Annotated in this window: 820 protein-coding genes, 12 tRNA genes, 2 rRNA genes, 2 other RNA genes, 1 pseudogene and 1 riboswitch (2 of these 838 cut by a window edge); of the genes and pseudogenes, 382 read left to right on the top strand and 455 right to left on the bottom strand. The window is 47.9% G+C overall.

What is annotated here, in order from left to right; translation table 11 throughout:
• From cysK to KJS94_RS04480, 12 genes are all read right to left on the bottom strand, one after another.
• Positions 1-426, bottom strand: partial view of a cysteine synthase A gene (cysK, locus tag KJS94_RS04535; RefSeq protein ID WP_214446128.1) — the 5' portion only. Its footprint begins 486 nt before the window's first position; the window shows 426 of its 912 coding nt (coding positions 1-426); it begins with the start codon at positions 424-426; its stop codon lies off the left edge, out of view.
• 95 nt (positions 427-521) lie between these two features.
• Positions 522-1334, bottom strand: a complete 813-nt coding sequence (epsC, locus tag KJS94_RS04530; protein WP_214446127.1) for a serine O-acetyltransferase EpsC — start codon at positions 1332-1334, stop codon at positions 522-524.
• Between the two features lie 17 nt (positions 1335-1351).
• A complete protein-coding gene (gene cobA, locus KJS94_RS04525; RefSeq protein WP_214446126.1) occupies positions 1352-2149 on the bottom strand; it encodes a uroporphyrinogen-III C-methyltransferase in 798 nt (265 codons plus the stop codon).
• 10 nt (positions 2150-2159) lie between these two features.
• Positions 2160-3401 (bottom strand): glutamyl-tRNA reductase, encoded by a 1242-nt coding sequence (gene hemA, locus KJS94_RS04520; protein ID WP_256449993.1) that lies wholly within the window; start codon positions 3399-3401, stop codon positions 2160-2162.
• Between the two features lie 2 nt (positions 3402-3403).
• The gene (locus KJS94_RS04515) at positions 3404-5122 is read right to left on the bottom strand and encodes an NADPH-dependent assimilatory sulfite reductase hemoprotein subunit (protein ID WP_214446124.1); all 1719 of its coding nucleotides are present in this window, start codon (positions 5120-5122) and stop codon (positions 3404-3406) included.
• 42 nt (positions 5123-5164) lie between these two features.
• A complete protein-coding gene (locus tag KJS94_RS04510) occupies positions 5165-7027 on the bottom strand; it encodes an assimilatory sulfite reductase (NADPH) flavoprotein subunit (RefSeq protein WP_214446123.1) in 1863 nt (620 codons plus the stop codon).
• A gap of 238 nt (positions 7028-7265) precedes the next feature.
• Positions 7266-7712, bottom strand: a complete 447-nt coding sequence (locus tag KJS94_RS04505; RefSeq protein WP_214446122.1) for an RrF2 family transcriptional regulator — start codon at positions 7710-7712, stop codon at positions 7266-7268.
• Between the two features lie 17 nt (positions 7713-7729).
• On the bottom strand, positions 7730-8986 hold the full coding sequence (locus KJS94_RS04500) for a galactokinase (protein WP_214446121.1): 1257 nt from the start codon (positions 8984-8986) through the stop codon (positions 7730-7732).
• Between the two features lie 88 nt (positions 8987-9074).
• On the bottom strand, positions 9075-9779 hold the full coding sequence (locus KJS94_RS04495; protein WP_214446120.1) for a RibD family protein: 705 nt from the start codon (positions 9777-9779) through the stop codon (positions 9075-9077).
• An 84-nt stretch (positions 9780-9863) separates the two neighbouring features.
• Positions 9864-11303, bottom strand: a complete 1440-nt coding sequence (locus KJS94_RS04490) for a pyruvate kinase (protein WP_214446119.1) — start codon at positions 11301-11303, stop codon at positions 9864-9866.
• 138 nt (positions 11304-11441) lie between these two features.
• Positions 11442-11514, bottom strand: a tRNA-Lys gene (locus KJS94_RS04485).
• A 79-nt stretch (positions 11515-11593) separates the two neighbouring features.
• Positions 11594-11666 (bottom strand) — tRNA-Lys (locus KJS94_RS04480).
• Positions 11667-11883: 217 nt separating this feature from the next.
• On the opposite strand from KJS94_RS04480, the gene KJS94_RS04475 reads away from it, so the two are divergent.
• The 5 genes from KJS94_RS04475 (at position 11884) to KJS94_RS04455 (ending at position 19670) form a co-directional block, all read left to right on the top strand.
• Positions 11884-12693 carry an SDR family oxidoreductase gene (locus tag KJS94_RS04475; RefSeq protein WP_214446118.1) on the top strand — a complete coding sequence of 270 codons (810 nt, stop codon included), beginning with the start codon at positions 11884-11886 and terminating at the stop codon, positions 12691-12693.
• A gap of 73 nt (positions 12694-12766) precedes the next feature.
• Positions 12767-13588: an SAM hydrolase/SAM-dependent halogenase family protein gene (locus KJS94_RS04470; protein WP_214446117.1), complete on the top strand. Its 822-nt coding sequence runs from the start codon at positions 12767-12769 to the stop codon at positions 13586-13588.
• A gap of 193 nt (positions 13589-13781) precedes the next feature.
• The gene (locus KJS94_RS04465) at positions 13782-16835 is read left to right on the top strand and encodes a glycosyltransferase family 117 protein (protein ID WP_214446116.1); all 3054 of its coding nucleotides are present in this window, start codon (positions 13782-13784) and stop codon (positions 16833-16835) included.
• 145 nt (positions 16836-16980) lie between these two features.
• Positions 16981-18078 (top strand): vWA domain-containing protein, encoded by a 1098-nt coding sequence (locus KJS94_RS04460; protein WP_214446115.1) that lies wholly within the window; start codon positions 16981-16983, stop codon positions 18076-18078.
• 56 nt (positions 18079-18134) lie between these two features.
• Positions 18135-19670: a sigma 54-interacting transcriptional regulator gene (locus KJS94_RS04455; RefSeq protein WP_214446114.1), complete on the top strand. Its 1536-nt coding sequence runs from the start codon at positions 18135-18137 to the stop codon at positions 19668-19670.
• Between the two features lie 73 nt (positions 19671-19743).
• Here the strand turns inward: KJS94_RS04455 and KJS94_RS04450 are convergent, their stop codons facing one another.
• Together KJS94_RS04450 and murB are read right to left on the bottom strand one after the other, a co-directional pair.
• A complete protein-coding gene (locus tag KJS94_RS04450; RefSeq protein ID WP_214446113.1) occupies positions 19744-20616 on the bottom strand; it encodes a hypothetical protein in 873 nt (290 codons plus the stop codon).
• 46 nt (positions 20617-20662) lie between these two features.
• The gene (gene murB, locus KJS94_RS04445) at positions 20663-21688 is read right to left on the bottom strand and encodes a UDP-N-acetylmuramate dehydrogenase (RefSeq protein WP_214446112.1); all 1026 of its coding nucleotides are present in this window, start codon (positions 21686-21688) and stop codon (positions 20663-20665) included.
• Between the two features lie 18 nt (positions 21689-21706).
• On the opposite strand from murB, the gene KJS94_RS04440 reads away from it, so the two are divergent.
• On the top strand, positions 21707-22381 hold the full coding sequence (locus tag KJS94_RS04440; RefSeq protein ID WP_214446111.1) for an NAD(P)H-binding protein: 675 nt from the start codon (positions 21707-21709) through the stop codon (positions 22379-22381).
• A gap of 11 nt (positions 22382-22392) precedes the next feature.
• On the opposite strand, the gene priA is transcribed toward KJS94_RS04440, so the two are convergent.
• Genes priA through KJS94_RS04425 form a run of 3 tightly spaced genes read right to left on the bottom strand, consistent with a single transcriptional unit; the run spans position 22393 to position 26058 of the window.
• Positions 22393-24888: a replication restart helicase PriA gene (gene priA / locus KJS94_RS04435; RefSeq protein WP_214446110.1), complete on the bottom strand. Its 2496-nt coding sequence runs from the start codon at positions 24886-24888 to the stop codon at positions 22393-22395.
• Positions 24888-25634 (bottom strand): lysophospholipid acyltransferase family protein, encoded by a 747-nt coding sequence (locus KJS94_RS04430; RefSeq protein ID WP_214446109.1) that lies wholly within the window; start codon positions 25632-25634, stop codon positions 24888-24890. Before KJS94_RS04430 ends, priA begins: the two co-directional genes overlap by 1 nt.
• Before the next feature lie 7 nt (positions 25635-25641).
• Positions 25642-26058 carry a DUF4258 domain-containing protein gene (locus KJS94_RS04425; protein ID WP_214446108.1) on the bottom strand — a complete coding sequence of 139 codons (417 nt, stop codon included), beginning with the start codon at positions 26056-26058 and terminating at the stop codon, positions 25642-25644.
• Between the two features lie 161 nt (positions 26059-26219).
• Between KJS94_RS04425 and mtaB the strand changes: the two genes are divergently transcribed.
• Positions 26220-27494 (top strand): tRNA (N(6)-L-threonylcarbamoyladenosine(37)-C(2))-methylthiotransferase MtaB, encoded by a 1275-nt coding sequence (gene mtaB, locus KJS94_RS04420; protein ID WP_214446107.1) that lies wholly within the window; start codon positions 26220-26222, stop codon positions 27492-27494.
• A gap of 15 nt (positions 27495-27509) precedes the next feature.
• Here the strand turns inward: mtaB and KJS94_RS04415 are convergent, their stop codons facing one another.
• From KJS94_RS04415 to KJS94_RS04395, 5 genes are all read right to left on the bottom strand, one after another.
• A complete protein-coding gene (locus KJS94_RS04415) occupies positions 27510-28061 on the bottom strand; it encodes a DNA-3-methyladenine glycosylase I (RefSeq protein ID WP_214446106.1) in 552 nt (183 codons plus the stop codon).
• 97 nt (positions 28062-28158) lie between these two features.
• Positions 28159-28233 (bottom strand) — tRNA-Val (locus KJS94_RS04410).
• Positions 28234-28277: 44 nt separating this feature from the next.
• A tRNA-Val gene (locus KJS94_RS04405) sits at positions 28278-28352 on the bottom strand.
• Positions 28353-28444: 92 nt separating this feature from the next.
• On the bottom strand, positions 28445-28738 hold the full coding sequence (locus KJS94_RS04400) for a hypothetical protein (RefSeq protein WP_214446105.1): 294 nt from the start codon (positions 28736-28738) through the stop codon (positions 28445-28447).
• A gap of 74 nt (positions 28739-28812) precedes the next feature.
• Positions 28813-30846 (bottom strand): transporter-like protein, encoded by a 2034-nt coding sequence (locus KJS94_RS04395; RefSeq protein WP_214446104.1) that lies wholly within the window; start codon positions 30844-30846, stop codon positions 28813-28815.
• Between the two features lie 107 nt (positions 30847-30953).
• On the opposite strand from KJS94_RS04395, the gene KJS94_RS04390 reads away from it, so the two are divergent.
• Positions 30954-31256 (top strand): ATP-dependent Clp protease adaptor ClpS, encoded by a 303-nt coding sequence (locus KJS94_RS04390; protein ID WP_214446103.1) that lies wholly within the window; start codon positions 30954-30956, stop codon positions 31254-31256.
• 27 nt (positions 31257-31283) lie between these two features.
• The gene (aat, locus tag KJS94_RS04385; protein WP_214446102.1) at positions 31284-31955 is read left to right on the top strand and encodes a leucyl/phenylalanyl-tRNA--protein transferase; all 672 of its coding nucleotides are present in this window, start codon (positions 31284-31286) and stop codon (positions 31953-31955) included.
• A 13-nt stretch (positions 31956-31968) separates the two neighbouring features.
• Here aat and KJS94_RS04380 read toward each other — a convergent pair whose 3' ends face one another.
• The 3 genes from KJS94_RS04380 to KJS94_RS04370 form a co-directional block, all read right to left on the bottom strand.
• Positions 31969-32700, bottom strand: a complete 732-nt coding sequence (locus KJS94_RS04380; protein ID WP_214446101.1) for an esterase family protein — start codon at positions 32698-32700, stop codon at positions 31969-31971.
• Positions 32701-33037: 337 nt separating this feature from the next.
• Positions 33038-34372, bottom strand: a complete 1335-nt coding sequence (locus tag KJS94_RS04375) for an exonuclease domain-containing protein (protein WP_214446100.1) — start codon at positions 34370-34372, stop codon at positions 33038-33040.
• A gap of 38 nt (positions 34373-34410) precedes the next feature.
• Positions 34411-36912: a mechanosensitive ion channel family protein gene (locus tag KJS94_RS04370; RefSeq protein WP_214446099.1), complete on the bottom strand. Its 2502-nt coding sequence runs from the start codon at positions 36910-36912 to the stop codon at positions 34411-34413.
• Positions 36913-37043: 131 nt separating this feature from the next.
• On the opposite strand from KJS94_RS04370, the gene KJS94_RS04365 reads away from it, so the two are divergent.
• Together KJS94_RS04365 and KJS94_RS04360 are read left to right on the top strand one after the other, a co-directional pair.
• The gene (locus tag KJS94_RS04365) at positions 37044-39725 is read left to right on the top strand and encodes a valine--tRNA ligase (RefSeq protein WP_214446098.1); all 2682 of its coding nucleotides are present in this window, start codon (positions 37044-37046) and stop codon (positions 39723-39725) included.
• A gap of 184 nt (positions 39726-39909) precedes the next feature.
• Positions 39910-40479: a phosphatase PAP2 family protein gene (locus tag KJS94_RS04360; RefSeq protein ID WP_239804291.1), complete on the top strand. Its 570-nt coding sequence runs from the start codon at positions 39910-39912 to the stop codon at positions 40477-40479.
• A 3-nt stretch (positions 40480-40482) separates the two neighbouring features.
• Here the strand turns inward: KJS94_RS04360 and KJS94_RS04355 are convergent, their stop codons facing one another.
• Positions 40483-43290, bottom strand: coding sequence for a TolB-like translocation protein (locus tag KJS94_RS04355; RefSeq protein WP_214446097.1), 2808 nt, complete (start codon positions 43288-43290; stop codon positions 40483-40485).
• Positions 43291-43347: 57 nt separating this feature from the next.
• Here KJS94_RS04355 and KJS94_RS04350 point away from each other — a divergent pair, with 57 nt between their 5' ends.
• Positions 43348-44076, top strand: coding sequence for a PrsW family glutamic-type intramembrane protease (locus tag KJS94_RS04350; protein WP_214446096.1), 729 nt, complete (start codon positions 43348-43350; stop codon positions 44074-44076).
• Between the two features lie 3 nt (positions 44077-44079).
• Positions 44080-44580 carry a GNAT family N-acetyltransferase gene (locus tag KJS94_RS04345; protein ID WP_214446095.1) on the top strand — a complete coding sequence of 167 codons (501 nt, stop codon included), beginning with the start codon at positions 44080-44082 and terminating at the stop codon, positions 44578-44580.
• Positions 44581-44619: 39 nt separating this feature from the next.
• Here KJS94_RS04345 and KJS94_RS04340 read toward each other — a convergent pair whose 3' ends face one another.
• Both KJS94_RS04340 and KJS94_RS04335 read right to left on the bottom strand, forming a co-directional pair.
• Positions 44620-45396 (bottom strand): queuosine precursor transporter, encoded by a 777-nt coding sequence (locus KJS94_RS04340; RefSeq protein ID WP_214446094.1) that lies wholly within the window; start codon positions 45394-45396, stop codon positions 44620-44622.
• A gap of 3 nt (positions 45397-45399) precedes the next feature.
• On the bottom strand, positions 45400-45696 hold the full coding sequence (locus KJS94_RS04335) for a hypothetical protein (protein WP_214446093.1): 297 nt from the start codon (positions 45694-45696) through the stop codon (positions 45400-45402).
• Positions 45697-45839: 143 nt separating this feature from the next.
• On the opposite strand from KJS94_RS04335, the gene KJS94_RS04330 reads away from it, so the two are divergent.
• Genes KJS94_RS04330 through KJS94_RS04290 form a run of 9 tightly spaced genes read left to right on the top strand, consistent with a single transcriptional unit; the run spans position 45840 to position 56108 of the window.
• The gene (locus KJS94_RS04330; protein WP_214446092.1) at positions 45840-48317 is read left to right on the top strand and encodes a YfhO family protein; all 2478 of its coding nucleotides are present in this window, start codon (positions 45840-45842) and stop codon (positions 48315-48317) included.
• 10 nt (positions 48318-48327) lie between these two features.
• Positions 48328-49137, top strand: a complete 810-nt coding sequence (locus tag KJS94_RS04325; RefSeq protein ID WP_214446091.1) for a glycosyltransferase — start codon at positions 48328-48330, stop codon at positions 49135-49137.
• A 29-nt stretch (positions 49138-49166) separates the two neighbouring features.
• Positions 49167-50333, top strand: a complete 1167-nt coding sequence (locus tag KJS94_RS04320; RefSeq protein ID WP_214446090.1) for a glycosyltransferase family 4 protein — start codon at positions 49167-49169, stop codon at positions 50331-50333.
• Positions 50330-51268 carry a glycosyltransferase gene (locus KJS94_RS04315; RefSeq protein WP_214446089.1) on the top strand — a complete coding sequence of 313 codons (939 nt, stop codon included), beginning with the start codon at positions 50330-50332 and terminating at the stop codon, positions 51266-51268. The genes KJS94_RS04320 and KJS94_RS04315 overlap by 4 nt, the downstream gene beginning before the upstream one ends.
• Positions 51269-51301: 33 nt before the next feature.
• Entirely contained in the window at positions 51302-52813 is a 1512-nt protein-coding gene (locus KJS94_RS04310) for a lipopolysaccharide biosynthesis protein (RefSeq protein ID WP_214446088.1), read from the top strand.
• 14 nt (positions 52814-52827) lie between these two features.
• Complete coding sequence (locus KJS94_RS04305) at positions 52828-53715, top strand: class I SAM-dependent methyltransferase (RefSeq protein WP_214446087.1); 888 nt, start codon at positions 52828-52830, stop codon at positions 53713-53715.
• Between the two features lie 13 nt (positions 53716-53728).
• A complete protein-coding gene (locus KJS94_RS04300; protein ID WP_214446086.1) occupies positions 53729-54469 on the top strand; it encodes a class I SAM-dependent methyltransferase in 741 nt (246 codons plus the stop codon).
• The gene (locus KJS94_RS04295; RefSeq protein ID WP_214446085.1) at positions 54466-55260 is read left to right on the top strand and encodes a family 6 glucosyltransferase; all 795 of its coding nucleotides are present in this window, start codon (positions 54466-54468) and stop codon (positions 55258-55260) included. The genes KJS94_RS04300 and KJS94_RS04295 overlap by 4 nt, the downstream gene beginning before the upstream one ends.
• Entirely contained in the window at positions 55251-56108 is an 858-nt protein-coding gene (locus KJS94_RS04290; RefSeq protein ID WP_214446084.1) for an alpha-1,2-fucosyltransferase, read from the top strand. The genes KJS94_RS04295 and KJS94_RS04290 overlap by 10 nt, the downstream gene beginning before the upstream one ends.
• A 4-nt stretch (positions 56109-56112) precedes the next feature.
• On the opposite strand, the gene KJS94_RS04285 is transcribed toward KJS94_RS04290, so the two are convergent.
• Positions 56113-56862 carry a menaquinone biosynthetic enzyme MqnA/MqnD family protein gene (locus KJS94_RS04285; RefSeq protein ID WP_214446083.1) on the bottom strand — a complete coding sequence of 250 codons (750 nt, stop codon included), beginning with the start codon at positions 56860-56862 and terminating at the stop codon, positions 56113-56115.
• 65 nt (positions 56863-56927) lie between these two features.
• Here KJS94_RS04285 and purB point away from each other — a divergent pair, with 65 nt between their 5' ends.
• Both purB and KJS94_RS04275 read left to right on the top strand, forming a co-directional pair.
• Complete coding sequence (gene purB, locus KJS94_RS04280; RefSeq protein WP_214446082.1) at positions 56928-58271, top strand: adenylosuccinate lyase; 1344 nt, start codon at positions 56928-56930, stop codon at positions 58269-58271.
• A gap of 105 nt (positions 58272-58376) precedes the next feature.
• The gene (locus tag KJS94_RS04275; RefSeq protein ID WP_214446081.1) at positions 58377-61172 is read left to right on the top strand and encodes a T9SS type B sorting domain-containing protein; all 2796 of its coding nucleotides are present in this window, start codon (positions 58377-58379) and stop codon (positions 61170-61172) included.
• 17 nt (positions 61173-61189) lie between these two features.
• On the opposite strand, the gene KJS94_RS04270 is transcribed toward KJS94_RS04275, so the two are convergent.
• Positions 61190-62782: a peptide chain release factor 3 gene (locus KJS94_RS04270; protein ID WP_214446080.1), complete on the bottom strand. Its 1593-nt coding sequence runs from the start codon at positions 62780-62782 to the stop codon at positions 61190-61192.
• 116 nt (positions 62783-62898) lie between these two features.
• Between KJS94_RS04270 and KJS94_RS04265 the strand changes: the two genes are divergently transcribed.
• Both KJS94_RS04265 and KJS94_RS04260 read left to right on the top strand, forming a co-directional pair.
• Positions 62899-63720 carry a universal stress protein gene (locus KJS94_RS04265; RefSeq protein WP_214446079.1) on the top strand — a complete coding sequence of 274 codons (822 nt, stop codon included), beginning with the start codon at positions 62899-62901 and terminating at the stop codon, positions 63718-63720.
• Positions 63721-63931: 211 nt separating this feature from the next.
• Positions 63932-64879: an arginase gene (locus tag KJS94_RS04260; protein WP_214446078.1), complete on the top strand. Its 948-nt coding sequence runs from the start codon at positions 63932-63934 to the stop codon at positions 64877-64879.
• Positions 64880-64910: 31 nt separating this feature from the next.
• Here KJS94_RS04260 and KJS94_RS04255 read toward each other — a convergent pair whose 3' ends face one another.
• The gene (locus KJS94_RS04255; RefSeq protein ID WP_214446077.1) at positions 64911-65804 is read right to left on the bottom strand and encodes an SDR family oxidoreductase; all 894 of its coding nucleotides are present in this window, start codon (positions 65802-65804) and stop codon (positions 64911-64913) included.
• Between the two features lie 34 nt (positions 65805-65838).
• On the bottom strand, positions 65839-67959 hold the full coding sequence (locus tag KJS94_RS04250; RefSeq protein WP_214446076.1) for a prolyl oligopeptidase family serine peptidase: 2121 nt from the start codon (positions 67957-67959) through the stop codon (positions 65839-65841).
• Positions 67960-68129: 170 nt separating this feature from the next.
• Between KJS94_RS04250 and pfkA the strand changes: the two genes are divergently transcribed.
• Positions 68130-69116 carry a 6-phosphofructokinase gene (gene pfkA, locus KJS94_RS04245; RefSeq protein WP_214446075.1) on the top strand — a complete coding sequence of 329 codons (987 nt, stop codon included), beginning with the start codon at positions 68130-68132 and terminating at the stop codon, positions 69114-69116.
• A gap of 41 nt (positions 69117-69157) precedes the next feature.
• A complete protein-coding gene (gene pyk / locus KJS94_RS04240) occupies positions 69158-70648 on the top strand; it encodes a pyruvate kinase (protein WP_214446074.1) in 1491 nt (496 codons plus the stop codon).
• An 89-nt stretch (positions 70649-70737) separates the two neighbouring features.
• Here the strand turns inward: pyk and KJS94_RS04235 are convergent, their stop codons facing one another.
• Complete coding sequence (locus KJS94_RS04235) at positions 70738-71463, bottom strand: copper homeostasis protein CutC (RefSeq protein ID WP_214446073.1); 726 nt, start codon at positions 71461-71463, stop codon at positions 70738-70740.
• Positions 71464-71531: 68 nt separating this feature from the next.
• Here KJS94_RS04235 and KJS94_RS04230 point away from each other — a divergent pair, with 68 nt between their 5' ends.
• The 6 genes from KJS94_RS04230 to KJS94_RS04205 all read left to right on the top strand — a co-directional run bounded on the left by KJS94_RS04230 (position 71532) and on the right by KJS94_RS04205 (position 77912).
• Entirely contained in the window at positions 71532-73430 is a 1899-nt protein-coding gene (locus KJS94_RS04230; RefSeq protein ID WP_214446072.1) for a CocE/NonD family hydrolase, read from the top strand.
• Between the two features lie 134 nt (positions 73431-73564).
• A complete protein-coding gene (gene nagB, locus KJS94_RS04225; protein ID WP_214446071.1) occupies positions 73565-75472 on the top strand; it encodes a glucosamine-6-phosphate deaminase in 1908 nt (635 codons plus the stop codon).
• Positions 75473-75655: 183 nt separating this feature from the next.
• Positions 75656-75729, top strand: a tRNA-Arg gene (locus tag KJS94_RS04220).
• A 248-nt stretch (positions 75730-75977) separates the two neighbouring features.
• The gene (locus KJS94_RS04215) at positions 75978-76679 is read left to right on the top strand and encodes a hypothetical protein (protein WP_214446070.1); all 702 of its coding nucleotides are present in this window, start codon (positions 75978-75980) and stop codon (positions 76677-76679) included.
• Between the two features lie 88 nt (positions 76680-76767).
• A complete protein-coding gene (locus tag KJS94_RS04210; protein WP_214446069.1) occupies positions 76768-77232 on the top strand; it encodes a 23S rRNA (pseudouridine(1915)-N(3))-methyltransferase RlmH in 465 nt (154 codons plus the stop codon).
• A gap of 38 nt (positions 77233-77270) precedes the next feature.
• The gene (locus tag KJS94_RS04205) at positions 77271-77912 is read left to right on the top strand and encodes a rhomboid family intramembrane serine protease (protein WP_239804290.1); all 642 of its coding nucleotides are present in this window, start codon (positions 77271-77273) and stop codon (positions 77910-77912) included.
• Here KJS94_RS04205 and tilS read toward each other — a convergent pair.
• Positions 77899-79248 (bottom strand): tRNA lysidine(34) synthetase TilS, encoded by a 1350-nt coding sequence (gene tilS, locus KJS94_RS04200; protein WP_214446068.1) that lies wholly within the window; start codon positions 79246-79248, stop codon positions 77899-77901. The genes KJS94_RS04205 and tilS overlap by 14 nt on opposite strands.
• Before the next feature lie 114 nt (positions 79249-79362).
• Here tilS and KJS94_RS04195 point away from each other — a divergent pair, with 114 nt between their 5' ends.
• Entirely contained in the window at positions 79363-80049 is a 687-nt protein-coding gene (locus KJS94_RS04195; RefSeq protein ID WP_214446067.1) for a hypothetical protein, read from the top strand.
• Here KJS94_RS04195 and KJS94_RS04190 read toward each other — a convergent pair.
• Entirely contained in the window at positions 80039-80350 is a 312-nt protein-coding gene (locus KJS94_RS04190) for a tetratricopeptide repeat protein (protein ID WP_214446066.1), read from the bottom strand. The genes KJS94_RS04195 and KJS94_RS04190 overlap by 11 nt on opposite strands.
• Before the next feature lie 111 nt (positions 80351-80461).
• Between KJS94_RS04190 and KJS94_RS04185 the strand changes: the two genes are divergently transcribed.
• From KJS94_RS04185 to KJS94_RS04160, 6 genes are all read left to right on the top strand, one after another.
• Entirely contained in the window at positions 80462-81205 is a 744-nt protein-coding gene (locus KJS94_RS04185) for an electron transfer flavoprotein subunit beta/FixA family protein (protein WP_214446065.1), read from the top strand.
• Positions 81206-81237: 32 nt separating this feature from the next.
• Positions 81238-82203, top strand: a complete 966-nt coding sequence (locus KJS94_RS04180; RefSeq protein WP_214446064.1) for an electron transfer flavoprotein subunit alpha/FixB family protein — start codon at positions 81238-81240, stop codon at positions 82201-82203.
• A 130-nt stretch (positions 82204-82333) separates the two neighbouring features.
• A complete protein-coding gene (locus KJS94_RS04175) occupies positions 82334-82927 on the top strand; it encodes a bifunctional nuclease family protein (protein WP_214446063.1) in 594 nt (197 codons plus the stop codon).
• Positions 82928-82947: 20 nt separating this feature from the next.
• Positions 82948-83763, top strand: coding sequence for a 4-(cytidine 5'-diphospho)-2-C-methyl-D-erythritol kinase (gene ispE, locus KJS94_RS04170; protein ID WP_214446062.1), 816 nt, complete (start codon positions 82948-82950; stop codon positions 83761-83763).
• A gap of 194 nt (positions 83764-83957) precedes the next feature.
• Positions 83958-85193 (top strand): ornithine--oxo-acid transaminase, encoded by a 1236-nt coding sequence (gene rocD / locus KJS94_RS04165; protein ID WP_214446061.1) that lies wholly within the window; start codon positions 83958-83960, stop codon positions 85191-85193.
• A gap of 120 nt (positions 85194-85313) precedes the next feature.
• A complete protein-coding gene (locus KJS94_RS04160) occupies positions 85314-86024 on the top strand; it encodes a VIT1/CCC1 transporter family protein (protein WP_214446060.1) in 711 nt (236 codons plus the stop codon).
• 9 nt (positions 86025-86033) lie between these two features.
• On the opposite strand, the gene KJS94_RS04155 is transcribed toward KJS94_RS04160, so the two are convergent.
• Both KJS94_RS04155 and KJS94_RS04150 read right to left on the bottom strand, forming a co-directional pair.
• Positions 86034-86444 carry a hypothetical protein gene (locus tag KJS94_RS04155; RefSeq protein WP_214446059.1) on the bottom strand — a complete coding sequence of 137 codons (411 nt, stop codon included), beginning with the start codon at positions 86442-86444 and terminating at the stop codon, positions 86034-86036.
• A gap of 75 nt (positions 86445-86519) precedes the next feature.
• Positions 86520-86590, bottom strand: a tRNA-Cys gene (locus KJS94_RS04150).
• Between the two features lie 86 nt (positions 86591-86676).
• Here KJS94_RS04150 and KJS94_RS04145 point away from each other — a divergent pair.
• The 6 genes from KJS94_RS04145 to KJS94_RS04120 all read left to right on the top strand — a co-directional run bounded on the left by KJS94_RS04145 (position 86677) and on the right by KJS94_RS04120 (position 91811).
• The gene (locus KJS94_RS04145) at positions 86677-87555 is read left to right on the top strand and encodes a nucleoside phosphorylase (protein ID WP_214446058.1); all 879 of its coding nucleotides are present in this window, start codon (positions 86677-86679) and stop codon (positions 87553-87555) included.
• Between the two features lie 53 nt (positions 87556-87608).
• Positions 87609-88394: a diaminopimelate epimerase gene (gene dapF, locus KJS94_RS04140; RefSeq protein WP_214446057.1), complete on the top strand. Its 786-nt coding sequence runs from the start codon at positions 87609-87611 to the stop codon at positions 88392-88394.
• A 72-nt stretch (positions 88395-88466) separates the two neighbouring features.
• Complete coding sequence (locus KJS94_RS04135) at positions 88467-89405, top strand: magnesium transporter CorA family protein (RefSeq protein WP_214446056.1); 939 nt, start codon at positions 88467-88469, stop codon at positions 89403-89405.
• Between the two features lie 63 nt (positions 89406-89468).
• Entirely contained in the window at positions 89469-90050 is a 582-nt protein-coding gene (locus KJS94_RS04130; RefSeq protein ID WP_214446055.1) for a hypothetical protein, read from the top strand.
• A 41-nt stretch (positions 90051-90091) separates the two neighbouring features.
• A complete protein-coding gene (locus KJS94_RS04125; RefSeq protein WP_214446054.1) occupies positions 90092-90553 on the top strand; it encodes an NUDIX domain-containing protein in 462 nt (153 codons plus the stop codon).
• A gap of 82 nt (positions 90554-90635) precedes the next feature.
• A complete protein-coding gene (locus KJS94_RS04120; RefSeq protein WP_214446053.1) occupies positions 90636-91811 on the top strand; it encodes a rhomboid family intramembrane serine protease in 1176 nt (391 codons plus the stop codon).
• 119 nt (positions 91812-91930) lie between these two features.
• On the opposite strand, the gene KJS94_RS04115 is transcribed toward KJS94_RS04120, so the two are convergent.
• Positions 91931-92233: a phosphoribosylpyrophosphate synthetase gene (locus KJS94_RS04115; RefSeq protein ID WP_214446052.1), complete on the bottom strand. Its 303-nt coding sequence runs from the start codon at positions 92231-92233 to the stop codon at positions 91931-91933.
• 151 nt (positions 92234-92384) lie between these two features.
• On the opposite strand from KJS94_RS04115, the gene ahcY reads away from it, so the two are divergent.
• The 3 genes from ahcY (at position 92385) to pncA (ending at position 95871) form a co-directional block, all read left to right on the top strand.
• Complete coding sequence (ahcY, locus tag KJS94_RS04110; protein ID WP_214446051.1) at positions 92385-93713, top strand: adenosylhomocysteinase; 1329 nt, start codon at positions 92385-92387, stop codon at positions 93711-93713.
• A 127-nt stretch (positions 93714-93840) separates the two neighbouring features.
• Positions 93841-95250, top strand: a complete 1410-nt coding sequence (locus tag KJS94_RS04105; protein WP_214446050.1) for a nicotinate phosphoribosyltransferase — start codon at positions 93841-93843, stop codon at positions 95248-95250.
• 3 nt (positions 95251-95253) lie between these two features.
• Positions 95254-95871, top strand: coding sequence for a bifunctional nicotinamidase/pyrazinamidase (gene pncA, locus KJS94_RS04100; RefSeq protein WP_214446049.1), 618 nt, complete (start codon positions 95254-95256; stop codon positions 95869-95871).
• A 55-nt stretch (positions 95872-95926) separates the two neighbouring features.
• On the opposite strand, the gene KJS94_RS04095 is transcribed toward pncA, so the two are convergent.
• The gene (locus KJS94_RS04095) at positions 95927-96592 is read right to left on the bottom strand and encodes an O-acetyl-ADP-ribose deacetylase (RefSeq protein WP_239804289.1); all 666 of its coding nucleotides are present in this window, start codon (positions 96590-96592) and stop codon (positions 95927-95929) included.
• On the bottom strand, positions 96558-97085 hold the full coding sequence (locus KJS94_RS04090) for a hypothetical protein (protein WP_214446048.1): 528 nt from the start codon (positions 97083-97085) through the stop codon (positions 96558-96560). The genes KJS94_RS04095 and KJS94_RS04090 overlap by 35 nt, the downstream gene beginning before the upstream one ends.
• Before the next feature lie 293 nt (positions 97086-97378).
• Between KJS94_RS04090 and KJS94_RS04085 the strand changes: the two genes are divergently transcribed.
• Positions 97379-99274, top strand: coding sequence for a beta-N-acetylhexosaminidase (locus tag KJS94_RS04085; protein ID WP_214446047.1), 1896 nt, complete (start codon positions 97379-97381; stop codon positions 99272-99274).
• Positions 99275-99286: 12 nt separating this feature from the next.
• Here KJS94_RS04085 and KJS94_RS04080 read toward each other — a convergent pair whose 3' ends face one another.
• Positions 99287-100720: an amidohydrolase family protein gene (locus KJS94_RS04080; protein ID WP_214446046.1), complete on the bottom strand. Its 1434-nt coding sequence runs from the start codon at positions 100718-100720 to the stop codon at positions 99287-99289.
• A gap of 126 nt (positions 100721-100846) precedes the next feature.
• Positions 100847-101308: a DUF4268 domain-containing protein gene (locus tag KJS94_RS04075; protein WP_214446045.1), complete on the bottom strand. Its 462-nt coding sequence runs from the start codon at positions 101306-101308 to the stop codon at positions 100847-100849.
• Between the two features lie 179 nt (positions 101309-101487).
• Between KJS94_RS04075 and KJS94_RS04070 the strand changes: the two genes are divergently transcribed.
• From KJS94_RS04070 to KJS94_RS04030, 9 genes are all read left to right on the top strand, one after another.
• The gene (locus tag KJS94_RS04070) at positions 101488-101760 is read left to right on the top strand and encodes a hypothetical protein (protein WP_214446044.1); all 273 of its coding nucleotides are present in this window, start codon (positions 101488-101490) and stop codon (positions 101758-101760) included.
• Between the two features lie 110 nt (positions 101761-101870).
• Complete coding sequence (cysM, locus tag KJS94_RS04065) at positions 101871-102752, top strand: cysteine synthase CysM (RefSeq protein ID WP_214446043.1); 882 nt, start codon at positions 101871-101873, stop codon at positions 102750-102752.
• A 152-nt stretch (positions 102753-102904) separates the two neighbouring features.
• Positions 102905-103651: a DUF2452 domain-containing protein gene (locus KJS94_RS04060; protein ID WP_214446042.1), complete on the top strand. Its 747-nt coding sequence runs from the start codon at positions 102905-102907 to the stop codon at positions 103649-103651.
• Positions 103644-104075, top strand: coding sequence for an SET domain-containing protein (locus tag KJS94_RS04055; protein WP_214446041.1), 432 nt, complete (start codon positions 103644-103646; stop codon positions 104073-104075). The genes KJS94_RS04060 and KJS94_RS04055 overlap by 8 nt, the downstream gene beginning before the upstream one ends.
• Before the next feature lie 183 nt (positions 104076-104258).
• Entirely contained in the window at positions 104259-105230 is a 972-nt protein-coding gene (locus KJS94_RS04050) for a PhoH family protein (protein WP_214446040.1), read from the top strand.
• 64 nt (positions 105231-105294) lie between these two features.
• Positions 105295-105702 carry a nuclear transport factor 2 family protein gene (locus KJS94_RS04045; protein WP_214446039.1) on the top strand — a complete coding sequence of 136 codons (408 nt, stop codon included), beginning with the start codon at positions 105295-105297 and terminating at the stop codon, positions 105700-105702.
• Position 105703: 1 nt separating this feature from the next.
• Complete coding sequence (gene crcB / locus KJS94_RS04040) at positions 105704-106072, top strand: fluoride efflux transporter CrcB (protein ID WP_214446038.1); 369 nt, start codon at positions 105704-105706, stop codon at positions 106070-106072.
• Positions 106073-106081: 9 nt separating this feature from the next.
• Positions 106082-106627 (top strand): inorganic diphosphatase, encoded by a 546-nt coding sequence (locus KJS94_RS04035; protein WP_214446037.1) that lies wholly within the window; start codon positions 106082-106084, stop codon positions 106625-106627.
• Complete coding sequence (locus KJS94_RS04030) at positions 106624-107046, top strand: sulfite exporter TauE/SafE family protein (protein ID WP_214446036.1); 423 nt, start codon at positions 106624-106626, stop codon at positions 107044-107046. Before KJS94_RS04035 ends, KJS94_RS04030 begins: the two co-directional genes overlap by 4 nt.
• Here KJS94_RS04030 and KJS94_RS04025 read toward each other — a convergent pair whose 3' ends face one another.
• Positions 107047-107814, bottom strand: coding sequence for a C40 family peptidase (locus KJS94_RS04025; RefSeq protein ID WP_214446035.1), 768 nt, complete (start codon positions 107812-107814; stop codon positions 107047-107049).
• 64 nt (positions 107815-107878) lie between these two features.
• Between KJS94_RS04025 and KJS94_RS04020 the strand changes: the two genes are divergently transcribed.
• Positions 107879-108460 carry an RNA polymerase sigma factor gene (locus KJS94_RS04020; RefSeq protein WP_214446034.1) on the top strand — a complete coding sequence of 194 codons (582 nt, stop codon included), beginning with the start codon at positions 107879-107881 and terminating at the stop codon, positions 108458-108460.
• Positions 108457-108816, top strand: coding sequence for an anti-sigma factor (locus KJS94_RS04015; protein WP_214446033.1), 360 nt, complete (start codon positions 108457-108459; stop codon positions 108814-108816). Before KJS94_RS04020 ends, KJS94_RS04015 begins: the two co-directional genes overlap by 4 nt.
• A gap of 83 nt (positions 108817-108899) precedes the next feature.
• Here the strand turns inward: KJS94_RS04015 and KJS94_RS04010 are convergent, their stop codons facing one another.
• Positions 108900-109949: a hypothetical protein gene (locus KJS94_RS04010; RefSeq protein ID WP_214446032.1), complete on the bottom strand. Its 1050-nt coding sequence runs from the start codon at positions 109947-109949 to the stop codon at positions 108900-108902.
• Positions 109950-110230: 281 nt separating this feature from the next.
• Here KJS94_RS04010 and KJS94_RS04005 point away from each other — a divergent pair, with 281 nt between their 5' ends.
• Positions 110231-111541, top strand: a complete 1311-nt coding sequence (locus tag KJS94_RS04005; protein ID WP_214446031.1) for an OmpA family protein — start codon at positions 110231-110233, stop codon at positions 111539-111541.
• A gap of 234 nt (positions 111542-111775) precedes the next feature.
• A complete protein-coding gene (locus tag KJS94_RS04000; RefSeq protein ID WP_214446030.1) occupies positions 111776-112210 on the top strand; it encodes a DoxX family protein in 435 nt (144 codons plus the stop codon).
• A 140-nt stretch (positions 112211-112350) separates the two neighbouring features.
• On the opposite strand, the gene KJS94_RS03995 is transcribed toward KJS94_RS04000, so the two are convergent.
• The 9 genes from KJS94_RS03995 to clpB all read right to left on the bottom strand — a co-directional run bounded on the left by KJS94_RS03995 (position 112351) and on the right by clpB (position 121882).
• A complete protein-coding gene (locus KJS94_RS03995) occupies positions 112351-112719 on the bottom strand; it encodes a hypothetical protein (protein WP_214446029.1) in 369 nt (122 codons plus the stop codon).
• Positions 112720-112935: 216 nt separating this feature from the next.
• The gene (queD, locus tag KJS94_RS03990; RefSeq protein ID WP_214446028.1) at positions 112936-113292 is read right to left on the bottom strand and encodes a 6-carboxytetrahydropterin synthase QueD; all 357 of its coding nucleotides are present in this window, start codon (positions 113290-113292) and stop codon (positions 112936-112938) included.
• An 80-nt stretch (positions 113293-113372) separates the two neighbouring features.
• Positions 113373-114644 carry a serine hydrolase domain-containing protein gene (locus KJS94_RS03985; protein ID WP_214446027.1) on the bottom strand — a complete coding sequence of 424 codons (1272 nt, stop codon included), beginning with the start codon at positions 114642-114644 and terminating at the stop codon, positions 113373-113375.
• A gap of 207 nt (positions 114645-114851) precedes the next feature.
• Positions 114852-115526, bottom strand: a complete 675-nt coding sequence (locus KJS94_RS03980; RefSeq protein ID WP_214446026.1) for an acetoacetate decarboxylase family protein — start codon at positions 115524-115526, stop codon at positions 114852-114854.
• Positions 115526-117007 (bottom strand): S10 family peptidase, encoded by a 1482-nt coding sequence (locus tag KJS94_RS03975; RefSeq protein WP_214446025.1) that lies wholly within the window; start codon positions 117005-117007, stop codon positions 115526-115528. The genes KJS94_RS03980 and KJS94_RS03975 overlap by 1 nt, the downstream gene beginning before the upstream one ends.
• 96 nt (positions 117008-117103) lie before the next feature.
• Positions 117104-117652 (bottom strand): DsbA family protein, encoded by a 549-nt coding sequence (locus tag KJS94_RS03970; RefSeq protein ID WP_214446024.1) that lies wholly within the window; start codon positions 117650-117652, stop codon positions 117104-117106.
• A 241-nt stretch (positions 117653-117893) separates the two neighbouring features.
• Positions 117894-118394, bottom strand: a complete 501-nt coding sequence (locus KJS94_RS03965; RefSeq protein WP_214446023.1) for a YdeI/OmpD-associated family protein — start codon at positions 118392-118394, stop codon at positions 117894-117896.
• Between the two features lie 32 nt (positions 118395-118426).
• The gene (locus KJS94_RS03960) at positions 118427-119170 is read right to left on the bottom strand and encodes an SOS response-associated peptidase (protein ID WP_214446022.1); all 744 of its coding nucleotides are present in this window, start codon (positions 119168-119170) and stop codon (positions 118427-118429) included.
• A 96-nt stretch (positions 119171-119266) separates the two neighbouring features.
• Positions 119267-121882, bottom strand: a complete 2616-nt coding sequence (gene clpB / locus KJS94_RS03955; protein WP_214446021.1) for an ATP-dependent chaperone ClpB — start codon at positions 121880-121882, stop codon at positions 119267-119269.
• A gap of 232 nt (positions 121883-122114) precedes the next feature.
• Here clpB and KJS94_RS03950 point away from each other — a divergent pair, with 232 nt between their 5' ends.
• On the top strand, positions 122115-123143 hold the full coding sequence (locus KJS94_RS03950) for a serine hydrolase domain-containing protein (protein WP_214446020.1): 1029 nt from the start codon (positions 122115-122117) through the stop codon (positions 123141-123143).
• Between the two features lie 42 nt (positions 123144-123185).
• Here the strand turns inward: KJS94_RS03950 and KJS94_RS03945 are convergent, their stop codons facing one another.
• Positions 123186-125096, bottom strand: a complete 1911-nt coding sequence (locus KJS94_RS03945) for a DUF3857 domain-containing transglutaminase family protein (protein ID WP_214446019.1) — start codon at positions 125094-125096, stop codon at positions 123186-123188.
• Entirely contained in the window at positions 125093-127105 is a 2013-nt protein-coding gene (locus tag KJS94_RS03940) for a transglutaminase family protein (protein WP_214446018.1), read from the bottom strand. The genes KJS94_RS03945 and KJS94_RS03940 overlap by 4 nt, the downstream gene beginning before the upstream one ends.
• 61 nt (positions 127106-127166) lie before the next feature.
• Here KJS94_RS03940 and queG point away from each other — a divergent pair, with 61 nt between their 5' ends.
• Complete coding sequence (gene queG, locus KJS94_RS03935) at positions 127167-128138, top strand: tRNA epoxyqueuosine(34) reductase QueG (protein WP_256449992.1); 972 nt, start codon at positions 127167-127169, stop codon at positions 128136-128138.
• Here queG and KJS94_RS03930 read toward each other — a convergent pair.
• Genes KJS94_RS03930 through KJS94_RS03915 form a run of 4 tightly spaced genes read right to left on the bottom strand, consistent with a single transcriptional unit; the run spans position 128101 to position 132194 of the window.
• The gene (locus tag KJS94_RS03930) at positions 128101-128670 is read right to left on the bottom strand and encodes a hypothetical protein (RefSeq protein WP_214446016.1); all 570 of its coding nucleotides are present in this window, start codon (positions 128668-128670) and stop codon (positions 128101-128103) included. The genes queG and KJS94_RS03930 overlap by 38 nt on opposite strands.
• A 12-nt stretch (positions 128671-128682) precedes the next feature.
• Positions 128683-129927, bottom strand: a complete 1245-nt coding sequence (locus tag KJS94_RS03925) for an LVIVD repeat-containing protein (protein WP_214446015.1) — start codon at positions 129925-129927, stop codon at positions 128683-128685.
• A 52-nt stretch (positions 129928-129979) separates the two neighbouring features.
• A complete protein-coding gene (locus KJS94_RS03920; RefSeq protein WP_214446014.1) occupies positions 129980-131626 on the bottom strand; it encodes an outer membrane beta-barrel protein in 1647 nt (548 codons plus the stop codon).
• Positions 131613-132194, bottom strand: a complete 582-nt coding sequence (locus tag KJS94_RS03915; protein WP_214446013.1) for an RNA polymerase sigma factor — start codon at positions 132192-132194, stop codon at positions 131613-131615. The genes KJS94_RS03920 and KJS94_RS03915 overlap by 14 nt, the downstream gene beginning before the upstream one ends.
• Before the next feature lie 229 nt (positions 132195-132423).
• Here KJS94_RS03915 and bioA point away from each other — a divergent pair, with 229 nt between their 5' ends.
• A complete protein-coding gene (gene bioA / locus KJS94_RS03910; RefSeq protein ID WP_214446012.1) occupies positions 132424-133713 on the top strand; it encodes an adenosylmethionine--8-amino-7-oxononanoate transaminase in 1290 nt (429 codons plus the stop codon).
• Between the two features lie 54 nt (positions 133714-133767).
• On the opposite strand, the gene KJS94_RS03905 is transcribed toward bioA, so the two are convergent.
• The 6 genes from KJS94_RS03905 to sppA form a co-directional block, all read right to left on the bottom strand.
• The gene (locus KJS94_RS03905) at positions 133768-135075 is read right to left on the bottom strand and encodes a RagB/SusD family nutrient uptake outer membrane protein (RefSeq protein WP_214446011.1); all 1308 of its coding nucleotides are present in this window, start codon (positions 135073-135075) and stop codon (positions 133768-133770) included.
• An 18-nt stretch (positions 135076-135093) separates the two neighbouring features.
• The gene (locus KJS94_RS03900) at positions 135094-138222 is read right to left on the bottom strand and encodes a SusC/RagA family TonB-linked outer membrane protein (RefSeq protein ID WP_214446010.1); all 3129 of its coding nucleotides are present in this window, start codon (positions 138220-138222) and stop codon (positions 135094-135096) included.
• Between the two features lie 365 nt (positions 138223-138587).
• On the bottom strand, positions 138588-139085 hold the full coding sequence (locus KJS94_RS03895) for a DUF2911 domain-containing protein (RefSeq protein ID WP_214446009.1): 498 nt from the start codon (positions 139083-139085) through the stop codon (positions 138588-138590).
• 24 nt (positions 139086-139109) lie between these two features.
• Positions 139110-139601, bottom strand: a complete 492-nt coding sequence (locus tag KJS94_RS03890) for an SRPBCC family protein (protein ID WP_214446008.1) — start codon at positions 139599-139601, stop codon at positions 139110-139112.
• Between the two features lie 10 nt (positions 139602-139611).
• On the bottom strand, positions 139612-140721 hold the full coding sequence (locus KJS94_RS03885; RefSeq protein ID WP_214446007.1) for an ABC transporter permease: 1110 nt from the start codon (positions 140719-140721) through the stop codon (positions 139612-139614).
• Positions 140722-140775: 54 nt separating this feature from the next.
• Positions 140776-142533 carry a signal peptide peptidase SppA gene (gene sppA / locus KJS94_RS03880; RefSeq protein ID WP_214446006.1) on the bottom strand — a complete coding sequence of 586 codons (1758 nt, stop codon included), beginning with the start codon at positions 142531-142533 and terminating at the stop codon, positions 140776-140778.
• Positions 142534-142594: 61 nt separating this feature from the next.
• Between sppA and folK the strand changes: the two genes are divergently transcribed.
• The 3 genes from folK (at position 142595) to KJS94_RS03865 (ending at position 145098) form a co-directional block, all read left to right on the top strand.
• Positions 142595-143074, top strand: coding sequence for a 2-amino-4-hydroxy-6-hydroxymethyldihydropteridine diphosphokinase (folK, locus tag KJS94_RS03875; RefSeq protein WP_214446005.1), 480 nt, complete (start codon positions 142595-142597; stop codon positions 143072-143074).
• Positions 143075-143197: 123 nt separating this feature from the next.
• Positions 143198-143830, top strand: a complete 633-nt coding sequence (locus KJS94_RS03870; protein ID WP_214446004.1) for a deoxynucleoside kinase — start codon at positions 143198-143200, stop codon at positions 143828-143830.
• A gap of 11 nt (positions 143831-143841) precedes the next feature.
• A complete protein-coding gene (locus KJS94_RS03865) occupies positions 143842-145098 on the top strand; it encodes an MFS transporter (protein ID WP_214446003.1) in 1257 nt (418 codons plus the stop codon).
• A gap of 94 nt (positions 145099-145192) precedes the next feature.
• Here KJS94_RS03865 and KJS94_RS03860 read toward each other — a convergent pair whose 3' ends face one another.
• Positions 145193-147409 (bottom strand): monovalent cation:proton antiporter family protein, encoded by a 2217-nt coding sequence (locus KJS94_RS03860; RefSeq protein WP_214446002.1) that lies wholly within the window; start codon positions 147407-147409, stop codon positions 145193-145195.
• 63 nt (positions 147410-147472) lie between these two features.
• The gene (locus KJS94_RS03855) at positions 147473-147955 is read right to left on the bottom strand and encodes a YkgJ family cysteine cluster protein (RefSeq protein WP_214446001.1); all 483 of its coding nucleotides are present in this window, start codon (positions 147953-147955) and stop codon (positions 147473-147475) included.
• 274 nt (positions 147956-148229) lie between these two features.
• Here KJS94_RS03855 and KJS94_RS03850 point away from each other — a divergent pair, with 274 nt between their 5' ends.
• Together KJS94_RS03850 and gcvP are read left to right on the top strand one after the other, a co-directional pair.
• Positions 148230-149552 carry an IS4 family transposase gene (locus tag KJS94_RS03850; protein ID WP_214449557.1) on the top strand — a complete coding sequence of 441 codons (1323 nt, stop codon included), beginning with the start codon at positions 148230-148232 and terminating at the stop codon, positions 149550-149552.
• Positions 149553-150030: 478 nt separating this feature from the next.
• The gene (gene gcvP, locus KJS94_RS03845; protein ID WP_214449002.1) at positions 150031-152910 is read left to right on the top strand and encodes an aminomethyl-transferring glycine dehydrogenase; all 2880 of its coding nucleotides are present in this window, start codon (positions 150031-150033) and stop codon (positions 152908-152910) included.
• Between the two features lie 85 nt (positions 152911-152995).
• Here gcvP and KJS94_RS03840 read toward each other — a convergent pair whose 3' ends face one another.
• Together KJS94_RS03840 and KJS94_RS03835 are read right to left on the bottom strand one after the other, a co-directional pair.
• Positions 152996-154606 (bottom strand): OmpA family protein, encoded by a 1611-nt coding sequence (locus KJS94_RS03840; RefSeq protein WP_214449003.1) that lies wholly within the window; start codon positions 154604-154606, stop codon positions 152996-152998.
• 89 nt (positions 154607-154695) lie between these two features.
• Entirely contained in the window at positions 154696-155229 is a 534-nt protein-coding gene (locus KJS94_RS03835) for a dihydrofolate reductase family protein (RefSeq protein WP_214449004.1), read from the bottom strand.
• Positions 155230-155422: 193 nt separating this feature from the next.
• Here KJS94_RS03835 and KJS94_RS03830 point away from each other — a divergent pair, with 193 nt between their 5' ends.
• Positions 155423-156472, top strand: coding sequence for an NAD(P)-dependent alcohol dehydrogenase (locus KJS94_RS03830; RefSeq protein WP_214449005.1), 1050 nt, complete (start codon positions 155423-155425; stop codon positions 156470-156472).
• A 100-nt stretch (positions 156473-156572) separates the two neighbouring features.
• Here the strand turns inward: KJS94_RS03830 and KJS94_RS03825 are convergent, their stop codons facing one another.
• Positions 156573-157478 carry a polysaccharide deacetylase family protein gene (locus KJS94_RS03825; protein WP_239804286.1) on the bottom strand — a complete coding sequence of 302 codons (906 nt, stop codon included), beginning with the start codon at positions 157476-157478 and terminating at the stop codon, positions 156573-156575.
• 105 nt (positions 157479-157583) lie between these two features.
• On the opposite strand from KJS94_RS03825, the gene KJS94_RS03820 reads away from it, so the two are divergent.
• Both KJS94_RS03820 and KJS94_RS03815 read left to right on the top strand, forming a co-directional pair.
• Positions 157584-158234: a DnaJ domain-containing protein gene (locus KJS94_RS03820; protein WP_214449007.1), complete on the top strand. Its 651-nt coding sequence runs from the start codon at positions 157584-157586 to the stop codon at positions 158232-158234.
• A 69-nt stretch (positions 158235-158303) separates the two neighbouring features.
• Positions 158304-159434 (top strand): lactonase family protein, encoded by a 1131-nt coding sequence (locus KJS94_RS03815; RefSeq protein ID WP_214449008.1) that lies wholly within the window; start codon positions 158304-158306, stop codon positions 159432-159434.
• A 42-nt stretch (positions 159435-159476) separates the two neighbouring features.
• On the opposite strand, the gene KJS94_RS03810 is transcribed toward KJS94_RS03815, so the two are convergent.
• Positions 159477-160886, bottom strand: coding sequence for a serine hydrolase domain-containing protein (locus KJS94_RS03810; RefSeq protein WP_214449009.1), 1410 nt, complete (start codon positions 160884-160886; stop codon positions 159477-159479).
• Position 160887: 1 nt separating this feature from the next.
• On the bottom strand, positions 160888-161940 hold the full coding sequence (locus KJS94_RS03805; protein ID WP_214449010.1) for a DUF4421 domain-containing protein: 1053 nt from the start codon (positions 161938-161940) through the stop codon (positions 160888-160890).
• Positions 161941-162035: 95 nt separating this feature from the next.
• On the opposite strand from KJS94_RS03805, the gene KJS94_RS03800 reads away from it, so the two are divergent.
• On the top strand, positions 162036-163928 hold the full coding sequence (locus KJS94_RS03800) for an ABC-F family ATP-binding cassette domain-containing protein (protein ID WP_214449011.1): 1893 nt from the start codon (positions 162036-162038) through the stop codon (positions 163926-163928).
• A gap of 17 nt (positions 163929-163945) precedes the next feature.
• Here the strand turns inward: KJS94_RS03800 and KJS94_RS03795 are convergent, their stop codons facing one another.
• The 3 genes from KJS94_RS03795 to KJS94_RS03785 are packed head-to-tail and all read right to left on the bottom strand — an operon-like array spanning position 163946 to position 166446.
• Complete coding sequence (locus KJS94_RS03795) at positions 163946-165172, bottom strand: MFS transporter (RefSeq protein ID WP_214449012.1); 1227 nt, start codon at positions 165170-165172, stop codon at positions 163946-163948.
• 56 nt (positions 165173-165228) lie between these two features.
• Positions 165229-165987, bottom strand: a complete 759-nt coding sequence (locus KJS94_RS03790) for a DUF4197 domain-containing protein (RefSeq protein WP_214449013.1) — start codon at positions 165985-165987, stop codon at positions 165229-165231.
• Positions 165988-166011: 24 nt separating this feature from the next.
• Positions 166012-166446, bottom strand: coding sequence for an acyl-CoA thioesterase (locus tag KJS94_RS03785; protein ID WP_214449014.1), 435 nt, complete (start codon positions 166444-166446; stop codon positions 166012-166014).
• Between the two features lie 162 nt (positions 166447-166608).
• Between KJS94_RS03785 and bamJ the strand changes: the two genes are divergently transcribed.
• Positions 166609-167328 (top strand): BamJ family beta-barrel-assembly machinery protein, encoded by a 720-nt coding sequence (gene bamJ / locus KJS94_RS03780; RefSeq protein WP_214449015.1) that lies wholly within the window; start codon positions 166609-166611, stop codon positions 167326-167328.
• Between the two features lie 138 nt (positions 167329-167466).
• On the opposite strand, the gene KJS94_RS03775 is transcribed toward bamJ, so the two are convergent.
• From KJS94_RS03775 to KJS94_RS03760, 4 genes are all read right to left on the bottom strand, one after another.
• On the bottom strand, positions 167467-167838 hold the full coding sequence (locus KJS94_RS03775; RefSeq protein ID WP_214449016.1) for a PKD domain-containing protein: 372 nt from the start codon (positions 167836-167838) through the stop codon (positions 167467-167469).
• Between the two features lie 70 nt (positions 167839-167908).
• Positions 167909-168919, bottom strand: coding sequence for a potassium channel family protein (locus KJS94_RS03770; protein ID WP_214449017.1), 1011 nt, complete (start codon positions 168917-168919; stop codon positions 167909-167911).
• Positions 168920-169040: 121 nt separating this feature from the next.
• Positions 169041-170699, bottom strand: coding sequence for an alpha-glucan family phosphorylase (gene glgP / locus KJS94_RS03765; protein ID WP_214449018.1), 1659 nt, complete (start codon positions 170697-170699; stop codon positions 169041-169043).
• 105 nt (positions 170700-170804) lie between these two features.
• A complete protein-coding gene (locus KJS94_RS03760; protein ID WP_214449019.1) occupies positions 170805-171776 on the bottom strand; it encodes a hypothetical protein in 972 nt (323 codons plus the stop codon).
• Positions 171777-171880: 104 nt separating this feature from the next.
• Between KJS94_RS03760 and KJS94_RS03755 the strand changes: the two genes are divergently transcribed.
• Together KJS94_RS03755 and KJS94_RS03750 are read left to right on the top strand one after the other, a co-directional pair.
• The gene (locus KJS94_RS03755; RefSeq protein WP_214449020.1) at positions 171881-172555 is read left to right on the top strand and encodes a metal-dependent transcriptional regulator; all 675 of its coding nucleotides are present in this window, start codon (positions 171881-171883) and stop codon (positions 172553-172555) included.
• Positions 172533-174449: an Nramp family divalent metal transporter gene (locus KJS94_RS03750; RefSeq protein WP_214449021.1), complete on the top strand. Its 1917-nt coding sequence runs from the start codon at positions 172533-172535 to the stop codon at positions 174447-174449. Before KJS94_RS03755 ends, KJS94_RS03750 begins: the two co-directional genes overlap by 23 nt.
• Here KJS94_RS03750 and KJS94_RS03745 read toward each other — a convergent pair.
• Positions 174406-175032 (bottom strand): Crp/Fnr family transcriptional regulator, encoded by a 627-nt coding sequence (locus KJS94_RS03745; protein ID WP_214449022.1) that lies wholly within the window; start codon positions 175030-175032, stop codon positions 174406-174408. The genes KJS94_RS03750 and KJS94_RS03745 overlap by 44 nt on opposite strands.
• A complete protein-coding gene (locus KJS94_RS03740; RefSeq protein ID WP_214449023.1) occupies positions 175022-175630 on the bottom strand; it encodes a Crp/Fnr family transcriptional regulator in 609 nt (202 codons plus the stop codon). Before KJS94_RS03740 ends, KJS94_RS03745 begins: the two co-directional genes overlap by 11 nt.
• Positions 175631-175786: 156 nt before the next feature.
• Here KJS94_RS03740 and KJS94_RS03735 point away from each other — a divergent pair, with 156 nt between their 5' ends.
• Positions 175787-177022: an isocitrate dehydrogenase (NADP(+)) gene (locus KJS94_RS03735; RefSeq protein WP_214449024.1), complete on the top strand. Its 1236-nt coding sequence runs from the start codon at positions 175787-175789 to the stop codon at positions 177020-177022.
• Between the two features lie 133 nt (positions 177023-177155).
• On the opposite strand, the gene KJS94_RS03730 is transcribed toward KJS94_RS03735, so the two are convergent.
• The 7 genes from KJS94_RS03730 to KJS94_RS03700 form a co-directional block, all read right to left on the bottom strand.
• Positions 177156-177434, bottom strand: a complete 279-nt coding sequence (locus KJS94_RS03730; protein ID WP_214449025.1) for a hypothetical protein — start codon at positions 177432-177434, stop codon at positions 177156-177158.
• 19 nt (positions 177435-177453) lie between these two features.
• A complete protein-coding gene (locus tag KJS94_RS03725) occupies positions 177454-180030 on the bottom strand; it encodes a beta strand repeat-containing protein (RefSeq protein ID WP_239804285.1) in 2577 nt (858 codons plus the stop codon).
• Complete coding sequence (locus KJS94_RS03720) at positions 180027-180710, bottom strand: hypothetical protein (protein ID WP_239804284.1); 684 nt, start codon at positions 180708-180710, stop codon at positions 180027-180029. Before KJS94_RS03720 ends, KJS94_RS03725 begins: the two co-directional genes overlap by 4 nt.
• Positions 180694-183423 (bottom strand): beta strand repeat-containing protein, encoded by a 2730-nt coding sequence (locus tag KJS94_RS03715; protein WP_239804283.1) that lies wholly within the window; start codon positions 183421-183423, stop codon positions 180694-180696. Before KJS94_RS03715 ends, KJS94_RS03720 begins: the two co-directional genes overlap by 17 nt.
• A 19-nt stretch (positions 183424-183442) precedes the next feature.
• Complete coding sequence (locus KJS94_RS03710) at positions 183443-183988, bottom strand: T9SS type A sorting domain-containing protein (RefSeq protein ID WP_214449027.1); 546 nt, start codon at positions 183986-183988, stop codon at positions 183443-183445.
• A 28-nt stretch (positions 183989-184016) separates the two neighbouring features.
• Positions 184017-185966: a T9SS type A sorting domain-containing protein gene (locus KJS94_RS03705; protein WP_214449028.1), complete on the bottom strand. Its 1950-nt coding sequence runs from the start codon at positions 185964-185966 to the stop codon at positions 184017-184019.
• Between the two features lie 468 nt (positions 185967-186434).
• Positions 186435-186641 carry a hypothetical protein gene (locus KJS94_RS03700; protein WP_214449029.1) on the bottom strand — a complete coding sequence of 69 codons (207 nt, stop codon included), beginning with the start codon at positions 186639-186641 and terminating at the stop codon, positions 186435-186437.
• Positions 186642-186782: 141 nt separating this feature from the next.
• On the opposite strand from KJS94_RS03700, the gene KJS94_RS03695 reads away from it, so the two are divergent.
• Together KJS94_RS03695 and KJS94_RS03690 are read left to right on the top strand one after the other, a co-directional pair.
• Positions 186783-187349 (top strand): RNA polymerase sigma factor, encoded by a 567-nt coding sequence (locus tag KJS94_RS03695; RefSeq protein WP_214449030.1) that lies wholly within the window; start codon positions 186783-186785, stop codon positions 187347-187349.
• The gene (locus KJS94_RS03690) at positions 187349-188437 is read left to right on the top strand and encodes a S1C family serine protease (protein WP_214449031.1); all 1089 of its coding nucleotides are present in this window, start codon (positions 187349-187351) and stop codon (positions 188435-188437) included. The genes KJS94_RS03695 and KJS94_RS03690 overlap by 1 nt, the downstream gene beginning before the upstream one ends.
• 71 nt (positions 188438-188508) lie before the next feature.
• Here the strand turns inward: KJS94_RS03690 and KJS94_RS03685 are convergent, their stop codons facing one another.
• Complete coding sequence (locus KJS94_RS03685) at positions 188509-189411, bottom strand: nucleotidyltransferase family protein (RefSeq protein ID WP_214449032.1); 903 nt, start codon at positions 189409-189411, stop codon at positions 188509-188511.
• A gap of 74 nt (positions 189412-189485) precedes the next feature.
• Between KJS94_RS03685 and KJS94_RS03680 the strand changes: the two genes are divergently transcribed.
• Both KJS94_RS03680 and KJS94_RS03675 read left to right on the top strand, forming a co-directional pair.
• Positions 189486-190385 carry a 1-aminocyclopropane-1-carboxylate deaminase/D-cysteine desulfhydrase gene (locus KJS94_RS03680; protein ID WP_239804282.1) on the top strand — a complete coding sequence of 300 codons (900 nt, stop codon included), beginning with the start codon at positions 189486-189488 and terminating at the stop codon, positions 190383-190385.
• Positions 190386-190462: 77 nt separating this feature from the next.
• The gene (locus KJS94_RS03675; protein WP_214449033.1) at positions 190463-191401 is read left to right on the top strand and encodes a hypothetical protein; all 939 of its coding nucleotides are present in this window, start codon (positions 190463-190465) and stop codon (positions 191399-191401) included.
• 15 nt (positions 191402-191416) lie between these two features.
• Here KJS94_RS03675 and lipB read toward each other — a convergent pair whose 3' ends face one another.
• Positions 191417-192130 (bottom strand): lipoyl(octanoyl) transferase LipB, encoded by a 714-nt coding sequence (lipB, locus tag KJS94_RS03670; protein WP_214449034.1) that lies wholly within the window; start codon positions 192128-192130, stop codon positions 191417-191419.
• 117 nt (positions 192131-192247) lie between these two features.
• On the opposite strand from lipB, the gene KJS94_RS03665 reads away from it, so the two are divergent.
• On the top strand, positions 192248-193315 hold the full coding sequence (locus KJS94_RS03665; RefSeq protein ID WP_214449035.1) for an RluA family pseudouridine synthase: 1068 nt from the start codon (positions 192248-192250) through the stop codon (positions 193313-193315).
• Between the two features lie 35 nt (positions 193316-193350).
• On the opposite strand, the gene KJS94_RS03660 is transcribed toward KJS94_RS03665, so the two are convergent.
• From KJS94_RS03660 to KJS94_RS03640, 5 genes are all read right to left on the bottom strand, one after another.
• Positions 193351-194313, bottom strand: a complete 963-nt coding sequence (locus KJS94_RS03660; RefSeq protein WP_214449036.1) for a hypothetical protein — start codon at positions 194311-194313, stop codon at positions 193351-193353.
• Between the two features lie 6 nt (positions 194314-194319).
• Positions 194320-194898 (bottom strand): peptide deformylase, encoded by a 579-nt coding sequence (gene def, locus KJS94_RS03655; protein ID WP_214449037.1) that lies wholly within the window; start codon positions 194896-194898, stop codon positions 194320-194322.
• A 50-nt stretch (positions 194899-194948) separates the two neighbouring features.
• A complete protein-coding gene (ruvX, locus tag KJS94_RS03650; protein ID WP_214449038.1) occupies positions 194949-195365 on the bottom strand; it encodes a Holliday junction resolvase RuvX in 417 nt (138 codons plus the stop codon).
• 27 nt (positions 195366-195392) lie between these two features.
• A complete protein-coding gene (locus tag KJS94_RS03645; RefSeq protein WP_214449039.1) occupies positions 195393-196325 on the bottom strand; it encodes a UbiA-like polyprenyltransferase in 933 nt (310 codons plus the stop codon).
• Positions 196326-196446: 121 nt separating this feature from the next.
• Positions 196447-196977, bottom strand: coding sequence for an RNA methyltransferase (locus KJS94_RS03640; RefSeq protein WP_239804281.1), 531 nt, complete (start codon positions 196975-196977; stop codon positions 196447-196449).
• 219 nt (positions 196978-197196) lie between these two features.
• On the opposite strand from KJS94_RS03640, the gene mutS reads away from it, so the two are divergent.
• Positions 197197-199818 (top strand): DNA mismatch repair protein MutS, encoded by a 2622-nt coding sequence (mutS, locus tag KJS94_RS03635; RefSeq protein WP_214449040.1) that lies wholly within the window; start codon positions 197197-197199, stop codon positions 199816-199818.
• A 124-nt stretch (positions 199819-199942) separates the two neighbouring features.
• Here mutS and KJS94_RS03630 read toward each other — a convergent pair whose 3' ends face one another.
• From KJS94_RS03630 to glmM, 3 genes are all read right to left on the bottom strand, one after another.
• Positions 199943-200611 (bottom strand): porin family protein, encoded by a 669-nt coding sequence (locus tag KJS94_RS03630; RefSeq protein ID WP_214449041.1) that lies wholly within the window; start codon positions 200609-200611, stop codon positions 199943-199945.
• 294 nt (positions 200612-200905) lie between these two features.
• On the bottom strand, positions 200906-202033 hold the full coding sequence (locus tag KJS94_RS03625) for a cysteine desulfurase family protein (protein ID WP_214449042.1): 1128 nt from the start codon (positions 202031-202033) through the stop codon (positions 200906-200908).
• Between the two features lie 108 nt (positions 202034-202141).
• Positions 202142-203521 (bottom strand): phosphoglucosamine mutase, encoded by a 1380-nt coding sequence (gene glmM / locus KJS94_RS03620; RefSeq protein ID WP_214449043.1) that lies wholly within the window; start codon positions 203519-203521, stop codon positions 202142-202144.
• Between the two features lie 224 nt (positions 203522-203745).
• Here glmM and KJS94_RS03615 point away from each other — a divergent pair, with 224 nt between their 5' ends.
• Positions 203746-204486 carry a class I SAM-dependent methyltransferase gene (locus tag KJS94_RS03615; protein ID WP_214449044.1) on the top strand — a complete coding sequence of 247 codons (741 nt, stop codon included), beginning with the start codon at positions 203746-203748 and terminating at the stop codon, positions 204484-204486.
• Positions 204487-204523: 37 nt separating this feature from the next.
• Here KJS94_RS03615 and KJS94_RS03610 read toward each other — a convergent pair whose 3' ends face one another.
• Entirely contained in the window at positions 204524-206527 is a 2004-nt protein-coding gene (locus tag KJS94_RS03610) for an LTA synthase family protein (protein ID WP_214449045.1), read from the bottom strand.
• A gap of 81 nt (positions 206528-206608) precedes the next feature.
• Here KJS94_RS03610 and KJS94_RS03605 point away from each other — a divergent pair, with 81 nt between their 5' ends.
• Positions 206609-207187 carry a phosphatase PAP2 family protein gene (locus KJS94_RS03605; RefSeq protein WP_214449046.1) on the top strand — a complete coding sequence of 193 codons (579 nt, stop codon included), beginning with the start codon at positions 206609-206611 and terminating at the stop codon, positions 207185-207187.
• Between the two features lie 15 nt (positions 207188-207202).
• A complete protein-coding gene (locus KJS94_RS03600; protein ID WP_214449047.1) occupies positions 207203-208498 on the top strand; it encodes a hemolysin family protein in 1296 nt (431 codons plus the stop codon).
• A gap of 82 nt (positions 208499-208580) precedes the next feature.
• On the opposite strand, the gene KJS94_RS03595 is transcribed toward KJS94_RS03600, so the two are convergent.
• The gene (locus KJS94_RS03595; RefSeq protein ID WP_214449048.1) at positions 208581-209042 is read right to left on the bottom strand and encodes a DUF6702 family protein; all 462 of its coding nucleotides are present in this window, start codon (positions 209040-209042) and stop codon (positions 208581-208583) included.
• 85 nt (positions 209043-209127) lie between these two features.
• Here KJS94_RS03595 and KJS94_RS03590 point away from each other — a divergent pair, with 85 nt between their 5' ends.
• From KJS94_RS03590 to KJS94_RS03580, 3 genes are all read left to right on the top strand, one after another.
• Entirely contained in the window at positions 209128-209727 is a 600-nt protein-coding gene (locus KJS94_RS03590) for a HupE/UreJ family protein (RefSeq protein ID WP_214449049.1), read from the top strand.
• 4 nt (positions 209728-209731) lie between these two features.
• A complete protein-coding gene (locus tag KJS94_RS03585) occupies positions 209732-212101 on the top strand; it encodes a M1 family metallopeptidase (RefSeq protein WP_214449050.1) in 2370 nt (789 codons plus the stop codon).
• A gap of 184 nt (positions 212102-212285) precedes the next feature.
• Positions 212286-213107: an alpha/beta hydrolase gene (locus tag KJS94_RS03580; RefSeq protein ID WP_214449051.1), complete on the top strand. Its 822-nt coding sequence runs from the start codon at positions 212286-212288 to the stop codon at positions 213105-213107.
• Here the strand turns inward: KJS94_RS03580 and KJS94_RS03575 are convergent, their stop codons facing one another.
• Positions 213108-214325, bottom strand: a complete 1218-nt coding sequence (locus KJS94_RS03575; RefSeq protein WP_214449052.1) for an MFS transporter — start codon at positions 214323-214325, stop codon at positions 213108-213110.
• A gap of 124 nt (positions 214326-214449) precedes the next feature.
• Entirely contained in the window at positions 214450-215112 is a 663-nt protein-coding gene (locus KJS94_RS03570; protein WP_214449053.1) for a toxin-antitoxin system YwqK family antitoxin, read from the bottom strand.
• A 46-nt stretch (positions 215113-215158) separates the two neighbouring features.
• Between KJS94_RS03570 and KJS94_RS03565 the strand changes: the two genes are divergently transcribed.
• Positions 215159-217747, top strand: coding sequence for a VPS10 domain-containing protein (locus KJS94_RS03565; RefSeq protein WP_214449054.1), 2589 nt, complete (start codon positions 215159-215161; stop codon positions 217745-217747).
• A gap of 69 nt (positions 217748-217816) precedes the next feature.
• Positions 217817-218443 carry a peptidylprolyl isomerase gene (locus tag KJS94_RS03560; RefSeq protein WP_214449055.1) on the top strand — a complete coding sequence of 209 codons (627 nt, stop codon included), beginning with the start codon at positions 217817-217819 and terminating at the stop codon, positions 218441-218443.
• 11 nt (positions 218444-218454) lie between these two features.
• Here KJS94_RS03560 and KJS94_RS03555 read toward each other — a convergent pair whose 3' ends face one another.
• The 15 genes from KJS94_RS03555 to KJS94_RS03485 all read right to left on the bottom strand — a co-directional run bounded on the left by KJS94_RS03555 (position 218455) and on the right by KJS94_RS03485 (position 228656).
• The gene (locus tag KJS94_RS03555; RefSeq protein WP_214449056.1) at positions 218455-219315 is read right to left on the bottom strand and encodes a hypothetical protein; all 861 of its coding nucleotides are present in this window, start codon (positions 219313-219315) and stop codon (positions 218455-218457) included.
• Positions 219299-219832: a hypothetical protein gene (locus KJS94_RS03550; protein ID WP_214449057.1), complete on the bottom strand. Its 534-nt coding sequence runs from the start codon at positions 219830-219832 to the stop codon at positions 219299-219301. Before KJS94_RS03550 ends, KJS94_RS03555 begins: the two co-directional genes overlap by 17 nt.
• A 4-nt stretch (positions 219833-219836) precedes the next feature.
• A complete protein-coding gene (aroQ, locus tag KJS94_RS03545; RefSeq protein WP_214449058.1) occupies positions 219837-220262 on the bottom strand; it encodes a type II 3-dehydroquinate dehydratase in 426 nt (141 codons plus the stop codon).
• Between the two features lie 81 nt (positions 220263-220343).
• A complete protein-coding gene (locus KJS94_RS03540) occupies positions 220344-220874 on the bottom strand; it encodes a GNAT family N-acetyltransferase (RefSeq protein ID WP_214449059.1) in 531 nt (176 codons plus the stop codon).
• A 34-nt stretch (positions 220875-220908) separates the two neighbouring features.
• Positions 220909-222018, bottom strand: coding sequence for a glutamine-hydrolyzing carbamoyl-phosphate synthase small subunit (gene carA / locus KJS94_RS03535; RefSeq protein WP_214449060.1), 1110 nt, complete (start codon positions 222016-222018; stop codon positions 220909-220911).
• Between the two features lie 157 nt (positions 222019-222175).
• Entirely contained in the window at positions 222176-222688 is a 513-nt protein-coding gene (rplQ, locus tag KJS94_RS03530) for a 50S ribosomal protein L17 (protein ID WP_214449061.1), read from the bottom strand.
• 120 nt (positions 222689-222808) lie between these two features.
• A complete protein-coding gene (locus KJS94_RS03525) occupies positions 222809-223807 on the bottom strand; it encodes a DNA-directed RNA polymerase subunit alpha (RefSeq protein WP_214449062.1) in 999 nt (332 codons plus the stop codon).
• A gap of 109 nt (positions 223808-223916) precedes the next feature.
• The gene (rpsD, locus tag KJS94_RS03520) at positions 223917-224522 is read right to left on the bottom strand and encodes a 30S ribosomal protein S4 (protein WP_214449063.1); all 606 of its coding nucleotides are present in this window, start codon (positions 224520-224522) and stop codon (positions 223917-223919) included.
• Between the two features lie 131 nt (positions 224523-224653).
• Positions 224654-225055, bottom strand: coding sequence for a 30S ribosomal protein S11 (gene rpsK / locus KJS94_RS03515; protein ID WP_214449064.1), 402 nt, complete (start codon positions 225053-225055; stop codon positions 224654-224656).
• 106 nt (positions 225056-225161) lie between these two features.
• Positions 225162-225542, bottom strand: coding sequence for a 30S ribosomal protein S13 (gene rpsM / locus KJS94_RS03510; RefSeq protein ID WP_214449065.1), 381 nt, complete (start codon positions 225540-225542; stop codon positions 225162-225164).
• 56 nt (positions 225543-225598) lie between these two features.
• A complete protein-coding gene (ykgO, locus tag KJS94_RS03505; protein ID WP_046369371.1) occupies positions 225599-225715 on the bottom strand; it encodes a type B 50S ribosomal protein L36 in 117 nt (38 codons plus the stop codon).
• A gap of 9 nt (positions 225716-225724) precedes the next feature.
• Positions 225725-225943 carry a translation initiation factor IF-1 gene (gene infA, locus KJS94_RS03500; RefSeq protein ID WP_039128617.1) on the bottom strand — a complete coding sequence of 73 codons (219 nt, stop codon included), beginning with the start codon at positions 225941-225943 and terminating at the stop codon, positions 225725-225727.
• Positions 225944-226133: 190 nt separating this feature from the next.
• Complete coding sequence (locus KJS94_RS03495) at positions 226134-226532, bottom strand: hypothetical protein (RefSeq protein ID WP_239804279.1); 399 nt, start codon at positions 226530-226532, stop codon at positions 226134-226136.
• A 109-nt stretch (positions 226533-226641) separates the two neighbouring features.
• Entirely contained in the window at positions 226642-227301 is a 660-nt protein-coding gene (locus KJS94_RS03490; protein ID WP_214449066.1) for a hypothetical protein, read from the bottom strand.
• A gap of 197 nt (positions 227302-227498) precedes the next feature.
• Entirely contained in the window at positions 227499-228656 is a 1158-nt protein-coding gene (locus tag KJS94_RS03485) for a homogentisate 1,2-dioxygenase (RefSeq protein ID WP_214449067.1), read from the bottom strand.
• Positions 228657-229120: 464 nt separating this feature from the next.
• Here KJS94_RS03485 and KJS94_RS03480 point away from each other — a divergent pair, with 464 nt between their 5' ends.
• The 3 genes from KJS94_RS03480 to KJS94_RS03470 are packed head-to-tail and all read left to right on the top strand — an operon-like array spanning position 229121 to position 231207.
• A complete protein-coding gene (locus KJS94_RS03480; protein WP_239804278.1) occupies positions 229121-229528 on the top strand; it encodes an NUDIX hydrolase in 408 nt (135 codons plus the stop codon).
• Positions 229525-230028 carry a metallophosphoesterase family protein gene (locus KJS94_RS03475; protein ID WP_214449068.1) on the top strand — a complete coding sequence of 168 codons (504 nt, stop codon included), beginning with the start codon at positions 229525-229527 and terminating at the stop codon, positions 230026-230028. The genes KJS94_RS03480 and KJS94_RS03475 overlap by 4 nt, the downstream gene beginning before the upstream one ends.
• A gap of 48 nt (positions 230029-230076) precedes the next feature.
• Positions 230077-231207, top strand: coding sequence for a pyridoxal phosphate-dependent aminotransferase (locus tag KJS94_RS03470; RefSeq protein WP_214449069.1), 1131 nt, complete (start codon positions 230077-230079; stop codon positions 231205-231207).
• Between the two features lie 43 nt (positions 231208-231250).
• On the opposite strand, the gene KJS94_RS03465 is transcribed toward KJS94_RS03470, so the two are convergent.
• Entirely contained in the window at positions 231251-231721 is a 471-nt protein-coding gene (locus KJS94_RS03465; RefSeq protein ID WP_214449070.1) for a hypothetical protein, read from the bottom strand.
• Positions 231722-231807: 86 nt separating this feature from the next.
• A complete protein-coding gene (locus tag KJS94_RS03460; protein WP_239804277.1) occupies positions 231808-232932 on the bottom strand; it encodes a TolB family protein in 1125 nt (374 codons plus the stop codon).
• Between the two features lie 105 nt (positions 232933-233037).
• Between KJS94_RS03460 and KJS94_RS03455 the strand changes: the two genes are divergently transcribed.
• The 4 genes from KJS94_RS03455 to KJS94_RS03440 all read left to right on the top strand — a co-directional run bounded on the left by KJS94_RS03455 (position 233038) and on the right by KJS94_RS03440 (position 238231).
• Positions 233038-234054, top strand: coding sequence for a tetratricopeptide repeat protein (locus KJS94_RS03455; protein ID WP_214449072.1), 1017 nt, complete (start codon positions 233038-233040; stop codon positions 234052-234054).
• A gap of 100 nt (positions 234055-234154) precedes the next feature.
• Complete coding sequence (rpe, locus tag KJS94_RS03450) at positions 234155-234814, top strand: ribulose-phosphate 3-epimerase (protein ID WP_214449073.1); 660 nt, start codon at positions 234155-234157, stop codon at positions 234812-234814.
• 169 nt (positions 234815-234983) lie between these two features.
• Positions 234984-237458 (top strand): TonB-dependent receptor, encoded by a 2475-nt coding sequence (locus KJS94_RS03445; RefSeq protein ID WP_214449074.1) that lies wholly within the window; start codon positions 234984-234986, stop codon positions 237456-237458.
• A 53-nt stretch (positions 237459-237511) separates the two neighbouring features.
• Positions 237512-238231 carry a pyridoxine 5'-phosphate synthase gene (locus KJS94_RS03440; RefSeq protein WP_214449075.1) on the top strand — a complete coding sequence of 240 codons (720 nt, stop codon included), beginning with the start codon at positions 237512-237514 and terminating at the stop codon, positions 238229-238231.
• On the opposite strand, the gene KJS94_RS03435 is transcribed toward KJS94_RS03440, so the two are convergent.
• From KJS94_RS03435 to nudK, 5 genes are all read right to left on the bottom strand, one after another.
• A complete protein-coding gene (locus KJS94_RS03435; protein WP_214449076.1) occupies positions 238228-238866 on the bottom strand; it encodes a hypothetical protein in 639 nt (212 codons plus the stop codon). The two genes, KJS94_RS03440 and KJS94_RS03435, sit on opposite strands and share 4 nt — an antisense overlap.
• Positions 238867-238971: 105 nt before the next feature.
• A complete protein-coding gene (locus KJS94_RS03430; protein ID WP_214449077.1) occupies positions 238972-239913 on the bottom strand; it encodes a c-type cytochrome in 942 nt (313 codons plus the stop codon).
• A gap of 160 nt (positions 239914-240073) precedes the next feature.
• Positions 240074-240736 (bottom strand): hypothetical protein, encoded by a 663-nt coding sequence (locus KJS94_RS03425; protein ID WP_214449078.1) that lies wholly within the window; start codon positions 240734-240736, stop codon positions 240074-240076.
• 25 nt (positions 240737-240761) lie between these two features.
• On the bottom strand, positions 240762-243875 hold the full coding sequence (locus tag KJS94_RS03420) for an AsmA family protein (RefSeq protein WP_214449079.1): 3114 nt from the start codon (positions 243873-243875) through the stop codon (positions 240762-240764).
• A gap of 45 nt (positions 243876-243920) precedes the next feature.
• Entirely contained in the window at positions 243921-244499 is a 579-nt protein-coding gene (gene nudK, locus KJS94_RS03415) for a GDP-mannose pyrophosphatase NudK (RefSeq protein ID WP_214449080.1), read from the bottom strand.
• Between the two features lie 283 nt (positions 244500-244782).
• Here nudK and KJS94_RS03410 point away from each other — a divergent pair, with 283 nt between their 5' ends.
• Positions 244783-245340, top strand: a complete 558-nt coding sequence (locus KJS94_RS03410; protein WP_214449081.1) for a nuclear transport factor 2 family protein — start codon at positions 244783-244785, stop codon at positions 245338-245340.
• A gap of 69 nt (positions 245341-245409) precedes the next feature.
• Here the strand turns inward: KJS94_RS03410 and KJS94_RS03405 are convergent, their stop codons facing one another.
• From KJS94_RS03405 to KJS94_RS03375, 7 genes are all read right to left on the bottom strand, one after another.
• Positions 245410-246828: an APC family permease gene (locus KJS94_RS03405; RefSeq protein WP_214449082.1), complete on the bottom strand. Its 1419-nt coding sequence runs from the start codon at positions 246826-246828 to the stop codon at positions 245410-245412.
• Positions 246829-246878: 50 nt separating this feature from the next.
• Entirely contained in the window at positions 246879-247790 is a 912-nt protein-coding gene (locus tag KJS94_RS03400; protein ID WP_239804276.1) for a serine hydrolase, read from the bottom strand.
• Positions 247791-247836: 46 nt separating this feature from the next.
• A complete protein-coding gene (locus KJS94_RS03395; protein WP_214449083.1) occupies positions 247837-249222 on the bottom strand; it encodes a glutamate racemase in 1386 nt (461 codons plus the stop codon).
• Between the two features lie 649 nt (positions 249223-249871).
• Positions 249872-252361, bottom strand: a complete 2490-nt coding sequence (locus KJS94_RS03390; RefSeq protein ID WP_214449084.1) for a cation-translocating P-type ATPase — start codon at positions 252359-252361, stop codon at positions 249872-249874.
• Between the two features lie 71 nt (positions 252362-252432).
• Positions 252433-253752 carry a serine hydrolase domain-containing protein gene (locus KJS94_RS03385; protein ID WP_214449085.1) on the bottom strand — a complete coding sequence of 440 codons (1320 nt, stop codon included), beginning with the start codon at positions 253750-253752 and terminating at the stop codon, positions 252433-252435.
• Positions 253753-253827: 75 nt separating this feature from the next.
• Positions 253828-254820: an ABC transporter ATP-binding protein gene (locus KJS94_RS03380; protein WP_214449086.1), complete on the bottom strand. Its 993-nt coding sequence runs from the start codon at positions 254818-254820 to the stop codon at positions 253828-253830.
• 124 nt (positions 254821-254944) lie between these two features.
• A complete protein-coding gene (locus tag KJS94_RS03375; protein WP_214449087.1) occupies positions 254945-255703 on the bottom strand; it encodes a hypothetical protein in 759 nt (252 codons plus the stop codon).
• 240 nt (positions 255704-255943) lie between these two features.
• Here KJS94_RS03375 and KJS94_RS03370 point away from each other — a divergent pair, with 240 nt between their 5' ends.
• The gene (locus KJS94_RS03370) at positions 255944-258517 is read left to right on the top strand and encodes a M14 metallopeptidase family protein (RefSeq protein ID WP_214449088.1); all 2574 of its coding nucleotides are present in this window, start codon (positions 255944-255946) and stop codon (positions 258515-258517) included.
• 48 nt (positions 258518-258565) lie between these two features.
• Here the strand turns inward: KJS94_RS03370 and KJS94_RS03365 are convergent, their stop codons facing one another.
• The 15 genes from KJS94_RS03365 to KJS94_RS03295 all read right to left on the bottom strand — a co-directional run bounded on the left by KJS94_RS03365 (position 258566) and on the right by KJS94_RS03295 (position 271556).
• A complete protein-coding gene (locus KJS94_RS03365) occupies positions 258566-259645 on the bottom strand; it encodes a TlpA disulfide reductase family protein (protein ID WP_239804275.1) in 1080 nt (359 codons plus the stop codon).
• A 3-nt stretch (positions 259646-259648) separates the two neighbouring features.
• Complete coding sequence (hisIE, locus tag KJS94_RS03360; RefSeq protein WP_214449089.1) at positions 259649-260245, bottom strand: bifunctional phosphoribosyl-AMP cyclohydrolase/phosphoribosyl-ATP diphosphatase HisIE; 597 nt, start codon at positions 260243-260245, stop codon at positions 259649-259651.
• A 58-nt stretch (positions 260246-260303) separates the two neighbouring features.
• Complete coding sequence (gene hisF / locus KJS94_RS03355; protein WP_214449090.1) at positions 260304-261062, bottom strand: imidazole glycerol phosphate synthase subunit HisF; 759 nt, start codon at positions 261060-261062, stop codon at positions 260304-260306.
• Between the two features lie 30 nt (positions 261063-261092).
• Complete coding sequence (hisA, locus tag KJS94_RS03350; protein WP_214449091.1) at positions 261093-261815, bottom strand: 1-(5-phosphoribosyl)-5-[(5-phosphoribosylamino)methylideneamino]imidazole-4-carboxamide isomerase; 723 nt, start codon at positions 261813-261815, stop codon at positions 261093-261095.
• A gap of 5 nt (positions 261816-261820) precedes the next feature.
• Positions 261821-262237, bottom strand: a complete 417-nt coding sequence (locus KJS94_RS03345) for a GNAT family N-acetyltransferase (protein ID WP_214449092.1) — start codon at positions 262235-262237, stop codon at positions 261821-261823.
• Positions 262238-262240: 3 nt separating this feature from the next.
• On the bottom strand, positions 262241-263656 hold the full coding sequence (locus tag KJS94_RS03340; RefSeq protein ID WP_214449093.1) for a pyridoxal phosphate-dependent decarboxylase family protein: 1416 nt from the start codon (positions 263654-263656) through the stop codon (positions 262241-262243).
• Positions 263657-263734: 78 nt separating this feature from the next.
• Positions 263735-264328: an imidazole glycerol phosphate synthase subunit HisH gene (gene hisH / locus KJS94_RS03335; protein ID WP_214449094.1), complete on the bottom strand. Its 594-nt coding sequence runs from the start codon at positions 264326-264328 to the stop codon at positions 263735-263737.
• An 11-nt stretch (positions 264329-264339) separates the two neighbouring features.
• Positions 264340-265110, bottom strand: coding sequence for a tryptophan synthase subunit alpha (gene trpA, locus KJS94_RS03330; RefSeq protein WP_214449095.1), 771 nt, complete (start codon positions 265108-265110; stop codon positions 264340-264342).
• A 26-nt stretch (positions 265111-265136) separates the two neighbouring features.
• Positions 265137-265607, bottom strand: a complete 471-nt coding sequence (locus KJS94_RS03325; RefSeq protein WP_214449096.1) for a GNAT family N-acetyltransferase — start codon at positions 265605-265607, stop codon at positions 265137-265139.
• Positions 265608-265684: 77 nt separating this feature from the next.
• Positions 265685-266875, bottom strand: a complete 1191-nt coding sequence (gene trpB / locus KJS94_RS03320) for a tryptophan synthase subunit beta (protein ID WP_440136703.1) — start codon at positions 266873-266875, stop codon at positions 265685-265687.
• A 58-nt stretch (positions 266876-266933) separates the two neighbouring features.
• A complete protein-coding gene (locus KJS94_RS03315; protein ID WP_214449098.1) occupies positions 266934-267572 on the bottom strand; it encodes a phosphoribosylanthranilate isomerase in 639 nt (212 codons plus the stop codon).
• A 50-nt stretch (positions 267573-267622) separates the two neighbouring features.
• Positions 267623-268414 (bottom strand): indole-3-glycerol phosphate synthase TrpC, encoded by a 792-nt coding sequence (gene trpC, locus KJS94_RS03310; RefSeq protein WP_214449099.1) that lies wholly within the window; start codon positions 268412-268414, stop codon positions 267623-267625.
• 20 nt (positions 268415-268434) lie between these two features.
• The gene (gene trpD, locus KJS94_RS03305) at positions 268435-269427 is read right to left on the bottom strand and encodes an anthranilate phosphoribosyltransferase (protein WP_214449100.1); all 993 of its coding nucleotides are present in this window, start codon (positions 269425-269427) and stop codon (positions 268435-268437) included.
• Between the two features lie 82 nt (positions 269428-269509).
• Entirely contained in the window at positions 269510-270091 is a 582-nt protein-coding gene (locus KJS94_RS03300) for an anthranilate synthase component II (RefSeq protein ID WP_214449101.1), read from the bottom strand.
• Positions 270092-270122: 31 nt separating this feature from the next.
• A complete protein-coding gene (locus KJS94_RS03295; protein WP_214449102.1) occupies positions 270123-271556 on the bottom strand; it encodes an anthranilate synthase component I family protein in 1434 nt (477 codons plus the stop codon).
• A gap of 250 nt (positions 271557-271806) precedes the next feature.
• Here KJS94_RS03295 and KJS94_RS03290 point away from each other — a divergent pair, with 250 nt between their 5' ends.
• The 3 genes from KJS94_RS03290 (at position 271807) to KJS94_RS03280 (ending at position 273277) form a co-directional block, all read left to right on the top strand.
• Entirely contained in the window at positions 271807-272100 is a 294-nt protein-coding gene (locus KJS94_RS03290) for a GNAT family N-acetyltransferase (protein ID WP_214449103.1), read from the top strand.
• Positions 272101-272110: 10 nt separating this feature from the next.
• Entirely contained in the window at positions 272111-272740 is a 630-nt protein-coding gene (locus KJS94_RS03285) for an NAD(P)-dependent oxidoreductase (protein ID WP_214449104.1), read from the top strand.
• A gap of 72 nt (positions 272741-272812) precedes the next feature.
• Entirely contained in the window at positions 272813-273277 is a 465-nt protein-coding gene (locus KJS94_RS03280; protein ID WP_214449105.1) for a DUF2147 domain-containing protein, read from the top strand.
• 35 nt (positions 273278-273312) lie between these two features.
• Here KJS94_RS03280 and hisB read toward each other — a convergent pair whose 3' ends face one another.
• From hisB to hisG, 6 genes are all read right to left on the bottom strand, one after another.
• On the bottom strand, positions 273313-274458 hold the full coding sequence (gene hisB, locus KJS94_RS03275) for a bifunctional histidinol-phosphatase/imidazoleglycerol-phosphate dehydratase HisB (protein WP_214449106.1): 1146 nt from the start codon (positions 274456-274458) through the stop codon (positions 273313-273315).
• A 3-nt stretch (positions 274459-274461) separates the two neighbouring features.
• A complete protein-coding gene (locus tag KJS94_RS03270; protein ID WP_214449107.1) occupies positions 274462-274884 on the bottom strand; it encodes a c-type cytochrome in 423 nt (140 codons plus the stop codon).
• A gap of 7 nt (positions 274885-274891) precedes the next feature.
• Positions 274892-276166 (bottom strand): PQQ-dependent sugar dehydrogenase, encoded by a 1275-nt coding sequence (locus tag KJS94_RS03265; protein WP_214449108.1) that lies wholly within the window; start codon positions 276164-276166, stop codon positions 274892-274894.
• A gap of 31 nt (positions 276167-276197) precedes the next feature.
• Entirely contained in the window at positions 276198-277247 is a 1050-nt protein-coding gene (gene hisC / locus KJS94_RS03260) for a histidinol-phosphate transaminase (RefSeq protein ID WP_214449109.1), read from the bottom strand.
• Positions 277248-278078: 831 nt separating this feature from the next.
• Positions 278079-279359: a histidinol dehydrogenase gene (gene hisD / locus KJS94_RS03255; protein ID WP_214449110.1), complete on the bottom strand. Its 1281-nt coding sequence runs from the start codon at positions 279357-279359 to the stop codon at positions 278079-278081.
• Between the two features lie 38 nt (positions 279360-279397).
• On the bottom strand, positions 279398-280258 hold the full coding sequence (hisG, locus tag KJS94_RS03250) for an ATP phosphoribosyltransferase (protein ID WP_214449111.1): 861 nt from the start codon (positions 280256-280258) through the stop codon (positions 279398-279400).
• A 292-nt stretch (positions 280259-280550) separates the two neighbouring features.
• Here hisG and KJS94_RS03245 point away from each other — a divergent pair, with 292 nt between their 5' ends.
• The 3 genes from KJS94_RS03245 (at position 280551) to KJS94_RS03235 (ending at position 284508) form a co-directional block, all read left to right on the top strand.
• A complete protein-coding gene (locus KJS94_RS03245; RefSeq protein ID WP_214449112.1) occupies positions 280551-282971 on the top strand; it encodes an alpha/beta hydrolase family protein in 2421 nt (806 codons plus the stop codon).
• 70 nt (positions 282972-283041) lie between these two features.
• Positions 283042-284007, top strand: coding sequence for an L-threonylcarbamoyladenylate synthase (locus KJS94_RS03240; RefSeq protein ID WP_214449113.1), 966 nt, complete (start codon positions 283042-283044; stop codon positions 284005-284007).
• Between the two features lie 63 nt (positions 284008-284070).
• Complete coding sequence (locus tag KJS94_RS03235; protein ID WP_214449114.1) at positions 284071-284508, top strand: hypothetical protein; 438 nt, start codon at positions 284071-284073, stop codon at positions 284506-284508.
• 54 nt (positions 284509-284562) lie between these two features.
• Here the strand turns inward: KJS94_RS03235 and fsa are convergent, their stop codons facing one another.
• The 3 genes from fsa to KJS94_RS03220 form a co-directional block, all read right to left on the bottom strand.
• On the bottom strand, positions 284563-285216 hold the full coding sequence (gene fsa / locus KJS94_RS03230; RefSeq protein ID WP_214449115.1) for a fructose-6-phosphate aldolase: 654 nt from the start codon (positions 285214-285216) through the stop codon (positions 284563-284565).
• A gap of 244 nt (positions 285217-285460) precedes the next feature.
• Positions 285461-285559, bottom strand: an RNA gene (ffs, locus tag KJS94_RS03225) — signal recognition particle sRNA small type.
• Positions 285560-285614: 55 nt separating this feature from the next.
• Positions 285615-286901, bottom strand: a complete 1287-nt coding sequence (locus KJS94_RS03220; protein WP_214449116.1) for a type IX secretion system plug protein — start codon at positions 286899-286901, stop codon at positions 285615-285617.
• Between the two features lie 98 nt (positions 286902-286999).
• Between KJS94_RS03220 and KJS94_RS03215 the strand changes: the two genes are divergently transcribed.
• The gene (locus KJS94_RS03215; RefSeq protein ID WP_214449117.1) at positions 287000-288232 is read left to right on the top strand and encodes an ABC transporter permease; all 1233 of its coding nucleotides are present in this window, start codon (positions 287000-287002) and stop codon (positions 288230-288232) included.
• On the opposite strand, the gene KJS94_RS03210 is transcribed toward KJS94_RS03215, so the two are convergent.
• The gene (locus KJS94_RS03210) at positions 288225-288956 is read right to left on the bottom strand and encodes an RNA methyltransferase (protein WP_214449118.1); all 732 of its coding nucleotides are present in this window, start codon (positions 288954-288956) and stop codon (positions 288225-288227) included. The genes KJS94_RS03215 and KJS94_RS03210 overlap by 8 nt on opposite strands.
• A 119-nt stretch (positions 288957-289075) precedes the next feature.
• Here KJS94_RS03210 and KJS94_RS03205 point away from each other — a divergent pair, with 119 nt between their 5' ends.
• Positions 289076-291325, top strand: coding sequence for a BamA/TamA family outer membrane protein (locus tag KJS94_RS03205; protein WP_214449119.1), 2250 nt, complete (start codon positions 289076-289078; stop codon positions 291323-291325).
• Here KJS94_RS03205 and truB read toward each other — a convergent pair.
• The 4 genes from truB to proS all read right to left on the bottom strand — a co-directional run bounded on the left by truB (position 291313) and on the right by proS (position 295246).
• Positions 291313-292011 (bottom strand): tRNA pseudouridine(55) synthase TruB, encoded by a 699-nt coding sequence (truB, locus tag KJS94_RS03200; protein WP_239804273.1) that lies wholly within the window; start codon positions 292009-292011, stop codon positions 291313-291315. The genes KJS94_RS03205 and truB overlap by 13 nt on opposite strands.
• A gap of 34 nt (positions 292012-292045) precedes the next feature.
• Positions 292046-293167: a M48 family metallopeptidase gene (locus tag KJS94_RS03195; protein WP_214449120.1), complete on the bottom strand. Its 1122-nt coding sequence runs from the start codon at positions 293165-293167 to the stop codon at positions 292046-292048.
• Positions 293168-293205: 38 nt separating this feature from the next.
• A complete protein-coding gene (locus KJS94_RS03190; protein ID WP_214449121.1) occupies positions 293206-293652 on the bottom strand; it encodes a hypothetical protein in 447 nt (148 codons plus the stop codon).
• Between the two features lie 118 nt (positions 293653-293770).
• Complete coding sequence (gene proS, locus KJS94_RS03185) at positions 293771-295246, bottom strand: proline--tRNA ligase (protein ID WP_214449122.1); 1476 nt, start codon at positions 295244-295246, stop codon at positions 293771-293773.
• A gap of 160 nt (positions 295247-295406) precedes the next feature.
• Here proS and KJS94_RS03180 point away from each other — a divergent pair, with 160 nt between their 5' ends.
• Together KJS94_RS03180 and KJS94_RS03175 are read left to right on the top strand one after the other, a co-directional pair.
• A complete protein-coding gene (locus tag KJS94_RS03180) occupies positions 295407-296162 on the top strand; it encodes a hypothetical protein (protein ID WP_214449123.1) in 756 nt (251 codons plus the stop codon).
• A gap of 101 nt (positions 296163-296263) precedes the next feature.
• Entirely contained in the window at positions 296264-297814 is a 1551-nt protein-coding gene (locus KJS94_RS03175; protein ID WP_214449124.1) for an OmpP1/FadL family transporter, read from the top strand.
• A 140-nt stretch (positions 297815-297954) separates the two neighbouring features.
• On the opposite strand, the gene miaA is transcribed toward KJS94_RS03175, so the two are convergent.
• The 3 genes from miaA to KJS94_RS03160 all read right to left on the bottom strand — a co-directional run bounded on the left by miaA (position 297955) and on the right by KJS94_RS03160 (position 301065).
• Positions 297955-298869: a tRNA (adenosine(37)-N6)-dimethylallyltransferase MiaA gene (gene miaA, locus KJS94_RS03170; protein ID WP_239804272.1), complete on the bottom strand. Its 915-nt coding sequence runs from the start codon at positions 298867-298869 to the stop codon at positions 297955-297957.
• A gap of 131 nt (positions 298870-299000) precedes the next feature.
• The gene (locus KJS94_RS03165; protein ID WP_214449125.1) at positions 299001-299564 is read right to left on the bottom strand and encodes an IS1096 element passenger TnpR family protein; all 564 of its coding nucleotides are present in this window, start codon (positions 299562-299564) and stop codon (positions 299001-299003) included.
• A gap of 82 nt (positions 299565-299646) precedes the next feature.
• Positions 299647-301065 (bottom strand): CCA tRNA nucleotidyltransferase, encoded by a 1419-nt coding sequence (locus KJS94_RS03160; protein WP_214449126.1) that lies wholly within the window; start codon positions 301063-301065, stop codon positions 299647-299649.
• Positions 301066-301162: 97 nt separating this feature from the next.
• On the opposite strand from KJS94_RS03160, the gene KJS94_RS03155 reads away from it, so the two are divergent.
• Complete coding sequence (locus tag KJS94_RS03155; RefSeq protein WP_214449127.1) at positions 301163-301621, top strand: DUF1801 domain-containing protein; 459 nt, start codon at positions 301163-301165, stop codon at positions 301619-301621.
• On the opposite strand, the gene KJS94_RS03150 is transcribed toward KJS94_RS03155, so the two are convergent.
• The 3 genes from KJS94_RS03150 to KJS94_RS03140 all read right to left on the bottom strand — a co-directional run bounded on the left by KJS94_RS03150 (position 301622) and on the right by KJS94_RS03140 (position 304122).
• Complete coding sequence (locus tag KJS94_RS03150) at positions 301622-302620, bottom strand: glycosyltransferase family 9 protein (protein WP_214449128.1); 999 nt, start codon at positions 302618-302620, stop codon at positions 301622-301624.
• Entirely contained in the window at positions 302580-303407 is an 828-nt protein-coding gene (locus KJS94_RS03145; protein ID WP_214449129.1) for a glycosyltransferase family 2 protein, read from the bottom strand. The genes KJS94_RS03150 and KJS94_RS03145 overlap by 41 nt, the downstream gene beginning before the upstream one ends.
• Before the next feature lie 238 nt (positions 303408-303645).
• A complete protein-coding gene (locus KJS94_RS03140; RefSeq protein ID WP_214449130.1) occupies positions 303646-304122 on the bottom strand; it encodes a Sua5/YciO/YrdC/YwlC family protein in 477 nt (158 codons plus the stop codon).
• Positions 304123-304216: 94 nt separating this feature from the next.
• On the opposite strand from KJS94_RS03140, the gene sucC reads away from it, so the two are divergent.
• The 13 genes from sucC to KJS94_RS03075 all read left to right on the top strand — a co-directional run bounded on the left by sucC (position 304217) and on the right by KJS94_RS03075 (position 318335).
• Entirely contained in the window at positions 304217-305434 is a 1218-nt protein-coding gene (gene sucC, locus KJS94_RS03135) for an ADP-forming succinate--CoA ligase subunit beta (protein WP_214449131.1), read from the top strand.
• Between the two features lie 99 nt (positions 305435-305533).
• Positions 305534-306313, top strand: coding sequence for a glycoside hydrolase family 16 protein (locus KJS94_RS03130; protein ID WP_214449132.1), 780 nt, complete (start codon positions 305534-305536; stop codon positions 306311-306313).
• Positions 306314-306352: 39 nt separating this feature from the next.
• Positions 306353-307276: an NAD-dependent epimerase/dehydratase family protein gene (locus tag KJS94_RS03125; protein WP_214449133.1), complete on the top strand. Its 924-nt coding sequence runs from the start codon at positions 306353-306355 to the stop codon at positions 307274-307276.
• Between the two features lie 43 nt (positions 307277-307319).
• Complete coding sequence (locus tag KJS94_RS03120) at positions 307320-307865, top strand: DUF1415 domain-containing protein (protein WP_214449134.1); 546 nt, start codon at positions 307320-307322, stop codon at positions 307863-307865.
• Positions 307866-307980: 115 nt separating this feature from the next.
• On the top strand, positions 307981-308553 hold the full coding sequence (locus KJS94_RS03115; RefSeq protein ID WP_214449135.1) for an RNA polymerase sigma-70 factor: 573 nt from the start codon (positions 307981-307983) through the stop codon (positions 308551-308553).
• A 6-nt stretch (positions 308554-308559) separates the two neighbouring features.
• Complete coding sequence (locus KJS94_RS03110; RefSeq protein WP_214449136.1) at positions 308560-309540, top strand: FecR domain-containing protein; 981 nt, start codon at positions 308560-308562, stop codon at positions 309538-309540.
• Positions 309541-309555: 15 nt separating this feature from the next.
• Positions 309556-311400, top strand: coding sequence for an STN and carboxypeptidase regulatory-like domain-containing protein (locus KJS94_RS03105; protein ID WP_214449137.1), 1845 nt, complete (start codon positions 309556-309558; stop codon positions 311398-311400).
• Positions 311401-311465: 65 nt separating this feature from the next.
• A complete protein-coding gene (locus tag KJS94_RS03100; protein ID WP_214449138.1) occupies positions 311466-313823 on the top strand; it encodes a TonB-dependent receptor in 2358 nt (785 codons plus the stop codon).
• A 13-nt stretch (positions 313824-313836) separates the two neighbouring features.
• The gene (locus tag KJS94_RS03095; protein WP_214449139.1) at positions 313837-314565 is read left to right on the top strand and encodes a head GIN domain-containing protein; all 729 of its coding nucleotides are present in this window, start codon (positions 313837-313839) and stop codon (positions 314563-314565) included.
• A 306-nt stretch (positions 314566-314871) separates the two neighbouring features.
• Positions 314872-316170, top strand: a complete 1299-nt coding sequence (locus KJS94_RS03090; RefSeq protein WP_214449140.1) for a DEAD/DEAH box helicase — start codon at positions 314872-314874, stop codon at positions 316168-316170.
• Positions 316151-316402 carry a short-chain dehydrogenase gene (locus tag KJS94_RS03085; protein ID WP_214449141.1) on the top strand — a complete coding sequence of 84 codons (252 nt, stop codon included), beginning with the start codon at positions 316151-316153 and terminating at the stop codon, positions 316400-316402. Before KJS94_RS03090 ends, KJS94_RS03085 begins: the two co-directional genes overlap by 20 nt.
• Positions 316403-316455: 53 nt before the next feature.
• Positions 316456-317529: a 3-oxoacyl-ACP synthase III family protein gene (locus KJS94_RS03080; protein ID WP_214449142.1), complete on the top strand. Its 1074-nt coding sequence runs from the start codon at positions 316456-316458 to the stop codon at positions 317527-317529.
• Positions 317530-317762: 233 nt separating this feature from the next.
• Complete coding sequence (locus tag KJS94_RS03075) at positions 317763-318335, top strand: HdeD family acid-resistance protein (protein WP_214449143.1); 573 nt, start codon at positions 317763-317765, stop codon at positions 318333-318335.
• Between the two features lie 75 nt (positions 318336-318410).
• Here the strand turns inward: KJS94_RS03075 and KJS94_RS03070 are convergent, their stop codons facing one another.
• On the bottom strand, positions 318411-318608 hold the full coding sequence (locus KJS94_RS03070) for a hypothetical protein (RefSeq protein WP_214449144.1): 198 nt from the start codon (positions 318606-318608) through the stop codon (positions 318411-318413).
• Between the two features lie 145 nt (positions 318609-318753).
• Here KJS94_RS03070 and KJS94_RS03065 point away from each other — a divergent pair, with 145 nt between their 5' ends.
• A complete protein-coding gene (locus KJS94_RS03065; RefSeq protein ID WP_239804271.1) occupies positions 318754-319803 on the top strand; it encodes a proline iminopeptidase-family hydrolase in 1050 nt (349 codons plus the stop codon).
• Positions 319804-320569: 766 nt separating this feature from the next.
• Positions 320570-321472: a M10 family metallopeptidase domain-containing protein gene (locus KJS94_RS03060; RefSeq protein ID WP_214449145.1), complete on the top strand. Its 903-nt coding sequence runs from the start codon at positions 320570-320572 to the stop codon at positions 321470-321472.
• A 14-nt stretch (positions 321473-321486) separates the two neighbouring features.
• On the opposite strand, the gene KJS94_RS03055 is transcribed toward KJS94_RS03060, so the two are convergent.
• The 9 genes from KJS94_RS03055 to KJS94_RS03015 form a co-directional block, all read right to left on the bottom strand.
• The gene (locus KJS94_RS03055) at positions 321487-322947 is read right to left on the bottom strand and encodes a gluconokinase (RefSeq protein WP_214449146.1); all 1461 of its coding nucleotides are present in this window, start codon (positions 322945-322947) and stop codon (positions 321487-321489) included.
• Positions 322948-322982: 35 nt separating this feature from the next.
• Positions 322983-324092, bottom strand: a complete 1110-nt coding sequence (locus KJS94_RS03050) for a hypothetical protein (RefSeq protein WP_214449147.1) — start codon at positions 324090-324092, stop codon at positions 322983-322985.
• Positions 324093-324256: 164 nt separating this feature from the next.
• The gene (locus KJS94_RS03045; RefSeq protein WP_214449148.1) at positions 324257-325072 is read right to left on the bottom strand and encodes a hypothetical protein; all 816 of its coding nucleotides are present in this window, start codon (positions 325070-325072) and stop codon (positions 324257-324259) included.
• Between the two features lie 4 nt (positions 325073-325076).
• Entirely contained in the window at positions 325077-325559 is a 483-nt protein-coding gene (locus KJS94_RS03040) for a TlpA family protein disulfide reductase (RefSeq protein ID WP_214449149.1), read from the bottom strand.
• Between the two features lie 49 nt (positions 325560-325608).
• Positions 325609-326154 (bottom strand): heavy-metal-associated domain-containing protein, encoded by a 546-nt coding sequence (locus KJS94_RS03035; RefSeq protein WP_214449150.1) that lies wholly within the window; start codon positions 326152-326154, stop codon positions 325609-325611.
• 23 nt (positions 326155-326177) lie between these two features.
• The gene (locus KJS94_RS03030) at positions 326178-326792 is read right to left on the bottom strand and encodes a heavy-metal-associated domain-containing protein (RefSeq protein ID WP_214449151.1); all 615 of its coding nucleotides are present in this window, start codon (positions 326790-326792) and stop codon (positions 326178-326180) included.
• A 95-nt stretch (positions 326793-326887) separates the two neighbouring features.
• On the bottom strand, positions 326888-327295 hold the full coding sequence (locus KJS94_RS03025; RefSeq protein WP_214449152.1) for an HYC_CC_PP family protein: 408 nt from the start codon (positions 327293-327295) through the stop codon (positions 326888-326890).
• A gap of 55 nt (positions 327296-327350) precedes the next feature.
• On the bottom strand, positions 327351-329366 hold the full coding sequence (locus KJS94_RS03020) for a putative porin (RefSeq protein WP_239804270.1): 2016 nt from the start codon (positions 329364-329366) through the stop codon (positions 327351-327353).
• A gap of 26 nt (positions 329367-329392) precedes the next feature.
• Positions 329393-330214 carry a purine-nucleoside phosphorylase gene (locus KJS94_RS03015; protein WP_214449153.1) on the bottom strand — a complete coding sequence of 274 codons (822 nt, stop codon included), beginning with the start codon at positions 330212-330214 and terminating at the stop codon, positions 329393-329395.
• Positions 330215-330437: 223 nt separating this feature from the next.
• On the opposite strand from KJS94_RS03015, the gene lon reads away from it, so the two are divergent.
• The gene (gene lon / locus KJS94_RS03010) at positions 330438-332840 is read left to right on the top strand and encodes an endopeptidase La (RefSeq protein WP_214449154.1); all 2403 of its coding nucleotides are present in this window, start codon (positions 330438-330440) and stop codon (positions 332838-332840) included.
• Positions 332841-333061: 221 nt separating this feature from the next.
• A complete protein-coding gene (gene porQ / locus KJS94_RS03005) occupies positions 333062-334081 on the top strand; it encodes a type IX secretion system protein PorQ (RefSeq protein ID WP_214449155.1) in 1020 nt (339 codons plus the stop codon).
• Between the two features lie 90 nt (positions 334082-334171).
• On the opposite strand, the gene bioB is transcribed toward porQ, so the two are convergent.
• The 4 genes from bioB to KJS94_RS02985 all read right to left on the bottom strand — a co-directional run bounded on the left by bioB (position 334172) and on the right by KJS94_RS02985 (position 337657).
• Positions 334172-335143, bottom strand: coding sequence for a biotin synthase BioB (gene bioB / locus KJS94_RS03000; RefSeq protein ID WP_214449156.1), 972 nt, complete (start codon positions 335141-335143; stop codon positions 334172-334174).
• Between the two features lie 69 nt (positions 335144-335212).
• Complete coding sequence (locus KJS94_RS02995; protein ID WP_214449157.1) at positions 335213-336328, bottom strand: M42 family metallopeptidase; 1116 nt, start codon at positions 336326-336328, stop codon at positions 335213-335215.
• Positions 336329-336358: 30 nt separating this feature from the next.
• Positions 336359-337192, bottom strand: coding sequence for a UbiA family prenyltransferase (locus KJS94_RS02990; RefSeq protein ID WP_214449158.1), 834 nt, complete (start codon positions 337190-337192; stop codon positions 336359-336361).
• A gap of 9 nt (positions 337193-337201) precedes the next feature.
• A complete protein-coding gene (locus tag KJS94_RS02985; protein WP_214449159.1) occupies positions 337202-337657 on the bottom strand; it encodes a hypothetical protein in 456 nt (151 codons plus the stop codon).
• Between the two features lie 52 nt (positions 337658-337709).
• On the opposite strand from KJS94_RS02985, the gene KJS94_RS02980 reads away from it, so the two are divergent.
• Positions 337710-338711, top strand: a complete 1002-nt coding sequence (locus KJS94_RS02980; protein ID WP_214449160.1) for a LuxE/PaaK family acyltransferase — start codon at positions 337710-337712, stop codon at positions 338709-338711.
• A 349-nt stretch (positions 338712-339060) separates the two neighbouring features.
• Here the strand turns inward: KJS94_RS02980 and KJS94_RS02975 are convergent, their stop codons facing one another.
• On the bottom strand, positions 339061-339501 hold the full coding sequence (locus KJS94_RS02975; RefSeq protein ID WP_214449161.1) for a DoxX family protein: 441 nt from the start codon (positions 339499-339501) through the stop codon (positions 339061-339063).
• Between the two features lie 330 nt (positions 339502-339831).
• On the opposite strand from KJS94_RS02975, the gene KJS94_RS02970 reads away from it, so the two are divergent.
• From KJS94_RS02970 to KJS94_RS02950, 5 genes are all read left to right on the top strand, one after another.
• A complete protein-coding gene (locus KJS94_RS02970) occupies positions 339832-342186 on the top strand; it encodes an ABC transporter permease (RefSeq protein ID WP_214449162.1) in 2355 nt (784 codons plus the stop codon).
• 173 nt (positions 342187-342359) lie between these two features.
• Positions 342360-343037 (top strand): ion channel, encoded by a 678-nt coding sequence (locus tag KJS94_RS02965; RefSeq protein ID WP_214449163.1) that lies wholly within the window; start codon positions 342360-342362, stop codon positions 343035-343037.
• A gap of 17 nt (positions 343038-343054) precedes the next feature.
• Positions 343055-344179, top strand: coding sequence for a calcium/proton exchanger (cax, locus tag KJS94_RS02960; protein ID WP_214449164.1), 1125 nt, complete (start codon positions 343055-343057; stop codon positions 344177-344179).
• Between the two features lie 3 nt (positions 344180-344182).
• A complete protein-coding gene (locus KJS94_RS02955; protein WP_214449165.1) occupies positions 344183-344860 on the top strand; it encodes a VIT1/CCC1 transporter family protein in 678 nt (225 codons plus the stop codon).
• A complete protein-coding gene (locus KJS94_RS02950) occupies positions 344857-345477 on the top strand; it encodes a hypothetical protein (RefSeq protein WP_214449166.1) in 621 nt (206 codons plus the stop codon). Before KJS94_RS02955 ends, KJS94_RS02950 begins: the two co-directional genes overlap by 4 nt.
• Positions 345478-345614: 137 nt before the next feature.
• Here KJS94_RS02950 and KJS94_RS02945 read toward each other — a convergent pair whose 3' ends face one another.
• On the bottom strand, positions 345615-346007 hold the full coding sequence (locus KJS94_RS02945) for a nuclear transport factor 2 family protein (protein ID WP_214449167.1): 393 nt from the start codon (positions 346005-346007) through the stop codon (positions 345615-345617).
• 461 nt (positions 346008-346468) lie between these two features.
• Here KJS94_RS02945 and KJS94_RS02940 point away from each other — a divergent pair, with 461 nt between their 5' ends.
• The 5 genes from KJS94_RS02940 (at position 346469) to KJS94_RS02920 (ending at position 350425) form a co-directional block, all read left to right on the top strand.
• The gene (locus KJS94_RS02940; RefSeq protein WP_214449168.1) at positions 346469-346948 is read left to right on the top strand and encodes a hypothetical protein; all 480 of its coding nucleotides are present in this window, start codon (positions 346469-346471) and stop codon (positions 346946-346948) included.
• An 848-nt stretch (positions 346949-347796) separates the two neighbouring features.
• The gene (locus KJS94_RS02935; RefSeq protein ID WP_214449169.1) at positions 347797-348198 is read left to right on the top strand and encodes a hypothetical protein; all 402 of its coding nucleotides are present in this window, start codon (positions 347797-347799) and stop codon (positions 348196-348198) included.
• A gap of 152 nt (positions 348199-348350) precedes the next feature.
• Positions 348351-348824 (top strand): DUF7684 family protein, encoded by a 474-nt coding sequence (locus tag KJS94_RS02930; protein ID WP_214449170.1) that lies wholly within the window; start codon positions 348351-348353, stop codon positions 348822-348824.
• Positions 348825-349074: 250 nt separating this feature from the next.
• Entirely contained in the window at positions 349075-349497 is a 423-nt protein-coding gene (locus tag KJS94_RS02925) for a hypothetical protein (RefSeq protein WP_214449171.1), read from the top strand.
• Between the two features lie 253 nt (positions 349498-349750).
• The gene (locus tag KJS94_RS02920; RefSeq protein ID WP_214449172.1) at positions 349751-350425 is read left to right on the top strand and encodes a hypothetical protein; all 675 of its coding nucleotides are present in this window, start codon (positions 349751-349753) and stop codon (positions 350423-350425) included.
• Here KJS94_RS02920 and KJS94_RS02915 read toward each other — a convergent pair.
• Entirely contained in the window at positions 350422-351477 is a 1056-nt protein-coding gene (locus KJS94_RS02915; protein WP_214449559.1) for an IS3 family transposase, read from the bottom strand. The genes KJS94_RS02920 and KJS94_RS02915 overlap by 4 nt on opposite strands.
• Positions 351474-351791: a transposase gene (locus KJS94_RS02910; protein WP_214449558.1), complete on the bottom strand. Its 318-nt coding sequence runs from the start codon at positions 351789-351791 to the stop codon at positions 351474-351476. The genes KJS94_RS02915 and KJS94_RS02910 overlap by 4 nt, the downstream gene beginning before the upstream one ends.
• A gap of 193 nt (positions 351792-351984) precedes the next feature.
• Between KJS94_RS02910 and KJS94_RS02905 the strand changes: the two genes are divergently transcribed.
• The 42 genes from KJS94_RS02905 to KJS94_RS02700 all read left to right on the top strand — a co-directional run bounded on the left by KJS94_RS02905 (position 351985) and on the right by KJS94_RS02700 (position 391770).
• Positions 351985-352203, top strand: a complete 219-nt coding sequence (locus KJS94_RS02905; RefSeq protein WP_214449551.1) for a hypothetical protein — start codon at positions 351985-351987, stop codon at positions 352201-352203.
• A gap of 210 nt (positions 352204-352413) precedes the next feature.
• Positions 352414-352932, top strand: a complete 519-nt coding sequence (locus tag KJS94_RS02900; RefSeq protein WP_214449550.1) for a hypothetical protein — start codon at positions 352414-352416, stop codon at positions 352930-352932.
• Between the two features lie 269 nt (positions 352933-353201).
• On the top strand, positions 353202-353828 hold the full coding sequence (locus tag KJS94_RS02895) for a DUF4304 domain-containing protein (protein ID WP_214449549.1): 627 nt from the start codon (positions 353202-353204) through the stop codon (positions 353826-353828).
• 259 nt (positions 353829-354087) lie between these two features.
• Complete coding sequence (locus tag KJS94_RS02890) at positions 354088-354696, top strand: hypothetical protein (RefSeq protein WP_214449548.1); 609 nt, start codon at positions 354088-354090, stop codon at positions 354694-354696.
• Positions 354697-354877: 181 nt separating this feature from the next.
• Positions 354878-355501 carry a hypothetical protein gene (locus tag KJS94_RS02885; protein ID WP_239804269.1) on the top strand — a complete coding sequence of 208 codons (624 nt, stop codon included), beginning with the start codon at positions 354878-354880 and terminating at the stop codon, positions 355499-355501.
• A gap of 222 nt (positions 355502-355723) precedes the next feature.
• Entirely contained in the window at positions 355724-356275 is a 552-nt protein-coding gene (locus tag KJS94_RS02880; RefSeq protein ID WP_214447246.1) for a hypothetical protein, read from the top strand.
• A 211-nt stretch (positions 356276-356486) separates the two neighbouring features.
• Positions 356487-357227, top strand: coding sequence for a DMP19 family protein (locus KJS94_RS02875; protein ID WP_214447245.1), 741 nt, complete (start codon positions 356487-356489; stop codon positions 357225-357227).
• A 270-nt stretch (positions 357228-357497) separates the two neighbouring features.
• A complete protein-coding gene (locus KJS94_RS02870) occupies positions 357498-358124 on the top strand; it encodes a hypothetical protein (protein WP_214447244.1) in 627 nt (208 codons plus the stop codon).
• A gap of 171 nt (positions 358125-358295) precedes the next feature.
• Complete coding sequence (locus KJS94_RS02865) at positions 358296-358802, top strand: hypothetical protein (RefSeq protein WP_214447243.1); 507 nt, start codon at positions 358296-358298, stop codon at positions 358800-358802.
• A 198-nt stretch (positions 358803-359000) separates the two neighbouring features.
• The gene (locus KJS94_RS02860) at positions 359001-360941 is read left to right on the top strand and encodes an AAA family ATPase (RefSeq protein ID WP_214447242.1); all 1941 of its coding nucleotides are present in this window, start codon (positions 359001-359003) and stop codon (positions 360939-360941) included.
• 122 nt (positions 360942-361063) lie between these two features.
• Positions 361064-361630 (top strand): hypothetical protein, encoded by a 567-nt coding sequence (locus tag KJS94_RS02855; protein ID WP_214447241.1) that lies wholly within the window; start codon positions 361064-361066, stop codon positions 361628-361630.
• A gap of 1296 nt (positions 361631-362926) precedes the next feature.
• Positions 362927-363418, top strand: a complete 492-nt coding sequence (locus KJS94_RS02850; RefSeq protein WP_214447240.1) for a hypothetical protein — start codon at positions 362927-362929, stop codon at positions 363416-363418.
• Between the two features lie 211 nt (positions 363419-363629).
• Positions 363630-364346: a hypothetical protein gene (locus KJS94_RS02845; protein ID WP_214447239.1), complete on the top strand. Its 717-nt coding sequence runs from the start codon at positions 363630-363632 to the stop codon at positions 364344-364346.
• A gap of 737 nt (positions 364347-365083) precedes the next feature.
• Positions 365084-365689, top strand: coding sequence for a hypothetical protein (locus KJS94_RS02840; protein WP_214447238.1), 606 nt, complete (start codon positions 365084-365086; stop codon positions 365687-365689).
• Positions 365690-365826: 137 nt separating this feature from the next.
• Positions 365827-366390 carry a hypothetical protein gene (locus KJS94_RS02835; protein ID WP_214447237.1) on the top strand — a complete coding sequence of 188 codons (564 nt, stop codon included), beginning with the start codon at positions 365827-365829 and terminating at the stop codon, positions 366388-366390.
• A gap of 824 nt (positions 366391-367214) precedes the next feature.
• A complete protein-coding gene (locus KJS94_RS02830; RefSeq protein WP_214447236.1) occupies positions 367215-367682 on the top strand; it encodes a DUF4265 domain-containing protein in 468 nt (155 codons plus the stop codon).
• A gap of 204 nt (positions 367683-367886) precedes the next feature.
• Positions 367887-368624, top strand: a complete 738-nt coding sequence (locus KJS94_RS02825) for a phytanoyl-CoA dioxygenase family protein (RefSeq protein WP_239804268.1) — start codon at positions 367887-367889, stop codon at positions 368622-368624.
• A gap of 165 nt (positions 368625-368789) precedes the next feature.
• Positions 368790-370517 carry a serine hydrolase domain-containing protein gene (locus tag KJS94_RS02820; RefSeq protein WP_214447235.1) on the top strand — a complete coding sequence of 576 codons (1728 nt, stop codon included), beginning with the start codon at positions 368790-368792 and terminating at the stop codon, positions 370515-370517.
• A gap of 337 nt (positions 370518-370854) precedes the next feature.
• A complete protein-coding gene (locus KJS94_RS02815) occupies positions 370855-371421 on the top strand; it encodes a hypothetical protein (protein ID WP_214447234.1) in 567 nt (188 codons plus the stop codon).
• Positions 371422-371905: 484 nt separating this feature from the next.
• Complete coding sequence (locus KJS94_RS02810) at positions 371906-373009, top strand: alpha/beta fold hydrolase (RefSeq protein WP_214447233.1); 1104 nt, start codon at positions 371906-371908, stop codon at positions 373007-373009.
• 130 nt (positions 373010-373139) lie between these two features.
• Positions 373140-373679: a hypothetical protein gene (locus KJS94_RS02805; protein WP_214447232.1), complete on the top strand. Its 540-nt coding sequence runs from the start codon at positions 373140-373142 to the stop codon at positions 373677-373679.
• Positions 373680-373839: 160 nt separating this feature from the next.
• On the top strand, positions 373840-374409 hold the full coding sequence (locus KJS94_RS02800) for a Riean_0653 family protein (RefSeq protein WP_214447231.1): 570 nt from the start codon (positions 373840-373842) through the stop codon (positions 374407-374409).
• A 1068-nt stretch (positions 374410-375477) separates the two neighbouring features.
• The gene (locus KJS94_RS02795) at positions 375478-375792 is read left to right on the top strand and encodes an antibiotic biosynthesis monooxygenase family protein (RefSeq protein ID WP_214447230.1); all 315 of its coding nucleotides are present in this window, start codon (positions 375478-375480) and stop codon (positions 375790-375792) included.
• An 833-nt stretch (positions 375793-376625) separates the two neighbouring features.
• Positions 376626-377060: a hypothetical protein gene (locus KJS94_RS02790; protein WP_214447229.1), complete on the top strand. Its 435-nt coding sequence runs from the start codon at positions 376626-376628 to the stop codon at positions 377058-377060.
• 155 nt (positions 377061-377215) lie between these two features.
• The gene (locus KJS94_RS02785) at positions 377216-377950 is read left to right on the top strand and encodes a YqjF family protein (protein WP_214447228.1); all 735 of its coding nucleotides are present in this window, start codon (positions 377216-377218) and stop codon (positions 377948-377950) included.
• A gap of 95 nt (positions 377951-378045) precedes the next feature.
• Positions 378046-378540, top strand: a complete 495-nt coding sequence (locus tag KJS94_RS02780; RefSeq protein ID WP_214447227.1) for a 2'-5' RNA ligase family protein — start codon at positions 378046-378048, stop codon at positions 378538-378540.
• A 270-nt stretch (positions 378541-378810) separates the two neighbouring features.
• Entirely contained in the window at positions 378811-379188 is a 378-nt protein-coding gene (locus KJS94_RS02775; RefSeq protein WP_239804267.1) for an alpha/beta hydrolase, read from the top strand.
• Between the two features lie 142 nt (positions 379189-379330).
• Positions 379331-380107, top strand: coding sequence for a CPBP family intramembrane glutamic endopeptidase (locus KJS94_RS02770; protein WP_214447225.1), 777 nt, complete (start codon positions 379331-379333; stop codon positions 380105-380107).
• A 416-nt stretch (positions 380108-380523) separates the two neighbouring features.
• Complete coding sequence (locus tag KJS94_RS02765; protein WP_214447224.1) at positions 380524-381048, top strand: hypothetical protein; 525 nt, start codon at positions 380524-380526, stop codon at positions 381046-381048.
• 68 nt (positions 381049-381116) lie between these two features.
• Complete coding sequence (locus tag KJS94_RS02760; RefSeq protein WP_214447223.1) at positions 381117-381851, top strand: hypothetical protein; 735 nt, start codon at positions 381117-381119, stop codon at positions 381849-381851.
• Positions 381852-382156: 305 nt separating this feature from the next.
• Positions 382157-382774: a c-type cytochrome gene (locus KJS94_RS02755; protein ID WP_214447222.1), complete on the top strand. Its 618-nt coding sequence runs from the start codon at positions 382157-382159 to the stop codon at positions 382772-382774.
• A gap of 235 nt (positions 382775-383009) precedes the next feature.
• On the top strand, positions 383010-383441 hold the full coding sequence (locus KJS94_RS02750) for a VOC family protein (RefSeq protein ID WP_214447221.1): 432 nt from the start codon (positions 383010-383012) through the stop codon (positions 383439-383441).
• Between the two features lie 264 nt (positions 383442-383705).
• Positions 383706-384974, top strand: a complete 1269-nt coding sequence (locus KJS94_RS02745; RefSeq protein ID WP_214447220.1) for an OmpA family protein — start codon at positions 383706-383708, stop codon at positions 384972-384974.
• Positions 384975-385315: 341 nt separating this feature from the next.
• Positions 385316-385876, top strand: a complete 561-nt coding sequence (locus tag KJS94_RS02740) for a GrpB family protein (RefSeq protein ID WP_214447219.1) — start codon at positions 385316-385318, stop codon at positions 385874-385876.
• A 127-nt stretch (positions 385877-386003) separates the two neighbouring features.
• Positions 386004-386549, top strand: coding sequence for an STM3941 family protein (locus KJS94_RS02735; protein WP_214447218.1), 546 nt, complete (start codon positions 386004-386006; stop codon positions 386547-386549).
• A gap of 119 nt (positions 386550-386668) precedes the next feature.
• Positions 386669-387157: a hypothetical protein gene (locus KJS94_RS02730; protein WP_214447217.1), complete on the top strand. Its 489-nt coding sequence runs from the start codon at positions 386669-386671 to the stop codon at positions 387155-387157.
• Between the two features lie 209 nt (positions 387158-387366).
• Positions 387367-387849, top strand: a complete 483-nt coding sequence (locus tag KJS94_RS02725; protein WP_214447216.1) for a matrixin family metalloprotease — start codon at positions 387367-387369, stop codon at positions 387847-387849.
• A gap of 272 nt (positions 387850-388121) precedes the next feature.
• Positions 388122-388532 carry a DUF2846 domain-containing protein gene (locus tag KJS94_RS02720; RefSeq protein WP_214447215.1) on the top strand — a complete coding sequence of 137 codons (411 nt, stop codon included), beginning with the start codon at positions 388122-388124 and terminating at the stop codon, positions 388530-388532.
• 485 nt (positions 388533-389017) lie between these two features.
• Positions 389018-389524, top strand: coding sequence for an ester cyclase (locus tag KJS94_RS02715; RefSeq protein WP_214447214.1), 507 nt, complete (start codon positions 389018-389020; stop codon positions 389522-389524).
• A gap of 157 nt (positions 389525-389681) precedes the next feature.
• Complete coding sequence (locus tag KJS94_RS02710; protein WP_214447213.1) at positions 389682-390230, top strand: dihydrofolate reductase family protein; 549 nt, start codon at positions 389682-389684, stop codon at positions 390228-390230.
• A gap of 144 nt (positions 390231-390374) precedes the next feature.
• Positions 390375-391115: a BlaB/IND/MUS family subclass B1 metallo-beta-lactamase gene (gene bla, locus KJS94_RS02705; RefSeq protein ID WP_214447212.1), complete on the top strand. Its 741-nt coding sequence runs from the start codon at positions 390375-390377 to the stop codon at positions 391113-391115.
• Positions 391116-391206: 91 nt separating this feature from the next.
• Positions 391207-391770: a sugar O-acetyltransferase gene (locus KJS94_RS02700; RefSeq protein WP_214447211.1), complete on the top strand. Its 564-nt coding sequence runs from the start codon at positions 391207-391209 to the stop codon at positions 391768-391770.
• Positions 391771-391974: 204 nt separating this feature from the next.
• Here the strand turns inward: KJS94_RS02700 and KJS94_RS02695 are convergent, their stop codons facing one another.
• Positions 391975-392247, bottom strand: a complete 273-nt coding sequence (locus tag KJS94_RS02695; protein ID WP_214447210.1) for a hypothetical protein — start codon at positions 392245-392247, stop codon at positions 391975-391977.
• Positions 392248-392443: 196 nt separating this feature from the next.
• Between KJS94_RS02695 and KJS94_RS02690 the strand changes: the two genes are divergently transcribed.
• The 3 genes from KJS94_RS02690 to KJS94_RS02680 all read left to right on the top strand — a co-directional run bounded on the left by KJS94_RS02690 (position 392444) and on the right by KJS94_RS02680 (position 395055).
• The gene (locus KJS94_RS02690; protein WP_214447209.1) at positions 392444-393691 is read left to right on the top strand and encodes an alpha/beta hydrolase-fold protein; all 1248 of its coding nucleotides are present in this window, start codon (positions 392444-392446) and stop codon (positions 393689-393691) included.
• Positions 393692-393703: 12 nt separating this feature from the next.
• Positions 393704-394186, top strand: a complete 483-nt coding sequence (locus KJS94_RS02685) for a RidA family protein (RefSeq protein ID WP_214447208.1) — start codon at positions 393704-393706, stop codon at positions 394184-394186.
• Positions 394187-394317: 131 nt separating this feature from the next.
• Positions 394318-395055, top strand: coding sequence for a DKNYY domain-containing protein (locus KJS94_RS02680; RefSeq protein WP_214447207.1), 738 nt, complete (start codon positions 394318-394320; stop codon positions 395053-395055).
• Positions 395056-395189: 134 nt separating this feature from the next.
• Here KJS94_RS02680 and KJS94_RS02675 read toward each other — a convergent pair whose 3' ends face one another.
• From KJS94_RS02675 to KJS94_RS02670, 3 genes are read right to left on the bottom strand one after another with little or no spacing between them, the layout of a single operon-like run.
• Positions 395190-395516 carry a helix-turn-helix domain-containing protein gene (locus tag KJS94_RS02675; RefSeq protein ID WP_239804266.1) on the bottom strand — a complete coding sequence of 109 codons (327 nt, stop codon included), beginning with the start codon at positions 395514-395516 and terminating at the stop codon, positions 395190-395192.
• Between the two features lie 5 nt (positions 395517-395521).
• Positions 395522-395644, bottom strand: coding sequence for a hypothetical protein (locus KJS94_RS18260; RefSeq protein WP_440136704.1), 123 nt, complete (start codon positions 395642-395644; stop codon positions 395522-395524).
• Positions 395641-395862 carry a type II toxin-antitoxin system RelE/ParE family toxin gene (locus KJS94_RS02670; protein WP_256449991.1) on the bottom strand — a complete coding sequence of 74 codons (222 nt, stop codon included), beginning with the start codon at positions 395860-395862 and terminating at the stop codon, positions 395641-395643. Before KJS94_RS02670 ends, KJS94_RS18260 begins: the two co-directional genes overlap by 4 nt.
• Before the next feature lie 385 nt (positions 395863-396247).
• On the opposite strand from KJS94_RS02670, the gene KJS94_RS02665 reads away from it, so the two are divergent.
• The 6 genes from KJS94_RS02665 (at position 396248) to KJS94_RS02640 (ending at position 402678) form a co-directional block, all read left to right on the top strand.
• Positions 396248-396994, top strand: a complete 747-nt coding sequence (locus KJS94_RS02665; protein ID WP_214447206.1) for a hypothetical protein — start codon at positions 396248-396250, stop codon at positions 396992-396994.
• 64 nt (positions 396995-397058) lie between these two features.
• Entirely contained in the window at positions 397059-398084 is a 1026-nt protein-coding gene (locus tag KJS94_RS02660; RefSeq protein ID WP_214447205.1) for a sensor histidine kinase, read from the top strand.
• Complete coding sequence (locus KJS94_RS02655; protein WP_214447204.1) at positions 398081-398857, top strand: LytR/AlgR family response regulator transcription factor; 777 nt, start codon at positions 398081-398083, stop codon at positions 398855-398857. The genes KJS94_RS02660 and KJS94_RS02655 overlap by 4 nt, the downstream gene beginning before the upstream one ends.
• A 126-nt stretch (positions 398858-398983) precedes the next feature.
• Positions 398984-399781 (top strand): helix-turn-helix domain-containing protein, encoded by a 798-nt coding sequence (locus tag KJS94_RS02650; RefSeq protein WP_214447203.1) that lies wholly within the window; start codon positions 398984-398986, stop codon positions 399779-399781.
• Between the two features lie 112 nt (positions 399782-399893).
• A complete protein-coding gene (locus tag KJS94_RS02645) occupies positions 399894-400592 on the top strand; it encodes a cupin domain-containing protein (RefSeq protein WP_239804265.1) in 699 nt (232 codons plus the stop codon).
• A 607-nt stretch (positions 400593-401199) separates the two neighbouring features.
• Positions 401200-402678: an alpha/beta hydrolase-fold protein gene (locus KJS94_RS02640; RefSeq protein WP_214447201.1), complete on the top strand. Its 1479-nt coding sequence runs from the start codon at positions 401200-401202 to the stop codon at positions 402676-402678.
• 337 nt (positions 402679-403015) lie between these two features.
• Here KJS94_RS02640 and KJS94_RS02635 read toward each other — a convergent pair whose 3' ends face one another.
• Together KJS94_RS02635 and KJS94_RS02630 are read right to left on the bottom strand one after the other, a co-directional pair.
• On the bottom strand, positions 403016-403450 hold the full coding sequence (locus KJS94_RS02635) for a hypothetical protein (RefSeq protein ID WP_214447200.1): 435 nt from the start codon (positions 403448-403450) through the stop codon (positions 403016-403018).
• Between the two features lie 61 nt (positions 403451-403511).
• The gene (locus tag KJS94_RS02630) at positions 403512-404069 is read right to left on the bottom strand and encodes a DUF3575 domain-containing protein (RefSeq protein ID WP_214447199.1); all 558 of its coding nucleotides are present in this window, start codon (positions 404067-404069) and stop codon (positions 403512-403514) included.
• A gap of 506 nt (positions 404070-404575) precedes the next feature.
• On the opposite strand from KJS94_RS02630, the gene KJS94_RS02625 reads away from it, so the two are divergent.
• The 11 genes from KJS94_RS02625 to KJS94_RS02580 all read left to right on the top strand — a co-directional run bounded on the left by KJS94_RS02625 (position 404576) and on the right by KJS94_RS02580 (position 413854).
• A complete protein-coding gene (locus tag KJS94_RS02625; RefSeq protein ID WP_214447198.1) occupies positions 404576-405058 on the top strand; it encodes a hypothetical protein in 483 nt (160 codons plus the stop codon).
• Between the two features lie 309 nt (positions 405059-405367).
• Positions 405368-405952: a Crp/Fnr family transcriptional regulator gene (locus KJS94_RS18230; protein WP_214447197.1), complete on the top strand. Its 585-nt coding sequence runs from the start codon at positions 405368-405370 to the stop codon at positions 405950-405952.
• Between the two features lie 208 nt (positions 405953-406160).
• Entirely contained in the window at positions 406161-406475 is a 315-nt protein-coding gene (locus tag KJS94_RS02620; RefSeq protein WP_214447196.1) for a hypothetical protein, read from the top strand.
• A 959-nt stretch (positions 406476-407434) separates the two neighbouring features.
• A complete protein-coding gene (locus KJS94_RS02615; RefSeq protein WP_214447195.1) occupies positions 407435-408127 on the top strand; it encodes a DUF8737 domain-containing protein in 693 nt (230 codons plus the stop codon).
• 4 nt (positions 408128-408131) lie between these two features.
• Positions 408132-409469 (top strand): amidohydrolase family protein, encoded by a 1338-nt coding sequence (locus KJS94_RS02610; RefSeq protein ID WP_214447194.1) that lies wholly within the window; start codon positions 408132-408134, stop codon positions 409467-409469.
• A gap of 186 nt (positions 409470-409655) precedes the next feature.
• Positions 409656-410231, top strand: coding sequence for a cysteine hydrolase family protein (locus KJS94_RS02605; RefSeq protein WP_214447193.1), 576 nt, complete (start codon positions 409656-409658; stop codon positions 410229-410231).
• A 22-nt stretch (positions 410232-410253) separates the two neighbouring features.
• On the top strand, positions 410254-411075 hold the full coding sequence (locus tag KJS94_RS02600; RefSeq protein WP_214447192.1) for a DUF5694 domain-containing protein: 822 nt from the start codon (positions 410254-410256) through the stop codon (positions 411073-411075).
• Between the two features lie 123 nt (positions 411076-411198).
• On the top strand, positions 411199-411606 hold the full coding sequence (locus tag KJS94_RS02595) for a hypothetical protein (protein WP_214447191.1): 408 nt from the start codon (positions 411199-411201) through the stop codon (positions 411604-411606).
• A gap of 164 nt (positions 411607-411770) precedes the next feature.
• Positions 411771-412229 (top strand): ACT domain-containing protein, encoded by a 459-nt coding sequence (locus KJS94_RS02590; protein ID WP_239804264.1) that lies wholly within the window; start codon positions 411771-411773, stop codon positions 412227-412229.
• A gap of 164 nt (positions 412230-412393) precedes the next feature.
• Complete coding sequence (locus KJS94_RS02585; RefSeq protein WP_214447189.1) at positions 412394-413176, top strand: PIG-L family deacetylase; 783 nt, start codon at positions 412394-412396, stop codon at positions 413174-413176.
• Between the two features lie 258 nt (positions 413177-413434).
• Positions 413435-413854 carry a hypothetical protein gene (locus KJS94_RS02580; RefSeq protein ID WP_214447188.1) on the top strand — a complete coding sequence of 140 codons (420 nt, stop codon included), beginning with the start codon at positions 413435-413437 and terminating at the stop codon, positions 413852-413854.
• Positions 413855-414290: 436 nt separating this feature from the next.
• Here the strand turns inward: KJS94_RS02580 and KJS94_RS02575 are convergent.
• The 6 genes from KJS94_RS02575 to KJS94_RS02550 form a co-directional block, all read right to left on the bottom strand.
• Positions 414291-414372: transfer RNA gene (locus KJS94_RS02575), tRNA-Leu, on the bottom strand.
• 72 nt (positions 414373-414444) lie between these two features.
• A complete protein-coding gene (locus tag KJS94_RS02570; RefSeq protein ID WP_214447187.1) occupies positions 414445-415368 on the bottom strand; it encodes a DMT family transporter in 924 nt (307 codons plus the stop codon).
• 63 nt (positions 415369-415431) lie between these two features.
• Positions 415432-416244: a 2,3,4,5-tetrahydropyridine-2,6-dicarboxylate N-succinyltransferase gene (locus KJS94_RS02565; RefSeq protein WP_214447186.1), complete on the bottom strand. Its 813-nt coding sequence runs from the start codon at positions 416242-416244 to the stop codon at positions 415432-415434.
• 73 nt (positions 416245-416317) lie between these two features.
• Positions 416318-416911, bottom strand: coding sequence for a porin family protein (locus tag KJS94_RS02560; RefSeq protein ID WP_214447185.1), 594 nt, complete (start codon positions 416909-416911; stop codon positions 416318-416320).
• A 173-nt stretch (positions 416912-417084) separates the two neighbouring features.
• Complete coding sequence (locus KJS94_RS02555; protein ID WP_214447184.1) at positions 417085-418335, bottom strand: metallophosphoesterase; 1251 nt, start codon at positions 418333-418335, stop codon at positions 417085-417087.
• Positions 418336-418346: 11 nt separating this feature from the next.
• Complete coding sequence (locus KJS94_RS02550; protein ID WP_214447183.1) at positions 418347-418847, bottom strand: NADPH-dependent FMN reductase; 501 nt, start codon at positions 418845-418847, stop codon at positions 418347-418349.
• A gap of 120 nt (positions 418848-418967) precedes the next feature.
• On the opposite strand from KJS94_RS02550, the gene KJS94_RS02545 reads away from it, so the two are divergent.
• From KJS94_RS02545 to KJS94_RS02515, 7 genes are all read left to right on the top strand, one after another.
• Complete coding sequence (locus KJS94_RS02545) at positions 418968-419651, top strand: metal-dependent hydrolase (protein ID WP_239804263.1); 684 nt, start codon at positions 418968-418970, stop codon at positions 419649-419651.
• 38 nt (positions 419652-419689) lie between these two features.
• Positions 419690-420529 (top strand): ParA family protein, encoded by an 840-nt coding sequence (locus KJS94_RS02540; protein ID WP_214447182.1) that lies wholly within the window; start codon positions 419690-419692, stop codon positions 420527-420529.
• 90 nt (positions 420530-420619) lie between these two features.
• Positions 420620-421537 (top strand): ParB/RepB/Spo0J family partition protein, encoded by a 918-nt coding sequence (locus KJS94_RS02535; RefSeq protein ID WP_214447181.1) that lies wholly within the window; start codon positions 420620-420622, stop codon positions 421535-421537.
• A gap of 2 nt (positions 421538-421539) precedes the next feature.
• On the top strand, positions 421540-422184 hold the full coding sequence (locus KJS94_RS02530) for a DUF5683 domain-containing protein (RefSeq protein ID WP_214447180.1): 645 nt from the start codon (positions 421540-421542) through the stop codon (positions 422182-422184).
• A gap of 111 nt (positions 422185-422295) precedes the next feature.
• Positions 422296-423012, top strand: a complete 717-nt coding sequence (gene dapB, locus KJS94_RS02525; protein ID WP_214447179.1) for a 4-hydroxy-tetrahydrodipicolinate reductase — start codon at positions 422296-422298, stop codon at positions 423010-423012.
• 53 nt (positions 423013-423065) lie between these two features.
• On the top strand, positions 423066-423479 hold the full coding sequence (locus tag KJS94_RS02520; protein WP_214447178.1) for an RrF2 family transcriptional regulator: 414 nt from the start codon (positions 423066-423068) through the stop codon (positions 423477-423479).
• Positions 423480-423481: 2 nt separating this feature from the next.
• A complete protein-coding gene (locus KJS94_RS02515; RefSeq protein WP_214447177.1) occupies positions 423482-423751 on the top strand; it encodes an acylphosphatase in 270 nt (89 codons plus the stop codon).
• A gap of 9 nt (positions 423752-423760) precedes the next feature.
• Here the strand turns inward: KJS94_RS02515 and KJS94_RS02510 are convergent, their stop codons facing one another.
• Both KJS94_RS02510 and KJS94_RS02505 read right to left on the bottom strand, forming a co-directional pair.
• Positions 423761-424990, bottom strand: a complete 1230-nt coding sequence (locus KJS94_RS02510; protein ID WP_239804262.1) for a peroxiredoxin family protein — start codon at positions 424988-424990, stop codon at positions 423761-423763.
• Positions 424991-425810: 820 nt separating this feature from the next.
• On the bottom strand, positions 425811-426758 hold the full coding sequence (locus KJS94_RS02505) for an L-threonine 3-dehydrogenase (RefSeq protein WP_214447176.1): 948 nt from the start codon (positions 426756-426758) through the stop codon (positions 425811-425813).
• A gap of 250 nt (positions 426759-427008) precedes the next feature.
• Here KJS94_RS02505 and kdsA point away from each other — a divergent pair, with 250 nt between their 5' ends.
• Both kdsA and KJS94_RS02495 read left to right on the top strand, forming a co-directional pair.
• Positions 427009-427830: a 3-deoxy-8-phosphooctulonate synthase gene (gene kdsA, locus KJS94_RS02500; RefSeq protein WP_214447175.1), complete on the top strand. Its 822-nt coding sequence runs from the start codon at positions 427009-427011 to the stop codon at positions 427828-427830.
• 343 nt (positions 427831-428173) lie between these two features.
• Positions 428174-432904 (top strand): translocation/assembly module TamB domain-containing protein, encoded by a 4731-nt coding sequence (locus tag KJS94_RS02495; RefSeq protein ID WP_214447174.1) that lies wholly within the window; start codon positions 428174-428176, stop codon positions 432902-432904.
• Positions 432905-433328: 424 nt separating this feature from the next.
• Here the strand turns inward: KJS94_RS02495 and KJS94_RS02490 are convergent, their stop codons facing one another.
• Positions 433329-434543, bottom strand: coding sequence for a bifunctional 3,4-dihydroxy-2-butanone-4-phosphate synthase/GTP cyclohydrolase II (locus tag KJS94_RS02490; protein ID WP_214447173.1), 1215 nt, complete (start codon positions 434541-434543; stop codon positions 433329-433331).
• A gap of 179 nt (positions 434544-434722) precedes the next feature.
• Between KJS94_RS02490 and KJS94_RS02485 the strand changes: the two genes are divergently transcribed.
• Positions 434723-438025: a TonB-dependent receptor gene (locus KJS94_RS02485; protein ID WP_214447172.1), complete on the top strand. Its 3303-nt coding sequence runs from the start codon at positions 434723-434725 to the stop codon at positions 438023-438025.
• 118 nt (positions 438026-438143) lie between these two features.
• On the opposite strand, the gene KJS94_RS02480 is transcribed toward KJS94_RS02485, so the two are convergent.
• A complete protein-coding gene (locus KJS94_RS02480) occupies positions 438144-439019 on the bottom strand; it encodes an alpha/beta hydrolase (protein WP_239804261.1) in 876 nt (291 codons plus the stop codon).
• 149 nt (positions 439020-439168) lie between these two features.
• Here KJS94_RS02480 and KJS94_RS02475 point away from each other — a divergent pair, with 149 nt between their 5' ends.
• From KJS94_RS02475 to KJS94_RS02435, 9 genes are all read left to right on the top strand, one after another.
• Positions 439169-440122 (top strand): ATP-grasp domain-containing protein, encoded by a 954-nt coding sequence (locus KJS94_RS02475; protein ID WP_214447171.1) that lies wholly within the window; start codon positions 439169-439171, stop codon positions 440120-440122.
• Positions 440123-440154: 32 nt separating this feature from the next.
• Complete coding sequence (locus tag KJS94_RS02470) at positions 440155-441267, top strand: carboxylate-amine ligase (protein WP_214447170.1); 1113 nt, start codon at positions 440155-440157, stop codon at positions 441265-441267.
• 76 nt (positions 441268-441343) lie between these two features.
• Positions 441344-441790 carry a hypothetical protein gene (locus tag KJS94_RS02465; RefSeq protein ID WP_214447169.1) on the top strand — a complete coding sequence of 149 codons (447 nt, stop codon included), beginning with the start codon at positions 441344-441346 and terminating at the stop codon, positions 441788-441790.
• An 11-nt stretch (positions 441791-441801) separates the two neighbouring features.
• Positions 441802-442131 (top strand): hypothetical protein, encoded by a 330-nt coding sequence (locus KJS94_RS02460; RefSeq protein WP_214447168.1) that lies wholly within the window; start codon positions 441802-441804, stop codon positions 442129-442131.
• A gap of 658 nt (positions 442132-442789) precedes the next feature.
• Positions 442790-444430 (top strand): amidohydrolase, encoded by a 1641-nt coding sequence (locus tag KJS94_RS02455; protein ID WP_239804260.1) that lies wholly within the window; start codon positions 442790-442792, stop codon positions 444428-444430.
• Positions 444431-444614: 184 nt separating this feature from the next.
• Entirely contained in the window at positions 444615-445373 is a 759-nt protein-coding gene (locus KJS94_RS02450) for an OmpA family protein (RefSeq protein WP_214447167.1), read from the top strand.
• A 165-nt stretch (positions 445374-445538) separates the two neighbouring features.
• The gene (locus tag KJS94_RS02445) at positions 445539-446387 is read left to right on the top strand and encodes a type 1 glutamine amidotransferase (protein ID WP_214447166.1); all 849 of its coding nucleotides are present in this window, start codon (positions 445539-445541) and stop codon (positions 446385-446387) included.
• Positions 446388-446566: 179 nt separating this feature from the next.
• The gene (locus KJS94_RS02440) at positions 446567-447760 is read left to right on the top strand and encodes a hypothetical protein (RefSeq protein ID WP_214447165.1); all 1194 of its coding nucleotides are present in this window, start codon (positions 446567-446569) and stop codon (positions 447758-447760) included.
• Positions 447761-447798: 38 nt separating this feature from the next.
• A complete protein-coding gene (locus tag KJS94_RS02435) occupies positions 447799-448119 on the top strand; it encodes a cupin domain-containing protein (RefSeq protein ID WP_214447164.1) in 321 nt (106 codons plus the stop codon).
• Positions 448120-448193: 74 nt separating this feature from the next.
• Here KJS94_RS02435 and KJS94_RS02430 read toward each other — a convergent pair whose 3' ends face one another.
• Genes KJS94_RS02430 through KJS94_RS02415 form a run of 4 tightly spaced genes read right to left on the bottom strand, consistent with a single transcriptional unit; the run spans position 448194 to position 456434 of the window.
• Positions 448194-449333 (bottom strand): efflux RND transporter periplasmic adaptor subunit, encoded by a 1140-nt coding sequence (locus KJS94_RS02430; RefSeq protein ID WP_214447163.1) that lies wholly within the window; start codon positions 449331-449333, stop codon positions 448194-448196.
• A gap of 5 nt (positions 449334-449338) precedes the next feature.
• Positions 449339-453700 carry a CusA/CzcA family heavy metal efflux RND transporter gene (locus tag KJS94_RS02425; protein WP_214447162.1) on the bottom strand — a complete coding sequence of 1454 codons (4362 nt, stop codon included), beginning with the start codon at positions 453698-453700 and terminating at the stop codon, positions 449339-449341.
• A gap of 40 nt (positions 453701-453740) precedes the next feature.
• The gene (locus tag KJS94_RS02420; RefSeq protein ID WP_214447161.1) at positions 453741-454121 is read right to left on the bottom strand and encodes a hypothetical protein; all 381 of its coding nucleotides are present in this window, start codon (positions 454119-454121) and stop codon (positions 453741-453743) included.
• A gap of 45 nt (positions 454122-454166) precedes the next feature.
• Positions 454167-456434 (bottom strand): TonB-dependent receptor, encoded by a 2268-nt coding sequence (locus tag KJS94_RS02415; RefSeq protein ID WP_239804259.1) that lies wholly within the window; start codon positions 456432-456434, stop codon positions 454167-454169.
• Positions 456435-456739: 305 nt separating this feature from the next.
• On the opposite strand from KJS94_RS02415, the gene KJS94_RS02410 reads away from it, so the two are divergent.
• Positions 456740-457231, top strand: coding sequence for a GNAT family N-acetyltransferase (locus tag KJS94_RS02410; RefSeq protein WP_214447159.1), 492 nt, complete (start codon positions 456740-456742; stop codon positions 457229-457231).
• Between the two features lie 67 nt (positions 457232-457298).
• On the opposite strand, the gene KJS94_RS02405 is transcribed toward KJS94_RS02410, so the two are convergent.
• The 6 genes from KJS94_RS02405 to KJS94_RS02380 are packed head-to-tail and all read right to left on the bottom strand — an operon-like array spanning position 457299 to position 459954.
• Complete coding sequence (locus KJS94_RS02405) at positions 457299-457856, bottom strand: outer membrane beta-barrel protein (RefSeq protein ID WP_214447158.1); 558 nt, start codon at positions 457854-457856, stop codon at positions 457299-457301.
• A 45-nt stretch (positions 457857-457901) separates the two neighbouring features.
• Entirely contained in the window at positions 457902-458534 is a 633-nt protein-coding gene (locus tag KJS94_RS02400; protein WP_214447157.1) for a SprT-like domain-containing protein, read from the bottom strand.
• Positions 458535-458541: 7 nt separating this feature from the next.
• Positions 458542-458940: a hypothetical protein gene (locus tag KJS94_RS02395; RefSeq protein ID WP_214447156.1), complete on the bottom strand. Its 399-nt coding sequence runs from the start codon at positions 458938-458940 to the stop codon at positions 458542-458544.
• Positions 458930-459163, bottom strand: a complete 234-nt coding sequence (locus KJS94_RS02390; protein ID WP_214447155.1) for an AtpZ/AtpI family protein — start codon at positions 459161-459163, stop codon at positions 458930-458932. Before KJS94_RS02390 ends, KJS94_RS02395 begins: the two co-directional genes overlap by 11 nt.
• A complete protein-coding gene (locus tag KJS94_RS02385) occupies positions 459132-459548 on the bottom strand; it encodes a bactofilin family protein (protein WP_214447154.1) in 417 nt (138 codons plus the stop codon). Before KJS94_RS02385 ends, KJS94_RS02390 begins: the two co-directional genes overlap by 32 nt.
• A gap of 10 nt (positions 459549-459558) precedes the next feature.
• The gene (locus KJS94_RS02380; protein WP_214447153.1) at positions 459559-459954 is read right to left on the bottom strand and encodes a hypothetical protein; all 396 of its coding nucleotides are present in this window, start codon (positions 459952-459954) and stop codon (positions 459559-459561) included.
• 123 nt (positions 459955-460077) lie between these two features.
• On the opposite strand from KJS94_RS02380, the gene porW reads away from it, so the two are divergent.
• Both porW and KJS94_RS02370 read left to right on the top strand, forming a co-directional pair.
• Positions 460078-463143: a type IX secretion system periplasmic lipoprotein PorW/SprE gene (gene porW, locus KJS94_RS02375; RefSeq protein WP_214447152.1), complete on the top strand. Its 3066-nt coding sequence runs from the start codon at positions 460078-460080 to the stop codon at positions 463141-463143.
• 90 nt (positions 463144-463233) lie between these two features.
• Entirely contained in the window at positions 463234-465654 is a 2421-nt protein-coding gene (locus tag KJS94_RS02370; protein ID WP_214447151.1) for a penicillin-binding protein 1A, read from the top strand.
• Positions 465655-465945: 291 nt separating this feature from the next.
• Here KJS94_RS02370 and KJS94_RS02365 read toward each other — a convergent pair whose 3' ends face one another.
• From KJS94_RS02365 to KJS94_RS02355, 3 genes are read right to left on the bottom strand one after another with little or no spacing between them, the layout of a single operon-like run.
• On the bottom strand, positions 465946-467265 hold the full coding sequence (locus tag KJS94_RS02365) for an OmpA family protein (RefSeq protein ID WP_214447150.1): 1320 nt from the start codon (positions 467263-467265) through the stop codon (positions 465946-465948).
• A gap of 58 nt (positions 467266-467323) precedes the next feature.
• Entirely contained in the window at positions 467324-467785 is a 462-nt protein-coding gene (locus KJS94_RS02360; protein WP_214447149.1) for a septal ring lytic transglycosylase RlpA family protein, read from the bottom strand.
• 4 nt (positions 467786-467789) lie between these two features.
• Complete coding sequence (locus KJS94_RS02355; protein ID WP_214447148.1) at positions 467790-469469, bottom strand: L,D-transpeptidase family protein; 1680 nt, start codon at positions 469467-469469, stop codon at positions 467790-467792.
• A gap of 69 nt (positions 469470-469538) precedes the next feature.
• Here KJS94_RS02355 and ddpX point away from each other — a divergent pair, with 69 nt between their 5' ends.
• Entirely contained in the window at positions 469539-470243 is a 705-nt protein-coding gene (gene ddpX, locus KJS94_RS02350) for a D-alanyl-D-alanine dipeptidase (protein ID WP_214447147.1), read from the top strand.
• 50 nt (positions 470244-470293) lie between these two features.
• Here ddpX and KJS94_RS02345 read toward each other — a convergent pair whose 3' ends face one another.
• The 12 genes from KJS94_RS02345 to KJS94_RS02290 form a co-directional block, all read right to left on the bottom strand.
• Positions 470294-470590 carry a DUF952 domain-containing protein gene (locus tag KJS94_RS02345; protein WP_214447146.1) on the bottom strand — a complete coding sequence of 99 codons (297 nt, stop codon included), beginning with the start codon at positions 470588-470590 and terminating at the stop codon, positions 470294-470296.
• Positions 470591-470615: 25 nt separating this feature from the next.
• Positions 470616-471611, bottom strand: coding sequence for a chorismate synthase (locus KJS94_RS02340; RefSeq protein ID WP_214447145.1), 996 nt, complete (start codon positions 471609-471611; stop codon positions 470616-470618).
• Between the two features lie 207 nt (positions 471612-471818).
• Entirely contained in the window at positions 471819-473096 is a 1278-nt protein-coding gene (aroA, locus tag KJS94_RS02335) for a 3-phosphoshikimate 1-carboxyvinyltransferase (RefSeq protein WP_214447144.1), read from the bottom strand.
• 6 nt (positions 473097-473102) lie between these two features.
• Positions 473103-474134 (bottom strand): 3-dehydroquinate synthase, encoded by a 1032-nt coding sequence (gene aroB, locus KJS94_RS02330; RefSeq protein ID WP_214447143.1) that lies wholly within the window; start codon positions 474132-474134, stop codon positions 473103-473105.
• Positions 474135-474239: 105 nt separating this feature from the next.
• Positions 474240-475307, bottom strand: coding sequence for a chorismate mutase (locus KJS94_RS02325; RefSeq protein WP_214447142.1), 1068 nt, complete (start codon positions 475305-475307; stop codon positions 474240-474242).
• 38 nt (positions 475308-475345) lie between these two features.
• On the bottom strand, positions 475346-476194 hold the full coding sequence (locus KJS94_RS02320; RefSeq protein WP_214447141.1) for a prephenate dehydrogenase: 849 nt from the start codon (positions 476192-476194) through the stop codon (positions 475346-475348).
• Between the two features lie 14 nt (positions 476195-476208).
• The gene (locus tag KJS94_RS02315; protein WP_239804258.1) at positions 476209-477387 is read right to left on the bottom strand and encodes a pyridoxal phosphate-dependent aminotransferase; all 1179 of its coding nucleotides are present in this window, start codon (positions 477385-477387) and stop codon (positions 476209-476211) included.
• Positions 477384-478214: a prephenate dehydratase gene (locus KJS94_RS02310; RefSeq protein ID WP_214447140.1), complete on the bottom strand. Its 831-nt coding sequence runs from the start codon at positions 478212-478214 to the stop codon at positions 477384-477386. Before KJS94_RS02310 ends, KJS94_RS02315 begins: the two co-directional genes overlap by 4 nt.
• Positions 478215-478436: 222 nt before the next feature.
• Positions 478437-479027: a hypothetical protein gene (locus tag KJS94_RS02305; protein ID WP_239804257.1), complete on the bottom strand. Its 591-nt coding sequence runs from the start codon at positions 479025-479027 to the stop codon at positions 478437-478439.
• Positions 479028-479132: 105 nt separating this feature from the next.
• A complete protein-coding gene (locus tag KJS94_RS02300) occupies positions 479133-480362 on the bottom strand; it encodes a T9SS type A sorting domain-containing protein (RefSeq protein ID WP_214447139.1) in 1230 nt (409 codons plus the stop codon).
• Positions 480363-480428: 66 nt separating this feature from the next.
• The gene (murQ, locus tag KJS94_RS02295; protein WP_214447138.1) at positions 480429-481247 is read right to left on the bottom strand and encodes an N-acetylmuramic acid 6-phosphate etherase; all 819 of its coding nucleotides are present in this window, start codon (positions 481245-481247) and stop codon (positions 480429-480431) included.
• 29 nt (positions 481248-481276) lie between these two features.
• On the bottom strand, positions 481277-482119 hold the full coding sequence (locus KJS94_RS02290) for an N-acetylglucosamine kinase (RefSeq protein WP_214447137.1): 843 nt from the start codon (positions 482117-482119) through the stop codon (positions 481277-481279).
• 113 nt (positions 482120-482232) lie between these two features.
• On the opposite strand from KJS94_RS02290, the gene KJS94_RS02285 reads away from it, so the two are divergent.
• Complete coding sequence (locus KJS94_RS02285; RefSeq protein ID WP_214447136.1) at positions 482233-483825, top strand: S41 family peptidase; 1593 nt, start codon at positions 482233-482235, stop codon at positions 483823-483825.
• Between the two features lie 74 nt (positions 483826-483899).
• On the opposite strand, the gene KJS94_RS02280 is transcribed toward KJS94_RS02285, so the two are convergent.
• A complete protein-coding gene (locus KJS94_RS02280; RefSeq protein WP_214447135.1) occupies positions 483900-484262 on the bottom strand; it encodes a DUF6249 domain-containing protein in 363 nt (120 codons plus the stop codon).
• Positions 484263-484595: 333 nt separating this feature from the next.
• Between KJS94_RS02280 and KJS94_RS02275 the strand changes: the two genes are divergently transcribed.
• The 5 genes from KJS94_RS02275 (at position 484596) to KJS94_RS02255 (ending at position 490198) form a co-directional block, all read left to right on the top strand.
• Positions 484596-485180, top strand: coding sequence for an RNA polymerase sigma factor (locus KJS94_RS02275; RefSeq protein WP_214447134.1), 585 nt, complete (start codon positions 484596-484598; stop codon positions 485178-485180).
• A gap of 54 nt (positions 485181-485234) precedes the next feature.
• Positions 485235-485750 (top strand): hypothetical protein, encoded by a 516-nt coding sequence (locus tag KJS94_RS02270; RefSeq protein WP_214447133.1) that lies wholly within the window; start codon positions 485235-485237, stop codon positions 485748-485750.
• 214 nt (positions 485751-485964) lie between these two features.
• Entirely contained in the window at positions 485965-487626 is a 1662-nt protein-coding gene (locus KJS94_RS02265; protein WP_214447132.1) for a tetratricopeptide repeat protein, read from the top strand.
• Positions 487627-487729: 103 nt separating this feature from the next.
• Positions 487730-488785 carry a phosphotransferase enzyme family protein gene (locus KJS94_RS02260; protein ID WP_214447131.1) on the top strand — a complete coding sequence of 352 codons (1056 nt, stop codon included), beginning with the start codon at positions 487730-487732 and terminating at the stop codon, positions 488783-488785.
• Between the two features lie 123 nt (positions 488786-488908).
• Entirely contained in the window at positions 488909-490198 is a 1290-nt protein-coding gene (locus KJS94_RS02255) for a hypothetical protein (RefSeq protein WP_214447130.1), read from the top strand.
• Positions 490199-490237: 39 nt separating this feature from the next.
• Here KJS94_RS02255 and KJS94_RS02250 read toward each other — a convergent pair whose 3' ends face one another.
• Entirely contained in the window at positions 490238-492781 is a 2544-nt protein-coding gene (locus tag KJS94_RS02250; RefSeq protein WP_214447129.1) for a family 20 glycosylhydrolase, read from the bottom strand.
• A gap of 241 nt (positions 492782-493022) precedes the next feature.
• Between KJS94_RS02250 and KJS94_RS02245 the strand changes: the two genes are divergently transcribed.
• From KJS94_RS02245 to KJS94_RS02235, 3 genes are read left to right on the top strand one after another with little or no spacing between them, the layout of a single operon-like run.
• The gene (locus tag KJS94_RS02245; RefSeq protein ID WP_214447128.1) at positions 493023-494318 is read left to right on the top strand and encodes a DUF5690 family protein; all 1296 of its coding nucleotides are present in this window, start codon (positions 493023-493025) and stop codon (positions 494316-494318) included.
• Positions 494299-495456, top strand: coding sequence for a TIGR03364 family FAD-dependent oxidoreductase (locus KJS94_RS02240; protein ID WP_214447127.1), 1158 nt, complete (start codon positions 494299-494301; stop codon positions 495454-495456). The genes KJS94_RS02245 and KJS94_RS02240 overlap by 20 nt, the downstream gene beginning before the upstream one ends.
• Before the next feature lie 11 nt (positions 495457-495467).
• Positions 495468-496202: an HAD family hydrolase gene (locus tag KJS94_RS02235; protein ID WP_214447126.1), complete on the top strand. Its 735-nt coding sequence runs from the start codon at positions 495468-495470 to the stop codon at positions 496200-496202.
• Here the strand turns inward: KJS94_RS02235 and KJS94_RS02230 are convergent.
• The 4 genes from KJS94_RS02230 to KJS94_RS02215 all read right to left on the bottom strand — a co-directional run bounded on the left by KJS94_RS02230 (position 496196) and on the right by KJS94_RS02215 (position 503686).
• On the bottom strand, positions 496196-496771 hold the full coding sequence (locus KJS94_RS02230; RefSeq protein WP_214447125.1) for an HD domain-containing protein: 576 nt from the start codon (positions 496769-496771) through the stop codon (positions 496196-496198). The genes KJS94_RS02235 and KJS94_RS02230 overlap by 7 nt on opposite strands.
• 236 nt (positions 496772-497007) lie before the next feature.
• Entirely contained in the window at positions 497008-498570 is a 1563-nt protein-coding gene (locus KJS94_RS02225; RefSeq protein WP_214447124.1) for a SusD/RagB family nutrient-binding outer membrane lipoprotein, read from the bottom strand.
• 20 nt (positions 498571-498590) lie between these two features.
• The gene (locus KJS94_RS02220) at positions 498591-501800 is read right to left on the bottom strand and encodes a SusC/RagA family TonB-linked outer membrane protein (protein ID WP_214447123.1); all 3210 of its coding nucleotides are present in this window, start codon (positions 501798-501800) and stop codon (positions 498591-498593) included.
• Positions 501801-501919: 119 nt separating this feature from the next.
• Positions 501920-503686: a glycoside hydrolase family 9 protein gene (locus tag KJS94_RS02215; RefSeq protein WP_214447122.1), complete on the bottom strand. Its 1767-nt coding sequence runs from the start codon at positions 503684-503686 to the stop codon at positions 501920-501922.
• Positions 503687-503981: 295 nt separating this feature from the next.
• Between KJS94_RS02215 and KJS94_RS02210 the strand changes: the two genes are divergently transcribed.
• Positions 503982-505658, top strand: coding sequence for an amidohydrolase (locus KJS94_RS02210; RefSeq protein WP_214447121.1), 1677 nt, complete (start codon positions 503982-503984; stop codon positions 505656-505658).
• A 48-nt stretch (positions 505659-505706) separates the two neighbouring features.
• Here the strand turns inward: KJS94_RS02210 and KJS94_RS02205 are convergent, their stop codons facing one another.
• From KJS94_RS02205 to KJS94_RS02095, 23 genes are all read right to left on the bottom strand, one after another.
• A complete protein-coding gene (locus tag KJS94_RS02205) occupies positions 505707-506897 on the bottom strand; it encodes an acyltransferase family protein (protein WP_214447120.1) in 1191 nt (396 codons plus the stop codon).
• A gap of 114 nt (positions 506898-507011) precedes the next feature.
• On the bottom strand, positions 507012-507551 hold the full coding sequence (locus tag KJS94_RS02200) for a hypothetical protein (RefSeq protein ID WP_214447119.1): 540 nt from the start codon (positions 507549-507551) through the stop codon (positions 507012-507014).
• Between the two features lie 73 nt (positions 507552-507624).
• Positions 507625-508623, bottom strand: coding sequence for a zinc-binding dehydrogenase (locus KJS94_RS02195; protein WP_214447118.1), 999 nt, complete (start codon positions 508621-508623; stop codon positions 507625-507627).
• A 191-nt stretch (positions 508624-508814) separates the two neighbouring features.
• Positions 508815-509540 (bottom strand): class I SAM-dependent methyltransferase, encoded by a 726-nt coding sequence (locus KJS94_RS02190; protein WP_214447117.1) that lies wholly within the window; start codon positions 509538-509540, stop codon positions 508815-508817.
• Positions 509541-509881: 341 nt separating this feature from the next.
• Positions 509882-510337 carry a hypothetical protein gene (locus KJS94_RS02185; RefSeq protein WP_214447116.1) on the bottom strand — a complete coding sequence of 152 codons (456 nt, stop codon included), beginning with the start codon at positions 510335-510337 and terminating at the stop codon, positions 509882-509884.
• Between the two features lie 222 nt (positions 510338-510559).
• A complete protein-coding gene (locus KJS94_RS02180; RefSeq protein ID WP_214447115.1) occupies positions 510560-511099 on the bottom strand; it encodes a hypothetical protein in 540 nt (179 codons plus the stop codon).
• A 169-nt stretch (positions 511100-511268) separates the two neighbouring features.
• Positions 511269-512549 (bottom strand): MFS transporter, encoded by a 1281-nt coding sequence (locus tag KJS94_RS02175; RefSeq protein ID WP_214447114.1) that lies wholly within the window; start codon positions 512547-512549, stop codon positions 511269-511271.
• Positions 512550-512559: 10 nt separating this feature from the next.
• Positions 512560-513222 carry a bifunctional 4-hydroxy-2-oxoglutarate aldolase/2-dehydro-3-deoxy-phosphogluconate aldolase gene (locus KJS94_RS02170; RefSeq protein ID WP_214447113.1) on the bottom strand — a complete coding sequence of 221 codons (663 nt, stop codon included), beginning with the start codon at positions 513220-513222 and terminating at the stop codon, positions 512560-512562.
• Positions 513219-514223: a sugar kinase gene (locus KJS94_RS02165; RefSeq protein WP_214447112.1), complete on the bottom strand. Its 1005-nt coding sequence runs from the start codon at positions 514221-514223 to the stop codon at positions 513219-513221. Before KJS94_RS02165 ends, KJS94_RS02170 begins: the two co-directional genes overlap by 4 nt.
• Positions 514223-515644, bottom strand: a complete 1422-nt coding sequence (gene uxaC / locus KJS94_RS02160; RefSeq protein ID WP_214447111.1) for a glucuronate isomerase — start codon at positions 515642-515644, stop codon at positions 514223-514225. The genes KJS94_RS02165 and uxaC overlap by 1 nt, the downstream gene beginning before the upstream one ends.
• Positions 515645-515669: 25 nt before the next feature.
• The gene (gene uxuA / locus KJS94_RS02155; protein ID WP_239804256.1) at positions 515670-516878 is read right to left on the bottom strand and encodes a mannonate dehydratase; all 1209 of its coding nucleotides are present in this window, start codon (positions 516876-516878) and stop codon (positions 515670-515672) included.
• Positions 516879-516887: 9 nt separating this feature from the next.
• Positions 516888-517709 carry an SDR family oxidoreductase gene (locus KJS94_RS02150; RefSeq protein ID WP_239804255.1) on the bottom strand — a complete coding sequence of 274 codons (822 nt, stop codon included), beginning with the start codon at positions 517707-517709 and terminating at the stop codon, positions 516888-516890.
• A gap of 20 nt (positions 517710-517729) precedes the next feature.
• Positions 517730-519091 carry a 3-keto-disaccharide hydrolase gene (locus KJS94_RS02145; RefSeq protein ID WP_214447110.1) on the bottom strand — a complete coding sequence of 454 codons (1362 nt, stop codon included), beginning with the start codon at positions 519089-519091 and terminating at the stop codon, positions 517730-517732.
• An 18-nt stretch (positions 519092-519109) separates the two neighbouring features.
• Complete coding sequence (locus KJS94_RS02140; RefSeq protein WP_214447109.1) at positions 519110-520432, bottom strand: Gfo/Idh/MocA family protein; 1323 nt, start codon at positions 520430-520432, stop codon at positions 519110-519112.
• A 51-nt stretch (positions 520433-520483) separates the two neighbouring features.
• Positions 520484-521488 (bottom strand): LacI family DNA-binding transcriptional regulator, encoded by a 1005-nt coding sequence (locus KJS94_RS02135; RefSeq protein WP_214447108.1) that lies wholly within the window; start codon positions 521486-521488, stop codon positions 520484-520486.
• A gap of 72 nt (positions 521489-521560) precedes the next feature.
• On the bottom strand, positions 521561-522349 hold the full coding sequence (locus KJS94_RS02130; protein ID WP_214447107.1) for an SDR family oxidoreductase: 789 nt from the start codon (positions 522347-522349) through the stop codon (positions 521561-521563).
• Positions 522350-522384: 35 nt separating this feature from the next.
• Positions 522385-523212 (bottom strand): amidohydrolase family protein, encoded by an 828-nt coding sequence (locus KJS94_RS02125; protein WP_214447106.1) that lies wholly within the window; start codon positions 523210-523212, stop codon positions 522385-522387.
• Between the two features lie 3 nt (positions 523213-523215).
• Positions 523216-523551, bottom strand: coding sequence for an L-rhamnose mutarotase (locus tag KJS94_RS02120; protein WP_214447105.1), 336 nt, complete (start codon positions 523549-523551; stop codon positions 523216-523218).
• Positions 523552-523561: 10 nt separating this feature from the next.
• Positions 523562-524833, bottom strand: coding sequence for an L-fucose:H+ symporter permease (gene fucP / locus KJS94_RS02115; protein WP_214447104.1), 1272 nt, complete (start codon positions 524831-524833; stop codon positions 523562-523564).
• Positions 524834-524857: 24 nt separating this feature from the next.
• On the bottom strand, positions 524858-525700 hold the full coding sequence (locus KJS94_RS02110; protein WP_214447103.1) for a fumarylacetoacetate hydrolase family protein: 843 nt from the start codon (positions 525698-525700) through the stop codon (positions 524858-524860).
• A 10-nt stretch (positions 525701-525710) separates the two neighbouring features.
• The gene (locus tag KJS94_RS02105) at positions 525711-526484 is read right to left on the bottom strand and encodes an SDR family NAD(P)-dependent oxidoreductase (protein ID WP_214447102.1); all 774 of its coding nucleotides are present in this window, start codon (positions 526482-526484) and stop codon (positions 525711-525713) included.
• A 31-nt stretch (positions 526485-526515) separates the two neighbouring features.
• Positions 526516-528159 carry a UxaA family hydrolase gene (locus tag KJS94_RS02100; protein ID WP_214447101.1) on the bottom strand — a complete coding sequence of 548 codons (1644 nt, stop codon included), beginning with the start codon at positions 528157-528159 and terminating at the stop codon, positions 526516-526518.
• Positions 528160-528765: 606 nt separating this feature from the next.
• Positions 528766-529959 (bottom strand): MFS transporter, encoded by a 1194-nt coding sequence (locus tag KJS94_RS02095; RefSeq protein WP_214447100.1) that lies wholly within the window; start codon positions 529957-529959, stop codon positions 528766-528768.
• A 115-nt stretch (positions 529960-530074) separates the two neighbouring features.
• Here KJS94_RS02095 and KJS94_RS02090 point away from each other — a divergent pair, with 115 nt between their 5' ends.
• A complete protein-coding gene (locus KJS94_RS02090) occupies positions 530075-530275 on the top strand; it encodes a hypothetical protein (RefSeq protein WP_214447099.1) in 201 nt (66 codons plus the stop codon).
• Positions 530276-531387: 1112 nt separating this feature from the next.
• Here KJS94_RS02090 and KJS94_RS02085 read toward each other — a convergent pair.
• On the bottom strand, positions 531388-532932 hold the full coding sequence (locus tag KJS94_RS02085; RefSeq protein WP_214447098.1) for a DUF1254 domain-containing protein: 1545 nt from the start codon (positions 532930-532932) through the stop codon (positions 531388-531390).
• A 1413-nt stretch (positions 532933-534345) separates the two neighbouring features.
• On the opposite strand from KJS94_RS02085, the gene proB reads away from it, so the two are divergent.
• Positions 534346-535380 carry a glutamate 5-kinase gene (gene proB, locus KJS94_RS02080; protein ID WP_214447097.1) on the top strand — a complete coding sequence of 345 codons (1035 nt, stop codon included), beginning with the start codon at positions 534346-534348 and terminating at the stop codon, positions 535378-535380.
• Positions 535381-535389: 9 nt separating this feature from the next.
• Positions 535390-536631 (top strand): glutamate-5-semialdehyde dehydrogenase, encoded by a 1242-nt coding sequence (locus tag KJS94_RS02075; protein ID WP_214447096.1) that lies wholly within the window; start codon positions 535390-535392, stop codon positions 536629-536631.
• 42 nt (positions 536632-536673) lie between these two features.
• Here the strand turns inward: KJS94_RS02075 and KJS94_RS02070 are convergent, their stop codons facing one another.
• From KJS94_RS02070 to KJS94_RS02000, 15 genes are all read right to left on the bottom strand, one after another.
• Positions 536674-538815, bottom strand: coding sequence for a DUF2231 domain-containing protein (locus KJS94_RS02070; protein WP_214447095.1), 2142 nt, complete (start codon positions 538813-538815; stop codon positions 536674-536676).
• A 2-nt stretch (positions 538816-538817) separates the two neighbouring features.
• Positions 538818-539612, bottom strand: a complete 795-nt coding sequence (locus KJS94_RS02065; protein WP_214447094.1) for a chitobiase/beta-hexosaminidase C-terminal domain-containing protein — start codon at positions 539610-539612, stop codon at positions 538818-538820.
• Positions 539609-540637, bottom strand: a complete 1029-nt coding sequence (locus tag KJS94_RS02060; RefSeq protein ID WP_214447093.1) for a 6-bladed beta-propeller — start codon at positions 540635-540637, stop codon at positions 539609-539611. Before KJS94_RS02060 ends, KJS94_RS02065 begins: the two co-directional genes overlap by 4 nt.
• Before the next feature lie 31 nt (positions 540638-540668).
• Complete coding sequence (locus KJS94_RS02055; protein WP_214447092.1) at positions 540669-542117, bottom strand: DUF1501 domain-containing protein; 1449 nt, start codon at positions 542115-542117, stop codon at positions 540669-540671.
• A gap of 5 nt (positions 542118-542122) precedes the next feature.
• Positions 542123-544444, bottom strand: coding sequence for a PSD1 and planctomycete cytochrome C domain-containing protein (locus tag KJS94_RS02050; RefSeq protein WP_214447091.1), 2322 nt, complete (start codon positions 544442-544444; stop codon positions 542123-542125).
• Positions 544445-544637: 193 nt separating this feature from the next.
• Complete coding sequence (locus KJS94_RS02045) at positions 544638-545552, bottom strand: ROK family protein (protein WP_214447090.1); 915 nt, start codon at positions 545550-545552, stop codon at positions 544638-544640.
• Entirely contained in the window at positions 545552-546988 is a 1437-nt protein-coding gene (locus tag KJS94_RS02040; RefSeq protein ID WP_214447089.1) for a glycoside hydrolase family 125 protein, read from the bottom strand. The genes KJS94_RS02045 and KJS94_RS02040 overlap by 1 nt, the downstream gene beginning before the upstream one ends.
• Positions 546989-546992: 4 nt before the next feature.
• Entirely contained in the window at positions 546993-549278 is a 2286-nt protein-coding gene (locus KJS94_RS02035; RefSeq protein WP_214447088.1) for a GH92 family glycosyl hydrolase, read from the bottom strand.
• A 72-nt stretch (positions 549279-549350) separates the two neighbouring features.
• Entirely contained in the window at positions 549351-551606 is a 2256-nt protein-coding gene (locus tag KJS94_RS02030) for a GH92 family glycosyl hydrolase (protein WP_214447087.1), read from the bottom strand.
• Between the two features lies 1 nt (position 551607).
• Entirely contained in the window at positions 551608-552942 is a 1335-nt protein-coding gene (locus tag KJS94_RS02025; protein ID WP_214447086.1) for a vanadium-dependent haloperoxidase, read from the bottom strand.
• Positions 552943-552952: 10 nt separating this feature from the next.
• The gene (locus KJS94_RS02020; protein WP_214447085.1) at positions 552953-556246 is read right to left on the bottom strand and encodes a VCBS repeat-containing protein; all 3294 of its coding nucleotides are present in this window, start codon (positions 556244-556246) and stop codon (positions 552953-552955) included.
• Between the two features lie 166 nt (positions 556247-556412).
• Positions 556413-557942: a SusD/RagB family nutrient-binding outer membrane lipoprotein gene (locus KJS94_RS02015; protein ID WP_214447084.1), complete on the bottom strand. Its 1530-nt coding sequence runs from the start codon at positions 557940-557942 to the stop codon at positions 556413-556415.
• Between the two features lie 34 nt (positions 557943-557976).
• Entirely contained in the window at positions 557977-561051 is a 3075-nt protein-coding gene (locus KJS94_RS02010; protein ID WP_214447083.1) for a SusC/RagA family TonB-linked outer membrane protein, read from the bottom strand.
• Positions 561052-561150: 99 nt separating this feature from the next.
• Positions 561151-562161, bottom strand: coding sequence for a LacI family DNA-binding transcriptional regulator (locus tag KJS94_RS02005; protein ID WP_214447082.1), 1011 nt, complete (start codon positions 562159-562161; stop codon positions 561151-561153).
• Positions 562162-562430: 269 nt separating this feature from the next.
• Complete coding sequence (locus tag KJS94_RS02000; protein WP_214447081.1) at positions 562431-562889, bottom strand: hypothetical protein; 459 nt, start codon at positions 562887-562889, stop codon at positions 562431-562433.
• A 289-nt stretch (positions 562890-563178) separates the two neighbouring features.
• On the opposite strand from KJS94_RS02000, the gene KJS94_RS01995 reads away from it, so the two are divergent.
• Complete coding sequence (locus KJS94_RS01995; protein WP_214447080.1) at positions 563179-564024, top strand: class I SAM-dependent methyltransferase; 846 nt, start codon at positions 563179-563181, stop codon at positions 564022-564024.
• An 825-nt stretch (positions 564025-564849) separates the two neighbouring features.
• Here KJS94_RS01995 and KJS94_RS01990 read toward each other — a convergent pair.
• The 11 genes from KJS94_RS01990 to KJS94_RS01940 form a co-directional block, all read right to left on the bottom strand.
• Complete coding sequence (locus KJS94_RS01990; RefSeq protein WP_214447079.1) at positions 564850-565833, bottom strand: type I glyceraldehyde-3-phosphate dehydrogenase; 984 nt, start codon at positions 565831-565833, stop codon at positions 564850-564852.
• A gap of 147 nt (positions 565834-565980) precedes the next feature.
• Positions 565981-566937 (bottom strand): 3-keto-disaccharide hydrolase, encoded by a 957-nt coding sequence (locus KJS94_RS01985; RefSeq protein ID WP_214447078.1) that lies wholly within the window; start codon positions 566935-566937, stop codon positions 565981-565983.
• A 151-nt stretch (positions 566938-567088) separates the two neighbouring features.
• Positions 567089-567592 (bottom strand): GNAT family N-acetyltransferase, encoded by a 504-nt coding sequence (locus KJS94_RS01980; protein ID WP_214447077.1) that lies wholly within the window; start codon positions 567590-567592, stop codon positions 567089-567091.
• Between the two features lie 77 nt (positions 567593-567669).
• Positions 567670-568170 (bottom strand): hypothetical protein, encoded by a 501-nt coding sequence (locus tag KJS94_RS01975; RefSeq protein ID WP_214447076.1) that lies wholly within the window; start codon positions 568168-568170, stop codon positions 567670-567672.
• A 270-nt stretch (positions 568171-568440) separates the two neighbouring features.
• Positions 568441-568845, bottom strand: coding sequence for a hypothetical protein (locus tag KJS94_RS01970; protein WP_214447075.1), 405 nt, complete (start codon positions 568843-568845; stop codon positions 568441-568443).
• Positions 568846-568910: 65 nt separating this feature from the next.
• Positions 568911-569357, bottom strand: coding sequence for a styrene oxide isomerase (locus KJS94_RS01965; protein WP_214447074.1), 447 nt, complete (start codon positions 569355-569357; stop codon positions 568911-568913).
• A gap of 71 nt (positions 569358-569428) precedes the next feature.
• A complete protein-coding gene (locus KJS94_RS01960) occupies positions 569429-570961 on the bottom strand; it encodes a GDSL-type esterase/lipase family protein (protein WP_214447073.1) in 1533 nt (510 codons plus the stop codon).
• A gap of 311 nt (positions 570962-571272) precedes the next feature.
• The gene (locus KJS94_RS01955) at positions 571273-572010 is read right to left on the bottom strand and encodes a LytR/AlgR family response regulator transcription factor (protein ID WP_214447072.1); all 738 of its coding nucleotides are present in this window, start codon (positions 572008-572010) and stop codon (positions 571273-571275) included.
• Positions 572010-573149, bottom strand: coding sequence for a sensor histidine kinase (locus KJS94_RS01950; protein WP_214447071.1), 1140 nt, complete (start codon positions 573147-573149; stop codon positions 572010-572012). Before KJS94_RS01950 ends, KJS94_RS01955 begins: the two co-directional genes overlap by 1 nt.
• 128 nt (positions 573150-573277) lie before the next feature.
• A complete protein-coding gene (locus KJS94_RS01945) occupies positions 573278-574036 on the bottom strand; it encodes a LytR/AlgR family response regulator transcription factor (protein WP_214447070.1) in 759 nt (252 codons plus the stop codon).
• Positions 574037-574348: 312 nt separating this feature from the next.
• Entirely contained in the window at positions 574349-575341 is a 993-nt protein-coding gene (locus tag KJS94_RS01940) for a carboxypeptidase-like regulatory domain-containing protein (RefSeq protein WP_214447069.1), read from the bottom strand.
• A 393-nt stretch (positions 575342-575734) separates the two neighbouring features.
• On the opposite strand from KJS94_RS01940, the gene KJS94_RS01935 reads away from it, so the two are divergent.
• Together KJS94_RS01935 and KJS94_RS01930 are read left to right on the top strand one after the other, a co-directional pair.
• A complete protein-coding gene (locus KJS94_RS01935) occupies positions 575735-576595 on the top strand; it encodes a penicillin-binding transpeptidase domain-containing protein (RefSeq protein ID WP_214447068.1) in 861 nt (286 codons plus the stop codon).
• 107 nt (positions 576596-576702) lie between these two features.
• Positions 576703-579252 (top strand): TonB-dependent receptor, encoded by a 2550-nt coding sequence (locus KJS94_RS01930; RefSeq protein ID WP_214447067.1) that lies wholly within the window; start codon positions 576703-576705, stop codon positions 579250-579252.
• Positions 579253-579467: 215 nt separating this feature from the next.
• On the opposite strand, the gene ssrA is transcribed toward KJS94_RS01930, so the two are convergent.
• Together ssrA and KJS94_RS01920 are read right to left on the bottom strand one after the other, a co-directional pair.
• Positions 579468-579843, bottom strand: a transfer-messenger RNA (tmRNA) gene (gene ssrA / locus KJS94_RS01925).
• Between the two features lie 149 nt (positions 579844-579992).
• Positions 579993-581792, bottom strand: a complete 1800-nt coding sequence (locus KJS94_RS01920; protein ID WP_214447066.1) for a MutS family DNA mismatch repair protein — start codon at positions 581790-581792, stop codon at positions 579993-579995.
• Positions 581793-581967: 175 nt separating this feature from the next.
• Between KJS94_RS01920 and KJS94_RS18225 the strand changes: the two are divergent.
• Positions 581968-583622, top strand: a pseudogene (locus KJS94_RS18225) (carboxylesterase/lipase family protein).
• Positions 583623-583718: 96 nt separating this feature from the next.
• Here KJS94_RS18225 and rseP read toward each other — a convergent pair.
• Entirely contained in the window at positions 583719-585068 is a 1350-nt protein-coding gene (rseP, locus tag KJS94_RS01905) for an RIP metalloprotease RseP (protein ID WP_214447065.1), read from the bottom strand.
• Positions 585069-585273: 205 nt separating this feature from the next.
• On the opposite strand from rseP, the gene KJS94_RS01900 reads away from it, so the two are divergent.
• On the top strand, positions 585274-585681 hold the full coding sequence (locus KJS94_RS01900) for a hypothetical protein (RefSeq protein ID WP_214447064.1): 408 nt from the start codon (positions 585274-585276) through the stop codon (positions 585679-585681).
• Positions 585682-585852: 171 nt separating this feature from the next.
• On the opposite strand, the gene KJS94_RS01895 is transcribed toward KJS94_RS01900, so the two are convergent.
• From KJS94_RS01895 to KJS94_RS01845, 11 genes are all read right to left on the bottom strand, one after another.
• On the bottom strand, positions 585853-587178 hold the full coding sequence (locus tag KJS94_RS01895) for a C69 family dipeptidase (RefSeq protein ID WP_214447063.1): 1326 nt from the start codon (positions 587176-587178) through the stop codon (positions 585853-585855).
• Between the two features lie 76 nt (positions 587179-587254).
• Positions 587255-588409 (bottom strand): 1-deoxy-D-xylulose-5-phosphate reductoisomerase, encoded by a 1155-nt coding sequence (locus KJS94_RS01890; protein WP_239804252.1) that lies wholly within the window; start codon positions 588407-588409, stop codon positions 587255-587257.
• 59 nt (positions 588410-588468) lie between these two features.
• On the bottom strand, positions 588469-589800 hold the full coding sequence (gene argH / locus KJS94_RS01885) for an argininosuccinate lyase (RefSeq protein WP_214447061.1): 1332 nt from the start codon (positions 589798-589800) through the stop codon (positions 588469-588471).
• 198 nt (positions 589801-589998) lie between these two features.
• Positions 589999-591114 (bottom strand): M20 family metallo-hydrolase, encoded by a 1116-nt coding sequence (locus tag KJS94_RS01880; RefSeq protein ID WP_239804251.1) that lies wholly within the window; start codon positions 591112-591114, stop codon positions 589999-590001.
• Between the two features lie 2 nt (positions 591115-591116).
• A complete protein-coding gene (argB, locus tag KJS94_RS01875; protein WP_214447059.1) occupies positions 591117-591902 on the bottom strand; it encodes an acetylglutamate kinase in 786 nt (261 codons plus the stop codon).
• A gap of 91 nt (positions 591903-591993) precedes the next feature.
• A complete protein-coding gene (locus KJS94_RS01870; protein ID WP_214447058.1) occupies positions 591994-592965 on the bottom strand; it encodes a Rossmann-fold NAD(P)-binding domain-containing protein in 972 nt (323 codons plus the stop codon).
• 73 nt (positions 592966-593038) lie between these two features.
• Positions 593039-594169, bottom strand: coding sequence for an aspartate aminotransferase family protein (locus tag KJS94_RS01865; protein ID WP_214447057.1), 1131 nt, complete (start codon positions 594167-594169; stop codon positions 593039-593041).
• Positions 594170-594242: 73 nt separating this feature from the next.
• Entirely contained in the window at positions 594243-595217 is a 975-nt protein-coding gene (gene argC / locus KJS94_RS01860; protein ID WP_214447056.1) for an N-acetyl-gamma-glutamyl-phosphate reductase, read from the bottom strand.
• A gap of 93 nt (positions 595218-595310) precedes the next feature.
• Positions 595311-596507: an argininosuccinate synthase gene (locus tag KJS94_RS01855; RefSeq protein WP_214447055.1), complete on the bottom strand. Its 1197-nt coding sequence runs from the start codon at positions 596505-596507 to the stop codon at positions 595311-595313.
• 17 nt (positions 596508-596524) lie between these two features.
• Positions 596525-597253 carry a GNAT family N-acetyltransferase gene (locus KJS94_RS01850; protein WP_214447054.1) on the bottom strand — a complete coding sequence of 243 codons (729 nt, stop codon included), beginning with the start codon at positions 597251-597253 and terminating at the stop codon, positions 596525-596527.
• Positions 597254-597603: 350 nt separating this feature from the next.
• Positions 597604-599097 (bottom strand): GH3 auxin-responsive promoter family protein, encoded by a 1494-nt coding sequence (locus KJS94_RS01845; RefSeq protein ID WP_214447053.1) that lies wholly within the window; start codon positions 599095-599097, stop codon positions 597604-597606.
• A gap of 134 nt (positions 599098-599231) precedes the next feature.
• Between KJS94_RS01845 and rplU the strand changes: the two genes are divergently transcribed.
• The 4 genes from rplU to KJS94_RS01825 all read left to right on the top strand — a co-directional run bounded on the left by rplU (position 599232) and on the right by KJS94_RS01825 (position 602001).
• On the top strand, positions 599232-599534 hold the full coding sequence (gene rplU / locus KJS94_RS01840; protein ID WP_214447052.1) for a 50S ribosomal protein L21: 303 nt from the start codon (positions 599232-599234) through the stop codon (positions 599532-599534).
• A gap of 21 nt (positions 599535-599555) precedes the next feature.
• The gene (rpmA, locus tag KJS94_RS01835; RefSeq protein ID WP_214447051.1) at positions 599556-599822 is read left to right on the top strand and encodes a 50S ribosomal protein L27; all 267 of its coding nucleotides are present in this window, start codon (positions 599556-599558) and stop codon (positions 599820-599822) included.
• Between the two features lie 100 nt (positions 599823-599922).
• On the top strand, positions 599923-600159 hold the full coding sequence (locus tag KJS94_RS01830; RefSeq protein WP_214447050.1) for a hypothetical protein: 237 nt from the start codon (positions 599923-599925) through the stop codon (positions 600157-600159).
• A 171-nt stretch (positions 600160-600330) separates the two neighbouring features.
• Complete coding sequence (locus KJS94_RS01825) at positions 600331-602001, top strand: DNA polymerase/3'-5' exonuclease PolX (RefSeq protein ID WP_214447049.1); 1671 nt, start codon at positions 600331-600333, stop codon at positions 601999-602001.
• A 74-nt stretch (positions 602002-602075) separates the two neighbouring features.
• Here the strand turns inward: KJS94_RS01825 and KJS94_RS01820 are convergent, their stop codons facing one another.
• The 3 genes from KJS94_RS01820 to KJS94_RS01810 are packed head-to-tail and all read right to left on the bottom strand — an operon-like array spanning position 602076 to position 607855.
• Entirely contained in the window at positions 602076-605831 is a 3756-nt protein-coding gene (locus KJS94_RS01820) for a sensor histidine kinase (protein ID WP_214447048.1), read from the bottom strand.
• Positions 605832-605833: 2 nt separating this feature from the next.
• The gene (mazG, locus tag KJS94_RS01815; protein ID WP_214447047.1) at positions 605834-606610 is read right to left on the bottom strand and encodes a nucleoside triphosphate pyrophosphohydrolase; all 777 of its coding nucleotides are present in this window, start codon (positions 606608-606610) and stop codon (positions 605834-605836) included.
• A gap of 9 nt (positions 606611-606619) precedes the next feature.
• Positions 606620-607855, bottom strand: coding sequence for a DUF3667 domain-containing protein (locus KJS94_RS01810; RefSeq protein ID WP_214447046.1), 1236 nt, complete (start codon positions 607853-607855; stop codon positions 606620-606622).
• Between the two features lie 102 nt (positions 607856-607957).
• Between KJS94_RS01810 and KJS94_RS01805 the strand changes: the two genes are divergently transcribed.
• A complete protein-coding gene (locus tag KJS94_RS01805; protein WP_214447045.1) occupies positions 607958-608785 on the top strand; it encodes an RHS repeat domain-containing protein in 828 nt (275 codons plus the stop codon).
• 544 nt (positions 608786-609329) lie between these two features.
• On the opposite strand, the gene KJS94_RS01800 is transcribed toward KJS94_RS01805, so the two are convergent.
• The 4 genes from KJS94_RS01800 to KJS94_RS01785 form a co-directional block, all read right to left on the bottom strand.
• A tRNA-Leu gene (locus KJS94_RS01800) sits at positions 609330-609416 on the bottom strand.
• 63 nt (positions 609417-609479) lie between these two features.
• Positions 609480-609555 (bottom strand) — tRNA-Gly (locus KJS94_RS01795).
• Between the two features lie 136 nt (positions 609556-609691).
• Positions 609692-609907 (bottom strand): hypothetical protein, encoded by a 216-nt coding sequence (locus KJS94_RS01790; protein WP_214447044.1) that lies wholly within the window; start codon positions 609905-609907, stop codon positions 609692-609694.
• Positions 609908-609951: 44 nt separating this feature from the next.
• Positions 609952-610977 (bottom strand): glycosyltransferase family 2 protein, encoded by a 1026-nt coding sequence (locus KJS94_RS01785; RefSeq protein WP_214447043.1) that lies wholly within the window; start codon positions 610975-610977, stop codon positions 609952-609954.
• Positions 610978-611041: 64 nt separating this feature from the next.
• On the opposite strand from KJS94_RS01785, the gene KJS94_RS01780 reads away from it, so the two are divergent.
• The 6 genes from KJS94_RS01780 to KJS94_RS01755 all read left to right on the top strand — a co-directional run bounded on the left by KJS94_RS01780 (position 611042) and on the right by KJS94_RS01755 (position 616896).
• Positions 611042-612199 carry a sensor histidine kinase gene (locus KJS94_RS01780; protein WP_214447042.1) on the top strand — a complete coding sequence of 386 codons (1158 nt, stop codon included), beginning with the start codon at positions 611042-611044 and terminating at the stop codon, positions 612197-612199.
• A 61-nt stretch (positions 612200-612260) separates the two neighbouring features.
• Positions 612261-612344: transfer RNA gene (locus tag KJS94_RS01775), tRNA-Leu, on the top strand.
• A gap of 1694 nt (positions 612345-614038) precedes the next feature.
• The gene (locus KJS94_RS01770; RefSeq protein ID WP_214447041.1) at positions 614039-614617 is read left to right on the top strand and encodes a Crp/Fnr family transcriptional regulator; all 579 of its coding nucleotides are present in this window, start codon (positions 614039-614041) and stop codon (positions 614615-614617) included.
• A 214-nt stretch (positions 614618-614831) separates the two neighbouring features.
• Positions 614832-615335, top strand: coding sequence for a hypothetical protein (locus KJS94_RS01765; RefSeq protein ID WP_214447040.1), 504 nt, complete (start codon positions 614832-614834; stop codon positions 615333-615335).
• 275 nt (positions 615336-615610) lie between these two features.
• Positions 615611-615976, top strand: a complete 366-nt coding sequence (locus KJS94_RS01760) for a nuclear transport factor 2 family protein (RefSeq protein WP_214447039.1) — start codon at positions 615611-615613, stop codon at positions 615974-615976.
• 296 nt (positions 615977-616272) lie between these two features.
• Positions 616273-616896 (top strand): hypothetical protein, encoded by a 624-nt coding sequence (locus KJS94_RS01755; RefSeq protein ID WP_214447038.1) that lies wholly within the window; start codon positions 616273-616275, stop codon positions 616894-616896.
• Between the two features lie 84 nt (positions 616897-616980).
• On the opposite strand, the gene KJS94_RS01750 is transcribed toward KJS94_RS01755, so the two are convergent.
• The 3 genes from KJS94_RS01750 to KJS94_RS01740 all read right to left on the bottom strand — a co-directional run bounded on the left by KJS94_RS01750 (position 616981) and on the right by KJS94_RS01740 (position 619297).
• The gene (locus tag KJS94_RS01750) at positions 616981-617307 is read right to left on the bottom strand and encodes a DUF805 domain-containing protein (RefSeq protein WP_214447037.1); all 327 of its coding nucleotides are present in this window, start codon (positions 617305-617307) and stop codon (positions 616981-616983) included.
• 86 nt (positions 617308-617393) lie between these two features.
• On the bottom strand, positions 617394-617981 hold the full coding sequence (locus KJS94_RS01745) for a hypothetical protein (protein ID WP_214447036.1): 588 nt from the start codon (positions 617979-617981) through the stop codon (positions 617394-617396).
• Between the two features lie 401 nt (positions 617982-618382).
• Positions 618383-619297 carry a helix-turn-helix domain-containing protein gene (locus tag KJS94_RS01740; protein ID WP_214447035.1) on the bottom strand — a complete coding sequence of 305 codons (915 nt, stop codon included), beginning with the start codon at positions 619295-619297 and terminating at the stop codon, positions 618383-618385.
• A gap of 125 nt (positions 619298-619422) precedes the next feature.
• Between KJS94_RS01740 and KJS94_RS01735 the strand changes: the two genes are divergently transcribed.
• The 6 genes from KJS94_RS01735 (at position 619423) to KJS94_RS01710 (ending at position 623171) form a co-directional block, all read left to right on the top strand.
• Complete coding sequence (locus KJS94_RS01735) at positions 619423-619926, top strand: DoxX family protein (RefSeq protein WP_214447034.1); 504 nt, start codon at positions 619423-619425, stop codon at positions 619924-619926.
• Between the two features lie 24 nt (positions 619927-619950).
• Positions 619951-620778 carry a hypothetical protein gene (locus KJS94_RS01730; RefSeq protein ID WP_214447033.1) on the top strand — a complete coding sequence of 276 codons (828 nt, stop codon included), beginning with the start codon at positions 619951-619953 and terminating at the stop codon, positions 620776-620778.
• Positions 620779-620864: 86 nt separating this feature from the next.
• Entirely contained in the window at positions 620865-621080 is a 216-nt protein-coding gene (locus KJS94_RS01725; RefSeq protein WP_214447032.1) for a tautomerase family protein, read from the top strand.
• Positions 621077-621823: an SDR family NAD(P)-dependent oxidoreductase gene (locus KJS94_RS01720; RefSeq protein WP_214447031.1), complete on the top strand. Its 747-nt coding sequence runs from the start codon at positions 621077-621079 to the stop codon at positions 621821-621823. The genes KJS94_RS01725 and KJS94_RS01720 overlap by 4 nt, the downstream gene beginning before the upstream one ends.
• 37 nt (positions 621824-621860) lie before the next feature.
• On the top strand, positions 621861-622232 hold the full coding sequence (locus KJS94_RS01715; RefSeq protein WP_214447030.1) for a nuclear transport factor 2 family protein: 372 nt from the start codon (positions 621861-621863) through the stop codon (positions 622230-622232).
• A 321-nt stretch (positions 622233-622553) separates the two neighbouring features.
• Positions 622554-623171, top strand: a complete 618-nt coding sequence (locus KJS94_RS01710; RefSeq protein WP_214447029.1) for a hypothetical protein — start codon at positions 622554-622556, stop codon at positions 623169-623171.
• A gap of 390 nt (positions 623172-623561) precedes the next feature.
• On the opposite strand, the gene KJS94_RS01705 is transcribed toward KJS94_RS01710, so the two are convergent.
• The 6 genes from KJS94_RS01705 to KJS94_RS01680 all read right to left on the bottom strand — a co-directional run bounded on the left by KJS94_RS01705 (position 623562) and on the right by KJS94_RS01680 (position 630369).
• Positions 623562-624632, bottom strand: a complete 1071-nt coding sequence (locus tag KJS94_RS01705) for a Gfo/Idh/MocA family protein (RefSeq protein WP_214447028.1) — start codon at positions 624630-624632, stop codon at positions 623562-623564.
• 10 nt (positions 624633-624642) lie between these two features.
• Positions 624643-626331, bottom strand: a complete 1689-nt coding sequence (locus tag KJS94_RS01700) for a GMC oxidoreductase (protein ID WP_214447027.1) — start codon at positions 626329-626331, stop codon at positions 624643-624645.
• 73 nt (positions 626332-626404) lie between these two features.
• Complete coding sequence (locus KJS94_RS01695) at positions 626405-627475, bottom strand: dipeptidase (protein ID WP_214447026.1); 1071 nt, start codon at positions 627473-627475, stop codon at positions 626405-626407.
• An 8-nt stretch (positions 627476-627483) separates the two neighbouring features.
• On the bottom strand, positions 627484-628605 hold the full coding sequence (locus KJS94_RS01690; protein WP_214447025.1) for a D-TA family PLP-dependent enzyme: 1122 nt from the start codon (positions 628603-628605) through the stop codon (positions 627484-627486).
• Positions 628606-628615: 10 nt separating this feature from the next.
• On the bottom strand, positions 628616-629080 hold the full coding sequence (locus KJS94_RS01685; protein ID WP_214447024.1) for a RidA family protein: 465 nt from the start codon (positions 629078-629080) through the stop codon (positions 628616-628618).
• Positions 629081-629097: 17 nt separating this feature from the next.
• Entirely contained in the window at positions 629098-630369 is a 1272-nt protein-coding gene (locus KJS94_RS01680) for a gluconate:H+ symporter (RefSeq protein WP_214447023.1), read from the bottom strand.
• A gap of 164 nt (positions 630370-630533) precedes the next feature.
• Between KJS94_RS01680 and KJS94_RS01675 the strand changes: the two genes are divergently transcribed.
• Entirely contained in the window at positions 630534-631808 is a 1275-nt protein-coding gene (locus KJS94_RS01675) for a DUF2130 domain-containing protein (RefSeq protein WP_214447022.1), read from the top strand.
• Between the two features lie 29 nt (positions 631809-631837).
• Here KJS94_RS01675 and KJS94_RS01670 read toward each other — a convergent pair whose 3' ends face one another.
• The gene (locus tag KJS94_RS01670) at positions 631838-632476 is read right to left on the bottom strand and encodes a 4'-phosphopantetheinyl transferase family protein (protein WP_214447021.1); all 639 of its coding nucleotides are present in this window, start codon (positions 632474-632476) and stop codon (positions 631838-631840) included.
• Between the two features lie 72 nt (positions 632477-632548).
• Between KJS94_RS01670 and dcd the strand changes: the two genes are divergently transcribed.
• On the top strand, positions 632549-633085 hold the full coding sequence (gene dcd, locus KJS94_RS01665) for a dCTP deaminase (RefSeq protein ID WP_214447020.1): 537 nt from the start codon (positions 632549-632551) through the stop codon (positions 633083-633085).
• Between the two features lie 173 nt (positions 633086-633258).
• On the opposite strand, the gene KJS94_RS01660 is transcribed toward dcd, so the two are convergent.
• Together KJS94_RS01660 and KJS94_RS01655 are read right to left on the bottom strand one after the other, a co-directional pair.
• On the bottom strand, positions 633259-633723 hold the full coding sequence (locus KJS94_RS01660; RefSeq protein ID WP_239804250.1) for a TspO/MBR family protein: 465 nt from the start codon (positions 633721-633723) through the stop codon (positions 633259-633261).
• A 198-nt stretch (positions 633724-633921) separates the two neighbouring features.
• Complete coding sequence (locus tag KJS94_RS01655) at positions 633922-635001, bottom strand: DUF3810 domain-containing protein (RefSeq protein WP_214447019.1); 1080 nt, start codon at positions 634999-635001, stop codon at positions 633922-633924.
• A 112-nt stretch (positions 635002-635113) separates the two neighbouring features.
• On the opposite strand from KJS94_RS01655, the gene KJS94_RS01650 reads away from it, so the two are divergent.
• The 8 genes from KJS94_RS01650 to KJS94_RS01615 all read left to right on the top strand — a co-directional run bounded on the left by KJS94_RS01650 (position 635114) and on the right by KJS94_RS01615 (position 642534).
• The gene (locus tag KJS94_RS01650; protein WP_214447018.1) at positions 635114-636742 is read left to right on the top strand and encodes an acyl-CoA carboxylase subunit beta; all 1629 of its coding nucleotides are present in this window, start codon (positions 635114-635116) and stop codon (positions 636740-636742) included.
• Between the two features lie 40 nt (positions 636743-636782).
• On the top strand, positions 636783-637568 hold the full coding sequence (locus tag KJS94_RS01645; protein ID WP_214447017.1) for a PhzF family phenazine biosynthesis protein: 786 nt from the start codon (positions 636783-636785) through the stop codon (positions 637566-637568).
• Positions 637565-638035, top strand: coding sequence for a ribonuclease HI (gene rnhA, locus KJS94_RS01640; RefSeq protein ID WP_214447016.1), 471 nt, complete (start codon positions 637565-637567; stop codon positions 638033-638035). The genes KJS94_RS01645 and rnhA overlap by 4 nt, the downstream gene beginning before the upstream one ends.
• A gap of 38 nt (positions 638036-638073) precedes the next feature.
• Positions 638074-639174 carry a glycoside hydrolase family 130 protein gene (locus tag KJS94_RS01635; RefSeq protein ID WP_239804249.1) on the top strand — a complete coding sequence of 367 codons (1101 nt, stop codon included), beginning with the start codon at positions 638074-638076 and terminating at the stop codon, positions 639172-639174.
• A 34-nt stretch (positions 639175-639208) separates the two neighbouring features.
• Entirely contained in the window at positions 639209-640408 is a 1200-nt protein-coding gene (locus KJS94_RS01630; protein ID WP_214447015.1) for an MFS transporter, read from the top strand.
• Between the two features lie 61 nt (positions 640409-640469).
• Positions 640470-640862 (top strand): VOC family protein, encoded by a 393-nt coding sequence (locus KJS94_RS01625; protein WP_214447014.1) that lies wholly within the window; start codon positions 640470-640472, stop codon positions 640860-640862.
• A gap of 19 nt (positions 640863-640881) precedes the next feature.
• Entirely contained in the window at positions 640882-641379 is a 498-nt protein-coding gene (locus KJS94_RS01620) for an NUDIX hydrolase (protein ID WP_214447013.1), read from the top strand.
• A gap of 96 nt (positions 641380-641475) precedes the next feature.
• On the top strand, positions 641476-642534 hold the full coding sequence (locus tag KJS94_RS01615; protein WP_214447012.1) for a cyanophycinase: 1059 nt from the start codon (positions 641476-641478) through the stop codon (positions 642532-642534).
• Between the two features lie 70 nt (positions 642535-642604).
• Here KJS94_RS01615 and KJS94_RS01610 read toward each other — a convergent pair whose 3' ends face one another.
• Together KJS94_RS01610 and manA are read right to left on the bottom strand one after the other, a co-directional pair.
• Positions 642605-643165 carry a DUF6580 family putative transport protein gene (locus tag KJS94_RS01610; RefSeq protein ID WP_214447011.1) on the bottom strand — a complete coding sequence of 187 codons (561 nt, stop codon included), beginning with the start codon at positions 643163-643165 and terminating at the stop codon, positions 642605-642607.
• 67 nt (positions 643166-643232) lie between these two features.
• A complete protein-coding gene (gene manA, locus KJS94_RS01605; protein WP_214447010.1) occupies positions 643233-644432 on the bottom strand; it encodes a mannose-6-phosphate isomerase, class I in 1200 nt (399 codons plus the stop codon).
• Positions 644433-644467: 35 nt separating this feature from the next.
• Between manA and KJS94_RS01600 the strand changes: the two genes are divergently transcribed.
• The gene (locus KJS94_RS01600) at positions 644468-644821 is read left to right on the top strand and encodes a YraN family protein (protein WP_214447009.1); all 354 of its coding nucleotides are present in this window, start codon (positions 644468-644470) and stop codon (positions 644819-644821) included.
• A gap of 10 nt (positions 644822-644831) precedes the next feature.
• Here KJS94_RS01600 and KJS94_RS01595 read toward each other — a convergent pair whose 3' ends face one another.
• The gene (locus KJS94_RS01595; protein ID WP_214447008.1) at positions 644832-645356 is read right to left on the bottom strand and encodes a YkgJ family cysteine cluster protein; all 525 of its coding nucleotides are present in this window, start codon (positions 645354-645356) and stop codon (positions 644832-644834) included.
• A gap of 83 nt (positions 645357-645439) precedes the next feature.
• Here KJS94_RS01595 and xerD point away from each other — a divergent pair, with 83 nt between their 5' ends.
• Both xerD and KJS94_RS01585 read left to right on the top strand, forming a co-directional pair.
• Positions 645440-646342 carry a site-specific tyrosine recombinase XerD gene (gene xerD / locus KJS94_RS01590; protein WP_214447007.1) on the top strand — a complete coding sequence of 301 codons (903 nt, stop codon included), beginning with the start codon at positions 645440-645442 and terminating at the stop codon, positions 646340-646342.
• A 160-nt stretch (positions 646343-646502) separates the two neighbouring features.
• Positions 646503-647339 carry a DUF2911 domain-containing protein gene (locus KJS94_RS01585; protein WP_214447006.1) on the top strand — a complete coding sequence of 279 codons (837 nt, stop codon included), beginning with the start codon at positions 646503-646505 and terminating at the stop codon, positions 647337-647339.
• 49 nt (positions 647340-647388) lie between these two features.
• Here KJS94_RS01585 and KJS94_RS01580 read toward each other — a convergent pair whose 3' ends face one another.
• The 6 genes from KJS94_RS01580 to KJS94_RS01560 form a co-directional block, all read right to left on the bottom strand.
• Complete coding sequence (locus tag KJS94_RS01580; RefSeq protein WP_214447005.1) at positions 647389-647811, bottom strand: hypothetical protein; 423 nt, start codon at positions 647809-647811, stop codon at positions 647389-647391.
• Between the two features lie 10 nt (positions 647812-647821).
• Positions 647822-649519, bottom strand: coding sequence for a sodium:solute symporter family protein (locus KJS94_RS01575; RefSeq protein WP_214447004.1), 1698 nt, complete (start codon positions 649517-649519; stop codon positions 647822-647824).
• Positions 649516-649638: a hypothetical protein gene (locus KJS94_RS18195; RefSeq protein ID WP_256449990.1), complete on the bottom strand. Its 123-nt coding sequence runs from the start codon at positions 649636-649638 to the stop codon at positions 649516-649518. Before KJS94_RS18195 ends, KJS94_RS01575 begins: the two co-directional genes overlap by 4 nt.
• A gap of 111 nt (positions 649639-649749) precedes the next feature.
• Positions 649750-649911: a hypothetical protein gene (locus KJS94_RS01570; protein WP_214447003.1), complete on the bottom strand. Its 162-nt coding sequence runs from the start codon at positions 649909-649911 to the stop codon at positions 649750-649752.
• A 1-nt stretch (position 649912) separates the two neighbouring features.
• Positions 649913-652423 (bottom strand): PIG-L family deacetylase, encoded by a 2511-nt coding sequence (locus tag KJS94_RS01565; protein WP_214447002.1) that lies wholly within the window; start codon positions 652421-652423, stop codon positions 649913-649915.
• Between the two features lie 140 nt (positions 652424-652563).
• A complete protein-coding gene (locus tag KJS94_RS01560) occupies positions 652564-655074 on the bottom strand; it encodes a M14 metallopeptidase family protein (RefSeq protein ID WP_214447001.1) in 2511 nt (836 codons plus the stop codon).
• Positions 655075-655215: 141 nt separating this feature from the next.
• On the opposite strand from KJS94_RS01560, the gene ggt reads away from it, so the two are divergent.
• Positions 655216-656913, top strand: coding sequence for a gamma-glutamyltransferase (gene ggt / locus KJS94_RS01555; RefSeq protein ID WP_214447000.1), 1698 nt, complete (start codon positions 655216-655218; stop codon positions 656911-656913).
• A 154-nt stretch (positions 656914-657067) separates the two neighbouring features.
• A complete protein-coding gene (locus KJS94_RS01550) occupies positions 657068-657604 on the top strand; it encodes a DUF1572 family protein (protein ID WP_214446999.1) in 537 nt (178 codons plus the stop codon).
• A gap of 88 nt (positions 657605-657692) precedes the next feature.
• On the opposite strand, the gene KJS94_RS01545 is transcribed toward KJS94_RS01550, so the two are convergent.
• Positions 657693-657914 (bottom strand): PspC domain-containing protein, encoded by a 222-nt coding sequence (locus KJS94_RS01545; RefSeq protein ID WP_214446998.1) that lies wholly within the window; start codon positions 657912-657914, stop codon positions 657693-657695.
• Positions 657915-658117: 203 nt separating this feature from the next.
• On the opposite strand from KJS94_RS01545, the gene KJS94_RS01540 reads away from it, so the two are divergent.
• From KJS94_RS01540 to KJS94_RS01530, 3 genes are all read left to right on the top strand, one after another.
• On the top strand, positions 658118-660385 hold the full coding sequence (locus KJS94_RS01540) for an aconitate hydratase (protein WP_214446997.1): 2268 nt from the start codon (positions 658118-658120) through the stop codon (positions 660383-660385).
• Positions 660386-660626: 241 nt separating this feature from the next.
• Positions 660627-661253 (top strand): hypothetical protein, encoded by a 627-nt coding sequence (locus tag KJS94_RS01535; RefSeq protein WP_214446996.1) that lies wholly within the window; start codon positions 660627-660629, stop codon positions 661251-661253.
• A 171-nt stretch (positions 661254-661424) separates the two neighbouring features.
• Positions 661425-661931, top strand: a complete 507-nt coding sequence (locus tag KJS94_RS01530) for a YybH family protein (RefSeq protein ID WP_214446995.1) — start codon at positions 661425-661427, stop codon at positions 661929-661931.
• A 136-nt stretch (positions 661932-662067) separates the two neighbouring features.
• Here the strand turns inward: KJS94_RS01530 and KJS94_RS01525 are convergent, their stop codons facing one another.
• Complete coding sequence (locus KJS94_RS01525; protein WP_214446994.1) at positions 662068-663969, bottom strand: gamma-glutamyltransferase family protein; 1902 nt, start codon at positions 663967-663969, stop codon at positions 662068-662070.
• Positions 663970-664513: 544 nt separating this feature from the next.
• On the opposite strand from KJS94_RS01525, the gene KJS94_RS01520 reads away from it, so the two are divergent.
• From KJS94_RS01520 to KJS94_RS01495, 6 genes are all read left to right on the top strand, one after another.
• Entirely contained in the window at positions 664514-666091 is a 1578-nt protein-coding gene (locus tag KJS94_RS01520; RefSeq protein WP_214446993.1) for an N-acyl-D-amino-acid deacylase family protein, read from the top strand.
• A gap of 195 nt (positions 666092-666286) precedes the next feature.
• Positions 666287-666505, top strand: coding sequence for a hypothetical protein (locus KJS94_RS01515; protein WP_214446992.1), 219 nt, complete (start codon positions 666287-666289; stop codon positions 666503-666505).
• 160 nt (positions 666506-666665) lie between these two features.
• Positions 666666-667103 (top strand): hypothetical protein, encoded by a 438-nt coding sequence (locus KJS94_RS01510; protein ID WP_214446991.1) that lies wholly within the window; start codon positions 666666-666668, stop codon positions 667101-667103.
• 24 nt (positions 667104-667127) lie between these two features.
• On the top strand, positions 667128-667775 hold the full coding sequence (locus KJS94_RS01505; protein WP_214446990.1) for a hypothetical protein: 648 nt from the start codon (positions 667128-667130) through the stop codon (positions 667773-667775).
• A complete protein-coding gene (locus tag KJS94_RS01500; protein ID WP_214446989.1) occupies positions 667775-668578 on the top strand; it encodes a sensor histidine kinase in 804 nt (267 codons plus the stop codon). Before KJS94_RS01505 ends, KJS94_RS01500 begins: the two co-directional genes overlap by 1 nt.
• The gene (locus KJS94_RS01495) at positions 668575-669252 is read left to right on the top strand and encodes a response regulator transcription factor (RefSeq protein ID WP_239804248.1); all 678 of its coding nucleotides are present in this window, start codon (positions 668575-668577) and stop codon (positions 669250-669252) included. Before KJS94_RS01500 ends, KJS94_RS01495 begins: the two co-directional genes overlap by 4 nt.
• Positions 669253-669274: 22 nt before the next feature.
• Here KJS94_RS01495 and KJS94_RS01490 read toward each other — a convergent pair whose 3' ends face one another.
• A complete protein-coding gene (locus KJS94_RS01490) occupies positions 669275-670816 on the bottom strand; it encodes a peptide ligase PGM1-related protein (RefSeq protein ID WP_214446988.1) in 1542 nt (513 codons plus the stop codon).
• 131 nt (positions 670817-670947) lie between these two features.
• Between KJS94_RS01490 and KJS94_RS01485 the strand changes: the two genes are divergently transcribed.
• Positions 670948-672207, top strand: coding sequence for an NRAMP family divalent metal transporter (locus KJS94_RS01485; RefSeq protein WP_214446987.1), 1260 nt, complete (start codon positions 670948-670950; stop codon positions 672205-672207).
• Positions 672208-672366: 159 nt separating this feature from the next.
• Here the strand turns inward: KJS94_RS01485 and KJS94_RS01480 are convergent, their stop codons facing one another.
• Positions 672367-673707 carry an OmpA family protein gene (locus KJS94_RS01480; protein WP_214446986.1) on the bottom strand — a complete coding sequence of 447 codons (1341 nt, stop codon included), beginning with the start codon at positions 673705-673707 and terminating at the stop codon, positions 672367-672369.
• 227 nt (positions 673708-673934) lie between these two features.
• On the opposite strand from KJS94_RS01480, the gene KJS94_RS01475 reads away from it, so the two are divergent.
• From KJS94_RS01475 to KJS94_RS01465, 3 genes are all read left to right on the top strand, one after another.
• The gene (locus tag KJS94_RS01475; RefSeq protein WP_214446985.1) at positions 673935-674732 is read left to right on the top strand and encodes a DUF4382 domain-containing protein; all 798 of its coding nucleotides are present in this window, start codon (positions 673935-673937) and stop codon (positions 674730-674732) included.
• Between the two features lie 99 nt (positions 674733-674831).
• The gene (locus KJS94_RS01470; RefSeq protein WP_214446984.1) at positions 674832-675425 is read left to right on the top strand and encodes a hypothetical protein; all 594 of its coding nucleotides are present in this window, start codon (positions 674832-674834) and stop codon (positions 675423-675425) included.
• Between the two features lie 17 nt (positions 675426-675442).
• Positions 675443-676039, top strand: a complete 597-nt coding sequence (locus tag KJS94_RS01465) for a hypothetical protein (RefSeq protein WP_214446983.1) — start codon at positions 675443-675445, stop codon at positions 676037-676039.
• Positions 676040-676092: 53 nt separating this feature from the next.
• Here KJS94_RS01465 and KJS94_RS01460 read toward each other — a convergent pair whose 3' ends face one another.
• Positions 676093-677067 (bottom strand): LysM peptidoglycan-binding domain-containing protein, encoded by a 975-nt coding sequence (locus KJS94_RS01460; RefSeq protein ID WP_214446982.1) that lies wholly within the window; start codon positions 677065-677067, stop codon positions 676093-676095.
• A gap of 58 nt (positions 677068-677125) precedes the next feature.
• Positions 677126-678532, bottom strand: coding sequence for a methyltransferase RsmF C-terminal domain-like protein (locus KJS94_RS01455; protein ID WP_214446981.1), 1407 nt, complete (start codon positions 678530-678532; stop codon positions 677126-677128).
• Positions 678533-678656: 124 nt separating this feature from the next.
• Between KJS94_RS01455 and KJS94_RS01450 the strand changes: the two genes are divergently transcribed.
• Entirely contained in the window at positions 678657-679682 is a 1026-nt protein-coding gene (locus tag KJS94_RS01450; RefSeq protein ID WP_214446980.1) for a S41 family peptidase, read from the top strand.
• On the opposite strand, the gene KJS94_RS01445 is transcribed toward KJS94_RS01450, so the two are convergent.
• The 6 genes from KJS94_RS01445 to KJS94_RS01420 form a co-directional block, all read right to left on the bottom strand.
• Positions 679679-681136 (bottom strand): NAD(P)(+) transhydrogenase (Re/Si-specific) subunit beta, encoded by a 1458-nt coding sequence (locus tag KJS94_RS01445; protein WP_214446979.1) that lies wholly within the window; start codon positions 681134-681136, stop codon positions 679679-679681. The two genes, KJS94_RS01450 and KJS94_RS01445, sit on opposite strands and share 4 nt — an antisense overlap.
• Before the next feature lie 42 nt (positions 681137-681178).
• A complete protein-coding gene (locus tag KJS94_RS01440; RefSeq protein WP_214446978.1) occupies positions 681179-681499 on the bottom strand; it encodes an NAD(P) transhydrogenase subunit alpha part 2 in 321 nt (106 codons plus the stop codon).
• Positions 681500-681547: 48 nt separating this feature from the next.
• Positions 681548-682666: a Re/Si-specific NAD(P)(+) transhydrogenase subunit alpha gene (locus tag KJS94_RS01435; protein ID WP_214446977.1), complete on the bottom strand. Its 1119-nt coding sequence runs from the start codon at positions 682664-682666 to the stop codon at positions 681548-681550.
• A 73-nt stretch (positions 682667-682739) separates the two neighbouring features.
• Positions 682740-683549, bottom strand: coding sequence for an O-methyltransferase (locus KJS94_RS01430; protein WP_214446976.1), 810 nt, complete (start codon positions 683547-683549; stop codon positions 682740-682742).
• A gap of 23 nt (positions 683550-683572) precedes the next feature.
• Entirely contained in the window at positions 683573-684076 is a 504-nt protein-coding gene (locus KJS94_RS01425; RefSeq protein WP_214446975.1) for a dihydrofolate reductase, read from the bottom strand.
• A gap of 94 nt (positions 684077-684170) precedes the next feature.
• A complete protein-coding gene (locus KJS94_RS01420) occupies positions 684171-684965 on the bottom strand; it encodes a thymidylate synthase (RefSeq protein WP_214446974.1) in 795 nt (264 codons plus the stop codon).
• A 146-nt stretch (positions 684966-685111) separates the two neighbouring features.
• Between KJS94_RS01420 and msrC the strand changes: the two genes are divergently transcribed.
• Positions 685112-685585, top strand: a complete 474-nt coding sequence (gene msrC / locus KJS94_RS01415) for a free L-methionine (R)-S-oxide reductase MsrC (protein WP_214446973.1) — start codon at positions 685112-685114, stop codon at positions 685583-685585.
• A 13-nt stretch (positions 685586-685598) separates the two neighbouring features.
• On the opposite strand, the gene KJS94_RS01410 is transcribed toward msrC, so the two are convergent.
• The 3 genes from KJS94_RS01410 to KJS94_RS01400 all read right to left on the bottom strand — a co-directional run bounded on the left by KJS94_RS01410 (position 685599) and on the right by KJS94_RS01400 (position 688140).
• The gene (locus KJS94_RS01410; RefSeq protein ID WP_214446972.1) at positions 685599-685982 is read right to left on the bottom strand and encodes a hypothetical protein; all 384 of its coding nucleotides are present in this window, start codon (positions 685980-685982) and stop codon (positions 685599-685601) included.
• Between the two features lie 124 nt (positions 685983-686106).
• Complete coding sequence (locus KJS94_RS01405) at positions 686107-687327, bottom strand: proline dehydrogenase family protein (protein ID WP_214446971.1); 1221 nt, start codon at positions 687325-687327, stop codon at positions 686107-686109.
• 96 nt (positions 687328-687423) lie between these two features.
• Positions 687424-688140 carry an SDR family oxidoreductase gene (locus KJS94_RS01400; protein WP_214446970.1) on the bottom strand — a complete coding sequence of 239 codons (717 nt, stop codon included), beginning with the start codon at positions 688138-688140 and terminating at the stop codon, positions 687424-687426.
• Between the two features lie 24 nt (positions 688141-688164).
• Here KJS94_RS01400 and KJS94_RS01395 point away from each other — a divergent pair, with 24 nt between their 5' ends.
• From KJS94_RS01395 to KJS94_RS01370, 6 genes are all read left to right on the top strand, one after another.
• The gene (locus KJS94_RS01395) at positions 688165-689700 is read left to right on the top strand and encodes a cryptochrome/photolyase family protein (RefSeq protein WP_239804247.1); all 1536 of its coding nucleotides are present in this window, start codon (positions 688165-688167) and stop codon (positions 689698-689700) included.
• Positions 689701-689732: 32 nt separating this feature from the next.
• Positions 689733-690212, top strand: coding sequence for a flavin reductase family protein (locus tag KJS94_RS01390; RefSeq protein WP_214446969.1), 480 nt, complete (start codon positions 689733-689735; stop codon positions 690210-690212).
• An 8-nt stretch (positions 690213-690220) separates the two neighbouring features.
• The gene (locus KJS94_RS01385) at positions 690221-690496 is read left to right on the top strand and encodes a TIGR03643 family protein (protein WP_214447263.1); all 276 of its coding nucleotides are present in this window, start codon (positions 690221-690223) and stop codon (positions 690494-690496) included.
• Positions 690497-690499: 3 nt separating this feature from the next.
• A complete protein-coding gene (locus tag KJS94_RS01380) occupies positions 690500-691600 on the top strand; it encodes an FAD-binding domain-containing protein (RefSeq protein WP_214446968.1) in 1101 nt (366 codons plus the stop codon).
• 42 nt (positions 691601-691642) lie between these two features.
• Positions 691643-692743, top strand: a complete 1101-nt coding sequence (locus KJS94_RS01375) for a mandelate racemase/muconate lactonizing enzyme family protein (RefSeq protein ID WP_214446967.1) — start codon at positions 691643-691645, stop codon at positions 692741-692743.
• 65 nt (positions 692744-692808) lie between these two features.
• Positions 692809-693321 carry an acyl-CoA thioesterase gene (locus tag KJS94_RS01370; protein WP_239804246.1) on the top strand — a complete coding sequence of 171 codons (513 nt, stop codon included), beginning with the start codon at positions 692809-692811 and terminating at the stop codon, positions 693319-693321.
• A 58-nt stretch (positions 693322-693379) separates the two neighbouring features.
• On the opposite strand, the gene KJS94_RS01365 is transcribed toward KJS94_RS01370, so the two are convergent.
• Positions 693380-694222 (bottom strand): lysophospholipid acyltransferase family protein, encoded by an 843-nt coding sequence (locus KJS94_RS01365; protein WP_239804245.1) that lies wholly within the window; start codon positions 694220-694222, stop codon positions 693380-693382.
• 78 nt (positions 694223-694300) lie between these two features.
• Here KJS94_RS01365 and hxpB point away from each other — a divergent pair, with 78 nt between their 5' ends.
• The gene (gene hxpB / locus KJS94_RS01360) at positions 694301-694966 is read left to right on the top strand and encodes a hexitol phosphatase HxpB (RefSeq protein ID WP_214446965.1); all 666 of its coding nucleotides are present in this window, start codon (positions 694301-694303) and stop codon (positions 694964-694966) included.
• A 103-nt stretch (positions 694967-695069) separates the two neighbouring features.
• Here hxpB and accC read toward each other — a convergent pair whose 3' ends face one another.
• From accC to KJS94_RS01335, 5 genes are all read right to left on the bottom strand, one after another.
• Positions 695070-696407: an acetyl-CoA carboxylase biotin carboxylase subunit gene (gene accC / locus KJS94_RS01355; RefSeq protein ID WP_214446964.1), complete on the bottom strand. Its 1338-nt coding sequence runs from the start codon at positions 696405-696407 to the stop codon at positions 695070-695072.
• An 88-nt stretch (positions 696408-696495) separates the two neighbouring features.
• A complete protein-coding gene (gene accB / locus KJS94_RS01350; protein WP_214446963.1) occupies positions 696496-696984 on the bottom strand; it encodes an acetyl-CoA carboxylase biotin carboxyl carrier protein in 489 nt (162 codons plus the stop codon).
• A 264-nt stretch (positions 696985-697248) separates the two neighbouring features.
• On the bottom strand, positions 697249-697815 hold the full coding sequence (efp, locus tag KJS94_RS01345) for an elongation factor P (protein WP_214446962.1): 567 nt from the start codon (positions 697813-697815) through the stop codon (positions 697249-697251).
• 158 nt (positions 697816-697973) lie between these two features.
• A complete protein-coding gene (locus KJS94_RS01340; RefSeq protein ID WP_214446961.1) occupies positions 697974-699737 on the bottom strand; it encodes a M56 family metallopeptidase in 1764 nt (587 codons plus the stop codon).
• 44 nt (positions 699738-699781) lie between these two features.
• The gene (locus KJS94_RS01335) at positions 699782-700147 is read right to left on the bottom strand and encodes a BlaI/MecI/CopY family transcriptional regulator (RefSeq protein WP_214446960.1); all 366 of its coding nucleotides are present in this window, start codon (positions 700145-700147) and stop codon (positions 699782-699784) included.
• A 109-nt stretch (positions 700148-700256) separates the two neighbouring features.
• Here KJS94_RS01335 and KJS94_RS01330 point away from each other — a divergent pair, with 109 nt between their 5' ends.
• From KJS94_RS01330 to KJS94_RS01320, 3 genes are all read left to right on the top strand, one after another.
• Positions 700257-700775, top strand: a complete 519-nt coding sequence (locus KJS94_RS01330) for a TlpA family protein disulfide reductase (RefSeq protein ID WP_214446959.1) — start codon at positions 700257-700259, stop codon at positions 700773-700775.
• 108 nt (positions 700776-700883) lie between these two features.
• A complete protein-coding gene (gene mdh, locus KJS94_RS01325) occupies positions 700884-701813 on the top strand; it encodes a malate dehydrogenase (protein WP_214446958.1) in 930 nt (309 codons plus the stop codon).
• A gap of 269 nt (positions 701814-702082) precedes the next feature.
• The gene (locus tag KJS94_RS01320) at positions 702083-702655 is read left to right on the top strand and encodes a hypothetical protein (RefSeq protein ID WP_214446957.1); all 573 of its coding nucleotides are present in this window, start codon (positions 702083-702085) and stop codon (positions 702653-702655) included.
• A gap of 325 nt (positions 702656-702980) precedes the next feature.
• On the opposite strand, the gene KJS94_RS01315 is transcribed toward KJS94_RS01320, so the two are convergent.
• From KJS94_RS01315 to KJS94_RS01300, 4 genes are all read right to left on the bottom strand, one after another.
• On the bottom strand, positions 702981-703922 hold the full coding sequence (locus KJS94_RS01315; RefSeq protein ID WP_239804244.1) for a glycosyltransferase family 9 protein: 942 nt from the start codon (positions 703920-703922) through the stop codon (positions 702981-702983).
• Positions 703923-704058: 136 nt separating this feature from the next.
• Complete coding sequence (locus KJS94_RS01310) at positions 704059-705288, bottom strand: MFS transporter (RefSeq protein ID WP_214446955.1); 1230 nt, start codon at positions 705286-705288, stop codon at positions 704059-704061.
• A 26-nt stretch (positions 705289-705314) separates the two neighbouring features.
• Positions 705315-706283 (bottom strand): DedA family protein, encoded by a 969-nt coding sequence (locus KJS94_RS01305; RefSeq protein WP_214446954.1) that lies wholly within the window; start codon positions 706281-706283, stop codon positions 705315-705317.
• Between the two features lie 17 nt (positions 706284-706300).
• On the bottom strand, positions 706301-707536 hold the full coding sequence (locus KJS94_RS01300; protein ID WP_214446953.1) for a dicarboxylate/amino acid:cation symporter: 1236 nt from the start codon (positions 707534-707536) through the stop codon (positions 706301-706303).
• A 166-nt stretch (positions 707537-707702) separates the two neighbouring features.
• Between KJS94_RS01300 and KJS94_RS01295 the strand changes: the two genes are divergently transcribed.
• The 3 genes from KJS94_RS01295 to KJS94_RS01285 all read left to right on the top strand — a co-directional run bounded on the left by KJS94_RS01295 (position 707703) and on the right by KJS94_RS01285 (position 710718).
• Positions 707703-709244, top strand: coding sequence for an amino acid permease (locus KJS94_RS01295; RefSeq protein WP_214446952.1), 1542 nt, complete (start codon positions 707703-707705; stop codon positions 709242-709244).
• Between the two features lie 149 nt (positions 709245-709393).
• Entirely contained in the window at positions 709394-710116 is a 723-nt protein-coding gene (locus KJS94_RS01290; RefSeq protein WP_214446951.1) for a YebC/PmpR family DNA-binding transcriptional regulator, read from the top strand.
• 182 nt (positions 710117-710298) lie between these two features.
• Positions 710299-710718 (top strand): thiol-disulfide oxidoreductase DCC family protein, encoded by a 420-nt coding sequence (locus KJS94_RS01285; RefSeq protein WP_214446950.1) that lies wholly within the window; start codon positions 710299-710301, stop codon positions 710716-710718.
• On the opposite strand, the gene KJS94_RS01280 is transcribed toward KJS94_RS01285, so the two are convergent.
• Positions 710691-711314: a trimeric intracellular cation channel family protein gene (locus KJS94_RS01280; RefSeq protein ID WP_214446949.1), complete on the bottom strand. Its 624-nt coding sequence runs from the start codon at positions 711312-711314 to the stop codon at positions 710691-710693. The genes KJS94_RS01285 and KJS94_RS01280 overlap by 28 nt on opposite strands.
• 110 nt (positions 711315-711424) lie before the next feature.
• Between KJS94_RS01280 and KJS94_RS01275 the strand changes: the two genes are divergently transcribed.
• Positions 711425-712804 carry a M20/M25/M40 family metallo-hydrolase gene (locus KJS94_RS01275; protein WP_214446948.1) on the top strand — a complete coding sequence of 460 codons (1380 nt, stop codon included), beginning with the start codon at positions 711425-711427 and terminating at the stop codon, positions 712802-712804.
• 52 nt (positions 712805-712856) lie between these two features.
• On the opposite strand, the gene KJS94_RS01270 is transcribed toward KJS94_RS01275, so the two are convergent.
• Positions 712857-715238 (bottom strand): alpha-ketoacid dehydrogenase subunit alpha/beta, encoded by a 2382-nt coding sequence (locus KJS94_RS01270; protein WP_239804243.1) that lies wholly within the window; start codon positions 715236-715238, stop codon positions 712857-712859.
• A 213-nt stretch (positions 715239-715451) separates the two neighbouring features.
• Between KJS94_RS01270 and KJS94_RS01265 the strand changes: the two genes are divergently transcribed.
• The 3 genes from KJS94_RS01265 (at position 715452) to KJS94_RS01255 (ending at position 717362) form a co-directional block, all read left to right on the top strand.
• Positions 715452-715892, top strand: a complete 441-nt coding sequence (locus KJS94_RS01265) for a DUF1573 domain-containing protein (protein WP_214446946.1) — start codon at positions 715452-715454, stop codon at positions 715890-715892.
• An 18-nt stretch (positions 715893-715910) separates the two neighbouring features.
• On the top strand, positions 715911-716345 hold the full coding sequence (locus KJS94_RS01260) for a DUF1573 domain-containing protein (protein ID WP_214446945.1): 435 nt from the start codon (positions 715911-715913) through the stop codon (positions 716343-716345).
• Positions 716346-716456: 111 nt separating this feature from the next.
• Positions 716457-717362: a polyphosphate kinase 2 family protein gene (locus KJS94_RS01255; protein ID WP_214446944.1), complete on the top strand. Its 906-nt coding sequence runs from the start codon at positions 716457-716459 to the stop codon at positions 717360-717362.
• Between the two features lie 237 nt (positions 717363-717599).
• Here KJS94_RS01255 and KJS94_RS01250 read toward each other — a convergent pair whose 3' ends face one another.
• Genes KJS94_RS01250 through aspA form a run of 5 tightly spaced genes read right to left on the bottom strand, consistent with a single transcriptional unit; the run spans position 717600 to position 723421 of the window.
• Positions 717600-718382 carry a DUF2490 domain-containing protein gene (locus KJS94_RS01250; protein ID WP_214446943.1) on the bottom strand — a complete coding sequence of 261 codons (783 nt, stop codon included), beginning with the start codon at positions 718380-718382 and terminating at the stop codon, positions 717600-717602.
• 7 nt (positions 718383-718389) lie between these two features.
• Complete coding sequence (locus KJS94_RS01245) at positions 718390-719559, bottom strand: porin (protein ID WP_214446942.1); 1170 nt, start codon at positions 719557-719559, stop codon at positions 718390-718392.
• Positions 719560-719576: 17 nt separating this feature from the next.
• Entirely contained in the window at positions 719577-720929 is a 1353-nt protein-coding gene (locus KJS94_RS01240) for an anaerobic C4-dicarboxylate transporter family protein (protein WP_214446941.1), read from the bottom strand.
• A gap of 9 nt (positions 720930-720938) precedes the next feature.
• The gene (locus tag KJS94_RS01235) at positions 720939-721988 is read right to left on the bottom strand and encodes a type II asparaginase (protein ID WP_214446940.1); all 1050 of its coding nucleotides are present in this window, start codon (positions 721986-721988) and stop codon (positions 720939-720941) included.
• A 20-nt stretch (positions 721989-722008) separates the two neighbouring features.
• Positions 722009-723421 (bottom strand): aspartate ammonia-lyase, encoded by a 1413-nt coding sequence (gene aspA / locus KJS94_RS01230; RefSeq protein ID WP_214446939.1) that lies wholly within the window; start codon positions 723419-723421, stop codon positions 722009-722011.
• Between the two features lie 366 nt (positions 723422-723787).
• On the opposite strand from aspA, the gene KJS94_RS01225 reads away from it, so the two are divergent.
• Entirely contained in the window at positions 723788-724984 is a 1197-nt protein-coding gene (locus KJS94_RS01225) for a pyridoxal phosphate-dependent aminotransferase (RefSeq protein ID WP_214446938.1), read from the top strand.
• Positions 724985-725769: 785 nt separating this feature from the next.
• A tRNA-Met gene (locus KJS94_RS01220) sits at positions 725770-725843 on the top strand.
• A gap of 69 nt (positions 725844-725912) precedes the next feature.
• Here the strand turns inward: KJS94_RS01220 and KJS94_RS01215 are convergent.
• Positions 725913-726617, bottom strand: coding sequence for a GDSL-type esterase/lipase family protein (locus KJS94_RS01215; RefSeq protein WP_214446937.1), 705 nt, complete (start codon positions 726615-726617; stop codon positions 725913-725915).
• Positions 726618-727105: 488 nt separating this feature from the next.
• Complete coding sequence (locus KJS94_RS01210; protein ID WP_239804242.1) at positions 727106-727459, bottom strand: winged helix-turn-helix transcriptional regulator; 354 nt, start codon at positions 727457-727459, stop codon at positions 727106-727108.
• A gap of 124 nt (positions 727460-727583) precedes the next feature.
• Here KJS94_RS01210 and KJS94_RS01205 point away from each other — a divergent pair, with 124 nt between their 5' ends.
• From KJS94_RS01205 to KJS94_RS01190, 4 genes are all read left to right on the top strand, one after another.
• On the top strand, positions 727584-728330 hold the full coding sequence (locus KJS94_RS01205) for a type 1 glutamine amidotransferase domain-containing protein (protein WP_214446936.1): 747 nt from the start codon (positions 727584-727586) through the stop codon (positions 728328-728330).
• A 65-nt stretch (positions 728331-728395) separates the two neighbouring features.
• On the top strand, positions 728396-729160 hold the full coding sequence (locus tag KJS94_RS01200; protein WP_214446935.1) for a DUF481 domain-containing protein: 765 nt from the start codon (positions 728396-728398) through the stop codon (positions 729158-729160).
• 2 nt (positions 729161-729162) lie between these two features.
• Positions 729163-730104: a bestrophin family protein gene (locus tag KJS94_RS01195; protein WP_214446934.1), complete on the top strand. Its 942-nt coding sequence runs from the start codon at positions 729163-729165 to the stop codon at positions 730102-730104.
• A gap of 116 nt (positions 730105-730220) precedes the next feature.
• A complete protein-coding gene (locus KJS94_RS01190) occupies positions 730221-730838 on the top strand; it encodes an NADPH-dependent F420 reductase (protein ID WP_214446933.1) in 618 nt (205 codons plus the stop codon).
• 87 nt (positions 730839-730925) lie between these two features.
• Here the strand turns inward: KJS94_RS01190 and KJS94_RS01185 are convergent, their stop codons facing one another.
• The gene (locus tag KJS94_RS01185; protein ID WP_214446932.1) at positions 730926-731336 is read right to left on the bottom strand and encodes a type II toxin-antitoxin system VapC family toxin; all 411 of its coding nucleotides are present in this window, start codon (positions 731334-731336) and stop codon (positions 730926-730928) included.
• Between the two features lies 1 nt (position 731337).
• Positions 731338-731586, bottom strand: coding sequence for a DUF6364 family protein (locus KJS94_RS01180; protein ID WP_214446931.1), 249 nt, complete (start codon positions 731584-731586; stop codon positions 731338-731340).
• A gap of 196 nt (positions 731587-731782) precedes the next feature.
• Here KJS94_RS01180 and KJS94_RS01175 point away from each other — a divergent pair, with 196 nt between their 5' ends.
• Both KJS94_RS01175 and dinB read left to right on the top strand, forming a co-directional pair.
• Positions 731783-734767, top strand: coding sequence for a DNA polymerase III subunit alpha (locus KJS94_RS01175; protein ID WP_214446930.1), 2985 nt, complete (start codon positions 731783-731785; stop codon positions 734765-734767).
• Between the two features lies 1 nt (position 734768).
• Positions 734769-735932 (top strand): DNA polymerase IV, encoded by a 1164-nt coding sequence (dinB, locus tag KJS94_RS01170; RefSeq protein WP_214446929.1) that lies wholly within the window; start codon positions 734769-734771, stop codon positions 735930-735932.
• Positions 735933-735950: 18 nt separating this feature from the next.
• Here dinB and KJS94_RS01165 read toward each other — a convergent pair whose 3' ends face one another.
• The 3 genes from KJS94_RS01165 to KJS94_RS01155 all read right to left on the bottom strand — a co-directional run bounded on the left by KJS94_RS01165 (position 735951) and on the right by KJS94_RS01155 (position 738657).
• The gene (locus KJS94_RS01165; RefSeq protein WP_214446928.1) at positions 735951-736745 is read right to left on the bottom strand and encodes an SDR family oxidoreductase; all 795 of its coding nucleotides are present in this window, start codon (positions 736743-736745) and stop codon (positions 735951-735953) included.
• Between the two features lie 32 nt (positions 736746-736777).
• Complete coding sequence (locus KJS94_RS01160) at positions 736778-737983, bottom strand: hypothetical protein (protein WP_214446927.1); 1206 nt, start codon at positions 737981-737983, stop codon at positions 736778-736780.
• A gap of 62 nt (positions 737984-738045) precedes the next feature.
• Positions 738046-738657: a Crp/Fnr family transcriptional regulator gene (locus KJS94_RS01155; RefSeq protein WP_214446926.1), complete on the bottom strand. Its 612-nt coding sequence runs from the start codon at positions 738655-738657 to the stop codon at positions 738046-738048.
• A 228-nt stretch (positions 738658-738885) separates the two neighbouring features.
• Between KJS94_RS01155 and KJS94_RS01150 the strand changes: the two genes are divergently transcribed.
• The 7 genes from KJS94_RS01150 (at position 738886) to KJS94_RS01120 (ending at position 745571) form a co-directional block, all read left to right on the top strand.
• Entirely contained in the window at positions 738886-739356 is a 471-nt protein-coding gene (locus tag KJS94_RS01150; protein WP_214446925.1) for a c-type cytochrome, read from the top strand.
• 24 nt (positions 739357-739380) lie between these two features.
• Positions 739381-741384 carry a Sec-dependent nitrous-oxide reductase gene (nosZ, locus tag KJS94_RS01145; protein ID WP_214446924.1) on the top strand — a complete coding sequence of 668 codons (2004 nt, stop codon included), beginning with the start codon at positions 739381-739383 and terminating at the stop codon, positions 741382-741384.
• 65 nt (positions 741385-741449) lie between these two features.
• Complete coding sequence (locus tag KJS94_RS01140) at positions 741450-742460, top strand: nitrous oxide reductase accessory protein NosL (RefSeq protein WP_214446923.1); 1011 nt, start codon at positions 741450-741452, stop codon at positions 742458-742460.
• A 2-nt stretch (positions 742461-742462) separates the two neighbouring features.
• Positions 742463-743689, top strand: coding sequence for a nitrous oxide reductase family maturation protein NosD (gene nosD, locus KJS94_RS01135; RefSeq protein WP_214446922.1), 1227 nt, complete (start codon positions 742463-742465; stop codon positions 743687-743689).
• Positions 743686-744399: an ABC transporter ATP-binding protein gene (locus tag KJS94_RS01130; protein WP_214446921.1), complete on the top strand. Its 714-nt coding sequence runs from the start codon at positions 743686-743688 to the stop codon at positions 744397-744399. Before nosD ends, KJS94_RS01130 begins: the two co-directional genes overlap by 4 nt.
• Position 744400: 1 nt before the next feature.
• On the top strand, positions 744401-745168 hold the full coding sequence (locus KJS94_RS01125; RefSeq protein WP_214446920.1) for an ABC transporter permease subunit: 768 nt from the start codon (positions 744401-744403) through the stop codon (positions 745166-745168).
• A gap of 1 nt (position 745169) precedes the next feature.
• The gene (locus KJS94_RS01120; RefSeq protein WP_214446919.1) at positions 745170-745571 is read left to right on the top strand and encodes a group III truncated hemoglobin; all 402 of its coding nucleotides are present in this window, start codon (positions 745170-745172) and stop codon (positions 745569-745571) included.
• A 106-nt stretch (positions 745572-745677) separates the two neighbouring features.
• On the opposite strand, the gene KJS94_RS01115 is transcribed toward KJS94_RS01120, so the two are convergent.
• From KJS94_RS01115 to KJS94_RS01065, 11 genes are all read right to left on the bottom strand, one after another.
• Positions 745678-746247 (bottom strand): fasciclin domain-containing protein, encoded by a 570-nt coding sequence (locus KJS94_RS01115; RefSeq protein WP_214446918.1) that lies wholly within the window; start codon positions 746245-746247, stop codon positions 745678-745680.
• 178 nt (positions 746248-746425) lie between these two features.
• Entirely contained in the window at positions 746426-747067 is a 642-nt protein-coding gene (locus tag KJS94_RS01110) for an immunoglobulin-like domain-containing protein (protein ID WP_214446917.1), read from the bottom strand.
• A 20-nt stretch (positions 747068-747087) separates the two neighbouring features.
• A complete protein-coding gene (locus tag KJS94_RS01105; RefSeq protein ID WP_214446916.1) occupies positions 747088-748596 on the bottom strand; it encodes a SusD/RagB family nutrient-binding outer membrane lipoprotein in 1509 nt (502 codons plus the stop codon).
• 17 nt (positions 748597-748613) lie between these two features.
• Positions 748614-751757 (bottom strand): SusC/RagA family TonB-linked outer membrane protein, encoded by a 3144-nt coding sequence (locus tag KJS94_RS01100; RefSeq protein WP_214446915.1) that lies wholly within the window; start codon positions 751755-751757, stop codon positions 748614-748616.
• Between the two features lie 377 nt (positions 751758-752134).
• Complete coding sequence (locus KJS94_RS01095) at positions 752135-752782, bottom strand: hypothetical protein (protein ID WP_214446914.1); 648 nt, start codon at positions 752780-752782, stop codon at positions 752135-752137.
• Positions 752783-753074: 292 nt separating this feature from the next.
• Positions 753075-755141 (bottom strand): alpha-ketoacid dehydrogenase subunit alpha/beta, encoded by a 2067-nt coding sequence (locus tag KJS94_RS01090; RefSeq protein WP_214446913.1) that lies wholly within the window; start codon positions 755139-755141, stop codon positions 753075-753077.
• Positions 755142-755260: 119 nt separating this feature from the next.
• Positions 755261-755872: a fumarylacetoacetate hydrolase family protein gene (locus KJS94_RS01085; RefSeq protein ID WP_214446912.1), complete on the bottom strand. Its 612-nt coding sequence runs from the start codon at positions 755870-755872 to the stop codon at positions 755261-755263.
• Between the two features lie 134 nt (positions 755873-756006).
• Complete coding sequence (gene pth / locus KJS94_RS01080) at positions 756007-756585, bottom strand: aminoacyl-tRNA hydrolase (RefSeq protein ID WP_214446911.1); 579 nt, start codon at positions 756583-756585, stop codon at positions 756007-756009.
• Positions 756586-756680: 95 nt separating this feature from the next.
• Entirely contained in the window at positions 756681-757265 is a 585-nt protein-coding gene (locus KJS94_RS01075) for a 50S ribosomal protein L25 (protein WP_214446910.1), read from the bottom strand.
• 21 nt (positions 757266-757286) lie between these two features.
• Positions 757287-758237, bottom strand: coding sequence for a ribose-phosphate pyrophosphokinase (locus tag KJS94_RS01070; RefSeq protein WP_214446909.1), 951 nt, complete (start codon positions 758235-758237; stop codon positions 757287-757289).
• Between the two features lie 112 nt (positions 758238-758349).
• Positions 758350-758553, bottom strand: coding sequence for a hypothetical protein (locus KJS94_RS01065; protein WP_214446908.1), 204 nt, complete (start codon positions 758551-758553; stop codon positions 758350-758352).
• Between the two features lie 120 nt (positions 758554-758673).
• Between KJS94_RS01065 and radC the strand changes: the two genes are divergently transcribed.
• Positions 758674-759366, top strand: coding sequence for a RadC family protein (gene radC, locus KJS94_RS01060; protein ID WP_214446907.1), 693 nt, complete (start codon positions 758674-758676; stop codon positions 759364-759366).
• A gap of 100 nt (positions 759367-759466) precedes the next feature.
• Here radC and KJS94_RS01055 read toward each other — a convergent pair whose 3' ends face one another.
• From KJS94_RS01055 to KJS94_RS01035, 5 genes are all read right to left on the bottom strand, one after another.
• Positions 759467-759772 (bottom strand): DUF3467 domain-containing protein, encoded by a 306-nt coding sequence (locus KJS94_RS01055; protein WP_214446906.1) that lies wholly within the window; start codon positions 759770-759772, stop codon positions 759467-759469.
• Positions 759773-759833: 61 nt separating this feature from the next.
• A complete protein-coding gene (locus KJS94_RS01050) occupies positions 759834-761900 on the bottom strand; it encodes a ComEA family DNA-binding protein (RefSeq protein WP_214446905.1) in 2067 nt (688 codons plus the stop codon).
• Positions 761897-762718, bottom strand: a complete 822-nt coding sequence (locus tag KJS94_RS01045) for a hypothetical protein (RefSeq protein WP_214446904.1) — start codon at positions 762716-762718, stop codon at positions 761897-761899. The genes KJS94_RS01050 and KJS94_RS01045 overlap by 4 nt, the downstream gene beginning before the upstream one ends.
• A gap of 109 nt (positions 762719-762827) precedes the next feature.
• Entirely contained in the window at positions 762828-764258 is a 1431-nt protein-coding gene (locus KJS94_RS01040) for a SusD/RagB family nutrient-binding outer membrane lipoprotein (protein ID WP_214446903.1), read from the bottom strand.
• An 11-nt stretch (positions 764259-764269) separates the two neighbouring features.
• The gene (locus KJS94_RS01035; RefSeq protein WP_214446902.1) at positions 764270-767482 is read right to left on the bottom strand and encodes a SusC/RagA family TonB-linked outer membrane protein; all 3213 of its coding nucleotides are present in this window, start codon (positions 767480-767482) and stop codon (positions 764270-764272) included.
• Between the two features lie 391 nt (positions 767483-767873).
• Here KJS94_RS01035 and folD point away from each other — a divergent pair, with 391 nt between their 5' ends.
• The 10 genes from folD to KJS94_RS00985 all read left to right on the top strand — a co-directional run bounded on the left by folD (position 767874) and on the right by KJS94_RS00985 (position 780798).
• Entirely contained in the window at positions 767874-768749 is an 876-nt protein-coding gene (gene folD, locus KJS94_RS01030) for a bifunctional methylenetetrahydrofolate dehydrogenase/methenyltetrahydrofolate cyclohydrolase FolD (protein ID WP_214446901.1), read from the top strand.
• A gap of 28 nt (positions 768750-768777) precedes the next feature.
• Entirely contained in the window at positions 768778-769404 is a 627-nt protein-coding gene (locus KJS94_RS01025; RefSeq protein WP_239804241.1) for a 7-carboxy-7-deazaguanine synthase QueE, read from the top strand.
• Between the two features lie 81 nt (positions 769405-769485).
• The gene (locus tag KJS94_RS01020; RefSeq protein WP_214446900.1) at positions 769486-771402 is read left to right on the top strand and encodes an OmpA family protein; all 1917 of its coding nucleotides are present in this window, start codon (positions 769486-769488) and stop codon (positions 771400-771402) included.
• Positions 771403-771462: 60 nt separating this feature from the next.
• Positions 771463-772566 carry a DNA-processing protein DprA gene (gene dprA / locus KJS94_RS01015; protein WP_214446899.1) on the top strand — a complete coding sequence of 368 codons (1104 nt, stop codon included), beginning with the start codon at positions 771463-771465 and terminating at the stop codon, positions 772564-772566.
• A 27-nt stretch (positions 772567-772593) separates the two neighbouring features.
• A complete protein-coding gene (gene guaB, locus KJS94_RS01010) occupies positions 772594-774096 on the top strand; it encodes an IMP dehydrogenase (protein WP_214446898.1) in 1503 nt (500 codons plus the stop codon).
• 251 nt (positions 774097-774347) lie between these two features.
• Positions 774348-775955, top strand: coding sequence for an apolipoprotein N-acyltransferase (lnt, locus tag KJS94_RS01005; RefSeq protein WP_214446897.1), 1608 nt, complete (start codon positions 774348-774350; stop codon positions 775953-775955).
• Positions 775956-775959: 4 nt separating this feature from the next.
• The gene (locus KJS94_RS01000) at positions 775960-776727 is read left to right on the top strand and encodes an alpha/beta fold hydrolase (protein ID WP_214446896.1); all 768 of its coding nucleotides are present in this window, start codon (positions 775960-775962) and stop codon (positions 776725-776727) included.
• A 75-nt stretch (positions 776728-776802) separates the two neighbouring features.
• Positions 776803-779457, top strand: coding sequence for a PKD domain-containing protein (locus tag KJS94_RS00995; RefSeq protein ID WP_214446895.1), 2655 nt, complete (start codon positions 776803-776805; stop codon positions 779455-779457).
• 10 nt (positions 779458-779467) lie between these two features.
• The gene (locus KJS94_RS00990; RefSeq protein WP_214446894.1) at positions 779468-780226 is read left to right on the top strand and encodes an SDR family NAD(P)-dependent oxidoreductase; all 759 of its coding nucleotides are present in this window, start codon (positions 779468-779470) and stop codon (positions 780224-780226) included.
• 89 nt (positions 780227-780315) lie between these two features.
• Positions 780316-780798: a hypothetical protein gene (locus KJS94_RS00985; protein ID WP_214446893.1), complete on the top strand. Its 483-nt coding sequence runs from the start codon at positions 780316-780318 to the stop codon at positions 780796-780798.
• A gap of 41 nt (positions 780799-780839) precedes the next feature.
• Here the strand turns inward: KJS94_RS00985 and KJS94_RS00980 are convergent, their stop codons facing one another.
• Genes KJS94_RS00980 through ruvA form a run of 4 tightly spaced genes read right to left on the bottom strand, consistent with a single transcriptional unit; the run spans position 780840 to position 790015 of the window.
• On the bottom strand, positions 780840-781415 hold the full coding sequence (locus tag KJS94_RS00980; RefSeq protein WP_214446892.1) for a pentapeptide repeat-containing protein: 576 nt from the start codon (positions 781413-781415) through the stop codon (positions 780840-780842).
• A gap of 49 nt (positions 781416-781464) precedes the next feature.
• Positions 781465-782124 carry a DUF6624 domain-containing protein gene (locus tag KJS94_RS00975; protein ID WP_214446891.1) on the bottom strand — a complete coding sequence of 220 codons (660 nt, stop codon included), beginning with the start codon at positions 782122-782124 and terminating at the stop codon, positions 781465-781467.
• Positions 782125-782161: 37 nt separating this feature from the next.
• Positions 782162-789370: a T9SS outer membrane translocon Sov/SprA gene (sov, locus tag KJS94_RS00970; RefSeq protein WP_239804240.1), complete on the bottom strand. Its 7209-nt coding sequence runs from the start codon at positions 789368-789370 to the stop codon at positions 782162-782164.
• Positions 789371-789430: 60 nt separating this feature from the next.
• Positions 789431-790015: a Holliday junction branch migration protein RuvA gene (ruvA, locus tag KJS94_RS00965; RefSeq protein ID WP_214446890.1), complete on the bottom strand. Its 585-nt coding sequence runs from the start codon at positions 790013-790015 to the stop codon at positions 789431-789433.
• 132 nt (positions 790016-790147) lie between these two features.
• Between ruvA and KJS94_RS00960 the strand changes: the two genes are divergently transcribed.
• Complete coding sequence (locus KJS94_RS00960; protein WP_214446889.1) at positions 790148-791140, top strand: beta-ketoacyl-ACP synthase III; 993 nt, start codon at positions 790148-790150, stop codon at positions 791138-791140.
• Between the two features lie 74 nt (positions 791141-791214).
• Here the strand turns inward: KJS94_RS00960 and KJS94_RS00955 are convergent, their stop codons facing one another.
• From KJS94_RS00955 to KJS94_RS00945, 3 genes are all read right to left on the bottom strand, one after another.
• The gene (locus tag KJS94_RS00955) at positions 791215-792261 is read right to left on the bottom strand and encodes a nucleoid-associated protein (RefSeq protein ID WP_214446888.1); all 1047 of its coding nucleotides are present in this window, start codon (positions 792259-792261) and stop codon (positions 791215-791217) included.
• A 627-nt stretch (positions 792262-792888) separates the two neighbouring features.
• A complete protein-coding gene (locus tag KJS94_RS00950) occupies positions 792889-793374 on the bottom strand; it encodes a hypothetical protein (protein ID WP_214446887.1) in 486 nt (161 codons plus the stop codon).
• An 86-nt stretch (positions 793375-793460) separates the two neighbouring features.
• The gene (locus KJS94_RS00945) at positions 793461-793952 is read right to left on the bottom strand and encodes a DinB family protein (protein ID WP_214446886.1); all 492 of its coding nucleotides are present in this window, start codon (positions 793950-793952) and stop codon (positions 793461-793463) included.
• A 53-nt stretch (positions 793953-794005) separates the two neighbouring features.
• On the opposite strand from KJS94_RS00945, the gene KJS94_RS00940 reads away from it, so the two are divergent.
• Together KJS94_RS00940 and KJS94_RS00935 are read left to right on the top strand one after the other, a co-directional pair.
• Positions 794006-795238, top strand: coding sequence for a trans-sulfuration enzyme family protein (locus KJS94_RS00940; protein ID WP_214446885.1), 1233 nt, complete (start codon positions 794006-794008; stop codon positions 795236-795238).
• A gap of 10 nt (positions 795239-795248) precedes the next feature.
• The gene (locus KJS94_RS00935) at positions 795249-795698 is read left to right on the top strand and encodes a GNAT family N-acetyltransferase (RefSeq protein WP_214446884.1); all 450 of its coding nucleotides are present in this window, start codon (positions 795249-795251) and stop codon (positions 795696-795698) included.
• A gap of 57 nt (positions 795699-795755) precedes the next feature.
• Here the strand turns inward: KJS94_RS00935 and fabD are convergent, their stop codons facing one another.
• The 3 genes from fabD to KJS94_RS00920 form a co-directional block, all read right to left on the bottom strand.
• On the bottom strand, positions 795756-796646 hold the full coding sequence (gene fabD / locus KJS94_RS00930; RefSeq protein ID WP_214446883.1) for an ACP S-malonyltransferase: 891 nt from the start codon (positions 796644-796646) through the stop codon (positions 795756-795758).
• A gap of 89 nt (positions 796647-796735) precedes the next feature.
• Positions 796736-797332, bottom strand: a complete 597-nt coding sequence (gene folE, locus KJS94_RS00925) for a GTP cyclohydrolase I FolE (protein ID WP_214446882.1) — start codon at positions 797330-797332, stop codon at positions 796736-796738.
• 31 nt (positions 797333-797363) lie between these two features.
• On the bottom strand, positions 797364-797777 hold the full coding sequence (locus tag KJS94_RS00920; RefSeq protein ID WP_214446881.1) for a 6-pyruvoyl trahydropterin synthase family protein: 414 nt from the start codon (positions 797775-797777) through the stop codon (positions 797364-797366).
• 246 nt (positions 797778-798023) lie between these two features.
• Here KJS94_RS00920 and mqnB point away from each other — a divergent pair, with 246 nt between their 5' ends.
• Both mqnB and KJS94_RS00910 read left to right on the top strand, forming a co-directional pair.
• A complete protein-coding gene (gene mqnB / locus KJS94_RS00915) occupies positions 798024-798680 on the top strand; it encodes a futalosine hydrolase (RefSeq protein WP_214446880.1) in 657 nt (218 codons plus the stop codon).
• Between the two features lie 9 nt (positions 798681-798689).
• On the top strand, positions 798690-799487 hold the full coding sequence (locus KJS94_RS00910) for a 1,4-dihydroxy-6-naphtoate synthase (RefSeq protein WP_214446879.1): 798 nt from the start codon (positions 798690-798692) through the stop codon (positions 799485-799487).
• Between the two features lie 4 nt (positions 799488-799491).
• Here the strand turns inward: KJS94_RS00910 and KJS94_RS00905 are convergent, their stop codons facing one another.
• The 4 genes from KJS94_RS00905 to KJS94_RS00890 form a co-directional block, all read right to left on the bottom strand.
• Complete coding sequence (locus tag KJS94_RS00905; protein WP_214446878.1) at positions 799492-800802, bottom strand: cryptochrome/photolyase family protein; 1311 nt, start codon at positions 800800-800802, stop codon at positions 799492-799494.
• 156 nt (positions 800803-800958) lie between these two features.
• Entirely contained in the window at positions 800959-801807 is an 849-nt protein-coding gene (locus KJS94_RS00900) for an aminotransferase class IV (RefSeq protein WP_214446877.1), read from the bottom strand.
• Positions 801808-801866: 59 nt separating this feature from the next.
• On the bottom strand, positions 801867-804119 hold the full coding sequence (locus KJS94_RS00895) for a Tex family protein (protein WP_214446876.1): 2253 nt from the start codon (positions 804117-804119) through the stop codon (positions 801867-801869).
• A gap of 190 nt (positions 804120-804309) precedes the next feature.
• Positions 804310-804963 carry an alpha/beta fold hydrolase gene (locus tag KJS94_RS00890; protein ID WP_214446875.1) on the bottom strand — a complete coding sequence of 218 codons (654 nt, stop codon included), beginning with the start codon at positions 804961-804963 and terminating at the stop codon, positions 804310-804312.
• A 42-nt stretch (positions 804964-805005) separates the two neighbouring features.
• Here KJS94_RS00890 and KJS94_RS00885 point away from each other — a divergent pair, with 42 nt between their 5' ends.
• The 6 genes from KJS94_RS00885 to KJS94_RS00860 all read left to right on the top strand — a co-directional run bounded on the left by KJS94_RS00885 (position 805006) and on the right by KJS94_RS00860 (position 812424).
• Positions 805006-806367 (top strand): pyridoxal-phosphate dependent enzyme, encoded by a 1362-nt coding sequence (locus KJS94_RS00885; protein WP_214446874.1) that lies wholly within the window; start codon positions 805006-805008, stop codon positions 806365-806367.
• A 753-nt stretch (positions 806368-807120) separates the two neighbouring features.
• On the top strand, positions 807121-807906 hold the full coding sequence (locus tag KJS94_RS00880; RefSeq protein ID WP_214446873.1) for an ABC transporter substrate-binding protein: 786 nt from the start codon (positions 807121-807123) through the stop codon (positions 807904-807906).
• Between the two features lie 36 nt (positions 807907-807942).
• The gene (locus tag KJS94_RS00875; RefSeq protein ID WP_214446872.1) at positions 807943-809052 is read left to right on the top strand and encodes a hypothetical protein; all 1110 of its coding nucleotides are present in this window, start codon (positions 807943-807945) and stop codon (positions 809050-809052) included.
• 109 nt (positions 809053-809161) lie between these two features.
• Positions 809162-810229 carry a class II fructose-bisphosphate aldolase gene (gene fbaA, locus KJS94_RS00870; protein ID WP_214446871.1) on the top strand — a complete coding sequence of 356 codons (1068 nt, stop codon included), beginning with the start codon at positions 809162-809164 and terminating at the stop codon, positions 810227-810229.
• Positions 810230-810482: 253 nt separating this feature from the next.
• Positions 810483-811541 carry a class I fructose-bisphosphate aldolase gene (locus KJS94_RS00865; RefSeq protein WP_214446870.1) on the top strand — a complete coding sequence of 353 codons (1059 nt, stop codon included), beginning with the start codon at positions 810483-810485 and terminating at the stop codon, positions 811539-811541.
• 109 nt (positions 811542-811650) lie between these two features.
• Positions 811651-812424 (top strand): hypothetical protein, encoded by a 774-nt coding sequence (locus tag KJS94_RS00860; protein ID WP_214446869.1) that lies wholly within the window; start codon positions 811651-811653, stop codon positions 812422-812424.
• A 135-nt stretch (positions 812425-812559) separates the two neighbouring features.
• Here the strand turns inward: KJS94_RS00860 and KJS94_RS00855 are convergent, their stop codons facing one another.
• Together KJS94_RS00855 and pafA are read right to left on the bottom strand one after the other, a co-directional pair.
• Entirely contained in the window at positions 812560-815397 is a 2838-nt protein-coding gene (locus KJS94_RS00855) for a M16 family metallopeptidase (protein ID WP_214446868.1), read from the bottom strand.
• Between the two features lie 122 nt (positions 815398-815519).
• Positions 815520-817154, bottom strand: coding sequence for an alkaline phosphatase PafA (gene pafA, locus KJS94_RS00850; protein WP_214446867.1), 1635 nt, complete (start codon positions 817152-817154; stop codon positions 815520-815522).
• Positions 817155-817439: 285 nt separating this feature from the next.
• Here pafA and KJS94_RS00845 point away from each other — a divergent pair, with 285 nt between their 5' ends.
• On the top strand, positions 817440-818696 hold the full coding sequence (locus KJS94_RS00845; RefSeq protein WP_214446866.1) for an aminotransferase class I/II-fold pyridoxal phosphate-dependent enzyme: 1257 nt from the start codon (positions 817440-817442) through the stop codon (positions 818694-818696).
• A 447-nt stretch (positions 818697-819143) separates the two neighbouring features.
• Here the strand turns inward: KJS94_RS00845 and KJS94_RS00840 are convergent, their stop codons facing one another.
• Positions 819144-819668, bottom strand: a complete 525-nt coding sequence (locus KJS94_RS00840; RefSeq protein WP_214446865.1) for a thioredoxin family protein — start codon at positions 819666-819668, stop codon at positions 819144-819146.
• Positions 819669-819705: 37 nt separating this feature from the next.
• Between KJS94_RS00840 and KJS94_RS00835 the strand changes: the two genes are divergently transcribed.
• Together KJS94_RS00835 and KJS94_RS00830 are read left to right on the top strand one after the other, a co-directional pair.
• Positions 819706-820278: a UbiX family flavin prenyltransferase gene (locus KJS94_RS00835; RefSeq protein ID WP_214446864.1), complete on the top strand. Its 573-nt coding sequence runs from the start codon at positions 819706-819708 to the stop codon at positions 820276-820278.
• Positions 820279-820305: 27 nt separating this feature from the next.
• Entirely contained in the window at positions 820306-821292 is a 987-nt protein-coding gene (locus tag KJS94_RS00830; RefSeq protein WP_214446863.1) for an AraC family transcriptional regulator, read from the top strand.
• Between the two features lie 42 nt (positions 821293-821334).
• On the opposite strand, the gene lolA1 is transcribed toward KJS94_RS00830, so the two are convergent.
• Both lolA1 and KJS94_RS00820 read right to left on the bottom strand, forming a co-directional pair.
• Entirely contained in the window at positions 821335-821988 is a 654-nt protein-coding gene (gene lolA1 / locus KJS94_RS00825; protein ID WP_239804239.1) for an outer membrane lipoprotein periplasmic chaperone LolA1, read from the bottom strand.
• A gap of 102 nt (positions 821989-822090) precedes the next feature.
• Positions 822091-824658 carry an FtsK/SpoIIIE family DNA translocase gene (locus tag KJS94_RS00820; RefSeq protein WP_214446862.1) on the bottom strand — a complete coding sequence of 856 codons (2568 nt, stop codon included), beginning with the start codon at positions 824656-824658 and terminating at the stop codon, positions 822091-822093.
• Between the two features lie 118 nt (positions 824659-824776).
• On the opposite strand from KJS94_RS00820, the gene KJS94_RS00815 reads away from it, so the two are divergent.
• Positions 824777-826714, top strand: coding sequence for a sensor histidine kinase (locus KJS94_RS00815; protein ID WP_214446861.1), 1938 nt, complete (start codon positions 824777-824779; stop codon positions 826712-826714).
• Here KJS94_RS00815 and KJS94_RS00810 read toward each other — a convergent pair.
• From KJS94_RS00810 to KJS94_RS00795, 4 genes are all read right to left on the bottom strand, one after another.
• Positions 826706-827356 (bottom strand): Dph6-related ATP pyrophosphatase, encoded by a 651-nt coding sequence (locus KJS94_RS00810; protein ID WP_214446860.1) that lies wholly within the window; start codon positions 827354-827356, stop codon positions 826706-826708. The genes KJS94_RS00815 and KJS94_RS00810 overlap by 9 nt on opposite strands.
• Complete coding sequence (locus tag KJS94_RS00805) at positions 827353-827721, bottom strand: DUF423 domain-containing protein (RefSeq protein WP_239804238.1); 369 nt, start codon at positions 827719-827721, stop codon at positions 827353-827355. The genes KJS94_RS00810 and KJS94_RS00805 overlap by 4 nt, the downstream gene beginning before the upstream one ends.
• 10 nt (positions 827722-827731) lie before the next feature.
• On the bottom strand, positions 827732-828238 hold the full coding sequence (locus KJS94_RS00800) for a shikimate kinase (RefSeq protein ID WP_214446858.1): 507 nt from the start codon (positions 828236-828238) through the stop codon (positions 827732-827734).
• Positions 828239-828379: 141 nt separating this feature from the next.
• Entirely contained in the window at positions 828380-829558 is a 1179-nt protein-coding gene (locus KJS94_RS00795; protein WP_214446857.1) for an acyl-CoA dehydrogenase family protein, read from the bottom strand.
• 119 nt (positions 829559-829677) lie between these two features.
• Here KJS94_RS00795 and KJS94_RS00790 point away from each other — a divergent pair, with 119 nt between their 5' ends.
• Positions 829678-830097, top strand: coding sequence for a YciI family protein (locus KJS94_RS00790; RefSeq protein ID WP_214446856.1), 420 nt, complete (start codon positions 829678-829680; stop codon positions 830095-830097).
• A gap of 38 nt (positions 830098-830135) precedes the next feature.
• Here KJS94_RS00790 and pyrF read toward each other — a convergent pair whose 3' ends face one another.
• From pyrF to KJS94_RS00760, 6 genes are all read right to left on the bottom strand, one after another.
• A complete protein-coding gene (pyrF, locus tag KJS94_RS00785; protein WP_214446855.1) occupies positions 830136-830936 on the bottom strand; it encodes an orotidine-5'-phosphate decarboxylase in 801 nt (266 codons plus the stop codon).
• Between the two features lie 62 nt (positions 830937-830998).
• Positions 830999-832270, bottom strand: coding sequence for a kynureninase (gene kynU / locus KJS94_RS00780; RefSeq protein WP_214446854.1), 1272 nt, complete (start codon positions 832268-832270; stop codon positions 830999-831001).
• A 33-nt stretch (positions 832271-832303) separates the two neighbouring features.
• Positions 832304-833089, bottom strand: a complete 786-nt coding sequence (locus tag KJS94_RS00775; RefSeq protein ID WP_214446853.1) for an SDR family oxidoreductase — start codon at positions 833087-833089, stop codon at positions 832304-832306.
• 75 nt (positions 833090-833164) lie between these two features.
• Positions 833165-833998, bottom strand: coding sequence for a glycerophosphodiester phosphodiesterase family protein (locus KJS94_RS00770; RefSeq protein ID WP_239804237.1), 834 nt, complete (start codon positions 833996-833998; stop codon positions 833165-833167).
• 74 nt (positions 833999-834072) lie between these two features.
• Positions 834073-834720 carry an FMN-binding negative transcriptional regulator gene (locus KJS94_RS00765; protein ID WP_214446851.1) on the bottom strand — a complete coding sequence of 216 codons (648 nt, stop codon included), beginning with the start codon at positions 834718-834720 and terminating at the stop codon, positions 834073-834075.
• Between the two features lie 104 nt (positions 834721-834824).
• Positions 834825-835919, bottom strand: a complete 1095-nt coding sequence (locus tag KJS94_RS00760; protein ID WP_214446850.1) for an Mrp/NBP35 family ATP-binding protein — start codon at positions 835917-835919, stop codon at positions 834825-834827.
• 96 nt (positions 835920-836015) lie between these two features.
• On the opposite strand from KJS94_RS00760, the gene KJS94_RS00755 reads away from it, so the two are divergent.
• The 6 genes from KJS94_RS00755 (at position 836016) to KJS94_RS00730 (ending at position 843095) form a co-directional block, all read left to right on the top strand.
• Positions 836016-836657 (top strand): carboxypeptidase-like regulatory domain-containing protein, encoded by a 642-nt coding sequence (locus KJS94_RS00755; RefSeq protein ID WP_214446849.1) that lies wholly within the window; start codon positions 836016-836018, stop codon positions 836655-836657.
• Between the two features lie 75 nt (positions 836658-836732).
• Positions 836733-837626, top strand: coding sequence for a 3-hydroxyacyl-CoA dehydrogenase family protein (locus KJS94_RS00750; RefSeq protein WP_214446848.1), 894 nt, complete (start codon positions 836733-836735; stop codon positions 837624-837626).
• A 637-nt stretch (positions 837627-838263) separates the two neighbouring features.
• Positions 838264-838674: a globin domain-containing protein gene (locus KJS94_RS00745; protein ID WP_214446847.1), complete on the top strand. Its 411-nt coding sequence runs from the start codon at positions 838264-838266 to the stop codon at positions 838672-838674.
• An 80-nt stretch (positions 838675-838754) separates the two neighbouring features.
• Complete coding sequence (locus tag KJS94_RS00740; RefSeq protein WP_214446846.1) at positions 838755-839168, top strand: globin domain-containing protein; 414 nt, start codon at positions 838755-838757, stop codon at positions 839166-839168.
• Between the two features lie 130 nt (positions 839169-839298).
• Entirely contained in the window at positions 839299-842325 is a 3027-nt protein-coding gene (locus KJS94_RS00735; RefSeq protein ID WP_214446845.1) for a ligand-binding sensor domain-containing protein, read from the top strand.
• On the top strand, positions 842322-843095 hold the full coding sequence (locus KJS94_RS00730) for a LytR/AlgR family response regulator transcription factor (protein ID WP_214446844.1): 774 nt from the start codon (positions 842322-842324) through the stop codon (positions 843093-843095). Before KJS94_RS00735 ends, KJS94_RS00730 begins: the two co-directional genes overlap by 4 nt.
• Before the next feature lie 16 nt (positions 843096-843111).
• Here KJS94_RS00730 and KJS94_RS00725 read toward each other — a convergent pair whose 3' ends face one another.
• The 7 genes from KJS94_RS00725 to mgtA form a co-directional block, all read right to left on the bottom strand.
• Positions 843112-843798: a hypothetical protein gene (locus KJS94_RS00725; RefSeq protein WP_214446843.1), complete on the bottom strand. Its 687-nt coding sequence runs from the start codon at positions 843796-843798 to the stop codon at positions 843112-843114.
• 7 nt (positions 843799-843805) lie between these two features.
• On the bottom strand, positions 843806-844351 hold the full coding sequence (locus KJS94_RS00720) for an RNA polymerase sigma factor (protein ID WP_239804236.1): 546 nt from the start codon (positions 844349-844351) through the stop codon (positions 843806-843808).
• The gene (locus tag KJS94_RS00715; protein ID WP_214446842.1) at positions 844348-845208 is read right to left on the bottom strand and encodes a hypothetical protein; all 861 of its coding nucleotides are present in this window, start codon (positions 845206-845208) and stop codon (positions 844348-844350) included. Before KJS94_RS00715 ends, KJS94_RS00720 begins: the two co-directional genes overlap by 4 nt.
• Positions 845209-845303: 95 nt before the next feature.
• The gene (locus KJS94_RS00710) at positions 845304-846809 is read right to left on the bottom strand and encodes a hypothetical protein (protein WP_214446841.1); all 1506 of its coding nucleotides are present in this window, start codon (positions 846807-846809) and stop codon (positions 845304-845306) included.
• A 165-nt stretch (positions 846810-846974) separates the two neighbouring features.
• Positions 846975-847580, bottom strand: coding sequence for an IMPACT family protein (locus tag KJS94_RS00705; protein WP_214446840.1), 606 nt, complete (start codon positions 847578-847580; stop codon positions 846975-846977).
• Between the two features lie 82 nt (positions 847581-847662).
• Positions 847663-848724 carry a bifunctional diaminohydroxyphosphoribosylaminopyrimidine deaminase/5-amino-6-(5-phosphoribosylamino)uracil reductase RibD gene (gene ribD / locus KJS94_RS00700; protein WP_239804235.1) on the bottom strand — a complete coding sequence of 354 codons (1062 nt, stop codon included), beginning with the start codon at positions 848722-848724 and terminating at the stop codon, positions 847663-847665.
• A 45-nt stretch (positions 848725-848769) separates the two neighbouring features.
• The gene (gene mgtA, locus KJS94_RS00695; protein ID WP_214446839.1) at positions 848770-851343 is read right to left on the bottom strand and encodes a magnesium-translocating P-type ATPase; all 2574 of its coding nucleotides are present in this window, start codon (positions 851341-851343) and stop codon (positions 848770-848772) included.
• Between the two features lie 141 nt (positions 851344-851484).
• Here mgtA and KJS94_RS00690 point away from each other — a divergent pair, with 141 nt between their 5' ends.
• Positions 851485-853683, top strand: a complete 2199-nt coding sequence (locus tag KJS94_RS00690) for a B12-binding domain-containing radical SAM protein (protein ID WP_214446838.1) — start codon at positions 851485-851487, stop codon at positions 853681-853683.
• 98 nt (positions 853684-853781) lie between these two features.
• Here KJS94_RS00690 and KJS94_RS00685 read toward each other — a convergent pair whose 3' ends face one another.
• On the bottom strand, positions 853782-855257 hold the full coding sequence (locus tag KJS94_RS00685) for a M28 family peptidase (protein WP_214446837.1): 1476 nt from the start codon (positions 855255-855257) through the stop codon (positions 853782-853784).
• 164 nt (positions 855258-855421) lie between these two features.
• On the opposite strand from KJS94_RS00685, the gene KJS94_RS00680 reads away from it, so the two are divergent.
• Positions 855422-856375: an alpha/beta hydrolase gene (locus KJS94_RS00680; protein ID WP_214446836.1), complete on the top strand. Its 954-nt coding sequence runs from the start codon at positions 855422-855424 to the stop codon at positions 856373-856375.
• 17 nt (positions 856376-856392) lie between these two features.
• On the opposite strand, the gene KJS94_RS00675 is transcribed toward KJS94_RS00680, so the two are convergent.
• The 6 genes from KJS94_RS00675 to KJS94_RS00650 form a co-directional block, all read right to left on the bottom strand.
• Positions 856393-857955 (bottom strand): SulP family inorganic anion transporter, encoded by a 1563-nt coding sequence (locus tag KJS94_RS00675; protein ID WP_214446835.1) that lies wholly within the window; start codon positions 857953-857955, stop codon positions 856393-856395.
• 122 nt (positions 857956-858077) lie between these two features.
• Entirely contained in the window at positions 858078-858578 is a 501-nt protein-coding gene (locus tag KJS94_RS00670) for a GNAT family N-acetyltransferase (protein WP_214446834.1), read from the bottom strand.
• A 25-nt stretch (positions 858579-858603) separates the two neighbouring features.
• Entirely contained in the window at positions 858604-859068 is a 465-nt protein-coding gene (locus KJS94_RS00665) for a nuclear transport factor 2 family protein (RefSeq protein ID WP_214446833.1), read from the bottom strand.
• 148 nt (positions 859069-859216) lie between these two features.
• Positions 859217-859990, bottom strand: coding sequence for an META domain-containing protein (locus KJS94_RS00660; protein ID WP_214446832.1), 774 nt, complete (start codon positions 859988-859990; stop codon positions 859217-859219).
• 182 nt (positions 859991-860172) lie between these two features.
• Positions 860173-862461 carry a DUF3858 domain-containing protein gene (locus tag KJS94_RS00655; protein WP_214446831.1) on the bottom strand — a complete coding sequence of 763 codons (2289 nt, stop codon included), beginning with the start codon at positions 862459-862461 and terminating at the stop codon, positions 860173-860175.
• 14 nt (positions 862462-862475) lie between these two features.
• A complete protein-coding gene (locus tag KJS94_RS00650) occupies positions 862476-864416 on the bottom strand; it encodes a transglutaminase-like domain-containing protein (RefSeq protein WP_214446830.1) in 1941 nt (646 codons plus the stop codon).
• Positions 864417-864576: 160 nt separating this feature from the next.
• Between KJS94_RS00650 and prmC the strand changes: the two genes are divergently transcribed.
• Complete coding sequence (gene prmC / locus KJS94_RS00645; protein WP_214446829.1) at positions 864577-865437, top strand: peptide chain release factor N(5)-glutamine methyltransferase; 861 nt, start codon at positions 864577-864579, stop codon at positions 865435-865437.
• Positions 865438-865491: 54 nt separating this feature from the next.
• Here the strand turns inward: prmC and KJS94_RS00640 are convergent, their stop codons facing one another.
• The 4 genes from KJS94_RS00640 to pepT all read right to left on the bottom strand — a co-directional run bounded on the left by KJS94_RS00640 (position 865492) and on the right by pepT (position 869167).
• Positions 865492-865896, bottom strand: a complete 405-nt coding sequence (locus KJS94_RS00640) for an ExbD/TolR family protein (RefSeq protein ID WP_214446828.1) — start codon at positions 865894-865896, stop codon at positions 865492-865494.
• Positions 865897-865966: 70 nt separating this feature from the next.
• Positions 865967-866671: a MotA/TolQ/ExbB proton channel family protein gene (locus KJS94_RS00635; RefSeq protein ID WP_214446827.1), complete on the bottom strand. Its 705-nt coding sequence runs from the start codon at positions 866669-866671 to the stop codon at positions 865967-865969.
• 220 nt (positions 866672-866891) lie between these two features.
• On the bottom strand, positions 866892-867824 hold the full coding sequence (locus KJS94_RS00630; protein ID WP_214446826.1) for an SPFH domain-containing protein: 933 nt from the start codon (positions 867822-867824) through the stop codon (positions 866892-866894).
• Between the two features lie 74 nt (positions 867825-867898).
• Positions 867899-869167 carry a peptidase T gene (gene pepT / locus KJS94_RS00625; protein ID WP_239804234.1) on the bottom strand — a complete coding sequence of 423 codons (1269 nt, stop codon included), beginning with the start codon at positions 869165-869167 and terminating at the stop codon, positions 867899-867901.
• Between the two features lie 13 nt (positions 869168-869180).
• Here pepT and KJS94_RS00620 point away from each other — a divergent pair, with 13 nt between their 5' ends.
• Positions 869181-870071 carry a CPBP family intramembrane glutamic endopeptidase gene (locus tag KJS94_RS00620; RefSeq protein WP_214446825.1) on the top strand — a complete coding sequence of 297 codons (891 nt, stop codon included), beginning with the start codon at positions 869181-869183 and terminating at the stop codon, positions 870069-870071.
• A gap of 77 nt (positions 870072-870148) precedes the next feature.
• Here the strand turns inward: KJS94_RS00620 and KJS94_RS00615 are convergent, their stop codons facing one another.
• Positions 870149-870604, bottom strand: coding sequence for an FKBP-type peptidyl-prolyl cis-trans isomerase (locus KJS94_RS00615; protein ID WP_214446824.1), 456 nt, complete (start codon positions 870602-870604; stop codon positions 870149-870151).
• A gap of 283 nt (positions 870605-870887) precedes the next feature.
• On the opposite strand from KJS94_RS00615, the gene KJS94_RS00610 reads away from it, so the two are divergent.
• From KJS94_RS00610 to KJS94_RS00595, 4 genes are read left to right on the top strand one after another with little or no spacing between them, the layout of a single operon-like run.
• Positions 870888-872147 (top strand): exo-beta-N-acetylmuramidase NamZ family protein, encoded by a 1260-nt coding sequence (locus tag KJS94_RS00610; protein WP_214446823.1) that lies wholly within the window; start codon positions 870888-870890, stop codon positions 872145-872147.
• Positions 872148-872151: 4 nt separating this feature from the next.
• Positions 872152-873099 carry a methionyl-tRNA formyltransferase gene (gene fmt / locus KJS94_RS00605; protein ID WP_239804233.1) on the top strand — a complete coding sequence of 316 codons (948 nt, stop codon included), beginning with the start codon at positions 872152-872154 and terminating at the stop codon, positions 873097-873099.
• Between the two features lie 3 nt (positions 873100-873102).
• A complete protein-coding gene (locus tag KJS94_RS00600) occupies positions 873103-873981 on the top strand; it encodes a bestrophin family protein (protein WP_214446822.1) in 879 nt (292 codons plus the stop codon).
• A 40-nt stretch (positions 873982-874021) separates the two neighbouring features.
• Positions 874022-875434, top strand: a complete 1413-nt coding sequence (locus KJS94_RS00595) for a DUF4403 family protein (protein ID WP_214446821.1) — start codon at positions 874022-874024, stop codon at positions 875432-875434.
• Positions 875435-875503: 69 nt separating this feature from the next.
• Here KJS94_RS00595 and KJS94_RS00590 read toward each other — a convergent pair whose 3' ends face one another.
• Entirely contained in the window at positions 875504-875887 is a 384-nt protein-coding gene (locus KJS94_RS00590; protein ID WP_214446820.1) for an SET domain-containing protein, read from the bottom strand.
• A gap of 123 nt (positions 875888-876010) precedes the next feature.
• On the opposite strand from KJS94_RS00590, the gene mgtE reads away from it, so the two are divergent.
• The 3 genes from mgtE to KJS94_RS00575 all read left to right on the top strand — a co-directional run bounded on the left by mgtE (position 876011) and on the right by KJS94_RS00575 (position 881644).
• Positions 876011-877402 carry a magnesium transporter gene (gene mgtE, locus KJS94_RS00585; protein WP_214446819.1) on the top strand — a complete coding sequence of 464 codons (1392 nt, stop codon included), beginning with the start codon at positions 876011-876013 and terminating at the stop codon, positions 877400-877402.
• 105 nt (positions 877403-877507) lie between these two features.
• Complete coding sequence (gene glmS, locus KJS94_RS00580; RefSeq protein WP_214446818.1) at positions 877508-879343, top strand: glutamine--fructose-6-phosphate transaminase (isomerizing); 1836 nt, start codon at positions 877508-877510, stop codon at positions 879341-879343.
• A gap of 102 nt (positions 879344-879445) precedes the next feature.
• On the top strand, positions 879446-881644 hold the full coding sequence (locus tag KJS94_RS00575; protein WP_214446817.1) for a DUF4954 family protein: 2199 nt from the start codon (positions 879446-879448) through the stop codon (positions 881642-881644).
• Between the two features lie 71 nt (positions 881645-881715).
• Here KJS94_RS00575 and KJS94_RS00570 read toward each other — a convergent pair whose 3' ends face one another.
• The 7 genes from KJS94_RS00570 to KJS94_RS00540 all read right to left on the bottom strand — a co-directional run bounded on the left by KJS94_RS00570 (position 881716) and on the right by KJS94_RS00540 (position 888373).
• Positions 881716-883782 carry a hypothetical protein gene (locus KJS94_RS00570; protein ID WP_214446816.1) on the bottom strand — a complete coding sequence of 689 codons (2067 nt, stop codon included), beginning with the start codon at positions 883780-883782 and terminating at the stop codon, positions 881716-881718.
• Between the two features lie 210 nt (positions 883783-883992).
• On the bottom strand, positions 883993-884202 hold the full coding sequence (locus tag KJS94_RS00565; RefSeq protein WP_214446815.1) for a hypothetical protein: 210 nt from the start codon (positions 884200-884202) through the stop codon (positions 883993-883995).
• A 92-nt stretch (positions 884203-884294) separates the two neighbouring features.
• Entirely contained in the window at positions 884295-885608 is a 1314-nt protein-coding gene (gene der / locus KJS94_RS00560) for a ribosome biogenesis GTPase Der (RefSeq protein ID WP_214446814.1), read from the bottom strand.
• Between the two features lie 95 nt (positions 885609-885703).
• The gene (gene era, locus KJS94_RS00555) at positions 885704-886576 is read right to left on the bottom strand and encodes a GTPase Era (protein WP_214446813.1); all 873 of its coding nucleotides are present in this window, start codon (positions 886574-886576) and stop codon (positions 885704-885706) included.
• 126 nt (positions 886577-886702) lie between these two features.
• Positions 886703-886774: transfer RNA gene (locus tag KJS94_RS00550), tRNA-Met, on the bottom strand.
• A gap of 128 nt (positions 886775-886902) precedes the next feature.
• Positions 886903-887622, bottom strand: a complete 720-nt coding sequence (locus KJS94_RS00545; protein ID WP_214446812.1) for a head GIN domain-containing protein — start codon at positions 887620-887622, stop codon at positions 886903-886905.
• A gap of 28 nt (positions 887623-887650) precedes the next feature.
• A complete protein-coding gene (locus KJS94_RS00540; protein WP_214446811.1) occupies positions 887651-888373 on the bottom strand; it encodes a head GIN domain-containing protein in 723 nt (240 codons plus the stop codon).
• Between the two features lie 106 nt (positions 888374-888479).
• Positions 888480-888586: riboswitch (TPP riboswitch) on the top strand.
• A 63-nt stretch (positions 888587-888649) separates the two neighbouring features.
• On the opposite strand from KJS94_RS00540, the gene KJS94_RS00535 reads away from it, so the two are divergent.
• Positions 888650-890998 carry a TonB-dependent receptor gene (locus tag KJS94_RS00535; protein ID WP_214446810.1) on the top strand — a complete coding sequence of 783 codons (2349 nt, stop codon included), beginning with the start codon at positions 888650-888652 and terminating at the stop codon, positions 890996-890998.
• A 101-nt stretch (positions 890999-891099) separates the two neighbouring features.
• Here KJS94_RS00535 and KJS94_RS00530 read toward each other — a convergent pair whose 3' ends face one another.
• The 4 genes from KJS94_RS00530 to KJS94_RS00515 form a co-directional block, all read right to left on the bottom strand.
• Positions 891100-891414 carry a rhodanese-like domain-containing protein gene (locus KJS94_RS00530; protein ID WP_214446809.1) on the bottom strand — a complete coding sequence of 105 codons (315 nt, stop codon included), beginning with the start codon at positions 891412-891414 and terminating at the stop codon, positions 891100-891102.
• 18 nt (positions 891415-891432) lie between these two features.
• Positions 891433-892251: a PASTA domain-containing protein gene (locus tag KJS94_RS00525; RefSeq protein ID WP_239804232.1), complete on the bottom strand. Its 819-nt coding sequence runs from the start codon at positions 892249-892251 to the stop codon at positions 891433-891435.
• Between the two features lie 47 nt (positions 892252-892298).
• A complete protein-coding gene (locus KJS94_RS00520; RefSeq protein WP_214446808.1) occupies positions 892299-893291 on the bottom strand; it encodes a D-alanine--D-alanine ligase in 993 nt (330 codons plus the stop codon).
• A gap of 219 nt (positions 893292-893510) precedes the next feature.
• A complete protein-coding gene (locus KJS94_RS00515; RefSeq protein WP_214446807.1) occupies positions 893511-893858 on the bottom strand; it encodes a 4Fe-4S dicluster domain-containing protein in 348 nt (115 codons plus the stop codon).
• A gap of 59 nt (positions 893859-893917) precedes the next feature.
• Between KJS94_RS00515 and KJS94_RS00510 the strand changes: the two genes are divergently transcribed.
• Positions 893918-894919 (top strand): acyl-CoA reductase, encoded by a 1002-nt coding sequence (locus KJS94_RS00510; RefSeq protein WP_239804231.1) that lies wholly within the window; start codon positions 893918-893920, stop codon positions 894917-894919.
• A 174-nt stretch (positions 894920-895093) separates the two neighbouring features.
• Positions 895094-896581, top strand: coding sequence for a trypsin-like peptidase domain-containing protein (locus tag KJS94_RS00505; protein ID WP_214446806.1), 1488 nt, complete (start codon positions 895094-895096; stop codon positions 896579-896581).
• Between the two features lie 70 nt (positions 896582-896651).
• Here KJS94_RS00505 and KJS94_RS00500 read toward each other — a convergent pair whose 3' ends face one another.
• Entirely contained in the window at positions 896652-897935 is a 1284-nt protein-coding gene (locus KJS94_RS00500) for an alpha-amylase family glycosyl hydrolase (RefSeq protein ID WP_239804230.1), read from the bottom strand.
• Positions 897936-898138: 203 nt separating this feature from the next.
• Between KJS94_RS00500 and KJS94_RS00495 the strand changes: the two genes are divergently transcribed.
• Positions 898139-899335, top strand: a complete 1197-nt coding sequence (locus KJS94_RS00495) for a 4-hydroxy-3-methylbut-2-enyl diphosphate reductase (RefSeq protein WP_214446804.1) — start codon at positions 898139-898141, stop codon at positions 899333-899335.
• 867 nt (positions 899336-900202) lie between these two features.
• The gene (locus tag KJS94_RS00490) at positions 900203-900856 is read left to right on the top strand and encodes a sensor histidine kinase (RefSeq protein ID WP_214446803.1); all 654 of its coding nucleotides are present in this window, start codon (positions 900203-900205) and stop codon (positions 900854-900856) included.
• A gap of 11 nt (positions 900857-900867) precedes the next feature.
• Here the strand turns inward: KJS94_RS00490 and KJS94_RS00485 are convergent, their stop codons facing one another.
• Entirely contained in the window at positions 900868-901527 is a 660-nt protein-coding gene (locus KJS94_RS00485; RefSeq protein ID WP_214446802.1) for a response regulator transcription factor, read from the bottom strand.
• 457 nt (positions 901528-901984) lie between these two features.
• Between KJS94_RS00485 and KJS94_RS00480 the strand changes: the two genes are divergently transcribed.
• The 3 genes from KJS94_RS00480 (at position 901985) to KJS94_RS00470 (ending at position 904693) form a co-directional block, all read left to right on the top strand.
• Entirely contained in the window at positions 901985-902359 is a 375-nt protein-coding gene (locus KJS94_RS00480) for a hypothetical protein (protein ID WP_214446801.1), read from the top strand.
• Positions 902360-903197: 838 nt separating this feature from the next.
• On the top strand, positions 903198-903983 hold the full coding sequence (locus KJS94_RS00475; RefSeq protein ID WP_239804229.1) for a sensor histidine kinase: 786 nt from the start codon (positions 903198-903200) through the stop codon (positions 903981-903983).
• Positions 903984-904042: 59 nt separating this feature from the next.
• Positions 904043-904693, top strand: a complete 651-nt coding sequence (locus KJS94_RS00470; RefSeq protein ID WP_214446799.1) for a response regulator transcription factor — start codon at positions 904043-904045, stop codon at positions 904691-904693.
• Positions 904694-904699: 6 nt separating this feature from the next.
• Here the strand turns inward: KJS94_RS00470 and KJS94_RS00465 are convergent, their stop codons facing one another.
• From KJS94_RS00465 to KJS94_RS00425, 9 genes are all read right to left on the bottom strand, one after another.
• Positions 904700-905359, bottom strand: coding sequence for a 3-oxoacid CoA-transferase subunit B (locus KJS94_RS00465; protein WP_214446798.1), 660 nt, complete (start codon positions 905357-905359; stop codon positions 904700-904702).
• Between the two features lie 3 nt (positions 905360-905362).
• The gene (locus KJS94_RS00460) at positions 905363-906106 is read right to left on the bottom strand and encodes a hypothetical protein (protein WP_214446797.1); all 744 of its coding nucleotides are present in this window, start codon (positions 906104-906106) and stop codon (positions 905363-905365) included.
• 24 nt (positions 906107-906130) lie between these two features.
• Positions 906131-906823 carry a CoA transferase subunit A gene (locus KJS94_RS00455; RefSeq protein ID WP_214446796.1) on the bottom strand — a complete coding sequence of 231 codons (693 nt, stop codon included), beginning with the start codon at positions 906821-906823 and terminating at the stop codon, positions 906131-906133.
• Positions 906824-906876: 53 nt separating this feature from the next.
• Positions 906877-907248, bottom strand: coding sequence for a DUF4296 domain-containing protein (locus KJS94_RS00450; RefSeq protein ID WP_214446795.1), 372 nt, complete (start codon positions 907246-907248; stop codon positions 906877-906879).
• Entirely contained in the window at positions 907245-908165 is a 921-nt protein-coding gene (gene porD / locus KJS94_RS00445) for a type IX secretion system protein PorD (RefSeq protein WP_214446794.1), read from the bottom strand. Before porD ends, KJS94_RS00450 begins: the two co-directional genes overlap by 4 nt.
• Entirely contained in the window at positions 908158-909354 is a 1197-nt protein-coding gene (gene coaBC, locus KJS94_RS00440; RefSeq protein ID WP_214446793.1) for a bifunctional phosphopantothenoylcysteine decarboxylase/phosphopantothenate--cysteine ligase CoaBC, read from the bottom strand. The genes porD and coaBC overlap by 8 nt, the downstream gene beginning before the upstream one ends.
• A 94-nt stretch (positions 909355-909448) precedes the next feature.
• Positions 909449-909790 (bottom strand): DNA-directed RNA polymerase subunit omega, encoded by a 342-nt coding sequence (locus tag KJS94_RS00435; RefSeq protein ID WP_214446792.1) that lies wholly within the window; start codon positions 909788-909790, stop codon positions 909449-909451.
• The gene (locus KJS94_RS00430) at positions 909765-910580 is read right to left on the bottom strand and encodes an outer membrane protein assembly factor BamD (RefSeq protein ID WP_214446791.1); all 816 of its coding nucleotides are present in this window, start codon (positions 910578-910580) and stop codon (positions 909765-909767) included. Before KJS94_RS00430 ends, KJS94_RS00435 begins: the two co-directional genes overlap by 26 nt.
• A 127-nt stretch (positions 910581-910707) precedes the next feature.
• Entirely contained in the window at positions 910708-912369 is a 1662-nt protein-coding gene (locus KJS94_RS00425; RefSeq protein WP_214446790.1) for an OmpA family protein, read from the bottom strand.
• 208 nt (positions 912370-912577) lie between these two features.
• Here KJS94_RS00425 and KJS94_RS00420 point away from each other — a divergent pair, with 208 nt between their 5' ends.
• Together KJS94_RS00420 and recJ are read left to right on the top strand one after the other, a co-directional pair.
• Positions 912578-913540: a polyprenyl synthetase family protein gene (locus tag KJS94_RS00420; protein WP_214446789.1), complete on the top strand. Its 963-nt coding sequence runs from the start codon at positions 912578-912580 to the stop codon at positions 913538-913540.
• A gap of 3 nt (positions 913541-913543) precedes the next feature.
• A complete protein-coding gene (recJ, locus tag KJS94_RS00415; protein WP_214446788.1) occupies positions 913544-915250 on the top strand; it encodes a single-stranded-DNA-specific exonuclease RecJ in 1707 nt (568 codons plus the stop codon).
• A 32-nt stretch (positions 915251-915282) separates the two neighbouring features.
• Here the strand turns inward: recJ and htpG are convergent, their stop codons facing one another.
• Positions 915283-917121, bottom strand: coding sequence for a molecular chaperone HtpG (gene htpG / locus KJS94_RS00410; RefSeq protein WP_214446787.1), 1839 nt, complete (start codon positions 917119-917121; stop codon positions 915283-915285).
• A gap of 338 nt (positions 917122-917459) precedes the next feature.
• Here htpG and rpsF point away from each other — a divergent pair, with 338 nt between their 5' ends.
• The 4 genes from rpsF to rbp all read left to right on the top strand — a co-directional run bounded on the left by rpsF (position 917460) and on the right by rbp (position 919236).
• Positions 917460-917813 (top strand): 30S ribosomal protein S6, encoded by a 354-nt coding sequence (gene rpsF, locus KJS94_RS00405; RefSeq protein WP_214446786.1) that lies wholly within the window; start codon positions 917460-917462, stop codon positions 917811-917813.
• 2 nt (positions 917814-917815) lie between these two features.
• Positions 917816-918079: a 30S ribosomal protein S18 gene (gene rpsR / locus KJS94_RS00400; protein ID WP_214446785.1), complete on the top strand. Its 264-nt coding sequence runs from the start codon at positions 917816-917818 to the stop codon at positions 918077-918079.
• 76 nt (positions 918080-918155) lie between these two features.
• Positions 918156-918602: a 50S ribosomal protein L9 gene (gene rplI / locus KJS94_RS00395; RefSeq protein ID WP_214446784.1), complete on the top strand. Its 447-nt coding sequence runs from the start codon at positions 918156-918158 to the stop codon at positions 918600-918602.
• A 223-nt stretch (positions 918603-918825) separates the two neighbouring features.
• On the top strand, positions 918826-919236 hold the full coding sequence (gene rbp / locus KJS94_RS00390) for an RNA-binding regulator (RefSeq protein ID WP_214446783.1): 411 nt from the start codon (positions 918826-918828) through the stop codon (positions 919234-919236).
• Between the two features lie 135 nt (positions 919237-919371).
• Here rbp and KJS94_RS00385 read toward each other — a convergent pair whose 3' ends face one another.
• The 5 genes from KJS94_RS00385 to KJS94_RS00365 form a co-directional block, all read right to left on the bottom strand.
• Positions 919372-920220, bottom strand: coding sequence for a diacylglycerol/lipid kinase family protein (locus KJS94_RS00385; RefSeq protein ID WP_214446782.1), 849 nt, complete (start codon positions 920218-920220; stop codon positions 919372-919374).
• Positions 920221-920303: 83 nt separating this feature from the next.
• On the bottom strand, positions 920304-920882 hold the full coding sequence (locus tag KJS94_RS00380; RefSeq protein WP_214446781.1) for a DJ-1/PfpI family protein: 579 nt from the start codon (positions 920880-920882) through the stop codon (positions 920304-920306).
• 103 nt (positions 920883-920985) lie between these two features.
• Complete coding sequence (locus tag KJS94_RS00375; protein ID WP_214446780.1) at positions 920986-921387, bottom strand: hypothetical protein; 402 nt, start codon at positions 921385-921387, stop codon at positions 920986-920988.
• Positions 921388-921544: 157 nt separating this feature from the next.
• Positions 921545-921656 (bottom strand): 5S ribosomal RNA (gene rrf / locus KJS94_RS00370).
• Between the two features lie 96 nt (positions 921657-921752).
• A 23S ribosomal RNA gene (locus tag KJS94_RS00365) occupies positions 921753-922746 on the bottom strand; it runs 1882 nt beyond the window's last position.

Raw genomic sequence — 922746 nt, 5'->3', positions numbered from 1 at the left:
CTGCTGGGGCATCCAGGCATTGGGGGTTGAAGCAACCAGTTCCTTGGCTTTTTCAATGGCTCCCTTCATCCCCTTCTCCCTTGGGGTCAGCTCAAAGCTGGCACCATATAAACTCATCAGGCGTCGCCTTTCGATACTCATGCTTTCCGGCATCACCAGGATGAGTTTGTAGCCCTTAACTGCGGCAACCATGGCCAGGCCAATCCCTGTATTACCGGATGTGGGTTCAATGATCACACTATCCTTGTGAAGGATACCTTTCTGTTCTGCATCTTCGATCATGGCCAGGGCGATCCTGTCCTTGATGCTGGCACCGGGATTGGCTCTTTCCAGCTTGATATAAACGTTGTGTTTGTCGCCAAACAAACGGTTCAACTTCACGTGAGGTGTGTTACCAATGGTTCCGAGAATGTTATTTGCGATCATCTGACTTGATTTTGAATGGTTGAAAATATTGCTAAGGAATTATGATTGCTTTTGATTTATTGTTGATTTACTGATATCCGTTTTAGGCTTCTGCCTCATATTACCCAGTTGAGCGGTTCGGTAAAGTCCTTTTTATTCTTCACTGTAATGATGGGTTGGTGGTACACCAGGCTATGCGCCGGTACACTATCCGTAATAAAACAGTTGCCACCGATGATGCTGTCATGGCCGATCACTGTTTTACCACCCAGGATGGTGCTGTTGGCATAAATGATCACATTGTCTTCAATGGTCGGGTGCCTCTTTACTTCAGCCTCCTCTTTCTTTACGGCCAGGGCCCCGATGGTCACGCCCTGGTATACCTTTACATTCTTCCCGATCACTGAGGTTTCACCGATCACCACACCAGTTCCATGATCGATCATGAAAGGCACCCCGATCGTAGCACCTGGATGGATATCAATACCGGTCTGGCTATGTGCCCACTCACTGATGATCCTGGGCACAAGAGGAACCTTCAAACCATACAAGACATGGGCAACGCGGTAGGCCATGACGGCCTGGAAACCGGGATAAGTGAGGACCACTTCTTCCAATGATTTGGCAGCCGGGTCAAATTGCTGGAGCGCCCTTGCATCTTCCAGCAGGTTGGCTTTTACTGTTTCGATCGATTTGAAGAAGGCAGCCGATATCCCTTCCTGGTCATTGATGGTACCTTCAGGGAAGGCGAAAAGGATTTCCAGGAAATGATTCTTTAGGATATCCAGTCGCCTGTTGTAGCGTTGCAGGAATGTTTTTTCATTTTCCACCACAGGGAAAAGGTGGTCCACCAGTTCCTGGGCAAATTCAATCACCTGCTTTTTCCTGGGCACTGAATTACTCAATATGTAACCTTGTTGTAAGCTCATAAATTTTAAATGATTGGTCAGGCAATAGCTTGTTTAAACTGTTGCTGGACTGCTGCAAACCAATTGAGTTGTTCATGGTACTTTACCACTTCCCCAACAACGATCAGGGAGGGAGTGCCAATCACTGCGGCTGCTGCTTTACCGGCAATTGTTCCCAAATTACCGGAAATTACGCGCTGCTGCAAGAGTGAACCGTTTTCAATTACTGCCACCATTGTTTCAGGTGCTTTACCATGCTGGATAAGGTTCTCACATATGGCTTCCAGGTTCTTTACACCCATGTAGAAGACAATGGTGCCGTCATATGCTGCGAGCATGGGCCAATTGAAATTCAGTCCGGTTGTTTTGCCTTTCTTGGTATGGCCGGTTACAAATAAAACGCTTTGGGCAGCATCCCGATGGGTCAGGGGAATGCCTGCATAGGCAGTGGCGGCCAGGCTACTGGTCACACCAGGGACGATCTCGATCTCAATTCCCCTTTCTACCAGGTATTCTGCTTCCTCCGCTCCCCTGCCAAAGATGAGGGGGTCACCGCCTTTCAGCCTCACCACTTGTTTCCCTTCCAGTGCATGCAGGTAAAGCCATTCGTTGATGGTCTCCTGGCGGATGGAAGAACAATATGGTAGTTTGCCAACAAAGACCTTTTCGGCTTTTTCCTTAGCCCATGAAAGGATGGACATATTGATAAGGTTGTCGTACAGGATCACATCTGCCAGTTCAATGACTTCCTTGGCACGAAGGGTCAGCAAGCCCGGGTCTCCTGGACCTGCTCCTGTAATAAATACCTTTCCGCTATTTGCCGTGATCGCTCTCATGTTTAGCGTTTTAATTCAATTGTTCATAAGGTTCAACAAAGGCCAGCAACCTGGAGATCTTCTCTGCCTGCTGGTCATTTTTCTCCATATTGCGTAATTGCCAGGCCAATTGCCTGAGTATGGATCGGTATAGGTTCCTGCCATACTGCTCAAGGTTTTCAGTTTCACTTTCAGCAGTCTTGCGGAAATTCTTTAGCTGTCTTTGATGCAATTGTTCGAACAAATGCTCCCATTGTTCAAGTGTTTTACCGATCCATTGCTGACGGCTCCATTCAAGGAATTCATGATAGGCCGTTTCAGCCAGGTTCCAGGCAGCATTAACCGAAAGTTCCCTTTGCCTGATCGCCATTTGTTGCTGATGCCTGATGGCATTCATGTTCACCAGTGCAACGCGGTCAGGTAAATCCGAATCTTTCACCTGGAATGGCATACTAAGGTCTACCACCATTTGGATGGCATTGGGTTGCAGCATCCAATCCTTCAAGGGCAGTACCGGATGCTTTCCTGATACAGCAAGGATGATCTTACTGGAAGAAATGGTTGCAGCTTCTAATTCCTGGTCGTTTATCGCTTCGAATCCAAATTCGGCAGCCAGTTTTCTGGCCTTTGCTGTAGTACGGTTCCATATCCTTACATGTGTCCATCCTTTTGAAGAAAGAATGGATGCTATGAGTGTTGCAGTTGTACCTGCACCTACGAGTAATACTGGTTGAGACCTGTCGGGTTGTTGAGTCGGCAGGCTGGCTTCCATCAATTCTATTGCTACCGAGGCTACAGAAGTATTACCCTTATTGATAGCTGTTTGGGACCTTACCAGTTTGCCGGTTTCAATGGCTTTATGAAATAACCTGTTGATCAGGGCTGAGCTTACCCCTCTGCTTGTTGAAAGTTTATACGCTTCCCTGATCTGCTGAAGTACCTGGTCCTCCCCTATAACTGCGGAATTCAGTCCTGCCGCCACTTGCAATAGATGCCATATGGCTCCGTTCTCCAGGTGGATATACATGTATTCCGGCTGTTCTTCCAGGCCAAATTGCTGTAATAGCCAGCTCTTCGCCCGGTGCTTGCAATTGAAAGGCAGGTCTGCATACAATTCCAGCCTGTTGCAGGTGGATAGCCAAACAGCGCCTGTAGCGATTCCTTCCTCACTGATCTGCTGAAGGGCAACGGCAGGATCAGCTACTGCTGCCTTAAGGGCAGAGAGCTGTTCCATTGTAGCGGAGTGATGGTTTATGCCTGCAACTACGATCATGTTCAACTGCTATGGAAATCTGATTTATTGTAATGGGGGTTGACAATCCCTTTCCTTAAAAGGAAATCACCGAAATGTTCCCCTTCTGCTTTCTCTTTTGCGTATTGACCGATGATCGGATCAAGGGTAGCCAGGATCTCTTCTTCTGTCAGGGCTTCCCTGTACAATACGTTCAGGCGATCGCCATTGAAAGATGCCCCCAGGTATAGATTGTATTTTCCCGGAGCACGTCCTACAAAACCGATCTCACCGAGGTAAGGCCTTCCACATCCATTGGGGCAGCCCGTCATCCGGATGGTGATAGCTTGCTCACCAATACCATGTGCAGACAGCAGCGCATGAATCTTGCTTACCAGGGTGGGCAGGTACCTTTCCCCTTCTGCATTGGCCAGTGGGCAAAGATTAAGCGCCACACAGGCGAGTGAATGCTGGTGCAAATTGGTTACTTCCTGGTGTTGTGCGATCCCATATTGCTGTAGTAATGCTTCTATCTGGGGCTTCTGCTCTTCCGATACATTACCGATCACCACATTCTGGTTTCCTGTCAGCCTGAAATCCCCGTCCAGCACTTCTGCTATGGCCCTCAATCCCTTTTTCAGGGGATAATCTTCAAAATCCCTTACCCTTCCATGTTCTATGTACAGTGTATTGAACCATTTCCCACTCACCCCTTTAACCCATCCATAACTGTCGCCATTGGTGGTGAATTTGAAGGGCTTTGCCGGTTCCAGGTCATAACCCAGGCGTTTATTCAATTCTGTTTTGATGAATTCCAGGCCCATGCGGTCAACAGTATATTTGAAACGGGAATACCTCCTGTTCTCCCTGTTGCCATAGTCGCGCTGAATGGTCACGATCTTCTCACAAACATCCACTGCCTTATCTACCGGCGCATAACCAATAACGTTACCCAACCTGGGATAAGTGCCTTCATCGCCGAAGGTCATGCCCATGCCCCCGCCAACGGAAAAATTGAAGCCGGCTAGTTTACCGTTGTCTTCAATGGCGATCAGGCCTATGTCGTGCGCAAATACATCGGTATCGTTATAGGGCGGGATAGCCAGGGTGATCTTGAATTTCCTGGGCAAATAGGTTTTCCCATAAATGGGTTCGTCAATTTCCTCTTCCTGGACACCGGAGCCGCCTACTTCCTCATCATTCAGCCATATCTTGTAATAAGCCGTGGTCCTTGGATTGAGGTGGTCGCTGATGGCCTGTGCTACGGCCTGTACATCATCATGGATGGCGGAGGTGTAGGGATTGACCGTGTTCATGACATTCCTGTTCACGTCACCACAGGCTGCGATAGTGCTCAGGAGTGTTTCGTTGATCTCCCTGATGGTTGGCTTGAGATTATGTTTCAGGATACCATGCAACTCAAAAGCCTGTCGCGTTGTTAGCTTAAGTGTCGGGTTGCCGTACTTGTTCGCCAGGTCATCCAGGGCCACCCATTGCTGGGGAGTAGCAATACCTCCCGGTACCCTTACCCTGATCATAAAGGAATAGAGGGGTTCCAGTTTTTGGGCCTTCCTTTCCTTTTCCAGTTCCCTGTCGCTTTGCACATAACTGCCATGGAACTTGATCAATTGCTGGTCCTGAGCAAAAAGGTTTCCAGTCAGTTCGTCCTTTAAACTATCCGGCAGGGTGCCTTCAAGGTAATTACTGGCTTCCTTGATGTGTTCTACTTCACTAAGTTTTGATTTATCCTGATTGAGTGACATGGATATTATACAGTTTGAATGAGATGATTAAGCATTTTGTCTTTAGTAAACATCTTCCTGGTAACGGCCAGATTTGATCAATTGCTTTATGTATTCAGCTGCTTCCTCTACATTGCGATTACCTTCCTGTTGAACAATGTCGATCCAGGTTTGCCTCACATCCTTAGCCATGCGCTTGGCATCGCCACACACATAGATGGTTGCACCTTCTTCCAGCCATTGGAATAACTCTGAAGCATGCTGCTTCATCCTGGTTTGTACGTAAATCTTCTTATCGGTATCGCGCGAAAAGGCTGTATTCATTTTGGTCAGTGAACCCTGTTTCAGGAATCGTTGCCATTCCAGCTGGTAAAGGAAATCGGTGGTGAAATGCTGGTCTCCGAAGAAGAGCCAGGATTTACCATTGACGCCGGTTTCAGCCCTTTCTTCCACGAATGCACGGAAAGGCGCAATGCCAGTACCGGGACCGATCATGATGATCGGGCTTTCGGCATTTTCCGGAAGGCGGAAGGATTCATTCTTTTCAATGAACACCTTTACATTGGAGCCGATCTCCAGTTTATCAGCGATGTGGTTAGATGCCACACCTTTATGTAGCCTGTTATTATTGGTGTACTGCACCTTGCCCACCGTAATATGCACTTCATCGGGGTGTGCGGTTATGGAACTGGCTATGGAATAAAGCCTGGCCTGCAGGGGTAGCACGGCATCTGCAAACTGTGCAGGACTGATAGAGGAAGGATAGGCAATGAGGATATCCAATACATCCTTGCCATAAACAAATTCTCCCAATGCGGTTTTGTCTTGGAGGGTATTTTGCAGTGAATGGGCCAGGGCCGGGTCATTCACATAAGAAGCGTATTGTTGCAGGAAGACCCCGCTTATAGTGGTCAATTCAGCCTGTTTGGTCAGGAAGTCCTGTAGGCTTACCAATTCTTCCTTACGATTCAACAACAGGTTTCCGTCCCAACCCATTTTCTCAATAATGGTCTGAACCAGGCTGGTGTCGTTCTCTACGATCAAGCCAAGGGTGTCACCAGGTTGGTAGCTTAAGCCACTACCTTCCAGCGACAGTTCAATATGGAAGGTTTGCTTGGCAGATCCCCTGCCATTCAGTTGGACCTTTTCCAGCACGGTGGCTTCGAAAGGATTCTTGCGGTTGTATTTAACAGCAGGGGCAGCGGTTTTTACCGATCCATTGGAACTTTGTTCCCTAAGCGGTTGGGCCTGGCCGGTTGATGCGCCAAACTCCTGTTGTACCTTGGCGATCACCGATTCGATCCATTGCTCTGCTGTCTCTTCAAAATCAACATCGGCATCCACCCTTTCCAATACTTTTTGGCCACCCAGTTCACCCAAACGTTTGTCAAAATCCTTTCCTGTCTGGCAGAAACTGGCATAGCTTTTATCACCAAGCGCGAGGACAGCATACCTTGTTTCACTCAATTTCGGGGCCTTACGGGTATGGATAAACGCATGCAGGTCTTCAGCGGTTGGGGGAGGATCGCCTTCGCCATGGGTGCTCACCACAACGAGCAACCATTTTTCATCTTTCAGTTTCGAAGGCTGGTACTGGCCCATATTTTGGAGGGTAGCGGTATAGCCTCTTGCTATCAGTTTATCGTGCAGGTTCTTGGCAACCGCTTTACCGTTACCACTTTTGGAGCCGTATAGAACGGTGATCGATTCCTTCTGCACAATGGGCTCATTGGATATGCCTTCCTGGGCTACCGGTATCCTGTTGATCAGGTTCAGCAATTGCTGGTTACTATGCTGTAATCCCGTCAGGTATCCTGCCAGCCATTGCAACTGCTGGTTGGAGAAATTTTGCAGCAGTTGTCTTACCTGCTCCTGCTCACTGCTGGAGAATAATGCTGCGGGTAATGTTTGGTTTGCACTGCTCATATGATCTATTTAAAAAAACGCCCTCCTGCTCGGATGGGCGTTCATTGATCTTTTTGTGGTTTTATTAAATGAATAGCCCTTCTCTAAATAGGTTAATGCAACAGGATGTCATATTGCGATGAGCTGATTTCATGAACCAAAAATAGTCATAATATCTATAATTCCTATTGTTTTAATAGGGGTAATAAAAATAAAAAATAAAATAAATTATATAGTATTGATTTGCAATAAATAATGGTTAAATAATGAAATCCCCTTCCAGCAATGTTCCCGGATTCATGAGGTCCTGGAGGGTCTTTCCTTCGATGACTTTGAGGGTAGCGTCCCTTACTTCCAGGAATATCCTGCGGATATTACAGCTTTCCTCCGGGTAGGGACAGAGTCTGCAGGGTTCGTAGAACATTTTGCTCACACAAGGTAGTAGTGCTATTGGACCATCCATCAAGCGAAGGATGAGTACCATGGGGATTTCCCTGGGATGCCGGGTGAGGTAATAACCACCATGTTTCCCGGCCTTGCTACCCAATACGCCTGCCTTCTTCAATTCCAGCAGGATGGCCTCGAGAAACTTTCCCGGTATCTTTCGCTTTTCGGCGATCTGGTTAATGGGGATGAACCCTTGCTGGTAATGTTCACCAAGATAGGTTAGTGCATGGATGGCGTATTGTGCTTTTGCGGACAACATAAGTAGACCGAAAAATACTATTTCTTTTTAACTCCGTCCTTTTTCGGTTCTGCTTCCTGTTTAGCTAAGGGAGGCTTTACCAGTGAAGTGCCCTCACTGATGCTGCAAACATGGGCAGCAGGAACTTGTCCGAACTTGTCCTTATAAGCCTTGCTGATGTTATGGATGACTTCTTCCAATGCTGTTTTTTTCACTATGTTAATGGTACAACCGCCAAAGCCACCACCCATCATCCGTGCCCCCAGTACCGAAGGCTCATTCCTGGCCAGTTCTACCAGGTAATCCAATTCCGGACAGCTGACCTCATATAATTTACTAAGGCCCTGGTGGGAAGCAAACATGCGCTTACCAAAGAACGAAAGGTCATTGCGGCGCAATGCTTCACACCCCACCTGCAGGCGAAGATTTTCCTCCACCACATATTTGCAGCGGTTATAGATCAGTTCGCTGACCATACCTTTCAGGTTGTATTCGATCATGGCACGGTTGACATCACGAAGGCTTTCCACCTGTGGATAGACCTGTTGTAGCGCCTTTACCCCTTCTTCACATTGCTGCCTGCGGAGATTGTATTCTCCCGAAGCAAGGGAGTGCTTTACCCCGGTGTCCAGCAGCAGGATCGCATTCTGCCGAAGGTTCAGGGGAACATATTCATATTTGAGGGTCTTGCAATCCAGCATGATGGCATGATCGGCCACCCCGAACATACTGGCGAACTGGTCCATGATACCGCAATTCACCCCCACAAATTGGTTTTCGGCTGCTTGCGCCAACCTGACCAATTCCAACCTGTCGAGCTCGAAAAGGAATAGTTTATTGAGGGCAAATGCGGTTGCGCATTCAATGGCTGCCGAGGAAGACAAACCTGCGCCGGATGGGATATCCCCTCCTATCGCAATATCCAATCCTGTCAGGTTTAGTCCCTTTTTCAGGAACTGGTCAACTACGCCATTGAGGTAATCGGGCCAAAGTTTGGGTGACCTCACCAAGTTACCTAGGGTGCCCTGGTATTGATCCTCCAGGTCCACTGCCAGGTACCTCAGTTGCCTATCTTCCCTTTTGCGAATGGCCACAAAGACCTGTTTATCGATGGCCGCGGGAAGCACAAAACCCTTATTGTAATCCGTATGTTCGCCAATCAGGTTGATCCTGCCGGGTGAGCGGGCAATCAGCGTAGGGCTGGTTTCAAAATGGCGGGTAAAGGCATTCCACACTCTTAGCATGGATGCATAGCCCGGCTGCTCCAGCCCGGCCTCGTAGTTTTGGTTGGTCATGAATCGTTGCTTGCTTCGCTAATTTACTGGATACTGATGAAAAAATCACCGCTTATCCAGTAGACCTAACCCCCTTTGGGAAATCCGGTTAACCTTTGGGGGAGGTAGCAGACCTCAGTACTTTGTACCTTATCCAGAGGAAATCGTCAAAGATCTTCTTTACCGATTGTAGTTGCAGCCTTGTTGCCATTCTTTTCCCGTAACCTTTTTCCACTTCAAAAACAGTAAGCGCGCCAATGGTTCCGTCTGCAATAGGAGCCAATACAAAGCTGAATTCATCGATCAGTCCGGCCTTAAGGAAGGAACCATTAACATGCCCGCCTCCATCTATCCTCACCACCTTGATGCCAAAAAGACTGTTCAGTTTTTCCAGCACCAGCTCAAGGTCAATCCTGGTCTTGCCCCCAAAGATGTAGGAAACCTGTTTGGATCGCAGGTGATCGAGATAGGCAGCAGGGACCTTTTCAGTCAAAACTTCTATCACATGTTCAGTAGAAACCATATTGGTATCCCATTGGCATTTCCCGGAAGGGTCTATCACCACTGCAAATGTTTTGGTTTTGTATTGGGCAACGTAATCTGTTTTAGGAATATTGAGCCTCCCCTTTTTCAGGGGATGTTTCTTCTTGCTGCAAAATTCCTGCATGGTCACCCTTCCCACTAACCAGGCATCAGCCTTGATCTTTGCTGCGGGCTCTTCAAAATATTTGTGGTGGTCTGAATAACCCCAGATATCCTGTTTGATCTTACCATCTACAGATCCCAGGCTATGACAAATGACATATGGCTTCATACGGAACAATTTTACATCGGCTATTAACTATAATCATGGACGGACTAAATTAGGAAATGATGGAACGCGTCCACCTAAGGGTAATCAAGTACCAATAAACCTCCTGGCAATAGCAAGGGGCCGGAAAGTATACCGCTTCTTTAAATGATGCCCACCACTACGCAGGAGTATATCCTTCAATGTCTCCATGGTCCTGATCATGAACTCACCCTTGTTGATCATTACACAATCCGCCATGGCAGCGTGTGAAGCATCGGTCACCTCTGACCTGGTTGCAACCCCTGACTTATTCAGGCTTTCCAAAACCTGTGTAGCCCAGATCACCGGCACGTGAGCGGCCTCGCAGATCCAGAGTATCTCTTCCTGGATCTCACTCATCCGCTCAAAACCGATCTCTACCGCCAGGTCTCCCCTAGCGATCATGATACCCAGCCTTTCCTGTTTCATGCCGCAGAAAAGCAGTGCCGGCAAATTCTTTACCGCCTCAGGGGTTTCGATTTTGATGATCAATCCCAATGCCTGGTTGTCTTGCAATAATTCCCTTAGTTCAAGCAGGTCTGTGGGTTGTTTCACGAAAGAATAGCCCAGTAAGTCAGCATTTTTTACAATAAAGGGAAGGCATTTTTTATCAAAGTCGGTCAATGCGGGAATGGAGAGGGATGAATCCGGGAAATTGATTCCTTTTTCATGTTTTATATAAGGTTTGCCGGAAGAAATGCGGAGGATCTTGATACGGATACGATCGTGTTCCGTTTTTTCAACGAAAGCTTCGATCAGGCCGTCATCGAAAAGGACCCGGTGACCTGGTTTCACTTGTTCCGCTATGCCTGGTACCGTACAACCTATGGTCTTCTTGCCTTCGTCCATATGTTGCTGATCTGCTAGCCAAAGCCGGTCTCCTTCCTTAACATCCACTTTTTTCTTATCGCGCGTAAGGGTCCTGATCTTAGGCCCGGCCAGGTCCATGTAGACCTTGCATCCTATTCCAGTTTCTTCGGTGGCCCGCTTTACATGGCGGATCATCCTCAGCCAGATTTCTTCCTGATCATGTGCACAATTGATCCGGGCAATATTCATTCCCGATAGTACCAGGTTTTTGACCTTATCATAGTCTTCCGCCATTGTTGTATCAAAGGTGACCATGATATAGGGTATATTGGTGTACTCCTTTGTGCCAAATAAGGTTGCCGATTTTTGGGCCAGGGATAGTTTACCCGTTTCAAAACTGAAAACATCATCGGGCCTGGTCTTTTCTATTCCTAGTCTTTGTGAGATCGCAATGACCTGTCCCCTTATATGACTTTCAGAACTTGCCAGGGAAGAAAGACCCGCGGAATGCAGGGCATCCTGCAGGGCACGGATATCAATATTCCTTAAAGTTAGATAGTGCAGGAGGTTGACCGCGTTTTTATATTGCCGGGGATGGACATTGTCCAGGAGGTTGCGAAAATCCGACTCCGATTTGACCATTAACTCATCTATCCTGTTCAACTCACTGGCAAGGTCTTCATAGCAAGTAGACATAACCTATTCCTTTTGTTGGCAAAGATGCTTTCGCGGATTGTCAAATTAAATGACATTGATCAGTGATGTAGTGCGCAATGGTCATGTTGCCGGAATAAAAAATCCCCCGGAATTATCCGGGGGATTTGGTTGTTTTCGTGATCCCGCTGGGACTCGAACCCAGGACCCATACATTAAAAGTGTATTGCTCTACCAACTGAGCTACGGAATCAACCTTACAAAGGTGTGGTGCCTTAAGCATGAACTAAGGCTTCCAATAAAAAAGCTTCCTGACGGAAGCTTTAAACCAGTGATCCCGCTGGGACTCGAACCCAGGACCCATACATTAAAAGTGTATTGCTCTACCAACTGAGCTACGGAATCAACCTTTATAAGAGCTTCAAACTGTTGTCGTTTGTTTTGGGAGTGCAAAAATAGGGAGAAAACCTTTGACACCAAATTTTTTTCTTTTGTTTTTCGATTTTTTTTCGGGGCTTTTTGGTTCTCCCCTATTAGAGCTATTGCACAGAGGAATAATCGATTGTATTGAAAACCGATGGTTTCTTTTTGCTAGGTTTGCGACTTATATTCTAAGCCTCATATGTCAACGTTTTTCACCAATAAAGTTGTAGCCATCACCGGGGGAAGTGACGGGATCGGGAAAGCCCTGGTAGATGCATTGATCTCCATGGGTGCCAAGGTGGCAACCTGCGGACGCAATTATGACAAGCTCTACAACCTGCAAATGGAGAATGCGCAGGTCCTGTTGCATACCGTTGTGGCCGATGTGAGTAAGGAAGAGGATTGCAGGAAATTCATCGAATCAACCATTGATACTTTTGGGGGCATTGATATCCTGATCAACAATGCCGGCATCTCCATGCGTGCATTGGTGGAAGATGCCGAAACAGAAGTCTTCCGGAAGGTGATGGATATTAATTTCTTTGGCGCTGTTTATTGCACCAAGTATGCCCTGCCTTCCATCATCAGCAGGAAGGGCATAGTTGTTGGGGTGTCCTCCATTGCCGGTTACAGGGGGTTGCCTGGAAGGAGCGCCTATTCGGCCTCCAAGTTTGCCCTCCAGGGCTGGCTGGAAGCCTTGCGGACCGAAATGCTGGATAAGGATGTGCATGTAATGTGGGTGAGCCCAGGCTTCACCACCTCCAATATCCGCAATGCCGCCCTGAACGCGGAAGGTAGGGCACAGGGCGAAAGCCCGATGGATGAAGGCGATATGATGTCGGCTGAGGAATGCGCCATCCATATCCTTCGTGCCATTGAGAAAAGGAAACGATCCCTCGTGCTAACGTTTACAGGTAAGCGAGCTGTTTTCATGAACCGCTTCTTCCCTGCCTTAACAGATAAGCTTACCCATAAGTTTTTCTTCAAGGAAGGAAAGCTGATCAAATAAGCTGGCCTGGTATCATTGATAAGATCATTTGAATTGTATATTTAATTACTGCATATATTGTAGTTAACCCTTCATGGCATTAATAACCCTTACATCTGATATAGGCGGACAGGATTACCTGGTTGGGGCGGTCAAGGGGCAGTTGATGCAAATGAACCCCGACTTTCGGTTAGTGGATATTTCCCACCAGTTGCCTCCTTTTAACTATCCGCAGGCGGCCTATGTTTGCCGAAACGCCATCCGTCATTTCCCTTCGCAGAGTTACCATATCATCCTGGTGAACCTTTTCGACAGGAAGCCGGACCATATGTTGCTGGCCTACCATAATGACCAGTATTTCCTTTGTGCCGATAATGGACTGCTCACCATGATCCTGGAAGAACGCCCGGAAATGGTGATCGGCCTTCCCCTGCCAAAATCACTGAACAGGAACACGATCGAATGTGTGAAAACCTTTGGACAGGCCATCAATGATATCCTGGAGGGGAAAAGGCTGACCGATATTGGCATCCCTGATATCCCGATCATTGAGAAAAAACCACTGAAACCCTGGTTGAGCGATGAGTGGATGGAAGGGCATATCATCTTCATCGACAATTTTGAGAACGTGGTGGTGAATATTACCCGTGAACAGTTCGAAGAACAGCGACGCGGCCGTAAATTTTCCATTGTATTCAAACGTAATGAAGTGATCGACAGGATCAGTGAAAGCTATGCCGATGCCCCGGAGGGTGAGAAACTCGCCATTTTCAATGCTGCCGGTTACCTGGAAATATCCATCAATAAAGGCAATGCGGCAGGATTGTTTGGCCTGCAGGGATACCTGGAGCAGGCCCAGAACACCTATATCCAAAGCAAACTCTATTACCAGACGGTGAAGATCTTTTTTGAATGAAGCCTCACGCGGTAAGGTGCAACAAAATCATCCTTCCAAATTTTTCACATTTCTATAACCTAATTAGTTTCCTTCATGGCTTTTCATTCACCGTAATAACAGATTTTGCGCTTTCCCTGAAAATCGGCCTATTCCCTGTAATTGGGAACGCCAGAATCTTATATTTGCTTCGCCTTTACTAAACCAATGCTTTATGAATTTTAACAAAGTGAACAACATTGTCGGATGGTTAGTATGCGCCATAGCGTGCTCTGTTTACCTGATGACAATGGAAGCCACTGCCAGCCTATGGGACTGTGGTGAGTTTATTTCCAGTGTTTTCAAACTCCAGATCCCGCACCCTCCCGGGGCTCCCCTATTTGTCCTTCTAGGAAGATTGTTTGTTGTGGTATTTGGCGGGGATAATCCTGCCATAGGGGTTAACATAATGAGTGCCCTTAGCTCGGGTTTCACTATTCTCTTCCTTTTCTGGACCATCACCCATTTCGCCCGTAAACTAGTAAGCCCCAACAATGCTGCGCCCAATGCCAGCCAATTGGTTGCCATCATGGCCTCAGGTGCAGTTGGTGCCCTTGCCTATACTTTTTCAGATTCTTTCTGGTTCAGCGCTGTGGAAGGTGAAGTATATGCCCTATCCTCCCTGTTCACTGCCCTTGTTTTCTGGGCTATCCTGAAATGGGAGCACCAGGCCGACAGACCAGGTGCAGACAAGTGGATCGTATTCATCTTTTTCATGATGGGTTTGTCCATTGGTGTTCACCTCCTGAACCTGCTGACCATCCCTGCCATTGTACTGGTGTATTATTTCCGTCGGTACAAACCCACCACCATGGGAACCTTCTGGGCCTTCCTGATAGGCTGTATCATTACCGGTTTTGTGCAGGTGGTGGTGATCCAGTATTCGGTTAAGACAGCCGGCTGGTTTGATGTGAAGTTTGTCAACAATTTTGGCCTGCCTTTCTTCTCCGGCTTCATCTTCTTCTTCGTATTGCTCGCTGCTATCCTGGCCTATGGGTTGAAGGTGGCCAAAAAGAACCATTGGAACTTCCTCAGGCTGGGGATCTGGTGCGTGATCTTTATGCTGTTGGGTTATTCCAGCTATATCACTACTATGATCAGGTCGAATGCCAACCCTGCCGTGGATATGTATAATGTAGACAACCCCAATTCCCTGGTGGGGTACCTGGGTCGTGAGCAGTATGGTGATTTCCCCCTGCTCTATGGCCAGGTATTTACCGCTTCCCCTACGGATTATGAGGAGACCAAAATGAAGTACACCAAGGGGAAAGACAGGTACGAAGAAGTGGGTATGGATGTAAAGCCTGTTTATGCAGCTGAAGACAAGATGCTCTTCCCAAGGGTTTGGGATGGCAGCAATGACCAGGGGCATGCGGACTTCTACCGCGACTGGCTGGGCCTGGCCGATGGGGAAAAGCCAAGCATGACCGATAATATCAAGTTCTTCTTTGGTTACCAGATGAACTGGATGTACTGGCGTTATTTCATGTGGAATTTTGCCGGTAAACAGAACGATATCCAGGGCTTTGGACCGGGCAATGTGCGTGATGGTAACTGGATATCCGGAATATCCTTCCTCGACAATGCCCGTTTGGGCAACCAGGATGCATTACCTGATAGCATCAAGCACAATAAAGCCAATAACAAACTATTCCTCCTCCCCTTCCTTTTGGGAATCCTGGGAGCGGTTTACCAATATTTCGCTAACCGCCGCGATTTCCTGGTGGTAGGTCTCCTGTTCTTCTTCACGGGTATTGCGATCGTGCTTTACCTGAACCAACCCGGCAACCAGCCTCGCGAACGTGACTATGCCTATGTGGGTTCCTTCTATGCCTTTGCGATCTGGATCGGCCTGGGTGTTTTGCAGGTAAGGGAATGGCTGATGAAGAAAATGAACGAACAGGTTTCCGGCATGCTGGCCGGTGCGGTATGTATGCTGGCTGTTCCGGTGATCATGGCCAACCAGGAATGGGATGACCATGACAGGAGCAAGAAAGTATTGGCCCGTGACCTCGCCAAGGATTACCTGGAGAGCTGTCCGCCCAATGCCATCCTCTTCACCTATGGCGATAACGATACCTATCCTTTGTGGTATGCCCAGGAAGTAGAAGGCATCCGTCCGGATATCAGGGTGATCAACAACAGCCTGTTGGGGATCGACTGGTATATCAACCAGCTGCGTTACAAAGTGAACGAGAGCGACCCGATCGATGTGATCTGGACCCCTGAGCAGATCCAGGGCCGCAACCGCGACTACGTGGTATACAATCCCCGCCCCGATGTGAACCAGGATAAATTCTATGACCTCTATGATGTGATGAAGAATGTGGTGGGTAGTGAGGATGCCGCCTTCAAGGTAGCCCTGCAGGGTGGGGAGTCTATCAACTACCTCCCGGCCAAGAAGTTTGTATTGCCGGTAGATGAGCAACTGGTGCGCAACAATGGTACCGTGAACAAGGATGATAGTGTGGCCAGGGAAGTTCCGGTGGTCATCAATGAGAACAGGAATACCCTGCTGAAGAATGACCTCATCATCCTGAATATTATCGCGGCCAACAAATGGAAGCGCCCGATCTGCTTTACTGCAGCCTATACGGCTTCGGAACTGGGATTCGGCAATTTTGTCCGCAAGGATGGCCTTACTTACCGCCTGGTTCCTGTTGCCAACAACAGTGGCATGAATACAGACTGGATGGTAGACAAATTGCGCAACAAGTTTGGATTCGGAAGCGCCGATATCAAAGGGGTATACTTTGATGAACAGAACCGCCTGCACCTGAACAATATCAGGGCTGCCTATGCGGACGGCGCTGCTGCACTTGCTTCCCGCAACAGGAAGGACGAGGCCAAACAACTGCTCGATTATGCAGATAAAGGGATCCTAGAAGTGAATATGCCCTATGCCATGGTCAGCAAGAGCAACCAGCATAACTATTTCAATTTCAAGTTCCTTGAAGCCTGTTATAAGGCCGGTCACAATACCCTGGCCGATAAGGTATCAAAAGAACTGCACAAGGATTTCGAACAGCAGCTGGCCTATTACAGCCAATTGCCGGAAGCCAAGCAGGAGGCTATGCGGAATGAGATCGCCAGCGCGCAACAATTGCTGCAAATGCTGAACATGCTGGATTCGGAATACAAGGGCAGCAAGGTGCAGCCTTCCATTGAAGGTGGTGGCCTCATCGGGCCTGCCAAGGATTCTGCGCCAGCCACGGATTCCCCCCGCTGATGGAAAAACTCGGATAATGATTACCATAAAGCCACCGCAAGCCGGTGGCTTTTTTTTACAACCATCTGTTCTGGTAATTGTTAGGGAATTGATAATGGGCGAATATGTCCTTTATGTCGTAATTTGAAATGGAGGAGGAAACAATATGAAGGGATTTCATTTCAGGGGATTTGACCCCAATAGTGAAGGGAAGACGAAATTTGACCAGTTGCTGGAATTGTTCATCCAACTGTTGACCTATACCAATGGCGATGTGGCCGAAGCTTTGCAATGGCTGAATAACCTTGATCGTGAATATGAACTCACGGACCAGGAGTATGGTATGGGTGATTTCATTGATGACCTCAAAGAGAAAGGGTATATTGATGAAAATGCCGGAAGCGGTGAGATCAGGATTACCCCCAAGACAGAACAGACCATCCGCAAACGATCACTGGAAGAGATCTTCGGCAAACTGAAGAAGAGCAAGCAAGGCAACCACAATACCTTCAAGCCCGGCATGGGCGATGAGATCAATCCGGAAACAAGGCCTTTCCAGTTTGGTGATATGCTGGAACAGATCGATTTTACAGAAAGCATCCGCAATGCGCAGATCAACCATGGCATCGATGCCTTTACCATGAGGGAAGACGATCTTCAGATCCGGGAAACGGACTTCAAGGCCCAAACATCAACGGTATTGATGATCGATATTTCACATTCCATGATCCTTTATGGGGAGGACAGGATCACCCCGGCCAAGAAGGTAGCCATGGCCCTCAGCGAATTGATCACCACCAAATACCCGAAGGACACCCTCGATATTGTAGTGTTTGGTAATGATGCCTGGCCCGTGGAGATCAAGGACCTGCCCTATTTACAGGTAGGCCCTTACCATACCAATACGGTAGCCGGTCTCGAATTAGCCATGGATATCCTTAGAAGAAGACGGAATCCCAACAAACAGATCTTTATGATCACCGATGGGAAACCTACCTGCCTGAAGGTAGGCAAGCGATATTACAAGAATAGTTTTGGCCTGGACAGGAAGATCACTACCCGGTGCCTGAACCTTGCAGCACAGTGCAAGAAGCTGAAGATCCCGATCACCACTTTCATGATCGCTTCAGATCCCTACCTGCAACGTTTTGTAAATGAGTTCACCGAAACCAACCAGGGCAAGGCATTCTTTGCCTCACTGGACCATTTAGGTGCTTTTATCTTCAGGGATTTCGAAAGTGGCAAAAGAAAGACCTTTTATTGATAGTCTAACGTAAATGAATATGCGATTTAAATCATCAGGTAAATAGCAACAAATCAATGGATATCAAAAAAATAAAAACATTAGGCCAGTTAAAATCATCAGGTTATCAATCACGGTCTGTAAAGGAGGAGATCAGGCAAAACCTGCTTCAACGGCTAAGGTCCGGTGAGCAGTGTTTTGAAGGGATCATTGGTTACGAAGACACGGTTATTCCCGATACCGAAAGGGCTTTACTGAGCCGCCATAATATCCTTTTCCTTGGTTTAAGGGGCCAGGCCAAGACCAGGATGGCCAGGCAAATGGTGAACCTGCTGGATGAATATATACCTATCGTGGATGGCAGCGAGATCAATGACGATCCCCTGCAGCCCATTTCCAAACATGCCCGCGACCTGATCGCCAGGCATGGTGATGAAACACCCATCCATTGGGTACACCGCTCCGAGCGTTATGGTGAAAAGCTGGCTACACCAGATGTGAGTGTTGCTGACCTCATAGGTGATATTGACCCCATCAAGGCGGCTAACCTGAGGCTGAGTTTTGCCGATGAGGAAGTGATCCACTATGGTATCATTCCCCGTAGCAACAGGGGTATCTTCGTCATCAACGAGATCCCGGATTTGCAGGCCAGGATCCAGGTGTCCCTTTTCAACATCCTGGAAGAAGGCGATATCCAGATCAGGGGCTTCAAACTAAGGATGCCATTGGATATCCTCTTCGTCTTCACTGCTAACCCCGAAGATTATACGAACCGTGGTTCTATAGTAACCCCCTTGAAGGACAGGATAGAAAGCCAGATCCTCACCCATTATCCCAAATCGCTGGAGCATGCCCTTGCCATCACGGAACAGGAAGCGGAGATACCTGAAGCCCAGGGCAAACTGGTGGACATAAGTGACCTGGTAAGAAGGTTGATCGAACAGGTTGCATTTGAAGCGAGGAATAACGAATATGTAGATAAGAAAAGCGGCGTTTCTGCCCGCCTCACGATCAGTGCCTTTGAGAATGCCGTAAGTGCGGCGGAAAGAAGGGCATTATTGAATAAGGAGAAGAAAACCCAGGTATGGGTGAGCGACCTGGTGGGTATTATTCCTTCCATTACGGGAAAGATTGAATTGGTTTACGAAGGTGAACAGGAAGGCCCCTTCCAGGTAGCCATGAATTTGCTGGACAAATCGATCAGGAGTCAGTTCGTGCAATATTTCCCCAATCCGGATACTTTCAAGAAACGCAGGAGCACGGGTAAAGAATCCATGAAAGAGGAAGAAAACCCCTACAAGCCGGTGATCAGGTGGTTCGATAATGGCCATGCAATCGACCTTTTCCTCTCCCTGGCCGATAAGGACAAGCAATTAAGGCTATACCAGGTAGATGGATTGCATGCACTGGTGAAGAAATATTATCCTAAGGCAAATGATCAGGAAACTGCCTTACTCATGGAGTTTGTCCTGCATGGGTTGGCTGCTTATTCCCTTATCAGCAAAAAGATCATCGATAACAAGATCGAGTTCAAGGACCTGATCGGCTCAATGGTCAACCTTGGTAATTCCGGGATGCGCGAGGAAGATTTTGACAGTGAGGATTTCACCTGATGAGTTCCTTCGCAAAAGATACAAGCGGTCAAACCTGTTTATGCAAAGGATTGACCGCTTTTTTTATTGCCAGTTATTTCAGCAGGAAACCAAAACGTAGTCCGCCATTAAGGGCAAAACCGGGTGATTGTCCGAGTCGGAGGTTCGTGAAATGATGGGCAGCATCCTCGTTTGACCAGCTGGTATAAGTGTCATTATCGTTGATATTGTCAAAAGTGTACCCCAGGCCAAAGTAGAGGTCAAAAAGGAACTGGTCACTAAATACCCACTGTTTTCCCAACTCAACCATAAGTGAACCGTAGGCCACGGTACGCCTTTCTTCAACCTGCTTATTTCCTGATTGCTTGATGTAATTCTCACTGTATACACCGGTATACAATTGTGGTTTAACGTAAGAGCCTTGCAGGAGGTGGGCAAACCTGATATTCCTGCTCAGGAAATCAGGGGTCTTGATAAACTTATACCCTACCCCCAACGCTACCCCTCCCGGGCTTCGCTTTGATTCAAAATAATTGCCCGTATTATCATAGTAACTCTCCGCATACCGGTTCATGCCCAGGCCAATGATGCCAATAGACGCCTCGAGCGACTTTCCGGGCTTGATAGACCTTTCGTAGCTGAACATGGTATAGCCAAATAGGGGGGAAAGGAAATTGACCTTTAATGCATGCCTGGACTGACCGATATACCATTCCTTATCCCTGAGGTTTTGGCTATAGGTTTCAACACGGCCATTTTCAAAAACGATCTTTATGATACGGCTTTTCTCGATGGCATAGACCGGGCCGGAAGGTTCATTAAAAAGTTTGTACCGGATATCATCTACCCCCACTTCCTCCACTTTTACTTCCAATACTTCCCCTCCTTTCTTATAGATCTTGTCCTGCGCCATCAAACTGAATGAACAAAAGAGTGTGATGATCCCTGTTAGAAGAAATTTCATCATAAGGTTTTTGTTCATTGACAGGGACCTAAAACCAACCGCTGCACATTTAAATGATATTAACTTCTTTTTCTAGTTCCACCCCGAACTTGAATTCCACACTTTCCACGATCTCCTGGCTAAGGTCAAGAATCTCTTTACCGGTTGCATTGCCATGGTTCACCAACACCAGGGCCTGCTGGGAGTGGCATCCTGCATCACCCTTACGATAGCCCTTCCAGCCGCATTGTTCAATGAGCCAGCCTGCCGCCAGTTTAACCTCATCTCCGGGTAAGTGGTAGCCAACGATTTCAGGGAACAGTTCTTTTAGCTCATGGTATTTCTCCACGGGAATGGTCGGGTTCTTAAAGAAGCTTCCCGCATTACCGATCTTTTTGGGGTCCGGCAATTTTGAACTGCGGATGTTGATCACCGCCTGGGAAATAGCCTGGATACTGAGTTCCTTTACACCCAACTTCTCCAATTCCTGTTGGATAGCGCCATAACTGGTATGGAAGACAGGGTGTTTCCTTAATTGGAACGTAACATTCAGGATCACGAACTGCCCCTTAAACCTTTTCTTGAATACACTTTCCCTATAGCCAAATTCACAATCCTGGCGGGTAAAGGTATGTACCTTCTTGTCTTGCCAGTGGTAGGCTTCGAGGTCCCAGAAAACATCATCCAGTTCCACCCCGTAGGCCCCAATATTTTGCATGGGTGAAGCACCTACATTACCGGGAATCAGTGAAAGGTTTTCCAGTCCGCCCCAATTCTTACTGATACAGTATTGCACAAAGGCATGCCAGTTCACCCCGGCACCAGCCTTCACATAAACATATTCGGCATCTTCATGCAGTTCCTCAATGCCTTCGATCTCATTCCTGAAAACCCAGCCGTTGAAATCACCGGTCAACAGGATATTACTACCCCCTCCCAGTACCATGTATTGCTGGTCTTTTAATGCATGGTGCTGCATTTCCCACTGTAAGGACTCTAGTTGGTCCACCGACTGGAAACTGGCGAAATACCTAGCCCTGGCATCAATGCCAAAACTGTTATATGGCCGAAGGGAAAAATTTTCCTGTATTTTCATAATCAATAATACAAAGTTATGGCCCGTATTGCTACCATCATCGGCTCCTCAGGCCTCATCGGGAAAGCGTTGTTAATACGCTGCCTGGAAGATCCTTATTACGACCAGGTAAACATCCTGGTAAGGAGACAACCTGATATCAACCATCCAAAGCTAAAGGTTTTTATGATGGATTTTGCTGACGAGAAATCCTACACCAGTGGTATAGCAGGGGCTGAATCCGTATTCGTGGCAGTAGGCACAACCATGAAGCAGGTGAAGGGTGATAAGGACGCTTATAAGAAAGTTGACCATGACATTGCGGTCAATGCTGCAAAAGTAGCAGGAGAACAGGGTGTGTTCAACTACCTTTTGGTATCCTCCGTTGGCGCAGATGCTTCCAACAATAACAATTTCTACCTGAAATTAAAGGGTATAGTGGAAGAGAATGTGGCGCGTCATTCCATTCCCCAACTGCATATTTTCCGGCCTTCCCTGTTGTTGGGAAAACGGGAGGAAAAGCGACTGGGGGAAGGGATCGCCCAATTCCTCGCGCCGGTTTTTGGCAGTCTGCTATTCGGCAAGTTCAGTAAATACAAGCCGATCAAATCTGAAACAGTTGCCATGGCCATGTTGGCTGCTTCCAAACTTCAGCAGCGCGGCATATTCATCCATCATTATCCTGAGATCATCCAGCTCGCTACCAGGGCATAATATCCTTTGTGTCAAAGCGGGTCAATATCCGGGGTAACCACAACCGATTTGAATCCGGGTTGCTGATGCAAATGGGCGATCAGTATATGGATCTGTTCCTTGCAGTGAGTGGTCAGGCCTGATTCCTTCGGCAATTTTACCAGCAACTCCATGATGTATTGGTTCCGTACCCGGTTGACCACCGGGGCGGCAGGACCTACCAGGTATTCCCCGAATTGCGGATGCAGCCACTGTGCCATTTGCCGGGCAGCAGCAATTACGGTGTCCTGTTGTTTATGCTTGAATTGCAGGACGATCAGCCTGGTAAATGGAGGGTAACCAAAATGCTGCCTGTTCGTTAATTCAACCTGTGCAAAACTGGCATAATCATGTTGCCGTACAAATTGTAAAACCGGATGGTTGGTTTGCTTTAGCTGGATCATTACCCTTCCCTGCTCCCCTTTCCTTCCCGCCCTTCCGCTTACCTGTTCCATGAGTTGGAAACCCCTTTCGTTCACCCTGAAATCTGCAAAGCCCAGAATGGCATCAGCATCAAGGATCCCAACCAATGCCACATGCTCAAAATCCAGTCCTTTCACCACCATTTGTGTACCTACCAGTATATCCAACCTCTGTTGCTCAAATAACTGGATCAGGGCATCATGGGCATTCTTTCCCTTGACGCTGTCGATATCCATCCTGGCGATCCTGGCCTTAGGGAACAATTCCTGAAGGGTTTCCTCGATCCTTTCCGTCCCAAAATTCTGCTGGGCAAAAAGATGGTTCCCACAGGCCTCACAGGTATGCAAGGGCGGATATACCGTACCGCAATAATGACAGACCAGTTTATTATGCAGTTTATGGAAGGTGAGCGATACGTCGCAATGCTTGCAATGCGGAATCCATCCACAAACCTGGCAAACCTGGTAAGGGGAATACCCTCTTCGGTTCTGGAACAGGATGACCTGCTTATTCCTTACCAGGCAGGATTCAATGGCTTCCTGCAAAGGAGCAGAGATGATCACCTTGCTGTTATCCGGCATCTTGATATTCCTGGTATCCACGAGTTCAATGTGGGGCATGGCCAGGTCCCCATAGCGCTGGGTCATTTCCACCAGGCCATATTTTCCCTGCAATGCATTGTAGTAAGATTCCAGCGAAGGGGTGGCACTGCCCAATAAGACCCTGCCCTTGTATAAGGAGGCCAGGTAGATGGCTGCATCCCTCCCATTATACCTTGGTGCAGGATCCTGCTGCTTGAAGGAAGGGTCATGCTCCTCATCGCAGATGACCAGTGATAGGTCGCGGAAAGGAAGGAATAAGGCAGAACGGGCTCCTACGATGATCTTTACTTCACCGGATTTCACTTTGTTCCAAATTTCTACCCGTTCATTGGGGTTGAACTTGGAATGGTAGATGGCGATATACCCGCCGAAATGCTTTTGCAATCTTCGTATGATCTGGGCCGTTAGGGCAATTTCCGGAAGCATATACAACACCTGCTTGCCCTGTTTCACCAGGTCCTCCATCAGTTTGATGTAGACCTGTGTCTTGCCACTTGAAGTAACGCCATGCAACAGGCAAACCTGCTTGTCTTCAAAAACCTGCCTGACCTTTTCAAGGGCTTCTTCCTGTTGGATGGTCAGCACAAAATCAATATCCATCTGCAAGGGCAATTGCCTGATCCGGTCAACCGATCTTTTCTCTACCTGGATCACCCCTTTTTCCACCAGGCCTTTCAATTGCGCAGCTGATGCGTCTGCTTTCTTCAGTAATTCCGCCTGCGTAACCTGTCCCTGTGTTTTGCGCAGGTGAAGGAAGGCAAGGAGTAATTCCATCTGTTTGGGCGCACGCCCCCAATTATTGAGCAGTTCTGCCAATTGTTCCTCATTATCGTATTGGGGATGCAGCAGGACAAAGCTTTCCTTCTTCTCTTTATAAGTTTCTTTCAATTCCTCCCATACCAGGCAAATCCCTTTGTCGAGGAGGCGCTTGATGACCGGGTAAACATGCGTGGCATCTAGGAGCTGTTGTACTTCAACGAGTTTTAATTCCTTCCTGATGGTCAGTGCTTCCGCCACCAGGAACTCCTCATCATCGAGATGGGAAAAATCATCCCCTGCCTCATCATTGAACAGCAGGATGGTTTCGCTGCTGAGTTTGAAATGCGTAGGTAATGCAGCCTGCATCACTTCCCCTTCGGAACAGAGGTAATAACGGGCCATCCATTCCCATAACCCCAATTGGTTGGGATAGAGAATGGGCTGGTCATCCAACACATTAAGAATATCCTTGGGTGTAAAGGCTGCGGGCTTGTTTTGGTGGACGGATTTTACGATTCCTGCATATTTCTTGTTCTTGCCCAATATTACTTCTACCCTAACACCGGGCATTACCAACTCCAGCAGATCTGCAGGTACCGCCCAGGTAAAATTCCGCGGCAGGGCAAGCGGGATCAACACCTCCGCATACCAGCCGGTGGAACCATTTTCATCATAACTATACAGCGTATTTTCCTTTTGCTCCATTATTTATTGAACCTGGTCAATGCTTGTTCCATTTCCTCAAAAACCAATTCCTTCAATTCCGTGACAGACTTCCCTTCATAGCTGGCTGCAGGAACCATGGGTAAAAATACAGCACGGCAACGACCGGGCGTAAAAGAAAAGACAGAGCGGTAATGCAGGCGTTTTACGGTATCGGGGAAAATCAATGGCTGGATAGGCGTATTGGTTTCAAGGGCAATACGAAAAGCCCCGTCATAAAAGGATTTCAGGGGTTCATCCGTTTCATTGAACGTGCCTTCAGGAAAAATGAATATGGATATTCCCTTGCCCAGGTATTTCTTCAGGATATCCACGCTCTTTGCCCTTTTTTCCGGGCTACTCCTGTCCACCATTACTACCGCATTGCGGTACACGAACCCGAAAATGGGAATGCGGGCCATTTCTGCCTTTCCCAAGACCCTGATGGGCTCGCGGATCACTTTTACCAGCATGGGAATATCGAGATAGGAAATATGGTTGGCCACAAAAATGCAAGGTCGTTCTTCAGTTGGGGTGGAGACGTGGATGGTATTTGACCGGATGCCGATGAGCAACAGCCAGGCATCAGCCCAGAAGGAACAGAGCCGGTAAAACATATTCCCTCCCTTAATCCTGCCAAAGAAGGAGGCCAGGAAAAAGAAGGGCATCAGTAAGAGCAGCAGCAGTACAAATACCAGGAAGGCATAAATACTATAGAGAACCTGGAAGGGTGTGGTGATCCATCTCATAAGGCAGTTATTGGCAATGACATTCAAAATCATTTTCAAGGTCGATACAAGTAACGACCTTTACATGGTTAGTACACTGTGCAAATACAATCCGGACATGCTGGTTGTCCTTAAGGGTATATCCTTCAACGGCATAGGTTGGGCAGGGTTTATCCTCCAGGTCCGATTTCCGGTAATTGATCTTTCCATTCCGGAGGATGTCTTCCACCTCCCCTTTGGTGATCTTGCGGCAATCCATTCGGCAGAGCGCGTGCCTGGTATAATCCAGTTTGGAAGCATGCCTGTTGAGCCCCCTGCCCGACCAGGATTTCGTTTCGGAATGCCTGTTTGGATCCTGCCTGTGGCCATCCCTGCTTTTCAGCCATAGCGCCAATACAACCATCAGGACCAGTCCTAAAGCTGTAAGAAGTTTCCGGTTTAGCATGGGTCAAATCTAGAATAAAATACCCGGGAATTTACTGCAAATCATTCATTATGAATATTGTAACCTTAAAGTGTATACCAGGAGCCAATTCCTTCCCCTGTTTATTTTAACAATGGCCAAATCCTTGGATTTCCTTGGCCAGGTCGTATCTTTGCGCCCCTATGGCCGAAAAAAGAACAGTTGCCTTTCATACCCTGGGTTGCAAGCTCAACTTCTCTGAAACCTCTGCTCTCAGCAGGATGCTGGAGACCGAAGGTTTTGAGAAGAAGTCGTTTGACGACCATGCAGATGTGTATGTGATCAACACCTGTTCTGTTACGGACAATGCCGACAAGGAATGCCGCCAGATCGTTAGGCGGATCCAGAGAAGGGCACCGGAAAGCATGGTGGTGATAACTGGTTGTTATGCCCAGTTGAAACCAAAAGAGATCGCCGAGATACCGGGAGTTGACCTTGTACTGGGTGCCGCTGAGAAATTCAATATCGCCAAACACCTGGCCGACCTGACCAAGGGCGATAGCGCAAAGGTCTGCAGTTGTGATATTGAGGAAGTATCCGGCTTTAACAGTTCATGGTCCATCAACGATCGGACGAGGACCTTCCTGAAAGTACAGGATGGCTGTGATTACAATTGTTCTTTCTGTACCATTCCCATGGCCCGCGGCAAAAGCAGGAGCGATAGTATTGAGAATGTGGTACGGAATGCCCGTGAACTGGCTGCCAATGGGGTAAAGGAAATAGTGCTTACGGGGGTTAACCTGGGTGATTTTGGAAAAGGGCCAGATGGTAATAAGCGACACGAAGAGAACTTCTATGATCTGGTAAAAGCATTGGAAGAAGTGGAGGGTATCGAACGCTACAGGATATCTTCCATTGAGCCTAACCTGCTGACCAATGATATCATTGCGCATGTGGCTAACAGTAATAAATTCATGCCACATTTCCATATTCCCCTGCAAAGCGGAAGCAACAGGCTTTTAGCGTTGATGCGTCGCCGTTATAAGCGCGAATTATATGCAGAACGTGTGGAATTGATCAGGAAGCTGATGCCACACTGTGCCATCGGTGTGGATGTGATCGTAGGGTTCCCTGGTGAAACAGATGAAATCTTCAAGGAGACCTTCGACTTCCTGCATAGCCTGGATGTTACTTACCTGCATGTTTTTACTTATTCGGAAAGGGCCAATACTGTTGCATTGGACATTAAACCTGTTGTGCCCATGAATACCAGGCACGAACGCAATAAGGCGCTGCGTAACCTCAGCTATATGAAGCAGCAATATTTCAACCAGCAGCATTCCGGCCAGACCAGGAAGGTGTTGTTTGAAGGCAATGCCAGGCAAGGTATGATGGAGGGGTACACTGATAATTATATCAAGGTTACCACTCCATTCCGCGAAGAGTGGGTGAACCAGATCGTCGACTGGACCCTCTGATTATTTCCCTAAGGCTTATTGAAGATGGTTCCATGCCGGTTTAGTGGCAAGTACTTTTTTGTAGATAGGACAACCTGGATGGTGGGCACCTGGAAGGTAGCCTGTACTCATCAGGAATTCGTTGACAATTTCCCCTCCCGTAAACTTGAAATGCTTTTTGAACAATTTCACCCATTGTTCCTTGCTCATCGGGTGGTGATGGTCCAGCCAGTTCTTGAATGACCCGAATTCCTGCTGCAGATCTATTATCCTTCTGGCATTTTCAATGGCAGCAAGGATCTTCAGCCTGTTCCTGATGATACCCGCATCATTCAATAAGGCAGCGATCTTTTCGTCGCCATATTGGCTCACTTTCCTGATATTGAACCCATCATAGGCTTTGAAGAAATTGTCCTTCTTGATCAGGATAGTGGTCCAGCTTAAACCTGCCTGGTTGATCTCCAGCACCAGTCTTCCAAACAATTGGTCATCATCATGGATGGGGAATCCGTATTCATGGTTGTGGTAATGGGTATGGACATTGCCGGGCTCCATTCGGGCAACAACATCGCAATAGGTAGTAGCCATAGGAGAAATTTTATTCAGCTCTGTAGCAAGCTGGCCAGGTTTAAAATAATATAAATGAAGGGCAAAAAAAAAGGCTGCCTTTGGGGCAACCTTTCTGTGGGAGCACACGGATTCGAACCGCGGACCCTCTGCTTGTAAGGCAGATGCTCTGAACCAGCTGAGCTATGCTCCCAATGTGAAGAACTTAAAAAAGATTGGAAAACCAACCTGAAAATGTGGGAGCACACGGATTCGAACCGCGGACCCTCTGCTTGTAAGGCAGATGCTCTGAACCAGCTGAGCTATGCTCCCTAAACTCTTAAAGATCAACCCCTTTCGCGATTGGGATTGCAAAGATAAGTGCTAAATTTTATTGACAAAGTTTTTTTTAAAAAAAATATTGGCTAGTTCAACTGAACAGAAGGCAGTCGATAAGAAGGCCCATCCAGTACATACAATTCATCGATCTCATATTGCCAATACTGATAAAGTGGGGATTGTTTCAGGCGCTTCTCCACCTCATCCTTGCTTGTTCCGTTGATCGTGATCCATACGCGCTGGGACTCCATGCTAACGGCGTAGTGGTCAATGATTCCCTTGTTGATAAGGAAGTTGATATAGGTACGGTGAGCCGGAACCCTGGCCATGAATTCATCGTCCCATTCAAACCTGATCGTTACCTGGTACTTGACTGCCATGTTAAAATAACGAAGTTAAAACCGTCCTTGTTCATTAGGAAGCGTTAAGGTTTATAAACACTGGAGCCCTTTTGCTAACGCAGGTCTTCAGGTTTCCTTTGTCTTTTAGGCGGCAAAACGAAATCGCGTGGATGGGCAAGGAAATACCGCCAGATGATGCCGATCAATTCGGGGTATTCGCGCAACCTTATCCCCCTTGATTTTAGGGCGACAAAGAAGGCAAGGGAGAAACTTACAAAGAAGTTCAGGAAGCCAATGCCAAGAACTCCCAATACCACGACAACCATATAACCGAGGGTAACGGGTTGTTCCAGGCCATAATAGCCTATGGCTGTATTGCCGGCAGAAATGGTGATGTGCCGGATATCAAAGGGAATCCCGAAGATCTTCCCTACAGAGGCAGACATCCCCAGGAAGAAACCGAGCGCCAGGCTACCTGTAAATGCCCCGGAATAGGTATTTACCAATTCTACCAGTCTGTTCAGTTTTTTAGGCGACATGCTATGGCTCAGGATCGGGTGTTGCCTCAGGCGTTCATTCAATTGTCCATAGGTGACATGGTTCTCTACATAACCGGAGATCAATCCACTTAAAAAAAGGAACACACCGGTGAAACAGGCATAGAGAAGGGCAAAACTATGGGTAGGATGTTGGGCCTCCAACAAGGCCAATGCCTGGTCGCCGGTAGCGATCCTATACCCGCCGTATTCCCCCAATAACCAAACCAAAAGGTAAGTCAGCGGAAATACCACCATCAGGTTGCCGGCAAATGAAGCGATCTGGCTACGGGAAATATTCCCTACCGTGATCGCCAGGTTGCGGAGATCAGGCTGCCCTTTCTGCTTCTTGGAATCCAGTGAACTGGCTACTGCTGAAGCGGTATAGGCCGGTTGTTTGGTGGCCAGGGTTGTATGGGTCTGGTCCATCAGGATGAATCCCGCAGAATAGTTCAGGCTATAGGAGAATCCCATCCAGAAAGGCGCAAAGGGAAGCTTTCCGATCAGGTTCTTGGTAATGGCCACAAAGGAAACGATAAAACCGCCACCGATGGCACTATTCAGCAATTGCCGGAATTCATCTGCATTGGTGGTGATATACTTCTCCCCTTTCTTACCCTTGTGTTCCGAGATCTGGTAAGCAACCATACCAAGATTATCAGAGAGGAATTCCTTCAGGCTGTTCTTCTTGTTCTCATTGGTAATGACGGTGACAAAATATTCGATGAACCTATCCTCATCCAGTTGGTTATCACGGTCAAGCACATCCGTAATCACCAGCATTCTTTCCACCATCTGCATGATACGCACGGAAAGGAAGGTTTGGGCAAGGCTGGTGCCATGGTACATACGCTGGTCACGCAGCCAGAGGATACTTTGTTTACAGTTGTATAATTGTTCCTGGATATTGTAAAGGATCAGCCTTCCGGTTTGGAGATCATCCTGCGGAACACTTAAGAAAGAACCTACCAGTTTATTTTGTTCCAGGAATGGCATTGTTCCTTCGCGGTTATCCCTGAAATACCTGGCCACCTCCTTTTCCAGGCCAAGGGCAGAAACCCGGTAGGAAAGCACCTGGAGGGCATCCCTTAGTTGGGCAAGCAGGTCCTGGTCATTCATATTGATGTGGACCCTTAGCAGGCGGAAAAACTTTTTCCAGAGTTCGGTATCAATGGCTGCCACCCAGATATGGTCGGTCGGCTTAAAGAAAACCCTGCTGATAACATAACGGAAATCTGAACGTTCCTGTAATTCAGGCAGCAGCTTATGTTTCAGTTTTCGTGTCAGCTCCTGTACAAATCCCCTGGTACTGATCAACCCACTTTCTGAAAGAGCAGGCAACAAGTTGCTTTTCATGAATTGGGAACGTATGGCAGACCGAAGGGAAACAATGGCCGACCTGTCGTGTTGCAACTGGTAAAGCAGGGAACGAAACTTCAACTCTGCCTCTTCCTTCTTCTGGGGCGAGGATGGCCTGATCTGCTTCACCAGGTCGATCAGGAACTCCAAGCCCCTATCGGCCATGTATATGGGCAATACAATAGCCTGGCCTTCCGGTTTTTCGCCGTTAGCCTGTACTGCCTTCTTCTTATGCTTGCCGATATTGATCATATTTCCCTGATGGAATTCCGTTTAACTTTAGACAACCAAGCCCCTCCTATTGTTGCCTCATTTCAAAACTTGGCAGGAATTTATATTTTTGTCCCAAAGCCTGAGGCATGTTGAATTACAAAGAAGAGCAGGAGCACCAGTTCAATGAAGAGGTGGATGTCTTAACGGATATCCAATTTCCGTACCAATTGATCGTATGGAATGACGAGGTCAATACCTTTGATTGGGTAATTGAAACCCTGATCAGTGTTTGCGGGCATAGCCCGGAGCAGGCGGAACAGTGCGCATTGCTGATCCACACCAAAGGCAAATATGCCGTCAAAAATGGTGAATATGATGAACTGAAGCCAATGTGCGATGCCATCACGGAACGTGGTATTGGCGCAACCATTGAAGTTACGGCCAGTTAAACCCCATAATGCAGTTGCACCATCATTATGCCCATCTATGCATTGGGTAAACACCCCGGGTTCCCACCGGCCTCTGAGGCTGAACCGGATGGCTTGCTGGCCATTGGCGGGGACCTTTCCACGCAAAGACTGCTGAATGCCTACCGCTCCGGTATCTTTCCCTGGTACGAAGGCGACCACATCCTGTGGTGGAGTCCCAATCCAAGATTTGTCCTTTTTCCCAGCGAATTGAAGGTCAGTAAAAGCATGAAACCTATTTTGAATGGAAAACGATTCAGCTTTACTGTAAACAAGGCCTTTGAAGCGGTGATCCGGAACTGCCAGCAAATTGAACGGAAAGGACAGGATGGAACCTGGATTTCAGCAGAAGTGGTGAGTGCTTATTGTCGCCTGCATGAACTGGGTTATGCAGAAAGCGCAGAAACATGGCTGGATGGCGAATTGGTTGGGGGGTGTTACGGAATCCGCATGGGCAAGGTCTTCTTTGGTGAAAGCATGTTCCGTAAGGTTAGCAATGCCAGCAAATATGCCTTCATCAAATATGTCGGGCTCCTTGAAACAGCCGGGGTTGAACTGGTCGACTGCCAGGTATACACGGAACACCTGGAAAGCCTTGGTGCAAAAATGATCGACCGGACACAGTTTCTCCAACTGTTGGACCTACTTATACCCGGCCAACCAGTACAGATATTACCTTAAAAAATAGTTTCCCTTAAAACCTGGTTCCCAGGTAATGAGGCAGCATCTTGCGCCAGGTTGGCCAGTCATGGGTGATATCTGATCCCCAGATATCCAGTTCATACCATATTCCCTTACTGTACAGGATGCCAGCTAAGCGCCTTGCAGCATCAGGATCCTCGTATGAACCACTTCCACTCAGGATATGGATATGATGGCTATGCCTGATCTGTTCCAAAACATGGTGGTCGGTCAGGTTGGGTAAGTAATGGCATGGACTGTTAAAGTATACGTCATCATCAAAATAACCCTTGGTATACTCGGTAAGGTCATAAACCCCACTCATGGCAATCACGCCATTGATAAGGTCAGGGCGTTTGAAAAACAGGTTGGCGCTATGCAGGGCTCCAAAAGACGCACCACAGGTAATGATGGGGGTATCGGGGCTGGTATGGGTACGGATATAGGGGATCACCTCCTTGAATACATAATCATTCCATTGCTGGTGGCGGATGGATTTTTGCCTGGGATCCATCTGGTCATTCATCCAGCTTTCGTTATTGATACTATCGATGGAAAACACTTTCACCTTTCCCCCTTCAATAAAATGCCTGATCGAATCGATCAACTGGAACCTTTCATACTCAAGGTAGTCAGCGGCAGCAGTGGGTATCAACAATAAGGCAAATCCAAAATGACCATAAGTGGCCATTGGCATTTCCTTATGCAAGGAAGGGCTGAACCAGGATGTCAGGTGTCTATCCATAAAGCTTTGCTTTTTTTGAAAATACGACCAAAATAGAAAATTCCGATCCTTCAGTCCATAGAATAGATATTTTGTTGAAGATTTTTTTGTAAATTTCTGTTCAGAAACGTGCAAGGCTCGGAAACCCAGTGCAGAATCCAACCCATGGAAACCATCCAAAGCCCAAACGATTGTAAACGAAAAATGGTTTTCTTATGAAGCGTTTCTTTGACCTTTCCAATGCCAGTACAGGTAAATTAATGCTGATCGTTCTTGCCATCTATGGTACGATTGCGTTGATCACATATTTTGCCTGGCAGAATTGACCTGTAATGCGAAAACCTTTTAACCGGGTCAGCTATGTCCCCTGGTCGAAATCGATCTTGCAATGGGGTTTCTTCATTGCATATTGGTAGATCAGTCCCCTGACATAGTCATTATCCGGACAGGGCTCCAGTAGTGACTTCCATTCATCAATGGAAGTAGGGAATCTTTTTCTGTCTTTAACAACCCCCATTCCATAAAACCTGCCTTTTTCAATCAGGTAGACCACCTGTTCATGGTGAACCTGTTCATTTTCCTCCAGGAGGATAAAACTGGGTAAGGATGCCTGAATGGTATGAAGGGCTGCCCTGATCCTCGAATTATAATGTTCGGTCGTCATATCAATGGACCAGGTACGGCCATTCTGGTCAAGAGGGATTTCAGCTAGCTGGCTGATCTTTCGTAGCAACCCCTGTCCTTCATGGATCAGGTTGAAGGTATAAATGGCAGGAAGGTTTTTCCGGGTCTTTTCTATGATCAGCCGATGGTAACCTTTCTGGTCCGTGAAAGCATAGAGCCCATATTGCTGATGGAATTTTTTCTGGCTCCTGTTGAATGGCGGCCAAATGCGACGAATTTCCTGGCTTTCCAATACAAGTGCCATCAGTTCGCTGGGTGTCGTACGATAACTGACCTGGTAGATCTGCCGCATCATTTCCTGCTTCCGTTTTCCCCCATCGTTATTACTAAAATGACTCTTCACCCGCTTATGCAGGTTAGTGGCCTTACCAACATAGAGGATCTGCTGTTTCTGGTTGAGGAAATAATATACGCCCGGGACATGGGGCAAACTATTGACCTGGTCTGCTGGCAAATGAGGTGGGAGGTATTGGTCGCCGTTCCTTCCCTTCAGCATTTCCTTAACCACACTTCCCACATCTGCCTGCAAGATGCGCTCAAACAACTGCACCGTTGCCATGGTATCACCTAATGCCCGGTGCCTGTCTTCAACAGGTATTTCCAGGCTCCTGCAGAGATTACCCAAACTATAACTGGGCAAACCCGGGAATACCTTCCTTGCCAGCCTTACGGTACAAAGTTTTTTCAGGGAAAGGTCTAATCCTGCATTGGCCAAATGATGTTTCAGGAAGGAATAGTCAAAGTTAACATTATGGGCAACGAAGATCCTGCCCTCAAGCAGGTTATAGATGGTAGGGGCAATTTCTTCAAATCCGGGTGCCGTAGCCACCATTTCATTGGTGATGCCTGTCAGGGAGACAATATACCTGGGGATCGATTGACCGGGATTGATAAGGGTATGGTAGCGACCTTCCACACCATGGCCATCATGCAAAACAATGGCGATCTCTGTAATGCCATTACCTGCAGCATGTCCACCTGTTGTTTCTATGTCAACGATCGCATACACACTTCAAATGTACAAAATCCAGCTGTTTGCTAAAAATATTAGCTTGCGTCATTCCCTTCCCCTTGCTGTGAGCTTTTCCCTATACCCTGCTGAAGGTTTTCGAATATGGAGGCATCTACCGACCTGATATGCAGGTCTTGTTGAGGGAATGGGATCGTGATACCTTCTTCATTGAACCTGTTGTAGATGGTTTTTAGCATATGACTTTTCAGGTTCACCCAGTTGCCGAAATTATTGGTCCAGAATAAGACCCTTACATTAATAGAACTATTGGCCATTTCATGCCAAAGGATTGCTGGTGCCGGATTGGCTACAATTCCTTCCTCTGTTTCAATAACACCCTGAATGATCTGCTGTGCTTGATCAAGGTTGGTCCCGTACGCAACCCCGATAAGGAGTTCAACCCTTCTGTAATTGTTATTATGGGTCCAGTTGATCAGTTTCTGTGAAATAAAATCACCGTTGGGGACGATAATATCTGCCCCATCAAAAGTGCCGATCTTGCTGCTCCTGATCCCGATCTCCTTTACTGTACCTGTATTGGTACCGATCTCAATAACATCCCCAACATCCATTGGCTTTTCAAAGGCGAGGATGACCCCACTGACCAGGTTGTTTACGATGTTTTGCAAACCGAAACCAATACCAACACCAAGGGCACCGATAACGATCGCCAATTTATCCAAAGGAATACCAGCTGCACCCATAGCCAGTAAAAATCCGATGGCAATCACCACCAACCTGATCAGCAAAACCCAGGAGCCGGCCTTATTTTTTGCAGCATTACCCGCAAGCTGGTTATTACCGCCCCTGAAGAAAAAGGTCAGGAGATTCGACAGAAAGAAGGCGCCCCAGAGGACGATGCCGAAAATAAGTATACTGGACAAAGTGAATTCCACACTTCCAATGGATCGTGGTGCGCTGAGGAATTCCTGACCCAGGGTGATGATAGAATCCAATAAATTCAGGCTCCAGGTGAAAGCCAGGAACCAGAGCACTATGGCGATCACTACAAGGAAACGTTTGAATTTATCCCTCAATTCCCCAAACTGCAGGATCGCTGATATCCTGGTATTCTTGTTTCCTTCCAATTGAAGGTAGACCGCCTCGATAATGATATCGACCAATAAATAAAAGGAAAGTGCGTGTGCAAGTGCGATGACAGCACTATTGCTGATCATTTTGGCCAGGGTGTACCTGCCGAAAATATTCAGCAAGAGGGCCACCAGGTTGACCATTCCAAAGAGGGCAAGCGCTTCATCCTGAAAGGCCGGGTAGGCTTTCTCGTTCTGTTTTACCTCCTTGTGCAATTGGTAGCCAACATAAATAGCCACCACGGATCCTAAAGCCATGATCCATCTTTCCGTTGCAGAGGTACTGACCAGTAGGTTACCGATGCCATTAATGAAAAACAGCGCAACTATTACCCACCAAAAATGATGGTAACGATCAGACCAGTCGGGCCATGCCAAACGGGAAGCCAGGATAAGCATGACCATCCAATTGATCTCGATAAATGTGGCCGGAGGTGTCCCGCTGAAGAAGGGGACAATGGTGAATACCAAAAGCAGGCAACCCAACAGGGTATTCCTTTTAAGGTACCTGACCGGCAATAGGAGTTCGTCCCGTTTTTCCCTCCGGATCTTGGAAATATTATACCGTACCCAGAAATAGAGCAGGATGCCAATTATTCCGATCACCAGTGAGGGGACCCAATTGAACCTCAGGAAAAAGAAAAACAATCGTTGGTTAGGCTTTATTGAGTATTTAATGGATTCCCAAAGGGCAACGGTATGGCCCTTAGATGCCTCATGCAGATAGGATTCAGTTTTGGAAAGAAGCCCTTTCTTGAGAGCATTGATGCGATAGTTCACTTCTTCCAGGAGGTCCGTTACATCAAGGGAGGCAATTCCGATATCATGCAATAGGTTATTGATCCTTGTCAATTGGGTATTATAGGTGGTCTCTGTAACCTTCCATTTTTTCTCCTGGGCGTTCAGTTCATCAAAATACAATTCTATGATGAGGGAATCATTACTCAGTAACTGGAGACTGGAGTCACGTACAATTTCCCTGATATCGGCCCTGAGCCCCAATAGAGTGGCATTATACTTCTGTAAACTAGCCTGCCATTTGCCGAGCTGTTTTTCCAATTGCAGCAATACCACCCTGCTCCCGTTCAGGCTGCGCAGGTTTAGGGGAAATTCCTGCTTGTAAAGCGAGGCCGAGATCAGCTCCAATAACCTTTTCACGTTGGGCAATTCCTTATGGATATCGGTAGTGTCCAATCCCCTCTTCATGGCCGCATTTACCTTATTCACCCCAAGCGTTAGTTCCTCCAGTTTCCTTACCAACAAGAAAGAGGCGGAATCAGCATCGTATTTCAAGGAGGATTTGGAGCTATCTGATGGATTTACAGGCTTTGTGCTGTCGCCTTTACCGGCTGAAACTGTTGAATCAGGGCTTTGCTGGGCATTAAGCTGACCAACTGAACAAATCAGGAAAACCAGGAATATATACCGGAAATAGTACGCGATCATAAGCAAGTAGTCGGAACAAACTTTGCCCTGTTCCTGACCTAATTTACAGCATTCCCCCGGTTTACTCAGAAAGCTCAGCGTGGTTTTCTTATTTTTGCAGCCCTAAAAGCCTTTAAGCATCAATCAATAGTATGGAACTAAGCAAGAATTTCACCCCGGAAACTGTTGAGCGTCGGTGGACCGATCACTGGAAGCAGAAAGCCTATTTTACCAGCAAACCAGATAACCGTCCAGCCTTTACCGTGGTTATTCCCCCACCGAATGTAACCGGGGTATTGCATATGGGCCATACCCTTAATGAAACCGTGCAGGATATCCTTGTACGGAAGGCCCGCATGAGCGGATTCAATGCCTGCTGGGTACCCGGAAGCGACCACGCTTCCATTGCCACTGAGGCTAAAGTGGTTCAAATGCTGGAAAAAGAGAAAGGGATCAGGAAAGCTGACCTGAACAGGGAAGAATTCCTGAAATATGCCTTTGAATGGAAGGAAAAGTATGGAGGGATCATCTATAACCAGATCGAGCGCCTTGGTTGCAGTGTGGATTGGGATAGGGTTACCTTCACCATGGACGACCATTACTACAAGGCGGTGATCAAGGTATTTGTAGACCTATATAAAAAAGGCCTGATCTACCGTGGTGCAAGGATGATCAACTGGGACCCCGCCGCCAAAACGGCCTTGAGTGACGAAGAAGTTGAATACAAGGATATACAGGGTAAACTGTACCATGTTCAATACCGGCTGGAATCGGCCGACGGACAGCCGCTGACAACAGTATTTGGCAATGGCATTATCATTGCTACCCAACGCCCGGAAACTATCATGGGCGATACAGCCATTTGTGTGAATCCTAACGATGAACGTTATACGCACCTTAAGGGAGCATTTGCCTATGTACCCCTGATCAATCGCAGGATACCCATCATCTTTGATGAATATGTGGATACCAGTTTCGGTACAGGCGCGCTGAAAGTAACCCCGGCTCACGATATCAATGACTATAACCTGGGTCTAAAGCATAATCTACAGGTAGTGGACACCCTCAATGAGGATGGCACGCTTAGTGAAGCTGCACAACTCTATATTGGGACCGATCGCTTCAAGGCACGGAAACTGATCATCGAGGACCTCAAGGCAGCCGGCAACCTGGTAAAGGAAGAAGAATACCAAACAAGGTTAGGGTATAGCCAACGGACAGGTGTGGTAGTGGAGCCACGCATCTCAACCCAGTGGTTCCTCAAAATGAAGGAAATGGCTGGACCTGCGCTTAAGGCAGTAGTGGACGGGGATATCAGGATCCATCCTGGCGATAAGTTCCTGGCAACCTATAAATACTGGCTGGAGAATGTGAAGGATTGGTGTATCAGCCGCCAACTATGGTGGGGCCAGCAAATACCGGCCTGGTATGATGAGGCGGGCAATTGTTATGTTGCGGAAACTGCTGAGGAAGCAAAAATGCTGGCTGGTGGCGATGATTCGGTTATACTTACCCGTGATGAAGACGTACTGGACACCTGGTTCTCTTCCTGGCTATGGCCCTCGGAGGTGTTCCACGGCGTAACAAAACCCGGTAACGAAGAGATCAAATATTATTACCCAACCTCAGTATTGGTTACCGGCCAGGACATCATCTTTTTCTGGGTGGCCAGGATGGTTATGGCGGGGTTGGAATATGAAAAGGAAATCCCTTTCCGGGATGTTTATTTCACCGGCATGGTAAGGGATAAGCAGGGAAGGAAAATGAGCAAGAGCCTGGGCAATTCCCCTGACCTTCTCGAACTGATCGATAAGTATGGTGCTGACGCGGTAAGGTTCGGGATCATGATCTCCTCCCCTGCCGGCAATGACCTGCTCTTTGATGAAGCAGCTCTGGAGCAAGGCCGCAACTTTAATAACAAGATGTGGAATGCCCTGAAGCTGATCAATATGTGGAAGGAAAAATCCATTGTGATGCCTGACCTGGCTGCAGAGGCATTTGCTTCCATGAACTGGCCCAACAATTGGTTCCGCAGCCGACTGAATGAAGCAAGGAAGGAAGTGGAACAACTGATGGGGCAATTCAGGCTGAGTGAAGCTTTGAAGACCATCTACTCCCTTATCTGGGATGATTTCTGTAGCTGGTACCTCGAATGGATCAAGCCTGGATTTGAAGAGCCGGTGAACGGTCATCATCTTTCAAAGGCAATCGAATTTTACGGGGAGCTGGTGCAATTACTGCATCCGTTCATGCCCTTTATTACTGAAGAGATCTATCATGCATTGGAAGCAAGGGCTGAAGGGGATGATCTTTGTATCAGGCAATTCACTCCTGTGCAGGAATTGGAATCTGAGTTGGATGGCATTTCCGTACAAACCTACCTTGAGAATGGGAAGTTGCTGAAGGAAATGATCAGCGGTATCCGTGATGCCAGGAATAAGGCCCAACTGAAGCCAAAGGAAACTGTTCTTTGCCATATCAACACCACCAAAACAAGCACGGTTGAAACCATTGCTGCCATTCTTGCCAAACAGGTAAATGCCAAGGAGATCAGGTTTACCAATGTTGCGGTGGCCAACACCATTGCGACTGTAATTGGTAAGGACCAGGTGTATATTGAGACCGAACAACCCATCCAAACCGCGAACCAGAAGGAAGAACTGGAAAAGGAATTGGAATACCTGAAGGGGTTCCTGGCATCTGTAGATAAGAAGCTGTCGAATGAAAGGTTTGTTCAAAACGCCAAACCTGAAGTAGTGGAGTTGGAACGGAGGAAGAAGGCCGATGCTGAAACCAAGATCAAGGTCATTGAAGAAAGTCTTTCAAATCTTTAACATTATCCCAGATCCAGCCAGAAGGCTGGATCTTTTTTTGTTATTGGCTGGTTAAGCCAGTTTGTTTTATTGTTACCTGGCCATCATTGGTTTAGTTTCAATTATGGCAAAGACCAATACCCCGTACCTTCTAGCATTCATTATTATTTCGCTTTCGGCGATGTTTTGTTTCCCTGTTTCATCAATGGGACAAACCATTTCCCTTGACAAATCAACACTGGTTGAATTCATGGAACACAGGAAAGAGGGGTCAACTGAAGCGCAGCAATTCATTTCCAATTCCGTCAATTATGTGGGGTTTGGCTTACCTGCCGGATTACTGATCACAGGGTTGGTTACCCACGATGAGGAACTAAAGAAAAAAGCCCTTTACATAGGGGAATCGGTGGTGGTTTCCAGTGTGATCACTTTTGCCCTTAAGTATTCGGTGAATCGTTCCAGGCCTTTTGCTACCTATCCCGGACAAATCATACCAGAGGGCACCGGGGGCAGCCCTTCCTTCCCTTCCGGCCATACTTCCCTGGCGTTTAGTACTGCAACGGCTGCGTTTCTGGCCTGCCCAAAGTGGTATGTAGCAGTACCAGCATTTGCCTATGCCACAAGCGTAGGCTATTCCAGGATGTACCTGGGGGTTCACTATCCAACAGATGTGGCAGCGGGGGCATTGGTAGGAATTGGCTCCGCCTGGTTGACCTATAAGGCCAATCAATGGTTGAATCGAAGGAGTTCCATCCGGAAACTACCCCCTCTTTAATGATCAGCGATTGGGGATGAGGTTAATAGGTAATACAATCTGCCAACGGTTACTACCTGCCATTCCAAACAGGTCTTCATCCAATAAGCGGGCATACCTGACCCCAAAACTTACCGGAAGTTGATTCCACCATTTAGTATCGAAGTATAATTCCAGGCCGGTTGACCTGAATACCATTGCCTCAGATGTTTTGAGCAATTGTGGGTCTAGTGCCAAACTATGGTCATAATACAGGTTCGCCCGCAATCGAAGCAGGTAAAGGATATTGCCAAATCCCCAATCAGGATAGGCAATGGGTAAATGGTAATTGACCCCGATCCTGCTCATCCGCCAAAGGTTTTCTGCATCATAACCCCTGGAGAATGGGAAATCATTGGAGAACCTGATACCACTGGCGCTGTCCCTTTGTTGAAAGGCAAGGTTCACTACAAAGGAATGGTTGGTAAATAAGCCGGGGAAATAGAAACTTCCATTGGCAAGGAACTGCCTTGAGGAATAATTCTTTATAGCATTTCGGTAGTTAAGGTTGACGGTTTGGGCAAACCGTGGGAATATATTCTGGCGGGCTTTCTGGAGGGAATGACTGAACCGGATACTATTGTCGAGGTAAACATAGGACCGATCCCCTAATGATTCTTTCTCAGGTTCACTGAAATAAGGCTTATTTAAAACTACAGAAGAACCGAGGTCAAGATAGGTCAAACTTCTTCCCTTGCTGAAGTTTAGCGGTATCGCTACACCCCCATTCAATTCCATTTCATTCCAATGAATGGTTTTTTGCTGGTAGATACTTTTCCGGTTGAAACTATATTGTGCCCCGGCTTTAATCCATGGTATCCAGCCCCCGAATAATGCCTCATAACCGATAGTTGAAGAACCTTCATTACGGTTATAGGTATACGATAATGCAGACCTGAAATTATTCATCAGGTTTTGGCCCAATAAGGAGATGCTGAATTCAGGTTCCTCATAATAGGGTTGCCAACTATGGAAATTGAAGAAATTGGAGGTTGACTTGTAAGGCTTAGGCATATAGCCTGATGTTGGTGGTATAGACAGGGCTACTGAACTATCCAGTTCCTTATAGCCATAGGCCTTGTCCGCCAGTTGATGGAACCCATTGGCCTGCAACCAGCTTTCCTTTTCAATGGAAAAGGTCTCCAACCGGTAGCCGAAAGCTGTAAAGTGGGAAATGGTCAATTGACCGTTATTAATTGTCGCCCGATAGGTCCCTGTTTTACTCCCACCCTTACCGATCTTCCTGAATTGGATGTTACCGGTTTTTCGATCCAATAGCATCAACCTGTCCGATCCTTTCCAGGATGCTGAAAAATAAATGGAATCGCCTTGCGCCACCGGAAAACCAATCACATGCTGAGCCCAGGGCAGGAGTAATTCGAATTTACCAGCGTCCCCATTCCATTCTACCAGGCTCATGTACCCCATCGGGTTTCTAGCTACCGCTACTATCCTATTCCCATCGAATAGTGGATGCATGAAATAAAGGTTGTCGGGATTGGGAATGACCTTGAGTAGGCCTCCCTTATGGTCGAGTATATGAAGCGCATATTGCCCCTTCTCGTTGATATCCACTGTAACGATGCTATCACCGGTAGTAGAGAAGGCAGGAGAAAAATACTTGGTTTTACGGGTAATGGTTTCTTGTTCCCCACTGTTCACATCCAGCACTTGTAATTCACTGTAATCACGCCAGCCCCATCGTTCATCCGGGCGGTAGGATGCATAAAGGATCTTACCATTTGAATAATTGAAATAAGGCTCCAGCATAAGATCACAAATCCGGATGGATTTTTCCCCTCCATCCCCTTGCTTAAGTATGAACCGGGGAATCTGTTTATAGGTACTTTTAATATAAAGCAGGTCTCCCTTTTCAGTGTACACAGGACTTTCCTGGTCTACAACATCCTGTCGACCTGATTCGGTTTTGGCCTCCGTACCAGCCAGTTTTTCACGGGAGTCCTGTAATGCTTTCTCAACAAAATCCCTATAACTGCTACCGGTATGCTTTTTCAATGATCTCTGGAAAGGATAAAACAATCCTTTCATGGCTGCCGCCTCTGCAGTAATTTCTTTCCAGAACCCCGGGCCATATTTATCCCTGCCATAGGCCACCAACTGGAAGCCTAACTGGTAATGGTCAGGCACATAGTCCTTCAATGAGCCATTACGGAGTTTATGAAAGGAATAATTCCTGTCTGCTTCCCACAGTGACCTGTACCCATTGAAGAAGCCGGGCAATCTCCCCCTGCCCTGCCAGCTTTCCGCGGTCTCCTGCCAAACGGCATCCCCTTCAAAGAACCAATCCGGGATGGTCAATGCATTGGCAAACGCTTGCCCCTGTTCACCGAGCAGGATCCCAAAGACCTTTGAACCACCCCTGTTGAAATTACTGTATTGCTGTACATGCCGGAATTCATGAAGTGCCAATTGGTCCCCCCAGGAAAGACTACCCAACGTAAAAGCATTGGATGGCGGTGTCATATACCATTCGCTTCTCCATGGGGCCAATGCAACATAACCATTAGAAACCGTAGTGGCTGGCTGAAGGAGAATCGTAATGGGGCGGATCTTGGCACCAATGGTTGCCGATGTTGTTGGCTGTAATGCCTCGGTGAGTCCTGCAAGCCTTTGGGCGGTACTATCCCATCCGTCCTGGTACACGATCCTGGCCGAGGGTGTTTGAACTTGTTTCCATTTTACGGAAGCAGGGTGCCCCCCAAATGGCTGTGCCATGGTTGTAGTAAAGGCCAATAAGAGGCAAGGCAAAATGGTCAATTTCCATGTAGGCATCCGAAAAAATTATCACTCAATATTAAATCACTAATTTCAGCGCAACAAACCTATGCTATGGACCTACTCGCTTTGGCATTGGCTCCCGGTATCGCAATAATGTGGTTCATCTATTCTAAAGACCGCTATGACAGGGAGCCCCTGAAGGCCCTGGTGAAATCTTTTTTCCTGGGGATGCTCAGTACCGTTCCCACTGTAATTTTTCAGGTGGCAGCAACGCAACTGCTCGATAAGGTGATGGCACCAACCGGATGGACCTACTATATCCTCCTTTCCTTTTTTGCCATAGCCCTTACGGAGGAAGGCTGTAAATTCCTCGCATTAAAATGGTATGCCTATCCCCGTCCCTTTTTTAACGAGCCATTCGATGGCATCATCTATGGAGTGATGGTGGCCATGGGTTTCGCCACCCTCGAAAACATCATCTATGTGTACCAGTATGGGATGGGTACTGCCATCATGAGAATGTTCTTGTCCGTTCCTGCACATGCCACTTTTGGGGTACTGATGGGATATTACACTGGACTAGCCAAATTCACCCATGACACCCATTCCAGGCAACTGATGACCAGGGGGCTTTTACTGGCCATACTTTTCCATGGATTATTTGACCTGTTTCTACTGGCACAGAATGACCCGGCTATCACCCGGAACATTTCATCCGGCTTTCTATTCGGTAGTGCCGTATTGTCGTATCTTGTAGCAGTTCGATTATCATGGCAGGCCATTAAAATGCATGGAGCATTATCCCGCCAACAATTTGATCCCACGAAAAACAACCACTAGAAAATGAGCGATACCCTGGTGATAAGGAGCGCAGACCTGGATGATATTCCGGTGATCTTTGAACTCGCCCACAGCATATGGCCGGAAGTATACAAAGAGATACTGAATCCTGGCCAGATCACCTATATGTTAGACCTGAACTATAATGAGCAGGCACTCATTGCACAGATGCAGGAAAAGGGCCATCGCTTTATCATCGCAGAGATCGACCTGGATGAAGTGGGCTTTGCTTCCTATGGCCCGGTGAGCAGCAGCACCTGGAAACTCCATAAGCTTTATGTAAAGCCCAATATACACGGCAAGGGTATTGGAAGGGCATTGCTTGAAATGGTGGAACAGGAAGTAAGGTCACAGTTCGGTTCCCATCTGGTGCTTAATGTAAATAAGTACAATAAGGCCAGGGGCTTTTATGAAGCCATGGGATTTGAGGTGGAGAAAGAAGAAGTTATCGACATAGGCAATGGCTATGTGATGGATGACTTCGTAATGGGAAAGGATATTTAACCGCAACCAATCCCCACCCGGGAATTTGCTTTGTACTGTTTAAGCATCCCTCAATGCTGCGGCTTTCATGTCAGCAGCCTGTTGATGTCCCAGGTATTTTTCAATCAGGTTATGGATCAGGTAGATCAGTGGCGTACACAAAATGGCCACGGTAAACTTGTACGTATACCCCACCAGGACTATCGCAGTTACCCGCGGAAAGGAAAAGCCCATGGAAAAATAGAGGTAGATATAGGATACCACTACAGTGTCCACCAATTGGGAAATTAGGGTGGAAAGGGTTGCCCTCATCCAGATGTTCTTTTCACCGGTTAACTTTTTGATCCTTCTGAACACGGTAGCATCGGCCAGCTGTCCAACAAGGAAGGCAGTGAGTGAAGCCAGAATGATGTTCATTCCCTGGCCAAGGATCTGGTGATAAGCGGCCTGCATGTCTGGTACTCCTTTAGACTGTTGTGAAACCTGCCACCAGCCAGCCGGTGCGGTATGAATGGAAAGGAAAAAGACCAGGAAGGCAAAAGCGATCAGGATGGCCGTAAGTACCGAGAGGAACCGGACACCCCTCACCCCGTAATATTCGTTGATGATATCGGTCATGATGAAAACGATGGGCCATGGCAATACGCCAACGGTCAGGTCAAAGGATAAACCGTCTTCTCCCAGCAGCGCAAAGGATGATTTTGTCCAGCCCAGGGTTTCCTCCAATGAAAAAATCTTGACCCCAATGACCTCTGCAATGATAGCATTGGCTATGAAGAAGCCCCCGAGGAAAATAAATAGCTTGGTTGGTTTATCCTTTATAATGTTATGGATCATTGATCAGATTTTTGTTTTGCCAAGGTTCCCTGTTAAAACCAGTCCGGCTTGTAAAATGAACATTACCAGGTTGAATACCCTTATCAACTGGATACCTTTTGCTTTTTTCTGGATAAACAGCGAGAGCCAATTAAGGTTCGAAACCAGGTTCATAACCGGGGAAATAAAAAGGCCGGCAACCAGCAACATAGATTCCATCCAGGTTCCCTGCAGCACGGGGTAATAACGCATGACCATCGCCGCAAGGAAACAGATATTACAGATAAATGCTATCTTATCAAGTCTGGGGTCTTTGGTCATGTCTTATTGTACAAACAGGGTAAAAGGAAATTAAGCAGTTTTGCCAACTTTCAACCCGCCTGTGAACTGCTGTTGAAGCAGGTTGTCTGGGACGGGGAAAACAAAATAAGTATTATTTTGCCGGATAATTTCAAAACGCCGCTATGAAGTCAAACTGGCTGAAGAAAGTATTGCCACACCTTGTCGCTGTGATCGTATTCCTGGTTGTTGCTGTCGTTTACTGCCGTCCGGCATTGGAAGGAAAAGTATTGAGCCAGCACGATATCACCCAATGGAAAGGTGCCAATCAGCAATCTGTCTTGTATAAGGAAACACATGGGCATTACCCCTTATGGACCAATAGCATGTTCAGCGGGATGCCAACCTTCCTGATTGGTACACCCGGTAATAATTTCGTTCCCTGGAATGCCCACAATATCCTGAGTCTGGGGTTGCCGGAACCCATCCAGTTCTTTTTCCTGGCATGCCTGGCATTTTATTTCCTGGCCATGGTCTTGGGCGCTAATCCTTATGTAGGGGCATTGGGTGCATTGGCCTTTGCCTATGCCACCTATAATCCTGTCATCATCATGGCTGGTCACGTTACCAAAATGCTCTGCATTGCCTATATGCCTGCATTATTGGGATCGGTACTACTGATCTTCCAGGGCAGGTATTGGTTGGGGGCCGCTTTGACTGCACTTACGGCATCCATCATGATCGCAATGAACCACCCGCAGATCACCTACTATACCTTATTGATCATTGGCGTGATGGCTGTGTATTACCTGGTCACCTGGGTGAAAAAAGGCGAGATCAAGCGGCTGGGAATGGTAGCGGCTATTTCGATCGGGTCCATTTTATTGGGTGCAGCCACTAACGCAGTGGTACTGCTGTCTAACCTGGAATACCAAAAGGAAACCATTCGTGGAGGTGCTTCTGAGCTCAGCGAACAGGGCGATGCCAAAAGTTCTACCGGTCTGGATAAGGATTATGCCTTCAGCTATAGCATTTACCCTAGTGAATCCTTTGTATTGATGACCCCCAGGATCTATGGCGGTAGCAGTGATAAGGATGAAAGAGGCGATGCTTCCGCAGCGGTTGAAGCGCTTCGTTCCATGCCGGCAGAGTTGCAGTCCCAACTCCCGTTGACCTATTACTGGGGAGGCATTGGTTACACATCCGGACCTCCTTACCTCGGAGCGATCATCTGCTTCCTTGCCATCATGAGTTTCTTCATGAGCAGTAACCAGCATCGTTACTGGATACTGGCGGCAACCATACTAAGCCTTTTCATGGCCTGGGGCGAATACTTCCTGTCCTTTAACGACCTGCTCTTCAAATACCTTCCGTTCTACAATAAGTTCAGGGCACCTTCCATGATCCTGGTGATCCCGCAGGTTCTCTTCCCAATGGCTGCGGTAATCTACCTGCAACAGTTATGGGCTAGGAAGGGTGATGAAAAGGCCTGGATGCCTGATTTCAAGAAAGGGCTTATAGGAGCAGGTGTAGTTTTTGCCTTGCTTTTCATTCTCTATATCTCCTTCGACTATCTTGGGGAAAATGAACGCAACCTGCTGAAACAGGTAGGTTCCATGAACCAGCCCCAGTTAACGCAATATGTCAATGATTTTATCAATGGCCTGAAGGCCGACAGGAAGGCATTGTTCCTTACTGATATCATGAAAGCCCTTGCCTTTTCTGGCATTGCTGCCGGGCTGATCTGGATGCTTTTGAAGGCCCGGATCAAACCGGTTGTGGTGACCCTTATCCTCGCTGTACTGAGTTTTGGGGACTTGTTGGCGGTTGACAGCAAATACATGAACAGTGATAATTACCTGGAAAAAGAAGAAAATGATGGCAGCGCATTCGCTATGACCAAGGCCGACCAGCAGATCCTGGCTGATAAAGGCTATTTCAGGGTCTTCAACCTGTCGGGTAATGCATTTGCAGAAAGCCGCACCTCTTACTACCACAATTCCCTGGGCGGATACCATGCTGCCAAACTACGCCTTTACCAGGATATCATCGAGAACCAATTGTCCAAGTCACCAGTGAATATTGCGGTACTGAATATGCTGAACACCAAGTATATCCTGGTAGCCAATCCCCAGACCGGAGAGCAAACGGCACAACTCAATCCCGATGCACTTGGCCCCTGTTGGTTGGTGAAAGCCATTCGTTATGTACCCGGACCAAAGGAAGAAATGAAGGCCCTGGATAATTTCCAGCCGAAGGATACCGCGGTTGTACAGGAAAGCTTCAAATCCTCCATCCCCTTCCAACCTCAATGGGATTCTACGGCAAGCCTCCAGTTGGTAAAGAATGACAATGACATTATCAACTATTCATTCAATGCCGCAAGCAACCAGTTTGCCGTATTTAGTGAAGTATATTATAAGGCAGGATGGAAGGCATTCATAGATGGCAAAGAAGCCCCTATCGTTAAGACCGATTATGTATTGAGGGGCCTGGCGATTCCTGCCGGCAAACATAATATTGAATTCCGCTTTGAGCCGGAAGGATATTTGAAGGGCAAGCAAATTACCACAATAGCCTCCATAGTGATCGGCCTGTTGTTATTGCTGGCAGCCTTCATGATCTACAAAGGGAAGGGAAAAGCACCAGTGGCTTCGGTCTAAGCAGTCAGGAATGGTGGTACCCAAAGTAAGTGTCATACTGCCCGTTTATAACGGTGAACGTTTCCTGAGGGAGGCGATAGAAAGTATTCTGGGACAGACCTTCCAAAACCTGGAATTGATCATTATCAATGATGGCTCAAAGGATGGTTCAGAAAAGATCATCAAAGCTTATTCGGATCCAAGGATCCTATACCTGGTCAATCAGCCTAACAAAGGACTGATCTATACCCTGAACAGGGGTATTGAAATGGCCAGTGGACATTTTATTGCCAGGATGGATGCAGATGATATTGCCCTCCCCCATCGATTGGAGCGGCAGGTAGAATACCTTGGTCAAAACCCCGGTGTAGCAGTGGTGGCCTGCCCGGTCCAGTATATAGATGAGCATGGGGAGTTTAGCGGATCATGGGTATTGGACCATGCCATTATTGACCGTAATGCCATTCGCAATATCCTTCCTTCCAAGAATGTAATTGCACACCCAACTGTAATGGCAAGAAGCGAGGTCATGAAAGCCTATCTGTATGCAGCTTACCAACCCAACACGGAAGACTATGACCTTTGGTTAAGGATAGCAGCCAATGGCCTGGGCATTGCCAAGATACAGGAAGTGTTATTGCATTACCGGATACATTCCCAATCAGTCACCAGTACAGCACTTAAAGGAAAGAATATCTTTTTGAAAAATGCAGGTTGCAAGTGGAGGTTCCTTAAACACCAATTGGCAAAAGGGAAAATCAATGGATTCATTATAAAAGTAGCTTTCTATAGTTTAATAGACCTTTTAACAGGGATTTGGAAGAGCATTGTTGGAAAGTAATGATATACCGACTGATCATATTAAAACGTATGCTGGAAGGGCTGTTCATTTTCCCCTTTGTTTGGTGGGGAAAATGGCAGGCAAGGAAAAGGCCATTAGGGGAAGAATATGAGCTGTTCTTTCTTTTCCCTTTCTATGCCATCGGTGGTGCTGAAAAAGTCCACCTGGATATTGCCCGTTGTTTCAGGGGAAGGAAGGCGGTGATCTTCTTCACCAGGCATTCCAAAGACCAGGGATACCTGGAAGCTTTCAGGGAAACAGGACACCGTTTGATCGAGATCTCCACCAAAACGGACAACAAGTGGCAATATTGGAATAACCTGGTGTACAGGGGAATCATTGCTGGTTATATCCAACAACAACAAAAGTCCCCTGTCGTATTCAACGGGCAGTGCAATTTTGCATACAAACTCTCTCCCTGGTTGGGAAAGGATATTGCGCAGATCGAACTCATCCATTCCCTTTGCAGTTTTTCCTATATCAGGCTGCCATTCATTGAATTCTACCGGCAAACGATCATGATCAGCCGAAAATCCATTGACCAGCACCTGGCCATCTACAGGAAATATGGAGTGCCGGTTGAATGGGATAGTAGGATCCGGCTTATCCAGAACGGGATACCGCTTCCGGAACAGGTATCAGAAAGGGCCTTTGATGGGCAACTAAAACTCCTATATGTGGGAAGGGGAACAAAGGAAAAAAGGGTTCACCTGGTAGCGGCCATTGCCGCAAACTGTATCCGTGAAGGATTACCGGTTTCCCTCAGCCTGATGGGTGAAGTGAAGGGTGCCATACCACAAGAGCTGCATGCTTTCTGTCACTTCGTCGGCAATCAATCTGACCCCGCGATCATTGACCAGGTTTACCGCTCGGCTGACCTGCTCCTGATCACCTCCAGTTCAGAGGGTTTTCCCCTGGTGGTAATGGAAGCTATGGCAAGGGGATTATCCATTATCGGAACAGCAGTTGGGGATATTCCCTTGCATGTGAGGGATGGGGTGAATGGCTACATCCTGAACCAGGTGGAAGACGAGAACGCACTGGTTGAAGAAGCCTGTAAGTTTATCCGGCTCATCCTTAGTGATCCTCCCTTGTTAAGGCAGCAATCAGCCAATAACATTCAGTACGCAAAGCATAATTTTGACATCCGGCAGTTCGAGACCAATTACCGCGACCTGCTGGAACCCTATTTATGACAAATCCTGCAGCCCATAAAGGAACCCTCCGGATCAGTGCCGTGATCTGCACCTATAACCGTGACCGTTATATCAATATGGCACTGGACAGTCTGGCCGGCCAAGACCTGTCCCGTGACCAATATGAAGTGATCGTCATTGATAACCACAGTACGGATAATACGGCGGCCATCGTAAAGGAATTCATGGCGAACCATCCGGAACTGAATATCCGTTATGTTTTTGAACCCAGGAAAGGTCTTTCCTTTGCGCGCAACCGTGGCTGGCAGGAAGCCCAATCCCCTATCATTACCTATATCGATGACGATGCAAGGGCAGTACCAGGCTTTCTTCAGGCTATACTGGAGATGTTCCGTGAATATCCGGACGCAGTAGGCGCTGGCGGAAGGGTCGTACCCGCCTATGAATCAGGCCATGAACCCGTTTGGATGAGTACTTATTTGAATGGCTTTGTGGGTAAGGTGGAGTTTGGTGAGGAGCCTAAGGTTTTTGAAGGCAAAATGAAGTACCCGGCCGGCTGTAACATGACCTATAAACGATCCATCATAGATCAGGCCGGAGGTTTCAATAACGACCTAACGTTCAGGAGTGACGATAAATACATTTATTACAAGGTTACGGCTATCTCTAACAAGGTCTATTATACACCCAAGGCAATCGTCCATCATTTTATCGATGATTACAGGACAGCCTTCCCCAATTTCAGGAAGCTTTTCCTGAAGACCGGCAATGAAGAAAAGGTCCGAATCAGGACTGAAGAAGGATTTTCTGGCTTGGTAAAAAAATTTCTTGAATACCTCTTTAAACTGGGGGCATCAGTATTACTCGCACTGGGTTTCCTGATCAAGGGTCAGGGAAGCAAGGGTAAATACCTGTTCCTTTCCCAGTGGTTCACCCTAAAAGGCTTTTTACAGAAAGAGGTATTTGTCCGTTAAATTGTATCATTGCTGCACAGAAGCCTCCTCTAAATGGGACAGATCAGGAAACAAACCATATTATCATCCATCGTTATCTATATTGGCTTTGCCATTGGCTTCCTGAACACCTACCTGTTTGTACGCAATGGCACATTTTCCACTGAACAGTATGGCCTGACCCGCCTGATGAACGATATGGGGCAAACATTTTTCTCTTTTGCCTCATTTGGGGTATTAAGCTATATATATAAGTTTTTTCCATATTACAAGGACAATTTAAAGGCAAAAGAGAATGATCAGGTTGCTATAAGTTTACTGATCTGCACAATTGGGTTTTCGTTGGTCACAATTGCCAGTATACTTTTTCAGCCGCTGATCATTAGGAAATTTTCAGCACGTTCAGCAATGTTGGTTCAATATTATTATTGGATCTTACCTTATGCACTTGGAGTATTAACATTTACCCTTTTTGAAGCTTTTGCCTGGTTCAACAACAGCAATATTTTATCAAATTTCTTAAAAGAAACCGGACTAAGATTGGTGCAAACTGTTTTGATCCTGCTTTTTGTTTTTAAGTTGGTTGATTTCGATACTTTCATCAAGCTTTTTTCTTTTAGTTACCTGGTTATTTCACTGGTACTAATCGTACATTTAAAAAATAAGGGCGTTCTTCATTTTAACCTTCAAATCAGCAAGGTTACCAGGAGATTTAAGGGGAAGATATTCTCACTTATGAGCTTAATTTATGCTAGCCTGATAATCAACACCCTGGCTCAGTATGTTGACAGTATTATAATTGCCAGTGTGAGTAAGAAGGGGCTTTCAGATGTAGGTATCTATACCCTTGCTACATTTATAGCCAATACCATACAAGTACCACAAAGAAGTATCATATCCGCTACCGTTCCAATTTTGTCTGCATCCTGGAAACAAAAAAATTATGATGAAATAAAAAGGGTGTATTACAGGAGCAGTATCAATCTGTTTCTGATTGCTATGCTTATTTTCGGGATAATCTGGTTGAATATTGATGAGTTTTTCGGTATCCTCAACATCAATAAGGATTTCGAGGCTGGAAAGAATGTGATTTTGATACTCGGCATAAGTAAGGTCATCGATGCTGGAACAGGTGTAAATAGTCAAATTATTGGCACATCCAATTTGTGGAAGTTTGAGGTAATTTCAGGGTCTGTTCTCCTCTTTCTGTTTATCCCGCTGAATTATCTACTGGTTAAGGAATATGGCATAGATGGCTCTGCTATATCCAATCTAGTCTCATTTGGAATCTACAATGGTATTCGATATGGCTTTATCTGGTACAAATTTGGGATGCAACCTTTTACTATAAAAACTGCATTGTCATCAGTTGTAATGGTGGCCATTTATTTTGGTTGCTCATTTGCTTTTGGTCAAATGCAAGGTATTACAGGGATTATTTTTAGATCATTCTGCTTTGTTTCATTGGCCATAACCTTTATATTCTTTTTGGACCTTACGCCTGATGCGAAACAACTATTAACAGTAGGGAAAGAAAAGTTAGAATCACTTTTTGAAAGAAAATAGCAAAATAAAGCTTTATGGGATTTGATTGTGCTGCTATCAGGTTATTGTTATACCATAAGAAAAATGGGCGCAGATTAGGGAGGACGCTTACACTGGGACGACAAAGTTTCCAGTTGGAATCAAGGCAACTATTGAGTTGCCTGAAAGAGTTCGGGCATTCAAGAAAGGAATTTGACGCTTTAATAGGCCAGTGTGGGCAATATGTTGAGCCATTTCTTTCTTTTATTGGAGCTACAACTACTGAAAGTCTTGATGCTTCTAGTTATGAAAATGCCACATATGTACATGATATGAATGCTCCTATCCCAAAGGAATGGGAAGGTCAATTCGACACTGTTATTGATGCAGGTACACTCGAGCATGTTTTTAATTTCCCCCAGGCCATTTCGAATGCCATGAAACTTTTAAAGCCTGGCGGATATTTTATCATGATCACTACAGCTAATAACTTTTTTGGTCACGGTTTCTACCAGTTTAGTCCTGAATTATTTTTCAGGGTCTTTGATGCTGAGAATGGCTTTGAAACCAAAGAAGTTTTTTTATCACTGACCGGGGAAGAATTTTCCTGGTATAAGATTCCTGATCCAAAGGCCATCAGGTCCAGGGTCATTATGGAGAATGCACGGAAAACTTATTTATTAGGTATTGCCCAAAAAGTAAGCGAGGGGGAGCTTTTCAGATCCAAGCCGCAACAAAGTGACTATGAATGGATATCCTGGAAGGATGAGAATTTTAAAACTGACGCCATTTTTAACCCGAATGCAAATTTTAGCACTCCAGCACTACTAATTAAAAGATTGATAGCCCTATTGAGGAAATTCAAGCCAATTGACTTTTTCAATGTAATTTTCCGGCCATTCGGAAATGGCAGAAAAGATCTATTCAAAAAGGTCAAACTTTAAATAATCTCCTTATATGGATTTGGTAGATCAGCAATACTGGAATGCATCCTATGATGATTTCAAATATTACATCGAGTCAGATAAAGTTACGGAATGGCTTGATGAGCAGTTTTTCAAGAAATTTCATCCGCACGGTGAAGTTTTTGAGCTTGGTTGTTTTCCGGGTAGATACCTGTTGTATTTTGGTAAGAAGGGTTTCAAGATCTCTGGAATGGATCTTACCCCCCATCTTGAGGATTCAAGGTTTAAAGACTGGATAAATGCACAAGGGGTGAATATTGGAAGAATTGAACAAGGTGATGTTCTTGAGTATACTAAGGAAACCAGAGATAAATTCGATGTAGTTTGTTCTATAGGATTTATTGAACATTTCCAGAATTTCCAGGAAATAATTGGATATCATGACTTGGTTTTAAAACCTGGCGGTTGGCTGGTGATTACAACACCCAATTTCAGGGGGCCATTACAGCATGCGCTTCATCAACTGTTTGACAAGGAGAACCTCGGCCGGCATTACTTACCAGCAATGCAACCCGGATTATGGTCTGATTACCTCAAGCAGCTTAACTATACAGTAGAATGGTCCGGATACTTTGGTGGGTTCGACTTTTGGTGTGACCACCAGCAGCGGAACCTTTTACAGCGGGTTGGACTAAAAGTTGTTTACAAGTTGCGTACATTATTTTCTGGTTTACCCAGTAATGGGTTGTATTCTCCCTATTGTGGAATTATTGCGAGAAAGAAGGTTGAATGAAAATTGGTGTTTTATATATCTGCACTGGTAAGTATGATATTTTTTGGAAGGATTTTTACCTCTCTTCCGAAGAGTTTTTCCTGCCCGGTAATCTGAAGGAATATTTTGTTTTTACTGATGCATCTGTGCTGTACGCCGAGGAGTTGGGTAATGTGCACAAGATTTTTGAACCCAGAAAAGGCTGGCCTTATGACACTTTAATGAGGTTTCATTGCTTCAGTAAAGTAATCGAAAAACTAAGGAAGTTTGATTATGTATTTTTTTTTAATGCTAATGCCTTATTTGTAAGGCCTATTAACCAGCCTATGGTTATTCCTTCAGATAATAGAACCGATTTGATCGGTGTGATACATCCCGGGTATTATTTAAAAAGAAAGAAGGATTATCCTTATGAGCGTGACCAAAGGCGATCCAAGGCTTATATAGGAAAAAAAGAAGGGAACCTATACTATCAGGGTTGTCTTAACGGAGGAAGCTCTGAAGCTTATATTCAACTTATACAAACACTAAAGAAAAATGTACAGGAGGACCTGGATAAGGGAATCATCGCAAAATGGCATGATGAATCCCATTTAAACAGATATTTTATAGATCATCCACCCTTTTCACTAGATCCATCTTTCTCCTATCCTGAAGGGAGCGATTTACCTTTTAGGCCAATGATACTGATGAGGGATAAGAACAGGTTGGGAGGGCATGATTTTCTTCGTGGAACCGAAAACTCCACGGTAGAGGTAAAAACTGGCATAATCAATAGACTAAGAAAAATGCTCAAAAGATTATGGTCATAGTGCAATTAAAAGGAGGGATGGGCAACCAAATGTTCCAATATGCAGCCGGAAAGAGCCTGGCCATGCACCATAAAGTCCCGCTGAAACTTGATCTCAGCCATTTTCAGGACCCTGCCCACCGGAAGTTTGCCCTCGATGTTTTTTCCCTCGACTACCAGGCAGCTGACCCGGCTGAGGTCATGGCTCTTGAACCCGGCACCCTGGTCAGGAAGGTCCGCCAACGGCTCAAACCCGCCCATTTAAGGACTAAATATTGGGAGCCCCATTTCCACTTTGACCCTAATTTTTTTAAGGCTGGGCCTTCTGTATTGCTAAAAGGTGACTGGCAAAGCGAAAAATATTTCCTGCCTATCAGCAATACCATCAGGAAAGAATTTACCCTTCAGCCAGCATTTACGGAGAAACTCGCGGATCAGGCTAATAGGTTGGCCTCAATAAATTCAATTGCTGTCCATATACGGCGAGGTGATTACCTCCTGCCTCATTTTGTGAAATACCATGGTGTGCTTCCTCCCTCCTACTATACCAAGGCTATAAAACTAATGGCTGACATGATTCCCAACTGCCATATTTGTTTATTCTCTGATGATATCAACTGGGTGAAAGAGCATATTAAAATTGAATTACCCCATGAATTCATTAGTGGCAGCATAGCACAAACTGCCATGGATGATTTTTACCTCATGCAGAAGTGCCGGCATCAGGTCATCGCCAACAGCAGCTTCAGCTGGTGGGCAGCATGGTTGAATGATTTCACTGGCAAAAAGATCATCGCACCTGCTAACTGGTTCAGCCAGGCTGGTCATGATACGCGCGATCTTTACCCTCCAGATTGGATCAGGGTTTAATAGGTCAGAGGTCCATTTTCTCCAGGTACTCCAGGTAAAGTTGAAGACCAGCTTTCTTCCTTTCGTCCAGCTTGTAGTCAATGCTACGGGTATAATATTCCTTAAGGTTGAAATATGGGAAGGGATGGGCAGCTACTATTTCCTCCAAATGTTGAAATCCTACTGTATTGGCCTGATCAAACGCTTCAATAAATTTTGGATCCAGCGGCTTGTTACTGATCCATGCTGCGAAAACGAATGGCAAACCGGTGAAATTGATCCAGGCTTCCCCCAGGTCATAGATGTAAGGGGAATGATGCCGCTGTTCCAATGCCCTGTCTCCAATTACTACTCCGGCTGTGGTTCCATTGATCCGGTTGCGGAAATCCTCTTTCGTATCTTCAATAACAGGATCGATCTTCCAATAATGTTTCATGAGGATCTTGGCCAGGCGAACTGAGGTCCTGCTTTGGTAATCCAGCAATACCTTTTCAACCTGCTCAATAGGCACCTCACTAAAAAGGCAAACGGATGCCACTGGGCCAGAGCAACCTATACAATGCGTTCCAATGATATAATATTCCTTCAAACGGGGAATGGTAGCCACAGGGACAAGACCCATGTCAATTTCATTATTCAGCAGTTTTGAAGCCACATGGGCAGGATAATCCATTTCAAGTTCAACGGATTCATTCATCATTCCTTTCTCCAGCCCATAAATAAGGGGTTTGGTGTTGAGGTAATTCACCGCGCCCACTCTTATTTTTCTTTCCACTCCCTTTATTTTAATTTTGCAAATGTACAGTACAACCAACTTTTAAACAGATTTGTTCAACAACCATGGAACTCCAGCAACTTACCGCGATATCCCCTGTTGATGGCCGTTATCGCAGTCAACTTCAACATTTAGATGAGTATTTTTCTGAATATGCCCTTATGAAGTACAGGGTAATAGTTGAAGTGGAGTACCTGCTGTTCCTGGCTGACAAAAAGTTCTTCAGTCTCCCAATAAAGACCCGTAACCTGCTTCGCGAGGCAGCTGGAGGCTTTTCCGTGGAAGACGCCCAACGCATCAAGGAAACCGAAAAGATCACCAACCACGATGTAAAAGCGGTTGAATATTTCATCAAACAGAAACTGGATGATGCAGGCGCCAGCCATTTGAAGGAGTGGGTTCACTTCGGGTTAACTTCCCAGGATGTAAACAATACTTCTATCCCCCTTTCCTGGAAACATGCAGCAGAATTTGAATACCTGCCGGCTTTACTGAACCTGAACAACCAATTCAAGGTCCTCGCTGACCAGTGGAGGGATGTATCCATGTTGGCCCGCACCCATGGTCAACCCGCCAGTCCTACCAAACTAGGCAAAGAGATCATGGTCTTCGTGGAGCGCATCCAAAACCAGATCGAACAGTTCATCAATGTTCCCTTTACCGCTAAGTTTGGAGGTGCCACAGGAAACTTCAATGCCCATCATGTAGCCTTCCCCAAGAAGGATTGGGTGAACCTTGGCAACCAGTTTGTTGAGTCATTGGGTTTGCAAAGGCAACAATTCACTACCCAGATCGAGCATTATGATAACCTTGCAGCCCACTTCGACGCAATGAAGCGTATCAACAATATCCTGATCGATATTTGCCGCGATATCTGGACCTATATTTCCATGGATTATTTCAAGCAGAAGACCAAGAAAGGTGAAATTGGTTCCTCTGCCATGCCGCATAAGGTTAACCCCATTGATTTCGAGAATGCCGAAGGCAACCTGGGCGTAGCCAATGCCCTGCTTGAGCATCTCTCTGCCAAACTCCCGATCAGCAGGCTGCAGCGCGACCTGACCGATTCTACCGTACTCAGGAACATTGGTGTTCCCTTCGCGCACATCATTCTTGCTATACGTTCAATTGAAAAGGGACTGGGCAAACTGGTGTTGAATGAAGCCAAACTGAAGGAAGACCTGGAAAACAACTGGGCGGTTGTGGCAGAAGCCATCCAAACCATCCTGAGAAGGGAAAATTACCCCAATCCTTATGAGGCCTTAAAAGACCTGACCAGGGGTAAGGCGGCCATAGACAAAAAAGCCATCCACACATTCATTGAAGGGTTGAAAGTTTCGGCTTCGCTTAAAAAGGAGCTAAAAGCAATAAACCCATCCAATTACACTGGGGTTTCAGCTGAATTTTAACTTTATTGGCAAACTTGTTTCAAGATTTGACTTAAATATCAAATATTTACTGGAACATGTTGATATTTTAATATTCATTTGCTTTATTGCCACTTATTTGTCGGCATGTCAACTTTAGTTAGCATCAAGTATTACACATTAGGGTTAATAGCCCTATTGTTTTATTCAATATCTGGCTATAGTCAAACCTTTGATTTTGAGATTCCAGATACTATTTGCATTAATAGTATCGTACCATTGAAGAATCTTAGTGTTGGAGGCACCTCGTATTACTGGAATTTCTGTTCTGGCTCTCTGAGCAATTTACCCCTTGGTGTAAACCTTGGGTCTTTTTCTGGGGCAATTGGAAGTCCTGTTTTTATGGAAATTGCACAGGATGGATTGAATTTTTATGGCTTTGTTTCAAATCATGAATCCGGGAGTTTGACCCGTTTAGATTTTGGCAATAGTTTGCTTAACACACCAACATCTGTTTCATTGGGAAATTTTGGGGTATTACCAACCCAAGTAGAAGGACTAGAAATCATCAAACAAGGCAATAATTGGAGTGGCCTGGTAACTGGTGGGCAATATTCCAACTCCAAATTGATCAGGCTGGAGTTTGGTAATAGTTTATCCAATACTCCAACAGTTACAGATTTCGGGAATATTGGGAATCTTTCCTTTCCGGTTGACCTAACGCTTTACAATGACAACGGTAATTGGTTTGCTTTTATCCTTAATGCCGATAATAATACTATTACAAGGTTAGCTTTTGGCAATTCCTTATCCAATAGTCCTGCTGTTGACAACCTTGGAAATCTTGGATTATTAAATTACCCGGTAGGGCTTTTTTTGATCAAGGATAATTTCAATTTCCACATTTTTGTCGCAAACAAGTTAGGGGACGATATCGCAAGACTGGATTTCGGACCCTCCCTGACCAATACTCCAATAGCCTCAAATCTTAATTTAGGGGATTTTGTAAACCAGCCAAGGGACATCAGTTTAATTAGTGATTGTGGTAGTATCTATGGTTTTGTTGTTAATGAAGGCGATAATACAATGACGAGATTGGATTTTGGAGATAAAATCAATAATATTCCATCAGCCACCTCCATTGGTAACATAGGCGGTTTAAGCTTTCCGCATTCCATATCAAAAATTTTCCGCACCGGTGATGCATTGAATTTTTTTATACCGAATGTTACAAGCAACTCAATTTCAAAGCTCAGTTTTTCCAATTGCTCCAATTCTTCTATTCCTTCATTCACTGGATTTCAACCACCATCATTCAGTTATAACCAGGTTGGGAACTATAATATTTCCCTTTACGCTGATGAGGGACTACCGACCCAAAAGATCATTTGCAAACCAATTACTGTCGTAGGGCCTCAAAAAGTCAACCTGGGAAAGGATACAGGCTTTTGCACAGGCAATTCAATGAGTATTGTTACTACTGGAGACTATGTTAAGTATCTATGGAATAATTATTCCATAACGAATTCATTAAAAGTTGACGCACCAGGAACGTATTGGGTGGAGGCTACAGATGCTTTTGGTTGCAGTAGCAGGGATACCGTAATAGTCGAGGCGGATACCTTGGTTTTCTCCGGTTTAGGTCCAGATACCTATTTTTGTCCGGGTAGCCAGGTAGAGCTTACTAGCAATTCAAATGCCCAAAAGTTTCTATGGAATACTGGTTCTATAAATCCCTCTATAAGCATCTCTACAGCTGGTGAATTTTGGCTCTTGGTGGAAAGGGGGTACTGCAGCAAGTCCGACACGATTATTATCATTGAAAAGCCTGGGATAGTTCTTGACTTAGGAAAAGACACATCAATTTGTACTCCAAACAATATCCAGTTAGGAAAAGAGTTTGCCGGGTCCTCTTATAAATGGAATACAGGCGCTACCACAAGTACAATAGTCGTGAATAATTCTGGCAAGTACTGGATAGATATAGCCAATGACGGTTGTGTTTTTTCTGACACAATTAATGTAAGGATTGACACTTTAATATTTCCGGGGTTAGGCAGGGACATTAATATTTGTGCAGGTCAAGAGGTAGAGTTAGGAACTATATCAAATGCAAGTAAATACCTATGGAGCTCAGGTTCAACAAGCCAGAAAATAGTAGTTGGTGAGGAAGGTCAATATTGGCTCAATGTGGAATTGAATGCTTGCTCTTTTTCTGACACAATTTATGTTAACAAAGTAGATTTACCAGTGGTTAGTCTGGGGCCGGACACATCTTTATGCCCGAATACATCTATTATGTTTAACCCATCGGTATTGGCAGATTCATTGCGTTGGAATAACGGCCATACAACCGGTGAAATTGAAATTAATGAACCTGGATTATATCACCTGACCGTTTATAAGGATGGTTGTAAATCAAGTGACACAATTTTTGTGGCGCAGAGATCCTTTCCCAGAATTGATCTTGGCAATGATTTTTCCCTGTGCGAAAATCAATTCATAAAAATTGAAGCGAAAGTCACTAACGGGGATTTCCTTGAATGGAAGGATGGTATTACGACTCCAGTAAGGGAAGTTAAGCCACCCGCAACCTTAATTGCAATTGCAAATAATGAATGTGGAACCAGTTCAGACACTTTAAGGGTATCATCAGCTGGATTAGATATATTCTCTCTGAAACTGCCAAATGCCTTTAGTCCAAATAATGACGGCAAAAATGACTGTTTTGGTATTTCAAATTGGCCGGTAGAAGAGATATTTGAGTTCTCTGTATTCAATCGGCTGGGGCAAATCGTTTTCTCAACCAGGAATCATAAGGTTTGCTGGGACGGGAAACTCAACGGCAACCAGTTACCGGAAGGCAACTATGTTTATATTCTAAGGGCCCAAACTTCTTGTGGCCCTATAGATACCAAAGGCTATGTACTACTGCTAAGGTAGAACTTTGACCAAATTCCTTACTCACTTTTATGGATCTCGGAGGTGAAATGGAATTCAATGTCAGGGTTATTGGTCCTTTCCGTATTCAGGAACCATTCACTCTGGGCCAGGTAAACCAGGTGTCCATCCTTGTCTTCGGCAATATTGGCTGATTTGAAGCGGGTGAAGTCATTCAGTTTCTTTGGGTCATTACTGGTGATCCAACAAGCCTTGTAATAGGGCTGGGCCCTGAATTCCACCGATGCGCCATATTCCTGGAGAAGGCGGTATTGGATCACCTCAAACTGCAGCTCACCAACACATCCAATGATCTTCTTATTTCCCCCGAACTGTGTAAAGAGCTGTGCCACCCCTTCATCTGTCAATTGCAACAGTCCCTTCTCCAATTGCTTGGTCTTCATTGGATCCTTATTCACCACCTCCTTGAATATTTCCGGAGAGAAGGAAGGAATTCCTGTAAAATAGAAGTTTTCCCCTTCTGTAAGGGTATCACCGATCTTGAAATTACCCGTATCAAACAGACCCACTACATCGCCAGGAAAAGCATCCTCGATCACTTCCTTGCTGCGGGCAAGAAAGCTATAGGGGTTACTGAACCTGACATCCTTGTCTAAACGAACATGATGGTAATACTTATTCCTTTCAAATTTTCCCGAGCATACCCTGAGGAAGGCTATCCTGTCGCGGTGCTTTGGATCCAGGTTAGCGTGGATCTTGAAAATAAACCCACTGAATTTATCTTCCTCAACATCTAGCGGGCGTTTGGTGGTCTCCCTGCTTCTTGGGGTTGGGGCGATCCTGATGAAGGTGTCGAGCATTTCCTTGACCCCGAAGTTGTTCACGGCACTACCAAAGAATACAGGGGCTACCTTTCCTGCCAGGTAATCATTTACATCCAATTCGCCATAAACCCCATCTACCAGTTCAACATCCTCACGCAGGATGGCAGCATCACGATCCCCGATCTTCTCATCCAACAGGGTATTCTCCAGACTATCGAGGGTGATCACATCACTATCATCCGCCTTAGTGCTGGCAGTAAACAACCTCAGGATTTTTTCATGCAGGTTATAGACTCCTTTAAAATCCTTCCCACTATTGATGGGCCAGGTCATGGGGTGAAGATGGATGCTCAGTTCTTTCTCAATTTCTTCCAACAGGTCGAACCTGTTCTTACCATCGCGGTCCATCTTGTTGATGAACACGATCACCGGTGTATCGCGCATCCGGCACACTTCCATTAACCTGCGGGTTTGTTCTTCCACCCCGTTCACACTGTCCACCACCAGGATTACACTATCTACCGCTGTCAGGGTCCTGTAAGTATCTTCGGCGAAATCCTTGTGACCCGGGGTGTCCAGCAGGTTGATCAATATTCCCTGGTACTCAAAACTCATCACCGATGTAGCCACCGAGATACCACGCTGCCTTTCGATCTCCATGAAGTCAGAGGTCGCATGCTTCTTGATCTTGTTGCTTTTTACAGCACCGGCTGTCTGGATGGCTCCGCCGAAAAGCAGGAGCTTCTCCGTAAGCGTGGTCTTACCGGCATCCGGGTGCGAAATAATAGCAAAGGTCCGGCGTTTAATGATCTCGTTATGGAACTTCATGTCAACCTTTTTTTGGCAAGCCGCAAAGGTAAGGCAAGCAACCCACTTATCAGGTACCCAACCCAGTTAAATACCAGAAGGATTTTGTATATTGATCGGAGAAAAGCTTCCCCAAAATGAAATCTATAGTAGTCCCGATCGACTTCTCCCCCACATCGAATAATGCCGCACGCTATGCTGCTGCCCTGGCAAGGGAAATCCCCGATGCCAAACTGATCTTTTATCATGTCTTCTCCCCTGTTGCAGCCGGTTCCGACGGTACGCCTTTGGGCATCGACAATGCCTCCAGGATGGAGGTAGCAGAACTCGCGCTGGAAAGTGTACGTAATGATGTGGGCGGGGATGTTAATGTTGAGTTCATCGCCCAGGAAGGCACTTCCCTGACTGATAGCCTGGAGAAACTGGTCAAACACCACGGTATCGACCTGGTCGTAATGGGACTTACCGGCGCCACCAGGCTTGACCAGTTATTCATGGGATCCAATGCATTAAGTATGGCCAACCGCTCTGTTTGCCCGGTCCTGATCGTACCGCAAGATGCCACTTTTACGGGTGTAAAGAACATCCTATTTGCCACAGATATGAAGAATGTTGAACAATCCACCCCAGTCCACCAACTCAGGTCGCTACTCAGTCTTTTCAGGGCCAAACTGCATGTGGTGAATGTAAATGCTGAGCACTACATTGAGCTTACCGAGGAAAACCAAAGGGAAAAGGCTGCGCTGGAGAGAATTCTGGATGGGTTCGAACCGGATTTTGCCTTTGTCCGGTTGTTTGACTTCATTGACGCTATTGAAACCCTGGTGAATGACAGGAATATTGACCTGATTATTACCGTTCCCCGGAAACACAGTTTCCTTTCCAGTTTATTCAAGCCCAGCCATACCCAGAAGCTGGCCTACCATACCCATGTGCCACTGGTTGCCATCCATGAATAAGGTCCATTGGTAAAAGAAATACTCCTTTCATGACCTGTTAAAGGGCCAAATGCTTATATTTGGCCCCTCAGGCATGAGCAGCAATCATTGCATACCATCATTTGCTTCCACTCTGCTTCCGGTGAATTACTATATTCCGGACTGATACTTCTTTCCTATTAATTCCCGCTGCTAACAATAGCCTGTTTATTTCTTAACGAAACTCGCTTATATGAAGAATATTAAGCTTATTGAGGTGCCATCAGAAATTGGCGCAGGTACCAGGGGTGCCAGTTTAGGCATAGATGCCATCAAGATCGCGGCCCTGGATTTTATGAGTAATTTTTTCATCCATTTCCCTTCTGAGAAGATACCCACCGAGAACAAGATCCTCTTCGAACCCATCGAATCCCCATACGCCAAAAGGATAAAAGGCGTGGTTAACATGTACGAAAGGGTGAGCAAATCCGTAAGTGACTCTATCAAGAACAACTTTTTCCCTGTTGTCCTGAGTGGCGACCATAGTATGGGCGGCGCTACCATCGCGGGTATCAAGATGGCCAAACCCAAGGCAAAACTGGGTATCATATGGATAGACGCACATGCCGACCTCCATACACCCTATACTACACCCTCCGGCAATATGCACGGCATGCCCCTCGCTGCTTCCATCAATGAAGACAACATGGATTGCGCCGTTCATGAACTGGATCCGGAAACGAAAAAGTATTGGGACACCCTCAAGAAGATCGGCAATATCGCCCCGAAAGTGGCACCTGAAGACATTGTTTTCATTTCCCTTCGCGATTTTGAGAAGGAAGAGAAATACCTGATCGAAAAATACGGCATGAAGGTGATCACCACCAATGAAGTCCGCCGTAAAGGGCCGGAAAACGTGGTGCGCAGCGTGATCAGGTACCTGAGTGATTGTACCGATATCTATATCAGCTTTGACGTCGACAGTCTCGATTCTTCCATTTCCAAAGGTACCGGAACCCCTGTGAACAATGGCTTGAGGGAAAGGGAAGCCGAAGACCTGATCAGTAAATTCATGATGAACAGGAAGGTTTGCTGCTTCGAGATAACCGAAGTCAACCCCACACTCGACAAGGAAAACCTGATGGCAGAAATAGCCTTCAATATCCTTCAACGAAGTGTGAACATATTGATGATGAACTAATCTAAAAGGCCGTGCAAATGCACGGCCTTTATTATTTTCCAAAACAAAGTTTCAAACCATCATCCAGGCCCAATGGTTGGTAGCCAAGGACAGCCTTCGCTTTTGCAATATCAAACCCGGTCCGGGAAGGCCTTTTACCCGGTTGGGAAAAGGTTGAGGAATTGACCTCCCTGATCAGTGTTTTATCAAGATTAAAAAATTCCGCAACCTTATTGGCAAGGACATAAGGAGTGGCTGGTTCTTCACCTGAAATATGCCAGATCCCTTCTGCCCTTTGCTGAATGACCAACCGTATACCTTTGGCAAGGTCAGCTGCATAGGTTGGTGTCCGGAATTGGTCATTGACCACTTTAATTTCCTTTCCTTCCTCAAGGCTTTGCTTTACCCAGGTCACAATATTGGTCCGGGAATGATGGGGAATATTGCCGTAAACCAGGCAGGTCCTGACGATGGCCCATGGAATACTACTCGTATGCACGATCGCTTCGGCTTCCTGTTTCGTATGCCCATACCAGTTGACCGGATGGGTATCATCTTCTTCAGTATACATTCCCCTTAACCCATCAAACACAAAATCGGTGGATACGAAAACAAAGAAAGAACTGAATTCTTCAGCGTCCAGCAGCAACCTCGCTGTGGCTTCCACATTCACCACATGGGCTAGCGACTGCTGTTGTTCACATTCATCCACCTGCGTCATTGCGGCTGCATGTACAACAACACCTGGTCTCTCCATTTCTATAACGGAGCGAAGCGCAAAGGGATGCGTGATATCTGCTTCGAAATACCGGACATTGTCTGGAAGATCACTTAAACGCGCTTTACCCTTTCCTGTTGCGACCACTTCAAAACCATTCCCTGCCAATTCATTTATGAGGTAATGTCCCAGTAAACCGTTTGCGCCTGTAACTAATACTTTGTCCATTCGGTTAATTATTCCTTTCCAATTTTGATCACTATTAGAATTTGGGCGCCAGTCCCATGTTATAAAAGGCAAAGGACATGATGTCAGCCGATAACTCGATTCCTTTGGAAAGGTTGCTGGCCCCGTGGCCGGAATTCGTATCGATCCTGATCAAAACCGGGTTCTTGCCTTTATAATGCTCTTGCAGGGTGGCTGCATATTTGAAACTATGTGCCGGCACAACACGGTCATCATGATCGGCCGTTGTGACCATGGTTGGGGGATAGTTCAATCCCGGCTTGATATTATGCAGGGGTGAATAGGCATACAAAAACTTAAAATGGTCAGGTTTTTCACTGCTACCATATTCAGCGATCCAGTTCCAGCCGATCGTGAATTTCTGGTAGCGAAGCATATCCATTACGCCAACTTGTGGGAAGGCTACACCAAACAGTTCCGGACGCTGGTTGATAACGGCACCTATCAATAGTCCTCCATTGGAGCCACCCTGGATCGCCAATCTCGCGGTGCTGGTATACTTTTCCCGGATCAGGTATTCTGCTGCTGCAATGAAGTCGTCGAATACGTTCTGCTTTTTGCCTAACATGCCGGCCTCATGCCATTTTTCACCGAACTCCGACCCTCCCCTTAGATTGGCAACGGCATAAACCCCGCCCTGCTCCAACCATGCAAGGTGGGCTGAGCTGAAGGACGGAGTCAGGCTGATATTGAAACCGCCGTAGGCATATAAAATAGTTGGGTTCTTCCTGTTCCATTTCAAACCTTTTTTATAGGTGATGAACATGGGCACTTTAGTACCGTCCTTGCTGGGATAAAATACTTGCCTGGTTTCATATTGGTCAGGTTGGTAAGAAGGTATCCTGGGGGCCTTGAATAGTTCAGATTTACCGCTGGCAATATCATATTTGAAAATAGTTGGCGGATAGGTATAGGAACTAAACGTGTAAAAAAGGAACTGGTCATCAGCATTTCCCCCAAAACCATTAGCATTGCCAATGCCGGGCAATTGCACTTCCCTTTCCTTTTGGCCATCAGGGGAATATTGGTACACATGGGAACTCACATTCTCCAGGTAATTCAGGAACAATTTGCCACCTGCTGAACCAACTCCCTGAAGGGGAAAACCTGATTCAGGAACGATCGTTACCCAGTTGTCCCTGGCCGGGTTCTTCATGTCAACTGCAACTAGTTTATAGTTAGGGGCCCCATCATTGGTCCGGAGAATAGCCTTATCCCCAAAATTATCTACCCAGGAATAGGAAAGCTGGCCAACTTCTTTTACAAGGGGCTTCCAGGACTTGGCATCACTTTGCTTATCCATATACCACAAGGCATTACCCATGAATCCCTTACCCCTGTCGCTGATGTTCAGCACTACGAAACGTTCATCCTCACTGGTGCTGGCAATATGGAAACGCTGCGCATTGGCAGGGTCTTCATAAACCAACTGATCATCCGATTGGGCCGTACCTATCTTATGAAAGTAAACCTGGTGGTTCTCATTCTTGGTGGAAAGTTCCTTTCCCTTCTCGGGTGTAGGATAACGGCTATAGAAAAATCCATCACCCTGCCAGGCAATGGAGGACACTTTTACCCATTCGATCACATCATCCAGTTGTTTTCCACTGGCCATTTCCCGCACATAATAGGTTTGCCAGTCACTGCCTCCCTTACTTAAGGTATAAACGGCATAACGGCCATCCTTTGAAAGACTGAAGCTGGTCAGCCTGGTGGTACCTTCTGCAGAAAGGGTATTAGGGTCGAGCACCAGCTCTTCCTTACCACCAAGTCCATTTTGGCGGTAGAGAACAGATTGGTTTTGCAACCCATCGTTCTTATAGAAATAATAGTAGTCCCCATTACGGTAAGGCGCAGTGAACTTTTCATAATTACTTACCTCCTGGATCCTTTTCTTCCAGCTTTCCCGGAAGGGAATGGAATTAAGGTAGCCAAAGGTGACCTCATTTTGATCCCGTACCCATTTTTTGGTCGGTTCACTGTTATCATCCTCCAGCCAACGATAGGGATCAGGCACGATGGTACCATGGTAATCATCCTGAACATCCTGCTTCTCGGTGCGTGGATATTTGAATTGTGCCTGGGCCGAAAAACTAACGATCGTAAGTAGCCCAAGAGTCAGTTCGCTGATTTTCATTATACAAGCAATTATTATTAGGACAATGTTACATAAAATAGGTCGCTTTGAAAGAAGCCTTCATAATCATTTCAAATCCTTAATTTTGGCACTCCTCAATCAACCCTGTTGATTGTCTAACGATGATTGCCGACTGCTATGAGTATGTTAAACCAAACCAACTTAAATCAATGAACGACAGCAAGGTCACCAAGATAGGAGTCCTGACTTCCGGCGGTGATGCCCCGGGCATGAATGCGGCAGTAAGAGCGGTAGTAAGAACCGGTCTTTATCACGGCCTGGAAGTATACGGTGTTATGCGCGGATATAGTGGCATGGTAGAAGACGATATCGTGAAAATGGAGTCCCGCTCAGTAGCCAATATCATTCAAAGGGGCGGAACGATCCTTAAAACAGCCAGGTGTAAGGAATTTTTCGAGTTCGAAGGAAGGAAAATAGCCTATGAAAACCTGAAGAAAAGGGGCATCAATGGCTTGGTTGTTATTGGCGGGGATGGTTCTTTTAATGGCGCGCTTAAATTCAGCAAAGAGTTCGATATTCCTTGCATAGGTTTGCCCGGCACGATCGATAAGGATATTGCCGGTACTGATTTTACCATTGGTTTTGACACGGCTGTGAACACTGCTGTGGAAGCCATTGACAAGATCAGGGATACCGCTGATGCGCATGACCGCTTGTTTATCATTGAGGTTATGGGCCGGGATGCCGGTTATATTGCCCTGCACAGTGGTATTGCAACAGGTGCTGAACATATCCTGATCCCGGAGAAGAAGACCGATATAGAAGGCGTGATCGCCAGTCTCCAGGAAAAGGAGAAACGTAAGAAACTGGTTAACCTTATAGTGGTAGCTGAGGGCGACGAGTTTGGCGGGGCTGAACATGTGGCAGCCCATATCAAGACAAAGATGCCCAATGTTGATACCAGGGTTTGTATCCTTGGACATATCCAGCGTGGCGGTTCACCTACCTGCATTGATCGCCTGATCGCCAGTAGGATGGGATATCACGCTGTAGAATCCTTATTAAATGGAAGGCATAACGTAATGGTAGGCATCCTGAACAACAAGATGCATTACACGCCATTGGAGAACGCGGTGAAAGCCAAGCAAAAGATCAACGAAGAATGGCTGAAGATCGTGAAGATCCTGGCTTCCTGACGATATAGCAATTTCAAGCAAGCAACGAAACAGAAAAAAACATGTCAAAGCACGCTTCCAAATACCTGCACCAGCAAATGGACAAAGAAGCAGGTAGGAAACACGCGTTTAAGCGCACTAAGATTGTAGCCACCGTAGGTCCGGCCTGCGATACCTACGACAAGCTCCTGGCCCTCGTGAAAGCAGGGGTGAATGTATTCCGCCTGAATTTCTCCCATGGCTCCCATGAGGACAAAGGCAAGATCATTGAGCATATCCGTAATATCAATAAGACCGAACCTTACAATATCGCTATCCTTGGTGACCTCCAGGGTCCCAAACTAAGGGTTGGTGAGATTGAGAACAATTCCCTCCCGGTGAAGGAAGGCGATATCCTTACGTTTACCAATACCAAATGTGTTGGCACCAAGGAGAAGATCTATGTAAGCTATCCTAATCTCCATGCCGATGTGGTGGTAGGCAACAGGATATTTATCGATGATGGAAAGATTGAAGTGGAAGTAAGTGAGATCACTGCTGAGAATGATGTTAAGGTAAAGGTTACCCTGGGGGGTATCATTTCCTCCAAAAAAGGAATTAACCTGCCGGATACCAAGATATCCCTTCCTGCCCTGACAGAGAAGGACCTGGCCGACCTCGATTTTATCATTGATCAAAAACTGGATTGGGTGGCGCTTTCCTTTGTGAAGCGTGTAGAAGACCTTCGCCAGTTGAAAGATATCCTTAAGGCCAAAGCAAGCAAGACCAAGGTGATCGCGAAGATCGAAATGCCAGAGGCCATTACTAACCTGCGCGATATCATCCTTGAAAGTGATGGGGTAATGATCGCCCGTGGCGACCTGGGTATTGAGATCCCGATGGAACAGGTTCCCTTGATCCAGAAAGAGATCATCCGCAAGTGTATGCACCGCGCCAAACCGGTGATCGTTGCCACGCAGATGATGGAAAGCATGATCGACCGCGTAAAGCCCAACCGCAGTGAGGTTACCGATGTGGCCAATGCGGTAATCGAAGGTGCAGATGCGGTGATGCTCAGTGGGGAAACCGCTACTGGCCAACACCCTGTACTGGTAATTGAAACCATGAGCAAGATCATCAAGGAAGTGGAAGAAAAGGTTTACTACTACAACCGTGAGGAAGACCTTACCCCACAACCCCACTCCCCTTCTTTCCTGAGTGACGCCATCTGTTACAATGCTTGTAAGATCGCAAGGGATGTGAATGCAGATGCCTTGATCGGTATGACCCAAAGCGGTTACACCGGCTTTATGTTGTCCAGTTATCGTCCCAAATCGCCGCTGTACATATTTACCAAGGAAAGGTCACTGGTAAACCAGCTCAGCCTCAGCTGGGGTGTCAGGGCATTCTTCTATGAAGAAGAAGAAAGCCTGGATGATATCATCTCCGACCAGATCGAGATCCTGAAGGAAAGGGGTTTCATCAAATCCGGTGATGTGGTTGTGCAAACCGGCAGTACACCTGTTCAATTGCACCTTCCCACCAACGTATTAAAGATTACCAAAGTAGATTAATAGAAAGCCGGATTTGATCCGGCTTTTTTATTGTTCCCATAAAGGGAAAGGCTGTTGTCCGGCTACTCCATCCCACGGGGCTCCTTCGCTCAACCTGCAGTAATGGATTGTAAAGCCTCAAGGCATTTCCTGATCTCTTCGCCGTCAACCGTTACTGCATCAGTGGATTCTGAAAGGCCTCCCTGGTGAAAATCCATGGCTGACGCGACCAATTTCCGGGCAGAGGTATGGAATTCGGTTGCGTTGGTAGTTTCCTTTAATGATGCGATGTTCCCTGAGCGGATACCAGCGCCCGGCATGACAATAATCCGGTCATCGGCGGCTTTCACCAAGGCAGCAAGCATTTCCGCACCGGCAATGGCATTATCACGAAGACCAGAGGTAAGGATCCTGGTGCAACCACAATTGATAACCGCTTCAAGGGCTTCAAAGGGGTCCCTCACCCTGTCAAATGCCCTGTGGAAAGTAACATCAAGGGGGTAGGCGATCTCAACCAGTTTCGCAATCCTGTCCCTGTTCACCGTACCATCGGGAAGGAGCCCCCCGATCACTACACCATCCATCCCCAATTGCTTACACACCTTTACATCTTCCTCCATTATGGCATATTCCTCATCAGTATACAGGAAATCACCTCCCCTTGGCCTGATGATAGGAAAGATATCAATTGTTACGGCTGCCCTTGCAGCTTTCAGCATACCATAGGAAACTGTAGTCCCCCCTTCCATTGGATTGGCACAAAGCTCGATCCTGTTGGCCCCGGCACGGGCGATAATGCCACAACTGGCAATATCAAATGCGATCACTTCCAGCATAAGGATGATTTGAATGCAGCAATTTCTTACATTTAATGCTATCCGCAATAAACAGAAACCAGAATATCATGAGAAGATTGCTTTCCATAGTCCTATACGTATGCCTGGTAGTCAGCGCCAGGAGCCAAACAGTGAACCAACAAGACTCTGCCTGGATACGGGACAACTATATCAAGCTCGAGAAATACATTCCCATGCGGGATGGCATAAAACTGTTCACCTCCATTTATATGCCCAGGGATGCGTCAGAAAAGCATCCCATACTAATGACACGCACGCCTTACTCCTGTGCCCCTTACGGAGCAGAGAAATGGCGTCCATTTTGGGATACCTATCACCGTTACTACCTGAGGGAAGGCTATATTATGGTGATACAGGATGTGCGGGGCAGGTGGATGAGTGAAGGGGAATTTGTGGATGTCAGGCCTTTTAACCCTGATAAAAAAAGCAATACCGATATTGATGAGGCCAGCGATACCTACGATGCAGTAGACTGGCTCGTGAAAAACCTTCCCAATAATAATGGTAATGTTGGGGTGATGGGTATATCCTATCCGGGCTTCTACTCTACCATGGCAGCAGCCAGTGGACATCCGGCCATCAAGGCAGTTAGTCCCCAGGCACCTGTAACAGACTGGTTCATTGGTGACGATTTCCACCATAATGGCGCTTTGGCACTCATGGATGGCTTTAACTTTTATGCCGGCGGTTTCGGTTATCCCCGTCCCAACCCAACCACAAAGGGTCCTGTTAACGCATTGAATTTACCAGAGAACGACAACTACAATACTTTCCTGAATATTGGTGCCCTGCCCAATTTCATGAAATTGACAGGGGATAGCATCAAGTTTTGGAAGGACCTCTATGCCCATCCCAACTATGATGATTGGTGGAAAGCCCGGGATACCCGCAGGGCCATGAAGGATATCAAGCCGGTAATGCTGGTGGTTGGGGGAAACTTTGATGCAGAAGATTGTTTTGGTGCATGGAACCTCTACAAGGCTATTGAAAAGCAAAGTCCTTCTACCAATAACAGGATCGTCATGGGACCATGGTACCATGGCCAATGGTCCAGGGGAGATGGTTCAAACCTTGGCAATGTCAGGTTTGGCAGCAGGACCAGTGAATGGTACCAAAACAATATCGAAATACCCTTCTTTCATTATTACCTGAAAGGAAAGGGTGAGGAACCTAAGCTGGCAGAAGCAACGGTGTTCTTTACCGGTGCCAATGAATGGAAGAAACTCGAAGCATGGCCCCCGGCCAACAGCCAGCAACAACCGATCTATTTACAGGCCAATGGGGGGCTTTCCTGGTCAAAACCAGCCAGCATGGTCGCTCCCAGCGAGTATATAAGTGACCCGTCAAGGCCAGTACCCTATACCGAAGACGTTCACTATTCCCGGACCAGGGAATATATGACAGATGACCAGCGTTTCGCCTCAAGGAGACCCGATGTCCTCACCTTCCAGACAGGTGTGCTGACCGAGGACCTTACCCTTGCAGGACCGGTGATTGCAGACCTGTTGGTCAGTATCAGCAGCACAGATGCTGATTTCGTGGTAAAACTGATCGATGTATTCCCGGATGATTTCAAATACCCTGATGACAAACCCCAGCCAAGCCGTTCCGTTGGTAGCACCTATCCCATGGGAGGTTACCAGATGCTGGTAAGGGGTGAGATCATGAGGGGAAAATTCAGGAGAAGCTTTGAACAGCCTGCCCCCTTCCAACCAAATAAAATTGACCAGGTCAAGTTCACGCTACCGGATGTGGCACATACCTTCCGCAAAGGCCACCGTTTGATGATCCAGGTGCAGAGCTCCTGGTTCCCATTGATGGACAGGAACCCACAACAATTCATGAATATTTATGAGGCAAAGGATAGCGATTTTCGGAAGGCTACTATCAGGATCCATCATGACAAGGAAAAGGCTTCAGCCATTTACCTCCCCGTATCCAGGTAGAACGTTTGCATAAAATATTTTCGGGAAAATGCGGGAATTTTGTGGAAAAGACTTTTTAAATTTTTTAATTAATCTGTGCAAGAATACGGTTGGGATTCATTACATTCGTTAAAATCTTCAAAACCCCTATCACCATGAGCATGGTAGATTCATTTGAAAAGATCCCGGTTCGGATCTTCGATAACCTGAAATCAGGTTCGAAATTCATAGCCCAAGAAATAGCTGGCATTATCCGGCAAAAACAGGCAGAAGGCCGCAATGTTGTATTGGGGATGGCCACAGGTTCATCGCCCAAAACAGTGTATGCCGAATTGGTCAGGATGCACCGGGAAGAAGGGCTCAGTTTCCGGAACGTGATCACGTTTAACCTCGATGAATATTACCCGATCGATAAGGATGCCTTGCAGAGTTATAACCGGTACATGAAAGAGCATTTGTTCAATCATGTGGACATTGACCCTGCCAATATCAACATTCCGAATGGGGAGTGGCCAAAGGAAGAGATCAAAAAATATTGCGCTGAATATGAGGCCAAGATCGAAGCAGCCGGCGGTATAGATGTGCAGATCCTGGGTATCGGTAACAATGGTCATATTGGTTTCAACGAGCCTGGAAGCAGCCGCTTTTCACGCACCCGCCTCATCACACTGGACAACTCAACCCGTATAGCCAATTCCTCGGAATTTGCCAACATATCAGAAGTTCCCAGGCTGGCCATCACGATGGGTATTGACACCATCATGAAGGCACGCAAGATCTACCTGATGGCATGGGGCCCGATGAAGGCACCGGTGCTGCAAAAAGCCGTGGAAGAGCATGTAACGGAGCAGATCCCTGCTTCCCTGCTGCAACAACATAATGATACGGTCTTTGTGGTGGATGAACTGGCAGCCAGTGAACTGACCCGTTTCAAATCACCCTGGCTGACGGGTGATATTGAGTGGACGCCTATCATGATCCGCAAGGCGGTGGTGACCATGGCGCTCAAACTCGGCAAGCCTGTATTGGCACTGACCAATAGCGATTACAGCGACAGTGGCTTAGGCGACCTATTGGTTGAAAAAGGAGATGCCTATGAGATCAACCTGCAGGTATTCTACCAACTGCGCGACAGCATCACTGGCTGGCCCGGTGGCAAACCCAATGCAGTGATCCCCAACCACCCGGAAAGGTCTGAGCCCTATCCCAAGCGTTGCATCATCTTCTCCCCCCACCCCGATGATGACATCATCAGCATGGGCGGTACTTTCATGCGTTTGCACGACCAGGGGCATGATGTACATGTAGCTTACCAGGTGAGTGGCAATATCGCCGTTACAGACGAGTTCGTGACCCGCTTCATTGATTTCGCAGTAGGGTTTGAAGAGATCTCGGGTATAGATTCCAGTAAGTCTAAGGAGATCCTGGCCAATGCACGTGAATTCCTCGCCAACAAAAAAACAAGTGACAAGGATACCGCTGAGATCAGGGCCATCAAGGGCTTGATCAGGCGTTGTGAGGCAAGGGCCACCTGCCGCTATGTTGGCATCAAGGAAGATAACATCCATTTCCAGAACCTGCCTTTTTACGAGACCGGGGCAGTGGAGAAAAAACCAATGGGGGAAGAAGACGTATTGCTGACCATGGAGCTGCTGCGTAAAGTAAAGCCCCACCAGGTATATTGTGCCGGTGACCTGGCCGATCCGCATGGCACCCATAAGGTTTGCCTGGATATCGTATTCGAATCACTCCGCAGGATCAAGGCCGAGGGTGACGAATGGGTGAAGGATTGTTGGGTTTGGTTGTACAAGGGCGCCTGGCAGGAATGGAATATCGAAGAGATCGAAATGGCCATCCCCATGAGTCCGGACCAGGTCATGAAAAAGCGATTCGGCATTTTCATCCACCAGTCGCAGAAGGATATGGTTCCTTTCCAGGGTGCTGACTCCCGCGAGTTCTGGCAACGTGCGGAAGACCGCAACGCCAATACCGCACAGTTGTATGCTAAACTTGGCCTTACCCAATATGCGGCCATGGAAGCCTTTGTAAGGTGGCATTATTAATGGATAGAAAATAGCCGGCCAGGATCCGCTTTTAGATAGCGATTTTCTAGCCGGCTATTTTATAATATTTAGATTATCAATCATTAATGGGAAAAATCAACAAGAATTTTTTCCCATTTTTTTTCCCAAAGATTTGGAACGTAATTAATCCTCCCCTTATCTTTGCACTCCCATTACGGGAATGGCTCCGTAGCTCAACTGAATAGAGCATCTGACTACGGATCAGAAGGTTTCAGGTTTGAATCCTGACGGAGTCACAAAGCCTCGCTACAGCGAGGCTTTTTTATTTGACCTTTCCCGCATATTTCCATCGCAAATTCAGGATTAGTCGTAACTTAAGTAGGGCAATAATCAGTCAATATTTCATTCGCAAGTTCCTCCATCCGCTTTGATTTACTACAACAGTCAGGGATAAAGCCTGTCCATATACTTACATTACCCGTCACTTACTGAAAACTGAAGCATTGCATTAACCAATTTTCAGTAACCATTAAACCCTTCAATCATGGAAAAAGCCTACCGTCAATTGCCGTATTTTATCCTTGGTTTATTCGCCATCCTTACCTGGGGATTTTTCAGGACCTACCTGATCCTGTTTCCGGAATTCAAAGGCATAAAATATATCTACCACATACATGGCTTCTTAATGATGACCTGGCTGGGCATGCTTTTCATACAGCCGATCCTGATCGCCCGGCAAAAGCCAGCCTTGCACCGTCAGATCGGGCGGCTATCCTATATTGTAATGCCTTTATTATTGCTATCCATTTTTTTTGTTGGGAAAGACAGTTATTTCAAATTATTAGGAACAGCACCTGCCCCTGAGGCTATTGGCAGCCTGGCATTGAACATTCCCAACCTCCTCGCCTTTGCCTTGTTCTATGGACTTGCCATGTACCACCGGCAGAATAGTGCCTACCATATGCGATTCATGATCGGTACTGCCTTGCTGATGATCGGTCCCGGATTAGGAAGGGCATTGATCCTCTATTTCAATGTCCCCTTCCCACTAGCCGTTACCTATGTTACGATCTTTTCCCTACTGATCGCTATAGTGCTGCTGGTCCTTGACTTCAGGAATAAGCGGACCACGTTTCCCTTTACCATCATTAGCGCCACTATCGCAATGATATTGATCATCTGGCAATTCAGGGCCTCAAGTGCATGGCAGGGAATTGGAAGCTGGATCGCCAGCACCCTGTACTGATCATAACCGGGATAATCTTGTAACGGCCTGACAAGTAGCCCTGATTCAAAGGGGATCATTACCTTTATCAATTTTATCTGAGGAATACATGCGCATTCAATTATGGTCGATCGGCAAGGCACACGATAGCAGCACCAGAGCCGCCATTGATGATTTTACAAAAAGGGCAAGCAGGTATTATCCCTGTGAATGGAAACTCATCAATTCCCCAAAGATCACGGAGCCCAATGCATTGAAAAAAGCAGAAGGACAACTCATCCTTGGCGCCTTACAGAAAGATGATTATTTGGTGTTACTGGATGAAAGGGGCAAGCAAATCAGCTCCCCGGAGCTGGCCATGCTACTACAACAAAGGGCCAATGAAAGCACCAGGACGCTGGTATTCCTGATCGGTGGCGCATTTGGTGTGGATGCTGCCGTTCAGCAAAGGGCCAATTTTTCCTGGAGTCTTTCCAAACTGGTCTTCCCCCACCAGATCGTTCGTCTTGTACTTGCAGAACAGGTATACAGGGCCTGCACCATCCTCAGGAACGAAAAATATCACCATGAGTAGTGATAGCATGGCCAACTGAAAATGTTTATCTTTCCCCTATGATTAGCATTACCCTAACGATCATTATCCTAACCGGCGTAATTTCTTTCACCGCCTTCAATAACGAAAAAATAAGGGAAGACCTTCTGTTCTGGCCTGCTCAGATCAATTCCCGTAACCAGTATTACCGTTTCCTTTCCTGTGGATTCATCCATGCCGATATCATGCACCTGGCCTTTAACATGATCTCCCTTTATTCCTTTGGTGAATTCGTAGAGATCTACCTGTTCTCACACCCTGCCCTTTTTGGCAACAAGGCCAAACTGGTTTACCTTGGACTTTATGTCCTTGCCATTATCGTATCGGTGTTACCGGACTATTTTAAATACAGGAATAACTATGCCTACCGTGCCTTAGGTGCATCCGGTGCTGTATCAGCCGTTATCTTTTCAGGGATCCTCCTGCAACCCAATATCCCTATCAATCTGTTCTTTATCCCGATAGATATCCCAGGCTATATTTTTGGTTTCATCTTCCTTGGACTCTCTGCTTTTATGGCCAAACGTGGGGGCGATAATATTGGCCATATGGCGCATTTCAGTGGCGCTATTTTCGGGGTATTGTATACCATTATCATGGCCAAGGTCATTGCGAACTATGATGTCATGAAGGTATTTATCGAAGCAGTTACCGGGCGATAAATTCCAATACCAAGACTTCTGTAGTGGAACTCCTGACCTTGAAGCGGTCATCTATCCTTTGGTCAATGACCCAGAGGATCTTCCTGTCCATTTCCAGTACCCAGGTACTTTCCTTTTCCTGTCTGGACAGCTTGCAATCGGTCAGGAACCTTGCCAGCTTTTTCTTTTTGGGCATACCCAGAGGATAAAAATAATCGCCATTCTTCCAGGGCCTTGCCAAAAGCGGGAAGTTTAATTCCCTTGCATCCAACCAAACTTTATGGGGGGAAGAAGGGATCTCACCAGCTGGCCTGGCGCAAAGTTTCCATCGCAACAAGCCATTGGGCAAATCAATGGTTCCTTCTTGTCCGTCTACAACTAAAAGGCTGGACTCCTCCTGCTGCAGGCCGGTCAGCACCAGCCAGTCACGGTTACGGATCACCCTATGTCCTGTTGCCTGTACCATCCTGCCCGTCTGGCTTTGCATCAATCGCATCACTTCCTTTACCTGTGCGGAACTAAAACCCTTTGGCGACAACCATTCATAAAGAATGGCATAGATACCCGGGAGGGTAGCCAGTTTATTGACCGGCACCAATTCTTCCTTACCCTTGTGCACTACCAGTTTGGACAGGGTTCTAGCCATACTGTCGTGGTAATAATCCGCGATGAACCTGAAACGATATGCAGTCTCATCCAGCACATCTACCACTTTAGGGAATTGTGCCTGCATAGAAGGCAATATTCGCTGGCGGATAAAATTTCGGGTATACTTATCTGTTGCATTGGAACTATCCTCCCGCCAATTCAGGTTATGCTCCTTTGCAAAATCCACCAATTCTTCCTTACCGGCACAAAGCAACGGCCTTGCGATGTACCCCTGCCTGGGCAACATTCCCCTCAGTCCATCCACACCAGTACCCCGCAACAAATGCAGCAATAGGGTTTCGGCCTGGTCATCCTTATGGTGGGCTGTCACTATACAATGAAAGGCACATTGTTTACTTTCGGCCTGCAGCAATTCCCCAAACCAGTGGTAGCGCAAATACCTAGCGGCCTCCTGGATGGAAAGGCCTTGTTCCTTTCTGAAGTCCTCAGTATTGAACTTCCTGGTGTGCACTTCTACCCCCAGGTCCCTGGCAAGGTCTTTAACGAAAGTCTCATCTCCTTCACTTTCTTCCCCACGCAAGCCAAAATTGGCATGGGCAATAGCAAAGGAATACCCTTCCTCACGGAGCAGATGGCAAAGCACCACCGAGTCCACGCCGCCACTTACGGCTACCAGTAGACGATGTTCTTTGGCAAACAAGCCCTCAGACACAATAAACCTCCGGAATTCCCCTGTTAATCTGTGCATTTCTGTTGCGAAAAAATCGCGTATTTCTACACGTAGTTTTACGATGAAAAATAGTTGATCGGCTACTAAATTAGCATCTGATTTAATAAGACTGATTAAACCTTTTCCAACAACATGCCAGAACAAGGATCGATCATAAAACTCATTGACAACCTCGCATTAGTAGCCCTGATATTAATGTTGCTCATCCAGCTCTTTAAAAAGTGCTGGAAGCAGCCCTCCATGCTGTTTTTGGGTATCAATGCCATGTACAATATCAGTTTATACCTGGTATCATTCATGTTTCCCATGCATACCCATATCTATGAAATAGTGTCCAACCTTACCATTCATGTCGACACCCTGAGTATTCTCGGCTTCTTCTATTTCCTTTGGGAAAATGACCGGTACCGAAAATTCCTGCTGTTTAGTATAGCCCCAGTCCTGGCTACCTGGCTCATCACCCTTTTGTTAAAGGGACCCAATAAAAACTATGTCTGGAACCTGATGCTCCCTTCAGTTTGGATCTTTACGGCAGCCACCTATGCTATGCTATTGCTCTACAGGAATTCCATCAACAGCGAAGGGTCCTCATTTCTGAGCAGGTTCTTACTGATCTCCGGGTTCCTCTTCTACCATTTTGTTTATATGGTGATCGAAACCCTCTACCTCGCAGGTACAGATGGTGCCAGCGCCGTTGATGCCTGGAACATCAATTACTGGGGTTATTTCATTTTCCGTATCCTCCTTCTGGGCGGTACGATAGCCTGGTATGTAAAGCCAGAAAATACGCAGCCCATGATGGCATTTGCTAAAAAGTAAGCTCCTCATAAGCAGAACGCAATTCCCCTAATGCGTGATGGTCCCCCTTGGACCTGGCCGCCTCCATCCCTTTCTCATACCATTGGATAGCAAGATCAGTTTCCCCAGTCCTTTCCAGAAGTTTGGCCAAATGATAATAAGACCCTACATAACCTGGTTCATGGGTCAGGATCTTCTCGAAAAGCCCCCTGGCCTTTTCATCGTCCCCAAGCTTTACATATTCCAATGCCAGTGCATGTTGTAAAAAACTGTCCTCCGGACTGGCCTGCAGGTATTCAAGTATTTTGTTGATTCTTTCCATATCTGTTCACAAAAAATTTTTTCGGCGAACTGCTAACCTATCTTTACACCTATTATATTTGTAGTATAATTAGTTGCATAAACAACTTTACAGATTAACAATTGTAGCTGTATGAAAATTTTAGTTTGTATTAGCAAAACGCCGGATACCACGGCAAAAATAGCCTTCACTGAGAACAACACGAAATTCGCAGCTGATGGCGTACAATGGATCATCAATCCATACGATGAATGGTATGCATTGGTGCGTGCGATCGAATTAAAGGAAAAGGATCCCTCCACCACCATTCACCTCATTACAGTTGGAGCAGCAGATGCCGAACCCATTATCCGTAAAGCCCTTGCCCTGGGTGGCGATGAAGCCATCAGGGTCAACCTGGAAAGCCACGACAGTTTCACCATCGCCAGCCAGATCGCCTCTGTAGCGAAGGATGGCGGCTATGACCTGGTGTTTACCGGTAAGGAAACCATTGATTACAATGGATCATCCATAGGAGGTATGGTGGCGGAATTGCTGGACATGCCTTATGTTTCCCTCGCCACCAGGTTTGACCTGAATGGCTCAACAGCCTCCATTACCCGCGAGATCGAAGGCGGTGAGGAAACTGCTGAAGTGGGCCTGCCGGTAGTGGTAAGTTGCCAGAAAGGTATGGCTGAACAAAGGATCCCCAATATGAAAGGCATCATGGGAGCAAGAACCAAGCCCCTCAAGGTGGTTGAACCTGTGGCTGTTGACGCCCTCACCAGCATCAGTTCTTTTGAACTTCCTCCTGCCAAGGCTGGCGTAAAGCTGGTTTCAGCCGATACTCCGGAAGAACTGGTAAGGTTACTCCACGAAGAAGCAAAAGTATTCTAAACCCGATCCTCTCACTTATCCAAACAAGAAACATGTCAGTATTAGTTTTTATAGACCAATCCGAAGGTCATATCAAGAAATCTTCCTTTGAAGCTGCCAGCTATGCTGCTGCAGTTGCTGCCCAACTGGGTACCCATGCCGAAGCTGTAGTGCTGGGAGCCGTTAGTGATAACCTGGGCACACTGGGCAATTACGGAATCCAAAAAGTACATCATGCCGATATCGATAGCCTAAACAGTTTGGATGCCCAGGCCTACACAAAAGCTATTGCACAAGCTGTAGAAGCATCTGGTGCCACTGTTGTGGTCCTCTCTAACAATACCAATGGCAAGGCCATTGCCCCCAGGCTTTCAGCCCGATTGAAGGCAGGACTTGTTGCCGGCGCGGTAGCCCTCCCTGATACCAGCAATGGCTTTGTGGTGAAGAAGGGTGTATTCAGCGGAAAGGCATTTGCCAATATTGCTATTAATACCCCTATAAAAATACTTGCCCTTACGCCCAATGCCTTTTCTGTCAAAACTGTTGAGGGAACGGCTGAAGTTGCAAGCTTCTCCCCTGCTGTAGATGCCCCAAGGGTTAAGGTAACCGCTACCAATAAAGTGGTTGGACAAGTACCGCTGAGTGAGGCTGAGCTGGTGATCAGTGGAGGTCGCGGCTTGAAAGGTCCCGAGAACTGGGGCATGATAGAAGACCTCGCTAACCTGCTTGGTGCAGCTACCGCATGCAGTCGGGCTGTTGCCGATGCCCACTGGCGTCCACACCACGAGCATGTTGGCCAGACCGGTGGAGCCATTGCCCCCAACCTGTATTTCGCAGTAGGAATTTCCGGTGCGATCCAGCACCTGGCAGGTGTCAACCGCAGTAAGGTAATTGTAGTGATCAATAAGGATCCGGAAGCTCCATTCTTCAAAGCCGCTGATTACGGCATCGTAGGCGATGCATTTGAAGTGATGCCGAAGATCATTGACGCAGTAAAAAAACTAAAAGGCGTAGCCTGATTTTCTAAGGCCGGGTAACCGGCCTTATTTTTTTACTTAAAAGCATGGTTTGCCAACCTGCCATTCTACCCAATTAGTTCTTCCCGCACTCTGAAAATTTCCCAAAAACCCTTAGTTTCGTGCCTTCATTATGAGGAAGATAGAACTGGAAATAGTAGCCCTTTCACACAGCATTACCCAAACGCATTCCTATGCGGTTGTACTTGGTGAAGTTAATGGTCTTCGTCGCCTTCCAATTGTCATTGGCGGCTTTGAAGCCCAGGCTATTGCTGTAGCATTGGAAAAGATGCAGCCCAGCCGTCCCCTTACCCATGACCTGATGAAGAACTTCATGAGTGCCTTCAATGTGGACCTCACAGAGATCGTGATCACGGACCTCCAGGAAGGCATTTTCTATTCCAAGCTGGTTTGTGTAAGTGAGCACGATACGGTTGAGATTGATTCAAGGACTTCAGATGCCCTGGCCCTTGCCGTACGCTTTGGCTGTCCCATCTACACTTACGAGAATATCCTCGACAGCGCAGGCATCATGATGGAAGATAGTGGCAAGAAGAAAAAGGCCACTGCTACCACTGCACAGGAAAAAGAACCTACCGGTCATGAAGAATTGCAATCCATGAGCCTGGAAGAGTTGAATACCCTCCTGGAAGAAGTGCTGGAACAGGAAGATTATATCAAGGCCATTGCTATCAGGGACGAGATCAACCGCAGAAAGAAAGACTAAGCTTCCATAAACCACCCTTCTTGATAGTTTTTCCAAATTGCAAGATCAATATTGGTTTACTTGTTCTGGGTAAACGGGAAGATGGTTACCATGACCTGGAAACCATTTTTTATCCTGTCCCCATTAATGATGCCCTCGAAGCAGTAAGGGCCCCCGAACTTTCCTTCTCCACCAGTGGTCTGGCTATAAATGGTACAAATGAGGACAACCTCTGCGTGAAGGCCTATCAACTATTACAGGAAAGACATGGCATATCGCCGGTAAAAATGCACTTGCACAAGGCCATTCCCATGGGTGCCGGTCTTGGCGGTGGTTCAGCCGATGGTGCTTTCACCCTTTTGCTCCTCAACCAGCTGTTCCAGCTTCAACTTGATAAGGATACATTGATCAGTTATGCATTGGAATTGGGCAGTGACTGTCCTTTCTTTATTATCAATCAACCTGTGGTCGCTACAGGAAGGGGCGAGATCATGACACCTGTTTCCCTCCCCCAACTCCGGGGAAAGCATATTGTCCTGGTAAATCCCGGCATCCATATCAGTACAGGCGAGGCATTCAGCATGGTCCAGCCCAGGGGGGCATCCGGCCAGTTGGCAAAAGTTCCCGATTTGCCGGTCGATCAATGGCAAGGAATTGCCATCAATGATTTTGAAGGAGCCCTTATTCCGGAATATACCACCACCAGGGAAATCAGGGATATGCTATACACCAAAGGCGCACTCTTTGCTTCCATGACCGGGACGGGATCAACCGTTTACGGTATTTTTGACAAAGCCCCGGACCAGCCAGGGAACTGGTTTCCGTCCAATTGGACAGTGATTTCCCAACCCCTCTGAATGGCCTGAAAGGAAAAAACAGTATATTGCACGCAAATCAATCGGATATCAAATCCCTTAATACCATATTTGATTTCTTAGGTGCTAACCTTGACTTCCTCGATCATCGAGGATGACCATACCGCCCCGCCGATATCCGGAGTAGTCCGGACCCTAATTCATTTATTCCTGTTTAATATTTAAACCATCACGGTATGGAAACAACTATTGCATTATCTGAAAAGACCCAATATTATTTAGACCTCGAAGACAAATACGGTGCACACAACTACCACCCCATTCCTGTTGTACTGGCAAAAGGCCAGGGCGTTTTCCTATGGGATGTAGATGGGAAAAGGTATTACGATTTCCTCAGTGGCTATAGCGCCGTTAACCAGGGTCATTGCCATCCGAAGATCATCCAGGCCCTCGTTAGCCAGGCTGAAGTACTTACCCTTACCTCCAGGGCCTTCTACAATAACCTGCTGGGTGAATACGAGCGGTATATCACCCATTATTTCGGTTACGACAAGGTATTGCCCATGAATACAGGGGTTGAAGGTGGCGAGACCGCCATCAAACTGGCCCGTCGCTGGGGGTATGTTAAGAAGGGCATTCCCGATAACAAAGCCAAGATCATTTTTGCCGAGAATAATTTCTGGGGACGGACGATGGCTGCCATCTCCTCCTCCACTGACCCCAGCAGCTACAGTAAGTTCGGGCCATATATGCCAGGTTTTGAACTAGTACCCTATAACAACCTGCCGGCATTGGAAAAAGCGCTTCAGGATCCCCATGTAGCCGCCTTCATGGTAGAACCCATCCAGGGTGAAGCCGGTGTAGTGGTGCCTGATGAAGGCTACCTGAAAGGTGTGCGTGAACTTTGCAGCCAATACAACGTACTCTTCATTGCTGATGAGATCCAGACCGGCCTTGCCCGCACAGGTAAGATGCTGGCCTGCGACCACGAGAATGTTCGACCCGACATCCTCATTCTGGGTAAGGCCCTGAGTGGCGGAACCTTGCCGGTTAGTGCCGTTCTTGCCGATGACGAGGTTATGATGAACATCAAACCGGGTGAACATGGATCTACATATGGCGGCAACCCCTTGGCTTGCCGTGTGGCCATGGCTGCCCTGGAAGTATTGAAGGAAGAAAAAATGGCGGAACACGCAGAGAAGATGGGACAATTGCTCCGCGATGAATTGGCCGGGTTGAATTCACCCTATATTGCCACCATCCGCGGAAGGGGATTATTGAATGCCATTGTGATCAAACACGAGAATCCAGAAGCAGCTTGGGACCTTTGCCTTAAATTGAAGGAAGAAGGTTTGCTGGCCAAACCAACCCATGGCGACAAGATCCGCTTTGCCCCACCATTGGTCATCACCGCTGACCAGATCAAGGAATGCGTTGCCATTATCGGTAAATGCCTCCAATCCCTGGGTTGATCATAACTACAAATAAATTGGACATACCAGAAAAGCACCGGAACATACCGGTGCTTTTTTTTGCAGCGCTCCCTACTCCCGGCAAATGCTATCTTCCCCTATCCTTCCTATATTTACCTTATGGATACCCATCTTCACCACGACCATATCGAAAGCCACCTGCAGAGTTCTGACCTGATCACGGATGTAGTGATCGGCATGAGCGATGGCCTTACCGTACCCTTTGCATTGGCCGCCGGCCTTAGCGGGGCAGTTGATTCCACCAGTCTCATTGTAATTGCAGGTTTGGCAGAGATCGCTGCCGGTTCCATTGCCATGGGATTGGGGGGATACCTGGCTGGCAAAACAGAAATTGACCACTACAATAGCGAACTCAAGCGGGAATATGATGAAGTGGAAAAGGTACCGGAGCGGGAAAAAGCGGAAGTGAAAGAATTCTTTGCGAACCTTGGGTTCAGTGAAGCACTGCAGCATGAAGCAGTGAAAGAAATGACGAAGGACAAGGACAAGTGGGTCGATTTTATGATGAAATACGAACTTGGACTAGACAAGCCCGATCCTACAAGGGCAAGGAAAAGCGCCTTCAATATTGGCATCTCTTACATAATCGGCGGTATAGTACCACTTACCCCTTACTTTTTTGTGGATGACACCCTTCAAGCACTTAAATACTCTACCCTTATTACGCTGTTATGCTTGTTCATTTTTGGTTATTTCAAAAGCAAGGTAACGGGGGTAAATCCCTGGTGGGGCGCACTGAGGGTAACCCTGATCGGTGCAGCAGCCGCAGCCTGTGCCTTTGGGGTAGCAAGACTGATCGAATCTGCTTAAACCTATTGATTATTGTTTAGGGGAAGAACTATCTTCCTGCTTTAATTTAAGGTCAGGGAAAACAGCCATGAGCTGCATAAGGATGGACCCGAATAAAAGGATATAGATCCCATTGGCCTTTACCGGGCAATCACCGGCCCTGCAGGCGGTGATCAGGATAAAATTCCTGACGGCCCATGCCATGTTAAACCCGGCAAAGAACAGGTTGGTCCTTTTTGCCCAAACCTTTGGCACCAGGAATAATTCCAGGGCTACGGAACTCATGACCGTATTCATCAGCCCGGGTTTACCAAAATTGGTACCTGCCGATTGAAACCCGGAAACCGTCAACCCGGCCTCTGGAATGGTTACCCAGGTGCTGAAGCAACTCATGATGACCAGTGCAGCTGTCAATGCCCCGATATAGTTAGCGTACTTCATGATAATTTAATTGTAACCAACAGGTAGCAATAAAAAAGGATCACAATATTGCTGAGAATATTTGTGATCCTTTTGAGGTCCCGAGCGGATTCGAACCGCTGTAGAAGCTTTTGCAGAGCTCTGCCTAACCACTCGGCCACAGGACCATTTTTTAACGGGCACGAAAATAGGTATTTTTACATTTTCGCAGACATTTCCTTCAAAAAAAATTCAAAACATTAACGCTGACGATATGAAACCTATTGCATCATCTGAACTAATTATTAATGGAAGGGGTGCCATTTACCATCTGGACCTTCGTCCGGAAGAACTGGCGACAACTATTATTACGGTGGGCGACCCCGACCGGGTGAAAGAGGTCAGCAAACATTTTGATACTATTGAGTTCCAGGCACAGCACCGTGAATTCATTACCCACACCGGTTATATCGGCAAGAAAAGGGTCTCGGTAGTTTCAACCGGCATAGGGCCAGATAACATTGACATAGTATTGAATGAACTGGACGCCCTGGCCAATATCGACTTTGAAACCCGTACCATCAAACCGGAACTCACTTCATTAAATATTATCCGTATCGGCACATCGGGTTCACTCCAGGAAGATATTCCTGTAGATGGTTTTGTAGCGGGAACCCATGGGCTCGGTATAGACAACCTGCTCAATTATTACCGTCATGAGCAAAACGATGAGGAGAAATTATTGCTGCAGGCTTTTAGTACCCAGACCCAATTCCACCACAATTTTTCCAACCCCTATATCAGTTCTGCCTCCGCCGGCCTGCTGAAACATTTTGTTGATGGCTTCCACCATGGCATCACCGTTACCTGCCCCGGCTTCTATGGCCCACAGGGAAGGGTACTAAGGCTTGGACTCAGCAACCCGGAGTTGGTTGACCGGTTAACCGGTTTTCGTTACGGGCAACACCGGATCAGTAATTTCGAAATGGAAACATCGGCTATCTATGGCCTGGGTAAACTGATGGGACATCATTGCCTTAGCCTGAATGCCATTGTTGCCAACCGGGTGGCCCGGACCTTTTCAAAGGATGGACAAGCCGCCGTCAATAACCTGATCGTTAAATCACTGGGAATAATTGAGCAGATCGCTTGAGGGAACTTGGCGCAAAACCATTAGTCACTTACTTTGTATCAAGAATCAGCATTATGGACTTGCATTTTTACAAATACCAGGGCACAGGAAATGACTTCGTTATACTCGACAACCGAAAAGGAGAGTATGAAGGCCTAAGCACCAGGCAGATCCACTTCCTTTGTGACCGAAGGTTCGGGATCGGGGCAGATGGCCTGATGTTACTGAACAAGAAAGAAGGCTATGACTTTGAAATGAAGTATTATAATTCAGATGGTCATGAAGGCAGCATGTGTGGCAATGGAGGCCGTTGCCTTGTAAAATTTGCATTCCATAGTGGCATAGTGCGCACCAACTATGTTTTCAGTGCGATCGATGGCGACCATCATGCGGAAATAGATGAGCATGGAATTGTGAGGTTAAAGATGAAGGATGTTGACCAGGTGCTGGAACACCATGGTGATGCTGTGTTAAATACCGGCTCCCCGCATTATGTAAAAGCTGTCCGGAACCTGGCAGAATTCGATGTTTTCCATAAAGGCCGGGAGATAAGGAACAGTGAGGCATTCCGGGAAGAAGGCATTAATGTCAATTTTGTCGAGGTCCAGTCAAAGGATGAGATCATGGTAAGAACCTACGAGAGGGGCGTAGAAGATGAAACATTAAGTTGTGGAACCGGGGTCACCGCCTGTGCACTTGTCAATTATCACAATGAGTATGGGTTTAACGACGTGACCGTACACACCCGTGGCGGAAGGCTTTCGGTTGAGTTTGACCGTAATGAGGACGGCACCTATACCAATGTGTATCTATGCGGGCCGGCCGAGAAGGTATTTGAAGGGGATATTACCCTGCCCTGAGGCCATCAGGAAGGAATAATTAAAGTTCATACTACCACAAATATTGCTTTATTTGCATAGCGGCATTCCAAAGTGATCCAGTACTTCAAAAATATCAACCACCAAACCGTAGCGATCACCAGGCCTGAGAACGGGGCCTGGGTGAATGTATTGCCCCCCTTGAAACAGGAGGAATTTACGGAATTGTCGGAGCAACTGGATATTCCCATTGACTTCCTTACCGATTCGCTTGATATTGACGAAAGGACTCGCTTTGAGGAGGATGATAATGTAAAGCTCATCGTGATCAAGACCCCCACGGAGAATAATTCCTTCAATGACAGCGATGCGTTTTATATCACCATCCCCATTTGTATCATTCTCACCCACAACCAGATCGTAACGGTCAATTCCTTTGAGAATGATGCCATGAAGAAATTCCTGAACACCTTCCAGAACCGCCATCCCGACAACCGGAAGATGATGGCGTTGAAAATCATGGAAAAGGTGGTCCAGAACTATATGGAGTTCCTGAAGGAGATCAACCACAAACGCAACCTGCTGGAACAAAAGCTTTATGACGCTAACCGCAACGAGGAACTGCTGCAACTGATGCGGATCCAGAAGAGCCTGGTCTATTTCGTGACCGCCTTACGCAGCAATGAACTGTTGCTCCTGAAACTGGAAAGGACCAATTTCCTTGGATTGAATGAAGAGGAAAAGGAATTCCTGCAGGACCTGATCGTTGATAACTCACAGGCCCTTGAAATGGCCAATATTTATACCAATATCCTTTCCAGCACCCTGGATGCTTTTGCGAGTATTATCGCCAATAACCAGAACGAGGTATTGAAAAGGCTTTCAGTGATCACCATCGTTCTTTCCTTCCCGGTATTGGTAGCAAGTATCTATGGCATGAATGTACCTATCCCCTATGCCGACTCCCCTTATGCCTTCTATATACCTGTCTTCCTTTCCATGGTGATCTCCCTGGTGATTGGGTGGTTCTTCCTGCGTAAAAAACTTTTTTAATATCCCTAACATTTTTCCAAGCATCGGCACTCCATAGCCAACTTGTCATCAATAAAAAACTGCATGGTTGCAAGAATCTTGCTTTGTTTTGTCGTTCTAACCCTAGTTAATGAAAATCCGGTTAAAAGCCAGGACAGGGATAATATTGCCATCGAACTGGGAACCAACCTGAGCTATGGTGAAGGGATAACCGACAGGTTCCAGAATATCATGATCCCGACCTTCACTTTTGCATTGGGATTGAACCGGCCTATCAATAACAATTCTTCCCTCTCCATCATGGTACAGCCCCTTGGTTTCTATTCACTATGGAACCAGTTGGATCATTTCGGGTACCAGGCCAATGCCCTGGTATCCTACAATCTCGGAGCAGGGGCAAGTCCAAATAACCGAAGCAAGATCGGGGCCTTTGCCGGCCTGGGCATCCAGTACAATATCATGGAAGAATATTATGACTACTATGCGGAAGAATTGAAGGAGCGGCTGACGATCATGGGGCCCTTCCTCCAAACCGGTATCCGGTTCAGGCTTGGCAAGGAATCCAATAACGGCACTATAGGCTTCCGGTTCAAATACGGATGGGATTTCCAGAATACTACCAAAAAGACCTATGAAGGAGGGATTGCCTTCTATGGACTGCTCTAACAATAAGTTGGATGGGAAATTTTGCCCTTTAATTTTGTCCCATGTTTAATATCAGGGTTTACGGTATTCTTATCAATGACCTGAAACAGGTCCTTGTTAGTGATGAACTTATCCGCGGGGGCTATTATACCAAATTTCCAGGCGGCGGACTCGAATTTGGGGAAGGCACAAGGGAGTGCCTGAAAAGGGAGTTCAAGGAAGAGATGGACCTGGAAGTCAGGGTGGGCGACCATATTTACACGACGGACTATTTCCAGATGAGTGCATTTAACCCCAGCCACCAGATCATTTCCATTTATTATTTCGCCCATCCACTGGAGTCCATCAAAGTTCCACTGCGATCCAAGCCATTTGATTTTGATGAGCAACAGTTGCGTGTATACGAAGAAAGGAAGGAGATCGAAACCTTTCGCTTCATTGACTGGCATGAATTCAATGAAGCCGTGGTAACCCTTCCCATTGACAAGATTGTGGCCGACCTGGTAAAACGAAACCAACCCTGAGCAGAGTCAATGTAAACTTTATCACCTCCCGGACTTTGAAATATGCCGCTGCCAATATATTTTGGCCGCAATTCATCCTGTTATGGAAAACAACTTCAACCCATCCAACGAGACCACTCCACACTCACCGACTGATCCAGCTATGGAGGCCATCCCATCTCTAACCCAAGGATCTACTGACAATAATGAACCGGTTTCCTTGGCGCCTGCTACAAAGTTCGGAAAGAATTTCCTGGTAACCCCTGCACTGATCCTGGTCAACCTGGGGATCTTTATAGCCATGGTCATCTCCGGCGCCAATGTATTTAATCCGGATGCAGAAACCCTGATACAATGGGGAGCGCTATTCCGCACCGATGTATTGGCCGGGGAATGGTGGAGGTTGTTTACTGCAGCATTCCTCCATATTGGCATCCTTCACCTCGCCATGAACATGTATGCGCTTTTCGACATCGGGAAGACCATCGAGCCCATGGTAGGTCCTCTAAAATTCATCTTGATATACCTTCTGTGTGCATTAGGAGGGAGTACAGCCAGTTTGTACTGGAATAGTTTTAGCGTAGGCGCCGGCGCCTCAGGCGCTATATTCGGCTTGTTTGGGTTCTACCTGGCGCTATTGACAACAGACCTGATCGATAGCGGAACCAGAAAAAAAGAACTTACTACCCTCGCCGTATTCATGGGCTATAACCTTCTGTATGGGTTAAAAGGCGGAGTGGATAACGCTGCACATATTGGTGGTTTGGTGAGTGGCTTTATAATTGGCAAGTCGTTTTATTACGTCCTGTCAGAACCCGGGAACAAAGCCTTGGAAAGGAATGTCCTTCTGGCATTGATCATAGGATTTGTATTGACCACTACCCTTACTATCAGCACCGTTACTGATCCACTTACTACTTACGAAACGAAATACAAACGCTTTACCCAACTTGAAAAATCCGCCCTGGAAACCTATCAATATTTAGGTGACACAAGTATTGAAAAAGAAAAGATGCTTTACGAAATAAATGACAGGGGCCTTTATTATTGGAATGAAGCAAAGGATGTGCTTAAGGAAATTGACCAGCTTGAACTACCGCAGTCATTGAAAGAAAGGAATAAACTGATGCATCAGTATGTGGATACCCGGATCAGCACCTATGAATTGTTCCATAAGGCCGTGTGGGAGGACAGCAGGCAATACGACCAAAAAATACTGGAAGCCACCATGAAAACAGACTCCATCCTGAACCTGCTGAATGTTAATGCCATAAACTAACTTCCTGTTCTTTCCTGACCAAAAAACATACACAAGAAAGCTAGATCTGATCAAGGTAAAGAAGTACCCAAGGCATTTGAACAATGTTCCCATATAATACTGCAATCAGGGCATTGGGATCAGTGATGGATACTCAGCTTATGGATCATTTCCTCACTTACATCATCTGCATATACCCCATATCCATTCACCAAAACCCCTTTTTCCCCGTGCTTGCTTTCGATGGCATAGACTACTGAGGAATCAGACGGATTGGTCATGCCTTCAAAACGATGCACCTCCACGATCTCAAATTCATTAGGCATGAGGCTGATCGGGGAATCATGGCAAACCACACAATCATAGGCCAGGTTGAAATCGATGGTATAGCCCCTGCTTTTGAGGCCATTTACAGCTTCGGACAAGGTATCATAGGCGATCATGGCAATGTATTTTGTCCCTAAAACTAGCAATTCCCGGAATGCCTGCCATCTGAAATTGTTAAAGATTGTAGTTTATTGATAATCAATACCTCTACATTATTGTACAATAGACCCCATTATTGTACCTTTGCGGCGAATTAAAAGGATTAATATGTCAACAATCACCAAATCGAATATCGATTTTTCCCTTCCCTATAAGGTGAAGGATATCAGCCTGGCAGAATGGGGCCGTAAGGAGATCCGCCTTGCAGAAGCAGAAATGCCCGGACTGATGGCCCTTCGTGCTGAATATGGTCCATCCCAGCCCCTTAAGGGCGCCCGTATTTCAGGATGCCTGCACATGACCATCCAGACCGCTGTTCTCATCGAAACCCTGGTGGCCCTTGGTGCCGAAGTAAAATGGAGTTCCTGTAACATTTTCTCCACCCAGGACCATGCTGCAGCAGCTATTGCCGCAGCTGGCATTGGTGTATTCGCCTGGAAGGGACAAACTGTAGAAGAAGCCGATTGGTGTATTGAGCAGACCCTTTTCTTTGGCAGCGCAGAACGCCCCCTGAACATGATCCTGGACGATGGCGGTGACCTGACCAATATGGTATTTGACAAATACCCTGAACTGATCCAGCATGTCAAAGGCCTGAGTGAAGAAACCACCACCGGTGTTCACCGTTTGTATGAGCGTATGGCCAAGGGTACCCTTCCTGTTCCTGCCATCAACGTAAACGACTCTGTTACCAAGAGCAAGTTCGATAACAAGTACGGTTGTAAGGAATCACTGGTTGATGCGATCCGTCGCGCCACCGATGTGATGCTGGCCGGAAAGGTAGCTGTAGTAGGTGGTTATGGTGATGTGGGTAAAGGTTCTGCTGCTTCACTGGCTGGTGCCGGTTGCCGCGTGATCGTTACAGAGATCGATCCGATATGCGCCCTGCAGGCTGCCATGGATGGTTTCGAAGTAAAAAAGATGAAAGATGCAGTGAAGGAAGCTGATATCGTTGTCACCGCTTCCGGCTGTCGCGACCTGATCACAGGTGAACATTTCAAACTCATGAAGGATAAGGCTATTGTTTGTAACATCGGCCACTTTGATATTGAGATCGATGTAGCCTGGTTGAACCAGAACTATGGTCATACCAAGGACACCATCAAGCCCCAGGTTGATATCTATAATGTAGAGGGCAAGGACATCATCCTGCTGGCTGAAGGCCGCCTGGTTAACCTGGGTTGTGCCACAGGCCACCCTAGCTTTGTGATGAGTAACTCCTTCACCAACCAAACCCTGGCGCAGATCGAACTCTGGACCAACGGCGATAAGTACGAGAACAAAGTATACGTACTGCCCAAGCACCTGGATGAAAAAGTTGCCCGCCTGCACCTGAGCAAGATCGGTGTTGAACTGGATGAATTGACCGCTGAACAAGCCGAATACCTCGGCATTCCCCAGTTTGGTCCATTCAAGTCTGAACAATACCGCTATTAATATTTGTACAACCACAAGGAGAACCCGCTGCCCGCAGCGGGTTCTTTTTTTGTACCTGTTTCATTGATACAGCATAGCCCATACCATAGCGTTTCCATGCTTCCGGCAAAATCCCTAACTTAATCCTATGTTAACCTATTCCATCACAGGCAGCTACACTGACCTGTACGAAATAACCATGGCGGAAACCTATTTCCTCGAAGGCCGCATGAACGATACCGCCGCTTTTGATTATTTCTTCCGTAAGGTCCCCAACAAAGGTGGTTATGTATTATTCGCAGGATTGCAGGATGTCCTTGATATATTATCCGACTTGCATTTTACTGAGGAGGATATTGCCTTTTTGAAAGAACTCAAATTCCATCCCTCCTTTTTGGAATACCTGAAAGGATTTCGCTTTCACGGGAATGTATTTGCCTGCCAGGAAGGTGAAGTAATATTTCCCAACTGTCCTGCCTTGCGACTGGAAGGCAATATCATTGAGGCCCAGTTGGCAGAGACCCTGCTTTTAAACATTTTAAATTTCCAGTCCCTCATCGCCACCAAGGCATCCAGGATAAAGCAGGTTGCCGGTAATAGCATCCTCAGTGATATGGGATTAAGGAGATCACAGGGCTTGGGGGGCATCCATGCAACAAGGGCTTCGATCATTGGCGGTTTTAGCTCTACCAGTAATGTTTATGCAGCGAGGCTCTATGGCTTACCTGTTACCGGAACCATGGCACATTCCTTTATTGGCAGTTATGACAATGAACTGGAAGCATTCAGGGCATTCGCCCAATCGCGCCCACATGATTGTGTTTTCCTGGCGGACACCTACGACACTTTGAAGAGCGGTGTCCCCAATGCCATCATAGTGGCCAGGGAAATGGAAAAGGCAGGACATCGGGCCAAGGGGATCAGGCTAGACAGTGGCGATCTCGCCTATCTTTCAAAGGCTGCGAGGAAAATGTTTGATGAAGCAGGATTGCCCTACATGAAGATCGTTGCATCTAACCAGCTCGATGAATTTGTGATCAAAAGCCTGACTGAACAAGGCGCCCTTATCGATATCTATGGCGTAGGTACAAGATTGGCCACCGGTCAACCAGATGCCGCTTTGGATGGGGTATATAAACTCTCCATGGCATCCGGCAAACCCAGGCTGAAACTATCTGAAACCATTGAGAAAACCACCCTTCCGGGGATCAAGCAGGTATACCGGGCATTTGACAACAATAGCCAGTTTTTTGGGGCGGATGCCATTACGCTGGATAAGGAAGAAATGGTTGATACCATATACCATCCTTTTGATGTGGAGAAATCCATGTCCCTGAATGGCCTTCTACTCCAACCCTTGCTCGGGAAGGTAATGGAAAAGGGAAGGATCCTGCAGGAACGCAAGACCCTCACCGAGATCGCGGCATATGCCAGCCGGCAATTGGCTGCTTTACCGCAGGAGTATAAACGTTTTGAAAACCCCCATGTCTATAAAGTTGGTATCAGTAAGTCATTACTCCACCTCAGGGATGAAATGAAGGCCCACTACAAAAAATAGCCCATGAAAGCCTTATTGATCGTTGATGTGCAAATCGATTTCCTTCCCGGCGGGGCATTGGCCGTACCAGGTGGGGATAGCATTATTCCTATCATCAATTCGCTTCAACCACAATTTGATCTGGTTGTCGCTACTCAGGACTGGCATCCCCGTGAACACAAGAGTTTCGCATCCAACCATAAAGGCAGGAAGGCATTCGAGCAGATCATCCTCAATGGACTTACACAAACCCTCTGGCCTGATCATTGTGTTCAAGGAACCCCGGGAGCTGAGTTTTCACCCGAACTCCATACCAATAAAATAGAAGCCATTTTCCGAAAAGGAACTGATATTGAGATTGACAGTTACAGTGGTTTCTATGACAACGGGCGAAGGAAGTCTACCGGACTCGCTGCCTACCTAAATGGGAAAGGAGTTAGCCAGGTTTATGTAACAGGTCTCTGCGGTGATATCTGTGTCCATTACACCGCAATGGATAGCCTGAAAGAAGGGTTTGACACCTTTATCATTGAGGATGGCACCTGCCCGCTGGTTGCTGGTGATTTTGAACAAACGAAGCAGGAATTTACTGTGGCAGGCGGGCAAATTGTCAATAGTGCTTCACTCATTTTAGCAAAATAAACAATTGGTCAATCCTTATGACGTACAAAAGGAAGCAATAGCATGGGAGCACTGGTTAAGAACCTAATACTTTTTTAAGTTCCGCCTGGATAAAGCCAAAGTTTTCTTCATCAAAACAAACAAAGTAGACTTTTTCCGGCAAGTCAGAATCAGTTAAAAAATCCGCGATGGTTTTTACTGCAATCGCGGCGGCAGCAGCTTTGGGAAAGTGGTATACCCCTGTACTGATATTGGGAAAAGCGATGGTCTTACAACCATATAATTTTGCCAGTTGCAGGGATTTGCGGTAACAACCAGATAATTTTTCACTTTCATGGTTATGTCCGCCATGCCAGACAGGACCAACTGTATGGATAACGAATTGCGAAGGCAAATTACCTGCTGTAGTGATCACGGCTTCGCCAGTAGCACAGCCGCCTTGCCGGGCAACGATCTTCTTGCAAGCCTCCAATATAGAGGGTCCTCCTGCCCTATGGATCGCACCATCAACGCCTCCCCCTCCCATAAGGGATGAATTCGCGGCATTTACAATGCAATCGACTACCATGGTAGTAATATCACCTTGCACGGCCACCATTCTATCTTTAAGCTCTTTCAAGGGAATTAAATTCGATGCAAAATTGATTAAAACAATAAACGGCAGTGGCGCATGCCTGCCTTGAAGGGGACATTTTGAGCAATACCCATTACTTGGGTAATGTCTTCGCTTCAGCAGCCACACAGGCAGATAATTTCATCAGCAAGTCCTGTTCCTTTGGACTTAAACTTACCACGGTCTGCTTGTCATTCCGGTCGGAAATGGTGATCATGACCACTTTCTTAGTCGCCAGCTTGGTCAGGTTGCTGGGCGTATAGGCCCCACCTTTCATGGTGTAGTGGAAAAACCCATTGCAATTGTCACCACCGGTGTTCCGCACTTCAATTTTCTGCTTACCCCCTTCGAAAATAAAATGGGCTTCAGAGTTTTCACCCATGCAATTGGCTTGCTGGTTACGTACAATGAAAAAATAATCGATCTCGTTTCCGGTAGCATCGATTGACAGCTTTAGAACACCTAGGTCAAAGAAACCGGTTGTGATCTTTGGCTTGCCACTGAATTCATCGGTAGTCTTTTTTAAAGGACATTCAGCAGCTGTTGGAACAGGTGCCTGGGCCCTGGTTGTGGCACTAAAAAACAAGCCCACGACCAGCAATAGCAAAGGGAATCTCTTCATGTTTTAAATATAAAAAGGATAACCCAAAGGCCATAAGGCGGCATGTTAAAATATTCTGCAATTACAGCAAGTAAAGGCTAACAGTCTCGGTTTCCCGCTTTCCGCTTTCGTTGACAGGGAAATCCGGTCTCCATAAAATTTGCCGGTCCCTATTGGGCGAAACCTTACTACTATTTCAATCAACCCACTTCCCCTTTAAAGCCTGCAGGCCATCAATCGCCTTTCCCTAGGTCAAAACCCTTAGTCCGGTCATTGCCATAATCCACTAATTTCATGGTCCAAACTATTGGCCAATGAAACGCATTATTCTACCCTTGCTTGCATTATCAATTTCCATTTATGGTATGGCCCAGGCGCCAGCCATTATCCCGGAACCCCTGAAAATGGAAACCAGCAATGGCAAATTTGAATTACCGGAGCAGTCCACTATTTCATTTAAAGGCAATTCACCTGAACTGGCAGCTATCGCCAACCAGGTGAAACAAAAATTGGAACAGGCGACCGGAAGGTCAGTCTCCATTACCCCCGGCGGGGAAGGAACGATCCTTTTGCAATTGTTACCCAAAGCAGATACCACCCTTGGAAAGGAAGGCTACCGGTTGAGTGTAGGCGACAAGAAGATCACCATTGAGGCCAACCAGCCTGCCGGCATTTTCTATGGCGTGCAAACCCTTTGGCAACTTTTCCCTGCCGCCATTGAAAGCAAAACACCCATAAAGGACGCTAACTGGACCATTGCTACTACCACTATTACCGACAAACCCAGGTTTGGCTGGAGGGGACTGATGCTGGATGTTTCCCGTCACTTCTTCACCAAGCAGCAGGTGAAAGACTTTATTGACAATATGGTGAAGTACAAATACAATATGCTTCACCTCCACCTTACCGATGACCAGGGCTGGAGAATAGAGATCAAGAGCCTGCCCAGGTTGACGGAAGTGGGTGCCTGGCGTGCTGAACGGGTTGGTCGCTGGGGGGACTGGAGCAAACCCTCCCCGGATGAGCCAAAGAGTTATGGAGGATTTTACACACAGGATGATATCAGGGAACTTATCCAATATGCAAAGGATCGCTTTGTAACCATCATGCCTGAGATCGACGTACCGGGGCACAGCATGGCCATTGTGGCTGCCTATCCCGAACTCAGTGCAACACCGGGCAACTACCAGGTGAATGCAGGCGAAAGGTTTATGATCTGGCCGGGCAATGGCCACTTTTATGGCCTGATCGACAATACCCTTAACCCTGCCAGTGAAAAGACCTATGAATACCTGGACAAGATATTTACCGAATTAGCGCAATTGTTCCCCTTTGAATACATCCATATGGGTGGGGACGAATGCTACAAAGGTTTCTGGGAAAAGAGCGATGCCGTAAAGGGCCTCATGAAGAAAGAGAAGCTCGCCAATATGGACGAGGTGCAGAGTTATTTTGTGAAGCGCGTCGGCAAGATCATTGCGTCAAAAGGCAAGAAGATGATGGGTTGGGATGAGATCCTGGAAGGAGGCATAGCACCTGGCGCAGCAGTAATGAGCTGGCGTGGGGAAGAAGGCGGAATCAAGGCGGCCAATATGAAACACAATGTGGTGATGAGCCCCAACCAATATACCTATGTTGACCTTTACCAGGGCGACCCCATTGCCGAATTGCCCACCTATGGATCGGTACGTTTGAAAAAAAGCTATGAGTTCAACCCGGTACCAAAAGGTGTTGACCCGCAGTATATCCTGGGGGGGCAAGCCAATCTCTGGAGCGAACGACTCCATACTGTCCGCCATGCGGAATACATGCTATGGCCCAGGGCCTTTTCCATTGCAGAATCAGTATGGAGCCTGCCCGAAAAGAAAGACTGGAACAAGTTCATCCAAAAGACGGAAACGCATTTCAAGCGACTGGATGCGGCAGACATCAATTATTCGCGCAGCATGTATGACCCCATTTTCTCAGTAAAAAAGACCAGTGACAGTACCTTCCAGATCATCCTCGACAAGGAGATCGAAGACCTGGATATTCATTATACTTTCTATGAAGTATTTCCCGACAGCCACTACCCAGTTTACAAGCAGCCACTGGAAGTTCCACGGGATGCAGTAAACCTCAGGGTGATCACTTCCCGCAATGGAAAGATCATTGGCAAGATGATCACGATGCCCATTGAGGAATTGAAGAAAAGAGCCAAGATCAAATAAGTAAAGGCCGGGTCACTGCCCGGCCTTTACTTTTGCCTTTATTTCTTCCAGCATTTTATCCATTTGTTTGCGATCGATGTAAACCCCATTCCTGATAATTGCCGAAATCTTTTGGGTATTGGTAATGTCATCCAGTGGATTGGCACTGAGCAAAAGGAGATCGGCCACCTTTCCCTTTTCTACCGATCCATAATCGGTGGACCTCCCCATGAATGCAGGCCCGTTGACAACAGAAGCCTGGATGGCTTCCAATGGCGTCAGTCCATATTGCACATAGTACGCCAGTTCCTGATGCAAGCCAATGCCAGGATAATCGTAAGAATTAAGGTAGCCTGCATCCGTACCGGCTATGATCTTCATTCCGCTTTTCTGAACCAGTGGCAATAAGGCAGCAGCTTTTTCAAATACCTGGTGCCGAAGGTAAATGGCCTCCGGCGAATCCTGGGCAGCCCTTTGTACCCGCCATTCATAAGTACGCTTCAAGCCATTGCCAATGTATTGGAGATAATCATCCCCGGAATGGTCTTCCTTGTCAAAGTAAGCGCCATTGTGACTGATCACCAGTGTAGGAACTACAGCAGTACCATTGGCAGCGAGCCTTGCAAATAATGAAGATGCACGTGCCGTATCAAAATTTTCCAACAGGTAAACATTCATGGCCCGGCCCTGCAATTTCCCTTCACTGGCCAGTTTGGCCACCAACTTTTCATCAGGCGCACCTGCCCTCAGCAAATAGGTCATGTGCTCAATAGCAGAAAGTCCGGCATCGCTCACTTCGGTCAGCGTAAGGCTTGCAGGAATATGGCCGGTAATTTTCCATCCCCTTGCCCTTGTGGCTTTAATGGCTTCAAGGTATAGATCAGGCTTCATGGTATTGTCCGTGATCTTTACAAAGTCCACTTTGAGTTTTTGCAGGGAATCCAAAGCGGTCAGCATTTCAGCCTTTGTACCGACCTCCAGGTCACCTTTCCAGATGGAATTGATGCCTTCCAGTTTGGGTCCGGAAGTAAAGATCCTCGGCCCCTGCAAATTCCCCTGATTGATCAGTTCCCTCCATTGCAGGACCGAGGGGCTGATATCGGCGGCACAATCACGAACAGCAGTCACACCATGAGCCAGGTATAAGGGAAGCAGCCATTTGTTTTCCTCGATCAGCGTATCCCCACCACCAAAATGCATGTGGTTATCCCATAATCCTGGCATCATATACAGGCCGGTCGCGTCAATCACCTGGCCTTTGTATTTTCTTTCCACCATTTGGGGATCCCCAATGGACGCGATCCTGCCATCCCTGATCTCCACAACCATTCCTTTTACCAATTGTCCATTCCGGACATCTATGATAGTGGCCCCCTTCACCAGGTAAGGCCTTGGCTGTGAAAAAACGGGAAGGTTACTGCATAAATGAAGGAAGGTTACCAGTGCTACCCTGAAAAATGCTGCCATAAGCTGATTATTACAAGCGGTAAAATAAGGCATTAATGGAAAGCACCCGGGACCAATCAATAATCTTATTGATCTGGGCGAATTTTATCTTCCCTGCAATCAGGGCACTTCACCCACAAGATGCGATTACCTCAATGCTTCAAACTGGTATTTCACCAGGGTCCAGAAACTGTCCAATGCAATAAGCCTTGGCTTGAAAAAACTGATCAACGCAGGCCAATCCTCCCGGCGCAATACACTTACCCCTTCTATTTTGGTATAGATCCTGCTGACAATCTTTCCATTTTCATCGATCGTATGCAATTGCCATAGCCAATCCTTCGCGATTTCACCCTCGAAAACCGACTTTAAAGACAGAAAAGTGTCAAAATAAAAGGCCTGGATCTCCGGGTCAGGATGGGTAAGCAATATGCCAATGGAAGCATCTCGGTTGCTGGTGGACATCCGGAAAAAAAGGTGCTTCTCCCCTGTTTTGTAGTTCAGCCAGTTAACCTTTTCATTATCGGCTGAGAGAATCGGCGACATATACTCGCCTAAAGCGGTAAAAAACTCCTGGCGGAGGCGTGAGGCTTCTTCCCTTGAATACATGGGGCAAAATTAACCGTTCCAGCTATAGCGGCGCAGTACACCTTTACAGCTACAGGTTAGTTAAAGGAAGGCCTCAAAAAGCTTCTAAAAATACCGTTGAAAAGAATTTTCAAAATTTTGGCAGCCAAAGGGCATAACTTGCACGGGAATTGATAGGTAAAAGTGTTTAATGAGATCAGATGCAGATAAAATTCATTCGTAATATCCAGTTCACCCGCCTGATCAAGGCTGAAGGCAGGCTACGGGAGTTCAACTTCAGGAAGATGAACTTATTGAACGAAACCTTATTCTCCGTGGATGTGGTAGATGACCGTGGCAACCGCATAATGTTCCGCATGGGCCGTAATGACAATGGCTGGCAGATCCAATCCCAACCTTTACCTACCTGGGTGGTCCAGCAGGAAAGACAACTCAGCGAGCTCATTGAGGAAGAGTTAATGGCCCAGTCCTGATGAAATAATTACTGTCCCCGGCCGTTTGAGCTTTAAGCAAACATTTGGTTTTTTTTCGTGCGAACTGTAATAACTTTCGCTCGCTAAGCAATCGATAAACCCCTAGAACTATGGCCGGAATCCTGGACCTGGTAGGCAACACGCCTATTGTAGCATTAAAGCATGTTATTGTAAACCCCAATGTGACCATCTACGCTAAGCTGGAAGGCAATAATCCGGGTGGCAGCGTGAAGGACAGGGCAGCCTATGGCATGATCAAAGGAGCCCTTGACCGTGGGGAGCTCCAACCAGGTATTAAATTGATTGAAGCTACCAGTGGCAATACAGGGATAGCCCTGGCCATGATCGCCAGCCTTTTCGGTGTGGAGATAGAACTGGTGATGCCAGAGGACGCAACCAGGGAAAGGGTTTTAAGCATGCAGGCCTTTGGCGCCAAAGTAACACTGACCCCTAAGGAGTTATCCATGGAAGGAGCCATAGATTACGCCAATGCGAGGGTGGCAGAAGGCGGATACCTGATGCTCAACCAGTTTGCCAATCCAGACAATTACTGGATGCATTACCGGACCACTGGTCCGGAGATCTGGCGCGACACTTCCGGAACGGTGACCCATTTCGTTTCTGCGATGGGAACAACCGGGACCATCATGGGAACTTCAAGGTACCTTAAGGAGCAAAATCCTTCTGTTCAGATCGTTGGCTGCCAACCCACCGATGGCTCCAAAATACCTGGCATCCGTAAATGGCCGGAAGCCTACCTTCCCAAAATCTTCGATCGCAGCAGGGTTGACAGGATCATGGAGGTAGCGGAAAAGGATGCACGCATCATGGCCAAAAGACTGGCCAGGGAAGAAGCCATCTTCAGTGGCATGAGCAGCGGAGGAGCCGTCCATGCTGCAGTTGAACTATCGCGGGAACTGGACAAGGGCGTGATCGTCTGCATCATTTGTGATCGTGGTGACCGTTACCTTTCCTCGGACCTTTTCGATTAATGATCCCTGCCATCCTATTTTTGCAAAGACAACAATTGACCGGCAATGGCTGTTAGCATAAGCCACAGACTGGTCTATAACCTATGGTACAAGCGTATAATTTTCTGGCTTCCTGGCAATTATTTCCTGAAAAATGTGATTACAGTTCCGGCATGCCGCCGAAATCCGGCAATTACAGGATCGAATCGATCAACAACCAGCGGGACCTGCTGATCCAGATCAATTGGGTCAGCCTGGATAATGAGGCTTATTATTCCCAATATGAATTCAGGCCCGACGGTGAGGTACATCCTTTCCCAGACAAAGTAATGGCAGATGCCATCAAGGGTGAAATAGAGAACGCTTCAACTATTACCCTATCCTTCCTGAAAGATGACCAGGAAGTACTGACAGTGCGTAAGGAGATCCTTTCCAACGGGTATTTGAAGATCACCCAGAAAGGCACCAAACCCGATGGCACCGCCTTCAGGAATATCGATATCTACCACAAGCAATTGAGCGTGCTTCCCTATGCGTCATCAGTAGGCAGTGTTGCGATCAGGCCAACTGAAGAGGGCATGATCAAGCACAAAGCCTTACAGGCCATGGAAGAACAGACCAATATGCAGTTGGACCAGATCAGGCAGCAGATCGAATTGTTGGCCAGGCAGGCTACAGAGATCAGGAAACGCAAGGAACTCAGCATGATGATCTACGAAGCCAAGCTTAACTTCCAGCCGGTCATAGGCCACCTTTATTACCTCTACCAGAAGAAGGATGATAGTTATGCACTATCGATGGTAAGCCCAAAGGAATGGGGCGGAACAGGCCCTTTCAAACAATTCATGGCAGCGGTCAAATTACTTGCAGACCATACATGGGCAGAGGTGGGAGAATCCTTTACTAACGTCAATGAATAAACGAAAAGAAATATCCACCCACGATACCTGGTTCTCTTTTGAAGTAAAGCCCAGCCGGATAGATGGTATGGGGGTATTTGCCAAAGAACCCATTCCGCCGCACAGGAAAATCGGCAACCTGGGAGGACAGGTGATCAGCATCCGTGCAGCCCGCCAGCGGGTGAAGCAACAAAAACGGGTGGCCATGGTTGAGTTTGGCGACGGTCGCGCATTGGATGCTTCCGTAAATGCCAACCAACTGCGCTATGTCAACCATTCCTGCGATCCCAACACCTATATGAGGGTAGCCTATGGCAGGGTGGAATTCTATACATTGAGAAGGATCAGGAAGGGCGAAGAGATCACCTGTAATTATGGTGAAACGCATCATGACGGTAAACTTTCCTGCAAATGCGGAAGTCCAAATTGCAAAGGCAGATTATAAACTCCGGCCCGTTTTTTCACCGCATTAAGAATTTTAACAATATCCACAACCTGTGCATAAGTAACTTTGCATTATAGCTGTCGGCAGGATTATATTTGGTAAGACCTTATCGGAAACGAAACAGCTACGCTAAGGCAACTGCCGTGAAGAGGTAAATATTTGTGAACATTAAACTGCAGCGCATTGACTGAAAAGATCATCAACCTCGAAACCGTTAACCCCATAGAGTTCTTTGGCGTCAATAACGGTAAACTCGACATCCTTAAGAAGAAATTCCCCCTTTTGAAGATTCTCTCGCGCGGCACCCAGATCAAACTGAGCGGAGCTCCCGAACAGGTTGATACTGCCAAGGAAAAGATTGAGCTGATTGTCCAGTACCTGGAAAGGAACGGCCACATGAGTGAGAATTATTTCGAACAGATCCTTGGTGGCGACGATAGTGAAACGATCGACAATTTCGTAGACCGGAACCCCAATGATATCCTTGTATTCGGACCTAATGGAAAGACTGTTCGCGCCCGTACAGCCAACCAGAAAAAAATGGTAGGGCATGCCGACAAGAACGACATCCTCTTTGCCATTGGACCTGCCGGTACCGGTAAAACCTATACGGCTGTAGCATTAGCGGTTAGGGCTTTAAAAAATAAGGCAGTGAAGAAGATCATCCTTACCCGTCCGGCTGTGGAAGCAGGTGAAAGCCTCGGATTCCTGCCCGGCGACCTGAAGGAGAAGATCGACCCTTACCTGCGCCCTTTGTATGATGCGTTGGACGATATGATACCTGCTGACAAGCTGGGCTATTATATGAGCAACCGCACCATTGAAATAGCACCTCTGGCCTATATGCGGGGACGGACACTGGACAATGCCTTCATCATCCTGGATGAAGCCCAGAATGCTACGGACCTGCAATTGAAGATGTTCCTGACACGTATTGGCGCCAATGCGAAAGCGATCATTACTGGCGACCTTACCCAAGTAGATTTGCCGAAAAACCAGAAGAGCGGCCTGGAAAAAGCCCTGAGGATCCTTAAAAACATTGATGGCATCTCCCATATCGCCCTAGATGAGGAAGATGTGGTTCGCCACAGGCTGGTAAAAGCCATCATCAAGGCCTACGATCGGGAAAAGGACAGGGAACAACAGGCCCCGTAGCTTTCCGTAGCCGTAAAGACATAGGCGTCAGGGTTCCTGACGCCTTTTTAATTATGTTTGTATCATGAAGCGACTATTTTTATCCTTACTTATTGGCGGAGCATTATTAGCCATGACAGCATGTTCCGGCGAAGCATCTTTCAAGAAAGCTGAAGATGCCCAGGATGCCGGCCGGGAATTCATCAGGGCCTCCTTAGATGGGAACATGAAAAAAGCGGAGTTCTATTTACTGAAGGACTCTACCAATACCATGCTCTTCAACAAATGGAAGAACGACTTCTACAATAAGCTGAGCACAGAAGAAAGGATGAACTACCAACAGGCGAATATCCTTCCTACTGAAATCGTGAATGTGAATGATTCCACCGTCAGCTTCAGCTACACCAACACCTACAAGAACAAGGATACCACTACGGTAAGGATTGTGAGGGTGAATGGTGAGTGGCTGGTTGATTTCAAAGACGTGCACTAGTATGCTCAGGAACTTTCTACTGGTTGGGCTAGGCGGCATGACAGGCTCTGTACTCAGGTATGCTTTTAGTCTCCTGTTCAAGGGTTCAACTTTCCCCATCGCCACCTTTACGGTCAACCTGGCCGGCTCCTTTGCCATAGGCCTGGTAATGGCTTATTTTTCCAGGAATAGCGGCACAGACCAAAGCCTGAGGTTGCTTTTGGCAACAGGCCTTTGCGGGGGCTTTACTACATTCTCCACTTTTAGCCTGGAGAACCTTCAATTACTAAAAGATGGCCAGTACTCCACTGCCCTGTTGTATATTGCAGCCTCATTGGTAGTTGGTATTGCAGCCACGGCCTTTGGATTTTTTTTCACCAAAATCATTTAACCTATCTATATGCTAACAGTATCACATCCCTGGCATGGCATTTCCTTTGGCGAGCAGGCACCCAGGATTGTAAATGCAGTGATTGAGATCCCACAGGGATCACGTGCAAAGTACGAGATCGATAAAGCTAGCGGTATCCTGAAACTGGACCGTATCATCTATTCTTCGTTCTATTATCCATGTAACTATGGATTCATTCCCCAAACCTACGGCGATGACAAGGACCCCCTGGATATCCTGGTGATCACTTCCCAGCCCGTTCAGGCGCTTTGCCTGATGGAAGCAAAGGTTATCGGGGTGATGCGCATGATCGACAGTGGTGATGCCGATGACAAGATCATTGCCGTTGCCGCCAATGACCCATCGGTGAATTATTATAACAATATCGAAGAACTGCCCAAGCACTTCTTCGACGAACTCCGCCACTTCTTTGAGGAGTATAAGAAACTTGAAAATAAGACCGTCGTAGTAGAAGAATTCCAGGATAAGGCCACAGCGCTTAAGATCATCCAGGATGCGATGGACTTTTATACAGAGACCTTCAAGAAAAAATGACCCGGCGTAAGCATATGGATGCCTCCACCATTGCCATCTTGTTGACGATAGGCCTGCTAGCAGGCATGCTCAGCGGCATGATCGGCGTCGGTGGGGGCATTGTTATTGTGCCTGCACTAGTTTTCTTCCTCGGTTTTAGCCAGCATGAAGCACAGGGGAGTTCACTTGGACTGCTGATGTTCCCCGTCGGGATATTAGCGGTAATGAACTATTACAAGGCCGGCCATATTGATTTCAAGGTTGTAGGCATAATGTGCATCGCCTTTATTGCCGGGGGCTGGCTGGGCAGCAAACTTTCCCTAAGCTTGCCAGCCGATACGATCAAGAAGTTTTTCGCCGTTATCCTTTTCTATACCGCCTTCAAGATGCTGGGTTGGGATAATGCTATCATCAATTGGATCAGGACAGTGTTCAAATGATCACCAATAGCGCTTGATCACCCTCAACTTATGGGTCCTCTTTCCAAGTTCACGGTGAATGATTCCTTCATGGTCAATTGGATCGATCCTTACCACGCCAGAAGAATGGATGATCTCCTGTTCATTCAACAGAATACCTACGTGGGTGATGCGACCATCCGGTTCATCGAAAAAAGCAAGGTCGCCGCAACGGGCTTCCTGAAGAAAACCAACCGACTCCCCTTCAGCAGCCTGCATTTGGGCATCGCGTAGCAAAGCAACCCCCAGTTGCCGGTACACCATCTGGGTCAATCCACTGCAATCAATTCCATATACCGACCTGCCACCCCAGAGGTAGGAACTATTCAGGTAATCCATTGCATGCTTCTTCACTAACGCATCATTGGGCATCAAACCAACTGGATCATCAATATCCCGGAGAGGAAACTCCAACTGATAAGGACCAGCCTTGATACTACCCTGGTAAACCGGTGTACCTTTCATAATAATTATCGGTTGACCATTAACGTTAACCATACCGGTCTTGCCTTGCTCATACCCTGCCAGTTGGGGCAAGTCCCCTGAAACCTTCGCCAGTTGTACCTTCTGGCACCAGCCCTCGTACCCATCGTGCAGGGACCTCACCAGCAACCACTCCCCTTTCTGTTCATCAATCACTTCAACAGGTTCACCCAATAACAACTGGCTGGTCATCTCTGCCCGATGATCGGCGGCCCCACGCATAGGACAAATGGCAACCACTGGAATGTGCACTGAATAGTTCTCCATATCTGGCAGTTAAATTATGGAAATAGTCATTAGTAGCATCCCATAAAAAATGTAAATTGTCTGAGTGAATCCCGATAGATATAACCATATCAGCGAACCAGAATTATTGGACAGGTATTATTCCGATGGTAATAAGGAATGGCTGGGTATCCTTCTCCAGCGGTATACTTTACTACTGCTTGGTGTATGCATGAAATACCTGAAGCAGGAAGATGCTGCCAGGGATGCCGTTCAACAGGTCTTCCTGAAAGCTATAACCGAACTGGAAAAATACAAGGTCGATTATTTCAAGTCCTGGTTGTACATGATCGCCAAGAATTACTGCCTCATGCAGTTGAGGGATAAAGGCAAAAGACCGGTAGAATGGTCGGATGGACTTGCCGCCACTGTTGAGGCTAATGATGAGTTGCAGGCCATCAAAGACAAGGACCAGCTGCTGGAATGGATGCACCAGGGCCTCCAGGAATTGAATTCCGACCAACAACAGTGTGTGATTTTATTCTACCTGGAGAAGAAGAGTTACCAGCAGATATCGGAGCAAACCGGCTTCAATCTACTTCAGGTAAAGAGCCATATCCAGAACGGGAAGCGCAACCTAAAGCTGATGCTCATGCGAAAAATGAAGAACCAAGTCAAGCAGCCATGAAGAACGATTTGTTGAACATATTGGCCAATAGTAACAAAGACATCGACAACCAATTGCTGATGGACTATGTTAGTGGGAAACTGTCTGCCACGGATCAGCATGCGGTAGAAGAATGGCTCCAGGCAAATGAATTCGAAGCGGAAGCGCTTGAAGGCCTGCAGGAGTTTGGGAATAAGGAGCATTTGCAGGAATACGTTCAGCAGCTTAACCATGAGCTCAAACGGTTCATCCAGCAGAAAAAGCATAGGCGGGAAAAACGCGTCTGGAAGGATAACCCATGGACCTATCTTGCTATTGTGCTGGTGCTTGGATTATTGCTGATCGTTTATACAGTTATCCATATAATGGGCAAATGATCCTGTTACTTTAGGGAAATGAATTCAGGAAGGCTCCCGCCAGGTCTATATAAAGAAAAGCCATCCGGAGATGGCTTTAGAATTTATTGGTACTGGATGTATACCGGCATCGGCTTCAATTTCACGAGTTCCTCCGGCGTCATTAACCTGGAAGGCGCTTCTTTCAGGTCATTCTTGTAGAAGAGTTTAAACCCGGTGTATTCAACAGGCTCCTTGGCAACAAACTGCTTATAGGTATTGACTTTCCTCGCAGGAGCGCCCCAACCGTCCATGTGGATGACCAGTTGCACTTCAGACCGCTTTTCGATCTGTTGGTAGTTGGTAACCATTGGACGCGTGAAGCGGTGGACCACCAGTACCTTGGGTGGCAGGTTATTATTCTTTACCAGTTCTGAAAGATACTTGGAAGCATAATTGATATCGGCGGCATCAAAAGTCCCGATCACTTTACCGGGAGCCTGTCCCCCTTTCATTGAAAACTCTGGATCAATGCCCAGGTGCACATTCGGCATGGAAAGGTATTTTTCCAGCAGGGGGATCTCCTCTTGCAGCGAACTCAACCCAACCTGGATATCCAGGAAAACAATGGCATCGATCTTTTTGGCCATGTTCAGGACAGAGTCAATCTGGTGGAAAGGCATCCTGAGGCGATATTTCCCACCTTTTCCCGGACTTCCCTGCGCGGTCACTGCAATATAATGCAGTGCAGGCTGAACAGGCATATTAGGGTCAGCAGCTTCCCATTTTTTTACCTCCTGCTGGAGCTTATCGGTCATTTGCTGTGGCGGCAACTCCCCCAGGATACCCATCCTGGTGCTGTAGAGGTTACCATAATAGGCAATGATCCTTTTATAAGGAAGGATGGCCCCCTGCATGGGTAAAGGCGATTTAACCGGCCATCGGCCTGATGAATCGCCATTGGTGATATGCGCTAATTGGCTGCTAAAACTTGCAGAATCAACAGTAAGTGGAGCAGGCTTTTCTGGTACCGGCGCAACAGCTGCCTGGTTAATTACCGTATCCTTGATCAGCTCGGAAGAGTTAGGCTGCTCCGAAAAGGCAGCACCACAACCATACATACTAGCCAACAAGGGTACCATTACAAGGGCGGATAGCTCACGGGTCAATTTCATAGACTACATGTTTTGAACATAGGATATAGGAACAAATAAACAACATTCCTGTAAACAACCCTTTAACGCCCGGGCATTTAATTTATTTTAACCTATTGGTGCAGTAGTTGTCAACATTTACTCCCAAAGCCACCGGGTCAGGTCATTCGGGTTTATAGCTACTTCATGGAGCAAAAATAGCATTACAACTTCTAGTGGTAGGTGGTTAAAGGAAGCCCTGCTAGTTTAGCGTCCTGAAAACCTTGTTTCCCATATCAATACTTATCCTTAATCAGCTGATCATGAAAAAAAAGAACCTTATCCTTTTCCTCGCCTTAGGCATATTCGGCACCCAGGGCCTGACTGCCCAGGGAATCCTTAAGCGCCTTAAGGACCGGGCTGTGCAAGCCACCGAGACCAGTGTGGGCAATAAGATGTCGAAAGGCATTGATGATACCATCAATGGCAACGGAAAATCCGGCAATGAAAAGGGAAAACCGGCGGCTTCGACCCAAGCCGGCAATAGTACAGAAAACCAGGCTTCCGGGTCCGGCACTACTGCCTCCACTTCAAATGAAGTTAAAAGGTCCTCCCGTTTTGATTTCATCCCCGGCAATACAATTCTTTTCACAGAAGACTTTTCGCAGGATGTGGTTGGAGAATTCCCATTGAAATGGTACACCCAAAGCATGGGTGAGATCGTTACCCTGGAGAATATCCCTGGCAAATGGTTGCGCATGGTTCCTGATGGCGGCTACCTATCGCCCACCTTCCAGCTGAAGGCCAATTATACCATCGAATTTGACCTGGTAGCTACCATACCCGACAAAGGTTATATTCCTGCCAACCTAACCTTCAGCCTTATCGATAATGGCAGGGGGCTATATGCATTGAGCAATTCTGAATTCAGACCAAATAATATGGTTGAATTCGACCTCGCACCTCGCAGGGGTTCTTCCCAAAGCCGTTTAAAGACGCTTGAAAAAGGCTCCCAAAAATTCCTTAGCAATGTAACCAGTATCCCCGGCTACCTGGAAAAAAGTTTCAGGGTGGTGCATTTTGCCATAAATATCCAGAAGGAACGGTTCAGGCTCTGGGTTGACCAGGAAAAAGTTTATGATATCCCCAGCATCATTCCTGCCGATGCCATTTTCAACCAGCTCAGGCTGAACATGAGCAGCACCAATTACACCAAGGACCAGACAGCTTTTTATGTATCCAATTTCAAACTTGCAGCAGGCGCACCGGATACCCGTAATAAATTACTGACAGAAGGGAAATTCGTAACCTCGGGCATTACTTTTAATGTAAACAGCGACCAGCTTACCGATGCATCTTTCGCCATTCTTAAAGAGATCGCTACAGTCATGAAGGAGAATCCAGAGGTGAAGATCAGGATAGTGGGCCATACCGATAGTGATGGGGATGCAGCAGCCAATTTGGAGCTATCAAAGAAAAGGGCCATCGCAGTAAAAAAGGCACTGGAAGCCAGCTTTTCCATTCCCACTGAAAGGATGGAAACCGATGGGAAAGGTGAAACTTTACCTGTTGGGGACAACAGCAAGCCGGAAGGCAAGGCCAACAACCGCAGGGTAGAATTCATAAAGTTATAACATATTTAAATAGTTTAAAGGAGGGGATTGCCAACTATATCCCCCTCCTTTTTGTTATATCTTTGTAAGGAAAGATTAAGTACTAAACGGTTCCAGAAGAATTCATTCTGCTTCCTTTAAAATTCTACAGCTACCTGAAAAGTCTAATCTATCGAAAAACAGGGATATGGCGAATTGCTATCCTACCTCTTAATCTGGTCCCGGTAATATCATTACTCACTTAAAATTATTGCCATGGGAATCACACAAACAACCAGACCATTCAATGGAAGTAAATTTCCAGTATGGGTGGTAGTGTTTCGCGGAGCACTTGGACTCTGTCTTTTAACCAAAGGCATCCTCTTCATTAGTAATACGGCACAAATAGATGTTATGTTGCAATCCAGCAGACTAGGCACCAGTATTTCCTGGCTCCCCCTGTTCATTGCCTGGACCCATCTGATCGGCGGCACCCTTATCACCATTGGAATGTTTACCAGGATAGCGGCTGCAGTGCAGGTGCCTATTCTACTGGGAGCCGTAATTTTGGTGAACAGCTATGGCATCAACCAGGGTAAAGCATTTGAACTGACCCTTTCCATTGTAGTACTTATCCTCTTGGTCTATTTTGCGTGGGAAGGAGGTGGCCCTATTTCTGTGGATGAATATCGAAAAAATCACCTGATCTGATCCTAATGACTTGCAGTGATCGGGAACTTGAAAAGACATACTGTTCAATAAAACCTATCCTGTTCGTTCCAAAAAAAAGGGAATGCATCCTTTTTATGACACATTCCCGGACGGTATACTAACCCATTACTATTATAATTTCAGGCCTGCGTTTCCTTAGCAGCCTCATTGTCACCATCGAACTTGTCCTTCAGCTTGGCCCACCAGCCACTAGCCGATGACTTCAGTTCTTCCCACTTGGCTTTGGCCTCATCGTCCCATGTATCCATCTCGGCCTTTAGTTCATCAATCCTGGTAGAGGCCTTGTTCTTTAGCTCTTCAATTTTTTCATCACTGAACCCCGTTTTCAGCTGGAATTGTTTCCAGAGTTCCTCTGCCTTGTCCTCTACTTTATCCCAGGTATCCTCGATCTTTTCACCAGCCTTAGACGCAGCCCCAGTAACGTCTTTTTTTAACTCATCAAATTTGTCTTCTGCTTGATTTTTAAGGTTTTCAGCATTTGTGCTCATAGTATAATATTTAATGGTAAAGACAGAATGAAGCTCATCATACCTCAACCCGGTTTCGTTCAGCGGATATAGAAGGGAGAAGTAAATTAGGGAAAAAGCGGCACATACATGCCATTAATTTTTAATAAATCTTAGACAGGATCAGAACCTTCCCTGGTCTATCCAACAAAAAAACCACCCGGAGGTGGTTCAATTCAATAAGGAAAGAGATGCAATTTATGCACCGGTATAAATCACCCCAGAAGTGGGGGTTTCATGCAATTCGATCTTGGCCAGCAGGGGCAGCAAGGGTTTTACTTCATCCCAGATATACACGGCTATCCTTTCACAGGTTGGGTTCTCCAAACCCGGAATCTTATTCAGGCATTTATGGTCCAACCTCGACACTACAGGCTTTACCACTTTTTTCAGGTCAGCAAAATCCATTACCCATCCCAATTCTGGATGCAGGGGGCCTTCCACCCAAACCTTCAGCCGGTAGGTATGGCCATGCATTTCCTTGCATTTATGGCCTTCCGGAACATTAGGCAGGAAATGGGCAGAATCAAAAGTAAATTCCTTGAACAACAGCATAGCTATGAAAATAAGGCTGCAAAGGTAAGCAAATCCGAAGAACCGGACCTTCCGTGACGCGATGCCTGTTGCCTTGCTGCCTATTTATCCCTTAAACTGGCATACACCCTCTTGAGGAATTCATCAATTTTTCCATTTTCTATCCAACGCGCCACCACCAATAATTCCCTTTCCGGGTCCACAAAGACCAGGTTGGTACCCGCGCCAATATGGGCAAATGTTTGCTCCGGAACACTGGGGTATAGCTTATTCCCTGTATTCAGGAAAAAGTTCATAAATCCATAGGTTGGTTCAGGTAAGGTAGGTGTCCTGGCCATTTTCAGCCATTGCGGGGAGATGAGCTGTTTGCCCTTCCAGTTCCCGTTGCGAAGGGTCAACAAGCCAAATCTCGCCTGGTCTATTGCACTGATGAACATTCCTCCTCCCCAATGGGAACCACCACTCACCGATTGTAACAATTGCCCGTCCATTACCACCCAGGAATTCTCATAACCGGTCCAGCGCCAGGTTGGCGATGCCCCAATCGGGTCCATCAATTTTTCTTTCAACACTTGCGGCAAGGGCCTTCGCCAGATATTCAAGGCAGCCAATGCCAGTACATTCACCCTGGTATCATTGTATTTATAGACCGTACCGGGTTCATGGCGAGGACGATTGGTCCAGCTGGCGGCATCTTTTTCAGGCCGGTCAGCCCAGTCGGGCTTGTCCCAAAGCACACCTTCCCAATCGCTGGTTTGTCGTAATAAATGGTCCCAGGTGATCTTACGATTATGTTCCGTCGCAAACAGGTCAATGATATCCGTCCCTCCCAATTCATCCGACTTGTTGCCAGCCATCCGGAAGGGCTCATAAGGTATAATGGGTGCCATATAGGGGCCAACACGGTCATGCACATCCCTGATCAACCCAGAATCATAAGCAAGTCCAACTACTGTGGAAAGGAAACTCTTGGCTACACTAAAGGTCAGGTCTACCCTTTCCGGCTCCCCCCATTGCGCAACGATATAACCTTTGCGGATGATCAATCCTGTGGCAGGCCCCCTTTCTTTCATGGGGCCAACAGGGAAACCGAAGGGTTCCCTTCCAAAGGCACTCTGGTAATGCGCAGCCCTTAGGTCACGCGGGGCCTTGCTTTCGCTGACAATAGCAAATGCCACCGCGGAATCCAGCGCAACTGCATCGAATCCCATCGCTGCAGGCTTCCGCGATTCCCATTGCCCATAAGGCGGGAAGTAAGGAAGGGCCTTTGCCTGGGACCTGGCATGGATACCAGGATAGCATGTCAACAGACAGGCAACAACAATTTTGCTGAGAACAATAAAAGCAGTTTTTGTAGTGAATAGTTTGGTCATATAGTAAAAGTAGCGATTAGGCCATTCAAAAACCCAAATTCAGAAGACAGGGAAGGATAGTCCGGAATGATAGTCAAGACAGCTAATCACAGATCCGGGAAAGCAAATCACACCGTGCTCCTGCCAGAAGGCTGGCCCTAAGCAATCCCTGATCTGTACCATTCAGATCATTGGTATACCCCTTCCTGAACCAGGTAAACAGTCAGGTCAAACCAGTTCCCCGACACATCTTACTATTGCCTTGGGGAAATAAAGGGAAAAATCTTTGATATGAAATGCTGCCAGGCAATTTTGGCTGCTGATATCCGGAAATTCATCCGCTGCGGTTTCCAGTTTGCTCAACTCAGACATCCTTGCCCATCCGCTTCCGTGGGGATTGAAGGCGAATAATTTATCCTCAAGTGACTGTAAAAATCCGAATGGAAAAAGCTTGGTGGTAATTGGAAAGCTGAACCAACGGTCACGAACAAACGAAGTAAACACCGGCCTTCCCTGTTTCGAAACAGTGAAACCGAATCCCTGCTCCGGAAGCTTTACCATTTCGATCCTGGCCAGCTCCTTCGGGATGCCCCAGTTCATGCGGCCGTTCACCACACTATCCTGTGAATTCACATAGATCTTACTGATATGCCAGTACGCCTTCCCTTCGTGCTCCAGCCGACCGGGGATAAAGAGCAATTCCCTGTAAGGCCCAACCGGGGAATCGGCATAATCCACCATCATGACGGCGCCAATATTTCCAATCAACCGTACCGGCATATTATCCGGCAGGCAGGCATTTTTCCTTAACCATTCTTCCTTGAAATGGTACAACAAGATCATACCCTCCCCTTTCAGGGACCAAGGGGCTGGGCATGGGGTAGTGGTATTTGAGCTATTCATTACAAATTGGAACTGGAGTCAAAAAATGCATCCACATCCTTCTTGAACTGTACCAGGGAAGGTTTATGGATATAGTACATATGGCCTGATTCATAAAAATGAAAAACCACGTTCTTCCGCAACTCGGGTCTCAGGAACATATGTTCCACATCATATTGGGCAATAAAGAATGGTGTGGCAAAATCATAATAGCCGCAACCTACATAAACCTTCAGGTGGGGGTTCTTGCTTATGGCATCCCTGAGGCTTTCAGCAACATTCAGGAACTGGTTCTGGACATTATTATAATTCCAGGGATAAACATTACCGAAAATATTGTAGATCTTTTCTTCCTTGAGGTTAAGTTCCTTTTGAAAATAACTATTCAGGGCAGTGGTAAAGGAAGCATCGATATTCACAAAAGAGGGGTCAAAGCTGTAATACTCACCAGCATCATCAAGGTCACGCCCGGTAAAGCGCCCATCCAGACGACCAATAGTGAGGCCATCCTTCCTCCTCAACTCCTTATAGAACCTGTTCTCCTCTACCCTAAGGTTGGCCTGCAACCAATATTCCTTGGAGAGGCCCGAGTAATAAGCCAGTTTGGTGGCCACCTTATCCTTCTCTTCTTCAGCCAGCCATCCCCCTTTCAATAATGCGGTTGCATATTCACCCAATGCGAAATCCTTGCTTTCCCTGATGGCCTGTTGGAGATTAGCCTGGAGCGCAGGGGAAAGTTTTTTATGGTACCAGGCAGTGGCAGTATAAGTAGGAAGATAGAGTGCACGCGGAAGGTCATTGCCGATGTAATAATCGCTCGTCCCGAAGTTAAGGACGGGAGAGATCAGGAATATGCCATTAAGGTAGATCCGATAGCGGTCCTGCAGGAATTTAGAAAGACCTGCAGCCCTGGTGGTTCCATAACTTTCCCCGGCCAGGAATTTGGGCGAGGCCCAGCGCTCGTAACGGGACAGGAACATATTGATGAAAGTGCCAACTGAGGAGATATCTTCATTGAATCCATGGAACTGTCCGGCTTTTTCCCCCGGCGCCGGGCGGCTATAGCCTGTTGAAACAGGGTCAATGAAAACCAGGTCAGTTTTATCCAACCAGCAATATTCATTGTTGATGTATTTATAGGGAGGCTTAGGAGAAGTGCCATCATCTTCCAATAGCACCCTTTTGGGGCCTAACCCGCCCATATGCAGCCAGACAGAAGAAGACCCCGGCCCACCATTGAAAGTAAAAGTGATGGGACGTTTTTCAGCTGGGTCCCCATCCTTTCGGTAGTAAACAAAGAAAACCTTTGCAACCAGTTTACCAGTATCATTCTTCAGGTCCAGGTAACCTGAGTAAGCAGTGTAATCAATCCTTTTGTTTCCTGAGGTATAGAAATTCCTGGTGACAACAGCTTCCACCCCTGGCGGATTACCGCCATCCTTTTGTGCATACAGCAGGACGGGTAACAGGAACAAAGACAAAAATGCCCGGACAATTCTCATATTGGTTTCGGTTTGGCATTTAAGTTAGGCAATTCATGAAAAAAGACTTGCAACCAGTTTTAAAAAACCAACTGCAAGTCCACCGTCCATACCCGGTCAGGCCCTTTTCCTTTTCTTGGGCATGGCATCATCAATGGCCTTGGCAAGGGCCTGAAGGCTAACATTGCCAGTGTACAACTGGTCATTAATGAAAAAAGTGGGAACATCCCGAACCCCCTTTTCTACCCCTTCCAACAGGTCAGCCCTAACGGTCCAGCCATAAACAGAATCCACCAGCTTCGGAATAAAATTCTTGTCTTTCACGCCTGCTTCCAGTGCGTACTCTTTTAAACTAATGGACCCCAGACGGCGCCGATGGGCGAAGAGGAGATGGTGCATTTCCCAGAACTTTCCTTCCTGAACGGCGGCCACAGCGGCTTCTGCAGCTTTGTGGGCGTACTGGTGGATCCTCGTTAATGGGAAGTGCCGGAACTGGAAGCGCAGGCTGGTGCCATATTGCTGGAGAAGCTGATCTACTATGTCTTGCGCCTTTGCGCAGGCTTCGCTTTCATAGTCACCATACATGACCAGTCTTACGGGTGCATTATCGGCCCCGATCCATACCGTGCGGGGCTCGATGATCTCGATTTTGTTTGGATTTGACATACTGACTCCTTTTTGCGCAGTGGTTCCGGTCAGTATTTCCAGTAGGAAAAAGGGATACTTGTTGAAGAAATAACAAAAACCATCCCAAAATGTTTAAACTGCCAGAATGGCTACACCAGGTTTATTGCCCTCCCACCTGTTAGCGTAAAGACCACACCCTGCCCTCGTAGCGCAGCAGATGGGGTGGTCAAATCTCCACATCCTTCCAATGGTTAGCGTAAAGACCACATGTCCACTATTTTCACATCTTCCCCTCCCTGATCATCTCCCCATAAGTCAGGCCCCTTGCCATCGCATTCACGGTCTGCGCGATCCGCTTTGCCCTGGTTGCATCGGTCCTGGCGCTTTCTATCCATTTGCTGTAATACTGTTGGTGCGACGGGGGTAGATTCTGGAAGTTTTCCCTTGCTTTCGGCTCATCTTCCAGGCAGGTCAGCAGGTCGGCTGAGATTTCAAGTGCTCGTTCATCCACCCAAAGTTGTAGATTGACCGTATCCCCCTTACCCTTTCCCAACTTCTTCCGAAGATCAGCTTTCAGGGGCAGGATAAAATCACCACCACCAATCGGAATAAGTGCCTGTTGTTCTATGACCTTTTCATCCAGTTTGCCTTTCACCCTGAAAGACTTCTTATTGCCCGGTTTGAGTTTCCCGGCCATTTCTTCCGGGATCAGTACGAAGCTCCAGCCTGTCTTCTCGCCCTGGCTGGAATACTTTTGGATGACAGCGGAAAATTTAAGCATGGGATTTTATGGATTGAAAGAGATTAAAGGTTTCAAACTTCAAGGGCCGGCATACCTTCGATGGCCACTTCCTGTTCAGGATCCATCGCCACCTTGAATTCCTTTACTACGGTATAGGCCCGCATTTTTTCTGAAGGGAACTGCCATGTTCCCAATTCAGTAATGCGTTGAGCAGGCAGACCAGTTTCCAGCCATTCCACCGCCCTATCTTCATCCAGGATCACCGGCATCCTTTTCTTTTTATTATGAACCTGCTCCATCAACTTGTTGGCAGCAGTGGTAAGAATGGCAAATCCAGTCACCATCTCCCCCGTTTCCTGGTCGGTCCAATCCTGCCAGATACCTGCCATAAAGAAAATCGGCTTACCGGGCACTATAATATGATAAGGAAATGCCTGCTCCTTTTTGCTCCCCGGAAGCTTGATATGACGCCATTCATAAAACCCTGAAGACAGAACCAGGCATCTTCTTTTCAAAGCAGCTTCTTTATACAACCTCGATTCCAGCATCTTTTCACCGATGGCATTCAGTGCCGTATATTTTTTGCGGCTCTCTTCAAGGTCTTCGCGGTTCCTGATCCAGGGTGCGATCAATTCCCAATGTGCCATCACGATCTCATAGCCTTTACCCCCTTCTTTAGGCCGAAGGATGGGCCAGCTATCAAAATCGAACCCACTTTGTACAGGCCGCACAAAAGGTCCCGGGAATGGAACGGGCTGGTCGCGTAGCTGAACAGCCTGGTCCTTGCCGGTTTTGAGACTATTGTAATAACACATACCTGAAATTACAAAAGATTAATGGGCCGCAAATCCTGTTCCCAAGCAAAAAGCCCGGCATAACCGGGCCTTCTGCAATATTAACCATGATGGTCATCAGGATACTTTTTCGATAGTATCATTCCTGAAGACTACCACCCCATCGAACACATCCACCAACACCGGCTTGGTTTTATCTACATCACCCATCAGGATGCGTTTGCTCAATTGGTTCACGATCTCTTTCTGGATCAGGCGCTTCAAAGGCCTTGCACCAAAAACGGGATCAAATCCATTCTCCGCCAGGAAATCGAGGGCGTATTCGCTGAACTTCAATTCAATGCCATTTTTTGCCACCAGTTCTTTCAGGCCATTCAACTGGATGGAGATGATACCCTTGATGTCATTCTTCATCAGCGGCTGGAACATGATGATCTCATCCACCCTGTTCAGGAACTCCGGCCTGATGGTCTGCTTCAGGAGTTCCATCACTTCCCTCCTGGTATTATCTACCACTTCATCCTTGTTCTTCTCTGTTACATTTTCAAAGTTCTGTTGGATGATATGGCTTCCAATATTGCTCGTCATGATGATGATGGTATTTTTGAAATCCACGACGCGGCCCTTATTGTCGGTCAACCTGCCATCGTCCAGCACCTGCAACATTACATTCCATACATCGGGGTGAGCCTTTTCGATTTCATCCAACAGCACCACACTATAAGGCTTCCTCCTGACGGCTTCGGTCAGTTGACCGCCTTCTTCATAACCCACATAACCGGGAGGGGCACCAACCAATCGGCTTACCGTATGCTTTTCCTGGTATTCACTCATATCAATACGGGTCATCATGTGCTCGTCGTCGAATAAGTAGGCTGCCAGGGCCTTGGCCAATTCGGTTTTACCAACACCGGTTGTACCCAGGAAAATGAAAGAACCGATCGGTTTCTTTGGATCGCTTAATCCTGCACGGCTCCTGCGGATCGCATCGGAAACGGCTGTAATAGCCTCTTCCTGGCCGACCACGCGCTCATGCAGGTGCGCTTCCAGCTGCAGCAGTTTCTCTTTTTCGCTTTGCATCATTTTCGCAACAGGTATACCCGTTGCTTTGGCAATGGCCTCGGCAATATCTTCTGCATCCACTTCTTCCTTCATCAGCCTGCTGTGCTCGCTGATGGCATTCAACTCTTTGGTCTGTTGTTCTATGATCGCCTCCTGCTCCTTGATCTTTCCATAGCGGATCTCTGCCACCTTGCCGTAATCCCCATTCCTTTCCGCACGATCTGCTTCCAATTTCAGCTGTTCAATCGTTGCTTTGGCCGACTGCACTTTCTCCACAATATCTTTTTCCTGTTGCCATTTGGCCTTCAGGGTATCGCGTTCAACACTAAGGTTACCTATTTCAATGCTAAGCGTCTTCAGTTTCTCTTCATCATTTTCCCGCTTGATGGCTTCCCGTTCAATTTCCAGTTGCCTGATCTGCCTTTCCAGTTTATCCAATTCTTCCGGCATGGAATTCATTTCAAGCCTCAGCTTGGCTGCACTTTCATCGATCAGGTCAATGGCCTTATCGGGCAGGAACCTGTCGGTAATATACCTGTTCGACAATTCCACAGCGGCGATGATGGCTTCATCCAGGATACGCACATGGTGGTGGGTTTCGTAACGGTCCTTGATCCCCCGTAGGATCGAAATCGCATCCTCAATACTTGGTTCATTGATCATCACTTTCTGGAAACGACGCTCCAGGGCCTTATCCTTTTCAAAGTATTTCTGGTATTCATTAAGTGTAGTTGCGCCAATGGCACGCAATTCACCCCTGGCCAAAGCAGGCTTCAGGATGTTAGCGGCATCCATGGCTCCTTCCCCTCCACCAGCACCTATCAGGGTATGGATCTCGTCGATAAAGAGGATGATCTCCCCATCACTTTTGCTTACTTCATTGACCACTCCTTTCAATCGCTCCTCAAATTCCCCCTTGTATTTCGCACCGGCAATCAGCTGTCCCATATCCAGGGCATAGATGATCTTACTTTTCAGGTTCTCCGGCACATCACCATTTACAATACGCATGGCCAGGCCTTCTGCAATAGCAGTTTTACCTACACCGGGTTCACCCACCAATATGGGGTTGTTCTTGCTACGGCGGGAAAGGATATGGAGCGTACGGCGAATCTCCTCATCACGGCCAATGACCGGATCGAGCTTGCCGTTACGGGCCAGTTCATTCAGGTTCTTGGCATACTTATTCAGGGTGTTGAATTGGGTTTCCTGGGTCTGGCTCTTAATGGTATCCCCTTTTCGGAGATCCTTAATGGCTGCGATCAGGCCTTTCTCGATCAGGCCGGCATCTTTCAGCAATTTGGAGGTATTATCTGTTCCCTGCTGGATGGCCAGCAATATATGTTCAGGTGTCACGAATTCATCACCGAAAGATTTCAATGCTGCACCGGCCCTCAGGATAGCGTTATTGGCATCCCGGCTGATGGATTGGGCGGGCTCCCCACCCTGCATTTTAGGCAAGCGGGTCAATTGCTGTTCCAGGTTGGATTGCAACTGTCCCAGGTTAACAGCGTTCTTCTTGAGCAGGAATTCCACGGGAGAATCCTGCTGGTCGAGCAATGCCTTGAGTATATGCTCGGTCTCAATATTGGCATGACCGTAATTAAAAGCTACCTGCTGGGATTGCTGGATCACCTCGGCGGCCTTGATGGTAAAATTGTTTAGATTCATGGCGTTGTTTCTTTCTGGGATCTATTACCACAAACCTCAATCCACAGGCCAAAAACAGGATACTATGTCAGCAAATCCAACAAAATCCTGACTATTCAGCAGCCGTTGAGTAGTTTTCCTGTAATTTTTTCAGGGCTGATACGCTATTGAAGGCATTTACGTTTTATAAGGGCCTTAACATGATGGGCAAGTTTTAAAACACTAATTGGTTTATTATCGTAAATAAATTCCTATGGTCCGCTACTTAAAATCTGCATTTACTGCCACCCTATTGTTAGCTGGCTCTATCGTAAATGCCCAGGGTTACGATTTCAGCGACCTTACTGCTTTATTGGAAAAACATAAGAAAGACCTGGGCAATGATTTTGTGGTGATCGTCAATAAGGACGGCAAGGATATTTACAAAAAGGAATTCGGGGAATTGAAAGCCACCATGCAGGAACCGGTAGGAGCTTCCAGCAACTGGCTCACTGCCGCCCTCGTCATGCATTTTGTGGATGAAGGGAAACTTTCACTTGATGATAAGATCGGGGATTATCTTCCGATTTACGGCTCCTACAGTAAAGGGTACATTACGCTCAGGCAATGCCTTTCGCATACCACCACCATTGAATCGGACCCGCCCTCTATCAGGACCGTGCTGAAGAAGAAGAAATTTGAAACCCTGGAAGATGAGACCAACAGTTATGCCAAGGACCGCAACATGATGGGCAAGCAAGGTACCCAGTTCTACTACGGCCAGGTTGGCCCCGCCATTGCAGGCAGGATCCTGGAAGTGGTTAGCAAAAGGAATTTCGACCGACTGATGCGCGAGCGGATAGGCAAGGGACTGGGATGGAGAAGGACCACCTTTATGAGTGATGGACTGCTGGCAGAGAATCCATTTTCCGGTGGCAAGACCACGGCTGATGATTATATGAAATTCCTGAACATGCTGCTCAACAAGGGCATGTTTAATGGAAAGCAGGTGATCAGTGAAAAATCAGTGGAAGAGATCCTGAAAATGCAAACCGGCAATGCCAGGATCGCTTATACCTTACCGGTAGCACAGGGAGCAGCCTATGGATTGGGTTGTTTCATCCTTCCCAAGGACGACAATAATGCTGATGAAGTTTTTTTCAGCCCATCCCTTTCCGGGACCTGGCCCTGGATCAACCGGACCAAGCGTTACAGCGCCATCATCTTTACCAAAGGGGATGCGCCCGATGCCAAGCGGGTGATCATGGAAGAGATAAGGCAGGTGATCGAACAGAAATTATGACCTTAAGAAACACTAAAAAAAGCGGCCTGATGCCGCTTTTTTTTATTCAACTTTCTTTACCAAAACGATCCGCGAACGATCCGCTTTGTAAATCGATTCATAGAATTGAACCAATGCCTGATAATCCTTAGCAGGAAACTTACCAGCGTTCCTTTCCAGGCTTCGGTAGTAATAGATCCTCTGGTCCCTCCATTCGGCCCTGGCAGAAAACTTCCCAAACGCATTGGTGAGTTCTATTGGCTTGGGAATACTTTCTGGTTCATAACCTTGTGGCACTATAACCTGCACAGTATCGAGGTCGCGTTCTGCCACATTGAGGACTATATCATACTTCCTTGCAGTATCTGCATTGAGTTTGATGTCCCATTTATTTAAAAGATTGGGCGTAACAAACATCCTTTTTCCACTTACCTGCACATAATGCCTGGCACTGATCTGCAATTTTTCCGTGATGAAAGGCATGATGGAACGATCTTCCTTGTAGTCAAAATTCACTATCTCATAATTGGCGATATCAAGGTTTTCCTTAAGGTGGTCCAACAGTTCTGTTTTGGTGGAACTATTCAACAATTGGTGCAGGTCATCCCTTCTCTGTGCATGGTAAATATTTACCAGACTGGCATCTATCTGGCCATCCTGCTGAACCATAACCTGCACATTACTGGTCCTTAAGTTGCTCGACAAATTATAGGTGGGCGTTGCCGCTACTACCCCTCCATTTTCCGTGATCAACAGGGCATGGCGGTTGCCGGTAAAGGAACCCATATAACCAGGCACTTCCGTTTGGCTGGTACACTCCAGCCAAACGGTATCCTTTCCCAATGGTACACAGCAAACGGCATGGTTAAAACTGGCATTGGGAAAATCCAGGAACATATCCCTCTCCCCTTCCCCGGCCCTGATCAAGGCATAGTAGGACTTGATACCCGCTTCCTTCAATAAGGCGGTCATGTAATTCGATAAAGCCTTACAATCGCCATATTTCCGCTCTGCCACATAGGAGGCAGGAAAGGGTTTCCAACCGCCAATGCCTAACTGAACACTAATGTAGCGGGTATTTTCCTGCAGGAAACGGTACAATGCCTCTGTTTTTTCCCGGTCCGTTTTCAAACCTGATACGATCGATCTTACTTTATCCTTTACAGGCTGCGGCAATTCGGCCGTACCTTCATTCAGGTTGTTCATAAACAAGCCGAACTCTTTCCAGCTGCTCATGGAACCTTCATAATCATCGATCTTGAATTTCGAAGGGGAGAAAGTGATATAAGGGGCCACTTCATGGATCTTACCTGATGCATACTCACCTTCAACAGCAACCTGGTTCCTGACTTCCCATTTATAAACCTTCTTATTGCCTTGTTGGGAAACCAAGGGCTTATCCGGATAGTTGAAAGCCTTGTATCGAACTTCATAGGTTCCATCTGTAATGATGGACAAGAAGCTCTTCTCTACTGCAATATTCCTCCCGGGAACCGGCGCCCAATTGGGGAGGAACATAGATTGCCTATCCGTTGTTTCGGACGCAAACTCTACTGTGTAAGGATATGACCTGTGATGGAAGCTAAACGACTTTACCCTGTTATCATCGGCAAGGTTGATACTGGAGGTTGCAGCCTCGTCACTGATCTCACTCTTCTTCATGGACCTGATCTTGTTACCCATAGCATCATAGAGGGTGCCTTCAATGCTTTCTATGGAATGCATCTTATCGTAGTAATCACCCCAGATTGCCCATCTCTCACCTGCCTCGTTAAGGATGGTGATCACATATCGGTCCTTGACCCTGATCTTTCCTAAAGAAACAATCTCAATGGTTTGTTCCTCCAGGCGGATTACGGCATTGGCGCTTTTCAACAATTCCTTGGGAATGGTCAAAACAGGGTATTCACCAGCAATGAGGCTTGTGGTGGTTCCCGTCAATGCCAACAAAATCAACAATACTATTCTGGTCATGGCTTTGCTTTCTTAAGTACAATCTGTTCACTATGTTTCTTAACGATCATCCCAAAGAAGTCACGCAGTCCCTGGTAGTCGGCCGCATTGTACCTGGCCTTGTACAACACCACCCTGGAGCGGAGCTGGATCCTTCCTTCATTGGCCCCGATAAGGTATTCGAACATACCTTCATCCTCATTCAGGGCCACCCGGGTGGATTTGGGCAATTCATCCACCACATATCCCGCAGGCACTTCCATTGAGAGAATATAGGTCTCATCATAACGATAAGGCATTTCAATGGGGTATTGGCGCATGGCCGACTTGAATGGATTTTCCTTATAAGCTTCTACGAATACAGGATCAATGTACAGGAGGTCTTCCCCATCGGTTTTACGGACAAACTCATAGTGTACTTTAACAGGCTTATCCAGTATCTTAAGCGAGTCAAGCCCCATATTCTTCACCTGGTAATCAGAGCCCAGTTCGGTCCTGATCTTTTCGAAAAACTGCTGCTCTCCCTTTTCGCGGATATTCTCCCTCAGGTCAACTGTTTCAAACATTCCAAGGGTGTTTTGGATGGCACCTTCCAGTTCACCCTTTTCATTGGCAATAACTGTAGCCATTACCACTTTTCGTTCAAGGGTTGAATCCGGATTGAAATAAACCGGGATGGCTTCTTTCATGATCACCCGGGCATGGCCGTTGTAGCATTTCTTGGGTACCATGCCAAAGGCAAGGTCAGGCACACTGGCATCCAGGAAATAATCCCCATCTTCCAGCAAAACACAACTGATTACATAGTTGAAGCGGTCCATCAGGGGGTACACTTCATGTGTCACCCCGTTTGAACGGGTACTCAGGATAATGGGGTACGCCTCAAGCCCCTGGTTCTTCAACATGGCCGTTAGCAACAGGTTGATATCAGCAACAGAACCGCTTTTATTCTTGAAGATCGTTTTCAGGTCCTTGTCCAGGTACATGCCCGCAGTACTGGTGCAGGTAAAATTATCCCTCACAAAGGCATAGATCTTCTGGGCAATCTCCTTCTTGTTGGTGGTATTACCAACAATGGCCTTCAGGTCATCGTTCAACCAGCCGTTCACCCTTTCAACCGGGGCACCGAACTGTTCTTCTTTCATTAAGGACTCACTCACTGAGGTCCAGTTACCCATAACATCCTTATAATAACCAGGAAAATTGTAGGCAGATAACTGTAACTCTACCCGGCTCTTGTGGTTGTTCACACTGGTCGTGAAGGGTTCTTCCCTGAGTGAAGGTATATCCTTCATTACCCACCGGCGCTTGTCCACCTTGGCATTGAACTTGGTGGAATTAGACGAATAGCCACTTTCCCTAACAGTATAAATACCGGAACTCACTTCGCTCTTATTGATATGGAAGGGATGGTAGCCCTGGGTCAGGTACACATAGTGGAGAAAATCGGGGATCTCCACCACGTATTCACTCCATAATACCGGATGGTCATCCTGGAAGGTCCAGGCTCGAAGGTTGAAGATATAATCCGATGTGATGGAATAACTCAATTCAATAATAGAACCTTCCTTAACGGCAGGCAGGGTGAATTTTTTGATATTCCAGTTCCGGCTCAGCTTGTCGGTAAAGATCTGGCTGCCTTCCAGTTTGGTCTCCACTACCTTGCCATTCTCCAGGTTATAGGTATAGGCCCTGATGTAGTTGATCTTCTCTTCATCACTGCTGTTGGTGGAATGATAATAGGGAATGCTAAAGGTGGCTGCATCCAGTCCGTTCTTATCGAGGATCTTGATCCTCACTTTTCGCTCGAAATTGAACCCGAAGTCACCTTTATTGGTTCCTACTATATAGGAATTACCAATATCGGCGATCACCACGGCATGGGCGCCAGAATCAAAGGCCGGAACGCCCTGGTTGAAATCTTCCGGGCTGATCTTTCCAAACTTAACAGGACTTTTATCCTGTGCAAAAACGTTCAATGTTAGCAACTGTAATAGGCAGGCTAGTACAGGTAAGGTTAGCTTCTTCATGAGGTTGATGGCTTAGTTGGGGAGAAAAATAGCAGATATTTGCAAATTCAAATACCGTGTTTTGACGGATTTTTTACCCATAACCCAAAAAATCAAGCAGATTTCCATGGAATTGGGCTTTTCCCATTGCGGGATCGCCCGGGCCATGCCATTGGAGGATGATGCCCGTCGCCTGGAGCAATGGCTGAACAAAGGATACCATGGTTCCATGCAATACATGGAGAATTACTTCGAACTAAGGATCGACCCTACAAAGCTGGTTCCAGGTGCACGGTCAGTGATCACCCTCCTCATGAACTATTTCCCGGAGCAACAGCAGCAGGAAGGGGGACCCAGGATCGCCAAGTATGCTTACGGCATGGACTACCATGAAGTCATCAGGGCTAAACTCAGGGAATTCCTGTTCCGGATAAGGGAGATAGCAGGTAATGTGGAAGGCAGGGGTTTTGTAGACAGCGCACCTGTACTGGAAAGGTCCTGGGCGCAACGCAGCGGCCTGGGTTGGATCGGGAAGAATGGCAACCTCATCCATAAGCAAGCTGGTTCCTTTTTCTTTATCTCTACCCTCATTACTGACCTTGAATTGCATTACGATGACCCTTATGCGAAAGATTATTGCGGGACTTGCCGCAAATGCATAGACGCCTGTCCTACTGGTGCCATCCTTGATGAAAAAGTCATTGATGGCAGCAGGTGCATTTCTTATTTTACCATTGAGCTCAAGGACCTCCTGATCCCTGCTGACATGAAGGGGAAGTTTGACAACTGGATGTTTGGATGCGACACCTGCCAGGATGTTTGTCCCTGGAACCGATTCTCCCAACCCACCAAGGAACCCGCTTTCTCCCCTATCCCTGAATTGCTGAATATGGGCAGTGGGGAATGGGAGCAATTGGGGGAAGAAGGTTTCCGCAAACTATTCCGCCATTCCCCCCTGAAACGCAGCAAATACAAGGGGATTTTGAGGAACATCCACTTCCTGCAGGACAAGCCAACTATAACTGGTAACCCAGGCGGATCGACCAGCGATTAAAGTCATAATTCAATTTATCAGTGGTTTGGGGACAGGGGGGATTAATACAGGGAAGGACCTTGACCTGTTCTTCACGGATCCTTTTATAACTGTACCCTAGTTCCATCAATATGGCTTTCCCGGGCTTGGACAGTTGGAAAGCGTAGCCCAGTCCGCCCCTGAAATAACTGCCAGGTTTAAATTCGTTAGAATCAAACCAGTTATCCATGGAAGGCGCTGAACTTTTCTCCAAAGGGAAATTCAGGCCGCCATCCGCAATGATATAGACCCAATTCTTTTTAAGCTGGAAATACCTGGCCAGCGATAGGTAGGCCGGGATACTTTGAAACCGGTAACCGTCAAACCCAAGTCCGATACCAACTGCCCAATTGTTCCACCGGATTCCATTGACCGTATGCATTTCAAAGGCATTCTCTTTTTCCGCAGCCAGTATCCCCACCAGGTTGCGCGACTGGAAGACAGGACGTGGTTGCGCCTGAACCAACAGGCAGACCCCAACGAAAAGAAACAATAGCACCCATTTCTTAGCCATGGCAGAATGGATTTAGGAATGAATAGTGAACACACTTATTAATTTCAACCTGCCATCTGCAAGGAGCTGGTATTGGTATAGTCCTTTTCCTGCCACCAACAACAACAGGTTATCCTGGATGATCACATCATACGCATCTTCCATTTTCAACTGCTCAACCAACCTGATGGCATTGGATTGGGTCACATCATACACTTTCAACCCATCATCCCCGTCGCAGAGGTACAGGAAGTTTCCTTTCAGGCCCAGGCCATGCGGGTTGAACATGGGATAGGTCTTGATCAGGAAGGGAGCATTCACATTCTTTACATCAACAATATCTAACTGATCGATCGTTCCGGCACAAAAATTCCCGCTCCTAAGGGTCACATAAGCCTTCTCCCCGTCGGTCACCACCGGGTCACAGGCACGGGCATGCGCAAATACCCCAGTCATAGTGGGCTGTACCGGATTGGAAATATCTGCGATCAGCAGCCCACTCGCTGAACCTATGAATAGCTTATCCTTGAAGGGGAAGAGTGTTTCCAGGTCCCCTCCCCAATACATACCATTCTGCTTCACCGGGTCAGCAGCCTGGCTGATGTCATGTACGGACAAATAGGAATTGCTTACGGAATACAAGTGATCATTTACTATGACCATCCTTGACATGGAACCAGCCTGGCCAGTAGCAGACCTGACATTTGAATTCCCTCCCAATTCCATTAAACAGTTTACGCAGCCCCATCCCGGAATGGCATTCAGTTCATCCCCAACCTTTACCGTAGTATCCTTAACATTCCACCCAACAATAACCTTGTTGGTATCAACAAAATAACCCATTTGGTACCTGCGGTCAGGGAAAACATCGGCCACTACTTTTTTTAATTCGGGCATTAAAGGGTCAGTGATATCTATAGCCAGCAGGTCGGTGTGCATATCGGCATACAAAATATTCCCCTTGACTGCAATGTCATAGTTACCGGGAACAGGAATGAAAGCGCGGAACTTTGGGGTTGCCGGGTTCAGGTTATCGATCATATGAACTCCTTTACCGGGTTCATTCATGAAGATATAGCGGCCGTAAACGAAGATCTTTCCCGTGTTGGAGGGCATGACCGAAGGCGAAGCCTTGATGCTGGCCAGCACTGCCGATTTATCGGCTATTACAGGAACTGCAATCTGGTAGGTCCTTGTAATCTTGTCTTTCATACATGAAGACAATACCAGGAATGGGCTCACCACGACCCATAAAAGCAATTTGCGGATCGGTCTCATATAACAGTAGTTTGTATTATGAGCCTGATCCGCAAACTTTCGTTGCACCAGATTATTTCCTGTTCCAGTTCAATTTGGCACCCAATCCAATAAATAGGAAATGCTTGTGCACATTGGACTTATCCATTGAGGTAAGGATATACTGGCCAGTGGGACCAACCGCAAGGTTGAGGCCTTTGGAATCGAACAGTTTATAGGTAACTGCCGTCTGTATACCCGCCTGGAATTTTTTCAGGTTGCTATTGTCATTATAATAGATACCGCCCTGGTAATTGTATTGGAGGGCATCCGCTCCAACCAGGTATCCCAAAGAAAAACCCGTACTCCATGACCACCTTTGTTTCCTGTCGAAGTTCCAATAGAAATCAACCGGCAATTGGATGAAGTGATAGCGGTTATAATGGTCCTTCCCATTGTCACCGGCACCATAATAGGCATTGGCAACCATAACCTGTTGCTGGCGTTGGTTAAACAGCAAAAGGGAACTGTCTACCTTGTTACCAATGCTTATTTTATTGGAAACATAGGCATATTGTATGCCTACTGCTATCCCGGTCTTCTTTCCAAGTTTTCGTTCCAGACCGGCTCCCAACTGAATGGAAGGACCCACTTTAACTTCAGAGGGCCTGCGCTGGATTCCGGCAAGGACACCTGGCACGAAAGCAGGATTCAGGTACTCATTGGCCATGGAACTGTACTGCTCCAAAACACCTTCCTGCAATGCAGTTCCGCCAATTGCAAGGCGGATGGAGGGTTGCCATTTACTGGAAGTGGCCTTTTTGTCATTTTGCTTGCTTGCCGGCTCATTAAGGTAGCTGGACATTTCCTTCATTCCCCCCTTATCGATCTTTGCTTCTACAGCGGCTGTAGGCAAACCTATGGCGATACTGTAATCCTTATCCCATGCTTCAGCATTTCTTGTTTCCCCTGAAGGACGGTCATTAACCTGACCAATCACCAGTCCCTTCTGGCTATTGGGAAGGGAACCGTTATATTGATTATGGCCAGGTATTGGTGGATTGGCCCCCGATGCAAGCTGATCGCCTTTACCTGTTCCAGTAAGAACCTGAACCGGTGCAGCGCCGCTACCTTTCTTTCCAGGCTGGCGGTAAGCTTGCTGACCTTCAACTCCCCTGCCCAAATCCTGTTCACCAGTAGTACTGCTTACAGAAGATAAATCCGGAACGTCGTGCAGAGATGTGTTGGTACGGGTATTTTCTTTTTCATCCTGAGCAGCCTTGGCAACAGCTTGGGACTTTACTAATAAAGGACTTCTCCCAGTATTATTGGATTGTGCTTTTGCGGGTATTGCATTCGAACCCTGAAGAAGGGGGTTAACCTTGATAGTTGGTGAAGAAGACCTGGCTGTGCCTGATTCCAGGGAAGGGGTTTCCGCACCAACAGGGGCAACACTTACCCCAGTACCCTTCTTCGCTTCATTTAAGCTCTTGCCCAGGGCACCCTGGATTCCCTGTCCAAGGCTAATTTGTCCATCAACAGTCTTGTTCCCATTCATCCACCACCAAACCCCTCCTGTTCCCAACAGCAGGACCATCCCGAAGAAAAGCCATCCCAGGCCCCTCCTTCGGCGTTTTTGTTCCAGCTGATGCGAAACAGCCTCCCACACGGCGGGGGATGGTTCGATCCTCAATTCCCGGGATCGTTCCTGAACGGCTTTTTCAAAATCATGACCGGGCATAGTGGGCTAATTTATTTGATTCAATTGACTCATTTTCTTTTTTTATCCAGCTAACCAGTAAGTTACGCGCACGCAGGTACTGGGAACGGGAAGTTCCCTCATGGATACCCAGCATGGCACTGATCTCAACATGGGTGTAGCCTTCCACAGCATGGAGGTTGAAGATGGTTTGGTAACCTGGGGGTAATTGGCGGATCATATCAGCCAATTCTTTCGCATTGAGTTTCAACTCAGGATTCTCCTGCGAAACCGGGTGAAGGTATGCCTGGTTGTCTGCGGAAAAGGAAAGGTCGTATTGGTACCGGCTATTCTTCTTCAGGTAATTGATGGCGGTGGTAACCATGATCCTCCGGACCCAGGCTCCCAGGTCGCCATCTCCCCTGTATTGGTGGAGATAGGTAAAGACCTTCACCATTCCCTCCTGCAACACATCCTCAGCATCTGCCATGGACTTGGTATAGCGGTAACATACTCCCAACATCTGGGCAGCGAACTGCTCGTACAGCGCTTTTTGCGCTGCAGGTTTCCCCTTGAGACAATCTTTCACCAGTTGGCGTTCGTTGGTCATATCGTCGTAAAAGCTGACAAATTACCATCACGGTGCGTTGCGTAATAGTTAAAAATTATTTTCGGGACATATATAATGACCAGTGGCAATATGAGGAAAGGTCCACATGTTAAGGCTATTGGGGAGGGACAAATACCATCCCCAATCAACCAGGAACTCGGAATGACCAGATCACAGGTAGATGCCATCCCAGCCCATTTATTCGATTGCTATCCCCTAGTTTTGCCCAATGAACTGGTTATCAAAGGACAGAAATTGTATTTGGCATCCTTTTACCCCCCAAAAGGATATGGACGATCCAATTTTCATTGAACGTGGGGAGGGTGTCTGGTTGATCGATGAGAAGGGCAACAGGTATCTTGATGCGATCAGCAGTTGGTGGGTCAACCTTCATGGCCACGCCCATCCCTATATTGCCAAAGCGCTATTCCAGCAGGCCAGCAAGCTTGAACATATCATTTTTGCCGGGTTTACCCATGCGCCGGCTATCCGCCTTGCGGAGGCGCTGCTCTCCATCCTCCCCAAAAGGTTATCAAGGGTCTTCTATTCGGACAATGGTTCCACCTCAACAGAAGTAGCCATGAAAATGGCTATCCAGTACTGGTGGAATAAGGAAGGAAGGGAAAGCAATGGCAGGAAGAAACTGCTTGCCTTTCGCAACTCCTATCATGGTGACACTTTCGGGGCCATGAGCGTAAGTGACCGGAGTGTTTTCACACTGGCCTTCCATGACCTGCTTTTTGAAGTGGTCTTTATAGATACACCTGAGGAGGGCAATATCGAATCCCTCGAGGCCATCATTGACCGGGAGGGTGATGGTATAGCAGCATTCATTTATGAACCACTGGTCCAGGGAGCAGGGGGCATCAGGATGTATGAGGCCAAATGGTTGGAAAGACTGATCCGGAAAGCAAGGTCGAAATCCATCATCTGTATTGCCGATGAGGTAATGACCGGCTTTGGCAGGACAGGTAAATTGTTTGCCAGTGAATACATGGAAGAACAACCCGATATCATCTGTTTATCAAAAGGACTGACAGGTGGCGTAATGCCCCTGGGCGTTACTGCCTGTGCCGATTTCATCTACCAGGCATACGTAACCGATGACCGGTTGAAAACCTTTTTCCATGGACATTCTTTCACTGCCAATCCATTGGCCTGCACGGCCGCATTGGCCAGTCTTGAACTTTTGAAGGAAGAAGCAGCTATCCAGGGTATCAGGAGGATAACGGAAAGCAACATACGATTCCTCACCCGTTTGCAGGCAATGGCCACCAATAATGAAGCCCCGATCAAAAACCCAAGGGCACTAGGTACCATCCTGGCTTTCGAGATCAGTTCCGGCAAGGATGAGTACCTTAATAAGGTCAGCCCTGTTGTTACGCGGATGGCCATGGAAAAAGGCATCTATATCAGACCACTTGGCAATACGGTATACCTGATGCCGCCCTACTGTATTAGTGATAGGGAATTAGCCTTGCTGGAAGAATGCATTTGTGAAATACTCATGAAGTTTTAAAAAAAAGAAGCCGCTTTACAGCGGCTTCTTTTATATAACACCAAAACTGATCCATTAGAATGCGGGGTCCGCAGGGGTATTGGGATTGTTATCCCTTTCCCTGAATGGATAAGGCATGAAGTTGCGGCTGCGCTCCGTATTGGGGCGACCAAAGCGACGCATATCCTCGAGCTTCAATCCACTCATATACAATTCAACGCAACGGTTGCGGTAGATCTCCTGCAACAATTGGTCAGCGGTCAATGGTCCCGCAATTGCCGGAAGGTCAGCCCCCACCCCAAACGGGTCACCACTGGCCTTCTTGGTCACCACCTTGTTCAATTCAACTAATGCACCATCCAGGTCCGGGCTTGTTTTACGGGCAAGTGCTTCCGCCTTGATGAGGGTCATTTCACCCGGCAGGTAAATGGGATAGGCTGAATTGGCCAATTGGGCGAATCCATTGATCTTGAAACGGGCTGCGCTTGAACCACTCAAGATCATATAAAATGGCACCCGCTTGTCGGCCAGGTCAGGAGCCAGTCCAACAGGCAAACCCATGGTTGAATCCAGGGGCTGGCAAACGTTGAAGTTGGACGTGTGTACATCGAAGATCGGATTGGGGTTTGCTGCCTCAAAATTCATGGTTGACCGCTTGGTCAGGTCAACCAGGTTAGCAGCAGCCAATGCCTGGTCATACTTCCCATTGAACAGGGAAAAACGTGCCTTTAAGGCCTGCAGGGTATTTACGATATCAAGTCCGGCCGGGATACTGCTATTGAAGTTGGCAGGAGGTGTATTAGCGGCTATAGCGGCAAGTGCGTTATCGATGGTTGCAATGGCCAGGTCAAAACCCTGTGCCCTTGTAACAAATCCTACATTAACGCCATTTCCTTCCGGAACATCGGTCCAGTACATTGACATTGCCCCGATGGAAAGTGCCTTGAAGATGGATGCATAGCCGATCAATCCGGCTGCATATCCTTTATCACTCAGATTGTTTGCGTTCTCGATCACTTTATCAGCATCGTAGATGATCTTATTGCTGGTCGTCCAGAGACCTGCCAGCATGGTATTGGTTCCATCTACTGCGGTACCACCCCTGTTCAATTGGTCTTCAGGGAGGTTACCCGCATTCAACAGCCTCAATTCCCTGGTCACCAAACCTGTGGTGGTAACAAGGTTGTACAATGAACTTGCCCTGCTGAGGGAATAGGTCCTCTGCAATCCGACACAAACACCGGTCAGGCCGGCGGGACTGCTGAACACCTGTTCTTCGGAAGGCCGGGAAGGGTCAGTGAAATCCTTCTTACAGGAAGTTGTGGCCATTGCCACAACTGCCAGGGTAAGTATGGTAGTATATTTTATGATATTGCTTTTCATACATTCAGTTTTTTGCGGTTAGAATTTAGCCTGTACACCAAAGCTGTAGGTTCTTGGAATAGGTACGGCGCCGAAATCAATACCCCTAAGGATGGTGCTCTGTCCACCGGCATTAACTTCAGGATCATAACCCTTATAGTTATCCCAGGAGACCAGGTTACGGCCACTCAGGGTCAGGTTCAGGTTGCTGAACACTTTTCCAACGCGACCAACCCTGTAGGAGAAAGCCACTTCACGAAGCTTTACGAAAGATCCATCGTCAATTCTCCATTCTTCGATGGGGTATACACCCTGGATATATCCACGGGGAATCTCACCATTATGCTCCTGTTCAGCGACCTTACCATTACCTACACCCTGTCGAGTCCTCCAGTCGGCATTGAATACATCAACTCCCTGTACGGCATCAACCTGTACACGCAATCCAAGCTTCTTGTAAGAAAACTCGTTCACCAGTGAACCGGTCCAATCGGGATTGGGGTCACCGATAATCCTTCTCAGTACAGCACCGGTTGGCAATCCGTTGGTACCACGCTGCGGGGTATAGGAAAGCGGGGAATTCTGCACACCCCTTTCAGTTTGGGGAATACCTGCAGGATTCTTCACCTGTTCGCCATTTTCATTCACCGCAAAGAATGTTCCATAGAACACACCGATGGGCTGCCCCTCCAGGATAGCTACTGGCGCACCACTATTGGTGCTCAACAGCGTTAATGCCTGGCCAATGTTTACAGCCTTGTTGCGGTTATGGTTATAGATAGCGGTTACATCCCAGCTGAAATCCTGCTTGCGCACCAGGCCGGCATTCACAACCACTTCAAAACCCTTGTTCTCCAGGGATCCGAAATTGTCCAGGCGGCTGGAGAAACCAGTGGTGGGGGCAATCACCCTGTTGATCAGCAGGTCGTTTACCTTCTTGTTGTATACGTTCACCTGCAAACCCAGCCTGTTCTTGAAGAAGGCGAGGTCCATACCAAATTCCAATTCGGTCTGGCGTTCCGGCCTCATGTTCTCATTGGCCAGCGTGGAAGATGAGAAAAAGGAAGAACGGCCAAGGTAACCAACACCGGTATAACCATTGAATCGATCATAGGGTCCAATACCTGTAAGGTTTCCTGACTCACCATAGGCCACCCTGAACTTCAACAGGTCCCACCAATCACTCACACCCAGCTTCTCCCAATAGTCAGTTGAGGAGATCACATAGCTGGCACTACCTTTCAGGTAAACCTGGTTGCGCTGGTCTGGTCCAAACACGGAAGATCCGTCCATCCTAACCGCACCGGTAAGGAAGAGGTGGTTCTTGTATTTGAAATTCTGCTGGATATAACCACCGGAAACAGACAGTTCACCCCTTGCATCCGCTCCGGGAAGCTGGGTAGCAGCACCTGGAACCGTTTGAACGAAGGGAGGCAAACCACGGCCCTGGGCCATTACATAGCTGCTCTTCTCATACTGCAGGGAGTAGCCCACCTGGGTAGTGGAACTCAGGTTGTCGGTGATATCCGTATTAAAAGTACCATTGAGTTCATGGTTGATCTGGAAGAACGTGAAACTGGCAGAACTGGCGTAACCATTCAGGGAAGGATCAAGGCTTGCACCACCTCCAAAGAACGCGGTATTCACGTTATACGCAAATGGCGGGATATAGGTCTTACCATTCTGTGTATAGTTGTCGATACCCATGGTATAATCGAAGCTCAGCTTCTTGGTAGGCTTGTACTTCAGTGAAGCGCCGGCCAGTATACGATTGGTCTCTTGCTTTTGCTTGATGTCCTCAATTACAGAAACAGGGTTCACCCTGCCCCTTTCACCAACAGCCTTGATGTTACCAAGGGCGTCGCGGGTCCAGATATCATGGAAGTTACCAATGATATTGATGGAGTTCATAGGTGAGTAGAATGAGTTACCATCCGGCTTTTCATTTCCGGTGCTGTTGATATAATTCAGGTTAAGGGCCACATTCAGCTTATCACCGATCGCCTGGTCTAGGTTGGAACGGAAGCTGAAACGCTGGAAATCGGTATTCTTGATGATACCCTGGTTGTAGAAATAGGAACCTGAAACATAATATTTGGTCTTATCACGGCCACCAGTAACCGAAACGTTGTTATCGGTACCTATTCCAGTGCGGAAGATATAGTCGTTATAGTCATAACGCTGTACCGCTGTAGTATTGGTGGGCAGTGCCGGAGGAGTACCTGTTGCGGTAATGATGTCCTGGGTAAATACATCAGGTGAGCCACCGAATTTAGTGGGGGCATTACTTACAGGAACCTTATGACGGATTTGGTTTACCATGACATTAGTGGAGAAGCTCACTACAGGAGCACCAGTACTACCCCGCTTGGTGAAGATCTGAACCACACCGGCATTGGCGCGGGAACCATAAATGGCAGCAGCTGCCGCACCATTCAACACCTCGATCCTTTCAATGTCGGCAGGGTTGATATCAGCCATACGGTTGGTACCAATGGAACCAACAAAGTTCTGGCCATCATAGTTACCCTGTGTATTCGTTACCCTGGTAGTTGCGTTGTTCACGATGATACCGTCAACGATATAAAGCGGTTCAGAAGAACTGTTGATGGAACTGATACCACGGAGGCGTACGGAAATACCACCGGCAGGATCACCTGAGTTCTGGATGATCTGGGCTCCGGCTGTTTTACCCTGCAAGGCCGATAGAACGTTAGCGGTGGCGCCTTTGTTCAGGTCATCGGCCTTAACAGTGCTGATATAGCTACCCAATTGCTTTTTGGTAGTACCGGCTGAAGTACCTGTCACCACCACTTCTTCCAGGCCAAGGGCATCTGCATCCAGCTGGGCGTTCGCTTTATAATCACCTGCACCGGCAACCTGTACTGATACAGAACGCCCCTTGAAACCAATACCCGAAAAATCGACCTGGTAAGTACCTGGCTTCAGATCGGCCGTAATACCATAGTCGCCATTCTGATCTGTTGCGGAACCAATAGTGGTATTCCGGATGAGTACGGTAACACCGGCAACACCGTTGCCTTTTGCATCAGTCACCTTACCCGTAATTCGAACCTGTGCCATTGAGGCAAGGCCCAGCAAACACATCACAGCCAGCAGTAATAGCCGCCTTGACATGATCACTCTTTTAAGAGGTCCATTTTTCATACAGCGTGTTTTGATTTATCAATGGAGAATAATACAAATTGGGATCACAAAGGGCAGCGGGAATTCGTTGGGAATACTGAACGAAATGACTGCTTTGCGGCAAAGGGGCATAGTGCGGAATGGGCCATTCCATCTGGTGTTCATACACCTCCAACGGGTATCCAAAATGGCCAACCATAAGCAGACTGTCCTGGTTTGGGCAAAGCATAGCAATCGATTCGGCATTGAAATTAAGGGAAATCCATGCAAAACCGCATAAAACTGCAAAAAAAATTTGGATTATCCGCAAACTCAGGCAAGATAAACACGAAAAAAGCTGCTTTGTTCAAGCAGCTTTTAGCATAAAATTTTACGGACGGAAGCTATCAATGCAACATCACCGGCAATTTCACCTGGGTCTTATCCCATTCCATGATCATATTGCCCCCTGCAAAACGGATGGTGAACTGTTCTACTACCTGGTCCAGGTTAATCACGGGCACTTTTACCTGTGCCACATTCTTCCCCTTGATCTTATCATATTCATAAGCTCCCCATTGCTTTAACTCGCTATTCAGGATGATGGTCCATTCCTTTGCTTCCGGAATCACAAAAAGCGTATAGGTTCCAGCCTTAATATGCTTACCAGCCAGCATAGCATCCTTGGCGAAGGTGATCTCGGTAGCCTCATCTGCACCTGCCCTCCATACCTTTCCGTAAGGCTCCAAAGAACCAAAAATATCCCTGCCCTTCTTGTAAGGACGGCCATAGGTGACACTGATGCCGCCGTCACTAACTGTTTCATGTGGGCTCTTCCGCTGTTGCTGGGCACAGGCAGGAGCTATAAAAACAAACGCAAGCAAAGCAAATAATACAGATTTCATATAACTGGTTTTTGAATACTGAAATTACTGATTTGATTCCACAAGCTGCTTTAAATGTGTAAGGCTTTGTTCCATGACCGGCCCCACCTGACGGTCATAAATGATACTGCCAAACTTTTCCCAAGGATACCAGCCGAGGTGAAAATTAAAATACCATTGAACAGTAATAATACCTGGCCTCGGTTCCATGATACTGTAAACTGATTCAAATTCCTTTCCTTTCATTGGGGTCCAGACAGACTGGACCATGGAATCCGATTTGGTTTTCAGGCTTATGGCATAGCGTGATCCCTGCCATTGCCTTTTATTTTGCCATTGGCCCTTTTCCTGCACAAGGTATTCATTCCACTTGCCCCAGTTCATGCCCTCTTGCACAAATGGCAATACCGCAGCCCTGGGCGCATTGATATCGATCGCCCTACTAATCCTCACCGAAGAGGGTATCAGGAGCGAAATGGCTGTCAGTAAAAGAAATAACCCAATTGCACTGATCAGTGCCAATTTCAATAATCGCATAGGTTTATTTTTATTCCCACCTGAACACTTTTATGGCTACTGCATACACAATGCCCCCCCAAACCACGAGCACCAGCAACTGTGGCCAGCAATCGCCCAAGTGGGCCCCTTCAAATGCGATCTTTCGCATCGCATCATTGAAATAGGTCAATGGAAGCACTTTACATATTGGCTGCAGCCAGGCAGGGAAACTGTCTATTGAAAAGAAGGTACCGGCCAACAGGAACTGCGGCAGCGTAATAATATTGGCAAAAGGCGGGATACTGCTTTCATTCTTCGCCAACCCACTTACAATGAAGCCGAAACCCATGAATACCAGCAAGGCGACAAAACTGAGTACCATGATCTCAAGAAAGGTGAGCCAGCCATGCACCAGGGTGAACTCAAAAGCGAAATGCCCAATCCCAATGATGATCACAGCGGTCAGTAACTGGAAGATCACCCTGCTCAGGCCCTCTCCCAGCACTATGGCAGCCTTACTAACGGGAGTGGCAAAGAATCTCTTGATGACCAGTTGCTGGCGGAGGTTGAAGAATAGGAAGGCTACACCAAATACCCCTGCACTGAGCAGGGAAAAGCCCAGCTGCCCAGGCAGGATAAAATCGATGGTGCGGTATTTCCTGACCTGGCTGATCTGTGGAACTATCCTTGCCACACTATTCCTACCGCTGAATCTTTCCCTGTCGATCTTCGTGATCACATTCTCCACCAGCGGAAGGAAGGTAGAGAATTTATCTGCACTGGCGGTTGTACTCCTGAAATGGACAATATAAGGTGGCTCACCTGCCGTGGTATCCCCTTTCCGGATATCCAGCACACCAGTGACCCTTCCTTTAGTAAGGTCCTGTTCAACCGTTGCACTGTCCTTGCCATCGATAAACCGGATATTATTGAAACCTTTGAGACTATCGAGGATGGGATTAAGGGTATCTGAACCGGTAGCCAAAACCAGTTTATAGCTTGGTCCTGAACCGCTCCCGATAAACCCAAAGACCAGGATAAATACCAGTGGAAAAAATATGCTGAAGATCACAGCGGACGGGCTTCTCAATACTGCCTTCAGGCTGGCCCTGGTAATGGCCATCATGGCCTTCCACTGACTGTACTGCTTGTTACTCATAATTTGTTGGTGGCAAAGCTAAAGGCATGGCAGCGCTCTACCAAACCCATGATCTTAATGAATGACGATCCTGAAAGGCATCCTGGCCTGGGCATTTCCGATGGAACCTTTCAACTGCAACCATTCCTGGTAAAGCCTGTAGCTCCCCTCCCCCAGTTCGCGTTGCAATACAGACTCGTGTACATTTCGTTTATAGGACCCTGATAGTCTTTCCAGCAGGCCCACCGGCTCCGGGTATTCGCGGATCCGGAAAGCTTTTAAGCCGGCCAGCTTAGCGGCAGCATTTACAGCATCATCCATCCCGCCCAGCCTGTCCACCAGGCCAATACGGATAGCTTTATTACCAGCCCAGATCCTGCCCTGGCCCACACTATCCACCATGGCTACTTTCATTTTCCTGCCTTCTGCCACCCTTCCAAGAAAAGTTTGGTAGATACTGTCAACATCCGCCTGGTAAAAGGCCTTTTCTGCATCAGACAATGGCTCGGTGATGGATGGATGGTTGGCATAAGGCCCGGTCTTCACCCCGTCAAAAGTAACACCCACCTTATCGGAGAAGAACCCCTTCATATTGGGAATGATACTGAATACGCCTATGGAACCGGTAATGGTAGTAGGTAGCGCAAATATGCTATCCGCATTACAGGCCATATAATAACCACCGGATGCCGCCACATCACCATAACTCACCACCACCGGCTTGTCTTTTTTAGCCAGGGCGATTTCCCGCCACATGTTCTCGCTGGCCATGGCACTGCCTCCACCGGAATTGATGCGCACCACTATCGCTTTTACCTTGCTATCCAGCCTTGCCTTACGGATATACTTCCGGAAACGGTCTCCGCCAATATTGTTCTCATCACCGCTGCCATCCACAATATTTCCCTCTGCGTAGATCAGGGCTATCCTGTCAGTTCCAGAGCCACCCTTGAAGTTGACCCCCTGGGAATACTTTGACATGGATACAAAGCCGATCTTTTCTATGGAAGTGGCGCCGGTTTTACGCCTGATCTCTTCTTTCACTTCATCCTCATATTTGACTGCATCCGCCATCTGCAACCTCACAGCATCATTGGCTGTCCTCAACGCATAAGTATTGGCGTAAGTCCGCAACTGCGCCGTATCAATCTTGCGCGCTGAACCCACCGCAGCCAGCAGGTGAGTGTACAGGTCTTCCAGCAGTTCCATGGACTGCAGTTTATTGGCATCGGTCATCTTTTCCTCCCTGAACGGCTCTGTGGCACTTTTGAACTTACCGGCATAAAAGATCTGGGGCTGGATCTCCAACCTGTCCAGGGCTTTTTTAAAGAATACGTACTCCATGCCCAGGCCCTTCCATTCTATCCCTCCTTTGGGATGCACATATACTTTATCGGCAACACTGGCCACATGATAAGCCAGTTGGGGGATCACTTCCCCATAGGCAATGATGAATTTCTTTGAACGCTTGAATTCCAGTAGCGCATTCCGCAATTCTTCACTGGTTCCATAACCATTGGCATTACCCCCGCATTTCAGGTAAATGCCATCAATATTGTTATCAGAGGCAGCAAACCGGATCATCCTTACCAGGTCATATATACCGGGTGATTCAAACTCAGCCGAACCGCCCAATGGCCCCAGCATATCCTCTTTGGCCTGTTCCGAAAAAGATTGCGAAAGGTCAAGGTATAATACGGATGAAGGACTGATCACCACCTCCTCACGGGATGCCAGCGAACCGGCCAAACCTAATAATATGAAAAAGGCCAGTAAGCAGAAAACAACAATCGCCAAAAGGGAGGCGAAGAAATATTTAAAGAATTGTGCCATAAATGTGCAGGGTTGAAAAAAGCAAAATCACGGATATTTGCGCCTGTAAAGTAATAAAACTATGGATACTGCTTACCTCCTGATAGGCGGCAATATCGGGAACAGGGAGGAATACCTTCAACAAGCCCGGACCCTGATCAATGAACTGGCAGGAGAGGTAAGGAAAACTTCTTCCATCTATGAAACTGCAGCATGGGGTATGACGGACCAAAACGCCTTTCTTAACCAGGTGCTGGAAATAGCTACCCCTTACAATGCCCATCACCTGATGGACCGCCTCCTCCTGATAGAGGAAAAGATGGGCAGGAAAAGGTCCATCAAGTTCGGGCCAAGGACCATTGATATCGACATCCTGCTCTTCGGCAATGAAGTGCACAACACTAGCCATACCAGGATCCCCCATCCAGAATTACCCAACAGGAGGTTTGCCCTCATCCCATTGGCGGAATTGGCGGGCGATCTCGAGCATCCCGTGCTACACAAATCAATAAACGAATTACTGGATGCCTGCCCGGATCAACTGGCTGTGAATAAAATCTAATGAACGATTTCCGCCAATCCTTTTTCTTTGCAACTTTCAGCAAGTTATAAGGGAATACTGGGGATGGCAACACCATCTGATTACCCCATTGCCCCCAACCTCCAAAACAGAGCCTAAACCCGGATGAATTACCATTTTATTACGATCGAAGGAAATATTGGTGCAGGCAAGACCACGCTGGCACATATCCTGGCCAAGCATTATAATGCAAGATTGGTACTGGAGGAGTTTGCTGATAACCCTTTCCTCCAAAAGTTTTACGAGAACCCTTCCCAATTCGCCTTCCCGCTGGAACTATTCTTCATGGCGGAAAGGTATAAACAGCTGAAGGAATTGATCCACACGAAGGACCTCTTCCATAATGTAACGATCTCGGATTACCTGTTTACCAAATGCCTGCTCTTTGCCAAGGTTAACCTTCCGGAAGAAGAATTCAGGTTATACCAACGGCTTTTTGAGATCATCCACCAGCAACTTATCCAGCCGGAGATCCTGATCTACCTGCATGCCCCTGTTCAAAAGCTGCAGTTGAACATCAGGAAGCGCAACCGACCCTACGAGCAGGCGATACCAGACGAATACCTGTTCAGTATCCAGGAAACCTATACCCACTATATCAAGCAACATAACATCAAGACCCTTTTTGTTGATGCCAGCAATGCCGATTTCCTGGGCAACGAAAAGCATGTGCAGGCCATCATCAATGCCCTTGACAAAGACTATGATGACGGCCAGCATTTCATTGCCTTACCCTAAGCATCAACGTTATGAATGAAACCTCCCCTATAGCGCAGGCACAGCATGACCCAATGGCCAGCATCAGGCTTCCTGAATTCCGCAACCTGATGATCGGGAGGTTCCTTTTCATCATGGCCCTCCGCATGATGGCCACCCTGGTGGGATGGTGGTTATACGAGCTCACGAATGACCCCTTGGCCATGGGCCTGGTAGGATTGGCAGAAGCCGTACCGGCTATCTCCCTGGCACTTTATTCCGGTCACGTAATTGACCTTTCTGACAAGCGCAAACTGCTGATCAGGGGCGTTTCCTTCTACCTATGCTGTGCGGCCATCCTGCTTTTCCTTTCCTGGGCCTTTAGCAAAGGCACCACCAAGGTATGGGTGGTTAGCGGCATTTACATCGCGATCTTTTTTACAGGTATCATCCGTTCATTTACCGGCCCCTCCTTCTCGGCTATCCTTGCCCAGATCGTTCCCCGACAGCTACTCGCCAATGCTACCACCTGGAGCCAGGGAACCTGGCTAACGGCATCGGTTACCGGACACGCTACTGCTGGCTTCCTGATCGCCGCGATCCATACTACCGGCACACTTATCGTCATCTGCAGCCTTATCGCTGCCGGATTGTTTTTTATCTATTCACTACTGCCCAAACCACCAGTTGCCAGGGCTGGTGATAAAAAGACCTGGGAGTCCGTACAAGAGGGTATCCGATTCGTATTCCAGACAAAAGAGATCCTGGGGGCGCTTACACTCGACCTTTTCGCTGTTTTATTTGGGGGGGCAGTGGCCATGGTACCGGTTTTTGCCAAGGACATCCTGAAGGTGGGTCCAATTGGTTTTGGATGGCTGAATGCAGCGGCTGATATAGGGGCGATCCTGATCATTGTAACGCTAACATTCTTCCCTATGAAAAAAGCCCAGGGAAGGAAACTCTTTTATGCTGTCGGTGGCTTCGGGATCTGTATTATCATCTTTGCCCTTTCCAGGGCATTCTGGCTTTCCTTTATTGCCCTTTTGTTTAGCGGGGTCCTGGATGGGATCAGTGTAGTGGTCAGGGGAACGATCCTGCAATTGAAAACCCCTGACGATATGAGGGGAAGGGTACTCAGTGTGAACAGTATGTTCATCAACAGTAGCAACGAAATCGGGCAATTCGAAAGTGGTGTGGCGGCCAGGCTGATGGGTACTATACCCTCAGTTGTATTTGGCGGCTGCATGACCCTGGTAGTCGTTATTGTAACCTGGTACAAGGCCAGAACATTAAGGGAAATGGAATATTGACCACCATTACCATTTGGGACAACAGGCTTCTTTGCGGGAACCTCCAACTTCATTCTTATAATATATCCAGGTCCGAATCCTGGTATCTGGGAACCTAGAGCTTAAGTATTTCCTTTCTTTTACCCACGACCCATACGATATCGCCCCATTCAAAAACAGTATTGGATTCCGGATTCAGGATACGACGGCCATCCCTTTCTATACCCACTACCAAGCCATTGGTCCTTTCCCGGATACCTGAATCCAAAATGGACAAGCCTTTCAACCGGTTATGCTCATCCACCTTTACCTGCATCAGGCTGATCTCCTCATCATCGTGGCCGGGTATGGTTAGGGTCTGGCCTATCTCCTTACGGAACAATTCCAACTGCTGGTCAGTGCCGATCACCGCCAGTACGTCATTGGGGAATACATGTTCATCCCGCTTGGGTGCCGCTATTTTCAATGCCCCCCTGTCGATGCTGGCAATATTCACCCCGAACCTTTCCCTCCAGCCAAGCTCCATTAGGGTCTTGCCCACACAGACCGCTTCCGGTTTTATGGTGAAATAAGCCAGGTGCGCGTCCCAGGGCGAGAGGGTACTATTGGCACCGGTATTCCTTGCAATTTCACGGTTGTTGAGGTTCCGGATGAATCTTTTCTCCATCCGGGTATAGAAAGCCTGGAGTTTCCTGGAGAAGATCACCAGTACGATCACCAGCACCGCCAGGGTAAGGATCATCGATATAAAATAATCGAAGAGCTGGCTCATCAGCAAATAGAGGTAGAAAACGGCAAGCAGGTTCCTGGTTACCTCCAAAACTACCAGGGGCCCGTGGTTCAACTGGTTATTCATCCATACCGTCATATAGGCCCCGCTATGCGGCTTCTTTACGGTCAATGCCCAAATGAACGGTGAGGCCACTGTCAGGGAAACCACTATGGTAATGACATGGGCAAGGTTGGCATTATCGATATACTGCCGAAGGATCGGATCAAGCCACCTCACCCCTAAAAACATCAGGGCCAGGATCACAATGGAATTCAAGCCGATCACCATGGCATAATACCGGAATACCTTGCGGGCATCCGATTCCGAAGGGATATGCTGGGCGCCGCTACTGTAGCGGTTCAGGCGGTTAACCCACTTTTGGGGAAGGGTTTTTTCGATCGACTTATATACCGGTTCAGCTGCCCTGATCATAAAGGGAGTAGTAAAGGTGGTGATCACCGAAACCCCAACAGCAATGGGATAAAGGAATTCATCGGTCACCTTAAGGGAAACACCCAATGTGGCAATGATGAAAGAGAATTCACCGATCTGCGACATACTCATCCCGGCTTGGATGGATTGTTTTAATGGCTGTCCTGCGATAAGGGCACCCAGACTGACATGGATGGTCTTACCCAATACCACCGCAAGGGTGATCACCAGCACGGGAATCTTATATTCCCACAACAGATGGGGATCGATCAGCATCCCTACAGATACAAAGAAAATGGCACCAAAGAGATTCTTTACCGGAACCATCTGGTGTTCGATCTGTTCCGCTTGCGTGGTTTCAGCCAGTACAGAGCCCATGATAAAGGCACCCAGGGCCGCTGAAAAACCAATGGTCGTAGCCAACAGCACTGTTCCCAAACAAAGCGCCAGTGCTATAATGAGCAGGGTCTCCTCGTTGATCCATTTGGCAGCCCAGCGAAAAGCACCAGGAATGATGAAGATGCCACCAAGGAACCATAAGCAGAGAAAGAAAACCAGTTTCACGACTGCCAGCAACAACTCGGCTCCTGAGAACTGCTGGCTCACAGCAATGGTAGAAAGCAAAACCAGCAACAATACTGCAACGATATCCTCTATCACCAGCATACCCATTACCAGCGAAGCAAAACTTTTTTCTTTTAGTCCCTGTTCCTCAAAAGTCCTGATAATGATAGTGGTGGAAGAAATGGCAATGATCCCCCCAAGGAAGATACTGTTCATGGCAGACCAGCCCATGATAGTACCCAACACGTATCCAAGCACCAGCATTCCACTGATCTCAAAAATCCCTGATACACCGGCTGCTCCCCCTACCCTCAAAAGTTTACGGAAACTGAATTCAAGCCCCAGGCTGAACAACAGGATGATCACCCCTATTTCAGCCCATATCCTGATGTTCTCGGTATCAGCGATGGTGGGAAAGAATGAGAAATTGGGCCCAACGAAAAGTCCGGCAACTACATAACCTAAAACCAGTGGAAGCTTCAGCCGCCTGAAAAGAAAGGTTGTGACAGCAGCCACCAGCAGGATCAATGCCAGGTCATTTATCAAAAGCGGTAGATGAGCCATATTTGTTAACGGTAATGTTTATTCGCAAATATCCCGGTCAACACTGTTCAGGACAATTAAAACCTATTTAATCTGACCCATCAGGCGTTCAATAACATAATAAACAGCCGGGCAAAAACTGCTGTTCTTCAGGGTTAGGGGAATCCTTTTCAGGATAACATCTTCATCAGTGTAAGGAAAACGTTCACAATCAGATGGCCTTTGTTCATAAATGCTGCAACGGTTGTCTGTCCCCAGGAAGGGACAGGGGCTGGTCCGGACTACATAATCACCTTCCTCATCCAGGCGCAGGTAGGTTTCAATGAAAACACTTTCCTTCATCCTGAGATACTTGCTGATCCTTCTGATGTCCGTTGTCTTGAAACGCGGGGAATAGTTTTTACAACAGGCAGCACATTCCAGGCAGTCGATCTTACTAAAAGCCTCCTCATGCAAATCGGGCAGAAGCCTCAGGACCTTATTCTTATTGGCTGATTGCAAAAACTGCTTGTAAGCCTTCTGCCGTTCGGCACTTTTTTTCTTCCAGTTAAGAAGCAGGTCTGACATGATGCAAAAAAGGGTTTAGGTCCTGCAATATACACCAGGGCTGATAATCGGCATCTCCCCGGAGCTACCGTGTACCCACATCTTCAGGTGCTTTCTCCTCGTTTGGAAGGTGAAGCAATTAAACAATAGCTATTGTCCTGAACTATGGTTGGTGCTCTGAGACCCGGAGGGCAATGTCATTAAGTTAAGGGGAGTTGGGTTGGTGTGCTAATAAAAAAAGCAGAGAATCACTTTGTTATTTTTGAGGTGCGAACTACAAAAAAACAGGATTCTCATGCTTGAGGCAAATTTACGTATCATCCAAGAACTAAAGCTATTCTTACAGTTAATTGTTAGCGATTCTGATCTGCTGTCGTTCTTTGGCAACACCCCTACTGCCTTTACCCGGAGGAGAAAACTTACGTTTGATCGGATGGTTTTGCTAATTGCCCGGTTATGTAAGAAGACACTGAGTGTGGAGCTGGCGTCATTCTTTAACGAGATAGGCACCTCCCTGGACTGCTCCACCAGCGCCTTCTGCCAGCAGCGAATGAAGCTTAACCCATTGTTCTTCAAAATATGGAACAAGCTACTATGTGACGCATTCTATGCTTATAATGCTGCAAATGTGAAAAAATGGAGAACTTATCGGGTCGTTGCCATTGACGGCTCCAATATGAGCCTTGTGAATACCCCATCACTATCCAGCCATTTTGGTGGTCAGCATAATCAGCATGGCTCTTTTGTCCAGGCAAAGGCAGTTTATCTGCACGATGTACTCAACTGCTTGACAATCAGCACCTCTTTAGTTCCTTTCAGAACCGGAGAGCAAATTGTTGCCTATTCTATGATAGAACAACTTGAAGAGGACATGCTGGCCATTTATGACCGAAATTTCTGCAATTACAAGATGTTCGCATTGCATTTATGGCAAGAGACGGAGCGGAAGTTCATCATTAGGGCTAAGGAAAGTTATGAACCCTTTAAGGGATTTATTGCCAGTGGCAAGAAGAGTGATATAGTCCAGTTGCTACCTTCATTTTCAGCAATAAAGGGATTACGTCAACATGGTTACATTATCACCCGTCAAACAGCATTGAAGGTCCGACTGGTGCGCGTAGACCTTCCCGATACTGTTGAAGTTCTAGTGACCAACCTTTGGGAAGAGGAAGATAATCCCAGCCATATTTTTAAGGAACTATACTTCCTGAGATGGAAGCTTGAAACGAACATCTCACACCAGAAAAACATCTTACAATTGGAGTCCTTTAGTGGCCTTTCACCCCTTTCGGTTGCCCAGGACTTCTATGCTACAGTATTTACTTCGAACCTACATGCCATTTTAGTAGCCCCGGCACAGAAAGAAGTTGACGAAAAACCATACAGGGGTAAATATCCCAGAAAGGTTAATGGAAACAAATCATATGGAGGCTTGAAGACCAAAATGGTAAAACTCTTCATTGTCCAAAACCCGGAATCCATATTATTAGAGCTACAGCGATATTTTGTAAGAAATACATTGCCAATCCGATCGGGGAGATCCTCGCCAAGACAGATTAAAAATAGAAATAGCAAAAGCAAGCATAAAACCTATATGAATTACAAACCCGCCTTCTAAAACCTTAACTTAATGACATTGCCCGGAGGGTCTCTTTGTTTGTAGCATAGCAAGGGTGATCGGTTAGGCTCCCCGAGCCCCGTAGGGCGCTCCTTATTTGTATTCAATCAAGCTGCTGTCGCTACAAATAAACAGCACCCTACGGGGCTGGATTACATCACTACCACCTTGCTACAAAGAAGCAGCCCCGCTGGGGCTGGGCAGCATCACTATCCCGTCTACCCTTTAGCAGACCGCACTGAGGTGTTAAGTAAGTAAAAAGATGTGGGTACACGGTAGCTCCCTGGAGACCTCCTTTCCTATACCCATTTTGTATGGCGGGGACAGCCCAACTCAAGTTCATACAGTACTGACCACCAACAAGTAACACTTGCCTCAAACAGAAGTCAACCGTTTGTTCACAACACTCAACAAACAGCTGTTAGTTAATGCACTTATCTTACCTTTGCGCATCCATAAAAGGTCAACCCGTCATATTATGAATTTATTCCAATCACAATCGAATGAATTTCTTGCCCGTCACATTGGCACAGTGGGATCAGAGCAGGAAATGCTGGCCACTGTTGGTGTAGGCAGCCTGGAAGAACTGATCAGCAAAACGGTTCCTGCCGCCATCCGCAAGCAAGGCGACCTGAATGTTCCCGAAGCGATCAGTGAGGCCCAGTTGCTGAAGGAACTGAAGGAGATCTCGCTCCAGAACAAAGTGTTCCGTACCTATATCGGCCAGGGATATTATGATACCATCACCCCAAGCGTTATTCTCCGCAACATCTTTGAGAACCCGGGATGGTACACGCAATACACTCCTTACCAGGCAGAAATTTCACAGGGAAGATTGGAAAGCTTGTTGAATTACCAAACCATGGTGAGTGACCTGACGGGATTGCCTATTGCCAATGCCTCCCTTTTGGATGAGGCTACTGCAGCTGCCGAGGCTATGAACATGCTTTTCCACCATGTCAACAGGACAGATGAGATCAAGCAGCCCAAATTCTTTGTAGATAACGACGTTTTCCCGCAAACCAAGGACCTGGTCATCACCCGTGCCACCCCAATTGGCATTGAAGTGGTTTTTGGAGATTACAGGACCACAGCTATAGATAACAGTTATTTCGGTGCGCTGGTGCAATATCCCAATGAAAAGGGAAGCATTGAAAACTATCGCTCCTTTGTTGAGAAAGTTCATGGCATTGGTGGTTATGTAGCCATGGCCACGGACCTGCTGGCCCTGACCCTGCTCACCTCCCCTGGTGAATTAGGCGCAGATGTGGCCTTCGGTTCTGCACAACGTTTTGGTGTTCCACTGGGTTATGGCGGTCCGCATGCAGCCTTCTTCAGCGCGAAGGACGAATTCAAGCGTTCCATGCCGGGAAGGATCATCGGTATCAGCATTGATGCACAGGGAAAGCGAGCCTTGCGCATGGCATTGCAAACCCGTGAGCAGCACATCAAGCGTGAAAAAGCAACCTCCAATATCTGTACAGCACAGGCACTGCTGGCCAACATGGCCGCCATGTATGCCGTATTCCATGGACCAGAAGGCTTGAAGAATATTGCCATGAGGGTATCCCTTTTAACGCGCACCCTTGCCCATGAATTGACCGCGCTGGGAGTTGAGGTTGTCAACGATAATTATTTTGACACACTTTATATCAAGGCGGGCAATAGCGAACAATTGAAGGAATTGGCCGAAGCCCAGCAAATGAACTTCAGGTATTTTGACAATGGCCATGTAGGCATTTCGCTGGACGAAACCACCACCCAAACCGATATCCTCGATATCGTAAGTGTGTTTGCCGCTGCCAAAGGCTCTGATATTGCAGCCATTAGCTTCGATAATGAGGCCAGCTTGGACAATATCCCCAGCAGCCTTACCCGCACTTCTGAGTTCCTTACACACCCGGTTTTCAACAGCCACAGGAGCGAGAGCCAGATGATGCGTTATATCAAGTCCCTTGAAAACAAGGACCTCTCCCTCAATACCTCCATGATCTCACTGGGCAGCTGTACCATGAAACTAAATGCGGCTACCGAGATGATGCCATTGAGCTGGAGCCATTGGAGCAAGATCCATCCTTTCGCACCCGCCGTGCAGGCTGCAGGTTACCACAGGGTCATCAATGAACTGTCACAGTACCTCTGTGAGGTAACCGGTTTCGATGCTTGCAGCATGCAACCCAACAGCGGCGCGCAGGGGGAATATGCCGGTTTGCTGACCATCCGCAACTATCACCTTGCTAACGGTGATGCACACAGGAATGTTTGCCTGATCCCCATCTCCGCCCATGGCACCAACCCCGCTTCTGCAGTAATGGCCGGAATGAAAGTGGTAGTGGTAAAGGCACTGGAGAACGGGTACATTGATGTAGATGATTTCAGGGCCAAGGCCGAGCAATACAGTGCTAACCTGGCGGGAACCATGATCACCTACCCCAGCACCTATGGTATTTTCGAAGAGAGCGTAAAAGAGATCTGTGATATCGTTCACCAGCATGGCGGACAGGTGTACATGGATGGCGCCAACATGAACGCACAGGTTGGACTGACTTCGCCAGGCCTGATCGGTGCCGATGTATGCCACCTGAACCTGCACAAGACCTTTGCCATCCCACATGGCGGTGGTGGTCCTGGAATGGGCCCGATCTGTGTGAAAGCACACCTTGCCAATCACCTTCCCGGTCACTGGGCACTGGATGGCCAGACAGGCACCCATGCAGTATCTGCAGCACCCTATGGCTCTGCATCCATACTCCTGATCAGTTATGCCTATTGCAGGCTACTGGGCAGCAAGGGGCTAAAGCAAGCAACTGAATATGCTATACTCAATGCCAACTACATGAAGGCAAGGCTGGAGCAATCCTTCCCTATCCTTTATACCGGAAGCCAGGGTACTTGCGCACATGAGTTCATCGTTGACCTGCGTCCATTTAAGCAAACAGCAGGAGTGGAAGCAGAAGATGTTGCCAAGCGCCTGATGGATTATGGTTTCCACGCACCTACCATGAGTTTCCCTGTTCCGGGTACCATCATGATCGAGCCGACAGAAAGTGAGGACAAGGCTGAGCTGGATCGTTTCTGTGATGCCCTGTTGGCAATCAGGGAAGAGATCGCAGCCATTGAGAACGGCACTGCTGACAAGGCCAATAACGTTTTGAAACATGCCCCGCATACCCAACTGGTAGTGATGGCTGACGACTGGAACCGTCCTTATAGCCGTCAACAGGCAGCCTATCCGCTGGAATATGTTGCGCTCAATAAATTCTGGCCAAGCGTTAGCAGGGTAAACAATACCCATGGCGACAGGAACCTGATCTGTACCTGTGAGCCGGTGAGTGCCTACGCTGAAGAGAATGCCTGATCATTACTGACTAGCATTTAAAACTTACCCATAAAGAAACGGTTCCCTTAGCGGGAACCGTTTCCATTTATACTTATACTGATCATCAGTTGCGGATGATCTTGAATTCAACCCTCCGGTTCAACTGCATATTCTCTTCAGAATCGTTGGGAACAACAGGCTTGGTTTCCCCATACCCCTGGGAGGTGATGCGGTCCTTGCCAATACCCTTGGAGAGGATATATTCCATTACCGACCTCGCCCTGTTATCACTAAGCCTGAAATTGTAGTCATCGGAACCACGGCTATCAGTATGCGCACTCATCTCAATGACAATGCTGGGGTTCTCATTCAGGAACTTCACTACCCTATCCAATTCAACAAAGGACTCGGGCCGCAGGTCCCACTTATCAAAATCAAAGAACACATTATTGAGCCTGAATACCTGGCCGATCTCAATTGGCGCCAGGTAGAGGTCCTTATGGATCTCCTTATAGCCTTCTTTGATGAGTGAGTCGAGCATCAGGTTTTCTGAAATGGAGAAGAACTTATCAGCCGATGCCCGGATACTGTAATTCTTATCATAGGGCAGCACGATCTTGAAAGAGCCGTCAAGGGCACTGGAAATACCATTGCCTACTACAGTTCCATCGGGAAGCGTTTCATAGATCAGGGTGGCACTAAGGGGTTCCTTCGTTTTGAGATTGTATACATTCCCACTGACCAGCACTACCGGATCTGGCTTCTCCTTTTCCATCAGCTTGACCCTCACGATATCACTTTCCCCGAATCCACTGCTCTTCGTGGTCAGGTAAGCATATTCCCCACCTGCATCCATAGTAAAGAAGGCATCCCAGTCGGGTGTATTGATAGGCTCACCCAGGTTTACCGGGTCTGACCATTTCTGCCATGTATCATCCAGCCTCTTGGTCATATAGATATCATTGTCGCCCACTCCTCCGGGCCGGTTGCTGCTAAAGTAGAGGGTCTTCCCGTCAGCTGCCAGGTATGGTGTCATTTCATCCGTATCGGGCGCATTGATCTTTTTGCCAAGTGATTTGGGTTCGGTCCAGGTACCATCATTATTCAGGAAACTGACAAAAATATCATTAAGCGCACTGCCTTTTTCGGGACTCATATACAGCAAGAGGGTCTTGCCATTGTGGGCAAGGTAAGCCCCTGTTGTCAAGCCCCGGTCATACTTGTAATAGTTTTTAATGGCAAGGGCTTCCGGCTCACTGAAACGGCCATCTTCCTGCAGCACGCAAATGCTCAGGCCCCTGGCATCAAATGCCCCTTTCAGGAAAGCACCCCGGATCAGGATCCGGTTGTTATCGGGAGAGATCGAATACACTGCATTATAATGCACCGTATTCAATGGATAGGACAAATGCCTTGCTTCGCTCCAGTTACCAGAACTGTCGCGCTCAGAGAACCAGATATCCTGGGAATTAGGAATGGTCCGGTATTTTGAATTGGCCGGATGGTTTTCACAGATAAAAAACAGGAGGTTGCCGTCCGGGGAAATAGTAGGCCTCAATTCATTGAGGTCCGAGTTGATATTTTCCCCAAGGTTCTCGATCTTGATAATGGTAGATGCAGTAATAACATTTTCTTTCTGGGGCTTCAGTTTTGCCGTATCCTTATCCATAGAGGGTTGGGCAAAAGACAGCTGGGAACCCCAAAACAAACAAATGGGCAATAAAATTTTTTTCAAGGGATGGGATTTTACATCCCTATAACGCAATTAAGGCTGAAATAATACGTTGCACCTAAAAAATCCGCAGAACCAATTACCCCTCCACCCTATTTATGGGAAAGGACATAATGTGATTGCACCAGGCCTGTATCATAAGACCTGGTGGAAAGGTGTTTCCACTGGCGCTCCGGGATACCTTCCTTGAACAACCTTACTCCCTCCCCAACCATTACGGGCACGACAGATACTATCAATTCATCAACAAGGTCCTCCCGCAGCATGGCATTCACCAACTCAGCACCGCCATCTACAAATATGTTCTTGCCGGGAACCGATTTCAATTGCTGAACCAGCTCTTTCAATGACCCGGAATAAAATCTTGTATTACCTATTGCTTCCCTCGGTTGCCTGGTAACAACATAAGTTTCCTTATCAGCATGGGGGAATTCAGGAACGGCATTCATAACCCAATCGTAGGTCTTGCGGCCGACAATGACCGTATCCACCCCACTCACAAACTGACCATACCCATAATCTTCCCCTTCCTTCTGAACGGTACCCAGGAAGGACAGGTCATCACCTGGTTTGGCAATATATCCATCAAGGCTGGCTGCGATATACACAATGACTTTTCTTTCCATAGTTAGGTTTGTTGATAAGGATGCGAAATTAGCCCAGGCTATCCACCTGACCCGAGGATTTTGAAGAACCTATTGTTTACCTTTATTAACGGCTATTATCTGAAAAGAATAGGAAAGTCGTTTTTGCATCCTTGTTGCCAAAAAATTTCAACCCAGGCTCTTGTCATTTGTTGACTATTCAAAATAATACAACATGAAGAATATCCATGCGTATGCTGCACAGGACGCTGCCACCCCACTGGCACCTTTCTCTATCGACCGGAGGGAACCTGGGCCGCACGATGTAGAAATTGAAATTCTGTATTGCGGTGTTTGTCATTCGGACATCCACCAGGCCCGTAATGAATGGGGAAACTCCATCTTCCCCATGGTCCCCGGCCACGAGATCGTTGGCAAGGTAACCCGTGTAGGGGATCATGTGAAGAAGTTTAAGGTGGGGGATCTCGCCGGTGTTGGATGCCTGGTAGATTCCTGCCGCGAATGCCACAACTGCAAGGAAGGCCTTGAACAATTTTGTGAGAATGGCTCCGTAGGGACCTACAATGCCCTGGAGAGGGATGGCAAAACCCCAACCTATGGCGGCTATTCCACCCTCATTGTAGTAGATGAGGCTTTTACCCTGAAAGTCCCCTCTAACCTTGACCTGGCTGCTGTTGCCCCATTGCTCTGCGCCGGCATCACCACCTATTCCCCCCTTCGCTACTGGAAAGTGGGTAAAGGCCATAGGGTTGGTGTACTTGGACTGGGAGGACTGGGTCATATGGCAGTGAAATTTGCAGTCTCCTTCGGTGCGGAAGTAACCATGCTCAGCGGATCACCTTCCAAGGAAGCCGATGCCAAAAGATTGGGAGCGCATAAATTTTTGCTGACAAGTGATAAAGAGGGAATGAAGCAGCACACCAATTACTTTGACTTCATCATCGATACGGTTTCTGCCCCGCACGACTATAATGTTTACCTGAACATGTTAAGGACCAATGGAACCATGATCTGCGTGGGCGCACCACCTGCACCCGCACAGGTTCCTGCTTTCAACCTGATCCTGAACAGGAGAAGTATCGGGGGTTCGCTGATCGGTGGTTTACCTGAGACCCAGGAAATGCTGGACTATTGCGGGGAACACAATATCGTATCGGACATTGAACTGATCCCTATCCAAAAGATCAATGAAGCTTACGACCGGATGCTGAAGGGTGATGTTCGTTACAGGTTTGTGATCGACACGGCCTCCCTAAAAGATTAAGCATAGCCAGGATAAAAGCTTCTTCCCAAAGAAGTCACACAAATAAAAAACGCGGCTGGAAACCCAACCGCGTTTTTTATTGCAATCTCTTAAGTCCATCTCAGTCAAATGAGGCATTCATTCTTTTGATCAAAGCCGCCCCACCCCATTCACCCGGGACAATGATCCTCCTAATGGTGTACAATGGTTCCTGGCTATCACGGGCAGTAGATAATTGATAAGCAGCTTCCAATCCTTTATCTTTTAAATGAGGGATAGCTTCCTTGTTCCATAACCCGAAAGGATAGGCGAAATATTTCACCTGCTGACCAATGATCTTTTCTAATTGCAGCCTCGGTTGTTCCACTTGCTTTTGCCAATCTTCACCCTCGTATTGTTTCACACTATGGTGGTCCCAGGTATGCAGGCCAATGGTATGCCCCTGTGTATGCAGGTCCCTGATCTGTTCGGCACTCATAAAGTTGGGACGGTTCATGGAAACAGTCATGATGAAGAATGCCGCCTTGAATTGTAAGGGCTGCAAAACATCCTTAGCCACGGTGTATTGCTCATCGCAGCCATCATCAAATGTGATCATGACCGGTTTGGCGGGAAGCTCTTCCCCATAGAGGAGGTATCGCTGTAACTGGTCTGGAAGGATCGTAGTATAACCGCTATCGGCCAGTGCTTTCATTTGCGCCTGGAAAACAGCAGGGGGAACTATATAATCTTTTGCCGAACGGGAATCCGTTGGCCTGTAATCCCTGACCTGGTGGTAACAAAGCACAGGCACTTGTGGCCGGGCCATGATCTCTTCAGCTGTTGCAGCTAATGCTTTGCGTTCGGGAGCCGACATTTCCTTCGCCGGCGGGGCTTCATTGGTTTTAGCCTCCCCATCATGGGCACCGGATACTGTTAAAATGGATGCGGGAGAGCCACCCGGCTTCCAGTCGCAACCTGCTATGGTCAGTGCTGTTAACATTCCCAAAACCAGCTGCACTTTCCTGCTATTAATACGCCTTTTCATAAGATACCAGATTTCCTGAAGAACGAAAATAAGGGGATTTTCTTGCCTTGCAGGCAAGGCTTTTATCCCCATTTAGGAATGGATTGACTTAACTTTACCCTCCTGATGCGCATTAAGGACTATTACGAAATATTAGAGATCCATCCCGATGCAAGTGAGGCAGAGATCAAGCGGGCCTACCGCAAGCTGGCCATGCGTTTCCACCCCGACAAAAACGTGGGCAACCCTTATGCCATCCATCATTTCAGGGAAATCCAGGAAGCCTACGAGGTATTATCGAATCCCTCCAAAAGGAATGAATACCATTACCAGCGGCAGGTATTTGGCCAGAACGGCAAACGATCTTTTCGCTACCAGCCGGTAACCCCCATGCAGTTATTGAAGGAAGCCAGGCAGATCGCCACCCATGTCCAGCAGGTCGATATTTTCCGGATGAACCATGAGGCGCTGAACAACCAGGTACTGCAGCTGCTTAATGAGCCGCATATAAAAATCCTGGCAGAACAAAACGAGGAAAAGACCAATGCGGCCATCATTCAGGCCATCCTTAAAGCAATAGCCCCCCTCCATTACCAATTCATCCCAGCGATTGCACAGCGACTCGTTCGCATCGCAGCTGCCAACAATGACCTGATTTTACAAATAGATAAGGAAGTGAAAAGAAAGGCAAGGCAATATTACTGGGATAAATACCATCCCCTGGTGATTGCCTTATTGGTGGCCTTATTATGCCTGCTGATCTACCGGATGGCCTAGGATTTAACACAACAAATTATCCAGCCATAAGCGAACTCTTATTATCTTGACCATTCAGAAAAAAGGACTATGCGAAAATTATTGACAGGATTATTATGCAGTTTATTCCTGGCACCTGCTGCCCATGCCCAACAGTATTACCTTTTCACCGGCACCTATACTACCGGGAAGAGCGAGGGTATCTATGTATACAAATTTGATGCAGCTGATGGAAGCATTACGCCAATTGATACAGCCAAGGGAGTAGAGAACCCCTCCTACCTGACCCTGAGTTCCAACGGACAGTTCCTTTACGCCGTGAATGAGAACGGTGAAAAGAAGCCTGGATTTGCCAGCGCTTTTGCCTTTGATAAGAATACCGGGAAGTTGACCTTCCTGAACAAAGTGGCCACCAAGGGCGACTATCCCTGTTATATCAGCATTACCGAAAATGGCAAATGGGTTTTTGTGGCCAATTACGGCGGCGGCAGCCTGGTTGCCATTGCCACCAACAAAGATGGCAGCCTTGCAGAAAATATGCAACCGGTCAGTCACCAGGGAAAAGGCCTCAATCCGGCGAGGCAGGATAAACCACATGTGCACCAAACAGTGTTGTCGCCAGATGAACGCTACCTGTTGGTGACTGATCTGGGAACTGATAAAGTTCATTTCTATGGTGTCATGAAAGGCGCCAAGAGTATGCCATTATACGCCGTTAAGCCCGATACCTACCAGGCAGATGCAGGAAGCGGCCCCAGGCACCTCAGCTTCCACCCCAATGGCAAATGGGTTTACCTTATTGAAGAATTATCCGGGATGATCAGTGCTTTTACTTACCAGAAGGGCGGTTTGGAAAGGTTCCAGAAGACCAATGCCCATCCGGAAAATTATACCGGTGCCAGGGGCAGTGCTGATATCCATGTTTCACCTGATGGCAAGTTCCTTTATGCCTCCAACAGGTTCGAAGCGAATAACCTGGCAATCTTTAGCATCGACCCTGCTAATGGGATGCTAAAATTGGTGGGTTTCCAGGATGTGATCGGGAAGAAACCAAGGAACTTCATCATTGAGCCAGATGGGAAGTATGTGCTGGTCGCCAACCAGGATACGGATAATATAGTGGTGTTTGCGCGTGATGCCCAGACAGGCTTACTTACCCCAACCGGGAAAACCATTACTGTAGGGAATCCATCCTGCTTACAACTACTTCCTATAAAATAATGGATAAAAAAAGTCCGGAATAAATGTTCCGGACTTTTTCTTTTATTGCCTTATGGCTTCAATTATCCTGCTCAGGAACTTATTGTGGTCATACCACTCCCCCGGCGTCTGCCCCAGCCTAACCACCACCAATGACCGAGAAGGTATCACCGACACGTACTGCCCTTCATACCCATCTGCAGTGAACATATCATTGGGCACATCAGGGAACCGCTTGTTTGCGGAGTTACCTTTCTGGCCGGCATTCAACCACCATTGATAACCATATTCGCCCTGTGGTGCCGCAGGGGCGGGTTGCAGGGAGGCGTAAACCCAGGATGCCGGAAGCACTTCTTCATTGCCCCATTTACCCTGATTGAGAAAGAGTAAACCAAACCTCGCCCAATCGCGGGCATTCGCCCACATATAGGAAGAACCAACATAGGTCCCGTTCGCATCAGGTTCCAGTATGGCACTATACATACCAATTTTATGGAACAATTCCTTAGCAGGAAAGGCATGGTAGTCTTTCTCCCCAACGGCCTTCCTGATGATCCTGGAAAGCACATTTGAATTGCCGCTGGAATAGTAAAACCTGCTGCCTGGCTTTTCCCTCAATCCATGCAATGCCGTGAATCCTCCCATATCGGCTTTACGGAACAACATATCGGTAGCATCTGAGGATTTGGTATAATCCTCCAGGAAATCAAGGCCGGTGGTTTGCTGTAAAACCTGCTCCAGGGTGATTGACTCACGGCCATCCTTAGCCGAAGACCATTCCGGTACGGGAGCAGGGTCTTTCAGGGACAGCTTCCCCTGCTTTACCAAAATTCCGGTCAGGGCACTGGTCACGCTCTTTGCCATCGACCAGCTCAATAATGGGGTGTGCCGGTCAAATCCGGGCGCATATTGTTCTGCCACGATCTGTCCCTTGTACAGTACAACAACGGCCCGGGTTCGAACTGGCTTAGCGGGATCCGATTCTGCAAAGGCGGATTGAACGACCTGGTGAAGCAGGCTACGGTCAATGCCAGTGGGTAAACTATCCGGCAAACGGTCCCCCATGGGCCAGGCAATGGTATCCTGGTTCACCATAGGCTTTGCTGCCAGCTGGAATTGCTGCTTGCTGATCTCCTGCTCGGTACGTTCATTCAACAGCGTACAGCCCAGTCCTTCCCTGTAGATCGCCTTTTGCTTTGCCATCCCGGCAATACTGGCCGTAACCACCCTTGATTGCCGGTCAACCTTAACACTGGCCAGTTTCAGGGGAAAGCCTCCCAATTCCTGCGCCATCACAGATCCTTCTTCCCTGCCACTGATGAAAACACAGGAGCACATCATTTTGGCATCGTAACCGGTAACGATCGGGAATGATGTCCATGCATACCGGATAACATACACCAATACTGCTACCAGTAGCACCAATAGCAGGCGCTTCAGGGTAATTCCGGTCTTATTCTTTACAGCGCTCATATTATTCAGGTTTGATCCATTTTAGTTTTCGTTTCAGTTTAGGTCCGGGGATGAACCGCTTTGCCAGGGTCAGCCTGTAATTACCGGCCGAGAAGATATACTTATCGCTGGAAGTGGCCCCTTTTACAGACACCCTGTTCCCTACGATCGACAGATTGACATTCCAGTCATGGCTATTATAACCAATCACCCCCCTGTACCCAAGATTGGGATTGAAGATGAATTTATCAGAAGTCCCGCCTTCCTTAAACTCCCTTGACAAGCCTATATCCAATGTTACGGTAGCAGAACCCATAATGAAGAAATGCTTATCGATCACTAACGTATAGGCATAACCGCCACCAGGTCCCAGTTCAATGAACCTTACCTTTTCAATACCCACCTGCGAATAGCTCGCGGTCAGTTCAGCAGGTATAAAGGAACTATCCGCCGAAAATGATCCGGCATAGATCTCCCCGCCCACCAGCCAGGTTCCTGATGACTTCTTTTGCCATTCACTTTGCAGCATGGCAGCCCGGTAGGAAAACCTGTGGCCATTGGTCTGGTAGAAAACCGAGAGTCCAAGAAGGGTAACCCCCAGGTCGGGCCGAAGGTAATATTTCCCATTATCACTCTGGCCAAGGCTCCTGGGCAGCAGGAAATATCCCTTGTACAACTGCCCGTAAAAATCCATGATCCAATGACGCGTATAGACATGTGTCTGTAGGTCCAGGTAACGCGTCTCGCCCTTTTCCTTGTCCCTGTTCATGAAGGGGAAGCCATAGGCTAGGTTAAGTGAAAAAGGGTTATAGGTTACACCGATACCCATGTTCAGGGTGGTATTGGGCCAATACACCAGGTCTCTTACATCCTCCTTCCCTTCCAGGCGAATGGAAGTATATTTCTGGGAAAAATAGAACCTGCCGGTCAATATCCCTGGCAGGGGTTCAATATAAACTGAGTCAACTTCCTCGAGAACCTGATTGGATTGCTGGCCATGAGCTAAGCCAATGCACCAGGTCAAGGTCACCAGCAGCAACCATATCTTGGGGTATAAGATTCTTTCCAACTTCATTTGTCCCTGCAAAATTGCAGGAATAAAAACAATCCGCCATATGAATAATCGATCCGGGCTCATGTGGCTCGGGCCCGGCACACTATCTTTGCGGAATGCATTATGTTTCTGTAGAAGGACTTGGTAAAAGTTACGGGATCAAACCCCTATTTGAGAATATATCCTTTCATATCGAAGAAGGCGACAAGATCGCCCTGATCGCCAGGAATGGTTCCGGGAAATCCACCTTGCTGAAGATCCTTGCCGGGAAAGAAAACCCGGACCAGGGAAAGGTTTGGATCAATAAGGATGTAACTGTTGCCCTCTTCGACCAGGAACCCGAGTTTGTGAATGAATGGTCGGTACTGGACAATATCTTCCACCACGACCACCCCATCCTGAATGCGATCAAGGCTTATGAAGCCGCCACTGAATCCGAGGATGCCCAGGCCTTAAGTGATGCCATTGTGCGCATGGACGAGGTGGGCGGATGGGATTTTGATGCCAAGGTTAAGCAGATCCTGGGCAAACTGAATATACACCACCTCCAGCAAACTGTTGGCACCTTGTCGGGCGGCCAAAAGAAAAGGGTAGCCCTGGCCAGGACGCTGATCGATATCGGCTTTGAACACAAGCACACCCTGCTGATCATGGACGAACCCACCAACCACCTCGATGTACAAACCGTGGAGTGGCTGGAACATTACCTTAACCAGGAAAATGTCACCTTATTGCTGGTCACCCACGACAGGTATTTCCTGGATGCGGTTTGCGAAGAAATATGGGAACTGGATGGCAACGACCTCTACATCTATAAAGGGGATTACGAAAACTATATGGAGAAGAAGGCTGCCCGCATAGAGCAGCAGGCTTCAAGCATCGACAAAGCACGCAACCTCTACCGCAAGGAACTGGAATGGATGCGCAAGCAGCCAAAGGCCAGGACCACCAAGAGCAAAAGCAGGATCGACAATTTCTACGAAGTGGAGTCCAGGGCCAAGCAGCGGATGGAAGAACAGCAGTTACAGCTGCAAATGAAGATGAACAGGCTGGGCGGGAAAGTGATCGAATTGAAAAAGCTCTACAAACAATTTGGCGACAAGATCATCCTCAAAGGCTTTGATTATACTTTCAAGAAAGGTGAACGTATTGGGATCGTTGGCAAGAACGGTGTTGGGAAATCCACTTTCCTGAACATCCTGCAAGGTATTGAACAGCCTGATTCCGGGAAGGTCAATCTGGGCGAGACCCTGGTGTTCGGTTATTATTCCCAGCAAGGATTGCAGCTGAAGGAAGACATGCGGGTGATCGAGTATGTCAAGACCTTTGCGGAAAGTTTCCCGCTGGCAGGTGGCGGCTCATTGAGCGCTTCCCAGTTCCTGCAGTTGTTCCTGTTCAGCCCCGACCAGCAATACAGTTATGTCAGCAAATTGAGTGGCGGTGAGAAGAAAAGGCTCTTATTGCTGACCATGCTTTTCCGCAATCCCAATTTCCTTATACTGGATGAGCCAACCAATGACCTTGACCTCCCCACCCTTGCTGTCCTGGAGAACTTCCTGGCAGATTTCCCGGGCTGCTTGGTCATTGTATCCCATGACCGCTATTTCATGGACAGGTTGGTTGACCATCTTTTTGTTTTTGAAGGCGATGGTATGATCAGGGATTTCCCTGGCAATTATTCCTTATACAGGATCTGGCAAAAAGAGCAGGAGGCGAAACAAGCCGCCCAACCTTCAACGGCTTCCCTTAAAACGGAAACACCTTCCACCACACCTGCAGAACAGCCCACCAAACGCAAGCTTTCCTATAAGGAAAAACGGGAGTTTGAGCAGCTGGAAAAAGACCTTGCGGCACTGGAGAAAGAAAAACTGGAGGTCAGCGAAGCCATGGGAACTGGCAACCTTCCATTTGACAAGCTCCAGGAATTGGCCAACCGGGCAGGTGAGATCAGCCGGTTGCTGGAAGAAAAGGAAATGAGGTGGTTGGAACTCAGTGAAATGGAAGGATAATCCATCCTACCATTGCATTAAGTATCGGCGACCGGACCGCTTGCCTTCATTCTCCAGAAAGCGATACCAGCCATTGAACAGACCAATCCTACCACCACCCAGGTAAAGGCAAAGCCCCTTGCGTCGATCAATTGGGCAACAGTCATGGGCCCAACCGTTTGGGCCGCGGACCAGGCCATGGTATACAGTGCAGCATATTCTCCCCTGTTATGGTGCTGGGTCCTGCTGATCCAATAACTATTCATGAATGGCATCGCAAACATTTCACCGAAAGTCACCAGTACGATCAGCATGACCATGAGCAAAGGGCCTGACCTGACCATGCCGTGCAGCAAATAAAAGCAAGCCACGATCAATACCCCAAGGGTTATATAGGTCAATTGGTTCCGCTTGCCTTCCAGGTTGTAGATCATCACCATTTCCACCAATACAATGATCACCCCGTTCAGGGCCATCAACAGCCCGATAAAGGGTTCACTAAAATGAAGCTCACGCTTCATGTACACGGACAGATTGGTAAAGAGCTGGAAGAAACAGGCAGCAAAAACAGTTACCAAAAGAATAAAGAGAAGGTATTGGCGGTCCCTGAATGCCGATGAGCCTTTGTGTTCTTTCTGCCTGTTTGCATTTTCATTCCTTGACGGGATATGGTCCGCTTTTGGCCTGAGGAAACGCAACATCAGGAGGGCGGCTGAAATATTGGTGATGCCATCCACCCAAAACAGCAAGTGGTAATCGAACTTGGCCAGGATACCACCCATGGCACTTCCCAATGCCCAACCCAGGTTTATGGCCAGGCGGTTCAGCGAATAAGAACGGGTGCGGTTCTCTACCGAACTGTAATAAACCACTGCAGTACTGTTGGCCGGCCGGAATGCCTCATTTACGAAACTCAGGATAAAGGTCACCAGGCAGATCATCGGGTAGCTTTTCATCTGGCCGAGCAGTATAAAAAGCAGGCCACCACCCAACAGGGTGATCAATTGGACCTTATAGAAGCCGATCCTGTCGGTCAGCTTTCCACCAACATAGGCCCCCAGGAAAGCCCCTGCACCAAAACAACCCATTACCAGACCTGCCTGCCCAATGGAATAGCCCATTTTAGGACTTGTAAGGTACAGGGTCAGGAAAGGCACAACCATGGTACCACTCCGGTTGATCAACATGATGAGTGACAACAACCAGGTAGAACGGGAAAGGCCTAAATAAGCATTCTTGTATGCGGAAATGGTCTGGGAAAACATAAGGCGGTACAAAATTAACTTGTACCGCCTCAACACATTTACCGTTTAAAAAATCATTACCTGGCCCCAAAGACTTTCTGGAGAATATCCGACACCCTTGCTGCCGGGTTGGTGCGGATCTTTTTTTCCTCTTCAGCAACATAATAAAATATCCCGGTCATGGCCCTTTCGGTAACATAGGCAGACAGGTCGCTATTGACCGGCTTCAGGGAAAACTTATTGTATACATCAAAAACCTCTTTCCAGTATTTGGTGGCATCTGTCTTTTCAAGCGACGCATTGATCACCGGCTGGAAGGCTGCGGTCAATGGGTTACTGGTGGCTTTGCGCAGGTAAGCAGTGGCAGCGGTATCAGTGCCCTTCAGTATACCCCATGCATCCTGGATGGACATATTCTTCACGGCATCTATGAAAATGGGTGCAGCAGATTTGGCGGCATCTTCAGCCGCCCTGTTCATGCTCAGGATAGCATTGTCAACAAGCTTACCCATTCCCAACTGGCGTAATTTCTGCTCCACCTTCCTGGCTTCCTCAGGCATCAATATCTTAATGGCAGCATCCTTAAAGAACCCATCCACGGCAGACAACTTATCTGAACTATTCTTTGCACCAACAGATAAAGCCTCTTTCAAACCGGCAACTATATCATCGTTACTCAATCCATCAGAGCCTGTCTTCTTTTTAACCTTGTCGAGCAAGCCGCCGGCTTTCTTGATCAGGGAACCACCACTGCTGCTCTCACTTGATGTGGATGATTGTGCATTCACATGTACGATGAGACCAATTGCCAAAACAGAAGTAAATAGTTTTTTCATGGGTATTTGTTTAATATTTGGGAACTAGATCCATTCAAATGCCTCCCCTTTTGGCATAGTCTCAAAAGCTTTCAAGGCCATTTCAGGAGGAAGCGTCAGTTTTCTTTTTATTGTATCAATAAACGCGCCATCTACCGTTATGATTGCGGCAATTGTATCATTGTTTTTATAAATGTGGTGCTGTATGGTCCACCTGCCATAATCCCTGGTGGATCGAACAAGCTTCAAGTCAATGTGCAGGCGGTCACCTTGCCTCACTTCCCTTTTGAATTGGGCTTCTTCCCTGAAAATAATAGGACCGAAATGGTGCTCATGCATCATCGTCGCATTGATCCCCTGTTCTTCCAGGAAGGCGATCCTGCAATAGGCACCGTAATCATAATACACCGAATGCCTGAGATGAAAATTGGGATCCAGGTCAGACCAGCGTACGGTCAACTCTTTTGTAAAAATGCTCATGGAACAAAATAAATCCATCCTGAGGGACCTTCATCCCTGGCAAGGGTTTTAATTCTGTTAAACTTTCTGGACCGGACAGAAAAATTTATAGGCAGAAAGGCAGGAGGGGCATGGCCTTCATTTTCCTTTCTTTATGCTATTTTCGGCCAAACAATTTGATACATGCGAAAGATCCTGATCACCTCTGGAATGCTATTGGCTGCGGTGAACCTGATGGCCCAGGCCAAGGCTCCGGTGAAGAAACCGGCCAGTAAGGCGCCGGCTGCAACCACTACCCCCACAATGAAGAATGCCACGGATACGGTCAGCTATGCCATTGGCATGAGCCTTGCCAATTTTTACAAGGAACAAGGCATCACCAATATCAATGCATCCATGGTAACAAAGGCATTGAACGATGCCATGAAAGGAAACAAATTATTGTTGACTGAAGAACAAATGAATATGAGTATTTCAAATTACCTGCAACAATTGAAAAGAGAGAAGGCAGCCGCTAACCGCAAAGCCGGCGAAGATTTCCTTGCAGCCAACAAGGTTAAACCAGGTGTGGTTACCCTTCCCAGCGGATTGCAATACATGGTGGTGAAAGAAGGGACAGGCCCCAAGCCTACCCTGACAGACAAGGTTAAATGTCATTACCATGGAACCCTGATCGATGGCACTGTGTTTGACAGTTCGATCGACCGTGGCCAGCCCATTGACTTCCCTGTTAATGGCGTGATCAAGGGCTGGGTAGAGGCCCTGCAACTGATGCCTGTTGGTAGCAAATGGAAATTGTTCATCCCTGCTGACCTGGCCTATGGCGACAATCAGGCAGGTGCGAAGATCTTGCCTGGTTCAACCCTGATCTTTGATGTGGAACTGATCGAGATCGTACAATAATTCACTACCAGGCTAAGGGTATAGCATGGCACCCCTCAGGAAAGGATAATTTTCCTACAGGGTGCCATTTTCTTTAAAAAAAATAGCACCCCTATTTTGAAAAGGGATGCTAATCTGATATAGAGGGAACGATCAACCTTATTCTGTAACCACCAACTTCACGTCATCGGTAGCTACTGCACCTTTCTCATCAATTACAGTCAGGCGGAATACATATTCGCCTTTTTTGATATTACTCAAACCTGTAATGGCTGCTGAAGGATTGGCAATTTGCACCGGGGAACCGGCAACCTGTGTCCACTGGTAACGGGCAATAATACCATCCGGTTCGCGGGAGGCAGTACCATCCAAAGCTGCGAAATCAGAAACTTTGAACACCAATTTACCACCGGCATTGGCTACCGGGGCCTGGTTTTTGGCGGGATTATCGACTTTTCCTTCCTTATTCCCTTTAACAGGGTCATTGGTAAAGAAAGAAGCGGCTAGGGATAACAGGATCAATGATTTCATAGACGGATTTTTAGATTTTCTAATATAGTAACGCCTATGATAAACCCATTATTATGCCAGAAATCCAAAATTATTTGTCAATATTCCCCTTCATCTCCCCTATCTGCTGTTTGGTACCCAGTACAAAAACCTTCATGCCTGCATTGATGATGGTAGTAGAAGGGGGATTGATGATGAATTTTCCATCACCATTCTTGATCCCGATGCAGTTCACACCGGTCTTTTTCCATGACATGACCACATCCAGGCTCTTATCGCGGATCTCCGGAGGCAGCTGGCTGTAATCCACCGACTCCATATGGATCGACTCCCCCTCTTCCCCGCTCAGGTAATCAATGAATTCAATTACATCAGGCTTGGAGACCAGGGTAGCCATATGGGTCCCCCCGATCCTGTCAGGCAGGATCACATTATCAGCACCAGCCTTCTTGAGTTTGGCAACAGCACTATTCTCACTGGCCCTGCTGATGATCCTGATGGTTGCATTCAGGGAACGGGCAGAAAGTACGATAAATACGTTATCAGCATCCACCGGCAAACTGGTGATCAGGGCCCGGGCACGATTAATGCCGGCTTCCAATAACAATTCATCATTGGTGCCATCCCCAACGAGGTAGATCACTTCAGGGTATTCCTCGGCATATTTCTGCAAAAGCTCTTCATTCTTTTCGATCACCACGAAAGGCAGGTTATGGTAACGGAGGGTTTGGGCTGCCTGCTGGCCGTTCCTTCCAAATCCACAGATGATCACGTGGTTATTGAGTTTCTCTATCGCCTTCATAAGCCTCCTGTATTTAAAATACTTGTTGATTTCCCCATTGATAATGTACTGGATGATCCTGGTAATGGCATAGGCCAGTGATATCCAACTCAGGATGAGTAAGCAAACGGTGAACACCCTTCCGTGGTCGGTCAGCGGGCGCACTTCTGTGAAGCCGGCAGTAGTAATCGTGATGGTCGTCATGTAGAGGGCTTCCACAAAAGTGAAACCTTCCACCGTCATATAGCCGATCATGCCGACGGTGCCAACTATCAATAATAACCCAAAGGGTTGGAAAAGCTCCCAGGCTTTTGTACGCAAGGGTCTAGGTTTTGGTCATGTTAAAAATACAGAAGAATGGCTGCTTATCAAAAGCAGTAATTCCACCAACAAAAAGACCAACCGCAAGGGGTTGGTCTTTCAAACTATTCAGGCCATTGAACTAGCCGTTATACAAGAGTTCATAGTATTCATGGGCCATACGGTTACTCTCGAACTGGTAACGCACGTCACGCATGCCATTCTTCACTACCTGGCGGAAAGTTTCACGGTTATGGTAGTATAGCGGAATGATCTGCTCTTCCAGGATCTTATACAGCATATTGAGGTCGTATTCATCCTGCTCGTGGGTATTCATGTGCTCATAATCTGCTTTGGGTACTACGAAGCCGTTATTGCCATGGTTCATGAATTCCGGTATCCATCCGTCATCTGTACTAAAGTTGATAGCACCGTTCATGGCTGCTGTCATACCGCTGGTTCCGGAGGCTTCACGTGGCACACGCGGGTTATTCAGCCAAATATCAGCAGCCTGCTTCATGCGCTTGGACAATCCCAATTCGTAACCGATCAATACCGCCATATTACGATGGTGCTTACTCATGTGCACCAGGTGATTGAAATCATTGATAGCCGGATAATCCATTGGGTAAGGCTTTCCTGCCCAGATGATCTGAACGGGATGCTTTTTATTCTCCAGCAATGCCCTGAAACGTTCTTCATTCCGGGTAATCAGGTCAGCGCGCTTATATCCTGCAAAACGCCTTGCCCATACAATGGTAAGTACATTCGGATCAAACACTTTTCCGGTCTGGTCGGCCACGATCTCAAATGCCCTGCGCTTCAGGTAGGTCTTGCGGTCATCCCATAAATGATCGTTGCCCTCTTCCATGAAGCGGTAGAGTTGCTTGTCTGCCCAATAACGCCAGTTTTGCGCGTTGGTAATGGAAATAATCGGGCATATGCCGCTGTGCTTTCCCCACATGGCCCTGGATACATGGCCATGCAATTGGGATACCCCATTGGCCAGGCGGGCGAAACGCAAGGCCACCAGCGAATGGTTGAACTGGTCATCTTGGATACCCGTCAGTGCCCTTACGTCTTCAATGGATAACCCACAGAAATAACTCATCTTATGGCAGAGGTAAATATCATGCTTCTCATTACCGGCCTCTTCAGGGGTATGGGTGGTAAACACCATGCGCTTACGCACCTCTTCCAGGTTATTGCCAAACTTCCTGTACAGGTAAAATCCTGCACTGATGGCATGGGCCTCATTCAAATGGTAGAGGTCCGGGCTATACCCCAATTCATCCAGCAGTTTTGCACCGCCAACACCCAACAAAATGAACTGCGCTACCTTGGTGGCAACATTGGCATCGTATAGGCGATGGGTAATGGTCTGGGAAACATAATCATTCTCAGGGAGATCAGTACTGAGCAGGAATAAAGGCGCACTCTTAAAAGTTTCCGGATTCAGGTAATAGGCCTTTACCCAAACAGGATGGTCGTGAATGGATATCTGGAACTTGATCCCGGTATCTTCGAGAAAGCTATACTGCTTCTCCATCCAGGTGACCTGAAGGGTCTGGTCCTGGTTCCTGGCCTGGTCGTAATAGCCGTATTTCCACAAGATCCCGATGCCTATCAGGTTCTGGCGCAATTCGTAGGCGCTACGCAGATGTGAACCAGAAAGGAATCCAAGTCCGCCGCTATAGATCTTCAGCGGTTGATGTACAGCGAACTCCATAGAGAAGTAGGCTACTTTTTTCGAATAACGATCCTCGGCGACATAGGGCAGCTTGTAATTTCTGAAGCTCATAGCAATCTATTTCAAATTAATGTGTAACAAGTACGCAATATAGGTATATAATACCAGAAACGAACAGGATAAGGTCGCAGTATGGAAATGATGCAATTGTTCTAATTATTTTTTCTTCTTCCGTGGAGCGGCTACTTTTTTACGGGTATAGGCCCCATCGAAAAAACATTTTATGTCCCGGTAGGAACCGCAACCCTCCTGCTCTTTCATGCGCACTGTATTCCCGGAAAAATTAAAATCTATCACACAGGGACTACCGGATTCTGTGAAGCGGGCCTGGTCCTTCCCAACGAATTTAACCTCACCTTTCAATTCCCCGTTGCAATTGCCACCATCCTTTTCAAAATGGACAAAGACCTGGAGGGTATTGGGGTTCCTTCCGTCACGGAAAGAGACGAGGTTCTTTTTATCCTGCCAGTAATCGCCCGCCCACTTGTGTTTAGCGGGAAGGGTGTCTATTGGGTTGATCAATTGTTTGCTTGCCTTTGCCTGGTCATTGGATTCAGTAAGGATCAGGGTAAATACGCCGGCAGTATTATAGATGTACACATTCTTATTATACACTACCTGGCCGTCCTTCAGGCTGCGTTGCTGCAGGGTGGTGAGGGTGTATTTACTGTCCATGTTGAAATAGGAACGTTCTGCAGCCTGCGGACTACCATTCACCTGCAGGAAATTCATGCCGGTGACGAACTGCTGCTTTTCATCGAAAACCAGCACATAAGCGATCTTCTTTGCACCTTGTTCAGCCTTAAGGAAAAGATAGGTTTCACCATCCTTTACTACCGCCTTGCCTAATGGATACAACCTGGGTTTGGCAGACTTACCAAAGCCCTTGGCCAAAAGGCTATCAGGGACAAAGCGGCCAAATACCTTATTACCGATCCGGAGGGAGTCGGATATCTTTCTGGCCAGTGTGGTATCAGCCACCTGCAAAGGCAATTTGGATTCAGGAAAGAATTCAATGAAATCGGTTATTTCCACCGAAGCGTTATCGTCTGACAATTGCTTTTTCTCTTCCTTGCAGGCACCGATCAACAGGACGCAGCAAAGGGTGAACAACCATCGATTCATCATATAGATTCTTTTCCGTGAGGCGCTAAAATAATCCTTTTATGCTTTTTTGATTTGGATGCAATCATTTATATTTTTAGATTTGTCTAAATTAATATTTAGTCGAATTGAAATATTCAACCAGCAAGGAAAACTACATCAAAGCCATCTACCACCTGCAACAGGAGCAGGATGTGGTGAACACCAATGCACTGGCCAGGGTTTTGGAAACCAAGCCGGCATCAGTAACGGACATGCTGAAGAAGCTGAAGGAGCAAAAGCTTTTGCAATACCAGCCTTACAAAGGGGTGAAACTAACTGCAGAAGGAAAGAAACTTGCCCTCCTGATCATCCGCAAGCACCGGCTATGGGAGTATTTCCTGGTATCCAAACTGGGATTTGGATGGGAAGAAGTGCATGAGATCGCGGAAGAACTGGAGCATATCAGCAGTAAGAAACTGATCGACCGGCTGGATGATTTCCTGGGCAACCCCAGGACCGATCCGCATGGAGACCCCATTCCCGACCAGCATGGCAAGATGCCGGTGGTCCACCAAACCAGGCTATTGGAACTTCCCCTGAATACGCCTGCCGATGTGATCAGTGTTACCAACCAAAGCACTGAGATGCTGGAATTGCTCACTCACAAAAATATCGGCATCGGTACAAAACTGGAAGTAAAAAAGCATTTCAGTTTCGACAAATCGCTTGAATTGAAAATACAGGACCAGCCGGCCTTTAACATTAGCGAGCAGCTGGCGGCCAATATATACGTAGCTTATGATGCAACACAGCAAGCATGATGTTTCACTGAGTGAGGTACATGGTACCGTTGATACGACCAGGCATTCCAGTTTCTGGAAGAAGGCATTATCCTTCCTTGGGCCGGCCTACCTGGTGAGTGTTGGTTATATGGACCCTGGAAACTGGGCAACTGACCTTCAGGGAGGCAGCAAATTCGGTTATTCCTTACTGTGGGTTTTGCTGATGAGTAACCTGATGGCCCTGCTCCTTCAAAGTCTCTCCGCCAGGCTTGGCATTGTAAGGGGAAGGGACCTGGCACAGGCCAACCGGGAAACCTATCCCCCCGCGATCAATTTCATCCTCTATGTACTTGCAGAGATAGCCATTGCCGCAACAGACCTTGCGGAGGTGCTGGGGATGGCCATTGGTATCCACCTGCTAACCGGACTGCCCATGCTGGCTGGTGTGACCATAACCGTAGCAGACACCTTCCTCTTGCTTTGGCTGCAGAAACTGGGAATGCGTAAAATGGAGTTATTTATCGTGGGCCTGATCTCCATTATCAGCATATCCTTTCTCGTTGAAATACTACTAGCAAAACCGGCGCTTGCCGAAGTGGTAACTGGTCTTGTCCCCTCCCTACCCGGTGACGAAGCCCTGTACATCGCTATTGGTATCATTGGCGCTACCGTGATGCCCCATAACCTTTACCTGCATTCCGCCCTTGTACAAACCAGGAAGATCGCCGACAACGAGGAGGGCAAGCGGAAAGCCATCCGGATGAATATTTTCGATAGTGCCATCGCCCTTAACCTGGCATTCTTTGTGAATGCCTCCATTCTTGTACTGGCAGCCACGGTATTCCACAAGGCCGGTCAGACAGGTGTGGCCAGGATCGAAGATGCCCACAAATTATTGGACAACCTGCTAGGCACAAGATTGGCCCCTGCCCTATTCGCGATAGCCCTTATCGCTGCCGGCCAAAGCTCTACTGTTACAGGCACTTTGGCCGGCCAGATCGTTATGGAAGGCTACCTAAGGCTTAGGATCAATCCCTGGTTAAGGCGATTGTTAACCCGCCTGGTAGCCATAGTGCCCGCCATACTCGTTATCTATTATTTCGGCGACCAGGAAGTGGATGGCATGCTGATTCTTAGCCAGGTGATCCTGAGTGTGCAGCTGGGCTTTGCCGTCATTCCGCTCATCCACTTCGTCAGCGACAAAAACAAAATGGGCACCTTCGCCATCAACAACCTTACCAAAGTGGCCGCCTGGGTCATTGCAGCAATCCTTGTTTACCTGAACCTGAGAATGGTGATCGGCGAGGCAATTGACTATATCGCCACCGACCCCGAAACCTGGAAGCAGGCCCTGGTCGTGGGCGGCCTCTCAGGCCTGGTGATCCTCTTACTGCTGGTCACCTTTTTTCCGCTGTTCCAGCGCAGGAAGAAACCTGTGGATATTGCCATCCACAAAGACCTTCGTCCCTTGTCCGACCTTAGGGTAGAGGCCTATAACCGTATTGCCGTTGCGCTGGAATTCAGCCAGCACGACAGCAGGCTGATCGCCCATGCCCTTTCACAGGGAAAACAGGGTACCACCTTTATCCTGATCCATGTAATTGAAAGTGTGACCGCGAAAATGTATGGCAAAGAAAGTGGGGACCTTGAAAGCAGGCAGGACGCGGCCCAACTGGACCATTATGTTGATCAACTTAAGGAAAGGGGATACCAGGCCATTGCCCGGCTGGGATACCAGATGCGTAAAGAGGAAATTGTCAGGATCACCCTGGAAGAAAAAGCCGACCTGCTGGTGATGGGGGCGCATGGCCACACCGGTATTGCAGATATCCTTTATGGGGAAACCATCAATAAAGTAAGGCATGAATTGCGCATACCCGTCCTCGTTATCAACCTGCAGGATCAACAGGACGCTTCCTCATCAGGTGCTTGAGCCGACTAAAGGTTTCCGGCTTAATATTCAGGTAGGACGCGATATACTTTTGGGAAACCCGCTGGATCATGTCAGGATGCCTGTTCATGTATTTCAGGAAGCGCTCCTTGGTATCCAGCCGGATATGTTCCATATCGCGGCGGTCTTTCCTGACATACATATCACTGATCAACAGTCTAGATAACTTATTCACTACCGGGAACTCCAGGTAAAGGCGCTGCAGGTTGTCATAGGTGATAGATAAAAGGGTGGAAGACTCAATCGCCTCAATATAACATTCGGAAGCGGTCTGGGTATGGAAGGATAATTCAGAATGGATGATATGGCCTTCCTTGGACAACTGCAGGGTGATCTCCTTTTTACCTACCATCACGTACTTACGGATCACCCCCTTGAGAATAAAATTAAGGTAGGGTTCTATTTCGCCTGGTTTGATGAGTTGGTGTTTGCGTTCCACCCGCCTCAACTCAACATACTTGCTCAGATTGGAAAAATCCTCCTTACTGATACCAGTATACTGGTGCAGGAAGGCATATAAGTTATTGATGCCTGCTTCCAGTTGTTTATGTTGGTTATTGGGCATTCTTCTTATGGTTTTTGGCCGCTGCATGACCAGCCAGCCTGGCTTTGTACCGGCTAAAGGTTTCGGGCTCAATATCCAAAAGGGATGCCAGGTACTTTTGTGGCACCTGCTGCATCAGGTGGGGGTGCTTTTGGTTAAAAGACTGGAACCTTTCAAGTGGACTATGGAGCATCCTTTCCATATCCCAGCGCTCCTTGGCCAGCATTGCCTCGAGAAAGATCATCCTGCCCATCTTTTCAAAATTCACCCCACAGGAATAAAGCTGATCCAGGCCGGAACGGGTAATGAATACCAGTGCAGAAGGTTCAAGCGTTTCCAGGACGTAATCGGAAGGCTTTCCTGTAATGAATGAAGCAATGGAAGAGGTAAGGTCACCTTTGGAGCAGAGTTGTACCGTTACCTCCTCCTTACCCTTTGTGAAATACTTCCGGACAATGCCTTTGCGGATAAAATAGATATGATTTTCCACCTCCCCCATCCCCGTAAGCACCTGCCTGGCAGAACAGGTCATGACCTGCACCTGCCTGGTGAACAGCTTAGCTTCTGCAGGATCAAGATCTACAAACCTTCTCACATATGATAGCACTTCCTCAGGCATCAGCAACAGATTAAGGGGCAAGGATTAATTAGGCTGTGAAGCTAGCAAAAAAAGCCAAGAAACACATTTCGAAAACTTCCAATAATATCGATTTTTATCATTTGTTTTTTTATTGATTTCCCTTAGGTTTGCAGACTCTCAAAATTTAACGACGTTATGAGCAAGAAAATTAAAGTGGCCAATCCTGTAGTAGAACTGGACGGGGACGAGATGACCAGGATCATCTGGCAATTCATCAAAGACAAGCTGATCCTACCTTACCTGGAGCTGGACATCAAATATTACGACCTTGGCATCGAGCATCGTGATGCTACCAATGACCAGGTTACCGTTGATGCCGCCAATGCGATCAAACAATACGGTGTAGGGATCAAGTGCGCAACCATTACCCCTGACGAAGCAAGGGTAAAGGAATTCAACCTCAAGCAAATGTGGAAAAGCCCCAATGGCACCATCCGTAACATCCTGGATGGAACCGTATTCAGGGAGCCCATCGTGATCAACAATATTCCGCGACTGGTGACCAACTGGACCGCGCCTATCATTGTTGGCCGTCATGCATTTGGCGATCAATATCGTGCAACCGACACCGTTATAAAGGGCAAAGGCAAACTGACCATGACCTTTACACCGGAAGACGGTGGTGAACCCCAAACATTCGAGGTATACAATTTCAATGGGGACGGCGTTGCCATGACCATGTATAATACCGATGAAAGCATCAAGGGCTTCGCCCGCTCCTGCTTTAATATGGCATTGAGCAAAGGCTGGCCATTGTACCTTTCTACCAAGAATACCATCCTGAAGAAATATGATGGCCGTTTCAAGGACATCTTCCAGGATATCTATGAGAATGAATTCAAGGCAGCATTCGATGCAGCAGGCATCACCTATGAGCATCGCCTGATCGATGACATGGTAGCCAGCGCCCTGAAGTGGAATGGCAATTTTGTTTGGGCATGTAAGAACTATGATGGCGACGTACAAAGCGACACAGTTGCCCAGGGCTTTGGTTCGCTAGGCCTGATGACCTCTGTACTGATCACCCCCGATGGAAAGACACTGGAATCCGAGGCTGCTCACGGCACGGTTACCCGTCACTACCGTGACCACCAGGCCGGCAAGCCCACTTCCACCAACCCTATCGCCTCTATCTTTGCCTGGACAAGGGGACTGGCCTTCCGCGGAAAGCTGGATGGCAACCAGGAATTGATCGATTTCAGCAATGCCCTTGAACAAGTATGTATTGAAACGGTAGAAAGCGGCAAGATGACCAAGGACCTGGCAGTATGTGTCCATGGTAACAAAGTAAAACATGGAGAGCACTATTTGTACACCCAGGAATTCCTCGATGCCATCGATGAGAACCTGAGGAAGAAGATGGGACTCTAAGGTTTTTTTAATGATAGGAGCCGGGATATGTATCCCGGCTTTTTTGTTTCCTCTCAACAAAAAAGCCACCAATACTGGTGGCTTCCTTGATGGAGTACGGATCTGATAGGGGTCTATAAAGTGATAACCATTCCTAGTTTTTAGGCTTATTGGCAGGGGCAGGCTGCTGCCTGCTTTGCGCCAATTCCTGTTCATGCATCACCCCTGCTTGTTGCTCTTCCTTTTTCAGGTGTTCGCGGTTGGATTGGGCAATTTTAGCCTGATCATCAAACCTTTTTTTGCCTGCCATGAATTCGGCTTTGCTGCGGGGAACCGTAAACTTCCTGGGCTGGCCAGGAGCCTGGGCAAAGGCAGAGGCGCTTAAAAAGATTCCTGCTATAACAGTAATAACTATTTGAAAATGCTTTTTCATGGAATGAATTTTTAGTTGATTATTTAACGCTTACCAACACATTTATTTTACCAACACCATTTGCATTGTAATCCTGCAGTGCCTTACCAATTACCTGTCCCACTTTCACCTTGTCGGGATCAGCCTTCATGGCCACACCCTGGATGGATGAGGTTACCAGCAGGTCACCACGCTTGATAGCACCACCTTCCATGCAAACCTTGGTAGGGATCACACCGATCACTCCCATTGGCACCAGCGCATCAAGGTTGTTTTTCACTGCATCTTCTTCAGTCAGCAGCAAGCCAGGTTTGGTAGCATAAACACCTGCAACAAGGGTTGAATAAGGCTTGGAGGATTTTACCACCTTACGGTCACCCTCAGTCGAGATTTCCAACACATCACCAGCTTCATAGCTTGCCTTGGAGCCTTCTACAGCAAAGAATTCTGCCACATCAGCACCGGACGACTGAACGGAACCGTTAAAGAATCCTTTACCGGTATGGTCGATCCTGGCAACATTGGTTCCTCCGACCTTGAATTCAGCAATGTTTCCGGGTCCACTACCCAGTTCAGCGATGATCGCAGTACCACCAGTACCACCCAGGTTACCCATGGCGTACAAACCAGGGGCCATGCCATAGCTCGCAGTCATAATAGTTGGGTTCAAATCACTAACACTACCTGCCATCAGCGCCATGCCACCAGTAAAATTGGCGGCATTGACCGTTGGATAATCGGGGCTGTCAGAAGCCGCATCAATGGCGATCCCTTCAGTACTAGACGCCTGTATAGCTGTTCCGAAACGGCTTTGGGAGTAAATAGCGCTGGTATAGTTGGTCGCTGTTGAGTTGTCAAAGAAACCTGCATTTCCATTTTCACTATAACCATATACACCTGCTTTGTTGGAAGCGTTAGCCTTACCGATCACACCATTACCATTCACACTGGAACCCAACACACCACCACTATTGCCATTGTTATGCCCCCAAACACCATAACCGTAGATGTTCAGGCCGGTTTGGTTACTATTGGCAAAACCATAGATAGCAGCAGCATTTGCACCTGGTGTGTTTGATGTCAATCCACCCCTTACACCACTTGAATTGGGGTTCGCAGAAGAGTTGATTCCCACCAAAGCATTTCCAGCACCTGAATTATTGATCGTGAAAAGATCCGATGCATTGGAAATAGTCTGGGTAAAAGGCAGGGTCAACCCTGAAGCAGCAGCTTCATTGGCCGGAGCCCATGCTGTACCATTGTACTTCAGGATCTGACCGTTTGTTGGCGCTGTATTAGCCACGGCAATTCCCTGGATCCTTCCAACGGAAGGGTTGGGATAGGTACCCGCAAGGTCTCCCCCGGCACCACCTGTTGGGGCGAGGCTGGTAGGAATGACACCCGGAGCCAGTTTGGCGGCGGTGATAGAACCATCAGCAATTTTAGCAGTGGTCACTGCATTGGCAGCAATGGTCGGGTTAGGATAGTTTCCAGAAAGGTCACCACCTGCTGTTCCACTTACCGGCAGTGAAGTAGGGATCACACCGGGAGCCAGTTTTGCAGCAGTGATCGCACCATCGGCAACCTTGGCAGTTACGATGGCATTATCAGCGATCTTAGCTGAGCTGATGGCATTATTGGCTACAGTAGGATTAGGGTAAGAACCACTCAGGTCGCCACCAGCAGCACCGGATGGAGCAAGACTGGTAGGGATCACACCAGGGGCGAGTTTCACAGCAGTGATAGATCCATCAGCAACTTTGGTAGTAACGATAGAAGCATCAGCGATCTTAGCAGTATTCACTGCATTATTGGCGAGCTTGGCATTGGTAATAGCCGCATCAGCGATCTTGGTCGTACCAACAGCATTCGCTGCAATGGCAGGGTTAGGATAGGTACCACTCAGGTCTCCACCAGCAGCACCACTTGGGGCAAGGCTGGTAGGGATCACACCTGGAGCCAGTTTGGCGGCGGTGATAGAAGCATCAGCCACCTTTGCAGTGGTCACTGCATTATTGGCAATGGTTGGGTTAGGATAGTTTCCGGTCAGGTCACCACCTGCTGTGCCACTCACCGGCAGTGAAGTAGGGATCACACCGGGAGCCAGTTTGGCGGCAGTGATCGCTCCATCGGCAACCTTAGCAGTTACGATAGCATTATCAGCGATCTTGGCTGAGCTGATGGCATTATTGGCTACGGTTGGATTAGGATAGGTTCCACTCAGGTCTCCACCAGCGGCACCGCTTGGGGCAAGGCTGGTAGGGATCACACCAGGAGCCAGTTTGGCGGCGGTGATAGAAGCATCAGCCACCTTTGCAGTGGTTACTGCATTATTAGCAATGGTTGGGTTAGGATAGTTTCCGGTCAGGTCACCACCTGCAGTTCCACTCACTGGCAGTGAAGTAGGGATCACACCGGGAGCCAATTTCGCGGCAGTGATCGATCCATCGGCAACCTTGGAAGTCACGATGGCATTATCAGCAACCTTGGTATTGGTCACCGCGTTGTCAGCCAGCTTGGTGGCATTCACAGCACCTGCACCAATGGTTGGGTTAGGATAGGTACCACTCAGGTCTCCACCAGCAGCACCACTTGGGGCAAGGCTGGTAGGGATCACACACCGGGAGCCAGTTTGGCGGCGGTGATAGAAGCATCAGCCACCTTTGCAGTGGTCACTGCATTATTAGCAATGGTTGGGTTAGGATAATTTCCAGTCAGGTCACCACCTGCAGTTCCACTCACCGGCAGTGAAGTGGGGATCACACCGGGAGCCAGTTTCGCGGCAGTGATCGATCCATCGGCAACCTTGGCCGTGGTAACTGACGCGTCAGCCAGTTTGGATGTACCCACTGCAGCATTAGCGATCTTGGTATTGGTAATGGCATTATCAGCAACTTTTGCACTGGTAATGGCATTGGCAGCCACTGTTGGATTAGGATAGGTGCCACTCAGGTCTCCACCAGCAGCACCACTTGGGGCAAGGCTGGTAGGGATCACACCGGGAGCCAGTTTGGCGGCGGTGATAGAAGCATCAGCCACCTTTGCAGTGGTCACCGCATTATTGGCAATAGTTGGGTTAGGATAATTTCCAGTCAGGTCACCACCTGCAGTTCCACTCACCGGCAGTGAAGTGGGGATCACACCGGGAGCCAGTTTCGCGGCAGTGATTGATCCATCGGCAACCTTGGAAGTCACGATGGCATTATCAGCAACCTTGGTACTGGTCACCGCGTTGTCAGCCAGCTTGGTGGCATTCACAGCACCTGCACCAATGGTTGGGTTAGGATAGGATACCACCACTCAGGTCTCCACCAGCAGCACCACTTGGGGCAAGGCTGGTAGGGATCACACCAGGAGCCAGTTTGGCGGCGGTGATAGAAGCATCAGCCACCTTTGCAGTGGTCACTGCATTATTGGCAATGGTTGGGTTAGGATAATTTCCAGTCAGGTCACCACCTGCAGTTCCACTCACCGGCAGTGAAGTGGGGATCACACCAGGAGCCAGTTTCGCGGCAGTGATCGCACCATCGGCAACCTTAGCAGTTACGATAGCATTATCAGCGATCTTGGCTGAGCTGATTGCATTATTGGCTACAGTAGGATTAGGATAGGTACCACTCAGGTCTCCACCAGCGGCACCGCTTGGGGCAAGGCTGGTAGGGATCACACCAGGAGCCAGTTTGGCGGCGGTGATAGAAGCATCAGCCACCTTTGCAGTGGTCACTGCATTATTAGCAATAGTTGGGTTAGGAAAGTTTCCGGTCAGGTCACCACCTGCAGTTCCACTCACCGGCAGTGAAGTAGGGATCACACCGGGAGCCAGTTTCGCGGCAGTGATAGATCCATCAGCAACTTTGGAAGTTACGATAGAAGCATCAGCGATCTTGGCAGTATTCACTGCATTATTGGCCAGCTTCGCATTGGTAACAGCCGCATCAGCGATCTTGGTCGTACCAACGGCATTGGCAGCAATGGTTGGGTTCGGATAGTTTCCAGAAAGGTCTCCACCCGCAGTTCCACTTACTGGTAATGAGGTGGGGATCACACCGGGAGCCAGTTTCGCAGCAGTGATTGATCCATCGGCAACCTTGGAAGTCACGATGGCATTATCAGCAACCTTGGTATTGGTCACCGCGTTGTCAGCCAGCTTGGTGGCATTCACAGCACCTGCACCAATGGTTGGGTTAGGATAGGTACCACTCAGGTCTCCACCAGCAGCACCACTTGGGGCAAGGCTGGTAGGGATCACACCGGGAGCCAGTTTGGCGGCGGTGATAGAAGCATCAGCCACCTTTGCAGTGGTCACTGCATTATTAGCAATGGTTGGGTTAGGAAAATTTCCAGTCAGGTCACCACCTGCAGTTCCACTCACCGGCAGTGAAGTAGGGATCACCCCAGGAGCCAGTTTCGCAGCAGTGATCGATCCATCGGCAACCTTGGCCGTGGTAACTGACGCGTCAGCCAGTTTGGATGTACCCACTGCAGCATTGGCAATCTTGGTATTGGTAATGGCATTATCAGCAACTTTTGCACTGGTAATGGCATTGGCAGCCACTGTTGGATTGGGATAGGTACCATTGAGGTCTCCACCAGCAGTTCCGCTCACAGGAATCGAAGTGGGGATCACACCAGGCGCCAGTTTTGATGCAGTGATGGAACCATCAACGATCTTGGTAGAGGTCACACTATTATCAGCCAGCTTGGGATTGGTAATGGAAGCATCAGCAACCTTAGCAGTGGTGATGGCATTTGCAGCGATGGCAGGATTCGGGTAAGTACCACTCAGGTCACCACCCGCATTACCACTGATCGGCAGGGACGTCGGGATGACACCGGGTGCCAACTTGGAGGCGGTGATAGAACCATCAGCCACCTTGGTAGTGGTTACACTGTTATCAGCCAGTTTATTGTTACCAACAGCAGCATCGGCCAACTTGTTATTGGTTACAGCACCATCAGCGAGCTTGCTTGAACCAACCGCATTGTCCGCGATCTTGGAAGCATTTACCGCATTGGCTGCGATGGTTGGATTAGGGTAGTTTCCACTCAGGTCACCACCCGCATTACCACTGATGGGCAAGGAAGTGGGGATCACACCTGGTGCAAGCTTCTCAGCGGTAATGGCACCATTGGCAACCTTGGAAGTTGTAATGGCATTATCAGCGATCTTTCCTGAGGTCACCGCATTGGCAGCAATGGCTGGATTAGGATAGGACCCGCTTAGGTCACCTCCTGCTGCCCCGCTCGCCGGAAGGGAAGAAGGGATAACACCAGGAGCCAGTTTATCAGCTGTTACGGCACCATCCGCAATCTTCTCGGTGGTTACCGCATTAGGTTTAATGGATGGGTTAGGGAAATTACCGGCCAGGTCCCCCCCTGCTGCACCAGTGGCAGGCAATGAAGTAGGGATTACACCAGGAGCAAGCTTGGCAGCGGTAACGGATCCATCTGCAAGTTTATCAGATGTCACTGCTCCGTTCTGGATCTTGGCTGCCCCAACTGCGTTATCGGCAATTTTCGTATTGGTTATGGCACCATTGGCCACAACAGGATTAGGATAGGTACCACTGAGGTCACCACCTGCCTGTCCGCCGGGTTTTGCATACTCTGCAAATAATGCATAAGGCACGCTGGACATGGGTGATCCGCCCAAAGAAACAAAGGCAGATCCTCCTTTTGGATCCATCTCAACCACCAGGTATTTGATGGCATTGGTGGTCCAGTCTACATTCTTGAGGTCGCCATCCACACTGGTGGCGCCTGGTCCACCAATACTGGTAGAGAACAAGCCAAACTGGTTGGTATTAACGGTCCTGGTTTCCCGGTAGAGGACGGCACCATTAACACTGCCTTCCCTGATGGAAAGCCTGAGACTTACGGTCTGGTTGGAAATGGCTGCACCAAAAGAATTCCTGGCTACACCCTGGTAATTGAACTGTCTTGGCACCTGTGCTTTAAGCGTGCTGCATAAAAACAGTCCTACCACTAATGGCATTACGTGTTTTATCATCGGATTGGATTTTGAATGGTTAATCGACCTTTATTATTTTGAAAACTCCTTTTCTTACTACTGACCCTTCAATTGGCTCAAGCTCGAGGTACAACATGTAGGTTCCTGCAGCCAATTTGGTCATATTGATGGTGTGCATGGTTCCATAACCGTAATAGTTAAACGAATTCTGGAGCATGCGCTGTCCATTCTCCGTATACAGCATGTATTTCATTTTTCCCAACTGCTGTACAAGGCACTGGATCTGAAGCTGGGACCTTACCGGGTTGGGCAGGATCCTGATCTCATCCTTGGCAAATCCCGGATCCCTGACCATTACCAGTGCAGGAACAAAGGACGGCTGGAGCAGGCCCTGGGTTACCATGAATGCCTTATTGGGCGACATTCGGGTATCGATCAACGTTAGCTCTCCTATACTCCATTCCAGGCTGAACTTATCGTTGGTAGCTGAACCTCCAGTCACGTTTACTGTACCACTGCTACCATCCTGCGCATTTGCGCCGGTAACAGCTAGAACGCCGACAGTAAAGGCCAGCAGCCATTTTTTTCGATTTCGAAAAATCATAGTCTTGGATTTCAATTATCTATCTAATCTATCGGGTAAGGATCATCTTTTCTGTGTGGACCTGGTCACCTACCTGCAACCTGACGGTATAAACACCGTTGCTCCACCGCTCGAATCCATTGAACTGGAATATATTATTACCTCTTTCCAACTGCACTTTCCTGGAACTCATCAGTGCGCCTGCTGCGTCATAAATATTCACAGTTGCCTGTTGCCTGCTGTTGGAAGGAATGACCAACTGCATGTTATCCTTGATGGGGTTAGGAGCAATCAGGAATGGGACCTTGCCATCCAATTTGAGATCCAGTGCAATGACAGTGGAATACCGGACTGACCCATCTTTCCTGACGATCTTGATACGGTAATACACTTTTGACCCGCTCACATTACCCAGGAAATCTTCAAGGTTATAGCCCGCTGAACCAATCTGGCCATTTGAAGGCATTTCCCCAACCTGGCTAAAACTCCTTCCATCACTGCTTCTTTCAACTACATAACTCGCAACCTGTTCATTGTAACCGACTATCCAACTTAAACGGGCATTATCACCATTTATTACACCACGCAAGTCCATCTTATTATCTGGTAATATGGCGCAGGTAGAATCTTTGAAAATAACCACTGTGTCAGCTGCATAGGTTCCGCAACCATTAAACAATTCCTGGCGAACAATATAAGTGCCTGGAGTATCTACCACAATGCTGAAACCATTGGTATCGCTGATAATTCGACCGTTGGGGGTAGCCCAGGTATATACTGAAGTGGGTAAAGGGTTAATTACACTTATCGTACTTACTGAATTCCCGCAAAGCAGTGGAATGTCAGCTGCCGCCTCAACAGATTCAAAATCGAAAAAGTCAAAGGGTCCGATAAAATCCTTCAACTCTGCAGTAAATGATGAAGATGCACGGGTTTTCACCAATATTCTCCTAAAGGGAAGGCCACAGGCATTGCCTCCTAGCAGAGTATAGGGATCCAGGCCGATCTTGGTCATGTTTACAGAAAATTCCAGGAATTGGCTGGCATCGAAATTAGTTTGGACAGTATTGTTGGCCCGAACCAATTGGAAGCTACCCGCCCAGGTGGGGGCAGTATTAACCAATCCTGTGTAGAATGGACCGGCTTGCTTTGGAAGGATCTGTGCATAGCCAAAAGTAGCACCAGCACCGTCTCCTTCAAATGGACCACCCCAAACAAAATTCTGAGGTGTGAGGGATAATGAGGCTTTATTAATCCAGATATAGGCTTTCAGGTCACTGAGGCCGCTACCTCCATATTCAGCAGAAAAGATCACATCACCGATGGCGGTAATATTTCCTGCTGCATCAAATTGCCAGGCTGTATGACCGGCATTGGGTCCCCAACCCGTAAACTTGGCTGTTGCTCGATTGTAAAAAATATCGGTTTGGTACAGCTCGAAATCAAAGTACTTGTTGCCGTTCGTCCCATCAATGGCCAGTCCGCCAAAGAAGTACATAGAATCAATAGCGGTGGAACCATCCCTCCTTACATGAACAAAAATATCCAGGATATCATTCTTATCCGGGATACCCTTAGCTATGGCTCCATTCCACAATTGGGGACTCATAGCATTCTTATTGGATAGGGTGAATGCAGTGGAGTCATCCCCATGGTAGTCCCTGATGAAAACTGCATCAATGAGCAGCTTATTCAGGTTAACAGTATAAGGAGGAACGCTCATTACCCTGAAAAAAGGCAATTGCCTGAATGCAGGAGAGGTAGCATACATGTTTGTAATGCTGGTGGCCCCGGTGGTATCGATAACATTTATACCTGCCCGGTTATTATTCTTGAACCAGTCATCCAGGGGGGAAGTGCTTAGTGGCGGACTAAACAAGTTGGCGATCACTTCCCCATCGACACCAAAATTGGCATACCGTCGGGGAGTGGTGATCTGGCCCCGGGCATTCGTAAGCCCTAGCGCAATGGTTAGGAATAGGAAAATCAGATTTTTCATAAGGAAGAATTGTCGTATACACCAAATACCTGCTCATGACAGGTAAAATGGATCAATAATTTAACAAGAACACATCCTCCTGGCTCCTTATAAGAGACGGATCTGTGAACATAAAATGTTCCTTATGATAAACCGGGGGAGCTGTGCACCCTGAACCAGGCGCACAAATAAGATTGATTTGTACAGTTGCTTTCATAGAAATGTGATTTTTGGACAAAGGATCTGGACTTCAATACAACGACTAAGTAAATAGAATTATTCTGGAAACGCTAACATTTTTTAAGGAAATTTTCATTCTTCGGAACTTTCCTATGGCATTTTGGGGAATTTACGCAAGCAGCACCCGTAAAAAACAAAATGCCGGTCGACAATATTTGTCAACCGGCATAGATCTGTGATTACCAAGCAAAAAAAAAGCCCTCCTGGGAACAGGACGGCCTCTAACGATTGCTTGCCATATGAAAATTCTTACTTCTTTACAGAGTCAACAGCAGCCTTAGCGCTATCAACTACAGCAGTAGCAGCAGAATCAACTTTTGCAGCAGCTGAGTCTACTACAGCAGCAGCAGAGTCAACAGTAGCAGCAGCAGAATCAACTACAGCTTCAGTAGTTTCAGCAGCGTTGTTACAAGCTGCAAATGCGCCAATAACCAGAACGAAAAGGAGCTTTTTCATTTGAAATTGTGTTTTGTTTGAATGAATGATTTGATATTTATACCGGAACCTGAAAAAGGTAACCCGGATTTTGAAAAAAAAATTTTGGACCGCCCAAAAGGGTTACTATTTGTTATTTTGGGTATTAAACAATAGAAGGTTGTGAGCGCAGACGCATCAGAAAAATTATTGCTAAGCAGATTGGCTGTTAATGACAGGCAGGCCACCGAAACCATTTATAAACAGAATTATAATATGGTGCAATCGCTCGTCCTGAACAATAATGGCACCATTGACGATGCCCGCGATGTGTTCCAGGAGGCGATGGTGGTTTTGTACGAAAAAGCCCGGACGGGAAATTTTGAACTGAACTGCCTGATCAGCACCTTCCTGTATTCGGTAGCCAGGAGATTGTGGCTCAAACGATTACAACAATTACAGCGTTTTTCAGCTGAGGTAGATGGGGCAGCCGAGACTGTTCCGGTGGAAGAAGACCTGGACATGCACGAACAGCGGAACCACGAGTTCCAGGTGATGGAAAGGGCCATGATGGGATTGGGGGAACCTTGTAAAAGTCTTTTGGAAGCCTATTACCTCCAGAAGAAGAACATGTCGGAGATCGCAACCAGTTTTGGCTACACTTCCGCGGACAATGCCAAGACCCAGAAGTACAAATGCCTGATGAGACTGAAGAAAATCTTTTTTGCCCAATATAAAAACCAGGTGTAATGAGCGAAGAAATGCAGTTGATGGAAGCCATCGAGAAATATATCCGGGGGGAAATGTCTTCCCAGGAGCGGGTATATTTTGAACAACTGCGCAAAACCAACCCGGATGTTGACCAGCTGGTAGTGGAGCACACCATGTTCCTGCACCAGCTCAATGAATTCGGGGAAAGAAAACAGTTCCGAACCCAATTGCATGAAACCCACCAGCACCTTTTTGAAGCGGGTGAGATCAAGGAGGAAATCCCCAAGGTAAAGGTGATCCAACTGGTGAGCAAATACAAAAAGGTACTGGGCATGGCAGCCAGCATTGCAGGCCTAACGGCCCTGGCCATCAGCGGATTGGTTTCCTATTTTACCCCTAAGGGCAGCCCTTCTGAAATAGCCCAGCTGAAAAAGGAGATCAACGCTGTCAAGATTTCACAGAAGCAAACCCTAAACCAGATCAATAACACCCTTATCAGCAGCTCTCCCCGGCCAGCCGCTCCCGGTAAATTCGGGGGCACAGGTTTCCTGATCGATGGTAAAGGTTACCTGGTGACCAGTGCCCATGTTGTTGCCAAGGCAGATTCCGTATATATTGTCAATTCTAAAGGTGATTATTTTAAGGCTAAAATATTGATAGCCAATGATAATACTGATATTGCCGTATTAAAAATTGATGATGAAAGATTCCAGCCTCTGGGTAAACTTCCTTACGGCATCCGCAAGGGTAAGTCAGACCTCGGGGAGCCGATCTTTACCCTTGGCTTTCCCCGGACTGAGATCGTGTACAACGAAGGTTACCTGAGTGCAAAAACCGGCTACAAGGGCGATACCGTAGCCTACCAGATCGCTATTTCTGCCAACCCGGGTAACTCAGGAGGTCCCATCTTCAATAAATCAGGTGAGGTGATCGGGGTACTTAGCGGTAAGCAGGTTACCGCCGAAGGGGTGGTGTTCAGCAGCCAGAGCAAGAATATCTTCAGGGCGCTGGATTCCCTGAGGTCAGAAGAGATCAGGCTTCCCCTCCAGTCCTCCCTCAGGGGTATGGAAAGGGTTCAACAGGTTAAGAAGATCGAAGACTGTATCTTCAATGTAATGAGCTATTAAGCACTATTTAACGATAATAAAAAAGCCGTCCTTCAGGATGGCTTTTTTATGTCCTATATTTTAAAACCGGGTCAGGACGCCCATAGGTTATTCGGGTATTCGCCCGAAGCAACCAACTCATCCAGGCTTTTCTGGACCCCCGGAGCATCTTCTTTATAAGTTACCCCAAACCATTGGGCAGATGTCGGGATCACCGGAATGGTTCCCATACCCTTCTTAATAAATTCGTCAGCAACGATCGGAATAAAGAATTCAGCTTTGGGATTGGCCGAATTATCCTGAAGGAACTTGTGGAACATTTTCTCACTGATGACAAAAATGGAGGGATGGAAACACCAGAAATTCATGGATACGCTGGAATGCACCGGCAATTCCCTTGGCTCACGATTATCGTCACAAACTATTTTTCCGTCCTGCTGGGAGATGTTGATCCGCTCGGCGATCGAACTCAGGTTGCCTTTCTCATCTACTTCACAAACCCCGCGATTCACTGTTCCATTCTCTGAAAGTGTCTTCATCAGGTCGTACCCAATAATGGCATACTTCTGTTCATTGCAATCACCGGAAAGGAACTGGTAAGCCTTTTCAAAGGCATCCCTGCCATAGAAATCATCGGCATTGATCACTGCAAAGGGATCTTTTACGGCATCACGGGCACACAACACGGCGTGGGCTGTACCCCAAGGCTTGGTACGGTCTGCCGGAACAGGGTGGCCATCCACAAAAGCATTCAAATCCTGGAAGACATAATCAACCGCAATCCGTCCTTCCAGTTTTTTGCCAAAGATCTCCCTGAAATCATTTTCAAAATCCTTCCTGATAATGAATACCACTTTCTTAAATCCACTCCTTATCGCATCAAAAATGGAGTATTCCAATATCGTTTCACCACTGGGTCCGAATGACTGGATCTGCTTCAGGCTTCCATAACGGGAAGCCATACCGGCAGCCAGGATAACAAGGGTAGCTTGCATTGCTCTAATTTTGAATTTGAGCACGAATATAGTACATACCTTAAAATTGCCGTAACGCAAAGGATTGCCAATTCATGAAGCCTGAACAATCATCATTTACCCCTGCAATAGAACCGATCACTATTCCATTAAAAGGGGATACCAGGATAAATATCCTCAGACTCGACAGGTTCCATCCCGTGGTATCCGGTAACAAATGGTTCAAACTGCGTTATTACCTGGAAGAAGCCCTGCAGTCAGGTAAAAAAGGACTGGTCACTTTCGGTGGGGCCTATTCCAATCATATTGTTGCTGCAGCATTCGCTGCAAAGGAAAACGGATTGCTTTCCTATGGCATCATCAGGGGTGAAGAACCCCGAACATTGTCCCCCACACTTTTGGAAGCTGAGGGTTATGGCATGAAATTCCTCTTCGTTTCCAGGGAACAATACCAACTGAAAACCCAACAGCCCCTCTTTGCTGAATTCCCTGCCGCAGACTGGACCTTGATACCGGAAGGGGGATATGGGGAAGCTGGTATACAGGGCGCCGCAACCATCCTGGATGCTGTCAGCAACCTTGAGCAATTCTCCCATATTGCCGCAGCTGTAGGGACAGGGACCATGCTGGCAGGACTGGCGCGCAGGTCGCTGCCCCTCCAGCAACTGGTTGGGATCAGCGCATTAAAAGGGGAAGATCATCTTACCGAGGAAGTGATGGTGCATGGCAGGATCAACAGTGATCGGTTGCGCATCTTTTTTGATTACCATTTTGGCGGTTATGCCAAACACCCGTCTTCGCTACTTGACTTCATGAATGGTTTTTACCAACAAACATCCGTGCCAACAGATATCGTTTACACTTCCAAATTATGCTATGGCATACTTGATCTTGCAGGGAAGGGCTATTTCCCAAAAGGCTCCAATATCCTGCTCATCCATAGTGGTGGCCTGCAAGGCAACAGGTCATTGCTAAAGGGTGAATTGATCTTTTGAACATCATCCTTTCCACTTCCCCTTAATGCACAAGAGAAAATCTTTTTCACCAAGCTTACTGTATTATATTTGCCCTGATGGCATTAACCCTCCCTGAAAAAATAGCGATCCTATTGGTATTGTTCCTGCTTTCCCTTGGCCATGTAATGCATGCACAGGACAGCCTTCCTGAATTCTCCCTGCAAAAAAGAAGTGGAAACAGGGTGATCATCGGGTGGACCAATCCCTATGGAAATAAGGTACGCCAGATCAGTATCCAAAGGTCTCCCGACAGTCTCAGGCAATTCAAGACCATTATTACCCTTCCGGATCCCACTGTTCCCCAAAATGGATTTGTAGATGCCAAGGCTCCAAATGACAGCCAATACTACCGGCTCTATATTTTATTGGATAGCGGTAAATACCAATTCAGCAGGGCAAGAAGGCCTGTTGGGGTTAAACCAACACCCAGGAAGGAACCAACAAAGCCAGCAGAAAACGAACCTAGCCCAACACAACCTGAAACCCCGGTGCAACCGGTTGTGGTAAGCCCTGAAAAGAAACCGGCACCAGTTAAAAAGGAAGAGAAGACAAAGGTGGAACCGGAACCGGTGGTTGAAAAATATATCGCCATAAAGCGAAGGGATAGCCTGATCACTTTCATCAACGAGCGGAACTCCAAAAGATTCAGGGATTCCATTGCCAACAGGACAAAGGACACCCTGCAGGTAATCCATCCTGATACCTTCCTCATCAGGCCCTTCATCCCAAAAGAGGTTTACCGTCCCTCACGATACATATTCACAGACAAGGATGGGTGGGTGAATATCCAATTGCCCGATGCCAGGTCGAAACAATACAAGGTCAGGTTCTATGATAGCGACAACTCCTTCCTGTTTGAAGTAAAGGATATACACGACACCTTACTGCACCTGGACAAAGTCAATTTCCTGCATGCCGGTTGGTTCTCCTTTGAGTTATTTGAAAATGGGGTGATAAAGGAGAAGAATAAAGTTTATGTAGGGAAGGATTTTTAGGGAACCTTTCCAGGCTTACATGAGCTTCACCTCAAAGACCTTCCCAAAATTCCTTTTTACGGCAGCCTTGGCTTCCTCAAAATCAACCTTTCTGCCCAGTTCCTTTTCCAGGGAGGTAACAGCTTTCTGTTTGATGCCACATGGCACGATATGATCAAAATAACCAAGGTCTGTATTGATATTGAAGGCAAACCCATGCATGGTTACCCAGCGGCTGCATCGAACGCCCATTGCACAAATCTTCCTTTCCTTTCCCGGTGTAAAAGGATCCAGCCATACACCGGTCTCACCAGGGGACCGCTCCCCTTTCAAACCATAATCGGCCATGGTCAGTATAATGACCTCTTCCAGGTTGCGCAGGTAGCGGCCAATATCCGTATAGAATTTCTCCAGGTCGAGGATGGGGTATCCAACGATCTGTTGCGGCCCATGAAAGGTGATATCCCCTCCCCTGTTGGTCTTATAGAATTCGATCCCTTTATTTAAACGGTCTTCCTCACTGATGAGCACATGTTCCATATGCCCGCTTTTTCCAAGGGTATATACAGGGGGATGCTCAACGAAAAGGAGGTGATGGCAGGTAGATTCCTGTGTATCCACCCTTTCATTTTCAACAGGCTGGAAAGAAGCCGCTTTAAGCTTTAAGTTTTCCTGTAATAGTTGTTCCTGTAAATCCCATGCTTCGCGATAAGCCATCTGGCCCAGGTCCCTGAAAAATACTTCCTGCATGCCGCAAAGGTAATAGGAATATCCATCCTCTCCATTATCGCAATGTTCCACTATTCCTGGCCCCGGAACCTCAGGAATGCCTGTTGAAAGCTATTTTTGCAGAAATAAACCCGGACCATGTCAAAAGCAAGTGAACAAGAAGAGTTATTGGAGAACGGCGAAAGCAGTGATGAACTTTATGAACGACACGCCATAACCTGCGACCCAGGCCAGGAGCCGTACCGGATTGACAAATTCCTGGTGGGCAGGATCGAGTATGCCACCCGCAACAAGGTACAAAAAGCCATTGAGAGCGGAATGGTTACGGTGAACGGCAAGAACGTACAACCAAATTATAAGGTAAAGCCGGGCGACGAGATCATTGTTTACTCTGATAAGGAAGTGAAGGGAGAGCAGATCGTTCCGGAGTTCATTCCCCTGGATATCCAATACGAGGATGATGATGTGATGATCATTAATAAACCGGCCGGCCTGGTGGTGCACCCGGCTTCGGGTAACCCTAACGGAACCCTGATCAACGGGGTGGCCTGGTACCTGAAACAAAAGAATAAGGACATTTCTGAGGAAACCCTTCCAAGGTATGGGATGGTACACAGGATAGACAAGAATACCAGTGGGTTGATGGTGCTGGCCAAAACAGACAAAGCCGTCACTTCACTTGCCAAACAATTCTTCGACCATACTGTTTTCCGTCGGTATATCGCATTGGTCTGGGGTGACCCGTCAGAAGACGAAGGAACGGTCAATGCCCACATCGGGCGGCACCAGCGGTTCCGTAAGCTTTTCGATGCCTACCCGGAAGGGGACCATGGCAAGGAAGCCATCACCCATTATAAAGTGCTGGAAAGGTTCGGTTATGTAACACTGGTAGAGTGCCGGCTGGAGACAGGAAGGACCCACCAGATCAGGGTACATATGCAACATATCGGCCACCCCTTGTTCAATGATGACTTCTATGGTGGCGACAGGATCGTGAAAGGTACTGTCTATAGTAAATACAAGCAATTTGTGGAGAACTGCTTCGCCATTTGTCCACGCCATGCCCTGCATGCGAGGAATATCGGTTTCAAACACCCCGGCACCGGCGAACAAGTACTGTTTGAATGCGAACTTCCCCAAGACATGAAAGAGTTGATCGAAAAATGGCGGAACTATGTAAAGTTCAAAGGCGTTCCGGAAGAATAATCTTTCATCTACTACCCGCTGCGGCGGGTAGTTCTTTATTCGAAACCAAAGAAGGTGGCCGTAAATACCCCGCGCTCCCGTTTCTTAAAAGCTATCTTCCAGTTGCCGGTATACCTGACAAGAACTGGCACCTGTAAACCACTATGTTGTCCTATTTCCACTTCCATCTGCACATCAAAGTCATAGGCAACTGCATTGTAACTGAGGTCATATTGCCTGGCCGTGATCTGCATGGACTGCTGGTCAAAATAGGTGGTTACGGAATTGATCACGACCTTGTCCTGCTCTGCTCCTCGCAATCCATCCTTTGACCTGATCCGGAACACATAGCAGTTTTGTCCCTTGTAGGGTGCCATATCAATTTCAAAGTCATACAAGTCCGCCATGGGTGGTTCATATATATTGATCTTCTCACCAATAAAAGGTATCCCAGGTATCTTCCTCCCCGGATCAAAGAATAGCATTTTCAATTGCTCCTTGTGCTTAGCCATACCCCTCTTGTCCTTCACCTTTCTTTCTGCACCAGCTACTGTATTGGTTTCACCGCATACCATACCTTCAGTAAAGAATAAACCGGCATACATTTCCGCGGTGGAATAATTCCAGTCGCCGGATCGGTCCTTCATATCGCCCGTAATGGATTCTTCCAGCACTTCCATTGTCCGGCAACCGTTGCGGTAATATTGCCTGGTCCTGCTTTTCATGGAAGCCTGCAGTTGAGACTGCTTACCCAGCATCCTGATATCATTCAGTGAGGTATAACCGAGGACCCTGAGGTTCTTGAAGGATTTATAGAAACTGGTATCGAGCTGAACCCTCCTGATGAACGAGGGAACATCCATATTGGATCGCACCACCACTTCCCTGAGGGTGATCGATTTGCTGTCCACGAACACGGTAGTATCCTGCGAAAATGCATCCGGGCTTAACAGGACAACAGAAAAAAAGCCTATCAGCAAGGCACATACGCTGACAGGCTTTATCCTAAAGAAAATCATTCCAGGTTATTTGGCGAACATCATTTTATAGTCAACCCTGATCTTGCCTTTGGCAATATCATCCAGTTTACCCTTGAGCAGTTTACGCTTGAGGGGTTTAAGGTGGTCGATGAACAATTTGCCTTCAATATGATCGTATTCGTGAAGGATAACCCTGGCGGTAATACCGGTAAAGGTTTTCACCTGCGGCTCAAAATGCTCATTCACGTATTCCAGAGTCACTTCCTCTGGCCTGTATACATCTTCCCTGATCTTGGGAATGCTCAGGCAGCCTTCATTGTAGGGCCATGGTTCACCGTCCAGCTGCTTGATATGCGCATTGATAAATACCTCCTTGATGCCTTTGTCTTCCGGGAACTCCCCCTTTTCATCCTCATCCATCCCTTCTATGATCTGGAGGCTATCCACCACGAAGATCCTGATATCCCTGTTGATCTGGGGAGCAGCCAACCCTACCCCATTGCTGTAATACATGGTCTCCCACATATCCAGGAGGAGTTGCTGCAGTCCGGGATAATCCGGTGAAATATCCTTGGCAACCGTTCTTAAAATAGGGTTGCCATATGCTACGATAGGTAAAATCATCGATTCAATTCACTTTAATCAATTGGCAAAGGTAAGAAAACCGCGGGGAATCAGGGATTGAAACGTCCCATGTATTCCTGCAGGATGATGGTCGCGGCGATCTCATCCACCAATTCCTTCTTTCGCCGGTCCTTTTTCTTCATACCACTTTCGAGCATGCTTTGCTTAGCCATCTTTGAGGTATAACGCTCATCTACTTTTTCAATGGGGATAGCGGGGAAATGCCTGGCCAGCTCCTTGATGAATGCTTCTACCAACGGTGTAGCATGGGTTTCTGAGTCATCCCAATTGCGGGGCTCCCCAATAATGAACCGTTCTACCTGTTCCTTCGTGCAATAGTCCTTGAGAAAGGCGATCAGGTCCTTGGTGGCAACAGTTGTCAATCCGGTGGCGATGATCTGCAACGGGTCAGTCACTGCGAGACCTGTACGTTTCCCTCCATAATCGATAGCTAAGATCCGGGCCATAGTGGTGTGAAGATAGTTTGGGGAAGATTATAGTGTTACAAATAAATCGCTGATGACGAAAAGGGCAAAGACCACACTGGCTACTCCATTGGCTGTCATAAAGGCGATGTTCACCCGCGACAAGTCATTGGGTTTAACGATGGAATGCTGGTAAACCAACATTCCTACAAAAACAGCCACCCCTATCCAATACAACCAACCGAAGTCGCCATATAACCCTGCAGCTATTACACTTGCCGCACTCAGGGCATGCAGCCATTCCGAAACTTTCAAGGCCCTGGATTTGCCAAGGGCAGCGGGGATGGAATGCAACTGGTTGCTGCGATCGAATTCCTCGTCTTGCAAGGCATAGATGATATCGAAACCACTCACCCAAAAGATGACAGCAAAGGAAAACAGGATAGGTAACCAGTCGAACTTGCCGGTAACGGCCAGGTAAGCACCGATGGGCGCTAGCGAAAGCCCTAGTCCGAGTACCAAATGGCATAGTGCCGTGAAGCGCTTGGTATAACTATAACCCAGGACCACCAATAGGGCCACAGGTGATAAGAAGAAACATAAGCGGTTGATGAACCAGGTGCAAAGGATAAAAAGCAAACTGCTGGCTATCGTAAATACCAGGGCCTTGTCTGCCCCGATGATGCCGGCAGGTATCTCGCGGATGGCGGTCCTGGGGTTCCTCGCATCAAAATGCCGGTCCAGGTAGCGGTTAAAGGCCATGGCCGCGCTACGGGCAAAGACCATGCAAAGGACCACCAATGCCAATAGTACCCACCAGGGCCTGCCAGGGGCACCATCGACCGTTGACCATTGGGAAGGAAGTGCATCCTTGCCCCATCCCCCAAAGAATTCGAGGATGGATTCGCGGGAGGCCAGGAAAAAACCGATCAGGGCAAAAGGCATCGCAAATATGGTATGCGAGAACTTGATCAGGCTCAGGTAATTCTTTATAGTGCTCATCAGTATCTCAACTTTTATATAAGAAGGCTACCTAACAGGTAGCACATGTGTATTATTAACAGTCAAGGGTGTGGCTTGGTTCCGGAAAACGACCAGGGTTATCCGGTTTCAGCCAGCAGACCTAACCGATCCTTTCCCTAACCAATTCCCATAAAATGATCCCGGCAGCTACCGATACATTCAGGGAATGTTTCATGCCTAATTGGGGGATCTCAAGGCAACCATCGCAATGCTTCAGCACCTCACTGTCCACACCGGACACTTCATTACCGAAGACCACCGCTATCTTTTCATCCAGGTCCGTATCGATTCGGTTCAGGAGGTAACTGTCAGTGGCCTGTTCCACCGCGTACACCCCATAGCCTTTTTGCCTGAGCGCCACCACTGCCTCCAGGGTTGAAGGGAAATATTCCCATGCCACGGTTTCTGTAGCTCCCAGCGCGGTCTTGTTGATGTCGCGATGGGGCGGCTGGGGGGTATACCCACACAGGTAAATGGACTCTATCAGGAAAGCATCTGCCGTGCGGAAAACGCTGCCCACATTATGCATGCTGCGGATATTGTCCAACACCACTACAACAGGTATTTTTTCAGCCTTGCGGAATTCGTCCACAGACTTCCTGTTCAACTCGTCCATGCTCAATTTTCGCATGGCGCAAAATTAGGGTTTTGGAGCGGCAAGCCTGCAGTTTCCATTGAAGCGGGCTGGATACACAGCATAACATTATTTCAGATATGTACCAGGCTTATGATAACCTGGTCAGGACTTACCCGGTCACTATCGTTTCCAAACATTTAAATCTTCACACGATATCAACCATCCGGAACAATACTTTCCCATCCCCATGGCCATCCCTTATATTTGCTGGCTATGTCGAAATCGAGTGCAGAAACGCCCCTGATGCAGCAGCATAAGGCCATCAAACAAAGGTATCCCGATGCGGTACTGCTCTTCAGGGTGGGCGACTTTTATGAAACATTCGGCCCCGATGCCATCATCGCTTCGCAAGTATTGGGCATCACCCTAACCAAAAGGAATAATGGTGCGGCTTCATCCAGCGAACTGGCAGGATTCCCCCACCATGCCCTGGAAACCTACCTGCACAAGCTGGTTAAGGCAGGATACCGCGTGGCCATTTGCGACCAGCTGGAAGATCCCAAACAAGCTAAGGGTATTGTTAAGCGGGGCGTAACAGAAATGGTTACCCCCGGAACCGCTACCAATGACAAACTATTGGAACACCATTCCAATAACTTCCTGGGCAGCATCAATTTCATTGAGGAGAACCGTTATGGCATTGCCTTCCTCGATATCTCCACTGGCGAATTCTTTGTTGCCGAAGGGGACAGGGAATATGCGGATAAATTGCTGCAAAGTTTCCAGCCAGCCGAAGTCCTTTTCCAGCGGCACCGGCAAAAGCAGTTCAAGGAATTCTTTGGTACCCGTTTCTATACCTATACCCTGGATGAATGGATCTTCCAGGAAAGCTATGCATTGGAAACCCTGCTGAAACATTTCCAGACCCACTCCCTGAAAGGTTTTGGTGTTGAGGAAATGAAGGATGGCCTGGTGGCAGCAGGTGCCATCATCCATTACCTGAAGGACACCGAACATCCCAACCTCCAGCACATCACCTCCCTGCACCGGATCGACAGGGGTGATTTCCTCTGGATGGATCGTTTCACTATCAGGAACCTCGAATTACTGGGCGGCCCTTCTGACCAGACCCATTCCCTCCTGAAGGTGCTGGACCAAACAGTATCCCCCATGGGGGCCAGGCTGCTCAAGCGCTGGATCGTCTTTCCCCTGAAGGAAGCTGGCAGGATCAATGAGCGCCTCGACCTGGTGGAATATTTTATTACCGAGGTAGACCTAAGAACCCAACTGGCGCAACATATCCGCCAGTGTGGGGATATAGAAAGGCTGGTCAGCAAGATCCCGCTTAAAAAGATCGGCCCCAGGGAAGTATTGCAACTGGCAAAGGGATTGAACCAGGTGGCGGCCATTAAGGAACTATGTCACCAGTCAGGGAATGCTTACCTGAAACGTTTGGTGGACTCCCTGAACCCCTGTACCTATATCGCTGAAAAGATCATCAGGGAACTGCCTGAAAACCCGCCAGCCACAGCAGTCAAAGGAGGCATCATCGCTTCAGGGGTTCATGCCGAACTGGATGAGCTCAGGAAGATCGCTTCCAGCGGCAAGGAATACCTGGTGCAATTGCAACAACAGGAGTCGGCCAATACCGGCATCCCCTCCCTGAAGATCGGTTTCAATAATGTTTTTGGTTATTACCTTGAAGTAACCAATACCCATAAGAACAAAGTGCCGGATAGGTGGACCAGGAAACAGACCCTGGCCAACGCAGAACGGTATATCACCCCTGAGTTAAAGGAATATGAAGAGAAGATCACAGGTGCCGAGGATAAGATCCTGCTGATCGAACTGCAATTGTTTGAAGCATTGCTGAATGAATTGCAGGACTACCTTTCCCCTATCCAGACCAATGGCAATGTCCTGGCCATCCTGGATTGCTTATTGTGCTTCGCCCAGAACGCCCTGCAATTTGGTTACAAACGTCCACGCATACACGAAGAGGATGCCTTAGAGATCAAGGCGGGCAGGCATCCGGTGATCGAAAGGTACCTGCAGCCGGGTGAGACCTATGTCGACAATGATATCACCCTTAGCAAATCGGACCAGCAGATCATTATCCTGACGGGTCCCAACATGAGTGGTAAGAGCGCTTTGTTAAGGCAGGTTGCCTTGATCACCCTGATGGCACATATGGGTAGCTTTGTCCCGGCCTCGGAGGCGAATATCCCGGTAACGGATAAGATCTTTACCCGTGTGGGGGCGTCAGACAACCTCAGTGGCGGGGAATCCACCTTCATGGTTGAAATGAATGAGACCGCCTCCATCATCAACAATGTGACCAGCCGCAGCCTGATCCTCCTGGATGAGATCGGCAGGGGGACTTCTACCTATGATGGCATTTCCATTGCCTGGAGCATTGTTGAACACCTGCACCAGGCACCACAGGCACCGCTCACCCTGTTCGCCACCCATTACCATGAGCTCAATGAACTGGAAAACAAATGGTCACGTATCCGGAACTTCCATATCACCAATAAGGAAGTGGGCAATAAGGTGATCTTCCTGCGCAAACTAGCCCCCGGAGGCACCACCCATAGCTTCGGTATTCACGTAGCCAAAATGGCCGGCATGCCCCCATCGCTGATCGAAAGGGCAAATGAGATCCTGGTCCAACTGGAAAGCAAGCACCTGGCAGAAAAGGAAGTGAATGCTGATACCAGCCTGAAAGAAAAGGTAAAGGAGATCGGAGGCCCCAAGATGCAGCTATCCATTTTCGATATCCACTCCCAGACCTTCGACTCCATCCGTAAAACACTGGAGGGAATCGACATCAACCGGTTAACGCCGGTGGAGGCCTTGTTAAAACTGCAGGAGATCAAGAATATGATCAAGTAATCAATTGATTGAAAAGGGTTGCGATGGCAATCCAGGATAGTATATACAGAGAACAAACCGGTAAGGGATTGCCTTACCGGTTCTTTTTACCCATGCAGGATAGAATGGCCAGTCGGCCTTTCCATTAGAAACTAACACCCATCCCTACTCGAAATACCTTGTTCCTGGCATCCACAGAACGGTTTGCGTCGATCCTGGTTAGTCCATGGTCATAGCCGGCATATACATTCACCCCATTGCCAAACTGGTAAGCCAATCCGGCAGTAAGGGCTGCATCCCAATTGTTAAACGAACCAGACACATCAAACTTTTCATTCAGCAGGTTAATGCCCAGTAAGCCGGCCCTGGCCCTGAGGTCGGAACGGAGCATATAGGAAACCTGTGGGCCGGCATAAACCTGGAAGCCTTTACCCAGTTTAGCCTTCAATACCAGCGGAAGGTCAATATATTGGCTGATCAATTCCGCCCTGGCGGAAATACCCAGTAATTCCAACATCTTGAAATCGAAATTACCTTCCAGTTCATAGCCCTTACGGGAATAGAGCAAGGCAGGCTCCAGTAAAAGATTTTCCGTCAAGGGCACCTGAAGGTAGGCCCCAACATGGTAGCCGGTCCTGCCGCTTGTTTTCACCATGCCATCGGATAGTTCCAGTAAATTATTCAATTGCGTATTGGCGTCTCCGGTTATGGAGGCAAAGTTCATTCCAGCCTTCACACCATAACCAATCTTCGTTTGAGCATAACTGATAGTGATTGCAAGCATCATAACAGCCAGGGTAAAAATCTTTTTCATAACCAATTGCAAACCGGGATTTATAGCCGGCTTACTCTTATTGCAATGAAAAACATGCCATGAAACCCGCTACAGGTCTAAGTTTTTGTTAAGTAAATAAATCCCGGCATCCCATTAAACCTTTCACCTGCGCCACAGTCAAAGCGCATTTTCCTTTGTATTGAGAAAAATTCATTTCGGCTATTCCTATCTGTTAAAGAGTTGTTGTACCGAAGGCTAGCTTCCTTGTCGTCAGCTCATAGCAGCAAAAAAAATAGCACCCAATGGGTGCTATTAAAACAAATTATACCGGGCTTAAATAAGCGTTTTCAGTTTATTGACCACCTGGTCTATCTCTTCTTTGGTATTGTATTTTGAAAAAGAGAAGCGTACTGCTACCTGGTTGGGGTTATTGTTGATGGCCCTGATCACATGGGATCCCTGGTCTACCCCGCTGGTGCAGGCACTTCCACCTGATGCGCAAATACCGTTGATGTCGAGGTTGAACAGGATCATCTCTGATTTCTCCGTTTTAGGGAAGGAAACATTCAAAACGGTATAGAGGCTTCGGCCAAAAGTATCGCCATTGAAGGAAACACCCTTGATGTGCAGCTGTAACTGTTCCGCCATATATTCCTTAAGGCCCTGGATATAGATGCTGTCGTTCTCGTAATGATTGGTGGCCAGTTCAAGCGCCCTGGCAAAGCCTACAATACCATACAGGTTTTCCGTACCGGCCCTCATATTCCGTTCCTGAGATCCACCATGGATATAGGGTTTGATCTGTACGTTCTCATTAATGTAAAGCATTCCCACCCCTTTGGGGCCATGGAACTTATGGCCGGCTCCTGTAATGAAATGCACCGGGGTATTGCGCAGGTCGAATGGATAATGGCCAACCGTCTGCACTGTATCGGAATGGAAAATGGCATTGAACTTCTTGCAGATCTCGCCTACTGCATGAAGGTCGAGCAGGTTCCCGATCTCATTATTGGCATGCATCAGCGTAACGAGGCATTTTTCATCGCTGGAGGCCAGCAATGCCTCAAGGTCTTCCAGGTCCACATGGCCATTGGATAGCAGTTTTACATAACTAAGGGCAGCCTCACCATTCCGGTAGAGGAATTCCACGGTATGGGAAGTGGCGTGGTGCTCTATGGGTGAACTAATGATATGCCTGCAGCCCAGGTCGCGCACGGCGGCAGTAATAGCCGTATTGCTGCTTTCCGTACCCCCGGAGGTAAAGAATATTTCCGCCGGATGGGCATTCAGGATCCTGGCCACGGTCTTTCGGGCGTTCTCGATCGCCAGCCTGCTTTCCCTGCCGTAAGAGTAAATGGAGGAAGGGTTACCGAATTTTTCTGTCAGGAAGGGCATCATAGCTTCCAACACCTGGGGGTCCAGGGCTGTGGTTGCCGCATTGTCAAAATAGATCCTTTTCACTTTGCTAGGGTTAAATAAAAAAGCTTCCCTTAATACCGGGAAGCCGCAAAGTTCAGTAAATATTTTCAAATAGCCTTCCCCGGCTTGCGGGAGGGAGGCCGGCCTGCATCACATAAACTCCTTGATGTCCTGCATCAGGCGAAGGGCAATATTATTGGCCGTGGTTTCGAAATTACTTTCAGCATAGATCCTGATAATCGGTTCCGTATTGGATGTCCTGAGGTGTACCCAGTCCGAATCGAACTCGATCTTCAGACCATCTTCTGTATTCAGCGGTTGCTTTTTGTATTTCTTCTTGATCTTCTCGAAGATATCCACCACATTAATGCCCTTCTCCAATTCGATCTTATTCTTCGAAATGAAATAATCAGGGTAACGGGCACGGAAGGACTTGATGCCGTTCTTATGCTGGGAAAGTGCACTCAGGAATAGGCCGATACCAATCAGGGCGTCACGGCCATAGTGGAGGTCAGGAACAATGATCCCACCATTACCTTCCCCGCCGATCACTGCATTCACTTCCTTCATTCTTTTCACCACATTCACCTCCCCTACTGCTGATGGGAAATATTCCCCGCCATGCTTCAGGGTAATTTCCTTCAGCGCCTTGGTACTGCTCATATTGGAAACAGTATTCCCCTTGCGATGGCTCAAAACGTAATCGGCAACTGCCACCAGGGTATACTCTTCCCCAAACATGCTTCCGTCTTCACAAACAAAGCAAAGGCGATCCACATCCGGGTCAACGGCAATACCCAATGAGGCACCACGCTTCTTCACTTCTGCACTCAATTCGGACAGGTTCTCGGGCAATGGTTCCGGGTTGTGGGCGAACCGGCCGTTCACTTCACCGTTCAGCACCACCACATCTTCCACGCCGAGGGCATACAATAATTTGGGTATGGCCAGGGCGCCGGTTGAATTGATCGCATCCACTACTACCCTGAACCCCTTGTTCCTGATGCCTTCGCAGTTCACCAGGGGATAGTTGACAACCGCTTCAATATGCTTATCAATATAAGTATGGTTCGGGGTAATGGATCCAAGTTTATCAACAGCGGCAAAGCGGAAATCATCGCGGGAAGCGATATCCAATACCTGTGCACCCGCTTCTGCGGAAATGAATTCGCCTTCGCTATTCAATAATTTAAGTGCATTCCACTCCTTGGGATTGTGACTGGCCGTTATGATGATACCTCCATCCGCTCCTTCCCATTTCACTGCCATCTCAACAGTCGGGGTGGTTGAAAGGCCAAGGTCCACTACATTGATGCCTAGTCCTGCCAATGTTTGCTGCACCAGTTGGTTAACCATATCACCGCTGATCCTTCCATCCCTGCCGACCACTACCTTAGGGGTTTTATTCTGGTGGAGCAACATGCTGCCGTATGCAGCGGTAAACCGAACGACGTCGAGGGGGGTTAAATTTTCAGTAGGATGCCCGCCTATGGTTCCACGAATTCCAGATATACTTTTTATCAATGCCACGGTTCAAAGGTTTATATTCCAAAAATAAGCGATTCCGGTCTTGAGGGGCACAGATGTGGGTAAGTTATTCAGCCCGCGACGGGCAGGCGAAAGGATGTGGATAACTTCAATTTCACAAGGAAAGTGCCAAATTCATACAAATCGGGCAGTTGTAAATAATATGTTCATAACCTTGGCCACAATTCGGTTTAGCCCCTGTACTTTTGGAGAAATTTTGAAGGAATATGTCGACTGGAAGTTGGTTTCAGCATTGGTTCAATTCCCCTTATTACCATCAACTTTATTTTAAGCGCGATGAAGCTGAAGCAGCCCAATTTATCCATAACCTGATCGGACTGCTTCAACCTGCGGCCGGGTCAAGGATGCTGGATGTTTGTTGTGGGAAGGGACGTCATGCGAGAACCCTTGCCAGCCATGGATTCGATGTTACAGGGATCGATATTGCCAGCCATAGCATTGAGGAAGCCCTGCACTACCAGCAGGACAACCTCCATTTCTTTGTACATGATATCCGCCTCCCCTTTTGGATCAACTACTTCGATTATGCCTTTAATTTTTTCACCAGTTTTGGGTACTTCAAAACCGAAAGGGAGCATTACAATGCCATCCGCACCATTTCCCAATCCCTGAAACCCAATGGCACACTGGTACTGGATTACCTGAATGTCCATTACGCAGAAGACCACCTGGTACATAAACACGAAGAAGAGTTTGACGGTGTCAATTATTACATCACCAAATGGTTCGACGAAACCCATTTCTACAAGAAGATAGTAGTGGAAGATGATGCACTGGAAGCCCCGATAGAATACACCGAAAAAGTGGCCAAGTTTTCCCTTGGTGATTTCAATGATATGTTCTCCTTCCACAACCTGCAGATCCAGGAAGTATATGGCGACTATTCCTTCGGGCACTATGATGTCCGGAAATCACCCAGGATGCTGATGGTGGCCAGGAAAAAATAAAAAAGGGAAGTTTTGACACTTCCCTTTTTCATCGCTATCATTTTGTCGCTCCTTTCTTTTTGTTATTCAGCAACATGTAACGGGAGGTCTCGTAAAAGGCAGTTGACCAGAACTCAAAGTCCTGCGAAGCCGGAGCCTCGCCTGACTGGGGCCTGTCGATTTCTGCCCAGGCCATAACACTGGCCTTGCCCTGCAACTTCCGGTTATAGTAGTAGGGTGGCCGGATAACCCCGAGGGTCTTGTTGTTGTAGTCCATGATAAAAGCCTTGTTCGACTGCCCGCTATCAGCAGCCTGACGAGCCAGGAGGTCCCTCCCAAGGGTAGTATTGGTATAGGGGATATTGGCCACCCCTGCCAGAGTAGGCATCACATCTACCTGGGAGGCCGCTGCATGGATCCGCTGGGGATCAAGTTTTCCCGGTGCATAAACAAGGAAAGGCACATGGTTCGCAGAAAGACCATTATCCGTCCATGATTTGGGAAACAGGGGGCCTGCATTTCCCGCAATCCCATGATCCCCGATAAAGGCGAAGATGGTATTCTGGAAATAGGGCGATTGTTTAGCCGCTTCCACGAACTTCCTGAAACAATAATCTGTGTAACGGAAGGCATTTAGTTCCTCATTCGATTCGAACCCATACTTGGTAAGGCTGTCCTTCGGGAACTGCATCAGGCCCACGGCCTCCCTATCCTCTTCAGGAATGGTATACGGCCGATGGTTGTCAGCGGTCTGGATGATGGCAAAGAATGGATGCTTCTCCTTTTTCAACACCTTATCCGCTTCCAGGAAAAGATTCTTATCACTGATTCCCCAAACATCAATTTTGGGAACGGAATAATCATCTTCCTCATACAAATGCAGTCCCTGGATATTATTGGTGAGAATACCACGGATATTCGCCCAGCTGGTGCTACCGCCCAGGAAATAATATTTTTCATAGCCTTTGAAATCATTGATGATGGTGTGCTGGTCCACCATCATTGGGTTCCTGCTGGCCGTTTTGACCAATTCCACATCGGGGATACCGGTGATGGTAGCCCACACCCCTTTTGCCGTGCCGATGAGCGGGGTAAAACAATTATCAAAGAAAATCCCCTGCTTACAGAGCTCGGCGAAATAGGGCGTTGTATTCAGTGGGTTCCCCCACATGGAACTCTTGTATCCGCTAAAACTCTCACAGATCACGAGGACCACATTGGGCTGGCCATTGCCTTTCCAATTATAGACAGAATCGGGAGCCACATCCCTGGTAAAATTGAGTTGTACGCTATCCGGCCTGGTAACGCCCAGGTAATTGGCTACCTGGGGGTAGGCGGCCCTCACCTTAGCCAGGTCATAGGAGGATGTCCTGAACTTGAAGGAACTGAAAAAGGATTGGAGAGGGTTTAGGGCTATATTGGCATAGAAGTCATTACCCATGTTGAAGGCATCGCTCCAGCGGAGCGGGTACTGCCCTGCCCTTCCGAAAACAGCCAACCCTAACAAAAGGAAACAAGCCACCCAGCTCAATACCAGATTTCGTTTACTCACGCCAGGCCTGGCATTGCCGATGACCTTGTACAACCAAATGATCAGCCTGGCCATGGCCCAGGTCAGAACGGCTATCCCCAACAGCAACCGCAAAACGGGATAGGTTTGCCAGACCATAGTGGCAGAAATACCGGCATCTTCCAGGAAACTCAGGGCACTTGCATTAAGGCGCTGGTTGAGGTAGCGGTAATGGAGGAAGTCAATGATATAGAAGGAACTCAAAATAAGGCAGACAATAAAAAAGAAAACCTTCCAAAAAACAAGGGATCGCTTATTGCGGAAAGGGTCAAGGGCAGGTATAAGGGTAAGCAGGAGGACCAGTAAGCCAATGATGGCAACCACCCTCGCATCATAGCGAAAGCCCAGCCAGAAAGCCCTCCCAAGGGGTCCGTCAGCTGTTCCGGGCAATTTAAAAGTATAATAAGTAAACAATCGTGCTGCAGACATGGCCGCCAGTAAAACAAAGGCAATCCCTAACACCCACAGAACGATCCTTGAAATATTTTTCATAGTTGGCAAAAATCGGGATAATTTGAACTTCAATGAACAGTTATTGCTAACTGCTTATTTTTGTAAGTGTTAGACTATTCCATGGATCTGATCGACAGGCTATTACAATATGACAAGGAACTGATGATAAGCATCAACAGCAAATGGGACAACCCGGTGCTGGATTTCGTGTGCCAACACATCAGGGAAACCTATTTCTGGGCACCTCTCTACCTGTTCTTTATCACGCTGGCCGTGATCAACTTCGGTAAAAAAGGATGGCTATGGGTGCTGGCAGCCATTGCTACCGTCGCCTTAACGGACCAGGTCAGCAGCAACCTTATCAAGAACAATATCATCAGGCTGCGACCCTGCCGTGACCAGGAGATCGCCCACCAGATCCGTTTCTTTATCAATTATTGCCCAGGCAGCAGCAGTTTTACTTCATCACACGCAACCAACCATTTCGGGATCACCACTTTTATCGTGGCTACCCTCAGGCCCTACCTGGGCAATCCAATACTTTGGCTTTTCCTGGCATCGGCCGCTGTGTGCTACGCGCAGGTATATGTGGGGGTACATTACCCTATCGACGTAATTTGTGGCGCTACCATCGGAACAGCCATTGGCTATGGCATGAGCCGTATCTTCAACAATAAAATCGGCTTGCCAACCCTTTAATCTAATCCAATATACATGACTGAGATTCTATTAGTATTAGGTTTGATCATCATAAACGGTCTCTTTTCCATGGCGGAGATCGCCTTGGTATCATCCCGCAGGGCCAGGCTCGAAAGCCAGGCACTGAAAGGTGATGCAAGGGCAAAGGAAGCCCTGAAACTGGCCAGCCATCCGGATACTTTTCTCTCGACGGTGCAAATAGGCATCACCTTGATCGGTATCCTGACCGGTATTTTCTCCGGGGAAAATATCAAGGGCGATGTGGCTGCCTTTTTTGCCAATATCCCTGTACTCGCCCCCTACAGCAATGGTATCGCCACAGCTGTAGTGGTGATCATCATCACTTACCTCAGTTTGGTATTAGGGGAATTGCTACCAAAGAGAATTGGCCTCTCTGATCCTGAAAAGATCGCTAAAATGGTAGCTGCCCCTATGCGGGTACTCAGCAAGATCACCCATCCCTTCGTATGGCTGCTGAGCAAGTCCACCCATCTGCTGGCCAGGCTCATGAATATACAACCCAGCGACACACAGGTTACGGAAGAAGAGATCAAGGCCATCATCAGTGAAGGAACCGAACAGGGTACCATCGCAGAAGCAGAACAGGAGATCATTGAGCGGGTATTCCATTTGGGTGACAGGAATATCACCTCCCTCATGACCCATCGCAGTGATATCATCTGGTTCGACCTGAACGACAATGAAGTTTCTATTAAGGAAAAGATCGTCAAGGAACCCCATTCGGTTTACCCTATCTGTGATAGTGATCTTGACAATATTAAAGGGGTGGTTTCGATCAAGGACCTCTACATCTCCAATGACATGACCCTGTTCAAGCATATTATGAAGCCGGCCATGTTCGTGCCGGAGAACAATACCGCCTACAGGGTGCTGGAGAAGTTCAAGGAATCGAAGAACCACTCCTGCTTCATCGTGGATGAATACGGCAGCGTACAGGGCATGATCACGCTGAACGATATCCTGGAAGCCATTGTGGGTGATCTACCGCAACAAGACATACAGGATTATGAGATCATAGCCCGGGAAGATGGCAGTTTCCTTGTTGATGGCCAGATCCCCTTCTATGACTTCCTTTCCCGCTTTGAAATGACCGACTGGATGCATGAAGGTGAGCAGGAGTTCAATACCCTGGCAGGTTTTATTCTGCACAAGCTGGAGCGCATACCACAGACCGGTGATACCCTGGAATGGAAGGGCTTCCGGTTTGAGATCATTGATATGGATTCCCTCCGGATCGATAAGATCCTTGTCCATATTTCAGAAGAGATCAAGGAGAATATGGATGATTGAGCCTACCCTGCATATCCCCGTAATGTCCGGCCTGAGCTGCTTCACCTGGTAAGGTAGATCGGGATACTGGGTTACATATTGATCAAAACTCAAATATGGTCTTCGTATCAGGATATACCAGTTTATTGCTTTTCCGCTGGCCATTTACAGTAACATGCATGATATTGATCTGCTTATCGTAGGAATCGTAGAGCAAACTGTTGTTGATCTCCAGTTTTGAAACGGAGGGGATATTCCCCACCTGCACATAACACCAGGCCGCTTCCCTTTCCTTTTCATAACCAATATATTCCAGGCTTACCGGCTTACCATTGACCTTTAACTGAATGTGTTGCTGAAGGTAACGGGTGATCATCTGGTCAGTTGCGGCTTTGTCTTTGGGCTGCGCCAGGTCAACAATGGCATTATTTGATTTTTTCAGGGCGGACTCGAAATCATCCACGAAAAGTTTTACACTGATCTCAAGTGTTTTCTCCCCGGCATTGTGATTGATCTCCGTCACCCCAACATAGAAGGGGTGGAAAAGGGATACCAATCCAGCCATAAACCATTTAAACAAAACCAGCGCCATTGGACATTTATATTTTTCTAGGACAAAACTCTGAATTATTTTGTCCACTAGAAAACTTATGGCGGATTTTAACCTTTACTTCAGTCTTGGGGTGGACCATATCCTCACCTGGGACGCTTTGGATCATATTTTGTTTGTAGCGGCTCTGTGTTTGCGATACCAGTGGAAAGACTGGAAGCTGGTGGCCATCATGGTAACCGCTTTCACCATTGGCCATAGCATAACCCTTGCCCTAAGTGTGCTGGGGATATTCAAGCTTCCCGTAGCCTGGATTGAATTCCTGATCCCCCTTACCATCGCCGGAACAGCAGCCAATAACCTGGTAGTGGCCAGGAAGGAGCAAAAAGCCAGGTTCCCGGTGATTTATTTTTTCGCCCTGTTCTTTGGCATGATCCATGGACTGGCCTATGCCAACCTCCTGCTTGACCTGGAGGGCAATACCAACCTGACTTCCCACCTACTGGCATTTAACCTTGGAATTGAAGTTGCCCAGCTGTTGGTGGTAGCGGTAGTATTAACCTTATCATTTATATTCGTCCAATTATTGAAACTGCCCCGTTTATGGTGGATTGCCACAGTTTCAGTAATGATCCTGCTGTTTTCCCTGAAAATGGCGACAGAAAGGATCCCCGATACCGGAACAACTCAAACAGCATAATTACATGAGAAGACTACTTGTAGCATGTTTAGGGCTTTTGACCAGCAGTGCATTTGCCCAGAACATCCAGAACAATCCTGGGTCCAACCATGGTAACAAGTTCGAGCAATTGGGAACTACCCTTCCCACCCCGAACGAGTACCGCACCGCAAGTGGAGCCCCAGGCCCTAAGTATTGGCAACAGCGCGCAGACTACGACATCAAGGCAGAATTGGATGAAGAGAAACTGCGCCTCACCGGTTCTGAGACCATTACTTATTTCAACAACTCACCGGACGAACTCACTTACCTCTGGCTGCAGTTGGATGAAAACGAACACAGTTCCAAGAATAATGCTAACTACCAGGATCCCACCAGCATGGGTGCCCAGTCTGTTGACCTCATGATGAACAGGATGGAAGATGCTGAGAATGATTTTGGTGTAAACATCACCAAACTGACAGATGCCACCGGCAAACCACTGAAGTATGTGGTGAACAAGACCATGATGCGCATCAACCTGCCCACTCCCCTGAAGCCGGGGCAGAAATTCATCTTCAAGGTAGATTGGAACTACAAGATCTCCGACCGCATGAAAGAAGGTGGCCGCGGAGGGTACGAGTATTTCCCTGAAGATGGCAACTACCTGTTCACCATCAGCCAGTGGTACCCCCGTCTTTGTGTGTACAGTGATTTCCAGGGCTGGCAGAACCACCAGTTCACCGGTCGTGGTGAATTCGCCCTGACCTTCGGTAACTTCAAAGTGCAAATGACCGTACCCGCAGATCACGTGGTGGGCTCAACCGGCGAGTGCCTGAACTATGCCCAGGTGTTGACACCTGCACAAATGGCCCGCTGGCAGAAAGCCCAGACAGCCAAGGATGTAGTGGAGATCGTTACCCTGGATGAAGCCAAGGCCGCGGAAAAAAACAAGAGCAAGGCCAAGAAAACCTGGATCTACAAGGCCGATAATGTTCGTGACTTCGCCTGGACCTCTTCCCGTAAGTTTGTTTGGGATGCATTGCCCGCCAATGTGGAAGGCAAGAAAGTAATGTGTATGAGTTTCTATGGCAAGGAAGCCTATGGCCTCTACCGTCCCTTCTCTACCAAGGCAGTTGCGCATACCATCAAGACCTATTCCAAGTTTACCATTCCCTACCCTTACCCTGTAGCACAGAGTGTTGAGGCTGCTAACGGTATGGAATACCCGATGATCTGCTTCAACTACGGTCGTACCGAAAAAGACGGCTCTTACAGCGAGAACACCAAGTATGGTATGCTGGGCGTGATCATCCACGAAGTAGGCCATAACTTCTTCCCCATGATCATCAACAGTGATGAACGCCAGTGGAGCTGGATGGATGAAGGCCTGAACACCTTCGTTGAATACCTGACAGAAGAACTGTGGGACAATAAGTTCCCCAGTCGCCGTGGTGCAGCAGCCTATATCACCGACTACATGAAGCTTCCCAAGGACCAACTGGAGCCCATCATGACCAATAGTGAGAACATCATCCAGTTTGGCCCCAATGCCTACTCCAAGCCGGCAACCGGCCTGAACATACTCCGTGAAACCGTTATGGGCCGTGAGCTGTTTGATTATGCTTTCAAAGAGTATGCACGTCGCTGGGCATTCAAGCACCCCACTCCTGCTGACCTGTTCCGCACCCTGGAAGACGCCAGCGGTGAAGACCTGGATTGGTTCTGGAGGGGCTGGTTCTACAGCACGGATGCAACCGATATCGCCCTTGATTCCGTTCGCTACCTGCGTCCTGAATTTGGCGCTCCACCTTCAAGGGGAACTACCACTACCACTAAACTGGCCAAGCCCCAGGTGAATGCCTTCGAAGACATCAGCAAGGTTCGTAACCGTGAGGACAAGAATATTGTCTTTGAAGTGGACAGGGATACCACCCTACGTGATTTCTACTGGAGGTATGCAAGGGGTCTGGAGCCATACGATACCACTTCCTATTCTGTTCCCGTTCAAAACAACCTGGAGCAGGCGGACGATGCGTTGAAGGCCAAGTATGCCAACAAGCATATCTATGAGTGCACCTTCAGCAATAAGGGCGGATTGGTAATGCCCGTGATAGTTGAGTTCACCTATGCCGATGGCAGCAAGGAAGTTGACCGTATCCCTGCCCAGATCTGGCGTAAGAACGAGAACAAGGTTACCAAAGTCTACATCAAGGATAAGGAAGTAAAGTCCATTAAACTTGACCCCATGAAGGAAACCGCTGACATCAATGAAAGCAACAACAACTGGCCAGTGAATGCTGAGCCAAGCAAGTTCCAGTTGTACAAATTGAAGCAGGGGGTTCGCGGCCAGAGCACCGGTATCAACCCGATGCAAAAAGCCGAAGAAAAGAAGAAAGAAAAGAAAGCCTTCTAAATAAAGGATCCCCGCGAGATGCGGGGATTTTTTTTTACTGGAAGGTCAGACAATAGATGCAATACAGAAAGTTGACATCAATAGTCTCCTCAGCTATTCAGGCTATCTAATAGCAACTGGTGGAGCCATCCCGAACCAGGAATGTTCCCTTCATCAGTATGCTTAAAATCCTTAGTTTAGGCATATGAATGCCCGTTCTTTCCTTACCATCATTTTTACTGCTTTTTCATTGGCAGCAGCGGCCGCCAGCGTGGACACGGTTACTATCAATAGTGCCAGTATGCATAAAGGGATCAAGGCCGTAGTGATCATGCCGGATGCAAATGGTTCTACAGCTAAAAAATTCCCGGTGGTTTACCTCTTGCACGGGTATAGCGACAATTATGCCGGCTGGATCAACAAGGTTCCTAAAATAAAAGCACTGGCAGACCAGCTGCAAATTATCATTGTATGCCCCGATGGTGGATTCAGTAGTTGGTATTGGAACAGCCCGAAGGATAAGGACTATCAATACGAAACCCATATCACAAAAGAATTGGTACCCTATATAGAATCCCATTACCCGGCCCGGGCCGGGAGGAAGGCAAGGGCAATCACAGGCCTTAGTATGGGTGGACATGGTGGCTTTTGGCTGGGCATCCGTCACCCGGACTTGTTTGGGGCTTTTGGCAGTATGAGTGGTGGGCTGGATATCCGTCCCTTCCCCGGGAACTGGGACATCAGTAAACGTATAGGCGATACCAGTTGCTGTGCTGGGAACTGGGAGGAGTATTCGGTCATCAACCACCTGGCCGAACTAAAGGAAGGTCAACAACAGATCATCATTGATTGCGGACTGGGGGATTTCTTCCTCGATGTCAACAGGGCTACCCACCAGAAGCTGATGGAATTGAAGATCAGCCACGATTATATTGAAAGACCGGGCGCCCACAACTGGCAATATTGGGCCAATGCCATTGAGTACCAATTGCTCTTCTTCCGTAATTACTTCTATAACGGGAATTGATCAGGAAACTGCGCTGGGTTTGGGGACCTGCTCCATTTTCCCGAATAAATAACGGCCAAGCACAAACGCAGCAAGCAGGATAATAATGCTGAGGTAGCCTAACCACTCATAATGAAGGATCCTTCCCTCAGCATCATTCACTACCAGTAAGCCTGCTATGAAGGATGCTGCGCTGGTCCCGAATTGTTGCAGGCTGCTGTTAAAACTCATGAAGCCGCCACGTTTGGCCGGCTCCACCACATTGCTAACCATGGCCTGGGCAGTTACCCCCCTGCCGGTTGCCAACACAAACCATATCCCAAACAGTGCCAGCACCAGGGCAAGGGGCCACTTCGGCAGGTTGGTCAGGATATAAACCATCGCCAGTGAAAGGAAAATACAAATGGAGAAAACCTTCAGCTTACCATACTTATCCGCAAATCGCCCAAGGATATTGGCAGCGAAGAAAGAGGCCACCCCTCCTACCAGGTAAACCAAAGGGGTCTGTGATTTGGTATACCCAAGATTGAATTCCATGAAAGGGTTGATGAATGGGATGATCAGGAAATGCCCCATCATGATGAGGCCGGAAAACAATAGCGCCAGCACCTGTTTGCGGTTGGCAAGTACTTCAGTTAATACCTTCATTGGCCGTGCTTCCTCACTGGTATCAATATGCGCAGTAATGGCCGGGATATGTTTATTGAGCAGGGGCACCAGTGCAAGGCCCAGCACAGCCACCAGTATAAATGGCGCGTGCCAGGAGATGATATTGGCCAGGTAAAGGGCGAAAGGCACACCAAAAGTAGAAGCTACAGCAAAGGCCGACATTACTGCCCCCATTGCCTTACCCCGCTCTTCATAAGGAAAAATATCGCTGATGATGGACAATACCTGGGCACCGATCAATCCCCCGAACAGGCCTGCCACCAACCTTGCCAAAAGTAACAGGTGATAGGATGGCGCCAAGCCACAGGCCAGGGTACCCACCAGGAATCCTGAATAAGCGATGATCAGGACCTTCTTCCTATCGAACCTGTCCACAAAAAAAGCAGCAGCAAACCCACTGATCGCAGCGGAAAGCGTATAGGCACCTACCAGGTTGGTGAACTGCTTGGGATTGATGGAGAAGAAAGGCATGAGGTAATTACCCAATGGCATCATGATCATGAAATCAAGGATATGGGTAAAGTTCAGTGCCGCCAGCAGGAATAGTATGGTCTTGGTATTTCTGGGCAAATGCGGTGATTTGGTTGACAATTGGGGAATCCAAAAACCAAAGGTGCACAAAGTTTGGCAATAACCTTGTGCACCTTTTCCATACCCCAGATTGGGGTAAATATTTTGTTGCAGCGCCAACCGGTCAATAACTAACCGATCCATCCCGCACCCTCACTTTCTTCTTCCCGGAATTCTTCTTTTCAAATTCCAGCACTTCCTTGGGCTTCTGCACTTTCTTTGTCACAGACATGGTATCCCTGGCGAGCGTGGAAGGCTCATTGCCTTTCTCTATTTGTCCCAACCGGTAGAATTCGGTCTTTTGGACAAATCCTGTTCCAGGGTCATAATATTTCCAGGTCCCGTGCTTCAGGGATGAGCCTTCGTTCTTGACCACCACCTGTACATAATGATCGGGGTTGTTCACGTCTTCCACATCAAGGGTATCATACAACTTATCGGGATTGAAGGCACGCCAGCTCTCCTCCCGTACTACACTTCCGGCTATATTAAAGTACTGGCACATACCATCCTTATTACCCCAACGAAAATTCTCAATGGCAAGGAGGTCGCCCTGTAATGTATATTTCCGCCACATACCTTCCTTGCGTCCATCCTTGTATTCCCCTTCTTCCTCGAAACCAGGTTCCCCGCGAACAGATTCGATCCGTTCCACCCATGGTCCCTGCCTTTTATCGGCTATATCAACCCGGTTCAGGGTATCCCCTTTCACACCGATTATGTAGCTTTTCAGCTGTCCATAACCGTTGATGGAAATCATCAACAACATGACAAGAATACAACGCATAGTTAGTAAGTTTGGAACTACACCAATAACGAAACCAAGGCTACTTATGTTATCATTCCCTTCCATTTTTCGTCCGGCCCTTTTTACCGGCCTGGTGCTTGCCCTAGTTTCCAACCAAAACTACGCACAAATCAAGCCAACCTCTGCGGAAGAACGTCTTAAAAGCTTGCAAAATCGTGTTGCCCTGGAGCAAAACTCCCTGGTCAACGATATCCCTTTCAGGAATATTGGCCCGACGGTCATGAGCGGCCGGGTGGTAGATATTGACGCCAACCCTGAGGACCCTACCGAATTTTATGTGGCCTATGCTACCGGGGGACTATGGCATACCGTGAACAATGGGCAATCCTTCACCCCCATTTTTGACAATGAATCCATCATTGGCATAGGGGATATAGCGGTGAATTGGTCAAACCGGACCATCTGGGTCGGAACCGGGGAAGTGAACAGCAGTCGATCTTCCTATGCCGGCATGGGCATCTATAAGAGCAGCAATAACGGCAAAAGCTGGGAATACACCGGCTTACCGGAATCGCACCATATTGGCAAGATCCAGCTCCACCCTTCAGACCCCAATACAGCATGGGTGGCCGTTTTAGGCCATCTCTATTCCCCCAACAAGGAAAGGGGGGTATACAAGACAACGGACGGAGGCAAGACATGGAAGCAGGCTTTATTTGTGGATGAAAATACAGGGGCAGTTGACCTGGACATCAATCCAGCAAACCCCAATGAAGTTTACGCGGCCATGTGGTACCGTACCCGCAGGGCCTGGAATTTCGAGGAAAGCGGAAAGACCAGCGGCATCTATAAAAGCACGGATGGCGGCAATAACTGGCAGCTGGTGAGCGGTCCCGGCTCAGGGTTCATCCATGGGGATGGCGTGGGAAGGATCGGTGTGGCAGTATTCCCGGCCAACCCCCAAACTGTTTATGCGGTAGTCGACAACCAGTTCCCCCTGCCCGATACCAGTACCAAAAAAGTGGACACTATTTACCAGTTGAAGGATTTCAAAGCACTCACTAAAGAACAGTTCCTTGCCCTTGACGACAACAAGCTGAACAAATTCATGCGTGCCAACAGGATGCCCCAGAAATACACGGCGGCCAGTGTTAAGGAGATGGTGAAAGCAGACAAGATCAAACCTACCGCCATTCATGATTACCTTTTCGTGGATGATGGCTTCCAAAACAAATCCATCACTGGCTGCGAAGTGTATCGCAGTGATGATGGAGGCAAGACCTGGAAGAAAACGCATGAAAAGCCCATAGGCATTTACAATACCTATGGCTATTATTTCGGGAAGATCTATGTATCGCCCTATGACGCCAATAAAGTGCATATCCTGGGCTTCTATGCCCAGATGAGCACAGATGGTGGCAAGAACTTCAAGACCATTGACAAGAACAATGTGCATGCTGACCACCATGCCCTTTGGATCAACCCTAAGAAGGACAGCCATATTATCAATGGGAATGATGGTGGCTGTAATATCAGTTACGACAATGGCGAAAACTGGTTCAAGGCCAATACGCCGGCAGTCGGCCAGTTCTATGCCATCAATGTGGATAACGCCAAGCCTTATAATGTTTATGGCGGCCTGCAGGATAATGGCTCCTGGTATGGTCCTTCTACACATAAGGAAGATATTGGCTGGATGGACAATGGTGACTATGCCTATAAAATGCTGAATGGCGGTGATGGCATGCAGGTTCAGGTAGATACCAGGGATAATAAGACCGTTTATTCAGGATTCCAATTTGGGGTATATTCCAGGCTAAATAAAGAATCCAAAGAGAGGAAAGGAATCCGCCCTCAACATGAATTAGGCGAATACCCGCTGCGTTTCAACTGGCAAACCCCCATTTTATTGAGCCAGCACAACCAGGATATCCTGTACTATGCCACCAACCGCTTCCACCGCTCCATGGACAAAGGCGAAACCATGCAGGCCATGAGTGGTGACCTTACCGGTGGTCCAAGGCAGGGTGATGTTCCATTCGGGAGCATTACTACTATTGCAGAATCACCTTTGCGCTTCGGACTGTTGTACACCGGTTCAGATGATGGACTGCTTCATCGGTCAAAAGACGGGGGGTATACCTGGACACCAATCGGTAAGCCAGCAAAAAAAATACCCGAGCTTCCCCAGGGATTGTATGTAAGCAGGATTGTTGCGAGTGCCTATAAGGAAGGTCGTGTGTATGTTACGCTGAATGGTTACAGGGATGATCATTTCAATGCCTATGTGTATGTAAGTGAAGACTATGGCGATACCTGGAGCCAGATCGGGAAGAACCTCCCGCTGGAACCGGTGAACGTGATCCGCGAAGACCCGAAATCAGACAGCATCCTCTATGTGGGAACAGATGGTGGCTTATACGTTAGCATTGATGCAGGCCAAAGCTTTATGGCCATGAATAATGGCTTGCCCAAATCCATTCCTGTGCACGATATTGCCATCCACAAGGGAGAGAATGAACTAGTGCTGGGCACACATGGCAGGAGTCTTTACATCGCGAAACTGAATGATGTGCAGAAACTACTGGTCGATAAAGCCTATTATGAGAAAAAAAAGGCTGAAGCGGAACAGAGGCAACCCAAGTCGCCGGTCAAGCAGGAAGACAAACTCTGACAAGAAAAATAACTACAATTAACAGCAACGAGGGATCCCGGATTGGGGTTCCTCGTTTAATTTGCAGGAATGAAGAAGTTGCTAATCCTGTTATCATGTATCGTTGCCACCCAGGTTTCAGGGCAGCGGTTGACCATAAACCAGATGAAATCAAAACTGGAGCAGGCCGCTAACCCTATCGCCTATGTGCGGGATTCCTTAAAGAAGAAGTATTCTTTGGACACGGTGGTGATCAGGAATGCGAATTATTTCCTCGGTCTGGCAGATTCCTTAGCCTATAAAGGGAAGCCCGGCAAAGTGTATGGTCCATTTGAGGGTAAATACCTGGTGCAGGTAATGGCCAAGGCCCCGAATGAGTTTTACCGGATCAGCCAGGTATTCCTGGATACAGCTGTTTTGGCACCCAGGGTGGCCGACTCATTGGCCAATAGCATCATTGACAGGATAAGATCAGGGTCAGCCACCATGGCTGATATGGCCATGACCTATAGCATGGGCGGGGAAGGGAAAACAAAAGGCGACCTTGGCTGGATGGCGAGGGGCAGTATCCAGCCAGATATTGAAAAAAAGATACTCAAGTGCAGCAAGGGGGAAGTGTTCAAAACATGGAGCAGGACCGGCCTTCATATCATCCAGTTGACCGGAATGCCTAAGCAGGATAATGGTTTCGCCCTTTTGATGCGGGTGTTTTTATGACCAGGAAATACCTAGCGGCCGGGAATGGTTGCTTTTGCCGGGTTCATAATGTGTTCTACTTTCTCCTGCAATTGGGCCGAGAACAACAGGACCATAGCTAGAGGAATGGTTTCCGCGTACAGGATTCGCATTAGGAAAATATCCGCCACTACAAAAGCCACATAGAGCCAGAACAATAACCTGTCGAACCTTAAGGTAAAGAAACCGGCAAGGAAAAAAAGCTCGATGGCAGTCGCCAGCACAAAGACCAACTGGCATACCAGGGGATGGTTGACCAGCCAGTAAATACCTTCAGCCTGCCAGCCATCAGGGTCAAGGGCCAGCAATTCCTTATGCTGCAGCAGCAATACATTGACAAAATGCTCCTTACTGAAAAGGCTACCCCGGAGCAGCTTCCAAATGCCTGCAGAAGCAAAATAGAACAGGAAGAAGGCCCTCATGAAATGAAATAGCTGGATCCAGTGTTTTTCATGGATGTGCAGGAAAAGAAGGGGCATCAACAGCCAGCTCAGTTGCATTTCCACAGTATGCAAGCCACAGGCAGCGGCTATGCTGGCATAACAAAAATTATAGCAAAGCAGTAGCAGAATACAGCGATTAAAAGGCCTGAATAAGGCAGTTGCGATGATGCCGAGGTTGAGCACAACATAGGCGATATCGAGTAATCCGAAAACAACAGGGTGTTGCGTCAACCAATGCAGGAATCCCGATAAGCGCAGTCCCCAGGTGACCAGGTTATAAGTATCTGCATACAATACGGGATCTGCGAGACCGAGCCAGAGCCCATTCGCACTTCTCACTACAGCCATCAACACGAAACCGGCCAGGTAGAGGAATTGTAGCTGCTTGCGGATGTTATGGATGGCGGGCATAGGACCAGATGGTTTTTTCTTCACTAACGGGAATGAGTAAGCGATCCATGGTATATCCATGCCTGGTGACCCTGAAACTATCTATCCTTACCTGTAACAGTCTTTCCAAATTGGCAGCATTCCAATCCAGGAAGGCGTTTTCATCTATTGAGTTTCTGATCAGGCTATCGGGAATGGTTTGTTCGTTGAGACCTGCCTTTTGGAGGAAGCGGTTCTTGCTTCCTATTTGCTGGTATATTGGATCCAGTTCATTGATCCTTTGGGTCAGGGGTCCGGTCAGTTGATCCCATTTCATAATGGAAAGCCTGGAAGGACTGAGCAGGTTCCCATTGACATAGATCTTAACCACAGCAATCGTATCAGGCCTTCCGACCGGGTCACTAAACATACCGAATTTCAGGAAGGGGGTGATGGCCGGAAGGGGCAGCACTGAAAAGACCAGGTAGGCGAATGCCAGGGCCAGCCCCCAACGAAAGGTTCTCTTATCCAGCGCTTGTATTTGTCGCCAGTAGCCCAACTGACTAATTTTTAACAGAGATGAGGTAGTGAACAGCCAGTTCATAGCCTTTCAATCCTAAACCACAGATGGTTCCTTTTGCCTTGGCGGAAACATGGGAGAGTTTGCGGAAGTCCTCGCGGGCATGAACATTGCTGATATGCACCTCTACCAGGGGCGCAGTGATGGCCGCAATCGTATCGCCAATAGCAACAGATGTATGGGTATACCCTCCGGGATTCATGATGATGCCATCGACAGTATAGCCCACCCTTTGCAATTCATTGATCAGTTCCCCTTCAACATTACTTTGGTAAAAACTAAAAGAGATGGATGGGAACAGTGATTTGAGCTCTTCGAGATAGGTTTCAAAATCCTGGTTGCCATAAACTCCAGGCTCCCTTTTGCCGAGCAGGTTCAGGTTAGGGCCATTGATGATTGCGATAGTCATGCAATAAAAATACAGGAAATAACAGGATGTTGGCAGGCCTTTTAGGAACTCCATAAGAAGGGGGACCCAGGGCTTCAGGCATCAGGAATTCACCAGTAAGGCATAACTCATCAGGCTGATGAATTGGCCGTTCTTGATCTCGGTATCCTTATGAAAACCTTCCTTCACAAATCCGGAAAGCTCCAGCAGCAAACAACTGGCTTCATTGCCTGCTTCCACCCATGCTTCTATCCGGTGCAGATGGAATCCATCTATAAGGGCTTTCAGGAAGACTGGCATTACTTCGGATGCAATACCCTTGCCCCAGAATTTAGGCAGGAGCCAATACCCTATTTCAAGCTTTTGATGTTGGGGTTGGAAATGATACCCGCCAAATACCCCAGCCCTAAGGCCGGATGACCTTTCCACCACCATCCAGAAAGCACCGGTCCCTTCAGCCCAATGCCTGGCATAAAAGTCCATCTGGGCCTTTGTGGCTTCGTAGCTGTTGTAGCTAACCCCATAATATTGGGTTACGCGGGGATCACTGAGTCCCTGGAATACGATATCCTGGTCACTGTCCCCCACCGGGACGAGCCAGAACCGTTCCGTTTCCAACTGGCTTTGCTGCATAAAAAAACCGCCTCTGGTGAGGCGGTAATATAGCTTAGTTTTTTGAAGCCTTGATCATGGCAATGAAATCATCGAAGAGGTAACGACTGTCATGCGGTCCGGGAGTGCTTTCCGGGTGGTATTGCACGGAGAAAGCTTGTTTACCCTTGACCCTGATCCCTTCGATGGACTGGTCGTTAAGGTTCACATGGGTGATCTCAATATGATCGGCATGCTTAACCGCTTCCGGGTCTACCCCGAACCCGTGGTTCTGGGTGGTGATCTCGCACCTTCCGGTGATGATATTCTTAACCGGGTGGTTCAATCCGCGGTGGCCATGGTGCATTTTAAAGGTGGGGATGCCATTGGCCAGGGCCAGTAACTGGTGTCCCAGGCAGATGCCGAAAAGTGGCTTATTTTCGGCCAGGATATCCTTTACGGTTTGGATGGCATAATCCATGGGAGCCGGGTCACCGGGACCATTGGAAATGAAATATCCATCGGGATTGAACTTCTTCAGTTCTTCAAGGGGTGTTTTGGCTGGATGAACGCGAACATAGGCGCCGCGATCCACCATGCAATGCAGGATATGCTGCTTCACACCGAAATCCAGCACGGCGATCCTGATCGGGGAATTGGGGTCACCCATTTCATAGGGCACATCGGTAGTCACCTTGCTGGCCAATTCCAGTCCGCCCATGGAAGGCACTTCCATTACCATGCGTTTCAGCTCTTCCACATCAGTGATCTCGGAAGAAATGATACAGTTCATGGCCCCTTCAACGCGAACTTTGGCAACCAGTGACCGGGTATCGATATCCTCGATGGCTACGACATTGTTGGCCTTCAGGTACTCATCCAGCGAGCCTTTTGCTAGGCGGCGGCTGTACTGTTCTTCCAGGTTACGGCCGATCAGACCACGGATCTTTACACTGTTGGACTCAACATCCTCATCCTTAACGCCATAGTTACCAATATGAACATTGTTCATAATGATCACCTGTCCGTAATAGCTGGGATCGGTAAACACTTCCTGGTAGCCGGTCATTCCGGTATTAAAGCACAATTCCCCGGTAGTGGTACCCTGTGCACCAAATGACTTGCCATAGTAAACCGAACCATCCTCCAGAACCAGGATAGCTTGTTGTTGTGATCTGTTCGACATGTTGATTGGAAAAGTTTTGCAAAGAAAAGAAATGATTAAAACATTCCGGCCATTTTTTTGCCCTTTAGCGGATTTTAACCCGGACTGGCCTTAGGGACATAAAAAAAGCAGAATGGAAAACCATTCTGCTTTTATAAAATCAATCATCCATACTGACTTATTCGGCTGCCTTTTCAGCTGCTTCAGCAGCAGGAGCTTCAGGGGTTGCTTCAACGTTGGTTTCAGCTTCAGCCTTAGTAGCGGCCTTCTTACCACCACGACGGGTCTTCTTGGCGGGCTCAGCCTTGGCAGCAGCTGCTTTACCATAAATTTCGTTGAAATCAACCAGTTCAATCATGGCTGTTTCGGCGTTGTCACCTACGCGGGCACCCAACTTGATGATACGGGTGTAACCACCAGGACGGCCAGCTACTTTCTCAGCAACTGTGCTGAACAATTCAGCAACAGCTTCCTTGTTTTGCAGGTAGCTGAACACCACACGACGGTTGTGGGTATCATTGTTCTTGGCCTTCGTGATCAGCGGCTCAACGTAGGTACGCAGGGCCTTGGCCTTAGCCAGGGTGGTAACGATACGCTTGTGCTCGATCAGGTTGATAGCCAGGTTAGCCAAGAGGGCTTCGCGGTGGGCTTTCTTACGGCCCAGGTTGTTGATTTTGTCTCCGTGACGCATGACATTTTAGTTTACCAGCTGCACCGTGTCAGGAATTGCAGCCTACGTTATAAAATAGAAATTGAAAAAAGATGGATAGCGAGGAGCATTGCTGCGTTTCACTACCCATCCTTAAAAGCATTAATCTTCTTTATCGATTCCCAGCTTGGCCAGGTCCATACCAAAGCTCAGGCCGCGCTCGTGGAGCACCTGCTCGATCTCGGCGAGTGACTTCTGACCGAAGTTGCGGAACTTCATCAGGTCTTCCTGCTCGTACTGAACCAGTTCGCTCAGGGAGTTGATCTTGGCAGCTTTCAAGCAGTTGAAGGCGCGCACGGAAAGATCGAGGTCTTCCAGTGGGGTCTTCAGCACCTTGCGCAGTTGCAGGGTCTGCTCGTCTACCAAGTCTTCCTTCTTCTCTTCCTTATTATCGAAAGTGATGTTCTCATCAGTGATGATCATCAGGTGCTGGATCAGGATGCGTGAAGCCTGCTTAACAGCTTCTTCAGGATGGATGGTACCATCGGTAGCCACTTCCATGATCAGCTTTTCGAAGTCGGTACGCTGCTCAACACGGGTGTTTTCCACACTGTACTTCACGTTCTTGATGGGGGTGAAGATAGAGTCGATGGGTATGTAGCCCAGGGGAGCATCCTTAACCTTGTTCTCTTCAGCCGGAACATAACCACGGCCTTTACCGATGGTCAGTTCGATCTCCAGCTTAGCGGAAGGATCCATAGTGCAGATCAGCAGTTCAGGGTTCATGATCTGGAAGCTCTGGGAGCCTTCCTGGATCATACCGGCAGTGAACTCGGTCTTGCCTTTGATATGAAGAACGATCTTTTCGTTAGAAACCTCTGTATCCACCACCTTTTTGAAGCGTACCTGCTTCAGGTTCAGGATGATCTCGGTAAGATCTTCCGTAACGCCTTTGATAGTAGCGAATTCATGTTCAGCCCCTTCAATTCTGATACCCACAATTGCGTATCCTTCCAAAGAGCTCAGCAGTACCCTGCGCAGGGCATTACCGATGGTTACACCGTAACCAGGCTCCAGCGGACGGAATTCGAATTGTGCTTCAAAATCGGTTGCCTTTTGCAAAACGATTTTGTCGGGTTTCTGAAAGTTTAAAATGGCCATTTGTTTGTACGATTTACGTTTTGTGGATGATGGTTTTTGTTTACCCTTCAGCAGGACATCGGTCCTGCACAAGCGCTCAATATAACGAATAAATAAATATTATCCGCTATTACTTAGAGTACAATTCAACGATCAGTTGCTCCTTGATGTTCTCAGGAACGCTTTCACGCTCAGGATAAGCAATAAAAGTACCTTTCATCTCGCTTTCGTTCCAATCCAGCCAGCTGAACTTCTGGTTCTTACCACGTACCTGGCTGGTCAAACCGCTCTTCTCGGAAGAAGCAGGCTTGAAGGTGATGATATCACCAGGCTGCAGTTGGAAAGAAGGAATGTTCACTACTTCACCGTTCACCATGATATGCTTATGGCTCACCAGCTGACGGGCAGCAGGACGAGAAGCAGCGATACCAAGACGGAAAACAGTGTTATCCAGACGGGCTTCCAGGAGTTTGATCAGGTTTTCACCTGTAACACCCTTACGACGGGCAGCCTCTTCGAAAGTCTTACGGAACTGGCGCTCGAGTACACCATAGGTATACTTGGCTTTTTGCTTTTCGCGGAGCTGAAGGGCGTATTCACCCAGGCTCTTACGCTTGCGGGCGGCACCATGCTGACCGGGAGGGTTGCTGTTCTTGTTCAACCACTTACCGTTACCCAGGATGGGCTCACCGAAGATGCGGGAAATTTTGGTCTTTGGACCAGTGTAACGTGCCATATTAGCTTGATTTTTTAGTTACAGTGTGCAATCATTAAAAATCTAAAATCAATTGCACACCCAGGTTAAAAAAATAGAAAATCCAAAACCCAAAGCCTTGTGGACTTTGGGTTTTGGTAAAATATGTATGCTTAAACGCGGCGCTTTTTCGGAGGACGGCAACCGTTGTGGGGCAACGGGGTAACGTCTTTGATCATCACCACTTCGATACCGGACTGTGCCAGGGCGCGGATAGCGCTCTCACGACCAGAACCAGGACCTTTAACATAAACATCTACGCGCTTCAAACCTGCATCCAGGGCTGTTTTAGCGGCGTCAGATGAAGCCATCTGGGCGGCATAGGGAGTGTTCTTCTTAGAACCCTTGAAACCCATCTTACCGGCAGAGGACCATGAAATAACCTGACCCTGCTTGTTGGTCAAGCTGATGATGATGTTGTTGAAACTCGCTGTGATGTGGGCATCACCGTATGCGTCAACTTTTACTACTCTCTTCTTGGCAGCTGCTTTCGCGCTGTTTTGTGCTTTTGCCATGATAATTAACTGAGGTAATCTTTAACAAATAATTCCTGCCACACAGGCAACAGGATCGAACCACTCCTCCCCCTCCTAAGCAAGGATCCGGCAGTGGGTCTATGTCTTACTTCTTAGGAGCCTTTTTCTTACCAGCAACTGTCTTACGCTTACCTTTACGGGTGCGGCTGTTGGTCTTGGTACGCTGACCACGAACAGGCAACCCTTTACGGTGGCGAAGACCACGGTAACAGGCGATATCAAGCAGGCGCTTGATGCTCATCTGTACCTCAGAACGCAATTGTCCTTCTACCTTCAGTTCATCGTTGATGATGTTACGGATAGCGGCCAGTTCATCGTCATTCCACTGGTGTACCTTCTTGTCAAAGCTAATATTAGCTTTTTCCAGAATGTACTGCGCTGTAGAGCGACCGATACCGTAAATGTAGGTAAGGCCAATTTCGCCCCTTTTGTTTTTTGGTAAGTCAACACCGGCAATACGAGCCATAATCTGATTCTATTTTCGATTTACAAATGACTAATTGAGGGAAAAGTCAGGGGGAATTACCCTTGTCTTTGCTTGTAACGTGGGTTTTTCTTGTTGATCACGTACAGCTTACCCTTTCTTCTCACGATCTTACAATCAGCACTGCGCTTCTTGATGGATGCACGAACTTTCATGATGTTATATTATTTATATCTGAAAATAATCCTACCCCTTGTTAAGTCGTATGGACTCATCTCTACACCTACCTTATCACCAGGCAGAATCCGGATATAGTGCATCCTCATTTTGCCGGAAATGGTTGCCAATATTTCATGGTCGTTCTGAAGCTTAACTTTGAACATGGCGTTCGAAAGTGCTTCTACAATAATGCCATCCTGTTTAATGAGTGCTTGTTTTGCCATACAGATTTTGGGAGCGCAAAGATAGGATTAATTACTTCAAATAAGAAAAAAAATGGGGATTTTTTCCCCATTTTGGCTGAAAATGTTGTAATTAGGTCCAAATTTAGCCAAAATTCGACCCTTCTGGCTAGAAATCAGGACCTTCTCCCATAAAAATAGCAGGTCCCCCACCCGGGCGGGGATATCGGGGTTAATTGCGGGCGAGTTCCACTTTGGTCATCTGGAGGTAGTGATTCTGTAGTTCATGGACATTGATAGGCTGCTTGATATGGCGGCGGTCTTCCCTGTACCAGATCTCAAAATCATCAAACCGTCCATCGGCGGGCAGCAATACCCTGAAGGGTCCCTTTTTGTACTTGATAGCCCCATTCTCGAGGACTTCTTTTTCGAAATTGAATTTCATGAGCTGTGCGTCATTGAGTGGGATAGGTCTCAGGTCCTCCGGCTTGAACCAGAAATCCTGCACTTCGGTTTGAACACATACTTCCTTATCCTCCCGGTTCAATTCATTCACAATGCCTTCCCATAGTTCACCTTCGTATTGTGCCAGAACATAATCGCCCGGCTTAAGGTCATTGATTTTGATCATATGGCAATTTTTGTGTCTGAATATAATAAAATTTATCATATCAGTGAATTACCATCCGGCGATCTTTCTAGCCCTTGTTTCCGGCATCAGGGTCCGGGCTATGTTTTCCTTAATCCATATCCATTCCAGTATTGCAGGAATAGTAGTATTCCACATTTTCCAGGTGGAATTTCTCAAAGGCTTCCTTACCCCCGAAAAGTTTGAGTACAGCCTGGCAATCAACTATACCAGGTCTTTCATTCAGGATGACCGGATAACTAGACCATTTATAGTCAAGGAAAGAACAGATCCCATGCTTATCGGTATTAGCATGCACATATACGATGGTTTGAAAGAGATGGGCTTCATCCTCAATTTCAGGGCAGCAAAACCGGTGTTGGAAAAGATTGCCATGCCGCCCGTGGGTTGTATTGAAAACCTGGGCATAACTGGCAAAGAACCGCTGCAACTCAGCATCGATCAGTTTGTTGATATCACCACTATTGAAGAACCCCTCCTCGGCTTTAATCAACTCTTCTTTATCCAGGGTTCTCAGGTAGCTTAAACACTCTTCTTTCGATTTCACTTTGATCACAGCATGAAAGTGGGTGTCTAATAAATTATAGGCGTAAGTTGTCAAGAAAGGCTTCAGGTAATGGCTGAATTTCCTCAGGAACAGGTACCTATCCTCAGCCTCCCTGAACAGCAATCCCTTATCATTGGTCCTGTTGTACAAATGGAAAAACTTACCCTCTACAAAGTCCGGCCTAAAAGTCTTGGAATGTTTCATAAATCGAAACTATTCCAGTAAGAAGCGTATGCAAAAAATAAAACACCCTTTCTAAGGGGGTGAATAGACGGTTTTGGTCGGAGACGGGTCGGAGACGGGTCGGAGACGGGTCGGAGACGGGTCGGAGACGGGTCGGAGACGGGTCGGAGACGGGTCGGACTTGCGTCCGACCCGTCTCCGACCTCATGTTATACTCCTTATTCTGCCCAAGACATGGTATAGTCCTTGTTTTCAATGGAAAGTGCATCTACAGTAAGTTGCAGGGGGTGAAAGGTGTCTACCATGACGGCCAGTTCTGCAGTATCCTTCTTACCGATGGATTTTTCAACCGCGCCCGGGTGTGGGCCATGTGGTATGCCTGCAGGATGCAAAGTGATCATTCCGCGGGTTACATTCTTGCGGCTCATGAAATCACCGTCAACGTAATACAGCACTTCATCGCTATCAATATTGCTGTGGTTATACGGTGCAGGAATGGCTTCCGGATGGTAGTCATACAAACGGGGCACAAAAGAACAAACAACAAAATTGTGGGCTTCGAAGGTCTGGTGAACCGGCGGTGGCTGGTGAACCCTGCCGGTGATAGGTTCAAAATCATGGATACTGAAGGCAAAGGGGTAACAGCATCCGTCCCATCCTACCACATCGAAAGGATGGTGCCCATAATGCAACCCATACATCATCCCTTTCTTCTTGGTTTTAATCAGGAAATCGCCTTTTTGATCAAAGCTCAGCAATTCATGTGGCGCCCGGATATCGCGCTCGCAGAATGGGGAATGCTCCAATAATTGACCATATTTGCTCATGTAACGTTTAGGATAGCGGATAGGACTAAACGATTCAACAATAAAAAGGCGATTATTCCCGGCAGCGAATTCGATCTGGTAAATGGTCCCCCTCGGAATCACCAGGTAGTCGCCATAGGAAAAATCAAGATTACCGTACATGGTCTTGAGTTTACCGGAACCTTCATGTACGAAAATCATTTCGTCAGCATCCGCATTCTTATAAAAATACCCGGTCATACTTTGTTGGGGGGCGGCCAGTACAATATGGCAATCGCTGTTGACCAAAACCGGTTTCCTGCTGGCGAGGAAGTCAGGCTCTGGTTTAACATGGAATCCTTCAAAGCAGCGGTGCCTGAGCATTTTCTCCTCAGCCACCAAAGGGGCAACGTTCACAGGGTCATCTACCCCTATAATATTAGTAGGCGGATGGAAATGGTAAAGGAGGGAATAATCGTTCGAGAAACCTTCGGTTGAGAACAATTGCTCGGAATACAGGGAGCCATCTGCCTTGCGGAATTGCGTATGGCGCTTGTGTGGGATCACACCCAGTTTATGATAGTGTGGCATATGAAATATTTAAAATCAGTTGCATTGAAAAATCATTTATAACCCGGAGTGTCGAAAGCAAACAGTTGCTATCGACAAAATTCAATTAGTAACTTTTACATCCTGCCAATACCCTTAGTGTAATGGAAAGGCCTCAAAATGGATTTCCTGGAAAAACATTACCTGCCTGGTTCGCGCTGAAAGGAGTAACCCCTTTCCTTTCTTGGAATCCCCAAACAATAGATACCCCATGAATTGACTTAGAAGCCCGATCGCCCTGTTAAGGTATTACAGGAAATGCAGAAAGTATTATTCACTTACCTGTGAGAGGCCCGTGAACAGGTTAGCTCGACCCCATTGCCAAGGTGGCCAGCAGGAAGACGTATTTCCAGCGGCGCTTGTCTATCCACCATGTAAAATTTCTGAAGAATGGCATCGATGAATCGTTAAGCTAAATTACAAATTCCTAATTTCCCGCCCATTTTATGATGAAAACGATTCATACAGCCGGACTTGTGGTAGTGAACAATAGCAGGTTATTATTGGCCTTTTCTGCTAAAAAGAGGGCCTGGTACCTTCCCGGAGGCAAGGTTGATGAGGGCGAGACTGTGGCCGAAGCTTTGGTCCGGGAAATCCGGGAAGAACTTTCGGTAGCCCTTTCCCCGGAACAGCTCGAATACTTTACCCATATCAGCGCACCCGCATTTGGCGAGCCTGATATGATCATGATGGAGCAGGATTGCTTCTTCTGCAATGAACCAATCCAGCCCGTTGCCAGCAACGAGATCCTGGACCTTAGGTACTTCTCCCGAAAGGATTATGCCCTGGAGGAACACCAGGTGCCGGGTGTTTTAATGGCTTTTGACGAACTTGAAAAACGGGGATTGATATGACAAAGATCGGCCTGCTCTCCGACACTCATGGCTGGCTGGATGAGCAAATCATCCAACACTTTTCCCAATGCCAGGAGATATGGCATGCCGGAGATTTTGGCTCCATCGCCATCGCCCAGCAGCTGGAAGCCGCAACTGGCATCAAGATACGTGGGGTCTACGGGAATATAGATGGCTATGATGTCAGAAGTTTTTACCCGGAGGAAAACCTGTTCACTGTAGAAGGCATAAAGGTCTATATCAAGCATATTGGCGGCTACCCCGGCAGGTATGCCCCCGGGGTGAAGCAAAAGATCAGGGAGGAAAAGCCCCAACTATTCATTTCTGGCCACTCCCATATCCTTAAGGTACAATTCGACCCTGAACTCAATTGCCTTCACATGAACCCTGGCGCTGCGGGTAAGCAGGGCTGGCACAAGGTTAGAACCATCATCCGCTTCGTGATCGACGGCCCAAACATGAAGGACTGTGAAGTGATAGAACTTGGCAAAAGGGGCTAAATGCGCAATGGATTTTGTAAATTCGGGGATAACCAAAACGAACACACCATGTCCAATCCAATCGCCCGCCGCGAGTGGCTGAAACAAAGCGCCCTGGCAGCATTCGGCCTGAGCTTTTCCTTTAAGTCCCTTGGCGGTGAAGACTACCTGCCCCGCTATTGGGGAAGCGAACAAGGACTGCTCAACCTGGGCTCCAACGAAAACCCTTATGGCCTCTCCCCTGCAGCCAAACAAGCCATAGCGGATATGATCAATTCCGCCCACCGATACCAGTATAATATCCCATCCCTGCAGAACTTCAAGAAAGAACTGGCCACCTTCTATGGCGTCACCCCTGATCACTTACTGGTAACACCCGGTTCCGGGGAAGCCCTCAACCTATTGGCAAGAGCCTACAGCCAGGGAGACCTGGTAACAGCCAATCCAACCTTTGGCATACTTCCCAACACCGCTAAAAAGATCGGCGTAAACGTAAAGGAGATCGCACTGGATGGCGCGAAAGTGCATGACCTGGGTGCCATGATGAAGGCCATCGACACCAAGACCTCCCATGTTTATATCTGTAACCCTGCCAACCCTACGGGCACGGTGCTGAAACCTGCTGAGCTCAGGCAATTCTGCCAGGAGGCCAGCAAGCAGGCAACTGTCACCATTGACGAAGCCTATATTGATTTCCTGGATGCGCCCTACAACGAATCCATGGTGTCGCTGATCAATGACAACAAGAATATCGTCATCGTGAGGACATTTTCCAAGATCCATGCCATGGCCGGGATGCGTGTTGGCTTTGTAATGGCACACCCGGACACTATCAAGGCCCTTGCAGCCAACCATTTTAACAACGCCAATTTCTGTATGAGCGCCCTGTCCATGACAGCCGCCCAAGCCAGCCTGAAAGACCTCGCCCACAGCAAGCTGAGTAAGGAAAAGAATGCTGCAGCACGCGACTTTACCATCAGCGAACTGGAAAAACTTGGTTTCAGGTGCACGCCTTCCTTTACCAACTTCATATTCTTCAACCTCCGAAACTACCAGGGTGATTTTGCCAAGGATATGCTGGCCAAGAATGTATTGCTGCGATCCAGTGAACAGCCGGACGGCAAGTATTGCCGGGTTAGCGTAGGTACTATGGAGGAGATGCAAAGTTTTATCAAGCTCATGAAAGCAGTCAAAGCCTGATATTCAAAAAATAAAGCCGTTCGTTTGAACGGCTTTATTTTTCTTACATACCCGGGAACCAGGGCCTTCCTATTCCTTCCCGGAAAGGCCATGGCGCATTGAGCAGGATGATCAGCAAGGCCAGCACAAACATCAGCAAGGCCTTCTTGTGCTCAGCAGCGCCGGCAGATGCTGGCTTGCCTTTTGCCCTGCCAATGGTGATCAGGATGATCACTACGATCATTCCCACCATATGCTCTACGGCCCAATAACGCTGGGCACTATCCTTCATCACGCCACCCATTCCAGAAGCCTGGATCAATTTAAGTCCGAGTGAACCGGCGAACCACTGGTACAAACCGACCAAAAGGGTAATATGGGCAGAGATCATCAGGAAGAGGTCGACCTTCCGGTCTGTGGCAGTATAAGCGGTTCGCTTATTCATTCCCGTTAAGTGCCTGAGAATTGCAACAACCAGCAGCACCAGGATGACCCAGCGCATCAGGTTATGTAAGTGTAAAAGACCGTTATACATGTTGTAGGTTTTGATTTATCGTTTAAGAAATTTCAATAAAAGATTAATATAAAGAACGCGGAACGCATTACATAGAAGAATGGCATTTATTCCTTCCAGTCAGCGACAAATATATTGGTATCCCTGGTTCCACCATTATTCCTGTTACTGCAGAAAACCAGCTTCTTCCCATCATAGCTGAACATGGCAAAGGCATCAAAACCTTTATCGCGACTTACTTTTACCATATTGGAGCCATCGCCATCCATCATGTAGAGGTTGAATGGGAATCCCCTCTTGTATTCATGGTTGGAGGCAAAAACGATCTTCTTGCTGTCGGGCATGAAGACCGGCGCCCAGTTGGCCTGCCCCAGGTTGGTCACCTGTTTCATCTCACTGCCATCAATATTCGCTGTAAACACTTCCATCCTGGTAGGCGCTACCAGGTGTTCGGCCAACAATGACTTGTACTCTTTTACTTCCTCTTCTGTAGATGGCCTGCTGGCGCGCCAGATCAGTTTCTTACCATCACGGCTGAACCAGGCCCCGCCGTCATAGCCCAAGGTATTGGTGATCCGCTTCTCCTTTCCTGTCTTCAAATCCATGATATAAAGTTCAAGGTCACCATCCTTGTCGCTGGTGTAGACCATTTTCTTTCCATCGGGAGAAAGGGTAGCTTCGGCATCATACCCCTTGGCATTGGTAAGTTGCTTAACGATGACACCGTTGGTATCAGCCATGAAAATGTCATAGCTATCATACAATGGCCATATATAGCGGTTACCGTATTTACTACGGTCGGGCACCGGGGGACAATCAGTTCCGCCAAGATGAGTAGAGGCATAGATGATATGCTTGCCGTCAGGAAGGAAATAAGCGCAGGTAGTACGCCCCTTCCCAGGACTTACCATTTTGGGCGTAAAGGGTTCATTGGGTGAGGTGGGTAATTTGCCGATAAAGATCTGGTCACAGTTGATCCCTTCCTTCGGGTTGGTTTTCTGGAAGACCAGGTATTTACCATCGTAACTGAAATACGCTTCCGCATTGTCGCCGCCAAAGGTCAGTTGGCGAATATTTGTAAAGTGGGTCTCGTCAGGATACTGAACCGTATCTGCTACATGTATAACCGGCTTTCCTGTTTCCCTTTTATTCATGAAGGAACTCAATCCTGCCAGGCCAATACAAGCCAAACCCAATAATCCGATCCATCTATTCGCATTCAATCGTACCATAATTTGTATAATGAAGCCACAAAAGTATTGGTATAAACCAATAAACCAACCATGAGGTTCGGAAAACAAGTACCTGATTTTTCGGGAATGCCCTAGATTTGAAAAATGAAATTCCTTTTCCGCATAGTGGTTGCCGGACTAATCGGCTTTTCAATCGCCTGTGGCAACGATGAAAAATCGGCCCAGGCCAGCACCGATGCCGAAAACATCCTTTCCCAACCACCCTATGCCATTATCACCGATTCTATTGCCTCCAATTCAAAGGATGCCAGCTTATATTACCGTAGGGCTGAATTACTGACGCAGAACGGCATTTACGACCTTGCCACTGCAGATATCGAAAAGGCCTGGACCATCCAGCCCACTGAAGAAATTGCCGAGGCCAGGGTAAGCCTGCTTTTCCTGATGGGTCAAGGAGAGAAAGCCGTTCAAATACTGGAACAATTGGTTAAGCAATACCCGGCCAACACCAATTTTAAAAGAAGGCTGGGCGAAGCATTGGTACAAAGCGGGAAGAACATCGAAGCTTTAGCGTCCTTCGATAAAATGATCGCTGCTGACTCCCTAGACTTCGAAGCCTGGTATGAAAAGGGATTGCTGCAACTGCAGTCCGGCGACACATCCGCAGCCATTTCCAGCCTGGAGCGATCCCTGAAGATCCAACCCCTTCAACTTACCTCCCTCTCCCTCGCTAACGTATATGCAGAAAAAAAGAACCCGAGGGCCATTGAACTCTGCGACCAGGTAATAGCGCGCGACTCAGCCGGCGAATTGATCGATCCCCATTTTATCAAGGGGGTATACTATTCCAATACAAAGAACTTTACCAAGGCGCTGGAAGCTTTTGACCAGGTGATCAGGATCGACTGGAAATTCGAACAATCCTATATAGAGAAAGGAATCATATATTTTGACCAGAAGAACCTTGACGAAGCGCTGAAACAGTTCAAACTGGCATCCACTGTCTCCAATACATTCCCGGACGCCTATTATTGGCAGGGAAGGTGCTATGAACAGTTAGGAAAGAAAGAGGAAGCCTTGAACAATTATGCCAGGGCCTATGCACTGGACAAGGACTTCAAGGAAGCAGTAGAAGCAGCAGCAAGATTGAAAGGAAAATAAATGAAATACCTGCGGCCATTTAACTGCTGGCCTGCAGAGGATATTCATTCCAAAAACAAAGGAACCACAACCAATAGTTTAAAAGCCACAATACAGCACCATGATCGTTTCACCATCTTTACTGGCATCGGATTTCCTCAACCTGGGGGCGGAATGTAAAATGCTCAATGAAAGCGAGGCGGACTGGTTCCATCTGGACATTATGGATGGCAGTTTCGTACCCAATATCAGCTATGGGTTACCGGTAGTGGAACAGATCAGGAAAGCCACTATGAAGATATGTGATGTGCACCTGATGATCGAAGCCCCTGATCGATATATTGAAGCCTTTAGAAAAGCAGGTGCCGACATCCTTACCGTCCATATAGAAGCCTGCAGGCATTTACACCGAACCATCCAGGAGATCAAGAAAATGGGGATGATCGCGGGCGTTGCCCTGAATCCCCATACCCCTGTCCAGCTATTGCAGGACATCCTGCAGGATATCGACCTTGTACTGATCATGACCGTTAACCCGGGGTTTGGGGGCCAGAAATTCATCCCCCATACGCTAAACAAGGTGAAGATGCTCAGGCAGCGGATCGACCAGCTCGGCCTGGATGTTAAGATCGAAGTAGATGGCGGTGTTACCCTGGAAAACGCGCAAGCCCTTGCAGACGCAGGTGCCGATATCCTTGTCGCCGGCAGCTCCATTTTCAATGCCCCCGATCCTAGCGCAGCCATTGCTTCCTTCAAGAAGATCTCCAGGCAGTCAACATAGGCAATACCCGGAGCTGCATAGATCATTAATGCAGCCCCGTTGGAATGTGATGAAAGAAAACCCATTTTGATCCCCTTAATAGAAAGAACAGGTCCAGGTGCCGGGCTGGCAACAGAGTGAGGAAACGCTTATCTTAGCCCCATACAAAGCTGACTGTTCAAGACCTGCCATGCGCTTTATCCTTTTCACCATTTTATGCCTATTGAACACCTGCGCCTTTGCACAGGTGAAACAAGCCACCATTCGCGGGAAGGTGGTGGATGAAGAAGAACGCCCGCTGGCAGGGGTGAATGTAACCCTGCTCGGGAGAAGTGCTGGAATACGAACCAGCGACTCCGGCACCTTTATGATAAAAGTACCGGCGGACAAGGCATTGGCGCTGGTCTTTTCCTATACCGGCTATAAAACCGTTCAGCGTAATTTCCTGTTGAGCCTTAATGAAGAAGAACAGGTAACTATCAAATTGGAAAAGGGCGTGACACAACTGGAAGAAGTAACGGTCACGGACCAACGACAAAGAAGGGAGGCAGGCCTGGTCACCTTAAATCCCAAACAGGCCATCAATATCCCCTCTCCCACCGGCGGCATTGAGAGCCTGATCAAGGTGATCGTCGGGTCCAACAATGAACTCACTTCCAATTATTCGGTCAGGGGTGGTAGTTATGACGAGAACCTCATTTACGTCAATGATTTCGAGGTATTCAGGCCCTACCTGGTGCGCAACGGCCAGCAGGAGGGATTAAGTTTCATCAACCCTGAAATGACCCGCTCCGTGCAGTTTTACAACGGAGGCTTCCAGGCACGCTATGGCGATAAGCTTTCCAGTGTATTGGATGTGGGCTACCGCAAGCCCAGGCGCTTTGGAGGTTCTGCCTATGTAGGGTTATTGGAACAGGGGGTACATCTTGAAGGCACAGGAGCCAAAAACCGATTCAGCTACCTGGTGGGGGCCAGACACCGCAACAACCGGAACCTGCTTAGCAGCCAGGAAACCGAAGGAAACTATGTACCCTCCGCTGCAGACTTCCAGGGATTATTCACATGGCAGTTCTCGGAAAAATGGTCAGTGGAACTTTTGGGCAATTTCTCCCAAACCCGGTTCAAATTCAAGCCTGCATTCAGCCAGCCCTCCACGTCCGTCTTCTCCCCTTTCTTCTCCGCCAACCTTGGACTGGACATTTATTTTGATGGACAGGAAGAAGACCAATACAAGACCAATATGCTGGGGCTGTCCATCATCCAACAAGCAAGAAAGAACCTGCGCCTGAAATGGATGGCCTCAAGGTTCCAGAACAAGGAAAACGAATCGATCGATATTGCAGGCGCTTACCTCTTCGGTGAAAGGCAATTCGACAAGAACGAGGCCGACTATGGCCTGATCGTCAATCCGCTGGGAGCAGGTGTATTCCAGAACTATGCCCGAAACAGACTGGACATATCGGTATTGAATTTTTCCCATAAGGGCACTTATGATAAAGGCAGGCATTATTTCCTTTGGGGACTATCGTATGAGCAGCAAAAGGTAAAGGACCAGTTGAAGGAATGGGAATACCAGGACAGTGCCGGTTATTCCCTGCCTTATAATGCAAGCGAATTCTTCCTTTTTAAGTCCCTGGAATCAACAGCTGACTTTACTGTAAACAGGTTAAGCGGATATGTACAGGACAATATCAGTTTTGGCGATTCATCAGGCTTTGCCTTGCAGGCAGGCCTACGGTTCAACTATAACGACCTGAACAAGGAATTCTTGGTCTCCCCCCGCGTAGGCGCTTCCTGGAAACCGATGAAATGGAAAAAGGACGTGATCTTCAAGGCATCAGCAGGCATCTACCAGCAACCGCCATTCTACCGCGAAATGCGCAGGTATGATGGCTCCGTGAACTACGACCTGCTGGCCCAGAAGAGCTGGCAGGTTTCTGCAGGGCTGGATTATAGTTTTGTGGCCTGGAACAGGGTCCTTCGATTAACCACCGAAGCCTATTACAAAAGGATGTGGGATGTAGTACCCTATGATATTGACAATATACGGATGCGCTATTATGGCGAAAATAACGCCAAGGCCTATGCGACGGGGATCGAGGCCCGGCTCTTTGGGGAGATCGTCAAGGATGCGGAGAGCTATGTTAGTCTTGGCTTCATGAGGACAAGGGAAGACATCACCGGAGATACTTATTATAACTATACTTTGGATTCCCTCAACCGGCCGGTTGACAGCACCCTAACCGAAAATGGCTGGCTGAGGCGACCGACAGACCGGTTGATCACCGTGGGGCTCTTCTTCCAGGATTATTTGTCAACCAACAAGAATTTCAAGGTGTACCTCAACACCATCTATGGCACCAACCTTCCGTACAATATCCCGAATAGTGTCAAGTACAGGAACGCCCTGGTCATTGACCCTTACCTGCGTATAGACATCGGGTTTAGTGCACTATTGCTGGACAGCGATAAGAGTAAGCGCAGGAGCCATAACCCGTTCAGGAACTTTGAGAATATCTGGGCCACACTGGAAGTATTCAATATCATCGACCGGGCCAACACTATTTCTTACCTCCTGATCAAGGATTACACCAATACCGTTTATGCCATTCCCAACAGGCTTACCCCAAGGCTGTTGAACCTGAAACTCATTGCCCGCTGGTAAACCGGTCATCCTAACCCTTACGGGCATTCCCCTGAAGGGCTTACCTTTGTCCCATGACAAAGCTCAGTGTAAACATCAACAAGTTTGCCACCATCAGGAATAGCCGCGGCGGCAATAACCCGGATGTATTAAAGGTGGCCATTGATGCACAGCTCTTCGGAGCCGATGGCGTAACAGTGCATCCGAGACCAGATGAACGCCATATCCGTTATGCAGACGTAAGGGCCATCAAACCCATCATTACTACTGAGTTCAATATAGAAGGAAATTGCCGGGAGCAGAAATTTGTTGACCTTGTACTGGAAGTAAAACCAGACCAGGTGACCCTGGTGCCGGATGCAGAAGGCCAACTCACTTCCGATCATGGCTGGGACACTATCCGACACAAAGATTACCTGGTGGAAATGATCGGTATCTTCAAGGCGGCAGGCATCCGCACCTCCATATTTGTTGACCCGGTGATTGAAATGGTAGAAGGGGCCCTTGAGACAGGAACCGACAGGATCGAACTCTACACGGAAGCTTATGCCAGGCATTACCATGAAGACAGGGAACAGGCCATCGCCCCTTATGTTGCTGCAGCCAAAAGGGCACATGAACTGGGCTTAGGCATCAATGCCGGCCATGACCTGGACCTTGATAACCTCCGCTATTTTGCCGAACATATTCCTTATCTGGATGAAGTTTCGATCGGTCATGCGCTGGTATGCGATGCACTTTACCTGGGTTTTGAAAACACCATTCAATTGTATAAAAGGCAGCTCAGGTTTTAGTCCTTTTCATATTCGAACTCTTCACCTTTTAGCAAGGGGTGAGCCCCCACCAGCTTATTACCTTCGATCCGCAGGGTTAAGGAGGGAATGAACACTTCCATTATCCAGGGTTCAATGCTAAATTCCAGCAGGTTTCCCTTTAGGTCTTTCAAGGCAAAAGGTGTTGCCCTTTCCGGGCAGAGTTCAAACTGGATAAACAGCGTGTCTGCATGCTTATTCGCAAAATACACCCTGCCATCTGAGCGAAGCTGTTTATCCTCATACTGGCCTCCCCTTTGAAGGTAACAGCGGGTAAACGGATAATACATGGGATCAGGCGCATTGACCTGAATGAACAGGGAATCAGATGGCACTTCAGTTTCCCTGAGCAACTTAAAGTCATTTCCCGGCCAGTGCTGCCCACTGAGGTGAACGAAGTCTCCTTCCTTGCGCCAGGTGCCTTTTCCCATCCGGTCTGCCGCACCTTGTGAAAAGAAGAAATCAAAACTATTGTCTTGATTCAAACGGAATCCTGAAGCCGTTTCCCTTACACCGGTAAGGTAATATTCCCCCGCAACATTACCCGACACTTGTGAAGAGGCGTGGAGCGAGGGGCTGAGCAGGAGGAGCAAGGTAAGTGGTTTAGAAAGGTTCATATTAAAAGTTACCAATAATCCATCACTTTTCCAGTCAGATCCACCAAAAATGGCCAGCATTCCTTTTTTGGGGAAAGCTGGCCCTATCATTCCAATCCATCAAACTTACTGCTCAACCTTTGGCATTTTTGTAGGTTTCAGGGTATGCAGGTAATTGTAAATGGCCGTCAGTTCATCATCAGACATCCTCGAGAAGGCGGCCCAGGGCATATGGGAGTGTTCGATCAGTTTACCCATCCTGAAACGGCCGATGAACATTTGCCTGGACCAGCCAAATATACGGCTGCTGCTATCGGGTGTCAGGTTGGGCGTGACCAGGGTTGACTTACCCGGCGTTTCAAATACCAGGCCGCCCGCCATTGGCTCCCCAATAAAATTTCCAACACCGTCGCGCTGGGTGTGGCATTCATAGCAATTGGCCACTACCATGGAGAGATAACGGCCATAGGCAACCGAAGTATCCGCTTTAACTGAAGCAGGTATCTTTTCCGTAGGGCCAACCGGTTTAAGGACAAAAGCTTTGAGCATCTTACCCATCAGGTTGTATTCATTTTCGGGAATCCTGTTGTGTACAGGTTTCAGCGACCTCAGGTAAGAAAGCACCGCCACCAGGTCTTCATCGGCCATATGCTGGAAAGGCATGAAGGGTAAAACCATCTGGCCATCGGCATGTACACCGTAGCGTATCACCCTGGCCAGTTCCGGATCGGATTTCGACCCGATACCTGTTTCCTTGTCAGGCGTAAGGTTCTTTGTATAGAACTTTCCAAACGGCAGGTCGAACAAGTAACCACCGGTGAGTGGCACATCAAGCCCGGCTTTCAACAGGGAGTCCTTGCCAGGCACGTTGCTATGGCAATCAGCGCAATGACCGGGACCGAGGACAATATGCCTGCCCCGGGCAATTACTGCACTATCCTTTACAGCGTGGATATCTGGCAAGGGCGCGGAATAGGTGATGTGTTGCCGCATTCCGGTTGCGATGGCAACACCGGTCAGGGTAAGCAAAATGATTACCCCCAACCAGGTCAGGATCTTCTTTTTCATGATGATAAGGTTTAATGCCAGCAAAACTCAGGATTCATTCAGCCTTAAAACAGGCCTTCCAACATGAACTGGAAAAAATGTAACATCAACTGAAGTTTTAGGGAACCGCCCCATTTGCAGGAGAAGCGGTGGTCAAACGCTGATCTAACCCCGGCAACGGTTAATTGAACCGGATGGAAAAAGCACCATCGCTGACCAACACACTATCACCTTTTGGGGTATAACAAAAACCGGAAAACCGGCCATGGGCAATGGCGCTGGCATGATCATACCGGTCTATCTGGAGAAAGAACGGATGGGGCATATAGGACTTCAACAACCTGTCCGTGCCATAATTATCGTAGTAGTAAAAAGAAACTTTGTAGATCTGAAGGTTCTGCCGGTCACGATCAAGCTTGTCGCCATCCAGGTAAGCGGTGAATACTGCCCCTGAATCAGGGGAGCAGGCAGAAGGCCCAAAGAAGGTCATGGCATCCTTTTCAGGGCTAATGATGGCGCGGGTAATCGGCCCACAAAGCCAGCTGTTGCCTACCTTGAAACGCCATTGCTGTAATTCCATTGGCTTGGTGCTATCACAAACAGAACAGGATGGAATCACCAACAATTGTGCAGGCAATGAATCCTCTGTAGTACTGGTATCTACCTGAATGGTTGAATCGGGTCGAAGCGGTCCATCTGCAGTATCCCTACCTTCTATACTGTATTCCTTTGCACAAGAAGGCCCAAGCGTAATCATGCCACTGAACAACAGTATTACCCCAAGGGAATAAAGTAGCTTAGTGGTCCCACCCCTTTTCTCACCAAAGAATTTCCTGCTTCGCATTGCAGTAATTTAAGCCTGTTCTGGCTTAATTCCCGCTTTCGTCCAGGACTTCTTCCAATTTATCCTCATCCCTACCCTTGCGAACCTTAACAAGGGGGTTATCGGCCGTTCCGGTGATGGTCATGGGGATACCGATCAGGCCAAAAGGCGGAAGCCCCAAACGGAATTTCAAATTCAAGCGGCCGTCGAGGGAGGTCTGGCCTTCGATCCTGGGCCGGAAGCCAAAAACTTTCATCCTGGTGCGTTCAATGGTGATGATATTGTTTTGGATGGAAGATTTTATCACTACTGCCTTCAGGTTGGGATTGTTGATGCTATCCTTACCTGTTGCCTTACTTACTGCCCCAAATAATTTCAGTCCATTCACTTTCACCTGCTCCAGGGTAACCACTCCTTTCCCTTTGATGGAAGGATAGACCGGTTGCATTTCCGCATTTAATCGGCCGGCAAGGGAATAATCCACTGAAACCAACCCTGATGCCTTGGCAGCAGAACTCGCCATTTCCCTGAACAGGCTAACCTCCCTGTATGCCCTCTGCACATCAAATGAATCGGCTTTCAGCGTGAAGGTGAAATCAGCCCTTGATGGACCGGCAGGAATATAACTGGCGCCCAGGTCCACCCTGGCTCCAGCAATCCTGAAACCAGCACCATCGAGCAAAAGCTTTCCATTTGACATCAACATTGAACTTTTGAAATCACTGATCATCGACTTCCCAAATTCCACCTGCTTAATGGCGCTGTTCAACCTAAGGTCAAGATTGTGGGGTATCAGCACAGTGCCACTACTGCCCTCTGCATAGACCTGCCGGGATGTACTGTCACTATCGGAAAATGCCATAAAATCATCAACGACCATTTTATCTGAACGAAGGGTAAACTCCCCCTGCAAAACACCGTCCTGCAACCAATACCCGACAATATTCCTGATGTATCCATTCAGCAAGAATTGGTTCTGGAGGTAGTGCAGGGAACAATTGCGCAACCAGGCCTTGTCCTGACGAAACTCCAGCTGTCCCTTTGACAGCAGGAAGGGCGCAGGATAAGCAACCGACCGCAATTCCAGGTCCCTGAACCGGAGGACACCACTGTTGTTCAATCGCCTTACCCTTCCGGCCATAGCATCAGACTGCCTGCCGGCCAATGCAAGGTCCGCTTCCAGCAATCCTTTCAGGCTATAATCCTGTACAGCAAAGACCTGGTAAATCTTACCCAGGTCCAACACACCTTTGGCCTTGATATCATAAGTCAGGTCATTCAGGTTTGTCAATGTGGATTCCATCCAGAACGGCTGGCCATCCAACTCAAACCTCAATGGCTGGATCCTGATAGCGACATCGCTATAATTACCCCTTGCTGAGGCAATACCCCCATCAAGGTTAAGTTGCTTCAAAGCAGCGGGATACCAGGGCGTCTTGAGGGTTCCATCCTGCCATTTGACCTTGCCATCCATCACCGGGAAATCCTTACCCTTCGGATCATACTGACCATTCACCTTGACAATGGCATCCAACCTTCCTCCCATTTCATATCCATCCAGCGGAAGAGACCTGGTTATATCCTCCATTTGCAAGGCTGCATTCAGTTGTCCATCTACCCGCATTCGATCAAGCCCTTCCAACTTCAAATTACCCTGGATCGAACCATCCCCTACACGGGCGTTCAGTCTATCAACATCCAGCCGGATATCCTGCCACCTGCCATTGGTACAGGCAGATTGAATACCAGCACCCAGGTCACGGAGCGGCAAGGGAAGTTCTTCGAATTTCAGGTAGCCATTACCGATAGTAGCCCTGAAATCATAATTCGGGATGGAAATCAGGATGGTATCCGGACGGAAACTGGCGGGGTTTTGGCCTAATTCGTAGACACCCTCTGCCTTTGCCTGCAGTTCCAGTTTCCCTTTCATATCAACAGCAGAAAGCCCCAGTGCCTGGTCCAGCATACCCAAATCAAGTTTACTCTCCAAATCAAGCTGAATAAATGGTCTTTCCAATCCCTTCCATACCCCCCTTGCTTTGGTCACTGAACCATCCAACCCAAATGCGATCGTATCTGCCCTGATGACCAGGCTATCCACGTTAAGGCCGGGTAAGCTAAGTGTTCCCGCCAGGTGTACCTGTTCCAATGGTTTTGGGGCATTCTTATGGCGGATCATCCCATTCCTCACCCAGAGGGCAAGGAGCAGGTCAGGAGCCTGACCCGTACCAGCCCTATAGCCTCCTTTCAGGTCAAGTGTGATCCTGCTGGTACCACTAAAACTGGTTTCCCTGAACCAGGGATCGTATTCCGGCGGTAGCACGGAAAAGATATTCCCGAAGTCGGTAATGCCGGAAATGACCTTCAGGTCAATATCATAACCATCCTTAAGGATGGTCATCATACCTGAAAAATCAACGGGAAGTCTATTGACCATCAGGTTATTCTTCTGGAACCTGAATACCAGGGAAGAAGTATTGACACCGGTAATAAGGTCGGCTTCCACGCGACGCCTCAAAATATACGGTGTGCCATCGTAGCTGAAATCAAGACTATCGGCATGGAAGTTTGATGCCAGTTCAAATTCTGCCCGATCCATATCACCATGACCTTCATAATCGAAACCATCGGCAATGATCGTCATGGGCAGTGATTGGTCATTATAGCGTACCCGGCTATCAGCAATGAAAATGCCTTTGATCTTCATTTGTGTGGAAGAAGTATCTGCACCTGCAACAGCCTTGGTTTCTGTCTTGCCTTTGTAGATATTGTAATTGGCAGCACCATTCTCATCAACCAAAATATTGATGAGCGCCTTATCCACATAAAACCGGTCAACGGTAACACGGTCGGAAAAAAGGGAAGCCAGGTTCAACCCAAAACCCAGGGCTTCCCCTGCCAGCAGGGTATCCTTTTCAAATGGCTTGGAACCGGTCAGGGAGAAATCATATAATGTAAGTGTAAGGGTCGGGAAATGACTGAAAAATGAAAGCCGCGCCTTCCTGAATTCGAGTTTACCATCAATTGACTGGTTAGCCCACAACTTGATGTTATCTGCTACTTTACCAGGAAAGAGAACAGGCAAAAGGAAAAGAATCGCAATAAAAACTACCAACCCGATCCCGATGTATTTCAGGATTTTCAGGAACATCCTCATCATCCAAACAAATTAAAAGTGGTTCGAATGCGAAGATACCATTATTGATCAGACTAATTGATTCAATGCCGCATACTGTAGCAGCATGATGGTCTTGGCATCCCTGATCTCGCCGGTCGCCACCATCTGCATTGCTTCATCAAAACCGATCTCCAGGACCTCTATGTTCTCGTCCTCATGTGCAGCCCCTCCCCCTTCATTGACCCGCATTTCAGGTGAATAGGCCGCTACAAAGAAGTGAAGGATCTCAGTTACAGAGCCCGGCGACATATATGCCTCGTAGACCTTCCTTACCTCAGAAATCCTGTAACCGGTTTCTTCCTCGGTTTCGCGGCGGATGCAATCCTCCGGGTTATCCAGGTCCAGCAAGCCGGCACAGGCCTCGATCATCATACCGCCAGGGTTCCCGTTGATATAGGTCGGCAGCCTGAATTGCCGGGTCAGCACCACCTTTCTTTTTTCTTTATTATACAAAAGGATCACGGCTCCATTTCCCCTATCATATGCTTCCCTCACCTGCTGGCAAACAGATCCATCCTTCTTACTATACTGGAAAGTGAACTTATTAAGCACATACCAATTATCCGACAGGAGTTCCTTTTTCAGGATCTTGACATCACTGATCATAATTTTTCAGGTTTCGCTTTTACTTTTTCAAGGCAATTACACTCCGCCTTTCTCTTTAAAAATATAAAATTAGATCCTAACAAATCCCTAATCAGGGTTCGCTTGTCCATGGGAGTGGTTCAAATCCAGGGACATCCATAATACCCACTGCCCACAGGATAACTTTCTGGATTAGCATAAAATTCCTTACATTCAGTATAACAATCCACCCACCTTTAACCCTTCCCCTTTTTAACCTCGCTACCCAACCTGTACTTCATTTCCATCCTTAAAACTCATTAAAATGAAAAAGCTGCTATTTTGGGGAATGAGTTCCCTGTTCTTTATTGCCTGTAACAATCAGCCGGCTGATGAAAAAAAATCCGGGGACGAATCAGGCAAGGGCCAGACAACCGCATATGTCAACCCGTCGGCAGAATTTGCGGATCCAAAGTATATAGAGATGGGAAAACAAGCGCTTGCGGCCTTGTCAGCAGGTGATGTTGATGGTTGGTTGAAGAATTATGCCGACAATGCTGTTTATGTATGGAACAGCGGGGATAGTATTTCAGGCAAAGCCGCCATCACTGCTTACTGGAAAAAGAGGAGAATGGAAGTGATCGACTCCCTTACCTTCTCCAACCATGTTTTCCTTCCCATTAACGTAAAACAGCCCCAAAGCGTTGAACAGCCCGGCATCTGGTTATTGGGCTGGTACCAGGTTAATGCCAAATACAAATCAGGGAAAAGTATGACCCAGTGGATGCATGTGGACATGCATTTTAATGCCAATGACAAAGTGGACAGGGTAATCCAATATATTGACCGGGTGCCGATCAATGCAGCAGCCCCAAGTAATTGAATGAAATAACCCCAACCAGTATCAGTAAGCATACTGGTTGGGGTTATTTCGGTATAGGCTCTACAGAATCTATTGATCGACCTCAGTTGGTTGTTCCTGCTGCCTGTTCTTACGGGTAAACCAGAAATACATCGGCACCCCGCTCATCATCAGCACCAGGCCTAGTATGGCTTCCCTGGGTCTTGCGACGAATGTGTTCAGCATTAACAGGACACAAAAGAATACAAATAAAGCTGGCAGTACGGGGTAGGCCCAAACCTTGTAGGGCCTGGGGGCATCGGGCATGGTCCTTCTCAGGATGAACACACCCAGGGCTGTAGCGCCATAGTAGAGGAATACGCCAAAGATCACCATATCGGATAGTTGATCAAAACTACCTGACAACACCAATACTGAAGCCCAAATACATTGTAATACCAGGCTATTCACCGGAGCCTGGGCATTATTCAGCCTTGCCACAGGCCTGAAGAACAAACCTTCTTTGGCCATTGCATAATAAGGACGCGCAGCAGTGAGGATGGTGGCATTCGTGCATCCAAGAGTAGTGAGGATGATCAGGATGGATATGAATAAGGCGCCGTTCTCCCCCCAGAATACTTTAACTGCTTCGATCGCTGCTATTTTATTCCCTGCCTGGTAGATAGCCGTCAACTCCACATTTGAGAGCAGGGCCAGGTAGGTGGCATTGATCAATAAATAGGTGATGATGATAATGAGTACTCCTATCACGATCCCTTTGGGGAGGATGGTTTTGGCATCTTTCACTTCCCCACCAATGAACCCAATGGAATACCATCCCTGGTAGGCCCAGAAGGCTGCAAGCATGGCTGTAAAAAATGGACTGATGGAAATAGCCTTATCGCCGGTTGAGGAGAAGTCAACACTCCTGCCCAGGTCGGCATGGCCACTGCCCAGCCCAAATACAATAATGATCAGGATCCCGGCAAAGACCATCATCAGGATGGCATTGCTCACACCTGCCCCTGTCTTCACCCCCCTGCTATTGATGAAGGTGAGCAAGATGATCAAGGCAATCGCCACGAGTTTGACGGGGAAATCAGCGAATGGATAAAATACACCCCCTATATTCCATTCCTTGAGTGAAGCTAAAACAGGCGGCAGATGGAAGATACTGTCAACAGACTGGGCAAAGATGTAGGCAATAGATGAAATGGCTGCTGTCTGAATCACAGCAAAGAGCGACCAGCCAAACATGAAGGCAAAGAACCGGTTATATATCTTTTTATAATAGGCGAACTCACCACCGGTATTGGCCAGCAATCCTGCCACTTCCGCATTACACAAGGCCCCACAAATGGTCACCAGTCCAGCCACTGCCCAGGCCACCAGCACCCAACCCGAAGACCCCAACTCAGCTGACATGGGTGCAACTTTCTTGTAAACACCTGAGCCTATGATATTGGCGATCACTACCCCAATTACATACTGTAATCCCAGCGACCTGTTCAACCCTTTATTGTTGTTCATTGGCAAATCTTGAAGTGATGACCACCCGTAATAGGTAAAAGAGAAGGTAATTATTTGGAAGCGCCTGCCCGCTTCACAACATGATCGTAGATTAGCTTTGATGCTTTGGACATTTGCGCTACCGGAACCGACTCAGGTCCTTTGAACCTGGAAAGCAGTACCAATACATACTTCCTTCCATCGGGCAGGAACACAATACCTGAATCGTGTTGGATACCATTGATTGATCCTGTCTTATGCGCAACTTTTACTTCAGCAGGCAATTCAGCAGGAATGATCTCATTGAAATGCTGGTCGAGCAGGATCCTGATCATGGCATCAGAGGAAGCCTGGTCAACCAGTTCCCCTTTGGCCATTTTCTCAAAGATCAACAGGAGGTCATAGGCAGTGGTGGTATTGTTCAGGCCTTTCTGGAAAGCCTTGGAATCTTCCACCCCACGCAATACCCTGATATCATTGGCCCCAATGGAACGCATGGTCTGCATCACACTATCTGCTTTCACCAATTCAATGACCATATTGGTAGCAAGGTTGCTGCTATAGATGATCATGTCGTATGTCAGCTGATAGATGGTCCTTTTGGATCCAAGCACCTTGTATAATTCTTTCTCACTGTCATCGGTTGAATCAAGGGAATAGGGACTGCTATCCACTATGCTGCTGAAACTGTTCTTTACTTCTATTGAGTCGTTAAGCGAGAATATCCCCTTTGCCGCCTGCTTATATACTTCTATCATCACAGGCGTCTTCATGGTACTGGCAGCATGAAAGGATTCCTTCTCATTGATGAAAAGGGTTTCACCCGTGCTGAGGTCTTTGAATGCCAAGCCAAATATGGCACTGTCACTTTTCAATACGGCCTCCACACCTGACCTCAGGTCAGTTGGCTTACTCCCCTGCTGGTCACAGGAGCTATTCAGGAACATCATGGTAATTGCAGTTAATCCCAGCCATTTATGCATATCAATTGCGTTGAGCTTTGGAAGAAAAATTCCGGACTTGACCAATTTATTTAAGCGTTGATTGTATGCGCTTGTACACATCCGGCAAGGTCTGGCGGAACCGCTGATAGGTTTCTTCCGCTATGTTCACTTTATCAAAGCGTACATACCTGACATACTCCTTTCCTTCACCCGCATTGCGGCCATACTTATAGGCATAGGTAAACCAGCCATCGGGCTGCAATTCCACTTCCTTCAATCCCGTATTGGGAACGCTGATAAAGAACTCATTTGAACTTACAGGTTTGCCCCCCACTTCCAATTTTTGTTTGCGCATGGCTATATAGGCCTCCTTTGCCGTTTCCACTCCCGGGTCGATCAATTCAACATGGTCGGCCAGGTATTTACGGTAAGGGTACTGGTTGCCGGCCTGGAAATTGTACAATTCCTTCAGGACATTGCTGATGGTATCCTTCATGTAAGGATAATGCGTACATCCCAGGATAAGGGTATTGAGGGGCTGCCGGATATCATCCTTCCTCATCTTTTCCATCAGGCTAACCAGGTGGTAACGGACATAATTGGCAGGATCATTCAACTGGATATCCAGGCATTTCCCGGTATTGTCAAACTCACAAAGCAGCTTATAATTTTCCGCATTAAAGCGATAGGCGGCCAGCAGGCTGGTATCAATGGGATAAAGGGGATGGGCCAGAGAGGGGCCACGATATTCCTTGCGGGCATTCTTCACCGTATCACTATAATAACTGAAGTCTCGGTCGATACTTTCCGCCAGGCCATATCCACCCTGACTTACGATCACCGGTTCTTCCATGCCCATCTTTTGGGCCATGGCCCTGAGTGTCCTCGGGTAACCATCACTGGCTACTGTACCTGCCGTTGCGAAAACCCCAATGGCCCCCTTTGGGTGGCTTTGCTGGTATTCAAGGGCGGCTTTCACCCCGGCATCGATCACCCCGATCACTGGCATCGACGCATTCCGGTTGGCAACATATTCCTTGATATCGGTGATGGCATAGGCAGTAGCCGTATTGCAAGCGATGACCACCATCTTAACGCTTGGCTTACCATCCTTGCCAAAGGAATTTTCCTGCCGGGTATCATATTTATCCTGGAGGAAGAAGTCCACATTCTTCAGGATGTGCTCCTTGAGCAGGGCTGTCTTATTGGCTGCTGCATAGTTGCCATAAGGCATATTGGCCTGGTCCGCCAGGTACTGGAAGGATTCCCTTTCAAAATCCTGTTGACCATCACTTCCGGGTTTGCCTGTTTCATTATTGAAGGCATCAAGGGTAACAATAGCTTCCAGAATGGTGAGTCCGCCCGTACCACTATCAAAAACCCCGATGGGCAGTTTTTTCTTTATGGAAGCTTGCTGCGCGGCTGCAGCCTGACACAAAAAAGCCAAAACCAATACAATACTAATCCTCATGCGTTGCCTGGGTTAAAGCGACAATTTAAGATAATTGCCAGAATTGCGCAATCATTTGGGTAATGGGTTATCCCCTCTCGTCGATTCTTCGGGATCCTTCGCTGGGGCAAGAAAATGTATAGTCGCGCCCGTTGTGCCTTATGACCAACGGGTAGTCGGATGATAAGATTAGCTGCTGGATGCATAAATCATTTCGCCATTTGTACATCGGGGTCCCCTTCGGGAGACCCGCTGAAGTTAATGGGTAATAACAACGAAACCTATTTCCAACCCCAGCAGGGTCTCCCGGAGGGGACCCTGATGAATAGTAGGATAGATATTCATCGGGGGGCCTTGAAGAGTACCACTATGTGGTGAAAAGATTTAACAACCCTGTCGCCCCCGATGTGTCTTATGACCAACGGGTAGTTGGATGATGAGATTAGCTGCTGGATGCATAAATCATTTCGCCCTTTGTACATCAGGGTCCCCTCCGGGAGACCCTGCTGAGGTGAAGATGTGGGTATAAGGTAGCCCCCTTCGGGAGACCCCGCTGAGGTTAAGGAATTAAAGCTGATAACGGATTTCGTCAAAGATCTGTTGGTGATAACACGCAACAGCGGCACAAAAAGTAATGGACATAATTAATTGAAGAATATTACCCTCATTCCTATCCCTTCCTTCTTATCCAAAACTTAATGACTTCTATCCAGAACACACCTAGTACCGCAGCCAACAAGCATTTCCCGAATTCACCAATGGACAGGGAAGTGAATTTGAACACCTGCTGGGCGGGCCCAAAATAGATGCAGACCAGGAGGATGAATAAAGAAACAAGGATCACCAGGGGAATCAAACGGTTCTTGTAACGAAGTGTGGTGATGAAGGAGTGGTAAAAAGAACGGTTGACCAGGGTAAGGAAAATATTGGCCAGTACCAGTGTCGCATAGATCATGGTGCGGGCAAGTTCAGGTGAAGCGCCATTACGCAAGGCATACTGGCCAATGAGCAGACTGGATAGGGTGATCATCAATCCCTGCACTATACTCAGCGATAACTCACGGATGGAGAAAAAGCTGGTGGTCAATTTCCTTGGTGGCATGTTCATGGAATTGGCCTCAATGGGTTCATTCTCGAATACGATGGAACAGGTTGGACCCATGATCAATTCCAGGAATATCACATGCACAGGGGAAAAAATATCAATGAATTGCCACTGCAAGACCAATGGGAGGGTAACGATCAGGATAATGGGAATATGGATCGATATGATATAGCGGATCGCTTTCTTGAGATTTTCGTAGATCTTCCTTCCAAGTGCCACAGCCGTAGGCATATGGCCAATATCATCGTCCACCAATACCAGCGAGGCAGCTGCCTTGGCCACTTCACTCCCGCCCTTGCCCATAGAGATCCCGATATGGGAAGCTTTCAGGGCAGGTCCATCGTTCACACCATCACCCGTCATGGCCACCACTTCCCCATTCCTTTTCAATGCTTCGATCACCTTTAGTTTGGCATCAGGGAACATGCGGGCCAAAATGTTCACCGGCTTCAGTCTTTGCTGCAGTTCCGGCAAATCCATACCCATCACCATCGATCCCGTCAGGACCTCAGGGCTGGCCTTAAAGCCTACCTGGGCGGCGATCGCTGCCGCCGTTTCAGCATGGTCACCCGTGATCATTTTAACTTCAATACCTGCATTGTAGAACTGGCTAATGGTCTCCCGGATATTTGACTTGGGAGGATCATAAAAACAAATGAGCCCTATGAGGTCAAAACGGAACTCGCGCTGGGATTCAGGCATCTTCTCCATTACACCATCATACCTGGCCACCGCCAACACCCGATAACCCCTGGAGGCCAGTTCCCTTGTCCTTGCCAGTACCCTTTCCTTACCCGCCTCATCCAGGATGCATTGTGCCAGGATACCCTCCACACTTCCCTTACTGGCAATAATGGTTTCCCCATCCCCATCACGGAAAGCATGGGTCATGATGGGATAATTACCCTCCAGCGGGTATTCATGGAACATGGAAAAGCGCTTACGCCTGTCCGTTGGAGAAACCCGCTCATACACTTCATGGATGACCTTTTCCATGCGGTCGAAGGGATCGGTCTCAGAGGCCCACATGGCAAACTCAAGGACTTCGGAATAATCAAAAGGCAGTATTGTATAATCGATCACCCTGTCATCTTTGTATACATAGATAGCTGCCAATTCCATAGCATTCTGCGTGATCGTACCAGTCTTATCCACACAAATGACCGTAGCGGCGCCCAGGGTTTCAACCGTATAGGGACTTTTAGCAATGACATTCTTCTTGTAAAGATGATAGGCGCCTAATGCCATGAAAGTGCTGAAGGCTACCGGGATCTCTTCAGGCAACACTGACATGGCCAATGTGAGGCCATGCAATAACCCGTGCAGGATACTGCCGGAAAGATAATAGTTGACCGCCCATACAATGACGAAGGCAATGGCACCTGCGGCTACCATGGAACGGATAAAACTCCTGATCTGGAGTTGGAGGGGCGTTTGCGGAACCGCAATGGCACCCATGGATTGCCCGATCTTACCCAGCATGGTGGACTTGCCGATAGCGTTCACCCTGGCAATGCAGGAGCCCGATAACAACATGGTTCCCTGGAATACCTTATTATCACCCGTTAAGCCCTTCACAACAGGAAGCGACTCACCGGTCAATATGCTTTCATTGACAGAGAGGTCATTCCATTTCAACAATTCGCCATCGGCCGGCACCAGGTTACCATCTTCCAGCATCATGCAATCACCAATCACCAGGTCGGCGGCATCTATTTCCATGACTAAACCATCACGGAGCACCTTCGCCTTTGGGGCTGTTAACTTATTCAACGCATCCACCGCATTCCTGCTCCTGTTTTCCTGGTAAAGGGAAATTCCGGCAACAAAAGCAAGTGAACCCAGCATGATAAAGCTTTCCCTGTACTCACCCAGGCCCAAATAAACCAATGCGGCCACCACCAGCAAAATGAAGATGGGCTCGGTCACCACATCCTTTACCGCTTCCCAAAACCGGCTATGATCCTGCCCATTGGCAAAATTGCGACCATGCAACTTCCTGCTGGCGATCACTTCAGCTGAACTCAATCCCTTAATGGCTCCGGTTTCCTGCATAATAAGAAGGCTGGTATGCCCAACAGCCTTCACTAAATTTATAAAAGAATCAGCTATGTAATTATGAAAAACTATTCCCTGATCAGTAGTTCCTTTACCTTATCCGCAACAAAATGGGCAAATGGGGGATCGGTCTCAGAAAGAATAATTACAACAAAGCCCGATTGGGTATAGATACCAAGGTCGGAACAAACCTTTTCATAGTCACCACCATGGCCCACGATTTTTTCCTTCCCGATTGGATGGTGAATGCTTGCCAAACCCCAGGTCCCATCTGTTGTATAACTCATCATGAGATTGGTGGATGCCTTTGCCAGCAACTTGTTGGATTGCAATGCCTGTGCAAACGCGTAAAGGTCATTGATCGTTGACTGGCCGCCACCTGCACCAGATCCTACCTCCGTATTGGCCATCCCGGACGGCCTGCAGATATTCTCGGTTATATATTGCTGGTAGGTTCTGCCCGTTAAGGATTCAATAATCGCCCCAAGGAGTACAAAGCCAGAATTGCTGTAAGCCCAACCCTTCCCCGGTTCAAATTGCAACTGGTCGCGCTCTAAAATGGGGAAATAGTCCAAGGAAGTCTTAAGCCTTTCCTTGATCTGGTTGTAGAGGGAATCCTCAAAGAAATCACCCATACCCGAAGTATGGGTCAGCAGTTGCCTGATCGTTACCCTGGCCCTGATGGCAGGATTATTCAACTGCGGTAAGAACTTGCCGATCGTATCGTCAAGGTTAAGCCTTCCTTTTTCCATCAATTGCAGCACAGCCACACCGGTAAACATTTTCCCAAGCGATGCCATCCCAAATCGCCTCCCTGTTCCAGGTGCTTTGCCGTCAGTTGCGTATCCAAATGCATCACGGAACAGGACCTGCCCTTTCTTCGCGATCAAAACCTCCCCTTTGAATACACTGTCAGCAACCAGTCTGCCCAGATATTTTCTCACCTCAGTCCCCACCTCATCCATTCCCAGTTGTCCTTTTTGAATAAAGGGCGTAGTAAACTGAGCCGGTTGAATAACCCTGTATTGATAATGTTGCAAAGAATCCGTGATGATCAGGAACTTCCACCAGGCATCATATCGCAATTCCTGTACCCAAGCCTCCACTTTATTCACTTCAACCGGGTTGATACTCCTCAGCCGGACCTTTCCTATGAAACCATAGGCTTCCAGGTTTCCCATTATGGCTTTATCAATTATTGAAGGTTCCGCATGGGCATTCTGCAGCATTGACCGGATGCTTGCAGAGTCGCCGGTATTGTAGGCTTCCACAAAACTTCGCATCATTGCGGTCAATGGCTCCTGCTGACTGGCATCCTGGGCGCGAAGGCTTTGGGCTTGTAACATAGAAGCGAAAACAATACCTAGGAAGTATAAGGATAATCTCATGGCCAACCTTTAGTTAAAGCTAATAAAGCACACGCAAGCTTTGGCCGGAATTAGGATGAACTGCAATATTTGTTGTTAAACTGCAGGAAAATGCCAGCAGGCTCCCGGTGCTATGTTAAGCCGGAGGATCTCTCCAGTATGGAACTGACCCTGCCTGCACCTGGCCCTTAAAGTCGATCCGTTCACCTGCAGCTCCAATTCATCATAAGCGCCGAAAAAGTCAGTATTGGTAACAAGGGCCTCTTTGCCTTCTCCTCCCTGCTTTTGCAGGAGGATCGATTCATGCCGGAGCATAACGGTCAGGTCCTGGTGTACCCAACCCGGGATATCTTTTAGTTGAGCTGATTGTTGCGGCGTGAAAATATTGCAGGCACCAAACAAGGTAGCGACATATTCATTGATGGGGGTCCGGTAAATACTTACCGGATCAGCTTCCTGGAGAATCCTTCCCGCCTTCATGACCATTATCCTGCTGGCCCAGGAAAGCAGGTCCACGGGATCATGTGACACCAGGATACTGGTTATTCCCAGTTCGTCACTGATATCCCTTAGCACATCCCTGACCACCTGGCGGTGACCAATATCCAGGTTGGAAAAAGGCTCGTCCAGCAATAGTAGTTTAGGGGAATTCACCAATAGCCTGGCCAGGGCGATCCGCTGTTTCTCCCCGCCCGATAACTGGTCGGTCCGCCTGCGCAACAAGTGATCGATACGGCAAATGGCAAAGATATTCTGGGCCATTCCTTCTTCCAGTTGGTTGGCATAAGAAAGGATCTCTTCAACCCAATAATTATTCCTCAATTCAAAATGCTGGGAAAGGTAGGCAATGCCCGGATACCCTGGTATCAATCGTTCCAGCGGCCCTTCCACCTTTTTATTACGGAAGCGCACTTCACCCGATTCAGTTTGCACCAGTCCGCCTATGATCTTCAACAGGGTACTCTTTCCCGAACCAGTTTCGCCTGCAATGGCAAGCTTTTCCCCTTCCACCAGGTCGAAACTTGTTTCTTCCAGCACGAACTTTCCGTTCTCCTTCCTGCTTATCCCTTTAACTGTTAGCCATTCCATTTGATTGCCCCTTATGCAGATTCCTTTTAACGGCCGCGATGCTTCATTGCCCGCAACCGGCCAAAATTAGGCAAACAAAACTGTGCAACTCCATTACGGCTATTCGCAAAGACTATTAAACCCTTCAAAACCTTGTGGTACGCAACCTGGAGCGCTGGAAAAAGGCGACTGCCAAAAGCAGCAGTCCAACCAGGAAAAAAGCAACTACCACCCAAAGCGGGCTGCCCCAGGCTTTGGGCATGAGGTCTGCAAAGGTCATAATCATCACAGCTGAACCAAACAATACCAATATGGCCTTTTCCGGGAGCAGGAAGGCAGGGTATTGGAAAAGATTGACAAAGACAAGTATTAGGGCAAGCGCGGCAAAGGCCCTTGCCGTTTGGTAAGAATAGGGGGCGAAGGCTATACCCACGACCATCAACCCCAACATCACCAGCGGGATAAGGGTGGCAGGGAAAGCGCGAACTGCATGGGGAATGACCACCTCGGATGGTCGCCTGGCAGCGAAGAAAAGGCGAAGTACCTTCCAATCCTGCAGCAGGCAAAGCAGGTTAAGCAGCAGGAGGAATCCATTGACAAATGGCGTACCCGTCCATTGCTGGGAATAAGTAACCATCAGGATACTGGCATTCATGGGCACCATGGCAACGAGGCCCAGCAGGGAAAACCTTTGGGACATCGCCAATGCGCCAATGATGACCTGCGAGGTTGCCACATAATACCCAAAGAGCTCCAGGTTGTATTTCGCCAATAGTTTGATCAGTTGCGGCGGGCCGATCAACTGGCCAAACTGTCCATCCGTGAGCTTGCACATACCCGATGACAGGAAAATATACCCAAGGAAAAGCCGAACCAATAGGAGGAAAAAATCTTTGGGAGTCATGATGGTGTTTTAAGGAACCAAAAATTACCTTTTTGCTGCAACGCGTCAATACCATTCATAAAAATGGGGAATAATGCCTTCTACATGATTCCATCAATCCTTCCCTAAAGCAAGTACTTACCTGAAAAGGAACCCTAACAGTTTTCGCTAACCGATCATTAGGGCAAATTGCCGCAGGTCATGTACATGATAATTTCATGACCACATATTTTGTATTTTCCTCCCTCCAAAATTGACTGAATGAAACAGTTATGGTTAACGGCCCTTCTATTTACCAGCCTTACGGCGGGCGCGCAGGAACTCAACTATTACCTGCCCAAAGACATCAGTTATTCCGCTTCCATTCCCAAACCCAGGGACATCATTTACCATGAAGTCGGGGAATGGCATATCACCCATGACCGGTTGGTCAATTACATGAAGGCTATTGCAGCTGCAGCCCCAGACAGGGTGAAGCTTGTGACCATGGGACTCTCTTATGAAGCAAGGCCACAGGTATTGCTGATCATCACTTCCAAAAAGAACCATGAGAACCTGGAACAGATCAGGCAGCAACATGTCCAATTGACCGACCCCTCCAAATCGGGATCGCTCAATATCGACAACATGCCTGCAGTGGTATGGATCGGTCATTCCATCCATGGGAATGAGCCCAGTGGTGCCAATGCTGCATTGCTGACAGCCTATCACCTTGCTGCTGCACAAGGAAAGCAGATCGAGGAGATACTGGATAATGTGGTGATCCTGTTTGACCCTTCTTTCAATCCAGATGGATTGCAAAGGTTCTCCACCTGGGTGAACCAGCATAAGAGCAAGAACCTGGTGACCGACCCCAATTCGAGGGAATTCAGTGAAGTGTGGCCCGGTGGCAGGTTCAACCATTACTGGTTCGACCTTAACCGCGACTGGCTGCCGGCTGTTCATGTGGAAAGCCAGAACCGTTTGCAATACTTCCAGGACTGGAAGCCCAATATTCTGACCGACCATCATGAGCAGGGAAGCAATGCCACTTTCTTCTTCCAGCCTGGAGTACCGTCAAGGGTAAACCCATTGACACCGGAAAAGAACCAGGAGCTCACCGGCAAGATCGCCAGCTACCATGCAAAGGCTTTGGATAAGATCGGATCCCTCTATTTTACGAAGGAAAACTATGACGACTTCTATTATGGGAAAGGTTCTACTTACCCGGATGTGCAGGGTTGCATAGGCATCCTGTTTGAACAAGCATCTTCCAGGGGACATGCCCAACAAACAGCCAACGGGGTCTTGAAATTCCCCTTCACCATCCGTAACCAGTTCACTACCGCCCTTTCCACCCTGGAAGCGGCTGTAGCCTTGCGTAAGGAACTGCTCAGCTACCAGCGTGACTATTTCAAGATGACAGCACAGGAAGGCAGCAATGCCATCAGCAAAGCCTGGGTAATTGGCGACAACAATGACCAGGCCAGGACGAATATCTTCATTGAAATGCTGCTCAGGCACAAGATCGAAGTGTATGAGCTGGGTAGCAACCTGGCTGCAGATGGCCAGCAATTTGAAAAAGGGAAAGCCTATGTGATCCCTTCTGCTCAACCACAATACCGGTTGCTGAGGGGGATATTTGACAAGACACTAACGTATAAGGACAGCCTGTTCTACGATATCACTGCCTGGACCATGCCATTGGCTTACGGTCTGCCTTATGCGGAATTGAATGCGGCAAAATTCACCCCAGCCATCAAAGGTGCGAAGGTAGAACAGGCAAAAGCACTCAGGGGTGAAATGGTTGGCGCTGCCACTAACCTAGCCTATATTTTCGAATGGGATGAGATGTATGCACCAAAGATGTTGTATGAACTGATGGAGAACGGTATCAGTGCCAAGGTGGCCACAAGGCCATTTGAGGCAGTTACTGCAAATGGCAATAAAACATTTGATTACGGTAGCATCGTGGTACAGGTTCCCCTGCAAAAAACCGAAGGGGAAAAGCTTTTCAATACCATCAAAGCAGCCGCTGAAAAGAATGGCGTCAGGGTGTATTCGCTCAGTTCAGGAATGTCTGCTTCCGGTGTTGACCTGGGCAGTTCCAAATTCACCGGTGTTGGCAAGCCAACTATCGCCATGTTGGTCGGCACAGGTGTTTCCCCACTGGATGCAGGTGAGATCTGGCATATGCTGGACCAGCGATTCAACATTCCCCTGACCCACCTGGAGATCGGGACCTTTAACAGGGTGGAACTTAACAAGTACAATACCATCCTGATGGTGAGCGGCAATTACAACGAACTGAACAAGGATAAATTAAAGACCTGGGTACAAAATGGAGGAACGCTGATCTGTTTTGAGGATGCATTGCAGTGGTGTGCCCAGAACGGCATTTCAAGTATGAGCTTCAGGAAGGTGCCATCAGCGGTGGATAGTACCGCCAGCCTGACCTATGCCGGCAAGGATGAAAAGGACGGCGCACAACAGAACAATGGCGCTATATTCAGGGCAAGCATGGACCTTACCCATCCACTTGCCTATGGCTACAACCAACCCTATGTAGACCTTTTCAAGGCAGGAAAGAACTTCCCGGAGAAAAGCAAGAACCCCTATGCAACACCATTTGCCTATGGTGAGAAACCATTGCAAAGTGGCTATATCAGCAAGGAGAATTATGCTGCCATCAAGAATTCTGCTGCGGTCATCGTGAATACCGTGGGTTCGGGAAGGGTGATCTCCATCGCCGACAACCCGAATTTCAGGGCCTTCTGGCTAGGTGGTAACAAACTATTGATGAACGCCATCTTCTTTGGAAGGAATATAGACCCTGGCAGTGGTCGAACAGAATAGGCATAAAAAAAGTCCGGAATCTTTTGATCGCCGGACTTTTTTTATTGCTTATTCACACCCTAATAATTCGCATAGTTTCGATTGAAGGTCTTCCCCCCTCAGGTTCTTCGCTATGATCTTCCCATTGGGGTCGATCAATAGGTTCTGGGGAATGGATTGAACCTTGTATTGAACCGCTACTGCATTCTGCCAGAACTTGAGGTCGCTTACATGGGTCCAGTCCAGCCGGTCGTCCTTGATCGCCTTCAGCCAGCGATCGCGTTCCCGGTCGAGGGATACACCCAGCACGGTAAAGTTCTTACTGCGGAAACGGTTATACGCTTTTACTACGTTGGGGTTCTCCTGGCGGCAAGGTCCGCACCAACTTGCCCAAAAATCAACCAGCACATATTTCCCCCTGAAGGAAGAAAGGCTCACCGGTTTACCCGTTGTATCATTCTGGGAAAAGTCCATGGCCATGGTTCCTACCTTACCGATCTTGCTTTCCGCTATCTGGGCATTGAGGTACCTGCCATAGAAACTATTCTGGACCTCGGGGCTCATCGCAAGGAAGCTCTTTTCCACCAGGTCCATATTATCCACCACCTGCATAGTGGTCACCCACATGAAAGGCGCGACCGGACTGTTCTTATGGGTGGTCGCAAAGCTTTCAGAAGTATTAGTCATCTGGGTCACCAACTGCCGGTACAATCCCATCAGGCTATCATTTACCCCTGTCCTGTTCGCTGTTTCACTCAACTGGCTATACCGCTTGAAAAGGGGTTCGAATCCCTTGCGGAACTGGTTGAAAACATCATGGGAGGGAGCTCCGGTGATCACCATTTCCTGCACCTGCTGGATATCGCCTACCATGCCAATGGTACCGTTTCCCAGAAAATACAGACCCTTCTTATCACCAGGCTGGAAGGCAAGGTTGTAGAGTTTTGTTTCCGGAAAACTTCCTTTTAATTCAAAGCTTTCACCGGTTGCAAAGGCCTTGGCAAGGGTATCGCCGGGATTGTCAGGATTGGTGATACACACCATTGATCTATCCTGTAAGCCCTTTACATTACCCCTGATATGGAAATTCTTTTCCTGTGCGTAGGAAAAGAAAGGAACAAGGGCCAGTAGCACGGATAATTTATTCATAGATCATTTTGAGTGTCTGTCTTTTAATACCTCCAGCACATCCTGCAATCTAAATCCTTTGGCGTTAAGCAAAAGCAAATAATGGAAGAGCAGGTCAGCAGCCTCATTCAGGAACAGGGAGTCGTTGTTATCCATGGATTCTATCACCAATTCCACCGCTTCCTCCCCTACTTTCTGGGCGATCTTATTCAAACCGCGTGAGAATAATTTGGCTACATAGGAGGCATCCGGGGATGCCTGCTTGCGGAGGTCAATGATGTCTTCCAGGTAAAAGAGGAAATCATCGGAATGGTTCCTTTCGCTCCAGCAGGTATCCGCCCCGGTATGGCAGGTAGGACCATGGGGATGGGCCTTTATCAGTAAGGTATCGTTATCGCAATCTACTGCCATGGACTTCAACTCCAGGAAATGGCCACTCTCCTCTCCCTTTGTCCAGAGCCTGTTTTTGGAACGGGAAAAAAAGGTCACTTTACCGGTCTCTTCTGTTTTCTTCAGCGCCTCCTCATTCATAAAACCCAACATCAGGACCTTATTGGTCATATTATCCTGGATGATGGCAGGAACGAGTCCGTCGCTAAACTTTGCAAAATCTACTTTCATGGTATTGCTTCAATGCTAATTTACAACATTAGGCCGGCGCTTCATAGCCGTTACCGTTTTAGCGCCTCACCACAATACCCTTTGAACCCAGGTATTGCTTGAGGTCAGGAATGGCGATCTCCTTGAAATGGAAGATACTGGCAGCAAGGGCGGCATCTGCATGGCCCTCATTGAATACATCAACGAAATGCTCCAAGGTACCCCCTCCGCCACTAGCGATGACAGGGACAGAAAGCCTGTCGGACAATTCGCGGGTGATATCCAATGCAAAACCTTGCTTGGTTCCATCGTTGTTCATGGAGGTCAGGAGGATCTCGCCTGCTCCCAGGTCCACAGCCTTTTTGGCCCAGTCGAAGCATTTGGTATCAGTCTTCACCCTTCCCCCGTTCAGGTAAACATACCACTCGCCATCCTCTTCCTTCCTGGTATCAATGGCCAGCACCACACATTGGCTGCCGAATTCCCTTGCCAGGTCGGCCACCAGTTGGGGATTCCGGAAGGCAGCCGTGTTCACCGATATCTTATCTGCACCATTCTGCAGCAGCACCTGTACATCTTCCACGCTGCTGATGCCGCCACCAACTGTAAAGGGTATATTGATATGGTGGGCGATCCTGTTCACCAGTTCGCTCAGGGTCTTCCTGCGTTCATTGGTAGCCGTTATATCCAGGAATACCAGTTCATCAGCTCCCTGCCGGGCATACAACGCACCCAGTTCCACCGGGTCACCGGCATCGCGGATATTCTCAAAATTCACACCTTTAACGGTGCGGCCATCCTTGATATCCAGGCAGGGAATTATCCTTTTGGTCAGCACAATATTTCATTTATACGTTAACGTTATTCATCAAAGCCCTGTGAATTTTTTCAACTCATCCAGGGAAATCCTGTTCTCATAAATGGCCTTGCCTACAATAGCCCCCTTGCAACCGGCTTCCTGCAAGGCTTCCAGGTCAGCAAGTGAACTTACCCCGCCACTGGCAATAAAGTGAAGGTCCGGGAACTTGGACACAATATTGCGGTACAATTCCGTGGAGGGACCTTCCAGCCTGCCGTCCTTGCTTACATCAGTACAGAACAATTGCCTGATGCCATGGCCAAAATATTTTTCGATAAAATCATAGATCCAGATATCTGTTGTTTCCAGCCAGCCGCCTACAGCGATCTTTTCATTCTTCACATCTGCCCCCAACAGGAACTTACCTACGCCAAATTTGTTGAACCATTCCAAAAGTGCTGCTTCATCCTTTACGGCAATACTTCCCACGGTGGCAAGGGCTGCACCGGAATTGAAAACAATGGCAACGTCCTGCTCCGTTTTGATACCACCACCAAAATCGATCACCAGCGATGTCTTACCGGCAATAGCCTCCAATACTTTCCAGTTCTTCACTGCTCCAGCCTTTGCACCATCCAGGTCTACGAGATGCAGCCTTTTCAAACCGGCATCCTCAAACATCCTGGCCACTTCCAGTGGTTGCTCATTATAGATCTTCTTCTGGGAATAGTCCCCTTCTGTAAGCCTCACGCATTTTCCGTCTATGATGTCTATTGCGGGTATTATTTCCATCGGTCTTATTGTAATTGTTTTTCCATGATAACATATTCTATCCCATGCTTCCGAAAAATCCCACCTTTCTGTTCCATCCCTAACCTCCTGTAAAGGGATATAGCTGACAGGCGGGCATTGCACCAAATGAATTCATATCCATTAATGGCCGCTGACTCCATCACATGGGATAAGAGCCTGGTGCCAAACCCCTTTCCCTGTTCATCCACCAGGGTGGCAAATTTCCTGAATTGCATCCGCTTTCCCTCGGGAAATAGGGAGAGCACCGAAACCACCCTGCCATCCACCTCCAGTCCCAGATGGGATGCCTGGTCATCGCCCATCAGCTTCACGAAATCAGGTTCATGACCAGGATACATTACTTCCCTCCTGATCCTCCAAATGGTTTCCAGCGGCACTTCAATGATCCTGACATTTTCCATCGCTCAGGATTGCATCAATTTTTTTAGGGCCGTCACCATAGCTTCTACTGCTATGTGCAGGTCTTTATCACTGGTCCGGTAATTGACCAGGGCAGCCCTGATACCATGATGCCCCTTATAAACAGTGGGGGTCATGAAGACCTTCCCTTCCTTATTCAATTCAGCCAGGAGGTCGGCATTCTTCACTTTATCATGGTGTTGATCGGCAATGGTAAAACAAACCGTATTCAACCTGACCGGTGCCAGCAGGCTGAAATAACCGGTATTGACCAGTTTTTCCCCAAGGGACCTGGCCAACCGGATATCCTCTTCCACCAGCCAGCGATAGCCCTCCTTGCCATAGGCCATCAGGCTGAACCATGCCGGTAATGCCCTGAATCGCCTCGAATTTTCCGGGCCAAAATTCAGGTAACTGAACTTTTCCAAAGGATCGCCCAGATAAGGTGCTGCGGCGTTCTGGAAGGTCTGCACCTGCAATTGCGCATGCTCCTTGCGGGTCAGGATGATGGCTGAATCATAGGGTACATTGAGCCATTTATGGAAATCAATGGTAATGCTATCTGCCACTTCCCAGCCTTGCAGCAAATGGGAAAAAGCTGGTGAGCAGGCCGCAAAGCCACCGAAAGCTGCATCAATATGCAACCAGCATTTCCTTTTGCTGCGAATGGCCTTCAGGCGCTGCATATCATCGAAGTCAACAGAATTCACGGTACCGCCACTGGCAATGATGATGAAGGGTTCGTCCTCGTCCTCCGGCAACATGGCTTCCAACGCATCCATATCCATCGCTTCCCGATCAGGCAGGCAGGGAACCAACAATACATTCTTACTGCCTATGCCCAACATGGCCAGGGCCTTGATGCTACTGGAATGGGGAGTGGCCGCATAGATGGTGAGATCCCTGCGCAGGCCTTCCCTGGCAATATCGATTCCCAACTGCTTCCCATACCATTGCCGCGCAACAGCCAGACCAGAAAAATTGGACATGGTAGCGCCTGTTACAAAGCCGCCGATGAAATCATCGGGCAAGCCGAACAGGTCCAGCAACAACTTAACCGTCTGCAATTCCAATAGTGCTGAACAATCACCCGCACTACTGATCGTGCTTTGGGTATTCTGGTCAAATACTGTAGCCAGCCAATCGCCTGCTATTGCGGCAGGGGTTGTTCCGCCTGTAACATAGCCCCAATAGCGGGGACCGGAAGAGGCCACGATAAAGGGCAGGAACTTCTCCTCGAAAACCCTGGCAGCCTGTTGTGCTCCCAGACCGGCATCCGGGATGGAAGGCCAGTCAATGGTTGTGGGATGCACGGCAGTTTTCCGGCCATCTAAACCATTCAGGTACCCCAGGCTGAGGTCCAGCGTATCTTTCAATATGCCTGGTAAAACTTCCAGGTCTTGGTAAAACTTATTTTCCATGGATAAAGTTTGTCAATTTGCCTTCGCTGATCGTAATAGAATTATGGCAATTGCTTATATAATTCAAGAAAGGCAGCATCAAACCAATTCAATAAAATTCTTCAGGATCCTTTCCCCTACAGCGGCTGATTTCTCCGGATGGAACTGCAATCCATAAAAATTATCCTTGTGCAGCCCGGCACTGTATGGCTGCACATAATCGGCCGTCGCGATGGTATGTTCCCCCAGCGCAGCATAAAAACCATGCACGAAATAGCAATAGGAGTTCTCCGGCAACCCCTGTAACAGCGGGGTCTTCAGGTTATAGATATTGTTCCAGCCGATCTGCGGCACCTTCAGGGAAGTATCTTTGGGGCGGAACATTTTCACTTCCTCATCAAATATCCCCAGGCATTCCGTATCATTCTCTTCAGAATGGCGGCACATCAGTTGCATGCCCAGGCAGATGCCCAGGACAGGCTGTTTCAGGCCCACGATCAATTTATCCAATTCCCTTTCCCTCAGGTACTGCATGGCCGTACTGGCCTCCCCTACACCGGGAAAGATCACTTTATCGGAAGTTCGAAGCACCTCCTGGTCATCGGTAACAATGGCCGATGCGCCAATCCTTTCCAGCGCATATAGGACACTCTGGATATTGCCTGCATTATATTTTACTATCGCCAGTTTCATCATTCCGGTTTTCAGGATAAGACCTGGTTCAAAAATGTTTTTACTTTATCCCGGGTTGCCCCTCCGCCTTCGAGCGCCTTGATAAAGGCTGACCCGATGATGGCACCATTTGCATGGGCGCAGGCTGCATCAAAACTCGCCTTATCCTTGATGCCAAAGCCTACCAGGATAGGATTACTCAGTTGCATGGCCTTAAGCCTGTTGAGGTATTGGCTCACATCTTCCATCTGCTTATCCGTTCCGGTTGTGGAAGAAGAAGACACAGCATAGAGGAACCCGGCACTCAACTGGTCCAGTTTCCTTACCCGATCAGTTGAGGTTTCCGGGGTTACCAGGAAAATGAAGTCGAGTCCGTACTTTCGGATTATTGGACCATATTCCATTTCAAATTCATATTCCGGCAGGTCAGGCAGGATCAATCCATCCACTCCAACAGCAGCCGCATCTGAACAAAACCTTTCAAAGCCATATTGCAATACTGGGTTCATATAGCCCATCAGGATCACAGGGACCTTGATCCGGGGCCTCATGGCCTTCAGTTGTTCGAACAACACCGCAATGGTCATACCATTGGCGAGCGCCACTGAACTGCTGGCCTGGATCACCGGGCCATCTGCCAAGGGGTCGCTATAGGGCATCCCCAATTCTATAAGGTCGGCGCCATTCTCCTGCAGCGACTCCATCACCTCCACTGTACTGTTCAATTCGGGAAACCCCGCAGTACAATACACATTCAACACCCGCTGTTGTTTTTTCTCGAATACTTGCTTAATCCTGCTCATTTATTGACAATTCATTTCTTCTTTAATCAATAGACCAATTCCATTTTCATATCGCTACGCTTGTACACCGAATCCCCAACCGGCACTTCCCTGAACCCATTCTTCCGATAGAGATGGATAGCGGGCTGCAATTTGGAATGGGTGTAGAGCACGAGTTTGCCTGCCCCTAGGCGTTTGGCTTCTTCAATAGCGAAGACCAGGAGCTTCTGGCCAATTCCCAAACCCTGGACAGATTCATCCACCGCCATCTTGGAGAGCTCAAAAAAATCAGGGCCCGACTTCAACAATGCAAAACATCCTACAACCTTTTCCCCTTCAACTGCGAAGAAGATATGGCCACCCTTATCCAGGAAGAAGGATTGCGGGTCTGCCAGCATGGCTTCATCGATCGGCTCTACAAAAAAATATTTCTCCAGCCAGGCCTTATTCAACCTGGCAAATTCCCCGGCATATGCCGTTGCGAAAGGCTGGATGCTGATATCAGGATTCGGTTTCATTGTTCATTTTATCAAAGTACAATAGCATTCCCATAGACATTCCTGCATGCATGCAAGGCAATTCCATCGGGTTGTTCTCAGGCCATATCCATTGCCTTCATATAGGTAGCCAGGTCCTTATCGCCCCTGCCGCTCAGGCACACTACCACATTATCGGTTGGCTTAAACTCGAGCTGGTTCAAAGCCGCGAAAGCATGCGCAGTTTCCAGCGCCGGTATGATCCCTTCCAGGCGGGCTACTTCAAAAGCCGACTGCAAGGCCTCATCATCAGTGGCACTGAGGAAGGTACCCCTTCCACTTTCAAAAAGATGGGCATGCAAGGGACCGATACCCGGATAATCCAGGCCGGCAGATATGCTATGGGGCTCTACCACCTGTCCGTCTGCAGTCTGCATCAGCAGGCTCTTACTGCCATGCAGGATGCCGGGCTTACCCAAAGCGGTGGTGGCAGCGCTCAAACCTGAATGCACGCCATGGCCGGCTGCTTCAACAGCCACCAGTTTCACTTCCAGTTCGTCAAGGAAATGATAGAAGGCCCCTGCCGCATTGGAACCTCCGCCCACACAGGCGATCACATGCGTTGGCAATTCCCTGCCTGTCTTCTGCTGCAATTGCTTGCGGATCTCTTCACTGATCACACTCTGGAACCTTGCCACCATATCGGGATACGGGTGTGGCCCTACCACACTACCGATGATGTAATGGGTATCATTGGGGTGATTGATCCAATCGCGGATAGCTTCATTGGTCGCATCCTTCAGGGTCTTGCTGCCGCTGGTGGCGGGCACTACCTTAGCGCCAAGCATCTTCATCCGGGCAACATTGGGTGCCTGGCGTTCAATATCCTTCTCCCCCATGTACACGATGCATTCGATCCCTTTCAACGCACAAACAGTAGCGGTAGCCACACCGTGCTGGCCGGCACCGGTTTCTGCAATGATGCGCTGTTTACCCAATCGTTGCGCCAGCAGGATCTGACCGATCGTATTATTGATCTTATGGGCACCGGTATGGCAGAGGTCTTCGCGCTTGAGATAGATATTGGTACGATGTTTCTCACTCAGCCTTTCCGCCAGGAATAATGGCGTTGGCCTTCCCACATAATCAGCCAGCAATTCCCTGAATTCCTGCTGGAATACAGGATCACCCATGATCTCCAGGTATTGGCGCTGCAGTTCTTCCACATTGCGGTGCAACATTTCCGGGATATAAGCCCCACCAAACCTGCCATAATATCCCTGGCTCGTAGGCTGCTGATAGGTTTCCATATTCATACTCGTTTTTCTTTTATGCTTCCCAGTACTACTGGATTTCCATTCCTGTTCATTACTGACCTTTGTTCAGGTCATTGATGAAATTCCCGACAAGGTCAAGGTCCTTTACACCCGGACTCGTCTCGAACTTACTGTTCACATCAATGGCAAAGAATCCCTTGCCCTGCGCCTGTACCGCAAACTCCTTCAAGGCTTGCACATCGCCCGGTTCTATACCTCCACTCAGGAAATAAGGCTTTCCTACATTGACCTCCCTGAGTATGTTCCAGTCAAACTTCTTTCCTGTTCCCCCATACCCAACACCCATGGTATCGAAAAGGAACATATCGCACACATCCATATAAGGGCGCACCATCCATTCAATACTATCATTGTCGCTCAACCGAAAAGCCTTTACCACCGATACATAATCCGCGATCCGTTCACAATACTTGGGGGTTTCATCCCCATGCAGCTGCACCATATGCAACCTGCATTCATCCACCATTTGCAGCACCTCATCCTGGCCCGAATTCACAAAAACCCCCACCTTATTGATAGCATTCTCTTTCCTCAACTGGCTGGTGGTCATATAGCGCAACACGTACCTGGGGCTCTTGGGGTAGAATATAAATCCTGCAAAAGTAGCCCCCAGCGAGCCCAGGCGGTCTACTTGTTCAAGCTGCGTCATGCCGCAAACCTTAACTCTCATCGTTTCGTTTCATTTTAAGTGTTAATGATGGCATTGACCAACGATGGATATTAACGGGTTACTGTACGCAGTTCCTGGACAAAGGCTTCAAAAGCAAGGGCCGGATCGGCAGCTTTCATGAAGTTCTCCCCGATCAGGAAGCCCTTGAACCCATTTTCACGGAACATTACCACATCATCAACACTGTTGATGCCACTTTCCGCAACCTTTGGCAGGTGGCGGGGTAAGCGGGAGGCCATATCGAGGCTCCTTTCAATGTTAACCCTGAAGGTCTTCAGGTCGCGGTTGTTGATGCCAACAATATTGGTGTATTCACATACATGTTCCAGTTCCTCTTCTGCATGCAGTTCCAGTAAAACATCCAGTCCCAGCTGCCTGGCAAATTTCGCCAGCTGCTTCACTTCGGTTGGTGTCAGGCAAGCCGCAATGAGCAGGATCACATCGGCCCCCATGGCCTTTGCTTCCAGCAACTGGTATTGGTCGATGATAAAATCTTTCCTGAGTATGGGGATCTCCTGCCGACGGGCTACCAGGAGGTCGTCGGCCGATCCGCCAAAATATTCCGAATCGGTAAGCACAGACAGTCCTGATGCCCCGAATCGGTTATACGCTTCCGTTACCCTGGCCACATCAGCGAACTGGTTGATCCAGCCTTTGGAGGGTGATCGGCGCTTGAATTCAGCAATGATACCGGTACGATCCGGATCATTGAGGGAGGCTTCAAGGGAGAGGCAATTCCTTTCAAAAGACCCCGAACGCTCCAGTTCCCTAACCGGGACACAGGCCTTCCTTTCCGCTACTTCTTCCCTCTTGCTGGCTATGATGGTATCAAGGATTGTCATGTCTGTTCTCTTTCATCAGTTTATTGCAATGCGATCAGTTTGTTCAAGGCCTGGAGTGCCTTCCCACTTTCCAGGCTATCAACAGATGCAGCGTAGGCTTCGTCATAGGATGCATAATTTCCGGTGCTATTCAATGCGACGGCTGCATTGGCCAGCACTACCGCATTCTGTGCCCAGCTGCCCTCCCCCTTCAAAATTCGCAAAAAAATCTTCGCGGACTCTTCTATTGTATTGCCGCCATAGATATCGGAAGGCTGGACCATCCGCTTGCCCAGTTGCTGGGGCGTAAACAGTTCCTCGCCTTTATTGCTGATCACCTTGGTATCATTGGTGAGGGAGATCTCATCATACCCGTCCAGGCTATGGATGATGGTGAAATTACCCCCTACCTGCTGGAGCAAGTAATTGTAGATCCTAGCCATTTCCAGGTTATAGACCCCCACCAATTGATAGGCGGGGTTCGCCGGGTTGACCATGGGGCCCAGCATATTGAAGAAGGTCCTGATGCCAAGGTTCTTGCGGATCGGGCCAACCACTTTCAGGGCAGGGTGGAACATGGGGGCATGCAGGAAGCAGATGTTCGCCTCCTCCAATTCCCTTTTCAGGCTGTCGTTATCATTCTTGAACTTATAGCCCATCTGCTCCATCACATTCGAAGCCCCGCTAATGGTAGAAGCCCCGTAGTTACCATGCTTGGCAACTTTCTGGCCTGCCCCTGCAGCGATGAAACAGGATAGTGTCGAAATATTGAAGGTGTTCTTTCCATCACCACCGGTTCCCACCACATCCAGCAGGGGAAAATCATTCAGTTCCACTTTCACACAGAGCTCCAGCAAGGCATCCCGGAAACCCTGCAATTCCTCGATGGTCACACTGCGCATGAGGTACACCGTCATAAAGGCCGTGATCTCATGTTCGTTGTACATGCCCTTGCCGATACTCATCAGGGCCTCTTTTGCCTGGTCCCTGGTCAGTGATTTATGTTCGAATAAATATTGTAAGATCTTTTTCATGACAAAACGTAAGCCGCGTTTTCTAATGTTATCATTCTTCTTTTTTCTCCTGCCAACTATGGCCAGCTAAGCTGGTCTATTCCTATTGCCCCAGCCAGTTGCGCATCATTTGCTCACCCAGGGGGGTCAACACACTCTCAGGATGGAACTGTACCCCTTGCACATCGTAGGTCTTGTGGCGAAGGGCCATGATATAACCATTCGCATCAAAAGCTGTCGCTTCCAGTTCCCCTGGGAATCCTTTCGCATCCACTACCCAGGAATGGTACCTGCCCACTTCAACAGGCGATGCTATCCCCTTGAATACATCATTCGCCGCATAGGTCCTTTCCGTTACCAGTTCAATGGGTGTGGCAATGCCATGGTAAACATCTTTCAGGTTGGTCAGCTGCCCGCCAAAAGCCTGGCCAATGGCTTGGTGGCCCAGGCATACACCCAGTATAGATTTAGTGGGCGCATAGGCTTTGATCAGCGGCAACAGGAGGCCGGCTTCTTCGGGTATGCCGGGGCCCGGCGACAGGATGATCTTATCATAATCCTTCACCTTTTCCAGTGCGATCTGGTCGTTGCGGTAAACATCCACCTTGTTGTGCAGGATCTTTTCCACCAGGTGCACCAGGTTGTAAGTAAAGGAATCGTAATTATCAAAAACAAGGATCTTCATGGTAATGTTGCTTGCTGGTTTGGGGGTTGGTTTAATTGATCTCCTGGGCTAATTCCAAAGCACGCTTCAGCGCCCCCAGTTTATTGTTCACTTCCTGCAGTTCACTTTTGGGATCACTGGCGGCTACCACTCCCGCGCCTGCCTGGTAGGTAAGGGTATTGTTCCTGCTCAGGAAGGAGCGGATCATGATGGCATGGTTACAGTTCCCATTGAAGCCCATGTAACCGAGCGCCCCGCCATAATAACTCCGGTCTGTTGGTTCATATTCATCGATCAGTTGCATGGCCCTGATCTTGGGTGCGCCACTCAGGGTACCAGCCGGGAAGGTTTTGGCCATCAACTCGAAGGGGTTGGTACCGGGTTTCACTTTGCCTACCACTTCACTCACGAGGTGGATCACATGGGAGTAATAATGCACCTGGCGGTAATGGGCTACCTGCACTTCCTCACATAACCTGCTGAGGTCATTCCTCGCCAGGTCCACCAACATCACATGCTCGGCGTTCTCCTTGGCATCCTTCAGTAAGCGCTGGGTCTCCTGCTGGTCAAGCTCATCATCACCCGTACGGCGGTAGGTGCCTGCGATCGGGTGTACCACGGCCTTGCCATTCTGGATGATCAGTTGCGATTCGGGTGAAGAACCCATCAGTTTATAATTACCGTAATCAAAGAAGAAGAGATAAGGAGAAGGATTGATGCTCCTGAGTGCACGGTACACATTGAACTCATCCCCCCTGAAACCCTGCTGGAACCTGCGGCTCAGCACGATCTGGAACACATCTCCCCTATGACAGCTGGCAATGCCTTTCTTCACCATGTCGATATAATCGGCATCGGCCATATTGGAAGACTCCTCACCATTCAATTGGAAAGGATAGACAGGTACATCCTTGCTACGGATCAGTGATTCCACCACCTTAATATCGGATTCGATACCAGCGATCTTGTTCTCGCAGAGGTAGAGCTCATCCTTAAAATGATTGATGGCTATAACGTATTGGTATAACCGATACCGCATCAGCGGGATCACCGGGTTGTTATCCCCGGAAGAAGATTTGAAGCGGATAGTGTCGAAGAACTGTACGGCATCGAAAGTGGTGTAACCATATAGCCCCTGGGCAAATGCAGCTGCTTTTTCAGTATTGGCAACAGCATCGAAACGCTGCATGAAACCCCATAGTTTGGCCGGCACTTCCTGTGGATTACCAATGGCCTCTTTTTCGGCTGGCTGGCCGGGAAACTTGAACTCTATGCTCGTTAGGGAACTGATCTCCATACCCCCGATAGCGTTGATGCAGATAAAGGAATAACTATTCTCTGCAGCATGCGAATCCGTACTTTCCAGCAGGATGGTATCCCTGAACTTATCGCGCAAGCGGAGGTAGATGCCTACCGGCGTATAAACATCGGCCAGCATCTTCCTGACCTCGGTTTCGATCCTGATCTTCTTTTGTTGTTGCTCCATTTTCTTTTCTGTTTCATCCCGGTCGCCCCGGTGCTTCTTCAACTGGCAAATAGAAAAAGCCCCGATCAGGCAATCGGGGCTTTCATGATATTATATACAATAAGTATAGCTATGACATTACAGTACCCCGTAAGAGTTTGTATGCCACCACCAATGCTTATTGATCATTTCTTTGTTCATAGCTGTACAAATATGCAACAGCAATTCCATTTCAACAAAACTTTTTTTAGTACCTTATAAAAAAAATAGCATGCTTGTTCAACACCGACAACATGATAACCGGGGGATGTTCTTTGTAGGAATGGATGGCGCCATCCTGGCTGAAATGGTTTACACCTTACCTTCCGATACCAGGATGATCATTGAACATACCGAAGTTTCTGAAGAGCTCAGGGGAAGGGATGTAGGGTTCCATCTTGTGGAAGCAGCGGTAGAATACGCGCGTGTCCATGGCATGACCATCATTCCCCTCTGTCCGTTTGCCTATAGTGTTTTCCAGAAACGGGCCGACTTCCATGATGTAATGGCGGAGAACTATAAATAAACCCAATCATATGATCTTGACAGTATTTGGAGCTACCGGGCAGGTAGGTTTACACCTGGTGCAACAGGGATTGATCAAAGGGCACCAGGTAAGGGCTTTTGGCAGGAACGTCCATACGATCCCTTTTGAAGATGACAACTTAACCCGCATCAAAGGCACTGTATTTGACGAAGGGGAGGTATTGGCAGCCATTGAAGGCGCCGATGCTGTCCTGAGCGTTTTGGGCGGCAGTTTTGACGGACTGGACAAAACCAGGTCCCTGGGCATAAAGACCATCGTTGGCCAGATGAGGAAGGCCGGCATCATGCGGATCATAGCCCTTGGCGGCCTAGGCATCCTTGATGCGCCGGATGGCGGACTCCTGATCGACGAAAAGAATTACCCCGAAGAATACCTTCCTGTTGGGAAGGAGCACCAGAAAGCCTGGGAAACACTCAGGGATTCGGGGCTTGACTGGACCTTTATCTGTTCCCCCAATATCATAAATGCAGATCCAACCGGCGATTATATTACCAGTGTTAACGTACCTCCCCAACCCAATAATTTCCGGATCAACTCCGGGGACCTTGCCCTTTGCATACTGGAGGCGGTAGAAAAGCATGAATTTTCCCAACAACGAGTAGGAATATCTGCCCTCTGATTTTAACAGGACCAGCAGCGCAGGAAACGCGATGGATCATTAACTTGGGAATTCAAACCTAATGAAGAAACTATGTACCGGAAACTACCTTATTACTCTTTGATAGGATTGATCATCCTGGTGGCCACTTCTGCTTTCACTTTACTGAAAAGCACCAATAACTCACCCGATGCGATTGTGGGAATTTGGAAGACGGAAAGCGGCAAGGGCCATGTGCAGATCTATAAGCAAGGCGAAAAATATTTTGGCAAGATCGTTTGGCTCAAAGAGCCCAATGATGAGCAAGGCAAGCCCAAACTGGACAGCAAGAACGAAAATACCAAATTGCGCACCCGCCCCATCCTGGGCATTGTTAACCTGCGCGACTTCAGGTTTGCCAAACCGGGCCTTTGGGAAGATGGCCGTATCTATAACCCTGAGGATGGCGAAGACTATAAATGCAAGATAACCCTCAAGGACCCGAACAAGATCGAGGTAAGGGGATTCATCGGGATCTCCCTTATCGGCAAAACACAGGTTTGGACCAGGGAGAAATAATAAAAGTCCGGCATCAAAACTGCCGGACTTTTTATTTACAATGTACCCTTGGTACTGGGTAAATAATTGGAGAAGGGATCGCGTTTTACCGCCATCTTAATGGCCTTGGCGAAAGCTTTGAAGATCGCTTCTATCTTGTGGTGTTCGTTATCCCCCCTGCATTCAACATTCAGGTTGCATTTGGCTGCATCGCTGAACGACTTGAAGAAATGGAAGAACATTTCAGTGGGCATCTCACCGATCTTTTCCCGCTTGAATTCAGCGTTCCAGACGATCCATGGCCTGCCGCCAAAATCGATGAGCACCTTGGCCTCTGCTTCATCCATCGGCAAGGCGAAACCGTAGCGTTCCATTCCACGCTTATCCACCAAGGCCTTTGCAAAGGCCTCCCCTAATGCTATCCCGGTATCCTCGATCGTATGGTGTTCATCAATATGCAGGTCACCTTTGGTCTCCACAACAAGGTCAAGCTTTCCATGCCGGGCAATCTGGTCCAGCATGTGGTCGAAGAATCCAAGGCCTGTACTGACCTTCGCTTTCCCGCTTCCATCCAGGTTCAGCTCCACCCTGATCTTCGTCTCATTGGTATTGCGCTCATGCACAACCGAACGAGAGCCCAGTTTCAGGAAAGCGTAGATCTCACTCCACTCAGTGGTTTCAAGGGCGACGGTCGACTGGCGCAGGTCATCAACGGTATTCGCGATCTCCGAACCACCCAGATCGGGCTCCAGGTTTAACCAGATGGCCTTGCAACCCATATTACGGGCCAACTGCACATCGGTGACCCTGTCACCAATTACATAGGAATTGGGAATATCGTATTCAGGATTGTTCAGGTAATCCTTCAGCATACCGATACCCGGTTTCCGGGTGGGCAGGTGTTCGTGCGGAAAGCTCCTGTCAATATGCACGGCACTAAAGTTGATCCCCTCCCCTTCCAGCGATTTCATCACCAGGTTATGGAGCGGCCAGAAAGTATGCTCGGGAAAGCTATCGGTACCCAGGCCATCCTGGTTGGTCACCATGACCAGCTCATAGTCCATTTCCGTAGCTATCCTGCGCATGTATTCAAACATGTGCGGGAAGAAGGTCAATTTATCAAATGAATCGAGCTGGTAGGTTGGCGGTGCCTCATTGATGAGGGTCCCGTCCCTGTCTATAAACAATATCCTTTTTGCCATGCTTTACTTGATCGTTTTTCTAACGGCAGCCACTTCCGCCGGGGTAATGAGACTGGCCTTGTTGCCAAAGCTGTTACGCACATAGGTGAGCACATCGGCTACTTCCTGGTCCTTCAGGTGCGCATGTGAAGGCATGGGATTACTATAAACCTCCCCGTTGATCTCGATCTCCTCATCCAAGCCTTTCAACAGCACATTGATCAGTCGCTTCTTATCACCATTCACCCAGCTGGTTTTGGCCAGTGGGGGATTCAGGTTAGGCACCCCTGTACCATCGGCCTGGTGGCAGGCCAGGCAATAGGTCGTATACACTTCCTTACCACGGGTTATGGATGCTTTAAGGGAAGGCTGTTGCTGGGGCATAAAAGAACTGCCCGCAACAATGACCAGCATTAACGCACCAAGCGTCAAAAATAGTTTACTCATATTTTCATCAGGGTTTGTAAGCGATTCGGTAAATGGTTCCTTTCACATCGTCGGAAACATACAAGGCACCATCAGGACCTTGTGCCAATCCACAGGGACGGTGCTTGGCGTCACGGGGGGATTTTACTTCTGCCACACCGGCAAAGCCATCAGCAAAAACTTCCCACTGACCATTCGGCTTGCCATCCTTAAAGGGTACAAACACCACATAATAGCCTTCCTGCTTCAGCGGGGCCCTGTTCCAGGAACCATGGAAAGCAATAAAGGCTCCATTGCGATACTTCTCAGGGAACATATTGCCGGTATAGAACAACAAGGCATTGGGTGCCATATGAGCAGGGAAAGCCACCAGTGGCTTCTCCATGCCGGCACACCGGTCTTCCTTCTTGCCATCACCGCCATATTCAGGAGCCAATACTTTCTTATTCTGGTTACCATCATAATAGCAATAAGGCCAGCCACAATCAGCACCTTCCTTTACCATGAACATTTCCTCAGCAGGCAGGTTGGCACTCTGCTGGTCATTGAACATTTCAGGATACAAAGTTGAAAGCTGGTCGCGTCCATGTTGCATCACATACAACTCGTTCACGGTCGTATTCCAGTCAAGGCCCACCACATTCCTCAGGCCGGTAGCATAACGCTTTCCATCCGCATAGGTCTGGTTAAGCTTATCGGCACGGAATTGCCAGATCCCACCGGCTGTTTCGAGGATGGGACAAGGGTCCATACCCGGAGAACCTTTGGTACGGTCTGTAGCCTGGCAGGCATTGGAGGGCGCACCAATATTTACATAGAGATTGCCCTTATCATCCAGGGCGATGGATTTTGAAGAATGCTGCCTTTTGTTCACCAGCCCTTTCACCAGCAACTCAGCTTTTGCCGTATCCGCCACCTCGAAACGGTCATTCAGTTTATAACGGAACACATCATCATCTGATGAGGCATAGAGATAGCCGTCCCTGATCGCAATTCCGGTTCCGATATAATTGGCAAAACCATTGATCTTTTCAAACACACCATCTTTATTGCTGTCTTCCAGGCGGTAGATACCCTTACCATCCTTCAGCCTTTCCAGCTTCACAAATACGACCCCATTGGGGGCAACGGCAATATGCCTGGCACGACCCAGGTCGTCGGCAATGACAGCCGCGTTAAAGCCGGCCGGCAGCTTAAGCCCGGCGGCATCAGCATCCTTAACCACCCTGGTGGTATCAGCAGCAAAAGACTGCAGGGCAAGCACGGATGCCAGCAATCCCAAAACTGAAATACGAATATTCATAGCTTGAAATTTAAAGTGTGAATGTACCAAATTAAACAGCGTAGGTCTTCAAAGCGTTCAGCAATTCATCATTCTCTTTTTCCGTTCCCACCGTTACCCGCAGGCAGCCCTCACAGAGGATCACATTGCTGCGGTCCCTCACCACTATGCCTTTATCGAGGAGGTATTGGTAAATGCCATGGGCATCGGTAACCTTTACCAGCAGGAAATTGGCATCAGAAGGATAGACATGCTTTACCACCGTCAGACCGGGTAGTTCCTGTTCCAGCCTTGTTCTTTCGGTTACCAATACCCGAATCATTTCATTTACCTGCTCCACTTCATCCAGGGCTTTCAGCACCAGTTCCTGGGAAGCCTGGTTGATATTATAGGGCGGCTTGATCTTATTCATGATATTGATGATCGCCTCAGAGGCAAAGGCCATTCCCACCCGCAACGCGGCGAGTCCCCATGCTTTTGACAGGGTCTGCAGTACCACCAGGTTGGGATAATCTTCCAGCTCCTGCACAAAGGATCGCTGGCGGGAGAAGTTGATATAGGCCTCATCCATCACCACCAGGCCAAAATAATTATTGAGGATCACCTCTACATCATCACGGTCCAGTGAATTGCCGGTGGGGTTATTGGGGGAACAGAGGAAGATCATCTTGGTATTATCGTCCACCGCCTCTTCGATGGCCGGGAGGTCGAGCTGGTAGGCAGGTGTCAGGGGCACCTTCTTCACTGCCACGTTATTGATATTGGCACTCACCTCGTACATGCCATAGGTAGGCGGCACGATGATGATATTGTCGATGCCGGGCTCGCAGAAAGCCCGGATGAGCACATCAATGCATTCATCGCTCCCATTGCCCAGGAAAATGTGCTGGGGAGCTACGCCCTTTACCACAGAAAGCTTTTCCTTCACCTTCCATTGCAGGGGATCGGGGTAACGGTTGTACCATTTGGTCAAGGGCGAACCCAGGCTATTCTCGTTGGCGTCCAGGAATACCCTTGCCTCGCCCTTGAACTCGTCCCTGGCAGAAGAATAGGGAACCAGGCGCTTGATGTTTTCCCTTAGTAATTCGTCGAGGTTGAACATTGTATAGGTCTTTAGTCTTGTTATTTTGTTTCATTCATCAGGATACCTCTTAGCAGAGCCTGATGGGGTCAACTTATCCTTCCTATTCATCGGGGTCCCTTTCAGGAGACCCCGCTGAGGTTGGCGGTGGGTTTTTAACCCCATCGGGGTCTATCGAATGGGACCCCGATGTATAAAAGGCGAAATATTTATACATCCACCAGCTAAGCTCATCTTCCAACTACCCGTTGGTCATAAGACACAACGGGGGCGACGGGGGTGTTTAATCTTTTCACCCATAGTGGCACTTTTCAAGAGTCCCCGATGAATTTTCACCCTTCTATTCATCAGGGTCCCCTGCGGGAGACCCTGCTGAGGTTAGGGGTTGGGTTTCATTCTTCGCCCCCTTTCAGTAGACCCAGATGGCATCAGTTCTTCCGTCCCAATCATCGGGGTCCCTTTCAGGAGACCCCGCTGAGGTTAAGTTTTCACCCTTCTATTCATCAGGGTCCCCTGCGGGAGACCCTGCTGAGGTTAGGGGCTGGGTTTCATTCTTCGCCCCTTTTCAGTAGACCCAGATGGTATCAGTTCTTCCTTCCCAATCATCGGGGTCCCTTTCAGGAGACCCCGCTGTGGTTAGGGGTTGGGTTTCATTCATCAGGGTCCCTTTCAGGAGACCCCGCTGTGGTTAGGGGTTGGGTTTCATTCTTCGTCCCCTTTCCGTAAATCCTGATGGGGTTATCACTGAACATCTTCTACTGGTTTGCGAAAAAGTCACATGTCCACATTTCCACATGTCCGCATTTCCACATCTTCACATCCTCACATCCTCACCCCTCGCCCGCCGGAGCTTTAGCGCAGGCGGGTCCTCACCCTCACCGCATTGGCATGGGCATCCAACCCTTCGGCTGTAGCCATATTCACTACGGTCTCGCTGATATTCCTTAAGCCTTCAGCAGACAGCTGCTGGAAGGTTATCTTCTTGACAAAACTGTCTACGCTAACACCGCTATACGCTGTAGCATAACCGTTAGTGGGCAGAGTGTGGTTGGTACCGCTGGCATAATCGCCAACGCTTTCCGGTGAATAGGCCCCAATGAAGACCGAACCGGCATTGACCACCTTGCCGGCAAGGCTATCCGCGTCTTCGGTTTGCAGGATCAGGTGCTCGGGGGCATAGGCATTCAGTATCTCCATGGCCGTTTCTGTTTCCTCTACCACAATGATGGTGCTGTTCTGCAAAGCCTTTTCAGCAATACCTTTTCGGGGAAGCTTTTCCAGCTGTTCTTCCAGGGCAAGTTGCACTTTGCCTACCATCCCGGCATCTGTGGTCACCAGCAACACCTGGCTATCCACCCCATGTTCGGCCTGGCTCAGCAGGTCGGCTGCAATGAAAGCAGGATTGGCAAATGCATCGGCCAGCACGGCTACCTCACTCGGACCAGCGGGCATGTCAATGGCCAACCCATCTTTTTGCACCAATTGTTTGGCGCAGGTCACATATTGGTTACCCGGACCAAAGATCTTGTACACCTTGGGAATGGTCCCGGTTCCATAGGCCAATGCCCCGATGGCCTGAACACCTCCCACCTTGAATACCTGTGTTACCCCCACCACTGAAGCGGCAAACAGGATGGCAGGATGCAGGGACCCTGTTTTATCAGGCGGTGAACAAAGGATGATCTCCTTGCAGCCGGCCAGTTTTGCCGGTATACCCAGCATCAGCAGGGTGGAAAACAGGGGCGCCGTACCACCCGGGATATAGAGCCCGACTTTTTCAATGCCGACAGATTTGCGCCAGCACCTGATACCCGGCATGGTCTCCACCATTTCAACAGGTTGCAACTGCTTTTCATGGAAGGCCCTGATATTGGCGGCAGCCTGCCTGATGGCAGCTTTCAGGCTTTCGTCAAGCCGGGCTTCGGCAGCTGCCATTTCAGCAGGCGACACCCTTGAAGCGGCCAATTGAACACCATCAAACATTTCCGTATATCTTGCCACAGCAGCATCACCTTCTGTGCGAACGGCATCCAATACCTCTTTGACCCTGGCTTCCAGGCTGGCACTGTCCATGGCCGGGCGTTTCAGGATCCCATTCCATGCAGTCTTTTCAGGATTGGTATAAACTTTCATAATAGAGTAAGCTAATATTGATCAATTACAGGTCAGGATCAGAGGATCATCTTCTCAATGGGCACCACCAGGATACCCTGTGCACCGGCTGCTTTCAGCTGTTCAATGATGTCCCAGAACTGGTTCTCACTGATCACGCTGTGTACACTGCTCCATCCTGGTTCTGCCAGGGGCAGAACGGTAGGGCTCTTCATCCCGGGCAGCAGGGCGATGATATCCTGCAATTTATCAGTAGGCGCATTCATCAGCACATACTTGTTGTTCTTGGCCTTTTTCACCGCGCGGATACGGAAAAGGAAACGGTCCAGCAATTTCAGTTGCTCCTCATCCAGGGATTTGTTCCTCACCAGTACCGCTTCGCTCCTAAGGATGGTCTCCACCTCCTTCAGGCCATTCATGAACAGGGTGGAACCACTGCTCACGAGGTCAACGATCGCTTCTGCCAAACCAATACCCGGCGCGATCTCAACGGAACCGCTGATCTCATGGATCTCCGCCCGGATGCCTTGCTCATCCAGGAAGCGTTGCACCAATACGGGATAAGTGGTGGCGATCCGCTTGCCCTGGAGGTAGGCAGGCCCGCTGTACTGTTCGCCCCTGCTAACGGCAATGCTCAGTCGACATTTTCCAAAGCCCAGTTTTTCCACCACATCCACTTTCTTGTTCTTTTCATAGAGTACATTCTCTCCTACGATGCCAATATCGGCTACTGCATCTTCCACATACTGGGGAATATCATCATCGCGCAGGAAATAGATCTCCAGCGGGAAATTCTCAGCCTCGGTCTTGAGTTTATTGATCCCGTTCTTGACATCAATACCACAATCCTTCAGGAGTTTTACGGAGTCCTCGTACAAGCGACCACTCTTCTGGATGGCGATCTTAAGCTTCTGTTGCATAGAAAATCATTAAATAAAAAAAGGCTTACCATACCGGTAAGCCCTTCAAATGTTTTATGGATAGACGCAAAACATCATCTGCTTACCGGGCAGGCAAGTAATGATGATGATGGTGTTTTTGCGTATTTTGTTTCATATCGGGTGCAAAATTTACACATGCTGTCCAAATAACCAAATATTTTTTCATGCCGGCCTACCACCTATCAAGATAATTTCCAGTTCAAATAAGGCCATCCAACCGGAACCCGCGAAAATGCGTAATTAGAGAATTGAACCAACAAACCCCACACATATGAGACGATTAAAGCTAGTTTTTGCCCTATGCATCCTGGCAGGTACCCGGCTGCTCGCACAGGATGATATCAGTTACCAGCAGCCGCCAAAGGATATTGCTGATATGGTCAATGCCAAGCCCACCCCATCTGTAGCCATTGATGCCAGGGGGGAATGGATGATCATTATTGACCGTGCCTCTTATGGTTCGGTGGAAGAACTGGCCCAGCCCGAGATCAGGGTGGCCGGCATCCGCTGGAACCCTGCCAATTTTGGGCAAAGCAGGCAGAATTATTTCAACGGCCTGCAGCTGAAGAATATCCGCACAGGAGCCGTTACCACTGTTAAAGGACTCCCCGAAAACCTGCGGGGCAATACCATCAGCTGGAACCAGGACGAGAACGCTTTTGCCTTCCTCCATTATTCAGCCAGCCAGGTGGACCTCTACGTAGTAACCATTGATGATGCCGCTGCCAGGAAGGCCAACCAACAACCGGTGAATGCGGTGTTGGGTAACGCATTCGCATGGGTGGGTAATGGGTCCATCATCTACCGGGCAGCCATAAACGCCGGCAAGCCTGCGCCGCAAAAACCACTTGCACCCTCCGGTCCTGTGGCACAGCAATCCCTCGGCAAGGCCGCTGCCTCCCGCACCTACCAGGACCTGATCAAGAGCCCTTACGATGAAGCCCTCTTCGAATTCTATAGCAAATCGCAACTGGTGAGGACCGATCTCATCAACGAGAGCGTTATTGGTGAACCAGCCATTTACAGGAGCTTCAGTGTTTCACCCGACCAGCAATACCTGCTGACGGCCACCATCAGCAAACCCTTCTCCTACCTTGTTCCCTGGAGCGGCTTTCCCACTGCCTATGCGGTGAAGGACATGAAAGGCAGCACCGTAAGGGAATTGTTCACCAACCCTTCTTCAGAAGGCGCGCCGATCGGCTTTGATGATGTGGTCAACTTCCCCAGGAATATCGGCTGGAGGGATGATGAACCGGCCACAGTTACCTATGTGCAGGCGCTGGACAAAGGCCTGGGACGTACCAAGGTTCCCCACCGCGATGCCCTATACGCCCTGACTGCTAACGGTAAGGAACCAGCGAAAGAGTTGTTCCGCACCCAAAGAAGGTTTGGCGGGGTAAGCTGGGGCAATGCCAGCCTGGCGCTTTTTTATGAGCGCTCCTTTGCCGACCGCAAACTCAGGATCAACCGCTACAATCCCACCACCGGGGCCATCGACAGCCTGAACGAAAGGAGCTCCAATGATGAATACAGTGATATTGGCAGCCCCGTTACCAGGAAAAATTCATGGGGAAGGGAAGTATTGTGGATACTGAAGAATGGGGATATCCTGCTGACCAGCGATGGCGCCTCCACCAAGGGTGACCTGCCCCTGCTGCGCACCATGAATCCAACAACCCGGACCATTAAGGACCTCTGGCGTTGCCAGGAAGGTGCTTACGAATATGTGGTGGAAGTGTTGGATCCCGAACGCGGACTCTTCATCACCCGCAGGGAAACCCCTACACATGCACCCAATTATTTCCTGCGCGACCTGAGGAAGAAATCCCTGCTGGGCACTCCCCTGACCAGCTTTACCAATCCTTATCCCCAGTTGGAGGGCATTACCAAGGAAAAGATCTCCTACAAGCGTGCAGATGGCATTGACCTGACTGCAACGCTTTACCTGCCCAAAGGCTACGACAAGAGTAAGGGTCCCTTGCCCGTACTGATCTGGGCCTATCCCATTGAATACAAATCACAATCCGATGCCGCACAGGTAAGGGGTTCTAAATACACCTTCCCTACTGTATCATGGGGTTCACCCGTTTACTGGGTCACCCAGGGGTATGCCGTTATGGACAATACGGAAATGCCCATTGTGGGTGAAGGCGACAAGGAGCCCAATGATAATTTCATCCCGCAGCTCTACCTCAATGCCCATGCGGCCATCCAGGCGGTAGCGAAGATGGGTGTGGGTGACAGTACACGCGTTGGCGTTGGCGGCCATAGCTATGGCGCCTTTATGACAGCTAACCTGCTGGCACATACGAATTTGTTCAAGGCAGGTATAGCCAGGAGCGGCGCCTATAACAGGACCCTCACCCCATTTGGTTTCCAGGCGGAAGAACGCACTTACTGGCAGGCTCCGGATGTGTATTACAAAATGAGCCCGTTCAGTTATGCCGATAAGATCAAGACGCCCTTGTTGCTGGTACATGGGGATGCCGACAATAACCCCGGCACCTTCCCCATCCAGAGTGAGCGTTTGTATAATGCCATCAAGGGCCATGGCGGCACCGTACGATTTGTCTCCCTTCCTTATGAAAGTCATGGTTATGCCGGAAAAGAAAATATCCTTCACCTGCTTTGGGAACAGAACCAATGGCTGGAGAAATATGTGAAGGGCAGCGGCGAAAAGAAAGCCTTCTAAACCTGCCTGAACCAGTATATCCGAAGTGTCCGGCGCCCAATGGGTTCCGGACACTTTGTATCTTTGCCCAATGGCAATGAACATAGGCAAGGATGTAAAGCTGGCGGCACAGAATCTCCGCAAAGGGGAATTGGTAGGCATCCCTACAGAAACAGTATATGGCCTGGCAGGCAATGCCCTGTCGGAAGATGCCGTCCTGAAGATCTATGCCGCCAAGAACAGGCCCCAATTCAATCCGTTGATCCTGCATATTGCCCATATCGACCAGTTGAACAAACTGGGGCTCAGCCTGCCTTTCAAGGCCATGGAACTGGCGGCCCGATTTAGTCCCGGCCCCATCACCTTCCTGGTCCCTAAATCGGAAAAGATACCGGATATCGTTACCGCCGGAACCCCGGCAGTGGCCATCAGGATACCCGACCACCCCTTGACCCTGGAATTGCTGAGGGAGATCGATTTCCCCCTGGCGGCCCCCAGTGCCAATCCTTCCGGATATGTCAGCCCAACCACTGCGCTTCATGTGTTTGAGCAGCTGGGCGACATGGTCAGCTATATCCTGGATGGTGGTGAGTGCAGGGTGGGACTGGAATCCACCATTATTTCCTTCCTGGGCGAAGAGCCGGAACTGCTGCGCTATGGAGGCGCTCCCCTGGAAGCCATTGAAGCAGTGATCGGCCCCGTTAAATTACCGGAGAAAGGTTATAGTGATAACCCAGTGGCGCCAGGCATGCTGGCCAGGCATTATGCAACCGCACATCCCCTATTGCTTGGCAACATGAACAGCTTGTTGGAGCAGCACCAGGGCAAAAGATTGGCGACGATCAGTTTCCGGGAGGAGGCGAAAGGCATACCTGCCACCCACCAGTTCATACTCTCCCCTTCAGGGAGCTTGGAAGAAGCCGCCAAGCGTTTGTTCGCAGCCATGAGGATGGCCGACAGCATGGATATTGACCTGATCATTGCAGAACGATTCCCGGAGCAGGGACTGGGCAAGGCCATCAACGACAGGCTGAACCGGGCCTCAACACCGGCATAATTATTGCAAGAAGTTATTAAACCCATCAGCACCTCTCCTGTCCAAACCATACAAAGAGCCATAGTGAAGACAAGAAGAACATACCCCTTATCGCTGGTCCTGACCCTGGTAATACTGGCTGGCCCAACCAGCAACAAAGTCATTGGCCAGCAGGTCGACAGCATAGCCTTTCACCTCTATACCGACAGTTTAAAGAAAGGAACCCATAACTATATCAATGTGGATGGCCGGAAGCCCGATGGCAGTTGGCTCCCCCTTACAGCAAGGGAGTTGAGATTCAGCGCTACAGCCGGGGTATTTGAAGGAAATAGCCTGGTGCTGGAAAAGGACTTTACCGGGGAATTCGTGGATATAACCGTGTCGCTTATCCGAAATACCTCCCTGACAAAGACGACCAGGATCTATATCAAGAAGGTCCCTGACCCGGATAACCTCCCCAAACCGGAGGATATCCTGCCCCAGCAGCAACATTCCAGGAAGAAGAAAAAGAAACAGCAATAAAACAAAAGCGCCGGATCAGTGGACCCGGCGCTTTTTATTGGGATGACCAGTTCATTACATGGTCTTCTTGGCGTCTTCGAGGAACTTGGCCAGCCCGATATCGGTCAGCGGGTGCTTCAGGAGGCCAAGGATGGAATCCAATGGACAGGTACAAACATCCGCGCCCAGTTCTGCACACTTGATGATATGGTTGGGGTTACGGATGGAGGCAGCCAGGATCTCGGTCTTGAATCCCTGGATACCATAGATGGTAGAGATCTGGCCGATCAGTTCGGTACCTTCCCAGCCACTGTCGTCTATACGGCCAATAAAAGGGGAAACATAGGTGGCTCCCGCCTTTGCGGCAAGAATGGCCTGTCCGGCTGAGAATACCAGGGTACAATTGGTCTTGATACCATTATCGGTAAACCACTTGATGGCCTTGATACCATCCTTGATCATGGGAACCTTTACCACGATATTGGGATGGATGGCAGCTAATCTCTGGCCTTCTTCCACGATGCCCTTGAAACCTGTTGAGATCACTTCTGCACTGATATCACCATCCACGATCTCGCAAATGGTCTTATAGTGATTGATGATATTTTCTTCCCCTTTGATGCCTTCCTTGGCCATCAGGGATGGGTTGGTCGTTACGCCATCAAGAATACCGAGTTCATTAGCTTCCTGGATCTGTGCCAGGTTGGCGGTATCAATAAAGAATTTCATGTTAGACTTTTTGGTTAAGTGCAAACGAAGATAAAGAAACCGAAGAATATGGGAAGGTGGAGATGTGATCCGCCTGCGCTAAAGCTTCGGCGGACAATGTGTGGATACCCCCTACGCTTCGCAACGAGGGCAGGGTGTGGAAATGTGATTATTCCTTAAACTATTGTGGAGGAAGTATTAATCTATGATGTACCGGACTATACTGTGCAGGATGTAGCAAAAAAGCTCAGTGGGGGGAAATAAAAAAAGGCAGGCTACTTGCATCGCACCGCTACGACCGTCTACCCTTGCTGCCTTCCGACCCTGGGGGATTTAACAGGAGCTGGTCGTGCAAGACCTGCCGGCGCAAAGATAGGCCACGGGACTTTCCTAAACAAAAGATTTTCAAAATACTGTTGTTAAAAGTTATAGCCTTTCCTTCCGGTAAGGGAGTTCACCCTTCCCAGTCCGATCAACTCATCTGTCCTTCCACCCAATGGCCGATAATACACCAGCACCAGGTAATTATTTTCTGTTTCCCAAAAATTCCCTTCCGTCCTGTCACCGATAAAGATCTTCCTTCCCCCACTTTCTTCCATCAGTGCATAACCATAATCATAATAACCCTGCTTCAGCCAGATAGCCGTTTCATATACTCCCTTCTCCTTATTGAAGACCATCTTCGCCTCAGGATTCTTTCCATAATTGGTCATCTCCCCAAAAAGGTAAAGGTCCTTCTTGAAGGGAATACCGGCAGGTGGCTTGTAGGTAAAATAAACAGTGGCATAATCACCCTGCCAGTAAGGGTTCAACCGGTCGATGGTCTCATTATAGAACATGCCATTCATGTCGCGGAAGAACACGAAACGCTGCGCCGAGCGATCCTGGTCAGTCTTGACAAAAACCCTTGTACTCTTATCATTGTACACGGCGCTGTCCACCCTGTCGCTTTGCAACCTGAAACTCCTGAGGTCAAGCCAACGCCATTCCCTTCCACCCGGGAAAACAGCCTGGTCCTCCGGGTTGAATTCGAAAGTATTCTGCCTGATAAAGGTGGGGCGCAATCCGGTCCTGGCATTGTCCCAGCGATGATTCTGCAATATGGTCACACTCAATTGCTGCTGGGCATTGGCCATATTCAGGTTATTGCGAACCGCTACGGTGAAGACCACTTTCTGGTGGGTGGTGAACACCTGGTTATTGAATGGTTGTTGGATCTGGAGTGCAATGGAGGATTTTTCTTCCACTACCAGCACCCTGCGGGTGAAGGCCAGTTGGGAAGGGTCCCCATTCAGGAATACCTTCAGTAAATAATTACCCGACCGTGAAGGCATGCAATTACGATCGGGCAGGTTCTGGGTATAGTGAGTATAACGCTGAAGGGCAACCGAAGAACTGCGGTAAGTGGTCAGCCTTTGCTGGGAATACCCCTTTATAAAATCCATGCTGCTGAGCATGGCGGGTGTCCAGTCGGCATTGCACAATTGCCAGGTGTAGGAATAACTTTTCACATCTGCTTCCATATCATCAAAATGGAGTTCCAGCCTGTCATCTGTGCCCAACCGGATGATCGGGTAGCCGAGGGCATTACCAATGGGGTGAAGTTTCACCGTCTGGATATTGGACAGGTAGGTCATATCCGGCTCCTGGGCATAGGAACTTAGGGCGGCAAGTACCAGGCAACAAATAGTGAAAACAGATCGCATATAAACTATTCTACTACAAGTGTACAAATTGCAGCCCGCTTTTAAAATTCTTTTGCTGGGCATTGTGTCTTTATATTTGAAGGCTAAAACCATGCCGTTTGAACATTGCCGGATTCATAGCGCGAAGGGTAGCCTTTAACCAGCAGCGGTCTTTTTCCCGATTCATTATCCGACTGGCCATTGCAGCCACCATCATCAGTGTGGCCGCCATGATCGTGGCACTTGCTTTCACCAACGGTTTCCAGTATGCGATCAGCCAGAAGATCTTCAGCTTTTGGGGCCATATCCGCATACAGCATTATGAACCCAACAGGGCCATCATAGCGGAGGAAATGCCCATTGAAAAGAATGACACGGTTTACCGGCTCAACCGGGAGATTCCCGGTATTGCTTCCATCCATGCCTATGCCACCAAGAATGCCATCCTGAAAACAACAGAAACCATTGAGGGCGTGCTCTTCAAGGGTGTGGAAAAGGATTATGATTTCAAGCGGCTGGCCCCTTTCCTGAAAGAAGGGCGATGGATGAAATTTGCGGATAGTGGTTACAGTAATGAAATTGTATTGTCGGCCTATACGGCCAGCCAGCTGCAGTTAAAGGTAAATGACCCCATCCTGATCTATTTCATCCAGAATGACGGATCGGCACCAAGGGCCAGGAAACTTACTGTTTCCGGGATCTACAAGACAGGCATTGAAGAATATGATAAACTGGTGGCACTGGGTGACCTGGGGCTGATCCAGCGACTGAACAACTGGCCGCCCAATCAGATCGGCGGTTACGAAGTTTACATAAATGATTACCGCCAGATCGACACCCTCAACGAAGCCATATTCAACAGGTTGCCGGAAATGTGGAACGCAAGGGCCATCAGTGATATCTATCCCAATATTTTTGATTGGCTGGCGCTTCAGGACAGGACCATCTTAATTGTGCTGGTGATCATGATCATCGTGGCCGTTCTCAACCTGATCACCTGCCTAATCATCCTGGTATTGGAGAGGACCAGGATGGTGGGCATCCTCAAGGCAATGGGTGCACCCAATGCAACGGTGCAGAAGATATTCCTGTACAACGGGGCGGTGATCACTTTCACGGGCATCATCTTTGGGAATATCCTTGCCATTGGCCTGATCTTCCTGCAGCAGAAATTTGGTTTCATCACCCTCCCCGAGGACATGTATTATATAGCCAAGGCAGAAGTAAGGCTGGTTCCCTGGCAGGTACTGGCCGTTGACCTGGGAACCTTCCTGATCTGCATCGGCATCCTTTTCATCCCCACCTTTATCATCAGGAAGATCCAACCGGTTAAGGCCATCCAGTTCAAGTAATCAGGTGGGAAAGGATGATCCCTGTTGCCACCGCTGCATTCAATGATTCCGCTTCCCCCTGCCTGGGAATGGTGATGAAATGGGAAAGCTTTTGCATCAGCTCCGGGCGGATGCCTTTTGATTCGTTACCGATCACCAGCACCCCGGGACGGGAGGCCTTTACTTCCTTTATCGGTTGCCCATCGAGGGTAGCAGCATAGAATACCCGGTGGGCATGGTCCACCACATATTGCACCAGGTCGGTATAGTCCACTTCCACCCTTCCAATGCTGGCCATGGAGCTCTGGACAACCTTTGGATTATAGGCATCAGCAGAATCGGGGCTGCAAACTACTTGTTGGATGCCAAACCAATCGGCGATCCTGATAATGGTCCCGAGGTTACCCGGATCCTGGATGCCATCGAGCATGATCTGCCAGCCACCGGGATGTGGATGAATTACCGGTTTGTTAAAAATCGCCACTACCTGGTTAGGCGTGGTTAGGAAAGAAAGTCGCTGCAACTCCTCCTCGTTTACCTCTACAGCCCAGGGCTGCTGGCGCCAGGATGTGGGCTGGGATTCCCACCAGTCAAGGGTTCCATACACTTCCCTTGGCTTCACCTGGTCCAATTGCATGAGCTCCCGGACGATCTTGGGACCTTCTGCAATAAAGACACCATCCTCATCCCTTTGTTTTTTATGGCTCAAACTTTGAATATATTTGACCTGATTTTTCGTAACCATTACCTTCTATTTTCGTTCACCAATTTATGCCAACAGCCAGTAATCTTTTTCTCCGCCGAAACTTTTTGTTGCGGATCCTACCCTGGCTGTTCATATTAGTAGCTTCATCCTGCAAGGTGGTGAAAAATTATTCCCCGGCTAAACCTTTTGTTTACAATGCTACGGTAAAACTTACCACCCCACTAAAATCTACAGAGAGAGCAGACCTCCAGTCCAAATTGCAAAATCAATTGGACGATAGCCTGGTGGTCAAATGGGTAGCCAAAGGCCTTGGCAAGGAGATCCTGAAGAATCCCGTAACCTTCGATACTGTTTATGCGGTCAAATCAGTGGAATACCTGCATGACCTGCTGAAAGCCCAGGGCTTCATGAAAGGAACCGTAAGCTGGGACAGTTCGCTCAGCATCCACAAGGACTCCAGGCATGGCAACCAGCAAAGGGTAACGGTAAAGTTCGATGTAAATTCAGGGAACCCCCTGATGGTAGATACCGTTGGGTATGCCTTGAGGGATTCCACCCTTCAGTCACTGGCTTTAGGGAACGAAAAAGACAAACGCATCAGTAAGGGCGATATCTATTCCAAGGAAAAAGTGGCCATGGAACTGGACCGGCTGCTTACCCTATACCGGAACAACGGCTTCCTGAGGATATCCAAGGAAGACCTCTATGCCGAAGTGGACACTATCGTTTCTGCCCTGATAGACCCTAGCATTGACCCTTTTGAACAACTTGAGTTATTGAAGGAAGTGCAGCAACGCAGGGAAAACCCGAAGATAGATGTCATGTTCCTGCAAAGGGGGGATAAGAACCCATTGCACCTCCAGCAATACAGGATCCGGAAAGTAATGATCTACCCTGACCAGACCCTGGCCATCGATACAACAGGTAGTATCCCGGACACCACGATTGTGAATGGCATCCAGGTGATCTCCTACAAACCCGTGTTCAAGCCCCTCTTCCTGACCAATTACAATTACCTGAAACCAGGAGACCTCTACCGCCAAAAGGAGGTCTTTCGCACCAATAATGTCATGAACCAATTAGGGGCATGGCAACAGGTGAGCGTGGAGTTGTTCCCGGTGGACAGTGTTTCGGGGGTGGATATAGCTATCAGGATGTATCCGGCTAAAAAACAGAACCTGAGTGTTGACCTGGAAGCGAGCCTTAATGCCAGTGATGTGGTGAATACCAGTAGCCTGTTTGGTATAGGCCTGAACTTTGGATTACGCAACAGGAATGTGGCCAAACAATCGATCCAGTCGACCACCAATATGCGCTTTGGTATTGAACTGGGCACCAACACCCAGCTCATCCAAACCATCCAGATCAGTGCCGGACAAAGCTTTGTCTTCCCGAAATTCATTACCCCATTCCGGATCAGGAACGAGCGGGAGCTCATTAGCTCCAAAACAACGGTGAATGTGAATGGCTCCTATACCGATCGAAGGGATTTTTATGCCGTCCAGTCCCTTAATGGCTCCATTGGTTATGAATGGGTGAACAAAAAGAACAGGGCATGGCAATATGTTCCCCTGAACGTTGAGTTTACCAGGGTTTTTCCTACTGATAGCCTGCTCAAATTGTATGATAGCATCCCCAACCTTATCTATTCTGTCAACGACGGTTTGATCATCAGCCAGAGATTAAGTGTCTTCAATCGCTGGGTGAAAGGCAACAGGGTTCTTTCATTAAGGTTACAAGCAGAAGAAAGCGGTGCCATTTTTGGCAATATCAGGCAATGGGATGAACAAGGCAACCTGTTCCGATTCATCAAGGCAGATGCCGATATCCGATACTATATCAACAGGAAGAAAAGCGCATGGGCGTTCCGTTTCTTTATAGGGGGTGGTCTTCCTTATGGAAAGCAGATCGACTCAACAGGAAAAGTGATCAATGAAACCAACCTTCCTTTCTTCAAAGCCTATTTTGCCGGGGGACCAAATAGTATGCGGGCCTGGCGGGTAAGGCAGTTGGGTCCGGGTTCTTCCAAGATCTTTGCGGACAACCAGACCGACAGGTTCGCGGATATCCAACTGGAAACCAATATTGAATACCGGTTTGACCTGGGAAGTGTATTTGGGATCCGCCTGAAGAGTGCATTGTTCACGGATATTGGAAACATCTGGTACCGCAACAACCAGGGAAACAAGGAACTTGATGGGGCCGTATTCAGCTTCAAGAATCTCTACAAGGATATCGCCATTGCAGGCGGCACCAGCTTGCGCCTGGACTTCTCCTATTTCCTCATCAGGTTTGACTGGGCCTATAAATTGAAGGACCCGTTTTTTTCTGAATACAATAATGGATGGTTTTATGGATTGGAACTGTTCAAAGGACAATTCCAGCTGGGTATCAACTATCCTTTCTGAGGAATCACTCCCCTGATATAGGTCTCTGCTGCTTCCATGGTCATAGCATCCTTAACGGAAAACTCCCCTATCCTCGTTCGCCTTAAACTGCTGAGGTAAGCGCCACAGCCCAATGCAGCCCCAAAATCGTTGGCCAGGCTTCGTATATAGGTGCCCGTTGAACAGACTACCCTGAAATGCACAAGAGGTAATTCAATTGAGGTGATCTCAAAAGCACTGATCGTTACAGGCCTTGGTTCCAATTGTACATCCTTCCCTTTCCGGGCCAGTTCATACACCCGCTTGCCATTGATCTTAATGGCAGAATGGATCGGTGGAACCTGCATGATATCGCCGGTGAACTGATATGTGGTGGAAAGAATGGCTGCAGGATCAAATTCGGAAAGGTCATTGATGGGTACCGGCTCACTCTCGAGGTCATAAGTTGGCGTAACCGCACCCAGGGTGAAACTTCCTGTGTACTCTTTCTCACGGGCCATGTATTCATTGATACGTTTGGTGAACTTACCGGTACAAACAATGAGTAAGCCGGAAGCCAGGGGATCCAAGGTTCCGGCATGGCCAACCTTTTTGATCCTGACCATATTCCTGATCTTTCTCACCACATCAAAAGAGGTCCAGTCCAGCGGCTTGTCGATCAACAAAACTTTTCCTTCCGCAAATGGATTATCCTGTGCTAATTCCACTATCTGATTTTTTGCGAAGGTAGTAAGTTAGGCCCTACCAGTTGTCTGAATCCGTTTCAGGACCATGGTTTTGTTGGGCTTTTTCTTCTTCCACCAGCGACTTCAACAACTCCCAGTCCCTTGCCAGTCCAGGCGGGACGGACATGGCCCCGCTATGTTGCTTCAGGAATTGAATGGCATGTTTTTTCCTGTCTTCCGTAAGGGGATGGGTACTCAAAAAGCCGGGCAATGAAAGGTCCTTTTCAGCTTCTTTCAGGCGATCCATCAGCAAGACCATTCCCCTGGGATCAATATTATTCTGCAACATCCTCTGCATGCCATACTCATCCGCTTCCTCTTCCAGGGAGCGGGAATAGGAAAGGTTACGCAGGGCATTGGCATTGGAAGCAATGGTACCACTAAGCGATCCAAGATCACCGAAGACAAGGCCAAGCATGATGCCGCCGGTCATTTCACGCAATATATTCCGCAGGCTGTGGCGCTCATTCACATGGGATGCTTCATGCCCCAATAAGGCAACCAGTTCTTCCGGTCGTTCCATCTTCCTTAAGATACCACTATAGACCACAATGTATCCGCCGGGAACAGCATAGGCATTCACTTCATCGGCGTCCACCACGGTAAAGTTCAACTTGTAGGTTTCGCTCAGTTTGAGTTTCCTGGCGAAATCGGTCAGGGCCGCTGTGGCCATTTGATCCACTTTGGCTTCCCGCATCATGTTGCTGTGGATCATCTCACCCAACTCAGCCTCTTTGGAAACAGAAATAAAATTCATGGCCAAACCTGACAGCCCTGAAACCACTAGAAAGTAGAAACCGGTGATCCCAACCAGGAACAGCAGGATGATGGCGGGCAGTTTCAGTCTTTGCTTCCATGGGGAGCGGGAACCGGACTTGCCGGTAAGTTTCATCAACTCCGGCACAGAAAGGTGTTGCATCGGAACGTCAAGAAAATGGGAGCCGCCTTTCAACAGGGAGAAACGCCAATACCCTTCCACTGCTTCTTTGTTTTCAATATCCTTATAAGGATAGGCAGCGATGAAATTATTGCTGTCTGCTTCGTACAAGTGAACGGCATTATGGAAAAGCAGCATCCTTGCCCTGATGGGTTCGCTGCCGGCATTAAGGTAATAAAGGACAATAGTTTGGTCTTCCATTCAAACAGGTGTTACAATTCAAATGTCAAATTTTCTTATCAATGCACTCCCCATTGCATAAAAAAGGCAGCGCTGGTTATGACAAGTATGGCAATATACAAGACGAACATGGTTAGCAAAAGGATGCCAAACAACCTAAAGAAAGCATGCAGGTTGGCGAGGGAAGTTTCCAGGGTCAAAGGGTCATTGCCTTCCAGAGCGGCATTAGCCCTGGACCCAAACAGGTGCAGTTTCCTGCTGCTATAGAAGACCAGCACCACCATGATGATGGTTGGCACAAGACCAATGGTCGATTCAACCGTTGCATCCCTGATAGCAGGGATCTTCCTTTGGAATTGCACCAGGATCAATACCTGCAGCAAGGCTAAGAAGCCTCCAAGGAAATATCCTGCCCTGGCGATCATGCGTGCCCAATAGGCAGCGAGCTCCAGTTGATCCTTTGCGGACTGGCTGAGTCCAAGCTCTACCTGGTGATCTTTTGACATATCCATTGAATTATGGTCCAATATACTTCTGCCGGATGGCAATCACAATACTACTAAGGTGCCAGTTAATAAAAATGCGCACCGGAAGGGTGCGCATTATGAGTATCATCTTGAGGGATCAATAAGCCCTGGCGAATAGTACCCTTTGCTTACTGGGTTTACCGGTAAGGATACAATGGCCATCCTCCTGTTCATTGTCCAGGGGGATACAACGAATGGTAGCCTTGGTCTTTTCCTTGATCTCTTCTTCTGTTTCCGCTGTTCCATCCCAATGGGCTGCCAGGAAACCGCCCTTTTCATCGAGCAAGCGGACAAAATCATCCCAATTGTCCACCTTGGTGATGTGCTGGTCGCGGAAGATCCTGGCGCGCTCGAACATATGCAGCTGGATCTCATCCAACAGGGTTTTAATATAGAAGGCCAGTCCATCCATCGACACACTCATCTTCTCCTTAGTATCCCTGCGGGCCACTTCCACCACATTATTCTCGATATCACGAGCACCGATCGCAATTCGAACAGGCACTCCCTTCATTTCATACTCAGCAAATTTCCAACCCGGCCTTGCATTATCATTATCATCGAACTTCACGGAAATACCCAATTCTTTCAGGGATTTCATAATGGGCTTAACCTTTTCTGCTATCACCCCTCTCTGCTCGTCGCCCTTAAAAATGGGCACGATCACTACCTGGAGCGGTGCGATCTTAGGAGGCAATACGAGCCCCTGGTCGTCGCTATGCGCCATAACCAGTGCACCGATCAGACGGGTACTCACGCCCCAACTGGTCGCCCATACAAATTCCTGCTTGTTGTCCTTGTTCAGGAATTTCACGTCAAATGCCTTGGCAAAGTTCTGGCCAAGGAAATGTGAAGTACCGGCCTGCAGGGCCTTGCCGTCCTGCATCATAGCTTCGATACAATAGGTGTCTTCTGCCCCTGCGAACCGCTCACTGGGCGTTTTCACCCCCTTGATCACCGGAACGGCCATATAGTTCTCTACGAAGTCGGCATAAACATCTAGCATTTTCCTTGTTTCCACGATCGCTTCCTCGGCTGTTGCATGTGCGGTATGGCCTTCCTGCCATAGGAACTCGGCCGTACGCAGGAAAAGGCGGGTACGCATCTCCCAACGCACCACATTGGCCCACTGGTTCACCAGGATGGGCAGGTCGCGGTAGGACTGGATCCAGTCCTTATAGGTATTCCAGATGATCGTTTCGGAAGTGGGACGGACAATGAGTTCTTCCTCCAGCTTGGCTTCAGGATCCACTACCACCCCACCACCGTTCGGGTCATTCTTCAGGCGGTAATGGGTAACCACCGCACATTCCTTGGCAAAGCCTTCCACGTGGGCGGCCTCCCTGGAAAGGAAACTTTTGGGGATAAACAGCGGGAAATAGGCATTCACGTGACCGGTCTCCTTGAACATGCGGTCCAGCTGGTCACGCATGTTCTCCCAAAGGGTAAAACCGTAAGGCTTGATCACCATACACCCGCGAACGGCAGAATAATCCGCCAAACCACCCTTCAATACCAGGTCATTATACCACTGGGAATAATCTTCCTGCCTGCTGGTTATCTCTTTGCTCATAAATTGATCTATTTAATCCGGTTTTAATACCGGTAAACAATTGATAAATAGTTGGTTTTAACAAACTGCTTGCAACAATCGGCTCCAAAAGCCTGTCTAATTGTTGTACTTTTATTTCAAGAACGCAAAAGTAATTTTTTAAACCATTAATCGCAGAGCCATGAACGCCAAAATTTTAGGTCTTATTACCGGTGTGGTGATGCTTAGCAGTTGTTCTTCCGTTTACAAATCAGGACAGACCCCTGATGATGTGTATTATTCTCCCAACCGGCAGGCCGCGGCAGCCAGTGAGGAATATGTGGAAACCAATCCAAGGCGGGATGCCTATTATGACGAGGGCAACTATAGGGATGACAGGTACCTGAGGATGCAGATCAGCAGGGGAAGAATGGGCTATTATGGATATGACGATTTTGCCATGATGGATCCCTGGATGTACAATAACTGGCGATGGAACAGCTGGATGGTATGGAACAGTCCCTGGAACAGCCCCTGGAACAGCATGTTCTACTGGAATTCTTTCTATAATCCCTATTGCAGACCGGTCGTTGTATTTCCCGGCAAGTTCCCTACCGGTAACTGGAACAGTTATACCACCAGCAGGCCTTCATCCGCCTTTGGCATGTCCAGCTACCTGAAAACAAACAGCAGCAATAAAAACTATAACCCCAAGTCCATGGGTTATTACGGCGGCTCCTACAATAACAGCAATAGCAATAACAGTGGTTCAAGAAGGGCATCATCCTTCTTCAACAATAACAATTCCAACTATAACAACAATAGCGGAAGCTATGACCGCCCCAGCAGGAGCTATTCACCCAGCTCTTCCGGAGGCAGCAGTTCACCCAGCCGCAGCAGTGGCAGCAGCGGTGGCGGCGGAAGCAGGCCGGTACGTAACGGTGGTGGCGGCGAATAATATTAATGGACGGTTCATTTAACGGAGGAAACAACCACGCTGGTCTCATGCATTTGTTTCCTCCTTTTTTATACGAACACAGACAACTAAAGTGCATGCACATGCGAAAAACAATTCTGCTGGCTACTACAGCATTGTTAGCTTATAATGGTTATGCGCAGGTACCCGAAGACGCCCTCAGGCTGTCCTGGAACACTTCCGGCGGAACGGCCAGGAACCAGGCCGTGGGCGGGGTTGGCGGCTCACTGGGCGGCGATCTTTCCGCCAATTATATCAACCCTGCCGGTCTCGGCTTTTTTAAAACAAGCGAGTTTGTATTGACCACCGGGTTCAACTTCATCAACAACAAAAGCGATTACAGGGGAACCGGCAACAATTCGAAGGACAACAATTTCTTCCTGGGAACCAGTGGATTTGTATTTGGGTTCAGCAATGCTTACAAACCCGGAAAGAGTTCGGCATTCAGTATCGCGATCAACCGCACCGCCGATTTCAACAACAATATCTACTATAGCGGGCAGAACAATTTCAGCTCCTTTACGGAACAATATGCTGCCGAGATCGCTGCCAGCGGTGTCGATATTGGCGATGCCCCGGGAAGCAACCGGCTCTCCTTCCCTGCAAGGATGGCTTCCTACACCTACCTGGTAGACACCCTTACTGTCGGCAACGGCATTGAAGTAGTGGGAACACCCATGCGCTATGCCTTTGAAAGGGATACGGCCTTCCTCCTTAACCAGGAGAACAGCATCGTTTCCTCCGGTGGAATCAATGAGATCGCCATCAGCCTCGCCTCCAATAACAAGGACCGCTTCTTCTTTGGTGGTAGTTTAGGCATCCCTATCGTTAACTATTCCCGGACCATTACCTATACTGAGACAGACGCATCCAACAATCCCCGCAATTATTTCAACAGTGCCTCCCTGCGTGAGGAATACAGCACCAAGGGGGTGGGTGTGAACCTGAAACTGGGTATGATCTTCCGTCCTGTTGACTATATCAGGATCGGGGCAGCCATTCATACCCCTTCCATTTATGCACTCCGGGACAATTATTTCGCTGAATTAAGGACCAATACGGAGAACTACAACCAGGTGAGCAATATCAATACGGATAACCTGCCCAATGGCGGCGCGCCCCAGTATGAATATGACCTCACTTCCCCCTGGAAATTCATGGTCAGCGGTTCCTATGTATTCCGGGAAGTGGCAGATACCCGTCAGCAAAAGGGTTTCCTTTCAGCCGACCTGGAATATGTTACCTACTCCTCTAACCGTTATCGCACTTCTGAAGACCTGAATGGATCCTCACAGGAATATTATGATGCAGTGAATAATGTGATCAGGGAGGTCTATAAAGGAGCCCTTAACTTCAGGCTGGGTGGCGAATTGAAATTCAACACCATCATGGCCAGGGCAGGTTTCTCCTACTATGGCAACCCCTATGCAGATAGCGAACTGAATGGCAAGCGCATGTATATGAGTGGTGGCCTGGGCTACAGAGACAAAGGCTTCTTCATTGACCTGACCTATGCACATCGCTTAACCGATGACGTTAGTTTCCCTTACCGGCTTCCTGATAAGGCCAATACTTTCTCTGAGATCAGGGGCAGTGGTGGCAATGTTGTGCTGACAGCAGGTATCAAGTTCTAAATCATTCCGTTCATTCCCGGGTTGGCTTCAGCACGGGAATGAACGGACCCTATATCCCGGATCCTCTTCCAATAGTATCTATCAGTGATCTCTCAGGGACTTTCAACAACTGGATTTTATTCTTCCCGGCCATAACCAGGTTAAAGCCCGACAGCGGCAGGTAACCAATTACCGATACCTTCTGAATCATCCGGGGAGAACCAGGTCACCTGTTCATCACGGCGAAACCAGGTCAATTGGCGTTTGGCGTAATGCCGTGTATTCCGTTTGATCAGCGTGATGGCTTCCTCCAGCGAATGCTTTCCATCAAAATGATCGAATAATTCAGTGTAGCCGACTGTTTGCAGCGCATTGAGGTGGCGATAAGGATAGAGTGTACGGGCTTCTTCCAATAAACCTACTTCCATCATCAGGTCAACCCTCCGGTTAATACGCTCATACAACACCTCACGGGGAAGGTCGAGCCCTAACTTGACCACCCTGAAAGGCCTTTGCTTTACCTGTTTTACCTGGAAACTTCGGATAGACCTGCCCGTTGACCGTACCACTTCCAATGCCCGCATCAGGCGTTGGGGATTCAGGACCTCGCCGGTGGCATAGAACAGGGGGTCCTCCAGCCTAATGGCTTCTTGCAACCAGGCCAATCCTTTGGCTTCGTATTCGTCAATGATGGATTCGCGGATACCCGGTTCAATTTGCGGCAACTCATCCAATCCTTCATAGAAGGCCCTGATGTATAAACCTGTACCACCCACCATCACTGCCAAAGGGTACTGTTCCTGCAAATGGGAAACCACCGACAGCGCATACTCCTCAAACAAGGCAGCATTCATCTCCTCGTGAATGGAATGGGAGTTGATGAAATGATGGCGAACCTCAGCCAGCTCTTCGGACGAAGGCTTAGCCACGGCTATAGTGGTCTCCAGAAAGCATTGACGGGAATCTGCTGAAATGATCTCCGTTCCATACTTTTTGGCCAATGTAATGGCCAGTGCAGTTTTACCCACTGCAGTCGGCCCCATTATGATCAGTGTGGTAAACATCCGGGACTTCATTGGTTCAGGCTGCTATTAAAAAGGGTGTAACCACAGGCCTGCTTTCAAAAGGAAACTATTTGCCCTGGCGACAGGATTTGTCCAGGACAACCGAAATAAACTTACCCTTCCTTCAAAAGGTAATGATGCATTTAAAATTCATCCCCCTCCTCTGAGCCAAACAACTCTTCGGTATCATCGCTGGCGTCCTCTTCCCCTTCTTCACCGAATCCTTCAGCCCCGGACTGGAGATCATACTTCTCTTCCATTTCAGCGAGCTTATCATTCACCAACCCTTTGGTACCATATTGGGAAGGGGGTATTCCCTCTGTCCTAACGACAGCGGGATAATCAATACGGGGATTCTCCTCCTTCGATACATTGATGAGCTCTACCAGGAAGGTCCAGTTCTTAACAAAATCGTACACATACACAAACTTCTGGTTAGGATCAAAGATCTCGGTCCCTATCAGCGTATCTGCCATCAGCAGGGGTTCAACTTTATAGGACTTATTGTATTTCTCCAGGGTGATCTCCTTGCCGCGCTGCCAGTTATCATTGCTGCGGTAAAAAGTAGCCGCATGCTTGCTGTCGAATTCAAAGGCACGAAGGATGGCATGGTGCAGGTCGAGAAAACTCTGCTTGTGCCTGATGGCCACATCACGGTAAACACTATCATCTTCTTCAAAATATACCCTGAACTTCAAAATTGCCATAGCGTAAATTAGTTGGTTCTAAAATCTGCTGATCCAGCCTATCTGCAAAACAAACTCACCTGAGCCGAAAATACAATTTCTTTTACTCCGCAGGCTGAAGATTGAATTCTGCGGCCTTTTTCACCATAAGTTGGTAGGCTGCTTCATAATTGTTCTCAATATCACCATCCAGGATAGCATCCTTGATGGCATTCTTGATCTCCCCTACCAGTTTGCAAGGGGGCAGGTTGAATACCTGCATGATCATTTCACCGGTGATGGGAGGCTGCCAATTCCTGATCCTGTCCTTTTCCTCCACTTCCTGCAGCCGCTTGCGGACCAGTTCAAAATTCTCTAGGTAACGCTTCACCTTCATCCTGTTCTTGGAGGTGATATCGGCTTCACAAAGGGTCATGAGGTCCTCAATATCTTCCCCGGCATCAAACAGCAATCTTCGGATAGCAGAGTCCGTTATATTCTCCTTGGTCAGGCTGATAGGCCGCAAATGCAATTCCACCAGTTTCTTTACGTAACGCAAAGGCTCTCCCTGCGATAATTTGAATTTGGAGAAGATCCTGGGCACCATCCTTCCCCCAACCACTTCGTGGCCATGGAAGGTCCAGCCATGACCCTGTTCAAACTTCTTGGTAGCTGGCTTGCCGATATCGTGCAGCAGGGCAGCCCAGCGCAGCCAGAGGTTCTGGGTATTGGGACAGATATTGTCAATGACCTGCAGGGTGTGGTAAAAATTATCCTTATGTCCCCGGCCATCGATATATTCTGCACCGGCCAGGTCAACCATTTGCGGGAAAATGATATGCATCAGCCCGGTCTGGTACAGGAGGTCGAAGCCTACCGAGGGCTTGCGGCTCATGAGGATCTTATTGAACTCATCCGTTATGCGCTCCTGGGAGATGATCCTGATGCGCTCCACATTATTCCTGATCCCGCTAAGTGTTGTTTCTTCAATGGAGAAACCCAGCTGTGCGGCAAAGCGGATGGCCCTGAGCATGCGCAGAGGGTCATCACTGAAGGTCTGTGCAGGGTCCAACGGGGTCCTGATGATCTTATTGGCCATATCCTGCAGCCCGTTGAAGGGGTCCAGCAGGCGACCATAGTCTTCCTTATTCAGGCTTACGGCCAGGGCATTGATCGTAAAATCGCGGCGCAGCTGGTCATCCTCAAGGGTGCCCGGTTGCACCTCAGGGTTGCGGCTATGGTAGCGGTAACTTTCCTTCCTGGCACCTACGAATTCCACTTCGAAAGCGTCGATCTTGATGCTGGCGGTACCAAAATTCTTGTAAAAAGCCACATGCGGCCTGGGCTGGAACCTGTCCGCCACCTTATGGGCCAGTGCAATTCCATCACCAACACAAACAATATCGGCATCCTTGGTATTCCTGCCCAGCAATTTATCCCGCACGAAGCCCCCGATCAGGTAGCAAGGCAGATTCAATTCCCCTGCGGCGTTTGCGATCTTCTTGAACAGGAATAGCTCCTTATCTGTACACTGGATTTCCATGAAGGGGCAAAGATAAGAAGGCGGTCTTTGGAAAGGAAAGCGGATTTTACCATCCGCTCAAATACCCGGATATTTGAACACATTAAACAAAACCCATATGGCCAGCTCCAGCGCAAGTTCCCCAGAACAATATCTCAGGGAACTTGACCCCGAAAGAAAGGAAGCCATGGAAAAACTGCGTAAAGCCATTCTCAAGCACCTACCCAAAGGCTTTAGCGAGGAAATGAATTATGGGATGATCGGGTATGTGGTCCCCCATTCCCTCTATCCGCCCGGCTATCACTGCCAACCGAGCCAGCCCCTTCCTTTCATGGGCATCGCAGCCCAGAAGAACCATTATGCCCTATACCATATGGGCATCTACAGCGACCCGGCATTGAAGGATTGGTTTATTGCTGCCTACGAAAAATTCGGGAAGGCAAAACTGGATATGGGCAAGAGTTGTATCCGCTTCAAGAAAGCAGAACATATCCCCTTCGAACTGATCGGTGAGCTGGCCGGTAAAATGACCCCTAAGCAGTGGATCGCATTATATGAATCAGCCTTAAAGAAATGATCATTGGGGCAAGAGACCCAGCAGTTGCTCTTCCTTAATAGTATAGGCACAGTTAAAATGTCCTTTTGGACAGGCCGCATGACCATGCAATCCACAGGGTCTGCAATCAAGCTGTTCCCTGGTTTCAATAATGGCGGCACCATCAGACAAGGGGCCAAAGCCAAAAGCCGGAATGGTACTGCAATAGATGGCAGCAGTAGGCGCATTCACCGAAGAGGCAAAATGCATGGGGGCAGAATCATTGACATAGTTCATCAGGGCATCCTTCATCAGGGCGGCAGATTGCAGCATGCCCAGTTCCCCGCATAGCGACACCACGGCAGGATGTTTTGTTCCCCCAATGATCTCCTTGGCCAGTTCCTTATCGCCGGGAGCCCCCAGGATATATACTTTAATACCAGCCGGAACCCTGTCCAGGAAAGCGATCCATTTGGCAGCGGGGTATTGCTTGGTGAACCATACCGAAGCCGGCGCAATGCAAATAAAGGGCTGGGCCTTAAAGCCCGCCACTTTCGCAAAATCTTCAGTTGTTGGATAGAGCCTGGGAAGGTATACCTCATCATCTGTAAAATGCCTGATAAGGTCATTACACCTTTCCACCTCATGCTTGGGATGTTCGGCCGTACTGATGATATGGGGAACCCTGGTCGTGAAGAACCTGCTCCAGGGATTCTTATCATAGCCGATGGTTTCTTTAGCCCCTGAAAAAGCCGTCAGCATACCGGTGGCGGCAAAGCGTTGTACATTGATCACCTTATCATAGCGGGCGGTCCTGATCCTGGCGAGGAGCCGGAAGAGATTGGCCATCTTGCCTTGCTGTTTATCCCAAACGATCAACTCGTGCAGGTAGGGATGGCCTTTGAACAAGCCTTCATTTCCCTTCCTTACCAGGTAATCTATCTGTGCATCGGGGAAGCGGGTATGCAATTTTTCGAGGATACCCGTGGCCAGTACAGCATCACCTATAAACGCGGTTTGGATGACCAGAATCTTGAGCATAATGCCGCAAATATGAGGAAATTCCTGTTTCCCGGGCGCCTTCCTGGAGTTCTTTCAGGCGATGGTATTTGAGGAATGCGTAATAGGAGTTCAGGGTAGCCGTAGTAAAACCAACCCTTCCATCCAGGAAACCCAGGCGGAAAAAATAATTGAGGATAAACCTTGATGCAGGGTATAGGTAGAGTTTGAAGAAACTGGCCTTCTTGCCATCCCTCAGGTAGCGGTGGGCCATCAGTTCGCCATAACGGTTCATTTTCTCGGCATATTCCCTCGTATCGCGCAGGGGATAATGGCGAACAAAACCATTGAGTGTCCTGGTACCACCATTCACCGGAACCACTACCTTTTCATGGACTTCCGCATCATCCCATCGGGCATAGCGTCGATTGAAAAACTTGACCTTCCTTTCATTCCGCCACTCCCCGAACCTGATCTCCTTCCCCCCTGCATAATTCTTTACCCTTACTTTATATACGATGGAAGGATCTGTAAAATCATTTTGCAACAGGCATTGCTTCAACCCTTCATCAATAGATTCATCCGCATCCAGGAAAAGGACCCAATCGTAGCGTGCCAGTTGTAATGCCTTGTTCTTGCTCTTGCCAAAACCGTCCCAGCCAATGGAAAAAGCCCTGGCGCCCATGGCCCTGGCGATCTCCATGGTATTGTCTGTACTTCCCGTGTCTGCCACGACCACATCATTGGTCAGTCCTTGAAGGCTTCGAATGGTATCGCCCAGAATATGGGCTTCATTCCTGGCAATAAACACCACAGAGATCTCTTTCATACGAGAAGATAAGGTTTTCGATTTCGAGCCGGCAAAGTCACAATTTTATTCCAATCGAAGAAATTTTGCATGGCCAATTTGTTCAATCGTGGATAACCACCTCAGTAAGCATGACAATTAGCAACTATATCTACTTAGGTTAGTGATCGACCACAATATTTTTATCAAACCCGTGACAGGCAAACCACGGGAAGGGTTGCAGGGGCTTGTGTTTTTCCAACAAAATCAGTGAAAATGATCATATCAAGCGGAACCTATCGGCCAGTGCATTCGTGTGGTCGGCAGCCCGGTAAAGGATAGTGCCCCAATGCGGGCCATTGCCTTCCGGTAAAACGGCCAGGGGCTTCCTGAAGCGCTTGACCAGGTGACGGCAAAAATCATCGGCAATGAGGGCGATGCAGGCAGTTCCTTCAGGTCCGGTCAGCGCATCGGCAAGGCCTATAATGCCCTCAAAACGGATGGCTGTAGGCAGTTCAAAACTTTCAAAGCGGTCAAACACATCCAGATCAAGGGCACTGACATATTGGAGGAGGTCCCTTTCATCCGCCAGCAAGACCACCGGCATTTCCCCTTGGCTGCCTTCGCGCAAGGCATTCACCGCATCATCGAGGGTAGCATCCGCGGCCACCATCCGGCCGCTAACGGTAGGGATACCAATGAGCCCGCCAGTTCTCAGGGCATCGAGACAATTTTCAAGGTCCTGACTAAAATCCATACCCAAAATTACGATCGCTGTTTACAACTCCTTATTGTAGAAAGTTTTATTTCCCTCCTTCATTTTCTATTATCTTCGCTGCAAATTTTGCTATATGAATTTGCACGAATACCAAGCAAAGGAATTATTGAAAAAATACAATGTCCCGGTGCAGGAAGGCATAGCCTGCAGTACCCCCGGTGAAGCGGAAGAGGCTTACAAACAGATCAAGACCCAGTTCGGAAGCAGTTTCGCAGTGGTAAAGGCCCAGATCCATGCAGGTGGCCGTGGTAAGGGTAAGATCCGTGGTACCGAGCAGCGCGGTGTTGCTGTGGGAAAGAATGCAGAAGCTGTAAAGGAAATAGCCCAGAACATCCTTGGTGGTACGCTGGTGACCATCCAGACCGGTGAGGCGGGAAAAGTGGTGAACAAGGTACTCGTTGCGCAGGATGTATATTATGAAGGACCTAATCCCGTAAAGGAATTCTACCTCTCTATCCTCCTGGACCGTGCCAAGGGCATGAACGTGATCATGTACAGCACCGAAGGTGGTATGGATATCGAAGAGGTTGCCCACCATACCCCCGATAAGATCTTCAAGGAGTGGGTACACCCGGCCGGTGGACTGCAAGGTTTCCAGGCCCGCAAGATCGCTTTCAACCTCGGCCTGAGTGGTGAAGCCTTCAAGAGCTGTGTGAAGTTCGTGACCAATCTTTATAATGCCTATGTTGGCCTCGACTGCAGCATGCTCGAGATCAACCCTTTGTTCAAGACCTCTGATGAGAAGATCATCGCGGTTGACTGTAAGATGAACCTCGACGACAACGCCCTCACCCGTCATCCAGACCTGGCTGCCATGCGCGACATCACTGAAGAAGACCCCACAGAAGTGGAAGCCGGCAAGTTCAACCTGAACTTTGTTAAGCTCGACGGTAACGTGGGTTGCATGGTAAATGGCGCCGGCCTTGCCATGGCGACCATGGACATGATCAAACTGAGCGGCGGTGAGCCCGCCAACTTCCTGGATGTAGGTGGTACAGCCAACGCCCAGACTGTTGAGGCAGGTTTCCGCATCATCCTGAAGGACCCCAAGGTAAAAGCTATCCTGATCAATATCTTCGGTGGCATCGTACGTTGCGACAGGGTTGCACAGGGTGTTATCGATGCCTATAAGAGCATGGGCAATATCGAAGTGCCCATCATCGTGCGCCTGCAGGGTACCAACGCTGAGGAAGCCAAGAAACTGATCGATGAGAGCGGCCTGAAAGTACAGAGCGCCATCCTGCTGAGCGAAGCAGCGGAACTGGTGAACAAAGCTGTAACAGCCGCCTGATCCATCACTCCTACTATTTGAAAAGTCCCGGTCCATGACCGGGATTTTTCATTCCGGCACCTCCTAGAATACCGGGACAGAATCATTAACTTAGATAGCATGAGAACATGCTACCTGCTCCTCGCCGGGATCATTCTTTCCACTTCTTCATTTGCCCAAAGCCCACCAGAAAGGAAACTGGTATGGTCAGACGAATTCAATTACCAGGGTCTCCCCGACAGTTCCAAATGGGGCTATGATGTGGGCGGCCATGGCTGGGGGAACAATGAGCAGCAATTCTACACAAGGGCAGACCCATCCAATGTTGCAGTGAAGGAGGGCAGCCTGCACATTACAGCCCGCAAAAAAGCGGATGGCGGTTATACTTCTGCGAGGATGGTCAGTAAAAACAAGGGAGACTGGACCTATGGCCGCATCGAAGTAAGGGCCAAGTTACCGGCAGGCCGGGGCATCTGGCCAGCCATCTGGATGCTGCCTACCGACTGGGCCTATGGCGGCTGGCCGGAAAGCGGCGAGATCGATATCATGGAGTTCGTGGGTTATATGCCCGACTCCGTCTTCTTCAGCATCCATACCCAATCCTACAACCATTCCATAGGCACCCAGAAAACCAGGGGCATCTACCTGAAAGACACCGATAAAGACTTTCATGTGTATGCGATCGATTGGTCAAAAGAAAGGATCATCTTCCTGTTGGACAACAGGGAAGTCTTTCGTTTCAGCAAAGAAGCGGGCGACCATAAGGTCTGGCCTTTCGACAAACGCTTCCACCTGCTGCTGAACATTGCTGTTGGCGGCAATTGGGGTGGTCAGAAAGGTATTGACGATAGCATCTTCCCCCAGGCCATGCAAATAGATTATGTAAGGGTCTATCAATAAAAAGTTCAAGCCCATTCCAAAAATTTCAACCCCAACCACATGCAAACCATATTAGGCAGCACCGGTCCCATCGGCACAGTACTGGCCAGGGAGCTCAATGCATTTACGACATCCATCCGCCTGGTCAGCAGGGAACCAAAACCGGTTAATGGACAGGAAGAACTGGTCCCTGCCAACCTCCTCAATGCGGAAGAAGCCATCAGGGCCGTAGAAGGCTCCAGCATCACCTATCTCTGTGTGGGCCTGGCCTACAACCATAAAGTGTGGCAGGAAAGCTGGCCCTTATTGATACGCAATGTTTTGCACGCCTGCGAGGTGACCGGATCCAAACTGGTCTTCTTCGATAATGTATATGCCATCGGTGGGGATAATGTACAACACATCACGGAATCATCCCCTTACAGCCCCTCCAGCAGGAAGGGCCAAGTCAGGCAACAACTCGATGAGCTGATCATGGAGCAGGTGGAAAGGGGGAAACTAACGGGGATCATTGCACGAAGTGCAGATTTCTATGGTCCGGGTGGACAGAATAGTTTTATGACCGAGATGGTCTACAAAAGTTTGAAGAAGGGCAAGAAAGCCCAATGGTTCTGCAGGACGGACAAGGTGCATTCCTTCACTTATGTACCGGATGCAGCAAAGGGAATGGCGATGCTGGGCAACCATGGGGAATGCTTCAACCAGGTCTGGAACCTGCCTACCCACCCGGCCAGGCTGACCGGCCAGCAATGGATCGAGCTATTCGCGAGTGCCATGGGCCGGCCGGCCAAAAGCCAGGCCATACCGGTATGGATGCTCAGGATACTGGGGCTCTTCATCCCCATCCTGAAAGAAATGCCGGAGATGTGTTACCAGTACGACCGCGACTATTTCTTTGACAGCGCCAAATTCAACCGCCATTTCCAGTTCTCCCCCACCACGCCTGAAGAAGGGGTTAAAGCAACAGTTGCCTCGCTGGGATAATAATCACTTCACACCACTTGGAAGAAGGCCTTAACTTGCAGCCATGACAGCAGCAGCAACAGCTATTGAGCAAACGAAGAACTGGATCAGGGAAGTAGTAGTGGGTTGTAATTTTTGTCCCTTTGCGAACAGGGAGGTCAAACGCAATTCCATTCACTACCAGGTGGAGGAAAGTACAGAACTGGAACGCTGCCTGCAAAGCTTCCTCGACGAATGCAAGCGGCTGGATGATGATGCCGCCGTTGAGACCAGCCTGCTGATCTTCCCCAATGCCTTTAAGGATTTCGAGGAATACCTTGACCTGGTGGATATGGCCGAACAGCTATTGGAAGAAGAAGGCTATGAAGGCACCTACCAGGTGGCCAGTTTCCACCCGGATTACCGCTTTGCGGGCTCGCCTGAGGAGGACGCCGCCAATTTCACCAACCGTTCCATCTACCCCATGCTGCATTTATTGCGGGAAGAAAGCATCGAGGAGGCCCTTGACCATTATGCCGGTGACCCGGACGAGATCCCGGCCAGGAATATCCAATTCGCCAGGGAGAAGGGCCTGGCCTATATGAAGCTCCTGCGCGACAGCTGCCTGTAGTCCTGAAGAAATATTTTTACAGGCTATAGGGGTAAAGCATTTGCCGCTTGTCGAACTGTAAAAGGCAGAGTTGAACGAAGCAGCTATTTTTGGGACCGGCTACCAAACCCTTGGCATGACCTTTCCTGTTAAAGAAACCCTTATTCTACCAACCGACCATGGCCAGTTGGGCTTTGAGCAGGTCTTCAAGACCTATTTCAAACCCCTCCATGCCTACGCTTTTACCATTGTGAAAGACGAGGTGGCCGCAGAGGAAATGGTCCAGAATGTATTCCTGAAGCTTTGGGAGAAAAGAAACACCCTGGACATCCACCGTTCAGGCACCGCCTACCTGTACCGTTCCGTTTACCACGAATGCCTTAATTACCTGCAACACCTGAAGGTGAGGGCAGCCCATGCCAGCTATGAAGCGGCCAGGCAACAGGATGTGGACGGGAACGCCCAACAACGGGTTGAGCTGACCGAATTGCAGGGGCATATAGACCGGGCCCTGAACGAACTGCCCGAACAATGCCGGACCATATTCCAGATGAGCCGGTTCGAGGAATTGAAATACCATGAAATAGCTGATAAACTGGGGCTCTCCATCAAGACAGTGGAAAACCAGATGGGCAAGGCCCTCAAACTGATGCGCCAAAAGCTGGCCGACTACTTACCGCTTATCCTTTTAACCTTACTAAACCTTTAACAGCAAGTGAACGACAAGCAACACCATCTGATCGATGACCTGCTGGTAAAAAACCTGGTAGGGGAAGCCAATGAAAAAGAGCGGTCTGAACTGGAGCAATGGCTGGCTGCCCACCCGGACAACCAGGCCTATTTCAACCATATGAAGCTCATATGGGAACAAAGCCGTTCTTTGGCAGGCAACAGCAGCATTGATGAAAATGCCGCCTGGGAAAGGTTCCTGGAAAGGGCCAAAAACCAACCCCAACAAGGGAAACTGGCCAATATCCGATCTACCCCCTTTCTCCGGATCGCTGCCATGGTGGTGGTATTGTTAGGGGTCCTCGGCCTCGGCGCATTATTGTTCAATTACCTTGGCCAACCCGAAGAGCTATTGGTAGCAAGCAAGGACAAACCCGTGCAGCAAGGACTACCGGATGGTTCCACCGTATACCTGAACAAGGGCGCTTCCATCAGGTACCCGGAAGCTTTCAGGGGCAAGAAAAGAAAGGTTGAGCTAAAAGGTGAAGGGTTTTTCAATATCAAATCAGACAAGTCAAAACCTTTTATCGTAGCAGTGAACGAACTTGAAGTAAAGGTGGTAGGCACTTCCTTTAATATCAGGGAAATGAAAGGCCAGACCGAGGTGATCGTAGAAACCGGGATCGTGGAAGTAAGCAGAGGTAATGAGCGTTATCGCCTGGTAGCAGGTGAAAAACTCCTTGTCCAGCAAGACGGGGTTGGCCAAAAGAAAGAAAAAGTGGACAACCAATTGTACAACTATTATCGCACCAAGACATTTGTTTGCGACAATACACCCCTTTGGAAACTGGTAGCTACGCTCAATGAAGCCTATGAAGTGAACATTGAGGTGGCCAGTCCGGCCAAAGCCTCACTCCCACTCACCACTACCTTCAGGGATGAATCACTCGACCAGGTACTGGAAGTGATCGCCCAAACCCTTGACCTCAAGATCGAGAAAGCCAATAATAAGATCATCCTAAAATAGACCGAAGGCAAGAACATGAAAAGACCTATCCAATCCATCATCGCGATGGTGATCATCCTGTTTACCCTCTTGCAGGCAAGACCGGTTGCAGCACAAACCTTGCTGAACAGGAGCATAACCCTCAATGTGACCAATATGCCAGTGACCGATGTACTGGAGTTGATCAGCAACCAGGGTAATTTTTATTTTTCCTATAACAGTTCCATAATCAGGAAGGACAGCCTGGTAACTGTACATGCCAATAACAAACCCCTGAAGGCCTTGCTGGACCAACTCTTCCGCAGCGGGTATGAATTCAAGGAAAGCGGGAATTACATCATCATCCGCAGGGCGCCGCTTCAACTGACCCTGGTAACGGCACAGGAACCTAGCACGAATAATATCTATCTCGTCAGCGGCTATGTACGCGATGACCAGACCGGCGAGAAATTAATGGATGCGAGTGTCTATGAAAAGACCATGCTCAGCTCCGCACTTACCGACAGGCAGGGCTATTTCAGGATCAAATTGAAAAAGAAATACAGGCAGGCAGCCCTGACCGTTAGTAAGGAGTTCTATGAAGACACTACTGTAAAAATCGAAGCCGGCTATAACCAGCAAGTAAGCATCACCCTCTCCCCTGCTGACTTGACCGGCCAGACCGTGATCATCAGCCCCGGTAAGATCGCCGCGGCAGATTCCATCTACATAGAAGTCCCGCAACCCGACAGTTCAAGCATCATCTACCTGTACAAAAAACTAGACTCCATCCGTGTACAAAGAACCAGTATGGGGAGGTTCCTTTTGTCCACCAGGCTAAAGGTGCAAAGCATCAACCTCGGCAAATTCTTCACGGCAAGACCGGTGCAGGTATCGTTTACGCCAGGCCTAAGTACCAATGGTAAAATGAATGCGCAGGTCATCAATAATTTTTCCTTCAATATCCTCGGCGGATATTCAGGAGGGGTGAACGGTTTTGAATTAGGGGGACTTTTCAATATCGACAAGAAGGATGTACAATATGTGCAGATCGGTGGCTTGTTCAATATTGTAGGCGGGAGCATGAAAGGCTTACAGATTGGTGGCATTTCGAATACCGTACTCGATTCTGTCGGCGGTTTCCAGATCGGTGGTATCACCAATGTTGTAAAAGGAAAATATACCGGCTTTCAATTGGGCGGCATCTATAACCATGTGGGAAAGGAGATGACAGGATTCCAGCTTGCCGGTATTACCAATTTCACCAATACCCGGACAACAGGTATGCAGTTGGCTGGTATTGCCAATATCAGCAGCCAGGAAACAAGGGGCGTGCAGGTATCGGGTATCGTGAACTACACCAGGAAACTGAAAGGCGTGCAGATTGGCCTCATCAATATTGCCGACACTTCCGAAGGCTACAGCATTGGACTGATCAATGTGGTATTGAAAGGCTACCACAAGCTTGCCTTCTATGCAACAGAGGTCACACCTTTCAATGCTGCCTTCAAGACCGGTAATCATAAGCTTTATAGTATCCTGATGGGGGGCGTACATCCCGATACAGCCAAAAGAGTTGTGAGCTTTGGTTATGGCATTGGTTCGGAATGGCATTTCGGCAAGACATTAGGATTGAATGCTGAAGCCAGCTGCCAATATGTATTCCTCGGTTCATGGGACTACCTGAACCTGTTGAACAGGGCTACCATCAATTTCCATGTCAGGATCGGCAAGGCCTTTGCGCTGTTTGCCGGCCCAGTGTTCAACGTTTACTATTCCGACCAGGATGTAGCGTTCAAGGGTTACCGTTCCACCCTACCTTCTTCCGGTTACAAGACCTATGATATGGGGAAAAACCTGACCGGCTGGATCGGTTGGAATGCCGGTATCCATATTTTTTGATCAAGTTATCATGAAGGAATAGGGGTAAAAGGCATGCAGGCTGTCGTAATTCCAAAACAGGAAATATGAGCAGCAGAAAAAGAACAAACCTTATCCTTATCCTCCTTATCCTACTGGTCCACACTACTGGTTTCGCGCAGTCCACCCAAACCCTGCGCGGAACGGTGATGGACCAGTTGTTGCAAAAGCCATTGCAGGGAGCAACCGTCACCCTTCTTTCAACAGGACAGTCTGTGATCACCGGCGCCGATGGCAGTTTCAGGTTCTCCAAAGTAGCCATCGGCCTTCACCAATTGCGGATCACCTATACAGGTTACCGGCTGGTGCAACTCGATAACCTTACGCTGAATGCGGGCAAGGAAATGGTGCTGTCCATTAACATGGAGCCTGACGTGAAAGAGCAGGAAGAAGTGGTGGTCAAAGCGAATAGCAGGAAATACAAGCCCATCAATGATATGAGCCTGGTGAGCGCCAGGGCATTCACGGTGGAAGAGACCCAGCGGTATGCGGCAGCCATCAATGACCCGCTCCGGATGGCCACCAGCTTTGCCGGGGTGATGTCGGCAGATGATGGCTCCAATGATATCGTGATCAGGGGCAATGCACCCACAGGATTGTTATGGAGGATGGAAGGCGTAGATATCCCCAACCCCAACCATTTCGCTATGGCGGGCAGTACAGGTGGAGGGATCTCTATCCTGAGTTCCCAATTGCTGGCCAATTCAGATTTTGTAACTGGTGCATTTGCTGCAGAGTATGGCAATGCAGTAGGTGGCGTATTCGATATCAGGCTCAGGAAGGGCAATAATGAAAAAAGGGAATATACCTTGCAGGCAGGATTACTGGGCCTCAACCTGGCGGCAGAAGGGCCCTTCTCCAAGAACTACAAGGGTTCCTACCTCATCAACTACCGGTATTCCACACTCGAATTATTGAGTAAGATCGGGATGGATGTGGCAACCGGGGCCACTACCAATTTCCAGGACCTCTCCTACAATATCCAATTGCCCACCAGGAAACTGGGAACCTTCAGCATCTTCGGATTTGGCGGCCTCAGTTCACAGCAGATCGACACTGAGAAAGACCCTGCCAAATGGGAAAATGAATTTGACCGCTATGGTGGTAAGTTCTCCGGCAATACAGGCGCAACAGGAATCACCCATTCCATCCACCTGGGAAGGAATACCTACCTGAAATCATCGGCAGCCTACTCCTACCAGGAGAATACTGTTGATGAGAAATATGCAGAGACACCCGACAGCATCACCACATCCAGTTCGGAACAATTCAAGACAAAAAAGCTGATCCTCTCCAGTACCCTGAACCAAAAGATCGGGTTGAGGACGGCCATCAGGACAGGCGTGATCGTGAACCTGATCAATTTCAACTATTATGACCGCTCCAGGGAAAACCCCGGCAAACCACTACTGGAAAGGATCAATGTGCAGGACAAGACCCAGACGATACAGGCATTCGCCCAATGGCAATACAAGGCCACCAACCAGCTGACCCTTTCTACAGGCATCCACTACCTCAGGTTGCAATTGAACAATAGCTCCTCTATTGAACCAAGGGCATCCGTTAAATGGGATATCAACAAGAAGAACAGCCTCGGTATTGGTTATGGCCTCCATGGCCAGGTACAGGCCATGGGTGTATATTTCGCCAAGGCACAGGACCTCAATGGCAACTGGTACCAGCCCAATAAAGACCTGGGCATGACGAAATCGCACCACCTGGTATTATCCTATACGCATGCCTTTTCCAGGTTCCTGAAGTTCAAGACAGAGCTTTATTACCAGCACTTGTTTGATGTTCCGGTAAGCGTTTACGATTCCAGCACTTTCTCAACACTCAATATTGAACAGGGCTTCATCACCGATGCCCTGACCAACAAGGGCAAAGGAAAGAACTACGGTATTGAATTCACCCTGGAGAAGCAATTACAGAACTATTTCTATTTCCTCTTTAACCAGTCGATCTATACCTCAAGGTATACAGCAGCAGATGGCACGGAAAGGAATACGCGCTACAATGGCCGCTACCTCAGCAACCTGACCGCAGGAAAGGAATTCGTGCTTCGCAACAACCGCAAAAGCTTCGGCGTGAACATCAAGGCCATCTATGCCGGTGGTTATCGCCAAACACCCATCAACGTAGAAGAGTCGATGGCAAAGGGTTATACGGTTTACAAGGAGAAAGAAGCCTTCAGCTTGCAGAACCCGGCCTATTTCAGGACCGACCTGAGGTTGAGCATGAAGTGGAACAGGGCAAGGCATACCAGCACCCTGTCGCTGGATATCCAAAACCTCACCAACCGCCAGAACATCTATGGCAGCTATTTCGACCCGGTGAAAGGCAAGGTAGAGAACAGCTACCAGGCAGGATTGATCCCGGTATTGAATTACAAGATCGAACTGTAAAAAACATATAACGATGAAATACAACCGAATTCTTTCAGCTACACTAATTATAGCAGCAATCAGCATGGTCCTTCCCTCCTGCACCAAGGTCAGCGGAAAAGGGCCAGTAGTAACGGAGACCAGGAGCATCGGCAGCAATTTCAGTTCTGTATACTTTGCCGTACCGGGTACCATTACCTATCAATACGCGAATGCTGCAGGGGTGGTCATTGAAGCCCAGCAGAACATCATTGACCGGATCGAAACCTATATTTCAGGAAATGAACTGAAGGTGAAAGTGCGCGACAATACCGTTCTCCGTAACCATGAGGAGATCAGGATACTGGTCTCCGGGCCGATGGCTGAAAAGATCAGCCAGCATGGCTCAGGGGAGATCCACATCAAGGATAGGTTCCAACCTGCCAACCTCCGCCTGGAGTCAAATGGGTCGGGCCGAATCAGCATCGACCAACTGGAAACAGGCTTCCTGGATGCGCGCATCGAGGGCTCCGGTGATATACTGGTGTCACAGGGGAGGCTGAGGAAAGAAAAGGCCGTCATCAGCGGAAGTGGCCGGTTCGAGTTATTGAACCTGGAAGCAGATACGGCCTATACCCAGACCAATGGTTCAGGTGATATCCGCCTTTGGGCAAGGGAATACCTCGATTGCCGCATATCAGGCAGTGGCAATGTTGCCTATAAAGGCAGTCCGCAGATCAACCTTTCCGTTTCCGGTTCCGGTAAACTGATCCACTTACCATAGTAACAGCGAACAATCCATGAGGCCCTTCCCTTTGATGCGGAAGGGCTATTTATTGCCATTTACCTACATAAACCAGGTCCCATCCCTTAACAAATAGCCTCCCTTAAAGGCTGGAAACTGTTAAAATTCAGGCAGGAAGCGGGATTCCCGAAAATTTAGGTTAGCTTTGCACTACTTCTATCTTTTCCTTCTTCTGCATTTGTCCCATTCAAAATGTTTGTGCAGGCTTAGATCAGTAAGGCGGGTAAAGTGCCACAACAGCTGGCAGCCTTACCAACAAAACATTTTTCACCAAATTCAGCAACATTGTTATTTGAACAATTATCGCTCATTGAGCCTATCTTAAAAGCGCTTGAGCATGAGGGTTATACACAACCCACCCCCATTCAGTCAAAAGCCATTCCCAATATCCTGCAAGGACGCGACCTGCTTGGTTGCGCACAGACAGGAACAGGTAAGACAGCAGCATTTGCCATCCCGATGATCCAATTGCTGATGGCCAAAAAGTCACAGCAACCCGGTTACAAGGGTATCAAGGCATTGATCCTGACCCCAACGAGGGAACTGGCCATACAGATCAAAGAGAGTTTTAAAGCCTACGGAAGGTTTACGCCTTTGCGCCATACCGTTATTTTCGGCGGCGTGTCACAGGAGAAGCAGGTGCAGGAATTGCGCAGGGGAATCGATATCCTTGTCGCCACTCCCGGCCGTTTGCTTGACCTGATGCAACAAAAGATCGTCAGCCTGAAGGATATTGAATTCCTGGTACTGGACGAAGCCGACAGGATGTTGGACATGGGATTTGTGCATGATGTAAAGCGCATCATCACGAATGTGCCTGCCCAAAGGCAAACCCTGTTCTTCTCCGCCACCATGGCGCAAGAGATCAGGAGCCTGGCCAATACCATGCTTCGTGACCCGGCCTATGTGGAAGTGACCCCGGTCTCTTCAACCGCCGAGAAAGTGGAACAATCCATTTACCATGTGGACAAGATAAAAAAACAAGACCTGCTGGTCCATTTACTGGAAAGCCCGGAGATCGATCAGGCGCTGGTCTTTACCCGCACCAAGCATGGCGCAGACAAGGTAGTGAAGGGCCTGAACAAGGCCGGCATTACTGCGGAAGCCATCCACGGTAACAAATCACAGAATGCACGCCAGCGGGCACTGGGCAATTTCAAAGACAAGACCACCAGGATCCTGGTAGCAACGGATATAGCCGCACGCGGTATCGACTTCGAACAGCTTACCCATGTATTCAATTTCGACCTTCCCAATATCCCCGAGACCTATGTACACCGTATCGGCCGTACGGGAAGGGCAGGGTATAGTGGTATAGCCCTATCATTCTGTGACAGGGAAGAAAGACCTTTCCTGCGCGATATTGAGAAAACGACCAAGTTGAGCATACCGGTGGTACAAGAGCACCCCTACCTTCCCCAGCCGGGTGAACAACCGGCCATTGCAAGACCCTTGCAACCCAACCAGGGAAGGAATCCATACAGGTCAGGCAACAAGCCATCAGGCAATAAGCAAGCAGCAAGGCCTGGCGGACATTTTCATTCAGAAAGGAAAACAAAAAATTATGACAAACATTCAAATTGAGAAGTTCCTGGACGAGAAAGCAGGCAGTGGACAACCCATTCGCATTACGCTGAAAAGCAGGAAACCCTTCCTGGGGATCTTTATCAAGACCAATGATTTCGGAGAGCTGAAATCGAAGAATTTCTGGAGGATCGTTTCCGAAGGTAATATCGAGAACTACCTTAAGAATAAGGACAATAACCTGGCAAGGATATTCGCCGGTTCAGATATCACGAAACTATCTTTGAATTAATACTGGTAAATCATGTAATTTAAGGGCATCACCATAGGATGCCCTTATTTTTTATGCAACGTAGTGTTATTACCGGAACAGGGAAATTTATTCCCAACCACATCAAGAAGAATGAAGATTTCGGCCAGAGCCAATTCTTCACCGAAGACAACCAACCCATTGAAACGCCTGCAGCGGAAGTGGTCAGGAAATTCAAGAACATCACAGGTATTGAAGAAAGGCGCTATGCCGATCCAACCATGAAAGCCTCCCATATGGGAGCAGAGGCAGCGAAAAAGGCCATTGAAGAAAGTGGCATCAACCCAGAGGAACTCGACCTCATTATAGCGGCCCACAATTATGGGGATGTTGACCCATTAAGCCGCCAATCGGATACCGTTCCGGCGCTTGCAGCCAGGATCAAACATATGCTGGGCATCCGCAATCCCAATTGCGTTGCTTACGATATCCTCTTTGGTTGCCCCGGCTGGGTGCAGGGCCTGATCATAGCAGACACTTATTTCAAGGCGGGTACGGCAAAGAAGGCGCTGATCATCGGAACGGAAACCCTGAGCAGGGTCATTGACAACCATGATCGCGACTCCATGATCTTCGCAGATGGCGCAGGCGCCACTGTGGTGGAATCCAGGGAAGGACCGGCCACAGGTGAAGGCATCCTCAGCACCAGCGTGCAATCCCATTGCCTTAGCGAATTAGACTTCATCAATTTTGGTCCCTCCTATTACCCGGGATCAGATCCCCATCACTGCTTCATTAAAATGAAGGGAAGGAAGGTATATGAATATGCCTTGTCCCATGTTCCCGCAGCCATGAAAGACTGCCTCGACAAGAGCGGCGCAGGCATTGAAGAACTGAAGATGATCTTTATCCACCAGGCCAATGAGAAAATGGATGAAGCCATCATCAAGGCCTTCTACAAATTATATGGTCACCAACCCGTTCCCGAAAAGATCATGCCCATGAGCATCCAATGGCTGGGAAATAGTTCTGTAGCAACTGTACCCACGCTCTACGACCTGGTGAAGAAGCATGAAGTGCCCGGTTACCAATTGCAGAAGGGGGACCTGGTGATGTTCGCATCCGTTGGCGCAGGCATGAACATCAATGCGGTATGTTATCGGTATTGATGCTATTGTTTCACAGGAGGCTAGCATTCCTGGAAACGACATACAGCATAATGATCCCTATCATCACTAATTAAAAAGAATACCTATATTTAGAAGACTATTCCTTTAATAGGGTTAAGGATTTCATTGGTAGCATGACAAGGTCCCCTTGTAGTGTAGGGTCCATTCCTTGTGAAAAAGCAGGTAGGTACCCACCTGTAATTCAACATTACCAGAACAACAAAACCAACATCATGCAAACCATCCTCAGGAAATGGTGGGTCATCCTGATCCAGGGAATCTTAATGATCCTATTGTCCTTTTACATCTTCAATAATCCCGGCGTTGTCTTAACGGGCATCTCCCTTTGGATCAGTATCCTGGTCCTTGGAGCAGGCATTGCTGGCCTTGTTGCCTGGCTGGTGAGTGAAAAAGAAGACAGGGATACCGGGGCCCTTTTATGGTCCATCGCTACCATCCTTTTCGGGATATTGATGCTAGGCAACCTTTTCATTACGATGAAGACAGTCACCCTTTTCTTTGGCGCCTGGATGGCAATGACAGGATGGATGCTGGCCTCTACCGGCTGGGAATTAAGATCAGTCAGCAACAGTGGTTGGGCATTGCTCATCATCGGGGTCCTTTCCCTCATTGCCGGCATCATGATGTTCTTCAATATGGGCATGGCGGCCACGGGAATAAGCACCATCCTGGGTTTACAGGTATTGATGGCCGGCATTGGCATGATCATCCTTGCCTTCATTAAAAAGTCTGTTGTCAAGACTGTAAAAGAAAGGATTGGCAATATCCAGGAAGGATTGAAATAGCCATAAAAGAAGGATTGCTATTGAACTGACTATGCTCTATCCAGGAGTGGATAAAGCAGTTCACGTGATAATGTATCAAGAAGTGGCTTTCCTAACCAGTTTTGCAGGCCAGGCAATAATGGCCCCCAACAGTGAGAACACCCCATCAACTGCAATACCAACCAGCCGGAAGGGCAACAACAAAAGCCATACGATCGGGTAGAGCACCAGTGCCAGGATGGCCAGGGGCGCACAAAGTACAAGGAGGATGAGCCAGAGCAGGAAAGTAAGCATAAGGTTCATTTGATGACCTGAATGTACTACAATATGAATTGGGGATCGAACCATTCATCATTTCCATAACAGCCCGGGCAAACAATTCCATGCAGGATATTTTCTGCAGGGAATTGATTAACTTTTCTATCCAAAACTGCTTGTTATGACCAAAGTTTTTTCCAGGTTAATGGCCCTGTTCATGGTAGTATTCACTATGTATTCCTGTCAGCAGGGCAACAAAGAAACAGCGCCATCAACATCAATACCATCCCTTGCCTCCTACTTTGCCAGGACCGATAGCGGCCTGCAGACCGGCGGCGTAAAGATGGTCCCCATCGAAACACCCAAAGGCACTTTCAAGGTATGGACCAAACGCTTCGGCAATAACCCCAAAATGAAGCTGCTCCTGCTGAATGGCGGTCCCGGAGCCACCCATGAATATTTTGAATGCATGGAGAATTTCCTGCCGGCAGAAGGCATCGAGATCGTGTATTATGACCAGCTGGGTTGCGGCAATTCGGATAACCCAAAGGATACGTCCATGTGGGACCTTCCGCGTTATGTGGAAGAAGTGGAGCAGGTAAGGAAGGCGCTCCACCTCGACAAGGATAATTTCTTTTTATTGGGCCATTCATGGGGCGGTATACTTGCATTAGAATACGCCCTCAAATACCAGCAACACCTGAAGGGGCTCATCATCTCCAATATGATGTCGAGCTGCCCGGATTATGGTGCCTATGCCGCCAATGTACTGTCCAAGCAAATGGACCAGAAGGTATTGACCGAGATCAGGGCCATCGAGGCAAAGAAGGATTTTGGTAACCCCCGGTATATGGAATTGCTGATGCCTAATTTCTATGCGAAGCATGTCTGCCGGCTGCCCCTGGACCAGTGGCCGGAGCCGGTGAACCGTTCCTTTAGCAAGACGAACCAGTCGCTGTATGTGACCATGCAGGGTCCCAGCGAATTCGGTATTGCCGGCAAGCTGGAGAAATGGGACAGGAAGGCTGACCTGCCGTCTATTACCGTTCCAACCCTTACCATTGGCGCGCAATACGATACCATGGACCCTGAACACATGAAATGGATGGCTTCACAGGTGAAGCAGGGAGAATACCTCTATTGCCCGAACGGCAGCCATATGAGTATGTGGGATGACCAGGAGACGTATATGAAGGGGTTGATCGGTTTTATGAAGAAGCATGGGGAGTGAGGAGGTGGTTTCACGAAAAGCCGCACTTTGCCCGCCGAAGCTATGCGCAGGCGGGAAGGCGAGAAGGGACGAACTTCTTTTGAGGAACTATAGGACGCAACGTATTGGCTGCGCCAATGTAGTAATGGTTAATACCCATCGGGATCGCCCATTCATTTTTGTTTCCCGATCATCGATCCTTTTAGTAATTTTTTCCCCATTGGGGTCTCGCAGAGGACCCCGATGAATTTTCTTCCTACTATTCATGAGGATATATTTTAACCCCATTGGGGTCTCCCGAAGGGGACCCCGATGTAAAAAAGCGAAATATTTATGCATCCAACAGCTAAGCTCATTTTCCAACTACCCGTTGGTCATAAGACACAACGGGGGCGACAAGGGGCGATTACATATTATCACCACATAGGCCTTCACTTCGAGAGTCCCCGATAGATCTCCATCCTACCATTCATCAGGATCCCCTGCGGGAGACCCTGCTGAGGTGAAGGCATTTGAGGTTGAGAGGAGTAACGCAAAGTGCGCAAAGAAACGCTAAGAACGCAATGGTCATTTTTTGCAGATTCTTCGGTCCTTGCCTGCCGACGCTATAGCTTTGGCAGGCGAAGCGCACTTTGCGTTATTAAAAAACCCTTTCCCATTTATAGCTTTTACAGGCATCGAATTTTATGGAAATAAACTGCTTTTGTATTAAATTTAGTATGCATACAAGTCAAGTGTACCTGGCCTGTATCCGCTAGAAAGACCTTACTAACCCAAAAAGCCGTTTATGAAATCCAGCCTTACCTGTGCATGCCTGGCAGTGAGTGTGCTTGCCATGACCAGTTGCTCCAAACCTGAAACCATCCCATCTTCATTGGCCATCCAGGATGGCAACCTCTCTTCCACCACCAGCCGCACCGTCAAGCCCAAAGTTTCGATCTGGAAAGCAGAATACCTGACAGATGGGCAATCCGAGAAGGAAGGAAAGACCATCATCTTCCGGGAACCCGGCAGGAAAAAATTTGCAGAAGGGAATTTCGTGCCCCTCGATCCCAGAAGGGCGGGCAGGAATTACCTGACCTATGCCGTAGACGAACAAGTAACCACAGACAATGGCCTGAGTCGTCAAGGGGTAAACCACTCCATCGACAGGGCCATGCAGACCTGGAACAAGGTCAATTGCTCTAAACTGCAATTACTAAAATCGCCTGCCTATTCCGATATGGGCTATGCTTCCTACTTATTCGGATTCGGCGGCAGCCCCTATAATGATGCAGATATCCAGCATGCCGGTTTCATGGATGCCAACTTCTTTGATGTGCTGGCACCGGGAGGCGCCAATTACATCATCGCTGTTACCTTCTCCTTTGTTTACCTGGATGATAATGGCATGACCACCGATATCAACAATGATGGCCTGGCCGATATTGCTTTTTACGAAACTTATTACAATGAGCGCTTCGACTGGGCGACCGATAATACCATTGGGGTAGATATAGAATCCATCGCCTTGCATGAGACCGGGCATTCCCTCGGCCACCACCATGCCGGCAAGGCCTTCATCAACAAGGGAAAGATCCATTATGCGCCAAGGGCTGTGATGAACCCTGTCTATGGAGGAACGATGCGTGCCCTGACCGGGACAGATAATGCCGCCCATTGCGTGATCTGGGCCAAATGGGGCAATTAGGATGCGGCACAGGTTTAGGAAGTGATCGACAATGCCTGCAGCTGGCAATACTTTTCAAACCCGTTTTCATAAACATGGGTGTAGGCAGGATTGGGATAGAAGACCTTAGCCTCCATCGGCAGCATTTGCCTGACCACCGGCCAATCCGTGAAAATGCCCATGGCCTTCATCCCGAGCAGGCAGGCACCCGTTGCTGAAGCATCTGCATCCGACAGCAGGTGGAGTTCCCTTCCCAATACATCGCAGGTCAATTGCATCCATTCCCTGCTTTGGGTAAATCCACCCGTAGCAAATACCTTTTCGATCCTTCCGGTGCCGCTCTCCATGATACTGATCAACTGACGGAAACCATAGGCAATACCCTCCAGGATAGAACGGGAAAAATGCCGTTGCGAATGGACCGACCTGACGCCAAAGAACATACCTGTGGCTTCGGCATTCCAGACCGGGGCCCTTTCCCCCAGGAAATAGGGAAGGCAGACCAGGCCTTCAGAGCCGGCTTCCACCCTGGTGGCATCCTGCACCATGCCCGTGATGAGGCTGGCCGGACTGGCATCCTGCCCTAGCACCTGCCCCTGCCACCATTGCAGGGCCAGTCCACCGTTATTGATGGCGCCACCCACCACCCAATGGTCTTTGTTGAGGATATAGGTAAAGAGCCTTTCTTTTTCGTCTACCCATCGACGTGATAAACCCCTTCGCACCGCACCGCTTGTACCAATGGTCATTACAGCCGCTGAACCCGTAATGGCCCCTACCCCCAGCTGGGCCAGGCATCCATCACTGGCGCCGATCACCAGCCAGGACCCTTCGGGAAAAAGTTCACTGGCGTTTTTGCAGGCGGACGCTCTTCGTTTATGCGTTACCGCAACAGGTTCAGGAAGTTTTACGGGATCAATACCGGCAATTGCACAGGCTTCAACATCCCATGCCAGGGTTTCCTGGTTGAACAGACCGGTAGCGGAAGCAATGCTATGGTCCACTTCCCAATGACCGGTAAGGTAGTGCCAGATATATTCCTTGATGCCAACGATTTTGGAGGCTTCGCTTAAGCGTCCGGGTGAGTCGCGGTTCAGCCAATGCAATTTGCATAAGGGCGACATGGGATGGATAGGGGTACCGGTACGTTGAAACAGGCCATGGGCCCCGGGAAGGCTACGGATCGCTTTTGCCGATCCGCTGCTGCTGTTATCCGCCCAGGTATATAAGGGGGAAATAGGTTCCGAATGGTCGTTGACCAATAGCAGGCTGTGCATGGCAGCACTACAACTGAGCACCACAGGAGCACCCGGCCAAGCTGCAAAATATCCCTTCAACAGGTCGAGTACTGCCAGGAGGATCTCGCCTGCATCAAGTGTTGCGCCAAGGCCATTCCGGTAGCCGATCTTTTTCTCGTAAAAGGCCTCCCCCTTCCCATTGAGGGCAAGCAATTTGGTATGGGTAGTGCCAATGTCCAGCCCAAGGAAATGATGCATGCAAAAAGCTTATCACCGAATATAGCACATCGGGCTTATTCTTTTCCCTGCTTTGACGTACTATTGGTTTGCGCGGTAGACTTGGCCAGGTTGGGTGGCTCGAAACTGTTGACATCCCAGGGGAAATGCCTGGTCGTACGCTTGGTTAGGGTAAACTGTTCTTTCAATCCTATGGCCACTGATTCAAGGTAACGGCCATCGCGCGCATCATAATCATTCAGCACGAGGTTGGTCGCTTCCCTGGCAGCATTATCGGGATCATCAAGGTAGTAGTAGAGTTTGGCCAGCAGGAAATGCGCCGCATACCTGATCTTGCGGTCAGATTTTCCGGACCCGCTGTAGTACTTAGGCAGCTTGGTAAAATAGTCGATGGCAGGCTTGAGTTCTTCCCTGATGGCCGTTACCGGCTCATGCGGGGTGATCCGGAAAAAGGCATCCTTTACCATGGCAAAATTGCGGCGGAATTTGTCGTATTCTGCATGTTTGCGGCTATCCAGTATCCAGACAAAATCGTTCACCCGCATCTCCGAATAACCATACATGTTAGACAGGTTATTGGAAAGGTTATTGATGGTCCTGTAGAGGAGGTCCTTGCTCAACTGGGTGCCAATGGTGATCATATTAAGGGTGAGGCCAATGGCTTCCAGCTTGGAAGAATATTCCGTTCCGCGGTGCTGTTGTTGCTGGTTGCGGGTGGCGAGTTGGTATTGTTGCAACTGGTTCCCCTTGTAGTCGGTGATCAGCACCCTTCCGGCATAAGTATACGTGAATACCGGCCTGAACCAGGTCCTTTTGCCGGTAACCTTTCCTGTCTTGTCCTTGATCTCTTCCACCCGTTCTTCCACATTGGCGCCAACGATCATGATGTCTTCCATCTTCAGGTCAACGGTAATATGCCCCTTTACCTGCACCCTTTTCCAGCCATCGATCTCCATACTTTCTTCCGGACGTTCATTGTTCACGCCCAGCTTCATCAGGGGACCGGTTTCCAACTGGAAATTAAAGGTATGGTAAGAAGTATCGATGGGTACCCGGGGAAGGTTACGGTAAGCAACCGTAAAGGAGAACTTATCGAGGTCAACCCGTTGGGCCTGAGCCGAAACGGTAAGCAATAGAAGGGCAGAAAATAACCATTGGCGCTTCATAGACATGGTATTGGGTAAGTCATTAACGTTAGAAACTGGGAAATAGTGTGTAATTAGGGGGATTACTCCCTTTGCGCACTTTGCGTGACCTTCGCGGACTTTGCGTTACAAAAACTAACGCAAAGTCCGCAAAGGACCGCAGAGAACGCAAAGCCTATTTCACATCACTTCAACGCATTCAGGAAAGTCCTCTCGAAGCTGATATAGAAATTATTATTGGCAATCCTGCTCATATTGCCCGCGGCCTGGAAGCGGCCGCCGATATTGAGCTTGGAATTGCTCTTGAAGATGAGCTGGAGCGCGGGGGCAATATCGAGCGCATTGTGGCCCATCTCCCAACCGGTCATGCCCAGCACTTCCACATAAAGGTTCAGGTTTACCTGGTCGTAATTGGAATAGGACCTGGGGAAGAGCAGGTAACCGGCCGACAGGCTATAATTCAATGCCTGCTTGCCATGCATATCGGCATGTACCCCCTTGAACTTCTCGTCGAAAGCCCTGAGGTAACTAACGGTTCCGGAGACTGCCAGCTTATTCACCAGCTGGGTAGCGGTCAAACCCGCCTGCACACCGCTGTTATCTCCATCAAGGCTCAACTCATCATATACCAGGTCATTCACACTATAAGAGCCATCCACAAAGGCGGCCATGCGGAAATGGCTGTGGATATCATCATTGGAAAGGAAACGCCATTTCAGGTAGCCCTTATAGGATTCCCAGCGGGGGTTGGCAGAATAGAAATCAGAGAAGGTGGTACTTGCCCTGAACATGAGGGACTTGCTCAGGCCCACATTCACTTCGGCCATATACCGCTGATTGATATCACTGGTCAGGTTATTGTTCGCAAACCTTGCTGCGAGCTTCCCACTGATCGACTTGGCCGGCACATTGGAGGCCGGGTCCGAAAACACATACAATTCCTGTGCTCCTGCCTGCCATCCGGCCAGGATGGCAAACAAGGCAATAAAATACTTTTTCATATCACTATTGTAGTGCTTCTTTCAGGTATTTTTCCAACTCTGCCGGGGTTGGATCAATAGATACCACCCTGCCTTGCTTATCCACCAGGAAGGAACTAGGCAATTGCTCGATATTCCAGGCCACAGCCGTGGGGGTATTCCAGCCGCCGGGCTCATTCACCTGCAGCCAGCTGATCTTATCAGCGGCTACCGCTTTTTGCCAGGCCTGCTTATCCTCATCCAGGCTGATCCCATAGATCTCGAAGCCCTTCTTGCCATACTGTTCATAGATGGGCACCAGTTGCTTATTGCTCCTGCGGCAGGGCACACACCAACTGGCCCAGAAATCAACCAGCACCACCTTGCCTTTCAGGGAAGACAGGCTTTGCGTCACCCCGGCCTTGTCGGGTATACTTACCTCCGGGACCTGGGTGCCGATTTTCGGTTGCGCATGTGCGATAGAAAGGGTACCTATTGCGAAAACAACAGCCAACAAAAGTCTTTTCATATCCTGAAAAAAGCGGATCCTGCCGGGGCAGGACCCGGGGTTAACAGATTTAAATGGTTACGTGAAAGATCCTGGTCTCGGCGGCAATACCATCTTTCTGGCAGCACGCACCGGCCTTACCGGTTTGCACACAGGCCATCTTGGTGGCTCCGCTATACTTCTTGAACTCCTTTGCGGTCAGGAAATTCTTGTCTACTACCGTGATGGTTTGCTCTCCATCCAGCACCTGCGACTTTACAGCCAGGAAATGGTAAACCTTACCATCAATGGTGAAATGTGCATCGTTCTTAACGGCAACCTGGTTGAACTTTCCGGTCAGTTGCAGTTTGGCAACTGAGAAACCGGCATCTTCCACGGCCTTGCGCACTGCATCGATATCCACCGGCACCCCTTCCTTAAAATTGATCCCGAATGAGGAGGTCTTGATATCAACGGTAACCGCCGCAACAAATGGCAATTTCTCCAATGACTTATTAATGGCCTTGGTACACATGGCGCAGGTGAGGCCACTCGCCTGCAATGTAGCTTTCGTGAAATTGGCGTACGCGCCCACTCCCATCACCAAGATGGCGATCAAAACAACTATCTTTTTCATACTTGTACTACTGGGTTAAATAATTATGACTTGCAACAAGCGGCATCCTTGCAGCATCCTTTTTCCTTGCAGGCGGCTGCATCCTTACCACAGGCTTCATGGCTGCAGCAGGCCTTACCATCCTTGGCATGTTGACCGTTCTTGCAGCAGTCACCATCCTTGCTGCATTTTCCATCTTTGCAGCAGGCAGCATCCTTACAGCAGTCACCACCCTTGGTGCATTTACCGTCCTTGCAACAAGCGCAATCCTTGCACTGTCCGTCCTTACAGCAGGAGGCCTTCGCATCTGCCGCTGCAGCAGCGGCCTTACGGTCATACTTGCAGCATTCATGCAGGTTTTCATAGGCCTTATCATCGGCTGTGAACTTCTCGGTATCATAACCAGCGGCTGCAATGGCCTGCTGGATCTTATCGTTGCTGGTATTCTTGGCGTTGTAAGTGATGTCGAGCTGCTTGGTCTCCTCATTCCAGGAAGCGGCGGTTGCACCGGCCTTTTTGGCGGCACCTTCAATGGTCTTCTTGCACATGCCACATTCACCCCAAACCTTTACGGTCTCTTTAGTGGTAGATTTCTGGGCAAAAGAAAAAGTGGAAACCAATACGAATAATACGCTAAAAGCGAATGATACTGTTTTCATGATTGTAGTTTGATGATGATTCGAATGATTGAACAGAAGGGACTTCGCCCAAAGGCAAAGTGGTTAAAGGACTGGCGTCCTTCATTCGAATGGTATCAAATCCTGAAAACACAATAGAGCTGGCTATAGGATGGGTCGCCCGGGAAAGGCGGGGCATGCGCCCTGTTGGCCACCAGTACCTGTTCCACCATTTCCGGAACATAGTCAGCAGGCCAAACCAGTGACAACTCAATGGCCGCGGGTGCATTCACCAGCACCTGGCCCGCTGAGGGCTTCTGGTCGCTGGAGACTTTTACCAGCTTGTATTCATCCTTGCAGCAGTGATTTTCCTTGTCGTCCTTATCCATGCCACACTTGCCACACTGGTCCTCATCAGAGGGCAGGATGGTCAGGGCAGCATCTGCTATCTTTCCCATGCAATGGTGCACTTCCAGCAACAATCCACTGGAGACCAGGAGGTAAAGAAAAGCTAGCGATATGGCCAGGTATTTTTTCACTGCCACAAAACTACTCCAGATTTACAGATTTCAAAGCACCTAACTGTTAAATGCTACAATTTTAATTAACAAATCCCCAGAAAATGCCCAGGCGGAAGATGAAACCAGGGTAGGCATAATTGGGTGCCGCCATATTGTTGTTGTAAAAGCCAAATCCCCCTGCCCCACCGAATTGCATGGTATTGAGGTTCTCGGCCCTTACAAATGTGGTGAAGGACCTGATCCTGAAGTTCAGGAATCCCGCGATCTCCGGGAATTTCATCTTGATGGTTTGTTCATCCTGGTAGAAGAACTGGCTCTGTAAAGGGGAATAGTTATCCGCCTTATAGGCAGTATGGTATTTCACTTCGAAACCGGTTACCAGGTTCAGGTTCTTGAAGCCAAGGTTGCCTTCATAGGCAATGCGGTTGAACGTAAACAGGGAAGGAATATTAACCGGTCCATTTCCCAGCAACTGGTTGTACTGCACCAACAAATGCCAGTGCCAATGCTTGCTCAACCTGAAGGTTTTGTCACCACTGATCTGCAGTACATTGAAAAGGCCCGACTCCTGGCCTGCCTTATAGTAATCCCTGAAATAGGCCAGATTGCTCACCAGGAAATAACTTGCCGATAACCTCCAGGCTTTCGGGCCATTTTCCAGGAGGCCAAAGATCCTGGTGATATTTTCCTTGTTGAGGGAGGGTTGTGGCCCGAAACTATAAGAGGAAGCACTATTGAAAACAAAGGAAGGCGTCCGGTTCACATTCTGGATACCGGCAGCGATATACCCCAGCTTCTTGCTCAACAGTCGCTTCACGCTCGCCAATACATCATAGTCGCCACTGTTCAATCCATTTATGTAGAGCTTACCAACCGCTTCGATATCCCATTTCTGGTTGCGGGAGCGGTTGCGGTACTCCCCATGGGCAAAGAGGTTATAATAGGTCCGCTCCCCATCGTCAAACTTACCTTTCAGGTTTTGCAGGGCAATACCAGCCTTCAGGAACTGCTGGGGATTCTTTGCCTCCGGGAAACTGTAAATGGAGAAATCATTCACCACCTCTGACCATCTTTCATCGATCCGGAAGGTATCGGCCGGGGTGGCAGCAAAATCATAATGCCTCCTGTAGAAGAGGGTATCCGGATTGGAATCCAGGAATTGGTAATGATAGGTATTGTACTGCACCGTATACTCCATCCGGAATCGCGGATAGAACAGGGGGATGACCGTTGAGTCCGTAACGATAGAATCCTTCTTGCCCAGGTCATATTGCTGCCGAAGGAGGAAGCTCCATTCCTTTTGCCTGTTGCCCGTGTTCAGGGTACTGTTCAGGAAACTCTGGCTGGTTGGCACATAGTTGCCCAACTGCACCGGGATGGTGGTCCTTTCCTTGAAAACGGTGGTATTTCCGAGATAGTCCTGGTCATCCAGCATACCGCCATTCTCATTGGCCTGCATCTTATTGCCCAGTGCCACAAAGTAGAGGTTGTACCTCCTGTTCTTAGAATTATAATTCGTATTGAAGAGGTAGCGGTTGTGGTTGGTGTTCTGGTTCTTGAAATGCCCGGGTGCATTGAAGAGGTTGAACTGGAACGCGAAATTCCAGTTGGGCCTCACGTTCTGCGTATGCATCAGGTGGATCACCTGTTCCGCCCGGCTTCCCAGCATATAGCCCAGCTCAGAATAGGGCCTGGTCGTCTGGTAGAACTTCACCTTGTCCATTCTCAGCTTATAGACGTCGAAAGCATGGAAACCGGGATCCCAACCGCTTTTCATGATGGGCTGGAAACCATAGGATCGGGAAGCGGCACCAAAATTCCCGAGGTTCATATAATCGACGGGTATCGGCCAGCGTACGCGGAAATCCCTGATGGAAGAATCCATCATGTTTAACCTTGAGGTATCCAGGGTCCGAAAGCGGATCGTAATGGAATCTTCATTATTGTCCCTCTTCCTCAGGCTATCCTGACCACCGGAACCCGATGGCCTGAAGCCGCCGGCACCAGGAATCCTGCCCAGCGGGTTCTGCCCCAGGGCAGTAGCCGTCCATCCTAGCAGTCCTAACAGGGATATATAAACGATTTTCTTCAACAATGCGTATGGATATTAAGCTGCAGGAATCAGATCTCGGCGATCAGTTGACGGAAAATGGCGGTCAGCTTGGGTTCCGCGTTGCGTGCGGCTTCCAGCACTTCCTCATGGGTGATCACATTCTCTTCCTCCCGGATGCCGAGGTCGGTGATCACGCTGATCGCGAAGACCTCCATATCCATATGGCGGGCAACGATCACTTCCTGTACGGTGCTCATGCCTACCGCATCCGCACCCAGGATGTGCAATAACTTGTATTCGGCTCGGGTCTCGAAGGTTGGGCCTGTCACACCGGCATAAACGCCCTTGTGCACTTCAATATCCATGGCCCTGGCGATAGCTTTGGCCTTCTTGATCAGCGACTTGCTGTAAGGCTCGCTCATATCGGGGAAACGCGGACCCAGCGCATCTTCGTTCTTGCCGATCAGTGGGTTCACGGTAAAGAAACTGATATGGTCGCGGATGATCATCAGGTCACCCACTTTGAAGTCGGGGTTCATCCCACCGGCCGCATTACTGATCAGCAGGGTCCCTACGCCCAATTGCTTCATCACCCTGATGGGATAAGCCACTTCACTGGCCGCATAGCCTTCATAGAAGTGGAAGCGTCCGGCCATGGCCACAACGGTCTTCCCTCCCAGCTGTCCCAGCAGCAATTTACCGGAATGCCCTTCTACAGTAGACACAGGGAAATGGGGGATCTCGGCATAAGGGATCTCCAGCTCCACTTTCATGTCGGCCACCAGGTTACCGAGCCCCGAACCCAGGACGATACCCACTTCGGGGCGTCCGGCATAACGCGACTGGATATAAGCGGTGGTCTCCTGTAATCTGGTCATCAAGGCTGTCATGGTAAGAAGTTTAATAATTACGCACAATGGCGGGGCGCAAATATAAGGAATGACCATTGCCCCCGATAGCCCCTTCCTTAACTATATGTCATTTTTAAGAACCCTTTTCCGCCAATTCAGGTAGATTTTGACAGGTGGCATCATACTTGACCATATACCCTTCCACCCTGCCGGAACAATTTTGCCAGCTGGAAGTGTTATTTTGTCATATCAACAGATGATTATGAACCGATCGAAGTTTTTAATGAGCCCTGAGGACGAAATGGACTTTATCCCCATCATTCCCCTGAATGAACATGAAGCCGATGATAGCCAGGACCTGGACATACCCACTGACCTTCCCATACTGCCCCTGAGGAATACCGTATTGTTCCCCGGGGTGGTATTGCCCATAACCGTTGGCCGCGACAAAAGCATCAAGGCCGTGAATGAAGCCTATAAGGCCAATAAGCTGGTTGGCGTAGTGGCCCAGAAGGACAGCAATGTGGAAGACCCCACCATCACCGACCTCGAAGCCATTGGCTCCGTGGCCAAGATCATCAAGCTGATCAAGATGCCCGATGGCGGCACCACAGTCATCATCCAGGGCAAGCGCCGCTTCAAGCTCGACCAGTTCACCAGCGAAGAGCCCTTCTTCAGGGCCAAAGTGCAGTTGCTGGAAGAAGCGGAACCACCGACCGATGAAGACTTCGAAGCCTATGTAGCTAACATCAAGGATATCGCGACCCAGATCATCCAGCTGTCGCCCAACCTTCCTGCAGAAGCTTCCATTATCCTCAAGAATATTGAGAAGCCTGCCTTCCTCATCAATTTTGTTTCCAGCAACCTGAACACCGAACTCGGTGAAAAGCAGAAGCTGCTGGAACTGAATGATATCAAGGAAAGGGCCGACCTGCTGATGCAGCACCTGCAGCGCGAACTGCAGTTTGCCGAACTGAAGAACAAGCTTACGGCCAAGACCAAGACGGAATTGGACAAGCAGCAGCGCGAATACTTCCTTCAGCAGCAGATGAAGAGCATCAAGGAAGAACTGGGTGGCGACACCAATGAGCGGGAGCTGAAAGAAATGCAGAAAAAGGCCGAGAACAAGAAATGGTCACAGGCCGCGAAGGACATGTTCCAGAAAGGCATCGAGAAACTGGAACGCATGCATCCCAGCACGCCGGACTATTCCGTGGTGTACAACCACCTCGACCTGATGCTGGACCTGCCCTGGGAAGAATATACCGAAGACTCTTACGACCTGGGTCATGCGAAAGATGTGTTGGATAAGGATCACTATGGCATGGCCAAGATCAAGGAGCGCATCCTGGAATACCTGGCGGTATTGAAGTTGAAGGGTGACATGAAGAGCCCTATCCTTTGCTTTGTGGGTCCTCCCGGTATTGGTAAGACATCGCTTGGCCGCAGCATCGCCAGCGCCATCGGCCGGAAATATGTCCGCCTGAGCCTGGGCGGCCTGCATGATGAGAGTGAGATCCGCGGCCACCGCAAGACCTATATCGGTGCCATGCCCGGCCGCATCCTCCAGTCCATCCGCAAGGTAAAATCCTCCAACCCGGTCATGATCCTGGACGAGATCGATAAGGTAGGTGCCGACCACAGGGGCGACCCCTCCTCTGCCCTGCTGGAAGTGCTGGACCCCGAGCAGAACCATTCCTTCTACGACAATTACCTGGAGCTGGAATATGACCTGAGCAAGGTCCTGTTCATTGCTACCGCCAATGATATCAATACCATCCAGCCTGCACTGCGCGACAGGCTCGAGATCATCGACCTCAGCGGCTATGCCGTGGAAGAGAAAGTGGAGATCGCGAAACGCCACCTGGTGCCCAAGCAGAAGGAAGCCCATGGCCTCGCCAAGGTGAGTGTCAGGATGAGCGATAAGGTATTGCAGAAAGTGATCGAGGATTATACCCGGGAAAGCGGGGTGCGTGAACTGGACAGGCAGCTGGCCGCCATCATGCGGTCCATGGCCAAGGACTATGCCATCCATGGTAAGGTCAAGCCCACCCTCACCGTGGAAGATGTGGAAAGGATCCTGGGCAAGGCGAGGTACAGCAACGAGATCTATAAATCCGCCAATATGCCCGGTGTGGCGGTAGGACTGGCCTGGACCTATGTGGGCGGGGATATCCTCTTTATCGAGACCACCCTGAGTGAAGGCAAGGGGGAACTGCGCCTGACCGGTAACCTGGGCAATGTGATGAAGGAAAGCGCCACCACGGCCCTCACCTATATCCAGGCCAATGCCCGTAAACTGGGCATCGACCCCGAGGTATTCCAGAAGACCAATGTACATATCCACGTACCGGAAGGAGCGGTGCCGAAAGATGGTCCCAGCGCAGGTATTACCATGCTCACGGCCCTGACCTCGGCCTTTACCGGAAGGAAGATCAAGAACTACCTGGCCATGACCGGCGAGATCACCCTGAGGGGACAAGTATTACCGGTAGGTGGCATCAAGGAAAAGGTATTGGCAGCCCGCAGGGCCGGCCTGAAAGAGATCATCCTTTGCTGGCAGAATGAGAAGGACATCACCGAGATCGACCCTGAGTTCATCAAGGGACTGACCTTCCATTATGTGAAGACCATGCAGCAGGTGTTGGACATCGCACTGGTATAGCTTTTGGCTATATATTGTGACGTTTTGGTAGCATTTTTTTTAAACAAAACAAAGCAACTTGCGTTAGTATATATTGAAATTTTTCATGTTGGTTGTTTTAAGGGTTAATGATCCCCCATTTCAATGGGGGATTTCTTTTTTCTCCCCTTCCTGGTGCACAGGATCACCGGATGCATGATTTGTTCCTATCTTAACGCCCGATGGGTATCCAATTTTCAAGAATGGCAAGGAAAGTTTTGTTGCTGGCATTGGGCCTCGTAATGACGGGAATGGCCGGCGCCCAAACACTTGGCGGTTCTACTGTTTACAATTTCCTGCGTTTCCCGGCTACCCCATTGGTGACCGCCCTCGGCGGGGAGAATATCTCCGTCATCGGCCGCGAAAGTGGTATGGGCTTCCAAAACCCTGCCCTGGTGCGAAAGGAAATGCATGGACAAATGCAGGCCGTATTTTCCGGGATCCAGTCGCAGGTACAGCAATACCATCTTGCCGGTGCTTACCACCAGGAGTCGATCCAGACCAGTTTTTCCGGGCATATCCAGTATTTTAATTACGGCAATATCACCCAAACGGATGCTGCGGGGAATATCCAGGGTAGTTTCAAGCCCAGGGATTTCGTGGTGCAGGTGAATGCCTCCAGGCAATACCTGGAACGATGGCATTATGGGATGGGCATCAAGTTCATCCAGTCGGATTACGGCCTGTACCGCTCCAGTGCACTGGCCATGGATTTTGGGGTGAACTATTATGATAGCAGCCGCTTGCTGCAGGTGGGACTGGTGGCCAAGAATATGGGCTTCCAGTTAAAGGCCTATGAGGGAACGGCCAAGGACAACCTGCCATTTGACCTGCAGTTGGGTGTCACGAAAAGACTGGCCAAGGCACCGATCCAATTTTCAGTTACGGCACATCACTTACACCGGTTGATCTTGAATTACAACGACACCACCTTCAATGCAGAGGTGGGGGTTAGTCCACCGGATAATGGCTTTGAAAAGGCCTTGCAACATTTTGTGTTTGCCACCCAGTTCTTCATCGGGGATAAGCTGGAGTTGAGTGCCGGTTACAATCATTTAAGGAGAAGGGAGCTGAACATTCCCAATGGCGCCAATGGGCTAACGGGGTTCAGTTATGGGGCGGCTTTCCTGCAACCCCGGTGGAGTATCCGGTACAGCCATGCGAATTACCAGGGCGGGAAGGGGTATAACCAGTTTGGGGTGGTGGTGAGTTTCGAGAAGTAACTTTGCGCACATTGCGTTTCTTCGCGGACTTTGCATTAGTTTTTGTAACGCAAAGTCCGCAAAGAACCGCAGAGAACGCAAAGGATATCACTAATGACAATGCGCGGCTTCCTTGAAGGCTTCCCTTGGTTTGAGTCCGAGTAACTGGAACATCATGTTATCGTCATCGAAGGATGGGTTGGGCGTGGTCAGCAGTTTATCACCTGCAAAGATGGAGTTGGCACCAGCCATGAAGCAGAGCGCCTGTTCGGCGAGGCTCATGTCGTTGCGGCCGGCACTGAGGCGCACCATGGTGCCAGGCATCAGGATACGTGCTGTCGCGATCATGCGCACCATATCCCATACATCCACTTTGTTGTTGTGCTGCAAGGGAGTGCCCTGCACCGGTACCAGTGCGTTGATGGGAACGGATTCCGGATGCTGGGGCAGGGTGGACAGGGTATGCAGCATACCGATCCTGTCTTCATGCGTTTCCCCCAGGCCAATGATACCACCGCTGCAAACGCTGATACCCGCTTTGCGAACGTTGTTAAGCGTTTTCAGGCGATCATCATACGTACGTGTGGTGATGATATCGGCATAATGTTCTTCTGACGTATCGAGGTTGTGGTTATAGGCATAGAGACCAGCATCATGCAGTTTCTTAGCCTGCTCTTCGGTGAGCATGCCCATGGTACAGCACACTTCCATGCCCAGTTCATTCACACCCTTCACCATATCCAGCACACGGTCGAAGTCGCGGTTATCGCGCACTTCCCTCCAGGCCGCACCCATGCAGAAACGGGTACTACCGGCTTCCTTCGCCTTGCGGGCATAGTCCAGCACCTCATCGGTCTTCATCAGGGCATGTACATCCACCCCTGTGTTATAGCGGGCCGCCTGTGGGCAATAGGCACAGTCTTCGGGACAACCACCGGTCTTGATGGACAGCAGTGTACATACCTGCACCTCTGCCGTATCCTGGTACTCGCGGTGGATGGTCGCTGCGCGGTAGATCAACTCGAGCAACGGGGTATTGTAGATTTCTCTGATCTCTTCCTTGGTCCAGTCGTTTCGGATCATTGGGTTGTATTTTCTATTCAGTAATGATGTAAATAATTTTTTCGTTCTAACAGTCACCTATAACCGCAATTACAGGTAGCTGAGGTTGGTCTTGGGACTGAGCGTCAGCAAGGTCTCATACATGAGCTTGATGGTGTTCTCGATATCGCTCTTGTGCAGCATTTCCACGGTGGTGTGCATGTACCGCAGCGGGATGGAGATCAGCACAGATGGGCAACCATCATTGGCATAGGCAAAGGAATCGGTATCGGTACCGGTACTCCTGCTTACGGTGCGCATCTGCAGCGGGATACCGGACTTTTCCGCCACCTCCTGCACCAGCGACAACAATTTATTATGCACGGCAGGTCCATAGGTGGGTGAAGGACCCTTGCCGCAAACCACATCGCCTTCAATGATCTTGCTGATCATGGGCGTGGAGGTATCATGGGTCACGTCGGTGATGATGGCGATATTGGGCTTGATCCGGCGGGCGATCATTTCAGCGCCGCGAAGGCCGATCTCTTCCTGAACTGCATTCACCACGTACAAACCATAGGGCAGTTTCTTCTTGTTCTCTTTCAGCAACCTTGCCACTTCCGCGATCATGAAGCCACCGATACGGTTATCGAAGGCGCGGGCGATATAATAATCATTCGCCAGTTCATCGAACCCATCCTGGTAGGTCACCACTGCCCCTACATGGATGCCGAGGTCTTCCACTTCTTTCTTGCTCCGGGCACCGCAGTCGAGGAAAAGGTTCTCCACCTTGGCCACTGGCTCTTTCTGGTCGGCATTACCCAGGCGGGTATGGATGGCCGGCCAGCCGAAGACGGCCTTCACGGGTCCTTTCTTACCATGCACGAATACCCTTTGCGAAGGGGCGATCTGGTGGTCCACCCCGCCATTGCGCTTGAGGTAGAGCAATCCTTCCGGGGTAATATAGTTCACGAACCAGCTGATCTCATCGGCGTGCGCCTCGATCACCACCTTGAAAGGGGCATCGGGGTTCACCACGCCTACAACGGTTCCGTAGGGATCTACAAAATGCGTGTCCACATAAGGCTTCAGGTAATCCAGCCAGATGCGCTGGCCGGCGGTTTCAAAGCCTACAGGAGAAGGGGTATTCAGGTAGTTACGGAGGAACTGGTGTGATCTCTCATTCAATATGCTTTCTGCCTTACGGGCAGCTTTACTCTTGGCCATAGCTGATCATTTAGCGGTCAAAGATAAAGACTAGATGGTTCCGATGACCACCAGCAAGGCCTGCAACAGCATCATTCCGTCCACCCCTGCCAGGTAGAGGTAGTCGTTGTTCATTCTTTTGGTGGCCTGGATGACGATACGGGTACACAAGGCGGAGAGCAGCATGGCATGGAAGAAGGCGAAGGCACCGGTGCGGGCGAGCTGCCATGCCGATAATAGCACAAAGAACCCTAATGCGATATCCGTAAACAGGTAAGCACGCCCTACCCCCCATCTTACGGGCAGGGTCCGGATGCCATCCAGTGCATCCACTTCCCGGTCGCGGATATCAAAGGCCAGGCAGAGCACCCACATAAAAATGAAACGACGGACCATCACCAGCCAGAAATCAGCCGGGTCGAGTCCCGTTTGGTCCACCGGGAACCAGACCGTGACCAGGGTCCATTCGAGGGAAAGCAGGATGATCTTCAGGCCGCCATATTCCTTTAAGCGTTTGCGCCTGAACGGTAGTAAGGGAAAAGAATAGAGTGCTGCCAGGATGGCGAGTACCACCATCACCAGGAAATGCCGCGGTTGCAGCCACCACAAACTTACCAGGACCATAAGTCCCCCGATGGCCAGCATCCGGACTTGGTTGTTGCGATTGGCAGCGGTCCACCTGGCCCGCTCGGTGATGATGGGCTTATCGGGCTTGAAGAAATAATGGAGGTTGTATTGTACCAGGGTGGCGCCGAACACAAAGGCATAGACCGACCAATGGTTGGTTGGCAAGCCCAGCAGGAGATTGGTTTCCATGCATAAGGCAACCGCACAACAGGCGATGAACAAAGCACTGAAGAGAAAGAAATCAACGAAGGACTTCATGGTGTAAACCTATTGACCCAGCAGGACAATAGTACCGGTAACAGCGGTATCGCTGGTATTGTTCTCCCGATCCATCACCACCAGTTTAATGCGGATGGTATCGTTCTTGTCCTGGCCGGGACGGGCCTGGATCTCCTTGTAGATATTCACCCAATCGAGGTTGAGTTCGATCTCCCCCTTATCATTGTCCGGGAAATCAGGCACCGGCAGATTGATGGGTGCATAGGGCGGCACATTGGGCGCCAGCCTGCGGGTATTGAGCAGTTCAGGAAGATAGATCAGGGAGCCGCGGCTTACATCCCCTTCCTTATCGGTGTATTCCATGCGCACAAAAAGGGTACCCCCCACCGGAACAATACTAGTTTCTTCCTTGATGGAGATGGACGGAGTGGTCTGGAATTTATCTTTGCTGCAACTCGTCGTGATAGCGAACAAGACCAATACGGGTACCAATTTCCTGAGCATAAGCGATCTATATTGTGAACGAATTTATCAACAAGCCGGCGATTAACCTAACATGCGAAGCGAATTGATTCATAAAATTTTCCTAACCGGGCCGGATGATTTTGAGCCGCTGGCACTGGCTATTTTCCGTTACCAATACCAACACAACAAGGTATACCGGGAGTATTGCAAGGCCATCCACCGGCCTGCGGAACAGGTACACCAACTCACCGATATCCCCTTCCTGCCCATCCGCTTTTTCAAAAGCCATGCCATCACAACAGGAACATTTGAGGCCGAGACTTGGTTCGAAAGCAGCGGTACCACCCAGACCATCAACAGCCGGCACTATGTACGCTCATTGGAACTTTATCAAAAGAACTTCATGGAGGGCTTCCGTTTGTTCTATGGCGAGCCCACCGACTGGTGCATCATTGGCCTTTTACCTGCCTACCTTGAAAGGCAACATTCCTCCCTGGTGGTGATGGCCGATGCCCTGATCAAGGCTTCGGGGCATGCCGATAGCGGCTTCTACCTATATGATTATGAAAGATTGCATGACACCCTCTCGCGGCTGGAAGCGGCGGGACAGCCCACCCTCCTGCTGGGTGTCACTTTTGCCCTGCTCGATTTTGCGGAGCAGTTCCCCATGGCGCTGAAGCATACGGTGATCATGGAGACCGGGGGCATGAAGGGAAGGCGGAAGGAAATGACCCGGCCGGAACTGCATGCCATCCTGCAGTCGGGCTTGCGTGGGGCGCGGATCCATTCGGAATATGGGATGACCGAGTTGTTGTCGCAGGCCTATTCCCAGGATAATGGCATCTTCCATTGCCCGCCATGGATGAAGGTGGTATTAAGGGAAGAAGACGATCCCTTCCGGCTATGGGCGGCCACGCCGGGGGACAGGAAGAGCCTGAACGGGGTGATCAATGTGATCGACCTGGTGAATATCGACTCCTGTGCCTTCATTGCCACCGATGATATGGGGAAACTTTATCCCGGGGGCGGCTTCGAGGTGCTGGGGCGCCTGGACAATTCGGATATCAGGGGGTGCAGCCTGATGGTGCTCTAAAAAATATTTTTGGTGTAAGCAGCATTCCGTAAAACCGGTTGGTCTTTTATTCCTGAAAGGGCTCTATTTTAACCCTTTATGACCAAAGCTTACTGCTTTTTACTGCTGCTTGCTTACCAGCCACTAAGACCGGGGACGTTGTTCCCGGTTTTTTTTTTGGAATTAGTATGATTCACGCAAAGACGCGACGGTACGCAAAGGCACAAAGGTAGCAGAGCCTTTGAGGGGTTTTATAAGAGCGCAACGCTTTGGCTGTGCCAAATTATTTTAGTTTTCGTTAGGTAACGCTTTGCCTGCCTTAGCTTTGGCATCGGCAAGCAAAGGACCGCGAAGGGCGCTAAGTTTTTTTTCAGGCCCCGGTTCGGCGGTCGGGTTCTTTCATGGACCAGGGTCCATCACCGGCTACCAGGAAATAGACCAGCAATCCCAAGACGAGCACCTGTACAAACCAGGCGGGGAAAGGCCGGAACAATTCCTGGCCGCTATTCACGAAAAATAGCGCACCCAACAGGATGGGGATCTGGATCAGGCAGGCGATACGGGTGTAAGCCCCCAGGATCAGCAGGATACCACCCATCAGGTGGGCAAGGAAAATGTAGTGACCCAGCACCACTAATGCGAAGGAAGGCATGGGAAGGTTGGCATTCACATCCGCCATCATATCACTCATATTGGCCGGGAACTGCAGCCCGCGGATACAGAGGAAAATGCCCAGGGCAATGCGTACAATGTCCATCCACCGTGGATGGTGCATATCACCCCAATGTTCAATGCGTTGAAGGAGGTTCATATGCCTAGATTATGGGTGAAGAAATAAAGAGCAGTTATAAGTTACGAAAAAATCGGGAGTTATGGAGGGTGCTGGAAAAGGCATACAGCTCAAGGTAGTTGGGGGGATAGGAATGTAACGCAAAGTTCGCCCGCCTTCGCTTCGCTTCGGCGGGTAAACCTACCAAATTATCCTGTTTTAAATTCGAACGCTAACTGTACCAAAAGCGGACAGTCCCTCCCCTATTAAAAATTCATAACTCAAAGATTTTCAGGCAATTAAAAAACTGGCATCATTCTGCTTGGGAAAATGGCAAACCATCTGCCATTTGCAAGCAATAACATTATACCTATGATCCTTAATTATTTCAAGCTGGCCTGGCGCAGTCTACGCAAGAACAAAGCGTTCTCCCTCCTCAATATCGCAGGACTGGCCATTGGCATGTGTTGCACGATGTTGATCCTGTTATGGGTGTACCAGGAAAGGTCCTGGGACAAGCACAATGAACACTACCAGAACATCTACCACATCTTTTCGCACCGCGATTTCAATGGCGAGATCAATACCGGTCCCGATATGATGTACCCGCTGGCCGGGGCCATCAAGGACAATATCCCCGAAATTGAAGCCGCTACGGCACTGACCTTCCCCGAGCAGGCGCTGTACACCAATGGCGATATCATGCTGAAGAAAACGGTGGTGCAGGCTACACCGGACTATTTCAAACTCTTCACCCACCAGTTCATTGAAGGCAATGCAACAGGCTTCAGTCAAACCGATGGGCTCATCCTGACCGAAAGTACTGCCAGGGCATTGTTTGGCTCTACCAATATCCTGGGCAAACAGGTAATGGTCAACAATAAACGGAACACCACGGTCAGTGCCGTGATCAGGGATCTGCCAAAGACCTCCAGCATCCAGTTTGACGTGCTGGAACCCGTAAATAGTAGTTCCCCCTTTTTCCAGCAAGCTGCCAATGACTGGATCAACTGCAACCTGGCCGTATATGTGAAAACCAAGGCCGGAGCCCAACCCCAAAAACTGGAAAGCTCCATCATGAATTTGATCAGGTCGAGGGTAAAAGATCCCAATCCTACCACCAGGGGAAGCATTACCCTACATCCCATGGCCAAGTGGAGACTATATGAAGAATTCAAGGGAGGAAAGAATACGGGGGGACGCATCGCTTATGTGAAGCTCTTTACCTGGATCGCCATCATCATATTGGTGATCGCCTGTATCAATTTCATGAACCTTTCCACCTCCCGGTCGGAGAAAAGGGCCAAGGAAGTAGGCATCCGGAAGACCCTGGGCTCAGAGAAAGCGCAGTTGCTTTTCCAGTTCCTCGCTGAATCCATCCTGGTGGCCTTTATCGCCTTCCTGCTGGCAGTAGTACTCTTCTACCTGGTATTACCCGGATTCAATGCCCTGCTGAAGACTGAGATCAGCATTCCTTATCACCATGCCAATTTGTGGCTGGTGATCATAGCCATCATAATAGGAACAGGCCTTGTAGCAGGAAGCTATCCAGCCTTCTTCCTCTCCGCCTTCCAACCGGTAAAAGTGCTGAAAGGCACTTATGCAGGCGGCAAGGGCGCATCCCTTCCCAGGAAGCTGTTGGTGACCGGGCAGTTCATCGTTTCCATTGTCCTGATCTCTGCCACCATCATCGTGTACCGGCAGATCCAGTTTGTGCAGCAACGCGACCTCGGCTACAAGCAGGACAACCTGGTGATGGTCCACTCCTCTGAACAACTGAACCAGAACTATACGGCCTTCCGGAATGAGTTGATGCAATCGGGCCTGGTAGCCTCCATCAGCCGTTCTTCCAATCCCCTGACAGATATCTTCGGTTATACATCAGGGGTGAGTGTTAAAGGTCCGGTCAACAATAATCCGGTACTGGGATTTTTCTTTGCCGACGCCAATTTTTCCGGGACCGTCCAGGCCAGGATGATTGAAGGCAGGGATTTCCAGGTGGGTGATACCAATTCCGTGCTCCTGAATAAGGAGGCCGTGAAACTGTTGGGATTGAAGAACCCTGTTGGGCAGGATATCAAATGGGCAGGCAGGGACAGGCGCGTAGTGGGGGTCATCGATAACATGGTGATGCTTTCCCCTTATGAAGCACCTACGCCGATCCTGATCAATTATGAAGAAAAGTGGTCCAATATGACAACGATCCGCCTTGCTGAGCATGCAGATGTACGCAAGGCCATTGCCCAAATCGAACAAACCTATAAGCAACTCAGTCCGGCCACTCCCTTCCAATACCAGTTCGTTGACGAAGCCTTCCAGGAGAAATTCGACAATGAGCAGCTGGTAGGCAAACTGGCATTGGCTTTTTCGGGGCTGGCCATCTTTATCTGCTGTCTAGGTTTGTTTGGACTGGTGGCTTCCACCATTGAAAGGCGCACCAGGGAGATCGGCATCCGCAAGGTATTGGGCGCATCCGTTGGCCATTTGCTGGTATTGATGTCAAAGGACTTCATCATACTGGTGGGCATTGCCTTCCTGGTAGCGATCCCGGCAGCCTGGTGGCTGATGCATGAATGGCTGGCCAATTATGCCTACCGCGTGAACATCCATATCGGCCTGTTTGGACTGGTAGGACTATTGATCGCATGCATAGCCATCCTGACCGTTAGCCTCAATGCCTGGCGGGCAGCACTGAGCAACCCGGTGAAGACCTTACGAAATGAGTGATACTAACGTAGAAGAATATTCGAACTCTTAAGCGCAACCAGTGTTAGAAAAGGAGAAAAGCCCGGCACCCGATGCCGGGCTTTAACCGTTAAACAGGGCATACCGTTTACAAAGCCCAGCCCAACCCCTGCCAGTTAAGGGAATAGATTGTAAATTCCCTTAAACATGCATTGATGAAATTCACCCATCTATGGATATTTGATTATTTGTCTGCCAACACCCTACTGTTATTACTGACCAGTTTCACCATATTCGTTCTACCCCTCTTCCCTTCTTCCACTTACCCGGTACTGTATTCCGCCTTCTTCACCCTGATCTTCTTCATGGCCTCCTATGCGATCCATAAGACCAGTAAGCCCCTGCTGTTCATCACCCTTGCCCTGATCATTTTGGTCTGGGTCAGTAACCTGGCCAATTTAGAATCGCTGAAGATCCTTTTCCGGACCTGCCAGTTCCTGTTCTTTTTCTACCTCGTGAGCGCCCTGATCCGCCAGGTGGCAGCCAACCAGTCCGTTACCGCCAGGGTGATCGCCGATGCCATCACCGGCTATTTGTTACTGGGCTTCGCCTTTTCCCTGGCCGTTACCGTATTGGCTTCTGTGCATGCGGGCGCCTATAATTTCCATGGGGGAGCCTTATCGTCCAAAACATCTACGGAGATGTTTCCCGAAAATGTTTATTACACCTTCATCACTTTTACCACAACAGGCTATGGCGATTTTTTACCCCAGACCCCACTGGCCAAATCGCTGGCCATCCTGATCAGTGTCTCCGGGCAACTATACATCGCCGTTATCATCGCCCTGTTGGTCGGCAAGTATGCCGCCAACCAGATAACCCGTCAAGAATAACCCATATAAAGAATACCATGTCAACATCCACCAACTCCTTTCTCAAAAGCCTGCTGCGGCCATCCGTCTTCTGGCTTTTCGCGTTCATTCCCATCACCTTTATCCTGGAAAAGAGCGGGGCAAAGGATTCCACCATCTTCTTTACATCGGCCATGTCCATCATCCCCATTGCCAAGCTGATCGGGGAAGCCACGGAAAACCTGGCCCACCATACCGGAGATGCCATTGGCGGGTTGCTGAACGCTACATTCGGCAATGCACCCGAACTGATCATAGCCGTTATAGCATTGAAGGAAGGCCTGCATGAGATGGTACTGGCTTCCCTTATCGGGGCCATTCTCGCGAACCTGCTGTTGGCCACCGGCATTGCGATGCTGGTGGGTGGCGTGAAGTACCATGTGCAGGAATACAATCCCGTCAGCGTAAGGATCTACAACTCCATGATGTTCATCGCCATTTCCAGTATGATCATCCCGAGTGCCTTCAGCCGTTTCTTTGGCGCGGAAGAAGCCTACCAGCAAAACCAGCAAAACCTCAATATACTGTTATCGATCGCCTTATTGCTGGCCTATATCCTTTACCTCTTCTTCATGATCAAGACCCACCCCGATTTCTTCCGGAGTGCCGGCAAGGAAGAAGGGGAAGCGAGTGAGGAAGGAAGTTATTGGTCAGTGGGTAAATCAATCGGCGTGTTGGTTGCGGCCTCCGTAGGCGCCGCCTTTATGAGTGAAGTATTGGTAGGTGCGGCAGAAGGCACCGGCAGGGAACTGGGCATGAGCGCTGCGTTCATTGGAATCGTGTTTGTGGCCATCATTGGCGGGGCGGCGGAAAGCCTGTCGGCCATTGCCATGGCGCGAAAGAATAAAGTAGACCTCACCATGGGCATAGCCATGGGCAGTTCCATCCAGATCGCCTTATTTGTGGCGCCGGTGATCGTATTGCTGAGTTTTGCGGTGGGGCCTAAACCCCTTTACCTGGCCTTCAACAAAGCAGAATCCGGAGCAGTATTCATGGCCGTATTGCTCACGGCCGTGATCGCAGGTGATGGCAGGTCGAACTGGTACAAGGGCATCCAGCTCATTACCCTCTATGCCCTTATCGCCATTATGTTTTATTTTATACCGGAAATCACCAAACAATAAACCATGGCACAACAGGATTTCTGGATCAGGATCATCAACAGGCGCGGACCCTTGCTGGATCCCGTCAGCCGTACCTCGGAGATCATCTTCGGCCTGATCATGGTACTTACTTTTACCTGTTCCATCAGTGCGGCCACTGCCATGAAAGATGATATCCGAACCACCCTATGGGCCGCCCTGGGATGTAATGTCGCCTGGGGCATCGTGGACGGCTTCATGTACCTGATGGCCCTTTTGATAGAACGGGGGGATACCATCACGGCCGTGAGGACCGTACTCCAAAGCCAGGACAAGGGGGAAAGGGAGCAGGTCATCCGCGATTACCTGCCGCCCGCCATCGAAACGATCATCCAGCCCGGGGAATTGGAAAGCATCAGCCAGGCAGTGGGCAGGTTGCCCGAGCCACCGAACAAGGTCCCGATCACCTGGAAGGATGTGAAAGCCGCAGGTGCTATCTTCCTGCTGGTCTTCTTTTCCACCTTCCCTCCTACCTTACCCTTTATGTTGATGGAGGATTATGAGAAGGCCATCAGGATCTCGAATGCCATTGCCCTGTTGTTGCTGTTCATTACCGGCTATAAGCTGGGCAGGAGTTCGGGCTATCGTCCCTTCCCGATGGGATTGGTCTTTGCCCTTGTCGGTGCCCTATTAGTAGCTTCAACCATAGCATTAGGCGGATGAAAAAGCGATTATACATAAGCGTTATACTGGGATGCTTCCTCTCCATTGCCAACGCGCAGCAGGCCGATAGTTCCGGGAAGGGATGGGAAGTGGAAGCGGCGGCATTGTGGTACATCATACCCGATGACCAGTTCATATTGCCCATTGTGAAGGCGGATAAGGGCAGGCTGCATCTGGAGAGCCGTTACAATTACGAGGACAGGAATACCATTTCCTTCTTTGCGGGGTATAATATTAATGGCGGCAAGAAGCTGAGTTATACGATCACGCCCATGCTGGGATGGGCGGTGGGGCAATCGGATGGTATTGCGCCGGGACTGGAAGCGACATTGGGGCTGGGCAAGTTCGAGTTGTATTCGGAAATGGAATACCTGTTCGAGTTCAATGACAAGGCGAACTCTTATTACTATAACTGGACCGAGCTGAATTTCTATCCGCGGGATTGGCTTTGGTTCGGGATCACGGGCCAAAGGACCAGGGCCTACCAGAGTGAGCTGGAGATCCAGCGCGGGGTGCTGACGGGTTTCAGCTGGAAGCAGTTGAGTGTGACGGGGTACCTGTTCAATCCGTGGATGGAAGGGACTTTCGGGATTGTGAGTGTGGCGTGGGCGTTTTAGGCTAATAAGAGGGGTAACGCAAAGTACGCTTCGCCTGCCTTAGCTTTAGCATCGGCAGGTAATAAAGCGCGAAGAACGCAAAGAGAAATCCCCTTTGCGCCCTCTGCGTCCTCTTCGCGGACTTTGCGTTACTTTCCCTACCCCATCATCGCCCTTACCACCAACCACGTATCCGTATACTGCCGGAAAGCCACCACCTTTCCCTCCTTCACATCATAGCTATGCAGGAAATCGGCCTGCATGGATTTACCGGTCGGGGCATAGGTCCCCGAATAATACCCTTCCACGAAAACATGGCTACCCGCCGCATGGAAATTGGTAACGACCGCCTTCCAGTCGAGCCATTCCGTCTGCAAGCGGCGGAAAACCTTTTTGATCACTTCATCGGCCGAGGAATAGGATCCGCTGCCGGGGAAACCATCCATCTGCTTCCATTGGACAGCAGCGTCCAGCAGCTGAAGTAAGCCGGGTTCGTCCTTGGCCGCAAAATAGCGGTAGAGTGCTTCAATAACTTGAACAGGTTCCATCATGGCAAAAGATTGAGGCATAAAAATGCCCTGTCCGGGATGGAGCAAAAATGAACTGGTTCAAGTTTGGCAGGCACGGGAATAACAGAAGCCACGACACCTCCCCTACCCAAAACCGCTACCGTGTTTTCACGGAAAATACCAGGACAAGCCCAAAACCGTCTTTTTCCCCTTGCTTCAGAAAAATTCGCATATTAAATTAGGGACGTATTGACACTCAACCCTTTGGGACTGAGCAGGCGAAGCCGTGCCCAGGCATCAAAAATGAAAAGGCATCCGATGGAGAGGAAGTATAGTGCGAAAAGAAAAGGAGGCGACCATGAAGACAATTACAGTGGGCGGCATGTTTCACCGATTGCCCATCGGGTAAAAGTAAGTTACATGCTATTATGAAGCTCATAATATCGGCAGTCAATATTTTATGCATTTGCTCATGTGTAGACAGATTTGACAAAAAGTTATCCTTGACAAATAATATTTCCATTGTCTCTAAAACTTATGCAAAAAGAATTAGAATCAACAAGTCTAGTGATATTGACATCAGTTATTGTCAGGGGGAATCCACTTCAATTAACTCAGTTGACAATTGTATCATTCAAAATTCCGATACAGTAAAGTATTTAAGGAGATCGACTTTAATTTTTGATTCTTTGGGACAAATAAGCAAGTTTTTGCAATATCATCCAGAAGGTATTTTATCTTATTCAAAAAAAGATTTACTACAAGACACAGCAATTATTGAAGAAATATATATTAATCTCAAAAGATCAAATTCAATTGCAATTGATCTTAATCATGAAAAAATCATAGACAACGGGGATACTTTAAAAATTTACGACCATTGGGAGATACAAAAATTCATATTCGTAACTTCAACCAGGACAAATAAGAAAAAGTCCAATAATCTGGATTCTGACTATACTATAATTTACGCTTATGAATAACGACATTTAACATTGAGTTTCCTGCAATGATGGCATACAGTTGAACAATCAACAACATATCAACTACCATCCAATTTTCGGGCAGACAGGTTTTAATTGAAATGTAAATCTAAATTTAAACATCATAATTCTATTTGGCGTAAGCCCCGGGCTAATAATCTTAAAATCCAGAACTACAGCAAGCCCAGTTCGTTTTATGCAAACTACTGACACCCAAAAGCTTAAGTTACTCTGACATTTTCCTGAAATGAATAAACTTGACATAAGGCGACAAATCCTGATAACTAAGATATTTCTACTTGTCTGTGTTGTGACAATATTTTCTTGTAATCAAAAGCAAAAGTTTGACAAAACCAAATGGGCTGAAGTCGCAGACTTAATGACGTTTCCTAACAGAAAGTACATGATTGACGACTTGGTTCAAAACTATCAATTACAAGGTAAGACATATGACGAGTTAGTTGAACTACTAGGACCTCCACAATCTGAGCTTGACAGCACATTACAAGTTTACTATAACATTGACGTTGACTATGGCTCGGACATAGACCCTGTTTATACGAAAACTCTTTCAATACAGTTTGACAAGGATACATTCGTTAAAAACTATAAAGTGCAAGTTTGGAAAAAATAGTGGGATAAGAATATCTGCATACAAAATGCAGTTTTGAGACAGCGGGTGGCGAGGCAAAGCGTCGGTCATCACCTGTAATTCTATTTAGCTTTTGAATAATTTTCTATCTTTAGTGACACCGTTGAGCACTCGTCGCCAGGGACGACGTAAAACAATTGCCCCGCCGACCGCAAAGCCGTGATACGTTAGATGCTACTGCGACATTCTGCAAATTATGAGAGTGCCGATTTTTGTTATTGCTGGACTGCCCAATAAGAATGAGGTTGAACATTTGCCAGAATTGCAATCGAAGCTGAATGCTGCATTAAATAAAATTGTTCCCGGCTTAACTGCTCTTCGTAAGGAACATTTGTTTACAATAAGACACGACAATGCAACTATATATGCTGCTTTGATGAAGAACGAAGCAGAAATGAAAGACTGGAAGAAAATGGCCAAAGACTTTGAACTGACTATAGATATGAGTGGACTTAATAGGAAATCACTTGAGGCAAGACTCAACAGTATAAAAAGAACATTTCCTACTCTTTACCAGGATGTACACTATAACATAGCCAGAGCGACTTTTGATGTAATGGAAGATTTACCAAACATCAAAATCTATGGCTTTCTTTGAAAGATGCAGCAGCCAACATGGATTTGCTGCAATAGGTGCTGAAGAATTTGTTTTCAACTTATTATCTTTTTTAACGATAGAATGAAAGACAAGCTGCAGTTTTTCAAATACACCTACTGACAGCAACACCCTCTACGTTGCCCGCAACCTACATGCAGATAGTTCAAGGAACCATAAATGATCGTAAAGTCCTTTATTTCGATATAGATGACAGCCTTAACGAAATTGAAAGGATTGATCTTGAATCTTGGGTGACATATGTTATTGCGGACGATGTTTCCCATCCACTCTTAAATAGATATGCCGAGATGGCAATTGATAAGAACCTCCTTTATATGTCGGCCACCGGAAAAGCCGGTAGTGAGATTGATGACCTTTTTGATAGTTTGATTGTGCAAAGAGAGATCGAAGGAATGAAGTTGCCAATGTGGTTTAGAGACAAGGATGATGTATTAATGACTACATGGCATGATGATTTTGAAGAAGGCTATTGGTTTATTACGTCAGTAGCTCAGTATGAGGATTTTCCTATAAAATCAGTGGTTGTTGTTAACTTTAGTCAGATTAGCCGATTTGGAGAGATACAAGTTCTTACGGAAAGAATTCGTTCCGGACAATTTCCTTGAAATGAAACGACTGCGGGCAACACTGGGTTTTGCGTCATGGCGGCGGAAGCCTAAACCCTGATCGCCAGTAATTCTAATCATCTTTAAACCAGGGCTGGGCTGTGAATCCCTGAATACCGCCACGAACGCAAAGCCCCGGCCGTTATAGGGCATCTTTAAAGACGACGACGATTTGACTAGAACGAGCAAAATATTAAATATCATTTACGGCTTGACAGTTGTGTTTTTTCTGTTGGACAGTCTGACAAGTATGGATATAAAAAACCAAACGCTAAAGTCAATTGTTTACTTCGGACTCTTAATTGGAACACTATTAACATTAATTTGGAATGTCATCACACTTACAACAACAACACGAAAAATCATTTGCGCTATTCTGCCGACAACAGTTCTAACATTGATTTTAATAGCAGGACCAATGAAGATTTTATTTTTAACTGGTGCTTGGCGGACACAAACAATTTTGTATCAAAACGGACACTTGAATTTTAATACTGTGGAGTTTCAAATGCAAGATGTTGGAGCATTAGGTTATAACAAGCGGACAGTTGAAGTTTTCTATTTGACACCGTTGTTTATGATTACAAGCGAAGTTCCCAACGATATTGACAAAAGAGTTGAATGGATTAAAGTTGACAAAGACGTAAACGAACTTGAAATAAAATCCCCTTAGACGGAGGAGATAAAACGCCCTATAACATTGGGTTTTATGCAAGTTGGGCAGGACCAGTAAACATCAACTAATTGCAAAGCCAGACTGTGGTTCAGGGCTGGATAAACAAACTTGAGCTTTTGTACATAATTTCATCATCAGTTTTTTAATCAGCAGCGGCGCCGGGTGGACGGAATTCTATTTCCCAACCTTCATAAAGCCCTGTTCGTTGTACGCTATTTTCTGACACAGCATTCATTTCAAGATTTTACGCATGACAAAAGATAAGCTAATTCAATTCTATAAAGGAACGGATTATCAAAATGAAATTCGAAAAGGTCTTCCACCTCGGCCGAGTGAATGGCACTTACCAATTTATTTAAAGCAACTATTTGAATCTAACCCAGATTTTTTGAAAGATTTACCGAGTAAGCTTTCAGATGGAAAATTGGATATACCAATTACGCATTCGGACAGCATTCATCTGAGAAGCACACTTTTACACGAGTCTATATTTTCATTTTATAAAGCATTCTATAATTATTTAGCCGCTCGGAGATTATATAATGGGGGAATTGAACATTGGATTGAAATAACAAACTATTATTCGAAACTTTATCTGGCGAGAGCCACTAATACCATCTTAGGGAACCAACTATACTCAGTTGGACAAGCACAACAGTATTTTAACCCTGAAATTCTAGAAGCCGTGAATCCAAAAGGATACGAAAAGTATAAAAATGGTGCTCAAAGAATAAGCTACACGGTAGAATTAGATATAGACATAGAAGGTCAAGCTGGAAAAATCAGTTATTCCAAAAGATCAGTTTCGACACATCAAGACACTTGGAAAACTTATAAAAGTTTGAACGTAGAAAACTTAGGGTTAACTAGGTTGGACAATTTTGACACAGAAAGCTGGGATTTAATCGATGAAAGAATGTCTTAACCCCCTATAAACTGGACAGATTTTTCAAAATGGTTTGCTACTGATTCGTTGATGTCCTGGTCATCCGTAAGGCAAAGATAGGCCGGTTCGGTGTGCTGGTCAAGGCTATACAAAGCGGACGCCGTCCGCATACCCTCGCTGTCCGGCCTTGACAAGCCCACCGTCCCCGGCGCAAGTTGTGGCCTAACAGCTGACAAGGACATACCTTGTGCCCATTTTTGCATTGGTGTGAGGAAGCCGATAGCCCCGTGTTTGCGCTTAACGTTATACCAGTGCATGTACTTCTCTATGTGCTGCTTTGCATCATAAAAACTGGAAAAGGAATGCCGGTCAATCAGCTCGCTTTGCTGAATGGAATGAAACGCTTCGATGTAAGCATTTTCCTCCGGAGTGGCAACATGTGTAAACTCTTGCTGTGCTTCCAGTGCTTTTAGTGCGGCTCGAACCTTATTTGCAACAAATTGGGAACCGTTATCATTTCGTATGATGACGCCCTTCAGTCCGAATCGAAGGTCCAGCCAGCGCATCAGGGCAATGACATCCGTCTGGCGAACACTTCGTTGAAAAATCCAGCACAGGATCCGGCGACTGAAAACATCCATAATAGCCAGTTGGTAATACCACCGGTTTTCACCCTGTACCCAAACGTATTTGATATCCAGGCACAAATATTCCATTGGGTACCTGGCTTCAATACGTCTATGCTGTACCCATTTTCTTTTGCCCTGCACTTTTATTCGAGCACCACATAGCAAATGATGTTCTTTCATTAAGCGATACACCTTCTTATGATTGATCAGGTATTCCATATCGCGCAGGCTCTCGGTCACTTTCCGGTACCCATACACGCAGTAGTCCATCGAAACAACTGCCCGGATCTGCTCTACCACCAGGCTGTTTTCAACCAGGCTATTATTTCCTACGATGGTATGGCTGCTGGGCTTCATGCCCCTTTCTCCGGGATGGGACTGATAATACAAGCTGCTCCTGGCTACGCAGGCCCATTGACAAAGCTGCTCAATACTTACCCTGTTTTTGTAACGTGCTATCATTTGCCTGCTTTCCGGTAATGGGCATCGCTTTTTTTTAAAAGCTCGGTTTTAAATTCCAGTTCGAGTGCCTGGTTAGCAATGATCTTTTTTAAACGTGCATTCTCTTCCTCCAGGGAGCGTACCAGTGGATCAACCTTTTTGTATCCCGGCTTTAAGCCGTCTTTGCCTTTTACCAGGTACTTCCTCTTCCAATAGTTAAGTACCGAATGCGCAAGATTGTATTTGCGGGCTGTTTCTGTTACACCTTCCCGTTCAGCTTCTTGAAGAATGCTATACTTCTCTTCAGGTGTAAATTGACGTTTTGTTTTTGCCATGTTCCTTAAATTTACTGTGACTAAATTGATTTACAATTTTTGTCCAGGCTTCTAAGGGGCTAAGACAAGAAATAGAGAAAATTATTCTTTTGATGGCTATAAGCAACTCGATTTTAATCTTTATCCTATATCGTTTCCTGGCTATTTCAATAGGAAAGAAATCATTGATACTGCTTCAATAATATATGATGAAATGACAGGAGAAGTATTAATGAATTTTCAAGAGCTATACCATCTATATAAAAACTTAGACATACCTGATCTTCCAATCGAGCTTGAAAAATTTGAGCATATGATAAATTATATGTTAGAAGACTCAGATGCAAAAGACAAATTGATAGCCCTTTCTAAAGCTGGTTTCCCTTTAGAAAATGACTACACTCATGAATTAACCGCATACTATAATTCCTAATAACAGCGTACAACATGGGGCTTGCTGCTATGCTAGCTGACGAATAAATCCTCATCTTTTGTTCGCTATCAGCAGCAGTTCGGTCAGACGGAATTCTATTCGGCTTTAGTTCTTACCTTCAACATCAGTAATTCTAATGGGCTTCAGTTCCGGGCTGGACGTTATAAAATACCAGCGCAGCAGCAAGCCCTACTCGTTAGTTGCTATTGTATGACAGACAGTTTAAAACATCTCATCGACAGATTAAAGCGGACAAAAACAATTGCATCTCAACCAATTCACTTTGAGACATTAAGTTCTATTGACAAATTTGCCGACAACGACTTTTACAAAGCTTATTTGTTAGGGCACTTTTTTAGATATAAACTCGACTCTGACAATTTGTCTGCAGATGATAAGACTTTTTTAATTGAAACAATTAAAAGTAACAATCTGGAAGCCTATTATTATTTAAAAACCAAACCCGACGACGATATTTTTGGAACACTCATTTATTTGTTTATACTCGTAGGACTGGTTGCAATTATTGCTGGAACAATCCAGTTAAGCAACGGATACTTTTGGTATGGTTTGGGGACAAAATATCTTGTCCCAATAATTCGAGAAGGTGGCTATAAGATCATTTTGGGACTTGTTTTCTTTGTCGGCGGACTTATTCGACTTAGACATGAAATTAAAAAGAAACGCTTTTTGAATTCGTTTTTGACTTCGACGAATAACAGCAACTAACATTGGTATTGCCAATAGTGGGGCTGGACATTGGAGCAATCATTACCTATAATTCTATTGTGCTGCGGTTCGGGGCTCGAAGAATAAAGCCCAGTTTTAATTCTTGATTTTTAACTTTATCAAAACGCCAGGCAGCAGTTCCGGGCGGACGGAATACTAATTCCCACCATCGGCAATTCCTGCCCGTTGGTGGCAAGCCAAGAATAACTTACAATTTCGAGATAGAACTTTTAAAAAAAATAAACTATTGACAATAAAATAGACACGACGTGATTAAGGATTGTAAATTTGATGTTGTTAAAGAATTAAAGGCTCAGGCGTGTCACCCACTTTTAAAAAGAAATAATTTCAAAAGAAAAGGTGTTGTATGGTATAGAGAACTACCAAATAATTTACTCTATATAATTACGACCGAAACCCGGACAATAGTAAAAAACGATTTTGTATTTAGCGTACACTATGGAATTTATTATAAAGGAGTTCATGAATTTTTAAACGAATTCCCTTTTGAATTAAAAAATGCCATCGTCTATTGCATCTATAAAGGTCATCGGGACAAGAAGAAATCTAGAAGGAGCTGGGATTCCAATGACTTCACCTCCTTCGATGAGTTCAAAGAAAAAATTGAATCTGCATTAAACAGAGACATACTGCCCGATTTGGAATCTGTACAAACTCCAACAGAACTACTAAACTTGGTTATAAATGACATAGACTTATACATAAAAAATGACAGTATTTTAGCATTAAAAGTAGCATGCCTTTGTTATTTTCTTGGACAAGAAAGGGAAGCATTACAGATTGCAAATAAAGTACTTGAAGCATCAAAATTACCCTATCCCTTTGCGGAAAGACTAAAGAATAAAATAGACTTAAAAATTCAAAGTACCGATTGACATGAATGGCCTACCACCAACATTGCATTGGCTATATGGCTGGCGTGACAGGTGGCCATTGGGCGGAAATAATGCTATTGAGCAACAGTTCCAGCGGATGGAATACTATTTGGCAATTGTGGTTACTTGAAACATTTTACCTTTACCAGGCATTGATAGCAGGGCTGAGAAAGCCATGAATGCCGCCACATCGCCAATGCTTTTTCGTTATGCGGCAGCTTAAAAGACGACACAACAGACAAATAATAAGAGAAAAAATTTGACACAACAAATTGAAAATTTTACAATCACAGAAACCTCGGACAAGGTAGTTGTCGACTATGCTAAAACTTCCAAAGAAAAGTTTGATATAATTTTAACCTTGACATTAGGGTTGGCAATGTCAGTAGCTACTTTTTTGTTACTAAGACAAGGAATTAAATCAACAAGTTATATTGTAATTATTGCAGGACTTATTTTAGCGTTTCAAGCGGTTATACAAACTTTTTCAGGACTGTCAAGACTTTTTCAGCCGACAAAGAATTTATTAGTTATTGACAAGACAACAAAAACATTATTATCAAGACACAGTCTATTTGCTTCAAAAATATTTTCCTTAGACGAAATTCAAGCTCTTGTTGTTAGCGGACAAAACGAAAATATTTCAGTTGGGGACGGACAGAAAATGACTCGAACATATTGCACAATAACGGCAAAGCTCAAAGACAAAGCAGACGAAAGACTTTTTACAATAAACACAAATAGATTTTTTAGACCTTCAATTCAAAAGTTAGAGACAGAATTATATTCAAAAGCTAAACGGTTGACAATTGAAATTAACAGACATTTAAAATTAAAACACCAATGGACAGGTTACAATGAAGACTAGGAAATTACATTTCCAGACGTGGACAGAGAAAGAAAGCCGACCGCATAACACGGGTTTTGCGTCAGGCGGGGTGACATGCAAACTTGGAGCTTTGTGCCTCTAATAAACATTAGTGATAAATTGAACTTTGTGATTCGAAACCCGCCCGAACGCAAAGCCCGAAAACGTTGTACGCCACTTTATGAGACCTCAAATTTTAGCATACTTACTTTTTACTTTAACTGCTTGCGGACAGACAAAAGACAAGTCGCAAAAAGGTACTGGCATTCCTAAAATTACCACTACCCAAAAGCAAACAAAAAATATGTCAGACTATTCACCCACTTTTGACAAAGCTCATCCAAAAGCCAAAGTATTATTGAAAGAAGATTTTTATTTCAGCCCTATTGACGAAACCGGACCTTTTGGTAATGACGATGGAGCAGATACATATGCCGGCTTTAAAGACTGGAGAACAAATCACATAAATGATGACCCAGCAGATTTCTTATTTGATCAAATAAATAAATGGGGATATCCAAAATTTGACATTTATGAAACAGATATAAATAAATTGACTCCATATTTAAAGGAAAGTGAGTTAAGTAGTCGTTATATGTCGGGCATTGACGCAGCAATTATTTCAATCGCTTTTGGACAATTTTATTTAGAAGGAACTATTTATTCTAGTTTTAAGGAAACGGCTATCATTGCAATCAAGCGTCAACTCATGCCGGAAATACTTTCGCTTTGGGGTGACACATATAAAATTGAACGGGAATTGAAGTTAAATAAAATGTTAGCAGTTCTAAATCAAATTAACTAAAAGCGGCGTACAACATTCGTATTGCTGCAAGTGGGGCGGACGAACGCTTAATAGGCGGTTGTGCGCTATTCATCTTCGGTTCCGGGCAGACACAGCAACTATTAACTTTAGTTAATAACTTCAGCTAAATAATTTCAATCGGCAGCAGTTATGGGCAGACGGAATCCTATTTCCCCACCTGCAAAGCAATACCTGGCCGTTGTATGCCATAACAAACCCATTATGCGAACAGCTTTTACAATTATCATACTCTTTTTTTTGACAGTGACGTCTTTTGGACAACTTCCAAAAAAGGCAATGATAAAAATGGGGCAAAACCCAATCGTATTTTTAGACAGTGCTGAGACAAAAATGAGTGCATTACAGACTCTTAATCCATTTGACATCTCAAACATCGGTATTGTAAAACCCAAGAAAGCAAAAAAACTTTTAGGCGACAAAGGAGTTGACGGAGCCATTTATATAACGACTGTAACAGCAGCTAAAAATATTTATTGGAAATACTTTAGTTCAAAGTCCGACGAGTATAAAAATCTTTTTAGCTCACCTCAAGCTGACACGCCAGCTCAATATGTATTAAACGGTGAGGCTTTGTCTGACAGTGCTGCTCCAGGAACTTTGTTTCTCATAAATGATAAAACCTTTAAAACGATAAATGTAATTGACAAAGCAGACGGAAAATATTTAATGGACAATGTAATCTCAAAACGTTACATAGTTGTTATTACTACTAAGCGACCCAAAAAACTTGAGAAAAAGAAGACCACGGCATAGTTGCGGCATACAACAGGAGGTTTGTCAATATGGCGGGGAGACGAATATATTCTCAGCTTTTTATTCGCTAATCGGCTCAGTTCCAGCAGACGAATAACGCCGATCTACAGAATAAACAATGAACTTATATATATAAATTTAGCTACGGTTACGGGCTTACGATTCTCAAATACCGCCACATCGCCAAGCCGTAATCGTTACCAGCCATTTTATGACGACCTCACTAACAGTTAAAATCCTTCTTATTCTTGTTGTTGCAGGAGGGATAATTCTGTACAAATATTTCACAGGACAAAAAAGTAGTCTCAAAGTGACAGAAAATACAACGCAGACACCACCAGACTTTTATAGCATTAATGACGGAAATCAAACGGAATTGTTTTTTGCACCTGCTTACAACAAACAATGGTTTGACGAGTTGGATAAAAAATATTCGTGGGATAATTTCGAGGCGTATGACAACCGTTTTTGGGAGTATATGTACAATATCTTCGACACATTGCCAGCTTTAGCAAAAGGTCAGACAAAATCCGCCCGTGACTTTTTTAATAAGCTAACAAGAGGACAGAAAGTATTTTATTCAGTTTTGGTCTTTGGTGGTGACACAGATAATGGAGGTGTCTATCAGTTCTTTTTTAACAGACCAGAATTTTGCTTTGCAGCTCTTGAGGCTTTTAAAGAACTAAAACTTGACACTCTTGCTAAAGACTATGAAAAGTGCCTCAATGAATTTATTGGGACTGCTGACAGTTATGGAAAACGGAAAGAAATATTCAATGACCCAAAATTTAGTTGGGAGGAAAAAGCAAAATCTTTTCAAGACGGTTACTCTGACGTAAAATCTGCAAAAGTACTTGAAGACTATTTTTATACTGACGATTTTAAGAAAGTTTATTACAAAACAGTAGTTGATTACATTGACAATAATCTTGACCAGTTTGTCAAAAAATAAGAAGCTGCTTGAAATCAAATCGGCTGGTAACAAAAGGTTTGCCGCAAGACTGGCGGACGGAATAGCAATCCGCAGTTGAGCTACTATCAGCAAATATCGGGCTTGACCGAATTCTATTTGGCTTTTAGTTGATAACTTCATCCTCAGTTTTTTCAATCGGCTTCAGTTGCTGGGCACACTGTTATAAAATACCAGCCCTGCGGCAAGCCTCGGACGTTATGTGCCAATTAATAAACCTATAACCTAAATACCCTGAGAAATATCTTGATTTTGTTACTTTCGGTTGGAATTGTTTCTTCATGTAAACAAAGCGAGTCAAAGAAGATTGATTTTAAAATTGAATGTATTCAGACAATAATAATTGATACAATAAATTCCCCGAAAATTGCGGTGTTATGTAAGTTCACAAACCATTCCGATATTAATTTATGTTTTGGAAATAGATATTGGCAAGAAACAGATGGAGTTCCTATGTCTGGTTTAGTACTGTCCGATAATTCTTCTAACGATGTAAGTGTTAATTTGGGTTCCATTTTACACAGCAAGTATTTTGTTGTGCCGAAAGGCAAGGCCAAGCATTTGATATTTATTTTTTCTCTCCATATGGGGGATAGTGCGATGAGAAGACATTTTAATATTTTTAAAAATCGATATTTCAATGAATTTGGAATTGGTTGGCCTTTTCAACTTGTAAAGAATTGTAAATTCAATTATCTAAGTGGGATGGATTTTGGAACAAAAAATTTAGTATCAAACGAATACAGTCATGTGTATTTTGTTGATTCCCTACTTAATGTCAGTAGAAATGATTCAATACCTAAGTATTTAAATGATATGCTATCAGAAGATGCTGGAAGATTGATTATCGAATTGGATAGTTTAAGTGATTTGGAATAAAAATTAAACTGCACATAACAGGGGTATTGGTGCCAAGGCGGTCTTTCGATCAAAGGCTCAACATTCGGAACTATATTTGACAACAGCATAAATCATCAGCCAGGGTAACACGGAAACCGCCCCAGCACCAATCCCTTAGCGTTACCTGCAAGCCTAAAGCGACCATTCTAAATGTTTGAAGGGATTATTTTAATCATCTTTTTTATTATCGGAGGATTGACAGCATTACTTGCCCTTTTCTTCTTCGTGCTTGCTATTTTTCGAAAATCTAAACGATTGTTCAAAATCGGACTGGGTGTTGCGGTTGTGCCGTTTTCACTTTATGCGCTTACATGTTGGTTTTATGACATCCATATCCCAAGACTGAACAAGAAAGTAGAGAAGGAGTATGCAGGAACTTACGTTATGGTTTGGCCGAGCAGCTCAGAAAATTCAGGTAGTGATAATAGACAACCGCATTTAGTTTTAAAAACAGATAATACTTTTCAACTCGACAAAAACAATTATATCCGTTTTTATGGACAAGGGACGTGGAGAGCGGGTGCAACGGAAGACGGCCACTTTGAGTTTAAGGACAAGAATAACTCTATTGTTTTTTGGGCTGAACCAACAGGTGGTAATAAACTTGGAGTAGACATTGAAGGATTGAATACTCAAAGAGTTGAATTTGCGAAATAGTTTGCCTCTTGACAAAGGCCATGCAGGTAACATGGGTTTTGCGTCATGTGGGCAGACGAATGAAGGCTAAACTGCTTTTCTCTATTCAACAATAGTAATAAATTTAGGCTGACGGAGGGTAATGCCCACACGAACGCAAAGCCCCTTCCCGTTGGCGGTCATGCTATTGTACACCCCGAAAATCCCTAAATTCGACATATGAAGCTAAAAAATGTTATAATACATAAATACAAGTGCATTGAAACCGAACAAAAGTTTGATGTTGAAGATGACATCACCATCCTGGTCGGAATGAATGAATCAGGAAAGACATCAGCTCTCGAAGCGATCGCAAAAACGAACTATTTTCAAAAGGACGAGTCATTTAAATTTAATACTACTCACGACTATCCACGTAGAGAAAAAAAGAAGCTTGATAAGAGTGGCATTGACCCAAATGCCGTGACTGCAGAATACACATTGAATAAAAACCTACTTGATAAAATAGCTCAAGATGTAGGTAACGATGTCTTTACCCAAAACTCGATATCTGTTACAACAAAATATGGTAACGGGCGAACCTGGAACAATCTTAAAACAGATTTTAGAAGGTTCATCGAACAAAAGACTGTTGCTCTTGGCATTTCAAGTAAAGCCCTAAATGACAAACTGATTGCTGCAAAATCACTCAAGCAACTTGAAGCTGTAATTGCCGAGTATAAAGATGAAAATATCATCAAAGGCTTGGAAACACTAAAGAAGTATTTTGAAAATAAGCTCAATTTCAATACTGATGTTTTAGATGAATACATAGTGAGGGTTTATTTAAGACCGAATTTGCCTAAATTTTTATACTATGATGAATATTATGCACTACCGTCGAGGATCAGTATAGAGAAGCTCAATGAAAACAATCTTGAGGATGAGGAACTAAAGACGGCTAAAGCACTTTTCGAACTTGCAGATATCAACACGGATGAACTTGTTAGTGCCGACAATTACGAAGATTTCAAAGCAGAACTTGAAGCCACGCAGGCAACAATTACTACTGAATTGTTCAAATATTGGGAGACCAACCGTAATCTGGAAATAACTTTTGACATTGATAAAGTTACCACAGAAGTTGAACGCAATGTACGTGAACCAAACTATGGTCAAAATGTAAAAGTCACAGATGTCAAGGTTATTGAACACGTACTTGATATAAGAGTAAAAAATAGACGCTCTGGTGTTTCTCTTCCATTAAAAAATCGAAGCAAAGGGTTTAATTGGTTCTTTTCATTCTTAGTTTGGTTTAAGAAAATTCAAGAAGATAAGGACAGTAATTATATACTGCTCCTCGACGAACCTGGACTTAATTTACATGCTTCCGCTCAAGCGAATTTGTTGCACTTTTTGAATGATTTGTCGGAGGATTATCAAATAATATACACGACGCACTCTCCTTTTATGATTGAGTCCAAGGACTTACATAAAGTAAGAACCGTTCTTGAAACAGAAAGTGGTTCGGTTATATCGGAAAGTGTTCAAGAAAAAGACCCGAATACACTTTTCCCACTTCAAGCTGCATTGGGTTATGACATAGCTCAAAACCTTTTTGTATCAAAGAATAACCTTCTTGTTGAAGGAGCAAGTGATTTACTGTATTTACAAGTAATGTCGGCAATACTGCAGGAAAATGGAAGGATTGGGCTTGATGCCAAAATAACAATAGTTCCAACTGGTGGGCTTGATAAAGTTTCGACTTTTATTTCATTGCTGCGAGGAAGTAGTCTCAATATTGTCTGTTTGTTGGACACATTTCGTGATTCAAAAGGAAAGGCAAAGCTTGATGACCTCATTGAGCAAAAACTTATATCAGAGAAAAAGGTGATATTTTTTAGTAACTTCTTACCCGATTACTCGACAGCAGACATTGAAGATTTGTTTACTAAAGAAGACTATTTAAAAATTTACAACGAGGCTTTCCCAGCTAAGCCTCTTCAAGTGTCTGACTTGAATGAAAAAATAAAACCAATATTAATTCAAATCCAAGAACCATTTAATCATTATAGACCAGCTAATAGACTTGCTGCAAAAGGAGTGAACGCTTCGTACTTTGAAAAACAAACGCTTGACAATTTTGAGAAGGTTTTCATTGAAATAAATAAATTGTTCTAATCATCACGACACAAAAGCACGAACCGCCAACATCGGCTTGCTGCTATGCTGGCTGACATCTATCACCTCTTCATTTGTAATTCTGTTTAACTTTAGTAAGTTATTCGGCTGATACAATGCTAATGCCAGCACAGCAGCAAGCCGTTAAACGTTGTATGCCATTTTTTGGACACCCCATAATACCAAAGTTTAAAGACAAATATTTTCCTACATTGAAAAAATTCAATAAGCGCTTTTTTTATACTCTACTCTGCTTGATAATTTCATTTTGTAGTTTTTCACAAGACGGGTCTGACATTCGGTACGTCAAGACAGTCGATTTAAATGAAACTCACGTTGGACCAAAAGTTCAATTTGATTTTTATAATCGTTCTTTTGGTGGTATTAAGATTGATACTGTTTTAATAGCAGTAACTGACAAGTCTATTAAATTTGTTGAGCACAGAGATGACGATGGGTTTAATAATTGGTTTTACCGACAATATCTGGAGTCCATTGACAGCATAGGCAATTTTAAACTTCGACTGATTTACAGTAAAATCAAAGCTTTGACAAGAGATGAAATAAGGGTCATAAATTATTTTAATCTTTATGACAAAAACAACGAACCATTGTTTGACACACCATTTACTAAACAGAATTCATATCGGCGGAAATCAATTGTCGAAGTGCTGATTACGGGTGACTAAAACGGCATACAACATTGGGTTTTATGCAATTTGGGCTTGACCTTGCAACATCAACTAATTGTAAAGCCAGGCTGTGGTTCGGGCTGGACAAATAACTTTGAGCTTTAGTTCTTAAATTCAACTTTATATTTTCAATCAGCAACGGTTGTGGGCAGACGGAATACTAATTCCCAACCTGCATAAAGCCCTGCTCGTTATAGGCCACCCAATTGCAACAACCAATTTTGCCGAGTAAGGTCGACGCTCGCTAATTAAAGGCAGGCATGCATTAGGTCCGGCTGGCCGGCAATTGATCTATAAATAGCCTATTCAGATATAATTTACGATGGAGAGTTTCCCGCTGAGGATAGTCTGGTAAGGAGCCTGGTTCTTAAATAACCAATAGAGGGGCTTCCAGCAGAAGTAACACGGATCAGGCTTCAGTGCAAGCACGGCCACCCCCAGCGTCAGAGCCCTGATCAATCAGAGTAGTTCGGTAATCATAACCAAAACAAATAAAAGGATAAAAGTAATGAGCCGCCTATACCCTACCCCAGACAACAACTCAAACAAAGTTGGACAAAATAGTCATGGCCGGCCAGCAATAGTTATCATGATGCATATCGGGTGGTTGCGGCCTATAACATGGGTATTGCTGCCATGGCGGGCTTTCGAACAAAGGCTCAACATTCGGAACTATATTTGACAGCAGCATAAATCATCAGCCAGGGTAACACGGGGTCCGCCCCGGCACCAATCCCCTGGCGTTATAGGCCACCCAATTGCAACAACCAATTTTGCCGAGTAAGGTCGACGCTCGCTAATTAAAGGCAGGCATACTTTAGGTCAGGCTGGCCGGCAAGAGTTAAAAATAATTAATGAGGCTTGGACTAGTGGTGACAGCTTCCTGTTCAGGATAGTCTGGTAAGGGGCCTGGTTTAAAAATAACCGTCAGAGGGGCTTCCAGCAGATGTAACACGGATCGGGCTTCAGTGCAAGCACGGCCACCCCCAGCGTCAGAGCCCTGATCAGTCAGAGTAGCTCGGTAAACCTAACCAAAACAAATAAACGGATAAAAGTAATGATCCGCCTATACCCCACCCCAGACAACAACTCCAACAAAGTTGGACAAAATAGTCATGGGCCGGCTAGCAATAGTTATCCAGATGCATATCGGGAGGTTGCGGCCTATAACAGGGGTATTGGTGCCATGGCGGGCTTTCGATCAAGGGCTCAACATTCGGATCTTTATTTGACAACAGCATAAATCACCAGCCAGGGTAACACGGGGACCGCCCCGGCACCAATCCCTTAACGTTGGCTGCGACCATTATGAACCATATATTTTTAAAAATATCATTCTGTCTATTTTTATTTTCCTGCGAGACAAGTAACAAAAAAAATGTTAGGAAAAACTATGGAGAATTCCCCGACCCTAAATCAAGCGTCTTAATTTATTTCTCCGACAGTAATCAGGTAGAGCTAACCAAGTGTGAAGCTGTAAAGAAAAGTGACTCATTATTTTTGAAAGTTACTGATTCATCTTCCAATTACCAGTTGAATATCCTTAAAGTCAAAGAAAACTTAAGCGTACAGTTCGAACAACTATTTTCGATTACAGATAGCTCATACAAAAAGCTAATATTTACAGCTATAGAACCAAGTATTAAATTAGACAAAGCATCTTATGACAAAGGAGATAACTTAAAGGGGTTTATGAAAGTAAAAATATCTGTACTTCACCGGTGGACAGAAACGTATTCAGATACAATTTCTATTGCTGGACATGTTTATGCAGCAGCACAATAATACTGCAGCCAACAGGCGGTTTGGCAATATGGCGGGGCGACGTATATATACTCATCTTTTTGTTCGCTATTCGGCTTAATTTCAAGCCGAAGAATAACGCCGAGCAATAGAATATAAAATGAATGTTTATTTATAAATTTAGCAGCGGATACGGGCTGACGATTATCAAATGCCGCTACATCGCCAAGCCGCTTTCGTTATGTGTAACCTTATGACGACACTACGAAATATATCGACACTTTTAATATTGACTATATCTAACATAGTCAACGGACAGACTTTTGATAAAAAATTTTCTGGACAATGGGCCATGACTTCTTGGACTTATGAGTTTCATAAAGACGGAACTTACAAAAGGACATCTTCAGGGCATTTTGGAAGCCCAGTTTATACCGGGAAATATACAATAAAGTCAGACACAATTCATATAATCACTGGATTTGAAAATACTAGCGGGACATTGAACGAATACTATCTGTTGGACAAAGATTCAATGCTTATTGACCTTGACAATTTTTATGACTATTCACCAAATCACAAAGACTGGCAATATATAAGTAAGAAGCGTTACGACATTCTTAAGAAACCAAATATGGACTCAAAGAATGCTTTAACAAAAAAACAATTTGAATTAAAGGTTAATGAGTCAACAGCAATTCTCAAGAAAAAAAGACTAGCTGAAATAACTGACGAAGAAAATTTCCAAATCATTCGACTAATAAATACAATTCGAATGAGCCAAGATTCATTACATATAACAGGAATATATGCTGATTTCATCAAAGCAGTTGAAAAAACTGGTTATGAAAAAGAAATTGCATCGTTTTACGACTGGATACCAAATAGAGGAATGGGATTCTATTTTCAAAAACTACAAGTTGAACTTGGCGGAACTCCTCATCCTTACAGCAGATACACAATAGAATGAAAAGAAAGGCTACACATAACACGGGTTTTGCGTCAGGCGGGGTGACGTGCAAACTTGGAGCTTTGTGCTTCTATTCAAGTGCAGTACTGGTTGACTGTTTTGTGCTCCGAAACCCGCCCGAACGCAAAGCCCGAAAACGTTATAGGCCACCCAATTTTACCAACCTGGTTTGCTGAGTAAGGTCGAAGCTCGCTAAGTGAAGGCAGGCATACTTTAGGTCAGGCTGGCCGGCAAGAGTTAAAAATAACTAATGAGGCTTGGACTAGTGGTGACAGTTTTCCGCTCAGGATAGTCTGGTAAAGGTCCAGGTTTTAAAATAACCATCAGAGGGACTTCCAGCAGAAGTAACACGGATCGGGCTTCAGTGCAAGCACGGCCACCCCCAGCGTCAGAGCCCTGATCAATCAGAGTAGCTCGGTAATCATAACCGAAACAAATAAAAGGATAAAAGTAATGAGCCGCCTATACCCTACCCCAGACAACAATTCTAACAAAGTTGGACAGAATAGTCATGGGCCGGACAGCAATAAATATCCCTTAACCTTTCGGGAGATTGCGGCCTATAACAGGGGTATTGGTGCTAAGGCGGGCTTTCGATCAAAGGCTCAGCATTCGGAACTATATATAACATCAGTATAAATCATCAGCCAGGGTAAAACGGGGTCCGCCCCGGCACCAATCCCCTGGCGTTATGTGCCACTATATGGAAACCTACTAACTGTGCATCCTATATAAAAATGACAGTTGAAAGAATATTGCTTTTATGCCTAATAATTTGTTTGGGATGTTCATGCAGGACAAACGATAAATACATAAGTTTAGCGATACCAGAGATAGGCAAGGCTACAGACCCAAAAGAGCCGCCGCCACCGCCGTTAAGTCCTTATGCTTATTACGGATGCTTCAATTTTATTTTTGATTCAACTGGCGCAATTTATTTTTATCAGCATTTCTACGACAGAGATAAAAAGCCAATAAGAGTTATTGACTTTGACAGTAATGCTCCGATTTTTATTAATCTAAATCCTGACAAAATAATAAGTATACCAGCGGACGGTGTTAAAAGCTTTGTTGAACAAAACGTGCTAAAAGCAGATGCGGCTTTTAGAAGTGTAACAGTAATTGGCCTGACAGATACAATTAAGTCAAAAAGTCTTATACCACTAATGAACATTTTGACCGACACATTAAACGACATTGCTTATTTGGTGAGAAAAACGACTTTTGAAGAGAACGTTGTACTTGACTATAAAAGAAAGCAAAAGTTCTATTATCCAGACAAAGTGAATTGGGACTCTACTAAAGTATTGTTTGACCGAAAGCGAAAGAATAGCGGCACATAACAGGGGTATTGGTGCCATGGCGGCCTTTCTATCAAAAGCTCAGCATTCGGAACAATATTTGACAACAGCATAAATCATCAGCCAGGGTAACACGGTGACCGCCCCGGCACCAATCCCCTGGCGTTAGTAGCCATATCATGATGAACATTCTTCACAAAATGTTTGGGCATAAACCAACAATAACTAAACAAACGCAAAGGACTGCTTCTGTTGAAACATTACCAACTATTCAAGACAACGCAGAAAAGCTCTGGAAATGTATTGAGGAGATAATAACTTTTTACAATGATATTTCCTGCCAATGCGCCTTTCCTCGGTACAGGCAAATTATAAGCCTTGACTGCGTTGAATATGGAAAATCATTTTATAGTAGTGAGACACAAGGATTCATACAACTTTCACGACCTTACTTCGATATCACGGAAGGCTATAACAAAGAAGAGGATAATTCGCAAATTTGGACATGTAAAAAATGTGGCTCTACTTATGACTATGCTTATTCAGGATTTAGTATCTATGTAAATCGAGGGTATCTAAAAATTAAAGAGCATAAATCTCCTGATATTGGGGCTCCGACTCAAAGTAAAATACCATTTTATGTTGGGCTGTTTGGACATAGTTATCCAGAAAGAGCGTTATTCAAAGAAGTAGATTTGGGCACATTTAGATCTTATATGCTTGAGACAATAACCGGCTACTAACAGGGGTATTGGTGCCATGGCGGGCTTTCGAATAAAGGCTCAACATTCGGAACTATATTTGACAGCAGCATAAATCATCAGCCAGGGTAACACGGGGTCCGACCCGGCACCAATCCCCTGGCGTTATGTGCCAGTAATATGAACAAACCAGCATGAAAAAGGGTCTTATAGTGATAGTGTTAATATTTCCAATACTTGCTTATGGCCAAGTGATAAAAAAGAAAATAAATAACAAAAATGAGTCATATCCGACCTATGCATCAATTGCTTTTAAAGACATAGTGGGTACCATCCATTTAGGCGACGGTTTTGGCGGCTACAACTTAATACTCGACTCCAATATGAATTTTAGCAAATTGAGTACTGACTGCCTGTCAAACCTAGTTGCTGACAGTGGAGTGTGGGAAATTAAAAATTACAGTACTGTTGTTTTAAAATCAAATAAGCAAAAGCAATACTTTGACATAATTAAACTTGACCACTTCATCTTTTTTATACCACCCGAATAACGACGTAATTTTATTAGAGAATTCCGTAAAACTAGAAAACAATATAAAAAAGCTCAGCCAGTTACTATCAATAACAAAACAATACCTAAGGATTACTTAGTCGGATATATGCTATCAGAAAAATATTATGCAAAGGAGATTGAAACAAACACAGGCACATAACAGGGGTATTGGTGCCATGGCGGGCATTCGAACAAAGGCTATACATTCGGAACTATATTTGACAACAGCATAAATCCTCAGCCAGCGTAACACGGGGTCCGCCCCGACACAAATCCCCTGGCGTTGTAGGCAACTTAGAGAGATACCCTAAAAATGACTCAGACAAACGACACATCCGTAAAAATCGTATTTCGGTTTTTTAGTAATGTTTTAGACGAGTGGACAGTTGAAACAATGTGGGCAAACACAGTAGACGCGGAGAAAGGACACTACAAACTGGACAGCATACCTTTTTATGCTCCTGTGGCATCAGACGACATTGTATTTGCGGAGTATGACGAAACCGAAGAACGACTAACCTACCGTGAGACAGTTGAACATTCAGGCAATTCAACAGTACAGGTAATACTACTAGACACATCAAAGGACATAAATTCCATTCGTGACGCTTTCAAAAACTTAGGCTGCATATCAGAAAAGCTGAATGACCAATACTTTGCAATGGAAATTCCTGCTGCTAAAGATTATTCGCCAATCAGGCAAATCCTGACAGAACTTGAAGATGCTGAAATTATATGCTATGCAGAACCGTGCCTTGCCAAAAATCATTGTTACGAATGACGAAAGCTGCCTACAACAATCGATTTGCTGCTATGCTGGCTGACAATTCGCAGCATCAACTTCTGTTCGCTTATCAGCAGCACTTCAAGCGTAACCGAACGCTATTGAACAACAGAATATATTTTGTACTTTGGTTATTCTATTGACTTCACTTGCCAGGCTGACAATTAAAAAACACCAGCACAGCAGCAAGCCGTCAACGTTATGCGTCAGCTTAAACCAGCAGCATCTATGATAGAAAAAGATCAATTCCTGAATAATGGTTTTATTACGATAGATAATATTTATACTTCGGAGGAAGTTGATAAAATTATCAACCAAATAAAACAAGCAAACACCGACAAAGACACCTTTAGAAAATCATCCGACCTCTTTGCAATCAGGCAGTTTCTCAAAGAAGTTCCTTCAACTTTAAGCATTATACTTAATGATAATCTAAAAAAGATCCTAACGGAGCTGTTTAGCAAGAATTACTTTGCTGTAAAGAGTATTTACTTTGATAAACCTGCATCCTCGAACTGGTACGTTTCTTACCACCAAGACCTTACAATTTCGGTCGACAAAAAGGTTGAACTTCCCGGTTTTTCATTTTGGACGGTAAAACAAAATCAATTCGCAGTCCAACCTCCTACTGAAATCCTGCAAAATATCGTTACTGTCAGAATCCACCTTGACAACACAGATGAAGAAAATGGCGCCTTAAAGGTCATCCCTGGCTCACATTTAAAAAGTATCTACAGACCAGAAAGCACTAACTGGACGACTGAAAGCGTAGTATCTTGTAATGTCCTAAAAGGTGGAATTATGCTTATGAAGCCCCTTCTTTTGCACAGTTCAGGAAGAACAACGAATAAAAAACAGCGACGTGTAATTCATATCGAATTCTCGAATATGGAATTACCCGAAGGCTTAAATTGGTCTGAAAAAATATATCTGAACTAAAGCCGAATGCACAACACTGTGTTTTGAATCATAGCGGCGGACGCTTAAATCATGATCGCCAAGAATTCTAATCATCTATAAACCAGAGTTGGACTGAGGATCAATGAAACCGCAAAGAACGCAAAACACCGGCCGTTGTATCCCATTATTATCATCACTTTGTTTATGAAATCTAATTTTCTTATAGTTTGGATTCTTTCCTTTACACTGGACTATTCTTGCTTTGGACAATCTACCATAAAAAATCAGATTGATATCAAACTAGATAGTATCTTTTCCGGATTCAAAGCAAATACGCCAGGTATAGCAGTTACGGTTATACAGAAGGGAAAAGTGATTGCTAAAAAGGCATATGGAATGGCTAGTATTGAGTTCAACGTTCCTTTTGAACATAAGACACTTGTAAGGATGCCATATTCAGAAGGAAGGGAATTTATTTCAATAGCCGCAGCGCTGATGGAAAGTGATGGGCTACTACAATTGAATGATAAAGTACAAGAATATTTTCCGCAACTTCCGCAGTGGAGCAGTAATATAACTATTCAAGATTTATTGAACCATAGTAGCGGCTTTGCTGATGAGTGGGCAACTCTTGCACTTACCCAGGCGAGTATGACCAACCGTATCGACAAATCTCAGTTCCTTCAATTTCTCTATAATCAACCAACGCCTTCTGTTGAACCCAGCAAAGGGTATATGTATTCTAATTCAGACTTTGGTTTGCTACGGTTGATTCTTGAAAAAGCATCTGGTGAAAATCTGTCGGATTATATGAAGCGCAGGGTTTTTCAACCACTGGATATGAAAGATAGCCGTATTCACAACGATCGGGAAGATGTGATTCCCAATCATGCATTTTCGTATACTGTTGGCGAGAATAATACATTCAAATTATGGCTGAAGGATAAAACATCGCCCGGCGGAAATTATTATGTACTCACGTCAGCCAACGACCTGGAGAAATGGGCTTCCGCTTATACCGATCCTAAATCATTTATATCTACTGCAATAAAACGCCTAAAACAAAATGCCCGAGTTATTCCAGTATTACCCGGAAAAAATTATGTGTTTGGGCATAATGAAAAAATACTCGGAACTTATACAGCTACCGTTCATATGGGCGTGAGTGAATATCCATACCTTGCTCGTGTGCCCGAAGAGGAGCTAACTGTGATTATGGTAAGCAACCAGTTTCAGCCAAGATGGAATTTGATGAAGAATGTGCTGTCAGCATGTCTTAAGATTGAAACAAAACCTCCAGTAATGCCTGATGTAACCGTGGAGAAGGCAACTATTAATCAACAGCAATTAGAATTGCTTTCAGGCCTATATCAATGGCAAGTGCCTCTCACATTCCAAAGCTTTATGCCACGTAAACGGTTTACTTCAATTGTTGCAGGCAAAGGTGTACTTCGGGTAGTATACAGTGAGAATGACACCTTGGATTTGGTTCAACTGTCAAAAAACAAATTCAGAGACCCAGAATTCCCTGATGTATTTATATTTTATCAGTCCAACTCTGATTCAGCCCAACGCTTGGTATTGTATACATATGATGGTGACACCATTCAAATGGAAAAAACAAAGTCTGCCATTCAAAAGCCGGTGAGCAAAGAACTGCATAAGCTTACCGGTAAATACTACAGTGCCCATCTTGACTTTTATTTGACTTTGGTATTAAACGAAAGAGATGAATTGGTGGTAAAGCGACCGACCATTGCTGATAAAATATTGGAGCCGTGGACAGATGGTGAGTTTAGACTGTCTACAGATTATGGGGAATATTCGAGTGAAAGCTGGGTTCGTTTTCATTACGATGAACAAGGAAATGTGACTCATTTTACTGTTTCCCATCCCCGATTAATGAATCATCGATTTGACAAACTGCGATAAGCAGCATACATCAAATGTATATGCAAATGCAGGGCTGGAAACTGAAACATCAGCTATGTGCAAGCATCAGCAGCGGTTTGGGCTCAACATTCAATTTTCAGCTTTAGTTCATAACTTCATCAACACATTTTCAAATGGGCATTTGTACCAGGCTGGACAATCTATGAATTGCCTGCCTTCCCATATACTCAAACATTGTGTGCAAGCTTTATGGGCACTCTACTAACTTAAATCAGACAAAATGCGATTTTGCTTATATATATTGATTTTTATAGGATGTACAAACTCCCAAAATGGTAAAAGTGAAATCATCAATCAAGTAAGCAGTCAAGATAATTTGAAAAACATAGATTCTATTCCGCTAATTAAGCAATCTCCTTCAAAAAAGAAATGGGTTCATACTGAAGAAAGATACGAAGATTCTTTAGGAAGAGTTATAAGAGTGTATAACAGTTACCCGAGGGGCGGAGCATACAATAGTTCAGGACAAATAGATGGATATAGGATATTCTGGACAAGTATAGTTAACGAATCTACAACTCCATTAAAACTAACAGTGGAATTCCCTATTGATTCATTTCCGACTGTAACTTCTCCCGATGCCTTTATAAAAGCGTTAATTCCCCCAGACACGATGACGCTTGAGAAGCTAGAACTATTTGACTTTGGAGTGACTAATATTAAATCCATATTAGATAATGGATTCAAGAAACCAAGCCAATTAGAAATAACATTAAAGCCCAGGGAGGAGTATTATTATAATACAATATTTCTATTTCATGAATCAGAAGGGACAGCACGTTCAGCACTTGTTTTAAAAGGAAAAAATCTATTTTACAGGATTAACATAGACTCTCAACCTTCATTGATAATCCCCTGTGGACGTATCGAATTCATAAACTAAGATATAATTGATGTAAGACTATTTTTTGATTGAATATAAGCCTGCACACAAAATTGGGTTTTCTGCAAGATTGGCAGGTCATTGAAGCAATGGTCATTCTATCACTTTTGAGCTTCATCTCGGCTGGGCTAACATTGTTGGGCTTTTGTTTATCACCCTCTACTTTTATATCTTTAATCAGCAGCGATTCCGGGATGGACGAGCAATGAATTCCAGCCCTGCAGAAACCCTTCTCGATGGGAGTAATTCGGCCTGGAAAAGTTATTGTTTCAAAAAACTGGGACGACAGACTACAAACAAAGATTCCCCACGGGGATAAGCTAAATGCCAGGGTACAATTTGGGACTTAGTAAAATGAAAGCGAGCAGTTTTGTTGGTTAAAAAAACAACAAAGGCCGCAGGCGAACTCCAACATAGGCTAGAAAAGGTTAAAAGGTGAATTTAAATTGCGAGTCCTAATGAATTAATACCAAAATACTATTGTATGTATAAATTCTCATTAATTTCACTTTTAATCCTGATGAGCATTTCTATATCTGCCCAAAATTTAATATCGACAAGGGAGCAGGCGGTTCAGATGTTAACTAATCTCAGGAAAATCCATACACCTGAAGGTATTGATACACTACAACAGATTGAATTAAATAAAGAGAAACAGTGGATTTCTATAAAAGGACGTAATCGTGATAACCCTATACTATTGTTTATTCATGGTGGCCCTGCAAGTCCTATTATGCCCATAAGCTGGACATTCCAGAGTAGCTGGGAAGATTACTTTACTGTAGTGCAGTGGGATCAGAGAGTCACAGGTAAAAACTGGGCAACAGCAGATACAGTTAAAGCTCGTAATGAATTAGGAGCCGAGACTATTATTAAAGATGGCGTTGAACTGGTAAACTGGCTGTGTAAGCGTTACAAAAAGGATAAGATATTTATACTTGGGCTTTCATGGGGAACAATGATTGGCACCCATATCTCTACAATAATTCCCGAAAAAATATACGCTTATATTGGAGTAGGACAAGTATATCATGCCAACAATGAAGATTATCTATATAGCAGATTGCTTGAACTGGCAAAAAAATATAATAATACCGCAGCTTTAGAAGAACTGAAAAGCATTCAGCCTTATCCTCATATAGATGAAGAAACACCCATAACAAAAATGCTTGTTACCAGAAAATGGGCCAGCATATTTAACGGAGGATGGTACGGAAAACCTTCCCTCGAATTGTATTATACCTTGCCACAACTATCTCCGGATTACAATGAAAATGATTTAAAATTTCAGTTCCAGAGTATGGCTTTTGGTTCAAGATTTCTGGTAGATGATATGCAAAGAGCAACTTCTCCAATGAACTTTAAAGTGCCCATATTTATACTTATGGGCAGATATGACTTATATACACCCTATGCTAAAGCCAAAATATACTTTGATAACCTGAAAGCACCCTCAAAAAAATTTATTACCTATGAGAGAAGTGCGCACTTCCCCATGATCGAAGAACCGGGAAGGTTTTTAATTACACTGGTAAATGACATCAGGCCCCTTGCAGGAAAAGTGAAAGATTATACTATTGATCCTTGAGATATTACCCTGATGCAGTGGTCAAATATGGCATTGAGGTACCACTACAATTGGAAATTTATATTTTCGAATGTGACGAATAAGGGGAGTTTTCAATCGCAAAGCAGATAAACGTTTTACAGAATGTTTCATGAAATATCCAACTGCTTACCTATTCCTTTCGTTGATTGCTTTGTTTAGCTGCAAGACCGCACAAAAACCCAACTTTATCAAATCAAGGAAAGAGAAACTCATCGTGTTGACCGGGGCTCCAGCTCCTCACGTTCTTTTTGTACTTGAAAATCGCGATACACTAAAATTTAGCAGCCGTGACATATATTCAGAACTGGAAAAAGCCATAAAAAAGCAAATTGAGCACCAAGGCTATTTGACCAGTCAAACGTGGGAAGATCTTGCGGGAGTTATGAAGAATCAAAGCAGGGACACGCTTGTATTTCGGGATTTATCCGCAGTTAATGATAAGACCCTAAGCGGCATTCTAGAAACCTCTATTGCAAGAGCGCTTATTTTAAAAGGACAAGTCATTGTAGCTTTGAAAGACCAGACAGTTGAACCGCCGAAACAATTAAGGTATATTTTCCTCCGTGACAATTCAGGTGGTCAGCAAGGGAACTTCTATACAAACGACAATACATTGATTTACAGGACAATCATAACTTTGGGCGAATAAAACGAACGCAGAACAGCGGTGTGCTAAAATACGGGCTGACGTGTAAGTACTAAACTGATTATTTTTGAAAAACAACAGAACAAAGACTAAGCCGTCGTAATCCAAATAGCCGTCCAGCGGCAAACCGATGGACGTTGGCAGCAATCTAAAAAGCACACCTATGATACAAGAGTATAGGTTCACGATACTTTTCCTGATGTTGCCATTTCTTTCCTGCAGGAAGGAGAAAGCTCCAGATTTGACTTTACCACCAGCCACCGAAACTGGGCAAAATACGCTTGGTTTTCTACTGGATGGTAAAGTGTGGACAAACTACGGTAAACGCTGCACAATAGCCGGTTGCAAGGATAATAAAGTGACTGCATATTTGTATAAACAGCCAAATGGAGACTTTGACTTTGGTGTAAGCGCAGACTATACGGTAACTTCTGATACGACAGACCAGTCATTTTACATTTCCACTACAAACATAACAACAACAGGAACGTATCAAATTGATAATAACCTTGGAAGAGGAATGGCTTTCATTGGAAGCCGCTATAACCAGTGGTACAGGGAATACAAAAACAACCTGCCCAATAAATGCACTTTAACCATTACCCGCTTTGATACCATCAACAATGTTGTTGCTGGAACATTCGCAGGAATTCTCTACAACCCTAACAATTTGAATGACAGTATTAGAATACAAGACGGACGCTTTGATGCGCAGTTAGACTATAGGCGATGACGGATGCCAACAGCAATACAGAATATCTTCAAAGCAGAAAGCTAATGGACGCCAGATGTGATACAATGAGCCATTTATTTACTATGATAATATTAATATCTGGTCTAGCTTGTTCAAATATTTCACAAAATTCAACTATTAATTTGAAACCTGCTGGCGTCACAGATTCAGCTTTCTGGAGCGGAGGAGTTGATGGAGGAAATTGGTATGTTATTCATTCTTTAAACGATCATAGAAAAGCACCATTATTTCGGTATATGGAGATAATGGCGAGCTAATTGTAAAAAAGGAATTTATTGTTAATTGCAGACAAGCAAGCAGTTTTGATGAAGGATCTGAAATACCAAATTAGTGCTTTTGATGGTGAAAAAATATATCAAATTGCTCTGAAAGATAATGAAGTATGCTGGATGCAGTAAATTTCTATTATAGATTGTATTAAATCTGGTAGAATATTAGGATTAATAATGCAACAGCAATCATCAAATGCAACTAACAGCGGGTTTTGCGCCATGGTGGCGGACGCCTAAATCTGTTCGGCAGGATTTCTACTCATATTTAATCCAGGGCTAGGCAGTGGATCCCTGAATAGCACAAAGAACGCAAAGCCCTGGCCGTTATGGCCCCCTCCAATCGCAATAACCAATAATGCTGAGTAGGGTCGACGCTCGCTAATTGAAGGCAGGCATACTTAAAGTCCGCCTGGCCGGCTAGAGTTAAAAGTAATCAATGAGGCTTGGACTAGTGGCAACCGTTTCACGCTCAGGATAGCCTGTTAAGGCAAATGGTTGTATAATATCCATTAAAGGGGCTACCAGCAACAGCAGCACGCATGGGGCTTCATTGAAAGCAAAGCCCGCCCTGCATCTGTACACCGATCGGACAGAATAACCTTTTATGCCGATTCCAAAAATATGGCAACAGGAAAGAACTGGTCGAACAATACCCTACCTTAGACAATATATCAACCATAATTGGACCAAATAGTACCGGCAAAGATATACATACAAAAAGCCGGTCATAGAAATCAGGTTACCAATCGATAAGATAATCAATAATGAAAGAAATATGATTTTAGAAGTAGCTATATTAAATGTAAAAAAGGGTGAAGAAGAAGACTTTGAAAGGGATTTCCTTACAGCCGGAAAATACATTAGCTCCATAAATGGATATGTAAGACATACCTTAAGGAAATGTCTGGAACAGGACAACAAATATATATTACTTGTCGATTGGGAAACCCTGGAAGACCATACAGTCGGATTTAGACAATCTGCAGAATACCTTGAGTGGAAAAAGCTACTGCATCACTATTACGATCCATTTCCAATAGTTGAACATTACGAGACAATTATTGAAAGCGGAAGCACAATCAACAACTAACATCTTAATGGAATTAACAAGGATGACAATTGAAAACTAAAGGCTTACAATTATTTTTAATATTTTGACGAAATGTCAGGTTGCTATACTTGAAGCACCCCATCATCGCTTATAGGTAAAACGACAACAATAACCCTCCTCCTTATGATTGGACATACCACAGTATTCCTGGTCCTTGCATTGGCTACAATCCTTCAACTCATTTCAGGGTTCTTAACAGGAACCCTTGCAGTTTCTGTTGTGCCTGGCTGGTCCACTCCTATTCTAGCTCCATACACCATCCTCTCTATTTGTGAACTAATCTGGATTTGGCTTCTTCCGATTATCTATTCAGTACTTAAGAATAGAAACATAATCTTACCAAATCCAGTGGTAGCGATACATCTATTTTGTACGATAGCCAATTTTATCTCCCAGGAAGGCTCTACCGATGCTACAGGATCTCATTATGAAGTCATAGCTGTACTATTACCAAATGCCGTATTCGTTGCCGGACAAATCATCTTATTATCCTTCATAGCAAAAGCGTGGAAGCCAAAATAGAAGAAAACAGCGCATAAGAATGGAAATACTCAGCTGCATTTGTGCGGAATTATAATCTACAATTCACTGTTGCACGCCAGGAAGAAGCAAGCTAATGGACAAATTGATAAGTCTACTCCAGCATAAACCGGACACACTACATTTAGGATTAGCCAAATTTGGATTAACGAACAGGAATTAGCTAGAAAGCCATGCGTATATATAGTAAATAAACTGAAAGATTGTTATCCAAATTTCCGTACTGTCGTTAACCTGTAGACATTAGGCGTAATAACAAACTTTACCACAACATGGACAAAGCATTACTTGATGACATAATTGAAAAAAACAAAGCCCAACCCGTCGGAAAAGGCTACATTGACATCATTGTTTCCCGTGACAATTATAAAGCCTTTATTATCGATCTTGTGGCCAATGGCTTTAAAATTACCGGCGTGAGTTGGTGGGAATGGCATAAAGAGAATCAAGAAAAACAATACGGGCTTGGCGGACCAAAAAGTATTTTTTACGAAGGATGGTTTTTCGAAATCCCGGTTAGCGTGGAGGACTTCAGCTTTTCTGTTGACATTTCAAAAGAAAATATTATTGCAGCCATCCTTTACAAAATTGAAACAAAGGTAATTTCATTTTCAAACGAGACAGTAACATTTAAAGAAAGCAGCTGGCTTGTACCAGCAATCTGGCTAGATGTTCCTGACGATTGGAGAAACAAATACAGCACCTAACAAGAGAATAGCGGAAGCCTATCCATAGTGCAAAACAGGAACCATAACCCGCTTATAAACTTTAGTAACAAATTTGACCTTACCGATCTAAAACCCACCCAACTGCAAAGCCTGAAACAAACAGTGCCAATACTTTATCCTGTACCAGATGCTTTATGAAGACAGTCAAAGCCATTTTAAGCTACGTAGACCACCGCCCCTGGGCACTGCCCCGTGCACAATGGACCTACTATCAGGAGTGGAATCGCGCCTTGTTTCTTCACTGGAAAGTACCTGAAAGGCAGCTCAGCAAACTAGTACCTACTCCGCTCCTATTAGACACCTACAATAACGAGGCCTGGGTTACTTTAGTCGCCTTTACAATGGAGCGGATCCGACCCAAAGGACTGCCAGCAGTCCCTTTCCTATCCAATTTCCACGAAGTAAACATAAGGACCTACGTCAGATCAGGTGATAAGCCAGGCGTTTATTTCCTGAGTATAGAAGCCAGCAAGTCACTGTCGGCGTATACAGCAAGAATGCTGTCCGGCCTTCCTTATGAACCAGCAACTATCCTGCGTCAGGGAGAGGCATTCCAACGGTATGCATCAACCAATACAAATCGGCACTTCCATCTGGATGCGTCATTTACCATTGGCAAAAAGGAATTGAATAAGTCTGCTCTTGACCTTTTTCTCACTGAAAAATATTGCTTGTACATGGAAAAGGAAGGATCACTATTCCGTTATGATATCCATCACCAACCTTGGGAACTATTACAGATAGAACAAATTAACCTGGATATCAACTACCGGGTTGGAGAACTAGATATTTTAGAAAAACCAGACCTTGTTCACTACTCGGACGGAGTAAAGGTGATTGCCTGGGATAAGGTACTGGCAGGAACCTAATATATGCTGAAAACTTATAAATTAGTGCCAAGCTAGAAATAATACACGCAAACCATTCAATCTTTTCCAAATTGGCCTCTCCCCTTCGCAGACAATTGACTTTATTTGTAGCGCCCGAAGACGCTACTCCAATTGAGCAGATCAGACAACAATACAATCCCCTACAATTTGAAATAATAAAGGCCCACGTTACATTGTGCAGGGAAGATGAAATAGAAAATATTGAACCAGTAATAGCCAACCTTTTATCCTTAACAAAGACGAAACAGCCGATCTTGATTGGGTTTGGCAAGGTTACAAGGTTTGACAACGGGAAAGGACTTTACCTTCCAGCAGCAAATGATAATGAAGAATTTGACGAATTACGCAGTAAGATTTTAAATGGGATTATTGAAAACCCGAGGAAACATGAAGCCCATATAACCTTAATGCACCCAAGAAATTCAACGTGCACTGACGAAATCCATAAACAAGTGCAAACAATAGATCTGCCTACCCAATTATATTTCAACACCATTAGCCTTATTGAACAAAAGGACGGCGGACAATGGAAAATAGTACATGAATTTAATATGGAAGACGGCATATAAATCCTTCAGCTATAGAGCAACTCTCACCAATGCACCGTTTGGCAGCAACCGGTTGATCAATAATGTATATTGAACTTAATTTTATTGATCCGCTTAGGTTCCGGTCAAAACGTTCAAAACTCACCATAATTCTTTACATTCATTTACCGTAATTCCTTTGGCGACAGTAGTCAGTTGTCGTCATAGATTAGCCAGCCCGATCGATCTGCAGAAAACCTTGTAAACCATGCGGCATTTACATTTAACACTAGCCCTCATTCCCTACTAGTGATGGCTGGTTGCCACCAGAACAGCGCCAGCCAATCCAAAGAACATCAATCGTCAGTTGTTTCAGCTGTTCAATACGGAAGTGAGGGGATAAACAAAATGGATATCTATAAGCCCTCTCCGGATTCCAACAATGGCAAGTTAATATTGTATGTTCACGGTGGGGGCTGGTACACTGGCAGCAAGACTGAAGCAGCACATTGGGCTAAGGAATTGCAGGGTTTAGGTCATTCGGCAGTTTGTTTAGATTACGCATTGGCAAATAAATCCCCAGATAACTGCTATCCCAGGAAGCTTATGGATATTGAAAAAGCCATAGCGTTTATGAAGTGGAATGAGAAAAGCGGGTGGATTCAAAAAAGAATACCACACAATAGCTAATAGCATGAAGGTTTAGCAAAATAACAGTTATTCAATACCTTCAAAATATCCTAGGCAAACAAACTGTATCACTATTAAAATGCCCAATTATAAGAATTGGTAAATTCAAAAATTGTAATGAATAACAACGAACAGGCATACCATGACAAAAATGAAACAACCGGATACACAATATAGCTTAACAAAGATCCTGGCGGTCTGGGCTTTGTCTGCCATACCCATGGGTATTTTGGCTTTCATCATCACGCCTTTAGTGGCCAGTGCCACAAACTGGCCTCCCTTGATCGTTTATTGGATAGCTACTCTCATAGGACTAGTATGGCAGTTTGCACTTTCCCTGGTTATCCTAAAAAAGGAGGGACATCCATTGAATTGGTCGACGATGGCAAAACGCGGTAAATACCAAAAACCCATAAGCCCCAAAACAGGCAAACCCAATAATTGGCTGCTATTATGGACCATCCCCTTTATTATCCTCAGCGCTTTGATACAATCCGGAAAAATCAATTTACCCCCGGTAGATTCCTTGTTGACACCATTTATCCGGAATTTACCCCAATATGACCTATCCAGCCTCGCTACCCAAGAATTCAAAGGTGCCTGGTGGATCCTGGCATTATTCATACTCACAAGCCTGTTCAATTACTTGCTAGGCGAAGAATACATATACAGAGGCATACTTCTGCCTAAAATGAATGGGGTATTTGGCAAATGGGATTGGTTCTTTAACGGCATATTGTTTGGACTCTATCATCTCCACAAACCTCAGATCATACTATCCACGGCCCTCTATTTCGGCTTTGTATTTGCTTTCCCATCCAGGCTATTTCAATCCAGCTGGATGGCAGTCATTATCCATGGACTGGAAGGGGTATTAGGGATCATTCTGATACTGGGAATAATCCTGGGATTATCATAGCTATTCTCCATTAAACCATTTGGACAATTAATAAAAAACTCATCTTATTGGTTGCACTATGAATAATAGTAATCCCTGTTATCTTACGCTGTCAATCCCTGAAAAAAATTAAGGAACAGGCTATCTAGAGATACAACAGAAAGGCTATAAGGCAACAGTAAAAGACAGAAGAACGCTAATGACCCATGATCTGTCCTCTGCCCTCCCTTGAAAAATCAGGAAGATAGCTGGAATGGAAATTACCTCCTGACAATCAGGAAATAGACCAAATTCGATAAAGAGCCAATAACAGATATTGCAACTCAAAAAACACAAATTCAAAGCCTTAAAAAGACAAGGTAAATCCTCCACCAGGAAAATTCAGGTGCCAATCAAATTCCCAATAAATGGTATTGAAAAATAGTTTACCTTTTATCATGTGGAACTATATAGAACCCTGGATTGACAGGAGACAATATGCATTGGTGACCTTTTCCGTACTAGTAGGATCATGGCTGCTATATTCTTCCATTACATCAAGAAAGGTTTCCTCGCTTGCAGATTTAACCACAGTTGAGGGTCAACTTTCCAGGTATTCTTTTATTGACGGCAAAAAGGGAACAAAACGGTATTATATATGGCTGACCCAATATAATGCAAGCTTCCAAATACCTGCAGACTTTATAAGTTATTTTGACAAGGACCATTTTAAAGAAGCAGTAGGTCCGGGACAAACTATTTCTATTTCCATTTCAAAGGATGACATTAATAAGACCAGGCATTCCAATTACCGCATAAGAATCTACTCCTTACAGACAGAAAGTCAATCCTTTCTCCTGAGTAGCTTCACCCTAAAAAAAGAAAATAATATAATCCAATACATGATTGGACCGCTATTTATCATGGCCGGAATTGGATACTATTTATATAGACACAAAAAAATGGGAAATGTTTACCGCTAACAATGTATTGCAGTATTCGGGAAAAAGAAAACCAAAAAAGGTTACATCTATTGTAACACAAGAAGGTTATGGAAAATAAAATAAAACTTGAAAAATCACTATTTCAAAAGAGCTACCTCTACTTTATAGTATTTTTTATATTGATGCTTTGGGCCTTTTGGACCACCTATTTCACAAAACTATTCCACCAGGAAAATTACAGAATGCACCTTCATGGGGTCACGTTGATCTTGTGGTGCCTTATGCTAATCGTTCAGCCCTACCTGATCCGGGCTAAAAAAGTCAACATCCATAGAAAGATCGGAAAACTCTCTTACCTCCTTGTCCCACTTATCCTATTGACCTCCCTTGACCTTCTTAAATACAGGTTATCTCAAACTACAGCATTGACCAATACAAATTTCTATGCAGTGGCATTAGTGCTCAATGCCCTGGTGATATTTGTGATCCTATATGGACTGGCTATTTACAATCGGAGAAAAGGAGCCATTCATGCCAGATATATGCTATGCACAGCATTCCCAATGTTTACGCCAATTACGGACAGAATAATCTTTATCTATTTTCCTTCCTGGCTAAACTACGTTCCCAATATAGGTGGCGAACCTGTTGCGCCTGTATTTGGCTTTACATTGGCAGATATACTACTTATTGGTTTATCTATTTGGGACTGGCGATCCCATAAGCGTTGGAACGTATTTCCATTTGCCTTGCTCCTATTGATCGGCTACCATTTTTCCGTACTGAATTTTTACAAATATCCCTTCTGGATAAAATTTTGCGAATGGTTTTCGGCCACTTGAATGACCCGACTACTGAAAAGGCAGAACACCTTTAGGTCTTTTAGGTCGGATCAATGGTTGCTAAAAAAAGTCTAATTTCCCGATCCGTAAATTTTCCTGCAGATTATTGGCTGAAATTGCTTAGCTTTTACTTAGAAACAGCCATCCTTCCTTAATCATTTCTCCCCTCCCCGAAAACAAGTTATCCGTGAATGTTGCCCCGGTTTATTTTCAGGTTGTTTGACTCAATGAACCAACGACAATTAGTCTTACCCCCTTTTCTGGTTTAGATAAACAATTGACCCTAAAAATAAAACCACCCCATCATGCGTAAGACTTACATTCCCCTTATCGCAGGCCTGGTATTTACCGCGACCTGCTTTACCCAATGTTCCAACAATAAGACTAATGAACCAGTAACCACCGCCACTACCGAGGCAGAAAAACCGCTTTACGGAGGGTATGCATCCCAAGCCGAATGGGGAGAACACCTCGTAACTATTGGAGGTTGCAATGACTGCCACACCCCCAAGAAAATGACACCTATGGGTCCAGTTGATGACAGCACCTTACTGTTATCGGGGCATCCTGAAAAGCTACCCGCACCAGAAGTGGACAGGAAAGCCATGGAAAGCAAAGGATTGGTCGTTACCGCAGATTTTACCGCCTGGATAGGTCCCTGGGGCATTTCTTATTCAGCCAATCTTACACCAGATGCAACAGGATTAGGCTATTGGAAGGAAGAACAATTCCTTTTTGCGTTAAAAAATAGCGTCAGTAAAGGGCTTCCCGGGGGAAGACCACTCATGCCACCCATGTCAATGATGCCGGTTAAACACATGACTGATGATGAGTTGAAGGCCATATTTGCCTACCTCAAAACCATTAAACCTATAAAAAACAATTCTGTCCAACCCACCCCTCCGGTATTAGTAAGAAAGTAAGGAACAGGGCAGTTCAATTCATTCATCAATAACATCCCGGACTGAATAAATCCAGGGAGGAAGCTAACCATGCACTACAGGCATCCGGGAAGGAGATACCATACCCTCTCCACTGCTGATTCGAAAGGAAGCTGCAACCAATACATTAAATACAAGGCAACTGCCAGAATCAGGGCCATTAACCAGGCCGGCATCATAATAGCATAAATTGTAATTTAACCATCAAACTCAGCAAATGGCAAGTATCAACCCTCATGTTAATTTCAACGGCAATGCCGAAGAAGCCTTCCATTTTTACAAGTCGGTATTCGGCGGTGAGTTTTCAAAACTCGTCCGTTTCAAGGACCTGGCCAGTGAAGCATTTCCGGTGGCAGCTCATGAAGCCAATAAGATCATGCACATTGCCTTACCAATTGGCAATAGTATTTTAATGGCCAATGATGTACCTGAAATCCTGGGACGAACCAATGAGAACGAGAACAGGAGCAAAATTGTGGTCAGGGCAGAAAGCAAAGCAGAAGCCGACAAACTATTCAATGGCCTGTCGGCGGGAGGCCAGACTGAAATGCCGATTGCTGACAGCCCCTGGGGGACCTATTTCGGGATGTTCCGGGACAAATATGGCATTGAATGGATGGTGGAATTCGATCCCGCCAACAAAGGGTAAATTTAACTTAGGCAAAACACCTGATCACTAAATCAGGTTTTAAAGTCAAATTGGAACAAGGGCAAATCTTCATCTTTGTTACCCAATTCCCATCCGAAATAAATACTCAAAACCGTTGGGCGAAATTGAAGAAACTAACCATATACATTACCCGCCGTATTTGAAATGAATAAGGGACTGATATGACCGGAATCAGCCCAGTTTGTGATGCACGTCAAGGAATGCACCCGGGGCTCTTCAGTACTTTTATTAAAACTAAAAGTCATGAAAGCCCTTTTGATGACAACCACGGTTGCCCTATTGTTATTATCGGCAAACCCGGCAGGAGCACAAATCATCAATCCCAAGAAAGTACTTGAAAAGAAAGCAACCAAGAAAACCAACGAGGTCATCAATAAGGAAGCGGAAAAGGCGGTAGACACTGTTCTTACTGGTAAGAAAAACCCCAAAGAGCAGTCTCAAAAAGAGACTCAAGCTGCCGAAGATACGGTGGTTCGTCCATCCTCCAGTGGTGAACCTACATTAGAATCCTATTCCAAATTTGATTTTGTGCCAGGGGAGAAAGTTTTGTTCTTTGATGATTTCAGCCAGGATGCTGTCGGCGATTTTCCTGCTGCGTGGAATACAAATGGTTCAGCAGAAGTGGTGACCACTAACCTTTATCCCGGAAAATGGATGAAGTTTGTGATGCATGAATGTGTATGGACAGATGACTTGTTGAAATTACCAGACAACTATACCATAGAGTTTGATATTGTACCGCTGGGCGGACTGGAAGGGGCGGGCATGTCGGGCTGGCAGCTAAGGCTCATGCAGGCCAAGAATGCAAAGGCCTGGGATGGCGGCTCTGCACCTGGAAACGGCGGATTTAAACTGCACGTAGAATATTTTGGGCGCCCGGGATACAGCACCTGGCTGTATGGCGATGAGTGTTCCAAGGCCAACATGAGTGGATATGTTAATGATGAAAACCTGAAAGAAAAGATCAACCAGAAGTATCATATTGCCATCTGGGTACAGAAATCAAGGCTCCGGCTTTACCAGGATCAGCATAAGATCATTGATCTACCTAAAGCCTTCCCCACCGGTTGTGTAAAACCGGATCGCCTCCGGTTTGAATACGGGGCAGCCATGATCAGCAACGTAAGAATTGCCATAGGCGCCCCTGATATGCGCAGCAAACTCATTACCGAAGGAAAATTAGTGTCCTATGGCATCTACTTTGATGTGAATAAGGATGTGGTCAAACCAGAATCCTATGGCACCCTCAAAGGCATTGCCGATGTGCTCAATGAAAATCCTGATGTAAAAATCAAGATAATTGGCCATACCGATTCGGATGGCAACGACGCCGCCAACCTGGATCTGTCCAAACGCAGGGCTGCTGCTGTAAAGAACGAACTGGTGAAAACCTTTACCATTGATGCCAGCCGCATTGAAACGGAAGGGAAAGGGGAAACACAACCAGTTGCTTCCAATGATACACCTTCCAACAAGGCGCTTAACCGAAGGGTGGAATTTGTAAAACAATAGCCCAATAGGCTAATCCCCGTTTATACTAACGATAAATAACACTATCTAACCCAAAAAAGAAAACAGTGTAACAAAGGGATAATACAAATGGCAAAGGGCTGTTTCATTCCGGAGCATTGAATTTAGCACAACCCATAAAACGTATTACAAGCTACCCTAATAGCAATCGACCTCCTTTCCACTTGTACAATTGATCCTATAAACCTACAGCATGTAGCGCACCAGTATACGGATAAATCATAATGAAATGCTTGACAATTTCAACAATGGTGAACCCAGAATGGATTATTTTACACCAACATTTTAAAAATGGATTAACCCCTGGTATCAATCAGAAAAGCATGCTCATCCAGAAATACTCCTCCCAATGGGTTAGGGATTTTACCGATATCAAAGCCGAGCTGGAGAAAGGCTTATCCGGTCTTGAATGCAGCATCGAACATGTCGGAAGCACCTCCGTTCCCAACCTGGACGCCAAACCAATCATCGACATCGACATCATCTATCCGAACCCTGCAGCTTTCAGCCGGATCAGATCGGGGCTGGAGAAAATCGGCTATTACCATAACGGGAACCAGGGTATTGAAGACCGCGAGGTCTTTAAAAGAAGCGGGGCAATAAAAAATGAGGTATTGGACAGCATCATGCATCATCTTTATGTTTGTCCCATCCATAGCCCCGCACTGGAAAGGCACCTCCTGTCCAGGGACCATTTGCGAGCCAATGAATGGGCCAGGGCAACCTACCAGCAAATGAAATACGAAATAGCGGCGGAAGTCAACCAGGACAGGAAAAAATATGCCGCACTGAAAGAGGAACGGGTGAATGCATTCATTGACCTTATTATTGCCAAAGAAAAACTCAAAACCAACCCCGTACAAAATACCGGGAAGGAACCATAACCCCTCCCCTTTTACACCTGGGGACCATTCCTTTACTAGGCTCTGGTCTTACACCATTCCATATACAAAAACATCAACCTTCTCCGCCATCAAGCATTCCCTAAAGAACACCCTAAACCATAGAAAAATGAACGAACAGGTAGAGATCCCATTGAACAAGAAAAAGATGTTGCCGCTCTTACTGGGGGCACTGGCATTTTCCCTGACAGGGATCTGGATGATCAACTTAGCCCTTAGGGTCAAAAACCAACTGATCAGCCAGGTCATATTCTTTGTCATTGGACTTTCCGCCCTCTTGTTCTTTGGCCTGGTTGCCCTGGTGATGCTAATGAAAATATTCAGTAATAAGGCAGGGATGACCATTACAGATGAAGGCATGATCGATAATGCAAGCGGCATATCCGTAGGCTTCATCGGCTGGAATGAGATCAAAAAGATCCAATATACCCAGAACGGTAATTTTACCACCCTGGTGGTGTTCGTTAAAAAACCTGAAAAATACCTGGAAAGGGAATCCAATTTCCTCAAAAGGTTGGCCATGCGGATGAACCATAAAATATCCGGATCACCTATCCATATCACAGCCAGTTTCCTTGATATAAACCTATACACCCTGAATGAAATGATCGCCACCAAACGATTTCAGCAAAAGACCAAAAACGGGCTGGACTAACCCTAATGGAATTAAGCTGGCCAGTTTATAGCTTCCTTTACCACTCTGTATACCCAATTCCGAATGGAAAATCACCCCCTTTCATAGAGTTGGGGTTATTGAATAGGAATAATTAAAGTATGATGCTAATAATAAAAAGACCATATAGCATTCTGTTAGCAATAGCCATTCTACTTTTCCTGGCTGGAATTATATTCTTTGATAAGTATTTGGACATATACCTTAACGATGCTTATTACATAGTATCATTACATCACATCGCCTGGGCATCATCCTTCCTGCTGATCTTTTGTTGGATGCTTTACCTACTTACCCATAATCTCCTCTTTTCAAAGACACTCAACTGGATCCATATATTACTTACGGCATCCTGTTCAGTTATCATATTGGTATTCTCCTATTTCTTATCCGAATCAACTGAAAGTAGTGTTACGCTATCAAGCGTATATAATGCTAAAGGATACCTCAACCACTACAGGCTTCAGGAAACATTGAAAAAGGTCATACTCATTACAACAGCCATCCTGGTCTTGGGCCAATTAACCTACCTGATGAACATCCTGATGGGATTGGCGAAAGGCAAGAAAAGGCAATATCATCCATCTTAAGCAGGTTTTCTAGTTTTTGGACAACATTTATTTTCTACTGGCAGAATCATTTGTAACCCTTATTAAGCTGAGCATTAAACCGACATTTCAATTTAACCTTGAAGCTAGCAATACCTCATATCCTATTCATCCTGATAATATCAGGCTGCACTGAAAGGCGAAAAGAACCTTCTGGTCCATTAACCGTCATTATCCAGCCCTTCAACGACATGGATAAAAAAGATTATGAATACGTATATACCGAATTCAGAAAAGTATATCCCCAGCTCCAATTAAAAGCCCCCATACCCCTTCCTGATGATGCCTTTAACCGAACCAGGAACAGGTATCGCGCGGACTCCCTCATCAGGTACTTAAGGGATCGTACACCCGGAAAATCCGTAACCATTGGACTCACGGGCAGGGATATCAGTACCACCAAGGGGGAGATCCATGACTGGGGCGTAATGGGACTGGGCTATCGTCCTGGCAAAGCATGCATAGCTTCTTCCTACAGGCTAAATCCCGGACAAAAGCAGCAGCAATTCTTTAAGGTAGCCATTCATGAAATCGGGCACACCCAGGGACTTCACCACTGTCCTGTCAGCACTTGCTACATGCGCGATGCCGAAGGCGGGAACCCAACTGCAGCAGAAACAGGATTTTGTCCGAGCTGCAAAGCCCATCTTACAAAAAAAGGTTGGGGGCTTTAAAGAATGGTTGTCATGAAAAGGAGAAACACCTTGATGTGCCGATCAGGGGATGCAAGATCAATACCAGTTTTGATAACTTTTTCTATTGCATTTAAAACAATCAGTCAAACAAACAGAAAGCCTGCTCAGGAATCTGGCATCCATTTTACCTGTCTACCAAACCGGGTAAAGCTTAATACCATCCCGACTGAACTACACCCCATTAAAATATCTCCTCATATTAATTCTTCCCATAATTTCATTTAATAACTTTAGTCAAAACAAAAGAGACAATGAAAAAATGGCATATCGTACTGTTCCTGATGATCACCACCTATTGCCAGTTACAGGCCCAAAGCGATAAAGCCACCGTATACCTGTTGAGGTCTGTCGGCCCGGACCAGTATGTGCCCTATTTCACCTACCTGGACTCCACCCTATTATGCAAACTGGGAAATGGAAAGTATTCCGTCCATGAGGTAGCGCCGGGGGAATATAAATTCCATGCACAGTATAAGGGCAAGCTGAAACCCAGTCCCGAAACAGACCTCACCGTCAACCTGGAATCCGGGAAAACCTACTACATCTCCGTTAACATTGCCACCAAGGCCTTCGCAAAGGGAAGTTTCTATTGTGAACAACTGAGTGAGGAAGAAGGCCAGAAAAGGGCAGAGGTTTTTAAATTGGATAAGAAATGTCAATAAACATGCTGCCACCTACCCTTCAACAGTTCAGGCCATACTTCCATTGCTGGGGCTAGCCGCTTTCAGAATGGGGTAATTCCAGATAAATTTTGTCCCGGGAAAGCACCTGATAAAGCGATCCTAATATAGCCAGTAGCTTCGGCGATTGCTCCACAATCAACAATTGTGCTGGCTTTAGTACTATCCAGAATACAACTAGCCATTCTCCCTTGAAACCATCTGCATCCATCATTTAAAAACTCAGGTGAAAATCAGACAAAGATTTTGTCACCCTAAAATGAGCAGGACATCTTATGCCTTGCAGGAAACAGGGCAGACGTATCCTCCAGCGCTTCTTCCCGTAAAATACCTTAACTTGAATAGCAATCAGGATCAAAAAAGGTAAATGGCAGCTGGAATCCAACCTAACCCACCTTCACCAGGCCATTGCTATTGTGAACTGTTATCCGGCCACCCTTCCCGAATGACAACCTAAACAGCCGAATATGTATACCTATTCAATCCCCCTGTTTTCCAGGTTTAGCATCATTGTACTACTCGTCTATTTTCATTCCACCGCTTTCGGGCAGGCGACCAAGCTTTCCAACCAAAACAAACAGATGATCAATAAATACTTTGAGGTAGTCATCAATGCCCACAACCTTGACCGTAAGGGAAATTTTTTTCAACCAGATTATACCTGGCACACGATGGACGGAAAGACGACACAAAGCAGCCAGGATACCAGTCATAACGCCACTTTAAGATGGCTCTTTTCCGCTATACCTGATGTTCATTATACCATTGACCATATCCTGGCAGAAGAAGACATGGTAGCCGTAAATACAACCGCTACAGGCTTAGCAAAAAGCGAATTGTTCGGTCTGCCAGCAGGACTGAAGAAGGTCCGCTACCAACAAATGTTCTTTTACCGACTGAAAGACGGGAAAATAGCGGAACAATGGGAAGTAGTTGACAGGGACGGCCTGATGGAACAATTGGGAAAGCAATGACCTATCCCAGCAATAGTACGAGGTTTAGTCACTGAGTAGAAGGATATCGGGCAAAGCCATTCCTAGCGCGGGTAGCCAATACCGGACTATCCAACATCCACTGCAATACGGATGATTGCAGGGTAATCCAATCTAGCTAACCACTAAAATCTTAACGATGGCAAAACTGATCATGTGGAACCTAATGACGCTTGACGGCTATTTTGAAGGAACCCAGCCTTGGGACCTGAGCTTTCACCAAACTGTTTGGGGGACTGAACTCGAACAACTCAGCATCAGGCAACTCCATGCAGCAGCCTATCTTGTATTTGGCCGAAAGACTTATGAAGGCATGGCCGACTATTGGACAAAAGAGACAGGTGAAATTGCCGACCTGATGAATAGCATCCCCAAACTCGTATGCTCCAAGACATTGCAATCGGCCGATTGGAACAATTCCACCCTCATCAGTGAAAATGCCAGTGCGGAGATCAGGAAACTGAAAGCCGGATCGGAAAAGGACCTGTTTGTTTTTGGCAGCGCTAATCTTTCCGAGACATTTATCCATGATGACCTGTTTGACGAATACCGCATTTGCATTGTTCCGGTCCTGTTAGGCAATGGGCACCCCCTTTTCAGGAAGGGAGCCGGAGTCAAAAGCCTATCCCTCCTTTCCACCCAGCCACTTGAGACAGGTGGGGTGGTGTTAAGATATTCAAAACAATAAACCAGGAAATAAGGAATCAAGCTGGATACAACATTTACCAGCCAACTAACCAGCATTAACCGCTATTTTTGAATACTCCAGCCGGGACAGCCAGCACCTTAGATTTTTATTTAAGGATACCCAAACGGATAGAAATTAAACCAGATGCAAATCATCCTCACCATCCTGCTCTTCACCATTTCCCAGTTCACGGCCTTTGCCCAGCAGGAAGCAAAGCCATTAAAGATATCCCACCTGAAAGGCGATTTTTACATCTACACCACCTATAGCACTTACCAGGGGGAGCAAATACCCGCCAACGGGATGTACCTGCTCACTGATGATGGGGCAGTATTGTTCGACACACCATGGGACACCACCCAATTCCAGCCCTTACTAGACAGCATCCAAACCAAACACCAGCAAAAAGTAACCCTGTGCATTGCCACGCACTGGCATAGCGACAGGACAGAAGGACTTGAATACTACAGGCAGCAAGGCATTAAAACCTATACCACGATCCTCACCGATGAATGCAGTAAAAAGAACAATAAGAAAAGGGCTGAATTTTTAATGTCGAAGGATACGACCTTCCATACCGGGCAGTACTCCTTTGAAACCTATTATCCCGGCGAAGGCCATACCGCAGATAATATTGTGATATGGTTTGGCAAAGAGCGCATCCTGTACGGCGGCTGCCTGATCAAGGGATCAACTGCAAAAGACCTGGGCTACCTGGGGGATGCCAACACTTTCGCCTACGAAACCACCCTTCGACAGGTGAAGGCCAAATGCCCGGACCCCGAATACATTATCATATCCCATAGCGACTGGAAGGACAAGAACTCACTCGACCACTCCATCCAACTGGCAAAAAAGCTTAAAAAGAAAATAAAGAGTATCTAGCCCACTTTCCAAACATCAGAAAGCGAGAATACATATTTTATTCCAGCCCTATTGAATGGTCTTCCTTAAGCAACCAAGTTCAATTAAGTTCATGAAAACAGAAAAGGATAAAATGCTGGCGGGTGAATTGTATAACCCCCTGGACGCAGAACTCTCAGACTTACGGCTGAAGGCAAGGCGCTTGTTGAAGGACCTGAACGACACCAGGGAAGACCAAACCGAAGAACGGATGCGTTTACTCAAGGAGTTGATGCCAGACGCAGGGACCGACCTTTGGCTGCAACCGCCCTTCTATTGCGATTATGGTTTCAATATCAAACTTGGGGACAAGGTCTTTTTCAACTTCAATTGCGTGGTATTGGATGTAGCACCGGTAAGCATTGGAAGCCGGACCTTAATCGGCCCTAATGTCCAGGTCTATACCGCCATGCACCCCATGGACTACCAGGAAAGGGCCAGCGGCCTGGAATATGCCAAACCGATCACCATCGGGAACGATGTCTGGATCGGCGGCAGTGCGGTCATCTGTCCGGGAGTAAGCATCGGCGACAGGGCTGTTATTGGCGCGGGCAGCGTGGTAACCAGGGACATCCCATCAGATGTATTCGCGGCAGGTAACCCATGCAGGGTAATAAAAGCAATTGATAAGAAGTAATTGAAGAATAAGGAAAACTTACCTTTTCAATAGAGCCATGATAAAATGGATAGAGGCTGCAGAACTATATATGCAAACTGACATCACCTATTATCCAGCCCCCTCATTCATAAAAGCTTCTATATCCAACTAGTCTATTACCCAATATCAATATTCAGGATTTAGGGAACTACCCCTTCCCCGTGCTACCGTTCACCTAATTCATTAACGGTTTCTCAATTCGGCCCAGACAAAATCCTCGATCTCATCAAAAAGGAATCGTTCCCTTTTCCTACCCTTTGTTTGTTCCTCAAAGGTATTGGTCAACTCAAGTGCCAGTCGATACATTTCTTCGGTAGCAGACTGATCGATCATTTCAGTAAAGCTCTTAGGCTGATCACCTTCTTCGAGACTGCGGATATAACACAATACTTCCACCACCTCGAAATGCGTCTTTTGCCAGGATTCAAAACCATTGGGAAAGGCAGGTAAATTCATATTGGTTAATTTTATGGTAAGGGCAGGAGACCAATATACCCTATTTAGGGACATAAACCACCCCTGCCTTTTCCTTTCAATGGAACTAGCCACATGAAGGCATTCAGAAACAGTCCAAGCCCCTACCCCAAATCCTAACCATTCATCCATCGAGTAAAAACCTAAAATGAACAGGTAAAAATCAGTACATTATAGAATGAAAAAAGCAATATTAGTATTCGCCATCAGTTTGATCGCTAAGGCCAATATAGCGCAAGGGGTAGAAAACAATCAGAATATAGTTATAGGCAAAACAGATAGTGTTCAATCAAAAATATTGGGCGAACAGAGGAAATTATGGGTTTACACCCCCAACTCCAATCCAAATAGCATCTTTAGTCCGCAGCGCTACCCTGTTGTCTATTTACTGGATGGGGAAGGTCATTTCTCCTCAGTGGCAGGCATGATCGAACAATTGAGTACCGGCGGCAATAACTTATGTCCCAAAATGATCGTAGTGGCCATTTTAAACACCGACCGGACCAGGGACCTCACGCCTACCCATGTTGAGGCCGACCCGCCCTATATGGACAGCCTTTCTTCCAAAACTTCAGGGGGTGGCGAGAACTTCATCGCCTTTATAGAAAAGGAATTGATGCCACACATCGAAGCCAAGTATCCCACGGCTCCCTATAAAATGCTGATCGGTCATTCCTTTGGCGGCTTAACGGTGATGCAAGCCTTTATCCACCATACCGAACTGTTCAATTCCTATATCTGCATTGACCCCAGCATGTGGTGGGATAAGCAAACATTGCTGAAACAATCGCAAAAGGCTTTGGCAGAAAAGAAGTTTGAAGGAAAATCCCTATACCTGGGCATAGCCAATACGATGGAAGACGGAATGGACCTTAAAAAGGTACAAAAGGACACTTCCATTGATTCGAGACATATCCGCTCCATCTTAGCCTTACAATCCGCCTTTGAAAAGAATAAGCAAAACGGTTTACAGTTCCGCAGCAAATACTATCCCGATGATTCGCATGGATCAGTCCCCTTCATAACCGAATATGACGCCTTACGCTTTTTCTTCCAGTATTTCCCGCTTAAATTTTCCGCCAAAGACTATACAGACTCTACTGTAGCGCTAGCGGATAAATACAAAAACCACTTCGCCTACCTTTCGAAGAAAATGGGCTATACCATCAAACCAGACGAAGCAGAGATCAATTTCCTTGGCTATGAATTCCTGAAACAAAAGCACTATAAAAAATCGGCTGACCTGTTCAGGCTCAATATTGATAATTATCCGGAAAGCTTTAACGCCTATGATTCTTACGCAGATTACCTCATCGCCATGGGTGATAGGGAAAAAGCCATTGAACAATTGAACAAGGCCCTTGCCCTGAAAGAAAACATCCCATCAAGAAAAAAATTGGCAGAACTTGAATCGATGAATAAATAAACTGTAAGAACCATGAAATCAATCTATCCCTTCTTTTTATTGTTTATTTCCCTGGCAGGATTTTTACAGGCAGACAGTTCACTGGTAAAATTTTACAACCCTAGCTCGGTATCCAAGCCAACAGGATATTCCCATACTGCGGAGATAGATCTGGGCAACTGCAAAATGGTTATGATCTCAGGGCAAATTGCACTGGACAACAAAGGGAATTTAATAGGCAAAGGCAACCTGGCCGAACAGACTGAACAGGTTTTCAAAAACCTGAAGAATATTGTACAAGAAAGTGGCGGGACAATGGACGATATAGTCAGGATTGGCATTTACATGATCGATGTAAGCCAGGTGCAGACCATGAGGGAAATAAGGAGCAGGTTCTTTAACCAGCAAAACCCGCCAACAAGTACACTGGTGCAAGTGAGTAAATTGGTCAGGGATGACCTATTGATTGAAATTGAAGCAACAGCAATCATCCCCAAGAAGAAAAAAAGAAAATGAAGAATCAATCATTAACCAACAGCAAAATGGCATCATCAAATTTGACGGTCATTGTATCATAGGTTGACTAGGGATGCATGCCCCCATATCATTCCCCCTTTACGATTAGCCATTTTACATTAAATTAGTCCATGGCCAATCGTTTCGTTCAACAATTGTTCCCGAAGGACCTTCCCCATGGTCTCAGGTTATTGAATACGGTCATCCTGCTGCCCATCCTGGCCTGGCCTTTTGTATTCTTCCTGAGCATATTCCTGTTTGATCAACCCCGGGAAGACTACCTGCCTGTTTACCTGGCCTTCTTCGCCATTAATGCCTATCCCTTGTATTTAATGGCGATCGCCTATTTCAACATCAGGCTTCTCCGGAAAAACAGGTTCCTTGGCGCCATCCTGCCGGCTGCATTCCTTTTGGCCATCGGGACGGCAGCTGCCTATCTCTTCCTCCAGGAAACCATTGACCAGTACAAAAGCAGGAAGGCCGAAATCAACCGGAAAAAGCAAGTTTATCTTGGGATGCAGGAAGATTTCAGGATCGTTGATAATAAAGTCTATTACTACGACTCCCTGCTCATCGGTGCCGACGCCCGGACATTTAAGATCCTGGACTGGGGCTGGCAGTGCGACAAGAACGCGTATTACTATAAAGGGAAAAAACTGGGATATGTCGACCGGGAAAGCTTGTCCATCCTGAATGCCCTTTACGCCAAGGACAAGTCAAATGTGTATTACCTGGGCGAGATCCTTCCGGGCGCAGATGCCAAAAGCTTCACCATCAAATTCAGGACAAGGGATGCCAGGGACGCCAACCACTGTTACAGGTCCGGCGTAAAAAGGGATTGCAAGGAACTGGAGGAATCCATGTGGTGAAACCCGGATATCCTACTTCTATGTTTGCATAAGACTACTCTCAGCAGCCCTAACAAAATGTTACCTGCGACCCTAACACCATCAGCGGTAGAACCAATGCCTACACAGTTTTACCACCATCCTAAAACTGCATATCAGGAAAGCTGCAATTGTTTATCCTCAATGGTGACGTTAAAATGAATTTCAGCATTTAACGCCTTAAATACTTTTAAAATGGTATCAATAGTGGCGCTGTTGGCGCTACTTTCCAACCTGGAGATCTGTGCCTTCTGCACACCCACCAAGGCCCCCAGTTGTTCTTGTGTAAGGTTGCGTTCCTGCCTGGCTTTCTTTATCATGTGACCAAGTACATCCATACGGAGTTCGTATTCGTATTGTTGCCTTTTCTTTGTCCCTTTTTTACCGAAATACTTGTCTTTCATCTCGGCAAGGGAATATGTTTTCATTCTTGTCTTTGCCATGATGATCATTTTTTGGCATTCACTTCAAAATATCTTTTTCGCAGGTTTTTGGCCCTTTCAATCTCTTTTACAGGCACTTTGTCCACCTTCTTGACAAACCCATGTGTCGCTATTACAAGCGTATCTATTTTTTCGATTTATCCCAAAAGGCCAATAAGCGGATTTGTTGTCCCGCATACCTGGTCCTGAACTCCCAAATATCATCCTGCAACTTTTTAAAAAGTTTTGGATCATTCGTTTGTTCAGCCAGGTCAATATTGTAAATAACCTTCGCCGCTGCCTTCTGGTCAAGACTGGCTAAATATTCACTTGCCTCCTCTAAAAACCTTGTCTCAAAATAGCGCACTCACCAGACTTTTGCCAAAGGTAATAAAGTTTCCATATATGGAAACTTTTATATTGCTTCAGTATACCTGCGAGAAAGTTCAGCCCAACACCATTAGGGACATTTCAAAGTATGGAAAGCATGGAAATCGCAACCTATCAAATTCCACACAAACCAGAAAGACCTGAAAACCTGGAGTGCAATCCTGACAATATTTGAAAACTTTAAGAACCAGGTTGGTATCCCAACTATTCATTTACCTGAAAAAACCCATTTCGATGCTCGCTCAACCTTGTATTTCCGTAGTTCAGCGGAAAAACTCCCCTATTCATTTGTTTAGCTGTAATCCAAAAAATCACCGAAATAGCTTCGTATCCATTAAGCTATTCAAACAAACCAATTAACCATGAACAAAGAATTGATCTTCCTGAGGGCATTTGCAGCAGCCACCGTGATGGGAATGGTATTCCTCACTAGTTCCGCCTTTAGAACCAGGGGTAACCAAAAATTCAGCGAAATAGATGTAGAAAGGATCAATATCGTGGAAAAGGACGGCACGGTAAAAATGATCATTACAAATGTGAACAGGTTCCCCAACGGCAGTGATAAGGTAAACAGCAGGCCCACCAATGAGGACAGGAAAAAACGCTCCGGTATGCTCTTCTTTAATGAAGATGGGATCGAATGCGGCGGATTCATCTATGACGGGAAGAAATCGGCCAATGGCCATAGCGCCGGGCTCTCCCTGACCTATGACCAATACGATGGCGACCAGGTAGTTCAATTGCTTACAGAGGATTACCAGGAAGGAAATGAACGCTATGTAGGAAGCGTATTGGCATTCAATGATCGTCCCGGCAAGGAATCACAAGCCCGCTCCCTGGAGATAATGAAGGAACTGGAAGCATTGGGGAAAAAGGACCCTGATGCCATGAGGAAGAAATACAAGGAATATGAAGCAGCTGGCCTGATCGGCGGTGCGCCCAGGGTATTGCTGGGAAAAACCAGGAGCCAGAATAATGGCCTGTTCCTCTTCGACGATAAAGGGATGCCCCGCGCCATGTTCTATGTGGACAAGGACAACAATGCCAAACTGGATTTCTTTGACGACAAAGGAAACACCATCGCCTCCTTCCCGGAAAAGAAAAAATAATACCTTACGACCAATAGCCCGGCAATAACCGGGCTATTGATTAATTTAAGCCCAAATTGCAGCCTTGAACATTAACTGGACCACCATAAAGGAGAACCGGTACTTTATAGCCTTCATTGTACTGTTCGCGTATGCGCAAACCATCCATTCCAGGATACTCGTCAGGCAGGAACTGAATGCCTACACCTTCACCCCGGACGGCGCCATTTCCACCCTGATCACGGTCACCATTCTCTTCCTGGCACTACAATTATTTACCCATAAATGGCAGCGGTCAGCCCTCTTCAACCTCCGGGAGATGATGAAGATATTTGGCGCTTCCCTGTTCACCAGCCTGGTCCTGATCAACCTGATCAGCCTGTCGATCTCCATTCTATTCGGGAATGTTGAAAGGAATTTCAACAGCGCTACCCTTCTCCAGACCAACTTCGCCAACCTGCTGGACGGGTTTATCTACGGCAGTTTCTACCTGGCCTTCTATTACTACAAGAAGAACCGGAAACAGCAGGAAGAATTGGCCAATTATAACCAGGCCCTTTCGGAAAGCAGGATTAGCCAGCTCAAGTCCCAGCTTAACCCCCACTTCCTATTCAATAACCTGAATGTACTGGACCAACTCATTTATGAAGACAGGACGAAAGCTTCTGGCTTCCTCCATGAATTTGCAGATATCTATCGTTATGTATTGCAGTCCACCAACAGGTCCACTGTACCCCTCAGGGAAGAGTTGGCCTTTGCCCAGCAATACTTCCAGTTGATCAGCTATAAATACGGCAATGCCTATCAGCTCCATATCGATTGCCAGGATGACAAGGGTTTTATAGTCCCGCTTACCCTTCAACTGCTGATCGAAAATTCGGTCAAGCACAATATGGGAACGGAAGACAGACCTGTCGCAATAGTCATACACATAGGCGAACAGATCACGGTATCCAATAACCGAATCCCGAAACAAAGGGCAGCGGGAGGCTCCGGGAAAGCCCTTATCAACCTGGAAGAACAATACACCATGCTCACCAAAAGGAAGGTCGAGGTGAATGCATCCACCAACCAATTCTCCGTTACCATTCCCATTATTCAGGAACAATGACTACCATGATAAAGATCCTGGTCATAGAAGATGAGATCCCCGCAAGGAACAAGCTCAGGCGCTTCATTGAGGCGTTGGAGGAACCCGTCCAGATTGCCGGGGAGATCAACAGTGTAGAAGGTGCCGTTGCGTTCCTTAGGGCCACGGACATAGACCTGGTCATATCGGACATTGAACTGCAGGATGGCAATGCCTTCGAGATCTATCAGCAGGTTTCCCTGAAATGTCCGATCATTTTCACAACCGCTTATGACCAGTTCTGGATGGATGCCTTTGAAAGCAATGGCATAGACTATTTGATGAAACCCTTCTCACAGGAGCGGTTCCAAAAAGCCTGGGATAAGTTCCTGCGCTTGCGCCATTCGGAAAAAGACCGGGATGACCTGCTGGGCAACCTGTCCAGAATGATCGAGGAGAAACTCGCTGAAAAGAAATACAAGAAAAGGTTCACCATCCACACCCATCATGATGTCTATTTCCTGGATATTGAGAACATTGTTTTTTTCCAGGCCAATGATGGGGTGGTATTCGCCTTCGACCAATCGGGGAAGAAACATATACTGGGTTATTCGACCCTGAAGGAGCTCGAGGCCCAGTTGGACCCACAGGAGTTTTTCAGGATCAACCGGAGTGAACTCATCAGCAAGCAGCATATAGAGAAAATTGAGCGCGACACCAGGAATACCCTGGCGGTAAAAATGAAAGGATACCAGAATTATTACCGGACCAGCCAAAGCAATACCCCGGCCCTGAAGGAATGGCTGGACGCATAAGGAAAGGAATAGGCCGGCCCAAACAGGATAGCGAAAACCGTTGCACCAGCCGGTCGTCGGTACCATAAGGTCCAATTACGGCAGGACAGATTCGAAAAGAAATGTATAATTTTATTTTCGAATACGATGAACACTGCCTATACCATACCATCAAACTCCCGACTGAAGGATTATGTGAGCATGATCTGGGAAGTGGAAGGCAACCTAAACGCCAGCGAATTGATCCTGCCCCAGGGCATCATAGAGATCGTATTCAATTTCGCGGAGAAGATCCAGGGTATTATGCCAGGGGGCGAGATCATTGCACAGGCACCCCGATGCTTTATCCAGGGCATCCATACCCATTGTATCCAGTCAGATTATGTTGGCAAGCACCACCTGTTGGGCATCAGGCTTCACCCTTACAGCGTTGAGTCTTTACTGGGTATCCTTCCCTCTGAGTTGAATAATACTATCCTTGACCTCACCCTGATCCAACCGGAATATGATCGCTTGTGGCACCAACTGGCAGAGCTGGACTCCTTTATTGAAAAATACCAGTTGCTGGAAAGGGAATTACCCCAGTTCACCGAGCCGATCTGCCATCGTTCCCAATTGCTGTCCAACCTCTTTACTGCAGCGCAGCCGGCACATTTCCAATCGGTGGATGTTTTGGCGCAACAGGTATATTATTCCCCCAGGCAATTGAACAGGGTTGCGCACAGTCTTTTTGGCTTATCGGCTGAAGAGCTTACCCTTTACAAGAAATTCCTGGAATCGATCCGGCTCATCCATGATGAGAACCTGTCACTAACAGCTGTGGCCTATTCAGCAGGCTTTTATGACCAGGCCCATTTTTGCAGGGTATTCAAATCTTACACCGGGATGACACCGAACAGTTACCGCAAACAGAAAGGGACATTGCCTTTTCATATCCTTTACTAGGACCGCATTTCCCCGATTTGTCCGATATATACAATTTCACGCTGGCCGCATACCTGAGCTTTGCATCGTCAAAAACACTTATTCCATGCAAACAAAAATTAAACGCGCGGCCATGTACCTACTTATGTTAACAGGTCTTTACCTGGTCATTGGCAATCTCCTTCACAGGGTCATCTTTCCGGAAAGAAAACCGGAGGTCTCCACTTTTTTCCACCCGGGACAGCAATTCTACAGCAAGGCAGAAGGCTTCCGGCAAACGGTAGTGAAACAGGAGAATGGTCATGTTCACTGCAGGCTGGAGGTTGAACCATTTGCAGCCGGTCCTCCCAAACACATCCATGATGGCTTTGATGAAGTTTTTGAAATCGAGAACGGTGAACTAAGCATCTGGGTCGGCGGGGAGGTCAAAAAACTGCATCCCGGGGAAGTCATTCGTATTCCAAAAGGCACCCCACACCAGCCCTATAATGAAACAGCAGACACCATTCGAACCAAGGGCACATTTGCCTTCCCGGAGAAATTTGCCTACCACCTGGTTCAAACCTATGGGTATATGGAGAGCCATCCCAATTTTACCAGGGAACCAGGGACCATCTTTCAAATAGCCATGCTACAGCAGGCAGGCTTTGATTCTTACATAGTTGACGGCCCGCCGGTATTCCTGCAAAAGCTGATCGGATTGGTGGCCAATCCAATGGCAAGGCTTCTGGGAATCAGGAGTTACTATGAAGATTACAATATCATTCAAGGTCCCACTGTGGTTGAAGAGACCGGATTAACCGCTCCCGAAATCTTCCTGGCGGACAAATAGTTTGATGCATTAATGGTCCACAGGAAGGTGCAAGAGTTCATTCCTATAGTAGCTGTTTTTCGCCGCTGTTGGTACTATTACCAGCAGCGGCGAAAATACAAATAAGGAGCACCCTACGGGGCTCGTGGTGATTAATCGTTATGTACAACCATGCTACAAATAAGGAAACCCGCTGGGTCTCTGAGCGGCAACCATGGCTCGGTTATATAGGGTGACATATACTTCAATTTCCCATCGGGGTCCCCTGCGGGAGCACCCTGCTGGGGTATGATTGTAGCGAAGCAAGTATATTCTACGACGCTGTTGTGTGTTTTCACCAACAGCTCTTAAAGTTAACCTCAGCGGGGTCTCCCGAAGGGGACCCCGATGTTTAGAAGGAGAAATAAATTCATGAAATCATTGATCATCATGGTTCTCATAGAGATACCACATTCGGGTAAAATAGGGCGGTAAGCAATCAGGAGGCAATTTTTTATTGTTTTTCAATAAATTTTTATTATTATTACATAATAAACATTAATCCGGACAGCTAAAGATTGGATTTTGCCAGCCTTTTTGAACAAGATATAATCTGTCTGCTAACCACCATTAAACGCCAAATAAATTCATGAGATTTCTCCTGATCATTAGCATGCTGATCCTTTTAAATGCAACAAGCTTTTCCCAACCAAAGGACAGCCTTTTCATTGGCAAGAGGGAAACCATCTATTCCAATGTACTTAAGGAAAACAGGACCATTAGGGTATATACACCTGGCCTAACCAGTCTGGACAACAATAATGAAAGAAAGTACCCGGTCCTCTATATTTTGGATGGGGAAGCACATTTCCTGTCAACAGTAGGCATTATCCAACAACTCAGCCAGGCCAACGGAAATGGCATCCTTCCAGAAATGATAGTAGTAGCGATAGAGAACACCAACAGGACGCGGGACCTTACACCGGCAAAGGAGCAAAATGGCAAACCCTATGCCCCCAACCCATTCGTCAATTTCCTGTCATCAGAACTGATCCCCTATATAGACAAAAACTATTCGACAGCCCCATACAGGCTACTGGTGGGGCATTCATTGGGTGGTCTAACAGCCATCAATATCCTCACCCATTCCCCAAGTCTTTTCCATGCCTATATTGCCATCGACCCCAGCATGTGGTTTGACAACGAAAGATTCCTGAATCAGGCAAAAAACCAGATCCCCAGCCAAAAACTGGACCGGACAAAACTATTCATTGGCATTGCGAACACGATGCCAAAGGGTATGGCATTAGCTGCCCTTAAAACAGACAAGACCATAGAGACTACGCATATACGGGCCATCTACAAACTGGATGAATTCCTGAAAGGCAACAAGAACGGCCTGCAATACGCATCAAGCTTCTATGAAAAAGAAGGCCATAACTCCGTTCCATTGATCAGTGAATATGATGGACTGCGGTACATCTTTGATTACTATCCCTTTGAAGCAACCATAAAAGATTTTCTCGACACCTCAGCGTTGATCGCCAACAAACTAAAAGCACACTATACAAAAGTCTCCAGGGAAATGGGCTATGCCAATTATCCACCTGAAAGCTTTATCAACTATTTAGGCTATGAGGCCTTATTCAAAAAGCAATTCAGAAAATCAGGGGCGTTATTCCAACTCAACCTCGAAAATTTCCCGCAAAGCAGTAATGCCCTCGAAGCCTATGGCGACTTTTGCATTGCCCAAAAAGATACAGTTAATGCAGTCGCCTATTACAGAAGATCACTGGAAAAAAATGATAAATCCGAAACCCGCGTAAAACTCAATAACCTCACCAAAAAGGGAAGCTATATGCTTACAGCAGATGAAGCAGGGCAATATACCGGCACTTACCTCCTGGAAGCCTACAACCTTGCCATTGTGCTGGAGAACAGGAATGGCAGGATATGGTCAAAAGTACCCGGACAGGCAGATGATGAATTACTGCCCATTTCAAAAGACGTATTTACTATTACAGGGAAACAGGGATACAGGATCACTTTTCAAATGGAAGGTAACCAGGCAATTGGTTTTACATCCATTCAACCAAACGGAACATTTAAGGCAGTTAAAAAGAGATAACAATCTATAAATGTTAGCAGACAAAATACGATGCAACCAAATGCAAGTATTTTAAACCTAAAAATTGCCACACTAAAATACTAACCCCAAAATCCAAAAAAATCCTACTGGGAAACAGCAGGATTTATTCAGCGCCATTAAAAAGGCACCTGATCTCTAAACCATTAAAAATGGAAACAAGTTCCACCTCATCCAACAAACTAACTACCCTTACAACATCTACTATGCCAAATCATTATCCAATACCACCCAATAAGCCTTATTCCTTCCTGCATCAATAACCGTTCTGATCTCCAGAGTAGCATTAATCTAAAAACAGATTAAGCTGGAATAAACATTATAGCTTGATAAAGGAAACCGTTAACCAGTTCCCATTGACTTTATACTTCAATACCAATTTAGTTCCGTCAAAAAAATAGATAGTTCCAAGGTCATGATTCAACCTGAGGGTTTTTGAATCAATCAGGGACCAGGTACCAGTTTCATTATTAGAGGGACTGCATACCATACCGATATCAGACACTTTGAATGAATAATCAGGACCCAACCGATAAATATCATCCTTATCACAAGGACGAACTGCGTTAGCATCCGGAAATGAATTATCGAATACATTAAGATTTCCCCAACGAGCCCCTTTGATAGCATATACACCTTGAATATTCTCTGGTGTAGGAACGATACTGTCATTCCAATCCAATCTATCATTCTTCCGACACGAGGAAAACACAGTAAGCACACTGAAAGAAATTAATAAAACCTTCTTTACCATATTACACTATTTATAATTAAAAATTTTCAATGTAAACAAAACGAAAACCACACAAACCGTTTTAAAATGCAAACCCAATAGTAACACCCGCCTTCATGCCATAGCCGGCATAAATACTGCGCAATACGAAGGATTCCCCATCATCTTTCCTGGTAAATGTAGCATCACTGTAGGAAGGGCCCAGAAACATATCGAGTACGAATCCACTGTCGAATATCTTTTGCCATCCAAACAGCATACCCCCACCAATCGTATAAAAGGAAGCAGATAAACTGGTGTTACTTTCCCTTATCTTAAAACTCCGGAAACTAAAAAAAGGGCTGACATATATTCCATTAAGGGCTTCCCTGCTGCCTGAAACAAAAAACCGATAAGCAGGCGTAAAGCCCAAACCAGAGTAATGGTATTTTCCTAACCTGACCTTAGAAAGCATGAAACCAGTTTGCAAAGACTGATTCGAAGAAACAGCTCTTTCGTAGGATATATTAGTGGTGCGATACAATAAGGACAAAGGGTTTAATTTAAAGGCATTACTAGCCCTGATCTGAGCTTGTGAATCAAACACCCAAAAAGCACCCAATCCAACTATGAATAAACCATTCAAAAAGAACTTTTTCAAACACATTACTGATTCAGATTAATAAATGAAGAAATTATCCCGATTTCACAAACAGGAAATTGAGGATGCAAAACTCTGCACTACTTAACCTTCCACCAATCTCATCTGGTAAGAAATATACTTACAAAATGATAAGACCAGTCAACCATACATATTCGCTAACGGAGATTCAATTTCAAAAAGCAATCAACAAAAGGCAATATGAATATTTAAGAATACCCCAGGCTCACAACAAGCAGGAAAAACGCTATGATAAAAAATAAAAAACTGGATAATAATGAAGTGTACGATTACCATTTGGCAACCCTATTTCTTACCAAATGGTAATGCAGGAAGTGAATCAAATTTGGAATTTTGCACCCGGTTTAAATTAAAACCTTGGATTCTTAAACCACAGCATAGAATTCAAATAATAGATCAGAAGGATCAGCAAGTATTACTGTATCAATGAAAATCAATTTAAACAATATCTATTAGCATCCAATAAATCAAACAAGCAATCGATAATGAACAAAAAAAATCTTACTAAAAGATCGATTTTATTCGTCTCAGCCATTTTTATAGCCGGATTACAGACTAAGGCACAGGGAAGAATATACGAATCCAGAAAAGAAGCTAATCAAGCTATCAACAATTCATGTTATAAAGCCTCAAACGGCTGGAACTTTTATACGGATAGCCTGGTCATACTAGGAAAAGGAAGTCTCCCAGATAAATCATTTGCATTCATCAAAGAAGAATCAAGCCGGATTTTGGACGAAAACCATTACAAATATTTCAGGCAACCCCTGGAATACACTTATTCAGGAAGAAAGGTGCAAATCTCGAATTTGATCGTTTCCGGAAACAGGACAACGGGCTATAGAGTTTTTGCAAAAATTAAGGTAGGCCGCATCAATCGCTATCTCATGGACATTGAAGGAGCCATAGAATCGGGCGAACTATTACCAGCAAATGAAACCAATTACAATTCAGTCACTACCCAATGATTTTATCCAATCTTCCAATCCACATAAAGGAAATTGCTTCTTTCCATAAAGGGGATATAGTCAAAATACCTTTACTCATCCATCAGGAAATACACTAAAAACAACAAACGTAACAGCAATCATGATAGAAAACCATTCCTATTCACGCTAGCAGGCCTATTCACCCATACCTCCATAACAAGAAGGCTACTATCAACCTATATAATAAAAAACAATTCCTAATAGCTACTTAATCAATACATTTGGCTTAATACTATCCTACTCTGGATTAAGTGAATTTCAACATTATTCATCCATCAATCCAATCATATGTGGCAATCCTTAATTCAAAATATTGCAAAAAAAGGCATCATTCTGGATGAAGAGGAAACCTCATTACTTCAATCATCCTTCAGGATCAGGCAATACAAGAGGAATCAATTTATTTTACAACAGGGCGACATTTCAAGGCATGAATCATTTGTAGTGAGCGGACTTGCCAGAATGTACCTTGTAGATCGAAATGGACGGGATCATATTGTATATTTTGGTATTGAAGACCATTGGATAGGAGACCTGAGGAGTCATTACCTTGAAAAACCATCAGATTACAACATTGAATGCATTGAACCCACCCTTGTTTTACAGATAAACAAAAACGAGCTGGAGGTATTGTCTGAAAAAATCCCTAAACTAACCAAGTTTTTTTTGATCCTGTATCGCAATTCAATTATCTGGCATGAAAGCCGGACGGTTTCAGCATTGAGTAAAACAACCCTACAGAGGTACCAGGATTTCAGGGAAAAGTATGCCCACCTTGAACAAAGGGTACCACTTCAACAGATCGCCTCATACTTAGGCGTTACACCTCAAAGCCTAAGCCGGATCCGCAGGCAATACCAGGAAAAAAAGTAAATCTATAGCTTCACTATCTATTCAGGCAACACTGCCCATTTGTCTGCTTATAATTCATACCTCATGGATAAACCATTCTAATATTTGGTTCTACAATTGCTCCTCACTACTTTAGTTTCGCATTACAAATAGCCACTAAAGGCAGAATTTCTACTCATCAATACCCGGTAAATCGAAGTGAATAGCCCTATGTTAATTTACCTACACAATGGAAAATATCTTCTGGACGGCATATAGTAATAAGGAGCGACATGCAGCGATTGAAGAAATCAACCAGTTGGTCAAAAACCATGGCTATATTGTAGATTTTAAGTTCTTCTCAGATATTTCCCTCAACATCAGGATAGAGTTGGAAGAATCGAGGATAGACCATCTATACATTGAACTTAGAAGTATCATGGAAATGGATCCATTCAATGTCCTAAACTCCTCTTCAAATCGGGAAAGGACAGTATTTATAAACATAAATTTTACAAAAGGCACGGGAAATTTACAAATAGAAGTGCCTAATGTCCCTGGATAGTGCATTTCATTTGTAAAATCGTAATGATGGACAGTTCTTAAATACTTTGTACCTGATCCAGGACTAGTAAACCCGATTAGACATCCGTCCAATTCCCGGACCCTTGTACAACAGGGTCCCCTTCGGGAGACCCTGATGGGGTAAGATTGTAGCGATGCAATACTATTCTGCGCCGCTGTTATGTGTTACCACCAACAGCTCTTAAAGTTAACCCCAGCGGGGTCTCCCGAAGGGGATCCCGATGTATAAAAGGCGAAATATGTATACATCCAACAGTTAAGCTCATCTTCCAACTACCCGTTGGTCATAAGACAAAACGGGGGCGACGGGGGGCTATTACATATTTTCACCACAAAGGACTTCTCTTCGGGAGTCCCTGATGGAACTCCATCCTACTATTCATCAGGGTCCCCTGCGGGAGACCCTGATGGGGTAAGAGAATTTTTAACCTCAGCGGGGTCTCCCGAAGGGGACCCCGATGTATAAAAGGCGAAATATGTATACATCCAACAGTTAAGCTAATCTTTCAACTACCCGTTAGTCATAAGACAGAACGGGGGCGACGGGGGCTATTACATAGTATCACACCATAGGAGTTCTCTACGGGAGTCCCCGATGGAACTCCACCTACTATTCATCAGGGTCCCCTTCGGGAGACCCTGCTGAGGTGAGGAACTTCTTTCCCATCAGAGCCTCCTGCCAGGGACAAAATGACTGTAAACCAAGCAGCGCCTATCCTCGCAGGGCTTCACACAAGCCCCTTACCTATTTGGATAAAAGCACAACCATTCATAACAAATCCATCCATCCCGATACCATAAAATCGTAGCTTGTCGCGCCATATATCAACATACAGCATTACAGGTCGGTCACACGAATCACCCATCCCCTATGAAATGACCCGATTCTCCACCTATGTAAATGAATCCAGGTCCATCTTTAAACCTTAAGACCTAAACATGGAAAATTTACCCGCCTACATAGGCATTGTATTAGGAGCCTCTGCACTCTTGACCGTTTATTATTTTTATAGGGCCTCAAACCGATCCATCATCACCCTTTCCATCCTGCTGGCATGGCTGGCAATTCAGGCCATAATTGGACTTACAGGGTTTTATACCGTCACCAACACCTTGCCACCCAGGTTTGTCCTATTGGTCCTGCCTCCCCTACTCTTGATCCTTGGACTCTTCGCCACCAAAGCAGGCAGGGCATTCCTTGACCAACTTGACCTCAAAACCTTAACGATCCTGCATATCGTGAGGATACCTGTAGAACTCGTCCTGTATTGGCTTTTCGTGTACAAAACGGTTCCGGAGGTCATGACCTTCGAAGGCAGGAATTGGGATATCCTCTCCGGCCTGACAGCCCCCTTCGTTCTCTACTTCGGATTCAACAAGGGTAAGGGAATGAATAAGACATTATTGCTCGCATGGAATATCCTTTGCATGGGTTTATTATTGAACATTGTCTTTCATGGCGTTCTTTCAGCCCCCTTCCCTTTCCAGCGATTCGGTTTTGAACAACCCAATATTGCCTTGCTCCATTTCCCCTTTATCTGGTTGCCGGGCTGCATCGTCCCGCTGGTATTGCTTTCCCACCTCACCGCTATCAGGCAGCTACTGAAGGGCAATCACCTAAACAATGCTTAATAATATGACCAGGCAATTATTTGTGATATTGTTCCTGATGGCAGGCACCATAGCTACCAAAGCACAGAAGGCAGATACCATTGCCATTGAAAATGTCAATGTCATCACCATGCTAACGGAAGAAATCCTGGAGCATCAGCGGGTGATCATAGCAGGTGGGAAAGTGTTCAGGATAGAACCTGTTTCAAAGCCCCTAACCAATACCATCACCCGAAGTATTGACGGGAACAACCGCTACCTGATCCCGGGACTTTCGGAAATGCATTACCACCTCAGGAGCAATGATATCCAAAGCGACTTCAAACTACTGATCGCCAATGGCATCACCACGGCCCGGAACATGGCGGAATGGCCGGGGCAGGACCATATCAGCATCAGGAACAAAGTGCGTGCAGGCGAGCTGACCGGACCCAATTATTTCACTACCGGTCCTTACCTGAGATCACCTGACCTTGCCAATAAGGAAGCGGTGGCGAGTATGGTTAAGCAGCATAAGGAAAAGGGCTATGATTTCCTCAAGATAGCAGATAACCTCCCCAGGGATATTTACCTGAAACTACTGGCAGAATGCCAGGCCAACAACCTTCCCGTACTGGGCCATAGCCAGCGGGAGCTGCCGCTGGAATATTCCCTACGGATGCATTCCATAGAGCATATTGAGGAATTCCTCTATATCAAGGATGCGAATACTGGTCGATCCTTTTTCAAATTACAGGACCCGGCACTTGAAAAGGTCACCACTACAATAAAAGCAAGTGGTATTTATATCGGCACCACCCTCTCAGTGTTTGACTTCATCAATAATTGCCTCGATGACAAAACCTTCGCCGCCTACCAAAAGGACAGCCTGGGCAAATACCTGGCCAGTAAAGAGCGGGATGCATTCCTCTCGGAAAAGAACGATTACCGCAAATTGAAGGACAAAGAGTTTGACGGGATGAAGGCAAAGGATTTCTTCAAGGCCAATTTCGAATGGATGAAAGCGTTCACCAAAAACCTTTCCCAACATGAAGTGAAATTGCTGACCGGAAGCGACACTTATGGGATGGTGATCGTTGGATTCTCGATCCATAAGGAATTCGAACTGTTGCAGGAATCCGGACTCAAACCTTATGACATCTTGTTGGCAAGCACGGTGAATCCAGCAAGGTACCTGGGAACTTATCCAACCGAAGGCACGATAGAAGAAGGTAAAAATGCCAACTTTATCATGCTCGATAAGAATCCGCTGGAAGATATCCGGAATACCAGGTCGATCCGTGGGGTAATGCTGAAAGGTAAATGGTTGGACAGGGCAGCATTAGATAACTTTCTAAAAGAGGTCGAGAACGCATATAAATAACCCCATTGCAGTAAAATCCAGCATGCTTTCATTTATCAGGAGGGTGGTTGCCATAGAAACACCTTCCAATCCATTTACAGTTCATCCTGCCCTATCGGCAAACCATCCAATTCTCCTGATCACCAACCGACCATTGCAGTACATTTATCCGATAAAAGAATATTCCCTAGCTAAACCATAATAATCATGTCAATTTCATTGGAAGGCAACCCAGCCCTCGTCTTAATAGATTTCCAAAAAGGATTCGAAGATATCAGTTATTGGGGTGGACAAAGGAACAACCCGGCTGCCGAAGCGAACGCAGCGAGGCTATTGCACTACTGGAGGGAAAACAACCTCCCTGTCATCCATATCCAACACTGCTCCTCCAATCCCGATTCCAGGCTGGCAGAAGGCCAGGAAGGCAATGAGATCAAAGATTTGGTGAAACCCTTAGCAGGTGAGCCGGTCATCAAAAAGAATGTCAACAGTGCTTTTATAGGAACCGACCTCAAACAACAATTAGACGATGCAGGGATCAGCCAACTGGTCATTGCCGGGCTTACGACTGACCATTGCGTTTCCACCACTACCCGGATGGCAGGCAACTACGGTTATGAAACTTTCCTGGTTGCCGATGCTTGTGCCACCTTTAATAAGGTTGGTGCAGACGGACAAAACTATCCTGCTGAACTGATCCATGATACCGCATTGGCCAGCTTGCATAATGAATTTGCCATTGTAATGAACACAGATGAACTCATCGACAAACTGAAGGGATAACTATTTCAAACCAACCATCCGTATGAAAAGATTAATACCCCTGCTCCTGCTTATCTCCTGTTCGGCGCTAAGGGCGCAGGATAAAAAGGTTGAGGTAATGACCCTGGGGTGTTTCCATTTCAATTTTCCCAACCTTGATGTACAGCAGGTCAGTAAAAACGACCAGATCGATGTCCTGGAACCCAAATACCAGAAAGAGATTGTACAAATTGCAGAAAAAATAGCGAGGTTCAAACCAACGGTGATCGTTATTGAAAGGTTTGTTTCGGAACAACATGTCACTGATTCTACCCTTAACCAATACGTTCAGGGGAAGTACTCACTCAAAAGGGATGAAGCAGAACAAATAGGATTCAGGCTGGCCAGTCAGCTGGGCATCAAAACACTGTATTGCGTAGATGAATGGGGAAACTTTACGGAACGGATCAATGGTATCCTGAATGGACAGGACAGTTTGGAAGCCACCCGGTTCGAAAATTATTTCAACCATAACCCCGATTCTTCCAAAAGATTCATCCAACCCAGGATCTTTAAAACAAAAGGCATCCTGCCTGCCCTCGTACAGGCCAATGATGAAACAACTATTAAAAAAGACATGGGCAATTACCTGATCGGGCTCTTTAAGTATGAATCCAAAGAGCGGGATTTTACCGGTGTTGATTTTGAAACAGGGAGGTGGTTCAGCAGGAACCTGAAAATCTTCCGTAACATCCAGCGGATAGCGGTCCAACCAACGGACAGGATCCTCGTCATTTATGGCGCTGGACACCTCACCCTTTTGAATTACTTCTTCGAATGCTCTCCCGAATACCAGCTAGCCAGGACCAATGACTACCTCCGGTAGGCTTCCTTCAATGCTACGACAAATGGGGAAATATCAACCCATCCCAGGAAAAGGAGCCAGCCAACCATCAATGACGGTACAAGCATCCAAAAATTGGGGTATCTTAAAAGCCGGAAATCGACCATGAACCGCAACATCCAAATACTTCTGGCAATAGCTGCCTTGAGCTGTTCCTTTACAACCAGCGCCCAAAAAATGAGCCCGGAAGCCTATCTCGACACAGGAAGGTATATCTGGCAAACCTATGTCCCCAAATCGGGTCAGGCGAAGACCGTTCAGGGGGAATTGCTCAGGGCCATTGAAAAACTGGCTGACGAGGCCCAACGTAATGGTAACATTAATTTCAATGCCAACTGCCATACCATCCTGATCGCCTACCTGAGGAAGCACCTGGTGAACGACCAACTTTTTCCACCCGAAACCATTGAGCAGATCAAAAAGGACCTGGATACCCTTTCTAAGGAAAATGAGCCCTACCTGGAAGAAGACCTCTATGACCGGTTAAGGGAGCGGATCATCGATTGGTACTGAAAGAACAAGACCCCCATCCCGCATAAGGAAAATCCCCAATTGCACTGCTGACACCATATCCTGCCTGCATAGGCCCGAATAAGAAATAATCCTATATTGGGAATGACAAGGCTACTGTTTCCGGAAAGACCAGTAAAGACAGGGTTTCATTTAACCGTGGAGCATTGGATAGGATTTCGGAAAAGCAGCATTGCCATTTAAGAGCCTTCGATAATATCACCAAAACCATGAGCGGAGAAAAAGACCTTAGCCTATTGCTGAAAGGACTTGAACCCAAACAGGTAGCCGGGGACTATGTCTTCTGTACCCTTGCCGAAACCGGCAATCTGCAGTTCGAAGACATCATCATGTACTTCAGGGAAGAAGAAGGGCATACCTTCATCATCCATAAGGAGCTGGCAGACAAGCTGGGGCTTGCCTATAGCTATATTGCCGCATGGATCACCATTACCATCCATTCCTCCCTGGAAGCAGTGGGATTAACAGCAGCCTTCGCCACTGCGCTCAGTAAGGAAGGCATCAGCTGCAATGTGGTAGCGGCCTATTATCACGACCATATTTTTGTGCACCATAATGATGTGGAGAAAGCGATGGAAGTGTTGAGGAAACTATCGGGAAGATGAAGAGAGAAAAGAGCATCGGGGTCCCCTTCGGGAGACCCCGCTGAGGTGTGATTTTTTCTTCCCCAGCAGGGTCTCCCGGAGGGGACCCTGATGAACTGACGAACTACCAGACAGGAGCAACCGAAAACGGGTATGGCAACCTATAACAAACCTAACCTTATCATATGCCAAAGATGTCCCTCCTCCTATTCACCTGGCTACTGGCAATAGCCGTAAATGGACAAACCAAAAGCCAAAAGACCATCCTGGGCATATTCGCACATCCCGATGACGAAAACATGATCGGGCCAGTCCTGGCCAAATATGCACGGGAAGGGTACCAGGTGCAGGTCATCATCGCAACAGACGGTAAATACTCCCCGAAGGCGACCAATATACCCGAAGGGGATTCCTTGGGTAGGATTCGCAGGCAGGAGACCATTTGCGCCTGCCAGGCACTGGGAATACTTCCCCCGATCTATTTAGGAATCGACAGGCTCGACACCCGGAACGGCGTCCGTCCCTACCTGAATGGTCGCAAACAATTCCTAAAAGAGCTGCAACAGCATATTACCCGGATTGATCCTGACGCCATCATCACCTTCGGTCCCGATGGGGAATACGGCCACCCGGAACATATAGTCGTCGGTGCGGCGACAACCGAGATCCTGCTAAGGGAAGGGTGGGTAGACAAATACCCGCTATACTTTCTTGGCTGGAAAAAGGAACAGGTAACAGATGACGAAGACCTGGGCTATGTTGATGCACAGTACCTGCAGGTAGCCGTCAGGTATTCGGATGAGGATGCCTCCCGGGCCATAGCTGCCGAAAAATGCTACAAGTCGCAGAAGACAGCAGCAGAAATGGAAGCGCTAAAGGAACTACTGACCAGTGAAAAGGAGAAAAGTATCTATTTCAGGAAGTTCACGGCACCGGCCAATCAAAAGATGAAGAACGGATTCTTTTAGTTCAGGCTATTTATTCTATACTTTCTACCCCATCAGGGTCTCCCGGGAGGGGCTAGCGTGTACCCATACCTTCACCCCATCAGGGTCTCCCGAAGGGGACCCTGATGAATAGAATAACTATCAAATAAAGAACTAAAGAAGGAAGTTGTGGTATCCAATAGGCCTGGAATCAAATTGTATTATCCTCCCTATGATTCAGGATATTTAAATAAAATATCACACCTAGTCCACATACAAAATGATCGCATTTCAACTATTATGGGAAGACTGAAACAACTCATACAATCCCCCCGCAAAGTCCTGTTAATAGACGGACTGGGTGCCACCCTCACTATGACCTTGCTATTTTTGGTCGTCCTGCCCTTCCGTGGGTATTTTGGATTACCCCAGACCGTTATCCTGGGGCTTGCGTTCATAGGATTGATCTTTGCTATCTATTCCTTCGGTTGTTACTTCTTCACTAACCCTTCTTCGGCCAGGTTGTTGATACCCGTTATCATTGGCAATACCACCTATTGTTTGGTATCATTGGGGATAGTCATCCGCTATATTGGCCAGCTTACCTTGCTGGGCACTATCTATTTTTTGGTGGAAATAGTGGTGGTGGGGATAGTGGTTTACCTTGAATGGCTCACGGTGAAGGAAGGAATGCGGGGAGATGGAGATGAACAGGATTAATTTTTCAGAATATTTTTTCTTCCTCATCAGGGTCTACCGAAGGGGACCCTGATGAATAGTAGGTTACAAATTCAGTGGGGACGCTCGAAAAATTCCACTAGGTGCAAACAGATTAAATATCCCCGTTGTCCCCCGTTGTGTCTTATGACCAACGGGTAGTTGGAAGATCAGATTAGGTGTTGGTTGGATAAATTATTTCGTCTTTATACATCGGGGTCCCCTTCGGGAGACCCCGATGGGGTTTAAAGCGAGCGAGCTGGATAGTGAGCGAAACTGGATTGGCTAAAGCCGATCCCGAACGACTGGTCTTACCCAAAGCCCCAACCCTTCTCCTGCGTCGAAGGGTTGGCTTTTTCTTTGCACACACATGAGCGAGCGAGCTCGCATGTGTGTGAAAAGAAAAAGCCCCAAACCACTTTCGTGGTTTGGGGCTTTGTGCCCAGGACTGGATTCGAACCAGCACACCTCGCGGCGCCGCCACCTGAAGACGGTGCGTCTACCAATTTCGCCACCTGGGCATTCGTTAATTGCTTAACGGGGTGCAAATATACGAAGCAAATTATTCGCACCAAGAGTTGCTACATATTTTTTTATTTCTCAACCAAGCCGCGTTTCCAACCCAAGGCCACCACGCCTGCCACTACCAAAATAGTCCCCACTACCTGCGGCCAGTGGATGGTCTCCCCCAGGAATACCCAGGCCTGTAAGATCGTAGAGATCGGACCGATACTCGATATGATCGCCACATTATTGGCCCCGATTCGTTGGGTACCCGCCGACACCATGAAGGAGGGCAGTACCGTTGCGATCACCCCCAGCATTAACCCATAACCCCATTGTGTCCCGGTGATGCTAATGGCTGCTGTATCTACCTTCAGCAAAAAGTGCAGGAATACCCCGGCCGTTGCCGATAACATGGCATAGGCGGTGAACCTCGTCACGCCCACCTGCGGGATCATCCGGCCGCTTCCTGCGATATAGATCGCGTAGGTGATGCTGCAGGCAAAGACCCATAGGCTTCCTTCCACAAAACCTTTACCTGCACCCGCCAGTTCGATCTCCCCCACATACGCAAAAAGGATCCCCGCATAGGTCAGGGCCAGGGCAAAACGCTGGGTCCTTGACAATCGCTGCCCAAATACAAAATGATTGATCAGGGCCGTAAAGGTGGGGTAAAGGAAAAGGATCAGCCGCTCCAAACCGGCCGTGATGTATTGCAATCCAATAAAGTCGAATAGACTACTCAGGTAATAGCCCATTAATCCCAGTACTATCACCTTCAGCCATTGTTGCCGCGTAAGGGGTGTAAGCTCCTTGCCCCTTGTCATCCACACGGCCCCGAGATAAAAAGGAAGGGCAAACAACATCCTCAGGGCCAGCAATACCACCACATCCACATGGGTATCCCGGAAAGCCAGTTTTACCATAACGGCTTTCGTAGAAAAGAGGATAGCCCCTGAAAGGGTGAGCAGCAGTCCTGCGAGGGTGACCTGTTGACGGGTAGTGGTTGCCATATAGGAGCAAAATGGCCCTGGCATTTGCCCGGGCCATGTTCACAATTGTTGTTATTATTTCGGTTATACGCTTACGTTAAAGTCACGCAGCGCGTCATTCAAGCTGGTCTTGAGGTCGGTACTGGGCTTGCGCTGGCCAATGATCAGCGCGCAACTCACATTGTACTCGCCTGCAGGGAATTTCTTGGCATAGGTTCCGGGGATCACCACGCTCCTGGCCGGCACCCTTCCCTTGTATTCAATGGGCTCAGGACCACTCACGTCAATGATCTTGGTGCTCTGGGTCAGCACTACATTGGCGCCCAGCACGGCTTCCTTCTCTACCCTTACGCCTTCCACCACAATACAACGGGAACCGATGAAGCAGCCGTCTTCAATGATCACAGGAGCGGCCTGCAAGGGTTCCAGCACACCGCCGATACCCACACCACCACTTAGGTGTACACCCTTGCCGATCTGTGCACAACTGCCAACAGTTGCCCAGGTATCTACCATGGTACCTTCATCTACATAGGCACCGATATTCACATAGCTGGGCATCAGCACCACATTCCTCGCGATGAATGCGCCATAACGGGCAACCGCATGCGGAACGGCACGTACACCCAGTGCTTCGTAGCCTTTCTTTAGTTCCATCTTATCGTAGAACTCAAACGGGGGAAGGTCCCAGGTCTTCATGGTCTGGATACCAAAGTACATAAGGATGGCCTGCTTCACCCATTCGTTCACCACCCAGCCATCCCCTTCCGGGCTAGCCACACGGAGGCGGCCCTTATCCACTTCTTCTATCACGGCACGCACGGCGTGACGATAGTTGTTCTCTTTTAATAATTCCCGGTTGGCCCAGGCTTCCTGTATCGATTGCTGTAAAGACATTGCGAAAAATTTTCGCTAAAATACAGAAGCCCTTCCAATGAAGGGCTTCAAAAAAATTGATGAGGGATAGATATTACAATATCTTGATGCCGACACTCAACTGCCATCCTTTGTTCTGCCAGGGATTGCTCACCTCGGCAGTATTGATATCGTTAAGGTTGGTGAAATAACGGCCACTGAAGCGGAAGGCGCCAATATTGACCTGGGCACCGCCCACCAGGGATACCGCACCATTCTTGAATGCGTCTTCGCCATTCTCAAAAAGGTTCTTATCGCTGTTCATAAGGATACCGAATTGTGGGCCTGCATTCAGGCTCAGCCAATCGGTCAGCCGGTAACCCAGCAACACAGGGATTGACAGGTAATTCAGTTTCACTTTGGTTTCATTGGATCCGGGAAGGGCATTGTTGAAAATGTCTTCGAAGTCGGTTCCCGTTTGGGTGGTGTACTGGTTGAACATCACTTCCGGCTGAAGCAGCCATTTCTTGCCGAGGCCGATCTCTGCAAAACCGCCAAGGTTATAGCCATAATTGAATTCTTCGCTCATGGCTTTACCATCTACCTTGGTGATATTGGCGCCGCCTTTGATACCCAGGTGGAAACCTTGTGCCTTTACGCAGGTGCTGCCGAGCAAGAGGAGCAGCATGCCCATTAGAGTAGTCTTCATATTGCGTTGGTTTTGCTTATTATTTCCCAACTGTTATGCCAACACGAAAATGGCGATGTTAATTGTATCGTAAATAGTTGGTGTTCTTTTCGCCACGAAGACACTAAGGCTCGAAGCAACACGAAGACGTCTTAGTGCATCTTAGTGTCTTCGTGCCTTCGTGGCCTAAACAATTACCCCACCAACTCCAGCACCGTGATCTCAGGAAGGATCCCCACCCTGCCCGGATAGCCGATGAAACCGAAGCCACGGTTCACATAGAGCCTCTGCCTGCCGTTCTCATACAATCCCGCCCATTGCTTGTACATGTATTGTACAGGGCTCCAGCGGATGCCTGGTAATTCCACACCGAACTGCATGCCATGCGTATGGCCACTCAGCGTAAGGTCTATATCGGTATAGCCTAACCGAACTTCCGCATCCCAGTGACTGGGGTCATGGCTCATCAGTATCTTGAAGGGATGGTGTTGCGCGCCTTCGTAGGCTTCCTTCAATTTACCGTACTTGGGGAAATTGCCTTTGGCACTCCAGTTCTCAATACCCAGCAAGGCGATCTGGTGGCCATCGCGATCCAGCACTACATGTTCGTTCATCAGCAAGCGCCAGCCCATTTCTTCGTGTACCTTTTTCAGGGCCTCGAGGTTGGCCATCTTTTCTTCCTTTGAACCCCACTGGTAATAGTCGCCATAATCGTGGTTACCCAACGTACTGTACACCCCCATGGGCGCCTTCAGTTTACTGAAGAGTTCTTTGTACTCATCCATCTCTACTGCCCGGTCATTCACCAGGTCGCCGGTAAAGAGAATGAGGTCGGGTTCCAGGTCCAGGATCTTCCGGATACCCTTTTCCACGGCCAATTTATCCGTAAAGCTCCCTGAATGGATATCGCTGATATGCACCACTTTCAACCCATGGAAATTGGCAGGGAGGTTGGGGAAGCTCAACTGCTTTTTCTTGACCTGGTAATTGTATTTATTGGTAAAGCCATAGAGCAAAGAGCCAAACAAGGTTCCGCCTGCAGCAAAGCCCATCCAGCTGAGGAAGGTGGAACGGGTGATACCATCCGAACTTTCGGAGACAGGTACAGATGGATTGCTATACAGTTTCCCTACTGTCCACATCATCCCCCTTCTCACATCATCCACCACCAGGAAGATCACCGCGATGAGCTTGGCAAAGAACAGGCCTACCACCGTAGCGAACAGGTAGGTCCTCAAGGCCTTGGGGATATTCGCATTCTGCAGGTAAGGAAGGGCGATAAGGGTAATAATGGTGAAGACCGAAACCACCCAGTACAAGGTGTGCACAATGGTCCGGGTCTTATTGGCCATGGGTTGGGTAACATGCTTCAGGGCCTGGAAGATATAGGTATCCAGGACCAGCAAAATGAAAATGATCACCCAAAGAAAACCGGTACGTCGCATAAGAATAGGTCTTAGAAATGGATAAATTCCTCCAACTGGTGGTCGATGGCCTGGAGGGTCAGCTCATCTTTGATGGTGCCATCCACATTCAGGATGACATGCACTACCGAGATCGGCAGTTTATTGGGGTGCACCACCACCTTTAAATAATTCAGGATACCGGTCAGGTGTTCCATGCCCCGCAGGTTGCCTGCCCTTCCTGTTGACACCCCTACCAGCAGGGCCTTCTTTCCCCACCAGGTCGGCTGGATATCGCTGCTGTCCATGAGGCATTTCAGGACCCCCGGGATGCTGCCATTGTATTCCGGGGTTACAAAGATGAACTTTTGGGTGGGTACCAGGATGCTTTTTTCCAGTTCCACCAGGTCAGGGTTGCGGGAGGTCACCTCCAGTCCTTCCAGTGACACCAAGTTGGCTTCTATCCCTTTCCTGGACAGCAATTGCCTGTACTGTTCCGCGATCTTGATGGTATTACTTCCTTTTCTATTGGTACCGGAAATGATCGTATACATGCCGAATAAATTCTGATTGTAAAATTCTGTGATTCATTAACACCACCCAAGTCGCTTTGTTCCCTGATTTTTAAAGGGAAACGTTATTTTTGCTGTCCTTAGCTTCAAAAGGACACACACATGATGCAATTCACTTATTATGGACATGCCTGTTTTTCCGTGACCATCAACGGGAAACACCTGCTTTTCGACCCGTTCATCACCTATAATGAACTGGCTAAGCAGGTAGATGTCAACAGTGTACCGGCCGACTATATCCTGGTATCCCATGGCCATGCCGACCATATCGCGGATTGTATTGCCATTGCCCAGCGCACAGGTGCAAAAGTGATCACCAATTGGGAGATCCATGAGTGGTTGAATAAGAATGGGGTAACCAATACCCATCCCATGAATACCGGCGGCAGCTGGAATTTTGGTGATTTCCGGGTAAAATGCGTGGTGGCCCAGCACAGCAGCGGCCTGCCCGATGGCAGCTATGGCGGCAACCCCATGGGCTTCATCGTGTATTCCGATGCCGGCAATTTCTACTACAGTGGCGATACCGCCCTGACCCTGGATATGCAGTTGATTCCCCGGTGGGCAAAACTTAATTTTGCCGTTCTGCCAATTGGCGACAACTTTACCATGGATGCTGCCGATGCCCTGGCCTGCGCTGAAATGATCCAGTGCCAACAGGTGATCGGCGTCCACTATGATACCTTCGGCTTTATCAAGATCGACCATGAGCAGGCCATTAAGACCTTTGCTGATGGCGGCAGGAAGCTGACCCTGGTAACCATTGGCGGAAGCATCACTATTTGATCCGAACCCTGAAAACCAATAGAAAGAGGAACTCATTTATGGCTAGAATCATTGGCGTAGCAAATCAGAAAGGTGGTGTAGGCAAAACCACCACTGCCATTAACCTGGCAGCCAGTTTTGCCGTGCTCGAATACCGCACCCTGCTGGTAGATGCTGACCCACAGGCAAACAGCACTACGGGCGTGGGCTTCGACCTGCATAATATTACCCAGAGCCTTTACGATTGCATGGTGAATGCCACGCCGATCAAGGATGTGATCCTGAAAACTGATATCCCGCACCTGGATGTGGTTCCCTCCCATATCGACCTGGTGGGTGCCGAGATCGAAATGATCAATTACCCCAACCGCGAAACGGTTCTGCAGGGTATCCTGGCACCGGTACAGGACGAATATGATTTTATCATCATAGATTGCTCCCCTTCACTGGGCCTGATCACGGTGAATGCGCTGACTGCAGCCAATTCCGTGATCGTTCCGGTTCAAACGGAATTCTTCGCCTTGGAAGGTCTGGGTAAACTGCTCAATACCATCAAGATCGTCCAGAACAGGCTGAACCCCAACTTGCAGATCGAGGGCATCCTGATGACCATGTACGATGGCCGTCTCCGCTTGTGCAACCAGGTGGTGAACGAGGTAAGGCGCCATTTCGACGAACTGGTTTTCAATACCATTGTCCATAGGAACACCCGTATCAGTGAAGCGCCATCTGTGGGTAAGCCGGTCATCCTTTACGATGCCTACAGCAAGGGCTCTGTCAACTACCTGAACCTGGCCAAGGAGATATTGCAGAAGAACAATATGACCAAGATCAACCAGGAAGACCGGGTATTTGAGACCGAAGGCGAAGGCGATAAGGAAGAAATGGAAGAAAATTGATTCACACTGGAAGATGGACAATAGTGGACAAGAATTTACCCGGCAACGGGAAGGTTCACCAATGACCATTCACCTTTTACGATAGACCACATGAACAACCCCAATAAAAAAGAAGCGTTAGGAAAAGGAATCCGTTCCTTGTTGCAGAATATTGATGCTGACCTGAAGAATACTTCCGGCCAGTTGAAGCCGCAGGTGGTGGAAGCCGCTACCGGCATCATGCGTATCCCGATCGACCAGATCGAGACCAACCCCAAGCAGCCCCGTCATCATTTTGATGAGACCGCCCTGAATGAACTGGCTGCCTCTATCAAGCTGCATGATATCATCCAGCCCATCACTGTTTCCAAGCTGCCTACCGGCAAATACAGGCTGATCTCCGGTGAAAGGAGGTATAGGGCATCCAAGATCGCCGGGCTGAAAGATATTCCCGCCTATATCCGCCAGGCCAATGACCAGCAGTTGCTGGAACTGGCCCTGCTGGAGAACCTGCAACGCGAAGACCTCAATGCCATAGAAGTGGCGCTGAGCTATAAGCGGATGATGGACGAACTCAACCATACCCAGGAACAGGTGGCTGAAAGGATGGGCAAGGAAAGGAGCACGGTCGCGAATTATATCCGCTTGTTGAAACTCCCGCCTGATATCCAGGTGGCCGTCCGCAATGGCGATATCAGTATGGGGCATGCCAGGGCATTGATCAATGTGGATGTGGTGGACAAGCAGCTCTATATCTTCAATGAGATCAGGTCGAAGGGGCTGTCGGTTCGCCAAACCGAAGAACTGGTAAGAAAAGTGTACAAAGAAGGCGGCAACGCTGTTAAAAATGCTGCAAAATCCAGTTTACCGCCCGCCTATAAGAAAATAGAAGATAATTTAGCGTCGCATTTTAGCACCCGGGTGAAGCTGAACCATAACAAGAAAGGTCATGGTAGCATCACTTTTGATTATTATTCCATCCAGGAACTCAACAAGTTACTGGAAGCCATGGGTGTTACGGCTAATTAAGCATGAGGCGATTTCTCTTCACCATCATTCTGCTGACAGGGTGCTTCCTGGCTTCCCTGGCGCAACAGGACAGTAGTGTACGCACTTCTCCTGCTGCAACAGCAACTATTGCCCCAATGGATACCGCTGTAAAGAAGCCCCATTCCCCGAAGAAAGCCGCCATACGCTCAGCGATCCTTCCCGGATGGGGGCAGGCCTATAACCGTAAATACTGGAAGATCCCCATCGTTTATACAGCGCTAGGGATCACGGGCTACCTTATCTACGATAATATCCAGACCTATAACGAGGTGAACTTTGCTTATAAGGTGCTGGTGAACAACGATACGGCCAACTATGAAAATGTAGCGGATTACCTGAAGCCCTTTGTAAAGGCAGGTGCGGAGAACTCGCTCAGCAATTACAGGGCCGAATACCGGAAAAATATTGACTACTCTGTCCTCTTCTTTTTATTATTCTGGGGATTGAACGTATTGGACGCATCTGTTGATGCGCACCTCAAGGACTTTGATGTCAGCCCCAACCTCAGCATGCGCATCAAGCCCATGATCCCGGCTACCCCATCGGGTGGTAATATGGCGGGCATAGGGCTCGTCTTCGACATCCACAAGGCCAAACCCAGGCAGGTCGTGACTTTCACGAGATAATTCTGGGGCCACGAAGGCTCTAAGACACCAAGTATCACGAAGGGCTTTGGGCATTGTGGAAGAAGTCTTCCTTTTAAATGGAGTATATTGCGGATGGAAAATAGCAGAAACATGAAAATTGCACTGATTGGTTATGGTAAAATGGGTAAGGCCATTGAAACCATTGCCCTGGAAAGAGGCCATGAGATCGTTTTGAGGATCGATATCACCAATGCCCATGAATTCACCCGTGAAAACCTTGTCCTGGCAGATGTGGCCATTGAGTTCACCAGTCCGCACAGTGCATTCGCCAACGTTAAGCAATTGCTGGAATGGGGCGTACCCGTGGTTTGCGGTTCTACCGGCTGGCTCGATCAATTCGAGGAGGTGAAAACCATTTGCAAGGACCAGCAGGGTGCTTTTCTCTATGCATCCAATTATAGTGTAGGCGTGAACATTTTCTTCGAGCTGAACAAAAGGCTGGCAGAGCTGATGGCCCCGCATGGCACTTATGAAGTGAGCATGGAGGAGATCCACCATACCGAAAAGAAGGACGCCCCCAGCGGTACGGCCGTAACCCTTGCCGAACAGATCCTGGCCACATTGGGCAGGAAGAAGACCTGGGTGAACCATATCAGCGACAATCCGGAGGAACTCGAGATCATCAGCGAAAGGATCGACCCGGCGCCCGGTACCCATAAGGTAAAATACCATTCCGCCATTGACGATATCGAGATCATCCACACGGCCCATAACCGCACCGGCTTTGCCACCGGGGCCGTATTGGCAGCGGAATACATCCGCAACAAGAAAGGTATTTTCAGTATGAAGGATGTGCTTGGATTTTAATTAAAAAGCCAGGCCTAAGTTTTGTATCATTGTCAGAGAAGAATTGCTAAGCCATGTTATCGAAAAAGAGCCAGTATGGGTTTAAGGCCCTTGTTTATCTTGCCCAGCATGCAGCATCCGGACCGGTATTGATCTCCGATATCGCCGAGAAAAAGAATATACCGCTCAAGTTCCTGGAAAGCATCCTGCTGGACCTGCGCAAGGCCGGCTTGCTGGAAAGCAAGAAAGGTAAGGGTGGCGGTTATTTCTTCGCCATTCCACCCAACCAGATCAAACTATCTACAGTAATGCGGTTGCTGGATGGACCCATTGCCCTTCTCCCCTGCGTTAGTATGAACTTCTATAAAAAATGTGAGGACTGCGATGAGGTGACTTGTGGCCTGAACCATGTAATGGCTGAGGTTCGTGATGCCAGCCTGGCTATCCTGGAAAACAAGACCGTTGCTGACCTTGCTTTCAGTTCCTGAACATGCAAACCATCCGCATCGAAATATGGGGTAAGGTACAAGGTGTCAGCTATCGATACTATTGCTGCCAGCATGCCCGCTCCCTGATGGTGACAGGCCTTGTCCGGAACCTTGACAATGGGAATGTGGAAGTGATCGCTTCCGGCACCAATGAGCAACTGGATGAACTGGTGCAATGGTGCAAAAAAGGCCCCCTCCTGGCTAAGGTTACCCAAATCGATATCACTGCAATGCCCTTACAGGATTTTCCTGAGTTTTCCATCCAGCGTTGATCCAACACCTCACTCCTCTTCCAGCAAGGTATTGATCGTCTCTTCAAACTCCTGCTTGTATTTCGTATAATGTTCACCGGTACCCGGGCCAAAGAAACCGCCATGGATTTTTTTCACCCTGCCGTCCTTACCGATGAAGATGGTGCTGGGAAAGGATTTGATGGGGGTCAGCTGCGGTAGGGTTTTTTCTGTCCGGAGTGTATCGGAACTGGTAACCCCCGTAATGAGCATGGGGTACTGCACATCAAAGCGCTGCTGGAATTTCTTCAGGCTATTGCGGGAACGAATGGGGTCTGTGCTGTACTCGTAGGCAAGGGAGACCATTTCTACGCCCCGCTTTTTGTTCTTTTTGTAATAGTCGCTCAGGTAATTGGTCTCATCCATACAGTTAGGACACCAGGATCCCATCAGTTGCACCACTACCACCTTATTACGGAATCGTCCATCGTTGATGCCTACCATTTTACCGTCCAGGTCAGGGAAACGGAAGTCTAGCCTGTCCTGGCCGGGCTTCAGGAAAATGGAAACAGCATCCATGGACAGATTGGCCGTATCATTACGGACCGCGCTAAAGGACTCGGTGAATACCGGGCCGGAATAGAATACGCCGCCTTCAATGCGGTCACCTTTCCATGCCGCCTCGAAACGATAGGCATGGCTGCCGTCGAAAGTGGAGAGGAAGATGCTATCACCGGTGGTAACCCCATCGAGGTAACGATAGTCGCCGGTTGGGGTGAGAATACTGCCCGTTAGCTGAGTACCTTTTGAGGACAGTTCGGCTATGGCTGGTCGTGAGGTTCCGTTCTTGCGGATGAAACTCATCTCCCACCTGCCGTTGAGCCCTGCCCCATCGATGCCTTTCTGGGAGAATCGGGATTCATTACCCGGACGGGCTTCAAATGGCATCACCACATCGGCGCCTGTAGTCCCCTTCACCCAGATGCCTTTCAGGGATCCGTCGGCCTGACGGGCAAGCTTAAACGAAGATTCGAAAAAAGGCATATCGATGAATACGGAATCACCGCTGGTCTTAACTGACCTCACCTCCAAACGTTCTTCCGCGTTATGGACGCGGATAAAGGGCTGCTTCTTTTCATATCGCAGGTCGAAGTTGAAAACGATATGATGGCCGTCCTCCCGCAACAATTGTGCCTTCCACATACCAGTGGCCAGTTGCTGTGCACTTGTTTGGGAGAAAGAAAAACCGATCAGCAGGGCGGATAAAATTCCTTTACGCATAGTCTATTGATGTGATGGACAAAAATAGGGAATGGAAGGATGTGGAAATGTGAAAATCTGCCTACGCTGAAGCTTCGGCAGACAAGGTGTGGCCTTTACACTTTTCTCCCCATCAGGGTCTCCCGCAGGGGACCCTGATGAATAGTTGGATGAGAATTTATTGGGGACTCTTGAAGAGTACCACTATGGATAAAAATGTTTAACACCCCCGACGCCCCCGTTGTGTCTTATGACCAACGGGTGGTTGGAAGAACTATTGAGCGATTGGATGCAATGATTATTTCGGCGATTATACATCAGGGTCCCCTTCGGGAGACCCTGCTGAGGTTAGAGAGTACCACTATGAGGTGAAAATGCTTAACACCCCCGACGCCCCCGTTGTGTCTTATGACCAACAGGTGATTGGAAGAACTATTGAGCGATTGGATGCAATGATTATTTCGGCGATTATACATCAGGGTCCCCTTCGGGAGCCCCTGCTGAGGTTAGCATGTATACACTCATTAAACACCTTGAGATTGCTATAGGTTGACGTCTACAAGCTGTTGGTGATAACACCCAACAGCGGCGCAGGATTGAATTGCATCGCACATTTCATTCCATCGGGGTCCCCTTCGGGAGACCCTGCTGAGGTAATAATGCGGGCACAAAAAAGCCTTCGCGCTAGCGAAGGCCGTATTCCGTATAAATAATGGTTGGCGTAAAATTTCATGTCCACACCGTGCCCTCGTAGCGAAGCGGAGGGGGTGTTCACATTTCCACACCGTGCCCTCGTAGCGAAGCGGAGGGGGTGTCCACATCTTCTCATCCTCCCCTCCTCTCAGCCTTCCTTCAAATTCACCAGCATATCCGCCGTCATCCTGTCGAGGTCGTAATCGTGCTTCCAACCCCAGTCGCTGCGGGCAACGCTGTCATCGATGCTCTGTGGCCAGCTGTCGGCAATGGCCTGGCGGTAATCGGGTTCGTAGCTGATGGAGAAACCGGGAATGTGTTTTTGGATACTGGAAGCGATCTCAGCAGGTGAAAAACTCATGGCTGCGATATTATAGGAGGTACGAACAGAGATCTTATCAGCCGGTGCTTCCATCAGTTCGATCGTAGCCCTGATGGCATCGGGCATATACATCATGGGCAGGTAGGTATCCTCTTTCAGGAAGCACTTGTACTGGCCTTCTTCCAGGGCATCGTGGTAGATCTCCACGGCATAATCCGTGGTGCCACCGCCCGGAGCAGACTTATAACTGATCAGTCCCGGATAGCGAAGGCTCCTCACATCCACCCCGTAACGGTGGTTATAATAATTACACCAGAACTCACCAGCATACTTGCTGATGCCATACACGGTGGTGGGTTCGATGACCGTTTGCTGCGGACACATTTGCTTGGGGGAAGTGGGACCAAAAACAGCGATGGAGGAAGGCCAGTACACCTTGGTCAGTTTTTCTTCCCTCGCGATATCCAATACATTCAGGAGGCTCTGCATGTTCAGGTGCCAGGCCAGGTTGGGGTTCTTCTCACCGGTAGCGGAAAGAATGGCCGCCAGCAGGTAGATCTGCGTAATGTTCTGGCGGATCACCTGCACATGGAGCATCTCCTTGTTCAGGGCGTCGAGGGACACATAGGGTCCCGTGCCCTTCAACAGGTCATTCTCTTCCCGCAGGTCGGAAGCGACCACATTATTGTTACCGTAGATCTTGCGCAGGGCCAGGGTCAATTCAACACCGATCTGTCCGCAGGCACCGATCACCAGGATTTTTTCTCTCATCATAATAGCACGCATTTTGGGGACTGCAAACCTAAGTTGAAAATGCGGGAATTGAAAAAACCGCTATGCCGAAAATGTATAATACAGGCGATTCAATCGTGTGCGTAAATGTTTATCCTTAGGCCAGTGGACTCTTTTTCGCATTGGCTACCCTGTTAGTCCCCGATACCGGTTAGCGGTCCCAATTTATCCGCTCCGGCGGGTCCTTTGCAGTGGAAACTTCCTGAAAGCCTATAATGCGTAATTTTGTGGGATGGAACAATTTCTGAAAGACCTCTTTAAGAGGCAGACCTATGACGAGAATAGTTTTTTCCTGATAGCCGGACCATGTGTGATCGAGAGTGAAGAGCTTTTGATGGAAGTGGCTGACAAGGTGAAGACCATTTGCCATAACCTGGGCATTCCCTATATCTTTAAATCTTCTTACCGCAAGGCCAACAGGACCAGTGCCAGCTCTTTCACGGGGCTGGGTGATGAACTGGGTCTGGGCCTGCTGCAGAAGGCCGGCCAGGCCTTCCACCTGCCTACCACCACTGATATCCACGCCCATGATGAAGCAGCACCCGCGGCCCGGTATGCCGACGTGTTGCAGATCCCGGCCTTCCTTTGCCGCCAGACCGACCTGCTGGTAGCAGCTGCCGAGACCGGCAAGGTGATCAATGTGAAGAAGGGACAGTTCCTCAGCGGCCCGGCCATGAAGTTTGCCGTTGAAAAGATCCGCAAAGCGGGCAATGACAAGATCATTCTTACTGAAAGAGGCACCACCTTTGGTTACCAGGACCTGGTAGTGGACTACCGCAATATTCCCTGGATGAAGGCCCATGGTGTACCAGTGGTGATGGATTGTACCCATAGCCTTCAGCAGCCTAACCAAACCAGCGGTGTAACAGGGGGTAATCCCCAACTGATCGGCACCATCGCCAAGGCAGCCATTGCCTCCGGTGCCGATGGCCTGTTCATCGAAACCCACCCGGATCCCTCCAAAGCCCTCAGCGATGGCGCCAACATGCTCCACCTCGACAAGTTGGAAGGACTCCTGCAAGAACTGGTAAGGATCAGAAAAGCAGTCCTGTAAGACCAATTGCATTTTAAGGCAGCTAAGGCGCGCTAAAAGCAAAAGTCATTGGCGTGCCTATGCTCCTTTGGTAGCCAACATGTTCCGGGGTCAGCCAAAATGCAATGGCCCTGGCACCAAAACACTGTTAAATTACCCTTGCCCGGGCGATGGCCTGTACCCCCAACGGGCTTTTTCCTTAGCTTAGGATGACCACCCTTGTCCCAATGGTCATAATAATGCCCATTGGACACCGGAACAAGCAGCTATATTATTATTTTTACCCATTAATAGCCGGAACCTGAAAAGAGCGCTTTCCATACTGGGTTACATACTCCTATCCTTACTGGTCCTGATACTGGTAGTGTTCCTGCTTTTACAGACCGGCCCGGTACAGAACTTCCTCATCCACCAGGCAGGCAACCGCCTTTCAAAGGCGCTGAATACAGAGGTGAGGGTATCCCGCATTGACCTGGCCTTTTTCAATAAACTTGAACTGGAAGGCACACTGGTGCGCGACCGCAACAAGGACACGCTGTTGTATGCGGGTGCGCTGAAAGTGAATATCACCGACTGGTTCTTCCTCAAGGATAAGATCGAACTGAAATACATCGGGCTGGAGAATACGGTGGTCTACCTCCACCGCCGCGATTCCGTATGGAATTACCAGTTCCTGGTAGACTATTTTTCGAGCCCCACCCCCAGCAAGAAGGATAAACAGCCTATTGAACTTTCTTTACGAACCGTTGACCTGAAGAATATCCGGCTTTTGCAGGAAGACGAGTGGCGGGGAGAAAACCTTGGCCTTTCCCTCGGTTCATTGCACCTCAACACCAAGACCTTCGACCTGAAAAAGAAGGAGATCCTGATAGAAGAACTGGCATTGGTGGAACCGGTTTTCTCGATTTATAATTACGATGGCAGGAGGCCCCCAAGGGCACCAAGGCCGCCTTCCCCCATTCCACCGAATGATCCCAGGAACCTGCGCTGGAATGCCGGCAAGTGGAAGCTGGCCATCAACCTGATGACCATCAGGAATGGCTCTTTCCGCAATGACCTGCAGACCGACAGGGAACCCTACTATTTCTTTGATGGTGCGCATTTCCAGTGGGCAAGTATCAATAGCCGGTTTGAAAAGGTAAGACTGGAGAACGATACCATCAGCGGCAATATCAATATTGCGACAAAGGAACGTAGCGGCTTTGAGGTAAAGCAACTCAAGGCTAACCTGCGCTGGCATCCGGAGGCCATGGAATTCCATAAACTGGATATCCGGACCAACAAGAGCAGGCTCAAGAAGTTCTTTGCCATGCGGTACAAGACCTTCGATGATATGTCGGACTTTCTAAATAAAGTAACCCTTGAAGGCGATATGGAAGAAGCCATTATCGATAGTGACGATATAGCTTATTTCGCGCCGGAAATGGCCAACTGGAAAAAGCGTTTAACCATCACCGGTATTGTGAAAGGCCCCATCAGCAACCTCTCCAGTAAGAACATCATGGCCAAGGCCGGACAGGGAACGGTACTGCAGGGAGACTTTGCCCTTCGCGGACTTCCTGATATTGACCAGACCTTCCTGGACTGTGAAGTAAGAGCGTTCCATACCACTTACGAGGATGCCTTACGGATCATCCCTGAACTGAAAGACATCAAAACCCCTAGGCTGGACAAACTTCAGTATGTAAACTTTAAAGGCAACTTTACCGGTTTCATCAAGGACTTCGTTACCTATGGTACCATTGAAACGGCACTGGGCACCCTCATCACAGATGTGAACATGAAGTTTCCTGACAAGGGATCACCGATCTACAGTGGTAATATCAGTACCAATCCCTTTGACCTGGGCAGTTTCATCGACAATAGCCAGTTGGGGAAATTCGCATTCGAAGGAAGCGTGAAGGGAAAGGGCTTCACCCTGAAAACCCTCGATGCCCAGCTGAAGGGTATTGTGCCTTATTTTGAATACAATGGCCATAGTTATAACGATATTGCCGTGGATGGTAAAGTGGCCAATAAACTCTTCAATGGTAACCTTGTCGTGAATGATGCTTTCCTGGAAGGCAAGCTCAAGGGCCTGGTAGACCTGTCAGGGAAAGTGCCCCGCTTCGATTTCAATGCCCTGATCAATAATGCCAACCTTCGCAACCTGAACTTCTCCAGGGATGAGATCGACTTTGCAGGAACCTTTGACATCAATTTCGTAGGGGATAAGATCGACAACTTCCTGGGTTCGGCAAGGGTATCCAATGCGTCCATTTTCAAGAATGGCCAGCGCATCAGTTTTGACTCGCTATACATCGAGTCATCCAGGATCAATGCCACCAACAAGACCATTACTGTCAAGAGCAATGAATTCGAAGGAGTGCTGGCAGGGGAATTCAATATCAGTTCCCTTCCCGATGCCTTCCAGACCTTCCTGAACAGGTATTACCCCAGTTATATCAGGGCCTCATCGCGCAAGACCAGCAATAATTTCAGTTTCTTCATCACCACCAGGAAAGTGGATGACTACCTCGACCTCCTGGACAAGAACCTAAAAGGATTCAATTACGCAACCATCAATGGAAGGGTCAACAATAAGGAGAACATATTTGACCTGGATGCAGAAATCCCCCAGTTCGGGTACAAGAACCTGGCCGTATATGACCTGAAGTTCCAGGGAAGGGGCAACTACGATTCCCTTTCCGTAGCTACGGATATCGGTGATATCTATATCAATGACAGCCTGCATTTCCCCGATTCCCACCTGGATATCCGGTCGAGCAATGATATTTCGCAGGTGAACATCAGCACCAGTGCCAGCCAGACATTGAACAGGGCCAATATCTCAGGCGAAGTGCAGACCCTCAAGAATGGTGTGCGCATCATGTTCAATCCCTCCAGTTTTGATATCAATAAGAAAGAATGGGTGATAGACCAGGGAGGGGAACTTATCCTGACCAAAGAACTGGTGACCAGCGACGGGTTGAGAATCTACAGCGGCGACCAGGAGATCAAGATCAGTTCCGTTCCTTCAGCCATTGGCAGGGGCAACGACCTGAAGATCGATCTGCAAAAGATCAATATCGGCGACTTCACCCCCTTCTTCGTAAAGACCAACAGGATAGAAGGCTTGTTGTCGGGAAATATTGAAGTGATCGATCCATTCAATAACCTACAGGTTGAAGTAGCCGCCAAGGCAGAACAGTTCAGGCTCGATAATGATTCCATCGGCGTATTGGACCTTAACAGCACTTTCTCCCAGAAATCAGGAAGGGTGAGCTTCAAGGCTGTTTCCGTTAACAAGGATTACAATTTCGACCTCGCCGGTTTGGTCAATACCAAGGATACCCTGAATGAAGAGATCAATATCGTCACCAGGTTCGAAGAGACCCGGATCAACCTACTGCAGCAATACCTGGGTGGTATCTTCAGCAAGATGAATGGCTATGCCAATGGCACCCTTCAGATCGTTGGGAAGTCGAGCAGTTTGCGCTACCTGGGTTCTGCCACCCTTCATGATGCTGGGATGATGGTGGATTATACCAAGGTCTATTACAAGATCCCCAAGGCAACCATCGAATTCAAGGATGGCCTGATCGATTTCGGCAAGATCGAGATCCAGGATACGCTGGGCAATAAAGGGGAGATCACGGAAGGCAAGCTCTACCATAACGCGTTCAAGGATATGGCATTTGACTTCAGGGTAAAAACCAATAAAATGCTGTTGCTGAACACGACCAATATAGACAACAAACTATTTTATGGAACCGTGATCGGAAAGGCCGAACTCTCCTTCTCAGGGCCTATGGATGATATGGAAATGGCCATCAGCGGGGAACCCACTGCGGCATCCACGGTATACCTGGCCACGTCATCAGGAAGGGAGAGCGCAGAGGCCGACTTTATCGTTTGGAAGGAATATGGTAAGGAAATGGAGACCTATCGTCCCTACTCCCAGGAAAGCAAGCTGACCATGACCATGGATATTACCGCCAACCCCCTTGCCGATGTATACATGATCATCGACGAGAAGACCGGTGATGTGATCAATGCCAAGGGTAGTGGCAAATTGAAAATGCGGGTAGGCACCACCGATGACCTTACCCTGAGCGGTCGTTATGAGATAGAGAGTGGCCAGTATAATTTCAACCTGCAATCACTGAAGAAGAACTTTATCCTCTTACCCGGCAGGAACAATTCCATCACCTGGAATGGTGATCCGTATGAGGCCATCCTAAAGATCGATGCCTTGTATGAAGCGGATAATGCCAAGTTCAGTGACCTGATGGCCACCGGTATCAGCAGTGAGGATGTGAAACGATTCAGGGGTACTGTATATGTGGTGGCCAGTATCACCGACAGGCTTACCCAACCAAGGATCTCCTTCCAGATCGAACTGCCGCAGAACAGTCCGCTGAAGAACAATGCAGAGGCGCTGGGCCTGCTGACCATTATCCAGAAAGATGAGAACGAGTTGAACAAGCAGGTTTCCTACCTGATCCTGTTGAATACTTTCGGACCGCTCTCCACATCCGGCAATGCGGGTAGCGGAAGCACAGTAGGCAGTGCAGCCTTTGAGAGCCTGGTGATCAGCAGTATCTCGGGTTTGGTTTCCACAGTGCTGACCAATGAATTATCGAAGGCATTCCAGAAGATCTTCAATGACAAGAGTCTTAAAGTCAACCTTGACGCCTCGTTTTATAGTGGCACCAATATCACCGGCCAGACTTCGGGCTTCAACCTACCCGACCGTACCAATGTGAACCTGAAAGTGGCCAAGAGTTATATGAATGAGCGATTGACCTTTGTAGTGGGAAGCGCGATTGATTTCGGGATCAGTGCAGCGCAATCCTCTACCTTCCAGTTCCTGCCAGATGTGACGGCGGAATATAAACTGACCCCTGATGGCAAGTTCAGGGTAACCTTCTTCTACCGTAACAACTGGAGCTATATTGCCCAGAATGCCCTGGCCCGCTCGGGTATCAGCCTGGCCTATCGTCGCGATTTCGATAAGATAAACGAGATCCTCAGGCGAAAGAAAAAGAAGGCGAACAAGGGAAAAGAAGGACCACCGGTCACAGATTCCATCCCGCAGGACGGGAGTAATTGATTAGACTTTTTTATAACGCTTTGCCTGACTTAGCTTTAGCATCGGCAGGCGAAGGAATCGTGAAGGACGCAAAGGAAAACAATGCTTTGCGTTCTTGTTATTCCCCATCAAGGACTCCTGAAAGAGACCCTGATGGGGTTAAGGAGTTGTTGGTGATAACACACAACAGTAGCTCAGCATATAATTGCATCGCTACAATCAACGGCGCAGATCACTTATACCCGCCCCCGTTATGTCTTATGACCAACGGGTAGTTGAAAGATTAGCTTAACTGTTGGATGCATTAATATTTCGCCTTTTATACATCGGGGTCCCCTTCGGAAGACCCCGATGGGGTTAAAATGGTTAGCGTAAAGATCACATATCCACACCGTGCCCTCGTAGCGAAGCGGAGGGGGTTTCCACATGTCCACATCTCCATATCTCACCCTCCCTCCCCTTCATTCAAAATCCTATGTCCCAACTTATCGCGCTTGGTCTTCAGGTATTTCTCATTATGGGGATTGGGTTTAACCTTGATGGGTACACAGTCAACGATCTCCAGTCCATAGCCTACCAGTCCGGCACGCTTGCGGGGATTGTTGGAGATCAGCCTGATCTTGGTAACCCCAAGGTGGCGCAGGATCTGGGCACCCACCCCATAATCGCGCTTATCCATCGGGAAGCCCAGGTGGATATTGGCTTCTACGGTATCCATCCCTTCTTCCTGAAGTTTATAGGCCCGAAGCTTATTCATGAGGCCAATGCCCCTGCCCTCCTGGTTCATATATAATACAATACCCTTTCCTTCGGCTTCCACCATCTGGAGTGCCTTGTGCAGTTGTTCCCCGCAATCGCAGCGCAGGGAACCCAGGATATCCCCGGTGAAGCAGGAAGAGTGTACCCTTACCAGCACTGGCTCATCCTTTTCCCACTCCCCTTTTATCAGGGCCATATGTTCATTCTGGGTATGTTTCTCCTTAAAAGCTACCATTTTGAAGTGACCGTATTGGGTAGGCATATCCACCCTTACCACTTCATCAATTAGGGTATCCCTTTTCAGGCGGTATTCGATCAGGTCCTTGATGGAGATCAGTTTCAGGCCGAATTTCTTCGCGATCACCTGCAACTGGGGCAGGCGGGCCATGGTACCGTCCTCATTCAGGATTTCCACCAACACCCCGGCAGGCTCCATTCCGGCCAGTCGGGCCAGGTCAATAGTGGCTTCGGTATGGCCTGCGCGGCGCAACACCCCGCCTTTCTTGGCCCTCAAAGGGAAAATATGGCCGGGCTTGCCCAGGTCGGCAGGTTTGGTATTGGGATCGATCAGGGACTGGATGGTCTTGGACCGGTCATGGGCCGAGATCCCGGTGGTGCAGCCATTGCCCAGGAGGTCAACGGATACGGTAAAGGCAGTTTCGTGGAGGGAGGTATTGCTGTTCACCATCATTTCCAGCCCCAGTTCCTCACAGCGCTCCTCCAGCAAGGGTACACAGATCAGGCCACGGCCCTCCTTACTCATAAAATTGATCACTTCCGGGGTGGCATGGCGGGCAGCGATCACAAAATCCCCTTCATTCTCACGGTCCTCGTCATCTACCACTACCACCATCTTCCCATTCCGGATATCTTCAATCGCACTTTCGATGCTATCTAACATAAATGGCTCGTTTATGCAAAACTAACGATTATTAGGCTGGAAGGTTGAATAATTCCCAAAGGCAAGTGGGTAGAACCTTTCCATGAAGAATGTTCAACCATTAAGGATACAATTTGTTAATACTTCGTCAATTTTTAATGCCAATAATTATGCATCTTTGCGCCTGAAAATTTTGAACTATGTCAAAACGAATTGTACAAGTTTTAACCTTTTTGTTGCTGTGCACGGCCAGTTTTGCACAGGTAACAAGCGGTACCATTATCGGTTTTATCACCGATAATAACGGCAAAGGCCTGGCCGGAGCTTCGATCGAAGCTGTGCATGAGCCTTCCGGAACCCGCTACAGAACCCTTACCACCAGCGATGGAAAATTCAACCTGCCCTCTATCCGTATCGGGGGGCCTTACAAGGTAACCATTTCGTATGTTGGTTACAATACCCAGACGCTTTCCGACATTACTGTTCAATTAGGTGAACCCACCCGTATTGATGCTGCCATGGTTTCCACTTCAAAGGAACTACAGGAAGTAGTGGTGGCCACTACAAAGAAAGGCTCCCTGATCTCCAAAGACAGGAAGGGAACCGCTTCTAACTTCAACCGCCGCATGATCAGCAGCGTACCTACGCTGAGCCGTAGCATCACTGATGTAACCAAGTTCACCCCCCAGGCAAACGGTACATCATTTGCCGGACAGGACAACCGCTTCATCAACCTGACCATTGACGGTTCTATCTTCAACAACTCTTTTGGTCTGCAGGCATTGCCCGGTAGCCAAACCAACTCTACCCCTATCTCCCTCGATGCGATCGAGGAGATCCAGGTGAACGTTTCTCCTTATAGCCTGAAGGACGCCGGCTTTACCGGTGCTTCTATCAACGCTGTTACCCGTTCCGGTACCAACACCTTCCACGGTAGTGCCTTCTACAACATGCGTAACGAAGGTTTGGTAGGCCGTAAGGCTGGTAAGGATGGTGACCAGGATGTTGTGACCACTGCTTTCGACGTAAAGCAGTTTGGTGCCAGCATTGGTGGTCCGATCATCAAGAATAAATTGTTCTTCTTCGCCAACTATGAAGGAGAGCGTCGTAATGACCCCGGTACCACTTTCATCGCTAATGATGGCACCACTACCGGCGGTAACGTTACCCGCGTAAAGGAATCTGACCTGGAAGCCCTTTCAGATTTCCTGATCAATAACTTCAACTACAACCCGGGTCCTTACCAGGATTATAGCCTGGTAACCAAGAGCGACAAGGCCCTGGTGAAGTTCGACTGGAACATCAGCGATGTACACAAACTGAGCGTTCGTGGTAACATCCTGAAATCCGTTCGCGATGTACCTGTTTCAAACTCAGGTGGTTTTAACGGCCGTAGGGACAACCTGTTCGCTATGACCTTTGCTAACTCCAACTATGAGATCAACAACGATATCTATTCCGGTATCATCCAGTTGAACAGCCGTATCAGCAATAAGTTCCAGAACGACCTGATCGTTGGTTACACTGCCAACAGGGACTACCGCAACGCAAAGGCCCCTGCCTTCCCGACTGTGGATATCCTGGATGGTAACGACCGTAACTACATCACTTTCGGTTCAGAGCCGTTCACCCCGAACAATATCCTTAACACCGATACCTGGCAGTTCTCTGATAACCTGACCTTCTATTCCGGCAAGCATACTATTTCTGCAGGTGTGAACTTCGAAGCGTTCAAGTTCTTCAACCAGTTCACCCCCACTATCCATGGCCAGTATGTTTTCCATAACCTGGATAGCTTCTATGCTTCTGCAAATGCATTCCTGGCTAATCCTGATATGGAAACCAACCCTGTTAACCTCAGGAGGTATGCCCTTACTTACAGCAACCTTCCCGGTGGTGGTTTGTGGAATGCCGTGACCAAGGCCTATAATCTTGGTTTTTATATCCAGGATGAAGTTACCCTGGATGAGAAGCTGAGCCTGACCTATGGTGCCCGTTTCGATATTCCTTTCTTCGGTGGTTCTGGTTTCACCAACACCGAAGTGGATGGTCTCAACTTTGTTGACGAAGACGGTAACCCAACCAAGCTGAGCACTTCCCAGTTGCCTTCTGCCAAGTTGATGATCTCTCCCCGTATTGGTTTCAACTATGATGTAGCAGGTAACAAGAAGACCCAGATCCGTGGTGGATTCGGTCTGTTCGCTGGTCGTCCTGCGTTTGTTTGGATCAGCAACCAGATCGGTAACAACGGTGTACAGAGCGGTTCTATCAGCACCGATAATACCAGGGCTTTCCCATTCAACCCGGATGTTACTGCTAATATCCCGGTTATCAACAACCCTGGCTCTCCTGCACCTTCCTATAACATTGCTACTACCGAGAAGGACTTCCGTTTCCCACAGGTATTCCGTACCAACCTGGGTATCGACCAGAACATCGGTGGTGGAATCATTGCTTCTGCTGAAGTATTGTTCACGCAGAGCCTGAGCAACGTATTCTACTACAATGCCAACCTGAAGCCTGCTACCGGTACTTTCAGTGGTCCGGATAACCGTCCAAGGTACGGCACCTTCAACCCTGCAACCGGTCAGTTGCTGTCTGGTTCTGCTTTCAACGCAGCATCCCGCATCAACACCAAGATCACCGACGCTACCGTATTGAAGAGCGGTCCTCTTGGCCAGTCATTCATGGCTACCTTCAAGGTTGAAAAGCCTATGCGTGCACAAGGCTTCGGCTGGATGGTTGCTTATAACTTCGGTCGCTCACGCGATTATATCCAGGCCGGTTCTATCGCTTTCTCCAGCTGGAGGGACAACAGGAGCGTAAGGGGTAACAACAGCCCTGACCTCGCTTTCAGCGATAACGACCTGCGCCACCGTGTAATCGGTCAGGTAACTTACCGTAAGGAGATCGCCAAGACTATGGCCGTTCAGTTCACCCTTGCTGGTCAATCCCAGAACCAGGGCCGTACTTCTTACACCTATTCTGGTGATATGAATGGTGATGGTATCCAGGGTAACGACCTGCTGTATATCCCTGCAAGCAAAGGCGAGATGAACTTCCAAACCTATACAACAGGTGGTGTAACCTATACTGCCCAGCAGCAGGCTGATGCCTTCGAAGCATACATCAACCAGGATGCTTACCTGAGCAGCCGTCGTGGTAAGTATGCTGAGCGTAATGGTGTTAATCTTCCAATGGTTACCCGTTTCGACCTGAGCGGTATGCTGGAAGTATTCCGTACCATTGGTAAGCAGCGTCACACTATCCAGCTGCGTGCGGATATCTTCAACGTAGGAAACATGATCAATTCTGCATGGGGTGTTGGCTATGTTGTGAACAACAATGCTCCCCTGGCAGCCCGTGGTTATGACCCAGCTACTGGTGTACCCATCTACCGCATGAACCTGACCAGCGGCAGCCTGAACTACGAGACCTACCGTCGTGGTACCAGCCTGATCGATGTATGGCAGGCCCAGTTCGGTATCCGTTACATCTTCTAAGTCCATTCGCCAGTCGAATGAGATCCATAAAAAAAGTCTGGGCCAAATGGTCCAGACTTTTTTTATCGGGTATATTGACACCCCTTCCTATACAGGTGAAAGTTGCTTATCTATTACCTTATCCTTTCCTTCCCCTGCCAAAGGCCCATTCCAGGAATACCGGCATGGCAATGGCCCAGGTTTCCACATCATGCCTGCCATTGGCCAACTCCAGGTAAACCATGTCGCGGTCGCGGTCATAGCCTTTCCTGGCCAACTCTTCCATCAGGCTTACGGTATCATCAATGGAGTCGATGATGCCGTTATTGTTCCGGTCATTGGTCTCATCGAGGGTACCGGTTTCGAAGAAGAACTTTAACCAATAGGCATATTCCCCTTCCCTTACCAGCTGGTGCATGATCCGGTGCTGGTCATCGTCATAATTAGGGTCATCCTGATCGATAGAACGCCACCAGAGGGCGCCGGAGAATACCCCAACCTTGGTGAATTCATGGGGGTGGGCCCAAACAATATCCAGGGCACTGAGGCCGCCCAGGGAGAAACCGGCAAAGGTCTTTTCCTTGAACTGTGGGATATCAAGTTTCTTGCGGACAAAAGGCAGGAGTTCCTCAAAAACAAAAAGGGTGTACAATTCTGCCTTGGCACCACGTCCCATATAATCGGGAACAGCAGCAGTACCATACTCCATCTTCCGCTCCTCCCCTGCATGGATGCCAACACATACCACCGGATGGATACGGCCATCTTCCAGCAGGGAACCCAGCATTTCTACCAGGCCAAGCTCGTCCATGTTCTGGCCATCATTGATCAGTAAAAGACTGGGAAGCTGCCCTTGTGTCAACCCTGCAGGCACATAGGTATCAATGGCAACCTTGCGGTCAAGGTGTTTAGAAGCAATCTCCCATCTGGCAGTTAGTATGGCTGTTTCTTTCTCAAGGGGCATCACATCGTCTATCATATCTGTTCTCGCTGAAATAAAGTAGAAAGCTCCCAAAATAAGGGATTTTGGAGAAAAATGTTTGAACTTCTTTAAAAATTACCAGCTCTCCGGACAGCAAAATGAAAAGCCTTGCCCCCTGATGGTACTTCATCATTTTATAGTATATTCATCACAGTAAGTTACCATTAAACAATTTTTCACATATGAAAAAGATCGGCATTCTCTTTGGCCAGGAGCGGAGCTTCCCCATGGCCTTTATTGAAAGGGTAAACAGCAAGAATATTGAAGGAATCGTAGCCGAACCGGTAAGGATAGACAAGGTGATACAGGGGGAAGCCACTGAATATGCGGTGATCATTGACCGCATTTCACAGGATGTGCCATTCTACCGCGCCTTCCTCAAGAACGCGGCACTCTGTGGCACAGCCGTGATCAACAACCCGTTCTGGTGGAGCGCCGATGAGAAGTTCTTCAACAACTGCCTGGCCACCAAGATCGGGGTTCCGGTACCCAAGACCGTTATCCTGCCATCGCGTGACCTGCCGGCAGACACAACCGACCAGTCCTTTTCCAACCTGGCTTATCCGCTCGATTGGGAAGGCATCTTCAATTATGTAGGTTTCCCTGCCTATATGAAACCCTTCGCCGGCGGTGGATGGAAGAATGTGTATAAGCTGGTAAGCATGGAAGACTTCTTCGACAAGCACAGTGAAACCGGGGAACTGGTGATGTTGTTGCAGGAGGAGATCATCTTTACCGAATACTACCGTTGCTACTGCATCGGCGGCAAGTATGTACGCATCATGCCCTACGAACCACGTAACCCTCACCACCTGCGCTATGTGGCTGACTTTTCACCCAGTCCGGAAAGGCTGAAACAGATGGAAGAGATCGTATTGCGCATCAACCAATACCTGGGTTATGATTTCAATACGGTAGAACTGGCCGTTAGGGATGGTATCCCCTATGCCATCGACTTCTGTAACCCTGCGCCGGATGCTGACCTCAAGAGTGTAGGCGAAGACAATTTTGCGTGGGTGGTGGAAACAGCCGCCAACTATGCCATTGAGAAGGCCCTGGCGCAAAAGCCCGGTGCCGATAACCTCACCTGGGGTGAATATGTGAAGCGCAGTTCAGCAAAAAACAAATTGATTTAACCAACCGACCTTGTAAAACACAACGACTTGCTATGTCAACTATCAATTACCAGCAGTTTACCCTGGGTGTTGAAGAAGAATACATGGTGATTGATCCACAGACCCGTGAACTGAAAAGTCATGAACAACGGATCGTACTGGAAGGACAAAAGATCATCAAGGATAAAGTAAAGGCTGAAATGCACCAGGCCGTAGTGGAAGTAGGGACCGATATCTGTAAAGATATTGATGAGGCCTTCCATGATGTGGCCATGCTGCGCAAGACCATTTCACAGGTGGCCGGAGACCTCGGCTTCTGGATGGGCGCGGCAGGAACACACCCCTTCAGCCATTGGGAAAGCCAGCTCATCACTGAACATATCCGTTACAGTGAGATCGTAAATGAGTTGCAGGAAGCGGCCAGGAGCAACCTGATCTTCGGCCTGCATGTGCATGTGGGCATGGAAAGCCGTGAGATGGCCAACCATATCGCCAACAGTACCCGCTATTTCCTGCCCCATATCTACGCGCTCAGCACTAATTCGCCGTTCTGGGAAGGCAGGCTAACGGGCTATAAATCTTTCCGCACCAAGGTATTCGACAAGTTCCCACGTACAGGGATACCCGAATATTTCGCGACCATCGAGGATTATGACAACTATATCAAGATGTTGGTAAAGACCAACTGTATTGATAATGCCAAGAAGATATGGTGGGACCTCAGGGTGCACCCCTTCTTCAACACGGTAGAGTTCAGGATCTGCGATGTGCCGCTCACCGTTCATGAGACCATTATCATTGCAGCATTGTTCCAGGCCATCTGTGCCAAGATTTACAAGCTGCGGACCAATAACATGAACTATATCCAGTATTCCCGCGCGTTGATCAATGAGAACAAGTGGCGGGCCAGCCGTTACGGTATCGACGGCAGGCTGATCGATTTCGGTAAGGAGGAAGAAGTGAATACCCGTGTGCTGATCTATGAGCTGCTCGATTTCATTGACGATGTAGTGGACCAACTGGGCAGCCGCCATATCCTGTCACTGGTACCCAATTTGCTGGAGACCGGAACAGGCGCCGACAGGCAACTGAAGACGTACCAGGAAACCAATAGCATGGTTTCGGTAGTGGATTATATCCACGACCAGTTCCTCTATGGCATCTAGGGAACATTACTGAAGATACAGTGGCCCGTTGCCAGGATGGAAGAACAGTAGTTAACATTATACCACTATAACGGATATGCTTAAACGATTCAAACTCCTGCTGACGGGCCTTTTCCTTTCCCTTGCACTGGCCCAGTCAATGGGCTGTGCCATTACTGCCCCCTACGACCAGCAGGTCTATTCGCAGACCACCGGGTTAAAGGTGGATGCCCTCAAACTGATGGATAAAGCTACCAGGACCTATGATAGCCAATCGGAGGCCATCAGCAATTTCACCGATAAATGGGATAAGTTGTACGAGTATGAACTGCACCGGGCAAAGAATGATATCCGGATCAGCATGTGGAACCTGTTGCGCGACCCCGACAAGAACCTGATGGGAGGATTCCTCAAACGCTGGAAGACAGAATCGACCCTCTCCGAAACCTTCATCAATGAGGCGAAGATCCAGGTGGGCAAGGCCTTTGACCAGCTGGCAGAATTGGAAAGCGGGAAAATCACGCCTAAAGAACTCAAACAATAAAACTTTTTCCCATGCCGGTTGATTTTGAAAAGATCTTCAAGACACTTGTCAGCCAGTTGGAAGAACTGGCGAAGATGTCGGTACAGCATTATACCAAACAGGCTGTAAAGGATGGCAAGCAATTCCTCAAAGAGACCAAGGAGAACCTCAAACGCTGGACCATACTGCTTGCCGAAGGAAAGCTGACAACCCGCGATTTTGAATGGCTGGTATTGAGCCAGAAGGACCTGGCACAGATGGTCGCTTTGAAACAGGCGGGCTTATCGCTCATCCGCATTGACCAGTTCCGGCAGAGTTTGCTGAACCTGGTGGTGGATACGGTTTTCGGGTTGGTGTTGTAAGAGGAGACCTGCTTTCGCTAAAGCTTCGGAAGACGAGGGGGGATAAATATTTCCACTCCCTATTGGTACTCTTCAAGAATCCCCGATGAATTTTCACCCTACTAATCATCAGGGTCCCCTGCGGGAGACCCTGCTGAGGTGAAGTGATCTTTTAACCCTAGCGGGGTCTCCTGAAAGGAACCCTGATGAATACAACCGCTCCCTTTAACCTCAGCAGGGTCTCCTGAAAGGGACCCTGATGAATAATAAGATGAAAGTTCATCGGGATCCTTTATCCCCCATCAGGGTCTCCCGGAGGGGACCCTGATGAATAGTAGGATAGATATAAATCGGGGACTTTTGAAGAGAACCACTATGGGATGAAAAGATTTACCCCCCCGCGCCCCCGTCGTGTCTTATGACCAACGGGTAGTTGGAAGATGAGATTAGCTGTTGGATGCATAAATCATTTCACCTTTTATACATCAGGGTCCCCTGCGGGAGACCCTGCTGAGGTGAAGATGTGGATACACAGTAGCTCTCGCAGAGGACCCCGCCGAAGCGCTAAGCAAGTTGCCATACCCCCTTTATCAACTCCCCTATTAACCCCAGGCTATCCCTATATTTGCCGGCACTACCTTCTCCTAGCCAATAAAACATCCGTAAAATCACTTCACAAATGAAACGATCCTTATTGCTGATGGGCCTGGCTGCCCTGGCCATTGTTTCCTGCAACAGCAAGGAGCAGGCCGACCTCATCATCCACCATGCCACCATCTATACGATCGACAGCGCATTCAGCAAGGCAGAAGCCATGGCTATAAAGGATGGCAAGATCCTCGCTACCGGCTCCAATGATGCCATCATGGGACAATATGCTTCTTCCAACACCGTGGATGCCGGTGGAAAATTCGTCTACCCCGGACTGATAGATGCACACTGCCATTTCTACCGCTATGGCCTGGGATTGCAAACTGCCGACCTGGTGGGAACTGAAAGCTGGGAAGCCATCCTCGACAAATTGCGCACCTTCGCAGCTGAACATCCCGATGGCTGGCTGATTGGAAGGGGTTGGGACCAGAATGACTGGCCCATTAAGGAATACCCCACCAATATCGCACTCAACCAGCTGTTCCCCGACCGGCCTGTCATCCTTACCCGCATCGATGGCCATGCCGCCATTGCCAACCAGAAGGCGCTTACCCTGGCAGGGATAAAAGCCGGTGACAAACTGGTGGGTGGTGATATCGAGGTAAAGGATGGCCAGCTAACAGGCGTACTGATCGATAATGCAGTCGACCTCGTCGGATCAAAGATCCCGGCACCCGATGCCAAACAAATGAAAGCAGCCTTGCTCGATGCCCAGCAGAATTGTTTCGCCATGGGATTGACAACCGTTGATGATTGCGGTCTCGATTACAATGAAGTTTTGTTCATTGACAGCCTGCAGCAAAGCGGTGACCTGCAGATGCGCATCTTCGCCATGCTGAGCGATGCCAAAAAGAATTACGATTACATCTTCAAGCGGGGAAAGATCAAGACCCCCTTCCTGAATGTAAGGTCCTTTAAGGTTTATGCAGACGGCGCATTGGGATCAAGGGGAGCCTGCCTGCTGCAACCTTACAATGACAGGGCCGGCCATTACGGCTTCCTCCTGAGCAATCCCGAACATTTCGATTCAGTGGCCGCAGTCATTGCAGCCAAGCAGTTCCAGATGTGTACCCATGCCATTGGCGACAGCGGCAACCGAACCATCCTCAAAATCTATGGTAAGTACCTGAAAGGCAAGAACGACCAGCGCTGGAGAATAGAACATGCACAGGTGGTGAACAAGGATGATTTCAAATTATTCGGCGCTTATAATATCATCCCCTCGGTTCAACCCACCCATGCCACTTCCGACATGTATTGGGCAGGACAAAGACTGGGTAAGGAAAGGGAGAAAGGCGCCTATGCCTTCAAGGACCTGATGGACCAGAATGGCTGGATACCGTTGGGCACTGATTTCCCGGTGGAAGACATCTCCCCCTTCAAGACCTTCTATGCAGCCGTAGTGCGGAAGGATGCCAAAGGCTATCCAAAGGAAGGTTACCAAATGGAGAACGCACTGAGCAGGCAGGATGCACTCAGGGGCATGACCATCTGGGCAGCTAAAAGCAATTTCGAGGAACAGGAAAAAGGTAGCCTGGAAAAAGGTAAACTGGCCGATTTTGTTATCCTTGACCAGGACCTCATGACTATCCCGGAAGACAAGATCCTTTCCACCAAAGCCATCAGCACTTATGTGGGAGGAAAAGAAGTCTACCAGAAAAAGCAATAAGCACATTAAACAGTAAAAGGCAAAACGGGACCAGGTGTCCCGTTTTGTTTTGTAACTTTAGATACCCTCGCGGACTCCATTCCCTTTGCCAACGCTAAACGTATCCACCTGTTTGGTTAATGCACTGAATCAGTACCAGCATTCCATTTCCGCAATGGAACCATTCATCATTAAACTACCAACCATGAAACAAGTAAGATTATTCCTGCTGGCCGCATTGGTATTGACAATGGGCAGTTGTGTTTCCAAGAAGAAACTGACGGCGGCGAACGAAGAGATCGCGAAACTGCAAAGCGAGAACGGTAACCTGAACAACCAGGTGAAGGACTTGAATGGGCAGGTTAGCAACCTTCAATCACAGAACAGCTCCCTCAACAGCGACATCCAGAAATGCAAGGACGCTTATGCCACTATTCAAAAAAAACAACAGCAATTAGAGGGAGCCCTTGCTGCCCAGGGCAAATCAATGGAAGAGATCAGGCACCAGGTAGCTGAGGCCATGAATAAGTTCAGCAAAGAGGATATAGAAGTAACCTACAAGAACGGCCTGGTGTACATTTCCATGCAGGACAAGCTGCTTTTCCAGACCGGAAGTGCCAAATTGGGAAAGGCCGGCATTGAAGCCCTGGGAACTGTGGCAGCCGTTTTGAATGAACACCCTGATATAAAGGTGACAGTGGTGGGCCATACAGACTCTATTGCCATTAAGAAAGCCTACCAGGACAACTGGTCACTAAGCACCGAAAGGGCAAACAGTATCGTTAGGATCCTGAGGGACAATTATAGTGTTGATCCCGGCCGCCTGACCTCAGCAGGCAAGAGTAAGTACCAGCCTGTAGATGACAATGCCACCCCTGAAGGAAGGTCAAGGAACAGGAGAACCGAGATCATTCTCAACCCCGACCTCAGTAAGCTTTGGGAACTGGCTGAACAAACGAATTGAAGTCCTGGCAGCAGGCAATCCCGGATCCGTCAACAATATAGGATCGGGGCTATAATGGCCCCGATCCCAATCCTGTATTGCCGGAGATCAACCCCACCATCCCGATTATCCATGTCCCGAAGCCCATCCCCCCGTAAAAACGGTAAAACCCTTAAGTTTGCAGCTATGGCTTTGGGAAGAAACAAGATAAGGGTAGCGATCCTCGACCTCTACGAAGGCGTCGAGAACCAGGGTATGCGTTGTATCAGGGAGATCCTGAACCAATATGCAGAGGCCAATCATATCGACCTGGAGTGGGATGAGTTTGAAGTGAGACTCAGCCACCAGGTACCTGACCTTTCTTATCAACTCTATATTTCTTCCGGGGGGCCGGGTTCCCCACTCGACAGCGAGGGCAGCGAATGGGAAAAGGTTTACTTCAATTGGCTGCAATCGGTAGAAGACTGGAACAATTCCCCGGCCAACACAGAAAAGAAATTCGTCTTCTTCATCTGCCATTCCTACCAGCTGGCTTGCAGGCATTACAAAGTGGGCCAGGTTGCCAGGCGCAAATCCACCGCCTTTGGCGTATTCCCGGTACATATGCTTCCCGGAGCACACCAAGAGCCTGTTTTTGGCGGCCTGAAGGACCCCTTCTATGCAGTGGACAGCCGGGACTTCCAGGTCATACAGCCTGACCATGCCCGCATCAGGAGCATGGGCGCAAAGATCCTGGCTATTGAGAAAGAAAGACCACATGTACCTTTTGAAAGGGCCATGATGGCCATCCGGTTCAACCATTACATGGTAGGCACGCAGTTCCACCCCGAAGCGGATGCCATAGGTATGAGCATGTACCTGCAAAGGGAAGACAAGAAAACAACGGTCATCAATAGCCATGGATTCGAAAAATGGCAAAGCATGATCGAACACCTGAATGACCCGGATAAGATCCTCTGGACCTATTCCCATGTATTGCCCAATTTCCTGTCGCATAGCATCAGGCAATTGCAGTCCAATACCGCTTTAGTGTAGCCCAATCTTCACTATAGAATAAAGTGTATTGATCCTAGAAGGCCTCATGCATTGCCGGCCAACCAATCGGAGGAAAACACTTTAGCTGTCCATCAGGAATTGCCTGGCCATAGCAATACTGCACCGTAATGCGACCCAACCATAGTCGAAAAATTTCCTATCTTCCCAAAAAGGCTTTCATGGTTCCATCAATCCGGGCAGCATTCAATGCCCAGTTCACCAGGGAGAAGTATGACGCTTTCCTCAAGGACCTGCACAGCCTGCACCCCGGCGCCATTGAGTTCAGGGTTGCAGAAACGCCGGTCTTCATAGATAAGGCATTCCGGGATAAACTACTGGACGCCTGCGAATCCATCATTGATGTGATTACGGCCCCCGGCTTCAAGGAACTTACCGAAAGGAGTATTCCCCAAAGCGAAAGGGTGCCGAACGAAAATGACCATGCCCATATGATCGCATTCGACTTTGGCATCTGCATTAATGAAGAACAGGAGCTGGAACCACAGCTCATTGAAATGCAAGGCTTCCCGACGTTATTTGGCTTTCAGGTATACTACCCTGAGGTGATCAGGCGCCACTTTGATATCCCGGCCAATTACCATCAATACCTGGGTGGCTATGATAAGGCATCTTACCTGGCCGACCTGATGGAACTGATCCTTGGCCCTTACAGCAAGGAAGAGGTGATCCTGCTGGAGATCAGGCCGCATGAGCAAAAGACCAGGATAGACTTCTACTGTACCCAGGACTACCTCGGCATCCAACCGGTCTGCCTGACCGAGCTGATCCAGGAAGGGAATGCCCTTTACTATCTCAACAACGGGACAAAGACAAGGATAAAGCGCATATACAATCGCGTTATATTCGATGACCTGCATGCACAGCAGGCAGCGATTGGTCCACATGTGGATATAACCCAGGACCTGGATGTAGAATGGATACCGCATCCCAACTGGTTTTACCGCATCAGCAAGTTTACCCTGCCTTTCATCAGGCATCCCTATGTTCCACCTACCTATTTCCTGAATGAACTCAAACAGGTACCCAGGGACCTTGGCCAATATGTATTAAAACCCCTGTTTTCTTTTGCAGGGCAGGGAGTGGTGATTGATGTAACACAGGCCGATATTGAAGCCATCAAGGATCCGGAAAACTGGATCCTCCAGAAGAAGGTCAACTATGCCGATGTGATACCCACACCGGATGTACCGGCAAAGGCAGAGATCAGGATGATGTATATCTGGAAGGAAGGATGGGAAAGGCCAAAACCGGCCATCAACCTGGCCCGCCTGAGCAAGGGCAAGATGATCGGCGTAAGGTACAATAAAGACAAGGAATGGGTTGGGGGAAGTGTTTGCCTATTTGAACATTGATACTCCCTGATTGTCATTACTATCAAAAACAAGGAACAATGCAAAATATAAAAGACATGACACCAAGGGAAGTGGTACCCGGCTTTTTCGGGCGCTTCATGCATGGTGACAAAAGCAGCCTAACGTATTGGGAGATCAGGAAAGGCAGTTCCCTGCCTGAGCACCACCATGTACATGAACAGATCACTTTCATCCTATCAGGTGAGCTCCAGATGACTATTGGTGGCGTCACCACGGTTTTCAGCGCAGGATCTACACAGGTGATCCCCTCTAATGTCCCCCATAGCGCAATTGCATTGACCGATTGTATTGTGATCGACAGCTTCTCACCAGTAAGGGAAGAGTATAAATTTCAATAAAGCATTCTTCCATTAATGATAAAGGGCCATTGTACCTGACAATGACCCTTTATTATTTCTATCAACAGGATCTATCATTCCTCTTCAGTGGTATTCTTCATTTTACCCAATACGGAATAGGCATTCTTTACTACCAGCTTCTTGCGTTGCAGGTCGTGTTCCTGACTCGAAATAGCGAGAATTCCGGATGACACGGTATCTGTCTTCACCTCGATCAGGTGAAATTCATTATTACCAAGGGATTCAAACACATAGTGCTTGCCTTCATATCGCACCACCGCTTCATCAGGAACGGTCAGTGCCGGTGAATTATCCAACTTTATTTTTGCCGTCAGGAACATACCCGGCATGAGGTTCCTTGGCCGGGTTTCAAAATGGCAATGCACAATGCCGCTGCGGTCATCATCCAGGTTATGGGAGAAGATCAGTACTTCACCCTTATAGGTGGTGGAAGGGTCATCCACAAAACTGATATCCACCCGCTGGCCTTTCCTGATCTTGCTGATATCCTTCTCAAATACGGTCAGGGCGGCATGGATATCATCCGGATTGATCAGTTCAAATAACACATCGGTTGGATTCACATACTTACCAATATTCACGTTCACCTTAGACACATAACCATTGATTGGTGACCGAAGGGCTACAGACCTTGAAATATTCTGTTCATTCAGGGAGGCAGGGGAAACACCGATCAGCAACAGTTTCTCCTCATACCCTTTCAGCATTACCTGCTGCGACTGGTAATCGGCCTGCACCTGCTGGAAGATCTTTTCCGCATTCACCTTGTTTTCGCTAAGGGTCTTTTGCCTGTCATATTCCTGTTTCAGGTATTGCAATTTTGACCTTGTCACCAGGTAATCCTGTTGCAATTGCACCAGGCCCTGGTCTTCAATCATACCGATCACCTCTCCCCTGCTCACCCGCATCCCCGGAAGCAGTTTGGTGGATTTAAGGTAACCACCCAATGGGAAGCTTACCGACACAATGTTCTGTGGCGGCACATCCACCGTTCCATTAACGATCAATTCCCGGCTCACCGTGGTATCAACGGCAGCACCAACAAGGATACCGGCATTGGTAACCTGCTCTTTGGTGAGCGTAACCTTTTCAGTAACCGCTGCCGGTTTGGTCTCGGTGGGCGCCTCTTCCTTTTTACCGGCGCAGGCCGCTAAAAAGACTACTATCAACAATGCACTATACAAACTTTTCATTTTGATTATTTTCCGTTGATGTATTCAATTTCAATAGTGGTTTGGTTCAGCATCCTAACCGCTTCCAGGTAATTCAACCTGATCTGAACCGACTGGTTCATCAGTTGCACCCATTGCAGGTAGTCGATCTCCCCTTTCTGGAAAGCTTCCCTTGCCTGCCGCATCAGTTGCCCGGACTGTTCATTACCCGTACTGGTAAAATAACTGACCTGCTTGCTGTACTTGGCATGGTCTTCCATCAATTGGTTTTGCCTGTACTGCAATTGCTGTAAGGCTGCATTGGCATTCAATTCGGCTACAGATGCACTGATCTCGGCCGCTTTCACCCGGTTCCGGGTGGCCTTCATGAACAAGGGAAGGGCCACCGAAAAATTGACGATATGGAAACGGTCGCTGCCACTAAAGTAATCCTGGGTCACCCCATCCTTCGATTGGTAGCCAATAATGGACTGGTTGCTATAGCCCAGGCCAAAATCCGGGTTCAGGCGGGCTTTCTCCACTGCCCCTTCCGCCCTGGCAATAGCAGCCTGTTGCTGCTGGTAACGTATTAACGGGTTGCTTGCACCAGCTCCCTGCACCGCTTCAAAAGGCTTAATGGGTTGCTGGTATAAGGGCAGGTAGGCATTCCCGGAATTCAGCAACAGGGACAATTGTTGCTGGACAATGATACGGTCAGCCCGCAATTGGTCCAGCTGTAATTGCAGTTGCCCCACCTGTGCATCGGCCGTGGTTTTTTCCAATTGATTGGTTTCCCCTGCTTGCAGCCGTAAGGCAGCCGCCTCCCGAAACCTTCCATATACAGAATCAAGTTGTAACAATAGCCTCTCCCGCTCATCCAGCTCCACCAGTTGGTAGAAAGCCTGCTTGATCATGCGACGGATATCGTTGGCCTGGATCTCCGATAACGCTAACTGTGACTGACGTTGTGCGGCATAAAGGTCCTTCTGCCGGTTATAGATCGCAGGCAGGCTGAATCCCTGGCTGATGAAAAAACGGTTGTCGTTATTGAAGCTATTGATATTGCCATACTCAACCCCTACCTGGGTTTTATTGAGCTCAAATACACCGGAACCCAGCTGCTTGTAAAAATCAGCAGCTTTCCTGCTGGCCTGCAATCCAAGGTTTTGCCTTTCAGCTATGGAAAGCATGCTATCCAAAGGCAAACGATCAGATGTTTTCGTTTGTGCATTGGCGGTATATCCCGCTAAAAGGAATATCAAAGTGGCGGCAATGACATTCTTTGACGTCCTGGCCTGCCATTGCTCTACCCATACATACAATACAGGGAGAACCACCAGTGTGAGGAAGGTGGCGGTCACCAATCCCCCGATCACCACTGTTGCGAGCGGTCGTTGAACCTCTGCCCCTGGGCCATGGCTCAGGGCCATGGGCAGGAAACCAAGGGAAGCAACGGCTGCGGTCATCAGGACCGGTCTCAGCCTTAGGGCAGTGCCCTCCATCACCACCTGCTTGATATCTGTCATACCTTGTTTTTTGAGACGGTTGAATTCTGTGATCAATACGATCCCATTCAATACTGCCACCCCGAATAAGGCAATGAAGCCCACCCCGGCGGAGATACTGAAAGGCATTTCCCTGAAATTCAGGAGCATTATGCCACCAATGGCCGAAAGTGGAATGGCAGAAAAGATCAGGATGCCATACTTGATGGAACCAAAGGAGAAATAAAGCATCAGGAAAATGAGCAATAAGGCAACAGGAACGGCAATGGACAAACGCTGTTTGGCTTCCTGCAGGTTCTGGAACTGGCCACCGTAATGGATATAATACCCGGCAGGCAGGCTGAGTTTTTTGTTCACCAGTTTTTGCAGTTCACCTACTACTGTTTCCACATCACGGCCCCTCACATTGAAGCCCACTACGATCCTGCGTTTGGCATCTTCCCGCTGGATCTGGTTAGGACCTTCCTTCAGGGAGATTTCCGCCACCTGGTACAAAGGCACTTGTGTCCCGATTCCGGTAGGTACCAGTAATTGCCTGATATCACTGATGTTCTGGCGGTTGAGGTCACTCAGGCGGACCACCAGGTCATAGCGTCTTTCATTCTCATAGATCAGGCCTGCACTTTCACCGGCAAAAGCGGCACGCACCAGGCGGTTCACTTCACTGATGGAAAGGCGGTACCTGGCCATGGCTTCGCGGTTGTAACGGATCACCACTTGCGGAAGCCCGGTAACGGGTTCCACATAGATATCCTTTGCACCCTCTACCTGTCTGATCAATCCGCCCAATTGGTGCGCATAGGAGGCCAGGGCATCCAGGTCCTCGCCAAAGATCTTACATACCACATCCTGCCTGGCACCGGAGATCAGTTCATTGAAACGCATCTGCACGGGGAACTGGAAGCCCGCTGTTACCCCTGGTACTTCAGAAAGCGCCTCGCTCATTTTATTGGCCAGTTCATCATAAGACTTTGCTGATGTCCATTCAGATTTATCTTTTAAAAGAATGATCATATCCCCCATTTCAATCGGCATCGGATCAGTTGGGATCTCGCCTGCCCCGATCCTGGTCACGATCTTCTCGATCTCCGGGAACCGCTTCAGCAATATGCCCGCGCCTTGCTGGGAAACCTTGATGGAGGTGGTCAGTGAACTACCCGTAAGCACCCTCGTATCGACGGCAAAATCACCTTCTTCCAATTCAGGGATAAATTCCCCACCCAACCTGCTGGCCAGCCAGACTGCCACAGCGAAGAGCACCAGCGCCACAACAACGATTGTTTTAGGAAATGCCAATACCTTCTTCAGGAGCGGACTGTAGGCCGCCTGGATGGCATTCATCATTTTATCGGCCCAGGATTCCTTATGGCTGATCTTCTTACTCAGGACAAGGGAGGTGATCATAGGCACATAGGTCAAAGAAAGCAGGAAAGCCCCTATCAGGGCAAATGAAACGGTCTGGGCCATTGGCTTGAACATCTTGCCTTCTATACCCACCAGGGAAAGGATCGGAAGGTAAACGATCAGGATGATGATCTGTCCAAACACTGCGGCATTCATCATCTTGCTGGAAGCTTCTTCCACTTCACCATTCATCTTTGCCTGGTCGATCCGGGTGACCTTCGCATATCCCTTACTGTGATACAGTTTATGCATGACCGCTTCCACGATGATCACGGCGCCATCCACGATCAGCCCGAAATCCAATGCCCCCAGACTCATGAGGTTGCCGGAAACGCCGAAGACCCTCATCATGCTGACCGCAAACAGCATGGCCAGGGGGATCACGGATGCCACGATCAGGCCTGCCCTCAGGTTGCCCAGGAAGAGCACCAGTACAAATACCACGATCAGCGCCCCTTCCAGCAGGTTCTTCTTTACCGTTTCAATGGCATTGGTCACCATCTTGGTGCGATCATAAAAGGGTTCAACCGTTACGCCTTCGGGAAGGGTTTTCTTGATGGCTTCCATTTTCTGTTTCACTGCCTTCACCACCTGTGAAGCATTGGCCCCCTTTAGCATCAGCACCACCGCGCCGGCTACTTCGCCCTGGTCCTTGTACACCATGGCACCATACCTAACAGCCTTACCTATCCGTACTTCGGCTACATCCCTCAGGTAAACGGGTATTCCCCCTGCGGTATGCTTGATGAATATGGAGGCAATATCACTGATGTTGGTGGCAAGGCCCTCCGTCCTGATGAAAAGCGCATTGGCATTCTTTTCAATATAGGAGCCACCTGAGTTCTGGTTGTTCTGTTCCAGTGCGGCAAACACTTCCGCTACCGTGGTGTTCATGCTCTTGAGCCTGTCGGGATTTACGGCTACCTCATACTGTTTGAGGTTACCACCAAAACTGCTCACATCGGCAACACCCGGTGTGCCCAATAACTGGCGGCGGATGATCCAGTCCTGTATGGACCTGAGTTCTGTAAGGTCATATTGTTGTTCATACCCTGGCTTGGGCCTCACTACATATTGGTAGATCTCACCCAATCCTGTTGTGGGTGGTGCCAATGAAGGCAGTCCCGCATCCGGAGGGATCTGGTCCTTTACCTGTATCATTCGCTCTGCCATCTGTTGGCGGGCCCAGTAAATATCAGTCTCGTCATTGAATACAACGGTTACCACCGACAAACCAAAGCGGGAAATGGAACGCATTTCAGTCAGGCCAGGAATATTGGCGCTGGCCTGCTCAATGGGGAAGGTGATCAATCGCTCCACCTCAGGGGCTGCAAGGGTGGGCGAAACAGTGATCACCTGTACCTGGTTACTTGTAATATCCGGTAATGCGTCAATGGGTAACCTGGAAACAGAATAAGCACCCCAGCCGATCAGGGCAAATACCAACAGCCCTATGATCAGCTTATTCTGTATAGAAAAGCGGATAATCTTGTTCAGCATAAATTTTTATTACATGATCAATAAAGGAAAAACATATCGATCATGCCTGCCGGGGAGGCTGGAAAATAGAACCCGGGCATTGGTCAGCGGCGAAATTCTGGTGGCGGATATAAAACTCCTGCTTGAACTCAGCCACCTCACGCTTCACTTCTATGGAGAAAGGTGTTTCGAAAACAAAACTGATGGCGGTAAGGCAATCTGCTGTCTTAAAAGGCAGTTGCCTGTCTTTCTGGTAATCACTGTCGGGGTTTTGTTGTGCCTTGTAATGCAACACCAGGAAATCCACCAGGGAAATACCGGGATCTGCCTTCCGGTGCTCACGGAAATGCTCGACAAGAACCGGCAACTTGACCAGCTGGTGCAATTCGGTTTGCGCCAGGGTAAAAAGCAGCAGGAAAAATATGGTGACCCTTGTCTTCACTGTGTAAATATACTAAGCACAGTCCCAACAAGACAATGATTTTTATCAGTTACGCCCTATGATATAACGAAACCCTACAAACAACCTTCTTCCCTGGTTGGGTGCATATACATAATTAGGGTCAAAAGTTAAGGCATAGGGATTCTCCGGCGTAGCCAATACAGTGCCATTGGCATCATACTGTACCTGCTTGTCAAATGGATCATGGGCCCTGGCGATCAGGAAGGGGTTACCCCTATCTGGAGTGAAATCAAAAAGGTTCTTGATGCCACCATACCATTCCATACCATTACTGAACTTGCGGTTCACCTGGATATTCTGCAATGACCATACCGGTGAGCGGCCATCACGGGGATCGAGGTCGGATAGCAATGGCAACAACATGGGTCCATAAACATTCCCGGTATAATCCAAGCCCCAGCCCGATTTCCCGAAACTATAGGAGACGGTCCAGGTGGCCGACCATGACTCCGTCAGCAACTGCCTTTCAGCAACCCTGTTCCCCTGGTCATCTTTTGAATTGATCATCACATCCTGGAGGTTGCCCCCAAGGGTTACCTTCAGCCGGTTAACGAAGCTGGCATCTGCCTGGATGCTTACTCCCCTCGAAACGGAACTACCGTCAAGGTTCTGGTAGATGATTTTATTGGGGTCTGTAGTATAATCTGGAATGATCCTGTTGGTAAAATACGTATACCAGGCTGCCGCATCGAGGTGGAGGAAACCACCAGCCCAGGAGAACTTCCGGGAATAGTTCAGGTTAAGGTTATAGCTCCTTTCCGGTTCCAGCGCCCCGACCAGCACTACCTCACGGGCACCCGTAAGCGCAGCATGGTCTTCGGTGAAGAGGTTTACCACCCTGAAACCTGATCCGGCATTCACCCTCAGCTGGTCTTTGTCGGAAACGGCCAGTTTAAGGGCAAAACGCGGCGTGAATATGAAGCCATGACGGGGGTCATGGTCCAGCCTGGCTCCCAGCAGCAGGTTATGGCGGCCATGGATGCTCGTTTCCTGCTGCAGGAAGATGCCGGGGATCGCTACCTTGTCGGGTCGGTTATCCTTTCCATTCCCATCAAGTGTGGCGGGCGTATTATCGTCATAATAGGTATAACGAATGGCTGCGCCAGCCAGCAAATTATGCTTCCCCGACCAGGGCTTGTCCCAGGTAATTTGTGCGAATCCTACTGACTGGTCGGCGTTGTACAGGGTATTGCCATAGGCAGAACGCTGGCGATGGTAATTATAGGAATAGGAAAAGATCAATTTTTCTGTTGTTGGTAACTGGTAGTTTCCCAGCAGCTCAAAACGCCTGGTACCGATCTGCTCCCCATAGATGGAGTCACCACCCCTGAACTCCCGCGTCCATTGCATTTCACCCCCCCACCGGTCTTCCCCAACCAGTCGGAAGGCCAGCGCAGCCTGGCGGTCCTTCTGCCGGTTCCAGCTCAGCTTGTTGAAAACAGACAACCTGTTTTGCAAAGTGATATCAGTAAAATTATCCCCGTTCTTATCGAAGCGATGGGTAAAGTTGAAGTAATTCATCCCGGCGAGGGCATGCACCTTTTTTCCCAATGAATACCTGAGGCCAAGGTCAATATTATGTTCCAGCCAGCTGGTGGTTGAAACATCCGCTGCGAAAACCGGCGCCTTCCTGGGATTGCGCGTAATGACATTGATAAGTCCACCTATGGCTTCAGAACCATAAAGGGAAGAGGCAGGGCCTTTCACCACTTCCACCTTCTCAATCAACGATGCCGGTATACCTTGCAGTCCATATACGGTCGACAGGCTGCTGACAATGGGCATACCATCGATCAATACCATGGTGTAGGGGCCTTCCATCCCATTGATATGGATATCTCCAGTATTGCAGACATTACAATTCAGCTGGGGCCTCACCCCGTTCACCAATTGGAGCGCGTCGAACAAGGTTGGCGTAGGGTTCTTCTTAAAGAACTGGGGCGAGTATACTTCCACGGGAACCGGACTGGCAGAACGCTGCACTGCCCTTAAGGTACCGGTTACCACCACTTCATCCATGGCATCCTTTCGGGGACTTAGTTCAACCATTACCAGACCGGTATCCGGAACCGCGAGGATCATGGGCAGATAACCTGTTGCAGTAACAGCCAGGCTATCCTGCCTATCGGCAACCAATAAACGAAAACCACCATTCGATGCCCCCACCACAGTCCTGCCATTGCTGGCAACCCTGATGGTGGCGGATGGTATTGGCTGCCGGGAGAGATTGTCCACTACAGTGCCGGACACCCACTTATCCTGTGCACATAGGCCGGAACACACAACAAGCATTAACAGTATGAAACAATATCGAAACATTTTTAGGCTCGTCTAAATTATATTTTAGACAAATTTAATGCAGATTATAATATCAACCTAATACAATAAGCCCCCCCCCTGTTTGCATTTTTTTATAATATTTGGCAGGCTGGCACGTTTTTGGAAAAAGAGCTGTTATGAAACATGCGGACAAATTCTTCCTGGCGGCTATTTGCACCTCCCTCGTGATGTTGTACTCCATCTTCGTTTGGCTGGCCTGATCAGCTGACTGGTGATCGGAGGCCGGACATATCATCCCGGTCTGCTATCTTTAGGGCATGGAAACGACCATCAGGCCAATCAATCCGGGCGATAACCAAAGGATGGCGCAGATCATCAGGACAGCACTGGCAGAATTCGGTGCGAACAAGCCCGGCACGGTCTATTTTGACGAATCAACAGACCATCTTTATGAGCTATTCCGGGAGCCGGGTAGCGCCTATTTTATTGCTGAAGAGAACGGGGAACTATTGGGCGGGGCTGGCATCTTCCCCACCCCGGGGCTTCCGGAAGGGCATTGTGAATTGGTGAAAATGTACCTCGACAGTAAGGCGAGGGGTAAAGGACTTGGGGGTAAAATGATCAGCCATTGCCTGTCAACTGCAAAAGCCATGGGCTATACCCATATTTACCTGGAGACCATGCCGGAACTCAGGAAAGCAGTGAGTGTTTATGAGAAATTCGGGTTTCAGTACCTCAACGGTCCGATGGGCAACTCAGGCCATTTTGGTTGTGATGTCTGGATGCTAAAATCACTAAAGGATACCTGACCGCAAATGAATAATAGGTAAAAAGCCTGTCCATGTAGAAGGGACAGGCTTTTTACCTATATCATGATCACTTCCCGTTCGACCGGTAAGTATCCACGATCTTCCGGGGACTCAAGTAGATCTGGAATCCGATCCGCAGGGAAAACCCGCCATTTGCAGATTCACCACTATACTTGGAGTTAATATAACCGGCTATGGTTTCTATGGCCACATGTTCATTGACAAAGGCTGCCAGGCCAGGCCCGATAAAGAACTCACCGCCATTTGATGTTGTTGAGCTCTCCCCGTTTTTAGCTTTAATACTGGTAAAATTATACTCTACCAATCCGAATGGACGTAGGTTGTTCTTGCCAAAATAATACCGCACAAAGGGACCAATACCCAGTGTAGTCAATTCAAGGTCCCCTGACTTATCATACGAAAGCCTGACATTGCCACCCATTGCAAAATTCCTGGCGAAAAAATATCCGGCATTAGGCGTCAGGGAAATAGTGGTGTTCCTGGTGGTATTCAGGGTGAAATTTCCCCCAACCAGCCAATCCCCTTTTTCGGTCTGGCTGAAAGCATTGGCAGATCCCAGTAATCCTAGCAGTAAAGTACAAACGTAAATGAACTGTCTTTTCATAAGCGATTTTTTATTTTACAAATGATCGCTACTTCACAGTTAACCTTAATCCCCATTGAGATTGGTGGCCACCACCTCATATAAGCCACTGAACAGGTAGGTCTTGCCTGTACCCAGTTCCTTGCATTGGTATCTTTTACGAAGTTTCTTACCCTTCTGGAAAATCCGGCCGCCATCGATGGCAAAAACCGTTCCCTCCGGTAGCTCCTCAACGGTCATGGTGCGACGGTCGGGATGGTCATACTTCCTCAGGATACGCATCAGGTTTTCATCAGAGCAGCTGCTGGCCGGCAGGTTGTGCAGGCTTTTGTACAATGTTGCTTCAACATCAGGAGGAAAGAATTGTTTACCAAGGAACTCCTTTAGCAGTATGCCATAGATATCCTTCCATTCTCGGCCATGGGCAGCCACCCGATTACCAAATTGCACAAAGGTCACCAGGTGGGCCAATTCGTGCACAAGGGTAATGAGGAAAGCATAGGGATTCAGGTTGCCATTCACACTGATCCGGTGGTTCCTGCCCCTGAAGGCATGCCGGTAATCGCCCAGGACAGATTTTCGCTCACGGGTTACGGTTAGATGTACCTGGTAGCGCTGCAGGTAATGGGCTACCATTGGGTAAGAACCCTCCGGCAGAAAATGCTGCAACTGGTGAAGGGGATATTCGTTCCGGGGCATGCAGGGATCAGGCCTTGGGTTGTTTTAGTACCACACGAAGTTCCAGTGCCGTATACACCAGGTAAAGTCCCATACAGGCAAACAGTGCCGGTTTATTCACCTGGTCCCTGGCTATGTAGATATAAACAAAAGCTGCAATAACACAGCCGAAAAGTTTCAGCATCATGCTGCCGTAGACATTCCGCAGGAACATCTGGGTGGAACTGGTCTCCATTCCCCTTTTATACATGTAAAAGGTGATGATGGAGATCAGGAAGAGCAGGATATTCCCCCCTTGCAAAACGGAGGTATCCATTCCCCATTCCTGGAACCTGGCTTTTAACCCAATGGTAATGGTATTGATAAGGATGAAGAACAAAGCTATTGGCAAGAAAGCGCGGCGGGTGCTGCTGGTCTTATTTTCCATCGGATCTTTTTCCTGTTTCTTTGATTAGTTTGAATATGGTAACCCCAATGACCAGCAAAGGTAAGGTCCAGACAAATAAAGGCATAGACCATTTGAGCCGGTCATCTAACCAGATACCGGCCCAGATAGCCAATCCAAGGGCAACCATCAGCTGGGTGCCCAATCCAATATAATGCAGCCAGTTCTTAGGGTCAGGCTGCGTTGGAGGCTTTCTGTTTTTCATTCATTGCGGTGGATTTCTCCCCGGCATTGCCCATATGACAACCTCCGTTAAAGGTAGCAGCGGGTTCTACCTGCAGCTTTCCTGCATGTATATTCCCGTTTACCACTGCACTGGCTTTCAATTGGAGCAATTCCTTCACCTTGATGGTGCCTGTTACCTTGCCCATGATATCGGCCTGAGTGCCAATGATGTCCCCTTCTACGATGCCGTTGGCGCCGATCACTACCTTGGCCGTAGTGTTGATGTTTCCGATCAGGTGCCCGTCAATGCGCAGGTCGCCGTTGCTGTTGATGTCCCCTTTCAGGGTTGTTCCATTGCCGATCAGGCTGGTGCTGTTTCCGCCGGTCTCATTAGCGAATTCAGTCTTGGATTTACCGTTGAACATAGTTTTGGATTTAATCTGTGGTCGTTTCCGCAGGTGGAATATTTAAAGATGTCGTATCCAGTTTGATGGTCGCTTCGCCCTGCAATACCCCTTTGATGGTCTGCAGGTACTGATCCTTGTACTGCATGGCCTGTTCCAGCGAATCGGTCCTGATCTTCAACTGCCTCAACTCCCTGGTGGCACTGGCACTGCCATAGCCGGGGATATATAGTTTCAGCGGTGTGAAAACGATCAGGGCCACCGTCAGGCCGGTCAACAGCACAAAGATCGAACTCAGCATGATGTACACGCTCAAACGGCTCAGTTTGAACGTCACCACCTCCTCGTACGTATCATCATTCATCACTACCAGTCGGTACCTGTTACGTAAACGCTTAAGTGTGGTATTGGTATTGCTTTCGGCCATGAAATTGTTAAAAATTTAATCTCCAAACAGGGCACAACTTACAGAAAAAACGGAGCCAAAATATTTGGGTATCTTTAAAATAATTTTCTTGACAATCAGTTTATATCAATTTAGTTTGCGCGGATGAATCTTCCCCACAGCCATAAATTCACCCTTATCCTTCTCTCCTGCCTGTTCTTCCAACTGATGGCCAAGGGGCAACCCACCCTTGACCCCGACCTGAAGAAACCGAAAAAATTTGAAAACAGGGTACTGGGGGCAGAAAAGACCGCCACCACCAAATTCAAGCTGCCCAGGCGCTTCATCCAGAATACCGTTACCCATTACAACTATTATTTCAACGCCCAGACCAAGATCGACCAGGTTCTGGAAGCGGTAAAGGCCCAGCATACCGACCGCTATGCCTCCCTGCTCCCCTTCTATAATTATACCCTGGAACAAACTGCCGAGGCCAGGGTGGAACTGGATTCTGTGATTTATAAGGTAACGGCCGGGGTGTTACTGCACGACCTGCGCAGCGACTGGATGGATAACCTTTACCTGCTCCTGGGACAGGCCTACTTTTACAAGAACCAGCTGGATTCCGCCTATATCTCCTTCCAATACATGAACTATGCCTTCTCCCCCAAAGAGGAGGATGGTTACGACAAAGTGATTGCGAGCAATGCCAATGAAGGGGGCAGTAATATGGTGGTATCCACCGTTGAAAAGCGGAATATCATCAAGCGCACTTTCTCCATGCCGCCCAACCGGAACGAAGCACTGGTTTGGCTGATCCGTACCTTCCTGGCCGGCAATAACCTTGGTGCCGCCTCCACCATGATACAGACCCTGCGTAATGACCCGGAATTCCCAGAACGCCTGCAACCCCAGCTGGCAGAAGTGACCGCCAATTATTTCTATCTCCAGGAGCAATACGACAGCGCAGCCTTTTACCTGGAAAAAGCACTGCCCGTTGCCCAGACAAAAGGAGAAAGGGCCAGGTGGGAATACCTGCTCGGCCAGCTCTACGACCGGGCCGGTAAACCAGAGGCCGCCCGCAACGCCTTCCTGGAATGCATCAAACATACCATGAACCCTGTAATGGAAGTGGCGGCCAGGCTGCAAGCCAGCCAGCAGATCAGGGGCCCAGAGGATGTGAACTGGAAAGAAGCTGTTGAAGAACTGAAAAAGATGGCCAAAAAGGAACGCTACACGGCTTACCGCGACCTCATCTATTATACCATTGCCCGCATCGAGATCAACCAGAAATTATACCCCGATGCAGAGGCAAGCCTGCAGAAGAGTGTGAAATATTCCATGAACAACCCTGAGCAGAAAAGTACCTCCTACCAGTTGCTCGGGGATGTGGCCATGCAAAACCATCATTATGTAGCTGCCAGCACTTACTACGATAGTGTCGATGTAACCCTGATGGCAGAGACGGAGGCCATGGACTTTGAGAAAAAGCGGGAATTGCTATCCCGCATTGCCGCACAATACCGGATCATTGAAAGGCAGGACAGTCTCCAAAGACTGGCGGCTTTACCCGAAGATGAACGCAAGGCCATTATAAAAAAGCAACTCCGGGTCCTGCGTCGCCAAAGGGGACTGAAGGAAGAGGAAACTACCGTCACCCCGCAGGGAGCAGGCATGTTCACCTCGCTGACTGCCAATACCCCTTCGGACCTGTTCAGCACCTACGATAAGGGGGAATGGTATTTCTATAATACCTCTATGAAGGCAAGGGGCTTTACCGAGTTCAGGACCAAATGGGGCAACCGTCCCAATGTTGATAACTGGAGAAGGGCAGCCAGTATTTCCAATGCCACTTTCCAAAAAGAGACCCCTTCAACAGAAGCCTTACAGCAGGAACCCACACCGGTGGATGAACTGAGTATGGAAGGCCTGGAAAGCAAGATCCCCCTTACCCCTGAGCAAATGCAGGTTTCCAATGATTCCATCCTGATGGCCCAATTCCAGTTGGGGCTAGCCTTACAGGATGGGATGGAGGACTATGACCTGGCCATCCAGACCTATGAAGGGCTGCTGGCAAGGTTCCCCGCCAATAACAGGGAAGCGGAAGTATTGTACAACCTCCACTTTTGCTATAAACAATTAGGAAGGAACGCAGACGCAGCCAGGGTCATGGAACTCATGAACAAATCCTATCCCGGCACCCGTTTCCAGCAAATGGCACAGGACCCTGTTGCCGTCCAGAAGGCAGACAGTGCACAGGTTGAGGCGGCAACGAAAACCTATACTGAGATCTATAACCAATACATTGAAGGGGATTTCACCAATGCCATCGGCAATAAGCAAAAGGCCGACAGCCTCTATGGCGATCATTACTGGACCCCGCAACTGCTTTACATCGAGGCCATCTACCAGGTAAAGACAGGGGCGGATACCATTGCCATAGAGACCCTCACCCAATTGAGGAACAAGTTCCCCGACCACCCACTGGCACTTAAGGCAGAAACCCTTATCGATGTCATTGGCAGGAGGAAGGAGATCGAAGATTACCTGAGGAACCTTCAGATCGAGCGCCCGGCCGAGGATACACCGGTTATCCTTGATGAGGAACCCGTTGCCAAAGCAGATCCCAAAGCCGCCAATATCAAGAAGGCAGAAGGCCAGAAACCGGCTGAGGCAGTAAAGGTGGGGCCTGAAAAGCTCGCCAATAAGAAAGAAGAGCCGCAGGTTTACATTCCCGAGGCAGAGATCAAGGCAGCCAAAAAAGTAGAGGTTGCCAGGGCCAAGCCTGTGGGCATTGATAGTTCCAAGCTGAAAAAGGAAGCACCGGTACTGGCCCCCAAATCGCCCTACACGAGGTTCGCCAACCAGCCGCACCAGGTGATCCTGGTACTGGATAAGGTAGACCCGGTTTATGTGAATGAGGCCAGGAACGCTTTCGACCGCTACAACAGGGAGAATTATTATAACCAAAAACTTCCCGCTGCTGTTGCAAGCCTGACAGACACCATCAAACTGGTGACCATTACCGGCTTCGCTAATGAACAGGCAGCAATAGATTATATAGAGAAGGCCAATCCGCTCACCACCAAGGAGATCATCCCCTGGCTGAAGAAGGACAAGTATGTCCTGTTACCGGTGGCAGAGGTGAACCTTACCCTCCTGATGAACAGCAAGGACCTGAAAGCCTATAAGGAGTTCCTGGAGCAGGTATTCCCGAACCGGTTCAAATAATGTAACTTCCAACTTAACCCATTGCGGAACAATCAGTTTTAATATTTTCGGGCCTGGTTTTTGCCTTTAAAACATACGAGAGAGACATATATGAAACATACCGTACAAGTTTTCTGGAAAATTGTCCTTTGGGGTTTTGCAGCCTTCGTACTATTGCTGCTGCTGATCAACTTTGGCATTTTCGGCAAGCTTCCATCCCTTAGCGAATTGGAGAACCCTTCTGTCCTTCAGGCAACAGAAGTGTATGCCTCAGATGGCACACTGATGGGCAAGTTCTACCGCGATAGGGGCAACAGGAGCAATGTTGACTATAATGATATTTCCAAGCATGTTGTCAATGCCCTGGTGGCCACCGAAGACGAACGCTTTTATGACCATTCCGGTATCGATGGCCGTTCTGTGGCCAGGGCGGTGATCTTCCTGGGCCGCGAAGGCGGTGGTTCTACCATTACCCAGCAGCTCGCCCTGAACATGTTTTCGGAAAGGGCCAGGAACCCGATCACAAGGGTGATCCAGAAACTGAAGGAATGGATCATTGCCATCAAACTGGAAAGGAATTTTACGAAGGAAGAGATCCTGACACTCTACCTGAATACGGTACCCTTCGGTGAGAACGTATATGGTATCCGCAATGCGGCCCTTACCTTTTTCCAGAAGGAACCCGACCGCCTCAACGTTGAAGAGGCCGCTGTCCTGGTGGGCATGCTGAAAGGCAATACCATTTACAATCCCCGTAAGAACCCGAAGGCTGCAGTGAACCGAAGGAATGTGGTGCTGGACCAGATGGTAAAGAACAACTACCTCACCGAAACCAAGGGTAAGGAACTGAAGCTAAAGCCGATCGCCCTCAACTACAAGAAGCAGGATGAGAATGCCGGCCTCGCCCCCTATTTCAGGGAGGTCCTGAGGGATGATATCAAGAAATGGTGTAAGGAACACACCAATCCCGCTACCGGCGACCCTTACGATATTTACAAAGATGGCCTGAGGATCTATACTACCATCAACCCCAGGATGCAATTGTATGCCGAAGAGGCCGTGGCCAAGCATATGCCTGTACTGCAAAAAGCCCTGAACGCCCAGTCATCTGTGAAGAAGGGAGCCGTTTGGAATGGTCGCAATAATGTGCTGGAATCAGCCATGAAAAACAGCGACCGCTGGGAAAACATGAAGGAGGATGGCGCCAGTGACGAAGAGATCAGGGCCAGTTTTAAGCAGAAGGTCCAGATGAAGGTATTTGCCTGGAACTCCAAGCGTGAACTCGACACCATCATGACCCCGCTGGACTCCATCAAGTACCACCGCCAGATGTTGCAGACCTCCTTTATGGTGATGGATCCCATAACCGGCGAGGTGAAGGCCTGGGTAGGGGGAATTGATTTCAAGAACTACAAGTACGACCACGTTAATATCAATACCAAGCGCCAGGTGGGTTCTTCCATCAAGCCCTTCCTGTATTGCCAGGCCATTGAAGAGGCAGGCTTTACCCCTGAAACACCAGTGCCCAACGTGGCCCAGAACTTCCCGGGTTTTGGTATGGTACCGGCCAAGGGAGAATGTAAAGGCAATACGGTTTCCATGGCCAGCGCCCTTACCTATTCCCTGAACTGTGCCACAGCCTACCTGATGAAGCAGGTGACACCAAAGCGTTTTGTGGATTTCCTCCACAATATCAATATCAAGACGGAAATGGAAGCCTATCCTTCCATCTGCCTTGGCGCCGTTGACCTGTCCATGTACGAGATGCTTTATGGCTATACCATGTTCGCCAACAGGGGCTTCAGCACTGAACCCGTTTACATCACGCGGATAGAAGACCGTAATGGCAACGTTCTGGAATCCTTCCAGCCTAAGATGAACCAGGTGATCAGCGAAGCTGCAGCCTATACCATGGTGAAGATGCTGGGTGGTCCCGTTGAAATGGGTACTGCAAAAGGCCTAAGGGCCAGGTTGGGTGCCGCTGAAATGGGCGGTAAAACAGGTACCACCAACGACAATGCCGATGCCTGGTTCATAGGTTTCACCCCCCAGTTGCTGGGCGGCACCTGGATCGGTTGCGATGACCGCTTCATCAGGCTGGAAAGCGGCCTTGGTTATGGTGGCCAGGCCGCCAGGCCGATCTGGGAATATTTTTTCCAGAAGGTTTATGCCGATAAGACCCTGGGTATTGATAAGGAGGCCAGGTTTGTCCAACCCGAGCAAATGCGGAACGAGACCATGTTCGACTACATGAATATCATTGACCAGGCTCCACCGCCCGGTGCCGAGGGAGTTGACCAGGGTAATGGCCAGGCAGATGACTACCTCTCCGTTCCCGACACCAGCAATGTACCAGTAGAATCCCAACTCAATCCGGAAGAAGAGAATATTTTGAAAGAGGCCAAGGGCAACAATAAGGAAGAAAAGAAAGCCACCAACAAGCCTGCCGTCCAGGAGCCGCCTAAGGAAGAAAAGAAGAAAGGACTATTCAAAAAAATCTTCGGTGGAAAGGATAAGAAGAACGGCGAATGATCCAGGCCGGATCAATTAAATGAATTCAAAAGCTTACTTGAAAATCATGGCAAATGCCCCCAGTTGGGGGCATTGCTATTTGGGTTGACACTTTATTTATTAATCCAAGAACCAGGCAGTTCCCATAACTCCTTTCTCCTTCCTGTAACAGATTTTGTATTGAAACAATGCACCCGAAAAGGTTCGGTTACCCTTTAGGGGAACGGGAAATCCAGCTCATTATATCACAAATAAAATCGGCTGCCCCGGAGAACGGGACAGCCGATTAAGTTATCTGATGACCAGTTTGGATTACTGGCTTACTTTGAATTCAACCCTACGGTTCTGGGCGCGACCGGCAGCATTTGCGTTATCGGCAACCGGCTGATCCTGGCCATAACCAACAGCATTCAGGCGATCTGCAACTACACCCTTCTTCACGAGGTAAGCTTTAACAGCTTCAGCACGCTTCTGGCTAAGTGTCTGGTTAAGTTCTGCCTTACCGGTATTATCGGTATGACCACCGATCTCCACCTTCAACTGGGGGTATTCTTCATTCAGGATCCTTGCAGCCTTATCCAGTTCCTTCTTGGCAGCAGCAGTCAGGGCAGCGCTACCGGTTACAAACTGAACATTGGATGCGTTGAACTTCGAAGTTTCCAGCTTGGGACATCCGCCATTATCAGCAGGGCCGGCGATATCAGGACAACGGTCTTCTTCATCGTTCACACCATCATTATCACGGTCAGGAATAGGACAACCCTGGTAACGGGCCAGACCGGCAACCTGGGGACACTTGTCTTCCTCATCGTTCACGCCATCGTTATCACTATCAGGAATAGGACAACCCTGGTAGCGGGCGATACCGGGAACATCAGGACACTTATCATCTTTATCAGCTATACCGTCGTTATCCTTGTCAGGGCAACCGTTCAGGGCTACCAGTCCGGGTTCAGTAGGACAAGCGTCGACTGAATCCACAATGCCATCCTTATCCGTATCCAGTACAATTGGCGGAGGAGGCGGAGGCAGTACCTTAGGCTGTTTGGGCTTACCGATATTACCGGCAATACCTATGCTGTGGTAGAAATGGTTAGCGGTGGTATTGGTAACCTTCATGCGGTACTGTGAATTGATCAGCAGGAAAGCTTCATCATAAAAGTTCACCTGGAGACCAACACCAACAGGCACGATAGCTCCCCAATAACCTTTCCACTTAGAGGCGGCAATACCTGCGGAAAGATAGGGGCTCACCCAATATTTATCCGGAACCATCTTGGCATGAACCATGGCATCCCATTCGAAAAGGGCTTCGCTATTGCCAGTGGAAGTCCTGTTGGGTACAGGGTAATCCACAAAGGAAACGCCAAGGGTTGTAGAGAAATCGAAGGTATTGGTCAGGCCTTTCATGTAGTTAACGCCAAAACCAAATTTGTGCTCGTTGAATTTAGCCCATTCCCCATTTTCCAGAACATCACTTAATGAGGATTCTTTGATACGCTGCGGGGTTTGAAAGTCGTTTCCAAAGAAATGGATTCCAATAGCAGGACGCTTTTTGTACTCATAGTCCTGGCTGAATGCAACAATTGAAATGCTGCACAGCGCGAACAATGACATAAAAATTTTCTTCATAATGCAATGTTTATATGCTGGCGCAAAAATAGAGCGCGGATTCGAAGAACAAAAATTATTAATTCGTCATCTCACCGCTATCCGCTTCCGGCTTTTTCTTCCCCAGGACTTCCACTTTTACCTTGGTCAGGCCCCTGCTAAGGTAGCCAAGTTTGGCGGCAGCAGCCCCGGAAAGGTCCACCAGGCGGGTATTCCTGTGGTGGAGACGGTCATTTACCTTGACTACAACAGTTCGCCCGTTACGAAGGTTCGTTACTTTTATCCATGTGCCTAACGGAAGACCATTATGCGCAGCTGTGAACTTCTTGCTATCATATAGTTCACCACTGGAAGTTTTCCTGCCATTGAACTTGGCAGCATAATAACTGGCGGTTCCATATTGTACCTTGGCGGTATTGGCCTTTCTTTTGGCCGCCGGGGGACTGGCAAAACCGGTATCTACCAGCTTCCCATCCTGGGAACGACCGGCAACCGGGGCCATCAGCCCAATGGCCAGGGTTAATCTTGACAGGATTTTCATAGTATCAGTTTATAGGTTTGGATAGGAAATGACGCTCTACCAATAGCCGGTCCTCGCCATAGATATCCTCAAAAAACCTGATCTTCCCATCAACAGCCTCCACGGTAAAATAGCGGATAAATATGGGCACCCTCGGGAAATTGCTGACTACATGCTTCTCCTGGCGCTGGATCCAGGCCCTTAGGGTGTCGGTATGGTAGGTAATGGTATCGTCCCTCACCAGGAAATGGGAGAGCTTTTCCCAGTCCTGTACCCTTACACAGCCATGGCTCAGGGCCCTGGAGGAACGGGAGAACAGGCCCCGGGCATTAGTATCATGCAGGTAAACCGCATATTTATTGCGGAAATTGAACTTCATTACCCCCAGCGAATTATCATCCCCCTGGCGCTGCCTTAACAGGTAGGGAAAATTGGTCTTGCTCAATTTTGACCAATCAATATTGGCAGGATTGATCACACTATCATACTTATCCACTACCATCAGGTTCTGCTTTGCCAGGTACCTGATATCCTTCTGGATCTTTGGCAACATCTCCTTAAAGATGATACTATAAGGTACCGTCCATTGCGGGTAGGTAATAAAGTTCACCACTTCACTATTCAATACGGGTGTCCTGTTCTTCGGCGTACCCACGATCACCTTTGAGCGGAAAGCAATACTATCCCCATCCATCACGGTCAGTTGGTAAGCCGGGATATTGACCCAGAGGTAGGTCAGGGGCATTTGTTCCGGCAATTGGCGGTAACGGTCAAGGTTAACCGCGATTCTGCGGAACTTGTCCCAATCGGTGGAATTGAGGCTCTTAACGGTCTGGTCCCCTACCCGACCGGTGGTCCGGATGCCTTTGGATTTCTGGTATGACCTTACTGCATTGAAGAAAGTGGTACTGTCGCTGATCTCCCATGAAGGATTCAACAAACCGGATTCCTGTAATCTTTGGGCCACCTGTTGCACAAGTGCTATGGAGTCCTTGTTCGGGTACTGTATATAGGTATACTCCCTGAATTTCACCGAATCGAGGAAAGCCGGCAATGCGGCCCTTATGGCCTTGTAATCCGGGTGTACCGGTTCAAGGGATTCCAAAACACCAACGATATTACCCGATGACAGGGAAGATCGCAGTTGCTGCAGGTAGAAATCATCATTGATGAGTGAATCATTGCGCAAGGTCACGCTATCGCGTTGGAGATGTCCCTGTTTCAGGTGGCGGGCCATCTGGAGAAAGCCATCACTCAACAGAAGGTCGGCCCTGCACCAAAGGGCGATATTCTTACGGGCAAGGGTATCCGTAACGATCTTGTTCCGGATAGCAAGCAAGGCGGGTAAATGGTAATCAGAAGGGAATAACCCGAAAAGTTTCGCCTTGCTGATCATGAAAAAAAGGGAATCCCCTGATGGCTTCCACCGGTCCCCCTCACTCCATAAAGGCTGGTAATTATTCTCTTCATAAATGGTCGACAACAAGGCATAATTGGGCAGCCGCACAGAATCATTCAATTTACCCTTTTCTTCATCGAGGTAACTGACCAGGTCCCTGATCTGTTCATGCGCTTTGGCCTCTGCCTGCTCAGGTTCCTTTACGATCACCACTTCTTCAGGAGGCTGGGAACCTGAGGGGTTGCCACAGGCAAACAGGAACGCAAGTCCCGAAACGATCAACAAGGCAGGCAGGCATTTTTTCAAACTGTCAAAATTTATTTTCATCAATGGGCAACACAGAATCATTATTTTCCATGACGGAAACGACCACACATGTACAATATAATTATTCGCTATCAATTGTCCCTATTGGCCATACTCTTTTTATCCACCCCTGTCATTGGCCAATCCGTTTCTGCTTATGGTGTCCCGGTATGGAAAGATGCAAAAAAATACCGGGAAGTTGCGAGGGCCGACAGTAACCACCTGATGGTCAATCTTGCAAAAGCCATACCCGGCTTGCCATTCGACCTCCGCTATGCTACTGAAAATAATTTTACCGGGAAGAAATTATACCCCGGCAAGCCTGCTACCAGCTATCTCCGTTTACCAGCAGCAAGGGCTTTGGCAAAAATCCAGTCCTCATTAATGGAAAAGGGTTATTCCCTGAAGGTGTTTGATGCCTACCGGCCCTATTCCGCTACCGTGGTGATGTGGGAACTGGTGCGGGATGAACGATATGCCGCCAATCCGGCCAAGGGAAGCGGACATAACCGTGGGCTGGCCATTGACCTAACTATTATCAACAACCGAAACGGCAAGGAATTGGATATGGGGACAGGCTTCGACAATTTCACCGATACTGCCCACCATAGTTTCACCAACCTGCCGCAGGAGGTCATCCAAAACCGGAAACTGCTGCGGGAGGTGATGGAAACGAATGGATTCAAGGCGCTTGAAACGGAATGGTGGCATTACTATTGGCCAAACGACAGGAATTATCCCATTATGGATATCGGGTTTGGCAAACTGCATTGAACCAAATATGAGTCAACAGCAAAAGAATAAAAGGGAATCTATTGCAGACCTCAATTCAATTGTTCTACTTCAACTACCGCATCCAGGTTGATGGGGCCATAAATATGGGGGAAAGTATCCAGCGTTGATGGTGACCATTCATGAATGAGGCGGCTCGAAAGCTTTGCAGGATCAATGGTCAGCTTGACCAAACCCTTCTTTCCGGCATAGTAGCGATCCAATACACCGGCAACCTGCGCGGACTCAGAACAATGGATAAAACCTTCTTTGTGGAGGGATTCCGTTACATATTCGCCATTGGCCTTTGCTTTTTCCCAGTCCTCCCTAAATGTTATATGATAGATCATTTCTTTTAATCGTTTTCGTTAGTAATTATTTCCATACCCTTGGAATGGCATTCACCTGCATCATCAGGTCGGCCAGCACCATGGCCGTAACAGCCTCCAACACCACAGGCACTCGAAGGGCAATACAGAGGTCATGTCTTCCCTTGACAGAAAAGGTTTCCTGTTCGCCGGTCTCCCAGTTCAGGGTCAGCTGGTCCCTGGGCGTTGAGGAGGTCGGTTTAATGGCGATCCGGAACACCAGTTCGTTACCATTGGTGATACCTCCTACCACTCCACCGGCATGATTGCTCCGGGTATGTCCCTGCATGTCCTCAATTGGGTCATTATGCTCTACCCCAAACATCCTCGCTGCAGCAAAACCGGTACCGAACTCAATTCCCCTCACGGCAGGAATGGCAAATACCGCATGGCTGATCAGCGATTCCACGGAATCAAAGAAAGGTTCACCCAAACCTGCAGACAACCCATTCACCCTGCATTCTACGATTCCTCCAATGGAGTCCTTCGCATCAATGGCTTTTTGCAAGCCGGCTTCAATATCCGGCTCCCCGCCAATTTCCAGGATCCTGGCTTCCACCTTAATGGCCCCCAGCAACTTTTTGGCGATCACCCCTGCAGCAACCAAGCCAACAGTCAGCCTGCCGCTGAAATGCCCTCCGCCCCTGAAATCCTCAAAACCCCCAAATTTCTGGTGGGCAACCATATCGGCATGTCCCGGACGGGGAACGGCCCTTTGCTTTTCATAATCGCCGGAGCGGGTATTCTTGTTCTCAAACAGGATGGTCATGGGCGCACCTGTAGCATGCCCATTGAACAATCCGGTCTGGAATATCGGTAGGTCATCTTCCTTCCTGGGTGTCGTGCCTTTTTGCACTCCTCCCTTACGGCGTTCTATATCCACCAGGAAATCTTCCAGCGCCAGGGGAAGTCCAGCCGGCACCCCATCCAGGATCACCCCCACACCAGGGCCATGCGATTCCCCTACAATGCTTACCCGAAATAATTTGCCAAATGAATTCATACAAGATATCTGTTTACAGGGACCCCATCGGATCCCATATGCTGCCAAAGTAAATGCAATTGTGCCTACTCCTTCCTGCTATCTTATCCTTCCCCAACCAGCAGGCTGACCGGAACAAGATAGGCATTACTGCTTATTCCATTAAATATCCTATTTACGGCATCCTGCGCAATATTGTTTGCCGAATGATAATTGCCCTTCCCCTTATCAGTTGATCAGGACAGATGCGCCCAACAAGCCTATATGTCGGTAGAAATCAGGATAGGATTTATTGATCGCTTCCGCGCATTCAATATGGGTTGGGCCATCTGCACACAAACCCGCGACTGCGCAGGCCATTGCAATCCGGTGGTCGTGATGGGAATGAACGGTGGCGGCTTTCAGGCCGGTACCACCCTTGATGATCATCAGGTCATCCTGTAAAGTGATCTCAATACCCATTTTGCCAAACTCTTCCTGGAGGGTCAGGGCCCGGTTGCTTTCCTTGTGTGCCAAACGATTAACCCCTTCAATGACCGTGGTTCCTTCGCAGCAGGCGGCCAGGGCAACCAATGGCGGAAAGAGGTCAGGGCAATCCGTAGCATTGAAATGAAAGGCCTTGAGCGGAAGCTTACGCATTTCGATATGTTCCGGCGTTATGCTCATGCCTGCACCACAACTCATCAGGGCCTGCAATACTGCCTTATCCGCCTGGGTGGAGAAAACATCCAACCCCTTGATGGTAATGTTACCGGCAATGGCACCTGCCACCAATAAGAAGGCTGCGCCACTCCAATCGCCTTCAACGGTATAGGTCCGTTGAACATTGGTATTCAACCGGACAGGCTGATCATCAAAATAGAAGGATTCATAGTTCCTGTTCTCCGGCACTTTCAGGCCAAAAGCCTTCATTACTGCCAGCGTAAGGTCCACATAAGGCTTGCTCTTCAGGTTGGTAACATGGATGGACACATTCTTTGCACCCGCTGCCGCATAGGCCATGAGCATGCCTGTAAGGAACTGGGAACTGAGTGACCCGTCGATGGTGATATCAGCGGGTTGCAATGGCCCCTTGATACCCAGTGGTAATCTTCCCTGGTTGGTACTGGTCTCCACTTGTAATTGCGGGAGTACGGTATCAAAAAAATCCATGGGCCTGGATACCAGGCTGCCTTCACCGGTAACGGTGATCGGAGTATTGTTCAACGCAACGATAGGGGTGAACATCCGGATACCAAGGCCACTCTCCCCGCAATGCACCTGCGAATCACGGGCATGTACACCCGCACTTTTTACTTCCAGGGTATCTTCAACTGCACGAACTTCTGCACCCAGGGCCTGTATCACCCCAAGGGCAGCCTTGTCATCATTGCTATGACCGGGGTTACGGATGACGGTGGTACCTCCCGCAACAAGGGCGGCTGCACATGCCCGCTGCATAGAGCTTTTGGAGGCAGGTGCATAAATATCGCCCTTCAGTGAGGAAGGTTGAATAGTAGCTATCATATTGGTTTAAAGACCTTGATTGATTCGTTCAAAAATTTGTTCAATTTCCTTCAGGGGAAGGGTATGGATAACTCCCTTGCCGATCCGCTGCAACAGGATGTAGTGCAGATGGTCGCGCTCACGTTTCTTATCATGCTTCAATACGGAAAGTACTTTCTCCTTGTCGAACTGAGCATAGGTAGGCAACCCATAGCGATCGATCAACTCTACCACCTTTTCTGCCTGCCTAAATCCAAGCAGGGAGGCTGAGATGTGCGCGGCATAGGTTATACCGATGGCAACAGCCTGGCCATGGGTGAGTTCATACTGGTTCTCCAGGGCATGTGCAAGTGTATGGCCGAAATTCAGCAGCTTGCGATCGCCCTGCTCGGTCTCGTCTTGCTGCACAACTTTGGTCTTCAGCAGCGCATTGCGCTTCACCAATTCTGCCACAGCCTTCTTATTCTTCTGATAATACCCGAGGTCCCTTGCTGCAAGCTCCCGAAACATTGCGGCGTCTTTTATACAACCATGCTTGATGATCTCAGCAAAGCCGTTGCGCCATTCCATATCAGGCAGGGTTGCCAATAAGGAAGTATCAAAGAATAAAAAAGCCGGTTGGCGGATGATGCCCACCATGTTCTTGTACACGCCGACATCAATACCATTCTTTCCACCGATGGATGCATCCACCATGGCCAGAAGGCTGGTTGGGATGAACCCGGTGCGGATACCGCGCATGTATACAGACCCGATATAACCGGCGAGGTCGGTGATCACACCGCCGCCCATGCCTATCAGCGTGGTTTTGCGGTCGGCCTCTAACGCTATCAGTTCATCGATCACGGCATCGGCTGTCTGCTGCACTTTGTATTCCTCTCCTGGTTTCAACACAATGGTCTTCCAGCCCTTCAGCTTATTGCCGTAATGCTGGTAGATGTGTTCATCGGTGAGGATAACACTGTGGGCCTTATCCGCTACGTCCTTCAATCTGGAAAGACTGGCACCGAAATAATATTCCACTGTTGACTGGCCTATCCTGATCTTTTTCTTTTCCATTGATTTGACTGAGTTATTCCTATCCTTATTTGTTTTTTGCCACGAAGGCGCTAAGACGCGAAGTGGCACTAAGCGTCTGGAAGCCTTGAACAGCAAAAGACCTCATCAGGAGTTCATGATCTTGTTCTGGTGGTTGATACTTTCCATGTGAACGGCATCGAAGTAACGGGTGATGAACTCATTGCTCAGTCCAAGTTTTTCACCTTTCTTGAATGCCCGGTCCAGGATCTCGTTCCACCTGTTGGTCTGCAGGATAGTGATATTGTTCTCCTTCTTGTATTTACCGATCTGCTCTGCGATCTTCATCCGCTGGCCCAGGATCTGCATCAGTTCATCATCGAGGTGGTTGATCTGCTGGCGCAGTTTTTCCAATGCCGCGTGGTATGCTTCTGAATCCACATCTTCCCTTCTCCACCTGATGCTGCCCAGCATTTCTGCCAGTTTCTCCGGTGTCACCTGCTGCTTGGCATCGCTCCAGGCATTATCGGGATCGATATGGCTTTCGATCATCAGGCCATCGAAGTCGAGGTCAATGGCTTTCTGTGCAACATCCATGAGGATATCCCTGCGGCCACAGATATGCGAAGGATCGTTCACCATCAGCATATCGGGGTTACGACGCTTCATTTCGATAGCGAGGTGCCACATGGGGGCATTGCGGTATTCGGTATTGCCGTAAGAAGAGAAACCACGGTGGATCAAACCGATCTGCTGGATGCCAGCCTTGGCCACACGCTCAACGGCTCCGATCCAGAGTTCCAGGTCGGGGTTAATGGGGTTCTTGATCAATACAGGCACATCTGCACCACGTAGGGCATCGGCCACTTCCTGCACCGAGAAAGGGTTAACAGTGGTACGGGCACCGATCCAGAGGATGTCCACATCGAAATGGAGGGCATCTTCCACCTGCTTGGCGGTAGCTACTTCAACGGCTACGGGAAGACCGGTGATCTTCCTGGCCTGCTGCAACCAGGGCAATCCCTTGGTGCCAATGCCTTCAAAACTTCCGGGACGCGTACGGGGCTTCCAGATACCGGCCCTCAATACATCCACTTTACCGGTATTGGCCAGCCTTTGTGCTGTTGCCAGTACCTGCTCTTCTGTTTCTGCGCTACAGGGTCCTGATATGATCAGGGGGCGCTTGGACCACGCTTCCTGCGTGATCTGCTTCATGTTTTTTGTTTCGGTTGCTTGCATATGATGGTTGCTATTTATTTTAAAATCCTTTTGATCTTGTTAGCGTTCTCGATCAGTTCACCCAGGTACTCGTAGTTCTCTTTCTCCAGGCATGACTTGAATTTCCTCAACTGGCTGATGTGTTCGTTCAGCACATCCAGTACATTCTCCCGGTTCTGCCTGAATATGGGCACCCACATGGCAGGGTTACTCTTTGCCAGGCGCACCGTGCTTTCAAAACCACCACTCGCCAGTTCGAAAATGGCATCATCTTCCTTCTCCTTCTCCAATACTGTATTAGCCAAAGCGAAGGAAGTGATATGTGAAATATGGCTCACATAGGCCGCGTGCAGGTCATGCGCAATGGCATCCATTTCCAGGAGGTGCATGCCGATCTTGCTATAAGCATGCTTCACCCAATCCACCGCATCCTTATCGCTGTCCTGGGTATCGCAGATCACCACGGCCTTGTTCTCAAATGCTTGTTTAACGGCGGCTTGTGGGCCGCTATACTCCGTACCCCACATGGGATGGGTAGCTACAAAACGTCCACGTTTGGGATGGCCCTTGATGGCCTTTATCAGCTGCGACTTGGTAGAACCCGCATCGAATACGATCTGCTGATCCACCCGGTCCAAAACACCAGGCAACAGCTCCACCATCTTATCAACCGGAATGGCCAGGATGATCACCTCACAGTTATCAATAGCCGCATCAAGGTCCATCATCTCGTCCACCAATCCCAGTTCCCTTGCCTTCTCAGCATGGAAGGGGTTATTGTCTACGCCTATGATACCAGCTGCCAGTCCCTTTTCATTCAGCTGCAGGGCCAGCGAACCGCCAATAAGGCCTACTCCCACTATTGCTATTTTCTTTCTTTCCATTGTTGTGTCACCATTCAGTTTTGTTCAGCAGGTTGGCGAATGGCCTTGGCGATCCGATCCATGGCCTGCTGCAATTTTTCTTCAGGGCTGCACAAACTCACCCTGATAAATCCTTTGCCCGCATCACCAAATATGCCACCGGGCGTGATGAATACATTAGCATTATACAACACCGCATCACTTAGCGCATAACCATCTGCGTAAGTTGACGGGATCTTTGCCCAAACAAACATGCCAACCTGGTTACGGTCGTAATGGCAATCCAGCATGTCCAGCAAACGGAAAACCAATTCCCTCCTGCGGGCATAGATGGCATTAACGCTGTTGTACCAATCCTTTCCCAGGCTCAGCGCCTTTGCAGCCGCCAGTTGCAGGGGAAGGAACATCCCGCTGTCCATATTGCTCTTGAACCGCAGCACTTCATCGATGCGATCCTTTGCTCCCGCCAGCATGCCCACCCGCCAACCGGCCATGTTCTGGCTCTTGCTGAGTGAGTTGAGTTCCAACACCACTTCCTTCGCACCCGGGATGGCCAGCAGGCTTGCAGGCTTCTCATTCAGGATGAAGCTATACGGGTTATCATGGCATATCAGGATGGCGTGCTTCCTGCCAAAGGCCACCAATGCTTCAAAGAAGGACTGGGAAGGCACCTGGCCGGTTGGCATATGCGGGTAGTTCACCCACATCAGCTTCACCTTTGAAAGGTCTGTATTTGACAATGCTTCCAGGTCCGGCTCCCAATTGAGGGATTCCTTCATTTCATATGGCACCGGTACACCACCGGCCAATTTCACGGCACTGCTATAGGTGGGATAACCGGGATTGGGGATCAGCACCTGGTCACCTTCATCGAGGTAGGTCATGCAGATATGCATGATGCCTTCCTTGGAACCGATCAAGGGTAATACTTCCGTATCGGCATCGAGGCTTACGCCATACCAGGTGGCATACCAATCGCTCATGGCCTTGCGCAACACCGGCGAACCCTTGTAGCTCTGGTAGGCATGCACATTCGGTTTGGCGGACTCTTCCTGCAATACCCTGATCACATCAGGATGGGGTGGCAGGTCGGGACTGCCAATGCCCAGGTTGATAATGGCCTTGCCTTCCTTATTGAGGGTATCGATCTCCCTCAACTTCATGGAGAAATAATATTCACCAATTCCTTCCAGTCTATTTGCCGTCTTGATCATGATGCTTTACCATTTTTATAAATACCATAAACCTGCAAGGCTGCCGTCAACGGACGGATCGCCTCGATCACCGTATCGAATTGTTCGCGTGAATCGAACTCCATATCTGCATGGAAACTGTATTGGAAATCACTGCCGGGAATAGGGAAGCTTTGCAGCTTACTGAGATTAATGCCCCCTTCCGCAATCCTCGTCAATACTTTGGCAAGGCTGCCACGGGAGTGGTCGGTATGGAAATTGACCGAAGCCTTGTTGGCATCACCAGCATCAGTTACCCTTCCTGCAGGCTGCAGTACCAGGAAGCGCGTATAATTGTTCTTCATGGTATGGATATTGGGCGCGATCACTTCCAGTTGGAAAAGGTCAGCAGCCAGTTTGCTGGCTATGGCTGCCGCATGTTTATGGCGGTGCTGGTGGATATGCCTGGCGCTTAAGGCCGTATCCTCTGTTTCCACCAGTTTCCAATTGTATTGCTCCAGGTAATCGATACACTGCAGGATCGCCATGGGATGGGAATGCACTTCGCGGATATCTTCCAGTCGCACACCGGGGTTCACCAGAAGGTTCTGTTCGATCTGGAGGTAAACCTCCCCTACCACCTGCAAACCACTCTTCTGGAGGAGATTATAGTTGGGCAGGATACTGCCGGCAATGGAATTCTCAATGGCCATCACCCCTCCGGTGCTCAATTGCTTGTCAGCGGCGATCTTCACCACTTCCCGGAAAGTAGCACAGGGGATCACTTCCACATCACTCCCGAAGAACTGCCTTGCAGCCACCTGGTGGAAACTGCCTTCATAACCTTGTATAGATACTTTTGCTGCCATAAAACAAAAGTCCCGCACCTCTCGGCCGGGACTCTTTATGTTGATTGTTATTTGATCTTAATTAGTTGATCTCAACCAAAGCATCGCCGGCCTCCTGCCTGTAAAAAAGTAGAAGTAAAAATAAAACCAACGATATGCCTTTGTTTGTGTCATCTTTCCAAAAATAGGAAATGAAAATTACCGAACAAAAGATTTTTTCCTAACTAGTGTTCGTTTTTCCGCTCAGGACAAGCGTTTCATGAGTTCGTCATCAATTTTCTTAAACAAATGATAGGGCTTGTAAGTGCGCCAATTGCCCAGGTCCATGAGTTCAAGATAACGATTGAGTTTGGCCCTCTTGAAATCATATTGGGTCTGTTCGGGCATGTTCAGCAAGGTCACCCATCCATTCTCATCCGTCATTTCTTCATACCATTCCTCATAGTAATCACGATCCCCTGAATGGAAGTTCAGTACATTCTCCGTGATGATGATGAACTTGTAGATTCCCTGCTGCTGGAACTTGTCCACCACTTCGCGCTTGAGGTTCATGATATCATTTTCGATGGCATCATTCCATTCGCCCAATAATTCTATCACGGCATACCCTTCCTCATAATCAGCCATGATCACCTTCATGTAAAGGGTGCGCGAACCAAACTCATCCCATTGAGGATGGATATAGTAATTGTAAATGGTTTGTGAAAATTCAAATTCCGAATATACCCTTCCGTAGAAAGGACTGCGTTCATCTTCCTCACTCACATAAATGTGGCGCCAATTGTAAAATGGTTCAATTTCATGCATACTGATTCCTCCTCCCTTCTTCGGCATTGTTGCGCCTTTTCATTCAGCCCATGCATTACATCAAAAAGGCTGTAAAAGCAATTTACAGCCATTGGGGTGGTGATTCCAAATTTTGTATTTCGGATAAATTCCTTATTGCACCATCAGCTTGGTGGCCATAACGGTCTTCGATTCCTTACCGGTGACTTTTACCAGGTAAACGCCCTTGGCTGGCTCTTTCTGAAGGGTAAGCTTTTCCACCTGGAACTTTCCAAGCACCCTTAAAGGCTGCTGCAGTACCAGCCGGCCATTCCAGTCAAATACCTGCACTTCATAATTACCGGAAGGCTGTTCGTCAAAGCTCAGGCGGAAACTTGCATCTGTAATGGGGTTGGGATAGATCGCTATTTTATCATTCCGTACCAGTTCATAGACAAAAGGTTTGCGCTTCTCCATAGCTTTCTTTTCAAACAACAGGTTACCATTCGCAAGGTCGGATGCATTGAATACATCAGTACCAGCGCCCGTGCGTTCCGCCACCAGGGTATTCAGGTTTACTTTATAATAACCCTTCGTGGTGTTCGCGCTCCCTACCACCATATTACCCTCATCATCTGCCACCACCCCATTGGTCGTAAAACCAGTTGGCAGGCCGGAGATCATCCCCAGGTATTTGGCCTGCATGGCTTGAACATTGATGAAGAATATTGCATGATTGGCGGTCACGAGGTAGAGGTTACCATTCTTGTCGGCCACCATATCGCCGCCAAAACTCAGGCAGGGATTGTGGATGGAAACTTCCGCGTTCTCCGGGTGGTCGTCCACCATGCCAAGGTCACGGATCTCTGTGCCTTCCCCAACACGAAACCTGATCAGGTGCATGGCATCATTGGTCAGGGCATACCCATTTCCTTTCCCATCCATCACCATCCTGGTCACCTGGTTGGCCACATTGCCCAGATCGGAACCCGGATTGAGCTCCTGTGAAGTGATATGGAAAAAGCGGGGAATATTGCCGGAAAGGTCAACGTACCGGAGTTGGTTCACTTGCATGGGGGTATAATAGAGGCGCTTATTGACCCTATCAAAGGCGCAGGCTGCAACCAGTCCTTCCTCCTTTTGTACGCCATTAACCGGTTGCGTTTTGGCAGGCAACCCGGTAAAAGGCCGTTGACTGGTTGCATCAAAGATGAGTTTCTTATCCTTTTCAGAATGGTAAACCGAACCGGTGACCTTACCTGTAGCAAGATCGATCAACCGGATATTCATCCAGTTGGTTTCTCCCCTGGAACTTCCGGTAAACGCATAGGCTTCAGCTGATTGCTGAGCCCGGAGGGATAAGGGCAGGGCAAAAACGGCCAGCACCCAGGTCCTGTATTTCATATTAAAAGGTTTAATAGTTCTTACAGTCCTATAAGGTACGCTTTTTCCCCTGCCCCTGCAATAGGCTTATTGGGCAACCGAATCCACGGCCTTCTTCACACTGCCGTATTTCAGCAGCAGGTTACGGGCCTGTTCATAATCGGTCAATTTGAGTCTTTCCATCACCATTTTAGTGCCCCGGTCAACCAGCTTTTCATTGCTCAGCTGCATATTGACCATCTTGTTGTCCTCTACCCTGCCGATCTGGATCATCACGGTGGTTGAGATCATGTTGAGTACCAGTTTCTGGGCCGTTCCACTTTTCATCCGGGTGCTACCAGTCACAAATTCGGGGCCCACCACCACTTCAATGGGGAAGTCCGCATTCTGGCTAACCGGTGAATGGGGGTTGCAGGAAATTGAACCGGTAACGATCCCCTTTTCGCGGCAGCGTTGTAAGGCACCGATAACATAGGGAGTGGTCCCACTGGCGGCTATTCCTACCACTACATCCTTGTCGCTGACAAAATGCATTTCGAGGTCCTTCCATCCCTGCTCCATGCTATCCTCCGCATTCTCTACAGCTTTCTGGATGGCTTCTTCCCCACCCGCGATCAGGCCGATCACCAGTCCATAGGGCATGCCATAGGTTGGCGGGATCTCGCTGGCATCCAGGATACCCAAACGGCCACTGGTTCCTGCGCCCATATAGAACAGGCGTCCGCCTGCCATCATCTTATCGGCGATCACTTCAACCAGCTTCTCGATCTGCGGAATGGCCTTTTGAACGGCCAGGGGAACCGATTGGTCCTCTTTATTGATATTTTCCAGGATGTCCTTGATGGGCATCTGTTCAAGGTGACGGTAATGGCTTGGTTGTTCGGTTACTTTTTCAAACTCAGGCATAATTATCAGTTCAGTTAATCTAGTATTGGTCAGGATTTGTGGTATTTGATCAGTCCTTCCATGGGATTCTGCAGGATGGTCCCCATCTCCAGTTCATAGGAAGAACAGAGATCGCGTACCACATCGCGGAAACCGGAAGCTACCCCACCTACGAAATGGATGGGGTATTTCCAGCTCTCATTGTACCGGATGACATGTTGGAAGAAGAAATCATTCAGGCCATCCTCAATGATATTCTCGATCATGTAATGCCCCCTGTTCTCCGCCAGGAACAGGGTGAACCCGGCAAGGAACTTATTGGGAAGGGGTTGTTTATAAACCTTGTCGAGGATATCAACACTGGTCAGTTTGTACTGCTCTTCAAAGCGGTATTTGAGCTCTTCATCAAAGGTTTCGTACAGATAGTATTGCAGCACTTTCTTGCCAAGGTAGGCACCGCTGCCCTCATCACCCAGCACGTATCCCAGTCCGGGACTATTCTTAACGATCTTCTTGCCGTTATAGTAGCAGGAGTTGCTGCCCGTACCCAGGATACAGGCGATGCCTTTACCATCCAGGCATACCGCCCGTGCCGCCCCCATCAGGTCATTATCAACCGTTACCTCAATACCAGGAAATACCCTCTGGATCGCTTTCCTGATCATGGTGCGGTTGGCGGGATTCTTGCAGCCCGTCCCATAGTAATAGATAGCTTCGATCTTATACCGGTTAACAGCAGGAAAAACCTCCCTCCTCACGATATCTTCCACCTGGGCACTATTGAGAAAATAGGGACTGATGCCCATGGTAAAAATGGTCTTCTTTGCTTTCCTCTTATCCACCACACACCACTCACATTTGGTAGCACCACTATCGGCTATTAGTATGGCCATGATTAACAGTTAATAATGAAACGAAAATAAAACTATGTTGCCATACCTGCGTTATTTTCATGAAAAGAGAATGGCATCGGCACATTTATTTACCTTGCATTTGAATTGAAGCTATGAAAGGAAGAAACAAGCTACAGGTCTGGCTCCCGCTGCTTTTTGCGGTGATCATGGTCATAGGGATGATTTTAGGCTATAAGCTCCGCGATAACACGCAAACAGCCAAGAGCCTTTTCCATTTCTCTACCCGTCGTTCACCGATACAGGAAGTGCTTGACCTGGTGATGTTGAAATATGTTGACAGGATCAGCACCGATACACTTGGTAATGATGCCATACAGGACATGCTCGCCAAGCTCGACCCGCATTCGAATTATATCCCTGCAGTGCACCTGAAGGAAGTGAACGAAGACCTCCAGGGCAATTTCCAGGGCATAGGAATTGAGTTCCAGATCTTTGATGATACCGTAAATGTGTTGAGTGTATTAATTGGCGGCCCCAGTGACCAGGCCGGTTTGCAGGTAGGCGATAAGTTCATCAGGGTTGGTGACAGCTCTGTAACAAAGGGCATTACCTCCGAAAAGATCAAGAAAATGTTACGCGGGCCGGCCGGTTCGGAAGTGACCACAACCATCCTGCGCAATGGCCAGGAGAAGAAGGTAACCATAACCCGTGGCACCATCCCCCTCCCTTCACTGGATGCCGCCTATATGATCCAGCCGGGAATCGGTTACATCAGGCTGGGGAAATTCTCCGAGACCACCTATGAGGAATTCATGGCCGCCCTAGAGGACCTGTTGGGCAAAGGGATGAAGTCAATGATGCTGGACCTGCGCGATAATGGCGGGGGCATCCTGACCGAGGCGGTGGATATTGCCGATGAATTCCTTGATGGTGACAAGCTGATCGTTTATACAGAAGGTTCCCATATGCCCCGGCAGGATTACCGATGCAAACGCAAGGGACTGTTTGAGACCGGGAAAGTGGTGGTGCTGACAGATGAAAACACCGCATCAGCCAGTGAAGTACTGGCCGGCGCCCTGCAAGACTGGGACAGGGCGGAGATCGTTGGCCGCAGGAGCTTTGGCAAGGGCTTGGTACAGGAACAATACAACCTCAGTGATGGATCCGCCCTCAGGCTGACCGTGGCCCGCTATTATACGCCTTCAGGCAGGAGTATCCAGAAGCCTTATGACAAAGGCGTGGATGCTTATGAACAGGACATCATTGACCGCTATAACCATGGGGAACTGGTGAACCAGGACAGCAATAAGGTTTCCAATGGAAAGGCCTATAAGACCAGCAAAGGCAGGACGGTATATGGCGGCGGGGGTATTATGCCTGATTATTTTGTCGCCTTCGACACCAGCACCATTTCTGACCAGCTGGCCAGTCTTTACCGTACCAATGCCATCAGCAATTTCACCTACCTCTATTATGTCAGGAATATCCAGCGGATGAACCAGTTCAAAAGCCCGGTTGATTTCGCGAAGGGATTTGAGTGGACAGAAAACGACTGGAAAGACTTCCTTGTCTTTGCCGCAGCAGATAAAGGATCCTTGAAGGGAATACCAGCAAAGGACAGGCAGTTCCTGCTGCAGCGTATGAAGGGATTGCTGGCACGCTACCGCTGGAGGAGTTCAGGCTATTTCCAGGTGATGAATACCTGGGATGAGACCCTGAAGAAAGCATTGACCGTTGCCGGTTGATCAATCCCGTAAAAAGCATTAAGGGCAACACACCGTTGGATGTGTTGCCCTTTTTTGGATAAGGCAATCGGGGTTTAGGAATTGTTACGGTCATCCTGCTTATCCAGCAGTTCCTTCTTCTCTATACGATATGAGCCGATCAGGCCAAGTCCGCCGCCAATTCCGATCAGGGCAAACCAAAGGGCTGGGTTCTCATCATCGTGGAGAACATACTGGGTGATAAAGTAGGCCAAAGCCAATCCAATACCGGCGCCCAAAAAGAGCAGTCCATTCTTCAGGTTACGGTAAGGAGCCGGTCTGTTGGCGAACTCCTTGGGATTCATACCCCTTTCGATCATGGCCATATTTTCCCTGCTTTTCAGGTAAACCAATCCGAATACCATGGCAAAACCTCCCAGGGGAACTAAAATCGGCACTAATAATTCTGGTCCTTGCATACTGCTTGTTTTTATATTTTCAATGTATTAGGTTATACTGTTCTATCTGACTACCGGAGTTTGGATAAGGTTACAGGTAATTTTCAAGAACTTTTCCGGAATGCCCGGTCTGCTATCTATGACTACGCACATGAATATGTGGTTACAGGTTCCCCCAAAATAATTCCAGCCGGCCTTTTCACCCCAAAATGGGATAGGAAGACGCTATATATTATAGTTATTTTGTATCGTTAACCATCAGGAAGCAGGCTTCCGGCCCAAAAAACCTTTTCCTTTATTTTTTCACCGGCAGCCTGTAACCTGAGCCACCTTAAACGAGTCATATTCCCAGCAATGCAAACCGGGCTAACCGAAATAGAGATCATCCAGCGCGTCCTCAAGGGCGAGCACCAACTCTATGTGCAACTGGTGAACAAGTACCAGAACTATGTGTTCACCATTGCGTTGAGGTATCTTTCCAGCAGGGAGGATGCCGAAGAGGTGGCACAGGATATCTTTGTGAAGGCATACCGGAGCCTGGGCGATTTCCGTGGCGACAGCAAGTTCAGCACCTGGCTGTACACCATTACCACTACTTCCTGTATTACCTTCCTCCGGAAGAAAAAGCTGGAAGTGCATTCACTGGACGATGAGCGGGTGTTCACTGTAGCCGATAATATTGACAGTGGCATGAGGGCCAACCAGGTGGAACAAAAATCGAGGGTAAATATGGTGAACCAGGCCATCAGCCTCCTTTCACCCGAAGATGCGCAGGTGATCACCCTTTTTTACAAAGGGGAACAGAGCCTGGACGAGATCGCCAAGATCATGGGTGTGGAGACCAATGCCGTGAAGGTAAGGCTGCACCGGGCCCGGCAGCGATTGAAGGAAAAAATGGAGAAGCATTTTGCCGCGGAGGTGAAGGACATTGTATCATAAGGTTAACATGGGTATCCCCCGGGAACCCTATTCATAAACAATCAAGCTCATGCTATGCATACCACAGAACTGATGGAAGCGCAATTATGGGAATACATTGATGGCCTGGCCACCAGCGAGGAGCGCAGCACTATTGAGCAGCTGATCGCTACCAATATCGAATGGCGCAGGAAATACGAAGAGCTGCTCCTGCTGAACAACAGCCTTTCCTCTTCTGTAGAGCTGGAAGAGCCCTCCATGCGTTTCACCCGGAATGTAATGGAAGAGATCTCCAAATACCATATCGCACCGGCAGCGAAGAGCTATATCAACAAGAAGATCATTTACGGCATTGCAGGCTTTATGCTCACCATCATTGTAGGCGCACTGATCTATGCCATCGGCCAGATCGACTGGTCTGCTGCCAGCAGCAGTGGCGGTTCATTACCTTTCGACCTCAGCAAGGTGGATACGTCAAAGGTCTTCAACAACAATTACCTGAATGCCTTCATGATCGTGAATATAGTGGCAGGATTGATGCTGCTCGACCAATACCTTTCCCAGCAAAAAAAGCAGTGGAAGGATGGGTAATATAGTAGGCTCCTAAACTATACCGGGATCCCTGAATGACCGTTGGGATCCCTGCAGACAACAGTGAACCTTTCTAAGGACCTCCAGGCCAATTCGAAAAAAGGCGCCCAGTGGGTTCAAGCAAGAAGTTTCACTGTTTTTTTATTTGGTTACGACCACCTGTTGCTTCTACGGGAGAGGGGAATAATCGCTACCTTTAAGGAAACCCGCCAACATGAAACCTTTCCTTTTCCTGCCGTTGGTGATCATGCTCTCATTGACCGCCTTTTTTTTCTCCCCGGCCAATCACCGGCCGGAAGGATCACCCCAAACACTTGAAAGCATCCGCCTAAAGAAACTTCGGGCCCCGGGCTGCACGCCTGATTGGAAACAATTGGACATTGGCCAACTGGCCGAGGAAATGATCCCATTGCCCGGGACAGGCACCTGGAAATGGCAGGTAAGCACCAGTAACGATAGTGCCCAATTCTATTTTAACCAGGGTATCAACCTGTATTATGGCTTCCATATTGTTGAATCGGTGCCCTCCTTCAGGAAAGCCCAGTCTTTCGACCCCCAATGCGCCATGGCCTATTGGGGTGAGGCCCTGGCATTGGGCCCGAACATCAATGACGTTGGCTATACCGCAAGTATAGAGGCCTACACCGCGGCCCAAAAAGCGGCCAGTTTATCTGGCAATGCATCTGCCAAGGAAAAGGCATTGATCGAAGCCATGTTGGTACGGTATAGCAAAGACAGTGCAGCCAACCAGGCCAATCTGAACGAAGGCTATACAGGGGCCATGAAAGCCGTATATACAAGGTTTGAAAAGGACCCTGATATCGCCAGTCTTTATGCCGATGCCCAGATGCTCCTGCATCCATGGGATTACTGGAACCATGATGGCAGTCCCAGGGCATGGACACCCCAACTGGTTAGCTTGCTGGAAAAAATACTGAAGGCCCACCCCAACCATCCGGGAGCCAGCCATTACTATATCCATGCGGTGGAAGCCTCACCCAACCCGGGCAGGGCCACCCAAACCGCGGACCGGCTGGTGGGCCTTGCCCCAGGGCTATCGCATATGGTACACATGCCATCCCATATCTATATCAGGACCGGCAATTACAGCAAGGGCATTACGGTCAATACCATGGCGCTGGAAGCCTATGAACAATACAAGAAACTCTATCCATTGGTAGAGACCAAGGCAGATCTCTATGATATCCATAATCGACATATGCAATCAGCCTGTGCCATCAACCAGGATGATTATGCGAAGGCAAGGGAGATCGCCTTCCAGACCAGGAATAGTTTTTCAGCCGACTGGCTGCTCTTCCCAGGTTTCGCCTATTATATCCAATACATGTACATGTCACCGGAGATCATCATGATCGCCTTCCAGCAATGGGATGAGATCATCCGCCAGCCGGATGTGGATACTGCTTATCATTACGCCAACCTGCTCCAGCATTTTGCCAAGGGTATTTCCTATGCCAAAAAAGGCGAACTGTCTTCAGCAGCGGCATCACTTGAACATTTGGAAAGGATGATGAAGGTCCCCGACCTGGCCATTCCCATTGGTCCCATGAATGCGCCCCTCTCCGGCGCCAGTGTGGCCCAGGCATTGCTCAAGGGCTGTATTGAGGAAAGTAGGGGCAACCTTGCGGGAGCAATAGCATCTTACAAGGAGGCCGTAACCCGGGAAGATGCCATGATCTATACCGAACCCAAGGATTGGCTGTTACCGGCAAGGCATTTCCTGGCAGATGCCTATATCCGGCAACAGCAATGGAAAGTAGCAGAAAAGACATTCAGGGATGACCTTGCGATCAACCCGGGTAACAGGTATTCACTTGCAGGACTGAACAGGGTAAAACAGCAATCAGGCCGGTAAGCAGCTATTTTTATTACCGAAAACTTGAACAAACGGTTGCATATTGATAGCCGGGGGCAATGTACTAAGTTAGTTGCCGAATACCGAAAACAGCAACGCGGCAATGGTACAATCGATACTACCGGAATTTAACCTGGAGACCGAAAGTCTGGAATTAATACCCTATGGCTCTGGACTGATCAATACAACATGGAAGATCAACCATGGAAGGGAAGAATATATCCTTCAACGCATCAATCACCTGGTCTTCAAAAAGCCATTCGAGATCGCTGAGAATATCCGCAAGATCGCCGACTATCTCGAACAGCATAGTCCCGGTTACCTTTTTGTAACCCCTATCCGCACCAGGAACAAGCAGGAACTGGCTTTCTCGGCAACCGATGGCTATTTCAGGCTATTCCATTTTGTAAAAGGGTCCCACACCACAGATGTGGTGGGCGATGCCAGTGAGGCCTACCATGCCGCCCGGCAATTCGGCCGGTTTACTGCATTGTTGGCAGGGTTTGATGCCAGCCAGTTGCACGAAACCATCCCTGACTTCCACAACCTTGCACTGCGATTCCGTCAGTTCAGGGAATCCATCACAAATGGCAACCAGGAAAGGGTTACAGCAGCCCGGCAAGCTATCGACCAAATAATGGCCTATTCCAACCTGGTAGACCAATATGAAAAGATCCTGCATGACCCTGCATTCCGGACCAGGGTCATCCATCATGATACTAAGATCAGCAATGTATTGCTGGACAAGGACAACAAGGGACTTTGTGTGATAGACCTGGACACGGTGATGCCGGGATATTTCATCAGTGATGTAGGCGACATGATGCGCACCTACCTGTCACCCGCAACCGAAGAAGAGACCGACCTCAGCAAGAATGAAGTGAGGGATGAAATATTCAGGGCCATCGTTAAGGGCTACCTGGAAGAAATGGGTGAACTATTGACAGCGCAGGAAAGGGAAGCGATCCTCTATGCCGGGAAGTTCATGATCTATATGCAGGCATTGCGATTCCTAACCGATCATTTCAATAACGACAGTTATTACGGCACCAGGTATCCCGGCCACAATTACAACCGGGCATTGAACCAGTTGGACCTGCTGGATAAACTATGTGCCAGGGAGCCCCAACTGAAGCAGATCCTGGAAGACATACAGTGATCCAGAATTTGACCACTCCCTTCTTTTAGGGAGAATGGATCCGGGCCATTAGGGAACCATTATTGGGGAGTCAATGGAAGAAAGGGAATTATATCGTAATTTATTTCCCATTGAGCCTTCACCATGAACCGACTACAAGCATTAAAAGCAGGCAGTTCCCTATGCCTCCTGGGAGCATTGCTGGCCTGCAAGAACGAAAAACAACCCAGCTTCAGGCTGGTTGAAACAGACAGTTTCCATTTCAACAATTTCGTGGACTGCAATATGGCAGAGACCTGGGTCGGCGATACGTTCCGGATATTTCCCGGCAAATATGGTGAGGACCCGGTATGGGGGGAAGCCCATGACCTCAAATTCTCCAGTGGCGCCAATGCGGATGAGGCATTCAGCAATCCCGCAAGCGCCTATATAGCACCTCATCTCCCTCTCAATGCCCCGGTTGGCCAAAAGGGCTTGCATGGCGCCATCTGGTTTGAAACCGTTTACCAGGACAAAGGGGATAGCAGCGGCAAGACCCTGTATGCCATTTACCATAATGAGAACTACCCGCAAACATTGCCCCATGATTCGGTTACAGGTGAGGGTTATATTGACAAGGACTGGCCCCTTGGCCTCACGGAACGCATTACCCCTGCTGCCGTTTGCCGTATAGGGATCATGAAGTCAGTTGATGGCGGATGGAACTGGGAGAACCGCGGGCTTTTCCTGGAAGACAAGCAGGCACGTATGATCCTGAAACCACACAATACTTCCAAGACCTTTGCAGGAGGCGTTGGAGACCCATCAGCAGTGGCCGTTGGCGACCACCTTTATCTTTTTTATGGCGAATATGGTTATCCAGGGAAGTATGAACCGGCCACCTATGACCCGGCAAAGGAATGGGGCGGCCAATGCATCAGTGTAGCAAGGATCGCCTTATCCGACCTCGATGATCCGCAAGGAAAGGCCAAACGCTGGGACGGCAAGGGCTTCAATGCGCCCTGGGATGGGGTAGGCCAACCCATTAGCTCGCTGCAGATACCCATTGCAGAAGGCGGCGGACCGGCATCTTCCCCAACTGGTGGTTTTCATTGGGGTCCATCCGTTAGCTGGAATGAACACCTGGAATGCTGGGTCATGATGATGGGAAGGGTTGAAGGCCAATCATGGGTCGGTGATGAACTATATATTTCCTTCAATCAGAACAAGGACCTTGGATCGGGTACTAACTCCCAGGCATGGACGAAGCCACAGCTATTGCTCAAGAAGCCGGGCCATGTGTTATGGTATCCTTCCCTGCAACCCATGAATACAGAGGAGGACATCAAGGCCAGACGCACCAGCCTGAAGCTGGGCAAAAAGGCCAGGCTATTCTTCAAATACTCGGACCTGGGAAAATATTTCTCCACCTATATCGTGGAGTTCGACAAATAAAAAAACTGCCCGGCAGTTTTGCCAGGCAGTTCTGTTTAATTATTGCAGTTCAGCAGCCACCGTTCTTCCTCCCCTTCCTAGCGCATTAAAGACCCTGAAGCGATAATTACCTTTTTCAGTGATCGGCTTCGTATAGGCGGGACTGTTAGCAGAAGGTTCTGAACCATCCTTTGTATACCGGATTGGCATTCCCGGGAATTGCACATTGGCATGGATAGCACCGCCTTCAACCTTCAGTCCGGCTGTAGGGATGCGGTAACCATAGCCGCCGTTCAGGTGATCCAGGGCTGGCAGCACTTTCTTGCCCACCACATTCACGAACTGGTTCCAACTGCTGCTGTACTGCTCTTCCATTTTCACCTTATCGGCCTCCAGTGCCCATGCCGGGGTTGGCGCCCATGCCCTTTCAGCGATACCGATCAATTTGGGCAGCATGAGGTATTCCAGGCGATCCGGCGTACGCAGGTTCTCTGCCCAGAGCAAGCCTTGCACACCCACGATATTGGATTGGCCATATTCCGTCAGCCTTTCCTTACCCTTCAGGTTAACCGGATCAAATGGGCTGCCCGCCGCATCTTCCCTGGTGGTCTTATAGTAATCAAAGGGATTGAAGCGGAAGGGCTTGTCAATATCCACGAATCCTCCCCAATAATACCCTGGCTCATCAGGATGCTTCATGTAGGCCATATCGAGATAGTTGTTGCTAACCGGCGACAATACCACTTTATAGCCGGCGTTAGCCAATTTGTAAGGAAGGTCCTCTGCACCCCAACCCACCATATTGTTCCATACATGCACCTGCATGCCATTATTGGCAAAGCCGGGATTGGGGATGAAGAATTTGTTGCCGTCAAGTTTGGTCTTGCGCATGGCCATTTCTTCCCAACCGGAAGTGAACAAACCATGACCCTTAAGGATGCTGTCCACTTTTCCGTAGAAATAATACCAATAGTCATCGATCTCCTTTACACCCGGGAGTTTCCCCACCATCTTCTGGCAAATGGGAGAGCCTTCCCAAACACCGGCTGGCACTTCATCGCCACCCATATGGATGGTTGTAAGCGGTGCCCCGGCCTCCTTATACATCTTAACGATCTCGTCCACCACCTTACCGATAAACCGGTAAGTGGAAGGCAGGGCAGGACACATGACATTGTCATTCCATGCCTGGGCGGAACTGTACACTGACTTATCATCCAGGTCATTCAGGAGAAACTCTTCAGCGGCTTCCATCTCATCCTCGGCGATCAATCGCTTGTACCTTTCTTCCATGGACTTGATGGCAGCACGGCTATGACCGGGAGACTCAAATTCCGGTATGATCTGCACATGACGGTCACGGGCATACTTGAGGATATTGATGAATTCAGCACGCGTATAGTAACCGCTGCCGGGTAGTTTTCCGGCATCCGGACCAGAAGCGTAGGAAGGCAATAAAGAAGCGTTACTATCCTTGAGGATACCACGCTGTGAGCCAATATTTGTCAGCTCAGGCAGGCCGGGGATCTCCAGGCGCCAGGCTTCGTCATCAATGAAGTGCAGGTGCAACACATTCAATTTCAGGAAAGCCATGAGGTCGATCACCTTCAGGAGCTTGGTGGGTGTCTGGAAATTACGGGAAACATCCAGCATAAAACTCCTGTAGCCAAACCTGGGCTGGTCGCTCACCTCCATGGCAGGAAAGGAAAACTGGGCCGCGATCTTTGCCGCAGCCGGTGAAGGGACCAGGCTTCTCAGCGTTTGTACCGCATAAAAGGCGCCTGCTGCATCACCGGCTTTCACCAGGATACCATTGGGGCTGATCGACAGCTGGTAAGCTTCAGCAGGCATCGGTTGTTTGGTCAACCGGATGGCATTGGCAGCCTGGCCAATCCCACTAATTACCTGTAGTTTCCTGCCAGTAAACTTACCAATTGCCTCAGCCAGCTGGTCGGCCTCATTGGCAAAAGCAGGGTCAGTATGAATGACGGTTGAAGCATCGGCAGCAAATACGCCTTGTCCTGCAGAATAACTCCTTGGGCTGGGGAATACAGGCACCAGTTGGTTATCGGGTAACTCGGTGATGCCCATATTACGCTGGTAGACCACTTCATTGGTCACCCCACCAATTGCTTCTGGACCAAATGGTTTAAAGCTCAATTTGATGGACTGCTTTTTGGTGCGGTCTGTTGTGGAGAGGATAAAAAAGCCATCGGGGCCGGAAGAATTGTTCAATACCTTCCCATCGGCCGTATGGGGAATGGTCAGGGAAGCTCCCTGTGCCAAACCCTTGAACCTGCTGTTTGGGGTGATCTTGAACACATCGCCATTCACATGCGATATGGCAACAGGTGCATCATCGCCAATAACCCTCAAGGCACGCGGACTGGTAAAATAGATCTCCCATCCGGCAGCACCGAGGGTGGACTTCGACTTATTGGTCAAAACGAGATCGGCCCTGCAATCGGCCTTGCCCTGGAAGTTGTTCTCTACAAATGCCCATTCCGCCTCCAACTGGGGGAATGCAGGACTTTTGGGTCGCTGGGCCATGACCGTTGCCGTTAGCAAGAAGCCCAGAAGGGGAAGCAATCTTTTCCTGTTCATCGTTGATGTTTTCGTAGTCAATAAAATTAGGCATTCCACCATTCAATACTTCGCTTTGGGGCAAGGATTTTAAAAAAATTAAAAAAGAGAGGCCTATCCTACCAAAAGGAGCCCTCTACCCTTCTTCTTCATTTCATAAGAGGCGGCTGTAAAATGTCATCACCTATATCCAATCCATGTTTCTCAATTTCATAATAGATCCATAATCCTGGCTTTACAATGGGCGTCTAGTTTGCACGGCATGCTTACAAATGATGCTGCCTCCCCAAAATGGACAATGGTAGGCCTTGCGGCCACGGCAAGTTTTGCTACCTATTTCTGTATGTACGTTTACCGGAAATCCATCAGCGCCGCCACTTTTGACGGGCTTGACAATTGGGGGATTTCCTTCAAATCATCCCTCATTATCGCCCAGGTCTTTGGCTATATGCTGTCCAAATTCATCGGGATCAGGTTCATGGCCACCCTCAACATGAAGCGTAGGCCCTATTACCTGTTGGGATTGATCGGCACGGCACTAGTTTGCCTGGCCGGCCTGGCCTTCACTCCAATGGTCTTAGGACCAGTATGGTTATTTCTCAATGGCCTTTCCCTTGGCCTGATCTGGGGATTGGTCTTCAGTTATATAGAAGGCCGAAAATATACCGACCTCCTGGCCCTGATCCTCAGCACCAATTTCATTTTCAGTTCAGGCATGGTGAAAAGCCTTGGCAGAATGGTCATCACTGATTGGGGAGTGGAGGAAGCCAGGATGCCCTTTTACCTCGGCTGCCTTTTTATCCCACTTCTACTAGCCTCCACCTGGTTGCTGGCAAAGATCCCACCCCCTAATGCAGCAGAGCGCCTGGACAGGGGCGATCGGCTTCCCATGGATGCCCGGCAGCGTTCAAACCTGGTCAAGGCATTCTTTCCCATGGTGTTCAGCCTGGTAGTGCTCAATATCATTTTCACCATCCTAAGGGACCTTAAAGACAATTATGCAGTAGAGATCATCAGGAGCATCCATCCCGATTATCCGCCTTCCATTTTTGCCAGGATGGAGACCCTGGCAGCCATAGTGGTATTCCTGGGACTACTAACGCTGACCAATATACGCAATCATTACACCAGCCTGAAAAGACAGGCTATTGTGATCCTTGCCGGCATTTCAGGACTTTGGATCAGTACAGGCCTGATGATCACCCATCCGGGACAAGCCCTGGGCTGTATGGTGACCTACACCATCTGCCTATATTCGGCCTACAACACGCTTCAATGCCTGCTCATCGACAGGCTGCTCTCCTGCTTTCGGATCAGGGGAAACACCGGCTACCTGTTCTATATCATGGATGCCATGGCCTACCTTGGCAGTTGTATCATCATCATCATGAATGAAACCGGGTCAGCCAAGGCAGACTGGTACCATTACTTTGTCCAACTCAGCCTTTGGATGCCATTGGTTGGCATGGCCACACTTACCACCGGAGCAATATTCATTTACCAACTATACAAAAAACATCAACCCACAAACCCACAACATGTTGAATCAACATTATGACCTTATGGTTATTGGCGCCGGTGTATTAGGAAGTTTCCATGCCTACCATGCAGCCAGGAAAGGCTTGAATGTGCTCCTACTGGAGAAGGACCACCAACCCAACGAAGCAACCGTTCGCAATTTTGGCCAGGTTGTGCCATCGGGTATGCCGCAAGGCAAGTGGCAGGAATATGGACGCAGGAGCATGGAGATCTACCGGGAGATCCAAAGATCATTTGATATCAGTATACGCGAAAATGGAACAGTTTACCTGGCATCCGACAATACAGAGCTGACCCTGATTGAAGAACTCACCGCCATCAATCAACAGCAACATTACCACTCCACGATCCTCAGCAAGGAAGAATGCCTGGCAAGGTTCCCGGGACTAAGGGCATCTTATTGCATGGGCGGCCTCTTCTTCCCTGGAGAGATCACCATTGAGCCACACCTGATGATCCACCAACTCATTGCTTGCCTGAAGGAACAATACAGTATTACTTATAAGCCCCTTACCCTTGTGCAGTCGATTGAACAGGGCAGCGACCATATCAAGGTCAGGGATAACCATGGCAATACCTACAAAAGCAAAAAGGCGGTGATCTGCAATGGGCGCGACTTCAGGCATCTTTACCCGGAAACATTCTATTCCAGTGATATCGAAGTGTCCAAATTACAGATGCTCTCCATTGCCCCGATGGATGGACTTGACCTACCCGGTTCCATCCTCAGTGGCTTAAGCATCAGGCGCTATGAAAGCTTTACAGAATGCCCATCCTACAAAAAACTGGATGCTGCCAATATTCCATCATCCTTCAGGAAATGGGGCATCCACTTATTGTTCAAGCAGGCCATTGACGGCAGCATCATCATTGGTGATTCACACGAGTATGCAGATGCAAGGAATTCAGATGAACTGGGCTTCCATTGTAACCAGGAGATCACCGATATCATGCTTTCAGAAGCCCAAAGAATGTTTGCCTTCCCTGAATGGAGGGTGACCAGGCAATGGAACGGGTACTATGCACAAAGAAAACATCACGATGTTTTTCTGGAAACCGTTGAACCCAACGTCCATATCGTTACCGCCATAGGCGGAAAAGGTATGACTGCAAGTGCCGCATTAGCAGAGGAACATATTCACCAACTTTTTGATTAAACCATGGATACATGAATAGCATACAACTAGTGGTCTTTGATATGGCCGGCACAACAGTAACAGATAAGCATGAAGTGGAGTATTGTTTTGCCCTTGCCGCCAGGGAAACAGGGCTGGAAATGACCGATGAGGAAATATTGGCAGTCCAGGGTTGGGGAAAGCGCCATGTTTTCGAAACCTTCTGGGAAAGGCAATTGGGACAAAGGAATGAAGAATGGGTGCTAAGGGTAGCCCAGTCCTATCAACGATTTACCGAGGTACTGGAAGCCCATTACCACCAAAACCAGGTCCTGCCAACCGAAGGCTGCACCGAACTATTTACCTGGCTGAAGGATCAGGGTATCGCCATAGCCCTTACAACCGGTTTCTACCGTAAGGTGACGAATATTATCCTGGGCAAACTGGGCTGGCTGGAAGGACTGGATAGCCAGCACCTTGGTAATGCTAACACTATCATCCAGGCTTCCATCGCGAGTGATGAAGTGGCGAAAGGCAGACCCGCACCTGACATGATCCTGAAAGCCATGAACACATTGGGCATCAATGATCCGAAAACTGTCATCAATATCGGTGACACGCCATCTGATATTGAGTCAGGCAAACGCGCCAACTGCCTTTATTCCTGTTGCGTTAGCAATGGGACCCATACTGCTCAACAACTCCTGCCCCATAACCCAGACCAGGCATTTGATTCCTTAAGGGGATTAATGGCATTCCTTAAAAAAGAAATGGTGCCTGCTCAATAGGCACCATTTCTTTTATCCAGGTAGTTCTCGATCATTGTTTCATACTCCAGCCAGTCGGGCATTGGCAGGTTCTCCACCTTGGCCGCTTCATCCCATTTCCGCATACAGATATATAGGTCAAAGTACGGATCGCTTTCAAAAACATTAGCCTCTTCCGGCCCCATCCTGCCACCCTGGAATTCCAGGGTTCTCTTACTGGCTTCAGACAGCTGATCATAATAGGCCGGGTCAGCATAGGTAAGGTATCGCTTGGCATCAACATGGGAAGCGATCAGCCGGCACATGCGTTTACCGAAGCCCAGTGAAAGGAGATATTCTGCACCTACCTTCTCATGGTCCATCGTCCCATATCCATCCATGCCTGCATTCCCTTCGGGATGAAGCAGGTGGCCGATATCATGGAGGAAGGCCGCCAGCACCACTTCATCATCATAGCCTTCAGCCTTTGCCAACGACGCAGCCTGCACCATATGCTCCAACTGCGAAACCCTTTCGCCGGCATATTCGGCAGCCCCTTGCGCGTTAAATAACCGGATGATCTTTTGTGCGATTAGTTGGGAGGAAGTCATGATTATCATTTTTTATGTGGATGTGGACATGTGGATATGAGTGTTTTACACTAACCATTGTACCAGAAGGCTGGGTAAGTTTATGAAGAGTCCTTTTTATGGTTTGATCCTGCTTTTAACTATTCCCTCAATAAATACTCATTGAACCCAATAAGGACATTCATTGGTAGGCAAAAATGCACATATTCACATATTCACATATTCACATGTCCACATGTCCACATATTCTGGTTTCCCTATTTCACCAACCACATCCTTGCATTAATATTATCCTCCCCGCCATATTGGGATTGGAGGGCGCTGGTCCAATTCGCACTGTTGGTAGTTCTTTCAGAAGAAGGATATTGGAAGCGCATTGGAATGGCTCCGCTATTGCCTGTACCTGTGCCTACAGAGAAATCGGGGAGTCCTGTCCTGCGCCAGTTGAAATAAGCTTCCCAACCGGAGTTCTGGAAAAAGGCAAGGTATTTTTGGATAAGGATTTGCTTCAATCCATCCGTATTGTTCCCGGAATACTTTACAGCAGCCTGCTTGTAATACACACCTTCGAAATCAACCGGGATCACATAGCTCTGGTTATTGTAGATCTTGGTAATGCTACCTGCCATTTCAACAGGGATGCCATAAAATCTCCAGGAGGCCTTGATTCCGTTCTTGTACCATTCTTCCGCATCCCCAGTCAACCAGCCCCTGTTGATGGCTTCAGCGATATTGAAGCACATTTCCGGATAGCCGATGATAATACCGGGCTCACCAACATAATTGTTGTAATAACGGCTCCTGCTCCTTACTGAATACTCCGCCTGCTCAGCATTGGCCATCTTGCTCGACATATTTGCCAGGTCTTCCCCTGCGGGCGCGCCAACATAGGCAGTAATATCCGCAGGAGTCTTGCCATTAGTATTCAACTGTTTGGTGGCTGGTTCGGCAACTATATAAGCCCTGGGATCATTAATGGTCACCAGGTTATCCAGGTGGGTTGCGGAAAGGTTGTAACGGGTTGCGTCGAAACCGAGATTGTCAGGATTACTCGGGTATTTATTGAACTGGCTGTAAGCATACTGGAGGTTATCCTGCATACTTTCCATCATGGGATATTTAGCCTTGTTATTGAATAACTCAGCAAACTGGGCCTTGAGGTTCAAACCAGCTTCACCTTCCCTCCTGCTCATGGAGATCAATACCCGCAAGCGGAAAGTATTGACAACTTTCTGCCATTTCCGAAGGTCGTTGGCAAAATAGATATCACCATCCAGGCTCCGGTCACCGGATGCGATCAACTGGGTTAGTTCGGTATTGGACTTTTCCAGCCAATCCAGGATCTGTAGAAAGATATCCTTCTGTGCATCATACTTAGGGGTGGTAACCTCCAATCCCTTGAGTGCTTCGTTCATGGGGAGGTCACCCACCAGGCTGCTCATGCGATAATAAAAGAAGGCACGGGCAAATTTTCCAAGGGCGCTATAGGGATTCACCTCAGGCTGGCCACGTTTGATCGCTTCTTCCTCCATCTTCACTACATTCTTCAGGGTAGTGTAGTTAAGGCTGGCGCCGGTCCAGTCATAGCGCTGGTCGCCGTAGTAATTATAGTTGCAGCAATCGAACTGGTTCCAACGGGTGATATTGCTCCAGGGCCTGTCGATATTCATGTCGGATACAACCCCACGGAATACCAGGTCAGGACTCACACTTTCCGCCCGGTTAGGGTTCCGCTCGTACTCCTCAAATTTATCTGAGCAGCCTCCCAACACCATGGTGAAGGCGATAGCAGCAGGGAATATGATTTGCTTAAGTTTCATGATATAGTTTTTTTGTTCGATTAGAATGTAAGGTTCAGGTTGACGCCATAACGCCTGGTCGTGGGTGTTTGAAGGCTGGAGCTGCTTTCTGTACCAGCGTACTGGTCAAGGTCAAGGTCCTTGTATTGGGAGAAGTACAGCAGGTTACGGCCAACAAAAGAGATGCTCGCCTGGCGGATGAATGACTTGCCCAGCATGGATGGCGGGAAGGTATAACCGATCACCACTTCCCTCAGCTTGGCAAAGGTCCTGCTGATCAGGTTGGCCTCATTGGTGGCATAATAGAAGCTGATATAATCCTGCAGGAAGGTCTTGGTGGTATTGGGCGCATACTGCAGCTCCTTGTAATTGGTCACCCTTCCATCCACATCATATTTGATGGGCACACCATTACTTACTACCACGCCATCCCCTACCCACGATTTATTGCCCAGGTAATCCTGGTAACGGGCTTCACCCATTTCACCCTGCACGGTATTGATGTGGCGGCCACCGCGATAGGTCTGTTGCTGGATATAATTGATCACCTTGCCACCCACACGGCCATCGAACTGGAAACTCAGGTTGAAGTTCTTGTAACGGAAACTGTTGTTGATCGCCCAAACCCAATCCGAGTTCCTGTTACCCAGGTACTGGGCCACCGGTGCGCGCAAGGGACGTCCACCTGCATCATTGATCAGCTGTCCATCTGGGGTACGAACGAAGGCACTGCCATACAGTTTATCTACCCTGTCGCCCACCTTAAAGAAGGTATTCAAGGCTTCTACACCCGGATAGAAGCTCACATACTTTTCCTTGAACGTACTCCAGTTTACCAACACGTCCCAGTTCAACCCCTTGGGATTGCGCAGTGGCGAACCGGTGAGGGTAAGTTCCCATCCTGTCTTGCGTGTAGTAATACCGTTCACCAGGGCTTCGGTAAACCCGGTGGTCTGGGAAATGGGAAGCTTGAAGATGCCGGGACCATCCTTGGTGGTAAAATAGGTAACGTCGAGGCCTAAGCGATTATTCAGGAAGCGGATATCAGCACCGGCTTCCACCACTTCTGAGCTGAATGGTTTGATATTCGGGTTGTTGATGGTATTGGTAAAGTAAGCACCGGCCTTATTGTCGTAAACCAGCGGGGTGGAATAGGAAGCCGAGTTTTCAAATGTCGGTCCATCATAGGAAGAATAATATTCTGCACCGTAGCTCAGCGGATAGCTGGCTTGGGGGGTAGCGCCAATATAGGCCTGTGTCAATCCGCCCTTTACATTGGCATAGGATCCCCTGAACTTCAGCATGGATATCGCATTGGGCAGGTCCAGGTAATCACTCACCACTGTACTCAAAGAGGCGGATGGATAGAAATAGGTATTGTTTCCTTGCGGCAGGGTAGAGAGTTTATCCACCCTTCCCGTGAGGGAGAGGTTGGCATATTTACTGAATCCCAGGTCGAGGTAACCATAGGCGCTTAGTGCCAGCATATTGGACCTGAAACTGCTTGCCTTGATGGGGTTACGGCTATTGGAGAAGGCATAAAGTCCGGGAACGTTCAGGTAATCGGTAGTGGTGAAGTTGGAATTGTAACTGAAGTTGCGGGCATTACCACCAACAGATGCCTTGATACTGATATCCTTCAAAAGGTTGCTATTCTGGTAGGTTACCAGGAAATCGGTATTGTTCTCAAACATGGCCCTCCTGTCTTCCCTGTAATCACCCTTTCCTTCTTCCCTGCCGTAGGGATGGGCGCTGTAGGGCATCTTCTCGTTGCGGAACAGGTCATAGGTAGTCACCTGCGTGCGCACCAGGAAATCAAGGTTCTTGTTCAACTTATAGGTCATCTTGATATTACCGTTCAGGTCGTTCTTATTATGGCCGCGCAACCACTCATAAGACATGAAATAGGGGTTGTGGTAGCGCTGGTATTCTGCATAGATGGATTGTACGCCTTCCTTTCCAGGCTGCCAGTAATTGCGCATGTCATCCATGCTCCAGTCTGCTCCTGCCCAGAGGATGATGTTATAGATGATACTGTTGGGACCATAGGTCACATCAGGGAAATTATCAGAATACTGCCTGTTGTAATTGATATAGGACTCCAGCCTGAGTTTGTCAGTGAAATTATAGCCACCGGAAATATTGAAATTGGTAATATTCAATTGGGTATTGGGAACAATCCCCTTCTGGTAACTGTGCGAAACTGCGAAGCGCAGGTCAGATTTCTCTGTTCTGGATGAAACGGCAATACTGTTGGTAGATAACAATCCGGGCTCGAGGAAACGCTTCAGGTTATCCTTACCGCGCGCCACCCATGGGGTTGGGATTCGCTCCCCGGTCACAGGATCAATGGGCGAATCATACTGGGGGATCAACTGGCCTTCAAACTTCGGCCCCCAAACATCATAGTCGCCATCATTGGTACCGCCACCTTTACCATCTACAAAAGCGTACTTACCGTGGTCACCAGGACCATATTCATCCTGCACCTTTGGAATGGCATTGAAACCATTCTCCACCATGGTGGAACTATTGAATTCGATGGAGAAACCACGCTTGTCCCTTGAACCACGTTTGGTGGTGATCATGATCGCACCATTCACGCCGCGTGAACCATAGAGTGCAGAGGCGGTGGCGCCTTTGAGTACGGTGTAGCTTTCAATATCATCAGGTGAAATATTCCAGGTATCGGAATTAATGGGCACACCATCCACTACATACAGGTTGATGCTACGGCCGCGGAGGTACACATTGGGCGCGGACAATAATTCGGAATTCAGTCCTACTGTAAGGCCGGCTACCTTTCCTACCAAACCATTGATAGGATTCGGTTCGCGTGCTTTCACCAGGTCTTCGCCCTTTACTTCCTGGACCGCATAACCAATCTTTTTCTTTTCTTTCTTTACCCCTAATGCAGTCACCACAACCTCATTGAGTGAATTGGCTGATTGTTGGACATTGATAGTGACCTTAGCTTCATCTCCAACAGTGAACTCCTGGGTGGTCACACCAACACCACTCACTATCAACACATCACCGGGTTTGGCAGTAAGGGAGAACTTTCCATCAGTACCAGTGGAAGTTCCTTTCTTATCACCTTTTAGCATGATGCTTACTCCGGGGACCGGCGATTGGTCTTTTGCTGAAAGTACCTGTCCGGTTACAGGTTGCTGTGCAATGGTTACAGATGGACATACCACTGCCAGCAGGGCCGCGAGGGTTAAGGCCCGCATGCGCTTGGGCTTGCTCATAAATAGATGGTTTGATTTATTAGAACAAGCGCAAAACTATCCGGGCTACATGATGGTAATGTTAGAGCTTCTTTAACAATATATGAACTGTTAAAGAAGCCAATGTTAAGACTATCGGGTTACCTGATCCAGCCTGCCCTGTATTGTAAAGCCTCCATGGCAACTGCAACATATACCAGGGGGGCGTTCCAGTTGATGGCAATCTCATTACTGGCGTAGGAACAAACCTCATCGAGGTAAGCAAGCTCTGCACCTTCATGGGGATATTTACAACCATCCTGTTTGTATTTATTGGGACCACCCACCAGGAGGCCTGGAACAGGCAAAGGATTATTATCGGCAACAGATGGCCGGTGGTGGGCATTGACCGGCGGTCGGCTACCCATTCCCGTTATAAAGCAATAACCAGTGGCATTCCTGCCTGTAAGGTAATCCAGGTTGGATAAGGCGGCGTCAAGGTATTTCGGGTTTCCGCTGTACAGGTAGGCATTCACCAAAACCAGCCCCTGGTTGGCTGCTACAGAATTGGAGCCCCAAACAAAATCTTCAGCAGACTGTCCCATGATGGTACCAAAGGCTTTATTACCCCCATTGGCGATCAGGAGGTCAGCTAGTTTCAGCAGTTCGTCGGAAAAGGGTTTCGCATCAACCAATTGTCTGGCACCCTGGGTCCTGGCATTTCTCAAAAGTGAAAAATAACCCATAGGGGCAACATCATACCAGCAGGGAACAAGGATAGGGGCACGTCTCCATTTCATCAGCACATCCAGGTATGCTTGATTACCGGTAGTGATCAGCAATTCACTGGAAGCCCAGAACCACTCCCCGGAAAAATTAGTATCGCCATACCTGCCGGTTACGACCTCCGGCTTAAAAGACTTATTGTTCTTTTCCTGGTCATACTCAACAGCCGGATGCTGTTCAGCCCATTGCCAGGCATATAGGGCCGCTTTCAGGCAACTGTCGGAAAGACCGGGCAATGCATGGTCAAACTTTTTCAGCACGCGTGATGCCTGTGCCATCACTGCCACAAAATCAAGGGTAGCACCTGTACCCTTCTGTACAAGGTAACGGGTTTCCTTAGCCTTATCCGGCATGATCATGCCATCGAACTTCGGATTGGTACATTTATGGTATACCCCACCATCATTGGGGTCCTGCATGGTAAACAACCACCGCAGGTTATAGATCACCTCATCCAGGATATCAGGAACTTTATTGCCGGATTCAGGGATATTCCATTGGAGTGAATCGAAGTAAGCGGGGAAATCCTCATAGGCAGATAGTAGCGTGCCCATGGTTATGCCAGAATTCACTACATACTTATTATAATCACCGGCATCGTACCAGCCACCCCTGGAAGCCACAATGGTCCCTTCCGGCCGCTGAGCGGATGCTGCGGAAGCATGAATCAATACCTTGTCATCGGGATGCCCCAGGGGCCTCGCCCATTTCCCTGCATGTTCAGGAAGCAAGGGGATATCGGAGCGCTGGTAATAATACCCTTTCATGGAAACCTTCACCAGGTCATTAGCGATACCGCTACCAATCCTGAATGCGGGGGAACTGGCACCTCCTTTCAGTACCACCCTGAATTGCCCGGATTGCGTCAAGCCACTGAAATCAGCTTTTCGGGTAACCATCGAAGAATAGGCAGACTGAATAGCCGGGCCAAGCTTACCGCTAAATACGGTATCGCCATTCCCATTATTCACCACCCAGAAAATTTCACTTCCTGACCGCTCTTTTACAATGGCGATCTTGGGGGCATAAGAATAGAAACCCAATTGGTTCAGTAAAACCTGGCCGCCATTATCCTGTCCGCCACAGGAAATGGTTGCGAACAATAAAAGTATCGAATAGGCAGCAAGAAGAATTCGGCTCATGTTCTATGTTAATAGGTTAACACCAATCCGTTTCTAAAAGTAAACAAATAGCGGCAGCATTTCCAACCCTTTGCGTGGATAGGGACCCATCTTCCCGCCAGCACTTCGAGGCTAATTGAAAATGTTGTATCTTATTTAACGAATTACAAAGGTGCTCCCCTGGAGATCACCTATCCTTCTGAACGATCTCAGGTCCCCTATTCCGTTAAACAAGTGTTCCTGGCCCAGGTAACAAGGTGGGCTAGAAAAATCCTGCATTACCCTGGAAAATCATTCGCCGCAAAAAATGACCAATATGGGAAGAATAGCTACCATCCTTAAATCCACAGTACTGCCTGGCCTGATGGCATTCCTTGTCGTTGGCATGAAGAAGGAAGCAGCAGCTCCAGACTTCTTGCTGTTGAATGGGAAGGTCTTTACCAGTGACCCCTCCAATTGGTATACAGAAGCCGTGGCCATAAGCAAGGATAGGATAACGGCAATTGGAAACAATGCTGCGATCAAGGCAATGGCAGGACCCGCAACCAAAATAATTGACCTTGGAGGCAGGACTGTTATCCCGGGCATCAATGATGCCCATGACCATATTGGCTTTGGCACCCCAAGGGCGAGGCATATCCAATTCAGGGCCGATATGATGCATGGCCCATCACTTCAAACCGTCCTTGATTCCCTTTCCCTGATCACCAGGGATCTACCCAAAGGAACATTGATTACCGGATCGCTTGGAGTGGATTTATTGGAAGATCCTAAGGCAAGAAGGGAAGCATTTGATCAAGTATCCCCAGACCACCCGCTTATCCTACAGGCACCATGGGGCCACGGCACCTTACTCAACAGCCAGGCCATGCAATGGATGGGCATTAGCGAGAGCAGCGCGGACCCAATGGGAGGGCATTATGAAAGGGATCCGGCAACAGGTAAGCTAACAGGAGCATTGATCGAATACGCAGAATTCTTCACCTCCAAATTCCTATACTCCCAATTATCAGAGGCGGAACAAATCGCAGGCGCGAAGGAATATGGTGCAACAGCCCTTCAATTGGGCATTACTTCGGTACAGAATATGGCAACCTCCCTAAACCTCGACCAAATGTACCGGTTACTGGAGCAAGCCAGGCTACCGCAGCGCATACGTATCATAAGGTTCCCGGAAACTTCCCCAAAAGCAAGGGAAATTTACCCATGGACCACCAATTATCCATCTAGCTCATTTCTCTATGTTTCAGGCATGAAATGGATCCTGGATGGCACCCCTGTAGAAAGAGGCTCTTATATGCTGGAAGCCTACAAGGACAAACCGGGATGGAAAGGGGCCTTGAATTTCCATCCTGATACGATCAGTACCATTATTGCAGAAGGCTGGCGAAGCAAGGAGCAACTTATGCTACATATCACGGGAGACGCCTTGCCGGAATTGGTGATGGATAAAATGGAAAGTATGGGAAGCGAAGCAGACTGGCTAAAAAAACGACTAAGGTTTGAACATGCCGATGGCTTTCCGGGGAAGGCTGTAACGAGGGCCAGATCAATGGGGATTGTCCCTGTGGTCAACCCCTCCCATTTCATGTTGGCGGACATCATACAACAAAGGATAGGACCGGAAAGGGCTGCATCCTACCAGCCGTTCAGGTCACTCCTTGCAGCCGGCATCCCAGTGGCCATAGGTTCTGATGGCCCCAACAATCCTTACCTCAATATCATGTTTGCCACCATCCATGCCAACAACCCTGGCGAAGCTGTAACCCGGGAACAGGCAGTGATCGCTTATACCTATGGCTCAGCCTATGCAGAATTCATGGAAAACGAAAAGGGAATGATCAGGAAGGGTTATCTCGCCGACCTGGCCGTGCTCAGCCAGGACATCTTTACCATACCCACCCAGGCCCTGCCCAGAACAACAGCAGTAATGACCATCATCGATGGAAAAATTGTCCATGACCAGATCACCGCAAAAAACAATGAACCCTAATTATTAAGCACTAGTTCATTGTACTGTTGACTCACTAACTACCCAACTTTAATCAGCCCTTTGTAAGATCAATTCAGTGGATTCTGTAATGGTCCCTGATAATTCTTTCCTCCTGGGTTTCATCCCAAACAACACCCTTGTCAGGATAAACGGCCTGATCAGCCACCTGTATACTAAAGCCAATCCAATAAAAGTAGCGAGGATCAATAGGATCATTTTGACAAGGATAGGCAGATTCCATTGGGTAACATAGTAACCAAAGGCTACGATCAGGGTCTGGTGCAGGATGTAGAAGGGATAGACTGCTTCATTGGCGTAAACCAGGAAGGGATTGGAAAAATTCAGGTACTGCTTGGCGAACCCCAGGGCCGCAAGGATAATGCACCAGATGTGCAGGGAATTGGCCAGGCCGTAAAGGAAAAGTTCAGATCCATCTTCTTTGGGAATAGTCATATTCCACCAATACCGGGCAAACAGGAAAATGGAACATACCAGGGCGGTACCCAGGAACCACTTCCGGTATTTCTGGCAGGCATCCCAAAATGGCTGGCTGCCGGCAAGAAAATAGCCATAGAACAAGAGGGTAAGCGAGGACAGGAACAGGAACCAATCATCCAACAGGCTTTGCTGCTCGGGATAACGAATGAAAAGGGTAAGGTAATAATACAGCAATGGCAGCACCGGGATCATCATGAGCAATGGATGATGTGCAGCATTGGCGATCCTTGTCTTCAAGCGTTCCAGTGCTTTGATCCTGAAGATCCCAAACACCGGTAGCAAGAGCATACAAAACACAAACAGGTAAACTACGAACCACATATGGCTCCAGGTGAGGCTCCCTTCCGGATAGGGGACCATCTCCCAAACGGTAGGGTAGAAATCTGCATAGGATCCCGATATCCTCCCTTTTTGGGTATACTCAAAATATACCTGGAGGGGAATGGTGAAGAACATGGCAAAAAAGAGCGGGATGAACAACCTGACAATCCGTTCACCGGCAAAAGCAAAGACTGACCTTCGCTTCAGGGAAAAATGGATCCCCACCCCTGAAATGAAGAACAGCAGGGGCAAACGCCACTGGTGTAGCCACCAGACCAAACGGCTCAGACCGACGGAAGTTTCGCTGTTCTTGATCTCCCAGCCGAATGTCACGAATGGCATGGCACAATGGAAAAAGATTAGGATAAAGAAGGCAAGCACCCTTACCCAGTCGATATAGTGCTTTCTTTCATTTGTCATAGTAGTTAAGGTTGAAGTGGATGATACCTAATCATACGAACCAGGTTAAAGGAATGTTACAGTTCCAACAAAAAAGGCACCCTTGAGGTGCCCTTATGCATTTGATTTTGCCTGTTATTCCTTAATGATCTTTAACCTGAACTTACCTTCCGTGATCTTCCTCCTGGTGGCTTTCGGATCTGAATCGAGGTAATGATCACCCGAAAAGGTCCCTTCCAGTGTTTTACCATCATTGGAAGTAATGGTCAGCACCAATGGGTCCTGGATCGTCACGCCATAGAACTCGGCATCCGCGTTAACAGAAGACCCCGCACTATATTCTTCCGTCATCTCCTTCGCCATATAGGTACTCAGCACTTCCCAGTCTGTATTGGTACTGTTGAATGTACCTGTTGACCCTAAAGGCTTCTCACTTGGCTGGTTCGACAAGTATAGCCCCATGGTAGGCGAGTCGTCATTACGGTTCTCAAAGCCTCCCATTCCCCACAATTCAATATTCTCAACCTTCACATAGGAGGCATAGGCCCCAACATTGAAGCTTTTCTCCACCCCATCTATTTTACAGGTCAGGAAATAGGAAGGTTCGTCATTGTCCTTGGAACAGGATGAAAAAAGAAACAAGGCAAGCAGGGAACAGATAAAGATATTTCTCATAGAAAAGAATGTTTGACGGGAAAAATAGAAAAGAATTTCAATTTTTCACACCCTTATACTATAATTCATCCCTTCAGGAACTGGCCAGGTTAAACACCAGTTTTCCAAAGTGACGTCCTTCCTCCAACAGTGCTATAGCAGCCTCATACTCCTCCAATCTATACTCCGCCTCGATCGCCGGTTGTAACTGATGCCTTTCATAAAAAGCCAGCATATCGGCAAACTCCTGGTCGTTCCCCATCAGGGTGCCCATAATGGTCAACTGCTTGTTGAATAAGACCGAAGGCTTAATCCTGACCTCATTACCGGCTGTGCGACCAAAGTTCACGATCCTTGCCCCGGGGTTAGCGAGTTCGGTAAGCGCCTCAAAACCACTGCCACCTGCACTATCTATGATCACATCAAATCCCGTAACAACAGCCCTTGCTTTATCTACCCAGTCCGGGTCACGGTAATTGAAACCTGCCCTGGCCCCCATGCTGACCGCCCTACTGAGCTTATCATCAGAAGATGAGCTGACATATACTTCAGCACCGGAAGCGACGGCCATTTGCAACAGGAAGATCGCCACGCCACCTCCTATGCCCGTGACCAATACTTTCTCCCCTTTAGCCAATCTTGCTTTGGTGAACAGTGCGCGGTAAGCAGTAAGCGATGCCAACGGAATGGCAGCAGCTTCTTTCAGCTCAAGGTGTTGGGGAATCGGGTACACGTAATTTTGGGGAATAACCATATACTCCGCAAAGGTGCCATTGGTAGGCACACCAAGTATTTCATATTTTTCAGAGGGAATGGCAGCATTCCCGCCCCAATACAAGCTGGGATTAACCAGGACCTCCTTACCGATCCACCCCGCATCCACTCCGGCACCAACGCCAGCCACCACCCCACTTCCATCCGAACCGGGAATAATATCCTTCTCCAGGATCTTTTCCTTCCACAGGAAAAGGTCGCGGTGGTTGATGGCTGCATAATGCAGCCTGATCAACACCTCGCCGGCAGCGGGTTGCGGGGTTTCTATTACTGCGATCCGCAAGGGCTCATCCTTGGATCGAAACAACAATGCTTTCATACCAATTTTACCTTTTACGATGAATAATCACAAAGATCCCAGGGGAAGGTATACACAAGGCTTCCTATCGAATCTCCTGGACTGTACAGTAAAATTCGGAAGGGCATGGTTAAGGAATCCTTATTAGTGGCCAATTGGGCAAAATGACTGATGAACTGTCCGTAAGCAGGAACAAACTCTGGCATTACTGGTCAAACTGTATTGGCTTCAATTTTATATACGATCAGATCAGGGGCGCCATCCTTATAGTTACTGCGGAACCAGGTTTTGAATTCCCGGTAACTTTCTATGACATCCCGGTAATAAGGGAAATAGTAAACCAGGTATACTTCCCTCCCACCTTTAGAGAGATAGTGAAGGATATTATGAACGACCTGCCGCAAGGTCCTTTCCCCAAAAGGGTTGAACAGGTAGATGAGGTTGGTCCCTTCAGGGATGGCGAAATCACCGGCATCGTGGCAATGGATGGAAAACCTGGTCCTGCTGCCATGCGCCTGCATGATCCGGCAATTCATTTCAGCAAATTCCAGTGACTCTTCATCAAGGTCTACGCCTGTAACCTGGTTAAATCCCAGCTTCATCCCAACGGACAATACCCTTCCCGACCCGCAACCCAGGTCGAGTAAATTGATGGCCACGGGCGCCAGGGGGACATGCCTGAAACCTTTAAAAATATAATAGAAGGAAGAAGCATCATTCTGCCAACTGTCCTTGCCGGCAGACCTGTCAATGGTAGCAGCAAGATTTTGGGGGGTATTAGCATGACGGATACCCCAGCGCCTGTAAAACCATGCATTACTGATATCATAGTATTTTTCGCAGAAGATCCTATACCAGCCTTTATGCCGCAATTCCTGGTTCCAGCGTTGCTGTTTTTCCTTGATAAGAAGAATTGTTTTGCTCAGGTACACTTCCATACAGCAAAAGGATAAGGTTAACAAAAAATACCTAGTCAACTAAACCTTAATCCAGTGCTTTCATAATGGGGAAGAACTAATGACGGATGGATCAATAAAATGAAGAAGGATTTTTATTGCTCCCTAATACAGTAAGCTACGATTTTTATTTTAATATTCCTGAAGATAAGGTTAAAGAAGGCAAGGACCCTTACCCAGCTGACAATGTACTTTCTTTCAATTGCTATAGTAGTTAAGGTTGTAGTGGATGATACCTAATCATACCAACCAGGTTAAAGGAAAGTTACAGCTCCAATAAAAAAGGCACCCTTGAGGTGCCCTTATGCAATTGATTGTCCATTTTATTCCTTAATGATCCTTAACCTGAAATTCCCTTCCATGATCCTCCTTCTGGTAACATTCAGATCTGAATCGAGGTAATGATCCCCAGAAAAGGTTCCTTCCAGGATCTTGCCATCGTTGGCGGTTATGGTCAGTACCAATAGGTCCTGAATGGTCACACCCTGGACTTCTGCAATCGCGTTAACAGCAGACCCTGGATGAAATTCTTCCTTCATCTCCCTGGCCATATAGGTAGTCAGCAATTCCCAGTCTGTATTGGTACTGTTGAATGTCCCGGTTGACCCTAAAGGCTTCTCACTTGGCTGGTTTGACAAGAATAGCCCCATGGTGGGCGAGTCATCATTACAGTTCTCAAAGCCTCCCATACCCAAGAATTCAATATTCTCAACCTTCAAATAGGAGGCATAAGCCCCAACATTGAAGTTTTCCTCCACCCATCCATTTTTACAGGTCATGAAATAAGAAGGCTCATCATTGACCTTGGTACAGGTTGAAAAAAGAACAAGGAAAGCAGGGAACAGGTAAAGATATTTCTCATAGAAAACGATGTTTGGTCTTCAAAAAAGAAGAAAATTAAATCCGCTCACTTTTTTCCCTATCATCATTATTCTGAGAACCAACCAACTTAAACACTAGTTTACCTGATACCTGCTTCCTGTAATTTCAACCATTTAAGATCATTCCGGATAGACCTTCAGCCTGAACTTTCCGTCAGTAATCCTGATGAAATCCCCTAAGGGACCGGAATAGTAGTAATAATCCCCAGAAAAAGTTCCCTCGATGATATTGCCATCATTGCTGGTAATGGTTAATACAAATTGATTCTCGATTTCTACCCCCCATTCGTTAGCACTATTACTAACCATGGTACCGGCGCCATAGCTTGCTCCGGAAACCAGATCTAAATACTGGGTATTGATCTCGAAATCCTTTGTGGTACTGGTAAAAACCCCTGATTTTCCGATCGGCTTTGCGGCAGGGCCATTGGAAAGAATGATCCCAAAAGAAGAGGGATGGCTTCCTTTAGTGTCAGCGCCTCTGATATTTATTAACTCACTAACGTCGATTATACTATGGATTGCCGAGCATTCAGTGTTGAAGGATTTCTCAACACCATCTATTTTACAAGTGATGAAATAGGATGGCTCGTCTTTGCCTTTTGAACAGGAGGCCAGGAAAATCAATGCACACAGCAAGGGAAATAGGATACGTTTCATTTGATAGGTTTTGTTTGCGCCCAAAATAGTTTCCGATTTTCTATTTTGCAACACTTCAATCATCCAAAACCCTATCTTTTCATAATTACCCAACTTACAAAACAGGCCTATTAAACAACTTCTAAAAATTATACCATTCTAAATTCAGTATTGACCTTATGCTGTATCGCTAAAGCTCAACCCGCTCCATCCTCGGCGCACACAAATGCATCAATACCCAGCCCACGAGGTAACTGGTGCCACAAATCAGGAAAATAATATTGTAGCCGGCAGAAATATTACCAATGGCCTTGTATTGGTCGAGGATCCAGCCGATGAACAAGGGAAATAGAATGCCCCCTACGGAACCTGCCATGCTGCCGATCCCTACCACAGAACTTACCGCCTTCCTGGGGAACATATCAGATGCAGTGGTAAAGATATTGGCGCTCCAGGCCTGGTGGGCTGCAGCAGCAAGGCTGATCAATGCCACAGCCTGCCAGACATTGGTAGCATAACGTGCACTGATGATGGGCAATACACAAATGGCAAAGGCCAGCATTGATGTTTTCCTTGCCTTGAAAACAGGCCAACCCTTCCTGATCAACCAGGAGGACAGATAACCTCCCATAACACTCCCGATGGTCGTTGCCGTATAAACAATCACCAAAGGAAGGCTAGGCTTCTTCAGATCCAATTGGAACACCGAGGAAAAATAAGAAGGCAACCAGAAGAGGAAGAAATACCAGATCGGGTCGGCAAAGAATTTCCCGAAGATGAATGCCCAGGTTTGTTTCTTCATAAAAAGGGATGACCACTTTACCTTCTCCCCGCTTTCCTCCTGTTCCTCGCCATCACTCTCGATATGCGCCAACTCTACTTTGGATACAGACGAATGTTTTTGGGGAAGGTCAAACCATCGCCACCAAAAGATGAGCCATATGAATCCGATCGCTCCCGTTACGAGGAAGGCCTCCTGCCATCCAAAAGCGCCCAATAAGGCCGGCACCATGATCGGCGCTACCACAGCCCCAACATTGGATCCAGAGTTAAAGATCCCGGTTGCCAGGGCCCTTTCTTTCTTGGGAAACCATTCCGCCACAGTTTTAATGGCCGCCGGGAAATTCCCTGCTTCGGCAACACCCAGGGCAGCCCTTGCCATCCCAAAACCAAATGTTGATTTAGCCAGGGCATGCGCCATGGCAGCAATGCTCCAGAACAACACCGAAAGGGCATAGCCAAGGCGGGTACCGATCTTGTCTATCCAACGACCAAAACCCAATAAACCAATGGCATAGGCTGCGGAAAAGGCCATCACGATATTGCTGTAATCCGTTTCCGACCAACCGAATTCTTTTTCCAGCGTAGGTTTTAACAAACCGATCACCTGGCGGTCGAGATAGTTGCCAGTGGTCGCAAAGAACAAGAGGGCTACCACCACCCAGCGGGTATTTCCTTTTGGTGCAGGCATACAGTTCTGATTAGGCTTTTGCTGAACGTGCTATTCTTAAGGCTATTTGAGTATCTGTTTCCAGTTGGGAAAGGTTCTTATTGGTCAGGATCTCCTTACTGATGAGTCGCGAGCCCATGCCCACGGCAACTGCGCCGGCACGGAACCACCCCCGCATATTCTCTTCTTCCAGTTCCACCCCTCCTGTAGGCATGAAGCTGGTTCCCGGGAACAAGTCTTTTATTGCAGCAATGAAGCCTGGTCCCAACACATTACCCGGGAACATTTTCACCAATGAAGCGCCTGCCTTTACAGCTGACTGTATCTCTGTTGGGGTCATACAGCCGGGCACCCACAACAATCCATTGTGCCGCGCCAGCTCTCCCACTTCCGGATCCACCACCGGGCTCACCAGGAAGTCCGCACCGGCATCCATGAAGGCCCTCGCCTCCCCTGCAGTCTTTACGGTTCCTGCGCCCAGGAAAATACCCGGCGCTTCAACCAGTAAGGTCGACTTCAGGAGCCTGAAATTTTCCAAAGCATGGTCCCCACGGTTAGTGTACTCGACCACCCGCACCCCGGCATTGTACAGCGCCTTGATCACCGATAAGGAGAGCTCAGGTGAATCATGGTAAAACAAGGGCAATACCAGTTGTTCTTTTATTGCATCAAGGATCTTTCCGGAACTACTCATGCTTTTATTTGTTTTTTGATATCCTGGATGGTATCTGTTGTTATATCCCCCATCACCTGCAGCTTCCTGAAAGCTGCGGCTGTTGCATATTCCAGGGTATCCCTGGTAGAAAGGCCGGAAAATTTCCCATAGATCAACCCCGCCATGAAACAATCCCCCGAACCCACCTTATCGGCCACACTGCCTGCAGCATATTCCCGCGAAACCAAACTTCCTTCGCCCCTGGAGAACAGCGTTGCAGAATAGGCAATACCCGGTCCATCCTCAAACCGGAAGGTATTGGCGACCCACTGGCAGGAGGGATAACGTTCAAGTATATGCGTAGCACTGATCTCCGCATGGCGATAATAATAACCTGATGAGATCATCTCTTCCTGGAGCGGTACACCGAGCATGGTATGGGCACTCCAGATATTCCCCATCAGCACCGTGCAATAACTGGCCAGTTCAGGCATTACCTCAACCGGCTCCTTTCCATACTTCCACAACCTTGGCCGGTAATTCAGGTCGAGTGACACCGGGATATCCAGCGCCCTGGCCACTTTCACCGCCTCAAGGCAAACTGCGGCCGCATTAGGCGTGAGGGAGGCACTGATGGCGGAGAAATGAAACCATTTCTTATCCTTCAGCAACTTCACCCAATTGATACTGCCAGGTTCGAGTTGTGAAAAGGAAGAACCAGATCGGTCATAGATCACACCAGTATGCTTCAGGTCCTTTCCAAATGGCAAGAAATAGGCACCTATCCTTTCGCCACTATAAACAATGGGACTGGCATCAATTTTCTGCCGCTGCAACTGGCTTAACAGGTGGTTGGATAAATAATTTTGCGGCAGGGCCGTACAATAGGATACCGGCACTCCCCATTGGGCCAGCGCTGCTGCTACATTGTATTCAGCACCACCAATGTAAACAGGCATAGCGCCCTGTCGCAACCAGTTGCCTTCATTGTCCGGTGCATACCGAAGCAAGAGTTCCCCAAAACACAATACTTGATCCATCAGCCTACCTTGAAAAAGTTTTTCGCATTATCATAACACAATTGCCGCACCAATGCGCCGATCCATTCACGGTCATTGGGCAAGAGGCCCGCTTCCATTTCCTGTCCCAACAGGTTGCACAAGACCCTCCTGAAATAATCGTGGCGGGAATAGGAAAGGAAACTCCGGCTATCCGTCGTCATCCCGATGAAGTTACTCAACACCCCCAGGTTCGACAAGGCATTCAATTGTTTTTCTATTCCATCCTTCTGGTCGAGGTACCACCATGCCGATCCAAACTGGACCTTACCGGCTATGGAACCATCATTAAAAGTGCCGGCCATGGCAGCGAAGACCTCGTTCCAACCCGGATTAAGGTTATAGATGATGGTAGGCGCCAGCCGGTCCTGCCGGTCCAGAGCATCAAGGAAAGCCGCCAATCGCTCTGCCTGCGGATAATCACCGATCGTATCGCCCCCACTGTCTGCCCCTAATCTTTCCCTCAGCCTTGAACTCACATTCCTTAAAGCACCCAGGTGGAATTGCTGCGCCCATCCCTTAGCATGGTACATACTGCAGAGGTGCAATAAAACCAATCCCGCAAATCCTTCCGGATCGGGGTGCATAAATGTCCTATCCTCCAATACTTTCCTTAACCCTTCTTCTACTATTTGCTCATCAACCGGAAGCAGTGGCATGGCAGACAGTCCATGGTCAGCTATCCTGCATCCATTGGCATGGAAATATTCCACCCGCTGCCAGAGGGCCTGTAACAGGCTGCTGAAATCATTGATCACCACACCACTCGCCAGTTCCAATCTTTCTATGTATCGCAGGAACCCTTCCTTGTTACGGATATCCAATACCGGGTCCGGGCGAAAGGATGGCCGCAATTCAAAAGACAAGCCATCTGCTATTGCCTCCCTATGAAAACGAAGGTCATCACAAGGATCATCGGTTGTCCCAACCAACTCAACATTATTCATTGCTATAAGTGAGCGGCAACTGTAATCCGGGTCCTGAAGCATTGCATTGCAGGCCTCATAAATTGTTCCGGCCGTTGATTCATTGAGGTAGTCATCAATACCAAAGGGCCATTTCAACTCCATTTGTGTCCAATGGAACAGGGGATTACGCAATGTATGTGGAACCACCCTGGCCCAGGCCATGAATTTATCCTGGTCGCTGGCATTCCCTGTGATCAGTTCTTCCGGTATCCCAACAGCCCGCATCGCCCTCCATTTGTAATGGTCACCCTTTAACCATAGTTCCGTCATGTTAGCGAAACGGTAGTCCTTGGCAATGGCCTCTGGTGACAAGTGGCAATGGTAATCGATAATGGGCAGGTTGGCAGCATGGTCGAAATAGAGTTGCCTTGCCTGCTTATTAGATAAGAGGAAGTTTTCGTTGATGAATGCCTTTTGTCTTTTCTTCTTTTTCATTCCCGCTAATTAAAAGTTTTCAACCTCAAAGATTGCCGTTCATGGCCCTTTGCAGACCCAGTTCAAGGCCCCGTAATTCCGCCAGCCCCCTTAACCTGCCTATCGCAGCATAACCGGGATTAGTGGTCTTTCGGAGATCATCCAGCATTTGGTGACCGTGGTCCGGACGCATGGCTATGCCGCATTTCCTGCGACGCATGGTTTCAATGATCACTTTCATCACCGCAGCCATATCCACATCACCATCGAGGTGGTTGTCTTCATAAAAATCCCCCCATTGGTTGCGCCGCGTACTCCTCAAATGAATAAAATTGATCCGGTCACCGAATTGCCTGAACATGGCTGGCAGGTCATTATCTGCGCGGACACCAAAGGAGCCGGTGCAAAAACAAAGCCCATTGTGAAGGTCAGGAATGGCATTGACCAGTGCTTCAATATCTGCTGCGGTGCTCACCACACGGGGCAATCCCAATATGGGATAGGGCGGGTCATCGGGATGGATCACCAGGTTCACCCCAACCTCAGCGGCCACCGGGACCACCTGTTGTAAAAAATGGATAAGGTTAGCCCTGAGTTGATGGGCATCAATATGCTGATAAGCGGCAAGCGCTTCACGAAACTGGTCCAGCGTGAAAGACTCTTCGCTACCCGGTAAGCCCGCGATGATATTCCTTTGCAGCAGCAGCTTCTCTGCTTCTGACATCTTGTCGAAACGCTCCCTTGCCCGGCTGATCTCCTCTTCATCATATTCCTGCATAGCGCCTTCCCTTTGCAGCATGAAAAGGTCAAAGGCCATGAAAGCAGCCTTCTCAAAACGCAGGGCCTTACTGCCATCCTCCACTGTGAAAGACAGGTCTGTCCTGGTCCAATCCAGCACCGGCATGAAATTGTAGGTAACTGTCCTGATATCGCAGGACGCCAGGTTGCGCAGTGTCTGCTGGTAGTTGACGATATAGGATCGGTAATTCCCGGATGCCGTCTTGATCTGTTCATGAACGGGCACACTCTCCACCACCGACCACCTCATTCCTGCCGCTTCTATCTCCCGCTTTCTTTCCATGATGGCATCTATCGGCCATACCTCACCGTTAGGAATATGATGCAGGGCCGTAACCACCCCCGTGCAACCTGCCTGCCGGATATCACTAAGGCTGACCGGGTCATTGGGTCCGAACCAACGCATGGTTTGTTCCATGCGGTATTCAATATGCTGATAAGAAACTGGTGTACTCATAATACTGTTTTAAACGCCACTGAATATGGAAAAGCCTCCATCCACCACTACCTGCGACCCTGTCACGAATCGGGATGCGTCACTCAGCAGCCACACCAATGCGCCCGTAAGCTCCTCCGGACGACCGAACCTGTTGAAAGGGGTGTTATTGATCACCGCCTGTCCCCTTGCCGTGTAGGTACCATCAGGGTTGGTCAGCAGGGCCCTGTTTTGCTCTGTCAGGAAAAAGCCCGGTGTCAATGCATTCATCCTGATCCTGTCGCCATAGCGCTTCGCCAGCTCCACTGCAAACCATTGGTTATAGCAGTCCACCGCAGCCTTGCCCATATTGTAACCCAATACTTTTGTAACTGCCCTTTTGGAGTTCATGCTGGAGATGTTCACAATGCTTGCCGTTTCATTGGCAGCAAGGGCATCCCCAAAAACCTGTGTAGGCAGGATGGTTCCCCATAGGTTCAGGTCCATCACTTTTCTCAACCCGTCCAGGTTCATCCTGAACAGGTCTGCTTCCGGCTGTACCACGCCTTCAGGCATATTACCCCCGGCTGCATTCACCAGGCCATCGATCTTTCCAAAGCGATCCAGCATTTGTTGCTTCGCCTGCCGCAGGTGCCCTTCATCCATTACATCCGCTACCAGCGCAATGGCCTTGCCGCCTTCGGCATTGATGGCTGCAGCCCTTTCCTCGGCAATCCCCTCATTCCTTCCCAGCACCCCAACTGCCGCACCTGCTGCTGCAATGGCTTTCACAAATGACTCGCCAAGGATACCCGTCCCACCGGTTACGACCACCACTTTCCCCTCCAGGGAAAACATCTTACTAACATCCATGCATACTCGATTTTATTCTTTTACAAAGCCCTGACCTTGATACTGCGGAAATCCACCGCATCACCATGGTCCTGCAACAGGATCCTGCCTTTTTCCGCCATCCCGAAATCCTTCCAGCCGGCATATTTACTGCGTGCCACCAGGGCATAGAAGATCGGGGTGCCGCGTTGGTATTCCACTACCTTGCAACCATTCAGGTAATGTTCTATCCTATTGTCAGGATACACCCTGATCATTCCCTTGTTCCATTCCCCGATGGGTTTGCGGGACATCCAGGGTTTCAGGGAAGGGATCAGGTCATAGAGGGAAGCCATGGTACGATTGCCGACGGCTCCCAGTTTGGCATCAGGATGCTGGTCGTCATCCAGTACCTGGTATTCCAGTCCTATGGCAGAACCGGCATTGTTCTCTTTTTCCGTAACAAAATATTTTACCCCGCTATTGGCCCCTGGCGTCAGGCGGAAATCAAACTGCAGTTCAAAAGCCCCGAATAATTCTTCGGTCACGATATCCCCGCCATTCACGGATTCGCCACCACCAGATTTCATCACCCTCAACATACCGTCCTCTATCTTCCAGCCTTTTTCAGGGAACTGGGTTTTATAAGCGCCCCTCCAGCCCTTGGTGGTTTGGCCATCCCATAATAACCTCACGCCATTGGCCTTCTCTTGTTCTGATAACTGGTTGGGTAGTAAGTTGACAACGAAAATCGTTGAGGACGGCCTGGGCTTAAGGTTAGCGGTTTGGATCCGGATATTGCGCCACTTGATCTGCCGGCCGGCTTCTTCAGGCTTGCCGATGGAATGTACCTGCAGGGCAATAAAGCCCCTGGTCGGCAGGCTATCGATGAGGTAAGCAGCAGCGATGCCGTTAACATAGGTGCGAACCGTATTACCGATACATTCAATGCGATAGTGGTTCCACTCCCCGTTATGAAAGGCTTTCTTTGCCCCTTCATTATAATCAAGGGTGTACAACCATCCCCTTCTGCCTTCATCATATATACCACCACTCCAGGCACGCCTGGATGGATCGATCTCCATCTGGTAGCCATGCACCTTTCCATTCTGGTAATCAGGGCGGCTCTCACTCCTGAACTGGATGCCGGAATTCATATTGGAATCCACCTTGAACTCCAGCTCAAGGATGAAGTCCTGGTAATCCTTTTCAGTCGCCAGGAAGGAATTGGGTTCATTCAGAACGGTGGTGCCCACTATTGCCCCATCCTTCACCTCGTACTTAGCCTTACCATTCAATTGTTTCCATCCTTTGAGGTCCTTCCCATTGAAAAGACTCACCCATTGTCCCTTTTGGGAACTGCCCTGTGCCTGCAGTTGCCAGCTGGCCAGGAATACCATCCCCATCAATACTAGTTTCTTCATGTTGCTACATTATGTTGATCAGAGTTTCATTTCCCAACCGGGCGCATACTCACGCGTCCAGTATTGCATGGCCTCCTTGTCATTCAGGATATGCCCATTCGAAGGGTCACATTGCAAGGCCCTTCCGGTCCGCCAGGATATATTTCCTAATTGTGCAAGCAAAGTTGACCGGTGGCCTTCAGTAATGGGCGAAGTGAGTTTAGCCTTGCCCCGGATGGCATCCACAAAATTCAGCAGGTGCATGCTGTCCAAACGCTCGCCCATGCCCATGGTATTGGTCGCATCCGCTTTTTGCAGATTGGTCTTTACCTCCCTGACCAGTTTGTTATCCATGCCGAAAATTTTGTAATCATCACCACCCGGGATGACCATGGTGCCTTTCTCCCCATAGAAGACCACTCCCCTGCCACTGCCTTCTACCTCATGTGGATTGCAGCTCCTGGATTCCCACAGCATGGCGGTCTTATTGGGGAACTCAAGGGTGATGGTTTGCGTATCGGGTGTTTCCCAATCATCATTGAAGGCATAGCGTCCCCCGGCCGATACCACCCGGATTGGAAAGTCAACGCCCAACCCCCAGCGCATCACATCGATCTCATGGGTGCCATTATTGAGGGCTTCACCAGTGCCCCAATGCCAGAACCAATGCCAGTTATAATGAACGAGGTTATCCTTGAAAGGCCTGCGCGGAGCAGGTCCCTGCCATAAGTCAAAATCAAGGTGGGAAGGAACCGGTGCCGCTTTCCCAAAGCCAATGGACTTTCGGCTATTGGCATACCAACCTTTGGCAAAATATACCCGACCGATCAAGCCTTCCTGCAATTCCTTCATTGCCTGCTGTACATTGGGGAAAGAACGTCGCTGGTTACCCATCTGGATCAGCTTCCCATAACGCTGTTGTGCAGCTATCAACAGCTCACCTTCGGCGGGATTATGCGAACAGGGCTTCTCTACGTACACATGTTTGCCAGCCTGCACCGCCATCAAGGCTGCCGGTGCATGCCAATGGTCGGGAGTAGCGATCACAATGGCATCGAGGTCCTTTTCAGCCAGCAGCTTGCGCACATCATTATACCCTTTGGGTTTCTTCCCGGAAACCTTCTCGATCTCAGCGATGGTTTTGGCCAGCACATTGGCATCCACGTCGCAGACATAGCCAATCTCCACATTCGGGAGTAGGGCCAGCATTTTGGCCAGGTAAAAACCACGGCTATTGGTACCAACAGCACCAATCACCACCTTTTCATTGGGGGAACCTGCAAAACTTGCGAGGGTGGGGCCTACCAGGAGGCCGGTGCCTGCCAGGGCAGACTGGAGAAGGAATTTTCTTCGGTCAAGCATACGTCAATTTTTATGGGTGAGAAAGAAAACCGTATGCCCCTTTTGGCAGTCCTATCCTGCCGAACGCCTGATCCTTAACACAGAAGGCAATACCTGTTTCTTTTCTATTTCGAATATTTTCTTTTTCCCGATCACTTTGAACAACAGCTCTGCTGCACGTTCGCCCATTTCAACAGCCGGTTGAACAATGGCACTCATCGAAGGTTCCAGGAAGGCCGCAGCCGGCATATTGGTAAACCCAACCAGTTTAATGTCTTCCGGTATCCTCAGTTTCAGGGCCCCGCAAACCTCATATACCAGCAAGGCTACTTTTTCTGAAACAGCAAACAATCCATCCGGCTGTTGGTGCTTCAACAGATCCGTCAATAAGCGGATGTTCTTTTCATGGTCTTTCTCAAATTCCTGGATAATGGGCTCCTGCTCACTCGCTACACTCCTGAGTGCTTTCAGGTAGCCGTTCTTCCTTGAGCCCGTAATGAACAACTGTGGAGCCATCCCCAGGAAGGCGATCTTCCTGCAACCCTTAGCCAGCAATAATTTTGTGGCTTCAAATGCGGATTCCTCATTATTCGTCACCACCCCCGGCACATCAATATGCTCACAGATCCGGTCAACAAACACGACCGGCATCCCCGCTTCCACCAATTGCTCTATATGGGCATATCCCCCTGAACTATTGGCAACCGAGATCAGGATACCGTCAGCCCTCCCATTCCTTACTATCTGCAGGATCTCCTTTTCCCTTTGCTGGTCTTCATGGGTAAGGTAAACCAGCACATGGAAGCCTTTCTGGTGGGCCACAGACTCGATCCCACTGATCACCTGCGTAAAGAAGTTATTGTCAAGCCCGGGCAATACCACCGCGATGGTCTTACTGCCCTTCCGCTTCAATCCACTAGCATAGGCATTGGGTTGGTAACCCAGGCTTTCGGCCACTGCCTTCACCTTAGCCCTTGTGGCTTCGCCAATACCATATCTATCGTTCAGCGCCCTGGAAACAGTGGCAATGGACAATCCTAATTGCTTCGCAATGGTCTTGATGGTAACCGGTTCCATAAATTTCGATCAACAACCCAAGTTATTCAAAAAGAACTACGTAAACGTTTACGTAATAAATATCCCAGGCAATCAGGCATTGGCCATAGCCCGGTCGAGATGGACATAGCCCCCATCCACATGGATCAGCTGTCCGGTGGTATGGCTGGAAAGTGGAGATAATAGGAATACGGTCATGTTGGCGATCTCTTCCGCCGTAGTAAAACGGTGTTCAAAGGGAATCTTGGAAGTGATCTCCTTCAGTTTCCCTTCAGGATCAGGCAGGGTCTTGATCCAGTTCTCATACAATGGCGTAAAGCATTCTGCCACCACCACCGCATTCACCCGGATGGAATACTTGGCCAGCTCAACGGCCCATTCCCTGGTCAGGGCATTCCGGCCACCATTGGAAGCCGCATAGGCAGAGGTATTGCCCTGACCAGTATCGGCTGTCTTGGAAGTAATATTAACAATACTGCCTTTTGTCTTTTTCAGTTCAGGAAGGGCATGATGGGCCATCAGGTAATAGTGTACCAGGTTCTTGTGCAGGCTCTCCATGAAACGCACATAATCTCCATGCTCCAGCCCTACCCCATCATTCACCCCTGCATTATTGACCAGCCCATCGATCTGGCCAAACTGTGCGATCACCTGCTGGACTGCCTTAGCACATTCTTCCGGCTTCGACAATTCGGCCACCACCTGCCAGGCTTTACCCCCATTGGCGACTATTGTCTCCATGGCCCTAAGATTATCCGCTTCATTGCGGCCCAGGATCACCGGCACGGCTCCTTCCCTGGCCAACACTTCTACTATTCCCCAGCCAATGCCCTTAGCACCACCTGTTACGATGATTACCTTATCCTGTAATTGCAGATTCATACCATTAATACTTTTGATCAATTAATAACGTTAACCTATAACCGATAAAACCTTTTCGCATTCCCATAGAAGACTTTATGCTGATCATCCTCTGAAAACCCTGAAAAATAGGCTTTCACCGTAGACAGCCACTGGTCATAATTGGCAGCTACCAGGCATACCGGCCAATCACTCCCGAACATCAGCCGGTCTATGCCAAATAATTCCACTACAGCATCCAGGTAGGGATGCAGGTCATCACTGGTCCACCGGGACCAATCAGCCTCCGTGACCATTCCGCTCACTTTACAATACACATTAGGGAAAGCCGAAAGTCGCTCCATATCCTTCTTCCACAACTCAAGCATATTATCCTTGATATAAGGCTTGGCCAGGTGATCGATCACGAAAGGCTGGTCTGGATTCGTGATCACCATATCCAAAACAGCCGGCAAGTGCCGGGGAAAAACCAATATGTCGTAGGTAAAGCCAAAATCCTTCAAGGCTGAAATACCATTGAGGAAGGCATTATCCAGCATGAACGCCGGCGCTTCTGCCTGTAGGATATGACGGAAGCCTTTCAGCTTGGGGAACTGGGTAAAATAAGCGAGGCGGTCCCTGATATCTTTTCCCTTAAGGTCCACCCAACCCACTACCCCAAGGATGAAATCATGCTTTGCCGCATGATCCAGCATCCACAAGGTTTCTGCTTCCGACTGGTCCACCTGAACATTCACACATCCCGATACTCCATTACGGGAAAGCAAGGACTGCAGGTCCTTTGGTAGGAAATCCCTGCGGATCACTGACATCTCATCTGAGATCCATTCATGCCTGGACGGATCATACTCCCAGAAATGCTGATGTGTATCGATCACCTGCATAACTTATGAATTGAGGTCAAATATCTTTTTCATCAACACCCACTTTTCCCCCTTCTTTGCTGAAGGCAATGACTGCTGGTATTGCCACATCAACTCCTCCCATTCCTGCACCCTGGCATTACCCGCATCCATGGCAGCTTTCCTTTCGAAAGAGAAATCATCACTGGTCTCCATGATCATGAACAAGCGGTTTTCAATACGGTAGATCTCCATACTCGTAATTCCCGCATCCCGGATGCTTTGTTCGATCTCCGGCCAGATCTTCACATGATACTGTTCATACTCCGCAATGAGCTGCTCATCATTCTTCAGGTCAACTGACAAACAATACCTTTTCATGATTTCCTGTTTAATGCGCTACAGAAACTTTTACTGCGGCTTTCTTTAACTGGGTAAGGCCAAACCAGAAGACCACAAGGAAGCAAACTACCGGCACCAGGTAAGAAAGCTGGATATTACCGCTATTGGCATCACTCACCTGTCCCATCAAGATGGGGAAGAAGGCCCCGCCTACAATTGACATCACGATGAAGGAGGACGCGATCTTACTTTCTTCGCCCAGTCCATCAATACCCAGGGCAAAGATGGTGGGGAACATGATGGACATAAAGAATGGGGTAGCTATCAAGGCATAGACTGCAAGGTTACCGGATGCAAATATGGCTATGGCCAATAAGGCAACATTGGTCAGGGCAAAGGCGCACAATAACACGGCAGGTTTGAAATATTTCATCAGGAAGGTACCTACAAAACGTCCCGCCATAAAACCCACCATGGCAATAGATCCCCAAAGGAATGCGGCCTGCTTCTCGGGGATATCCTGCACATAGCGTGCATAACGGATAAAGAAGCTGCCAATACCCACCTGTGCCCCTATATAGAAGAATTGCGCCAGTAAAGCCCAACGAAAATGCCGGTGCCTGAATACCCTGAGGGAGAAACTGGACTCACCTCCTTCCTCTGGCGCTTCCTTGATCTCGGGAAGTTTAACCAATGCAAACAGGATCAAAATCAGGGCGACCACACCACCGATCACCATATAGGGCATCTTGATGGCATTGGCTTCAAAACTCAGGTAGGCATCCAGGTCGGCAGCACTCATCCTGCTTAACTCTTGCGGTGAATGTTCAATACCCGAAAGGATGAATTGTCCGCCTATCAATGGCGGGATCACTGAGCCTACTCCGTTGAATGACTGGGCAAGGTTCAATCGCTTCGCTGCCCCTTCCGGATCTCCCAACTTGGTGATATAGGGATTGGCAATGGTCTCCAGGAAGGTTGCACCACCTGCCATGATGAACAGGGCCACCAGGAAAAAATTATAACTGCGCGCTGATGCTGCCGGTACAAAAAGAAAGGCCCCGATACAATACAATAGCAAACCCACCAGGATGCCATTCTTATAGCCATACTTGTGCATGAACCATCCTGCCGGCAAGGCCACCAGGAAATAACTCAGGTAAACGGAAGAGTCGATGAACGCACTTTCCGTATCTGTAAGGGTACAAGCCTTCTTCAGGTGAGGGATCAGGATGGGGTTGATATTATGCAGGAAAGCCCACAGGAAGAAGAGACTGGTAACCATGATGAAGGCAACCAGGTAAGACTGCTTGTTTTTCATATGACGATCGTTGGTATTACTTGTTTATTGAAAGGCCTTAACAACCTGCCTGGAACTTCCCAGGCCATCGATACCCAACTCCACTACATCTCCCGGTTTCAGGTACACCTGCGGGTTCATGCCTAAACCCACACCTGCCGGGGTACCGGTTGAAATGATATCCCCCGGCAACAGGGTCATGAACTGGCTCACATAAGCAATAATGTGCGGAATAGTAAAGATCAGGTCTGCAGTGGTGCCATCCTGCATCTTCTGTCCGTTCACGGTAAGCCATAACCGAAGATTATGCACATCGGCGATCTCCTCTTTCGTTGCCAGGAAGGGCCCGATCGGCGCGAAGGTATCACAGCCCTTACCCTTGTCCCAGGTACCCCCACGTTCCAACTGGAATGCCCTTTCACTCACATCATTGTGCAGGCAGTAACCGGCAACATGGTCCATTGCATTCGCTTCCTCAACATAACTGGCCTTCTTACCGATCACCACAGCCAGTTCCACTTCCCAATCCGTTTTCTCAGAACCTTTAGGGATCACAATGGTATCGTTTGGACCAATAATGGCCGTTGTCGACTTCAGGAAGATCACCGGTTCTGCAGGTGGTGTGGCACCGGTTTCCCTGGCATGGTCAATATAATTAAGGCCGATGCAAACGATCTTGGATGGCCTTTTCACAGGGCAACCAAAGCGTTCCACCTTTACTTCAGGAAGGCTTCCTGCTGCGATCACCTGCTGCAACCTGGCAAGGCCACCCTCTTCAAAGAAGGCTTCATCATAATCCGGCACAAAACCGGAAACATCATAACATTTATCATTGATCAGCACTCCGGGCTTTTCCTTGCCGGGCGCCCCAAATCGAATCAGTTTCATTATTTCCTTTTTAGCTGTTTAATCTTGTAAATCCGCCATCAATAGGATAGTCGCAACCAGTGAGGAAGCCCGCTTCGTCACTGCAGAGGTATAATGCCAGGGCCGCCACTTCTTCAGTTGTCCCCATACGCCCTATCGGTTGGCTTTTCGATAATTTCTCAAATATCTCCTGCTCCTTTCCCGGATAGTTCTTGGCAATAAACCCTTCCACAAAGGGAGTGTACACGCGGGCCGGCGACATGCAATTGCAGCGGATCTTGTGGGACAAATAATCCTTGGCCACTGACAAGGTCATACTCAGGACGGCTCCCTTACTCATACTGTAGGCAAAACGGTCACTCAATCCTACCGTAGCGGCGATGGAGCAGGTATTCAATATAACGCCACCAGTTTGCTTCATTACCGGCAAGGCCGCATGCAGGAAATTATATACGCCCTTTACGTTGATAGAATAGATCCTGTCAAAATCTGCCTCGGAAGTATTTTCAGCATTACCAATATGGGCTACACCCGCATTGTTCACCAATATATCTATCCGTCCCTCCAGTTCACTGATGGCTGCCACCACTTTTTGTACATCTGCCTGGTCGGCCACATTACAGGTCTGGAATGCCCCAAAACCACCGCCAGTCCTGATCTCATCGGCAAGTCCGGAAGCACTTACAGGATCGATATCCACTACATAGACCCTGGCCCCCTGCCTTGCAAACAGGAGGGACATGGCCTTGCCAATACCACTGGCACCGCCCGTAATGATCGCCACTTTATTTTCTAATCTGAACATAGTTTGTTTATTCTTGAATTAATCGCGAATGCTATAATGAAACACCCCGTTTCCAGGGTATGAAATCATCCTGGTTCAGGAGCACCGCCTTTGGTATCACTTCTCCACTCGCGGCCCTGATCACATAATCAAGTATCTCTTCACCAACTTCTTCAATACTTTTTGTCCCTTCAATAATAGATCCAGTATCGATATCAATGATATCACCCATCCTCCTGGCCAGTTTGCTGTTGGTGGACAATTTGATCACCGGGCAAACGGGATTACCGGTTGGCGTTCCCAGGCCGGTGGTAAAAAGGATCAGCGTAGCCCCGCTGGCTGCCTTACCGGTTGTCGCTTCCACATCATTACCTGGCGTACAAACCAGGCTCAGGCCAGGTTTAGTAGCAGGCTCTGTATAATCCAAAACATCAGCCACAGGTGAGGTGCCGCCTTTCTTGCAGGCCCCGGCACTCTTGATGGCATCTGTTATCAATCCGTCCTTGATATTCCCTGGCGATGGATTCATATGGAAACCAGATCCCACCATATGCGCCAGGTCATTATACGCATTCATCAGTTTCATGAACTTCCTGGCGGTTGGTTCATCTACCGAACGGTCGATAAGGTCCTGTTCCGCACCGCACAATTCAGGGAATTCAGCCAATAAGACCTTACCTCCCAATGCCACGATCAGGTCAGCGCAGTGCCCTACTGCCGGGTTAGCAGAAATACCACTGAAACCGTCGCTGCCACCGCATTTCATACCAACGCACAATTCACTCAATGGCGCATCTTCCCTTTCGATCTTATTGGCTTCAATAAGATGGATGAATGTTTGCTGGATGGCCTCCTTTATCAGTTCCGGCTCGCTCTTGCTTTGCTGCTGTTCAAAGATCAACAAGGGTTTGTCAAAGGAGGGATTACGTTCCTTAAGATACTTAACAAAATCATTCACCTGCAAGTGCTGGCAACCTAAACTCAAAACGGTTATCCCAGCCACATTGGGGTGATCAGCATAAGCGGCCAATAGCCTGCCAAGTGTTTCTGCATCCTGTCGTGTTCCCCCACAGCCACCGGCATGATTCAGGAACTTGATCCCATCAATATTCCTGAACAAACGGGTGCTTTGTACAGGAGCCAGGCTAGTTGCTTCATTAAAAGAGGATACATCCTCTCCGTTCCTGTAAGCATCTGCAAGGTGCCGGGTAAACGACTTGTATTGTTCAGTAACAGTATACCCCAGTTCATTATGCATGGCCTCCCTGATCACATCAAGGTTCCTGTTCTCACAAAAAACAGTAGGCAGGAACAGCCAATAGTTGGCTGTCCCGACCCTGCCATCGCTTCTTCTATATCCTTTGAATGTCCTATCCTTGAAATGGCTGGTATCGGGTGGAGACCACTGGTACTTTTTAGCCCGGTAGTCAAAGGAATCTGCAGCATGCCTGGTATTCTCTACTGTCATGCAAGAACCGCTGTCTACAGCTGATTGAACGGTTCCGACAGTTACACCATACATGGTCACCTTCTCGCCCTTCTTTAGCGACACGGTGAAAAATTTATGCTTTGCCGGGATGTCATCCACGAGTACAAAGCTTTCATTGGACCATTGAACCGATTCTCCTTTCTTAAGGTCAACCAATGCAACCAAAACATTATCTGAAGGATGGACCTTCAATACTTTTTGACTCATATTTGAGGATAGATTATTCCGGAAACAACATTGACGAAACTCCGACCCAATTAAATTCCCAACCATTTGAACTGGCAAACCAGGAATGGCCATCAAAGCCTTCCAGGCCATTATCCAGGAGTTCACCAAACCGGCCATCAACGTCTATTAAAATTACAGGTATCGCTATTGGCCAGCAGTCATTTTTTTACCCTTTTCTAAAACTTTATTAGCAAAAAGGTAATCCCTGGTTAATCAAGGATAAAAATGCATTGGGACTATTACCCCAGTAAGTCCTAGTAATCCCCTCCCCATACATTACCGCCGCAATGACAAGGACACCAAATTTGGCTACAATTGCCCTTTTTATCCTGGCATGAAACTGTTTACCTCAAGAAATGAAAGAAGGCAGATAAAAGGTAGGCGTCAAAAGTAACAGGGGTAATAATGCAGGAATACAATAAGTCATTCTTTTACATAAAAAAGGCATCGCCTACTTAGCGATGCCATAGAAAACCAAAATTGGGTTGTTGTACTAATGCTCCAATATGAGATAATCAAAACGACTGCCTCCACAAGTTCCTAAGAAGATCCCATTCTTTTTTTGCCGTTCTTATCCTGTTCTGATCAATTCTTAGCATTTACTTCCCCGGCCGGCTTATGGCGATGCCTCCAGGCCAGCACATAGACAAGCCCCAGCAAAGCAAATACTGATGCGCCCAGCAAAATGGAAGGTATCCTTTCAATATGATCTGCAAAGAACCAGCCCGCCAATAAGGCACCCAGACCGATCCCTGCCTCCAGGGAAATATACATGGTGGCCATGGCCCTGCCCCTTTGTTCCGGAAGGCTGAGGTCGATGGTCCAGGCATTGATGGCCGGCGATAATATCCCCGAAGCCACCCCATAGGCCAGTGAACCTATGATCAATCCGGCAGTGGAAGATGACCAGGCCAGCAACAACAGGGAAATACCCAAAGCAATGGTACCGGCTATGATCACTGCCACCCTTCCCTTCTTATCAGAAAGCCTGCCTGCCACAAACCGCACCAGCAGCGAAGCCAGTGTGAAGACCACAAAGAACAGGCCCTTGTTCCTTACCCCTATATGGCCGCTCCAGTCGGGTATCAGGGTCAGCACCACCCCATAGGGAACATAGGTCAACAGGGTAACGATCCCTGCCGGCAGGGCCCTTGGATCGAGGATATCCTGGCGGGAGATATTCAGGTGGCTGGCCATAAAGGATTGCTTATCCTGCTTGGTCTCCTTCATGTTGACAAGGATCAGGATCGACAACAGGGCGAACACGGAAGAACTGTAGAAAAGTGCGTTTATGCCATATCGTAAGACTATGGTACTGCCGATGGCTGGCCCAATGGCCATACCGGTACTGAAGGCCAGACCATGGATCCCCAGGGCCTCACCCCAGCGCTGGGAGGGAACAATATCTGCCACATAGGCGGCGGTGGCGGTGGGCTTGAACCCTGTTGAGAATCCATGCACCAGACGGATGAAGAGGAAGCCTGCCACCGTGTTCAAAACCGGGTAGAGGAACCCGCAAATAAAACAGACTATGGATCCCACTGCCATCACCGGTACGCGACCAATGGTATCGGTCAGTTTACCGCTGAAGGGGCGCGAGAATCCCGCAGTCAGCGTGAACAGGGCAATGATCAGCCCTTTGTATTCCGCGCCACCCAGGCTGCTGAGATAGGCCGGCAATTCAGGAATCAGCATATTGAAGCTGGCCGAGAACAACAGGGAACTCAGGCAGAGCAGTCCAAAAGGGACATTATATATTGGATGGGATGGGCGATCCATGTATTGATTTGGGCCAAAATTAGCATCCGGGGAGCTAAGGACCTTCCCATATCCGAATGAACCGGCACAATAAAAGGGTGAATTTTCAGTTTTAAAGGGTAGAAAATAATACCCTATGCCTACCCTACGTACCGTACTTTTGGCAGCCATCAGGAATGTGCTGCTGATCTGGGGCCTGTTCATCATTGCCCTGGTATTCTTTTCCGGCGACCTTTCCGTTGACCGGCAATTTTATCTCTACATTTTTGGATTGGCTTTAGTATGCATACACTTTGTGGTGCGCGACAGGATCTGGCACCGCAAGTTTGCCTCCTGAGTTTTGGACTAGCTTTAATAGAAATGATGATAGACCTCGCCAATCCTGGCGGGGTCATTTTTTTGATGCCATGTGATAAATGAATTTGCTGCGTCATAGCGTTGACGTTTTCATTTTTGTAACGCAAAGCACGCGAAGGATGCGCGAAGAACGCAAAGGGCGGGTTGCTTTCCCCCAGCGGGGTCTCTCGAAGAGGACCCCGATGAACCTCCTTCCTATTATTCATCAGGATCCCTTTCAGGAGTCTTTATTGACGTGAGTCATTCACGCAAAGACAAAAAGGAACGCAACGACGCGGGCGTGCTTTTGAGAGGTTTGTAAAAACGCAACGTATTGGCTGCGCCAATGGATATACGTTCTAACCCCAGCAGGGTCTCCCAAAGGGGACCCTGCTGTAAATAAGGCGAAATGATTTATGCAGCAATCAGCTAATCCCATCCTCCAACTGCCCGTTGGTCATAAGACACAACGGGGGCGGGTATACGTAATCTGCACCGTTGTTGGTAACGATGCAATTCCATGCTGCGCCGCTGTTGCGTGTTATCACCAACAGCTCCTATACGTATACAGCCATCAATGTTAGCTGTTAACGTGAAATATCTAACCCAAGCAGGGTCTCCCGTAGGGGACCCTGATGTATAAAAGGCGAATTGATTTATGCAGCAAACAGCTAATTCCATCTTCCAACTACCCGTTGGTCATAAGACACAACGGGGGCAATGGGAGTGTTAAATCTTTTCACCCCATAGTGGTACTCTTCGAGAGTCCCCGATGCATATCTATCCTACTTGCATTAGGGTCCCCTGCGGGAGACCCAGATGGGGGGGGGGTAAGAAGGAATGACACTTCTTCGCGTTCTTAGCGATCCTATGCCTGCCTCAACAGTATTGATATGGGCGCCCTTTTCGTTACCCTTTAATTTTTGACACAACACACATAATATCCTTCCTCGCTGGATTGCGAGAGTTCCACATATTCACAGATGCTGGTGATTCCCTAATAAGATCAACACAGCTTGATACATACAAATAACCTTTACACATCACTGAACCCTTATTGGCTTTACCAATAGTTGCCGGCAGGCATTCATGTCATTTAATAATCAACATTTATTACTTTACTTCTTCAATCTCACCTGGCCTCCAGGTCTTATCAAACCAAGGTTGCAATGGACCGTAAATTCGTAAAAGCGTATTCCAACCCTTTCCCGGTATTGTCTGAACCCAATTGTTCTCTTTGCCCTGAGGAGCTTTGGGACCGAAATAAATATCTACAGAACCATCAGGATTGATAAGGGTTTCTTTAGCCTGACTAGTAACGGCTGGCCATTTCTGGTCGTTTTGAAGCATTGAACGGGTTTGATTATCGTATAAGATAACAGACCAGAAATTAGCTACTGGGATATTTGGAGGGAGGTGCAATTTGTAGTTCTTGCCCCCATCAAGTGGCCTCCCTTTAGAATCAACAAAGGCAGCCATATACTGAGAACCTTGCCCAACAACCTTAGAATCCATGGCAGGTGTAACGCCTGTTGCGTAAAAGAAGAAGAATGTATTCATGTCCAGCAGGCTGACTCCATCTTTCTCAAATGTGTACCCACTTGCATTCATTGGATTACACCATGCACTATTGGGATAGAAATAGGCGTCCTTTTCCCTTGATCGATATGAAACAGCACGCGCGGTAGCGTCACCAACCAAGGCAGCTTCTGTTAGAATTTTCTTCATCCTTTCATCAGGATTAAATTGCTGCCCTTTGCGTATACCAACTGATGCCCATAAGCCCAAAGTAATTGGATTAACCGTCTCGGTTGGCTCTTCCTGCACAACCTTATCAAGATATTCCCAAAAGGAATAATCAGCCGGTGCAATGGTATTAAAATCCCTGTTAGAAACATTAACGAAATTCAGGGAAGGCGGGTTGCTCTTTTGGGAAAGCGGATAAATTTTGGTGAGTTTTTTAACATTATCCACCTCTGGTTTTGTTTGTCCATTCACCAGGAAGGTTCTCCAGGCTACCCAAATGCTGTAAGTAGGGCTATGAACGACATTGTAACCTTTTGGAATATCACCTTTGTAATTTGGAGGAAGTAGCAGATACTTGCCACCTTCTCCTTTATCAGGCCCCATAAATCCCAAATCAGTAACAAATTTGTACCACATATCATCTATCAAACCAAGTACTCTTGGCGGGATCTCCAAAACCAGAGGTCCATCTTTCAGATTGAGCCAAAACCAGGTATAGGGGGTATTATTGTTAGGGGTAAGGAAAAGAGAGCGGGCGTTCATAATGTCCTCAAAAATCGGCACTGTTACATTTGCCGGGCCACATTCCAGAATCCCTTTTCTATTGGCATATTGACTTACTGGTGCCAACCCAAGCAGGTAGGCCTGAACTGCCCTTTGAAAATCAAGGTTATCATATAGCTTTCCTACAGTCGCACTGTCAGGAAATCCATCGAAAAAATTCAGGGTGCCAATGCGCGACTCTACCTTATCCGGTATAGCTATCCCATCAGGAAATTTAGTTGTCATCTTAAATTTTTGAGTACCCGTTTCGGCCTTCCCGTCTTGGGATTTAGGTTGACAACCAATGGTCAGTCCTATTAACGCAAAAAATAAAGGAATGTAAATCGATGGTCTTATGTATTTTTTCATGTTCACTTTTTTAAAGGTGTGATATTATTACCAATCTCATTTTAGGCTTGCAGGTTACTGCGTATAAGAGGAAGATGCCATGACAACGAATCTTTTTAACAACAATCTTAATGATGTTCAGACCACTCTAAATTGAACCCTCCGGATGGGAGTACACTTATACCAATTTCTATTTTCCCGCCCGAGTTATCTTCTTCAACATGTCTTGTTACAGTTCTTTCTACATCTTCTGCCATTATAATTTTATCCGCTGTTTTTTTACATAAACAAAACGATTTCTTTGATTTACGTAAAAATCAGGGCAACTATCCACAGAGCTATATTCTATTTCTTTTTCATCATACCCGCGGGTAATAAGACTACTACCTGCGCACGCTACTACCAACCGGAACCATACTATGTTTTTATGGCATAATAGTATGCCCCTGCCTGAAGGTTGAGCGAGAGCTTCCTTTCAACCTTTATAATTTTTTACTCATACTTAACCCGAACGGAATGGTCCATTGTTCCCCGGACTCTGCATTCCAGTCAGACTTGATGACAGGAGCTGAACTCAGGTATAAACGATCCGGCAGGTTGTAGTGAATGTAGTATTGAAAGAAAAAGAAAATCATTGTTTTATTCTCGTCAACAGACCACACATTATTGACCAAACCGCCATAAAACCATTTCCTGGTGATTATCAATACAACGAAAGATGAACCGGCACCCCATCTGCCAATTCCTCTTTACTTGTGATCCCCTGGGCACTGATTGCAAATACATTTAGAAATGACAACAACAGGCACACTATAATTCCTCTCAGTGATCGCTTATTGTTCATTTAGCAGCTTATTCATCTTCTTAAAAATAACTTATTCTATTTGTTGGTCTTCCAGTTAACGGTTAAACACTTGTGATGTGCCGGTGTTTTGTGTATGGTTCAGAAGACTTATTTAGGGTGAGCCATTCACGCAAAGACACAAAGGAGCGCAACGACGCGGGCATGCTTTTGAGCGGTTTTAAGAACGCAACGTATTGGCTGCGCCAATGGACAGACGCTTGCACCACCCTCCTACTATTCATCAGGGTCCCTTCAGGAGACCCTGATGAATAAAAGGCGAAATGATTTATACAGCAAACAGCTAATCCCATCTTCCAACTACCCGTTGGTCATAAGACACAACGGGGGCGATGGGGATGTTAAATCTTCTTACCCCATTGTGGTACCCTTCGTTAGTCCCCGATGTATATCTATCCTACTATTCATCAGGGTCACCTCCGGGAGACCCTGATGGGGTTAAGGATTTCCCTATTTTGTTGCGTCACCAAATGAACTGGTTAGCTTAAAGGCCACACCTCGTCTGCCGAAGCTTCAGCGTAGGCAGATCCCCACATTTCTTACCTTTATCCCTACCTTAATTTAACCAACCCATGTCGAGGGAAGTATTAGTGATCAAACTGGGTACTGCCGTCATTACCGATAGCAAGGGTAATGTGGACAGCAGCATCATCAAAAAAGTAGCAGCCGAGATCGCCGCACTTAGTACCCGTTACAATATCGTGCTCGTCTCCAGCGGTGCAGTTGGCAGTGGCCGCAAATTCCTGAAGGATTATAAAGGCACCCTGTCCGAACGCAAGGCTGCCGCTGCTGTTGGCAACCCCATCCTCATCCAGCTGTACCACAAACATTTCCAGCAACACGGTATCACTGTGGCACAGGCGCTTTGCGAAAGGGTGCATTTCTCCAACCGTCAGCAATTCCTGCAGTTGAAACAAACCTTTGCTACTTTCTGGGAAAATTATATCCTGCCTGTAGTGAACGAGAATGACCTGGTCAGCAATGTGGAGATCAAGTTTTCGGATAACGATGAACTGGCCACCCTTATCGCCATTGGTTTCGATGCCAGCTCACTGGTCCTCTGTACTAGCGCGGGCGGCTTCCTCGATGACCAGAAGAAGGTAATCCCCAGGATCGAAAAAGTGGACAGCTCTGTACTGAAATATGTCAGCACGGAGAAGAGCGGCCTGGGACTCGGCGGCATGTTATCCAAACTAACTTTTACCAGGCTGGCCACCTCCCTGGGCATCAATGTGGTGATTTGCGGGCTCAAAGGTGAGCAGCCCATCCATAATGCCCTGGATGGCCGCAATGGCTCTTATTTCGTACCCAGCCGATCTAACCTGCGCGCACGCCAGAAATGGCTGGCCAGCGGATCCATCACCCTGGGAACCATCCATGTTGACAAAGGCGCAGCCAAAGCACTGGCCAACAGGAAAAGCCTGCTGACCATCGGTATCACGGGGGTGGAAGGAAAATTTGTTGCCGGCGAAGTAGTGCAGTTGATGGATGAAGAAGGCAATATCCTCGGTGTGGCCAAGACCAGGCTTGACGCACCAGGCATCAACAAACAGCTAACACTCAGGAATGTGATCGCGGCACATGCAGATGATATTGTAATGTTTTAACCAACCTAGATGAAATCAGTATTACCCCTCATAAAAAAGACCCACCAGGCAGCAACCAGCCTGCAATTATTGACCGACAAACAGGTCAGGCAGGCACTGAAAGGCATTGCAACTGCGATGGAAGCCGAAGCGAAAGGATTGCTAAAGGCCAATGCCATGGACCTTGCCAAACAAGATCCCAATAACCCTCGCAATGATCGTTTGCTGTTGAATGAGCAACGCATCAAGGCCATCGCCAATAGCCTTCGAAAAGTGGCACAGCTACCCGATCCAACGGGAAGGGTATTGGAAAAAAGAACCATCGAGAAGGGGCTTAAACTTGAAAAGATAAGCACACCCCTCGGGGTAGTGGGTGCCATTTATGAATCCCGGCCAAATGTAACCTTTGACATCGCTGGACTTTGCCTCCGCAGCCGGAATGCCTGTTTATTGAAAGGCAGCAGTGAAGCCGAGCATACCAATAGCTTCTCCGTAAAACTGATCAAAAAGCAACTGAAAGCACAGGGCATCGATCCTGAAGTGGTCAACCTCTTACCCTCTGCAAGGGAAGTGGTCGATCAATTGTTTACTGCTACGAAGTATATCGATGTGATCATTCCGCGCGGCTCAGCCGGCCTGATCGAATACGTCAGGAAGAACAGCCTCGTGCCCGTTATTGAGACCGGCGCAGGTGTTTGCCATGTATATGTAGAGAAGAAAGCCAACCTGGAAAAGGCAGTGGCCATTGCCGTGAACGCCAAAACATCAAGGCCTTCTGTCTGCAATGCAGTGGACACCTTACTGGTAGACCAGTCCATTGCAAAGGTTTTCCTGCCGATGTTACTGGCCGGACTTGCCCCCTACGAGGTAGAAATATTTGCAGATGCCGGCGCTTCCCCATTGATGAAAGGCTATCCCTTCCTGAAGAAAGCCAGGGCTGCGGATTTTGGCAGGGAGTTCCTCAGCTTGAAATGCGCGATAAGGTTGGTCAGGAATATGGATGAAGCACTGGCCCATATTGCGGAATATTCCACCAAACATTCTGAGGCCATTGTTTCGGAGGACAAGAAAGCCTGCGAACGTTTCCTGAAAACAGTGGATGCCGCTGCCGTATATGCCAATGCTTCAACCAGGTTCACCGATGGGGAAGTATTTGGTTTGGGTGCAGAGATCGGTATCTCTACCCAAAAACTACATGCGCGCGGACCGTTTGCACTTGAAAAACTGGTCACAGAAAAATGGGTGATCAGGGGCAATGGCCAAACCCGGTAAAGCATATATTTAAAAAAATGCAGCGGCAAATGCCGCTGCATTTTAGTTGATAAATACTTCGTCAATGAACACCCATCCCCTTTCACCCTTGCCGCGATGCCAGGGTGGTAATTTGGTTACCGGCCTTGCCACCAGTTTCAACACACTTATTTTTTGTTTTGCGAAAGCAAAATCAAATCCGACCATATAGCCCGGCACCTGCTCTTTTGGCTGAACGGGATTCAATCTACCCAATAACTTCAATCCGGATGCATTGGCACCTCCCCATACCTCCAGTTGTTGCGCAGGCATAATGTAATTCCCGATATCCACGATCGTACTGACGGATATCCCGGAAAGCTCAGCAGGCTGATTGAAATAGAGCAGGGCAACCATATCATTGTCCTTATAGCCCAGCCATTTTTCTGTCCGGAAATTCAGGTCACCTTTCTCCCCATCAGCAAGGGTCTTGCCACCCGAACCTGCGTAGGACGCAGCAGGTTTGGCCACCAGGCTAACACTATCCGGCCTGAAGCCTGTCTTATAATAATTTTTTGATGCCACCTCACTGCTATACCATCCCGGGAGGAAAGCTTTCGCTTTCAATACACCCGTACCATTGATCAGGATACCGTCTTTATACAGCGGGGAGTTGATACTATCAGGCTCCTTTCCATCCAGCGTATAGCGTAACTGAACGCCATTCACATAATGCTTAAGGATAATGGTGGTAGGGCCCGTAAGGACCTGCTGCTCCCCTTCAATGATCGGCGGGTTCAATTTAACCTTAATGGTATCACCTTTGAATCCCATTTCAATGCGGGTATCAGGGAATTGCTTTGCCAGCAGATCCAGGTCCTTTTCCTGCACACCGGTATTCCAGGCATATATAGTGGCTAATTTTTCAAGGCCCTTCAGTTGTGCAATATCAGCGGGCTTGACTGCTGTACCGGAAAGGGACAATTGACGAAGGTCTTTCAAGCCAGATAAAGCTGAGAGCCCTGCTCCGGTGATCTTTGTAAAGGAAAGGTTTAGTTTGCGCAGGTTAGTGAAATTGCCGATCAATTTCAGGTCCGCATCGGTCACCGGCATCTTTGCCAGGTTCAGGCTGACCACCTGTGTTTTTACTTTCTCTAACTCCTTCAATTGTTCAGGCTTGAAGAATACCGGTCCAAAAAACTCCACATTCAATGCCGGCGATCCCAATGCCAGGGGATTCACTACCCGGTAATCGGTGTTCAATTCCTTTATCAACGATTCCTTTGCCGGCTCAAATGAATAACTATCCTGCTCAGCTGTTGTGAAGAATCCTGCTGCGATCATGCGCAGGGTATCGGTTTCAGGCAGATCAATGATCCTTTGGGTAAAACTGGCACCTCCCTTGATCCAGTAATAGATCGCTTTCTCTTCCTCCTCCGTTAACTGGGCTTTCCCCTTGGGGGGCATATGCTCTTTAGCATCGAGCGGCAAATGGATCCGTTGCATCATCAGGCCAAAATCCTTTGCTGTACTATCCCATAGCCTCCCGTTTTTTCCACCTTTCAAAAGCAGGGCCTCCGTTTCCATGATCAGTTCCCCTTTTGCCTTTCTGTTATTATGGCAACTCACACATTTGTCTTCAAGTATTGGCTTGATCAGGTGGGTATAAGCAATAGCATCTTCGAGCAATACTTTTGGATGGTTTGATGCCATTACAGGCGCAAACAAAAAATCTGACCCATGGGTGATATTGGCACCCAGGTGGCCCGCCACCGCAACTCCCCCCATTGCAATCAATCCGGCAAAGGTCGTTGACAACTTACGCTTTCTTATTGACGACCTCGAAGCATACCAGATCAAACTAATGACAGCACTTCCTACACCGGTCCATTTATGGTAAACAATGGCGTCCTGATCATACCCCACTTCCCTGGAAAGGAATAACCCCATGAGGGCAGCCAACACTCCTGTGAAGGCGGAACCTAATAAGAACCAATCACCGGCTTCCCTTAATATTGCGTAATCCTTCCGGGTAAAAAACAATTCCCAGACAAAAGCCACAAGCATTAAAACAATGGGAAAATGCACTGCCAAAGGGTGAAACCTTCCGGTCACCTGTAACCACAACGGCAATTGCATTTCACTACCAAATACTACCAAAAAGATCAAGAGGCAGTTGAGGGCAATACAGGTATTGAATAAGACCCGCTTCCAGTCTGTTGTCATGATTAATACAGTTTTATTTCATCCAGGAATATCCAGCTGCGCTGCCCTTTTCCGGGATGCCAGTCAGGGATCTGCTGCAATACAAATAATTCCAATCGGACCATATCGGTTTTAACGGGTTGGTCAAAGGACAAAAGGAAGGGCTTACATACACTAACATCCTTCCCTTCCCTCGGCTGCCATTCCATTTGCCCGACTTTTTGTTCCGACTCCGTAGCGTAATCTAGAGCATACACTTCTGCCCTTGCCGGAAAGAATATCCAACTGCCCTGGTCCTGCAAAAGGTCAAGCAATATGGCACCAACTGTTTCAGGCTGCGCCAGTTTAACGGTCAGGCTTACCCGATCATCTTTCCAGCCCATCCAGGTCTTGCTGGTATACGCAGTGTTACCGCCTTTGTTATCATTCAAGGACTGCCCACCTTCCCCGGCATACTGCGCAAAAGGCGCGGTACCGCTAATGGATGCGATTCGCAGCCCTCCTTTGATAAAGGTTGCTTCCACTACATCCGAAGGCTGGTATCCCTTGCCAAACACCTTCGCTTTTACAGTAGTATTATGTTCGGTGATCCTGATCGGGGATCGGTATTCAGGGTCCTGTTGCGTGGGCACTTTACCGTTAGTAGTATAATGGATGCTTGTCCCTTTCTGCGCGAACAACAAACCAACACTTGTTTCCTTCTCAAAAAAGACAGAAGGATACTTCATAAAAGGTGGTGCCAGTTGGAACTGGTCCTGGGCCATTGCTGCCATTCCTGCCATGCAATAGCACAACGCTATGAGCCATTCCTTTTTCATGCGATGGGTTCTAGTTTATAGGGATAGGTTTTGCCGGAATTCCACTGTGCCACATAAAGGTTTTCCTCATCATCAATGCAAACATCATGGGGATACTGAAAGGCCTTGATGGTCTGGTACATCTCTTCTGGCCGGCCATTCTGATAGGAAGGCTCACTGCCTGCAAGATTGGAAACAACTTTATTGTTCCTATCCAATATGGTCACGAACCCGGATCCTTGTCCCTGGCGGCTGTTCGACTGCAAGACAGCAGCATAGAGGTAATCACCTTTTATAACCGGCCGGCATACCCATGCCCCGGGTAGTTCTATGGTATCCTTATACACACCTTCAAGCGTATAGCGTTTAAAGGCATTATGCTGACGGGAACTTACGATCACCAATGGATTGGAGCGATCCCTGTTATCAATGCATACGCCATGTGCATTCAGCAAATGCCCGGCCCCTGTTCCCCTTCCCCCAAAATGGCGGATATACTTTCCATTGGCATCATACTGGATCACCAGGTCCTTGCCATAACCATCCGCGACATAGATATCACCGTTGGGTGCAATGGCGGTCTCTGTTGGGACATACTCTTCGGCCTTGGCATACATCCCGGTTTCCCTGGGATAATCCAATACCATCAGGACCTTGCCATTGATAGTGGTCTTGATCACCTGGTGACGGTTGTTATCACAGATGAACAATACATCCTGCCCATTCTCATTGAACAATGTTAACCCATGTGCCCCCGGGTATTCATTCCCCCAACTGTCCAGTAATTTCCCCTGCTTATCATACACCAGTACATTGTTACGGGTTTCATTGGTCAGCAAGAGGATTCTTCCCTTGCTGTCCTGCACCATTTCATGGCAATCATTCACCGGGTAGCGGCTGATATCTGCCTTACTCCAATGTGTATTGATCTTATAGCGCTTGTTGTTCTGGCCCAGCACTACCTGTTCTGCAGAAAGATAGTGAGGCACCACCAAAGCTCCCATTCCCGCCAGTGCGGTATTCCTGATAAAGTCCTTGCGATGCATCCTGATGGTTTAAGGGTTATAACGAAGAGGCTTATGCGATAATATCCTTTACAACCTTACCGGCTACATCGGTCAACCGGTAGCGGCGGCCAAGGTGCTTATAGACCAGCTTCTCATGGTCGAGTCCCATCAGGTGCAGGGCTGTTGCATGGAAGTCGTGGATATGCACGGGGTTGGCAACGATATTGTAACCGAACTCATCTGTTTCGCCATAAACGCCGGGCTTAACGCCGCCACCGGCCATCCACATGGTGAAACAACGCGGGTGATGGTCGCGGCCATAGTTTTCCTTCGTGAGCGGCCCCTGGCAATAATTGGTCCGGCCAAACTCACCGCCCCAGATCACCAATGTTTCATCCAGCAATCCCCGCTGCTTCAGGTCTGTGATCAGCGCGGCGGATGCCTGGTCGGTATCCAGGCATTGCCCCTTGATCTCGGAGGGAAGGTTATTATGTCCATCCCAGCCCTGGTGGTACAATTGTACAAAACGGACCCCGCTCTCAGACAGTTTCCTGGCCAGCAGGCAATTGGCTGCATAGGTTCCGGGCACCAGGCAATCGGGACCATATAACTTAACGATATGTTCGGGTTCCTTGCTTAGGTCGGTCACTTCGGGTACTGCCGTTTGCATACGATAGGCCATTTCATATTGCTGCACTTTCGCTTTGATCTCTGGATCGCCGAACGTCTCAAAACTGCTTTCATTCAGCTCTGCCAGTTTATCCAGCATATTACGCCTGTCAGCTTTGTCCATACCATCCGGGTTGTTCAGGTATAATACAGGATTTTCACCACTGCTGAACTGCACACCCTGGTGAACAGAATCCAGAAAACCATTGGTCCAGAGCTTGGAATACACACCCTGCCCATTGCCTTTTCCTTTCGATAACAGCACGCAAAATGCAGGAAGGTTCTTGTTCTCACTGCCCAATCCATAGCTCAGCCAGGCCCCCATACTGGGACGGTTACCCACTTGTGCACCTGTCTGGAAGAAGGTCAGTGCAGGGTCATGATTGATCGCTTCCGTATAAAGGCTCCTGATGATGCAAAGGTCATCCACCACTTTGGCGGTATGGGGAAGCAGCTCGCTTATCCATGCCCGGTGTTGTCCATATTGGTTGAACTTGAACATGGATGCCGCCAGCGGGAATTTGGTCTGGTCAGCGGTCATACCTGTTAAACGTTGGCCCATCCGAACTGATGCAGGGAGGTCTTCCCCGAACATCTTTTCCAGCGTGGGCTTGTAGTCGAACAGATCGAGTTGTGATGGTGCCCCATTCTGGAACAGGTAGATGATCCGCTTGGCCTTGGGAGCAAAATGGGGAAGACCGGCCATCACCATTTCTTCCTCAGCCCTGCTGCCAAAAAGGTCAGGAACCAGCAAAGATCCCAATGCCGCACCACCGATCCCCATTCCCAGGCTGGTGAGGAAGCGGCGACGATTCATGCTTAAGCCGTATTCAAGGAATTCCTTTTCCATAATAACTATGATTTAGTGATGGCTTCTTCCATGTTATAAATAGTGGTGATGACTTTCATAAGTGCCACGGAACGATTGGCATCGGCGCCTTTCACCTGTGGCCACTCCCCTATGCCAAGGAGTTTTTCCGGGGCTAGTTTACCAGAACTGTACAAAGCCAGTTCCTCCTTAAAATACTTGCCCAGGATATCCATCTCTTTGGTTGAAGGCTTACGGCAGAGGATAGCCCTGAAGGCAGTGGTGATATTGGCTGCATCATCAGTGGACTGCACCACCAGTTGCTGCGCCAACACACGGGATGCTTCCAGTACGGTGGGGTCATTCATCATCACCAATGCCTGTAAAGGGGTATTGGTACTGGTCCTCTTTACCTCGCACTGGTCACGGTTGCTGGCATCGAAGATGATCATGGATGGCGGGGGAAGGGTCAGCTTGATGAAGGTATACATGCCTCTCCGGTACAATTCATTCCCATGATCCTGCTTGTAGGTAGCCAGCACTCCCCTGCCGGATGTTCCCGCTTCCCACAAACCTTTTGGCTGGTAGGGCTTCACACTTGGGCCACCAATTTCCTTATTCAGCAAACCACTGCTCCCCAAAACTATATCACGCACGAACTCTGCTTTTACCTTGGTGCGTGGGGCTCGGGAGAGATAGATGTTCTCGGGGTCGCGCTGCAATTGCTTTTCTGAAACCCTGGCCGACTGCTGGTAGGTTGCCGAACTGACGATCAGTCTCACCAGACGTTTGATATCCCAGTCATGCTCCATAAAATCCACTGCCAGCCAATCCAGCAGTTTGGGATGGGAAGGCAGGTTGCCTTGCATACCAAAGTCGCCCGTCGTTTTTACAATACCCCTGCCAAAGAACTCCTGCCAGAGTTGGTTCACGAATACCCTTGCAGTAATCGGGTTGTTCCTATTTACCGTCCATTGCGCCAGGCCTAGCCTGTTGCGCGGCAGCTTGAGGGTATCGAAGGGCAGTACCGCACGCAAGGCGGATGGCTGAACCACTTCCCCCCGCTGGTCATAAACACCGCGGTTAAGGATATAGGTGGGACGGAGGGTATCACGTTCACCCATAACCGAAACCATCAGGCTACCGGTATCCTTCTTATTGATGAAACCCAATACATTCTTTACCTCTTCATCTGTAAGGGTAAGAATGGGATTCTTGGCAGGTTTGGAAATATTCACATCCCCTTCGTAGCCTATTTCCTTCGTATTATTAAAAAATGCGAAGAGCTGGAAATAATCCTTTTGGGAGATAGGGTCATACTTGTGGTCGTGGCATTGGGCGCATTCGGCAGTTAAGGCCAGTACGCCCTTGGTATAGGTTTTTACTTTATCTACCAGGTATTCCACCCGGTATTCCTCATCGATCACCCCACCCTCTTCCGTATACTTGTGGTTACGAAGAAAAGCGGTGGCCAGTATCTTTTCCTTATCGGCATCCGGCAACATATCACCAGCCAGTTGCCAGGTGATGAACTGGTCATAAGGCATGTTCTTATTGAAGGCATGGATCACCCAATCGCGATAAGGCCACTGGGTTCGGATATTATCGTCCTGGTAGCCATAACTATCCGCATACCGGGAGACATCCAGCCAATGCACGGCCATCTTCTCACCATACTGCGGACTGGCCAGTAACTGGTCCACATATCGTTCATAAGCGTCGGGACGATTGTCTGCCAGGAAGGCATCCACCTGTGCCGGTGTTGGCAACAAGCCTGTGAGGTCCAGGGTCACCCGCTTCACCAGGTATTCCTTACCGGCGGCTTCATTGGGACTCAATCCCTGTTCAGCCATCTTCTCATAAATGAAATGATCAATGGCATTCCTTGGCCATTCCTTATCGGCCACCTTTGGAAGGGGTGCTTTCTCTGGACGGGTAAATGCCCAATGCGGTTCATACTTAGCCCCCTGGCGGATCCATTCGGTAAACAATTCCACCTCACGCTCCGTCAATGCCCCGAGATGTGATTCAGGTGTAGGCATCACGTAACCCGGATCAGTGGAGGTGATGCGTTTGATCAGTTCAGACTGTTCCGGTTTTCCTGGCACGATGGCAAAAGCCCCTTTGGTTTCCCTCAGCGGCGCATAGGCAAACTCCGGATGGTCCAGCCTCAGTCCGGCCTCCTGTTTCTTCTGGTCGGGTCCATGACAGGCAAAACATTTGTCGGAAAGGATGGGACGGATATCGTAGTTGTAGCTGATGGTCTCCGGTATGGCAGCCTCGTTTCCCGAACTGTTGGAGGCGCAGCCCACCCACACAGACATGCCGCTGATGGCAACAGCGATCAGCAGGATAATTCTTCCTTTCATTGGCGCAAACGTTAGGTTACTAAATTTACGAATTAGCACTATTGAAAAATCGATTTAGCAAAATGATCCAAGTTCTTGTTAAAAAGGGTTAATAACTCCGACCTGATCAAAACCCATTCGCCTTCCGAACAACAACTTATCGCTATAAACTCCTTTGCATCAATTGATTTTATTGATGAGTAGCCGGGCCTTTTCAAGCCACCCGCTCCAGGTCAACAAATAGGGCAGCAGCCCCAAACAAGGCAGCCAGCTCATTATCTATTGAAACCAATACATCAGGCACAACCTCTGCCTTCTTCAATTCCTGTTGCAGCGACAACAGGAAGAGGTCGGCCGAAATGGAAATCTTACCACCAAGCACCAGGCTTGCCGGACGAAAACTATTGATCCAAGGCCTCAACACTTCCCCAATGGCAATTCCCATTTGGTGGAAACATTCCAATGCGGCCTTGTCACCGCTCCTTGCCCTGTCTGCTATTTCCTTTGCATTCGGCAGTTGTATACCAGTCAGCTGGTGATAGGCATTCACCAGGGCACGGGTAGAAATATAATCTTCGGCTATACCATCCCGATAGGGAAGGTAATACAACTCCCCTCCCTTGGTCACCCTGGGGTCATCGGTGAGCACTAGTCCATTCTCAATGAAACACCCCCCCAGTCCCGTTCCCAGGGTCATGGCGATCACCCTTTGCCTTTGCAGGGCGGGAAGCCGAAGTACCTCACCCTTGCCAAAACAGGCCGCATCATTTTCAAATAATATGGGAAAGGAAAGGGAGAACCCTAATAAATTCCTAAGCTCTTCCCTGATATTCACCCCGTAGAAATGTTCATACTTATCCTGGTCCTTTATCCAGCATATCCCCTGCTGGTAATCAAATGGACCTGGCATACAGATCCCGACCCCTTCCAGTTCATGATCACCAGACCATGCCATGGCATGGTTAATGGCGTTTAGCCAGTGCTGTAAGACAGTATCCTTTGGAAGGTTGGAATCAAAATATTCCCTGGCCAAACTTCCTTCCACCACTGACCTTTCACCAAGGTCAATCAGAGCGGTGGTTACATGTGTTCCCCCAACATCAATGGTCAGGATCAGTTGTTTTTTCATCAGATAGATTTAAGGCTTAAGATTTGTGGGTATTGCTGGCTGGTATGCAATACCAGTTCACCAAACAAGGTATTTGCCCAGGCAAACCATTTCCTGGTGAATTTACTGGCATCATCCTTATGGAAGGATTCATGCATGAATCCTGTACCACCATGGGTGGACTTCAAATAATGCAAACACTGGCGGACTTCTTCTCCCGTTGTTGCGGTCAATCCACGCATGGTGATGCTCAAGGGCCAGATCATGAACATACCAGCATGGGGTCCTCCAATGCCTTCAGCTACCTTCCCTTTGAAGAAGAATGGATTATTCTCCGAAAGCAACAGTTTCCTGGTATTTCGATAGATCGGGTCAGTGTTCTTAACAGCATTCAGGTAAGGCAGTGAAAGCAGGCTGGGCACATTGGCATCATCCATCAGGTTGAAGCTGCCAAATCCATTCACCTCATAGGCGTACACTTTACCGAACTGCTGGTGATTGATGATAGCAAATTGTTGCAAAGCCTTCTCCACTTCATTGGCCAGGGCAGTACACTCATTGGCCAGCTGGGTATTCTTGTGGATGGAGTTCAACATTTCTGCTGCCTGGCGAAGGGAAACTATAGCGAAGAAATTGGCCGGCACCAGGAAGGGATAAATAGTGGCATCATCGCTGGGACGGAAGATGGAGCAGATCAGGCCCACCGGCTTCACAGGATAGCCATAGCCGGCAAGGGGTACGCCATCTGTTGCCCAGGCTGTGGTGCGCTGGAAGGTATAAGGACCATCGCCGTTCTTGCGTTGTTGTTCTTTGAATGTCTTCACGGTCAGTTCAATGCTCTTCACCCATGCGGTATCAAAAGGGCGTGTAACCCCCGTGGTCTTCCAGAACTGGTGTGCCAGGCGGATGGGATAACATAATGAATCGATCTCCCATTTCCGCTCATGGATACCGGGTTGCATAGTGGTGAGGTCGTGCTTCCATTCGCTCTCCTTCTTTACATCCTTGTAAAAAGCATTAGCGTAAGGATCAAGGATAATACTGTGCTTCTGGCGATTGATCACCCCTTCTATCAGTAACCTGAGTTTGGCATCGCCCTTCACCAGGGGCAGGTAGGGCCATACCTGTGCCGTACTATCGCGCAACCACATGGCATCAATATCACCCGTGATCACGTAAGTATCCGGTACACCATTCGGCTCCTCATATTCAACCGTTGTATCCAGGGTGTTGGGGAAACAGTTCTCAAACAACCAACCCAGTTCAGGATCAGCGATTTGCTTTTTTAACCGTACAATGGTGGCCTCCACAGCTTCACTGGTGAATTTCCTTTCTGCCAACGGAGGGCGCTTCGACTCATAACCCTGGGCAGAGAAGGCAAATGCCCCCGACTGTTGCAGGAACAAACCGGTTGCCAGTGCCCCTGTATGCTGAATGAATTTTCTTCTCGATTGCATGGAATTATTTTTTGGTTGAATAGGAATAGGGATAAGCGGATGCATCAACACCACGTTTTTTATTGGGAATCGAAGCCATCCTGAAATCAAGGCTGGCACCCTTTAACAGGTCGAAATGGCTGATAAAGTTCTTGTCGTATTGACGGCCATTCCAGAAAAGCGTTTGTACATATTTGTTAGTAGCTGAATTCGCAGCGGCATTGATCAGGACCTGTTTGCCATTCTCTAGTTGCAGGGTGAGTTTCCTGAAAAGTGGGGCACCCAACACGTATTGGTCGGTTCCCGGACATACAGGATAAAAACCCATAGCGGAAAAAATATACCAGGCAGAGGTCTGGCCATTGTCCTCATCCCCGCAATAGCCATCCGGTTCAGGCTTGTACAGGCGGTTCATCACCTCCCTGGTCCAGTATTGCGTCTTCCAGGGTTGTCCGGCATAATTGTAGAGGTAGATCATGTGCTGGATCGGCTGGTTGCCATGCGCATACTGGCCCATGTTCATGATCTGCATTTCCCGGATCTCATGGATGGGGAATCCATAATAGGAATCATCAAAAGCGGGTGGCATGCTGAAGACAGAATCGAGCATGGAAACGAATTCCTTCTCCCCGCCCATCAGGTTAATGAGTCCCTGGATATCATGGAATACACTCCAGCTATAGTGCCAGCTATTCCCTTCAGTAAAAGCATCCCCCCATTTGAATGGATTGAAATTGGGTGAGAAACTTCCATCCTTCATCCTGCCGTGCATCAACTTGAATGCAGGATCGTATAGGTTCCGGTAATTGAGCATCCGTTTTTCATAAAGCGCGATCTCCTCCTTAGGACGGTTCAGCGCCTTGGCCAACTGCCAGATGGTAAAATCATCATAGGCATATTCAAGGGTACGTGCCGCGTTCTCGTTGATCTTGACGTCGTATGGAACATAACCCAATTCATTATAGTACTTCACCCCCCTTCTTCCTACTGCATCCATCGGGCCTTCACTATTTGCGCCATGCAGCAATGCCTTATAAAGGGTTTGGATATCATAACCCCGCAGGCCTTTGAGGTAGGCATCTGCCACTACCGATGCAGAGTTATTGCCTACCATCACATTCCGGAATCCCGGGCTGGACCATTCAGGAAGGTAACCGCCCTCCTTATAGGCATTCACCAATCCTTCCTGCATCTCCACATTAATGGATGGATAAAGCAGGTTCAGCAACGGGTACAGGGCCCTGAAGGTATCCCAGAAGCCGGTGCCGGCATAGAAATAACCAGGTAACACCTCACCTGTATAAGGACTATAATGCATGGGTTTCCCGGCCGCATCCAGTTCATAATGCTTCTGCGGAAAACATACGGTCCGGTAAAGGCAGGAATAGAAGGTCCTGAGTTGCTCTGTAGTTCCGCCTTCAGCCTTTACCCTGCCCAGCACCTTGTTCCACTCTTTCTTAGAAGCATTGACAGTGGCATCAAATCCCTGGTTGCCCACCTCATTCACCAGGTTCCGCTCAGCCTGATCCAGGCTGATGAAGGAAGAAGCTACTTTCACATGGACAGGCTCTCCTTTCCTGGTGGAAAAGGCCACTACTGCTCCTGCATGATCGGCCTTCATCTCCAAGCCACTTTTCACCAGAACTGAATCATGCCAGGTATGGGCTTGCGAAAACGATTTATCAAATTGCAAAACAAAATAGTTCCTGAAGTTGGCGGTAACCCCTCCGCTGTTACGGGTGGTATAGCCAACAATCTTCCTTTCCGCAGGAAGGATCTTTATATAGGATCCATTGTCAAAAGCATCCACCACTATGAAAGCGCTATCGGTTGTAGGAAAACTGATCCTGAACTGTGCGGCCCTTTCTGTGGCGGTAAGTTCCGTGGTCACATCATGATCGGCCAGGTAAACGCTATAATAATGGGGCTTCACCACCTCTGCCTTATGACTGAACCAACTCGCCCGTTTGTCCTGGTTGAACTGTAGCTTACCCGTAACGGGCATGATGGAGAACTGGCCATAATCATTCATCCAGGGGGAAGGCTGGTGGGTTTGTTTGAAACCCCTGATCTTTTCTGCAGTGTATACGTAGGCCCATCCATCGCCCATCTTACCGGTCTGGGGAGTCCAGAAATTCATCCCCCATGGCCTTGCGATGGCCGGATAGGTATTCCCGTTAGAAAGGCTGAATAGGGATTGCGTTCCCATGAGCGGATTGACCAACTCAACAGGATCAAAGCCATTAACCTGCGCTTTAATTCCCGACACCAGTGATATCAACCCTGCCAATAGAATTCCTGGTCTTTTCATATTCGTATTTTCAGATTGTCAATTTTATTTTTCATCCATTGAGTCAAAAAACAATACCATTACAACCGGGTATCATCCCGGCCGGTCCTCTTTCCTTACGCCCCATTGCTTATTTGGCGCAGGGCCCATATACAAGGTCAACTCCCCTCCACTCCTGATCATATCGTGGGTAATATAGGTTTTCGAATATTCCTTACCGTTATATTCAACTTTCTGGATGTACTTATTCCCTTTACTATTGTTCTTAGCTATTATGGTGAAACTTTTGTTGCCTCCCAGCCTGATGGTAGCCTTGTCCATCAACGGGCTTCCCAATACATAGGTCCCATTGGCAGGATTAACCGGGTAAAAGCCCATGGAAGAGAAGATGTACCAGGCCGACATCTGCCCAAGGTCTTCGTTACCACAAATCCCGTCGGGTTTTGCAGTATAGAAGGTATCCGCGATCTGCCGAACCAGGGAAGCGGTCTTCCATTGTTCGCCGGCAAAGGCATAGAGATAGGGAATATGGTGGTTGGGCTCATTACCTTGGGCATATTGGCCGATCAAGCCACTGATATCGGGCGATGCATCCTTACCCATATGACCGCTCACTACAAATAGGGAGTCCAGTTTATTCGTGAAAGCCTTATCCCCGCCGAACAACCCGATCAGGCCATGGGGATCATGGGGAACCAGCCAGGTGTATTGCCAGGCATTGCCTTCCACATAATCATCCTTACGATGGGAAGAGGAAAAAGGATCGAAAGGTTCGCGCCATTGTCCATTCGCCAACTTTCCCCTCATGAATTGCCTGTTTGAATCAAAGTATTGCTTGTATAATTCAGCCCTTTTAGTGAAGTAGGCATAGTCATCCTCCTTGCCCATGGCCCTGGCCATTTGTGCCACACACCAATCGTCTATCGCATATTCCAATGCATTCGCTACGGATTCAAAAAGGCTGTCTGCCGGGATATACTTCAACTGCTGGATATAGTTCATGCCATCACGTTGCTGCATGGCTGTTTTCCTTATTGCCTCATAAGCCAAAACAGTATCGTAATCCCGGAATCCCTTGAGATAGGCATCTACCATCACCGGGATGGAATGATTCCCGTTCATGGTATTGGTCTCATTACCCATCAGGTGCCAAACCGGCAACCTGCCCTGTTGCTGGTAAATGGCCAGGAAGGTCTTCACCATATCATTCACCCGCTCCGGCTGCGTAATGGTATACAATGGATGCAGGGCCCTGTAGGTATCCCAAAGCGAAAAGGTCGTGTAATTGGTAAATCCGGCTTTGGCATATACCTTTTTATCTGTACCGAGGTAATCACCATTTACATCATTGAAAACGGAGGGAGCGAACATGCTATGGTACATGGCCGTATAGAAGACCTTCTTCGTCTGCCCATCTGCGTTGAAGCTGATCCTCGACAAGGCTTCATTCCATTTGGACTTTGCAGCAGCTTTAACTAGGTCAAAACTGCGACCGCCCATCTCCTCTTTCAGGTTAATGGCCGCATTGGCCTCACTTACCGGCGACAAGGCGATCTTCATTTCCAGGGGACGATCCTTCTTCACTGCGAACTTCAGGACAGCCTTTAACTTTTCACCGTCCAATTGCTCCCCGGCCTGGAGGGTATCACCCTTATAAATACCGGCTGAAAGGATGGGCTGGGAGAATACTGCTGTAAAATAGATGCGCTGGTCAGTAGCCCAACCGGTGGAATATCGATAACCGGCAATAGTAGAGTCATTCAACTTTTTCACACCGGCCTTCACCGTCTTGTCCCAACCCACACCATAATCAAGATTCAATAAAACATTGGATGTATCGTCCTGGGCATAGTTGTACCTGTGGTAACCACCCCGCTCGGTGGCAGTCAGCTCTGCCGTGATCTTGTACTTTTCCAGGAACACCTTATAGTAACCTGGCTGGCATTCCTCCTTATCATGGCTAAAGGTAGACAGGTAACCTTCTTCCAAATTATCCTTTGTCCCTTCATTGAGGTAAAGTTTCCCGGTTGTTGGCATCACCAGGATATCATTCAGGTCACCGATCCCTGTACCACTGAGATGCATATGCGAAAATCCAACTATGGTGTTGCTGCTGTAATTGTAGCCACTGCACCAGTCCCATCCTTCAAAAATATTGGAAGGCCCCAATTGCACCAGGCCGAAGGGCAGATTGGCCCCAAGGAAAACATGGCCATGTGCGGCCGTCCCGATAAAGGGATCCACATAACTGGTCAGGTCAGGTGCATCAACTTCTTTTTGATGATCACCACAGGACGTAACCAGTCCAAGAACCAATACAGAAAAACTTGCTCTGAGCCAACTAACCATTTTATTTCTTGCTAAGGGTTAAAAAATATGCAGACAATCGACTGATAAGGTGTTCCCCGACCTTCTTGCCGAGCCACTCCCCTTCGGTTATAGCATCCCTGTAATGAATACCGCCGTATAGCCTGGATATGGCCGCTTCGGCAGCTGCCGCCCTGAAGGAAGGGAATGCCCTCTCTTTCAGTCCGAATTCCACTTCAGTATTGTCTGTAAAGGCAAACCTGTCACCAAATAATTTCGTGAGCACTTCTGCTGCTGCAGTTGATGCCACACTATGTCCTGATACATATTCAGGGAATGGTGGCGTTTGCAACAATGGCATCCACATCTGGTCCATCAGCTGGTGAATCACTGTCTCCGGTCGCACCCGATCACTCCTGTATTTTTCATCCCAACAGGCTATGAAGGCATCTGCCAGGGCAAAACTCACTAATGCATGAACATAGGCGGTCTGTCCCATGGACAATTGTTGCATGCGGCAGGCAATGCCGGTAATACCGATCCAATGCCCACCGGGTGATATCTTCTTCAAACCAAATTCCACATGACCGATCTGCTGGATAGCAAATGGATTGCAGTCCCAATACATGGCGATCTCCTTTTGTTCTGCTGTGGCTTTCTTCCCGTAATCATACACCTCCTTTAATTGCTGGTAGAAGGATGAACTCGCAACAGTATCATAAGGAGCAGGTGGCCTGGTTTTGTATTGTGCCGCAGAATCCAGGGTAAAGGGACGCAAGGTGCGCCAATGGGGCTCAATAGGCCAAATGAATCCAGGAGGCGTTGGCTTCCAGAATCCATCCCCCTCCTTTGGGGTATACCTGGGCAGGTTATTGAGTCGGGTAAACCCATCCGCCTTTGCATAAGCAGCCACATGTGTGGTGACCATATAGGCAATATCAGCCGAACGGACATATTTCCTTTGGGCATCCGGTTGTTGCAGGTACGCACTGGTCAATGAGTCAATGACTGCTTTCATCATATAACCGGAAGGCAATAACCGCTGTCCGGTTTTAAGGATGGTCAGCAGGACCACCAGGCTGGAATCAGTTTCTTTCAGGAGGCTATCCGGAACGGCTAAACTGTTGTACTTATTGAGCTGCTGGTGAAAGGATGGATACACTGTGGGCCTGTATAAGGAAGCGGCCTCATAGGCTGCCAGGTTGATATAGGCATAATACCGGCTCGCTGCAACAGGAGATGTAACGTCGTTTACCATCACATCCGTCACTTTCTTCAGGGTAGAGGTATAGGCCAATGAAGGCTTCCCCTTCCCGGACTGTGCATTCATCACAGCCGGCAACAACAGCGAAACCATAACCAAAACAAGCAATCTCATTCTTTCTTTGTTAGTAGGTTAGGAATACCGGCGCAGCATTGTTCAACCCAATCATTAATGCGCGCTTACCTTTCTCCCCGTTTATGCTGATGATGTCCCGGATACAACCATTGATGTTCAACCCTGCCTCCGACTGGTTCAGATACCTGAAACCGCCCTTGCCATCCCCCAGCAACAGGGTGCCGAAGCTGGCATCGATCTTGCCGATCTTGATCCTTACCTGCTCGATATTACCCCCAAGAAGGATATCCGGGTTGCCATCCATATTGTAATCATCCACATGAATAGCGTAGACCGGACTGAAATTGGCCTGGGCTGGCAATTCCCTTACATAAAATTTTCCATCCTTGTTTTCGAACCATGTGGTTTGAAGATAATTGGCACTTAGTTGACTGGCCGATTGCAATTGCTCCGCTGAAAGGATATCGGAAATGGTCGCATCAGCATAACTGTCATAGGTGGGGAATCGCTGGCGAAGGCTTACCATCTGGTCGGTCATTTCATCCCTGGAAGCCATGGGATAAGACTTCCCCTGGATATAATAACACAACAGGGGATCCACAAAACCATTGCCATCAAAATCGCCATAGTACAAATCAATCGGCTCTTTCTCATTGGCCTTAAGCTGGCTGTTGAGTCCCCAGTTTCCTGCTACCAGGTCGAGATCCCCATCTTTATCCAGGTCAGCGAGTGACAAACGGTTCCACCAACCATTCAATGCATCATTGAATAGCTTTGTGGTTAGTTCTTCCAGTTTACCATTCACCATCCTGAAGGCGCGCAGGCGCATCCACTCCCCACAAACGATCAACTCAGGCTGACTGTCCTTGTCGATATCTGCCCAAACGGCATCAGTAACAAGTCCAAGCCTGGTCAACTGCGGAGCCTTTTCTTGTGCCAGTGAGGTAAAATTCCCTTTACCATCATTGACCAGGATAGAAGAAGCAGGAAGCTCAGGATACTTCCCGGGTATCACCCTTGAGCCAATGAAAAGGTCCTGGTCACCATCCCCTTCCAGATCAATGGGTAATACCACAGAACCGGAATTGGTTTCCGACGGCAGGGTTCCGGCATATTTTTCAAAATTCCCGTTCAGGTTAAAGTAAAGCCTGTCCTGCAAACTGGCCTCCCCTTCTTCAAATGCATAACCACCACTCACTACATAAAGGTCCATATCGCCATCCTTGTCGGCATCGAAGAATACTGCCCCGCAATCTTCTGCATCAGCGTCCTTCTCAATCGCCTGCTGCTTCGATGGCTGGAAACTACCATCCTTCTGTTGCAGGAACAATGTGCCCGCCTGGCCTTTTGGCCCACAGATATAAATATCTTCCAGTTTATCACCATTCACATCGGCCCTGGCGATCCTGGGACCTGAATAAGAAAGCATATTGGGCATCAATGGCTGGATCTTGAAATCATTCACCAGGTCTTCTTTATGCTGGTATTGGAGTTTAGGACCGATCACCCCAAAAACCGGAACGGGCCTTTTAGCGGATGGCATGCCTGTAGCAGTAGCATTATCCTTACTGATCGACAATAGCCCATTCACTGGAATATTAGCGGTGATCATTTGGTAAGTCCCGTCAGGCCATCTCACTATCACAGTATCCACCTTGCTTACCGGGAATCCAAAGTGTAAGGGCTCCTGCATGGATGACTGGAATCCATGTACCGGATAATTCTCCAGGACATACTGCCGGCCGCCTGCATGAACGGTAACACGGGCGCCGATGGTGAATGAATTCCCACCCGGACCCTTAAGGGCTACTTTAAGGTAATTACCACCCAACCGACGTTCCCTGGTATTGTTACGGTATATACCGGCCTCCTGGTTCATCCTGTTCATGACCAGGTCCAGGTCGCCATCATTGTCGAGGTCCGCATATACGGCACCGTGAGAGAAATTCAGTTCCTCAAATCCCCAGTCAACAGACCTGTCCCTGAACTGTAATCCATCCCTGTTCTCAAAAATGTAATTATGGAGTGGGGTAGACTTGATACCTTGCAACATCTGGAACATGCGGCTATCGGTCTTTCCCTGTAAATGTTTGAGACGCTCATTGGCATAGAACTTCATGAAGTCGCGATTGATCATATCCCGACCATAACCATTGGTCACGAAAAGGTCCTTCCAGCCGTCGTTATTATAGTCTGCCAGCAATGCCGCCCAGCTCCAGTCTGTATTGGATACCCCGCTGTACTGGCCGATCTCACTGAAAGTGCCATTCCCGTTGTTCAGCTGCAGCATATTGCGCATGAGCTGGTGGTAGAATCCATTGGCAAGTGTATTGTTATACAGTTCATAATTATCAGGCGCATACAATAATTTTTGTCTCCGGTTATCTTCCGGTAGCATATCCAGGGTATAGATATCGGTATGGCCGTCATTATTGATATCGGCAATGTCCACACCCATGGAGAAATTGGACAAATGCCCGAATGATGTCTTTAGTTGTTCTTTAAATGTACCATTACGGTTATTGATATAGAGGTAATCTTCCTCCACATAATCATTGGAAACATAAATATCCGGCCAGCCATCATTGTTGATGTCTGCAATGTTTACACCGAGGCCATAGCCAAGGGGATTGGCAATGATCCCGGCATGTTGGGTAACATCCGTGAATTTGCCATTGATATTTTCATATAGGTGATCACCGGCATCGGGATCTACCATCTTCTTAACGAAGGCAGCATCAAAATTCCGGAGGTTCTTGATGTTATGGTTCAATACAAAAAGGTCAAGATCGCCATCGCGGTCATAATCAAAGAAAGCCGCATGGGTACTGTGCCCCTTATCATCCGCTCCCATCTCCTTTGCACGGTCCGTAAAGGTCAGGTTGCCATTATTGATGAAGAGTTGGTTGGATCGGTACTCAGGATCTACATCACCTGAGTAACATACGTAAATATCGAGGAAACCGTCGCCATTCACATCAGCGACAGACACACCGGTCTTCCATCCCGGCCTGCCGGCCACACCGGCTGTCCGGGTGATATCTTCAAACCTGAAGTTCCCTTTATTGAGGTAAAGCTTATTGGGTTGGATATTGGAAGTAAAATACAGGTCGGTCAGCCCGTCATTATTGAAATCACCGGCAGCCACCCCACCGCCATTGTAATAATACTCATAGGTGATGATATTGAGTTCAGCCGATTCCACCAGTTTATTCTGGAACAGTACGCCTGTTTCAGCAGGGGAAAGGGAAGTGAATAACCGCTCATCTTGCGCACGCAGTCCTGTAGCCAGTAACAGCACAGCACAACCAATGATCATTCGGTTGATGAGTGGAAATAACATATATGGGTGTTTAAGGAAGGGAATTATCATTACCCTTTCGATCAGTAATCCTTTGGCCATACTACAAGGTAAGGATTGGAAAAAATATGTCGGGTAGAGACCTACCCGACATTTAACCAAAACGAATACTGATGCTTGCTCTAACTAAAAAATGCCGGTATTCAACTTAGTTGGCATCCCACCACACGCGGGTAGTCCAGGTGTTGGCACCCTGGCGGGCGATAGCAGCCTCCAGGTTGGCACCATTCAGGCCATTCTCGCTCGCAGGATACTGGAACCTGCGGGGGATCTGCCCATTGGTGTAGTTACCGGGGAAGTTAACCGGGGTTAACTGGGGATGTCCGGAACGACGCCAGTTGGCATGGGATTCATATGCATCCAGGAAGGATGCTACATAATATTGTTCGTTGATATCCTTCAGGATTCCAGCTGCGTCTCCAGGCAGGGTCAGCCCATTCACATAGGCAGTGATGGCTGCTTCATCAAAAATGGAAGCGGGAGCGCCATAAAGCTTTAGCTGATCAATGGCAGAACGCACGCCAGCCTTGTAGTATTCACTAACGGTTCCGGTAGTGATCCAATTCCTTTGCCTTGCTTCCGCCAGCAACAGCATGGTCTCACTGTAGGTCACCAGGAAATTGGGCACATCTGCATCCGCAAAGTCTGAACGCAGTTGGGAATAAGTGGCGATATCATTTACGGTCTGGCCATCGGTACCACTTTGCAAACCTTTCTGGATAGCAGGATTATCATCCTCTACTCCAATGGTTGGGCTATTGGTTGGACCAGTTCTCACTACTGAAAGGATCTTCAGGCGGGGATCATTCTTAGCCTTGAGCCAGTCAATGAACAGTTTGGAGAACTTGAAGGAGTTCGCGGAAAGTTCATTACGACCACCGGCAAAATATCCCAGAACGATACTGTTGGGGTTAGCATACACGCCAGAAAGATGCTTGATGTAGAAAGACTCTTCAGTAGAAGCGAACACACCACCGGCAACAGCCTTCTTAACACCAGCTTCGGCATCTGCGGGGGCTTTCTTGGACATCCTCATGGCGGCACGCACCATCAGGGAATATGCTGTCTTCTTCCATTTGTCAATGCTAGCTCCATTGCTGGTCACATCACCCTTGAAAGGTTTGGATGCATCGAAAGCCTTGGCGGCAGCATCCAATTCATTGATGATATCAGCCAGGATATTCTTCTGCTCATCATAAACGGGAGCAAAGATACCTTCAGTGTAACCCTTACCAGCCTGGGAATAAGGAATATCACCATAGCTATCGGTCAGGCGAAGGAAGGCGTAGGCCTTCAATATCCTTGCAGCACTGTTATAGTTTACATCAATGGCTGACTCCTTGGTCTTCTCAACCAGGTTCACCAGGCCTTTGATGGCATTGCCATAATAGGCATCCCATAGGGCAGAGTTATAGCCTTCATCAAAATTATATTTGTCACCCTGGGGCCATGCCAGTGAAGCAAACTGCTGGATGAACTGGCTATTATAGATCAGGTTGGTACGCCATGCTTCGTATTCACCACCGGAAACGGCAAGGGTGGTTTGGGTGAACAACATGTCGGTGGCCAGGTCTGTCTGGGTGGTCGGGTCAATATTGACCGTTTCAAAGTCCTTGGTACATCCGGTAAGGCTGATCGCCCCAATCAATGCACCATATATTATTTTATTAAGTTTCATGTTAATACTTTTTTGAGTTCAGATTACCTTCTTATCAGAATTTCAGGTTCAGGTTAACACCAAAAGAACGAACCGGCGGAGCACCATACCATTCCAGACCCTGCCCGTTGGTAGAGTTGTAGGTAGATTCCGGATCGATGTTCGGGGTATCCTTGGAAATGATCAGCAGGTTGCGACCAACCAATGAAATGCTGGCACCTTTGAACGGAGTCTTCTTGGTAAGGTTTTCAGGGAACCTGTAACCAAAGATGATCTGCCTCAATTTGATGAAATCAGACTTGTAAACGAAAGGAGAAGAAATGTTCAGACCAACACGCTGCCAGTAATCCTGAACAGCAACCCTTACGGTGTTCTTGGCACCTGTCACTTCATCTACACCATCAGCAACGATTCCTTCATCACGTCCATCCACTGTTTGCTTGTGCAAACCACGGAAAGTTGCAAAGTCGTTGGTACCGGAGTACATATAACCACCCCAGCGGCCATCGATCAGGAATTCGAAGTTGAAGTTGCCAAAACGGAAGGCGTTATTAAAGCCCCATGTATAAGGTGCAACACCAGTACCATAGGTCTTCTGCTCACCACGCTGGGGGAAACCATCCTTCAACAGGATATTACCCTGGGCATCGCGTTTGTAGTCAATAGCTACCACCTGGCCGAAAGGCATACCGGTCCTGTGCTCAATGAAGGCGGTCAGTGAACGGGCATTCGCGATACGGGCAGAGGTCAGCTGGTCGGAGATCTTTTCAACTACGCTCTTATTGTAACCGAGGTTGAAGCTCACATCCCAGGTCAGTTTCTTGCTCTGGATAGGAGTACCGGTCAGCAAGAGTTCAACGCCCTTGTTGCTCACCTCACCTACGTTGATCAATACATCACCGAAACCAGAGGTCTGGGAAATACGGCTGTTGATGATATCGTCAGTGGTCCTCTTGTCATAGAAGGTCAGGTCAATTCCCAACCTGTTCTTCAGCATCCTGGCTTCCACACCAAATTCGTAGGAAGTAACCAGGTAAGGACGCAGGTTTTGGTTAGGAATGGTATTGGTTGCAATGTTACCTACAGGCAATCCACCATAGGTTGCACTGGCAACACTATAAGGCAGGGTCAGGCCATAAGGGTTACGGTCGCCACCCACTTGAGCCCATGAAGCCCTCACTTTAGCATAGTCAAACAGTGTTGGCAGCTTAAGGGCATCAGAGAGGATGAAGCTGGCAGATACTGAAGGATAGAACAGGGATGCATTATCAACCGGGAGGGTAGAATACCAGTCGTTACGACCAGTAAGGGTCAGGAACAGGTACTTGTTATAGGAGAATTCAGCAGAACCGAATAATGAGTTGATGCGCTTCTCACGATAACCGTAGTAAGTGTTCTTCTGCTCGAGGTTATTGATATTGTAGAAACCAGGGGCAAAGAAGTTGTTACCATTATAACCCTGCACTTCATCGATCTGCTTCATGGCGTTACCACCAACAAAGGCGTCGATGCCGAACTTGCTGCCAATATCATGGCGACCACCTACCAACCATTCACCGTTGAATTCACGGAAACGAGTGGTGCTTTGGTCATTGATCTGGCCACCAGGAGAATACTGGGTACCGGTTGGGGTTACTTCAAAATTGTAACGGGTGTACTGGTCAGTACCGATACGACCGCGTACATACAACCACTTGTTGATGTCGTAGCGGGCTTCAACAGCACCGATCAACCTGTCACGGGAATCATTCTGCTGGAAATCTTCAACAGCCCAATAAGGGTTGGTAACGAATGGGTTGCTGTTGAACTTCGCTTCACCACCGGTAATGGGGTCATACTTGCTTTCCTTGAAGGTAGCCTCATCCCAGCTGGTAGGCATGATACCAATGGTGAAGTTGGCGTTACCCGGGGAGTCAGACAAACGGGGACGGTTCTTGGTCCTTTCCCTGATATACCTGGCACTCAGGTTAACAGTCAGGTTATCAATTGGCGTCATTCCAATGTTCGCTGCGAAGTTGTTCCTGCGCAAGGTTGAATTGGGGATAACGCTCTTATTGTTCAGGTCAGAAATAGAGAAGTTATAGGTCATCCTGTCTGAACCACCATACATGGAGATGGTATTGTTCCAGTTGGTACCATTATCATAAAAGTTCTTGATATTGTTCTTCTGCGCAACGTAAGGACGCTGTACACCATCCCACTGGTACACCTGGCTGCCATCCAGCCTACCACCCCAGCTGTTCAATGGAATATTGTTGGCCTGGGCCTGTGTAGGCGCCTGGCCATTGATACCATGACCATACTCATACTGATAATCAGTTAGGTTCATCACTGATTCAACCTGGAAGTTGGAATTGAATTCCATACCCAGGCCCTTGCGCTTGGAACCCTTCTTGGTAGTGATCAGGATCACACCGGCAGAGGCACGGGCACCATACAATGCAGCCGCATTACCGCCTTTCAGTACGGACATGGATTCAATTTCATCGGGGTTCAGCATCTGGATACCATCACCGGCATCACGACCACCCCACTCACCGGCATTACCACGGTTGGAGTTATCAATGGGAATACCGTCCACAACATAGAGTGGCTGGTTATTATCAGAGATAGAAGTATTACCCCTCAATACTACACGGGTTGAACCACCGGCACCAGTAGCAGTAGCTGCTACGTTCAGGCCCGGCACCTTACCCACAAGGCCCATGGCAACACTGTTGGTCCTGGCCTGGGTAAGCTCATCACCTTTTACTTCAGAAATGGCATAACCCAGGGCCTTTTTCTCTTTTCGGATACCCAGGGCCGTAACCACTACCTCATCCATTTGCTTGCCAGCCTGGCTGAGGGAGACGGAAATGTTGTTGTCAGTAGCCCCTACATTGTAGGCTACTGTACCAAAGCCAATGGAAGAAACCTCCAGTACGATAGGACCGGTAGGTACATTCAGGGAAAAGCGGCCGTCAGCATCTGTGGCAGTGCTGATGTTTGTTCCCTTTACTTTAACTGTGGCGGAGATGACACCCTGGTTGTTGGAAGCGTCCACAACGGTGCCGTTGATCTGGCGCGTTTGCGCGAGTAGCAGTAACGGGCATATGACAAGGCATAGCACCGCTAGAAGCAGTCGTCTCATAAATTGGTTTTTTTTGGTGTTAAATCGTTTTAGCAGTCAGGTAAAACGATAAAGCAAGTTAATAAATTTTTTTACAAACAAAAATATTTTAAAGTGTTTTTATGCAGAGTCGCGGATTATGAGGGAGGGACTGACTTTTTCCTGTATAACAGGCAACTCCTTATCGGTAATTAGCTGCATGAGCACCTCGATTGCTTTATCAGCGAGCTTTTCGATGGGTTGAGCGACAACTGTGATGGATGGACGGATAAGGCGGAACAGGTCGTGGTCATCAAAACTTACCAGGGCAATATCATCGGGGATGTTCAGGCCTTTCTCCAGAACGTATTCAAGTCCGGCAATGCCCAGGTAGTTGGTAGCAAAGAAAATGGCATCCATTTCCGGGTTGCGGTCAAAGAAGGCTGCGAGCAGGTTGTGCCACTCCCCTTCTGACTCCGTGAAAGGTACTTCCAGTACCAGGGATGGGTTGAAGTTAACTGAGTGATCGTCCAGCGATCGCTTATAACCATCCAGGCGATGCTGCAGTACATTGAGCTCACTTTCCACTGTAACAAAACCGATCTGCTTATACCCCTTACCCACCAGGAAGGTAGTAAGGTCATAAGCTCCCTGGAAATTATCCAGTACCACATAACTCGTCTCTATATCTGAAAAATAGCGGTCGAACAATACAAATGGTTTACGCTCCTTCTTCAACTGGACCAGGTCATCCTTCATTCCGGCAGTTGGGGTAATGATAAACCCATCCACCAGCTGGTGCTTCATCATGCGCAATAAGTCATGGGCCTTCTTTTCATCATTATCGGTACTGGTGAATACAACCTTATACCCATGCCGGTAGGCGGTCAGTTCGATCTTCTTGGCTACATTACCAAAGAAGTTGTTCCCGATATCCTCCACCACCAGGCCAATGGAACTGGTCTTGCCGGTCCGGAGTCCCCTGGCCACCACATTGGGAATGAAATTCTTCTCATGGATCACTTTCTTCACCCTTTCCGCCACATCATCACTGATACGGTTTTCCTTGGCCTTGTTATTCAATACAAAAGAGACAGTGGTCACAGATACCCCTGCCTCTTTTGCAATATCCTTTAAAGAAACTCTTTTCATGATGCCGTTGGTTGCTGCCTGCAAACAAACCCGGACAAGGTATTCATCAGGCTCTATACCCGCCAGGAATAAAATTTGAGAAAAGGTACAATGGTTTGTCGCGCTTGATCCAGCGCATAAAAAAGGCCAAAACGCAAGACGGTTTGACTTCCGGTGGACTGACTGCTTCCGTTGGCTAAGGTATCACTATTAATTTACTTGTTCAAATGAAGCAGCCTGTCCAATTATTTTCCCAGGAGCTTTCCAGCAGGCAGCAAGAGTTCAGTTCATCAGGCAACCCATTCACGGATCCACTGCCCGGCAACAACAGGATCAATAAAGAAACGCTCCCTATCACTACTGTATTTCTCATCATACAATGCGATCTTGGTTTCATCCTGGTGGCAATGCACAGCGGCCAGGCAGGTAATTCCCCGCTTATTACTGATCACCAGCGATTTTGCTTCTTCCTCAAAAAGACCAAGGTAACCAACCCGCCATCCATATTCAGCGAGGGTAAGCGGCACTATGTTCCTGAAACGCTTATGCACTTCAAAATTCTCCGCCTTAAAGCCGTACAGATTGACAAAAATTTTGAACTCGCCATACTCCGGCACCTGTGCCAATGCCTCTTGCAAGGATGCTTCCCATTGTTCCACATCCTGCATACTTGCCTTACCACTGATCTGGGTAATGATCAGTTTTGCTGATGCTATCCATTCACTTCTTGCGATCACTTGTTCATTCATAATTATAAGATTTGTGTTTAGAAAGACAAACCTAACCAGCCCCATTCCATAGAAAAAACCAAACCATGATGAAATGCCAAAATACCCAACGCAACAGGCATAGCCCCTCACTCAACTGAACTTCAAGGCTTTTGCCTCCAAACGCCAGATGGGATCAAATCCATTCACCCCAATCCAGGATCAGTCCAGGCAACACTTTTGAAAACAGCCTATTTAATAACATTGGGTTAACTAAGGGTGCTAGAAAATAGCAGTAGATTATGATCATTCTTCACCAAACATTATTACTATGGATGCGCAACTCGAACTGATCCGGGAGCAGCAAAAAGAAGTTTGGAACAAATTCTCTCCCGGCTGGAAAAAATGGGATGACTTCACCATGGATTTCCTGCAACCGATGGGTGATGAGATCATCAGGGCATTGAACCTGGAAGCAACTGATCATGTATTGGATATTGCAGGGGGTACAGGAGAACCAGGGCTTTCCATTGCCACCATTGTTAAAAAAGGAAAAGTAGTGATCACCGACCTGGCCGAAGGAATGTTGGCCGTGGCACGGGACAAAGCGCTAAAGCGCGGGTTGAACAATGTAGAGACCCGGGTTTGCGATGTATCAGAACTGCCATTTGACGACAACAGTTTCGATGCGATCAGTTGCCGCATGGGATTCATGTTCTTCCCGGATATGCAGCTGGCCGCAAAAGAAATGACAAGGGTATTAAAGCCTGGCGGTCGGCTCTCCGCTGCTGTCTGGGGCACCCCTGAAAAAAACTTCTGGGTGGCTGCCATCATGGGTACCATACAAAAACAACTTTCCATCCCAGCCCCTCCACCAGGCAGTCCAGGTATGTTCCGTTGCGGTCAACCGGGATTGCTTGCCGGCATCTTCAGGGAGGCAGGATTGAAAAATGTTACAGAAAAAGAAAGCGACGGCAAAATGCATTGTGGCAATGCGGAAAACTATTGGACTTTCATGAATGAAGTAGCGGCTCCGGTAGTGTCGGCACTTAGCAAGGCAGACGATACAATGAAAGAAAAAATCCGCCGGGAAGTATTTGCACTCGTCGAAAAACACTGCCCCGACAAAAAAGCGAACCTCGACTATGGCGCTTTGATCGTAAGTGGAACTAAGTAATTCCGGTAAGGAAACTAATTTGGAGCCTGTTTGAATACAGTTTCATTTTGTAACGCAAAGGACGCGGAGGAGGCGCGAAGAACGCTAAGCTGGTTGGCTTTTGAGGGGTATTTGAGGGCGCAAAGGATTGGCTCCGCCAATGGCGGTTTCAATTTGTAACGCAAAGGACGCAGAGGAAGCGCGATGAAAGCGAAGGAAGTGAGAGCACATTTTTTTCCCATCGGTATCTCTCGCAAATGATCCCGCCGAATTGATAGCCCGCTATTCATCGGGGTCCTTTTCAGGAGCTACGGTGTACCCACATTTATTTTAACCCCAGCGGGGTCTCCCGAAGGGGACCCCGATGTATAAAAGGCGAAATATTAATGCATCCAACAGTTAAGCTAATCTTTCAACTACCCGTTGGTCATAAGACACAACGGGGGCGACGGAGGCTATTACATATTATCACCACATAGGCCTTCTCTTCGAGAGTCCCCGATTGATCTCCATCCCACATTCATCAGGGTCCCCTGCGGGAGACCCTGCTGAGGTGAAAATGTGGGTACACAGTAGCCCTTTCAGGAGCCCCCGATGGGGTTTAAAGTAGTTCTATCCTTTGCGTTCCTTGCGGCCCCTCCGCGGACTTTGCGTTATTTCTTCTTCCCCATCATCCTCTTCATATATAGAAGGGTCAGCTTAGGCAGCTATCCAATTCCCGCACTGGTTGGCGAGAAAATCACATTTCCACAACTTGCCCTCGTAGCGAAGCGGAGAGGGTTTCCACATTTTCACATTTCCATTCCTCGCCCGCCGAAGCTTTAGCGCAGGTGGGTATCCACATTCTCACATCCCCCTCCAGTATTCCATCCAATCCAGCATCCTGCTCGTATATCCATACTCGTTATCAAACCAGGCGATCACCTTCACCTGCCGGCCTACCACTGATGTCAGGCTGCCATCAATGATCAGCGAGTGGGTATTGCCCTTGATATCAGCCGACACCAATGGGTCTTCTGTATAGTCCATAATACCCTTGTAGCCATTATTCGCCGATGTCCTGAATAAATTATTGATCTGCTCCACACTTACTTCCTGTGCCAGCTGAACAGTTGCATCTACCAGCGCGCCATTGGTAACAGGCACCCTGATGGATACAGCGGCCAGCTTGTCTTTTAGTGGAAACAACCTTTCAAGGGATTGTACCAGGTCGATCTCCACGGGTATGATAGATTCTGCAGCGGCCCTGCCCCTGCGGAACTGCTTATGGGCAGTATCCACCAACTCCTGCCGCGAGGTATAGGAATGGAGGATATTGAAATGTGCGGATTCAATACCAATGGACTGGAGAAGGTAAAGCATGTGCGTGGTGCAGTTGGTCATGCAACCGCCGGGTGATACGATATCGATATCCGGGGTTAGCTGGTGCTGGTTGAAGCCATAGATCAATAAGGGGATCTCGGGAGAACCGGTCGTGCTGAGCAGGACCTTCCTGGCGCCCGACCTCAAATGACCGGTAGCACCTTCCAGGCTACCAAAGCGGCCTGAACATTCCAGAACGATGTCCACCTCCAGTTCTCTCCAGTTGATACTGGCAGGGCTGGATTCCTGGAAACATTTCACCTTATGCCTGCCGGCAAGGATCTTGTCCCCCTCCAGTACAATGGGTTCCTGCAAAGGCCCGAAAAGGGAATCATATTTCAACAGGTACACCAGGTTATCTACTGGCATGATATCATTCACCGCTACCAATTCAATATTTTCCTTGTGCAGGAGCCTCCTGAATAGCAGCCTGCCGATCCTTCCCATGCCATTGATCGCTATCCTCATGATGAAAATTTAGGCCGCAAAGATCACAAAAAACATGGATCGTACTGACAGATATCCATAAAGGGTAGAACCTTTATACAGGCTTTACTTCAACAAAAATGCCACCGGCCCAAACCGATGGCATTAATTCTTAATACGTTTAATTTCCTATTTAGCCGGGGTAATGGTGATATTCCTGAACTCGATTGGACCATGGTCCCCCTGGAACATGATCGGGCCGGCATCGCCTTCCCTGCTATCCAATGCACCACCTGTGATACCGGGTATTTCCTGGAAATGAACCACCTTCCTGCCATTCAGCACAACTTCGATCATCCTGCCCACCAGGGTGATATCATAGGTCTGCCACTCCCCTGCCGGTTTAGCCGCCATTTCAATGGGTGAAATAAATCCGTACACTGCACCCAGCAAGTCCTTACCAGGCTCCTTGCCATAGCTGTCCTCGATCTGCACTTCATACCTTCCCCGCAGGTAAATACCACTGTTGCTGCCTTTGGGACAACGGAATTCAATATGCAGTTTGAAGTCCTTGTATTGTTGTTTGGAAACAAGGTTGGCACCCGACCTGGGACTCTTCAGCACACCATTCTCTGCCACCCATTGGTTGGCTGCACCAATTGCTTCCCAGCCCTCCAGGCTTTTCCCATCAAAAAGCCTAACAGGCTTTCCCCACTCGGGCATACCGGTAGCCCTCAAGGCCGGCGCCTTTACAGCAGTCCATGGATAGGTCTTACCATTGGCAGCTACCATAGTGCCAGCCAATTTACCATCCGCCAGTGTAGCTTCAAACTCCAGGTCCTTGTCTTCACGATCCCATTGCGGCGGAAGGCTAAAGCGGAGTTTATTTTCAGAAAAGAAAACCTGGGAAATGGGACGTGCACTACCACTGGTACCAACATAATGACCAATGAGGCGCTTGTGCCCGGAATGGGTTACTTCCAGCCAGGAGGGCTTAGCCACTCCATCTTCTATCACAGTAATGTCCCAACGACCTTCGATCTTGGGATCAGCCGGTTTTACTGCCAAAATATCCTGGGCATTAACTGCCGGGTTCAATGAAAGGGAAAGAACGAAAGCCGAAAGCCATCCTGAAAATCTTTTCATAATAACATGGTTGTTGGTTGAGAAAAAGAAAGCAGGATGGAAATTAAGATTTTTTATAAAGCGGAATACCCGGGCCTCCCTAAAGAAAATGCTTATACATTTCTGGAAGCTGCCGTCCCATGATCCCCTTCACGGCTATCCTTAAGTCAGGTCAATTGCTGTATAACAATAATTCTTCTGTAGAACCATTCAGGCAGATCTTCTTTTGAAAGCTGAGCCCTAATTTTTCCAGCAGTCGAATGGACCGGGTGTTCGCTTCCAGGGTAATCCCCGCAATGGTTGACAGGCCCAAGCTGCCCCGGGCATAGTCCTTAGTGGCGACAGCGATCTCGTACGCATATCCATTACCGTAATATTCCGGCAAGAGGGCAAACCCGATATCAGGATGCTCCAACTCCTGCCGCCAGATGATACCACACATCCCAACAGGCGAATCATCCTCCTTGCGTTCTACCAGGGAGAGCCCAAAATTATTTTGAGCATAACTCTTCATCGGGCCGTTCTTGATATACGCTTCAGCCTCTTCCTCTGTTCTTACATTCCGGTCGCCGATGAACTGCAACCATCCCGGACTATTCAGAAGCTGTACAATGAATGCTGTATCTGTCAATTCAAGCTGCCTCAGCCTCAACCTTTCTGTTTCAAAGAAAACCAATGGACGACTATTTGATGGTTATAAAATTATAGAAGTAAAGATCCCTATTATTCCCGCTTGCCTGGTTTCCGGATGCCTCATTTCATCCTGACCAGCTTATTGACCACATAGGAGCCTGACGCATACAAGGGATGCTGGATATTGGAAGCCGAAACAACATTTGTCCCCTTTAACACAAGGGTATCGCCTACATAATCCAGCATGAATTCCGCTACACCATTCACAAACATGGGATTCAGGGCAAATCCGGCCCTGGTAACCAGCCGGGCACCTTTCAATTCATAGCCCCCTGCATTCACCAGCATTTGCCCCATTCGGTTAAGCCTTGCCGAATCGGGTTGTTGCCAACCAGCAATAGCACTTTCATGGGTAGACCAACAAAGACTATAATATCCTTTCGAAAAGATTACCTGGCTTTCTTTGGGCATCACAACGGTTGAAGTACCATCCTTTTTGAAGGTTCGTACTTCCACGATCCTCCAAACCCCTTCAGGCTGCCTTTGTTTGGATGTAGTAAATCCTATGATTGCCACTACGTCAATAACCATCTGTAATTGTAACCACCTGTTTATTGTCATGTTTCCTGGCATTTTCTTACCTGACCCAAACTATTTCAAAATTGCAGCCCGCTACGTGAAAATTCAATGAACTGTCAAAAAGGCCTTGCGAACTGCAACAAATCCCTGTCGATGCTTATCTAAACAGGGCAACCTGCACTCTTTTGCTATCCCATATACTATCCCAGGGAAGACCAACTTTATGGCATCCACATCGGCAGTTGCAAAAAATATGGCTTTTGCCGATCGAACTTTAAAATACCATAATGACCAAAATGGGCAGAGAATAATTTACCTTAATCGTTCATAAGCACTCATTCCCCCATCAGCAAAACAATTCGGCGTAAAAAGGGTGAGCTGGTCACCATTAAGACTTAGGAAATTATAATTACCTTCCGTAAACACGTTAAAGACCGCCATTTTCACATCGGTCCCAATACAATCCTTTCGAGGCTTGAGAGCAAAGGTATTGCGCGACAACATCCTGCCACCATCCCAGGACTCAACAATGGAGCCCGGAAGGAATTTCAGGAGAATCCCATTACCCGGTGGATAGTTGATATTGCCGGGAAAGCCAGAAGTAGTCCTCAACTCCCATGTTCCCTGTAGGGAAGCAATCAGGGAGGGTTCATTCTTTTCCTGACGACAGGCAGCAAGGCCCAGGATCAAAAGCAGGGCTAAGGTCAGCTTTCGCATAGGTCATTTTTGTGCTTGACCTTTTTTCCGGCGCCAGTGTTGCATAGGGTTGACCAAAAAACCGATCAGCCTTTTTCGGGCAATTGCCGGAAGAAACGGTATAGTCCAGCCAGTATCAGCCCGAGGGCAGCTATCATGGCCAGTGAAAGGGAAATTAGTAGAAAAGAAATAATTGTCTCTTCAACCTGGCCGCCCTCCTTACCCAGGGCAATAGGCATCATCTTGCCTGCACCGGTTAAGGCCGCCAGCAGGACAGCGATAAAATTGGCAAAGGCGCCATAGACCAATAGCCCGAAGCTTAGGTTCAACCATTTGGCAGGCAATATGACCTTATCCCATACCAGGCCAACAAAACCTAAAAACAATCCGTTCATGATGCCTTCAAGGTGCGTGGAAAGGCCCATCCTTGGATTGGCCAGCAGTGGTATGAACAATCCAACCAGCAGGGCCATAAGAAAAAGGGAAACGCCCAGCAGGATCAATCGCATGGATTGCTTTGAAGGAATAGACATATCAGTTGGTTTTGGTTAGGGAGTATCTTTACAAAATACTTAATTATTGAAACGCCTCCATCTTTCCCTGCTTACTTAACTACTTTCCTGATCACCGCTTCTACCAATGGTCCCATCACTTTATACCCTGCCAAGTTGGGATGCACCCCATCGTAGGTCAGGGCATCCTTCAACCCCTTCTGGTCATCTACCATGGCAGAAAAATAATCTACATAGCCCAGTTTATGCTTTGCAGCGTAGGCCTTCAGCAAACCATTCAATTCGATCACCTTATCAGCTGGTTGCACACCAGGGCGCCAGGGGAAACGATTGGCCGGCACAACAGAACAAATTATCACCCTGATACCGGATGCCCTTGCCAATTCAGCCATGGACCGGATATTACCAAAAATACTTTCAATAGTTGCAGGGCCGGTATTCCCCGCAATATCATTGATACCTGCCAGGATCACTACGGCAGCGGGTTTGAGGTCGATCACATCCTGCCTGAAACGAAGCAGCATCTGAGGGGTGGTCTGTCCACTGATACCTCGATTGATATACCCCTTGGATGGTTCCCAAAAACTACTGTCAAACTGTTGCCAGCCTTCGGTGATTGAGTTGCCCATGAAGACCACCCGCTTACCATTGTTGGCCATTTTCGCCAGGCATGCATTATCATTCTGGAAGCGCTTAAGATTGGGCCAATCGTTGGCCACTTCTACCCTTTGCCGGGCCAGTGAATTCAGGTGATCGGCATAGTTGGTATTGGCCATCCAGCCTGTTGGTTTTTCGGGCCAGAGCCAGCCATTGGATCCCAACCAGGATTCAAGACCATTGAACCACTGGTCGCTTGATGCTCCACTTTGCCCCATGCTAAATGCATGGCCTCCATTCTGGTATACATGGAGCTCTGCGGCCTGACCTCCTGAGCGCCATTTATGGTATTCAAGAATATTTCCCGGGGCCAGTTTCAAAGGATCATCAGCGGCTACTGCAAAATAGGCAGGCATTCTTTTCCCTGGAACGGATCCAACCATGATATTAAAATCCGCTGCATAAACGGGCACTATAAAATCCGGTTGTGCATCACCGGTAGCCTGGTAGGCGGTCGAGATAGCCACTGTTCCACCAGCGGAGAAACCCATCAATCCTATCCGCGACGGGGATATGTTCCATTTGGCAGCCTCCTTGCGCACCATGGAAATTGCAGTCTGCGCATCCTGCATGGCCAGCTTAAGAATCGGTGTCGTCACTTCATTATATCGGCCCTCCACCTGCGCTTTCATCCCATCTTCAATGGGATGTTCGGTATGGACGGTACGGTATTTCAACACAAAGGCGGTAATGCCCAACTGGTTTAATTTCCTGGCTATGGCTTCTCCTTCATTATATATGGAAAGGAAATGAAACCCTCCTCCCGGAGCGATGATCACCGATGTTCCCGTTGGAATGGATCCGGTAGAAGGATAAACGGTGAGTGTCGGCTTCACCACATTGATCACTGATTTAATACCTCCCAGTACAGTATCTTTCTCCTTCCAATCCCAACTTTCGGATCCAGGAGCCTTGCCAGGATAAAGGTCTATAACAGTGGGCTGCTGGGCAACAGCAGTCGCCGACATAAGCATCAAAATTACCGGGAGGAAATTCTTCATAACGGTGAAAGGGATTTTGTTGGCTGCTTGAATGATGAAAGGCCAGGGTACCGCCAGCTGCCTGGACCAGTAAATAACCTCCTTAAAAATAAACAAATCAGGTTACTTATCGTCTACTCACGGGAAAGAGCATGATTAATCAAAAGGGAGGGCATGGCCCCACCAATACCTGCAGCTAGCCTTATTGAGGAAGCCATGTTGCAAGAAGAAAGCCATTTCCAGAATGCAACCTGCCGGCCATCAACTTTATCGTTGCTGGTTTGCACAAATTCAACCAGTCAAAACATCAGCTTCTTGAGTTGGGGCATATAGGTCCGGGAAATATTCAGCACCTGACCGTTACTGGTGATCAATTGCGCCGAATTTGCATCCCTGTGCACCTCCTTGATGTGACTGATGTTGATGATATAGGAACGATGTACCCTGATAAACTGGTCCCTGGGTAACCTTTCTTCCAATTGGCTGATACGATAATTACTTAAATAACTCTTACCGGCAGTATGCAACCTGGTATAGTCCTTTTCAGCTTCCATAAATATAACATCACGCAATTGAAGTGAAACCAACTTACTGCCGCTTTCAATCAGAATGGTATTCCCTACCTGCTGGTCCTTTTCCTGCAATACAGCATCAGCCGCTGACAGCGCTGCTTCAAAACGGGCAGCATTCCTGACTTTCAGCCGGGATACCGCATTATCGAAACGCTCTCTTGTATATGGTTTCAATAAATAATCTACCGCATTCGTATCAAAAGCCTTGATCGCATACTGGTCATAAGCCGTGGTAAATATAATCTGTGGAACATGTATCAGTTGCTGAATCACCTGGAAGCCACTAAATACCGGCATTTGAATATCCAGGAAAATAACATCCGGCTCCAAACGGTTCACCTTTTCAATGGCCTCAGCGCCATTTTCACATTCCTCAAGGATTTCAAACTCCGGATGTGCTTCAAGGTATTGCCTGATCATTAACCGGGCATCACGCTCATCATCTATTATAATTACCCTCTGCATTATTGTGTAATTGGCAGGTTAAATGACACTTCAAATCCATTTTCAGAGAAAGCTATCGCTAACGGCTCATTGTACAACCTGTGTAAACGCCGTTCCGTATTCCGGATACCGATACCTTTTGCGATTGCTGCTTCCCGGTGACCATTAAACCCCTTTCCGGTATCCTTTACTGAGATATGAACGAATTCACCATTGGCGAGGCAACTTATCCTGATACTTCCACCTTGAATAAGGGGCGCAATTCCATGTTTGATGGCATTCTCAACCAATGGTTGCAATATCATCGGCGGGACCTCTACTGCCAACACTTTGGGATCCAATTCGTATTCAACGGAAAGCCGCTCAGCAAATCGTTGTTGCTCCAGAGACAACCAGGTTTTTATAAAATCCAGTTCTTCAGCCAGGCTAACTGTTTGCCGTTCACTCACTTTCAAGGCATACCTGAACGTATCGGCCAGTTGGGCTACCAGCACCCTTGTCCTTTCTAAACTCGGGGGCACAGAAGCACTGATGGAATTAAGGGTATTGAACAGGAAATGTGGCTCCATTTGGGCCTTAAGGGCAGTGATCTCACTTTGGTAAGCCAACTCCCGAAGCTCCTGTTCCCTTTTATGCTGCCTTACCGTATGCAACCAGAAATTGTAGGCATGAAAAACTGCAAAATGGGCAAAATAGCCAACAAGGATGAAGTAAAAATCCAACAACCGCTCAGGTATACCGTAATGATCGCCAGTTACCCAATGCTTGATCATCACCACTACCCCCAAAACAAGAATTGCATACAACGGGGCAGTGAACAGATGCAGAACTATTTTTACTGATAAAGGACTACTCCTGAGTCGCACGAAATACAGCCACCAGAAAAAAACAATGATAACCGATTTGATGAGCCCTACAGAAAACTGTATCCCAATAAAATTTGGCAAACTCAGGTATTCATCGCCGTCAAATACCCCTCCAAAAAAATACAATACCCCCAGGATGAATGGCCAGCTAAAAGAAAACATCAGGTAGGCGATCCCTTCACCAATCTTGAAACCCGGGAATATTATTTTTTGTAAAAAATGCAACTTCACTTTAAGTTCTGGTAGCCATTGGCCTGACCTGAAATGGTTAGCCTGATGTTCCCTGAAAACCATCAGTCAACTGCCCAATTTCCACGTAAAGCCAAATCATGAATAAATGTATTTAACCAAAATTGATAGCATCGTAAAATAAACAAATCTTCTGGCAATGAGAGCGACTGATTCCCTGCCTTACAGCACCGCTACTGGCCCAGCCAGATTTTGAAATCAACAGAACGCAACCTGCTGACAATAATATGTTCATGGGATTCCGGCTTCATTTTCACCTTTAATTTTCCATTGTACCAAAGATGCACGGTATCTATATGATTATAGCAAATAATAAATTGCCTGTTTACCCTGAAAAAAAACCGCTCATCCAACTGCGGCTCAATATCGTCCAGCCAGAGATCTATTAATATATCCTCATTATTAGTGGTTTTAATGAATTGGTTCCTGTCCTTAACATAGAAAAAGGCAATGGTATTTACAGGCACCGAAATCAGCCTGGTCCCCCTTTTTGCCAGGAACCGCTGCTTAATGGCTGCATGATTCACCTTCACTTGTTCAATCAAGGAACGCACAGCACCATTCAATACCCCTGGCGATTGCAGGCGATTGTACTTATCCAGTGCGTCTTCGAGGGCATTCTTTTCCAATGGTTTCAGCAGGTAATCAATGCCGTTAGCCTTGAATGCCTTTACTGCATACTCCTGATAGGCCGTCACAAAGATCACCGGAACAGGTATCACCATGCGCTGAAAAAGCTGCAAGCTATGTCCATCTTCCAGTTCTATATCCATGAATACCAGGTCAACCCCTGAATCCTGTTGTAGGAATTTACCGGCTTCCCGAACAGTATGTATGGTATCCATAATCGTTATGGAGGGATCGATCTCCAACAACAACCGGATCAGCCTGTTTACAGCAAGGAGCTCATCTTCAACGATCAAAACCTTCATAGCTGCCTGATTTAAGTAGTTTAACTTGTATAAAAAACATAAGGCGATACAGGTTCTAAAACTCCAACTTAATCAAAACAACAACGGGTAGGTTCCTACTAGTAACCAAATAATCCGATGAACTACAATAATAACCGACAAGCTCCCCCTGATAACAAGGGGAGCTTGAACCTAACACCCTGATCCAGCACATGACCCCAGCCAATCATGGGGTGCAACCAAAAAGCACCTTAGTGGCTAGTTGCCAAAACTGGTATCAGTCATTGGAAATTGGACGCATCAATAAACCGAAAGAAAGTTGCAACAAGAAAATCAGGGTAATTCCAAAGTAATGTTTACAGGTCTCCAGTTTCCAAAATTCACGTTAGCTGTCCTCTTGTCAACATCCATTGCAGTAAACAGCAATTTTGCTGTTTCAACAGCAGACCTGGGCTGAAGGCCATGGTTGGGATAGACGGAAACATAGGACCCGGTATTGCGCATTCTAAGTTTTGTGCCGCTCTTCAGGGATGCAGTAATGGTATATATGCCAACCGGAATATTATTGATTATGAAATTATTAATGCCATTCCCCACCTTTCGGGTAATCGTAAAGGAGCGGGTTTCCGCGTACAGAGTAGAACCGGCGACAGGACTTAATTTCAGCACAATTTCGGCCCCAAAAGGAAGCCCCTTAGGATCCCACATGGCATCATACAAGACATAATCAAAACGCAGGCTCCCTCCAAAATACCCGGCGGCAGACCATGGCTCACTGGCCCTTTTGGCCGGATCGGCAAGTCCATAAGACAACATCACAAAATGCTTGACTACGCCTTTTTCTGCATTGGTAACCGCTACGTTGCCATCTGCAGGATATAACGACATGGCCGCTTGCCCTTGACCATATTCGATCGTATAGCCTGCTGCATGAATATCAGCACCGCCTAATGGAATCTCCATATCATAATAACCATCCTGATCTGTAATTGCAGAAGAAGCCACGTACACGGTACCCGGGGTACGCAGTCCGATATATGCACCAGCCAGTGGCCTGCCGGCAAGGTCGGCCACGAAGCCCGACATTCTATTTTTCTTAGCCTTTACCTGCGGATAGTTTGGCATTCTCGGCATGGTATTCTCCATCACATTCAAATGGTCGTCTGTAGCTGACAATGAAAAATTCACTGCTCCTTCTATCACCGGGGTAATGCCTGTTTGTGAAGGCCATACAATAGCCCGCCCCTCCCCATTGTTGCTACTACCAGACTTCGAACAGCTAATGGTGACCAGCAATGCTAATAACAAAACAATCTTTCCATGCATATAACACTTGTTTACCCAAATGTCTGCCGGTGCAATCAAACCAAAACACCATCATGTCCGTAATGGCTTATTCCATGGCCAGAATGAAACAATAAAACGCTGTGATGATTTGCAGAGGAAAACTGCCAGGGAAGTTGATCATACCAATCCATCAACAGCCAAATCCCATCAATGGCTTTTGGAAAAAAATCCCATCAAGACAAGTTCACAAAAACAGGAATGTTAATACCGTCTTAAAAACACAACAGAATTCCTGTTTGATTTCCCATCAGGACAGGAAAAATCGATAAACGGCAGTATACATCGACGAAATAAAACGGCAGGCCTTCGCCAGTTTTTAGGTTTGCATATGCCACTACCATCATCTACAACACAATGCCGTAAGGTCAAAAAATGAAGCACCTGATAACATCATTCCGGTTAACCGCAGTGGGACTTCTTATAGTGCAGGCTGTCTCTGGCCAGGGAAAGGCAATAAAAGACATAACGTCCACTGAAAGATGCACTATAAGAAATGATTGGAAAAATTATTTCGAATCCTGCCTTTGCGATGGCGCTGTCGTCATTTATGATGCCATTGGCAACCATTGGATATTATCCGATACTGTTGGTACCAAAGTAGAGGTTTTACCTGCCTCTACATTCAAGATCATCAACCTCCTTATTGCTTTGGAGACAGGAACAATTGCCGACGAAAACGAAGTGGTAAAATGGCCAGGCAGCACAGACACCGTGAAATACGGCTACAGGCCTGACATTTATCACGACATGTCAGTGAAAGAAGCGTTTCAGGTCTCAGCAGGCTGGGTTTTTGTGGAGCTGGCAAAAAAGATCGGTAAAGAGACCTATAAAAAATACCTAACACAATGCCACTATGGTAATCTGGATCTTTCAAACAAGGATGATGATTTCTGGAATTTCGGCGCCTTCGGTATTTCACCCATCAATCAGGTATCCTTCGTCAAAAATCTCTACTATGAAAACCTGCCCTTCCGCACCCGCAATATGCAAATTGTAAAAAAGGTGATGCTGACGGAATCACAGGAAAACTACACCATCAGTGCTAAGACCGGCTGGACCAGGGATAAAGGAATCAACACGGGATGGTGGGTCGGTTTCCTGGAAAATAAAGAAGGGGTATATTTTTTCGCTACCCGTTTGTTGCAGGACAGAAAAATCAACAGCACCAATTTTGGCAGCTGTCGGAAAGATATTACCAAGGCCATCCTCAAAAACCTGGAAATAATTGAATGAACATGACCAAAAGGATTGGCAGATGAACACCAGATCAAATCAAACAACAAAACTTGCCTTTTGCTGGCATATCCCGAAAACATTACCTGACACCTGAAAAAAATTACATGACAACTACAACAGGATCATTGATTCCCTTCCATTTAATGATGATCAAACTACCTTATCTCAAGATAATAGCCGGTATAAACCCACAGCTACACCCGAGCGGTTTACGACTGGCATGCAGGCCGCTGCTGGTGCTGTTACTGGCTTTCATAAGCCAACAGGCCATTGCACAAACATCCATGACGGTAAAGGGCAGGGTAAAAGATAGTACAGGATCTGTATTGACCGATGCATCGGTGCGACTGTACAGAACAAACAAAAGCAATCCCGTTGCCAACCAGTTATCCGATAGCGCAGGTTTTTTTGCCTTCGAACTGAAGGACACCGGATCTTACCAGGTAAGAATAAGCATGGCAGGCTATAATGCTTACCAATCGCCAACCTTCCTTCTTGCCGGGCAAGAAAGGAACCATGATCTTGAAGTGGTAATGAACCCATCGTCACAGTTGAAAGCGGTAATAGTTACGGCACGAAAGCCGATGGTAGAAAAAAAACCAGATAGGACCATCGTGAATGTAGAAGCCATGGTAAGCAGTACAGGTACTGATGCCCTGCAACTGCTATCCCAACTGCCTGGTGTAACTGTTGATGATGACGGAAACATTACCCTCTATGGCAAGGCCGGGGTAACAGTCATGATCAATGGAAAACCCACCTACCTTTCCGGTGATGCGCTGGCCAATTACCTGCGCACATTGCCCTCTTCTGCCTTGGAACAAATTGAACTCATGTCCAACCCACCCGCGGGATTTGATGCTGCAGGTAGCGGCGGGGTTATCCAGATCAAAACCAAAAAAACCGGCATGAAAGGGTTTAACGGCAACCTATCCACGGCCTTTAACCAGGGTATCCTGTTCAGTACCACCAACAGCCTTAACCTGAATTACAAAGTGAACCGCGTGAATTATTACGGCAATTTCAGTTATGTAACCCAGAACAGGCTGACCGACCTCGACATCAACAGGAATTATTATGCACTGGCAGGTTTGAACGAATACAGTTTTGATCAGAATTCGTACATCAGGCGCAAGAATCAGGCATCCACAGCCAAGATCGGGATCGATTTCTTCCCTGATGATAAAACCACCTGGGGTTTCAGCGGAACAGCACTCAGGAGACCATCTACCCAGCATACCACAAACACCAGCAACATCAGGAGGCCTGATGGCACTATCGATTCTTCCACTGCAGCAAAGAACCGCGAAGAAGACCTGTGGAAGAACCAATCGCTGAGTTTTTATTTCAAGCGCGACCTGAAAAAGAAAGGCAGTACCCTTGGGGCTGATGTGGACTACCTGAACTATACTTCAACCGTGGACCAGGCCTTCAGCAATACCACCACCATCCTTGGGGTTCCTGATCCAAGGTTTGACACGCTGGTTGGCTACCTCCCTTCAAGGATCGCCATCATAGCAGCCAAAACCGATGCGGTATTCCCCCTGAAACATTTCACCCTTGAAACCGGCTTGAAAGCGAGTTATGCCGAAACAAAAAATGCAGCCAGCTTTTATTTCATCAACAATGGGTCGCAGTCCCCTGACTATGAAAAAACCAATGACTTTCGCTATAAAGAGCATATCAATGCAGCCTACCTGGCCATTTCAGGCAATTTAGGACGCCTGTCCTACAATGCAGGTCTACGTGCCGAGCAAACCCTTTCAAAGGGCAACCAGTTAGGCAATCCGGTTAAACCCGATTCATCGTTTTCAAGGGAATACACCAACCTGTTCCCCACCCTCTTCCTGACTTACAAAATGGATACTACAGGAGACCACACCATCGGACTCACTTATGGCAGGCGAATTGAGCGGCCTTTTTACCAGGACCTCAACCCATATGTGACCCCGCTGGATAAATTCACTTTATATGTGGGCAACCCCTTCCTGAGGCCCAGCTTTTCGCATGAACTCACTTTCTCCTATACCTACAAACAACTCCTCACCGGAACGATCACCTACACCAAAACAAGCGATACCTTTCTGGAAGCCATCAGGCTGATCGGCAATAATTACCTCAGCAGGCCCGATAACCTGGGCAGCAGCGAATTTATCGGCTTCTCCATTAACTCCAACACCAAACCGGCCAAATGGTGGACCCTAAACATCTTTGCCGATGTACAGCAGCGGCATTTCGAAGGCCAACTGTATAACACCTATATGGACACGAGTGCGGTGTATTTCGGTACGAATTTCACCAACCAGTTCCAGTTAGGCAAAGATTGGTCGGCAGAACTGGGCGGGACTTACCGGACCAGTGTGCTGGTAGGCCAGGTTTCCCTGGATGAATTCTGGGTGATCAACACCGGCATCCAGAAAAAGATCCTTGATAAAAAGGGCACCATCAAACTGGCAGTCAGGGATATCTTCTATTCTGCCATTCGCTATGGCCAGATCAATTTCCTCAGGCAGGCAGACGCCGGATTCAGGAACCGTTCAGATTCCAGGGTCTTCACCCTTAGCTTCACTTATCGTTTTGGTAAATCGAGCCAGCAAAGCCGAGGCAACAGGAGCAGAAGTTCAGAAGAGGAAGAGAACAGGGTAAGGGCCTAAGGCTGGGATTTGCTTTGGCGAAGGATATTTTTGTTGGATAATGATACACTGACATCCCAGCAGTCATAATTATTAAAACATCAATAAGGACGAAAACTGATCATCGCCCCAAACAGTAAAGCCGGTCATGGGACCGGCTTTACTGTTTGCTCAACCCGCCTACACAAAGGGAATTAAAATAAAAAAACCTCCCAGGTTGGAACCTGGGAGGGCGAGTGTGGAGCTGGAGGGAGTCGAACCCTCGTCCAAACATATTCTCCAAAAGCTTTCTACATGTTTATTTGATTATTACTTGTCGGGAAGCAACAGGGAACCAACAAACCGATCACTTCCTTAGCTGGATGGTCTTTTGTTCATGTCACAGCCTTCATGAACAGCAACCTGTGTTTTGTTTTGAGTCGGCGGCGGAGCTTGGAAACAGGTCATCCTGCTCAACGCGGCCCTAATGACTACTTAATCACTGATTAGGCAGCCATGGCATACTGAGTATTGCCATTTGATGTTCGGGTATTCAGATTTACGTGCTAATTATCCAACGCACGACATGCTTACACTTTCAAAGACCTACGCTGTCGAAACCAGTACAGCCCCAGGGGAAAGATTTGCGGGATCGCCATTCTTTTATGCTGGAATGCATCCCCTTTCCGATGAGATGGCAAATATACTGATTCTTTCCTTCTTCTTATTGTTAAATCGATCCGCCCCTTACAAAGCCACTTCCCAACTGACTTCCAGGCATTTCAAAGGTCAATCCCGATCTTCTTCATGAGAATGGAAGCATTCATGCTTGTGCAAACGCCTGGCTTGAGGCGGTAATCAAAATAGAGTTCCTCCCCTGCCACCTGCACATCGAAATGGTAATTGCGGATGGCCTCCGGGTATTGCCCGGATAACTTTGCCAGTTCGAGGTCATGCGTGGCCAGTAAGGCTGTCGCCTTTTGCTCCACCAACTGCCTGATCAGGGCCCTTGAACCGGTATGCCGGTCATTGGAATTGGTGCCCCTGAGGATCTCATCCAGCAGCACCAGTACCTGCTCCCCTTCATTCACCGCATCAATGATCCCCTTCAACTGGTGTAACTCGGCATAAAATGTGGATGCATTCTCCTCCAGGTTATCGGTCACCCGCATGCTACTCATAATACGCATAGGCGATACTGTTAGCTCTTCCGCGCATACCGGCGCACCCATCATGGCCAGCACCTGGTTGATGCCAATGCTCCTGAGGAAGGTACTCTTGCCCGCCATATTGGAACCGGTAATCAACGATACCCTGGGCTTGCCCTCGGTCATGAAATCATTGGCTACCCGCTTTTCAGGCGCGATCAGCGGATGGCCAACGCCCCTTCCGCTAAAAACCCCGGGCGCTTCACTCAACTTCGGGAAGGCCCAGTGTTGCTTATTGAAGGCCAGGCAGCCTAAGCTATACAAGGCTTCCATCCCTGCCAGGGCTGCATACCATTGGCTTACCCGCTCCTGGTTGGCCTCCTTCCACCGTTCCAAAGCCAGCACTTGTTGCAGGTCCCATAGCAGGAAAGTATTGAGCGGCAGGAAGACCAATGGATTGAGCCGGTAATCAAACCGGTCCAGGATCCTTTGCAATTGCCTGATCTGGGTAGAACAACCGGAACCATCGCCCATAAATGCTTCCCGGTATTGCATTAACAAGGGCGCATCATATTGCAACGACTCTACATGCCGGGCACTCCTGAGTAAGGTTTTCAATTGAACGGTCATCTTATCCAGGACCTGGTACTGGGGCATCACTTTTTTAGTGATCACAAAGGCAATTACCATGAACAGGATCAGGGCCGGGTAGAAATACAGTCCCGGCAGGTACCCTATCAGGTGCGCAGTTAAAGCAGATAAGGAAAGGATGGGAAAACCCCAACGCAGAGTGGACCAAACAGCCTTTCCCCTGAAACGGAACGCTGCCGCCAGCCACTCCTCCAACTTCAATTGGCTGTCGATCCTTATCTGTTCACTGGCACCAATAGCCTGTAGTTCATAAATGGCATCAGGGTGCAGGGATAAGGACCTTATGGCTTCCTGGCGGGAAAGAACCTCAGCTTCCATAGCAGGCTCCAGCAACCATTTGGCCAACAACTGCCGGCCCTGTTCCGATTGGGCGCGATTGATCAACTGGTAAACAGAATGGCGGCCAAACAGGTCAAGGTCGCGGGCATAGGCATGGTGTTCGGGTTGCCATTCGCTTCCATCATAACGATGTTGGAACCTGTGCAGCACCCATTCCTGTTCATCCTTATGGATGGCCAACAACTGCTGCAAGTGCAGGGCCCTGTCCTTTAACCGCAGGCTGATCACCACCAACCGCAGGAAGATGGCTAAAAACACTGCAAGTGATAGTGCCGCATATAGTTTATCAATTGGCCAAAGGCGGTAGAACAAATACGCAGTTCCGGCTGCCAGGACCAACCTTATCCAGGCGATCCGGCTTCTTTTCTTATTGAGGTGCTTAAGGTCTTTTTCCAGTTCAACAACCCGTTCCTTATGGAACGATAGCGGAGAGAAATTGATCATAGGCGAAAGGTAGAGGAATTTTGAAAGCGGGAAAAGGGGATGTTGACAATTGCATCGAACAACTGGTTATACGGTTGCGGATCAGGAAATTGACCAAAGGCCAATTAATAACCGCTGGAAAATATTCCTTACATTCATTGAGTCTAGTTGACTCAATAAACAGCACCTGTCTATCATGAAACTAATTGTCACTTTTATGGCTGCCTTAACGATGCATGGCGGCATGGCATTGGCCCAACCGCCCAAAGGATTCCCGGTACAGGCAACGGTTAAAAGCGGAACACTGGAAGGTGTCCATGGTATCAAAAGCAGCCTCAACATCTACCTGGGCATTCCCTATGCCGCTCCACCGCTAGGGGAATTAAGGTGGAAAGCCCCCCAGCCCCTGCCTAATTGGAAGGGAATACGTGAGGCGAAAAAATTCGGACCCGGACCTGTTCAGGCTGCCGTATTTGGGGACATGAATTTCCGGTCTGAAGGTTTTAACGAGGACTGCCTTTACCTGAATGTATGGAGCCCTGCTACCCGTCCCGAAGCTAAACTTCCCGTTCTGGTCTATTTCTATGGTGGTGGATTTGTGGCAGGTGACGGTTCCGAACCCCGCTACGATGGCGCCAGTATGGCCAGGAAAGGCATAGTGGTACTGACGGTGAATTACAGGCTGAACATCTTTGGTTTCCTCGCCCATCCGGATTTAAGCAAAGAGGCTTCTTACAAAGCATCCGGCAACTATGGACTACTCGACCAGCTGGCGGCCTGCAATGGGTGAAACAAAATATCAAAGCCTTTGGTGGAGATCCCAATAAGGTGACCATTGCAGGTGAATCAGCAGGTTCGATCTCTGTAAGTGCCCAAATGGCTTCCCCTCTTAGCAAGGGCCTTATTCATGGTGCCATTGGCGAGAGCGGTGCATCCATCTACCCCACCCTAGCACCGGTCAGCTTGCAGGAGGCAGAAAAGATCGGCAGCGAGTTCCTTAGTAAGGCCGGCGTGAAAAGCATCGCTGAACTCAGGAAGATGAGCACAGCGGAGATCTTCCATCTCTACCGGGAGTCCAAGCGCTTTGGCTTCCCACCAGTGATTGATGGTTATTTCCTACCCCGCTCACTTCCGGAGATTTTTGCCGCCCAACAACAAAGCCAGGTCCCCTTATTATTGGGCTGGAATTCTGCCGAGATCCCCGGCATGGCCTTTATGCAAGGCAAACCCTATACACCAGAAAACTTCATCAACCGCGTAAAAGCCGAGTACCCACAGGACCATGAGGAAGTACTGAAACTATACCAACATGCCAATGAGAAAGAAGTGGAATGGTCTGCCACCGACCTTGCATCTGACCGGTTCATCGTATACAGCACCTGGAAGTGGTTCGACCTGCACCGCAGGAACAGCAAACAACCTGTTTACCGGTACCTTTATTCCAAACTGCGTCCCCCATTGGTTGACCCCAACCTCGTACCCGGACTGGCAGGTGGAACTACCAGGAATGCACAACCGCAAATAAAGCAACCAGAACCGATCGGCGCACCACATGCCTGCGAGATCGAATATTGCATGGGTAACCTTTATTTGGTGAAGGAATACGCCTGGACAGCCGATGACTACAAAGTATCGGAGCAGATGCAGCAGTACTTTGCCAACTTCATTATTACCGGCAACCCCAACAGTAAAGACCTGGCCGAATGGCAAGCTGCCGAAGCCACTACAACTGAACCTCCTGTAATGATCATCGACACAGAATCAAAACTGATCAAAGCCAGGAATGATGCGCGGTTTGACTTTCACGACCGCTATTATGGAAAGCCTGTAAAGGCAGAAAGAAAGCCATGACAAACTTTGGTCAATAACCCTATCAAATAGAAAAGCCTGGCAACAACCAGGCTTTCCTATTTATCTACAATGCTTAAAAATATCCTTAGGTCAAGCTTATTTAAACAGTCGGAAGATATCCAGACCCAGTGCATAAGCCATCAATCCCAACAACAATACCATACCCACCATTTGGGCATATTCCATGAACTTCTCGCTTGGCTTGCGGCCTGAAACCATTTCGATGATGGTAAACACTGCATGGCCACCATCCAGTCCGGGAATGGGCAGCACGTTCATTAATGCCAACACAAGGGAGAAGAAGGCGGTGAGGCTCCAGAACAATTGCCAGTCCCAAACCGGGGCAAACATTTTACCGATACTGATCACACTACCCAGTGACTCATTGGTGTTCACCTTGCCACTGAAGATCAGCTTCAGCTGTAACCAGTATCCCTCCAATGTTTCCACGCTTTTTTTGAAACCTGCGGGAATAGCTTCCAGGAAACCATACCTGATCTCCTTAACCTCAAACTCATCCTTCACAGCGCTATTGTATACGCCAACGATACCACTTGCCGGAACGGCCAGGGCCATTTGTAAAGTGTCGGAGCCACGTTTTACGCTAAGGTTCACCTGCTTGCCTTTATTGGCTTGGATAGCCCGCCTGAACTCATGGAAATAGAGGGCTGATTTTTCATTTACGGCAAGGACCTTATCCCCTTTGCGGATACCGGCCTTAACAGCAGCACTGGTATCGGCCAGGCTATCTACCGCAAGGAAAGGCACACGCATATCTATGAAATTGATCGTCTTGAAATGGATCAGCTTGGCGGCAAAATCTTCCGGGATATTGATATTCACCTTCTGGCCATCGCGATCCACCTCCATGGTCTTTGCACCATTCAATAATACTTTCAGGGGGATCTTGTTGAACCGGTCAATATATTCCCCATCCACACTCAGCACTTTATCCCCATCACGCAATCCTATGCTCTGGGCAAGGGAGTCGGTAGCGATACCATACTTGAACTTATTGGTGGGAACATAATTTTCGCCCCAGTACCACAACATAGCGGCATAGATCAGGAAGCCAAGTACTAGGTTTACGGTCACGCCCCCCAGCATAATGATCAGTCGCTGCCAGGCTGGCTTGCTCCTGAACTCGTATGGCTGGGCCGGTTGTTTCATTTGCTCCTTGTCCATACTCTCATCGATCATGCCGGCGATCTTCACATAACCGCCAAAAGGCACCCAGCCCAGGCCGTATTCCGTTTCGCCTATCTTCTTTTTGAACAGGGAGAACCAGGGGTTGAAAAAGAGGTAGAATTTCTCCACCCGGCACTTGAACCAACGGGCAGGGAGAAAATGTCCCAATTCATGAAGGATGACAATAATGGAAAAGGATAAGATGAACTGACCTGCCTTTACGCCGGCTTCAGCCCAGTTGATTGCTAATAAACTCATATTACGATTCCGTCAGATACATTTAGGATAAAGACAAATATCTGCTAAAAACGCCTATCCGCATCATAAAATTTTATGAAAGAAAAGGCCATTCCCATTGAATTTGAAGGCTATAGCCATTTGGGGTGACCTATAGGAATATTTTTTCCTCCTGCATGGTGCAACGCTACCCTATCGCTGCCTGTCAAGCTCCCTAAAATCCAGTATGAAAAAGTTATTGGCGGCATTGGTTGTTTTCACCAGCCTGACGGGATGCCTTAAAACTGTAGAGAATAAGACAGGAAGGGTTTTGGTTCCCCTGCAGATCACCGGTGCCCAGACACCAGCCGAGACCGTTCCCGGCAGCAGGATCAATGCCAGGGTAAGTGTAAAGGGATCGAACAAATGTTATGAATTTGTAGGTTTTGATGTCCGCAGCAATGTCCAGAACACCTATGACATCAGGGCATATGGCAGCTACCCTGCCGATACCAGCAACCTGAATTGCGGGACAGGACTATTCCAGCTGGATACAGCCTTCTCATTGCCTTTGTACATGGAAGGTAAATACGTGATTCGCTATTATAACGATATGACCTTGTTGAAGGCAGATACAGTTACTGTAAGAAATTGATCATTGTTTGGAAAACGTTCCTTCGGGAACAGTTTTGGCGAGCTGGCATGTGTGTCCCGCCAGAACATGAGACGGCACTGCTCACAGTGCCGTATTTTTTCCTACCCCACAGGAATATGGCTAATGGGTTTTGGATAATTTATCCTCCACCCGTAGATGAAAATAAAAATCCTACTTTATCCCTGCCTCCCTGTTCCATTTACGCCAATGATATCGGTAGAACCAACCTCTATACTTTCCATTTTCCTTTAATTGGTCAAGGGCATTGCCCAACAAGTCCAGTGACTCGCTCACACAGGCAGCAGATGCCTTTCTCAGGATAGCCCGGTCTGTATCACCCTCTTTTGACCTTTCATGAAATTCAACCCAACGATCTTCGAGTGGGTAGAACAGGTTATGGGCCAGTTCATGGGCATGGGTATACTGGCAAAGCGCCTTGCGGTGCCATCGCTCCCATTGCCACCAATAGCTTTGATCGGCCCTTGCAGATGGCAACCTGAAGTTCTTCCCATCCAACACATCATCATCAAAGTAAAATGGCTTGAACACACTCAGGCAGGGTGCGGAACTTCCTGTTGCCCAGATGGAGGGTTGCGCATCTTTCCTTAATACAGTTACCATGGAGCCCGTGGTTTGGGAAGGGGTCAATAAACCCGTGGCATGCAGGCATAGGCTATCCATCCTGCCATCAGAGGGATCAAAACCATGGTCCACCGCATGGCTCCTTAATACCTTGAAAGCATCCTGTAAGCCTGCCGTACCCTGCAAACTTCCAAGGTGCATCATGCTGCATTCGCGACGTTTAACGGCCATGGACAACCGACTCATTAAGGGGGCGGAAAATGCATCGGCAAAGCTGAAATCCTTCATTCCCTTAGACCATCCTTTTTTGCCAGCAAAATCTATTGCGCCATCGCTGATACCATCCCACTCGTGGGTAATACTGAGGCGGTTGGAAATGGCATAATAGGACCTCAATTTGCGATATACCCAGAATCGGCCCGCCGTTTCCAATACATAGGCTTCGCGGGGATCAGCTATGATGAAACTATTGTGGTAAAAAAAATTACGGTTGGTATATCCCCCACAGGCATCCTGGCCATAACTTTCCACCAACCTGCAGATATGGCGGAGTGCCGCTTCCGCCGATCTGGAGGTTTCCAGTGCCAGCCTGATCAAATCCATACCTGTCAGGCCATCGTTCTTCCTGGCAATGGGCATCCTCGTGAATACCGCTTCGTTGCCGATCACCACCTGGTTCTCATTGATCCCCATTTCCGCCCCCCACATCTGGAAGGGTTTACTAAGGATCACTTCAAATATTTCTCGGTTATGCGGAACCGTTATATAGGTCGCTTTGACCTCATCGGTATCCCTGAACTGCCGGGGATAGCGAACCAGGTGTTGCGCCTCATTAGGCTCCCGGTCCGAGTTCTTGGCAAATATGGCCTGCCCATCACGGGTAAGATGGGGTGGGATATAAAAGGTATCACACATTGCTGTAAGATACTGCGTAGTTGGGAGTCTTGGAAAGCCCGGAATGGGATTGGATTCAACTTGTCAGCCTGGTCCCCTACAAATGGATCAGGGAAGCAGCATATTCCCTGGCCTCTGCATCGCTGTCGAAATACTCGTCCAGGGTTGGGTGTTCGATGAACCTTACCTTTCCCATGGTCCGCTCGATCACTTCGGTCATGTCCAGGAATCCAACGCGGTTGCGCAGGAAGGCAAAGACGGCGATCTCATTCGCTGCATTCAGGACGCAGGGGAGGTTTCCACCTTTGAACAATGCATCTGTGGCTAAAGCCAGGTTACGGAAGGTCTTTACATCGGGTTCCTCGAATGTGAGGGTATTGGGCTTACGGAAATCGTAACGGGGAAACTGGTTGGGTATGCGCTGCGGGAAGGCCATGGCATACTGGATCGGCAACTTCATATCGGGCAATCCCATCTGCGCCTTGATGCTGCCATCCTCAAACTGTACCATGCTATGGATGATGCTCTGCGGGTGAATGACCACCTGCACCTGCTCCGGCTTGAGGTTGAAGAGCCACTTGGCTTCGATCATCTCCAAACCCTTGTTCATGAGGGTGGCCGAATCAATGGTGATCTTCGCACCCATGCTCCAGTTGGGATGCTGCAAAGCATGATCGCGCTTCACATTCACCAAAAAATTGGGTTTTTTGCCCAGGAATGGTCCACCCGATGCTGTCAGGATGATCTTGTTGATTGGGTTCAGGTTCTCCCCTACCAGGCATTGGAAAATGGCAGAATGCTCGCTATCAACGGGGATGATGGGGACACGTTTCTCCACGGCTTTCTTCATCACGATATCCCCTGCCACCACCAGGGTCTCCTTATTGGCCAGGGCAACAGGCTTCCCCTGCTCTACGGCTTGTAGGGTGGGCTTTAGGCCGGCAAAGCCTACGATGGCGGCCAGCATCAGGTCATAGCAATCAAGGGCAGCCACTTCTTCAAGGGCCTTCTCGCCGGCAAACACCTTGGTATCGGTTGATGCAAGGGCATCCTTAACCTTCTTATACTTCGATTCATCGCCAATCACTACGATATTGGGCTTGAACTGCAGGGCCTGGCTGATCAGCAGTTCGTCGTTCTGCTGGGCCGTCAGGACCTCCGCTGAAAAAAGCTGGGGATTGGCAGCAATCACTTCCAAAGCCTGGGTACCTATGGACCCGGTCGATCCGAATATAGCAATGCGTTTCTGCATGTTTTCTCTGTTAACTTTCCTGCCCCGGTTGGGCGGGGACATGGAGAGGAAACGGCAAATTAACGCAATAATTGCTGTGTTGCGGCATTTACTTCCTGAAAATTAAACCCGGATAGAACCGCTTCCATGGCCTTTTTCACCTCGGCAGTACAGAGGTTTCCGATACTGCCTTCATGAGTGTGGCTGACCCGGGCATCATAGGTATAGGCCCCTTCTTCAATGGCCAAGCCTACCTGCTTATAGGCATCGCGGAAGGGGATCCCCTGCAATACCAGCTTGTTCACCTCTTCCACACTGAAGAGGTACTGGTATTTGGGATCTGCCAGGATATCCTTCCGGATGGAAATATTGCTTAACATCAACCCGGCCATTTGCAGACAATCCTTCAACACCCCAAAGGCCGGGAATAAATGCTCCTTCAGGAGTTGCAGGTCACGATGGTATCCTGATGGAAGGTTGGTGGTCATCATCATGATCTCATTGGGAAGGGCCTTTATCCGGTTACAGTGTGAACGGATCAGCTCGAACACATCAGGGTTCTTTTTATGGGGCATGATACTGCTGCCGGTGGTCAGTTCCGGCGGGAAAGAAATGAAACCAAAATTCTGGTTGAGGTAAAGGCAAGCATCCATCGACAGTCGGCCAAGGGTATCGGCCAGGTTGGCCATGGCCATGGCAACGATCCGTTCTGCCTTACCCCTTCCCATTTGCGCATACACGACATTATAATTCAGGTCGGCAAACCCCAGCAACCGGGTGGTACGGGTCCTGTTGATGGGGAAGGAAGAACCATAACCTGCCGCAGATCCCAAAGGATTCTTGTTCACCACCTGGTAGGCAGCCTGAAGGGTCTGGAGGTCATCGACCAGGCTTTCCGCATAGGCCCCGAACCAAAGGCCAAAGGAAGAAGGCATGGCCAATTGCAAATGGGTATAACCGGGCAACAAATGATCCTTGTATTGCTCGCTCTGCTCCTGCAGCAATTGGAAGAAGGGCAAAACTGCTTCTACCAGCGATTGCAGTTCATCGCGCAGGAAGAGTTTGAGGTCTACCAGCACCTGATCATTACGGCTCCTGGCACTATGGATCTTCTTCCCAGTATCGCCGAGTGAACGGGTGAGCAGGAACTCCACCTGGGAATGCACATCTTCCACCCCGGGCTCAATACGAAACTCACCGGCCTCGATACTACCGTAGATCTTCTTTAGCGCTGCCAGCAGCTCTGCCACTTCAGGGGCAGTCAGCAGGCCTACTTCACCCAGCATGATGGCATGGGCCATATTGCCCAACACATCCTGCCTGGCCATCATCTCGTCAAACTCACGATCCCGCCCAACCGTAAATTTCTCCACTTCCGCCAGTGACTGGGTGTTCTTTTGCCAGAGTTTCATGGTTGTAAATATTTCAATAGGTGTATGAGTATGTTTCTAGTATTGTTTTAATATCCCCCTGGTAGGGCCACGAAGCCTCTAAGACACTAATTTGCACAAAGGCGTCTTTGTGACTCCTTCGTGCCTTAGCGCCTTAGTGGCCTCTAACCTCATCGGGCGCAGCTAAATAGGCCTCTTATGGGGTTAACTTGTTATCCATTATCCTTCCCCAAAGACCCGGCCTATCAATTCAATGTATTCCTTTATCCCCTGCTTTACTTCCTCCACAAATATGTATTCATCTGCGGAATGGCTCCTGGCGCTATCGCCGGGTCCGCACTTCAAAGCGGGGAAAGGCATCAGCGCCTTATCTGAACAGGTGGGCGACCCATAGGTCTTCTTGCCCATCGCCAAACCGGCCTTCACCAGCGGGTGCTCATTGACAATACCCGTGGCCCGCATCCGCATGCTCCGCGGCTTCACCTCGGCAAATACATTCTGCCGAACGGCCTCTATTATCTCTTCATGGGTATAGGCATCTGTCACCCTGATATCCACGGTAAAATTGCAGGTGGCGGGAACTACATTATGCGCCTTGTTCTCGGTTTGGATCACCGTCACATTCATCTTCACCGACCCAAGTGTCTCTGAAACCTTTGCAAACCGATGGGTACGGAACCATTCTATATCCTGCATGGCTTTATAGATGGCATTCTCCCCTTCTTCCCTTGCGGCATGACCAGCCTTCCCATGCGCCACGCAATCCAGGACCAGCAATCCTTTCTCCGCTACCGCCAACTGCATTTGCGTTGGCTCACCCACAATGGCCGACCAATGGTGGAAGCGAACCTGTTGAGGCCTTGCGGCCACCCCTGTTGCTTCCAGGAAGGTTTCATGCTTGAGCAAACCTTCGATCCCATTCAAACCGGATATCTCTTCTTCAGCCGTTGCCGCCAACACCAGGTTATAGGGAAGGGATGGCTTATCGAAGAAATTAAGGAAACAGGCAATCAGGGCCACCAGCGGTCCTCCCGCATCATTGCTTCCCAGTCCATACAGCCGCCCGTCTTCAATGACTGGCTGGAAAGGATCCCTGTTGTATTGGGGATTGGGCTTTACCGTATCATGGTGGGAGTTCAGCAGGATCACCGGTTTATGCGGGTCGAAATGCCGGTTCAGAGCCCAGACATTATTCAGGTAGCGGTTAGCCTCTAAACCTTTTGATAAGAGGTAGTCCTGTATGCAGGTTGCAGTCTTATCCTCTTCCTTACTGAATGAGGGGATTGCGACCAGGGACAGCAATAAACCAATAGCCTCTTCCTGTAATTGTTCCATGCTCATGCGGTTATTAATGTTCCGGTGGTTGATTCCGTGGTATTCTGCAACAGGTCATCTGCATGCCCGATCAGCACTTCCTTCACACCAGCGTCAATGGCTGCAAAGGCATTGTCCAACTTGGGCAAAATACCTGCAAATAATTTCTGTCCTGTTTTAAGGCTGGCATACGATACCTTATCTATCTTCCTGATAACGGAACCATCATCTTCAACGGATTCCAATACACCTTTCTTTTCAAAACAATAGATAAGCCTTACCGGCTCATGCTTTGACAAGGCAATTGCCAGAGCGGAAGCAATGGTATCGGCATTGGTATTGAGCATATTCCCCATGCCATCATGGGTAAGGGGGGCTACTACCGGTACCATGCCCTGCTCTATTAAGTTATACCATTTTGCTGATGGAATGAGGTTGGTATCAATATCACCCACAAAGCCATAGTCGATGGTCTTTACCGGCCTTTTATGTGCGGGTACCAGGTTGCCATCCGCACCGGTAAGGCCAATGGCATCGGTTCCCAGGGACTGTAATTGGGCAACGATCTGTTTATTCACCAATCCCCCATACACCATGGTCACCAGGTCAATGGTACCGGCATCGGTAATCCGGCGGCCGTCAACATACTGGGATACGATCCCTAACTTGTCGCCGATACGGGTTGCGATCTTGCCGCCACCATGTACCAACAGCTTTTTTCCTTCCACTTGTGAGAAGGCCTGGAGGAAACTGCGGAGGGAGGGTTCCGCATCAATTACATTACCGCCTATTTTGATAACGTAGATCATAATTCGATATTTTTTTGCCACGAAGGCACTAAGGCACGAATAGGCACGAAGGCGTTATGGGTAAGATGGATTTAGATAACCAATTAAACTCTTACCTCTTAATGGAACTGCGCAGGATCTCTGCCAGTACGGCTTGTGCAGCCCAGACGCGATTGGAGGCTTCACGGGTCACCAGGCTGTTGGGGCCATCCAGGATCTCATCGCTCAGTTCAACATTCCTCCTTACCGGCAGGCAGTGCATCACCTTCGCATTATTGGTCAGTTGCAGTTTAGCATTGTTAAGCATCCAGGCTTCATCGGTACACAATACCTTTCCATAGTCTGAATAGGCACTCCAGTTCTTCACGTATACAAAATCCGAATCCTTCAATGCCATCTCCTGGTCATGCATAATGGTTGCACCATTGGTGAACCGGGTGTCCAACTCGTATCCTTCAGGATGGGTCACCACAAAATCAGCCTGCCCCCAGGCATTCACCCATTGCGCAAAACTATTGGCCACGCATTGGGGAAGTGCTTTTACATGCGGCGCCCATGTCAATACCACTTTGGGCTTCTTCCCTGGCGGAAGGGCAGGCAGGGCCTCCGTCATGGTGATGATATCGGTCAGGCTTTGCAGCGGATGAAGGGTGGCACTCTCGAGGCTCACGACAGGAATGCCTGCATATTTTACGAATTGCCTGATATAGGCTTCACTATAGTCTTCTTCCCTGCTCTTCAGAGAAGGGAAGGTCCGGATGGCGAGGATATCGAAATAATTGCCCATTACAGGGGCCGCATCCTTAACATGCTCAACAGTAGTGCCATTCATGATGGCGCCTTCTGCGAATTCCAGCGCCCAGCCTTCGCTTCCAACATTAAATACAATGGCTTCCATCCCCAGGTTCTGTGCAGCCACCTGAGTACTCAAGCGGGTCCGCATACTGGGATTAAGGAAGAGCAGACCGATCCGCTTGCTCCTGCCCAGTTCACGATCCCTGTAGGGATCAGCTTTATAGGCCAGCGCCTGCTGCACCAGGAGGTCAATATTGCTTACATCATCAACGGAAAGAAACTGTTGCATCGCTTGTTGGGTTGGGTGTTGGTATCGAATCCGATTTTCGGTTGTCCTATAATGTTAGTTAGCTGATCGGCCATCATGCCAATTCAGATCGCATGGCCTCCAGGAAACGATCGGCCTCTTCCCTGGACAGAGCCAGCGAAGGCAACAGCCTGATCACGTTGGGCTTGGCCTCACCTGTGAAGATCTTATGCTTTACAAGCAGGTTCTTCCTGAGGTCCTTCTGGGATTCCGGCACATCAAAGCCGATCATTAATCCCCGTCCACGGATATTGCTGATATGGGGTAAACTGCTTAACTCTTCCATCAGGTATTTGCCGGTGAGGGCGGCTTCAAACATCAGGCCTTCCTTCTCCATTACTTCCAACACCCCCAGTGCAGCAGCACAGGCCAGGTGGTTGCCGCCGAAGGTTGTACCCAGCATGCCATGCTTAGGCTGGATATGCGGCGCAATAGAGATTCCCGCAACCGGGAATCCATTGCCCATTCCCTTAGCCATGCTGTAAATATCTGCATCGGCACCGGCATGGTCATGTGCGTAGAACTTTCCGCTTCTCCCATATCCACACTGTACGGCATCTGCGATATAGACGGCACCATACTCATCACAACACATGCGGATGGCCTGCAGGAAGGCATCGCTGGCAACATTGATGCCACCAACACCCTGGATACCCTCAACGATCACTGCCGCAATATCTGCACCCTGCGCCTTAAAGCAGGCACGGAGGGCATCCACATCATTGAAGGGAAGGAAGATGATATTAGTGGTCTGGTTGACAGGCGCCACAATAGCAGGATTGTCAGTTGCAGCTACTGCCAGCGAAGTGCGGCCATGGAAGGATTTCCTGAAGGCAATGACCTTCTTCCTACCGGTATGGAAAGATGCCAGTTTCATGGCATTCTCATTGGCCTCTGCCCCGGAATTACAAAGAAACAATTGGTAATTAGCCTTGCCGGACAGCTTGCCGAGCTTCTCTGCCAATTCCACCTGCAAAGGGATCTTGATTGAATTGGAGTAGAAGGCGATCTGGTGCAACTGCGCTTCTAAGCGGTGTACCCAGTGGGGATGGGTATGACCGATAGAAATAACGGCATGGCCACCATACATATCCAGGTATTCATTTCCTTTTTCATCCCAAACCTTTGAGCCCAGGGCCCTGGTGATGGTGATATCATTCAGCGGGTATACGTCGAAGAGTTTCATGCTTGGTTGTTTTACTATCCACATGCTGCCATCTTGGTACCAGCAACAGGATAGACAGGTTAGTTACTTGACTTTAAAATGCAGCAGCCTTCAATTTCAATCCAAGGCTTTCATCAAGGCCCATCATCAGGTTCATATTCTGTACTGCCTGTCCACTGGCTCCTTTCAGCAGGTTGTCAATCGCCGAATGGATCACCAGCTTGGCTCCCACCTTCTCTACCTGCACCACACACTTATTGGTATTGACCACCTGTTTCAGGAAGATGGCATCATCACAAAACACGGTAAAGGGATGTTCTTGGTAATATTCCTGGTACAACTCATCTATCGTTGACTTGGGCAGGTCACAATGGACGGTTGAACTGATGAATATGCCCCTGGTAAAATCTCCACGCCAGGGTACGAAGCTGATATCTATGTCGCTATCCCCCTGCAGTTGCAGGAGCGACTGGCCGATCTCGCCTAGGTGCTGGTGGGTAAGGGTCTTGTAGGCCTGGATATTATTGGCCCTCCAACTGAAATGCGAAGTGGTGCTCAAGCCCTGCCCTGCACCCGTGGAGCCTGTAATACCGGTTGTATAGATCTCATCCAGCAAACCGGCCTTGGCCAATGGCAGTAGCCCTAATTGGATGGCTGTTGCAAAACAACCGGGGTTGGCAATATTACTGGCTTGCCTGATCTCTTCCCGCTGCAATTCCGGAAGGCCGTAGACGAACTGGCGATCGCCAATGGAAGATTGGTGCTGCAGGCGAAAGTCATTCGAGAGGTCGATCACCTTTACATGGGAAGCTACAGGCTGGGCTTCCATGAACTTACGCGCTTCGCCATGACCGGTACACAAGAAGAGCACATCAATGGCATCACTGTACTGGTCAGTGAATACAAGGTTGGCTTCATCGACAAGGTCCTGGTGCACTTTGTACACAGGATTACCGGCATTGCTTTTACTATGGATATAGGCGAGTTCCACTGCAGGATGATTGACCAGTACCCTGATCAGTTCACCTCCGGTGTAACCGGCACCTCCTATTATTCCTGCTTTGATCATAGTTTAATTTTTACTCCGCAGCATTTAACTGCTGTACTGACTTCCATAACCAGCCTGTTCGGTGTGGCATACGCTGAATGATTCATGAATGGGTCAGGACTCCTTTTTGTTCACAGCCTGCCAGATAGCGGTCTGGTTGCCAAATATCTTACTGAAACCCCTCACGTCTTCGCCGGTGAATCCGGTGTTCATCTCCCCATATTTGCCAAACTTTGAAGACATCAGGTCGAATGCAGATTCGATACCGATCACACTAAAGCGATAAGGCATCAACTGCACATATACATCACCGGTCACATTCTGCTGTGACTGTTCAAAATAAGCTTCAATATCACGCATCACGGGGTCGAGGATCTGGCCTTCATGCAACCAGTTACCGTAAAACTGTGCCAGTTGGTCCTTCCAGTTCAATTGCCATTTGGTGAGAACGTGTTTCTCCAATGCATGGTGGGCCTTCAGGATCACCATGGGTGCTGCTGCTTCAAAACCCACCCTGCCCTTGATGCCAATAATAGTATCTCCTACATGGATATCGCGACCAATACCATAAGGTCCCGCAATAGCTTGCAGGTATTGGATGGCTTCAGATGGATGGTCAAAGGTTTTATCATTCACCGCAGTCAGTTCGCCTTTCTCGAAGTGCAGCTTTACCTCTTCCTCACCTGTTTTGGTCACCTGGGTAGGCCAGGCTGACTCAGGCAACATGCCCTTTGAGGAAAGGGTTTCCCTTCCGCCAACGCTGGTTCCCCAAAGTCCCTTGTTGATGGAGTACATTGCCTTTTCAACATTCATGTCCACCCCTTTTTTCTTCAGGTACCCGATCTCTTCTTCCCTGCTGAGTTTAAGGTCACGGATCGGTGTAATGATCTCGACCCCTGGGATCATGATATGGAAGATCATATCAAATCGCACCTGGTCATTACCGGCACCGGTACTGCCATGGGCAACGGCATCAGCGCCAAGTGCCCGGACATGTTCTGCGATATGCAGGGCCTGGCTCAAACGCTCAGCACTTACGCTTAGCGGGTAAGTATTATTCTTCAAAACATTACCATAGATGAGGTAACGGATGATCCTGTCGTAATATCCTTTTACCGCATTAACGGTGGTATGGCTCTTTACTCCGAGGGCATAGGCATGGGCCTCGATCCTGGACAGCTCTTCAGCACTGAAGCCGCCTGTATTCACAATAATGGAATGCACTTCATACCCTTTGTCTTCACTAAGGTACTTCACGCAGAAGGTGGTATCCAGTCCACCGCTGAATCCGAGAACAACTTTCCTTGACATGTTTGGCTATGGTTCGTTTAAAGGTTAAAGAAGTAGTTGAACAGCGAGAACATTTTCTTCTTCTCTACTGCGGCGCCGCCTGGCTTCTTTGAACTCTCCTTTTTAAGGAAGTTCTTGATAAACCTCGACTGTTTGATGCGCATCAACCTTTCATAGGCTTTAGAGTGTTGCTTGAATTCAGCTGCGGTCTCTGATGGCTCATAATGGTCCTTGGGATCATAGAGCATGGCAGTGCATAGGCAATTCTTCCTGTCCTTACTCATCAGGATATCATAATTCACGCAGCTCTTGCATCCTGCCCAGAAGGCTTCATCCTGCGTCAGCTCAGAGTAGGTCACCGGCTCATAACCCAGGTCGGAATTGATCTTCATCACCGCAAGTCCGGTAGTGAGGCCAAAGATCTTGGCTTCAGGATACTTTTCCCTGCTGAGTTCGAAAATGCGCTGCTTGATTCGCTTGGCCACGCCACTTTTGCGAAAGGCCGGGGAAACGATCAGCCCGGAATTGGCCACATACTCACCATGGCTCCAGGTTTCTATATAGCAGAAACCTACCCATGTACCATCTTCGGTATGTGCAATAACAGACTTGCCTTCCCGCATCTTTTCTTCAATGTATTGCGGCGAACGCTTGGCAATACCGGTTCCACGGGCCTTGGCAGAAGCTTCCATCTCATCGGTAATGATGGATGCGAAATGGACATCGTCGGGTGTTGCAACCCTAACGACAATGGATTGATTTTCCAACTGGCAATAAATTAAGGATCAGTAAAAGGAAATTGCTAATACCTGGACTGCAGGCTCAGTAACTCGGGGGCTTTTTTCACTGATAGGGGCCTTTGCAAAGGGCTCGTCCTATCAGCAACCACGTCGAGGTCGCGGAAGGAAACTAAAAGCAGCATCCAGGGAGAAGATCACCCTGATGGAACTGAAATGATATTGATATGTATTCGCTGCTTTCAAGTTCTGGTTGAATGACTTTTAAGGAAGTCGACGCAAAAGTATACGTTTTTCAGGAAAATGAGCCAAAATTTTTTATGCCTCATTTTAAAAGGCCGGCTGGATCGATCCCTATGATCATCCGGCCGGCCTTTAGGTTAGTTTATCCAGGGCTGCAGGGCATCTGCCAGCTTCCGGTCGTTGCTCAGGCGAGGAACCTTGTTCTGCCCACCCAACTTCCCGATGCTTTTCATGTACTCAATGAACCCGTTCCGCTGCACCACGCTGATCTTAAGGGGCAATAATATATTACCGGTGATCAGGTCATCGTAGTAGATGTTCTTTTCCCTGAGGTTGGCATCCACCCTCGAGGCAAAGGCCTCCAGGTTGTCGGGCGCCTTCTCGAATTCAATGAACCACTCGTGATAGGACTTGCCAGCCCCCTGGCTGATCATTGGCGCTACGGTAAACTCGGTGATCTGCAACCTTTCTTCCTTTGCAGCCTTCATCAGGCTGTATTCCACTTCTTCCCCGATCACGTGTTCGCCAAATGCCGAGATAAAATGCTTGGTACGGCCGGATACCACAATACGATAAGGGTTGGTGGACACAAACTTCACGGTGTCCCCTATGTTATATCCCCACAGACCGGCATTGCTGTTGATGATCAGGGCATAGTTCTCCCCGACCTTCACATCCTTCAGGGACAGCCTGGTTGGGTTTTCATTGAAGATCTCATTGGCGGGAACGAATTCAAAGAATATCCCGCTATTGGTATTCAGCAGCAGCCCTTCTGCGTGTTGGGAATCCTGGAAGGCGAAGAACCCTTCCGATGCTGGAAAGGTTTCAATAGCCGCGATCGGTCTTCCGATGCTTTCGAAAAGCCTGGACTTGTAGGGTGAAAAGTTCACACCCCCATGTACCAACACGCTGAAATTGGGAAATACATCCTTGATCCTCTTGCCACTTATATCCATCAGGCGGTCGAAATACATCTGCATCCATGGTGGGATCCCGCTGATCAGGGTCATATTCCTGTTAATGGTCTCCCCAACGATCTTATCCAGTTTGGTCTCCCAATCTTCAATACAGTTGGTCTCGTAGGAAGGCAACTGGTTCTTCCTGAGGTAACTGGGGATGTGATGGTTCACGATCCCGCTCAAACGGCCTGTGGGTATTCCACCCACCCTTTCCAGTTCAGGGGAACCGGAAAGGAAGATCATATTGCCATCGGCAAAGGCAGTATTCCCGCTTTCCGCCATATAGCAGAGCAGCGCATTCCGGGCCGTATTGATATGGTTGGGGATGGAATCCTTGGTAATCGGAATGTATTTCACCCCTGAGGTGGTACCGGAAGTTTTCGCAAAATAGATGGGCTTACCCTTCCATAATATATTATGCTTGCCTTCCTTGACCAGCTCGATATAGGGCTTGTACTGCTCGTAATCCCGGATGGGGATAGCCTGGGTGAACTGCTCATGGCCGGAAACCTCGGCCAGGTGGTGGTCCTTACCGAACTGGGTGCCGGCACCTGTCTTGACCAGTTCGCGGAAAATCGCTTCCTGGTCGGCCACGGCGTTCTGCATGGACCTTTTTACCTGCTTGTATACATAGGAAGCGAAAGGCTTCGCTAAAAAAGACTTGAATTTCATAGTGCAATGGGGGCTGGGAACAAATTTAGGGGGGATAAGGCAGCCCTGTCTTAAATTTGCGGTAAATATTTCTGAAAATCTGTTTGATGAAACGGATTTTACCCTTACCTTTGCACTCCTAATTTTGGTAAGTTATGTTTGCAGTTGTTAAAATAGCCGGTCAGCAATTCAAGGTTCAGAAGGACCAGACTTTGTATGTTCCCCAATTGGCAGGTAACGCCGGCGATAAGGTAGAGTTTCCAGAAGTATTGCTGGTGGATAACAACGGAACCCTCACTGCTGGTGATGCGGTTAAGGCTACAGTTAAGGCCGAGATCGTTGACCATCTGCAGGGTGACAAAGTGATCGCCTTTAAAATGAAAAGGAGGAAAGGTTTCCGTAAGAAGATCGGACACCGCGCTCACTACACCAAAATCAAGATCAACGAAATCGCTTAATCGCATTAAAACTTATACGTCATGGCACACAAAAAAGGTGAAGGTAGTGTAAAGAACGGACGCGACTCACAAAGCAAGCGCCTGGGTGTAAAGATCTATGGTGGTCAGCCCGCTATTTCCGGTAACATCATCGTTCGTCAGCGTGGTACTTCCTACCATCCTGGTAAGAACGTAGGTGTTGGAAGGGATTTCACACTGTTCGCTCTGGCTGATGGTGTGGTTGAATTCCGCAAGACCAGGGAAAACAAGACCATCGTTTCTATCAACCCGGTTGAAGTTTCTGCTTAATCATTTTCGATTAAAAAAGCAAGAAAATTTTTGCAGTTCCAGATTAGTTTATATTTTTACGTCAAGTAAACCCATTTACTAATCATTAAATTCTAAAAAAATGGCAACTGCAAAAAAAGCGGCTCCAAAGAAAGCTGCTGCAAAAAAAGCTGTAAAGAAAGCTGCTCCTAAGAAAGCTGCTGCAAAGAAGGCCGCTCCTAAGAAGGCTGCAAAGAAAGCCGCTCCTAAAAAGGCTGCTGCTAAGAAAGCTGCTCCTAAGAAGGCTGCTGCTAAGAAAGCTGCTCCTAAGAAGGCCGCTAAGAAAGCTGCTCCTAAGAAAGCCGCTAAGAAAGCTTAAGGAAATAGCTTCCGATATTGAAAAGTCCCGGTTCAGCCGGGACTTTTCTTTTTCATTCCCCTCCTGCTAATAAAGAAGACCAACCATCACCGCTTCCTTTCACGAATTACCAGCTAAAACCCTGTTCTTCTGTACCTTCGGGTTTCCTGCCCAAGTGGCAACAAGAAGATTATGGATAATTACGCAATAGCTGACCAATTCTCCCTCCTATCCAAACTGATGGATATCCACGGGGAAAATTCATTCAAGGCAAAATCATACGCTACCGCGGCCTTTAACATTGAAAAACTGCCGCTTCAATTGTCTGATACCCCCAGGGAAAAGATCGCCGGCATGAAAGGGATTGGCGACTCTTCCGCGAAAAAGATCATGGAACTATTGGACACGGGTAAGCTCCAGGTATTGGTTGACCTGGTTGCACAAACCCCACCCGGTGTGCTGGAGATGCTCAACATCAAAGGACTTGGCCCCAAGAAGATCGCCACCATCTGGAAAGAGATGGGTATCGAATCATTGGGTGAACTCCTGTATGCCTGTAATGAGAACAGGTTGCTGATGTACAAAGGTTTTGGGGAAAAGACCCAGGAGAGTGTAAAACAGTCCATCAATTTCTACCTGCACAATAAAGGACATTTCCTTTTTGCAGAGATTGAAAGCTATGCCAACCAGGTACTGGCAGCCATCAGCAAACAGTTCCCTGACCACCACCATCAACTGGCGGGTGAGATCAGGCGACAGGCCAACACCATCACCGCCCTACAACTCATAACAACCACCCCCCTGGCAACCTTAGAACAGTTCCTGCAGCAACAAAACTTCAGTTGCGCCACAACCCCCGCTAATGAATTGGAAGCAACAGGACCTGAAGGGGCACGAATGGTATTCATTGGCACAAGCAAGGATAAATTCGTTACCGACAGCTTTACGAGTAGCTGCAGCAGGGAATTTCTGGACCAACTGAAAGCACGTACCGGCTTTGATGATAACAGGGAATACCCTGACGAGGGAAGCATTTTCGAAACCCTTGGCCTGCCCTTCATTCCTGACTATCAACGGGACCTACCTGCCCTTCTGGATAAGGCCATTGCCAATTCCCTGCCTGAGCCAATAATGGTGCAGGACATCAGGGGCATCATCCATAGTCATAGCAACTGGAGCGATGGATTGCATACCATTGAGGAAATGGCCAAAGGCTGTATCAGCAAAGGCTATGAATACCTGGTGATCAGTGACCACAGCAGGTCCGCAGGTTATGCTAACGGACTTTCGGTTGAGCGCATCCGGGAGCAACATGCCTATATTGATGAATTGAATGCAAGGCTGGAACCTTTTAAGATCTTCAAAAGCATTGAGTGTGATATCCTGGGCGATGGCTCACTCGATTATCCCGATGATGTCTTGGCAGGCTTTGACCTCGTTATCGCTTCTGTACACAGCAACCTGAAAATGACCGCTGAAAAGGCCATGCAGCGCTTGCTCAGGGCCATTGAACACCCCGCAACCACAATTCTGGGCCATATGACCGGGAGGTTATTGTTAAGCCGCCCGGGCTATCCTATTGACCATGAACAGGTGATCGACGCCTGTGTAAAGCATAAGGTGGTCCTTGAGATCAATGCCCACCCGCGAAGACTCGATATTGATTATAGCTGGATCCCATATGCCATGGAAAAAGGGGCCCTTCTTTCCATTAATCCAGATGCCCACCAGGTGGAAGGATTTGATGATGTGCGCTACGGCGTGATCAGCGCCAGGAAGGGCGGCCTGACAGCAGCCAGCAACCTCAGCAGCTTCAACCTTGCCGCATTCGAAACATTCCTGTCTGCCAACAGGAAGATCTGACCTGTATTGTTCTTTACATAACTGTAAAGGGAGGCTATTTTAAACAGCCTCCCTTTTATATATTCATTCTCTATTCAAGACACCTGCTCTATCGGCAATTCAACATAGAAGGTAGTCCCTTTGCCTTCATTCGTTTCAAACCAGATGCGCCCATGGGCCTGTTCTACGATTCCTTTACACATCGCCAGGCCTAGTCCGGTACCGGAGGTCTTGGTAGTGAAATTGGGTGTAAAGATCCTGGACTGTGTTGCTTCGGGGATACCGCTTCCGTTATCACTCACTTTCACTACGATAACAAGATCCCTTAACTCCTCTTCAACCGTAACTACACAATGTTCCAAGCCTTGTGTTGCCTCAACCGCATTTTGCAGCAGGTTGGTGAAGAGGCGGTTGATCTGTGTCTTATCCGCATTCAGCATTACCTGGCGGTGGACAGGCTTCCAGCTGAACTCCAATTGCTCATTCGATTCATAGAGATGCGACAATGAATACAGCACATCATGGAGGTCGAATCGTTCGATCCTGGCATTGCTGATATTTGCGAACTGCGAAAACTCGGATGCGATCTTGGACAGGTGATCGATCTGTTCCACCAGGGTCCGCGCCACATTGGAAGTAAGTTGCTTCACATCACCTGTATTGCTGTCGATTGCCTTTTGCAAGTATTGTATGCTGAGCTTCATTGGGGTCAGCGGGTTCTTGATCTCATGCGCCACCTGCCGGGCCATTTCCCGCCAGGCCCCTTCCCTTTCACTCTTGGCCAGTGCAACGGCACTCTCCTCCAGCTTGTTTACCATCTTATTATATTCCTTCACCAGTTCTCCGATCTCATCTTCCCTGTTCCATTCGATCGCCTCATTATGCTGCCCGAGACTTACCGCACGCATCTTCTCACTGATAAGCGAAAACGATGAGGTGATCCTGTTGGTAATGAAGACCGCTATCACCCCGGCAAGCAGGAAGATAAAGGCATTAAGGTTAATGATGGTCACCAGGAAATTCGAAATCTCCCTTTTAAGGTCCACCTGCGAGTCAAAGGATGGCATATTCAGGTAGGCATAGGGGTTACCCTCCTCATCCCTTACAGGGGCATAGATACTATGATAACTGATCCCCACGATCTCCTCCTGGGTCGCGAACTGGACCAGGCGCTTACGATGCATATTGAAATAGGCATCAGGATTCATCCTTACACTCAATATCCCTTTATCATAAATGAAGGGATTAGAGGAAACCTTCAGTTCACCATTCAGGTCATACAGGTTGAAGTCCGTACCATGGATCTCGGCCACCTCACGGGAAAGGGTCTCCAGCGCTTCATTGGCCCCTTCTTCATAGAGCCTCACCATATCACTGAAAACTTCCTTATTCACCATCCTGCTCTGCACCTCACTGGCAATGATCTGGATGGCCCTGCTCAATTGGTCCTGCTTATTCTTATTGTAGCGATTGATGAAAAAGAAGATGGTAGTGGCCCCGATCACCAGGAAAGAAAATATACTGATGGAAATGATGATGGTATGGATCTGGATACGAAGGTTCAGTTGCATACGCTGCCGTATCGCCGACAACTTCAGCCGTGATTGCATAAGGACGGTAATGATCCGGTAAACACCCATTAACAATAAAAAGGAGCTAAAGAGGTAGGCTACCAGCGTAATGGATTCCAGCCACAGGTTATCACGACGGGCAATGACCACTACCTTGTTATTATCCCTGAACCATAATTCATCATAATCACCATTCCTGCGCTGGGTAAAATTATTCTTCGGCAACTGGGCATCGGCCAGCCGGATAGGGAAAGCATACTCGTTGTAATAATCCAGCAATTCCTTGTTGTTATAGATCGCATAACTATAGACAGGCGAGTATTCATCGGGCATAAAATCCTTCCTGGACCGGAACAACTCCGGCACCAGGGCATCACTCTTGTATTTCTTGGGCTCCGAAAGGATGAACATATATCCCACAATACTGCCAATGGTATCCGTAACTGTTTTCTTGCTGATATAGGAGAACTTATCGAATGCCTTTTCAAAATACCTCAGGTCCACCACATTCGTAGGCTTCCCCTCTATCATGAAAATAGTATTGAGGGTATCATAGGAAATGGGATCATTATTGTATAAGGGTTGTTCCTGGTTGTCGAAAGTATAGATCCTGGTATCGTACTTATTGAGGTAGGCGCTGAAGTTCTTATTGATCAGGCTATCCTTCAGGTATTGGTTGGCAGATGCCAGGCCAAACCGGTAAAAATTATCCAGCAGGAAATCGTTATCGAAATAAGTAAGGGCAATGCTCAGCAACCTTTCACTCGAAGGGTCAGCCCGTAGTGCCAGCTTCTCTGCAGTCCGTTTGCGTTGGTCGATCTCAATGCGCCTGTTCTCATTCTGGATGATCACTGCAATGGAAGCAGAATAAACAAACATCCATAGCAAGGCTACAGAAAGGTTCCAGCGCTCACCCAACCTGAGCAGAAATGGCCTCTTCATGAGCCATACATAGCCGATCAGCCAAAGCAACACAAAGATATAGAGCTCCAGCAGGCTGCTGTTGCGCATGAAGGTGAGGAAGGAAAGGCCTGCTACTGCCATGATGGAATACAACAATACCCGCTCCATGGGCTTCAATGGACTGATGGTCTTTAATAGGAAAGAGGAAAGGAGGAAATAACTTAAAGCCAGGGTGGTCAACACAATGAATCCATAGAAACTGTAGATATCCAGGCTGAAAAAATTGGTCACATTAAAGGATATCCTGGCATCGGAGATCAGGGTCTTGATGATATAGGCAAATGAAAAGGTCGTACCCAAAAGGATAATTGCAGCACAAGCAATGAAAAAATTCCTGGTAAAACCCTCGCCGAACCTGGATATCCTGACCAGGCTTACCCTCCTGTACAGGAAGAGCATCAGCCAGCAGAACAGGAATACGTTAATGAGCAGGTCGCCTAATGATGGCAGGAGGGAACTTGAACTATAAATGGAGGGATCAAAGAGTTCATAGGTCCTCCAGGAGAAAATATCACTAAACCAGAAAGTAGCCCACCTGAGGACCACAACAGTGAGGAAGAGGAAGAGGAATCCCTTGAAAAATCCATACTCCTCTACAATACTTACCGCTGCATGATGCAATGCCATCAGCAACAACATCACCCCAATGACAGTCAGCAACAACGACCATTCGTTTGAGTTCTGGTTGGCATAGATATTCCTGGGCTGGAGAAAGAAAAGGATTTCCCCGCTAATGCTTTTCACCGGAAACTCCGTTTCGTAAACGGAAGTCGCCACACTGGACTCTGCCTGGGGAAAGCCAGCAAAGGATCGTTTCAGGTTCTTATTCTGGATGAAATATTCCGACCTGACTGGAAGCAAGGCGACCACCAGGCGTTTTTCCTTCCCTATTGACAACTCCTTCCTGATAAATACATACTGTCCATTCTGGAGTTGAATGAACTGACTGGAAGCAGAACTATAAATGATGTCAGAATTAGGCAATACCTGTTGGGTATTCCAGAAACTGATCTGCCAGTTACCATAAGGCTGTGGTCGGTAGATGAAAAGGCCGTAGGGAAGCTTTGTTACCCTGTCAAGGTGGCTTTGCTGGTAACTGCCATTGGAAAGCACCTTAAACAGAAGGGTGTCTTTAACCAGGTCCTTGAAACCAACTTCCTGTTGCTGTATCCTCTCCTCAATCCCCGTCCTCAGGTAGCGGGCAGAAGATGCCCCTGCAAAATAATTATTGATGATGAATGCGATGGTGAATAGCCAGGCAGCGGCCAGGATATAATAGGCGTTCCTTTTCAATACCTGCAGGACAAAACTTCTCAATACTAGGTTTTTTGCGATTTAATGATATTCCACAAAGCATCCATTTCAGCCAGGTTCATGTCAGCAAGGGCTTTCCCCTGCTCAGAGGCCATTGCCTCCATCCGGGTGAAGCGATCCATGAACTTCTTGTTGGTCCGCTCCAGGGCATGTTCAGCATCTACCTGCAAAAAGCGTGCATAGTTGATCATGGAAAAAACCAGGTCGCCAAATTCTTCCTCGATCCTTTCAGCATCCCCTCCGGCTAAGGCTTCTTTCAACTCGTCCATCTCCTCTGTTACCTTATCCCAAACCTGGTCACGGTTATCCCATTCAAAGCCTACCTGTTTGGCTTTTTCCTGCAACCGCATGGCTTTGACTGTTGCCGGCAAGGACTTTGGCACCCCGCTGAGGACAGATTTCTTCCCCTCTTTTAATTTCAACTGTTCCCAGTTCCGCTTCACATCATCTTCGTTCTCCACCTTTACATCACCGTATATATGGGGATGGCGGTCGATCAGTTTCTGGTTGATGCCGGCCAACACCTCATCGAGGGTGAACCTGCCTTGTTCAGCACCGATCTTTGCATAGAATACCAGGTGCAGGAACAGGTCCCCCAACTCTTCCTTGATGCCTTTCCAATCTTCAGTCGAAATAGCATCAGCCAGTTCGTACAATTCTTCAATTGACAATTGACGGAGCGACTGGATGGTTTGCTTGCGGTCCCAGGGACATTTCTCCCTCAGGTCATCCATGATCCCTAATAGCCTTAAAAACTCAGCAGCAACGGCAGCTCTATCCATATCTTCAGGTTAATGGGCGCTTCCACTCATTTGTGCTGCACTGATCACGGTAAAAATGACCAACAGGAACAACATCATAACGAAGGAAAGCATATTCAATAAAATGAACTTGGCAATCGTCCTTTTCCGGCTCTGGCCGTAGAAATTACGCATCGCCTTATACAGGTAAAAATAGATCAGTAAGATGATCATAAACATTACAAATCCTAAAGGGCCCCAGTCCGTAGCCTCATAGGCCCGGGCGACCCCAAACCAGACCAACAAAACGATGAAGGTGGCGCAATACAGGTGGATGGCAAATATCCCGTGGTCAGGCACCATAAGGTCTTTCCGCCTCCTGTACAACAATTTAAGGATGAATGCGAAGATGGGAAGTGAGATGAACAGCATTTTGGGAATACTGTGGACAAGGTTGCTGATGAATTTCTGTAAAGCCTTTTTCTCATCCTTGTTACCCTCCTCAACTATGGCGAGCATTTTGGTAGTAAAAGCCTTTGTTAGCCAGCCATCACGCTTGTCAGCCGGCAGGGCCTTCTGCATCCTGACATAGGCTTCCATACTCGAGTAATCCAATTCCCCGCTTTTGATGGTTTCCTTGGGCTTTCCATCTTCACCAAACTCTATGGCAGCCCGACCTGCCGACAGCTTCAATCGCTGGTCATCTTCCACCGGCACCCCTTTCGCCTTTAGGGAGTCCCTTATAACTTTTTGCATATCGGGGCTGGAAAGCGTATCTATCGCATTCTTACTGAGTTCCAGCTCCATCCTGGCGATATCCTTATCCAATCCGGCAACTACTGAATCCAGGGTCTTGACAAGGACCACATCATTCAGTTTGGACCGGTCTTCCAGGAGGCTTTTCTTTGCCCTTTCCAGGCGTTCTTTCTCGTTGACCAATTGGGTCTTTTTTGATTCCCCGATCTGGTCAACCCTGTAAATGGTGAAAAAGATCAGGAAAAAGAATGCGGAAGTGAACACATACATCCGGATCGGGTGGAGGTAACTGTTCCTTCGCCCCTTGATATATTCAGAGGAAAGGAATCCGGGCCTGAACAGGAGGTACTTCAGGGTGCTGAAGAATTTCCCGTCGAAATGGGTGATATCATACACAAAGTGGGTGATCAGCCCCCAAAGGGTTTCCCTGGGTTCAAGATTCTCCTGACCACAATTATGACAATACCTGCCTTCAACAATGGTTCCGCAGTTCAGGCAATCCTTTTCCTTTCTTTCCTGGTAATGGGACACTGGTTCGAAATTTGCTTAAAAATAATTACAAATATTTAAGCATAGAAAACTAATAGCCAGCCTTATCTTGCGTCTGTCACCATCAAACCCGTTATTTGGCAAATGAAAAAAATCCTGCTCTCCCTTACCCTTTTTTGCAGCGTAACCGTCCTCAAAGCGCAATATTATTTTAAGGACATCATCACTACCAACCAAACCAACCAGTTATTCATCCAACTGAAACAGAACCAGGTGAGGAAGGTGGCCTTTTCCAGCTATGAAGGCAATTCAGCAGAATCGGCGGGATTTACAGGGGAACAGCAGATTGACCCTAAAAGGAACAGCATCACCACCATTACCAGGACAACGGTTGTGGGGGAAGCTTTCCTGACTACTTATTATAACGAAGCAGGGTTACTGGTAAGGACAACCGATAGTGCCCAGAACGCCTCTAACAGTTCGGAATATACCTATGATGCACAAAAACGGCTGGTATCGATCGCGGTAAAAAGCCAGTCAGATAATGTCACTACAACCGAAAAACACCTATGGAGCTATGATGCCAAAGGACTGCCTGCCCAAATGCTGCGCATCAGGAACAATACCGATACCACAACAGTCAGCTTCCAGTATGACGAAAGGGGCAATGTAGTGGAAGAAAAGGCCATCCGTAAGAACCTCCCCCCGGTTACCGTTTATTATTATTATGATGCCCTGAACAGGTTAACGGATGTGGTGCGTTACAACGCCAAGGCCAAGAGGTTACTGCCTGATTATATGTTCGAATACAATGAAGGCCTCCAGCTCAAAAAGATGATCACGGTGCCGGAAGGCAGCAATGAGTACCTGACCTGGTATTATCAATACCTTCCGAACGGGTTAAAACGCATGGACCTTTGCTATAACAAGCAACAGCAACTGATGGGTAAGGTGGAGTATGAGTATGAGTGAGGACCCGCCTGCGCTGAAGCTTCGGCGGGCAAGGTGTGGAGATGTGGAAATGTGACCCTCTCTCCAACCAGTGGGGATTCAGCTATCTGCCTGCGCTGAAGCATCGGCAGTCGAAACTTGGTTATGGGAAGAAGAAGTAACGCAAAGTTCGCGAAGGACCGCAGAGAACGCGAAGGATGTGAGTTCATTTACGCAGTCAATGCTTTGCGCTCTTAAAAACCCCTCAAAAGCAACTCCTCCACTTTGCGCCCTTTGCGTCAAAAAACTTTGCGCCCTTTGCGTTATAAAGAAGTAACGCAAAGTCCGCGAAGGACCGCGAAGAACGCAAAGGATAAGCGCACATTGACGCAGTCAATGCTTTGCGTTCTTAAAAAACCCCTCAAAAGCAACTCTTCCCCTTTGCGCCCTTTGCGTTATAAAGAAGTAACGCAAAGTCCGCGAAGGACCGCGAAGAACGCAAAGGGAGAAATTACATTGACGCTACTGCAACCCTATCACTGAACACAAATAAAAAGCCCCAAACCATTTTTGGTTCGGGGCCTTGTGCCCGGGACGGGAATCGAACCCGTACTCGCTTTTTCGGCGAACAGGATTTTAAGTCCTGCGTGTCTACCAGTTCCACCACCCGGGCAACACCTGCATAACTGCAAGGTAGGTACAAAAAAAATTCCAAACACAAGGTTTGGAACTTTTCTGGAGCGGAAGACCGGGCTCGAACCGGCCACCCCAACCTTGGCAAGGTTGTGCTCTACCAAATGAGCTACTTCCGCATTTTCCGTCGAAACATCAGGCTATCATCACTGAGTTTTCTTTTGTTTCGCCGTTTATTTTAAGAGCTTGTTTGTTTTGGGATTGCAAAGATAAGAACTGTTTTATTTCCTCCAAATTTTTCGCAAGAATTTTTTCTTACTTGTACTTCGGAGTGAATTGCGTGCTCTCCGGTACAGCTACCTCAGGCTTACCCTTGTAACGATGTGTGTACAAACCGTAGCAACCACCCAACACAAAGGCCAGGATACAAAATACCTGCAGGTAAAACAAGAATGATGATGAGTTCACCCAGTTGTGTCCAAAGTCCTTTTCCAGGGGATTCTCAACTTCGTGGATATCGTTGTGTGCCATACTGTTTTAATTGCTGTGCAAAAATAAGGGTCAGGAAATAAAAATCATTTTTTCTCGTGCACAATTTCTGAAAAATGTTTTTTGCCTTTGACAAAATGTTGCCAAACCACGCTCCCGCTGTACCATCCATTCACCTTTCCTTTCCGGCTGACAGGGAATACACTTTGTTTATGCCTGATCAATACCCATCCTATAAAACCCACATGCGCTTCCAATATCGCTTTGAAATATATAGCCTGTCCCTCGAACAAGCTCTTCCATGCAGAAATGGCATCCAGAAAAAACCTGATGGGTATCTTATATAATGATTGGTAAAGGGGAAGGTTCTTGGCCAGCATGATCAGGTTGTTCCGGAAATTCAGGAAGACCTTCCATTCATTCCCTTTTGGCAAGGTCCCTCCACCCACATGGTACACCACACTTGCAGGACAGGCCATCACCTTGTAACCGGCCAACTGCATACGCCAGCAAAAATCGATCTCTTCCTGGTGGGCAAAGAAAAACTCATCCAACCCACCCAGTTCATGATAGAGCCCTGCCCTTACCACAAGGGCTGCGCCAGAAGCCCAGAAGATCGGCGCGACATCGTCGTATTGTCCCTGGTCCTTTTCGCAATAATCAAAAACCCTACCCCTCGCAAATGGGTAACCGAGACTATCCAGCCACCCACCGCAGGCGCCGGCGTATTCAAATGATGACTTATCTGCATACATCCTGATCTTGGGTTGGCAGGCGCCAATTTCCCGGTCTGATTGCATCATGCCAATGACAGGCTCCAGCCAGGATGCCTCCACTTCTACATCGGAGTTCAACAACACATAATAATCAGCCTTTACCTGTTTAAGTGCCTCGTTGTATCCCTTGGCGAATCCATAATTCTTATCCAGCCTTATTACCCTTATATCAGGGTAGCGTTGCGCCAGGAATGCGATGGAATCATCTGTTGAAGCATTGTCTGCCACCACCACCTGCGCATTGGCATAGGTAGTTGCGGTCACAGAGGGCAGGAATTGCTCGAGGTGTTTTTTACCGTTCCAGTTCAGTATTACTATTGCTACAAGTGGTTGCAAGGATCAGAATAAATTAGTGCCAAAAATAAAGCAAGCATCGGATTCAATTGGTTAAATTAGTTCAATGATTTCTTACCTGGCCAACTGGCGTACCTGGATCGCAGGCATAGCAGTAGTCATCGTTATTGCCACCATCTTTTATTCCCGCTATCTCGCCCGGAAGATCGCCAATGAAGAGCGCGACAAGGTTGAACTATGGGTAACAGCCTCCAAGGCCATTTTCGACAACCCCAGCATGCCCTTGACCCTGCCCAATATGATCCGCAATGAACAGACCGATATCCCGATCATCGAGACCAATGAAAAAGACAGTATTGTCAGTTTCATCAACCTCGATTCTCTGCAAGCCCGGAACAACCCGGAATACCTGCCCAAAAAACTGAGGGAATTCAAACGCGCTAACGAACCTTTTGTACTGGTGCTAAGCCAACAGCCCTATATGGCCAACAAATACTATTATGGCAATACAAGGTTATTGAATGAAGTACGGTATTACCCGATCATCCAGCTGGTGATCGTTGGGCTTTTCATCTTGTTAACCCTCATGCTACTGAACACCCGCCACCGCTCTGTCCAGAACCAGTTATGGGCAGGCATGGCAAAGGAAACGGCCCACCAGCTGGGCACCCCCCTCTCCTCCCTCCAGGGCTGGGTGGAGATGCTGAAGGAGGGCGACCCCGATAACAATATCACCAGGGAACTGGAAAAAGATGTGGACCGGCTGAAACTCGTCTCCGATCGTTTCTCCAAGATCGGCAGCACGCCGCAACTCGAGCCTACAGAACTGGCCGGACAGGTAAATGCCGTTTTGGAATATGTAAAGAGAAGGGCGCCAGGAAAGATCCAATTCCAGGTGAACAATACCATCGGGAAACCTGTCAACATCATGCTTTCCCCTACCCTTTTTGACTGGGTGATCGAGAACCTATTGAAGAACGCCCTGGATGCCATGGAAGGAAAGGGCCAGATCTTGGTTGATATTAAACAATCCGACAATGCGATCATCATTGATGTTACCGATACCGGCAAGGGAATCAGTTCGGGCAACCTGCAGAAGGTTTTCCAACCCGGCTTCACTACCAAGAAAAGGGGATGGGGACTAGGCCTAACCCTTTCCAAAAGGATCATCGAACAATACCATAGGGGGCAGTTGTTTGTGAAAAATTCAGAGCCGGGAAAGGGCACCACCTTCCGGATCCTTCTGCCACAAAATTTATCATGAAAATTATTTTGGCTTTGGAAGGAATGTTTTGATTACTTACATTTGCAGCCGCTTTAAGCGGGCCCGGGTGGCGAAATTGGTAGACGCACCACCTTGAGGTGGTGGCGCTGGAAACGGCGTGCTGGTTCGAATCCAGTCTCGGGCACAAAGCCCCAAACTAATGAAATAGTTTGGGGCTTTTTCTTTGTGCACACAAGCGAGCTTGCTCAGGATTGGGTGCACAAGGAAAAAGTCAAGCCTTCGACGCAGGAGAAGGGTTGGGGCTTTGGGTAAGCCCAATCCATCAGGATCGGTTCTATCCAATCCAGTCTCGGGCACAAAGCCCCAAACTAATGAAATGGTTTGGGGCTTGTTCTTTGCGCACACAAGCGAGCTTGCTCAGGATTGGGTGCACAAAGAAAAAGTCAAGCCTTCGACGCAGGAGAAGGGTTGGGGCTTTGGGTAAGACCACCCTATCAGGATCGGTTCTATCCAATCCAGTCTCGGGCACAAAGCCCCAAACTAATGAAATGGTTTGGGGCTTTTTCTTTGCGTACCCAAGCGAGCTTGCTCAGGATTGGGTGCGCAAAGAAAAAGTCGACCCTTCGACGCAGGAGAAGGGTTGGGGCTTTGGGTAAGACCAATTTACCAGGATCGGTTCTATCCAATCCAGTCTCGGGCACAAAGCCCCAAACTAATGAAATAGTTTGGGGCTTTTTCTTTGTGTACACAAGCGAGCTTGCACAGGATTGGGTGCACAAGGAAAAAGTCAAGCCTTCGACGCAGGAGAAGGGTTGGGGTTTTGGGTAAGACCAACCCATCAGGATCGGCTCTATCCAATCCAGTCTCGGGCACAGGGTTGTATAAATGGTGATTCTTTGATGGCTCACCATTTTTGTTTTCTGCTACAACCCTTTGCAGATAAGGGATTGCGGCGAACAATGTATCCACTCTCGGAGTTCAAACTGACTTTTTTTCTTGTCATACAAGATTCCTTCTGGAAAGACTAAACGTTGCAACTGCTGCTTCGTTTCAAAGGGGGATGAAACCCAAGTCTGGCTTAGGTCTACGGCAATTTCCAAACACTTATTTTCAGCCATTTGCTATTTCAAAATTTCCAATGATACATCTGGCAGATTTTGCTACATCTGTTCTATCTCGATCTTGTATTTTTCTTTATACTTATCTTACAACTCTTTTGAAATTTCTCTACTTTAAAGTCTGTTTTGAACTTAAAGCGGTTATCCTTGAGGCTGGGCTCAAAAAAGGAAAAAAATCATCCCAGGGACTTTGATTTTCTCTTTCTTCAATTTTCTCAACACCCCATTCTTTTGCCGTTAACAGCTCCTATTTGCTTTTGGAAGGTAATTCTTCAGAATTTTCTTTTTTGAAGGATGACAGGGCTGCCAACATCATCACAGCCAACACGATTTTTTTGTTCATCATTAATTTTTTGAGGTTATTAATAGCATTCCATGCCAGAATCACTATTAATACCACCTAAAAAGGGCAAAAGGGTTGGGTGGAAGGAAAGATTTTTTTACCTTTTTATAAATGCTGTCAGAATCTTAGAATGCGACTGCTTTTTCACTTATATACCATTATAGTTATGCCTCAAGAACGTATAATACGTTTAACAAATAAAACGGCCTACATCAGAAATTGTAAATATTCACATATAATTAACCGTTTGCGTACTTTTTAAAATAATGCAACAGCAAAGAAAATCATCAGAGCCTCGCACGATGGCTTTTCATAGATTTTCATGGCTTTGCAGGAAATTTAGCAGGTAAAATCACGACCTTTAAAAAGTACTGTGTTTACTTGTGAGGTATACCATTTAAAATTAACAACAACACCATGCAAAACAAGCTTTTTGGTTTCATATCAAAATACATTTCGATCACAGAAGAAGAAAAGAACGTATTACTTTCTTTAAACCTGTTTCAATCCGTAAAGAAAGGAACTATTTTACTCAAAGAAGGTCAACATTCAAAAGAAAGCTATTTCGTTTTAAAGGGATGTATCCGAACGTATTATATCATAGATGGAGAGGAAAAGACAACCGCTTTCTACACAGAAATGGACGTTTTAACTCCACATTGCGTTATTAATCAAACTCCATCTGACTATTTTATCAGTTGTGTAGAAGAAAGTATTCTAACTATTACAAATACTGATATGGAAGCTGAAGTGAACAGCAAATTCCCAAAGTTTGAAATCATGTGCCGGAAATTGTCGGAAGAATTGTTAGCTAAAAAGCAAATAGATTTTGATGGATTTAAAACTTCTTCACCCGAAGAGCGTTACCTGAACTTACTGGAAAACAGACCTGACCTTATTCAGCGTGTTCCACAACACCAGTTAGCCAGCTATTTAGGCATCAAACCTCAATCATTAAGCAGGCTGAGAGCAAGAATTCTTGAAAAAAAGAGCTAAAGCCAATTTCTTAACTTAAGTGAAAGGCTTTTGCAGTTCACCTATCGACTTTTGCAGTATCAATTAACAATAAAATATATATGCAAAAGAAAAACTTATAGATTGGGCTTGCTTTTGTACTGGCAGGTAATTTAAAAGTAAATGCAAAAGATGCACAAAGGACAGTACTTATAAACGGTTTTATGTTGGGAGTACGTTATATCTACTTGGAAATTTGGATAATGTAAACAATCCTGAATATGTGAAATTAAATGTGGGGTACAGGATAACCACCAAAGATGTTGTTTCCATCCGATTTAAGCAACCCATTTACGCCTGGCCATTAGGCATCCCTTTCAGATCATCCACATTTTATGCGAAGGGAGAGAACTATCCGGGGGATGCAAGCATACTGACACCAACATTAGGATATCAGCGGTTTTGGTGGAAAGGAGCCTATACATCGCTTTATGCATTAAATGCATTTGAAAAATATATCGATCAGAATAAGCAGAAGATTGGAAACGGGTACACCTTATACCTTGACTTCTATTTAGGCTACCAGTTTCAATTTATTAAAAAGCGTTTCTTTTTTGAACCCTCGATAGAATGCAGTTACTGGCCGGTAAGTACATATGTTACTGCATCTTTTCAATCAGTTGAAAAAAAGTGGAACAACTACTATATTCAACCGGGACTTGACTTTGGATACGATTTTAATGTGAAACAGAAAAAATGAAAGTCGTAATCTGCACTCAATATCGATCTCCTGATGATTTACAAATTAAGGTAGGACTCCAAATTCAAGGTTTGCGATAAAGTTCCTGGTATGAAAGTGTTTCACTTCAGCACCTATGGAAAGTATGTTGCAGTTAATCAAAACAGCACAGGCACTGTAGCCCCCCTATACAAACAAATCTAATTCAAGGTTCAGTACAGCATTAATTAGTAATTAGTGGGTAATAGTAAGACAATTCGATCTTTACTAATGATTATTGAAAGAAAAGGGATTTTATGATTAACAAAGAACAAATAATAAAACTGGAAGATGAACTTGTAAAAGCAATTCAATCAAGTGATATTGTCACCCTTAACAAATTACTTCACCCCGACCTCCTTTTCATTTTACCTGGCGGACAGACGATAACTAAAGAAATGGATTTAGCTTCTCATCGTTCCGGAACGATGATAGTTGAAGAGTTGAACCCGACTATAGAACAAATTAATTTGATTGATAGCACAGCAGTAGTTATTGTTGTTTACGATACAAAAGGAAAAATGCAGGGAACCCCCATTCAGGGAAAATTCAGATATATACGAATCTGGAGCTCAATAAACGGAGACCTGAAAGTAATTGGCGGCAGCTGTATTCAACTATAGAAACTGAAAAACCAGAGTGAGAGATGTGACACATCCTACAACGTAATTTTATGTAGTGTTGACGTTTAGTATTTTTTTATACTCAACATTTGTTGTTGTAGCAGTAACATGTTTCAAAATTGCATTACCCCGGAAAAAAGAACGTTTTTTAGCTACAAAACCACAATCATTGCGTTAGATTAAGAGCAGGCATTGGGGAGAAAGTAAAACTAACTTTATTTCTTAACTTAAGTGAATGAGTTGTTGTATCTCGCAAATGCACTTTTGCAGTATCGCTACACATAAAAAGAAAAGATATGCAAAAGAAAGTTTTATTCATTGGTTTTGTCTTAATGATATCAAGCACGCTTCAACTCAAAGCCCAATATGCTAAAACAGACAGCACTTACAAAAAGTGGTTCATTGGCAGCACCCTGTTTTTATTAGGCAATGTAGATAAGGTAAACCCACCCGGCTTTGTTCAACTAAATGCAGGATATCGTATTACAGGGAAAGATGTTGTTTCACTTGAACTAATTACCTGGAAACATGCATGGCCACTTGGCATTAATCCGTTTTATAATAAGGCATACGGTACACCTGAAGAGAAATTCCCTGGTTATATAAGAGAATATGGAATTGGCCTGGCTTATCAACGATATTTTTGGAAAGGTCTTTACGCAGCTGTACATGCAATGCCTATGTGGCAAACATTCAAAAATGAAAACGGTGATAAGGTAGGTGATGGATTTATTATATTTAACACTTATCGGGTCGGGTATCACGTTAAACTCCTGAAGGATCGATTTTTTATAGAACCATCTCTTGGGGTTGCTGGTCGTCCTGTTCAAACAAAAATGCCTACTGGTTTTAAAGAAAAAGATGACAAATGGCCAAAATGGACACCAGAGCCCGGTCTACATTTTGGAATTAATTTATAATAAGTATTCGAAAAATAAATAATTAATAGAATGAAAATAATTCTCATTTATTCCCTGTTGTTATTGGTTGCAGCATTTCTTAGTTCATGTAGCATTGGTAGGGAGTTGATTTCCGTACTTATTTTCTCCTTTGGTTCCTTCGCTCACCGCCAATACAATATTATAAAAAGGAATTAAAACACACCATCCGCTTTTGCCTGCATCATGCATTCGCCTGGCACTTACCGCAATTGAGGGAATTAACATTGCAGGATAATAAATCGATAACAGATCAATAGATAGTATTGCCCCCATCCGCCCCAGCACAAAAGCGATCAATAAATGATAAAAGAAGAAATACCAGAACTCAGCCCTTCCTGCCCTGCCATTGAAAACTGCATAGTTTTGCAATACGTTTAAATAATACTTCATGATTTCTGTTTTATTTGCTTAAATTTTTATTTTTTTTCTGATCTATGCGACAAACTGTAACACTCTACAAAACACAATTTTCGCTGCTATTTATCCTTTTGATGGAATGATGAAATCACACTTCCCTTATAATCATAAAAATCAAGCCTTGCATTTTTCTCTTTATCAACAGAGAAAGAAGCTCTCGGCATTCCTTTATTATCTAAAAGAAACAAACAATTCGTACCACTGCGTGTTTTACCCAACATCATACGGGGAGAACCACTAATAAAACCCTGTGATTCGAAGTATTTATATTTTTCATCTGCAGCTTTCGAATCTTTCTTTGCCAATTCATCTAGCTCTTTATAAATCTCTGAAATCCTGAGTTGCGACTCACTTGAAGGGCGGTCATTAAACGTAAGACCACTGTTGTTCCTTCGATTATTTCCGTCTTTTTCATCCTGAGTAAGTAATTGGATTACCTGGTCACCATCATAATGATCATACGTAAGTGACAATCCTGCACTATGACCATTCTTCGTCATTTTCCCATCATAAATAAAACAACCGCATTCGAGCCCATCTTCATTGAAGAATAGCATGCCTGATCGCATTTTACGGTCTTCGTTGGTGGGTCTGCCATTGATTTTAACTTTACCGTTCGGGAAACGATCCACATTTGTAATAATCATTTTAACCGTACCGTCTTTTTCTACAATATTGATGCGCTCTACATTAATTTCACTAAACTTTTGGTTGCCCTATTTTTAAAAAGCTGTAGAAGTTATAAAAATCATACCGATCACGGCGAAAGCTGCAAAAGCTCTTAAAAAAATCAATTCTCTGTTCATTGCCATCAATTTTATTTAATGAATAGTAAAACTAATAACACGTCTTTGCTATTGCACTAACAAACAAATGAATACAGGAGAATAAGCAATGAATTAAGGAAAAGTCAGATTCCACAATTGGCAGATATTTATTAATATTTTTTATCTGCATTTTTATGAACCGCTCAAAATCATATATAACCAGATAAGTAGCTACTATTAATTCATGGAGATACAAACAAAAAAATCAGTGTGGAGTAAATTCATGATACAGAAGTATTTCTAAGTCCAACAGTAGGCTGACTCAGCTTAAATTCCTGAGGCGAAACGCCCGTTTGCTTTTTAAAAAATCGTGTAAAGTAGGCAGGATCTTCAAAACCAAGACCATATCCAATTTCTTTAATACTTTTTAGGTTATAGTATAGTTCCCTTTTTGCTTCCAGAATAAGCCTGTCAGCAATTATTTCACCAGCCGTCTTATTCATAAACTTTTTAGACAAAGAATTAAGTGTTCGTGCTTGTGTCTTTAATTTGGCTGCGTATTCCTGAACCTGGTGCTGTGTTCTGAAATTACTTTCCACTTCCATTTTATACTTATGAAAAAGAGAAAAATGCAAATCAACTCCTGCCTGTTCACTCTTACCGGTTATTTTTTTTAACCTGCTGATGTGTGTAATTAGTATCTTGAGATATGCCTGTAATATCTTTTCATTGTCTTGTTCCTCAGCATTAAATTCAGCCTCCATTTTTTTCAACAAATCCTCTAATAAAGAATGTGTGGACGCATTTAATTTGATTAAAGGTTCAGATTGAATATTATCAAATAATCCGGTCTTTACAAGGTATTCTTCTGAGTCCTGACTATTAGAAAACAGGGATGATAAAAACTTGATGACATAGCCCTCCCCCTTCTCGACCGGTTTGATTTCATGCATTTGTCCCGGTGAAAGCATAAAAAGAACAGAACCTGAATAGGAATAGTTAATCGTATCAATAATATGATTGCCGCTTCCGCTTTTAAGCCATGCGATTTCATAGTATTGCTGACGGTGCCCTTCTTCAAATTCTGAAGCCATACAGGCCGTATCCGAAAACGCCCCAACTTTTATACTCCTTACCATTTTGGTATTACAATGATCACCAATTGCAAAAACGGGGGCTATTTTTCGCTTATTCATTTTGCACTTATTCTTTAGGAGCATAAAGTTAGTATATGAATAAGATATATTCCCTTGCATAAAACGACAGTTTACCTGCACATTTCGACATGATAACCATTCAAGGGTTCCCAAAATGAATAAAAATGCAAGTCATCCGTCCTTTTATCTATTTACAGGGGTCATCTCTACCCTCACTTTTGCAAAAAAATATTATGAAAAAAATGATTTTTGATTTAAACGAGCAACAATTAAATCTTGGATTACTCATCGTAAGAGTATTGATTGGATTCATGTTTGTATTACACGGTATCCCTAAACTCATGGGTGGTACTGAAACCTGGAGTTATGTAGGAAGCTCTATGGGTTTTCTGGGCATAAAAAGCGGATATGCATTCTGGGGATTTCTGGCTGCAGTAGCTGAATTTGCAGGTGGGCTATTACTCATAATTGGGCTATTTGTGAGACCAGCATCATTATTCCTGCTTCTAACAATGATTGTAGCCACTATTTTCCATTATGCACAAAATGAGGGATTTAATGGAGCTTCTCATGCGTTAGAAGATGCAGCTGTATTTATTGGTCTGATTATTACAGGCGGAGGTAAGTATGCTTTTGACACAATAATAGCAAGAAAAAGTTTGCAGTAATTCTAAAGTAACAGGTTGTACCTGATGCGTATTTTCATCACTTTACTTTTACTGTTTCCGGTATTGGTGAGTGCACAAAAGGGGCCTTTTGCACTCACCAATAATAGCCGGGTTGAAAGAATATTTGCAGGATTCTTATCTGAAACGTTCACTACGGTTAACAAACCAGCTTTCATTCAAAACAGCTCAGCATTACGAGTTGCATTCATGCTATCTGACTCATTCAATAAAAAAAGCAGCTTTCGGGTATTCGGAGCATTAACAATATCGAAGCAATCATATACTAACAGTTCTGTTGAATTCATATGGAAGCCTGACCGTAAGACAAAAATAGTGATGGGCTATACAGCTACTTTGACTACTGAATTAAGACCCAATCCTACTACCGCCGAAAGTCTCATTGAATCTAAAGCGCAGGCAACTATAACAGGTGCAAGGCCCACTATCAAGTTACAGTATAAATATTCTGATGGATTATCGTTAGGAGTTGGATTATCGTATCATGATTCAACGGGTGCCCTTCATGTCGGAATTAATATGAAAAACATCCGGCTGGCCGGGTTCGTTTCAAAGTATGAATACTTTTTAGGGAGTGACGGACAATTTCGCTTTTTGAACTACACAATAACTTACAGAAAAACAGCTGCTGTATCAGTTGCCGTATTTTCAAAATTTAAAAAGAGTATTTCACCGTTTATTGAATTACAATTCCCTAATAGTCATCATACGGCGAAGGTGTTTGGCATCAGAAAATATTTTGCAGAAAAATCCAATCTGACAAAAGGCTTCATGGCATCAGGTTTTAATCTGGCAACAAAAACATTTTTCATACAATTCTATCTACACATCTGACATTGTTAAATAGTGCAAGAGATTTGCCGGTTTATCCATTTATAATAGATCATGAGTTCATGAATTTTGCAAATAAATAATATCAAATGCCATTTGTAACAATTGATGTAACACGGGAGGGTGTTACAAAAGAACAAAAACAAGAGCTGATAAACGGAGTGACACTACTCTTAAAAAATGTACTTAACAAAGACGTACATCTCACCCACGTTGTAATCAACGAGATTGATACAGATAACTGGGGCGTGGGAGGTGTACAAGTAACAGAAATCAGAAAACAATTAAAACAAAATCAAAAATGAGTAACAAAACAGTGATTGTAACCGGTGCATCAACCGGTATTGGTAAGGCCATCAGCAAATTTTTCATAGAAAAAGGCTGGAATGTGGTAATGAATTCAGCCACCAAAGAGAACCTGGAAAAAACCTACCAGGAATTTAACGCTCCGCAAAATGTAAAACTCGTTGTGGGAGATGTAAGTAATAAATCTGTTGGTGAACAACTGGTAGCTACAGCCATTCAAAACTTTGGAGGCGTAGATGTGCTGATTAACAATGCCGGTGTATTTGCACCGAAGGGCTTTCTTGAAGTTGAAGAATCTGACCTGGACAGATACTTTACTATTAATCTGAAAGGAACATTTTTTACTACGCAGGCGGTTGTTAAAGAAATGCTTGTTTCTGGTGGCGGCTCAGTACTTAATATCGGAACGGTATTAGTTAATCATGCTATTGGTGGTTTCCCTGCAACGGCACCTGTTGTAAGTAAGGGGGGCATACATGCACTTACCATTCAATTAGCTGCGGAATTCGGTAAACAAAACATCCGGGTAAACACCGTTGCGCCAGGCATCATCCGCAGCCCATTACAAGGGAAAATTGGTGTAACTGACGCTGATACTTTAGCTGGACTTCACTTAGTAAACCGAATAGGAGAACCGGAGGATATTGCTGAAGTTATTTATACGGTTGCTACCAGCAATTTTATTTCCGGAGAAATTATTAATGTTGATGGTGGTCATGTTGCCGGGCATCATTTGAATTAATCATTCTCTCAATTTAATAATTACTAAAAGGATTTACATGTTTGAAAAAGAAGCAGCAGATATTCAGGAAACTATTGCTGAATATTTTAAAGGGATATTTTTTGGTGATATTCCCAAATTGAAATCGACATTCCACCCACAATGCCTGTTGTTTGGCGATATTAATGGACAACCCTATTTTAATACTATAAATGAATACTTGGAAGGTGTTCAATATAGAAAAAGTCCGCATGAATTGGGAGAGACATTCAAAATGAAAATTTTGAGTATTGAATTGATTAACAGCATTGCCTATGCTAAACTTCATGTACCAATGCTTGGTTATAACTACCATGATTTTATTTCAATGAATAAAATTGATGGCCGATGGATGATTGTAAACAAATTATTTACAAATATTTCAGAATGACCATCTGCCACAAATGACGTTTGGCGGAATTAAAACTTCCGCCAAATTTATTTTTGAAAACTCTTGTAACTATATCACTGTAAATCCTTTCTTACAAATACACCATAATTACTGTACCTACCCCTTTTTTCCTGCAGTTCTTAGATTTAATCCGTTTCCCTAGAATTACGAGAAATCTTCCCTTTATATTCAGTGGGTGGCACATTGCCATCAACTGCATTTTAATAATTAATACTACAAATAATTTGACTACCCACTTTAACTATAACAAAGTTATTTCGAACATACTTTGCTTAATAAATATTTTTAAATGATAAATCTATGAACACATATTTAAAGCTCACCGCTGGTCTTTTCTTATTTGTTGCATGCAGCCCTATGCAGAAAGCCAATAAAATGGCAAACAAAAATAAAATCAACGCTATCTATCCTACTGCCACTTTTGATAGCATAGCTGCCAAAAAAGCATTAGCGTATGGCAATATAACTATTGAAGGAATTGCCTATACTAAACCAAGAAATCAGATTGGAACTAAAGTTCCTCTATCCAAGCGAATTTTTGCTGCTAATACTACCGTTGTACTTTTTCCCGTTACCTCTTACTTAGAAGAATGGTTTCATTTACGAAATGAGAAAGAAAGCAAACGTACACATGTATACATGAGTAATGATGCATTTAAATACAGAATTGTGGAAAAGACAGACGAATACGGTAGATTTAAATTTGAGAAAATGAAGCCGGGCCGGTACTTCATTCAATGTATTATGGGTTATTCAGAAACTAAAAGCAGACAGGTGTACCAGGGTACAGCCTATGGCACTTACAGCACCGCTGATTACTACTCGAAACAATATTATAATGTGGCAAAGTATGAACGCCTGGAAGAGTTTATTACTGTAAAAGAAGGAGATACCAAGCTTGAAATAAAGCTAAAGTAATAATTACTAAGGCCAACAAAAGACATCAAATTCATTACTTTTTGAATTATTTATCAAATCCCGCTTAAAGTTAGATTTCGATACTGCGGATCAAAGGTCATTTATCATCTTGATATCTTTTACCAAAGAATTCGTACTTAGGATAGTTCCGATCACAAAGCCCCAAACTAATGAAATGGTTTGGAGCTTTTTCTTTGCGTACCCAAGCGAGCTTGCTCAAGGTTGGGTGCACAAAGAAAAAGTCAAGCCTTCGACGCAGGAGAAGGCTTGGGGCTTTGGCAGCAATAAATACCGGCTTTTCTCTTTGCGTCCTTAGCGGTTCTTGGCGGGCTTTGCGTTACTTTTTTATAACGCAAAGGACGCAATGGAGACGCAAAGGACGCAAAGCGATTACAACCTCACCACTTCACCCGTCCTCACCGACTCATCGCACGCAAAGGCAATACGCAAACTATTCACCGCATCATCCATATGGTCGCTAAGGTCTAGTCCTTCACGGATGGACCGCAGGAAATACAATTGCTCCCGGTTACACAATTCCTGGTGGTCCGGTTCATCGGTCAGGTCAACCCACTCATCCTGCTTTTCAAATTCATCCGCCTTATCCAGGTCGGCATGGTGGATCCGGATGGATTCCGTTTGCGTATGTACGGCAACAGAATCAGAGAAGCCATTGGAAGCCGCTTGTTTAGCAACAATGGACACGCAACCTTTCGGCCCGATCACATCCTTTACAAAGAAAGCTGTTTCACTCATCATGGGTCCCCACCCGGCTTCATACCAGCCAACAGACCCATCTTCAAACCTGATCTGTAACTGGCCATAGTTATAATTACCGGCTGGTATTTCTTCCGTGAGCCGCGCACCAATGGCACTTACCTGCACCGGCCTCGAGCGGGTCATCTGGCACATCACATCAATATAGTGCACACCACAATCCACGATCGGACTAAGGCTCTGCATCAGGTTCTTATGGACCGTCCACATGCGGCCATGGCTTTGCTGGTTAAGGTTCATCCGCATCACCAGCGGCTTACCCATTTGTTGGGCAGCCTGGATAAAATATTGCCAGGAAGGATGATGGCGAAGGATATACCCCACCACCAGTTTCTTGCCGGCTTTCTTCGCCGCAGCCACTACCCTTTCCGCACCCTCAACTGTATCGGCAAGGGGCTTTTCAATGAATACATGGCAACCCTTCCCGAGGGCCATGATGGCATAGGATTCATGGGTCTCGGGATAGGTGGATATGCAAACCGCATCCGGAGCCGTTGCTTCCAGCGCTTGTGCATAATCGTTATACAATGCGTAGCCGCCGCCCAGTTGTTCATTCAATACCTTCTTGCTATCGCCCCTGGCCACGATCCCGCAGATCTCAAACCCATCGATGGTATGATAGGCCATTGCATGGGATGCCCCCATATTGCCACAGCCCACTACCAATACCCTGATATTGCTCATACTTTTTCTTTTAGAGGTTACCTTTCTTAAGTTCTTCCACAGCGTAATTGGCTGCCCTTGCCGTCAGGGCCATGAATGTCAGGGAAGGGTTCTGCGTGCCGGTAGAGGTCATACAGGCTCCATCCGTAACAAATACATTCTGGCAGGCATGCAGCTGGTTCCATTTATTCAAAAGGGATGTCTTGGGGTCATGGCCCATCCTTACACCACCCATTTCATGGATATCCAATCCTGGCGCCTGTTTACTGGAAGCTGTACGGATATCCTTACACCCCGCACGGTCCAGCATTTCTGCACCCTGGGTATGGAAGTCTTTTAATATTGCTTCATCATTGGCATCATAACCTACCGACACTTTCAGCAAGGGCACTCCCCATTTATCCTTCTCCTCACCGCTCAATGCCACATGATTCTGTTCCTTCGGTATGGTCTCTCCCTGCATCATCATAAACACCCCCCAAGGCCCCGGCTCTGTGAGCGATTCCTTGAAACCTGCGCCTATTTGCTCCCCTTCCACTGCCCTGCCCCAGCCTGACCTTCCCGCAGAGTAGAAAACCATGTAACCGCGCTGGAAATCCATTTCCTGCTTGTACACATTCCTGAAATTCGGCATCATTACGGCACAAGGTCTCCTGCCTGAATAATACTCCTGCTCATACCCCTCCACGCTTGCAGTGATAGTACCCAGGTAATTATGGAATGCGATATACTTACCCAATAATCCATTGTCATTTCCAAGGCCATTGGGAAAGCGCGAAGAAGTTGAATTCAGCAGGATCAGGTTGGTATTAAGGGTGGCTGCATTCACAAAGATGATACGCGCATAATATTCGGTCATCTTGAGCGTATGCGCGTCTATCACCCGCACACCTGTTGCCTTTCCTTTCTTTTCATCATAGATGATGGAATGCACAACAGAATCCGGGCGAAGGGTCAGGTTACCTGTCCTTGCCGCCCATGGCAAGGTGGAAGAATTGGAACTGAAATAGCCCCCGAACGGACATCCGCGATGGCACAAATGCCTGGCCTGGCATTTACCCCTTCCCTGCTGGAGATGTATTTCCTGTGGCTGGGTAAGGTGTGCACAACGACCGATCACCACGTGACGATCCTTATAATTGTCCATGATCCTTTTCCGGATATCCTTTTCAACGCAGTTCATTTCCCAGGGCGGCAGGAATTCCCCGTCTGGCAAGGTTTCCAGCCCATCCTTATTACCGCTGATGCCGGCAAAACGCTCCACATGACTATACCAGGGGGCAATATCGCCGTACCGGATCGGCCAGTCGACAGCAAAGCCGTCCCTTGCCGGCCCTTCAAAATCAAAGCGGCTCCACCGCTGTGTTTGCCTGGCCCAGAGCAATGATTTTCCTCCCACCTGGTAGCCCCTGATCCAGTCAAATGGCTTTTCCTGGATATACGGATGCTCCTTATCCTTTACAAAAAAATGCTCAGTGGTCTCATCGAACGCATAACACCTCGATGCGATCGGGTTCTCCTTTTCCAGTTGAAGGGAAGCCCCGCCCCGATGGGGGAATTCCCAGGGATGCTTGGTTGCAGTCGGGTAATCCTTCAGGTGCTCCACATTCCTGCCCCTTTCCAAAACCAGGGTTTTCAAACCCTTCTCACATAATTCCTTGGCAGCCCAGCCACCACTGATTCCCGAACCGATCACTATTGCATCAAAAGTATTAGACATATAATCTGCTTTTCTCGACCCTATAAAGTTATTGCCTTGAACAAAATCCTCAACGGCATTCATGAACACTTTTTCACGACCAGGCCCGCATCAGGAACCTGATCCAGTTATCGCGCATCAGGTTGCTGATATCCTGTTCCGAATAGCCCCTTTTGGCAAGAAGGGAAGGCAACTTACCAATATCTGCTATGGTCTCCACATCATATGGACATTGCTCCCTGCCAAAAGCACCATCCAGGTCGGAACCAATGCCTACATGGTAGCTGTTTCCTGCCAATTGGCAGATATGGTCAATATGATCGATCAGCCTTTCCAGGTTGCATCCCATGCCCACCGGATCGGACTTCCCCCTCACCCATCCCGGCACAATCATCCAGGCATCCATCGCAGCCCCGATCACTGCCCCCCTTTCGATCAATACCCTGAGCTGGTCGTCACTGAATTGGCGGTTATGGTTCACCAAGGCCCGGCAGTTATTATGACTGGCCCATACGTGCCCCTTGAAACAATCGAGTGCTTCCCAAAAACTATCATCACACAAATGGGTGGCATCTAATATAATGTTCAGCCGCTCCATTTCCTTCAATAATTCCTTCCCTTTTGGCCTGAGTCCCCCTGTAGCATCTGTTCCCATGGCATACCTGCCCGGGCCATAATGCGCAGGTCCCAGTGCCCGTAAGCCATAAGCATAGGCTTTCTCCAGGTAACTGATATCAATGATGGAATCGGCTCCTTCCAGGCTAAGGATATAGCCAATGGGAAGTGATCTGGCTGAACTACCGTCCATCCATAACCGAAGATGTGATTCCAGCGATGAAAGGTCCTTCACCTGCACCATTTCACCCGCATCTTCCATAGCCTTATAATAGGCCAGCTGCCCCTGGGTCTGTGCCCAAGCCTGCGCTGGTGAATGCCAGCCGGGCAAAGGATTATCGGGTGCAACATAACGGGCGATCTGGGTGGCCACCACCAATCCGATACCACCCATCCGTAATTCGGGAAGCGAGACAGTTGCCTTGGCCCTGTCAGGTTTGTCATGCTGACCTTTCTCCCGCGCATTGATCTCCTTCACGGTAAGGGTCAGGTCGCGGTTCCATTCCAAAGCATTCATGCTAAGGTCAAGGTGGGCATCTATTGTAAACATGTAATGCTTTATACGGTTAGGAATCGGTCCCGGCCAACAGTCTTCCATTGCCCGGCTACCTCGTGGTCTATGATCGTATAGGCTGACTGGTACAAGGCGATGGTGGGGCAAACATGGTAAGGCACACCATACAACACATCTCCCACCTTATAGCCATGCCCTTGACCAGCATCCAATACCAGGTGTTCCTCACTTTGCCCGACTGGCACCAGTTCCGGCGCATTCAGGAAGCCTACCCGGTTGACCAGGTCGTTCTCCGCCGCGATGGATTTGTGGCCCAGGTCGGTAGTAATGCGACCAGCTCCAGGAAGGGATATTACCCTTGTCACCACTAATGCTGCAGGAAGGAAGGGCTGTTCCGGGAAGCGGTCACCATACCCCTTGTCCCAATAGATAAATGTACCCGGACTGCAAACCTCATCAAGTCTCCTAGCATGCACCGGGAAACTAGGCGACCCGCCGGCAATAACTATCGGCCTGGCATAACCGCTTTTCTCTACCGCATCCTGCATTTCCATCACCGGCGCAAAAGCGGCTTCCACTTTCGCCTGCCTCACAGACAGGTCCGTATCGCGGATATGGCCATCATAGGCATGGAATCCGAGGGCATTCAAGCCTTCGGCATGAAGCATTTGCTTGTACAATGCCAGGGCAGCGGCCCCGGGTTCAATACCCGTCCGGTTCATTCCTACATTCAGGTCCAGCCAAACACCCAACTCCCTACCCTCTGCATTGGCTAGTGCTGCCAATTGTTCAACCACCCCTTCATTATCCACCAGGCAGGAAAAACTTGTTGCAGGGTAGGCTTTCATCAACTCAAACAGGCGATGCTGCTTGGGTCCAACCGGCTGGTACGCCAGCAGCACATCAGGTGCATGGAGCCTGCCCAAAAGTTCTGCTTCAGCAATAGTGGAACACTTGAATTGCCGGATACCCGCGTCCAGCATTAGCTGTACAGCCTCGGCCGACTTATTGGTCTTGATATGCGGGCGCAACCTGGACGGATCACCTACCATTTGAATGGCGGCAGCTACATTATGTTTAACCCGTTCAGGATAGATCACCAGGGCCGGGGTATCCAGCTTATCTACGGAATGGACCAGCCACCATTGTTCATTGTTATTCGCCATAGTTGCCTTATTAGTGCAATTCAAATAATGCTTCTATCTCTACAGGAATATTATCTGGCAGGGAGCCCATACCTACAGCACTTCTCACCCCTATCCCATTCTCTTCCCCCCAAACCTGCGCGAACAATTCACTGCAGCCATTGATGATATAAGGATGCTTTTCAAAATCAGTGGTGCAATTCACCATACCCAATACCTTGATCACCCGCTTGATCTTGTCCAGGCTGCCGATATTGGCCTTCAGCGTGGCCAGGATGGTAAGACCTACCTGCCGCGCGGCAAGCTTCCCGTCTTCCATACTAACGGTATCGCCTACCCGACCAATGATCAGTTGCCCGTTCTCCTGCACCGGTCCATGGCCGGATACATACAGGTACTTACCATCGATGAGGTAGGGTTTATACACCCCGAGTGGCTTGGGCGCCGGCGGCAATACCAGGCCAGTCTGCGCGAAACGTTCATCTGCACTTTGCATAGGTTCTCACTAATTTATCAATGAAGTAATAGATTCAGCAATAATACACCAGCCAACCCAACGATCGATACCAGGGTCTCCATCATGGTCCAGGACCTTAAGGTATCCCTGATGCTCAGGTTGAAATACTCCTTATACATCCAGAAGCCGGAATCATTCACATGGGAGAAGGTAAGGCTGCCCGCCCCTATTGACAATACCATCAGGTTAGGGTCAACGCCGCTTTGTTGCAGGTAGGGAAGGATGATGCCTGCAGTGGTAAGTCCGGCTACCGTAGCCGATCCGATCAATACCCTGATAATGGCTGCGATCAGCCAGCCCAACACCAGGGGATGAAGGGGCAGGTCCTGCAGCTGTTGGGCCACCTGGTTACTCAGGCCGGATTCCATTAGTACCTGCTTGAGGGCACCCGACCCAGCCACGATCAACAATACCGGCGAGATATCCTTTGCCGCAGCCCCGCAAAACCCGGTGATCTCTGCTGGACTAAAACCCTGTCGCAGCCCAAGGAAAAGGAAGGCAGCCAACAAGGCAATCAGCAATACGATCGATGGGGCTCCAAGAAAAGCCAGTAATTTATTGAGTCCGGTCGCATTGGGCAATACAAAGGGCACAAGGGTGGTGACCATCAGCATGAGGATCGGCAGCATGGCTGTGAATAGCGAAACAAAAGTACCCGGTAGCTCTTCCGCGGGCCTTTGCCTGGCAACAAATGCCTGCAGGGGTTCGGCCTGGATATCTTTAAGGAAACGGGACAACAGTGGTCCCGCAATGATGATGGAGGGAATGGCTACGATCAATCCATATACGAGTGTCAGCCCCATGGATGCCCCGAACTGCACCACCAACGCGGAAGGGGAAGGATGGGGCGGAAGGAAACCGTGGGTAACCGAAAGCGCTGCCAGCATGGGCAATCCTACAAAAACCGGGGGAAGCTTATAGGTGTAACATACGGAGAACACAAGGGGAACCAACAACACAAAACCAACTCCATAAAACAAGGGGATGCCGATAATGAATCCTATGGCAGCCATGGCCCACTGGATATGCCTGGTGCCGGCCACCTGCATCATCACATCCGCAATCCGCTGCGCCGCCCCTGTTTCCGCCACGATCTTCCCGAACATGGCGCCCAGCACCAATAAGATCATCAGGGATGCCATAAGGTCGCCAATCCCCTTTTCAACGGACCCAACAATTGTCCTGGCTGGCAATCCTGCAATGGCACCAACCAATACGGCTACCACCAGGAAACCAATAAAAGGGTGAATGCTGAAACGCGATCTCATGAAGCAATCATTTTGGCTTTTGATATTAGTCCATTTTCCCCTGATGGCCAACTTATATCAAAAAAAGCACAAAGACGGTTAAACCTTTAACTGCCCCACTCAAGGTTGTCGCTTCATTATCCTGCTACGATCAAAAACAATATATTGCCAACAAAATCGGCATCATGCTCACGAATATAACCTGTCCGAATTGTGGTCACGAATTCCCACTGGAAGCTGCGCTGAACGACGAATTGAAAGAAGCGATCGAAAAGGAGAAGCAGGAACTGAGGGAAAAGATGATCGAATACCGGAACCAGAAGGAAGAAGAACTGCGCAAGAAAGACGAAGCCTTTGAACAATTCAAACGGCAGCAGGAGACTGCCTTCCGCCAGCAACTGGACCAGGAGCTGAAGAAGCAGAATGAACAACTGGAAGCCAGCATCAGGAAGAGCCTGCATGCCGACTTCGAGAACCAGTTGAGGATGTTGCAGGAGGCGGATCGGGAGAAGGAAGAAAAGCTGAAGGCCGCCAGGCAGAAGGAACTGGAATTCCTAAAGAAGGAACAGGAACTGAAGACAAAGGAGGAAGAATTGGAGATTGTATTGCAGAAAAAACTGCAGCAGGAAAGAAGCAGGCTTTCCGATGAGATCAGGAAGCTGGAAGCCCAGAAGATCGAGACGATGGAGAATGAATACCAGTTGCGACTGAAAGAGATGGAAAAGCAATTGGAAGACCAGAAAAAGCTGGCGGAAGAAATGAAACGCAAGGCCGAACAGGGAAGCATGCAATTGCAGGGGGAAGTACAGGAGCTGGCATTGGAAGAAATGCTGAAGAACAGTTTCCCCTTCGACCTGGTATCGGAAGTGGGCAAGGGAGTACGTGGTGCGGACTGCATCCAGACCGTACGCAACCAGTTCGGGCAGGAATGCGGCAAGATCATCTATGAAAGCAAGCGCACCAAGGGGTTCACCAATGATTGGATTGAAAAACTGAAGGCCGATCTGCGAAGCCAGGGCGCGGATATCGCCATCCTGGTGACCCAGACCATGCCATCCGGTATGGACCAGTTCGGGGAGCGCAATGGGATCTGGATCTGCACCTTCGCAGAGGTAGGCGCACTGGCGCATGTATTACGCGACTCCATCATAAAGGTCTATAATGCCACCAAGAACCAGGAGAATAAGGGCGATAAAATGCACATGCTCTATGATTACCTGACCAGCAATGAATTTGGGGAGCAATGGAAGGCGATCCGCGAAGGGTTCCTTTCCATGAAACTCTCTATCCAGAAAGAGCGGGATGCCATGGAAAAACTCTGGAAGGCCAGGGAGAAGCAACTGGAAAAGGTACTCCTGAATGCAGCCCATATCAAGGGCAGCATAGAAGGCATTTCCGGCAATGATGCCATAGACCTCAACTTACTGGAAAATGATGACGACCTGCTGGAGGCACCCTGACCAGGGGAATTCCTGGCATTTTTACCCGGTCAGGAAACGGTATAGGCAAGTACCAGCGGCTCGAAGATCCTGGCGTGAATGTCCAGTTCCTTGATCATATCCTTTCCGAAGACAAATGGGAAATTCATCCATTCGTTGGAGGCATAATTGATGGGACCATTAAGGCGCATATGCTCGCGGAAGTCTACCTGGCCATTGCCATACCACTTGTAAACCGCCTCCTTGGCACTCCAAAGAACGGTAGTGAGTTCAAGTTGTAACCTGTCGAAGAGTTCCCATTGCTGGAGAAAGTCCTTCTCCCTCTCCGTCAGGAACTTGTGGGATATCTTTTCGATCCTGGGTGTGACAAGCTCAATATCAATACCTACCCGGTAGCGGCTGCTGGCGATGGCTGCAGCGTAATTACCACAATGGGAAATGGAAAAATGGTATTGTTCCTCAGGGAGGAAAGGCTTTCGGGTATCTGCCACCAGGATCTCTTCCAGCGGGAAATCATTGAAGAGCAGGGGAAGAAGGTAGCGCCCGGCCAGGTGTTGCAAGCGTTTGTAAGGATGGGTGACTTCCTTTTTCAAGGGCACTTTTTCCAGGAAGAAGGCCTCCTCTTCTTCAATCCGCCATATGGCCAGCCTGGTTTGCTCGTTGATATTATGTTGATAAAATAAAGCCAAGGTTGAAAATTTGAAGGTAACATTGCAGCACTTAAAGGCTACCGTTCACCAAATATAAAATAAGCGAAGCATATGATCCTGTCGGACAAACGTATCCTGGAAGAAATGGAGAAAGGCACCATCAAGATCGAGCCATACCAGCGGGAATCTTTGGGAAGCAATTCCTATGACGTGCACCTTGGCAAATGGCTGGCTACCTATAAAGAACATATCCTGGATGCCAAAAAGCATAACCAGATCGAATATTTTGAGATCCCCGATGAAGGCTTCGTTCTCTACCCACATATCTTTTACCTGGGTGTAACAGCCGAATACACCGAAACCCATGCGCATGTGCCCTTCCTGGAAGGAAAATCTTCGACCGGCAGGTTGGGTATTGATATCCATGCCACTGCCGGCAAGGGTGATGTTGGCTTTTGTGGAAACTGGACGCTGGAGATCTCTGTTAAACAGCCGGTGAAAGTTTACAAAGGCATGCCGATCGGGCAACTGATCTATTTCCCTGTTGATGGAGAAATTGAGGTAAAGTACAACCAGAAGTCCAATGCCAAGTACAGCGGCCAGCCCGACAAGCCCATCGAAAGCATGATGTGGAAGAACAAGTTCTGACCTAATTACGCAAAGGGCCGGATAGAACAGCAGAATGGATGCATAAGATAGAAACCTTTTTCTATCTTGATCATTCACACATCTGTTTTACCCGGCCCTTTTTTATTCCTTTCCCATTTATTCTTTCGCCCTTGATCGGCCTGCTGTTTGTTCCTATCCCGATCGGAAGCCCATTACCTGTTCAGCATCCAGATAGTACCGTTCAGAATGGCAGCAAAGGTGACCCAACTGATATAGGGCACCATCAGCCAGGCAGCCCGCTTATCCACTCTTGCGAAGGAGAATATGCAAAGCAATATCAGGAGCCAAAGGATAATGATCTCCATAAAAGCGAGGCCAACCTGGTGAAAATAAAAGAAGATGAAGGACCAGAGGAAATTCGCCATAAGCTGCACCCCGAACAACAGGAGCGCTTTCCGCTTCAGTTCCTGGCCTGCATTTGAGGACCAAACCAGCCAGCAGGCAATTCCCATCATGATATAAAGGCTGGTCCATACGGGACCAAAAAGCCAATTAGGGGGATTGAACCAGGGCTTCTCCAATGTGGTATACCAGGTCTTGACTGAAGTGCTGGTGAAATAACCGGCAGTCGCCCCTACAATCAATGGAACCAATACAGACAGGAGTAATTTCTTCACTATGGATGATTTTTAGTCGACCAGGATTCCAACCCCTCAGCGATGCTTTCTATGGGGGTGAATCACTTTTGGTCAACCTGGTAAACAAATGGTCAATTAAGCGCATGTGCTAAGCATCTGGTCCATAAGTCTATGCTAACCGCTTCCCCATGGCGCCTGATAATTCACACCGGCAGGTTGACAACAAAGGTCCGGTCATTAAATACTTTCCTTCCCATAACGCCGCATATAGGACACTACCATTGCCACCACCTGGTTGTAACTCAACAATCCGGAGGGCTGTTGGTTCACCCTGAGAAATTGCGCATACAAACTCCTGATGAGGGGTTCCAGTAAACCAATGTGTTCGTAATTGAATTTTCGCAGGTCCACCAGGTCCTTCCTCACGCCGGCGGATAAGCGCTTTTCAACATCCCTGTAGCGCGATGAATCACGCAGGTAGAGGTCGCGCATGGCATAGAGGTAAAGGTCAAAGTACGCGGAATATCGGAAAGCCGCACTTGCACTGTTCTTGGCACTAAGGAAACCGGCAAGGTTGGCTTCATTCTCTTTCGCATAGCCCAGCTGGTGACCTATCTCGTGGCAGGTAGTAAAAGGCTGAACAAATACCGGTACCGTGGTATTAACCTGCGCCTCACCGGTAAATGGATTATAGTAACCCGTAAATCCCATGTAATTACCGGCATAACTGAACAGCGATGGCTTCACCGAATAGCCGGTATACCGGAGGAAATCAGCCTCCTGGGGCGGAAGCCTGTAGGCATCCGCTGCCTTATGGAACAGGGTCTTCTTATGGTGCAGGGGGTCCCTTTCGGCCATAGATGCAGGATGCAATGCATTCATCCGGTCGATGATGGTATTGACCAGTGTATCCAGTTCCTGGGTTTCATAGCCTGACAATACCAGGCCGGCCTGACGGGCGATACCCTGGCGGTTGTAGTTCAGTCCCCAAAAAAGGTTGAAGACCACATAGATCCATAACCAGATGGTCATCACTTTCATGCCAGCCCGCAGCCAGAAGTACCGGTCGGCTTCCTTCTTCACCAGTTTACGGATCAGCCTGGCGATATAAAAGATCAACCAGGTGGCAGCCAGCACATAGAGAAGGTCCCCCACGCTGAAAGGAATCCAGCCAAAAAGGAACCTCAGTACCCTTGAAATATAAGGATACGCTCCCCTTGAATAATACAGCTCAACCGCGCGTGGGAACAGGGAAAAGACCTTGATAAGGAAGGCGAATCCCAATAACAGGTATAGTCCGGCATACTTTCGGTTCATCAGGCTAACTACGATTGGTCAGCATAAAAATAACATCATTCATACTATAACAACCCGGGACATTTTGTGTTACAAGTATTCACAGTAATTTGCAACTAACGAAAAGCTTGCTATGACGATAGAACAAAACCGCAATGAAGATGCCATGAAACTGGCATTAAGCGACCTCCGGACCAAATTCGACAAGATCGCATTGGGTGGTGGCCAGAAGGCCATCGAGAAGCAAAGGGAAAAGAACAAACTCACCCCGAGGGAAAGGATCGCTTACCTCGTAGACAGCATGGACAACTTCATTGAGATCGCCCCCTTTGCCGGTTATGGGATGTATGAGGACCAGGGGGGATGCCCTGCAGGCGGCACCGTTGGTGGCATAGGATATGTGAGTGGCCGGCAGTGTGTGATCGTTGCCAATGACCAGACAGTTAAGGCAGGAGCCTGGTTCCCCATCACAGGCAAGAAGAACCTGAGGTTGCAAGAGATCGCCATGGAAAACAGGATACCCATCATCTACCTGGTGGATAGCGCAGGGGTATTCCTGCCCATGCAGGATGAGATCTTCCCCGACAAGGAACATTTTGGCCGCATCTTCCGCAATAATGCACGCATGAGTGCCATGGGCATTACCCAATTGGCTGCAGTGATGGGTCCTTGTGTAGCGGGAGGCGCCTATCTCCCGATCATGAGCGATGAAACACTGATGGTGGAAGGCAACGGCTCCATTTTCCTCGCAGGCCCTTACCTGGTAAAAGCAGCCATTGGCGAGGACATTGACGCCGAAACCCTTGGTGGGGCAGTTACCCATACCGAAATAAGCGGCATTGCTGATTATAAATTCAAGACCGAGAAAGAATGCCTCGATAAAATAAAGCAGATCATGTCCAAACTAGGGCATGAATCACAGGCAGGATTCGACAGGATCAGTTCCAAGTCACCTGCAAGGCCCGCTACTGATCTCTACCAGATTTTCCCGGAAGGCAACAGTAAGCCATACGATGTGCGGGACCTCATCGACTGCATCGTGGATGCGGGCAGCCTGGACGAATTCAAGGCCGATTATGGCAAGACCATCTTTTGTGGATACGCACGCATAGATGGCTGGGCAGTGGGCATTGTGGCCAACCAACGCCTTATCGTAAAGAACAGGAAGGGTGAAATGCAAATGGGCGGCGTGATCTATAATGACAGTGCCGATAAGGCCGCGAGGTTTATCCTGAACTGCAACCAGAAGAAGATACCGCTGGTCTTCCTGCAGGATGTTACCGGATTTATGGTAGGCAGCAGGAGTGAGCATTCCGGCATCATCAAGGATGGCGCGAAACTGGTCAACGCGGTAGCTAACTCAGTTGTACCCAAGATCACCATCATCACCGGTAATTCCTATGGGGCAGGCAATTACGCCATGTGTGGCAAGGCATACGACCCCCGCTTCATTTATGCCTGGCCTTCGGCACGCATCGCGGTGATGGGCGGGGAACAGGCCGCCAAGACCCTTATGCAGATCCAGGTGGCGGCCATGAAAGCCAAAGGGAAGGAAGTGCAGCAGGATGAAGAACAAAAACTGTTCAATGAGATCAAGGGCAGGTACGATCAGCAGACCACACCCTATTATGCTGCTGCCAGGTTATGGGTAGACAATATCATAGATCCTGTGCAGACCCGGAAAGTGATCAGTGAAGGGATCCATGCAGCTAATAACAATCCCGAATTCCCGGCATTCAGGACCGGGGTATTCCAGGTATAACGGTAACCATCAAACGAAAAAAAACCAAACTCCCCTGGCAATGGAATTAAACATCTATGTAGCTGATGCTTTTGTTGATAAGCCCTTTAGTGGCAACCCGGCGGCAGTGATCCTGCTCAGGGAATGGCTGAGTGAGCCCCTGATGCAGCAGATCGCCATGGAAAACAACTTGAGTGAAACCGCCTACCTGGTGAAGGAAGGGGAACACTACCGCATCCGCTGGTTTACACCTGGTGTGGAAGTGAATCTTTGCGGCCATGCCACCCTTGCGGCCTCACATATCCTATTTGAGGAATTGGGCATTGAAGGCGACACCCTGCTATTCACCAGTAAGAGTGGCGAATTGAAGGTATCACGTTCAGCGGAAGGGCTTACACTCGATTTTCCATCCAATCCACCTGAAATGATCGGGGTGCCAGCCGGCCTCTTCGAAGGATTACGGATCAGCGAAGGGCTGGTATTTAAGACCAGTTTCGACTACATGGTACTGTTAGGAAGCCAAAAGGAAGTAGAGGCACTTGATCCCGATTTCACCTCCCTGGCCGGATTTGGGGGAAGGGGCATCATCTGCACGGCAAAGGGGGATGAAGCAGATTTTGTGAGCAGGTGTTTCTATCCCCAGAGTGGCATAAATGAAGATCCCGTAACGGGTTCAGCGCACACCATAATGGTTCCCTTCTGGGCCGCACAACTGAATAAAACTTCCCTTCAGGCCAAACAGCTATCACAACGTGGTGGTTCCTTATCTTGCGCCCTTAAAGGTGACAGGGTCCTGATGACAGGAAAGGCCCGCACCTACCTAAAGGGAACAATATTCATTGAATGACACATCACGAACTGATCATATACACAGATGGCGCCAGCAGGGGAAATCCCGGCCCGGGAGGTTATGGCGTAATCCTGAAATGGGGCACCCGGGAAAAGGAACTATCACAGGGCTACCGGCTCACCACCAATAACCGGATGGAATTATTGGCCGTAATAGCCGGTCTTGAAGCCCTTACCAAAAAAGGCGTACCAATAGTCATTTACAGCGATAGCCAATATGTGGTGAATGCCGTGCAGAAAGGATGGCTGAAAAAATGGATCAGTACCAATTTCGCAGGTGGCAAGAAAAACAAGGACCTCTGGCTAAGGTATGCCCGCCTTGCAGAAGATCATGCCGTAAGGTTTGTATGGGTCAAGGGTCATGCGGACAATGCCTACAATAACCGCTGCGACAAACTAGCCACGACTGCAGCAGATGGGAAAGACCTGCTGGTAGACGAGGGATATGAAAGTGAAAACAGCTAGGCAGTAATCCTGATAAACAAAAACTGCCCATCATAAACATGAAGATCCAAGCCGGTTTACCAATAGCAGCCATGATCATGGCCGGGCTTACTGCCCATGCACAAGTGCCAGTGAAAGCGCCAGTCAATGTATTCACCAAACACCAGGTCAATCCCATCATGCGGGCAGATGCAGGGCCGGTATTCTGGTGCCCGGTGAAAAAGGATAGTGTGCACTGGCAAAAAGCGGATGTCTTCAACCCGGCAGCGATCATCAAGGACAATAAAGTTTACCTGCTCTTTCGCGCGGAAGACAATCCGGCTGCCCACCTGGGCGGGAGGACATCGCGGATAGGCCTTGCCGTTAGCGAGGACGGCGTGCATTTCAAATCCTTTCCAGAGCCCGTATTGTTTCCTGATACATCAAATGGTTACAAATGGGATTACCCGGGCGGATGTGAAGACCCAAGGGTGGCCGCCACGGAAGACGGGCAGTATATCATGACCTATACCAGCTGGGACCAGCAGGTAGCCAGGCTTACCGTGGCCATTTCAGCGGACCTTAGGAACTGGGCCAAAACAGGACCGGCATTTGCGAAAGCATATGGCGGAAAATTCCTGCACCAATGGTCCAAATCTGGATCCCCGCTGACCATCATGAAAAACGGGCAGCAGGTATTGGCCAGGATCAATGGCAAGTACTGGATGTATTGGGGGGAACATTTTGTGAACCTTGCCTGGTCGGAGAACCTCGCCGACTGGTACCCTTTGCTGGATGAAAAGGGCGAACTGCTACGCATAGCCGAAACCCGTAAAGGCTACTTCGACAGCGAACTCACAGAATGTGGCCCGCCTGCCCTTATCACGGACAAAGGCATTTACCTGTATATCAACGGCAAGAATGCAGAGAACGACAATGCCAGCAAATCCCTTCCAAAAGGCATGTATGCAGTGGGATTAATGGTGTTTGATCCCGGTGACCCTAAAAAATTACTGTACAGGTCAGACCAGCCTTTGCTTCAGCCTTCCCTTCCCCATGAGATCACCGGGCAATACAAGGCAGGAACTACCTTTGCCGAAGGACTGGTCTATTTCAAGGGCAAATGGCACCTCTATTATGGCACGGCAGATTCTTTTGTAGGACTTGCCATATGTGAATAAAAACCTGGGGAACTGCCTGTAGATTTGCAGCCATATGTTACAGAACACCCTGGCCTATTTCAGCCACCGGCCCAGCAGGTCTGTGGGCTTCCTTTTCGCCGTCAGCAGCTTGTTGCTCGGCATCTGGGTAGCAGCTATCCCGCAGATCAAAGCCAGACTGGGACTGACCGATGCCACTTTGGGATTATCCCTGTTATTGGCACCGGCAGGGGCACTGACAGGGGTAGTGATCTCCCCCCGGGTATTCAAAAGGATGGAAGTAGGCCGTTGGTTGTTCATAGGCCATTTCATTTATTGCCTGGTATTCCTTGCCCAGGTGATGGCCATCAGTCCACTCATGTTTTGGGTGGCCCTCTATTTCACAGGATTACTCGGATTCCTGAATGGCGTTTCCACCAATGCGGTGGTCGACCTTCTGGAAAGCAGGTATAATCGCCGAATCATGAGTACCAGCCATGGCATGTACAGCCTTGGCGGTGGATTGAGTGCCGGGTTGGCTGCAGTCTTCTATTCCCTGCATATCCCCTACCCCTTCCAGATACTGATCGTTGCCTGCATCATCATGCTGGTCCTCCTGCTCATGCGCAATCACTTATTATCCTATCACGATATCATCACTTCCGATTCTTCTTTCCAGTTGCCGTCCGGTAGCCTCATAGGCCTTGCCTTCATCTGCTTCGTCACTTTTATGGGCGAGGGCTGTGTTGCAGACTGGAGTGCCATCTACCTGAAAGAATCACTGGGCAGCAGTAAGGCTGTGGCTGGTTTGGGGTTTGCAGGCTTCTCTGTGGCCATGGCATTAGGAAGGCTCAATGGAGACAACTGGATCCCCAGGGTTGGAAGCAAGCGCATGGCCATAACCGGTAGTTTGGTTGCCGCTGCAGGATTCCTGCTGGCCATAGGCATTCCTTCCATTTATGCTGCCATAGCCGGCTTTACCCTGATCGGATTAGGATTCAGTTGCATCGTGCCTATCCTTTTCAGTACCGCAGCCAGGGTTCCCGGCGTAAATGCCGTGACTGGTATCTCTGCTGTGGCAACAGGTGGACTCATCGGTTTCCTGGCAGGCCCTTCCATGATAGGCCTGGTAGCTGAGGAATATACTGTTGCTGCTGGCCTGTCCATTGTTTTCTTCCTCGCCATACTGGCTGCCTTTACTGCATTACGCAACAAGTTCCTCACCAATAAAGCGGAAGTAACTGCATCCGTTCAATACCCCGACCAGATCCTTTGAAGCAGGTAAATATTTACAAGAGTGGTTTCACCATCCCGAATATTAAGGGTAAATTTCAGCAATGAATCAAGATCCACAACCCTTCCAGGGTATTGATACCATCATCCTTAAAGTGAGCGACATCAACCGCTCACTCCAATGGTATCGTGACCAGTTGGGATTTGCCTGCACCTGGCACGATCCTGAGATGAAACTAGCCGTGATGGACCCGGGAGGTTCAACCAGCCTCACCATCTGGGAAACAGGTGAACCAACCCATGAAGGGGGCAACGGAAAGGCATTTCCCATCTTCAGGTGTGAAGATGCCGCGAAGGCCCGCGCCCTCCTGATCGATCGCGGCATATCGGCAGGCGAGCTGGAGGATGATGAAAATGTTTGCTGGTTCCAGTTCCGGGATCCCGATGGCAACGTATTGGAAGCCTGCCAGGTGAAGACTGACCTCAACCTTTCCTAACCACCAATCCCAAGACCGCATGGGCAATATACCCCCTGGCATAAAAAAGACCGCTGTACTTTGTGTTTTAAAGAACGGCAAGCATTTCCTCCTGCTCAAGAGGCTGAAGCAGCCGAATCAAAACATGTTTACCCCGGTTGGTGGAAAGCTGGACCCATTTGAAGACCCCAATACTGCAGCATACCGGGAAACAAGGGAAGAAACAGGCATCCATGTGGAAGCCTTTCGCTACTGCGGGGTATTGGTGGAATCAGCCCCCAATGATTACAACTGGTCAAGCTTTGTTTACCTCGCTGAAATAGACCTGATCGCACCTCCCCCCTGCCCTGAAGGAGAACTGCACTGGATTGCATTTGATGAAGTGCTGGATGTTCCTACCCCAACAACAGACTGGTTCATTTACAAATACCTCCTCGAAGGACGCCCCTTCATGCTCAACGCTATTTATGATGATAAAGGCGCACTCACCAGCATGCGCGAAGAGATCGCCAACGAAGAAGTATTCCCTGGGAAATAGCAGTATTCCTGAACAAAAACCCCATTTACCTTGGGCGGGCACACTTGCACTTAAGCAAAAGGATGAGTATTTTTCTACATACTTAAACAACAATCCATGAGAAAGATCCTTTTTGGTTCCTTATCCGCCCTTGCCGTATTGACAGCCTGCAGCAAGAGCGTTGCCCCTAAGGCTGTAGCCCAGCCTGAATCAGGCTTGAATGCCAAAGCCCCCGGAGGCTCGGGTTCTATCGTTACCTACCTTACCGGTGATGCAGCTGATGTACAAACCAGCACTTCGGCAGGCCTGATGCTGATGGGAGGTTCAACAGATGTTGATGCCGCTATCCAATGGATGATCAGCAAAAGTGGTGGCGGTGATGCTGTGGTCATCAGGTCATCAGGAGCTGATGGTTACAACGCTTATATGTACGGATTAGGCACCCTCAACTCAGTTGAGACCATCATTATTGATACGCGTACCAAAGCCCTTGATGCATCGGTTGCACAGAAGATCCGCAACGCGGAAATGTTATTCATTGCCGGTGGCGACCAGTGGAATTATGTCAGCTATTGGAAGGATACACCTGTTGAAGATGCCATCAATTACCTGATCAACACCAAGAAAGTACCAGTGGGTGGTACCAGCGCAGGCCTGGCCATTCTCGGATCCGCTTATTATACTGCCCAGAATGGATCCGTTACCTCAGCCCAGGCTTTGGGGGATCCCTATCACCGTTATAGCACGATCGACAGGGACAATTTCATCAATGCACCCCTGCTTGCCAATACCATCACCGATTCTCATTATACGCAACGCGACAGGCAAGGCAGGCATATCTCCTGGCTGGCCAGGATGATGAAGGATTGGGGCATGACAACTGTAAGGGGAATTGGGGTGGATGAGCAAACAGCGGTTTGTGTGGAGGCAAATGGCCTTGCCAAAGTTTACGGTACCAATAAAGCCTATTTCCTCAGCAATAACGGCCTTGGCGCTGAAACCTGCCTGTCCAGGACCAGTCTCACCTGGAACCGGAACCAACAAGCGGTAAGGGCTTATGCCATTACCGGTTCAGCAACAGGCAATGGTAGTGTTGACCTGAATACCTGGAATAGTTTCAGTGGCGGTACTGCTTATTTCTACTTCGTGAACAACGGCACCCTTGCACAGAATTGACCATATTAATTAGAAAGAAAAATGCCACCCAAGCAGGTGGCATTTTTTTATTTAATGATGTATTGACCGATCATGCAATGGCCTTGTTCTCCTGCTTTTGCTGAACCACATAATAGGCACCAAACAATACCGCGCTAAAGAACACGGTAGCCATCAGGGAACCCTGGAAGAAAGGTAGGCCGTCAGCATAGCATTGCAGCAGGCCAGACATTGTCCTGGGACGGTTAAAGCCGCCACCGGATACCCATACGGCAAAATTGGAAACCAGGAAATAGAGTACAGGGGCTGCCAGGGAAGCCAGCGCCACATTGGCAACGCTTACCTTCCTGATAGCGAAGCCCACAAGGGTAAGGCCTGCAAACATGAGGTAATTTGTTACCTGTCCTTCATAGAAGCCCGGTATGCTGGAAAGTCCGTTCACATATAAAACCTGGTAAAGGGCATCACTCAGGAACATAGAGAAGACAGGCAGTGCGAAGGCCCACTTACGGTCCCTGATCACAGCCCCGCCAAAAATGGCCATGGCAATATGAGGAGCGAATCCCCAGGGACGGGAAGGGATGACGCGGTACAGTGCTGCTACGATGATCAATAAAACAAGCGAAACAATAAATGATCTGTTCAACTTCATAAAATTCAAAATGATTAGGCAAAAATAGCAGAAAACCCCTCAAGAAGCGTCAAAGTTTTTCACGCTTTCAGGCAGGGACGGTTGCATGGTATATTTCCGCTCCCGTGGCCGATTCCAGGCGCAACTCAGCACCAGCCGCCAATAAAAGGGCAGCCCCCTTTTCCACATCCACGGTCCTGGCCCCTGAATTTGCTAATACTTTTCCGTTCAACACCAATAGAATATCCAGGGTCTCCGCTTTCAGGCTGTAGTGTTCCCCGGCTTCAAGATCGATCCTTCTCAATTCGAAATCCTTTGCAGGGGTAACATATGCCGTTTCCTTTTCATTCATGGCAGAGCCGGCCAGGATATTCGGTTCAACCGGTTCAAAGCGAACATGCTTCATTAATTCAGGTACATCAATGTGTTTGGGAGTAAGTCCACCGCGCAGGACATTGTCTGAATTGGCCATCAGTTCTACATTCTGGCCTTCGAGATAGGCATGTAATATTCCTGCATCCTGGAAGATCGCCTCTCCCCTCTTCATCTGCACCAGGTTGAGCAGGTAAACAGAAAAGATACCCCTATCCACTTGTCCGGGCTGGTTAAAGGTGATAGCTGCCCTCGCTGCCCAGAAATCGGGGTTCGACCTATCCAGGCTGCCTTGCTGGTAAAGCGGGATAATGCGCTCCAGCAAAGGATCCAATCGTCCCTTCACTTCATCGGCAGGCATTTCCATGACGGTCCTGTACAAAGCTTCATAATTGCCTTCCCCAAAAACCGGCAATAAAAAATTCAACTCCGGTTTTGCTGCAAGGATCGACTGCATGCTGGTAATATTCCTGAACCCATGCAGCAGCCAAAAATCACCCAGCGCTGCCATCAGTTCCGGCTTATGGTTATCATCCTTATAATTCCTGTTTGATGCGCTAAGGGGCACTCCTGCCTCATTTTCTTCCCTGAATCCCTTGAGGGCGCTCTCCCTGCTTGGGTGCACCTGGATACTCAGCATATCCTTCACATCCAATACTTTCAACAAATAGGGTAGTCGGCCAAAAGCATCTTGCACCCTGGCCCCCAGCCATTCCGGATGTGCGGCCACCGCACTATCCAGTTTGCTCCCATTGTCCAGTTCCGCAGGCGCCTGAACATGCGCACCCAGCCAGTATTCAGCAAATGGCTGTTGCTGGTCATTATTCAAGGATAAGAGTTGCGGCAAATAGGTGAAACCACCCCATTGGTAGTGTTGCACCTTGCCTTTCAGCTTAAAGAATTTACTTTGTTCCATATCAGAGGGCCGAAAATAATGCAAAAGGAGCAACCATGGGCGGGCATATTCAATTGGGTAATTGGGGAGAAGAACTGGCTTGCGCCTGGCTACTGGAACATTCTTTCACCATCCTGCACAGGAACTGGCGTCACTCCCACTATGAACTGGATATTATTGCCAGTCGCAATGGGGTATTGCATTTCATAGAAGTAAAGACAAGAAGGGGGAATGCACTGGGCTGGCCGGAGGAAGATGTCACACCAAGGAAGCTGAACGCACTCATGAATGGCGCCATCGCATACCTGGAACAACATCCATCCTGGACAAGGATACAATACGATATCCTCGCCATCAACTTACATTCGGGTGGGCATGACTGTTACCTTGTGGAAGACATTAGCTTGTAAAAAAGCAGCATCATTTAAGGGGCAGGGTTGCCTTAAGTTTCTCTACCATTTTATAGGTTGCCGGGCAGTATTCAATATTCTGTTTGTGCACATGTATATAGTCCGCCATTTTCTTCTTGGTAAGATGGGGGAAGCCTGCGCAATCAGCGGGTCTCACTTCGTATATGCTGCACATATTGGTTTGCTTGTCGAGGAACTGGCAGGGCTGCTTTACATTCATCCAGTCGCCATCTTTCTTATCGTAGTACAACCACTTCTCCTTGAACGCTTCCACACTCATTCCCAGGTAAGCCGAAATACGTTCGAGATCCTTCTTATTGAAAGTCGGGCTCATCTTTTTGCAGCAATTGGCGCAGGTGAGGCAATCCACTTCTGCCCAAACCTGTTGCTCAATGACCGGCGTCAGTTGATCAAGCCCCCTCGGCCTTACATTTTCAATTTTAGTGAGGAACCTGCGTAACTTACTCTTATTATCCTTTACCTGCTTAGCAAATTGCCTCAGGTTAACGGCACGGGGATTGGTGCTTGATGTCATGCGCTGCTGCTTGTAGTTTTAGGAATTGCAATATAAAGGATTCGATGTTTTAATTTGCTTTGTATTTGAATATCATTTTGGCAATGTGGGCTTCATACAAAAAAGGGTTTAAGGCCTGGCTGCAACTGGAAAAGTCCTTGTCCGACAATTCCGTTGAAGCCTACCTGCGCGACCTGGATAAACTCACCCAGTTCCTGGAGATGAAACAATGGGTCATGCCTCCCGGCCAATTGGAGCTTTCCCATTTACAGGAATTCATCCGCTGGGTCGCTGAAATTGGCATGACGGCCACCTCGCAGGCCAGGATCCTTTCCGGGTTAAGGAGTTTTTACAAATATTGCCAGATCGAACAGGTCAGTCAAAACGACCCCACCCTGCTGCTGGATTCACCCAAGCTTAAAAGGGCATTGCCTGACGTGTTGAGTTTTGAAGAGATAGAACAGGTCATTGGAGCCATCGACCGCAGCAAGGCTGAAGGGGAAAGAAATAAAGCCATCCTGGAAACCATGTACAGCTGCGGACTAAGGGTGAGCGAGGTAGTGGGATTGAAGATCTCCTGCCTCTATCTCGACATGGGCTTCATCAGGGTGATCGGAAAGGGAGATAAAGAAAGGCTGGTGCCGATCGGCAGCAATGCCATTAAACAATTGCGGCTTTACCTGGGCACTATCAGGAACCATTACCCTCCCGTGAAAGGCAATGAGGATATCGTTTTCCTCAACCGCAGGGGCGGACAGCTGAGTAGGGTGATGATCTTTCTCCTGATCAAGGACCTGGCTAAAAAAGCCGGCATCAATAAAAGTATATCTCCACATACTTTCAGGCATTCCTTCGCCACACACCTGGTAGAAGGCGGTGCCGACCTGAGGGCCGTACAGGAAATGCTCGGGCATGAAAGCATTACCACTACTGAGATCTATACCCATCTCGACAGGGAATACCTGCGCTCTACCTTACACCAGTTCCATCCTGCATTCAGGAAATAGGCAAGTTAACCAGCACCCAATCCGTAGAATGGAAACAGGATGGCGATCCCCCATTCATCAATGAAAAATCATATCCTGTTTTCCCCATTTTGCTGTTCCTAACAACCAATTACCCTGATAACTGTTAGTTTGCTACATTTGAAACTCAAATCAGCTAACCATGAAGAAACTTATTCTTTCATTTGCTATTGCTGCTTGTTTGGCCGAAGTGGCTAATGCCCAGCAATTGAGGACTCCACAGCCGAGTCCCGGCCAGACCTTAAAGCAGGATTTCGCCTTATCTACTGTTGAAGTGAATTATTCCCGTCCGGCCGTACGTGGCCGTAAGGTGTTTGGCGACCTGGTTCCCTATGGCAAAGTATGGCGTACCGGTGCGAATAGTGCTACCATCATCACCTTTGGTGAAGACGTGATCTTTGGCGACAAAACCGTTCCAGCAGGAAAGTATGGACTGCTTTCTATCCCGGGTGAATCAGAATGGACCATCATCCTTTCCAGGCAACTGGATGTTACCAGTCCTGCAGCCTACAAGGAAGACCAGGACGTTGTCCGCGTGAAGGTGAAGCCAGTTGCGCTCCCCATGAATGTTGAAAACTTCATGATCCTTTTCGATGAAGTGAAGGCAAACTCCATGAACCTGGAGATCCTTTGGGAAAAGACCGGTGTTGCTGTTCCCATCAAGGCAAATATTGACGACAAGATCATGGCCCAGATCGACAACCTGATGAATAAGGATAACAAACCTTATTTCGCTTCAGCCATGTATTACCTGGAGAATGGCAAGGACCTGAACAAGGCCCTTGGATGGTTCGATAAGGCCATTGAGCAAAACCCCAATGCCTTCTGGGTTCACCACCAGAAAGCCAATTGCCTGGCCAAGTTGGGCAGGAAGCAGGAAGCCATTGCTGCTGCCAATAAATCCATTGAGCTGGCCAAGGCTGCCAAGAACGATGACTATGTTGCCCTGAACCAAAAGTTGCTGGCAACACTGAAATAAGGATCACTCCTTTGAACAATAAGGCCCGATCGATGATCGGGCTTTATTGTTATTTTACTCTTTCATACTCCAGTTTACATCCCAGGCAACTGATATAGGGCCTGAACGCGAGGGATTCCACTTCAAACCGCTCCCCTTTCCTGATCCATTTGAATCCATAGGATCCCCATTCCACCGCGGGGCCGATCCGATCATAAAATTCAACCTGCAATTCCCCGTCCTTCAAGCGAACATACCATTTATGGTTATCTTTTACCTGTTCGGGATTGGCATGGCTCCTGTAGGCCATGGAATTATCAAAAAGCACCAGGCTGGTTCCTTCCCGGTAAATCTCCAGGGAGTCCGCCCTTAGGGTGCTATTTACCCAGGTCCCAACCAATTCACTGCTGCCTCCCTCCTGCTGTTTATCGCAGGCAGTAATCATACTCAGGATGAGGGAAGAAACGAGGATGCGTTGGAAGTGGCAGTGCATGGTTCTGGTTTTACCCCATTGACCTTGCCATCATCAATTTCGTTGCATGGAATACCAATGCCAATAATACCAGCAGGAGTGCCCCCACCACATTCAGCCAAAGGAAGCCAAGGTCAGATTTCCAGAAAAGGGCAATGACCGCCAATTCTGTAATGATCGCACTCCAGAAAGTGGCCCCGGCACCCACCGGCTTACAAAAGAAAGCGACAAGGAAGATACCCAGTATCACCCCGTAGAAAAGGGATCCCAGTACATTCACTGCTTCGATCAGGCTGCCCATGTTATTGGCAAACTGGGCCACTATAATACAGAAGACACCCCACCCGAATGTGTACCACTTGGAAAGCTTATATTCCCTCAAGGGTTCTTCAGGGTGCCTGACATACTGTTTATGGATATCACACATGGTGGAAGAGGCAAGGGAATTGAGAGCAGCGGCAATGCTACCCCATGCCGCAAGGAATATAACGGCAATGAGTAGCCCAACCAGTCCCTGTGGCAAATGATCTACCACAAACCGGAGGAAGATATAATTGGTATCATTCACATCCGCCGAAGGAGCTGCGTCCTTCAATGTCTTTTTATAATCAGAACGGGTCTGGTCCAGGGCCTGCTGGTTGCTTTTCATGGCCTGGATCAATGCATCATCTTCTGGCTTGCTGACAAAATCCTTTACCAATGACTGCTGTTTACCCGCATGTTCCTGGTACTTAGCTTCCAGTTGCCGGAGTTTTTCCTTTGCAGGCCCGGAGGTAACCTGTCCGGCTACAGCCTGGTTAAAGAACACTGGCGACGGGTTCATTTGGTAGTAAGTGAAGACCAGGGCACCCACCAACAGGATCAGGAATTGCATCGGCACTTTTACGAGGCCATTCATGAGCAGGCCGGTCTTGCTTTCGGTAGTGTCCTTTGCCGTAAGGTAGCGACCGACCTGGCTTTGGTCCGTCCCAAAATAGGAAAGGGCCAGGAAGAAGCCGCCAATGATCCCACTCCAGATATTGTACCGGTCCGTCCAGTCGAATCCGGTCTCCTTTACACCGGTAGTGATCACATTCAGCCTGCCCAGCTTCCCACTCACTTTCAGGGCATCTATAAAACCAATGCCCTCGGGCAGCAAATGCACCATCATATAGGCTGCCAGGAACATTCCGGTAAAAATGATCAGCAATTGTAACTGCTGCGTATAGGCTACCGCTTTGGCACCACCGCTAACAGTGTAAATGATCAATAACCCGCCCATGAAGATATTGGTCCAGTAAATATTCCAACCCATCAACGAAGAGAGGATAATGGAGGGCGCATAGATACTGATACCGGTCGAAAGCCCCCTGGACAAAAGGAACAAGAGGGCAGTGAATGTCCTGGTTTTCTTATCGAATCGTTGTTCCAGGTATTCGTAAGCGGTATATACTTTCAGGCGGTGAAAGATGGGCACAAAGAAGATACTGATCACCACCATGGCAATGGGCAGGCCAAAATAATATTGCACAAACCTCATCCCATCCGAATATGCCTGGCCGGGTGCCGACAGGAAAGTAATGGCACTTGCCTGGGTCCCCATGATACTCAATAATACGAGGTACCAGGGCATCGACCTGTTGCTCAGGAAATATCCATCCAGGTTCTTGGATGTCCTGCTCTTGAACAAGCCATAAGTGACGATGGCTGCCAATGTGGTCACCAATACGATCCAGTCAAGCTTACTCATGAAAAATATTGGGTAAAGAAGTGAAATCCTATGATCAAGGCCACCAGGAAGAGCAGTACGAAAACATACCACTGTGTCCAGGTCCGGAACAAGGGAACTTTTGAATTATTATCAGCCATACGCTTCAAATTATTTGTCGAAGGTAGTTGTTTGGGTTAGCAGGTATACATACAATTCGATGTAATCAAAGCAAGGCCCATCACAAAAGACTGGCGGCCTGGCTGGACTTCCTACCGCTTCCTGCCAGCGATCAGTCCGGATGCCAATAGCCCCAAACCCAGGCCGATAAGCAGGCCAATATGGACCCGTTTGATAAATGCCCCGATGATCAGGCCGAGTACAATACATATCCCTATACCAATATCCCTTCTTCCCTGGTTTGGATTAGCCATATCAGAATGGTTTTTTCTGGTTCAAAGCTATGATATTGGCCAGTAACCGATAGGCGCCAGGCACACCGGCGGGTAACTGCCTGAAAAACACGAGACCAGTATATACAAAATAACCCTTACCGTATTTGGCCATGATCAGGCTTCCGGCATCTTCTTTTTCGGCCGGATCGCCCATGCTGAAGATGGTCTCATAATGACTATCCCATCCTGAAGCATGGTAGATGCTCCTCTCCTGGATCCAGTTCTCAAAATCCTTCGGACCGATCTTGTTGGGAAAATTCATTAGCGGATGGTCTGGGTTGCTCACCTTTACTTCCGCCTTTTCATCGGTTATCCTTGTACGTGAGATATTGAAGGGATAGGGACCGATCTTGGCTTTCACCGGACCGATCTGGTTGGAAGTATTGTACTGTACAATCAGGTTCCCCCCATCGGCAATGTAACGCATCAGTTTATCATAGTAATTATTCAGCGACTCCTTGATATTATATGCCCTTACACCGGTAATGATGGCATCGAACTGGGAGAGGTCCATGGAACCAAGGGCTGCATCATCCAATGTGGTCACTGTGTAACCCATTTGCTTCAGGGCATCTCCTACACCATCGCCGGAGCCGGGTATATAACCGATCTTCTTCCCTGCCACCCTGATCTCTTCATTGACCACCTTGATGGTATTGGGGAAGAAATAATGAACGGTCGGGATATGGTCATACTGGATCAGCTTCATAGCATTATTATAGGCAACCGGCTTCCCTTTGCCGGGCAATTCTATCCAGGGATACACTATCTCAGGCTTCTGGCCATCCACCAGGGAATCGAAAGGCAGCATGATGCTTTGCATGGTATTCTTGACCAATGGCAACTCAAAAGGAATCCGCTTCTCCTTCAGGTTCTTACCGTTGCTCAACTCAAACCTGAAACTACCACTGGTGGTATCCCGCTGCGCATAACTCTTGTAGGTCAACTGTACCATTTGCTTGTGCGCCGGCACCAGGTTGTTCAGCACTACCCCCGGTTGGGAACCGATCACTACTGGTGGAACGGTAAAGACCGGTTGGTAGATCTCCCCTTTCACAGGATCCGTGTATTTATATCTCAATGGATACTCCTCTGTAAAGGTGGTATTATCCAGTTTATAGGTAAGCTTCACTTTATTACCGGGATTTTCGGCATAACCGATCATGAGTTGTGAATTCACATTGAAGCTGCCGGTAAGCATCTGCTCACGCAACCAGTAAGGCTGGTCGGTAATGAAATTATCCGTAACCAGTTGCTTCACTGATGTGCTGACCAGCTGGTTAAACTGGGCACTCCTGGCAATGGTCAGGGAGGTATCAGCATAACTGATACGGACATCCGAAACAGGAACAGCACTCCTGCTCACAAAATTAAACGTCACCTGAAGGGAATCGCCGGTAACAGCGACCTGTTGATTGGCCACTGCTTCGAAATAGATGCCCGCACAAGCCTTGATCATTTCCCGGAGTTCCCTGGCCTTCTGCTCTTTCCAATAAGTATCCTCAACTTTCTGGTCGACCAGGTTAAGTAATTCAAGCAAGGCCGGAACCGAAGCCGATGGCTGCAAGGGGCTGTAATCACTGATGACCCGATCGATTTTGGCTTCTATATCCTTTTGCCCCACCCTTGACCAGGAGGTATTGACCCCGTCCAACAGGTCAGACTGGATCTTCTCGCCATCCGTGTGGGCAAAGAATTCGTATAAGGCTCCGCGTTGCCTGGGCACACCAAAGCCCTGGCTCTTATGCTGGCTGCGGCTCTCGGCGGCCACTTCGCCATAACCCTTACCCAGCAAGGGATTGTACACACCAACATCTATCTTGTATTGGTCATCACTCTGTGTATTCATACCCCCGCCAAAGTTGAAGGTGTTCCAGAGTATCCGCTTCGCCTGCCATGGTTTTACATACTTCAACTGTTTGGGAAACCGCTTGGGGTCTGCTGCTGCCCTGAATGCTTCATTGGCCAAAACCGCGGAGGCGGAATGGTGGCCATGGCCGGCTCGGCTATCGGGAGGGAAACGGGTAATGATCACATCCGGCCTGAACTTCCTGATCACCCAAACCACATCACCCAATATCTTCTCCTTATCCCAAACCGAAAGGGCCTCTTCCGTGGATTTGGAAAACCCGAAATCATAGGCCCTGGAAAAGAATTGTTCCGCACCATCAATGCGCCTTGCAGCCAGCAATTCCTGTGTCCTGATCAGGCCAAGGGATACCCCCTGCTCATCCCCTATCAGGTTTTGTCCTCCATCACCCCGGGTCAGTGATAAATACCCCGTCCTGAGCTTTCTTTCCTTGGCCAGGTAGGCCAGCAACCTCGTATTCTCATCATCCGGATGGGCGGCAACATACAGCACGGAACCCAACACTTTCATTTTTTGTAAGCCCAACAAGATGTCTGCAGAGGTGTAGGTCTGTGGCGACTGTGCCCTGACACCCATACATGTTGTCAAGGCAACTAAAAGGCCAGCTAAGCGTTTGCGCATATGAGGGAACTGATTGAATTAAGGTTGTAAAATAACAAAAAGCACCTACCAAAGTTGGCCATTCATAAAATTGGAAGGCCTTTAAAAGAACAACCCGCCGGCAATACCAGCGGGTTGGGAAAAATTTTCTTTCGAACTCATTATTGGCCGGCCAGGAAAACGGCATTACAAAGCAGGAGTTTACCGTTCTCCCAGAAACTGCGGAAAACCGGGTTGTCCGCAAGATAGATCACCTGTCCACGTCCCATATCCTGGGCGCCAATCAACAAGGCGTCTTTCAGTTTTTCCTTGATCACACTTCCGGTAAATCCGCTCACATAATTATTCTTCTTAATAACTCCCACATTCCAGCCATCATCCTTGAAGAACTGGTAAACATTCCCATCCTGCTTCAGGGAATAATAAAAGTCGGGGAAACCAAAACCAAGCGGATGGGTGTTATCCAGTTCCAGCCTGAAGATTGACCCCGGCATACTGTTCACCAGCCAATCGCGTTCACGGTTCTCAAACTTCCGGATGGAAGCATATTCATCCTTCCTGTCCTCATCCTTCTTGTCATCACCATCCTTTATTTTGATACCCCATTCCGCCCTGGCCATCTGGGCAACGGCATTCTCCAGCGCAATGATCTTGCCTCCACGTTTTACCCAATTCTTCAGTTCCTCATTGGCTTCCTTCCTGCTAAAGAAATCATAAGAGCCATCAGCAAGGATCAATACATTGAACTGGTTCATTCCGTCGCGAAGGAAGTCATTGGCGCTCACCAGGGTAATGGGATAATTCAATTGCTGGTCAAAGAAATGCCAGATCTCACCCATTCCCAATGAGGATACCCCATCACCATAGATCATGGCTACATTCGGGGCATTGATGGTCCGAACCCTGTCAGAGCCGAAATCGAATCCCCTGTCTACAAAACCGGATCCGATGGAATACACAGTACTACCGGTTTCTTTCGCAGCGGCTTCCACCAGTTGCTGTATTGGTTTGCCATTGTTGGCTGCCCTGGTCACCAGCAGGGTGCCTTTTTCAAAACTCTCGTTACCACTATTAAAGAGCTGCTCTGCATAACGAACTTTCAAACCCTTCTGCAGGGCTGCTGCCAGGAATTTGGCACTGTTCAATCCATCCCATTTTACCGCATAGGCATAGGCGTTAGCCATTACTGCCGGCTGGGAAACAGCTGGGGCGGTCCTGGTTACGGCTGTGATATAGTTGGCTACGCCATAGGTCTTCAGTCCATAGGCATAGGGTAAAGACCAGGCAGTGATGTCATAGGTTGCAGAATCAGTGATATTGGAACTGCGTTCAAACAGCACTTTTATGAAATTGCTTTTGGGCTGGTTGATATTGATCACCACATCCCCATTCTCTGCTTTGAAAGCTTCGTTCTTGCCCGTGAAATAATTCAGGCCGTTAAGGTTGGCGCCGCTGGCATAAGACCAGTCGATCTGGTTCCTGTCCAGCAATTCCTTCAGGCGTTTCATCCTGTCGGTGCCATCATTCTTCACTACCCATGCCTTGAATTCACCAAGGGGATGATTGATGGCGTTATTGAAATAGTTCCTGAATTCGCGGATCAGGCGATTGGCCTGCTGTGCACTGATCTCGACGGTGCTGATACCTGTTGTAAAATGATGCAGCACACGATCCCTCAGGGTAAGGGTATCACCGTCTTCATTGATGATCCCTAATCCGGCCCGGATACCTCCCTGTTCATAGGTCATGCCAATGGCACCGCTGTAGGTTGGATAGGTATCGCCATAGGAAGGATAGAAAAGGTCGAACCGTTCCTTTGTAAAATACAGCCAGCCGTTCTGGTCAAAATAACGGGCATGGTTCTTTCCGATCATGATCTGGAATTCACGCTGCCACTTGCTGATCACCTCATGGTAGGGTTCAGCTGCGGGGGCAAAATAATAGGGTTCATTGAATCCCTGCTCATGGAAATCCACATGCACCTGTGGCAACCATTCGTTGTATTTCTTCAACCTGTGCTGGGTTTCCACCTGGCTTTGCCAGGCCCAGTCGCGGTTAAGGTCAAAATTATAATGGTTGCTCCTTCCGCCGGGCCATGGCTCCTTGTGTTCACGCGCAATGGGCTGGGGATTCACGTTCCTGCCCAACACCTGGGTGTACCAGTTCACATAACGGTCACGACCATCCGGATTCAAACAGGGATCGATCAGCACCACCGTATTTTTCAACCATTCCCTGCTCTTTGCGCTATTGGGGTTCACCAATTCATAGATGGTCATCATGGATGCCTCTGATGAAGAAGTTTCATTACCATGCACATTATAGCTCAACCAAACAATAGCAGGTGCATTCTCATTCGGGGCCATCTTATCTTTTGCCACACTGGCCAACCGGAGGTTATTCATGCGGATCTGCTCAATATTGGCAAGGTTCTCTTTGGAGGCTACCGTAGCCAATAAAAGCGGGCGCCCTTCATTGGTGGCACCATACTGTTCCAACTTTACCATTTCGGGTGCCTGCTGGGCCACATGCTGGAAATACTGAACGATCCTGTAATGTGGCGTGTACCTGGTTCCCAATTGATAACCGAGGAACTGGTCGGGGGATTGCACCTGCGCAATGGCAGCAACAGCAGCAGCAATTGCCACCAGGCTCAAAAACATTTTTTTCATACTAGCTAATCGCAGATTTGATTTGAAATGAGGCGTGAAACTAAGGAAAAATGCTTGACCAGAACCTTTCGCAACAAGGAACTACATGGATGGGACTTCAGGTTGAAATATCCCCTATTTTTATCGGACAATTGTTTTTGCATGAAAAGAATCGCCCTATTGCTTGTATTGGTTAAGCTTGTTGTAGTCACGCATGCGCAACACCCGATCGATCCCTACCATTATACTATCCAAAAGACCTTTCGCGGAAAGAACGGAGCAGTTGTTTCTGCCCATCCCCTGGCCAGCCAGGTAGGGGTCATGATCCTGAAAAAAGGCGGTAATGCCGTGGATGCAGCCATTGCCACCCAACTCGCCCTCGCTGTTGTGTATCCCAATGCCGGCAATATTGGTGGCGGGGGATTTTTTGTGGGCCACCTGAAAGAAGGCAAGAACATCACCATCGATTACAGGGAAAAAGCCCCGGGCAAAGCCCACCGGGATATGTACCTGAAACAGGATGGCAGTCCTGACCTGGAAAAAAGCCAGAATGGCCATCTCGCGGCGGGGGTACCCGGAACAGTTGCAGGACTTTTTGCTTCTCATAAATTTGCCCGCCTGCCTTTCAAAACCCTTATCCAGCCTGCTATTGACCTTGCGGAAAAAGGCTTTGTGATCACACAGGCGGAAGCCAATGCCCTGAACGCCCGTAAAGCCATATTTGAAAAATACAGTACCCGGCCAACAGCCTTTGTAAGGGATATCCCCTGGAAGGGCGGCGATACACTGGTACAGAAAGAATTGGCCCAGACCCTGATCCGCATCCGCGATAAGGGCCAGAAAGGTTTTTATGAAGGGGAGACCGCCAGGATGATCGTTGAAGAAATGCAAAGGGGCAATGGCATCATCTCCTATGATGACCTCAAAGCCTACCAGGCAGTGGAAAGGACCCCTTCAACTTTCAAATACAAGGAATACGACCTGGTGACCATGCCCCTGCCCAGTTCCGGTGGCGTACTGTTGCCAATGATGATGAAAATGACCGAAAGGTTTCCACTTAGTTCCTATGGCTACATGTCGCCCAAGGCTGTTCAATTGATGGTGGAGATCGAGCGACTGGCTTATGCCGACAGGGCCAAGTACCTGGGAGATGAAGACTTCTATAAAGTACCCGTAAAGCAATTACTCAGTGATAAATACATCACTGAACGCCTCAAGCTCTACCAATCGGATACAGCAGGCAATAGTACCCTGATCCATGAAGGGGTGGTGGAAGGGGAATCAGAAGAGACCACCCACCTCAGTGTGTTGGATAAGGACGGCAATGCCGTATCGGTTACCACTACCCTGAACAACAGCTACGGTTCCTTCACAGTAGTTGGTGGGGCCGGGTTTATCCTAAATGACGAAATGGATGATTTCAGTGTGAAGCCCGGCGTACCCAACATGTATGGTGCTGTTGGCGGCGAAGCCAACGCCATTGCACCTGGCAAGCGCATGCTGAGTTCCATGACACCAACCATTGTACTGAAAGGCGGGAAACCCTATATCGTTGTAGGTACACCGGGGGGCACTACCATCACTACCAATGTGTACATGACCCTGATGAACCTGCTGGAATTCAACCTCAGCGCCTATGACGCCGTCAACAAACCAAGATTCCATATGCAATGGCTGCCCGACCAGGTGGACATAGAAAAGAATTTCCCTGAGGAGCTGAAAGCCGCCCTTGAAAAGATGGGTTATAAGACCAGGATCAGGGGTGCATTTGGCCGCACCGAATTGATCAAGGTGCTGCCAGACGGAACCATGGAGGCCGTTGGTGATATGCGGGGGGATGATGCCGCAGAAGGATGGTAAAAATGGTGTCATGCATTATAATGGTCCCGGGCCCTTTATGGATGCCCGGGATTTTTTTTAAGGATTCTTATAAGTCTGCCATCCTTAACCTGCGTAGCTTTGACCAGGTCAATATGCACACTATCCCCATTTCATGATCTTAAAAACTTTACTCATGTCTGTAGAAGCTTCCTATCTCACCAGCCTCAGGGCCAGGTTAAAGGGATACAGGGAATTGGGCGACAAAACCTTTTCACAACTTACAGAGGAACAGCTGAATTGGCAGCCCGGAGAAGGCTCCAATAGTATTGCGGTCATTATCCGGCACATGCATGGGAATATGCTCAGCAGGTTCACCAATTTCCTTACTGAAGATGGTGAAAAGCCCTGGCGCAAACGTGATGAGGAGTTTGAGGCGATCCCGATGGGCAAGGACCAACTGTTGGCACTCTGGCAGGAAGGATGGGACTGCACCATGAGGGCAATAGATGATCTCCGGGAATCATACCTGGACAGGACCATCACCATCCGTCATGAAAACCATAGTGTGGTAGATGCCCTGAACCGGCAGTTAGGGCATTATGCTTACCATACTGGCCAGATCACTTTTTTAGGCAAAATGCTCAAGGGTGGTGAATGGACAAGCCTTTCCATCCCGAAGGGGGCATCCGGACAGTTCAACCAGGAGATGGCCAAAAAACACAAGGACTGACCGGGATCGACAATGGCGGGAACATTGTGGCCAAATAAAAAATCCCGCCAGGAGCGGGATGGGATCATCAATGGGTGTTGGTCCAGGGCTAGAAATACCTTAATGGATTTCTCTTTGCCGCCCAGATATACTGTTTCACATTCATCCAGAATGCGGCAAACAGGTAAAAGATAATGGGCGACCCCATGGTCATCAGGGAAATGTACATGAAATACTTGCGGATGGTGGCCGGAGCTACCCCCATTTTTTCCCCTATATAGGAGCAAACTCCAAACACGTGCCACTCGATAAAGTGTTTGATGTTTTTCATGCTTGACAAATTAGGAAATTTCAACAATTACACAACACAAAAGGTTAAAAAGAGATTGCTTTATTCGGTAAATTCGCGGGCCGGAAATCCCCTTCCCCCAAGGGATCAAGCATTTTTCAAGGTTTCTGGGGTGTAGCTGGGGCTTATCCGGACGAAGAAATAAACAATTTCTTTCATACATCAAACCTCAAACATAGATAGCTATGGTTTTTGACTTAGAGATGATCAAGAAGGTGTACGCTAACTTCCCCTCCCGTGTTGCAGCGGCAAGGAAAGTGGTTGGCCGTCCCCTTACGCTGACAGAAAAAATATTGTATGCCCACCTCTGGCAGGGAGAGGCCACCCAGGCTTACGAAAGAGGAAAGAGCTATGTAGACTTCGCTCCGGACAGGGTGGCGATGCAGGACGCTACCGCCCAGATGGCCCTTTTGCAGTTCATGCAGGCCGGAAGGGACAAGGTTGCCGTTCCGTCTACAGTACATTGCGATCACCTGATCGTCGCTAAGGACAATAGCAAGGTTGACCTTGACCGTGCCGTGCATGAGAGCAAGGAAGTATATGATTTCCTGGCCTCCGTATCCAACAAATACGGTATTGGTTTCTGGAAGCCCGGAGCCGGTATCATTCACCAGGTGGTATTGGAAAACTATGCTTTCCCCGGAGGTATGATGATCGGTACCGATTCCCATACCGTTAACGCAGGAGGCCTTGGCATGATCGCCATTGGTGTTGGTGGAGCAGATGCCTGTGATGTAATGAGCGGACTGGCCTGGGAACTGAAAATGCCTAAGCTGATCGGTGTTAAGCTGACCGGCAAACTGAATGGCTGGACAGCCCCCAAGGATGTGATCCTGAAAGTGGCCGGTATCCTTACGGTAAAAGGCGGTACTGGTGCCGTAGTGGAATATTTCGGCGAAGGTGCCACCAGCATGAGTTGCACCGGTAAGGGAACCATCTGTAACATGGGTGCAGAGATCGGTGCCACTACCTCAACCTTTGGCTATGATGAAAGCATGAGCCGCTACCTGAAAGCTACCGGCCGTGAAGAAGTGGCCGCCCTGGCTGATGGTATCCGTGAACACCTGACCGCTGACCCTGAAGTATATGCCAATCCAGAGCAATACTTCGACCAGGTGATCGAGATCAACCTGAACGAACTGGAACCGCACCTGAACGGACCATTCACTCCGGACCTGGCTACCCCCATCTCAAAGATGAAGGAAGAAGCTGCCAAAAACGGCTGGCCGACAAAAGTAGAAGTAGGCCTGATCGGTTCTTGTACCAACTCTTCCTATGAAGATATCAGCCGCGCTGTTAGCCTGGCCAAGCAGGTAGCAGATAAAGGCCTGAAGACAAAAGCAGAATTCACCATCACCCCGGGTTCAGAGCAGGTACGTTATACCATCGAACGCGACGGCTTCCTTAGCACCTTCGACAAGATCGGCGCCAAGGTATTTGCCAACGCCTGTGGTCCCTGTATTGGTATGTGGGATCGTATGGGTGCCGAGAAGCAGGAAAAGAACACCATCGTTCACTCCTTCAACCGCAACTTCGCCAAGCGTGCCGATGGCAACCCCAATACTTATGCCTTCGTGGCCTCCCCAGAGCTGGTGACAGCCCTGGCCATTGCAGGTGACCTGACCTTCAACCCGCTTACTGACACCCTTACCAATGAAAAAGGTGAGCAGGTGAAACTGGATCCCCCAACAGGTTATGAACTGCCTCCCAAAGGCTTCTCCGTTGAAGATCCCGGCTACCAGGCCCCGGCAGCCGATGGCAGTGGCGTACAGGTGATCGTTGATCCCGCTTCCAAGCGTTTGCAACTACTGGATCCATTTGCCGCCTGGGAAGGAACTGACCTGAAAGGCCTGAAACTCCTGATCAAGGCCAAAGGCAAGTGTACCACTGACCATATCTCCATGGCGGGTCCATGGTTGAAGTTCCGTGGCCACCTTGATAATATCAGTAACAACCTGCTGATCGGTGCAGTAAACTTCTTCAATGAAAAGACCGATAATGTTAAGAACCAACTGAACGGCGAATATGGCCCGGTTCCGGCTACCCAACGTGCTTATAAGGCAGCAGGTATCGGTTCCATCGTTGTGGGTGATGAAAACTACGGTGAAGGCTCCAGCCGCGAACACGCTGCCATGGAACCACGTCACCTCGGTGTTCGTGCCGTACTGGTAAAGAGCTTTGCCCGTATCCACGAAACCAACCTGAAGAAGCAGGGTATGCTGGCGCTGACCTTTGCCGACAAGAATGATTACGAGAAGATCCAGGAAGACGATAGCATTGATATCGTTGGACTGACCAGCTTTGCCCCGGGCAAGCCGCTGGAGATCGTTCTCCATCACAAGGATGGCAGCAGCGACACCATTCTCGCTAACCACAGCTACAACGAACAGCAGATCGAGTGGTTCAAGGCCGGTGCGGCATTGAACATCATTCGCAAGCAGTTCGCGAAATAAAAGGCACCCCGGTAATAGCCCGGGATCTTACCTTAAGCAAAAGCCGTTGCAAATTGCAACGGCTTTTTTATTGCCACCTACTTATCATGAGTAGTTACAACAATGATGAAAAGTATTTTTACGAGCACCTTCCACTATAGCCGGAATGCAGTTCATACGAGGGTTTGAAGGAAAAATCCAGTGCATATCTTTTTATAACGCCAACAAACAACCGAATAATTAATTGCTGTAATTTAGCCCCATGCGTATCCTATCATCCATCCTATCAAAAACAAACCAGCGTTATGGGTATTATCCCAATCGCTACCAGTACCAGCAACAGGAGCTGGCTGATGCATCCCGGGTTGAACATATCCTCGGTCAATTGGACGGGATCACACCCCTGGGCAGGACCATCACCCCGATCAAGGTGCATGGCCTCAATTTTAACTGCACTACAACTGAAGTATCGAAGCAACTTGGCAAGCCATTGGCAAAATTGGTGAACCCCGAATTGGAAAAGCATAGCATTATGTTGTACCAAACGCGGTTCTTCAACAAGAAAGTAAAGCTGGTCTTCCATTTCCTGGACAGCCTGCTGTTCATGGCAGAATACCAATTTTACCAGCTCAATACCACCGAACAGGATGACTTGTCGAATATGCTCATTTCCAAGTTCGGTTGTCTGTTGCCGTTTGCCAGTGAACCACAAAAGATCACCGATGCACAGGGAAATGCCCTGGCTATCCAACAGGATGTGTACACCCATTTTTACTATGTTGGGCACAATAGCAGGGAAGCCTGTGAGTATTTCCAGGCTAACTCAATGGAGGCCAGGCTGGCGATCGAGCGTAAGGAACAGGAACAGTATTGGAAGCAGATCATTTAACCTGCTGCTCAGGATAAATCCGGCGAACCCTTAATGCCAGATCAAACTCCCGATGGGGCAATAACCAGAAATTGTCCCACAGGAATAGTATTGCCCCTGGCCAGGCAGTCTATTTTAATCCATATAACATGTTATTGTTTTTCGTAACTTAAGAGACCTAAAACAACCAACATGAACAAAAGCTATTTTGCCTTAGTGGCATTTGCTGCCTGCTCCCTCTTTTTTATCCTTTCCTGTGGCTCTAAGGCCCAACATTCAGGAAGCTCCCATTCATCTCCCGCAGCCATGGACGAAGCAACCATGAGGAAGATCGTTGATGAAGGCAATGCCATTCTTGAAAACGGGCTTCGCAATAAGGATTCCGTTGGCTTCGCAGAATTTTACACCACAGACTGCCGCATCATGGCTCCCAACTGGCCCTATACAGAAGGGAAGGCTGCTGCCATACCCATGGCTGCCATGATCATCGGCATGGATGCCAGGATCGACCTCAATACTGTTTCCGTGACCGGTTGTGCAGAACGCATCATCGAACAGGGCACCTATACCATGACCAATGGGAGTGGTGCTTCACTGGACAAAGGCAAATACATCGTGATCTGGAAGCAGGAAGGTGGGAAATGGAAAGCCTTCCAGGATATCTGGAACAGCGATATCCTTCCGCCCGGTATGAAATGATATTTCATGCAAGGTTTCCAATGCTAAACAGGACCTTAGCCGGTGGAAACTGAATCATCATATTAAAAAAAGACGCTGCACCCTGATCGGGATGCAGCGTCTTTTTTATGGGCAATTCAATTATCTGGTTCCTTCCTTACCATCCGATTCCATAATCCTCACCGTGGTTGCTACTTCCGCCCCAGAAGCTATTGTGCTTCCAGTCGAAGAATATAGCATTGATCGGCCCACTAGTCCGGTCATCCAGCGTGATCTGGTAACCCATTTGGCGCAGCTCCTTCTGCACCCATTCCGGTGTGTCCTGACGCAGCAAAATACTACCTCCCCTGGGCTTGCGATCATCTGTCTTCACCCCTCCCAGCGACAACCACAGCTGGTTGGAATTGATATTGGCTGCTTCTGTAGCTTCCTGCACATTCATGCCAAACTCGACCATATTCAGGAAGAACTGCAGGAGGTTCTGGTCCTGCGTATCTCCTCCCTGTACCGCAAAGGACAACCAGGGTTTGCCATCCTTCAAGGCCATGGTAGGGGTAAGCGTTACCCTGGGTCGTTTCCCGGGTTCCACCACATTGAATGGATTCAGCGATGAATCCAGTACAAAGCTTTGCATACGCTGGCTCATGCCTACACCGGTGCGCCCGGCAATACATGCGGGTATCCATCCACCACTTGGGGTAATGGAAACAACCCAACCATCCTTGTCTGCAGCTTCAACAGAAGTAGTTCCCCTCCACAGGCGATCCATATACTCGGCATCGATAGACAAAGCCGCTACAGATCGGGTATCATGTGCTGGCGCAAATCCCCTCCTGTTAGCCGGAGTGGTATCCATATTGAAGCCGCGCTTTTTTAACAGGTCAAGATAGGGATTCACCTTGCCTTCAAAAGGATAGGGATCCCCGGGACCCTGGGTGGCATTGTTCCGGTCAAAACCGATCTGCGCTGCCCTCATTTTCGCATAGTCCTTGCTCAGCAGCCCGGTCATGGGTTCCTGCGGCGGGAAATAAGGATCCCCATAATAGAAATCGCGGTCTGCAAACGACATGTTCATGGCCTGGTAAACCGTATGGATGTAACGGGCGGAATTGTACCCCATCCCCTTCAGGTCAAAATTCTCCAGGATATTCAGTGCCTGCAACATCATGGGCCCCTGGGTCCATTGCTGCAGCTTATACACATCAATGCCCTTGTAATTCACTTTCATGGGTTCCTCTTCAATGGGCTTCCACCTGGCCAAATCTTCAAGGGTGATCAGTCCCCCTTGTTCCTGTGCACCACGAACAAACTCCTTTGCAATATCCCCTTTATAAAACCGATCGTACGCGGCCATGATGGCTTCCTTACGGCTCTTCTTCTTTTTAAGTGCTTCCTGCTCCGCTTCTACCATCTTGGTAAGGGTTTCCAAAAGGTCCTTTTGCACAAAGATCTCACCGGCCTCAGGCGCTTCACGCTTTTCACCCAAATGGGGCAGGAAGACCGCCTTGCTATAAGGCCACTCCTTGATCCTGGCCTTCTGCCTTTCGATACTGTTGGCTGTTTGCGCCTCAATGGGATAACCGGCTGCCAGCTGCATGGCTGGAGCCAGTACTTCTTTCAGGCTCATGGTGCCATATTCTGCAAGCATGTAACAAATCCCACCAGGGGTACCGGGAGTAAGCGCTGCCAGTGGGCCATACTCAGGAGGGAAATTCAGTCCCTTACTTTTGAAGAACTCAACAGTAGCTCCTGTGGGTGCCACCCCCAATGCATTGATGCCGATCACTTTCCCTGTTTTGGGATTATAGATCAGGGCCTGTGTCTCACCGCCCCAACTCAATACGTCCCACATGGTGCAGGTTGCGGCCAACATGGCACATGCCGCATCAACAGCATTACCGCCTTTTTGGAAGATCATGGAACCGGCAGTGGCAGCCAATGGCTTGCCGGTAATGGCCATCCAGTTCTTGCCATGCAACACAGGCTTTTGTGTAGCCTGCCCAAGAACTGCCAGAAAAGAAAAATGAAAAAAGATCAGGTAGAGTGCCTTTTTTCTCATCGTTATTAGTGTTTGGTTTTAGTTAGCCAGTATAATGCCTGAAAGGGGCAATATGTTCATTTCCATGATCCTGGTAACTGTGCATCGACCCAGACCGGGAAAAACCCCCCCCACTATTCAGGTTTTCCCCCTTCTCCATCAACATTGGTCCGGCTACTTTTGAAACGCATTACAGTTAACAAGTATCCTAATTGCTCATAACACCGTTTGGTTTTAGTTGGTTTCCAAAACGGACGGTCAAAGGGTGAAGGATTTTCCCAAAGTCAGCCTCTGCTACCAGATACACCAGGCAAACCTTAGTTCAAATACCTTTAACCATTGCCTTATCCTCATTGCCTGGTGTATCCCTTCGCCCATTACATTTTCCACATCAGGCTTCCATTCATCGAGCTTACATCATTCTTCTTTCAAGCTCCTTACAAATATTGGAATAAACGATCGGAAAAAATGCAACTAATCGTTAGCCATTAGCGGCGACTACAAATTACCCTTAGTATTCCGCCTGATGCCTGCTTTTCCCTAATTTTAAGACAATCCCCTTGTTATGAAATACTTATTGCTCCCCTTCTTGTTTTTTTGCGCCGGCCTGAAAGCCCAAACCTTTGACCTGGTGATCAGGAACGGCAGGATCGTTGATGGTTCCGGCAACCCCTGGTTCTACGGTGATGTGGCCATCGCCAATGGAAAGATCGTGGCGGTTGGTAAGCTCAGCCAGGCCAATGCGCAAAAGACCATTGACGCCAAAGGATTGGTGATCGCACCTGGCTTTATTGATGTTCACGCCCATATTGAAGGCTCCATTTTCCAGAAACCGACAGCAGACAATTTCATTTTTGATGGCGTTACCACCCTGGTCACGGGTAATTGCGGAGGTTCATCTGCCGAAGGCATTGGCCGTTTCCTTTACAAGATAGACAGCGCAGGCACTTCCGTAAATGTCGCAAGCCTGGTAGGCCATAATACGGTGAGGGAGGCCGTAATGCAAAGGGTAAAACGCGACCCATCCCCACAGGAACAGGAGTCCATGGAAAAACTGGTAGACCTGGCGATGCAGGAAGGGGCTGTCGGGCTTTCCACTGGTTTGATCTATGTTCCCGGCACCTACTCCAAAACGCCTGAGGTAGTGGGACTTGCCAAACAAGCTTCGAAACATGGTGGTGTGTATGCCAGCCATATGCGCAGCGAAGGCAATAATGTTACAGATGCCATCCGTGAAACCATCACCATTGGCAGGGAAGCTTCCATACCTGTGGAGATCTCCCACTTCAAGGTATCCGGCAAACAAAACTGGGGGAGGTCAACCGAAACGCTCGCCATGGTGGAAGCTGCCAGGAAAGAAGGCCTTGATGTAACCATTGACCAATACCCTTATACTGCAAGTTCCACCAACCTCCATACCATGTTGCCATCGTGGGTGCTATCCGGCGGACAAGACTCGGTGGTCTATCGCCTGAACGATGAAGCAACCAGGGCCACCATCATCAAGGAGATGAAGGCCACGGCTTCAAAAGCGAAAATGAAGAATTATGATTACGCAGTAGTGGCTTACTGCACGGCAGATACCAGCATCAATGGCAAATCCATCTCTGCCATTACCATGGCCAAAGGGAAGAAGTCAAAAATCAGCTCTGATATTGAAACTGTTTTCGAGATCATCAGGAAGGGTGGTGCCCAAATGGTCTACCATGGCATGAATGAAAAGGATGTGCAGCATTTCATGCGGTATCCATTCAACATGATCGCTTCAGATGCCGGAGTGGTTTACCAGACCAATAGCGTTCCCCACCCGCGCGCCTATGGTACCAACGCCAGGGTATTGGGAAAGTATTCCAGGGAACTGGGCATCCTCAGCCTCGAAGAAGCGATCAGGCGGATGACCTCATTACCTGCACAAAAATTCAACATCAGGGACAGGGGCCTGATCAGGGAAGGCATGGTGGCTGATATTGTTGTCTTCGATCCGGCAAGTGTAACCGACCTTTCCACTTTCGATAAGCCGCATGCCTACAGCACCGGGTTCCAGTATGTGCTGGTCAACGGGCAGCCGGTAATGGAAAACGGGAAACACAATGGCAGCAGGCCGGGAAAGGCCGTTTATGGACCGGGCAAAGCAAAGGGCTGAACGCAGTAACATCTGATGACCCTATTGACCAACACGGAGGGGGTACGGGATTTTTCCCCTACCCCCTCTGGTTTAATACCCTTTTCTATAACTACTGCCTGAGATAGTTTCACATCATCAAACAGCCATTCATCAGCCAAGGGACAATTGAACTGCAGGCTGGTACTGGCAATGAGAACCATTCAATATACAGACATGAAACTGTCCAAAATCATCAGGCAGCCGGCCATGCTTTTCCTGCCAGCGGTACTAACAGAACCATCCAGCCCTTCTTTGATGTTCATCACTGCTGCCAGTATGGAAGTGTTACGAAAGATGTTGCCCTACATGATGAGTGTAATCATCAGCCTGACCATTATCATGATCCTGCTGGTCATATACCATGTTAGCAGGAACCACCATAAACCGCAATAGTCGCAATTTCACCTGTGCTTACCTGTGAGAAAGGGGGACCAATACAGGTCTCCCTATTCCACTTTCTCTTCCCACCAGTCTGTTTAGCCGGGGCTGGGCCATTGAACAAATCATCTAATAACCTAACTTTAAACATAACAATAACCCCCAACCAAATTTTATGCGTAACCTTATCCTCAGTTTGGTCATTGTATTGATGGCCATTGCCTGTAGCAGTCCCAAATCAACAATTTCCAGCCTTACCACTGCCCCGCCTGATGTATCAATGATTGAAAAGATCTCCTATGCTGAAGGTGAAAAGCTTAGGCAAGCCTATGAAACGGATGAAGCCTTCAAGGCAAAATTCAAAAATGGAATGCTGATCCCTTTTTCAGTACTCGATTCCCTCAAAGAAGGTGCTGACTTTGATGCCATCCGTATTTATTTCGGTAAAGACAACAGGTTCTCAAGTCCGGTATTTGTCATTGTAGGGGTTAAGAATGCGAGGTTCCCGCCAGTAGTGGATACAACCGACCAGAAAGGAACCTCCGGTAATGGACAGGACGGCACCACCACATTCCTCGTGTATTACCCTTGTCCCACCCATTGTAAAGATTGACCTTACCCATAATCCAGGCCAGGAATGAGCATGATAGCATTAGGCACTTACATTAAGTTGGGCATAATTGGCGCAGGCATTTTAATAGGCTTCCTGCAAAATGAAAAACTCACAACGGCTAACCGAACCTTCTGGTTCTTCCTTGTGATCGCCGGAAGCTTCGAGATCCTGGAAAGAATGATGGGTGTTATATTCCAGAATAATTTCCCCTTGTACCATGTTGCCAGGCCCCTGTTCTACGGTATCCTGACCTGGGGTCTGGCAACCGGGCTGGGGCGATTCAGGAAGCTATTCCTCCTGACCGTCCCATTGGTATGGCTGGCAGCCTGGCTGAATGCCAGGACACTTCAACCCCCTGCCACCACCCTCAATACCATCGTGATCACATTTACTTCCCTGCTCCTTATCCTGCAGGTCTTGCTATATGTGACCAGGCTGTTCGAGTATGAAGACTGGAACACGATCATGTACAGGGGTTCATTCTGGATCGTACTGGGCATCCTCATCAATTCCATCTCTTCCTTTCTCACGCTCAGCATTTATAATTCCATACTCAATAGGGGCAATGACCTTACCTTTCCCATATTGGTCATTACCGAATGGCTTTTTTATTTGTCATTTAGCCTGAACTTTATCCTTCAGTCTAAAGGTAGTCCCCAAAAATCCGCTTGATGCAATCCACTTCCTACGAGATCATCTATACACTCGCCGTTGCAGTATTGATCATGCTTGCACTCAGTGGGTTCGTAGTATACTTTATCCTTATCAGCCAGCGCAGGAAACTTCGGATGATGCAGGAACAGCAGGAGCTGAAGGAAGCCTATGAGAAGGAAATCCTTACCTCACAGATTGAAAGCAGGGACCAGACACTGAGGGATATCAGCCAGGAGATCCATGATAACATGGGTCAATTGCTGAGTGTAGCCCGACTGAACATGAATATCCTCGAAAAAGAACTGTCCAGCACACCTTCCCAGAAAAGAGCGGAAGACACCAATAAGATACTGGCCGATGTCATCAAATACATCAGGACCCTTTCAAAGGGATTGAACTCTGATATGCTGGCCACCTATGGCCTTCGGGAGTCTATCCGTTTCGAGCTCCAGCGGATCGAACAGAGTGCGATGATCAGGGGCATCCTCATTACGGAGGGGGAAGACTTCATTATTGATGCCAAGAAAGAGATCGTTCTCTACAGGATGACACAGGAAATGCTGAACAATATCCTCAAGCATGCCAATGCAAAAAGCATCACTATTTCCATGATCTATACAGATGCTGCATTCAACCTTATCATTAAGGATGATGGCGACGGTTTTGAGCCCAATGAGGCAAAGAACCGCGGCATTAACGAATCAGGATCGGGCCTGAACAACCTTGAAAAAAGGGCAGCGCTGGTTGGCGCCAGGCTTGAGATCAATAGCAGGAAAGGAGAAGGTACCACTATCCATATAACACTACCCAAAAACGGATGAGCATCATGCAAAACCAGGCATTTCCCAAATACAAGGTTGCCATAGTTGACGACCACAGGCTTATTACGGAATCGCTTTCGCATTTGATCAATGATATCCCTGGCTTTGAAATGATCTGCCAGGCCAGCAACGGAAAGGAGTTGATCAATTACCTGGAATCGGGGAAAACGACTCCCGATATCGTGATCGTAGATGTGAACATGCCGGTAATGAACGGCATTGAAACATCCCGGCACCTGACCCAGCATTACCCGCTCATACGCCTTCTTGCACTCAGCATGAATGATGATGAAAGTTCTGTTATCCAGATGATCAGGGCGGGCTGTAAAGGTTATTTGTTGAAGGATTGCGGCCAGGCGGAACTGCAGAAAGCCCTTACGGACATCCTGGAACGGGGATTCTATTATTCAGATTTCGTGACCGGGAAACTGATCCATAATATCAACAAGGAAGATAAACAGGAAGATACATCCATCAAGCTAACAGAACGCGAAATGGAATTCATCAAATACGCCGCATCTGAAATGACCTACAAGGAGATCGCCAATACCATGAAGCTGAGTGAAAGGACCATTGACGGTTACAGGGAATCCCTGTTCGAAAAACTCCAGGTCAAAAGCAGGGTTGGCCTGGTATTGTATGCAGTGAGGCTGGGTTGGGTGAATGCCCATTAATCATGCACCGCAACCGGAGCTTTCAGCATTTCCCGGATTCTTTCTCCAGCACCTCTATTATCCGCTGGTAATAGGCAATCGCCTCTCCTGGACTATGGCCAATGCATACCACCCCCAGTTTGCCGTATTGTGACAATGCACCGATCAGGTGGAACATTACCCCCTGCTGCCTGCTGCCATCATACTGCAGGCCATTCATCATGGCAATATCGATCAGGTCATGGGGTGTCAATCCTATATAAGAAGGTGAATACAGGTTATCAGAACTATAATAATACAAGTCCCTGCCTGTAGCACTATGGTATATCCCTTCCCCTTCAGCATAAATACCATTGGTCAGGAATTGCAGCATCAGGAAGGGATGGGTCGTTCCCCCTTTGCGCAAATTGATCTCAATAGCATAATGACGCCATAAACCCTCATCATCTTTTACACTGATGAAGTCAATACTAAACCTTCCCAGTACTCCTTTATCCTTTAAGTTACCTGCCATCATCCTGGCTTCTTTGGCAAGTGAAGCCGCATAGTCCCGGTCTGCTGGAAAGGATGCCCCAAGGAATACCTGGCCGCAATTCCCACCCAGCAATTGATCATGGGTGGAAATGATATCCACCTCCCCTGTTGGGGTGATCCTGCATTGAACAGATGGAGAGCGCTTGGTTTCCCCTTCAACAAAACATTCCACTATGCCTCCCATACTGTCAAACTTATCAAAGAACTGGGCAGCAGACATGCCAGGTGCAACTGGACAGGTATTACCCATCAAACCATCGCGTATTTCAATCGTCGAAACCCTTCCTTCGCTATAGGTAAAGACAGCATTGCCTTCCCCGGAAAAGCCCTCTTCCATTTTGATCACGGCCTTTCTTAGGTTGGAATGGCGCTGCTTCAATTGATGCAAGGCATCAACTACTGCACTCCTGTCAACCAATCCTTCCATCCCATCTGGCATAGGGGCACCGCAGTCCCTGAAAACGGACCTGCCGCCCGATTTTGAGCCGATCCAATCAAGGCCGGGGTCACAACCATATACCGGCAACTGCAACCTTACTGCCAATTCCTTTTCAAAATTGGTGACATTGAAAAAAGCCAGGTGCGCAGCATGTCCGGCAGGGATGGATGTTTTGATCCTTTCGATCAACCTTGGCCGATCCAGGATCTTCTCCGTGAGGGACTTGGGGGAAGCATCATTGCAGGATAGCAGATGAAGTCGCTGGCGTGCGTGGTAACCGGTTATGCCCGGCAGCAGTGACAAATAATAATCAACAATAACAGGATCGATGGTAGTACTGGTCACATACACCACATGGGTCCTGGGCATACGCAGCAGCATCAACATGCACAACATCCTTTCTTCATAATGGACAACACCATTGATCTTGGAAAGTATCTCCTGGTCCAATGTAAGACTGGGTATGATCACCACTGTTTTCTCCGCCTTTTCGTCGGGGAAAACTATCGGGAACTCCTTGCGGAACTTTTCCTGCAAGTCCGGGAAACCCAGCTTTCCTTCCATATTGGCCAGGGGAATCCCTTCCATTCTTACCGGTGGTGGCGACTGCATGATTTTTGGACCCAATCTAGGCTGTACAAGCATTTCCCACAATGAGCAATATCAGCCAGGGGCATGATTACCCATCAATTCTTCCGATCCATACAACTTCATTCCCTTAAACTTTATCTTTATCCTGAGCTATGGAGAAACAAGAGGCTAAAAGACCACAATGGAAAAAGTTCCTGAAGCAACTTGGTCCGGGATTAATAACCGGGGCAAGTGATGATGACCCATCGGGGATCGTCACTTATACCCAGGCAGGAGCCCGCTTCGGTCCCTTTTTATTATGGACAGCCTTGTTCACCTATCCCCTGATGGTAGTGGTACAGGAGATGTGCGCAAGGATCGGCCTGGTCACCAGGCATGGACTGGCAGGTACTATCAGGCAATACTACCCGAAATGGGTACTCTACATGGTGGTACTGATCAGCGCCCCATCAATTATCATGAATATCGGGGCAGATATAGCAGGCATGGGAGCTGTTGCCAACCTGCTTTTTCCCAAGATCCCCTCCTATGTATTCTCCATATTGTTTACGATAGCATTACTGTACATGACTATCGCCTGGAATTACCATAGAATAGCAACAGCCTTGAAATGGCTATGCATCAGCCTGCTTGCCTATATCCTGATCCCTTTCCTGACCCATACCGATTGGCCAAAGGTTATCAGGCACACCATCATCCCTACCTGGAAAAATGACACGGAATACTGGATGGCACTGGTCGGCATCCTGGGCACAACCATATCCCCCTATCTTTTCTTCTGGCAGGCTTCGATGGAAGTGGAAGAGGTCAACCAGCGACACCTGGTAGTGGATAAACGGATCATGCTGGCCATGGAAAGCGATGTACGCACAGGAATGCTGCTCACTAACCTGGTATTCTTCTTTATCATCCTGGCAGCATCCAATGTGTTGAACAATGCAGGTATATTCCAGGTGGATACAGTAGAAGACGCCGCAAAAGCCCTGCAACCATTGGCAGGCAATGCTGCTTACCTGCTTTTTGCCCTGGGAGTGATGGGTACCGGCTGCCTGGCCATCCCTGTCCTGGGGGGCGCCTTGAGTTATATGATCGCCGAGACTTTTAACCTTGAACAGGGATTGGATAAAAAATTCCATGAAGCCAAAGGATTCTATGGCATCATGGCGGTATCCCTATTCCTGGGACTGGCTATGCAAACCCTGGGGATCAGTCCTGTTAAGGCCCTGATCTACACTGCCATTCTTTACGGCATTACAGCACCCATACTGATCGCCATCATCCTGTTAATCTGTAACAACAAAAACATCATGGGACCTTATACCAATAGCAGGATGTCGAATATCATGGGCGTGCTCACCTTCTTACTCATGGCCACTGCTGCAGTTGCCCTCCTGTACTATTATTTTCACTGATACTTTACCGTTAGGCACCCCCTTCACTCCATAAATTCCGGAAATCAATTTGCGGAAAGCATACCATTAAGGACAGTTCATTTCGATACATAATTAAATAGAAAAGAGGCCGTCCCTGCAATTGGGACGGCCTCTTTATTATGTTGTGGCAGTAATTTCTTACTGGCTAACCTTGAATTCTACACGACGGTTCTTGGTACGGCCATCAGCTGTAGCATTATCTGCAACCGGCTGGTCCTGGCCAAAACCTTGCGTGGTCAAACGATCTGTAGCAACACCTTTTTTCACCAGGTAAGCTTTTACGGCATCCGCACGCTTCTGGCTCAATACCTGGTTGGCTTCGGCCTTACCGGTATTATCAGTGTGACCGCCAATTTCCACCTTCAACTGGGGATATTGCTCGTTCAGGATTCGGGCAGCCTTGTCCAGTTCCTTCTTGGCAGCAGTTGTAAGTGCTGCACTTCCTGTTACGAACTGAACAGCGCTGGCATTGAACTTGGAAGCTTCCAACCTTGGACAGCCACCATTATCTGCAGGTCCGGCAAGGTCAGGGCAACGATCTTCTTCATCGTTCACACCATCATTATCCTTGTCAGGGATCGGGCAACCTTTGTAACGGGCAACACCAGCCTCATTAGGGCACTGGTCTTCTTCATCATTCACCCCGTCCTTATCGGTATCAGGAATTGGACATCCCTGGTACTTGGCGATTCCCGGAACTGTGGGGCACTTATCATTTTCATCATTGATGCCATCCTTATCTGTATCTGGCACAGGGCAACCATTGTACTTGGCCACACCCGGAACAGTAGGACACTTGTCATCATTATCGTTGATGCCATCCTTATCTGTATCAGCAGGTGGTGGCGGCGGCGGTGGGGCAATCACTACCGGTTGTGGCTTCTTCCCAAACCTGTAGTTGATGGTAGCCTGGTATGACTGGTTACGGATCTCGTAATCTTCATTATCACGGATATCATTAATACCCTGGATAAAACGTGCAGCCAATCCCCACTTCAATGATGGCCAATATTCAAAGCCCCCATGGAAGGCAAAGTTGTTGCGAATGAAATCATCGGAATTCTTTTCCTTAACCCCCTGTACAACCTTGTTTCCACTCAGCAGGAAATCAATGCCGGGACCTGCAAGGAAATTGAATTTGTCACTCACCCAGTATTTAACTGAAACGGGTATAGAAAGGTAATTCAGGCGCTGGCTGATATCGCGGCCCGCATCCTTAATCTTACTTCCATTTTCATTGAAAGAAAGTTCAGGCTGGATAGCCCATTTTTTACTTACCGGAATATTGGTAAAAAGACCTCCTGAAAATCCGGGTTTTATCTCGCTAGCCCATCCTTGTGGGGTATTGCCGGATAAATTAAACCTGGAAAGGTTCCCCCCTGCCTTGGCCCCAAAAAAAGGAGTATTGGCCAATTCCTGCGCCGTTACGGCACTACAAACCAGGAAGGGTAATGCAAAACTCAGTACAACTTTTCTCATACTAGTTATTTTGGTTAGTGGTTAATCATAGCCCATTTGCTTAGTTTAACTAAATGGTACTCAGACAAAAATACATTTAAAGTTGATTAAATTCCCAAAAAAAATGCCCAATAACCAAGGGTATCAGAATATAACACCCCCGATTAACCGATAAGTTATCCACATTTCCGGGAATTTGGAATAGTATTTGGCAGGATTCAAGTGGTACTCTTTCTTAAAACACACTTATGAAAACGAAACATTTGTTTGCTTGTGCTGTACTCAGCCTGGCCGCTCTTGCCTTTACCTCCTGTAGCGACAACAACAACACCGGCCCCGACCAGGCACGCCTGGAAGTGAGGCTAACCGATGCTCCCAATCCCAATATCAAGGAGGTTTGGGTGGACATCAGGGAGATCCAGATCAATACCGGCGACACTTCCAAATGGATGTCCCTGCAAGGGATCTATCCCGGAATATACAACCTGCTGGAACTAACCAATGGTAAGGACACCCTGCTAGCAGATGCTGTTATCCCTGCCGGCAGGATCAGCCAACTCAGGCTAATCCTTGGCAGCAATAACTATATCATCATGAAAGATGGGCGCAAGGAAATGCTGAGCACACCCAGCGCCCAGCAATCAGGCCTCAAAGTGCAGATCCAGTCAGAAGTTTCCGGCGGGGTACTCTACCGCCTGGTCCTTGATTTCGATGCAGCCAAGTCTGTGGTAGAAGCAGGCAACAGCGGAAAGTTCAACCTTAAACCGGTGATCAGGGTAATCTCCTTTATTCCCTCCGGTGGTATCGCCAAGGGAGTGGTAGCACCCGATACCGTGCTGACAAATATTTATGCTATTAAGGGATCGGATACCATTGCCTCTACTGCAACCGATTCCGGCCGCTACCAGTTCAGGGATATCCCTGCAGGAGCCTATGCATTCCACTACTACCCCACTGATACCACCTTTAAATCAACCACCCGCAATGTTTCCATCACCCTTGGCCAGACCACGGTGATCGATACGGTAAAGCTGGAAAAAAAGTGATCAGAAGTCCTTTATAAACAAGCAAGGGTGCCCCTTTAACAGGGCGCCCTTTTTTTCTGGCAGGTTTTGTAACTTGAAGGTCCAAGTAAAGAACTGCCCATGAGAAAAATCCTGATAGCCACATTACTGACCTTTCCGGCATTGGCCTTTTCACAGGTCAAGAGTGTGGATGTATCTACCCTTATAGCAGGGCCATCGGAGAACTTCTACCTTTTTGCCAATGGCATGCCCAGTACCCCTACCAAATACACCAGGATCAATTCCGGCTCACCTTATTACAGGGATATTTTTGAAAAAGCAACCCTGGTATTCCCGAATGGGAAGGCTGCAAAAGACCAGCTGATCAGGCTCGACCTGGTTACCGGTGAGATCCAATTCAAAAACGACAAGGGAGATGAAATGATCGCCACTATTCCTGTTGAAAGGATCATCTTTGCCAATGGTACTGAAGGACAACCGGAGGTCTTTATCCACGGATCCTTACTGCCTACTGACGAAAAAAAACTAAAGGCTGCTTGGTTCCTTGATTGTTCAACGGAGAATGCCCCTTGCTATCAATTACACACCAAAAAGCTGGATGAATACAAACAATACAATTCTGCCACAACAGAGATCAACATTGTCGAAAAGAAAAGCTTCTACACCATCCAGGACAGTGTTTTAGTGGAAGTGAAGAAGGGCAGGAAAAAATGAACCCAGATACCTCAACCATGAAACTCATCTTTGCATCCCTATTAGCCATTACACCTGCGGCCTTGCTTGCACAGGTAAGTAATGCAGAGTTCTCCAATAGCAATAATGGCAGGATGATCAACCTGAATGCCTTCTCCAATTCCATTCCCAGGATCACCGATCGTTATTCGAAAGTGGAAAGCGGCTCAGCATTCTATAAGGACGCCTACGCGAAGGCCGATATAGAACTGCCCAATAACAAATTGGTAAAGGATCAGATGATCAAACTGGACCTGGTGACCAATGAAGTCATTTACCTCAACGAAAAGCAACAGGAAATGATCGTTGTCATGCCAGTCAGGAAGATCAATCTGACCGACCCCGAAACAGGCAAACCCGAAACCCTATTGCATGGGTCAATTCTACCCACAGAGGACAGGATACTGATGGAAAGCTGGTTCCTGGAAGTCCCGACTGGTAATGCCACCCTTTACCGGCATCTTTATAAAAGGCTGGAGGAAACCAAGCCCTTTGATGGAACCGCTCCATTGTTGAACATCACTACGCGCGAAACCATGTACACCATAGAGGATGGAAAACTCATCCAGTACAAAAAATCAAAAAACAAGAAGTAAAAGAAAAGCATAAAAAAAGGGGCCAAAGCCCCTTTTTACTTTATTGCACCTGGTCAATATCTCACTTCTGCTGCAAACCTGGCTTCACCAGCTCCTAGTTCAGCTGCGCCTGCATTACTTAATCGTATCACCAGCCCTGCATTCTCCCTGATATCCGAAAGCGTACCCAATACTTTTGCATAGATGAATTTATTGTTAGCAGTATTCACCACCTGTACAATGGTACCTACCGGCACATTATCCATCAAAGCATAATATTTGCCATCATTCCATCCGCTCGTGCTGCGGAAGATATTGGCTGCACCCTTGTTTGACTTTCCGGAATTCTCGAACTGGGATTTGAAATATCCACCTTTATAATCAATGGATGTTGGCCTGTTATCACCTGCCTGCTTAGGCGGATCCTGCTTGGTCAACACTGGTGCCGGTGCAGGCTTGGCCCCTGTTGCAGGTTCCTGCTTTGGGGTAGTGATCGGCTTCTCTTCCTTCGGTGGCTCAACCGGCGCCTTGGGTTGTGCAGTTACGGCCACCGGCACACCGGTTGCTGCCTGGCCGGCCAGGGCTGACAATTCACGCTTTACTTTCAGGTAACCTACCACCAATGTCATTCCCGCCTTCACCTGGTCGCGCTTGATCTTGTTCCAGTTCTCAAGGTTTTCTATCGGCACTTTATTGTAATTGGTGCTGATCCTGTACATCCATTCCTTCTCAGCTACTTTATGGTAAACAGGCACCAATGCTTCATCGGTGGCCTTCTGGCCATCCTGGGAAAAATTAGTGCTGTTCAATGGCACACGTACTACCTGGCCAATGCTAACCCCCTTGGAAAGGTCGGCATTATTGTAAGGGGCCAATTCCTTGGGACTGATATTATACAACCTCCCCAGGCTATACCAGGTCTCTTTGGGTTGCACCACATGTACCACATATAAAGAAGGGGAAACACCCTGTATCTCAAGGTTAGGCTGGGCTTTAAGGGATAAGCTGAACAACAGGCCAAACAACCACAAAATCGGCTTTCGTTGCATAAGGAATAGATTTTACTCGTTGCAAATATGCGTGTTTATCGGCAAAATTGAAGCCAAATTACTGACCGGGCTGTTTCAGTATCCGCCACTCTTTGGGATAGTAATTATTGAGCCTGTTGGGCAATGCCTTCACCCAGCCAAGCGACAATCCTTCATATTGCACCAATGCCCATCCCTTGATGCCGGGGGCAATGTGAAGGTCGTCCCTGCGCAGGTAGGCAATGGCCTGGTCCTTGTCTACTGCAATGACAGGCAATTCCTTCGACAGTATAGTACTTAAGGCCAATGGATGATCCGGAACAAGGTCCTTACCGGCCAGTTTGCCCACCATCACGCCTGCCTTTTTAATGAATAGTTGCTGCAGGGAAGGAAGCAAACCTTCTACCTGTGCAGGCATAGCCAGGATATGACCGTTCCAGTCCAATAAGGAAAGCCCCTTATTGGACAGCCATGGCGCTACCAGGGACGATCCTGACTTGCCCAGTTTTTCCCATTTTACTTTTTTATTCCGGGAAGGGAATGACTGTGTTGTATGTCCTTCCTTCCTGAATACGGTAATGAAGAACCCTTCGCCTTTCACTTTATCGGGATAGAATCGATACCCTTTCGCCCCCTTCCCCGATGAATTTGTCTCAACAATATTCCATTTGCTGCTTACCTGTAGTCCAATGGATACGGCCTCGAAATTCTCCAGCAACCAATCCGCAATGGCTTCATCTTCTGCTACTGAATAGGAACAAGTGGAATACACCAATATACCACCTTCCTTCAGGGCAGGCCATACATCCGCCAGGATCCTTTGCTGGCGCTGGCTGCATAAGGCAACATTTGACTCACTCCAATCGGCAATGGTATCGGGATCCTTCCTGAACATGCCACTTCCGCTGCAAGGCGCATCCACCACGATCACATCAAAAAGTCCTTCCAGGCCGGAGAAATCCCTGGGGTCATTATTGGTGACCACCACATTAGCACTCCCCCATTTGGTAATGTTCTCCTCCAATATGGACGCCCTGGCCCTGATCACTTCATTACTGACCAATACACTATCCGGGCCGATCAGGGAAAGCAAATGGGTGGATTTGCCCCCGGGTGCTGCACACAGGTCAAGAACGGTCAGGGGCTGGTCCAGATCAACGCATTGACGGATGGCCTGTTCCAGGAACATGCTGGACGCTTCCTGTACATAATAGGCCCCCGCATGGAACAAGGGATCGAAAGTAAAGGAAGGCCTTTCGGCAAGGTAATAGCCCATACCTGACCAAGGGACCCTCTCCTGCAACCGGAAGGAAAGACCGGAAGGTATAGCAGATTCGTCCCCTTCTTTTCCCGACAAGGAAATCCTGGCAGGATTCATCCTTATGGAGACTACCTGCTCCCCTGAATCATGTACTTTACAAAAGCTCTCCTGGTCAAATCCAGGAGCATCCCCAATGGACCGAATGAATGATGACGGTAAGGACAAAGACAAAAAATTATCCGGTAAAATTACGACCCAGTCGCCATTATCTCCACTTCATTCACCAAAATGACCAGCGGTCAGCTCCCTTCTCCCATACAGCATAACTTTGCGCCCTTAATCAGTTCTTATGTCCCGATATCTACTTATCCTGGCAACCTGCCTGTTCATTGGAAGTTTATCTGTCTCCGCACAGGTACCCGATAGCGTCAAGACCTTTGTGGATAGCGCATTGAACCTGATGGAGCAAAGATCCATTTACTCCGCTAACGTAAACTGGGCAGAGATGCGCAGCAATGTTTACAAGGAAATTGCAGGCAGCAAATCCTACCAGGACGCCTACCCTTCCCTCATCAAAGCATTCAATGCATTGGGGGATAAACATGGATGGCTGGTCTTCGAAGACAAGGACTACCGCAACCCTGATTATCATTTTGACACCACCAGGATAAATCCCGATATCAAAGCAGCAGCAGCAAAAGGACCAAAAGTTTATGCCGGCCTGATCGACAACCATTATGCCTATGTCAGCATCCCCTTCTTTGGCGGACAATCAGCAGAGGCCATGCAGGGATTCGCACAAAAGATCCAGGACTCATTATGTGCCAATATCAAGCCCAACACCAAAGGAGTTATCGTTGACCTCAGGCTCAATGGTGGAGGGAATATGTTCCCCATGATCAGCGGACTTGGCAACCTGCTGGGTGATGGCATCATTTCCATGACCAGGAACAATAAGGGAGACACAACAGGAAAGACAATGGTGAAAGGAAATTCCGTCATCGCCTTTGACACTACATTAACCAGTTGCAACAGGAAATGCGGCGACCTTTCCAGGCTACCAGTAGCCGTTATCATCGGGCCTGTTACAGGAAGTTCAGGGGAGGCATTGGCACTGGCATTCAAAGGCCGGCCGGCAGCAGTTTTGGTCGGTGAGCCTACAGCAGGATTTGTTACGGCCAACCAGGGCTGGTACCTGCCCGGCAAGGACAATGGGATAGTGCTGGCAGTTGATTTCATGACCGACAGGACAGGAAAACAATACATGGAGGATGTTCAACCCGATATCAGGGTTGTCGGAGGGGACAACTTCTTTAATTGGAAAAAAGACGGGAAAATAAAAGCGGCAATAGACTGGATGAAGAAATCGCGCTAAACATTCTTGATCTCCGCAACCAATTCCTGCAATACCTTTTTGGCATCACCAAACAACATAGAGGTCTTGGGCCGGAAGAACAGGTCATTCTCAATACCGGCATAACCCGGCTTCATGCTCCGCTTGTTAACGATGCAGGTCTTTGCAGATTCAACGTCCAGGATAGGCATACCATAAATGGGCGAAGACGGATCTGATTTGGCTGCCGGGTTAACCACATCATTTGCCCCCAAAACCAATACCACATCTGTTGAGGGAAATACCTCATTGGCATGTTCCATTTCCAGGAGGTTCTCATATGCCACGTCTGCTTCGGCCAGCAATACATTCATATGCCCGGGCATCCTGCCTGCAACGGGATGGATGGCGTATTTCACTTCAACCCCTTTTTCGGCAAGCTGTTTTTCCAATTCATGGCAGGCATGCTGCGCCTGGGCAACTGCGAGGCCATAACCCGGAACGATCATCACTTTATTGGCATAGGCCAATACCATTGCAGCATCACTAAGTGAAATCTCCTTATAAGTTCCCTGCTCCTGCTTTGCTCCGCCACCTCCGGTTGAGGTGGCACCAAAGGAGCCGATCAAAACATTCTTTAGCGAACGGTTCATGGCCTTGCACATGAGGATGGTCAGTAAGGTACCTGCAGCACCCACCAAGATCCCACCGGTAAGCATGGCCTTATTGTTATACAGGAATCCACCACAAGCAGCGGCCACACCGGTAAACGAGTTCAACAGGGAAATCACCACCGGCATATCTGCGCCGCCTATCGGCAAAACAAAAAACACCCCATACAATACCGCCAGCAGGAACACCAGGTAGAACACCATCACATTGGCATTCTCATGGACAAGTATCATCCAGGCAGAAAGCACCAACACAATGGCCAGCAGTAGCAGGTTAAGGATATGCTGCCCCCTGAAAGCAAAATCCTTAATCCTTCCGTTCAGTTTACCCCAGGCAATAACGCTTCCTGCAAAAGACACTGCCCCAATTACCAGGCCCGCAAGTATCACCAGCATCTCTGAGGTCCAGGTCCAGTAAGCTCCACTGGAAGGAAAGATATCTTCCAGCAGGATCTCAGGCTGCGAATGGATCTTATCGGCAAGGTGGTTGAACTCCACCATGGAGATCAATGCCGCACAGGCCCCACCCATCCCATTAAAGAGGCTTACCATTTCAGGCATGGCCGTCATCTTCACCTTTTTTGCTGCCATTACACCCACTACGGTACCGATCAGCAAACCGCCGAATATCCATGCCTTATTTCCCAGCAAATTGCCTTCATCATCCTGGTAAAGAAAAATCGTCCCAATAATGGCCAGCCCCATACCAATAGCAGCAATACCATTACCCTTCCTGGCTGTTGCCGGGTTGGATAACATTTTCAGGCCAAGGATGTAAGACACGGAGGCCAGCAGGTAAATGATTGCAAGGATTGAAAGATTCATGATTAGCGTCTTGAGTTGAAGGGTATGGGAATGGCTGCTGATTTATTTTTTAGCTTGTTTCCGGTGGCTGAACATTTCCAGCATCCTATCCGTGACCACAAAACCACCAACCACGTTAAGTGTACCAAGAATTACGGCCAGGAATCCCAGGATGATGGCGAGGTAATTATAAGACGCTGCCTTACCCATTACAATAATGGCACCAATGATCACCACACCATGTATGGCGTTGGCCCCACTCATCAATGGCGTATGCAATACGCTGGGTACGCGACCAATCACCTCAATACCCAGGAAGACCATCAGGACCACTATATAAATGTATTCCTGGTAAGCAGTGATCCATTCCAATATACTATCCATAAAAAACTTTTTTTGATCAGACAAATCAATCATTACTAACAGCAATGGTTACCCTAACAGGGACTTCACCCTTTCATGGACCACCTCGCCGTTAAAGCAGATACAGGAACCTTTTACCAGGTCATCTTCCCAATTCAATTCCAGCTTGCCATCCCTGCTCGTCAGCAGCTCCATGAAATTCATCAGGTTCTTTCCATACAACTTACTTGCATCAGAAGGCATGGTGGCAGGAAGATTGGAATCGCCGATGATCGTAACACCGTTATGGTTTACCGTTTCATTGTTACGGGTGAGCTCGGTATTTCCGCCGGTTGCAGCAGCAAGGTCAATGATCAAAGCGCCCTTCCGCATGGATTCCACCATTTCCCTGGTCACTAGTTTAGGCGCTTGCTTTCCCGGGATCTGCGCTGTAGTAACCACAATATCTGCCTTGGCAATACTATCAGCGATCTTCTGTTGTTGCCTGGCCTTGAACTCGGCAGATTGTTCAACCGCATAACCACCAGCGCCTGAAGCATCAGCTGCGCCTTCCACCTCAATGAATTTTGCACCCAGGCTCATTACTTCTTCCTTAACCGCAGGACGCGTATCAAATACTTCCACCACGGCACCCAGCCTTCTTGCAGTAGCAATGGCCTGCAAGCCCGCCACCCCTGCGCCAAGGATCAGCACTTTCGCGGGCGCAATGCTACCAGCTGCTGTCATGAACATGGGGAAATAACGGGAATAGGTATTCGCAGCCAGCAGCACAGCCTTATAACCGGCAATATTGGCCTGCGAACTCAGCACATCCATACTCTGTGCCCTTGTTGTCCGTGGAAGCATGTCCAGGCTGAAACAGGTATAACCAACTGAGGCAAGTTCCTTGCATTCAAGGAATCGGTAGAGCGGCTGGTAAACCCCGATCAACACCACCCCTTTGGTCCCGGGGAGGTTCTTCACTTCAGGCAGGTGAATACTCAGTATGATATCTGATGCCACCACCTTATTACGGTCACCCATGATCGCACCGGCCTGCTGGTATTGCTCATTGGGAGCAAAGGCTGCCTGCCCCGCATCATATTCAACCATCACCTGGTGGCCTTTCTTTACAAGCAATGCAACAGCATCAGGCAAGAGTGATACCCTTGTTTCAAAGGAGGGTTCTTTTAAAACGCCTATGACCATAAAATGAGGTGGGATTATTTACCTAACAATTTAGGTGTTATTGGGCATAGTTAAAAGAGAAGCGACATAATTCTCAAAAACGAACTGTAAAGTGTTGCTTCACTTTTATGTCAGGACTGAAAATAACAATACCCAGGAAGAAGAGGTCAATGGACAGGGTAACCCTTGGATCTGCCTTGATCTCCTCCCATGCTTTCTCCATGCCTTCACTCCAATGGATATCATCAAAGACCAGCATGGTTTGGTTATGGATTTTTTCCATTAACTGTCCGAAATAACGCATGGTAGGTTCATAGCGGTGGTTACCGTCGATGAAGGCAAGGTCAATGCTTTGAAGGCCATGGAGCAAGGGCAATAAGGTGTCATCGAAATTACCCTTCAGTAATTCCACATTATCTATACCCAACGCCAGTAAGTTTTCTTTGGCGACACCGGCAATTGCTGCTGAACCTTCCAGGGTAAACAACTTTCCTTTTGGGTTACCGAGCGCAAGGTAGGCGCTGGTCAATCCCAGTGAGGTGCCTAATTCTATACAAACACCAGGCTGGTAATGGTCAACTATCCGGAACAACAACTGACCCAGCTTTTTTGGCTTTGCCGCATTTCTGGCAATGGAAGCAATGCTGCGCTCAGCTGCACTATCCCTTCCTGAGCCGGCACCAAGGTCTTCAACAGGAATAATCCTTTTGTCGTTCATCAATCGGTCCCTCAATGCCTCTACCTTATCATAGGCATAATAATGCCTGCGGTCATCGAGCACCTTAGTCACAAAATCATACACAAAGGGAGAATGAATACCATGTCCCTTACCGTTAGCCGCTGTCAGGTAGTAGTGGAGGTATTTCTTTGCCAGTTTGATAATATGATAAGGAGCCTGGTTCATAGGGCCTGCAAGATAGGACTAGATCAGGAATCCTTTCCCTTGCGGTCATAAACAAGGAAACTATAGGCATGGGCATGCTTCTGGTCGGCCGGGAAATCGAGCCTGGAATGAAGGACCCATTCTGCTTCCGGCAATTCCGGGAAGAAGGTATCCCCATCAATGGCAGTATGCACCCGCGTAAGGTAAACCTTATGGGTAAGCGGAAGGAATTGACGGTAGATCTCTCCCCCTCCTATCACAAAGGCTTCCAGCGCATCTGTCTTCGCCGCTACCTCCAGGGCAGCTTCCAGGCTATTGACCACAAACACCCCTTCGGGTCGATAGTCGGCATTGGAAGTGATCACTATGTTGGTTCGTCCATTCAACGGCTTCCCCAAGCTTTCAAAAGTCTTCCTTCCCATGATCACCGGCATTGCCCAGGTGGTGTTCTTGAAGAACTTCATATCATTCGGTAAATGCCAGAGCAATTGGTTATCTTTTCCGATCACCTGGTTCTCACTAACGGCAACGACTATACTAATGATCAAGCTATATGTTTTTGAAGTCTGGGAAAATACTGATCCTTCCCTTTCAATATTTCAAAAAGTGCCGGTTCACTGAACCTGCCCACCAACCCAACGGTCAAACAGCCACAGGCGCCTTGATAGCAGGATGGCACTGGTAATTCTTCAGTGTAAAATCCTCATAACGGAAAGCAAAGAGGTCCTTCACTTCCGGGTTAAGTTTCATCACCGGCAATGGATAGGGCTCGCGCGACAATTGGAGTTTCACCTGCTCAAGGTGGTTGCTGTAAATATGCACATCACCGAAGGTATGGATGAAATCACCGGGCTCCAGGTCACAAACCTGAGCCATCATCATGGTCAGCAGTGCATAGGAGGCGATATTGAAAGGCACCCCAAGGAAAACATCCGCTGAACGCTGGTACAGCTGGCAGCTAAGCCTTCCATTGGCTACATAGAACTGGAACATGGTATGGCAGGGCATCAATGCCATCTCGGAAAGGTCTGTAACATTCCAGGCATTCACGATGATCCTGCGGCTATCGGGATTGGTCTTTATTTGCCTGAGCACATCTGCGATCTGGTCAACCACTTTTCCATCCTTCCCTTCCCAGCTGCGCCATTGCTTGCCATAAACCGGTCCCAGGTTGCCATCCTTATCCGCCCATTCATCCCAGATACTTACCCCATGCTCTTTCAGGTAGGCAATATTGGTGGAGCCCTGCAGGAACCAGAGCAGTTCGTAAATGATGCTCTTCAGGTGCACTTTCTTGGTCGTCACCAAAGGGAAACCCTTTTGCAAATCAAAGCGCATCTGGTAACCAAAACAACTGATCGTTCCGGTTCCGGTCCGGTCAGATTTTTCTACGCCAGTATCCAGGATATGTTGAAGTAATTGATGGTATTGCTGCATGCCCGCAAGTTAAGGAATCGGCCAAAGGAATGGGAAATGGGCTTTTTTCCCACTATTCAGGTGTGGGTAACTGGTGGAAATGTAAAGGTCCTGTCAAATATAGGATTGGATCGCCCAATGCCTGAAGCAGCCACTATATTTGTGCCATGGCAGAAAATCTACTGATAACCAAAGGCACAAAGGAAGAACAGTATACCTCCCTGATTCCCCAGGTGAAAGGACTATTGGAAGGGGAAACAGACCTGGTGGCCAACCTGGCCAATATTGCAGCCGCCCTGAAGGAACAATTCGGCTGGTTTTGGGTGGGTTTCTACCTTGTTAAGGGAGAGGAATTGGTGCTTGGCCCCTTCCAGGGACCTGTAGCCTGCACCCGCATCAAAAAAGGAAGGGGTGTTTGTGGCAGCAGTTGGCAACAAGCGCAAACCCTGATCGTCCCGGATGTGGAGAAGTTTCCGGGGCATATTGCCTGCAGCAGCTTCTCCAAATCAGAGATCGTGGTTCCCCTTTTCAACCAGGGTGAAATAATGGGTGTGCTGGATGTGGACAGTGACGAACTGGACCAGTTCGATGAAACCGACAGGAAATACCTGGAGGAGATCGTATCCTTTATCAACTGGTAGCCTCCCTGTTTCTTCAGGGTAGGACCCGCCTGAATTTGAGGCCACAGCCCTCATAACATAATGGGTAGAGCATCAGGATATTGCTTTCCAATTCATAAGGCATCACCAGGGAATCCTGCCGGGCTGCACCATAGAACACCAGGCTATCCTGCCGGGTGGTATAGGTTTCAAAGCGGTTTAGGATGATAAGGTCCCCCGCCATGGTGCCATCTGCCCTCAACTCCAGCCTGCGATTGGGCAGGCTGTTCGCTGGTTTCCATTCACCGGCAGCACCAGTACTTTCATAATAGGAGCTCAGCAACCAGGAACCTGCAAGGCTTTCTTTACCAGCAACTTCTTTCGATTTTGAGCAGGCAAATAATACACTGGCCAACACAACTACAAACAGGAAACGCATTTGCTTTTTTGCTTACCTGACACCGGCAAATCCCCTACCGTTGCATCTTTGGGCCTTTGATAAAAAAGACCGGGTAAAATCTTACCCGGCCCCTTATAACTGTTTTGTCATTACTTTCTAAAACCTACCCCTTCCTTCGCCTCAGTTCTTTCTTGATCAGGCCAAGTTCCCGGCCCGTTTGACCGGCAACTGAGCTGTTCTCCTGGGCACGGCGCATCAGGTAAGGGATCACATCCCTGATGGGGCCAAAAGGCAGGTACTTACTCACCGGGCAACCGGCTTTTGCCAGGTTGAAAGTGATATTATCACTCATCCCATACAGTTGGGAAAAATGAACATGCGGATGGTTCAGGGGCAACCCTTGTTTTTCGAGCAGTTGGGTAGCATACAGGTTACTGTACTCATTATGGGAAGCAACAATGGTTGAGATCCTGTCAATATGATTGATACAGAATTCCACTGCCAGGTTATAATCCCGGTCGCTGGCCTCCTTATTGGGCTGGATGGGTGAAGGGTAATTCATTTCCTCCGCACGCTTTCGCTCTTTCTCCATATAGGCACCGCGAACCAGCTTTGCCCCCAACAGGAAGCCTCCCTGTTCTGCAGCGTTATAACTATCTTTCAGGAACTGCAGTCGGTCATGGCGATATAATTGGATGGTATTATATACAACAGCCCGATCCTTATTGTATTGCGCCATCATTTGCATAGTAAGTGCATCTACCGGGTCCTGTATCCAGGTCTCCTCGGCATCCACCAGCACCCCAACCTTTTTTTCAAAAGCGGTACTGCAAATCTTTTGCATCCTGGCTACCACCCTTTCCCATTCCGACAGTTCCGAAGGCGAAAGCACTTCTGTATGGACTGTACCCTGGAATCCACTCCTGGCATGGGCTGCAGCATCAAGCTTTTCCAGCAGGCCGAAGCGGGCAATGCCGGTAACCTTGATACTCATGAAAGGGATATTGGGCTGGGAAGCGGCATAGTTGATCACCTTGATGAATTCATCGCAGGCATGGTCAAGCCCCTCCTCGCCATAATCACCCCCTTCTACCCCATAATCAAGGATCACCTGTACATTGAAACCTCCCAGTTTTTGGGCAACTTTTGCAGTTTCCTCCAGCGTTTCACCGCCGACAAACTGTTCAAAAATGGTATTGCGGATCAATCCCTTTATAGGCAGGCCTACGCGGATGGCCCAGGGTGTTACGGCTGTTCCCAGCTTCACCAGCGATTGGAAGCCCATGGAAGCAAACAGGAAATGGGCCTTTTTAAGGTCCTTATCCGACTTGTAAGCAAAGGCATTGGCGGTATTATCAAAGGAAATGGCGGACTTTGGATCCATAGCAAGCATTTTAAGGGCGCAAAAATAGGAAAGAAAGGGGGAAGATTCCCTTCCCATATGGTATTCAGGTCAATCGATTCCACAAGTACCCGCCCCTTAAATTGCCTGGTGATTGAATGGCTGTAATACCATCTCACTCACCACCCCGCTCAATGGTTGCTGGCAAAGGAACCAGATGGCCCTCGCTGCCTCTTCAGTACGGATCATTTTTTCCCGCTGCACCCGCAGGTCAATGGTATCCCAGAAAGGCGAATCCACTCCACCCAGGAAAAGATTGGTAAACCTGATATCAGTACGCTTTACTTCTTCCCTGATGCTCTGCAGCATACCCACTAATCCATACTTGGAAGCACTGTAAGCAGCCGCGCCTGCCATGGGCACTTTTCCCAATACACCGGGTATATTGATGATCAAACCCTTTTTCTTCTCCTTGAAATCGGGCAGGAAATACTTCATCAACAGGAATGGTCCAACCAGGTTGTTGTGGAGGGTGGTCATGAAATCCTCAGTGGTCAGACTTTCCATCGGTTTGATGATGCCAACGCCTGCAGCGTTGATGAGCATGTCAATGCCAGGCATGGATGCAGTAAAAAGTTGATGCAGGTTCTTCACTTGCTCCTCCACGCCAATATCGGTCACCGCCGTTCTCTCCTGGGGAACACCACATGCGTTGGCTACTTCCGCCAGGCTCTCCCTGTTACGGCCAGTCAGGAAAAGTATGGCGCCGCTTCCTGCCAGCAATTTGGCGGCCTTCCTTCCAATACCCCCGGTTGCTCCGATCAACAGAATATGCTTTCCAGATAATGATTCCATGCTTTGCTTTTGCCTCAATAAACAATGCCTACCAGTTTTTGTTGTAATCGCCGGATGGCAAATGAGATCACTTTAGTATTCCCCCACCAGTTGTTCAGGCATTCTGATGCATTGGATAAAAACAGGCCGGTAATGCTTGTTGAAGAATGGCTTTTCTTCAGGCAGTATTCCTTTCACAAGAACAAGCTGATCCTGCACAGGGCAAGTATGCAATGGTATGCATCATGGTTAACTGAAAACAATTATGCTGTTGAGTACATCAATAGTTCTGAAGTTATTTCCGATTGCAGGCGATTGATCCCTGCATTAAAAAACAGGGGAGTTCAGTCCATCCACCTGGCCTATCCTGCCGACGACTGGCTGGAAAGAAGACTGCGTAAAACCTGCAAGGACCAGGGAATTTTGTTGGTGTTCCATAGTAGTCCCAACTTCCTTAACCAACCGGAAGACCTGCACGCTTTCTTTGAGAAGAAGAAGACCTATTTCCAAACTGATTTCTATATCTGGCAAAGGAAACAACGCAAAATACTGTTGGGATCCAAAGGGGAACCGGAAGGTGGCAAATGGACCTATGATGCCGAGAACAGGCTGAAGGTTCCCAAAGGACTTATGATCCCTCCTATCCGCCAGGCCAACAAGAACAAATTTGTAGATGCCGCTATCGAACATGTGAAGGAACATTTCAAGGACAACCCAGGACATACCGACCAATTTATTTACCCGGTAACACATACGGAGGCTGACAGGTGGCTGGAACTATTCCTGCAGGAAAGGCTGAAGCTATTTGGTGATTATGAAGATGCCATGGTGGTCAATGAAAATTTTCTCTTCCATTCCGTTCTCACCCCCATACTGAATATCGGCTTACTAGACCCTTCAACCATTTTGGAAAGGGTGCTGGATGTAAGGAACAGGTTGAATATCCCTTTGAATGCATTGGAAGGATTCATCAGGCAGGTCATGGGATGGAGGGAATTCATCCATATCGTTTATGTGCGCGAAGGAAGAAAACAAAGGACCCGCAACTATTGGAATTTCACCAGGAAGATCCCCCAGGGTTTTTACAGCGGCACTACTGGCATCACCCCTATCGATAAAGTGATCAGGAAGCTGCTGGACACAGGTTACAACCATCACATCGAAAGATTGATGGTATTGGGCAACTTCATGCTGCTCTGCGAATTTGACCCGGATGAAGTATACAAATGGTTCATGGAAATGTATATCGACAGCTACGACTGGGTAATGGTACCCAATGTATACGGCATGACCCAATTTGCCGATGGCGGCCTGATGACCACCAAACCCTATATCAGTGGCAGCAATTACCTGATGAAGATGGGTGATTGGCCAAAGGGTCCATGGCAGGAAATTTGGGATGGCCTGTTCTGGCGCTTCATGCATGTGCACAGGGATTTCTTCCTCAGCAACCCTCGATTGGGCATGTTGGTGAAAACATTCGACAAGATGCCGGAAGAAAAAAAACAAAAGCATTTAAGGATTGCAGAAAACTTCCTGCAGCAACTGGATGACCGATCATCAATAATTGAAACGAATTGATCTTGTTACGCTAAAACCAATCCTGACAACACATGCATCGCCCATGGAACAGGCCTGAACTGGCAGTATATTCAATAAGCAGCTTTGATGGCAAAGCAGCTTACAACATGCATATGATCACCTATGTAACCGCTATCAGTATGCAACCCAAAAGGTTTATCTGCGGCATTTACGAAGGCACAAGGACCAGGTCCAATATTGAACGTCACCCTGAGTTTGTCCTTCAGTTACTGGCCGATCACCAATACCGACTAACGACACTGTTGGGCAAGCAAAGCGGCAATGATATTGATAAGGTCGGAAGGCTTGAAAAGCGGGGGCTGGTAACCAACTGGCAAGGATTTCCAGTACTGAAGGAAAGTCTCGCTTTCATGAAACTACGCATCATCAATACCATGGATGGAGGCGATCACCTGGCATGCCTATGCGAACTCATGTCGTGGAAGAATAACCTTCCCGGCGAGCCCCTTACAACCAATATCCTCCGTCAACATAAACTCATCAGAAGTTGAACCAGCATATGGAACCATTGACACCTGCAGCAATTGACCGCATCATTGAGATGGCTTGGGAAGACCGTACCCCATTTGAAGCCATTGCATTCCAGTTTGGCCTCAGTGAGAAAGAGGTGATCGCCCTCATGCGCAAGGAAATGAAACCCTCCAGTTTCAGGATGTGGCGGAAGCGCATGCAATCAAGGACCACGAAACATGCAGCATTAAGGGCTTCAGATGTAAGCCGTTTCAAATGCAGCAGGCAAAGGACCATCAGCATGAACAAGATCAGCAAGCGATAACATATGAAAGCAATCACCTTCCCGACCCAATACAACGAGATCCTGGAACGAATCAACAGCGTTGATCCCATTGCCTACGCAAAAACAAGGAACTACATTGATGGCAAGGTCACGTATTTATCACCTTACCTGTCCAGGGGCGTGATCACCCTGGCCGAAGTAAAGGATGCGGTCCTGGCCAAAGGCTATAAACCCTGGCAGATCGGGAAATTCCTGCAGGAGTTGGCGTGGAGGGAATATTTCCAGCAGGTATGGTGGCACCTGGGCGACAAAATGTTTACCGATATCAAAAGGCAACAGGAAGAGGTCGACCACTATAATCTGCCTACAGCCATTCAAAATGCAGGCACAGGAATTGATGCTATAGATAAGGGTATAGAACATCTCTATTCAACCGGCTATATGCACAACCATCTTCGTATGTACGTTGCAGGTATAACCTGCAATATCGGCAAGGCGCACTGGTCTGCGCCGGCAGCGTGGATGTACTATCACCTGCTCGATGGCGACCTGGCCAGTAACACCTGCAGCTGGCAATGGGTAGCAGGCAGTTTCTCCTCCAAGAAATATATTGCCAACCAGGAGAACATCAACCGTTACTTGAACAGCAGGCAAACCAATAGTTTCCTTGACCATCCCTACGAGGCCATCTTTGACCAGCCGGTACCCGACACCCTGAATACCACCCATCCGTTAGAATTGCAAACGACACTACCGGCATCAGACAGCTTAAACATTGACCCTGCTAAGCCGGTCTTGCTGTACAATAGCTACCAGCTCAATCCCAACTGGCGTAAGGATGAAGCAGCCAACCGTATACTGTTATTGGAACCATCGCACTTCAACCGTTTCCCTGTCAGTGAAAAAGTAATGGCATTTATAATGGAGCTGGCCAGGCAAAACATCCCCGGCATCCAGGTTGCAGTAATGGAAGCAAGGGAGTTAAGGGAACGATTCCCCACTGCCAACATGTATAGCATCAACCATCCAATTGCCAGGCATTATCCCGGCCAGAAGGACCCCTACCCCTGGATGTTCCCTGAGGTAAGCGGCTATTTTCCATCATTCTTCGCCTACTGGAAAAAAGCGGAAAGGCATATATAGGCAAGCGTTCTATTGCCTATCTTTCGCCTTCATTCAACCCACATGAAAATCACGCATATCGACATTTACCGCTACAGCATTCCCATGCATCCATTTACCATTGCCACCAGTACCATGGATGCTGCACAAAACACACTGGTCAGGGTACATACCGATGAAGGCATTACCGGCATTGGTGAATGCTCAGCATTCCCCATGATCCTAGGCGAAACACAATCCACCTGTTTTGTAATGGCCCAGGACTTTGCCAGGTTATGGAAAGGAAAGGATCCCATGGACATTTCCGCACGCATGAATGAACTGCACCTGTTCACTGCAGGCAATGCCACCATCAAGAGTGCATTCGATATGGCACTGTTCGACATATCGGCTAAAACAGCCGGGCTGCCACTTTACCGTTTCCTTGGGGGCAGGGAAAAGAAGGCGCTTGAAACTGACCTTACAATAGGAATCGGTGCTCCCGCTAAAATGGCCGAACAGGCAAAGGAATATATTGCAAAAGGTGTACGCATCATCAAGATCAAGTTGGGAAAGGACCCTAAAGAAGATATTGAAAGGGTTCATCGTATCCGGGAAGCAGTTGGACCGGCTATCGGCCTGCGGATCGATGCCAACCAGGGCTGGGACCCTGATGGGGCAAAGTTCGCCCTGACAGCGATGGGCAAATACAATATTGAATTCTGTGAACAGCCCATGCGGAGATACAACGACCATTTCCTTCCTTCCCTTAAAAAGATCTCACCCATTCCCATCATGGCCGACGAAAGTGTATTCGACCACTATGATGCCATCAGGATCATTGAAGCAGGCGGATGCAGTTACGTGAACATCAAATTTGCCAAAAGCGGCGGCATTATGGAAGCCAGGGCCATCAACCAGGCCTGCGAAGCCAGGAATACCCCCTGCATGATGGGTGGCATGCTGGAAAGCCGCATCGCCCTTTCTGCTTTTGCCCATTTTGCCACCGCCTTCGACAATGTAAAATTCTACGATATGGACACCTGTATGATGGGCCATAAACTTGACCCGGTGATCGGTGGTGTCAGGTACAATGGATTCATGGTGGAACTTCCGGAAGGACCGGGAATAGGGGCAGATGCAGACCCGGCATTCCTGGGACAATGTGAAATGATGAGCATTTGACCCGAATGTTAAAATTCAACAGAATTCCCCATTACCCTGTAGCTTTGCGGGGCTAATTAATGAATATGGAACAAAGAAGAGCAGCAGACTCACAGGTGATCATGACCGAACTGGTATTACCCAACGATACCAACCTGTTCGGCAACCTGATGGGTGGACGATTAATGTATTGGATGGATATTGCGGCAGCCCTGGCAGCCGGCAAGCATTGCAATGCGCCGGTAGTGACCGCTTCCGTGGACAATATCTCCTTTGAGGCCCCGATCAAACTGGGAAATGTAGTACATATTGAAGCCAAGGTTACCAGGGCTTTCTCCACTTCAATGGAAGTTCACTTAAAGGTTTGGGGAGAAGACCTGACCCATCAGTACAAATACAAAAGCAACGAAGCCTATTACACATTTGTAGCGCTTGACCCCAATAGGAAACCAAGGCCTGTACCCGGCTTGATCGCTGAAACCGATGAAGAGCAAAAACTTTTTGAGAGTGCACTGAGAAGAAGGCAATTGAGGTTGATCCTCGGTGGCAAGATGAAACCGGATGATGCCACAGAACTGAAGGCCCTTTTCCAGGGATAAACGATAAATAAAAAGCTGTCCGATCGGACAGCTTTTTATTTATTCCAAAATCATTACATCAGGATTTTTGTTTTTCAGGAGCCCCTTGTATGGCCTGCGCCAAATGGGGAACCTTCATCATATAGCCCTTGCTTTGCTCGATGGCATTCATCACCTGCTCCAGTATCACCTCAGGTTCTGCATCATAGTCGATGGTCAATGGTTCCTTAAAGGTCACACTCAGCAGTGATCCTTTCTTTTTAAAGCTCAGTCCTTTCTTATTGAAGGCCCTCCAGAAACCGTTGATCACCACCGGAACCACGATGGGCTTGTTCTTTTTGATGATCAAGGCAGTACCCTTCCTTCCCGGTGCAAAAGGACGGGTGGTACCCTGTGGAAAGGTGATTACCCAGCTGTTCCCAAGCGCCCTTTCGATCTTCCTGGTATCGGAAGGATCCAGGCCTCGCCTCACTTCGGTTGCTCCTTGCCGCCAGGTCCTCTTCACGGTTAGCGCCCCGGCCAGGATAAAAAACTTACTGATCCAGCTGCCCCGCATGGTTTCTTCAGCAGCTACGTAGTAAACATTGGTATAGGGATTCAGCAAATAATAAGGCACACCCAGTTCATTCCGCTTTCCCCACTTTACTGCACAGAATATATGCAGGAAAGTGATCACATCGGCAAAATAGGTTTGGTGGTTACTGACAAAAAGAACATTCTTTCGGGGAAGTTTTTCAATGTGTTCGGTACCGGATATTTTCAGCTTATTGATGATGCAGAGTCCCGGATAGGAAGCATAACCAACTACGGCATATACCAGTTTCCTTACCAGTCTTATCTGCTTTAAACGATCTATCAAATCACTCATGTGTTGTCGTTGGGTGAACAAGCAATCGAAGTCGCAATATAAGGAATTGCGCATACATAGCGACGTTTCGACAAATGCAGGACAAGGCTTGCTGGAACAAAACAAAATGGCCGATTGCCATTATCTTTACGCATGGCAAACAAAGCAGTAATTTTTGATATGGATGGCCTGCTGATCGATTCAGAGCCATTCTGGCAGGAAGCAGGGATAGAGACCCTGCAACAATTCGGCGCCTCCCTGACCACGGAGCAATACCATTCCAGTACCGGTTTGCGCACCAGCGAATGGATCGATCACTGGTTCAATCATTTTAAGATCGATAAGCAACATGCCCCGGAAGCCATCACCACCATCGAACGCAAGGCCATTGAAAAGATCGGTGAGAAAGGGCAACCCATGCCTGGAGTAGAACATATCATTAACTTCTTCAAGGAAAGACAATTCAAGATAGGGCTTGCCTCCTCCTCCCCAATGGAGCTCATCAATGTAGTGCTGGAGAAACTTGGTCTCGGGCCACATTTACATGGCATCAGCTCAGCAGGACTACTTCCTTATGGTAAACCCCATCCCCAGGTGTATATGGATTGTGCCGACCTGCTCGGAGTAGAACCTTACTACTGTGTATGTTTTGAAGATTCCTTTAATGGATTGATCGCAGCCAAGGCAGCCAAGATGAAATGCGTGGTAGTGCCGGCCGCCGGTGATATAGCGCATCCCAAGTGGGGGGCAGCCGACCTGAAGATATCTTCACTCACCAACTTCAATGAGTTGTTGCTGGAAGGCCTCTGGAAAAAATAGGCCGCCGGGAAAGGTTGGACAATAAAAAAGGCACAAAGACGGAAACCGGTTTGAAGTAGTACACTTCGTTGCGGCTGTCTTTGTGCCTTTGGATTATTTCAGGTTACTTCATCTTGAAGGTCTCCAGGAACTTCGTGGTAAAATTACCACTCCTGAAATCCTCATTCTGCATCAGTTGCAGGTGGAAAGGAATAGTGGTCTTGATTCCTTCTATCACATACTCACTCAATGCACGATACATGGTATCGATGGCTTCCTCACGGGTACGCGCAACCGTGATCAGCTTACCGATCATGGAATCGTAGTAAGGAGGAATGGTGTAGCCTGCGTAAACATGGCTGTCTACCCGAACACCATGTCCACCAGGTGTATGCAGCACGGTGATCTTACCTGGTGAAGGACGGAAATCGTTGTATGGGTCTTCCGCGTTGATCCGGCATTCGATGGCATGCATCTGGGGCTCATAATCACGGCCGCTGATGGGTTCACCCATGGCGATCTTGATCTGTTCCTTGATCAGGTCGAAGTTGATCACTTCTTCCGTAACGCAATGTTCTACCTGGATACGGGTATTCATTTCCATGAAATAGAAATTGCGGTGCTTATCTACCAGGAACTCGATGGTACCAACGCCTTCGTAATTGATAGCAGAAGCTGCTTTCTTGGCCGCTTCCCCCATGGCATAACGAAGTTCAGGGGTCATGAAGGGAGAAGGGGATTCTTCCACCAGCTTCTGGTGGCGGCGCTGGATAGAACAGTCGCGCTCACTCAGGTGGCACACTTTACCATAACGGTCACCGGCGATCTGGATCTCGATGTGACGGGGCTCTTCCACGAACTTCTCCATATAGATCCCGTCATTCTTGAAGGCAGCAAGGGCTTCCGCCTTCGCAGTATTGTACGCACGCTCGATCTCATCTTCGGACCATACCACACGCATACCCTTACCGCCACCACCGGCAGTTGCCTTGATGATGACAGGGTAACCCATATCCTTGGCCACGCTCTTGGCCTCTTCCAGGCTTTCCAGCAATCCGCCGCTTCCGGGAATAACCGGAACACCGGCGCGGATCATGGTTTCCTTTGCGGTCATCTTATCACCCATGGCCCTGATCTGGTCGGGAGTGGGGCCGATGAACTTGATACCATGCTCACCACAGATCTCGGCGAAGCGGGCATTTTCTGCCAGGAAGCCGTAACCCGGATGGATCGCATCGGCATTGGTGATCTCAGCAGCAGCCATCAGGTGCGGGATGTTGAGGTAGGAATCAGCACTCTGGGGGCGGCCAATACAAACTGCCTCGTCCGCAAATTTCACATGCAAACTGTCCTTATCGGCAGTTGAATAAACGGCAACCGTTTTGATACCCATTTCACGGCAAGTCCTGATCACACGAAGGGCGATCTCACCACGGTTGGCGATCAATATTTTTTTGAACATTAGCTACTAGTTTTTGGATGTAAATAGTCCATTGATCGATGGCCATTGAGGGCAATGGATAAGGAACAATGGACTATGAACGATTCGTTTATGCAGGTTCTACCAGGAACAAAGGCTGGTCGTATTCAACGGGGGAAGCATCATCAACAAGGATCTTAACGACCTTGCCCTTCACTTCACTCTCGATCTCATTGAACAGTTTCATGGCCTCAATGATACAAACCACTTTACCCGGGCTAACCTCATCGCCTACTTCTACGAAGAGGGGCTTATCCGGTGAAGGACGACGGTAGAAAGTACCAATCATTGGGCTTTTTATGGTAACCAGGTTGGATGCAGCAGGTTCAGCGGCCTTGGGCTTTTCAGCGGCGGGCGCAGCTGCAGGAGCGGCTGCGGGGGCAGGAGCCGGGGCGGCATAGGCCTGGGCTGCCATTACAGGAGCTGCTGATACTACTTGCTGGATGTTGTCTTGCTTTTGCTTAATCGTAACCTTGAACCCTTTCTCCTCAATCGTCAATTCACCGATGTTCGACTTGTTGATCAATCGGATCAACTCCTGAATTTGTTTGAAATCCATGATACTGAATTTACAGTTGGTGATTCTAATTTGGCGGCTAAGATAAGAAACTGGCGGAACGTAGGAAATTTTCGATTGCCAATTAGCGGATAGGGAAACCCGTTAACCGGTTCAGGAACAATTCCTTCAAGCCAAAACACTACTATTCCTTCTGTTTCCCCCTCTGGTTATTGTTACAACAATAACCAACATGATCTATAGGCTGCCAGGACCCAATAAAAAAAGCTCCCATTGCTGGAAGCCTTTGTATATGTTTTCCGGGAATTATTCCTTTACCCTTTCTACGTATTCACCAGTCTTGGTGTTCACGCGGATCAGTTCTCCTTCATTCACGAACAGGGGAACCATTACAGTAGCACCGGTTTCAACGGTTGCAGGCTTCAGGGTACGTGTTGCGGTATCCCCTTTCACGCCAGGCTCACTATAGGTTACCAGCAATACGATCTTATCAGGAAGTTCTATGCTCATGGGGGACTCGGATTCAGTATTGATCAATACAGAAACTTCCTGGCCATCCTTCAGGAACTGGGGAGCATCGATCAGGGTTTCCTGCACAGCGATCTGCTCGAAAGTCTCGTTATCCATGAAATTGTAACCGCTGTCGTCCTTGTAGAGGAACTGGAAGTTCTTGCGCTCCACACGAACCGGATAGATGGTATCACCACTGTTCCAGGTCTGTTCGATGGTGCGGTTATTGTCCACTCCCTTCAGCTTGGCCCAAACCTTGGCAGCAGCACGGGCTGTCTTGTTTTCACCAAATTCAATGATCTTGTACAGGCTGCCGTCCAGCTTAATGATCAGGCCACGGCTGATATCCGAAGTATTTGCCATAAAAACTAAGTTTTACTAGATGCTATTCAATTAGAGGGGGCAAAGCTACAGCAATTAAACAATAAGGCAAAGCTGAAGCAGTATCAACTTTGCCTTATAGACATTTATTTTGGTATTAATATATCCCTTTGGTATTTGTTGGGCTCCTGGCCGGCAACTTAAAGATCTACTGTTTGGCCCTGCCCACCATAAGCCTTTTTCAGTTTGATCTCCACAACGCCATTCCTTCCCTTTTCGCCATATGCCCCAGTGGCCTTTTCTCCCTTCAGGACATTGATGGACTCTATGGCATTGGGATCCAGCGCTTTCACTTTTTCCGGACTGGCCTCCTCCCCTTCAATGAAATACACCGGGCCAGGCTGGGGTAAATTGCTATCCGAGGATTGGAGGTTACCGCTTTGGCTACCCTTAATGATTACCTGCACCGGCTCACCAGGCTTGCTTTCACCACTAATTGACATTTCCATGTTTTGGGGCAAACGAGCGGTCAGGGTCTTACCGAACTTTTTATCCAAAGCTGCCTTCTGGGCAGGATTATCCAGGTCATATTTTTCGACCTTGCCATCCTTGTACCGAATGGTGACCTGCTGATGGGAAATATCGATCCAACTTACTTTTCCTTCCAACTCCTTAGGAAGCCTGGGCGCAGGGGGAGGCGGAGGGGGCGGTGGAGGCGCGCCATGGTCTCCATGCATGGGAGAAATGCCAGAAGGATGTGCTGGCGGTGCCGGGTGTGCCGGGTGTGGCGGGGGCGCGATCAGGCCTGCATGGGTTACAGGAGCAGCAGGTGAGATCGCAGCAGGCGGAGCTGGAGGAACAGGCGGCGGGGGTGGCGGGGGCAACTCCCCATATTTAGCAACCATGGCCGTTTTGTTCTTGTTCCATTCGTTCAGCTCCATTGCCTTCACCAGTTTACCCTGGGTATCCTTAATGATCACAATGCATTCCCCCTGGTTATCGGCCACTGAAAGCCGGAACCCTTTCTCGTTTACCCAGGAATGGGAAGGAAGGGTATCTGTGGCCAGGGCCTGGGACAGTCCCCGGCCTTGGGAATCATCCTGCTGGTCCCGGAAGGCCAGCAGCAGCACCGCCGCAACCGGCAATGCAAAGCTGAATTTTACCAGGTGCACCCTGGCGGATTTGATTTTGTTCATCATGGCTATACGTGTTTTTAACGCTGAAAAATTCAAATGACTGGCTATACTGAATTGTTGTTGCCCTACTACTTTCAATAAGAGATACTGGTATGCCTTCCTGTCCAGTCCCGCCTCAAGTACCTGGCGGTCGGCCAGGAATTCCAGGTTCTGCCGGATCGCCTTCCTAATCAGCCAGGCAAAGGGATTGAACCAGTTCACCACCACCAGCAACTCCGACCAGATGATGTCAATGGTATGCCTTTGCCGCACATGCACCATTTCATGGCGGATGATCTCCTTCAGTTCCTCTTCCGAGTGCAGCGATGAATTGATGTACACGGAATTACCAAATGAAAAGGGAATGATCCTGTCCTTCACCTCGTACAACTTCACATCATCATCCACCAACAAACTGGCGGTCCTGGATATGCGCAGCAAGGACAGGTATTGCACCAGCAACCTGGCCATCATCAAGGCCATTCCTGAATAGAATACATAAGGTATCGTGTCCTGCCAGTTGAATGTGCTTACAACAGGTGTATCGCTTCCCGCCTGCCATTGGCCCATTACCGGGATATATTGAAGCAGGACCATGCCATGGTCAGCCGGGTCGAGCCACCAGTGAATATTCACCAGGGGCAGGAAGAAACAGCAAACCGAATAACCCAGGAGATACCATCGGTTCCATTGGTAGAAGGTGAGCTTGCGGAGCATCAACCAGTAGAACAGGTAGATGGCAGCCAGTCCGAGGGACAACTTAACCAGGTAAAGAATAAGGTCAGGCATATGCTTTATTTGTAAATGGCAGGGGTATTTTAATTGTCAACCGATCAGTCCTTCTTACCTTTTTCGATCAGGTCCAAGATCTCCTTCAATTCCTTCGCGCTAAGCTTCTTCTCTTCCACAAAAAAGTTGACCATGGCCTTGTAAGAGTTGCCGAAATAATCCTTGATGAAATGGCTCATGAACCGATCCTTGTATTCGTCTTCGGTTATAGTAGGCCGGTAAATGTACATGTTTCCTACCTGCCGGCTCTCCAGGAACCCCTTCTTCTCCAGGTTCTTGATCGTTGATGCCAGGGTGGTATACGGTGGCAAGGGTTCTTCCATTTGTTCCAGGAATGCCTTTACATTTCCCTCCCCTACCTGCCAGACCGCCTGCATGGCTTGCTCTTCTTGCGGACTCAACCTTTCCATTTCTACGAATTTTTCGTAAACCTACGAAATCATCGTAAATCAGGAGTTTTTTTCTGTTAAAAGTTTTGTTAAGGAATGCAGGAAAGCAACCGCCTGTTAACTTTATGCCATGAAAACACTGATGCAAGTATTGCTTTCCATTTTCATCACCATGGCAGCGGCTCAAACATCCCTGGCCCAGCAAAATCCCGACCAGCAACCGCCGGCCTACCTGCGCTACCCGACCATCCCTCCTTTTACCTTATTGGGACTGGATGGCAACAAGATCACCCGTGACAATATCTCTGATAAATTCCCGACTGTACTGATGTATTTCAGTCCAGGTTGCGACCATTGCCAGCACCAGGTAACAGCAATGATGGCTGAAAAGGAGAAGTTCAGGAAAGTGAACCTGGTCATGGCCACCTACCAGCCGATGGAAGAATTAAAGACCTTTTACAAGCAATATAAACTTGCAGAATTTCCCAACCTGATCATTGGAAGGGACGAACAGTTCTTTTTCCCGCCTTATTATAAAATGACAGGATTACCCAATATCGCCTTGTACGACAAAAAACAGAAGCTGATCACCAATATCAGCGGTAACGCCGAAGTGAAGACCATTTTGCAGTACCTGGGCATCCAATGAGCCAGATAACAGCTTTTTTACAATTCGGCATTGCTTTATCATCGCTCGATATTCGACATTCCTTAGTTTTGCCCCGCAAATCATTATTTCACCGCATAATACATTACAATGAAAGTTACTGTAGTAGGTGCCGGAGCAGTAGGCGCAACCTGTGCCGATAATATTGCCCGCAAAGAACTGTGCCAGGAACTGGTTTTATTGGACATCAAGGAAGGCCTGGCCGAAGGCAAGGCCCAGGATATGATGCAAACCGCAGCATTGCTGGGATTCGATACCAAGATCATCGGATCTACCAACGATTATAGCAAGACCGCAGGAAGTGACGTGGTGGTGATCACCTCTGGTATCCCCCGTAAACCAGGCATGACCCGTGAAGAGCTGATCGGCACCAATGCCGGTATCGTTAAGAATGTTTGCGAGAATATCCTGAAGTATTCTCCCGATGCGATCATCATCGTGATCAGCAACCCAATGGATACCATGACCTACCTGGCCCTTACCGCTACAGGACTTCCCAAGAACCGCATCATCGGTATGGGTGGAACACTGGATAGCTCCCGCTTCAAGTACCAACTGAGCCAGCACCTGGGTTGCTCTCCTGGCGACCTGAATGCTGTTGTGGTGGGTGGACACGGCGATACTACCATGATCCCCCTGATCCGCTTCGCAACCTGGAATTCCGTTCCTGTTACCAAGTTCCTGTCAGAAGAACAGCAAAAGCAGATCGTTGCCGATACCATGGTAGGTGGTGCCACCCTTACCAAACTGATCGGGACTTCCGCATGGTATGCACCCGGTGCAGCCGGGGCCGCCCTGGTGGAAAGCATCCTGCGTGATGAAAAGAAATTGCATACCTGCTGCGTGAAGCTGGATGGCGAATACGGCCAGAATGATATCTGCCTTGGCGTTCCCGTAGTGATCGGTAAGAACGGCTGGGAGAAGATCCTGGATTTCGGCCTGAACGAAGAAGAGCAGGCTGCTTTCAATAAGAGCGCCGATGCCGTTCGTGCCATGAATGATGTATTGAAGACTTTATAATCAATGAGTTATAGGATATTTCAAAAGCCCTGGAATTACCGGGGCTTTCTTTTTTACCGGCAAAGGCAGGCCATACCCAGTTTTAGGTAAAAAACGGATTTCGAAAAAAAATATCCGAAAACCTTTTGAACCGATGATTTTCCTATTAGTTTTGTAACACTAATATCCTACCTACCTCTCTCCAACACCTATTTAAAGCTTCAGTAAGGACCTTAGAAGGACCACAGCAAACGCTGAATTAACTCTGTAACCTTTTAAACAAAAAGATTATGATCAAGCCCTTGCACACTGTTGCTTTAACACTTCTTGTGCTCATTGCTTCCGCCCAGAACCCGGAGCTGCCCAACCAAAACAATCCGTTGCTCAACCTCGCAATCAACCCCTATTCCAACACCAGGATCAACCCTGAAAAAAACCTCAGGATCAATCCAAAGCACAATTGGAATATCAATCCGAACATGAACAACGAGATCAACCCGGAAAAGAACCAGCGGATCAACCCCAAGTTCAACAAGGATTTCAGTCCCCAGCACAACCATAGCATTAACCCGATGTATTCCTTCAGCCTTCATCCGCTGACCAATAACAACTGGAAAGGCTACTACGTATTCGACAAATCGAATAACCTCTCCGGATTCCTGGTAGTTGCCAACCAGTTTGTTATACTTGACTTCGATGACAAGGGCACTTGGAAAGGATACCTCGTGAAGACCTCTACCAACACCTACAATTATTTCAACCTCCAGGACGAATGGACCCGTGCGTTCTATTGTGAGGACTCCATAGTAGGTTTCAATATTTTCGATGGCACCGGCGAATGGACCGGCACATACGCCAAATAATCTTTCTCGAATTGTTGATGTTTAAAGGGGCTGTCACTTTAGGGTGACAGCCCCTTTCTTATATAGTTTTTAAAGATTGGTCGGAGACGGGTCGGAGACGGGTCGGAGACGGGTCGGAGACGGGTCGGAGACGGGTCGGAGACGGGTCGGAGACGGGTCGGAGACGGGTCGGAGACGGGTCGGAGACGGGTCGGAGACGGGTCGGAGACGGGTCGGAGACGGGTCGGAGACGGGTCGGAGACGGGTCGGAGACGGGTCGGAGAGGGTCGGAGACGGGTCGGAGACGGGTCGGAGACGGGTCGGAGACGGGTCGGACGGGTCGGACCTAGGTCCGACCCGAAAGCAGCTGTTGGGCCAGGAGCTTGATCCTGCCCAGGTCAATTTGCTGCATGCATTTGAAATGGCCTTTCGGGCATTTGCTGTAACCGATCTTGGAGCAGGGTCGGCAACGAAGACCATCCACTTCTACTATTGCGGAGCGCGCAGAAACAGATAACCCTCCCAGTTCACCAAAGTAAGGGTACATCCCAAAAGCCGGTACAGTATTGCCCCAAACTGAAATAATGGGTTTCCGGAAGGCGGCTGCGATATGCATCAAGCCTGTATCATGGGTAATGACCAACTTGGACTTGCGCACCAGGTCGGCAGATTCGTTCAGACTGAACTTACCACAGGCGTTATAGATCTTGATGGGATCAATGGCGGCTATGGCGGAACCATTGTCAGCATCTTCCGGGCCACCCAGCAAAACAATGGGGTGCTCAATAATGGTTGCCAACTCCTTTAATCGCTCGAGCGGAAGTTGCTTGGTTCCCAATGCAGCGCCGATCACCAATCCTATATATCCTACCTGATGGGAAGCGGGAATATCATTAGCCTTCACCTCCTCTTCTGCCGGAATGAAATAATCAAGACCGGCTCCATCATTCTTCACCCCTAAATGCTTCACAGTATCCATATACCGATCAACAATATGAACATTGGGCAGGGTGTTGATCTTAAAATTGGTGTAGATCCATTTGCCGATATTGAGCTTATCGAAACTTCTCGAAGGCACTTTCAAGGCCTGTTTCACTTTCAGGGTGCGTAGATTGTGGTGCAGGTCGATCACCCAATCAAACTGTTCCTCTTGCAGTCCCGCAATAACCGCATCAAGATCATCTTCCAGGTAATGCATCCGGTCAACATATGGATTGGCCTGAAAGATCGGCGCGAATGACTTCTTGGTAAGGTAATGCAGCTCAACGCCCGGCAACTGTTGTTTCAAACAGCGTATGACCGGGGTGGTTAGGACAATGTCCCCTATCGAGGAAAACCTAATGACCAGTATCTTCATTTGATTGTGCTATTTTTTATGGGACACCTGCAGTCAAGGCCCTGCCCCGCTAAAGGCACCAGACTCTTTATTCTTCAACGAAATTCAGGTCCTTGCCAAAAGTTTCTGTGGTCAGTGCTGCAGAGATCAGGGTAATGACCATGATCACCACGGCTGTGATCACACCGCTCTGCACGAAGGAATACGAAGCCTGCAAACCGGTAAACAATAAAGTGATCAGGTTGAGGGAACCCCTTACCATGTTGGGGACTGTTGTGGCCGCAGTGGCCCTCAGGTTGGTCCCAAACTGCTCCGCCGCCATGGTCACAAAAATGGCCCAGAACCCGGTGCCAAAACCCAGCAGTGCACAAGCCCAATACATCTCGTTGGCAGTAGCTCCTTCCAGGTTAAAGAACCAAACCATTCCAATGATGGTCAGTCCGTAAAAAATGTACAGCGCTTTTTTCCGGCTCTTCAAGGCCTGGCTCACAAAACCGATCGCAATATCACCCAAGGAGATCGCTGCATAGGCATACATGATGGACTTGCCCGGATCGATCTCGCCCTGGATGTTCAGGTAACGTGCAAATTCCTTTGAAAAGGTCACCAGTATCCCGATCACAAACCAGGTAGGCAAGCCAATGAGAATACATAACAAATACCGCTTGAAACGGTCGCTGTTATTGAAGAACATGAAGAAGTTACCCTTGCTGACCTCCCTGGCCTGGGTCTCGCGGAACATCCCGGACTCAGCCACTTTGATGCGCAGGAAGAGCAATAGGAATCCTAGTCCCCCACCAATAAAATAACAAGTACGCCAATGGAAGTTCTGTTTCATGAAATAGGCCAGCACGGCACCCGACAGGCCAATACCCGCCACAAGCGAAGTCCCGACCCCGCGCTTATCCTTGGGCAACAACTCACTGACAAGGGTGATCCCTGCCCCCAATTCACCTGCAAGGCCAATGCCGGAAATGAAACGCACCAATGCATATTGGTGGACGGTCTGCACCAGGCCATTGACGATATTACCAAGGGAATACAAGATGATGGAGGCAAAAAGCACACTCAACCTGCCCTTTTTATCCGCCAATACACCCCAGAGGATGCCCCCTATCAGCAGCCCCAGCATTTGCATGTTGATAATGTACAACCCGTCATCCTTGATCTGCGTTTCGTTCAAACCCAGGTCCGCCAGGCTCGGCACCCTGATGATCCCAAAGAGCAGCAGGTCGTAGATGTCTACAAAATACCCCAGTGCCGCTACCAGCACGGCTATGTTAAAGATAGGAGAACGGTTAGCAGTTGACGTGTTCATGGTTGGGTAGATGATGATTCAGGGGATCAGGATTTTGCCTTATTCCTCCCGGTTACCAGTTTCCAGATAACGGGAGCGGTGGTTACCAGCACGATCAGGATAATGATCATTTCAAGGTGCTCCTTCAACTCAAAGCCAAACTGGTTCTTCACCCATATCTGCAGGAAGTGACCAGCAAAGATCATACTGAACACCCAGGCAATACATCCGCTGATATTATAGAAAGCAAATTTCTTCTTATCCATACCTACAATGCCCGCAATGATGGGAGCAAAGGTCCTAACGATGGGTAGGAAACGAGCAAATACTATTGCCCCACCTCCATGCTTGTCATAAAAATCATGGGCTTCATCCAGGTACCTTTTCTTGAAGAAGAAATTATCCTTCCACTTGAACATGGCAGGGCCGATCCTTCTTCCAAACCAATAGCCCACGGTATTCCCGATGACACCTGCAACGGATATCAGGCCCACCAGGATCAGGAGGTCGAGCCACTCATTTTGCAGGTCGCCCAGGCCGAACGACTCGAGGAATTCATGGGCCAGGTTGGTACTGTAAATACCCGCTACAAACAGGAGACTGTCACCCGGCAGGAAGAAACCTGCAAACAAGCCTGTTTCTGCAAATACGATGAAAAGCAACAACCACAACCCACCGTAAACAATATAGAACATCGGGTTCAGCAGGTCTTTCCAGGTGAAGTTTTTATGGAGCTCCACTACCTTTTCTGCGGAAACATCCTGCCACTTGAAACTTGTTGTGTCATGCGCCTCTGCTGTAATGGTAAACGGCTGAACCGTATCAACACTCAGGTCCACATAACCATCCTTGTCTGTGCTCAACGCCTTGCTGCTTCCTCCCTGCGTCAGCACGAAATCCTTTACCGGTGTTTCGTACTGGTTGATCACCCTCACCTTATTCCCTTGCGCCCATACCGTTGCACTGAACAGCCCACCGCACAATAAGATGATAATTGCTATTAGTCCTTGCTTCATCTGCTTCTTTTATTGATTTAACTCTCCAACTCCCCTTCCCATTTGCTCACCACCGTGGTAGCCAGTGCATTACCCAAAACATTGGTCATGCTGCGGAACATATCACAGAAATGGTCAATCGGCAGGATCAGGGCAATGCCTTCTGGCGGGATCCCGAACATGGCACAGGTAGCGGTCACCACCACCAATGATGCCCTTGGCACACCCGCAATTCCCTTACTGGTCAGCATCAGCACCACCAGCATGGTCAACTGCGTTCCGGTATCGAGATGGATACCATAGGCCTGCGCAATGGCCAGGCTCGCAAAGGTCATATACATCATACTGCCGTCCAGGTTAAAGCTATAGCCCAGGGGAAGGATGAAGGAAACGATCTTATCCTTACAGCCAAAACGTTCCAGTTCCTCGGTCAGTTTGGGGAAAACGGCTTCACTACTGGTCGTACTGAAAGCGATCAGCAACGGTTGGGCAATACGCTTCAGGAGTGCGGGCATCCTGTTTCCGAGGATCAGGAACCCAATGGCCAGGAGGATGGCCCAAAGCACGGCAATACCGATCAGGAAGTACAAAAGGTACAGGCCATAGAACTTGAATACCTCCAACCCCTTGACGGCGATCACGGCTGCAATGGCACCAAATACACCCAATGGCGCAAAAGCCATTACATATCCAACCATCTTCAATATGATATGTGCCACCGCATCCAGGGCCTTGATCACCGGTTTGGCATAATCGCCGATAGCCGTAGTAGCAACGCCAAAGAAAATACTGAATACCACCAGCTGCAGGATCTCATTAGTGGCCATCGCTTCTATCACACTCTTGGGGAACACATGCTCCACGAAATTGGCCAGTGAGAAGACCTTGGTCTTGCCGATCAGGTCCTGCGCACCAGAACTGTCTGCATTGCTCAGGTCAATGGCGGCACCGGGCTTAAAGAAGTTCACCAGCACCATACCGATCAACAAACTGGTAAGTGAAGCGGTAATAAACCAGAGCAGCGCTTTTCCCCCTACCCTGCCAACGGTCTTCAGGTCGCCCAGCTTGGCGATGCCTACCACAAGTGTAGAGAATACCAGCGGCGCAATGATCATCTGCACCAATCGCAGGAAGATCGTTGTCAGCAACTTGATATTGGTAGAAAAGCTCTGGATGAATTCCGGGGTCGCATTCTTATTGACGATATACCCTACCAATACACCCAGTACCATAGATACCAGGATATAAAGGGTAAGTCTGTTCTGTTTTGCCATCGTTAGTAGTAGTGTGGTAAAAGAAGGCCGAAAATTCAAAAAAATCCTGAGGCTACCAAAATAATCGACCGAAATTGCCCGCCAATCAAAGTTTACGTGAGGTGAATTAAATAATTATTTATTTTTCGCCCTTCAAAACGCTCAACACATAACCAATAACCACATTATGAGTTTATTCAGAAAGAAATCGCTGTCGCAACTACTTGCTAGCGCAGCTGATTCTGAAAAAGGCCTGAAAAGAACATTGGGGGCTACCAACCTGATAGCCCTTGGTATCGGCGCCATCATCGGAGCCGGTCTTTTTGTGCGTACGGCTGCTGCTGCCGGACAAGCGGCCGGACCAGCTGTTACCCTTTCCTTCGTGATCGCCGCCATTGGTTGCGCTTTCGCTGGTCTCTGTTATGCAGAATTCGCTTCAATGATCCCCATTGCTGGTAGTGCCTATGCCTACAGCTATGTAACCATGGGAGAACTGGTTGCCTGGATCATCGGCTGGGCGCTGATCATGGAATATGCCCTTGGCGCTGCTACCGTATCCATTGCCTGGAGTGAATACCTCAACAAGCTTTTGGGAGGGAGCATCCCCTATGAATGGTGCCACTCGCCCTTCGAAAGCTTTACAGACTCTTCCGGTGTACTGCACCAGGGCATCATCAATGCCCCTGCGCTGATCATCCTTCTGGCCCTTACCATGTTGCTGATCAAGGGTACCCAGGAATCAGCCATGGTGAACGCTATCATCGTATTCATTAAAGTAGCCATCGTAATACTATTCATCGCACTGGGCTGGCAGTTCATCAACCCTGCTAACCATACTCCTTACATGATCCCTGAAGGCACTGCTGCCGTAACCGACCAGGCCGGCAAAGTGATCGCTGATTACTCTGGTGTGTTCAAGCATGGATGGGGTGGTGTACTCGGTGGTGCTGCCATCGTGTTCTTCGCCTTCATTGGTTTTGACGCCGTTTCCACCGCAGCACAGGAAGCCAAGAACCCCAGCCGCGACATGCCGATCGGTATCCTGGGTTCCCTGGCTGTATGTACGGTGCTCTATATCCTTTTTGGTCACGTATTGACCGGTGTGGCCAACTGGCAGGAATTCGTTGACCCTGAAAAAGGTCGCGAAGCTTCTGTTGCCTATGCCATCTCTACCTATATGACCGGGTATGGCTGGTTGTCCACCGCAGTAACCGTGGCCATCCTTGCCGGTTTCTCCTCTGTTATCCTGGTGATGCTGATGGGCCAGAGCCGTATCTTCTACACCATGAGTAACGATGGCCTGATCCCCAAGGTGTTTGGCGACCTGCACCCCAAGTTCAAGACCCCCTATAAGTCCAACTGGATCCTTTTTGTATTCGTTGGTTTGTTCGCGGCTTTTGTTCCGGGACATGTTGCCGGTGACCTGACCAGCTTCGGTACCCTCTTCGCCTTCGTACTGGTGAGTGCAGGTGTATGGATGATGCGCAGGACAGATCCCCATACTGCCCGTCCGTTCAAGACCCCGCTGGTGCCCTTCGTACCGATCATGGGTGTGATCGTATGTTCCGCCATGATCTTCGCACTGGATGCCCAGACCCTGAAGGTTGCCTTCGGCTGGATGCTGGTCGGACTGGTGGTTTACTTCCTTTACAGTAAGAAGAACAGCAAGCTGAACCAGCCAGGCCATAACCCTGGCGAGATCCTGCCTAAGGCAAGTGATTTCGAATAATTCAGCCTTACAGAATGAATATTGCGTCCCGCCAACCAGCGGGACGCATTTTTTTGTGATACTGCCCGTAAAAACTAATTTTGCACACCCCTGAGGGGCACCTTCCCTGAAAAGGGAGATTTACATTAACATCAAATTCCATATAAAGAATGGGCCGCATATTTGAAGTAAGAAAAGCCACCATGTTCGCCCGCTGGGACCGCATGGCCAAACAGTTTACCCGTATCGGAAAAGAGATCGCCATTGCCGTTAAAGCCGGTGGCCCCGACCCCCATACCAACCCTGCCCTACGCCGCTGTATGCAGAACGCCAAGAGCGTTAACATGCCAAAGGACCGTGTGGAAGCCGCGATCAAACGCGCCCAGGGTAAGGAAATGGACAACTTTGAAGAGATCCTTTACGAAGGCTATGGTCCCCATGGCGTGGCCATCCTCGTAGAAACGGCCACCGACAACCACGTACGTACTGTTGCGAACGTCAAGGCTATTTTCAATAAAGGCAATGGAGCATTGGGCAATAGCGGCAGTGTAAGTTTCCAGTTCAAGAAGATGGGTGTTTTCAAACTGAAGCCCGAAGGATTGAATGCTGAAGAAATGGAATTGGAACTGATCGATTTTGGCCTGGAAGAACTGGGTGAAGGAACAGGCGAGAACGGGGAAGAAGTACTGGTGATCCGTTGTGGCTTCACCGATTTCGGTAATATGCAAAAGGCACTGGAAGACAAAGGCCTTACCCCCATCAGTGCCGAAGTGGAATGGATTCCTTCCAACACCGTAGAACTGGATGAGGAAAAAGCACAGGAAGTATTGAAACTGGTAGACAAACTGGAACAGGACGATGATGTCCAAAAGGTGTTCCACAACCTCGCCTGATAAGCGCTTTACAACCGGTCAGATCCTGACCGTTCAAACACGATACCGTCTCTTTTCCGGGCTATTGAAGCCCAAGGTAAGGACCGGGTATCGTGTTTTTTTTATTTCACCATTCATCACCCAAAGGGATATTTAACATTACCAACAGGAAGGGCTGAACGAATATGGCCTAACTTTATACCATGCCCAAACATCCCGTAGTATTGTTCGATGGGCATTGCAATTACTGCAATACCATGGTGAACTGGTGCCTTAGAACGGACGCTAATGACCGGCTCCGTTTTGCCTCCTTACAATCACCGGCCGGAAAGCAACTCCTGCAACAATATGCCATCCCCCCCGACACGGACTCCGTTGTTTTCATTGCTAACGGAAAAGGATATACGCATTCTACCGCAGCTATTGGTATCTGTCGCTACCTCTCCTTCCCGGGTAATATCCTATATGCATTCATCATCATCCCCCGCTTCATCAGGGATCCCTTTTATAAATGGATCGCGCGTAACCGTTACCGTTGGTTTGGCAGGAGGGAAGAATGCCGGATACCCACAGAGAAGGAAAAAAGGAAGTTCTATCAATCGGTTGAAGACCTGGATTTATAGATCAGCGGCAGGCTCCACCCCCGCTGTACGGAAAGGTATCGCACCAAAACGATCACCAGGATACTAATGACCTCATTAGCCCCGGAGAACAGGTCAAGTTTTCCCAACAACAGGTATACGATCCCCCCACTCATGCTGGCCAATGCATAGATCTCTTTCCTGAACAACATGGGCACTTCATTCACCAATACGTCCCTGATCACGCCACCAAAGCAACCGGTCATGATGCCAAGTGCTATGGCAACTCCCCCTGTATAATGATGGGCGATCCCCTTTTCGATCCCCGCAATTGTAAACAAGCCCAACCCAAGCGCATCGAAGAGGAACATCAGCCTGTTCATCTTCTTCAGGTAAGAGCCGAAGATCATGGAGGCAATTCCTGCCAGAACGATCACCCATAACACCACATTATCGCGCAACCAGGCCACCGGAAGGTCATCGATAAGGATATCCCTTAAGGTACCACCGCCAATAGCCGGCACGAAGGAAAGGATCAGTACACCAAAGGGATCCATCTCATGCTTCATGGCAGCGAAGGCCCCGGAGACCGCAAAGGCAAAGGTCCCGGCCAGCTCTATCAGGGGGAAATAGTTCATGCAATAAAAATAACCAGAATCCGAGAGAACCACTCATCATTACCCGATGGATCATGATGGGCTATTCTGTACTTTTAGTTCAACACATCCCATTTATACAACCAATGAACATGAACCGGATCAAAGGAAAAACCCTCGTCACCGCGATCCTGCTGACGCTTGGATTAAACGCAAGAGCCCAGCACGAGGAAATGATAAGGAAGATCTACGCAGAACAACTGAATCACAGTGAAGCCTATACGAATCTTGGATTCCTCTGTAAGAAGATCGGTAACCGCATCACCGGTTCCCCGCAAGCGGCGAAGGCTGTCAGCTACACCAGGGAACTGATGGAGCAATACGGTTTCGATACGGTTTACCTGCAGCCCATGAAGGTTGGGTTCTGGACGAGGAATGGCAAGGAAAAAGTGACCATGAAAGTAGAAGGGAAACCGGCGATACAATTGAATGCCCTGGCGCTTGCGAATACGCTGGGAACCGGACCTGGAGGTGTTGAGGCCGAAGTCCTGGAAATAGCCCACATCAGGGAACTGGAAAAATTAGGTGAGGCCGCTGTAAAGGGTAAGATCATTTTCATCAATGGCAAGTTCAACCAGGAACTGATCAACCCCATGCAGGCCTATGTAGAAGTGGGCAGTCAAAGAAGTTATGGTCCGCACGAAGCTGCCAAACTCGGCGCCGCAGGTGTAGTGATCCGTTCCCTTTCCATCAACCAGGATGACCAGCCCCATACCGGTTACACCTTTGTGGACCCCAAAGGCAGGACCGTCCCTGGACTCGCCTTGAGCACCAATGATGCCGACCGCCTGGAACTGGCTTTGAAAGGCAATAAAAAGGTGAAGCTGCACCTGCAATACAGTGCCGGGGTGAAAGACTCCGTGACCACCTACAATGTGATTGGAGAGATCAGGGGCAGTAGCGATCCCAACACGATCATAGCCGTGGGTGGCCACCTCGATTCCTGGGATGTTGGTGAAGGTGCCCATGATGATGGCGGGGGCTGTATGCAGGCAATTGAAGTAGGCCGCACCTTCCGCAAGTTGGGCATCAGGCCCAGGCATACCCTGAGGGTGATCCTATTCATGGATGAGGAGAACAATGGCACCGGCAGCATCACATATGCCAATGCAGTAAAACAACGCAAGGAAAGGCACCTTGCAGCGTTGGAATCAGACCTGGGCGTATTTACCCCGGCCGGATTCAGTTTCGACAATGATGACCCTAAGGTTTGGGAAAAGATCAGGTCGTGGGCAAAATATTTCGAACCCTATAACCTTTATCATTTCAAGAAAGGCTTCAGTGGCGAGGACATCGCTATCCTAAAGGAGAATACCGGCCTGCTGATCGGTTTCCAGCCCGATCCCCAGCGGTACATGAAATACCACCATACCCACTGGGATACTTTTGAAGCCGTGGACCGGCGGGAATTGGTCCTCGGGGCTGCAGCGATCACTGCACTTTTATACATCATCGACCAGGATGGCCTGTAAAACAAATCGCCCGGCAACTGCCGGGCGATCTTATTAAAACGAATTCATTTTATTACTCAGCCATCATCTCCCTTACCACATCGATCACATCCTCGGTATTGGGCTTACTGAAATAATCGCCGTCGCTTGCATAGGCGGGGCGATGGGCCTTGGCAGTAAGGGTGCGCGGGGCCACATCCAGCCAGCGGTAACCACCCTGTTCCTCCATCACCTTATTGAACATATAGGCTGCAGCACCACCTGGAACATCTTCATCCACAAACAGGATCCTGTTGGTCTTCTTCAGCGACTCCAGGATCTTGTGACCAAGGTCGAAAGGCAGTAAGGTCTGTATATCCACCACCTCGCAGCTAACGCCCAATTTGGCGAGCACCTCCGCTGCTTCCATCACGATCCTCAAGGTTGAGCCATAGGACACCAGGGTGATATCATTTCCTTCCCTGATCACTTCCGGCATACCCAGGGCTACTTTATACTCCAGCAGGTTGGTTGGCAATTTCTCCTTGAGACGGTAACCGTTCAGGCACTCGATCATCAGGGCGGGGTCATTGCTTTCCAGCAGGGTATTGTACATACCGATCGCCTGTACCATGTTACGCGGCACACAAACATACATGCCACGCAGGGAATTGACGATCATGCCCATGGGTGAGCCACTATGCCATATCCCTTCCAGCCTGTGTCCGCGGGTACGAACGATCAATGGGCAGGACTGGATACCACCGGTCCGGTATTGAAGGGTGGCCACATCATCGCTCAGGGGCTGCAAGCCGTACAACAGGTAATCCAGGTACTGGATCTCAGCGATGGGCCTTAACCCACGCAAGGCAGCACCTATTCCCTGGCCCATGATGGTCAACTCACGGATACCTGTATCCGAAATGCGCTGGTCACCATGCTTGGCTTGAAGGCCCGCAAAGCCCTGGTTAACATCACCGATAAAACCAACATCCTCACCAAAGGCAATGACCTTCGGGTTGGTGGTGAACAGCTGGTCGAAATAGCGGTTGAGGATCTCGTAGCCATTCAGCATGGAAGCTTCCGCCTCGTAATGGGCAGGGACAGCCTCTACCTTCAATGCGCTTTTCGGTCCTGTTGTATAGAGATCTGAATTGTACAACTCAGCATTGGTAGCTTTCAATTCCTGGTAATAATCCCTCAGCCAGAAGGCAGCATCATGGTTACCCGCCAGCAACAGCGCCTGGTGCAATGTATGCATCACATCACGGCGCATGGGCTCCTTGTTGGACTGCAACTTGTTGGCCAGTGCCAGCAAGGCTTCAGCTTTATCAGGCAAGCTGCTGGAAAGGGAACTGATCAGTTCAACCACCCTGCTGACTTGCTGCTTGATGGGTTCCTGGTAGGTAGACCAGGCCCTGTTCTTCGATTCCCTCACCAACTCCTTGGCTTTGATCTCGATATCGTTCAGCTCTTCCTCACTGCTGAGGTCATTGGCCAGGATCCACTCCCTGAACTTGCGGATACAATCGAACTCCCGCTCCCATTCCAGGCGCTCTGGGCTCTTATAACGCTCATGGCTACCCGAAGTGGAATGTCCCTGGGGCTGGGTGATCTCCTCCACATGGAAGATAGCAGGGGTATGGGTATCCCTTATCTTCTGGATGGCAACCTCCAGCACTTCGATCATGCCGGCATAATCCCATCCTTTCAGTTTATAGATATCCAATCCATTGGTACCGTCTTTTTTCTGGAAGCCTTTCAGCACCTCCGAAATGGAGCCTTTGGTGGTCTGGTATTTTTTGGGCACTGAAATACCATAGCCATCATCCCAAACGAAGATGGCCAGGGGTACCTGCAGTACGCCGACGGCATTCACCGCTTCCCAGAAATGTCCTTCAGAAGTGGAAGCATCCCCAATGGTGCAGAAGCAGATCTCGTTACCCCTGTCAGAAAGTTCGGGGAAGGAATGCAGTTGCTCCACATTCCGGAAAACCTTAGACGCAAATGCCAGTCCTAGGGCCCTGGGCATCTGTCCTGCCGTGGGGGCTATATTGCTGCTGATGTTCTTCCTGTTGGCCAGGTCAACCCATTCACCATCCGGGGTTACATTGGGGGTGGCAAAATGGGAGTTCATCTGCCTGCCCTTGCTAAAGGGATCATGGGCCTGATCGGGATTGGCATACAACTGGGCAAAGAACTGCTCCACCGTAGCCTGGCGAGACGCGAACACGAAGGTCTGGTCGCGGTAATAACCAGCCAGGAAATCCCCGTTCCGGAAGAATTTTGCCGCCGCGATCTGGGCTACTTCCTTGCCGTCGCCAAAAATGCCAAACTTAGCCTTACCTGTCAGCACTTCCTTTCGGCCTGTTAAACTCGCCTCGCGGCTTTCACAGGCCATCTGGTAATCACGGAGTACCTCGTTCCTGAAGCGGTCGAAACTCAGCTTTTCGGAAGCAAGCAGATCGTTTTCCATTAGATTTTCCATGCGGCAAAACTAATGGAATTTGCCATGATGCGAACAATCGTTAGCCCCCATTAAACCTTTTTAATGGCCAGGGGTCAAAAATGTTATTAACAAGTTGATAACTGATTAAATTTCAATGTTTAACCAAAAGATTGTTATTTGTACCGGAAACAGGAGGGAAATTCAACACAATAGCTAAATTTGTTAAGCGTTAAGAGGCGTATGAAATTGAAAAGAGCCCTATTCTTACTTGGTTTCTGTACCGGCACCTTCATAGTGAAGGCGCAGCAACCTGCTGTTGCAAATGACCCATTGGGCATTGCTTCCACCCACGATTTTGGCAGGATCCAGCAAGGACGACCGGTCACCTACAGTTTCCCCCTTACCAATAACGGAAAGGACACCCTCAGGATAGAGAATGTGGCCGCAAGTTGTGGCTGTACCACCCCCCAGTGGTCAAGGGACCCGATCCTTCCCGGTGGCAAAAGCCTGTTGACGGTTGGCTACAATGCCGCAGCGGAAGGGGTTTTTGAGAAATCCATCACCCTGTACTACAATGGAGGGAAGACAAGGACGGTCTATATCAAGGGAGAAGTGACCAAGGCCACGCCCTCAGTTCCGGCAAACAATTCTGTTCAACTATTAAAACAAATCAATCAATAAATAATAAACTTGAATAGCATGAAAAAAATCATCTTATCCCTGTTCGCTGTGATCATCAGCGCCGCCTTATTCGCCCAGGCCAAGAAAGCCGATGAACTCGTAAAATTTGCAGAAACGAAATATAATTTTGGCAAGATCAAGCAGGGTGTTCCTGTAAACCATGAATTTGCCTTCACCAATATTTCCAACGCTCCTGTGGTGATCGAGAATGCAACTGCCAGCTGCGGTTGCACCACCCCGGTTTGGCCACAGCAGCCTGTTGCCGGCGGCAAGGGCAATAAGGTGACTGCTGGTTTCAATGCAGCAGCTCCTGGTCCTTTCGAAAAGACCATCTTCGTGAAAGTAGCCGGCACCCAACAACCCCTGGAACTGAAGATCATCGGTGAAGTGCTGACTGCAGAACAATATGCCAAATACGAAGCCGAAAAAGGCACCAAGAAATCCGGAAAATAATTACCCGTCATAATTCATTATCAACCGCCATCACCCAAAGGTTTTGGCGGTTTTTTATTGCCTTCGCCAATGACTGTGGTTTATTTAGTAACTTAAAGGAAATAGCTTCCTATGGACATAAAAGGATTCCTGCAATACCTCGACACACTCAAAGTACAACCCGGCACCAGCATCTCCCTCAAGAAGGATTTTGAAACGGATTATGACCATAAAATGCTGTCCAAGGAAGAAGGCGCGGAATTGCTGACCTGGGGTATCAATAGCCTGGCCGAAATGCAGGACAAACTTTATGCCCACAACCAGTACAATGTATTGATCGTACTGCAGGCAATGGATGCAGCCGGTAAGGACAGTGCCATCAAGCATGTGATGTCGGGACTTAATCCGCAAGGCGTCAATGTTACCAGCTTCAAGACCCCATCCTCAACGGAGTTGGACCATGACTATTTGTGGCGACACTACCTGGCCCTTCCGGCAAGGGGGAATATCGGCATCTTCAACCGTTCGCATTATGAGAATGTACTGGTCACCAGGGTTCATCCAGAGTACATACTGAACGAAAACCTGCCAAGCGTCAACAAGGTAGAGGATATCACAGAAGAGTTCTGGGAGAAGCGCTACAAGCAGATCAACCGCTTTGAAAAGACGCTTGCTGAAACGGGCACCGTGATCCTTAAATTCTTCCTGCATGTTTCGAAAAAGGAGCAGAAGAAAAGGTTCATCGAAAGATTGGATGACCCGACCAAGAACTGGAAATTCTCCCTTGGCGATATCGAGGAAAGGAAATACTGGAAGGAATACATGAAAGCCTATGAAGATGCCCTGAGCGCCACTTCCACCAAGTACGCACCTTGGTACGTACTACCCGCTGATGATAAGTGGTTCACCAGGCTCTGCCTCGCGGGTATCATTCACCAGGAATTTAAAAAACTGAATATCGACTACCCTTCCATTTCCCCCGAACAGAAAGCCAAACTGGAAGAAGCCAAAAAACGCCTGATGGCGGAAGAAGATTAAAATACCTTAACAGCTCATTATAAATAATTCCCAGCAGCAACTTCTCACGAAAGTCCCGCAGGGAATTATCATTTTCGTTTATTCATAGACGTAGGCCAAACATCTCATTCGCCGAAGCTTTAGTGTAGAAGGGCCGCCCCCTCCTAACGAGTCGAAAGGGCATCCACATCCCCACACCCCCACATCTTCTCATCTCCACATCCAACCCACCGAAGCAATAGCGAAGGCAGTTCCCGCTCATTCCCCTGTCTCCTCCAGCACAGACCTTTCATGATGGCGGATGGTCCAGTTGGGTGTATAGTAAAAGAACAGGCGAACCGTGTGGTTCTTATCGTATTGGTAACCGGAACTCTTCTGCTGGTACACCAGCATGTAACCGAAGTCCATGCTCATCACTTTCGACAGGTTTTGTTTCATACCAAGGAACAGGCGGTTCTGGTCGAAAGTATTGTACACAATGTCCTTCCCGAACTGCACCAGCAGTTCATCAGCCAGCACCAGGGAAGGTGCTTTGGGATTGCTGAATACCGGGAAGGTAAAACTCAACAGATACCTGACCCGGTTGGAAAAACCCCACTGGTCTGACTTCTCCCCATCGATCAATTTCTGGCGCCAACGCTGTTCATTCCTCAAGCGGTTCAATACACTAACCTTTCCCCATTTGCTGCTCACCTGTGCCTGCTGGTAGATCCTGTTCTCATTGGTGAACAGGAAATCATCTGCCGCCGCACTGGCCAGCCACATATGGCCATAGCCACCTACCAGCGTAAAATTCTTCTTCACCCAGTAATTGGCCCCGAATCGGATGAAATAAAAACTGGGATCCTTGATAAAGTCGTTCCGGCGGATATGAAGGTCACCCACTATGCCCCATTTATCAGAGACCCTGGCCAGGGTATTGATACTGGTCCAGAACTGCACCTGCTGGTTTACCTCCTTTTCTGCCTGCTGGGCAAATAAGGGAACTGTAATGACCAAACTGCTGTAAAGCAGGAACAGGAGTGTTATAACCTTCCTCATGTTGGTGCTAGAAGATTTTTAAAGGACTACTAAAACCTATACTGATGCGACTGGTATTCTTATCCACCGATGCAAAGTTCGTTTCTGCATACCCGGTGTAGTCATAGGAGCGCCATACATAGTTCAAAAAGAACTTCAGGTTCAGGTCATTGAAAGGCATATACTCAACAGTAGGAATAAGGCCCCATGAGGTCCTTAGCTTGCTATCTGCATTCGGGTCAGGATTACCATACCAATAGGCATCACTCACCATACCAACCAGGGAAAGATTTACCCTGGGATGAATGAGATAATCAAGTTTCAGCCAATGCTCTACATAGCGAACATCACTGGCCGCATAACTAAATATATCATCAGGAATAATCGAGGAAACGATGGTTTTCCTGTCAAGGTCCTCATCACTCCATTTGAAGTCATAGGTGGCCTGGAACTTTTCCAGGTTCAACTGGTTACCCAGCGCGATATAATGCATATACTTCCCGCTAGCCTCCTGGAACGCACTGTAACTCCAAAGGGTGGTGAACTTTTTTCCGCCAAAACTTCCCCTCCAGTTCAAAACAATTGCTGAAGGGAATTTCGCTTCCTCAACACCGGGCACCTGTCCATATAATTCATCGAAAGACTTGGTACGGGAATTCAACCATTGTACGGTAAAAGAATGCTGGTCATTTACCGCATAACTGGCCTGTACGCCGGTAAGGAAGTTATCAGCGTATTCCACAATATCGTTGTACTCATAGATATCAATGGGATTGAGATCGAATTCATAACCACCCCAGTCGGCACACATCTTACCTGCTGCGATACTCCATTTCTTACTTAGCTCAATACCGATATAGGCCATATCTGTGGAACGGCTCAGGTTATCCACCGACTGCGGCTCCACATCCCTGGTATAGCGATCGCGGAAGCGGAAGGAAACCTTCTCATGCACCTTACCCCTGATCTCCAGGCGAAACTGGTTCATGGCAAACCTGGACTCCGTATGTTTCCCGTCCTCAAATTCATTACGCTGGGCAAACTGCATATTGGCGATCATGTCAACATTCTTCAGCAGTTTAGCCTTATCAACAGGAATAATGGGCTTGAAATAATTGGTTGAGGTATCTGTTTGTTTTTGTGCCATGATAGCACCACCCAAACAGATACCCACTACTACTAATAATAGTTTTGGCATCCTTTCAAAATAAGCAGTTACAAAATAATTGAACCGATCAGGAAACCAACAGCTATGGCGGTGGAAACCGCTACCAGCCCCGGGATCATGAAACTGTGGTTGATCACATATTTCCCGATCTTGGTGGATCCTGTACGGTCAAAATTGATCGCTGCTAACAGAGTAGGATAACCAGGCAAAACAAAATCACTGTTCACCGCCGGGAATACGGCAATGAGTGTTGGATTAGCCAGTCCCAGCGTAAGCCCCAACGGCATCATGGTCTTGGTGGTAGAGGCCTGGCTGAACATCAGGGCACCCATCACAAATACGGCAATGGCGAAGGTCCAGGGCTGGGCCTGAACGATACCACCTAATGCATGCTTGAGTCCTGCTTCATTATGGGCCATAAAGGTGGAACTCATCCATACCACACCAAAGACGGAAACCACGGCTGCTGCCATGGAGGTGAACAAGCTGGCCTTTGTCACCTGGGCTGGTGTTGTTTTGGTAAGCAGCATCATGAAGGCGGCTGCGGACAAGGTAACCATTTCGATGATCGTTCCCATTTTCAGGGAACCATCAGCACGGACTGCGAAATTTTCCGCACCGGTGCCAACATTGGGAATAAGGGAAGGGAATGCCCCAAACATGATGATGAGCAGGATGGCAATGCCGAAGATCAAAACCGAAAGTTTTGCCCCCGGCTTTATCTCTTTTTCTGCAGACTGTTCACCTGATTTTCCTTTGCCTTCGATCCAGGCACGGAACTCGGGATCCTTCATGTGTTCCTGGAACTCGGGATCATCTTCCAGGTTCTTGCCCATGCGCATCACGGCAAATGCCCCCGCAAGGGTACCAATGATACCGGCAGGGATACAAACCTTCATGATATCGAGGGAAGCCCCGGGGTAAACGAGTATGGCAGCAAGCGCTGCCGTTGCCGCACTCATGGGGCTGCCTGTCAAGGCAAGGTGGGAAGCCACCACTGAAATACTCAATGGCCGCTCCGGCCTGATGCGCTTCTTGGCCGACACTTCCGAAATGATGGGCAATAGGGAATAAACGATATGGGCCGTTCCCGCAAAAAGGCAAAGGAAGAAGACCGTAAAGGGGGCTATAAACGTGATCTGCGAAGGGTTGCTGCGGATGATCTTTTCGGCTACCCCTACCAGGTAGTCGAGACCACCGGCCGCCTGTAAGGCAGCCGCAGTGGTAACAATTGCCAGGATGATCAGCATTACATCCAGGGGCGGGTCAGTCGGCCGCATTTTAAATAACAGCACGAAAATGAACAGGCCGATCATGCCCATCACGCCGAGCCCGATACCCTTCATCCGGGAACCAATCAGGATCATGGCCAGCAATATGATGAATTCTATCCAGACCATTACTCTTGTTTAAAATTTGAAGAAGATATCCTGCAATTCTTTTTGCTTCCTGGTCTTTGACAAAGCCAGCATGAGCAATACCCGTGCTTTTTGCGGATTCAGGTCATCTGAAACGATGGTACCCAATTCCTTGTCATTGATCTCATCTTCCAGCACCACCCTTCCGGAAGGGCAACGGGTAGAACGACAAACCACCACACCGGCCGCAACAGCGCGTTTCACCGCATCCATAAAGGCCTTGTTGAAATTGCCGTTACCCACGCCGGCGATCACGATCCCGTCAACTTTCTTGGAAACCAGGTAATCGATATAATCAGCAGGCGCATCGGCATACATGTACACTATTTCTACCCTTGGCAGTTTGGTATTGTTATCGATCTTGACCGGTGATGCAGGTGATACCTCACGTAGTGAAACGGAATAATATTCCACCTTACCGTCATATACCTGGCCGATCGGTCCGGTATTGGGGGAAGCAAAGGCGTTCACTTTTGTCGTGCTGATCTTGGTAACATCACGGGAATCAAAGATCCCTTCATTGAAGGATACCAGCACTCCCCTGCCAGCACTCTTAGGGTTAGCCGCCACGGTAATGGCATCATAAAGGTTCTTCGGGCCGTCGGCACTGATGGCCGTTGCAGGACGCATAGATCCGGTCAACACCACAGGATTGGGATAATTGATCGTCAGGTCAAGGAAATAGGCAGTCTCTTCCTGGGTATCCGTTCCATGGGTGATCACCACGGCATCAGCTTCCTTGTTCTTGAAAATATCATTAATGCGCACGGCCAGTTTCTTCCAGATCTCGATGGACATGTCCTGGCTGCCTACCGAAGCGATCTGCTCCCCGGAAATGTCAGCGATCTTTTTTGCAGCCGGAATAGAACTAAGCAGGTCATCTACATTCAGTTTTCCTGCAGTATAACCGGCACGGTCAGCCGCAGCACCTGTACCGGCAATGGTTCCACCTGTCGCAAGGATAATGATCTTCGGTTTGGTTTGCGCGCTGGTTATGAGCACCGAACAAACTGCTAGAATGAATACAACTATCTTTTTCATATTGTCCTGGTTTTAGGGTTTTACTGATTGATGAATTTGGGGTTGATCAGGTTCTCTATGGAATAGATCTCATCCCATTTGTCCTGCGTGATCAGTTTCCTTTCCTGCACCACGATCTGGTGTACCGATTTACCGGTCTTCAATGCTTCCTTGGCGATACTGGCCGATTCCTCATAACCCAATATGGGGTTCAGCTGCGTAACAATACCGATACTGTTCATCACCATCTCCCTGGTCCTTTCTACATTGGCGGTAATACCATCCACGCATTTGGTGCGCAGCATATGGCAGGCCTTGGTGATGTATTCGAGGGAGGTGAACAAACTGAATCCGATCACCGGTTCCATCACGTTCAATTGCAATTGACCGGCCTCTGCCGCCATGGTAATGGTAAGGTCAGCTCCGATCACATAGAAGCAGGTCTGGTTCATGGCTTCGGGGATAACCGGGTTTACCTTACCCGGCATGATGGAAGAACCCGGCTGCATGGGCGGCAGGTTGATCTCGTTCAAGCCGCAACGCGGACCGGAACTCAGGAGGCGAAGGTCATTGCAGATCTTGCTCAGTTTAACGGCACAACGCTTCATGGTGCCGCTCAACTGCACATAAGCGCCCGTATCATAAGTGGCTTCGATCAGGTCATGGGCCAGCACTACCGGTATGCCGCTGATCTGCTTCAGGTGGGCCACACATTTCTCGGCATAGCCCTGTGGAGCATTCACTCCGGTACCGATGGCAGTAGCACCCATATTCACTTCACGGATCAGGGATTGCACTTCCTGCATGCGCGAAACATCTTCACCAATGGTAGTGGCAAAGGCATTGAATTCCTGGCCCAGGGTCATGGGCACGGCATCCTGCAACTGGGTGCGTCCCATCTTCAGCACCTTGTCGAATTCCTTGCCCTTCTTCCCGAAGGACTCCTGCAATTGCTTCAGGGCATCTATGAATACATTGATCTTCAGGTAAAGTGCCAGCCGGAAAGCCGTGGGATAAGCGTCGTTGGTGGACTGGCTGCAGTTCACATGGTTATTGGGATGGAGGTGCTCATAAGCCCCTTTGGGATGGCCTAATTTTTCCAGGCCAATATTGGCGATCACTTCATTCACATTCATGTTGCAGGAAGTACCGGCACCGCCCTGGATCAGGTCGCTGATGAACTGGTCGAGGTATTTGCCGGCGATCAGTTCATCTGCAGCAAAACAAATGGCATCGGTCACTTCCTTGTTCAAAACGCCGCAATCATGGTTAGCCAGTGCTGCGGCCTTCTTCACATAACCAAAGGCCTTTATGAAAAGCGGCTCCTTGGAAATGGGAATCCCGGTGATATCGAAATTCTCCAGGGCCCTTAGGGTTTGCACCCCATAATATTTGTCATTAGGTATCTCCTTTTCGCCAAGGAAATCATGCTCTTTCCTGAATCCGGTAGTCATAAAGATTTTTTTGAGTAGTAATCGGGGATTAAAGTCAATATTCACCCTAAGCAGAGCCGCCCAATATTTGGTTTCCGTGGGTATGGAAGGATTGAAGAAACCCCCTCACCAAAAAAGGGATTTCCATACAATTTAGAGATATTAATAATATTAAATTGCGGACTTAACAGTTAAAAGGATGAGGAAGTTTAACCGGAAACACAGCATTTTCCAAATTTCCCCAGTAGTATTGACCAGGGAAAATGGCCCCTGGAATACGTCTAACTATTGGGAAGGATGAAATAGCCATTAACTGTCAGCCCTTGGGGCAATGCCATTCATGCAACAGTCCCTCCTTTCAAAACCTATATTCTTTAGCTTTGCGCCATGTTAACCATTAGTAAGCGTGGGCAGGCCATGCCTCCCTCCCCGATCAGAAAGCTTGTCCCCTATGCGGAAGCAGCCAAGAAGAAAGGCACGAAAGTGTACCACCTGAATATCGGCCAGCCCGACATTGAAACGCCCAAAGCCATGCTGGACGCGGTTCGCCATGCCGATTTCAAAGTACTGGAATACAGCCACAGCGCCGGTAACGAGAGCTACCGCCGCAAACTCGTAGAATATTACCATAAGGTTGGCATCACTGTCAACCACAACCAGATCATCGTCACCACCGGTGGTTCAGAAGCCATCCTCTTTGGCTTTATGGCCTGCCTTGACCCGGGCGATGAAGTGATCATCCCCGAACCCTTCTATGCCAATTACAATGGCTTCGCCGTTTCCGCCGGCGTGATCGTGAAACCCATCACCTCCCATATCGATAACGGCTTTGCCCTGCCGCCCATCGAGGAATTTGAGAAGGCCATCACGCCCAAAACCAAGGCCATTGTGGTGTGCAACCCCAACAACCCCACTGGTTACCTCTACAGCAGGGAAGAAATGGAAGTGCTGAAGCAGATCATCCAGAAGCATAACCTCTTCCTGTTTGCGGATGAGGCCTATCGTGAGTTCTGCTATGCAGGCGAGCATTTCAGCGCCATGCAGCTGGAAGGCGTGGACAACCATGTGGTGTTGATGGATACCATCTCGAAGCGCTACAGCGCCTGTGGCGCCAGGATCGGCGCCTTTGTTACCCGTAACCAGGAATTGCTGGATGCTGCCATGAAATTTGCGCAGGCCAGGCTGAGCCCTCCCGGCTTTGCCCAGATCGCAGCCGAAGCGGCCATCGACCTGCCCGACAATTATTTTGATGCCACCAAGGCAGAGTACCAGAAGCGCAGGGATGTGCTGGTGAGCCGCCTGAATGCGATGCCCGGCGTATTCTGCCCGAACCCCGGCGGCGCCTTCTATGCCATGGCCAAGCTGCCCATTGACGATGCCGACAGGTTCTGCCAGTGGCTGCTGGAATCATTTAGTTATGAGGGCCAGACCGTGATGCTGGCACCGGCAACCGGCTTCTATGGCACCCCCGGACTGGGCAAGCAGGAAGTTCGCTTGGCCTATGTGTTGAATGCGGAAGCGATCAATGCGGCCATGGATGTGCTGGAGAAGGCATTGGAAGCCTATCCCGGCAAACTAGCCTGATCGGTGCGCTTTTTTAGGGGTTTTCGCAATACAGCAAAGAAAGATTCTTTTAAACCCCATCGGGGTCTCCCGGAGGGGACCCCGATGTCTTTTTTATGGCCCTACAATTGGCAACTACTTTCAAATAAACCCTGGTAATTACTCAATCCATTCTACACCCACGTACCGCGGATCTTTTTACCTCAGCAGGGTCTCCCGCAGGGGACCCTGATGAATGGTTGGGTGAATATTCATCGGGGAATCTTGAAGAGTACCACTATGGATTGAAATGATTTGGCTCCCCGTCGCCCCCGTTGTGTCTTATGACCAACGGGTAGTTGGAAGATGAGCTTAGCTATTGGATATATAAACTATTTCTCCTTTTATACATCGGGGTCCCCTTCGGGAGACCCCGCTGGGGTTAAAATAAATGCGGGTACACCGTAGCTCCCGGAGAGGACCCCGATGTATTTTTTATGGCCCTACAATTGGCAACTATTTTCAAATAGACCCTGGTAATTACTTAATCCATTCTCTCCCCACGTACCGCGGATCTTAATTTAAAGATTTGGTAACCCGTCCAACCCTTTCCCCCAACCCGGAATACTTCAATTTTGCCCAGTGCCTGAACCCAACAGATCATCACCAGCTTTAATATAATGCCCACTAAGGGGGTATGCAAGCAATCGTTGAGGCCTTCCGTTTCCACGGAAGGCATTTTCTTTGTAGCGCAATGCGCTCACCAGAAAAAATTCTAAAAATCTTTTCATCATTTCCCCTCCATTCTCTATTTTTGCGTCCCGTTTGGCGAGGTAGCTCAGTTGGTTAGAGCGTCGGATTCATAACCCGGAGGTCACGGGTTCAACTCCCGTCCTCGCTACAAATACAAAGCCCGCTCATTGAGCGGGTTTTTTTTATACTTTGCAATTCACTTCTTCGAACAATCAAGTTATTGTTTTAAATAAGGCATCAACTCTTTCAACCACACTTCGTAACCATCAGCATTAAGATGAAGAAAATCCCCAGGATGATACTTTTCATTCAAGCCATTCTCATCACCTAGTTTTGAAAAGACATCAACGTAGACCGCATCATTCTGCTCGGCTGCCTTACGATAGAATTCATTGGTTTTGATGATCAAGGGAGACAAGGGCTGTTTGGTGCCTTGCACCAGGTTTGAGGTCGGGAAAATACTATTGATTACAACTTTAATTGAAGGCTGCAACGACTTTGCAACCCTTATCAACTGAACAATTTTTTCATTAAGATATTCAGGCGATTTCCCTTTTGCAAGATCATTAATACCTACTTCTATTATCAATGTTCTGGTACTATCGGAAATAACATCAGGAAGCCTATTGATCACCCCCTGGATCACATCACTTCCTATACCCCTGTTTTTCACATTAGGGTTACCACATGCCTCTGCCCATTCGAAATATTGGACATGACTATTGCCGATGATTACGACCTGGTTGTTGTGGTTCGGGAGTCGCTTTAACAGTGCATCGCGTTGTAACCTAAAACTTACTGTTTCCCAATCGGGATTGGCATACTCTTTAACTTTTCTTGAAGCAATTTCTGAAACTCGCTTGTAGTTCCAGCTAATAAAAATGAGGTTGATTAATAATGAAAGGGCTAATAATACTCTCACGGCTAAGGTTTTTGGACTACAAAAATATCATGGGGCCATTTTCCCTAAAATACCCTATTCGTGCTAGTTAAATTTTTTACCGCCGAAATTTTGAATTTTACAACATGTATGGATTATTTTCCGTGAAAACACGAATCTAATCTTATCATGAACAATTGGTCAAAACGCTGAAAAAACATTAATCCAAAACTTTTAATACCAAGAATTACTCTTTGGTAAACTCCCTGCAAAACCGCCCTCAACAATCCCAAGGCCATTGGGTATTTCCCATAATTAAACCTCTCTCAACAAAATATCACCGAAGGAGCTCCGTTTTTTACCTGTGTGAAATTGCCGGACAGGCAGGACAAGTTTTCATAGAAAGTGTACCAAAAAGGGTCAATGGAGTTAAATCCACTGACCCTTTTTATTACTTATGGCTGCCTGCCGCCAATCTTTGATCCTGTTGAAAAAAGGATATACTAACCCCAATACCTAAACGCCCTTTATCATTTCTTCTCGATGTGTAAGCCAAACTCCTCCATCAGGTGAATACCGTACTCCCGTATGGTATGGATGATCCTGATGGACTCCTGCCCCCTCGGGGTCAGGGAATATTCTACCTTGGGCGGCACCACGGGATACACTTTTCGCTCTACAAAACCCTCGGCCTCCAATTCCCTCAAGGCCTGGGTCAGCATCTTATGCGTCACCTTGGGCATGGTCTTTTTCAATTCCCCATACCGCAGCGTCTTGTCCTTCAGGCGCCACAGGATAGGCATCTTCCACACCCCACCGATCCTGTCCATGGCAAATTCTACCGGGTTATAGTACACTTTGCCGTTATAAATGAACTCAGGCATTCCTTAATAATTTGATTTTCAAGATACTTTCCTAAAAGGAAGTATTATACTTATGAGATACAATAATCTTTTTGGGAATGTATGCGCCAAATTTACCAAAAGAAACAACTAAAACTTTATCACCATGAGCGCAGCTATCAACACCCTCGATGCAGGCAAACCCAAAAGGATCGCCCTTATCGCCGCCAATGCTTCTACCAGCCAGCAAACCGGATGGCCTATCGGCTTCTGGTGGGCCGAACTTACCCATCCCTATTGGGAATTCAGGGAGAAAGGCTATGCGGTAGATATCTTCTCCCCCGAAGGTGGCGCCCTGCAGGCCGACGGCTTCAGTGACCCCGAACACGAGAGCGGCTATTCCGCCCACGACCTGGTCTCCCTTGGGTTCAAACACTCCCCCTCCCATGCCCAACTGTTGGAACAAACCCGTCCCATCAGCGAGATCAATATCAACGACTACGATGGTGTTTTCCTGACCGGCGGCCAGAGCCCCATGTACACTTTTATCAACAATACGGCACTGCACCAGTTAGTGGCCAGGTTCCATGAAGCAAAGAAGGCCGTGGGCATCGTTTGCCATGCCACCTGCGTATTGCTGAAGGCTACCGGCAGCGATGGCAAACTGCTGGTGGAAGGCAAGACCTGGACCGGCTTCGCCGATAGCGAAGAGCAGTTCGCCGACAATTTCGTAGGCATGAAGATCCAGCCCTTCTGGATCGAGACGGAAGCCAAAAAGATCCCCAACACCAATTTCATCACCGGCGGGCTGTTCAAGCCCTTCGCCGTGCGCGATGGCAACCTCATCACCGGCCAGCAGCAATACAGCGGTGCCGCTACTGCCAGGCTGATGATCGAAGCATTGGGCGTATGATACAGGACAGCGGAACACATTAGCCGGTGTTCCGCTGCCTTCCCTTCCCAACATTACTAACAGTAATGACTAAACGCATTTTATTCATACTGATCCTGTTCCTTCCCCTGGTGTCTGCAGCACAGCTCACCGAGACGGACACCCTGCCATTCGGTTACCGCTTAACGGCCAATGGCTCCTGGATCACGGGGAATGTGGAAAGGTTATTGCTCATCGGCACGGCCGACCTCTATACCGTTCACGAGCAATGGGCCTTCCGAACGGCCAACACCTACCAATACGGCACCATCGCTAAGAACCTTACCGAGAACGACCTCTTCTCCAGGAACTTCTTCTACCTCCATCCCCGCCAACGCTTCTATCCCTACCTCATGGCCTGGGTAGAAACCAATAAAAGAAGGGAGATCGCCCTGCGTTACCAATACGGCCCGGGCATCAGCTGGGCGGCATTATCGAAGCAGGACAACCAGCTCAAGCTATCCTTCACCCTCACCTATGAGAGCGCCGAATACAGTCGGAACAATTTCGGGAACAGCCGCTACGACAATGACCCCTTCATTGAAACCTTCAGGGGAACGATAAGGGTATATGGCCAGCACCGGTTACTGAACAACAAACTCAAGTTCAGGTATGAATGCTGGGGACAGCAGTCCTTCGAGGACCGCCAAAATTATCGCCTGCATGGCGAATTTGCCCTGGAACTTCCCCTTACCAGCATGACCTCCTTCAGGGTGGGTTATAACTACAACTACGAGAGCATAGTATTGGAGGGGATCAAGAAAAGGGATGGCTTCCTGCTCTTCGGGATCGCCGTCGCAAACTTTAAATAACGATGATCATTAAACGAAATTTCAGTCCCATCAGGGTCTGGCAATACACCCGGCAGCCCATGAGCTTTATCCTGTTCTGGTCAATAGCCGTCTGGGCCCTTTACCAATGGACCGGCAGCAAGACCATGGCCCTCAATTTCACCCCAGCAGGCGTAATGGGTTCAGCACTGGCCATCTTCATTGCCTTCCGCAACAACTCGGCCTATAGCCGTTGGTGGGAAGCCAGAACCATCTGGGGCAGCATCATCAACAACAGCCGCATCCTGGCAAGGCAGGTCATCTCCAACACCGCCAATGCCATCGCCACAGGCAAGGCCAGTGAAGCAACAGTCCGCGGCTTCCAACAGGAACTGCTCTACCGCCAGGCAGCATTTGCCCATGCCCTGAGGTTGCACCTGCGCCAACAGGATGCATGGGAAGAACTGAAGGCTTTATTGCCGGAAGAAGAATACCAGGAGCTATTGACCAAACAGAACAAGCCCAACCACCTGCTGCTGGTGCAGGGCAACCGCATCAAGGAAGGGATGCGCCTGGAACTGCTGGGCCCATTCGACAATATCAGCATGGAACCCACACTGGGAGGCTTCTCCAATTTCCAGTGCAGTTGCGAACGCATCAAGAACACGCCCCTGCCGAGGCAATACGACTTCTTCACCAGGGTATTCGTATATGTATTCGCTCTCCTGCTGCCCTTCAGCCTGCTGGGCTTTTTTGTGCAGAACAATACCGACCTTAGCTGGCTCATCATTCCACTCAGCCTCATCATTGCCGGCGTATTCGTGATCATGGAAAGAACGGGAGCCGCCAATGAGGATCCCTTTGAGAACAAGGTGACCGATATCCCGCTTACCGCGCTCTGCAATACCATTGAGCGCGACCTGAAAGAAATGCTGGGGGAAGCATTACCCGCGAAAACCGAACCCGAAAAAGGCTACCTATTCTGATCCATGCCACAGATCAACCTGATACCAACCATCTGCATCAAAGCCTTCCATGAAGGCTCGATCGCTATTTATTTTATCCCGGAAAAGATCATTCACGATAAAAAACAGGAACAATCATGAACATTGCCATCATCGGCACCGGTAATGTAGGCGGTGCCTTAGCAACCAAATGGGCCCAGGCTGGCCATCGCATTTTTCTCGGTGTGAACGACATTGCCAACTTCAAGGGCAAGGACCTGCTCAGCAATCCCCATACCACCGTGCACCCCATCGCGGAAGCTGTGACAGCCGCAGAAGTAGTGCTGCTGGCCACACCGGCCACTGCGGCCATTGAAGTGGCCCGCTCCCTGGGCGACACCTCAGGTAAGGTCATCATCGATGCCATGAACATCGTAATGGGCAGGGGACCCGAAGGGTTTGTCACCACCACCGATGCCATCCTGGCCCATACCGCCAGTCGCGATGTGGTGAAATGCTTCAACACCACCGGCTTCAACAATATGATCGACACGCGCTACGGCAACGAACGGATCGATGCCTTTGTAGCGGGGGACTCTGAAAAGGGAAAGGCCGCAGCCACACAACTGGCCCTGGATGCCGGTTTCGGCGCCTGCTACAATGTGGGTGGCAACGACAAGTTCCAGCTGATGGAGCAGTTTGCTTTCTTCTGGATCAACCTGGCCATGTTCCAGGGTCAGGGCCGCGAGATCGGTTTCAAGCTGATGAAGCGCTAAGCAGGGGAAATGATGACGGGGAATTGCCTGGTATAGTTAGGGTGCTCAAAGATTGCAGCACACTGTCCGGTTGGGCAGTGTGCTTCTTTACATGCTTTTCAAATAAGACTCGGCTGTATGTACGGCTATTTTTGCCGCTTTATAATCCTTTACATTACGGGTTAGCAGGTTTTTGATACCATTCTCAATGGCCGTGAAATATTGAATAGCATCCTCAAAATCCCGGAACGCAGAGCTTAAGGCCAATTCAATGATCTTATCATCAACAGCAAGCACTTTTACCAATACCTTGAACCGGGATAAAATCCTCCTGCTCTCCGATGGACTGTATTGCCGCGACAATAAATAGTTCAGATTGCTGAATGAAAGCAAGGAGATATAAATGGCTATTTTCCCTTTATCTGCAAGACTAAACAGGGATGCCGCAAATGAATAATGAGGTTCACGTTGTGCCAGGAGATCAAGGGCTATGCCAGTGTCAATAAATACCTTCTCCATGCTATTTGTACTTATTGGCCAGGTAATCCCCATACTGCTTTCTATGATCTTCCTTACCACCCATCTTCAATACGCCCGAAAGGCTCTTTACCAATGGCGTGATTTCATTTTCCTGATCCTTACCCTTTGAGGTCACACTCACCAAATAGTTTTCAATAAGATGCGACAATGACGTGTTTCTCTTGCGGGCATATTTCTTAGCCTCTTCAACTACATCCTTATCGATCGAAAGTGTCAGCTTTGTGTCCATGAGTTTAATATACGTATGTTTATTTAAATTTACTACGTATTGCACCGTTAATTTTTTGAGGATGCCTGCCGGCATTTTACCCATAATTGATCCTGCTCAACAATATTAACAGGCAGGAATGGCCATCCTGCTGGTATCCAAAATAATCACGAAATACTAAATTTTTTAGTATTTTTACTCCCCCAATCAACTCGCCATGTACCTCAATTGTAAAACCTATTTCAGTCTGCGTTACGGCACTTTCGGCACCGAAGAGCTGGTGAACGAAGGGGCCGAACTGGGTGTTACGGCCATGGCCCTCACCAATATCAATGCGACCACCGATGCCTGGGACTTCTATAAATATTGCACGGAAAGATCCATCAAACCCATACTGGGAGCGGAGATCAGGAACGACAACCAATGCTGCTACCTCCTGCTGGCGGTCCACCTCGAGGGCTTCAGCCGCATCAACACCTTCCTCTCCCACCACCTGCAGGCGGGCCTTCCCTTCCCCGCGCACCTGCAGGACCATTACCTGACGGAGGCCGATTCCGGGGTCTTCGTCATTTACCCCATGGACAAGCTGCCCCCTGCTGCCTTGCGGCCTAACGAATACATCGGGGTCCAGCCGGCCCATATTGCTAAATTATTTAGCTTCCCGGTAAGCACTTACCAGCACAAGCTGGTGGTCCAGCAACCCGTCACCTTCCGCGACAAGCGCCATTTCAACGCACACCGCCTGTTGCGGGCCATCGACCAGAACACCCTGCTGTCGAAGCTCGATCCCGCCACCCAGGCTGCCGCCAACGAAACCTTCCTGTCGCCCGCGAAGATCCTGGAGGCCTTCACCCGCTACCCTTTCATCATCACCAATACCTACCAGCTGATCGACCGCTGCCAGCTGGCGCTCGACTTCCACAGCGACAAGAACAAGAAGGTCTTTAGTGCCACTGCTGAAGACGACCGCATCCTGCTGGCCAAGCTGGCGCATGATGGCTGTATCGCGCGCTATGGCAAGCGCAACAAAACAGCGCGCGAGCGGGTGAACAAGGAACTGGCCATCATCGACCAGCTGGGCTTCAACGCCTATTTCCTGATCACCTGGGACATCATCCGCTATGCGCAAAGCCGCGGCTATTATTATGTAGGAAGGGGCAGCGGCGCCAATTCCATCGTGGCCTATTGCCTGCAGATCACCGATGTGGACCCCATTGAACTCGACCTTTACTTCGAACGCTTCCTCAATCCCTACCGGACCTCGCCGCCCGATTTCGACATCGACTTCTCCTGGCTGGACCGCGACGATGTGATCGACTATGTCTTCAAGCGCTATGGCCGCAGGCAGGTGGCCCTGCTCGGCATGGTCACCACTTTCCAGTACAATGCCCTGGTGCGCGAACTGGGAAAGGTATTCGGGCTGCCCAAGGCCGAGATCGACCAACTGTCGGTGAAAGGCTACTACTCGCGCAGCACGGCCTTCGGGGCAAAGAAAGGGGAAGACCATATCCAGGACCTGGTGCTGCAATACGGCCGCCTGCTGATGAATTTCCCCAACCACCTCAGCATCCACCCGGGAGGCATGCTCATCAGCGAAGCGCCCATCACCACCTATACAGCCGTGCACATGCCGCCCAAGGGTTTTCCCACCACGCAGATCGACATGTTCGTTGCCGAACAGGTGGGACTGTACAAACTGGATATCCTCAGCCAGCGCGGGCTGGGCCATATCAAGGAATCGCTTAGGCTTGTCCGTGAGAACCAGCAGGTCAGTGTGAACATCCACGACATCGAGCAGTTCAAGAAAGATGCGAAAGTGCGGGAGCAGATCAGGACAGTGAACACCATCGGCTGCTTCTATATCGAAAGCCCGGCCATGCGCCAGCTCCTGCGCAAGCTGGAATGCGATGACTACATCACGCTGGTGGCGGCGAGTTCCATCATCCGGCCCGGCGTATCCAGCAGCGGCATGATGAAAGCCTATATCCAGCGTTACCATCATCCCGACTCATTCGACTATATCCACCCCGTGATGAAGGAACTGCTGCAGGAGACCTATGGCGTAATGGTGTACCAGGAAGACGTGATCAAGGTGGCCCACCATTTTGCGGGTCTCGACATGGGTGAAGCGGATATCCTGCGCCGGGCCATGAGTGGCAAGTACCGCGGCAACAAGGAGATGCTGCGCATCCGCGACAAGTTCTTCACCAACTGCAGTGAGAAAGGCTATCCCGATGAGATCACGAAGGAAGTATGGCGGCAGATCGAAAGTTTCAGCGGCTATAGTTTTTCGAAGGCCCACTCCGCATCCTTTGCCGTGGAAAGCTACCAGAGCCTTTTCCTGAAGACCTATTACCCGAAGGAGTTCATGGTGGCGGTGATCAACAATTTCGGCGGCTTCTACAGCCGTGAACTTTACTTCTACGAACTGCACAAGACAGGCGCGGCCATCCACCTGCCCTGTGTCAACAACAGCGACTGGCTTACCAATATCAAAGGCAATGAGGTGTACGTGGGTTTCATCCATGTGAAGTCGCTGGAAGAAGAGATGATCCTGCAGCTGCTGGAAGAAAGGAAAAGGAATGGCCCTTTCCTGCACCTGCAGGATTTCATTGAACGCACGCAGGTGGGTCGGGAAACATTGAACCTGCTCATCCGCATCAACGCCTTGCGTTTCACCGGCCGCAGCAAGAAGCAATTGCTCTGGGAAGCCAACTTCCTGCAATCGAGGCAACACGCAACCACAGCGGTTGGCAACAAGCTCTTCCAGGAACCGGCAATGGAGTTCACCCTTCCCGACCTTCCCGTACATGAGATGGATGACCTCTATGACCAGGTGGAACTGATGGGCTTTACCCTTTACTCGCCCTTCCCCCTGGTGGATGATGACCCGGCGCAATATGTAGCGGCAAAGGATATGAGCCGGTACAAGCATGAACGCATCACCATGCTGGGCTACCTGGTCACCTATAAACCGGTACGAACGGTAAAGGGCGAGACCATGTGCTTCGGCACCTTCATCGACCATGAACTCAACTGGATCGATACGGTGCATTTCCCGGATAGCCTTGCCCGTTACCCTTTGTCAGGCACAGGCTTCTACCGGCTCACGGGGAAGGTGGTGGAGGAATTCGGGGTATACAACCTGGAAGTGGAGCAGTTGGAGAAACCCGGTTACAAACCAAGAAGAAACAAGGAATAAGATGACAGCCAAGGCAGAACGACATATCACCCATCTGGACCTCGATGCATTCTTTGTATCGGTGGAATGCCTGAAGAATACGGCACTGAAAGGCAAGCCCCTGATCGTCGGCGGCTCCGGCGACCGCGGCGTGGTGGCGGCCTGCAGCTACGAAGCACGCAAGTTCGGCATCCACAGCGCCATGCCCATGAAACTGGCGCGGCGGCTTTGTCCGCATGCCCTCATCATCAGCGGCGATATGGAGAGCTACAGCAAATACTCAAAGCTGGTGACCGAGATCATTGCCGACAGCGTGCCACTGTTCGAGAAATCATCCATCGATGAATTCTATATCGACCTCAGCGGCATGGATAAATTCTTCGGCTGCAGCAAGTTCACGGCGGAGCTGAAGCAGAAGATCATGAAGGAAAGCGGCCTGCCCATTTCCTATGCGCTGGCCAGCAATAAACTGGTGAGCAAGGTGGGTACCAATGAAGTGAAACCCAATGGCCAGCTGGTGATCCCCTTTGGCGAAGAACGTTCCTTCCTCGCCCCGCTTGCGATCAACAAGATACCCGGCATTGGCAAAGAGACCGCGCACCTCCTGATCCAGATGGGCGTGGAGACCGTCCGCACCCTCAGCGAGATCCCGATGCAGATGCTGCACAACCTGCTGGGCAAGAACGGCATTGAATTATGGAAACGTTCACAGGGCATTGATGAATCACCGGTTGTGCCTTACCGTGAACAGAAGTCCATTTCCACCGAACAGACCTTCCCTACGGACACCATTGACGTGAACTTCCTGCATGGCGAACTGGTGCGCATGACCGAAAGCATCGGTTTCCAGTTGAGGGAGCAGAACAAGCTGACAGGCTGCGTGACCGTGAAGTTGCGCTATGCCAATTTTGATACGGTGACCAGGCAATGCAGCATCCCCTATACCGCTGCGGACCATATCCTGCTGCAAACCGCGAAGGAACTGTTCTTCAAGCTCTACGACAGGCGCATGCTGGTACGCTTGCTGGGCATCCGCTTCACGCAGCTGATCCCGGGCAATTACCAGCTCAACCTCTTCGACAGCACGCAGGAAATGGTACGCCTCTACCAGGCCATCGACAGCGTAAAGCACCGCTTCGGCGAAAGCTCCGTGATCAGGGCAAGGGGAGGGAGGGCGGGGATGTGATGGATGGGATACATGTTCTCACTCATAGTGCTTCCTCACCATTTTCTCAAAAACAGCGGAAGGCAATATGCGTTTAAGCGTAACCGATAGTTTTTCCAGGGGCTTGCCGATGCGGTAGATCGCTTTCGGGGAAGGGGTTTGCAGCACCTTATCCACCAGGCGGCAGACTTCCACAGGATCCATGCCCTTGCTCACGCCTTCGTTGATCAGCTCATTGGTACGGGCAAAGGACTTATGGTAAACGCTACCGGCATCAACACCCGTGGCGAGACGGTGCTGGTTGATGGCCGTACGGATATCACCCGGCTGCACCACACAGGCCTTCACGCCATAGGCTGCCATCTCCATCCTGATGGATTCGGTAAGCCGGTCAACAGCTGCCTTGGAAGCACTGTAGAGGCCCCTGAAAGGCAGGCCGATCTCCGCGCCAATGGAACTGATATTGATGATAAGGCCACTACCCTGCTGCCGCATGGCGGGCAGTACGGCCTGGCAGGTATTCATCACCCCAATGATATTGGTATCCAGCACTGCGCGTATATCCCCTTCCGTAAGGTACTCGAGCGGACCGGCAATGCCCAGTCCCGCATTATTGATCAGCACGTCGATCCTTCCTTCTTCCTGCAGCACCTTGGCCACACCCTGCTGTACCGACTCCTGCCTGCCCACATCCATCACCAGGTGCCGGAAATGCTGTCCCGATACCGGCCTGCGTGACGCGCCATAAACGGTATGTCCCTTTGCTGAAAAATAATTTGCCAGGGCCTCCCCTAAACCGGAAGATACCCCGGTGATCAGAATAACTTTAGCCATGCGCAAATAAACCAATAAACAGGGACTTCTCCTTATTCATCATGGGACCCGCGCCGGTGATGGGGGAAGTTCAGGGCACCGGTTGCCAGGACCAACAACAATGCCGCAGCCAATAAGATGGGATTGGCCAGGGGGAAGGCAGTATAACTGATGGAGGCAATTCCCTGGACCATCAGCGTCAGCTCGGTGAGGGCAATACCCGCCAACAACAAACCAACTGCAATGGGTAACCGCTGTTGCCGTAGGGCGACCAGCCCTACCTGCATTAACCAGCCCACCAGGAAAAGCGAGATGCATCCCAGCAATACCAGGTGGAGGTAACCGATCACGATAGGCCGGTAGGCAAAGGCAAATTTGGAGAAGAATGGGATAGCGGAGAAAGCCTGCAGCAGGAACTTGATGCCCATGGCAGCGATGGCGATCAGCCATACCTGCCTTACAGGCTTTTCCAGCTTCAACCATTGCCACTGGCTCCACAAGGCCCGCAGGAACAGCGCAAAACCGATCAATTGAACAATACCGGCCACAGCAGCCAGTACGTATAACCAGGCGGGAAGGCGCATCCAGAGCGCAGATAAGGCACAGGCCGGAACAGCACTCACCACCATTAAGAGCATACTGCTTTCGAGCCCTGCCACCACCCTGCTTTTCACCATCGACAACAGGATGGCCAATATCCCGAAGAGGAACCAGCCATTGTATTGAAAATGCAGGTAGAAATATACCGCGCCAAAATAATGTTGCGGATGATCGATCTTATTGGCCATCAGCCAGGCGAGATAGAAGGTACCCAAAGAGGACAATACCAGGAAGACCAAGGCAGCCTTTAAAGACAACAGGGCTGCCTCCCCTAAGCCGGTAGCAGGAGCTGAACGCCACATCCGGAAAGCGAACCAGTAGGATACCAGTACGGAGGCAGTTGAAAAAAAGATCGAAACCGCACCATAACCCTGGAAGGGAAAGCTGGACAACATACCCACTGCACTGATCAGCTGGGCAACAAATAAAGGCTGGAATTTCCTCGCTTGTTCAATTGGCAGCAGTCCAACCAATACGCCCATTAGGCAGAGACTCACCCAGCCGGCAAAGGCAAAATGCGAATGGGCATGCAACAGGTGCTTGTAATTCAGCCAGGGCAGGGAGGCCATGATCTTCACCCTGAGTAGCAGGCCCACCAGGGCGAGCAGGAAAAAATTGAAGAGGGCAATACGGCACCAGGTTTTCCCCAAGGCATTCATCAGTGTTGTTTTTTACAAAGGAAACCGGTTTGGCCAGCCCAAAAGATGATTCAACGCAGGTTTTAATAGAAGACCTTTCCCCTCTGGATGGTAAGGGCACCCTTATCATGAAGGTTCCGGATGGTCCGGATAACGGTCTCCACCCTCAGGCCTGTCATATCCGCAATCTGCTGGCGGGTAAGGTGGAGCTTACACAAACGGCCGCTGATTTCATTGGAATTGTTCTTCTTGTAATAGTTCAGCAAGGTGGATATCCGCTGTTCAGGGTTATTATAGGCGATCTCTTTCAAGGTCATGAACTTAAAGCGGAGGCGCTCTACCAGCAGCCTGGTAAAGTGGAAATGCACTTCAAAATTCGCCTTGATGAGTTGAAGGAAACTGCTCTTGTGGAGCCGAAGCAGGGTACAATCCTCATCCGCGATAGCGGTAGCCGCATAGGGCTTGTCATCAAATAAGGGGAATTCACCAAAACTCTCCCCTTCCTCAATGATCACCTGGATGAACTCCCGGCCTTCTTCATTGATATTCACCCAACGCACCCTACCCTCCACTACCTGGTGGTAAAAACAGGCATGTGTGCCTTCCAGGAAAATAAGTTCACCTTTCTTAACCTTCTTGTATGTAGCACCCCAACTCAGTAGGAGATCTTCGTTGATAGAGGGTTGATGGTTCATGTTGGGTAATTTGATGAACAAATCTATCCTCACTTCCCCCGCGATAACATGACCTTCAACCTTACCCTGGCTGAAATTGAACAGGACAGCCAACTGACCAATATCATTCAGCTACATGATTTTCCCCCAATATCGAACCCATTTACCCAATTATGACTCGAATCATAATTGCTCCTTCAGGCCTCAGCTAAACTTGTGGTTGTTAATCACTCAACCAAATCAATCATCATGAAAAAGTTACTCTTCATCGCCGGTATGCTGGGACTTATTTACGCATGCGGCGGGGCAGACACCGCTAAGGAAGAAAACAAGGACGCTACCCAACCGGCAGCAGAACAGGCTGCCACCCCCTCAAGCCCGGAGAAAGGCATTGGCAAATTCAGCGCCATTGAACTGGGCGACAAACTCGATGCAGCCATGGCCACCAAAGGCGAACAGGTATATGATGTTAAATGCGCCGCCTGCCATAAACTGACCGATGAAAAACTCGTAGGCCCCGGATGGAAAGGAGTAACCCAAAGGAATAAGCCTGAATGGATCATGAACTTCGTTACCAATGTTGACGAAATGCTGGACAAGGACCCCAAGGCCCAGGCACAGCTGGAGATCTGTATGGTACGCATGCCCAACCAAAGCCTGAGTGATGATGATGCCCGCCATATCCTGGAGTTCATGCGCAAGAATGACGGTGTTAAGTAAGCAAAACCCTAACAATCACATACAATGAAGAACATTCAACAAACCTGCATGGCCCTGCTGGCGGCTGCGAGCCTGTTCAGCTTCAATGCCTGCAAACCAAAATCAGCCGGCAGCGCCGTGAGTGGCGATGCAGCTATCAAGGCCTATGTGCCACCCGGTAAGTACGACGAGTTTTACAATTTCGTATCCGGCGGCTTCAGCGGCCAGATGAGCGTGTATGGCCTTCCTTCAGGAAGACTCTTCCGCGTGATCCCTGTTTTCTCTGTTGACCCGGAAAAAGGCTATGGCTACAGCGAGGAAACCAAACCCATGCTGATGACCTCCCACGGTTTCGTTCCCTGGGACGACCTGCACCACCCTGAACTCTCCCAGACCAATGGCGAGATCGATGGACGCTGGGTATTCGGAAATGCGAACAATACCCCACGTGTTGCCAGGATCGACCTCACCACTTTCCGCACCGCAGAGATCATTGAATTACCCAACAGCGCGGGTAACCACTCTTCCCCTTTCATCACAGAGAATACCGAGTACGTAGTAGCGGGTACCCGTTTCTCCGTTCCGCCTGACTATACCAATGGGGATGTACCCATCAGCACCTACAAGGAAAATTTCAGGGGCACCATCAGCTTCATCAGCGTTGCCAAGGATGGTAAGATGGACATCGCCTTCCAGTTATTGCTGCCTGGCGTGAACTTCGACCTCAGCCATGCCGGCAAGGGCCCCAGCCATGGATGGTTCTTCTTCAGCTGCTATAACTCCGAACAGGCCAATACCCTCCTCGAAGTGAATGCCTCCCAGCGCGATAAGGACTTTATCCTTGCCGTGAACTGGAAGAAGGCAGAAGAATACCTGAAAGCAGGCAAGGGTGTTAAGCAGAAAGTGAAGTACGCCCGCAACCGCTATGACGAGAACGCCCATACTGCCACCCATGAGATCCTGGATGAAGTGACCGTGCTGGATGCAGTGGCTCTCAAGGATATCTGCTATATGATCCCTTGTCCCAAATCACCTCACGGCTGCGATGTTGACCCCACCGGCGAATACATTGTAGGTAGTGGTAAACTGGCCGCACTCATTCCCGTATTCTCTTTCCAGAAATTGCAGAAAGCGATTGCTGACAAGACTTTCGAAGGCGAATATGAAGGGATCCCTGTAGTTAAGTATGAAGCAGCACTCCATGGTGAAGTGCAGAAACCCGGTCTTGGCCCCTTGCATACCGAGTTTGATGGTAAAGGCAACGCATATACATCTTTCTTCGTTTCCTCTGAGATCGTGAAATGGAATATCAAGGACCTGAAAGTGCTGGACCGCGCTCCCACCTACTATTCCATCGGCCACCTTTGTGTACCCGGCGGCGACAGCAAGAAGCCCAGTCCGAAGTACGTGATCGGCTACAACAAAATCACCAAGGACCGCTATCTCCCAACCGGACCTGAACTGGCCCAAAGTGCACAGATCTATGATATCAGCGGCGACAAGATGCAATTGATCAATGACTTCCCAACCATCGGCGAACCGCATTACGCCCAGGCGGCACCGGCTGAACTGATCTCCAAGAACTCCAGGAAGATCTACAAGATCGAAGAGAACAAGAATCCTTATGTGGCCAAAGGCGAGAAGGAAAGTAAAGTGGTACGCGAAGGAAACAAGGTGCATGTTTACATGACCTCCATCCGTTCCCACTTCTCACCCGACAACATAGAAGGCGTGAAACTTGGTGATGAAGTGTATTTCCACGTAACCAACCTGGAACAGGATTGGGACGTACCGCATGGCTTTGCCGTTAAAGGCGCCGCCAATGCTGAACTCCTGATCATGCCCGGTGAAACCCAAACCCTGAAGTGGGTACCGGATCGCGTGGGCATCTTCCCGATCTATTGTACTGACTTCTGCAGTGCCCTTCACCAGGAAATGCAGGGCTATGTAAGGGTGAGCCCCAAGGGCAGCAATGTGCCCATCACCTTTAGTCTTGGAAAGAATTCCAGCGACCCCAAAGCTCCTGTAAAGGACAGCACCAAACAGTAACCCTTAGAGCAACCCAGGGGTCTGCCAATACCGGCAGGCCCCATTTTTCCCAACACCTCAGTAATATGAACAAGCCACTTTCAGGAATAACAAGGATCACCTGCCTCATTTGTGCAGCCGGACTCGCAGCTGTTATCTTCCTGCCTATCTGGAGGATCGACCTTGTTGCACCGCAGTACCCGGAAGGCTTATTCATGCAGATCTACGCCAATAAACTCGGCGGGGATGTAGAGATCATCAACGGCCTTAACCACTACATAGGTATGAATACCATTCACGAAAAGGATTTCGTTGAATTCATCGTTCTACCCTACCTCATTGCCGCCCTGGCGATCTTCGGTCTGCTATCAGCCATCATTAACCGAAAATGGTTCTTCCTCGCATGGTTCATCTTCCTGCTTTTGTTTGGCGTGATAGCCATGACTGATTTTTATATCTGGGAATACAACTACGGCCATAACCTCGACCCCAATGCAGCGATCAAGGTGCCAGGCATGGCCTACCAACCACCCCTCATCGGGTATAAACAATTATTGAATTTCGCGGCCTATTCCATGCCCGACAGCGGTGGCTGGATCTTTGTGATCGTTGGCGTCTGCCTCACCGGCTGCACTGTCCTGGAACTCAGGAAAAACCGTAAGAACAGGTCCCCTTACAGCAATTTACCCCTGCTGATCCTATCGGTGTCCCTGCTTAGCTCCTGCAACAGCGGCCCTAAAGAGATCCCTTACGGACAGGTCGGTTGCGAACATTGCAAGATGACCATCATGGACAAAAGATTTGGTTGTGAACTGGTCACTACAAAAGGGAAGGCCTATTTTTTTGATGACCTTTCCTGCCTGACCAGTTACCTTAAAGCGAAAGATGGCGATGATGCTGAACAAGGCGAAAAATTTGTGGCTGACTATGGCGGCAGCGGAAAACTGATCCCACTGCATCTTGCCATCCTCATCAATTCCCCTTCCGCCCACGGACCAATGGGGGGAACCATCATTGCCTTCGAAAATGACAAGGATGCAGAAGCCTTCCTGGATAAGAATCCCGGAAAACTGCTTGACGGGAGTATGAACCAATAGTAATGAAGCATTTACTACTATACCTGTTGCTATTCCTATCCTTCCGGCACGCCGGGGCAACAACTTTTTCCATTGCACCAGGCAATGATATCAATACGGTGATCAATCGTTCTGCCGCAGGAGACACCATCTTGTTCCTGCCAGGAACCCATGCCACCAGGGGCATTGTAGTTGACCATCCGTTGTTCCTGATCGGAAAAGGCAATGCCACCCTTGACGGGCAAGGCAAGTACGAGATCATCACAGTCCGTTCTGACAATGTCATCATTGAAGGCTTACATCTTTTCCATTCAGGCTACTCCAGCATCAATGACCTGGCAGGTATCCATATCTATAATGCCCGGAATGTCCTGGTACGCAACAATTCATTCACCAATAATTATTTCGCCATCTATCTCCAGCATGTTTCCCATTCGGTGATCATGAACAACAAGCTAGAAAGCGATGCCGCCAATGAAATCGAAAGCGGCAATGGTATCCACTGCTGGAAGAGCGATAGCCTGGTCATTGCAGGCAATAGCATAACAGGCCACCGTGATGGCATCTATTTTGAATTTGTCACTGCTTCCAATATCATCAACAATAAGAGCTTTGGCAATATCCGTTACGGGCTGCACTTCATGTTCTCCCACAACGACCTCTATGTCAACAACACCTTTAGCAATAACGGGGCAGGTGTTGCCATCATGTACACGAAGCATGTGCGGATGTACAAGAACAAGTTCATCAATAATTGGGGAAATGCAGCATACGGTATACTGATGAAAGACATCAGCGACAGCCATGCAGAAGGCAATGAATTCAACCGCAACACAGCGGCCATCTATATGGAAGGCAGCAGCAGGATCATGATCACCAGGAACCGCTTTACCAATAATGGTTATGCCATGAAGATCCAGGCGAGTTGCGACAACAACAATATCGTCAATAACAATTTCCAGGGCAACTCTTTTGATGTGGCAACCAATGGATCATTGGTGCTCAACTATTTCACCAACAATTTCTGGGATAAGTATGAAGGCTATGATCTGGACAGGGATGGCAAGGGCGACGTGCCCTACCGTCCGACCAGCCTGTTCACCATACTGGTTGAACGGAATGCCAGTGCCATGATGCTTTTGAGAAGCCCCATTACATCCCTGGTAGAAAAAGCGGAGAAGATCCTGCCGGTCTTTACCCCTGAAAGCATGAAGGACAATGCCCCTTTAATGAAACCCTTACCATTATGATCATCGCAACCAATGTCAATAAACAATTTGGCCGGCAGAAGGTACTGGATAACATCAACCTGACCTTTAACAAAGGCCAGACCATTGCCCTGATCGGCCCAAACGGTTCAGGCAAGACCACCCTGATCAAATGCCTGCTGGGCATGGTTATTCCCGATAGTGGCTTTATCACTTTCAACCAAAAGAACATCAAACATGATTGGCTTTACAGGGAAAAGATCGGTTATATGCCCCAGCTCAGCAGGTTCCCTGAAAATATGACCATTTCCCAGGTATTGGACATGGTGAAGGATATACGCAACAGCAAGGGAACTGAACTTGATGAGGACCTGGTGAGAACATTCGGGATCGGGGGATTGTCATCGAAGCGCATGAGTACCTTATCAGGCGGCACGAGGCAAAAAGTGAGTGCCTGCCTCGCCTTTCTATTCCGGCCCGATGTATTGATCCTTGATGAACCGACAGCCGGCCTTGACCCATTGTCCAGCGAGCAACTCAAGGAGAAGATCAGGATGGAGAAAAAGAACGGCAAGCTTATCCTCATTACCTCACATGTGCTCAGCGACCTTGATGACCTTGTAACCGAGGTCGTTTACCTGCAGGACGGTAAACTCCAGCTGCATAAAAAGCTTTCCACCCTCCAGGAAGAAACAGGACAGTCCCAGTTGAATAGGGTAATGGCTACCATCATGGCCAAAAACAACCGATAACATGAAAAAGATCACCAAATACATCTTACTCGATATCCTGAAGAACAGGACCGTCATTGCCTATACCCTACTCCTGCTGGTCATTTCACTGGGATTATTTTCGATGGAAGAGCATCCTTCCAAGGCCATTCTCAGTTTGCTGAACCTTACCCTGATCATCACGCCGCTGGTAAGCATCATTTTCAGCACCATCTACCTGTATAATGCGCAGGAGTTCATTGAGCTGATGGTAGCACAACCCATCCGAAGGACCAGTTTACTGAGCAGCATATACCTGGGTATTTGTATATCGCTTTGCATCGCAGTAATGATAGGCATCGGGATTCCCATCCTCTTATTCAGTGCCGACAGCACCGGACTCACGCTGGTCTTTACGGCCCTTGGATTAAGCCTGGTATTTTGTTCATTGGCATTACTGGCAGCCGTTCTAACGAGGGATAAGGCCAAGGGGATCGGATTGGCATTGTTGCTTTGGTTCTATTTTGCCTTCATCTATGATGGCATAGTCCTGATGATCCTCTTCCAATTTGCTGACTACCCCTTGGAAAAAGCCATGATCGCCATGAGCAGCCTGAACCCGATAGACCTGGGAAGAATACTGCTCCTGCTAAAACTGGACATCTCCGCTATGATGGGCTTTACCGGCGCCGTATTCAAATCTTTCCTGGGCAGTTCCTTTGGATCTATCTTTGCGGCCACCGTAATGACCCTATGGATCATCCTGCCCTCCTGGTGGGCTATCCGAAAATTCAATAAAAAAGATCTTTAAGATGCAGGCTTTAAAGAACGATATAGCTGGCAGGAAAGACATTGAATTGCTGATCAACACCTTTTATGAAAAGGTTAGGTCCAACCAGTTGATCAGCCATTACTTTACACAGGTAGACTGGGACCACCATTTGCCCATCATGTATCAATTCTGGGAAAACATCCTTTTTTATACCGGTGGCTATAATGGCAACCCCATGCAGATCCACCATCGCCTTCACCAGCGCAACCCTCTGGACAAGGAAAGTTTCCAGGAATGGCTGAACCTATTCAATGAAACCGTCGACAACCTTTTCTCCGGAAATAATGCGGACCTGATCAAACAAAGGGCGCTCTCCATCGCCACCATCATGCAGATCAAGATCCTCTATCCCGATAACCAGGCCAAACCCTTAGGTTCCTGACCCATTCAACTTTATTTCCCTATAAAAACCAACGAATAGTTTCCCAAGAAAAAGTCCGCTATAGGAATATAGCGGACTTTTCGAACAATAAAAGGGAACTAAAATATCACTTCTTGGCAGGCGGCAGTAACACCGCATCAATTACATGCACTATACCATTACTGGCAGGAACGGAAGCAATGATCTTTGCAGTACCATTCACGGTCACTACGCCGTCCTTAACAGAAAGGGTAATATTATCGCCATTGGCCTGGCCCAGCACCTGGCCATCCTGCATTTGCTCAGTCTTGATACCTCCAACATACACATGGTATTGCAGGATATTTTGCAGGTCAGCTTTCGCTTCCGGCTTCAATAATCCTTCAACGGTTCCGGCTGGTAATTTATCAAAGGCGGCATTGGTAGGCGCAAAAACCGTAAAGGGGCCTGCATTGGATAATACATCCACCAGTTCTGCGGCTTTCACCGCAGCCACCAATGTAGTATGGTCGGCACTGGCTGCCGCGACTTTAACTACATCCTTTTGGGATTCATCATCCTGTACTGTTGATTGTCCGCCATCGGGCACATTGGTTGTTGCGGCTGCACCCTGGCTCTCCGGCTGTTGGTTACCCTGGCAGGAAACCAGCACCATTGCCATCATTGCGCAAACCACAAGATTGGAGATCTTCTTCATAATGGTTGTTTGTTTTAGGTCTTGGTATTGGCAAGATAAACAGCCCTTCAAAAAATCATTATGACCACAATCATAAATACAAAAAAGCAGGTAGTAGACACTACCTGCTTACACACACAAGAGAAAAATAGTCTTTGCTGTCTTGATGCTATTAGGGATGACAGCTATCCCAATTTACTTATTGTTTTACAAAAGTCCTTAGACCATTTCCATAACCTGCATTCAACACCCTCCAGGTAGATCCCCCTTCGGTGAAATTGATCTCGGTAACAGACATGGTTCCCGCATCAGTAGGCTGGGCCGGGCAGGTATATTTACCCTTCTCCGTTTCCACCATATACACGATGATATTTGTACCAATACCGGCCCCGCCGGGGTTGGTCACCTTATACACACCCTCTGATACCCGCTCAACGAAACAGGAAACCCCTGTGGCAGTACGAACATAGGTGCCGGAGCGGTTGACCGTATTGGTTACCGAAGTAACCGCTACCCTCCTGGCTACGGTCGTTTCAAAACCATTCGCATTGGAAGCGCTGAAAATAACCAGGTACAGACCGGGCACATCGGTGTCCACATTATCTGATGTAGGCGCCAGATCAGACTCCTTTCCTGTAATATCATCCTTCAGGATCGCTCCCTGGTCTGTATAGTTGGCACCTACCGGCAGTACAACCAATTCCTCCCCTTTCAGGGTGATTTCCGGGTAACTCACTTTAACTTCCCTGGAAATGCCATCCGTGGTTTCCTTCTTACATGAAGTGGCTACGAATCCGGTGATCGACATGGCGACCAATATCTTGAATAACTTTTTACGCATGACTAAATGTTTAATGAAGATCAATTCTGTCCGTTAGTATTCACATCCCACCACAGTTTATCCTTTACCGTTTTTTGTGCCGGGGTATTGGGGTTCCTGCTCACTTCTGAATCAGGATAGAGGATGCGAACCGGGAAATTGTTGCCAATACTGCTGGTGGCAGAGATGGTAAAGAAATCCGGGTAACCCGTACGCCTCCACTCGGTCCAGGCTTCGAAATTCTGGGTACCGCAGAAGCTTACCCATTTCTGGGTGATCACCCGCTCCAGTTTTTCCTCGAAGCTTCCTGCAGCCGGATACTTCACAGCGTCCTGGCCGATGTACAGATTGTATTTCGCCTCGGGCAATCCCCAGTACAGAAAGGACAGCAATACCCCATCTTCATACAATTGCTGGGCATTACCTGTTCCCCATCCGCGCAGCACAGCCTCTGCCTGCAAGAAATAGCTTTCCGCAGCGGTAAGGAAGATCACCGGCGCTTCTGCTCCGCCAATCGGATTATCAGGGGTAATAGGGCCACCTACAGCTGGTGCAGGTTTTGAATAACTATTTGCATTCTGGTTACCCTGCAGGTTGGGACCATTGCCCTGGTCAATACCCGCAAAATTGCCTGTATTGGGCGCCTGGGTTGCCCTGGTGAAGAATACGGGCAGCCTCGGATCGTTGGTTGCGCCCAGGTAACCAAGGACAGTATTACTTGCCAGCAGGTTATTGGAAGTCAGGGTCTGGAAGGTCGCGAACAAAGGGTTCTGGTTGAACTGCTCCTTATTGAAAGGAACGAAAGCATCTTCATGGTAGTCGATGAATTCAGCATTCGCAGCATACATGGCCTTGATACCGTTCTCCGCAACTGCCGGACGCACATAGGCCTGCCTCAGGTAGATCTTCAGTTTAAGGGTATTGGCGAACTTCTTCCATAAATGCATATCACCATGGAAAAAGAAATCATCCTCACCCGGATGCTGGGCAGTGTTCTCATCGATCAGGGCCAGACCTTCATCCAGTAATTTGATCAGGCCATCGTACACCTTATCCTGGGTATCGAACTTGGGGCGGACATTACCATTCTGTGCATCCAGTGCCTCAGAGAAAGGAATATCGCCATGCAGGTCGGTCATCACCTGGAACATGTAAGCCTGCATGATCTTACCGATCGCGGCATAATTCTCCTGGCCTGTCCTCATACCCTCTGTTACCAGGTATTTGAAATCGGCCAGAGGACCAGAATACACGCTTTGCCACTGACGGTCATAAGAGGTACTGGTTACATTGTACTGGTCCAGTGGTTTGTACTGGCTGGCAGTAGGTCCTTGTGTCCAGTATTGACCCCATAATCCGCCAAGGATCTGGAAGGGGTTGCCCAGGTTATAGGCACTATATCCCAGGGCTGTTGGCAATACCAGGTCTACAGATGCATCAACAGGGTTGTTAGGGTCCTTATTGATATCCAGGTAGTCCTTGCTGCAGCCTGTGAAAGCCAGGGCAGACAAAGCCACGAGGGGAGCAAAAAATTTATTCTTGAAATTCATGCGTTCAACTTTTTCAATTAGAAAATCACTTTAACATTCGCACCATAGCTGCGGATAGAAGGAATGGTACCATATTCAAAACCCTGTACGTTACCTGTACCAAATGAGCTGGATTCAGGGTCAACATAGGTATTCTCGGAAGGTGTCCACAGGAACAGGTTCCTTCCGCTCAAGCCGACCATGATACCATTGATGGGCCATGACTGGATCCAGGTCTTCGGCACACGGTAGCTCAGGCTAACCTCACGAAGCTTGATGAAGCTGGCATCGATCAGGTGATCGATCTCATTATCTGCTACGTAGTTGGTCCAGTAATCCTGCGCATTAGCCACCGGGGTGGTATTGGGCACATACTTACCATCAGCAGTTTGCACCACACTATTCGGGATCACGAAACGCTCCCTGTTGTTATACAAGGTGCGGGGATCTGTTCCCACAAAGGTTTGGAGACTCCTTGTCCTTGAATACAGCATACCACCTTTCCTGGCATCGATCAGGAAAGAGAAGGTGAAACCTTTATAAGAGAAAGAGTTGGTAAGGCTTGCAAGGAAATCCGGCTGGATATTGCCATGGCTCTTGGCAACAGGATCAGTCAGGGGGTAGCCGGTATTGGGATCAACCACTACCCTTCCTTCCGGATCACGAAGGAAGTCAGCACCAAAGAAGGAACCATAGGCTTCGCCAACCCTGGCCACCAGCGTTGCTCCGGTAAAGCCACCAAGGCTGATCTGCTCAACGCCATCAAACAACTCATTCACCCTGTTCTTGTTCTTGGTGAAAGTACCGGTCACTTCCCAGGTGAAATTCCTGCTGCGTACAGGCTGCGCCCTAACCAGCAATTCAATTCCTTTATTGGTGATAGAACCGGCATTCAGGGTCTGGCTGGTAAAGCCGGAACTTGCTGCAATGGGAACGGTAAGGATCTGGTCGCGGCTCTCATTGGAATAATAAGTCGCTTCAATACCTAACCTGTCGTTGAAGAAGCCCAGGTCAAGACCCACTTCAAAGGAGGTGGTGATCTCAGGCTTCAGGTTGGGATTACCGATCACGTTACCCTGCGTATAACCGGGAACACCGTTCAGGGGGAAATTCAATTGTGAGTCGCGGAAGCCATCAGAAATAGTTCCGGTCACAAATACTGATTGCAATTGATACGGCGGCGCATCATTACCCACCTGTGCAATGCTCGACCTCAACTTACCATAGGAAATGAAGGAAGGCATATCAAACAATTCGCTAAACACCAATGACGCATTGGCACTGGGATAGAAGAAGCTGTTATTGTTCTTGGGCAAGGTGGAAGACCAGTCATTACGTGCAGTAGCACCCAGGAACAGGAAATTCTTATAGGCAAAGTTCACATCCGCATATACACCATACAGCCTCCTGTTGATGATCTGGTTGGAAGTGGTGGGCCTGTTCTTGGAGTTGGAAAGGTTATATACACCAGGAATGATCAACCCATTGGCGGTGCTTACCTGTGAACTGAAATCGCGCTGGCGGATATTATGACCTACCAATGCCGACATGGTCCAGTTCTCACCCAGCTTACGCTTGGCCGTTACCATCAGGTCAGAAGTCAGCTCCCTGATATCAATGGTGGTCTCTTCGTATTTACCATCATAACGACTATCATAGTTCTGGTTATTGGGATCAGTGATCACGCGCTTGGAAACGATCTGCCTGCGTTTATCAGCAGAGAAATCAGTACCGATACGGTAGTTGATATCCAGCCATTTCACCGGCTTGTAACCGATCTGCACATTGGCGATCAGTCGGTCTACATTGGTCTTGTAGGAATCTTCACCCAGCAGGTACCATGGGTTTACCGTGTAGGCACCATAATAACCATAAAGGTCATTGAACTTATTGCGGTAATCCTTCAGTTCCAGCAGGGAGATATCACGCGGTGTTTGCAAAACCTGGTCGTAAGGGGAAGAACCCTGTCCCTGAACGGAGAGGTCACCTACTGAACGGATATAGTTCACACTGGCGTTGCTGTAGAAATTATTCGCAAATTCAGTGCTACCGCTCAGTTTTACGGAAGTACGCTTGTACTCTGTACCGGGCATCACACCTTTCTGGTCAACATTGTTGAAAGAAACAAAGTAGGTAGACTTCTCGTTGTTCTGGGAGAAGGATACACCATTGGTCCAGGTACGGCCAATATCAAAAAACTCTTTAACGTTATCAGGAATGGCCGCATAAGGTTTCACCCTCATGGAATCACCGATCTGCTGACCCCATGGCCTGGTCACCCCATCAAACTTCGGACCCCAGCTGAAGTTCTCCCTTGAATCCGGCTGCTTCTGGCCACCCTGGCCATACTCGTTCTGAAAATCAGGAAGGCGCAAGATAGATTCCAAATTGTAGGAGCTGCTCACTACGATCTCGGTCTTCTTTCCGCCCCTGAGTTTACCGGTCTTGGTAGTAATAATAAGCGCTCCATTGGACGCACGGCTACCATACAATGCGGCAGCAGCAGGGCCTTTCAGCACGGTCACCGATTCAATATCATCGGGGTTGATATCGTTACCCCTGTTACCCGCATCCACCTGGTTGTTCAGGTTATCACCGGCGTCGATCTGTGAGTTATCAATGGGAATACCATCAACCACGATCAAGGCCTGGTTGTTACCGGTTAATGAAGTACCACCGCGGAAAACGATACGGGTAGAACTACCCACACCACCGGAACTACCGGTGATCTGAACACCCGCAACTTTACCCTGCAAGGAGTTCAGCACACTGCGGTCCTTACCACGGGTAAGTTCATCATTCTTGATGGTAGAAGTAGCATAGCCAAGGCTCCTGGCCTCACGCTTGATCGCATTGGCAGTAACGATTACTTCATTCATCTGGTTGGCATCTTCTTCCAGCAACACATCCAGTTTGGCTGCGTTCAGGTTCTTTGCCTCAAATTTTTTATAACTCACATAAGAAAACACAAGACTGCCATCTGCAGGCACAGAAGGAAGGCTGTATAAGCCACTGGCATCTGTCTGCGTAGCAAGATTGGTTCCCTTAACTGTTACGGTCACACCTGCTAGCGGCGCGCCCGTTTTTGCGTCGGTAACACGACCGCTGATCGTGCGTCCCTGTGCCAACAAATCCGCCACGGCGAATACCATCAGCATCCATAAGCATAGAATTCTCTTCATAATCTTAGATCAGATTTTTCCGCATGAAATTATTGGCTGGCAAAAGCATAGCAGGCTGATATTACAAAGGGAAAAAACCGAACAAGAAAACTTTAAAAATGAAACCCAACTTCAAATCGCCACTTCAAAACGTTGCATCGGGATGTTCAACGGGGATATGATGAGATGAATGGTTGCAGCAAGCTGATCCCTGCAATGCTTTTAGTTAAAGAAACCAAAATCGCAAGATAGCTTTGGCACCATATAATGAAATCCTATATAACGCAATACGGGAGCGACTTTGAGCCGCTCCCGCATTTTTATTTTATCTAGTGGACATATTCCCTACAATGATAAGTGGCGAATATGCTTCCTGAGTGGAAAAGATCCTGATAAGATCAGACCGCAAGTTTAACTTCATGTAAAGGTTTGCGAAGGATCAATTGCAACAACAACGCATTCATGTTCTCATTGCGGTAATTATACCTGAACTCACACTCTTTGATGTGGAGATACAAGGTATTCCTGTTGAGGCCGCGGAATTTTAACAACCTGTTCTTGGTCAGACCCCAGAAGCCGGAGATATCATCCATTACCAACCGGCCATTGCTGTTCAGTTGCTGGTCGAAACGATGCAAGCGCCAGTTGGCGATATCCGCAACTGCATGGATCCTTTGCTGCGCCTGGCTCCAATGCTCAGGACCAAGCCTCTGCCATTCCAAAAGCATATCCCTGTTCATCTCTTTTAGCGCAGAGGTATAGATCTGGTTGTTCCAACGCGTGAACCCGAAATAGGTGGAAGGCTGCACCACCATGTTCACATCTTCACTGAAGGACTCCGGCGATCCATAACGGAAGGGATTGTTCTCATCACAATTCTGGGCGATGCTGGTCCTGATCATCTTCAGGTAGGCATTGATGGTAACCCTGCTCACACCTGTGATGTTGGAGATCTGCGTGGCAGTCAGGTCTTCACAAAAGAGGTTAATGATCTCCCTGCATTTGCGTTCAGACAAATGCGCACCTTTTAGCATTCTATTTTTCATCTGGATAGGTTTATGCTTGCTAATAAGGAATATTCTACGAAAATATTCGGAGATAAATTTCCGTTCTTTTACATGCAGGGAAAAGATAATATACACAAACGGCGAAATAAAAAAGGCGAAAGGAATGGAAACAACGGGCTATAAGCCTTCTATGCAAGCATAGCTATACTAGCATGTTTGATGAACTGTAAAACAATTGGCGTGTTCAGTCCGGGTAAAAGCCCGCAAAGGAGCAAAGCACGCCGTACAAATGCGCTAATGCACTACTATACCTGAAAGCCCATTTAACCGATCAATATTCCAAGAGCTGCTTGATACGTAAAGCAACTTTCTCCGGGGTGGGAAGCATGGCATTTTCCAATCCTGTATTCATGGGAACTGCAGGCAGGTTAAGTGCTCCCAATACCTGTACCGGGGCATCCAGCCATTGGAAGCAGTTGCCGGCGATCCGGCCGGCCAGCGCTTCTGCAAATGAATTGTTCTGTTGTTCTTCTGTCAACACCAGGCATTTGCCATGACGCTTCACTTCTTCAAACACCAATTCTTCATCCAGCGGGAACAGGGTCCTGAGGTCAATGATTTCCACCTGCCCGGGGAATAAACGGGAAGCGGCCTTTGCCCAATACACGCCCATGCCATAGGTCACCACCACACAACTATTGCCCATGTTCACCTGCCTGGGATCAGCCACTTGCACAAAACCGGCCCTTCCCAGTGGCAATACGTAATCAGCAGAAGGTTCTACCCTCCTGGCATCTTCAGTTCCGGGTACCTTGCTCCAGTAAAGGCCTTTGTGCTCCAGCATCACTACGGGGTTAGGATCGAGGAAAGCTGCCTTCATCAATCCTTTCATATCGGCTGCGTTGGATGGATATACCACTTTTATTCCCTTGATGGTCAGCAAGGTTGACTCTATACTGCCGCTATGGTAAGGACCTCCGCCGCCATATGCCCCAATGGGCACACGGATCAGGGTTTGTACCGGGAATTTTCCGCAGGACAGGTAGCAGGACTTGGAGATCTCGGTCACCAACTGGTTAAAACCGGGATAGATATAATCGGCAAACTGCACTTCCACGATCGGCTTCACGCCTACTGCACTCATCCCGACTGTGGATCCGATGATATAGGCTTCCTGGATGGCAGTATTGAAGACCCGGTGGTCGCCGAAATGTTCGGCAAGGGTGGCAGCTTCACGGAACACCCCACCCAGCCTGCGACCTACATCCTGGCCATATAATACAGCTTCCGGGTATTGCTCCATGATCTCGCGGATGGCAAACAAAGCGGCATCCACCATTAACACCCTTTCCTTTCCGGCTGGTTGCCGGTCACCCTGTTCCGATTGCACCGGTGTGGGCACAAACACATGTTCTGTCACTAGTGCCGGGTCGGGTTCAGGTGCCGCAACTGCCCGGGCGAAATCATTGGCCACTTCGGCTGCTGCTTCCCTTTCTATTTGCTCCAACACTACCGGGCTAATGCCCATATTGACCAGCTTCGACCTCAACAAGGGACGGGGATCACGTAAGGCATGTTGCTGCAGGTCTTCATCTGTCCTGTAAAACTCGCGCCTTACCCCACTGGTATGGTGACCCAGCAAGGGAACGCTGGCTTGCACCAGGAAGGGCCTTCTTTCCTTCCGGACCTTCCCCACTACTTCCTGCATCAATTGGTAGCTGGCCTCAAAATCACTGCCATCCACCTTTACCGCTTCCAGGCCAGGGAATCCGGCCGCATAGGCACAGGCATCCATGACCCTTGCCTCCTCGGCACTAACGCTGATGCCCCAGCGATTGTCCTGCACCAGGTAGATAATGGGCAACTTCTTTAATATGGCAAACTGAAAGGCTTCACTGACTTCTCCTTCTGTTACACTGGCATCACCCAGCGAACAAACCACTACGGGCATGGCCCCGTCCACCCCTTTCTTCAATAAGGGCGACAGGGTCTGTTCCAGGTACTGCAAGCCCTGGGCAATTCCCGTTGTGGGGATCACCTGCATGCCGGTGGCACTGCTCTGGTGGATGATGGTGGGTTTATCGTTCCCCTTGTAGTTAGGGTGTGAATAGTATTCGCGGCCCCCGGTAAAAATATCGGGGCCTTTGGCGAGTAATTGCAACATCAGTTCGTAAGGACTGAAGCCGAGTCCCAGCAATAGGCTTTCATCACGATAGTAAGGGCTGACATAGTCCTGCGGCTGCAATTGAAAAGCAGCAGCCAGTTGGATAGCCTCATGCCCCCTTGAAGTGGAGTGAACATATTTACAGATACTCCGGTTGCTCTCGTAGGTATCGGCCATGTTTGCCGCCAGGCACATTTTCCTGTAGGCTTTCAACAGCAATTCAGTTCCTTCCATAGTGTTCAATAAGTTGCAAATATAAACGAACAACTGTTAGCAGTAATTTCACGGGTGCCCGAAAAAATAACAGACCGGCCATACCGGTCTGTTATAATCATCAATATTTCTTCTAATTATTATTTGATCTCGAGGTTGAACATGGGCTGGTCCTCCAGGAAGCCCTCCAGTTCATCACCTACCACACATTCACCTACCCCTGCAGGGGTACCGGTAAACACCAGGTCACCGATATTCACGGAGAAGTAATTGGAGATATGGGCCACAATACTGTCGAAATCGTACATCATCAGGGAAGAGTTACCCTTCTGCACCAACTCTTTATTCTTATACAAACTGAAATTGATATCCTTTTTATTCTTGATATCGGTAAAGGGGATCCACTTGCCAATGACAGCAGAGTTGTCCCAGGCCTTCGCCTTTTCCCAGGGCAGGCCTTTCTCCTTTAACTCATTTTGGATATCGCGGGCGGTAAAGTCGATCCCTACGGAAACAGCGTCATAATATTTACTGGCATAACGCTCCTGGATATATTTTCCATTCTTACAGATACGCAGCACCAGTTCGCACTCATAGTGCAATTCATTGGTAAACTCAGGGTAATAGAATGGCGTATGCGACTGTAATAACGCGCTTTTCGGCTTCATGAACACCACAGGTTCATCGGGTACCTCATTTCCCAGTTCTTTGGCATGCGCCACATAGTTACGGCCTATGCAGAATATTTTCATATTCAATAAGGGTTTAATGACTGAAAAATCATTTGAAATAGGGGGACCTGGACAGGTCGGCGGTTCGCATAGGTATTATTGAATAAGTGTAGCTAGGACCTTGGTCTGCGAAAATAACATTTCATTAGCACAAATCATAAATTGAAGGTTAGATTATTGAACTGGTTCATAGCTGTTGCCAAACCGGCCAGCACAAACTGTTCTATCGCCTCCACGCTTTTGTTGGTTTTCTCCATCACCACTCCCTCCTCTTCCTTCTTCCATTTTCCCAATACAAAATCGGCCTGCCTGCCTTTCGGGTAGTCATTGCCGATACCGAAACGTAATTTAGGGTATTCCGTGGTTCCAAGAGCTTCCTGGATACTTTTTAGTCCATTATGGCCGGCATCGCTACCAGACCCCCTGAGCCTCATGCGTTCCAGCGGGAGGGCAAGGTCATCCAGTACCACCAAAATATTCCCAATAGCTATAGACTCCTTATCCCGCCAGTATTTCACGGCCTTTCCGCTCAGGTTCATAAACGTGTTGGGCTTGATGACCACCAGCTGCTTGCCCTTTAGTTTCAGTTCGGCCACATCAGCCAGCCGGTCTGCCCTGAATTGGCCATTGTGCTTTTTCACCAGTGCATCCACCACATCAAAGCCGATATTATGCCGGGTATGCGCGTATTCATCCCCGATATTTCCCAAACCAACGATCAGAAACTTGTTCATAGCCTGAAAATGTTTTGAGTCAGGCCCGGTTTAGGGGCCAGCTATAAAAAAGCCCAGTCCTAAACAGACCGGGCCCCTTTATCGTCAAGGAAAAATTACTTTTTGCCTTTAGCAGCTTCTGCTTCTTCCTGCTTCAACTGACGGGTCATTACGATAGAAGCGATGGGAATACGGGGAGAGTTCAGGATCTCCATGTTTTCAACCTTTACGTCTTCTACACGTACGTTCTCGTTCAGGTCAAGGTTGGTGATGTCCATCTCAATGCTCTCTTTCAAGAACTTGGGCAGGGTCTTCACCTTCAATGCCTTCATCTTTACGATCAGCTTACCACCAGCCTTTACACCGGCAGGAGCTCCTGTCAGGCGCAGGGGCAGGGTAGCGATAACTTTTTTGTCTTCAACCAGTTCCAGCAAGTCTACGTGGTTCAGGCTATCAGATACCTTGTCAAACTGCAGATCCTTCAGGATACACTTGTAAGACTGGCCATCAACCTTTACTTCAGCAACCTGGAATTCTCCAGTGTAAACCAGCGGCTTGAAAGCAGCTGCTGTAGCAGTGAAGCTGATTTCTTTTGCACCCCCGTAAATTACACCTGGCACTTTGCCCTCAGAGCGAAGTTGGCGGGCGGCTTTTTTGCCAAGCTCGGTCCTGAGTTGTCCTTCGATTGTAATTGTTTTCATTGTGTTGTATTTAAAAAAAGTTTACTTGTCCCTTCTTTGCGAGTGAATGAACAGGCTGGTAATGCTCCTGTTCTCAAACGCGTTCCGCAGTGCTACTGCAAAAAGATCCGCCACTGACAACACCTTGATCTTCTCACACTCTTCCCTCAGCGGGATGGTATCACAAACCACCAATTCTTCCAGCACACTGTTACGGATATTGTCATATGCCTTTCCGCTTAAAACCGGGTGCGTACACAGCGCCCTCACACTCCTCGCTCCCTTGTCCAACAACAACCCGGCACTTTTGGCTAGTGTTCCCCCGGTATCGCAGATATCATCAATAAGCACCACATCCCTGTCTGTCACATCACCGATCACCACCATGCTGGCGATCTCATTCGCCCTTTTCCTGTGCTTATCGCAGATCACCATTTCTGCATTAAAGTAGCTGGCGATCTCCCTGATACGATTGGCACTACCCACGTCAGGGGCCGCAAAGGTAAGGTTTTCCAGCTTTAATTGCTCGATATAGGGAATAAATATGGCGGAACTATCCATATGATCCACAGGGATATCAAAGTACCCCTGGATCTGGGCAGCATGTAAGTCCATGGTAATCACCCTGTCAGCACCTGCGGCGGTCAGCATATTGGCAACCAGTTTCGCACCGATGGCCACCCTTGGTTTATCCTTCCTGTCCTGCCTGGCATAGCCATAATAAGGGATCACCGCGATGACCTTATAGGCGGAGGCCCTGCGGGCGGCATCGATCATGAGCAACAATTCCATCAGGTTATCGGAAGGTGCGAAAGTGCTTTGCACCAGGAAAACCACGTCCCCCCTGATACTTTCCATGAAAACCGGCTGGATTTCTCCGTCGCTGAACTTCTGGATCTTGATCTGGCCAAGGGTGGTGCCGAAGCTGGTGGCAATTTTTTCTGCCAGGTATTGGGAGCCAGTACCCGAGAAGATTTTTGCAGTAGACGCCATAGATGTTGAATTGGTGCGGCGAAGATAAAGATTGGGCGAAAAAGTACCCAGCACCAAAGCCAAAAAAGGTTGCACAATTTGTGCAACCTCAATAATTTACTGGTTTTACGAACTAGCGAACCGATGCCAGTACCTGCGACTGGCCTGAAGTTCTTACTTGTTCAGTTTGGCTCACCCCGGCAGTTTTGGCAGTGCTCACCGCCTTGAAAACGGCGGAGCAGATGAAAATCGAAAAGAACAAAGCTGCCACGTAAATACCTACGCAAAAGAGCATAGACTGCACCCCACCGAGGTTGCTGAATGTTCTGGCATTCATGGATATTGATTTTAGGTTTTCAATGGACAGAATCAACTTCAGTACACAAGTTTCATGCCTGTGTTAATTCTGGGTGAAAAGACCGTTTTACAGGTCTAAATTATTGACTAATCTTATGCCATGCAAGCGCGGAAACACTCAATTAAATCATGGGCAAAAGCCGACAGGCCCCGCGAAAAACTACTTAGTAAAAGTCCGATAGCCCTGACTGATTCAGAGTTATTGGCCATACTGATCAATGTAGGCAACAGGGAACAATCGGCCCTCGACCTGGCCAAATCGGTCCTATCGGCCGGCCGGAACAACCTGCAGGAACTGGGGAAACTTTCTGTTTATGACCTGATGAAAATCAAGGGGATAGGTGAAACCAAGGCCATTACAATTGTGGCTGCGCTGGAACTGGGTCGCCGTAGGCAAGCCGCCCAGGCCCTGACACACCCCGTTATCTCCTGTAGCCGGGATGTGGCCAACTACCTCCAAAGCCTTTACCAGGACCATCGCCATGAAGTATTCGTGGTCCTTTTCCTGAACAGGGCCAATAAGATCAGGCATGCAGAAGTGATCAGTTCAGGTGGGCTGACCGGCACTGTGGCCGACCCCCGCATCATCATGCGCAAGGCCATTGAACAGGAAGCGGTCGCCCTGATCCTCAGCCACAACCACCCTTCCGGCAACCTAAAGCCCAGTAAGGCCGATGAAGAACTAACCTATAAGATAAAAGAAGCGGCCAGGCTACTGGACATCCGCGTGATGGACCATATCATTGTCAGCAATGAAGGATACTTCAGTTTTGCTGATGAGGGGTTACTCTGAAAAGGAGGGAATACCAAAATAAAAAGGCACCTAAAACCATAGCCTTTCGTTAGGAGTGAAAACCTTAAGCTATGTTCCAGGCGCCTTGGGAATAAACTGATCAGGCTTGTGCGGCTGGACCACCAAAATTCATCGGCAACTGGATCTCCTCCAGGTCCTTGATTTCACCGTTCACATCTTCAAACCTGCTGATATTTTCGGTAAGGGCTTTCATGAATCGCTTGGCATGCTGGGGAGTAAGAATGATCCTAGACTTCACCCTGCTCTTGGGCGTACCCGGCATCACATTTACAAAATCAATCACAAATTCCGCATGGGAATGCGTGATGATGGCAAGGTTAGCATATTCACCTTCTGCAACTTCTTCCGAAATTTCAATATTCAACTGGTTGTTGGCATTTTCCATGTTCAATACTTTTCAGCTGTAAAGCTAATAATAAAGACTTGTACCATCATATTAATCCTGGTCACCAGGCTACCATCAACTGGAACTTTATCTCTGACCTAACCGGACCATTTACCTCATCCCAGCCTGAACCAATGGTTTCGCGGTCGGCATAGATGGTGGAAGACCAGCGCAACCACCATTTCAATGAAAGACCATTCCATTTATCCTGCTTCCACTTGCCACCAAGCTGAAGGTAATACCGCCAACCACGGTCATACATCGCCGGTATCGAAAAAGCATATTGCACATCCCTTTCGTAAGCATAGATCCTGCTGGCATATCCATCCGTACCAAAATATTGAAACCTTGCAGAAAGGTTCAACCCGGTCCTGTTCCAATCGTAACGACCATCAGCAAACACCGAATAACCCTGCTCACCTTCCAGCCCTTTCTGCACTTTCACCCATTCTAGCCTGAGGTCCGTCACCAATAGCCTGCCCCACTTCCATTCCGCATGCAAGCGAAGATTACGGAACTTACTGTCAATCAAATACCGCAACCGACCATCCTCACTATTCTCTTCCTTCTCCCCTTGCCGGTACCGCAAATACACCACCCCTTTCTTACGTTTGGTCCATTGTACCAATAGCTGCTGCTCAGATCCCCGGGATGGCGCATCAGCCCTGAACCTTAACCAGGGAAACCTGAACTGGTCTGCGAAGGCTTCCACTGCAAGGGATGGCAAGGGCTGCATCCTGAGCCCGGTAAAGAATCCCTTCTCATTTTGGACCGTAGAGCTCTCAGTAAAGGCATTGCCATAGCGGGAAAAATAGGAAGGGGCAACATCCCTTACTAATAAGGACAATTCAACTTTTGGATGCAATCCCAGCAGCAAGCCCTGCATCCACGCACTCCCCTTCAACGACCGCGCATACTCACCAAAAAGGAAAAGATTGCGAATGGAATAACTGTAATGCATACCTGCATTCATGGATCCCTGCCCACGGAATGCATACAGCTGGTAAGGGGCATTACCTGGTACAGCAGGCAGGCTATAATGGGAATACACCCCTGCCAGTCCAACCTTTAACCTGGCACTGCCCCTGTCAATGGATACAGCCGCCTGATTCTCCCTGACTGATCCCTTATCCGCAAGTTCAGCAATAGTCCGGTGGTATCCAGACTCATTGATGGAACTGAAGCCAACCATCCTGCCATCCTCCTCCACCAGGTTGGCCGTTAACTTCCTTGATGACACCCATATATTACTCGCCCACTTCCCCTTTTGCAGTTGCACCGCGACGCCCCTGTTGAAATTATACTCCCCGGCTGATCGATAAGGCCTGACGCCCGATGCATTCCGGAAAATACCCATCACGCCCCCGGCCTTTCCCATGGCCAATCCCTGCCAATGCACAAGCCCCTGGCCGATGCTGACGGTATAATCGCCTATGACCAGGGATCGAACCACACCCCTACCCTTCAACAAAAGGTAGAAGCCAGTCCTGTCCGGCAACCCTTTCCATAAATAAGGTTCACCCGCATCCTTTTCCGCCAATAATCCCCATTGCAGGGACTGACCCGATTGGCCATGGTAACGAAAGAAGAGTTTCGAAGGCCCGCCCAGGTATACCCTCCTGCCATTCTCATCGCCCAAAAAACCCTTTCCCTTCTGCAGGAATTGCTGCACCCTGAACAAGATTTGCTGGCTGACCGCCCTATCCAGCCTGAGGTCCGCAAATAACAATTCCCTGGTCTCAAAATGGATATAGGGCCTGACCTGCCGGATCGTCGTTTCATCCCATCCGGGCACGGCTTGCAGCATATAAATATGCTTTATCCTTCCAAATGTTTTCCTGAAAAGAATCAATGCCTGTATTTGCTTCAAGGTCAAAAAAGGGAACACAGCCAGTTCTGAAGCAGTGGCCTCGTTGATGGAAAGCCTGTCCTTCAGTAAAGCTTCCCTGTCCAGTAGCCAGCCATCATCCTCATTCTCCTGGCCCGACCTTTCTGCCATCTGCTCCAGGTGCTGGTCAGGATATGCCTGCTGCTGCTGCGCAAATAAGCCGGCACCAAACAGCACTATCGTCAACATACAACCGAAGGCCTTCCAACCTTCCTTCCATTCCATCCATTTCCTATTCATGACTTGCGGGCTTTAGTCCAATCGAATACCAATCCTATCCCGGGCTCAAATCCCAGGACCGGGTACCAATTCAGTGTAACACGGGTCCCGAAACCCTTCTTTTTCCAGCCGGTTTCTATGCCTGATTTCCTGGGATTGGATTGCCATGAAAAAGCCAACAGGAACCGCTGTTCCAACCGGTACTGCAAGGACACCGCAACATTGACGGGCATGTCATTTCCTATGCCAATGAATACATCGGAATAAAGATCGCCTGACCACTCCTTACCGGCATTGAGCGCCATGAGCCAACCATTTACCCGGTCAACAGGACCAGCGGCAGCGCGGTAATGGGCCATTGCCCCTATGGAAACATTGTCTAAGCGCCTGGAAAGTCCGGCCATGGCCAGCCAATTCAACGCTCCCTGGTAGCCGGGAGCAGAAACCATCCCACCCTTTATCCCCACCCCTATTTGCCAATTCGGGGAAAGGGCAATTCCATAAGCAAGCACAGGATCGATCTCTTTCAATTGGTGGTTCCCCCAACTGGACACACCAAGGGCGATTCCCTGCCTATCCCCCAACAGGAAAGAAGCACCTACCCGGGTAAAAGAAAGTCCGGCAAGACCAAATGGTCTGCTGCCATAAGCAGCCAGGGAAGAGGTTCGGAAAGAAGCGACCACAGAAGGATCAGTAAAACAGGCAAAAGGGGAGAGAAACTCACGGCTCCTTAACCCGGCAGCGGGATGCAGTTCCTTTAAATAGTTGAAGTCCTGCTGGGCACCAAGTCCCAGGGACAACAATAGCATTACCAAAACAACACCGATCCCTTTCATCACACCTGCAAACTGCACTATTCCAGGTGTAAATAAAAAGGTATTAAAACGGTATTTAAACAAAAAAGTGCACCGCAATGGTGCACCTTTTATTAGTAGGGAAATGATCCGTTTAGAACTTATCCCAGAACAGCTTGGTGGTAACCTTATCACCGCCAATCTTGGATGCAGCAGCATCGTAATTGGCCTTGTTAAGGTTCTGTTCGTTGAATGGATAGGTATAACGAACAGGAATGTCAGAAAGTGCATTCTCAGGCTTTACCAGCACTGGGTAATCCAACCTTCTCCATTCGATCCAGGCATCAAAGCTACGGTTGTACAATGCGATCCACTTCTGGAAGCCGATCTTCTGCTTATAGTTACCAGTTGCGGTAGCATAAGCGACCTTAGGATTGGCCAGGTAAGCAGTGATCTGTGCTGTTGGCACACCCCATGCTTCCATAGAAGCGGTGATAGCCTTATTGTAGTGATCAGCAGCTGTACCACCTACAGCGAAATTGCGCTCTACAGCTTCAGCCAGCAGGAACTCCACTTCCTCATACCCAAGCAGGATATGGGCATAAGAGGGGTCCGTTATAGCTTCAGCTGGCTTGGAATAGGTAGCATAGTTGTTGGATGCGCCATACTTTCCACCGGTATATCCGCCATTGGCATCTTCTGTGAAAAAGTAAGGGATGCGTGGATCAGCAACAGTCTTCATTGCATCAACAATAGTGTTGGCAGCAACAAAGTCCTTACGACCGCTCTGCACCAGGTTAACCCAAATAGGATTGGTGTTTGGCGGAGCAGCCAGGTACTGCAATAACGCATTGTCGTCATTGGAAGTAAATACACCAGAAGCTACTGCAGACTCTACAGCTGCCTTGGCGGTTGTTGCATCAGCATCAGCCAGCAACATTCCCAATTTCAACTTGAGGGAGTTAGCGTACTTTTTCCATGCGTCAATATCACCATGATAATAAAGGTCTGCATCAGGGAAGGCTCCGGCCGCTGCATCAAGGGCTGCGATGTCCTGGTTCAACCTGTTGATCAGGTCCTTGGCAATGGTCAGACCATCATCATAGGTAGGCTTCAGGTTATTGTAATCCAAAGCCTGGCTGTATGGGATGTCACCGAAAGTATTCAGCAAAGTTGAATAAGCCTGAACCTGCAAGATATCGTTCAGTGCCAATTGGTTCGCTTTTACTTTAGGATCCAGGAATGCATCAGCCTCAAGCAACCTGTTGGATTCCTTCAGGTCTACCAATACATCACGGTAAATAGTTGTCCAGAAACCCTGCGGAATGTTTCGGGTATTCAGGTCATAGTTACTTTCGTCAGTATAAGTGGTTTCAGTCCAATGCTGGGCGATCAGCCTCCAGATATTGAGGTTTACGCTGGGCGAAGCCATTGCATCGGCGAAATTTTTCTGTGAATTGGAGAAGAGCATCTCAGCAGGAACCTGGCTGGCATTCTTCTGGTCCACATTCATATCACCAAAATCTTTCTTACAGGACGCCAGCATCATCAAGGAAGCGGCCCCTAATATTGTGAGTTTGTTCATTTTCTTCTTGTTTAGAATTTCAGTTTAAGGTTGAAACCAATGTTGCGTGTGGTCGGATAAGCACCACCCTGGTAACCTTGCAGGTTGCCTGAACTCAGGTTCTCTTCAGGATCTGCATAAGGCATGTTCTTGTGGATGATCCAGAGGTTACGGCCGATCAGTGACAGTTCGATGCCCTTGAAAGCAGGAATCCTGCTCATTACACTCCTGGGCAGCGCATAGGTCAGTGACACTTCACGCAGTTTCACGAAACTGGCATCATAAACGAAACTGGCTGCAGGTGAATACCTGTAACCATAAGCGCCATAGTTAACCGCACTTACACGGATATCATTGGGCTTGCCATCTTCCTTAACACCCGGACGGATGATACCACCACCTGCGCTCAGCGGCGCACGCAGCGGGTTACCGAGGTCGTTGAGTCCGGCAGTTTCAGGATAAAGCCCGGTTGCCAGTCCATAATACATATCCAGGGAGAAGATATCACCACCCTGGCGTACATCTATCAGGAATCCAAAGGACAGGTCCTTGTAACGGAAGGTGTTCTGCACACCGCCGATCCAATCAGGATTAGCATTACCAATGATCTCATTAGAAGTAGTGGACAACTTGTAACGGCCATTTGCACCGACAGTTGGTTGACCATTGGTGTATACGAAGTTATTCCCGCGGATAGTACCATAAGGCTGGCCAAGGGCAGCGTTAAGGGAAACCCCACCCTGGAAGGTAGCCAACTGCAGGTTATCGATCTTGTTACCGCTTTCATCGGTATACAGTTCCTTAACCAGGTTGCGGTTCCTTGTCCAGTTAACATTGATATTCCAGCTGAAATCCTTGGTCTTCACAGGTACTGCGAACAAAGACACTTCCCAACCCTGGTTCTGCACATCACCGGCATTGATGTAACGACGGGTATAACCAGTTGAGCTGGAAATAGCGATCGGAAGGATCTGGTTGATGGTATTGGTCCTGTAGTAGCTCACGTCAAAGCCTAAACGACTGTTCAGGAATGCCATTTCCAGACCGATCTCCTTGCTCTTGGTACGCTCTGGTTTCAGTGAACCGTTGTTCTTGGTACCAGGCAGTGAGAACAATGGGGATGTACCAAATGGAGCTGGCTTATCATAAGTATCGTAGAGGCTCAACGGGGGAGCATCGTTACCTACTTCAGCGTAGTTGGCACGGAACTTACCATAGCTCAACCAGCTGGGCTGCCACATCTTGGAGAATACCCAACCCAATGAAACAGAAGGATAGTAATAGGTATTGTTGTCTTCAGGCAGTGTAGAAGAAACATCCCTGCGGATAGCACCTTCCAGGAACAGCATGTCGCGGTAACCAAGGCTGGCGTTAGCGAACAGACCATCCACTTCCACCTCCCTTAATGACTCAGTAGGTGCATTGATGGGGTTCAGGGAGTTGGACAAGGCATAGAACCTTGGAACAACCAGACCGCCATTGGTTGAAGCATAGATAGACTCAGACTTGGTCTTGCGGATATTACCCCCCACCAGTCCTTTCAGGGTCAGGTCGTTGGTGATGTCCTTATTGAAGTTCAGCATCAGGTCATAGTTGAATTCCCTGAAGCTCCTGTTGTAACGGCTATACTGGGAAGGATCGACTGAACCTTTGGCAATCCTTTCCTCCTGCAGCTCATCGTAAGCATCAAGAGAGATACGTCCCATCACATCCAACCAGCTGGCGATTTTGTAGTTCAGCATCACATTACCGAAATAGCGGTAACGATTGTCGTTCTGGTAGTTCTCAAAACGGGTCCAGTAAGGGTTATCCCAGTAAATGGGCACGAGGTCGGTAGGATCGGCCCAGTTCCAGGTTACGTTCTTCTTGGTACGCTCGTAGGCAGCCTTCTGCTCGGCCAGGTCTACGTTGATCGGCCACCACTGGCGGAAATTGGTCATCAGGTTCTTGGAATCATAACCAGTACCATAACGGCCACGGCCATCGATCTTGGAGAAATTGATATTCGCGGTAGCGGTCAATTTCGGGGTGATGTTATAAGCGGCACCAAAGTTCACCAGGTCCTTAACCAACTGGCTGTTGGGCAGGATACCCTTTTCAGTGTTCTTGGTATAACCCAGCTTGAACCAACCCCTGTCATTACCACCGTCAACAGTTACGTTAGTGCTGGTAGTAAGGGCATTCTGGAAAATGTAGAATGGATCATTTACTGCACCAACCCAAGGCTTGGCCTTGCCAAAGTTGGGAGAAGTAGGATCGAAAGCATCCCACTGGTAAACCAATTTGTTGGGATCGAAAGGCGCACCATAAGAAGCGTCTTCGCTGGTTGGGGAAACCAGGTCATCAATTCCATCACCGTTGATATCGCGGGAAAGGAAATAGCCTGAATCATCTTCGTAATATTGGCCATAACCCTGGCCATATTCCTTCTGGTACTTGGCGAAAGTGCTGCGGTCAACTGTACCAACGGTCAAACCGCTGTTGACAGTTACACCCAATCCTTTCTTACCCTTCTTGGTAGTGATCATTACCACACCATTGGCAGCCCTTGAACCATAAAGGGCAGTTGCGGCAGCACCCTTCAATACGTTGATGGACTCAATGTCATCAGGGTTGATATCTGCAGCGGCATTACCGTAGTCATAACCACCACGGCCAGTCTGCTGGTTGCCACTGTTGGTGTTGGAGTTATCGAAAGGCACACCGTCAATTACGAAAAGTGCCTGGTTGGTTCCGGTAAGTGATTTGGAACCACGGATCACGATATTGGTAGATCCACCCATAGAGTTGTTACGCTGGATCTGAACACCGGACACCTTACCAGAAAGAGAGTTAACGAAGTTCGCATCCCTGGCGGCAGCGATGGCTTCACCATCTACCTTCTGGGCAGCATAACCCAATTCATTTTTGGAACGCTTCACACCCAGGGCGGTTACTACCACCTCTTTCAGGTTGCTTTGGGGCTGAAGGCTAAGGGAAAGCACAGTTTGGTCACCCAGCTTGATCTCATAGGTCTCATAACTGGCGGCGCTCACCTCAAGGACAGCGCCAGGTTCTGCATCAATTTTGAAGTTTCCGTTTTGATCAGCAGCCACCCCCTTAGTACTACCCTTAACTTTTACAGATGCGAATGGGATCGGGCTCCCCTTCTCATCCCTGACCTGCCCGGTAATGGTCCGGGCCTGTCCATAAGCTAAGGCTCCGGAGAGCAAAAGCGCAAACAGGATTGACGAAGTTTTTCTCATGTTTGTGTGTTTTTAAAAATATGGGGCTGAAATTACCAAGGAATAAAATTGTTAAGATTTTCTTAAGTCAGTATTTGCGGTAACAACCTAAGAATTGATATTACTTTTCAAATATTACAACTATTGGTTATTTCGATAAAGGAGGCAATCCTAGCGATTTTCAATTATATATATTATTTATTTAATTCTTTAAATACTATTAATCAATATAATAATTAACAATCAAACTAACATTCGTTAGCATAAGTAGTTGTAAATCAGTCTCAAGGAAGGTTTTAACATTCCTATAGGCTATTGAATGTCCTTTTATGAAAAAGCGAATTCCTGCGTTATTTACACAACCAGGAGGAATATAAATCAGGTTTCCTTAACGTACCGTAACTTTGCGCCCATGCAAATTTTAGACGGTCTGTTGGTCTCCAGGGCCACAAAGGAAGAACTGAAAATCAAGGTTGCCCAGCTGGTAACGGAAGGCAAAAAAGTCCCTCACCTCGCTGCCATCCTGGTGGGAAACAATGGCGCCAGCGAAACTTATGTAGGCGCAAAGGTCAAGGCCTGTGAAGAGATCGGGTTCAAATCCACCCTTATCCGGCTGGAAGCAGAGATCAGCGAGTTCAAGCTGCTTTCCATCATTGAAGACCTCAATAACGACCTCGATATCGATGGCATCCTGGTTCAGCTACCCCTGCCCAAGCATATCTCTGACGAGAAGGTGATCAATACCATCCACCCTTCCAAGGATGTTGACGGCTTCCACCCCGTTAACGTGGGCAAAATGGTACAGGGGCTGGACACCTTTATCCCGGCTACCCCTTATGGCATCATGCTGATGCTGGAGCACTATAAGATCGACACAAAGGGAAAACATGCTGTTGTCATCGGCAGGAGCAATATCGTTGGCCGCCCCATGAGCATCCTGCTCAGCCAGGCCGCCAACCCAGGCAACTGCACCGTCACCATCACCCACTCCCATACCCATAACCTCGAAGAACTTTGCAGGAATGCCGATATCATTGTGGCTGCATTGGGTAAACCGGAGTTCGTAAAAGCGAATATGGTCAAGGATGGCGCCATCGTCATTGATGTAGGCATCACCCGGGTGGCCGACAGCTCAAAGAAATCCGGCTTTGCCCTCAAAGGCGATGTTGACTTCAAGGAGGTAGCACCCAAATGCTCCTTTATCACCCCGGTACCGGGTGGCGTAGGCCCCATGACCATTGCCGCCCTGATGAAGAATACCTACAAGGCCTGTTTAGATAAGAACTGATTTATTAAATCCAGATAAGATTACCCGTTTGAATACCATCGCTATCCAATCAAACACGACCACCCTGCCGGTGATGGAAGCTTTTTACACCCTACAGGGGGAAGGCTTCCATCAGGGCAAGGCCGCCTATTTCATCCGCCTCGGGGGCTGTGATGTGGGTTGCGTATGGTGCGATGTAAAAGATAGCTGGGATGTCAGTAAACATCCGCAACTTACTATCAATGATATTGTGGAAGAAGCCTGCCAATATCCGGGAAGGCTGGCGGTTATTACCGGTGGGGAACCCCTCATGCATAACCTCGATGCCCTGACCAAGGCACTTCACGAGGCAGGCTTCCAGACCAATATTGAAACATCAGGATCCAGCCCGCTCAGCGGGGAATGGGACTGGATCTGCCTCTCCCCTAAAAAATTCAAGGCGCCCCTGCCAGAGGTCATTACCCATGCACATGAGTTAAAAGTGGTGGTCTTCAACAAATCCGACTTTGCCTGGGCGGAGAAATATGCCGAACTGGTTAACCCCGATTGCAAACTTTACCTGCAACCTGAATGGGAAAAAAGGGATGCCATGCTGCCGCTGATCATTGATTACATCAAAGCCCACCCCCAGTGGGAGCTTAGCATTCAATCCCACAAGTACATCAACGTACCTTAGGCAAGGCTTTAACTTTTTAATGCCCTTCCCGCTCATAATTTGGCCTATCTTTCGTTTTAGTACCAGCCAGTTGATCTGCCTATGCTAAAACATATCCTGAATTTCCTTGCAATTACCCTGTTGGCTTTCCCGGTGTTGGCCCAGGACTACGATCCCGTTAAGGTGAACAAAAAAGCCGCCCGGCTTTATGAGAACGCCCTGAATAAGGCGCAGGACGGGGATTTCAAGGAAGGGATCCGCATCCTGAAGGAAGCCGTGGGCATAGATCCCCGCTTTGCCGATGCCTACCTTTCCATCGCAGGCATGTACGGGGAACTGAAGGATTACGACAACTCCATTCTGTATTACGAGAAGGCCAAAGCTGTCGACTCCGTTTATTTTGGCGATTACAACCTGCCCTATTCCATCAACCTGGCAGGCAAAGGCAGGTTCAACGATGCCCTCCATGCCGTGAACAGCTTCCTGACCATCAATAACCTGAATGACGCTAGCATAAAGGCCGGTAATTACAGGCGGAAATGCTATCTATTTGCCCTTGAACAATCTACCCAACCCGGCATCATGAATTATTCCTTCACCCCCCAAAACCTGGGTGACAGTGTGAATAGCGATGTGTCGGAATACTATCCAGCCCTTACCATTGACAACAAGCAACTGGTCTTCACGAGGCGGGTCAATAATTTCAATGAGGATTTCTTTGGCACGCGGCTGAACGCCAATAATTGGAGCAAGGCCAAAGGACTGGAAGGCCAGATCAATTCCAACCTGAATGAGGGTGCGCAAAGCCTTTCCATTGATGGGGAATGGCTGGTTTTTACCGGTTGCAATTTCCCCGAAGGCCGCGGTAGTTGCGATCTCTATATTTCCTTCCTGACACCGGACGGCTGGAGTGAACCCGAAAACCTGGGAAGGACTATCAACACAGAATCATGGGAATCGGCACCCAGCCTATCCCCTGACAAACGCGACCTCTATTTCGCCAGTACAAGGCCCGGCGGCTATGGCGGAAGCGATATTTGGGTGAGTCACCTCCTTCCCGATGGCCGCTGGAGTGAAGCCCGGAACCTGGGCCCCGAGATCAATACCAGTGGTGATGAAAGTTGCCCTTTCATCCATGCCGATAACCAGACCCTCTATTTCACTTCCAATGGCCTGCAGGGGTATGGCGGTGATGACCTGTTCATGGTACGTAAGGGTCCTAAAAAATCCTGGAGCCTGCCCGTGAACCTGGGCTATCCCATCAACACCATCGAAAACGAAGGCAGCCTGGTCATTACCTCCGACGGCGGTACTGCCTATTATGCCAGCGACCGGGCAGATAGCCGCGGCGGACTGGATATTTACACTTTCACCATGCGCCAGGATGTGCGCCCTATCAAGACCCTCTGGGTAAAAGGAAGAGTCATGGATGAGAACACCAAAAAAGGGTTGCCTTCCGCTGTTGAACTGACCGACCTCTCCACCAGGGAAACCGTTAGTAAGGTACAAACCGATGAAACCGGTAATTACCTCATTACCCTGCCTGTTGGAAGGGATTATGCCTTCAATGTGAACCGCAAGGGCTACCTCTTCTTTTCAGAAAATTTCCCTTTGAGCAAGAAGACCCCGGATTCTACCTACAATATTGATATCCTCCTGAAGCCAATCACCCCCAATGCCATTATGGTACTGAAGAATATCTTCTTCAGCACCAATAGCACAACATTAGACAGTACCTCCATGGTTGAACTGGACAAACTGGTGCAGATGCTGCGGGAGAACCCGGGACTGAATATCCAGATCAACGGCCATACCGATAATGTAGGTAAGGCAGCCGACAACCAGAAACTCTCCAATGGCAGGGCCCAATCTGTTGTCAACTACCTCATCAGTAAAGGCATAGATGCCAAAAGACTGAGCTTCCAGGGATATGGCGCCACCCAGCCTATTGCGGATAATACAACTGAGGAAGGGAAGGCCATGAACAGGCGGACGGAAGTCAAGGTGATCAGCCAATAAGCCGTTTTTTCACCCCCTGCCAGCCATTGTCCCATCCCCTATCTTCATGCAAAAACCTGCATGGAGGAGGAATTGCTTTACCAGGTTGCCTTAACGATGGCACCTCATATCGGCAATGTACAAGCGAAGATCCTGGTCCAGCAATTCGGATCGGCCAGTGCCATCTTCAAGGTATCCATTCACCAATTGGAAAAAGTGGAAGGCATGGGAGCCACCAGGGCCCGGGCGATCAAAAGATTCCATGACTGGGATACTGCCGCTGCACAGGTTGCCAGGCTGAAAGCCTCTTCCCTAAGAACCCTGTTCCTTTCTGATGAGGACTACCCCAGGCGACTCCTCAATTGTTACGACCCGCCAACCCTATTGTACTACGAAGGCGAAGCCAGCCTCAACCAGTCGCACCACCTTGGGATCATTGGCACCAGGCACCACTCTGAATATGGAAGGCAGGCAGCCGAAAAACTGGTTGCCGACCTGCAATCCTTACAGGTAAGCATCATCAGCGGCATGGCCTACGGGATTGACGGAGTCGCCCACAGGGCTGCCCTGAAGAACGGCATGACCACTATCGGGGTATTGGCCCATGGCCTGGACACCATTTACCCACCCGAACATGCCGGGCTGGCGAGGGAGATCACCAGAAACAAAGGCGCCCTGGTCACAGAATTCCCACCCCAAACCCTGCCGGACAAGCACCATTTCCCGATCCGCAACAGGATCGTGGCAGGGCTCTGTGACGCCATTGTGGTAGTGGAAACGGGCATCAAAGGGGGAAGCATGATCACCGCAGAATTGGCCAATGGTTACAACAGGGATGTTTTTGCCTATCCCGGTCGGGCAACAGACCCCAAAAGCAGCGGCTGCAACCAGTTGATCCGGCAGAACAAAGCCATCCTCCTGAACAATGCTTCGGAATTATTGGAATGGCTGGGCTGGAACGAGAGTCCCAAATCGGCAACAAATCCCCAACGTCCCCTATTCCCGGAACTCAACCCTACCGAACAACGCCTGGTTGATCTGCTCACGGAAAAACCCGATGCGCATATCGACACCTTGAGTATGATGGCAGGTATTCCGCAAAGCGCCATGGCTGCTGCGCTTCTCTCATTGGAAATGAACAATATCATCATGAGTTTGCCCGGCAAAAGGTACAGGTTGTTGTAACTATTCCAAATTCCTTTACCTTTGCACATGGCAACAAGAAGAAGTACTACCCGCACACCCGATTTATCATCAAAATTTTTTGGAGAAGGCCTGACCTTCGATGATGTACTACTGGTTCCTGCCTTTTCGCAGGTTTTACCCCGTGAAGTAAATATCCAGACCAAGCTGACCAAAAGCATCACGCTGAACATCCCGATGCTTTCTGCAGCCATGGATACCGTAACAGAAGCCCAACTGGCCATTGCCCTGGCAAGGGAGGGTGGTATTGGCATCCTGCACAAGAACATGACCATTGAAAAGCAGGCAGAACAGGTACGTAAAGTAAAACGCTCTGAAAGCGGAATGATCATTGACCCCGTTACCCTTCATGAGGATGCCACCATTGGTGATGCCCTCAAACTCATGAAGGAAAACAAGATCGGCGGTATTCCCATTATCGACAATAAAAATAAACTGGTTGGCATCCTTACCAACCGCGACCTCCGCTTTGAGCAAAGCAAAAGCAAAAAAGTGAGCGAGGTGATGACCAGCGAAAAACTGGTTACCGCACCGGAAGGTACCGACCTCAGGAAAGCAGAAAAGATCCTCCAGCAACATAAGATCGAGAAACTCCCGGTGGTGAAAAAGGATGGCACACTGTTAGGCCTGATCACCTATCGCGATATCCTCCAGCTCCAAAGCCATCCCAATGCCAATAAGGACGGTTTCGGCCGCCTGCTGGCAGGTGCGGCGATCGGCATTACCAAAGACATGCTCGACAGGGTTGCCGCCCTCCAGCATGTAGGGGTGGATGTGATCTGCCTGGATAGCGCCCATGGCCATTCCAAAGGCGTAATGGAAGCACTCAGGAATGTTAAGAAGAACTTTAAGAAAATGCAGGTGATCGCCGGTAACGTAGGAACCGCAGCCGGTGCGAAAGCCCTTGCAGAAGCAGGAGCAGACTGTGTTAAGATAGGAATTGGCCCGGGATCCATCTGTACGACCAGGATCGTTGCCGGAGCCGGTGTACCCCAACTCACAGCTATCATGGAAGCCTATAAGGCGCTGCAGCCACTGGGTATTCCCCTGATCGCGGATGGTGGTATCCGTTATACCGGTGATATGGTGAAAGCCCTCGCTGCCGGTGCTGATTGTGTAATGATGGGTAGCGTGTTTGCAGGTGTGGAAGAAAGCCCTGGCGAGACCATCATCTACGAAGGAAGGAAGTTCAAGGAATACCGTGGCATGGGTTCAATTGGCGCCATGGCACAGGGTTCCAGCGACCGCTATTTCCAGGATGTGGAAGACGATATCAAGAAACTGGTACCCGAAGGCATTGAAGGCCGTGTTGCTTATAAAGGCTTCCTCCGCGAAGTGGTATCCCAGTTCGTTGGGGGCCTCAGGGCTGGTATGGGCTATTGTGGAGCCAAGGATATGAAGACCCTTCAGGCTAGCGCCCAGTTCATCAAGATCACCAATGCCGGTATGAAAGAGAGCCACGCCCACGATGTGGACATCACCAAGGAAGCTCCTAATTACAGCAGGAAATAATTTCCAGTACATGGACAGGCAAATGGGCAGCTACACTATAAGGCCTATATTGAAACTGACCATACCATTAATGACCAGCGGTTCTCCTCTATCGGAGAGCCGCTTTTTATTTAGCAGGTATTCCCTTGCAGACCCGGGATAATTATTAGATCGAAGGCTATAAATGGTGATAGCATTTCTTCCGAATGGCAAAATCCCAAAATCAAAATCCAGCCTCCCTGATTTCAATTATTTTTACCAAAACTATCCATTTGAAACAAGTTCATCCGGCCTGGTTGTCGCTCGCTGCTGGTTTGATACTGGCATTGGCCTGGCCTCCCCTTACACTCAACTTTATCCTTTTCCTGGCCTTTGTCCCCCTTTTCCTTTTGCTGGACAAAGGACTCTCCCGTTGGCGTTTTTTGGGATGGGTGTATCTCGCCATGCTGATCTGGAATGCCATCACCACCTGGTGGATCTGGAACTCAACCGGCCCCGGTGCTGTCGCTGCCATCATGGCCAATAGCCTGTTGATGTGCCTGCCCTGGTTGGGAGCCTATAATATCAACAAGCGGCTGGGGCATGACCTTGCCACCTGGGCCTTCATCCCGCTATGGATGACCTTCGAATACATTCACCTGAATTGGGAGCTGAGCTGGCCATGGCTGACCCTAGGCAATGCTTTTGCTACCTATCCGGAATACATCCAGTGGTATGAGTACACCGGCACCAGCGGTGGCACCCTCTGGGTATTGGTGGTAAACGTATTGCTGTACCAACAGATCAGGCCTGCCATGAATGGAGGCCAGCTGCGCTCCGGAAAGATATCCCTTCCCATCCTGCTGGCGCTTGCACTACCCCTAAGCATTTCCTTCCTCCTGCGTTCCATCGCAAAGGATGCTAAACAGGATAATAGTGCAAAGGCCACTAAGAATATCGTGATCGTACAACCGAACATTGACCCATATGCGAAATTTCAGGTTGGGTCCCAGGATGTTCAACTTTCCCGATTGATCGGCCTGAGTGAAAGGGCTATAGACACCCACACGGCACTGGTGATCTGGCCGGAAACTGCCCTTAACCTGCCCAATGGTATTGAGGAAGACAGCATCCGGAAGAACTATTTCCTAATGCCGGTATGGGCTTTCCTGAAAAAGCACCCGCAAATCAGGCTGGTAACAGGGGTAGAAGGGTTTCGTCTCTTCAATTCAGCCACCAAGACGGTCTATTCCCGCCGCATCCCGGATACCGATATCTGGTATGACAGCTACAATTCTGCCGCCCTCCTGGATTCCAACGGGATGGCTAGTTCCTATCATAAATCCAAGCTGGTTCCCGGGGTGGAAACCCTGCCCTCCTTCCTTCGTTTCATGGCCAACTGGTTTGAACAATTCGGGGGAACAACAGGTGGCTATGCCAGGCAGGACGACAGAACTGTCCTTACTGACTCCCTGCATGGCTTCAAGATTGCTCCTGCTATTTGCTATGAAAGCATTTACGGGGAATTCCTGACCGGCTTTGTGCGCAACGGAGCCAACCTCTTATGTGTCATCACCAATGATGGCTGGTGGGGCAATACAGCGGGACATAAACAACACCTTGCCTATGCAAGGCTTAGGGCCATTGAGACAAGGAGGTGGGTGGTCAGGAGTGCCAATACAGGGATTAGTGCAGTGATTGACCCTACCGGGAAAATAGTTGACTCCAAAGGATGGGATGAGGCTGCTGTTTTGAAACATGATGTCCCCCAAAAGGAGGAGCTTACTGTGTATGTGCGCTTTGGCGATATCCTCTCAAAATTGATGGTCTCAATGGCCATTCTAATCCTGGCTTTCAGTACATACCGGTGGTGGACTGGAAGGAAGCAAAACAAACCATAAGAACATGATGCATTACAGAAGAGTAGGAACGGGTAAACTGGTGGTGGTATTACTGCATGGCTTCGGGGAAGACAGCAGGATATGGAAACACCAGGAAAACTTTCTCCGGGATAAGTTCACCCTGATCATCCCTGACCTGCCGGGTTGTGGCAAAAGTGGGCATGAGGCTGACCTGGGAATGGAGAACCTTGCACATGGTATTGATAAGATACTCCGAAAAGAAAACGTTGAAAAGGCAGCTATGATAGGCCATTCCATGGGTGGCTATATTGCTTTAGCCTTCGCTGCGTTATTCCCTGCCAAACTTTCTGGCCTCGGCCTCTTCCACTCAACAGCCTTTGCAGATTCAGCGGCCAAAAAGGAAGCAAGGCAAAAAAGCATTGCTTTCATCAGGGAACATGGAAACAAACTATTCCTGGAAACAACGACACCCAACCTTTTCGCCGAATCGAACAGGCCTGCACTCCAGCACCTGATCGCTGAAATTGTAACAGACAATAGCTCAATATCACCAGAAACCCTGATCGGTTACTATGAAGCCATGATGGCCCGTCCCGACAGGACTGCCATTCTCCGGAACAATTCCCTGCCGGTTCTTTTCGTTGTAGGAAAATACGACATCGCCGTGCCGTTTAGCGACAGTATGCAGCAGGTGTATCTTCCCGATTTATCGTATATTCATGTGCTGGAAAATTCCGGCCACATGGGAATGCTGGAGGAAACTGACAAGAGCAACCAGGCGTTGGAAAAATTCCTGGATGACCTTTCATAAAAGACCAGTTATCGATCACCCGGTATTTTATCACAGGCTTATGTAATCCGGCGGCGTCGCTATAATCACAATCGAATGAAAACACTTGGCATATTCCTTCTTGCCTTGCTTACCTTTTGCTTACCCGCATCAGCTGCCCATATCCGTGGCGGTGAATTGTCGTACAAATACCTTGGACCGGGAAGCACTGCCAGCTCATCACGGTACCAGATCACATTGAAATTATACATCGACTGCAGGGCCAACAGTCCGGGCCAGTTGGATGAGTTCGTCAACTTTACTGTTTACAACAAGGCAAATAACCAGATCGCGGTCCCGGCCATCAACGCCAACCGGACCATTGATGAATTCATCAATTATGATCCCAATTCCAACCCTTGTATCACCAATCCCCCGACAGATATCTGCTATCGCCTGAGGTATTATTCCACTACTATTGAACTTCCCAATTCCACTGCAGGTTACCTCGTTTCTTTCCAACGCTGTTGCAGGATAGCAGGCATCCAGAACATGAGCGGTAATAGTGGTAATGTGGGCGCAACCTATTCCTGCGATATTCCCGGCACCAACGTTTTGGCAGAAGCATATAAGAACTCCAGTCCTTCTTTCATCGCTTCCGATGCGGTGGCCGTTTGTGCAGGTTCACCCTTCACCTTCGACTTTTCCGCACGTGATACCGAGGATGGGGATTCCCTTTCTTATTCCCTGTGCAATGCCTATTTGGGCGGTGGCACAGAAGCCGGCACCTGCTTCGATTGTACTTCTCCCTCCCCCACTTCTCCCCCGCCTTATACCTCCGTTGGGTATACTGCAGGATTTAACGGCGGACAGCCGCTGGGTTCCAGGGCTAGCATCGACTCCAAGACAGGGTTGATCTCCGGCATTGCCCCCAACGGGGTTGGACAATATGTGGTGACTGCCTGCGTGAATGAATACCGGCAAGGTAAACTGATTAATGTACACAGGAAGGATATCCATATTTCAGTGTCCAATTGCCAGCCACTCAAGGCCCTGTTGGATCCCAACTATAGCTTCTGTGATGATTTCCTGGTAACCCTTCAGAACGGTCAGGTCAATCCATCCGGTTCCCAATACATTTGGCAATACGGCGACGGGTCAAAGGCCGACACAACCACTGTTGCCCTGGGCACTGTACAACACCAATATGCGGATACCGGAACTTACAAGGTTTCGCTAAAGGTGATCCTCGCCGGCGGGCAATGCCAGGATTCAACCACCACGCTGATCAAGGTTTACCCTGGATTCTTCCCTGGCTTTGAAGTGATCGGCTCCTGCCTGCTGACGCCCTTTACATTCCGCGATACTACCAGGTCCCGTTATGGCGTTGCAAGCAAATGGACCTGGGACTTTGGTGATGAAACCACCAATACCGATATCTCTATTCAACGTAACCCAACCTGGAAATTCAATTCACTTGGGATAAAGCAGGCAAGGTTGATCGTTGAAAGCAGCTTTGGCTGCAGGGATACCGTGTTCCGCGACTTCGAGGTGCGCGACAAGCCCAACCTGAACCTCGCTTTCAAGGATACCCTGATCTGCAGTATTGATACCCTGCAACTCAATGCCAGTGCACCAGGTACCCTGAACCCGATCTTTTCATGGTCGCCCAACCTGAATATCCTGAACCGGAATACCCCTAACCCGCTGGTATACCCGAAAACTACAACCAGGTACGTAGTGCAGCTGGATGATAACGGTTGTGCCAATTCCGATTCTGTATTGGTAAGGGTGGTAGACAGGGTTACATTGCGGGCAAGTGCTGACACCACGATCTGCCTGACGGACGAGATCCAACTGAATGCCGCAGGCGATGGGCTACGCTACCAATGGACACCTGCCGCAACACTGGATAATCCTAATACCAGGAACCCCCTGGCCAGGCCTACTGCCACAACAACCTATACCGTTGAAGCCAGCATTGGCAAGTGTACAGCAAGGGACAATGTGGTGGTCACTACCATTCCTTATCCATTCGCCAATGCAGGTCCGGATATTACCATTTGTTATGATGACACTACCCAACTGAATGCCACCATAATCGGGTCATCCTTCAGTTGGACACCAAGCTCCACACTTATCAACCCCGAAACACTTACCCCACTGGCAAGGCCGAGGAGGACAACTCAATATGTACTTTCCGTGCTGGACAACCTGGGTTGCCCTAAACCCGGCAGGGATACTGTTCTGGTGACCGTACGCCAGCCCATCAGGGCATTTGCAGGCAACGACACCTCAGTGGTGATCGGCCAGCCATTGCAGCTGAATGGTTCAGGTGCAGAGCTTTTCCTTTGGACGCCTTCCACAGGACTTAATTTTAACAACATTGCCAATCCTGTGGCCAACCTCACCCAGAACCAAACTTATATCATGACGGCCTTTACGCCGGAGGGATGCCTTGGCGTAGACACTATAAATATCAAGGTATTCAGGACCAACCCTGACATCTTTGTCCCCAACGCCTTCACCCCAGGCAAGTCAACCAATACTGTCTTCAGACCTATTCCTGTAGGGATCTCCCAACTGGAATATTTCAGGGTATACAACAGGTGGGGACAACTGGTATTCAGCAGTAGTGAAGCCACAAAAGGATGGGATGGAAAGGTCGGCGGACAGGACCAGGCCACTGGCACTTATGTATGGATGGTACAGGGTAAAGATTTCACAGGTAAGACCATCTTTAAAAAAGGAACTGTAGTTTTGATCCGCTAAAGCATCAGTAATGGCTAAGACTATCTTGATCACCGGAGCAACAGCCGGTTTTGGCAGGGCAACTGCAGAAAAATTCGCATCCAATGGTTGGGACCTGATCATTACAGGCAGGAGAAAGGACAGGCTGGACGAGCTTCAACAATCACTGGTCAACAGGTATGGGGTACGCTGCCTGGCCCTTCATTTCGATGTAAGGAATAAGGAATCAGTATTCGAAACTTTCCATCACCTGCCCGAAGACTGGCAAAAGATCGACATCCTTGTAAATAATGCAGGACTGGCACTGGGAAGGGATTATTTTGACGAAGCAGACCTCGATGATTGGGAAACCATGATCGATACCAACCTCAAAGGCTTATTGTATGTAAGCAAGGCGATCCTGCCCTATTTCATCAAGAGGGGAAAGGGACATATCATCAATATCGGCTCAACGGCAGGAAAGGAAGTGTATGAAAAAGGGAATGTGTATTGTGCCTCCAAACATGCGGTTGATGCCATATCTAAGGCCATGAGGATTGATCTTTTGCGCCACAAGGTGAAAGTAACCGCCATCCATCCTGGGGCAGCGGAAACAGAATTCTCCCTTGTCCGTTTTAAGGGTGACAATGATAAGGCCAGCCAGGTCTATGCCGGTTACGAAGCACTTACCGCGGAAGATATTGCCGACACAGTTTGGTACACCGGTAACCTTCCGGAACATGTTTGCATCAATGACCTGGTGATCACCTGTACAGCGCAAGCCAACTCTTTCCATACCTATAAAGGGTAAGGAACATTTTTATAGAAAGGCGTTAGTTAGCCGTTACCGAAACGAACAGTGGTAATGACAGACTAACGCTTTTGTTTTAACATCAGCATATGGGAGATCAAATGGGGAAAGGACTTTTGCTGACACTATACATGGCAATTTCGGCATTGACCGGTATCTGCCAGGATAATGTAGTGGAACTCAAGCCTTGTGACGCATCTGCCTACCGGCAACAGATCGATAGCATCAAAATATTCTATGCAAAGAATGGATTCACTTTACTGAGACAAGATTCCGCATTGATGGAAAGCGGTTATGAAACCCCCATCATGGCACCCATGCAGGCAAGGGGTTGGTATGCATTCGTATTCATTGGCGACCCGGAAGCATTCCCTTCAGAGATCAGGATGTACAACCTGAGCGGCGCAAGGGAAGAAGCGATAAACAGGCCCAGGGGAAGCAAGGGTCCCAATATCCTAAGGTTCACATTCGAGCCACTGACCACTGACTATTACCTGATCAAACCCGTACAGGTAAATAAAAAAAAGAAGCTGCTCTGCGGATACTTCATGCTATTCAAAAGAACGAATTGATCACTACTTTTTCTTCATTTGGAATGGACTATTCAACTGGTTCAGGGTTTTACCTCGATACCATACTTATCCAATAGCCCCGGCAGTCCTGAAAGGGAGAAGATCGCCTTTTTAATTTTGTTCCTGTCCGGGTCAAGGCTGTAACCAATTGAGGTCCGGAAATCCACTTTTTCAAGGATGGTCTGTTCGAACTTTGCTCCTTTAAGGTCGCATTGTTCAAATACGGAGCCCTGGAGATCGGCCTCGGTGAAATCAACTTCATGCAGGAGGCAATGTGAAAACCTTGTTTTCCTGAGTATCCTTTTGAAAAAGGAGGAATAGTTCAACAGGCAATGGTCAAAGGCCACCACGAAAACAAACTCGTTAACATTCTCAAAACTTATCCCTTGCATTTTACAACCCTTAAATACCACATCATTAAAGGCCGTATTATTGAGCTTGGCCATACTGAGGTCGCAGTCCCTGAATTCACAGTCAGTGAAACGGAAATACCCGAAGTCGATGCCCGCAAACTGGCAATCAACAAAAGAACAGCCCTCATATTCTCCCTTGACAAGGGATTTCCCCGGTAGCACCAGCCCTTCAAACTTTTCATCTTCAAAATAATTACTACTCATTAGGTCATGCTTAGTTTTATAAAACAGGCCAAGCCTCTTCAGGATAATTTCATTCCTTGATCTCCGGGTGTAACAACAATATCCCTGGCAGCTCTTCCATATACTTCTCTACATTCCATTCCAGTTTCCAGGTGGCGAGGTATTCAGCCATCGGGGGAAGTCCAACCGCCCTTCGCCTAAGGTCGAGGTATTTGGGATCCATCATCGGCAAAACATAATACTGATTGGTCTTCATATTCAATGCCACCTGTGTGCCATATACCTGCCTTTTCCCATGGTACAACAGCACCCTGTCTTCCAGCATGGCCATCTGGGAAGGCTTTGCTTTTCTTTCCCTTACAGCCTTTTGCAATAAGGGCAAATACTTCTCCTGTACGTCCACCTTTGCATGCTGGATCACCAGGAAAAGGGCAAGGCTTCCATTCTCACCGACCTCATTGGGGCCCAGCCATCCATATTGGTCAAGCACCGAAGACACCACCTTTATATTGACAGAGTCGGCCATCTCCATATTATTCAGCAGTTGGCTCAACTCCTTTGATCCCCATCCATAGAGGGATACATATGACTCCAGTTGGGAACGATATTGCTGGTCATAATAGTAAACCGTATCCAGCGTATTCCTGACACTATCAGGAATTCCTCCCTGCTGGCCAAAACCGGTCTGCGTCAGGAATAAGATAAAAAGCCATAGCAATACCCTTTTCATAACGATGCTTTTTATACTGAAGCCAGATCCCCCACACTTACTGCGCCAGGCTTACCCTGATCTGCAACCCGGCCCTGGTAGTGGTTACCGGCGCAGAGGTAGATATCTTTGGTATGGTCCTGCGTTGGTCAAAGAACAGGCGGACATTGATCCGGTTGTTCAGGACATAATCAATGGAGGGAGATATGGTCACTACCTTTTGCCCGGCTGTTGGCAATGCTGCTTCCTGGTCCAGGCGACTATTGGCTGTTGCATCATCCCTTAAGCTAAGATCGAGTCGGAGGTTCATGTCATTGGACAATTGCTTACTGGATTCCTTCATGCCAGGCAGTTTCACTTTGAAGGGAAGGTTTACCCCACGCTTCCGCCAACCTACTCCAATGGTAAACTCTTCAGACCTCGCTTCACTCAACTGGAAATCGATCAGGCTCAAACTCAGCTGTCGGCTCTTTTTGTATTCAAACCTGGCCGTAAGCTGGTTGGTAAACTGCATATCGATATCAATGAATGGCGCAAATGCTTCGGATATACTGATATTGGGAACCAGGAAATAAGGATAGAAGTTACCAGTTGCCGTATCAATGAATCCCGGCATATTCAAACTCAATGGATCCTGGAACAACAAGTTGTTATTAAAGCTATTCATGCTCAAGTTGCTCGTATAGGCATGGGTCAGGGTGAAACTTGTAAAGGTCTTCTCCATGCCCGGTATCCTGGTCAATCCAGTATAGGTTACCCGCCAGTTGGGTTTGGGTAGGATATTCCTGAATGGGTTACTCTTGATATTGCCATTCTCCTGCTCGATCACCGGCACAGACCTGGGATCCTTATTGGTATAGGCCGCAATAAAGGAGGGGATCAACACATCCTGTGCATAACGGCTATAACCGGTGTAAAAACCATCCGACAGGAATTTCTCATTATCAGGCAGTGCCTGCCAGTAAGGGTTGCTCTCTGCCAGTCGCTGTGAAAGGATGATCCTGTTTGACTCAAAACGTTTAAAGGTCTCCGTTATCTCATTAGGTCTGAACTTCGTAAACAGGGTCTGGAAGGAAACATAGGTCACATTGAAACTACCTGCCACATAAGGACTTAACCTGGCAAAGCTTCCATTACCAATCGTGTCCTTATACAGTTCAGAATAATTCTTTCCAAATGACTTGTCGAGGTTAATGTCAATGACAAGGTCGCGCAGGGGAATCAACTGGGCCGAAATATTGAGCCTCTGGTTGAAGTCCTGACGGTTCAGGTTGTTCAGCAAGGGATCCTTGGTAATGAAACCCCTCTCCGCAAAATTGTTGATATAGGCTGTATCCGGCTGCTTACCGAATACAAATCCCCAACCCGGGGCATTGGAAGTAGGATTCATGCCGAGGAACTTTGCACTATCCAGGTAACCGGCCAGCGAGGTATTGCCAATTTCAGAATACTGGACACTTACCCTCTTTACTGAGGTAAGGATCCTTCCCACCACTTTTACGAAAGTATTGAGCTCAGGTAATTCGTTGGGGTCCTTCTTCACTTTTTCCTTCTTTTCCTTCTTATCCTGTTTACCCTTCTTTGCAGTGGTATCGGCAGCTGCCTTCTTCTCCTTCTGCCTTGGTTGAGCTGGTGCTGCATCCCAATCGAGCGCACGAAGGAATCTCGACTTACTATATAAACGGGTAAAGTCAAACTCAGCGGTGGCATTCTTTTCCTGGCCGTTGCCAATGAAATTACCAAGGCTCCTGGCAAATGGATCCAATGATGCAGCGATATAATTATACCTGCCGATATAACCCAACCTGGCAGTGGTCCAGTCTAGCGCCGGAACTTTGGCCGTTGGCAAGGTATAGGTGATGTTGGCACTATGCTCATAAGTTGTGGTCCTACCCCCGCGCCAGAATCGATTCCACATCTCCCTCCTTCCGTCCTTGGTTAACCTGCCTGAATCCTCATCCACCCTTGCCCTGTTCACCGCAGTGAAATCAATATTCAGGGAACGGGTCAGGTCCCAACGCATATTGTAATAGCGGTCAAAGGTGAAGTACTTGTCGTAGGTTTCCGGGATGATGCCCTTGGGCCCACCGACATTCCTCGGTCGGATGGCTCCAAACTGGCGGTTGACATCAGCCCTGAAGCTCAGTAAGGATGGTGCATAGTTAAGGTTGAAATCCTTCACCAGGTCCAACCATTTCGATTTGGACTTTACAGATTTCTTGAAAGGTTCCCAGTACTTAGGAGTGCCTGTGAAATTGTACCCAAGCCCTGCCCTGTGCCTGATAAGTTCTTCCGCTTCTACCAGCGGGCTGAATCGCTCCGTCTTGGTATAAGAATAACTGACATCGAAGTTTTCAATACTGTAGACCTTCTGCTTCTTACCTGTTGTGTTCACCTTGCGCACATTGGTGAAGTTTATTGTTTTGGTCGTGGCCATGTCCACAGACTCCTTACGGATGGAATCACGGGTGGCCCCACCAGTCGCATTAAGCTTATCCTTCAGCTTTACATCAAGGTCATAAGGGTCATATTCAGGTGTCAGTACAGTTTGGGAATAGCCTGCGTAGACCGGAATAGAAACCCCTGCCTTGGCAGGCAACAGCTTACCCAGTTCCAGGTTGGTAGCCACATCAAACTGGGTGAAATCCTCCCTCGCCCTTTCATTTACCCTTTGCTCCAGGTTACCAAAACCAATACTGCGGGCGGCGCCACTCAAACTCAGGGTACCCAGGTCTGCCAGTTTAAAATCCACCCTTCCTGTTGCCGCCCAGCCACCGTTCTCATCCAATTGCGACAACCTCAGTTCGTTGAACCAAGCTTCTGTGCAGGCAGACTGCTGGTTATTGTTGACCACCCCGATGAACATACCCCTCACCTCTCCCAGGTTGGGGTTACCAAAGATGGCATAACTCCTGCCATCCGCATCGGTTTCCTTATAGTATAAATTCGGTTGTCCATTATTGTTACGCCTGATCTTCAGGTCGATCAAACGTTGCAGCTCAAGATTCAATTCATTTTCCAGGGGCCAGACCTTGAAATCCTCAGTGGGCGGGTATTGCCCAAATGGGGTGATGCTTAGGGGTATCCTGATTTCATAATAGTTACCGACGAAATCATTTCCTATCCTGATGACAGCGGACAGGTCCCCCTGTTGCAATTGCGGCCTTCCCTGAACATTCTCTGCATGCACAAACATCTGCAGTTTTCCGTACTGGCGAAGGTCCAGGTTCATGGTCTTGAACACCCCGCGCGCCTCCCCTTTCCTAAGGTCGCAGATCTGCATACTCAATGACTGTTCATTCTGCAGGATGTTCACGTTGTTATTGCTCAGCTGCTGTACCCGCTGGATACCGGGTGGGATCAGGTAGTTGATCGGCTGGCGGTTGCTGTTCTCTTCAACGTTCACCGCAAGCACATTAAAGGTAGTGGTGGTATTCTCTGGCAGCGGCTTGTAGGTTCCCGTTGTATCTACCTCAAATGAAAAACGACGCCACTGGTTACGCACCAGTTCAAACTTCGCGAAGCGGCAGATGATCGAATCCTCAAAACCGGTCATGAACATCCTGATGAAACGAATGGATTTGAAGTCTGGGATATTGCCCACTTTTTGCTGGTATTCCTGGATGGGAATACGGAACAGGTACCATTTCTGGTAAACCCCGTCTGCAGTAAACTCCCTTTGGTCTGTGATATAATTATTACCTACCACCAGGTCCTGTGGGCGCAGGTCCACCTTATACTGGAAATATTCTTCCAACTCATTCAGTGTATTGTCCCTGTTAAGGTCTTCCTGGTCGGGATATAAAGTAAAAGCTGTTGTGGTAGTGGCATTGGGATCAGCAATAGGCGAATTGCCATGCGGGTTATTGATCGCCTTATAACGGGCAAGGATATCCGCCCTTGCGTTATCATAGGCCTGGTCGCGGTAATTCCTGAAATTATCCCCGGCAGGGTCATTTAATGCCGCCTGGTAAATGGGTGAGTTGGTTCCAAAACTTGCCGCCAGCTGGTTGAGGTAGGCCCCGAATTTCCTGCGCTCTGCTTCATCATCCAGTCCATCAAATCCTACATCCTGGAATGGGCGGTCATTGGGATCATTACTGAACGCCGTGGTAACCTGAATGGGGTTAAGCGGTACCCTTCCCCAGTTGGTGGAAGAATCTACCCCTGCCTGGATGGTTGGGGTGGGCAACCCGTTCTCGAAGAATCTCCGGCCATCACGCAAGACATCTTCAGAAATATTACCCAGGTTAAAATAAAGCTGGCCACCGTTGCTATTGGGTTGAACCAGGAAAGGGTCCTGCAACCAGAATTCAATGAACTCAACATTGCCTGTCTCAAAATCAACCTGGTCCAGTCCGCGCATAATGCCCCCCCATCGCTGGGATGGGTTATTGAGTTTACCATTGGCATTCACACTACCGGGCCTGGTATCGAAATTGTAAGGTCCCCTTTCGGCAGGGTAATAGGCCAGGTCAAAAGTGATCAACTGGGCTGTACCATAATCCGGCGTTTTGGCCGGGAATATCTGTTGTTGCAGGATGGCTTTGATCCTGGGATCACTATAGTCCTGGTAACCTGAAACCGGGTTATTCGGCGCCCTCTTGTCCTGCAGGTTTGGTTCAATATTATACCAGGCGATCTTGGCCCTGTTGTAGCCGTATGGTAATGAATCATTCAGTCCGCCTTCAGGGAAAAGTCCATTACCCTGCGGGGTAGAAGCCAGGCTCCAGCTTACCAGCGGGAACCGGAGGTCGATACTGTTACGGGTGCCTTCAAAATCATCCACATATATAAGGCCACTTTCCCCCTTTCCGATCTGCGGTGGGTGGCCGGGCTTCAGGAGCGCGGCCTCACCATAGGCGGTAATGGTACTCATCTCATTTGTGGTATAGAAAGGTAGCTTATCCAACCATCGTGTCAGCTTGGGGAATTCTGAACGGTAGCTAAGGTCCACGCCATACATCGTATTGCGAATGGGATCCTCATTATAATTCATCTTGGTAAAGAAGGGGCGTTCGCCCAGTCGGACCACTTGTCCACCGATCGTAAAGGATTCCCTTGCGGTATTCCGTATCTGGTAATCCCATCGCAAGCCCATATAGTTGCGTTGCTGGATCCCGAAATTCGCATTGTTCTCATACTGCACATTCACCGGGATACCGGCATTCAGGATGGCCTGGTTGATGATCCGGACGGTTCCCAGGTTATAGTCCACCAAAAAGTCGATCCCTTCCACCAGACTGCGGCCACCTGCCGATACTGTAACGGATCCCTGTGGCACGTTAAATGCCCCCAGCGATATTTCCGAGGTAGCGGTTCCCTTTGCCGAACCGCTGATGATATAACGGTCCAGGTTAGCGTAGGTCTTGGCTATTTCCTTGATGGTATCATACAATGGCAGGAAAACATACTTATCCTTGATATCCTGAGCCACGCCCTGGAATGCGATACTATCTATATCTCGCCCGAAAGGTTCCAGCAAGGGGAAGATGATCCTGGCCTGGTTGGATATTACCGTGAAGCCTTCTATATAGTCAAATACACCATCCGGTTGCGGGTCCCGGTTATTGTTCAATCGGTCCAGGTTGAGCACCGAGATCAGTGGGAAACCACTCTTGTTTCCTTCAGGCAGGTAACGCTTGGCACCAAGACTAGGCTCTTCATAAAGGATATTCAGTTTGAAGTCAGTTGGCTGCACACTGGAAATGAATCCGCCGTCCCTGGTCCGGAGGGCATAAACGTTCTTCATCATCAGGTTCCAGATGGGCAGCGCCGTTCTCTGGGAGGTAGCCTTTAATAATTTCAGGAAAAGAACTTTTGGGTTTCCCGCAATTATGGCGGTGGTATCCGGTGGCACATCCTGTGAAAATTCACCCACCTGGTACACCTTTCCATTATAGCTATACTGAAAGGCAATACCCAACACCTCATCGGGCTGCAGTGGTTGGTTCAGGGAAAGGAATCCTACCTGTGGATTAAAATAATATTCATTGGGGCCCAGTTTCCTGGCGAAGGTCTTTTCAAAATCCTGCACCGGTTGCAGGCCCATGGAAGTGAGTTTGCTGGTAACGGTCGATGACCCTCGGCTACGAGGGTCATTGAGCAGGGTTTGGTAGAGGCCATTTGCGTTGTTCGACGGAAGGCTATCTGCACCCGGGGTCTGGGGATAGTTATAGGGAACCCTTTCCCCAAGGTCGGCCAGGGCCACGATATCACGGGTTTCGGTGGTTGTACCATTGCGATTGGTCACCCAAACTTCCACCCGAAGGATATTGGCCAGTGAACGAACGGCAGGTAAACTGCTCATTGCCTGGTTATAATTCTTCCTGAAAAACTGGGCCATCAGGAAGTGGCGGTTCTCTTCGTAATCATTGGCCTTGAACTCAAACTGGGAGTTGGCAGCACCACCAACCAATCCAAGGGATTGGCGCTGCGCCCTTTGGTTCGCCAGTACGGCGGTCACAAATAATTTCCCGAACTGCAGGGTGGTCTTCACCCCGAATAAGGATTGGGCACCCGGCATCAGCGAGCCTTTGGTAGAAAAGTTGACATTACCGGCCTCCACCCGCTTGATGATCTCATCAGCCCCACCAGTATAATCCAGTTTGATCTGGTTCTCAAAATCAAAATTCGCCAGGGTATTGTAACTGATCGGCAGCTTCAACTTATTTCCCACATTACCGATCACGCTCAGGTTGGCGTTCATATCAAAATCGAAGCCCCCGTTCTTCCTTGCCCTTTCGGGAAGGGTGGGGTTCTTGATATTCTGCCCCTGGTAACCCATGATGATGTCCACATTGCCCTGCGGCCTGATATCCACCTTCCCGTTCCCAAAGATCCGGTTGAAAAGGTTATCGGATACGGTAAGCTTTGGCCGGAGGTTCTTGCGGTTAAGGTTACTGGTAACATCTGCCCTATTGCGGAAATAAGCTTCTTCCTGTTCTTTGGCCTTGAACCTGAGGTATTCCTCGAAGGTCATATAGGTGGGAGTGCGGTAATATTTATCCCCGATCTTTTCAATAATGAAGTACTCCCTGGTAACGGGGTCATATTCAACAGTCCGCTTCAGATTGGAGGGATCCTTCAGGTCGAAGGGGTTGCGGTTGCGGTTAGTAACAGGATCAGCCCTCCGGTCAGAAATCGGGAACCTGAGGGTATCCTTTCCCTGGGAGCGGGTCGTATCCTGCCATACACCGGCCATTGATCCGGGCAAACCCGTGCCAATTGCCAGCATCATCAATAATGCTAACCTGAATATTTTCATGTAATGGAAGCCCAAGTCTATTTCCCAGGTAATTAGTTAGGTAGAGCTAATGCAATAGGCTTAGAGGTTTTTAAGTGCTGATTTAATGATGTCTTCTACTTTATCAGAACCCGGGTGGGCTGCCATAGCCTTTCGGAGTGCCTGCTCGGCAGCAGGTCGGGCAATACCCAATGCCAACAGAGCATTTAACGAATCCTGTTCGGCAGTATTGCCTGTATTTAAGGAAATATTTGCATCCAGCGATTGCTTGATCACCTTATCCCGCAACTCCAATACGATCCTTTCTGCAGTTTTCTTGCCAATTCCCTTCACTGCTTCCAATTGTTTGGAATTCCCCTGGCTAATGGCCCTGGAAACTTCGTCCGGCCGCATGGATGACAACATCATCCTGGCCGTAGCAGCTCCCACTCCATTCACACTGATGAGTTGCAAAAACATTTCCTTTTCCGCCTTATCCGCAAACCCATACAACACATGGGCATCTTCCCTGATATGTAACCAGGTATGCAATACCCCCTGATCCTTATCCTGGATCGCCCCATAAGTATTCAGTGAAATGTACACCTCATACCCAACCCCCTGAGCCTCAACATGTACCAGCGTAGGGGTTTTGTAGGTGAATAGTCCTTTGAGATAAGCGATCATAGGCTGCAAAATAACAGATAAAATCCTAGTAAGCAACTTGATATATTAAGCTTTACAGAATCCCGCCCTGGCTAACTAACAAACGTTACCACCATTTTGCCTTAGTTTTGTGCCGCTTTTGAAAAAACACCCATGAGTAAAAAAATTACTGCTGCCATTACCGCCGTTGGCGGATTTGTCCCTGAAGACAAACTGACCAATTTCGATCTCGAGAAAATGGTGGATACCAATGACGAATGGATCCGTACCCGTACCGGAATTGAAGAGCGCCGTATCCTGAAAGGCGAAGGTAAAGCCACCTCCGACATGGTGGTTCCGGCAGTCCAGGAGCTTTGCCGCAAGCGCGGACTGGACCCAAAGGATATAGAATGCATGATCGTGGCTACGGTTACCCCTGATATGGTATTCCCCGCCACCGCCAATATTGCCTGCGACAAACTGGGTGCAGTAAACGCTTTCGGTTTCGATGTAAGCGCTGCCTGCTCAGGATTCCTTTATGCCCTCACCACCGGCGCTGCTTTTATCGAGAGTGGCCGCTATAAGAATGTAGTGGTGGTAGGTGCCGACAAAATGAGCGCCATCATCGATTATACCGATCGCAATACCTGTGTCATTTTTGGTGACGGCGCCGGCGCAGTGCTGCTTGAACCTAATGAAGATGGTTACGGCGTACGCGACAGCATCCTGAAGAGTGATGGCTCGGGCCGCCACTACCTGCACATGAAAGCAGGCGGCTCCCTCAAACCCGCAAGCATAGAAACGGTTACCAACCGCGAACATTTCGCTTACCAGGAAGGCAAGACAGTTTTCAAGTTTGCCGTTAAGGGAATGGCCGACGTGAGCGCCGAATTAATGGAAAGGAATGACCTGCAAAGTGAAGATATCGCCTGGCTGGTACCCCACCAGGCCAACCTCCGGATCATTGACGCTACAGCAGAAAGGATGGGCCTGCCCAAGGAAAAGGTAATGATCAACATCCAGCGCTATGGCAACACCACGGCTGCCACTATCCCCCTTTGCCTCTGGGAATGGGAGAAGGACCTGAAAAAAGGCGATAACGTGGTACTGGCCGCCTTCGGTGGTGGATTTACCTGGGGCGCCACCTGGATCAAGTGGGCCTACTGACACTAAAATAAATGGGCTGGCGAACCAGCCCATACAGATATCCTTAAAGCACGAAATGATCCGTTTCGTGCTTTTTATTTTTCTTCATCGAAGTAGAGCTTGTAATACTGTTTCCCAACCAGTTCATCATAGCCTTTCTCCATCAGGTCGCGACGCCCATGCACATACACATGGAAATTACCGTCCAGCTTCAGCACTGCCTTAAAGAACTTGGATTGCTTCTTCACCGCATTCAGGTTGATATCAAAGGCCTCATCGATCTCATAATTCCGGTTGGCCTCGAAGTTTCGCTTGTAGTCCATAAATGTATCCACTACCTCCGGGTGATGGATCACCTCTTCCGCGAACTCCTGCAGGCTGAACTGCTCCTTGGTCTTGAAGTATTCCATTGACCGGTTCATCAGGTCTATCTGGTCTGACTTGGAAACATCAAACTTCTCTGCGTATTCCTTCTCAATGAACAACTTGCACAAGCCCAATACATTATTGGTGTGGTGATAGCTATCGCTGTAAGGCACTACCTGCAGGAATTCCGACACCCAGTATTGGGTATCATTCTGCTTGTTGGTATTGTCCACCACACAAACCACATACCCATCGGCCTCATTCGTCCGGAACACCAGGCATCCCTTATCCAGCTTGTTGATATTGACCCCATCCTCTGCGATCACCTCCCATCCCGGACCATGGGGAAAGACCTTCAGGAAGGTCTCCTTGGTTTCCGACTTGAATATCCCCACCGCTTTCTTGTACTCCCCGTCAAATGGGACATTATCAAAAAGGGCAACATATAGTTCCCCCTCCTTAACCCGGGCATGGGTCGATTTCTGGTAAAGCAACTGCGCTATATGGAAGGATTGCTGTACAAAGCTTTCCGGCTCATTGAAAACCTGCTGTACATAACGATACACTTCGTTCATATCCAGGTCGCTCAGGTGGGTGAAATGATAACGTTCATTCTCATTGAAGGCCCCCAGGAAATACTTGGATAATAATCCCCTTACGATCTCATCGTTAAGGGTAAGCGGGTTAGGGGAAAGCTTCAGCTCCTCCCCCCTCGTTGGATTACCTACTTTATGTACGATCACCTTCTCCAGTGATACATTCTCAATTCCTGTCATGCTGCGAATATAGGAAGGGAGGGAATGTGGAGAGGTGATTTTTACGCCAAACAGGGAAGCATGTGGAAATGTGGAGATGTGAAAATGTGGAGATGTGAATTTTAGGCTTACCAGAATTGAATGCAAACACCTGAATATGTGGACATGTGACATACTCTCCAACCAGGATAGGAGACAGAAATGGGGCTCATAAACCAACCAGAGAGGAATGAGGAGATGTGCTACTCACGCTAACCAAAATAGAAAGTGGAATATGCACTCTGTTTAACCAAAAATTATAATTCGGCTGACGCATTAATGTGGACATGTGACATACTCTCCAACCAGGATAGGAGACAGAAATGGGGCTCATAAACCAACCAGAGAGGAATGAGGAGATATGCTACTCACGCTAACCAAAATAGAAAGTGGAATATGCACTCTGTTTAACCAAAAATTATAATTCGGCTGACGCAATATCGACAGAGACAAATGTCCGCAGCTACCATCTTCTGGTTGGAGAAAAAATCACCTCTCCACATCTCCACATCCCTCCTTCTGGTTGGCATAAAGACCACATGTCCACATTTCCACATCTCCACATTTCCACATTTTCACATGTCCACACCCTACCCTGGTTGGCGCAAATCACCACCTCCGCATCAGTGCCATATTCTCCTGCAGGGTGCGGTAGCGCTGGCGGAACTGCATGAGTTTGGAATAATCATCGCGGGAATATTTTGAAACCGATTGGTTCTCGCCAATGGTAACATGCTGGCGCACCTGGTTACCATCGAAAAAACAGACCTCGCCCCAAACGATCTTGTCATCATCATCCAAAGGATAATGGATCTGGTATTGTTCCATGCAGACGAGGTCACCCCGGTTGAGGTAATAGACTTCCGTAAATTCAGTGTCACGCTCAAAATAATGGACCTCAAATACCACTACCTTTTCCCTGTCGGTAGTATAATGCCAGGCCTCCTTGACCAGCTTACCCGGCTTAACGATATTGTCGAGGTGAAAGGTAACCTGTGAAAGCATCGACAGGCTATCGGCCTTATCCATCAATGCCTGGATACGCGATCGCCAGTCTAACGACTGGGAATAACCGAAATGCGAAGCTGCAAGCATTCCTGCCAGTGAAAAAAGAACCCTCAGGCAAAAACCCCTCCCTAGCATGGCTGGATCATTTCCTAAAAGTTACGAAAAAAGGATGATCAACGTTTCCTTGCCCACAGGATAAAATCGGTCCCGGGCACCTGTTTCACACCCAGTGTCCGCATCATGGTCACCAGCTGGCCACGGTGATAAGTACCATGGTTGAACAAATGCAACAACATCTGGTACCTGGGCTCCTTGAACTCCTCCTTCTTGGAGTTACGGTAGGAAAAGACATGCTCGAGGGCCGCTTCTGTAGCACCTTCCACCCAATTCAGCCAGAGTTTATCCTGGTGGAGCATATTATTGACCAGGTCCAATGTTGTACCGGAAAAATGGGCACTGGGAGGCGTGACCACTTCCTGCAATTTGAGGCGCTGCCACCAAATGCTTCCCGCATCCCACAGATGTAGGATCGTATGATGAAGGGAAGGAAAACTGCTGTCCACTTCCTTTTGCCAAAGCGATGGGTCCATTTTCAGGATGGCATCAGTGATCTGTTTGTTGGCCCAATAATGATAGGCGGCATATTCCTGTAGGATTTGCTTCATCGAATTCCAGTACTTTTGATTTGTGTCCCTCTAATTTAAAAGTTGAAATTGAAATGACTGATAAAAAAATCCAGTTACAGGGTTTTGGCTCAGAAGCTGTCCATGGCGGCAATATCCCTGATCCCAATTTTGCGCATCTCACCCCAATCTATGCTTCTTCCACTTTCTACTTCGACACAGCAGAACAAGGCATGGAACGATTTGCTGGGGCAGACAAGACAAAGATCTACAGTCGCTGGGGCAACCCCGGTTTCACGGTAGCCGAACAAAAGATCGCCGCGCTGGAGGCACATGGCCTGAAGGACAAATCCGGTAACCCCTTGCAGTTAAAGGCTCTGTTGCATGCCAGTGGCCAGGCTGCCATGACCACCATGTTCATGAGCAACCTGAAAGCAGGTGATGCCATCCTGACCCACTATTCCCTTTATGGGGGAACACAGGAATTGCTCACCAAAGTGTTGGCCAACTCGGGCATTTCTACCATCATTGCCGACCTCAGGGATCCGCAGGTAGCGGAAGATGCCATTCGCTCCAATCCTGCCATCAGGTTGGTACACGTGGAGACCCCCGCCAACCCTACCCTGCAATGCGTGGACCTGGAAATGATCAGCACCATCGCCAAAAAACACGGTTTGATCATGACCGTAGACAATACATTTGCCACTCCATATCTTCAACAGCCTTTTAAATTCGATGTTGATTTTGTATTCCACTCCACTACCAAATTCCTGAATGGTCATGGTACAGCCATCGGCGGTGTGCTTTTGGGCCGCGACCTGGAGTTCATGAATACCAGGGCATGGAAATGGTATGCCTTACTGGGCGGTAATGCCAATCCCTTCGATGCATTTATGCTGACCCAGGGCATACGCACCCTGGAGATCAGGATGGACCGTCATTGCAGCAATGCCATGCTGGTGGCCCAATTCCTTGAGCAACACCCCGCCATTGGCAAAGTGAATTATACCGGACTGGAAAGCCATCCCGACCATAAGACCGCGATGAAACAGATGAGGCATCCCGGCGGGATGCTCAGCTATGAGTTGAAGGGCGGCCTTGAAGCGGGTATCCAATTCATCAACCGCTTGCAGGTTTGCGTGAGGGCTATTTCACTGGGAACCGTAGACACACTGGTATCCCACCCGGCATCCATGTCGCATGCGGGCATCCCCAGGGAAGAAAGGGAAAAATATGGCATCAACGATGGCCTTATCCGCATGAGCGTAGGTATTGAAAACATTGAAGACATCCTGGGCGACCTGGCCCAGGCACTGGAAGGACTATAAAACCTCTAACATGAATATCACTATCAGGAGGGCTGTAAAAGAAGATTGCCCCCGGCTTTTGGAACTGGTACATGAATTGGCTGTTTACGAGAAGGCTCCGGAAGAAGTTACGGTAACCCTTGAACATTTCACAGCAAGTGGCTTTGGCCCAAATCCGGTATGGTGGGCATTTGTGGCCGAAGTAGATGGCATCGTTCAGGGCTTTGCCCTTTATTACATCCGCTATAGCACCTGGAAAGGGCAAAGGATGTACCTGGAAGACCTGATCGTTACCGAATCCATGCGCGGTAATGGCCTGGGCAAATTGTTATTTGACCGGCTGATTGAAGAGGGCAAGGAAAAGAAGTTCCACGGTATGGTTTGGCAGGTATTGGACTGGAATGAACCCGCCATCAATTTCTACAAAAAATACAACGCCAGCTTCGATGCAGGCTGGATGAACTGCAGCATCACCTTCTAAAACAAGAGCCCCCGGATCAAAACGACCGGGGGCTCTTAATATCTACTGCTAATTCTATCAATTCACGCCATTGATCTCCAAACCTTTCTCGATCTTGGCAACCAACCCCTGCAAAACTTTACCAGGGCCGACTTCAGTAAACCTGGTTGCGCCATCCTTCACCATGGATTGCACACTCTGTGTCCAGCGAACTGCACCGGTAAGTTGTTCGATCAGGTTCTGCTTGATCTCATCCTTATCCAGCACGGCGCGTGCTACCACATTCTGGTAAACCGCGCAGGTAGGCTGTTGGAGCTTGGTTGATTCTATCGCCGCCTTTAATTCTTCTTTAGCAGGCGACATCAACGGGGAATGGAAGGCACCGCCAACAGGCAATACCAGTGCACGCTTGGCACCAGCCGCCTTCATTCTTTCACAGGCGATCTCTATGCCTTTTACACTGCCACTGATCACCAGCTGGCCCGGACAGTTATAGTTTGCTGCAACCACTACTTCACCGGTCTCTGCCTGCACCTGGGCACAGATCTCTTCCACTTTGGCATCATCAAGTGCCAGTACTGCCGCCATGGTGGAGGGCTGCAACTCACAAGCCTTCTGCATCGCCTGTGCACGGAGTGATACCAATTGAAGGCCGTCCTCAAAACTCAGTGCCCCATTGGCAACCAGTGCGGAGAACTCGCCAAGGGAATGCCCGGCAACCATATCAGGGCGAGCCTGCTCTATACTGCGGTATGCTATAACGGAATGAAGGAACACTGCAGGCTGCGTAACACGGGTCTGCTTCAGGTCTTCTTCACTGCCATTGAACATGATATCAGAAATGCGGAACCCGAGGATCTCATTGGCCTGCTCAAACAATTTTTTGGCAAATGCGCTGTTCTCGTAATGTTCCTTACCCATGCCCGGAAACTGGGATCCTTGTCCGGGAAACACATAAGCATGCTTCATATATGGATTGGTATTAAGGGGGCAAAAATAAAAAAAGGTTTGCCAGCCGCAAAACGACAGGCAAACCGTTCTTACCGGGTCGCCCCGGATCAGCTCAATTTAGAAGAGATCAACTTGGTAAATTCACTGCGGGTCTCGGCTTTCTCAAACTCACCCCAGAAGGCAGAAGTCGTGGTCACCGAATTCTGCTTCTGTACCCCCCTCATCATCATGCACATATGCTTGGCTTCAATTACAACCGCAACACCGATCGGGTTCAGGGCCTCCTTGATGGCCGTAAGGATCTGCTGGGTCAGGCGCTCCTGCACCTGCAGCCTCCTGCTATACACGTCCACCACACGGGCGATCTTGCTTAGCCCGGTAATGTACCCGTTGGGAATATAGGCGATATGCGCTTTACCAATGAAAGGCAGCATATGGTGCTCGCACATGCTGAACAATTCTATATCCTTCACGATCACCATCTCACTCACCTCTTCATGGAACTTTGCGGACTCCAGGATGGCCTTGGCATCCATCTGGTAGCCCTGGGTCAGGTATTGCATTGCCTTGGCCACACGCTCAGGCGTCTTTAACAGCCCTTCCCTTTCAGGGTCTTCCCCCAATAAAGACAAAGTTTCCCGGTAATTCTCGATTAAACCGGACGTGATCCTGTCTTCATACTGTTCTACTTTGTTGTAAGCCATTGTATTCGTTTAGAAGATTGATAGGTTAATGTCAGGCCGGGAACTCCACGAAATTCCTTTCTGTTTCATATAGCCGAACCTGAAGCTCATGGGTCGGGTCTATATGAGGCCTTAACAGATTATAGATCACCACCACAATGTTTTCTGCGGTAGGATTAAGATGTTTGAATTCAGCAGTATCAAGGTTCAGGTTCCGGTGGTCAAAACGATCGATCACCTCGCGGTGGATGATGTCCGACAACACTTTCATGTCGATCACATAACCGGTGGACGGATCTGGCTCCCCTACTACCTTGACCTCCATATTATAGTTATGCCCATGGTAATTGGGCAGGCTGCATTTCCCAAAGACCGCAAAATTCTGGGCATCATCCCAATCTGGATTATGCAGGCGATGGGCAGCATTGAAATGTTCTTTACGATATACGGCAACTCGATTTCCCATATTGATTCATTATCGGCCTTCCGGCCACTGGCTATCTGCTTTACGGATCAATTCCAAAACAGGCCGCTAAAAACGGAAACGGAAGTGTGCCGTCCAAGTTGTTTAGCGATCAGCGAGTAATAGTTCAACAAACCTGGTGCCTGTTTGTTCAGAAAACCCTAAAAAAATTCACCTGTCCTGCTTCAAAAGTACAATATCCCCTTCAAATGGAAGGATTTGCGACATTTGCCTGTAAATCTGATCCCCATGCATTGTTTATTGGTAGCCGCCACCCCCCAGGAAATAGCCCCTTTTACCGACCACCTTTGCACTACGGAAAAACTGGAGCATATCGACTTCGACATCGACATCCTGATCACTGGGGTGGGAAGTAATGCCGCCACCTATGCCATTACCCGTTACCTGCAGCACAAAAAGCCCGACCTGGTCATACAGGCAGGAGTAGCAGGGAGCTTTGACCCCGAAACACCACTGGGATCGGTCTTCGCTGTAAAACAGGATGTATTCGCCGACCAGGGAGTAGAAGAGGAAAGGTCTTTCAAGGACATTTTTGACCTCGACCTGCAGGGCAAGAACGAAGACCCCTACAAGAAAGGGATGCTTCCCAACCCCTACACCAACCTGGTGAAGAGGACCAGGCTGAAAAAAGCCACCGGCATCACCGTTAATGAGATCACCACCAACAAAAAAAGGGCAGCCCATTATGCCGAAAAATTCAAGGCCAACCTGGAATCGATGGAAGGGGCGTCCCTGCACTATGTCTGCCTTATGGAACACATACCCTTTCTCCAGGTCAGGGCCATCTCCAACTACATCGGGGAACGCAATAAGAAGAAGTGGAAACTCAACGATGCCATCCAGAACCTGAACAAAGAACTGATCCGTCTGTTGGAATCACTCTAAGCGAAGATTATGAAGTTTACCCTTGGTTTTTCCCCCTGCCCGAACGATACTTTTATCTTCGATGCCCTGGTAAATGGCAAGATCAATACCCATGGACTTTCCTTTGAGGTACTGATGGAAGATGTGCAAACCCTGAACGAATGGGCTTTGGCAGGGAAGCTGGACTTCAGCAAGATCAGCTATGGCGTGTATCCCCTGGTCAGCGGGCAATACAGGCTGCTGGAATCCGGCGGCGCGCTTGGCTCAGGCGTGGGACCGCTGTTAATCGCCAAAACGGATATCCCATTGGAAAAAGTGCCCGATCTGCGTATTGGCATTCCCGGCAGGAACACTACTGCCCATATGCTTTTCTCCATGGCCTTTCCGGCTGCACGCAACAAGACCTTTATGGTGTTTCATGAAATAGAAGAAGCGGTCCTGCATGGTACGGTCGATGCAGGGGTCATCATTCACGAGAACAGGTTTACCTACGCACAGAAAGGCTTACACAAATTGATCGACCTGGGCGACCATTGGGAAAAAGTATTGCATTGCCCTATACCATTAGGGGGCATCGTTGCTAAAAAAACCATTGACCCGGCCATAGTCAATGAGGTGGACAGCCTAATTACAGAAAGCATCCGTTACAGTTGGAGCCAATACCCCGGCCTGTCGGACTTTATACGTAACCATGCACAGGAAATGAGTGAAGAAGTAATGCGGCAACACATCAACTTGTATGTAAACGACTATTCCCTGGCGCTTGGCGAAAAAGGGCACCAGGCCGTTGGGCAATTAATCGAAACTTACCATGCACTGAACAGCTGAACCTTCAGCGCTTAAGGGTGGCGCTATACACTTCCAGGCAACGCTTCCTGGCGAAATCATGCTCAACTATCGGCTTCGGATAACCGAATCCTTCAAACTCCGGCACCCATTGACGGATATACTGTAGTTTGGGGTCGAACTTCTGTGTTTGCAAATAGGGATTGAATACCCTGAAGTAAGGGGCGGCATCGCAACCACTACCCGCGGCCCACTGCCAGCCACCATTGTTTGCGGCAAAATCAAAATCCAGGAGTTTCTTCGCGAAATAGGCTTCTCCCCAGCGCCAATCGATCAGGAGGTGCTTGGTAAGGAAGGAAGCCACGATCATCCTTACGCGGTTATGCATGAACCCGGTGGCATTCAATTCCCTCATCCCGGCATCAACGATCGGGTATCCTGTAGTTCCCTCACACCAGCGCCTGAACTCCCCTTCATCATTGCGCCATTTGATCTGGTCATACTCCGGCTTGAATGCCATTCCCTTCCCCACCTGCGGGAAATTCGCCAGGATCATGTGGTAAAAATCCCGCCAGATCAATTCATTCAGGAAGGTCTCATTCAATGCCCCTGCCCTTCTGGCCAGCTCCCTGATACTGATGGTCCCAAACCGCAAATGCACACCCAACCGGGAGGTTCCCTGGATAGATGGGATATCCCGTTGGTCGCTGTACTTCCTGACCAACTCTTCATCCAATTCCCTGGAGGGGAAAGGTTTCGCCACCTCCTGGAATCCCAGGGAATCCAGTGAGGGCAATGCCCTCGGCACCTGCTTCAGGAATGCACCGAAATATTTTTCCGTTGGATAGGACTTCAGGTAGAATTCATTAAGGGTCGCCTTCCATCTCCTGCTGTAAGGCGTAAAAACCGTGTAGGGCTTACCGTCATCCTTTACCACCTCACCCTTCTCAAATATTACCTGGTCCTTGAAATGATGGAAGCTTCCCCCATTGCCTTCTATTATTGCCGCTACTTCCGCATCGCGTTCCTGTGCATAGGGTTCGTAGTCATGATTGGTATATACTTTTTGCACCTTGTACTCCTTCAGGAGTTGTGCGTACACCTCCTTTGGAAAGCCGTAGCGAACATCCATGGTGGAACCAATCTTCAATAACTCATCCTGCATTTCCATCAATGCCGCATGGATGAACTCCACCCTGCGGTCCGACTTATCTTCCAGGTCATCCAGGATGTTCCGGTCGAAGATGAAAACGGGAACAACAGGCAGTCCACTTGTAAGGGCATGGTAAAGCGCTGCGTTATCTTTCAATCGCAAATCCCTTCTGAACCACATGATCGCAACCGGGCTACTGTGCATGTAATGGAGTTTGGGAAGAAAACAACTGATTGATGAATATGTTCAGGGAAAGGTAACTCCTCCCCATCATGGCTTCCGGTTCTTCGCAATGAAGACAAAAGGAGTGAAGGAATAGAGTCCGTAATTAAGAAGAAAAAAAGTCAATGGTACCTGGCATCAGGGGCCAAACAATGGCGCAATGATTTCCCGGTATAGCTCCCGGGACCTGGTACCCGTATAGGTCTTCTCCCCGATCCGCTGCACCCAACGCATGCCATAGCTGGTATTCGTCAGGAAGACCTCATCAGCTTCCAGCAGCAACGCTTGTGAAACAGAGGACTCTTCTACTTCAATCCCTTTGGAGGAAAGGGTCTCGATGAGGTAGCGCCTGATCACTCCCGCAACAGGTCCTTCCCCCAATGCTGGAGTAAATAGCCTATCCCCTTTCACCAGGAACACATTGGCGATTGTAGCATCGCAGATATTACCGTTGGTGTTCAGCATCAATGCGTCATTCCACTTCTGTTTCTTCGCTTCCAGTGCGCCCAGGATATATGTAAGGTAGTTATTGGTTTTGCAGTTCGCCAACACGTCAATAGCCTTCCGGGCCTGCTCATGTACTCCTACTACCAGTCCATTCTCATTCCATTGATGGTTGGCATCAGGCAAGGTCCAGGTCTGGATCACATGGTGGGGGTAATGGTTTTCGGGGTCATACAAGCCGCCGTTTCCCCTGAACACCATCAATCGTATCCGCGCTAACCGGCCATGGCCATTGCGATGGGCCAATTGCACCATCTTTTCCAACAGGTATTGGGGAGTAAAATAATGGGGCAAGTCAAAATGCAGCAGGCGCAGCCCATGAAACAATCGCTCCATATGCCATTCACCTAGCTGTACCTTCTCCCTGTTCACTTTCATGGTCTCAAACAAACCATCACCATAGCGGAGCGCCCTGCTGTTGGCTCCTGCCAACACCTTATCATCCCTGTAGAACTGGCCATCATGAAAAAGCAGGTGTGACATAATTTTCTATTCTACATTAAAAGTAACAATAAAAAAGACCGGCGAAGCCGGTCTTCTGTTTAGTCATTGAACTTCTTCTTCAATTCCATCAGTTTTGATTGGAAAGGATTATTGGCAGCGGCAGGTGCCGGCTTTTTTCCCTTATCATTCGGTTTGGAAGATGCTTTTGGGGCTGCCTTGCTATGGTCCTTCATAGACAGGCCGATCCTTTTCCTCGCCACATCCACCTCGGTTACTGTCACGGTAACTCTCTGCTGCAACTTCACCACTTCTGAAGGATCACTAACATAGGTATTGCTCAACTGGGAAATATGCACCAGTCCATCCTGCTTTACACCTATGTCCACAAATACACCAAACTTGGTAATATTGGTCACGATACCCGGCACCACCATGCCCACTTTTACATCCTCAATGCTTTTGATGGTATCGTCAAATCGGAACTCCTCAATTTGCGCGCGGGGATCACGACCGGGCTTTTCGAGTTCCTTGAGAATATCCTCAATAGTGAACTCACCGATCTTTTCTGAGATATATTGTTTCCTGTTGATCTGCTTCCGCTTCTCTGTATTCCTGATGAGGTCTGCTACAGAACAACCCAGGTCCCTGGCCATCGCTTCCACCACATGGTAGCTTTCCGGGTGAACGGCACTGTTATCAAGCGGATTAGCAGCATCCCTGATACGCAGGAACCCTGCACACTGCTCAAATGTCTTTGGCCCCATCAGGCTGACCTTCTTCAGTTCTTCCCTGCTCTGGAATGCCCCGTTCTTTGCCCTGTACTCCACAATATTCTTTGCAAGGGTTGTACTGAGCCCGGATACATACATCAGCAAATGCTTACTGGCCGTATTCAGGTCTACACCAACATGGTTCACACAACTCTCCACTACCTTGTCCAGGCTTTCCTTTAACCTGCTCTGGTTCACATCATGCTGGTATTGACCTACACCAATTGATTTGGGATCGATCTTCACCAGCTCACTCAGCGGATCCAATAACCTTCGGCCTATGCTTACCGCACCACGAACAGTTACGTCATGATCAGGGAATTCTTCCCTTGCCACATCTGACGCGGAATAGATAGAAGCGCCGCTCTCATTGACCTGGAAAATGCTCACCGGCCTTCCAAAATCAATGCTCCGAACCAATTGCTCCGTTTCGCGGCCAGCAGTACCATTCCCTACACCTATCGCCTCAATACCATACTTCTCCACCAACTGCCGGATGGTCGAAACACTTTGCTGCCATTCGTTCTGTGGCGGATGCGGATAGATGGCTGTATTATGAACCAGGTTACCTTGTGCATCGAGGCAAACCAACTTACAACCCGTCCTGTAACCGGGATCAAGCGCCAACACCTTCTTTGAACCTAATGGAGATGCCAGCAGCAACTGCCTCAGGTTCTCTGCAAAAACCTGGATCGCTTCCTCATCAGCAAGGGTCTTGCTGCTCATGCGGAATTCATTCTCAATGGAAGGCTTCAACAGACGATCAAAGCTATCCGCAACCGCGGTCTTTACTTCCTTTGCAGCTTCAGAACCGTTCTTTACGAAAATGCGTTCAAGGGAATCGATCCCTTCCTGTTTTTCAATATTGATATCCATGATGAGGTAGCCTTCCTTCTCACCACGCCTGATGGCCAGTATGCGGTGGGAAGGACATTTGGACAAGGGCTCACTGAATTCGAAATAGTCGCGGTATTTCTGGGCTTCTTCCTCCTCCTTCTTGGAGCTCAATACCCTTGACACCAGCACGGCAGATTCCTGGAATTGCTTGCGCACACTATTCCTGGCCTGTTCGTTCTCGGCCACCCATTCAGCAATGATATCCCTTGCGCCTTGCAAGGCTTCTTTCACATCCTTCACCTGCTCGTTGATGAAGGCATTGGCTTCCGAGGCAGGATCAATACTTCCCTGCTCAAAGAGCATTTTGGCCAGCGGCTCAAGTCCCTTTTCAATGGCTTGCGTAGCGCGGGTCTTGCGCTTGGGTTTATAGGGCAGGTAAATATCTTCCAGTTCAGTGGCATCAATACAGTTTTCGATCCTCGACCTCAATTCCGGGGTAAGTTTCCCGGCTGCATCGATCGTCTTCAATACCGTATCCTTCCTTTTATCCAGTTCGGTGAAATACTTTACCTCTTCAACGATGGAGTTGATGGCCACCTCATCAAGGTTGCCGGTAGCCTCCTTCCTGTATCGGGCCATGAAAGGCACTGTAGCGCCTTCTGCCTGCAGGTCATAAACATTGTTCACCTGCTTGAGTGTCAGGGACAGTTTCTGGGCAATTACTTGTATATACTTCGGTTCCATATGCTCATTTTTCAGGACGGCAAATGTAGGGGAGAATAGGGAATTGATGGCCAGGTTAAGGAACGCGATTTATCAACACCAAAAAGCACCAGAACGTTCTGATAAAAAATAGCCTAACCCGTCTTGCTCAAGCCAGGCATTCGGGCAAAATCAAGATATCAGTACTAACTATCAATACAAATAACCTTCCTTAACTGGTCAATATCTCGATAAGAATATTGTTCACTTCGTCGGCACGATTCATGACCATCAGGTGGCCGGCGCCTTTGATGGTATGGGTGGGCCTGACCTTCGAAAAAGGCAATAACCGGTCAGCCGTGCCATGGATATGGAACAGTGCCCCGGGATTACCCTCTTGCCGCCATTCAAGGATAGCCCCCAAAGCCCAGCGGAGGAAATCCGTATCACTCTCATCAATGATCCGTCGGAGCAGGGCCTTATCCTCCGCCGTTTCTGTAGTGAAGAGGCGTTTGGCCAGGGAGGCCTTTTTAAACAGAGCCATTGGGATCACCCTATGCAGCTGCAAAGGCCGGGTTATTTTATAATAGACCGGCAATTGTGAAGGATGGGCAATACTGGAGATCAGTACTGTATGGCGGGGAGTTTTCACCAAAGAGATCTCTGTGGCCAGCATCCCCCCAAAAGACAGGCCCACGAGGGAGAAAGGTTCGTCAGTGTTGATCTGCTCAGCCATTCTGTGGGCATACTGCACCAGTGGCTCTCCCTTTGCAGGCTTCAGCCATTCAAGGTGAACGATCTCCAGGGGCTCAGGCAGCCGGATATGGTGGAAAACCCTTTTGTCGGCCCCCAGGCCGGGAATAAAATACACTTTCATACGCTGCATGCTCAAAAGCTTACCTTTGCACCGTTTTAATTTAAGCTTGCTATGGATATCAAGAACAATATACTGGAAACCATCGGCAATACGCCGTTGATCCGTTTGAACAAAATTACCAGGGACCTGCCGGGAACCATCCTGGCCAAGGTGGATTATTTTAACCCCGGCAACTCCATCAAGGACCGCATGGCCTTGAAAATGGTGGAAGTGGCCGAGAAAGAAGGGAAGCTAAAGCCGGGTGGCACCATCATTGAATGTACCAGTGGGAACACAGGCATGGGACTGGCCCTGGCGGCGGTGGTAAAAGGGTATAAATGTATTTTCACCACTACCGACAAGCAGAGTAGGGAGAAGATGGATATCCTGAAGGCCGTTGGCGCCGAAGTGATCGTTTGCCCCACCAATGTTGAGCCGGACGATCCACGCTCCTATTATTCAGTAGCCCAAAGATTGGCCCGTGAGATCCCGAACTCCTACCATTTTAACCAGTACGATAACCCCGCCAACAGGCTCGCCCATTATGAAACCACCGGACCAGAGATCTGGCGCCAGACTGACGGAAAGATCACCCACCTGATCTGCACAGCCGGTACCGGGGGAACCGTAACAGGAACTGCCATGTACCTGAAAGAGAAAAACCCGGCTATCCAGGTTTGGGCCATTGACGTCTATGGCTCCCTGCTGACCAAGTATTTCAAGACTGGCGAGATCGATATGAATGAAGTGCATCCCTACATATCTGAAGGATTCGGGGAAGACTTTGTACCACAGAACTATGACATGAGTGTTATCGACCACTTTGAGCAGGTGACCGATAAGGATGGCGCTGTGATGGCCAGGAGATTGGCCAAAGAAGAAGGCCTGTTCTGCGGTTATAGCGCAGGAAGCTGTTTGCAGGGCCTGATGCAGCTTAAGGACAGGTTGAAGCCTGATGATGTGGTGGTATTGATCTTCCACGACCACGGAAGCCGCTATGTTGCCAAGATCTATAACGACCAGTGGATGCTGGAAAGGGGCTTCCTGGATGTCAAGACCTTTAAGGATATTGTCAATGGACGTGGCAGCCGCCAGCGCCTGATCACCGTTGATGCCAACCATACCGTTAGTGAGGCAGTTGAACTGATGAAGAAGTATGATATCGAACACATACCGGTTATGGAAGGCGACAAGGCAATTGGCTCCATCAGCGAGGGCGGATTGTTCCAGAAGGTCTTTACCAACCCTGATATCAAGCACGCTAAAGTGGGCACTGTATTGGAATCACCGTTCCCGATCGTTGACTTCCAGACTCCAGTGGAGAAACTGAGCACACTCATCAACAAGGAAAATGGTGCAGTTTTAAGCAGGGATGAGGCCGGGAATTTCCACATTGTGACCAAGTATGATGTACTGCAGGCAATGGGCAAATAATAGCAAAAATCATCATAATTCAACAGGGGTGCGGTTTCTGCCGCACCCTTTCCTTTTACCCAATTACCGGGATTAGTATTTTTACGATTCTATTGCGCGTAATCCTACCCGTAAGTCCACTGAAAGGATACGATTCCTGCAGTAAATACTGAAGTGTTAAAATTGAGCAAATGCGCTATTGTACGCAATATGCAAGCGACCTACTTTTGTATCAGAAGTTGATTGATAATTCAATCGTATCCAATATCCGAAGAACCAGTTTCGCAAAATCCAAAATCCAAATCCAAGATCCAATTCCTGCGAAAGAACCAAAGGAAAAATCCAATATCAATCAACTTCCTTTTTTTGTCCAATGATCCAATGAAAGTCCTAAACCGAAATCAGCACCAAATCCTTTGAAAAGCCGGTGTGATGAGTGGATGAGGCAAGTTCTTTGAACCCGAACCGAAAAAGCTTTTAGCTTGATCAACCTCTGAAACCATTATTCATTACCATGAGCCCGAGTCCAAACCGTCCAAACCATGTCCAGTTTCCTAACCGTCCAAAAAAAGTTTAGACCGGGCTTCCTGGGGATTCCAAATCCACAATGAAAAACCGCCAAATCCTGAAAACCACTTAACAATCCAACCCCTGGGAATTCCAGTGATTGAGTCCGGTATCCTCCTGCCCTACTTCATGTAAGGCAGGGGGTACAAAGTGGTCCTCCTTCTTTCATTTCTACCTATTCCCTTTATTTTGCAGCAAATTTCCTGAATGCCTGAATGTATTGATCAGATGGGCAGGATCGTCCTGTTGGGTGATCTCCCTAAAAGGATCATTTCGCTTGTCCCTTCACAAACCGAACTTCTTTTTCACCTTGGACTGGAAAAGGAAACGGTAGGCATTACCCGTTTTTGCATCCACCCGGACGATTGGTTCCGAACCAAAACAAGGATCGGCGGCACCAAGGATATTCGGCCGGAAAGGATCCACCAACTACAACCCAACCTTATCATTGCCAATAAGGAAGAAAACCAAAAAGAACAGATCGAGAGCCTTGCCGCGCATTATCCCGTTTGGATAAGCGATGTGAATGACCTGGCATCAGCCCTGGAGATGATCCTGGGAATAGGGGAAATCACCGGCAGGACAGCCCCTGCTGAAAGCCTGGTTTCGGTTATACAAGAAGGTTTCCTTGGATTGGAGCCGATCAAGAACAAACCAAGGACTACTTACCTGATCTGGAAAGACCCATATATGACGGCAGGGTCCGATACCTTCATCCATTCGATGATGGAAAAATGCGGCTTCAACAACATTTTCGGATCAAGGCAGCGATACCCCGTCACCACGGTGGGAGAAATCAGGGAACTGGGTTGCGAACTACTACTGCTCTCATCGGAGCCCTATCCATTTGCTGAAAAACATATACTGGAATTGCAGGAACAATTGCCCGGAACAACCATCCTCCTGGTTAATGGGGAATATTTCAGTTGGTATGGCAGCAGGCTGCAGTGGGCGCCCTCCTATTTCAAGAAACTGCTCAACAGTCTCCCATAAATCCATTTGCCTTAAATTGTAGGACAATTCATTTCCTTGTCATTCGCATCCCATCATAACGCATCCGAAAAGGGGGAGTTCGATAAGCCCTCCCGCAAGAAACCGATGTTTCCGGTCAACGATCGCCTGCGCGCCTACCTGAAGCATCATGGCCGGGAAGTAAAGCTACCGGTTGCCTATCGCGACCTGCAACGTTTTACCTACTCCGTTCCACTCAAGGATAAGGATGGAAAAGATAGCCTTTGGGAAACTGTTGTATACGACCTGAAGGAATGGGAGTTCATCCGTGAAGGCCTGGTGAAGATCTACGCGATCCTGAAAACAGAAGGAGACCTCACCTTCACCAAACATCTTGATGTTGCGAGGATAGATTATTGCGCCTTCGGGAACTCCCAGCCGTTCCGTATCAGGATCGTCAATAAATTCAACGACAACTACGACCACTATTATATCAAGATCGCAGATGCCTCAAGGGTGTATGGACTGGAACTGGAACATATCCTTTCCCCCAACAGGATTACTTTCCTCACGCATCAGCAAACATTGGTTGAAGAGCATATACCAGGTATCCCAGGCGACATATTTATCAAGACCTACCTGCAGGATAAGGAGACCAACAGGATCAGGCTGGCAAAGGAATTTGTGAAGTTCAATGAAAGGTGTTTTGTCAGGCTGCTGGGCGATATGCGCAGTTACAACTTCGTGGTGGACATCACACCCGATATCGAAGATTTTCAATACCGCATCAGGGCCATCGATTTTGACCAACAGTCCTATGAAGGAAGGAAGAACCTCTACCTTCCACAATTCTTCAAAGAGAACTACCCATTGGTCGCCCTGACACTCGAATACCTGAACAAGGATTCCATCGAACAGTACCAAACTGAAGAAAGGACCATGATGGCATTCAGGCTCGCCTCCGCACGTTACCGCATGAAGGAATTGCTTGATATCATGGGCAAGGATAATATTTCCACTCCGGAAAAGATCGGCCAGTTGAGCAAGGAACTAAGCGATTACCACCTAAAGAATCCCGGGTTATTGAGGTGTCATTCCATGGGACAATTGGTCAAGCAACACCTGAAGGTCTGCCTGAGGAAGAACCTGCTATTGATTCCGCGCTTACAAAGCCGCTTCGAAGACTAACAACTGTTATTAAAAAAAACACCCCCCGTTAACGGCAGGAATGGTATATTAGCGACTCAATTAACGATTGCCATTGCCTGTATTATTTCAGGAAACCAAAAAAAACCAGATGAAAAAGTACAGCGCCGGCGTATTATTCGGCGAAGAATTAGAAGCCCTATATAAGGACGCCAAAGCCAACCAATTTGCATTGCCAGCCGTGAACACCATCGGCACAGACTCCATTAACGCGACCCTTGAAACAGCAGCAAAGGTTAACTCACCTGTAATTGTGCAGTTCTCTAATGGAGGCGCCCAGTTCATTGCAGGTAAGGGAATGCCCAACGATAACCTCCAGGCAAATATTGCCGGTGCCATCTCAGGCGCACTGCATATCCATAACGTAGCCAAATACTATGGTGTACCCGTGGTACTGCATACTGACCACGCAGCCCACAAATGGTTGCCCTGGATCAGCGCACTGATCGATGCCGGCCAGGAATTCCATAAGGAAAAAGGACGCCCCCTGTTCAGTTCACACATGCTCGACCTGTCTGAAGAATCCCTGGAAGAAAATATCCAGACTTCTGTAGCATTCTTCAAAAGGATGCAACCACTTGGTATGGGTATCGAGATCGAACTCGGTGTTACCGGTGGTGAAGAAGATGGTGTTGACAATAGCGGCGTAGAAAACGATAAGCTTTACACGCAACCCCAACACGTTGCCTATGCCTACGAAGAGCTTGGTAAAGTGGGCAACCTGTTCACCGTAGCGGCAGCCTTCGGTAACGTACACGGTGTGTACAGCCCTGGTAATGTAGAATTGCGTCCAGAGATCCTGCACAATAGCCAGGTATTCATCCAGGAACAATATAAGACCGGTGAAAAGCCAGTATACTTTGTATTCCATGGTGGAAGCGGCTCCCCTAAAGAGCAGATCCGCGAGGCCATCGGTTATGGTGTGATCAAAATGAATATTGACACCGACCTGCAATGGGCCTTCTGGGAAGGGGTACTGGGTTATTATCAAAAGCATGAAGCCTACCTGCAAGGCCAACTCGGCAACCCCGAAGGAGCAGATAAGCCCAACAAGAAATACTATGACCCACGCGTATGGTTGAGGAAAGGCCAGGACAGCTTCGTGAAGCGCCTGGAAGAAGCCTTCACCGACCTGAACTGCATCAACAGGAATGCCTAAGATACTCTCATCCATTCATAAAGGGACCCTCATTAAAGGGTCCCTTTTTCATTTCTTTTCCGACCCGACTCCGACCCGTCTCCGACCCGACTCCGACCCGGCTCCGACCCGTCTCCGACCTTACCCCGTTAAAACACGGTCTGAAGGCATGTATTTTCACCCTATTCCATTGCGTTAACTGTACACAACTACTTCCTGCCTTACCGGCCTTCGATTATTTTCGCTTCTCAAAACGATTGCAAAAAGAACCATTATGCCAGAAAAAAAGATCGTTGAGCTATTAGGCGAAAGGGCCGAATACCTGCTCAGCCACCAATGCCAAACATTGGACAAGTCCCAATTCACACTACCTTCCCCCTCGCATGTTGAAGAAGTCTGGGTAAACAGCAACCGCAACAACCAGGTACTCAGGAGCATGCAGCAGTTATTAGGCCATGGACGTCTGGCCAATACAGGTTACTGCTCCATCTTCCCGGTTGACCAGGGAATCGAACACAGCGGTGGATCAGCGTTTGCCCCCAACCCAATGTACTTCGACCCGGAGAACATCATCAAACTTGCTATAGAAGGTGGCTGCAGTGGCGTGGCTTCTACCTATGGGGTGCTGGGATTGATGAGCCGTAAATACGCCCACCGGATCCCCTTCATTGTTAAGATCAACCACAATGAATTCCTAAGCTATCCTAACCGCTTCGACCAAACCATGTTTGGTACAGTAAAAAGCGCCTGGAATATGGGTGCCGTGGCTGTAGGTGCCACTATTTATTGGGGAAGTGCAGAAAGTACCCGTCAGTTGAAAGAAGTGGCAGAGGCATTCGAATATGCCCATGAACTGGGAATGGCTACCATCCTCTGGTGCTATACCCGTAATAATGCCTTCAAGGTTGATGGAGTGGATTACCACACTTCCGCAGACCTTACCGGTCAGGCCAATCACCTTGGAGTGACCTTACAGGCCGATATCATCAAACAAAAACTTCCTACCAATAACGGAGGCTACCTGGCCACCAAACATGGCAAGACCAGCAAACTGGTTTATGAGAAATTGACCACGGACCACCCGATCGATCTTTGCAGGTACCAGTTGGCCAATTGCTATATGGGCAAAGTCGGACTGATCAATAGTGGGGGGGAAAGCAAAGGAGCCAGCGATATGGCAGAAGCCGTAGAAACTGCCGTGATCAACAAGCGCGCTGGTGGCATGGGCCTAATCCTGGGAAGGAAAGCGTTCCAAAGGCCTTTCAAGGAAGGCGTGGAAATGCTCAATATCATCCAGGATGTCTATCTGGATAACAGTATTACCGTTGCCTGATTACTCATTGTTACACATACATACGGCCTGCCATTGCAGGCCGTTTTCATTTCCATTTCAGGTTAAAACACCCCTCCACAACCCTATTGCCAATCCCTAATTTGGGACCATGAAAAAGGGAGTGGAAATCATACCAGGAATATTCAACTATTGTAACAGGCGCTGTAAAGAATGCAAATTTACTTCCAGGTGCTCGGCATTCAACCCCAAAAGCCCTTCGTTTCCCGACTCCTTCGCAAGTGTCCCCATTGAATGGATGCAGGCAACGAATAACCTGCTTCAACATTTTATCGATCTAATGGATGAAAGAGAACCGTTTGGCAGGCCTTTTATGAACGAAGACTACACACCAGATAACGATTACTGCTTAGATGAATTCAACAACTTTAAGAGCAGGGTCCATAAAAAAATGATCTATGAATGTGAACAGGCCATGAATGATATCTGGAGGTGGCAGAACAAAAAAAAGCCCCCTTATGGTGGAACAACCCCTAGCCATCGCAGTAATTATTGTAACACAGACAGCCTCTCTCTTCCTCCATATCAACCAAAACAAATCGAGGCACTGGAAATTCTTGAATGGTATTCATACCTTATCCCTGCAAAAACAAATCGGGCGGTATCAGCATTGGAAGAAGCCATGAATGAAACCGGCGAGCTACATATGATTTGTCAACGTGACGCTGATGGTTCAGCCAAAGTAGCATTGCTTGGGATAGATGATTGTATCACTTCCCTCCTTTCCCTTTACTCAGAATGGCCGGAAGAAGAAGATAATATCCTCCTCTTCCTTACCAATCTTTCAAAAGTAAAAGCATTCATACTGGATGAATTCCCTGAAGCCATGAACTTTATCAGGCCAGGCTTTGACATGAATGTTTGACAAAATCGCCCATTCATAACGCTTCTTGTTTCGACCGGTTGCAGCAGCGTTTTCCCCTTATCCTAACCGCATCCCCTTGCCTTGACAATAGCCCGATTAGCATCATGCATAATGGAATCGACAAACGTAAAATCGTTATTCCTTCTCCGGCATCAACACTGCAATGAACTCATTCTTCCCATTGAAGAATAACTGTGCCGCAGTTTTGATATCCTGCACTGTTAGTGCATTGACATATTTTTCATAATCCAGGAATCTCGCAGGTGAACTCCCTACTGCTATCTGCTCTGTGATCTGGTTCAGCCAGGTCTGGTTTTCCTTTATACCTGTCCTGTACTTCTCCAACCACTGTTTCTTCACCTTATTCAAATATTCTTCCCCGGGGCCAGTTACCTTCAATAGGTCTATTTCATGACGGGCAGCCGCCAATAAGGTATCCACCTTTTCCGGACCACAAGGCAACTGCAAAACGAATGAGTAATTACCATAGGGATATCTATCAACACTACTGAACATGCCGCCACCATATATCCCCTGAATCTTCTCACGCAATTCCTCAATGATTCTGATGTTCAATATCTCACTTATGGCAGCTGCTTTCAACTCCAGGTCCTCCTTATAAGCCACCTCGCCATTGAAGAACCCAAGGATCAGGCTCTTTTTCTCCTTGCCTTTATTGACCGTTAGCATTTTCTTTCCTGTAACAGGGCGCACTTTATTATCCTTCCACATGAACTTCTGCTTGCTGACTGGTAAACTTCCCAGGTAAGTCTCCAGCATTGGCATAATTGAATCAAACTGTAAACTTCCTACCAAAACAAAATGCATACCTGAAGCATCCCCAATATGTTCTTTATAGATGGCAAGACACCTGTCGAGGTTCAACTGCTCAAAATAGGATGGCTTTGGAACTGCTATCGGCGCTAAAGGATTATCATTATACAGAACGCGGAAAAGGGTATCCACAAAAGCCGTCTGTGGATTGGCGCCAATCGCCGCATACTGTTGTTTGCTGCGTTGGATGAAGGAACTAAACAAGCCAGTATCCTTTCTTGGTGAGGTAACATATAGGTAAACCAACTGCAGTAAGGTTTCAATATCCTTCTTTCCCGAGTTGCCGCGGAACCCATCAGTGATATCACCTATGGATGGAGACACAGATACGGATTTACCAGACAAGACTTTTCGCAATTCAACAGGTGTGAATTTTCCAACGCCCATTGAGGTAACAACCGGTATCGCATACTCCGCATTGTACTTATCAGCAAGGCTGTAGCCATTCTTCCCTCCGGGACGGGTTGCTGATAACAATACCTGGTCATTCTTAAAATCCGTTGATTTCAAGGTTACTTTAACACCATTACTCAATACCACAGTAGTGGTTCCCATGGCTTTGTCAACACTTCGGCTAACTATTTTACCTGGTTTGGGTGGCTCAGCTAAAAGTGTCGATACAACTTCTTTTTCCTGGTATGGAGTTAGCTGGGCAAGTTTGCTGGCTTTCATTGTTGCCAGCAACTCATCATTCTTCACCAACTGGCTTCCTGGTCCCAACTCAGGACCGGTTGCATATACAAACCTGTTCTCCTCATTCCTGATTTCATTGGACACTTCATTCACTTCTTCCAGCGTAATACCAGGCAATACCGTCCTGGTGTATTCGAACTCCCTGGCAATACCCGGAATGGGTTCCTTAGTAAGGAAATTACCGGCATATTCATCAGCGAAATCTTCAGATTCTGTTTTGTCCCTGTTGTTGAAATTGCGTTCCAAGCTATTCAGGATCGACTTTTTACTCCTTTCCAATTCTGATAGTGTAAAGCCAAAACGATTAGCCCTTTCCAATTCATTCATTAAAGCGGTTAGTCCCTTACGCACATCACCAGAACCCACTGAAACAAATGCCCGGAAATTCTCATGGTCACGGACGAAACCACCAAAACTGGCCCCAGCACCAACAAATGGAGGCTCGGGTAATTGGGTCAGTTCCTGCAACCTCTGGTTCAACATAGAAGTATACAATTGCCTGACCAATGCCTTACGGTAGTCCCCAAAAGTTTGGATTGGTGTAACATTCTTGATGGGATAATTGACCACAACAGAAAAACCAGTCGCTTCCTTATCGGTAACCACCATAGCTTCCGGTTTTGAATAGGAAGGAATCATTTCTGTTCTCCTGGTTCGGGCTTCCTGGGGATTCTCCAAAGCAGAGAAATGCTTACGGATAAGGTCAAGCGCCTTATTCTCCTCAATATCACCTACTACGATAACTGCCATCAAGTCTGGCCGATACCAATCCCGGTAAAACCGCCTGATCACATCTGGCTTAAAGGTCCTGATGATACTATCTGACCCAATTGGCAAACGATCGGCGTACTTTGACCCTGCAAAAAGCCTTGGGTAGATCTTCCTGAACATCCTATCCTGCGCCCCTTTCCCAAGGCGGCTTTCTTCAAGTATCACTCCCCTTTCGGTTTCAATATCCTCATCCAGGTAACTCACCTGGTGCGCCCAATCTTCCAATATCTGGAAGCCTTTCTCCAGGTTCCCGGGTTTGTCTGTAGGGATAGGAAGGATATAGACCGTTTCATCAAAACTGGTATAGGCATTCAGGTCATTTCCAAATCCCACACCAATATCCTGTAAATAGGACACGATATCATTTTTCCGGAAGTTTTTTGTGCCATTAAAGGCCATGTGCTCACACATATGGGCAAGTCCAAGTTGATCAGGATCTTCATTGATCGACCCGGCGTTTAGGACAAGCCTTAGTTCTACTTTCTTTTCCGGCCACTTATTGGTCCTGATATAATAGGTTAGGCCATTGGGTAATTTCCCGATCCTGACTACTGAATCAATCGCAATTACATCATTTGGTGATGGTTGGGCCAGGCCAAGGTTTGCTGAGAGCAGGAGGATAAAGGCCAGGAATTTTGCAGAAAACTTGAAAAGGAACTTTACTAGTCTGGTCATGGTAAGGTTCAGTTGGTGAACGGTTTATAATAATGGGACAAATTAGCAATTACCAAACCCAATAAACAAAAAAAACCCGCAGTGGTTAACCACTGCGGGTATATTACTGATTTACCCTGATCTTATTTATTGGTGATCTCGGTAATGGGCTTACCCACAGAACCACTGGGCATCTGGATATGCAATAATGCTGAAATAGTTGGGGCGATATCGGTCATATACACTTCAGTATTGGACTTACCGGGCTTAATGCCCCAACCATACCACACCAAAGGTATATGGGCGTCGTAAGGGTTCCACAAACCGTGGGTGGTACCAACATCCCAACCATCAATATACTGGGGCTTCAGGATGATCTGGATGTCCCCACTCCTGGAGGGATAATATCCGCTTGCCAGCATTTCCCTAAGCTTCGCAGGCAAGGGGGTTTCCATTAACTCATCCAATTCAAAGGCCCTGGCAACACTTTCCTTCTTTTGGAGATAGCGCACTACTTCCTTACTGATCTTCTCCTTATCCATCTTCAGGCTATCCATCACCCTATGGTTCAGGTGAACCTGGTAATTAAACATGCTTACCACAAGGTCATCTTGACCAAATTTCTGCTTCAACTGTACATTCATTTCTTCCAGCATGGCAGCGTCATCTACCGTACCAGCAGGGATCTTATTGGCTTTCAGGAAACCAGGTATATGCGCTACGCCATGATCAGCAGAAAGGAAGAAAAGGTACTGCCCCTTGCCAACATTCTGGTCGAGGAAATCAAGGAAATCGCCCAGGTCCTTATCGAGCCTTAGGTAAGTATCTTCAATCTCAATGGAATTCGGTCCAAAGCTATGGCCAACATAATCAGGACTGGAAAGGCTTACAGCAAGGAAATCGGTTACTTCATCCTTACCCAATTCTTCGCCCTTCAAGGCCTCCCTGGCCACATTAAGGGTCATGGTGTTGCCAAAGGGGGTTACATTAATGACATTGTAGTTCTTACCTATCATGCCAGATAACACATAAGGGAACCCGGGGGAGGTGGCGCCAAATGGCTTGGCCTCATAGGGCTGCACATCGGGAGCACTTTGTGTATAGGTATTAATAGGATACAGTGTATTCCACCCTTCTTTGTAAAACTGGTCAGGCTCTTTTTTCTGGTTATACTTATCCAACCATGCAGGAAGGTCGTTCCGGTAATAAGTGGAAGTGATCCAAACACCGGTCTTATTATCGTACCAATATGCTCCGTTTGCTGAATGCCCGGCAGGCAGGATACCGCCTCGATCCTTTATGGCAATACCGATCACCTTACTCCTGAAATTGGTGGCAAGGCGGAGTTCATCGCCAACAGTGGTTACAAACATATTCCTTGGGCTCATCTCACCTGCGGCGGTTGTACTTCCTACCGTCTTTACTGTCCGGTCTTCGGTACAATAAACAGCCCTGTCAAGGTTAGAATCGTACCAGGCATTACCTGTTATGCCATGCACGCCGGGAACCGAACCAGTGTAAATAGCAGTGTGCCCGCAGGCGGTCACTGTTGGCGCATAGGGGATCATGGTATTCTCGCAGGAAAATCCCTGCCCAAGGATCCTCTTGAAGCCTCCATTAGGGAGGTACCGGTCACTGTATCGGTACAGGAAGTCCCACCTCATCTGGTCTACCACAAGGCCTACAACTAGTTTAGGCCGGGCCACCTCACCCGCTTTCTGGCTATGGGCAACTACACCCATTATCAATAGCAAGCATATCAAACTAGAGCGAATCATCGGATAGTTTTTTACAAATATAATTGCTTGCCCTGCCTGTTTGGTTGATTTACTTATTACCCTTTCTTGATTTTAATATGATATTCATCAGGTTATCAGGGATGCAGCTTATCCGCCAATTGACTCCCCCTTAAAGTGAGACCATCCCTGGCCAAGGGTTTTGCCCCACTCCTCCGGGTTTTGCATAAGGACCATGTCATTAAAATTTCAGCGGACCCGATACAAGTCCATCAAGACAAAAGGGTTACCTTTGCCGCAATTTTTAACCAATAATTGTTTCAAAATATGGCAGATGTTTTCGAAAAGCTGGTGAAAGACGGAGGTCCGATTGGTCAGCACATGAAACGTGCGCACGGTTACTTTGCCTTCCCGAAACTGGAAGGGGAACTGGGTAGCAGGATGTTCTTCAGGGGAAAGGAAAGGATCGTTTGGAGCCTTAACAATTACCTTGGACTGGCCAACCACCCGGAAGTACGCAAGGCTGATACTGAAGCCGCCGCCAAATGGGGCATGGGATATCCCATGGGAGCCCGTATGATGAGTGGCAACAGTGTGTATCACGAACAACTGGAAAGGGTACTCGCAGCTTTTGTGAAGAAAGAAGACGCCATGTTACTGAACTTCGGCTACCAGGGCATCATGAGCTGTATCGATGCATTGGTTAACCGCAGGGACGTTATCGTGTATGATGCTGAGTGCCATGCCTGTATCGTGGATGGCATCCGCATGCATATGGGTTACAGCTACGTGTACAAACACAACGATATAGAAGACTGTGAAAAGCAATTGCAACGCGCCGAGAAAATGGTTGAAAAGACCGGTGGCGGCATCCTGCTGATTACTGAAGGGGTGTATGGCATGAGTGGCGACCAGGGCAAATTGAAGGAGATCGTTGATTTAAAGAAGAAATACCAGTTCCGAATCCTTATTGACGACGCCCATGGATTTGGGGCAATGGGTCCAACCGGAGCCGGCACAGACGAAGCACAGGGATGCCAGGATGGAATTGACCTCTATTTCTCCACCTTCGTTAAATCGATGGGTAGCATCGGCGCCTTTATCGCCGGTCCCAAGGATGTGTTATCCTACCTTCGTTACAACACCCGTTCGCAGATATTTGCCAAGAGCCTGCCCATGATCATCGTTGAGGGCATGCTGAAAAGGATGGAAATGCTGCAAACCATGCCCGAACTGAGAGAACGCCTCTGGCATGTTACCAACACCTTGCAGAATGGCCTGCGCGAAAGGGGATTCGATCTCGGCAAGACCAATACAATGGTTACCCCCATCTACATGAAAGGGGATGTACCTGAAGCAACCGCCATGGTACTTGACCTCAGGGAGAACTACAATATTTTCTGTTCAATAGTGGTATACCCGGTAATTCCAAAGGGACAGATCATTTACCGTTTGATCCCAACCGCTGTACACACCGATGAGGACATTGCATTAACCCTGAAGGCCTTTACCGAAACCAAGGCCAAACTGGATGCAGGAGCCTATAAGGTTGCAGAAATACCCGATATGGCAGAAGCCATGTAATCTGGCTTAATCAACCAAATAAAAGAGGCTACCGATCGGTAGCCTTTTTATTTGGTCAAATTGAATACTCCTGTATTTTATACCTTACCCTACAAGGCAGGGTTGGGGGGTGGGCAAAAAAAATCCCGCCTGGCGGCGGGATGCACTAATCAAATACCATTAACCATTAAACCTTATCCTATGAAAATTCAAATATAAGATGTTCGTGAGTAAACATTGGTTGCATTGGGAATTTTTTTTTCAAAAAAAACGGGCTTTTTGACCCGAATCAATCGGGAATAAGTATTTCCCTAGCCGATTGGGGCAACCGCCTAAGTGGAAACCCGTAGGCATTGATATTGAACAACTAAAACAGGCAAATAGTTCCATTTGAAAGCAAAACCCCTATCTGGATGATAGGGGTTTTGAAATAATTGACGTTTTTAAATCAAGCATCATCTGTAAATTTTACCACGCTCCTTTGAACTTCTTATGGTAGTCCGGGAAGGCCATGGTTTTGTACGCCCCTTCACCAAAATATTTGAGGATCGGTTCTATTTCACTGGGATTCAGGAAGCCGGGAATAGCCTGTGGTTCTTCCCCGGGAGCTGGGATAATTACCGTGGTCGGATAGGACAACTGTCCCCTGGTAAGGTAAAGGGCTATTTCATTCGTATTATAGCCTTTATTGAATGCATACTCTTTCCCCATCCATTTAACAGCATCCCTGGTCTCGGCATTCAGCTTGATTGGATAAAACTTATCCTGCAGGTAGGCAGCAACCTTTCCATTGGCATAGGTTCTTTTATCCATTACCTTGCACCAGCCGCACCAGTCCGTATACAAATCGATCAACACTGGCCTTGGATTGGCATTCCAAACAGTCTCCACCTCCCCCAGGGTCATCCAGCGTATACCCTTCTCCGTTGGTTTCTGGGCACAGGTAAAGAACAATGAGGCTATTAATAGGGTGATGGTGGTAAACCGAAGCATGGTTAATTTTGTTTGTCATCAAATATAATCAAATAGCATGCAGAAGATTGTAGTTGCGGTAACCGGCGCAAGCGGCTCCATTTATGCCCAGGTACTCCTGAAAAAATTAGTAGCCATCAGGGACCAATGGCAGGAGTTAGCAGTGGTAATGACAGACAATGCGCAGGACGTGTGGGAAACGGAGTTGGGAAACAAGGATTACCAGCAGCTCGAAGCTGTAAAATTTTATGACAAAAATGACTTTTTCGCCCCCTTTGCCTCCGGGTCAGGGCAGTTCAACACCATGATCATTGTTCCCTGCTCTATGGGCACACTTGGCCGCATTGCCGGTGGCATTTCAAATGACCTCATCACAAGGGCTGCTGATGTTATCCTGAAAGAAAGAAGGAAGCTTATTTGCGTGATCAGGGACACCCCTTATAACCTGATGCATATCCGCAATATGGAAACCGTGACCCTTGCAGGCGGCATAATCTGTCCTGCTTCCCCATCCTTCTACAGCAACCCGAAAAATTTTGAGGAACTCGCTTCAACTGTTGTGGACAGGGTAATAGACCTTGCCGGCCTCAGGATCAGCACGTATAGATGGGGCAGCAATGAGCAAATTTGATTACCTTGTATTACAAATACTCATCAAGTGTTTAATTTCGAATACCAGTCTTATAACTACAACGAAATAGCCAAAGAATTAGCCCGGGCACTGCATGTCAAATTGGAGAACAATAGGGTGAACTTCCCCGAGGATACTGCAAGCGGCTACATGCAATTCATTGACCTCCCCAATAACCTGCAGGCCAGTATTTCAAATTATACCATCAACGATAATTTCTATTACAAAAGGAAAAGGATACCTGAAGAGTATTATGTACTCAGGTATGAAGACATCAAGATCACTGACGAGCTCACCCTTAAGATCGATGGGGAGGAACTTAAGACCAGGAATGAATACCACGCTGGTGTTTACCTGACCACAACGCTTTTCGATGTTTCGTACCTGGCCAAGAAAGGATCTTCTTTCAAAGGCATCAATATCATCTTCAATAAAGAATGGATGGCCAACCATCTAGGCATTGCCGACCCTGAAGAAGTATTATCCACCTACCTGAGCCTGAGGACAGGAAGCTATACCATTGAACCGATAGATAATGAGTACAGGCGTTATTTCAATGACATCCTGCACTCCGACAACCAGGGGCCACTCTGGATCGCCACTGTCCAAAACAGGATCATGCTCCTGATCGAACGCTTCTTCAGCAGGCTCTATGAAAAAAGCAAGACCCTTATGGCCGGCCCCAAAATCTCGAAGCATGATGTCCACCAATTGATGCATGTGGAATCATTGCTAACCCGCGATATCCACTCCCGTCCTCCTACCATAGACCAACTGGCGCAGGAAGCAGCTATGAGTTCTGCCAAACTTAAAAAGCTATTCAAGGAAGTATATGGCACCAGCATCTATGCCTATTACCAGCGTCAACGCATGAGTGTTGCCAGGGAAATGTTGCTGAGCGGAGAATTCACGGTCAAGGAAGTTGGCCTTCAGTTGGGTTATTCCAACCTCAGCAATTTTGCGGCTGCTTTCAAGAAGGAATTCAACATCCTTCCCAGTGAGATCAGGGCATAAAAAAAAGCCCCAAATGGAGCTTTCAAAGCGTTTCTGATCAAATTACCGAAGGTCCACTTCCTCCACACCAGGGTACTTTTTCTTATCGAACACAAACTGGCTATCGGCTACCTGCGCCTTACCGTTCAGGCTGTTAACAGTATAGGTGTACTTATTACCATTCTTTTCAAGCACCTTGGTACTGTAAATGGTCTTTGATGCCTTATCCACGTATACATATACCTTATGGAAAGCCTTGGACTTATCAATAGGGGTCATCTCTATTTCCTGGATCACCTTGCCCGCCACTTTCTTTTCGCCGTTTAACTTATACAGGAAGTCCTTATCGTAGAAGTTCGTGAATAGCTTTTGGGGGGTAATGGTGTTCTGGCTGGGGTCGAACTTGGTAATGGTCACTTCATTGGCTGCCTTATCATAAGTCCAGATATTCTTCCCGTCACAAAAGATCTCCTGGCCTGTAATGGACACCCTGTATTTGGTGCCTTTCATATACACCGTTCCCTTCTTAACCCCTTGTACCTTACCCTTGCCATCTTCAACCTGCAGGGTAAAGCTGGACTGAACGGCAGAAAAGGTCTTGAATTTGGCACTAACACCATCCAGCACAGCCTTGGCCGCGGGATCACTTTGTGCGCTAACTGAACCGGCCATTAATGAGCCTGCTACTAATGCCAGAATGCCTAAAGTTTTCTTCATGCTTATTTTTTTCAACGCGTGCAAAGATATTCAAATTAGATGCATCTCTATGACTTTGGGTTGCCCGACAAGATTAATCGGCTCCCAAACCTTAACATTTCCCTAAGCTAGCCCGGAAAGATAGCTTTCCAGTTCCGCTTCCGTTTTCATCAACACCTCCCTGGCCTTACTGCCCAGGTTGGGACCTACCACTCCTGCCGCTTCCAGTTGGTCCATCAACCTTCCGGCCCTATTGTATCCGAGTTTCATCCTTCTTTGTAATAAGGAAGTTGAGCCAACCTGGTTCTGCACAATAACGCGCGCTGCTTCTTCAAAGAGAGGATCCCGGTCATTGATCAGGTCAAAATCCTTCCCCTCCAAATCCTTCTCATCTACATATTCTGGCAGGAGGAAGGCCTGTGGATACCCGCGCTGGTCACCAATGAAGTCCGTAACTGCCTCAACCTCCGGCGTATCCACAAATGCACACTGTAAGCGGGTCAGCTCCCCATTATAAGAGATCAGCATGTCACCCTTACCGATCAGCTGTTCCGCTCCACCGGCATCGAGAATGGTCCTGGAATCGATCTTGGAAGAGACCTTGAATGCTATCCTGGCTGGGAAGTTGGCCTTAATGGTACCGGTAATAATGTTTACAGAAGGCCTCTGGGTAGCAATGATCAGGTGAATTCCCACGGCACGTGCCAACTGGGCAAGTCGGGCGATCGGCATCTCCACTTCCTTGCCGGCGGTCATGATCAGGTCGGCAAACTCATCAATCACCAATACAATAAACGGAAGGTATTGGTGTCCCTTCTGGGGATTCAATTTCCTCCTGATGAACTTTTCATTGTACTCCTTGATATTCCTTGTACCGGCTTCCTTCAGGAGGTCATAACGGTTATCCATTTCAATACACAATGCATTCAGTGTATTGATCACTTTCTTGGTATCGGTGATGATCGCTTCTTCCTCGCCGGGGAGCTTTGCAAGGAAATGCCTTTCAATGGTCCGGTATAAACTCAATTCCACCTTCTTGGGATCTACCAGCACAAACTTCAATTGGGAGGGATGCTTCTTGTACAGCAAGGATACCAATATCGCATTCAACCCAACCGATTTACCCTGACCAGTGGCACCGGCCATTAGCAAGTGGGGCATGGCTGCCAGGTCTACAATGAAATTCTCATTATCGATCTTCTTACCAACTGCAATGGGCAGGCTATAGTTGCTGTGCTGGAATTTCTCAGAACTCAGGAGGGTCTTCATACTCACCACGGTCTTCTTCACATTGGGCACTTCAATACCAATGGTACCCTTACCGGGGATGGGGGCAATGATCCTGATCCCCAGGGCCGCCAGGCTGAGTGCAATATCATCCTCAAGGTTCTTGATCCTGGATATCCTAACCCCTGCAGCCGGCACGATCTCATAAAGGGTCACAGTAGGACCAACCGTAGCACTGATTTTCTGGATCTGGATATCGTAATTCTTAAGGGTATTGATGATCTGGTTCTTGTTGGCTTCCAGTTCAGCAGGGTCCTGGACGATCTTTTCACTGCCATGGGTTTCCAGCAGATTCAAACCCGGGTATTTGTAATCGCGCAGGTCAAGTGTAGGTTCGTAGGGTGGAAGTTCCTCAAGTGCACCTCCTTCTTCCCCGGTATCAGACGGTTCTTCCACTACTTTGATCTCAAGTTCGATATCACTTGGCGGGACAACAGGAACAGTGGGCTGTGAAGGCGGAGGTGTTGCTACAACCGTCGCCATTACAGGCGCTGTCTGCTCCCTTGGGGGAAGAACATTCACTACTTCCTGCTCCTCTTCTTCTTCCATTTCCTCCTCTATTAAAAGGGTTGGTTCTTCATGGGCTTCTACTTCCTTCTCCACTACCTGGAACTCCGGCTCGGGAGTCCTTGGTTGCGGGGGAAGAACAACCACGCCTCCTTCTTTTTTCAATCCATTCTTCTTAACCGGTTCTTCTACAAACAATTTAGCACCCTCCTTTTCATCAGGTTCTTCTTGTTCTTCACTTTCCGCTTCCACCTCCGCCTGTTTCTCACGCTTGGGCAATTGCGGTACTTTGAACACCGGGTTGAATCGCCAGATGAAATAAGCCAGGCCGCCAACCATTATCAAGGCTGCAGTTCCCACTGAACCCAGGAACCGGGACAACCAATTACTAACCACATTCCCGAAGCCGCCACCCCATGGGAAACCGCTCTCACCAAAAACAAAGGCCAGGGCCACACTGAAATAGATCAAACCTACCATCACGTAGCGGATATTCCTCGACAACTTGAAGACCTTACGTTCGAACAGGAAATTTACCCCTGCCACAAAAAAGAAACTGCAGAGGAAATAAGAGGCCAGCCCAAATGCCTTGTAGAAGAAAAAATGCGACACCCAGGCTCCCAACCTGCCCAGCAGGTTGGCCACCCTGATATCTTCCCCAAACAGGAAATCCCCTGTTCCCCTGAAAACCTTGTCCTGGTCTTCTTCCCAGGTAAAAAGGTATGAAGTGAAGGCTATGAAAAGGAAAACAGAAAGCAGCAACAACAATGCACCAGCGATCTTATGGGTACGCTCATCCTTGACCAGTGACTTTACCTCCACGGTCTCCTCTTTCTCGGGTTGCAACTGGTCCGGATCAGCAGCTGGTTTTTTCCTGGATTTCAGCTTATTTGCCATATTTACAAATATACAATACGCCTTGCAGGAAGGCCTGTAGGGGCCAAAATAAAAGCATTCCTACGGCTGTGCAAAAGAAATTGTATTTTGGAGATCGACTATGTTCTTCCCCAGACCTATGCGCCGTAATTTCAACCTTGCCTGCCTGTTTTTCCACCTATTGGCCATAACGGCATTTTGGCTGCTGCCTTCACCAAAACTTTGGGCACAGCCCGGACTTGATACCATTAAACTCAGCCAAATAAAGTTGTCTGAAAAAATCACGGAAAAGACAGGCTTATTCATAGATACGGCCAACCAGGTAGAGGAAGAACACCTGCACAGCCTTCCCGCATTAAGGCCGATCCCGGTTTCCCTTACCCGGAAACTGGACCCCAAATACGTAAGCAAGGATTGCTTCCTCCAGTTCACGGTAGAGAACGACACAGACTCCGCCATCACCACATACTTCTTACCTGGTTTTTATTTCAACACTATTAACCTTTTCAAATTCAACCCCGTTAAAGAACGGTTTGAGCTGGTATCAGGGACAACTTCCAACAGGGATGTACACTCAAATGTGGTCAAAAAACTTGAGTTAAAGGCAGGCGAAACTGCAACCTATATCACAGAACTGGAATTTATCAAAACCACGACCAATACCCTCAACCCTACATTGTCCAGGGATTTTTACCTCAACGCCTTACTGGAGGATTTGCAAAATGAAAGGAAGCTGAACTCGATCATCACCTACCTGATCTGCGGGCTGTTGCTCATGATGATCTTCTATTCCCTGGCAGCCTTTTATGCCAACCAAAACCTCGACTTCCTCTATTACACAGGTTATGCTTCCCTGCTCGGTATTATGTTCTTTTTGAAGGCCTATCTCTACCATAGGCCAACCCTGGCAAATTTCTTCTTTGAAAGCTATTTTGATTTTATCCTGCAATGTTCCGGGACCCTCTTCTACTTTATGTTCTTAAGGAAGTTTACCAATGCCACCAGGGATTTTAGCATCCTGAATAAAGTATTGCTGATCTGCCAGGTCCTAACCGTCATTGCCATGATCCTTTTCACCTATTTCAACTTTTTTTCAGCCAATTTCCAGTTCCAGAACATGGTGGAAAACGACACCAAATACCTTTGGTCAGCCAGCACGGTATTTTTCATTGTGTACTCTATTATCAAACGAAGCCCAACCTTGCGTTACCTGGCTATTGGCCATAGTTTCCTATTCCTGGGAGGCCTGCTTTCCCTTTACCTGATCAACTCTACCCAGCGGTTCCGTCCCGACCTCACCTCCCTGATCAATGATTCCCTTTTCTGGTATGAGATGGGGATCGTTTTTGAGCTGATCTTCTTCCTGATTGCACTTTCCATCAAAAACAAGACAGATATCACCGCAAGTGTTCGGGAACGCGAACGCCTGATACTTGAGAAGGAAAAGACAGCCATGGAAACAAAAATGGAGATCCTGGCAGCCAAACAGGATGAAAGGAACAGGATCTCTGCCGATATGCATGATGAACTTGGTTCGGGTGTTACTGCCATCAGGCTTATGAGCGAACTGGCAAAGGCCAAACTAAAGGAGAATACAGTTCCTGAAATTGAAAAGATCTCCAACTCTGCCAATGAGCTCATCACCAAGATGAACACCATCATCTGGACCATGAAAAGCTCAAATGATACGGTTGATAACCTGATCGCTTATACAAGGTCCTATGCCCTTGAATTCCTGGACAACACGGACATCAAATGCGATTTTGAATACCCGGAAACCATCCCTACGATTGAACTGAGCGGGGAGAAAAGGAGGAATATCTTCCTGTGCATAAAAGAATCCCTGAATAACATTGTTAAACACTCCGGCGCCACTCATGTGACCATCAGTTTCCACATCCGGCAGGATATGGAGATCAGTATCCATGACAATGGCGTTGGCCTGAACAAGGACACTATCAGGGATTTCAGTAACGGACTTTCCAATATGAAAAAACGGATGGAAGACATCAATGGCTCCTTTTCCATCAGGAACTACAAGGGAACTGTGGTCACCCTGACTGTCCCTTTAGCCTAATCCATCCAGGAACCAATAGTTCCCATGGGCAACAGGAGCTCCTGCAGAAAAACCGATCCTATTCTTGAAGATCGGAGTATCAATTACCATGGTATGGAATTCTCCATTCTCCCCACAAGGATCGACACCCTGAGCCGCTAATTCCTCTACCAGCGCAAGATCCAGCACCTTTCCCAGGTAGGGCGACCCCATTTGTTCATTGCAGGAAACTATGATTGTTTGAATTCCGCCGGCAAGCATCTGCCTGACCAATAATAACCTGTCCTTTTGCCACAATGGTAACATTGCATTCAATCCTGCTGCCGCGCAAACCATTTCTTCCCAATCCCGGTGTTCCTGCAAATCTATATCCCCAAAAACCACTTTCTCAGCACCGAATGATTCCTTTGCCTCTTTCAAGGCATCCACAAAAAGTGCTTGGTAGTCTGCCCATGATGCATTTCGTGTAATTAAAGGGATCCCAAGGGCAGCCGCCTGCCTGGATAAAATCGTTTGGGGAAGACCGTGAGACCTGGACCTTTGACCGGTTTCATTCATCATATTGACCAGGACCACAGGTTCATAACCGGCTTCCATTGCTTTCATCAGGGCAAAACAGCTATCCTTGCCACCACTCCATGAGCAGGCTATCTTACCCTTCATTTCTTCAGCAGGCTTAGGAAAAGGAACAACCATCCGGCTACCAGGAACAATCCGCCGATAGGTGTGATAATGCCAATACCAGACAGTCCAACCGTATTGGTAGCTTTCAGCATGGTGAGCAAGTATAAAGAACCCGAAAACAGTGCTATACCGATCATGAACAGCCTTCCTGCCCAAACCATCTGTGCATTGGGGAAGTATTGGTAGAGCACGCCTACAGCAAGCAATGCAAAGACATGATAGAAATGATAGCGCACACCGGTTTCAAAAGTCGTCACTGTTTCAGGTGGCACCAGTTTCTTCAGTCCATGTGCCCCAAATGCGCCAAGGATAACAGCAAGGGCCCCCAGGAGGGAGGCCGTCATTAGAATGGATTTATGCATGATTGATCGCCTCAATTAATTGTTCAAGATTCAGTTGATCCTCAGGCACCGTAATATGTGCCTGTTCATAATACAATTTCCTGTCGTGGAGTTTTTTAACAATGAATGCCTTAAGCTCTTCATCAGGTATCTGGCGCAACAGGGGACGCTTCATTTTTTCCTTCAGCAGGCGCGCCACCAGGGTGTTGGAATCAGTATTCAGCCATACCACCTTACCCTTCTCCCTCATGTAATCAATATTGCCATAAAAACACGGTGTTCCCCCTCCGCAGGAGATGATCACCTCTTCATTGACCTCACTTAAGGACTCAAGTACATTCTTCTCCAACAACCTGAAATATTCTTCGCCATTTTCAGCAAATATTTCGGTTATGGCTTTACCCTCCTGCCTGACGATCACATCGTCGAGGTCAAAAAAAGGCACACCCAGCCGCTCTGCCAAACGTGTCCCCCAATGCGACTTTCCACTCCCCATAAATCCGATCAGGTATATCCTCATAATACAAATTTAGGCAATTGAAGTGGCTTGCTGGTTGTTGATAGACGCCTCTTTCTGCAACCATCGGGCAGCATGGGTAATAAAACAAGAAAGGCGCCAACCAGTTTCCCGGCGGCACCTCACCACAACAAAAACAGTATGTTATTTGAAGGCATTGAAGCCGGTGATATCCATACCAGTGATCAACAGGTGGATATCATGGGTTCCTTCATAAGTGATCACACTTTCCAGGTTCATCATATGGCGCATCACAGGATATTCGCCTGTAATGCCCATGCCACCCAGCATCTGTCGTGCATCACGACATATATTGGCGGCCACCTCACATCCATTTCGTTTCGCCATACTCACCTGCTGTGGCGTTGCTTTTCCTTCGTTCATCAAAACGGCTACCCTCCAGTTCAGCAGTTGCGCCTTGGTGATCTCCGTGATCATTTCAGCAAGCTTCTTTTGTTGCAACTGGAAAGCGCCGATCGGCTTATCGAACTGGATCCTTTCCTTTGAATAACGAAGGGCTGTATCATAACAATCCATTGCCGCCCCGATGGTGCCCCAGGCAATACCAAACCTCGCCTTGGTGAGGCAGCTTAATGGCCCTTTCAAACCTTTAACGTTGGGCAGGATATTCTCTTTAGGCACTTTCACATTATCGAACACCAGTTCACCTGTTGCCGATGCCCTCAGGCTCCATTTATTATGGGTAGTTGGGGTTGAAAACCCTTCCATGCCCCTTTCAACGATCACCCCCCTGATATCACCTGCCTCATCCCTGGCCCATACTACAGCGACCTGTGCATAAGGGGCATTACTGATCCACATTTTTGCTCCATTCAATATCACATGATCACCCGCATCCTTGATATTGGTTAGCATGCCGGCTGGATTACTTCCATGGTTGGGCTCTGTAAGGCCAAAACATCCCAACCATTCGCCACTTGCCAGTTTAGGCAAATATTTCCTGCGCTGGTCTTCACTTCCAAATTCATAGATGGGGAACATTACCAGCGAACCCTGTACCGAAGCGGTAGATCGAACGCCACTATCCCCACGCTCTAATTCCTGCATCATTAAACCGTAGGAAATATAATCCAGTCCGCCACCCCCGTATTCTGCCGGAACAGTTGGTCCGAAGCAACCCAGGTCTCCCAGTTGCTTTACGATATGTTGCGGAAACTCGGCTTTCTGTGCATAGGATTCAATGATCGGAGAGATCTCTTGCTTTACATAGTTACGCACCGCATCTCGTATCATCAGGTGCTCTTCAGTGAGTAGTTCGTCTAGATTAAAATAGTCAGGCGATTGAAATAAGTCCTGGGCCATGGCAAACAATTTTAAGATGCGCTAATGTAATAAAAAGGCGCTGCTTGGCCCCCAAATGTTACCGGCTAAACGGTAAAATTCAGAATTACCTTAACTTTAAAAGAACCCAACCCACCAACATGAAAAGCTTATTAATTGTAGCTGCCGCTGCATTGCTGTATTCCCTCCCCTCGTATGCACAAGATGGCTCTGCTAAAAAGCCACCCATGAACATCAGGCAATACTGGTTTGTGATGCTGGTCAAAGGCCCCAACCGCAACCAGGACTCTGCCACTGCAGCAAAGATCCAGGCCGGCCATATGTCCAATATGGACAAGCTCTATTTTGAAGGCAAACTAAAAGTGGCTGGTCCATTTGGGGAATCGGGTGACTGGCAGGGTCTGTTCATCTTTGATTGTCCGACCAAACAGGAGGTTGAGCAGCTACTCCAAACAGATCCGGCCATCAGTTCCGGCAGACTGAACTACATTATTAAAAGCTGGTGGACCGAACCCAGTGGAAGTTTCACCCCGGGTATCCCCAAAAAAGACAAGGGCTGACCCGAAGATCACCCCTTGTCAATAAGTATTAAAAGGCTTTACAAGTATTGCCCCATTTCAAACTGGTATTGTTGGGCAATCACTTTGGCTTCAGTGGCGAAATCTTCTTTTGCTGATGCATAGATGATCGCCCTGCTGGCATTCACCAGGATACCGGCATCCGCATTCATGGCCTTCTCAGAGATATCCTTAAGGCTTCCCCCCTGTGCACCTACACCCGGCACCAGGTAAAAGTGGTCAGGCAATATCTTACGGATATTTACAAACTCTTCTGCTTGAGTTGCCCCAACCACAAACATGAGGTTCTCTGGTGATCCCCAGGAAGCCACAGTTTTCAGGACCTTCTCATAGAGGTAATCCTCCCCCATCTTCTGTAGCTCAAAATCCTTTGATCCACTGTTGGAGGTCAGTCCCAATACAATCGTCCATTTGTCCTTGTATTCCAGGAAAGGCATTACACTATCCGCTCCCATGTATGGCGCCACAGTAATGGCATCAAAGGGAAGTGTTTCAAAGAAGGCCTTGGCATATTGGGATGATGTATTACCAATATCACCGCGTTTGGCATCAGCGATCTTCAGGTGTGTAGAAGGAATATAATTTACTGTTCGCTCCATTATTTCCCATCCCTTCAAACCCATCGCCTCATAAAAGGCAGTATTGATCTTGTAGCTTACACAATGGTCGAGCGTAGCATCAATGATGGCCTTATTGAATTCGAAGATCCCGTCCGGGTGTTGCTGAAGATGGGCAGGGATTTTGGAAGGATCAGTATCCAGGCCTACACAGAGATAGGAACCCTTTTTCCTGATCTGTTCAACCAGTGCTTGTCTATTCATGGCGCGAAAATAAGTTAGTTAAGGCAAAATGCATCCCCCTGGCGGAACCACTATTAATACCCTTACCCATTCAGCACCTTATCCAGGATAGTAGCAAAATGCCAAACCTCCTCAAACCTGTTGTACAGGGGCACTGCCGCTACACGTATCACATTGGGCTCCCTCCAGTCAGCAAATATGCCTTCCCTTGACAGGGCATCAAAAACCTCCCTTCCCCTGCTGTGCATCAGCATCGACACCTGGCAACCTTTTTCACTTCGCCACCTGGGAGTAATGACCTCAACCTGCCTGTTGCCGGAACGCCTATTCACCTCATCCAATAGGAACAGCAGGTAATCGCTCAATGCCTGGCCTTTCTCCACCAGTCTATCCATGCCAGCCTCTTCAAAGATTTCAAGGGATGCCCTATGGGCGGCATACAACAAAAGGGATGGGGTACTCAATTGCCATCCTTCGGCACTCGCAATAGGGCGGAAGCCCTTTTCCATCTTGAATCGGGTAGTTTTATCGTAGCCCCACCAACCCGCGAAGCGGTTCAAGGTGGGATCCTTATGGAATCGTTCATGGACATAGGCTCCGCCCACGGCACCCGGCCCGGAATTCAGGTATTTGTAACTGCACCAGCAGGCGAAGTCCACCTCCCAGGCATGCAGGTCAAGTGCAATATTACCGGCCGCATGGGCAAGGTCAAACCCAACCCTGGCACCTGCCTTATGCGCCGCATCCGTAATAGAGGCCATATCGAAAACCTGTCCTGTATAATAGTTCAACCCTCCCCATAGCACTAGGGCAAGTTCCTCCTTATGCCTGTCAATGGCTTCTACAATATCTTCATGCCTGATGGTATGTTCCCCTTCCCTTGGCGCCACTTCTACGATCACCTGCTCAGGATCCAGTCCATGGCTCCTTACATGGGTTTCCAGCATGTACTGATCACTGGGAAATGCCTTTGCCTCGCAAATGATCTTGTTTCTTTTTCCCTCCGGCCGATAGAAACTCACCATAATCAGGTGCAGGTTAACGGTGAGCTGGTTCATGACCGTTACCTCGGATGGCAATGCCCCAACTATTCTGGACAATGGCCTGATCAGGTGGTCATGGTAATGCATCCAGGGGTCTTCGCCCATGAAAAAGCTCTCTACCCCATATCTCGACCATTGGTCAAGGATACGCTGCAAATAACCCGCCGTACGCCTGGGTTGCAACCCCAGGGAATTGCCCAGGAAATACAATTGTTCTTTCCCTTCCTCCACTGGGATGATAAAAGCGTCCCTGTAATCCTTAAGCACATCAGCCTGGTCAAGCGACCGGGCATATTCCAAACTATTCTCCATATAATGCAAGCAATTTTTCTGTTCTAAGATCCATCAGATGGAACCTGTCCTTCCTCCATCAACCGGTATGGACGTTCCGTTAACATAGGCTGCGGCTGGACTCGCAAGGAAGGCAGCTACTGCAGCAATTTCATTTGGGGTACCAAAGCGTTTGGCCGGTACTTCAGCTGCCATTGCCCTGGCTTGTTCTTCTTCTGACCAACCCCGGTTTGCAGCATTATAACCGATCAGGCTTTCCAATCTTGCCGTGGAGGTAAAACCGGGCAGCACATTGTTCACTGTTATGCCATCTGCAGCCAATTCATTGGCCATTGTCTTGGCCCATGAAGCCACCGCCCCCCTGATGGTATTGGAAACCCCAAGGTTGTTCAGGGGAATCTTTACGGAGGTTGAGATAATATTGATGATGCGACCATAGCGATCCTTCTTCATACCAGGGGCCAGGGCCTGCACCAGGAGATGGTTCACCACAATATGCTGCCTGAATGCGGCTTCAAAGGCAACCACTTCCGCATCTATGATGGGACCAGCCTTAGGGCCACCGGTATTGTTGATCAAAATATGGACCACCCTCTCGCCGGCGATCCGTTCCACTACCTCCTTCACCTCATTCACAACAGAAAAATCAGCTACGGCATACCCATGCGCTTGCCCCTCCGGTCTTGGGAGGGAGGCAACCACTTCCTTCAGGCGGGCTTCATTCCTGGCCAGTAAAATGCAATTGGCACCCAGCAACGCAAGCTCTTCGGCAATAGCCAGGCCAATACCCTGGGTACTTCCACAAACAAGCGCATTCTTTCCCTTTAATGAAAGGTCCATATCAATAATTTACCTGCGAACCTACTGAAATTGTTATTACAGAAAGATCACCCGGCAGCCTAAGGAAGGACCGGGCTAAAAAAGATCGGGGTAATCGGTAATGATCCCATCAACTCCCAACTTCATTAAGCGCTCAATTCCGGACTTATCATTAACAGTCCATGGGATAAGCTTTATCCCTAAGGACTTACACTGGCTTACCAATGCCTCGTTTACCAATATGTAATTAGGGCTGTAAATAGAAGGCTTGAAGCCCAGTTCATCGATCACCTGTTGCAATGTCCTTTTATCGAAAGGTTCAATCAAAGCTGCAGTCCTGATAGATGGATATTTCTGGTGGACAACCTTTAAGGTCCTGAAGTCGAAAGATTGGATGATCACCCTACCGGCAACGCCTTTCTCTTTAACCACGTCCATGATCAGGTCTACAAAAGGCCCGGGCGCCGGGTGAAAAACAGAATCCGTTGCAGGCTGTGATTTGGTTTCAATATTGTAGAAAGGGAGGGGGCGATTATTACCGGCAGCATGCCGTTCAGCTGCTGTAATCACATCTGCCAGCAAAGGCTTTACGGCCGGCTGCCTTTCCTGCCTGGGAAACCGTGGATGGGGCTTCATGCCTACATCAAACAATAATGTTGTGGCATAATCCATCCGGTAGATATTCAGCAACTTTTCATCCTTCTCGGTCACCGGCACCCCATCGGGTCGCGTACTGATCTCATGGTTAAAAAAAGGCTCGTGCGACAATATTACCTTACCATCTGCAGTTACAACCGCGTCCATCTCCAGGGTGGTCACCCCGAGGTCAAGGGCTTTCAGCATGGCCGGAATGGTATTCTCGGGCATTAACCCCCTGCACCCCCGATGCCCCTCCTTATCAAAAGCGGGCAAACTAACAGTCTTGTTCATACGATTAACGCCATTGCAGGAAGCCAGTAAAATACAGGCTGCGAGGAAACGGGAATACATATAGCTGGTAGGGATCAGGTAATGGGATCCTCTGGTGAATATACATTATCTTTTCTTTCAGCCATTACCCTTGCCACAGCCTTTTCCTCATCTGTACCCGCCTCCAGGTGCTGAATGATACTTTTATAATTGGACTCGCTATGATTTTGTGAGAGTTTGAATACATGCTTCAGTTCCTTTACCTCCACCTCAAAAGCTATGATTGCGCTCATATTGGAATTGATGTATTCCTCGCTCATTTCCTTCACCTGTGAAGGGGAGTTGGGATCCTTTTCAAAATGTCCTGTAAGTTTTACCAGCATCTCGTAGAGCTTGTGGTCATCCAGGAATTGCAACTGCCCTTTAGCATGGACAGCCTGGTAATTCCATGTGCTGGCCACACGGGGATCGGAATACCAGCTTGCACTGATATAGGCATGGGGACCGGAAAAGATCACCAGCACCTCGCTATGTGTAGCAAACGCGTTAGTATGGTCCTGTTTGCGCATCAGGTGCCCGGTAATGAATAGTTTGCCATCCCTTTCCTCCAATAGTACAGGAATATGGGTAGCCACAGGAAAACCCTCTACATCCACCCCGCAAAGGATCACAAAAGGATGGGCCTTCATGAACTCGATCACTTCCTGCTGGTCCCCGGCTTTGAAATATCTGATATTGTACATGAAGTAAAATTAAACAATAGCTCCACTCGGACACGAAGGGATGGATAACCGGCAAAAAAAAGTGGTCAACTTTCGGTGACCACCCTATCTGCATCTTTAACCTATCAGGCTACTATTTCAACCACCTTACTGGCTCCCAGGTTAGCGTTGCGCATGGCTATACTCCTGGCTGCAAGCCCGGCAAATTCCTCAAATGCCTTCCTGGTCACATCATCATCACTCATCATGATCGGAACACCGGTATCACCACCTTCCCTGATACCCTGCACCAGCGGGATCTGGCCGAGGAATGGGATATCATATTCTTCTGCCAGTCTTTTGCCACCTTCCTTACCGAATATATAGTACTTGTTCTGCGGCAATTCAGCTGGGGTGAAATAACTCATGTTCTCCACAATACCGATGATGGGCACATTGATCTGCGCCTGGCCAAACATGGCGATCCCTTTCTTGGCATCAGCAAGGGCCACATCCTGCGGCGTGGTTACCACCACAACGCCAGTTACGGGAACGGTTTGCAACAGGGTAAGATGGATATCGCCGGTACCCGGTGGCATATCAATTACCAGGTAATCCAACTCATCCCACAGAACATCGGTTACAAATTGCCTGATAGCGCTGCTGGCCATAGGGCCGCGCCACACTACCGCATTCTTCTCATCAACCAACAAACCAATACTCATCAGTTTGATACCGTAGCGCTCCAATGGCACGATCATCCCCTTTTCCCCAACATTCATCATCTTGGGGCGTTCTCCCCTTACTCCAAACATAATGGGCACACTGGGGCCATAGATATCTGCGTCCATCAAACCAACCCTTGCACCCCCCTGCGCCAGGGCCAGGGCCAGGTTGGCGGATACCGTGCTCTTGCCAACACCTCCCTTTCCGCTCACTACCGCAATGATATTCTTCACTTTAGGTAATACCGAACCCGTATCCTTCCGGTTCGTACTGGTATTGGCCGTAAAGTTCACTGTTACATTTGCCTCTTTGTTTACCAGCAGGCGGATGGCATTGATACTGGCATTCCTCATCAGGTCTTTCATGGGACAGGCCGGCGTGGTCAAAACGATCGTAAAGGCTACCTCATTTCCGCTGATCTCAACATCCTTAACCATGTTCAGGCTCACAATGTCCTTTCCCAGGTCCGGTTCCTGGACATTGCTCAGGGCCTGTAATATTTGTTCTTGGGTCATGCTATTATTTGTTATAAAAAGAATTTTAGTGCAAAATTAACCAATGCCGCCGGTAATTTGTTGAAGCAAAAATGTGAACGCCCTATATTTGAAGTGATGAAGAGAATTTTACCTGCACTCATAGTATTGATTTTTGCCATTTGTCAGAAAGCCCAGGCGCAATTTGAACAGATCAAGGACTCCGTTGTACAACTGTATGGCGTGGTAATGACTGCCGACAGTCTTCAGGGGATCCCTGCAGTAAGTATTACTGTCAAGGGTCAGGGAAGGGGTACCATTACCAACGAACAAGGTGTATTTTCTATCGTTGTTTTGAAAGGTGACAAGATCGAATTCACCAGCGTTGGCTATAAACCCAAATTGGTCGAGATTCCCAGGAATATTGAAGGCAACCAATACAGTATCATACAACTGATGGTTGTAGATACCCAATACCTTCCTGCCACCATTATCAAGCCAAGGCCAACCCGGGAACAGTTTGAAAGGGATTTCCTGAACACCCAGATCCCTGATGACGACATCGAGATCGCCAGGAAGAACACAGATGAGCAAACCAGGAGGGCCCTGATGGCCATACTCCCTGCAGATGGACGGGAGGCTGCGAACTATTCATTAGGACAGCAGGCTTACAAATATTCCTACCGCGGACAGATACCGCCCATGAATATCATGAACCCGGCAGCCTGGGGAGAATTTATCCGGGCATGGAAAAGGGGAGATTTCAAGAGCAAGAAATAATTAAAATCAGGAATTTTGCCTCCGCTCCCGCCAGCAAAGCCTGGCAGGGACGATTGTAAAACTCAAATTCCTACAATGTTCCAAAAGATTGCTGTCATTGGCGCAGGCACCATGGGAAATGGTATTGCGCATGTATTCGCCCAATATGGGTTTACCGTTAGCCTCATAGACGTTAATGCCGACCAACTTTCCAGGGCCCTGGCCACCATCAGGAAAAATATGGAACGCCAGGTTGCCAAAGGCAGCCTTACTGAAGCTGACATGCAGGCTGCCCATAGCCGTATCATCACCTTCACATCCATCCCGGAAGGCGTAGCCGATGTTCAATTGGTGGTAGAAGCTGCCACCGAGAACATAGACCTGAAACTCAAGATCTTCAGGGAACTTGATGCAGCAGCACCTGCTTCTGCGATCCTCGCAACCAACACCTCTTCCATTTCCATTACCCGCATTGCTAGTGTGACCGGCAGGCCGGAGAAAGTAATAGGGATGCACTTCATGAATCCGGTACCGGTGATGAAACTGGTAGAGATCATCAATGGCTATGCCACTGCACCGGAAGTTACCACTGCCATCAGCGAGCTCAGCAAACAACTGCAAAAAGTACCCTGTATTGTAAACGACTATCCCGGCTTTATTGCCAACAGGATCCTGATGCCCATGATCAATGAGGCGATCTATTCCCTTTATGAAGGCGTTGCCGGCGTGGAAGAGATCGATACGGTAATGAAGCTGGGTATGGCCCACCCCATGGGACCATTGCAATTAGCCGACTTTATTGGCCTGGATGTATGCCTGAGCATCCTCAGGGTATTGCAGGAAGGATTTGGCAACCCTAAATATGCCCCTTGTCCCTTGCTGGTCAATATGGTTACCGCTAAAAAACTGGGAGTCAAGTCCGGTGAAGGCTTCTATCAGTACACCCCTGGCAGTAAGGAACTGGTGGTTAGCCCGGGCTTCAGGAAGTAAATTAAAGCCATTTCAAATAGGAAAATCCGCCATTCAGGCGGATTTTCCATTCTATAAGGGGAAACACTGAACGCTTAATCCTCATTTTGCCACGCTTCAGGCAACAGTTACTGCAGTTTACTCAACTAAAATTGTAGGGCGATCAGAAGTGTTGGAAATTTGTATCGTATTACAAATACCAGTAACCATTAACCTTTCCAAATGCGACTTTTTTTACTCTCCATGGGTGCCTCCCTTCTGGTGGGCATCTTCTTGGGAGTAAGGTTTAACAAGTGGGTATTACCCCAACCAGAATCTTCCTCCTCAAGCCTTATCATCCAACCTGACAAAGAGGAATTTGCTGGATTTTATTTTATACCAAAGAAAGTCGAGTGTACTTCCGCTGATCTGGCGAAATGCAATTATTCCACTAACTGTAACAGTCTTGCCAGTCGTAATTCCCGCTTATACAGCATGAAAAGGACTGGTTGCTGCTTAACGAAAACTGGCAGGCAAATGGTTTGCAGTCCGGTGAAGGAAAAGAATATTCGTTTCATTTCCCTTCAAAGGGAGCATTACAGGATCATCAGGTCCAATGCCCATACCAATATGGCCACATCGATCCAAATGTAATTCGCATTCCAGAAAACACCCATTAATGAGAGCTGACCAAATTAAGCTGATACGTGAGACATGGAGGCTTGTAGGGGAAGAACCCCTGGCGGCAGGAATACTTTTCTTTGACAACCTGTACCAACTGGAACCAGGACTGCGTTCTATTTTCCGCACTCCCGTTTCAGAGCAAACCATGCGCTTAATGCAAATGACCGGCACTGCCATAAACCTGGCCGACCGCCCAGAAATACTGGAGAAGGAGATTCAAATATTGGCAGGGAATCTTGCCGAACTTGAATTAGGCCCCTCCCAATACGCGGCCATTGGCAAGGCGCTGATCAAAACATTAGAAACGACCTTGGGCAAAAGATGGACAGATGAAGTAATACAAGCCTGGATGGAATTACACGATTTTATTTTACGAACTGCTATCCTGAGTGAACAACCGGCCTGAGCTTACCCCTTTCCCTACCCTATTAATTCACCTTATACTGACAATTCAGGTTGTTGGAAAATTAAACGATTCTAAAGATTATGCAGGAAGAAAAGATCAGATTGGTAAAAGCATCCTGGAGAAAACTAAAAAACATTGATCCTCATTTACTTGGGGACACCTTCTACAGTAAACTCTTCGCTGACCATCCATCAGCAAAAAGAATTTTCAAGGGGCCCATGGAAAATCATTACGAAAGGACCTATGCCCTCATTAATCTATTGATCACCCGATTGGAAAAGATCGACGAATTGGACCTGGAATTCATTTACATCATTGAAGAACATAAGAAGATCGGCCTGAAGCCAGAGCATTACCAATGGATGGGAAATGCCTTTATCTGGACCATTGAACAAGGATATGGCGCGGAATGGAACAGCAATCTTCAATCCGCCTGGCAGGAATTCGTTAGCAAACTAAATGGTTCACTCAACAAAGCATTGGCAGTAATGTGACCCCTCCCGGCTTTAATTGACTAAACCCTATATTACATCGAAGGGCTTAACCTGTTTCTTGTATACAGGTAAGCCCTTTCTCCTTATATATTAGTGCCATTTTCACCCCAGTATTTGTAAATTCATCCCCATGCGTAGGATAAGCCAAATTATTCTCCTGGTACTGCATTGCCTGGTTGCCACCATTACCGTTGGACAATCGCCCACCCTCAACGTCCATCACCTTTCCACTGCGGAAGGTCTTGGGGATGGTGTGGTAAGGGCAATCGGGCAAGACGCCTATGGATTTATCTGGATCGGTACAGTAAGCGGACTAAGCAGGTTTGATGGCAGAAACATAAAACTATACCAAACGGGTGCTGGCAAACATAAGGAAGTCCCCTTTACCGTACCCAGGTGCATCACCAGTGACAGCTCGGGAAACCTATGGATAGGTTTCAATAAAGGCTTATACAGGTTCGATTATCCAACAGACCAGTTTCAGTTGGTACCGCAAACAGCCGACCTTGCAGTGACCAAGATTATTCCCCTGAATAGCACCCATGCCCTTATCCTGACATCGGCCGGTGTGAAACTGCTGGACCTGAAGTCCTTGGTAACCCGGGATTTCAAATTACCGAAAGGCATTAACCAAAGTTCAATAGACAATAATTACTTTAATGACCTGGGCATCTATAAGGACAAAGTTTACCTTACGACCAGGGATGGTTTCTATGAATATTCACTAAATAGGATTGGGGCTCCCCCTACCACTATTCAACTTGCCTTTCCCCCTCCCTATAGAAAATTGGCGATCAGTAAGAATGGTACATTCTGGATCTCCCATGGAAGGATAGGTGCCAGGATCATGTATTTCCAATACCCGGAATACACTGCAACAAAGGAGTTCAACGCCCTCGAAACCAATGACGATGAAGCCGTCAATAACAATATCATGGGTTTACTGGTGGATGCCCAAGGAAAACTCTGGGCAACATCCAACTCCAGGGGAATAACCAGCTTTGACCCCAGTACGGGCACGACAAGGATATTTTATAACCAACCCGGACAGTTCCGCTCACTTGGTGTATTTCATGCCAATGAAATATTCCAGGACAAGAATGGTTTCATCTGGCTGGGCACAGAAGGTTATGGAGTGGATTATTTCCATCCGGACAACAACCTTTTCCAGATCATCAATCCTAATACTGAGCTAGGATTCAAGGTCACCACTCCTTGGGCCAGGATGTCTTGTGAAGACCGCAATGGCAATATTTGGATGACCTGGGCAGGAGGACTGACCGTTTTCTCCAAGGATAGGAAGTATATAGAAACGTATGAGAACCTGCCGACTGAAGCCAAGCAACTTCATAACAATTCAGTAAGGTCAATCATAGCCGACAAGGAAGGTAATATCTGGATTGGAACCTCCAGGGGGGTGAATTGCAAGGTGCCCGGAAGTTCAAAACTCAAGTTCTTTTTCGCCAAAGACTCCCTCCCCGAAGCTTTTTATTGGTCCATCATGCAAGACGGGAAAGATACGATCTGGTTTGGGGCAGATGTCGGATTATTCTACCGGGTACCGTCAACAAAAAAGATTTATAGCATCAGGTCGCACCCCATACTTAAAGACCATATTAAAGGAGGTGTACGAACTTTATACGAGGATAGCAAAGGAAGGAAATGGTTCGGGCTGAACGGCCAGGGACTTCTCCTATACGATCCGGTCAATGGCAGGATAAAAAAATGGGAAAGAACCGAAAAGGACAATTCGGGACTTTTAGGCAATGTAATAACCGCCATCAGGGAGGATAAGAAAGGAATAATCTGGATGAGTTCATTTGTTGGCCTCGTTGCCTATGACCCTGCCAAGGATCGCTTCAGCCAATTTTCGAGGGAAAACGGTTTACCATCGATCAAAACATCAGGCTTGCTGGTTGACGACCAAGACCGCCTCTGGGTGGGCACGACCGCTGGCTTAGCCATACTGGACAGCAACCGCCAAAACTTTTCAATATTTGACCTTTCCGATGGCTTACCTACAATGGAGTTTAGTGACATGCCGGCAACCGCATTGAAAAGCGGCGAATTCATTTTCCCTACCATCAATGGCTTCATCCTTTTTAACCCAAACAACTATTCCTCAAAGGTCAAATCCTATACCACCTATCTGTCATCCATCAAAGTATTCAACCAGCCTTTCTCATCAAGCACCAATGTGGAATCACTAAAGAGCATTTACCTGAAGCCTGACCAAAACTTCTTCAGCTTGCAACTTGTCGCCCTGAATTACAATAATCCACAGCAAACCTGGTACGCGTATAAACTCGATGGACTGGAAGCGAACTGGGTGATCACAAAAGCCAATGACATCAATTACACTAACGTACCTGGTGGCACTTACACTTTCAGGTATAAGGCAAGCAGTGACCCTAATAATTGGAACGTACCCGAAAAACAACTTCAAATAAAAATAGGCACTGTCTTCTATAAGACATTAGCCTTCCTTATACTTTGCATGGTCCTAATCGCCGGTCTGATTTATGCCTGGTACCTTTACCGGCTGAAGGAGCAAAGAAATATTTATGCCTTAAAGGCCAAAGCCCAAAACCTTGAAAAAGAAAAAACTGTGGTGATGTACGAAAGCCTGAAGCAACAACTAAACCCTCATTTTCTCTTCAATTCCCTTTCCTCGCTGGGCAGCCTCATACGCACAGACCAGGCAATGGCCCAGACCTTCCTGGAGAACCTCAGCAAAACCTATCGCTATCTGCTCCAAAGCCGGGACCACGACCTGATCTCACTGGAAGAAGAAGTGAAATTCGCGCAGTCCTATACCAAGTTGATCCAGACAAGATTCGGCGAAGGCCTGGTCATTAATTACAATGTCGACAAACAGCATTTGTCTAAAAACATCGTACCGGTAACCTTACAAAACCTGATAGACAATGTGATCAAGCACAATATTATTGACATAGATTCCCCACTGGTGGTTGATATTTTTACCGAGAACAACTACCTTGTCATCAGGAATAACCTTCAAAAGAAAAACTTTGTGGAGACCAGCAACAAGCAAGGCCTGAACAACCTTCAGTCACTCTATCGTTACCTGACCAATGACAAAATAATAATTGATGAATCTAACGGGTATTTTACCATTAAAATCCCCTTGATATGAAAGCAGTAATTATTGAGGACGAGCACCTGATTGCCCAGGAATTAAAGTACAAGATAGCCAGCGTAGCTCCTGATGTCCAGGTTGAGGAAATACTTCCCAGCCTGAAGACAGCGAGGAAATGGTTCATGCAAAACGCCGAACCGGACCTTATGTTCATGGATGTACAACTGAGTGACGGGGTAAGTTTCGACCTGTTTGAAGAGTTCAACTTCAAATGCCCGGTGATCTTTACAACTGCCTATAATGAATATGCCATAAAGGCTTTCAAGACCAACGGCATCGATTACCTCCTTAAACCTATAGCAGAAGAGGAATTAAAAATTGCTATCGAAAAGGGAAGAATGTTCATTGGCGCAGGGAAGAACCAGCCCATTGACCTGAACGCAATCATTCTCCAGATCGCGGGAAAAGGTGTTACAGGCACCAGCCAATATAAGGAAAGGATAATCGTGAATATCCGCAATAACTGGATCCCCATCAACACTTCAGAGATCGCCTATTTTATGCGTGACAACCTGAACTACCTGCACACTTTCAAAGGGGATAAATACATTGTAGACTTCCAATCACTGGATGAAGTAGAGGAGATCATAGATCCCTCAAAATTTTTCAGGGCCAACAGGCAGTTCATTATCAATATTGACGCCATTGAAAAAGTACAACCTAACGACAATCAAAAACTTACTGTATTCCTGAAGGCCCCTTCAAAATTACAGGTGGATATCAGCAGGGAAAAAGCTCCAGCCTTCAAGAAATGGCTGGACAATTAACCTTTCTGCAGCAGGATTAAAGGCCACTGCTATCCTTTTTCTGGGGTACAATCTTATAGTCCTCAGGACCGATTCCTTTAATGCCGGCAGGTTTCTTCCGTATTCTTGAACTATCGGGAATCCTGCCAGGGTTAAGGGGCGCTTCTTTTACATCACCCTGTTGGATCTCCGGCTTTTTGGAGTCATCAACATTACCAGGCAAAACAGGCTCAGTAGACAGAGCTTCCTGGGAATCACCCGAAACCTGAAGCGAGGAATCTGGGGTTGCTACACTGTCCGACCTACCCGGCGCTACCGGGAGGGAAGGGTTGACCGTTGGCCCGGGATTCCCAGTCGGCGCAGTAGTCCCTGGTGCATCTTTTACCCCCGGGGAAACCGCTTTATTTTCCGGGGCAACCGGCTTATCCAACTGTTCCTGCGGATTCACCCAGGGCGAGAACAAATCAGCCTTCCTGTAATTCAACCAATATATCAAAATAATGGCCCCTATTGCCAACAATCCTAATCTTCCCAAAGATGACAGACCGCCTGAACCACTTATGGGACCTGAAGGCCCATTGTCCGGTAACGTATCATCAGTAGGCATTTCGTCATCCAACTGCTTCTCAATCCTTGCCCAGATGGCATCAGCCATTTCAGGCAAAGGAGGCAGCTGTTCCAGCTTCTCTGCTATCAATTGTTCGTATGGCAGGGCCTGACTCATTTTTCAATTAATATTTATTCATTATCTCGTTTTGAAGAAATTTTCTTGCTTCGCTTAAATGCCATTTAGAGGTTCCCTCACTTATCTTCAGCTCCTCAGCGATCTCGCGGTGGTTATACCCTTCTACAGCATACATGATAAAAACAGCGTGCGTGGCAGGAGGGAGTTTTTGGATCATAGTCATCAATTCCTTGGCGCTTAACTGGGCTATCGCTGCATTGTCAACATTTGGGGCGGCTGCCGTTTCCATTTCCAGTTCGATCTCCTCGCCGAACTTACTCCTACCCTTGATATGGTCCAGGCCTTCATTGATAACAATTCTCTTCAGCCATGACTTGAAACTACCCTTGGAAGGATCGAACGACTTTATACTCTTAAAGACCTTGACAAAAGCCTGGCTCAATATATCTGCAGCATCCAGATCGTCACGGGAATACCGCTGTGCCACCACCATGGCAAATGAATAATATTGCCGGTATAACAATTCCTGGGCTTTACGGTTATTGGCCGCACAACCATCGATCAGAATTTGTATGTCAGCATGCTCTTTCAATCCCGCTGTTCATTTAAGCTATTGATATCCTGTTTTCTTTTTAACATGAGTGCTGAAGCCACTGAAGCCGCCACTATCCTATAGGTGGGGTCCATATCATTGAGCAGCCATACCTGTTCACCTATAATATCCACTACGGCAACTACCCCATTATCCACTTTCAACTCATAGCCGGTAAACATTGGCCCGCCTAACACTTTTACATCCTTCCCTTTGGGGTTCTCATAACTGCTAATCCTAAGCGGATGGATAGTGAAGGTTACATCCCCATTTGATGCATAGCCATGCTCCTCAACATATGGACGATCAAAAAGCCCTTTGGCAGTATCAGCCTTCGCGTCATAACGGTTAACCAATACCAGTTGCCATGGCTCCCTCACCTGTCCGGACAACAACATGATGGCTGCTGAAAAAGAGTATTGATAATTCTTTGTCTGGGCAACATCACCAATAACAGGAAGACCAGACTTATATACCAACTGTTTCTCATTGAATTTCTCCATGGCAAATACCGCGGTCTCCTGCTTGCCGTCACCCAGGGTAAACTGGAACTTATTGCTCTCGTTCAGGGTCTTGTTGTCGGTTTGAATATTGAAGATCTTTACCAACTGGTCCTGCCAACGGAAACTGATACGGCTTGCCTGCATGGAAGAACTGAAATCCCAGCCCCGCTTAACGTTGGAGCTTGCATATTCCCCAAAACTGATCTTCTGGTTGATCATCATCCCCTGCAGCCCCTTCACCTTCATGGCTGTCGCTTGAGAACTGAACTGTTGCGGTACAGCAACCTTAACAGTTGTGCAGGCGAACAGGCCGAACACTAACCCAATACCTATTATCAAAAATTGAATTCTCATAAAAGACTTATTACAAATTAAAGGTTTTATTGCTTGAATTGGAATCCAAACTGCAGCACCAGGGAAAAGTTCCTGGCACCGCAGCTTGGATTTCCTTAATAAGTGAACACCGTTTTGGTCTTATAGAGGAACTGACCGGTAGCTGGTGATTTATAATAACGGATAAGGGTAACCGGATAACCATCTGCATCGTAAGTATATTCTGTTTTATACTCTACTGCGCTGGGGATATTTCCACCATATCCTTTATTCATGTCAACCTTGTTATTCCTGGATGCATTGGAGAGGTAAATATCCTCAAAAAGCACGTTGTGGAATGGGTTGATGCTGTTGTCATAGGAATAGGTACCACCTTCTGTACTTCCGGTTGAAGACTGAGCCCTGTCAGCAATTTTATTACCATTACTGAAGGTCATCTGGTAGGCCATGGTATTGCCGTTATCGAAAAGGTAGCTGATGTCAATCACCTGTCCTTCTGATGAAACGCTATAATCAACAGCAGCCGTGATTTCCGTATCATAGGTTTTGTTCATCATATTGGACAGCTTTCCATTGGCGTCATAGAAGTAGTTGGTGTAACCCACTTTTACATTATTCGCATCCAGTAAGTCAACATGATCCAGTTTACCATCCTGGTAAAAACCCTTCCTGATAAAGGTAAGCTGTAATTCTTCGCTCTGGGGCTTCTTTTGGAAATAGGTAGTCTGGCTCAGTTTGCCGTTGGCCTGGTAAGTATAAACGGTTCTGGCGTTAGGCTTGTAGGTTCCCATGATCTCTGTAAAATCTTCCATCAGTTTCAAACGCTTCATTGCCTTCTCCCCTCCCAGTACGATCGTATCTCCTGATTTGAATTTACCACTTTCCAACACTTCTTCATCACGCACATTCCATTGGCTGTACACCAATTGGTACTTTGAATAGGCAAGGGTAAGACTGATCTTATTAGCGCCAGGCACCAACTGGATACGCTGGTCTTCCACAACATTTCCTTTTGAGTCGAAACCGATCAGCCTCAATTCGCCGGGAATATTATCATACAGTACATCACCTACTTTGATTGCACCTTTAATGAACACTTCAGCCTGCTGAACCTGGAAACCATCCCTGTCATAACCAAAGGAAAAAGGAAGGTCTTGCCCGGTAATTGGCGTTACCTCGGCTGCAGCAACTACCGGAGCCTTTTCAATGGCAAGGTTTACGGGAAGGTCGATCGCTGTGATGGCAGCTTTCTCGGAGCCTGTCATAGCAGCTGCCGCCTTGGGCTGGCCATCCCTTGATTGTACTACCAGCCTGGTCAACTTATATGTTCCGGGCGCCAGTTCGAAATTGCTGGTCTGGAGCTTTCCTTCCTTCATCAGCAGTCCCAGCTTCTGGCCTTTGGCAATAAGCCTACCAGCATTATCCTGGAGGTCAATGATTGCCTCCACGGAATTAATATCAAGGTTGAGGGAGCCTTCCAGTTGGAGGGCAATTGAGGTCTTGTCACCTCCTGGCTTACCGCCTTCGCCGGGAAGGACAACATCATCTTTTTTGTCACATGCGGTTAAGGATAAGGCGATGGCTACTGCAAACGACACCATCTTTGTTACAAACTGTTTCATTTTTCCTGTTTTGAATTTTCTTAGAAATGCTTTACACCTATCTATACCCCCGGACAGGAAAAAACCGTTGGGTCATTTTTGGCTCATTAAGAATATTTTAACAAAAAAAGCAGAAGGGAAAAATTTAGAAAACTGATAATCAATTGATTAATAAAAAATAAAACCTCAGGCCCTTACTGTTTCTACGGTATGCAACTCCTTTAATTTGTAGAGTACCTCTTCGAGCCGGTTGACCGGGACACCGATGGTAAACAGGCAAAACAGTTGGATGTCCTGTTGAATGATGGAGCAGTTGAATTGCTTAATGATCATCATCACTTCGTTCATGCTGGTATAATCGAACTGAACGCGATAGATGACTTCAATGGGCTTCTGAACAAAGGGAACGGTTTGCAGGGCCAATACAGCCGTGGTCTTATAAGCATTGATTAATCCCGGGACTCCTAGCAGGGTTCCGCCAAAGTACCTGACCACCACTACCCCGACGTTCGTGAGTTCCTTACTGTCGATCTGGCCCAGGATAGGCTTTCCGGCTGAACCTGAAGGCTCCCCATCGTCATTGACGCGGAAGTTATTTCCATCCAGTCCAAGCCGATAGGCAAAGCAGTGATGGTTGGCCTTGGGATGCTCCTTCTTGATTTCATTAAGCCGCTCCTTGAATGATTCAACTGAATGGATAGGAAACGCAAAGCCAAGGAATTTGGAGCCCCTGTCACGGAACTCGGCTGTGCCCATCTTTTCTATTGTAGTATAAAAGGTCTTTGCTTCCATATTTCCTGCCTATGAAAACCGCCAACTGTAGCGAATTCCGGGTGTGCAAAGGTAGGGGCTGCAGCCTAAACATGCAGTGGAATCAGTTATCCGCCTGATTTTTATGAAGAAATACCTGGATTTGGTCTTTCATCAATACTTGTTCCGAGAACAATTGGGCTTCTGGTGTGAGTCTTGGTCCCGGATACCCACCGGGCAAGACCAATCCCAGGTTGGTGATCACCCTGGCCTCATCCCATAACCCGGCATCGAGGAAGGATTGCAATAGGATAGTACCCCCTTCCACCAGTATGGACTGGATACCCCGCTGGTATTGGTCTGCCAAAATCTGTCCAATTATTCCTGAACCCGGCTGGAGCAGCACCCTTTCCCCGTAGGCAGGAAGGGCATTCTCCTGCTCATGGTAAACGATGGTTGGCGCCTCCCCGGAAAATATGGCAAAAGATTCCTTGACCGCCAGTTTTTTGTCAAGTAGTATCCTGACGGGATGCTTTCCCTTCCAATGCCTGACCGTGAGGGATGGATTGTCGGCCTGCACCGTATTACTGGCCACCATTATGGCCGATTCTTCGGCCCTCCACCTATGGACCAGACGGTTGGTTAGTTCATTACTGATATTCACCCGGGTCTTTCCAGGACCGGCAATACAGCCATCCCTGGATTGCGCCCATTTCAGGATAATATAAGGCCGCTTCTTCTGGTGGAAGGTGAAAAACCTGGCATTGGCTGCGATGCATTCGCGCTCTAAAAACCCTGCTATCACCTCTAAGCCGGCAGCCTTCAGTTTTTCGATCCCCTTCCCATTCACCGCTTCAAAAGGGTCGCGGCATCCTACAACCACCCTTGGTATCTGCTCGCGGATAACCAGGTCTGCACAAGGCGGGGTTTTCCCAAAATGCGCGCAAGGTTCAAGGGAAACATACAATGTACTTGAAGGAATAAGATGCCTATCCTCCGGCAATACAGCATTCAGGCAGTTTACCTCCGCATGGGCCTTGCCATACTCACGGTGATAGCCTTCCCCTATGATCCGTCCTTCATGAACAAGGACGGCGCCTACGATAGGGTTAGGCGCAACCAACCCTTCTCCCAGCTTGGCAAGTTGAAGGCAGCGCCACATAAAACTATTGTGAGTTCCTGTCATTGGTCAGCAAATATACCATCTGTAAGAAAAACAACCGGTAGCCTGTCAAGAACTTGCTTTTAGGATCCAGGTCTTCACCAATTGGGTAAAAATGAAATACCCTGCAACCACCGCAACCATGTATCCCCAATAGGCAAAAGGCAAGGAAACAAAACCCAGGAAAGCAGCAAGTGGTGAATGGATCAACCAAATTCCAACAACTATAATAATGAGTGTGGAGAGGATCAGGGGCCAACTCGCCCGACTCTGCACAAAGGGTATCTTATCCGTACGAATCACATGTATGATGAGGGACTGCGTAATAAGAGACTCGATAAACCAACCAGTATGGAACAATTCAGGATTCCTTCCTGCATTGAAAACATGCATCAGGATGAAAAAGGTAATGTAATCAAACAACGAACTGATGGGGCCAAAATAAAAAATAAACCTGCCAATAGCATGTAGCGACCACTTCCTTGGTTCTGTTAGCCAATCCTGGTCAACATCATCGGTCGGAATGGCGGCTTGCGAAAAATCATAAAGGAGATTATTGGTCAATACCTGGATGGGAAGCATGGGCAGGAAAGGCAGGAAAACACTGGCCCCTACCACACTCAGCATATTGCCAAAGTTTGAACTGGCTGCCATCTTAATATACTTTACGATATTACCGAACACCCGTCTGCCTTCCAAAACCCCCTGTTGAAGCACCAACAGGTTATTCTCCAGCAGGATGATATCGGAGGATTCCTTGGCAATATCTACCGCCCCATCCACCGAGATCCCCACATCAGCAGCTTTCAAGGCCGGCGCATCGTTGATCCCATCACCCATAAATCCAGTAACATGCCCATTTCTTTGCAATGCTTTAATAATCCTTTCCTTATGCATTGGAACCAACTTCGCGAAAATATTGGTACGCTCTACACATTCATCCAGTTGGGTATCCGTCATCGCCTCAATATCAGCACCCAGTACCAGGCCCTGAACAGATATCCCTACCCGGGAACAGATATAGGTAGTAACCAATTCATTATCACCCGTCAACACCTTTACGTTCACTTTCAACTTCGACAGTTGTTCAAGCCCCTCCCTTGCTGTTTGTTTAGGCGGATCAAGAAAGGAGAGAAACCCCAGCAATACCAGTCCGGACTCTTCCACAGCCTTATAGACAGGTTCATCCGTTGCCCCAGGCATTTTTTTGTAGGCTATGGCGACCACCCTGAATCCTTCTTCACTAAGGGCCTTCATAAGGGTATCACTTTGTTGTTTTAAGTCAGGTGACAACGCTTTGACCTCCCCTTCTACTTCAACAAAGGAACAAATCGACAGCACTCCCTCTACTGCACCTTTACAAATAAGCCAATTGAGCCCACTTGTATCTTCCACGATTACCGACATTCTTTTACGCACAAAATCAAAGGGAATCTCATCAATCTTCCTGAATTGATTATTCGCCCCGAGGTGGAGCTCCAACTCACCATGCTCCAGCACCGCATCATCCATCAGGTTTCTCATTCCCGTTTGGTAAAAGCTGTTGAGGTAGCCAAAACTCAAGACCTTCTCACTTGGCCTTCCCATCAGGTCAACATGCTTTTCAAGAATGATCCTTCCTTCAGTTATGGTTCCCGTTTTATCAGTACACAACACATCCATTGCCCCAATATTCTGGATCGCATTCAACCGCTTAACGATCACCTTTTTCTTTGCCATCTGAAGGGCACCTTTTGAAAGGTTTACCGTTACGATCATTGGCAACATTTCAGGCGTTAATCCTACCGCAACAGCCAGCGCAAACAAAAATGCTTCCACCCAATTATGTTTCCCCAGACCATTGATAAAAAATACCAAAGGCACTAAAACCAATATGAGCCGGATCATCAACCAGGTAAAACCATTGACCCCCTTGTCAAACGCGGAATCCTCTCCACGTTCAGTAACCCTTTCCGCCAAACCACCAAGGAAGGTATCCTTTCCGGTGGCCAATACCAATGCATGACCAGTACCACTCACCACGTTTGTACCCATAAAACACGCATCCTCCCTTTCCAGAATCGTTACATCCTTTTTCACTTCTCCAATTTTCCTTTCCACTGGCATGGATTCACCTGTAAGGGTTGACTGGCTAATGAAAAGGTCCTTTGCTGATAACAATTTCAAGTCAGCTGGAACCATATCTCCTGCAGCCAGTTTCACAATATCACCTGGCACAAGGCGATCAATTGGAACTTCCGATTCTTTTCCTTTCCTGATCACAGTTGCATGCGTGCGTACCAGGGATTTTAACGATTCCGCAGCGTTAGTGGCCCTTGATTCCTGTATATAACGCAATACCACACCGAGCACCACCATCACCATTATAACAATTGCTGCCCTTTTATCACCTGTCAGGAGTGACACAATTGCCAGAATAAGTAACAATATGACAAGGGGATTCTTTACATTCTGAAAAAAACGCCTTAACGGTCCAGGAGGCTGTTCACTTGCTACCACGTTAGGGCCATAAAAGGTTAACCGTTTTTCAGCCTCTTCAATAGAAAGTCCATCTTCACTGGTGTGGTATGATTGCATTAACTCCACTGGTGAAGCCCCAAACAATTCCTGGGAAGGAATAGCTCCAGGATCGGGGTAGTCCATAACTATAAAGTTAACAAATATCACTAAGCATTCCCAACCTGCTTTTCTTCACTGACCAGGAAACAGGCTACATTACCTGAGATTCCCCCAAAGCCGAATCAACGGGACTTTAGCCTATTTTTGCTGCATAAATCACATGTATTGAGCGTATCTGTTTTCCTGATCACTCCCCCTTTCACCCAGTTGAATACCCCTTATCCGGCAACAGCCTACCTCAAGGGTTTTCTCAACACGAAGGGCATCAGCGCGTTCCAGGCCGATTTTGGCATTGAAGTGACCATTAGGATCTTTTGCAAAAAAGGCCTCACTGAGTTGTTCAATACGATTGGGCCTGGCCATGCCGACCATTCAGAAAATGCCCGTCGGATGATCACACTCAGGGATAACTATATCCAAACCATAGATGATGTGATCGGGTTCCTGCAGGGCAGGAATCCAACACTGGCGCACCTGATCAGTAAAAGGGATTTCCTTCCAGAAGCAAGCAGGTTTGAACAACTGGATGACCTGGTTTGGGCATTTGGCAATATGGGGACCCAGGATAAAGCCAAGCACCTGGCAACCATGTACCTGGAAGACCTTTCCGACCTCATTAAGGAATGCGTGGACGAACACTTTGGCTTTAGCAGATATGCAGAGAAACTGGGCAGGTCAGCCAATAGTTTTGATGAATTGTATGAGAGCCTGCAACAGGAATACACCTATATAGACACTATCCTGATCAGTTTGCTCAGGGAGCGAATGGAAAGCGTTCAACCCCGGCTGGTGGCCCTTTCCGTTCCCTTCCCGGGAAACCTTTACACTTCCCTCCGCTGCGGGCAATGGATAAAAAAGAACTATCCTGAAGTTAAAGTGGCCATGGGCGGGGGATTTGCCAATACGGAACTCAGGTCATTATCTGATCCAAGGGTGTTTGAGTTTTATGATTTCATCACCCTTGATGATGGAGAAGCTCCATTGGAAAACCTGGTTGCCCATGTTGAAGGACGCCTGGCCGAATCTGAACTGAAGCGAACCTTCCTCCTGAAAGATGGAGAGGTGAGGTATATCAATAACCAGGCATGTGCCGATTATAAACAGGGACAGGTCGGCACTCCGGACTATAGCGACTTCCTGCTTGACCAATATATAAATGCTATCGAGATTATCAATCCTATGCACAGCCTTTGGAGCGACGGCAGGTGGAACAAACTGACCATGGCGCATGGTTGCTACTGGGGCAAGTGTACATTCTGCGATATCTCCCTCGACTATATTCGGTTGTACGAACCAGTTACTGCTTCCCTGATCTGCGACAGGATGGAAGAACTGATCGCCCAGACCGGGCAGAATGGTTTCCATTTCGTAGATGAAGCCGCACCACCTGCACTGATGAGGGCATTGGCATTGGAGATACTCCGACGGAAACTGGTGGTCAGTTGGTGGACCAATATCAGGTTCGAAAAAAGTTTCACCAGGGATCTTTGCCTGTTACTGAAAGCATCCGGTTGTATCGGTGTATCAGGTGGACTGGAAGTTGCCTCCGACAGGCTGCTGGCCCTGATCAAAAAAGGTATAACTGTTGCCCAGGTCGCTAAAGTCAACCGCAACTTTACCGAAGCAGGCATTATGGTTCACGCTTACCTTATGTACGGGTTCCCTACCCAAACAGCACAGGAGACCATCGACTCACTGGAAATGGTGCGTCAAATGTTTGAAGCCGGCATCTTGCAATCCGCATTCTGGCACCAGTTTACCATGACGGCGCATAGCCCTGTTGGCCTTGAACCGGAAAAGTTCAAGGTAAAAAGGGTTTCGGAACTGGCAGGAAGCTTTGCCAATAATGACCTAGAACACATTGACCCTACTGGTGCAGTGCATGAATCATTCGGTTATGGATTGAAGAAGTCCTTACTGAATTACATGCATGGCGCCTGCCTTGACTTCCCATTACAGAAATGGTTCGATTTCAAGGTTCCCAAAACCAGCATAGCGCCTGACCATATCAGGAAAGCCCTGGAGGAAGAAGAATATTCTGGCATCAACCCTAACTCAAAGATCGTTTTCATCGGTAACTTACCGGACCTCCAAATGGTCACGAAATCCAAGAAGGGTCAGCAGTGGGAGATGGCCGAGATCAGCTTCCAGAATAAAAGGGGCACACATACCATTCGCTTACAAGAAGAAGAAGGAAAATGGTTGACGAAGGTCTTACCGTCACTTTCTGTGGACAGGCCAAAGCAATGGACATTGCAGGAAGTAAAAGCGGATTATGAAGCAAGTGGACTCGATGACTTTGAATTATTCTGGGACAACAAGCCCATGAATACTTTATTTAAGGCAGGTTTGTTGCGATTGTAAAAGCTGGGATCATCAACATCTAAGTATTACCAATAACGATCAATCCCGGGTCAGAAGACCCGGGATTGATCGTAAAAAAGCAAACCAATTTTATTTTATTACTTTCCATAAAGCTTCTGGGCAGCAGGCTCATATTTATCCCCTTTGATCCAGACAGGGGTCTTGGGATCATTGGCGATCTTTCGGCAGGCCAGTACGTAAGCCCTGAAAAATTTGGTCAGGTAGTCATAATTCAGGTTATCAGGATTGTCCGTAACCTGGTGGTAATACTTCAGCACTTCTTCATTAAAGGAAGTAAAGCCCAGGGAGAAGGTCGGGGCCGGCACCCCTTTCCTGGCAAAATGCACGTTGTCAGAACGATCGAATAAGCCTTGCTCAGGTGCCGGGTCATCGATCGCCTGCAGGCCAAACTCTTTTGCCGCTGAATGGATATGATCCTTTGCTGTTGTCCTGCCGAGTCCAACAACACTTATCTTGGTTGTATCATTATAGGATGCATTATCACTATTGAAGCAATACACCATTTGCTTCAAAGGCAGGACAGGATGCTCAACATACCACTTGCTACCCAACAGGCCTTTTTCCTCAGCAGTAAAGAAAATGAACAACGCTGATCGCTTGGTTGGATACCTGGCAATATTCTCCGCAGCGCTAAGAACGGTTACCGAACCTATGGCATTATCCCTGGCTCCATTGTAAATAGAATCGCCATCAGCATTGGGCTTTCCTACCCCAACATGGTCATAATGCGCAGAATAGATGACAAATTCATTCTTCAGTACCGGGTCAGTTCCTTCAACCATGCCAATAACATTCCTGGAATACAGGGTAGAAACATTCACCCCTTCCACCTGCATGCTACCCTTAAGTGCTTTCTGGCCTTCACTGGCTTTGGCTTGATTACCATCAGCATCCAGCACCCAACAATGCGGGAACAGGCTGGACTGTTGTGATTCATTCTTAAGTGCTAGTTTGTCTTCGTTGAAATAGTGAGCCAACTGCGACCACAAATTCTCGGATGCGGTATACCATTCCACCAAACCAACCGCACCATATTGACTGGCCAGTTTACGCTTTTCAACTCCCGCCATGATAGCAGCATTTGGATCGGTCTTGCCTTCCATCCCGGCCTTTGTCAATACCAGTTTTCCCTTAACATCGGCTGCTTTAAAATCTGCCTCTGTCCCATAGTTAAGGAAAACTACAGGACCATCATAGTTGATATTGGCCGCCTCCACAGTGACGATCTTATCAGTACTAAACTGCTCAAGGGAAAAGGATCTCCGCGTAGCCGCACTGGTCTTCACAAACGGCACTTCCTGGTAATAACCACCTCCCAATCCGGGAACAGGCTTTACACTATAACGACGAAGTGTATTGGCCAGGTAGGCAGCCGCAATATCAATTTCGGGCTTTCCGGTTTCACGCCCCCTTAACTCATCAGACGCCAGGAAATACACATGCCCTTCAATATTAGCTTTTGAAACAGTTGACCTGACCTTTTCAGTTTCAGTCTGGGCTTGACTGACAAGACAGGTAGCAGCGGCTACTGCCACTAGGATTATTCTTTTCATAACAAGTTTTATACCGATAAAAAATACAAATAATTTATCTGACTCAGTTGATTACTCTTCAAATTAAACCACTCTGCCCTTACGACTGTTAATCACGATAAGTTGACCAGCCTTAAAGGAAACAAGCCAATTTACCTTATCTTCTATAATCTAAAAATTCACCCATGCAACTCGGTCAAGACTTCCACTATCAAACACTTCAACTGAAAGACGATTATGAAGGCGCCGTTACGGCAACATTGATCGCTGCAAAAGCAAACAGGGGTAGCCGAAGGTCCATACTGTATGTACATGGGTTTATCGACTATTTTTTCCATCCCCATCTGGCAGAAGCATTCCTTAACAGTGACATAGACTTTTATGCACTTGAGCTGCGGAAATACGGCCATTCCCTCCTCTCCCACCAACACCCCAACTATTGCAGGGATATGAAGGAATATTTTGAAGAACTGGACCTCGCCATCCAAACTATAAGAACTCAAGGTAAGGCAAGCAGCATATTACTTTTAGGCCATAGCACGGGGGGCTTGCTTACCAGTTATTACATGAACAAGGGGAGGGAACGCGATTCCATAGAAGCTTTGATCCTCAATTCCCCCTTCCTGGCATTCAATGAACCATTCCTCGCCAGACAGATGATCCCCCTGGTCGCAGGACTCATATCTTCTATCTCCCCTTTCGCGAAAAAAGACAATGCACTCTCACCTGTTTATGCCCAGTCTGTTCATAAGGATCATTATGGCGAATGGGATTTCAACCTGGAATGGAAACCTATAGAAGGTTTCCCTGCCTATTTTGCATGGGCAAGGGCCGTAGCCAAGTCCCAGTCCTTTTTACAAAAACATTCGGCAATCGGTCAACCCATCCTGCTGATGCATTCCAGCAACTCCTTTAAACCCAAAACCTTCACCCCGGAGACATTAAAAGCGGACACAGTCCTGAACAAGGACGACATAGCCAGGATAGGCAAGAAATTGGGCAATAATGTTGACACAATTGAAATAAAGGACGGCATGCATGACCTCTTTCTTTCACCGGCACCAGTCCGGACGGCAGCCATAGAAAAAATGATAGACTGGATCAATAGATTTCCCATCACCGGCAAGCAGGATGCTTAGCATGAACCAGGGGCCTGTCAGTGCAACTCAATGGTTTCTACCTCAGGTATATCAAGCAGGGTAAGTTCTATATTCTTCGCAATCGCTTTTGAGCGAAACTCCTGGAATACCTCAAGGATATCATGGTCAATATAAACGCTTTTAGTACCATTGATCTCCACCACAGCATGGGGCGGTAACCGGTCTAACATTTCCATTATCCGCTTCTTGTTCAGGAAACTCACGTTAAGGGCCAGCACTATTTCGTAGTGAGGCCTGCCCTCCTGCATAGTTTCCTTTATTGTGAACCCTGCCCTGTAGGTATGCTTGATGATAAAATAGATAGCAAAACCAATTCCGATCAACACCCCTATCAGTAGGTCAGTGAATAGGATGGCAATCACCGTTACCAGGAAAGGCAGGAATTGCTCCCTTCCCTGCCGGTATACCCCTTTAACCATCGAAGGTTTGACCAGGTTGAAGCCCGTCCGCATGAGGATCACTGCTAAAACCGCATAGGGTATAAAGTTCAGTAAGGGTATCGCAACTATTATGGCGAGCAACAGCCAAATTCCATGGGTCATAGCAGAAGCCCTCGTCCTTGCGCCCGCTTCTGCATTTGCTGAGCTACGAACAATTACCGCGGTAATGGGCAATCCCCCCAACATACCACTTATGCAATTTCCCACCCCCTGGGCTACCAATTCCCTGTTCTGTGGAGTTATACGATTATACGGATCAAGTTTATCAATGGCTTCAATACTCAATAGGGTTTCAAGACTAGCCACTAGCCCAATAACGATCGCATTACGCCAAATCCCGGGATTGCTGAACAACAGCGACATGGAAGGAATACGGACTTGAGAGAATACATCGGCTGGAATACTAATGTACTGTTCCGGCGAAAGGGATAAGCGTTGCACCCACCTGTTAAAGAATAAGGCTACCAACGCGCCAAACAAGACCACAACGAAGGATGAAGGAAGAAAAGGGAGTTGCGGACCAACATATTTATTCCAGGTACTAATAAGCAAAAGCGACAACAAACCGATCAGGATCACCCCTGCAGAAACACTATTGGTAAGGCTTTCTAACGACTGGAACCCATGGCTCAACGTAAGGATATTGAAGAACTCGTTCCGCCAGAAATCGGGTTTATCATAACCAAGGAACAATGGAAATTGCTTGGAGATCAGGATTACCCCAATGGCTGCAAGCATCCCCTTGATCACAGCCGATGGAATGAAATGTGTGAATCCACCTAGCCTGAATAACCCTAACCCCACCTGGATTAAGCCGGCGACTGCTACTGAAAGAAAAAAATGCTCAAGCGACCCCATGCTGGCAATAGCGGTGGCGCAAATAGCGGTAAGTCCGGCTGCTGGCCCACTCACACTCAAAGGGGAACGACTAAAAAAGGTTACCACCAATCCTCCGATAACGCCAGAGATCAAGCCGGAATAAACGGGAGCATTGGATGCAAGGGCGACCCCCAGGCATAGGGGCAGGGCTACAAAGAATACTGTTATGCTTGCCTTAAGGTCAAACTTAAGGAAGGAAAGCAAATGGTACTTTGCTTTTCGCTTCGAAATAATCATCATTGGCCGGTTTTTGAAGGGTAGCAAAGCGGCGCACAGTTACGAAAGATGATCCCAATTTACATTTTTTGATACAATAAGCCTAACAACCTTCCTTCAACTATTGATTCAACTTCTGACCATTCTCATCCCTTCCTTATCGCATATACCAACTCGTCATGGTAGATGCCATTCTTATAAAAGGTCCGTTCAAATTTTCCCTCGAGTACAAAACCAGCCTTCTCCAAAACCTTTTGGGAAGCCTTATTCACCCCAAAGGGACGGGCGAAGATCCGGTCAATGGGAAGGTTTTGGAAACCATATTCCACCATCTGCACCACAGCCCTGGTAACGATCCCCTTACCCCAAAACGGTTCCCCCAACCAATATCCCAGCTCCGCATTCTTCCGCATGATATCCGCTTGGGGATGTAAACCAATCCCTCCTACTGCTTCACCGTTAATGTCTATAGCGAAAATGCAAACAGGGTTCTCATTCATAACATGATTGATAAATGCAACTGCATTTTCCTCGAGATATGGATGCGGAAACCTGTCCGCCATATTCCGGGCGATCTTTTCATTATTGCCATACTTCACCAGGCTCTTCACATCCCCCGGGTTGAAGGGTCTTAATGTAAACTCCATGTTTCCCAATTAGCATTTCATTGAATCAATGATCATAGCTGATCACTCTTGTTACCTTCCAACCATTATTGCCTTTCTTCCAGATCATGATATTCTTGAATGTCCCGCAATCCATTTTACCTCCTTCACGATGGCAAAACCGATGCTGGGAAGTGGCAACTGCCCCATAATTATTGATGGGATAAACCTCCATCGTTCCAACAACCAGGTCCCGGCGCAATCCTGTATGCTGGTTATTCCTGAATAAGGCACTAAACCCCTCTTTTGTCTGGCGATAATCAGACAATCCGCCTTTATCATGAAAGAACTCCAGGCCTTCATCAAAATATGCCATCAGTCCATCCAGGTCATGGGCATTGAATGCAGCAAACATCAGGCTATCAGCCCGAGTGATTTCTGCATACAATTCAGGATCCACCGGAGTATACTTAGATGTTATTGTCCCCTGCGAATAACCACTAAGGACAGCCGTTATTAAAATGAGCAACATAATGACTAGGCGCTTAATTCTATCCATAAGGATCATTTCCCCTCAAGGTAGGGATTAATAACAAACAGCTTTTACCAGTAATGGAAAAGTCCAAAACAACAATAGCCGGACCAATGCCCGGCTATCGCTATTTCCTATTTTGAAAAACTCAATACAAATAGACCGCTTCAAACCGGGCCAACGGCGCCATACGCGCCTTATTCAGGCTCATCTTATCGCCATTGAGGCTAAAATTATCTGCCGATTCCAGGACTTTTTTGAATGCATCTTCAATGGTCATATCGGGACAGGCCATCATGGTACTGGCCATCTTACCAAAACTGATGCGATTGCCTTCTTTTATTTCATATGTCCCCATGATATTGTTGCATCCCCCGTTGCCATTTACCTTATTACCTTCTGCTTTCAGGATGATAAAAGGTTCCCGGCGCATCTGCTCATTTTTGACAACAGGCTTGCCGTTTATTTCCACCAGCTTCCAGTACTTTTCTGTTATGCCGGGTTGAACCTTTGATAAAACATATTTACTGGCCAGCTCACCGGTGATCTTGTTTCCATCCATATCCAGCTGGATAAGTGCATTCTCCCCCACCTGGAAAGTACCGGGGTTCTCCCCTTCCAATATCACTTTACCGCCCTCCTTATTCCAGCTGAATTTCCCGGTTTTTGAAACAATATCTGTTGATTTGCCCTTGTAACGGCGCTGAATGGAATAGGTATTGTCCTTATTCAACATGACCACGGTCTCCAGGCCCTCACAATCGGCGCAAGGCAAAACACCTGTATAAACACCATCCCAATCAAGAGATGTCTGGCTATTATCGCCTGCCGGTTTGTTAGTTCCGGTGTTTTCGGGAGGCTTACAAGCGGAATAGAAGGCCAATACAGCAATGCTGGTAATGAGCGATGAAAGCAATTTCATAGTAAAATTTTAATGGTTTGGTTTAATGGAATGGCATAAAATGGTTTGATCAAGGCTCCCCTGTGCTGCCAGGTGAAGCGCCTGAAAAAGCAAACATATTAATTTTTTATTTAATCAATATTCGCCCACAAAAAAAACCCGCATTTCTGCGGGTTTTTGGATTGAGTGAAAAAAGATTCATCCTATTTTTTCCTGAGCACCACTTTAGATTGGGAGAAATTATGTGCCGCCTCCAACACCTCCAGCAACATAGGCCACTGGGAAACAGAAACGTGTTTCATCTTATACACCTTCCTTACTTCCAGTACCAGGTTATTCCCTTCAATTTTGGCAGTGCTGGCAAATGCCGCATATTCATTACTAACAGATTTGTTCAAACTTTCAAGTCCTGCGGGCGTGTACCCATCAGGGATCACAAAAATGATATTCCATTGCAAAGTTCGCGGGAAGCCAACATCCACGGGGAGGGACCTTTGCACTTCCTCAGATTTGATCTTTGACTGCCCCCCTACCAGCAATGGTAAAGCCAGCACAAGGTCTTCACCGGCATTAGAGGTCATATCGCCCAACACAAACTGCTCAAAATACTTTAGGTTTCTTTTCTTGTAGTTTCTTCCATCCTGGATAACCTTAAAACTATTGTATTTCTCGATGGTTACCCCATACTGTTGTTCAGTATACGCCTTCATCATTTTAGGCTTTTCCTCCTTCCATTCCTTTTTTTGGATCTCCAACTCTTCCCTTGCTTTTTCCTCTTCAGAGGCAGACATCCCCTCAAATAAGCCCAAACCATCGTAGTTGCGGTAATCGGTTTCAATAAAAGGGGTCAGGGAGAGAATATCATCTATAACCTCATCCTTGGCAACTCCCTTAACTTCTGTTCCCCTTTCCACATTAAGGTTAACTTTAGTAGCTGCATCAAGGGTGGCCTTTATGGAAACTGATAAGGCATTCAGGCTGGAATCTCCAAGAGGTAAGATTTCCGTGGTTGCGTTACCCTTTGGATTTGAATAATTAAACTTCACCGCATTGTTTCCTGCGAGGTAAACAGGAACTTCGAAGGGGTTGGTATGCTCACCAGGATTCACAAAGTAGTTATTCTTACACCTCACCAACCACTCCAACTCCTGTCGAAATGCAACCTGCCCAATCGTTGTGCGGAAATTAGAAGCTGACACCACGATCTCATGATCGATCTTCTTTAATGCCAGCAAACCAGAGAATATCTTGGCAAACTCAAAGCTTGAAAAGTTTTCAAACATGGTACGCGCCCTGATATAATAGTAAGCCTTGACCATGTAATCATCATCACTTGAATTGGTCACTCCGTTCTTCTTTAACTTCTTGTAAAAGTACTTGACCCATGCAGTAACCTCATCCTCATTAATGGACATGTCATCACTTGTTTTCAGCTCTTCATTAGAGAACCAATAATGCCTCACTTTGGTCCCAAACTCCTCGCTGGACATGTCTTTCTGCATATCAGGCTTATCCTTAAACCAAACAAAATCCGTATTGCCCTTACGTGCGTAAACCACCTGGAATTTAATGGAGGGCTGCTCAAGCAGATCATTCACATACCTTACATCCGGTTTCCTGTCCCTATCACCGTCTTCCCATCGGTATAAACGCTTACCATTTGCATTTACCTCCTTGAATTCAGGGGCACCTTTTGCACTCCTGTACCCGATGAAATACTTATCATCCTCTGCCGCAACCTCAATGATTTGTTTCTTTACTGGCACCTCTTTATTACATACATAGTATACAGGATTGAACTCCTTGTATTTGGGATTCTGGGAATATTGCTGGGTATTGATATTCCTGAATTCATAATCAATAATATCGCCTTCCTCTAAATCAGGGATAGCCACCTTGAAGAAATTAGGTCGGTAACCGGCACTGATCCTCTTGTCAGAATAACTCCTGAAAAGGTCTGGCACTGAACGGGGGTCTTCAACCTTAACAGCATCTTTCAGGTCAACCGGCACCTCAGTGCCATTTTTCTTGATAACCCTTGCAGCAAAAGCATCACCCTCAACAGCCAGTCGGAAATACAACACAGAAAACTGCTCTAATGCAAACTTATCCTTGAGCAATATCTTCCGGCGTTCAGACTCTTCTACAATGACCTTTGTTTCATTGTACATATTAGCAGCCACTACTGTGAACCCCATGGAAGGAATGGCAAATAACAACCCAAAGATATTTCGGCCAACCCGCTTACCGACACTTACACCCTTCTTATCAAAAACAAAATTTGTTTTCTGGCAAAGTATTACGGCACTTTCTTCATTCCATTTGGATGACACGGAGCCAACCTCGAAATCCTTATCGCTGCTGAGCAGCAAGGGGGAACGATCGGAAGCTTCTTTTAACAATTGTAATTCCTTCTTGTCAATTCGTTGCTGCGCTGCAATTGGCAAAGCAAAGGTTATGGCCACTGCAAAGGCCAGGCATTTCATTTTCATCTGGATAAGATTGATCAGGGAATTTGAACAGTAATGTTGTTTCTATTGAATGATTTGATCTGGTTAACAAAGGACTTCCAACCAGCAAAGTCTGCATTGTGAATAACTGGAGAATTTAACTTCATCACCTTTTTCAAGGTAACCGTATTGCCATTCACGGTATAGCTGCCCTCCATCTCATTGCCCAGATAACTCGCGTTAAAAGCAGCTGGTAATGATTTCACCATTGCCCCCTTAGGCAGCTCCAGCACAACCTCATCGGCGGTAAGGAAAACATCGTTGATATTGATCGGATTTATCCGCTCTTCATCCGGTATGAACCTGGTTATGGACCCAGGGAAAAAGTCAATACCAACATAATACTGGTCGTTGACCTTAGTGATTTGATTACTCAATACCACATCTCCCTCGATCACAATGGGGATATCACGGTTCTTGAAATCCGAAGTTTTGACATTGGCGACCTCCGTATTTCGGTTGCTTAGTTTCACCACTTCATTCATAAATTCCTTTCTCCTGTTGACCGGTATGCTATTGTAATAATAATGGAAGAGGTTTCGGGAAGCACCATCATAGGTCATAGTCACATGGCCTACTATTTTATCACCCTGTAGTTTCAAACGAACTTTAGTGCTCATCTGATTATCTGACATGGAAGCCGCAGGCACATCCTCAACCTTATACTGGTCACCAAACTCAACCAATACACTCTTTCCCTGGATGCGATAGGCATTGGTCCCAAATGAAGCATATTTCTCCGTTCCATCAATGAAGTAGGGCTTACCCTTGTAATACAATACAGAAATAGCATGGTTATCCACACACATTGACTGTACTTCACGCCGGTCATACGGAATATCCCTGGTGCCTACCCAGGCAAAATGGGCTTCGTAACCAGCCAGTTTAAGCATTTCAGTTACCAGGTTTGCCATTCCCTTACAATCACCATACTTGTTCTTGAATACATCCTGCACGGTATGCGGTATGAAACCTGAATAACCTTCTTCAAATGCTATGTAACGGATATTGTCCTGAACCCAATAATAAATGGATTTTATCTTTTCTTCGTCGGTTTTCTTCCCGGCTGTAAGTTGTTGCACCTGGTCTTTCAGCACTTCAGGTTTGTTCTCTGCTTTCTTATAAAGGAAATTATACCAGCTGTACATATCATCGAGGGACCTGAATCCATTGTACTTCTTCTGGTCAACTGTATACCCCCTTACGGTGAGGATCAGGTGTGGAAGGAAATAAGGCCTGGCAAGCGATGACGGCTCCTGCTTATAGCCAACAAGATTCTCAGCTGTATACGTGTATACAGTATAGTTCTTTTCCTTCTTCACCTCTTTTTTGATCTTGAACCCTTTGAAGTTCTTTTCAGCTATATCCAATTCCAGCCAAGCAGGAACTTTAAGGCTGATCGAATTCTTTAATACTGGAATACCCTGATGAAAGAATACCCTGGTGAAATATTTAGCGTCAGTATATTGGTACTTATACTTGAACCTGCTTCGCTGGCCGGCTTCACTGGCTTCAAACCCATACACCATCCCATAACTATCGTCAAGGAATATTTCATCATCAGTCAGGGAAACACGTGCGGGCGGATATCTCTGGCTCCTGAACTTATCCTTGTAAAAGATCTCAAAATCATAGTCCATCACTTTAACAAACTGGTTGTACTCCAGCATATATCCAACAAAGGACTTGTCTTGTATAGAGGCCATCTCTACAACACCTTTCTCTTCGGCAGTAACAATAGGGATACCCTGGATACCTTTGCCTGTTCCAAAATCCACTTCCTTTTGGATGGAATAGGCACCATACCTGGCTTTCTTGTTTAATTTCTTAAGGGAGCTGGAATAATTAAGACCTTCTTCATCTGAATTCTGGTACTGGGAGAAAACTTTTCCGGTAAATAAGATAAGGTTAAGTATACTAATGAATAGTACTCTCATAAAAAGTGCTAGTTAAAATAGGATAATGGGGCGAAGATAATCGCCTCGCCGAGCTATGCAAGTGTGTGAAAAAAAATATATTCAGATCATTATTTAATCACATATAAAAATCTCATCATAATCACTATTACCACCCCATAGATTACTCCTAAATTTGTGTATGAACATTAAGGAAGCATATGATCAATTGAGGTTTTCGCTGGATAAGATATACCCTGAGAAGGAATCAATGCTTATTACAGGCATGTTGATGGAAAAAATCACCGGGTTAACAGAAATGGATATGCGAAAAAATGCTTCAAAAGCCCTTACAAACCCCCAGATTATCCGTTTCCAAACCTGGCAATCGGAACTCACCAACCATAGGCCAATTCAATATGTATTAAACGAAGCCTGGTTCTGGAAATATCCTTTTAAAGTAGATGAACGGGTTTTGATCCCAAGACCAGAAACGGAAGAATTGGTAGAATGGGTTATAAAAGATGAAAAAGGAGCCCATCCCAATCCCTGTATCCTTGACATTGGCACCGGAAGTGGTTGTATCCCCATTACACTCTCCCTGGAACTGCCCAATGCCAGGGTCCACACCTGCGATATCAGTGAAGGAGCAATTGCCTTAGCTACTGAGAATGCCAGCAGCCTGGGGGCAAATATCAGCTTCCACCATCTGGACTTCCTTGACAACGCAAGCTGGGGGCAGCTACCCCGGCCAGACATCATCATCAGCAACCCACCTTATATCCCAAAGGCAGAAAGCCACCAGATGGATCCGCATGTTGTGAAATTCGAACCCGGCATAGCACTTTTTGTACCGGATAACGATGCCGTTGTTTTTTATGCAGCCATCGCAGGATTTGCCATGCAAAACGTAAAACCCGGAGCAAGGATCTATGTTGAGATTCATGAAAACCTGGCTGGCCAGGTAAGGGAGGCTTTTGAGACTGCTGGCCTGGTCGACATCCAAACCAGGAAGGATCTTCAGGGAAAGGACCGGATGATCAAAGCCCTATGCCCAAAATAAAAGCACGAAGGCAAATGATTCACCTCCGTGCTTTCCCAATATTTTCATTATTACTTACTGTGCGCCATTCTTATCAACGGCCAAAACGGACCTGGCCCCCAATTCCCTGGCCACCCGCATCACCGCAACAACATTCTCAACTGGCACCTGTTTGTCCGCATTGATCACCACAGAAGGCTGATCGGTTTCCCTGGCTAATATGGGCTGCAATTTTGCTTTCAGCTCCTCCAGCGAAACCTTTGAGGTCCCCACATAGAATTGGTTATTGGCGTCAATACTCACCACCACGGTCTGTTTAGCCTTGGTATCACTCTTGGCCTTGGGCTGGGAAAGCTTGATCACATTGGGGTTGGCAAGGGTGGACACAATGAGGAAGAACAACAACAGAATGAACAGGATATCGTTCAATGCCCCCGTGTGCACTTCTGCATGCCCCCTTATTCGCTTTCTTAAATTCATGGTAATGATTCTGGTGAATTATACATGTTAATCCTGCAGGGTTTTTACGGCAGAACCCTTATAGGTGGCACTACCTTGTTGGTTCCTGCAGGGTATCGATAAACTCTGCACTCGCAGCCTCCATTTTGTTCACCGTCTTATCGATCTGCGCATTGAGGAAACTATGCCCCACATAGGCCAGCAATCCGATGATCAAACCTGTTGCGGAGGTGATCATCTTTACATAGATACCACTGGCAATGGTACTGAGGGTATATTCTCCGGTAGAGGAAATTCCAAAGAATAACTGCACCATCCCCACAATGGTACCGAGAAAGCCAAACATCGGTGCCACACCTGAAATCAGGGACAATACCGAAAGGTTGCGTTCCATTTTATACATCTCCAGTTTTCCTACGTTTTCCATACTCTTCTCGATCGCATCAATCGGCTTGCCGATACGCTGGATACCTTTATCGATCATCCGGGCTACCGGGTTATTGGTATTCTTTGCCAGGGAGCGGGCCGCACTTACATTTCCACTCAGGATATGGTCACGGATAATGCTCATGAAATTGGCATCGATCTTTCCAGCCTTATTGATGGCAATAAAGCGTTCAAAGAAAAAATAAACTGCAAGCACAAAAAGCAGGGCAAGCGGTATCATCAATACACCACCTTGCATCAGCAGGTCTATCAGGTTCATCTTAGGGGCAGGACTCGCACCTAACGCCGCTTGGGTACTATCTGCCAGCCTTCTGGCAGTATCGGCGATCTGCAACAGGAATAGATTCATGCAATTTTTATTTTGACAAATGTAATGGGATATGCAGTTTTTAAGACAATTATGCTGCCAACGTGAAAATTATGTGATTATTTCTTAGCCGGCAGGGATTGGCCAGCTATTAACATTTCCTAAAGAGAAAACCGGGAGAAGCATGGAGCTACTCCCGGCAAATGTCACCACCCTTTCGATGAGGCTGACTCATATTATCAGGCAAATCCCTTATCAGGCCTTACTTCTCACCAATCTGCTTCATCATCATTCCCTGGATCTGCTTCATGGTCTTTTCCATACCATCCGCGCTTCCATCCAGGAAGATCACATTGCCCTTTCCATATTCTGCAAAGTTCTTGATGGCTTCTGTCCACATACTGAAAAGGATCACGTTGGTATCCAGGTTGGCCTGCTTCATTCTTTCGGCCGCTTCCGTCATACCTTTTGCAACTTCCTCACGGAACAGCGCCACACCCTGGCCACGCAGCCTGGCGGCCTCCCTTTCTGCTTCAGCAGCGATCTTAATAGCATTACCTTCCGCTTCTGCAGCCTTGGTCTTGGTGATCAATAATGCCTGGCCTTCATTTTCTGCCGCAGCCTTGAGGTTATTGGAAGCCACTACCTTACTCATGGAGTCCATGATCGCCTGGTCAAAGGTGATATCATTGATCTGCAGGTCCAGCAGGTGGTACCCCCATTCCTCCAGCAACTGGTCGATCTGGTCCTTCACATACTCCACGATCTCTTTCCTCAAAGCCAGGATCTCTGCCTGCCTTTTGGTCGCAACAAAGGATCGTATGGTACCCTCAATGGTCCGTGATAATGCCTGCATCAGGTCTCGGTCACTGATGAACTTGAAAGCTACCTTCTTAATGGTTCCCTCATCTTCATTCTGCACCGCATACAACAGCATGCTTTTAAAGTAAACATTGGCCTGGTCGGCTGTAACAGCCTGGAACTCCATTTCCACTGAACGGTTCTGGATAGATACCCGCTTGGATATCTGTTCAATAAAAGGGATGATGAAATTCAAACCGGGATGTAACACCCGGCGGTACTTACCGAACATGGTCACTACGCCCACAGTACCCTGGTTAATGGTTTTTAGACCCGCAAAAAGAAGCAGGATAACAATGAGCACCCATAAATTGGATAAGATAAACTCTGGCATAAACAGTTGGTTTTATTGGTTAGTGTGATGAAGACGCATCCCCCTTCACAGGGGTTGCAATATGGTTAAATTTTTCATGCTTGCTGCTCCCAGATCTGCACCAGTTCCACCAGCACATCTACGCTCTTCTGCATATCCTGTACGCTTACGTATTCATGCTTGCTATGTAACGCCATCTCACCAGTGAAGATGTTTGGACAAGGAAGGCCCATATAGGACAGCCTTGACCCATCGGTTCCGCCCCTGATCGGATGCTTCCTGGCAGTGATCCCCAACCTGCGCATAGCCTCTTCTGCATTGGCTACTACAGCGGGATGCCGATCCAGCACCTCCCTCATATTCCGGTATTGTTCCTTCACTTCAAATTCTGCCTTTGCCCCGGGAAACTGCTTCAACACTTCATCCAGGGTATGCTGCAGTAAATATTCATATTCCCCCAAACGCTCAGTAATAAAGTCACGAATGATAAACTGCAGGGTGGCTTTTTCGGCTATACCGGACAGGTAGACAGGATGAACGAATCCGTCCCTTCCTGAAGTGGTTTCCGGCGACAACCCTTCTTTCGGCAAGGCATCTAAAAATGCAGCTGCTACTTTTAAGGCATTTACCATCTTCCCCTTGGCATATCCCGGATGGGCACTTACACCATGAAAGGTAACCGTAACACCATCGGCTGAAAAATTTTCTTCTTCCAGACTACCCAATTCCCCTGCATCCAGTGTATAGCCAATATCAGCCCCAAGCTTTGCCAGGTCAAGTTTCTCCACTCCCCTTCCCACCTCCTCGTCAGGGGTGAACAATATCCTGATCTTCCCATGCTTTATTTCCGGATGCTGCACCAGGTAATTAGCCAGGTCCATTATAATGGCCACACCAGCTTTATCGTCGGCACCCAGCAATGTAGTACCGGAAGCAGTAATGATATCATCCCCTACCTTTTCCGCGAGATAAGGATGATCTTTCACACTGATCACCTGGGTTGGGTCATCCGGCAAAACGATATCACTGCCATCGTACCTATGATGTACTATGGGCTTCACGCCGGCTCCACTGCAGTCAGGAGCCGTATCCATATGGGAACAGAAACAAATTACAGGAACATTTCTGGGCGAATTGGAAGGTATTGTCGCATATACATACCCGTTCTCATCCATTTCGGCATCCTGCAGCCCTATTGCTTTCAACTCCTCTACCAGCATCCTTCCCAGGTCCTTTTGCTTTTCAGTAGAAGGGAAACAGGTAGCTTGCGGGTCACTCTGCGTATCTACCTTAACATAGCGTAAAAACCTATCCTTGACGGTATATGCATATGCATTGGCCATGAAATGAATAATTTTGGGCAAATTAATGTATTTGATGGCAAAGCCTGCTGATTACCCAAAGCCCATCACCACTGGTTGGCTGAGGGTATTGATCTTTACCGGCACCTACCTGGCTACCATGGTGGCCGTTAACTTTATCATACAGTCCCTTACCCGAAACATTTCAGGGATCAACCCTGCAGGCTATGCACTCCTGACCTTCCTGGTCCTTGGCGCCTTTAGCTTCTTACTGGTCAAGGTCTTTTGCAAGGCATTGGACAAAAGGCCATTCCTGGAGCTGGGATGGCAAGATGAAGACCGGCTTCGAAACACCCTTACCGGATCTGCTTTAGCCATGGCTATCCTGGGAACCGGCACAATTATACTGGTTGCCAATAACAACCTAAAATGGATGGATGTTACCGCTAATGGACCAGCACTGGCCCTGTCATTTGCATTGATGCTGATCGTTTCCTTTACCGAAGAACTGGTATTCAGGGGATATATTCTCCGCAACCTCATTGACTCTTTTCCACCTGCCTTTTCATTGGCGATAAGCGCACTGGTATTCGCCCTTTTCCATGGTGCCAACCCTGGCAGTAACTGGCTGGCACTTGCCAATGTTTTCCTGGCAGGAATTTTACTCGGACTCAATTACCTTTTCACCGGCAGCCTGTGGTTTGGCATTGGACTTCATTTTTGGTGGAATTTCCTGCAGGGGCCGATTCTAGGTTATTCGGTAAGTGGACTAGGACTTCCTTCCCTTCTGAATACTTACCTGGATGGGCCCCCATTTCTCACGGGCGGATCCTTTGGCTTCGAAGGAAGCATCCTGAATACCGTTCTAGACCTTCTATCAATAGGCATACTTGCATTCATCTACAGCAGGCTTTTTGAAAAAGACATCCAACTGCTATTCAGGAAAAGACAGGAGAATAAGGATTAAGCACCCGATAACTCTTGCGTTACAGTCATAAAAAAAGCGCCGTTAACCGGCGCCCTTATAAAACTTTGGGGATTTCCTTAAGGCATGATGATCCTTGAAGGGGCTCCAATGATCTCTACCAGTTCAATATCGAAGACGAGGTCTTCACCGGCAAGTGGATGGTTAGCATCCAGCAGGATAGACTCTTCACCGATCTCAGTGATCACTACTGGCACAACCTGGCCAGCGCTGTTGTTGAGGTTCAGGCGCATTCCCTTCTCCAGCGGCATTCCTTCGGGAACCTGGTTACGGGGAAATTCGATCACCATTTCAGGATTCTTGGGACCATAGGCATCATCAACCGCGATATGAACAGTTTTCTTGTCGCCGATCGCCATGCCCATCACGCCATTGTCAAAACCTGCGATAACCATTCCACTTCCAACTTCAAACTCGAGCGGATCACGACCTTCAGAACTATCGAAGGTTGTTCCATCAGTTAGGCGACCATGATAATGAACACGAACGGTATCGCCTGATTTTACTTGTTGCATACAATTCAATTTTAAAATAATAAATCAATCTTCACCCTACCGAAACCACCTTAGATCAAAATGCCTTGCAACAAGTATATTGCTTAAGCAACGATGACAGGAAGCGGAAGAAGCGAAACAGGCCGGAAAGTTACGGCAATAATGGCAATTGAAGGCAATTCCTTCAACCACCTACCAGGACTGCTTCTTCAGGCACTGTTAATCAGGTAGTTGTTAAAACATCAACAAGAACTTAACGTTTAACCGCCTGTTTAAAGGCTGGCTAATCAATTATCTTTGGCAAATGAAAAGTTTCCTCTCCTTCATCTTTTTCCTGGCCATAACCCTGTCAGGATTGTTCACCAATGCGCAGCGCATCCAACCCGGCGCTGAAAGGTTCGACCAATACCTTCCCCTGCTGAAAGGCAAGCGGGTCGGGCTATTCGCCAACCAGACCACTGTTGTTCATGATACCGTACACCTTGTTGATGTCCTGACCAGCAAGGGCGTTAAACTGCAAAAGATCTTCGCCCCGGAACACGGGTTCAGGGGAACAGCCGATGCCGGTGAAAAAGTGGATAACGCGGTGGATTCTCGTACAGGCATCCCCGTTGTGTCCCTCTATGGCAAAAAGCGAAAAGCCGGGGCTGACGAACTAAAGGATGTGGATGTGATGGTGTTTGATGTACAGGATGTGGGTGTAAGGTTCTATACTTACATTTCATCATTGGAAGAGTTCGTTGAATCGGCCATCCTGCACAATAAGCCGGTAGTGGTGCTGGACCGCCCCAATCCTAATGGCTTCTACATAGACGGACCAGTACTTGACAGGAAATTCCGCTCCTTTGTTGGCATGCAGCCTGTACCGGTAGTTTATGGAATGACCATGGGCGAATATGCCCAAATGCTGGTAGGTGAAAAATGGTTCAGCCAGGAAATCAACAACAAACTCAATGCCACACCCAAGCAGGCAAAAAGACGCAAAAGCAATGGTTTCAGCCTTACCATTATCAGCTGCGGTAATTACACCCATAAAAGCAAGTACACCCTGCCCGTCAAACCTTCTCCCAACCTGCCGGACATGACCGCCATCTATTGGTATCCTTCCACCTGCTATTTTGAGGGCACTGTACTGAGCGAAGGCAGGGGAACGGATCATCCTTTCCTCATATTCGGCCATCCGAACCTTCCCAAAAACCTTTATTCCTTTACCCCAACCTCCAGGGCCGGGGCAAAGGAACCTAAACTTAAAGACCAGCAATGCTTTGGCTGGAACCTTTATAGTTCCCCTGAAGCAGCGCTCAACGGGATCAATGGCCAGCTTCAACTGAAGTACCTGCTGGAAGCCTATCGCCTGTTTCCTGATAAGGCCAATTTCTTCCTGGCAGCTAAATCCGGCAAGGAAGAAGACTATTTCTTCAATAAGTTGGTGGGCAACGCCTCCCTGATGGAGCAGATCAGGACCGGCAAGAGTGAATCGGAGATCCGTAAAAGCTGGGAACCCGGGTTAAACCAATTCAAGGCTATTAGGAAAAAATATTTATTGTACCCTGACTTCTATTGACCAAATGGATTACCAATCATTGAAGATCGTTTTCATGGGCACCCCAGAGTTCGCCGTTGCTTCGCTGGATGCCCTTGTCCAGGCTGGATGCACTATCGCGGGAGTGGCAACTGCCCCTGACAAACCTGCGGGAAGGGGCATGCAACTCCAGCAAAGTGCTGTAAAGCAGTATGCAGTGGAGAAAGGTTTTCGCATATTGCAGCCCGTTAAACTGAAAGACCCTCTATTTATAGAAGAGCTCAGGGCGTTGCAGGCAGACCTGCAGGTTGTGGTGGCATTCAGGATGCTGCCTGAGATCGTTTGGGATATGCCGCCTATGGGCACCATCAATGTCCACGGTTCCTTATTACCGGACTATCGAGGGGCAGCTCCCATCAATTGGGCTGTCATCAATGGTGAATCACAAACCGGGGTAACCACTTTCCAGTTGCAGCACGCCATTGACACAGGGAATATCCTCTTACAGGAATCCATGGCCATCGGTCCGGAAGAAAACGCAGGGTCCGTGCATGACCGCATGAAGATCCTGGGCGCCAACTTACTGGTAAAGACCATCAAAGGCCTGGCAACCGGGGAAGTAAAGCCTGTTCCACAGGATGACCTGATCAACCGACTGGGAAGGGAGCCCCACCATGCCCCTAAGATCTTTACAGAAACCTGCACCATCAATTGGGAGCAGGAAATAGACAAAATCAATAACCTCATTCGCGGTCTTTCTCCCTACCCAGCTGCTTTCACCCAATTGGAAGGCAAAATCCTTAAAGTGTTCGCAGCGAGCAAGGAGCATACGCGACCCGATATCTCCCCCGGACAGTTTAAAACGGATGGCAAGACCTACCTGAAATTTGCAGGCAAGGATGGCTATCTCCATTTGTCCGAGATACAGTTACAAGGCAAGAAGCGAATGCCAATCGGGGACTTCCTGAGGGGGTACCGTTTTCAACAAGCGTAAAACATGATCAGCTACGATACCAAAGACTGGTTCACCTTCATCTTCCGCTTTCACAAAGCCGATACGGTAAGGAAATTATTCCCCCTCATCCTTGCCATTTCAGCTTATTCGGCATTGGTAGCCTTTCTTGAAGTTGAAGTACTCCAGCTATCAGAACAAAGTCATATCAAGAACATTTCCCTCATGCACAACATGTTGGGATTTGTCATTTCCATGTTATTGGTTTTCCGCACCAATACCGCATATGACCGCTGGTGGGAAGGAAGGAAACTTTGGGGTGCCCTCACCAATAACAGCAGGAACCTTGCCATCAAGATCAATAATATCCTTGCCCCAGACGATGTGGTAAACAGGTCTTTTTTCCGCAAATCGATTCCCTTGTATGCCCAGGTACTTAGAAACCACCTGCAGAGTGAATCTACCAGGCTTGCCCTGGATGAATCGCCCCATGAGGACCTTGACCTTGACCATTCCAGGCACCTGCCTAACCAGGTGGCCAACATGCTCTTCAAAAGAACCCATGAGTTATATAAGAACGGCTCAATCTCCGGCGACCAATTGATCATATTGAACAACGAACTGACCGCTTTCACTGATATCTGTGGCGCCTGCGAAAGGATAAAGAACACTCCCATTCCTTTTTCCTATAGTTCATTCCTTAAAAAATTCATCTTCTTTTATGTGATGACCCTGCCCCTGGGCTTCGTATTCAGCCTGGGGTATATTGTAATACCAGTAGTGGCTTTTATTTTCTATGTCCTTGCCAGTTTAGAAATGGTTGGGGAAGAGATAGAAGACCCTTTTGGAAATGACGCAAACGATGTCCCTACTTCAAAAATAGCAGACAATATCCGCGTCCACGTATGTGAGCTCCTTCATTGACCATTTGTTACCCACCATGCCAATTCTTTTTAAGTCCCATATGAAACCCGCTACCGCAATCATAGCGATCGTCATGATAGGCCTGTCCCTGATGCTTGCGGGATGTGCAGTAAAGAAGCCCCTTGTTGATGAAACCATGATCGGGAAGTCACTTCCCCCGGTACCGGTTTCACAGTTTAATATCCCTGTGAGGGCCTATGTAAAACCATTCATGGTAATGGCCGACCAAATGGCCCCAAGGGAAATCCTTTCCGAAGGCTGGCCCAACTACTACCCATCCGGCTGCGATTTCCGTTACAAGTGCAGGTTTGTCCGCAACAATATGCAGTTCAACTGCACGAACAACAGCATTACTTTGACTATCAATGGGGCCTACCAGGTTGCCGGCAGTAAAACCGTTTGTGTGATGGGACAACCCGTTTCACCATGGGTTAGCGGTAGTTGTGGCTTTGGAAACGAAGCTTTACGCAAGGTTACCATCAGCATGCGTACCGACCTCGTATTTCAACCCGACTATACCATTAGGACCATCACCAGGGTAAACAAGGTAACACCTGCAGACCGCTGTTTGGTAACCATCCTCAATACAGACATAACCGCCATGATCATAGACTCCATTGCTGCTTCCTCCAGGGCTTTCGGGCAGTCATTGGACCAGAGGATTGCCACAATGCGATTCGACAATCTACTGTTACCAATAGCCGAAAAGGTGGGCAAGAAGATACCTATGGCAGGTTATGGATACATGAATCTAAATCCAGCGGCGGTTAGTGTTAGCCCTATCAATTACAGCAACGATACGCTCAACTTTGTAGCATCCCTTGCCTGCTATCCGGCATTGAGTTCCGATAGTACCAACCATACCCGTACAACCAGTTTGCCTCCCCTGAAAAACGGCACTATTCCCGAAGGCATAAACCTAACCGTTAACGCTGTTTATGACTACGGGACCATTGACTCCATCCTGACCACAACACTCCGCAACCGCGTTGTTGAAACGAATGGAGAAAAGATAGCGATTGAGAAAGTGTCAGTTAAAGGACTGGATCACCACCAGGTCGAATTCAGGATCGATTTTAAAGGCACAAAAAAAGGCACGATCTACCTGAAAGGCACACCCATTCTTGACCGCTCGAACCAGGTATTATTGGTACCCGACCTGGACTATGACCTGAACTCTTCCAACCTCTCCCTTACCCTGGGCAAAACCTTCTTTAACAAGAAGATCATCGCTTTACTGAGGGAAAAGGCAAGGGTCAATGTGGCGGACATGTACCGCAAGAACAAAGCCATGCTGGACAGTTCGCTCAACCGTACTGTTGTACAGGGCGTTCAAATAAAAGGCAACACATCTGACCTGAGATTGAATGCGCTGGTGATAGACAAGGATCATGTGAGTGTACAGGCGAATGCCACTGGAAAAGCCACCCTTATCATTGGCAGGCTAAACTAACATGGTCCGGAGGAAATTGATTGATTCGTCCGGGTCTTTCAATTGGCCGATGGCATCCTTCCAGGCTTTCTACCTCACATCAAACCATACAGGTTGCTGGTCATCCCAGTCCCCATTGTAGTTAATGAACAGTTCTTCACCAGCTTTGACCGCCCTCATGGTTTTGATCCTGATGAGGTCATGTTCAAAATCCATTTCATATTCACAGTTACTGTTATAGCTGTGGTTGTAAATGGGTACATAACCCAGGGCCATGCAACATGATTTCCTGTCCTCCCCCCATTCAAAAATGTAATCATGCAGGAGGGTCTGGTCAAGATGCTGCCTGTCTTCCGGGCCCATGACAATAACAGGGCTGATCTCCACAAGGGTACCAGGCGCAATATCTTCAGCAGTAAAGACACCTCGCCCCATATGCTCAGTCGGGGCAATGAACAGGAATGGTAGAATCATGGCACAAAAATACCCCGGTTCCTGCCTGCCAGCCAAGTCAAACCTTGCCTATATTACTTGTAAAGGGAAGATGCCCATAAATTTCAAACCGCCCCAATCCGCCATTTCAACTAGTTTTGCGTCATGTCAGTTGAATTGGAAAAACCTTCAATGAGTGAGCAGTTTGAATCCTTGATCAAGGTCGAAGACAAGCTACGTATCCGGGACTTCCTGAACAACCAGAACATCAGCGATGTGGCAGAACTGGTCAGTGAATACTCTGACTATGCCAGCCAGATCATTGGGAACATGAGCACCCACCGGGCGGCAAGTGTGTTCAAGATCCTGGACATCACCCTCCAGAAGGCAATTATCCAGGAACTGCCTCCTTTCACCACTGCAGAACTTCTAAACGAACTGCCTGCCGATGACCGTACCGACTTTCTCGAAGAGCTGCCCAGCGAAGTGGTGAAAGAACTGATCAAAACCCTTGATCCGGAAGAAAGAAAAGTAACCCTGTCACTACTGGGGTACAAGGAAGGCAGTGTTGGCCGATTGATGACCCCGGACTATATAGCAGTAAATGCCGACTGGACCATGGGGGAAGTATTGGAACATGTAAGGGAGGTTGGCAAGGATAGCGAAACCATCGATGTGATCTATGTGGTGAATGACAAAGGTGAGTTCGTTGACGATATGCGGATAAGGGAGGTTATCCTGACCAACCCGGAAAAGAAGGTCAGTGAGATCATTGATAACCGTTATATCGCCCTTAATGTAAATGACGACCAGGAAGTTGCCAACCAGACATTCAAGATGAATAACAGGGTTGCCCTTCCGGTGGTGGACGACAACAATATCTTGCTGGGCATTGTCACCATCGACGATGTGCTTTGGGTGGCGAATGAAGAGTTCAGCGAGGACATCCAGAAGATCGGTGGTACAGAAGCCCTTGACGAGCCCTACCTGGAAATGCCCCTTCTCAAGTTGTTTAAGAAGAGGATCGTTTGGCTGGTGGTCTTGTTCCTTGGGGAAATGCTAACAGCCACGGCCATGGGATATTTTGAAGATGAGATAGCGAAGGCGGTAGTACTGGCATTATTTGTGCCATTGATCATCTCCAGTGGAGGCAATAGCGGCTCACAGGCGTCCACCCTCATTATCCAGGCGATGGCAGTAGGCGAGATCACCGTCAGTGACTGGTGGCGGGTGATGAGAAGGGAAATTCTTTCAGGCTTGTTATTGGGCACGGTGCTGGGATGCATTGGCTTCCTGAGGGTACTGGTATGGTCCCAGTTCTTTCCTGATGTTTACGGCCAGCATTATGTAGAAATCGGGGCAGCTGTGGGAGTGTCACTGATTGGTGTAGTACTTTGGGGTACCCTGAGCGGTTCCATGCTTCCGATGGCACTGAAAAAAGCGGGGGCCGACCCAGCCGTTTCTTCAGCGCCATTTGTAGCCACCCTGGTTGATGTAACAGGGCTTATTATCTATTTTTCTGTTGCATATTTCTTCCTGCAGGGACTGCTTTTATAGCTATATAAGACATATCACCCCGCAAAAAACCGCTATCGCTGAATTTTGATTAATATTGTCGCGCAAAATATCATTCAACTTAATCTAAACCACTAAGAAAGATTTATGTGTGGAATAGTAGCCTATATAGGGCACAAAGAAGCTTATCCTGTTATCCTCAAAGGATTGAAAAGATTGGAATACCGCGGTTATGACAGTGCTGGTGTGGCACTGTTGAATAACGGGCTTAAAGTTTACAAGAAGAAGGGAAAGGTAGCCGACCTGGAAGAGACCCTGGTTGGAAAAGACCTTCACTCGAATATCGGCATTGGCCATACACGCTGGGCGACCCATGGCGAACCCAGTGACCGCAATGCCCACCCCCATCGGTCCCAAAGCGGCAAACTCGCCATGATCCATAATGGCATCATCGAGAATTACGCTTCCATCAAACAGGAACTGGTGAATAAGGGCTATCATTTTACGAGCGACACAGATACTGAGGTCCTGCTCAATTTCATTGAAGACATCCGTATCAACAATGGCTGCCCTCTGGAAGAGGCTGTTCGTATTGCCCTGAAGCGCGTGGTTGGCGCCTATGTGATCGTATTGATGGACGAAGATGACCCGGAAACGCTTATTGCCGCCCGCAAAGGTTCTCCCCTCGTCATTGGCATTGGCAAAGGTGAACATTTCCTAGCCAGCGATGCCTCCCCGATCATCGAATACACCAAGGAAGTGGTTTATGTCAATGACTATGAACTCGCCATCATCAAAGCAGATGAGTTGGTCCTGAAGAACCTTGGTAATGAGAAAGTAACCCCCTTCATCACCAAGCTGGATATGGAACTTGCGGCTATTGAGAAAGGCGGTTACGATCATTTCATGCTGAAAGAGATCTTCGAACAACCCCATACCATTTTTGACTGCTTGCGTGGAAGAATGGATGCCACTGTTGGCTCCATTACCATGAGTGGTATCCAGCAATATGCCGACCAACTGGTGAACGCCAACCGCATCATCATGATCGCTTGCGGAACAAGCTGGCATGCCGGACTGGTAGCAGAGTACATCTTCGAAGAACTGACCAGGATACCGGTAGAAGTGGAATACGCCTCTGAATTCAGGTACCGGAACCCCATTGTCCATAAAGGGGATGTCATCATCGCCATTTCCCAAAGCGGGGAAACAGCGGATACCCTGGTAGCTATCGAAAGTGCCAAGGAAAAAGGCGCGATCATCCTGGGTGTGGTGAACGTAGTGGGGTCCTCCATTGCCAGGACATCCCACGGCGGCGCCTATACGCACGCCGGACCGGAGATCGGCGTTGCCAGTACGAAAGCATTTACCGCCCAACTTGCGGTACTGACCATGATCGCCCTCAAGATCGGACAAATGAAGGGTACGATAGATGACAAGCGCTTCATGCACCTGTTGAATGAACTCAACGATGTACCTGAAAAGGTATCACTGGTACTACAACAGGACGAGCAATTGAAGGCCATTGCTGAAAAATATAAGGACGCCAGCGACTTCCTCTACCTGGGAAGGGGCTACAACTTCCCTGTTGCCCTCGAAGGAGCGCTTAAACTCAAAGAGATCTCCTATATCCATGCTGAAGGCTACCCGGCTGCTGAAATGAAACACGGGCCAATTGCGCTGGTTGATGAGAAACTCCCGGTAGTATTCGTAGCCACCAAGGATGCCTACCACGAAAAAGTGATCAGCAATATGCAGGAGATCAAGGCAAGGAAAGGAAAGGTCATTGCCGTGGTTAGTGAAGGGGATGAATCAGCAAAAGGACTCGCAGATGATATCATTACCGTCCCCTTTGCAGATGAATTGATCGCCCCAATGATCAATGTGATCCCTATGCAGTTGCTTGCTTACCACATTGGCGTGGCAAAAGGTTTGGATGTTGACAAACCCCGCAACCTGGCCAAGAGTGTAACAGTAGAATAACAAAGGAAAAAATATGAAAAAAGGCACTTGTCCCGCATCTTTTGAAAATGGCAGGTGCCTTTTTGGTTTTTGTGATCAAGTATATTACCAGATAATTGCATCATGAACATTATCAAGAAGAGCCCGCTGTCCGCACTGGGTTATGACTTTATCCCATCCAACTTCCTTCCCAAGGGTAAGGACGAATACTACCTCCGCAACAAACAGAATAAAAGCGGCATCAGTTACCGCCAACTTACCGCCTATGAGATAGAAGTATTGGTACGCAACCGGAACCAAAGCGATGATTGGAATAAGTTGCTGGTATCCGATGCTTTCAATCCGGAACTGGTCAAGAACTGTAAGTTCTTTGGGCTTGTCAGGATCGGCAAACTGGAACCCTATTGTATTGAGTTCAACAACCTCCGAATGCCCGTTGGACTTTACAACAGCACCATTATCAGCTGTGATTTCGGGGACAATGTAGTGATCGACAATGTTAACTACCTCTCCCATTACATCATTGGCAGCGAGGTGATACTCGTCAATATCAATGAGCTGGCCACCACCAACCATTCCAAGTTCGGGAATGGTATCCTGAAAGAAGGCGAACAGGAAAATATCAGGATCTGGCTGGAAGTATGCAATGAGAACGGGGGAAGAAAGATCCTGCCATTCGATGGCATGCTGCCGGGTGATGCCTACCTATGGACACGCCACCGGCAGGACTCAGAACTACAGCAGAAATTTGTAGAATTTACCCAGGAACGCTTCGACAATCGACGCGGGTATTATGGCAATATCGGTGACAGGACCGTCATTAAAAACTCCAGGATCATCAAGGATGTCTGGATTGGTTCCGACGCCTATATCAAAGGGGCAAACAAGTTAAAGAACCTCACCATCAACTCCAACCCCGATGCCAAAACACAGATAGGGGAAGGGTGTGAATTGGTGAATGGCATTATAGGCATAGGGTGTAGGATTTTTTATGGTGTGAAGGCAGTTCGATTCTTCATGGCTTCGCACTCGCAGCTGAAATATGGGGCCAGGCTGATCAACTCTTACCTGGGAAACAATGCCACCATTTCCTGCTGTGAAGTATTGAACTCCCTGATCTTTCCGGCCCACGAACAACACCACAACAACTCCTTTCTTTGTGCCGCACTCGTAATGGGCCAGAGCAATATGGCAGCAGGGGCAACCATTGGCTCCAACCATAACTCAAGGGGAGCGGATGGGGAGCTTATTGCTGGCAGGGGATTTTGGCCAGGACTATGTGTGAGCCTTAAGCACAACTCCAGGTTTGCCACCTACAGCATCCTGGCCAAAGGAGATTTCCCGGCTGAACTGAATATCAACCTTCCCTTCTCCCTGATCAGCAATGATGTTACCAATGACAGGCTGGTCATCATGCCTGGCTATTGGTTTCAATACAACATGTACGCCCTTGCAAGGAATTCCTGGAAATATATCGACAGGGACAAGAGGACAGATAAGACCCAGTTGATCGAGTATGACTACCTGGCACCAGATAGCGTAAATGAAATAGTAGTGGCCCTTCAACTGATTGCAAAAGCCGCTGGTAAAGCATGGTATAGCGCCAACAAGCAGATCCTGCCGGGTGAGGAAGCCGTAATCGCAAAGGGCAGGGAGCTATTGGAAAAGGATAGCCCGGAGTTAAGAACACTAACCATCCTTCTGGATAAGGCAGAAAACAGCCAGAGGCCAGCGGTGATCATTAAGGCAGGGATGGCCTATCAATGGTACCATAAACTGATCCGCTACTATACAGCCCGCGAGATCCTCCTTTTTGCACAACAAAACAAGATCACTACCCTCTCAGGAATCAAATCCGCCCTGCCCAAAGCTGGTGTAAGGAAGTCATTTGAAAACATTGGTGGTCAGCTGATCGAAAAATCGGTTATCGAGCATTGCCTTCAACAGGTAAAACAAGGCAAGATCCGCAACTGGGAACAGTTACACCAATTCTACCAGAAACAAGGAGAACAATATCATTCAGCAAAATTCAACCATGCCCTGGCCACCTTTAAGGAGGTATATGGCATTGATCTTTCAGGTAGTGCAAGTGAACTGGTTGACCTTTTGAAAGAAAGCACGGCCATTCGCCAGCAACTAAGCGACAATATTGTTTTATCCAGGAAAAAGGATTACCAAAACGCTTTCCGGAAAATGGTTTACGACAATGACCAGGAAATGGAAACAGTGATCGGGAAACTTGAAGACAATGGCTTCATCCAGGAAGACCAGAAAGCGACCCAGCAATACAAAAGAGCCATCAATGCCTTGTTGAAAAAATAGGCAGCTGCCAGTAGAAAGGGAATAGCAGGTAATCCAGCTATTCCCTTTTCAAACTTAAATGGGCAGGCTCATTAAAAGTATTGCAGCCACAAACGATCCCCGGATCCCCACAACACTATTATAAACTTCAGGGAACCAGTCCTGCCGGCAGCCGGTAAGGGAAATCTCGTCACCCCTTCCCCCAATGACATTTGCTGCTTCGCTAATAATCGGCCATAACTATCATACACGCACACCTGTACCAACTCCCTGTACCTACCTGCAATGACAAGTTGCTTGCCTGATGGTTCATCCACCAGCCAGGCCTTGCCATATCTTTGATATTCCATTGGTACAGGAATAATGGGGCCGTATACATTATTCCCATTTTCCTGCCGGATGCCTACCCTTAAGCGGATATTACCCAGTCCCTCAGGTAAAAGGAACTCATATATGCGCTTACCACCCGAAGCCACCATACTATCCAGGCTCCCCCTTACAACTGACTGAAACATTTCTTCCAGGAAGACCATGTCACCCATTTCAGCTTCAAGTTCAACCCTTAACCACCATCGTCCGCTGCGCTTTTGCCAGGAATAACCATGGAATACCACGGGTAATGGATTGGCAAACAATGTTGAACTGGCCAGAGTATAATATCCTGAAGGAATGGGGATAGTGGTGCGCCATTGGCTTGTAACTGAACCTGAAGCAAGGGCAGCGCCGGTGACGGCAATATTCCCCAGGTCAGACCAAATACCGGATTGCAATCCTGCTACCCTTAAACTGGCCAGTTCGTTTACACCACCACTCCATTCATGATCAAATGAAAGGGCAACTACCGCATCTGCTCCTGCACTTCCCTTTATCTCCCAATACTCATTACTTGATATGTGGTCTAGCCCCGGACCTATACTACCTCCCAAACCATCCGGATCCTTACGCCAATAGGTAACCGAGAAATCACCCATGGCCTCCTTTACCATCAGCCAACGTTGCTTTCCATCCTTACCCACCGGAAACAAAAAAGCATCTTTGTTCAATCCTTTCTTTTGCAGCGGCCCCTCAATATAGGACTGGTCACTGGCAGAATCCACCAACACTTTGGCATTGGCCTCCAGGGCCAGGATCGCACCCTGTGAAGTAGTTACCACTCCCCTTTCCAGGTGTAACTGATAGGGCAGGCTAAGAGGAGAAACCAACCTTACACCAGCCATGTTCCTAACCTTCAGGATCACACTATCCTTCCACTCCCCCCTGCAATCCAATAGTTGCGGCTTAACCCCACTAAGGAAAATGGTACCTGTTTGACCCAGTTGATTGGTCTCATTCAAGGAGCCCTTATACTGCAGCAGGTTTCCCTTAAGACTGATCACAGAAGACCGGTTACCGCTAGCCAGGTTGAGGACCGGACCAGACAATTCCATATTACCCCCGACGAACAAGGTATCGCTGAAATGGAGGGAGAAACTAACGCCCTCCCCTAATATAAAATTTCCCCTGACCAATGCCTGGTTGGTTCCTGTTGAAGAATAACTGGTAATACCTGTAGCTCCTCCTGCAATGAGTTCAAGGGAGCCAAATACCCGGCCACTAAGGGAAATGGTGGAAGCCGCATCTGTATTCGCCATGGTAAATACTCCCATTTCAGTACCGGGAAGGCGGCTCAACCTGGAAACCAACTCCGCGTGCCCTGTACGGCTTTGGTGAATATACCTCCCCCCATCATTGATCCGGATAGAATCACCGATCCTAATGGAATAACCCGATGCGCTACCGGAAGCATTCCTGAAAACAGCCCCGTTTTCCAATACCAATGAGTAACCACTTCCCGTAACTGAAAAGCCCCTTGGCTCCAGGCTGCCGGTTGCGCTACTGATCGTATTGGAAGCAGGCAAAACCAACTCAATTACATTACCCTGAGACGGGGCAATGGTAAGTGAAGCAATACTGACTGCTGTATTCGGAAGCACAACCACAAACCCTACAGGCACATAAGCATTATCCAGGATAACCTGCTCCCCGGGAACAGGTACCAGGCCCGATTCCCAGTTGCCTGGGTCAGCCCAGGAGTTATTACCAGAAAGGCCTGTCCACCTCTTTTGGGCTATTGCCATCTGGAAGATAAGCAAGCCCAACAATCCCACACCCCATTTCATACACTCCTATTTGTTGCCTAAACTAGAACGGAAAGGGTTAGTGGACAAGGGACACCATTGATTCAGGTGAATAAACGGAAGAAAAGACAGTGAAAGAACGGTTGGTAGGTTGAAAGCCAGTTCTTATGACAAGAGAGATAAAAGCAAATAAAAAACCCCTTTCGGATGGAAAGGGGCCTTCTTGCAAGAAGTGATATTGTTAAAGAAGGATTACTTCTTCAGGCTATCAACTTTAGCAGCAGCTGAATCTACAACAGCAGAAACAGCAGAATCAACTTTAGCAGCAGCAGTGTCTACAGCAGCAGCAGCAGAATCAACAGCAACAGCAGCAGAATCAACAGCAGCTTCAGTAGTTTCAGCAGCATTGTTACAAGCAGCGAAGATGGCAGCAATAGCCATGATAGCGAATACCTTTTTCATTGTTCGAATTGTTTTGATGTTTTTTAGACGGGTGCAAAGGTATAAGCTTATTTGAAATATGCAAGTAACCAGCTGCTTTTTTTTAACAATTTCTATTTCTTTCGGAAGAATATCCTAACCGGCACCCCACTGAAATTGAACTGCTCCCTGAGCTTGTTTTCCAGGTAGTTACGGTATGGGGTCTTGATATCATCCGGGTAATTACAGAAAAAGGCAAAAGACGGCACCACGGTAGGCAACTGGGTTACATATTTGATACTCACAGGATTACCCCGAACTACCGGGGGATGGTATGCAGCGATGGCCTTCAACATGGTCTCATTCAGCTGCGAGGTCGGTATCTTTTGTTGGCGGTTATCATACACTTCCAGGGCAATTTCAATGGCCTTGAATATCCTGAGCTTTTCTTTAGCAGAGATAAAAATTACCGGAACGTCCGTAAAGGGGGCCAACCGGGTCTTCAATATCTTCTCATAGTCCCTGGCAGTATTGGTTTCCTTCTCCACCAGGTCCCATTTGTTCACCAGGATTACCACCCCTTTCCCTTTTCGGGCTGCTAGGCTGAAGATGCTGAGGTCCTGGGCTGTTATTCCCTTTTCCGCATCCAGTATCAGCAAACAAACATCGGCCTCATCCATAGCCTTGATGGCACGGATCACGGAGTAAAACTCCAGGTCTTCATGCACCTTTTGTTTCCTCCTGATACCAGCAGTATCGATCAACACAAATTCCTTCTGGAAAAGATTGTAATGGGTATGGATGGTATCCCTGGTAGTACCGGCGATATCACTGACGATGGTACGCTCCTGCCCCACCAGGGCATTCAATAAGGACGATTTTCCAACATTAGGCTGGCCGATGATCGCGAATTTGGGAATGGCCTTATCGCCTTCCTTTGCTTCCTGCTCATCTGTAATGGGCTCAATAACGGCATCCAAAAGTTCACCTGAACCACTTCCACTGATCGCGGAAATAAAGAATACCTTCTCAAAACCAAGGCTATAGAATTCAGCTGCCTCTAAAAGCCGCTCATGGTTATCTACCTTGTTCACGGCAAGGTATACAGGCTTGGTAGTGCGCCTGAGCACATCTGCCATCGATTCATCCAGATCGGTAACCCCCGTGGCGGTATCCGTCATAAATATCAGGGCATCGGCTTCATCCAGGGCGATCAACACCTGCTTCTTGATCTCCTGCTCAAAAATATCATCACTCTTTGGCACAAATCCACCTGTGTCAATAACGTTGAAGGTCTTTCCACCCCACTCGGCCACACCATATTGGCGGTCTCGCGTCACCCCACTGACATCATCAACAATTGCCTTCCTTTGTTCCAGCAAACGATTGAAAAAAGTACTCTTCCCCACATTGGGCCTTCCCACTATCGCAACGGTATATCCTGCCATAACAAAATATTTTAGAATTAAATCCGGTATTACCCGTAAAAGCCTGAGCTTGTTTTATTAAATATCCCTGTTTCTATTTCCCTCACCTGCCCCCATCAACCATTGTAACCATACTCCTTGAGGTGCAGGTCATTATCCCTCCACTTGGGACGCACTTTCACAAAGAGTTCCAGGAAAACCTTCTGGCCAAGGAATTTCTCAATTTCCTTCCTTGCCCTCGTTCCCAATTCCTTGATCATTTTGCCCCGTTCCCCCAGGATGATACCCTTCTGGGTATCCCGCTGTACTATTATATCAGCCTGGATCTTGATCAGGGTCGACTTTTCCTTGAACTCCTGAACCAGCACTGCCGTATGGTAGGGGATCTCATCCTGGTAAAGCTGGTAAACCTGCTCCCTGATCAACTCACCCACAAAAAATCGGGTAGGCAGGTCCGTTAGGTTTTCTTCATCAAAGAAGGGCTCCCCTTCCGGAAGGTAAGACAGCACTTTTTGCAAAAGCTCATCAAGCCCATGCTTGTTAAGTGCAGAGACCGCTACCATATCCTTCACATAGGCCTTTCCGGTAAAGTAGGCCTTTACTTCTTCCAGGCGGGCACTTGTAGCGCTATCGATCTTATTGATCACCAATACTGCCGGAACTTTCAGGCGAAGGGAGCTGAAAATGCCATCACTCTCCTCCAGGTTATCATTCACATCCACCAATAAAAGGGCAAGGTCGGCGTCTTCCAGGGCACTCTTAACGGCCTGCATCATACGCTCGTGCAACTTGTATTTGGGTTCGATGATTCCGGGAGTATCAGAAAAAATGACCTGGTAACCGGGTTCAGAAAGGATACCCTTGATCCTGTGGCGGGTGGTTTGCACTTTCGGTGATACAATGGCCAGTTTCTCACCTAAAAAGGCGTTCAGCAAAGTGCTTTTACCAGCATTGGGCTTACCGAAAATATTGACGAAACCTACCTTCATCGCTTATCAATTTAAGGCAACACGGTTTACGCCAAAGAAATACAGGAGGTAATCAGATTCCAATGCGCAGAACGGCTGCCTGCATGAGAATAAAAAAAGGGGACTTTTTTGGGTCCCCCTTGCTTGTTGCGAAGGGAGGGATCGAACCTCCGACCTTCGGGTTATGAGCCCGACGAGCTACCGCTGCTCTACTTCGCGATTTGGATTGCAAAGGTAATACGCTATACTTTCCCTCCCAAAAAAATTTTGAACTATTTCGTTAAGGAAAGCCCAAAGCCCCGATTGGCGGGGCTTTGGGCTTGCATATTTTTTATTTGCCTATATGACTATCCGTCCTTCCTGGAAATACTGCTGGCGCCACTCGACTTCATATCCCTGATCACGCCCGGTCCTTTGTACTTGATATCACTGGCCCCGCTGGCCTTTACTTTCATCTCCTTGTTCACGGTAATGTACACGGAAGAAGCACCACTGGCATCAACATCAAGATAATCCGTAACCAGGTCATATCCTTTCAGGGAGCTTGCCCCACTGGCACTAAGGTTGATATTCCCAACGCTGCCCTTCAACTTGATATCACTGGCACCCGATACATCTACATTAAGCTCCTTGCATTCCAGCTCCCCTTCAATATCACTGGCTCCGCTCAGGTCAACAACCAGCTTGTCCGTCTTGACCTTCCCCATCAGTTTTACATCACAGGCGCCATCTGCCTTGATAAGGTTTATCTCCCGTACGGAAATATATGCCTTCAATCGCTTGTTTCCCCTCCAATCTGTCCAGCCCTTGGCATCAAACCATACATGCAATACACCATCCTTCACCTCTGTCCTTATCCGGTCCCTGCTGGATTCATCCGAAGCACTTACCGCAACGGCATTCTCCTCCCCCTGTGATATATAGGTATCAATGGCACTGGAGACCTTTACCCCTGTAAAACTCCCAACCTGCCTCAGCTTTGCATTGCTATCGTTAATGATGAACTTTTGCGCCTGCATGGACACTGCCACTAACAGCGACAGCCCTAGTACAATAATCTTTTTCATTGCTATTCGCTTATTGTTGAATACTCTTTTACTTACTGGATGATTTGACACTACCACCACTGCTGGTTTTCAGGTTCCTGATCACGCCACCTCCCTTGTATTGAACCAATCCGCCACTGCTGGCATCGGCACTCAACTCCTTCGTTACGGTGATCTTCACTGAGCCCCCACTGCTGGCATCAGCCTTGCAATTTACACTCGACAGGTCATATCCCCTGAAGATAGCCCCGCTGCTTGCATCTACGGTCAAGTCATCCACACTGCCGGATAAATCGGAAATAGCACCACTACTGTTATCCACCTTCATTACCTTACCCTTGAAACTACCGGTAAGGATAGCACCTGAACTCACATCCACATCAAGCTGGTTGAAATTGATCACCCCGCTCACCTTCACGTCCGCACCGGAACTAGCAACCAGTTTATTGATCTCCTTAACCGACACATAGGCCTTGAACTTGGTATTATTTCTCCACTTCCAATCCCATCCATTGTTATCTATGTAGATCTTCAATACGCCCCCTTCAACCTCGGTCTTGATCTTACCGAGATGCTCGGGCTTGTTACAGCTAACCGCAACGGCATCATTATCCCCCTGCTGGATCAACAGTTCGATCCCACTAGACACCTTCACACCTGTAAACCCACCTACCTTGCGTTCTACCGCATTGGCATCCTTTACTGTAGTTGCCTGGGCAAAGACCCCTGTTGAAACGATGATGGCCGCTATCGCCAAAAACACTTTTTTCATAAAATTCAGTTTGTTTTAAGGTGTGACGGATGAGGATACAAGAATGTTACAGGAATTTTTAAAAATGCCCTTAATTTCGTTCCCTTATTACGGCCGTAATCAACAATCAGATTCCTCGGGGTGCTGAAAGCGGGTAAAACCGCCCAGGCTGAGATGATACCCGTAGAACCTGAACAGGGTAATGCCTGCGCAGGGAAGGTGGACTTTTTATTGCTCTCCTTTTGCTTTCGCAGCATTTCTCTCAAATCATTTTTTTCAATTCAACAAGGTGTAAACATGAAAAAATTGCTTTTGGGGATCTGCTTCTCTTTATTGATTTCCCCATTATTGGCGCAAACCCGCCAGGTTAAGGTAACCGACAAATCCAATGGCCAGCCACTGGAAGGTGTAAGTATTGAACTCCCCAATGGACAGGTGGTACTCACCGACAAAAACGGCCTGGCTTCCATTCCTGAAAAGACCCCAAGCTTTATCCTGACAGCAATTGGCTATAAGTCAACCCAGGGCAGGTCGACGGCAGACCTGACCGCCATCCAGTTAGAAAGGCAAAACCTATTCCTTCAGCCAGTGGAGGTGAAAGCAACAAGGGCCAGTGAACAGGCCCCTTTTGCCAAGACCAATATCAGCCAGAAGGAGATCAGCAAACAAAACCTTGGTCAGGATATCCCCTTCCTGCTTAACCAGACGCCTAGTGTGGTAGTGAGTTCGGATGCAGGTAATGGGGTGGGCTATACCGGTATCAGGATCAGGGGAACAGACGCAACCCGCATCAATGTCACCTTGAACGGGATACCCTACAATGATGCCGAAAGCCAGGGTGTTTTCTTTGTTAACCTTCCAGATTTTGCTTCCTCCGTTAGCAGTGTCCAGGTCCAGAGGGGCGTTGGCACCTCCAGTAATGGCGCAGGGGCGTTCGGGGCCACCCTTTCCATGAGCACTAACGAGTTCAGGGAAGAAGCCTATGCAGAATTCAACAATAGCTATGGCTCTTTCAACACCTGGAAAAACACCATAAAGGCTGGAAGCGGGCTCATCAGCGATCATTTCACCATTGATGCAAGGCTTTCCCGCATCAGTAGTGACGGGTACATTGACAGGGCCAGCAGCGACCTCAAATCCTTTTACCTTTCTACTGCCTATCTTTCAGGCAAGTCTTCCTTAAGACTGAATGTTTTCTCCGGGAAGGAAAAGACCTACCAGGCCTGGTATGGTATTCCCCAGTCTGAAGTGGGCAATTGCCGCACCTGCAATATCGCAGGCACCGAAAGGCCTGGTGAGCCCTACGATAATGAAACAGACAACTACCAGCAGGACCATTACCAACTGTTCTTTAACCATAGCGCATCCGAGAAGCTTAGTTTTAATATTGCCACATTCCTCACCAGGGGAAGGGGTTATTATGAGCAATACAAGGCCGATGAGGGCTTTGGGAAATACGGCCTGCAGCCTGTTACAGTAGGAAATGAGACCATAACCAGTACAGACCTGATCCGGCAACTATGGCTTGATAACTACTATTACGGAACAATTTATAGCCTGCAGTACAAGCACAAAAAAACACAGCTGACCTTTGGGGGTGGCTACAACAGGTATGATGGGCAGCATTACGGCAAAGTGATCTGGGGAAAGATCGGGGTACCTGACAACCACAAATGGTATGATCTTGATGCCCTGAAGACTGATTTCTCGGTGTATGGGAAATGGCAACAGCAACTTGGTGAAAAATGGGAAAGTTTTGTTGACCTCCAACTACGCAATGTCCGCTATGATATTGAAGGATTCCGTGATAACCCTACCCTTGCCACGGACAACAGGTACAATTTCTTCAATCCCAAATTGGGCATCAGCTACCGCCATAAGAACTGGAGTGCCTACGCCTCATTTGGCGTTGCGAACAAGGAACCCAACAGGGATGATTTTGAAGCGGGCGCCACCCAGCAGCCAAGGCATGAAACCCTCTATGATGTTGAACTAGGATTGGAAAAGAAGACCTCAACCTATACCCTTGGCGCCAATCTTTTCTACATGCATTACCGTGATCAACTGGTATTAACAGGCAAAGTGAATGATGTTGGGGCCTATACCCGCACCAATATCCCCAAGAGCTACAGATTGGGCGTAGAGCTACAGGCATCAGCCAAACTCACCAGTTGGATGAAACTGGCAGCCAACCTCACGTTAAGCGAAAATAAGGTGATCGATTTCACAGAATTCCTGGACGATTATGACAACGGTGGGCAAAAAGAAGTCAACTATAACAAATCGGATATAGCATTCTCTCCGGCTGTAGTAGGAGGGGCAACACTTTACATTTACCCGGTCTCCAATGCAGAAATTGCCGTGATCAGCAAATATGTAGGCCGTCAATATCTTGACAATACAGGAAAGGCAGAGCGAAGCCTGGACCCGTATTACGTACAAGATTTGCGCCTCAGCTATACCCTTAGCCGCAAACTGGCAAGGGAGGTCAATTTCATCTTCCAGGTGAACAACCTCTTCAACAAACTCTACGAACCGAACGGTTATACTTTCAGCTACATCTATAACAACCTAATGACAACCGAAAACTATGTTTATCCCATGGCAGGTATCAACTGGATGGCAGGTTTGAACATCAGGTTATAAGATAAAAACCCGCTGGCTTTGCTCCAGCGGGTTTTTCTTTACAATAAGAAGAAGCAGAACAAGCCAGGCGGGCCGGTCACTTCATCACAAGCGTGTAATATTTATTTTGCGGCACCAAACTTATCCTGCCAGGCAAGCATACCTCCCTCCAGGTTCTTGGTGTTGGTGAAACCCATCGCCTCAAGGAACAGGCAAGCGGTAAGGCTACGCTTACCACTCCTGCAATGGATGATTAACTCCTCATTCTTAAGGTCTTCCAGATCATCAATCTGCATGGCCTGGATCTTTCCCAGGGGTATCAATTTAGCGCCAATATTGAACTCGGCATACTCTTCCGGCTCGCGAACATCAATTACATTCAATTTTTCTCCGGCATCCATCCTTGCCTTAAGTTCTTCAACAGTAATATTTTCCATTAGCTGGGTGGTTTATTATTAATAATTGTTTTCCTGAACTGGGGTGGCAAGGGAATCGATCCGGGTTGGCTTTTGTGTACTGAGCCAAACATCGATCATTTGTCCAGGCCTGATCCGGTTTACGGTCCTGTCTGAAGTAAACCTCTCCGGGCTCTGCCGGTAAATATAAGCAGTTGCCGTATCCCTTACATCGGCATCCAGTACCTGTGCCCCAAAACTAATACCGGTGGATTCCAATAAGACTTTCGCTTCCGCATGGGTCATTCCAAAAAGATCCGGAACCGACATATCAACATTTGCCAGTCCACTTCCCAGGACCAACGCAATGGAACTTCCCATAGGCAATTTGGTTCCTGGCTTTACATCCTGGCCATTATACAACTGTGTAAGCACAGAATTCTTCGCAAAATCAGGGCGATAAGTAGTGTCCCCCATTTTCAAACCAAATTGTTTCAGTACAATGGCCGCATTCCTCACGCTCATACCCACCAGGTTGGGCATCACCACATCCGGAGGCACAGCCCTGTTCACCGTAAGGTAAACCGTACGGTTAACCTTCACCGATGCATCAGATTCTGGAAACTGCTTGATGATCGCCAGGGGAGCAAGGGTATCGCGGTAAACTGAATCCTGGATCACCACTTCAAACCCTTTTTCTTCCAGCGTTTTCCGGGCTTCTTCCAGGGACTTCCCGGTAACACTGGGCACCACCACTACATCCCCGTGTTTGGTAAGGAATTCGAGTGACCCGAAAAAGATCAGGATCAATGCGGCCATTAACCCGAAGGCGAAAAGGATATTGACCCAAAGTGGCTTTTTTGTGATAAATGCAAACACGTATCAGATTTTTATGGTAAGGATATGGATTCCAAAGAAAACAAAAATTATTTAAGGGCCAAGGCCTCATCTATCAAAGCCGAATAGAAGTCCTTTAGGGTCCAGCCCATTGCCCTCACCTGCTGGGGCACAATGCTGGCTTCACTTTGTCCGGGTACAGTGTTTATTTCCAGCATATAAGGCTCCCCTTTAGCCTCATTGTAAATAAAGTCGATCCTTACCACACCCCGGCAATTGAATACCTCATAAACTCTTTTTGCGGCAGACCTGACTTTCTCCGCGATGGACTCATCCACCACGGCGGGGGTGATCTCTTCACTCAATCCCTGGTATTTGGCTTCGAAATCAAAGAACTCCTTCTTACTGATCACCTCCGTGAACGGAAGGGTCATGATCTTGCCTCCTGTTTTGAATACCCCGATCGTAAATTCCCTGCCGGAAATGAACTCTTCCACCAAAACCTGGTCATCTTCATTAAAGGCCTTGCGCAGGGCTTCTGCCATATCTTCGGCCTTATTCACCTTGCTCATACCAATGCTGCTACCCCCATTATTGGGCTTTACAAACACCGGCAATTGCAATTGTGACGCAACTTGCAAGGGATCGACCGGTGTATGGCGGAAAAGGTGGAGGGAACGTGCCACATTGATTCCTGAAAAAGCAGCTACTGCTACCGTATAACGCTTATTGAAAGTTAGTGCGGAAGTGGCGGCATCGCAACTGGTATAGGGGATACCCAACATATCGAAATAGCCTTGCAGTTTCCCGTCTTCTCCCGGCGTACCATGGATCCCGATCAATACTGCATCAAAAGTCACCTTATTGCCAGCAACAGTAAGCGAAAAGTCATTACGGTCTACCCCTGTCGTTTGACCATCACCGGTAGTATGCCACCAGCCATCCTTCCTGATATCGATCTTATACACCTCATACTTGTCCTTGTCAATATTATTCTCGATCGTAATAGCACTCTTGTAGGAGATCTCCGCTTCCCCGGAGTACCCGCCGGTTAGGAAGGCGATAACAGGTTTTTTGCTCATCGTAAAACTGTACTTTGTTGATTTGGGTCATCAAATTTCAAGGTATAGACCCAAGGCTCAAAATAATTCATAAAAAAAGGTGAAGGATTGGCTTCCTTCACCCGTTATCCGACGGGAAATATCACCCGCCTGCTAGAAGTAGCTTACGCTACTAGTAAAACTTTTCTGTGTTGTTAAGTTAAGGAATAAATCCTTATGCCCAACAATTTTTTATGGCCATTACAGGTGCAATTTCTCTTTCTTGGCCATCAGTTCTTCAACGGTTTCCTGGTACATTTCATCCGGTACACAGCAGTCTACCGGGCATACAGCCGCACACTGGGGTTCCTCATGAAAGCCCTGGCACTCGGTACACTTATTCGGTACAATGTAATAGGTATCTACACTGATAGGGGAATTGCGCTGGTCTGCATCAATCACCGTTCCATCCATCAGGGTAAAGCCTCCCTTTACAGAAGTGCCATCACTGAGGGCCCACTCAACCCCACCTTCATAAATAGCATTATTGGGACATTCGGGCTCGCAGGCACCGCAATTGATACATTCTTCGGTTATTTTGATTGCCATGGATGCAAATTTTTAATGGGTATGATATAAGTTAACTTTGCACGCAAATTTATAGGGACATGTTGAATTTACAACACCGGATCGATTTATTGGTTCAACTGGGCGAACATATTGAAAATAATCCTATTGAATGGCAGGAAACCAAACTGAAGGCCCAGGCGGCCAATGGCTGGTTCACCCCCGAATTCATTGACCTTGCGGCCAACAATATCGTCCGTAATTTCCTGCAGGCAGACAAGCTGGCCGGTTTCGCCAAAGCCTATAATGTCCCGGACACCCCTTCGGAACCCCGAAACGTCGGGATCGTAATGGCCGGAAATATCCCCCTGGTTGGTTTTCACGATTGGCTTTGCGTGTTCCTCAGTGGCCACCGGGCAACCGTCAAGCTTTCCTCCAAGGACGATGTACTTTTCAAATACCTGATCAGGTACCTCTACCAAAAGGAAGTAACCCTCCAAAACCTGGTTTCATTTGCCGATTCCCTCAAAGGCTGTGAGGCCTATATTGCCACCGGCAGCGACAATACGGCCCGGTATTTCGATTACTACTTTAGCAAATATCCCTCCATCATCCGTCGCAACAGGAGCTCGGTGGCAATTTTGGATGGCACCGAAACAAGTAAGGAACTGGAGCTCCTGGCAGATGACACCCACCAGTATTTTGGCCTGGGCTGCAGGAATGTGACCAAGCTATACGTGCCCAAAAACTATGATTTTGTTCCCCTATTGGAGGCCATGAAGAAATACCTCCATTTCTTCGAACACAATAAGTATAAGAACAATTACGATTACCAATTGGCCATTCACCTGTTGAACAACCAGTTCTACATGACCAATGGGTCCGTGTTATTGATAGAGAACCCGGCGATCTTTTCTGCTATCGGGCAGATCCATTATGAGTTTTATGAAGACAGGAAAGCAGTGGAAGTAAACCTTAAAGGCAATGAAACTGTTCAATGTATCGTAGGCCATGGACAGATCCCCTTCGGCGGGGCACAGTGTCCCGAACTGGGTGATTTTGCTGATGGGGTAGACACCATGGCATTTTTGCAGTCGCTCTAAGGATGGCTGACAACTTGCTAATAATCATTAACTTTAGCTTAGCATCTACGAAGACCTTAGTAAAACATATGTTAAACTGGGATCAGTAGAAACTGAAAACTTGTCGCCTTTATTAAATTGTGGTGGTAAGGCATAAGCTTTGACAGAAATTACAAAAAGAAAAAGAACAGGAATATGAAACTACAACAGATTGTTCCCGTTATCCTGATCAGCGCAGCTACATCCGTAGGTAGCATGTGGGCCTATAACAAGTTTGCAGGAAATAATCTGACCCCTTATACCAATGCAGAGGCAGGTAGTAAGATACCGGCAAACTATGCAGGGCTTTTTGATGGTGTTAATGGGTCCCCAACCGATTTCCAGCAGGCAGCAGCATCCTCCATTCCCGCTACCGTACACATTAAGACCAAGGCAACCAGGACTGCCAGCAATAACCTGCCCAGGAGAAGTCCGTTGTTTGATCTGTTTGGGTTCGACTGGGATGAGGACATGTCCCCCAGGACCCTGCCCCAAATGGCCTCCGGCTCCGGTGCGATCATTAGTGATGATGGCTATATCGTTACCAATAACCACGTAGTGGATGGTGCGGATGAGATCACCGTTACCATGAGCGATAAGAAGTCCTACAAGGCCAAACTGGTAGGGGCCGACCCCAGCAGTGACCTGGCCGTTATTAAGATCGAAGCCAAAGACTTGCCCTTCCTGCTTTACGGCAACTCCGATGAGGTACAAGTAGGTCAATGGGTACTGGCCATTGGTTATCCCCTTAACCTGGAAACCACCGTTACTGCAGGTATTGTTAGTGCCAAAGGACGGACCCTCGAGATCAATAAAAGGCAAAGCCGAACCCCCATTGAGTCATTTATCCAAACCGATGCAGCAGTGAACCCTGGCAATAGCGGCGGACCGCTGGTCAACACAGCTGGTCAACTGATCGGTATCAACTCAGCCATCGCTTCTCCCACCGGTTCCTACGCGGGGTATTCCTTCACCATCCCGGTGAACATCGTAAAGAAGATCGTGGCCGACCTGATGAAATTCGGCACCGTACAAAGGGCATACCTGGGCATTAATTACGCCCCCGATAACCTTAGCGATGAGATCAAAAAAGAACAAGGCATCAAGGAGGGGGAAGGCGTGTTTGTTTTGGATGTTACCAAGGACGGTGCTGCAGCAGCCGGTGGCATCAAGAAAGGCGACTTCATTACCCGCATCAACAATGTGCCCGTAAAGAGCGGTGCTGAGATGGTAGGGCAGATTGCTACTTACCGCCCCGGCGATAAGGTGAAGATCGGTTACAGGCGCGATGGAAAGGACTTTATCAGTGAAGTGGTATTGCGTAACAGCAGTGGAACCACAGAAGTGGTAAAATCAAGTGTCCTGGATAAGTTAGGAGCCGACCTGGCGACCATCGATGGAAAACTGGCCAAGGAACTGGGAGTAAAAGGCGGTGTGATCGTGAGGGGCATTGACGACAAAGGTGCCTTCAGCAAAACAAGGATGGAAGAAGGCTTTGTGATCCTGAAGGTGAATGGCAAGGATGTTTCCACCGTTGAACAATTCCGCGCTGAATTGGAAAAGGCGGGATCTTCGGTTACCCTCGATGGTATGTATCCCGGCTATGAAGGCGTTTTCCGCTACCCCATGCGACTCACTGAATAATATTACAGATGCTTACAATAGAAAAAGCTGCCTTTTTGGGCAGCTTTTTTATTTCGGTTTACCTGCAAGTTTACTTCTTTACGAAGACCCTGAAATCCCAGGCGCCCAAACGGTAATTCATGTGCCCGGAGAAGTCCTGGGGGGAGTCCCCAAATGCATTACGGTATTGCCCTTTTACCAGGTCGTCCTGGATGGTAAAATTGACCCCATCTTCCGGCGAAAGGTTTAGCAGCACCAATACCTCGGCATCCCCATTCTTGCGGAGGAAGGCGAATATCCGGTCATTAGCCGATGTTTTTAACCTGTAGGTACGGGCAGCAGGATCGCCTGCCCTGAGTGCGGGATGGGTCTTATGCAGGGTCAGTAGGGTCCTATAAAATCCTTCCAGGGCATAGGTCCCGTTCCATTCAATCGGGTCCTTCTCAAAAAACTTCAGGCGCTTCTTATTGGGTAATTCCTGTCCGGAATAAAGCATGGGTATACCGTTCCAGGTGCAGCTAAAAACAGCAAGGGACCTGGCCATATCACCATACTTTTCATATTCTGTGCCATTCCAACTGTTTTCATCATGGTTGCTGGTAAAGAAAGTGCGGAAAGAACTGGGCAAAAAGCTGGTTTCATACTTATCCAGCAAACTATCCAGGCCGGCAATGGTCGTTTTCTTTTTGTAGTAATCAGCGGTCTTATGCATCCATTCCCAGGTATAGGTGGCATCAAAAGCCTCATGGTAGTTGGCCTCTTCACATTCAGCCAGCCAGAACAATTTCTTCTCCTTATCCAAACTGGACCGGGCTGTTTTCCAGAAATCCAGGGGCACCAGCATAGCCATATCACACCGGAATCCATCAATATCACACTCCTTCACCCAAAAACGCATGGCCTCGATCATGTCACTTCTCATATTGGGGTTGGAATAATCCAGGTCGATCACATCATCCCAGCCATTCCGGTCATAGAACTCCCCTTTCTCATTCTTCTTGAAATAATCAGGATGGGTCCTGGTCCAGGTATGGCCCCAGCCGGTATGGTTAGCCACCCAGTCAATAATGACCTTGAACCCCAATTGATGGGCTTCCTCAACCAATGCCTTGAAGTCGGCAACCGTTCCGTATTCTGGGTTGGTGGAGGTATAATCTGAACAAGCATAATAGCTGCCGAGGGTACCCTTGCGTTTCTCAGTAGCGATAGGGGTAATGGGCATGAACCATAGCACTTCCACCCCCATCTTCCTCAACCTGGGCATCTCCCTGGTAAAGGCCTTGAAATTGCCTTCACGGGTATATTGCCTGAGGTTGACCTCATAGATGTTTGTTGAATAACTCCAATCAACGGGTTTGAATTGATCCTGTTCCATGCTTGATGGGGGTTGTTGAATCGGTCCCTGGGCCGAAACTTGTGATAAAGATGCCCCCAAGGCAAGGGCAAGGGAAAAAACTTTCAAAGGCTGAAACATGCAGTAGCTATTTCTGTGAAAATACCGAAAAACTGCTTTGCAAGCCTGAAGTCCAAACTAACTACCTTTGCAGTTGTTAGTTCCGGAAAGAAAAAAAGATCGAAATGAAGCAATTTGAGGTACCCGCCTTTTACAGAAGCCCATTGATCAGTGCCATCAAGCAAAAGCGCAAACAGGAAGACCGCCTGAAAAAGGACTTCTCCCCCACCCTGATCGATTTTGGGACCTTAAAGATTTACCTCGCCAGGCATTTCGGTTTTTGCTATGGAGTAGAGAACGCCATTGAGATCGCTTTCAGGACGGTTGAGGAAAATCCCGGCAAGAATATCTACCTGCTGAGTGAAATGATCCATAACCCCCAGGTAAACGCTGACCTGCAGGCCTATGGGGTTAAGTTCCTGCAGGATACCTACGGCAACCAACTCATCCCCTTTGAATCAGTGGGCAAGGACGATATCGTTTTGATACCGGCCTTTGGCACTACACTTGATATTGAGCAGGTACTGCGAGACAAGGGAATCACCATTGAAAAATACAACACCACCTGTCCTTTCGTTGAAAAGGTTTGGAACAGGAGTGAGCAGATCGCCCGGAAGGGTTATAGCATCGTTATACATGGCAAACCCAGGCATGAAGAGACAAGGGCCACCTTCTCCCACGCCAGCGCACATGCCCCGTCCGTTGTGGTGAATGATATGACCGAGGCCGTGGAACTGGCCGCCTATATCAGGAAGCAAAAACCTGCGGAACAATTCTATGATGAATTCAAGGGCAGGCATTCCCATGGCTTTGACATCAACAAAGACCTGGACCGTTTCGGGGTAGTAAACCAAACTACCCAACTGGCTTCAGACACCCAGGCCATTGCCGATTACCTCAAGCAAGTTGTGATGGAACATTACGGTCTCGACAACACCACGATTGCAGAACGTTTTGCCGACACCAGGGACACCCTCTGTTACGCCACCAGCGACAACCAGACCGCTGTGATTGGAATGCTGGAAACCCCTGCCGACCTGGCCATTGTCATTGGCGGCTATAATTCCTCCAATACCACCCACCTGGTGGAATTGTGCGAAACAAAGTTACCCACCTTCTTTATTGACCACGAAGACAGGATCCTCTCCGCCAGCGAGATCCATCATTTTAACTACCATACAAAAGAAGAATTAGTTTCCTTGGACTTTCTCCCCAAAAAGGAGAATATTACCATCCTGATCACCAGTGGCGCTTCCTGCCCGGATGCCAGGGTTGAGGGCGTGATTGAAAAAATTAAAATACTATGTAAGTTGAATGATTAAAATACAATTGTAATCTTTGGCTTACCCTTAAATCTTAAAATGGGTTAAAACACCTATCTTATCTAATTAGATTTGATTGTACTTTGGGAACCAAATGATACAACTTGCTCATAACTTACAAGCTGTTCAGCTAATTTTCATTACGCTAAGTGCATTGATTTGCCTTAAATATTGCAAGGATAAAACTACCATAGAATATAAGTATATAAGGCCTTACTTATTGATAGATGTCACATTAACAACCTTTATAGTAATTTTCAACTATTCAAGGTACTACGGAAAATACTTCTATCTTGTAGGGTTCTTGTTCAATGTAGCTGAAATCTTTTTATTAGCGAATTATATTGGCAAATTAGTAAACAAGAGTATTTCCTTACTTTTTATTGTTTCTACTTCAACAATTCTTGGAATAATTTCCCATATTCTTACTGATGACTTTATCAATCTTCCTAGTCTTTATATCAACATCATTTTAATATATTTCGGTATTGCATATTTCAAGGGCTTATTTTTCACAAAAAAGTATTTTGAAATAACTCAATGTTCACATTTTTGGATTGTCATGGGAATATTTTTGTGCAATGCAGCCTCCCTGCCTACGTGGATTGTTGGGACCCTTATTTTATTTGAAAAAGGATGGCCATTGCAGGGCACTATAGGAATGTTGTTTTTTTCGGTCTATTTAATACTCAGTATGTTTATGCAAATACTTTTTATAAAAGGATTCTTATGCAAATCTCATACGAATCAGCCCTTATTCTAACCATATCGACTTGCATCTTATTGATTGCAGGCATGTTGGTATTTATTGCCTACATTGTCAGGCTTTATTCGCAACGACAATTAGAGTTCAAAACTAATCTTCAAATGATTGAAAATGAATTTCAATCACAAATTCTAAGGACAAGGATAGAGGTGCAGGAGGAAACTATTAATAATGTAGCCAAGGAAATTCACGACAATGTTAATCAAGCATTAACCTTCTCGAAATTAAACTTGAACCTCCTTAATTATCAAGATTTAAATGGGGTTAAAACAAAGATATCATACACTTCTGATTTGATAACAGAAGCCATTTCATCTTTGAGTAACCTTTCAAAAAGTTTGAATGCAGACTTTTTGAAAGATATAGGCCTGGTGAGTGCCCTTGAAATGGAAGTTGATAAAGTAAACAGGATGGAAGAATGTAAAGCCGTACTTAAGATAAATGGCACTCATTTTCAATTATCCTTTGAGAAAGAACTTGTAATATTCCGAATAACCCAAGAGGCAATTAGAAATGCTATATCTCATGGCCAAGCTAAACAAATAACAATACAAATAGTCTACCATCATGGCGTAACAATAGAAATCACGGATAACGGGAAGGGGTTTGATACAAGCGTATCAAAAAATCAATCAAAAACCCAACACCAAGGATTGATTAATATGAAAAAAAGAGCTTCAATAATTGGTGCACATATCGAAATACTTTCCAAACCACAGGAAGGGACTCTGATAAAACTCGAAATACCTAGTTAGGCAATTGGATTTTAATCGATCAACTTATTTCTCATCCCATACATAATCAAACCAGCAATTGTTTTGGCTCCCACTTTGGTCTTCATGTTTTGACGGATGGTTTCAATTGTCCTTGGGCTCAAGAAAACCTCCTTGGAAATCTCTTCCGTGGTCTTGTCTTCTGCCAGTAATTTCAGGATCTTGATCTCCTTTTCCGAAAACTTTACGGGATTGGGATAAAACTGCCTAACCGTTCTTTTGGTCTGGAGTTTGGATAATACGGCTTTATTGACCAAGTCATTGAAATAGAAGTCATCGTTCATGCAAGTAAGGATGGCCTGGTAGATCTCCTCGGGGTCGGTGGTCTTGGTCAGGTAGGCATTGGCCCCCATTTCCATCATCTTGGTGATCATCTCCTGGTCGTCATACATGGTCAGGACAATGATCCGGACATCATCATATTCCTTGCGCAGCAAGGCAATGGCATTCACCCCGTCCACCTCCGGCATCCGGATATCCATCAGGAGTACATCCGGCTTCTTGAGCTGCATCTTATGCATCAGGTCCTTACCATCTTCGGCTTCCCAAAGGATCTTCAGGTAGTCCTTGCCTTTCAGGGCCATCTTAATGCCATCCCGGAATATCTTATGATCATCCGCAATGGAAACTTTGATTGTCAATTCAGCACTCATAGGTTTGGGTAATATTATAGGGTTATCGTCCCAATGGGTTGATGATAAACGTCTTGGTTGGCCAAAATCGTACTTTTTCGAAAAATAATTCAGGATTTTCCCTCCTTAACCACGAAAAAACGCGAACACATTAGAACTCCCTCAAATTTGAAGCCATAGATCCAGGCCTTTCTCATAAGCAGTCCCATAAAGCTACCAGGTAAACTACCGTTAATCTACGAGGAAACGGTTGAAAATTTACGAAAACAGCGTGTGGAAAATACGAAATTTTAAACGTATTTTTACTCGATTTTAGTTCGTAAACTTACGATGAAATTTCTCGTAAATGCCCTACAGAACTGAATTATAGCCAAATTAACACAATTCCGGGAAGAAATGGCCCATTGATGCTGGTTTTTTTTTGGGGGTTATTCACGTTCTGAAAACCAACCATTTCTTCTTACTAAAACTTACTACTATGATGCAAAATGAACTCTTGACCCAAAACCTGGCCGCCGTAGGCGAAGAGATCGGCGCAGAATTGGGAGCCAAGATGGTTAAGGACTTCCAAGATCAAAATCCAATTGAAACTAAAGCCTACTTCATCGGTAGAAATATTATCGAACAGATTCTAAATCAACCAGGTTGTGTAGGTATAAGGTTTTATAATGCCCTTAATGAAGCCGGACAAAAGACTTTGGTTTATGTGGGTATTGATTCTAATGAAAATATCATTTCTGAATACAAAGTAATTAATGATCAAGGTCAACTTGAAACTGTTAACGCCATTGTAGCTGATCGATCCAAGCAATGGGATACAGAAACTAGCACTACATGGAGCTGGTTTCAATAATTAAGATTGATTTAGAATTATTTAAACACTTTATTATATTTGGGTCATATACCCTAAAAAGTGTTTAAATTAATAACCTTAATTTCAATTTTCTCTTCTTTATTACCCTTACTACTCCTGATAGTTTTCCATAAACAAAAACTATCGGGACTGGTGAGGGTAATATTTTTCTATGCATTTTTTTCCTTTTTAAATGACCTAGCCTCTCTTTATTTACCTAGATATGTTTTTTTTAAAGACATCTCAACCGATTCTCTGCTTATTGCTTTATTTACATTAGTTGAGTTTAGTGTTTTTGGTATTATTTATTATAGTATTCTCCTTAAAAGAACTTCTAAGAGGATATTTCTTGGGTTAATAATAGTATACATTACTTTTTTTCTTTATTACTTCCTAAGAACATTGTTATCTTCCGAATCTCTTGAAACTTTCAACTCTCATACTCTTACCCTGAGTGCTATAATACTTATCATTAGTTCAATAATCTACCTTTTTGAACAAATTCAGAAGCAAGAGGTAGTGTTTATATATTCCCAATACGAATTCTGGATAGTAATTGGAATAATGATATACTTTTCGGGCACTTTCTTTCTTTTCCTTCAATACTATGAATTATCCCCAAACGAACAAAGCAACTTTTGGATAATCAACTTAATTTGTAACATATTGAAAAACATTAGTTTATTTATAGCTTGCTATTTATCGCTATCTAATCAAGTAAATTCAAAAAATCGTTTATTTACTGAAAACAATTCCACATTGGAGAATAATTACACAACTAACCCCTTCCAATAAAATGTTTTTATTACAGGCAACCTCTCAAGGTGGGAATGTTTCTATGGTACTTTTCTTCGGTACCATCGGAATGCTTGCTCTTACCATTGGGCTGATCGTGTTCATCATATTCCACCAACGCCGGGTAATTAAATACCAGATGACCTTGCAGCACATGGAACAGGAGCAGCAGAAAATGTTGCTGAACGCCTCCATCCGCCTGCAGGAAGAGGAAAGACAGCGCATTGCGGCCGACCTGCATGATGATGCCGGCCCCTTGTTGGCTACGGCCAGGTTATACCTGAATGAAAACCTGGTGAACCTGGACAAGACCACGCAGCTCCAAAGCATTTACAATGCCAAGCAGATCATCGATGACACGATCCAGCTGATCAGGAATATTTCCCATAGCCTGATGCCACCCACCTTGAAAAACTTCGGCCTGGAATCCGCTGTGAACGACCTTTTCCAAAAGATCAGCGGCTCCGGTTCCATCAATGCCAGCTGTCGTTTTCATGATTACAGGGAACGCCTGCAAACCGATAATGAACTGATCGTCTTCCGGATCGTGCAGGAACTGGTCAATAATATCCTGAAGCACAGCAACGCCAGCTTTATCCACCTTACCCAGAATACCAACGGCAATAAATTCTACCTCCGCCTGCACCATGACGGAAAAGGCATTACCCAGGCCGATTTTGAAAGGATGAATAAAAGCTCTGCAGGCCTCGGGCTCAAGAATATACAAAGCCGTTTAAAGGTATTACAAGGCAGGATCTTCTTCGAAAAGGATCCCTCCCAAACCTATTACAAGGTGACCATTGAACTGAACCGGGAGGAAAATCATTGATCCCTCTTGCCCTCTAAGACCTATTCCTTAATTTTAGGCTTCCAAGGCACCCAACACCTATGAGAGTAATCAAAGTAGCCATTGCTGACGACCATAAGATATTCCGGAAAGGCGTGATCCTTTCCCTAAGACCTTTCACCAATATCAAGTTTGTGCAGGAAGCCGAAAATGGCCAGGAACTTATTGATGGATTGGCGGATTCTGACCCGGAAGTCATCCTGATGGACCTTCGCATGCCCCAGAAAGACGGCATTGAGACCACCAAACAGATAGCCAAACAGTTTCCTAATATTCATATCATTGTACTGACCATGTTTGAGGATGAGCGATTTGTCAGCCACCTCATGGAGATCGGCGCCAATGGATACCTGCTCAAGAGTGCAGATCCTTCTGAGATCCGAAGGGCAATAATGGAAGTGAGCGAAAAAGGGTATTACCTCAACAATTTCGTTAACCGGATCCTCCTCAAGAAATCACATACCAAACAAAAAGCTATCCCGAGCCTGAACAGTGAGGTTACCCTTACCGACAGGGAAAGGGATGTGATCAAATACATCTGCATGGAATTTACAGCGCAGGAGATTGCCCAAAAGATGGAGGTGAGCACGCGTACCGTTGAAGCCATAAAAGACCGGCTGATGGAGCGCTTTGGTACCAAGAATACAGCCGGACTGGTATTTTACGCAGTAAAGAATAACCTGATCGACTAACCCCCCTTAGTCCAGCCTCATTTCCGGGATATCCCCGTCAATGACCAGCCGGCCTGCCGTTTTCGCCCTGATCTCTTCCACACTTACTCCCGGCGCCCTTTCCAGTAAGCGGAACCCTTCCGGGGTAATATCCAGCACAGCCAGTTCGGTAACTACCTTCCTGACACATTTCACTCCTGTCAAAGGCAAGGTACAAGCCGGCAAAAGTTTCGACTCCCCTTTAGGATTGGTATGCATCATGGCCACAATGATATTCCTGGCACTGGCTACCAGGTCCATTGCCCCACCCATACCCTTCACCATCTTGCCCGGGATCTTCCAGTTGGCTATATCCCCACTATCCGACACTTCCATGGCCCCCAATACTGTAAGGTCGATCTTACCTGCCCTGATCATACCAAAGCTTTCGGCACTGTCAAAATACACCCCTCCCGGGATCAATGTCACCGTTTCCTTACCGGCATTGATAAGGTCCGCGTCTATTTCTTCATCCGTGGGATAAGGACCGATGCCCAGCATGCCGTTCTCACTTTGCAACATGATCTGCATACCCTGGGGAATATAGTTAGCACAAAGGGTAGGAATGCCTATTCCCAGGTTGACGTACATGCCATCCTGAAGTTCCTGGGCTATTCTTTTGGCGATACCAAACTTATCCAAAGCCATAGATCAAGGATTTAATAATGTTTGAAAATAGGGACTGGCCATTTTACGCTCCAGCTCCCTTTTAAAAAATTCCGAAAGAGCGGGGTTCAGCTCCCCTATCGCCTGGAAATTACCTTCCAGGTCCCTGATGGCTGCCTTTACCCCATTGGCATCAAACCCGTATTGGGACAATGCATTCTCCTCATTATTTTCCTGGTCTTCCTTCATATCCATCAGGTCGTCCATCAGCAGGAAAGAGGGCACCAAATGGCACCATTGCCGGATCACTTCCTCATAAGGGCTCCCTTCCGGCAACACACAAAGTTGGTAGAGCAAGGCATCACCACGATTAAGTGCCGGCTTATCCGTACCAATATTCCCAAGGGGCTCCCTTGATTGCTGTTGAAAATAATCATGCAGGCGTCCAAACAGGTCATGGTTCACCACCTGTGGCCGGACGAAGGCTTCAATATTCCTGATATGTTCCTGGAATCCCAATTCCCCCAGTTCCTGTCTCGCAGCTTCATGCAGTATCTTTTCCATGAGCCCGACATAAGCCTCACCCAGCAGGATAGATTTATCCAAACCAAGCTTGAGTTTCAGGTCATAATACAAGGGAATGAACAGGTAACCTGTACCCCTTGCAACATAGAGAAGCCTACCCTTCCAATATGAATTATCCTGTGGCACCTTACGGTCCACAAAAAAAGCTGCGATCTCAGGGTCCACACCCATTCCAACCGTAAGCTGCTGTTTGCTCGTAAACATGAATATGAAATACTGATAATAGAATTATAACCTTACTGTACGCCGCTCGATCCTTTTCTGGTAAGGGCCGGCCTGGAATATACGGTGAACATAAACCCCTGCTACATGTATGCCATCCGGGTCCAATTCCCCAGGTTCAACAAGTTCTTCCACCTCAGCGATAGTGATCCTGCCGGCCTTGGCCATTGATGTAGAAAAATTCCTGGTGGTCTTCCTGAAAACGAGGTTCCCATAACGGTCTCCCTTCCACGCTTTTACAATAGCGAAATCGGCATGAAGCGCCTCTTCCATCAGGTAATGTTTGCCATTGAACTCCCTAACCTCTTTGCCTTCGGCAATCTCGGTACCAAAACCGGCAGGAGTAAAAAAAGCAGGTATTCCCATGCCTGCCATCTGGATTCGGGTAGCCAGGGTTCCCTGGGGAATGAGGTCCACTTCCAGTTCCCCACTCAGTAACTGCCGCTCAAACTCGGCATTCTCGCCCACATAGGAGCTCATCATCTTCCTTATCTGCCTGCTTTTCAACAGGATCCCGAGGCCAAAATCATCCACCCCTGCATTGTTTGAAATGCAAGTAAGGTCCTTCACCCCTTTTTTCGCCAGGGCGTCGATACAAAACTCTGGTATTCCACAAAGCCCAAATCCCCCCAACATGATAGTGGCTCCATCAGGTATGTCGTGAATAGCCTGATCGGCATTGGCAACAACCTTATTCATACGGCAAACAATTTGATTTTAAATTATGTGGACATAAAAGCGATACCTTTTACCTATGGCGCAGTTTTTTTCGCCGAATTATAGATCCTTGCCCTAACCTTTCCAGCATAACTTTCTACAGAATCAAAGACAGGCTTCAAAAGGTCAGGCCTGGACAAATAGTATTTGTAACTGGTCGAAAACGCTTCGTAATTGGTTTTATGCAACAGGAAAACCTGCTCATACTTTTTCAACCGGCCTCCTGCAGGAAGTGATGAATCCTTTACCAAGATCTCATTATGGTATTCATCCGCAAGCATCAGGTCATAAATTATGGGAACGATTTCTTCCTGCCCCATGATTCCTTCGGGCAAATCCTTTCCATCCCCATCCTTGCAGGAAAACATCATGATCAACATAATGCCTGCCATTGCCATTCGCATCATTTCAATTCTTGTTTGTAGGTATTGGCATTAGTAATATCGAGCCTGGCGAGGATCTCGGAAGCCTGTGACCTTTCCTCAGGCGGAGCCTTCCTAAATATCTTCACCAGTTCCATCGTACGGCCCTGGAAAAAGAATGGGATCACCATGGTATTAGGGATCTCACTATTCAGGGTATTCAGTTGCTGCAAAGCCACCAAAACAGATTTCCGTGCCTCTGCCTCATTCTCGTAAAACTGGTCAAGTCCCTGCCTGAAATAACTATATATGGCATCATGTACCAGGGTATACCTGCTGCTGGTAAGGTTCTCCATCAACCAATAACGGTTACGCTGCCCATCAAATGCTTTCCACCCCAGCAAGTCCCGGCTATCAGGCGAGTTATTCACTATGTTTTGGGCTTTTACAAACCAGGGATCCCCTCCCCTCAGGGCAAAGGAATCACCATCCAAGCCCAGGATGATATAAACATAATACGCAAGTACTGCGGTTAGATTGGACACAAAGGGATCACTGCCGGAAACCCTGTTCTCGTTAAAATCCAGCTGCTGGAACTCAACATAACGGAAGGTCACATTATCATCCAGGAAATTGATCAGAGGACTCAGGTAAGAACTGTTGTAAACCGGTCGGCCAGCCTGAACTGTGAGGGTGGCTTTATAAATATTCCCTTCAGCAGCTTCACTGATGGTAAGCAGGAAATTACAGGATATTTTTTCCTGCGCCTGGTAGGCATCCCTGGTCCACTTCCTGTTATTCAGGAAATTATTCAAGGCAGACTGAAGGGTATTGAAAACCTTCCGATCTATCTTGGTGCTGACCTGGTTGGCCATCACGGCCACTTTCGCCTGGATCTCCTGGGAGAAGCCACTGGATTGGGCACAAGTCAAAATAAGGAGAAGGAATAAGGCTTTACGCATGATTCAGATTTAGGATAGCATCAACGATGTCCCTGGCCACAGCCGATTTTGATTTTACCGGATAGGCATTACTGTTACCGGACCTGTCAAAAATAGTAACCTTGTTGGTATCTATTCCAAATCCTGCCCCCTGGTCATTCAGGGAGTTAAGGACGATCATATCAGCATTCTTCTTTTGCAATTTTTCAATTGCGTTAGCTTCTTCATTATTGGTCTCCAGCGCAAAGCCTACCAATAGCTGTCCCGGTTGTTTCAACTCCCCCAAAGACTTCAGGATATCCCTGGTCTTTTTTAATGCTATTACAAGACCTTCCTCCTGCTTCTTGATCTTCTCTTCAGCAACCGTTACAGGCGTATAATCAGCCACCGCAGCAGCCATGATCGCAACGTTTGAGTCTTTGAACCTGGAAACAGCTGCATCATACATTTCTTCAGCGGTCTTCACCCTTGTCACATTGATACCGGGATGGGCCAGATGCTGTACCCCGGGCCCCAGGACCAATTCCACCGCTGCGCCCCTGTTGGCCATCTCGAGGGCCAGGGCGATGCCCATTTTTCCGGAAGAATGGTTACCGATGAACCTCACTGGATCCAGGGGTTCATAGGTTGGGCCTGCTGTGATCAGGACCTTTTTACCTGCAAACTCCTGTGATGATGAAAAAAACTGCTCAATATTGTCCAGGATATCTTCAGGCTCAGCCATCCGCCCATCTCCCACCAATCCGCTGGCCAGTTCACCCTTTCCAACTGGCAAAACCCTGTTACCATAACCTTCCAGCGCGAGGAGGTTCTTCTTTGTAGTTGGATGGTGCCACATATCCTCATCCATTGCCGGGGCTACCCAGACAGGGCAGGTAGCGGACAGGTAAACAGCCAGAAGTAAATTGTCACATAGGCCATTAGCCATTTTGCCCAGGGTATTACAACTCAATGGGGCGATCAGCATCAGGTCGGCCCAGCGTCCTAACATGACGTGGTTGGCCCAGGCCGCTTCATCAAACAGATCTACCAACACAGGATGCCTGGATAAAGTAGACAAGGTAAGCGGGCTTACAAAATCCTTTGCCGACGGGGTCATGACAACCCTAACCTCTGCACCAGCCTTAACCAGCATCCTGACCAGCAGGATGGATTTGTATGCAGCGATGCTGCCTGATATCCCCAATAGAATCTTTTTGCCTTTCAACATGCCCTAAAATTATAGCATTTACCTACCAACTGTTAGTTGGGTGCATAAAAAAAGCGACAGAAAACTGTCGCTTTACCAATTAATTGACAAAATATTAGCTAAACAGGTTGTCTTCGTTCCTGCGATAATAAACCTTCTCTTCCATGAACTCCTGGGTAGCCAATAAAGCAGGGTTAGGCATGCGCTCATAAGCCCTGGATATCTCGATCTGCTCCTTGTTCTCATGGATCTCTTCCAGGCTATCGGTATGGGTCGCAAACTCTTCCAGTTTGTTGTGCAGCTCCTCTTTCAAGGCCACATTGATCTGGTTTGCCCTTTTAGCAATAACCGCTATGGATTCATAGAGGTTTCCCGTTCTTGATTTGATGTCAGCAAGGTTTTTTGCCTCCGCTACATTGCTGGTATTAGAACTAAGCTGACGTCTTAACTTGCTCATTTTTTAAGGCTTTAATATTGTTCTGGGATAAATTTAAGAATCTTTCTGCATCTTTTCTAAGTTTACTTTCCGGGAACCGGTCGATAAACTCATTACACTCCTCGATCACTTTTTCAAAACGCTCTTCCTTTTTCTCGTCAACACTAAGGCTGGCATATTCGAAATAAGAACGAACGACTTTCAATTTGTATTCGTCACTTTTCTCAGAATCCGGAAAGTTGTTCAACAGGTTGGTATAAGCGATTGCTGATGCCTTATATTGACGGAGGTTGTAATACAACTCAGCACTCATGGCCTCCTTTGCCTCCAACTTGGCCCTGCACTTATCGATGATGTCGGATGCTTCCTTGTTCTTTTCAGAGCCGGGATGGGTATTAATGAAGGTTTGCATGAAACCAATAGTCTTTGAGGTATTGGTTTGGTCAAGCTCCACCTTGGGGGACTGCCTGTAATAGGTATAGGCCCTCATATATTCCATCTCTTCGGCGCGCTTACTGGTGGGGAATACCTCAACGAAGCCTTTAAAAAGATTCTCGGCATTCAGGTAATCCTTTTGGTTATAGGCACAGTATGCATATTTGTAATAAACATCCTCAAACTTATCAGACCCCTTCAGTAGCGGGAAAAGCTCTTCATACAATTGCTGTGCGTAATTGTACTTCTTCTTGGCATAATACTGGTCAGCCATTTTCAACTTATAGTCATAATCGGTGCTTTTTTGCACCTTGGCAAAGTTGGAACAGCCTGTACCAAAAACTACGACCAATAAAATTACTCCGATAAATCTCATAGAGGGCTGCAAAGTTAACAGATTTGGGCAAATATGGAAGATAATTATGGTGTGCCCAAAACATTAGCGTTAAGCAAAATATAAAAAGCCCCGATTTCTCGGGGCTTAGTTATTGTCTGTCAATTCATTATCCCTTTTTGCGAAGGTTCGGGTGAGGCGCTGGAACCGCATTGGGTCCTTCTTCACCTGTAGCATCACGGAGGTCAACTGTATTGGTGTCTCCACCACCTTCGCCATACTTGAAGATGAAGCGGTCAGCGCTGATACCTTCTTTCTCGATCAGGTAGTTGATCACGGCGTTTACGCGATCCCAGCTAAGCTGCTGTGCAGACTTGCTGGATTCACCGTAACCGATTACAGATACCTTACAAGTTGGGTTGTTGCGCAGCTTCTCAGCAACACTTGCCAGGACAGCCTTAGCATCGGCACTCAGTGAAACGGAACGACCGGTAAAGCTGATGCTTGGCAGGTCGCCGATAGCGCACTGGGGCTTAGCCACCATATTAGCGGCGATATTCTTACAGCATTCTGGCTCAGGACACTTACCTACACCATCAGCATCAACAGGCTGGCACTGGGTTGGGGTGATGAGTTCCTTATCCTTGAAGTCAGGTACGCCGTCACCATCAGTATCCTTGCTTACGCCATGGCTGTCAACAGGTGCTCCTTGTGGAGTATTGGGTTCCAGGTCAAATTGGTCAGTTACACCATCACCATCAGCATCATCCAATACAGGCTTAGGCATCTTCATATGCTTGGGGGCGTTCAGCTCGTTGTAGGCGTAATCCAGGGGATTCATCCAATAAAGGGGTGCTGTCCTGTTCTTTCCAAAAGCATAGTTAACACCCAGGCTCAGGAAGTTATAGGTATCATAATCCCTGGTCAACACGGCATCTCCCGCAGGAGCTTCCTGCCAGCGCTGGCCATCAAGGAGGTCATCTTTTGTAATGGTGAACCTATCTTCAAGTGAGAGACTGATGCGCTGACCTAAACGGTAAGAGAAACCAAGACCAACTGAATAAACCGGCCTGAAGGTCTTTCCAAACAATTCAGCCTTTTGCTCTTCATGCTTCTCGCCATCAGTTTCATAGCTGTCATCCAAAAGATCCCTCAATTGCTTTTTGGTGTCTTTACGATCGCTGTATACGTTACCGTTAATGGTACTGAAGTCATACTTTTCATCCCCGTTCAAGGCATTTACCTTGGTATCGTAGATCATACCACCAATACCTACCAATGCATACAGGTTGGTTTTGGGCTGGGCCTTGTGGAAAAGGATATTATTAAGACTTACTAAACCTTGAATCTGAAGGTCTTGTACGTTTGTTTTGTAGTTATAATAAATCTCATCTTGCACAGGGAGGAGCTGTCCGGTTGAAAGCCTCCTGGCTGGTACATAGCCGTTATCTACCCAGGCTGAGTTCTTTCCGTAATTACCGGAAGAAGACCAGTGCAAGCCTTTGGCCATACCATAAACATATTCCATCCTGAGGGAGAAAACATAGCCCAATGCCTTGCGGACATTGAAACCAAACCCTGCAGTTGGGAATACGGCAGGCACATCACCACTTATAGAAAAAGCCCCCACTTTCAGACCCACTTCCCACTGGTTACGTGGTTTAGCTGGGAACGGGTAGGTATTATTCATGAACTCATTGTGCTGAGGAAGTCTTTTCCGTGGAATGAGGGAAGAATCTGTTACATCATAACTGGCACCGATTTGGGCGAAGCCAGCCGACGAAAACAAGCACAGTAAACCAAAAAGAACTGCGTTTTTTTTGCTTGCCATAATGGAGGTTTAATAAAAAATGGTTAATGAATTGACAGGATACGACAAATAAAATCAGGACAAAAATATTAATTGCGTTTTAAATACCAAATAAAATAACAATCAGACATTTGATTCACTTGCCATATGTCATTAGACATTTGCCAATCCGGAACGCTGCTTTGTAAATGGTCCGCTTTATAGTAATTTGCCCTGCTTATTACCCATAATGAAGTTATCACAATCACTAATAGCCGAAGAATTGGCCATTTTTGAAGTCCGGTTCAAAGATGCAGTTAAGAGCCAGGTGAGCATGCTCGACCGGATCACCCGGTTCATCGTCAAACGCAAGGGCAAGCAGATCAGGCCCATGTTTGTGCTTTTGACGGCAAGGCTTTGCGGGGGCATTACCGACAGCACTTACAGGGCAGCCTCCCTGGTTGAACTCCTCCACACCGCCAGCCTGGTACACGATGATGTGGTGGACGAATCCATGGAAAGAAGGGGCTTTTTCTCTACCTATGCGCTTTGGAAAGCCAAGATTTCGGTATTGCTGGGGGATTATTTATTGGCCAAAGGCCTTCTTTTATCTCTTGATAACCATGAATTTAGGATTTTGCAGATCCTAACCGATGCGGTGAGGAGGATGAGTGAAGGGGAACTGCTCCAGATAGAAAAGTCCCGTACCCTGAACCTGGAAGAAAAGGTCTATTATGAGATCATCAGCAATAAAACAGCCTCATTACTGGCTTCTGCCTGCTCAGCGGGAGCTTATTCCGCCGCGGGGAATGAGGAGCACGCCAGCCTGATGAGGCAGTTCGGGGAGAAAGTAGGCATTGCCTTCCAGATCAAGGACGACCTCTTTGATTATGGGTCAGAAAATGTGGGCAAGCCAACGGGCAATGACATTAAGGAAAAGAAACTTACACTACCTTTAATTTATACCCTAAATAATACGGATAAGGCCACACGAAGGAAACTGATCTACACCATCAAAAACAACAACAATGACCCGGTGAAGGTGAAAGAGGTGATCGATGCTGTAGTGGCTGCAGGTGGTATCAGCTATGCTACTGAAGCCATGTTCAGGTACAGGGATGAAGCCCTGGCTATCTTGCACCAATTCCCGGAAACGGACACCAGGATGGCTCTGGAAGAACTGGTTAGATTTACTACAGACAGAAAATACTAAGTGATGGAGAAGCGATGGAAGTTGTTGAGTGCTGATGGGAATGAGGTGACCGCACTCCAGGATGCCTTGAAGGTCAATGCCGCGATCTGCAAGATCCTTGTCCAGCGAGGGATAAGGACCTTCGACTCGGCGAAATCCTATTTCAACCCCTCTCTTGGGGAACTCCATTCCCCCTGGCTGATGAAGGATATGGAAAAAGCCGTAGACCGGATCATTGCTGCCATGGCATCGAAGGAAAGGATCATGGTCTTCGGTGATTATGATGTGGATGGCACAACGGCAGTAGCTTCCATGTTCCAGTTCCTTTCCAGGATCTATATTTCCGAACTGGTCAGCTTTTATATCCCACACCGTTATAAGGAAGGTTATGGGGTTTCCAGGGCCGGCATCGACCACGCCTCGGAAAATAATGTCACGTTGATTATTTCCCTTGACTGCGGCATCAAATCTGTAGAACTGATACGCTATGCGGCCTCGCTGGGTATCGAATTCATCGTTTGTGACCACCACCTGCCTGACGAGGAACTGCCCCCGGCGGTAGCTATCCTCAACCCCAAACAACCGGAATGTCCCTATCCGTATAAAGAACTTTGTGGTGCCGGGGTCGGCTTCAAGCTGATCAATGCCCTTAGTGAGAGATTAGCCCTGGATAAGGAAAACTATTTGTGCTTCCTGGACCTGGTGGCAACAGCCATTGCTGCAGACATAGTACCCATCACCGGGGAAAACCGGCTTCTCGCCTATTTTGGTATCAAGAAGGTCAATGAAAATCCCTCACCCGGGATCAAGGCCCTTATTGAGCAAAGCGAGATCAAGGTCAAACAGCTTACCATCAACAGCCTTGTTTTCGTGATCGCCCCCAGGGTGAATGCTGCCGGCAGGATGGATGACGCCTCGCTGGCTGTAAAGCTCTTCATTGAAAATGAGCCCAGGAAAGCGATGGAACTAGCCAAAGTGCTCCATTCCCATAATGACGATAGGAAAGAGGCAGACTTTAGCATTACCGAAGAAGCCCTGGACCTTATCAGGAGTTCAAAGGAAATGGAAGGCCGGAAATCAACCGTGGTTTACCAACCTCATTGGCACAAGGGGGTGGTGGGAATTGTCGCCTCCAGGTTGATCGACCAATATTACAGGCCCACGGTGGTCCTGACAAGAAGCGGGGAAATCGTTGCCGGAAGTGCGAGAAGTGTCCCTGGCTTTAACCTTTATGAGGCCATCCATGCCTGCAGGGAACACCTGTTAGGCTATGGCGGTCATTTTGCTGCGGCAGGAATGACATTGCATCCCGATAATGTTGACGCATTCAGTCTGAAATTCGAAGAGGTGGTGGCTGCCACCATTGCCCCCCACCAACTGATACCAGAGCTTGTGATAGATGCAGAAGTGGAATTCAGGCACCTTAGGCCTGGTTTTTACAATATCATCAAAAGGATGGAACCCTTTGGACCCGACAACGCCAGGCCTGTATTTCTTGCAAAAGGGGTTAGGGATACCGGCAGGTCCAAGGTCGTGAAAGACCTGCATATCAAGTTCAGCCTGAAGCAGGGAGATGCGTATGCCAGCGGCATTGGTTTTGGGCTGGCCGGTAAATTCCATTTGCTTGAATCAGGAAAGCCGGTCGACATTGTTTTTACCCTTGAAGAAAATGAATGGAACAACACAACACAGTACCAAATAAAGGTGATCGACCTACGTTCTTCCGAATAAAAAAGGCCCATTACCTGGGCCTTTTTTATTAATTATTCAACAACTGTCGCCTGCTTATCCCCAGCCATAATTTCCACACTCCGCTGAATAAAGCTGGTCAATGCCGCTCCCTTCAACAAGCCTTGTGAAAGCAGTGCAAGATCTGCAAGATTTTTGGTCAGCAACTGCTGGCGAACTTCATCCTGTTTAAGGATCTGCCCGAATACGCTGTGGTTGCCATTAATAGTGAGGATAACTTCATCGGGCATGTTGGCGTAAAAACTTCCCATGGGACCACTCACGGCTGCCATATCCTTCATCCTTCTCATGAACTCAGGGCGTGTTGCCACTACAGGTGGGGCATCAGGGCTCAGTCCTTTCACCTCCACTGTAACATTCAGTTTTTCTTCGCTCTTTTCAAACAGCTTCTTCAATTGCTCCTCTTGCTCCTTGCTCAATACTGAGCCGCCTGCTTCCTGTTTATCGATCAGGTTGTCGGCTATATCACTATCCACCCTGGTAAATTGTACATCATTCCATTTCAACTCCATCTGGTTGATAAAGGCTGCATCCACCAGCGTCTCCATCCTTACCACCCTGTATCCCTTATCTGTTGCTGCCTTTATGTAGGCATCCTGTTGAACGGGATCTGTGGTATAGAGCACCACCAACTTTCCCTCCTTGTTCTTTTGCAGTGATTCTGTCGCCAGCCTGTACTCCTCCAGTGTAAAAAAGTTCTCATTTCCGGCTTCCTGCATAATATGGAAGCGGTTGGCCTTCTCCAGGAACTTGTCATCTGTCATCATGCCATACTTCACAAACAAGCCCAGGCTCTCCCATTTTCCTTCATATTCTTTCCTGTCCTTATTGAAAATCTCTTCGAGTTTATCAGCGACCTTCTTTGTAATATGGCTATTGATCTTTTTCACATTCGGGTCACCCTGTAAATAGCTACGGCTAACGTTAAGCGGAATATCAGGGCTATCGATCACCCCATGCAACAACATCAGGAATTCCGGTACGATATCCTTCACTTCATCCGTAACAAAAACCTGGTTACTGTATAGCTGGATCCTATCCTTCTGGATCTCGTAAGACTGCTTGATCTTGGGGAAGTACAATACACCGGTAAGGTTGAACGGATAGTCAACATTCAGGTGGATCCAGAACAAGGGTGGTTCATTAAATGGATACAGTTCCTTGTAAAAATCCTGGTAATCCTGGCTGGTCAATTCAGAAGGCTTCCTGGTCCAAACAGGGTTGGTATTGTTTACCAGTTCACCTTCGAACCTGATCACCACGGGCAGGAACCTGCAGAAACGCTTCAGGATTTCCCTGATCCTTTCCGGCTCGAGGAACTCCTTGCTTTCATCATTGATATGAAGGATGATATCGGTTCCCCTTTCCGCTTTCCGGGTCTCTTCCAGGGTGTATTCCGGACTGCCATCGCACTCCCAGCGAACGGCGGGGGAATCCTTGAAACTCTGTGTGAGGATCTCGACCTTGTTACTCACCATGAAGGATGAATAGAATCCCAATCCAAAATGACCGATGATATTATTCTCATTTTGCCCCTTGTATTTTTGCAAAAACTCTTCTGCTCCTGAAAAGGCAACCTGGTTGATATACTTGTCCACTTCTTCAGCGGTCATACCCACCCCCCGGTCTGAAATGGTCAGGGTTCCGGCAGCAGCATCAATCTTAACCTCAATGAAAAGGTCGCCCAGTTCTCCTTTCGCTTCGCCAATAGAGGAAAGTGTTTTGAGTTTTTGGGTAGCATCTACTGCATTACTGATCAACTCCCTCAGAAAAATATCATGTTCACTGTAGAGGAACTTCTTGATGATCGGAAAGATATTTTCCGTTTGGACCCTAATACTTCCTTTTTGCATAATCCTAGTTTAATGATTCAGGCAATTCAATTTTCACCGGGCAAGTCAATCAAAGTGGATGCCATGGGGCCCTGGACGGAAATATTGACAGGCAATCAGTGGAAGATGCCATCAATGTCAGTTAGGCTTGCCATAATGCCCACCTTGAAATTCCAGGCCTAACAGCTTAATTTGCAATCCAATAGTAATATATCCCCGGAATAAGGGGAAGTATCAGCCCCGACATCATCTTCCCTGTCCCCGGCAGATCGTAAAAAATCCCCGATTGGGGTTGGCTTTTCGCCCAAAGTGCCTTACCTTTGCAGCCCATTATTCATTTTTTTAAAAATACAGGGATCATGAACAATTACGAATTGATGGTGATTTTTACCCCTGTTCTGAGCGAAGAAGACTTCAAAGCTGCTCAGAAGAAGTACTCCGATTTGCTGACCGAGAACGGCGGTGAACTGGTTTACTCCAATCCCTGGGGACTGAAATCACTGGCGTATCCCATCCAGAAGAAGACCACTGGTATCTACTGGGTGATGGAATACAAAGCGCCATCCGACTTCAATGAGAAGCTGAAAATTCAGCTGTTGCGTGACGAATCAGTACTTCGTCACATGTTCACTGTGCTCGACAAATACGCCGTTGAGTACAATGCAAAAAAGAGAAGTGGCGTACCTACAGGAACTGAAAAAGTGGAGGGTTAATCATGGCAAAGAATGAAATTAAGTACCTGACCGCCATTAAGACCGAGAAGCGCCAGAAGAAATTCTGCCGTTTCAAGAAGTACGGTATCAAGTACGTTGATTACAAGGATGCTGAGTTCCTCAAGAAGTTCCTGAACGAGCAGGGTAAATTGTTGCCCCGCCGTATCACAGGTAACAGCCTGAAATACCAGCGTAAAGTGGCTGAAGCAGTTAAGAAAGCCCGTCAAATGGCTATCCTTCCTGCCGTAACCGATCTTTTAAAGTAACCACTCCCTAACCCCCTACACGGGGAGACAGTTAGTAACCACTAACTGGGCTCTTGGGAACTTAAAAAACAAAACAATGCAAGTAATTTTAATTCAAGACGTAGACAATCTGGGTGGTGCCAATGAACTGGTAACCGTAAAGAATGGCTATGCTCGTAATTACCTCATCCCCAAGAAATTGGCTATTGAGGCTTCTCCCTCTAACCTGAAGCAACTGGAAGAAAAGTTGAAGGTTAAGCGCAAGAAGGAAGAGAAGATGCTGGCTGAGATCAACCAGGTTATTGCCAAGCTGAAGGAAGGTGCCCTGAAACTGGGTGCCAAGACCGGTACCAGCGGCAAAATCTTTGGTAGCGTTACCGCCCTGCAAATTGCCCGTGCTATCCGCGAGCAGAAGGGTTACGAAATTGACCGTAAAAGGATCACACTGGCTGACGAGGTGAAGGAACTGGGTCAGTACAAAGCAGTAATTGACTTCGGTAATGGCCACAGCACAGAAGTTGAATTTGAAGTAGTAGCTGAATAAGTTATTGTTTTTCAAATACTTATAAAAGCCCTACCTTTTGGTAGGGTTTTTACATTATGGGAATTGCACATTTCATAATGTTTCCTTACCTTCGTTTTGGTTCCTTAATGATCTTTACAGTTTCACATGCTTCCCAGATCGTTTCGAGTAAATGTATTTCTGGTTTCTTGTTTCACTGTGTTCATTATGGCTTTATTTTTTTTAAAAAAACAAAAATCAGAAAATGAACATTTACGTTGGCAACCTCAGTTGGGATTTGACTGAGCAGGATCTGCAGGAAATGTTTGCCCCTTATGGCGAAGTGGTTTCCGCAAAAATCGTAACCGACAAATTCAACAACAACCGTAGCAAAGGCTTTGGTTTTGTTGAGATGGCTGACAGTGCTGCTGGAAATGCGGCTATTGCTGCTCTTCATGGCACAGAAGTAATGGGCCGTAACATTGTAGTGAATGAATCACAACCCCGCGAAGGTGGTGGTGGTGGTGGATTCAAGAAGAAGAGCTTCGGTGGCGGCGGTGGCCGTGGTGGCTACGGTGGTGGCAACCGCGGTGGTGGCGGCTATGGCGGTGGAAGCCGCGGTGGCTACGGTGGCGGAAGCCGCGGTGGTTACGGTGGTGGCGGTCGCGATTATTAATTTGAACGACACAATCCTAAGTATAAGGTCTGGACTCGATCCAGACCTTTTTTATTTTCCATGGCTGAAGAAGTAGCAACTTATGCTTCTTATACATAGACATCCTCTGTTATATTTCACTCTAAATTCAACTACTCAATAAAGGAAAGAAAACCTCCTGGGAAGAACACTTACTTCAAAACGGTCTGACCACACCAACTCACCATCTATTTGGGCAGGCACTGGTTGATTGCTGGAAATTGTAATTCTCCTGATATATTGGTGGCGCGCTGGCTGGAGTCCGAGGTGTTTGCCATTTTCCACTTTTGGCAGGAACAATAATCGTTTAACTATGGGCAGGGGAAGACAGGTCAGGAGGTCAAGGTAGCCATCTGTAATGCTGGCCTTAGGAGCGACCATGAAACCACCACCTGTCCTGCGGGCATTACTGACCATTAAGATCAAATACCTTTTATGCACTTCGGTTTCACCATCGATCGAAAGGGCATATTCCGGTTCTTTAAACGTAAGGATCCCCTTTATCACAGCGAGGTAATACCCGAGAAAGCCGCCAATTCTCCGGATTGCTTTCATCATTTGAAGCGTATACCCGTCAAAGCCCGCACCGAAAGTATTAAGGAACAACTGTCCATTGCATACCCCAGCATCGATCGCTTTAGGGCTGGCATTCAATACCAGGCTAATTTGACCCTCCAATGGGATATTACCATATAGCTGCCAGGCGAAATCGTTACCGGTCCCCCCCTTGAACAAGGCAATTGGAATATTTATCTCCGGGTACCTGTTGATAAAATAATTGAGTGTACCATCACCACCACAAACCCATACTTCACTAAAATTGGTAAATGATCCAGGCCATTGCTGGTCAAAAAGTTCAAACTGGATACTTCTCTTTTGCAAGTACTGGATGATCTTCCTTGCGAGCTTAATTCCCCTGCCGTTACCGGCAATGGGATTCGCGATCAGGGCTACTCTTTTAACCAAATCCTTTTCTTATTTGACTTAAATATCCGTAAATAAAAAGACCAATCAAAGATTGGCCTAAAAAGATTGCATGGAAGTCTTCCTCAAGGGACGATCTGCGTGCCTAATACCTTTAAGAAAGCTGCTATCCATTTGGGATGCGCAGGCCAGGCAGGGGCAGTGACCAGGTTATCATCCACTACAACGTCAGTGACCGGTACCTGGACATATGTTCCACCTGCAAGCGTAACTTCAGGGCCAACAGCAGGATAAGCCGTCAATTTCCTGCCCTTGACCACATTGGCGGCTGTAAGGATTTGGATGCCATGACAAACAGCAGCAATTGGTTTATCCGCTGCCGCGAATTCAATAACAAGGTCAATCACGCTGGGGTATAACCGAAGGTACTCAGGAGCCCTTCCTCCCGCAATGCATAAGGCATCGTAATGTTCAGACCTCACCTCATCAAAAGCAAAATTCAATTCGAACATATGCCCCGGCTTTTCGCTGTACGTCTGGGCGCCTTCGAAATCATGAATGGCAGTATGGATCTTATCGCCTTTTTTCTTACCAGGACAAACAGCATGGACTTCATGCCCTACCATCAGGAGCATTTGGAACGGAACCATGGTTTCATAATCCTCGGCATAATCGCCGGTGAGGAAGAGTATTTTCTTAGCCATACAAAAGGAATAGGTTAATGAATGAAGTAATATAATAAAACTAATACTACTCTTCCTCAGAGTGCATGATCATGATCAAGCGGATAACTGATATTGGGAGCTGTCAGTCCTTTTTTAACTTATAAACATCCACCCATCCATTACCATAACTTTTAGTAAAGATCAGGCTGTCCCCTTTTACCTGGTCAATGTAAGCTTTGTCCAGGATCAGGGTCCAGTCAAAGTCGGCAGTCCATGGGCTTTCATTGGTAAAGAAGAGCGCTTCATTTTTAAGGGTAAACCGTCCTTTGCCAATGGCGGGATAATGGCTTATATCGGAACTGCCGGTAAATGAGGGGTAATTCAAACTCAGGGTAATGTTTGCGATTGGGGCGCCAGGTAAGTTCATCCTTTGGAAGGTACCTGAATAGGAGCCGTTGTAAACGGCGGCAGGCGAGGTGTCGGACTTTGAACAACCGGAGGCTATAGCGATGAGACCTACAAATAAAAATGCTATGATTCTCATGACAAGGTTTATAGGATGACCGCGAATAGCCGGGAGTCGTTGTATGTAAGGAAAAAAAGAGGAAGCAGGGTGCTTTGGAATGACTAGGTGGATGCAAATCTGGTAGGGAATATAAATAAAAAAGCCTCACGATTGTGGTCATGAGGCTTTTTAATGAATATGGCACCTACCTACTCTCCCGCCTGGTATAGCAGTACCATCGGCCATGAGGGGCTTAACTTCTCTGTTCGGAATGGGAAGAGGTGAACACCCTCGGCATAAGCACCATAAGAAGGTTGAAGCAGCTCTGCTTCATCAATAAGGTAACATATTGGGAAGTTGTAATCCTTGACTAACTATCGGATTTTATTTCCAAGGAAATAAAAAAATTAAAGCTTACGGGCAATTAGTACTACTCGGCTTTGATGTTACCACCTTTACACCTGTAGCCTATCAACGTCATAGTCTCTGACGACCCTTAAAAGAAAACTCATCTTGAGGTAGGTTTCACGCTTAGATGCTTTCAGCGTTTATCCTTTCCGTACATAGCTACTCTGCATTGCACCTGGCGGCACAACAGATACACCAGCGGTACGTACGACCCGGTCCTCTCGTACTAAGGTCATGTCCTCTCAATTTTCTAACGCCCATCACAGATAGGGACCGAACTGTCTTGCGACGTTCTGAACCCAGTTCACGTGCCACTTTAATCGGCGAACAGCCGAACCCTTGGGACCTTCTCCAGCCCCAGGATGTGACGAACCGACATCGAGGTGCCAAACCTCCCCGTCGATATGAGCTCTTGGGGGAGATCAGCCTGTTATCCCCAGAGTACCTTTTATCCTTTGAGCGATGGCCCTTCCATACAGAACCACCGGATCACTTTAGCCTGCTTTCGCACCTGATCGACTTGTATGTCTCACAGTCAAGCACCCTTATACTAATGCGCTCTTCGTACGATTACCAACCGTACTGAGGGTACCTTTGCGAGCCTCCGTTACTTTTTAGGAGGCGACCACCCCAGTCAAACTACCCACCATGCAATGTCCCCCGATAGGGGTTAGGTTCTAAGCAACAAGAGGTTGGTATTTCAACGATGACTCCACAACACCTGGCGATGCTGCTTCATAGTCTCCCAACTATCCTACACACTTGTGGCTCAAAATCAATGCAAAGTTGTAGTGAAGGTTCATGGGGTCTTTCCGTCCCGTGACGGGTAACCGGCATCTTCACCGATACTACAATTTCACCGGGCTCGTGGAGGAGACAGTGTTCAACTCATTAGACCATTCGTGCAGGTCGGAACTTACCCGACAAGGAATTTCGCTACCTTAGGACCGTTATAGTTACGGCCGCCGTTTACTGGGGCTTCAGTCACAA

The sequence above is a fragment of the Flavihumibacter rivuli genome, from assembly GCF_018595685.2.
Classification (GTDB): Bacteria; Bacteroidota; Bacteroidia; order Chitinophagales; family Chitinophagaceae; genus Flavihumibacter; species Flavihumibacter rivuli.
The sequence above is the reverse complement of the archived record's forward strand: the minus strand, read 5'-3'. Positions and strand labels throughout refer to the sequence as shown.

What these genes read in the sequence shown, in the direction of transcription:
- epsC (WP_214446127.1), bottom strand. Translation starts at nt 1,334, where the DNA reads ATGAGCTTACAACAAGGTTACATATTGAGTAATTCAGTGCCCAGGAAA.
- cobA (WP_214446126.1), bottom strand. Translation starts at nt 2,149, where the DNA reads ATGAGAGCGATCACGGCAAATAGCGGAAAGGTATTTATTACAGGAGCA.
- hemA (WP_256449993.1), bottom strand. Translation starts at nt 3,401, where the DNA reads ATGATCGTAGTTGCAGGCATAAACCATCACTCCGCTACAATGGAACAG.
- KJS94_RS04515 (WP_214446124.1), bottom strand. Translation starts at nt 5,122, where the DNA reads ATGTCACTCAATCAGGATAAATCAAAACTTAGTGAAGTAGAACACATC.
- KJS94_RS04510 (WP_214446123.1), bottom strand. Translation starts at nt 7,027, where the DNA reads ATGAGCAGTGCAAACCAAACATTACCCGCAGCATTATTCTCCAGCAGT.
- KJS94_RS04505 (WP_214446122.1), bottom strand. Translation starts at nt 7,712, where the DNA reads ATGTTGTCCGCAAAAGCACAATACGCCATCCATGCACTAACCTATCTT.
- KJS94_RS04500 (WP_214446121.1), bottom strand. Translation starts at nt 8,986, where the DNA reads ATGACCAACCAAAACTACGAGGCCGGGCTGGAGCAGCCGGGCTATGCA.
- KJS94_RS04495 (WP_214446120.1), bottom strand. Translation starts at nt 9,779, where the DNA reads ATGAAGCCATATGTCATTTGTCATAGCCTGGGATCTGTAGATGGTAAG.
- KJS94_RS04490 (WP_214446119.1), bottom strand. Translation starts at nt 11,303, where the DNA reads ATGTCTACTTGCTATGAAGACCTTGCCAGTGAGTTGAACAGGATAGAT.
- KJS94_RS04475 (WP_214446118.1), top strand. Translation starts at nt 11,884, where the DNA reads ATGTCAACGTTTTTCACCAATAAAGTTGTAGCCATCACCGGGGGAAGT.
- KJS94_RS04470 (WP_214446117.1), top strand. Translation starts at nt 12,767, where the DNA reads ATGGCATTAATAACCCTTACATCTGATATAGGCGGACAGGATTACCTG.
- KJS94_RS04465 (WP_214446116.1), top strand. Translation starts at nt 13,782, where the DNA reads ATGAATTTTAACAAAGTGAACAACATTGTCGGATGGTTAGTATGCGCC.
- KJS94_RS04460 (WP_214446115.1), top strand. Translation starts at nt 16,981, where the DNA reads ATGAAGGGATTTCATTTCAGGGGATTTGACCCCAATAGTGAAGGGAAG.
- KJS94_RS04455 (WP_214446114.1), top strand. Translation starts at nt 18,135, where the DNA reads ATGGATATCAAAAAAATAAAAACATTAGGCCAGTTAAAATCATCAGGT.
- KJS94_RS04450 (WP_214446113.1), bottom strand. Translation starts at nt 20,616, where the DNA reads ATGATGAAATTTCTTCTAACAGGGATCATCACACTCTTTTGTTCATTC.
- murB (WP_214446112.1), bottom strand. Translation starts at nt 21,688, where the DNA reads ATGAAAATACAGGAAAATTTTTCCCTTCGGCCATATAACAGTTTTGGC.
- KJS94_RS04440 (WP_214446111.1), top strand. Translation starts at nt 21,707, where the DNA reads ATGGCCCGTATTGCTACCATCATCGGCTCCTCAGGCCTCATCGGGAAA.
- priA (WP_214446110.1), bottom strand. Translation starts at nt 24,888, where the DNA reads ATGGAGCAAAAGGAAAATACGCTGTATAGTTATGATGAAAATGGTTCC.
- KJS94_RS04430 (WP_214446109.1), bottom strand. Translation starts at nt 25,634, where the DNA reads ATGAGATGGATCACCACACCCTTCCAGGTTCTCTATAGTATTTATGCC.
- KJS94_RS04425 (WP_214446108.1), bottom strand. Translation starts at nt 26,058, where the DNA reads ATGCTAAACCGGAAACTTCTTACAGCTTTAGGACTGGTCCTGATGGTT.
- mtaB (WP_214446107.1), top strand. Translation starts at nt 26,220, where the DNA reads ATGGCCGAAAAAAGAACAGTTGCCTTTCATACCCTGGGTTGCAAGCTC.
- KJS94_RS04415 (WP_214446106.1), bottom strand. Translation starts at nt 28,061, where the DNA reads ATGGCTACTACCTATTGCGATGTTGTTGCCCGAATGGAGCCCGGCAAT.
- KJS94_RS04400 (WP_214446105.1), bottom strand. Translation starts at nt 28,738, where the DNA reads ATGGCAGTCAAGTACCAGGTAACGATCAGGTTTGAATGGGACGATGAA.
- KJS94_RS04395 (WP_214446104.1), bottom strand. Translation starts at nt 30,846, where the DNA reads ATGATCAATATCGGCAAGCATAAGAAGAAGGCAGTACAGGCTAACGGC.
- KJS94_RS04390 (WP_214446103.1), top strand. Translation starts at nt 30,954, where the DNA reads ATGTTGAATTACAAAGAAGAGCAGGAGCACCAGTTCAATGAAGAGGTG.
- aat (WP_214446102.1), top strand. Translation starts at nt 31,284, where the DNA reads ATGCCCATCTATGCATTGGGTAAACACCCCGGGTTCCCACCGGCCTCT.
- KJS94_RS04380 (WP_214446101.1), bottom strand. Translation starts at nt 32,700, where the DNA reads ATGGATAGACACCTGACATCCTGGTTCAGCCCTTCCTTGCATAAGGAA.
- KJS94_RS04370 (WP_214446099.1), bottom strand. Translation starts at nt 36,912, where the DNA reads ATGATCGCGTACTATTTCCGGTATATATTCCTGGTTTTCCTGATTTGT.
- KJS94_RS04365 (WP_214446098.1), top strand. Translation starts at nt 37,044, where the DNA reads ATGGAACTAAGCAAGAATTTCACCCCGGAAACTGTTGAGCGTCGGTGG.
- KJS94_RS04360 (WP_239804291.1), top strand. Translation starts at nt 39,910, where the DNA reads ATGGGACAAACCATTTCCCTTGACAAATCAACACTGGTTGAATTCATG.
- KJS94_RS04355 (WP_214446097.1), bottom strand. Translation starts at nt 43,290, where the DNA reads ATGCCTACATGGAAATTGACCATTTTGCCTTGCCTCTTATTGGCCTTT.
- KJS94_RS04350 (WP_214446096.1), top strand. Translation starts at nt 43,348, where the DNA reads ATGGACCTACTCGCTTTGGCATTGGCTCCCGGTATCGCAATAATGTGG.
- KJS94_RS04345 (WP_214446095.1), top strand. Translation starts at nt 44,080, where the DNA reads ATGAGCGATACCCTGGTGATAAGGAGCGCAGACCTGGATGATATTCCG.
- KJS94_RS04340 (WP_214446094.1), bottom strand. Translation starts at nt 45,396, where the DNA reads ATGATCCATAACATTATAAAGGATAAACCAACCAAGCTATTTATTTTC.
- KJS94_RS04335 (WP_214446093.1), bottom strand. Translation starts at nt 45,696, where the DNA reads ATGACCAAAGACCCCAGACTTGATAAGATAGCATTTATCTGTAATATC.
- KJS94_RS04330 (WP_214446092.1), top strand. Translation starts at nt 45,840, where the DNA reads ATGAAGTCAAACTGGCTGAAGAAAGTATTGCCACACCTTGTCGCTGTG.
- KJS94_RS04325 (WP_214446091.1), top strand. Translation starts at nt 48,328, where the DNA reads ATGGTGGTACCCAAAGTAAGTGTCATACTGCCCGTTTATAACGGTGAA.
- KJS94_RS04320 (WP_214446090.1), top strand. Translation starts at nt 49,167, where the DNA reads ATGCTGGAAGGGCTGTTCATTTTCCCCTTTGTTTGGTGGGGAAAATGG.
- KJS94_RS04315 (WP_214446089.1), top strand. Translation starts at nt 50,330, where the DNA reads ATGACAAATCCTGCAGCCCATAAAGGAACCCTCCGGATCAGTGCCGTG.
- KJS94_RS04310 (WP_214446088.1), top strand. Translation starts at nt 51,302, where the DNA reads ATGGGACAGATCAGGAAACAAACCATATTATCATCCATCGTTATCTAT.
- KJS94_RS04305 (WP_214446087.1), top strand. Translation starts at nt 52,828, where the DNA reads ATGGGATTTGATTGTGCTGCTATCAGGTTATTGTTATACCATAAGAAA.
- KJS94_RS04300 (WP_214446086.1), top strand. Translation starts at nt 53,729, where the DNA reads ATGGATTTGGTAGATCAGCAATACTGGAATGCATCCTATGATGATTTC.
- KJS94_RS04295 (WP_214446085.1), top strand. Translation starts at nt 54,466, where the DNA reads ATGAAAATTGGTGTTTTATATATCTGCACTGGTAAGTATGATATTTTT.
- KJS94_RS04290 (WP_214446084.1), top strand. Translation starts at nt 55,251, where the DNA reads ATGGTCATAGTGCAATTAAAAGGAGGGATGGGCAACCAAATGTTCCAA.
- purB (WP_214446082.1), top strand. Translation starts at nt 56,928, where the DNA reads ATGGAACTCCAGCAACTTACCGCGATATCCCCTGTTGATGGCCGTTAT.
- KJS94_RS04275 (WP_214446081.1), top strand. Translation starts at nt 58,377, where the DNA reads ATGTCAACTTTAGTTAGCATCAAGTATTACACATTAGGGTTAATAGCC.
- KJS94_RS04270 (WP_214446080.1), bottom strand. Translation starts at nt 62,782, where the DNA reads ATGAAGTTCCATAACGAGATCATTAAACGCCGGACCTTTGCTATTATT.
- KJS94_RS04265 (WP_214446079.1), top strand. Translation starts at nt 62,899, where the DNA reads ATGAAATCTATAGTAGTCCCGATCGACTTCTCCCCCACATCGAATAAT.
- KJS94_RS04260 (WP_214446078.1), top strand. Translation starts at nt 63,932, where the DNA reads ATGAAGAATATTAAGCTTATTGAGGTGCCATCAGAAATTGGCGCAGGT.
- KJS94_RS04255 (WP_214446077.1), bottom strand. Translation starts at nt 65,804, where the DNA reads ATGGACAAAGTATTAGTTACAGGCGCAAACGGTTTACTGGGACATTAC.
- KJS94_RS04250 (WP_214446076.1), bottom strand. Translation starts at nt 67,959, where the DNA reads ATGAAAATCAGCGAACTGACTCTTGGGCTACTTACGATCGTTAGTTTT.
- pfkA (WP_214446075.1), top strand. Translation starts at nt 68,130, where the DNA reads ATGAACGACAGCAAGGTCACCAAGATAGGAGTCCTGACTTCCGGCGGT.
- pyk (WP_214446074.1), top strand. Translation starts at nt 69,158, where the DNA reads ATGTCAAAGCACGCTTCCAAATACCTGCACCAGCAAATGGACAAAGAA.
- KJS94_RS04235 (WP_214446073.1), bottom strand. Translation starts at nt 71,463, where the DNA reads ATGCTGGAAGTGATCGCATTTGATATTGCCAGTTGTGGCATTATCGCC.
- KJS94_RS04230 (WP_214446072.1), top strand. Translation starts at nt 71,532, where the DNA reads ATGAGAAGATTGCTTTCCATAGTCCTATACGTATGCCTGGTAGTCAGC.
- nagB (WP_214446071.1), top strand. Translation starts at nt 73,565, where the DNA reads ATGAGCATGGTAGATTCATTTGAAAAGATCCCGGTTCGGATCTTCGAT.
- KJS94_RS04215 (WP_214446070.1), top strand. Translation starts at nt 75,978, where the DNA reads ATGGAAAAAGCCTACCGTCAATTGCCGTATTTTATCCTTGGTTTATTC.
- KJS94_RS04210 (WP_214446069.1), top strand. Translation starts at nt 76,768, where the DNA reads ATGCGCATTCAATTATGGTCGATCGGCAAGGCACACGATAGCAGCACC.
- KJS94_RS04205 (WP_239804290.1), top strand. Translation starts at nt 77,271, where the DNA reads ATGATTAGCATTACCCTAACGATCATTATCCTAACCGGCGTAATTTCT.
- tilS (WP_214446068.1), bottom strand. Translation starts at nt 79,248, where the DNA reads ATGCACAGATTAACAGGGGAATTCCGGAGGTTTATTGTGTCTGAGGGC.
- KJS94_RS04195 (WP_214446067.1), top strand. Translation starts at nt 79,363, where the DNA reads ATGCCAGAACAAGGATCGATCATAAAACTCATTGACAACCTCGCATTA.
- KJS94_RS04190 (WP_214446066.1), bottom strand. Translation starts at nt 80,350, where the DNA reads ATGGAAAGAATCAACAAAATACTTGAATACCTGCAGGCCAGTCCGGAG.
- KJS94_RS04185 (WP_214446065.1), top strand. Translation starts at nt 80,462, where the DNA reads ATGAAAATTTTAGTTTGTATTAGCAAAACGCCGGATACCACGGCAAAA.
- KJS94_RS04180 (WP_214446064.1), top strand. Translation starts at nt 81,238, where the DNA reads ATGTCAGTATTAGTTTTTATAGACCAATCCGAAGGTCATATCAAGAAA.
- KJS94_RS04175 (WP_214446063.1), top strand. Translation starts at nt 82,334, where the DNA reads ATGAGGAAGATAGAACTGGAAATAGTAGCCCTTTCACACAGCATTACC.
- rocD (WP_214446061.1), top strand. Translation starts at nt 83,958, where the DNA reads ATGGAAACAACTATTGCATTATCTGAAAAGACCCAATATTATTTAGAC.
- KJS94_RS04160 (WP_214446060.1), top strand. Translation starts at nt 85,314, where the DNA reads ATGGATACCCATCTTCACCACGACCATATCGAAAGCCACCTGCAGAGT.
- KJS94_RS04155 (WP_214446059.1), bottom strand. Translation starts at nt 86,444, where the DNA reads ATGAAGTACGCTAACTATATCGGGGCATTGACAGCTGCACTGGTCATC.
- KJS94_RS04145 (WP_214446058.1), top strand. Translation starts at nt 86,677, where the DNA reads ATGAAACCTATTGCATCATCTGAACTAATTATTAATGGAAGGGGTGCC.
- dapF (WP_214446057.1), top strand. Translation starts at nt 87,609, where the DNA reads ATGGACTTGCATTTTTACAAATACCAGGGCACAGGAAATGACTTCGTT.
- KJS94_RS04130 (WP_214446055.1), top strand. Translation starts at nt 89,469, where the DNA reads ATGGTTGCAAGAATCTTGCTTTGTTTTGTCGTTCTAACCCTAGTTAAT.
- KJS94_RS04125 (WP_214446054.1), top strand. Translation starts at nt 90,092, where the DNA reads ATGTTTAATATCAGGGTTTACGGTATTCTTATCAATGACCTGAAACAG.
- KJS94_RS04120 (WP_214446053.1), top strand. Translation starts at nt 90,636, where the DNA reads ATGGAAAACAACTTCAACCCATCCAACGAGACCACTCCACACTCACCG.
- KJS94_RS04115 (WP_214446052.1), bottom strand. Translation starts at nt 92,233, where the DNA reads ATGATCGCCTATGATACCTTGTCCGAAGCTGTAAATGGCCTCAAAAGC.
- ahcY (WP_214446051.1), top strand. Translation starts at nt 92,385, where the DNA reads ATGTCAACAATCACCAAATCGAATATCGATTTTTCCCTTCCCTATAAG.
- KJS94_RS04105 (WP_214446050.1), top strand. Translation starts at nt 93,841, where the DNA reads ATGTTAACCTATTCCATCACAGGCAGCTACACTGACCTGTACGAAATA.
- pncA (WP_214446049.1), top strand. Translation starts at nt 95,254, where the DNA reads ATGAAAGCCTTATTGATCGTTGATGTGCAAATCGATTTCCTTCCCGGC.
- KJS94_RS04090 (WP_214446048.1), bottom strand. Translation starts at nt 97,085, where the DNA reads ATGAAGAGATTCCCTTTGCTATTGCTGGTCGTGGGCTTGTTTTTTAGT.
- KJS94_RS04085 (WP_214446047.1), top strand. Translation starts at nt 97,379, where the DNA reads ATGAAACGCATTATTCTACCCTTGCTTGCATTATCAATTTCCATTTAT.
- KJS94_RS04080 (WP_214446046.1), bottom strand. Translation starts at nt 100,720, where the DNA reads ATGGCAGCATTTTTCAGGGTAGCACTGGTAACCTTCCTTCATTTATGC.
- KJS94_RS04075 (WP_214446045.1), bottom strand. Translation starts at nt 101,308, where the DNA reads ATGTATTCAAGGGAAGAAGCCTCACGCCTCCGCCAGGAGTTTTTTACC.
- KJS94_RS04070 (WP_214446044.1), top strand. Translation starts at nt 101,488, where the DNA reads ATGCAGATAAAATTCATTCGTAATATCCAGTTCACCCGCCTGATCAAG.
- cysM (WP_214446043.1), top strand. Translation starts at nt 101,871, where the DNA reads ATGGCCGGAATCCTGGACCTGGTAGGCAACACGCCTATTGTAGCATTA.
- KJS94_RS04060 (WP_214446042.1), top strand. Translation starts at nt 102,905, where the DNA reads ATGCCGCCGAAATCCGGCAATTACAGGATCGAATCGATCAACAACCAG.
- KJS94_RS04055 (WP_214446041.1), top strand. Translation starts at nt 103,644, where the DNA reads ATGAATAAACGAAAAGAAATATCCACCCACGATACCTGGTTCTCTTTT.
- KJS94_RS04045 (WP_214446039.1), top strand. Translation starts at nt 105,295, where the DNA reads ATGAAGCGACTATTTTTATCCTTACTTATTGGCGGAGCATTATTAGCC.
- crcB (WP_214446038.1), top strand. Translation starts at nt 105,704, where the DNA reads ATGCTCAGGAACTTTCTACTGGTTGGGCTAGGCGGCATGACAGGCTCT.
- KJS94_RS04035 (WP_214446037.1), top strand. Translation starts at nt 106,082, where the DNA reads ATGCTAACAGTATCACATCCCTGGCATGGCATTTCCTTTGGCGAGCAG.
- KJS94_RS04030 (WP_214446036.1), top strand. Translation starts at nt 106,624, where the DNA reads ATGACCCGGCGTAAGCATATGGATGCCTCCACCATTGCCATCTTGTTG.
- KJS94_RS04025 (WP_214446035.1), bottom strand. Translation starts at nt 107,814, where the DNA reads ATGGAGAACTATTCAGTGCACATTCCAGTGGTTGCCATTTGTCCTATG.
- KJS94_RS04015 (WP_214446033.1), top strand. Translation starts at nt 108,457, where the DNA reads ATGAAGAACGATTTGTTGAACATATTGGCCAATAGTAACAAAGACATC.
- KJS94_RS04010 (WP_214446032.1), bottom strand. Translation starts at nt 109,949, where the DNA reads ATGAAATTGACCCGTGAGCTATCCGCCCTTGTAATGGTACCCTTGTTG.
- KJS94_RS04005 (WP_214446031.1), top strand. Translation starts at nt 110,231, where the DNA reads ATGAAAAAAAAGAACCTTATCCTTTTCCTCGCCTTAGGCATATTCGGC.
- KJS94_RS04000 (WP_214446030.1), top strand. Translation starts at nt 111,776, where the DNA reads ATGGGAATCACACAAACAACCAGACCATTCAATGGAAGTAAATTTCCA.
- KJS94_RS03995 (WP_214446029.1), bottom strand. Translation starts at nt 112,719, where the DNA reads ATGAGCACAAATGCTGAAAACCTTAAAAATCAAGCAGAAGACAAATTT.
- queD (WP_214446028.1), bottom strand. Translation starts at nt 113,292, where the DNA reads ATGCTGTTGTTCAAGGAATTTACTTTTGATTCTGCCCATTTCCTGCCT.
- KJS94_RS03985 (WP_214446027.1), bottom strand. Translation starts at nt 114,644, where the DNA reads ATGACCAAACTATTCACTACAAAAACTGCTTTTATTGTTCTCAGCAAA.
- KJS94_RS03980 (WP_214446026.1), bottom strand. Translation starts at nt 115,526, where the DNA reads ATGAATAGCTCAAATACCACTACCCCATGCCCAGCCCCTTGGTCCCTG.
- KJS94_RS03975 (WP_214446025.1), bottom strand. Translation starts at nt 117,007, where the DNA reads ATGAGAATTGTCCGGGCATTTTTGTCTTTGTTCCTGTTACCCGTCCTG.
- KJS94_RS03970 (WP_214446024.1), bottom strand. Translation starts at nt 117,652, where the DNA reads ATGTCAAATCCAAACAAAATCGAGATCATCGAGCCCCGCACGGTATGG.
- KJS94_RS03965 (WP_214446023.1), bottom strand. Translation starts at nt 118,394, where the DNA reads ATGCTTAAATTTTCCGCTGTCATCCAAAAGTATTCCAGCCAGGGCGAG.
- KJS94_RS03960 (WP_214446022.1), bottom strand. Translation starts at nt 119,170, where the DNA reads ATGTGTTATTACAATAGTCTCAAAACCGGCAAGGACCAGGCTGTTCAG.
- clpB (WP_214446021.1), bottom strand. Translation starts at nt 121,882, where the DNA reads ATGAATCTAAACAATTTTACCATCAAGGCCGCCGAGGTGATCCAGCAA.
- KJS94_RS03950 (WP_214446020.1), top strand. Translation starts at nt 122,115, where the DNA reads ATGGTCCGCTACTTAAAATCTGCATTTACTGCCACCCTATTGTTAGCT.
- KJS94_RS03945 (WP_214446019.1), bottom strand. Translation starts at nt 125,096, where the DNA reads ATGACCAGAATAGTATTGTTGATTTTGTTGGCATTGACGGGAACCACC.
- KJS94_RS03940 (WP_214446018.1), bottom strand. Translation starts at nt 127,105, where the DNA reads ATGAAGAAGCTAACCTTACCTGTACTAGCCTGCCTATTACAGTTGCTA.
- KJS94_RS03930 (WP_214446016.1), bottom strand. Translation starts at nt 128,670, where the DNA reads ATGGCTAAGAAATGGGTGCTATTGTTTCTTTTCGTTGGGGTCTGCCTG.
- KJS94_RS03925 (WP_214446015.1), bottom strand. Translation starts at nt 129,927, where the DNA reads ATGAGACCGATCCGCAAATTGCTTTTATGGGTCGTGGTGAGCCCATTC.
- KJS94_RS03920 (WP_214446014.1), bottom strand. Translation starts at nt 131,626, where the DNA reads ATGCCCGGTCATGATTTTGAAAAAGCCGTTCAGGAACGATCCCGGGAA.
- KJS94_RS03915 (WP_214446013.1), bottom strand. Translation starts at nt 132,194, where the DNA reads ATGACCAACGAACGCCAACTGGTGAAAGATTGTCTCAAGGGGAAACCT.
- bioA (WP_214446012.1), top strand. Translation starts at nt 132,424, where the DNA reads ATGAACTGGTTATCAAAGGACAGAAATTGTATTTGGCATCCTTTTACC.
- KJS94_RS03905 (WP_214446011.1), bottom strand. Translation starts at nt 135,075, where the DNA reads ATGAAAAGCAATATCATAAAATATACTACCATACTTACCCTGGCAGTT.
- KJS94_RS03900 (WP_214446010.1), bottom strand. Translation starts at nt 138,222, where the DNA reads ATGAAAAATGGACCTCTTAAAAGAGTGATCATGTCAAGGCGGCTATTA.
- KJS94_RS03895 (WP_214446009.1), bottom strand. Translation starts at nt 139,085, where the DNA reads ATGAAATCTGTATTATTTGCTTTGCTTGCGTTTGTTTTTATAGCTCCT.
- KJS94_RS03890 (WP_214446008.1), bottom strand. Translation starts at nt 139,601, where the DNA reads ATGCGATTATTGAAATTGGCACTGATCAGTGCAATTGGGTTATTTCTT.
- KJS94_RS03885 (WP_214446007.1), bottom strand. Translation starts at nt 140,721, where the DNA reads ATGAGTAACAAGCAGTACAGTCAGTGGAAGGCCATGATGGCCATTACC.
- sppA (WP_214446006.1), bottom strand. Translation starts at nt 142,533, where the DNA reads ATGGCACAATTCTTTAAATATTTCTTCGCCTCCCTTTTGGCGATTGTT.
- folK (WP_214446005.1), top strand. Translation starts at nt 142,595, where the DNA reads ATGGATACTGCTTACCTCCTGATAGGCGGCAATATCGGGAACAGGGAG.
- KJS94_RS03870 (WP_214446004.1), top strand. Translation starts at nt 143,198, where the DNA reads ATGAATTACCATTTTATTACGATCGAAGGAAATATTGGTGCAGGCAAG.
- KJS94_RS03865 (WP_214446003.1), top strand. Translation starts at nt 143,842, where the DNA reads ATGAATGAAACCTCCCCTATAGCGCAGGCACAGCATGACCCAATGGCC.
- KJS94_RS03860 (WP_214446002.1), bottom strand. Translation starts at nt 147,409, where the DNA reads ATGGCTCATCTACCGCTTTTGATAAATGACCTGGCATTGATCCTGCTG.
- KJS94_RS03855 (WP_214446001.1), bottom strand. Translation starts at nt 147,955, where the DNA reads ATGTCAGACCTGCTTCTTAACTGGAAGAAAAAAAGTGCCGAACGGCAG.
- KJS94_RS03850 (WP_214449557.1), top strand. Translation starts at nt 148,230, where the DNA reads ATGCTTGAGGCAAATTTACGTATCATCCAAGAACTAAAGCTATTCTTA.
- gcvP (WP_214449002.1), top strand. Translation starts at nt 150,031, where the DNA reads ATGAATTTATTCCAATCACAATCGAATGAATTTCTTGCCCGTCACATT.
- KJS94_RS03835 (WP_214449004.1), bottom strand. Translation starts at nt 155,229, where the DNA reads ATGGAAAGAAAAGTCATTGTGTATATCGCAGCCAGCCTTGATGGATAT.
- KJS94_RS03830 (WP_214449005.1), top strand. Translation starts at nt 155,423, where the DNA reads ATGAAGAATATCCATGCGTATGCTGCACAGGACGCTGCCACCCCACTG.
- KJS94_RS03825 (WP_239804286.1), bottom strand. Translation starts at nt 157,478, where the DNA reads ATGAAAAGGCGTATTAATAGCAGGAAAGTGCAGCTGGTTTTGGGAATG.
- KJS94_RS03820 (WP_214449007.1), top strand. Translation starts at nt 157,584, where the DNA reads ATGCGCATTAAGGACTATTACGAAATATTAGAGATCCATCCCGATGCA.
- KJS94_RS03815 (WP_214449008.1), top strand. Translation starts at nt 158,304, where the DNA reads ATGCGAAAATTATTGACAGGATTATTATGCAGTTTATTCCTGGCACCT.
- KJS94_RS03810 (WP_214449009.1), bottom strand. Translation starts at nt 160,886, where the DNA reads ATGAGCGCTGTAAAGAATAAGACCGGAATTACCCTGAAGCGCCTGCTA.
- KJS94_RS03805 (WP_214449010.1), bottom strand. Translation starts at nt 161,940, where the DNA reads ATGAAGTTGGAAAGAATCTTATACCCCAAGATATGGTTGCTGCTGGTG.
- KJS94_RS03800 (WP_214449011.1), top strand. Translation starts at nt 162,036, where the DNA reads ATGCATTATGTTTCTGTAGAAGGACTTGGTAAAAGTTACGGGATCAAA.
- KJS94_RS03795 (WP_214449012.1), bottom strand. Translation starts at nt 165,172, where the DNA reads ATGTTTTCCCAGACCATTTCCGCATACAAGAATGCTTATTTAGGCCTT.
- KJS94_RS03790 (WP_214449013.1), bottom strand. Translation starts at nt 165,987, where the DNA reads ATGAAAAAACTATTTACTTCTGTTTTGGCAATTGGTCTCATCGTACAT.
- KJS94_RS03785 (WP_214449014.1), bottom strand. Translation starts at nt 166,446, where the DNA reads ATGAGCATTTTTACAAAAGAGTTGACCGTACGCTGGTCTGACCTGGAT.
- bamJ (WP_214449015.1), top strand. Translation starts at nt 166,609, where the DNA reads ATGCGAAAGATCCTGATCACCTCTGGAATGCTATTGGCTGCGGTGAAC.
- KJS94_RS03775 (WP_214449016.1), bottom strand. Translation starts at nt 167,838, where the DNA reads ATGAAATCATTGATCCTGTTATCCCTAGCCGCTTCTTTCTTTACCAAT.
- glgP (WP_214449018.1), bottom strand. Translation starts at nt 170,699, where the DNA reads ATGAGCTTCAGAAATTACAAGCTGCCCTATGTCGCCGAGGATCGTTAT.
- KJS94_RS03760 (WP_214449019.1), bottom strand. Translation starts at nt 171,776, where the DNA reads ATGATGAATCGATGGTTGTTCACCCTTTGCTGCGTCCTGTTGATCGGT.
- KJS94_RS03750 (WP_214449021.1), top strand. Translation starts at nt 172,533, where the DNA reads ATGATGCAACACAGCAAGCATGATGTTTCACTGAGTGAGGTACATGGT.
- KJS94_RS03745 (WP_214449022.1), bottom strand. Translation starts at nt 175,032, where the DNA reads ATGCCCAATAACCAACATAAACAACTGGAAGCAGGCATCAATAACTTA.
- KJS94_RS03740 (WP_214449023.1), bottom strand. Translation starts at nt 175,630, where the DNA reads ATGCCTGAGGAAGTGCTATCATATGTGAGAAGGTTTGTAGATCTTGAT.
- KJS94_RS03735 (WP_214449024.1), top strand. Translation starts at nt 175,787, where the DNA reads ATGAGCAAGAAAATTAAAGTGGCCAATCCTGTAGTAGAACTGGACGGG.
- KJS94_RS03730 (WP_214449025.1), bottom strand. Translation starts at nt 177,434, where the DNA reads ATGAAAAAGCATTTTCAAATAGTTATTACTGTTATAGCAGGAATCTTT.
- KJS94_RS03715 (WP_239804283.1), bottom strand. Translation starts at nt 183,423, where the DNA reads ATGATAAAACACGTAATGCCATTAGTGGTAGGACTGTTTTTATGCAGC.
- KJS94_RS03710 (WP_214449027.1), bottom strand. Translation starts at nt 183,988, where the DNA reads ATGATTTTTCGAAATCGAAAAAAATGGCTGCTGGCCTTTACTGTCGGC.
- KJS94_RS03705 (WP_214449028.1), bottom strand. Translation starts at nt 185,966, where the DNA reads ATGAAAAATCTGATTTTCCTATTCCTAACCATTGCGCTAGGGCTTACG.
- KJS94_RS03700 (WP_214449029.1), bottom strand. Translation starts at nt 186,641, where the DNA reads ATGAAAAAGCTCCTTTTCGTTCTGGTTATTGGCGCATTTGCAGCTTGT.
- KJS94_RS03690 (WP_214449031.1), top strand. Translation starts at nt 187,349, where the DNA reads ATGAGCGAAGAAATGCAGTTGATGGAAGCCATCGAGAAATATATCCGG.
- KJS94_RS03685 (WP_214449032.1), bottom strand. Translation starts at nt 189,411, where the DNA reads ATGCAAGCTACCCTTGTTATCCTGGCTGCCGGTATGGCTTCCCGTTAT.
- KJS94_RS03680 (WP_239804282.1), top strand. Translation starts at nt 189,486, where the DNA reads ATGAAGCCTGAACAATCATCATTTACCCCTGCAATAGAACCGATCACT.
- KJS94_RS03675 (WP_214449033.1), top strand. Translation starts at nt 190,463, where the DNA reads ATGGCATTAACCCTCCCTGAAAAAATAGCGATCCTATTGGTATTGTTC.
- lipB (WP_214449034.1), bottom strand. Translation starts at nt 192,130, where the DNA reads ATGCAGGAAGTATTTTTCAGGGACCTGGGCCAGATGGCTTATCGCGAA.
- KJS94_RS03665 (WP_214449035.1), top strand. Translation starts at nt 192,248, where the DNA reads ATGTCAAAAGCAAGTGAACAAGAAGAGTTATTGGAGAACGGCGAAAGC.
- KJS94_RS03660 (WP_214449036.1), bottom strand. Translation starts at nt 194,313, where the DNA reads ATGATTTTCTTTAGGATAAAGCCTGTCAGCGTATGTGCCTTGCTGATA.
- def (WP_214449037.1), bottom strand. Translation starts at nt 194,898, where the DNA reads ATGATTTTACCTATCGTAGCATATGGCAACCCTATTTTAAGAACGGTT.
- ruvX (WP_214449038.1), bottom strand. Translation starts at nt 195,365, where the DNA reads ATGGCCCGGATCTTAGCTATCGATTATGGAGGGAAACGTACAGGTCTC.
- KJS94_RS03645 (WP_214449039.1), bottom strand. Translation starts at nt 196,325, where the DNA reads ATGAGCACTATAAAGAATTACCTGAGCCTGATCAAGTTCTCGCATACC.
- KJS94_RS03640 (WP_239804281.1), bottom strand. Translation starts at nt 196,977, where the DNA reads ATGCGAAAATTGAGCATGGACGAGTTGAACAGGAAGTCTGTGGACGAA.
- mutS (WP_214449040.1), top strand. Translation starts at nt 197,197, where the DNA reads ATGTCGAAATCGAGTGCAGAAACGCCCCTGATGCAGCAGCATAAGGCC.
- KJS94_RS03630 (WP_214449041.1), bottom strand. Translation starts at nt 200,611, where the DNA reads ATGAAAAAGATTTTTACCCTGGCTGTTATGATGCTTGCAATCACTATC.
- KJS94_RS03615 (WP_214449044.1), top strand. Translation starts at nt 203,746, where the DNA reads ATGTCGACTGGAAGTTGGTTTCAGCATTGGTTCAATTCCCCTTATTAC.
- KJS94_RS03610 (WP_214449045.1), bottom strand. Translation starts at nt 206,527, where the DNA reads ATGAAAAATATTTCAAGGATCGTTCTGTGGGTGTTAGGGATTGCCTTT.
- KJS94_RS03605 (WP_214449046.1), top strand. Translation starts at nt 206,609, where the DNA reads ATGGATCTGATCGACAGGCTATTACAATATGACAAGGAACTGATGATA.
- KJS94_RS03600 (WP_214449047.1), top strand. Translation starts at nt 207,203, where the DNA reads ATGACTGAGATTCTATTAGTATTAGGTTTGATCATCATAAACGGTCTC.
- KJS94_RS03595 (WP_214449048.1), bottom strand. Translation starts at nt 209,042, where the DNA reads ATGGCTGGATTGGTATCCCTTTTCCACCCCTTCTATGTTGGGGTGACG.
- KJS94_RS03590 (WP_214449049.1), top strand. Translation starts at nt 209,128, where the DNA reads ATGGCGGATTTTAACCTTTACTTCAGTCTTGGGGTGGACCATATCCTC.
- KJS94_RS03585 (WP_214449050.1), top strand. Translation starts at nt 209,732, where the DNA reads ATGAGAAGACTACTTGTAGCATGTTTAGGGCTTTTGACCAGCAGTGCA.
- KJS94_RS03580 (WP_214449051.1), top strand. Translation starts at nt 212,286, where the DNA reads ATGAATGCCCGTTCTTTCCTTACCATCATTTTTACTGCTTTTTCATTG.
- KJS94_RS03570 (WP_214449053.1), bottom strand. Translation starts at nt 215,112, where the DNA reads ATGCGTTGTATTCTTGTCATGTTGTTGATGATTTCCATCAACGGTTAT.
- KJS94_RS03565 (WP_214449054.1), top strand. Translation starts at nt 215,159, where the DNA reads ATGTTATCATTCCCTTCCATTTTTCGTCCGGCCCTTTTTACCGGCCTG.
- KJS94_RS03560 (WP_214449055.1), top strand. Translation starts at nt 217,817, where the DNA reads ATGAAGAAGTTGCTAATCCTGTTATCATGTATCGTTGCCACCCAGGTT.
- KJS94_RS03555 (WP_214449056.1), bottom strand. Translation starts at nt 219,315, where the DNA reads ATGCCCGCCATCCATAACATCCGCAAGCAGCTACAATTCCTCTACCTG.
- aroQ (WP_214449058.1), bottom strand. Translation starts at nt 220,262, where the DNA reads ATGACTATCGCAATCATCAATGGCCCTAACCTGAACCTGCTCGGCAAA.
- KJS94_RS03540 (WP_214449059.1), bottom strand. Translation starts at nt 220,874, where the DNA reads ATGCAGCAAAGCCAGTTGGAAACGGAACGGTTCTGGCTCGTCCCGGTG.
- carA (WP_214449060.1), bottom strand. Translation starts at nt 222,018, where the DNA reads ATGTCGAACAGATCACAACAACAAGCTATCCTGGTTCTGGAGGATGGT.
- rplQ (WP_214449061.1), bottom strand. Translation starts at nt 222,688, where the DNA reads ATGCGTCACGGAGACAAAATCAACAACCTGGGCCGTAAGAAAGCCCAC.
- KJS94_RS03525 (WP_214449062.1), bottom strand. Translation starts at nt 223,807, where the DNA reads ATGGCCATTTTAAACTTTCAGAAACCCGACAAAATCGTTTTGCAAAAG.
- rpsD (WP_214449063.1), bottom strand. Translation starts at nt 224,522, where the DNA reads ATGGCACGTTACACTGGTCCAAAGACCAAAATTTCCCGCATCTTCGGT.
- rpsK (WP_214449064.1), bottom strand. Translation starts at nt 225,055, where the DNA reads ATGGCAAAAGCACAAAACAGCGCGAAAGCAGCTGCCAAGAAGAGAGTA.
- rpsM (WP_214449065.1), bottom strand. Translation starts at nt 225,542, where the DNA reads ATGGCTCGTATTGCCGGTGTTGACTTACCAAAAAACAAAAGGGGCGAA.
- ykgO (WP_046369371.1), bottom strand. Translation starts at nt 225,715, where the DNA reads ATGAAAGTTCGTGCATCCATCAAGAAGCGCAGTGCTGATTGTAAGATC.
- infA (WP_039128617.1), bottom strand. Translation starts at nt 225,943, where the DNA reads ATGGCAAAACAAGCACTCATTAAACAGGATGGCATTATTGTAGAAGCA.
- KJS94_RS03495 (WP_239804279.1), bottom strand. Translation starts at nt 226,532, where the DNA reads ATGATCAAAATCAATGACCTTAAGCCGGGCGATTATGTTCTGGCACAA.
- KJS94_RS03490 (WP_214449066.1), bottom strand. Translation starts at nt 227,301, where the DNA reads ATGAAACATTCCAAGACTTTTAGGCCGGACTTTGTAGAGGGTAAGTTT.
- KJS94_RS03485 (WP_214449067.1), bottom strand. Translation starts at nt 228,656, where the DNA reads ATGCCACACTATCATAAACTGGGTGTGATCCCACACAAGCGCCATACG.
- KJS94_RS03480 (WP_239804278.1), top strand. Translation starts at nt 229,121, where the DNA reads ATGATGAAAACGATTCATACAGCCGGACTTGTGGTAGTGAACAATAGC.
- KJS94_RS03475 (WP_214449068.1), top strand. Translation starts at nt 229,525, where the DNA reads ATGACAAAGATCGGCCTGCTCTCCGACACTCATGGCTGGCTGGATGAG.
- KJS94_RS03470 (WP_214449069.1), top strand. Translation starts at nt 230,077, where the DNA reads ATGTCCAATCCAATCGCCCGCCGCGAGTGGCTGAAACAAAGCGCCCTG.
- KJS94_RS03465 (WP_214449070.1), bottom strand. Translation starts at nt 231,721, where the DNA reads ATGTATAACGGTCTTTTACACTTACATAACCTGATGCGCTGGGTCATC.
- KJS94_RS03460 (WP_239804277.1), bottom strand. Translation starts at nt 232,932, where the DNA reads ATGGTACGATTGAATGCGAATAGATGGATCGGATTATTGGGTTTGGCT.
- KJS94_RS03455 (WP_214449072.1), top strand. Translation starts at nt 233,038, where the DNA reads ATGAAATTCCTTTTCCGCATAGTGGTTGCCGGACTAATCGGCTTTTCA.
- rpe (WP_214449073.1), top strand. Translation starts at nt 234,155, where the DNA reads ATGATCGTTTCACCATCTTTACTGGCATCGGATTTCCTCAACCTGGGG.
- KJS94_RS03445 (WP_214449074.1), top strand. Translation starts at nt 234,984, where the DNA reads ATGCGCTTTATCCTTTTCACCATTTTATGCCTATTGAACACCTGCGCC.
- KJS94_RS03440 (WP_214449075.1), top strand. Translation starts at nt 237,512, where the DNA reads ATGACAAAGCTCAGTGTAAACATCAACAAGTTTGCCACCATCAGGAAT.
- KJS94_RS03435 (WP_214449076.1), bottom strand. Translation starts at nt 238,866, where the DNA reads ATGAACCTTTCTAAACCACTTACCTTGCTCCTCCTGCTCAGCCCCTCG.
- KJS94_RS03430 (WP_214449077.1), bottom strand. Translation starts at nt 239,913, where the DNA reads ATGAAAAAGAAGATCCTGACCTGGTTGGGGGTAATCATTTTGCTTACC.
- KJS94_RS03425 (WP_214449078.1), bottom strand. Translation starts at nt 240,736, where the DNA reads ATGCGAAGCAGGAAATTCTTTGGTGAGAAAAGGGGTGGGACCACTAAG.
- KJS94_RS03420 (WP_214449079.1), bottom strand. Translation starts at nt 243,875, where the DNA reads ATGATGAGGATGTTCCTGAAAATCCTGAAATACATCGGGATCGGGTTG.
- nudK (WP_214449080.1), bottom strand. Translation starts at nt 244,499, where the DNA reads ATGATCAGTGATGTCAAGATCCTGAAAAAGGAACTCCTGTCGGATAAT.
- KJS94_RS03410 (WP_214449081.1), top strand. Translation starts at nt 244,783, where the DNA reads ATGAAAAAGCTGCTATTTTGGGGAATGAGTTCCCTGTTCTTTATTGCC.
- KJS94_RS03405 (WP_214449082.1), bottom strand. Translation starts at nt 246,828, where the DNA reads ATGAACAACAATAAAGGGTTGAACAGGTCGCTGGGATTACAGTATGTA.
- KJS94_RS03400 (WP_239804276.1), bottom strand. Translation starts at nt 247,790, where the DNA reads ATGCATAAATGGCTGGGATTAACTGCAATTACCATGATGTTCCTGAAT.
- KJS94_RS03395 (WP_214449083.1), bottom strand. Translation starts at nt 249,222, where the DNA reads ATGAGGATTAGTATTGTATTGGTTTTGGCTTTTTTGTGTCAGGCTGCA.
- KJS94_RS03390 (WP_214449084.1), bottom strand. Translation starts at nt 252,361, where the DNA reads ATGCAGGAAACCGGAGCCATTAAGGGATTGAGTTCAGCTGAAGTGATC.
- KJS94_RS03385 (WP_214449085.1), bottom strand. Translation starts at nt 253,752, where the DNA reads ATGAGATTATCCTTATACTTCCTAGGTATTGTTTTCGCTTCTATGTTA.
- KJS94_RS03380 (WP_214449086.1), bottom strand. Translation starts at nt 254,820, where the DNA reads ATGGAATGGCTAACAGTTAAAGGGATAAGCAGGAAGGAGAACGGAAAG.
- KJS94_RS03375 (WP_214449087.1), bottom strand. Translation starts at nt 255,703, where the DNA reads ATGACTCCCAAAGATTTTTTCCTCCTATTGGTTCGGCTTTTCCTTGGG.
- KJS94_RS03370 (WP_214449088.1), top strand. Translation starts at nt 255,944, where the DNA reads ATGAAACAGTTATGGTTAACGGCCCTTCTATTTACCAGCCTTACGGCG.
- KJS94_RS03365 (WP_239804275.1), bottom strand. Translation starts at nt 259,645, where the DNA reads ATGAATAAATTATCCGTGCTACTGGCCCTTGTTCCTTTCTTTTCCTAC.
- hisIE (WP_214449089.1), bottom strand. Translation starts at nt 260,245, where the DNA reads ATGAAAGTAGATTTTGCAAAGTTTAGCGACGGACTCGTTCCTGCCATC.
- hisA (WP_214449091.1), bottom strand. Translation starts at nt 261,815, where the DNA reads ATGGAAATAATACCCGCAATAGACATCATAGACGGAAAATGCGTGAGG.
- KJS94_RS03345 (WP_214449092.1), bottom strand. Translation starts at nt 262,237, where the DNA reads ATGGAAAATGTCAGGATCATTGAAGTGCCGCTGGAAACCATTTGGAGG.
- KJS94_RS03340 (WP_214449093.1), bottom strand. Translation starts at nt 263,656, where the DNA reads ATGGAAAATAAGTTTTACCAAGACCTGGAAGTTTTACCAGGCATATTG.
- hisH (WP_214449094.1), bottom strand. Translation starts at nt 264,328, where the DNA reads ATGAAACTGGCGATAGTAAAATATAATGCAGGCAATATCCAGAGTGTC.
- trpA (WP_214449095.1), bottom strand. Translation starts at nt 265,110, where the DNA reads ATGAGCAGGATTAAGCAAGTATTCGAGAAAAAACAACAGCGGGTGTTG.
- KJS94_RS03325 (WP_214449096.1), bottom strand. Translation starts at nt 265,607, where the DNA reads ATGAAACCGAATCCTGATATCAGCATCCAGCCTTTCGCAACGGCATAT.
- trpB (WP_440136703.1), bottom strand. Translation starts at nt 266,875, where the DNA reads ATGGAAACCTATCAGCAGCCTACGAGCCAGGGATATTATGGCAGGTTT.
- KJS94_RS03315 (WP_214449098.1), bottom strand. Translation starts at nt 267,572, where the DNA reads ATGAGAGTTAAGGTTTGCGGCATGACGCAGCTTGAACAAGTAGACCGC.
- trpC (WP_214449099.1), bottom strand. Translation starts at nt 268,414, where the DNA reads ATGACAATCCTTGATACCATCATAGCCAGCAAGAGGGAAGAAGTAGCG.
- trpD (WP_214449100.1), bottom strand. Translation starts at nt 269,427, where the DNA reads ATGAAAAAGATCTTACAATATTTATTCGAACATAAATCACTGACCAGG.
- KJS94_RS03300 (WP_214449101.1), bottom strand. Translation starts at nt 270,091, where the DNA reads ATGAAGATCCTTGTTTTTGATAATTACGATTCCTTTACTTACAACCTG.
- KJS94_RS03295 (WP_214449102.1), bottom strand. Translation starts at nt 271,556, where the DNA reads ATGGAGCAACAACAAAAGAAGATCAGGATCGAAACCGAGGTCAGGAAG.
- KJS94_RS03290 (WP_214449103.1), top strand. Translation starts at nt 271,807, where the DNA reads ATGCTTGTTCAACACCGACAACATGATAACCGGGGGATGTTCTTTGTA.
- KJS94_RS03285 (WP_214449104.1), top strand. Translation starts at nt 272,111, where the DNA reads ATGATCTTGACAGTATTTGGAGCTACCGGGCAGGTAGGTTTACACCTG.
- KJS94_RS03280 (WP_214449105.1), top strand. Translation starts at nt 272,813, where the DNA reads ATGTACCGGAAACTACCTTATTACTCTTTGATAGGATTGATCATCCTG.
- hisB (WP_214449106.1), bottom strand. Translation starts at nt 274,458, where the DNA reads ATGGCAAAAAGGATATTGTTTATAGACAGGGACGGGACCCTCATCAAT.
- KJS94_RS03270 (WP_214449107.1), bottom strand. Translation starts at nt 274,884, where the DNA reads ATGAGTAAACTATTTTTGACGCTTGGTGCGTTAATGCTGGTCATTGTT.
- KJS94_RS03265 (WP_214449108.1), bottom strand. Translation starts at nt 276,166, where the DNA reads ATGAATATTCGTATTTCAGTTTTGGGATTGCTGGCATCCGTGCTTGCC.
- hisC (WP_214449109.1), bottom strand. Translation starts at nt 277,247, where the DNA reads ATGTTCAACCTCGACGAATTACTAAGGGAAAACATCAAGCGCCTGGTT.
- hisD (WP_214449110.1), bottom strand. Translation starts at nt 279,359, where the DNA reads ATGAAAGTTTATACCAATCCTGAAAAGACTGCATGGAATGGGATCCTG.
- hisG (WP_214449111.1), bottom strand. Translation starts at nt 280,258, where the DNA reads ATGCAACAGAAGCTTAAGATCGCCATCCAGAAGAGTGGTCGCTTGTAC.
- KJS94_RS03245 (WP_214449112.1), top strand. Translation starts at nt 280,551, where the DNA reads ATGAGACGATTAAAGCTAGTTTTTGCCCTATGCATCCTGGCAGGTACC.
- KJS94_RS03240 (WP_214449113.1), top strand. Translation starts at nt 283,042, where the DNA reads ATGGCAATGAACATAGGCAAGGATGTAAAGCTGGCGGCACAGAATCTC.
- fsa (WP_214449115.1), bottom strand. Translation starts at nt 285,216, where the DNA reads ATGAAATTCTTTATTGATACCGCCAACCTGGCACAGATCCAGGAAGCT.
- KJS94_RS03220 (WP_214449116.1), bottom strand. Translation starts at nt 286,901, where the DNA reads ATGCGATCTGTTTTCACTATTTGTTGCCTGGTACTTGCCGCCCTAAGT.
- KJS94_RS03210 (WP_214449118.1), bottom strand. Translation starts at nt 288,956, where the DNA reads ATGGTTACGAAAAATCAGGTCAAATATATTCAAAGTTTGAGCCATAAA.
- KJS94_RS03195 (WP_214449120.1), bottom strand. Translation starts at nt 293,167, where the DNA reads ATGGAAGACCAAACTATTGTCCTTTATTACCTTAATGCCGGCAGCGAA.
- KJS94_RS03190 (WP_214449121.1), bottom strand. Translation starts at nt 293,652, where the DNA reads ATGTCAAAAGATCACCAGGTAGAGCTTGGACTCAGCCAGTCCGCAAAG.
- proS (WP_214449122.1), bottom strand. Translation starts at nt 295,246, where the DNA reads ATGAGCAAAGAGATAACCAGCAGGCAGGAAGATTATTCCCAGTGGTAT.
- KJS94_RS03180 (WP_214449123.1), top strand. Translation starts at nt 295,407, where the DNA reads ATGAACGCCAAAATTTTAGGTCTTATTACCGGTGTGGTGATGCTTAGC.
- KJS94_RS03175 (WP_214449124.1), top strand. Translation starts at nt 296,264, where the DNA reads ATGCGAAAAACAATTCTGCTGGCTACTACAGCATTGTTAGCTTATAAT.
- miaA (WP_239804272.1), bottom strand. Translation starts at nt 298,869, where the DNA reads ATGAAGTCCCGGATGTTTACCACACTGATCATAATGGGGCCGACTGCA.
- KJS94_RS03165 (WP_214449125.1), bottom strand. Translation starts at nt 299,564, where the DNA reads ATGGCAATTTTGAAGTTCAGGGTATATTTTGAAGAAGATGATAGTGTT.
- KJS94_RS03160 (WP_214449126.1), bottom strand. Translation starts at nt 301,065, where the DNA reads ATGGAAATCCAGTGTACAGATAAGGAGCTATTCCTGTTCAAGAAGATC.
- KJS94_RS03155 (WP_214449127.1), top strand. Translation starts at nt 301,163, where the DNA reads ATGGCCAGCTCCAGCGCAAGTTCCCCAGAACAATATCTCAGGGAACTT.
- KJS94_RS03150 (WP_214449128.1), bottom strand. Translation starts at nt 302,620, where the DNA reads ATGCTCAAGATTCTGGTCATCCAAACCGCGTTTATAGGTGATGCTGTA.
- KJS94_RS03145 (WP_214449129.1), bottom strand. Translation starts at nt 303,407, where the DNA reads ATGAAAGAGATCTCTGTGGTGTTTATTGCCAGGAATGAAGCCCATATT.
- KJS94_RS03140 (WP_214449130.1), bottom strand. Translation starts at nt 304,122, where the DNA reads ATGGATTTTAGTCAGGACCTTGAAAATTGTCTCGATGCCCTGAGAACT.
- sucC (WP_214449131.1), top strand. Translation starts at nt 304,217, where the DNA reads ATGAATTTGCACGAATACCAAGCAAAGGAATTATTGAAAAAATACAAT.
- KJS94_RS03130 (WP_214449132.1), top strand. Translation starts at nt 305,534, where the DNA reads ATGAGAACATGCTACCTGCTCCTCGCCGGGATCATTCTTTCCACTTCT.
- KJS94_RS03125 (WP_214449133.1), top strand. Translation starts at nt 306,353, where the DNA reads ATGCAAACCATATTAGGCAGCACCGGTCCCATCGGCACAGTACTGGCC.
- KJS94_RS03120 (WP_214449134.1), top strand. Translation starts at nt 307,320, where the DNA reads ATGACAGCAGCAGCAACAGCTATTGAGCAAACGAAGAACTGGATCAGG.
- KJS94_RS03115 (WP_214449135.1), top strand. Translation starts at nt 307,981, where the DNA reads ATGACCTTTCCTGTTAAAGAAACCCTTATTCTACCAACCGACCATGGC.
- KJS94_RS03105 (WP_214449137.1), top strand. Translation starts at nt 309,556, where the DNA reads ATGAAAAGACCTATCCAATCCATCATCGCGATGGTGATCATCCTGTTT.
- KJS94_RS03100 (WP_214449138.1), top strand. Translation starts at nt 311,466, where the DNA reads ATGAGCAGCAGAAAAAGAACAAACCTTATCCTTATCCTCCTTATCCTA.
- KJS94_RS03095 (WP_214449139.1), top strand. Translation starts at nt 313,837, where the DNA reads ATGAAATACAACCGAATTCTTTCAGCTACACTAATTATAGCAGCAATC.
- KJS94_RS03085 (WP_214449141.1), top strand. Translation starts at nt 316,151, where the DNA reads ATGACAAACATTCAAATTGAGAAGTTCCTGGACGAGAAAGCAGGCAGT.
- KJS94_RS03080 (WP_214449142.1), top strand. Translation starts at nt 316,456, where the DNA reads ATGCAACGTAGTGTTATTACCGGAACAGGGAAATTTATTCCCAACCAC.
- KJS94_RS03075 (WP_214449143.1), top strand. Translation starts at nt 317,763, where the DNA reads ATGCAAACCATCCTCAGGAAATGGTGGGTCATCCTGATCCAGGGAATC.
- KJS94_RS03070 (WP_214449144.1), bottom strand. Translation starts at nt 318,608, where the DNA reads ATGCTTACTTTCCTGCTCTGGCTCATCCTCCTTGTACTTTGTGCGCCC.
- KJS94_RS03065 (WP_239804271.1), top strand. Translation starts at nt 318,754, where the DNA reads ATGACCAAAGTTTTTTCCAGGTTAATGGCCCTGTTCATGGTAGTATTC.
- KJS94_RS03060 (WP_214449145.1), top strand. Translation starts at nt 320,570, where the DNA reads ATGAAATCCAGCCTTACCTGTGCATGCCTGGCAGTGAGTGTGCTTGCC.
- KJS94_RS03055 (WP_214449146.1), bottom strand. Translation starts at nt 322,947, where the DNA reads ATGCATCATTTCCTTGGGCTGGACATTGGCACTACCCATACCAAATTG.
- KJS94_RS03050 (WP_214449147.1), bottom strand. Translation starts at nt 324,092, where the DNA reads ATGAAGCGCCAATGGTTATTTTCTGCCCTTCTATTGCTTACCGTTTCG.
- KJS94_RS03045 (WP_214449148.1), bottom strand. Translation starts at nt 325,072, where the DNA reads ATGAAAAAGTATTTTATTGCCTTGTTTGCCATCCTGGCCGGATGGCAG.
- KJS94_RS03040 (WP_214449149.1), bottom strand. Translation starts at nt 325,559, where the DNA reads ATGAAAAGACTTTTGTTGGCTGTTGTTTTCGCAATAGGTACCCTTTCT.
- KJS94_RS03035 (WP_214449150.1), bottom strand. Translation starts at nt 326,154, where the DNA reads ATGAAAAAGATAGTTGTTTTGATCGCCATCTTGGTGATGGGAGTGGGC.
- KJS94_RS03030 (WP_214449151.1), bottom strand. Translation starts at nt 326,792, where the DNA reads ATGAAAACAGTATCATTCGCTTTTAGCGTATTATTCGTATTGGTTTCC.
- KJS94_RS03015 (WP_214449153.1), bottom strand. Translation starts at nt 330,214, where the DNA reads ATGACAGCCTTGATGACCAGATTACAGGAGACCACCGCTTATATCCAG.
- lon (WP_214449154.1), top strand. Translation starts at nt 330,438, where the DNA reads ATGAACCGATCGAAGTTTTTAATGAGCCCTGAGGACGAAATGGACTTT.
- porQ (WP_214449155.1), top strand. Translation starts at nt 333,062, where the DNA reads ATGGCAAGGAAAGTTTTGTTGCTGGCATTGGGCCTCGTAATGACGGGA.
- bioB (WP_214449156.1), bottom strand. Translation starts at nt 335,143, where the DNA reads ATGATCCGAAACGACTGGACCAAGGAAGAGATCAGAGAAATCTACAAT.
- KJS94_RS02995 (WP_214449157.1), bottom strand. Translation starts at nt 336,328, where the DNA reads ATGGCCAAGAGTAAAGCTGCCCGTAAGGCAGAAAGCATATTGAATGAG.
- KJS94_RS02990 (WP_214449158.1), bottom strand. Translation starts at nt 337,192, where the DNA reads ATGAAGTCCTTCGTTGATTTCTTTCTCTTCAGTGCTTTGTTCATCGCC.
- KJS94_RS02985 (WP_214449159.1), bottom strand. Translation starts at nt 337,657, where the DNA reads ATGCTCAGGAAATTGGTACCCGTATTGGTCTTGTTCGCTATCACGACG.
- KJS94_RS02980 (WP_214449160.1), top strand. Translation starts at nt 337,710, where the DNA reads ATGCGAAGCGAATTGATTCATAAAATTTTCCTAACCGGGCCGGATGAT.
- KJS94_RS02975 (WP_214449161.1), bottom strand. Translation starts at nt 339,501, where the DNA reads ATGAACCTCCTTCAACGCATTGAACATTGGGGTGATATGCACCATCCA.
- KJS94_RS02970 (WP_214449162.1), top strand. Translation starts at nt 339,832, where the DNA reads ATGATCCTTAATTATTTCAAGCTGGCCTGGCGCAGTCTACGCAAGAAC.
- KJS94_RS02965 (WP_214449163.1), top strand. Translation starts at nt 342,360, where the DNA reads ATGAAATTCACCCATCTATGGATATTTGATTATTTGTCTGCCAACACC.
- cax (WP_214449164.1), top strand. Translation starts at nt 343,055, where the DNA reads ATGTCAACATCCACCAACTCCTTTCTCAAAAGCCTGCTGCGGCCATCC.
- KJS94_RS02955 (WP_214449165.1), top strand. Translation starts at nt 344,183, where the DNA reads ATGGCACAACAGGATTTCTGGATCAGGATCATCAACAGGCGCGGACCC.
- KJS94_RS02950 (WP_214449166.1), top strand. Translation starts at nt 344,857, where the DNA reads ATGAAAAAGCGATTATACATAAGCGTTATACTGGGATGCTTCCTCTCC.
- KJS94_RS02945 (WP_214449167.1), bottom strand. Translation starts at nt 346,007, where the DNA reads ATGATGGAACCTGTTCAAGTTATTGAAGCACTCTACCGCTATTTTGCG.
- KJS94_RS02935 (WP_214449169.1), top strand. Translation starts at nt 347,797, where the DNA reads ATGAGAGTGCCGATTTTTGTTATTGCTGGACTGCCCAATAAGAATGAG.
- KJS94_RS02930 (WP_214449170.1), top strand. Translation starts at nt 348,351, where the DNA reads ATGCAGATAGTTCAAGGAACCATAAATGATCGTAAAGTCCTTTATTTC.
- KJS94_RS02925 (WP_214449171.1), top strand. Translation starts at nt 349,075, where the DNA reads ATGGATATAAAAAACCAAACGCTAAAGTCAATTGTTTACTTCGGACTC.
- KJS94_RS02920 (WP_214449172.1), top strand. Translation starts at nt 349,751, where the DNA reads ATGACAAAAGATAAGCTAATTCAATTCTATAAAGGAACGGATTATCAA.
- KJS94_RS02915 (WP_214449559.1), bottom strand. Translation starts at nt 351,477, where the DNA reads ATGATAGCACGTTACAAAAACAGGGTAAGTATTGAGCAGCTTTGTCAA.
- KJS94_RS02910 (WP_214449558.1), bottom strand. Translation starts at nt 351,791, where the DNA reads ATGGCAAAAACAAAACGTCAATTTACACCTGAAGAGAAGTATAGCATT.
- KJS94_RS02905 (WP_214449551.1), top strand. Translation starts at nt 351,985, where the DNA reads ATGACAGGAGAAGTATTAATGAATTTTCAAGAGCTATACCATCTATAT.
- KJS94_RS02900 (WP_214449550.1), top strand. Translation starts at nt 352,414, where the DNA reads ATGACAGACAGTTTAAAACATCTCATCGACAGATTAAAGCGGACAAAA.
- KJS94_RS02885 (WP_239804269.1), top strand. Translation starts at nt 354,878, where the DNA reads ATGAGACCTCAAATTTTAGCATACTTACTTTTTACTTTAACTGCTTGC.
- KJS94_RS02880 (WP_214447246.1), top strand. Translation starts at nt 355,724, where the DNA reads ATGCGAACAGCTTTTACAATTATCATACTCTTTTTTTTGACAGTGACG.
- KJS94_RS02875 (WP_214447245.1), top strand. Translation starts at nt 356,487, where the DNA reads ATGACGACCTCACTAACAGTTAAAATCCTTCTTATTCTTGTTGTTGCA.
- KJS94_RS02865 (WP_214447243.1), top strand. Translation starts at nt 358,296, where the DNA reads ATGTTTGAAGGGATTATTTTAATCATCTTTTTTATTATCGGAGGATTG.
- KJS94_RS02860 (WP_214447242.1), top strand. Translation starts at nt 359,001, where the DNA reads ATGAAGCTAAAAAATGTTATAATACATAAATACAAGTGCATTGAAACC.
- KJS94_RS02855 (WP_214447241.1), top strand. Translation starts at nt 361,064, where the DNA reads ATGCCAGCACAGCAGCAAGCCGTTAAACGTTGTATGCCATTTTTTGGA.
- KJS94_RS02845 (WP_214447239.1), top strand. Translation starts at nt 363,630, where the DNA reads ATGACGACACTACGAAATATATCGACACTTTTAATATTGACTATATCT.
- KJS94_RS02840 (WP_214447238.1), top strand. Translation starts at nt 365,084, where the DNA reads ATGACAGTTGAAAGAATATTGCTTTTATGCCTAATAATTTGTTTGGGA.
- KJS94_RS02835 (WP_214447237.1), top strand. Translation starts at nt 365,827, where the DNA reads ATGATGAACATTCTTCACAAAATGTTTGGGCATAAACCAACAATAACT.
- KJS94_RS02830 (WP_214447236.1), top strand. Translation starts at nt 367,215, where the DNA reads ATGACTCAGACAAACGACACATCCGTAAAAATCGTATTTCGGTTTTTT.
- KJS94_RS02825 (WP_239804268.1), top strand. Translation starts at nt 367,887, where the DNA reads ATGCGTCAGCTTAAACCAGCAGCATCTATGATAGAAAAAGATCAATTC.
- KJS94_RS02820 (WP_214447235.1), top strand. Translation starts at nt 368,790, where the DNA reads ATGAAATCTAATTTTCTTATAGTTTGGATTCTTTCCTTTACACTGGAC.
- KJS94_RS02810 (WP_214447233.1), top strand. Translation starts at nt 371,906, where the DNA reads ATGTATAAATTCTCATTAATTTCACTTTTAATCCTGATGAGCATTTCT.
- KJS94_RS02805 (WP_214447232.1), top strand. Translation starts at nt 373,140, where the DNA reads ATGAAATATCCAACTGCTTACCTATTCCTTTCGTTGATTGCTTTGTTT.
- KJS94_RS02800 (WP_214447231.1), top strand. Translation starts at nt 373,840, where the DNA reads ATGATACAAGAGTATAGGTTCACGATACTTTTCCTGATGTTGCCATTT.
- KJS94_RS02795 (WP_214447230.1), top strand. Translation starts at nt 375,478, where the DNA reads ATGATTTTAGAAGTAGCTATATTAAATGTAAAAAAGGGTGAAGAAGAA.
- KJS94_RS02790 (WP_214447229.1), top strand. Translation starts at nt 376,626, where the DNA reads ATGGACAAAGCATTACTTGATGACATAATTGAAAAAAACAAAGCCCAA.
- KJS94_RS02785 (WP_214447228.1), top strand. Translation starts at nt 377,216, where the DNA reads ATGAAGACAGTCAAAGCCATTTTAAGCTACGTAGACCACCGCCCCTGG.
- KJS94_RS02775 (WP_239804267.1), top strand. Translation starts at nt 378,811, where the DNA reads ATGGCTGGTTGCCACCAGAACAGCGCCAGCCAATCCAAAGAACATCAA.
- KJS94_RS02770 (WP_214447225.1), top strand. Translation starts at nt 379,331, where the DNA reads ATGACAAAAATGAAACAACCGGATACACAATATAGCTTAACAAAGATC.
- KJS94_RS02765 (WP_214447224.1), top strand. Translation starts at nt 380,524, where the DNA reads ATGTGGAACTATATAGAACCCTGGATTGACAGGAGACAATATGCATTG.
- KJS94_RS02760 (WP_214447223.1), top strand. Translation starts at nt 381,117, where the DNA reads ATGGAAAATAAAATAAAACTTGAAAAATCACTATTTCAAAAGAGCTAC.
- KJS94_RS02755 (WP_214447222.1), top strand. Translation starts at nt 382,157, where the DNA reads ATGCGTAAGACTTACATTCCCCTTATCGCAGGCCTGGTATTTACCGCG.
- KJS94_RS02750 (WP_214447221.1), top strand. Translation starts at nt 383,010, where the DNA reads ATGGCAAGTATCAACCCTCATGTTAATTTCAACGGCAATGCCGAAGAA.
- KJS94_RS02745 (WP_214447220.1), top strand. Translation starts at nt 383,706, where the DNA reads ATGAAAGCCCTTTTGATGACAACCACGGTTGCCCTATTGTTATTATCG.
- KJS94_RS02740 (WP_214447219.1), top strand. Translation starts at nt 385,316, where the DNA reads ATGCTCATCCAGAAATACTCCTCCCAATGGGTTAGGGATTTTACCGAT.
- KJS94_RS02735 (WP_214447218.1), top strand. Translation starts at nt 386,004, where the DNA reads ATGAACGAACAGGTAGAGATCCCATTGAACAAGAAAAAGATGTTGCCG.
- KJS94_RS02730 (WP_214447217.1), top strand. Translation starts at nt 386,669, where the DNA reads ATGATGCTAATAATAAAAAGACCATATAGCATTCTGTTAGCAATAGCC.
- KJS94_RS02725 (WP_214447216.1), top strand. Translation starts at nt 387,367, where the DNA reads ATGGATAAAAAAGATTATGAATACGTATATACCGAATTCAGAAAAGTA.
- KJS94_RS02720 (WP_214447215.1), top strand. Translation starts at nt 388,122, where the DNA reads ATGAAAAAATGGCATATCGTACTGTTCCTGATGATCACCACCTATTGC.
- KJS94_RS02715 (WP_214447214.1), top strand. Translation starts at nt 389,018, where the DNA reads ATGTATACCTATTCAATCCCCCTGTTTTCCAGGTTTAGCATCATTGTA.
- KJS94_RS02710 (WP_214447213.1), top strand. Translation starts at nt 389,682, where the DNA reads ATGGCAAAACTGATCATGTGGAACCTAATGACGCTTGACGGCTATTTT.
- bla (WP_214447212.1), top strand. Translation starts at nt 390,375, where the DNA reads ATGCAAATCATCCTCACCATCCTGCTCTTCACCATTTCCCAGTTCACG.
- KJS94_RS02700 (WP_214447211.1), top strand. Translation starts at nt 391,207, where the DNA reads ATGAAAACAGAAAAGGATAAAATGCTGGCGGGTGAATTGTATAACCCC.
- KJS94_RS02695 (WP_214447210.1), bottom strand. Translation starts at nt 392,247, where the DNA reads ATGAATTTACCTGCCTTTCCCAATGGTTTTGAATCCTGGCAAAAGACG.
- KJS94_RS02690 (WP_214447209.1), top strand. Translation starts at nt 392,444, where the DNA reads ATGAAAAAAGCAATATTAGTATTCGCCATCAGTTTGATCGCTAAGGCC.
- KJS94_RS02685 (WP_214447208.1), top strand. Translation starts at nt 393,704, where the DNA reads ATGAAATCAATCTATCCCTTCTTTTTATTGTTTATTTCCCTGGCAGGA.
- KJS94_RS02680 (WP_214447207.1), top strand. Translation starts at nt 394,318, where the DNA reads ATGGCCAATCGTTTCGTTCAACAATTGTTCCCGAAGGACCTTCCCCAT.
- KJS94_RS02675 (WP_239804266.1), bottom strand. Translation starts at nt 395,516, where the DNA reads ATGGCAAAGACAAGAATGAAAACATATTCCCTTGCCGAGATGAAAGAC.
- KJS94_RS02665 (WP_214447206.1), top strand. Translation starts at nt 396,248, where the DNA reads ATGAACAAAGAATTGATCTTCCTGAGGGCATTTGCAGCAGCCACCGTG.
- KJS94_RS02655 (WP_214447204.1), top strand. Translation starts at nt 398,081, where the DNA reads ATGACTACCATGATAAAGATCCTGGTCATAGAAGATGAGATCCCCGCA.
- KJS94_RS02650 (WP_214447203.1), top strand. Translation starts at nt 398,984, where the DNA reads ATGAACACTGCCTATACCATACCATCAAACTCCCGACTGAAGGATTAT.
- KJS94_RS02645 (WP_239804265.1), top strand. Translation starts at nt 399,894, where the DNA reads ATGTACCTACTTATGTTAACAGGTCTTTACCTGGTCATTGGCAATCTC.
- KJS94_RS02640 (WP_214447201.1), top strand. Translation starts at nt 401,200, where the DNA reads ATGAGATTTCTCCTGATCATTAGCATGCTGATCCTTTTAAATGCAACA.
- KJS94_RS02635 (WP_214447200.1), bottom strand. Translation starts at nt 403,450, where the DNA reads ATGGTAAAGAAGGTTTTATTAATTTCTTTCAGTGTGCTTACTGTGTTT.
- KJS94_RS02625 (WP_214447198.1), top strand. Translation starts at nt 404,576, where the DNA reads ATGAACAAAAAAAATCTTACTAAAAGATCGATTTTATTCGTCTCAGCC.
- KJS94_RS18230 (WP_214447197.1), top strand. Translation starts at nt 405,368, where the DNA reads ATGTGGCAATCCTTAATTCAAAATATTGCAAAAAAAGGCATCATTCTG.
- KJS94_RS02620 (WP_214447196.1), top strand. Translation starts at nt 406,161, where the DNA reads ATGGAAAATATCTTCTGGACGGCATATAGTAATAAGGAGCGACATGCA.
- KJS94_RS02615 (WP_214447195.1), top strand. Translation starts at nt 407,435, where the DNA reads ATGGAAAATTTACCCGCCTACATAGGCATTGTATTAGGAGCCTCTGCA.
- KJS94_RS02610 (WP_214447194.1), top strand. Translation starts at nt 408,132, where the DNA reads ATGACCAGGCAATTATTTGTGATATTGTTCCTGATGGCAGGCACCATA.
- KJS94_RS02605 (WP_214447193.1), top strand. Translation starts at nt 409,656, where the DNA reads ATGTCAATTTCATTGGAAGGCAACCCAGCCCTCGTCTTAATAGATTTC.
- KJS94_RS02600 (WP_214447192.1), top strand. Translation starts at nt 410,254, where the DNA reads ATGAAAAGATTAATACCCCTGCTCCTGCTTATCTCCTGTTCGGCGCTA.
- KJS94_RS02595 (WP_214447191.1), top strand. Translation starts at nt 411,199, where the DNA reads ATGAACCGCAACATCCAAATACTTCTGGCAATAGCTGCCTTGAGCTGT.
- KJS94_RS02585 (WP_214447189.1), top strand. Translation starts at nt 412,394, where the DNA reads ATGCCAAAGATGTCCCTCCTCCTATTCACCTGGCTACTGGCAATAGCC.
- KJS94_RS02580 (WP_214447188.1), top strand. Translation starts at nt 413,435, where the DNA reads ATGGGAAGACTGAAACAACTCATACAATCCCCCCGCAAAGTCCTGTTA.
- KJS94_RS02570 (WP_214447187.1), bottom strand. Translation starts at nt 415,368, where the DNA reads ATGGCAACCACTACCCGTCAACAGGTCACCCTCGCAGGACTGCTGCTC.
- KJS94_RS02565 (WP_214447186.1), bottom strand. Translation starts at nt 416,244, where the DNA reads ATGTCTTTACAGCAATCGATACAGGAAGCCTGGGCCAACCGGGAATTA.
- KJS94_RS02560 (WP_214447185.1), bottom strand. Translation starts at nt 416,911, where the DNA reads ATGAAGACTACTCTAATGGGCATGCTGCTCCTCTTGCTCGGCAGCACC.
- KJS94_RS02555 (WP_214447184.1), bottom strand. Translation starts at nt 418,335, where the DNA reads ATGCGACGTACCGGTTTTCTTTGGGTGATCATTTTCATTTTGCTGGTC.
- KJS94_RS02550 (WP_214447183.1), bottom strand. Translation starts at nt 418,847, where the DNA reads ATGTATACGATCATTTCCGGTACCAATAGAAAAGGAAGTAATACCATC.
- KJS94_RS02545 (WP_239804263.1), top strand. Translation starts at nt 418,968, where the DNA reads ATGATGCAATTCACTTATTATGGACATGCCTGTTTTTCCGTGACCATC.
- KJS94_RS02540 (WP_214447182.1), top strand. Translation starts at nt 419,690, where the DNA reads ATGGCTAGAATCATTGGCGTAGCAAATCAGAAAGGTGGTGTAGGCAAA.
- KJS94_RS02535 (WP_214447181.1), top strand. Translation starts at nt 420,620, where the DNA reads ATGAACAACCCCAATAAAAAAGAAGCGTTAGGAAAAGGAATCCGTTCC.
- KJS94_RS02530 (WP_214447180.1), top strand. Translation starts at nt 421,540, where the DNA reads ATGAGGCGATTTCTCTTCACCATCATTCTGCTGACAGGGTGCTTCCTG.
- dapB (WP_214447179.1), top strand. Translation starts at nt 422,296, where the DNA reads ATGAAAATTGCACTGATTGGTTATGGTAAAATGGGTAAGGCCATTGAA.
- KJS94_RS02520 (WP_214447178.1), top strand. Translation starts at nt 423,066, where the DNA reads ATGTTATCGAAAAAGAGCCAGTATGGGTTTAAGGCCCTTGTTTATCTT.
- KJS94_RS02515 (WP_214447177.1), top strand. Translation starts at nt 423,482, where the DNA reads ATGCAAACCATCCGCATCGAAATATGGGGTAAGGTACAAGGTGTCAGC.
- KJS94_RS02510 (WP_239804262.1), bottom strand. Translation starts at nt 424,990, where the DNA reads ATGCGTAAAGGAATTTTATCCGCCCTGCTGATCGGTTTTTCTTTCTCC.
- KJS94_RS02505 (WP_214447176.1), bottom strand. Translation starts at nt 426,758, where the DNA reads ATGATGAGAGAAAAAATCCTGGTGATCGGTGCCTGCGGACAGATCGGT.
- kdsA (WP_214447175.1), top strand. Translation starts at nt 427,009, where the DNA reads ATGGAACAATTTCTGAAAGACCTCTTTAAGAGGCAGACCTATGACGAG.
- KJS94_RS02490 (WP_214447173.1), bottom strand. Translation starts at nt 434,543, where the DNA reads ATGTTAGATAGCATCGAAAGTGCGATTGAAGATATCCGGAATGGGAAG.
- KJS94_RS02485 (WP_214447172.1), top strand. Translation starts at nt 434,723, where the DNA reads ATGTCAAAACGAATTGTACAAGTTTTAACCTTTTTGTTGCTGTGCACG.
- KJS94_RS02475 (WP_214447171.1), top strand. Translation starts at nt 439,169, where the DNA reads ATGAAAAAGATCGGCATTCTCTTTGGCCAGGAGCGGAGCTTCCCCATG.
- KJS94_RS02470 (WP_214447170.1), top strand. Translation starts at nt 440,155, where the DNA reads ATGTCAACTATCAATTACCAGCAGTTTACCCTGGGTGTTGAAGAAGAA.
- KJS94_RS02465 (WP_214447169.1), top strand. Translation starts at nt 441,344, where the DNA reads ATGCTTAAACGATTCAAACTCCTGCTGACGGGCCTTTTCCTTTCCCTT.
- KJS94_RS02460 (WP_214447168.1), top strand. Translation starts at nt 441,802, where the DNA reads ATGCCGGTTGATTTTGAAAAGATCTTCAAGACACTTGTCAGCCAGTTG.
- KJS94_RS02455 (WP_239804260.1), top strand. Translation starts at nt 442,790, where the DNA reads ATGAAACGATCCTTATTGCTGATGGGCCTGGCTGCCCTGGCCATTGTT.
- KJS94_RS02450 (WP_214447167.1), top strand. Translation starts at nt 444,615, where the DNA reads ATGAAACAAGTAAGATTATTCCTGCTGGCCGCATTGGTATTGACAATG.
- KJS94_RS02445 (WP_214447166.1), top strand. Translation starts at nt 445,539, where the DNA reads ATGGCTTTGGGAAGAAACAAGATAAGGGTAGCGATCCTCGACCTCTAC.
- KJS94_RS02440 (WP_214447165.1), top strand. Translation starts at nt 446,567, where the DNA reads ATGGTTCCATCAATCCGGGCAGCATTCAATGCCCAGTTCACCAGGGAG.
- KJS94_RS02435 (WP_214447164.1), top strand. Translation starts at nt 447,799, where the DNA reads ATGCAAAATATAAAAGACATGACACCAAGGGAAGTGGTACCCGGCTTT.
- KJS94_RS02430 (WP_214447163.1), bottom strand. Translation starts at nt 449,333, where the DNA reads ATGAAAAGTTTGTATAGTGCATTGTTGATAGTAGTCTTTTTAGCGGCC.
- KJS94_RS02425 (WP_214447162.1), bottom strand. Translation starts at nt 453,700, where the DNA reads ATGCTGAACAAGATTATCCGCTTTTCTATACAGAATAAGCTGATCATA.
- KJS94_RS02415 (WP_239804259.1), bottom strand. Translation starts at nt 456,434, where the DNA reads ATGCTTGTTGTGTGTTCCGGCCTATGTGCACAGGATAAGTGGGTGTCC.
- KJS94_RS02410 (WP_214447159.1), top strand. Translation starts at nt 456,740, where the DNA reads ATGGAAACGACCATCAGGCCAATCAATCCGGGCGATAACCAAAGGATG.
- KJS94_RS02405 (WP_214447158.1), bottom strand. Translation starts at nt 457,856, where the DNA reads ATGAAAAGACAGTTCATTTACGTTTGTACTTTACTGCTAGGATTACTG.
- KJS94_RS02400 (WP_214447157.1), bottom strand. Translation starts at nt 458,534, where the DNA reads ATGCCCCGGAACGAATATCCCCTTCACCAGTTGCAGCATTTTCTGCCG.
- KJS94_RS02395 (WP_214447156.1), bottom strand. Translation starts at nt 458,940, where the DNA reads ATGGAAAATAAGACCAGCAGCACCCGCCGCGCTTTCTTGCCAATAGCT.
- KJS94_RS02390 (WP_214447155.1), bottom strand. Translation starts at nt 459,163, where the DNA reads ATGAAAAACAGAAAGCCTCCAACGCAGCCTGACCCTAAGAACTGGCTG.
- KJS94_RS02385 (WP_214447154.1), bottom strand. Translation starts at nt 459,548, where the DNA reads ATGTTCAACGGTAAATCCAAGACTGAATTCGCTAATGAGACCGGCGGA.
- KJS94_RS02380 (WP_214447153.1), bottom strand. Translation starts at nt 459,954, where the DNA reads ATGGCCGAAAGCAATACCAATACCACACTTAAGCGTTTACGTAACAGG.
- porW (WP_214447152.1), top strand. Translation starts at nt 460,078, where the DNA reads ATGAATCTTCCCCACAGCCATAAATTCACCCTTATCCTTCTCTCCTGC.
- KJS94_RS02370 (WP_214447151.1), top strand. Translation starts at nt 463,234, where the DNA reads ATGAAACATACCGTACAAGTTTTCTGGAAAATTGTCCTTTGGGGTTTT.
- KJS94_RS02365 (WP_214447150.1), bottom strand. Translation starts at nt 467,265, where the DNA reads ATGAAGAAAATTTTTATGTCATTGTTCGCGCTGTGCAGCATTTCAATT.
- KJS94_RS02360 (WP_214447149.1), bottom strand. Translation starts at nt 467,785, where the DNA reads ATGAAAATCCTGTCAAGATTAACCCTGGCCATTGGGCTGATGGCCCCG.
- ddpX (WP_214447147.1), top strand. Translation starts at nt 469,539, where the DNA reads ATGTACAATATAATTATTCGCTATCAATTGTCCCTATTGGCCATACTC.
- KJS94_RS02345 (WP_214447146.1), bottom strand. Translation starts at nt 470,590, where the DNA reads ATGATCTATCATATAACATTTAGGGAGGACTGGGAAAAAGCAAAGGCC.
- KJS94_RS02340 (WP_214447145.1), bottom strand. Translation starts at nt 471,611, where the DNA reads ATGAATTCATTTGGCAAATTATTTCGGGTAAGCATTGTAGGGGAATCG.
- aroA (WP_214447144.1), bottom strand. Translation starts at nt 473,096, where the DNA reads ATGATAGCTACTATTCAACCTTCCTCACTGAAGGGCGATATTTATGCA.
- aroB (WP_214447143.1), bottom strand. Translation starts at nt 474,134, where the DNA reads ATGGAAAAGAAAAAGATCAGGATAGGCCAGTCAACAGTGGAATATTAT.
- KJS94_RS02325 (WP_214447142.1), bottom strand. Translation starts at nt 475,307, where the DNA reads ATGAAGCAGATCACGCAGGAAGCGTGGTCCAAGCGCCCCCTGATCATA.
- KJS94_RS02320 (WP_214447141.1), bottom strand. Translation starts at nt 476,194, where the DNA reads ATGGAAAGAAAGAAAATAGCAATAGTGGGAGTAGGCCTTATTGGCGGT.
- KJS94_RS02315 (WP_239804258.1), bottom strand. Translation starts at nt 477,387, where the DNA reads ATGATCAAGACGGCAAATAGACTGGAAGGAATTGGTGAATATTATTTC.
- KJS94_RS02310 (WP_214447140.1), bottom strand. Translation starts at nt 478,214, where the DNA reads ATGGCAGCAAAAGTATCTATACAAGGTTATGAAGGCAGTTTCCACCAG.
- KJS94_RS02305 (WP_239804257.1), bottom strand. Translation starts at nt 479,027, where the DNA reads ATGCCGAAGAAGGGAGGAGGAATCAGTATGCATGAAATTGAACCATTT.
- KJS94_RS02300 (WP_214447139.1), bottom strand. Translation starts at nt 480,362, where the DNA reads ATGAAATACAGGACCTGGGTGCTGGCCGTTTTTGCCCTGCCCTTATCC.
- murQ (WP_214447138.1), bottom strand. Translation starts at nt 481,247, where the DNA reads ATGCCTGAGTTTGAAAAAGTAACCGAACAACCAAGCCATTACCGTCAC.
- KJS94_RS02290 (WP_214447137.1), bottom strand. Translation starts at nt 482,119, where the DNA reads ATGGCCATACTAATAGCCGATAGTGGTGCTACCAAATGTGAGTGGTGT.
- KJS94_RS02285 (WP_214447136.1), top strand. Translation starts at nt 482,233, where the DNA reads ATGAAAGGAAGAAACAAGCTACAGGTCTGGCTCCCGCTGCTTTTTGCG.
- KJS94_RS02280 (WP_214447135.1), bottom strand. Translation starts at nt 484,262, where the DNA reads ATGCAAGGACCAGAATTATTAGTGCCGATTTTAGTTCCCCTGGGAGGT.
- KJS94_RS02275 (WP_214447134.1), top strand. Translation starts at nt 484,596, where the DNA reads ATGCAAACCGGGCTAACCGAAATAGAGATCATCCAGCGCGTCCTCAAG.
- KJS94_RS02270 (WP_214447133.1), top strand. Translation starts at nt 485,235, where the DNA reads ATGCATACCACAGAACTGATGGAAGCGCAATTATGGGAATACATTGAT.
- KJS94_RS02265 (WP_214447132.1), top strand. Translation starts at nt 485,965, where the DNA reads ATGAAACCTTTCCTTTTCCTGCCGTTGGTGATCATGCTCTCATTGACC.
- KJS94_RS02260 (WP_214447131.1), top strand. Translation starts at nt 487,730, where the DNA reads ATGGTACAATCGATACTACCGGAATTTAACCTGGAGACCGAAAGTCTG.
- KJS94_RS02255 (WP_214447130.1), top strand. Translation starts at nt 488,909, where the DNA reads ATGAACCGACTACAAGCATTAAAAGCAGGCAGTTCCCTATGCCTCCTG.
- KJS94_RS02250 (WP_214447129.1), bottom strand. Translation starts at nt 492,781, where the DNA reads ATGAACAGGAAAAGATTGCTTCCCCTTCTGGGCTTCTTGCTAACGGCA.
- KJS94_RS02245 (WP_214447128.1), top strand. Translation starts at nt 493,023, where the DNA reads ATGCTTACAAATGATGCTGCCTCCCCAAAATGGACAATGGTAGGCCTT.
- KJS94_RS02240 (WP_214447127.1), top strand. Translation starts at nt 494,299, where the DNA reads ATGTTGAATCAACATTATGACCTTATGGTTATTGGCGCCGGTGTATTA.
- KJS94_RS02235 (WP_214447126.1), top strand. Translation starts at nt 495,468, where the DNA reads ATGAATAGCATACAACTAGTGGTCTTTGATATGGCCGGCACAACAGTA.
- KJS94_RS02230 (WP_214447125.1), bottom strand. Translation starts at nt 496,771, where the DNA reads ATGACTTCCTCCCAACTAATCGCACAAAAGATCATCCGGTTATTTAAC.
- KJS94_RS02225 (WP_214447124.1), bottom strand. Translation starts at nt 498,570, where the DNA reads ATGAAACTTAAGCAAATCATATTCCCTGCTGCTATCGCCTTCACCATG.
- KJS94_RS02220 (WP_214447123.1), bottom strand. Translation starts at nt 501,800, where the DNA reads ATGAGCAAGCCCAAGCGCATGCGGGCCTTAACCCTCGCGGCCCTGCTG.
- KJS94_RS02215 (WP_214447122.1), bottom strand. Translation starts at nt 503,686, where the DNA reads ATGAGCCGAATTCTTCTTGCTGCCTATTCGATACTTTTATTGTTCGCA.
- KJS94_RS02210 (WP_214447121.1), top strand. Translation starts at nt 503,982, where the DNA reads ATGGGAAGAATAGCTACCATCCTTAAATCCACAGTACTGCCTGGCCTG.
- KJS94_RS02205 (WP_214447120.1), bottom strand. Translation starts at nt 506,897, where the DNA reads ATGACAAATGAAAGAAAGCACTATATCGACTGGGTAAGGGTGCTTGCC.
- KJS94_RS02200 (WP_214447119.1), bottom strand. Translation starts at nt 507,551, where the DNA reads ATGAGAAATATCTTTATCTGTTCCCTGCTTGCCTTGTTTCTTTTTTCA.
- KJS94_RS02195 (WP_214447118.1), bottom strand. Translation starts at nt 508,623, where the DNA reads ATGAAAGCATTGTTGTTTCGATCCAAGGATGAGCCCTTGCGGATCGCA.
- KJS94_RS02190 (WP_214447117.1), bottom strand. Translation starts at nt 509,540, where the DNA reads ATGGAAGTGTACCTGAGCAAAACAATTCTTCTTATCAAGGAAAAACAG.
- KJS94_RS02185 (WP_214447116.1), bottom strand. Translation starts at nt 510,337, where the DNA reads ATGACCTGTAAAAATGGATGGGTGGAGGAAAACTTCAATGTTGGGGCT.
- KJS94_RS02180 (WP_214447115.1), bottom strand. Translation starts at nt 511,099, where the DNA reads ATGAAACGTATCCTATTTCCCTTGCTGTGTGCATTGATTTTCCTGGCC.
- KJS94_RS02175 (WP_214447114.1), bottom strand. Translation starts at nt 512,549, where the DNA reads ATGCCTGCACCAAAAGGAAATACCCGCTGGGTGGTGGTAGCCCTCTTG.
- KJS94_RS02170 (WP_214447113.1), bottom strand. Translation starts at nt 513,222, where the DNA reads ATGAGTAGTTCCGGAAAGATCCTTGATGCAATAAAAGAACAACTGGTA.
- KJS94_RS02165 (WP_214447112.1), bottom strand. Translation starts at nt 514,223, where the DNA reads ATGGATCAAGTATTGTGTTTTGGGGAACTCTTGCTTCGGTATGCACCG.
- uxaC (WP_214447111.1), bottom strand. Translation starts at nt 515,644, where the DNA reads ATGAAAAAGAAGAAAAGACAAAAGGCATTCATCAACGAAAACTTCCTC.
- uxuA (WP_239804256.1), bottom strand. Translation starts at nt 516,878, where the DNA reads ATGAGTACACCAGTTTCTTATCAGCATATTGAATACCGCATGGAACAA.
- KJS94_RS02150 (WP_239804255.1), bottom strand. Translation starts at nt 517,709, where the DNA reads ATGGATGTTAGTAAGATGTTTTCCCTGGAGGGGAAAGTGGTGGTCGTA.
- KJS94_RS02145 (WP_214447110.1), bottom strand. Translation starts at nt 519,091, where the DNA reads ATGAAGAAACTAGTATTGATGGGGATGGTATTCCTGGCCAGCTGGCAA.
- KJS94_RS02140 (WP_214447109.1), bottom strand. Translation starts at nt 520,432, where the DNA reads ATGCTTGACCGAAGAAAATTCCTTCTCCAGTCTGCCCTGGCAGGCACC.
- KJS94_RS02135 (WP_214447108.1), bottom strand. Translation starts at nt 521,488, where the DNA reads ATGGAACCGGTTACCATCAAGACCATTGCGAAGCAATTAGGATTGTCC.
- KJS94_RS02130 (WP_214447107.1), bottom strand. Translation starts at nt 522,349, where the DNA reads ATGAATCTGCAATTACAGGATAAGGTAATCATCGTAACAGGTGGTGCT.
- KJS94_RS02125 (WP_214447106.1), bottom strand. Translation starts at nt 523,212, where the DNA reads ATGCAGGTGATCGATACACATCAGCATTTCTGGGAGTATGATCCGTCC.
- KJS94_RS02120 (WP_214447105.1), bottom strand. Translation starts at nt 523,551, where the DNA reads ATGAAAAGGTATTGTTTGTCAGTTGACCTGAAGAATGATGAGCAGCTC.
- fucP (WP_214447104.1), bottom strand. Translation starts at nt 524,833, where the DNA reads ATGAAAAACAAGCAGTCTTACCTGGTTGCCTTCATCATGGTTACCAGT.
- KJS94_RS02110 (WP_214447103.1), bottom strand. Translation starts at nt 525,700, where the DNA reads ATGAAACTGATTCGATTTGGGGCGCCCGGCAAGGAAAAGCCCGGAGTG.
- KJS94_RS02105 (WP_214447102.1), bottom strand. Translation starts at nt 526,484, where the DNA reads ATGTTCAGATTAGAAAATAAAGTGGCGATCATTACGGGCGGTGCCAGT.
- KJS94_RS02100 (WP_214447101.1), bottom strand. Translation starts at nt 528,159, where the DNA reads ATGAGTCAAAAAGTATTGAAGGTCCATCCTTCAGATAATGTTTTGGTT.
- KJS94_RS02095 (WP_214447100.1), bottom strand. Translation starts at nt 529,959, where the DNA reads ATGGATCGCCCATCCCATCCAATATATAATGTCCCTTTTGGACTGCTC.
- KJS94_RS02090 (WP_214447099.1), top strand. Translation starts at nt 530,075, where the DNA reads ATGCCTACCCTACGTACCGTACTTTTGGCAGCCATCAGGAATGTGCTG.
- KJS94_RS02085 (WP_214447098.1), bottom strand. Translation starts at nt 532,932, where the DNA reads ATGAAAAAATACATAAGACCATCGATTTACATTCCTTTATTTTTTGCG.
- proB (WP_214447097.1), top strand. Translation starts at nt 534,346, where the DNA reads ATGTCGAGGGAAGTATTAGTGATCAAACTGGGTACTGCCGTCATTACC.
- KJS94_RS02075 (WP_214447096.1), top strand. Translation starts at nt 535,390, where the DNA reads ATGAAATCAGTATTACCCCTCATAAAAAAGACCCACCAGGCAGCAACC.
- KJS94_RS02070 (WP_214447095.1), bottom strand. Translation starts at nt 538,815, where the DNA reads ATGACAACAGACTGGAAGCGGGTCTTATTCAATACCTGTATTGCCCTC.
- KJS94_RS02065 (WP_214447094.1), bottom strand. Translation starts at nt 539,612, where the DNA reads ATGAAAAAGGAATGGCTCATAGCGTTGTGCTATTGCATGGCAGGAATG.
- KJS94_RS02060 (WP_214447093.1), bottom strand. Translation starts at nt 540,637, where the DNA reads ATGCATCGCAAGGACTTTATCAGGAATACCGCACTGGCGGGAATGGGA.
- KJS94_RS02055 (WP_214447092.1), bottom strand. Translation starts at nt 542,117, where the DNA reads ATGGAAAAGGAATTCCTTGAATACGGCTTAAGCATGAATCGTCGCCGC.
- KJS94_RS02050 (WP_214447091.1), bottom strand. Translation starts at nt 544,444, where the DNA reads ATGAAAGGAAGAATTATCCTGCTGATCGCTGTTGCCATCAGCGGCATG.
- KJS94_RS02045 (WP_214447090.1), bottom strand. Translation starts at nt 545,552, where the DNA reads ATGAAAAAACAACTGATCCTGACCATTGATGTTGGGGGAACACATGTA.
- KJS94_RS02040 (WP_214447089.1), bottom strand. Translation starts at nt 546,988, where the DNA reads ATGCAATCGAGAAGAAAATTCATTCAGCATACAGGGGCACTGGCAACC.
- KJS94_RS02035 (WP_214447088.1), bottom strand. Translation starts at nt 549,278, where the DNA reads ATGAAAAGACCAGGAATTCTATTGGCAGGGTTGATATCACTGGTGTCG.
- KJS94_RS02030 (WP_214447087.1), bottom strand. Translation starts at nt 551,606, where the DNA reads ATGGTTAGTTGGCTCAGAGCAAGTTTTTCTGTATTGGTTCTTGGACTG.
- KJS94_RS02025 (WP_214447086.1), bottom strand. Translation starts at nt 552,942, where the DNA reads ATGAGATTGCTTGTTTTGGTTATGGTTTCGCTGTTGTTGCCGGCTGTG.
- KJS94_RS02020 (WP_214447085.1), bottom strand. Translation starts at nt 556,246, where the DNA reads ATGTTATTTCCACTCATCAACCGAATGATCATTGGTTGTGCTGTGCTG.
- KJS94_RS02015 (WP_214447084.1), bottom strand. Translation starts at nt 557,942, where the DNA reads ATGAAACTTAATAAAATAATATATGGTGCATTGATTGGGGCGATCAGC.
- KJS94_RS02010 (WP_214447083.1), bottom strand. Translation starts at nt 561,051, where the DNA reads ATGAGACGACTGCTTCTAGCGGTGCTATGCCTTGTCATATGCCCGTTA.
- KJS94_RS02005 (WP_214447082.1), bottom strand. Translation starts at nt 562,161, where the DNA reads ATGAAAAGAGTTTCTTTAAAGGATATTGCAAAAGAGGCAGGGGTATCT.
- KJS94_RS02000 (WP_214447081.1), bottom strand. Translation starts at nt 562,889, where the DNA reads ATGAATGAACAAGTGATCGCAAGAAGTGAATGGATAGCATCAGCAAAA.
- KJS94_RS01995 (WP_214447080.1), top strand. Translation starts at nt 563,179, where the DNA reads ATGGATGCGCAACTCGAACTGATCCGGGAGCAGCAAAAAGAAGTTTGG.
- KJS94_RS01990 (WP_214447079.1), bottom strand. Translation starts at nt 565,833, where the DNA reads ATGAGGATAGCGATCAATGGCATGGGAAGGATCGGCAGGCTGCTATTC.
- KJS94_RS01985 (WP_214447078.1), bottom strand. Translation starts at nt 566,937, where the DNA reads ATGAAAAGATTTTCAGGATGGCTTTCGGCTTTCGTTCTTTCCCTTTCA.
- KJS94_RS01975 (WP_214447076.1), bottom strand. Translation starts at nt 568,170, where the DNA reads ATGACAATAAACAGGTGGTTACAATTACAGATGGTTATTGACGTAGTG.
- KJS94_RS01970 (WP_214447075.1), bottom strand. Translation starts at nt 568,845, where the DNA reads ATGCGAAAGCTGACCTTAGCCCTGCTTTTGATCCTGGGCCTTGCTGCC.
- KJS94_RS01965 (WP_214447074.1), bottom strand. Translation starts at nt 569,357, where the DNA reads ATGTCTATTCCTTCAAAGCAATCCATGCGATTGATCCTGCTGGGCGTT.
- KJS94_RS01960 (WP_214447073.1), bottom strand. Translation starts at nt 570,961, where the DNA reads ATGTCGGCGACTGCTGTTGCCCAGCAGCCCACTGTTATAGACCTTTAT.
- KJS94_RS01955 (WP_214447072.1), bottom strand. Translation starts at nt 572,010, where the DNA reads ATGCAGAGGGTAATTATAATAGATGATGAGCGTGATGCCCGGTTAATG.
- KJS94_RS01950 (WP_214447071.1), bottom strand. Translation starts at nt 573,149, where the DNA reads ATGGTTTTCAGGGAACATCAGGCTAACCATTTCAGGTCAGGCCAATGG.
- KJS94_RS01945 (WP_214447070.1), bottom strand. Translation starts at nt 574,036, where the DNA reads ATGAAGGTTTTGATCGTTGAAGATGAGCTCCTTGCTGTAAACAGGCTG.
- KJS94_RS01940 (WP_214447069.1), bottom strand. Translation starts at nt 575,341, where the DNA reads ATGCATGGAAAGATTGTTTTGTTATTAGCATTGCTGGTCACCATTAGC.
- KJS94_RS01935 (WP_214447068.1), top strand. Translation starts at nt 575,735, where the DNA reads ATGAAGCACCTGATAACATCATTCCGGTTAACCGCAGTGGGACTTCTT.
- KJS94_RS01930 (WP_214447067.1), top strand. Translation starts at nt 576,703, where the DNA reads ATGACAACTACAACAGGATCATTGATTCCCTTCCATTTAATGATGATC.
- KJS94_RS01920 (WP_214447066.1), bottom strand. Translation starts at nt 581,792, where the DNA reads ATGATCAATTTCTCTCCGCTATCGTTCCATAAGGAACGGGTTGTTGAA.
- rseP (WP_214447065.1), bottom strand. Translation starts at nt 585,068, where the DNA reads ATGAGTTTATTAGCAATCAACTGGGCTGAAGCCGGCGTAAAGGCAGGT.
- KJS94_RS01900 (WP_214447064.1), top strand. Translation starts at nt 585,274, where the DNA reads ATGAAAAAGTTATTGGCGGCATTGGTTGTTTTCACCAGCCTGACGGGA.
- KJS94_RS01895 (WP_214447063.1), bottom strand. Translation starts at nt 587,178, where the DNA reads ATGTGTGATACCTTTTATATCCCACCCCATCTTACCCGTGATGGGCAG.
- KJS94_RS01890 (WP_239804252.1), bottom strand. Translation starts at nt 588,409, where the DNA reads ATGCAGAAACGCATTGCTATATTCGGATCGACCGGGTCCATAGGTACC.
- argH (WP_214447061.1), bottom strand. Translation starts at nt 589,800, where the DNA reads ATGAAACTCTGGCAAAAGAACACCCAGTCACTGGCGGAAGTGGAGAAA.
- KJS94_RS01880 (WP_239804251.1), bottom strand. Translation starts at nt 591,114, where the DNA reads ATGGAACAATTACAGGAAGAGGCTATTGGTTTATTGCTGTCCCTGGTC.
- argB (WP_214447059.1), bottom strand. Translation starts at nt 591,902, where the DNA reads ATGATCTACGTTATCAAAATAGGCGGTAATGTAATTGATGCGGAACCC.
- KJS94_RS01870 (WP_214447058.1), bottom strand. Translation starts at nt 592,965, where the DNA reads ATGCAACAGTTTCTTTCCGTTGATGATGTAAGCAATATTGACCTCCTG.
- KJS94_RS01865 (WP_214447057.1), bottom strand. Translation starts at nt 594,169, where the DNA reads ATGAAACTCTTCGACGTATACCCGCTGAATGATATCACCATCACCAGG.
- argC (WP_214447056.1), bottom strand. Translation starts at nt 595,217, where the DNA reads ATGATCAAAGCAGGAATAATAGGAGGTGCCGGTTACACCGGAGGTGAA.
- KJS94_RS01855 (WP_214447055.1), bottom strand. Translation starts at nt 596,507, where the DNA reads ATGTCAAGGAAAGTTGTTCTCGGATTCAGCGGTGGACTGGATACCACC.
- KJS94_RS01845 (WP_214447053.1), bottom strand. Translation starts at nt 599,097, where the DNA reads ATGAAATTCAAGTCTTTTTTAGCGAAGCCTTTCGCTTCCTATGTATAC.
- rplU (WP_214447052.1), top strand. Translation starts at nt 599,232, where the DNA reads ATGTTTGCAGTTGTTAAAATAGCCGGTCAGCAATTCAAGGTTCAGAAG.
- rpmA (WP_214447051.1), top strand. Translation starts at nt 599,556, where the DNA reads ATGGCACACAAAAAAGGTGAAGGTAGTGTAAAGAACGGACGCGACTCA.
- KJS94_RS01830 (WP_214447050.1), top strand. Translation starts at nt 599,923, where the DNA reads ATGGCAACTGCAAAAAAAGCGGCTCCAAAGAAAGCTGCTGCAAAAAAA.
- KJS94_RS01825 (WP_214447049.1), top strand. Translation starts at nt 600,331, where the DNA reads ATGGATAATTACGCAATAGCTGACCAATTCTCCCTCCTATCCAAACTG.
- mazG (WP_214447047.1), bottom strand. Translation starts at nt 606,610, where the DNA reads ATGGATAGAGCTGCCGTTGCTGCTGAGTTTTTAAGGCTATTAGGGATC.
- KJS94_RS01805 (WP_214447045.1), top strand. Translation starts at nt 607,958, where the DNA reads ATGAAAAAAATCCTGCTCTCCCTTACCCTTTTTTGCAGCGTAACCGTC.
- KJS94_RS01790 (WP_214447044.1), bottom strand. Translation starts at nt 609,907, where the DNA reads ATGGCACACAACGATATCCACGAAGTTGAGAATCCCCTGGAAAAGGAC.
- KJS94_RS01780 (WP_214447042.1), top strand. Translation starts at nt 611,042, where the DNA reads ATGATTTCTTACCTGGCCAACTGGCGTACCTGGATCGCAGGCATAGCA.
- KJS94_RS01770 (WP_214447041.1), top strand. Translation starts at nt 614,039, where the DNA reads ATGCAAAACAAGCTTTTTGGTTTCATATCAAAATACATTTCGATCACA.
- KJS94_RS01760 (WP_214447039.1), top strand. Translation starts at nt 615,611, where the DNA reads ATGATTAACAAAGAACAAATAATAAAACTGGAAGATGAACTTGTAAAA.
- KJS94_RS01755 (WP_214447038.1), top strand. Translation starts at nt 616,273, where the DNA reads ATGCAAAAGAAAGTTTTATTCATTGGTTTTGTCTTAATGATATCAAGC.
- KJS94_RS01750 (WP_214447037.1), bottom strand. Translation starts at nt 617,307, where the DNA reads ATGAAGTATTATTTAAACGTATTGCAAAACTATGCAGTTTTCAATGGC.
- KJS94_RS01745 (WP_214447036.1), bottom strand. Translation starts at nt 617,981, where the DNA reads ATGATTATTACAAATGTGGATCGTTTCCCGAACGGTAAAGTTAAAATC.
- KJS94_RS01740 (WP_214447035.1), bottom strand. Translation starts at nt 619,297, where the DNA reads ATGAATAAGCGAAAAATAGCCCCCGTTTTTGCAATTGGTGATCATTGT.
- KJS94_RS01735 (WP_214447034.1), top strand. Translation starts at nt 619,423, where the DNA reads ATGCAAGTCATCCGTCCTTTTATCTATTTACAGGGGTCATCTCTACCC.
- KJS94_RS01730 (WP_214447033.1), top strand. Translation starts at nt 619,951, where the DNA reads ATGCGTATTTTCATCACTTTACTTTTACTGTTTCCGGTATTGGTGAGT.
- KJS94_RS01725 (WP_214447032.1), top strand. Translation starts at nt 620,865, where the DNA reads ATGCCATTTGTAACAATTGATGTAACACGGGAGGGTGTTACAAAAGAA.
- KJS94_RS01720 (WP_214447031.1), top strand. Translation starts at nt 621,077, where the DNA reads ATGAGTAACAAAACAGTGATTGTAACCGGTGCATCAACCGGTATTGGT.
- KJS94_RS01715 (WP_214447030.1), top strand. Translation starts at nt 621,861, where the DNA reads ATGTTTGAAAAAGAAGCAGCAGATATTCAGGAAACTATTGCTGAATAT.
- KJS94_RS01710 (WP_214447029.1), top strand. Translation starts at nt 622,554, where the DNA reads ATGAACACATATTTAAAGCTCACCGCTGGTCTTTTCTTATTTGTTGCA.
- KJS94_RS01705 (WP_214447028.1), bottom strand. Translation starts at nt 624,632, where the DNA reads ATGAGCAATATCAGGGTATTGGTAGTGGGCTGTGGCAATATGGGGGCA.
- KJS94_RS01700 (WP_214447027.1), bottom strand. Translation starts at nt 626,331, where the DNA reads ATGTCTAATACTTTTGATGCAATAGTGATCGGTTCGGGAATCAGTGGT.
- KJS94_RS01695 (WP_214447026.1), bottom strand. Translation starts at nt 627,475, where the DNA reads ATGTTTACAATAGATGCCCACCTTGACCTTAGCATGAATGCTTTGGAA.
- KJS94_RS01690 (WP_214447025.1), bottom strand. Translation starts at nt 628,605, where the DNA reads ATGGCGAATAACAATGAACAATGGTGGCTGGTCCATTCCGTAGATAAG.
- KJS94_RS01685 (WP_214447024.1), bottom strand. Translation starts at nt 629,080, where the DNA reads ATGCAAAGTGCAGATGAACGTTTCGCGCAGACTGGCCTGGTATTGCCG.
- KJS94_RS01680 (WP_214447023.1), bottom strand. Translation starts at nt 630,369, where the DNA reads ATGAGATCGCGTTTCAGCATTCACCCTTTTATTGGTTTCCTGGTGGTA.
- KJS94_RS01675 (WP_214447022.1), top strand. Translation starts at nt 630,534, where the DNA reads ATGCTCACGAATATAACCTGTCCGAATTGTGGTCACGAATTCCCACTG.
- dcd (WP_214447020.1), top strand. Translation starts at nt 632,549, where the DNA reads ATGATCCTGTCGGACAAACGTATCCTGGAAGAAATGGAGAAAGGCACC.
- KJS94_RS01655 (WP_214447019.1), bottom strand. Translation starts at nt 635,001, where the DNA reads ATGAACCGAAAGTATGCCGGACTATACCTGTTATTGGGATTCGCCTTC.
- KJS94_RS01650 (WP_214447018.1), top strand. Translation starts at nt 635,114, where the DNA reads ATGACGATAGAACAAAACCGCAATGAAGATGCCATGAAACTGGCATTA.
- KJS94_RS01645 (WP_214447017.1), top strand. Translation starts at nt 636,783, where the DNA reads ATGGAATTAAACATCTATGTAGCTGATGCTTTTGTTGATAAGCCCTTT.
- rnhA (WP_214447016.1), top strand. Translation starts at nt 637,565, where the DNA reads ATGACACATCACGAACTGATCATATACACAGATGGCGCCAGCAGGGGA.
- KJS94_RS01635 (WP_239804249.1), top strand. Translation starts at nt 638,074, where the DNA reads ATGAAGATCCAAGCCGGTTTACCAATAGCAGCCATGATCATGGCCGGG.
- KJS94_RS01630 (WP_214447015.1), top strand. Translation starts at nt 639,209, where the DNA reads ATGTTACAGAACACCCTGGCCTATTTCAGCCACCGGCCCAGCAGGTCT.
- KJS94_RS01625 (WP_214447014.1), top strand. Translation starts at nt 640,470, where the DNA reads ATGAATCAAGATCCACAACCCTTCCAGGGTATTGATACCATCATCCTT.
- KJS94_RS01620 (WP_214447013.1), top strand. Translation starts at nt 640,882, where the DNA reads ATGGGCAATATACCCCCTGGCATAAAAAAGACCGCTGTACTTTGTGTT.
- KJS94_RS01615 (WP_214447012.1), top strand. Translation starts at nt 641,476, where the DNA reads ATGAGAAAGATCCTTTTTGGTTCCTTATCCGCCCTTGCCGTATTGACA.
- KJS94_RS01610 (WP_214447011.1), bottom strand. Translation starts at nt 643,165, where the DNA reads ATGAAGTTGAACAGATCATTTATTGTTTCGCTTGTTTTATTGATCATC.
- manA (WP_214447010.1), bottom strand. Translation starts at nt 644,432, where the DNA reads ATGGAACAAAGTAAATTCTTTAAGCTGAAAGGCAAGGTGCAACACTAC.
- KJS94_RS01600 (WP_214447009.1), top strand. Translation starts at nt 644,468, where the DNA reads ATGGGCGGGCATATTCAATTGGGTAATTGGGGAGAAGAACTGGCTTGC.
- KJS94_RS01595 (WP_214447008.1), bottom strand. Translation starts at nt 645,356, where the DNA reads ATGACATCAAGCACCAATCCCCGTGCCGTTAACCTGAGGCAATTTGCT.
- xerD (WP_214447007.1), top strand. Translation starts at nt 645,440, where the DNA reads ATGTGGGCTTCATACAAAAAAGGGTTTAAGGCCTGGCTGCAACTGGAA.
- KJS94_RS01585 (WP_214447006.1), top strand. Translation starts at nt 646,503, where the DNA reads ATGAAGAAACTTATTCTTTCATTTGCTATTGCTGCTTGTTTGGCCGAA.
- KJS94_RS01580 (WP_214447005.1), bottom strand. Translation starts at nt 647,811, where the DNA reads ATGCACTGCCACTTCCAACGCATCCTCGTTTCTTCCCTCATCCTGAGT.
- KJS94_RS01575 (WP_214447004.1), bottom strand. Translation starts at nt 649,519, where the DNA reads ATGAGTAAGCTTGACTGGATCGTATTGGTGACCACATTGGCAGCCATC.
- KJS94_RS18195 (WP_256449990.1), bottom strand. Translation starts at nt 649,638, where the DNA reads ATGGCTGATAATAATTCAAAAGTTCCCTTGTTCCGGACCTGGACACAG.
- KJS94_RS01570 (WP_214447003.1), bottom strand. Translation starts at nt 649,911, where the DNA reads ATGGCTAATCCAAACCAGGGAAGAAGGGATATTGGTATAGGGATATGT.
- KJS94_RS01565 (WP_214447002.1), bottom strand. Translation starts at nt 652,423, where the DNA reads ATGCGCAAACGCTTAGCTGGCCTTTTAGTTGCCTTGACAACATGTATG.
- KJS94_RS01560 (WP_214447001.1), bottom strand. Translation starts at nt 655,074, where the DNA reads ATGAAAAAAATGTTTTTGAGCCTGGTGGCAATTGCTGCTGCTGTTGCT.
- ggt (WP_214447000.1), top strand. Translation starts at nt 655,216, where the DNA reads ATGAAAAGAATCGCCCTATTGCTTGTATTGGTTAAGCTTGTTGTAGTC.
- KJS94_RS01550 (WP_214446999.1), top strand. Translation starts at nt 657,068, where the DNA reads ATGTCTGTAGAAGCTTCCTATCTCACCAGCCTCAGGGCCAGGTTAAAG.
- KJS94_RS01545 (WP_214446998.1), bottom strand. Translation starts at nt 657,914, where the DNA reads ATGAAAAACATCAAACACTTTATCGAGTGGCACGTGTTTGGAGTTTGC.
- KJS94_RS01540 (WP_214446997.1), top strand. Translation starts at nt 658,118, where the DNA reads ATGGTTTTTGACTTAGAGATGATCAAGAAGGTGTACGCTAACTTCCCC.
- KJS94_RS01535 (WP_214446996.1), top strand. Translation starts at nt 660,627, where the DNA reads ATGCGTATCCTATCATCCATCCTATCAAAAACAAACCAGCGTTATGGG.
- KJS94_RS01530 (WP_214446995.1), top strand. Translation starts at nt 661,425, where the DNA reads ATGAACAAAAGCTATTTTGCCTTAGTGGCATTTGCTGCCTGCTCCCTC.
- KJS94_RS01525 (WP_214446994.1), bottom strand. Translation starts at nt 663,969, where the DNA reads ATGAGAAAAAAGGCACTCTACCTGATCTTTTTTCATTTTTCTTTTCTG.
- KJS94_RS01520 (WP_214446993.1), top strand. Translation starts at nt 664,514, where the DNA reads ATGAAATACTTATTGCTCCCCTTCTTGTTTTTTTGCGCCGGCCTGAAA.
- KJS94_RS01515 (WP_214446992.1), top strand. Translation starts at nt 666,287, where the DNA reads ATGAAACTGTCCAAAATCATCAGGCAGCCGGCCATGCTTTTCCTGCCA.
- KJS94_RS01510 (WP_214446991.1), top strand. Translation starts at nt 666,666, where the DNA reads ATGCGTAACCTTATCCTCAGTTTGGTCATTGTATTGATGGCCATTGCC.
- KJS94_RS01505 (WP_214446990.1), top strand. Translation starts at nt 667,128, where the DNA reads ATGAGCATGATAGCATTAGGCACTTACATTAAGTTGGGCATAATTGGC.
- KJS94_RS01500 (WP_214446989.1), top strand. Translation starts at nt 667,775, where the DNA reads ATGCAATCCACTTCCTACGAGATCATCTATACACTCGCCGTTGCAGTA.
- KJS94_RS01495 (WP_239804248.1), top strand. Translation starts at nt 668,575, where the DNA reads ATGAGCATCATGCAAAACCAGGCATTTCCCAAATACAAGGTTGCCATA.
- KJS94_RS01490 (WP_214446988.1), bottom strand. Translation starts at nt 670,816, where the DNA reads ATGCAGTCGCCACCACCGGTAAGAATGGAAGGGATTCCCCTGGCCAAT.
- KJS94_RS01485 (WP_214446987.1), top strand. Translation starts at nt 670,948, where the DNA reads ATGGAGAAACAAGAGGCTAAAAGACCACAATGGAAAAAGTTCCTGAAG.
- KJS94_RS01480 (WP_214446986.1), bottom strand. Translation starts at nt 673,707, where the DNA reads ATGAGAAAAGTTGTACTGAGTTTTGCATTACCCTTCCTGGTTTGTAGT.
- KJS94_RS01475 (WP_214446985.1), top strand. Translation starts at nt 673,935, where the DNA reads ATGAAAACGAAACATTTGTTTGCTTGTGCTGTACTCAGCCTGGCCGCT.
- KJS94_RS01470 (WP_214446984.1), top strand. Translation starts at nt 674,832, where the DNA reads ATGAGAAAAATCCTGATAGCCACATTACTGACCTTTCCGGCATTGGCC.
- KJS94_RS01465 (WP_214446983.1), top strand. Translation starts at nt 675,443, where the DNA reads ATGAAACTCATCTTTGCATCCCTATTAGCCATTACACCTGCGGCCTTG.
- KJS94_RS01460 (WP_214446982.1), bottom strand. Translation starts at nt 677,067, where the DNA reads ATGCAACGAAAGCCGATTTTGTGGTTGTTTGGCCTGTTGTTCAGCTTA.
- KJS94_RS01450 (WP_214446980.1), top strand. Translation starts at nt 678,657, where the DNA reads ATGTCCCGATATCTACTTATCCTGGCAACCTGCCTGTTCATTGGAAGT.
- KJS94_RS01445 (WP_214446979.1), bottom strand. Translation starts at nt 681,136, where the DNA reads ATGAATCTTTCAATCCTTGCAATCATTTACCTGCTGGCCTCCGTGTCT.
- KJS94_RS01440 (WP_214446978.1), bottom strand. Translation starts at nt 681,499, where the DNA reads ATGGATAGTATATTGGAATGGATCACTGCTTACCAGGAATACATTTAT.
- KJS94_RS01435 (WP_214446977.1), bottom strand. Translation starts at nt 682,666, where the DNA reads ATGGTCATAGGCGTTTTAAAAGAACCCTCCTTTGAAACAAGGGTATCA.
- KJS94_RS01430 (WP_214446976.1), bottom strand. Translation starts at nt 683,549, where the DNA reads ATGAACCAGGCTCCTTATCATATTATCAAACTGGCAAAGAAATACCTC.
- KJS94_RS01420 (WP_214446974.1), bottom strand. Translation starts at nt 684,965, where the DNA reads ATGCAGCAATACCATCAATTACTTCAACATATCCTGGATACTGGCGTA.
- msrC (WP_214446973.1), top strand. Translation starts at nt 685,112, where the DNA reads ATGGCAGAAAATCTACTGATAACCAAAGGCACAAAGGAAGAACAGTAT.
- KJS94_RS01410 (WP_214446972.1), bottom strand. Translation starts at nt 685,982, where the DNA reads ATGCGTTTCCTGTTTGTAGTTGTGTTGGCCAGTGTATTATTTGCCTGC.
- KJS94_RS01405 (WP_214446971.1), bottom strand. Translation starts at nt 687,327, where the DNA reads ATGGATCCAAAGTCCGCCATTTCCTTTGATAATACCGCCAATGCCTTT.
- KJS94_RS01400 (WP_214446970.1), bottom strand. Translation starts at nt 688,140, where the DNA reads ATGGAATCATTATCTGGAAAGCATATTCTGTTGATCGGAGCAACCGGG.
- KJS94_RS01395 (WP_239804247.1), top strand. Translation starts at nt 688,165, where the DNA reads ATGCCTACCAGTTTTTGTTGTAATCGCCGGATGGCAAATGAGATCACT.
- KJS94_RS01390 (WP_214446969.1), top strand. Translation starts at nt 689,733, where the DNA reads ATGCATCGCCCATGGAACAGGCCTGAACTGGCAGTATATTCAATAAGC.
- KJS94_RS01385 (WP_214447263.1), top strand. Translation starts at nt 690,221, where the DNA reads ATGGAACCATTGACACCTGCAGCAATTGACCGCATCATTGAGATGGCT.
- KJS94_RS01380 (WP_214446968.1), top strand. Translation starts at nt 690,500, where the DNA reads ATGAAAGCAATCACCTTCCCGACCCAATACAACGAGATCCTGGAACGA.
- KJS94_RS01375 (WP_214446967.1), top strand. Translation starts at nt 691,643, where the DNA reads ATGAAAATCACGCATATCGACATTTACCGCTACAGCATTCCCATGCAT.
- KJS94_RS01370 (WP_239804246.1), top strand. Translation starts at nt 692,809, where the DNA reads ATGGAACAAAGAAGAGCAGCAGACTCACAGGTGATCATGACCGAACTG.
- KJS94_RS01365 (WP_239804245.1), bottom strand. Translation starts at nt 694,222, where the DNA reads ATGCGCAATTCCTTATATTGCGACTTCGATTGCTTGTTCACCCAACGA.
- hxpB (WP_214446965.1), top strand. Translation starts at nt 694,301, where the DNA reads ATGGCAAACAAAGCAGTAATTTTTGATATGGATGGCCTGCTGATCGAT.
- accC (WP_214446964.1), bottom strand. Translation starts at nt 696,407, where the DNA reads ATGTTCAAAAAAATATTGATCGCCAACCGTGGTGAGATCGCCCTTCGT.
- accB (WP_214446963.1), bottom strand. Translation starts at nt 696,984, where the DNA reads ATGGATTTCAAACAAATTCAGGAGTTGATCCGATTGATCAACAAGTCG.
- efp (WP_214446962.1), bottom strand. Translation starts at nt 697,815, where the DNA reads ATGGCAAATACTTCGGATATCAGCCGTGGCCTGATCATTAAGCTGGAC.
- KJS94_RS01340 (WP_214446961.1), bottom strand. Translation starts at nt 699,737, where the DNA reads ATGCCTGACCTTATTCTTTACCTGGTTAAGTTGTCCCTCGGACTGGCT.
- KJS94_RS01335 (WP_214446960.1), bottom strand. Translation starts at nt 700,147, where the DNA reads ATGGAAAGGTTGAGTCCGCAAGAAGAGCAAGCCATGCAGGCGGTCTGG.
- KJS94_RS01330 (WP_214446959.1), top strand. Translation starts at nt 700,257, where the DNA reads ATGAAAACACTGATGCAAGTATTGCTTTCCATTTTCATCACCATGGCA.
- mdh (WP_214446958.1), top strand. Translation starts at nt 700,884, where the DNA reads ATGAAAGTTACTGTAGTAGGTGCCGGAGCAGTAGGCGCAACCTGTGCC.
- KJS94_RS01320 (WP_214446957.1), top strand. Translation starts at nt 702,083, where the DNA reads ATGATCAAGCCCTTGCACACTGTTGCTTTAACACTTCTTGTGCTCATT.
- KJS94_RS01310 (WP_214446955.1), bottom strand. Translation starts at nt 705,288, where the DNA reads ATGAACACGTCAACTGCTAACCGTTCTCCTATCTTTAACATAGCCGTG.
- KJS94_RS01305 (WP_214446954.1), bottom strand. Translation starts at nt 706,283, where the DNA reads ATGAAGCAAGGACTAATAGCAATTATCATCTTATTGTGCGGTGGGCTG.
- KJS94_RS01300 (WP_214446953.1), bottom strand. Translation starts at nt 707,536, where the DNA reads ATGGCAAAACAGAACAGACTTACCCTTTATATCCTGGTATCTATGGTA.
- KJS94_RS01295 (WP_214446952.1), top strand. Translation starts at nt 707,703, where the DNA reads ATGAGTTTATTCAGAAAGAAATCGCTGTCGCAACTACTTGCTAGCGCA.
- KJS94_RS01290 (WP_214446951.1), top strand. Translation starts at nt 709,394, where the DNA reads ATGGGCCGCATATTTGAAGTAAGAAAAGCCACCATGTTCGCCCGCTGG.
- KJS94_RS01285 (WP_214446950.1), top strand. Translation starts at nt 710,299, where the DNA reads ATGCCCAAACATCCCGTAGTATTGTTCGATGGGCATTGCAATTACTGC.
- KJS94_RS01280 (WP_214446949.1), bottom strand. Translation starts at nt 711,314, where the DNA reads ATGAACTATTTCCCCCTGATAGAGCTGGCCGGGACCTTTGCCTTTGCG.
- KJS94_RS01275 (WP_214446948.1), top strand. Translation starts at nt 711,425, where the DNA reads ATGAACCGGATCAAAGGAAAAACCCTCGTCACCGCGATCCTGCTGACG.
- KJS94_RS01270 (WP_239804243.1), bottom strand. Translation starts at nt 715,238, where the DNA reads ATGGAAAACGATCTGCTTGCTTCCGAAAAGCTGAGTTTCGACCGCTTC.
- KJS94_RS01265 (WP_214446946.1), top strand. Translation starts at nt 715,452, where the DNA reads ATGAAATTGAAAAGAGCCCTATTCTTACTTGGTTTCTGTACCGGCACC.
- KJS94_RS01260 (WP_214446945.1), top strand. Translation starts at nt 715,911, where the DNA reads ATGAAAAAAATCATCTTATCCCTGTTCGCTGTGATCATCAGCGCCGCC.
- KJS94_RS01255 (WP_214446944.1), top strand. Translation starts at nt 716,457, where the DNA reads ATGGACATAAAAGGATTCCTGCAATACCTCGACACACTCAAAGTACAA.
- KJS94_RS01250 (WP_214446943.1), bottom strand. Translation starts at nt 718,382, where the DNA reads ATGAGGAAGGTTATAACACTCCTGTTCCTGCTTTACAGCAGTTTGGTC.
- KJS94_RS01245 (WP_214446942.1), bottom strand. Translation starts at nt 719,559, where the DNA reads ATGCCAAAACTATTATTAGTAGTAGTGGGTATCTGTTTGGGTGGTGCT.
- KJS94_RS01240 (WP_214446941.1), bottom strand. Translation starts at nt 720,929, where the DNA reads ATGGTCTGGATAGAATTCATCATATTGCTGGCCATGATCCTGATTGGT.
- KJS94_RS01235 (WP_214446940.1), bottom strand. Translation starts at nt 721,988, where the DNA reads ATGAAAAAGATAGTTGTATTCATTCTAGCAGTTTGTTCGGTGCTCATA.
- aspA (WP_214446939.1), bottom strand. Translation starts at nt 723,421, where the DNA reads ATGACTACCGGATTCAGGAAAGAGCATGATTTCCTTGGCGAAAAGGAG.
- KJS94_RS01225 (WP_214446938.1), top strand. Translation starts at nt 723,788, where the DNA reads ATGTTAACCATTAGTAAGCGTGGGCAGGCCATGCCTCCCTCCCCGATC.
- KJS94_RS01210 (WP_239804242.1), bottom strand. Translation starts at nt 727,459, where the DNA reads ATGCCTGAGTTCATTTATAACGGCAAAGTGTACTATAACCCGGTAGAA.
- KJS94_RS01205 (WP_214446936.1), top strand. Translation starts at nt 727,584, where the DNA reads ATGAGCGCAGCTATCAACACCCTCGATGCAGGCAAACCCAAAAGGATC.
- KJS94_RS01200 (WP_214446935.1), top strand. Translation starts at nt 728,396, where the DNA reads ATGACTAAACGCATTTTATTCATACTGATCCTGTTCCTTCCCCTGGTG.
- KJS94_RS01195 (WP_214446934.1), top strand. Translation starts at nt 729,163, where the DNA reads ATGATCATTAAACGAAATTTCAGTCCCATCAGGGTCTGGCAATACACC.
- KJS94_RS01190 (WP_214446933.1), top strand. Translation starts at nt 730,221, where the DNA reads ATGAACATTGCCATCATCGGCACCGGTAATGTAGGCGGTGCCTTAGCA.
- KJS94_RS01185 (WP_214446932.1), bottom strand. Translation starts at nt 731,336, where the DNA reads ATGGAGAAGGTATTTATTGACACTGGCATAGCCCTTGATCTCCTGGCA.
- KJS94_RS01180 (WP_214446931.1), bottom strand. Translation starts at nt 731,586, where the DNA reads ATGGACACAAAGCTGACACTTTCGATCGATAAGGATGTAGTTGAAGAG.
- KJS94_RS01175 (WP_214446930.1), top strand. Translation starts at nt 731,783, where the DNA reads ATGTACCTCAATTGTAAAACCTATTTCAGTCTGCGTTACGGCACTTTC.
- dinB (WP_214446929.1), top strand. Translation starts at nt 734,769, where the DNA reads ATGACAGCCAAGGCAGAACGACATATCACCCATCTGGACCTCGATGCA.
- KJS94_RS01165 (WP_214446928.1), bottom strand. Translation starts at nt 736,745, where the DNA reads ATGGCTAAAGTTATTCTGATCACCGGGGTATCTTCCGGTTTAGGGGAG.
- KJS94_RS01160 (WP_214446927.1), bottom strand. Translation starts at nt 737,983, where the DNA reads ATGAATGCCTTGGGGAAAACCTGGTGCCGTATTGCCCTCTTCAATTTT.
- KJS94_RS01155 (WP_214446926.1), bottom strand. Translation starts at nt 738,657, where the DNA reads ATGAACCATCAACCCTCTATCAACGAAGATCTCCTACTGAGTTGGGGT.
- KJS94_RS01150 (WP_214446925.1), top strand. Translation starts at nt 738,886, where the DNA reads ATGAAAAAGTTACTCTTCATCGCCGGTATGCTGGGACTTATTTACGCA.
- nosZ (WP_214446924.1), top strand. Translation starts at nt 739,381, where the DNA reads ATGAAGAACATTCAACAAACCTGCATGGCCCTGCTGGCGGCTGCGAGC.
- KJS94_RS01140 (WP_214446923.1), top strand. Translation starts at nt 741,450, where the DNA reads ATGAACAAGCCACTTTCAGGAATAACAAGGATCACCTGCCTCATTTGT.
- nosD (WP_214446922.1), top strand. Translation starts at nt 742,463, where the DNA reads ATGAAGCATTTACTACTATACCTGTTGCTATTCCTATCCTTCCGGCAC.
- KJS94_RS01130 (WP_214446921.1), top strand. Translation starts at nt 743,686, where the DNA reads ATGATCATCGCAACCAATGTCAATAAACAATTTGGCCGGCAGAAGGTA.
- KJS94_RS01125 (WP_214446920.1), top strand. Translation starts at nt 744,401, where the DNA reads ATGAAAAAGATCACCAAATACATCTTACTCGATATCCTGAAGAACAGG.
- KJS94_RS01120 (WP_214446919.1), top strand. Translation starts at nt 745,170, where the DNA reads ATGCAGGCTTTAAAGAACGATATAGCTGGCAGGAAAGACATTGAATTG.
- KJS94_RS01115 (WP_214446918.1), bottom strand. Translation starts at nt 746,247, where the DNA reads ATGAAGAAGATCTCCAATCTTGTGGTTTGCGCAATGATGGCAATGGTG.
- KJS94_RS01110 (WP_214446917.1), bottom strand. Translation starts at nt 747,067, where the DNA reads ATGCGTAAAAAGTTATTCAAGATATTGGTCGCCATGTCGATCACCGGA.
- KJS94_RS01105 (WP_214446916.1), bottom strand. Translation starts at nt 748,596, where the DNA reads ATGAATTTCAAGAATAAATTTTTTGCTCCCCTCGTGGCTTTGTCTGCC.
- KJS94_RS01100 (WP_214446915.1), bottom strand. Translation starts at nt 751,757, where the DNA reads ATGAAGAGAATTCTATGCTTATGGATGCTGATGGTATTCGCCGTGGCG.
- KJS94_RS01095 (WP_214446914.1), bottom strand. Translation starts at nt 752,782, where the DNA reads ATGAAAAATAGAATGCTAAAAGGTGCGCATTTGTCTGAACGCAAATGC.
- KJS94_RS01090 (WP_214446913.1), bottom strand. Translation starts at nt 755,141, where the DNA reads ATGGAAGGAACTGAATTGCTGTTGAAAGCCTACAGGAAAATGTGCCTG.
- KJS94_RS01085 (WP_214446912.1), bottom strand. Translation starts at nt 755,872, where the DNA reads ATGAAAATATTCTGCATAGGCCGTAACTATGTGGCGCATGCCAAAGAA.
- pth (WP_214446911.1), bottom strand. Translation starts at nt 756,585, where the DNA reads ATGAACAAGTTTCTGATCGTTGGTTTGGGAAATATCGGGGATGAATAC.
- KJS94_RS01075 (WP_214446910.1), bottom strand. Translation starts at nt 757,265, where the DNA reads ATGAAAACAATTACAATCGAAGGACAACTCAGGACCGAGCTTGGCAAA.
- KJS94_RS01070 (WP_214446909.1), bottom strand. Translation starts at nt 758,237, where the DNA reads ATGGCGTCTACTGCAAAAATCTTCTCGGGTACTGGCTCCCAATACCTG.
- KJS94_RS01065 (WP_214446908.1), bottom strand. Translation starts at nt 758,553, where the DNA reads ATGAATGCCAGAACATTCAGCAACCTCGGTGGGGTGCAGTCTATGCTC.
- radC (WP_214446907.1), top strand. Translation starts at nt 758,674, where the DNA reads ATGCAAGCGCGGAAACACTCAATTAAATCATGGGCAAAAGCCGACAGG.
- KJS94_RS01055 (WP_214446906.1), bottom strand. Translation starts at nt 759,772, where the DNA reads ATGGAAAATGCCAACAACCAGTTGAATATTGAAATTTCGGAAGAAGTT.
- KJS94_RS01050 (WP_214446905.1), bottom strand. Translation starts at nt 761,900, where the DNA reads ATGAATAGGAAATGGATGGAATGGAAGGAAGGTTGGAAGGCCTTCGGT.
- KJS94_RS01040 (WP_214446903.1), bottom strand. Translation starts at nt 764,258, where the DNA reads ATGAACAAACTCACAATATTAGGGGCCGCTTCCTTGATGATGCTGGCG.
- KJS94_RS01035 (WP_214446902.1), bottom strand. Translation starts at nt 767,482, where the DNA reads ATGAGAAAAACTTCGTCAATCCTGTTTGCGCTTTTGCTCTCCGGAGCC.
- folD (WP_214446901.1), top strand. Translation starts at nt 767,874, where the DNA reads ATGCAAATTTTAGACGGTCTGTTGGTCTCCAGGGCCACAAAGGAAGAA.
- KJS94_RS01020 (WP_214446900.1), top strand. Translation starts at nt 769,486, where the DNA reads ATGCTAAAACATATCCTGAATTTCCTTGCAATTACCCTGTTGGCTTTC.
- dprA (WP_214446899.1), top strand. Translation starts at nt 771,463, where the DNA reads ATGGAGGAGGAATTGCTTTACCAGGTTGCCTTAACGATGGCACCTCAT.
- guaB (WP_214446898.1), top strand. Translation starts at nt 772,594, where the DNA reads ATGGCAACAAGAAGAAGTACTACCCGCACACCCGATTTATCATCAAAA.
- KJS94_RS01000 (WP_214446896.1), top strand. Translation starts at nt 775,960, where the DNA reads ATGATGCATTACAGAAGAGTAGGAACGGGTAAACTGGTGGTGGTATTA.
- KJS94_RS00995 (WP_214446895.1), top strand. Translation starts at nt 776,803, where the DNA reads ATGAAAACACTTGGCATATTCCTTCTTGCCTTGCTTACCTTTTGCTTA.
- KJS94_RS00990 (WP_214446894.1), top strand. Translation starts at nt 779,468, where the DNA reads ATGGCTAAGACTATCTTGATCACCGGAGCAACAGCCGGTTTTGGCAGG.
- KJS94_RS00985 (WP_214446893.1), top strand. Translation starts at nt 780,316, where the DNA reads ATGGGAGATCAAATGGGGAAAGGACTTTTGCTGACACTATACATGGCA.
- KJS94_RS00980 (WP_214446892.1), bottom strand. Translation starts at nt 781,415, where the DNA reads ATGAGTAGTAATTATTTTGAAGATGAAAAGTTTGAAGGGCTGGTGCTA.
- KJS94_RS00975 (WP_214446891.1), bottom strand. Translation starts at nt 782,124, where the DNA reads ATGAAAAGGGTATTGCTATGGCTTTTTATCTTATTCCTGACGCAGACC.
- sov (WP_239804240.1), bottom strand. Translation starts at nt 789,370, where the DNA reads ATGAAAATATTCAGGTTAGCATTATTGATGATGCTGGCAATTGGCACG.
- ruvA (WP_214446890.1), bottom strand. Translation starts at nt 790,015, where the DNA reads ATGATCGCTTATCTCAAAGGACTATTCACCTACAAAACCCCTACGCTG.
- KJS94_RS00960 (WP_214446889.1), top strand. Translation starts at nt 790,148, where the DNA reads ATGAGTAAAAAAATTACTGCTGCCATTACCGCCGTTGGCGGATTTGTC.
- KJS94_RS00955 (WP_214446888.1), bottom strand. Translation starts at nt 792,261, where the DNA reads ATGACAGGAATTGAGAATGTATCACTGGAGAAGGTGATCGTACATAAA.
- KJS94_RS00950 (WP_214446887.1), bottom strand. Translation starts at nt 793,374, where the DNA reads ATGCTTGCAGCTTCGCATTTCGGTTATTCCCAGTCGTTAGACTGGCGA.
- KJS94_RS00945 (WP_214446886.1), bottom strand. Translation starts at nt 793,952, where the DNA reads ATGAAGCAAATCCTACAGGAATATGCCGCCTATCATTATTGGGCCAAC.
- KJS94_RS00940 (WP_214446885.1), top strand. Translation starts at nt 794,006, where the DNA reads ATGACTGATAAAAAAATCCAGTTACAGGGTTTTGGCTCAGAAGCTGTC.
- KJS94_RS00935 (WP_214446884.1), top strand. Translation starts at nt 795,249, where the DNA reads ATGAATATCACTATCAGGAGGGCTGTAAAAGAAGATTGCCCCCGGCTT.
- fabD (WP_214446883.1), bottom strand. Translation starts at nt 796,646, where the DNA reads ATGAAGCATGCTTATGTGTTTCCCGGACAAGGATCCCAGTTTCCGGGC.
- folE (WP_214446882.1), bottom strand. Translation starts at nt 797,332, where the DNA reads ATGGCTTACAACAAAGTAGAACAGTATGAAGACAGGATCACGTCCGGT.
- KJS94_RS00920 (WP_214446881.1), bottom strand. Translation starts at nt 797,777, where the DNA reads ATGGGAAATCGAGTTGCCGTATATCGTAAAGAACATTTCAATGCTGCC.
- mqnB (WP_214446880.1), top strand. Translation starts at nt 798,024, where the DNA reads ATGCATTGTTTATTGGTAGCCGCCACCCCCCAGGAAATAGCCCCTTTT.
- KJS94_RS00910 (WP_214446879.1), top strand. Translation starts at nt 798,690, where the DNA reads ATGAAGTTTACCCTTGGTTTTTCCCCCTGCCCGAACGATACTTTTATC.
- KJS94_RS00905 (WP_214446878.1), bottom strand. Translation starts at nt 800,802, where the DNA reads ATGCACAGTAGCCCGGTTGCGATCATGTGGTTCAGAAGGGATTTGCGA.
- KJS94_RS00900 (WP_214446877.1), bottom strand. Translation starts at nt 801,807, where the DNA reads ATGTCACACCTGCTTTTTCATGATGGCCAGTTCTACAGGGATGATAAG.
- KJS94_RS00895 (WP_214446876.1), bottom strand. Translation starts at nt 804,119, where the DNA reads ATGGAACCGAAGTATATACAAGTAATTGCCCAGAAACTGTCCCTGACA.
- KJS94_RS00890 (WP_214446875.1), bottom strand. Translation starts at nt 804,963, where the DNA reads ATGCAGCGTATGAAAGTGTATTTTATTCCCGGCCTGGGGGCCGACAAA.
- KJS94_RS00885 (WP_214446874.1), top strand. Translation starts at nt 805,006, where the DNA reads ATGGATATCAAGAACAATATACTGGAAACCATCGGCAATACGCCGTTG.
- KJS94_RS00880 (WP_214446873.1), top strand. Translation starts at nt 807,121, where the DNA reads ATGCCTGAATGTATTGATCAGATGGGCAGGATCGTCCTGTTGGGTGAT.
- fbaA (WP_214446871.1), top strand. Translation starts at nt 809,162, where the DNA reads ATGAAAAAGTACAGCGCCGGCGTATTATTCGGCGAAGAATTAGAAGCC.
- KJS94_RS00865 (WP_214446870.1), top strand. Translation starts at nt 810,483, where the DNA reads ATGCCAGAAAAAAAGATCGTTGAGCTATTAGGCGAAAGGGCCGAATAC.
- KJS94_RS00860 (WP_214446869.1), top strand. Translation starts at nt 811,651, where the DNA reads ATGAAAAAGGGAGTGGAAATCATACCAGGAATATTCAACTATTGTAAC.
- KJS94_RS00855 (WP_214446868.1), bottom strand. Translation starts at nt 815,397, where the DNA reads ATGACCAGACTAGTAAAGTTCCTTTTCAAGTTTTCTGCAAAATTCCTG.
- pafA (WP_214446867.1), bottom strand. Translation starts at nt 817,154, where the DNA reads ATGATTCGCTCTAGTTTGATATGCTTGCTATTGATAATGGGTGTAGTT.
- KJS94_RS00845 (WP_214446866.1), top strand. Translation starts at nt 817,440, where the DNA reads ATGGCAGATGTTTTCGAAAAGCTGGTGAAAGACGGAGGTCCGATTGGT.
- KJS94_RS00840 (WP_214446865.1), bottom strand. Translation starts at nt 819,668, where the DNA reads ATGCTTCGGTTTACCACCATCACCCTATTAATAGCCTCATTGTTCTTT.
- KJS94_RS00835 (WP_214446864.1), top strand. Translation starts at nt 819,706, where the DNA reads ATGCAGAAGATTGTAGTTGCGGTAACCGGCGCAAGCGGCTCCATTTAT.
- lolA1 (WP_239804239.1), bottom strand. Translation starts at nt 821,988, where the DNA reads ATGAAGAAAACTTTAGGCATTCTGGCATTAGTAGCAGGCTCATTAATG.
- KJS94_RS00820 (WP_214446862.1), bottom strand. Translation starts at nt 824,658, where the DNA reads ATGGCAAATAAGCTGAAATCCAGGAAAAAACCAGCTGCTGATCCGGAC.
- KJS94_RS00815 (WP_214446861.1), top strand. Translation starts at nt 824,777, where the DNA reads ATGCGCCGTAATTTCAACCTTGCCTGCCTGTTTTTCCACCTATTGGCC.
- KJS94_RS00810 (WP_214446860.1), bottom strand. Translation starts at nt 827,356, where the DNA reads ATGAAGGGTAAGATAGCCTGCTCATGGAGTGGTGGCAAGGATAGCTGT.
- KJS94_RS00805 (WP_239804238.1), bottom strand. Translation starts at nt 827,721, where the DNA reads ATGACGGCCTCCCTCCTGGGGGCCCTTGCTGTTATCCTTGGCGCATTT.
- KJS94_RS00800 (WP_214446858.1), bottom strand. Translation starts at nt 828,238, where the DNA reads ATGAGGATATACCTGATCGGATTTATGGGGAGTGGAAAGTCGCATTGG.
- KJS94_RS00795 (WP_214446857.1), bottom strand. Translation starts at nt 829,558, where the DNA reads ATGGCCCAGGACTTATTTCAATCGCCTGACTATTTTAATCTAGACGAA.
- KJS94_RS00790 (WP_214446856.1), top strand. Translation starts at nt 829,678, where the DNA reads ATGAAAAGCTTATTAATTGTAGCTGCCGCTGCATTGCTGTATTCCCTC.
- pyrF (WP_214446855.1), bottom strand. Translation starts at nt 830,936, where the DNA reads ATGAATAGACAAGCACTGGTTGAACAGATCAGGAAAAAGGGTTCCTAT.
- kynU (WP_214446854.1), bottom strand. Translation starts at nt 832,270, where the DNA reads ATGGAGAATAGTTTGGAATATGCCCGGTCGCTTGACCAGGCTGATGTG.
- KJS94_RS00775 (WP_214446853.1), bottom strand. Translation starts at nt 833,089, where the DNA reads ATGGACCTTTCATTAAAGGGAAAGAATGCGCTTGTTTGTGGAAGTACC.
- KJS94_RS00770 (WP_239804237.1), bottom strand. Translation starts at nt 833,998, where the DNA reads ATGAACAAGACTGTTAGTTTGCCCGCTTTTGATAAGGAGGGGCATCGG.
- KJS94_RS00765 (WP_214446851.1), bottom strand. Translation starts at nt 834,720, where the DNA reads ATGTACAATATCAGATATTTCAAAGCCGGGGACCAGCAGGAAGTGATC.
- KJS94_RS00760 (WP_214446850.1), bottom strand. Translation starts at nt 835,919, where the DNA reads ATGACCCAAGAACAAATATTACAGGCCCTGAGCAATGTCCAGGAACCG.
- KJS94_RS00755 (WP_214446849.1), top strand. Translation starts at nt 836,016, where the DNA reads ATGAAGAGAATTTTACCTGCACTCATAGTATTGATTTTTGCCATTTGT.
- KJS94_RS00750 (WP_214446848.1), top strand. Translation starts at nt 836,733, where the DNA reads ATGTTCCAAAAGATTGCTGTCATTGGCGCAGGCACCATGGGAAATGGT.
- KJS94_RS00745 (WP_214446847.1), top strand. Translation starts at nt 838,264, where the DNA reads ATGAGAGCTGACCAAATTAAGCTGATACGTGAGACATGGAGGCTTGTA.
- KJS94_RS00740 (WP_214446846.1), top strand. Translation starts at nt 838,755, where the DNA reads ATGCAGGAAGAAAAGATCAGATTGGTAAAAGCATCCTGGAGAAAACTA.
- KJS94_RS00735 (WP_214446845.1), top strand. Translation starts at nt 839,299, where the DNA reads ATGCGTAGGATAAGCCAAATTATTCTCCTGGTACTGCATTGCCTGGTT.
- KJS94_RS00730 (WP_214446844.1), top strand. Translation starts at nt 842,322, where the DNA reads ATGAAAGCAGTAATTATTGAGGACGAGCACCTGATTGCCCAGGAATTA.
- KJS94_RS00725 (WP_214446843.1), bottom strand. Translation starts at nt 843,798, where the DNA reads ATGAGTCAGGCCCTGCCATACGAACAATTGATAGCAGAGAAGCTGGAA.
- KJS94_RS00715 (WP_214446842.1), bottom strand. Translation starts at nt 845,208, where the DNA reads ATGAGAATTCAATTTTTGATAATAGGTATTGGGTTAGTGTTCGGCCTG.
- KJS94_RS00710 (WP_214446841.1), bottom strand. Translation starts at nt 846,809, where the DNA reads ATGAAACAGTTTGTAACAAAGATGGTGTCGTTTGCAGTAGCCATCGCC.
- KJS94_RS00705 (WP_214446840.1), bottom strand. Translation starts at nt 847,580, where the DNA reads ATGGAAGCAAAGACCTTTTATACTACAATAGAAAAGATGGGCACAGCC.
- ribD (WP_239804235.1), bottom strand. Translation starts at nt 848,724, where the DNA reads ATGACAGGAACTCACAATAGTTTTATGTGGCGCTGCCTTCAACTTGCC.
- mgtA (WP_214446839.1), bottom strand. Translation starts at nt 851,343, where the DNA reads ATGGACTACCCCGATCCTGGAGCTATTCCTTCCCAGGAATTGTTTGGG.
- KJS94_RS00685 (WP_214446837.1), bottom strand. Translation starts at nt 855,257, where the DNA reads ATGAAAAGAATAATCCTAGTGGCAGTAGCCGCTGCTACCTGTCTTGTC.
- KJS94_RS00680 (WP_214446836.1), top strand. Translation starts at nt 855,422, where the DNA reads ATGCAACTCGGTCAAGACTTCCACTATCAAACACTTCAACTGAAAGAC.
- KJS94_RS00675 (WP_214446835.1), bottom strand. Translation starts at nt 857,955, where the DNA reads ATGATGATTATTTCGAAGCGAAAAGCAAAGTACCATTTGCTTTCCTTC.
- KJS94_RS00670 (WP_214446834.1), bottom strand. Translation starts at nt 858,578, where the DNA reads ATGGAGTTTACATTAAGACCCTTCAACCCGGGGGATGTGAAGAGCCTG.
- KJS94_RS00665 (WP_214446833.1), bottom strand. Translation starts at nt 859,068, where the DNA reads ATGTTGCTCATTTTAATAACGGCTGTCCTTAGTGGTTATTCGCAGGGG.
- KJS94_RS00660 (WP_214446832.1), bottom strand. Translation starts at nt 859,990, where the DNA reads ATGAAATTGCTTTCATCGCTCATTACCAGCATTGCTGTATTGGCCTTC.
- KJS94_RS00655 (WP_214446831.1), bottom strand. Translation starts at nt 862,461, where the DNA reads ATGAAAATGAAATGCCTGGCCTTTGCAGTGGCCATAACCTTTGCTTTG.
- KJS94_RS00650 (WP_214446830.1), bottom strand. Translation starts at nt 864,416, where the DNA reads ATGAGAGTACTATTCATTAGTATACTTAACCTTATCTTATTTACCGGA.
- prmC (WP_214446829.1), top strand. Translation starts at nt 864,577, where the DNA reads ATGAACATTAAGGAAGCATATGATCAATTGAGGTTTTCGCTGGATAAG.
- KJS94_RS00640 (WP_214446828.1), bottom strand. Translation starts at nt 865,896, where the DNA reads ATGAATTTAAGAAAGCGAATAAGGGGGCATGCAGAAGTGCACACGGGG.
- KJS94_RS00635 (WP_214446827.1), bottom strand. Translation starts at nt 866,671, where the DNA reads ATGAATCTATTCCTGTTGCAGATCGCCGATACTGCCAGAAGGCTGGCA.
- KJS94_RS00630 (WP_214446826.1), bottom strand. Translation starts at nt 867,824, where the DNA reads ATGCCAGAGTTTATCTTATCCAATTTATGGGTGCTCATTGTTATCCTG.
- KJS94_RS00620 (WP_214446825.1), top strand. Translation starts at nt 869,181, where the DNA reads ATGGCAAAGCCTGCTGATTACCCAAAGCCCATCACCACTGGTTGGCTG.
- KJS94_RS00615 (WP_214446824.1), bottom strand. Translation starts at nt 870,604, where the DNA reads ATGCAACAAGTAAAATCAGGCGATACCGTTCGTGTTCATTATCATGGT.
- KJS94_RS00610 (WP_214446823.1), top strand. Translation starts at nt 870,888, where the DNA reads ATGAAAAGTTTCCTCTCCTTCATCTTTTTCCTGGCCATAACCCTGTCA.
- fmt (WP_239804233.1), top strand. Translation starts at nt 872,152, where the DNA reads ATGGATTACCAATCATTGAAGATCGTTTTCATGGGCACCCCAGAGTTC.
- KJS94_RS00600 (WP_214446822.1), top strand. Translation starts at nt 873,103, where the DNA reads ATGATCAGCTACGATACCAAAGACTGGTTCACCTTCATCTTCCGCTTT.
- KJS94_RS00595 (WP_214446821.1), top strand. Translation starts at nt 874,022, where the DNA reads ATGAAACCCGCTACCGCAATCATAGCGATCGTCATGATAGGCCTGTCC.
- KJS94_RS00590 (WP_214446820.1), bottom strand. Translation starts at nt 875,887, where the DNA reads ATGATTCTACCATTCCTGTTCATTGCCCCGACTGAGCATATGGGGCGA.
- mgtE (WP_214446819.1), top strand. Translation starts at nt 876,011, where the DNA reads ATGTCAGTTGAATTGGAAAAACCTTCAATGAGTGAGCAGTTTGAATCC.
- glmS (WP_214446818.1), top strand. Translation starts at nt 877,508, where the DNA reads ATGTGTGGAATAGTAGCCTATATAGGGCACAAAGAAGCTTATCCTGTT.
- KJS94_RS00575 (WP_214446817.1), top strand. Translation starts at nt 879,446, where the DNA reads ATGAACATTATCAAGAAGAGCCCGCTGTCCGCACTGGGTTATGACTTT.
- KJS94_RS00570 (WP_214446816.1), bottom strand. Translation starts at nt 883,782, where the DNA reads ATGAAATGGGGTGTGGGATTGTTGGGCTTGCTTATCTTCCAGATGGCA.
- KJS94_RS00565 (WP_214446815.1), bottom strand. Translation starts at nt 884,202, where the DNA reads ATGAAAAAGGTATTCGCTATCATGGCTATTGCTGCCATCTTCGCTGCT.
- der (WP_214446814.1), bottom strand. Translation starts at nt 885,608, where the DNA reads ATGGCAGGATATACCGTTGCGATAGTGGGAAGGCCCAATGTGGGGAAG.
- era (WP_214446813.1), bottom strand. Translation starts at nt 886,576, where the DNA reads ATGAAGGTAGGTTTCGTCAATATTTTCGGTAAGCCCAATGCTGGTAAA.
- KJS94_RS00545 (WP_214446812.1), bottom strand. Translation starts at nt 887,622, where the DNA reads ATGAAAAAGATTATTGTACTAGGGCTGTCGCTGTTAGTGGCAGTGTCC.
- KJS94_RS00540 (WP_214446811.1), bottom strand. Translation starts at nt 888,373, where the DNA reads ATGAAAAAAGTGTTTTTGGCGATAGCGGCCATCATCGTTTCAACAGGG.
- KJS94_RS00535 (WP_214446810.1), top strand. Translation starts at nt 888,650, where the DNA reads ATGAAAAAATTGCTTTTGGGGATCTGCTTCTCTTTATTGATTTCCCCA.
- KJS94_RS00530 (WP_214446809.1), bottom strand. Translation starts at nt 891,414, where the DNA reads ATGGAAAATATTACTGTTGAAGAACTTAAGGCAAGGATGGATGCCGGA.
- KJS94_RS00520 (WP_214446808.1), bottom strand. Translation starts at nt 893,291, where the DNA reads ATGAGCAAAAAACCTGTTATCGCCTTCCTAACCGGCGGGTACTCCGGG.
- KJS94_RS00515 (WP_214446807.1), bottom strand. Translation starts at nt 893,858, where the DNA reads ATGGCAATCAAAATAACCGAAGAATGTATCAATTGCGGTGCCTGCGAG.
- KJS94_RS00510 (WP_239804231.1), top strand. Translation starts at nt 893,918, where the DNA reads ATGTTGAATTTACAACACCGGATCGATTTATTGGTTCAACTGGGCGAA.
- KJS94_RS00505 (WP_214446806.1), top strand. Translation starts at nt 895,094, where the DNA reads ATGAAACTACAACAGATTGTTCCCGTTATCCTGATCAGCGCAGCTACA.
- KJS94_RS00500 (WP_239804230.1), bottom strand. Translation starts at nt 897,935, where the DNA reads ATGGAACAGGATCAATTCAAACCCGTTGATTGGAGTTATTCAACAAAC.
- KJS94_RS00495 (WP_214446804.1), top strand. Translation starts at nt 898,139, where the DNA reads ATGAAGCAATTTGAGGTACCCGCCTTTTACAGAAGCCCATTGATCAGT.
- KJS94_RS00490 (WP_214446803.1), top strand. Translation starts at nt 900,203, where the DNA reads ATGATTGAAAATGAATTTCAATCACAAATTCTAAGGACAAGGATAGAG.
- KJS94_RS00485 (WP_214446802.1), bottom strand. Translation starts at nt 901,527, where the DNA reads ATGAGTGCTGAATTGACAATCAAAGTTTCCATTGCGGATGATCATAAG.
- KJS94_RS00480 (WP_214446801.1), top strand. Translation starts at nt 901,985, where the DNA reads ATGATGCAAAATGAACTCTTGACCCAAAACCTGGCCGCCGTAGGCGAA.
- KJS94_RS00475 (WP_239804229.1), top strand. Translation starts at nt 903,198, where the DNA reads ATGGTACTTTTCTTCGGTACCATCGGAATGCTTGCTCTTACCATTGGG.
- KJS94_RS00470 (WP_214446799.1), top strand. Translation starts at nt 904,043, where the DNA reads ATGAGAGTAATCAAAGTAGCCATTGCTGACGACCATAAGATATTCCGG.
- KJS94_RS00465 (WP_214446798.1), bottom strand. Translation starts at nt 905,359, where the DNA reads ATGGCTTTGGATAAGTTTGGTATCGCCAAAAGAATAGCCCAGGAACTT.
- KJS94_RS00460 (WP_214446797.1), bottom strand. Translation starts at nt 906,106, where the DNA reads ATGTTTACGAGCAAACAGCAGCTTACGGTTGGAATGGGTGTGGACCCT.
- KJS94_RS00455 (WP_214446796.1), bottom strand. Translation starts at nt 906,823, where the DNA reads ATGAATAAGGTTGTTGCCAATGCCGATCAGGCTATTCACGACATACCT.
- KJS94_RS00450 (WP_214446795.1), bottom strand. Translation starts at nt 907,248, where the DNA reads ATGATGCGAATGGCAATGGCAGGCATTATGTTGATCATGATGTTTTCC.
- porD (WP_214446794.1), bottom strand. Translation starts at nt 908,165, where the DNA reads ATGCGTAAAGCCTTATTCCTTCTCCTTATTTTGACTTGTGCCCAATCC.
- coaBC (WP_214446793.1), bottom strand. Translation starts at nt 909,354, where the DNA reads ATGTTGAAAGGCAAAAAGATTCTATTGGGGATATCAGGCAGCATCGCT.
- KJS94_RS00435 (WP_214446792.1), bottom strand. Translation starts at nt 909,790, where the DNA reads ATGAGCAAGTTAAGACGTCAGCTTAGTTCTAATACCAGCAATGTAGCG.
- KJS94_RS00430 (WP_214446791.1), bottom strand. Translation starts at nt 910,580, where the DNA reads ATGAGATTTATCGGAGTAATTTTATTGGTCGTAGTTTTTGGTACAGGC.
- KJS94_RS00425 (WP_214446790.1), bottom strand. Translation starts at nt 912,369, where the DNA reads ATGGCAAGCAAAAAAAACGCAGTTCTTTTTGGTTTACTGTGCTTGTTT.
- KJS94_RS00420 (WP_214446789.1), top strand. Translation starts at nt 912,578, where the DNA reads ATGAAGTTATCACAATCACTAATAGCCGAAGAATTGGCCATTTTTGAA.
- recJ (WP_214446788.1), top strand. Translation starts at nt 913,544, where the DNA reads ATGGAGAAGCGATGGAAGTTGTTGAGTGCTGATGGGAATGAGGTGACC.
- htpG (WP_214446787.1), bottom strand. Translation starts at nt 917,121, where the DNA reads ATGCAAAAAGGAAGTATTAGGGTCCAAACGGAAAATATCTTTCCGATC.
- rpsF (WP_214446786.1), top strand. Translation starts at nt 917,460, where the DNA reads ATGAACAATTACGAATTGATGGTGATTTTTACCCCTGTTCTGAGCGAA.
- rpsR (WP_214446785.1), top strand. Translation starts at nt 917,816, where the DNA reads ATGGCAAAGAATGAAATTAAGTACCTGACCGCCATTAAGACCGAGAAG.
- rplI (WP_214446784.1), top strand. Translation starts at nt 918,156, where the DNA reads ATGCAAGTAATTTTAATTCAAGACGTAGACAATCTGGGTGGTGCCAAT.
- rbp (WP_214446783.1), top strand. Translation starts at nt 918,826, where the DNA reads ATGAACATTTACGTTGGCAACCTCAGTTGGGATTTGACTGAGCAGGAT.
- KJS94_RS00380 (WP_214446781.1), bottom strand. Translation starts at nt 920,882, where the DNA reads ATGGCTAAGAAAATACTCTTCCTCACCGGCGATTATGCCGAGGATTAT.
- KJS94_RS00375 (WP_214446780.1), bottom strand. Translation starts at nt 921,387, where the DNA reads ATGAGAATCATAGCATTTTTATTTGTAGGTCTCATCGCTATAGCCTCC.